The 922,746-nt window shown below is 48.2% G+C and carries 846 protein-coding genes, 1 tRNA gene, 12 pseudogenes and 6 riboswitches (2 of these 865 running past the window's edge); of the genes and pseudogenes, 684 read left to right on the forward strand and 175 right to left on the reverse strand.

Annotated features, from left to right (window positions below):
* The 11 genes from WDY75_RS10865 to WDY75_RS10915 all read left to right on the forward strand — a co-directional run.
* A protein-coding gene (locus WDY75_RS10865; RefSeq protein ID WP_063480093.1) for a PhzF family phenazine biosynthesis isomerase crosses the window boundary here: on the forward strand, positions 1 to 90 show its 3' portion. Its footprint begins 804 nt before the window's first position; 90 of the gene's 894 nt are visible here — the last part of the coding sequence; its start codon lies beyond the left edge, outside the window; the stop codon is at positions 88 to 90.
* 34 nt (positions 91 to 124) lie between these two features.
* Entirely contained in the window at positions 125 to 1,054 is a 930-nt protein-coding gene (locus tag WDY75_RS10870; RefSeq protein ID WP_063480092.1) for a phosphotransferase family protein, read from the forward strand.
* A gap of 61 nt (positions 1,055 to 1,115) precedes the next feature.
* Complete coding sequence (locus WDY75_RS10875; protein WP_231888272.1) at positions 1,116 to 2,210, forward strand: hypothetical protein; 1,095 nt, start codon at positions 1,116 to 1,118, stop codon at positions 2,208 to 2,210.
* A 269-nt stretch (positions 2,211 to 2,479) separates the two neighbouring features.
* Positions 2,480 to 3,091 carry a hypothetical protein gene (locus WDY75_RS10880; RefSeq protein ID WP_063480090.1) on the forward strand — a complete coding sequence of 204 codons (612 nt, stop codon included), beginning with the start codon at positions 2,480 to 2,482 and terminating at the stop codon, positions 3,089 to 3,091.
* A 53-nt stretch (positions 3,092 to 3,144) separates the two neighbouring features.
* A complete protein-coding gene (locus WDY75_RS10885) occupies positions 3,145 to 4,365 on the forward strand; it encodes a glycosyltransferase family 4 protein (RefSeq protein ID WP_156515087.1) in 1,221 nt (406 codons plus the stop codon).
* 25 nt (positions 4,366 to 4,390) lie between these two features.
* Positions 4,391 to 4,564 carry a hypothetical protein gene (locus WDY75_RS10890; protein ID WP_006211492.1) on the forward strand — a complete coding sequence of 58 codons (174 nt, stop codon included), beginning with the start codon at positions 4,391 to 4,393 and terminating at the stop codon, positions 4,562 to 4,564.
* 24 nt (positions 4,565 to 4,588) lie between these two features.
* Positions 4,589 to 5,158 (forward strand): methyltransferase domain-containing protein, encoded by a 570-nt coding sequence (locus tag WDY75_RS10895; protein ID WP_063480088.1) that lies wholly within the window; start codon positions 4,589 to 4,591, stop codon positions 5,156 to 5,158.
* Positions 5,159 to 5,321: 163 nt separating this feature from the next.
* A complete protein-coding gene (locus WDY75_RS10900) occupies positions 5,322 to 6,209 on the forward strand; it encodes a TIGR01777 family oxidoreductase (protein ID WP_063480087.1) in 888 nt (295 codons plus the stop codon).
* Between the two features lie 355 nt (positions 6,210 to 6,564).
* Positions 6,565 to 9,894, forward strand: a complete 3,330-nt coding sequence (locus WDY75_RS10905; protein WP_063480086.1) for a DEAD/DEAH box helicase — start codon at positions 6,565 to 6,567, stop codon at positions 9,892 to 9,894.
* Positions 9,895 to 9,942: 48 nt separating this feature from the next.
* The gene (locus tag WDY75_RS10910; protein ID WP_231888201.1) at positions 9,943 to 10,518 is read left to right on the forward strand and encodes a hypothetical protein; all 576 of its coding nucleotides are present in this window, start codon (positions 9,943 to 9,945) and stop codon (positions 10,516 to 10,518) included.
* A gap of 90 nt (positions 10,519 to 10,608) precedes the next feature.
* Entirely contained in the window at positions 10,609 to 10,959 is a 351-nt protein-coding gene (locus tag WDY75_RS10915) for a potassium channel family protein (RefSeq protein WP_006211489.1), read from the forward strand.
* Between the two features lie 122 nt (positions 10,960 to 11,081).
* Here WDY75_RS10915 and WDY75_RS10920 read toward each other — a convergent pair whose 3' ends face one another.
* Positions 11,082 to 11,309: a hypothetical protein gene (locus WDY75_RS10920; RefSeq protein WP_197477167.1), complete on the reverse strand. Its 228-nt coding sequence runs from the start codon at positions 11,307 to 11,309 to the stop codon at positions 11,082 to 11,084.
* 269 nt (positions 11,310 to 11,578) lie between these two features.
* On the opposite strand from WDY75_RS10920, the gene WDY75_RS10925 reads away from it, so the two are divergent.
* Together WDY75_RS10925 and WDY75_RS10930 are read left to right on the forward strand one after the other, a co-directional pair.
* The gene (locus tag WDY75_RS10925) at positions 11,579 to 12,196 is read left to right on the forward strand and encodes an NUDIX hydrolase (protein WP_063480084.1); all 618 of its coding nucleotides are present in this window, start codon (positions 11,579 to 11,581) and stop codon (positions 12,194 to 12,196) included.
* A gap of 30 nt (positions 12,197 to 12,226) precedes the next feature.
* Positions 12,227 to 14,290: a peptidoglycan D,D-transpeptidase FtsI family protein gene (locus WDY75_RS10930; protein WP_409348331.1), complete on the forward strand. Its 2,064-nt coding sequence runs from the start codon at positions 12,227 to 12,229 to the stop codon at positions 14,288 to 14,290.
* 110 nt (positions 14,291 to 14,400) lie between these two features.
* Here the strand turns inward: WDY75_RS10930 and WDY75_RS10935 are convergent, their stop codons facing one another.
* The 6 genes from WDY75_RS10935 to WDY75_RS10960 form a co-directional block, all read right to left on the reverse strand.
* A complete protein-coding gene (locus WDY75_RS10935) occupies positions 14,401 to 15,432 on the reverse strand; it encodes a glycoside hydrolase family 88 protein (RefSeq protein WP_063480523.1) in 1,032 nt (343 codons plus the stop codon).
* A gap of 76 nt (positions 15,433 to 15,508) precedes the next feature.
* On the reverse strand, positions 15,509 to 16,342 hold the full coding sequence (locus WDY75_RS10940) for a carbohydrate ABC transporter permease (protein ID WP_006211486.1): 834 nt from the start codon (positions 16,340 to 16,342) through the stop codon (positions 15,509 to 15,511).
* A 5-nt stretch (positions 16,343 to 16,347) separates the two neighbouring features.
* Positions 16,348 to 17,247 carry a carbohydrate ABC transporter permease gene (locus WDY75_RS10945; protein WP_006211485.1) on the reverse strand — a complete coding sequence of 300 codons (900 nt, stop codon included), beginning with the start codon at positions 17,245 to 17,247 and terminating at the stop codon, positions 16,348 to 16,350.
* Between the two features lie 123 nt (positions 17,248 to 17,370).
* Positions 17,371 to 18,711, reverse strand: a complete 1,341-nt coding sequence (locus tag WDY75_RS10950; RefSeq protein ID WP_063480082.1) for an ABC transporter substrate-binding protein — start codon at positions 18,709 to 18,711, stop codon at positions 17,371 to 17,373.
* A 146-nt stretch (positions 18,712 to 18,857) separates the two neighbouring features.
* Entirely contained in the window at positions 18,858 to 20,396 is a 1,539-nt protein-coding gene (locus WDY75_RS10955) for a response regulator (protein ID WP_063480081.1), read from the reverse strand.
* 15 nt (positions 20,397 to 20,411) lie between these two features.
* Positions 20,412 to 22,145 carry a sensor histidine kinase gene (locus WDY75_RS10960; RefSeq protein WP_063480080.1) on the reverse strand — a complete coding sequence of 578 codons (1,734 nt, stop codon included), beginning with the start codon at positions 22,143 to 22,145 and terminating at the stop codon, positions 20,412 to 20,414.
* A 220-nt stretch (positions 22,146 to 22,365) separates the two neighbouring features.
* Here WDY75_RS10960 and WDY75_RS10965 point away from each other — a divergent pair, with 220 nt between their 5' ends.
* The gene (locus WDY75_RS10965; RefSeq protein WP_006211481.1) at positions 22,366 to 23,463 is read left to right on the forward strand and encodes a rhamnogalacturonan acetylesterase; all 1,098 of its coding nucleotides are present in this window, start codon (positions 22,366 to 22,368) and stop codon (positions 23,461 to 23,463) included.
* A gap of 95 nt (positions 23,464 to 23,558) precedes the next feature.
* On the forward strand, positions 23,559 to 23,933 hold the full coding sequence (locus tag WDY75_RS10970; RefSeq protein ID WP_006211480.1) for a sensory rhodopsin transducer: 375 nt from the start codon (positions 23,559 to 23,561) through the stop codon (positions 23,931 to 23,933).
* Between the two features lie 96 nt (positions 23,934 to 24,029).
* Here the strand turns inward: WDY75_RS10970 and WDY75_RS10975 are convergent, their stop codons facing one another.
* Positions 24,030 to 24,431 carry a hypothetical protein gene (locus WDY75_RS10975; RefSeq protein ID WP_036641900.1) on the reverse strand — a complete coding sequence of 134 codons (402 nt, stop codon included), beginning with the start codon at positions 24,429 to 24,431 and terminating at the stop codon, positions 24,030 to 24,032.
* A 633-nt stretch (positions 24,432 to 25,064) separates the two neighbouring features.
* Between WDY75_RS10975 and WDY75_RS10980 the strand changes: the two genes are divergently transcribed.
* The 18 genes from WDY75_RS10980 (at position 25,065) to WDY75_RS11065 (ending at position 41,730) form a co-directional block, all read left to right on the forward strand.
* Positions 25,065 to 26,132: a Gfo/Idh/MocA family protein gene (locus tag WDY75_RS10980; RefSeq protein ID WP_006211478.1), complete on the forward strand. Its 1,068-nt coding sequence runs from the start codon at positions 25,065 to 25,067 to the stop codon at positions 26,130 to 26,132.
* 248 nt (positions 26,133 to 26,380) lie between these two features.
* Positions 26,381 to 27,172 (forward strand): lipid II flippase Amj family protein, encoded by a 792-nt coding sequence (locus WDY75_RS10985; RefSeq protein WP_006211477.1) that lies wholly within the window; start codon positions 26,381 to 26,383, stop codon positions 27,170 to 27,172.
* 40 nt (positions 27,173 to 27,212) lie between these two features.
* Positions 27,213 to 27,503 carry a hypothetical protein gene (locus tag WDY75_RS10990; RefSeq protein WP_006211476.1) on the forward strand — a complete coding sequence of 97 codons (291 nt, stop codon included), beginning with the start codon at positions 27,213 to 27,215 and terminating at the stop codon, positions 27,501 to 27,503.
* Positions 27,504 to 27,855: 352 nt separating this feature from the next.
* Complete coding sequence (locus WDY75_RS10995) at positions 27,856 to 28,554, forward strand: FadR/GntR family transcriptional regulator (protein WP_006211474.1); 699 nt, start codon at positions 27,856 to 27,858, stop codon at positions 28,552 to 28,554.
* A 91-nt stretch (positions 28,555 to 28,645) separates the two neighbouring features.
* Positions 28,646 to 29,995, forward strand: coding sequence for an acyclic terpene utilization AtuA family protein (locus WDY75_RS11000; protein WP_036641907.1), 1,350 nt, complete (start codon positions 28,646 to 28,648; stop codon positions 29,993 to 29,995).
* A 13-nt stretch (positions 29,996 to 30,008) separates the two neighbouring features.
* A complete protein-coding gene (locus WDY75_RS11005; protein WP_006211472.1) occupies positions 30,009 to 30,335 on the forward strand; it encodes a DUF4387 domain-containing protein in 327 nt (108 codons plus the stop codon).
* 3 nt (positions 30,336 to 30,338) lie between these two features.
* On the forward strand, positions 30,339 to 31,232 hold the full coding sequence (locus WDY75_RS11010) for an ABC transporter permease (RefSeq protein WP_063480079.1): 894 nt from the start codon (positions 30,339 to 30,341) through the stop codon (positions 31,230 to 31,232).
* 14 nt (positions 31,233 to 31,246) lie between these two features.
* A complete protein-coding gene (locus WDY75_RS11015) occupies positions 31,247 to 32,119 on the forward strand; it encodes a carbohydrate ABC transporter permease (RefSeq protein ID WP_006211470.1) in 873 nt (290 codons plus the stop codon).
* A gap of 64 nt (positions 32,120 to 32,183) precedes the next feature.
* Complete coding sequence (locus WDY75_RS11020; RefSeq protein ID WP_063480078.1) at positions 32,184 to 33,677, forward strand: extracellular solute-binding protein; 1,494 nt, start codon at positions 32,184 to 32,186, stop codon at positions 33,675 to 33,677.
* 13 nt (positions 33,678 to 33,690) lie between these two features.
* On the forward strand, positions 33,691 to 34,851 hold the full coding sequence (locus tag WDY75_RS11025; RefSeq protein ID WP_063480077.1) for an ADP-ribosylglycohydrolase family protein: 1,161 nt from the start codon (positions 33,691 to 33,693) through the stop codon (positions 34,849 to 34,851).
* Positions 34,852 to 35,069: 218 nt separating this feature from the next.
* Complete coding sequence (locus WDY75_RS11030; protein WP_063480076.1) at positions 35,070 to 37,190, forward strand: ADP-ribosylglycohydrolase family protein; 2,121 nt, start codon at positions 35,070 to 35,072, stop codon at positions 37,188 to 37,190.
* 20 nt (positions 37,191 to 37,210) lie between these two features.
* Positions 37,211 to 38,122 (forward strand): ribokinase, encoded by a 912-nt coding sequence (gene rbsK / locus WDY75_RS11035; RefSeq protein WP_063480075.1) that lies wholly within the window; start codon positions 37,211 to 37,213, stop codon positions 38,120 to 38,122.
* Between the two features lie 300 nt (positions 38,123 to 38,422).
* Complete coding sequence (locus WDY75_RS11040; protein ID WP_076150397.1) at positions 38,423 to 38,608, forward strand: hypothetical protein; 186 nt, start codon at positions 38,423 to 38,425, stop codon at positions 38,606 to 38,608.
* A 380-nt stretch (positions 38,609 to 38,988) separates the two neighbouring features.
* A complete protein-coding gene (locus WDY75_RS11045; protein ID WP_036641913.1) occupies positions 38,989 to 39,537 on the forward strand; it encodes a nucleotidyltransferase family protein in 549 nt (182 codons plus the stop codon).
* 303 nt (positions 39,538 to 39,840) lie between these two features.
* Positions 39,841 to 39,975: a GNAT family N-acetyltransferase gene (locus WDY75_RS11050; protein WP_006211462.1), complete on the forward strand. Its 135-nt coding sequence runs from the start codon at positions 39,841 to 39,843 to the stop codon at positions 39,973 to 39,975.
* Positions 39,976 to 40,010: 35 nt separating this feature from the next.
* On the forward strand, positions 40,011 to 40,718 hold the full coding sequence (locus WDY75_RS11055) for a class I SAM-dependent methyltransferase (RefSeq protein WP_063480074.1): 708 nt from the start codon (positions 40,011 to 40,013) through the stop codon (positions 40,716 to 40,718).
* 2 nt (positions 40,719 to 40,720) lie between these two features.
* Positions 40,721 to 41,173 (forward strand): NUDIX hydrolase, encoded by a 453-nt coding sequence (locus WDY75_RS11060; RefSeq protein ID WP_006211460.1) that lies wholly within the window; start codon positions 40,721 to 40,723, stop codon positions 41,171 to 41,173.
* Positions 41,170 to 41,730: a histidine phosphatase family protein gene (locus tag WDY75_RS11065; RefSeq protein ID WP_063480073.1), complete on the forward strand. Its 561-nt coding sequence runs from the start codon at positions 41,170 to 41,172 to the stop codon at positions 41,728 to 41,730. Before WDY75_RS11060 ends, WDY75_RS11065 begins: the two co-directional genes overlap by 4 nt.
* Positions 41,731 to 42,017: 287 nt before the next feature.
* Here the strand turns inward: WDY75_RS11065 and WDY75_RS11070 are convergent, their stop codons facing one another.
* Complete coding sequence (locus WDY75_RS11070; RefSeq protein WP_036641922.1) at positions 42,018 to 43,268, reverse strand: methyl-accepting chemotaxis protein; 1,251 nt, start codon at positions 43,266 to 43,268, stop codon at positions 42,018 to 42,020.
* Between the two features lie 192 nt (positions 43,269 to 43,460).
* Positions 43,461 to 44,183: a class I SAM-dependent methyltransferase gene (locus WDY75_RS11075; RefSeq protein ID WP_036641924.1), complete on the reverse strand. Its 723-nt coding sequence runs from the start codon at positions 44,181 to 44,183 to the stop codon at positions 43,461 to 43,463.
* Positions 44,184 to 44,326: 143 nt separating this feature from the next.
* On the opposite strand from WDY75_RS11075, the gene WDY75_RS11080 reads away from it, so the two are divergent.
* Both WDY75_RS11080 and WDY75_RS11085 read left to right on the forward strand, forming a co-directional pair.
* A complete protein-coding gene (locus WDY75_RS11080; protein ID WP_063480072.1) occupies positions 44,327 to 45,025 on the forward strand; it encodes a nucleotidyltransferase domain-containing protein in 699 nt (232 codons plus the stop codon).
* Positions 45,026 to 45,140: 115 nt separating this feature from the next.
* Entirely contained in the window at positions 45,141 to 45,236 is a 96-nt protein-coding gene (locus tag WDY75_RS11085) for a YjcZ family sporulation protein (RefSeq protein ID WP_006211454.1), read from the forward strand.
* A gap of 71 nt (positions 45,237 to 45,307) precedes the next feature.
* On the opposite strand, the gene WDY75_RS11090 is transcribed toward WDY75_RS11085, so the two are convergent.
* Entirely contained in the window at positions 45,308 to 45,910 is a 603-nt protein-coding gene (locus tag WDY75_RS11090) for a YkoF family thiamine/hydroxymethylpyrimidine-binding protein (RefSeq protein WP_063480071.1), read from the reverse strand.
* Between the two features lie 88 nt (positions 45,911 to 45,998).
* Positions 45,999 to 46,101, reverse strand: a riboswitch (TPP riboswitch).
* Positions 46,102 to 46,338: 237 nt separating this feature from the next.
* On the opposite strand from WDY75_RS11090, the gene WDY75_RS11095 reads away from it, so the two are divergent.
* Genes WDY75_RS11095 through WDY75_RS11105 form a run of 3 tightly spaced genes read left to right on the forward strand, consistent with a single transcriptional unit; the run spans position 46,339 to position 49,397 of the window.
* Positions 46,339 to 46,827, forward strand: coding sequence for a sigma-70 family RNA polymerase sigma factor (locus WDY75_RS11095; RefSeq protein ID WP_063456014.1), 489 nt, complete (start codon positions 46,339 to 46,341; stop codon positions 46,825 to 46,827).
* A complete protein-coding gene (locus tag WDY75_RS11100) occupies positions 46,820 to 47,173 on the forward strand; it encodes a hypothetical protein (protein WP_063480070.1) in 354 nt (117 codons plus the stop codon). Before WDY75_RS11095 ends, WDY75_RS11100 begins: the two co-directional genes overlap by 8 nt.
* Positions 47,151 to 49,397: a carboxypeptidase regulatory-like domain-containing protein gene (locus tag WDY75_RS11105; protein WP_063480069.1), complete on the forward strand. Its 2,247-nt coding sequence runs from the start codon at positions 47,151 to 47,153 to the stop codon at positions 49,395 to 49,397. The genes WDY75_RS11100 and WDY75_RS11105 overlap by 23 nt, the downstream gene beginning before the upstream one ends.
* Before the next feature lie 101 nt (positions 49,398 to 49,498).
* On the opposite strand, the gene WDY75_RS11110 is transcribed toward WDY75_RS11105, so the two are convergent.
* Positions 49,499 to 50,101: a nitroreductase family protein gene (locus tag WDY75_RS11110; RefSeq protein ID WP_006211447.1), complete on the reverse strand. Its 603-nt coding sequence runs from the start codon at positions 50,099 to 50,101 to the stop codon at positions 49,499 to 49,501.
* 492 nt (positions 50,102 to 50,593) lie between these two features.
* Here WDY75_RS11110 and WDY75_RS11115 point away from each other — a divergent pair, with 492 nt between their 5' ends.
* From WDY75_RS11115 to WDY75_RS11135, 5 genes are all read left to right on the forward strand, one after another.
* Positions 50,594 to 51,547: an ABC transporter permease gene (locus WDY75_RS11115; RefSeq protein WP_006211446.1), complete on the forward strand. Its 954-nt coding sequence runs from the start codon at positions 50,594 to 50,596 to the stop codon at positions 51,545 to 51,547.
* Positions 51,537 to 52,484 carry an iron chelate uptake ABC transporter family permease subunit gene (locus tag WDY75_RS11120; RefSeq protein ID WP_063480068.1) on the forward strand — a complete coding sequence of 316 codons (948 nt, stop codon included), beginning with the start codon at positions 51,537 to 51,539 and terminating at the stop codon, positions 52,482 to 52,484. Before WDY75_RS11115 ends, WDY75_RS11120 begins: the two co-directional genes overlap by 11 nt.
* Positions 52,481 to 53,239, forward strand: a complete 759-nt coding sequence (locus WDY75_RS11125; protein ID WP_036641932.1) for an ABC transporter ATP-binding protein — start codon at positions 52,481 to 52,483, stop codon at positions 53,237 to 53,239. The genes WDY75_RS11120 and WDY75_RS11125 overlap by 4 nt, the downstream gene beginning before the upstream one ends.
* A gap of 209 nt (positions 53,240 to 53,448) precedes the next feature.
* Positions 53,449 to 54,423, forward strand: a complete 975-nt coding sequence (locus WDY75_RS11130) for a siderophore ABC transporter substrate-binding protein (RefSeq protein ID WP_063480067.1) — start codon at positions 53,449 to 53,451, stop codon at positions 54,421 to 54,423.
* A 198-nt stretch (positions 54,424 to 54,621) separates the two neighbouring features.
* Positions 54,622 to 56,046: an NAD-dependent succinate-semialdehyde dehydrogenase gene (locus WDY75_RS11135; RefSeq protein ID WP_063480066.1), complete on the forward strand. Its 1,425-nt coding sequence runs from the start codon at positions 54,622 to 54,624 to the stop codon at positions 56,044 to 56,046.
* Positions 56,047 to 56,184: 138 nt separating this feature from the next.
* On the opposite strand, the gene WDY75_RS11140 is transcribed toward WDY75_RS11135, so the two are convergent.
* The 4 genes from WDY75_RS11140 to WDY75_RS11155 all read right to left on the reverse strand — a co-directional run bounded on the left by WDY75_RS11140 (position 56,185) and on the right by WDY75_RS11155 (position 60,559).
* Positions 56,185 to 57,147 carry a Gfo/Idh/MocA family protein gene (locus WDY75_RS11140; protein WP_063480065.1) on the reverse strand — a complete coding sequence of 321 codons (963 nt, stop codon included), beginning with the start codon at positions 57,145 to 57,147 and terminating at the stop codon, positions 56,185 to 56,187.
* Between the two features lie 312 nt (positions 57,148 to 57,459).
* Positions 57,460 to 58,296 carry a carbohydrate ABC transporter permease gene (locus WDY75_RS11145; protein WP_036641938.1) on the reverse strand — a complete coding sequence of 279 codons (837 nt, stop codon included), beginning with the start codon at positions 58,294 to 58,296 and terminating at the stop codon, positions 57,460 to 57,462.
* 16 nt (positions 58,297 to 58,312) lie between these two features.
* Positions 58,313 to 59,251 carry a carbohydrate ABC transporter permease gene (locus WDY75_RS11150; RefSeq protein ID WP_036641941.1) on the reverse strand — a complete coding sequence of 313 codons (939 nt, stop codon included), beginning with the start codon at positions 59,249 to 59,251 and terminating at the stop codon, positions 58,313 to 58,315.
* Positions 59,252 to 59,299: 48 nt separating this feature from the next.
* Entirely contained in the window at positions 59,300 to 60,559 is a 1,260-nt protein-coding gene (locus WDY75_RS11155; RefSeq protein ID WP_063480064.1) for a sugar ABC transporter substrate-binding protein, read from the reverse strand.
* A 440-nt stretch (positions 60,560 to 60,999) separates the two neighbouring features.
* Between WDY75_RS11155 and WDY75_RS11160 the strand changes: the two genes are divergently transcribed.
* The 4 genes from WDY75_RS11160 to WDY75_RS11175 all read left to right on the forward strand — a co-directional run bounded on the left by WDY75_RS11160 (position 61,000) and on the right by WDY75_RS11175 (position 66,808).
* Complete coding sequence (locus WDY75_RS11160; protein WP_036642413.1) at positions 61,000 to 62,202, forward strand: ROK family transcriptional regulator; 1,203 nt, start codon at positions 61,000 to 61,002, stop codon at positions 62,200 to 62,202.
* A 70-nt stretch (positions 62,203 to 62,272) separates the two neighbouring features.
* Complete coding sequence (gene glpK / locus WDY75_RS11165) at positions 62,273 to 63,763, forward strand: glycerol kinase GlpK (RefSeq protein WP_063480063.1); 1,491 nt, start codon at positions 62,273 to 62,275, stop codon at positions 63,761 to 63,763.
* Positions 63,764 to 63,952: 189 nt separating this feature from the next.
* Positions 63,953 to 65,680, forward strand: a complete 1,728-nt coding sequence (locus WDY75_RS11170) for a glycerol-3-phosphate dehydrogenase/oxidase (RefSeq protein ID WP_063480062.1) — start codon at positions 63,953 to 63,955, stop codon at positions 65,678 to 65,680.
* A 135-nt stretch (positions 65,681 to 65,815) separates the two neighbouring features.
* On the forward strand, positions 65,816 to 66,808 hold the full coding sequence (locus WDY75_RS11175; RefSeq protein ID WP_036641948.1) for an aldose 1-epimerase: 993 nt from the start codon (positions 65,816 to 65,818) through the stop codon (positions 66,806 to 66,808).
* 103 nt (positions 66,809 to 66,911) lie between these two features.
* Here WDY75_RS11175 and WDY75_RS11180 read toward each other — a convergent pair whose 3' ends face one another.
* Positions 66,912 to 67,682, reverse strand: coding sequence for a TIGR02206 family membrane protein (locus tag WDY75_RS11180; RefSeq protein WP_082834427.1), 771 nt, complete (start codon positions 67,680 to 67,682; stop codon positions 66,912 to 66,914).
* Positions 67,683 to 67,850: 168 nt separating this feature from the next.
* On the opposite strand from WDY75_RS11180, the gene WDY75_RS11185 reads away from it, so the two are divergent.
* Entirely contained in the window at positions 67,851 to 68,795 is a 945-nt protein-coding gene (locus tag WDY75_RS11185; protein WP_200860839.1) for a hypothetical protein, read from the forward strand.
* 97 nt (positions 68,796 to 68,892) lie between these two features.
* Here WDY75_RS11185 and WDY75_RS11190 read toward each other — a convergent pair whose 3' ends face one another.
* The 3 genes from WDY75_RS11190 to WDY75_RS11200 form a co-directional block, all read right to left on the reverse strand.
* Positions 68,893 to 69,237: a LytTR family transcriptional regulator DNA-binding domain-containing protein gene (locus WDY75_RS11190; RefSeq protein WP_063480060.1), complete on the reverse strand. Its 345-nt coding sequence runs from the start codon at positions 69,235 to 69,237 to the stop codon at positions 68,893 to 68,895.
* A 134-nt stretch (positions 69,238 to 69,371) separates the two neighbouring features.
* Entirely contained in the window at positions 69,372 to 70,571 is a 1,200-nt protein-coding gene (locus WDY75_RS11195; RefSeq protein WP_063480059.1) for a peptidylprolyl isomerase, read from the reverse strand.
* Positions 70,572 to 70,751: 180 nt separating this feature from the next.
* On the reverse strand, positions 70,752 to 71,819 hold the full coding sequence (locus tag WDY75_RS11200; RefSeq protein WP_063480058.1) for a permease: 1,068 nt from the start codon (positions 71,817 to 71,819) through the stop codon (positions 70,752 to 70,754).
* Between the two features lie 299 nt (positions 71,820 to 72,118).
* Between WDY75_RS11200 and selD the strand changes: the two genes are divergently transcribed.
* Genes selD through WDY75_RS11215 form a run of 3 tightly spaced genes read left to right on the forward strand, consistent with a single transcriptional unit; the run spans position 72,119 to position 74,496 of the window.
* Positions 72,119 to 73,171 carry a selenide, water dikinase SelD gene (gene selD / locus WDY75_RS11205; RefSeq protein ID WP_063480057.1) on the forward strand — a complete coding sequence of 351 codons (1,053 nt, stop codon included), beginning with the start codon at positions 72,119 to 72,121 and terminating at the stop codon, positions 73,169 to 73,171.
* A gap of 40 nt (positions 73,172 to 73,211) precedes the next feature.
* Positions 73,212 to 74,264 (forward strand): tRNA 2-selenouridine(34) synthase MnmH, encoded by a 1,053-nt coding sequence (mnmH, locus tag WDY75_RS11210; RefSeq protein ID WP_063480056.1) that lies wholly within the window; start codon positions 73,212 to 73,214, stop codon positions 74,262 to 74,264.
* Between the two features lie 37 nt (positions 74,265 to 74,301).
* The gene (locus WDY75_RS11215; RefSeq protein ID WP_006211422.1) at positions 74,302 to 74,496 is read left to right on the forward strand and encodes a hypothetical protein; all 195 of its coding nucleotides are present in this window, start codon (positions 74,302 to 74,304) and stop codon (positions 74,494 to 74,496) included.
* Between the two features lie 86 nt (positions 74,497 to 74,582).
* On the opposite strand, the gene WDY75_RS11220 is transcribed toward WDY75_RS11215, so the two are convergent.
* Entirely contained in the window at positions 74,583 to 75,227 is a 645-nt protein-coding gene (locus WDY75_RS11220; RefSeq protein WP_063480055.1) for an SDR family oxidoreductase, read from the reverse strand.
* A gap of 181 nt (positions 75,228 to 75,408) precedes the next feature.
* Between WDY75_RS11220 and WDY75_RS11225 the strand changes: the two genes are divergently transcribed.
* The 5 genes from WDY75_RS11225 to WDY75_RS11245 all read left to right on the forward strand — a co-directional run bounded on the left by WDY75_RS11225 (position 75,409) and on the right by WDY75_RS11245 (position 83,309).
* Positions 75,409 to 76,074, forward strand: coding sequence for a phosphatase PAP2 family protein (locus tag WDY75_RS11225; protein ID WP_063480054.1), 666 nt, complete (start codon positions 75,409 to 75,411; stop codon positions 76,072 to 76,074).
* Between the two features lie 128 nt (positions 76,075 to 76,202).
* Positions 76,203 to 77,261, forward strand: a complete 1,059-nt coding sequence (locus tag WDY75_RS11230) for an FUSC family protein (protein ID WP_006211418.1) — start codon at positions 76,203 to 76,205, stop codon at positions 77,259 to 77,261.
* 310 nt (positions 77,262 to 77,571) lie between these two features.
* Entirely contained in the window at positions 77,572 to 79,899 is a 2,328-nt protein-coding gene (helD, locus tag WDY75_RS11235; RefSeq protein ID WP_063480053.1) for an RNA polymerase recycling motor HelD, read from the forward strand.
* A 309-nt stretch (positions 79,900 to 80,208) separates the two neighbouring features.
* Complete coding sequence (locus WDY75_RS11240) at positions 80,209 to 81,912, forward strand: methyl-accepting chemotaxis protein (RefSeq protein ID WP_063480052.1); 1,704 nt, start codon at positions 80,209 to 80,211, stop codon at positions 81,910 to 81,912.
* 107 nt (positions 81,913 to 82,019) lie between these two features.
* Positions 82,020 to 83,309, forward strand: a complete 1,290-nt coding sequence (locus WDY75_RS11245; RefSeq protein WP_006211414.1) for an MFS transporter — start codon at positions 82,020 to 82,022, stop codon at positions 83,307 to 83,309.
* 145 nt (positions 83,310 to 83,454) lie between these two features.
* Here the strand turns inward: WDY75_RS11245 and WDY75_RS11250 are convergent, their stop codons facing one another.
* From WDY75_RS11250 to WDY75_RS11270, 5 genes are all read right to left on the reverse strand, one after another.
* Entirely contained in the window at positions 83,455 to 84,384 is a 930-nt protein-coding gene (locus WDY75_RS11250) for a glycine betaine ABC transporter substrate-binding protein (RefSeq protein WP_063480051.1), read from the reverse strand.
* Positions 84,385 to 84,406: 22 nt separating this feature from the next.
* Complete coding sequence (locus WDY75_RS11255) at positions 84,407 to 85,063, reverse strand: ABC transporter permease (RefSeq protein WP_006211412.1); 657 nt, start codon at positions 85,061 to 85,063, stop codon at positions 84,407 to 84,409.
* The gene (locus WDY75_RS11260; protein ID WP_006211411.1) at positions 85,060 to 86,190 is read right to left on the reverse strand and encodes an ABC transporter ATP-binding protein; all 1,131 of its coding nucleotides are present in this window, start codon (positions 86,188 to 86,190) and stop codon (positions 85,060 to 85,062) included. Before WDY75_RS11260 ends, WDY75_RS11255 begins: the two co-directional genes overlap by 4 nt.
* A gap of 215 nt (positions 86,191 to 86,405) precedes the next feature.
* On the reverse strand, positions 86,406 to 87,650 hold the full coding sequence (locus tag WDY75_RS11265; protein WP_006211410.1) for an MFS transporter: 1,245 nt from the start codon (positions 87,648 to 87,650) through the stop codon (positions 86,406 to 86,408).
* Positions 87,643 to 88,107 carry a MarR family winged helix-turn-helix transcriptional regulator gene (locus WDY75_RS11270; RefSeq protein WP_063480050.1) on the reverse strand — a complete coding sequence of 155 codons (465 nt, stop codon included), beginning with the start codon at positions 88,105 to 88,107 and terminating at the stop codon, positions 87,643 to 87,645. The genes WDY75_RS11265 and WDY75_RS11270 overlap by 8 nt, the downstream gene beginning before the upstream one ends.
* A gap of 227 nt (positions 88,108 to 88,334) precedes the next feature.
* Between WDY75_RS11270 and WDY75_RS11275 the strand changes: the two genes are divergently transcribed.
* The 4 genes from WDY75_RS11275 to WDY75_RS11290 all read left to right on the forward strand — a co-directional run bounded on the left by WDY75_RS11275 (position 88,335) and on the right by WDY75_RS11290 (position 94,744).
* Entirely contained in the window at positions 88,335 to 89,072 is a 738-nt protein-coding gene (locus WDY75_RS11275) for a glycerophosphodiester phosphodiesterase (protein WP_036641986.1), read from the forward strand.
* Positions 89,073 to 89,076: 4 nt separating this feature from the next.
* A complete protein-coding gene (locus tag WDY75_RS11280) occupies positions 89,077 to 90,285 on the forward strand; it encodes an SLC45 family MFS transporter (RefSeq protein ID WP_063480049.1) in 1,209 nt (402 codons plus the stop codon).
* A gap of 147 nt (positions 90,286 to 90,432) precedes the next feature.
* Positions 90,433 to 91,443, forward strand: a complete 1,011-nt coding sequence (locus WDY75_RS11285) for a LacI family DNA-binding transcriptional regulator (RefSeq protein ID WP_006211406.1) — start codon at positions 90,433 to 90,435, stop codon at positions 91,441 to 91,443.
* A 76-nt stretch (positions 91,444 to 91,519) separates the two neighbouring features.
* Positions 91,520 to 94,744 carry a hypothetical protein gene (locus WDY75_RS11290; RefSeq protein WP_063480048.1) on the forward strand — a complete coding sequence of 1,075 codons (3,225 nt, stop codon included), beginning with the start codon at positions 91,520 to 91,522 and terminating at the stop codon, positions 94,742 to 94,744.
* A 71-nt stretch (positions 94,745 to 94,815) separates the two neighbouring features.
* Here WDY75_RS11290 and WDY75_RS11295 read toward each other — a convergent pair whose 3' ends face one another.
* On the reverse strand, positions 94,816 to 94,989 hold the full coding sequence (locus WDY75_RS11295; RefSeq protein ID WP_172963930.1) for a hypothetical protein: 174 nt from the start codon (positions 94,987 to 94,989) through the stop codon (positions 94,816 to 94,818).
* 217 nt (positions 94,990 to 95,206) lie between these two features.
* Between WDY75_RS11295 and WDY75_RS11300 the strand changes: the two genes are divergently transcribed.
* From WDY75_RS11300 to WDY75_RS11310, 3 genes are all read left to right on the forward strand, one after another.
* On the forward strand, positions 95,207 to 95,830 hold the full coding sequence (locus tag WDY75_RS11300; RefSeq protein WP_063480047.1) for a TraX family protein: 624 nt from the start codon (positions 95,207 to 95,209) through the stop codon (positions 95,828 to 95,830).
* Positions 95,831 to 95,887: 57 nt separating this feature from the next.
* A complete protein-coding gene (locus WDY75_RS11305) occupies positions 95,888 to 96,319 on the forward strand; it encodes a hypothetical protein (protein ID WP_006211403.1) in 432 nt (143 codons plus the stop codon).
* Positions 96,320 to 96,389: 70 nt separating this feature from the next.
* Positions 96,390 to 96,965 carry an O-acetyl-ADP-ribose deacetylase gene (locus WDY75_RS11310; protein ID WP_006211402.1) on the forward strand — a complete coding sequence of 192 codons (576 nt, stop codon included), beginning with the start codon at positions 96,390 to 96,392 and terminating at the stop codon, positions 96,963 to 96,965.
* A 45-nt stretch (positions 96,966 to 97,010) separates the two neighbouring features.
* On the opposite strand, the gene WDY75_RS11315 is transcribed toward WDY75_RS11310, so the two are convergent.
* A complete protein-coding gene (locus WDY75_RS11315; protein ID WP_006211401.1) occupies positions 97,011 to 97,208 on the reverse strand; it encodes a hypothetical protein in 198 nt (65 codons plus the stop codon).
* A gap of 90 nt (positions 97,209 to 97,298) precedes the next feature.
* Between WDY75_RS11315 and rpiA the strand changes: the two genes are divergently transcribed.
* The 4 genes from rpiA to WDY75_RS11335 all read left to right on the forward strand — a co-directional run bounded on the left by rpiA (position 97,299) and on the right by WDY75_RS11335 (position 99,741).
* Positions 97,299 to 98,015, forward strand: coding sequence for a ribose-5-phosphate isomerase RpiA (gene rpiA / locus WDY75_RS11320; RefSeq protein WP_006211400.1), 717 nt, complete (start codon positions 97,299 to 97,301; stop codon positions 98,013 to 98,015).
* Positions 98,016 to 98,064: 49 nt separating this feature from the next.
* Positions 98,065 to 98,514 (forward strand): MarR family winged helix-turn-helix transcriptional regulator, encoded by a 450-nt coding sequence (locus tag WDY75_RS11325; RefSeq protein ID WP_063480046.1) that lies wholly within the window; start codon positions 98,065 to 98,067, stop codon positions 98,512 to 98,514.
* Positions 98,515 to 98,542: 28 nt separating this feature from the next.
* A complete protein-coding gene (locus WDY75_RS11330; protein WP_063480045.1) occupies positions 98,543 to 98,974 on the forward strand; it encodes a GNAT family N-acetyltransferase in 432 nt (143 codons plus the stop codon).
* Between the two features lie 131 nt (positions 98,975 to 99,105).
* Positions 99,106 to 99,741, forward strand: a complete 636-nt coding sequence (locus tag WDY75_RS11335) for a GDSL-type esterase/lipase family protein (RefSeq protein ID WP_063456013.1) — start codon at positions 99,106 to 99,108, stop codon at positions 99,739 to 99,741.
* Between the two features lie 80 nt (positions 99,742 to 99,821).
* Here WDY75_RS11335 and WDY75_RS11340 read toward each other — a convergent pair whose 3' ends face one another.
* Positions 99,822 to 100,493 carry a tetratricopeptide repeat protein gene (locus WDY75_RS11340; protein ID WP_063480044.1) on the reverse strand — a complete coding sequence of 224 codons (672 nt, stop codon included), beginning with the start codon at positions 100,491 to 100,493 and terminating at the stop codon, positions 99,822 to 99,824.
* A gap of 177 nt (positions 100,494 to 100,670) precedes the next feature.
* Between WDY75_RS11340 and WDY75_RS11345 the strand changes: the two genes are divergently transcribed.
* The 5 genes from WDY75_RS11345 to WDY75_RS11365 all read left to right on the forward strand — a co-directional run bounded on the left by WDY75_RS11345 (position 100,671) and on the right by WDY75_RS11365 (position 102,823).
* Positions 100,671 to 100,925, forward strand: a complete 255-nt coding sequence (locus tag WDY75_RS11345) for a helix-turn-helix domain-containing protein (RefSeq protein WP_006211395.1) — start codon at positions 100,671 to 100,673, stop codon at positions 100,923 to 100,925.
* Between the two features lie 212 nt (positions 100,926 to 101,137).
* Positions 101,138 to 101,245, forward strand: a complete 108-nt coding sequence (locus WDY75_RS11350; RefSeq protein ID WP_006211394.1) for a YjcZ family sporulation protein — start codon at positions 101,138 to 101,140, stop codon at positions 101,243 to 101,245.
* A gap of 261 nt (positions 101,246 to 101,506) precedes the next feature.
* Positions 101,507 to 102,217, forward strand: a complete 711-nt coding sequence (locus WDY75_RS11355; protein WP_082834426.1) for a hypothetical protein — start codon at positions 101,507 to 101,509, stop codon at positions 102,215 to 102,217.
* The gene (locus WDY75_RS11360; protein ID WP_006211392.1) at positions 102,165 to 102,698 is read left to right on the forward strand and encodes an accessory gene regulator B family protein; all 534 of its coding nucleotides are present in this window, start codon (positions 102,165 to 102,167) and stop codon (positions 102,696 to 102,698) included. The genes WDY75_RS11355 and WDY75_RS11360 overlap by 53 nt, the downstream gene beginning before the upstream one ends.
* A complete protein-coding gene (locus WDY75_RS11365; RefSeq protein WP_006211391.1) occupies positions 102,695 to 102,823 on the forward strand; it encodes a hypothetical protein in 129 nt (42 codons plus the stop codon). The genes WDY75_RS11360 and WDY75_RS11365 overlap by 4 nt, the downstream gene beginning before the upstream one ends.
* A 114-nt stretch (positions 102,824 to 102,937) precedes the next feature.
* On the opposite strand, the gene WDY75_RS11370 is transcribed toward WDY75_RS11365, so the two are convergent.
* Complete coding sequence (locus WDY75_RS11370; RefSeq protein ID WP_231888199.1) at positions 102,938 to 104,302, reverse strand: stalk domain-containing protein; 1,365 nt, start codon at positions 104,300 to 104,302, stop codon at positions 102,938 to 102,940.
* Entirely contained in the window at positions 104,232 to 104,909 is a 678-nt protein-coding gene (locus WDY75_RS11375; protein ID WP_231888197.1) for a hypothetical protein, read from the reverse strand. The genes WDY75_RS11370 and WDY75_RS11375 overlap by 71 nt, the downstream gene beginning before the upstream one ends.
* Before the next feature lie 525 nt (positions 104,910 to 105,434).
* On the opposite strand from WDY75_RS11375, the gene rsmD reads away from it, so the two are divergent.
* Together rsmD and coaD are read left to right on the forward strand one after the other, a co-directional pair.
* A complete protein-coding gene (gene rsmD / locus WDY75_RS11380) occupies positions 105,435 to 106,040 on the forward strand; it encodes a 16S rRNA (guanine(966)-N(2))-methyltransferase RsmD (protein WP_040680801.1) in 606 nt (201 codons plus the stop codon).
* Positions 106,030 to 106,545, forward strand: coding sequence for a pantetheine-phosphate adenylyltransferase (gene coaD / locus WDY75_RS11385; protein WP_006211388.1), 516 nt, complete (start codon positions 106,030 to 106,032; stop codon positions 106,543 to 106,545). Before rsmD ends, coaD begins: the two co-directional genes overlap by 11 nt.
* Here coaD and WDY75_RS11390 read toward each other — a convergent pair.
* Positions 106,523 to 107,755, reverse strand: coding sequence for a nucleoside recognition domain-containing protein (locus WDY75_RS11390; protein WP_036642010.1), 1,233 nt, complete (start codon positions 107,753 to 107,755; stop codon positions 106,523 to 106,525). The genes coaD and WDY75_RS11390 overlap by 23 nt on opposite strands.
* 113 nt (positions 107,756 to 107,868) lie before the next feature.
* Between WDY75_RS11390 and WDY75_RS11395 the strand changes: the two genes are divergently transcribed.
* Positions 107,869 to 108,909: a SepM family pheromone-processing serine protease gene (locus WDY75_RS11395; RefSeq protein WP_063480042.1), complete on the forward strand. Its 1,041-nt coding sequence runs from the start codon at positions 107,869 to 107,871 to the stop codon at positions 108,907 to 108,909.
* Here the strand turns inward: WDY75_RS11395 and WDY75_RS11400 are convergent.
* Positions 108,899 to 110,134, reverse strand: a complete 1,236-nt coding sequence (locus tag WDY75_RS11400) for a nucleotidyltransferase (RefSeq protein WP_063480041.1) — start codon at positions 110,132 to 110,134, stop codon at positions 108,899 to 108,901. The genes WDY75_RS11395 and WDY75_RS11400 overlap by 11 nt on opposite strands.
* Before the next feature lie 198 nt (positions 110,135 to 110,332).
* On the opposite strand from WDY75_RS11400, the gene WDY75_RS11405 reads away from it, so the two are divergent.
* The 12 genes from WDY75_RS11405 to ftsY all read left to right on the forward strand — a co-directional run bounded on the left by WDY75_RS11405 (position 110,333) and on the right by ftsY (position 122,864).
* Entirely contained in the window at positions 110,333 to 110,842 is a 510-nt protein-coding gene (locus tag WDY75_RS11405) for a YceD family protein (protein WP_036642015.1), read from the forward strand.
* Positions 110,843 to 110,895: 53 nt separating this feature from the next.
* Positions 110,896 to 111,069 carry a 50S ribosomal protein L32 gene (gene rpmF, locus WDY75_RS11410; RefSeq protein WP_006211382.1) on the forward strand — a complete coding sequence of 58 codons (174 nt, stop codon included), beginning with the start codon at positions 110,896 to 110,898 and terminating at the stop codon, positions 111,067 to 111,069.
* Positions 111,070 to 111,252: 183 nt separating this feature from the next.
* Positions 111,253 to 111,819 carry a transcription factor FapR gene (gene fapR / locus WDY75_RS11415; protein WP_036642423.1) on the forward strand — a complete coding sequence of 189 codons (567 nt, stop codon included), beginning with the start codon at positions 111,253 to 111,255 and terminating at the stop codon, positions 111,817 to 111,819.
* Between the two features lie 25 nt (positions 111,820 to 111,844).
* The gene (gene plsX, locus WDY75_RS11420; protein ID WP_006211379.1) at positions 111,845 to 112,831 is read left to right on the forward strand and encodes a phosphate acyltransferase PlsX; all 987 of its coding nucleotides are present in this window, start codon (positions 111,845 to 111,847) and stop codon (positions 112,829 to 112,831) included.
* An 8-nt stretch (positions 112,832 to 112,839) separates the two neighbouring features.
* On the forward strand, positions 112,840 to 113,829 hold the full coding sequence (locus WDY75_RS11425) for a beta-ketoacyl-ACP synthase III (protein WP_006211378.1): 990 nt from the start codon (positions 112,840 to 112,842) through the stop codon (positions 113,827 to 113,829).
* 49 nt (positions 113,830 to 113,878) lie between these two features.
* Positions 113,879 to 114,811, forward strand: coding sequence for an ACP S-malonyltransferase (gene fabD / locus WDY75_RS11430; RefSeq protein ID WP_063480040.1), 933 nt, complete (start codon positions 113,879 to 113,881; stop codon positions 114,809 to 114,811).
* A 47-nt stretch (positions 114,812 to 114,858) separates the two neighbouring features.
* Entirely contained in the window at positions 114,859 to 115,608 is a 750-nt protein-coding gene (fabG, locus tag WDY75_RS11435; protein ID WP_036642018.1) for a 3-oxoacyl-[acyl-carrier-protein] reductase, read from the forward strand.
* 109 nt (positions 115,609 to 115,717) lie between these two features.
* A complete protein-coding gene (gene acpP / locus WDY75_RS11440) occupies positions 115,718 to 115,951 on the forward strand; it encodes an acyl carrier protein (protein ID WP_006211375.1) in 234 nt (77 codons plus the stop codon).
* 162 nt (positions 115,952 to 116,113) lie between these two features.
* Positions 116,114 to 117,352, forward strand: a complete 1,239-nt coding sequence (gene fabF, locus WDY75_RS11445) for a beta-ketoacyl-ACP synthase II (RefSeq protein WP_006211374.1) — start codon at positions 116,114 to 116,116, stop codon at positions 117,350 to 117,352.
* A 12-nt stretch (positions 117,353 to 117,364) separates the two neighbouring features.
* A complete protein-coding gene (gene rnc / locus WDY75_RS11450) occupies positions 117,365 to 118,063 on the forward strand; it encodes a ribonuclease III (RefSeq protein ID WP_006211373.1) in 699 nt (232 codons plus the stop codon).
* Positions 118,064 to 118,261: 198 nt separating this feature from the next.
* A complete protein-coding gene (gene smc, locus WDY75_RS11455) occupies positions 118,262 to 121,831 on the forward strand; it encodes a chromosome segregation protein SMC (RefSeq protein ID WP_063480039.1) in 3,570 nt (1,189 codons plus the stop codon).
* A 31-nt stretch (positions 121,832 to 121,862) separates the two neighbouring features.
* A complete protein-coding gene (ftsY, locus tag WDY75_RS11460) occupies positions 121,863 to 122,864 on the forward strand; it encodes a signal recognition particle-docking protein FtsY (protein ID WP_006211371.1) in 1,002 nt (333 codons plus the stop codon).
* Positions 122,865 to 122,954: 90 nt separating this feature from the next.
* Here the strand turns inward: ftsY and WDY75_RS11465 are convergent, their stop codons facing one another.
* The 5 genes from WDY75_RS11465 to WDY75_RS11485 form a co-directional block, all read right to left on the reverse strand.
* Positions 122,955 to 123,158, reverse strand: a complete 204-nt coding sequence (locus WDY75_RS11465) for a hypothetical protein (RefSeq protein WP_006211370.1) — start codon at positions 123,156 to 123,158, stop codon at positions 122,955 to 122,957.
* 64 nt (positions 123,159 to 123,222) lie between these two features.
* Positions 123,223 to 123,498 (reverse strand): hypothetical protein, encoded by a 276-nt coding sequence (locus WDY75_RS11470; protein WP_228030025.1) that lies wholly within the window; start codon positions 123,496 to 123,498, stop codon positions 123,223 to 123,225.
* Positions 123,499 to 123,562: 64 nt separating this feature from the next.
* Entirely contained in the window at positions 123,563 to 124,573 is a 1,011-nt protein-coding gene (locus WDY75_RS11475) for a polysaccharide pyruvyl transferase family protein (RefSeq protein ID WP_063480038.1), read from the reverse strand.
* Positions 124,574 to 124,600: 27 nt separating this feature from the next.
* Positions 124,601 to 125,635, reverse strand: coding sequence for a glycosyltransferase family 2 protein (locus WDY75_RS11480; protein ID WP_082834424.1), 1,035 nt, complete (start codon positions 125,633 to 125,635; stop codon positions 124,601 to 124,603).
* Between the two features lie 137 nt (positions 125,636 to 125,772).
* Positions 125,773 to 126,801 (reverse strand): hypothetical protein, encoded by a 1,029-nt coding sequence (locus tag WDY75_RS11485; RefSeq protein WP_063480036.1) that lies wholly within the window; start codon positions 126,799 to 126,801, stop codon positions 125,773 to 125,775.
* A 263-nt stretch (positions 126,802 to 127,064) separates the two neighbouring features.
* On the opposite strand from WDY75_RS11485, the gene wecB reads away from it, so the two are divergent.
* The 13 genes from wecB to ylqF all read left to right on the forward strand — a co-directional run bounded on the left by wecB (position 127,065) and on the right by ylqF (position 137,477).
* Complete coding sequence (gene wecB, locus WDY75_RS11490; protein WP_063480521.1) at positions 127,065 to 128,129, forward strand: non-hydrolyzing UDP-N-acetylglucosamine 2-epimerase; 1,065 nt, start codon at positions 127,065 to 127,067, stop codon at positions 128,127 to 128,129.
* Between the two features lie 77 nt (positions 128,130 to 128,206).
* Positions 128,207 to 128,854 (forward strand): PAQR family membrane homeostasis protein TrhA, encoded by a 648-nt coding sequence (gene trhA, locus WDY75_RS11495; RefSeq protein ID WP_036642034.1) that lies wholly within the window; start codon positions 128,207 to 128,209, stop codon positions 128,852 to 128,854.
* A gap of 139 nt (positions 128,855 to 128,993) precedes the next feature.
* Positions 128,994 to 129,350 (forward strand): putative DNA-binding protein, encoded by a 357-nt coding sequence (locus WDY75_RS11500; protein WP_006211363.1) that lies wholly within the window; start codon positions 128,994 to 128,996, stop codon positions 129,348 to 129,350.
* 21 nt (positions 129,351 to 129,371) lie between these two features.
* On the forward strand, positions 129,372 to 130,754 hold the full coding sequence (ffh, locus tag WDY75_RS11505) for a signal recognition particle protein (protein ID WP_006211362.1): 1,383 nt from the start codon (positions 129,372 to 129,374) through the stop codon (positions 130,752 to 130,754).
* A gap of 48 nt (positions 130,755 to 130,802) precedes the next feature.
* Positions 130,803 to 131,075: a 30S ribosomal protein S16 gene (gene rpsP / locus WDY75_RS11510; RefSeq protein ID WP_006211361.1), complete on the forward strand. Its 273-nt coding sequence runs from the start codon at positions 130,803 to 130,805 to the stop codon at positions 131,073 to 131,075.
* 21 nt (positions 131,076 to 131,096) lie between these two features.
* A complete protein-coding gene (locus WDY75_RS11515; protein ID WP_006211360.1) occupies positions 131,097 to 131,327 on the forward strand; it encodes a KH domain-containing protein in 231 nt (76 codons plus the stop codon).
* A gap of 111 nt (positions 131,328 to 131,438) precedes the next feature.
* Entirely contained in the window at positions 131,439 to 131,960 is a 522-nt protein-coding gene (gene rimM, locus WDY75_RS11520) for a ribosome maturation factor RimM (RefSeq protein ID WP_006211359.1), read from the forward strand.
* A 3-nt stretch (positions 131,961 to 131,963) separates the two neighbouring features.
* Entirely contained in the window at positions 131,964 to 132,779 is an 816-nt protein-coding gene (trmD, locus tag WDY75_RS11525) for a tRNA (guanosine(37)-N1)-methyltransferase TrmD (RefSeq protein WP_063480035.1), read from the forward strand.
* A 183-nt stretch (positions 132,780 to 132,962) separates the two neighbouring features.
* On the forward strand, positions 132,963 to 135,011 hold the full coding sequence (locus tag WDY75_RS11530) for a collagen-like repeat preface domain-containing protein (RefSeq protein WP_063480034.1): 2,049 nt from the start codon (positions 132,963 to 132,965) through the stop codon (positions 135,009 to 135,011).
* Positions 135,012 to 135,112: 101 nt separating this feature from the next.
* The gene (locus WDY75_RS11535; protein ID WP_006211355.1) at positions 135,113 to 135,253 is read left to right on the forward strand and encodes a hypothetical protein; all 141 of its coding nucleotides are present in this window, start codon (positions 135,113 to 135,115) and stop codon (positions 135,251 to 135,253) included.
* Between the two features lie 241 nt (positions 135,254 to 135,494).
* Positions 135,495 to 135,839, forward strand: a complete 345-nt coding sequence (gene rplS, locus WDY75_RS11540) for a 50S ribosomal protein L19 (RefSeq protein WP_036642425.1) — start codon at positions 135,495 to 135,497, stop codon at positions 135,837 to 135,839.
* A gap of 102 nt (positions 135,840 to 135,941) precedes the next feature.
* Positions 135,942 to 136,556, forward strand: a complete 615-nt coding sequence (gene lepB / locus WDY75_RS11545; RefSeq protein ID WP_006211353.1) for a signal peptidase I — start codon at positions 135,942 to 135,944, stop codon at positions 136,554 to 136,556.
* Between the two features lie 54 nt (positions 136,557 to 136,610).
* Positions 136,611 to 137,477, forward strand: coding sequence for a ribosome biogenesis GTPase YlqF (ylqF, locus tag WDY75_RS11550; RefSeq protein WP_006211352.1), 867 nt, complete (start codon positions 136,611 to 136,613; stop codon positions 137,475 to 137,477).
* A 157-nt stretch (positions 137,478 to 137,634) separates the two neighbouring features.
* Here ylqF and WDY75_RS11555 read toward each other — a convergent pair.
* Positions 137,635 to 138,785, reverse strand: a protein-coding gene (locus tag WDY75_RS11555) for an IS3 family transposase (protein WP_127502898.1) whose coding sequence is annotated in 2 segments (ribosomal slippage) — positions 137,635 to 138,524 and positions 138,524 to 138,785 — 1,152 coding nt in all. Because the reading frame shifts where the segments join, the coding sequence is not laid out codon by codon here.
* A gap of 284 nt (positions 138,786 to 139,069) precedes the next feature.
* Between WDY75_RS11555 and WDY75_RS11560 the strand changes: the two genes are divergently transcribed.
* The 4 genes from WDY75_RS11560 to WDY75_RS11575 all read left to right on the forward strand — a co-directional run bounded on the left by WDY75_RS11560 (position 139,070) and on the right by WDY75_RS11575 (position 142,465).
* Positions 139,070 to 139,687, forward strand: coding sequence for a ribonuclease HII (locus WDY75_RS11560; RefSeq protein ID WP_082834422.1), 618 nt, complete (start codon positions 139,070 to 139,072; stop codon positions 139,685 to 139,687).
* A gap of 80 nt (positions 139,688 to 139,767) precedes the next feature.
* Positions 139,768 to 141,774 (forward strand): hypothetical protein, encoded by a 2,007-nt coding sequence (locus WDY75_RS11565; RefSeq protein WP_063480033.1) that lies wholly within the window; start codon positions 139,768 to 139,770, stop codon positions 141,772 to 141,774.
* Positions 141,771 to 142,082: an EscU/YscU/HrcU family type III secretion system export apparatus switch protein gene (locus WDY75_RS11570; protein WP_006211349.1), complete on the forward strand. Its 312-nt coding sequence runs from the start codon at positions 141,771 to 141,773 to the stop codon at positions 142,080 to 142,082. Before WDY75_RS11565 ends, WDY75_RS11570 begins: the two co-directional genes overlap by 4 nt.
* Positions 142,082 to 142,465, forward strand: coding sequence for a YraN family protein (locus WDY75_RS11575; protein WP_006211348.1), 384 nt, complete (start codon positions 142,082 to 142,084; stop codon positions 142,463 to 142,465). Before WDY75_RS11570 ends, WDY75_RS11575 begins: the two co-directional genes overlap by 1 nt.
* Before the next feature lie 99 nt (positions 142,466 to 142,564).
* On the opposite strand, the gene WDY75_RS11580 is transcribed toward WDY75_RS11575, so the two are convergent.
* The 3 genes from WDY75_RS11580 to WDY75_RS11590 are packed head-to-tail and all read right to left on the reverse strand — an operon-like array spanning position 142,565 to position 144,998.
* Positions 142,565 to 142,921, reverse strand: a complete 357-nt coding sequence (locus tag WDY75_RS11580) for a VOC family protein (protein ID WP_006211347.1) — start codon at positions 142,919 to 142,921, stop codon at positions 142,565 to 142,567.
* Between the two features lie 17 nt (positions 142,922 to 142,938).
* Positions 142,939 to 143,373, reverse strand: coding sequence for a GNAT family N-acetyltransferase (locus WDY75_RS11585; RefSeq protein ID WP_063480032.1), 435 nt, complete (start codon positions 143,371 to 143,373; stop codon positions 142,939 to 142,941).
* 26 nt (positions 143,374 to 143,399) lie between these two features.
* Positions 143,400 to 144,998 (reverse strand): YifB family Mg chelatase-like AAA ATPase, encoded by a 1,599-nt coding sequence (locus WDY75_RS11590; protein ID WP_063480031.1) that lies wholly within the window; start codon positions 144,996 to 144,998, stop codon positions 143,400 to 143,402.
* A 769-nt stretch (positions 144,999 to 145,767) separates the two neighbouring features.
* Here WDY75_RS11590 and WDY75_RS11595 point away from each other — a divergent pair.
* The 79 genes and pseudogenes from WDY75_RS11595 (at position 145,768) to WDY75_RS11985 (ending at position 227,967) form a co-directional block, all read left to right on the forward strand.
* Complete coding sequence (locus tag WDY75_RS11595) at positions 145,768 to 146,133, forward strand: hypothetical protein (protein WP_063480030.1); 366 nt, start codon at positions 145,768 to 145,770, stop codon at positions 146,131 to 146,133.
* A 669-nt stretch (positions 146,134 to 146,802) separates the two neighbouring features.
* The gene (locus tag WDY75_RS11600; RefSeq protein ID WP_063480029.1) at positions 146,803 to 147,093 is read left to right on the forward strand and encodes a hypothetical protein; all 291 of its coding nucleotides are present in this window, start codon (positions 146,803 to 146,805) and stop codon (positions 147,091 to 147,093) included.
* A gap of 1,341 nt (positions 147,094 to 148,434) precedes the next feature.
* Entirely contained in the window at positions 148,435 to 149,595 is a 1,161-nt protein-coding gene (gene sucC, locus WDY75_RS11605; protein WP_006211339.1) for an ADP-forming succinate--CoA ligase subunit beta, read from the forward strand.
* Between the two features lie 96 nt (positions 149,596 to 149,691).
* Positions 149,692 to 150,621 carry a succinate--CoA ligase subunit alpha gene (sucD, locus tag WDY75_RS11610; RefSeq protein WP_006211338.1) on the forward strand — a complete coding sequence of 310 codons (930 nt, stop codon included), beginning with the start codon at positions 149,692 to 149,694 and terminating at the stop codon, positions 150,619 to 150,621.
* Positions 150,622 to 150,751: 130 nt separating this feature from the next.
* Positions 150,752 to 151,927: a DNA-processing protein DprA gene (dprA, locus tag WDY75_RS11615; RefSeq protein ID WP_063480028.1), complete on the forward strand. Its 1,176-nt coding sequence runs from the start codon at positions 150,752 to 150,754 to the stop codon at positions 151,925 to 151,927.
* A gap of 36 nt (positions 151,928 to 151,963) precedes the next feature.
* The gene (gene topA / locus WDY75_RS11620) at positions 151,964 to 154,063 is read left to right on the forward strand and encodes a type I DNA topoisomerase (RefSeq protein WP_063480027.1); all 2,100 of its coding nucleotides are present in this window, start codon (positions 151,964 to 151,966) and stop codon (positions 154,061 to 154,063) included.
* A gap of 15 nt (positions 154,064 to 154,078) precedes the next feature.
* A complete protein-coding gene (gene trmFO, locus WDY75_RS11625; RefSeq protein WP_387798766.1) occupies positions 154,079 to 155,413 on the forward strand; it encodes an FADH(2)-oxidizing methylenetetrahydrofolate--tRNA-(uracil(54)-C(5))-methyltransferase TrmFO in 1,335 nt (444 codons plus the stop codon).
* A 27-nt stretch (positions 155,414 to 155,440) separates the two neighbouring features.
* The gene (gene hslV / locus WDY75_RS11630; RefSeq protein WP_006211334.1) at positions 155,441 to 155,983 is read left to right on the forward strand and encodes an ATP-dependent protease subunit HslV; all 543 of its coding nucleotides are present in this window, start codon (positions 155,441 to 155,443) and stop codon (positions 155,981 to 155,983) included.
* A 48-nt stretch (positions 155,984 to 156,031) separates the two neighbouring features.
* Positions 156,032 to 157,438 carry an ATP-dependent protease ATPase subunit HslU gene (gene hslU, locus WDY75_RS11635; protein ID WP_063480025.1) on the forward strand — a complete coding sequence of 469 codons (1,407 nt, stop codon included), beginning with the start codon at positions 156,032 to 156,034 and terminating at the stop codon, positions 157,436 to 157,438.
* Between the two features lie 458 nt (positions 157,439 to 157,896).
* Complete coding sequence (gene flgB, locus WDY75_RS11640; protein ID WP_036642060.1) at positions 157,897 to 158,304, forward strand: flagellar basal body rod protein FlgB; 408 nt, start codon at positions 157,897 to 157,899, stop codon at positions 158,302 to 158,304.
* 5 nt (positions 158,305 to 158,309) lie between these two features.
* The gene (gene flgC, locus WDY75_RS11645) at positions 158,310 to 158,759 is read left to right on the forward strand and encodes a flagellar basal body rod protein FlgC (protein WP_006211331.1); all 450 of its coding nucleotides are present in this window, start codon (positions 158,310 to 158,312) and stop codon (positions 158,757 to 158,759) included.
* Positions 158,760 to 158,801: 42 nt separating this feature from the next.
* Positions 158,802 to 159,110: a flagellar hook-basal body complex protein FliE gene (gene fliE, locus WDY75_RS11650; protein ID WP_006211330.1), complete on the forward strand. Its 309-nt coding sequence runs from the start codon at positions 158,802 to 158,804 to the stop codon at positions 159,108 to 159,110.
* Between the two features lie 34 nt (positions 159,111 to 159,144).
* Positions 159,145 to 160,725, forward strand: coding sequence for a flagellar basal-body MS-ring/collar protein FliF (gene fliF / locus WDY75_RS11655; protein WP_036642061.1), 1,581 nt, complete (start codon positions 159,145 to 159,147; stop codon positions 160,723 to 160,725).
* An 11-nt stretch (positions 160,726 to 160,736) separates the two neighbouring features.
* Positions 160,737 to 161,753 (forward strand): flagellar motor switch protein FliG, encoded by a 1,017-nt coding sequence (gene fliG / locus WDY75_RS11660; protein ID WP_036642439.1) that lies wholly within the window; start codon positions 160,737 to 160,739, stop codon positions 161,751 to 161,753.
* A complete protein-coding gene (locus WDY75_RS11665; protein ID WP_006211328.1) occupies positions 161,746 to 162,600 on the forward strand; it encodes a FliH/SctL family protein in 855 nt (284 codons plus the stop codon). The genes fliG and WDY75_RS11665 overlap by 8 nt, the downstream gene beginning before the upstream one ends.
* Positions 162,584 to 163,903: a flagellar protein export ATPase FliI gene (gene fliI, locus WDY75_RS11670; protein WP_006211327.1), complete on the forward strand. Its 1,320-nt coding sequence runs from the start codon at positions 162,584 to 162,586 to the stop codon at positions 163,901 to 163,903. Before WDY75_RS11665 ends, fliI begins: the two co-directional genes overlap by 17 nt.
* A gap of 9 nt (positions 163,904 to 163,912) precedes the next feature.
* Positions 163,913 to 164,356 carry a flagellar export protein FliJ gene (gene fliJ, locus WDY75_RS11675; protein WP_006211326.1) on the forward strand — a complete coding sequence of 148 codons (444 nt, stop codon included), beginning with the start codon at positions 163,913 to 163,915 and terminating at the stop codon, positions 164,354 to 164,356.
* A gap of 39 nt (positions 164,357 to 164,395) precedes the next feature.
* Positions 164,396 to 165,328: a kinesin gene (locus WDY75_RS11680; protein WP_040680752.1), complete on the forward strand. Its 933-nt coding sequence runs from the start codon at positions 164,396 to 164,398 to the stop codon at positions 165,326 to 165,328.
* Positions 165,329 to 165,375: 47 nt separating this feature from the next.
* The gene (locus tag WDY75_RS11685) at positions 165,376 to 166,719 is read left to right on the forward strand and encodes a flagellar hook-length control protein FliK (protein ID WP_063480024.1); all 1,344 of its coding nucleotides are present in this window, start codon (positions 165,376 to 165,378) and stop codon (positions 166,717 to 166,719) included.
* 20 nt (positions 166,720 to 166,739) lie between these two features.
* On the forward strand, positions 166,740 to 167,306 hold the full coding sequence (locus WDY75_RS11690; protein WP_006211323.1) for a flagellar hook capping FlgD N-terminal domain-containing protein: 567 nt from the start codon (positions 166,740 to 166,742) through the stop codon (positions 167,304 to 167,306).
* Positions 167,303 to 167,692, forward strand: coding sequence for a TIGR02530 family flagellar biosynthesis protein (locus WDY75_RS11695; RefSeq protein ID WP_006211322.1), 390 nt, complete (start codon positions 167,303 to 167,305; stop codon positions 167,690 to 167,692). The genes WDY75_RS11690 and WDY75_RS11695 overlap by 4 nt, the downstream gene beginning before the upstream one ends.
* A gap of 78 nt (positions 167,693 to 167,770) precedes the next feature.
* The gene (locus WDY75_RS11700; protein WP_006211321.1) at positions 167,771 to 168,595 is read left to right on the forward strand and encodes a flagellar hook-basal body complex protein; all 825 of its coding nucleotides are present in this window, start codon (positions 167,771 to 167,773) and stop codon (positions 168,593 to 168,595) included.
* Positions 168,596 to 168,646: 51 nt separating this feature from the next.
* Positions 168,647 to 168,871, forward strand: a complete 225-nt coding sequence (locus WDY75_RS11705; RefSeq protein WP_006211320.1) for a flagellar FlbD family protein — start codon at positions 168,647 to 168,649, stop codon at positions 168,869 to 168,871.
* Positions 168,868 to 169,332, forward strand: a complete 465-nt coding sequence (locus WDY75_RS11710) for a flagellar basal body-associated FliL family protein (protein ID WP_006211319.1) — start codon at positions 168,868 to 168,870, stop codon at positions 169,330 to 169,332. The genes WDY75_RS11705 and WDY75_RS11710 overlap by 4 nt, the downstream gene beginning before the upstream one ends.
* Before the next feature lie 35 nt (positions 169,333 to 169,367).
* Entirely contained in the window at positions 169,368 to 170,366 is a 999-nt protein-coding gene (gene fliM / locus WDY75_RS11715) for a flagellar motor switch protein FliM (RefSeq protein WP_036642066.1), read from the forward strand.
* A complete protein-coding gene (gene fliY / locus WDY75_RS11720) occupies positions 170,356 to 171,615 on the forward strand; it encodes a flagellar motor switch phosphatase FliY (RefSeq protein ID WP_006211318.1) in 1,260 nt (419 codons plus the stop codon). The genes fliM and fliY overlap by 11 nt, the downstream gene beginning before the upstream one ends.
* A gap of 29 nt (positions 171,616 to 171,644) precedes the next feature.
* Positions 171,645 to 172,010 (forward strand): response regulator, encoded by a 366-nt coding sequence (locus WDY75_RS11725; protein WP_006211317.1) that lies wholly within the window; start codon positions 171,645 to 171,647, stop codon positions 172,008 to 172,010.
* Between the two features lie 11 nt (positions 172,011 to 172,021).
* The gene (locus WDY75_RS11730) at positions 172,022 to 172,546 is read left to right on the forward strand and encodes a FliO/MopB family protein (RefSeq protein WP_006211316.1); all 525 of its coding nucleotides are present in this window, start codon (positions 172,022 to 172,024) and stop codon (positions 172,544 to 172,546) included.
* Positions 172,543 to 173,295: a flagellar type III secretion system pore protein FliP gene (fliP, locus tag WDY75_RS11735; RefSeq protein ID WP_006211315.1), complete on the forward strand. Its 753-nt coding sequence runs from the start codon at positions 172,543 to 172,545 to the stop codon at positions 173,293 to 173,295. The genes WDY75_RS11730 and fliP overlap by 4 nt, the downstream gene beginning before the upstream one ends.
* A 40-nt stretch (positions 173,296 to 173,335) precedes the next feature.
* The gene (gene fliQ / locus WDY75_RS11740) at positions 173,336 to 173,605 is read left to right on the forward strand and encodes a flagellar biosynthesis protein FliQ (protein ID WP_006211314.1); all 270 of its coding nucleotides are present in this window, start codon (positions 173,336 to 173,338) and stop codon (positions 173,603 to 173,605) included.
* An 11-nt stretch (positions 173,606 to 173,616) separates the two neighbouring features.
* Positions 173,617 to 174,405: a flagellar biosynthetic protein FliR gene (gene fliR, locus WDY75_RS11745; RefSeq protein WP_006211313.1), complete on the forward strand. Its 789-nt coding sequence runs from the start codon at positions 173,617 to 173,619 to the stop codon at positions 174,403 to 174,405.
* A 20-nt stretch (positions 174,406 to 174,425) separates the two neighbouring features.
* Positions 174,426 to 175,514 carry a flagellar biosynthesis protein FlhB gene (gene flhB, locus WDY75_RS11750; RefSeq protein WP_036642441.1) on the forward strand — a complete coding sequence of 363 codons (1,089 nt, stop codon included), beginning with the start codon at positions 174,426 to 174,428 and terminating at the stop codon, positions 175,512 to 175,514.
* Between the two features lie 24 nt (positions 175,515 to 175,538).
* Positions 175,539 to 177,572, forward strand: a complete 2,034-nt coding sequence (gene flhA / locus WDY75_RS11755; RefSeq protein ID WP_036642070.1) for a flagellar biosynthesis protein FlhA — start codon at positions 175,539 to 175,541, stop codon at positions 177,570 to 177,572.
* Positions 177,569 to 179,008 (forward strand): flagellar biosynthesis protein FlhF, encoded by a 1,440-nt coding sequence (gene flhF, locus WDY75_RS11760; protein ID WP_006211310.1) that lies wholly within the window; start codon positions 177,569 to 177,571, stop codon positions 179,006 to 179,008. The genes flhA and flhF overlap by 4 nt, the downstream gene beginning before the upstream one ends.
* Entirely contained in the window at positions 179,005 to 179,895 is an 891-nt protein-coding gene (locus WDY75_RS11765) for a MinD/ParA family protein (protein WP_036642074.1), read from the forward strand. The genes flhF and WDY75_RS11765 overlap by 4 nt, the downstream gene beginning before the upstream one ends.
* A gap of 37 nt (positions 179,896 to 179,932) precedes the next feature.
* Positions 179,933 to 181,267 carry a chemotaxis response regulator protein-glutamate methylesterase gene (locus tag WDY75_RS11770; RefSeq protein ID WP_036642076.1) on the forward strand — a complete coding sequence of 445 codons (1,335 nt, stop codon included), beginning with the start codon at positions 179,933 to 179,935 and terminating at the stop codon, positions 181,265 to 181,267.
* A 23-nt stretch (positions 181,268 to 181,290) separates the two neighbouring features.
* Positions 181,291 to 183,360, forward strand: coding sequence for a chemotaxis protein CheA (locus WDY75_RS11775; RefSeq protein WP_063480023.1), 2,070 nt, complete (start codon positions 181,291 to 181,293; stop codon positions 183,358 to 183,360).
* Between the two features lie 51 nt (positions 183,361 to 183,411).
* A complete protein-coding gene (locus tag WDY75_RS11780; protein WP_006211307.1) occupies positions 183,412 to 183,873 on the forward strand; it encodes a chemotaxis protein CheW in 462 nt (153 codons plus the stop codon).
* Between the two features lie 36 nt (positions 183,874 to 183,909).
* A complete protein-coding gene (locus WDY75_RS11785; RefSeq protein ID WP_152826462.1) occupies positions 183,910 to 184,503 on the forward strand; it encodes a chemotaxis protein CheC in 594 nt (197 codons plus the stop codon).
* Positions 184,496 to 184,993: a chemotaxis protein CheD gene (locus tag WDY75_RS11790; RefSeq protein WP_006211305.1), complete on the forward strand. Its 498-nt coding sequence runs from the start codon at positions 184,496 to 184,498 to the stop codon at positions 184,991 to 184,993. Before WDY75_RS11785 ends, WDY75_RS11790 begins: the two co-directional genes overlap by 8 nt.
* Before the next feature lie 2 nt (positions 184,994 to 184,995).
* Complete coding sequence (locus WDY75_RS11795) at positions 184,996 to 185,406, forward strand: hypothetical protein (RefSeq protein WP_063480022.1); 411 nt, start codon at positions 184,996 to 184,998, stop codon at positions 185,404 to 185,406.
* Positions 185,407 to 185,421: 15 nt separating this feature from the next.
* Entirely contained in the window at positions 185,422 to 186,210 is a 789-nt protein-coding gene (locus WDY75_RS11800) for a FliA/WhiG family RNA polymerase sigma factor (protein WP_006211303.1), read from the forward strand.
* 30 nt (positions 186,211 to 186,240) lie between these two features.
* A complete protein-coding gene (locus WDY75_RS11805; protein ID WP_006211302.1) occupies positions 186,241 to 187,650 on the forward strand; it encodes a DUF342 domain-containing protein in 1,410 nt (469 codons plus the stop codon).
* 57 nt (positions 187,651 to 187,707) lie between these two features.
* Entirely contained in the window at positions 187,708 to 188,016 is a 309-nt protein-coding gene (locus WDY75_RS11810; protein ID WP_006211301.1) for a hypothetical protein, read from the forward strand.
* 25 nt (positions 188,017 to 188,041) lie between these two features.
* Positions 188,042 to 188,578: a hypothetical protein gene (locus WDY75_RS11815; protein WP_040680748.1), complete on the forward strand. Its 537-nt coding sequence runs from the start codon at positions 188,042 to 188,044 to the stop codon at positions 188,576 to 188,578.
* Positions 188,575 to 189,174 carry an endolytic transglycosylase MltG gene (locus WDY75_RS11820; RefSeq protein WP_063480021.1) on the forward strand — a complete coding sequence of 200 codons (600 nt, stop codon included), beginning with the start codon at positions 188,575 to 188,577 and terminating at the stop codon, positions 189,172 to 189,174. Before WDY75_RS11815 ends, WDY75_RS11820 begins: the two co-directional genes overlap by 4 nt.
* 237 nt (positions 189,175 to 189,411) lie before the next feature.
* A complete protein-coding gene (gene rpsB, locus WDY75_RS11825) occupies positions 189,412 to 190,110 on the forward strand; it encodes a 30S ribosomal protein S2 (protein WP_036642081.1) in 699 nt (232 codons plus the stop codon).
* 234 nt (positions 190,111 to 190,344) lie between these two features.
* Positions 190,345 to 190,995 (forward strand): translation elongation factor Ts, encoded by a 651-nt coding sequence (gene tsf, locus WDY75_RS11830; RefSeq protein WP_006211298.1) that lies wholly within the window; start codon positions 190,345 to 190,347, stop codon positions 190,993 to 190,995.
* 297 nt (positions 190,996 to 191,292) lie between these two features.
* A complete protein-coding gene (pyrH, locus tag WDY75_RS11835; RefSeq protein ID WP_006211297.1) occupies positions 191,293 to 192,021 on the forward strand; it encodes a UMP kinase in 729 nt (242 codons plus the stop codon).
* The gene (frr, locus tag WDY75_RS11840) at positions 192,021 to 192,575 is read left to right on the forward strand and encodes a ribosome recycling factor (protein WP_006211296.1); all 555 of its coding nucleotides are present in this window, start codon (positions 192,021 to 192,023) and stop codon (positions 192,573 to 192,575) included. The genes pyrH and frr overlap by 1 nt, the downstream gene beginning before the upstream one ends.
* A gap of 73 nt (positions 192,576 to 192,648) precedes the next feature.
* Positions 192,649 to 193,416 carry an isoprenyl transferase gene (locus tag WDY75_RS11845; RefSeq protein ID WP_036642083.1) on the forward strand — a complete coding sequence of 256 codons (768 nt, stop codon included), beginning with the start codon at positions 192,649 to 192,651 and terminating at the stop codon, positions 193,414 to 193,416.
* 20 nt (positions 193,417 to 193,436) lie between these two features.
* Entirely contained in the window at positions 193,437 to 194,237 is an 801-nt protein-coding gene (locus WDY75_RS11850) for a phosphatidate cytidylyltransferase (RefSeq protein WP_036642084.1), read from the forward strand.
* A 17-nt stretch (positions 194,238 to 194,254) separates the two neighbouring features.
* Positions 194,255 to 195,394, forward strand: coding sequence for a 1-deoxy-D-xylulose-5-phosphate reductoisomerase (locus WDY75_RS11855; RefSeq protein ID WP_006211294.1), 1,140 nt, complete (start codon positions 194,255 to 194,257; stop codon positions 195,392 to 195,394).
* A 138-nt stretch (positions 195,395 to 195,532) separates the two neighbouring features.
* Positions 195,533 to 196,801 carry an RIP metalloprotease RseP gene (gene rseP, locus WDY75_RS11860; RefSeq protein ID WP_370511098.1) on the forward strand — a complete coding sequence of 423 codons (1,269 nt, stop codon included), beginning with the start codon at positions 195,533 to 195,535 and terminating at the stop codon, positions 196,799 to 196,801.
* 210 nt (positions 196,802 to 197,011) lie between these two features.
* Positions 197,012 to 198,469 (forward strand): proline--tRNA ligase, encoded by a 1,458-nt coding sequence (proS, locus tag WDY75_RS11865; protein ID WP_006211292.1) that lies wholly within the window; start codon positions 197,012 to 197,014, stop codon positions 198,467 to 198,469.
* Positions 198,470 to 198,699: 230 nt separating this feature from the next.
* Positions 198,700 to 203,016, forward strand: a complete 4,317-nt coding sequence (locus tag WDY75_RS11870) for a PolC-type DNA polymerase III (RefSeq protein WP_338842142.1) — start codon at positions 198,700 to 198,702, stop codon at positions 203,014 to 203,016.
* Positions 203,017 to 203,195: 179 nt separating this feature from the next.
* Entirely contained in the window at positions 203,196 to 203,657 is a 462-nt protein-coding gene (rimP, locus tag WDY75_RS11875; protein WP_006211291.1) for a ribosome maturation factor RimP, read from the forward strand.
* Between the two features lie 32 nt (positions 203,658 to 203,689).
* The gene (gene nusA / locus WDY75_RS11880; RefSeq protein WP_006211290.1) at positions 203,690 to 204,787 is read left to right on the forward strand and encodes a transcription termination factor NusA; all 1,098 of its coding nucleotides are present in this window, start codon (positions 203,690 to 203,692) and stop codon (positions 204,785 to 204,787) included.
* 25 nt (positions 204,788 to 204,812) lie between these two features.
* Positions 204,813 to 205,124, forward strand: a complete 312-nt coding sequence (gene rnpM, locus WDY75_RS11885; protein WP_006211289.1) for an RNase P modulator RnpM — start codon at positions 204,813 to 204,815, stop codon at positions 205,122 to 205,124.
* Positions 205,117 to 205,440 carry a ribosomal L7Ae/L30e/S12e/Gadd45 family protein gene (locus tag WDY75_RS11890; protein WP_172964039.1) on the forward strand — a complete coding sequence of 108 codons (324 nt, stop codon included), beginning with the start codon at positions 205,117 to 205,119 and terminating at the stop codon, positions 205,438 to 205,440. Before rnpM ends, WDY75_RS11890 begins: the two co-directional genes overlap by 8 nt.
* Positions 205,433 to 208,102: a translation initiation factor IF-2 gene (infB, locus tag WDY75_RS11895; RefSeq protein WP_063480019.1), complete on the forward strand. Its 2,670-nt coding sequence runs from the start codon at positions 205,433 to 205,435 to the stop codon at positions 208,100 to 208,102. Before WDY75_RS11890 ends, infB begins: the two co-directional genes overlap by 8 nt.
* Positions 208,103 to 208,120: 18 nt before the next feature.
* Complete coding sequence (gene rbfA, locus WDY75_RS11900; RefSeq protein WP_006211285.1) at positions 208,121 to 208,474, forward strand: 30S ribosome-binding factor RbfA; 354 nt, start codon at positions 208,121 to 208,123, stop codon at positions 208,472 to 208,474.
* Positions 208,475 to 208,558: 84 nt separating this feature from the next.
* A complete protein-coding gene (locus WDY75_RS11905) occupies positions 208,559 to 209,536 on the forward strand; it encodes a DHH family phosphoesterase (protein ID WP_063480018.1) in 978 nt (325 codons plus the stop codon).
* Entirely contained in the window at positions 209,533 to 210,444 is a 912-nt protein-coding gene (gene truB / locus WDY75_RS11910) for a tRNA pseudouridine(55) synthase TruB (protein WP_063480017.1), read from the forward strand. The genes WDY75_RS11905 and truB overlap by 4 nt, the downstream gene beginning before the upstream one ends.
* Positions 210,445 to 210,479: 35 nt before the next feature.
* Positions 210,480 to 211,433, forward strand: coding sequence for a bifunctional riboflavin kinase/FAD synthetase (locus WDY75_RS11915; RefSeq protein ID WP_006211282.1), 954 nt, complete (start codon positions 210,480 to 210,482; stop codon positions 211,431 to 211,433).
* A gap of 164 nt (positions 211,434 to 211,597) precedes the next feature.
* Positions 211,598 to 211,867: a 30S ribosomal protein S15 gene (gene rpsO / locus WDY75_RS11920; RefSeq protein ID WP_006211281.1), complete on the forward strand. Its 270-nt coding sequence runs from the start codon at positions 211,598 to 211,600 to the stop codon at positions 211,865 to 211,867.
* Positions 211,868 to 212,271: 404 nt separating this feature from the next.
* Positions 212,272 to 214,377 (forward strand): polyribonucleotide nucleotidyltransferase, encoded by a 2,106-nt coding sequence (gene pnp, locus WDY75_RS11925; RefSeq protein ID WP_076150455.1) that lies wholly within the window; start codon positions 212,272 to 212,274, stop codon positions 214,375 to 214,377.
* A gap of 283 nt (positions 214,378 to 214,660) precedes the next feature.
* Positions 214,661 to 215,647, forward strand: coding sequence for a polysaccharide deacetylase family protein (locus tag WDY75_RS11930; protein WP_228030026.1), 987 nt, complete (start codon positions 214,661 to 214,663; stop codon positions 215,645 to 215,647).
* A gap of 91 nt (positions 215,648 to 215,738) precedes the next feature.
* Positions 215,739 to 217,007: a M16 family metallopeptidase gene (locus tag WDY75_RS11935; protein WP_063480016.1), complete on the forward strand. Its 1,269-nt coding sequence runs from the start codon at positions 215,739 to 215,741 to the stop codon at positions 217,005 to 217,007.
* The gene (gene dut, locus WDY75_RS11940; RefSeq protein WP_172963931.1) at positions 216,982 to 217,428 is read left to right on the forward strand and encodes a dUTP diphosphatase; all 447 of its coding nucleotides are present in this window, start codon (positions 216,982 to 216,984) and stop codon (positions 217,426 to 217,428) included. Before WDY75_RS11935 ends, dut begins: the two co-directional genes overlap by 26 nt.
* Positions 217,429 to 217,677: 249 nt before the next feature.
* Complete coding sequence (gene dpsA, locus WDY75_RS11945) at positions 217,678 to 218,574, forward strand: dipicolinate synthase subunit DpsA (protein WP_006211277.1); 897 nt, start codon at positions 217,678 to 217,680, stop codon at positions 218,572 to 218,574.
* Entirely contained in the window at positions 218,575 to 219,162 is a 588-nt protein-coding gene (locus tag WDY75_RS11950) for a dipicolinate synthase subunit B (RefSeq protein ID WP_006211276.1), read from the forward strand.
* A 103-nt stretch (positions 219,163 to 219,265) separates the two neighbouring features.
* A pseudogene (locus tag WDY75_RS11955) lies at positions 219,266 to 219,790 on the forward strand (Asd/ArgC dimerization domain-containing protein); the annotation flags it as partial.
* A 70-nt stretch (positions 219,791 to 219,860) separates the two neighbouring features.
* A complete protein-coding gene (gene dapG / locus WDY75_RS11960; RefSeq protein ID WP_063480014.1) occupies positions 219,861 to 221,075 on the forward strand; it encodes an aspartate kinase in 1,215 nt (404 codons plus the stop codon).
* Positions 221,076 to 221,185: 110 nt separating this feature from the next.
* On the forward strand, positions 221,186 to 222,067 hold the full coding sequence (dapA, locus tag WDY75_RS11965; protein WP_063480013.1) for a 4-hydroxy-tetrahydrodipicolinate synthase: 882 nt from the start codon (positions 221,186 to 221,188) through the stop codon (positions 222,065 to 222,067).
* Positions 222,068 to 222,289: 222 nt separating this feature from the next.
* Entirely contained in the window at positions 222,290 to 223,969 is a 1,680-nt protein-coding gene (locus WDY75_RS11970; protein ID WP_036642106.1) for a ribonuclease J, read from the forward strand.
* A 275-nt stretch (positions 223,970 to 224,244) separates the two neighbouring features.
* Positions 224,245 to 225,021 (forward strand): ClpP family protease, encoded by a 777-nt coding sequence (locus WDY75_RS11975; RefSeq protein WP_006211270.1) that lies wholly within the window; start codon positions 224,245 to 224,247, stop codon positions 225,019 to 225,021.
* A complete protein-coding gene (locus tag WDY75_RS11980) occupies positions 225,018 to 225,260 on the forward strand; it encodes a YlzJ-like family protein (RefSeq protein ID WP_006211269.1) in 243 nt (80 codons plus the stop codon). Before WDY75_RS11975 ends, WDY75_RS11980 begins: the two co-directional genes overlap by 4 nt.
* A 61-nt stretch (positions 225,261 to 225,321) precedes the next feature.
* Positions 225,322 to 227,967, forward strand: a complete 2,646-nt coding sequence (locus WDY75_RS11985) for a DNA translocase FtsK (protein ID WP_063480012.1) — start codon at positions 225,322 to 225,324, stop codon at positions 227,965 to 227,967.
* 84 nt (positions 227,968 to 228,051) lie between these two features.
* Here WDY75_RS11985 and WDY75_RS11990 read toward each other — a convergent pair whose 3' ends face one another.
* Positions 228,052 to 228,915, reverse strand: coding sequence for a helix-turn-helix transcriptional regulator (locus WDY75_RS11990; protein ID WP_100086516.1), 864 nt, complete (start codon positions 228,913 to 228,915; stop codon positions 228,052 to 228,054).
* Positions 228,916 to 229,109: 194 nt separating this feature from the next.
* Here WDY75_RS11990 and uxaC point away from each other — a divergent pair, with 194 nt between their 5' ends.
* The 24 genes and pseudogenes from uxaC (at position 229,110) to WDY75_RS12110 (ending at position 252,712) form a co-directional block, all read left to right on the forward strand.
* Positions 229,110 to 230,534: a glucuronate isomerase gene (uxaC, locus tag WDY75_RS11995; protein ID WP_063480518.1), complete on the forward strand. Its 1,425-nt coding sequence runs from the start codon at positions 229,110 to 229,112 to the stop codon at positions 230,532 to 230,534.
* A gap of 4 nt (positions 230,535 to 230,538) precedes the next feature.
* Positions 230,539 to 232,056: a tagaturonate reductase gene (locus WDY75_RS12000; RefSeq protein ID WP_063480011.1), complete on the forward strand. Its 1,518-nt coding sequence runs from the start codon at positions 230,539 to 230,541 to the stop codon at positions 232,054 to 232,056.
* Entirely contained in the window at positions 232,053 to 233,567 is a 1,515-nt protein-coding gene (locus WDY75_RS12005; protein ID WP_036642110.1) for a UxaA family hydrolase, read from the forward strand. The genes WDY75_RS12000 and WDY75_RS12005 overlap by 4 nt, the downstream gene beginning before the upstream one ends.
* A 43-nt stretch (positions 233,568 to 233,610) precedes the next feature.
* Positions 233,611 to 234,723: a glycoside hydrolase family 105 protein gene (locus tag WDY75_RS12010; protein ID WP_063480010.1), complete on the forward strand. Its 1,113-nt coding sequence runs from the start codon at positions 233,611 to 233,613 to the stop codon at positions 234,721 to 234,723.
* Positions 234,724 to 234,903: 180 nt separating this feature from the next.
* Positions 234,904 to 235,719, forward strand: a complete 816-nt coding sequence (gene sleB, locus WDY75_RS12015) for a spore cortex-lytic enzyme (RefSeq protein ID WP_006211264.1) — start codon at positions 234,904 to 234,906, stop codon at positions 235,717 to 235,719.
* A gap of 125 nt (positions 235,720 to 235,844) precedes the next feature.
* On the forward strand, positions 235,845 to 237,125 hold the full coding sequence (gene yfmF, locus WDY75_RS12020) for an EF-P 5-aminopentanol modification-associated protein YfmF (protein WP_006211263.1): 1,281 nt from the start codon (positions 235,845 to 235,847) through the stop codon (positions 237,123 to 237,125).
* A 3-nt stretch (positions 237,126 to 237,128) separates the two neighbouring features.
* Entirely contained in the window at positions 237,129 to 238,409 is a 1,281-nt protein-coding gene (gene yfmH, locus WDY75_RS12025) for an EF-P 5-aminopentanol modification-associated protein YfmH (RefSeq protein WP_006211262.1), read from the forward strand.
* Positions 238,409 to 239,179: an elongation factor P 5-aminopentanone reductase gene (gene ymfI, locus WDY75_RS12030; RefSeq protein ID WP_036642113.1), complete on the forward strand. Its 771-nt coding sequence runs from the start codon at positions 238,409 to 238,411 to the stop codon at positions 239,177 to 239,179. Before yfmH ends, ymfI begins: the two co-directional genes overlap by 1 nt.
* Positions 239,180 to 239,286: 107 nt before the next feature.
* Complete coding sequence (locus tag WDY75_RS12035) at positions 239,287 to 239,541, forward strand: DUF3243 domain-containing protein (RefSeq protein WP_006211260.1); 255 nt, start codon at positions 239,287 to 239,289, stop codon at positions 239,539 to 239,541.
* A gap of 204 nt (positions 239,542 to 239,745) precedes the next feature.
* Positions 239,746 to 240,513, forward strand: a complete 768-nt coding sequence (locus WDY75_RS12040) for a DUF3388 domain-containing protein (protein WP_006211259.1) — start codon at positions 239,746 to 239,748, stop codon at positions 240,511 to 240,513.
* A gap of 41 nt (positions 240,514 to 240,554) precedes the next feature.
* Complete coding sequence (locus WDY75_RS12045; RefSeq protein WP_338842145.1) at positions 240,555 to 241,514, forward strand: helix-turn-helix domain-containing protein; 960 nt, start codon at positions 240,555 to 240,557, stop codon at positions 241,512 to 241,514.
* 77 nt (positions 241,515 to 241,591) lie between these two features.
* On the forward strand, positions 241,592 to 241,765 hold the full coding sequence (locus WDY75_RS12050) for a DUF4175 domain-containing protein (protein WP_138917807.1): 174 nt from the start codon (positions 241,592 to 241,594) through the stop codon (positions 241,763 to 241,765).
* Between the two features lie 151 nt (positions 241,766 to 241,916).
* Positions 241,917 to 242,408, forward strand: coding sequence for a YajQ family cyclic di-GMP-binding protein (locus WDY75_RS12055; RefSeq protein WP_006211256.1), 492 nt, complete (start codon positions 241,917 to 241,919; stop codon positions 242,406 to 242,408).
* A 268-nt stretch (positions 242,409 to 242,676) separates the two neighbouring features.
* Positions 242,677 to 243,264: a CDP-diacylglycerol--glycerol-3-phosphate 3-phosphatidyltransferase gene (gene pgsA, locus WDY75_RS12060; protein WP_006211255.1), complete on the forward strand. Its 588-nt coding sequence runs from the start codon at positions 242,677 to 242,679 to the stop codon at positions 243,262 to 243,264.
* Between the two features lie 114 nt (positions 243,265 to 243,378).
* Positions 243,379 to 244,641 (forward strand): competence/damage-inducible protein A, encoded by a 1,263-nt coding sequence (locus WDY75_RS12065; protein ID WP_063480008.1) that lies wholly within the window; start codon positions 243,379 to 243,381, stop codon positions 244,639 to 244,641.
* 291 nt (positions 244,642 to 244,932) lie between these two features.
* Positions 244,933 to 245,994 carry a recombinase RecA gene (gene recA, locus WDY75_RS12070; RefSeq protein ID WP_006211253.1) on the forward strand — a complete coding sequence of 354 codons (1,062 nt, stop codon included), beginning with the start codon at positions 244,933 to 244,935 and terminating at the stop codon, positions 245,992 to 245,994.
* Between the two features lie 140 nt (positions 245,995 to 246,134).
* Positions 246,135 to 246,833 carry a regulatory protein RecX gene (locus WDY75_RS12075; protein ID WP_063480007.1) on the forward strand — a complete coding sequence of 233 codons (699 nt, stop codon included), beginning with the start codon at positions 246,135 to 246,137 and terminating at the stop codon, positions 246,831 to 246,833.
* Between the two features lie 402 nt (positions 246,834 to 247,235).
* Positions 247,236 to 248,777, forward strand: a complete 1,542-nt coding sequence (rny, locus tag WDY75_RS12080) for a ribonuclease Y (protein ID WP_036642458.1) — start codon at positions 247,236 to 247,238, stop codon at positions 248,775 to 248,777.
* A 131-nt stretch (positions 248,778 to 248,908) separates the two neighbouring features.
* Positions 248,909 to 249,712 (forward strand): TIGR00282 family metallophosphoesterase, encoded by an 804-nt coding sequence (locus WDY75_RS12085; RefSeq protein WP_063480006.1) that lies wholly within the window; start codon positions 248,909 to 248,911, stop codon positions 249,710 to 249,712.
* A 129-nt stretch (positions 249,713 to 249,841) separates the two neighbouring features.
* Positions 249,842 to 250,102 carry a stage V sporulation protein S gene (locus WDY75_RS12090; protein WP_006211249.1) on the forward strand — a complete coding sequence of 87 codons (261 nt, stop codon included), beginning with the start codon at positions 249,842 to 249,844 and terminating at the stop codon, positions 250,100 to 250,102.
* Between the two features lie 82 nt (positions 250,103 to 250,184).
* A complete protein-coding gene (locus WDY75_RS12095; protein WP_063480005.1) occupies positions 250,185 to 251,144 on the forward strand; it encodes a dipeptidase in 960 nt (319 codons plus the stop codon).
* Between the two features lie 176 nt (positions 251,145 to 251,320).
* A complete protein-coding gene (gene pduL / locus WDY75_RS12100) occupies positions 251,321 to 251,893 on the forward strand; it encodes a phosphate propanoyltransferase (RefSeq protein ID WP_006211246.1) in 573 nt (190 codons plus the stop codon).
* 244 nt (positions 251,894 to 252,137) lie between these two features.
* A pseudogene (locus tag WDY75_RS12105) lies at positions 252,138 to 252,392 on the forward strand (tRNA (N6-isopentenyl adenosine(37)-C2)-methylthiotransferase MiaB); the annotation flags it as partial.
* Between the two features lie 113 nt (positions 252,393 to 252,505).
* The gene (locus WDY75_RS12110) at positions 252,506 to 252,712 is read left to right on the forward strand and encodes a hypothetical protein (RefSeq protein ID WP_338842146.1); all 207 of its coding nucleotides are present in this window, start codon (positions 252,506 to 252,508) and stop codon (positions 252,710 to 252,712) included.
* Here WDY75_RS12110 and WDY75_RS12115 read toward each other — a convergent pair.
* The 4 genes from WDY75_RS12115 to WDY75_RS12130 all read right to left on the reverse strand — a co-directional run bounded on the left by WDY75_RS12115 (position 252,699) and on the right by WDY75_RS12130 (position 256,157).
* Entirely contained in the window at positions 252,699 to 254,744 is a 2,046-nt protein-coding gene (locus WDY75_RS12115; protein WP_338842148.1) for a recombinase family protein, read from the reverse strand. The genes WDY75_RS12110 and WDY75_RS12115 overlap by 14 nt on opposite strands.
* 10 nt (positions 254,745 to 254,754) lie before the next feature.
* Positions 254,755 to 255,150 (reverse strand): hypothetical protein, encoded by a 396-nt coding sequence (locus tag WDY75_RS12120; RefSeq protein ID WP_338842149.1) that lies wholly within the window; start codon positions 255,148 to 255,150, stop codon positions 254,755 to 254,757.
* A complete protein-coding gene (locus WDY75_RS12125) occupies positions 255,150 to 255,488 on the reverse strand; it encodes a hypothetical protein (RefSeq protein WP_338842150.1) in 339 nt (112 codons plus the stop codon). The genes WDY75_RS12120 and WDY75_RS12125 overlap by 1 nt, the downstream gene beginning before the upstream one ends.
* A 513-nt stretch (positions 255,489 to 256,001) precedes the next feature.
* Positions 256,002 to 256,157, reverse strand: a complete 156-nt coding sequence (locus tag WDY75_RS12130; RefSeq protein WP_338842151.1) for a hypothetical protein — start codon at positions 256,155 to 256,157, stop codon at positions 256,002 to 256,004.
* Positions 256,158 to 256,688: 531 nt separating this feature from the next.
* On the opposite strand from WDY75_RS12130, the gene WDY75_RS12135 reads away from it, so the two are divergent.
* The 5 genes from WDY75_RS12135 to WDY75_RS12155 all read left to right on the forward strand — a co-directional run bounded on the left by WDY75_RS12135 (position 256,689) and on the right by WDY75_RS12155 (position 259,627).
* The gene (locus tag WDY75_RS12135) at positions 256,689 to 257,207 is read left to right on the forward strand and encodes a hypothetical protein (RefSeq protein ID WP_338842152.1); all 519 of its coding nucleotides are present in this window, start codon (positions 256,689 to 256,691) and stop codon (positions 257,205 to 257,207) included.
* Between the two features lie 117 nt (positions 257,208 to 257,324).
* Positions 257,325 to 258,461, forward strand: coding sequence for a hypothetical protein (locus WDY75_RS12140; protein WP_338842153.1), 1,137 nt, complete (start codon positions 257,325 to 257,327; stop codon positions 258,459 to 258,461).
* 153 nt (positions 258,462 to 258,614) lie between these two features.
* Positions 258,615 to 258,998, forward strand: a complete 384-nt coding sequence (locus WDY75_RS12145; protein WP_338842154.1) for a hypothetical protein — start codon at positions 258,615 to 258,617, stop codon at positions 258,996 to 258,998.
* 26 nt (positions 258,999 to 259,024) lie between these two features.
* Positions 259,025 to 259,303 (forward strand): hypothetical protein, encoded by a 279-nt coding sequence (locus tag WDY75_RS12150; protein WP_338842155.1) that lies wholly within the window; start codon positions 259,025 to 259,027, stop codon positions 259,301 to 259,303.
* A gap of 48 nt (positions 259,304 to 259,351) precedes the next feature.
* Entirely contained in the window at positions 259,352 to 259,627 is a 276-nt protein-coding gene (locus WDY75_RS12155) for a hypothetical protein (protein ID WP_338842156.1), read from the forward strand.
* Between the two features lie 52 nt (positions 259,628 to 259,679).
* On the opposite strand, the gene WDY75_RS12160 is transcribed toward WDY75_RS12155, so the two are convergent.
* Positions 259,680 to 260,180: a hypothetical protein gene (locus WDY75_RS12160; protein ID WP_338842157.1), complete on the reverse strand. Its 501-nt coding sequence runs from the start codon at positions 260,178 to 260,180 to the stop codon at positions 259,680 to 259,682.
* Positions 260,181 to 260,662: 482 nt separating this feature from the next.
* Here WDY75_RS12160 and WDY75_RS12165 point away from each other — a divergent pair, with 482 nt between their 5' ends.
* Positions 260,663 to 261,013, forward strand: a complete 351-nt coding sequence (locus WDY75_RS12165; protein ID WP_338842158.1) for a type II toxin-antitoxin system PemK/MazF family toxin — start codon at positions 260,663 to 260,665, stop codon at positions 261,011 to 261,013.
* Between the two features lie 243 nt (positions 261,014 to 261,256).
* Here WDY75_RS12165 and sda read toward each other — a convergent pair whose 3' ends face one another.
* A complete protein-coding gene (sda, locus tag WDY75_RS12170) occupies positions 261,257 to 261,403 on the reverse strand; it encodes a sporulation histidine kinase inhibitor Sda (protein WP_338842160.1) in 147 nt (48 codons plus the stop codon).
* A 112-nt stretch (positions 261,404 to 261,515) separates the two neighbouring features.
* On the opposite strand from sda, the gene WDY75_RS12175 reads away from it, so the two are divergent.
* Positions 261,516 to 261,758, forward strand: a complete 243-nt coding sequence (locus WDY75_RS12175; RefSeq protein ID WP_338842161.1) for a helix-turn-helix transcriptional regulator — start codon at positions 261,516 to 261,518, stop codon at positions 261,756 to 261,758.
* A 237-nt stretch (positions 261,759 to 261,995) separates the two neighbouring features.
* Here WDY75_RS12175 and WDY75_RS12180 read toward each other — a convergent pair whose 3' ends face one another.
* Complete coding sequence (locus WDY75_RS12180) at positions 261,996 to 262,307, reverse strand: hypothetical protein (RefSeq protein ID WP_338842162.1); 312 nt, start codon at positions 262,305 to 262,307, stop codon at positions 261,996 to 261,998.
* Positions 262,308 to 262,458: 151 nt separating this feature from the next.
* On the opposite strand from WDY75_RS12180, the gene WDY75_RS12185 reads away from it, so the two are divergent.
* The 13 genes from WDY75_RS12185 (at position 262,459) to WDY75_RS12245 (ending at position 275,944) form a co-directional block, all read left to right on the forward strand.
* Positions 262,459 to 264,135 (forward strand): S-layer homology domain-containing protein, encoded by a 1,677-nt coding sequence (locus WDY75_RS12185; RefSeq protein ID WP_338842163.1) that lies wholly within the window; start codon positions 262,459 to 262,461, stop codon positions 264,133 to 264,135.
* A 68-nt stretch (positions 264,136 to 264,203) separates the two neighbouring features.
* A complete protein-coding gene (locus tag WDY75_RS12190; RefSeq protein ID WP_338842164.1) occupies positions 264,204 to 264,725 on the forward strand; it encodes a hypothetical protein in 522 nt (173 codons plus the stop codon).
* A 19-nt stretch (positions 264,726 to 264,744) separates the two neighbouring features.
* Entirely contained in the window at positions 264,745 to 266,229 is a 1,485-nt protein-coding gene (locus WDY75_RS12195) for a copper amine oxidase N-terminal domain-containing protein (RefSeq protein ID WP_338842165.1), read from the forward strand.
* A 284-nt stretch (positions 266,230 to 266,513) separates the two neighbouring features.
* A complete protein-coding gene (locus tag WDY75_RS12200; RefSeq protein ID WP_338842166.1) occupies positions 266,514 to 267,485 on the forward strand; it encodes a hypothetical protein in 972 nt (323 codons plus the stop codon).
* An 86-nt stretch (positions 267,486 to 267,571) separates the two neighbouring features.
* Positions 267,572 to 269,110: an Eco57I restriction-modification methylase domain-containing protein gene (locus WDY75_RS12205; protein WP_338842167.1), complete on the forward strand. Its 1,539-nt coding sequence runs from the start codon at positions 267,572 to 267,574 to the stop codon at positions 269,108 to 269,110.
* A gap of 2 nt (positions 269,111 to 269,112) precedes the next feature.
* Positions 269,113 to 269,505 (forward strand): hypothetical protein, encoded by a 393-nt coding sequence (locus tag WDY75_RS12210; RefSeq protein ID WP_338842168.1) that lies wholly within the window; start codon positions 269,113 to 269,115, stop codon positions 269,503 to 269,505.
* 206 nt (positions 269,506 to 269,711) lie between these two features.
* Positions 269,712 to 270,335 (forward strand): hypothetical protein, encoded by a 624-nt coding sequence (locus WDY75_RS12215; RefSeq protein WP_338842169.1) that lies wholly within the window; start codon positions 269,712 to 269,714, stop codon positions 270,333 to 270,335.
* A 16-nt stretch (positions 270,336 to 270,351) separates the two neighbouring features.
* Positions 270,352 to 270,543, forward strand: coding sequence for a hypothetical protein (locus WDY75_RS12220; RefSeq protein ID WP_338842170.1), 192 nt, complete (start codon positions 270,352 to 270,354; stop codon positions 270,541 to 270,543).
* 168 nt (positions 270,544 to 270,711) lie between these two features.
* A complete protein-coding gene (gene miaB / locus WDY75_RS12225; RefSeq protein ID WP_338842171.1) occupies positions 270,712 to 272,283 on the forward strand; it encodes a tRNA (N6-isopentenyl adenosine(37)-C2)-methylthiotransferase MiaB in 1,572 nt (523 codons plus the stop codon).
* A gap of 109 nt (positions 272,284 to 272,392) precedes the next feature.
* Positions 272,393 to 272,842, forward strand: coding sequence for a RicAFT regulatory complex protein RicA family protein (locus WDY75_RS12230; protein WP_006211244.1), 450 nt, complete (start codon positions 272,393 to 272,395; stop codon positions 272,840 to 272,842).
* 162 nt (positions 272,843 to 273,004) lie between these two features.
* Positions 273,005 to 273,790, forward strand: a complete 786-nt coding sequence (locus WDY75_RS12235; RefSeq protein WP_040680747.1) for an NUDIX domain-containing protein — start codon at positions 273,005 to 273,007, stop codon at positions 273,788 to 273,790.
* Between the two features lie 64 nt (positions 273,791 to 273,854).
* Entirely contained in the window at positions 273,855 to 274,409 is a 555-nt protein-coding gene (locus WDY75_RS12240; protein WP_063480004.1) for a cysteine hydrolase family protein, read from the forward strand.
* Positions 274,410 to 274,489: 80 nt separating this feature from the next.
* On the forward strand, positions 274,490 to 275,944 hold the full coding sequence (locus WDY75_RS12245; RefSeq protein WP_036642127.1) for a nicotinate phosphoribosyltransferase: 1,455 nt from the start codon (positions 274,490 to 274,492) through the stop codon (positions 275,942 to 275,944).
* Positions 275,945 to 276,147: 203 nt separating this feature from the next.
* Here the strand turns inward: WDY75_RS12245 and WDY75_RS12250 are convergent, their stop codons facing one another.
* Positions 276,148 to 276,834, reverse strand: a complete 687-nt coding sequence (locus WDY75_RS12250; protein ID WP_231888194.1) for a hypothetical protein — start codon at positions 276,832 to 276,834, stop codon at positions 276,148 to 276,150.
* A gap of 223 nt (positions 276,835 to 277,057) precedes the next feature.
* Between WDY75_RS12250 and WDY75_RS12255 the strand changes: the two genes are divergently transcribed.
* Both WDY75_RS12255 and WDY75_RS12260 read left to right on the forward strand, forming a co-directional pair.
* On the forward strand, positions 277,058 to 278,056 hold the full coding sequence (locus WDY75_RS12255) for an NADPH:quinone oxidoreductase family protein (protein ID WP_063480003.1): 999 nt from the start codon (positions 277,058 to 277,060) through the stop codon (positions 278,054 to 278,056).
* Between the two features lie 87 nt (positions 278,057 to 278,143).
* The gene (locus WDY75_RS12260) at positions 278,144 to 278,671 is read left to right on the forward strand and encodes a hypothetical protein (protein WP_036642135.1); all 528 of its coding nucleotides are present in this window, start codon (positions 278,144 to 278,146) and stop codon (positions 278,669 to 278,671) included.
* Between the two features lie 76 nt (positions 278,672 to 278,747).
* On the opposite strand, the gene WDY75_RS12265 is transcribed toward WDY75_RS12260, so the two are convergent.
* A complete protein-coding gene (locus WDY75_RS12265; protein WP_006211237.1) occupies positions 278,748 to 279,266 on the reverse strand; it encodes a molybdenum cofactor biosynthesis protein B in 519 nt (172 codons plus the stop codon).
* A gap of 108 nt (positions 279,267 to 279,374) precedes the next feature.
* Between WDY75_RS12265 and WDY75_RS12270 the strand changes: the two genes are divergently transcribed.
* On the forward strand, positions 279,375 to 280,469 hold the full coding sequence (locus tag WDY75_RS12270; protein WP_063480002.1) for a GTP-binding protein: 1,095 nt from the start codon (positions 279,375 to 279,377) through the stop codon (positions 280,467 to 280,469).
* A 126-nt stretch (positions 280,470 to 280,595) separates the two neighbouring features.
* Positions 280,596 to 280,934, forward strand: coding sequence for a four-helix bundle copper-binding protein (locus WDY75_RS12275; RefSeq protein WP_006211234.1), 339 nt, complete (start codon positions 280,596 to 280,598; stop codon positions 280,932 to 280,934).
* A gap of 177 nt (positions 280,935 to 281,111) precedes the next feature.
* On the opposite strand, the gene msrA (WDY75_RS12280) is transcribed toward WDY75_RS12275, so the two are convergent.
* Positions 281,112 to 281,633 carry a peptide-methionine (S)-S-oxide reductase MsrA gene (gene msrA, locus WDY75_RS12280; protein ID WP_063480517.1) on the reverse strand — a complete coding sequence of 174 codons (522 nt, stop codon included), beginning with the start codon at positions 281,631 to 281,633 and terminating at the stop codon, positions 281,112 to 281,114.
* A gap of 286 nt (positions 281,634 to 281,919) precedes the next feature.
* On the opposite strand from msrA (WDY75_RS12280), the gene WDY75_RS12285 reads away from it, so the two are divergent.
* The 4 genes from WDY75_RS12285 to WDY75_RS12300 all read left to right on the forward strand — a co-directional run bounded on the left by WDY75_RS12285 (position 281,920) and on the right by WDY75_RS12300 (position 285,086).
* The gene (locus WDY75_RS12285) at positions 281,920 to 282,819 is read left to right on the forward strand and encodes an ABC transporter ATP-binding protein (protein ID WP_228030027.1); all 900 of its coding nucleotides are present in this window, start codon (positions 281,920 to 281,922) and stop codon (positions 282,817 to 282,819) included.
* On the forward strand, positions 282,816 to 283,547 hold the full coding sequence (locus tag WDY75_RS12290; protein WP_063480001.1) for a hypothetical protein: 732 nt from the start codon (positions 282,816 to 282,818) through the stop codon (positions 283,545 to 283,547). Before WDY75_RS12285 ends, WDY75_RS12290 begins: the two co-directional genes overlap by 4 nt.
* Before the next feature lie 80 nt (positions 283,548 to 283,627).
* Positions 283,628 to 284,092 (forward strand): hypothetical protein, encoded by a 465-nt coding sequence (locus WDY75_RS12295; RefSeq protein ID WP_006211229.1) that lies wholly within the window; start codon positions 283,628 to 283,630, stop codon positions 284,090 to 284,092.
* A 67-nt stretch (positions 284,093 to 284,159) separates the two neighbouring features.
* Positions 284,160 to 285,086 carry an S-layer homology domain-containing protein gene (locus WDY75_RS12300; RefSeq protein WP_063480000.1) on the forward strand — a complete coding sequence of 309 codons (927 nt, stop codon included), beginning with the start codon at positions 284,160 to 284,162 and terminating at the stop codon, positions 285,084 to 285,086.
* Positions 285,087 to 285,201: 115 nt separating this feature from the next.
* Here the strand turns inward: WDY75_RS12300 and WDY75_RS12305 are convergent, their stop codons facing one another.
* Both WDY75_RS12305 and WDY75_RS12310 read right to left on the reverse strand, forming a co-directional pair.
* Positions 285,202 to 287,307 carry an ABC transporter ATP-binding protein gene (locus WDY75_RS12305; protein ID WP_063479999.1) on the reverse strand — a complete coding sequence of 702 codons (2,106 nt, stop codon included), beginning with the start codon at positions 287,305 to 287,307 and terminating at the stop codon, positions 285,202 to 285,204.
* Positions 287,308 to 289,065 (reverse strand): ABC transporter ATP-binding protein, encoded by a 1,758-nt coding sequence (locus tag WDY75_RS12310; protein ID WP_036642464.1) that lies wholly within the window; start codon positions 289,063 to 289,065, stop codon positions 287,308 to 287,310.
* Positions 289,066 to 289,642: 577 nt separating this feature from the next.
* Here WDY75_RS12310 and WDY75_RS12315 point away from each other — a divergent pair.
* A complete protein-coding gene (locus WDY75_RS12315; protein WP_006211225.1) occupies positions 289,643 to 289,948 on the forward strand; it encodes a HesB/YadR/YfhF family protein in 306 nt (101 codons plus the stop codon).
* A gap of 47 nt (positions 289,949 to 289,995) precedes the next feature.
* Entirely contained in the window at positions 289,996 to 290,445 is a 450-nt protein-coding gene (locus tag WDY75_RS12320) for an NUDIX domain-containing protein (RefSeq protein WP_006211224.1), read from the forward strand.
* A gap of 148 nt (positions 290,446 to 290,593) precedes the next feature.
* Here WDY75_RS12320 and WDY75_RS12325 read toward each other — a convergent pair whose 3' ends face one another.
* On the reverse strand, positions 290,594 to 291,106 hold the full coding sequence (locus WDY75_RS12325; protein WP_006211223.1) for a hypothetical protein: 513 nt from the start codon (positions 291,104 to 291,106) through the stop codon (positions 290,594 to 290,596).
* 248 nt (positions 291,107 to 291,354) lie between these two features.
* On the opposite strand from WDY75_RS12325, the gene WDY75_RS12330 reads away from it, so the two are divergent.
* Entirely contained in the window at positions 291,355 to 293,100 is a 1,746-nt protein-coding gene (locus WDY75_RS12330) for an ABC transporter ATP-binding protein (protein WP_036642144.1), read from the forward strand.
* 118 nt (positions 293,101 to 293,218) lie between these two features.
* On the opposite strand, the gene WDY75_RS12335 is transcribed toward WDY75_RS12330, so the two are convergent.
* The 9 genes from WDY75_RS12335 to WDY75_RS12375 all read right to left on the reverse strand — a co-directional run bounded on the left by WDY75_RS12335 (position 293,219) and on the right by WDY75_RS12375 (position 300,528).
* Complete coding sequence (locus tag WDY75_RS12335; RefSeq protein ID WP_063479998.1) at positions 293,219 to 294,643, reverse strand: M56 family metallopeptidase; 1,425 nt, start codon at positions 294,641 to 294,643, stop codon at positions 293,219 to 293,221.
* 9 nt (positions 294,644 to 294,652) lie between these two features.
* Positions 294,653 to 295,027, reverse strand: coding sequence for a BlaI/MecI/CopY family transcriptional regulator (locus WDY75_RS12340; protein ID WP_006211220.1), 375 nt, complete (start codon positions 295,025 to 295,027; stop codon positions 294,653 to 294,655).
* A gap of 271 nt (positions 295,028 to 295,298) precedes the next feature.
* Positions 295,299 to 296,591 carry a DUF6080 domain-containing protein gene (locus tag WDY75_RS12345; protein ID WP_006211219.1) on the reverse strand — a complete coding sequence of 431 codons (1,293 nt, stop codon included), beginning with the start codon at positions 296,589 to 296,591 and terminating at the stop codon, positions 295,299 to 295,301.
* 59 nt (positions 296,592 to 296,650) lie between these two features.
* Positions 296,651 to 296,971 (reverse strand): EamA family transporter, encoded by a 321-nt coding sequence (locus WDY75_RS12350; RefSeq protein WP_006211218.1) that lies wholly within the window; start codon positions 296,969 to 296,971, stop codon positions 296,651 to 296,653.
* On the reverse strand, positions 296,961 to 297,302 hold the full coding sequence (locus WDY75_RS12355; RefSeq protein ID WP_006211217.1) for a DMT family transporter: 342 nt from the start codon (positions 297,300 to 297,302) through the stop codon (positions 296,961 to 296,963). Before WDY75_RS12355 ends, WDY75_RS12350 begins: the two co-directional genes overlap by 11 nt.
* Positions 297,290 to 297,922 (reverse strand): HAD-IB family hydrolase, encoded by a 633-nt coding sequence (locus WDY75_RS12360; RefSeq protein WP_063479997.1) that lies wholly within the window; start codon positions 297,920 to 297,922, stop codon positions 297,290 to 297,292. Before WDY75_RS12360 ends, WDY75_RS12355 begins: the two co-directional genes overlap by 13 nt.
* 28 nt (positions 297,923 to 297,950) lie before the next feature.
* On the reverse strand, positions 297,951 to 298,856 hold the full coding sequence (locus WDY75_RS12365; protein ID WP_036642148.1) for a decaprenyl-phosphate phosphoribosyltransferase: 906 nt from the start codon (positions 298,854 to 298,856) through the stop codon (positions 297,951 to 297,953).
* 232 nt (positions 298,857 to 299,088) lie between these two features.
* On the reverse strand, positions 299,089 to 299,532 hold the full coding sequence (locus WDY75_RS12370) for a DUF441 domain-containing protein (RefSeq protein ID WP_006211214.1): 444 nt from the start codon (positions 299,530 to 299,532) through the stop codon (positions 299,089 to 299,091).
* Between the two features lie 18 nt (positions 299,533 to 299,550).
* Entirely contained in the window at positions 299,551 to 300,528 is a 978-nt protein-coding gene (locus WDY75_RS12375; protein WP_063479996.1) for a YpdA family putative bacillithiol disulfide reductase, read from the reverse strand.
* 212 nt (positions 300,529 to 300,740) lie between these two features.
* Here WDY75_RS12375 and WDY75_RS12380 point away from each other — a divergent pair, with 212 nt between their 5' ends.
* Complete coding sequence (locus WDY75_RS12380; RefSeq protein ID WP_231888192.1) at positions 300,741 to 301,049, forward strand: DUF2087 domain-containing protein; 309 nt, start codon at positions 300,741 to 300,743, stop codon at positions 301,047 to 301,049.
* A 154-nt stretch (positions 301,050 to 301,203) separates the two neighbouring features.
* On the opposite strand, the gene WDY75_RS12385 is transcribed toward WDY75_RS12380, so the two are convergent.
* The 5 genes from WDY75_RS12385 to WDY75_RS12405 form a co-directional block, all read right to left on the reverse strand.
* Positions 301,204 to 301,830, reverse strand: a complete 627-nt coding sequence (locus tag WDY75_RS12385) for an FMN-dependent NADH-azoreductase (protein ID WP_063479995.1) — start codon at positions 301,828 to 301,830, stop codon at positions 301,204 to 301,206.
* Between the two features lie 78 nt (positions 301,831 to 301,908).
* Positions 301,909 to 302,757, reverse strand: a complete 849-nt coding sequence (locus WDY75_RS12390; RefSeq protein ID WP_006211210.1) for a DUF4097 family beta strand repeat-containing protein — start codon at positions 302,755 to 302,757, stop codon at positions 301,909 to 301,911.
* Positions 302,754 to 303,314, reverse strand: a complete 561-nt coding sequence (locus WDY75_RS12395) for a DUF1700 domain-containing protein (RefSeq protein ID WP_036642153.1) — start codon at positions 303,312 to 303,314, stop codon at positions 302,754 to 302,756. Before WDY75_RS12395 ends, WDY75_RS12390 begins: the two co-directional genes overlap by 4 nt.
* Positions 303,307 to 303,636, reverse strand: a complete 330-nt coding sequence (locus WDY75_RS12400) for a PadR family transcriptional regulator (protein WP_006211208.1) — start codon at positions 303,634 to 303,636, stop codon at positions 303,307 to 303,309. The genes WDY75_RS12395 and WDY75_RS12400 overlap by 8 nt, the downstream gene beginning before the upstream one ends.
* A 444-nt stretch (positions 303,637 to 304,080) precedes the next feature.
* Positions 304,081 to 304,320, reverse strand: coding sequence for a hypothetical protein (locus WDY75_RS12405; RefSeq protein ID WP_006211206.1), 240 nt, complete (start codon positions 304,318 to 304,320; stop codon positions 304,081 to 304,083).
* Between the two features lie 366 nt (positions 304,321 to 304,686).
* Between WDY75_RS12405 and WDY75_RS12410 the strand changes: the two genes are divergently transcribed.
* From WDY75_RS12410 to WDY75_RS12455, 10 genes are all read left to right on the forward strand, one after another.
* Positions 304,687 to 304,998, forward strand: coding sequence for a hypothetical protein (locus WDY75_RS12410; RefSeq protein ID WP_006211205.1), 312 nt, complete (start codon positions 304,687 to 304,689; stop codon positions 304,996 to 304,998).
* A gap of 91 nt (positions 304,999 to 305,089) precedes the next feature.
* Complete coding sequence (essC, locus tag WDY75_RS12415) at positions 305,090 to 309,079, forward strand: type VII secretion protein EssC (protein ID WP_063479994.1); 3,990 nt, start codon at positions 305,090 to 305,092, stop codon at positions 309,077 to 309,079.
* A 16-nt stretch (positions 309,080 to 309,095) separates the two neighbouring features.
* Complete coding sequence (locus WDY75_RS12420; protein WP_006211204.1) at positions 309,096 to 309,902, forward strand: hypothetical protein; 807 nt, start codon at positions 309,096 to 309,098, stop codon at positions 309,900 to 309,902.
* A gap of 27 nt (positions 309,903 to 309,929) precedes the next feature.
* Complete coding sequence (locus WDY75_RS12425; protein ID WP_063479993.1) at positions 309,930 to 310,442, forward strand: WXG100 family type VII secretion target; 513 nt, start codon at positions 309,930 to 309,932, stop codon at positions 310,440 to 310,442.
* Between the two features lie 157 nt (positions 310,443 to 310,599).
* Positions 310,600 to 310,875: a WXG100 family type VII secretion target gene (locus WDY75_RS12430; RefSeq protein WP_006211202.1), complete on the forward strand. Its 276-nt coding sequence runs from the start codon at positions 310,600 to 310,602 to the stop codon at positions 310,873 to 310,875.
* A 165-nt stretch (positions 310,876 to 311,040) separates the two neighbouring features.
* A complete protein-coding gene (locus WDY75_RS12435) occupies positions 311,041 to 313,128 on the forward strand; it encodes a serine/threonine protein kinase (protein ID WP_063479992.1) in 2,088 nt (695 codons plus the stop codon).
* 43 nt (positions 313,129 to 313,171) lie between these two features.
* Entirely contained in the window at positions 313,172 to 313,924 is a 753-nt protein-coding gene (locus WDY75_RS12440; protein WP_006211200.1) for a vWA domain-containing protein, read from the forward strand.
* A 4-nt stretch (positions 313,925 to 313,928) separates the two neighbouring features.
* The gene (locus WDY75_RS12445; protein WP_006211198.1) at positions 313,929 to 314,768 is read left to right on the forward strand and encodes a PP2C family protein-serine/threonine phosphatase; all 840 of its coding nucleotides are present in this window, start codon (positions 313,929 to 313,931) and stop codon (positions 314,766 to 314,768) included.
* A 185-nt stretch (positions 314,769 to 314,953) separates the two neighbouring features.
* Positions 314,954 to 315,751, forward strand: a complete 798-nt coding sequence (locus WDY75_RS12450; RefSeq protein ID WP_006211197.1) for an SDR family oxidoreductase — start codon at positions 314,954 to 314,956, stop codon at positions 315,749 to 315,751.
* A gap of 123 nt (positions 315,752 to 315,874) precedes the next feature.
* A complete protein-coding gene (locus WDY75_RS12455; protein ID WP_063479991.1) occupies positions 315,875 to 316,255 on the forward strand; it encodes a DnaJ family domain-containing protein in 381 nt (126 codons plus the stop codon).
* Between the two features lie 61 nt (positions 316,256 to 316,316).
* Here WDY75_RS12455 and gluQRS read toward each other — a convergent pair whose 3' ends face one another.
* Positions 316,317 to 317,294, reverse strand: coding sequence for a tRNA glutamyl-Q(34) synthetase GluQRS (gluQRS, locus tag WDY75_RS12460; RefSeq protein ID WP_063479990.1), 978 nt, complete (start codon positions 317,292 to 317,294; stop codon positions 316,317 to 316,319).
* A gap of 191 nt (positions 317,295 to 317,485) precedes the next feature.
* On the opposite strand from gluQRS, the gene hrpB reads away from it, so the two are divergent.
* The 7 genes from hrpB (at position 317,486) to WDY75_RS12495 (ending at position 325,830) form a co-directional block, all read left to right on the forward strand.
* Positions 317,486 to 319,996 carry an ATP-dependent helicase HrpB gene (hrpB, locus tag WDY75_RS12465; protein ID WP_063480516.1) on the forward strand — a complete coding sequence of 837 codons (2,511 nt, stop codon included), beginning with the start codon at positions 317,486 to 317,488 and terminating at the stop codon, positions 319,994 to 319,996.
* An 81-nt stretch (positions 319,997 to 320,077) separates the two neighbouring features.
* The gene (locus WDY75_RS12470; protein WP_006211194.1) at positions 320,078 to 320,629 is read left to right on the forward strand and encodes a general stress protein; all 552 of its coding nucleotides are present in this window, start codon (positions 320,078 to 320,080) and stop codon (positions 320,627 to 320,629) included.
* A gap of 183 nt (positions 320,630 to 320,812) precedes the next feature.
* Positions 320,813 to 322,000, forward strand: a complete 1,188-nt coding sequence (locus WDY75_RS12475; protein WP_063479989.1) for an acyltransferase — start codon at positions 320,813 to 320,815, stop codon at positions 321,998 to 322,000.
* Positions 322,001 to 322,308: 308 nt separating this feature from the next.
* Entirely contained in the window at positions 322,309 to 322,668 is a 360-nt protein-coding gene (locus WDY75_RS12480; protein WP_006211192.1) for a helix-turn-helix transcriptional regulator, read from the forward strand.
* A 42-nt stretch (positions 322,669 to 322,710) separates the two neighbouring features.
* Positions 322,711 to 323,715, forward strand: coding sequence for a Gfo/Idh/MocA family protein (locus tag WDY75_RS12485; protein ID WP_006211191.1), 1,005 nt, complete (start codon positions 322,711 to 322,713; stop codon positions 323,713 to 323,715).
* Between the two features lie 195 nt (positions 323,716 to 323,910).
* Positions 323,911 to 325,185: an MFS transporter gene (locus tag WDY75_RS12490; RefSeq protein WP_063479988.1), complete on the forward strand. Its 1,275-nt coding sequence runs from the start codon at positions 323,911 to 323,913 to the stop codon at positions 325,183 to 325,185.
* Positions 325,186 to 325,278: 93 nt separating this feature from the next.
* Complete coding sequence (locus WDY75_RS12495) at positions 325,279 to 325,830, forward strand: helix-turn-helix domain-containing protein (RefSeq protein WP_231888190.1); 552 nt, start codon at positions 325,279 to 325,281, stop codon at positions 325,828 to 325,830.
* A gap of 66 nt (positions 325,831 to 325,896) precedes the next feature.
* Here the strand turns inward: WDY75_RS12495 and WDY75_RS12500 are convergent, their stop codons facing one another.
* Positions 325,897 to 326,460 (reverse strand): TraR/DksA C4-type zinc finger protein, encoded by a 564-nt coding sequence (locus WDY75_RS12500; RefSeq protein WP_006211188.1) that lies wholly within the window; start codon positions 326,458 to 326,460, stop codon positions 325,897 to 325,899.
* A gap of 235 nt (positions 326,461 to 326,695) precedes the next feature.
* Here WDY75_RS12500 and WDY75_RS12505 point away from each other — a divergent pair, with 235 nt between their 5' ends.
* On the forward strand, positions 326,696 to 327,073 hold the full coding sequence (locus WDY75_RS12505) for a DivIVA domain-containing protein (protein WP_036642178.1): 378 nt from the start codon (positions 326,696 to 326,698) through the stop codon (positions 327,071 to 327,073).
* Positions 327,074 to 327,157: 84 nt separating this feature from the next.
* On the opposite strand, the gene WDY75_RS12510 is transcribed toward WDY75_RS12505, so the two are convergent.
* On the reverse strand, positions 327,158 to 327,625 hold the full coding sequence (locus WDY75_RS12510) for a cupin domain-containing protein (RefSeq protein ID WP_063480515.1): 468 nt from the start codon (positions 327,623 to 327,625) through the stop codon (positions 327,158 to 327,160).
* A gap of 344 nt (positions 327,626 to 327,969) precedes the next feature.
* Here WDY75_RS12510 and WDY75_RS12515 point away from each other — a divergent pair, with 344 nt between their 5' ends.
* The 4 genes from WDY75_RS12515 to WDY75_RS12530 all read left to right on the forward strand — a co-directional run bounded on the left by WDY75_RS12515 (position 327,970) and on the right by WDY75_RS12530 (position 334,202).
* A complete protein-coding gene (locus WDY75_RS12515) occupies positions 327,970 to 330,654 on the forward strand; it encodes a CHASE3 domain-containing protein (RefSeq protein WP_063479986.1) in 2,685 nt (894 codons plus the stop codon).
* A 277-nt stretch (positions 330,655 to 330,931) separates the two neighbouring features.
* Positions 330,932 to 331,819, forward strand: coding sequence for a PRD domain-containing protein (locus WDY75_RS12520; protein WP_006211184.1), 888 nt, complete (start codon positions 330,932 to 330,934; stop codon positions 331,817 to 331,819).
* 1 nt (position 331,820) lies between these two features.
* A complete protein-coding gene (locus WDY75_RS12525) occupies positions 331,821 to 332,318 on the forward strand; it encodes a PTS glucose transporter subunit IIA (RefSeq protein ID WP_036642191.1) in 498 nt (165 codons plus the stop codon).
* 408 nt (positions 332,319 to 332,726) lie between these two features.
* On the forward strand, positions 332,727 to 334,202 hold the full coding sequence (locus WDY75_RS12530; protein ID WP_063479985.1) for a PTS transporter subunit EIIC: 1,476 nt from the start codon (positions 332,727 to 332,729) through the stop codon (positions 334,200 to 334,202).
* A gap of 90 nt (positions 334,203 to 334,292) precedes the next feature.
* Here the strand turns inward: WDY75_RS12530 and WDY75_RS12535 are convergent, their stop codons facing one another.
* Genes WDY75_RS12535 through WDY75_RS12545 form a run of 3 tightly spaced genes read right to left on the reverse strand, consistent with a single transcriptional unit; the run spans position 334,293 to position 337,941 of the window.
* Entirely contained in the window at positions 334,293 to 335,432 is a 1,140-nt protein-coding gene (locus tag WDY75_RS12535) for a Ger(x)C family spore germination protein (RefSeq protein WP_006211179.1), read from the reverse strand.
* Positions 335,429 to 336,841, reverse strand: a complete 1,413-nt coding sequence (locus tag WDY75_RS12540; RefSeq protein ID WP_063479984.1) for a spore germination protein — start codon at positions 336,839 to 336,841, stop codon at positions 335,429 to 335,431. The genes WDY75_RS12535 and WDY75_RS12540 overlap by 4 nt, the downstream gene beginning before the upstream one ends.
* Positions 336,838 to 337,941, reverse strand: coding sequence for an endospore germination permease (locus WDY75_RS12545; protein ID WP_063479983.1), 1,104 nt, complete (start codon positions 337,939 to 337,941; stop codon positions 336,838 to 336,840). Before WDY75_RS12545 ends, WDY75_RS12540 begins: the two co-directional genes overlap by 4 nt.
* A gap of 200 nt (positions 337,942 to 338,141) precedes the next feature.
* Between WDY75_RS12545 and WDY75_RS12550 the strand changes: the two genes are divergently transcribed.
* A complete protein-coding gene (locus WDY75_RS12550) occupies positions 338,142 to 339,518 on the forward strand; it encodes an amino acid permease (protein WP_063479982.1) in 1,377 nt (458 codons plus the stop codon).
* Here the strand turns inward: WDY75_RS12550 and WDY75_RS12555 are convergent.
* Entirely contained in the window at positions 339,515 to 340,153 is a 639-nt protein-coding gene (locus WDY75_RS12555; RefSeq protein ID WP_006211175.1) for a LysE family transporter, read from the reverse strand. The genes WDY75_RS12550 and WDY75_RS12555 overlap by 4 nt on opposite strands.
* A gap of 248 nt (positions 340,154 to 340,401) precedes the next feature.
* Here WDY75_RS12555 and WDY75_RS12560 point away from each other — a divergent pair, with 248 nt between their 5' ends.
* The 4 genes from WDY75_RS12560 to odhB all read left to right on the forward strand — a co-directional run bounded on the left by WDY75_RS12560 (position 340,402) and on the right by odhB (position 346,308).
* Positions 340,402 to 340,911: a metallophosphoesterase family protein gene (locus WDY75_RS12560; RefSeq protein ID WP_063480514.1), complete on the forward strand. Its 510-nt coding sequence runs from the start codon at positions 340,402 to 340,404 to the stop codon at positions 340,909 to 340,911.
* 115 nt (positions 340,912 to 341,026) lie between these two features.
* Positions 341,027 to 341,929, forward strand: a complete 903-nt coding sequence (locus tag WDY75_RS12565) for a DUF72 domain-containing protein (protein WP_063480513.1) — start codon at positions 341,027 to 341,029, stop codon at positions 341,927 to 341,929.
* 222 nt (positions 341,930 to 342,151) lie between these two features.
* Positions 342,152 to 345,028 (forward strand): 2-oxoglutarate dehydrogenase E1 component, encoded by a 2,877-nt coding sequence (locus WDY75_RS12570; protein ID WP_063479981.1) that lies wholly within the window; start codon positions 342,152 to 342,154, stop codon positions 345,026 to 345,028.
* A 5-nt stretch (positions 345,029 to 345,033) separates the two neighbouring features.
* Complete coding sequence (odhB, locus tag WDY75_RS12575; protein ID WP_063479980.1) at positions 345,034 to 346,308, forward strand: 2-oxoglutarate dehydrogenase complex dihydrolipoyllysine-residue succinyltransferase; 1,275 nt, start codon at positions 345,034 to 345,036, stop codon at positions 346,306 to 346,308.
* Positions 346,309 to 346,383: 75 nt separating this feature from the next.
* Here the strand turns inward: odhB and WDY75_RS12580 are convergent, their stop codons facing one another.
* The gene (locus WDY75_RS12580; RefSeq protein WP_006211170.1) at positions 346,384 to 346,551 is read right to left on the reverse strand and encodes a hypothetical protein; all 168 of its coding nucleotides are present in this window, start codon (positions 346,549 to 346,551) and stop codon (positions 346,384 to 346,386) included.
* A gap of 173 nt (positions 346,552 to 346,724) precedes the next feature.
* Here WDY75_RS12580 and WDY75_RS12585 point away from each other — a divergent pair, with 173 nt between their 5' ends.
* From WDY75_RS12585 to selB, 5 genes are all read left to right on the forward strand, one after another.
* Positions 346,725 to 347,807 carry a lactonase family protein gene (locus WDY75_RS12585; protein WP_063479979.1) on the forward strand — a complete coding sequence of 361 codons (1,083 nt, stop codon included), beginning with the start codon at positions 346,725 to 346,727 and terminating at the stop codon, positions 347,805 to 347,807.
* Positions 347,808 to 347,923: 116 nt separating this feature from the next.
* Entirely contained in the window at positions 347,924 to 348,715 is a 792-nt protein-coding gene (locus WDY75_RS12590) for an SDR family NAD(P)-dependent oxidoreductase (RefSeq protein ID WP_063479978.1), read from the forward strand.
* A gap of 94 nt (positions 348,716 to 348,809) precedes the next feature.
* Positions 348,810 to 349,058: a DUF1450 domain-containing protein gene (locus WDY75_RS12595; protein ID WP_006211167.1), complete on the forward strand. Its 249-nt coding sequence runs from the start codon at positions 348,810 to 348,812 to the stop codon at positions 349,056 to 349,058.
* A gap of 367 nt (positions 349,059 to 349,425) precedes the next feature.
* A complete protein-coding gene (selA, locus tag WDY75_RS12600; protein ID WP_063479977.1) occupies positions 349,426 to 350,817 on the forward strand; it encodes an L-seryl-tRNA(Sec) selenium transferase in 1,392 nt (463 codons plus the stop codon).
* 29 nt (positions 350,818 to 350,846) lie between these two features.
* Positions 350,847 to 352,733: a selenocysteine-specific translation elongation factor gene (gene selB / locus WDY75_RS12605; RefSeq protein ID WP_063479976.1), complete on the forward strand. Its 1,887-nt coding sequence runs from the start codon at positions 350,847 to 350,849 to the stop codon at positions 352,731 to 352,733.
* Between the two features lie 9 nt (positions 352,734 to 352,742).
* Here the strand turns inward: selB and WDY75_RS12610 are convergent.
* A tRNA-Sec gene (locus WDY75_RS12610) sits at positions 352,743 to 352,838 on the reverse strand.
* Between the two features lie 312 nt (positions 352,839 to 353,150).
* Here WDY75_RS12610 and tatC point away from each other — a divergent pair.
* The 5 genes from tatC to WDY75_RS12635 all read left to right on the forward strand — a co-directional run bounded on the left by tatC (position 353,151) and on the right by WDY75_RS12635 (position 356,360).
* The gene (gene tatC, locus WDY75_RS12615) at positions 353,151 to 353,918 is read left to right on the forward strand and encodes a twin-arginine translocase subunit TatC (protein WP_036642228.1); all 768 of its coding nucleotides are present in this window, start codon (positions 353,151 to 353,153) and stop codon (positions 353,916 to 353,918) included.
* Positions 353,919 to 353,931: 13 nt separating this feature from the next.
* On the forward strand, positions 353,932 to 354,090 hold the full coding sequence (locus WDY75_RS12620; RefSeq protein ID WP_006211164.1) for a twin-arginine translocase TatA/TatE family subunit: 159 nt from the start codon (positions 353,932 to 353,934) through the stop codon (positions 354,088 to 354,090).
* A gap of 20 nt (positions 354,091 to 354,110) precedes the next feature.
* A complete protein-coding gene (locus WDY75_RS12625; protein WP_063479975.1) occupies positions 354,111 to 354,635 on the forward strand; it encodes a MauE/DoxX family redox-associated membrane protein in 525 nt (174 codons plus the stop codon).
* A gap of 11 nt (positions 354,636 to 354,646) precedes the next feature.
* Positions 354,647 to 355,240 (forward strand): TlpA family protein disulfide reductase, encoded by a 594-nt coding sequence (locus WDY75_RS12630; RefSeq protein WP_006211162.1) that lies wholly within the window; start codon positions 354,647 to 354,649, stop codon positions 355,238 to 355,240.
* A gap of 526 nt (positions 355,241 to 355,766) precedes the next feature.
* Complete coding sequence (locus tag WDY75_RS12635; RefSeq protein WP_006211161.1) at positions 355,767 to 356,360, forward strand: hypothetical protein; 594 nt, start codon at positions 355,767 to 355,769, stop codon at positions 356,358 to 356,360.
* Between the two features lie 80 nt (positions 356,361 to 356,440).
* Here the strand turns inward: WDY75_RS12635 and WDY75_RS12640 are convergent, their stop codons facing one another.
* The gene (locus tag WDY75_RS12640) at positions 356,441 to 357,346 is read right to left on the reverse strand and encodes a rhodanese-related sulfurtransferase (RefSeq protein ID WP_006211160.1); all 906 of its coding nucleotides are present in this window, start codon (positions 357,344 to 357,346) and stop codon (positions 356,441 to 356,443) included.
* Between the two features lie 203 nt (positions 357,347 to 357,549).
* Here WDY75_RS12640 and WDY75_RS12645 point away from each other — a divergent pair, with 203 nt between their 5' ends.
* From WDY75_RS12645 to WDY75_RS12725, 18 genes and pseudogenes are all read left to right on the forward strand, one after another.
* Positions 357,550 to 358,188, forward strand: a complete 639-nt coding sequence (locus tag WDY75_RS12645; RefSeq protein WP_006211159.1) for an SGNH/GDSL hydrolase family protein — start codon at positions 357,550 to 357,552, stop codon at positions 358,186 to 358,188.
* A gap of 290 nt (positions 358,189 to 358,478) precedes the next feature.
* Positions 358,479 to 359,516, forward strand: a complete 1,038-nt coding sequence (locus WDY75_RS12650; RefSeq protein WP_006211158.1) for an ABC transporter substrate-binding protein — start codon at positions 358,479 to 358,481, stop codon at positions 359,514 to 359,516.
* A 58-nt stretch (positions 359,517 to 359,574) separates the two neighbouring features.
* Positions 359,575 to 360,495, forward strand: a complete 921-nt coding sequence (locus WDY75_RS12655) for an ABC transporter permease (protein ID WP_063479974.1) — start codon at positions 359,575 to 359,577, stop codon at positions 360,493 to 360,495.
* Positions 360,495 to 361,289: an ABC transporter ATP-binding protein gene (locus WDY75_RS12660; RefSeq protein WP_006211156.1), complete on the forward strand. Its 795-nt coding sequence runs from the start codon at positions 360,495 to 360,497 to the stop codon at positions 361,287 to 361,289. Before WDY75_RS12655 ends, WDY75_RS12660 begins: the two co-directional genes overlap by 1 nt.
* A 292-nt stretch (positions 361,290 to 361,581) precedes the next feature.
* Positions 361,582 to 362,265 (forward strand): response regulator transcription factor, encoded by a 684-nt coding sequence (locus tag WDY75_RS12665; RefSeq protein ID WP_063480512.1) that lies wholly within the window; start codon positions 361,582 to 361,584, stop codon positions 362,263 to 362,265.
* Positions 362,266 to 363,267, forward strand: a complete 1,002-nt coding sequence (locus WDY75_RS12670) for a sensor histidine kinase (RefSeq protein WP_063479973.1) — start codon at positions 362,266 to 362,268, stop codon at positions 363,265 to 363,267. It abuts the gene before it with no gap.
* A 106-nt stretch (positions 363,268 to 363,373) separates the two neighbouring features.
* A complete protein-coding gene (locus tag WDY75_RS12675; protein WP_006211153.1) occupies positions 363,374 to 364,312 on the forward strand; it encodes a VanZ family protein in 939 nt (312 codons plus the stop codon).
* A 24-nt stretch (positions 364,313 to 364,336) separates the two neighbouring features.
* A complete protein-coding gene (locus WDY75_RS12680; RefSeq protein WP_006211152.1) occupies positions 364,337 to 365,020 on the forward strand; it encodes an ABC transporter ATP-binding protein in 684 nt (227 codons plus the stop codon).
* Positions 365,017 to 367,611 (forward strand): FtsX-like permease family protein, encoded by a 2,595-nt coding sequence (locus WDY75_RS12685; protein ID WP_063479972.1) that lies wholly within the window; start codon positions 365,017 to 365,019, stop codon positions 367,609 to 367,611. Before WDY75_RS12680 ends, WDY75_RS12685 begins: the two co-directional genes overlap by 4 nt.
* 241 nt (positions 367,612 to 367,852) lie before the next feature.
* A complete protein-coding gene (locus WDY75_RS12690; RefSeq protein WP_063480511.1) occupies positions 367,853 to 369,241 on the forward strand; it encodes a helix-turn-helix domain-containing protein in 1,389 nt (462 codons plus the stop codon).
* Between the two features lie 540 nt (positions 369,242 to 369,781).
* A pseudogene (locus WDY75_RS12695) lies at positions 369,782 to 371,166 on the forward strand (helix-turn-helix domain-containing protein).
* A gap of 33 nt (positions 371,167 to 371,199) precedes the next feature.
* Positions 371,200 to 372,567, forward strand: coding sequence for a helix-turn-helix transcriptional regulator (locus tag WDY75_RS12700; RefSeq protein WP_063479971.1), 1,368 nt, complete (start codon positions 371,200 to 371,202; stop codon positions 372,565 to 372,567).
* Between the two features lie 130 nt (positions 372,568 to 372,697).
* Positions 372,698 to 373,936, forward strand: a complete 1,239-nt coding sequence (locus WDY75_RS12705; protein WP_063479970.1) for a CynX/NimT family MFS transporter — start codon at positions 372,698 to 372,700, stop codon at positions 373,934 to 373,936.
* An 817-nt stretch (positions 373,937 to 374,753) separates the two neighbouring features.
* On the forward strand, positions 374,754 to 375,566 hold the full coding sequence (locus WDY75_RS12710) for a stalk domain-containing protein (protein ID WP_063479969.1): 813 nt from the start codon (positions 374,754 to 374,756) through the stop codon (positions 375,564 to 375,566).
* A 443-nt stretch (positions 375,567 to 376,009) separates the two neighbouring features.
* Complete coding sequence (locus WDY75_RS30740; protein ID WP_082834418.1) at positions 376,010 to 376,423, forward strand: IS5 family transposase; 414 nt, start codon at positions 376,010 to 376,012, stop codon at positions 376,421 to 376,423.
* Positions 376,424 to 376,535: 112 nt separating this feature from the next.
* Positions 376,536 to 377,057: a hypothetical protein gene (locus WDY75_RS12715; RefSeq protein WP_063479967.1), complete on the forward strand. Its 522-nt coding sequence runs from the start codon at positions 376,536 to 376,538 to the stop codon at positions 377,055 to 377,057.
* A 1,082-nt stretch (positions 377,058 to 378,139) separates the two neighbouring features.
* Complete coding sequence (gene chrA, locus WDY75_RS12720; protein ID WP_370511100.1) at positions 378,140 to 379,330, forward strand: chromate efflux transporter; 1,191 nt, start codon at positions 378,140 to 378,142, stop codon at positions 379,328 to 379,330.
* Positions 379,331 to 379,498: 168 nt separating this feature from the next.
* A complete protein-coding gene (locus WDY75_RS12725; protein WP_063479966.1) occupies positions 379,499 to 380,434 on the forward strand; it encodes an NAD(P)/FAD-dependent oxidoreductase in 936 nt (311 codons plus the stop codon).
* Between the two features lie 118 nt (positions 380,435 to 380,552).
* On the opposite strand, the gene WDY75_RS12730 is transcribed toward WDY75_RS12725, so the two are convergent.
* Positions 380,553 to 380,855, reverse strand: a complete 303-nt coding sequence (locus tag WDY75_RS12730) for a hypothetical protein (RefSeq protein ID WP_063479965.1) — start codon at positions 380,853 to 380,855, stop codon at positions 380,553 to 380,555.
* Positions 380,856 to 380,997: 142 nt separating this feature from the next.
* On the opposite strand from WDY75_RS12730, the gene WDY75_RS12735 reads away from it, so the two are divergent.
* The 8 genes from WDY75_RS12735 (at position 380,998) to WDY75_RS12770 (ending at position 389,855) form a co-directional block, all read left to right on the forward strand.
* The gene (locus WDY75_RS12735; protein WP_063479964.1) at positions 380,998 to 381,396 is read left to right on the forward strand and encodes an antibiotic biosynthesis monooxygenase; all 399 of its coding nucleotides are present in this window, start codon (positions 380,998 to 381,000) and stop codon (positions 381,394 to 381,396) included.
* Between the two features lie 237 nt (positions 381,397 to 381,633).
* On the forward strand, positions 381,634 to 382,614 hold the full coding sequence (locus WDY75_RS12740; RefSeq protein WP_063479963.1) for an AAA family ATPase: 981 nt from the start codon (positions 381,634 to 381,636) through the stop codon (positions 382,612 to 382,614).
* Positions 382,615 to 382,626: 12 nt separating this feature from the next.
* On the forward strand, positions 382,627 to 383,730 hold the full coding sequence (locus tag WDY75_RS12745) for a DUF58 domain-containing protein (protein ID WP_006211139.1): 1,104 nt from the start codon (positions 382,627 to 382,629) through the stop codon (positions 383,728 to 383,730).
* Positions 383,727 to 385,031, forward strand: a complete 1,305-nt coding sequence (locus tag WDY75_RS12750) for a DUF4129 domain-containing protein (protein ID WP_063479962.1) — start codon at positions 383,727 to 383,729, stop codon at positions 385,029 to 385,031. The genes WDY75_RS12745 and WDY75_RS12750 overlap by 4 nt, the downstream gene beginning before the upstream one ends.
* 12 nt (positions 385,032 to 385,043) lie before the next feature.
* Entirely contained in the window at positions 385,044 to 386,996 is a 1,953-nt protein-coding gene (pulA, locus tag WDY75_RS12755) for a type I pullulanase (protein WP_063479961.1), read from the forward strand.
* 101 nt (positions 386,997 to 387,097) lie between these two features.
* Positions 387,098 to 388,702, forward strand: a complete 1,605-nt coding sequence (locus WDY75_RS12760) for an S-layer homology domain-containing protein (protein WP_063479960.1) — start codon at positions 387,098 to 387,100, stop codon at positions 388,700 to 388,702.
* A 173-nt stretch (positions 388,703 to 388,875) separates the two neighbouring features.
* A complete protein-coding gene (locus WDY75_RS12765) occupies positions 388,876 to 389,331 on the forward strand; it encodes a RidA family protein (protein ID WP_063479959.1) in 456 nt (151 codons plus the stop codon).
* A 2-nt stretch (positions 389,332 to 389,333) separates the two neighbouring features.
* On the forward strand, positions 389,334 to 389,855 hold the full coding sequence (locus WDY75_RS12770; protein ID WP_063479958.1) for a GNAT family N-acetyltransferase: 522 nt from the start codon (positions 389,334 to 389,336) through the stop codon (positions 389,853 to 389,855).
* Between the two features lie 46 nt (positions 389,856 to 389,901).
* Here WDY75_RS12770 and WDY75_RS12775 read toward each other — a convergent pair whose 3' ends face one another.
* Entirely contained in the window at positions 389,902 to 390,759 is an 858-nt protein-coding gene (locus WDY75_RS12775; protein ID WP_063479957.1) for an alpha/beta hydrolase family protein, read from the reverse strand.
* 210 nt (positions 390,760 to 390,969) lie between these two features.
* Between WDY75_RS12775 and WDY75_RS12780 the strand changes: the two genes are divergently transcribed.
* The 8 genes from WDY75_RS12780 to WDY75_RS12815 all read left to right on the forward strand — a co-directional run bounded on the left by WDY75_RS12780 (position 390,970) and on the right by WDY75_RS12815 (position 395,828).
* Positions 390,970 to 391,230, forward strand: coding sequence for a YqkE family protein (locus tag WDY75_RS12780; RefSeq protein ID WP_063479956.1), 261 nt, complete (start codon positions 390,970 to 390,972; stop codon positions 391,228 to 391,230).
* A gap of 53 nt (positions 391,231 to 391,283) precedes the next feature.
* Entirely contained in the window at positions 391,284 to 391,871 is a 588-nt protein-coding gene (locus WDY75_RS12785) for a uridine kinase (RefSeq protein WP_063479955.1), read from the forward strand.
* A 122-nt stretch (positions 391,872 to 391,993) separates the two neighbouring features.
* Positions 391,994 to 392,713: a DsbA family oxidoreductase gene (locus tag WDY75_RS12790; protein ID WP_006211129.1), complete on the forward strand. Its 720-nt coding sequence runs from the start codon at positions 391,994 to 391,996 to the stop codon at positions 392,711 to 392,713.
* Between the two features lie 104 nt (positions 392,714 to 392,817).
* On the forward strand, positions 392,818 to 393,630 hold the full coding sequence (locus WDY75_RS12795) for a GNAT family N-acetyltransferase (protein ID WP_063479954.1): 813 nt from the start codon (positions 392,818 to 392,820) through the stop codon (positions 393,628 to 393,630).
* A gap of 31 nt (positions 393,631 to 393,661) precedes the next feature.
* On the forward strand, positions 393,662 to 394,261 hold the full coding sequence (locus WDY75_RS12800) for a DUF4269 domain-containing protein (RefSeq protein ID WP_006211127.1): 600 nt from the start codon (positions 393,662 to 393,664) through the stop codon (positions 394,259 to 394,261).
* Positions 394,254 to 394,724, forward strand: coding sequence for a DinB family protein (locus tag WDY75_RS12805; RefSeq protein WP_063479953.1), 471 nt, complete (start codon positions 394,254 to 394,256; stop codon positions 394,722 to 394,724). Before WDY75_RS12800 ends, WDY75_RS12805 begins: the two co-directional genes overlap by 8 nt.
* Positions 394,725 to 394,748: 24 nt before the next feature.
* Positions 394,749 to 395,393 (forward strand): TVP38/TMEM64 family protein, encoded by a 645-nt coding sequence (locus WDY75_RS12810; RefSeq protein WP_082834417.1) that lies wholly within the window; start codon positions 394,749 to 394,751, stop codon positions 395,391 to 395,393.
* 117 nt (positions 395,394 to 395,510) lie between these two features.
* Positions 395,511 to 395,828 carry a hypothetical protein gene (locus tag WDY75_RS12815; protein ID WP_063479952.1) on the forward strand — a complete coding sequence of 106 codons (318 nt, stop codon included), beginning with the start codon at positions 395,511 to 395,513 and terminating at the stop codon, positions 395,826 to 395,828.
* A gap of 103 nt (positions 395,829 to 395,931) precedes the next feature.
* On the opposite strand, the gene WDY75_RS12820 is transcribed toward WDY75_RS12815, so the two are convergent.
* The 3 genes from WDY75_RS12820 to WDY75_RS12830 are packed head-to-tail and all read right to left on the reverse strand — an operon-like array spanning position 395,932 to position 399,336.
* Complete coding sequence (locus WDY75_RS12820; protein ID WP_063479951.1) at positions 395,932 to 397,896, reverse strand: CotH kinase family protein; 1,965 nt, start codon at positions 397,894 to 397,896, stop codon at positions 395,932 to 395,934.
* A gap of 18 nt (positions 397,897 to 397,914) precedes the next feature.
* Complete coding sequence (locus WDY75_RS12825; protein WP_006211122.1) at positions 397,915 to 398,619, reverse strand: DUF4956 domain-containing protein; 705 nt, start codon at positions 398,617 to 398,619, stop codon at positions 397,915 to 397,917.
* Positions 398,620 to 398,622: 3 nt separating this feature from the next.
* Positions 398,623 to 399,336 carry a polyphosphate polymerase domain-containing protein gene (locus tag WDY75_RS12830; RefSeq protein WP_063479950.1) on the reverse strand — a complete coding sequence of 238 codons (714 nt, stop codon included), beginning with the start codon at positions 399,334 to 399,336 and terminating at the stop codon, positions 398,623 to 398,625.
* 238 nt (positions 399,337 to 399,574) lie between these two features.
* On the opposite strand from WDY75_RS12830, the gene WDY75_RS12835 reads away from it, so the two are divergent.
* From WDY75_RS12835 to WDY75_RS12850, 4 genes are all read left to right on the forward strand, one after another.
* Positions 399,575 to 400,921, forward strand: coding sequence for a sensor histidine kinase (locus WDY75_RS12835; protein WP_063479949.1), 1,347 nt, complete (start codon positions 399,575 to 399,577; stop codon positions 400,919 to 400,921).
* Positions 400,918 to 401,559: a response regulator transcription factor gene (locus WDY75_RS12840; RefSeq protein WP_006211119.1), complete on the forward strand. Its 642-nt coding sequence runs from the start codon at positions 400,918 to 400,920 to the stop codon at positions 401,557 to 401,559. The genes WDY75_RS12835 and WDY75_RS12840 overlap by 4 nt, the downstream gene beginning before the upstream one ends.
* A 217-nt stretch (positions 401,560 to 401,776) precedes the next feature.
* Positions 401,777 to 402,718, forward strand: a complete 942-nt coding sequence (locus WDY75_RS12845; RefSeq protein WP_063479948.1) for a DoxX-like family protein — start codon at positions 401,777 to 401,779, stop codon at positions 402,716 to 402,718.
* Positions 402,715 to 403,392, forward strand: coding sequence for a DUF4166 domain-containing protein (locus WDY75_RS12850; protein ID WP_063479947.1), 678 nt, complete (start codon positions 402,715 to 402,717; stop codon positions 403,390 to 403,392). Before WDY75_RS12845 ends, WDY75_RS12850 begins: the two co-directional genes overlap by 4 nt.
* On the opposite strand, the gene WDY75_RS12855 is transcribed toward WDY75_RS12850, so the two are convergent.
* A complete protein-coding gene (locus WDY75_RS12855; RefSeq protein WP_063479946.1) occupies positions 403,382 to 404,677 on the reverse strand; it encodes an MFS transporter in 1,296 nt (431 codons plus the stop codon). The genes WDY75_RS12850 and WDY75_RS12855 overlap by 11 nt on opposite strands.
* A 247-nt stretch (positions 404,678 to 404,924) precedes the next feature.
* Between WDY75_RS12855 and WDY75_RS12860 the strand changes: the two genes are divergently transcribed.
* The 10 genes and pseudogenes from WDY75_RS12860 (at position 404,925) to WDY75_RS12905 (ending at position 413,849) form a co-directional block, all read left to right on the forward strand.
* Positions 404,925 to 405,371: a hypothetical protein gene (locus WDY75_RS12860; protein ID WP_006211113.1), complete on the forward strand. Its 447-nt coding sequence runs from the start codon at positions 404,925 to 404,927 to the stop codon at positions 405,369 to 405,371.
* 232 nt (positions 405,372 to 405,603) lie between these two features.
* Entirely contained in the window at positions 405,604 to 406,359 is a 756-nt protein-coding gene (locus tag WDY75_RS12865; protein WP_006211112.1) for a DUF2087 domain-containing protein, read from the forward strand.
* 30 nt (positions 406,360 to 406,389) lie between these two features.
* Positions 406,390 to 406,743, forward strand: a complete 354-nt coding sequence (locus WDY75_RS12870; RefSeq protein ID WP_036642299.1) for a GIY-YIG nuclease family protein — start codon at positions 406,390 to 406,392, stop codon at positions 406,741 to 406,743.
* 149 nt (positions 406,744 to 406,892) lie between these two features.
* Entirely contained in the window at positions 406,893 to 407,741 is an 849-nt protein-coding gene (locus WDY75_RS12875; protein ID WP_036642300.1) for a DegV family protein, read from the forward strand.
* 125 nt (positions 407,742 to 407,866) lie between these two features.
* Positions 407,867 to 408,016, forward strand: coding sequence for a hypothetical protein (locus WDY75_RS12880; RefSeq protein WP_162158346.1), 150 nt, complete (start codon positions 407,867 to 407,869; stop codon positions 408,014 to 408,016).
* 151 nt (positions 408,017 to 408,167) lie between these two features.
* Entirely contained in the window at positions 408,168 to 409,496 is a 1,329-nt protein-coding gene (nagZ, locus tag WDY75_RS12885; RefSeq protein ID WP_063479945.1) for a beta-N-acetylhexosaminidase, read from the forward strand.
* A 335-nt stretch (positions 409,497 to 409,831) separates the two neighbouring features.
* Positions 409,832 to 410,701: pseudogene (rpoD, locus tag WDY75_RS12890) on the forward strand (RNA polymerase sigma factor RpoD); the annotation flags it as partial.
* Between the two features lie 200 nt (positions 410,702 to 410,901).
* On the forward strand, positions 410,902 to 411,924 hold the full coding sequence (locus WDY75_RS12895) for a UDP-N-acetylmuramate dehydrogenase (RefSeq protein WP_006211106.1): 1,023 nt from the start codon (positions 410,902 to 410,904) through the stop codon (positions 411,922 to 411,924).
* A gap of 127 nt (positions 411,925 to 412,051) precedes the next feature.
* Positions 412,052 to 412,981: a manganese-dependent inorganic pyrophosphatase gene (locus WDY75_RS12900; RefSeq protein ID WP_036642302.1), complete on the forward strand. Its 930-nt coding sequence runs from the start codon at positions 412,052 to 412,054 to the stop codon at positions 412,979 to 412,981.
* 352 nt (positions 412,982 to 413,333) lie between these two features.
* Complete coding sequence (locus WDY75_RS12905; RefSeq protein ID WP_006211104.1) at positions 413,334 to 413,849, forward strand: hypothetical protein; 516 nt, start codon at positions 413,334 to 413,336, stop codon at positions 413,847 to 413,849.
* A gap of 130 nt (positions 413,850 to 413,979) precedes the next feature.
* Here WDY75_RS12905 and WDY75_RS12910 read toward each other — a convergent pair whose 3' ends face one another.
* The gene (locus tag WDY75_RS12910; RefSeq protein WP_006211103.1) at positions 413,980 to 414,708 is read right to left on the reverse strand and encodes a hypothetical protein; all 729 of its coding nucleotides are present in this window, start codon (positions 414,706 to 414,708) and stop codon (positions 413,980 to 413,982) included.
* A 281-nt stretch (positions 414,709 to 414,989) separates the two neighbouring features.
* Between WDY75_RS12910 and WDY75_RS12915 the strand changes: the two genes are divergently transcribed.
* From WDY75_RS12915 to WDY75_RS12940, 6 genes are all read left to right on the forward strand, one after another.
* The gene (locus WDY75_RS12915) at positions 414,990 to 415,757 is read left to right on the forward strand and encodes an amino acid ABC transporter substrate-binding protein (protein WP_006211102.1); all 768 of its coding nucleotides are present in this window, start codon (positions 414,990 to 414,992) and stop codon (positions 415,755 to 415,757) included.
* 156 nt (positions 415,758 to 415,913) lie between these two features.
* A complete protein-coding gene (locus WDY75_RS12920; protein WP_036642308.1) occupies positions 415,914 to 416,573 on the forward strand; it encodes an amino acid ABC transporter permease in 660 nt (219 codons plus the stop codon).
* A gap of 15 nt (positions 416,574 to 416,588) precedes the next feature.
* Positions 416,589 to 417,335, forward strand: a complete 747-nt coding sequence (locus WDY75_RS12925; RefSeq protein WP_006211100.1) for an amino acid ABC transporter ATP-binding protein — start codon at positions 416,589 to 416,591, stop codon at positions 417,333 to 417,335.
* 198 nt (positions 417,336 to 417,533) lie between these two features.
* A complete protein-coding gene (locus WDY75_RS12930; RefSeq protein WP_063479944.1) occupies positions 417,534 to 419,027 on the forward strand; it encodes an alpha-N-arabinofuranosidase in 1,494 nt (497 codons plus the stop codon).
* Between the two features lie 89 nt (positions 419,028 to 419,116).
* Positions 419,117 to 419,314, forward strand: coding sequence for a DUF6171 family protein (locus WDY75_RS12935; RefSeq protein ID WP_338842211.1), 198 nt, complete (start codon positions 419,117 to 419,119; stop codon positions 419,312 to 419,314).
* 143 nt (positions 419,315 to 419,457) lie between these two features.
* Positions 419,458 to 420,699 (forward strand): MFS transporter, encoded by a 1,242-nt coding sequence (locus WDY75_RS12940; protein WP_063479943.1) that lies wholly within the window; start codon positions 419,458 to 419,460, stop codon positions 420,697 to 420,699.
* A gap of 116 nt (positions 420,700 to 420,815) precedes the next feature.
* On the opposite strand, the gene WDY75_RS12945 is transcribed toward WDY75_RS12940, so the two are convergent.
* Positions 420,816 to 421,208 (reverse strand): DoxX family protein, encoded by a 393-nt coding sequence (locus tag WDY75_RS12945; RefSeq protein WP_063479942.1) that lies wholly within the window; start codon positions 421,206 to 421,208, stop codon positions 420,816 to 420,818.
* Between the two features lie 135 nt (positions 421,209 to 421,343).
* Positions 421,344 to 422,258, reverse strand: coding sequence for an AraC family transcriptional regulator (locus WDY75_RS12950; RefSeq protein ID WP_063479941.1), 915 nt, complete (start codon positions 422,256 to 422,258; stop codon positions 421,344 to 421,346).
* Positions 422,259 to 422,459: 201 nt separating this feature from the next.
* Here WDY75_RS12950 and WDY75_RS12955 point away from each other — a divergent pair, with 201 nt between their 5' ends.
* Entirely contained in the window at positions 422,460 to 424,223 is a 1,764-nt protein-coding gene (locus WDY75_RS12955; protein ID WP_006211072.1) for a glycoside hydrolase family 35 protein, read from the forward strand.
* A gap of 69 nt (positions 424,224 to 424,292) precedes the next feature.
* Here the strand turns inward: WDY75_RS12955 and WDY75_RS12960 are convergent, their stop codons facing one another.
* The 3 genes from WDY75_RS12960 to WDY75_RS12970 all read right to left on the reverse strand — a co-directional run bounded on the left by WDY75_RS12960 (position 424,293) and on the right by WDY75_RS12970 (position 427,206).
* Positions 424,293 to 425,546 carry an MFS transporter gene (locus WDY75_RS12960; protein WP_006211071.1) on the reverse strand — a complete coding sequence of 418 codons (1,254 nt, stop codon included), beginning with the start codon at positions 425,544 to 425,546 and terminating at the stop codon, positions 424,293 to 424,295.
* Between the two features lie 29 nt (positions 425,547 to 425,575).
* Entirely contained in the window at positions 425,576 to 426,355 is a 780-nt protein-coding gene (locus tag WDY75_RS12965) for an ROK family protein (protein WP_063479940.1), read from the reverse strand.
* 104 nt (positions 426,356 to 426,459) lie between these two features.
* Positions 426,460 to 427,206: a sulfite exporter TauE/SafE family protein gene (locus WDY75_RS12970; RefSeq protein ID WP_006211070.1), complete on the reverse strand. Its 747-nt coding sequence runs from the start codon at positions 427,204 to 427,206 to the stop codon at positions 426,460 to 426,462.
* Between the two features lie 210 nt (positions 427,207 to 427,416).
* On the opposite strand from WDY75_RS12970, the gene WDY75_RS12975 reads away from it, so the two are divergent.
* From WDY75_RS12975 to WDY75_RS12990, 4 genes are read left to right on the forward strand one after another with little or no spacing between them, the layout of a single operon-like run.
* Entirely contained in the window at positions 427,417 to 428,469 is a 1,053-nt protein-coding gene (locus tag WDY75_RS12975) for a LacI family DNA-binding transcriptional regulator (protein ID WP_063479939.1), read from the forward strand.
* Positions 428,470 to 428,497: 28 nt separating this feature from the next.
* On the forward strand, positions 428,498 to 429,658 hold the full coding sequence (locus tag WDY75_RS12980; RefSeq protein ID WP_006211068.1) for a Gfo/Idh/MocA family protein: 1,161 nt from the start codon (positions 428,498 to 428,500) through the stop codon (positions 429,656 to 429,658).
* Between the two features lie 49 nt (positions 429,659 to 429,707).
* Positions 429,708 to 430,439, forward strand: coding sequence for a ThuA domain-containing protein (locus tag WDY75_RS12985; RefSeq protein ID WP_006211067.1), 732 nt, complete (start codon positions 429,708 to 429,710; stop codon positions 430,437 to 430,439).
* A 22-nt stretch (positions 430,440 to 430,461) separates the two neighbouring features.
* Complete coding sequence (locus tag WDY75_RS12990; protein WP_063479938.1) at positions 430,462 to 431,565, forward strand: Gfo/Idh/MocA family protein; 1,104 nt, start codon at positions 430,462 to 430,464, stop codon at positions 431,563 to 431,565.
* A gap of 293 nt (positions 431,566 to 431,858) precedes the next feature.
* Here WDY75_RS12990 and WDY75_RS12995 read toward each other — a convergent pair whose 3' ends face one another.
* Both WDY75_RS12995 and WDY75_RS13000 read right to left on the reverse strand, forming a co-directional pair.
* Positions 431,859 to 432,518, reverse strand: coding sequence for a pentapeptide repeat-containing protein (locus tag WDY75_RS12995; protein ID WP_063479937.1), 660 nt, complete (start codon positions 432,516 to 432,518; stop codon positions 431,859 to 431,861).
* An 81-nt stretch (positions 432,519 to 432,599) separates the two neighbouring features.
* The gene (locus tag WDY75_RS13000) at positions 432,600 to 434,426 is read right to left on the reverse strand and encodes a DUF2334 domain-containing protein (RefSeq protein WP_063479936.1); all 1,827 of its coding nucleotides are present in this window, start codon (positions 434,424 to 434,426) and stop codon (positions 432,600 to 432,602) included.
* Between the two features lie 171 nt (positions 434,427 to 434,597).
* Here WDY75_RS13000 and WDY75_RS13005 point away from each other — a divergent pair, with 171 nt between their 5' ends.
* The 3 genes from WDY75_RS13005 (at position 434,598) to WDY75_RS13015 (ending at position 436,765) form a co-directional block, all read left to right on the forward strand.
* Entirely contained in the window at positions 434,598 to 435,116 is a 519-nt protein-coding gene (locus tag WDY75_RS13005; protein WP_063479935.1) for a GNAT family N-acetyltransferase, read from the forward strand.
* A gap of 108 nt (positions 435,117 to 435,224) precedes the next feature.
* Entirely contained in the window at positions 435,225 to 436,307 is a 1,083-nt protein-coding gene (locus tag WDY75_RS13010; RefSeq protein ID WP_063479934.1) for a redoxin domain-containing protein, read from the forward strand.
* Between the two features lie 101 nt (positions 436,308 to 436,408).
* On the forward strand, positions 436,409 to 436,765 hold the full coding sequence (locus WDY75_RS13015) for a hypothetical protein (protein WP_006211060.1): 357 nt from the start codon (positions 436,409 to 436,411) through the stop codon (positions 436,763 to 436,765).
* A 97-nt stretch (positions 436,766 to 436,862) separates the two neighbouring features.
* Here the strand turns inward: WDY75_RS13015 and WDY75_RS13020 are convergent, their stop codons facing one another.
* Complete coding sequence (locus WDY75_RS13020; RefSeq protein WP_063479933.1) at positions 436,863 to 437,753, reverse strand: hypothetical protein; 891 nt, start codon at positions 437,751 to 437,753, stop codon at positions 436,863 to 436,865.
* Between the two features lie 367 nt (positions 437,754 to 438,120).
* On the opposite strand from WDY75_RS13020, the gene WDY75_RS13025 reads away from it, so the two are divergent.
* The 9 genes from WDY75_RS13025 to WDY75_RS13065 all read left to right on the forward strand — a co-directional run bounded on the left by WDY75_RS13025 (position 438,121) and on the right by WDY75_RS13065 (position 447,849).
* The gene (locus tag WDY75_RS13025; RefSeq protein ID WP_231888185.1) at positions 438,121 to 438,438 is read left to right on the forward strand and encodes a hypothetical protein; all 318 of its coding nucleotides are present in this window, start codon (positions 438,121 to 438,123) and stop codon (positions 438,436 to 438,438) included.
* Between the two features lie 5 nt (positions 438,439 to 438,443).
* Positions 438,444 to 438,749, forward strand: coding sequence for a DUF4176 domain-containing protein (locus tag WDY75_RS13030; RefSeq protein WP_063479932.1), 306 nt, complete (start codon positions 438,444 to 438,446; stop codon positions 438,747 to 438,749).
* A 209-nt stretch (positions 438,750 to 438,958) separates the two neighbouring features.
* The gene (locus WDY75_RS13035; RefSeq protein ID WP_063479931.1) at positions 438,959 to 441,028 is read left to right on the forward strand and encodes a bifunctional aldolase/short-chain dehydrogenase; all 2,070 of its coding nucleotides are present in this window, start codon (positions 438,959 to 438,961) and stop codon (positions 441,026 to 441,028) included.
* Between the two features lie 122 nt (positions 441,029 to 441,150).
* Positions 441,151 to 442,416, forward strand: a complete 1,266-nt coding sequence (gene rhaA / locus WDY75_RS13040) for an L-rhamnose isomerase (protein WP_036642373.1) — start codon at positions 441,151 to 441,153, stop codon at positions 442,414 to 442,416.
* Between the two features lie 78 nt (positions 442,417 to 442,494).
* Entirely contained in the window at positions 442,495 to 443,964 is a 1,470-nt protein-coding gene (locus WDY75_RS13045; RefSeq protein WP_063479930.1) for a rhamnulokinase, read from the forward strand.
* Between the two features lie 31 nt (positions 443,965 to 443,995).
* On the forward strand, positions 443,996 to 444,772 hold the full coding sequence (locus WDY75_RS13050) for a DeoR/GlpR family DNA-binding transcription regulator (protein ID WP_006211051.1): 777 nt from the start codon (positions 443,996 to 443,998) through the stop codon (positions 444,770 to 444,772).
* A gap of 102 nt (positions 444,773 to 444,874) precedes the next feature.
* Positions 444,875 to 445,612, forward strand: a complete 738-nt coding sequence (locus WDY75_RS13055; RefSeq protein WP_006211050.1) for a (Fe-S)-binding protein — start codon at positions 444,875 to 444,877, stop codon at positions 445,610 to 445,612.
* Positions 445,599 to 447,119: a LutB/LldF family L-lactate oxidation iron-sulfur protein gene (locus tag WDY75_RS13060; protein WP_006211049.1), complete on the forward strand. Its 1,521-nt coding sequence runs from the start codon at positions 445,599 to 445,601 to the stop codon at positions 447,117 to 447,119. Before WDY75_RS13055 ends, WDY75_RS13060 begins: the two co-directional genes overlap by 14 nt.
* On the forward strand, positions 447,112 to 447,849 hold the full coding sequence (locus WDY75_RS13065; RefSeq protein ID WP_063479929.1) for a lactate utilization protein: 738 nt from the start codon (positions 447,112 to 447,114) through the stop codon (positions 447,847 to 447,849). Before WDY75_RS13060 ends, WDY75_RS13065 begins: the two co-directional genes overlap by 8 nt.
* A 208-nt stretch (positions 447,850 to 448,057) precedes the next feature.
* On the opposite strand, the gene WDY75_RS13070 is transcribed toward WDY75_RS13065, so the two are convergent.
* Positions 448,058 to 448,912, reverse strand: coding sequence for an SDR family oxidoreductase (locus WDY75_RS13070; protein WP_063479928.1), 855 nt, complete (start codon positions 448,910 to 448,912; stop codon positions 448,058 to 448,060).
* A 282-nt stretch (positions 448,913 to 449,194) separates the two neighbouring features.
* Between WDY75_RS13070 and WDY75_RS13075 the strand changes: the two genes are divergently transcribed.
* Both WDY75_RS13075 and WDY75_RS13080 read left to right on the forward strand, forming a co-directional pair.
* Positions 449,195 to 450,703 (forward strand): UDP-N-acetylmuramoyl-L-alanyl-D-glutamate--2,6-diaminopimelate ligase, encoded by a 1,509-nt coding sequence (locus WDY75_RS13075; protein WP_063479927.1) that lies wholly within the window; start codon positions 449,195 to 449,197, stop codon positions 450,701 to 450,703.
* A gap of 27 nt (positions 450,704 to 450,730) precedes the next feature.
* Complete coding sequence (locus WDY75_RS13080; RefSeq protein ID WP_063479926.1) at positions 450,731 to 451,834, forward strand: sorbosone dehydrogenase family protein; 1,104 nt, start codon at positions 450,731 to 450,733, stop codon at positions 451,832 to 451,834.
* Positions 451,835 to 451,950: 116 nt separating this feature from the next.
* On the opposite strand, the gene WDY75_RS13085 is transcribed toward WDY75_RS13080, so the two are convergent.
* Positions 451,951 to 452,598 carry a metalloregulator ArsR/SmtB family transcription factor gene (locus tag WDY75_RS13085; protein ID WP_338842177.1) on the reverse strand — a complete coding sequence of 216 codons (648 nt, stop codon included), beginning with the start codon at positions 452,596 to 452,598 and terminating at the stop codon, positions 451,951 to 451,953.
* A 284-nt stretch (positions 452,599 to 452,882) separates the two neighbouring features.
* Here WDY75_RS13085 and WDY75_RS13090 point away from each other — a divergent pair, with 284 nt between their 5' ends.
* Positions 452,883 to 453,119, forward strand: coding sequence for an indolepyruvate ferredoxin oxidoreductase subunit alpha (locus tag WDY75_RS13090; RefSeq protein WP_006211042.1), 237 nt, complete (start codon positions 452,883 to 452,885; stop codon positions 453,117 to 453,119).
* Positions 453,120 to 453,677: 558 nt separating this feature from the next.
* On the opposite strand, the gene WDY75_RS13095 is transcribed toward WDY75_RS13090, so the two are convergent.
* Positions 453,678 to 453,914, reverse strand: a complete 237-nt coding sequence (locus WDY75_RS13095) for a hypothetical protein (RefSeq protein ID WP_063479925.1) — start codon at positions 453,912 to 453,914, stop codon at positions 453,678 to 453,680.
* 773 nt (positions 453,915 to 454,687) lie between these two features.
* On the opposite strand from WDY75_RS13095, the gene WDY75_RS13100 reads away from it, so the two are divergent.
* The 10 genes from WDY75_RS13100 (at position 454,688) to WDY75_RS13145 (ending at position 465,747) form a co-directional block, all read left to right on the forward strand.
* Positions 454,688 to 455,848: an ROK family transcriptional regulator gene (locus WDY75_RS13100; RefSeq protein WP_006211040.1), complete on the forward strand. Its 1,161-nt coding sequence runs from the start codon at positions 454,688 to 454,690 to the stop codon at positions 455,846 to 455,848.
* A gap of 28 nt (positions 455,849 to 455,876) precedes the next feature.
* Positions 455,877 to 456,881 (forward strand): asparaginase, encoded by a 1,005-nt coding sequence (locus WDY75_RS13105; protein ID WP_063479924.1) that lies wholly within the window; start codon positions 455,877 to 455,879, stop codon positions 456,879 to 456,881.
* A gap of 93 nt (positions 456,882 to 456,974) precedes the next feature.
* Positions 456,975 to 458,564: a glutathione ABC transporter substrate-binding protein gene (locus WDY75_RS13110; protein WP_036642390.1), complete on the forward strand. Its 1,590-nt coding sequence runs from the start codon at positions 456,975 to 456,977 to the stop codon at positions 458,562 to 458,564.
* Positions 458,565 to 458,684: 120 nt separating this feature from the next.
* On the forward strand, positions 458,685 to 459,611 hold the full coding sequence (locus WDY75_RS13115; protein ID WP_006211036.1) for an ABC transporter permease subunit: 927 nt from the start codon (positions 458,685 to 458,687) through the stop codon (positions 459,609 to 459,611).
* Positions 459,612 to 459,623: 12 nt separating this feature from the next.
* Positions 459,624 to 460,529, forward strand: a complete 906-nt coding sequence (locus WDY75_RS13120) for an ABC transporter permease (RefSeq protein WP_063479923.1) — start codon at positions 459,624 to 459,626, stop codon at positions 460,527 to 460,529.
* 15 nt (positions 460,530 to 460,544) lie between these two features.
* Positions 460,545 to 461,549, forward strand: a complete 1,005-nt coding sequence (locus tag WDY75_RS13125) for an ABC transporter ATP-binding protein (RefSeq protein ID WP_063479922.1) — start codon at positions 460,545 to 460,547, stop codon at positions 461,547 to 461,549.
* Positions 461,546 to 462,535 carry an ABC transporter ATP-binding protein gene (locus WDY75_RS13130; protein ID WP_006211033.1) on the forward strand — a complete coding sequence of 330 codons (990 nt, stop codon included), beginning with the start codon at positions 461,546 to 461,548 and terminating at the stop codon, positions 462,533 to 462,535. The genes WDY75_RS13125 and WDY75_RS13130 overlap by 4 nt, the downstream gene beginning before the upstream one ends.
* A 41-nt stretch (positions 462,536 to 462,576) precedes the next feature.
* Positions 462,577 to 464,037 carry a M17 family metallopeptidase gene (locus tag WDY75_RS13135; protein WP_063479921.1) on the forward strand — a complete coding sequence of 487 codons (1,461 nt, stop codon included), beginning with the start codon at positions 462,577 to 462,579 and terminating at the stop codon, positions 464,035 to 464,037.
* A 31-nt stretch (positions 464,038 to 464,068) separates the two neighbouring features.
* Positions 464,069 to 464,755 (forward strand): copper homeostasis protein CutC, encoded by a 687-nt coding sequence (locus WDY75_RS13140; RefSeq protein ID WP_036642394.1) that lies wholly within the window; start codon positions 464,069 to 464,071, stop codon positions 464,753 to 464,755.
* A 38-nt stretch (positions 464,756 to 464,793) separates the two neighbouring features.
* On the forward strand, positions 464,794 to 465,747 hold the full coding sequence (locus WDY75_RS13145; protein WP_006211030.1) for an ROK family protein: 954 nt from the start codon (positions 464,794 to 464,796) through the stop codon (positions 465,745 to 465,747).
* A 401-nt stretch (positions 465,748 to 466,148) separates the two neighbouring features.
* Here the strand turns inward: WDY75_RS13145 and WDY75_RS13150 are convergent, their stop codons facing one another.
* Positions 466,149 to 466,676 (reverse strand): hypothetical protein, encoded by a 528-nt coding sequence (locus tag WDY75_RS13150; RefSeq protein WP_063479920.1) that lies wholly within the window; start codon positions 466,674 to 466,676, stop codon positions 466,149 to 466,151.
* Between the two features lie 263 nt (positions 466,677 to 466,939).
* Positions 466,940 to 467,073, forward strand: a riboswitch (cyclic di-AMP (ydaO/yuaA leader).
* Between the two features lie 3 nt (positions 467,074 to 467,076).
* Here WDY75_RS13150 and WDY75_RS13155 point away from each other — a divergent pair.
* Positions 467,077 to 467,553 (forward strand): C40 family peptidase, encoded by a 477-nt coding sequence (locus WDY75_RS13155; protein ID WP_006211028.1) that lies wholly within the window; start codon positions 467,077 to 467,079, stop codon positions 467,551 to 467,553.
* Between the two features lie 106 nt (positions 467,554 to 467,659).
* Here the strand turns inward: WDY75_RS13155 and WDY75_RS13160 are convergent, their stop codons facing one another.
* Positions 467,660 to 468,934, reverse strand: a complete 1,275-nt coding sequence (locus WDY75_RS13160; RefSeq protein WP_063479919.1) for a stalk domain-containing protein — start codon at positions 468,932 to 468,934, stop codon at positions 467,660 to 467,662.
* 217 nt (positions 468,935 to 469,151) lie between these two features.
* Between WDY75_RS13160 and WDY75_RS13165 the strand changes: the two genes are divergently transcribed.
* The gene (locus WDY75_RS13165) at positions 469,152 to 469,538 is read left to right on the forward strand and encodes a 2Fe-2S iron-sulfur cluster-binding protein (RefSeq protein WP_082834415.1); all 387 of its coding nucleotides are present in this window, start codon (positions 469,152 to 469,154) and stop codon (positions 469,536 to 469,538) included.
* Positions 469,539 to 469,811: 273 nt separating this feature from the next.
* On the opposite strand, the gene WDY75_RS13170 is transcribed toward WDY75_RS13165, so the two are convergent.
* The gene (locus WDY75_RS13170) at positions 469,812 to 470,669 is read right to left on the reverse strand and encodes an AraC family transcriptional regulator (protein WP_006211025.1); all 858 of its coding nucleotides are present in this window, start codon (positions 470,667 to 470,669) and stop codon (positions 469,812 to 469,814) included.
* Positions 470,670 to 470,870: 201 nt separating this feature from the next.
* On the opposite strand from WDY75_RS13170, the gene WDY75_RS13175 reads away from it, so the two are divergent.
* From WDY75_RS13175 to WDY75_RS13195, 5 genes and pseudogenes are all read left to right on the forward strand, one after another.
* The gene (locus WDY75_RS13175) at positions 470,871 to 472,664 is read left to right on the forward strand and encodes an L-fucose isomerase (RefSeq protein ID WP_063479918.1); all 1,794 of its coding nucleotides are present in this window, start codon (positions 470,871 to 470,873) and stop codon (positions 472,662 to 472,664) included.
* A gap of 26 nt (positions 472,665 to 472,690) precedes the next feature.
* The gene (locus WDY75_RS13180; RefSeq protein ID WP_006211023.1) at positions 472,691 to 473,350 is read left to right on the forward strand and encodes a class II aldolase/adducin family protein; all 660 of its coding nucleotides are present in this window, start codon (positions 472,691 to 472,693) and stop codon (positions 473,348 to 473,350) included.
* A gap of 74 nt (positions 473,351 to 473,424) precedes the next feature.
* A complete protein-coding gene (locus tag WDY75_RS13185) occupies positions 473,425 to 474,933 on the forward strand; it encodes a rhamnulokinase (protein ID WP_063479917.1) in 1,509 nt (502 codons plus the stop codon).
* 93 nt (positions 474,934 to 475,026) lie between these two features.
* Entirely contained in the window at positions 475,027 to 475,455 is a 429-nt protein-coding gene (fucU, locus tag WDY75_RS13190) for an L-fucose mutarotase (protein ID WP_063479916.1), read from the forward strand.
* A gap of 120 nt (positions 475,456 to 475,575) precedes the next feature.
* A pseudogene (locus tag WDY75_RS13195) lies at positions 475,576 to 475,700 on the forward strand (transposase); the annotation flags it as partial.
* 131 nt (positions 475,701 to 475,831) lie between these two features.
* Here WDY75_RS13195 and WDY75_RS13200 read toward each other — a convergent pair.
* A complete protein-coding gene (locus WDY75_RS13200; protein ID WP_036637073.1) occupies positions 475,832 to 476,143 on the reverse strand; it encodes a YbjQ family protein in 312 nt (103 codons plus the stop codon).
* A gap of 956 nt (positions 476,144 to 477,099) precedes the next feature.
* Between WDY75_RS13200 and WDY75_RS13205 the strand changes: the two genes are divergently transcribed.
* The 5 genes from WDY75_RS13205 (at position 477,100) to WDY75_RS13225 (ending at position 482,334) form a co-directional block, all read left to right on the forward strand.
* A complete protein-coding gene (locus WDY75_RS13205) occupies positions 477,100 to 477,624 on the forward strand; it encodes a MauE/DoxX family redox-associated membrane protein (protein ID WP_006211018.1) in 525 nt (174 codons plus the stop codon).
* Positions 477,625 to 477,627: 3 nt separating this feature from the next.
* Positions 477,628 to 478,212 (forward strand): hypothetical protein, encoded by a 585-nt coding sequence (locus WDY75_RS13210; RefSeq protein ID WP_063479914.1) that lies wholly within the window; start codon positions 477,628 to 477,630, stop codon positions 478,210 to 478,212.
* Between the two features lie 28 nt (positions 478,213 to 478,240).
* On the forward strand, positions 478,241 to 480,019 hold the full coding sequence (locus WDY75_RS13215) for an ABC transporter ATP-binding protein (protein WP_063479913.1): 1,779 nt from the start codon (positions 478,241 to 478,243) through the stop codon (positions 480,017 to 480,019).
* Positions 480,020 to 480,290: 271 nt separating this feature from the next.
* Entirely contained in the window at positions 480,291 to 481,781 is a 1,491-nt protein-coding gene (locus WDY75_RS13220; RefSeq protein ID WP_036637085.1) for an amidase family protein, read from the forward strand.
* 19 nt (positions 481,782 to 481,800) lie between these two features.
* A complete protein-coding gene (locus WDY75_RS13225) occupies positions 481,801 to 482,334 on the forward strand; it encodes a hypothetical protein (protein WP_036637087.1) in 534 nt (177 codons plus the stop codon).
* A 198-nt stretch (positions 482,335 to 482,532) separates the two neighbouring features.
* Here the strand turns inward: WDY75_RS13225 and WDY75_RS13230 are convergent, their stop codons facing one another.
* Complete coding sequence (locus WDY75_RS13230; protein WP_006211013.1) at positions 482,533 to 482,814, reverse strand: CD3324 family protein; 282 nt, start codon at positions 482,812 to 482,814, stop codon at positions 482,533 to 482,535.
* A 431-nt stretch (positions 482,815 to 483,245) separates the two neighbouring features.
* Between WDY75_RS13230 and WDY75_RS13235 the strand changes: the two genes are divergently transcribed.
* The 11 genes from WDY75_RS13235 to WDY75_RS13285 all read left to right on the forward strand — a co-directional run bounded on the left by WDY75_RS13235 (position 483,246) and on the right by WDY75_RS13285 (position 496,969).
* Positions 483,246 to 484,949: a GAF domain-containing sensor histidine kinase gene (locus tag WDY75_RS13235; RefSeq protein ID WP_063479912.1), complete on the forward strand. Its 1,704-nt coding sequence runs from the start codon at positions 483,246 to 483,248 to the stop codon at positions 484,947 to 484,949.
* Positions 484,946 to 485,614, forward strand: a complete 669-nt coding sequence (locus WDY75_RS13240) for a response regulator (RefSeq protein ID WP_063479911.1) — start codon at positions 484,946 to 484,948, stop codon at positions 485,612 to 485,614. The genes WDY75_RS13235 and WDY75_RS13240 overlap by 4 nt, the downstream gene beginning before the upstream one ends.
* 171 nt (positions 485,615 to 485,785) lie before the next feature.
* Positions 485,786 to 486,346 (forward strand): NADPH-dependent FMN reductase, encoded by a 561-nt coding sequence (locus tag WDY75_RS13245; RefSeq protein ID WP_063479910.1) that lies wholly within the window; start codon positions 485,786 to 485,788, stop codon positions 486,344 to 486,346.
* The gene (locus tag WDY75_RS13250) at positions 486,343 to 488,055 is read left to right on the forward strand and encodes a VOC family protein (protein ID WP_338842184.1); all 1,713 of its coding nucleotides are present in this window, start codon (positions 486,343 to 486,345) and stop codon (positions 488,053 to 488,055) included. Before WDY75_RS13245 ends, WDY75_RS13250 begins: the two co-directional genes overlap by 4 nt.
* Before the next feature lie 102 nt (positions 488,056 to 488,157).
* On the forward strand, positions 488,158 to 488,700 hold the full coding sequence (locus WDY75_RS13255) for an NADPH-dependent FMN reductase (RefSeq protein WP_063479909.1): 543 nt from the start codon (positions 488,158 to 488,160) through the stop codon (positions 488,698 to 488,700).
* A gap of 117 nt (positions 488,701 to 488,817) precedes the next feature.
* On the forward strand, positions 488,818 to 490,437 hold the full coding sequence (locus tag WDY75_RS13260; RefSeq protein WP_063479908.1) for a response regulator: 1,620 nt from the start codon (positions 488,818 to 488,820) through the stop codon (positions 490,435 to 490,437).
* Entirely contained in the window at positions 490,434 to 492,230 is a 1,797-nt protein-coding gene (locus WDY75_RS13265) for a sensor histidine kinase (RefSeq protein WP_063479907.1), read from the forward strand. The genes WDY75_RS13260 and WDY75_RS13265 overlap by 4 nt, the downstream gene beginning before the upstream one ends.
* Positions 492,227 to 493,207, forward strand: a complete 981-nt coding sequence (locus WDY75_RS13270) for a substrate-binding domain-containing protein (RefSeq protein WP_063479906.1) — start codon at positions 492,227 to 492,229, stop codon at positions 493,205 to 493,207. Before WDY75_RS13265 ends, WDY75_RS13270 begins: the two co-directional genes overlap by 4 nt.
* A gap of 127 nt (positions 493,208 to 493,334) precedes the next feature.
* A complete protein-coding gene (locus tag WDY75_RS13275) occupies positions 493,335 to 494,834 on the forward strand; it encodes a sugar ABC transporter ATP-binding protein (protein WP_063479905.1) in 1,500 nt (499 codons plus the stop codon).
* Between the two features lie 34 nt (positions 494,835 to 494,868).
* Positions 494,869 to 495,837: an ABC transporter permease gene (locus tag WDY75_RS13280; protein WP_063479904.1), complete on the forward strand. Its 969-nt coding sequence runs from the start codon at positions 494,869 to 494,871 to the stop codon at positions 495,835 to 495,837.
* A gap of 121 nt (positions 495,838 to 495,958) precedes the next feature.
* Positions 495,959 to 496,969 (forward strand): ABC transporter substrate-binding protein, encoded by a 1,011-nt coding sequence (locus WDY75_RS13285; RefSeq protein ID WP_063479903.1) that lies wholly within the window; start codon positions 495,959 to 495,961, stop codon positions 496,967 to 496,969.
* Between the two features lie 209 nt (positions 496,970 to 497,178).
* On the opposite strand, the gene WDY75_RS13290 is transcribed toward WDY75_RS13285, so the two are convergent.
* Positions 497,179 to 497,745, reverse strand: coding sequence for an AAA family ATPase (locus tag WDY75_RS13290; RefSeq protein WP_063479902.1), 567 nt, complete (start codon positions 497,743 to 497,745; stop codon positions 497,179 to 497,181).
* Positions 497,746 to 498,145: 400 nt separating this feature from the next.
* On the opposite strand from WDY75_RS13290, the gene hxlA reads away from it, so the two are divergent.
* The 5 genes from hxlA to WDY75_RS13315 all read left to right on the forward strand — a co-directional run bounded on the left by hxlA (position 498,146) and on the right by WDY75_RS13315 (position 501,764).
* Positions 498,146 to 498,778, forward strand: a complete 633-nt coding sequence (gene hxlA / locus WDY75_RS13295; protein WP_006211004.1) for a 3-hexulose-6-phosphate synthase — start codon at positions 498,146 to 498,148, stop codon at positions 498,776 to 498,778.
* A 5-nt stretch (positions 498,779 to 498,783) separates the two neighbouring features.
* Positions 498,784 to 499,347, forward strand: coding sequence for a 6-phospho-3-hexuloisomerase (gene hxlB / locus WDY75_RS13300; RefSeq protein WP_063479901.1), 564 nt, complete (start codon positions 498,784 to 498,786; stop codon positions 499,345 to 499,347).
* Positions 499,348 to 499,427: 80 nt separating this feature from the next.
* A complete protein-coding gene (locus WDY75_RS13305; protein WP_036637115.1) occupies positions 499,428 to 499,787 on the forward strand; it encodes a helix-turn-helix domain-containing protein in 360 nt (119 codons plus the stop codon).
* A gap of 268 nt (positions 499,788 to 500,055) precedes the next feature.
* Positions 500,056 to 501,267 carry a GTP-binding protein gene (locus WDY75_RS13310; RefSeq protein WP_036637117.1) on the forward strand — a complete coding sequence of 404 codons (1,212 nt, stop codon included), beginning with the start codon at positions 500,056 to 500,058 and terminating at the stop codon, positions 501,265 to 501,267.
* A 245-nt stretch (positions 501,268 to 501,512) separates the two neighbouring features.
* The gene (locus WDY75_RS13315) at positions 501,513 to 501,764 is read left to right on the forward strand and encodes a YolD-like family protein (protein WP_036637119.1); all 252 of its coding nucleotides are present in this window, start codon (positions 501,513 to 501,515) and stop codon (positions 501,762 to 501,764) included.
* Between the two features lie 184 nt (positions 501,765 to 501,948).
* On the opposite strand, the gene WDY75_RS13320 is transcribed toward WDY75_RS13315, so the two are convergent.
* Genes WDY75_RS13320 through WDY75_RS13330 form a run of 3 tightly spaced genes read right to left on the reverse strand, consistent with a single transcriptional unit; the run spans position 501,949 to position 505,019 of the window.
* Positions 501,949 to 503,001, reverse strand: coding sequence for a CobW family GTP-binding protein (locus tag WDY75_RS13320; protein ID WP_063479900.1), 1,053 nt, complete (start codon positions 502,999 to 503,001; stop codon positions 501,949 to 501,951).
* A 7-nt stretch (positions 503,002 to 503,008) separates the two neighbouring features.
* On the reverse strand, positions 503,009 to 503,974 hold the full coding sequence (locus tag WDY75_RS13325) for a TIGR03943 family putative permease subunit (protein ID WP_063479899.1): 966 nt from the start codon (positions 503,972 to 503,974) through the stop codon (positions 503,009 to 503,011).
* Between the two features lie 28 nt (positions 503,975 to 504,002).
* Complete coding sequence (locus WDY75_RS13330) at positions 504,003 to 505,019, reverse strand: permease (RefSeq protein ID WP_063479898.1); 1,017 nt, start codon at positions 505,017 to 505,019, stop codon at positions 504,003 to 504,005.
* Between the two features lie 155 nt (positions 505,020 to 505,174).
* A riboswitch (ZMP/ZTP riboswitch) is annotated at positions 505,175 to 505,254 on the forward strand.
* 70 nt (positions 505,255 to 505,324) lie between these two features.
* On the opposite strand from WDY75_RS13330, the gene WDY75_RS13335 reads away from it, so the two are divergent.
* The 11 genes from WDY75_RS13335 to WDY75_RS13385 all read left to right on the forward strand — a co-directional run bounded on the left by WDY75_RS13335 (position 505,325) and on the right by WDY75_RS13385 (position 516,859).
* A complete protein-coding gene (locus tag WDY75_RS13335; protein WP_063479897.1) occupies positions 505,325 to 506,173 on the forward strand; it encodes a bifunctional 5,10-methylenetetrahydrofolate dehydrogenase/5,10-methenyltetrahydrofolate cyclohydrolase in 849 nt (282 codons plus the stop codon).
* Positions 506,174 to 506,417: 244 nt separating this feature from the next.
* Positions 506,418 to 507,416, forward strand: coding sequence for a LacI family DNA-binding transcriptional regulator (locus tag WDY75_RS13340; protein WP_063479896.1), 999 nt, complete (start codon positions 506,418 to 506,420; stop codon positions 507,414 to 507,416).
* A 179-nt stretch (positions 507,417 to 507,595) separates the two neighbouring features.
* Positions 507,596 to 509,098 (forward strand): sucrose-6-phosphate hydrolase, encoded by a 1,503-nt coding sequence (locus tag WDY75_RS13345; protein ID WP_036637131.1) that lies wholly within the window; start codon positions 507,596 to 507,598, stop codon positions 509,096 to 509,098.
* On the forward strand, positions 509,095 to 510,516 hold the full coding sequence (locus tag WDY75_RS13350) for a sucrose-specific PTS transporter subunit IIBC (RefSeq protein WP_063479895.1): 1,422 nt from the start codon (positions 509,095 to 509,097) through the stop codon (positions 510,514 to 510,516). Before WDY75_RS13345 ends, WDY75_RS13350 begins: the two co-directional genes overlap by 4 nt.
* Before the next feature lie 182 nt (positions 510,517 to 510,698).
* Positions 510,699 to 511,499 (forward strand): Cof-type HAD-IIB family hydrolase, encoded by an 801-nt coding sequence (locus WDY75_RS13355; protein WP_036637137.1) that lies wholly within the window; start codon positions 510,699 to 510,701, stop codon positions 511,497 to 511,499.
* Between the two features lie 217 nt (positions 511,500 to 511,716).
* Positions 511,717 to 512,151, forward strand: a complete 435-nt coding sequence (locus WDY75_RS13360) for a MarR family winged helix-turn-helix transcriptional regulator (RefSeq protein ID WP_006210994.1) — start codon at positions 511,717 to 511,719, stop codon at positions 512,149 to 512,151.
* Positions 512,152 to 512,264: 113 nt separating this feature from the next.
* Entirely contained in the window at positions 512,265 to 513,302 is a 1,038-nt protein-coding gene (locus tag WDY75_RS13365) for an NADH:flavin oxidoreductase/NADH oxidase (protein WP_006210993.1), read from the forward strand.
* Positions 513,303 to 513,602: 300 nt separating this feature from the next.
* Positions 513,603 to 513,947 carry a PadR family transcriptional regulator gene (locus WDY75_RS13370; RefSeq protein WP_006210992.1) on the forward strand — a complete coding sequence of 115 codons (345 nt, stop codon included), beginning with the start codon at positions 513,603 to 513,605 and terminating at the stop codon, positions 513,945 to 513,947.
* Positions 513,931 to 514,983 carry a hypothetical protein gene (locus tag WDY75_RS13375; RefSeq protein WP_231888183.1) on the forward strand — a complete coding sequence of 351 codons (1,053 nt, stop codon included), beginning with the start codon at positions 513,931 to 513,933 and terminating at the stop codon, positions 514,981 to 514,983. Before WDY75_RS13370 ends, WDY75_RS13375 begins: the two co-directional genes overlap by 17 nt.
* A gap of 294 nt (positions 514,984 to 515,277) precedes the next feature.
* Positions 515,278 to 515,790: a hypothetical protein gene (locus tag WDY75_RS13380; protein WP_006210990.1), complete on the forward strand. Its 513-nt coding sequence runs from the start codon at positions 515,278 to 515,280 to the stop codon at positions 515,788 to 515,790.
* Between the two features lie 211 nt (positions 515,791 to 516,001).
* On the forward strand, positions 516,002 to 516,859 hold the full coding sequence (locus tag WDY75_RS13385) for a M23 family metallopeptidase (protein WP_036637145.1): 858 nt from the start codon (positions 516,002 to 516,004) through the stop codon (positions 516,857 to 516,859).
* A 98-nt stretch (positions 516,860 to 516,957) separates the two neighbouring features.
* Here the strand turns inward: WDY75_RS13385 and WDY75_RS13390 are convergent, their stop codons facing one another.
* On the reverse strand, positions 516,958 to 517,968 hold the full coding sequence (locus WDY75_RS13390) for a hypothetical protein (RefSeq protein ID WP_063479893.1): 1,011 nt from the start codon (positions 517,966 to 517,968) through the stop codon (positions 516,958 to 516,960).
* Positions 517,969 to 518,198: 230 nt separating this feature from the next.
* Between WDY75_RS13390 and WDY75_RS13395 the strand changes: the two genes are divergently transcribed.
* The 9 genes from WDY75_RS13395 to mnhG all read left to right on the forward strand — a co-directional run bounded on the left by WDY75_RS13395 (position 518,199) and on the right by mnhG (position 525,790).
* The gene (locus tag WDY75_RS13395; protein ID WP_006210987.1) at positions 518,199 to 518,408 is read left to right on the forward strand and encodes a hypothetical protein; all 210 of its coding nucleotides are present in this window, start codon (positions 518,199 to 518,201) and stop codon (positions 518,406 to 518,408) included.
* Positions 518,409 to 518,431: 23 nt separating this feature from the next.
* Positions 518,432 to 518,707 carry a hypothetical protein gene (locus WDY75_RS13400; RefSeq protein ID WP_040680739.1) on the forward strand — a complete coding sequence of 92 codons (276 nt, stop codon included), beginning with the start codon at positions 518,432 to 518,434 and terminating at the stop codon, positions 518,705 to 518,707.
* A 126-nt stretch (positions 518,708 to 518,833) separates the two neighbouring features.
* Positions 518,834 to 519,460: a DedA family protein gene (locus WDY75_RS13405; RefSeq protein WP_006210985.1), complete on the forward strand. Its 627-nt coding sequence runs from the start codon at positions 518,834 to 518,836 to the stop codon at positions 519,458 to 519,460.
* 484 nt (positions 519,461 to 519,944) lie between these two features.
* Positions 519,945 to 522,803: a Na+/H+ antiporter subunit A gene (locus tag WDY75_RS13410; RefSeq protein ID WP_006210983.1), complete on the forward strand. Its 2,859-nt coding sequence runs from the start codon at positions 519,945 to 519,947 to the stop codon at positions 522,801 to 522,803.
* A gap of 2 nt (positions 522,804 to 522,805) precedes the next feature.
* Positions 522,806 to 523,144 (forward strand): Na(+)/H(+) antiporter subunit C, encoded by a 339-nt coding sequence (locus WDY75_RS13415; RefSeq protein WP_006210982.1) that lies wholly within the window; start codon positions 522,806 to 522,808, stop codon positions 523,142 to 523,144.
* Entirely contained in the window at positions 523,137 to 524,621 is a 1,485-nt protein-coding gene (locus WDY75_RS13420) for a Na+/H+ antiporter subunit D (protein WP_063479892.1), read from the forward strand. Before WDY75_RS13415 ends, WDY75_RS13420 begins: the two co-directional genes overlap by 8 nt.
* A gap of 5 nt (positions 524,622 to 524,626) precedes the next feature.
* Complete coding sequence (locus WDY75_RS13425) at positions 524,627 to 525,106, forward strand: Na+/H+ antiporter subunit E (RefSeq protein ID WP_006210980.1); 480 nt, start codon at positions 524,627 to 524,629, stop codon at positions 525,104 to 525,106.
* Positions 525,103 to 525,396, forward strand: a complete 294-nt coding sequence (locus WDY75_RS13430) for a Na(+)/H(+) antiporter subunit F1 (protein ID WP_006210979.1) — start codon at positions 525,103 to 525,105, stop codon at positions 525,394 to 525,396. Before WDY75_RS13425 ends, WDY75_RS13430 begins: the two co-directional genes overlap by 4 nt.
* The gene (mnhG, locus tag WDY75_RS13435) at positions 525,380 to 525,790 is read left to right on the forward strand and encodes a monovalent cation/H(+) antiporter subunit G (protein ID WP_063479891.1); all 411 of its coding nucleotides are present in this window, start codon (positions 525,380 to 525,382) and stop codon (positions 525,788 to 525,790) included. The genes WDY75_RS13430 and mnhG overlap by 17 nt, the downstream gene beginning before the upstream one ends.
* Before the next feature lie 37 nt (positions 525,791 to 525,827).
* On the opposite strand, the pseudogene WDY75_RS13440 reads toward mnhG, so the two are convergent.
* The 3 genes and pseudogenes from WDY75_RS13440 to WDY75_RS13450 form a co-directional block, all read right to left on the reverse strand.
* Positions 525,828 to 525,944 (reverse strand): annotated as a pseudogene (locus tag WDY75_RS13440) (IS3 family transposase); the annotation flags it as partial.
* Between the two features lie 55 nt (positions 525,945 to 525,999).
* Positions 526,000 to 526,320, reverse strand: coding sequence for a helix-turn-helix domain-containing protein (locus tag WDY75_RS13445; protein WP_082834412.1), 321 nt, complete (start codon positions 526,318 to 526,320; stop codon positions 526,000 to 526,002).
* 40 nt (positions 526,321 to 526,360) lie between these two features.
* On the reverse strand, positions 526,361 to 526,633 hold the full coding sequence (locus tag WDY75_RS13450; protein ID WP_082834411.1) for a helix-turn-helix domain-containing protein: 273 nt from the start codon (positions 526,631 to 526,633) through the stop codon (positions 526,361 to 526,363).
* Positions 526,634 to 526,923: 290 nt separating this feature from the next.
* On the opposite strand from WDY75_RS13450, the gene WDY75_RS13455 reads away from it, so the two are divergent.
* A complete protein-coding gene (locus WDY75_RS13455; RefSeq protein WP_063479890.1) occupies positions 526,924 to 527,820 on the forward strand; it encodes a GNAT family N-acetyltransferase in 897 nt (298 codons plus the stop codon).
* 85 nt (positions 527,821 to 527,905) lie between these two features.
* Here WDY75_RS13455 and WDY75_RS13460 read toward each other — a convergent pair whose 3' ends face one another.
* Both WDY75_RS13460 and WDY75_RS13465 read right to left on the reverse strand, forming a co-directional pair.
* Positions 527,906 to 528,556 (reverse strand): TVP38/TMEM64 family protein, encoded by a 651-nt coding sequence (locus WDY75_RS13460; RefSeq protein WP_063479889.1) that lies wholly within the window; start codon positions 528,554 to 528,556, stop codon positions 527,906 to 527,908.
* A 176-nt stretch (positions 528,557 to 528,732) separates the two neighbouring features.
* A complete protein-coding gene (locus WDY75_RS13465; RefSeq protein WP_338842185.1) occupies positions 528,733 to 529,578 on the reverse strand; it encodes a CPBP family intramembrane glutamic endopeptidase in 846 nt (281 codons plus the stop codon).
* Between the two features lie 264 nt (positions 529,579 to 529,842).
* Here WDY75_RS13465 and WDY75_RS13470 point away from each other — a divergent pair, with 264 nt between their 5' ends.
* Together WDY75_RS13470 and WDY75_RS13475 are read left to right on the forward strand one after the other, a co-directional pair.
* The gene (locus WDY75_RS13470; RefSeq protein WP_006210972.1) at positions 529,843 to 530,451 is read left to right on the forward strand and encodes a TetR/AcrR family transcriptional regulator; all 609 of its coding nucleotides are present in this window, start codon (positions 529,843 to 529,845) and stop codon (positions 530,449 to 530,451) included.
* A gap of 108 nt (positions 530,452 to 530,559) precedes the next feature.
* Positions 530,560 to 531,426 (forward strand): YitT family protein, encoded by an 867-nt coding sequence (locus WDY75_RS13475; protein ID WP_006210971.1) that lies wholly within the window; start codon positions 530,560 to 530,562, stop codon positions 531,424 to 531,426.
* A 165-nt stretch (positions 531,427 to 531,591) separates the two neighbouring features.
* On the opposite strand, the gene WDY75_RS13480 is transcribed toward WDY75_RS13475, so the two are convergent.
* Together WDY75_RS13480 and WDY75_RS13485 are read right to left on the reverse strand one after the other, a co-directional pair.
* Positions 531,592 to 531,804, reverse strand: coding sequence for a hypothetical protein (locus WDY75_RS13480; RefSeq protein ID WP_006210970.1), 213 nt, complete (start codon positions 531,802 to 531,804; stop codon positions 531,592 to 531,594).
* 47 nt (positions 531,805 to 531,851) lie between these two features.
* On the reverse strand, positions 531,852 to 532,424 hold the full coding sequence (locus tag WDY75_RS13485; RefSeq protein WP_006210969.1) for a thymidine kinase: 573 nt from the start codon (positions 532,422 to 532,424) through the stop codon (positions 531,852 to 531,854).
* A 504-nt stretch (positions 532,425 to 532,928) separates the two neighbouring features.
* On the opposite strand from WDY75_RS13485, the gene WDY75_RS13490 reads away from it, so the two are divergent.
* The 6 genes from WDY75_RS13490 (at position 532,929) to WDY75_RS13515 (ending at position 539,834) form a co-directional block, all read left to right on the forward strand.
* Positions 532,929 to 533,705, forward strand: coding sequence for an ABC transporter ATP-binding protein (locus tag WDY75_RS13490; RefSeq protein WP_063480507.1), 777 nt, complete (start codon positions 532,929 to 532,931; stop codon positions 533,703 to 533,705).
* 61 nt (positions 533,706 to 533,766) lie between these two features.
* Positions 533,767 to 534,786: an aliphatic sulfonate ABC transporter substrate-binding protein gene (locus WDY75_RS13495; RefSeq protein WP_082834410.1), complete on the forward strand. Its 1,020-nt coding sequence runs from the start codon at positions 533,767 to 533,769 to the stop codon at positions 534,784 to 534,786.
* A gap of 90 nt (positions 534,787 to 534,876) precedes the next feature.
* Positions 534,877 to 535,686: an ABC transporter permease gene (locus WDY75_RS13500; protein ID WP_040680777.1), complete on the forward strand. Its 810-nt coding sequence runs from the start codon at positions 534,877 to 534,879 to the stop codon at positions 535,684 to 535,686.
* Positions 535,683 to 536,492, forward strand: coding sequence for an ABC transporter permease (locus WDY75_RS13505; RefSeq protein WP_036637164.1), 810 nt, complete (start codon positions 535,683 to 535,685; stop codon positions 536,490 to 536,492). Before WDY75_RS13500 ends, WDY75_RS13505 begins: the two co-directional genes overlap by 4 nt.
* Positions 536,493 to 536,539: 47 nt before the next feature.
* Positions 536,540 to 537,910 (forward strand): LLM class flavin-dependent oxidoreductase, encoded by a 1,371-nt coding sequence (locus WDY75_RS13510; protein ID WP_063479887.1) that lies wholly within the window; start codon positions 536,540 to 536,542, stop codon positions 537,908 to 537,910.
* A 175-nt stretch (positions 537,911 to 538,085) separates the two neighbouring features.
* Positions 538,086 to 539,834 (forward strand): RNA polymerase sigma factor, encoded by a 1,749-nt coding sequence (locus WDY75_RS13515; RefSeq protein WP_063479886.1) that lies wholly within the window; start codon positions 538,086 to 538,088, stop codon positions 539,832 to 539,834.
* 158 nt (positions 539,835 to 539,992) lie between these two features.
* On the opposite strand, the gene loaP is transcribed toward WDY75_RS13515, so the two are convergent.
* Entirely contained in the window at positions 539,993 to 540,571 is a 579-nt protein-coding gene (gene loaP, locus WDY75_RS13520; protein WP_063479885.1) for an antiterminator LoaP, read from the reverse strand.
* Between the two features lie 369 nt (positions 540,572 to 540,940).
* On the opposite strand from loaP, the gene WDY75_RS13525 reads away from it, so the two are divergent.
* From WDY75_RS13525 to WDY75_RS13585, 16 genes and pseudogenes are all read left to right on the forward strand, one after another.
* Complete coding sequence (locus WDY75_RS13525; RefSeq protein WP_082834409.1) at positions 540,941 to 541,690, forward strand: 4'-phosphopantetheinyl transferase family protein; 750 nt, start codon at positions 540,941 to 540,943, stop codon at positions 541,688 to 541,690.
* 21 nt (positions 541,691 to 541,711) lie between these two features.
* Complete coding sequence (gene fabD, locus WDY75_RS13530; protein WP_082834408.1) at positions 541,712 to 544,123, forward strand: ACP S-malonyltransferase; 2,412 nt, start codon at positions 541,712 to 541,714, stop codon at positions 544,121 to 544,123.
* 20 nt (positions 544,124 to 544,143) lie between these two features.
* Positions 544,144 to 546,873 (forward strand): annotated as a pseudogene (locus tag WDY75_RS30745) (beta-ketoacyl synthase N-terminal-like domain-containing protein); the annotation flags it as partial.
* Between the two features lie 621 nt (positions 546,874 to 547,494).
* Positions 547,495 to 550,665: pseudogene (locus WDY75_RS30750) on the forward strand (SDR family NAD(P)-dependent oxidoreductase); the annotation flags it as partial.
* Between the two features lie 693 nt (positions 550,666 to 551,358).
* A pseudogene (locus tag WDY75_RS30755) lies at positions 551,359 to 551,823 on the forward strand (KR domain-containing protein); the annotation flags it as partial.
* 225 nt (positions 551,824 to 552,048) lie between these two features.
* Positions 552,049 to 553,893 carry a beta-ketoacyl synthase N-terminal-like domain-containing protein gene (locus WDY75_RS30760; RefSeq protein WP_409348332.1) on the forward strand — a complete coding sequence of 615 codons (1,845 nt, stop codon included), beginning with the start codon at positions 552,049 to 552,051 and terminating at the stop codon, positions 553,891 to 553,893.
* A 15-nt stretch (positions 553,894 to 553,908) separates the two neighbouring features.
* Positions 553,909 to 564,285 (forward strand): SDR family NAD(P)-dependent oxidoreductase, encoded by a 10,377-nt coding sequence (locus WDY75_RS13540; protein ID WP_063479883.1) that lies wholly within the window; start codon positions 553,909 to 553,911, stop codon positions 564,283 to 564,285.
* Complete coding sequence (locus tag WDY75_RS13545) at positions 564,282 to 582,269, forward strand: SDR family NAD(P)-dependent oxidoreductase (RefSeq protein WP_063479882.1); 17,988 nt, start codon at positions 564,282 to 564,284, stop codon at positions 582,267 to 582,269. The genes WDY75_RS13540 and WDY75_RS13545 overlap by 4 nt, the downstream gene beginning before the upstream one ends.
* A gap of 72 nt (positions 582,270 to 582,341) precedes the next feature.
* Positions 582,342 to 583,016 (forward strand): MBL fold metallo-hydrolase, encoded by a 675-nt coding sequence (locus WDY75_RS13550; RefSeq protein ID WP_063479881.1) that lies wholly within the window; start codon positions 582,342 to 582,344, stop codon positions 583,014 to 583,016.
* A gap of 17 nt (positions 583,017 to 583,033) precedes the next feature.
* On the forward strand, positions 583,034 to 584,014 hold the full coding sequence (locus tag WDY75_RS13555) for an acyltransferase domain-containing protein (protein ID WP_063479880.1): 981 nt from the start codon (positions 583,034 to 583,036) through the stop codon (positions 584,012 to 584,014).
* 172 nt (positions 584,015 to 584,186) lie between these two features.
* Entirely contained in the window at positions 584,187 to 584,504 is a 318-nt protein-coding gene (locus WDY75_RS13560; RefSeq protein WP_063479879.1) for an ArsR/SmtB family transcription factor, read from the forward strand.
* A gap of 362 nt (positions 584,505 to 584,866) precedes the next feature.
* The gene (locus WDY75_RS13565; protein ID WP_006210951.1) at positions 584,867 to 585,610 is read left to right on the forward strand and encodes a GTP pyrophosphokinase family protein; all 744 of its coding nucleotides are present in this window, start codon (positions 584,867 to 584,869) and stop codon (positions 585,608 to 585,610) included.
* A 458-nt stretch (positions 585,611 to 586,068) separates the two neighbouring features.
* Entirely contained in the window at positions 586,069 to 587,475 is a 1,407-nt protein-coding gene (locus WDY75_RS13570) for a protoporphyrinogen oxidase (RefSeq protein WP_063479878.1), read from the forward strand.
* The gene (locus WDY75_RS13575) at positions 587,472 to 588,044 is read left to right on the forward strand and encodes a DUF1697 domain-containing protein (RefSeq protein ID WP_063479877.1); all 573 of its coding nucleotides are present in this window, start codon (positions 587,472 to 587,474) and stop codon (positions 588,042 to 588,044) included. Before WDY75_RS13570 ends, WDY75_RS13575 begins: the two co-directional genes overlap by 4 nt.
* Positions 588,045 to 588,573: 529 nt before the next feature.
* A complete protein-coding gene (locus WDY75_RS13580) occupies positions 588,574 to 590,244 on the forward strand; it encodes a sensor histidine kinase (RefSeq protein WP_082834407.1) in 1,671 nt (556 codons plus the stop codon).
* Positions 590,234 to 590,917: a response regulator gene (locus WDY75_RS13585; protein WP_231888262.1), complete on the forward strand. Its 684-nt coding sequence runs from the start codon at positions 590,234 to 590,236 to the stop codon at positions 590,915 to 590,917. The genes WDY75_RS13580 and WDY75_RS13585 overlap by 11 nt, the downstream gene beginning before the upstream one ends.
* An 84-nt stretch (positions 590,918 to 591,001) precedes the next feature.
* Here WDY75_RS13585 and WDY75_RS13590 read toward each other — a convergent pair whose 3' ends face one another.
* The 4 genes and pseudogenes from WDY75_RS13590 to WDY75_RS13605 all read right to left on the reverse strand — a co-directional run bounded on the left by WDY75_RS13590 (position 591,002) and on the right by WDY75_RS13605 (position 595,649).
* Positions 591,002 to 592,066, reverse strand: a complete 1,065-nt coding sequence (locus tag WDY75_RS13590; protein WP_063479875.1) for a tripartite tricarboxylate transporter substrate binding protein — start codon at positions 592,064 to 592,066, stop codon at positions 591,002 to 591,004.
* A gap of 652 nt (positions 592,067 to 592,718) precedes the next feature.
* Entirely contained in the window at positions 592,719 to 593,669 is a 951-nt protein-coding gene (locus WDY75_RS13595) for a glycoside hydrolase family 43 protein (RefSeq protein WP_063479874.1), read from the reverse strand.
* 300 nt (positions 593,670 to 593,969) lie between these two features.
* Positions 593,970 to 595,199, reverse strand: coding sequence for an aminopeptidase (locus WDY75_RS13600; RefSeq protein WP_063479873.1), 1,230 nt, complete (start codon positions 595,197 to 595,199; stop codon positions 593,970 to 593,972).
* Between the two features lie 31 nt (positions 595,200 to 595,230).
* A pseudogene (locus WDY75_RS13605) lies at positions 595,231 to 595,649 on the reverse strand (MerR family transcriptional regulator).
* Positions 595,650 to 595,910: 261 nt separating this feature from the next.
* Here WDY75_RS13605 and WDY75_RS13610 point away from each other — a divergent pair.
* Positions 595,911 to 597,428 carry an MDR family MFS transporter gene (locus tag WDY75_RS13610; RefSeq protein ID WP_409348333.1) on the forward strand — a complete coding sequence of 506 codons (1,518 nt, stop codon included), beginning with the start codon at positions 595,911 to 595,913 and terminating at the stop codon, positions 597,426 to 597,428.
* Between the two features lie 78 nt (positions 597,429 to 597,506).
* Here WDY75_RS13610 and WDY75_RS13615 read toward each other — a convergent pair whose 3' ends face one another.
* From WDY75_RS13615 to WDY75_RS13625, 3 genes are all read right to left on the reverse strand, one after another.
* A complete protein-coding gene (locus WDY75_RS13615) occupies positions 597,507 to 598,328 on the reverse strand; it encodes a carbohydrate ABC transporter permease (RefSeq protein WP_006210943.1) in 822 nt (273 codons plus the stop codon).
* Positions 598,329 to 598,345: 17 nt separating this feature from the next.
* Positions 598,346 to 599,305, reverse strand: a complete 960-nt coding sequence (locus WDY75_RS13620; RefSeq protein WP_063479871.1) for a carbohydrate ABC transporter permease — start codon at positions 599,303 to 599,305, stop codon at positions 598,346 to 598,348.
* Between the two features lie 84 nt (positions 599,306 to 599,389).
* Positions 599,390 to 600,646, reverse strand: coding sequence for an extracellular solute-binding protein (locus WDY75_RS13625; protein WP_063479870.1), 1,257 nt, complete (start codon positions 600,644 to 600,646; stop codon positions 599,390 to 599,392).
* A gap of 202 nt (positions 600,647 to 600,848) precedes the next feature.
* Between WDY75_RS13625 and WDY75_RS13630 the strand changes: the two genes are divergently transcribed.
* The 4 genes from WDY75_RS13630 (at position 600,849) to WDY75_RS13645 (ending at position 603,607) form a co-directional block, all read left to right on the forward strand.
* Positions 600,849 to 601,271 (forward strand): CBS domain-containing protein, encoded by a 423-nt coding sequence (locus WDY75_RS13630; RefSeq protein WP_006210941.1) that lies wholly within the window; start codon positions 600,849 to 600,851, stop codon positions 601,269 to 601,271.
* Between the two features lie 277 nt (positions 601,272 to 601,548).
* The gene (gene yqeK, locus WDY75_RS13635; protein ID WP_197477159.1) at positions 601,549 to 602,169 is read left to right on the forward strand and encodes a bis(5'-nucleosyl)-tetraphosphatase (symmetrical) YqeK; all 621 of its coding nucleotides are present in this window, start codon (positions 601,549 to 601,551) and stop codon (positions 602,167 to 602,169) included.
* A 31-nt stretch (positions 602,170 to 602,200) separates the two neighbouring features.
* Positions 602,201 to 602,932, forward strand: coding sequence for a metallophosphoesterase family protein (locus WDY75_RS13640; RefSeq protein WP_063479869.1), 732 nt, complete (start codon positions 602,201 to 602,203; stop codon positions 602,930 to 602,932).
* A gap of 75 nt (positions 602,933 to 603,007) precedes the next feature.
* A complete protein-coding gene (locus WDY75_RS13645) occupies positions 603,008 to 603,607 on the forward strand; it encodes a hypothetical protein (protein ID WP_063479868.1) in 600 nt (199 codons plus the stop codon).
* A 75-nt stretch (positions 603,608 to 603,682) separates the two neighbouring features.
* Here the strand turns inward: WDY75_RS13645 and WDY75_RS13650 are convergent, their stop codons facing one another.
* The gene (locus tag WDY75_RS13650; protein ID WP_006210936.1) at positions 603,683 to 603,859 is read right to left on the reverse strand and encodes a hypothetical protein; all 177 of its coding nucleotides are present in this window, start codon (positions 603,857 to 603,859) and stop codon (positions 603,683 to 603,685) included.
* A 233-nt stretch (positions 603,860 to 604,092) separates the two neighbouring features.
* Here WDY75_RS13650 and pxpB point away from each other — a divergent pair, with 233 nt between their 5' ends.
* The 4 genes from pxpB to WDY75_RS13670 all read left to right on the forward strand — a co-directional run bounded on the left by pxpB (position 604,093) and on the right by WDY75_RS13670 (position 607,292).
* Complete coding sequence (gene pxpB / locus WDY75_RS13655; RefSeq protein ID WP_063479867.1) at positions 604,093 to 604,818, forward strand: 5-oxoprolinase subunit PxpB; 726 nt, start codon at positions 604,093 to 604,095, stop codon at positions 604,816 to 604,818.
* Positions 604,809 to 605,879: a biotin-dependent carboxyltransferase family protein gene (locus WDY75_RS13660; protein ID WP_063479866.1), complete on the forward strand. Its 1,071-nt coding sequence runs from the start codon at positions 604,809 to 604,811 to the stop codon at positions 605,877 to 605,879. The genes pxpB and WDY75_RS13660 overlap by 10 nt, the downstream gene beginning before the upstream one ends.
* Positions 605,815 to 606,570 (forward strand): LamB/YcsF family protein, encoded by a 756-nt coding sequence (locus WDY75_RS13665; protein WP_063479865.1) that lies wholly within the window; start codon positions 605,815 to 605,817, stop codon positions 606,568 to 606,570. The genes WDY75_RS13660 and WDY75_RS13665 overlap by 65 nt, the downstream gene beginning before the upstream one ends.
* A 71-nt stretch (positions 606,571 to 606,641) precedes the next feature.
* Complete coding sequence (locus WDY75_RS13670) at positions 606,642 to 607,292, forward strand: pyroglutamyl-peptidase I (protein ID WP_063479864.1); 651 nt, start codon at positions 606,642 to 606,644, stop codon at positions 607,290 to 607,292.
* Between the two features lie 97 nt (positions 607,293 to 607,389).
* Here WDY75_RS13670 and WDY75_RS13675 read toward each other — a convergent pair whose 3' ends face one another.
* The 3 genes from WDY75_RS13675 to WDY75_RS13685 all read right to left on the reverse strand — a co-directional run bounded on the left by WDY75_RS13675 (position 607,390) and on the right by WDY75_RS13685 (position 611,230).
* Complete coding sequence (locus tag WDY75_RS13675; protein ID WP_063479863.1) at positions 607,390 to 607,791, reverse strand: immunity 7 family protein; 402 nt, start codon at positions 607,789 to 607,791, stop codon at positions 607,390 to 607,392.
* Between the two features lie 19 nt (positions 607,792 to 607,810).
* Entirely contained in the window at positions 607,811 to 609,784 is a 1,974-nt protein-coding gene (locus WDY75_RS13680) for a restriction endonuclease fold toxin (RefSeq protein ID WP_231888176.1), read from the reverse strand.
* A 312-nt stretch (positions 609,785 to 610,096) separates the two neighbouring features.
* Complete coding sequence (locus WDY75_RS13685; protein ID WP_036637203.1) at positions 610,097 to 611,230, reverse strand: phosphodiester glycosidase family protein; 1,134 nt, start codon at positions 611,228 to 611,230, stop codon at positions 610,097 to 610,099.
* Positions 611,231 to 611,469: 239 nt separating this feature from the next.
* Between WDY75_RS13685 and WDY75_RS13690 the strand changes: the two genes are divergently transcribed.
* Genes WDY75_RS13690 through WDY75_RS13700 form a run of 3 tightly spaced genes read left to right on the forward strand, consistent with a single transcriptional unit; the run spans position 611,470 to position 613,408 of the window.
* Positions 611,470 to 611,838, forward strand: a complete 369-nt coding sequence (locus WDY75_RS13690) for a GntR family transcriptional regulator (RefSeq protein ID WP_063479861.1) — start codon at positions 611,470 to 611,472, stop codon at positions 611,836 to 611,838.
* Positions 611,838 to 612,725 carry an ABC transporter ATP-binding protein gene (locus WDY75_RS13695; RefSeq protein ID WP_063479860.1) on the forward strand — a complete coding sequence of 296 codons (888 nt, stop codon included), beginning with the start codon at positions 611,838 to 611,840 and terminating at the stop codon, positions 612,723 to 612,725. The genes WDY75_RS13690 and WDY75_RS13695 overlap by 1 nt, the downstream gene beginning before the upstream one ends.
* Positions 612,725 to 613,408 (forward strand): hypothetical protein, encoded by a 684-nt coding sequence (locus WDY75_RS13700; RefSeq protein WP_006210926.1) that lies wholly within the window; start codon positions 612,725 to 612,727, stop codon positions 613,406 to 613,408. Before WDY75_RS13695 ends, WDY75_RS13700 begins: the two co-directional genes overlap by 1 nt.
* 30 nt (positions 613,409 to 613,438) lie before the next feature.
* Here WDY75_RS13700 and WDY75_RS13705 read toward each other — a convergent pair whose 3' ends face one another.
* Positions 613,439 to 614,770, reverse strand: coding sequence for a voltage-gated chloride channel family protein (locus WDY75_RS13705; protein ID WP_063479859.1), 1,332 nt, complete (start codon positions 614,768 to 614,770; stop codon positions 613,439 to 613,441).
* A gap of 72 nt (positions 614,771 to 614,842) precedes the next feature.
* A riboswitch (Fluoride riboswitch) is annotated at positions 614,843 to 614,905 on the reverse strand.
* A gap of 157 nt (positions 614,906 to 615,062) precedes the next feature.
* Between WDY75_RS13705 and WDY75_RS13710 the strand changes: the two genes are divergently transcribed.
* The 7 genes from WDY75_RS13710 to WDY75_RS13740 all read left to right on the forward strand — a co-directional run bounded on the left by WDY75_RS13710 (position 615,063) and on the right by WDY75_RS13740 (position 623,729).
* Positions 615,063 to 616,421, forward strand: coding sequence for an ABC transporter substrate-binding protein (locus WDY75_RS13710; protein ID WP_006210924.1), 1,359 nt, complete (start codon positions 615,063 to 615,065; stop codon positions 616,419 to 616,421).
* A 140-nt stretch (positions 616,422 to 616,561) separates the two neighbouring features.
* On the forward strand, positions 616,562 to 617,452 hold the full coding sequence (locus WDY75_RS13715; RefSeq protein WP_006210923.1) for a carbohydrate ABC transporter permease: 891 nt from the start codon (positions 616,562 to 616,564) through the stop codon (positions 617,450 to 617,452).
* A gap of 124 nt (positions 617,453 to 617,576) precedes the next feature.
* Positions 617,577 to 618,371, forward strand: a complete 795-nt coding sequence (locus WDY75_RS13720) for a carbohydrate ABC transporter permease (protein WP_063480502.1) — start codon at positions 617,577 to 617,579, stop codon at positions 618,369 to 618,371.
* Positions 618,372 to 618,800: 429 nt separating this feature from the next.
* The gene (locus tag WDY75_RS13725; RefSeq protein WP_063479858.1) at positions 618,801 to 619,856 is read left to right on the forward strand and encodes a FecCD family ABC transporter permease; all 1,056 of its coding nucleotides are present in this window, start codon (positions 618,801 to 618,803) and stop codon (positions 619,854 to 619,856) included.
* Complete coding sequence (locus tag WDY75_RS13730) at positions 619,857 to 620,891, forward strand: FecCD family ABC transporter permease (RefSeq protein WP_006210920.1); 1,035 nt, start codon at positions 619,857 to 619,859, stop codon at positions 620,889 to 620,891.
* Positions 620,892 to 620,980: 89 nt separating this feature from the next.
* Positions 620,981 to 622,696, forward strand: coding sequence for an ABC transporter ATP-binding protein (locus WDY75_RS13735; protein WP_063479857.1), 1,716 nt, complete (start codon positions 620,981 to 620,983; stop codon positions 622,694 to 622,696).
* Positions 622,697 to 622,730: 34 nt separating this feature from the next.
* A complete protein-coding gene (locus WDY75_RS13740) occupies positions 622,731 to 623,729 on the forward strand; it encodes an ABC transporter substrate-binding protein (protein ID WP_063479856.1) in 999 nt (332 codons plus the stop codon).
* A 272-nt stretch (positions 623,730 to 624,001) separates the two neighbouring features.
* On the opposite strand, the gene WDY75_RS13745 is transcribed toward WDY75_RS13740, so the two are convergent.
* Positions 624,002 to 624,400 carry a winged helix-turn-helix transcriptional regulator gene (locus WDY75_RS13745; RefSeq protein ID WP_063479855.1) on the reverse strand — a complete coding sequence of 133 codons (399 nt, stop codon included), beginning with the start codon at positions 624,398 to 624,400 and terminating at the stop codon, positions 624,002 to 624,004.
* A gap of 190 nt (positions 624,401 to 624,590) precedes the next feature.
* On the opposite strand from WDY75_RS13745, the gene WDY75_RS13750 reads away from it, so the two are divergent.
* The 3 genes from WDY75_RS13750 to WDY75_RS13760 all read left to right on the forward strand — a co-directional run bounded on the left by WDY75_RS13750 (position 624,591) and on the right by WDY75_RS13760 (position 627,625).
* Positions 624,591 to 625,796 (forward strand): MFS transporter, encoded by a 1,206-nt coding sequence (locus WDY75_RS13750; protein ID WP_063479854.1) that lies wholly within the window; start codon positions 624,591 to 624,593, stop codon positions 625,794 to 625,796.
* Positions 625,797 to 625,863: 67 nt separating this feature from the next.
* A complete protein-coding gene (locus WDY75_RS13755; RefSeq protein ID WP_063479853.1) occupies positions 625,864 to 626,709 on the forward strand; it encodes an aldo/keto reductase in 846 nt (281 codons plus the stop codon).
* A gap of 121 nt (positions 626,710 to 626,830) precedes the next feature.
* Positions 626,831 to 627,625: an SDR family NAD(P)-dependent oxidoreductase gene (locus WDY75_RS13760; RefSeq protein ID WP_006210914.1), complete on the forward strand. Its 795-nt coding sequence runs from the start codon at positions 626,831 to 626,833 to the stop codon at positions 627,623 to 627,625.
* Between the two features lie 23 nt (positions 627,626 to 627,648).
* Here the strand turns inward: WDY75_RS13760 and WDY75_RS13765 are convergent, their stop codons facing one another.
* The gene (locus tag WDY75_RS13765; protein ID WP_063479852.1) at positions 627,649 to 628,515 is read right to left on the reverse strand and encodes a helix-turn-helix transcriptional regulator; all 867 of its coding nucleotides are present in this window, start codon (positions 628,513 to 628,515) and stop codon (positions 627,649 to 627,651) included.
* Between the two features lie 194 nt (positions 628,516 to 628,709).
* On the opposite strand from WDY75_RS13765, the gene WDY75_RS13770 reads away from it, so the two are divergent.
* The 9 genes from WDY75_RS13770 (at position 628,710) to WDY75_RS13810 (ending at position 640,938) form a co-directional block, all read left to right on the forward strand.
* On the forward strand, positions 628,710 to 630,575 hold the full coding sequence (locus WDY75_RS13770) for a beta-L-arabinofuranosidase domain-containing protein (protein WP_063479851.1): 1,866 nt from the start codon (positions 628,710 to 628,712) through the stop codon (positions 630,573 to 630,575).
* A 305-nt stretch (positions 630,576 to 630,880) separates the two neighbouring features.
* Positions 630,881 to 631,804 carry an ArsR/SmtB family transcription factor gene (locus tag WDY75_RS13775; protein ID WP_063479850.1) on the forward strand — a complete coding sequence of 308 codons (924 nt, stop codon included), beginning with the start codon at positions 630,881 to 630,883 and terminating at the stop codon, positions 631,802 to 631,804.
* 293 nt (positions 631,805 to 632,097) lie between these two features.
* The gene (locus WDY75_RS13780) at positions 632,098 to 633,465 is read left to right on the forward strand and encodes a sugar ABC transporter substrate-binding protein (protein ID WP_338842188.1); all 1,368 of its coding nucleotides are present in this window, start codon (positions 632,098 to 632,100) and stop codon (positions 633,463 to 633,465) included.
* A 99-nt stretch (positions 633,466 to 633,564) separates the two neighbouring features.
* Positions 633,565 to 634,458 (forward strand): carbohydrate ABC transporter permease, encoded by an 894-nt coding sequence (locus tag WDY75_RS13785; protein WP_036637426.1) that lies wholly within the window; start codon positions 633,565 to 633,567, stop codon positions 634,456 to 634,458.
* A 34-nt stretch (positions 634,459 to 634,492) separates the two neighbouring features.
* Positions 634,493 to 635,332: a carbohydrate ABC transporter permease gene (locus tag WDY75_RS13790; protein WP_006210908.1), complete on the forward strand. Its 840-nt coding sequence runs from the start codon at positions 634,493 to 634,495 to the stop codon at positions 635,330 to 635,332.
* Between the two features lie 3 nt (positions 635,333 to 635,335).
* A complete protein-coding gene (locus tag WDY75_RS13795; RefSeq protein ID WP_231888299.1) occupies positions 635,336 to 637,783 on the forward strand; it encodes a family 43 glycosylhydrolase in 2,448 nt (815 codons plus the stop codon).
* 61 nt (positions 637,784 to 637,844) lie between these two features.
* Positions 637,845 to 639,605 (forward strand): glycoside hydrolase family 2 protein, encoded by a 1,761-nt coding sequence (locus WDY75_RS13800; protein ID WP_063480551.1) that lies wholly within the window; start codon positions 637,845 to 637,847, stop codon positions 639,603 to 639,605.
* Between the two features lie 21 nt (positions 639,606 to 639,626).
* Positions 639,627 to 640,592, forward strand: a complete 966-nt coding sequence (locus tag WDY75_RS13805; protein WP_063480552.1) for a family 43 glycosylhydrolase — start codon at positions 639,627 to 639,629, stop codon at positions 640,590 to 640,592.
* 97 nt (positions 640,593 to 640,689) lie between these two features.
* Positions 640,690 to 640,938, forward strand: a complete 249-nt coding sequence (locus WDY75_RS13810) for a GntR family transcriptional regulator (protein ID WP_036637233.1) — start codon at positions 640,690 to 640,692, stop codon at positions 640,936 to 640,938.
* A gap of 15 nt (positions 640,939 to 640,953) precedes the next feature.
* On the opposite strand, the gene WDY75_RS13815 is transcribed toward WDY75_RS13810, so the two are convergent.
* The 3 genes from WDY75_RS13815 to WDY75_RS13825 all read right to left on the reverse strand — a co-directional run bounded on the left by WDY75_RS13815 (position 640,954) and on the right by WDY75_RS13825 (position 645,041).
* Entirely contained in the window at positions 640,954 to 643,437 is a 2,484-nt protein-coding gene (locus tag WDY75_RS13815; RefSeq protein WP_231888337.1) for a family 43 glycosylhydrolase, read from the reverse strand.
* Between the two features lie 171 nt (positions 643,438 to 643,608).
* Positions 643,609 to 644,817 carry a DHA2 family efflux MFS transporter permease subunit gene (locus WDY75_RS13820; protein ID WP_231888339.1) on the reverse strand — a complete coding sequence of 403 codons (1,209 nt, stop codon included), beginning with the start codon at positions 644,815 to 644,817 and terminating at the stop codon, positions 643,609 to 643,611.
* Positions 644,715 to 645,041, reverse strand: a complete 327-nt coding sequence (locus tag WDY75_RS13825) for a hypothetical protein (RefSeq protein ID WP_231888349.1) — start codon at positions 645,039 to 645,041, stop codon at positions 644,715 to 644,717. The genes WDY75_RS13820 and WDY75_RS13825 overlap by 103 nt, the downstream gene beginning before the upstream one ends.
* A 226-nt stretch (positions 645,042 to 645,267) precedes the next feature.
* Here WDY75_RS13825 and WDY75_RS13830 point away from each other — a divergent pair, with 226 nt between their 5' ends.
* The 7 genes from WDY75_RS13830 (at position 645,268) to WDY75_RS13860 (ending at position 652,063) form a co-directional block, all read left to right on the forward strand.
* Positions 645,268 to 645,645, forward strand: coding sequence for a winged helix-turn-helix transcriptional regulator (locus WDY75_RS13830; protein ID WP_006210901.1), 378 nt, complete (start codon positions 645,268 to 645,270; stop codon positions 645,643 to 645,645).
* Positions 645,646 to 646,078: 433 nt separating this feature from the next.
* Entirely contained in the window at positions 646,079 to 646,477 is a 399-nt protein-coding gene (locus tag WDY75_RS13835) for a hypothetical protein (protein ID WP_231888301.1), read from the forward strand.
* 320 nt (positions 646,478 to 646,797) lie between these two features.
* Positions 646,798 to 647,337 (forward strand): aminoglycoside phosphotransferase family protein, encoded by a 540-nt coding sequence (locus WDY75_RS13840; protein ID WP_338842191.1) that lies wholly within the window; start codon positions 646,798 to 646,800, stop codon positions 647,335 to 647,337.
* 785 nt (positions 647,338 to 648,122) lie between these two features.
* Positions 648,123 to 648,641, forward strand: a complete 519-nt coding sequence (locus WDY75_RS13845; RefSeq protein ID WP_036637237.1) for a hypothetical protein — start codon at positions 648,123 to 648,125, stop codon at positions 648,639 to 648,641.
* A gap of 403 nt (positions 648,642 to 649,044) precedes the next feature.
* Positions 649,045 to 650,001 (forward strand): acetamidase/formamidase family protein, encoded by a 957-nt coding sequence (locus WDY75_RS13850; protein WP_063480553.1) that lies wholly within the window; start codon positions 649,045 to 649,047, stop codon positions 649,999 to 650,001.
* 308 nt (positions 650,002 to 650,309) lie between these two features.
* Entirely contained in the window at positions 650,310 to 651,356 is a 1,047-nt protein-coding gene (locus WDY75_RS13855; protein ID WP_063480554.1) for a hypothetical protein, read from the forward strand.
* Positions 651,357 to 651,589: 233 nt separating this feature from the next.
* Complete coding sequence (locus tag WDY75_RS13860; protein ID WP_036637241.1) at positions 651,590 to 652,063, forward strand: hypothetical protein; 474 nt, start codon at positions 651,590 to 651,592, stop codon at positions 652,061 to 652,063.
* Positions 652,064 to 652,153: 90 nt separating this feature from the next.
* On the opposite strand, the gene WDY75_RS13865 is transcribed toward WDY75_RS13860, so the two are convergent.
* Positions 652,154 to 653,215 (reverse strand): DNA-3-methyladenine glycosylase family protein, encoded by a 1,062-nt coding sequence (locus WDY75_RS13865; protein WP_082834460.1) that lies wholly within the window; start codon positions 653,213 to 653,215, stop codon positions 652,154 to 652,156.
* 147 nt (positions 653,216 to 653,362) lie between these two features.
* Between WDY75_RS13865 and WDY75_RS13870 the strand changes: the two genes are divergently transcribed.
* The 9 genes from WDY75_RS13870 (at position 653,363) to WDY75_RS13910 (ending at position 660,498) form a co-directional block, all read left to right on the forward strand.
* Positions 653,363 to 653,965, forward strand: a complete 603-nt coding sequence (locus WDY75_RS13870; RefSeq protein WP_063480555.1) for a bifunctional transcriptional activator/DNA repair enzyme AdaA — start codon at positions 653,363 to 653,365, stop codon at positions 653,963 to 653,965.
* Positions 653,949 to 654,497, forward strand: coding sequence for a methylated-DNA--[protein]-cysteine S-methyltransferase (locus WDY75_RS13875; protein WP_409348323.1), 549 nt, complete (start codon positions 653,949 to 653,951; stop codon positions 654,495 to 654,497). Before WDY75_RS13870 ends, WDY75_RS13875 begins: the two co-directional genes overlap by 17 nt.
* Positions 654,490 to 655,203: a 2OG-Fe(II) oxygenase gene (locus WDY75_RS13880; protein WP_063480556.1), complete on the forward strand. Its 714-nt coding sequence runs from the start codon at positions 654,490 to 654,492 to the stop codon at positions 655,201 to 655,203. Before WDY75_RS13875 ends, WDY75_RS13880 begins: the two co-directional genes overlap by 8 nt.
* Before the next feature lie 89 nt (positions 655,204 to 655,292).
* Positions 655,293 to 656,111, forward strand: coding sequence for an SPL family radical SAM protein (locus WDY75_RS13885; RefSeq protein WP_063480760.1), 819 nt, complete (start codon positions 655,293 to 655,295; stop codon positions 656,109 to 656,111).
* Positions 656,112 to 656,352: 241 nt separating this feature from the next.
* On the forward strand, positions 656,353 to 656,910 hold the full coding sequence (locus tag WDY75_RS13890) for a GNAT family N-acetyltransferase (RefSeq protein WP_063480557.1): 558 nt from the start codon (positions 656,353 to 656,355) through the stop codon (positions 656,908 to 656,910).
* A gap of 40 nt (positions 656,911 to 656,950) precedes the next feature.
* Positions 656,951 to 657,523: a hypothetical protein gene (locus WDY75_RS13895; protein ID WP_063480558.1), complete on the forward strand. Its 573-nt coding sequence runs from the start codon at positions 656,951 to 656,953 to the stop codon at positions 657,521 to 657,523.
* 38 nt (positions 657,524 to 657,561) lie between these two features.
* A complete protein-coding gene (locus WDY75_RS13900) occupies positions 657,562 to 658,080 on the forward strand; it encodes a hypothetical protein (RefSeq protein WP_231888341.1) in 519 nt (172 codons plus the stop codon).
* Between the two features lie 113 nt (positions 658,081 to 658,193).
* On the forward strand, positions 658,194 to 658,802 hold the full coding sequence (locus WDY75_RS13905) for a YdcF family protein (protein ID WP_006210886.1): 609 nt from the start codon (positions 658,194 to 658,196) through the stop codon (positions 658,800 to 658,802).
* A gap of 664 nt (positions 658,803 to 659,466) precedes the next feature.
* Positions 659,467 to 660,498 (forward strand): aminoglycoside phosphotransferase family protein, encoded by a 1,032-nt coding sequence (locus tag WDY75_RS13910; RefSeq protein WP_063480560.1) that lies wholly within the window; start codon positions 659,467 to 659,469, stop codon positions 660,496 to 660,498.
* Positions 660,499 to 660,973: 475 nt separating this feature from the next.
* Here the strand turns inward: WDY75_RS13910 and WDY75_RS13915 are convergent, their stop codons facing one another.
* Positions 660,974 to 663,298: an Ig-like domain-containing protein gene (locus WDY75_RS13915; RefSeq protein WP_063480562.1), complete on the reverse strand. Its 2,325-nt coding sequence runs from the start codon at positions 663,296 to 663,298 to the stop codon at positions 660,974 to 660,976.
* A 163-nt stretch (positions 663,299 to 663,461) separates the two neighbouring features.
* The gene (locus WDY75_RS13920) at positions 663,462 to 664,862 is read right to left on the reverse strand and encodes a cytochrome P450 (protein WP_063480563.1); all 1,401 of its coding nucleotides are present in this window, start codon (positions 664,860 to 664,862) and stop codon (positions 663,462 to 663,464) included.
* 150 nt (positions 664,863 to 665,012) lie between these two features.
* Here WDY75_RS13920 and WDY75_RS13925 point away from each other — a divergent pair, with 150 nt between their 5' ends.
* From WDY75_RS13925 to WDY75_RS14080, 32 genes are all read left to right on the forward strand, one after another.
* The gene (locus WDY75_RS13925; protein ID WP_063480564.1) at positions 665,013 to 665,615 is read left to right on the forward strand and encodes a TetR/AcrR family transcriptional regulator; all 603 of its coding nucleotides are present in this window, start codon (positions 665,013 to 665,015) and stop codon (positions 665,613 to 665,615) included.
* A 242-nt stretch (positions 665,616 to 665,857) separates the two neighbouring features.
* Positions 665,858 to 666,559 carry a YkoP family protein gene (locus WDY75_RS13930; protein WP_063480565.1) on the forward strand — a complete coding sequence of 234 codons (702 nt, stop codon included), beginning with the start codon at positions 665,858 to 665,860 and terminating at the stop codon, positions 666,557 to 666,559.
* Positions 666,560 to 666,582: 23 nt separating this feature from the next.
* Positions 666,583 to 667,854, forward strand: a complete 1,272-nt coding sequence (locus WDY75_RS13935; RefSeq protein WP_063480566.1) for an alcohol acetyltransferase — start codon at positions 666,583 to 666,585, stop codon at positions 667,852 to 667,854.
* Positions 667,851 to 668,528 carry a DUF6320 domain-containing protein gene (locus tag WDY75_RS13940; RefSeq protein ID WP_063480567.1) on the forward strand — a complete coding sequence of 226 codons (678 nt, stop codon included), beginning with the start codon at positions 667,851 to 667,853 and terminating at the stop codon, positions 668,526 to 668,528. The genes WDY75_RS13935 and WDY75_RS13940 overlap by 4 nt, the downstream gene beginning before the upstream one ends.
* Positions 668,529 to 668,543: 15 nt before the next feature.
* Entirely contained in the window at positions 668,544 to 669,155 is a 612-nt protein-coding gene (locus tag WDY75_RS13945) for a GNAT family N-acetyltransferase (RefSeq protein ID WP_063480568.1), read from the forward strand.
* 176 nt (positions 669,156 to 669,331) lie between these two features.
* Entirely contained in the window at positions 669,332 to 671,083 is a 1,752-nt protein-coding gene (locus WDY75_RS13950) for a sensor histidine kinase (protein WP_063480569.1), read from the forward strand.
* Positions 671,084 to 671,101: 18 nt separating this feature from the next.
* On the forward strand, positions 671,102 to 671,839 hold the full coding sequence (locus tag WDY75_RS13955; RefSeq protein WP_063480570.1) for a LytR/AlgR family response regulator transcription factor: 738 nt from the start codon (positions 671,102 to 671,104) through the stop codon (positions 671,837 to 671,839).
* Between the two features lie 196 nt (positions 671,840 to 672,035).
* Positions 672,036 to 673,490: a carbon starvation protein A gene (locus WDY75_RS13960; protein ID WP_036637270.1), complete on the forward strand. Its 1,455-nt coding sequence runs from the start codon at positions 672,036 to 672,038 to the stop codon at positions 673,488 to 673,490.
* Between the two features lie 283 nt (positions 673,491 to 673,773).
* Positions 673,774 to 674,907, forward strand: coding sequence for a DUF418 domain-containing protein (locus tag WDY75_RS13965; RefSeq protein ID WP_063480571.1), 1,134 nt, complete (start codon positions 673,774 to 673,776; stop codon positions 674,905 to 674,907).
* 13 nt (positions 674,908 to 674,920) lie between these two features.
* On the forward strand, positions 674,921 to 676,042 hold the full coding sequence (locus tag WDY75_RS13970; RefSeq protein WP_063480572.1) for a sensor histidine kinase: 1,122 nt from the start codon (positions 674,921 to 674,923) through the stop codon (positions 676,040 to 676,042).
* Entirely contained in the window at positions 676,039 to 676,644 is a 606-nt protein-coding gene (locus tag WDY75_RS13975) for a response regulator transcription factor (protein ID WP_063480573.1), read from the forward strand. The genes WDY75_RS13970 and WDY75_RS13975 overlap by 4 nt, the downstream gene beginning before the upstream one ends.
* Before the next feature lie 226 nt (positions 676,645 to 676,870).
* The gene (locus tag WDY75_RS13980) at positions 676,871 to 677,515 is read left to right on the forward strand and encodes a hypothetical protein (RefSeq protein ID WP_063480574.1); all 645 of its coding nucleotides are present in this window, start codon (positions 676,871 to 676,873) and stop codon (positions 677,513 to 677,515) included.
* Between the two features lie 22 nt (positions 677,516 to 677,537).
* Positions 677,538 to 678,068: a MauE/DoxX family redox-associated membrane protein gene (locus WDY75_RS13985; protein ID WP_063480575.1), complete on the forward strand. Its 531-nt coding sequence runs from the start codon at positions 677,538 to 677,540 to the stop codon at positions 678,066 to 678,068.
* Positions 678,069 to 678,079: 11 nt separating this feature from the next.
* A complete protein-coding gene (locus WDY75_RS13990; protein WP_036637282.1) occupies positions 678,080 to 678,619 on the forward strand; it encodes a redoxin family protein in 540 nt (179 codons plus the stop codon).
* 15 nt (positions 678,620 to 678,634) lie between these two features.
* Positions 678,635 to 679,105: a hypothetical protein gene (locus WDY75_RS13995; protein ID WP_006210866.1), complete on the forward strand. Its 471-nt coding sequence runs from the start codon at positions 678,635 to 678,637 to the stop codon at positions 679,103 to 679,105.
* 216 nt (positions 679,106 to 679,321) lie between these two features.
* Positions 679,322 to 679,723, forward strand: coding sequence for a NusG domain II-containing protein (locus WDY75_RS14000; protein ID WP_006210864.1), 402 nt, complete (start codon positions 679,322 to 679,324; stop codon positions 679,721 to 679,723).
* A gap of 168 nt (positions 679,724 to 679,891) precedes the next feature.
* A complete protein-coding gene (locus tag WDY75_RS14005; protein WP_338842193.1) occupies positions 679,892 to 681,058 on the forward strand; it encodes a metallophosphoesterase family protein in 1,167 nt (388 codons plus the stop codon).
* Positions 681,059 to 681,155: 97 nt separating this feature from the next.
* Positions 681,156 to 681,356, forward strand: coding sequence for a DUF3139 domain-containing protein (locus WDY75_RS14010; protein WP_231888307.1), 201 nt, complete (start codon positions 681,156 to 681,158; stop codon positions 681,354 to 681,356).
* A 187-nt stretch (positions 681,357 to 681,543) separates the two neighbouring features.
* Positions 681,544 to 682,089, forward strand: a complete 546-nt coding sequence (locus WDY75_RS14015) for a GNAT family N-acetyltransferase (protein ID WP_063480577.1) — start codon at positions 681,544 to 681,546, stop codon at positions 682,087 to 682,089.
* 174 nt (positions 682,090 to 682,263) lie between these two features.
* Complete coding sequence (locus tag WDY75_RS14020; RefSeq protein ID WP_036637288.1) at positions 682,264 to 682,941, forward strand: hypothetical protein; 678 nt, start codon at positions 682,264 to 682,266, stop codon at positions 682,939 to 682,941.
* Between the two features lie 24 nt (positions 682,942 to 682,965).
* Complete coding sequence (locus tag WDY75_RS14025) at positions 682,966 to 683,508, forward strand: GrpB family protein (protein ID WP_006210859.1); 543 nt, start codon at positions 682,966 to 682,968, stop codon at positions 683,506 to 683,508.
* Positions 683,509 to 683,624: 116 nt separating this feature from the next.
* The gene (locus WDY75_RS14030) at positions 683,625 to 684,371 is read left to right on the forward strand and encodes a GNAT family N-acetyltransferase (protein WP_063480578.1); all 747 of its coding nucleotides are present in this window, start codon (positions 683,625 to 683,627) and stop codon (positions 684,369 to 684,371) included.
* Between the two features lie 157 nt (positions 684,372 to 684,528).
* Positions 684,529 to 685,113 carry a GNAT family N-acetyltransferase gene (locus tag WDY75_RS14035; protein ID WP_006210857.1) on the forward strand — a complete coding sequence of 195 codons (585 nt, stop codon included), beginning with the start codon at positions 684,529 to 684,531 and terminating at the stop codon, positions 685,111 to 685,113.
* A 9-nt stretch (positions 685,114 to 685,122) separates the two neighbouring features.
* Positions 685,123 to 685,380: a hypothetical protein gene (locus WDY75_RS14040; protein ID WP_036637290.1), complete on the forward strand. Its 258-nt coding sequence runs from the start codon at positions 685,123 to 685,125 to the stop codon at positions 685,378 to 685,380.
* Positions 685,381 to 685,420: 40 nt separating this feature from the next.
* Positions 685,421 to 686,116 (forward strand): YjjG family noncanonical pyrimidine nucleotidase, encoded by a 696-nt coding sequence (locus WDY75_RS14045; RefSeq protein ID WP_063480579.1) that lies wholly within the window; start codon positions 685,421 to 685,423, stop codon positions 686,114 to 686,116.
* Positions 686,117 to 686,161: 45 nt separating this feature from the next.
* Complete coding sequence (locus WDY75_RS14050; RefSeq protein ID WP_006210854.1) at positions 686,162 to 686,641, forward strand: GNAT family N-acetyltransferase; 480 nt, start codon at positions 686,162 to 686,164, stop codon at positions 686,639 to 686,641.
* Between the two features lie 19 nt (positions 686,642 to 686,660).
* On the forward strand, positions 686,661 to 687,053 hold the full coding sequence (locus WDY75_RS14055) for a zinc ribbon domain-containing protein (protein ID WP_197477184.1): 393 nt from the start codon (positions 686,661 to 686,663) through the stop codon (positions 687,051 to 687,053).
* A 31-nt stretch (positions 687,054 to 687,084) separates the two neighbouring features.
* Entirely contained in the window at positions 687,085 to 687,732 is a 648-nt protein-coding gene (locus WDY75_RS14060; protein WP_006210852.1) for an HAD family hydrolase, read from the forward strand.
* A 320-nt stretch (positions 687,733 to 688,052) separates the two neighbouring features.
* A complete protein-coding gene (locus WDY75_RS14065) occupies positions 688,053 to 688,670 on the forward strand; it encodes a YqaA family protein (RefSeq protein WP_063480580.1) in 618 nt (205 codons plus the stop codon).
* 70 nt (positions 688,671 to 688,740) lie between these two features.
* A complete protein-coding gene (locus WDY75_RS14070; RefSeq protein WP_063480581.1) occupies positions 688,741 to 689,979 on the forward strand; it encodes an MGDG synthase family glycosyltransferase in 1,239 nt (412 codons plus the stop codon).
* Between the two features lie 17 nt (positions 689,980 to 689,996).
* Positions 689,997 to 690,632 carry a DedA family protein gene (locus tag WDY75_RS14075; RefSeq protein ID WP_063480582.1) on the forward strand — a complete coding sequence of 212 codons (636 nt, stop codon included), beginning with the start codon at positions 689,997 to 689,999 and terminating at the stop codon, positions 690,630 to 690,632.
* A gap of 151 nt (positions 690,633 to 690,783) precedes the next feature.
* A complete protein-coding gene (locus WDY75_RS14080) occupies positions 690,784 to 691,140 on the forward strand; it encodes a glyoxalase superfamily protein (protein WP_063480583.1) in 357 nt (118 codons plus the stop codon).
* A gap of 164 nt (positions 691,141 to 691,304) precedes the next feature.
* Here WDY75_RS14080 and WDY75_RS14085 read toward each other — a convergent pair whose 3' ends face one another.
* On the reverse strand, positions 691,305 to 692,735 hold the full coding sequence (locus WDY75_RS14085) for a PLP-dependent aminotransferase family protein (protein WP_063480584.1): 1,431 nt from the start codon (positions 692,733 to 692,735) through the stop codon (positions 691,305 to 691,307).
* Positions 692,736 to 692,845: 110 nt separating this feature from the next.
* Here WDY75_RS14085 and WDY75_RS14090 point away from each other — a divergent pair, with 110 nt between their 5' ends.
* From WDY75_RS14090 to bshB2, 10 genes are all read left to right on the forward strand, one after another.
* Positions 692,846 to 693,826 carry an aldo/keto reductase gene (locus WDY75_RS14090; protein ID WP_063480585.1) on the forward strand — a complete coding sequence of 327 codons (981 nt, stop codon included), beginning with the start codon at positions 692,846 to 692,848 and terminating at the stop codon, positions 693,824 to 693,826.
* Positions 693,827 to 694,374: 548 nt separating this feature from the next.
* Positions 694,375 to 700,080, forward strand: a complete 5,706-nt coding sequence (locus WDY75_RS14095) for a beta strand repeat-containing protein (RefSeq protein WP_063480586.1) — start codon at positions 694,375 to 694,377, stop codon at positions 700,078 to 700,080.
* A 280-nt stretch (positions 700,081 to 700,360) separates the two neighbouring features.
* Positions 700,361 to 700,885, forward strand: a complete 525-nt coding sequence (locus WDY75_RS14100; RefSeq protein WP_269148283.1) for a YfiT family bacillithiol transferase — start codon at positions 700,361 to 700,363, stop codon at positions 700,883 to 700,885.
* A gap of 158 nt (positions 700,886 to 701,043) precedes the next feature.
* The gene (locus WDY75_RS14105; protein WP_063480588.1) at positions 701,044 to 702,042 is read left to right on the forward strand and encodes a Gfo/Idh/MocA family protein; all 999 of its coding nucleotides are present in this window, start codon (positions 701,044 to 701,046) and stop codon (positions 702,040 to 702,042) included.
* Between the two features lie 22 nt (positions 702,043 to 702,064).
* A complete protein-coding gene (locus WDY75_RS14110; RefSeq protein ID WP_063480589.1) occupies positions 702,065 to 703,015 on the forward strand; it encodes an AraC family transcriptional regulator in 951 nt (316 codons plus the stop codon).
* Between the two features lie 14 nt (positions 703,016 to 703,029).
* Positions 703,030 to 704,118, forward strand: a complete 1,089-nt coding sequence (locus WDY75_RS14115) for a Gfo/Idh/MocA family protein (RefSeq protein ID WP_006210591.1) — start codon at positions 703,030 to 703,032, stop codon at positions 704,116 to 704,118.
* Positions 704,119 to 704,299: 181 nt separating this feature from the next.
* Positions 704,300 to 705,097, forward strand: coding sequence for a helix-turn-helix transcriptional regulator (locus WDY75_RS14120; RefSeq protein WP_051449095.1), 798 nt, complete (start codon positions 704,300 to 704,302; stop codon positions 705,095 to 705,097).
* Between the two features lie 174 nt (positions 705,098 to 705,271).
* Positions 705,272 to 705,763, forward strand: coding sequence for a DUF523 domain-containing protein (locus WDY75_RS14125; RefSeq protein WP_063480590.1), 492 nt, complete (start codon positions 705,272 to 705,274; stop codon positions 705,761 to 705,763).
* Positions 705,764 to 705,854: 91 nt separating this feature from the next.
* Positions 705,855 to 706,199, forward strand: a complete 345-nt coding sequence (locus WDY75_RS14130) for a YojF family protein (RefSeq protein WP_006210588.1) — start codon at positions 705,855 to 705,857, stop codon at positions 706,197 to 706,199.
* 22 nt (positions 706,200 to 706,221) lie between these two features.
* Positions 706,222 to 706,878: a bacillithiol biosynthesis deacetylase BshB2 gene (bshB2, locus tag WDY75_RS14135; RefSeq protein WP_006210587.1), complete on the forward strand. Its 657-nt coding sequence runs from the start codon at positions 706,222 to 706,224 to the stop codon at positions 706,876 to 706,878.
* A gap of 134 nt (positions 706,879 to 707,012) precedes the next feature.
* On the opposite strand, the gene cdaS is transcribed toward bshB2, so the two are convergent.
* Positions 707,013 to 707,630, reverse strand: a complete 618-nt coding sequence (gene cdaS / locus WDY75_RS14140; protein WP_063480591.1) for a sporulation-specific diadenylate cyclase CdaS — start codon at positions 707,628 to 707,630, stop codon at positions 707,013 to 707,015.
* A gap of 245 nt (positions 707,631 to 707,875) precedes the next feature.
* Between cdaS and WDY75_RS14145 the strand changes: the two genes are divergently transcribed.
* Entirely contained in the window at positions 707,876 to 709,708 is a 1,833-nt protein-coding gene (locus WDY75_RS14145; RefSeq protein WP_063480592.1) for an assimilatory sulfite reductase (NADPH) flavoprotein subunit, read from the forward strand.
* Positions 709,709 to 709,743: 35 nt separating this feature from the next.
* Positions 709,744 to 711,468 (forward strand): assimilatory sulfite reductase (NADPH) hemoprotein subunit, encoded by a 1,725-nt coding sequence (gene cysI / locus WDY75_RS14150; RefSeq protein ID WP_063480593.1) that lies wholly within the window; start codon positions 709,744 to 709,746, stop codon positions 711,466 to 711,468.
* A gap of 172 nt (positions 711,469 to 711,640) precedes the next feature.
* Here cysI and WDY75_RS14155 read toward each other — a convergent pair whose 3' ends face one another.
* Positions 711,641 to 712,849: an MFS transporter gene (locus WDY75_RS14155; protein ID WP_063480594.1), complete on the reverse strand. Its 1,209-nt coding sequence runs from the start codon at positions 712,847 to 712,849 to the stop codon at positions 711,641 to 711,643.
* A gap of 343 nt (positions 712,850 to 713,192) precedes the next feature.
* Between WDY75_RS14155 and WDY75_RS14160 the strand changes: the two genes are divergently transcribed.
* Positions 713,193 to 713,912: a YebC/PmpR family DNA-binding transcriptional regulator gene (locus tag WDY75_RS14160; protein WP_063480762.1), complete on the forward strand. Its 720-nt coding sequence runs from the start codon at positions 713,193 to 713,195 to the stop codon at positions 713,910 to 713,912.
* A gap of 82 nt (positions 713,913 to 713,994) precedes the next feature.
* On the opposite strand, the gene WDY75_RS14165 is transcribed toward WDY75_RS14160, so the two are convergent.
* From WDY75_RS14165 to WDY75_RS14180, 4 genes are all read right to left on the reverse strand, one after another.
* Positions 713,995 to 715,230 (reverse strand): hypothetical protein, encoded by a 1,236-nt coding sequence (locus tag WDY75_RS14165; RefSeq protein WP_063480595.1) that lies wholly within the window; start codon positions 715,228 to 715,230, stop codon positions 713,995 to 713,997.
* Between the two features lie 215 nt (positions 715,231 to 715,445).
* On the reverse strand, positions 715,446 to 716,639 hold the full coding sequence (locus tag WDY75_RS14170) for a sugar MFS transporter (protein WP_036637317.1): 1,194 nt from the start codon (positions 716,637 to 716,639) through the stop codon (positions 715,446 to 715,448).
* Position 716,640: 1 nt separating this feature from the next.
* Positions 716,641 to 717,915 carry a hypothetical protein gene (locus WDY75_RS14175; RefSeq protein WP_063480596.1) on the reverse strand — a complete coding sequence of 425 codons (1,275 nt, stop codon included), beginning with the start codon at positions 717,913 to 717,915 and terminating at the stop codon, positions 716,641 to 716,643.
* Positions 717,916 to 717,932: 17 nt separating this feature from the next.
* On the reverse strand, positions 717,933 to 719,105 hold the full coding sequence (locus WDY75_RS14180; RefSeq protein ID WP_063480597.1) for an ROK family transcriptional regulator: 1,173 nt from the start codon (positions 719,103 to 719,105) through the stop codon (positions 717,933 to 717,935).
* Between the two features lie 291 nt (positions 719,106 to 719,396).
* Between WDY75_RS14180 and WDY75_RS14185 the strand changes: the two genes are divergently transcribed.
* The 3 genes from WDY75_RS14185 (at position 719,397) to WDY75_RS14195 (ending at position 723,828) form a co-directional block, all read left to right on the forward strand.
* Complete coding sequence (locus WDY75_RS14185) at positions 719,397 to 720,668, forward strand: helix-turn-helix domain-containing protein (protein WP_063480598.1); 1,272 nt, start codon at positions 719,397 to 719,399, stop codon at positions 720,666 to 720,668.
* Positions 720,669 to 720,801: 133 nt separating this feature from the next.
* Positions 720,802 to 723,084: a glycoside hydrolase family 3 C-terminal domain-containing protein gene (locus WDY75_RS14190; RefSeq protein ID WP_063480599.1), complete on the forward strand. Its 2,283-nt coding sequence runs from the start codon at positions 720,802 to 720,804 to the stop codon at positions 723,082 to 723,084.
* A 222-nt stretch (positions 723,085 to 723,306) separates the two neighbouring features.
* Positions 723,307 to 723,828 (forward strand): GNAT family N-acetyltransferase, encoded by a 522-nt coding sequence (locus WDY75_RS14195; protein ID WP_063480600.1) that lies wholly within the window; start codon positions 723,307 to 723,309, stop codon positions 723,826 to 723,828.
* 308 nt (positions 723,829 to 724,136) lie between these two features.
* Here WDY75_RS14195 and WDY75_RS14200 read toward each other — a convergent pair whose 3' ends face one another.
* The 3 genes from WDY75_RS14200 to dapA (WDY75_RS14210) form a co-directional block, all read right to left on the reverse strand.
* Positions 724,137 to 724,592, reverse strand: a complete 456-nt coding sequence (locus WDY75_RS14200) for a hypothetical protein (protein ID WP_063480601.1) — start codon at positions 724,590 to 724,592, stop codon at positions 724,137 to 724,139.
* Positions 724,593 to 724,619: 27 nt separating this feature from the next.
* Entirely contained in the window at positions 724,620 to 726,059 is a 1,440-nt protein-coding gene (locus WDY75_RS14205; protein ID WP_063480602.1) for an ATP-binding protein, read from the reverse strand.
* A gap of 167 nt (positions 726,060 to 726,226) precedes the next feature.
* Complete coding sequence (gene dapA, locus WDY75_RS14210; RefSeq protein ID WP_063480603.1) at positions 726,227 to 727,120, reverse strand: 4-hydroxy-tetrahydrodipicolinate synthase; 894 nt, start codon at positions 727,118 to 727,120, stop codon at positions 726,227 to 726,229.
* Between the two features lie 111 nt (positions 727,121 to 727,231).
* On the opposite strand from dapA (WDY75_RS14210), the gene WDY75_RS14215 reads away from it, so the two are divergent.
* From WDY75_RS14215 to WDY75_RS14275, 13 genes are all read left to right on the forward strand, one after another.
* A complete protein-coding gene (locus WDY75_RS14215; RefSeq protein WP_063480604.1) occupies positions 727,232 to 728,107 on the forward strand; it encodes a LysR family transcriptional regulator in 876 nt (291 codons plus the stop codon).
* Between the two features lie 66 nt (positions 728,108 to 728,173).
* Positions 728,174 to 728,254: riboswitch (ZMP/ZTP riboswitch) on the forward strand.
* Between the two features lie 85 nt (positions 728,255 to 728,339).
* Positions 728,340 to 729,500 (forward strand): phosphoribosylglycinamide formyltransferase 2, encoded by a 1,161-nt coding sequence (gene purT, locus WDY75_RS14220; protein WP_063480605.1) that lies wholly within the window; start codon positions 728,340 to 728,342, stop codon positions 729,498 to 729,500.
* 310 nt (positions 729,501 to 729,810) lie between these two features.
* Positions 729,811 to 731,169: an MATE family efflux transporter gene (locus tag WDY75_RS14225; RefSeq protein ID WP_063480606.1), complete on the forward strand. Its 1,359-nt coding sequence runs from the start codon at positions 729,811 to 729,813 to the stop codon at positions 731,167 to 731,169.
* A gap of 211 nt (positions 731,170 to 731,380) precedes the next feature.
* Complete coding sequence (locus WDY75_RS14230; protein WP_063480607.1) at positions 731,381 to 733,015, forward strand: response regulator; 1,635 nt, start codon at positions 731,381 to 731,383, stop codon at positions 733,013 to 733,015.
* Positions 733,016 to 733,064: 49 nt separating this feature from the next.
* A complete protein-coding gene (locus WDY75_RS14235; protein WP_063480763.1) occupies positions 733,065 to 734,855 on the forward strand; it encodes a sensor histidine kinase in 1,791 nt (596 codons plus the stop codon).
* Entirely contained in the window at positions 734,848 to 735,846 is a 999-nt protein-coding gene (locus WDY75_RS14240; protein WP_063480608.1) for a substrate-binding domain-containing protein, read from the forward strand. The genes WDY75_RS14235 and WDY75_RS14240 overlap by 8 nt, the downstream gene beginning before the upstream one ends.
* Positions 735,847 to 736,008: 162 nt before the next feature.
* Complete coding sequence (locus WDY75_RS14245) at positions 736,009 to 737,061, forward strand: galactose ABC transporter substrate-binding protein (protein WP_063480609.1); 1,053 nt, start codon at positions 736,009 to 736,011, stop codon at positions 737,059 to 737,061.
* 95 nt (positions 737,062 to 737,156) lie between these two features.
* Positions 737,157 to 738,695: a sugar ABC transporter ATP-binding protein gene (locus WDY75_RS14250; protein WP_063480610.1), complete on the forward strand. Its 1,539-nt coding sequence runs from the start codon at positions 737,157 to 737,159 to the stop codon at positions 738,693 to 738,695.
* A complete protein-coding gene (gene mglC, locus WDY75_RS14255) occupies positions 738,692 to 739,711 on the forward strand; it encodes a galactose/methyl galactoside ABC transporter permease MglC (protein ID WP_006210554.1) in 1,020 nt (339 codons plus the stop codon). The genes WDY75_RS14250 and mglC overlap by 4 nt, the downstream gene beginning before the upstream one ends.
* A 69-nt stretch (positions 739,712 to 739,780) precedes the next feature.
* Positions 739,781 to 740,854: a Gfo/Idh/MocA family oxidoreductase gene (locus WDY75_RS14260; RefSeq protein ID WP_063480611.1), complete on the forward strand. Its 1,074-nt coding sequence runs from the start codon at positions 739,781 to 739,783 to the stop codon at positions 740,852 to 740,854.
* 3 nt (positions 740,855 to 740,857) lie between these two features.
* Complete coding sequence (locus WDY75_RS14265; RefSeq protein ID WP_063480612.1) at positions 740,858 to 741,703, forward strand: sugar phosphate isomerase/epimerase; 846 nt, start codon at positions 740,858 to 740,860, stop codon at positions 741,701 to 741,703.
* Between the two features lie 144 nt (positions 741,704 to 741,847).
* Positions 741,848 to 742,540, forward strand: a complete 693-nt coding sequence (locus WDY75_RS14270) for a response regulator transcription factor (RefSeq protein WP_063480613.1) — start codon at positions 741,848 to 741,850, stop codon at positions 742,538 to 742,540.
* On the forward strand, positions 742,537 to 743,646 hold the full coding sequence (locus WDY75_RS14275) for a sensor histidine kinase (RefSeq protein WP_063480614.1): 1,110 nt from the start codon (positions 742,537 to 742,539) through the stop codon (positions 743,644 to 743,646). Before WDY75_RS14270 ends, WDY75_RS14275 begins: the two co-directional genes overlap by 4 nt.
* 96 nt (positions 743,647 to 743,742) lie before the next feature.
* On the opposite strand, the gene metE is transcribed toward WDY75_RS14275, so the two are convergent.
* The gene (gene metE, locus WDY75_RS14280) at positions 743,743 to 746,040 is read right to left on the reverse strand and encodes a 5-methyltetrahydropteroyltriglutamate--homocysteine S-methyltransferase (RefSeq protein WP_063480615.1); all 2,298 of its coding nucleotides are present in this window, start codon (positions 746,038 to 746,040) and stop codon (positions 743,743 to 743,745) included.
* A 145-nt stretch (positions 746,041 to 746,185) separates the two neighbouring features.
* Positions 746,186 to 746,390: riboswitch (cobalamin riboswitch) on the reverse strand.
* A gap of 84 nt (positions 746,391 to 746,474) precedes the next feature.
* Positions 746,475 to 747,680 carry a glycoside hydrolase family 88 protein gene (locus WDY75_RS14285; RefSeq protein WP_063480616.1) on the reverse strand — a complete coding sequence of 402 codons (1,206 nt, stop codon included), beginning with the start codon at positions 747,678 to 747,680 and terminating at the stop codon, positions 746,475 to 746,477.
* A 261-nt stretch (positions 747,681 to 747,941) separates the two neighbouring features.
* On the opposite strand from WDY75_RS14285, the gene WDY75_RS14290 reads away from it, so the two are divergent.
* The 9 genes from WDY75_RS14290 (at position 747,942) to WDY75_RS14330 (ending at position 760,193) form a co-directional block, all read left to right on the forward strand.
* Positions 747,942 to 748,124 carry a tautomerase family protein gene (locus WDY75_RS14290; RefSeq protein ID WP_006210547.1) on the forward strand — a complete coding sequence of 61 codons (183 nt, stop codon included), beginning with the start codon at positions 747,942 to 747,944 and terminating at the stop codon, positions 748,122 to 748,124.
* Positions 748,125 to 748,130: 6 nt separating this feature from the next.
* The gene (locus WDY75_RS14295; protein ID WP_063480617.1) at positions 748,131 to 749,090 is read left to right on the forward strand and encodes an ABC transporter permease; all 960 of its coding nucleotides are present in this window, start codon (positions 748,131 to 748,133) and stop codon (positions 749,088 to 749,090) included.
* An 18-nt stretch (positions 749,091 to 749,108) separates the two neighbouring features.
* Positions 749,109 to 749,981, forward strand: coding sequence for a carbohydrate ABC transporter permease (locus WDY75_RS14300; RefSeq protein WP_036637364.1), 873 nt, complete (start codon positions 749,109 to 749,111; stop codon positions 749,979 to 749,981).
* Between the two features lie 150 nt (positions 749,982 to 750,131).
* Positions 750,132 to 751,712, forward strand: a complete 1,581-nt coding sequence (locus WDY75_RS14305; RefSeq protein ID WP_063480618.1) for an extracellular solute-binding protein — start codon at positions 750,132 to 750,134, stop codon at positions 751,710 to 751,712.
* A 112-nt stretch (positions 751,713 to 751,824) separates the two neighbouring features.
* Complete coding sequence (locus WDY75_RS14310) at positions 751,825 to 752,874, forward strand: response regulator (RefSeq protein ID WP_063480619.1); 1,050 nt, start codon at positions 751,825 to 751,827, stop codon at positions 752,872 to 752,874.
* Positions 752,871 to 754,742, forward strand: a complete 1,872-nt coding sequence (locus WDY75_RS14315) for a sensor histidine kinase (RefSeq protein WP_063480620.1) — start codon at positions 752,871 to 752,873, stop codon at positions 754,740 to 754,742. The genes WDY75_RS14310 and WDY75_RS14315 overlap by 4 nt, the downstream gene beginning before the upstream one ends.
* 15 nt (positions 754,743 to 754,757) lie before the next feature.
* Positions 754,758 to 755,525: an SDR family NAD(P)-dependent oxidoreductase gene (locus WDY75_RS14320; RefSeq protein WP_063480621.1), complete on the forward strand. Its 768-nt coding sequence runs from the start codon at positions 754,758 to 754,760 to the stop codon at positions 755,523 to 755,525.
* An 8-nt stretch (positions 755,526 to 755,533) separates the two neighbouring features.
* Positions 755,534 to 757,840 (forward strand): heparinase II/III family protein, encoded by a 2,307-nt coding sequence (locus WDY75_RS14325; RefSeq protein WP_063480764.1) that lies wholly within the window; start codon positions 755,534 to 755,536, stop codon positions 757,838 to 757,840.
* Positions 757,824 to 760,193, forward strand: coding sequence for a DUF4962 domain-containing protein (locus WDY75_RS14330; protein WP_063480622.1), 2,370 nt, complete (start codon positions 757,824 to 757,826; stop codon positions 760,191 to 760,193). The genes WDY75_RS14325 and WDY75_RS14330 overlap by 17 nt, the downstream gene beginning before the upstream one ends.
* Before the next feature lie 160 nt (positions 760,194 to 760,353).
* Here WDY75_RS14330 and WDY75_RS14335 read toward each other — a convergent pair whose 3' ends face one another.
* Entirely contained in the window at positions 760,354 to 761,241 is an 888-nt protein-coding gene (locus tag WDY75_RS14335; protein WP_063480623.1) for an AraC family transcriptional regulator, read from the reverse strand.
* Between the two features lie 190 nt (positions 761,242 to 761,431).
* Between WDY75_RS14335 and WDY75_RS14340 the strand changes: the two genes are divergently transcribed.
* The 5 genes from WDY75_RS14340 to WDY75_RS14360 all read left to right on the forward strand — a co-directional run bounded on the left by WDY75_RS14340 (position 761,432) and on the right by WDY75_RS14360 (position 767,384).
* Positions 761,432 to 762,478, forward strand: coding sequence for a Gfo/Idh/MocA family protein (locus tag WDY75_RS14340; RefSeq protein WP_063480624.1), 1,047 nt, complete (start codon positions 761,432 to 761,434; stop codon positions 762,476 to 762,478).
* Positions 762,479 to 762,837: 359 nt separating this feature from the next.
* Positions 762,838 to 763,671, forward strand: coding sequence for a hypothetical protein (locus WDY75_RS14345; RefSeq protein WP_082834463.1), 834 nt, complete (start codon positions 762,838 to 762,840; stop codon positions 763,669 to 763,671).
* Positions 763,672 to 763,950: 279 nt separating this feature from the next.
* Positions 763,951 to 764,868 (forward strand): HPr(Ser) kinase/phosphatase, encoded by a 918-nt coding sequence (hprK, locus tag WDY75_RS14350; RefSeq protein ID WP_006210535.1) that lies wholly within the window; start codon positions 763,951 to 763,953, stop codon positions 764,866 to 764,868.
* A gap of 164 nt (positions 764,869 to 765,032) precedes the next feature.
* Entirely contained in the window at positions 765,033 to 766,538 is a 1,506-nt protein-coding gene (locus WDY75_RS14355) for an arylsulfatase (protein WP_409348324.1), read from the forward strand.
* Between the two features lie 24 nt (positions 766,539 to 766,562).
* Positions 766,563 to 767,384: a GNAT family N-acetyltransferase gene (locus WDY75_RS14360; RefSeq protein WP_063480626.1), complete on the forward strand. Its 822-nt coding sequence runs from the start codon at positions 766,563 to 766,565 to the stop codon at positions 767,382 to 767,384.
* 149 nt (positions 767,385 to 767,533) lie between these two features.
* Here the strand turns inward: WDY75_RS14360 and WDY75_RS14365 are convergent, their stop codons facing one another.
* The gene (locus WDY75_RS14365) at positions 767,534 to 768,643 is read right to left on the reverse strand and encodes a glycerol dehydrogenase (protein ID WP_331000358.1); all 1,110 of its coding nucleotides are present in this window, start codon (positions 768,641 to 768,643) and stop codon (positions 767,534 to 767,536) included.
* 349 nt (positions 768,644 to 768,992) lie between these two features.
* Here WDY75_RS14365 and WDY75_RS14370 point away from each other — a divergent pair, with 349 nt between their 5' ends.
* The 7 genes from WDY75_RS14370 (at position 768,993) to WDY75_RS14400 (ending at position 776,957) form a co-directional block, all read left to right on the forward strand.
* Complete coding sequence (locus WDY75_RS14370; protein ID WP_063480627.1) at positions 768,993 to 769,862, forward strand: hypothetical protein; 870 nt, start codon at positions 768,993 to 768,995, stop codon at positions 769,860 to 769,862.
* Positions 769,863 to 770,266: 404 nt separating this feature from the next.
* Positions 770,267 to 771,763, forward strand: a complete 1,497-nt coding sequence (locus WDY75_RS14375) for an Lsa family ABC-F type ribosomal protection protein (protein WP_063480628.1) — start codon at positions 770,267 to 770,269, stop codon at positions 771,761 to 771,763.
* 106 nt (positions 771,764 to 771,869) lie between these two features.
* Positions 771,870 to 772,106 carry a DUF896 domain-containing protein gene (locus WDY75_RS14380; RefSeq protein WP_036637391.1) on the forward strand — a complete coding sequence of 79 codons (237 nt, stop codon included), beginning with the start codon at positions 771,870 to 771,872 and terminating at the stop codon, positions 772,104 to 772,106.
* Positions 772,107 to 772,264: 158 nt separating this feature from the next.
* Positions 772,265 to 772,867, forward strand: a complete 603-nt coding sequence (locus tag WDY75_RS14385; protein ID WP_006210527.1) for an RNA polymerase sigma factor — start codon at positions 772,265 to 772,267, stop codon at positions 772,865 to 772,867.
* Positions 772,794 to 774,110: a DUF4179 domain-containing protein gene (locus WDY75_RS14390; protein ID WP_063480629.1), complete on the forward strand. Its 1,317-nt coding sequence runs from the start codon at positions 772,794 to 772,796 to the stop codon at positions 774,108 to 774,110. The genes WDY75_RS14385 and WDY75_RS14390 overlap by 74 nt, the downstream gene beginning before the upstream one ends.
* A gap of 504 nt (positions 774,111 to 774,614) precedes the next feature.
* On the forward strand, positions 774,615 to 776,018 hold the full coding sequence (locus WDY75_RS14395; RefSeq protein WP_063480630.1) for a PQQ-binding-like beta-propeller repeat protein: 1,404 nt from the start codon (positions 774,615 to 774,617) through the stop codon (positions 776,016 to 776,018).
* Positions 776,019 to 776,414: 396 nt separating this feature from the next.
* Positions 776,415 to 776,957, forward strand: coding sequence for a stage II sporulation protein M (locus WDY75_RS14400; RefSeq protein WP_063480631.1), 543 nt, complete (start codon positions 776,415 to 776,417; stop codon positions 776,955 to 776,957).
* 195 nt (positions 776,958 to 777,152) lie between these two features.
* Here WDY75_RS14400 and WDY75_RS14405 read toward each other — a convergent pair whose 3' ends face one another.
* From WDY75_RS14405 to WDY75_RS14420, 4 genes are all read right to left on the reverse strand, one after another.
* Entirely contained in the window at positions 777,153 to 779,528 is a 2,376-nt protein-coding gene (locus tag WDY75_RS14405) for an FtsX-like permease family protein (protein WP_063480632.1), read from the reverse strand.
* A 6-nt stretch (positions 779,529 to 779,534) separates the two neighbouring features.
* A complete protein-coding gene (locus WDY75_RS14410; protein WP_006210522.1) occupies positions 779,535 to 780,299 on the reverse strand; it encodes an ABC transporter ATP-binding protein in 765 nt (254 codons plus the stop codon).
* 90 nt (positions 780,300 to 780,389) lie between these two features.
* On the reverse strand, positions 780,390 to 781,838 hold the full coding sequence (locus WDY75_RS14415; protein ID WP_063480633.1) for a sensor histidine kinase: 1,449 nt from the start codon (positions 781,836 to 781,838) through the stop codon (positions 780,390 to 780,392).
* A 6-nt stretch (positions 781,839 to 781,844) separates the two neighbouring features.
* Positions 781,845 to 782,552: a response regulator transcription factor gene (locus WDY75_RS14420; RefSeq protein ID WP_006210520.1), complete on the reverse strand. Its 708-nt coding sequence runs from the start codon at positions 782,550 to 782,552 to the stop codon at positions 781,845 to 781,847.
* A gap of 213 nt (positions 782,553 to 782,765) precedes the next feature.
* Between WDY75_RS14420 and WDY75_RS14425 the strand changes: the two genes are divergently transcribed.
* The 10 genes from WDY75_RS14425 (at position 782,766) to WDY75_RS14470 (ending at position 792,529) form a co-directional block, all read left to right on the forward strand.
* Positions 782,766 to 784,877, forward strand: a complete 2,112-nt coding sequence (locus WDY75_RS14425) for a BglG family transcription antiterminator (protein ID WP_231888314.1) — start codon at positions 782,766 to 782,768, stop codon at positions 784,875 to 784,877.
* A gap of 47 nt (positions 784,878 to 784,924) precedes the next feature.
* Positions 784,925 to 785,368 (forward strand): PTS sugar transporter subunit IIA, encoded by a 444-nt coding sequence (locus tag WDY75_RS14430; protein ID WP_006210519.1) that lies wholly within the window; start codon positions 784,925 to 784,927, stop codon positions 785,366 to 785,368.
* Positions 785,365 to 785,628 (forward strand): PTS sugar transporter subunit IIB, encoded by a 264-nt coding sequence (locus WDY75_RS14435; protein ID WP_006210518.1) that lies wholly within the window; start codon positions 785,365 to 785,367, stop codon positions 785,626 to 785,628. The genes WDY75_RS14430 and WDY75_RS14435 overlap by 4 nt, the downstream gene beginning before the upstream one ends.
* 23 nt (positions 785,629 to 785,651) lie before the next feature.
* Positions 785,652 to 786,947 carry a PTS ascorbate transporter subunit IIC gene (locus WDY75_RS14440; protein WP_063480634.1) on the forward strand — a complete coding sequence of 432 codons (1,296 nt, stop codon included), beginning with the start codon at positions 785,652 to 785,654 and terminating at the stop codon, positions 786,945 to 786,947.
* Between the two features lie 159 nt (positions 786,948 to 787,106).
* Entirely contained in the window at positions 787,107 to 788,099 is a 993-nt protein-coding gene (locus WDY75_RS14445) for a phosphotriesterase (protein ID WP_063480635.1), read from the forward strand.
* 14 nt (positions 788,100 to 788,113) lie between these two features.
* Complete coding sequence (locus WDY75_RS14450) at positions 788,114 to 788,842, forward strand: creatininase family protein (protein ID WP_036637407.1); 729 nt, start codon at positions 788,114 to 788,116, stop codon at positions 788,840 to 788,842.
* Positions 788,843 to 788,926: 84 nt separating this feature from the next.
* Positions 788,927 to 789,661, forward strand: coding sequence for an SIS domain-containing protein (locus tag WDY75_RS14455; RefSeq protein WP_063480636.1), 735 nt, complete (start codon positions 788,927 to 788,929; stop codon positions 789,659 to 789,661).
* A 119-nt stretch (positions 789,662 to 789,780) separates the two neighbouring features.
* A complete protein-coding gene (locus WDY75_RS14460; RefSeq protein WP_006210512.1) occupies positions 789,781 to 790,050 on the forward strand; it encodes an HPr family phosphocarrier protein in 270 nt (89 codons plus the stop codon).
* On the forward strand, positions 790,050 to 791,819 hold the full coding sequence (gene ptsP, locus WDY75_RS14465) for a phosphoenolpyruvate--protein phosphotransferase (RefSeq protein ID WP_063480637.1): 1,770 nt from the start codon (positions 790,050 to 790,052) through the stop codon (positions 791,817 to 791,819). The genes WDY75_RS14460 and ptsP overlap by 1 nt, the downstream gene beginning before the upstream one ends.
* A gap of 140 nt (positions 791,820 to 791,959) precedes the next feature.
* Entirely contained in the window at positions 791,960 to 792,529 is a 570-nt protein-coding gene (locus WDY75_RS14470; protein WP_063480638.1) for a YdeI/OmpD-associated family protein, read from the forward strand.
* Between the two features lie 122 nt (positions 792,530 to 792,651).
* Here the strand turns inward: WDY75_RS14470 and WDY75_RS14475 are convergent, their stop codons facing one another.
* A complete protein-coding gene (locus WDY75_RS14475; protein ID WP_063480639.1) occupies positions 792,652 to 793,290 on the reverse strand; it encodes a DUF2306 domain-containing protein in 639 nt (212 codons plus the stop codon).
* Between the two features lie 53 nt (positions 793,291 to 793,343).
* Positions 793,344 to 794,378, reverse strand: a complete 1,035-nt coding sequence (locus WDY75_RS14480; protein WP_063480640.1) for a DJ-1/PfpI family protein — start codon at positions 794,376 to 794,378, stop codon at positions 793,344 to 793,346.
* A gap of 212 nt (positions 794,379 to 794,590) precedes the next feature.
* Between WDY75_RS14480 and WDY75_RS14485 the strand changes: the two genes are divergently transcribed.
* Together WDY75_RS14485 and WDY75_RS14490 are read left to right on the forward strand one after the other, a co-directional pair.
* On the forward strand, positions 794,591 to 795,277 hold the full coding sequence (locus WDY75_RS14485; RefSeq protein WP_063480641.1) for a response regulator transcription factor: 687 nt from the start codon (positions 794,591 to 794,593) through the stop codon (positions 795,275 to 795,277).
* A 1-nt stretch (position 795,278) separates the two neighbouring features.
* On the forward strand, positions 795,279 to 796,646 hold the full coding sequence (locus WDY75_RS14490; RefSeq protein ID WP_063480642.1) for a sensor histidine kinase: 1,368 nt from the start codon (positions 795,279 to 795,281) through the stop codon (positions 796,644 to 796,646).
* 193 nt (positions 796,647 to 796,839) lie between these two features.
* Here the strand turns inward: WDY75_RS14490 and msrA (WDY75_RS14495) are convergent, their stop codons facing one another.
* Positions 796,840 to 797,367, reverse strand: coding sequence for a peptide-methionine (S)-S-oxide reductase MsrA (gene msrA, locus WDY75_RS14495; protein ID WP_063480643.1), 528 nt, complete (start codon positions 797,365 to 797,367; stop codon positions 796,840 to 796,842).
* 249 nt (positions 797,368 to 797,616) lie between these two features.
* Between msrA (WDY75_RS14495) and WDY75_RS14500 the strand changes: the two genes are divergently transcribed.
* On the forward strand, positions 797,617 to 800,244 hold the full coding sequence (locus WDY75_RS14500; RefSeq protein ID WP_063480644.1) for a family 16 glycosylhydrolase: 2,628 nt from the start codon (positions 797,617 to 797,619) through the stop codon (positions 800,242 to 800,244).
* Between the two features lie 379 nt (positions 800,245 to 800,623).
* Here WDY75_RS14500 and WDY75_RS14505 read toward each other — a convergent pair whose 3' ends face one another.
* Positions 800,624 to 802,246 carry an amidase family protein gene (locus tag WDY75_RS14505; RefSeq protein ID WP_063480645.1) on the reverse strand — a complete coding sequence of 541 codons (1,623 nt, stop codon included), beginning with the start codon at positions 802,244 to 802,246 and terminating at the stop codon, positions 800,624 to 800,626.
* Positions 802,247 to 802,489: 243 nt separating this feature from the next.
* On the opposite strand from WDY75_RS14505, the gene WDY75_RS14510 reads away from it, so the two are divergent.
* From WDY75_RS14510 to WDY75_RS14600, 19 genes are all read left to right on the forward strand, one after another.
* Positions 802,490 to 804,574, forward strand: coding sequence for a methyl-accepting chemotaxis protein (locus WDY75_RS14510; RefSeq protein ID WP_063480646.1), 2,085 nt, complete (start codon positions 802,490 to 802,492; stop codon positions 804,572 to 804,574).
* Positions 804,575 to 804,853: 279 nt separating this feature from the next.
* Positions 804,854 to 805,504: a DUF998 domain-containing protein gene (locus WDY75_RS14515; RefSeq protein WP_063480647.1), complete on the forward strand. Its 651-nt coding sequence runs from the start codon at positions 804,854 to 804,856 to the stop codon at positions 805,502 to 805,504.
* Between the two features lie 544 nt (positions 805,505 to 806,048).
* Entirely contained in the window at positions 806,049 to 806,324 is a 276-nt protein-coding gene (locus tag WDY75_RS14520; protein WP_006210491.1) for a phosphopantetheine-binding protein, read from the forward strand.
* 10 nt (positions 806,325 to 806,334) lie between these two features.
* Positions 806,335 to 807,810: a hypothetical protein gene (locus tag WDY75_RS14525; protein WP_338842199.1), complete on the forward strand. Its 1,476-nt coding sequence runs from the start codon at positions 806,335 to 806,337 to the stop codon at positions 807,808 to 807,810.
* Between the two features lie 22 nt (positions 807,811 to 807,832).
* The gene (locus tag WDY75_RS14530) at positions 807,833 to 808,939 is read left to right on the forward strand and encodes a hypothetical protein (protein WP_063480649.1); all 1,107 of its coding nucleotides are present in this window, start codon (positions 807,833 to 807,835) and stop codon (positions 808,937 to 808,939) included.
* Complete coding sequence (locus WDY75_RS14535) at positions 808,911 to 810,086, forward strand: radical SAM protein (protein WP_063480650.1); 1,176 nt, start codon at positions 808,911 to 808,913, stop codon at positions 810,084 to 810,086. The genes WDY75_RS14530 and WDY75_RS14535 overlap by 29 nt, the downstream gene beginning before the upstream one ends.
* A 60-nt stretch (positions 810,087 to 810,146) precedes the next feature.
* Positions 810,147 to 811,130 (forward strand): ATP-binding cassette domain-containing protein, encoded by a 984-nt coding sequence (locus WDY75_RS14540; protein ID WP_006210486.1) that lies wholly within the window; start codon positions 810,147 to 810,149, stop codon positions 811,128 to 811,130.
* Complete coding sequence (locus WDY75_RS14545) at positions 811,127 to 811,936, forward strand: ABC-2 family transporter protein (protein WP_036637622.1); 810 nt, start codon at positions 811,127 to 811,129, stop codon at positions 811,934 to 811,936. The genes WDY75_RS14540 and WDY75_RS14545 overlap by 4 nt, the downstream gene beginning before the upstream one ends.
* A gap of 12 nt (positions 811,937 to 811,948) precedes the next feature.
* Complete coding sequence (locus WDY75_RS14550) at positions 811,949 to 812,752, forward strand: ABC transporter permease (RefSeq protein WP_036637624.1); 804 nt, start codon at positions 811,949 to 811,951, stop codon at positions 812,750 to 812,752.
* 63 nt (positions 812,753 to 812,815) lie between these two features.
* Positions 812,816 to 813,865, forward strand: a complete 1,050-nt coding sequence (locus WDY75_RS14555) for a hypothetical protein (RefSeq protein ID WP_063480651.1) — start codon at positions 812,816 to 812,818, stop codon at positions 813,863 to 813,865.
* Between the two features lie 215 nt (positions 813,866 to 814,080).
* On the forward strand, positions 814,081 to 815,445 hold the full coding sequence (locus WDY75_RS14560) for an MATE family efflux transporter (RefSeq protein ID WP_063480652.1): 1,365 nt from the start codon (positions 814,081 to 814,083) through the stop codon (positions 815,443 to 815,445).
* Positions 815,446 to 815,548: 103 nt separating this feature from the next.
* Positions 815,549 to 816,169, forward strand: coding sequence for a TetR/AcrR family transcriptional regulator (locus WDY75_RS14565; protein WP_063480653.1), 621 nt, complete (start codon positions 815,549 to 815,551; stop codon positions 816,167 to 816,169).
* Entirely contained in the window at positions 816,166 to 816,759 is a 594-nt protein-coding gene (locus WDY75_RS14570; RefSeq protein WP_063480654.1) for an N-acetyltransferase, read from the forward strand. The genes WDY75_RS14565 and WDY75_RS14570 overlap by 4 nt, the downstream gene beginning before the upstream one ends.
* Positions 816,760 to 817,003: 244 nt before the next feature.
* On the forward strand, positions 817,004 to 818,008 hold the full coding sequence (locus WDY75_RS14575) for a LacI family DNA-binding transcriptional regulator (protein WP_006210478.1): 1,005 nt from the start codon (positions 817,004 to 817,006) through the stop codon (positions 818,006 to 818,008).
* Between the two features lie 20 nt (positions 818,009 to 818,028).
* Positions 818,029 to 819,459: an extracellular solute-binding protein gene (locus WDY75_RS14580; RefSeq protein WP_231888316.1), complete on the forward strand. Its 1,431-nt coding sequence runs from the start codon at positions 818,029 to 818,031 to the stop codon at positions 819,457 to 819,459.
* Between the two features lie 62 nt (positions 819,460 to 819,521).
* Complete coding sequence (locus WDY75_RS14585; RefSeq protein ID WP_152826097.1) at positions 819,522 to 820,400, forward strand: ABC transporter permease subunit; 879 nt, start codon at positions 819,522 to 819,524, stop codon at positions 820,398 to 820,400.
* An 8-nt stretch (positions 820,401 to 820,408) separates the two neighbouring features.
* A complete protein-coding gene (locus WDY75_RS14590; RefSeq protein WP_036637634.1) occupies positions 820,409 to 821,275 on the forward strand; it encodes a carbohydrate ABC transporter permease in 867 nt (288 codons plus the stop codon).
* A gap of 23 nt (positions 821,276 to 821,298) precedes the next feature.
* Complete coding sequence (locus WDY75_RS14595) at positions 821,299 to 822,606, forward strand: CehA/McbA family metallohydrolase (protein ID WP_063480655.1); 1,308 nt, start codon at positions 821,299 to 821,301, stop codon at positions 822,604 to 822,606.
* A 195-nt stretch (positions 822,607 to 822,801) separates the two neighbouring features.
* On the forward strand, positions 822,802 to 823,512 hold the full coding sequence (locus tag WDY75_RS14600) for a lipase family protein (RefSeq protein WP_006210473.1): 711 nt from the start codon (positions 822,802 to 822,804) through the stop codon (positions 823,510 to 823,512).
* A gap of 210 nt (positions 823,513 to 823,722) precedes the next feature.
* Here the strand turns inward: WDY75_RS14600 and WDY75_RS14605 are convergent, their stop codons facing one another.
* Complete coding sequence (locus WDY75_RS14605; RefSeq protein WP_063480656.1) at positions 823,723 to 825,186, reverse strand: chitinase; 1,464 nt, start codon at positions 825,184 to 825,186, stop codon at positions 823,723 to 823,725.
* Positions 825,187 to 825,593: 407 nt separating this feature from the next.
* On the opposite strand from WDY75_RS14605, the gene WDY75_RS14610 reads away from it, so the two are divergent.
* The 16 genes from WDY75_RS14610 to WDY75_RS14685 all read left to right on the forward strand — a co-directional run bounded on the left by WDY75_RS14610 (position 825,594) and on the right by WDY75_RS14685 (position 842,090).
* Entirely contained in the window at positions 825,594 to 826,229 is a 636-nt protein-coding gene (locus WDY75_RS14610; protein ID WP_036637641.1) for a glycoside hydrolase family 11 protein, read from the forward strand.
* A gap of 76 nt (positions 826,230 to 826,305) precedes the next feature.
* Positions 826,306 to 826,506: a hypothetical protein gene (locus tag WDY75_RS14615; RefSeq protein ID WP_063480657.1), complete on the forward strand. Its 201-nt coding sequence runs from the start codon at positions 826,306 to 826,308 to the stop codon at positions 826,504 to 826,506.
* A 13-nt stretch (positions 826,507 to 826,519) separates the two neighbouring features.
* Positions 826,520 to 827,359, forward strand: coding sequence for a formylglycine-generating enzyme family protein (locus WDY75_RS14620; RefSeq protein WP_006210463.1), 840 nt, complete (start codon positions 826,520 to 826,522; stop codon positions 827,357 to 827,359).
* Between the two features lie 205 nt (positions 827,360 to 827,564).
* Complete coding sequence (locus tag WDY75_RS14625; protein WP_082834471.1) at positions 827,565 to 828,107, forward strand: GNAT family N-acetyltransferase; 543 nt, start codon at positions 827,565 to 827,567, stop codon at positions 828,105 to 828,107.
* A 56-nt stretch (positions 828,108 to 828,163) separates the two neighbouring features.
* The gene (locus tag WDY75_RS14630) at positions 828,164 to 829,150 is read left to right on the forward strand and encodes a S41 family peptidase (protein ID WP_197477188.1); all 987 of its coding nucleotides are present in this window, start codon (positions 828,164 to 828,166) and stop codon (positions 829,148 to 829,150) included.
* A gap of 400 nt (positions 829,151 to 829,550) precedes the next feature.
* Positions 829,551 to 831,362 carry a sensor histidine kinase gene (locus tag WDY75_RS14635; RefSeq protein ID WP_063480658.1) on the forward strand — a complete coding sequence of 604 codons (1,812 nt, stop codon included), beginning with the start codon at positions 829,551 to 829,553 and terminating at the stop codon, positions 831,360 to 831,362.
* Entirely contained in the window at positions 831,340 to 832,107 is a 768-nt protein-coding gene (locus tag WDY75_RS14640) for a response regulator (RefSeq protein ID WP_063480659.1), read from the forward strand. The genes WDY75_RS14635 and WDY75_RS14640 overlap by 23 nt, the downstream gene beginning before the upstream one ends.
* 94 nt (positions 832,108 to 832,201) lie before the next feature.
* The gene (locus WDY75_RS14645) at positions 832,202 to 833,533 is read left to right on the forward strand and encodes an ABC transporter substrate-binding protein (protein ID WP_063480660.1); all 1,332 of its coding nucleotides are present in this window, start codon (positions 832,202 to 832,204) and stop codon (positions 833,531 to 833,533) included.
* A gap of 106 nt (positions 833,534 to 833,639) precedes the next feature.
* Complete coding sequence (locus WDY75_RS14650; protein WP_036637654.1) at positions 833,640 to 834,524, forward strand: carbohydrate ABC transporter permease; 885 nt, start codon at positions 833,640 to 833,642, stop codon at positions 834,522 to 834,524.
* A 15-nt stretch (positions 834,525 to 834,539) separates the two neighbouring features.
* A complete protein-coding gene (locus WDY75_RS14655) occupies positions 834,540 to 835,370 on the forward strand; it encodes a carbohydrate ABC transporter permease (RefSeq protein WP_063480661.1) in 831 nt (276 codons plus the stop codon).
* Positions 835,371 to 835,388: 18 nt separating this feature from the next.
* Positions 835,389 to 837,665: an FAD-dependent oxidoreductase gene (locus WDY75_RS14660; RefSeq protein ID WP_063480662.1), complete on the forward strand. Its 2,277-nt coding sequence runs from the start codon at positions 835,389 to 835,391 to the stop codon at positions 837,663 to 837,665.
* 137 nt (positions 837,666 to 837,802) lie between these two features.
* Positions 837,803 to 837,955 carry an aldo/keto reductase gene (locus WDY75_RS14665; RefSeq protein ID WP_081742709.1) on the forward strand — a complete coding sequence of 51 codons (153 nt, stop codon included), beginning with the start codon at positions 837,803 to 837,805 and terminating at the stop codon, positions 837,953 to 837,955.
* Positions 837,956 to 838,333: 378 nt separating this feature from the next.
* Complete coding sequence (locus WDY75_RS14670; RefSeq protein ID WP_006210451.1) at positions 838,334 to 838,663, forward strand: ArsR/SmtB family transcription factor; 330 nt, start codon at positions 838,334 to 838,336, stop codon at positions 838,661 to 838,663.
* Positions 838,660 to 839,058 (forward strand): SRPBCC domain-containing protein, encoded by a 399-nt coding sequence (locus WDY75_RS14675; RefSeq protein ID WP_006210449.1) that lies wholly within the window; start codon positions 838,660 to 838,662, stop codon positions 839,056 to 839,058. Before WDY75_RS14670 ends, WDY75_RS14675 begins: the two co-directional genes overlap by 4 nt.
* A 55-nt stretch (positions 839,059 to 839,113) precedes the next feature.
* Entirely contained in the window at positions 839,114 to 841,369 is a 2,256-nt protein-coding gene (locus WDY75_RS14680) for an ATP-binding cassette domain-containing protein (protein WP_063480769.1), read from the forward strand.
* 13 nt (positions 841,370 to 841,382) lie between these two features.
* The gene (locus WDY75_RS14685; RefSeq protein WP_063480664.1) at positions 841,383 to 842,090 is read left to right on the forward strand and encodes an FAD-dependent oxidoreductase; all 708 of its coding nucleotides are present in this window, start codon (positions 841,383 to 841,385) and stop codon (positions 842,088 to 842,090) included.
* A gap of 241 nt (positions 842,091 to 842,331) precedes the next feature.
* Here the strand turns inward: WDY75_RS14685 and WDY75_RS14690 are convergent, their stop codons facing one another.
* Positions 842,332 to 843,795, reverse strand: a complete 1,464-nt coding sequence (locus WDY75_RS14690) for a DHA2 family efflux MFS transporter permease subunit (RefSeq protein WP_063480665.1) — start codon at positions 843,793 to 843,795, stop codon at positions 842,332 to 842,334.
* A 167-nt stretch (positions 843,796 to 843,962) separates the two neighbouring features.
* On the opposite strand from WDY75_RS14690, the gene WDY75_RS14695 reads away from it, so the two are divergent.
* The 13 genes from WDY75_RS14695 to WDY75_RS14755 all read left to right on the forward strand — a co-directional run bounded on the left by WDY75_RS14695 (position 843,963) and on the right by WDY75_RS14755 (position 855,884).
* Positions 843,963 to 844,526: a TetR/AcrR family transcriptional regulator gene (locus tag WDY75_RS14695; protein ID WP_006210444.1), complete on the forward strand. Its 564-nt coding sequence runs from the start codon at positions 843,963 to 843,965 to the stop codon at positions 844,524 to 844,526.
* 463 nt (positions 844,527 to 844,989) lie between these two features.
* Positions 844,990 to 845,781: a squalene/phytoene synthase family protein gene (locus tag WDY75_RS14700; protein ID WP_063480770.1), complete on the forward strand. Its 792-nt coding sequence runs from the start codon at positions 844,990 to 844,992 to the stop codon at positions 845,779 to 845,781.
* 447 nt (positions 845,782 to 846,228) lie between these two features.
* Positions 846,229 to 846,963 carry a hypothetical protein gene (locus WDY75_RS14705; protein WP_063480666.1) on the forward strand — a complete coding sequence of 245 codons (735 nt, stop codon included), beginning with the start codon at positions 846,229 to 846,231 and terminating at the stop codon, positions 846,961 to 846,963.
* 175 nt (positions 846,964 to 847,138) lie between these two features.
* The gene (locus WDY75_RS14710) at positions 847,139 to 847,549 is read left to right on the forward strand and encodes a BlaI/MecI/CopY family transcriptional regulator (protein ID WP_063480667.1); all 411 of its coding nucleotides are present in this window, start codon (positions 847,139 to 847,141) and stop codon (positions 847,547 to 847,549) included.
* A complete protein-coding gene (locus WDY75_RS14715) occupies positions 847,549 to 849,462 on the forward strand; it encodes a M56 family metallopeptidase (RefSeq protein WP_063480668.1) in 1,914 nt (637 codons plus the stop codon). The genes WDY75_RS14710 and WDY75_RS14715 overlap by 1 nt, the downstream gene beginning before the upstream one ends.
* Positions 849,463 to 849,645: 183 nt before the next feature.
* The gene (locus WDY75_RS14720) at positions 849,646 to 850,053 is read left to right on the forward strand and encodes a BlaI/MecI/CopY family transcriptional regulator (RefSeq protein ID WP_063480669.1); all 408 of its coding nucleotides are present in this window, start codon (positions 849,646 to 849,648) and stop codon (positions 850,051 to 850,053) included.
* Between the two features lie 46 nt (positions 850,054 to 850,099).
* Positions 850,100 to 851,011, forward strand: coding sequence for a helix-turn-helix transcriptional regulator (locus WDY75_RS14725; protein ID WP_006210433.1), 912 nt, complete (start codon positions 850,100 to 850,102; stop codon positions 851,009 to 851,011).
* 201 nt (positions 851,012 to 851,212) lie between these two features.
* Positions 851,213 to 851,539 (forward strand): ArsR/SmtB family transcription factor, encoded by a 327-nt coding sequence (locus WDY75_RS14730; RefSeq protein ID WP_006210432.1) that lies wholly within the window; start codon positions 851,213 to 851,215, stop codon positions 851,537 to 851,539.
* A gap of 79 nt (positions 851,540 to 851,618) precedes the next feature.
* On the forward strand, positions 851,619 to 852,626 hold the full coding sequence (locus WDY75_RS14735; protein WP_063480670.1) for an NADP-dependent oxidoreductase: 1,008 nt from the start codon (positions 851,619 to 851,621) through the stop codon (positions 852,624 to 852,626).
* A gap of 68 nt (positions 852,627 to 852,694) precedes the next feature.
* Complete coding sequence (locus WDY75_RS14740) at positions 852,695 to 853,897, forward strand: macrolide family glycosyltransferase (RefSeq protein ID WP_063480671.1); 1,203 nt, start codon at positions 852,695 to 852,697, stop codon at positions 853,895 to 853,897.
* Between the two features lie 121 nt (positions 853,898 to 854,018).
* A complete protein-coding gene (locus WDY75_RS14745) occupies positions 854,019 to 854,402 on the forward strand; it encodes a GntR family transcriptional regulator (RefSeq protein WP_040680669.1) in 384 nt (127 codons plus the stop codon).
* Positions 854,399 to 855,265, forward strand: coding sequence for an ABC transporter ATP-binding protein (locus tag WDY75_RS14750; RefSeq protein ID WP_063480672.1), 867 nt, complete (start codon positions 854,399 to 854,401; stop codon positions 855,263 to 855,265). The genes WDY75_RS14745 and WDY75_RS14750 overlap by 4 nt, the downstream gene beginning before the upstream one ends.
* A complete protein-coding gene (locus WDY75_RS14755) occupies positions 855,258 to 855,884 on the forward strand; it encodes an ABC-2 transporter permease (RefSeq protein WP_006210428.1) in 627 nt (208 codons plus the stop codon). Before WDY75_RS14750 ends, WDY75_RS14755 begins: the two co-directional genes overlap by 8 nt.
* A 19-nt stretch (positions 855,885 to 855,903) precedes the next feature.
* On the opposite strand, the gene WDY75_RS14760 is transcribed toward WDY75_RS14755, so the two are convergent.
* Entirely contained in the window at positions 855,904 to 857,031 is a 1,128-nt protein-coding gene (locus tag WDY75_RS14760; RefSeq protein ID WP_063480673.1) for an MFS transporter, read from the reverse strand.
* Positions 857,032 to 857,115: 84 nt separating this feature from the next.
* A complete protein-coding gene (locus WDY75_RS14765) occupies positions 857,116 to 857,649 on the reverse strand; it encodes a TetR/AcrR family transcriptional regulator (protein ID WP_063480674.1) in 534 nt (177 codons plus the stop codon).
* 449 nt (positions 857,650 to 858,098) lie between these two features.
* Here WDY75_RS14765 and WDY75_RS14770 point away from each other — a divergent pair, with 449 nt between their 5' ends.
* The 9 genes from WDY75_RS14770 to WDY75_RS14810 all read left to right on the forward strand — a co-directional run bounded on the left by WDY75_RS14770 (position 858,099) and on the right by WDY75_RS14810 (position 866,315).
* Positions 858,099 to 859,121 (forward strand): ROK family protein, encoded by a 1,023-nt coding sequence (locus WDY75_RS14770; protein WP_063480675.1) that lies wholly within the window; start codon positions 858,099 to 858,101, stop codon positions 859,119 to 859,121.
* 111 nt (positions 859,122 to 859,232) lie between these two features.
* Complete coding sequence (locus WDY75_RS14775) at positions 859,233 to 860,459, forward strand: MFS transporter (protein ID WP_063480676.1); 1,227 nt, start codon at positions 859,233 to 859,235, stop codon at positions 860,457 to 860,459.
* A gap of 277 nt (positions 860,460 to 860,736) precedes the next feature.
* Positions 860,737 to 861,378, forward strand: coding sequence for a hypothetical protein (locus tag WDY75_RS14780; RefSeq protein ID WP_063480677.1), 642 nt, complete (start codon positions 860,737 to 860,739; stop codon positions 861,376 to 861,378).
* Positions 861,379 to 861,577: 199 nt separating this feature from the next.
* Positions 861,578 to 862,276 (forward strand): response regulator transcription factor, encoded by a 699-nt coding sequence (locus WDY75_RS14785; protein WP_063480678.1) that lies wholly within the window; start codon positions 861,578 to 861,580, stop codon positions 862,274 to 862,276.
* Between the two features lie 3 nt (positions 862,277 to 862,279).
* Positions 862,280 to 863,218 carry a sensor histidine kinase gene (locus WDY75_RS14790; RefSeq protein ID WP_063480679.1) on the forward strand — a complete coding sequence of 313 codons (939 nt, stop codon included), beginning with the start codon at positions 862,280 to 862,282 and terminating at the stop codon, positions 863,216 to 863,218.
* 174 nt (positions 863,219 to 863,392) lie between these two features.
* Positions 863,393 to 864,307, forward strand: a complete 915-nt coding sequence (locus WDY75_RS14795; protein ID WP_006210419.1) for an ABC transporter ATP-binding protein — start codon at positions 863,393 to 863,395, stop codon at positions 864,305 to 864,307.
* A gap of 7 nt (positions 864,308 to 864,314) precedes the next feature.
* Positions 864,315 to 865,013 (forward strand): ABC transporter permease, encoded by a 699-nt coding sequence (locus tag WDY75_RS14800; RefSeq protein WP_063480680.1) that lies wholly within the window; start codon positions 864,315 to 864,317, stop codon positions 865,011 to 865,013.
* An 18-nt stretch (positions 865,014 to 865,031) separates the two neighbouring features.
* Positions 865,032 to 865,910 (forward strand): alpha/beta fold hydrolase, encoded by an 879-nt coding sequence (locus WDY75_RS14805; protein WP_063480771.1) that lies wholly within the window; start codon positions 865,032 to 865,034, stop codon positions 865,908 to 865,910.
* 96 nt (positions 865,911 to 866,006) lie between these two features.
* Positions 866,007 to 866,315 carry a hypothetical protein gene (locus WDY75_RS14810; protein ID WP_063480681.1) on the forward strand — a complete coding sequence of 103 codons (309 nt, stop codon included), beginning with the start codon at positions 866,007 to 866,009 and terminating at the stop codon, positions 866,313 to 866,315.
* 338 nt (positions 866,316 to 866,653) lie between these two features.
* Here the strand turns inward: WDY75_RS14810 and WDY75_RS14815 are convergent, their stop codons facing one another.
* Both WDY75_RS14815 and WDY75_RS14820 read right to left on the reverse strand, forming a co-directional pair.
* Complete coding sequence (locus WDY75_RS14815) at positions 866,654 to 867,844, reverse strand: YhgE/Pip domain-containing protein (RefSeq protein ID WP_063480682.1); 1,191 nt, start codon at positions 867,842 to 867,844, stop codon at positions 866,654 to 866,656.
* Between the two features lie 12 nt (positions 867,845 to 867,856).
* A complete protein-coding gene (locus WDY75_RS14820) occupies positions 867,857 to 868,501 on the reverse strand; it encodes a TetR/AcrR family transcriptional regulator (protein ID WP_063480683.1) in 645 nt (214 codons plus the stop codon).
* Between the two features lie 562 nt (positions 868,502 to 869,063).
* Here WDY75_RS14820 and WDY75_RS14825 point away from each other — a divergent pair.
* The 5 genes from WDY75_RS14825 to WDY75_RS14845 all read left to right on the forward strand — a co-directional run bounded on the left by WDY75_RS14825 (position 869,064) and on the right by WDY75_RS14845 (position 873,795).
* A complete protein-coding gene (locus WDY75_RS14825) occupies positions 869,064 to 869,990 on the forward strand; it encodes an ABC transporter ATP-binding protein (RefSeq protein WP_063480684.1) in 927 nt (308 codons plus the stop codon).
* A 4-nt stretch (positions 869,991 to 869,994) separates the two neighbouring features.
* The gene (locus WDY75_RS14830) at positions 869,995 to 870,897 is read left to right on the forward strand and encodes an ABC transporter ATP-binding protein (protein ID WP_063480685.1); all 903 of its coding nucleotides are present in this window, start codon (positions 869,995 to 869,997) and stop codon (positions 870,895 to 870,897) included.
* On the forward strand, positions 870,890 to 871,675 hold the full coding sequence (locus WDY75_RS14835) for an ABC transporter permease subunit (RefSeq protein ID WP_006210407.1): 786 nt from the start codon (positions 870,890 to 870,892) through the stop codon (positions 871,673 to 871,675). Before WDY75_RS14830 ends, WDY75_RS14835 begins: the two co-directional genes overlap by 8 nt.
* A gap of 194 nt (positions 871,676 to 871,869) precedes the next feature.
* A complete protein-coding gene (locus WDY75_RS14840) occupies positions 871,870 to 872,904 on the forward strand; it encodes a helix-turn-helix transcriptional regulator (protein WP_063480686.1) in 1,035 nt (344 codons plus the stop codon).
* A gap of 96 nt (positions 872,905 to 873,000) precedes the next feature.
* Positions 873,001 to 873,795, forward strand: coding sequence for an SDR family NAD(P)-dependent oxidoreductase (locus tag WDY75_RS14845; RefSeq protein WP_063480687.1), 795 nt, complete (start codon positions 873,001 to 873,003; stop codon positions 873,793 to 873,795).
* 97 nt (positions 873,796 to 873,892) lie between these two features.
* Here WDY75_RS14845 and WDY75_RS14850 read toward each other — a convergent pair whose 3' ends face one another.
* On the reverse strand, positions 873,893 to 874,324 hold the full coding sequence (locus WDY75_RS14850) for a DUF4395 domain-containing protein (RefSeq protein ID WP_006210405.1): 432 nt from the start codon (positions 874,322 to 874,324) through the stop codon (positions 873,893 to 873,895).
* A gap of 201 nt (positions 874,325 to 874,525) precedes the next feature.
* On the opposite strand from WDY75_RS14850, the gene WDY75_RS14855 reads away from it, so the two are divergent.
* The 3 genes from WDY75_RS14855 to WDY75_RS14865 all read left to right on the forward strand — a co-directional run bounded on the left by WDY75_RS14855 (position 874,526) and on the right by WDY75_RS14865 (position 876,674).
* On the forward strand, positions 874,526 to 875,023 hold the full coding sequence (locus tag WDY75_RS14855) for a DinB family protein (protein ID WP_063480688.1): 498 nt from the start codon (positions 874,526 to 874,528) through the stop codon (positions 875,021 to 875,023).
* Positions 875,024 to 875,203: 180 nt separating this feature from the next.
* Positions 875,204 to 875,689: an RrF2 family transcriptional regulator gene (locus WDY75_RS14860; RefSeq protein WP_006210403.1), complete on the forward strand. Its 486-nt coding sequence runs from the start codon at positions 875,204 to 875,206 to the stop codon at positions 875,687 to 875,689.
* Between the two features lie 97 nt (positions 875,690 to 875,786).
* Positions 875,787 to 876,674, forward strand: a complete 888-nt coding sequence (locus tag WDY75_RS14865; RefSeq protein ID WP_063480689.1) for a class I SAM-dependent methyltransferase — start codon at positions 875,787 to 875,789, stop codon at positions 876,672 to 876,674.
* 156 nt (positions 876,675 to 876,830) lie between these two features.
* On the opposite strand, the gene blaOXA is transcribed toward WDY75_RS14865, so the two are convergent.
* On the reverse strand, positions 876,831 to 877,631 hold the full coding sequence (gene blaOXA, locus WDY75_RS14870) for a class D beta-lactamase (RefSeq protein WP_063480772.1): 801 nt from the start codon (positions 877,629 to 877,631) through the stop codon (positions 876,831 to 876,833).
* A gap of 191 nt (positions 877,632 to 877,822) precedes the next feature.
* Here blaOXA and WDY75_RS14875 point away from each other — a divergent pair, with 191 nt between their 5' ends.
* The 5 genes from WDY75_RS14875 to WDY75_RS14895 all read left to right on the forward strand — a co-directional run bounded on the left by WDY75_RS14875 (position 877,823) and on the right by WDY75_RS14895 (position 882,379).
* On the forward strand, positions 877,823 to 879,187 hold the full coding sequence (locus WDY75_RS14875) for a PLP-dependent aminotransferase family protein (RefSeq protein ID WP_063480690.1): 1,365 nt from the start codon (positions 877,823 to 877,825) through the stop codon (positions 879,185 to 879,187).
* A gap of 172 nt (positions 879,188 to 879,359) precedes the next feature.
* Positions 879,360 to 879,725, forward strand: a complete 366-nt coding sequence (locus tag WDY75_RS14880; RefSeq protein WP_156515105.1) for a hypothetical protein — start codon at positions 879,360 to 879,362, stop codon at positions 879,723 to 879,725.
* A gap of 58 nt (positions 879,726 to 879,783) precedes the next feature.
* Entirely contained in the window at positions 879,784 to 880,455 is a 672-nt protein-coding gene (locus WDY75_RS14885) for a DNA-3-methyladenine glycosylase family protein (RefSeq protein ID WP_063480692.1), read from the forward strand.
* Positions 880,456 to 880,494: 39 nt separating this feature from the next.
* Positions 880,495 to 881,631 carry an alpha/beta fold hydrolase gene (locus tag WDY75_RS14890; RefSeq protein WP_082834468.1) on the forward strand — a complete coding sequence of 379 codons (1,137 nt, stop codon included), beginning with the start codon at positions 880,495 to 880,497 and terminating at the stop codon, positions 881,629 to 881,631.
* A 277-nt stretch (positions 881,632 to 881,908) separates the two neighbouring features.
* Positions 881,909 to 882,379: a hypothetical protein gene (locus tag WDY75_RS14895; RefSeq protein ID WP_231888322.1), complete on the forward strand. Its 471-nt coding sequence runs from the start codon at positions 881,909 to 881,911 to the stop codon at positions 882,377 to 882,379.
* Between the two features lie 93 nt (positions 882,380 to 882,472).
* Here WDY75_RS14895 and WDY75_RS14900 read toward each other — a convergent pair whose 3' ends face one another.
* Positions 882,473 to 883,375, reverse strand: coding sequence for a LysR family transcriptional regulator (locus WDY75_RS14900; RefSeq protein WP_063480694.1), 903 nt, complete (start codon positions 883,373 to 883,375; stop codon positions 882,473 to 882,475).
* A gap of 197 nt (positions 883,376 to 883,572) precedes the next feature.
* On the opposite strand from WDY75_RS14900, the gene WDY75_RS14905 reads away from it, so the two are divergent.
* The 15 genes and pseudogenes from WDY75_RS14905 (at position 883,573) to WDY75_RS14975 (ending at position 894,488) form a co-directional block, all read left to right on the forward strand.
* On the forward strand, positions 883,573 to 884,040 hold the full coding sequence (locus WDY75_RS14905) for a DinB family protein (RefSeq protein ID WP_006210391.1): 468 nt from the start codon (positions 883,573 to 883,575) through the stop codon (positions 884,038 to 884,040).
* An 87-nt stretch (positions 884,041 to 884,127) separates the two neighbouring features.
* A complete protein-coding gene (locus WDY75_RS14910; RefSeq protein WP_063480695.1) occupies positions 884,128 to 884,532 on the forward strand; it encodes a nuclear transport factor 2 family protein in 405 nt (134 codons plus the stop codon).
* 126 nt (positions 884,533 to 884,658) lie between these two features.
* A pseudogene (locus WDY75_RS14915) lies at positions 884,659 to 885,198 on the forward strand (DinB family protein).
* 47 nt (positions 885,199 to 885,245) lie between these two features.
* A complete protein-coding gene (locus tag WDY75_RS14920; RefSeq protein ID WP_006210386.1) occupies positions 885,246 to 885,662 on the forward strand; it encodes a DUF1761 domain-containing protein in 417 nt (138 codons plus the stop codon).
* Between the two features lie 97 nt (positions 885,663 to 885,759).
* Complete coding sequence (locus WDY75_RS14925) at positions 885,760 to 886,119, forward strand: MBL fold metallo-hydrolase (protein WP_063480696.1); 360 nt, start codon at positions 885,760 to 885,762, stop codon at positions 886,117 to 886,119.
* A 153-nt stretch (positions 886,120 to 886,272) separates the two neighbouring features.
* On the forward strand, positions 886,273 to 886,827 hold the full coding sequence (locus WDY75_RS14930) for a biotin transporter BioY (RefSeq protein WP_063480697.1): 555 nt from the start codon (positions 886,273 to 886,275) through the stop codon (positions 886,825 to 886,827).
* A 64-nt stretch (positions 886,828 to 886,891) separates the two neighbouring features.
* A complete protein-coding gene (locus WDY75_RS14935; RefSeq protein ID WP_063480698.1) occupies positions 886,892 to 888,385 on the forward strand; it encodes an AMP-binding protein in 1,494 nt (497 codons plus the stop codon).
* Positions 888,382 to 889,533, forward strand: a complete 1,152-nt coding sequence (locus WDY75_RS14940) for a thiolase family protein (RefSeq protein WP_063480699.1) — start codon at positions 888,382 to 888,384, stop codon at positions 889,531 to 889,533. The genes WDY75_RS14935 and WDY75_RS14940 overlap by 4 nt, the downstream gene beginning before the upstream one ends.
* Positions 889,530 to 889,922, forward strand: a complete 393-nt coding sequence (locus WDY75_RS14945; RefSeq protein WP_006210381.1) for a MaoC family dehydratase N-terminal domain-containing protein — start codon at positions 889,530 to 889,532, stop codon at positions 889,920 to 889,922. Before WDY75_RS14940 ends, WDY75_RS14945 begins: the two co-directional genes overlap by 4 nt.
* A complete protein-coding gene (locus WDY75_RS14950; protein WP_063480700.1) occupies positions 889,907 to 890,257 on the forward strand; it encodes a MaoC family dehydratase in 351 nt (116 codons plus the stop codon). The genes WDY75_RS14945 and WDY75_RS14950 overlap by 16 nt, the downstream gene beginning before the upstream one ends.
* Positions 890,254 to 891,081: an SDR family NAD(P)-dependent oxidoreductase gene (locus tag WDY75_RS14955; protein WP_063480701.1), complete on the forward strand. Its 828-nt coding sequence runs from the start codon at positions 890,254 to 890,256 to the stop codon at positions 891,079 to 891,081. Before WDY75_RS14950 ends, WDY75_RS14955 begins: the two co-directional genes overlap by 4 nt.
* Positions 891,075 to 891,884, forward strand: a complete 810-nt coding sequence (locus WDY75_RS14960; protein WP_063480702.1) for an energy-coupling factor transporter ATPase — start codon at positions 891,075 to 891,077, stop codon at positions 891,882 to 891,884. Before WDY75_RS14955 ends, WDY75_RS14960 begins: the two co-directional genes overlap by 7 nt.
* Positions 891,869 to 892,717, forward strand: coding sequence for an ATP-binding cassette domain-containing protein (locus tag WDY75_RS14965; RefSeq protein WP_063480703.1), 849 nt, complete (start codon positions 891,869 to 891,871; stop codon positions 892,715 to 892,717). The genes WDY75_RS14960 and WDY75_RS14965 overlap by 16 nt, the downstream gene beginning before the upstream one ends.
* A 2-nt stretch (positions 892,718 to 892,719) precedes the next feature.
* Positions 892,720 to 893,520, forward strand: a complete 801-nt coding sequence (locus WDY75_RS14970) for an energy-coupling factor transporter transmembrane component T family protein (RefSeq protein ID WP_006210376.1) — start codon at positions 892,720 to 892,722, stop codon at positions 893,518 to 893,520.
* Positions 893,521 to 893,525: 5 nt separating this feature from the next.
* Positions 893,526 to 894,488, forward strand: a complete 963-nt coding sequence (locus WDY75_RS14975; protein WP_006210375.1) for an NAD(P)H-dependent flavin oxidoreductase — start codon at positions 893,526 to 893,528, stop codon at positions 894,486 to 894,488.
* Here WDY75_RS14975 and WDY75_RS14980 read toward each other — a convergent pair.
* Positions 894,485 to 894,844, reverse strand: a complete 360-nt coding sequence (locus WDY75_RS14980; RefSeq protein WP_036637735.1) for a MerR family transcriptional regulator — start codon at positions 894,842 to 894,844, stop codon at positions 894,485 to 894,487. The genes WDY75_RS14975 and WDY75_RS14980 overlap by 4 nt on opposite strands.
* A gap of 118 nt (positions 894,845 to 894,962) precedes the next feature.
* On the opposite strand from WDY75_RS14980, the gene WDY75_RS14985 reads away from it, so the two are divergent.
* Both WDY75_RS14985 and WDY75_RS14990 read left to right on the forward strand, forming a co-directional pair.
* Positions 894,963 to 895,601: a nitroreductase family protein gene (locus WDY75_RS14985; protein ID WP_006210373.1), complete on the forward strand. Its 639-nt coding sequence runs from the start codon at positions 894,963 to 894,965 to the stop codon at positions 895,599 to 895,601.
* A 492-nt stretch (positions 895,602 to 896,093) separates the two neighbouring features.
* Positions 896,094 to 896,351, forward strand: coding sequence for an SDR family NAD(P)-dependent oxidoreductase (locus tag WDY75_RS14990; RefSeq protein ID WP_269148285.1), 258 nt, complete (start codon positions 896,094 to 896,096; stop codon positions 896,349 to 896,351).
* A 21-nt stretch (positions 896,352 to 896,372) separates the two neighbouring features.
* On the opposite strand, the gene WDY75_RS14995 is transcribed toward WDY75_RS14990, so the two are convergent.
* Positions 896,373 to 896,990, reverse strand: a complete 618-nt coding sequence (locus tag WDY75_RS14995; RefSeq protein ID WP_006210368.1) for a TetR/AcrR family transcriptional regulator — start codon at positions 896,988 to 896,990, stop codon at positions 896,373 to 896,375.
* 285 nt (positions 896,991 to 897,275) lie between these two features.
* Between WDY75_RS14995 and WDY75_RS15000 the strand changes: the two genes are divergently transcribed.
* Positions 897,276 to 898,670, forward strand: a complete 1,395-nt coding sequence (locus tag WDY75_RS15000) for an FAD-binding oxidoreductase (RefSeq protein WP_063480704.1) — start codon at positions 897,276 to 897,278, stop codon at positions 898,668 to 898,670.
* A 179-nt stretch (positions 898,671 to 898,849) separates the two neighbouring features.
* Here WDY75_RS15000 and WDY75_RS15005 read toward each other — a convergent pair whose 3' ends face one another.
* Positions 898,850 to 899,764 carry a LysR family transcriptional regulator gene (locus WDY75_RS15005; protein ID WP_063480705.1) on the reverse strand — a complete coding sequence of 305 codons (915 nt, stop codon included), beginning with the start codon at positions 899,762 to 899,764 and terminating at the stop codon, positions 898,850 to 898,852.
* 138 nt (positions 899,765 to 899,902) lie between these two features.
* On the opposite strand from WDY75_RS15005, the gene WDY75_RS15010 reads away from it, so the two are divergent.
* On the forward strand, positions 899,903 to 900,655 hold the full coding sequence (locus tag WDY75_RS15010) for an SDR family NAD(P)-dependent oxidoreductase (RefSeq protein ID WP_063480706.1): 753 nt from the start codon (positions 899,903 to 899,905) through the stop codon (positions 900,653 to 900,655).
* A 117-nt stretch (positions 900,656 to 900,772) separates the two neighbouring features.
* Here the strand turns inward: WDY75_RS15010 and WDY75_RS15015 are convergent.
* Positions 900,773 to 901,084 (reverse strand): annotated as a pseudogene (locus tag WDY75_RS15015) (agmatine deiminase family protein); the annotation flags it as partial.
* Between the two features lie 320 nt (positions 901,085 to 901,404).
* Between WDY75_RS15015 and WDY75_RS15020 the strand changes: the two are divergent.
* The 8 genes from WDY75_RS15020 to WDY75_RS15055 all read left to right on the forward strand — a co-directional run bounded on the left by WDY75_RS15020 (position 901,405) and on the right by WDY75_RS15055 (position 907,747).
* Entirely contained in the window at positions 901,405 to 902,118 is a 714-nt protein-coding gene (locus WDY75_RS15020; RefSeq protein WP_063480707.1) for a response regulator transcription factor, read from the forward strand.
* A complete protein-coding gene (locus tag WDY75_RS15025) occupies positions 902,115 to 903,236 on the forward strand; it encodes a sensor histidine kinase KdpD (protein WP_063480708.1) in 1,122 nt (373 codons plus the stop codon). The genes WDY75_RS15020 and WDY75_RS15025 overlap by 4 nt, the downstream gene beginning before the upstream one ends.
* Before the next feature lie 112 nt (positions 903,237 to 903,348).
* Positions 903,349 to 904,263, forward strand: coding sequence for an ABC transporter ATP-binding protein (locus WDY75_RS15030; protein ID WP_063480709.1), 915 nt, complete (start codon positions 903,349 to 903,351; stop codon positions 904,261 to 904,263).
* Entirely contained in the window at positions 904,260 to 904,967 is a 708-nt protein-coding gene (locus WDY75_RS15035) for an ABC transporter permease (protein WP_063480710.1), read from the forward strand. Before WDY75_RS15030 ends, WDY75_RS15035 begins: the two co-directional genes overlap by 4 nt.
* A gap of 15 nt (positions 904,968 to 904,982) precedes the next feature.
* Positions 904,983 to 905,717 (forward strand): ABC transporter permease, encoded by a 735-nt coding sequence (locus tag WDY75_RS15040; protein WP_063480711.1) that lies wholly within the window; start codon positions 904,983 to 904,985, stop codon positions 905,715 to 905,717.
* Positions 905,718 to 905,870: 153 nt separating this feature from the next.
* Positions 905,871 to 906,938, forward strand: a complete 1,068-nt coding sequence (locus WDY75_RS15045) for an undecaprenyldiphospho-muramoylpentapeptide beta-N-acetylglucosaminyltransferase (RefSeq protein WP_063480712.1) — start codon at positions 905,871 to 905,873, stop codon at positions 906,936 to 906,938.
* A gap of 97 nt (positions 906,939 to 907,035) precedes the next feature.
* Positions 907,036 to 907,320 (forward strand): hypothetical protein, encoded by a 285-nt coding sequence (locus tag WDY75_RS15050; protein WP_036637741.1) that lies wholly within the window; start codon positions 907,036 to 907,038, stop codon positions 907,318 to 907,320.
* A gap of 181 nt (positions 907,321 to 907,501) precedes the next feature.
* A complete protein-coding gene (locus tag WDY75_RS15055; RefSeq protein ID WP_063480713.1) occupies positions 907,502 to 907,747 on the forward strand; it encodes a hypothetical protein in 246 nt (81 codons plus the stop codon).
* Positions 907,748 to 907,967: 220 nt separating this feature from the next.
* Here WDY75_RS15055 and WDY75_RS15060 read toward each other — a convergent pair whose 3' ends face one another.
* The 3 genes from WDY75_RS15060 to hisC all read right to left on the reverse strand — a co-directional run bounded on the left by WDY75_RS15060 (position 907,968) and on the right by hisC (position 911,205).
* Positions 907,968 to 908,714 carry an EcsC family protein gene (locus WDY75_RS15060; protein ID WP_063480714.1) on the reverse strand — a complete coding sequence of 249 codons (747 nt, stop codon included), beginning with the start codon at positions 908,712 to 908,714 and terminating at the stop codon, positions 907,968 to 907,970.
* A 468-nt stretch (positions 908,715 to 909,182) separates the two neighbouring features.
* Positions 909,183 to 910,049 (reverse strand): 4-hydroxy-tetrahydrodipicolinate synthase, encoded by an 867-nt coding sequence (dapA, locus tag WDY75_RS15065; protein ID WP_331000359.1) that lies wholly within the window; start codon positions 910,047 to 910,049, stop codon positions 909,183 to 909,185.
* Between the two features lie 46 nt (positions 910,050 to 910,095).
* Positions 910,096 to 911,205, reverse strand: a complete 1,110-nt coding sequence (hisC, locus tag WDY75_RS15070; protein ID WP_063480715.1) for a histidinol-phosphate transaminase — start codon at positions 911,203 to 911,205, stop codon at positions 910,096 to 910,098.
* A gap of 210 nt (positions 911,206 to 911,415) precedes the next feature.
* Here hisC and WDY75_RS15075 point away from each other — a divergent pair, with 210 nt between their 5' ends.
* Positions 911,416 to 912,060: a bifunctional 4-hydroxy-2-oxoglutarate aldolase/2-dehydro-3-deoxy-phosphogluconate aldolase gene (locus WDY75_RS15075; RefSeq protein ID WP_036637749.1), complete on the forward strand. Its 645-nt coding sequence runs from the start codon at positions 911,416 to 911,418 to the stop codon at positions 912,058 to 912,060.
* A 459-nt stretch (positions 912,061 to 912,519) separates the two neighbouring features.
* On the opposite strand, the gene WDY75_RS15080 is transcribed toward WDY75_RS15075, so the two are convergent.
* On the reverse strand, positions 912,520 to 913,482 hold the full coding sequence (locus WDY75_RS15080) for a helix-turn-helix transcriptional regulator (protein ID WP_063480716.1): 963 nt from the start codon (positions 913,480 to 913,482) through the stop codon (positions 912,520 to 912,522).
* 110 nt (positions 913,483 to 913,592) lie between these two features.
* Here WDY75_RS15080 and WDY75_RS15085 point away from each other — a divergent pair, with 110 nt between their 5' ends.
* The 11 genes from WDY75_RS15085 to WDY75_RS15135 all read left to right on the forward strand — a co-directional run.
* Positions 913,593 to 914,072: a GyrI-like domain-containing protein gene (locus WDY75_RS15085; protein ID WP_006210348.1), complete on the forward strand. Its 480-nt coding sequence runs from the start codon at positions 913,593 to 913,595 to the stop codon at positions 914,070 to 914,072.
* Positions 914,073 to 914,166: 94 nt separating this feature from the next.
* Complete coding sequence (locus tag WDY75_RS15090; RefSeq protein WP_036637757.1) at positions 914,167 to 914,631, forward strand: hypothetical protein; 465 nt, start codon at positions 914,167 to 914,169, stop codon at positions 914,629 to 914,631.
* Positions 914,632 to 914,868: 237 nt separating this feature from the next.
* Positions 914,869 to 917,478 (forward strand): phosphoenolpyruvate synthase, encoded by a 2,610-nt coding sequence (gene ppsA, locus WDY75_RS15095; RefSeq protein ID WP_063480717.1) that lies wholly within the window; start codon positions 914,869 to 914,871, stop codon positions 917,476 to 917,478.
* A 202-nt stretch (positions 917,479 to 917,680) separates the two neighbouring features.
* Positions 917,681 to 917,959, forward strand: coding sequence for an ArsR/SmtB family transcription factor (locus tag WDY75_RS15100; protein ID WP_006210345.1), 279 nt, complete (start codon positions 917,681 to 917,683; stop codon positions 917,957 to 917,959).
* A 39-nt stretch (positions 917,960 to 917,998) separates the two neighbouring features.
* On the forward strand, positions 917,999 to 918,382 hold the full coding sequence (locus tag WDY75_RS15105; RefSeq protein WP_006210344.1) for a VOC family protein: 384 nt from the start codon (positions 917,999 to 918,001) through the stop codon (positions 918,380 to 918,382).
* A gap of 251 nt (positions 918,383 to 918,633) precedes the next feature.
* On the forward strand, positions 918,634 to 919,437 hold the full coding sequence (locus WDY75_RS15110) for an undecaprenyl-diphosphate phosphatase (RefSeq protein WP_006210343.1): 804 nt from the start codon (positions 918,634 to 918,636) through the stop codon (positions 919,435 to 919,437).
* Positions 919,438 to 919,540: 103 nt separating this feature from the next.
* Positions 919,541 to 920,086, forward strand: coding sequence for a TetR/AcrR family transcriptional regulator (locus tag WDY75_RS15115; protein WP_036637761.1), 546 nt, complete (start codon positions 919,541 to 919,543; stop codon positions 920,084 to 920,086).
* Between the two features lie 303 nt (positions 920,087 to 920,389).
* The gene (locus tag WDY75_RS15120) at positions 920,390 to 921,301 is read left to right on the forward strand and encodes an alpha/beta hydrolase (protein WP_063480718.1); all 912 of its coding nucleotides are present in this window, start codon (positions 920,390 to 920,392) and stop codon (positions 921,299 to 921,301) included.
* Between the two features lie 87 nt (positions 921,302 to 921,388).
* The gene (locus tag WDY75_RS15125) at positions 921,389 to 921,808 is read left to right on the forward strand and encodes an NAD(P)H-binding protein (protein ID WP_231888326.1); all 420 of its coding nucleotides are present in this window, start codon (positions 921,389 to 921,391) and stop codon (positions 921,806 to 921,808) included.
* Between the two features lie 263 nt (positions 921,809 to 922,071).
* Complete coding sequence (locus WDY75_RS15130; RefSeq protein ID WP_063480719.1) at positions 922,072 to 922,536, forward strand: MEKHLA domain-containing protein; 465 nt, start codon at positions 922,072 to 922,074, stop codon at positions 922,534 to 922,536.
* Between the two features lie 192 nt (positions 922,537 to 922,728).
* A protein-coding gene (locus WDY75_RS15135; RefSeq protein ID WP_006210337.1) for a hypothetical protein crosses the window boundary here: on the forward strand, positions 922,729 to 922,746 show its 5' end (the start). 204 nt of this gene lie beyond the right edge of the window; the window shows 18 of its 222 coding nt (coding positions 1–18); its start codon is at positions 922,729 to 922,731; its stop codon lies off the right edge, out of view.

The raw sequence follows: 922,746 nt of genomic DNA on the forward strand, positions 1-922,746 counted from the left end.
CAAGTGAATCGTAATCAAGACAAGATGGACGTATATATATCCGGTACGGCGGTTTTTGTACGGGAGTTCGATGTTCATATTGATGGATGACTTAGAGCGAGGGACGTAAGAAGGAGCGTATGTTATGAAAACATTTAAACCTGAGATGACTTTGGATTTAGCGATTGAGCATCTGAATCATATTGAAGGCGAGACCGTGAGGAAGGTCACACCTATAGAGATGGGTGAGCTTAGCAAGGTGTTCAGTTATCGGAAGGGCGATGCTGACTATGTTATTCATTTCAAAAGCAATAGGGAAAGTCTTGATAAACAGCTCTATATTTACAATAAGTACGGCGCACCATCCTTGCCCATTCCCCGCATTCACAAGATAGGGGAGTTTGGGGATATTCACTACTCCATCTCAGACAAGGTATCGGGCACACCGATTAGTGCCCTGGAGCCGGAGCAAATCCGAAATCTTATTCCGAGTTTAGTTCATCATTTTATACTTATAAACCAGGTAAGTGTTGGGGACTCCGGTGAAGGATTTGGCTGGATTACCCCGGAAGGAAAGGCGTCCCATCGTTCGTGGCCTGATTGCCTGGAATCTTTTTTTGATCAGGAGCAAGAGGGGTTCCATCATGGATGGAAGAGCTTATATGAGAGCAGTTTTCTGGAACAAGATTTTTTTGAAGATGTGTATGAAACGATGCTCGGGCTTGCTCAATACTCACCTCAAGAACGCTATCTGGTACATGGTGATTTTCATCTGGGCAATATGCTCGGCGAGGATCCGTTTGTGACAGGGATTGTGGATTGGGAGATGGCGATGTACGGAGACTTTATGCTGGATGTCGCTGTTCTTCACATATGGCATCCGATGCTGGAATTTCCACAAAGGCTGCTGCAAGCTATGACGGAGCGCGGTGTCGAGATTCCTTATTTTGAAGAGAGGCTGCTGTGCCATCAGCTCTTTAAAACGCTGGATGCACTCCGTTTTTATGCGAAGAAGGATGACGCCAACAGCTATCAATTCATAAAAAATCGTATCATGTCTTTGATAGATTCATAGACCCAATGATGCTAGTTGGGATAATGCGGTCTCGGTAGGAGCTGATCATTTCGTGAAAAAAATGATGGTTGTAGGTGCATCAGGTGTTCTTGGTACATGGATTTGTCTGGAAGTCCTTCGGATATTTACTCATAACGTAAGCTTGGTCGTAAGTGATTATAAAGCAGACAGAGGTAAAAACACGGCAGTTTCTTTAGGTGAACAAGTTCAATTTCGTTTATTAGATATTACTCATAAAGAGAGTATCGAACAGGCCGTTTGTGATATTGATCTTGTAATTGTGTCAGCCAAACAGCAGCAGCCGCTAATTCAACATGCCTGTATTAAACACCAAGTTCGATGTATCGATGTGACGGTGTTTTATGACTTTGTGTGTGAGACGAGGTCCTTGCACTACGATGCGGTAAATAATGAGATTGGATCGATAGTAATGTCAGGTTTTTTCCCGGGATTATCTGGATTAATCGTTAAGAAGGCAGTATCTCCGTTTAGCGAGATTACAGAAGTCAACGTGGGATTGTTGCAAAGCACGAATGCCAAAGCCGGAGTTTCAGGCATTATAGATATGCTGCGAATGATAAGCCAAGATGTTAGGCGTCACGATGGACAACAATCAGCTACCATATCGGGTTTTAAGATAAAAAGAAATATGATGTTCTCCAGTTCATTACGTAATCGAAAAGTCCGGTTAATCGAGCATGCTGAAAGAGCTTTTTTAAGAGAAATACTGCAAGTTGAACAGATTCATTATTGGACCGCGTGGAACAACAATATGTTCAATATCTTTGTAGGTTTACTTAAACGGTCTGGTATTCTTGCTAGAATTCTTAAATTTGATGCGAATGTCCTTGTTAAGTATGTGAAGCACAATCCTGTGCAACCTGAGGAGGCTTCTCTCTCTATTGAAGTAAAGGGAGTAATCGGGAACCAGCAGTGTGTCAAAACGTTTGTATTGTCTACTTTTTCTGATTATCATACAACAGCGATGTTCACTGCCGCATTAGCGAAAATAGCGATAAACAAAGAGATATCCGGTGTTGTGTTCCCATTTGAAATAACAGATATCGATGAAATTTTATCCATAATGGATTGCCCTCGAATTACGCTAACAGAAGCCGGGATTTCGTGTGGTACAGGCATTATAAAAAAAGAATGAGCCATAGGGGAAGTCCAAGGTCATTCCCACCTTGGACTTACTGCTTATCTCAGAACACAGCGGATGACATATTTCATTGTCAATCCGTTATCCAAAACCTTCACAGCCATGAAGGTTTTTTGGTCTTGTTTAAAAACGGATATCAACAAGAATGCCAATCACCAACAACAAGAAGGTTAAATGTGTGAAATGGAATAGTTAACTGACGAGTCCAGAATGGAGGGCAAAGAATATACTGGACTAGGTTGAATTGAAGGGGCGGGAACGTCATGAACCATATCGACAGGGTAAGGAGAAGCGTACCGGAGGGCACGTTGATTCGGGGAATACATCCTGCTATTTATTTGTATGAGCGAGGCAAGAAACGTCCTGTAACTGATACGGAGACATTCCATTCCTATCGATTAAATGCAGAGGGCATTGTGGTATTGGAGGAGTCGGTGCTGGAAGATATGGAGACCGGCACGCCGGTGAACATCTATGGGGATTTTAGAACGAATAGCCCTGCAACTCTTCTGGTGAAAAGCAGCGGTTCGGAAATTTACCTATGGACCGATGGTCTGCTTCATCCGATTGCATCGGGCGAAATTTACGACAGACTGCGATTTCATTATTCAAGCGTAGTGACTTTGCCGGATGAACTGATCGCTTTCCTTCCAGAAGGGGATCCGATTCATGATGCAACGCTGCTCACGCATTCCCTGGTGAACGGAAGAGTATACAGTGCTCCTAACGGATTGATTTATTATGGAGAGCGAAACAAGCTGCGAAAAATCGAGGGTCCCTCCGTATTCTCTTTCTATCGATGGAGAGTGGAGGAGATTGTTCATTTAACGAGGGAGGAGTTTAACCACTGCCGGTTAGGGGAACCGATTCTGTAGATAGGTTTGCACTCCCATGGAGCTGTTGATGACGATAGGGGCGTTCGGGAAGGGTGAGAAACTTGAAGGTACTGCTCGTTACGATATTCATGATTCCTCATGTCGGGGGACTGTGGAAGTACATGCTGCAGGTAAAGCAGGGACTTGAAGCTCTCGGGCACCAGGTCGACATGATGGGTGACGGAATTGATTGTTTTTATATATATGGAGAGGACAACCGGAAGGTACTCAAGAGCCATTTTAAACCGATGCTGGAATATAAGCTTCCGACAACCTCCCCTATATTCACAGATCATTGGGTCAGGTATGCCGAGTCCGAGCGATTATCTCTTGAGCTGTCGCTTACGTATTTGGGCTTGGAGCAATATGATGTCATTCATGCCCAGGATGTGCTGGCCGCAGCGGCCGCAAGTCGCGTGAAACCTGCTCGGATACCCCTGGTTACCAGCATCCATGCCTCCGTGGCTTTCACGATACGAGATATGCTTCAGACGGATCAGGGCATTAAACCTTCCAGCGCTCCCCTCGTATGGAATTATTACAGGTCGATTGAGAATATAGGCGGTTCTTTCAGTGATCATGTCATGTTAGCTTCGAAGTGGCTGCAGGAAGTGATGGTGTCTCATTTTGCACTGCCGGAGTCAAAGATATCACTGATCCCCTATGCAATGGACATATCGAGCTTTGACAATCGAATGAAGATGGAGCATGATCTGTCCCGGCCAGAGAGTAAGAAAGTAATAATTAGCACCTCCAGACTAAGCTCTGAAAAAGGCATTCATGTGCTGCTGGAAGCCCTCGGCAAGCTGTTTAACATCCGTCAGGACTGGGTGTGCTGGCTGGTTGGGGACGGGGATCAGCGTTCCATGTACGAAGAACGTGTGGATCAGCTGGGTATAGGGGAAGCTGTGCATTTTTGGGGCTCGCGCGATGATGTTCCAGTATTGCTTGGCATAGCGGATATTTTTGTTATGCCGAGTTTGATGGAGACCTTGTCCTATTCCGTGATGGAAGCACAGCTTGCAGGATTACCGGTAGTCTCATCGGACGCAGGCGGTTTGAAGGAAGCGGTTCAGCATGAGGTGAACGGTCTTCTTTTTCCGGCGGGGGATGAGGATAGGCTGATGGCGCACTTGGATCGATTGCTCGAAGATGAAGCATACCGGCAATGGCTGGGGGAACAAGCACGGCAATGGGCTTTGGTCCATCGAGGTTTGGATACTATGGTAACGCGTGTGCTTGAAGTCTACCGGAAAGAGATAAGCAAGAAATGATGTTGCAAAGAAGGGGGAGTGGACCATGAATTCGACAGAGGTACCTGGAGATCAATATCGGGACCTGTTTTTATCCCAGCATACCCACCCTTTTATAATGGTCAATCAAGAAGTATGGGAGCTGACGATAAGCCGGCTTCCCAAGGATTATTTCATACCCGATTATCGGATTATTAATATGATGATGAACATGGTGTAGGAGAATAGAACGGAGGTGGGTGGAATGGGAACATCGAACTGGCAGAATTTATCTTATTGTGTAGATCTGATTCGGTATGTATCTCCTAAGTCCGTGCTGGACGTTGGCGTTGGGTTCGGCCGTTGGGGGATGATTTGCCGTGAGTATTTGGATGTATGGGAAGGGCGGGTATTTCGCGCGTATTGGAACACACGAATCGAAGGGATAGAGATCTATCCGGTGAACGTCGATTCTTATCATTCGTGTTTCTATAACAAGATTCATGTTGCGGATGCATTTGACCATCTTCATGCGGTAGTGGAGCCGGGGCAGTTCGATTTGATTATTCTGGGTGACGTTCTGGAGCACTTTACAAAAGAGCGTGGTCTTGCAGTGCTGCAGACCTGTATTCAGAAATCCCGATTTGTTCTCTTGAATATCCCCATTGGAACGAACTGGCCGCAGGGCGCGGCATATGGCAATGAATTTGAAGCTCATCTAAGCACATGGACAACGGAGGAACTGGATCAGTTCCCGGTGGCCGACAAGCGGCATTTTAAAGATTACATCGATCGTGATTTCTCCACGTATTTGTATTCCATGAAAGGCATGTAGGAAGCTACGCCGATCTTGAATCCCTTTCTGTTGAAACATCTTCTGTGAAGAAGATGTTTTTGCGTTTAACCCGTACTTGATTCATGGTATAGTGTAATGGATTTTCGATATATGGAAAGAGGTAGTTCAGATATAACTTAGAAAAGAGAGCTGATTCTATTCTATGAAAAAGATCGTTCTGGCCGGTGGAACAGGTTTTATAGGAAGTTATTTTGAGAAAAAATTCACGAGTGAACAAGCACAAGTATATATGATATCCCGCCAGGAAGGGCATATTTCGTGGGACGATCATGAAGGCATGGTTGCAGCGCTGGAGGGAGCCGATATGCTCATTAATCTGGCGGGCAAATCCGTAAACTGTCGATATCATGAACGGAATAAAGAGCTGATCCTGAAATCAAGAATCGATACAACGAAACGATTGGGAAGGGCCATTCAAGCCTGTGAGAATCCTCCCCTCACGTGGTTTAATTCCAGTACCGCTACTATCTACAGACATGCCGAGGATAGGCCGATGACGGAGGAATCGGGAGAGATTGGCTCCGGTTTTTCCGTTAAGGTAGCGGAAGAATGGGAACGGGCATTTTTCTCATTCCCGCTTGACCGCACAAGGCAAATTGCGCTGCGTATTGCCATTGTGTTAGGTCCTGACGGCGGCGTTATGACACCCTATATGAATCTGGTAAAGTACGGGCTGGGTGGAGAGCAGGGTACAGGCAACCAGAGGTTCAGCTGGATTCATGTCGAGGATTTGTACCGGATTGTTCTGTTCCTGCAGGAGAATAAAGAGCTGAGTGGTATCTTCAATTGTGCATCCCCGCATCCGGTACCAAATAGGGAGCTGATGAAGCTGCTTCGGCAGGCGTTAAACCGAAGGTTCGGACTGCCGTCACCCAAGTGGCTGCTCGAGCTCGGGGCCCGAATGATCCAAACCGAAACGGAGCTTATACTTAAGAGCCGCTGGGTTATTCCCGACAGACTGATGAAGTCGGGGTTTGATTTTAAGTACGATACACTGCATAAGGCATTGACGGAGATCGTGAAGAAGTAAAGAGAGGAGCACTTCTTCTGAAGGCTCTCTTCCAGCCGGATTGTTCCATCCAGAATCCATTTTCAATTCTTGGAGAATGAAGACCGATCCATACATGAGCTTCAGGAATGGGCGAAAGAGACTGATATACCCTTTCTCAAGAGGAATTTTTGGATATGGTTATAAAGTAGAACGTGAATAAGAGAATCGCAATTGGGCGTGGACCTAGGAGAAACCGAAGAAGAACTTGCCATAGCGCAGGTTCTTTTTTTGATGCCTAAAGCTCAGCGAATAAATCAATGGAAGTGTATTATTAGCCACTCGCCACAAAGTGGTATACTGTTTTTTAGCAGTATTGAGAGAAAGGATAGTGGTTATGGGTTACCAGCTGACCGAACGGGTGATCAAGCTATTGTGCGGAAAAACCTCCTACGATCGCGGTGGGGTCTTATATAGAGATGGGCAGGTAACGATGCGGATTCAAGATCCCGACAGCCGGAAGTACGAGGCGGAAGTGAGGGACAGGGAGTCCGGCATCGTCTATGCAGAGATTGACTCGAATGGAGATGTACTCGCCGAATGCAGCTGCACCGACTATGGATTATCCCGTAAGCGATGCAGACATATTGCAGCGGTGCTCCTGAACATCCGGGATATTGAACAGACGGCAGAAGCGCCAAAACGTCCTTATCCGTCGTTATTGCATACTTCTGCTCGCAAGCATAGCGAGGATGGAGGTATGACCCCCAGGTTCTCTACGGAGCTGCGCAGAGGTTCCGGCGGTAGCGAGGATGATGCGGTGTTGAGCAGCCAGCTGCTCGGTCTGTTCTCTTATTCCGGGAGCCAAAGGTCCACGGCAGCCTCCCGTTTTGATACGCGTGAGGTATTGGAACTGGAATGCATTTTTAAATTATTCCCTTACGGAAATCAACAACATCTGTTTGGCATTGAGCTGCGAATAGGTCAGAAACGCTTATATATCGTCCATCGGATCAGAGAGTTCCTGATGTGCCTGAAGCACGGACAATCCTGTGTGTTCACGAAGAATTTCGTCTATGATCCGGAGCGGCACAGCTTTAAGAAAGAGGACGACGATATCCTTCAAGCGCTGATCCGCATTTACGATCATGAACGGATGCTGCAGCAGACGCTGGCCATGCCTAACCATGGCAGAAACGGGGGCAGCGACCGGATGCTGATCATACCTCCGACGTTTTGGCCCGAAGTCAGGGCAATGCTGGATCGTTCCGTTGATTCCCTCTTGTCCCTGGATGGGGTCCTCACGGATAAGCTGGAGTTTAGTCAAGATCCAATCCCCCTCCAATTCGAATTTGATGAAGACGGGGATGATCACTATCTTATGAAGATAGAGGGATTGGATCGCATGACCGTTCTCGAGGAATACGGGCTAGTCATTGCGGACGGGAAGCTGATTGACATAGAGCTGGATGCTTGCCGGAGGCTGGCCGAGATGAAGTTGCTACTGGAAACATCGTTTAAACCGCAGATCCGGATTCAGCCGGAGATGATGGAGTCCATTATGGAGCGGGTGGTTCCGGGACTAATGAAGCTTGGCAGCGTTCATGTGGCACAGACCGTATCAGACCGGATCGTGAAAACACCCTTAAAAGCGAAGCTGTATCTGGATCGGGTTCGTGGACGGCTGTTAGCGGGACTGGATTTTCAATACGGCGACATCACCATCAATCCGCTGGGAGGACACCGCGCAGCACGGGACAGCAGCTCGATCCTGGTTCGCGATGGTGAGGCGGAGCAGCGGATTCTTACGCTTATGGAGGACGCCTCCTTCGCCAAGACCGATGACGGCTTTTTTATGACCGATGAAGCTACCGAATATGAGTTTCTGTATCATACAGTCCCGCAGCTGGAGAAACTGCTGGTGGTTTATGCAACAACGGCCGTGAAGGAACGTGTTCTTACAGAACCTATGGGTGCCAAAGTTCGAGTGGATATTGATGAACGGACGGACTGGCTTGAATTGAAGTTCGATATGGAGGGAATTCGGGAAGCCGAAATCCGGGAAATCGTCAAATCGCTCGAGGAGAAGCGTAAATATCACCGATTGCCTAACGGAGCACTTCTACCGCTTGAAAGTGATGAATTCCAGGCGGTGGTTGCGTTGATGAATCGGATTGGCCCTTGGCTATCGACGGATGGTACAGCGTTTAAATTACCGGCGGTCCAAGGGTTGCAGCTGATGGATTGGGAGGATTCCGGGTCAACGGTTCAGCTTGGCCGATCCTTGCGCCGAATGCTTCAGAATATGAAGAATCCGGATCATCTGGATTTTGCGGTTCCACCCAGTCTTGAACCCATCCTTCGGGATTATCAAAAATTAGGCTTTCAGTGGATGAAGACCTTGGCCCACTATCGATTCGGCGGCATTTTGGCAGATGATATGGGGTTGGGAAAAACCATTCAGAGCATCGCTTTCATTCTGTCGGTGCTTCCTGAGATCAGAGAACATAAAGAACCTGCGCTCATCGTTGCGCCGGCTTCACTGCTCTACAACTGGCATAACGAACTCAAGAAGTTCGCGCCGGAGATCAAGGCTGTCATTGCTGACGGGGTGCAGACCGAGCGGAGGCAGCTTATCAAAAGCGCGGGCAGCGCGGATGTTATCATTACCTCTTACCCGCTGCTTCGCAGAGATGTGGAACGATATGCAAAGCTGTCGTTTGCAGCGTTAATATTAGATGAAGCCCAAGCCTTCAAAAATTATGCAACCCAAACGGCTCAGGTCGTAAAAACACTTCATGCGCGCTATCGGTTTGCACTCACAGGCACGCCTGTAGAGAACCGTCTGGAGGAATTGTGGTCCATTTATGATGCCGTCTTCCCGGCTCTCTTCGGTGACCGAAAGGCCTTCCATGAATTGTCGAAAGAAACCGTGGCAAGGCGGGTGCGTCCCTTCCTGCTGCGCAGGTTGAAGTCGGATGTGCTGAAGGAACTGCCGGAGAAAATCGAATCGATTCAGGCATCGGGTCTGCTCATGGAGCAGAAGAAGCTGTATACCGCCTATCTTGCAAAATTAAGACAAGAGACGCTCAAGCATCTGGCGCAGGACGGCTTCCAGAAGAGTCGGATTCGCATCTTGGCAGGCATTACCCGCCTGAGGCAGATCTGCTGTCATCCGGCCCTTTTTGTTGAAGGCTACGAGGGAAGTTCGGCCAAGTTTGAGCAGCTCTTGGAGACCATCGAGGAATGTCGTCTTGCAGGACGGCGGATGCTGGTATTCTCCCAATTTACGGGGATGCTGAAACTGATTGCCGGAGAGCTTGGGTATCGGGGGATTCCGAGTTTTTATCTGGATGGGCAGACCCCGTCTGCCGAACGGGTGGAGCTCTGCGAGCGCTTTAACGAGGGGGAACGCGAGGTATTCCTGATATCGCTGAAGGCCGGTGGAACGGGCCTGAACCTGACGGGGGCCGATACGGTTATCCTGTACGATTTGTGGTGGAATCCGGCCGTTGAGCAGCAGGCCACAGACCGGGCGCATCGCATCGGTCAGAAGAAGGTTGTGCAGGTGATTCGCCTAGTGGCTCAGGATACGATCGAGGATAAAATGTATGCACTGCAGCAGAAGAAGAAAAACCTGATTGAGGAGCTGGTTCAGCCAGGGGAAGAGTCGCTGCCTAGCTGGACCGAGGCGGAAATTCGGGAGCTGCTGACACTTCAGGGCTAACGGATCTGATCAGGTTGCGGAAGTTTTTAAGAGATGGCAGGAGATGTGATGATGAAAAAAACAATCTTTTTCATACTGGCCGCTGTAGTGGTTGTCATCAGTTACATGCCGCTGTTCTTCGGCGGTTATGTCTACAATGAAGAGCAGGCCATGCGCCGCTTCCATCCCGCCTATACGGGGGATAAGCTCTACGAGAAGATCGGGGATCAGCACAAACTGATCGTCTGGCATGATGGTCATGTGAAGATCGTAACAGCCGTAGAGAGTAAATGGGGACTGCTGCACAGGGTCAAGAATGCCGTCGTTCTGGAACACAGGACGGAAGAGGGACCCTTCACACGCATTTGGTCCGCCAGCCGGAATGGTGACGGGATGTACGACACGCTGCTGGCGGTTGAAACGCTTGAGCCCAACAGTAAGAAAATTCTGGTCACCAATGAGCCATGGGAAGATAAGCTGATCGATAATCTGGATCAAATTAAAGCTTCGTCCGGGATATATATCGAAATGGATGTGGAACAAGGGTATGCCGTGGAATATGAATCATTACCCTACGGACAGACCGGGGGTTTCATATTCCGCAGTATAGACGCGGAAGGAAATATTATCTCCGTTCACCCTTGAGTATAGTCGATCAGCTGCAAACGCTGATATAATAGAAGAATGTAGTATTTATAACATATACTCCAGTCATAGAATAGGACGGTTATCGGTATGCTATCTTTTGTATTAACATTAAAGCGTCTCTTAAGCGGATTGTTTCGAGCGTTTAAGCAGCGGTATTTTCTGGCGCTGTTCGTCCTGATTGTCATCATGCTGATATCCGGTACGATGTTTTACACTAAACAAGAGGGGTTATCGGTGCTGGACGCTCTTTATTTCTGCGTTGTGACATTGAGCACGATAGGCCATCCGGAATTCGTACCGCAGACACCGCTTGGAAAAACCTTCACGATGGTTTACATTGTTGTCGGAACAGGCCTGTTCCTCGGAATGGTTGGACAATTGGCGTATGCCCTAATCCGAACCAATCAAAAAGAAGAGAAGAAATCGACGCCGTCATAGGGATCAAACGAAAAGCAGCCCAGGATTCAACCGGGGCTGTTTTTTTAATGGGCCATTGAAAATTGAAGGGTTCAACTGAGTCCGTAGGAACACCAACATGTTTATACCCACATATGGCAGTTCTACTCCACTGTCACGGCAAAATAAAAATTGGCGCGTCCCTGGTTCAGAGGCCATGTACACTGAATTTCGTACAGGTAGGAACCGGGGGTGGTCGGTAGGGTGTACCCGTCGTTGCCGGGCTCCGTCAGGTTTTGAAGGGTGAAACCGTTAATGCCTTCGGGCGGTGTCGTCTTGATGACCGCTCCGCCTGTGGCTATAACCGGCGTCATATCTTCAAGCCTGGGCATGGCTGAATCCGTCGTGGAGCAATGATCTTCGTTGCACCATGAATATCCACTTCGAAGCAGCTTGATTTCCGAATATGACAATGAGCAGGAGCACGTAGAGTATCGCGCGTTTGCTTTTCGTTATGATGGAAATCCCCCTTATCTATCACGTTCTTCCTATATGGGCTAGTAAATATGTTATAATTTTGAAATCAAACACTTCCATTATAAACCAATCATAAGCAGCAGGCGTTATATAATATGAGATTCTTATAAAGAGGATGGGACACATGACATTGAAATGGTTAGAGTGGGCAAAAGAGATGCAGGCGATCAGTCAAGCCGGATTGGAATATACGAAGGACGTCTATGACAAAGAGCGGTTTGAGCAGCTGAGAGAACTTAGCATCACGATCATGCAGGAGTATACGGGCGAAGGCAACGAGATGATTCGAACGCTGTTTGCTAGTGAAACCGGGTATCAGACGCCGAAGGTCGATGTCCGAGGAGTTATTTTTCAAGACGGGAAGCTGCTGCTGGTGAAGGAGAAGGCAGACGGCGCTTGGGCGCTGCCGGGAGGCTGGGCGGATGTTGGTCTGTCTCCGTCCGAAGTTGTTGTGAAAGAAGTGAAGGAAGAAGCGGGGTATGAAGTACGTGCAGTCAGGCTGCTTGCCGTGTTGGACAAGAAATTTCATAACCATCCGCCTTCTGCCTTCCATGTGTACAAAATGTTCATTCAGTGCGACATTACGGGTGGATCGGCAGGAGTGGGAACCGAGACCTCTGCGGTCGGTTTTTTCCATAAGGACGAGCTGCCGCCGCTGTCCGAAGAACGGAATACCAAGGAGCAGCTGCAGCGAATCTTCGAATTCGAGAACAACCCGCATCTGCCGATATGGCTGGATTAATACATATAACAAAGGAGCGTAGACAATGTGATGGGCTTTAGACCTTACAAAAACGTACCGGATGAAGAGGAAACGAAGAGCAGATTCCATGGACGGATCAACATTTTCTTTTTCAGTGCCTTTTTAATCTTTTGTATCATTATCGTGCGCTTGGCCATCTTGCAGTTCGTTGAAGGCCCGGAGCTGGCTAGCCAGGAATCCGGGGGAGAGCAGAAGCACTTTCCGCTGCAGCCGATCCGGGGCAGCATCATCGACGCCTCTGGCGAGAAACTTGCCTACTCTACAGCTTCGAATTCCCTGTATATCACACTCATGAAGGATTACAGCGAGAAGACGGACAAAGGGAAAGCCAATCAGCCGGAAGCAGTGGAGATGGCTAAGCGGATCGTTCAGGCCTTTAACAAGTATGGGGATCCGAGCATCGAACAGATGACTGTAAAGAATGTGATGGATGAATTGGACCTGGAATATATCAAGCAGCATGGTTATCAACCCAGACTTATCAAGTCGAATTTGACCAAGGAAGAAATCGCTTATTTCATGGAGAACCGTGCGAAATTCCCCGGCATCCAGATTGTGGAGGAGAATGTAAGGCACTACGATCCGGATACGGTGGCGGTTCAGACGATCGGATATCTAAAGAAGTTCAAAGGTTCTAAAGACCTTAAGGATTATCAGGCTATTGATCAGAGCAACAAGGATCAGGATAATCCGGGATTAATTTATACGGAAGAAGAGTGGATCGGTTATGACGGATTAGAGCGGATGTACCAGGAGGAGCTGCGCGGCAAGAGCGGGTATCTCAGTATTCCGATTAATCCGCAGAATATGGTGGATGGCGTACCGACGATGGTTGCCCCCGAAAAAGGCCTGAATATCCACACCACGATCCATAAGGACATTCAGGTCGCGACTGAGCAGGCCATTATGGATCGGCTTCAATATCTTCATACCAACCCTGTGTCGGGCAAACTTCATAAGGATGCTGTCACCGGCTATGCCGTCGCCATGGAAATTGATACTGGCCATGTGGTCGCGATGGCCAGCATGCCGGATTACGACTCGAATGTGTGGGGAAGCGGAGGCAAAATTACGCAGGATGTCGTGGACTCGTCGGGTAATGGCACGATCACGATATACGGATCAGGCAGATCGGGACACGGGTTCGAATCCATGATCTTTCTCGGTTCCGTTATCAAGCCGTTGACGGTACTGATCGGGTTGAATGAAGGATTATTTGGCCCTAATGATACGTATCCTGATCAAGGGTACGCTTCGATAGGTCGGGAAGGAAGCGAAACGAAAATTCGTAACTCCAGCGGCCATAGAATCGGACCCATTAAACCTCAGCAAGCGATTCAGCAATCATCGAATGCCTTCATGATCGATTGGGTTGGCAAAAGGTTAGTCAACAAGTATGGCGGCGAGAAGGGCGTTACGGTCTGGGATAAGTATATGGAGCAGTTTGGTCTTGGAGTAGTAACGGGGAGTGGTTTGCCTAAGGAGCATAAAGGACTGAAAAATTATACGGATACAAAAGCAGCGGGAAGTAATCTGGCGGCGTTAGCCTACGCTTCCTTCGGTCAGCAGGGGAAATACACCCCTCTACAGCTTGCTCAATACACGGTTATGCTGGCGAATGAAGGCAAGCGAATCAAGCCGCAGCTGGTCAGCAAAATAACGGATCAGAATGGAAAAGTGGTCAAGGAATTCGGGCGCGAGGTCCTTAATGAAGTTCATTTTCCCAAGCAATACTGGCAAATCATTAAACAGGGGATGAATACACAAGGTATCGCGGGTTTCGAAGATTTTAAATATGATTTTGCCCGCAAAACAGGTACATCCGAGCAATCATATAAAGGTGTTAACCTTGATAACGGCGTCTTCATCGCCTTTGCTCCGCGCGATAACCCGAAGCTAGCGGTGGCCGTCGTTGTGCCGGAAGGCGGCTTCGGCTCGCAAAGCGCCGCGCCGATTGCGAGGAAGATATTCGACGCTTATGACGAAGTCTATGGCCTTGATGGAACGCCGCATCCGAAGAAGGCTGACGAGCAGGCAGAGGATGGCAGCCCGGACGAGTCAGGGGATAACTGATTCAGGTTTTTTCTCCATAATCAATTGCTTGTGCATAATGCATATAGTTAAAGGCAGGTTGAAGAGTGAGCCTTATCCTCTCCAACCTGCCTTTGTTGTGCTCCCGATGATCAATAAGGATTCTTCCTGATCTTCAGCACTTCCGCCAGGAAGGTCAAGGCCAATCCCTGACCCCAGCCTTGAATGCGTTTATCCGGCACGCCTTTGTATCCCGCGGTGTCCTTCATAACGGCTGTTCCCGCGGACACGCCGCTGACGGTGCCGTCCTCTGTAATTTTAGACAAGATCCCGTCAATCGATTTCTGCGTGTATTTATTATAGATGCGTCCTTTGGTCAGAAGGGCGGCGGCGATGCCGGCCGAGCCGGACGTTTCCAGCGGGGATTGCGGATCGGTCGTAATCGTATGCCACAGGCCGGATTCATGCTGCAACCGGACCAGGGCGCTGAGCTGGTCGCGCAGCGAGCCTTCGATGATCATGAAGGATGGATGCGTGACCGGCACAAGCTCCAGGGCACGTGCCATCGTGATGGCGGCCCAAGCATTGCCCCGGCACCAGAAGACGCCGGACATATGATTGCCGGCGATATTGTCCCAACCATGATAATACAGATTTGTGACGGGATCCTGCAGAAAATCCTCATGGCCGTGATACTGCCTCAAGCCATCCTCGAAGTAATCCTCACGGTCCAGCATTACGCCGATCCGAAGCAGGAAGTAGCCTGCCATAAACATCGTATCGACCCACGCCTGCTCCGGAAAGTTATACGTTTCGGAGTTCACCGTATGCTGAAAGATGCCGTTGCCGAAACGCTGTGCATCCTGCGTAAGAAATTCGGCCATTTCCTTGGCCGTTTCTATATAACGCTCATCCCCATAAACTTCGTACAGGGAAAGCAGCGAGTGGCCGATGGAGACGCCGTTCACCGACAGCTTGGGCAGGCCCGCCTCCATATTTTCGTCCACCCAAGCTTTTAATTGCTCCATATAGTTCTTCTTTCCGGTTGCAGCGTAGGCTTCACATACTCCATAAAAAGCGACTCCGCCCGGCCAATCCCAGCTAAAATCCATGCGGAAGGTTCGGTCAACCACCTGGTCGATCACTTGTTCAATACGTTGTTCATCAAACACGAGTGTTGGCATAACAGTTACTCCTTTCATAATGGGCCTCCTGATCAGAAGGGAAGGTTATCGTGTCATGGGAACCAAAATAAGCTGATTATCCTTTCAGTCCGGTCGTGCTGATCCCTTCCACAATGTATTTCTGGAAGATGAAGAAAACGATGACGACCGGCAGCAGCGATAGCGTAGCCATAGCGAACATCCCGCCCCAGTTGTTAAGCGACTCTCCATCGAGGAACAGCTTCAAGGCAAGAGACACCGGATATTTCTCCGGGTTGTTCAAGTAGATGAGCGGATTGATGAAATCATCCCATCTCCAGTAGAAGGAGAAGATCGAGCAAGTAATCAGAGCAGGCACGATCAGAGGCACGACCACCCTGAAGAATATCCCGTATTTGCTGCAGCCATCTATTTTAGCCGCTTCATCCAGCTCCTTCGGAATGGTGCGGATGAACTGCATGATGAGGAAGATGAAGAACGGAATGCCGAAGAATTGGGGGACAATCAACGGCTTGAAGGATGATAGCCAGCCGAACTTGGCAAACATCACGTACTGCGGGACGATCACCACATCATGCGGCAGCATCATCGTAATCATCATGCAGGCAAACCAGAACTGCTGTCCGAAGAACCGGGTTCGAGCCAAACCGAAGGCAACAAGGGCGGAGGAAGCCACGGCCCCGATCGTGGAGATGATGACAATGATGAACGAGTTTGTAAAGAAGGTAGCAAACGTGGTCCCTGCAAAGCCCTTCCAGCCTGTGGCATAGTTCGAGAATTCAAGCCGGCTTGGAATCAGGCTGTAGGCGGTCGTAAATATTTCATGATTGGGCTTAAGCGAGCTTGCCACCAGCCACAGAATCGGATAGGTCATGCCGAGGGCGAACAATCCGACCAGGGTGTGGTAGAGGATGCGTCTGGATTTGGTCATAACCGTCAATCTCCTTTCGACTCGTAGTGAACCCAGCGGGTAGATGATCTGAAGATGAGCAAGGTCAGGACACCGACGATAAGAAGCATGATCCAGGCAAGCGCTGATGCGTAACCCATTTCAAAATGCGAGAACGCCTTGCGGTATAAGTAAAGTGAATAGAGCAGCGTCTGATCCAGAGGTCCGCCTTCTCCGCGCGATATGATATAGGCGGGGGTGAATGTGAGGAACGCCGATATGGTCTGAAGTGTCAGGTTAAATAAAATGATGGGGCTTAACATGGGCAGCGTAATCTTGAAAAAGCGATGGACCGCGTTGGCGCCGTCCACGCTGGCAGCTTCATAGTAATCCCTCGGAATGTTTTTGAGCCCGGCCAGAAATATAATCATCGAAGAACCGAACTGCCAGATCGATAAAGCGATCAGTGTCCAGAGTGCCGTACTGGGATTCCCAATCCAAGACGTGGTGGAATGAATCCCGAACAAGGACAGGGCAGAGTTCACGAGCCCCTTGTCACCGAAGATTTGCTGCCACATGATGGCTACAGCCACACTGCCGCCGATGAGCGATGGCAGGTAGAAGGCAGAACGGTATAGTCCTACCGCCTTGGTAGCGGTATTCAGAATCATGGCAACGAAGAGGGCGAAGATGAGGCGAAGGGGGACACTTGCAAATACATAGGTGAAGGTGACCTGAAACGACTTGCCGATTTTGTCATCCTCCAGAAACAATCGTTCATAATTGGCCAGACCGAGCCACCTGGGCGCTTCCATCAGGTTGTAATTCGTAAACGAATAATACAGGGATGACAGGATGGGATATAACGTAAAGATGAGAAAGCCAAGAACGAACGGAGCAGAGAATACATAACCCGTAATATGTTCGTTCTCACGGAGTCTCTTCATGATCTTCAACCCCTACAATTCAGATTTGATAACGCCCCGTGTTGGGGTCATTGATGTAAAAAAGGCATCTCTTGCGCACACAGGTAAGACGTGCGGGAGATGCCTTGTCTAACCATGCTCTGGTTACTGCTGAGATCTGGCCAAAATGGCGTTGGCTTCCTTGCGGAACTCAGCCGCGGCATCTTCGATCGAGATTTTCTTGAACAGGATGCGTTCGCTGAGATCGCGCAGGAGCTTCTCAATCTCAACTGCTCCGATTGGATTCGGAGGATCTCCTTGCGTGCTGTTGGCTTCCGCCCAAGTGACATAGTCAAAGATCTTGGCTTCGTTCTCTGACAGCAGCGGTTTGAGCGCTTCCTTCACCTTGGCGGATACCGGCACCCCGCGTTCGCCCTTGATCAGCTTGTTGGCTTCGATATCATTGATGAAGAAACTGATGAATTTGGCGGCTTCTTCTTTATGCTTCGAGGTTTCGGTGACCGAGAAATACATGGAAGGTTTCAGGAAGAGACCGTCTTTCGTTCCGGGACCCGGCATGGGATTCAGCTCCAACGGACGATCAGTCACCAGATTGGCCACGGCGAGGAACTGGTTGGACCAGCCGGTACCCGATATGGAGTTGCCAAGAACGATTTCATCTTCTTCGGCTACGCCTTTCTTCTGGGCTTCCTTATCCAGAGACAGGATATATCCGTTGTCGTACCATTTCTGGTAGCGGGTGAAATAATCGATGAACGCCTGGTCATCGCCGTATCCGATCGTCTTGCCGTCGGCACTGTACATTTTCTGGCCGATGGTTCTTAGATAATAGGGGAAGAAGACGTCATGCCGGTAAGCAAAGCCCCCGATTTGCAGTCCTTTTTCCTTGGCTTGGGCCCCCATTTTGTCCATGTCGTCCCAAGTCCATTCCTTGGATGGAATGTCAATGCCATTCTTCTTCATTGTCTCGACGTCGAACGTTGTTTGGAGTGCATTCACGCCGAGATTCAAGGCAACCAGCTTGCCGTTGACCTCGCCTCCGCTCAGCGCATTCTCGCTGACGTCGGCCACATCCAGCTCGCCGCTCTCGGTGAACGGCTTCAGATCAGCCAGCTGATTCCGGCCTGCGTATTGATTCAGATAGGAGATGTCCATCTGAATAATGTCCGGGAGTCCGCCGGCCACCGCTTGGGGAGCGAGCTTCTTCCAGTAATCATCGAACGGGGCGTACTCAGGCTCAATTGTGACGTGTGGATTCTGAGCTTCATACATCTCAATGACCTTCAGGGTGTAATCATGCCGGGATTGTCCGCCCCACCATGCAATGCGGAGTTTGACCGGATCCTTGCTATCGCTCGCAGCAGCTGGCGGTGTCTCGGTTCCGGTCCCATTGCTTGCCGGCGTCTCTGCAGCACCGCCGCCCGAACAGCCGATCAAACTTCCAATCAGGGAAAACATCAGAACTGCGGTTAATACTTTTTTCATTCCATTTCCTCCCCTTTGTTAATAAACCATATCGACCCTAAATGTTAGTGCTTACATTCCCAATTATCTTGTGTTAGAGGGGAAAGAGTAAGGAAAAAAACCGTGCAGTTTGTTTAAAAAGCAGAGATGTACGTACAAGTTAACCTCTATTTTTTCATAAATTCGGAGGGTGTACAGCCGATCTGCTTCTTGAATACCTGACTGAAATATTGAGGATTGTCACCGAAACCAAGCAGCTCCGCCATCTCGAATATTTTGATATCCGGGTCGCTCTGCATCATTTCGGTTGCACGCTTCATCCGTAATTTCATCAAGTAGTTGGAGAATTTCTCGCCTGTCTCCTTCTTGAAGAGTTTGCCGAGATAGTCTGCGTTCATATACAGCATGTCATTGGCTACCAGATTGAGCGTAAGCTCCGAGTTCCCAAGCTGCTGTTCGATGATCTCAACGACCTTGCGAACGATGGCATTGTATTTGACTTTGTTCTGCTCGAAGTTTCGCTGCGTAATTTCCCTTACCGTGTCTTCGAGAAATGCTTGAATGGCTTGCAAGGTGCTCATTTCGGCGATTTCCGGAATCCGCGCATATCGCTGCTGCATCTGTTCAGGGTCGGTTAGACGGATGAGGGACACATATTGCTGGATCACGTAGGATTTGGTCAGTTCAATGCTGAGCTGCGCCCGCTTCAGCTCTTGAACGAATTCTGCCAGGGCAAGCTCCGCTTCTTTGCGGTGACCGGATCGGACAGGCATGCACAGTCGTTCCTCATCGAGAACAAAACCTCCCTCCAGGCTGCCACTATGAAGGGTATCCTCTGTGGTGATCATCCCGCTTTCATCCAAGTAGAAGCGGTAGTTGAGGCACTGCAATGTATCCCGGTAGAGCTTCCGCGCCAGAGTAACAGGCCCGGGATCGCTAATGGCGATCGTTACATCCATCTTGTAATACTGTTTAAAGGTACAGCGGATATCCTGAAGCTGTTGATGGAGCTGTTCATCGTCTCGATTCTCGATAAGCACCAGAACCTGCTGCCCAATGGTAGTGCTCAGCAGGGTGGAGTCTAGGAGGTCTTCGGCAATATTCTTTACGGCGAATTGATGCTCAAATTCCACGTTGCCCTCCAGCTGGAACAACAGCAGGCGCACGGGTTGATCGAAGCTGTATTGAAACAAGCTGCGGTATTCCTCCAGGTCATGACGTCCATAGGTTTTGTTGGTGACAAACTCCTTGAGAACCTGCTCTTTGACGTGAGGCAGCACCTTGCGGAGGCGGCCCTTCATCTCTTGAATGAATGACTCCTTATGCTGCAATGCCGTCAGTTCGCCAATGACCTCCTTCAGGGCTTCGCCGATTTTGATCTCGTCGGTAGGCTTCAGCAGGTAATGCTTCACGCCGTACTGCATGGCACGGTTGGCATACTCAAATTCGCCGAAGCCAGACAGCAGCACGAATTTGATATGGGGATGGGAGGCGTAGGTTTTGGCTACGAGCTCCAGCCCATCCAGTCCGGGCATGCGAATATCGCAAACAACGATATCCGGTGCCTCTCTCATGATTTTTTCATATGCCTGGATCCCGTTCTGGGCAGTGCCTGCAAGTATGGTCTGATATGCTGGCCAGTCTACCATCTGGGATATGCCGTCCAGAATAATTCGTTCATCGTCCACAAGCAGAACCTTATACATCGAACAATCCCTCCGTTATTTAGGTAACGACAGAATCACCCGGGTTCCAAGCCCCGGCCCGCTGTCAATGGTTAAGCCATAATGTTCGCCAAAAGCAAGCTTGATTCGTTCATCGATGTTTAACAGTCCGATTCCGTTACCACTGGTTGTCAAATTGCCGCTTCGCAGTTGCATAAGCGTATCCGGCCCCATGCCAGGGCCATCATCCTCCAACACAACACAGAAAGCGGAGGGGGTCTCCTTGCAGAACAAGATGATTCGGCAAGGCTCAATTGAAGGCTCCAGTGCATAATGGATGGCATTCTCAAGCAGGGGCTGAAGGGTCAGCTTGGGAATGGGGCGCTGCCAGTCCTGCTCCTGTACATCCATTGTAAATTGGAGGCGGTCTTCAAACCGGAACCTCTGAATGAGGATGTAATTCCGGACAATCTCCAGCTCCTCGCCCAGCGTCAGAATCGGTTCTTTCAGGCTGACCGAGTTGCGGAGAAGGAAAGCCAGGGCCTGCACCATATCGGAGATTTGAGACTGCTTGTTCATCTTCGCCAGCCAGTTCACGGATTCCAGGGTGTTATACAGAAAGTGGGGATTGATCTGGGCTTGCAGTGCTTTGAACTCGGTTTCTTTAATTAACAGCCGGTTCGAATAGTTCTCGGTAATGAGGGCATTGATTCTCTCGATCATGAGTCGGAATGTCCGGTGCAGCAGGCCCAGCTCATTCATGGCTACAGGCGTCGCATCCTGGGGCAGAACATTGGCTTCTGCAAAGTTTCCTTTTTCCGCGAGTTTCATCCGGGTAATAAGACTTTCGATGGGACGTGTCAGCCCTCGGCTGAACCGTATACCGAGCAGGATCGCAACAGCGAATATCATCGTGAACACGATAATGACGAGCTCTTTAATGAATATGATTTGCTTGAAGGCTTGGTTGAATGGCGTGACGTTCATATAAGTCCAGCCCGTATTGGCGGAGCGGTTATGTGCGATGAAATAGGTATGGCCGTCCATTTCACGCGTGAGGTATCCGTTTCCCGATGACAGGGAGGATTGAATAGCTGCCGGATCAAAGTGCGGTGTTTGCGGATAGATTAGATCCGTACCCGCAGTCATGATCAGATCCCCTTCCCCGCCAGCGGACTTGCGAACGATTTTATCCATATTGATTCGGATAATGATGGTCCCCAAGTAATGCAGGTCGAACAGCGTACCGGTATAGGAACGTATTTCCCGGGAAAGTAACAGGGCCGAGTCCTGTTCGTCAGGGTAGATCCAGCGTTCCTCGCCATCGGCATCCCCGGCAAGCTGAAGGATATGTTCTTTCTTAGCCGGATCAATTGGAACGATGCTGCCGACATCATGCTGTTTATCGTAGGAGTCAATCAAGTGGATGGAATAAAGCATGGGCTCGGAGCCGACATAATTCAGAAGGCGGTCCACAAGATGCTGCCTCAGTATGAGCCGGTCATAATCAGAGTCGCTCCCCGAGATGGAGCGCAACAGGTTTTGGATCTGGGTATCGGTTATGATGTTGAAGGAGAGCTGTTCGATCCGCTCGAGCTCTGACTCAATGGCAGATGAGGACAGGTGCAGAACCTGGGATGATTTGAGGTACAGCTGCTCGTCGTAGATGGAGAACGCATACTGCTGGACGATGACGGCGAAGGTAAATGCCATCGCAACGATCAGGCTGATAAGAAGTGAGAGTTTGTTTTTGATTTTCATATTTTTATAGATGGCACTCCATTTTTGCACGGCAACGTCTCCTTGTGCTTGACCTTGAAATGTTGTGTACACATTATGTACCGGGTTGTAAACGCTGTCAATATTGTTATTGGGCAGTAAACCAGTGCAAGGTTTCAAGATACAGTCGGTTATTTAAACAAGATGGACGGTTATTTGGATTTATTTCGGGAGGCGTGCGGTACATAATGGTTCAGAGGGTAACAGCAGCCTTGGGGAGGTGTAAAGTACTATGTACAAGTTTGATTTTGGAACAGAAACACCGTGTCATGATCATATCAAAATAACGGCAGAGACCTTATATAGTCCAGAGCTTGGCTACGGCTTCCATTCCCTGTCTCCGTTATCCGCTGTGAACCGATTGGGGGAGCAGACGTTATCGGGAGATTTTGTAATCCCGCTGAATGCGACATTTCAAATCGATGTGCCGGATGGTCTGTACACCTTGCACCTGCTGATCGGTGATGCCTGGTTTGATACCGAAACCTCCATCCGGGGAACGGAAGGGCAGATGCTGCTGGATGGTTTGCGGACACAGGGAGGTCACTTTGAACGATACAGCGTTACGGTGCCGGCTGTCCAAGGCGCAATCATGCTGTCCTTTTCCGGCCGCGCTCCCCGGATTAATGCCATGGAGGTAGCAGCTTCCCCGCATGCCTGCCATTTGTTTCTGGCGGGAGATTCGACGGTGACCAACCAGCCAGCGGGCGGATTTCCCTACACCGGTTGGGGGCAAATGCTGCCTTCCCATATCAAGGCCGATGCTGCTGTTAGCAATTACGCGCGTTCGGGCCGAAGTTCCAAGAGCTTTATAGCTGAGGGGCTTCTGGATCCGATTCGGGAAAAGCTGAAGCCGCATGATTATATGCTGATTCAGTTTGGTCATAACGATCAGAAGCGGGACGAGGAGAGATATACGGAACCCTTTACCACATACAAGGAGTTTCTGAAAATATACATTGACGTTTGCCGGGAGAAGCAGGCCACTCCGATCCTGCTAACACCTGTCCATCGGCGTTATTTTGATTGCAATGGCAGGCTGAAGGACACGCACGGAGATTATATTACAGCTGTTCGGGAATTGGCGGTGGAGGAGCAGGTTCCCTTGGTGGATCTTGCTGCGCTGAGTTTGGATTATTTTAACCGACTCGGGCCGGATGGGACAAAATCGGTGTTTATGTGGGGAGCACCCGGTGAATTTCTGTTGTTCCCGCAAGGGGTGATGGATAATACCCATTTTCAGCAGCGCGGTGCAGTCAATGTGGCGGAGCTGGTGATTGGCGCTTTGAAAGGGCTTGGTCTTCAGCCGTTGTCTCTCTATTTGCGATAGCCTTTATTTTGCGGGGGATGATTCGTCATACAAGGAACTTTGGTTGTGAACAGCGAATTGGTTCTAATACCTTATACACGAGGAGAGATTACGGCATGTCAAAAGGCGAGAAACAATGGATCATCCCGGACGCTTACATTCCTCCTGTGAGCAGTGGAGAGCTTACCAGTCATGAGTCGGTCTGTGTCTTGAACTTAAGCGATCAGGATGTGGTGATTACGGTTCACGCTTACTTCGAGGATCGTGACCCCCTGCTCGGAATGGAAACAATCGTTCCAGCCCAAAGAACCAAGCACATACGGACCAGTTCGCTTGCAGCGGAGGATGGAGAAGGCATACCTTCGGGTGTTCCCTATGCGATGGAAGTAACCAGCAGTGCGCCTGTGTTTGTTCAGTACAGCCGTCTGGATTCGACTCAGGCAGAGAATGCCTTGATGAGTGTCATGGCGTATCCGATATCAACAATTTAATGTGAAAAAGGATATACTGCGAAGGATTTACAGCGATAAAACGAAAGAAGGACCGAGTACACACGGTCCTTCTCTTTACGTTGATATGAATTCAGTTTAAATAATGGCGTCTTTCGTCATTTCGTAGAGCGTAATGGAATCCTGGCGTATTTCCAGTGAAATCACCGTATCCTCTTTTTTGAAAAAGTAGACATGACCCAGCCGGTTATCCTTCAGTTCCGTCCATCCTGAATCCTGTATCTCTTGGATGTATCGCTCTGGCGTGGACAAGCCCTGCTCCCCGCCGATGCCCTTTACTTCATATTTAACGCCGTTGTCAATGTTGGGATTTTCGGATGAGGATATGGTCTCCAATAGTGCCGAACTTTCCGGGATGGGGAAATCGCCATGAATGGAAGAGGTTGTGTACCCGTCGACAGGCTCCTCATATTTAGGGGTACATCCGATGGCCAGCAGGAATAAGGGTAACAACATGAAGGTGATAAGATATTTTCTCATGGGCATCGCTCCTTTCTATAATGAACGCAACAAGTCTGGAAAAAGTTGTGGGTGCATCCACTTTTCTAATTGAATGCTTCATTACCGAATGAACCAACGGCGTTATGCAGGGACAAGCGGGGACGGCATTATCTATGCCCGGGATTTTAGCGAATACAGGACGATAATGGGGGAGAGCATGGCAAACGACTTGCATCAGATGACAATTGAAGGGTGAGTATTCCGGTCACTAGCCTCTAGATACGAACGAGGGGAAAAATGTTAAAATAAACATCAGGCGGTTAGCTTGACGTTTATTTGTATGCTGCCCTGATGTTGCGAAATGAGAATGAATTAATACATATAACAACCACGGTAAGGTGATTTTGGATGATTGATGATGAGTCCCATATAACCGCTTACCGCCATACTTGGAAGAGAAGAACGTTTTTTCCGGCCATGATTTCCTGGGTGGGACGGGAGCATATTTGATGCAGGTCAGAATCTAGTAATCCAGTAATCTTTAGCAATCTAGTTATCCAGCAATTTAGTTATCCAACAAAGATCATAGGACAGCTTTCCCCATCAGTCGAAGAGCTGGCGTAGCACGACCCTACTTCATACGAGAATACGAGAGAACACGAGGTGATAATCATGAAGCCATTGTCAGTAGGAATTATCGGGACGGGGTTTGGTGGCCATGTTCATGCCCCCATCTTCTCGTTGCATCCGGGATTCGAGGTCAAATCGATTGCGAGTGTCTATCGGCAGCAGAAGGCTGAAGAGCATACGTGGAAGGGAATTCAGCATTACAGAAATTGGCGCGACATGCTGGAGAAAGAACAGCTGGATCTCGTATCCATTGCATCCTCTCCCAGCCAGCATTATGAAATGACGATGCTTGCGCTGCAATCCGGTCATCATGTCCTGACAGAGAAACCTCTCGGCATGAATGCGGAGCAAACATTGCACATGCTGACGGAGTCAGAACGGGTCAAGCGTAAAGCCTTCGTTAATTTTCAATGGAGATGGACACCAATCCGACAACGCATCAAGCGTATGATGCAAGGCAAAGAGCTTGGAGATATCCAGCATATTCAATATACAGGGAGCTTCTCTGGACATGCCGTGCTTGCGAATTCCTATCGTGGCTGGGAAGCGCGGCGTGAGGAGGGAGGGGGATTCTTGTTTGCAATCGGGTCCCATATGGTCGATTCCCTTCTATGGTGGATGGACGAGGAGATTACGGACGTGTACGGCGATTTGAGAACACAGATACCGACATATAGCGGAGACGACGGGCTTGAAGTCAGGGAAACGGACGATGCGTTTACCTTCATTGGGCGCTTCAGAAGCGGGGCCTCACTTGTTGCGAATGTGTTTTTTCCCGGAATCCGCGGAGCGGGCTGGAAGCTGGAGATCCACGGGACCAAGGGGACGCTGATGATGCGTAATGATGATACTCTTGAATGCAGCTTCGGCGGTTCATTTGAGAGAATCGATCTTGAGCCGGTTCATGCCCCGGCTAGCCTGGAAGCTCCGGCGGTGCATTACTATAATGGTTTTTATCAGATGGTCGATGGCATCTATAGCACCCTGGCTGGAAATCAAACCTTCCCGGATATTCCGACTTTCCTGGATGGCCACAAGGCACAAGCCGTTCTAGATGCGATACGTCTCTCGTCAGAGACGAACACCCGAATAAACGTTGATTATACCTAAGATAAGAGATTCGGCATGGATTAAACGGTAAACAGGAGGGAGGCGTGGATATGAGCCAACGACGTCTTCAAGTGGGAATGTGAAGTCAATGGACGGAAGAGAACTGGGAGGGCACGTACTATTCCGATGATGACAGGGATACATATATTAATAGTTGATTTCGGTGTTTTTTGATCGAATGGAGTGAAGAGTAACGCTATGATGAACCGGTGGGATCATTCGCTTATTAGGGGGAGGAGGAATCCTCGATGATTCAGAGTTTGATCGTTGTATTTCTGCTTACGATGGTTATTCATACGGCTGAGACCTTGTCTTACTCCGTCAGGTATGCGGGCGTGAAGCTGAACAAGATTGCTGTGGCGCTGTCGCTGACAGGGATTATCGTGCTGGTGTCCAGAACGTCCAACCTGATCCAGGCCCCGCTTACAGCCAAGTTTGTTGATTATGCACGAGACCATCCCACATTTGACGTGCTCTCTTATTTCAGGGCGATTCTGTTAGCCGCTTCAATCGGAACGATCATGGCCATTGCGCTGTTTCCGACCTTCGTGAACTTGTTCAGCAGAATTATCAGTAAGCTGGAGGTTGCCGGATCGATTCCGAAACTGGTCTCCAGCGTAACCATCGGACAGCTCAAGAATACAAGGCATTACGTCCGGAAGCCGAATCTGAAGTGGAGCCAGTTCCGGTACTTAGGGATACCTAAGCGATTTATATTCATGAATGTCGTGGTGACGGCTATTTATACCGTGGGCGTCCTGTCATCTTTGTATGCTGCCCATCTTGTTCCGCAGTACAGCACAACGGCGTCTCAAGCCTCCGGTTTGATCAACGGGATTGCCACTATTATTTTGACAATATTCATAGATCCGCAGCTTGGCTTGATCACAGACAAGGCTACGCGGAATGAAGAAGCCAGAGATCAGCTGGGCAAAGTGTATACGATGCTGATGGTTTCAAGATTTTTCGGAACGATGCTGGCCCAGCTTCTCATTATTCCCGCCGCTTATGTGTTAAGCGTGATTGTAATGTGGATCTAAGAATAAATTGCCCGAGAGTAAGAAGGAGACACGATAAAACATGATCACCCGTAAACGAATTATGCTGGAATCCGTACTGTTTGCAGCAGCGATATATGGCGGTTATTTATTGTTCATGGTACTGCAGGGGATGATTCAAACCCAAAGATATGTACCGAATCTGGATGAAATCCGAGGGTACGAGCAGGCTGAATACCTCCAGACGGAGGTGGCTTTTGGCATGATCGAGCGGAACAGCGAATGGCTCGCAGTTACAGCCGTCGGAGGATTTATCCTATTGTGCGGGTTGTATGGAAGCATAAGATATATATGGGCAAAATGGCGTTCATGATGCCGACCTCATAAACAAAAGCCTACAGATTCAGATCAGCCCTGTTCATGGACAAACGTTCATGATCAGGGCTGTTTGGGTAGGGAAATGGAATCTAGCTTTTACCCATAGCTTGCTCATGGAATGAAGAGTAATATCCAAACCGTCATTAAAAAATGTGAATTTAAAAGAGTTAATTGGATGACCCAATTACCCGGAATATTGCGATAAAAGGGAAAAACTACCTGAATAAAGTGTTTGAAAGCGCTATTTTGATTCTTGACAGCCTTTTCAGTTGCGTTTATGCTAAACATGCGGTTAATTGGATGACCCAATTATCGTTTGCGCAAGAAGTGATAGAAAGGGTAGTCATATGACCATTAAGAAGATTAAATATCATCGGGTGTACGAGGATGTTATTGAGCAGATCAAGAATCTGATTCTGGAAGGAAATCTGACTCCGGGCGATGTTCTTCCGACGGAGCGGGAGCTGGCCCAATCTTTTGGCATCAGCCGCGGAACTTTGCGGGAAGCATTTCGTATTCTGGAGCGCGAAGGACTCATTGAAGCAAGACCTGGTGGCGGGCGCTTTCTGAGCAAGGCACTGGATGTAGCCGAGGATCGCAGCCGCATTCTGGACAATATCGAACGCGCTACCATTATTGAGTTATTAGAGGCGCGGGAATTGTTTGAGACAGGGATTGTGGAGCTGGCGGCTAAGCGTGCAACCGATGAGGATATTGCCGAGATCGAGGCTGCCTTCGAGAAGTGGGGACAGATCGATCAGGAGGCGGAGGATCGCTCGAAGCCTGACCAGGCCTTTCACTTGTCGATTGCCAAAGCAACGCATAACGTGGTTCTCGTCAATATGATTGAACTGCATATGGATTTGCTCCAGCGGACTCTGAGCAAGACGGCCCAAATTCCAGGGCGCAAGAGCGAGGTTTATGAGGAACATTTACTTATTATGCAAGCTATTAAGGAACGTGATCCGGTGAAAGCGAAGCTGGCTTTGCTGAACCATTTGAGCAGAGTCAAAGAAAACATACAGAAAAACTACATTCATGTATAAGAGGGGAGAAACTCGCCCCTTTTTAACACAAATTGGATAATCCAATTATCCAATGGGCATGAGTGAATATTTTGGTAAAGAGGGACTGCAGATGAATACAGACATTCGAATTCTATCACCCTGCGGCATGCTGGGGTACGGATTTCCTGAACAATCCTTCATGAACGGGATGGAGTTTGAGCTGCACGGCATCGTTGTTGATGCGGGATCTACGGATGGGGGACCGCATAAGCTGGGCGCCGGTGTATCGATCGTCAGCAAGCGTGCGGTGAAGAAAGACCTGGACATTATGATCACGAATGGATTGTCCCGGAAGATTCCCATCATCATCGGCTCGGCAGGCGGCTCGGGAGCTCAGACCCATGTGAACTGGACGCTCGATATCATTGATGAAATCTTGGATGAACGGGGCCTGCAGGCCAAGGTCTCTGTCATATGGGCAGATTTTACTCAGCAGGAGATCCATCAGGCGAAGGAGGAAGGACGCATTAAGGCACTGAGTCCGAATATTCCGCCTCTGACGAGCGAGTTAATTGATTCGACGAACAGCATCGTTGCACAGATGGGACACGAACCTATTGTGGAAGCGCTTAAACAAGGTGTGGATATCATCGTTTGCGGCCGTGCTTATGATCCTTCTCCGTTTGCCGCGATTGGGATTTATCATGGCAAGGACCCGGGGCTTTCCTATCACCTGGGCAAAATATTGGAATGCGGCGCTTTATGCGCGGAACCGGGAACAACGAAGGATAGCATTCTCGGCACGATAAGCGACGATTCGTTCACCGTTCAATCACTTAATCCTGACCGGAACTGCAGCCCGACGAGTGTTGCAGCACATACCTTTTATGAGAAGGAGCATCCCTACATTCTGCACGGGCCCGGATTTACGCTCGACCTGGAGCATTGCCGATTCGAGGAAGTGGAGAAGGGCGTCGTTCGCGTAACGGGCAGCCGCTTCCTTCCGGCTGAGAAATACTTTATTAAGCTGGAAGGAGCAAGACGAGTAGCTTACCGGACGTTCGTTGTTGCGGGGATCCGAGACCCGATTCTCATCGGAAAGCTCGAAGAGGTTGAGGACTATGTCCGCAATCAGGCCAGGGAATATTACCGGGAAATTCCGGAATCGGATTACCAGATTCAATTCTATAATTACGGCAAGAACGGCGTTCTCGGAAGCAAGGAGCCCGAGTCGTTCACCGGACACGAGATTGGCGTCATGTTTGAAGTGGTGGCCAAGACGCAGGAGCTGGCGAACAGCATCTGTGCAACGGTTCGCTCTACGTTCCTCCATTACGGATACGATGGCCGCAAATCAACGGCGGGGAACCTGGCATTTCCATTCGCGCCAAGCGATATCGAGTTCGGTCCTGTCTATGAATTCTCCGTGTACCACCTGATGGAAATGAAAAATAATGCTTTTCGGATAGAGCATCGATAAGGAGGATCAAACTGTGACTCAACTCGGCGATTTGGCGAAGGTGCTGCGAAGTAAAAACTCTGGCCCCTTCGAAATTACATTAGACGTGTTGTTTGATTCCAAGGAGCAATATGACCAAGTAAAACAGTCCGGCCGCATTACGAAACGGACGATATGTGAGTTGTATCAGATTCGGGAGGAGCAGATTCATCACCTGGTATTTTTCGATCAGGCGCTGGGCTTCAAAATTACGATGTCGCGGGATATATCGTCTGGCAGCGTTGGCGACCGCGATGTGTATGGAGCCCAGCAGCATGCACCTCTCATGAAGCTATCCATCGATTATCTGGAGGAGGGATAAGCCATGAAGGTGTTAAGACGCTTAAGGCAGGATTGGGTGCTGTACGCGATGCTGTCGTTACCTCTTCTCTACTTTTTTATCTTCCACATCATTCCGTTATACGGCATGAAACTCGCCTTTCAGGACTATCGGATTCTGGGAGATCATGTATGGGTAGGATGGAAGCATTTCAAGACACTCTTCAGTTCGCCTGCCTTCACAAGCGTACTGCAGAATACCATTATCATCAGTTTGATGAAGATCATTTTTGTCTTTCCGATTCCGATCATGCTATCACTTCTTATTAATGAAGTACGAAGCTCCAAATACCGCAAATATGTACAATCCGTTGTCTATCTGCCCCATTTTCTGTCCTGGGTCGTGATTGCCGGGATCTGGATCAGCCTCCTGAATCCTGCAGACGGCGGAGTCAATCTGATTGCGAACTTCTTTCAACTGCCATCCATCGATTACATGACAAGTAAGGAGCATATCCGCTGGGTGCTGGTATTCTCCGAAATCTGGCGAAGCGCCGGCTGGGATTCCATCATCTATCTGGCAGCTATTATGAAGATCAGCCCAGGATTGTATGAAGCAGCCAAGATCGACGGAGCAACACGGCTGCAGCAGATGAGGTTCATCACGCTTCCTCATTTATACAGCATAGTTGTAACCGTCTTCATTCTGAATCTGGGCTTCTTCATGAATGCTGGTTTCGATCAAGTATTTAACTTTATGAACGATTCCGTCATTAGTGTCGTGGACATTCTGGACACTTATGTATACCGAATCGGTATTGGGAACGGACAGTTTGCTTATGCAACCGCAGCCAGTCTGTTCAAAGGCGTCATCGGTATCGTCCTTATCCTGGGTACGCATTTCATATCGAAGCGCTTCTCGGGTAAGGGCGTCTGGTAAAGGAGGGATTTACGATGAGACGGCTGGAGATTTCTAAAATTGTCATTTATCTGATGTTGTTTGCGTTCACGCTCATGGTATTGGTTCCTCTCCTGCATCTGCTGGCGCTGTCTTTAACAGACCCTGGCAAAGCCCATCTGATGGGTGGACTGGATATCATCCCCAAGGGATTCTCTACAATAAACTACCAACTGCTATTGTCCAATCCTTTGATCACGGGCAGTATTCTGAACTCGGTCTGGATCACCGTTGCAGGTACGTTTCTCAATCTGCTGCTGACCTCCATGGCAGCTTATGTGCTGGCTAGAACCGAATTCATCGGCAAAAAATTCGTGTTGTTCTTCCTTATCGTCATTATGGTATTCGAGCCGGGCATGATTCCGGAATACCTGCTGGTGAAGGATCTTGGACTGATGAATACGCTAACTTCACTGATCCTGTACAAAGCGATCAACGTTTACTATCTCTTTATACTCATGCGGTTCATTCAGGACATTCCGGAGGAAATTCTGGAGGCCTCCCGCATTGACGGTGCAGGTCACTTCCGGTTGTACAGCCGGATTATCCTGCCGCTGTCCAAGCCGGGGCTGGCGACACTGGGCTTGTTCTACGGCGTGTATCACTGGAATGAATATTTCAGAGCCACACTCTACATTTCAGACCCGAGTAAATGGCCGCTGCAGGTCGTGCTCAGACAGTTTGTTGTACGCAAGGACAATACGTCGCTGATCGGCAACCAGAACATGTTTGACAGCTCGATCAATTTTGATTTTGCTTCCCTGCAGGCGGGTACGATCATGATTGCGATTGTACCGCTGTTGTTCCTATATCCGTTCATTTTGAAATACTACGCAAAAGGCGAGCTGGAGGGAGGGGTCAAGGATTAAGCGGGGAAGGGCAGCTTATTGAAGGCATTGATGTTCAAATTCAAAAAAGGGGAGAAAGATGAACATGAAAAAATTAAGCCTGTTATTAATCGTTGCCATGCTGGCCATGGTCATGTCTGCATGCACCTCAAACTCGAACTCGCCGGGAGCGGGTCAAACAGAGCCTGGGACCACCCAGCCTGATGGAAGCGGCGATCCGGTTACGCTGAAGATTGTGTACAAGGATGAAGGAACGGCTAACCCCGTTTCCGTTAAATTTTTCGAAACCTTGGAGAAATCCCTCGCTGAAGATGAAGGCTTGAACGTGAAGTTTGAGCTTGTAGACCTCGCGCAGGGCAGTTATGCGGAGAACCTGAACCTCCTGCTCTTGGGCGGAACCATTCCGGATATCATCTACTTCCAGGGCGGAGACCAGCAGATTGCCGATCAAGGTCTGCTGGAGGATCTGACGCCGTATATTGAGAAATCTACCTACATTAAAGAGATCATGGAACCGCACAACCAAACACGGATGGCAAGTTATCCGTATCTGCTGTGGATTAAACCTCTTGCACCTAAGGCACCGGTTGTTCGTGCCGATTGGTTTAATGCCATGGAGAGCTCCAAGGCCTTGATGGAGAATCCGACAGTGGACAATTATTACGCCTTCTTCAAGGAACTGGTGGAGAAGAAGCCGGGTGAAGGCAAGCCGAGTTACGCGCTGACGGCAGCAGGCGATATCGCCGAGATCAACTTCATTTTCAACACGGCATTCGGTCTGGATACCACTTGGCTTAAAAAGGACGATGGAACTTATGAATACTCCAAAGTCTCTCAAAACGAGAAAGAAAAACTGACTTTCTATAACAAGCTTTATAAGGAAGGACTGCTTGATCCGCAATTCATTACGAAGCAGTGGGATACGAAGGAAGATGCCTTTTATAAAGGGGAAGCCGCGGTGATTACGGGGACAGCCGGCAAAATCATCGATTTGTATGATGGAAGAATGCAGGAACTGGGTGGAGATGACGCCAGCCTGATCGTGCTGCCGCCTGCAAAAGGCGAAGCGCAAGGATTCGGCGCCACCGACGTCACGAAGGAAGCAAGAGGACTTGCGATCTCTTCGCAGTCCCCGCATAAAGATGTTGCATTCAAAGTCTTTGATTACCTGGCAAGTCCCAAGGGCCAAATGCTGGACCGGCTCGGATTCGAAGATGAGCACTACAAGGTGGTAGACGGCGAGATTGAGCTGAACGAGAAATATTACAGTGAATGGTATGCACGTTTCTGGGAGCCAACCGAGATCCAATCGGAAACTCCTTTGAAAACGCCGCTCTTGGGCGAGCCGGGCACCGAATCGCTGAGAATGGCTTCGGATTACTACACGGAAGACAACAACTTCATTATTCCTGAGCAGTTCATTGCGAACTGGGATGCCATGAACAATCTGTACAAGGAATATTCAACCGACTTTATTACAGGCAAGAAGGACTTGTCCCAATTCGATCAATTTGTTGAGGCCTGGAACGCTGCTGGCGGAGCAGAGATTACGAAATACGCTAACGAAAACATCAAGTAAGGAGCTTATAACTATGACTTCGTTTCGTGACCGAGTAAGAGGCGTGGTGATATCCACCGCGCTTGGAGACGCAATGGGAGCTCCCATTGAGAAATTGACGTACGAAGAAATCAAGTCGAAATACGGACGCGTGGAATCCTTGATGACAAGATGGCATAAGATGGATCTTCCTGCCGAGGTCCGGCTTGGCCGGGTAAGAGGGGACGGGATTGTCACGGATGATACCCTGATGACGATTGCGCTCATGAATGTGTATCTTACCGAGGGCCGACATCTGGATGCCTATGATATGAGCAATGAATTCGTGAAGGAGATTGCGTTCCGCAAGACGTTTGTCCCTGAACTGAATGAGGAAACGCTCATTATAGACCGATTGTTTTATCCGGAAAAATACATCTTCATGCGTCATGTGCTGGCGAATTGCGACCCGAGAGAGGGCGGCATCGGGAATATGGTGAACTGCGGGGCGGCGATGTACATCGCCCCGATCGGAATTGTCAATGCGGGCCATCCGAAGGCGGCCTATGATGAAGCCATCCTCTTTGCGATGGGTCATCAGAGCAGCTATGGCCTGGAAGCGGCTGGCGTCCTCGCGGCATGCGTCGCGAAGGCTTTTGAGCCTGGGGTGAGCGTGGATGATATTATCGGCACGGCCATCAGCCTGGCGAAGGACGGTACGAAAGCTGCCATACAGGAGCTGACCCAGGCTGCCCGAGAACTGCGGCCGGAGCGGGACAATATGGACAAGGTGATCGAGGTGCTGCAGGCGATCATGCTCAAATATTCCCCGATGGGCGATGACGTTAGCCGTCATATCGACAAGGTTGGCGTTCCGAGCAATCATTATACGCCAAGCCGCCTGTGGTCGATCGAAGAGCTGCCCATGGCGCTTGCGTTCATGGTTCTGAATGAGGGGGAGTACTATCGTACGATCCTGGACGGCGTTAACTCCGGGCGTGACACGGACTCGATCGGCGTCATGGCCGGGGTGATCCTTGGGGCGATGCATGGCAGCGAGGTCATCCGCAAGGAAGATATCGAGCAGCTGAACAAGGTGAACCGTCTTGATCTGTGCGCCGTTGCTGACGAATTCAGCATGGTTGCCGCCAAAATCATTGAGGATGATCTTCGAATCCATGAAATGAGGAAGAACGTTGTTCAACACAAGCTGTAGCAATAAGAAATCATGCGAGGCTGACATTTTTTTGAATTAACCATTTGTTTTGGAGAAATGCAGTGTTCATCTTCCGCTCCCGGATCTCTGCGATAAAAATTTGGACTCAAGGAAACTCGGGGGCAGTAGAGAACGAAAGAATGATCCGAATTTGCGGTGGAACACACAAAAAATTCATGTTTCAACTTTGATTGCGCAGAGGCTAGGAGGGAGAGTTAATGATACCTAAACAGTATGTAGAGACGGTATATGCAGGATTTATCGGGATGAACATCGGCATAAGGCTCGGTGCCCCCATCGAACCGGTTGCTTGGACATATGAGCGCATCCGGGATGTTTACGGTGATATTCGGGATTACGTGAAGCCGTACAAAACCTTTGCAGCAGACGATGATGCGAATGGTCCGGTGTTTTTCATTCGTGCGCTGTATGACGATGCGACGGACCGCGAGCTTGAACCGGAGGATGTGGGAAAAGCTTGGCTCAATTATGCAAGGGAAGGCATCGGCATGTTCTGGTGGGGCGGCGAGGATATCAGCACCGAGCACCGGGCTTATGTAAATCTGCGCAAAGGCATTTCGGCCCCGCGCTCGGGCTCCATCGAGGTGAACGGGACGGAGATGGCTGAGCAGATCGGCGGCCAGATCTTCATTGATTCATGGGGGCTTCTGTTCCCGGGTCGGGCGGAGAAAGCGGCAGATTATGCGGAAAAAGCAGCCAGCGTCTCGCATGATGGCAACGGGCTGTATGGCGCACGTTTCATGGCAGCATGCATTGCCAAAGCATTTGATGCTTCATCGATGGATGAGATCATCGCTGAGGGACTCCGTATGATCCCGGATGACTCAACCTATGCACGTGTGGTGCATGCGGTTATGGATTTTCATCGGGAGCATCCATCCGATTTTCGGGCTTGCCGTCAATACTTGGAGGATCACTGGGGATACGATAAATATACGGGTGTATGCCATATTATCCCCAATGCAGGCGTATGCGTGCTTGCTCTGCTGTATGGCGAGGGGGATTTTGCGCGCACGGTAGAAATCGCGTCCATGTGCGGCTGGGACACCGATTGCAATGCAGGGAATGTGGGAAGCATTCTGGGTGTGTACGGCGGCTTAGCCGGAATTCCGGATCATTATCGCAAACCCATCAATGACTTCATTGTCGCTTCCAGCGTTTCCGGGTACTTGAACCTGGTGGATTTCCCCACTTTCGCCAAAGAGCTCGCATTGCTGGGTTATCGCCTGAATGGGGAGAAGGCACCGCAGGAATTAGTGCAGCGCGTGAAGCAAGGTGAAGTGTACTTCGATTTTGATCTGCCTGGATCAACCCATGGCTTTCGGACAAGCAACCCGTTCAAAACGCCGGTTGTGCGCCATTCCAATCAACGCGGATGCGATGGAAGAGGGTCGCTTGAAGTTGTTTTCGACAGACTGGTTGAAGGCGACAGCAGTAAAATCTACTATAAACCGTTCTACCGCCGGGCTGAATTTAATGATGAGAAGTATAAGCCTACCTTTGCGCCGCTTGCCTATAGCGGTCAGACCGTATCTGCCCGAATCTACGTGGACCAGTGGGAAGGCGCGCCAGTGACCTTGACCCCTTATGTTCGGAACACCTATACACAGGAGGACCAGATTCTGCAGGCGGTTACCCCGGTGGGCGGAGAGTGGAATGATATTCAATTCGTTATCCCGGATACCGAAGGCGCTATGATCGATGAGATCGGATGGATACTGAAGAGCCCTTCGCCGCTCTTGAATCGTGCCATCGGAAGTCTGTTCATCGGACAGTTCCGTGTTACCGGCTCGGCGGAATACAAAATTGATTTTGCTAAACAGGCCAAAGAATTCGCTTCCATCACACCATTCTCTCACCATAGAGGCAAGTGGGAGCTGCGTGATGGAGCGCTGCATTGTATAGCAGAAGGAGACACTTCATCCTATTCCGGAAATTATTATGCCGGTGATACCGTGGTTGAAGCGACAATAAAACCGATTTCCGGCACCAGCCATTGCCTGATTACAAGAGCGCAAGGCGTGATGCGGCATTATTTGGCCGGTTTTGACGGTCCGAATTCTGTCTCGTTTATTAAACAGGACTTCGGGACCAAGCGCTTGATTACGGCCAGATATGATTGGGAGCTGGGCGAGGAATATCGTTTAAAACTGGTGTCTGAGAAGGATCGCTTCATCTTGTATATTAATGGAGATAATGTACTGGAATGCAAGGAAACGGCCTATGCTCATGGTATGTTTGGCTTTGGCTGTCTGGAGGATGGCGAGAACGAGATTAAGGATGTTCACGTCCGTACATCAGGGCAGAAGTCGGTTTAGAAGAGAGGAGCGGGGTATCTTTGCGTAAGCTGGTTGTCATTGGAAGCATTAATATGGATGTTGTAAGTAATGTGAATCAGTTCCCTCAGCCGGGGGAGACCATTCATAGCAGCGGAACGTCGTTTTTTCCTGGAGGCAAAGGTGCGAATCAAGCGGTGGCGGCTGCGTCGGCAGGCGCAGATTGTGCCATGTTGGGTGCGGTTGGTCTTGATCCTTTTGGTGATACCCTGATTGCTTCGCTGGAGGATCGCCAGGTCCGGGTTAAGTCCGTGCTCTCCAAGGAAGGCACCTCAGGCATTGCGATGATTACCGTCAACAAAGAGGGTGAGAATTACATCGTCCTGTCCGAGGGAGCCAATGGGCGTCTGACCGAAGAGGATGTTGCGTCTGAGGTGAATTGGGATGGAGTATACGCGGTGCTGCTGCAGAATGAAATTCCGTGGCAGACGACGCGGTACGTCATTCACTCGGCCAGTAAGGCCGGTGTCCGCGTCTGGCTGAATCCGGCACCTGCGAGAAGTATCCCCGAAGAGGTATTTCCGCTGCTGGATACGCTGATCGTGAACGAGACGGAAGCAGGAGTGGTTAGCAGCTTGAGAGTAGATGACGCGGCTTCTGCCGAGATGGCAGCCGATTGGATCATAGCCAAGGGTACCTCAAGCGTCATCATTACGCTTGGCGAACAAGGCTGCTTCTATGGAAACGCACGCGGGGAGCGCGTTGCCGTTCCGGCTTACCGCGTGAAGCCCGTCGATACCACGGCAGCAGGAGATACCTTCATCGGCGCTTATGCTGCTGCTTGCACTGATGGTATGGAGACAGAGGAGGCACTAAAGTTTGCAACCGCGGCGGCAGCCCTGACGGTGACCCGTCCTGGGGCGCAATCTTCCATTCCGACCAAGGACGAGATACTGGCTTTTATGGATAAGTAATGTTCATGCTGTGTAAGAGAGAGGGCGGTTGGATGCCTTCTCTCTTTTGTTTTTTCACCTCTTTGGTGCCTGAAGCACGAGAAGGTGTCAAATGTCGGCGGCGCCTGATCACTATAGTAAAAGATATGGTGACGATCGCTCGGTGTATCGCCATACGTATAAAATAACGGTTAACGCATGGCTGTTGTCAAGGCATCTGTGTTGCAGGGAAGCTAATGAAACTGCCCGACATGTTCTGCTGAACCCTTTCATATATGTAAGAGTGACGATAATGAATCTATGAAATGGGGTATCTGACTCATGGCAAAACAAAAAAGAGGCAAATCACTTTGGCACTTACCTACTCGCGCTCGCGGTACATGTCCCGTATGTAAAAGCACTCGGATTAAACTGTTGTATCCTCGTACCAAATCGGACGGCACTGCGCTGAAAGTATGCAAGCGCTGTGATGGCGCATCCCAGGAGCGAGTGGATGCAGCAGTGTAGCACTAAGAGCTGCAAGTCCCTTTTAGGGGACTTGGAAGCTCGAGCCCGGCTCCGCTGATAGCTGCAAGTCCCTTTTAAGGGACTTGGAAGTTCGAGTCCAGCTCAACCCGGAGGCTTATTCACGTGTAACGGGCAAGCCTCCCCTCTCGTTGAATAACCCTGCTTTCCTTGCGGCTCAGGGATTATTTGGAATATAATAGTTTTACAATATGAGAGCATAGACCGTTTCCACGTGAGGCGGTCTATGCCTTTTTACACGGATTGAAGCGTGCTCTGTTTTTCGCATTCGGCCAAGATCGTGGGATATGTGGGAGATAGATGAACATGTGAACGTGAGCGTGAACAAGTAACACCATATTAAACCAATGGCGGTGAATTGAATGTTGGAGTTGCGGTTGAAGGAGTACATAAGGGAGCATAAGCAGCTGATGGATGATTTGGCTATCGTTCGAGATCTGGAGCTGTCGCAATGCTACATTGCGGCAGGCTATATTCGAAATTACGTTTGGGATATCCTGCATGGTTTTGAGAGAACCGACCGTCATACGGATATCGATGTTGTATATTTCGATCCCGATGATGTGTCGGAAGCACGGGATATCGATTTGGAACAGAAGTTAAGAGCAGCGACAAAGAATCCGAAATGGTCAGTCAAGAATCAGGCCAGAATGCATGTCAAGAATGGAGATGAGCCGTACAGCTCAACCCATGCAGCGTTAACCCAATGGCCAGAGACGGCTACAGCGATTGGCGCAAGACTGAACCGCGAAGGGGAGCTTGAGCTCTGCTGCCCTTACGGATTGGAGGATTTATTCGCTTTAAAGGTTCGAAGATGCCCGAATTTTCATAAGCGAAGCTATTATTTGGAGCGTGTTCGGAAGAAACAATGGAAGAATCAGTGGGCACGGTTAACAATACTCGAAGTTTAGAGGGGGAGAAGTTCTATGGAGATCCGTCCCTATCCACCGGTGATCTGGAGTCAAAAACCCCTTAATGAGAGCAATATAGGATATCCGGTATTGAAGGAGCGAATTTAGTGTCCGGATCGGATGAGAACACGGAAGCGGCACCCCTTTATCATACCTTTGTAGCCAGCCGACCAAGCGAAGCGGGTAGCGGAGATGATCCGCTGCCGGGAATTTTTAAGTTATGAGAATAACGGAGTTGCCACGCACTTCAGTGCACTGTTTACATAGAAAGAGCGGCAAGGGCAAGGAATTGGGAGAACGCTTGTGGAATTTGTAAAGAGGTGGGCTCTGGAGAGGGGCGACAATGTGCTGCTGACCAGCGGGAACAAACCCGAGCGCAAGCGTGCCCATACGTTTTATGAGAAAATGGGGTTTCTCCATCGGGATTCCGGTTTGTGAAAACATTATAACAACATGATTGGGGGGTCTGTAGCATGGAAACATTCAATCGCGCGCGTGAGAAGGAAATATTGTATCACGAGAAGTTTTATGAAGCGGCCGCCTTGTTTGAGCCGGGCAGCTGGTTAGCACGCCCCGTCCAGACGGTTATGGATCATCTGGAGTTGTTGCCTTTTCAAAATATGCGAGTGCTGGATCTGGGCAGTGGTGTCGGTCGTAACAGCATTCCGATTGCACAGCGAATCCAACCTGCAGGCGGTAAGGTTCTATGCGTGGATTTGCTGCCCTCGGCAGTGGACAAGCTCCGGCAGTATGCTGCCTCCTATGGCGTAAGTTCCAGCATTGAGGCACTGGCAGCGGATGTGCAGCATTATGACATCGCGAAGGATACCTATCATTACATCATTGCCTGCTCTTGTCTTGAGCATATGAGCTCGGAGGCCGCCTTTGTATCCAAGATCAAACAAATGCAAGCAGGAACCATGGATCGGGGAATTCATTGCATATTAATGAGTACGGAAGTGAAGGAAATCGATCTGGAGACCGGTGTGGAGGAAGAGGGGTTAATCGAGTTGAATTTATCCGCTGACCAAGCCTTCTCTATCTTTTACGAGCTGTATCCAGAATGGGAGATTTTAATGAAGCGCCAAATACAGCAGGACATTCAAGAGGTGAAGGACGGAAGGGACGTCCTCTTTCGAAGCCAGTGGATTACGTTCATTGCCAGAAAAGGAGTGTCGTGACCATGGAGAAATATACGCATCTCGGCGTTTATGGTGTTCTGATCCAGGATGATCATATTCTGCTGATCCAAAAAGCAAGAGGGCCTCACAAAGGGAAGTGGGATTTACCTGGAGGTTCCATTGAATTTGGAGAGGAGCCGGAGTTTACGCTGAAGCGTGAATTTATGGAGGAAACCGGACTGTCTCCGATAAAAGGCAGTATTCGCACAGCCATATCCTATACCATTGTGTATCAGTATGCCGAGAACCAGATGGAAGAGCTGCATCACATCGGCATTATATATGATGTGGAGCTGCCTGATGATCAAGCTGTTATTAAGGCAGAAGGGGATGGACAGGATTCCTTAGGAGCCAGATGGGTTCCGCTTGAGTCGCTGAGTCTGTTACCGTTAACGCCATTTGTTGAGATGATGATGGAGTCGGTATTGATTGAAGAAGCCGAGGGGGAAGCATGACAACCTTATATTTTGTGAGACACGCAGAATCCCCGTATAGCGAAGGGAAGGAGCGGTCCCGCGGATTGTCCGTACAGGGTGCAAGCGATGCCGAGCGAGTTAAGGGTTTGCTGCTGGGAAAGGGTATTGGGGTTATCGTATCCAGCCCTTATCAGAGAGCGAAGGATACGGTACAGCCATTGGCGGATGCCCTGGGTTTACCGATTACGGTGCTGGAGGATCTGAGAGAACGGAAGATCGGGGATTTCCAAGGGAACTCATTTACGGATGCCAAAAGGAAACTGTTTAACGAACCCGATACCTGCTTCCCGGAGGGAGAATCCAGTAAAGATGCGCAAAGGCGTGCAGTCCAGGCAATGGAGGGAATTCTGGATACGTACAAAGGCAAGAATGTCGTGATGGGTACTCATGGGGACATTATGACATTAATGCTGCACCATTACGATCAGCGGTTCGATTATGAATTCTGGCAGGGAACGAGTATGCCGGACATATACCGAGCCGAATTTGAAGAGGGAAAACTCGTGAACATATCGCGGCTATGGCGTGAAGGCTAACAAGAAGCTCAAGTTGGTCCATAGTATATTGAATGTACAAAGAAACCGTTTCTTTCGTAAATGGTGGGTCGGACTTCCATTTTACCATAAGATGAATTCAGGATATTGGAGGGCAACAGCCGATTGGAGGGATGCTTCGTTCCGCAGCGGCAGCGTACTCATAACAGACAAAGGGGCCTCCCTCAGGTCAAGTGACTTTTGGGATACCCCTTCTGCTTTTATAAAAATAACAGCTTAACTAAATTCCTTATGTAGAATAGACGAATAAAAAATAGACGTTATACTTTTTAGAATTTGAAAATATTGATGGTCTTCTGCAGTTGGAAGACGGCATTATTCATCGCTTCGGCTTCCTCAGCCATCTTCTGGATAGACGAAATCCCTTCGTTCATGGAAGCAGATACCTGCTCCGTTCCTGCAGCGGATTGCTGCGTAATCGCAGATATGTTCTGAATGGCGGAAGAGATGTTCTGCGCACTCTCCAGCATGGACTCGCTCTCCTTGGAGAAAGCTGCGATCTGCTCCGAAATATACTGCACGCTGTTTACAATCTGCATGAACACCAGCTCCGCCTCACGGATCATCTCGGTTTGCTGCCGTACGACTTCTTCATTGATCTTAATATTCTGTGCTGCATGTTTGACATCCGATTCAATGCTCCGTACCAGATTAAATACCTCGCGGGTGGAGGAAGTGGATTCCTCTGCCAATTTACGGACCTCTTGGGCAACAACGGCAAAGCCTGCACCATGCTCGCCGGCTCTGGCCGCTTCAATGGAGGCGTTCAAGGACAGCAAGTTGGTCTGATCGGCAAGCTCGGATATGGTTTCGGTGATTTTGGTAATCCCTCTGGCGCTCTTGGCCAGTGCATCGATGGATTCCGAGACTTTTCCGGTGGCGTCGATATTTCGCTGCATCCCCGCGGATTGTTTGGCTACGGAATCTCTTCCTTGCTCAACGAGTCCCAGCGTCTCGATAGAACGGGCGTTCATTTCATGGGTGGAGTGCGTATAATTGCTGACCTTCTCTTCGATTTCGCGGATGGAATGCGTCATCTCCGATACGTCCTCCGAGATTTCGTTCGCACCGACGGCCAGCTCGTTGGAGGAGAGGGATACTTGATTCATCACTTGAATAAGCTCCTGATTTTTATTCGAAATGCTTCGGCTTGATGTCATTACCTTGCGGGTAATGTCCGAGGTTTCCTGTAAAATTTTGCGAAGCTTGTCCACCATGCTGTTGAAGGTTCGGCTTAGATCGTTCATGCCTCCAACCTCTTCTACCTGGAAGGTAAAGTCGCCTTTGGCGATTTTGGCAGAAACGCTGGAAATTTCGGCGAATGAATTCGTAAGCGTTTTCTCAATAACGCGAGAAAGAGGAAGGGTAAGTCCAATTAAAGCCAAGACAAGTACCACGCCAATGATTGCTTTGCCCATTAGAATAAACGCAAGCAGCATTGGAACCGCAAATAAAGCGGCAATAAGATAACAGGCTGCAGTAATTTTTTGTGAGATTGGGAGTCTGTTGAACCATGCCATAAGAATGAGTCCTCCTCGACAACATAGGATATATTTACCATGATTATAGCATCGCCGGGCTGAACTAGATATAACGAATTGACAAAAAGTGTTGAAATGGGTCGAAAGAACTGATGTTTTGGAAGGGGAGGGGAAGCGCAGCTAACTAGCCAACAGACAAATCCCCTCTCGTTGCATAGATACGCAGCAATATTATTTTACGGCACGGAATAAGGCGGAAGCGAGATAATCGGTGTTATCCAGGATCATCCGGTCATGCTTGAATAACGTTTCCCATAACGTTACATCAAACAGAAGTCCTTTATCGCGCTGCTCAAATGTATCCAGATGACGTGTTTGCTCTTCCTTCAATTGTTCGTTGAAGTGGTTATACTCCAGAATTTCCTCCTGCTTAAAACCGCAAGCCAGCAAGGATTGTGCCCATTCTTCCCGCAGCATCAGATTCGGAATCCCGAAGAATTCCAGCAGCTCCTTGAGCTTTGGCTCAGGCATTGGCTTATTCAGCAGCAATTCTCTGTCCAGCAGAACGCCTCCTTGATCCAGAACGCGATAATATTCAGGGAGTGATCTCGACGTATCCGTGAATACGGTGACTGATTCGGCCATAATCAGATCAAACTGGTTGTCTTCAAAAGGCAGCTCGCACACATCAGCCTGCAAAAATTGCACGTCCATTTTCATGGCTTCGGCTCTGGTGCGTGCTTTTTTAATCATATTCTCATTGAGATCTATGGCCGTGACTTGATAGCCCATCTCCGAAAGATGGCATGCTGTCCTGCCTGTTCCGCAGCCAACCTCCAGAATACGACTGTTTGGCTCAATCGGATAATTCTTCAGCATTCTTAAGGTAGCCTCGAATCCGCCCGGATGCGCACTGCCCATACCTAATCTGGATAGCATGTGAATGTAGTTCATTTTATCTTCCCTTCTTCCTTGTAGTCATCATGAGGGTAATCGTTTATTTACCATATGATTAAGGTACGTTTGGGGTTTTTGCTGAATTAAATATTTTGAGCCCTTTTTTTCGGGAGCTATGAGAACTACTGGGGGAAATAGCCATGAAGAAGGAACCGATGGAGGCAGCAGAGCGTGTTATTCACCGTCATTATCCCGACTGTTTGCTAGCTGTGCTTGGCGGTAGCGCAAGCAGAGGAGAACATAACGAGCAATCTGATTTGGACATCGTCATCCTTGAGCGGGACGGAGATGAGATGCGGAGAAAGACCCTGGAAGCGGATGGATGGATTGTGGAATTGTTTATATTGTCTTTGTCATCCTATCGTGAATACTTCGACGAGGGCGTGATGGCAGCCAATCCGACATTGCAGCGGATCACAGCGGAGGGTAAGGTGCTGCGCTCGTTGCCGGAAGGAGAAGCAGTCCGCGTAGAGGCCCAGCATGATTTGAATTACGGACCGATGCCATGGATGCAAACCGATATTGATGAATACCGTTACATGATTACGGAATATGTGCAGGATTTGAAGAATCCTAAGCGGGATGGCGAGAAATGGTTTACGGTGCAAAAGATCATGACGGTACTTTGCGAATTTGTACTTAGAGTGAATGGGGAATGGACAGGGGAAGGCAAGATGCTGTTTCGGCTGTTCCACCGTTTCAGCACGACCTTGGGAGATCAATTGGAGGTTTCGCTTTCAGCGATGTATCGACAGGATGATCCCTCCCTCCTTCTGGCATTCACAGAGCAAATGCTGAACCCGTTCGGGGGCATGCTTCTTGTGGGTTATGAGGAATAGATTTTGACGGGTGAGCAATAAGAGAGGTACATTAGCCGTGACGTTCGCCTTCCACGACCAATACAATAATCATGTGATTCGGTCACGTCATTCTTTAAATCCAGGAGGGATCTTCATGAGCGGAGTATATGGTGGTGGATGGGGTAATTCAGTAGGTATTATTTTGGTTCTCTTCATCCTGCTCGTAATTATCTCGAGTGCTTGGGTTTAATTCGTCAAGCTCTTGGAGCAAATCGCAAAAGCCCGGCATGCGCCGGGCTTTTGCCTGTTATATAGAAGTGATCACGGTCTTGGCTTGGCTGATGGACTGTGTGCAGACACGACTGCGGTCATGACAAGGTGACTGCTGTCCGATTGGATCGCATGCAAAAACGCATCTTCGAGGGATTCAAACACCTTGGAGATGGAGCCGTCCAACCGGCTGGCATAGTGAACGCTTCCGGCGAACGTTCCTTTTTCCTTAGCCCGATGCACCTCTTTATAGATAACATCCATGTAATGGTCTGTACCCAGTGGATAAAGGGCAAATTGGCAGGCTGTATCTATATCGGCATTCTTCCCAATCTCGCGATTCAAACGCTCCGAATCCTCTGACATATATACATCGGCTTCCGTATCACCAGGGCAGCCAATAGAATAAGTTCCGTTAAAGATGGTGTGCACACCGCTTGCTGCCGCATAAGCAAAAATCGCCCTCGTTACATCAAATACATGCTCCGCCCGTCCACGAATACAGGTGCTCACATCATCCGTCTGAATCCATACTTTCCCCGTGTTGACGGATTTCAGCGCGTCCATAATGACTTCCACAAATCGGTCAGTCATCGGAAACACCGAGAATCGGCATCCGACGATGCGACTGGTTCCACATGTTAGCTCACTCATTGTTGTTATCCTCCCCTATGATATAAATCCACGCAAAAAAACCGCACCCCGTGAAGAAAGTGCAGTTATGCCTACGTGAAAAAGTATAAACATAAATGCTACACTTCCCCACGCTAGTATGACCTAGATCGGGTGATAAGGGTTAACGGCAGCACGCCGTCTCTCAGCACATGGCACCCCTAGTACAGCCAACATGATATGCAGTTGGTCCCGGAACTATTGCCAGTTCAGGAAGACAAAGGTTTCTTGCTTGTGTTATTGTATCGTTTTGCCGGAAGATTTTCAATCATTCGATTTTTTTTTCGACATTGATCCAAATTGATGCAACCGATGAAAGACCAGACGCATCATAGTTATAGAGAGGGGGAGATGGCCTGGATGTCATACAGCGCTTAAAACAAAAAGAAGAGGCGGCTCTCCGGGAATTGATGGAACAGTATGGAGATTATCTGCTTCGCACGGCGGTATTGCTGCTGCGTGACCGTCAAGCGGCTGAAGAGGCCGTTCAAGATACCTTTATCCAGGCGTTCGAGAATATCGCTCAGCTTCGTGACGGCGACAAACTTCGTAGCTGGTTGACCCGAATTGCAGTGAATCGATGCCGGATGCGGCAGCGAAAATGGGATTGGCGTCATATTTTTCCCATGCCGAGGATGGACCAGCATGTAAACGAAAGTGTACCTGCCGTGGATGAAATGCTGGGCGTCCATTGGCGTGAGGCTGAAATGATCAAATCAGTGCAGCAGCTGCCCTATACATACCGAGAAGTGATTACGCTCTATTATTATAATGAGTTGGGTGTTCAAGAAATTGCAGCGCAATTGCAGCTGAATATAAACACGGTTAAGGCACGTTTAATGAGAGGGCGGCATAAACTCCGGCAGATTGTTGTCGAGAAGGGGGAGAGCGATGCGTAGCGAAGAACAGGAAATGGCCGAACAACTAAAGCAGGAGCTGGAGGAAATTCGATTCCTGGGCGCAGAGAAGGTGATTTCTCGCACATTTCCAAAATCCAGCCGCGAACGTTTGTCTTCCTTGTGGAATAAGGAAGTAGAAATTTCTGCTGCCGCAATTGGTTATTTTGGCGCAGTAGCGGCCGTTCTGCTGCTCGGAGGTTTGTTATGGAGGGAAGCAATTGTGAAACCTGCTGTTTCCGTGCCCTTGCAGGTGAGCAATGAACTGCTTGAAGCCGGGGGGAATTATTACTGGAAGGATCAGTACGAGAGGATGGTGGCCAGGCTTGAAAATTCGGGTCAAGATTAAACACCTGGTGTTGGGGGTTTCGGGTTTAATCCTCTTCGTTATGATGGTATCTATGCTCACACCTCGAATAGGGCTGCTGATTGCGGAGAAGCAGATAGAACAAGGCCAAGCTGAGGGGATAGCCAAAGTCATTGACCTTATTCATGAAGAAAGCAGCAGCAACCGGAAATGGGAGATGATCGAGAAGTATGTGATTGTGCCTAGAGCAACAGAGCTATCTCATCGGTTTGATGTGTTTATTAGTCCGGGGTTCACCAGCACAGGAGGAAGCACCGATCAGCAGATTCGTTTTACTGAGGATGAACGTTTGCCGCTGCTGAATCAATATGTGCTGGGAGCGCCAGCCGGAGAATATATGAAATATGCCGCAATAGACCTTGCGGAGCATTATTCGATGAATGGTGATGTGGAGGGAGCAGCGGATATATTGGAAACCGCTATCCAAAAGTTCGGGGATCTGAGCAGCGGATATTCTCCGGAGCCTGTTCCTTATTCCTACCAGCATGAATTGGTGCTGGAGCTTGCGAGCCTCTATGACAGGCTGGACGAGCCTGATCAGGCGGCGCTGCAATATGAGCGATTAGGGAAAGTCCTTTCTGGAGATTGGAGGGACATCCATAGTAAGGCCCTTTTATATCACTCGGAAATGCTCCTGCGTCGGGGGAGCCCCCAAGCCGCTATGGACGTGTTGAATCGGATATCAGAAGGGTCCGGCGGGAACTTTGCAAATTCGGATATCTCAAAACGGGCGAATCAGCTGAAAGGACGGCTGAAGAGGATTTTAGACGGAGAGACCTTGTCAACGGTAAGCGGAACCTTGCGAAATCGTGAGGGGGATCCGATTCCATTCGCAGGTGTATTTTTACGTAAAAACAACGATCTGAATCACAGTCTGCTGTTAAGCGAACCGCACCAAATGCTGACAGACGCGAACGGTCGCTATCATTTCGAGGGTGTAGAGCCCGGCAGGTATCAACTCGGCATTGGTTTGAATTATGAACAAATCAATGGCAGAACGTGGCCTGTAGAATCGGGGGATTGGGTGGAGGTCGCCCCGGAATCGACACGACGGATTGATGTCACGCTGCAGCCATTGATTCAATTGACAACTCCAGTAAACCATGATGAGATACGCGGCGACATGATCTATTTTGAATGGGAGGCTATACCCGAAGCCGCCTACTATAAACTGAGTGTTGGTATCGAATTTGGCAGCGGATCGATGATGACGGCGATGGATAACTATATTGAAGGGAATTCGCTGCGGGTTGCTGTTCAGGATCTGTATGATCTCAGAATCGGACTTTCCTACGAGGATCCGTATGATTGGACGACCGTTGCACCTGAGAGTGTGCTTGGTTACTCCAACCCAGAGGCTCTCTATTTCTGGTCGGTGGATGCTTACAAGGATGACGGCACGAAGTTAACAAGCAGCAGCGGGTACCGGCTCAATGAGAGCACCATGGGTTATTTACCGTATTTCTTGTTAAAGGGTCGTGAATTGACGCCGGAGGACCAGCTGGTACTCGAACGTAAATATGATGAATCGCTCGCGGCCTATAACGATAATGTGAGCTCGCATCCAGAAGATATTCACAGCTTAAGGATGAAACTCCGATTGCAACAGATCAAGGATCAGTTGTCCAAGGATGTAGATAACAGAAGTTCAGAGGAAACCTTATCCACCCTGCAGGAGATGATCGAACGGCATCCGGCACCAAGCTACCTGATGGATTTGACGAATTACTTCTATAATAATGAAGATTGGGACAGTTACAATCCGGCATTCGATCGGTACTCCTCTGTACGGAGCGAAAGCGAGGATCATTCCTATACCGATTCTCTCCACGCAACAGCGCTTATGAAGCAGGGCAGGCTGGAGGAGGCGGAGAGATGGTTTGGGCAGGTGATCCGACAGGATAAATCCCACCGTTTTATCGGCAATTACCTCGCCGTTCATATGCTGCACAGCGGTTCGCTGGAAAGCACGCTGCAATTGGCCCGGAAATATCCGGAGCGCATGATGTCAAGCGATACGGATTGGGCTGTTCTGGTGGAGCGAATGCTGATCGAATCTGAGGGAAACTCAGGCTATACCGAGATACTGAAAGAGAAATTGCAATGGGGCATGAGCGGAGAGCGGGATGCCATTCAGTTGTGGACGCCGGGAGAGGACTTCCAAGAGATCAAGCCATTCCTTCAGGCCTTATTACATGTTAATTAAGTAGAGTCGCAGTTTCACTGCTGGATAAAGTGTCTGTATGAAAAAAGGCCGCCTATCCAAGTTATCAAAAACTTGGGTGGACGGCCTTTTCCGCTAAGGACTTAGCTGTATACTTTCACGCGATCTTCAATCGGCGCAAATTCTTTTTCGCCTGGTTCAGCAACCGGTTTACCGAAAGGCATTTGAGCGATCAGTTTCCAGCTCTCTGGAATGTTCCATTCGGATTTCACCTTTTCGTCGATCAATGGGTTATAGTGCTGCAGTGATGCACCCAGGCCCTCTGCCTCCAGGGAAGTCCATACCACGAATTGCAGCATGCCGTTGGATTGGTTGGACCATACCGGGAAGTTGTCTGCATACAGCGCAAAGTTTTGCTGCAGGCCTGTAACGACGTCATTGTCCTCGAAGAACAGTACTGTACCGTATCCAGCGCGGAATGCGCCCATTTTTTCAGCCGTGGATTTGAATGCTTCTTCGTTACCGACAACTTCTTTCAAGATGCCCTCGGTCAGGTTCCACAGCTTGTCATGCTGTTCGCCGAGCAGTACAACGACACGTGCGCTTTGGGAGTTGAAGGAAGACGGAGTGTACTTAACAGCTTCGTTCACAATTTCCTGGATACGCTCGTCCGAAATGACAGGGTCCTTGCTGATAGCATAGTGGGAGCGACGATTTTTGAGTGCAGTTGAAAAATCTTTAGACATAAGAAAAAACCTCCTGATGTAATGGTGTTGCATAAGCCTGATAAGAAGATGTCCTTTAATTCAGGTAAATATGCATTTTAGTGAAGCATTTTGCTCATAATCATTATTCCATATCAACTAACAATTTGTTAGAAATGATATTTATGTTAGCATGTTAATATAATGAGTTGCAAATGTCAACAATTCAGAACGAAACTCAGAACTAAAAGTTTATCTTTAATACCCGCTTACTGAGAATTAAAACACTTTTCTAAGGTCAGTCCTCTGATTGCTTTACACGATATGTCGAAACTTCATATCATGAACAAATCGTGAACAAATGATACGCAGATGAGAAAAATTAAATGATTTTGATTCTCAATTAGGGTTGTCGAGTGAGAATGAGAGTGATATAATGCATATCAGAACGCAATTGATAATCAATCTCAGTGAGAAGCTGATGAGATTGCGGACTGTCGGATATTCAGAGACATACGCATAGAAGGAAGAGCCATGAAGATTAGATACTTATTTGCAGCCGTTGTGGTACTCTCCATAATCTCATTATTTATTGGAGTTAAGGACATTTCACCACTGGAACTGTTCTCCATGTCAGAACAACAACAACATATTATGCTTGTCAGCCGGATCCCGAGGCTTGTCAGTCTTATACTGGCAGGGGTCAGCATGAGTATCTGCGGATTGATCATGCAGCAGTTAAGTCGCAACAAATTCGTGTCACCAACAACAGCGGGTACGATGGATTCCGCGAGACTTGGAATTTTGGTTGCCATGCTGGTCTTCACAACAAGCGGTCCACTAATCAAGATGCTTGTGGCATTTGTATTCGCACTAGCGGGAACCTTCATCTTTATGAAGATCCTGGACCGGATCAAGTTCAAGGACGCCATCTTTATTCCCCTCGTTGGACTGATGTTCGGTAATATTGTTAGTTCGATAGCAACCTTCTTTGCTTACAAATATGATCTTATTCAGAATATGTCCGCATGGCTCCAGGGTGATTTCTCCATGATCATCAAGGGACAATATGAAATGCTATATATTAGTATCCCGCTTGTCATTCTGGCCTACCTGTTCGCTAACAAGTTTACGGTAGCCGGGATGGGAGAGGAGTTTGCAACGAACCTTGGTCTCAAGTACCGGAGAGTTGTGAACCTGGGATTGGTCATTGTAGCGCTGGTCACCGCATCCGTCGTTCTAACCGTCGGCGTGATTCCTTTTCTCGGTCTGATCATACCTAATATCGTTAGCCTGTATCTGGGAGACCACTTGAAAAAAAGCCTTTCGCATACCGCGCTGCTGGGGGCCGGATTCGTATTGTTCTGTGACATCCTTGGCAGGATCATCATTTATCCCTATGAGATTCCAATCAGCCTGACCGTGGGCGTCCTTGGAAGCGGTATATTCATTTTCTTATTGATGAGGAGAAAGGCTTATGACTTATAAAGCCAAAATCGGCCTGTTGGCCGCGGCGGCAATCATCCTGGTGGCAGTCTTTCTGTTCATTGATCTTGGCAGCAATTGGGACTACGGGCTTCCGAGAAGGATCAAAAAGGTGCTTGCTATTATTCTGACCGGCGGAGCCATTGCTCTGTCTACCACGGTGTTTCAAACGGTCACGAATAACCGGATACTAACGCCGAGTGTTATGGGATTGGATTCCTTATATATTCTTATCCAGACAACGGTAATCTTCGTCTTTGGATCGTTTACGCTGTACAAACTGGGCAGCAATGTGAACTTCCTGATTAATGTCGGAGCCATGATATTGTTTGCTGGAGTTTTATACAAAATACTGTTCAAAAGGGAAGGGAATAATATTTACTTCCTGCTGCTCATCGGTATGATATTCGGTACGCTGTTCTCCAGCATGTCCTCCTTCATGGAGGTGCTGATTGATCCGAATGAGTTCCAGTATGTGGCGGACAAAATGTTTGCCAGCTTCAACAACGTAAAGACGGAGCTGCTCATTCTTGCCATGATTGTGGTTGCTTTGTCACTTCTCTATTTTGCTCGATTCGCCAAGTATCTAAACGTGCTTTCACTTGGACGTGAGCAGGCGATCAACCTCGGTGTGAATTATGATTACGTGGTGAAGCGGCTCCTGATTATTGTCGCTGTTCTGATCTCTGTAGCAACTGCGCTGGTCGGGCCGATTACATTCCTGGGACTTCTTGTTGTCAATGTTGCCTATGAGGTTATGAAGACATATCGGCATTCATACTTAATCACAGCTTCTATACTTATTAGCATCATCGCGTTAGTGGGCGGTCAACTGGTTGTCGAACGGGTGTTTACGTTCTCCACAACGCTCAGTGTTATCATCAACTTCATCGGCGGTGTCTACTTCATATACCTGCTACTAAAGGAGAGTAAAGCATGATCCAGGTTACGAACGTATCGAAAGTCTATAGCGGCAAAAAAGTCGTTGATAACGTGTCGGTTACGATCCCGAAGGGGCAAATCACTTCCTTTATCGGCCCTAACGGTGCCGGTAAAAGTACTTTGCTGTCCATGATAAGCAGATTAACGGGCAAGGACAGCGGTCAAATTACGGTGGATGGCAAAGAGGTCAGCCAGTGGAAGAGCAGCGACCTTGCGAAGAAGGTTTCGATTCTGAAGCAATCTAACCATATCAGTCTTCGTTTGACCGTGCGGGAACTCGTATCTTTTGGCCGATTCCCTTACTCTCAAGGCAGGTTGAATGCGGAAGATGAGAAGTTCGTGGATGAAGCGATCTCGTATATGGAGCTCGGAGATATGCAGCATAAATTTCTTCATCAGCTCAGCGGCGGTCAAACCCAGCGTGCTTACATCGCTATGGTTATCGCCCAGAATACAGAGTATATTTTGCTGGATGAGCCACTGAACAACCTGGATATGAAACACTCCGTGCAGATCATGAAGATTCTTCGAAAGCTTGTCGCCGACATGAATAAAACGATTGTTATCGTGATTCACGACATCAACTTCGCTTCCTTCTACTCGGATTACATCGTTGCCTTGAAGGATGGCGCTATTGAGAGCGAAGGGAAGACCGAGAGCATCATTCAGAGCAATGTTCTGCGCGGAATCTACGACATGGACATTGAGATTGAAGAGATTAACGACAATAGAGTATGTGTGTACTACGCCTAATCTATAACAACGTTTGTAAGGGATAAGGAACGGTTCAACTGCCATCGGCAGGTTCCTTATCTCTGCTAAAATAGCTGAGGCTGCCTTGCGAAGGGACGGCATGATTCAATCTGTCCTTATTTAATTACTAATTCAACCATACATTCAAATATATGTTGAAGATCAATATGAAGCAGGAAAATACAAATATAAAAGATGGGGTGTACGTAATGAAAAAATGGTTAACTTTATTCATGGTAGTAATGTTCACGATTGTACTCGCAGCTTGTGGTCAAGACGATAAAACAACAGGTGCCGGTGGCGGAGACGCTGCAGGGGATACGCCTCCAGCCGAAGCGGAAACAATTAAGATCACCCACCAGCTTGGTGAAACCGATGTACCGAAGAACCCTTCACGTCTGGTTGTATTCGATTTTGGTATTCTGGATTCCGTAGATAAATTGGGCGTTGAAGTATTAGGCGTTCCGCAAGCGAATATTCCTGCTTACTTGTCCAAATTTGAAGATAAGAAGTACGAGAATGTAGGGAGCCTGAAAGAGCCGGACTTTGAGAAAATCAACAGCATTGATCCCGATCTGATCATCATTTCCGGCAGACAGCAAGATGCCTATGAGGAACTGAGCAAAATTGCTCCAACGATCTTCTTGGGCGTGGATACAAGCAAATACATGGAATCCTTCAAATCCAACATGAACACGCTTGGTCAAATCTTTGGTAAAGAAGCAGAAGTTGAGAAAGAAATGGCTGCCATCGATGAGAACATCAAAGCGCTGAATGAAAAAGCAACGGCAACAGGCAAGAAGGCATTGATCATTCTTGCTAACGAAGGCAAAATCAGTGCATACGGTCCAGGTTCCCGTTTTGGTATTCTGCATGATGTGTTTGGTTTCGGAGCAATAGATCCTAACATCGAAGTCAGCACACATGGTAAAGATATTTCGAACGAGTACATTGTAGAGATGAACCCTGACTATCTGTTTGTGGTTGACCGCGGTGCAGCTGTTGCCACTGGCGAAGGGGAATCAGGCGCTAAAGCGGTAGTTGAGAATGAGCTTGTAAAAACAACCAATGCCGCTAAAGACGGAAACATCGTTTACTTGAACCCGGATTTCTGGTATCTTTCCGGCGGCGGGTTGACTTCCGTATCTGAAATGATTACTGAAGTTGACGCAGCTATTAAATAATCCAAGACCCTTTCCGAAGGGAACGGTAATGAACATAGAAGACACCGGAGCAGCTTTTATCAGGCGCTCCGGTGTTTTATTTTTTTGCATTAGGGTAAGTGGTTAACGGATAATAAGATAAGGCAGATGTTGACGTAATGAGATGATGATCATCAGGCTCGCTCAACCTGGAATAGTCGATTAGGAGGAGGTCTTTATATGTATCGGAATCAAATCTATATAGATGGACAATGGGTCCAGACCGAGGAGCAAATGGACGTATACAATCCGGCGGACGGGAAGGTTATAGGCACCGTGCCTAAAGGCGGCAAGAGAGAAGCCCAGCAAGCGGTGGATGCTGCAGCGGCAGCTTTTTCGGATTGGTCCGGCAGAACCGCTAATGATCGCGGGGAACTGCTTCGCCGGTGGCATCAGTTAATTACAGATCATACGGATGAATTGGCCCGAATCATGACCACGGAGCAGGGGAAACCGCTGAAGGAAGCAGCAGGCGAGATTCGATATGCCAACAGCTTTGTTGAATGGTATGCGGAAGAAGGTAAACGAATATATGGCGAGACCATACCCGGTTCTTCCAGTCGTCAACGTATCATCGTGACCAAGCAACCAGTGGGTGTTGTAGCTGCCATTACGCCTTGGAACTTCCCGGCTTCGATGATTACACGCAAGGTAGCCCCTGCGCTGGCAGCTGGCTGCACCGTAGTTATCAAGCCGTCCGGTGAGACGCCATTCACGGCGATCAAGCTGGTGGAGCTAGCAGATGAGGCGGGCATTCCTGCCGGGGTAATCAACATCGTAACCGGACCTTCAAGTGATATCGCTGACGTGTGGCAGAAGGACAGTCGGGTGAGAAAACTGTCATTCACGGGTTCAACCGAAGTGGGGAAACAACTGATGGCTGGCGCAGCGACCAATGTGAAGAAAATATCGCTGGAGCTTGGTGGTCATGCTCCATTTATCGTGACAGATCAGGCAGACCTGGATCAAGCGGCAGCGGGATTAATCTCTTCCAAGTTCCGCAATGGGGGACAGACCTGTGTATGTGCCAACCGGATTTATGTTCAAGAATCAGTTGCGGAGAAGTTCGCAGCGAAGTTTACGGAGCTTGTCAAACAATTGAGGGTGGGGAATGGACTGGAGAACGGAATCGATATCGGACCCTTGATTAACGAGGAGGCTGTGGATAAAGTCGTTCGACAGATCAAGGATGCGGAAGAGAAGGGCGGCGTTATATTGGCTGGCGGTCAAGCTCACCCTGATCTGGGAGGCAACTATGTCGAGCCAACCGTGATCATGAATGCCACGGATGACATGGAGTGCATGAATGAGGAGACCTTCGGTCCTCTTGCACCCATTACCACCTTCAAAACCATAGACGAAGCGGTCAAGCGAGCCAATAACAGTCCTTACGGATTGGCTGCCTATGTGTTTACGCAGAATTTGGGCGAAGCGGTCAAAATCGCGGAATCTCTCGATTATGGCATCGTAGGAGTGAATGACCCTGTACCTTCCACCGCTCAAGCTCCGTTTGGCGGATTTAAAGAGAGCGGACTGGGCCGGGAAGGCGGCCATTACGGAATGGAGGAATTCCTGGAGGTAAAGTACATTTCACTTGGTTTGTAAGAGCGGAATGAGTATTGCGATATTCAATGAACATGGACAAGCTGAGCTGTCCAAACGAATTTAAGCCGTACTGCATCGGGGCAACAAAAATTCAGGGGCGTTCTCCAGGTTCAGACCTGGAGAACGCCCCCTTTTGAGCTATTGCTGAATCAATACCGGCTTACCGGTTTCCGCGGATTCATTCGCGGCCAGCGTCACCTCAAGTGTCTTGAACCCGTCTTCGTAGGAGGCAAGCACAAGGCTTGGATCCTGGTTTCGAATGGCGTCGATCAAGGCCGTAGTAAGATCCTTGTAGAAGTCGGTTTTGCTGCGGTATACCACTTCTTTCTCCTTATCTGCGATGGAAAGCGTGGTTCCATCCAGAACGACGCGGAAATCGCGTCCCATGATCTCAATTCCGCTCCGATGATCGAATTGGATAAATCCCGTCTGCATATGGCCGACCGCTCCAGAGTCCAGCACGAATTGAATCGCGCCTACATCGGGAATGTCCAGATCCGGAATATCCTGCATAAGCAAGAGACTCATATCGGCATACAAACGGGTGATGTCGCCGCAGAGGTAGCGTACCAGGTCCATGGTATGAGTAGACTGCTCAACCAGTTGTCCGCCGGACAATTCTTTTTTGCGCCACCAAGGAGTAGGTACAGGTGTCGTTATGTAGTGGGCACGGACCATGCCGATTTTTTTGTCTTTAAGAAAATCCTTGGCGATTGCAACGGTGTCCAGGTACCGCAGACAGTATCCGGAAGCTGCTATGATTCCGCTTTCATTGATGACTTTGACTTTGTGACGGACGGACTCCACGTCCAGACCCAGCGGCTTCTCGACCATCAAGTGAATGCCTTTGGCTGCTGCCTGTTCTTCAATATCTCCATGGCAGAATGGCGGGATGCATACGTACAGAACATCCAGCGGTTCCTGTTCCAGCATCGTGCTGCCGTCCGTATAATAAGCGGAGCCATACAATTCGGCCTGCTGTTTGGCTAATGCTTCATTCGTATCGCATATTGCAGCCAGTTGAACATGTTCATTCTGGTGAAGGTTTTTAATATGGACAGCGCCCATACCTCCGGCTCCAATTACACCTGCTTTAATCATAGGTTGCTCACTCCTGATCGTATAATGATGATGGATAAATATTCCTCAATTCTAGGACTCACACGTGATTATAGCCCCGCTATCCATATTATTCAAGCTTTCCTTTGTATGCCGGTACAGAGGATTCACCTGGAAAAAAGTACAGCAAACCTTCCTGAATACATACTAGGTGCTTGCTGCTAATAACCCTCATACCCGGCATAGGTGCATCGGCAGCGCCATAGGGACGATGTTTCCCATAGCGCCAACACCAACTCTGACATCGGTATCATCCGGCAGACTCCTTTATCGTGTATATTGCTGCGGCATGTGTTATCCTTTAATCCCGTTCATGGCAATGCCCTCAATGAAGTAGCGCTGAAGGAATATAAACAGGATGATGATCGGAAGGGTTGCCATAAGCGCACCGGCCATCAGGAGAGGATAGTCGGTGGAATGCTGTCCCTGAAAGCTGGAGATTCCAATGGATAGCACCCGCATGTCCTCTGAGCTTGTCATAATGAGCGGCCACAGTAAATCGTTCCACGAGGCGAGTATGGTGAAGATGGCCAGGGAGACAAGCGCAGCTTTGGATAACGGTAAGTAAATATTCCAGTAGATCCGGAAATAACTGCAGCCATCGATTTTGGCTGCCTCCTCCAGATCCTTCGGCAATGTCATGAAGAATTGTCTTAACAAGAACGTACCGAAGGCACTGAAAATACCCGGTACAATGAGCACATAGAACGTATCCAGCCAATTGAACTCACGCATAATGACAAAGCTCGGGATCATCACAACCTGTGACGGTACCATCAATACCGCAAGGAGCGCGAGGAAGATAGCATTCTTGAAAGGAAATCTCAAACTTGCAAAAGAATAGGCTGCAAGTGAGCACAGGACAAGCTGGCCCACTGTGCGTCCGAGTGTGACGATAACGGTATTCAAGTAATACGTGCCAAAATCAATGGTTTGAATGACACGGAGGTAGTTGTCCAAGTGCCATTCGACAGGGAGCCATTTGGGCGGAATCGACATGGAATCGGCAAAGGACTTGAAGGATGTGGATATCATCCACAGAAACGGCATAATCATGAGCAGCGCCCCGGCAGCTAACAGAACGTGGACTGCCAGACGGCTTGCTTTTCCCGATCGGGTTGAAGTATTCACGTCTTCATTCCTCCTGTTATTGGTAGTGAACCCAGCGCTTTTGAATATACATTTGAACCATGGTGATGACTAGAATCACAACGAATAGAATGAAGGCCTGCGCTGAAGCGTAACCCATATTGAAATATTTGAACCCGTCTTCCCAAATGCTGTAAACGACGGTCCGGGTGGATTCCAGCATCGTAGTCTGCTGATCCATCATAATGAAAATCAGGTCAAACACCTGGAATGAATTGATAAAGGACATGACCAATACAAAGAACAGGCTGGGCGTCAGCAGCGGCAGCGTGATCCGAAAGAACTTGTACATCGTTCCGGCACCGTCCAGCGAAGCGGCTTCATAATAGCTGCTGGAGATGCCCTGGAGACCGGAGAGCAGAATGACGGCGTTATACCCGATACTGCTCCAGACGCTGACAAGCACGATGGAAAACAAAGCGAATTTTTCATCAAACAGCCAATTCGGCTGAGGTAGATTCAACACTCCCAGCACATGGTTGATCAACCCGAATTCGGAGTTGTACAGCCATTTCCAGACCATGCCGACCGCAATCGGCATCGTGATTACCGGGATGAAATACAGTGTGCGGTAGAAGACCATGCCTCTGATCTTCTGATTCAGCAGTACGGCCAGAACCGTTGCGATTGCAACGGACAACGGAACGGTGCCGACGGTATACATCATCGTGTTCAGCATGGAGCCGGTGAATTTGTCGTCCTTCATCAGATTCGTGAAATTATCCATTCCGACGAACTGGGGAGAGGTTAACCCGTCCCACGATGTAAACGACAGGAACAGGGATGCGGCGGAAGGGGCCATGTAGAACAAACCAAGCCCCAGCACGACCGGCAGGATGAAGATATATCCCCACAGGGCTTCGTGCCGGGCAAGTTTCCCGACCTTTCGCTTGGGCATCTCAGGAGGTTTCGTGGTCACAGTTATAGGAGAGCTCACAGGTTGCACCGTCCTTTCTTGGTATTCCTACTTGGGAGCGGATGGTTGTCATTTGGTTTCAGTTGCAAGGATTGCATCCATTTGTTCACCGGCGTTTTTGAGCGCTTCTTCAAAGGTTTTTTTGCCAAGAAAGGCTGCCTGGATTTCCTTCACTTCCGCATCCTGCCATTCCGCTGTTTTCTGGGACACCGGATAAGGCACGGCAAATTCCAGACTGTCCACAAATACCTGCAGATCGAGAGAAGGAATGGATTTCAGCCAGCCACCTTCCGTGCCTTTGTAGGCAGGCATCGAGAAGCCGGAATCGGCCAGCAGTTCCTGTCCTTCCTTGCCCGATAGTATCTGCAGCAATTCCCAGGATTCCTGCTCTACTTTTGTCTTGCCGTTGATTGCCCAGCTCAGTCCGTGAACGATGGAAGCTTTCTGTTTACCGGCAGGAAGAACAGCAACGCCGAGTTTATCGCCGAGAAGCTTGTGCAGCTCAGGCGAGTTGACCGAAATCCCCGGAAACATGGCGGCCTTGCCGGAGCCGAACAATTGGCGGGACTTCGTTTCAAGCTGCTGCTGCGCATTCGGCGAGTAGCCTTTGTCAATCAAGCCTTGTTCCCACTTAAAGGCCGACAGAGCTTCAGGCGTATTAAAGCCGGATGACTTCTTATCGTCCGAGATTACAAATCCTCCTGCTTGGGCAATAAAGTTGTAGTAACCGATTTGATTGTCGATCGGCGCTATGTAACCGTAAATACCGTTTGTTTTATCGGTCAGCTTGGCCGCATTCTCCTCTACGGTTTCCCAGGTCCAGGTATCGTCGGGAAAGGACAAGCCCGCGTTGTCAAACAACTCTTTGTTGTAATAGAGTCCGATGGAATCCTGGAAGTAAGGAAGACCGTGAAGCTTGCCTTGATAGGTATACATATCGACGAGTGCTTCGGTATAAACCGAGGTGTCCAGTCCGCTTTGCTCAATGAGGGGAGAGAGGTCTTTGATCAGACCGGAGGAGGCGTAGGAGTGAAAGTTGGGTCCGTTCATCCAGTAAACATCAGGACCACTATTGCCGGCGAGGCTTGTTCTCAGCTTGGTCCAATAATCCGCCCATGGCGTATACGTTACTTTCACTTGAACATTCGGATGCTTCTCATTGAAAATTTTGATGGACTTGTCCAGCGTGTCCCGTACGTTTTCGTCCCAGAGGGCGACGTTGATTACCTTTTTCCCATTGTCTCCACCGGAGGCATTGCCACCACAAGCGGACAGTAAGGCAGTAAACACGAATAGCATCACAATCAGGACAGACATTCCTTTTTTCATTACATAACCCTCCTTAAAATGTTGGCATGGTTTTGATCAAGCATGATGGGGTCATAAAGCTTGTTCGACGTGAAAACCAGTCTCCTTGGATGGGAGCGCCCCCTTTGTATAGCTGGAGTAAAAAGCATTAGTTATTCCAATAACCGAAAAAAGTTAACATCAACATGCTATCTTTTGTGACAGAATAACTAGGCTTCTATTGCGAAAGATTATATAATCCCCTCGATTATTTTTCAAGATAGCGATTTCAATTACTTTTAAATTATTTTTTTCACATAATGTGAGGTTGGGATGTATTCTTACATATACATTATTTTGATTGGTGGAATAAGTTAATTTCGGTTATTGAAAATGTTATAGTGTAGCTAACCTCATTTTTCCGATACAGAAAGTTGCACTAATTGATGAACCTATAGAAAGGTTGAGCTTGCTTGAACAATATGAAAAAAGGGGATCACAAGCTGATCCAGGCGTTAAACCGATCCAAGGTGCTGAACAAGATTCGTACGGATGGTCCCATATCCAGAATTGAGCTGGCCAAAAAAAATAAGCTGAGCCCCTCCACAGTCGCTTCCGCCGTTCAGGAGCTGATTAAGGAGGGCTACGTCTCTGAGATCGGTACGGGTTCCTCCAGCGGAGGGAGAAAACCCATTCTGCTCCAATTCAATCCGGATAATCATTATTTATTTGCTGTAGCCATAACGAACTCATTCCTAAATCTGGCCCAGATGAACCTGGAGGCAAGGGTGCTGAGAAAGGAAACCTATCCGATCGAAGGACTTCAGGGTAATGCGGTTATCGAGCGGCTGCTCGAGCTCATGGATGATTTCACTGCAGGAGCGGAGGACTTGGAACGTTGTGTCGGCATTTCCCTCACCGTTCCAGGTATCGTGAGTGATAGTCAGGGAGTGCTGCACTATAACACCAAGCTGCGGATGACCGATGTTCCGCTAAGGCAGATCCTCGAAGACCGCTATGGAATGCGGACCTGGGTTGAAAACGATATGAATTCCGTTGTGCTCGCAGAGCGGCGATTTGGTGATTATGCATTCGGGAATTTGATCTATATTTCCATCGGTGACGGACTCGGCTCCGGTATATTAATAAACGATAGCCTCCTGAGAGGCAAGCATGGGGGTGCCGGCGAGTTTGGACACACCAGCGTGAATCGCAGCGGAATCCGGTGTGAATGCGGCAATGTAGGCTGCTTGGACAGTTATATCAGCTGGATCGCCGTGTATTCACGAATCATTACAGCAATAGCCACAGGACGACCGACTCTAATTCAGGAGCTGAGCGGAGGGGATTACAGCAAAATCGTTCCGTCCGTGTACAAGGAAGCCCTGTGCAGAGGGGACAAGCTGGCAATGGATCTGAATGAAGAAGTAGCGGAACACCTCGGCGCAGCCATTGTTAATCTGGTCAATATGTTTAATCCCGAAGCACTCGTTCTGGGCGGGGAGATGGCGCATGGGAATCCGGAGCTTTTGGCAATGGTTCGAAAATATATGGACCGGCATGCGATGCCGATCCTGAAGGATGATATGGTGTTTGGATTGGCATCCCTTGGCGAAGATGATAAGTTAATCGGTGCGGCTTCTGTCCTTCTGCAGGACTTATTTGGTTTCACCCTGACGGAATAATGAATTTGACAACGTTTCCACCTGCACGTTATCTTTGGTTAAATGCACTTAACGGAAGGGGAGAAGATGATTGGAGCAGTACATTCTGTCGCTTGACCAGGGAACGACAAGCTCTCGGGCAATCTTGTTTAACAGGGAAGGAGAAATTGTACACTCAGCGCAAAAGGAGTTCCCTCAGTATTTTCCTCAACCGGGGTGGGTGGAGCAGAATGCCAATGAAATATGGGGCTCCATCCTTGCGGTTATTGCGACCTGTTTATCCGAATCGGGTGTGAAGGCGGATCAGATAGCGGGCATCGGGATCACGAATCAGCGGGAGACCGCAGTACTGTGGGACCGCAACACGGGTGAACCGATATATCATGCGATTGTATGGCAGTCCAGGCAGACAGCCGGCCTATGCGAGGAGCTGATCGCTGCAGGGCATGACGGAAAGGTAAGGGAGAAGACCGGGCTTTTGATCGATCCGTATTTCTCTGGTACCAAAATCAAATGGATTCTCGACCATGTGGAGGGTGCGCGGGAACGCGCCCGGGGTGGAGAGATTATATTCGGCACCATTGATACCTGGCTGATCTGGAAGCTGTCCGGAGGCCAAGCGCATGTGACCGACTATTCCAATGCTTCACGCACGATGCTCTATAACATCCATGACCTGAAATGGGATGATGAGCTGCTGCAGCTGCTGGATATTCCGAAGGTCATGCTGCCTGAGGTAAGGCCTTCTTCCGAGATATACGCCAATACGGTGACCTATCACTTCTTCGGGCGTGAAGTGCCGATTGCCGGGGCTGCGGGAGATCAACAGGCAGCGCTGTTTGGTCAGACCTGCTTCTCCGAGGGCATGGTGAAGACAACGTACGGAACAGGCAGCTTCATGCTGATGAACACTGGCGACAAGCCGGTCAAATCCGAACATGGGCTGATTACGACGATTGCCTGGGGACTCGATGGCAAGGTGCAGTATGCGCTGGAGGGCAGCGTATTTGTGGCCGGATCAGCTATACAGTGGCTGCGCGACGGTCTGCGGATGTTCCGTGAGGCGAAGGACAGCGAGCCTTATGCGCGCAGGGTTGATTCAACGGAAGGCGTGTACGTTGTGCCCGCTTTTGTCGGACTTGGCAGTCCGTACTGGAACAGCGACGTACGGGGCGCTGTTTTTGGTCTGACCAGAGGTACGTCGAAGGAGCATTTCATCCGTGCAACCCTGGAGTCGCTTGCCTACCAGACCCGGGATGTACTGTCCGTCATGGAGGAGGATTCAGGGTATAACATCACATCCCTGCGAGTGGATGGAGGCGCGGTGGCCAACACCTTTCTTATGGAATTCCAGAGCGATATTCTGAACGTTCCCGTGGAACGCCCGGACATCACGGAGACGACGGCTCTTGGAGCCGCGTTCTTGGCGGGTCTTGCTGTTGGCTTCTGGAAGGACCAGGATGAGATATGCAGCAAATGGAGCATGGGGCGGAGCTTTACGCCAACCATGCAGGAAGAAGTAAGGGAACAATTATATGCGGGGTGGAAAAAAGCCGTTTATGCGGCAATGGCTTTTCATTAGCATTTTATATGTTATAATAATTCATAAGTGAATATTTGTCTGGAGACTTGGAGAGACCACTAGGCGCGGAAGACCTCATGGAACGAGGTTTGTTACTGCGTGTTTCGTGGTCTCTTTTTTGTTGCTGTTTCTATAAGAGGTAACAATAGATAAAAAAAAGGGTAAAACATACTGGGAGGGATTTGTTTGATGTTGCCACAGTCGTTTTCAAGCTTGGATCGCAAGCGTCGTTTTGAAGGAATTGCAGAGAGCACTTATGAGCTGATCGTGATTGGCGGCGGGATCACCGGTGCGGGGATTGCACTCGATGCGGTCACGCGCGGCATGTCGGTCCTGCTGGTGGAGATGCAGGATTTTGCAGCAGGAACCAGCAGCCGCTCGACCAAGCTGGTGCATGGCGGACTGCGGTATTTGAAGCAGTTTGAAGTGGGGATGGTGGCTGAAGTCGGCAAGGAACGGGCGGTAGTCTACGAGAACGGACCGCATGTTACTACGCCGGAGTGGATGCTGCTGCCCATACATCAAGGAGGAACCTTCGGGAAGTTCAGCACTTCTGTCGGCTTGATGGTATACGATTTCCTGGCTGGCGTGAAGCGGGGAGAACGGCGCTCCATGCTGTCTGTCTCCGAGACGCTGAAGCGGGAGCCGCTTCTGAAGCAGGAAGGCCTGAAGGGCGGCGGTTACTATGTAGAGTACCGGACGGATGATGCCAGACTCACGCTTGAGGTCATGAAAGAGGCAGCGGCCAGAGGGGCTGTGCTGTTCAATTACGCGAAGGCCGAGTCTTTGAACTATGATACGAATGGACGGATTACCGGCATCACGGTGAGAGATATGCTGGACGGCGAGGTCAGGACCGTAACCGGAACCAAAATCGTGAACGCCGCTGGTCCTTGGGTGGATCAGGTGCGAGAGATGGATAAGTCCAAGAAGGGAAAAATGCTTCAGTTGACCAAAGGGGTCCATCTGGTCATTGACCAGTCCAAATTCCCGCTCCGTCAAGCGGTGTACTTCGATACACCTGACGGCAGAATGGTGTTTGCTATTCCTCGTGACGGAAAGACCTACGTGGGAACAACCGATACGGTGTACAAGGCCAATCCCGTGCGTCCCCTGATTACGGTGGAAGACCGGGATTATATATTGAAAGCTATTCACTATATGTTTCCCGATGTGAAGCTGTCCGCGGCTGACGTTGAATCTGGGTGGGCCGGAGTCCGGCCGCTGATCTTGGAGGAGGGCAAGAGCCCGTCCGAAATTTCACGCAAGGATGAGATATGGGAATCCCCGTCCGGCCTGATCACCATTGCGGGTGGCAAACTGACCGGTTACCGCAAAATGGCGGATACGGTTGTGGATCTGGTTGCCATACGAATTCAGGAGCAGGGCGGCCAAACGTTTGGTCCCGGGATAACGAAGAATCTGCCGATATCCGGCGGGCATATAGGCGGCTCCCGTCAATTTCCTGAATTTGTTCGCAAGCAGGCGGATATCGGAGCGGCACAAGGAATCGACCGTAAGCTCGCCGAGCAATGGGCGCAGATGTACGGCTCCAACGTAACGGAGTTGTTTCGCTTGGCCAGCGCAGGATCCGATCAAGCGGAAGCATCCGCGCTTCCCGTATCGGTTCTGGTACCGCTGATGTATGCGATCCAGTATGAGTTGGCGTCGAAGCCGACGGACTTTTTCATCCGCCGTACGGGTTCCCTGTTATTTAACATCCAGTGGACAAGAAAATGGAAGGAGCCCGTAATGGATTATATGGCTTCCGTTCTGGCATGGAGCGAGCAGCAGAGAACGGAATACGCAAGGGAACTGGATGAGGAACTGGCATCTGCCACACAGCCAATAGCACAGGAGCAATCGGAGGCAGTGTCCCTCTCACAAGACTCCACACAAGAAAAACTATCTTCTTAAACGATGTGCCTAACCAAGATGCAAGGAAGAGGGTTTGGTTAGAGCCATAACGGCTTATTCAAGCTCGACAATCTAGTCGTAAGGGCAACGGTATGATAATCTATATACGTTCACATTGAGAGGAGAGATGACCCGATGAACCACAAAGCGTATGAAGAATTATATCACGGAGAGAGCGCGGTTTGGCTCCAGCATGGCCCTTACGAAGCGGCGATATTGCCTGGGATCGGAGGCAATCTCATCGCTTTCAGGGATAACGAAAGCGGTTACCGTTTCCTTCGCGAACCTGAAGCACACGAGATGGAAGCATTCAAGTCCAATCCAGGCGTTCACGGCATTCCTGTCCTGTTTCCGCCGAATCGATATGAAGACGGGAGGTTTCCATGGAATGGACAGACCTATCAATTCCCGGTGAATGAGGTTGAGACAGCTAATCACCTCCATGGCTTTTTACATACGATACCGTGGACGGTCGAGGATTATGGCAGCAGTGAGGCTGAAAGTTATGTGGTCGTTTCCGTAACGATCGATGAGGATCACCCGGTGTACGCCATGCTTCCGCACACGTTCACGTTTCGGCTCCGCTATACGCTGAATCGGGATGGATTAGCCCAGCATGTGTTGATACGCAACCGGGGAACGAGCAGCATGCCTTGCCTGCTTGCCTTCCATACGGCGATCAATGCTCCGTTTGCACCTGAGAGCACAGCGGATGATTGCGTTGCAAGAATAACGATCGGAGAGCGGTGGGAAATGAGTGACCGCATGCTGCCGACCGGGGAATTCCAGTCCCTGACGGCGGAAGAAGAACGGCTGCGGACAAGCGGGGTCAACCCCTATTTTGCCCCCATGGACAACCATTACACGGCTGTACCGCAGAACGGCAGAAACCGTATGGAATTGACGGATACCAGGCTGGGAAAAACCTTGGTCTATGATGTCGGCAACTCATATAAGCAGTGGATGGTATGGAATAACAAGGCATCCCGGAAGTTTTTCTGTCCCGAGCCTCAGATCAATCTGGTGAATGCTCCAAACGTGAATTTGCCGGCGGATGATATCGGTTTGTTCGGTTTGGCACCGGGTGATATTTGGGAAGCCACCTCTCGGCTGTATCTTAAAGGCTGATCCTTAATTCCTCCCCCATAAAAAAGCGTATGGATCGCAACACCTGTTACTCAGGGCGTTTACAGTCCATACGTTTTTGCTATAAGACATATGATTTCATGCTTCAGCTCCCTGCAGAAGAGCCGGGAATCTCTTCACGCCCATGCCTGCGACTGCGTTTGATGTGGTCCGGAATGACAAAAAAGACAACATACATAAGGATAAATAATACAAGTGCAATGAATTCCTCAACCATAATGTATAGGGGATGTGGACCCAGCAGATCCAGCAGCGACGCGGTTTCCGGCTTGCGCATCAGGAACATGTAATTGGAACCAACAGCCCAATTAACAAGACCGACAAGCACGGCGGACACGTTAAGAAATACCATCGTCCAGCCAATGGATTTCCAGGTTGGCCGGTATCCTCTTACCCATGTCATGTACAGCGCTGTTAATATAATGGCGGTATGGACGGTAAAGAAATGAAAGAAGCGGAAGTGAGGGAAAGGATAATCCAGATTGGGTGTCAGTATGGCCTGAAGTGCCCCTCCGATGCCTGCAAAATAAACTAACGGATATAAGCGGCGTTCATCTGTAAGCAGGATGGCTATGGAGAGAAACAGGGTCAGACTGCACAATTCCAGCGGCAATGACGTGGCAGGATCCCATATGCCGGTTAACACATACCAGAGATGAAGGGACGCCTCCGGCAACGAGAGTGCGGCAAGCAGGCTCCATTTCACGGTCTTTTGAAGGGCAGTCGTTGAGACGATTACAGACCTGAACAGATACAGGAGCGCGGCAAGGGCGATCAGGATAACGATGGCTATCCAATGCTCGGTGGAGAAGGCGGCAAATGCCTTCGGATAACTCGGATCAAATAAGGATTCGATGTTGTATCATCCTCTCTGTAGTTCGCAAGCCCATTATGATCGATATTACCATGAAGTGGATGTAGAATGAATATCATTTTTATGCCGGAATACATTGAATTTATGTAGGATCGAGAACCCGAGAAGCATACCGTCATCATCGCTTATTAAGGAAGTGGGTGCATTATTGTGAATAGATTGTATGGGCTCAAACGGTATTTGAGTATAGGATTAAGCTTGGTTTTGATCTTCACCCTCATCGGTTTTGCTTACCCTGGTGAGGCGGAGGCTGCTTCCTCCAAGTACAAAAAGTTTTTTGATATTAGCAGAAAGGGAGCCGTGGTTCCCGGCTTATCCGGAAACAAAGAATGGATACCGCAGGGACTCGCCCTTGTGCCGAGCAAGAAGTGGATTATTATGTCTCATTATTGGGGCAATACAAAGAGCAAGCAGGCCAGCAGCATCTCGATCACCAGCAGCAAAACCAACAAGCGAATCAAAACGCTCTATTTATATGAGAGCGGAAGCAAAAAGCATACCGGTCATGTTGGCGGACTCGCCGTCAGCAAAAATCATCTGTGGGTGGCGTCTGGCAAAAATGTGTACAAAATTCCGCTAAGCACCATCGAGGGCAAAAAAGATTACAGCCATGTTGTCATGACCCGATATGCGCTCGGTCATAAGGCATCTTATGCCACTTATTCCGACGGGATTCTCTGGGTAGGTGAATATATGGATGGAGAGGATAAGGGCAGCAAGCAGTGTGCCCCCGGACCGAAGGGCAAGCTTCGAGGTTATAAATTGACTTCCGGCGATGACCTGTCGTCGAACCGTAAGGCGGATTATACATGGAGCACGCCTGATCGTATCCAGGGTGCGGTTGTGACGAAATCCCGCGTATTATACAGTCAGTCCTGCGGCCGCAACAATGCAAGCAAGCTGCTTATTTATACACGTGGGGCATCCGGCAAGGCCGCAGCTACCCCTTTGACCATGCCGCCCATGTCCGAGAATATTGCGATACGTGGCAATGATCTGTATGTTCTGTTTGAATCCGGTGCCCGGAAGTACAGAAACGGCGCATTGCCGCTGAAGAACCTTTACATTGTGAATGCCAAGAAACTGAAGATTTAATACTGAACAAGCAAAAGATCCCGACTCCGCTCAACGGATAAGGGATCTTTTGCTTGTGATTCGAAAAAACAGAACCATATACATGTTGCGGCACTGCTCAAACAGGCTGTTTGGCTTCCGTGATCAGGCGCTTCAGCGACTCCTGCTTCCATCTCGGAACACGCAGATGCTTGGCAGAGGGCGCCTTTTCTCCAAAGTAAACGATGCCTTGCTCTACCGTAGTGACTTTGTCTACATTCACATAGCAGTTGCCGCCGACATGATAGAACTGTTTACCGGAGAGCAGGGATGCGATTTTGTCGGCAGTCATTCTCTTTTTAATATTATAGTTCCTGCCGTGAAAGCTGACCAAACCGTGCGATCCGGTTTTAAAGAACAGAATGTCTGTCTCCACCACGAAGTCCTCATACATGTTGCGGGATTCCGATACGTGCTTCATCATTCTGCTTCCCCCTTTGTCAAGATCAACAATTGATAACGCTTACATTCTAACATGTTTTCCGCAGGGTTTAAAGAACTTTTTATTTTGGCATGATAAAAGCCCCACACCACGAGGGTGCAGGGCTTGGTCAATCTTTAAGGTGCAGCAGGTGCTTCCGGTGTCTCTGTAGCAGGATCTGCCGGCGCTACTTCCTCCAGCGTGTTGGTGATGGTTGCTTTGTCTTTTAACTCTTGAATATAAGCGGAAGATTCCTGGTAAACTTTTTGATTCTCAAGCTGTTTACGGATTTCATCCTTCTTGTCTTCCAGAGTAGGATTCGTAGCTTCCTTGCGATCGGTAAGCTTGATGATATGATAACCGAAGGAGCTCTTCACCGGGTCGCTGATTTCATCCTTCTTCAATTTGAAGGCTGCTTCTTCAAAAGCAGGATCCATCTCGCCGCGTCCGAAGAAGTCCAGGTCACCGCCTGTGTCCTTGGTAGCGTCTTGATTTTTCTCTTTGGCAATTGCCGCGAAATCAGCGCCATCCTTAAGCTGCTTCACAATCTCATCGGCTTCTTCCTTGGTTTCAACCAGGATGTGAGAAGCGCGAACCTGTTCAGGTGTAGCAAAGGATTCTTTGTTCTGATCATAAATGGTTTTGATCTCTTCGTCCGTTACTTTGATTTTGTCGCCCATCAGTTTTTTGAGTTCGACTTGGGTTTTGGTCTGCCCTTTCAGATCCTCAAGTGTCATTCCCGATTGCTGCAGGGCCATATTGAATTGATCTTCGGATGGGAAGGATGCCTTGAGAGCGTCAACTTCTTCATTCACTTCCGCGTCCGTCACGGTAATGGACTGCTTGGCCAGTTCCTGCTTAATCAGCTCTTCCGTGATCATGGAATTTACGGTTTGTTTCCCGCCCGCTTCAACAAGCTCATTGTACAGGGTATCCTTCGTAATCTTGACGTCATTGACTTTGGCCACTGCTTCGTTACCGGATCCCTTGGCAAATGGAGGTACAATCAGGACGACGATCAACGCTGCCGCGAGTACCAGTGAAGCGATCATCCAGCCTTTGCTTCCATTACCGCCATCACCAGCCGGAGGCTGCTCATCGTGCAGGGGCTGCTCGGGCTGATCCTCTGAATGCATGACAGCAACCGGAGACAGGGGCTGATCGCTCTCTTCCTTATAAGGTTCACTGGATTCAGGATAGGTTGAATCCGAATCTATTCTTTCCTCTTCATTAGACAAGTCGCCCGGTTCTTGGGGGATATTCTCTTTCTCTTGGGCTTGTCCCTGTTCATCCTCGGGTTGCCCCGGGTGGTTTGGCTGCAAATCGTTATCTTTCATTTAATGATTGACTCCCTTCGACTGCATATAATAATGAGTTGGTTCATTCTTTAATCACTTTACCAGATAAGCTTTTGGTTTACCTTAAGAAAAAATAAAAATTGAAAATATAATTGAAAAGCCCTTGATTTGATGATAACTGATTATAACTCTTTGAAAAAAAATGCACCCATGTGCTGGTTACAGTATAAGCATTCCCGCTATGCCGCATGCAATACCAAGCAAGACTACAGACGAAACTACAAACCATATGACCTTTCTCGGGAACGAACGTCTTACCATGAGAAGGGAGGGAAGGCTGATGGCCGGCAAAGTAAGGAGCAGCGCTGCTGCGGGGCCGGCTCCAAGACCTGCTGCCATGAAGGCTTGAATGATCGGGATTTCGGCGGCAGTCGGAATGACAAAGAGCATCCCCATGACGGCAAAGAAAATGACAGCCAGCAGGCTGTTCCCGGCTGCTGTTCCCAGGTGAGGGAACATCCAGACTTGCAGCGCGCCAAGCAGCAGGACTGCGATAAAATAAGCCGGAACCACGCGAATGAGCATATTGCCGATGCTGGCGAGCCAGCGTTTCCACAGTGGGCGATCGTCTTGCTGATCGGTGCTCGGCGGTGTGTCGATCTCCACCGGCTCCGATTCTTTGGCAAAGCGGTTTGCCAAGTAGCTGACGCCAAAGGTTAGAAGGATGCCAAAGACCAGTCGCAGCAAGGTGAATTTCCAGGATAGAACAAACGTCATAAAGACGAGTGTTGCCGGATTAATGGTTGGATTACCGATCCAGAACGCAAGTGCAGACCCTACAGATACCTTTTTCTTGCGTAGACCGATGGCGATAGGTGCGGCACAGCAGGAGCACATCATGCCTGGAATGGATGCAATCCCTCCTATCGCCGTACTGCCAAAGGTCGATTTGCCGAGAACGCGAAGGAGCCACTGGGAGGGCAGCAGGGACTGGACTAATGTGCCAAGCAGAATACCCAGCACGGCTGCTTTCCAGACGGCTTTGAAATAAGTGATGGCATAATCCCAAGCTGCTTGCCATGAAGGTGTGGCACTGCTATCCATGCCTAGTATGGAAGAGCCGATGCTGTGCTCGACAATCGCCTTGAGTGCTTTATCGTAATAAGGCCACCACTTCACATAGGTCAGACCGGTTGCTGCAATTATAATGAAGATTGTGATGAACCAGATGGTTTTTCTGCGATTCGAATGATCAAAGGCCATTCTGCTGTCGCTTGAGTGATTCATAATTCGTACTCCCCCGATATATCGTGAAATTATTTACATATCCAATCTAATAGTATATCACAATGTGGACTTGTCGTAGAGAGATTTTCCCGGGAATTGCAAGAAATAGGAAGATCATTAGACTTGCGGCAGCTGATTTCATATAATATAAGTATTGTGTGCATAAATGAAGTGATTGGCAAAGATTAATATTAGATGATCCCCGGAGTAGATGAGACGTATTTCGAGCATCCGCGCCGGGGTTGTTGCACGTGCTCTTGCAATATATCAAAACTTAGATGATGAAGGGACGATCTGTGATGACTCAATCGGAGAAAATAAAATTAACTTCCTATTCCTCTAAAGGAGGATGCGGCTGCAAAATTGGTCCTGCGGATCTGGCTCAGGTCATTCGCAAGCTCCCCCAAGCGGAACCCAATCCGAATCTGCTGGTTGGTCTGGATACGAGCGATGATGCAGGTGTATACCGTCTTACCGATGATTTGGCTATGGTCCAGACGGTTGATTTCTTTACACCGATCGTGGATGACCCTTATGATTTCGGTCAAGTGGCAGCGGCCAATGCAATCAGCGATATCTATGCGATGGGAGGCAAGCCGCTAACGGCACTGAATATTGTGGCATTTCCGATCTCAACCCTCGATAAGCAGGTGTTGACCGATATTTTGAGAGGTGCTGGGGATAAACTGAAAGAAGCGGGTGTAACACTGGTTGGTGGACACTCCATTGATGATAAAGAGCCGAAATTCGGTCTTGCCGTAACAGGTACCGTACATCCTGACAAAGTGAGAACGAATGCAGGAGCCAAGCCGGGCGATGTGCTGATTCTTACAAAGCCCATAGGTGTCGGTATCCTTACGAGCTCCATTAAGAAAAACCTGTTAAGTGATGAGGAGATCCGCCGGGTTACCGCCGTAATGGCAGCACTCAACAAGACCGCTGCCGAAATGATGGAATCGTATAACGTTCACGCGTGCACCGATGTGACCGGATTCGGGCTGCTTGGCCATACACTCGAAATGGCAAAAGGAAGCGGGACGGGGATACGCATTTCCAAGTCCTCTGTACCTGTCCTGGAGCGAGTTAGAGAAATGGCCGAGGGTGGCGTCATTCCGGGTGGGACAAAAAACAACTATGATCACGTGAAGGACGATGTTGATTTTCCGGACGACATGGATCAGATCGACAAGTGGATACTGTGTGATGCGGTAACTTCGGGTGGACTTCTTATCGCCGTTGACGGCTCGCAGGCGGATCAGCTTCTAATGGAGCTTCGGCAAGCCGGGCTGGAAGCGGGAAGTGTCGGCAAGGTCGTAAACGATCATCCGTCCCGCATTGTCGTTGAGTTGTAAGTGAGCCTTTTTTTTGGATCAATAAAGGAGCGAGCAGACCATGTTTCAAGACATCAGCGTTAACGAGTTATTGGAGCTTCAGAATAAAAAGAAGATGACATTAATCGATGTCCGTTCCCCGTCGGAATACAGGGATTCAACGATCCCGGGAAGCCTGAACATTCCGGTCTTTAATGATGAGGAACGGGCGGAGATTGGCACCATCTATAAGCAGGTAGGCGTAGATGCGGCTAAAGAGCGCGGACTTGCCATTATGTCGGCCAAGCTTCCCGCCTTCGTTAAGCAATTCAAGGAAATTGACGGTGATAAAGCAGTTTATTGCTGGCGTGGGGGGATGCGCAGCCGGACAGCGGCAACCGTGCTCTCCCTGATGGATATCCATGTCAGCCGGATTACTGGCGGGATTAAGGCTTATCGAAAGTATGTGCTGGATACGCTTGAACATAAGACATTAGAGGCCGAAGCGTTTGTTCTGCATGGTTTGACGGGAACGGGCAAGACGGCCGTGCTCAGGCAGCTTCAGCAGGAGGGGTATCCTGTCGTTGACCTGGAAGGGCTGGCAGGTCATCGCGGCTCGATATTTGGCCATATCGGTTTACAGGCCAGCAATCAAAAGACCTTTGATTCGGAATTGGTTGAACGACTGAAGCAAGTGGAGTCGGCCCCTTACGTGTTATTCGAAGCCGAGAGCAAGCGGATTGGCAAAATCGTTGTACCCGACTTCCTTATGGAGAAGAAGGAGTCCGGCGTAGCTATCGTACTTGAACTGCCGATGGAAGAGCGTGTTCGCCAGATCATGGAGGACTACAATCCCGCTGCATACAAAGAACAGTATTTGGCGGCTTTCCAATTGATTAAAAACAGGATCCATACTCCTGTTGCTGCTGAGATCGGGAGGTCGCTGGAGGAGGGACGGTTTCCACAGGGAATCCGGATGCTGCTTGAGCATTATTATGATCCCAAGTATAACCATACCTCCAGTCAATATGAAGATGCCTCGCCTATCGTTGTCTCAGTGGATAAAGTAGAGGAAGCTGTGAAAGCCGTAAAAGAAATATTGCGGAATCAGATGCAGCAGAAGACCGGCACGTAATCATTCGTATAATCCGAGAGGATAAGGAGGATCCATTGTGGTTCTGTATTTAATCGTGATTACTTTGGCTTTGATCGGCGGCATTGCGACGCTGCTTGTTGGTTTTTCCCAGGAAAACCGCAAGTCGAATCCAGCGTATGAAAGTAAAACCAAAGCTAATATTACCAAGCTGATCGTCATCTATGTGTTGGCCTTGATCGCATTTATTGTGATTTGGTCACTATTCGATTAGAAAAAACAGATCGCCCCTGACCAAGAGCTGGATACCTGACGTATCGCTTTTGGCAGGGGCGATTTCTTTGAGATGAAAGGCTTTCTTTAAATAGACGAAAGGGCTTCGGATATGGGCGAATCGCCTGCGATCAGATCGAAGGAACGCCGGAAGGTGTTCTCTTCATCCAGGGATAACAGAATCGTGCTTGCTACATCCTCCCGCGGAATGGAGCCGCTATGGATGTCCTCGGCAGCGGTGATACGGCCTGTACCGGGTTCATTCAGAAGTCCTCCTGGACGAATAATCGTATAGGAGAGCCTGCTGCTGCGCAGGATCTGATCCGCATAATGCTTGGCTGCATAATAGGGCTTGATTTTTTCATTCCAGGACTCCCGGTTGTGGGCCTGTATGGCGCTAACCAGAATGAAGCGTGAGACATGTGCCTGCTCGGCAGCCTCGATCATTTTTGCAGCCCCATCCAGATCAATTAAGAGAGTTTTATCATAACCGGTTGCACCGCCTGAACCGGCGGCAAATACAATGGCTTGGCAATACTGTGCGGCCTGTGCAAGCTCATCAACCGCTCCTTCCAGATCAGCAAGGACGGTTTCGATTCCGGCATTTTCGAAATATCGTGCCTGCTCCTCTTTTCGAACCATCGCTTTTACGGTGTACGCTTCATGATCTTGAAGCAGGTGTGTAAGGTGTTTTCCGATTTGACCATTCGCACCGACTACTAGAACCTTCATAGGACAAACTCCTTTATCGTTAAAATTTCTCATATTAGAGTAATAATACCAAATTTAGCATAACCTAAGGGGAATTTCTTGGGAATCAGCGCTGGACTTTTCTTTATCTCTGGAAAATGATATTATCTTGTTTTCACCCAAGTCATATAGATTTGAAACAACGCAAAGGAGAAAAGAGAGTTTGAGCGGACAGATGAATTGGGCTTCAGGAAGACAACGCTGGATTTTCTTTATATCACTCATCAGCTTCGTAGGATTTATCATAATGGCCGCATTGGTTAAGTTTCAGCTCTTGGCTCCACTCGATCTGGCCATCATAACCTCAATACAGAACCTGGAGCATCCATTCATTACGGATATCGCAATAGGCCTCTCATTTATAGGCTCGATCGGTCCGGTTACTGTATTGTGTCTTATCGTAATCGCCGTGCTATATTGGGTATTGAGGCGTCGCACGGAGATTCTTCTACTTATTGTAGTCGTATTCGGTTCATCTATTCTTAATCTATTATTAAAATTGATTTTTCAACGGGTGAGGCCGGATATCCACCGCCTAGTTGAAATTACGGGATACAGCTTTCCCAGCGGGCATTCGATGGGTGCTTTTTCCTTCTACAGCGTGCTGGCATATTTGTTATGGAGACATATAGACAGCAGGACAGGAAGAGGAGTATTAATCGCTTTTGCAATCATCATGATTCTAAGCATTGGGCTTAGCCGGATATATCTGGGTGTTCACTATCCAAGCGACATCCTCGGGGGCTATTTGGCTTCCTGCGCATGGGTTAGTTTTATGGTCCGATATTATGAGAGAAGAATGGGGAAGCGGGGCTTCCCGGATGCGTGAACGTCATGTCGGCCTGCATCACTTTGGAAAAGTAAGGGTAATTCATGGAATAGCGGTTTAAGCGGAGGAGTATGTATCATGGTGTGTAAGCATAGATTTGAATTTGGGTTATGTAAGGAGGGCTGTCTATGGCATTTGGAGCAAGAATGTTCAAAACCGGCCTAGCCGTAACGCTGGCTCTTTATTTGGCTATGCTGTTTGATTTTCAATCCCCTGTTGTAGCCGCCATAGCCGCGATTTTTGCGATGCAGCCGTCTATCTATCGGTCGTGGAGATATTTTCTGGACCAGCTGCAGACGAGTACGCTTGGGGCGATACTGGCGATGCTCGGAGGATATTTTTTATCCAATCAACCGATTTCGGTCGGTCTGGTATGTATTTTAGTGATCATGATCTGCATGAAATTAAAAATGGGAGAGACGATCGGTCTCACCCTGGTTACGGTTATATCCGTAATGGAAGCTTCCGGTCAATGGGACTTTGCACTCAACCGGTTTATTCTCACGATCATCGGCATCGTATCTGCTTTCCTTATTAATATTCTCGTATTTCCTCCAAAGCCGAAGGAGCAGTACATTAAACGGATTCATATTGTCTTCGGCAAAATGTCGCTGCTGCTGCGGACGGCCATTTCCCACGAGATGAAGGATTCGGTCTACCGTGCGGAGAAGAAGGAACTTGAAACAGCAATCAAATCGTTGTCGGACAAATACAATTTGTTTGAGGAGGAGCAGAAAAAGCTGAAGCGGGCCAAGTATAGTCAAGCTAGACAGCTTGTTGTGTATAAGCAGCTGCTCCAATCCCTTCGTAAAGGATATGAAGTGCTGGACGCCGTGGAGAATCATTACTTCCAGGCGGAACGGTCGGAACTGATCGACGAGCAATTTGATAGCAATCTGGAGCGGCTGATGAAGTACCATGAGCATATTCTATGGAAGTTCGAAGGAAAGCTGAAGCCGAATGAGGACGAGGCGGAGACCATGGCCGAGAACAATGAAGCGTTTATGGAGCAAGTGATGTGCGGACCGGGCGCAGATCCTGGTGGGCTTCGGCTGTCGGTTGTGGCTGCCTCCATGTATGATTACGGTTATCAGCTTGACCGGTTGAATCGGGTGGCGGATCAAATCAGCCGTGTCGTGGAGGATAAGGAGCAGGAAGAAGCCTTGTTCTCCTGGTTGAGAAAATAAGCATATCAAACGATATGAAGGGGCCGATCAAGACTCGCTTTTGATCAGTCGTTATGACCAACATGCGGATGGCAGGAGCTTTCTTGGCAAGCCCAATCGGACATGGTATGGTAGATGAACCACACGATATGAATGCCAAAAAACCGGCCATTCCGGCCGGTTACTAAATTCAAATGTTGTATTAACTGTAGCATGCTGTTATAATTAGCAATGGTTTGTCATTAAAAACAACTAATGTGGTTAGAATACCACAACTGTATTATATCACAGACATTTTGCGCTGTCAACCAGTATATTAGGGGGATGAACAATGGCTATCAGCGAACAGGATTGGCAAGAAGAACAGACACGGGTAACGGAAGTATCAACGAAAATCAGCAATAAAATATCTCAGTTGGAAGCGAGTGTCGGAGATATCCGTGACGTCGTTATCGATATGCGGAAGGACTTCTGGGACGAAGTTACGGTTAACTTCAGCAACCCGGATGATTTAGGTGAAACATCGACCAATCTGAGACAGCAGTCACAGGTACTGGCAGAACGTGAGCATGCTCATCTGCAGTCAAGCAAGCTGCTTAAAAAGTACAGAAAACTCGTGGAATCTCCTTACTTTGGTCGCATTGATTTTAAAGAGGAAGGAACCTCGGAGACGGAGACTATTTATCTGGGAACCGGTTCTTTTCTGGATGAAAATATGGAGACGTTCCTCGTCTATGACTGGCGCGCACCGATATCCAGCCTGTATTATGACGGAGCCCCGGGTCCCGCCCAGTATGAGACGCCCTCCGGCCAGGTAAAAGGTGAAATGCTGCTGAAGCGCCAGTTTGTAATCCATAGCGGCCAGATCAAGGTATTGTTTGATACTGGCGTGACGATTGGTGATGAACTGCTCCAGCAGGTACTCAGCCACAGCGCGGATGACCGGATGAAGAGCATTGTAGCTACCATTCAGAAGGAGCAGAATGCGGTCATACGAAACGACAAAACACGCATGCTGATCGTTCAGGGAGCTGCTGGCAGCGGAAAAACCTCAGCCGCACTGCAGCGGGTGGCTTATCTACTGTACAAATACCGGGAGACACTCCGGGCCGATCAGATGATTCTGTTCTCCCCGAACCCGCTGTTTAACAGTTATGTGTCCACCGTGCTTCCCGAGCTTGGCGAGGACAACATGCAGCAAACGACCTTCCAGTCCTATTTGGAGCACCGTTTGGGCAAGGAATTTGATCTCGAAGATGTATTCACACAGACGGAAACTTTGCTGAATGCAGATGATTCGCTCCGCTACCGCGCGCGTCTGGAGAGCATATCCTATAAATCCTCCGGCGCTTATCTGGATACCATCCGACGATATAAAGAGCTGCTTGAGAAGAATGGCATGCTGTTTAAACCGGTTGTATTCCAAGGCAAGGTCATCGTCAGCTCGGATGAAATGACCGCCCAGTTCTATGGTTATGATTCAGCGGTTAAACTTGCCGGCCGGATTGATCTTATGAAGGAATGGATGCTGAAACGTCTGTCGGAGTTTGCCCAAAGTGAAAAAGACGCTCCATGGGTCGAGGAGCAAATCGAGCTGCTGGATTCGGATGATTACCAGCGCGCCTTCCAAACGATGAAGCGGAAGCAGAAACGGAAGGAAGAGACGTTTGACGATTTTGATAAGGAAAAGGACGTCCTTGCAAAAATGGTGATCAGCCAACGTCTCAAACCGGTCAGACGCTGGATCAAGCGATTCCGCTACGTGGATGTCAAGGGGATGTACCGTAAACTGTTCACAGACGAATCCTTGTTCCGCCGGGCTGCGGGCGATCCTGAGAATCTTCCGGCACATTGGGAGGATATCTGTAAGCTCACCACAGCCTCCCTGGACGATAAATCGTTGATGTACGAAGATGCTACCCCGTTCCTGTACCTGAAGGAGCTGCTCCAGGGTTTCCGTACGAACACCGCCATTCGTCATGTGATTGTCGATGAGGTTCAGGACTATTCGGGTTTCCAGCTGGAATTCCTGAAGCGATTGTTCCCTCGGGCCAAAATGACGGTACTCGGTGATCTTAATCAAGCGATTTATGCGCATGGCGAGGCTCTGGGAAGCTTGGAGAACTTGGTCAGTTTGTATGGTAAAGAGGATACGGAAGTTATAACTCTGACGCAAAGTTACCGCTCCACGTATGAAATCGTTGATTTCACTCGGCAAATGATTCCAGGAGGAGAGCGGATCGTTCCCTTTAACCGTCCGGGTGAAGCGCCGCGGGTGATTCAGGTTCAGGATGAAGAAGCGCTGAACGGAACGATTATTTCCGATATACGTGAGCTTCATGAGCAGGGATTCCAGTACGTTGCGGTCATCTGTCGAACGGAAGAAGAGAGCCGGCGTGTGCACAAGCAGCTGTCAGCTGATATTCATACGAGATTGATCACCAAGACGACCCCGGCATTCGAGAAAGGAACCCTTGTTGTTCCCGCCTATTTGGCAAAGGGTGTCGAATTCGATGCGGTTATCATTTACAACGGTTCCGAGGACGTGTATCACCGGGAAAGCGACCGGAAGCTGTTCTATACCGCCTGTACACGTGCGATGCATAAACTGCATGTTTATCATATCGGGGAAAAAAGCCATTTTATCCCGGAAACTTGAAATAGGAAGATCTGTCTGAGCTCTGGGTTCAGGCAGATCTTTTTTTTGAGGAGTGATTCATGAAAAAACTTGTTCTGTTTCATGCAAGGAAAAAATCGGAAATTATTTTGTGGATGAATCAGGGTAATTTCTTATGTCTTATGGAGGGTGTTATCCAATTTAAAGCATTATTTGACCGTTGATTAATAAATTTTTTGAAATATTTTTGGATTAAGCGGTTTCACGGCCTCCATAACTATTCATTTTAGACACAATTTTGACGAAAATAGAATGGGGGTATATTACTTATCAAAGGTCGGGTGCTTGCGGATGAAGATAAAAACAAAATTAATTCTATCGTCTACGATTCTTGCGACGGTGACGGCGGTTATCGTAATCATTGCATTTATCACTTCGAACATGACGGAGAAGAGGTTCAGCAAGATTATTGAAGAGGATCAAAAGGTCATTTACAACCTGACCCAACTTGAAACTTTATTGACAGGGATTTCAAATGACGAGCGCGGCTACTTGTTGACCGGGGATTCGACCTTTGTAGATTCGTTAAAATCGAGACAGGAATCCGTTAGTAAAGTTATGAAAGAAACCAAAGTCCTAATGACGACTGAGGAAGATGTAAAGGTCTTCAACCAGATTGAAACCGGATATGTAATTTACACGGAAGCTGTGACACAGGTCTTAAACAAATTGGGGTACGATACGGGGTTTTACAAGGCGGTACCGTTTCGGGTATACGAAGCCGCGTTTAACCAGGAACGTGAGATTCGCAACTCTTTCAGTACGCTTATAGCGGATTTCACGATCAATAAAAATGAAGCTTTGGCCAAGCAGGCCGATGAGATTGCCAGCAACAGCGAACTTCAGAATATGATGATTATGCTGATTGGTGTGGCAGCCATCGTTTATTTTGCGATCCAGGGATATCTTCTTACCCGTTCCATTCGTCCATTGAACCAGATGAGCGATCAGCTATTAAGAATCGCCGATGGCGGCGGTGATCTTGTTACCCGCCTGAACATAACCACGAAAGACGAGATCAGGGCGGTTGCCGACGCGTATAACAAGCTGGTCGAGGGGTTCCGAGCATTGGTTGTACAGGTGCAGGATACCGCTGGACAAGTCGGTACCGCAGCGTCGACACTGCACTCGACCACGGAGGAAATTCGTCAGGCATCTCAGCAAACCTCGGGCATCATGGAAGAATTGGCAGCCGGGGTTGAGAACCAGCTTCAGGATACGGAGGAAACGACAGCAACGGTAACGGATATGGCGGAAGGAATGAAGCATATCACGCTCGCCGCAAAAGACGTGTCCGGATTGGCAGCCACTGCGAACAAGTTAGCATCCGAAGGCGAACAGGCGATTATACATACGTTGAACCAAATGGAAGGCATCCGCACCAGTGTAGATCAATCCGCACAGTCGGTAAGAGCTCTTGGTGAAAAAGCCTCAAACATCGGGGCGATGGGACAAATTATTATTGAAATTGCGGAGCAGACTTCCCTTCTGGCTTTGAATGCTTCGATTGAGGCTGCTCGCGCGGGTGAGCACGGAAGAGGTTTTGCAGTCGTTGCTGCTGAGGTGCGGAAATTGGCAGACCAGGCTTCCAATTCCTCTGTTGAAATCAGGCAGTTTGTGCACGAGCTTCAACAGGATATTTATGATTTGGCCGGGGTCATGGAACAGGGTACACGCGAGGTTACAGAAGGCATGTCCGTGGCACAGGGAGCCGAGAGAGCCTTTAAGGACATCGAGCAGTCCGTTGTGGAATTGAATGAACAGATTCAAGGCGTAACCGTTGCAACCGAACAGATGAACTCCGGGGCTGATGATCTCGTTCATGCCATTCGCAGAATTCAGGAAGTTACAGAAACCACAGCCGGTGGAACACAAAGTGTCAGCGCTGCAACGGAAGAACAGTTGGCTTCCATGGAGGAAATTACCAATTCCGTAGAAGATCTGAACGTAATGTCCGGCAAGCTGCGACAGTTGATGTCCGGTTTTAAAGTATAAATAAGGAAAAATTGCATAAGGGAAAAATTGACCACCTTGCAGTCATGCATATTCTAGGCGAAAGAACCTACAATATGGATGACAGATAACGCAAAGGTGGTCTTCTCATGGAAAACAAGAAATGGGATCTGGTTGCCTTGGCATCCATACCACTCATCATGACGCTGGGCAATTCCATGCTCATTCCCATTTTGCCGCAGATTTCCAAAGTCCTGGGAATCAGCTCCTTTAAAGTCAGTATGCTCATTACGGTTTATGCTGTTGTGGCTATCTTGTTAATTCCGATTGCCGGCTATTTATCGGATCGGTATGGACGAAAGAAGATCATCATCCCAAGCTTAATCATTGCCGCATTAGGCGGAGCGGTATCCGCCGTGGCCGCATGGATGCTGAGCGGGACGACGGCGTATTATGTTATTTTGGCGGGGAGATTTCTGCAGGGTATAGGGGCCGCCGGTGCATTTCCCATCGTTATTCCGCTTGTGGGAGATATGTTTAAGGGTGAAGAAGAGGTCAGCAAGAGTTTAGGTATTATAGAAACCTCCAATACATTCGGTAAGGTAATCAGTCCGATATTGGGTGCTTTATTAGGGAGTTTTATTTGGTTCCTGCCCTTTACAGCGATTCCGATTCTGTGTCTGATTTCACTCGTTCTGGTCATATTTCTTGTGAAGACACCAAAAACGAACAGCAACAATAATAAACAGTCCCTCCGTGAATTTTTGAAAAAGACAAAGCAGGTTTTGCACGAGAAGGGCCGATGGCTGTACGCGATTTTTGCCATCGGCGGTATCGCTATGTTCGGCGTGTTCGGTGTGCTTTTTTATTTATCAGAGACACTGGAGAGCACCTACAAACTGCACGGCGTGGTAAAAGGCCTTGTGCTTGCGATTCCGCTTGCATTGCTGTGTCTCGCTTCGTATCTGGCAGGTAAATTCACGGGCAAGAACAAGGCGGCCAAAAAATGGACAGGTTTTGCAGGTATGACCCTCTTAACCGCTTCCTTGATTGTGACCGGCTTCAGTTCACAGATTTATTTTGTGGTTGGTATGATGACGCTGGGCGGCATCGGGATCGGCATGGTCCTGCCATGCATGGATACGCTGCTTACTGAAGGCGTTGAGAAGGAACAGCGCGGCACCATCACTTCATTGTACAGCAGCATGCGTTTTATCGGCGTATCTCTTGGACCGCCTGTTGTCTCACTGCTGCTTGGCGCGAATCATTGGGTGATGTTTGGCACCTTGGCCGCTGTTGCAGCAGTGGGCGGGCTCCTCACATTATTCGCCGTGAAGCCGGAGGCCAAAGAAGAAGACGACTCGTCGGGAGGAAATGCATACCGAGCGGATTTCAAGAAGCCGCAGGAATTCAAGAAAAAGGGTCTTGTCCATAAATAATGGACAAGACCCTTTTTTTGTATGGGCGAAAGCCGTTCACTCCAAATTGAATCGCTGCATTCTACTCCGTATACGGGTCAATTTCTTTGATCATACGATGCCCGGATGGTGTTTCCTCCCCTAGGGCGATTCTACTTATCGAGATCTACTTATTGAGCAGTCCCGTTTTGACGAGGTACTCCCGCGCTACCAGATCCTCGCGGTATCCTTCATCCACCAGCGCGTTCAACTCCTGCATGTTCTCTTCGTTGATCTGTCCGCCAAGCGCATTCAGCGCTTCGCGCACTTCCGGATACTTTTTCAGCAGATCGCTCCGCACAATGGCACCCGCATCGTACGGAGGGAAGAAGCCCTTGTCATCCTCCAGAACAAAGAGATTGTTCACCTTGACCTGTCCGTCTGTTGTATAGGCACTGGCAACGTCAAGGTCATTTTGGGCAATCAAGCGATATTTGATCCCCTGATCCATTCCTTTGACACGCTTGAAGTTCATATGGTACAGCTCCTTCAGACCTGGATACGTATCTGGCCGGTCCGTGAATTCAAACTCGGCGCCAAGCTCCATATTCTCAGAAACCTTGGCAAGATCACTGTAGGTCCTGAGGCCGTATTTCGCGGCGGTATCCTGAGTAACTGCAAGAGCATAGGAGTTGTTGAATCCGATGGGCTCCAGGAACTCCAAGCCGTCTTGTGCAACGAGCTCTCTTGTGCGCTTAAGAGTCTCTTCCGCACTGCCGGTTTCCTCCAGATAATAGTTAGCCACAATGGTACCGGTATAGTCGGGATAGAGCTGTATGTCATTGTTCTGCAGTGCCTTCCAGGTTACGCTGGATCCCCCGAGATTTAGCGTTCGCTTGACGCTCAGCCCCGTACGTTCTTCGATCAGGTCTGCCATCATATGAGCCAGGATAATGTTTTCTGTGAAGTTTTTGGAGCCGATGACCAGATCGGCAGGACCGCTGGAACTTACGCCGGGGGATTGCGGATTGGTACAGCCGTTAAGGCTGACGGTCAACGAAACAAGTAGCAGTAAAGTAAGGATTCTAGAAGCGGCAGATTTTTTTGTGTTTTTCATGCGGTTTCCCTTTCGCTCCACGTTATATTTTCAATCCACGCGGTGTTGTCCACTTCTCGAGGAGTCCGAGCAAATAATCCAGCAGCAGGGCCATAATGGCTGCCGGCAGCGCACCCAGGAGAATCAGTGCATCGATATTGCGGGTGATCCCGAGAAAGATAAAATCCCCCAGGCCGCCAGCCCCGATAAAAGCCGCCAGTGTCGCGGTACCGACATTAATAACCGTTGCCGTCCGGATTCCTGCAAGGATGACCGACATGGCGAGAGGCAGCTGAACCCGTAACAGGATTTGGGTTCCCGTCATTCCCATGCCGCGTGCCGCTTCGATAACTGAGGGGTCCACATCCTTGATACCGGTGAAGGTATTGCGGATAATCGGCAGCAGTGAATAGAGGAACAGTGCGGCTATCGCAGTTTTCATGCCGATCCCGAGGAGCGGGATCATAAAGCCGAGCAGAGCCAAGCTTGGAATAGTCTGAAGAATGCTGGCTCCGCCTATGATCCAGGTTCGCAGGAAGCTATACCTGGATACCAGGATTCCGGCAGGAACTCCAATGATGATGGCGATGACCATCGAGATGAGAACGAGCTGAATATGTTCTCCAACGGATACCAGAAGCTCGCCCCACCGCAAAGAGAACTGACGGCCGATTTGCTCCCAGATGGATGAGGAATTCATGCTTCATCACCCCCTCCGGCCCAGTGGCTTGCAAAGGTGGAGATTAGAGTCCCGCGTGTGACAACGCCAATGAGCCGCTCCCGCTGGTCGATAACGGGAATGATGCCGAATGGGGCATCATTTACAGCGATTAAGGCATCTTTGGCCGTTGCCGTATCAGGCAGCGTCAGCTTCACGGGTTTCATAATTTGCTGCACAGTCGCCGCGGTATCGATGTTGGATTGCAGATCATAGGCCGATACCAGACCCGCGAGAACGCCATCTTCCGTTAGCACAAGCAAGGTATCCGTCTTCCGCTGGCGCATAAATGTGATGGCGCGCAGCGGAGACCGGTTCAGGCTAACTGTCGCCGGGTTTCTGCGCATCACTTCCGTAACCGGTATGAAAGTAGGATTTTGATAAACCCGATTCTTGCCGATGAATTCTTCAACGAATCCATGTCCCGGCTCCCGGAGCAGCGTCTCAGGTGAATCCAGCTGAACCATCGTTCCGGATTTCATCACGCCGATCCGATCTCCCATCTTAAGGGCTTCATCCATATCATGGGTAACAAATACAATCGTTTTCTTCATATCCTGCTGCAGCCGAAGCACCTCATCCTGCAGCTGTTCGCGCGTGATCGGATCGAGTGCACCAAATGGCTCGTCCATCAGTATGATTTCGGGATCTGCAGCCAGGGCGCGTGCAACGCCGACGCGCTGCTGCTGCCCACCTGAGAGCTCTTTTGGGTATCTTGAAGCATAGGTGTCGGGATCGAGTCCGACCAATTCAAGCAGCTCATAGACCCGCTGCTTTTTCTTAGCCTTGTCCCATCCCTTCAAATCCGGGACCAGTCCGATATTCTGTTCCAATGTATAGTGCGGGAACAGCCCCGTCTGCTGGATAACATAACCGATGCTGCGGCGGAGCTCAACGGGATTGGTGGAACGGATATCCTTGCCATGAATCGTAATCGTTCCGCCAGTATGGGGAATCAGACGATTGATCATTTTCATGGTGGTTGTTTTTCCGCAGCCGCTTGGTCCGATCAGAACGAGAAATTCCCCCGACTGAATCTCGAAATTCAGTTCTTTAACAGCATGAAAGCCGTCGGAATAGGTTTTGCTGACGTTATCGAATGTAATCATAAACATCCTCCCTTGAACATGGGGGTTTCATATGGTTGTAACGAAAAATTCAAATAAAGAGCAAAAGTCTTCAGCGTAAGGCTGAAGACGGTTTGCACATGATTTTCATTTTGGCGTAAATATGAAATCCAATTATCGTCATTGTGTCCGGGAGGTGGAAGCTTTATGCGTGAATGATCTGTGAATGGATGTTTACATGAGGGCAGCTCTGCCTGTTATGATCCTGCTGCCGCAGACTTGGTCTCCTCAAGTCTTGTTCGGGCTTTGGAGCGAGATTTGCCGATGATGTGCGCTAGGATATAGATCAGAATTAACAGTGCAAGCGCGAGGGCTGAATAACGGTACATGATGGCATACGATGTGGATTTGGCGATGGAACCGAGCACGATGGAGCCTATGGCAACACCGAAATCGAGGGAGTTAAAGAACATGCCGTTTGCCATGCCGCGCTGCAGGGGATGAACCTCCTGAATCATCCAGGTCTGGATGGACGGCTGAATGGCACCAAAGCCAAGACCGTAACATAATGCCGATAACAGCATGGTTCCGGTTGAGGATGCGAAGGTCAGGAGCAGCAGACCCGAAACCATCAGCGCCGCTGCGGGCACAACGAGCGCTTTATGTCCATAACGATCATAAATTCTGCCGGAGAAGGGTCTGACCAGAATAATGGCGATCGCATTAAATAAGAAGAAATACTGGGGATTCCGAAGGTGAGCCTCGGCTCCGTACAGCGCCATGAAACTCAGCAGACCTCCGTAAGTAATGGACATTAAAAAGTTAAGGACGCTGGGGAGGATCAGCTTGCTGTTAAAGGAACTCCGTGGTTTATCTTCCAGGTGGACTGGCTCGGTTACGGGGCGCTCAGGTATTCGTCGTGCAGGCGCCCTGGACGTAAGAATGTAAGCGAGCGGGAAGATGAGGACATTGATGATAACGGTGATGATCACTAAGGGGGTGAAGCCGCCGCCTTGGAGCAATGTTAAACCGATCATAGGTCCGATCGACATGGCAAGGGTGGTGGATAATCCGAAGTATCCCATACCTTCACCCAATCGTTTGATGGGAATGACATCGGATGCCATCGTCGGAAACGAGGTGCTTGTCATACCGAATCCGATGCCGAACAAGATGCGCATCAGCAGCAGAAATACGATGCCGGATGCCCAATAGTATCCGAGCGTGGCTGCCAGAGATATCAGGAGTCCGACATAGAGAAGCAGCCGGAGCTTTCCTTTTTCAAGTGCTCTGCTTGAGACAAAGCGGGAAGCAATTGCACTGAAGGCGAAGAGGCTGGTAATCAGGCTGACCTGCAGGGGGCTTGCCATAAAAGTTTCCTTGGCATAAGCGGGCAGCGTGGTCAGCATCATCTGCAAGGTCAGAAACAGAAAGAGGTTGCTGACCATCAAGGTGATAAATTCTTTTGTCCATAATGGTTGTTTGGCTTTCATTTCATTCATGTGAAACATCTCTCCTGTTGTTGTGTATATGATTCATGTTGTTGTTGATGCGTGTGAGAGTGTCCCGGAACATCTCCAATTGACGACCGTCAATTCCTTCTATTATTTGGCGTCCGCATTCGCTTTCGATTGCGGTGGTAGCCTCGATCAATTCTTTACCGGTGTCCGTCAAATAGAGCTGGAAAGCTCGGCGGTCGTTAACCGATACGGATTTGCGCGTGTAACCTTTTTTCTCGAGCAGATCCAGTATGCGGGTTGTCGTAGGTTGGTCTTTGTCCGCTTTTACGGCAACTTCCTTTTGGTTTAACCCTTCATGTTCGCCGATATGAAACAGGACCAGCCATTGTTCAGGGGTGATGTCAAAGGGTTTTAGGGCATTGGCAAACAATTGGGATGCACGGCGATAGGTGTAACCCAGGTGAAAGCCGATGGAGGGATTGTGTGTAGGTTCTTTCAAGAAACAAGTCACACCTTTCATTTTTAAGTTATCGAAACAATAGTTGTCTTAACAATTATATGTTTAACAATTAAATACGTCAAATCCTCATAAAATTTAAATCGTTTACATGACAGGGTTTCACAGGCCGATGTGGAATATGAAAATTGACGATAACATAGTTCTAACAATTGGGAGCTATATTTATATTACAAAACCAATATCCCAACACTCAGGAGGAATAAGGAATGTCACAATTGATTAATTTTGCCCACCGCGGCGCATCGGCCGTATGCCCGGAGAATACGATGGCAGCTTTTGCAAAGGGGCTTGAACTGGGAGCTACCGGGATTGAAACCGATGTCCAGATGACCAAGGACGGAAAGCTGGTTCTAATCCATGATGAGAGCGTAGCACGTACGACGGGAGCCGAAGGACTTGTCAAGGATTACACTTATGAGGAGCTCTCTTCATTGGATGCGGGTTCATGGTTTGGAGCTGCATTTCAAGGCGAGCGCATTCCGCTGCTGGAGGAATTGCTGGAATTAACAAAGAATCCGGGCACAATCGTGAATATTGAGCTGAAGAACGGGGCGATTCAATATCCGGAGCTGGAGAAGCGTGTAATCGAGGCAGTAAGACATTACGGCATGTCGGAGCAAATCGTCATCTCAAGCTTCAATCACTATTCGCTGGTAGAGTGCAAGTTAATTGATCCTGAAATCCGCACGGGCCTGCTGTATGGGGAAGGCTTATACAAACCGTGGGAGTATGCCAAGCTGGCAAAGGCCGATGCCCTTCATGCATATCATCGAGCGGTTCTCCCGGAGTGGGTAACGGAAGCGAAGCTGCACGGCGTTGTTTATCATCCATGGACGGTGAATGACGAGGAACAGATGAAGGCTTTGATCGATGCAGGCGTAGCGGGAATTATTACCGATTACCCGGATGTGCTCAGCGGATTGCTTCAAACCAAGGGAGTGTGACCCTGTGAAGAAAACATGGCTGCTGGGCTTTGGTTTTTTCAGCATTAGCATAACATGGGCGCTATATAATGCTTTTGTGCCCTATTTTCTGGAGGATTACATATCCAGTGTCGCATTGATCGGTTTTTTTATGACAATTGATAACTACTTTGCTCTATTCTTGCAGCCATGGATTGGAAGTCGAAGCGACCGGACACATACCCGGTTTGGGAGAAGAATGCCTTATCTGCTTATCGGAATGCCGCTGGGCGCCCTGTTTACGGCGATCATACCGTTTCATACCGGAATGGCAACACTCATTCTGTTCATGGTTCTTATGAATCTGGCGATGAGCTTGTATCGTTCACCGACCGTCTCTTTAATGCCGGACATTACAGAAGAGAAGCGGCGGACAAGAGCCAACGGCGTTATTAATTTTATGGGTGGCATCGGATCGATACTGGCTTTTGGCGTGGGCTCGGTGCTTTACAAAGCCCATCAGTCCTTGCCGTTTATAGCCGCTGCCGGCATAACGCTTGTATCTTTATTTATCCTAATGACATTTATCAAGGAGAAGCGTGACGCACCCGGCTATCAGGCCCAGACTGCCGCCAAGCCCAAAGTTTCCTTCAGGAGCCAGCTCGATCGGACGACAGTGCTGCTCTTGGCGGCGATCTTCTTCTGGTTTGTAGCCTATCAAGGCGTAGAGACGCTGTTCACATTGTATGGCAAGAATGAGGTAGGGCTGACCGAATCGCAGGCTTCCTTCTCCTTAACGTTTTTTTCACTTGCTTTTGTGCTGTTTGCTATTCCAAGCGGATGGCTTGGCGGCAAATTTGGAAAAAAGCGGATGATTCTCATCGGTGTCAGCGGTCTGCTGATTGTTTTCTCGATGGTACCGCTGGTCGATTCGCTGTTATTGCTTCGCATATTGCTGACGGTGGGTGGGTTGTTCTGGGCATGCATCAATATCAATTCCTATCCATTCATCGTATCAACAGGATCGGAGGACAGCATCGGAACACGGACAGGGATGTACTATTTGGTGTCATCGCTCGCGGCGATCTCCTCACCTCCTCTTCTGGGCAAGCTCATTGATGGAATGGGGTATTGGATTCTGTTCTATTGTGCCGCGGGCAGCATGCTGCTCGCCTTGATCTGTGTACTGATGATTCGTTATCCGGAAACGGCAAGCCCCTCCACACCGAAGGGAGCGACTGCTGACTTATCCTAGCGGATGAATATGTCGTGACCGAAGTTTTGGCTCCTGCTTGTTAGTGCGGAATAACATTGACGAGAGCCGGTTAGCGCAGGTAGAATCTTATATCAGATACACCCGTATCGGAATATGCCGGCGAAGGTGCAGGAGCTGATTCTTAGGTTGACTACTATTTATGATATTGCGAAGAAAACAGGCTATTCGCCTACGACGGTGTCCAAAGTCTTCAACAACTATCCGGATGTCAGGGAGAAGACGAGGGTCAAGATTCTGGAGACAGCGAAGGAAATGGGCTATCTTCCGAACGCGAATGCCAGGTCTCTAACGACCAAGCGTTCATGGACCATCGGTATACTGTTCGTAGAAGCAACAGGAGCGGGGATTCGTCACCCTTACTTTGGGGCTGTTATCGAAAGCTTCAAGAAAATCGCCGTCTCCAAAGGGTATGATCTGATGTTTATTTCCAAGGATGTTGGCGGACGGAGAAGCAGCTACGTGGAGCATTGTAAAATCCGCGGGGTCGACGGCGTAGTTGTCATTCTCTCGAGCAGCGATGATCCTGATTTCCAGGAGCTGCTGGACAGCGGCATCCCTTGCGTTATTCTGGATTCCTCGCCAGAGAAGGCCCATTCCGTCTGCTCCGATAACATCGAAGGAAGCTTGCAGGCACTTCGGTATCTGCATTCACTCGGACATCGCAGCATCGCCCATATCTCCGGCGGATTGAATACGTTTGCAGGCGAGCAGCGTCAGCAGGGCTATGAGCAAGCTCTTCGCGAGCTGGGTTTGACATTCAGGAAAGAATACATAACAAGCAGCGACTTCTTCTCCATGGAGAGCGGATATGATGCGATGAACGGGTTGCTTGCACTGCCGGATCCTCCGACAGCTGTTTTTGCCGCTGGGGATTTACTTGCACTTGGAGCTATTCGCGCCGTGCAGGATCGCGGCCTGAATGTGCCTGGGGATGTGTCGATTGTCGGGTTTGATGATATTGAGATGTCCCGTTACATAACCCCTGCGCTCACGACCATACGTCAGCATACAGAACAGCTGGGCGCTGTTGCCGCCGAGATTCTAACGTCTTCGATTGAAGAGCAAGATACCGCGGTGAAGTCGGTTATGCTGCCTGTTGAATTAATTATTCGGGATTCCTGCCGCCCGGTCACTTAGGTGAACCTGAAAGAGCAGGCCTATTTTTACACCATTTCGAAACCGGTTTCGAAATTTATTTAAGGGGGATACGAACATGGCAAATTACCGTTTTGAGAAGGATACCTTTGTTATCGAGCAATATGATCAAGCCAAGACCTTTTCCAGCTTTCTGCCGGGCATTGCAGGTTTGAAGGGAATTCCGATGTGGACTTTTTACGTGAATCGGGGTCAAGGGATATGCAGCTTCGGGATACGCGACAAGAACTCGCCGATTATGGAGTTTTCGCCAGCTAATATTGCATACAAGAATGTGTCTGCTACAGGATTTAGGACGTTTATCAAGCTTGCCGGGACCCCGTCCGTCTACGAGCCGTTTCAATCCTTTCAACCCGACCCGCAGGCGCAGCGAACGATGTTTATTCGTCAGAATGAGCTGGTGATCGAAGAAGATCATGCCGGAAACGGACTTCGCACCTCGGTATCGTATTTCCAGCTGCCTGGAGAAGACTTTGCCGCGCTGGTCCGTGAGGTTAAGATAACGAATGCTGGAACTCGGAACGTATCGTTTGAGCTGCTGGACGGTTTGCCGGAGATTTTGCCTTACGGTGTTGCGAACAGCGGCTACAAGGAGATCGGCAACCTGCTTCGCAGCTGGATGGAAGTGGAGAATCTGGATCAAGGCATCCCGTTTTATAAAGTGCGCTCCAGCACGCATGACGAGGCGGAAGTGAGCGAGGTTACGAACGGTCACTTTTATCTGTCATTTGATCAGCACGGGAAGTTAATCAAGCCACTCGTAGACTTCGAGCTGATATTTGGTGGGAATACATCACTAATCTATCCCGATCGCTTTGCCACAGCGTCCATCGAATCGCTGGCACAGACGATACCCTATGCTGTGAACAAAGTACCCTGCGGCTTTAGCGGCTTGCCGGCTGAGCTTGGGCCCGGGGAGTCGATAACCATCTACACTCTGGTTGGTCATGTGAATGACATTACCAGAATCAATAAACGCTCAAATGATTTGTCCTCGCCTGCTTATATCCTCAGTAAGCGAATGGAGGCAGCCGCATTGACGCGCGAATTAACCGATGATGTTGCCACGAATACGGGGTTGCCGATATTTGATGAATACAGCCGTCAATCCTATCTGGACAATTTCTTGAGAGGCGGGTATCCGTTTATATTCGATAACGGGAAGGAAGGCGCCGTTGTCCATCTGTACTCCCGTAAACACGGGGATTTGGAGAGAGATTACAACTTCTTCTCGCTCGCCCCGGAGTATTATTCGCAAGGGAACGGCAACTTCCGGGATATGAATCAGAATCGACGGAATGATGTGTTCTTTAATCCCAAGGTGGGCACATTCAATATCCGGATGTTTTTCAGTCTGATCCAAGCTGACGGGTATAACCCCTTAAGCGTGGAAGGGACCAAATTCCGCGTGACTGAAGGTATGGAGGAGCAGCTGGAGAAGCTGCTGCGCGCCTCGGTGTCCGGGGATGGGGATTACGATAAGCTGAAGGCGATCTGTGGCGGCGATTATACGCCAGGGAACATCATAAACGCGATTGCGGATCAGGGCATTGAATTGTCCATCGGCGAGGAACCCTTCTTATCCAAACTGCTCACCATCTCCGATCAACATTTTGCAGCATCTTTTGGTGAGGGATTCTGGTCGGATCACTGGACATATAACATGGATTTGGTTGATGCCTACCTTAATATTTATCCTGACCGTTGTGAGGAACTGCTGTTTGGCGAGAAAACGTATTCGTTTTTTGACAGTCCGGTTTATGTGCTTCCGCGGCACGAGAAGGTTGTGATCAGCCGTGGCAAGGTTCGTCAATATGGTGCCCTGCTGGAGGATGAGGAGAAGCTGATGAAGCTGGGCAGAAAACGGAACGCGGCGGAATGGCTGCGGGTTGACGGCGGGAAGGGTAGCATATACCGTACCCATCTGTTTGTCAAAATGATCTCATTATCACTCAGTAAAATGGCTACACTCGATCCGTACGGAATGGGGGTCGAGATGGAGGCCAATAAGCCGGGCTGGAACGATGCAATGAACGGCTTGCCGGGCTTGTTTGGTTCAGGCATGAGCGAGACGATGGAATTGAAGCGCATGGCGGCTTTTATTGTGGATGCTGCTGAGCAGTTCAGCCGGCATACCATTCAAGTACCGGAAGAGATTGCTTCCTATTTAGAAGGTGTATTTGCTGCCGTGCAGCAATATCATTCCGGGGCATTGGATTCTTTCCGTTACTGGGATCAGGTGGCGGGATTACGCGAAGCCTACCGCGCTTCCGTAAGGTTTGGCATTACAGGCCGCGAAGTCGAGTTGCCGGTGAAGGACGTGAAGATCATATATGCTGCATTCCTCAGCAAAATTAATGAAGGGATTGAGCGTGCGGAGCAGATGGGAGGCGGAATCGTGCCGACCTATTTCCGGTTTGAAGTGGAGCAATTTGAGGAGATACGGGATGCGGAGGGGAATCCGGTGATAACCGGATACGGCCTGCCTGCCGCTAAAGTACTCGGGTTCAAACCCTATGCGCTTCCGCACTTTCTGGAGGCGCCAGCCCGGGGAATGAAACTCGCCGGTGAGGAACAGGCTAGAGCGATGTATGAGCGAATCAAGGCTTCCGAGCTGTATGATCCGGAACTTGGGATGTACAAAACTTCCGTTAGCCTTGAGGAAGAAAGAGACGAAATCGGGCGCATTCGTGCTTTTACAGCCGGATGGCTGGAGCGAGAATCGGTATTCTTGCATATGACGTATAAATATTTGCTTTCTTTATTAAAAGCCGGCTTGTATGACGAGTTCTTCTCGGAGATCAGGTTATCGCTTATTCCATTTCTGGACCCGGCAGTGTATGGACGAAGTACGCTGGAGAACTCCTCCTTTATTGCAAGCAGCGTCAACCCGGATCCCCATGTCCATGGACGCGGTTTTGTGGCTAGACTTAGCGGATCGACGGCCGAATTCCTCAGCATGTGGATTACGATGATGGCAGGGAAGCAGGTATTCCGTTACGAAGACCATCAGCTTCAGCTGCATTTGAACCCCGTGCTCCCGGCTTGGTTGTTCGATGAGAACCATGAGGTATCTTTTACTCTCCTCGGTTCCGTCAAGATTACGTATCGTAGTAAGCGCACCGCCAATACGTATGGACAAGATGGGGTTCGTATCCAGCGTTTGACCCTGACGACAGTGGATGGAGATCAGGTTGAGGTAGATGGGCCGATTCTTTCAGGGAAATGGGCACATGAGGTTCGTAACGGGAATGTCCAATCGATTCAAGCTGATATGGGGTAAAATAGTATCCCCAAACCAACAGACCGTCAGGCAGCAGCCGGGCGGTCTGTTAGTTTTCCTGAAGCTGCCCTTTATTCCTCGGGCGGCTTTTTATGTTTGGTTGTTAAGATGGAGCTAAACGAAATGCCTATGGCAACACCAATTGCTATCCCGATGGCGATGTTATTCATGGCGACGCCAATCGCAATGCCGACGCCAATTCCTATACTTATGCCTAATGCCGTATTGTTCTTTTTCTTTTCCATATTGCTGTCACCTCCGTCTTCATGATGCTGCTATACCGTTACTTCGCCGGGTCTCCAATCATCCTTGTCCTTGTGCTGGAGGATGTTGATCACAGCCATAGAAATACGGCTGCTTCGTATTCTTTCACTTGCAAGTCCTCTTGCTGCAACCCATAATAGGTATATCGATTTGCATACATAAATGAAACATCATCTTAGAGGGTTAGGAGGGGGCTGCATGCAGTGGATTGCAATGCTGACGATGCTGATTGATCATGTGGGGCTCGTGTTTTTTCCAGGCCAGGAGATTTGGAGAATTATCGGCCGCATTGCTTTTCCGATTTATGTATACGCTCTGGTTCAAGGACATCATTATACTTCTTCCAGGCCCAAGTATATCATGCGGCTGGCTATCATTGCAGCGATTTCCCAAATCCCGTATCAGCTTGCTCTGGATCCCGGGGGACTGAATGTGGTCGTAACGCTGGTTGCCGGAGCATTGGTGCTGTATGTGCTGGAACGCTCGGAGTCTTTGTTGCTATCAACGATGCTGGTCGTTGCCGCCTGCGCCTTGATGAGTGAATTTCCGTTTGATTACGGGGCTTACGGTTTGCTGCTGATCTTGATTTTCCGTTATGCGCAAGCCAGCTGGCTTGTTTTTCTTCATATTTTATTAAACGTGATGTTCTGGTTTCTTAATAACTGGGAACTTCAGATGTGGAGTGTGATTCCGACGGCGATGATAGCTTATGGTCCGCATCTATGGAAAAAACTTGAGTCCATCCGGGTAAGCCAGTGGGTATGGCGTTCATTTTATCCTCTGCATTTACTTGCGATTGCATTATTAAGGGTATTTATATAGAGAGGTCCTGATTAGGTCATACCTAATGAATGGAATCCTTTACAAGGAGAGACATACATGTTGAATATAGCAATTGCAGCATGCGTCCTTTTGTTTGCTGCAGCGGGTTACATTGCGTTCATGAATTCCAGAATAATTGCGGATAAAAAACGGGAAGCATACATTCCTCCGCCCCCTTCGGAATATACCGTTTATATGACACCTCAATTCTCCGAGGAGGACAAAAGATCTCTTGCTCCCATCGGCGTGATGGAATTCCGTGATGCGCAAGGGATGATGAAGGTTTATCTGTGCCGGGTTAAAAATGAGAAGGATGACTTGCAGCTGGAGCAGGCCGGTAACGTATTTCTTCATCACCTGACCAAGGCCAGAGATACCGGCGCACTCATGTTTTACCGTACAGTGGAGGAAGCGCTGCAGGGACCGGAGGAGAAAAGCTTGACGGACCGAATCTCTGCGGTCGCGAAAAAAAAGGCGAGAACAGAATAAGGCTTTCCGGGTCAATCCACCTACTTGCGGGGTAATAAAGAATTAAAAGACCGAAAGGAGATTTTCCGAAATGAAAACATTTAAAATCGGAAGGACATCGGTCTCCGTCTTTATAGGCGATATTACGACATGGACGGGCGACATTATCGTCAACGCTGCCAATTCGGGACTGCTGGGCGGAAAAGGTGTGGATGGCGCAATTCATAGCGCCGGAGGACCGGAGATTATGGAGCAGTGTATGGAAATTCGCAAACAGCAAGGCGGATGCCCGCCAGGCAACGCTGTTATTACGGGAGCGGGCAATTTGCCTGCCCAGCACATCATTCACACCGTTGGCCCGATATGGGAGGGTGGTGGACGGCGTGAGGAGCATACTCTGGCCGAATGCTACCGCAATAGCTTACTGCTTGCAATAGAGGTCGGTGCGAGAAGCATTGCCTTTCCTAATATAAGCACAGGTATCTATGGGTACCCTAAAGCTCCTGCTTGTGATGTTGCGTTAAAGGCGGTTACCAAACTGCTGGAGGAGGATCTTCCGGATAACCGTCTGGAGCGGATAGACTTCATTTGTTTTTCTCCCGAGAATGAAGAGCTCTATGCTCATTGGCTTGAGCAATTCATCCAGGAGAAGGAGGCGCAAATATAAAAAGCAGGGGCGCAAATTGCGCCCCTGCCGTTTGTTTGGATGTCCTTACATATGATAAGAGCCGTTTGGCTCAAACAATACCCATTCCAGCATGGTGATCATATCGTCAAGACGAGTTTCCTGATGGAGAAGGGAACTGCGCTGAGGACTGTTCTCTTCAAGAGACGTTAGTCGGGTCTGCAGCATTTTCTTTTGCATTGTAAGTTCATTGATCTTGGATTTGATTTGATTTTCTGTTCGCATGGTATAAATCCTTTCGTTTGGTTTGAAATCCACCACTTTACCCAATATTATAGCATTTGATGCTGCTTATGACGAAGGAGCGGGGCCGATATGACAAATGAAAAGAATATGAAGAAAATCGCGGCAGAGCATGCAGCGAAGTATGTGCAGGATGGAATGAGGATAGGCCTCGGTACAGGGTCTACTGCTTATTACGCCATTTTAAAAATTGGAGAGATGGTCAGAGGAGGACTTAACATTCAGGCAGTGGCTACCTCTGAAGCATCCGAGAGGCTTGCTGTTGAACAGGGGATATCCCTGACACCCGTACAACATATGGATCGTCTGGATTTGACCATTGACGGAGCGGATGAACTGGATGATCGTCTGCGGTTAATTAAGGGCGGAGGCGGAGCGCTTCTTCGGGAGAAGATTACCGCCTATCAAAGTGACCGGCTCGTGATTGTCGCCGATGAGGTCAAGCAAGTAACTCAGCTAGGAGCTTTTCCACTGCCGGTTGAAATTGTACCGTTTGCTTATGAGTGGACGGTTCAGTCACTGGCCCGGCTTGGGTGTTCGGTGCAGATACGCCGCAACCTGTCCGAAGGGTTTTATGTCACGGATAATGGGAACTATATTGCGGATTGCAAATTCCAGCTCATTACCCACCCTGAGGAATTGAGTATGCGCCTTGGCTCCATACCGGGCGTAGTGGAACACGGGCTGTTTATCGGTATGGCGGATCAAGCAATTATTGGCTGTCAGGATGGAACCGTTCGGATATTGCATTCCGGCAGCTCTGAGGCGAAGAATATATTTGACAGTTGATCCGGCGTTCATTAACCTTAATTACATGATATCTTTCGGAGGGTGAAGTATGTCGGATATTCAAGAACAAGAGGACTACCCATTATATTTGCTGGTGGTGCTGGCTAGAGCTTATAACGCAGTCATGACGCATTCGAATCGGAGCATCAACAGTCACGGACTGAATTCCACGGAATTTGGTGTGCTGGATGTGTTATACCACAAGGGGCCGCAGCCGCTGCAGAAAATCGGTGAGAAGGTACTAATTTCCAGCGGTAACATTACATACGTGGTGGACAAGCTCCAGAAGAAAAACCTGCTCGTCCGCCGGGCTTCCGCTGAGGATCGCCGCGTTATTTACGCTGAGTTAACCGCGGAGGGGAAAGAATTCTTTGAAGCCATCTTCCCGGTTCATCAGGAGCTGATGGTGAAGGTGCTCAGTGGTTTGTCGGAAGACGAGAGAGCGCAGGCGGCCGTTTTGCTGCGGAAGCTGGGTATCAGTGCTGAGAAGATGTTATAGTCCTAGTTAAAACAGATTGGAGATCAGTATGCTTAAAGATATAACTACGCAGGCTATGCAGCAAGAAGTGAAGGAATTGCTGGAATACTCGGTCTTTCCGGATCCAGAGGCGGTGGAACGCGCGGTCTCATCTTATCAGACCGGTGAAAGCCGGCTATTCGGATATGAAGAAGACGGGCTTCTAGTGGGAGTCATCGGTTTTGACGTTGAGCAGGACGAGCTTACGATAAGACATATCGCGGTTCTTCCCGAGAATCGGGGTAAGGGGTACGGACGGGGCATGATTCTGGAACTGCTGCTTGAGCTTCAGCCCAAACCGGATCGTGTCATTGCGGAGACGGACGAAGAGACCGTGGACTTTTACCGCAATATCGGATTTGAGGTTTACAGCCAAGGGGAGAAATATCCGGGTGTAGAGAGATTCCGTTGCATTTATGAGGTCGAGGAATCAGAAGAATAAGCTGTTATTGACATAGAGAAAGCATGTTCATCGTTGTGAAGTGGAATTAAAATTGCCATTCGAGACAATATACCGTTTCCCGTTCAAGGCATGATTCATATAATGTCGTAACGAGCGGGCAGGGGGTGAACATGTTGGTGTACCATTATACCGCTGTCGGCGATTCCTTGACCTTCGGGTTTGGGGCCATGCCAGGCAGCGGTTTTGTTCCGTTATACCGCCGGATGGCGGAGGAGAAGCTTCGCCAGTTCGTAGCCCACGAAAATCTGGGAGTCAACGGATTAACCTCGGATGAGTTATACGATCGGGTGGTTCAGTCTCCGGCTTATCGTTATCATCTGCAGCAGGCCCAGATTATAACGATATCCATCGGGGGCAATGATCTGATACGTGCCGTGAAGTCCACCGGGGGGCGTCCGAGCCGGGAAGTGCTGGATGCTGCATTGTATCGCTGTCAGAATCATGTAGCAAACATCGTCGGACATATCCGGAAAATAAAGTCACCTGTTAGCAAGCCGTATTATATTCGTGCTATCGGTTTGTATAATCCTTATCCGGTCTGGACAGAAGCTACGGAATACGTAGTTCGGTTCAATCGGCATTTGTTGGGGTTAAGTGATGGCTATTTTCGTATTGCTGATGTGTACTCGCAATTCTCAGGCAGAGAGAAGGAACTGCTGTCGGTGGATGGCATTCATCCAAACAGCCGAGGGTACCGAGTCATTGCAGAACAGCTAAACCGGCTTGGGTACAAGCCTCTGGGTTGAAAAATGTTTCATCAGACAAAAAGGGCGTCCATTGGTCATTTGACCAGTGAGGACGCCTTTGTTGTACGTTCCTGTATGTTCTACAATAATTTCCGAAAAAAACTCCGTACAGCCCATTTGCGTTCCTGCCGTTTTTTATATTTAGGCAGTGATCGATAAACGTCCAGCGATTCCTGATAAGATTTCTTGGCATCCTCGGTCCTTCCGAGCGATTGATACATATAACCAAGTAAATAGTAGGCCTCGCTTGAGGAGGAGTGAATGGAGTGGAACTGCTCCAAATATTGCAGTGCTTTCTCGCGGTCAGTATCTCGGAACGTATCAGCGAGGCGCAGATAAGGCCGGCCATATTTGACCCTTGGGTTGATCTCCAGTGCATGAAGAATATCAGCCTCGCCTTGAGCGATGCTGCCGGTATGTAAGCGAGCGCTGCCCAGATCGTCCCAGAACTCGGCGGAATCCTCCGAGCTTGATTGAATGGATTCGAGAAGCTGCAATGCTTCCCCATGCTTGCGCCGCTCCAGAAGCAACCTGGCAAGCTCATGCCGGGATGAGACATCGCTTGGGCTGACTGCAATCTGTCTTCGCAGCTTGGAGATATTTCTTGCACGTTTGATCGGCTTCGTAAAGCTTGGGAATATACCGACAAAACGGCGATCCAGCACATAGACAATGAGAAGCAGAACCAGGATGGCTGTAAACGGATTGCCGAAAATGTAAAACAGAAATCCAAACAGTATTAATTTAATCAAACAGATCCCTCGATTTCTATAGAATGTATAGCACAAATTATACCATATCATGAATTTTTTTAGGATGAAATGTCTTCGGTTCTATAGACCTTGATGGCATGCGCATGTCGGAATAGGTCATAGGTATTGAAAGACGGTCGAAGATAACCGATATAGTGTAGTAAAGAGGTGATAATCATGGCGAAAAAGGGACAGATATTCCATCATTACAGTTTCGAAACGAAGAAGAAGGCAGTCGCCATGCGGCTGGAAGGAATGACTAAGAAAGAAGTAGCATCCGCCTTGCAAATATCAGATATCGGACGGCTGAAAGTATGGATGCGTAAATACCGTGAATTTGGCGAGGAAGGTTTGGTCGATCGTCGCAGACGAAATTCAACTCCAGACCATGACAATGAGCGGGATGAACAAGAGCAGCTTGCACAGGTTTAAGAAGTTAACAGTTACATGAAGGCGTGATGAACGACGGATCGTTTCATTACGCCTTTTTGATATGGGATCAAGGAGAAGGAATGGCGTTCAACAAACCCCTCTCCAGACACATCTGGGCCAAATCACTATTCTTATTTCGAACAGGCGACAGCCTAGTCCACTTATAAGCCACTGACATAACATGTGGTATGTTCAAAAAAGGAGGGATTCATGTGAGCGGAGTAGTAGAAGGTTATGGCGGTTATGGATATGGTTCTTCTGTTGGTGCTATTTTGGTGTTATTCATCTTGTTGGTGATCATTACTCGCGCATTTATCTAATCCATCTTTTGAATGAACAATTCAAATGAATCAATAGGTGAATACCAATCAGGCAGCATGAGCAGTCACAACGACAGACCGTTCCAAGGGAAGGACCGACTCCTTTGGACGGTCCTGTTTTTTTTGGAGAGAACTGTCTGTGAAAAATAAAGTTATTCATCGCGGATTCAATATTAAATTGAGGATTTGTCGAAAATTGTCTGTTTATTAGTAATGTTTGTCCTATATAATTTTAGTATATTACCGATAGGACGGTGTCACGTGGATATTGTATTATACATTGGTTTGGGGATTTTAGATGCATTGGCAATGCTGCTGCTGATCATGAAATTATTTAAACTTCCGATTTGGACGTACCGCTACAAAATAGGTGGATTTGTTCTTTTTATTGCCGTTTTCTCTTACATAATAAGGATTGTTTTGGAAGTCCCGCAAATCGATTTGCCCTTGCAGTATATTTTGTTCGCGTTGTTTTTACGGTTGGCCGTGAAAATAAAATTGCATCTGGCAGCGTTCATGTGCGGAGCGGGAATCACAGCCTATGCCGTGCTGCAAATGGTACTCTATTTTATTTTTCAATACACGGGTATTATGTCGGTCACAGTTGTACAGCAATCTATGGGCTGGCTGGTCTATTTGCTGCAAGCGACCTCCATTCTGTCCGCGTATTTAATCTCATATGGCCTATATCGTTTTAATCTCGGGTTTTCCTTCATCCCCAGCCCTCCTCATGATTTCTATTCCAAGGAGGACTACCTCTCTGACCATAACTATGTTTTGGTGATCGGCAATGTGATTTCTGTTATTACGATTTGTTTGACGTTAGTGTTATTGTATCGTGCAAATCCACTTGGATTATTGGTGTTGGCCATTATGAATTATGCGATGCTCTATTACTTCTCTAAACGGAGGGAGGATCATGATTCTCGAAAGCCTGTCGAAATGCCTGGCAACCCAAATAAAGGAGGCTGACCCGGAAGGACCCGGTTCCATTGAGGTGCTGACCTATGGGATTGGATTGAAATTGAACCTGTTCACCTGTCTGGTGTTGACAGCGCTGTTCGGAACCATACTGGATACGTTGGCAGGTTCTTTTTTCGCATTGTTTTCCTTTATGGCTCTTCGAAGGTTTTCGGGAGGAGTTCATCTGCCCATTACACTATGTTCGATCGTCACAGCAATGGCGGCATCGATTATTCCCTTGATCACCATGTCGCCATCGGCAATCCTGTGTGTGACAACGATCAGTTTTGTGCTGATGCTGATTTATGCCCCGCAATATTATGAAGCCGTTCGTCGTAGCCGGTGGGAACCATGGTACAAGTGGATTGCCGCCTGCATCGTAGGCAGCAATTTTGTTTTAGTATCCAATATTTTGGCATTGGCGTTTTGCTTGCAGGCTGTATTAATCGTGCCCCTATGGAAAGGACGAGAGGAGGTGAATTGGAATTGAAGCCATCAATAGCACGTATACTTGCCAAACTTATAACGTCGTCTGCACTAAAATCCGCCACGCAGCCCAAGAGCATTGTCGGCACGTTGCCGCTTCCTGATGAACTGAAGAACAACCAGAAATAAGCAATTATAACTATTCTTACTGGATGGAGTCGACACATGATGGTGCGGTTCATAACATAATGGATATCAGTATACAATAACGCCTCCAAGCAAACTACTTGGAGGCGTTAATCATTACATCATAATCAATATTACTTTTCCGTTCACAAAAGATACGATATCGAAATTGGAGTACCCCCAGGTTTCAATGGTTTTTCCACCACCAGTGGTAATGTCCTTGGCTGCCGGATTCCCCCATGAAAGCTGTACCTGCTCTTTGGTCATGCCGAGGGATACCTGGCCTGCTTTAATCTGTTTCCACACCGATGCGGACCATTTATATTTTTGATAGGGATCGTAATTTAATAATGAAGAACGATCTGCAAACAGCTGCATTACTTCGGATGACCGCATGGGATAGCTTTTCACTGTTTTTCCTGATGTTGATGTGAAGATAACGTTGAATTCACCTTTGTCGTCCGGCAAAATATCGCTTACCTTTAATTTGGAGAAGCGTTCCAAGCCTTCAAAATCGTTCACCCAATACGTTCGGCCGATAAATTTAACCAAGCTGCCCTGCATCGCTTTTTTGATCAATCCAGCCGTTTCGCTGGAGACAACGGTCAGGGTTGCATCTCCGAAGGAGATATCCGCTTGTTTCCACTTGGCATCCCAGCTGATTTTGGCTCCCAGCGCATCGGAGAACACAGCAGCCGGAATCAGTAACTCGCCTTTATCCGTAAGTGGGACTGCCTTCAGACGTATAGGATTACCATTCAGGATGGCTTGGCTGCTGCCAGCTTTGAACGAAAGCACGTTCTCGCCAAACTTCGCTTCGATGCCTCCGTTTTTAGCCGAATACGTGCCGCCGAGTGCCTGAATGATGGTTCTCGCTGGAACCATGACATTCCCATTGACCTGTTTGGCATATTTCAAATTGCTGCGAAGACTGGACGATACCGTTACCGACTTAGACAGGCCGCCAGAGGCTACCGTAATCTGTGTCTTGCCAACGCCCGCAGGTTTTAGCGTGCCGTTCTTTTGCATGTTCATTAAATATGGCTTCTCGATGTCGATCCGGGCATCTTTAACAGGTACCTTGATCTTGGCCCCATTGGTGTAGGTTTCCTGGATACTCATTTCCAGTGTGTCCCCTACAAAAGGCTTGGCATCGGAAATCGAGATCGATAAGCTCTTAACGACAGGCACATCAACAGGCTTGTTCTGTCCACCCTTATGATGTATCCAGCTTCCATCCGCACGCTGTGCATAGAACCCCTCCGACAGATCCGTTGCATTCCCATCTATGGATGTCCTAACGATCCCGCTAAGTCCGGAGACCTGCTCTTTGAGCTTCCAGCGGTCTTTATACACACCCGTTGTCCAAACGGTTCCGTCCTTCAGTGTCACAATCAGAAGATCCGTTGGCTCATTCGAGACATACACGATATGAACTGCATTCTGGGCCACGGTAACCGGTATGATGCGCCCCGTTATCATCGAAGTTGGACGTCTCGTACACTACGACATCACCGTTGTCATGCAGGAGGGCAACACGCCCGCTATGAACCGTCATGGATCTAACCGTGACCGGGCTTTCCACGATGCCCAGCTTTTTGAATTGACCTCTTTTGTAATTATCCTCCAACAGCAGCTCTCCGTTCGAGGACAATGCGGCAAATTCCTGATCCGCATTGGCGATCAGCATAATGCCACTGAGGCTCTTTGCTTTTTCATTGCCGAACCATACCGTCCCGTCTGACTTCAGCCAGTAGGAACCCGCGATCTGCTTCACACCGCTTGTTCCCGGAACGACCTGGGGACCCTTGCCGATGTCCCATTCCGCTAATCGGCCATCCTTCGTCATGCCGATGCCCCTATACTCATAACCACTGATGGCAGCGACTGTACCGGGTGTCCGGATAGCATGGCGCCCGTCAATCAAAGACCACATCGAGCCATCACTCATCAGATAGGTGTTCCTTCCCGCAATGTCTTTGATCTGGAGCTCGGACTCCTCCGCAAAAGCAATGCCTTGCGTTGTCCCAGCTAACCCAAGCCCTGCCAGCATGCTGAACAAGACGAGAATATACAACATTCTTTTCACTTACATGACCTCTCCTCTGTACAAACAGGAATATTTTTCAAACAGCTTAATTGATTTCGACAAAATAGCTGTTATTCCTGCATGAGCGAATGGCTTGATAGCATAAAAAGAGAATCAAAAAAACGCTCCCCGAATATGAGGAGCGCTTAACTTATTTATAAGCAGATGAGGTTACGCCACCTTATGTGCCACCCTGAATAAAAAAGAACAAAAGCCCCGTAATCCATGCTGCCATTACAGGGCTTTTGTTCGGGAGCCTCCGGAGAGACTCCCTCATGGGAGAGGAGAAACCGGACGAAGAGCTTATGGGGAAACGTAAGTCTTCTCCGCGGTTGTCTACGACATTCATTGATGTCGATATTTCAAGGATGCCCGGCTGCTGCCTAAATATACCTTACTTAGAAAAAAACTTGGGAGCCATGAGGTTTCATTTTTCATATATGGGATGATTGTGTTACGATAATCACTGTCCATGGCGTTGTCATGGCATTAAATTTTTGGATAATGAAACGGGTGAATGAAGCAGTGAGAGTAGTATCCGGAAGTGCTAAAGGCCGGCCGCTCAAAAGTGTGCCAGGTACAAGCACCCGTCCGACGACGGATAAAGTGAAAGAATCCATATTCAGTATGATCGGCCCTTACTTTGAGGGGGGAACCGCGCTTGACCTGTTTGCAGGTACGGGAGGCCTTGGTATTGAGGCGTTAAGCCGGGGAATTGATCGTGCTGTTTTTATTGATGTGGAGCCGAAAAGTATCAGTACGATCAAGGATAATTTGAAGGCTGCCCGGCTTGAGGAAAGAGCCGAGATATACCGCAACGATGCGGCAAGAGCACTTAAAGCACTCGAGAAGCGCAGCTTCAAATTCGATCTGGTCTTTTTGGACCCGCCATACAGATTCAAGAACGGTGATGAGCTGATGGTGGATATGGCCGAGCGAAGTTTGCTGCAAGACCTGGCTGTGGTGGTATTGGAATACGAATCGAGTTACAATTATCCTGAGAAATTTGGTGATTTTTGTTGTCTCCGGACCGTGAAGTATGGAGAGACCGCCATATCGATATACCGTTATGAAATTGCGCAAGATCAAGCGGGCAAGCTTGACGAGGAGGAATTACAGGATGACAAATGAGAATACTAGTACATATCGCGTTGCCGTATACCCGGGCAGCTTTGATCCGGTCACAATGGGTCACATGGACATCATCACACGTGCTTCGAAGCAGTTTGATCTGCTGATCGTAGGCGTGTTGAATAATTTAAGCAAAAATCCGCTGTTTACGGTGGAGGAGCGGACGGAACTGTTGAGACAGGCCACAAAACACCTGCCTAATGTCGAAATCGACAGCTTCCGCGACCTTCTGGCGAACTATATCCGCCAGAAGAATGCCCAAGTCATCGTACGTGGCATTCGCACGGTCACCGATTTTGAATATGAACTTCAGCTGGCTTCCACCAATCACAAGCTGAACCCGGATGCGGAGACCATCTTTATGATGACCCATCCGAAATATTCGTTCTTAAGCTCAAGTCTTGTTAAAGAGATTGCCCACTTTAATGGAGATACTACGGATCTGGTGAGCCGCGAGGTTGATGCAGCCCTACGCCGCAAATTCAGCGGCGATAACGCTCAATAAAGCGGGAGCACAACCCGAAAACAGCTATCAACAACAAACAAATCACGGCCTGGAACTGCAAAAATGAAGGAAAACCGCTCCAAAAATTAAAAAGCTGTTCTGTGGCTGCATGCTCTAAAGGCTCCGTTCGGAACGCCGGTACAATGCCTGCCGAAAGAGCACTGGCGGGTTTCCATAATGCGATTGTAATCAGAAAAGCGAACACGGAATGCAGGGCGCGCTTCATCATAAAGAAACGCCAGGAGAGACCGGTTTCCCGCATCAGGGACAGGCTTTGCAGCTGGGCGCTTATCCCGCTCCATGCCAGTGCGGCAGACAGAACGGCCAGCTGCAGGGTTCCTGTTGAGAATGCTGAGGTGCTGATAGACTGGGCTGCGAGATGGATTTCCAGTAATCCTGATGTGAAATATGACGGAAGCTGCGGCAGCAGATGGCTGCTCAATACTCTTATAATGACGGCGAAGAACAATATAAAGCCGCCTGTCATCATTAAGGTCTGGACCGAACGGGTAACGGAATCGCCCAGCAATTTGCCGAAGCCCCGGCCATCCCGTTGATGAGCATCCAGCGCTGCGGCGGAGGCGCGTTTCAGGATGGGGTGTTTGGCTAAGTCGTTCATGTGTGTATGGTTCAGGGGCAGTGCAGCGATCTGCCTGTTTGCTGTATGGGAATTTTTACTGAATAGACCGAATGTCCAAGCGGCAAGCAGTCCGGAAATCCAGTGAACGATCAGCAGCAGGTAGCCTGCTTCAGGTTTATGCAGCAGCCCGGTTCCGATGACAACGAGAATGGTCATCGGATTGCAGAAATGGGATATAGCGGCGAGCTTGCCGGCATCGCTGGCATGGAGCTCGCCCTGTTTGTACATACCGGAGGCAGCCTGTGCTCCTGCCGGGAACCCGGCTGTCATTCCTGTTATGAGAACCCAGCCGCCAGTACCGGGAAGTTTGAATATTTTCCTCATCAGAGGGTCTAGCAGAACGCCAACTCCATGGGCCCAGCCGTAGGCAATGAGTATTTCCACCAAGACGAGAAAAGGAAGCAAAGCGGGGAATACGATGTTCCACCATAGCTTGAGTGCCTGCAGGGTGGCTTGGAAGGCAGGCTCGGGTGCGCTGACGACAGCCAGTACAAGCAGGAAAGCAGCGGCCCCCAGGAGGATGGTGTTCCACAGCCCGTTTGATGACTTGACGGCGTTGCCTTTATTCATAAGGAATCTCCTTTCTGCGTAAACATGGCTAGTACAACTTTATGCAAGGGAGACAACCGTCAGACCAAACTTGGTGGAAGGCTGGACATATAAGGCGGAGGGAAGGGAAATACATGAAGAAGTCCGTAAAACCGAATGGCTTAAAAATCGCGCTGTATTTATTGTTGGTCGGGGTTATGCTGTACGTTGTCGTTTATATGCCAACCCCTTATCTCGTATACCAGCCGGGAAGCGCTGAGGAGGTTCGCCAGATGATTAGCGTAGAGAAGGGCGATCCGGCGGAAGAGGGAACATTTATGATGACAACCGTGTCGGCAAGTTATGCGAATATTGCGCTGTTAATGCTGTCTGCGTTTAATCCCAATGCAGAGGTTGTAAAGAAGGCGGAAAAGATGGGCGAGCAGAGCAAGGATGAATATGCAGCCACACAGGTGTATTACATGAATTCCTCCCAGTCTGCCGCAATGGAAGCTGCCTACCAGGAAGCCGAGGTGGATTACAGTATTGAGCCTGCCTATGTATTTGTCATGTCGATCTCTGAGAATTCAGCCAATGCCGAGCATTTCCGGCCAGGGGACAAACTGATTAAGGTGGATGGGCAGCCGGCGGAGGATAATGAGAAAATTGCCAGCCTGTTAAGTGGAAAAAGCATAGGTGATGTGGTGTCCGTAGAGCTTGACCGCAAAGGGAAAACCGTTAAGGAACAGGTGAAGCTGGTTAGCATCAAGGATGATAAGACAGGCGCGGAGCGTCCAGGTCTGGGCGTTATGATTGCCACGATGCAGAAGGTGGAGCCGGCTGATCCGGACCACACGATCCACTTCGCGGATACGAATATCGGGGGGCCGTCGGCCGGGCTTATTTTTACCCTGGAGATTTACAATCAGCTCACCGCTGGAGATTTAAGTAAAGGTTACCGGATAGCTGGAACTGGCACCATTGATAAATCAGGTGCTGTAGGCCCCATCGGGGGAGTGAAGCACAAGATTGTTGCTGCGGACCGGAAGGAAGCCGATTTCTTTTTTGTGCCACAAAAAAATTATGACGAAGCCAAGAAGCGGGCGGACCGAATCAACACGGATATGAAGCTTGTGCCGGTTGAGGATCTGCAGGATGCCGTGGATTACTTAGAGGAGCTGCCGCCTAAGGGGTGAGCGGCGGCAGCAGGTAGTCGCTGTAGAAGTGGCGGATATCCGGCACGGGGTGACCGTTCGCGTAAACGGCGGCAGCCATCAGGTCCCGTTCCAGCTGAGGATGCTGAAGTAGCGTGGGCTTTTGGATCACGGGAAGCGTAGCGCTCTTCTTCATCCGTTTCAGCAGCCCGCGTCCGGTCTCGTTGAATCCGAGTACCCGAATATACCCGGGACCTTTGGCGAGCTCTTCAGGGCTCATAGAGCCCTTGTCATGGTTCAGCATGATGTGCAGCAGCATGCGCTGAAGCTTGGTACGCGTATAACGTTTGGTCTTCAGCGCTCCAAGGAGTCCTTCAACCGTCGGGTTCTCCAACTGTGAGAGCATGCGCTGTACGCGATGCTCCAGACCCTCGGTGACTTCGAGGTAGTCTTCAAGCTGGGCGGGTGTGTGCGTGAGCAAGGTTTGAAACAAGGGCTGGCGAAATCGTTCCCAATGGATCGGAGCTTGTCCGGCCTGGATTTCCCGGTTCATGATCTCCAGAGTGAACTCCGGTATGTAAGGTCTGGCAGCATTCAATCCTTCCGAAAGGATGATATTCCGGATAGCGGTTGCGCTGGCAATGGAAGATGATCCTGGGAGCGGATCGTGATATTGTGCCTGTTCTCTTGGAATGGTATAAGGTGTAATACGGCTGTTTAGCCGGTTGAGTGCGATCAGATAGTGCAGCCCAAGTGAATTGTTCGGCTGTGTCAGCAGTTCCTGCAATGGGTTAACAGCGGGTCCGGATTGGCTGAACACGGCCGCAGCTGCAGCACCATAAGCGGACGGGAAGTTCATTCCTTCCCGGAGATGCTGTTCAATTTTCGACCGGAATTCGCCGGGTTCGTTCGCAAGTAAACGGGAGAGCGGCAGAATCTGCTCCAGCGAGCCGCTCTCCGAACCGAAGGATAAACAGTCGACGACCCCGGTAGCCTCCAGAATGGATACCGCACCGTACGCGAACCATTCCGCTGGCTGAACGGCATAGGTGACCGGGAGCTCGATACATAGGTCAACTCCCATGGCGAGCGCCATTTCTGCACGGGCGCGCTTGCCTGCAATTGCGGGCTCGCCTCGCTGCAGGAAAGGGCCGCTTATGACTGCAACCACGGCGTCTGCGCCGGTTACTTCCTTGGATTTATGATAATGCAGGACATGACCATGATGTAAGGGGTTATATTCAACCACAATACCAACCGTTTTCATTTGCTTTTCAACTCCTTGATAAGAATATATCATAATTACATGACGTTCCTGTAACAATAAACGTGTCGCCCTAGCGGGTGATGTTCTTGGGGTAACATGAGAAATATCGGGAAACAATAATGGTTCTTCAAGGTTATCCTGTTGACAAAACTCTTGCGGAATCGGTATAATAATCTTTGTTTGTTTGGAGTGATGGATATGCTAATTCAATTTCGTAAATTGACAACCAGCGATCAACCGTTACAGTTCCATCAAACCGTGGATGTAAGCAACGCCGTTAAGGGCCGAAAAGATATTGTTGCTGTTCAACCACTAGACGTGGATTTGAAAGCAACACCTTCGATTTCCGGTACGGTTGATGTTCGTGGAAGTCTGCAGGGCGAGCTGGAGATGCATTGCTCCCGCTGCCTGAAGCCGATAAACGAACATGTGCACATCCCTTTTCATGAAGTATTCCAGCCGGTGGAAGATCCTGAAACCCTTCAGGATGAGAATGATGATACTACATACGTACAAGGTGAGAGTGTGGATCTCACTCCCTATGTAGAAGAAACATTTTTGCTCCACCTGCCGCTAGCTCCGGTTTGTAGTGCCGACTGCAAGGGACTTTGCCCGAATTGTGGCAAGGACTTGAATGAAGACACATGCAGCTGCGATACGGAAGTGATCGATCCAAGGCTGGCCGGACTCAAGGACTTCTTTAAATGATGATGGATATGGCACCCGTGTTCAGCGGGTTGAACTGATAAGGAGGTGGGAACATGGCAGTACCTCAACGTAGAACGTCCAAAACACGTCGTGACAAGCGTCGTACTCATTTTAAGCTGGCTGTGCCAGGCATGGTGAAATGCGAGCAATGTGGAGAATTGAAACTTGCTCATCGCGTATGTAAAGTATGCGGAACGTATAAGGCAAGAGAGATCATCAAACAATAGTTTTTAAATAAGTAGTACTTCATCTTTGGTGAGGTGCTATTTTTTTTGTCCGAAGTCCCCCTTTCTTTTTAACGTGACTTGATTTATACTTTACATTAGTACCAGGTTCTAATATTTACGACTAATTTACATATATGATTGAAGTATGGCGGCTTTAATAGCGGCAGAAGGAGTTGTTTCGTCATCGATCGTTTATCCAAGAAAGACCGTCACCAGCGGCTGATTCAGCTGATCGACGAGAATCCCTTTGTTACAGACCGCGAGTTGACTCGCCAGCTTAAAGTTAGCATTCAGACGATTCGCCTTGACCGCATGGAACTGGGCATACCGGAGCTTCGTGAGCGGATGAAGCAAATGGCGGAGCATTCCTATGACCAGGTTCGTTCCCTGTCGCTTGAAGAAGTGATCGGGGACGTTGTTGACTTGCAATTGGACAAGAGCGGAATATCGATATTTGAAATTCGTGAGGACCACGTATTTAGCAAAACGCGGATTGCCCGTGGACATTACGTGTTCGCACAAGCCAATTCACTTGCAATTGCCGTTATCAATGACGAAATCGCATTGACCTCTTCAGCGGATATACGGTTCCTGAGACAAGTGCGCCTCGGGGAGAAATGCATTGCCAAAGCCTACGTTAGGTCCATTGCCGGCCAGAAGGGAAAGGCCAAGGTGGAAGTGTTTACTTATGTCGCTGATGAAATGGTGTTTCAGGGGAATTTCGTAATTTACCGATCTACAGGAGAATGACATAAGTAAGGGAGGAACTTTGGCCATGAGAATTGTGGTTGATGCGATGGGCGGTGACAACGCCCCCAAGAGCAATGTTGAGGGCGCGCTGATTGCCGCACAGGAATGGAAGGATACAGAGATCATCCTCGTTGGGGATGAGGCGCAGATGGGAGCTTTCCTTAAAGACAAGCCAGCTAATCTGAAGGTTGTTCATGCAAGCGAGGTCATTGAAGCGGAGGATGAGCCGGTGAAGGCCGTCCGCCGGAAGAAAGATGCTTCGATGGTTGTGGCGGGGCGAATGATTCGTGAAGGCGAAGCGGATGCCATGATCTCGGCAGGCAACACAGGAGCCCTGATGACAACCGGGCTCCTCGTTGTGGGGAGGATGAAAGGCATAGAACGCCCTGCGCTTGCGCCTATGATTCCTACGCTTGACGGCAAAGGGATGCTTGCCCTGGATCTGGGTGCAAATATGGACTCGAAGCCGGAGCATTTGCAGCAGTATGCCTTAATGGGCAGTCTGTATCGCGAGAAGGTGCATGGTATCGCCAAACCGCGGGTCGGGCTGTTAAATGTCGGCACCGAGCCGGGCAAAGGCAATGAATTGACCAAGCATGCATATCCATTACTGGAGGAGCTGCCGATTCATTTTGTTGGCAATGTGGAGTCGCGTGATGTGATGAATGGGGTTTGCGATGTGCTTGTGTGTGATGGATTTTCAGGCAACATCCTATTGAAATCGATTGAAGGAACAGCCGGTGCCCTCTTTTCACTGTTGAAAGAACAGTTCAGCAAGTCGCTTAAGACCAAGATGGCTGCTGCCTTGATGATGCCGGAATTACGCAGCCTGAAGTCCACGCTGGATTATAAGGAGCATGGCGGAGCGCCTCTCCTCGGTCTCAGCGGCTTGGTTGTTAAGAGCCATGGTTCATCGGATGCGAATGCCATCAAGAATGGGATTCGACAGGCGCGGACGGCGCTTCAGAATCGGTTGGTAGAGAGTATTTCGAATGAAATCAGCGGGAAGTGAGTGAGGACATGAACAATTTGCGTCCGGTCGGTATTATTGGAACAGGCAAATATGTGCCCGAGAAGATACTGTCGAATCGTGATTTGGAGAAAATGGTAGATACTAGCGATGAATGGATTGTCTCGATGACGGGCATCCGTGAGCGGCATATTGCCGCACCGAATGAAGCGACCTCGGATTTGGCTTATCATGCAGCGGTAAATGCGCTCAAATCCGCTGGAATGCAGGCTGAGGATCTGGAATTGATCATTGTGGCAACCATTACGCCGGATATGTTCTTTCCGTCCACAGCATGTCTGCTTCAGGATCGATTGGGAGCCAAGAAAGCGGCGGCATTTGACCTGTCGGCAGCTTGCTCGGGGTTTGTATATGGCCTTGCTACAGCCACGAATTTTGTGAAGACGGGCATGTACAACAATGCTCTTGTTATCGGTGTGGACTGCTTGTCCCGCATCACGGACTATACCGACCGGAACACATGCGTCCTGTTTGGTGACGGTGCCGGAGCTGCGATTGTCGGTGAAGTGCCGGAGGGCAGGGGATTCCAAGCGTTCGATCTGGGCGCGGAAGGCGCGGGCGGAGCCCACTTGTATATCGAGGCAGGCGGTTCCAGATTGCCGGCTTCTGCCGAAACGATCAATACGAATAAACATTATATTTATATGAATGGCCGCGAAGTGTTTAAATTTGCGGTACGGGTTATGGGTTCTGCGACGGAAGCCGTATTGTCCAAAGCAGGCATCGACAAAAAGGATATTGATTTATTTGTCCCTCATCAAGCGAACATCCGGATTATCAAGTCGGCTATGGAGCGTCTGGAGCTTCCGGAGGAGAAGGTTGTTATCAATGTTGATAAATACGCCAACACATCAGCTGCTTCCGTGCCGTTAGCTCTTGTCGAGGCGCAGGAGTCGGGCCGCTTGAAAGAAGGGGACAAGGTATTAATGGTTGGTTTTGGCGGTGGCTTAACCTGGGGATCCTCGGTACTCATCTGGTAACAGCATTTATTTAGATCCTTTTGATAGAGATAGAAGGGAGCCAACGATTTTGGGTAAAACAGCATTTATATTTCCTGGTCAGGGCGCTCAGTCCGTCGGGATGGGGAAGGATGCATATGACGCGCTTCCCTCCGTGCAGGATATGTTTGAAACAGCGGATGATAAACTTGGATTCTCGCTGAGCTCCATTATTTTTAATGGTCCTGATGCAGAACTTAAACAAACAGTAAATACGCAGCCTGCTCTGTTGGCAACAAGCCTGGCCTATCTGGAAGCCATTCGCGGTAAGGGAATCGAGCCGGATTACGTTGCAGGCCATTCCCTGGGCGAGTACAGTGCGCTTGTATGCGCAGGCGTGCTGTCGTTTGAAGAAGCGGTATCCATCGTAAGAGCCCGCGGGGAATACATGGAAGCAGCGGTTCCAGGAGGCCAGGGAGCTATGGCTGCTGTGCTTGGTGCAGACCGGGACGCTTTGACCACGCTGTGCAGTGGCATTACAGCAGAGGGGCACGTCGTGGAGTTAGCCAACATGAACTGTCCGGGTCAGATTGTCATTTCGGGCTCAGCCCAGGGCGTTGCAGCTGCTGCAGAAAGAATTAAGGAAGCGGGCGGCAAGCGTGCAATACCGCTGGAAGTCAGCGGGCCTTTCCACTCTTCCTTGATGAAGGAAGCGGCAAACCGGCTTGCAGATAAGCTGGAGCAGGCCTCCTTCCATGCACCTTCCGTGCCGGTGGTTGCCAATGTAACGGCACGCCCGGTGGACGATGCCGCTGCAATCCGCGGTTTGCTGGTGGAACAGGTATATTCCCCTGTGCTGTGGCAAGACAGTGTGGAATGGATGATCAGTCAGGGTGTGGATACCTTTGTCGAGATTGGTCCTGGCAGCGTACTTAGCGGTTTAATTAAAAAGATTGACAAATCGGTTAAAGTCATTAACGTGAATAGCCTGGACAGCGTCAACAGCTTGGAGACTGTCGTATAAAATAACTGCTGATCCATGTCGGATCACTCTAGAAAGGAGGAACAGGTATGAGTGAAGCTCTAAAAGGACAGACTGCGCTTGTTACGGGTGCTTCCCGCGGCATTGGCCGGAGCATTGCTCTCGGACTTGCTGATCTGGGCGCTAACGTAGCGGTCAACTATGCAGGGAGCGAAGCTGCCGCAGCCGAGGTTGTGGAAGCAATTCGCGCAAAGGGCGTATCGGCAATCGCGATAAAATCCAATGTTGGACGAACCGAAGAAGCCGAAGCCATGGTAAAGCAGGTAATGGAGACTTTTGGTCGAATTGATATCCTGGTGAACAACGCAGGGATTACTAGAGATAATTTAATCATGCGTATGAAGGAAGAAGAGTTCGATCAGGTGATCGAAACGAATCTTAAAGGGGTATTCAACTGTCTTAAAGCGGTGACACGTCCTATGATGAAACAGCGTTATGGACGGATTATCAATATATCTTCTGTTGTCGGGGCCCTTGGCAATCCGGGGCAGGCCAACTATGTTGCGGCCAAAGCCGGTGTTATCGGCCTGACCAAATCCGCCGCACGGGAGCTGGCTTCCCGCGGAATTACGGTAAACGCCGTGGCTCCCGGTTTTATCGATACCGATATGACCCGGGAACTTTCCGAGGACATGCGGGAAGGTCTGCTCGGCGGTATTCCGCTCGCCCGTCTCGGTCAGCCAGAGGAGATTGCCGGGGTGGTTGCCTTTCTAGCATCTTCCAGCGCATCCTATATGACTGGACAGGTGCTGCATGTGGATGGCGGTATGTATATGTAGACGCCGCCGATGATCTGGCGCTGGCCGCTGGACATTAAATCGTTTTCAAATGCCTTCTATGGCAATTTGAAGTCATATCTCGTATAATTACCAAGAGGAGGTGAGCCGGATGTCCGATGTATTGGAACGCGTGAAACGCATCGTTATCGACCGCCTGGGTGTTGACGAAGCCGACGTAACATTAGAAGCATCTTTCAAAGACGACCTTGGAGCTGATTCTCTCGATGTAGTTGAATTGGTGATGGAGTTGGAAGATGAGTTTGATATGGAGATCTCTGATGAAGATGCGGAGAAAATTACGACCGTAGGTGAAGTTGTAAATTACATACAATCTCATACCTAAGTCATTACAGTTAAGTCCCGTTCTTTAGCAAGGCGGGACTTCTCCACATTCAATCCTAGCTTCAGTGGCAACAAGTGATAGATTATTACTGCCTTTGTTCAGCTTGAGCCGGAGGTTCGGACTTCATGGCTGGACGGGCAGTCCATATAGAGGTGAGTTTGTTTGAAACAAAGAGTCGTTGTAACAGGAATGGGAGTCATGACCTCGATCGGTCAAGATCTTGATACATTCTGGAATAGTTTAATGGAAGGCAGGTCTGGCGTATCCCGCATCGAAGCATTTGATGTCAGCGAATACACAACCCAGATCGCAGCTTCCATGAAAGAGTTTAACCCGGAAGATTATATGGATCGCAAGGAAGCGCGCAGAATGGACCGTTTCGTGCAGCTTGCTGTTGCAGCCGGTTCGAAGGCACTTGAGGACAGCGGTCTTGAAATTGGAGTGAATGCCGACGCTGAACGGGTTGGCGTATCGATTGGATCGGGTATCGGCGGTTTGGGAACCTGGGAGGATCAACATAACATCCTGCTGGAGAAGGGCCCGAAACGTGTAAGCCCATTCTTTATTCCGATGATGATCGCGAATATGGCTTCCGGCCAAATGTCGATCAATCTCGGAGCCAAGGGTCCGAACACAACGCAAGTTACAGCTTGCGCTACCGGAACGCATTCTATTGGTGATTCATACCGTCTGATCCAGCGCGGTGATGCAGATGTGATGATCTGCGGCGGAGCGGAGGCAACGATTCGTCCGACAGGAATGGCTGGTTTCTGCGCTATGCGTGCAATGTCAACCCGCAATGACGAACCGGAGAAGGCCAGCCGGCCATTCGATACCGGTCGTGACGGTTTTGTCATGGGTGAAGGTGCGGGTGTGCTCGTGATCGAATCTTTAGAGCATGCAACAAAACGCGGAGCTAAAATCTATGCCGAGGTGATCGGTTATGGTTTAAGTGCCGATGCTCATCATATTACCGAGCCGGATCCGGACGGAGCAGCACGCTGCATGAAGATGGCCATTCGCGATGCGGGCATTGAGCCGGAGGAAGTAGATTACATTAATGCTCACGGAACTTCAACACCGGTCGGCGACCGTTCGGAGACGAAGGCGGTTAAAATGGCACTGGGTGACCATGCCTACAAAGTTGCCGTAAGCTCAACCAAGTCGATGACAGGTCACTTGCTTGGAGCAGCTGGCGGCGTTGAGGCCGTTATCTGCGGGCTGAGCCTGAAGAACCAAATTATTGCACCAACAATTAATCTGGAGGATCAGGATCCGGAATGTGATCTGGATTACGTTCCTAATCACCCGCGTAAAGCCGATTTGGATATCGTCATGTCCAATTCGTTCGGATTTGGCGGGCATAATGCTACGATTATCCTGAAAAAATACGCCGAGTAAGGGGACAGTGTGTTGAGTGGAGATCTGAAGCAGTTACAGCATAAACTTCAAATCCAGTTTCGCAATGCAATGCTGCTGAAGCAGGCCTTTACCCACGCATCTTATGTTAACGAACATCGCTTCAGTCAGAGCCAGGACAATGAGCGCCTTGAATTTCTAGGAGATGCCGTTCTGGAACTGACGGTCAGCGAATTCCTATACAACCTTTTTCCGGACCGTCCGGAAGGCGAATTAACCAAGCTGCGGGCCGCGATCGTATGCGAGCCTTCGTTGGTACAATTCGCTGTAGGTCTGGACTTTGGTCGTTACGTTCTGTTAGGCAAAGGAGAGGAAATGACGGGCGGTCGAACCCGCCCTGCTCTTCTTGCTGATGTATTTGAATCATTTGTGGGGGCGCTTTATCTGGATCAGGGATTGGAAGCGGTTCGCCGGTTTTTGAGCGACCATGTTTTTCCCTCGGTGACCGTCAATGGTCGTCCGCAGATGAGCGACTATAAGACCGAGCTTCAGGAACTGACCCAGCATCACGGCATGGGCGCACTGGAATATCGTATCGTAGAAGAGCGAGGACCGGCACATGAGCGGGAGTTTGTCTCGGAGGTATACATGGGAAGCGAATGTCTTGGACGCGGAAGCGGCAGATCCAAGAAAGAAGCCGAGCAGCAAGCAGCGGCAGTAGCCTTAAAGCAGCTGAAACGTGCGGATGCCTAAAGCTTCGCTGATGTGATGACAAACAAAGAGCAAAGAGCAGTCAAGCGGAACCGGATAGGATGACTGTTTTTTGCTCTTTTCGTTGTCTGGCATTTGCCTTAGGGACAGCTGTTTATGACGTTAGTGGACCTCGTCCAAAGACGGCGGTGAAGCCGATTCTACTTGTGTTACAATAGCAGGAGAGGTGATAGGTCGAATATGTTTTTGAAACGGATCGAGTTAGCAGGATTTAAATCATTTGCCGACAAGACAGAGATGGAATTTGTCCGGGGAATTACAGCCGTTGTTGGTCCGAATGGCAGCGGCAAGAGCAACATTTCGGATGGGATCCGCTGGGTACTTGGTGAACAAAGCGCCAAATCGCTTCGCGGTGGCAAGATGGAAGACATTATTTTTGCCGGAAGCGACGCGCGTAAAGCGGTCAATTTCGGTGAGGTTTCCCTTACGCTGGACAATGAGGATCATGTACTGCCGCTGGATTTTAATGAGGTGACCGTAACAAGACGGGTACACCGCAGCGGTGACAGTGAGTATTTCATCAACAGGCAGTCTTGTCGGCTGAAGGATATAACGGAGCTGTTCATGGATACCGGGATTGGTAAAGAAGCCTATTCTATCATTGGACAAGGGCGCATTGAGGAAATTCTGAGCACACGATCAGAAGATCGCCGGGGAATTTTTGAGGAAGCATCCGGGATCGTTAAATATAAATCACGTAAAAAAGAGTCTGTGCGCAAGCTGGATGAAACGGAACAAAATTTGCTCCGTATTCACGATCTGGTTACAGAGCTTGAAGATCAGATCGGGCCGCTCAAAGAGCAGTCTGAGAAGGCGCTTCGTTATAAGGAACTCCGCGAGGAGCTGAAACACAAGGAAATTTCGCTGTATGTATATCAAATTGAGCAGATACATACCTCATGGAGTGAAGCCAATGCGAAGCTGGAGCAGCTGAAGGAAGAGCAGCTTGCCCTGTCTACTGTGGTGTCCGCCCATGATGCCAAGCTGGAGAGCGACAGATCGGCTCTTCGCCGGCTGGAAGAGGAAGTGGAAGAGCTGCAGAGCCAGCTGCTTCAATTCAGCGAGCTGTTTGAGAAGAGCGAGGGCTACGGTGAGGTACTTAAGGAGCGCCGCCGCAACCTGGAACGGACACGCGAGCAGCTGGAGGAGAGTCTGCACTCCGGCGATCATCGATTAGGTGAGCGCGTGGGCGAGCTGGCTAGAATGAAGAACAAGCTGCAGGAGCTGCAGCAGGAATTAACTCATGTGCGGGATCAGCTGTCAGCGGAAGAAGCGAAGCTGGTTGGCGTAACCGGTGGAATCAGCCAGCAGCAGGAAGAGAGCTTGAAAGGGAACCTGCTGGAGCTGATGAACCAAATGGCTCAAGCGCGGAATGAAATCCGCTATGCGGACCAGCAGCAAGAAGCGCTGGATCGCCGGATGAACCGGGCACAAGAGGAGTCCGGCAAATGGGAAGCGCTGAAAGAAGATTTACTGAAGCGCAAAGAGAGCATTGATCGCAGCATCGAACGTTTCGGCAAAGAGATCGCGGATCTCCGCAGCGGTTATATCAGTGAGAGCGAGCGGTATCAATCCCTGCAGAAGCTGCAGGAGGAGACGCAGGGAGCGCTTCGGAAATGGGAGCAGAAGCGGGAAGCGCAAATTTCGCGCCGTGATACCATGAAGGAGCTTCAGGACGACTTCGACGGATTTATGCTGGGTGTTAAGGAAGTATTGAAGGCTTCTCGCAAATCCGTGCTTCAAGGTGTTCACGGCGCAGTAGCAGAGCTTATTCGCGTACCGGAAAAGCTGGAGCTTGCGATGGAGACAGCTCTCGGGGCATCTGTTCAGCATATCGTCATGGAGAACGAGTCCGTATCCAGGCAGGCGATTGCCTTCTTGAAGCAGCGTCAGTTAGGACGGGCGACATTTCTTCCTTTGGACGTCATTCGTCCGCGGAATGTATCCGCATCGGATCGAACGCTGGCAGAAGGGGAAGCCGGATTTGTGGGCTTCGGCTCCGAGCTGGTTCAATACGATTCAAGATACAGCAACATTGTCGGAAGTCTTCTTGGCAATGTTGTCATTGCGGAGACTTTGGAGCAGGCGAACAAGATTGCAGCCAGATTCTCCTATCGCTTCCGCGTGGTCACCCTCGAAGGGGACGTGGTTAATGCCGGCGGTTCCATGACAGGCGGCAGTCAGCATAAGAAAACGAACAGTCTGCTGGGCCGTAAGCGTCAGCTGGAGCAGCTGGATCAGGAAATCACGGAAACCGAGAAGCAGCTGGAGAAGCTCCAGCAGGGCATTGAAAGCGTCCGGAATCAAATGGTTGAATCTCAGGATAAACTGGACGAGCTTCGAAGAGCCGGGGACGACAAGCGTGTCGAGGAACAGCAGGCAGCGGGAGACCGTAAGCAGCTCGATCATGAGCTGCGCCACGTCCTTGAGCAAGCAGAGCTAGCCGGTGAGGAGAAGAGCAGCCACGAGAAGGAAGCAAAAGAAATTCAGGAAAACCGTGTTCGGGCACAGAAGTTATTGTCTGAGCTTGAAGACGAGGAGAAGTCGACACATCTAGCGATCCAGGCTGCTGAATTTGCCCGTAAAGCAAACGAATCGGCGAAGGAAGAACTTCAGAGTCAACTGACGAATCTTAAGGTTCGCGAAGGTAAACTGGATCAGGAAACCTTCTCGCTGGAGGAGCAGCTCAAACGCCTTCAATCGGATGTGGACAACCATGAGAAGGAACAGAAGCAGAACCGCACGATGCTGGCCTCCGTTCAAGCAGACCTCAATCAGAACCAAAGCGAGAGCGTGAAGCAGATCGAGGATCTGAATCAGTACAAGCTGAAGAAGGAAGAAGCTACGCAGCAGCTGGAATTCAAACGGGCAGCGCGCAGCGCATTAAGCCGGAAACTGGAGCTCGAAGAGAGTGAAACGAAGGAGCAGCGGACTCAGCTGCGGGCTGTGGACGATCAGCTTCGCCAGACCGAAATTGGAGTAAACCGGCTCGATGTTGAGCTTGAGAATATATTGAAAAAATTAAGCGAGGACTATGAGCTGAGTTACGAGCTTGCCAAGCAGCGGTATCCGATTCCCGAAGACATTCCGGCAGCGCAGAATGAAGTTCGTGATCTGAAACGGTCTATAACTTCTCTTGGTGATGTGAATCTGGGGGCCATTGAAGAGTACCAGCGCGTCAATGAGAGGTATCTGTTCTTGAGCGAGCAGAAGGCGGATTTGGTCGAAGCGAAAACTACGCTGTATCAGGTGATTAAAGAAATGGACGATGAAATGTCCAAGCGCTTCAAGCTGACGTTTGATGCGATCCGGCGCGAGTTCGGTACGGTGTTTACGAAGCTGTTCGGAGGCGGACGGGCTGATCTGGTCCTGATTGATCCGGATCGATTGCTTGAGACGGGGATTGATATCGTTGCCCAGCCTCCCGGCAAGAAGCTGCAAAACCTGCAGCTGCTGTCCGGGGGAGAGCGTGCATTAACCGCTATGGCGCTGCTGTTCGCCATTTTACAGGTGAAGCCGGTTCCGTTCTGTGTGCTTGATGAAGTCGAAGCGGCGCTTGATGAAGCGAACGTGGTACGCTTTGCCCAGTATTTGCGGGAGTTCTCCGAGCAAACACAGTTTATTGTGGTCACACACCGCAAGGGAACGATGGAAGAGGCGGATGTACTGTACGGCGTCACGATGGAAGAGGGCGGCGTGTCGAAGCTGGTGTCGGTTAGACTTGAGGATGAGGAAGCGGAGATCGCCTAATTTAACATAAACCATCACATGGAGGGAACGTATGAGCTTTTTTAAGAAGTTAAAAGAGAGCATTTCCAGCAAGACAGAAAACGTAACGAAACAGTTCAGGGACGGACTGGAGAAAACCCGGAAGGGCTTTATCGAGAAAGTGTCGGACCTGGTCATTCGCCGCAAAAAGATCGATGAGGAGTTCTACGAGGAATTGGAAGAGATTCTGATTGGCGCTGATGTTGGCGTCAACACGGTCATGGACCTGATGGATGATCTTCGTGCCGAAGTGAAAAAACGGCGGATCGAGGATGCTGCCGATTTGCAGCCGGTATTGTCCGAGAAACTGATGGGTCTCCTTCGTGATGACAGCAGCAATGAACTGCGCGAGAATCCGGATGGAATTACGGTCATTCTCTTTGTTGGCGTAAACGGAGTTGGTAAGACAACTACAATTGGTAAGCTTGCGCACCGTTACAAGCAGGAGGGCAAAAAAGTTATGCTTGCAGCGGGCGATACGTTCCGCGCAGGTGCTATTGAACAGCTCGAAGTATGGGGCGAACGGGTTGGTGTGGAGGTCATTAAGCAGCAGCCTGGCTCTGATCCGGCAGCGGTCATGTTCGACGCGGTTCAAGCAGCCAAACAGCGGCAGGCAGATATTCTGATCTGTGATACCGCGGGGCGTCTTCAGAACAAAACGAATCTGATGGAAGAGCTGAATAAGATATTCCGTGTCATTCAACGCGAAATCCCAAGTGCGCCGCATGAGGTATTGATGGTACTCGATGCTACAACAGGTCAGAATGCGCTAAGTCAGGCCAAACTGTTCGGTGAGAAGAGCGGCGTGACCGGGCTTGTATTAACCAAGCTGGATGGTACGGCTAAAGGCGGAATTGTCATTGCGATTCGTCAAGAGTTGAATTTGCCAGTGAAGCTGGTAGGGCTTGGAGAGAAGATGGGGGATCTCCAGACTTTTGATTCGGAGCAATTTGTCCATGCCTTGTTTGCCGGATTGATTAAGGAAGAAGAGAATGAAGCAGAACAAGAAGATTAGACGCTTCTGAAGTTAAATCAAATACAAAAGGACCGAAAGTTGTACTTTCGGTCCTTTTTCATGTTCGATTCGAGTGATAACCGGATGTGATTAAGAAGAGACGATTCGAACGAATTCAATCGCACGAAGCGGGATGATAGCTGTATCGGTTGGCGGGCCATAGATGATGGGCGGGATTTTTAAAGAGATGGTCCCTTCTCCCACTTCGGTCAGGGTGCCAATGATCACATCTCCCGACACCGTTACTTCGGTTTCGGATCCGATAAATCCTTGCAGCCAATCCACGTAGCGCATATCGAAATTCCCTCCTTGCTGTAATGAAAGTTTGAAACGGAAGATCAGCAGCCATTGAGGGGATTTATTGAACGGAAGTAATATTCGCGAATGGAATCAGCACCAGATCTCCGGAAGCTTCACGGAGCTGTACCCCGTCCTCGGCAGTTGCAAGAACAACGCCTTCCAAGGTGACAAAGGTGGTGCTGACCCGTACTTGCTGCCCTGTGCGGACTTCGAAATAGTGAATCAGTTCCGGAATGATGGTTAAGCCCGTGAGCACCTGACTCTCCAGTGACTCTACGCGTTCGGTCAATTGACCGGTCTGCTGGCTTAGAAACTCAACCTGCCGTGTTAACATCTTTACTCGTGCAGCAAGTCGTCTGCAGAACAGGAAGCAACACATAGTCATTCTCCTTTCTGTATTACCATCGGGTGTGCCCTTCAATATGATTCTTTAAATCCTGAAGCGAGGCCGTGCTTTCGTTCTCTGCTGCCCGGATCATAGGCATAACTTGCTGCACATGACCAGGACCGTACTTAAGGAAGGTTTCGGTTTTATCGATCAGGGCCTCAAGCGGTTGACGATAGTCGGTAAAATACTGACCTAGACCAAAGGAGCTTAGGAGGCTATGCACTTTGCTCATGGTGCTGAGCGCCAGTACAGGCTTACCCCCACGCAAGGCGGCCAGCGACGGATGAAGTTTGAAGGAGATTAAATAGTCAACGGATTGAATGAAACGGTAAGTCAGCTCAATGTCCATAAGAAACGGCAGTGTTTCAACGGAAGCTGCAGGTGTGCATTCCTTGATGTTTCGCTGCAGTTGTAAACAGGTGTTGTAGTCCGAGTACGCATTCCCCGGATGATGAATGACCGGTATAAGCACGACATGGTAGTCTTTTGCCGTAAGATGTGCCAGAAGTTTTGTCATATTGTCCATAGGGAATGATTCATAGGCGAATACAACAACCCCAATGGTTGGACGTCTGGAAAATCGCTGTACCGGGATGTCGGGCTGACGATAGCCGAACACCATGTCAGGAGCCGTCTCCACGTTAGGATGAAATCGCGCCCGCTTGGCTATAGCCGAGGAACGTTCATCCCGGAAGACGGCCCGGTTCGCTTTGGAAATCATGTCGCGATACGCGGCTACCTGCTCTTCGGGCCAAGTGTGTTCGGGGTAGGCATCAACGATACCTACGCCATACACCCATGTGGGCTGTCCGTTTAATTGTGGCGGGAAGTAATAACGGTTGAACGAGTAGGGTGTGATTAAATCGCCTCCTCCGATAATGAAAGCATCCGTTCGGCGCGGATCCAAGCGGGAGTTCCAAGGGTAGACGTGATGTTCGTGGAATACTTGCCTAAGGGTGTGAAGAAACAAGTCATCTCCGAAGTTTCCCATGCCATAGTATCCGGAAGCGGCAATATGCATTACGTTCACCTCCTTTGCGAATGCGTTCTAGATCTTGTCTGACTGCTGATTCCAGCTTTTGAACAGATTACGATTACGTTGGCTGATACTGGTGCCGTCGATGACACGATGATAGAGGACAGCCGTGACATGAGCTAGAGAGCTGTGTTTCAGGAGACGGGAGGTAACGTCCATATCTTCGAAGATACGTCCGAGGCGATCCTCACGATTCCACCAGCCGCCGATGGCGATCAGAGAAGATTTGCGATACATTCTGGGCACGATCGGGTGACTGCGGTCATTCGATGGATTGGGCAACGGAGCGGATGATTCTGAATGAAGCCTGCCGGAGTCCACATCTCTTCTCCACAGCGGACCGAACTGCCTGGTTCGTTCCCAGCAGCCATACCATCCCGTGGCGATACCGCCATCCGGATTCAGGTCAAGCGCTTCGGTCAGGAGTGCTACTGCGTTCGGTGCCAGCCAGTCATCCCCATCCAGTTCCAGAATGTAACGCCCCCGTGCTTCAAAGAGCAGCCGGTTCATCATCAAGGCTTTCCCGCGGTTACGCGCTTGCGAAAGAACACGTATTCTGCTGTCTTGATAAGCGCAGGCTTCCTCAAGACTCTCGTCCCCAGAGCCGTCATCCCCAATCAGCAGCTCCCAGTTTTCGTTGGTTTGTGCCAGCACAGAACGGATGCTCCAGCCCAGAGTGTCTTTCATATTATGAATGCTCATCAATATGGAAACTGCAGGTTGAGCAGGGACCACAGGAGATAAATCCCCTTTGTCTCCAGTATGTTTCTCTTGCATCTGTGTGGATGCAAGTATCGGGAGAATATACGGCAGTTCCTTTTGAAACGAATCGTTCTGTGATGCATCCAGATGCAGAACAAGTCTTGAGTCCGTTGGCAGCAGATCATAAGGCAGAAATCGGGCAGCGGGGAGCCTGGCGTTCCAATGGGTGAGCCTTGCGAGCAGCCAGGTTTTTTTCCAATAGAGAGGAACACCATGAACACATATACAGACTACAGCGTCCGGGATATGTGCAGGCATAGGGAAGGAAATGAGTGTTCTTCTCATGGGAAAAGACCTGCTGAGGCTCCAGAGAACCCATTCTCTGTCCGCATGTGTGACTTCCTGAAGGATACGATCGCGGTACGCTGACGTATTGGTCAATCCATAGCCTAATGCTTGCGTGCGAAGTAAGTTGTACGGGATCAATTCGATGTCAAGCCTTTATCATGGAGGACTAGCCGGATGACCTGATCGGCTTTCAGTCCGCGCTCAATCCAGCGGTTCTCTCGGGCGTACGCAATCCGGGCCAGCTTATGCTCTGCAGTGTCAGGGTGATGAAGCATGGAGGCCAGCTTAACAAGGAAATCGTCATGGGTTGTCGCAGTGGTTACATGCGGCTCCATGGCGATGCATTCCGGCAAGGCCGTTGATAGCACCCGGACACCCGATGCCAAGTATTCATAGGCTTTAACGGGATTGGTTGCGAGCGTAATCGGATGGTATTGGAATGGAATCAACGCAACGTCGATATGAGTGAGGTAACGCTTGAGCTCGTGGTGCGGCTTTTCCCCGAGTATATGCACGTTAGGCAGCTTCGAATAGTCGCCTGAGCTGCCGTAAGGAGCTCCAATGGATACAAACTGGACGTTCGGAAATTGAATGGCGGCTTTAGCGAACAGTTCATGATCTACCCAATAGGCCCAAGCACCGATATAAGCAACAACAGGACCCGGAGGCAGATCAGCGGGTCTATCACTGGATGGAATATGAAAAAACGAAGCATCAGCGCCATTCGGAATCAAGGTCAGTGGTTTACCGGGGTATGCCAGTGACAATCGGGTGCGAATGACCTCTGCCGTACATACGACATGATCCGCCTCGTCAATCATTTTGGGTTCATATTTAGCCCAATGCGGAAATTCATCACAGCAGTCGTAGATTGTAATATCAGGGTCAAAGAGCGTGGAAATGCGCGTCCGGAGCTTGGACCAGGTCGTCCAGACGGCAACGGGATGCTCCTTTCGCAATGCAGGCAGCTTTTTGTGCAGAAATGCCTTGGTATCCGTAAACAGATACACATTCGGTTCAATCTCTTTAAACTCCTTATCCAGCGGTGCCAGGTTTTCGAAGAAAACCTGATGACCAAGCGAGCCCAATTGTGTCATTAGCTGCTGCGGTCTCTGTTTCATGTACGACCAGTTCATCGTTCTGGGATAAATGATGACAGCCAAGAGGTTTCCTCCTTTCTTTGTTCTCGCAATAATATATGCAATGCTAGCTTCATAGAATTGGACGAATGAGCCGAGTGATTGAAAAATGGTTGGTTTTTCTCAAGCGTGCGTATGACCAGAACGAATCTATCAAATTTCCATATAATGCTTAAGATATGTCATCCCAGATATACCTTTTCATATGAAAGCGAGGGGGAGTGTGAAGATTCGTGGATCAAAAAAATGTTCTTGTTATCTTCGGAACGCGTCCAGAAGCGATCAAAATGGCACCGTTGGTCAAGGAATTGGAACGTACTCCGGGATTGACCCCAATTGTTTGTGTCACCGCCCAGCATCGGGAAATGCTGGATCAGGTTCTTCAATTTTTTGAGATCGAGGCTCAGATGGATTTAAATATGATGAAGGAAGGACAGTCGCTGTACAGCCTGAGTGCCGACCTGTTAAAAGGGATGGAAAATGTATTCCAGGCGCAAAGGTACGATCTGGTCCTGGTTCACGGGGATACAACAACGGCATTCATAGGCGCCTTGGCGGCCTATTATGCGAAAGTGCCGGTTGGGCATGTGGAGGCGGGATTGCGGACCTATGACAAATACGCGCCATTTCCGGAGGAGATGAACCGGGAATGGATTGGCCGAATAGCCGATATGCATTTTGCTCCTACAGCGCTATCGGCATCCAATCTCAGAGCCGAGCATCGTACGGATCATGTGTATGTAACGGGAAACACGGGGATCGATGCCATGAGATGGACGCTGCAGGCTCCCTTTAAGCACCCTTTACAGAGCAAGTTACGGGAAAATGCCCGCTTAATTCTCATGACGATGCATCGCCGGGAGAATTGGGGTGAACCTATGAAGGGCGTGCTTGAGGCTGTAAAGCGAACCGTCCAGAACCACCCGGATGTCGAAGTGGTGTATCCGGTTCATCCGAACCCCGTTCTGCAGCAGGCGGTAGCGCAAGCTCTGGAGGGACATGAGCGAATTCATCTGACAGGACCGCTGGATGTTGTTGATCTTCACCATATCATGCAGCGCGCATATCTCGTCTTGACGGATTCCGGGGGTATTCAGGAGGAAGCGCCGTCGCTGGGGAAACCGGTTCTGGTATTGAGGGACAAGACAGAGCGTCCTGAAGGGGTTACAGCGGGCACCTTAAAGTGTGTTGGCACGAATTGCGATGAGGTAGTGGCAGGAATAGAGAAGCTGTTAACGGATGAGGAGACCTACCGCAACATGGCAAGAGCCAGCAATCCCTTTGGTGATGGCACTGCCTCGCGTCAAATCGTCGACGCCATTTTGCAATTTTTCCGTTCAAAAGGGCGTTGATCTGGATGCTTGCTGGATTTTGTATGCTGGCAGGGCTTATAATGAAGTATAAGATTTCAAGCGAAAGGATACCTGTTATGGCCAATACTTACACTTATCCACGCCGAGAAGAGATAGCGAATGCAATAACACATGGCATAGGAGCGGCGCTAAGTGTTGCTGCGCTGGTGCTCTTGATTGTATTTTCAAGTTTGAAGGGCACTGCATGGCATATTGTCAGCTTTACGATCTACGGCTCGACGATGCTGCTGCTGTATTTGAGTTCAACGCTGGTTCACGGCTTGAGGGACGGTAAAGCCAAAGATTTCTTTGAGTTTATGGATCATTCCTCCATTTACTTGTTTATCGCAGGAACGTACACTCCCTTCCTGCTGGTGGCCATTCGTGGAACGCTTGGATGGAGCCTCTTCGGAATCGTCTGGGGAGTTGCACTGTTCGGCGTCATCTTCAAAGCCTTCTTCGTGAAGAAGTTTCTGTTTCTATCCACGATATTCTACATTGCGATGGGCTGGCTGATCGTTATTGCCTGGAACCCTTTAACCGCCGTTGTGGCACCGCAGGGTATGAATTTGCTCGCTCTTGGCGGCGTGCTGTACACCCTAGGCACGATCTTTTACGTATGGCGGGGCTTCCCGTACCATCATGCGATCTGGCATTTGTTTGTACTTGCGGGATCGATTCTTCACTTTTTTGCGATACTGATCTACCTTCTTCCTGTCGGGTAAACAGGGTAGGAAAAAGGCTTGCTGCACATGAAGAAGGATGACAAGGGAAATTGCTTGACATCCTTCTTTGTTTTATGTATGATAAGGTTCGTTAAGCGAACTGTAAAGTGTTTTTCCTTGACGAGGGGGGTGCCCTTAAATGAGTCAGGAGAATCGGCTCGAGAAGACGAACCGGATCAATCTGCTGTTCGATTTTTATGAGCAGCTGCTGACAGAGAAGCAGCAGACCTTTTTGAAATATTATTTCCATGACGATTTTTCCTTGGGAGAAATCGCTGGTGAATTTGAGATTAGTCGTCAGGCCGTCTATGAACATATTAAGCGTGCAGAGCAGGTGCTTGAGTCTTACGAAGAGAAGCTTGGGCTGCTGAGCAAGCATGAAACGCGTGTCCGTGAGCTGGATAAGTTTCGGAAATGGGTGGAGATTAGCGACCTGGATGAACATGATAAGAATGTAATGACCGATATGGTTGAACGATTAAAGGTATGGGATTAAGTATGAACGGAGGTGGCGGATATGGCTTTTGAAGGATTGACCAGCAGACTACAGAATGTGTTCAGCAAGCTTCGTGGTAAAGGCAAGGTGTCCGAAGAAGATGTAACAGCCGCCATGCGTGAAGTAAGACTCGCGCTTCTTGAAGCCGACGTTAACTTCAAAGTGGTTAAGGATTTTGTATCCAAAGTGAAAGAGAAGGCCATCGGCAAGGAAGTGATGGACAGCTTTACGCCCGGCATGGTGATCATCGACATCGTTAATAAAGAAATGACGGAGCTGATGGGTGGCAGCCAGGCCAAACTGGTTAAGAGCAATAAACCGCCTACGGTCATTATGATGGCCGGTCTGCAAGGTGCAGGTAAGACGACGACATCCGGTAAGCTGGCCAAGCTGCTGCAGAAGCAGAACAGCCGACCGCTGCTCGTAGCCGGTGACATTTATCGTCCGGCAGCGATCAAACAGCTTGAGGTCCTTGGAGAACAGATTAATGTGCCTGTATTCTCTCTTGGAGACAAGACAAGCCCGGTTGAGATTGCGAAGCAAGGCTTGCAGCATGCCAAGGATAACGGTCACGATTATGTTATTATCGATACTGCGGGCCGTTTGCATGTCGATGAAGAACTGATGGAAGAACTGAAGCAAATCCACAGTGTTGTAAATCCCGATGAAGTGCTGCTTGTTGTTGATGCGATGACAGGTCAGGATGCGGTGAATGTTGCGGAAAGCTTCAATCAGCAATTGACGCTTACAGGCGTTGTATTGACCAAGCTGGACGGTGATACCCGAGGCGGTGCTGCCCTTTCGGTCAAAGCTGTTACCGGATGCCCGATTAAGTTCGCGGCGCTGGGTGAGAAGATTGATGCCCTGGAGCCGTTCCATCCGGAACGGATGGCATCCCGGATTCTCGGTATGGGCGATATGCTGTCCCTAATTGAGAAAGCCCAATCGAATATTGATGCAGACAAAGCCAAGGAAATGGAACGTAAAATGCGTAATGCTGAATTTACGTTTGAGGATTTCCTGGAACAGATGGACCAAGTGAAGAAGCTCGGTCCGTTGGATCAGCTGATGGATATGATTCCCGGCATGGGCAAGATGAAGCAGACCAAGGATCTCAAAGTTGACGAGAAGCAGATGGGACGCATTGAGGCCATTGTCCACTCCATGACTACAGCGGAGAAGCAGCAGCCTGATATTATCAATCACAACCGCCGCAAACGGATTGCGGCCGGCAGCGGAACCTCGCTGGCTGAAGTGAACCGGCTGATCAAGCAGTTTGATGAAATGCGCCGCGTCATGAAACAATTCTCGGATATGATGGGTCCCAAAGGCGGTAAAAATAAAGCAATGAAACAGTTAAAAGGCTTGACTGGTGGAAAAGGCATGAAGTTCCCATTCCGTTAAGTTTGGACATAAAGCATGGACATTTTTTGAAGGAGGTGAATTTTCAAAATGGCAGTACGTATTCGTCTGAAACGCATGGGTGCTCACAAGGCTCCTTTCTACCGCGTGGTGGTTTCTGATTCCCGTTCCCCACGTGACGGCCGCTTTATCGAGGAAATCGGTTATTACAATCCGGTTGCTCAACCGGCTGAAGTTAAGATCGATGAAGAGAAAGCACTGAACTGGCTTCAAAATGGTGCGCAAGCATCTGATACTGTTCGCAACTTGCTGAGCAAAGCGGGCGTAATGAAGAAGTTTCATGAGCTGAAGCATCAGAAATAAGACTGATCGCGAGGGTTATCTATGGAAGAATTAGTTCGCGTTATTGCTAAGGCTTTAGTGGATCATCCAGAAGATGTGACTGTGAAGACCGTTGAGAAGGAGCACTTGATTGTATATGAGCTGTACGTGCATCCTGACGATGTCGGGAAGGTCATAGGCAAACAGGGGCGTATCGCCAAATCATTGCGTACAGTCGTAACATCGGCGGCAGTTAAAATGGATAAACGGGTGACCGTTGATATCATTTCTTAAAATATACGAAAGGGGGTTAGGATGCATGTCCTAGCCCTTTTTCGTACATGCTGAAGAAATCAGTCGGTCATACATGAGCGAACGTTCATTAAGTGATGCAGGAGGAAGACCATGTCTGAAAAGTTGTTTACCGTAGGCAAAATCGTGAATACGCATGGAATCCGCGGAGAAGTCAAAGTGATGCCACATACGGATTTTGCTGACCAGCGATTTGCTGTTAAGAGCAAGCTGTTTATTGTCCCGGACAAAGGGAGCATGATTGAAGCAACGGTGGATACATCCCGTTTTCATAAAAATATGTATGTCCTTAAATTCAAAGAGCTGCATGGAATTAACGATGCTGAGAAGTATAAAGGCTCTCTGCTGAAGATCAAAGCGGACCTTCAGGAGGAGCTTCCGGACAACGAGTATTACTTCCATGAGATCATTGGCTGCAAGGTGCTGACAGATGATGAACCGGCAGAGGAGCTTGGCACGATTTCAGAAATTTTAACGCCCGGAGCTAATGATGTATGGGTTGTGAAGACCCCTCAAGGCAAGGAAGTTCTGCTGCCAGCCATCCCGGATGTCGTTCTTGACGTAGATAAGGAAGCCAAGCTTGTCCGCGTGCATCTTATGGAAGGGTTGTTATAGTCCATGCGGATTGATGTGCTGACGCTGTTCCCGGAAATGTTCGACGGTGTGTTCCATTCGAGCATTTTAGGTAAAGCGGCCGAGAAACAAATTGTGCATTTAAATGCTATCAACTTCCGCCAGTACGCCGGAAACAAGCATAGTCAGGTGGATGATACGCCATATGGCGGTGGGGGCGGGATGGTGTTGAAGCCGGATCCGATATTTGCCGCAGTGGAGGATATTCTAACTCCACGTTCTTATGATCAGATTTCGAACAACGAGGAAGAGGCTGGGCTGGCGGAGGGCTCATCGGAATCATCAGAAGGCGTTAAGCCTCCACGCGTTATTCTGATGTGCCCGCAAGGCGAGACGTTTACACAGAAGAAAGCGGAAGAACTGTCTCAGGAAGAGCATCTTGTGTTCATATGCGGTCATTACGAGGGCTATGATGAACGCATCCGCGAGTATTTGGTTACTGATGAATTATCCATCGGGGATTATGTGCTTACAGGCGGAGAGCTGCCCGCAATGGTTGTTATTGACTCCGTGGTTCGATTGCTGCCGGGTGTTCTTGGCAATGAGACATCGGCGGTGACGGATTCATTCAGCACAGGGCTGCTGGAATACCCTCACTATACCCGTCCGGCTGAATTCAGGGGATGGAAGGTGCCGGATATTCTGCTCAGCGGCCATCATGCGAATATCGAAGTGTGGCGCCGTGAACAAGCGCTCAGACGGACTTGGGAGCGTCGACCTGAATTGTTGGACAAGCTGGAATTGTCCAAACAGGATCGGATTTATATCGCAAAGCTTCAGCAAGAATCGGAACGTTTATAATGAATGCCATAGACAAAGGAAAGATCTGCGTATGCCGATCTTTCCTTTTTTTCGTATAGATTACTGCCGAAATCAATAACAATAATAAGAGAGGCTGACGAGAACATAATCCATATCCATTGAATAATGTGCCTACATAGGCGTTTGCGGATGAATGAGAATTGTTAGGGGTGAGTAGGTTAGATGCAAGAGAAGAGGAGGCGTAAGGGCAATAAAGCCGTGATTCGTGGGCTGGCTTCTGGACGAATGCGAGTGAGGAGGACCGAAGCCGCGAGGTTTGTTGCGCGGATTTCCCAATTGGCTTCGCTGACAAGTGCATTTGTGGAGTTGCCAGAGAATGATAACTTCACTCGAATCAAAATACAATTACAGAGTCTGAACGAGCTGGTGTCCGGCATGAGGTTTGCACAAAGAGAACACCGCAGTATGAAGGAAGCGGTCCAGCAAGTTGTGACGATTCCGAATGCAGATAACCTGCAGAATATTGCCTCAAGACTGAATGGGGTCGTAACCTTGCTGCAAACGTTTGGGGAACGCATTGGCGTAGGCAGTGTCATTAATCCAGTGCTTGCGGAAGTTCAGAATGGCATTCAAACCGTGATGAATGATCCGGCACAGCGTTCTGATCCGATTCCGTTAGCAAATCTGGTGATCAATTTGCCGCGATATGTTATGGATGCTGTCAAGAACCCGGGTGAACGATCCAGACAGCGCCTTGGAGATGTTCTTCAAGGTATCCATCAGCAGAGCAGTGTATTGGGTGTTTCGAAGCAGGAGCTTGACGGGATGCAAGCTCTTACAGAAGGAATGGATAGGCTCTTGGGGAACGGTGCATCTTCAGGTGACTTGAGCGTTCAACTGGCCAACTATACCAATGCCCTGTCAGGTGTTGTTTCGGGTCTGAACCTTCCGAAAGCGGTCCGGGAAGCTGCATTGCAGTCATTATTGTCTATCTTAAAGAACTCCAGTGCTGATCATGTTCAGCATCATGTAGAAGCTAAAACCGCTCAAGGACACGGTTCTCCGAGCTCAAGAGAAACTGCTGAAGCAGGAGATTCCTTGGAATCAGGTCGAATCAGGGTCGCGGGACTAACGGGCCTGACAGTGGCTGCAGGTGCGACGGGAAAGAATCGGGCTACAGGTACTGCAAGAGTAATGACTCCGGGGGGCATTACTGGAATGACAGGAGTAAGAGGTTCAACCGGGGCGACAGGAAATACGGGAGCAACAGTAGCGTTTGGATCCATCGGAGCGACAGGCAGAGCGAGCCTTAAGGGATCGAGAGGGCCGACAGGTAGAATGGGAGCGGCAAGTCCAGCAGGCACAGCTAGAACAGCGGGTCCGACCGCGCCAACAGGTGTAGTTGGGGTCACGGGTGATAGAGGTCTATTGGGAGCGCCCGGATGTAATGGAGTTACGGGTACCACCGGGGGAACTGGGATGACGAGACCGAAGGGTGCTGTAAGTGGAAGGGCAGTAACCGTTCCAAGCGGAGCAGCGCGTGTGGTTGGGGTTACGGGAACTACGGGCGAAGCAGGAATCGCGGGTTCAGCTGAAGCAACCGCAACCGAAGCGGCAAGTCCAGCAGGCATGGCGGGAACAACTGTCTCCATAGGATTTACGGGTGTTACAGGAGCCGCAGGAGTGACAGGTGCAGTAACCATCACGGGGTTAACAGGCCCAATAGAGACCACAGGAGTGACTGGAGTAATCGGTTCTACGGGGCCAACGGGCGGAGTTGAGGTTACAGCGGTAATTCGCCGTACGGGAACAGCAGGAGCCGCAGGAGCGTCTGAAGTAACCGATGCTGCTGGTTCAACGGGGGCCGGGCCATGGGTTGGGGGAGCAGTACTTTATAACGCGGCGGGAAGGACTCAATCGGTTCCAGCGATGTCGCCCATCATCTTCTCGCAAAATGAACTGCAAGGCGTAACTTTTAATGGAACCACGACACTCACGATCAACACCGCAGGTTTTTATTTCATCAACTGGCAAGTTGCACTTTCCAACCAGCAAAATTCACCAGGCATCTTCGGAATTGTGGTTAATAGCAATACGACTTCTCCGGCCAACATGGCATCTAGTGCAAATGACGATCGGGTATCCGGCTCTGCCGTTATCAACATGAAGGTTGGCGATACCGTACAGCTATATAATTTGTCTGCACAGACCCAAACCGTTACATCTACACAGACCGCCGCCAGGCTCAATATCACCAGAATGGGTTATTAAAATAAGAACAGCTGCAAGATTTTACATGTTACAGCCGAAATGTTTGTGGTTAATACATTATTGGAAACAAGACATAAGCATTGTTGAGGAGGCCCTTAATCGTGTCAGATAATAATGTAACGTATAACAATCAAATGGAAAAAGATCATACAGAAGTATCCTTTCAAACCGTCGATGATATTCTGGAATATTACGGCAAGCGCCATAAAGAGGCAAGCGATTCGAAAGAATCCGTAAATTAATCTTAGTCTAACCACTTTTGACATGTTATCTTACATGCCAAAAGTGGTTTTTTAAAGGTGAGTGTACTATAATTATGGATCATCTGGATGGGTGTAAAGATGAAATACTTGATTCTAACCGCAAAATGTGATACTATTTCTTTTGTTGTGAATACGGTGGTCCGCTGCGGATAATGAAGGAAATACATAGAATTTCCGGAAGATGCAAGAACGCCTGTGTGAGAGGAGGGAGTCATAGATGATGAATATCGTTCAAGCGATTACTGAAGAACAACTTCGCAAGGATATTCCGAGCTTTCGTCCTGGTGATACTTTGAAAGTACACGTAAAGGTTATCGAGGGAACTCGTGAGCGTATCCAGTTGTTCGAAGGTGTTGTAATTAAACGTCGCGGTGGCGGAATCAGTGAGACTTTTACCGTTCGTAAAATTTCTTACGGTGTTGGTGTGGAAAGAACTTTCCCAATCAACTCGCCTAAAATCGATAAAATCGAAGTGGCTCGCCGTGGTAAAGTGCGTCGTGCGAAGCTTTATTATCTTCGTGAACTGCGCGGTAAAGCAGCGAGAATTAAAGAAATTCGTCGTTAATTACAAGGCGGTAAAAAGGGGCTTGTGCGTATATACAAGCCCCTTTTGTATATCCAAAAATCGCTATTATGGAAAGCGATCTATAGAGAAGGACGGTGGGTTATGGAGAAAGATCAACAACATGAGGCATTGGACACAAACGTGGGGAAACCGGCCAAGAAGGCCAAAAACGAGCTGGTAGAATGGCTAAAGGCTCTTCTTATTGCTCTGGTTCTCGTCGTTCTCATTCGCTGGCTTCTCTTTAAACCGTTTATTGTGCAAGGTCCGTCTATGGAACCTAATTTTGTATCCAATCAAAAGTTGATTGTTAACGAGATTCTATATGATATCCGCAAGCCAGAGCGTGGAGAAGTCATCGTATTCCATGTTCCTGATGAGGGTAGGGATTTCATTAAACGCGTGATCGCTGTTGCTGGTGATACGGTTAAAGTTGAAGGCGATAAAGTGCTTGTCAACGGAGAGCCTGTGAATGAAACCTACATACAGGAAGCAATTGATAAGGCCCATGCTGAGGACAGATTGTACAATAACACAGATTTTCCGAATTCCTTCGTTCCGGAAGGCGTTGTTCCAGAAGGCCATGTGTTTGTGATGGGGGATAACCGTTCCAACAGCACAGACAGCCGAATGATAGGATATGTTCCTTTGGGGGATATTATCGGTCGAGCAGACTTGATTTTCTGGCCGATTAAAGACGTAGGGCTCATCAACCATTAGCCACGACGCTATAGAACGATGAAAGTTTGCAGAGCAAAGTAGAGGTGACGACGTTTGACAATACAATGGTTTCCTGGACATATGACCAAAGCGCGCCGCCAAATTCAGGAGAAGCTGAAGCTGATCGATGCTGTAATTGAGCTGATCGATGCGAGGCTTCCGCTCTCAAGCCGAAATCCGATGATTGACGAGATTTTGCAGGGCAAGCCGCGGCTGATCATCATGAATAAAGCCGATTTGGCCGATCCTGAGGTTACAAGGCAATGGCAGGCTTATTTTAAAGAAAATAGCCTAACGGCCTTTCCTGTAGATGCATCAACAGGAACAGGCATCAAGGATATTCCAAACCAGATTAAATTGCTGTTGAAGGAAAAAATCGACAAACAAATCGCCAAGGGAATGAATCCGCGTGCGATGCGTGTGTTGATTGTAGGTATACCGAATGTGGGCAAGTCCACTCTGATTAACCGGCTTGCTGGCCGTAACATCGCGGAGACGGGGGATCGTCCAGGTGTAACGAAAGGGCAGCAGTGGATTAAGGTTGCCGGCGGGGAGATGGAGCTGCTGGATACACCAGGTATCTTGTGGCCGAAGTTTGAGGATCAGAATGTAGGGTACCGACTTGCGGTAACCGGCGCGATCAAGGAAGAAATATTGAACGTAGAGGATATTGCCTATTTTGCGATCAAATATTTCTCCAACTATTATTGGGAGACGATGAGTGAGCGATTTGATCTCAAGGAACGTCCGACGGATCTGGACAATCCGGATGAAATCGTTGCCGTCATGGAAGCGGTCGGAAGAAAACGCGGCTGTATCGTAAGCGGCGGCAGAGTCGATCTGGAAAAAGCCTCGAGCATATTCCTGCGTGAGCTCCGTGCAGGCAAGCTAGGCCGCTATTCCATGGAGTCCCCTTATTGATTAGCTTGGGATAATGTGATAACATCTCTGCTCATGTCCGCCATGAGGATGATACAGCATAAAGGTTTTGTTTTTGGCACGTGATAAAAAAGTGAATGTAAGACAAGGTAAGAGTGGTCATAGCCCCGTCAAGTAGACATTAAAAAAAGAGATTTTATTAAGCGGCGACTTTTTCCCGAAACTCAATCGGGGAGAGGTCGCCCAGTTTGTTTTGGAAACGTTCCATGTTGTAAAACGAAATATACTCCGTAATTTGGCTCCTGGCTTGCTCCAGATTTTGAGGTCTCTCCAAATACAGTTTCTCTGTCTTTAAGTGGGAGAAGAACGACTCAATGCAAGCATTGTCATAGCAGTTTCCACGCCGGGAATGGCTTCCTGTAAGCTTCTTCTCTTCAAGTAACTTGGCATAGGTTTGTGTTGTATACTGAAACCCCTGGTCCGAGTGGAGCAAGGAAGGTCCACATTTCAGTTTCTTCACTGTGTCTGTAACGAGTTTTAAGTCATTTCGCTCAGAGAGTTCCCACGCTACAATTTCATTGTTGTACAGATCCATCACCACGGAGAGATAAGCAAAATCATGCCCAATCCGGACATACGTAATATCCGTCACGAGCTTCTGCACAGGAGTTGTCGCTGAGAATTCCCGATTTAGGACATTACGGAACAGAACGGACGGTTTCCGGCCAGCAAATGGACGTTTCTTGCGAATCACGGAACGAATCTGAAGTTCTCTCATTAAGCGGCGTACCTTTTTGTGATTCACTACAAGGCCTTCTTTGCCTAACGCGGTTCGCATACGTTTGTAGCCGAAATAAGGACGAAGCCGATGAATGCTTAAAATATGTGCTTTCAGATCCGCATCCCGGTCTGCTCGTTTCTCTCTGAGGGCAGCATTTTTCTTCCATTTGTAGTAACCTGCACGTGAAATTTCAGCAATTTTACACAGCCAAACCACAGGTGCCCACTTGCTTATTTCTCGAACGGACTGGCACCGGGCTTCGAAATCCAACTTTCCTCTCCGTGCAAATTTGGATTGAGCTTTTTTAGATATTCTACCTGTGCTTTCAGATAAGCATTTTCTTCTTCTGCACTACTAAAATGCTTCTTCGTCCAACGTCCACGGTAATCCTCGAAACTCTCTCCATTTTGGTTTTTACGAACCCATGTGATAATCTGGCTCTCGCTCTTAATCCCAAACTTCTTCATGATTTGACTGTACGCCCAACCTTCTTCCACTCGCAGACGAACGGCTTCTTTCTTCGTTTCTTCGCTATATCGATTAAAGGTTTGGCCTTTCTTCGCTGACATAACAAAAATCCCCTCCGGTATCCAGTATTTGAGTTCATTGTAACATGTCCTCTTTTTTCACTGTCTACCATGAGGGGATAATACCAAGAGCTGCCGGTGATGGCAGCTCTTTTTGTTGAAATGGTATGATCCTACCTGTTCTGGAATCGGCGTTTGCTGCGAAAGGGTGACGCCCTGTGTCTTGTGTGATAGTCTAGAAGAGTTACTAGATTGAGAGTGTAGTTGACAGACCGTATGTACGGACTTGAAACAAGCGGTAATTCGGAACCAAAGGGGTTAAACCTATGACGGATTTATTAATGTACGAGCGTGACTATTGGAATCATTATATACATATTGCAGGCATTGACGAAGTTGGCCGGGGCTGTTTGTTCGGAGATGTGGTTGCGGCGGCGGTTATTTTACCGGAAGGGTTAGTGATCGAAGGGATTGATGATTCGAAGAAGCTCAGTGCCAAGAAGCGGGAGACACTCTATGATCTCATCATGGAAGATGCGCTCGCTGTCGGTGTGGGGTTGGTGGATGCGGAAACGATCGACAGGATCAACATTAAACAAGCGGCAAGGCTTGCGATGAAGATGGCTGTTGAGCAATTGGCGGTCACCCCTCAATTTCTGCTTGTTGATGCTGAGAAGGTGGATTGCGATATCCCGCAGCGTGCGATTATCAAAGGCGATGCAAACAGCCAGTCCATTGCCGCGGCTTCCATTATTGCGAAGGTCACCCGTGACAGATTGTGTGAAGGGGAATGGGAGGCGCGATATCCGGAATACGGAATTGCAGTACATAAAGGCTACGCAACCAAATTTCACCGGGAACAGCTGCAATTGCACGGACCTACGTCCATGCACCGGAGAAGTTTTTTGAAAAACATGGAGATTGAGCAATTGTCCTTATTCTAGAATTCGATGCAGCCCGCCCTCGTCAAAAGGCGGGCTGCTGCCGATATATAAGGTAAATAGAAGGCGTGGGAGGATAAATCGTGAACATCGGATCGTTGATTCGCGGACTCCTGGGAGAGCAAAAGCCGGGAGACGCCAAGACGTTGGAATTAAAGCCGGGTCAGGTCGTTCGCGGTGTGGTTATGAACGTATCGGAAGATGGGCAGGAAGCGTTAGTGCAGATCCAGGGCGTTCAAGTGAAGGCAAAACTGGAAACGCCGCTCCGAGCCGGAGAAACCGCGCTTCTGCAGGTTCAGCCGCCGGGAGATGGAGGGACAGCCGTACTCAAGCCACTTAGTCCAACGCCGGGCCAGCCGTTGTCCCCATCCTCCATGGCGGAGGTGCTGGACTTTGCCGGTCTCCCGGATACGAAGGAAAACCGGGAAATGATTAAGGGCATGCAGACGGCAGGAGTTTCGTTAACGAAGGAAAATATAGCTATGTTTCGTGAGGCGTTGGCCGTGAAACCACCAATGGTTCCTGCGGCAGAATGGGCGGAGTCGGCTGCTATCGCGTTTCATCGCGGACTGCCGATTACTCCCGAAAGTGTGAAGGGGCTGCATCAGGCAGTATTCGGACCTCAGCTCCATCAATTACTGCAGTCTCTTGAGCAGCAGCTGGCTTCTGTTATAAGTGTCGGCGCCGGGACTGCTGGAGATGGGGGGGAAGGCACAGCGCCTGCATCTTCTCCTCTAGCCGGTGCTGCGAGCGGCGCAGCAGCTGAAACCGTACCGCAGCAGGCCAGCACTCCAGCAGGAGGCGCTGGCAGCGCAGCGCAGGCCGCGACAGGTCAGCAGGCACTGCTGACCAAGCTGCAAGGCCTGCTGCAGCAGCTGCGCGGCGAGCTCGCGCAGCCATGGGCTGGCGGCGGCACGGCAACGCCTGCCGCCGGACAAGCCGCCGTGCCCGCTGGGCCGGCGGCAGCCCCGGGCGAAGGGGCCGCAGGCCCTTCGCCCAAGCCGCCCACCCCTGGCGCGGAGCCGTGGGTGGGGCGGCTCTTGAAGCTGCTCGGTGCAGAGCACGAGCAGCAAAGCCTGCGCGGGGCCGTCAGCGGCCCCGCGGGTGAAGCGGCGCGCACGGGTAGCGCCGCTTTGCCGGGCGGGCAGCAGGCGACCGCGCTGCCCGCCGGCGGCGCGGCAGGAGCGAGTGCGGTAGTGCCCGCACCTGCTCCTGCTCCAGCACCCGCTCCATCGACAGCGGGTGCTGCTTTATCGCCGCCTGCTGCGGCGCAGCAGCAGGCGGCAGCTGGGGGAGTCGCCGCTTCCCAGCCGCCAGCCGTCAATGCTGCCGGTACCGGCTCAGGGGCCGTACCGAGCGCCCCTGTTACGGCTGGTAACGCAGCAAGCATAATTCAACAAGCTCCGGTTGCCCAAGCGGGCACAGCGAATCAGCCGGGCGTGGCACAACCCTCTGTGCCTTCTGCACAGCAGAGTATGGTCCAGGGCATGCAGCAGCAGTCAGTCATCGCCTCAACGCAGGTAGGCGACTCGTCACAAGCCCTTCAGGACACCTTGAAGGGGGTGCTCCTTCAAGTTCTGTCCAGCCAGGAAACACCGCCGGCACTGAAGGAAGCCGCTCAGCAAATCGTGCAGCATTTAACGGGGCAGCAGCTCCTGCTGAACACGGATAGAACAGCACCGTTCGCCCAGGTTACCATGTTTATCCCTCTGCATGGCGCGGACGGAGAACAGACCGCCTCCGTACATATTCAGTCGCGCAGAGGGCGCAAAGGCGAGCTCGATGCCACCAACTGCCGGCTGTTGTTTGATCTGGATATGAGATTTCTGGGACCGACCCTCATTGATGTGCAGGTCGTCGACCGGATTGTCAGCCTCAGCTTCCGGAATGACCAGAGCTTTGCCGCGGAACTGTTTGAAGGAACAAAGCAAGAGCTGGCTACGGCTGTTGCGTCCATTGGTTATCAGTTGTTAAGCGTAAAAACAGAACCGCTGCCCGTTGATCCACAGCCGTCTTCGGATATGTCGGTGCAGGGAACGGCCGCAGAATACGCCCCTCAGACCTATAAAGGGGTGGATATGCGGATATGACCAAGCAAGAGCAAGAACAAGGATCGATGACGGCCATGAAAAAGGCCGTTGCTCTTAAATATACGCCTGGCGAGAGTGAAGCGCCGATGGTTGTTGCCAAAGGACAGGGCAAGCTGGCGGAATCTATTCTGGATAAAGCCAAAGAGCATGGGGTTCCTGTTCAGGAGGACGCCGCATTGGTGGAGATTCTCTCCAAGCTGGACCTGGACCAGCAGATCCCTGCAGAGCTTTATCAGCTCGTAGCCGAAGTGCTGACATACGTTTATCGCGCGGATGGTCAGGCGAAGCAGGAGGGAATGATGCCGTAATGCCCTCTCGATTCGGGAAGAAAGACAGCCGCAAGCAAAAAGGTGCGGCTGCTGAGGAATTGGCGGCAGCAGCCTTGGTTGAGAAAGGTTACCGCATACTGGACCGCAATTGGCGCTGCCGCTTTGGAGAACTGGATATCGTTGCCGAGATCGGGGCGACCCTCGTGATCATTGAAGTAAGAAGCCGGAGCGGGACGACTAGCTTCGGTACGCCTTCGGAATCCGTCAATGCCCGCAAAATGATACAGGTTCGGAATACGGCACAGCAGTACGTGCATCATAAGCGTTACCATGAACGGTCGATTCGCTTCGATGTCATCTCGATAATTCTTGGCGCTGATCTGTCGGCTGTCTCGATGGAGCATATCGAGAATGCTTTTTAGATTGAAAGTGAATGCTACCCCGCATAACACGAATTAAAAAAAGAAGGTGGCGGAGTGATAAACTCCTTCACCTTCTTTTACTTAAACGGTGAGTTTCCATTAGTATTGGCAGACTTCCAGACAGTTGTCATCCAGATCATAGAAGGTAAAGTAGGTTGCGCCGTACTCCAGAATGGTATCGACGCGTACGCCATGGTCCTTCAGGTGTTGATAAGCCTCCTCGGCATTGGAGACAAAAAAATTAAACATTGCGTGACGGGGCTCAAAATACTTACCCTCTTCTGTAGAGAACAGGGTGAGGGATGTCTGCCCGAACAGGATGCATTGGTATTCGCCTTGCTCGCTCTCCCAACCGACTCGGCCTCCCAAAACATTTGTGTACCACTCCTTTGCAGCTTTCATATTCCGGGTGGGTACAAAGACAGTGTCAATATGCTGAAAAATAGAAGTAGTCATGGTATCACTCCTTGGTTTTATTTGTTGCTGCTCCAGATCAAGACCTGTTCTTTTTGCCCCGTGTCGCTGTCCACCGAAACATCAAGAACTTCAAAACCGTTTTTTATATAGAAGCGGAATGCCCTCTGGTTCTTCTCATACACCCGAAGCTTCAAAACATCTCTAAGGTTCATGGCGCAGTGAAGAAGTGCTTTTCCGTATCCCTGATTTTGTTGGCCTGTGTTAACAAATAATGCGGCAAGATCATTTTCAACCATGGAGACGAACCCTTGGATGCCTCCTGCGTCTTCAATCAAGTAGGTTTCTGACATCGGGAGATAGACATTCCGCATTTCCGCTTGCCGGGACTCCCAATATTCGGCTGGGACAAAATGATGGGCTTCCTTGGATGCATCAAGCCAGATTTGGATGAGATCATCCATATCAGCAGGGGCCATCGGTCTGACTTCCATGATGTATTCACTCCAATCGCTGTCATTTAGCGGGATGTTTCTTCGGTCGCGATATGCTGTCGATCCAGCTGCCGGTATTGAATCGCTTCAGCAACGTGACGGCTATGAATCTCTCGGGATGCTTCCAAGTCTGCAATGGTTCTAGCCAGCTTCAGAATCCTGTCATAGGCGCGCATGCTAAGACCAAGTGTGTCGATTGTCGCTTGCAGAAGCTCTGCCGAGTCCTTGTCCAGCAGCACATGTTTCCTCAGGAAGCTTCCAAAGAGTTCACTGTTCCAGCAAAATGGAAGTCTGTGGTAGCGCTCTAACTGAATGGCTTGCGCCGCGTAGACTTGATCCCGCATTTGCTGTGAGGATATAGGAGTGGAGCTTCCCGGCCATTCCTTAGGCCTGGGCACGTCCACCTGCAGGTCGATCCGGTCCATTAAGGGACCCGAGATCTTAGCGCGGTATTGAGCAATTCGAGTAACGCTGCAAGTGCATCGCTGATGGGGATGATCGCTGCCGTAATAACCGCACGGACAAGGGTTCATCGAACAAGCCAGCATGAAATGCGCCGGGAAGGTAAATACCGCCCGTGCCCGGCTGATGGTTACTTCGCGGTCCTCCAGGGGCTGGCGCAGCACCTCAAGCACATGCCTGGAGAACTCAGGGAGTTCATCAAGGAACAGAATGCCCTTGTGGGCCAGGCTGACCTCCCCCGGCTTCGGAATGGTTCCCCCTCCGATGAGCCCGCCGGCCGAGATGGTATGATGCGGAGACCTGAAGGGGCGTTTGGTCATCAAGCCGTCGGACGATTTTAATTTGCCGGCAGCGCTGAATATTTTCGTAGTTGTCAACGCTTCTTGGTCTGCCAGCGGCGGAAGGATGGTGGGAAGACGCTTCATGAGCATCGTTTTTCCGGTACCGGGAGGGCCGATAAGCAAGATGTTGTGCATCCCGGCAGCAGCAATCGTGAGGGCCCGCTTGATATGCTGCTGTCCGATCACATCTTGATAATCTTCAAGCTGTGTGTCCTGCGGGCTTTCATGTTGTGTTCCACCAGACTGCGATGATTTATCATAGCGGAGCTTTGACAGCGAAACGTCAGCCATTAAATTTCCCATGGCTCCATTGGGATCATTCCCATCCTGAACGAGCTCTTTCAGGTGCTGCAGCCCGTAAACCTCGATTCCCCTAATTAATGCTGCTTCAGGAGCATTCTCGAGCGGCAGGACAACCCCAGTAAAACCCTCTTTTTTGGCTTGCTCCACCATGGGCAGAACACCCGTTACGGGTCTGAGCGCACCATCCAGTGCAAGTTCGCCAACGATTAGCATTCGTCCTGCATCCGTAAAGGTCCATTGCTCGCTTGTCAGCAATATGCCAACAGCGATCGCCAGATCGAAGGAGGATCCCACCTTGCGAAGATCTGCCGGGGCGAGATTGATGGTTACCCGTTTAAGCGGGTAGGTAAATCCGCAGTTTTTGATCGCTGCCCGTACCCGCTCCACGGATTCCCGGATAGAGGAATCGGGCAGCCCGATAATGGCGGTTTGCGGCAGACCATTGGCAAGGTCCACCTCTACCTGAATGACAACGCCATCAATGCCGTGCAAGCACGCGCTATGAAGTTTTCCATACATAAAAAAGCACCTCTTTTTCAGATATCAGTGGATTGTATTCGTTATAGAACATCCGTGATTTCGAAAAGGGTGCTTCCTCCTTTCGCTGGTGATTATAGTCCGTATTGTAAAAGCTTATCCAGCTTATGTCAATTCATATGCGTTCTCTCTGTTTTACAGTTTCCTCGATATCGACAGCAAATGGGTTGCCCTCGATTTTAATCACACCCCACCACGGCGTAACTGGTTAGAAAATCAAATCATATTAGGAGAGGCTCGAGAGAAATATGAGTTGTCTGCATTTGAAAGAGTATGAACATTATTAGTAAAACCAAGACAATAAGTAAGCGCATGAACCCATTTTTTATAAAGATGGGTTCTAATCTAGCCCAATCTGGATATTAGTCCAACCTTAAAGCAAAACACTCAAGTACCCTAAACCATCTTTATGGGGAGGTGTCATGATTGAGTTGCCTTGAACATGGAATTAACCGTAAAAAGAAAACCGAAGTGGTTTGTCCTCCGAAAGAAAGAAGGAAGAAGTGCAGGCGTCGAGTCTTTTAAAAAATAGTGAGGGTCTCATGTCCTCCGCCCATTTTGACACTTTCCATGGTATCTGGAGTTTATGCTTCCGAAGCAAGTGATTTGAATGTTGCTGAGTTACAAGACGCCATAACAGAACATAATGAATCCTTTATACATTCATTAGAAGCGAAAAAAAACGAGATTGTAGATACACTTAACAAGTTTCCAGAAGATGAAGTATTACAGGAAGTAAAACAATACTTGAATGAAAAAACCTGAACTTTCTGATGGGCAAATCATCAGTGATTTCAGTGTAAATGTTTTACTGTACAATGATAGTGGAGCGACTTTATCGCTCGACAATTATATTGAAGAACTCGAAGAGCAAGCCTCCTTTAAAACAAGTCTTAAAGACGAAGAGATTAAACCACTTGCTACTGGTGGAATTGTTTGGGTAAACTCAATTAATGGTAATTTAAATACTAGAAATATCGAAATCACAACAAAATACGTTAGTTATGTAGGAAGTAAACCCGACAGTGTAAGTTTTACCAATAAATTTCTTGCCAGTGATGTACAAACAGTAACAAAGGATACTACGCAGAGAAAGGAAGAGATTCAAAACACTTAACAAGAAATCAATCATTTACTTCAACTTTAAGATCTCAAACGAAGTATTGGATTGGATCGACTGAAGTAAAAGTCTTTGAAAAAGGAGTACCGGTCGGACTTCAAACCGGTGACACTGATCGAATACTGTATAACAACGCGGCAATGACTTATTTTAAATATGTAGATTCACTCTCTGGATTGGTCAATTATGAGCCGTCTTCTACAACATGGAAAAAGGTTCCAAATCCAACTCCGTGGGATAGCAGTAAGGATAGAGGTGCATACATTACTTATTACATTAATACTTATGGAAATCCTGGATGGGATTGGGCATCATACGATATACATCATATAAAACCACGTGAATATGGTGGTGGAAACGAAAAATCTAATTTAATACCTGTTCCTCGATCAATTCATCAACAACTTATAACAGCTTGGTGGAACAGCTACAATAAAGGGTGATTAAAAATTGGCATCAGATGTAGTTAACAACTTAGAAGCATATAGAAAATGTTTAAATAATGATAAATATATTCAACATTACAGCAGCGGTAATCTGAATGAGACTAAATCAGCATTTAATTCCCCTGCATCACTAAGTGACATTCAAAATTTATGCCAGTAAAAAGGCTGGACACTTCCAGATCAGTATGTTGAATTTTTGTTGTATTGTAACGGATGCTATTTGTTTAGAGACCAGTTCGGGACAGGTTTTGACTTGTTAAGCCATAAACAAATGGATGAATACCACTTAAATTACATGCCTAAAAACTGGATTCCTATTTGTTATTATGTTGGAGATTATTTATTCATCGACTCAGATAGAGTGGATACTGGAAAAGGATATTTGATGTGGCACAACCACGAACAATATTTTGAGGATCCACCAACTATCAGGTTTGAAATTGATTTTAATACTTGGCTTGAAAGATTAATAATTGCCCAAGGCTCACCTTTCTGGGAATGGAAAAATTAATATTGCCAAGTAAATAACCCGCGGGATTTTCCTGCGGGTTATTTACATTATTCAAGAATTTTTTCTCGTAATAGAATGTAAGCATGAAAAAGGGGAAAGACACGCACGGCTGCATGAGTGCGGCGTACCTTTTCTCGCTTTTCCATTTGTCAAACCTTGCACAATCGTCGAGATATGGGCCACTTGTTTCCGGCTTTTAAAGGCTCATAAAAAGGAAAGGGATGTGGATTCATTTTTGGTTGTTCATCCCATGGGATTCTCAGTTCTTTAAGCAAAGAACCTACTAGCTATATGCCAGCAGGTTCTTTTTTGCGTCTAGTCGTATTAATCGACTCACATGCTTTATTTCCTCTAATGGTACCCAAACGGGTCCATAAACGCTCCGCATCTTTAAGCAATCTGTACAAGCATCAGGGATGCCTTGTAATACTGCGCCATCGATAAGATATATCGTCACGCTTTGCTTCTTCTGTATGGCTATCTTCAGTTCTTTTTCCCACATTTGATTGATCACGCACCTATGACTAAAGTAATGATTTCAGTATATCAAAAGTGGGTAAAATTTACTACGATTTATCTGAATACAGGTAAAGATCATTTGAAAAAGGGATGTGGATTTACATCCTCGGTAGGATTAAAAGGAGCCTTGAATGGCTCCATTAAAGGTTAATGCGGCAGGCCGCACACCTGTTATTTCCGGAGCCAGTGAGTCTTTCGGTATTCGACAGGTGTCGGCCGGTCATTTTTTAACAAGCGATATGTCCATTTTGCTAATACCATCCGCCTGCCAGCTGATATCCACAAACTCATCATGCTGATGCAGAACGACCCTAATATTGTAGGAAAATAATACGACATCACGATGAGAAAATAAACCAGTACCATTCTAGTGAATAGCATAAAAAGGATAAAAAGTTTTAATTTATGCCATAGTTTAGTATATTGAATAAGGGAATTAATGGTATAATATTACAGTATATGCTAATTAAAACAGGTTGGGGAGGGGACGAAATGACAATATTATGGGGGAATATCATCATTACGCTCGTTGCGGGATTCATCGGAGTTGCCGTCGTGGTTTTAGGGATTGTCGGATTACTGCACTATGTGAAGAAAAAGTAGATTTTATTTTACATACTTTTCCAATTTATATCTGGAAGGAATCAAACCCATGCTAAATAGAGTGGATAAACGGTGAACTTTTTAAGGTAAGCGTTTTAAAAACATGTTACAATAGCTTGGGTTTAATATATAAAGGTTGACACGAGAATAACTTTCTTTCATAGATTAGTCTCATGTTAACCAGCCTTGTTCCAGTCATGTTGATAGGAGGATTCGAGAATGAATATCCATGAATATCAAGGAAAACAAGTACTGAAGCAATATGGAGTAGCTGTTCCGAACGGCAAGGTAGCGTTTACGGTGGAAGAAGCAGTGGAAGCTGCACAGTCTTTGGGCAGTCCCGTAACCGTTGTCAAAGCACAGATCCACGCAGGTGGCCGGGGTAAAGCCGGCGGCGTTAAAGTGGCGAAGAACCTGGATGAGGTTCGTGCTTATGCTGAAGAAATTCTGGGCAAGGTGTTGGTGACTCACCAAACGGGTCCAGAAGGCAAGGAAGTTAAGCGTCTCCTCATTGAAGAGGGCTGCGATATTCGCAAAGAGTATTATATCGGTGTTGTAGTTGACCGTGCTACTGGCCGTGTCGTCTTGATGGCGTCTGAAGAAGGCGGTACTGAAATCGAAGAGGTTGCAGCAGCAACTCCTGAGAAGATTTTTAAAGAAGTCGTGGATCCAGCGATCGGACTTCAAACGTTCCAAGCACGGAAATTAGCGTATTCCATTAATATCCCGAATGAACTGGTTGGTAAAGCCGTTCAGTTCATGCTGGCCCTGTATAAGGCATTTGTTGAGAAGGATTGCTCTATCGCTGAGATCAATCCGCTTGTCGTAACAGGTGACGGAAACGTCATGGCTCTTGATGCCAAACTCAATTTTGACTCCAATGCGCTGTTCCGTCATAAGGACATTCTTGAACTGCGCGACCTGGACGAAGAAGACGAGAAGGAAATCGAAGCATCCAAATACGACTTGAGTTATATAGCTCTTGATGGCAATATCGGCTGCATGGTTAACGGAGCCGGTCTTGCGATGGCTACTATGGACATCATCAAGTATTATGGCGGCGACCCTGCTAACTTCCTTGATGTTGGGGGCGGTGCAACAACGGAGAAGGTAACGGAAGCCTTCAAGATTATTTTGTCCGATCCTCAAGTAAAAGGAATCTTTGTCAACATTTTCGGTGGTATTATGCGTTGCGACGTTATCGCTACCGGTGTTGTTGAAGCAGCGAAACAGCTGGGCTTAACTCGTCCGCTTGTTGTCCGCTTGGAAGGAACGAATGTTGACCTCGGCAAGCAAATTTTGGCTGAGTCCGGTCTGAACATCGTGCCTGCTGATTCCATGGCCGACGGAGCACAGAAGATCGTCTCCCTCGTTCAGTAATAATTCATTCCTGAAGGGGCATGGCACGATGGGCTTTAGGGCTCTGCCGTGCGGTTGCTTTCATTTTCAAATAACAATAGGGGATGTGAATCAATCGTGAGTATTTTGATCGATAAAAATACAAAAGTTATCACACAAGGGATTACAGGCAAGACGGCCCTTTTCCATGCAAAAGGTGCCCTGGATTACGGTACCCAGATGGTCGGCGGAACTTCACCTGGTAAAGGTGGAACTGAAGTCGAAATCACGCTGGAGAACGGTGAAACTGTCAAATTGCCGGTTTACAACACCGTTGAGGAAGCTAAAGCCAAAACTGGCGCGACCGCAAGCGTAATCTATGTACCGCCAGCTTTTGCAGCAGATTCCATTCTGGAAGCTGTTGATGCTGAGATGGACCTGGTTATCTGTATCACGGAAGGTATTCCAGTGCTCGATATGGTGAAAGTATCCCGCTATCTGGAAGGCAAGAAGACTCGTCTGATCGGACCTAACTGTCCAGGTGTCATTACACCGGGCGAATGTAAGATCGGTATTATGCCGGGCTACATCCACACGCCGGGACATGTAGGGGTTGTATCGCGCAGTGGTACCCTGACTTATGAAGCTGTTCATCAGCTGACCGCTCGCGGCATTGGACAATCCTCAGCCGTTGGTATCGGTGGTGACCCGGTTAAAGGAACTGAGTTTATCGATGTCTTGAGACTGTTTAATGAAGATCCTAACACCAAAGCGGTAATTATGATCGGTGAGATCGGTGGTACAGCTGAAGAAGAAGCGGCTGAATGGATCAAAGCGAACATGAACAAACCTGTTGTTGGCTTCATCGGTGGAGCCACAGCGCCTCCAGGAAAACGCATGGGCCATGCTGGCGCGATTATTTCTGGCGGTAAAGGAACGGCTAAGGAGAAAATTGCCGTGCTTGAAGCTTGTGGTGTCAAGGTAGCTCCAACGCCTGCCGAAATGGGCTCAACTCTGGTTAGCGTTCTTGAGGAGCAAGGTCTTTTGGAGTCTTGCAAGACTCACTAAGGCATGATTTTTTCCAGATAACAGGTTAAGTCTGTGTTCATAATGTAAGGTAAGCAACCTTTTATTTCCTGAACAGGAAATGAAGGGTTGCTTTTTTGTTTTCGATTTTATATTTTAAGGAGGTCACATAATGAAGCTGGAAAGCGTGCTGCTGGTCGCCCTGCATGAAAGTGACGGCATTGGTTGGAAGACGATTAACCGGATTATAACTAGAGGGGAACTGCATGAAGGGATGCTATCCTACGATGCAAACGATTGGAGAGCATGCGGGGTATCTGTCGAAAGAGCGAATAAATTGACTAAGGAATTCCCACTCACCGTCGAAAGAAAACGCAGCGACATGTCGAATGTTGGCGACGGCGAATTTCGACAGAATCAAGCTGAGGTATGGAATTTGACAAACCGCTCAAAAATACGTATTATAACAGCCCTTGATGACTTTTATCCGGAATCATTGAAATCTTCACCCCAGGCCCCGTGGGTATTGTATTGCATGGGTGATTATCGTCTGCTGTCTAAACCGGGGATCGCTATGGTGGGTACAAGAATGCCGACAGCCTATGGGCGCAAGATTGCATCGATGCTATCCGAAGAGCTGACAAGGGCGGGATTAATGGTTGTTAGCGGTATGGCCAGAGGCATCGATAGCGTTGTCCACGAAACCGCATTGAGAAGCGGCGGAATGACGGTGGCGGTTCTAGGAGCGGGCATTGACGTCATCTATCCACCGGAGAACCGTTCGCTTTACGAAGAGATTGCGGCCAAGGGACTTGTCATTTCTGAATATCCGCCGGGAACGAAGGCGTTACCAGGATTTTTCCCGCAGAGAAACCGGATTATCGCCGGATTAACGCTGGGTACCGTGGTTGTTGAGGCGGATGCTCGCAGCGGGTCATTAATTACGGCAGATTATGCGCTGGAGGCAGGAAGGGATGTGTTTTCCGTTCCGGGACCTCTTACTTCATCTAAGAGCAGAGGGACGCTGGATTTGATCAAGCAAGGGGCCAAGATGGTCACGGATGCCCGGGATATAATAGAAGAATATGATTCCTGGTTGCCAAAAGAGGCTTCGGATACATACAATAAGGAGCGGCGGGCCCATCGTCAGGAGCAGCCGGATTTACAAGCCGGGTTGACAAATGATGAACGACACATATACCATATGCTCGAACAGGGGCCCGGGTCGCTGGATGAGATGATCGAGCGAACCCAGTGGGATTTTGGACATTTGCATTCAGTTCTGTTATCTTTAATCATAAAAAAGCAGATTACCCAATTACCCGGTGCTATATATAAGATCATATAATGGGAAAGTTTGAATGTTGGAGAGGAGGATGAACCTGTGGCGGATTCACTCGTCATCGTAGAGTCGCCTGCTAAGGCGAAAACGATTGGCAAATATCTCGGCAGCAAGTATATCGTGAAGGCTTCAATGGGTCATGTTCGCGATTTGCCGAAGAGCCAGATCGGGGTTGAGGTGGAAAATGACTTCAATCCGAAATACATTACGATCCGCGGAAAAGGTTCTGTCTTAAAGGAACTTAAGGATGCTAGCAAAAAGGTGAAGAAAGTATACCTCGCAGCTGACCCCGATCGCGAAGGGGAAGCCATTGCATGGCATCTTGCGCATGCATTGGAGCTGGATGATACCCAAAGCCTGCGGGTTGTATTTAATGAAATAACGAAAACGGCCGTGAAGGATGCCTTTAAGACGCCGCGCAAAATTAACATGGATTTGGTTAACGCGCAGCAGGCAAGACGCATCCTGGATCGTTTGGTTGGTTATAAGATCAGCCCTATTCTATGGAAGAAAGTGAAAAAGGGTCTCTCGGCTGGTCGTGTTCAATCCGTAGCCGTCAAAATCATCCTGGATCGCGAGAACGAAATCAGTGCATTCGTTCCGGAAGAATACTGGACCATTACGGCCAAGCTGGCCGTGAACGGATCTGCATTCGAAGCGAAATTTACACAGCTTAACGGTGCGAAGAAGGAATTGACCAACGAACAGGAAGTGAATGAAATTCTCGAAGCCATTCGGGATGCTTCCTTCCAAGTGGGTGAAGTGAAAGAGCGGGAGCGCCAGCGTCACCCGTCACCACCATTTACGACCAGTTCACTGCAGCAGGAAGCTGCACGCAAACTTGGTTTCCGGGCTGCCAAGACGATGTCGGTTGCCCAGCAGCTTTACGAGGGTGTCGAGCTGGGCAAGGAAGGCACTGTCGGTTTGATTACCTATATGCGTACAGACTCGACCCGTATTTCCGGGACAGCTCAAGAAGAAGCGAAGGAATATATCACCGAGAAGTATGGTGATCCGTTCGTACCGGAGAGCCCGAGACAATATTCGAAAAAAGCAGCCAACGCTCAGGATGCGCATGAAGCGATACGTCCCACTTCCATACTTCGGGATCCGGAATCCATGAAACCGTTTATGAGCCGGGATCAGCTTCGCTTGTATAAACTCGTTTGGGAGCGTTTTGTGGCGAGTCAAATGGCTTCAGCAGTACTGGATACGCTTTCTGTAGATATCGCTGCAAACAATACGGTCTTCCGCGCGACCGGTTCCAAGGTTCGTTTCCCTGGATTCATGAAGGTCTACGTCGAAGGTAACGACGACGGGACGACAGAGGAAGATAAGTATTTGCCGGAGCTTCACACGGGTGACGTGCTGGAGAAACAGGATATTGAGCCGAAGCAGCATTTCACACAGCCGCCGCCACGCTATACAGAGGCAAGGCTGGTCAAGACGCTTGAGGAACTCGGCATAGGGCGTCCTAGTACGTATGCGCCGACACTGGAGACGATCCAGAAGAGGGGCTACGTTGCAATCGAAGAGAAAAAATTCATGCCAACCGAGCTCGGTGAGCTTGTCATCGAACAGATGGAGCAGTTCTTCCCTGAAATCCTCAATGTGGAGTTTACCGCGAACATGGAAGAGGACCTTGACCATGTGGAGGAAGGTTCCGAGGACTGGGTAAAGGTGTTGGCTGAGTTCTACGAATCCTTCGAAAAGCGTCTTGAAGTAGCAGAGGAAGAAATGAAGGAAATCGAAATCGAAGATGAGGTTTCCGATGAAATATGCGAGAAGTGCGGCAAGCCCCTGGTTTATAAGCTTGGCCGTTTCGGCAAGTTTCTTGCGTGTTCGGGTTTTCCGGATTGCCGTAACACCAAGCCGATTGTGAAAGATATCGGTGTGGCGTGTCCGAAATGCAAGGAAGGTCACGTGGTGGAACGGCGAAGCAAGAAGGGGCGCGTCTTCTTTGGATGTGATCGTTATCCTGAATGTGATTTTGTATCCTGGGATAAACCTTCAACGAAGCCGTGTCCGAGCTGCAGCAGTTTAATGGTGGAGAAGAAGAGCAAGCAAGGGGTCAAGCTTCAGTGTACCTCTTGTGATTATTCCGAAATGGTTGAGGAACCGGATGAAGCGGCAGATTTGTAAGGCATACAGGGGGTAATGACGTTGACAGATTCACAGAGGGTTACGGTTATCGGTGCGGGACTTGCAGGCAGTGAGGCTGCCTGGCAGATCGCGAGCCGTGGCGTACCCGTTACACTATATGAGATGCGGCCGGTCGTAAAGACACCGGCGCATCATACGGACAAGTTCGCTGAGCTTGTGTGCAGCAATTCACTTCGGGCGAACGGCTTGACTAATGCGGTAGGCGTACTGAAGGAAGAAATGCGGATGCTGAACTCGCTTGTTATCGGCTCGGCAGATCGCAATTCCGTACCGGCAGGCGGCGCACTGGCCGTTGACCGTGATGGATTCTCAGGCGAAATTACGGAAACGCTGCATAACCATCCGTTGATTGAGGTCGTAAATGAAGAAATTCAGCATATACCTGAAGAAGGCATTGTTGTTATCGCAACAGGACCGCTCACTTCTCCCGCACTGTCATCGCAAATCCGAGAGCTGATGGGCGAAGACTATTTCTATTTTTACGATGCGGCTGCTCCGATTGTGGAGAAGGATTCCATCGATATGAGCAAAGTGTATCTGGCATCCCGCTATGATAAAGGTGAGGCAGCTTATCTCAATTGCCCGATGACGGAAGAAGAGTTTGATGCCTTCTATGATGCCCTTATCAATGCCGAGGTTGCCCAATTGAAAGAGTTTGAGAAGGAGATTTATTTTGAGGGCTGTATGCCGATCGAGGTTATGATGAAACGCGGCAAACAAACGGCCTTATTCGGCCCGATGAAGCCCGTGGGACTGGTAAACCCGCATACGGGCGAGCTGCCGCACGCGGTTGTGCAGCTGCGTCAGGATAATGCAGCGGGAACTCTGTATAATCTTGTTGGCTTCCAGACCCATCTGAAGTGGGGCGAGCAGAAGCGGGTCATTTCCATGATTCCGGGACTAGAGAACGCTGAAATCGTACGATATGGCGTTATGCACCGGAATACGTTTGTTAATTCGCCTAAGCTGCTCGAACAGACCTATCAGGTAAAGACCAGACCTAATCTGTATCTGGCAGGGCAAATGACAGGCGTTGAGGGCTATGTGGAATCAGCAGCATCCGGCTTGATTGCAGGAATTAATGCAGCAAGAGCAGCACAGGGGCAGGAGGGTGTCGTTTTCCCTCAGGAATCAGCTATCGGCAGCATGGCATACTACATAACCCATGCAGATCCTGATAATTTCCAACCGATGAATGCGAACTTCGGTCTTCTTCCAAATCTGGAGAAACGCATACGTAACAAAAAGGAAAAAAATGACGCTCTTGCTAACCGTGCTCTTGACGGAATTCGTGTGTTTATTAATGCTAAAGAACTAAATACGATGTAACTTATTTCTAAGGGAGGTCCTGCCATCATGGAAATGACTTTTCACGCCACAACGATTTGTGCTGTTCGGCATAATGGCACAGCTGCCATTGCCGGCGATGGTCAAGTCACATTCGGTGAAAGTGTAGTCATGAAGCAGACCGCCAAGAAAGTGCGCCGTCTTTACCGGGGACAAGTTGTCGCCGGTTTTGCCGGTTCTGTGGCGGATGCTATTACGTTGTTTGAGAAATTCGAGGGCAAGCTGGAGGAGCATCATGGCAACTTGCAGCGTGCCGCTGTCGAACTTGCGAAGGATTGGCGTCAAGACCGAGTGCTTCGCAAGCTTGAAGCTTTGATGATTGTTATGGATAAAACGGGGATGCTGCTGATCTCTGGCGGCGGAGAAATTATCGAGCCGGATGATGATGTGCTGGCCATTGGCTCAGGGGGCAATTTTGCATTGTCGGCGGGACGTGCGCTTAAGCGCCATGCGGGGCATATGGAAGCAAAAGACATAGCCAGAGAAGCGCTTCAAATCGCTTCAGAGGTGTGTGTCTATACTAACAGCAATATTATTGTCGAAGAGCTGTAAGAATGCCATATAGCAACAAATAGCCATATCAGGGTGGAGGTATTCGCGATGAGTAAAGAATCGATGACGCCTAGACAGATTGTATCCGAACTGGATAAATACATCGTAGGCCAGAAGGAAGCTAAAAAATCAGTCGCCGTTGCACTTCGCAATCGTTATCGCCGCAGTTTGCTTACCGATGACGAGCGGGACGAGATCGTACCGAAAAACATTCTGATGATCGGACCTACCGGCGTGGGTAAAACGGAGATTGCGAGAAGACTCGCGAAGCTCGTCCATGCGCCTTTTGTGAAGGTCGAGGCCACAAAGTTCACGGAGGTTGGCTATGTTGGCCGTGACGTGGAGTCAATGGTACGGGACCTTGTGGAAACTGCCATACGCATGGTGAAGCTGGAGCGCACGGAGCAGGTGAAGGACAAAGCCGAAGAATTGGCAAATGAGCGAATCGTAGAGCTGCTGGCGCCATCAACCAAGGGGCAGAAGAGTCAGCGTAATCCATTCGAAATGCTGTTTGGCGGAAACAATAATGATACACAGGCGGAAGAAGAGGATTCGGCAGATAAGGACGTAAGTCTCAAGGAGAAACGCAGGCAGGTCCGGTTTAATCTCCTGTCGGGCAAACTTGAGGATGACACGGTAGAGATTGATGTGGAGGATGCTGCTCCCAACATGTTTGATATGTTTGCCGGCCAAGGGAATGACCAGATGGGCATGAACATGCAGGAGATGTTTGGCAACCTCATGCCGAAGCGGACCAAGCGACGCAAACTAACCGTCAAGGAAGCAAGGAAAGTACTCACACAAGAGGAAGCAGGTAAATTGATTGATATGGATGACGTTATCCAGGAATCAATACGCCGGGCTGAACAATCGGGTATTATCTTTATTGATGAGATCGATAAGGTTGCGAGTCAAGGCAGACAATCGGGACCGGATGTCTCCAGAGAAGGCGTTCAGCGCGATATTTTGCCGATTGTAGAGGGTTCAACGATCATGACGAAGTACGGTCCGGTAAAAACGGATTTCGTGCTGTTTATCGCTGCAGGCGCATTTCACATTGCCAAACCATCGGATTTGATTCCGGAGCTACAGGGACGTTTTCCGATCCGGGTAGAGCTGAGCAGTTTGACTTTGGACGATTTTGTGTCGATTTTGACAGAACCGAAAAATGCGTTAACGAAACAATATGTCAATCTGCTGCGAACGGAGGATCTTGAAGTGGAGTTTTCTCCTGAGGCGATTCGGGAAATTGCCCAGATTGCTGCATCAGTGAATCAGAACACGGAGAATATCGGTGCACGCAGACTTCATACCATATTGGAGAAACTGCTTGAAGACCTCTCGTTTGAGGCACCTGAGCTTACGCTGGACCGTATGGTGATTACGCCGGAATATGTCCGGGAAAAGCTCGCAGGTATCGCCCAGGATCGGGATTTAAGCCAATATATCCTGTAGTTGCAGCCATATAGGCCTATTAGCCGAGTAAACGCACGGAGATAATTGTCGATATTCATCGTGAAACCTCGCAGCAAGTTGTCGAAGAGCTTTCGCATGTTGGAAGGTGCCGGGACGGTTTTCGCAATTTTTTGTGAATTTCTCTAAATGTTCCGGGACCTATCGTTTGGGGAAAAACGATTAAAATTTACAGAATTAGTGGTACGATTTGCAATAATATAGAAAAAAACCGAATAAAAATGAATACAAAGCCCTTCTTTTTGGTAAAAGATAGGGCTTTTTTCTTATTGTAAAAAGTCCCAATCTTTAAGAAACTTAGTTTATGTGACATCATGTTGTCTTTTTCTACTTAAGACCTAGGTTAGTGCGTACGGATTATATTCTTTGTCGAAAAAAGAGGATTTAGCTGGGAAGAGTGGAATATCTTCTTGCAAAGTCCAGTCAGGAGGAATGAGCTAGTGAATCTGTTGAACAATAGTTCTTTTCAACGGCTTCAAAGCGGTTTGGATGCGGCAAATCTCAGAAACAATGTGATTGCGAACAACATCGCGAACGTGGATACTCCTCATTTTAAGCGATCCGAGGTATCCTTTGAGAGTCTTCTGAAAAAGGAAATGGATGGAGCCGATTTATCGCTTCAGGGCAGAAGAACGGATCCCCGACATTTTGTTATTGGTCCTACAGGGGGAATTCCCGACGCTTCAGTCATGAAGGATGGAAGCAGCTCTATGAACAACAACCAGAATAATGTCGATGCAGACAGAGAAATGTCGCTGCTTGCAGAGAATCAGCTTCGTTATAATTCATACATACAAGCTGTAAATGAGCAGATTCGAATGATGCGTACAGCTATTGAAGGGAGATAGGGTTCATGAATATTAGCAATAGCTTTGGGATTAATGCATCAGCTCTTACAGCACAACGACTTCGAATGGATGTCATCTCCTCCAACATAGCCAATGCGGAAACCACTCGCGCGCGAATCGAGAATGGACAAGCCGTTCCGTATCGCCGAAAGACTGTTGTGTTTCAGCCGCAGCAAGAATCGTTTGAAGGACTTCTCAGAGCTCAGATGAGTGGTCAGGATGCGGGGCAAGGAGTAAAGGTTGCGGCAGTGCAGGAAGATCAAGCGCCGCTGAAACGGGTATATAACCCTACTCATCCCGATGCAAATACAGAAGGTTATGTCTTTATGCCTAACGTGGATATAACGAAGGAGATGGTGGATATGCTTGCAGCCACCCGTTCTTACGAAGCTAACGTAACAGCGATAAATGCTTCGAAAGCCATGATCATGAAGGCATTAGAGATTGGAAGATAAGAAGATAAAATACATAAGCACACATAGTAGGAGGACAGAATTATGATTCAAAACGCAATGTTCAGTGTTCAGGGCGTACAGCCACTTCAACTACAAGAGCAAGTGAAAAATGGAGCGACTCCTTCTGAATCGATCCGCGATTTTGGTTCTTACCTGAATGAAGCACTGAACTCTGTGTCAGCACAGGAACAGAATGCACATATGATGACCGATAAATTAATGATTGGACAAGTAAACGTAGATCAGGCGATGATATCCGCCCAACAGGCTCTGTTGAGCATTCAGCTCACAACACAGGTCCGAAACAAAGTGGTAGAAGCCTATCAAGAGATCATGCGCACGCAAATCTAAATGTTTCTAGCAAAGTTTCGGATGGGGTGACAATGTGAACGAGAGAATCGCCCAGTATCGGGAAAGAATGACCCAATATTGGAACCAATTCAGCAACAAACAAAAAATAATGTTAATCGCTACAATAGCATTTGTTCTGATTGCTCTGATCGTACTAACGATGCAGTTCTCTAAGACGAAATACGAAGTAGCATTCCGGGATTTGAATTCCAGCGATGCCGCGGGAATCATCAGCCACCTGGAGACCCAAGGAATTTCTTATAAGCTGAGTGAGGATGGCAGAAGCATCCTGGTACCTAGCACGAGTGCAGCTAAAGTCCAGATTGATGTAGGCTCACAAGGACTTGTGCAGAATGGTACGATCGGATTCGAAACCTTCGAGAAGAATGCGTCAGCCATCGGAATGACCGATAACGAGTTCGAAGTGAAATATGTAAATGCACTGAACGGCGAAGTAGAACGGTTGCTTGAGAAGATGCAGGGCGTTCAAGATGCAACCGTGCTATTAAACCTTCCCAAGGAAAGTGTATTTGCGAAAAACGGGAACGAAGATAAAGCCAGTGCTTCCGTAGTTGTGCAATTTAAGCCGGGCTATCGTCCTAATCAGGAAGTCATCGACGGCTATTACAACCTCGTGAAGACTGCGATTCCAAACTTGCCGGTTGAGAATATTACAATCACCAATGACGAAGTCGAGCTGCTCGCAACAGCTAAGGGCGGTCAAGGCGGATTGATTGGCAAGGTGGAAGAGAACTTTGCTCTTCAGAAAAAATTCGAAAGCGAAGTTAGGCAAAATGTCCAGCAATTTCTATCGCAGTACATGGGTTCGAATAAAGTGAATGTTCTCGTCGCTTCCAAACTGAATTTCGATCAGGTGCAGAGCAAGGAAAACATCGTAACCCCTGTGGATGAAGAAGAAATGAAGGGGATTGAGCTCAGTGTTCAGGAAATCCAGAAGAACTATTCGGGAACCAGCAGTCCGACCGGCGGAGTGGCCGGTGTAGGCCAAGAGGCTGTTCCAGGATATCCAAGCGACTCTGGAAGCGGTGAAACGAACTCGGAGGAGCTCTCCAAAACGGTTAACTACGAAGTTAACCGGATTACCAAGGATATCATTGCAAGCCCATATACTGTTAAAGATTTAACCATTAATGTCTCGGTTGAACCACCTGCGGGACAACAAGCTTTAGACGATCCTACAAGAACGGCTATTCAAAACATTCTGGTCAACATTGTAAGAGCATCGCTTGCAGATTCGGGTTCTACTTATACAGACGCTGATCTGTCCAAAAAAGTTTCGGTTAATTCACAGGTATTTAATGTAAATCCGGATGAAAATACAAAAACTGTTTTTTCTCAGCCTGTATTATGGGGAATTGGTATTGCTGCGTTAGCATTGATTGCGGGGGGAGCCTACTTCTTTATCCGCCGACGCAGACAACAGCAGGAAGAGCTTGAAGATGACATTCAGCTTCCGCCAGTTACAGAATTCCCATCAATAAATCTCGAAAGTATAACCAATGAAAGCCAGGTTCGTAAGCAGCTCGAAACCTTGGCGAAGAAGAAGCCAGATGAATTCGTGAATTTACTTCGCACATGGCTAGCTGAGGAATAGAGGTGGAAGCATTGGCTAAGGGAAATAACCAAATGTTAAGCGGACGTCAAAAAGCAGCTATACTGCTCATTACACTTGGCCCGGAAGTGTCTGCTCAAATATTTAAGCATCTTCGAGATGATGAAATTGAACAATTAACACTAGAGATCGCGAACGTTCGCAAAGTCGACAGTGTCGAGAAAGATAGCATCATTCAAGAATTCCATCAGATTTGTTTGGCCCAGGAGTACATTTCCCAAGGCGGCATTAATTACGCTAAAGAAATTTTGGAGAAGGCGCTTGGTCAACAAAAAGCGATGGAAGTGATCAACAGGTTGACCGCAACGCTTCAGGTAAGACCGTTTGACTTCGCCCGCAAAGCGGACCCAAGCCAAATCCTGAACTTTATCCAGAACGAAAATGCACAAACGATTGCTCTCGTATTGTCTTATCTCCAGTACGAGCAGGCCTCTGCAATTTTGTCCTCGCTTCCGCAAGAGAAGCAGGCAGAAGTTGCCCGCAGGGTAGCTGTGATGGACAGTACTTCTCCTGAAGTCATCTCCCAGGTCGAGCGTGTGCTTGAACAGAAACTTTCAGCGACGGTGACTCAGGATTATACAAGTGCCGGCGGCATTGAGTCCATCGTTCAAATCCTGAACGGGGTTGACCGCGGAACGGAAAGAACGATCCTCGATTCCTTGGAAATCCAGGATCCCGAGCTTGCAGAAGAAATCAAGAAGCGGATGTTTGTTTTCGAGGATATCGTCAATGTGGACAATCGCTCTATACAGCGTATTATCCGCGATGTCGAGAATGCGGATTTGCAGCTTGCGCTCAAGGTGGCAAGCGAAGAGGTGCGCGATGTTATTTTCCGGAACATGTCCAAGCGTATGGCCGAAACCTTCCGCGAAGAAATGGAATACATGGGTCCGGTGCGGCTGCGTGATGTTGAGGAAGCTCAAACTCGGATTGTAAGCACGATCCGAAGACTCGAAGAGGCGGGCGAGGTCATTATAGCCCGTGGCGGAGGAGATGACATCATTGTCTAACTTGATCAAATCGTCCCACTATAAACCGATGGATGTGTTGAAAGAGTTGGATCTTGCTCGTCGTTACGCTTCACCAACCGAGGAAACGGTCGAGGAGTATGCTCCTCCGACTGCCGAGCCGGCAGTTGTGCAGACGCTGGCTGAAGCCGAACGTTTGAAGCATGAGATGCTGAAGGATGCCCAAGAGTTTGCCGAAAGGCAAATACGGGAGGCCTCGGAAGAAGCGGAACGGTTATTGACCGAAGCGCAGCAGCAGATTGAAGCATGGTGGACTGAACGCAGGCTTCAGGATGATGATTTGTCTGAGACGCTGAAGATGGAAGGCTTTAATCAGGGATATGCTGAGGGCTCCGCCAAGGCAGAGCTTGAGATGAAGGAACTGATGGAGCAGGCGACGGTTCAAGCTAGCGAATTGCTCCAACTGGCTCACCAGGCCAAGGACGATTTAATTCAGGAGGCGGAGCCGTTCCTGGTGGAGCTCAGCTGCAGCATTGCCGAGAAGGTGCTGGATCATCAGTTAACAATCGAGCCTGACTTTACCCTGGAGCTCATTCGGAAGAATCTGGCCCGCAAACGGGAAAAAGGAATCATCTCGCTCTGTGTGGCTCCCGAACAGTTTGAATTTGTCTATGCGGCACGGGAAGAACTCGGATTATCAATCGATTCCCAGGCAGAGCTTCAAATTCTGCCGGATTCTACGGTGAAGGATCGCGGCTGTGTGATCCGCTCCTCATTCGGAAGTGTGGATGCCCGCATCGATACGCAGCTGTCCGAGATTAAAAAAGAACTGGTGCGGTTCGCTCTTGATGACGAGGAACGGAGAAATCAAGATGAAGAAGCTGAATAGCGCACGATATATGGATCATTTAAGGCATTTAGATCCCGTTCGAATCAACGGCAAAGTAACTCAGGTTATCGGACTGATGGTGGAATCCGAAGGCCCGGACGCAAGCATTGGCGATGTGTGCTACATCTATCCCACGAAGCAATCCAAGCCGCTCAAGGCTGAGGTCGTTGGCTTCAGGGATAATAAAGTGCTGCTGATGCCGCTGGGCGAGCTTCATTCCATCGGCCCTGGCTGTGATGTGGTCGGCACCGGGAAGCCACTGAGTGTGCAGGTAGGCTCTGAACTGCTTGGCAAGGTGCTGGATGGATTAGGTCAGCCGCTGGACGGTTCCATCATTCCAGCTCGCATGCCTCATTATTCAACCCATAACGTTCCACAGAATCCGCTCAATCGGCCGAGAGTTCAGGAACCGATCAGCATCGGTGTTCGAGCGATTGACGGACTGCTCTCCATCGGCAAAGGGCAGCGGGTCGGTATTTTTGCCGGGTCGGGTGTCGGGAAGAGTACCTTGATGGGGATGATTGCAAGAAACACCTCTGCCGATGTTAATGTCATTGCCTTGATCGGAGAACGCGGTCGAGAGGTGCTTGACTTCATCGAGCGGGACCTGGGACCTGAGGGGCTAAAGCGATCCGTCGTGATCGTTGCGACTTCAGATCAGCCGGCCCTCATCCGCATTAAAGGAGCTTTAATCGCCACAACGATTGCCGAATATTTCAGAGATCGTGGGCTGAATGTGATGCTGATGATGGATTCCGTTACCCGGTATGCAATGGCACAGCGCGAAGTGGGGCTTGCCGTAGGGGAACCGCCCGCGATGCGTGGTTACACTCCCTCGGTATTTGCAAGTCTGCCTAAGCTGCTGGAACGTGCAGGAACTGGGCCGACAGGCTCCATTACTGCCTTTTACACGGTGCTTGTAGATGGCGACGATATGAACGAACCGATTGCTGATGCGGTTAGGGGCATATTGGACGGCCATATCGTGTTAAACCGGAATATAGCAAATAAAGGGCATTTTCCGGCTATCGACGTGTTGGCAAGTATCAGCCGGGTGATGAAAGATATCTCGCCTGAGGAGCAAATTGACGCTTCCGAGAATGTAAAACGACTGATGGCGGTGTACAAGGATTCCGAGGATTTGATCAATATCGGAGCCTATCAAGAAGGCTCAAATGCCGATATCGATGAGTCCATCGAATATATCGGGCGAATATGGGATTTTACGAAGCAAAAAGTGAATGAGAAAACAACATTGAATGAGGTTCAGGAACGTTTGATTTCCGAGTTTTCAAGGAGATGACTTTGAAGAATGAAATTTCATTATGCATTCCAGAAAATCGTAGACCTGAAAAGCAACGAGAAAACACAAGCCGAATGGATGCTGTCAAGTGCCATCGGAAAACTTCAGGCGGAAGAGAATAGTCTGAATGAGCTGTATGCGATGCGGGATCAAATGTATCACGCTCAACAAGAAGCAGCATCGCGCTGCGTACCTGTAGCTGAAATTCGAAATATTCAGGTTTATGCAGAGCATCTGGAAGAATGCATTGAGCGGAAACGGGATGATATACGGCTCGCTCATGTCAATGTAACGAAGAAACAGAAGGTGTTATCCGACAAGATGCTTGATGAGAAAGTGTGGCTGAAGGCAAGAGACAAATCCCAAGAAAAGTTCCGGCATGAAAGTCTCCTTCGGGAACAAAACGAGCTGGACGAAATGGCGACGGTACGTTTTGCGATCAAAGCCCGTTAAGGTCTGCAAATACCGCTGGGTAATGACCGCGAAGGAGGAATGAGAGTGTCACGAAAAGATATGCCGCTTGACAAAGAAGAATCAAGTGGAGGATTTGAACGGATATTATTGATTTTAGTGCCGGCTATATTCACAATCGTCCTGCTGGGGGCTCTTGCGGTATTTTTCAGAGCTGATGTCCGGGATGGACTCATTGATGTAGCTAACAAAATTCCAATTGTGAAGAATTGGGTTCCTGATCCGGTACTTACTCCGGAAGAACAGAAACTTAAGGAAGCGAAGCAGCAGGAAGAAAGTGCGGAAGCAACGATTGTAGAGCTTAAGAAGCAGCTTGCTGAACGCGAAGAGACATTAAATGAAGTAACCGAGCAAAAAGCAACACAGGAAAACAAGGTAAAAGAGCTGGAAACCCAGATTGATTCAATGCAAAGCACGGCGGCTAGCGGCGAGGCGCCAGAGGAAGATGCGTACACGATGCAGATTCGCGAGTTGTCCAAGCTTTACGCCGATATGAGCCCGAGCAAAGCGGCACCGATCATGCAGAACTTAACGCTGGAAGAAATGGTGCTGATGCTCAGCCAGATGAAGAGCAGCAACCGGGTCGCTATTCTTCAAAAGATGGATCCAAAAACAGCAGCGGATGCAACCATGATGCTCAAAGACGCGGAGACATCCGAGGATATGGCCATTGCGGCTCTGCAATCCAGGGTCAAGAAGAATGAAACGGAAGCTGCACAGAAGAAGACATCCGATAATCTGGACAAAAACCAGTTGAATCAGACGTTTGCCGGAATGACACCTGCCAATGCTGCCGAGCTGTTGATGCAAACGTACAAGATCAGCCCCGCCAAGACAATGACCATTCTGAATACGGTGGATGATGCTACACGTTCACGAATTTTAAATGCAATGTCTTCAAAAGACGCGGAGCTGGCAGCTAAGATATTGAATCGCCTGATGGGCTCTAAATAAGCTCTGAAATGAATCTCCATCCTTGGGAAAGGAGGTGAAATAAGACGATGACAATCATGGTACAGAACATGTCTACATCCGTAAGCAGCTCTTCTGGTAGCGGGAAGGCAAGTGCGGCTGGCCAAGCGGCAGCGGGCGTTTCCTTCGATTCAACCCTGGCTTACCAGATGAACAGCAGTGGTAACAGCGCTTCGACCGCTTCAACTGAAGTCGCTGCAAAGCTGGAATCCCTGCTCGCGAATTATTCATCGGAAACGGATGAATCGCTGGAAGGCTTGATGGAACTGCTTCAAGGCCTGCTTCAGGAGCTTGACTCCATGGACCAGGCATTAAACGAGGACCCTTCCTTGCTCCAGGAGCTTCAGAACTGGCTGACACAAGCTAATCAGTTGTTAAGCGGAGCTGCTTCTCAAGCACAAGGAAACACGGATGGAAATGAAATGTCCTTATTGGCTTCGAGTCCGGATACGATTCGATTTGTTGTACAGGATACGATTAGCCAGCTGGCATCCATGCTCTCTAAATCCGGCAAGCTGGATTTGAACACCGAGGCAGCCGTAAAACAGCTGGTCCAATCCTTCCATAGTCTACTGGGTCAAGGAACGGGAACGGCAGAGAGCAAGGCCAACGGGAATTTTAACAGCATTTTAAACCAGAAGCAGCCGGATGCAATTTTACCTAATGCATCCACGAACACAGCCGGTCAGTCGACTTCGTCCCAAACGACAGGGTCAGCTAATGCCAATTGGGCTTCCTTGACAACCAAGGCCAGCTCTGACGGCACAGGAACGGAGTTCGTTATGACCGAAGGAGATTCACTGTTGGAGCAAGGACCGGTTACTGCGGGTCAACTAGCCCTGCGTTCCGGAACACAAGTTGCAGTGAAACCTGCAGCACCGCCGGTGCCTGTAGAGCATTTCTCGAGCGAAATGACCTCCTTCATCATTAATAAGATGGAAATCGTGAAGCAAACCGGGTTCACGGAAGCAAGGATCTCCTTGAATCCAGAGCATCTGGGACAAGTCGATATTAAGCTTACGATGCAGAACGGGCAATTGATTGCACAGTTCATGACCAAGTCAACGGATGCGAAAGAGCTGATTGACCAGCAAATGGCACAGCTTCGGAGCGCATTGCTGGCACAGGGACTTCAGGTAGAAAAAATAGAAGTCACACAGAGCAGCCAGCCTTCGACGTCGAATCTTTATCAGGACGGCCGCCAGCCTGGATCAGGACAGCAGCAGTCGCAGCATCGCTCGAAGGAGAAGGACGGGCCTTCCGATGATGCCGTATTAGCAGCAAACCTGACGGAAGAACTGAACGAATGGATAGCAGAGCATCAAGCGGAAGTAGAAGGCGTGCAAACTGGAACATTTACCGCTAAAGCCTAACAGTGAGGAGGTGAGCTTGGATGGCAACAGAGCCGGTATCTACTAAAAATATGTGGCCTAACTACGCCAAAGGGAATGTCAGTAACAAAAACGGAAATGGTCAGGAGCTTGGAAAAGATCAGTTCTTGAGCATTTTGATTACACAGCTGCGGCATCAGGACCCGCTTCAACCGATGCAGGACCGGGAGTTTATCGCCCAAATGGCCCAGTTTACTTCCCTGGAGCAATTGATGAATATCAATACGCAATTGACTGCAATGAGCCAGTCTTTGGGCGCAGCTTCAAGTTTGATCGGCAAACAGATCAGCTGGATGTTTAAACCGGAGGATGGATCGGAGAATACGGTCATGAAGAGCGGTATCGTTGATTCGATCATTGTTCGTGACGGTATTCATTATGCAAAGATCGGGGAAAGCGAAGTAGCCCTTGATCAGATTTTGAAAATCGAGAACGCTCCAGCCGGGAATGATCCGGAAATGCCGAATCCAGGTCCATCGGAACCGGGAACAAGCAATCCTGATCCGACAGAACCTGAAGCCGAGTCACCCGCACAAGATGAGATTGAGTCCGGGGGGACAACGCCATGAGCGACCGTATGATGATTGGACAGCTATATCCTGGGAAGATACATCCCGCCGCGCTTCATAATGATCGAAAGCAAGTGCAGGCTCAGTCCAGTCCACCAGCGGGTACGTTTCAGGAGCTGCTGAATGAGAATCTTCTTAAAATCAGTAACCATGCTGCCAAGAGGCTTGAGCAGCGCGGAATTGAATTAAAGGGAGATCAGCTCGAACAGATCCAGAGCGCAGTGGAAAAAGCTGCAGCCAAGGGCAGCAAGGAATCACTCATCCTCATGAAGGATATGGCACTTATTGTAAATATTCCGAATCGGACCGTGGTCACTGCGATGGATGGTAAGGCGATGAAGGATAATGTGTTCACGAAAATCGATAGCGCGGTCATTATTTCATAAATAAATCTGGCTGGCCCGTGAGGAAGCCAGGCGGCCGCTGATCGACAGAGGCGGTCCACAACAGAAGGAGGAAAATCGATGTTAAGATCCATGTATTCCGGCATTTCCGGAATGAGAGGTTTCCAAACCAAGCTTGATGTCATTGGTAATAACATTGCCAACGTAAACACGGTTGGGTTTAAAGCGGGACGTGTAATGTTTAAAGATATCCTTAGCCAAACGATGTCCGGTGTTACACCGGGAACCGACGATCCATCCGGTGGTGTAAACGCGAAGCAGATCGGTCTTGGTGTATCGATCGGATCGATCGATACCATGCATACGCCAGGCAGTGCCATGACAACCCATAACCCGACGGACCTGAGAATTGACGGAGACGGATTTTTCATGGTGAAGCTTAGCGAGGATCAAGAAGTACCTTTCTTGACTCGTGCAGGCGACTTCCATGTCGATGTAGCGCGTAACCTGGTTACTTCAGACGGAATGCTCGTTCTCGATTCAGCGGGTGATCCTATTCAGCTGGGTGATGACGTTACGGCATTCACGATTGCTCAGAATGGCGCTATTATACAGAAGCTGAGTGACGGGACTACTGAAGCGGGAGCTATTATCGGCGTTGCAAAAATTCCGAATCCGGAAGGTCTGGAGAAAATCGGAGGCAATATGTATCGCGTGACCCTGAATGCAGTACCTGATGGCGACGTGGCTGCCGTTATGTTTGAAGGGAACGACGCTGAAGAAGGAACGGGTGCGATTATTGCCGGCCAGCTTGAAATGTCCAACGTTGATCTGACAAGCGAATTCTCAGAAATGATTGTCGCTCAGCGTGGTTTCCAAGCCAACTCCCGGATTATTACAACCTCGGATGAAGTGCTTCAAGAGGTTGTCAATCTGAAACGATAAGGATGGGTAGGGAGGGGCAACCCCCTCCCTAATTAAACAAGGAGGCTGTCCATGATATCGGTAACGAGGTTAAACGGTTCGCAGTTGTGGCTTAACGCTCTGTTGATAGAAATGGTTGAGGAGACTCCGGACACCTACATTACATTAATTAATGGAAAGCGAATGATTGTGCTTGAAAGTGCAAATGAAATCATCTCTTCCATTAAAGCGTACCATCACGAGGTAGGCATTCACCAAGCCACCATTAAAGTGCAGCAATTGGAGGAACCTTCATGAAAAAGATGCTCCCCTGGTTAATTACGATTCTGTTGTCCATCACGTTGATTGTTCTGGCGATATTCTTGTTGTCGAACAAGCTGGTTGGAGATAACGAAAAGGATACTGCCTCCGGGAACGGATCTGCCCTGTCGAAAATGTCGGCTGATGAGATCGTGAAGATGACATCGGAAATTACCGGCATCAAGACAAATATCGCTGATCCTGGATATATTGCTCAGATGGCCTTTGCTTTTCAGCTGAGTGACAAGAAAGCAAAGGAAGAATTCGACAAAATCAAGGAAATCAAGATCAAACCGATTATTATCAAGACGTTAGTCGACACGAAACCCGAATTGCTTAACGACTCCAAGGGACGAGAGCAGTTTATCGCTAAGCTGCAGAATCTGATCAATAAGTCGTTAACATCCGGGCGCTTAATTCAAATCGAAATGACAGATGTAATGATCGTTGAAATCTAATCGGTTCGTCGGACAACCTGTAAGGGGGTGAGTAGATGGTTGATGTTTTATCGCAGAATGAGATCGATGCCTTATTGGCCGCTCTCTCTTCAGGGGAAATGGATGCTGAAGAACTGAAAAAAGAGGAAACACAGAAGAAGATTCGCTCTTATGACTTTAAGAGGGCTCTCCGGTTTTCGAAGGATCATATTCGAAGTTTGACCCGGATTCACGAGAATTTTGCACGATATTTAACAACCTACTTCTCGGCACAGTTACGTACTTTTGTGCAAATCAATGTGGTGCAGGTTGAACAGCTACCATATGATGAATTTATCCGTTCTATACCTAAAATGACAGTTCTTAATATATTTGAGGCAGAACCTCTGGTAGGCCGCATGGTGCTCGAAGTACATCCGAACATTGCCTACGCGATGTTGGACCGCTTGCTGGGAGGAACGGGAATTGCTCCGTCTTCGATCAGCTCGATGACCGAGATCGAAACGATTATTATGGAGCGGATATTCAGCCGGGCATTTGACAGCCTGCAAGAAGCATGGAAAACGGTGCTGGACATATCGCCGCGTCTTGAAGCGCTGGAAACGAACCCGCAGTTTATGCAGATCGTTTCTCCGAACGAAACCATTGCACTGATATCGCTTAGTACCAAAATCGGCGACACCACGGGAATGATTAATCTGTGTATTCCGCATGTTGTACTGGAGCCGATTATGTCGAAGTTATCCGCGCACCAATGGTTCATCTCGGAGAAAAAGGCGAGTGTGCCGGAGGAAGTGGATGCTCTCAAACAGCGTGTAAGCAAAGCCCAGCTTTCCATTGTTGCCGAGCTTGGCGTGTCACAGCTGACGGTATCCGAATTTTTGGGTCTGAGTGTCGGAGATGTCATTTCATTGAACAAACCGATGCATGATGGACTATCCATCAAGGTTGGCGACAAATTAAAGTATATTGGCAGTCCCGGAACGATAAAAGATCGGGTTGCTGTACAAATCGATGAAATTGTCATCGAAGGAGCTGAAGAATTTGACGAGTAAAGATTATTTATCCCAGGAAGAAATCGACGCTTTGTTAAAACAGTCGGAAATGGCATCACCAGCATCAATTCCTTCGGCGGCGACTGTCGATGATGTATTAACACCTCTAGAGCAGGATGCACTGGGTGAGATAGGCAATATTACCTTCGGCAGTGCTGCAACGGCTCTGTCCACCCTGCTGGGCAAAAAAGTAGATATCACGACACCTAAAGTGTCGATCATTAAACGAAGCCAGTTCGAAGAAGAATTTCCGAAGCCACATGTAGCAGTACATGTTACTTATGTAGATGGATTCGAAGGGATTAACTCCCTTGTCATTAAAACACGCGATGCTCAAGTCATTGCAGACCTGATGTTAGGCGGGGAAGGAAACCCCGTGGAAGAGGAACTGAACGAAATTCATATCAGTGCCGTTCAGGAAGCCATGAACCAGATGATGGGGTCTTCCGCAACGAGCATGTCGACGATTTTCAACCGGTTTGTCAATATATCTCCACCGGGCATTGACATTCTGGATATGGCGAATGGGGAAGGAGTAAATAACCTTCCGCAGGATGAAACACTGATTAAGATTTCATTCCGATTAATTATCGGTGAACTTATTGATTCAACCATCATGCAGCTGCTTCCCGTTCATTTTTCCAAGGACATGGTCCATATGCTTATCAACGGAACAGAAGAGCCTCAGCCTGCGAAGCAAGAAGCCGCACCAACAGTGGAAGCACCGGTTAACACGCAGGAACCGGCTCAATCACCAGTCGATCCAGGGTATGCGAATGAAACGGGGCATGGATATGATTATGGACAAGGCTACCAGCAGCCTGCACAAGGTCATGGAGGACCCATTCCGCAATCCATGCCGTATGGCCAGCCTCAGATGCCTTATCAAGGGCATCCACAGCAGTATGGCGGAATGCCAAATCGTAATGTAAATGTGCAGCCTGTGCAGTTCGCTAACCTGCAATCTGCACCGTACACCCAGGTGGATGAAAACAATCTGAACTTACTGATGGACATTCCCCTTAAAGTCACCGTAGAATTAGGAAGGACTCAAAAGCAAATTAAGGATATCTTGGAAATGTCGCAAGGTTCGATTATCGAGCTGGACAAGCTGGCCGGTGAGCCTGTAGACATCCTTGTCAATCATAAATTGATTGCCAAAGGTGAGGTCGTCGTTATCGATGAGAACTTTGGTGTGCGTGTGACGGATATCGTAAGCCAATGGGACCGGATTCAAAAATTACAATAGCACAAACATTTTAGGGAGGATTTTTATCAATGGCTAACCGAATTCTGATTGTGGACGACGCTGCATTTATGAGAATGATGATCCGTGACATATTGGTCAAGAACGGATTCGAGGTTGTGGGGGAAGCACAGGACGGTGCACAAGCAATCGAGAAGTTTAAAGAACTCCGTCCAGATCTGATCACGATGGATATTACGATGCCTGAAATGGATGGTATCGCGGCACTTAAAGAAATTAAAAAAGTTGATGCGAACGCAAAAGTGATTATGTGCTCCGCCATGGGTCAGCAGGCAATGGTGATCGATGCGATTCAGGCAGGAGCGAAAGACTTTATCGTTAAACCGTTCCAATCGGATAGAGTAATTGAAGCCATCAATAAGACGCTTGGCGTATAAGGGTATCTCTTATGATGATGGCAGCTTCTGATGGATTAAGCTCAAGTAGTACTACCGGGTATTATTTACAGTTGTTTTATGTCTTTATCGTTCTTGCCATCATCGTTGCGTTGATCGTGTTCCTGATTCGCTTTCTGAGTAAAAAGAATCAGAGCTGGATGCAGGGCCGTTCTATTCGCACATTGGGTGCGGTTGGGATGGGCCCTAACAAATCCCTTCAGATCGTTGAGATTGGGGGCAGCATCTATGTGATCGGAGTTGGCGAAGACGTCCGGTTGGTGGACAAAATTTCTGATCCAGCAGAGGTTGCTCTTATCCTAGCAGCATTTGAACAGGATTCTGGAATACATAATGGGGCGCTGCCGCCTTTTATTTCGAAACTGGCGGCAAAACTCCGTAAAGAAAAACCACCGGAAGAAATTGAATTGGACGATACATCTTCATTTCATGAAGTGTTTGAATCCAAGCTGCGCAGCGTACCGAACCGGAAAGAAAAGGTCGAAGAATTGCTGCGGGAGGATCATAAGGATTCATGAATAAAAAGATCTCTTACACTATCGCGATTTTTATATTGTTTGGATTTTTGTTTTCTCATACGGCATTTGCGGATCCCATTCCGAACATTGATATTCAAATCGGCAATGAAGGAGACACGCCAGGGACAAGCTCCTTGTCTTTGATACTCCTGATCACGATTCTTAGTATTGCACCAGCAATTCTGGTTCTGATGACAAGTTTCACACGGATTGTGATCGTGCTTGGTTTTGTCCGTACTTCACTCGGAACCATGCAAACCCCGCCGAACCAAGTGTTGATCGGCCTGGCGCTCTTCCTTACCTTATTTGTTATGGCACCGACGTTGTCATCCATAAATGACGTTGCGCTGCAGCCTTATCTTAAAGGTGAGATTAGCCAGACGGAGGCACTGGATAAGGCTCAGGATCCAATGAAGAAGTTTATGTTCTCCCATACGCGGGAAAAGGATCTTCTTTTGTTTATGAATTACACAGGTGCGGAGAAGCCCGAAACCTACGAGGATATCCCATTAACGGTTTTGGTACCGGCATTTGCCATTAGTGAGCTAAAGACAGGCTTTCAAATGGGCTTTATGATATTTATCCCTTTTTTGGTCATCGATATCGTTGTTGCCAGCGTGCTGATGGCGATGGGGATGATGATGCTGCCGCCGGTCATGATCTCGCTGCCATTCAAGATTTTGCTCTTTGTTCTGGTAGACGGCTGGTATCTGGTGGTTAAATCCATGCTGATGAGCTTTAACCCATAGCAATAAGCGGCAAGTAATTCGAATACAGGGGGACTAAGCCGTGAGCTCTGAATTTATTATCGGTCTGGCAGGACAAGCGGTCTATATTGTGCTCCAGGTGAGCGCACCGATGATGGTTCTCGCACTTGTTGTCGGACTTATCATCAGTATTTTTCAAGCAACAACGCAAATCCAGGAACAGACGCTGGCTTTTGTGCCGAAAATTGTTATCGTTCTCGTATCATTATTGCTGTTTGGTCCTTGGATATTAACGACGTTAGTGGATTTTACCCACGGTATTTTGGACAATCTCTACAAATATATCGGATAGGCTGAGTGTCCATGGAATGGTTGCAGCAAAGTTTACCTGTTTTTATGCTTATTTTTTGTCGAATAACATCTTTTTTTGTAATTTCGCCTGTGTTTACTTCTCGGAGTGTTCCTACTTCGTACAAGATAGCCCTTTCGGCTATCATCGCCCTGATCGTCTATTTTTCATTCGGGCTTGGCGAAGTGGTTCCGCAGGATCTGTCCTACGTCATATTGATTGTCCAGGAAGTATTGGTGGGACTGCTTCTTGGTTTTACTGCTTATCTAATTATGGCCGTTGTTCAGACAGCTGGGGCATTAATTGATATTCAGATCGGATTCAGTATGGCGAATGTCATTGATCCATTCACAGGTGCCTCAACACCTTTGATCGGTAACTTCAAGTACTATCTGGCTTTATTGGTGTTCTTAAGCATGAACGGCCACCATTATCTGCTCGACGCCATCATGTACAGTTATGACTGGATTCCGATTACAGGCGATGTGTTTGGAAAGATTCATGACGGCAATGTAACGGATTTTCTCGTTCGAACGTTCTCGCACTCTTTTGTGCTGGCACTTCAAATGGCAGCTCCGCTGGTAGCAGCCCTGTTCCTGACCGATGTAGGACTTGGCTTTCTGGCAAGAACGGCTCCGCAGTTCAATGTTTTTGTTATCGGCATCATTATCAAAATCATCGTTGGACTCGTGCTGTTGATGCTGCTCATGCCCATGCTTGTATCACTGTTTGATCATCTGTTTGCCAAAATGTTTGAAGCGCTCCGGCAGCTGCTCGGTGTTGTTGGCGACGGGCCGACATAAGGAGGATGGAGATGAAGCGGATGTCATACCGGTATCCGGTCGACTTACAATTGTTCGCTGGCGAAAAGACGGAGAAAGCGACACCGAAGAAACGTCAGGATACGCGTAAGAAAGGCCAAGTTGCCAAGAGCATGGAGGTATCGGGTGCATCGGTTTTGCTTGCAGCTTTTTTTTGCCTGTTAATCTTCGGCGGTTATATGAGAGACCATACCGTTCGATTATTCACCGATGTCTATATTAATCGGCTCTCCATGGACGTTACAAAAGACAATGTGATGCAGCTGTTTGGAGAATATGGCATTCAAATCTTGCTTCTGCTGGCTCCATTATTTATTTCGATTTTTGTGATTGCGCTGATCTCCAATTATTTGCAAGTCGGATTTATGTTGACCGGTGAGCCTCTGAAAATGAAGTTTGAAAAATTAGACCCAATCAAAGGCTTCAAAAACATATTCTCCATGCGTTCTTTGGTTGAATTTTTGAAGTCGGTCATTAAATTGACCATCATCGGTTATCTGGTTTACAGCACCTTATGGGCTGCCAGAGAGGGATTATCCTCCTTGTCAACCATGGGTCCCGATGCCATATTTCATTTCGTTGCGGATATCACCATGTCTCTGGGATTTAAGATTGCGATTGGCCTCATAATCCTGGCCGTTCTGGATTACATGTACCAAAGGTATGATTATGAAAAAAACATTCGAATGTCCAAGCAAGATATTAAAGATGAGTACAAAAAAATGGAAGGCGATCCGCTCATTAAAGGAAAGATCAGGGAGCGCCAGCGTCGGATGGCACTTCAGCGGATGATGCAGGAAGTTCCGAATGCCGACGTTATCATCACGAACCCGACCCACTTTGCAGTGGCTATCAAGTATGACGGTTCCATGATGGAAGCTCCGCAGATCATTGCGAAGGGCCAGGATTTCATGGCCTTGCGGATTAAAGAGATAGCGAAGGAACACGGAATTATAACGATGGAAAATAAGCCGCTGGCACGAGCTTTGTACCAACGGTCGGAAATCGGGGATTCGATTCCGGGAGACCTGTTCCAGGCCGTAGCTGAAGTGCTGGCCTATGTATATAAACTAAAAGGTAAAGCGAAATAACTAGGGACCGGAGGCGTCAGTGCAGTGAAAATAAAAGATCTATCTGTCCTTGCGGGTGTCATTGGCATCGTACTCATGATGATTCTTCCGATCCCGATATGGCTGCTCGATGTACTGCTTATCATCAATATTTCGCTGGCGCTTATTATTTTGCTGGTGGCCATGAATACCAAGGAAGCACTGGACTTTTCGATTTTTCCTTCCTTATTGCTCATCACGACACTCTTCCGAGTAGCGCTGAACATTTCGACAACCAAGCTGATTCTGTCGGAAGCAAATGCAGGGGAAGTTGTTGCCACATTCGGTAAATGGATAGCAAACGGCGAAATCGCGATTGGATTTATCGTCTTCCTGATCCTCGTCGTTGTACAGTTCATCGTCATTACCAAAGGTTCGGAGCGGGTGGCTGAGGTTGCGGCAAGGTTTACACTCGATGCGATGCCAGGTAAACAGATGAGCATTGACGCGGATCTGAATGCAGGTTTAATCAATGAGCAGCAAGCCAGGGAGCGAAGAAGTAAAATCGAGCGCGAGGCGGATTTCTACGGAGCCATGGATGGTGCGAGCAAATTCGTCAAAGGTGATGCGATTGCAACGATTGTCATCATGCTGATCAACCTGATTGGTGGCTTTATCATCGGGATCTCGATTCACGGCATGTCCTTCGGTGATGCGATGAGTACTTACTCGATCCTGACGATTGGGGATGGACTGGTCAGTCAGATTCCGGCGCTTCTCATCTCGACTGCAGCCGGTCTGATTGTAACAAGAGCATCATCGGAAGGGAATTTGGCCGAGGATCTCACAGGACAGCTCTTCTCCTATCCACATCTGCTATATATCGTAGCGGGAACCGTGATGTTTCTGGGGCTCTTCACTCCGATTCATCTGATTACAACCGCTCCGATCGCCATTATATTGTTTATTGCAGCCAGAACGATGCAAAACAATCTGGACCGCAAGCAGGTCGAAGTGGAGCAGCTTGAGGAGGAACAGCAGATCGAAGAAGTTCGAAGTCCGGAAAGTGTGATCAACCTGCTTCAGGTCGATCCGATCGAATTCGAATTCGGTTATGGATTGATCCCGCTCGCCGATGCGCAGCAGGGCGGGGATTTACTGGATCGAATCATTATGATTCGGAGACAATGCGCACTGGAGCTGGGTCTTGTGGTGCCGGTTATCCGAATTCGCGACAATATTCAACTAAAACCGAATGAATATGTCATAAAAATAAAAGGGAATGCTGTCGGCGGCGGTGAATTATTATTAAATCACTATCTCGCGATGAGTCCTGGATACGAAGACGATTCTGTGACGGGAATCGAAACAACGGAACCGGCATTTGGACTGCCTGCACTCTGGATAGACGAGGCCGTGAAAGAACGGGCGGATCTCGCTGGCTACACCGTAGTGGATCCACCTTCCGTTGTTGCAACACACCTTACCGAATTGATTAAGAGACATGCCCATGAGCTGATTGGACGCCAGGAAACCAAGGCGCTGGTGGACAACATCCGAGAAAGCTATCCGGTGCTTGTGGACGAGCTCATTCCTTCCGTTCTGACGATTGGGGAAGTGCAGAAAGTATTGGCGAAACTCCTTCGCGAGAAAATTTCAATCCGGGACATGGTCACAATTCTCGAAACCCTTGCGGATTACGGTCATTATTCCAAAGATCCTGATGTTCTGACTGAATATGTAAGGCAGGCCCTCTCGCGGCAGATTACCCAGCAGTACGCTCAGGAAGGCGAGGCCATGCGGGTCATTACGGTTGGACCTCAGCTGGAGAAGAAGATTGCCGAAAGCGTTCAGCAAAGCGACCAGGGGAGTTATCTCGCGATGGACCCGGTATCAACGCAGAGCGTATTTCAGAAGCTCAGTGAACAGGTGAACCGGATCATCCAGATGGGACAGCAGCCTGTGCTGCTTACATCTCCAGCCATAAGGATGTATTTGCGTCAGGTCATTGAACGCAGCATGCAGGATATCCCGGTATTGTCCTACAGTGAGCTCGAGCCAAACGTCGAAATTCAAAGTGTCGGAGTGGTGAACTTATGAGAGTAAAAAGGTATATCGTCGACACGATGCCTGAGGCGATGCAGCATATTCGCACTGATTTGGGTGCGGATGCCGTCATACTGAGCACCAAAGAGACAAAAGTAGGCGGATTCCTGGGAATGTTTACCCGAAAGAAAATTGAGGTTATCGCTGCGGTAGAGCAGGCGGAGAAATCCAAAGGCTCTGCCCCGGCCGAATACAAAATGAAGCATTCTCTACCGACAGCAGCTGTACCTAAGGCCTATCAGCGAACAGCCGAAATTTCGAGATCCGGTTCGCAGACTGAATCTCTTCAGGTGAACAATACGACCGTAGATTCCGTTGTATCACAACAGGCTGACTCTAATCGTTTCGCCGAATTGCTAAGCCAAGCTGCGGCTTCACAGGAAATTGCCGCTCAGCCAAAGAGCGAGGACAGTTTGGGGCAGCAGCTGACAGCTGCACCGGTGAGCGTTCGAAACGATGATACGGTGATAATCGCTGACTCTGTTCAGAGCACTGATTCATCCCGCCCAGAGCACAAGGAATCCTTAAGCTCCCGCCTCGGTATAAGCGAATCGGAGCAAAGAGTCCTTGAGGAGCTTAAGGAAATGAAAGAATGGATTGCGAGATTGTCGAGGCAAAATCTCGAGGCGCAGCATCTCCCGGAACCTTTGCATTCCTTACGCGATCTGCTGCTGAAGCAGGATCTCTCGGCCAAGCTGACGGAAGAGTGGCTTATGGCTGCAGAAGAGGCATGGACAGCGAACCATATGCAGTTAAGTGATGCCGAGCTCCAGGATGTGATCTACAAGCAGGCGGCGGCGTTCATTGAGGGACGCATCGGCGGCGGCGTGCAGCCTGAGACCAGGATTGTATACATTGCCGGCCCGACCGGTGTTGGCAAGACAACAACGATTGCGAAGATTGCAGCGGAGCAGCTGTTTCGTCATCAGCGCAAGGTTGGCTTCATTACTTCGGATACATATCGAATCTCTGCCGTTGAACAGCTCCGAACTTACGCATCGATTCTTAATGTGCCGATGGAAGTTGTGCAATCTCCCGGGGACATGCAGCGTGCGCTTCAGAAGCTGCAGGACTGCGATTTGATATTAATGGATACAGCCGGCCGTAACTATCGGAATGAATTGCTCGTCTCGGAGCTTCAGAGCCTGTTCTCCCATTCCGATCAAAGTGAAACCTATCTTGTTCTCAGCTTGACCTCCAAGAGCAGCGATATGATTGAAATTGCGGATCATTTCAACAAATATGCACTGGATAAGGTGATCTTCACGAAGATGGATGAAACCGGAAGTTATGGTTCCATGTTTAATCTCATCGATGCTCATGACCTTCGATTGTCCTATATGACCAATGGTCAAAACGTACCGGACGATCTGCTTATGGCCGACAGTGAACGATTATGCAATCTCCTGCTGGGAGAGATTCGTACATGACGGATCAGGCTCATTCGCTTAGACAGCTCGTTTCGGCCCAGCAGCCGGGGGACAGCTCCAAGGTACCATCAACAAGAACCGCCAAGATTATTACGGTCAGCAGTGGTAAAGGCGGGGTAGGAAAATCCAATTTCACGTTGAATTTCGCTCTGACTTTGCAATCCATGGGCAAAAAAGTATTGGTGTTTGATGCCGATATCGGGATGGCGAATATCGATGTTCTGATGGGTGTCAGCTCGCGGTATAGTCTGTATCATCTCATACGCCGGGAGAAGAGCATCGAGGAAGTGATTCAGTACGGGCCGAACAAACTTCCTTACATAGCGGGCGGATCCGGTCTTGCGGACATGCTCTCGCTGTCCGAAGAGGAAATGGATTATTTTATTTCCCAGATTGAGCGTATTTCATCTGAGATGGATTACATCATCTTTGATACCGGAGCCGGATTGTCGAAGGAAAATATGAAATTTATAACCTCGGCGGATCAATGCCTCGTCGTAACAACGCCGGAACCTACTTCAATCACCGATGCTTACGCGCTGATCAAGGTGGTGCACGGAACGGAATCCAAGGTTCCGTTCAGCCTGATAGTCAATCGGGCGGGGGATGAGATTGAGGCTCGTGAAGCAGCGGGCAAAATCATTTTGACTGCCCAGCGATTTCTGGATCTGGATATCAAGCTGCTTGGTTCGATAGCAGACGACACGCATGTTGTGCAGGCTGTTAAGCGGCAGATCCCTTTTACAGCAGCATATCCACGATGCAACGCCTCCAGTGATATCAGGCGCATCGCACTTCGTTACATGACCGCTCCTGCTGCCACGGAGCCTGAAGCTCCGAAGGGAATCAAAGGATTTATGCATCGTTGGCTCAAACGTACGAAATGATTCTTATTTGGAATAATGGAAACTGAGGTGGACATCTATGAAGCCCTTTCGTGTGCTGGTGGTGGACGATTCCGCATTTATGAGGAGAATCTTCTCCGATTTCATCGAACGAGACCCATCCTTTCAGGTTGTCGGAACAGCCGACAATGGGCGGGATGCCGTTGAGAAAGTAAAGGCATTGGATCCGGATGTCATCACGCTGGATGTAGAAATGCCGGAAATGAACGGGCTTGATGCTTTGAGGCTGATTATGGAGACAGGTCCTCGTCCGGTAATCATGCTATCCGGCATTAATGAGCAAGGCATGAGGGAAACCATTCTTGCCCTTGAGGCGGGTGCATTTGATTTTATACGAAAGCCTTCCATTTCTAATGCGCTTGACATTGAACAGGTGCGTTCAGAATTAATGAAGCAACTGAATGCGGCGATGCAGGCAAAACAGCGGAGGGCATTGTGGGAAGAAGAAGAGCAGAGACGACAGGGTGCGGACATATCGGTTCCTCTTTCGCCAAAGCCTTCTGACAAAACGCTGAATAAGAAGCCGCAGATGAAGGAAACGAGACGAACGATCGGCGGAGCCGAGGAGCGCGTTAAGCTTGCGGAGCTGCCCCGAACCCGGGTTCCTCGCCCTGAGGAGGATAAACTGGCACGTGCGGAGGCATCGGATGCTTCCAAACCGAGACGCAAAAAGGTTGATCGTAAACCTGTGGCGGACAGTTCTTCAGCAGCTCTGCCGGAACACGAGATTCACCCACCGCGCGAAGTGAAGCTTCAGCCGTCCAACGAACTGACGGATCTGGTTGCGGTTGGCTGCTCAACGGGCGGTCCGAGGGCATTAAAAGCATTTCTCGAGCAAATTCCCGGTGACTTCTGCGCTCCGATTGTCATCGTTCAACATATGCCGCCGAATTTTACCAAGTCGCTTGCGCAGCGTCTGAATTCATTCAGTCCGCTGGAGGTGATGGAAGCAGAACAAGGCATGGTACTGGAACCCGGCAAAGCCTATATTGCCCCGGGTGGCAGCCACATGAGGGTGTTTCGCTCGGAAAGCGGTGCGTTCCAGATCAGGGTAAGTCAGGATGAAACCCGCAATGGTCATCGTCCATCCGTTGATGTGTTGTTCGAATCTCTGCTGCCGCTCACCATGGTTAAGCGTCATGCGGTGCTGATGACCGGTATGGGGAGCGATGGAGCGAGAATGATGAAGAAACTGTACGATACGGGGGTGAATTCCACCTTTGCAGAGAGTGAGCAAACCTGTGTCGTATACGGTATGCCGAGATCGGCTGTTGAGCTTGGATGCGTAAACCATGTACTGCCACTCCATGATATTGCACCTAGATTGGTTCGAGCTGTAAATAACGGAAAGTGAACTTGAGGAGGAGGTGTCTCTCAATGGACATGAATCAATATTTGACAATGTTTATTGATGAGTCAAATGATCATCTGCAATCATTAAATGAAAACATGCTTCAATTAGAAAGTAACCCGGACGATATCGGGATCGTACAGATTATTTTCCGATCAGCGCATACGTTGAAGGGCATGGCGGCAACGATGGGATACGAAGATCTGGCTTCCCTCACCCATCAGATGGAAAATGTGCTGGATCTTGTCCGGAACGAAAAGTTGAAAATGCAGGATTTTATCTTTGACACGCTCTTCAAAAGCTTGGACGCCCTGGAATCGATGGTGCAGGATATTACAGAAGGCGGAGACGGCAAGGCGGACGTATCCGCTATTGTGGCTTCCTTGCAATCGATTGTACGTGGAGAAGGAGCATTGCCTAACGGTGGAATTGCTGATGAGAGCCATTCCGCAGCAGCTGTGCAGGGGATTGAATTGGATGAGTTTCAATTTTCCGTTCTCGATCAGTCGATTTCAGAAGGACATAAGGTTCTCTATATACAAGTGACATTGCGAGAGGATTGCCAGCTCAAGGCGGTTCGGGCCTATATGGTATTCGAAACGCTTGAAAGATCCGGGGAAATCGTTAAGACCTATCCGGATGTTCAAGAGATTGAACAGGGTGAATTCGATCGCGTATTTTCGTTGTATTACATAACGCAAAGAGATACAGAAGAAATTGAAAGCCAGATTCTGGGCGTTTCAGAGATTGAGACAACCTCCGTTGTTGCGCTGGATCATGAAACCTTGCAGCAGATGGTTCAGGAAAGTGCCGCTACAGCGGAAACTGTTAAATCCGTAGATGCGGAGACGGCTCCGGCGGCAACAAAGCTAGCGGAAACCAAGAGTGCCCCGTCTCCGGCCAAAGAGTCCAAGGCATCCACCCGAAATGCTGGGGGGGGCAACCCGTCCAGAACGATAAGGGTTGATATCGAGCGGCTGGACGTATTAATGAACCTGTTCAGCGAACTCCTTATCGACCGGGTGCGGCTGGAACAGCTGGCCACCGAATCGAAGAATCAGGAGCTGACGGATACGGTTGAGCATATGAGCCGAGTCAGCAGCGACTTGCAGAATATCGTTCTGAAACTTCGCATGGTACCCGTAGATACGGTGTTCAACCGTTTTCCAAGGATGGTTCGCGACCTTGCCAAAACATTGGATAAGAAGATTGACCTGATTATTACGGGAGCCGACACGGAACTGGATCGAACGGTCATTGATGAAATCGGAGATCCACTGGTTCATTTGCTGCGCAACTCGGCTGACCATGGTGTCGAACCTGTAGCAGACCGCATCGCGGCGGGCAAGCCGGAAACCGGTACCGTTCATCTGCGAGCATTCCATAGCGGCAACAATGTCTTCATCGAGATCGAGGATGACGGTCGCGGAATCTATCGGGAGAACATTCTGAAGAACGCGCTGAAAAAAGGGGTTGTCACCGAAGCCGAAGCTGCGTCCATGTCGGATGATGAGGTCAATCAGCTGCTGTTCGCACCAGGATTCAGTACGGCTGAGAAAATATCCGATGTATCCGGCCGAGGGGTAGGATTGGATGTCGTTAAATCCAAAATCGTTGCCTTGGGCGGAAACGTCACAATCTATTCGACGCCAGGAAAAGGCACTAATTTTTCCGTGCAGCTTCCATTAACGCTGTCGATCATCGCCGCCATGCTGATTCGGATGGGATCCGAAAAATATGCGATTCCGTTATCCTCAATAGTTGAAACGGCCATTATCAAACGAGGGCAGATCAAGCAAGTACACGGCAGCCGGATGATCCAGTTCCGCGAATCGCTGATTCCGGTCATCTCGCTCAGCCGATTGTTTGAAGTTCCGGATTTTGATGAAGAGCTGGAAGAAGAAACTGAAATTGTAGTGATCCGCAAAGGAGACCGACTGGCGGCACTCACCATTGATGACTTTATCGGTCAGAGCGAAATCGTCATTAAAAATCTGGGCAAATATCTTCCCGCCATTCAAGGGATATCCGGCGCAACCATCCTTGGAGATGGACAAGTCGCGCTCATCATTGATGCAAATGCATTTATCAAATAATGGGATGTCATCTAACTCGGCAGGCCACACATTTTGAAGGAGGACTTACTAATGGGAGAAGAAATCAAGGTTATCGTCTTTAAACTTGGCGAGGAAGAATACGGCATTGAGGTGGACAAGGTTCAGACCATTGAACGCATGATGCCGATTACGCGTGTTCCCAAAACCTATGCTTTTGTAAAAGGGGTTATCAATCTGCGCGGCGTCGTCATTCCGGTTATCAATCTGCGTGGCAGATTTGGTCTGGGGGAAATCGAGGCTACTGATCAGACACGGGTTATTATCGTAGCGGTCAATGACATGCAGGTCGGTTTTATCGTAGATTCGGCAAGCGATGTTATCGATCTGAATACGGACAGCATTGATTCGCCGCCTGAGGTTGTGGGCGGAATCAAAGCGAAATATCTTCGGGGTGTCGCGAAGGTAGGAGAGGAGCGCCTTCTCGTTATGCTGAATTTGTCCGAAGTGTTAAACAAAACGGAGATCATTCAGCTGGAAGGTCTTGAGGAATAGACAGTGGAGCTGTTTAAGCATAGCAAGGAAATTAAAATGGATGTTCTGAAGGAAGTCGGAAACATCGGAGCGGGCAATGCGGCAACTGCCCTCTCCCGCTTGCTTAACAAACCTATTGATATGGCAGTTCCCCAAGTTCAGCTGCTGCCGTTTGAACAGATCGCGGAAAGTGTAGGCGGTAGTGAACAACTTGTTCTTGCCGTATTCTTGCGGGTGGAGGGAAGCGCGCCGGGAAATCTCTTTTTTATCATGAGTCCGGAAGCGGGGAAGAACCTGCTGCAGAATCTGGCAGGCATCGAAGTGTCGGAGGAGGAACAATTCTCTGAGATGGAGCAGTCTGCGCTGTGCGAGATCGGAAATATTTTGTCGGGGTCGTATTTATCCTCGCTGGCCGATTTCACCAATCTGTCCATGACGCCTACCGTTCCTGCGTTAGCGATGGACATGGCGGGTGCGATCTTAAGTTATGGATTGATACAGTTTGGTGAGATGGGAGACGATGCCCTCTTAATCAACACGACGTTTCTAGAAGGGCAGAACGAGGTGGAAGGTCAATTCTTCCTGATTCCCGATCCACAATCATTTGCTCAAATATTCGAAGCTTTAGGAGTGCCTTTAGAGCATGATTGAAGAACAAAGCATAGTGAAAGTAGCGATGGCGGATCTGAACGTAGCAGGTCCAAACGGTATTTTGCGTACAACCGGTCTGGGGTCATGTGTCGGACTTACGTTGTATGATCCGGTGACGAAGATCGGTGGCATGGCGCATGTGATGCTCCCCTCTTCAGCGATTGCCAGAGAAGGGCAGCTAAACCTGGCGAAGTACGCGGATACGGCTCTTCCTATTCTGCTGAACAAGATGAGGAATTTGGGAGCTTCGCCAGCACGCATGGTAGCCAAAATGGCCGGCGGAGCCCAGATGTTTGCTTTTGCCGGTTCCGGTGATACCATGCGCATCGGACCTCGCAATGTGGAGTCGTGCAAAGCAGGCCTGGAGCAGATGGGCATTACGCTGATCGCGGAGGATACCGGAGGAAATTATGGAAGAACCGTTGAATTGGACTGTGCAACGGGTAAATTTACAATACGCAGTGTACAAAAGGGCATAAAGGAATTGTAGCCATGATGGGAAAACTCGGTTTTTATATAATGACTGGAATTGCCGGTTTTGTGTTTACTTTTATTTTTACCATACGTAACAATCTGTGGATGACCAGCATGTATCGGGCTCTCCTTGCATTTGCGATCTGGTTTCTTCTGGCGTTCGCGCTGAAATGGATACTTGCTGCCATCATTGCACCGAGAGCTGATAAAAATGGATCTGGGAACTCAAAGGCGCAGAGCGAGCAGGAGAGAGGAACCGTTCTTGATTTATCCACACCTGATGAGGATCGGGAATTGATGGATCTTATTCATTCCGAATCCGGCAGCAAAGAGAACGGTGACTTTGTTCCGCTGAATCCTCCCAAGCTGGTTTCAACGAAAGATCCTGAAGAACTGGCCAAGGCCGTTCGTCACCTTACGGATAAATAAGGAGGGTGAAGGCAATTGGACGAACGAAAAGCTTCTGTGCTGAACCATATGGAATTATGGAGCGCATGGAAGGAAGACGGAGACCATGAAGCGAAGAAGAAACTTATCGAATATCATCTGCACATCGTTGATTATGTTTCAAGCCGTTTAGCCATCGGTCTTCCGAAGAACGTTTCCAAGGGAGATTTGGCCAGCAATGGGGTAATGGGTTTGATTGACGCCATTGAGAAGTTTGATTATAAACGAGGCTTGCAATTCGAAACCTATGCCTCCTGGCGTGTGCGAGGTGCTATTCTGGATTCGCTGCGCCAAGGGGACTGGGTGCCGCGTTCGGTTCGTGAGAAGGCGAAGAGAATTGAAACTGCATATCAGCAGTTGGAACAGAAGTATTTACGCAGCGTCAGTGACTCTGAGATGAGTGATTACCTTGACGTGACCGAGAAGGAGTTCCGGCACATGCTGCAGGAAGTGGCGGTCATGACACTGACATCTTTGGAGGATCCGATCCGCGAGGAGGAGTCTGAGACCCGAATGTCGCTCCTGGTTGATGAGAAAGCGAAGAATCCGGATCACAAGGTCCATGAATTTTATCTGCGAGAAGCCCTGATGAAGGGAATCGGTAAATTGACCCCGAAAGAGCGGACTGTAGTTTCCTTATTATATTATGAGGATTTATCACTCAGTGAAATTGCTGAAGTGATGTCGCTATCACCTTCACGAATATCACAGCTTCATTCCAAGGCGATTTTGAGACTTCGGGGCGCGCTCGATAAAGATCGGGATTTGCTGATGCAAAACGACTGACGCTTGCCATTTATGAAGGGGGTTCCTGGATTGTCTGTAGATTATGCATTGGATCAGTACTTTAGCGTTACGCTATCGGATGACAAAGTCGTCGCCTATATACAGTTCACCAACTGGGAGAAGGATTTCTCCTGCTCTGTAGAAGCTCTTGAACAATTTCTGAGAAGCCACCAGGTACGATACGGACTTCAACATGATACGTTGCGACGAATCGCAGATCATTCGGAGGAATATCAATATAGTAGAACGCCGATTGCAATGGGAACGGAGCCTATGCACGGACAGAACGGCAAAATAGAGTTCACCGTTAATTTGGGGAATCAGACGAATCTGAAGCCGCTGGAGATCGAAGATGGCAAAGTCGATTATAAAGAAGTGATTCGTTTAAATAATGTGAAGAAGGGCCAATTGATTGCAACCCGAATCCCGCCAACGAAAGGAGTTCCTGGCACTGCGGTTACCGGTGAGGAAATTCCGAGTAAACCAGGCAAGGAAGCTCATTTCAAAGTGGGGAAGAACGTTGTGGTCAATGCTGAGAAAAGCGCAATGTATGCGGCGCTGGACGGGCTGCTGACCAAAACGGAAAAGGGAAAAATCAATGTGTTTCCGGTATATGAAATCAATGGCGATGTTGACTACAGTATTGGCAACATTGACTTTGTCGGTACGGTGGTCATTCGCGGGAACGTTCTTACCGGATTCAGAATCAAGGCAGCAGGGGACATTCGTGTTACCGGCTTTGTGGAAGGCGCAGAGCTCGACGCAGAGGGCTCCATCGATATTTCCGGGGGAATAATCGGATATAATAAGGGGTTTGTAAAGGCTGGACAGGATGTCAAGAGCTCGTTTATCCAGGATGGAAATGTTATAGCCGGTGCTAGCGTATTTGTCTCGCAGAGCATTATGCACTCCAATATCCGTGCGGTTCAGAACATCGAGTGCAACGGCATGAAGGGTCTCGTCGTAGGCGGCGTCCTGCAGGCCGGGGAGAAAGTAGTAGCCCGGACGATCGGAAATACCATGTCGACTGCTACCGTCATCGAGGTTGGGGTTCTTCCCGAACTGCGGAATGAACTGGCGGATCTGAGAGCGCAGCTGAAGCTGTCGATTGAGAGTATGGATAAAACGGATAAAGCACTTTATCTACTGAATCAGTTGGCTTCGTCAGGCCAGTTGTCGCCAGACAAACTCGCGCTGCGCATTAAGCTGAATGCTACCAAGAAATCGAATGTGGCCGAACAAGCGGATATTAAAGACCGTATGCTCGAAATCGAGAAGATGCTTGAGGATACTGGCAAAGCGAGAGTTAATGTGGTAAAGACGATCTACGGCGGCGCCAAAATTGTCATCGGGAGGTATACCCGATTTGTTAAGGACCCCACACAGCGGGTTTCTTTTTACTATCATGAAGGAGATATCACCATGGTGCCGTTATTGTAGGGTAGAACAGACATATTAAATGCTTGTGGATATGATCCTGGCTATGAGGTGATTCCATTGAGTTTAAAATCGGTAGAAATGCAAATCGCAGTACCAAGAACCAACGAAGCGGGCAAAATCCATAATGAGTTCCAGCAGCGCCCCATGAACGATCAGACATTGCTTGCCGGGGAACAGATCAAGAACAGCCGCGCGGAAGCACAGCGAAGCACGGAAGTTAGCGAGACAGCGGAGACAGCTGTTCGTGATGACGGGAGCCGTCAGTCTCCAGGACAGCAAGAACGGGGATCATCCGAATCGGGCGAATCTGTGGAGCAGCCGGCGGAGCATCCCTATAAAGGCAGGAATTTTGATGTTTCTCTCTAGATAATTTATTGGCACAAAGGAGTTAATGGATTTGGGACCGTGGATATATATCGTGCTGCTTGGCGTAGCGGCGGTGCTGTATGCTTTTATGCTGCCGAAACGCCGTGAAGAGAGTGTATCCAGCGAGCGGGTTGTAAAAGAAGTGGAGAACACGCTTGAAGGGTACATGGCGGAAATCCAGAACGAGAACGAGCAGCTTGTAGAGCTGGTAAGTCAAATGAAGCAAGAGCTTCGTGCAAAGCAGCAGGAACAGCAAGAGCAGGTGAGTGATTTGCGTCAACGCATGCTTGTAATGGAGCAGAAAATGATTGAATCCGAAACCCGTCTTCGAACGACGGAGGACAAGTTGGTTCATGCCGCTTCCTTGTCTGCAGATCGGGCTGCCGCTTCTTCAGAGGCAGAAGTGTCTCCTCCGGTCGACTCCATCAAATCCAGGTACGCGGAGCTGTTTGATCTGCATGGGCAAGGGAAATCCATCGATATGATTGCCAAGGCGACGGGGCTTCAGCGAGGCGAGGTTCAGCTTATTATTCAATTAGCCAAACAGGAGGAGTCCGCGTGATCAAGAACCGTACATTTATGATGGGCCTTGGCAGCGGTCTTGTTGTCGGCGCGATACTGCTCCAGCTGATGTGGATCGGTCAAGGATCAACCGCATCGGATACAAAGGATTTAACGAAGGAGCAGCTGATGGCTGCTGCGGAAGCTTTGGACATGCAAGTGATTGAACACTCGGAAGAGCTGTTGACCGCGGACCAGTGGGAAGAGAAAAAGCTCAGTGAGCGTTCTTCAGAGACCGAAGGATCGGATAAGGCCAAGGAAATAGGAACGAAGCAGCCGGATATACCGGAACAGCCGGAGAAACCTGAAGCGGATGGCAAAGACCAGAAACCCAAAGAGGTAAACAAGCCGGCGGAGCCGAAGACACCTGTTAAGGCTAATGCCCCCATCAAAGTCAATATTCGAGCTGGAAATAACCTAAGTGATGTGGCAAGTCACCTTTTGAGCGCCGGCGTGATTGACAACAAACAGGCATTCATCAATAAAGCAACGGAGAAAAAAATCAACACATCGATCCAGAGCGGGACCTATTCGTTTACAGCAGGCGAGAGTTACAATTCGATTATTACAAAAATCACAGCAAAACCCTCCAACTAGCATCCTGGTTGAGAGTGGTTTTTTTCTTTATAGGGCCCTGTCCGACCGTTGATCCTCTGAACCTCGTTTAGAACACAAAAGAATTGCAACCTGCCCATGGTTATGTTATAGTAATTGACGGTGTTAAAACACACGCCAGAGTGATTTCGTTGAGGGTGCTTCCAGGATTGGGAGTCTTAATGAAAAATGATCTTGGCGGAGGGACACACAAAAACCAAACTTAGGAGGTGCGTGAAGATGGCAGTAATCTCCATGAAACAGCTTTTGGAAGCTGGCGTTCACTTCGGTCACCAGACTCGTCGCTGGAACCCGAAAATGGATAAATTTATCTTCACTGAAAGAAACGGTATCTACATTATTGACCTGCAAAAAACGGTCAAGAAAGTTGAAGAAGCATTCAACTTCGTGAAAAACGTAGCTGGTGAGAACGGTACAATCCTGTTCGTCGGCACGAAAAAACAAGCTCAAGATTCCGTGAAAGAAGAAGCAGAGCGTTGCGGTATGTACTACATCAACCAACGTTGGCTCGGCGGAACTTTGACCAACTTCGAAACGATCCAAAAGCGTATCAATCGCTTGAAGCAACTCGAAGCTTGGGAAGAAGACGGCACGTTCCAAGTATTGCCTAAGAAAGAAGTCATCCTTCTCCGCAAAGAGAAAGATCGTCTTGAGAAATTCCTGGGCGGTATCAAGAACATGAAGGGTCTTCCAAGCGCATTGTTCGTTATCGATCCTCGTAAAGAGCGCATCGCAGTAGCGGAAGCTCGCAAATTGGGTATCCCAATCGTAGGTATCGTTGATACGAACTGTGATCCGGATGAAATCGACTATGTAATCCCAGGTAACGATGACGCGATTCGCGCGGTTAAATTGTTGACTGGTAAGATGGCTGATGCCGTTGTTGAAGCTCACCAAGGTGAAGAAACAACAGCTTAATCGGGATTAAACGTATAAAGAATGAATTAAATGAAAAGGGTGGTTGGTAGGTGGATAACCTCTCACTGCCCTTTTTTTAAGATGTCAGAGCCAATAACGCTCATCAGTTGCGCTCCTGATTTCGCAAGGAAACGAATACTTAAAGCAGTCTGGCTTCTTGAAGAGCGGGTGTGCAGACATTTTGTCTTCAGGTCAGAAAGCACACTTCATCATACCAATTTGGAGGGAATTCTAATGGCAGTATCAGCTAGTGCGGTAAAAGAACTTCGCGAAAGAACAGGCGCAGGCATGCTGGATTGTAAAAAAGCGCTGGATGAAACAAATGGTGATATCGACAAAGCGATCGCGGTACTTCGTGAGAAAGGCTTGTCAGCAGCAGCTAACAAAGCTGGACGCGTTGCAACTGAAGGCGTTGTAGAATCCTATATTCACGGCGGCGGACGTATTGGCGTTCTCGTTGAAATCAACTGTGAAACCGACTTCGTAGGCAAAACAGATCAATTTAAAGAGTTTGCTCGCGATATCGCAATGCATATTGCTGCTGCAAATCCTAAATTTGTTCGTCGTGAAGAAGTTCCAACGGAAGAGCTTGAGAAAGAAAAAGAAATCTTGAAGAACCAAGCTTTGAACGAAGGCAAGCCTGAGAAAATCGTTGAAAAAATGGTTGAAGGCCGTATCAACAAGTACTATGAAGAGTATTGCTTGCTTGAGCAATCCTTCATCAAGGATCCGGACAAAACGATCAACACGCTGCTTAACGAAAAAATCAGCACGATCGGTGAGAACATCTCCATTCGTCGTTTTGCTCGCTTTGAGCTGGGCGAGGGCCTGGAGAAGAAACAAGACAACTTCGTTGAGGAAGTTATGGCCCAGGTGAATAAATAAGCCGAATAGGCTAATATAAGTATAGAAAAGAGTGGAACACACCTGTGTTCCTTCTTTTTTAAGAGATATAAAAGGCATAAAGAGAGATAAGATTGTTATAAACTCGGAGTGAAGGCTACCCTTATCTCACTAGAAAGAATGGAATCAAGTCTTAATTAGACGACCAGAAGTTTCTACTTGAGACGGATGTTTTTACCCGATTTTTATAAACCGTCAAGCAGTGCCGGTGTGTCTGTCTGTCGTTTTTCAAACGGGCGTCGTATTCTTAGGCGCCGTCTTAAAGTGGAGGGTTATCATTTGGAACAGCCTGTATATAAACGAGTGATATTGAAAGTCAGTGGGGAATCCCTTTCAGGGCAGAATGGATATGGTATTGATGCTGAGACGATCTCATCGATCGCTGAGCAGGTTCGTGAGGTGGTCGAGCTTGGTGTTGAGGTCGCTATCGTATGCGGCGGCGGAAACATCTGGCGTGGTATCGCCGGCAGCGCGAACGGAATTGACCGTGCAACGGCGGATTATATGGGAATGCTCGCCACGGTGATGAACTCTTTGGCTCTTCAGGATGCCCTGGAGCAGATCGATGTGCCGACTCGGGTACAAACCTCTATCTCAATGCAGCAAATTGCCGAGCCATATATCCGCCGCAGAGCCATTCGGCATTTGGAAAAAGGCCGTGTCGTCATTTTTGCGGCAGGAACAGGTAACCCTTACTTCTCCACCGATACGACTGCAGCGCTTCGCGCAGCGGAAATCGAAGCAGAAGTGATTCTCATGGCGAAGAACAAGGTGGACGGAGTGTACTCTGCTGATCCATTTAAGGATGAAACTGCCGAGAAGTACGAGCAGCTGACGTATCTAGACGTATTGAACAAAAACCTTGGGGTAATGGACTCTACAGCTTCATCGTTATGTATGGACAACAACATCCCGCTCATCGTCTTCGCTATCACGGAGCAAGGTAATATCAAGCGCGTCGTTCTGGGCGAGAAGATCGGAACGATCGTTAAAGGGAGTGTAGATTAATGCCGCAATCGGTGAAAAAGAATGCAGAAGAACGCATGGAAAAAGCGATCCTGTCTTTGAAACGTGACCTGGCAACTCTGCGCGCAGGGCGGGCAGCGCCGGCGCTGCTGGACCGGATCACGGTTGAATACTACGGAGCACCAACTCCGCTCAATCAGTTGGCGAACATCAGTACGCCGGATTCCAGAACGCTTATGATTCAGCCCTGGGACAAGTCGTCCTTGGCCGATATCGAGAAAGCGATCATGAAATCGGATATTGGATTGACACCGGCGAACGATGGCAATCAAATTCGTCTCGTCGTTCCTGCTCTGACGGAAGAGCGCAGAACCGAACTGGTAAAAATGACGAAGAAATTCGGCGAAGAAGCGAAAGTGGCCATCCGCAACATTCGCCGCGATGCCAACGATGACATCAAAAAATTGGAGAAAACGGATATTTCCGAGGACGAGTCCCGGAGACATCAGGAAGATATCCAAAAAGCGACGGATAAATTTATCGCAGAAGTCGACAAAGTCCTCGTTGCCAAAGAAAAAGAAATCATGGAAGTATAAGAGACTTGTGGCCCCTCCGGTTTATGGTGGGGTTTGTCTCTTTTTTTGCAGAAAGATGCCTGGAGGAAATGGAATGATCAAACGGGTTCGATCGTGGTTGAATCAGGAGGACAGTCAGCAGACGCATCAGCTCTCTCCGGACAACATCCCTCATCATGTAGCTATCATCATGGATGGTAATGGACGTTGGGCGAAACGGCGCGGTATGCCGCGGATCGTTGGCCATCAGAACGGCATGAAGGCTGTTAAAAGAGCAGCCATTGCTGCAGATGATTTGGGAATTAAAATATTGACGATGTATGCTTTTTCTACAGAAAACTGGACACGTCCGAAGGATGAGGTCGATTTTCTTATGAAGCTTCCGCAAGAGTTCCTGGCTATTGAGCTTGAAGAGCTGATTGAGAAAAATGTTCAGGTCAGAATGATGGGGCATCCGGAAGAACTTCCGTCCCATACCGTGTCCGCGATGGAAGAAGCTGTTGCGAAGACAGCCGGCAATAACGGTCTTGTGCTTAACTTTGCGCTCAATTACGGCAGCCGTAAAGAGATCACGGAAAGTTTTAAAGCGCTTGGACAAGAAATAAGTGACGGAATCCTTCGTCCTGAGGATATTACAGAGGAACTGATTGGCAGGCGGCTCCTCACAGGCGAATTGCCGGATCCGGATTTACTGATCCGTACAAGCGGCGAGCTGCGTCTGAGCAATTTTATGTTATGGCAGCTGGCGTATAGTGAGTTATGGTTTACTGACGCATATTGGCCGGAATTCACCAAGGATCACTTGGTGGAGGCAATAGCCGAATACCAACAAAGAACAAGACGCTACGGTGGACTGTCGTAGCCGATGGAGGATGGAACGTTTTGAAACAGCGATTGATTACCGGAATTATAGCGGGAGCGGTCTTTTTAGGATTATGTTTCATAGGCGGTCTGTGGTACCATCTTCTTATTCTGGCGATGGCACTAATCGGTTATTATGAGTTTCTGCGCATGACCAATACGGCACCGTTCGGAGGAACGGCATGGATAGGGTACGCGGGGGTGCTGTTGTTTGTATTCCCATGGGGTCCGCTTCAGTTGGATTTTCAGATCCCGTGGGAGCATGTTCTGTGGCTCCTGCTGCTCTTGTTTCTGCTGGCGACAGTGTTCACAAAAAATGTGATTGATATTAAGCGGGTCTCATTATTGTTTTTGGCGTCAGCTTATATCGGAATCGGTTTTTCCTTCATTGCCGAATCGCGACATGCTCCTGACGGTCATGGAATATTCTGGACTTTCCTGCTGTTGGCCTCCATCTGGGCAAGTGATGCAGGAGCCTATTTTGTCGGCCGTGCAATGGGTCGCCACAAATTATGGCCTTCCATCAGTCCGAACAAAACCATTGAAGGTGCGGTAGGCGGAGTTGTCATCGCCGTGTTCACTTCTTTGCTTTTTTCATTCTTCTCTGACGGATTCTTGGCAGCTGGACAAGCGATTCTAATCGGGTTGTCCTGCGCCGTAATCGGTCAGCTTGGAGATTTGGTACAATCCGCATATAAACGGGTGTATGGCATCAAGGATTCAGGCAAATTGCTGCCCGGACATGGAGGAATACTGGACCGATGTGACAGTTGGATCGTTGTATTTCCGTTCGTACATATATTGAGTCTCCTGCCTTACTGATGAAAGGAAAGATGTGCATGAAGAAAATCAGCATACTCGGCTCCACCGGTTCCATTGGTACGCAGACCTTGGACGTGGTGAGAATGCATCGGGAAGAATTTCAGGTGGAGGGTCTGGCTGCAGGAAGCAATTCGGATTTGCTGCTTCAGCAGGTTAAGGAATTTGCTCCGCGAAAAGTGTCGGTTGCTTCGAAAGAGCTTGCCGACAAAATCAGACACGAGCTTCCCGCTGGAACAGAAATCTACTACGGCCGTGAAGGGCTGGTAGAGATAGCGGCAGGGACGGACGCGGAGTTGGTCGTTACAGCCGTTGTTGGAAGCATGGGCCTCCCTTCTACGCTTGCAGCGATTGAAGAGGGGAAAACGATCGGACTTGCCAATAAGGAAACCCTCGTGACTGCAGGTCACCTGGTTACTGCTCGTGCGGCGGCCAAAGGGGTAAAACTCCTGCCTATCGACAGTGAGCATTCCGCTATCTTCCAATGCTTGAATGGAGAACGGCAGGAGGATATTGAAAGGATTACCTTGACGGCATCCGGAGGCTCTTTTCGGGATTATACGCGTGAGCAGCTGGTCCATGTCACAGTGGAGGACGCGCTTAAACATCCCAACTGGTCTATGGGGGCGAAAATCACGATAGATTCAGCCACCATGGTGAACAAGGGGTTAGAGGTGATGGAAGCCCATTGGCTTTATCAGATTCCGTATGACAACATTTCCGTTCTTCTTCATCCGGAGAGCATTATCCATTCCTTTGTAGAATTCCGCGATTCCAGCATCATCGCACAGCTTGGCAATCCGGATATGCGGGTACCGATTCAATACGCGCTGACCTATCCGGAACGTTGGTCTTCGCCAGCTCCAAGGCTATCTCTGGCGGAGGCGGGCAAGCTTCACTTCCGGGAAATGGACCTTGAACGTTTTCCTTGTTTAAGGCTTGCTTATGAATGTGGTAAAATGGGTGGGACAGCACCAACGGTATTTAATGCAGCCAATGAAATTGCCGTTGCCCGGTTTCTGCGCAGTGAAATCTCTTTTCTGCGGATCGAAGAGATTATAGAAGAAGTGCTGCATGGTCATGACAACACACCGGAGCCGGCACTGGAGACGATTGAAGAGAGTGATCGGCTAGCACGTGAATTAGCTTCCCGACTATAGGAATTGAAGCTGTTTTTGAAATCTCCCTTGAAAAAAAGCTGACGATTTGTGATTCTCTTGTGGACGATAGGAGAATAATGATAATCTATAGGGACATACTGCGTTCTCAGAGGAAAAGGGGGATGTAAAGAATTGGAAATGGTTCGGGTCGTTTTTTTAACGGTGCTCATGTTTTTTGTTATTGTTACCGTGCACGAATGGGGGCACTATTATTTTGCCCGGCGTGCCGGAATATTGGTTCGGGAGTTCGCGATTGGATTTGGTCCAAAGCTGTTCTCATATAAACGCCATGAAACCCAGTTCACGCTTCGTCTTCTTCCATTCGGGGGATATGCCCGCATGGCGGGAGAAGATCCGGAACTTGTCGAGATTCAGGCTGGTCAGACGATTGCGGTTCGATTGAATGCAGAGAATCAAGTGAAGAAGATTTACCTGGATCAACTCGACAACCGCAAAAATGTCATTCGCGGTGAAGTTCAGTTCATGGATATGGTCGATCGTTTATCGGTAAGGCTTGATGTGGATGGTGAATTCCAGCAATATGAAATCCATCCACAGGCGCTGACGGTTGCCAAAGGTGTTGAGACGCAGATCGCACCAAGAGACCGTCAGTTCGGCAGCAAGACCGTTGGTCAAAGAGCGCTTGCGATATTTGCAGGCCCTGTCATGAACTTCATCCTGGCCTTCATCCTCTTTGCCCTGCACATTCAAATGGCCGGAATTCCGGTGGATAATCCAACTTATGTGCAGATTGGCGAGATCACCAAAGGCATGCCTGCAGACGAAGCCGACCTCAAGGAAGGCGACATCATCGAGAGTATTAACGGAACCGCCATTGGTGCCGATTATCAGAAGATGATCGAATTGATTGCGGCTTCCCAGGACAAGCCGATGGAATGGACGGTACGACGGGGAGAGGAATCCTTCGATCTGACGTTAACCCCTCGCACGATGGAGGGACAGGAAGGCGGTAAGGTCGGGATTGTTCCTGAACTTCCTACTCGATCCGCCGGTCTAGGTGAGACGATTACCGGCTCCGGGACAGCGATGGTAGACACAACCAATATCATCTTCCAAGGATTCAGGCAGTTGATTCAGAAGTTCTCGATGGACGACCTTGGCGGTCCTGTACGAACGTTTGAGGTCACAGGCCAAATTGCAAAACAGGGCATTGAACAGCTGACCTACTGGGCGGCAATATTAAGCTTGTATCTAGGTATATTCAACCTGCTGCCGATTCCGGCACTGGATGGAAGCCGGCTTGTATTCTTAGGCATCGAAGCTTTACGGGGTAAACCTGTTGATCCGAACAGGGAAGGCATGGTTCACTTTGTCGGGTTTGCAATGCTGTTCCTGCTCATGATTGCAGTAACCTATAACGATATACTACGATTGATTAACGGATAGACCCCAGGTACGGCTCGGTGCGCCAGCCGCATCAGAGCCGTACCTTTTCTATTTCGGGGAGAATCCTAGTGCAGGACATATTTTTACAATTAAACAAGGCTGACTTCAATGTCGGCTTGCTCACACATATTGCCAAAATAACGTAAGTCAAGCCCCTGAATCAGGAGCGAAAGACCACGCGTTTTTATTAATGGGAGGAACACGATTTATATGTCTAAGGAATCGAAGGATAAACAATTCGTGACAGAGATCACGCCGCAAGGGGAAGATTTCTCGCGCTGGTATATCGATGTCATCAAAAAAGCCGACTTGATGGATTATTCTCCAGTCAGAGGATGTATCGTTTTCAAACCGGACGGTTATGAAATTTGGGAGCATATTCAAGCAGAGTTGGACCGTCGCTTTAAGGCAACGGGACACCGGAACGCCTACTTCCCTCTTTTTATTCCCGAGAGCTTTTTCCAGAAGGAAAAGGAGCATGTCGAAGGCTTTAACCCTGAGCTGCCTTGGGTAACGGAAGCAGCTGGAGAGAAGCTTGAAGAACGTCTGGCTATCCGTCCGACTTCGGAGACGATGTTTGGGCATATGTACTCCAAATGGATTCAATCCTATCGTGATCTCCCTGTGCTGATTAACCAGTGGGCGAACGTGGTACGCTGGGAAAAACGCACATTGCCGTTCCTGCGTACAAGTGAGTTTTTATGGCAGGAAGGCCACACCGCTCACGAGACGGAAGTGGAAGCCAGAGGGGAAACTATGCAAATGCTCGATATCTACCAGCAGTTTGTGGAGGATTATCTTGCGATTCCGGTCATTAAAGGGCAGAAGACTCCTTCGGAGAAATTTGCAGGAGCTGTTGATACGTTCTCCATCGAAGCGATGATGAAGGACGGACGGGCTGTTCAAGCGGGTACCTCTCACTACATGGGCACCAATTTCTCGCAAGCCTTTGAAATTCAATATTTGAACCGTGAAAATACATTGGAATATGCACATACCACTTCCTGGGGTGTCAGCACACGTCTGATCGGTTCCCTCATTATGGTCCATGGGGATGACCGGGGCTTGGTGCTTCCTCCTAAAGTCGCACCGACTCAAGTGATCATGATCCCGATTGGTCCTCCGAAGACAAGAGAGGCTGTTGTAGGACGTACGGACGAGCTGTTCCGTGAACTGAAGTCTGCCGGTATTCGTGTGCGGGTTGATGACAATCCGGATGTGCGTCCAGGCTGGAAATTTAATGAATATGAAATGCGCGGAGTACCGGTACGTTTGGAGATTGGACCGCGTGACATGGAGAATGGTGTCTGCGTGCTGGTCTCACGCATTACGGGTGAGAAGAAAATAGTAGAGCAGGCAAACCTGACGCAGGAAGTGCAGAACATGCTGGAGCAGGTGCACCAAGAAATGTTTGAGCGTGCGAAGCAGTTCCGTGAAGACCATTTCTATTCGGTAGAGACACTGGATGAAATGAAAGACAGCATGGAAGAGAAACGCGGCTTTACATTGGCAGGTTGGTGCGGATCGGAAGCTTGTGAAGATACGGTGAAACAAGAAACCGGTGCTACAAGCCGAAATATTCCTTTTGAACCGGCTGAGAAGAAAACCAAGTGCCTCGTATGTGGTGAAGCTGCGAAGCATACTGTTTTGTTCGCTAGAGCGTACTAGTATATCGATATTATGAATTCAGCGGGATAGGTTCGGCGAAGGCAGGGCCTCCGTCAAATCCCGGAGTTCATCATCTGGAGTAAGCTTCCGGATGGCAGTATGGCGGACGCTCTCTTTATTGGAGCAGGACGAATGGGTGCTGCCGGCGGAGGCTTTATTCTGTTTTTTTCTGAGAATGTATGCTGGGAGAAGAATTTTTATAGTTTTGTGCATTGCAGGGGGAGGGAACCATGGGCACAACAGAAGATAAAAGGAAGCGATTTGAACTGCTGATGAAGCAGGGAGAAGTTCCGGCCAATCTGGTGGAACCCTATTTTTTGGATGGCGTGATTGAGCAAGTAGAGACAAGTCGGGCGAGCAAGGACTGGAGAATAACCGTTCTTAAGGACACCTTGGTTCCGTCCGAGGTCTACCGTACATTCTGTCTGAGGATTCAGGAGAAGATGAGCCATATCGCCAAGATCAAATTTGTATTCCGGTATGGGAGCAGCGTTCCTGAAGCAGATATCGTGCAAGAATACTGGAGTTTGTTTTTGGAATGGGCCCATCGGGAAATTCCTTCGGTGAATGGGTGGATGACAAGGGCCAAACATGAGGTGGAGGATGGACAAGTCCTTCTCTCCATGTCGGACGGCATGTCACTTGAGCTTGCCCGCAAGAAGCAGATCGATGCAGCCATTACCCGTTTCTTCGGACAATACTTTGATCTGACGCTGCGTGTGAAAATGCAGGTTGGAGATAACGGTCAGGCGGCTTATGAGGAGTTCGAGCAGAAGAAGCGCGAGGAAGAGCGCGAGGTCATCGAGCAGATCATGAGCAGCATGGAAGCTGAGCTGGATGCGGAGGATGAGGAAGAGGGCGCGGTTCGGCTGCAGGTCGGGTATGATATCAAGGATCAGCCGGTTCCGCTCCAGGATATCCAAGACGAAGAGAAGAAAATTACGATTCAGGGGACCATCTTCGGATTGGATCGTAAGGAGCTTCGCAACGGCAGTACGTTATTCACATTCTATCTGACAGATTTCAGTGATTCCTTGCAAATGAAAATGTTTGGCAAGACGAAGGATGAACTTAAGGTATTGAGCCTGCTTGAAAACGGCAAGTGGGTGAAGGCGCGCGGACGTGTGGAATATGACCGCTTCATGCAGGTACCGGAACTTGTTATGATTCCGTCGGATCTGGAAGAGGTGCCTTCTCCCCCGAGCCGGAAGGATAATGCAGCCGAGAAGCGGGTGGAATTCCACCTTCACACAACGATGAGCACCATGGATGCCGTCACGCCGATCGACCGGTATATCAAGACAGCGGCCAGTTGGGGCCATAAAGCCATTGCCGTAAGCGATCACGGCGGTGTTCAGTGTTATCCCGATGCAGCCAAGAATGCCAAGAAACACGGGATCAAAATGATGTACGGCATCGAGGCCAATGTCGTGAATGATGCCGTCAACATCGTGGAACAGGCACAGCCGATTGAACTCAGCAGTGCGACTTATGTGGTGTTTGATATTGAGACTACTGGTTTGTCCATCACCGCAAATAAAATCATCGAGCTTGCAGCCGTTAAAATGAACGAAGGTAAAGAGATTGACCGGTACGCTACCTTTGTGAACCCGCACGAGAGAATTCCGTATCACATCCAGCAATTGACCAACATCAATGACGATATGGTTAAGAATGCCCCCGAGCTGGAGCCGGTGCTCAAAGAGTTTGTGGATTTCGTAGGCGATGCCGTGCTCGTGGCGCATAATGCGCGATTTGATATGGGCTTCATTCAGGCAGCATTGAAGAATGCAGGCATGGATACCCTGGACAATCCGTATCTGGATACGCTGGAGCTGGCCCGTCTTGTGCATCCGGGACTCAAGAATCACCGTCTTAACACCATGGCTGACAAGTATAAGGTTCTACTGGAGAGCCATCACCGTGCGATTGATGATACAGTTGCGCTGGCAGGGATTCTGAACGGACTGCTTGGCGATGTGGAAAAAACAAAAGGCGTCAAAATGCTGGACCGCCTTAACGATTATGTTGGGACAGATCTGTCCAACACGCGTCCATTCCACTGCGGTATTTATGCACTGAACATGACTGGCAAGAAAAACCTGTACAAGCTGGTCTCCATGTCCCATACCCAATATTTCAAGCGCGTGCCCTGCATCCCTAAATCCAAACTTCAAGAGATGCGGGATGGGTTGCTCGTGCTGTCCGGCTGTGAAAAGGGAGAGTTCTTCGAAACGGTGCTGAACAAGACGGAGGAGGAGGCCGAAGAAATCGCAGATTTCTACGATGTTCTGGAGATTCAGCCTTTGACGATGTACATGCACCTCGTGGATAAGGGACTGGTCGGCAGCCCCGAAGAGATTAAAACGGCGATTTCCAAAATCGTACGCATCGGGGAGAAGCTGAACAAGCCGGTCATTGCTACAGGGAATGTGCATTATCTCGAACCACGGGACAAGCTGTTTCGGGATATTACCATTCATGGCATTACCGGTTTCAGCCCGCTCAAGGATTTGCGCAAGCCGGATGCCCATTTCCGGACCACGGAAGAGATGCTGGAGGAATTCGAGTTCTTGGGTCAGAGCAAATGTTATGAGGTTGTTGTGACTAACACAAACGAGCTCGCGGACCGCTTTGAAGAATTAGAGTTATTCCCGGATAAACTGTTTACTCCAATCCTTGAGGGTGCGGATGAAGAGATTCGTAACACTTGCTACGATACGGCCAAGTCGATCTATGGGGAGAACTTGCCTGAAGTCGTGGTCGCGCGGCTGGAGAAAGAACTGGAGCCGATTATCAAATACGGTTTCTCAGCGAACTATCTGATTTCCGAGAAACTGGTTAAAAAATCGAACCGGGACGGCTATTTGGTAGGCTCGCGGGGATCGGTAGGCTCTTCCGTTGTCGCCACATTCCTTGGCATATCCGAGGTTAACCCGCTCCCCGCTCATTATATTTGCATCAATAGTGATTGCAAGCATAGCGAATGGTTCCTGGACGGCAGCGTGCCGAGCGGTTTCGATTTGCCCGACAAAGCATGTCCGGAGTGCGGAAACATGATGAAAGGCGAGGGACAGGATATACCTTTCGAAACGTTCCTCGGTTTCAAAGGGGACAAGGTTCCCGATATTGACTTGAACTTCTCCGGTGAATATCAGCCGCTTGCCCATAATTTCACCAAGGAGATGTTTGGTGAGAAGAATGTATTCCGTGCCGGCACCATCGGTACCGTGGCAGAAAAGACGGCTTTTGGTTTTGCCAAGAAGTATGAGGAGCACAACAACAAGCGCTGGCGCGGTGCGGAATTGAACCGGCTTGCGTCAGGCTGTACCGGCGTTAAGCGGAGCACGGGTCAGCATCCCGGCGGGATTGTTGTTGTACCGGATTATATCGAGGTGGAAGAGATAACGCCTGTGCAGTTTCCGGCGGATGACGTCAACGCCGAGTGGAAAACAACGCATTTTGACTATCATGCCTTTGAGGCGAATCTTCTCAAGCTGGATATACTCGGTCACGATGATCCGACCATGATGAGAATGCTTCAGGATTTGACCGGGGTGGATCCAACCACCATTCCGATGAATGATCCGAAGGTCATGAGTATGTTCAACTCCACGGAATCCCTGGGTGTAAGGCCAGAGCAAATACGCTCGCCTGTGGCTACATTCGGTGTTCCGGAGATGGGGACAAAATTCGTTCGCCAGATGCTGGTTGAATCCCAGCCATCGAGTTTTGCCGACTTATTGCAAATTTCGGGCCTGTCCCACGGGACCGGCGTTTGGCTTGGCAATGCCCAGGAGTTAATCAAGAATGGCACATGCAACATCAAAACCGTAATCGGCTGTCGTGACGATATCATGTTATTTCTGATCTATAAGGCCGGTATGGACGCAAGCCTCGCATTTAAGATCACGGAAAGCGTGCGTAAAGGCCGGGGGCTGTCGCAGGAATGGATCGACGAGATGAAGAGATGCAAAGTGCCGCAGTGGTACATTGATTCCTGTCTCAAAATCCAGTACATGTTCCCCAAAGCCCACGCCGCCGCATATGTTATTTCAGCGGTGCGAACGGCTTACTTCAAGCTGTATTATCCGATTGAATATTACGCAACGTACTTCTCGGTACGTGCCGAGGATTTTGACATTGAATTATGCTGTCAGGGCTATGAAGCGATATACCGGCGCATTGAAGAGATCGAGCAGCTGGGTTTTGGAGCGAGTCCGAAGGAAAAAGGAATGCTGCCGATTTTGGAGATGGCGCTGGAAATGACCGCAAGGGGATTCAGCTTTAAGAATATCGACCTCTATCAGTCGGATGCGCTAAGATTCAAGGTGGATGGAAATTCACTCATTCCGCCATTCTCGGCCTTGCAGGGGATCGGGGATAACGCGGCCCGCAACATTGCCGCCGCGAGGGAATTCGGCGAGTTCCTCTCCATTGAGGATTTCCAGCAAAAATCGAAGGCGAGTAAAACCGCGGTGGAGCTGTTAACCCAGATGGGCTGCTTCCGTGGTCTGCCGGAGAGTAATCAGTTATCATTGTTCTAATTCTTGTCATTCTTTAATTGCCATGACGCCTTGACAGTCAAGGAGTCATACTTGTCACTATTACCAGACTATGTTATAATTTTTTTGGTAATCATGGAGATAAAACCGTTGTGTAAAGAGTGGGGCAACCCACTCTTTACTCTTTGGTATATAGGAAATGAAGTTGGAGGTTATGTTCTTTGAGCACATCAAAGATTAAAACGACTGTGGAAGAAATGGTGCAGCCGTATTTGAATGAACACGGCTTTGAACTGGTAGATGTGGAATACGTTAAGGAAGGAAGCAACTGGTTCCTGCGCGTGTTTGTTGACAAAGACGGCGGCATTGACATTGACGATTGCGGTTTGATCAGTGAATACTTGAGCCAGAAGCTGGACGAGAACGATCCGATTCCGACAGCTTATTTTCTTGAAGTCTCTTCTCCTGGCGCGGAACGTCCTCTGAAGAAGAAAGAGGATGTTGCGAAGTCTGTTGGCAAGAACGTGTTTGTTACCGTATACGAGCCGATTAACGGATTGAAAGAGTTTGAAGGCAAACTGGAATCCTTTGATAACGAGGAGCTTGTCATTCAAACCGTCAAGAAGCAGTACGTCATTCCATATGCAAAAGTAGCCAGTGCCAGATTGGCCATCATTTTTTAAACGGAAGTTTTGAAAGGGGGAACCGATTTTCAATGAGTATGGATTTTATTGAAGCGATGAACGAGTTGGAGAGAGAAAAGGGCATCAGCAAAGATGTGCTGTTTGAAGCCATTGAAGCGGCACTGATCTCAAGTTACAAACGCAATTTCAACACAGCACAGAATGTCCGCGTTGACATGAATCGTAACACGGGCGTCATCAAGGTGTTTGCACGGAAGCTGATTGTGGACGAGGTTCTGGATCCGCGGACAGAAATTTCACTGCATGCAGCCCGGGAAATCAATCCGCATTTTCAGATTGAAGATATAGCGGAAATCGAGGTTACGCCTCGCGATTTCGGACGGATCGCAGCTCAAACGGCAAAGCAAGTTGTCACCCAGCGCATTAGAGAAGCCGAACGCGGCCTGATCTACAGCGCTTTTATTGACAAGGAAGACGACATTGTAACCGGTACGCTGCAGCGTCAGGATATGCGCAACATCTACATTGATCTTGGCAAGATTGAAGCTGCGCTGCCGCTGACCGAGCTCATGCCGAACGAGAAGTTTAAGCATGGCGACCGGATCAAGGCGTACATTACCAAGGTTGAGAACACAACGAAGGGTCCGCAGATTATGCTGTCCCGTACGCATCCAGGTCTGTTGAAGCGCCTGTTTGAGCTTGAAGTGCCTGAAATCTTTGATGGCGTGGTTGAAATTCGCTCGGTTGCACGTGAAGCTGGATTCCGATCCAAAATTGCGGTGTATTCCCGTAACGACGAAGTCGATCCGGTAGGCTCATGCGTAGGACCGAAAGGTATGCGCGTACAGACGATTGTTAATGAGCTTCGCGGCGAAAAAATTGACATCGTACGCTATTCCGAAGAAGTTGAAGAGTACGTGGCCAATGCACTCAGCCCATCCAAAGTACTTGAAGTCCAGGTATTTGAAGATGAGAAGATGGCACGCGTAATCGTTCCGGATTATCAGCTTTCGCTTGCAATTGGAATCAAAGGTCAGAATGCTCGTCTTGCGGCGAAACTGACAGGCTGGAAGATTGACATTAAGAGCGAAAGTCAAGCGGAACAGGAATTTGGCAGACCGAAATCCCAATCTGGTGAAATGCACCAGGATTCCGTCTCTGTCGATTAATTCCAAGTGACGGGGGGTTGTCGTCTTGAAACAGAGAAAGATACCACTGCGCAAATGTGTAGCGTGCCAGGAAATGATGCCGAAGAAAGAGCTTATCCGGATTGTAAGGACACCTGAGGATGCCGTCCTGATCGATCTCACCGGCAAAAAGTCGGGACGGGGAGCTTATTTATGCGGTAAAGTTTCCTGCTTCAAGCTGGCACACAAAAATAAGTCGTTAGATCGAGCGTTGAAACAGCATGTGAAACCTGAGATCTATGAACAGTTGGCACAGGATTTTATCAAGGTTGAAGATGAATTCCTGGCTGCAAAAGAGAGTGCTGCCGATGATGAATAGGGCGCTTTCTCAGCTCGGCCTGGCCATGAGGGCAGGTAAGGTGGTTACCGGAGATGAGATCGTGCTCAAAGGCATCCGGTCTTCTGAAGCAAAATTGGTTATTCTGGCGGGTGACGCCTCAGATAATACAAAAAAGAAGTTCCGCGATAAATGCGGTTCTTATAAAATCCCTCTGGTAATCGGATTTGACCGGGAAAGTCTGGGCACAAGTGTAGGTAAACCCGAGCGGGTTGTGCTGGCAGTTACGGATCAAGGATTCGCAGAAATGATCTCCAAGAAAATGGAGACAATGTCGGAGGTGGAGTATATTGAGTAAACAAGAAAACAAAGACAATAAACTTCGAGTGTACGAATATGCTAAATCGTTAAACATGAGCAGTAAAGAAATTATTACGATACTTAAGCGTTTAAACATTCCGGTCAATAATCATATGAGCGTAATGGAGAACGATACGGTGTCCAAGGTTGAACAATTCTTCAAAGATATCAAATCCAACGCTGCTGCCAAGCGGGATAGTTCAGAATCTTCCCGAAACGAGAACCGTAAACCTTCGGTTTCCGGAGCCAGTCCGGCTGCAGCGGTATCCAATATTAAATCAGAGGGTACCACCTCTAATGTAAGTACCGAAGGCAGCCGTAATGGGCAGGACGGTATGCGTAATTCAGGACAGCGAGCACCAGGACAACAAGGTCAAAGCCAGCCCAAAAAACAACAGGAAAAGCAGGTAGGTATGAATAGTAGAACTAATCAAAACAACCAGAGTGCTTCAGGTTCCCAGCGTCCCCAAGGAGGACAGGATACCCGAAGAAGTCAGTCTGGCTCCACTCAAGGAGTCCAGCAAAACAATCGTAGCCAAGCATCCAGACCGGCAGGCAGCACACAGACCGGTTCACGTCCACAGGGCGGAGGTCAAGGGGGTGCACGTCCGCAAGGCAGTAATCAGACTGGATCGCGTCCGCAGGGAAGCAACAACCAAGGCGGAGCACGTCCACAGAGCAAACCGGGTGGAACCGGTGGCGGTTTTTCCAGCTCCAACAACAATAGCAATAACAGCCAGAACCGCGGTTCCAGAACCAACAACAACAACAATAACAACCGTCAAGATTCCAAGCGATTTGATGACAACAATCGTCAGGGAGGATTCCGTGGCAACAATCGCGGTGGGAAGAACAACCGTGGCCGGAATCAGTATAATCAGCAGCCGCCTCGTGAGAAAATCGACAACACGCCGAAGAAAATTATCGTCCGTGGCAACATGACCGTCGGTGAAACGGCGAAGCTGCTTCATAAGGACGCTTCCGAAGTCATCAAGAAGCTGATTTTCCTCGGCGTGATGGCCACCATCAACCAGGAGCTGGATATCGATACCATTCTGCTGCTTGCTGGGGAGTTTGGTGTTGAAGTCGAAGTGAAAATTCCGGTTGAGGAAGATCGTTTTGAGACCGTTGAAGAAAATGATACTCCTGAAGAATTGAAAGAGCGTCCACCGGTCGTTACGATCATGGGTCACGTCGATCACGGTAAAACAACGCTGCTTGATGCAATCCGCTCAACTAACGTAACGGGTGGCGAAGCTGGCGGCATTACCCAGCATATCGGTGCTTATCAAGTTGAAATTAACAACAAGAAGATTACGTTCTTGGATACACCGGGTCACGAAGCCTTTACAGCTATGCGTGCACGTGGTGCGCAAGTAACGGATATGACCATTATTGTGGTGGCAGCGGACGACGGCGTAATGCCTCAAACGGTGGAAGCTATTAACCATGCGAAAGCAGCTGGACTGCCAATCATCGTTGCCGTGAACAAAATTGATAAGCCGGATGCCAACCCGGATAAAGTGAAACAAGAGCTGACGGAATATGAGTTAGTGCCTGAAGAGTGGGGCGGAGATACCATCTTTGTTAACGTCTCGGCGAAACAGCGCATGGGTATGGAAGACTTGCTTGAGATGATCCTTCTGGTAGCGGAAGTCAATGAATACAAAGCAAATCCTGACAAGCGTGCACGCGGTACCGTTATTGAAGCTGAGCTGGATAAAGGCAGAGGCCCGGTAGCACGTATTCTCGTTCAGCATGGTACGCTTAAAGTGGGAGACGCGTTTGTAGCGGGCAACTGCTTCGGACGTATTCGTGCAATGGTTAATGACAAAGGCCGTCGCTTAAAAGAAGCGGGTCCTTCAACGCCGGTTGAAATTACCGGTTTGACTGAAGTTCCGGGTGCCGGCGATCCGTTTATGGTGTTTGAAGATGAGCGTAAAGCTCGTAACATCGCTGATAAACGTTCGATTACCCATCGTCAATCCGAGCTGAACACGAACACCCGCGTTACGCTGGATGATCTATTCCAGCACATTAAAGACGGCGAGATCAAAGATCTTAACGTGATCATCAAAGGTGACGTACAAGGCTCTGTTGAGGCACTGAAAGGTTCCTTGAACAAAATCGAAGTGGAAGGCGTTCGCGTCAAAATCCTCCACAGCGGTGCCGGTGCGATCACGGAATCCGATATTATTTTGGCAGCTGCCTCCAACGCGATTGTTATCGGCTTCAACGTTCGTCCGGACGTTCAAGCGAAGCAAACCGCAGAGCAGGAGAAGGTTGATATTCGTCTGCACCGTGTAATATATAATGTAATCGAGGAAATTGAGCAAGCTATGAAGGGGATGCTCGATCCGGAGTACAAAGAAACCGTGATCGGTCATGCGGAAGTCCGCAGCACCTTTAAAGTGAGTAAAGTGGGTACGATTGCTGGATGTATGGTGACATCCGGTAAAATTGCACGTAATGCAGAAGCTCGCTTGATCCGTGACGGTATTGTCGTTCATGAAGGCAAGATCGATTCCCTCAAGCGTTTTAAAGATGACGCTAAAGAAGTGGCACAGGGTTATGAGTGTGGTATTACCTTGGTAAGCTATAGCGACGTCAAAGAAGGGGACATCATCGAAGCCTTCATCATGGAGACGGTAGAGCGCTAACGAATGAGGTGATCAGAGATGGCAAAAATCAGAACTGGGCGCGTAGGCGAGCAGATTAAAAAAGAGCTCAGCCAACTGATCCAAACGGAAATGAAAGACCCAAGAATCGGTTTTATCACAGTGACCGGTGTTGATGTAACAAATGACCTGTCTCAAGCGAAGATCTACCTGAGCGTACTCGGCGACGATGAACAGAAGGCAGCTTCCTTGAAAGGTCTGGAGAAGGCAAGCGGCTTTCTCCGTTCAGAGCTAGGCAAGCGAATTCGTCTCCGGCATGTGCCAGAGCTGATCTTCAAGTTCGATGATTCCATCGCGTATGGCAGCCACATTGAGAAGCTGCTTACCGAAATTGTTGATCGTGAAGAGAAATAGAGTGATTTGATTTACGATCACTAATCGCGGTCTGGTTTATGGAAAGTTCGTCGATACACGTGGTTTTTATAAAGGAGAGGGCGAATGCAGACCTATGAACAAGAGCTGCAGCAGGTGAAGTCATACCTGCTGGAGCACGATGATTATTTGGTTGTGTCGCATGTTCAGCCCGACGGAGATGCAGTCAGTTCCACCCTTGCGGTGGGCTGGCTTCTCTCATGTCTGGGCAAGAAATTCACCATGATCAACGAGGGACCCATTCCGAAGCGCATGAGAGCCCTGTGGCACGCGGAAGACATCCTGAATCTGTCCGAACAACAGCCAGGAAGAACATTCTCGCATGTCATTTGTGTGGACTGTGCGGATTTTGCTAGAGTAGGCTATACTCAAAAGGTATTTGCGGATCATGCAAGCATCGTAAATATCGACCATCATCCAACCAATGATCGTTATGGGGCAATCAACCTTGTGGCGCCAGAGGCTGCTGCAACCGCGGAAATCCTGTATGATCTGCTGAATTTGTTTGATGTGAATTGGGATGCCGAGATTGCAACGGCCATTTATACGGGTTTGTTGACGGATACAGGCGGGTTCCGTTATTCCAATACATCGCCCAAGGTAATGAGTATTGCGTCTGATCTGTTGTCCTATGGGGTGAATGGACCGGAAATTGCGGAAACTTTATTGGAAGAAATGACGCTTCCGCAGATGAAGGTTTTGGTTCAGGCGTTAAATACGTTAAGTTTATCGGATGATGGCAAAATAGCATGGGTAAACGTAACCCCTGAGCATATGGAAATATGCGGTGCTGTCAGCGAAGACCTTGAGGGCATCGTCAATTATCCCCGAAACATTCAGGGAGTCGAAGTTGGAATCCTGTTTAAATCTCTGAAGTCCGGAGTGGTCAAGGTAAGCTTGCGTTCAGCCGGAAAAGTTGATGTAGCTGCATTGGCGCAGGTTTTCGGCGGAGGCGGCCACGTACGGGCAGCAGGCTGCAGCATCGAGGGCGAACTTCATGACATCATTCCAAGAGTGGTAGAGCAGGTGAAATTAAAGTTATGACGCAATTAGAAGGCATTTTGGCCGTTCATAAACCCGCAGGTTGGACATCTCATGATGTGGTAGCCAAAGTCCGGGGAATCCTCCGGATGAAGCGGATTGGACATACAGGTACGCTGGACCCCGAAGTAACGGGGGTGCTTCCCTTATGTCTTGGCAGAGCAACACGGGTTGTGGAATACTTGCAGGAACTGCCTAAGGAGTACCATGCGGTTCTCCGGCTGGGATATTCGACGGACACAGAGGATATTACCGGAAGTGTGACAGAAACGGCAGATGAAGTTCATGTAACGAAAAATGAAGCCATTGAAGCGCTGCAATCTTTTATGGGCCCGATCTCTCAAGTCCCCCCTATGTATTCGGCTGTCAAGATCAATGGCAAACGGTTATACGAACTTGCCAGAGAAGGAAAGACCGTGGAACGCAAGAGTCGTACCGTAACGATTCATGAAATCGAAATGACGGATTTTGATGCTGAGGGCGAGTACACGGACATTTCATTTCGAGTGCTGTGCTCCAAAGGTACATACATCCGTACGCTTTGCGTAGATATTGGACGAAAGCTCGGCTTGCCTTCGGTCATGGTCAAGCTGGAACGTACGGTGTCGGCAGGAATCACGGAGCAGCAGTGCTTGACTCTGGAGCAGATTGAGCAGTTCATGAAGGAAGGAACGCTGCATACGAGGCTTATTCCCGTGGACCAAGCGATTCACAATCTGCCGGAGCATACCGTGTCTGAAGAGAAAAAGGAAGCAGCATTGCAGGGACAACGATTGTCTTCGAGAGCGGTGGAGCCGGCTGTCGACAGTTCGGAGCCTATTCGCTTGTACGATATAAAGGGAAACTTTCTGGGAATCTATAAGCGCCAGGAGGAAACAGGGGCTATCGTTCCGGTGAAAGTATTTTCCTAAGTATGACTGGATTTAGTGAGTGGAGGTGAGAAATCATGAGAATTGTTTCTTTATCTTATCCTGTATCTGCTGAAATAGCGCATGAAGCAGCCGAGCCGAAGGTTGCCGCAATTGGTCAGTTTGACGGTCTTCATCTGGGGCATGCCAGCGTGCTTTCAACCGCTGTGAATATTGCGCGGGACAATGGAGTACCAGCTGCACTCATTACCTTTTACCCTCATCCAAAAGACGTGATTGGTAAAGGGAGCTACGAGGGGTATCTTACGCCCCAGCCCGATAAGCAGCAGCTGCTCGAAGAGATGGGCATTGATATTCTGTACATTGTTGAGTTCAATAAAGAATTTTCCCAAGTGAGTCCGGAAACCTTTGTGGAAGAGATGTTATTGCCCTTAAATCTTCAAACGGCGGTTGTCGGATTTGATTTCCGTTTTGGTCATAAAGGCGCTGGCGACGCAGTCAAACTTCAGGAGCTTGGTGAAGGCAGAATGACTGTCGTTACGGTTCCGCCATTTTTGGTCGATGGGGAGAAGGTCGGAAGTTCATCTATTCGGATCGCACTGAAAACGGGACAACTGTCGGATGCAAACCGTTGGTTCGGACGGAATTACCGGATCCGGGGCAGTGTCATTCATGGGGAAAAGCGGGGAAGAAAGATCGGTTTTCCAACTGCTAACCTGGAATTGACGGATCCTTACGTTGTACCGGCGTTAGGCGTTTACGCAGTCCGGGCGCGGACCAATAAGCATGACAACTGGATTCCGGGCGTGATGAACATCGGTGTGAAGCCAACCTTCCATGAAGGAATCACGGAGCCCATCTTCGAGGTGCATCTGTTTGATTTTGAAGGGGATCTATATGATCAAATCATGACGGTGGATATTGTTCAATATATCCGCAAGGAGCATAAATTCGAATCGGTTCAAGAGCTTGTAGAATGGATTCAGAGGGATGCGGTTGAAGCCCGAAGAATATTGAATGTCAGCGAATAAACGATTTGGGACAAATTGTACTGAACTGATTTTCTTTTTCAGGTAAAGTATGCTATACTCTTAGAGGTTGCCCGGAGTGTGGGCAATACTAACCTTGGCTTGGATGTTCGATCTCACCGTCGGTACCTGGGCCAATGGCGATTATAATGAGGGAGGTGAACAGGATGGCATTGACTCAAGAACGTAAACAACAACTGATTGACGAGCACAAAACTCATGAGTCCGATACAGGATCCCCAGAAGTGCAAATCGCTATCCTAACGGAAAACATTACGAACTTGACTGACCACTTGCGTACGCACAAGAAGGATCATCATTCCCGTCGTGGATTGTTGAAAATGGTCGGCCAACGCCGTAAGTTGCTTGCATACTTGAAAAACAAGGATGTTAAACGTTACAGTGCTTTGATCGAGAAGCTTGGATTGCGTCGCTAATCATCCATAAGATGTGCCGAAAACAGCCTGGTTGTCCACTGTCCTTCTTGGAACGACAGCGGCGCAGCCGGGCTCTTTTCTAAGTATTGTACAATTTACTGTTTTCGTGCTCCCCCACAAAGTACTGCGTACGCTTCATAGCCTAAACTCCACTTTGTGGGGTTATCTTAATATATATTCTTTTTTTAGATTGTAGGCGTGTCTGTTCGCTTGAGTTTCGTTTGACGGTTATAACCAGGGATGGTCTATGCGGAGAATGTTCTATACGGTTCGGGTTGTTCCTGTACATAGGTTAGTGATGTTGGACCGATGGATGGCTCTGGTTTGGAAATGTGGACAGCGTTTTGCAAAAAAACATTGATTTAGAAGATTTCAAAAAATTTATCCCCATGAGGAGGGAATATATGGAAACACGTGTTGAAATGCAGCTTGGCGGAAGACCCCTCGTGTTCGAAACAGGGCGCCTTGCGAAGCAGGCAAATGCGGCTGTTATGGTTCGTTACGGCGAAACAGCAGTCCTGTGTACAGTGACAGCTTCCAGTGAACCGAAGGATTTGGATTTCTTTCCATTAACGGTCAACTACGAGGAGAGATTGTACGCAGTCGGTAAAATTCCGGGTGGATTTATTAAACGGGAAGGCAGACCGAGCGAGAAAGCGATTCTTGCCAGCCGTCTGACAGACCGTCCGATTCGTCCGCTGTTCCCGGAAGGATTCCGTAATGATGTTCAGGTTCTGAACCTGGTTATGAGTGTGGATCAGGATTGTGAGCCGGAAATCGCGGCTATGATCGGTACTTCCGCAGCTCTGAGTATCTCGGATGTGCCTTTCAACGGTCCGATTGGCGGCGTAGCCGTAGGTCGTGTGGATGGCAATTTTGTCGTGAATCCGGATATTGCACAGCAGGAAGCAAGTGATATCTATCTAGTTGTATCAGGTACTAAAGACGCCATCATGATGGTTGAAGCTGAAGCGAACGAAGTTCCTGAGGAAGTCATGCTGGAAGCCATCATGTTCGGACATGAGGAAATCAAGAAAATCGTAGCTAAGATCGAAGAGCTCGTGGCTGCTTGCGGTAAAGAGAAAATGGCAGTTAAGCTCCATGCTGTCAATGAAACGGTGAATCGTGAAGTGCGTGATTTCGCCGCAGCTCGTCTGGTTGAAGCCGTTCGCATCGAGGAGAAACATGCCCGCCAGGATGCAATTGACGCCATCAACGAAGAAGCGTATACCGTGTTTGAAGAGAAGTATATCGAGACTCCTGAATTGTTGAAGGATGTTAAAGAGGTGCTTCACGATATCGTGAAGGAAGAAGTCCGACGTCTGATTACGCATGACAAGGTTCGTCCGGATGGCCGTGGTCTGTCTGAGATCCGTCCTATCGATTGTGATACTAGCCTGCTTCCTAGAACGCATGGTTCCGGTCTGTTTACGCGTGGACAAACCCAGGCCCTCAGCGTATGTACTCTAGGTGCCCTTGGCGATGTGCAGATTCTCGATGGTATCGATCTGGAAGAGACTAAGCGTTTCATGCATCACTACAACTTCCCGCCATTCAGCGTAGGGGAAGCTCGTCCACTTCGTGCTCCAGGCCGTCGTGAAATCGGGCATGGAGCGCTCGGCGAGCGTGCCTTGTCCAAAGTCATTCCGAACGAAGTTGAGTTCCCGTACACGATTCGCCTGGTGTCAGAAGTTATTGAATCGAACGGTTCGACTTCCCAAGCCAGCATATGCGCAAGCACACTGGCTATGATGGATGCAGGGGTACCCATCAAAGCTCCTGTAGCCGGCGTAGCGATGGGCTTGATCAAGGACGGGGATCATGTCTCCATTCTAACGGATATTCAAGGCATGGAAGACCATCTTGGCGATATGGACTTTAAAGTTGCAGGTACGCCTGAAGGGGTTACCGCCATTCAAATGGATATCAAAATCGATGGAATCGACCGTGCGATTTTGCAGGAAGCTCTGCAGCAGGCAAAAGAAGGACGCATGCACATTCTTGGGAAAATGGCAGAAGCCATTCAGCAGCCAAGAACGAGCTTGTCCCAATATGCGCCTAAAATTATTACCATGCAGATCAATCCGGACAAAATTCGCGATGTAATCGGTGCTGGCGGCAAAATCATCAACAAAATCATTGAGGAAACCGGCGTGAAGATCGATATCGAGCAAGACGGTCGTGTGTTTATCGCTTCTGCCAATGATGAGATGAACAAAAAAGCACTTTCGATTATCGAAGGCATTGTGCGTGAAGTAGCTGTAGGTGAAATTTACACAGGTACGGTAAAACGGATCGAGAAATTCGGTGCTTTTGTTGAAATTCTGCCGAACAAAGACGGGCTTGTTCACATCTCGCAGCTCTCTACAGAGCGCGTAGCGAAGGTGGAGGACGTGGTTGCGATTGGTGATGTCATTACGGTGAAGGTTACCGAAATCGACCAGCAGGGACGGATTAACCTGTCTCGCAAAGCGGTTTTAACTACAGAAGCGAGCAAGAGCGGCTCTTAAGCTTTCGCGCTTGTTGGTTTGTGAACAGGATATGGATGAAGAAAAAAGAGGCAGAACCTATCATTCTGGCTCTTTTTTGATCATAAGAAACACGGTTTCTCTCGGTCCCGTACCTATATTAGATAAGCTTCGCAGCATATGCCCCACGTTGTGGGGTTGCTTTATGAATAGATACGCAGGCGTATCCTGCCTTGAATATGCGGTGTCGTTTCTAGCAGCACATAATTCCGCCTATCCTCTCATAAAATGGGACAAAGCTTCTCAAGGGGAGGGTGGATTGCCCATGAATGGTAAAAAAATGGCCGTGCTGCTAACCGGTGCCGCGATGGTGTCGGCTGTCGCTGTGTTCAGCGGGGCTTGGGAATATGTGTCGGGGCTGCAGGTGAAACCGGAAGCGCACTTCGTAAATGGAACACAGACGGCAGTGGATCTGGATCTATTGAATCAGATTGAAGCCGCATCAGCGAAATCACGAATCGAGCCCGTTGATGCAAGGGTTGACTCGGTATGGAAAGCGGTTCCCGGTTATAACGGGATCGAGATTGACGTAGAAGCTACATATAAAGCGGCATCTTCCAAAAAGCGAAAACCCGGGGAGGCCATACCTTACGTTTACCGGCAAATACCGGCTAAAGTAACTCTTAATGATCTGGGTGAACAGCCGATCTATCGAGGGAACCCGAATAAGCCGATGGTGTCGCTCATGATTAATGTGGCGTGGGGGAATGAATTCCTGGTGCCGATGCTGAATACGTTGGATAAGGAAAACGTGAAGACGACCTTTTTTCTGGATGGGAGCTGGCTGAAGAAGAACCCGGAGCTGGCCGGCGAAATTTTGAAGAGAGGTCATGAGGTGGAAAATCATGCGTATACGCATCCTAACATGAGTCGTCTCAGCAGGGAGCGGGCAGAGATGGAAATCGCGAAAACACAGGATCTGCTGAAAGAAAGTTTGGGTGTGGAGAACAAATGGTTTGCCCCGCCTTCCGGCGACTTTAATCAGCAGACTGTATCCATCGCCCATGCACGGGGGCTAAAAACAGTACTGTGGACACTCGATACGATCGATTGGAAGCATCCTGCACCGGAAGCGGTCGTTCAAAAGATATCCACGAAGGTGGAGCCGGGCTTCCTGATTCTGATGCACCCTACGGATTCCTCGTCACAAGCGTTAAAAGGAATGATTGACGGAATAAGGGCCAAAGGGCTGGAGATTGGGACGGTCAGTCAGACGCTTTCCCCTGAACGAATCATGCCTAAGGGAAGTTGAGCCGGATGGTAAAGTTTGATAGAATGATGGATGGCATGAGGCTGTTGATCAGCTAAAGTGAACCTGGATGGAACAGTTAGGGGGCCCTATCGTGAAAAAAATACAATTGTCTAACGGCCTGAGAGTGGTAATGGAGCAAATCCCGACGAGTCGCTCGGTTTCATTCGGCATTTGGGTAAAGACTGGATCCCGCAATGAATCGCTTGAGATCAACGGGATTACGCATTTTATAGAGCATATGATGTTCAAAGGGACGGAGCGTTTTGACGCCCGTGCTATCGCAGAGGAATTTGATGCTATAGGCGGCAACGTTAATGCCTTCACTTCCAAGGAATACACGTGTTATTACGCCAAGGTGCTGGATGAGCATTTTCCGATTGCGGTTGATGTATTGTCCGACATGTTCTTCAACTCGAAGCTGGATGCGGGTGAGCTGGCGAAAGAGAAAAATGTGATTTTGGAAGAAATCGCGATGTATGAGGATACGCCCGATGACTTGGTTCATGATCTGATGTCGTTATCCGTTTATGGGGATCATCCGCTTGCCTATCCGATTCTCGGCACCAAGGAACGGCTTGAATCGATGGATTCACAGGCGCTTAAATCCTACATGGACACACACTATACGATTGAGAATACGGTGATTGCCCTTGCAGGCAACATCAATGATGAAGTGATCGAGCTGTTGGAGCGCCATTTCGGCGGTTTTACAAACCATGGAACTGCCGAGCCGCTGGCTGTGCCTGCTTTTCTGGACGGCGTGCAATTCCGCAAGAAAAAAACAGAGCAAAATCATATCTGCCTGTCGTTTCCAGGCTGCTCCATCGGCGACGAGCTTCAGTACGCGATGGTGCTGCTTAATAATGCTATAGGTGGCGGCATGAGTTCACGGCTGTTCCAGGAGATCAGGGAAAAGCGTGGATTGGCGTATTCGGTATATTCCTACCACAGTTCCCACGCCGACAATGGCATGTTTACCATTTATGCGGGTACAGCTCCCAAGCAGACGAAGGAAGTACTTCAACTGACCACGGAAATGCTGCATGATGTGGCGACCAATGGGATGACCGAGGAGGAGCTGCGCAAGGGGAAGGAACAACTTAAGGGCAGCCTCATTCTTGGTCTGGAGAGCACGAGCAGCCGCATGAATCGCTTGGGCAAGAACGAATTGATGCTGGGCCATCATTTCAGCCTCGACGAAATCATTAAGCGGATCGAGCAGGTCAGCATGAAGGATGTGGATGCGGTTCTTGACCGCATGTTTGGGACTCCATATGCACTAGCGATGGTAGGAACTTCAGATAAAGCATTGAATGCACTTAGGAGGAATGAATTTGTTGCACTACGTTCAAATCAATAGATTGCCTGGTAATGAAGATGTTAAACTGCCCGTGAAAATGTCCGAGCTTGCTGCAGGCTTCGACCTGCATGCAGCGGTTGCGGAGCCCGTGGTTTTAAATCCGGGCGAGCGCAAATTAATCCCGACCGGCTTTGCAATCGCGATGCCGGCTGAGCTTGAAGCGCAGATCCGCCCTCGCAGTGGGCTTGCATTCAAACACGGCATCACCTGTCTGAACTCCCCCGGCACCATTGATGCCGATTATCGCGGGGAGGTTAAGGTGCTGCTGGTCAATCTGGGGCAGGAGCCTTTTGCGATAGAACGTCATGAGCGCATCGCTCAAATGGTGTTTAAAACCGTCCCTGCCGTGGAATTCATAGAGGTAGAGGAATTGTCCGACACCGTACGGGGTGCGGGTGGATTCGGACATACCGGCAAGTAAATTCAAGCAAGAAAACTTCTGATATCATCAACATCATACAGCACACGCTAACACCGCCAGGGTTTGTACCGGGCGGTGTTTTTTCAATTTGCTGATGTACTGCAGCAAACGACCTGAATGGGCCATGTCGGGTTTGCGGTTTTATTTAATGCGTTAAGGCGGTAGTTTAATTGAAATGCGCTCACCACCCCATAGGCGGCAGCATAAGATGGTTTATACGTTGGTTTGAAGAAAGGAGCGAGGCCTTCCATGCTGACAGGAGTCCGGACCGTCTTTGTTGGAGGAGACGCAAGGCAAATTGAAGTGATTCGCAAATGCGCTGAGATGGATGCCTCCGTCATGATCGCCGGGTTTGAGAAGCTGCAGGATTCGTTTCAGGGAGTGACTCGTGAGCAGTTCACACCGGAGCTGTTATCGGACGCAGATGCTCTGATCCTGCCTGTGGTTGGATGTGATGATGAGGGACGTGTCAGTGCGCTGTTCTCAGAAGGGCCATTGCGACTGCAGGAGGAGCATATCGCAGCAATGCCCGGTCATGGAGTGATCTATACAGGCATGGCGAAACCGTATTTGCGCTCGCTATGTGACAAATATAAGATCAAGCTGGTAGAGATATTGGAGAGGGACGATGTTGCCATCTATAATTCAATTCCGACAGCGGAAGGTGCGCTGATGATGGCGATCCAGAATACGGATTTTACGATTCACGGTTCAACCAGCATGGTGCTTGGCATGGGACGAACAGGATTTACAATGGCTCGCAGCTTGCAAGGTTTGGGTGCCAAAATTCTGATGGGCGTACGCAAATCGGAGCATTATGCCAGAGCTGAGGAAATGGGCTGGAAACCTTTCCTGGTAAGGGATTTAGGGTCTTATGTGCCTTCTATTGACTTGCTTTTTAACACGATTCCAACTATGATAGTCACAGCACAAATCATCTCGAAAATGCCTCGGGAGGCAGTTATCATTGATCTCGCCTCCGCACCCGGCGGATGCGATTTTCGCTATGCCGAGAAACGGGGTATCAAAGCCATGCTCGCACCCGGACTACCCGGAATCGTGGCTCCAAAAACAGCTGGCATCATTATGGCCAATACGCTGGTGGAGCTGATTTCTGAAGAAATCAAGATTCGGGGGGATGCGTAGATGAATTGGAATGGAAAGACAGTGGGTTATGCTCTGACAGGATCACACTGCACGCTTGAAGAAGTGATGCCGCAGATCCAGCGGTTTAAGGACGGGGGAGCCAACGTGGTGCCGATTGTATCCAGCACGATCATGACAACGGATACCCGATTCGGCACGTCGGAAAATTGGCAGAAACAGTTGAAAGATATTACGGGTAATGATATTATTTCTACAATTGTTGACGCGGAACCACTAGGCCCATCGAAGCTTCTTGACGTTTTGGTCATTGCCCCTTGCACGGGAAATACGACCAGCAAGCTGGCCAATGCGATGACTGACAGTCCTGTCTTAATGGCAGCCAAGGCGCAGATGAGAAATGGAAGGCCGCTTGTGCTGGCCATCTCAACAAACGATGGCCTTGGGCTAAATGCGGCGAATATCGCTAAACTGCTGATTACGAAGAACATCTATTTTGTTCCGTATGGGCAGGATAATCCCCAGCAGAAACCAAACTCGCTTGTCGCCAAAATGAATCTCATTCCGGAAGCGTGTTATGCGGCTCTTGAAGGGAAACAGCTGCAGCCGATGATTGTGGAATATTCTTAATGCGTTAAGGTCTTGTAGCCCAATACGCACTCTAGAAACAACTGCAGCCATCGTTTTATTCTTGACGGAGAGATCAGGCAGATCAGCAAGCATTCTGTGCTAGAGCCCAGAAGTTCTTGCTGGTCAAGAGATGAGGCTTGACATTTTACCTGTCGGATCGCCGCCCGTGAAACATCAAACTGCCTTTAATGCGATTCCGCAGATCGATAAATGTACAGAGAATGGTTATCCATTAGAAGAAATGAAGATGGTCCACGAGACCAGAAAAATTATGGGCGACGAATCCATCGAGGTGACGGCTATCTGTGTACGTATCCCGGTTGTGAGAGGCATTCTGAATCCGTGTATGTGGGAATTCAAGAATGACGATGATCTGGAAGATGTTCAACGGCTTCTGTCGAATGCACCCGGAGTTACGCTGGTTGAGGATCCAAGCTTTCAATCGGACCCGCTGGATACGGATGTCCAAGGGAAACCGGATGTATTCGTAGGTCGGCTTCGCCGCGGTCTGGCGCATAAGCGCAGGCTCAACATGTGGATCGTTTCAGATAACCTTCTAAAGGGTGCGGCATGGAATGCCGTGGAAAACGCAGAACTCATTGTGAACAAACGGAACGGCCAGGCTTAACAGCCGGCCGTTTCAGTCGGTAGGCCCGCAATTTACGTCTCCTGGGCATATATAAACGGAGGAATATTCAATGCGCATCTTAGTTCAAAAATTCGGCGGAACATCATTGTCTACACCGCAAGCAAGAACCCATGTTATCGGGCACATTCAGCGCGAACTGGCCAACCAATACCAATTAGTGGTGGTTGTATCGGCTATGGGACGCCGCGGAGAGCCTTATGCTACAGATACCCTTCTGGATTGGATCGGGCATAACGGCAACGCCCTGCCTAGCAGAGAGCGGGATTTGCTTCTCTGCTGCGGAGAGATTATCTCAGCAACGACACTGTGCAGTCTGCTTCAGCATGAAGGGATAACCGCAATGGTGCTGACAGGTGCTCAAGCCGGATTTCTTACAGACGATCACTTCGGAAATGCACGCATTAAGGACGTAAAACCTGAACGAGTATTAAAGGAATTGGAGTATCATCAAGTGGTTATTGTGACAGGCTTCCAGGGCCAGACGGATTCTGGAGACTTTACAACGCTGGGCAGGGGAGGCAGTGATACTTCGGCTACTGCACTGGGTGCGGCACTTCGTGCGGAGATGGTGGACATCTATACGGATGTTAACGGTATCCTTACAGCGGATCCCCGAATTGTTGAGGATGCGAAGCCGCTCAGTTATGTGAGTTATACAGAGATCTGTAATATGGCTCATCAGGGTGCTAAGGTCATACATCCCAGAGCGGTTGAGATTGCCATGCAATCCCAAATTCCGGTCAGAGTGCGGTCAACCTTCTCGGATAATGAGGGAACGCTGGTTACCCAGCCGGAAGGTTTCAGAGATATTCAGTCTGGCATTGTAGACCGCTTTGTGACGGGAGTTGCATATGTAAGTAATATCACGCAAATTTCAGTGGAATGTGACCGTACGGAAGGTCTTCAACTGAAGGTGTTCAAATCGATGGCTGAACATTCCATCAGTGTAGACTTTATTAATGTTACCCCTACGGGAGTGCTTTATACCGTATTTGACAGCGATTCGGAGAAAGCGATCGAAGTGCTGCAGGGTCTGAATTTGAAACCCAAAAGCTTGTCCGGCTGTGCGAAGGTATCCGTTATCGGCGGCGGTATAAATGGCGTTCCGGGCATTATGGCCAAAATCGTAGAATCCTTAAGTGAGCATGATATATCGATTCTGCAATCGGCCGATTCGAACACAACGATATGGGTACTCGTGAAGAAGGAAGATATGGCTCAAGCGCTGCGCGCACTGCATCATAAATTCGAACTACATGTATAAGCTGTATTTCAGAGCGCGCGCAGGCCAGAGGTAAGTTGGAATGAAACATCAAATATAGATTACTTACGAAGGAAGCTCTCCGCTCGAGAGAGCTTTAAGGAGGAGTCATTGTGGATTTCGGAAGATTGATTACTGCCATGGTTACCCCTTTTGATCGGAATGGTCAGATCAATTGGGACGAGACTGCGAGGCTTATTGAGCATCTGATTGTTGATCAGAAGTCGGACTCGTTAGTCATCGCAGGAACAACGGGTGAATCACCTACGCTAAGTGAAACCGAGAAGCTCGAGCTGTTTTCTTTTGCTGTGAAGCAGGCAGCTGGAAGAAGCAAGATTATCGCGGGTACCGGCAGCAATGATACGGCACATTCTGCAGAATTGACGAAAAAAGCAGAGGACTGCGGTGTCGACGGCATTTTACTTGTCGCTCCGTACTATAATAAGCCGAACCAGGAAGGACTCTACAGGCACTTCGAGACCATTGCCGCGGCGACATCACTGCCTGTCATGCTGTACAATGTGCCTGGACGCACGGGCATTAGCCTGAGTACGGCTACGACCTTGCGCCTGGCTCAACTTCCGAACATCGTAGCAACCAAGGAATGTGCTTCGATCGACCAGGTCACCAGCATTGTGGCAGGAGCTCCGGACGGGTTTATCGTATATTCCGGTGACGACTCTGCTGCGCTGCCTGCGCTGTCGGTTGGTGCCTACGGGATCGTAAGTGTGGCCAGCCATATTGCCGGATCCCAAATGAAGGATATGATTCATGCTTATGTGGAGGGCGATGTGAAGGAAGCCGCAAAGCTTCATCAATCACTGTTCCCGCTGTTTAAAGGTCTCTTTGAATGCCCTGAGCCGCTTCCGAATCCCTCGGCGGTCAAATTCGCCTTGACGGAGCGCGGATATCAGGTCGGCGATGTTCGTCTGCCGCTTGTTTCTCCAAGCGAGAATGAGGCTGCTTTTATCCGCCGTATTCTCTCTTCCCTGTAACATAATTGCTGATACAGAACAGCCACTGCCTTCATTGAAGGCAGTGGCTTCTTCGTTTTAAACCCCTCTGTTTCGGGGCATCCTAAGGCTCACGAAGGTGGTTGACTTGTGTTTTCACTTTTTCATCATGTATAATGAATTCAAGTGACTGGGTGCGGTATTTTTTTGAAATTTAATATAACAATGGTACGACGTCCAAAACTATAGGAGGGTTAGATACATTTGTCTAAGAAAATAAGCAGCGATAAACTATCGATTTTTGCCTTGGGCGGCGTCGGTGAGATCGGGAAAAACATGTATGTCATCCAGTATGCCAATGACATCGTTGTCGTGGATGCGGGATTGAAGTTCCCAGAAGAAGATATGCTTGGGATTGATATTGTTATTCCTGATATTAGCTATTTAACGGAAAATCGCGACAAAGTGAGAGGGATTTTGCTGACTCACGGTCACGAGGACCATATCGGCGGCCTCCCTTACGTATTGAAACACTTGAATGTTCCAGTATATGGAACGAAATTGACGCTCGGATTGGTTGAGAACAAGCTCAGAGAAGCGAATTTGCTTGGTGAGACGAAACGGATTCTGATCAACGCAGATTCTGAAGTTCAACTCGGAAACACGTTGAAAGCAACCTTCTTCAAGACGAATCACAGCATTCCGGATTCCGTGGGAATCTCCATTGAAACACCTGAAGGCAATGTCGTGCATACAGGGGACTTTAAGTTTGACCATACTCCGGTAAATGACCAATATGCAGATCTGCAGCGTATGGCTGAGATCGGAAGCAAGGGAGTTTTGGCTCTGCTGTCGGACAGTACGAACGCAGAAAGACCAGGCTTCACGCCTTCTGAGAAAAATGTGGGCATTGTTCTGGAAGATATCTTCCGTAAAGCGGAGCAGCGCGTGGTTGTTGCAACGTTTGCATCCAATGTGCATCGTATTCAGCAGGTGGTCAACGCAGCTGAATCCACAGGCCGTAAAATAACCGTAATCGGCAGAAGTATGGTGAATGTGGTATCCATTGCAGCAGAGCTTGGATATCTGCACATTCCCGAGGGTATGCTGATTGAACCTGAAGAGGTAAACAAAATGGCAGCGGACCGTGTAGTTGTTCTGTGTACAGGCAGTCAGGGTGAACCGATGTCAGCGCTGACACGTATGGCCCGGTCTACTCACCGTAAGGTGGACATCCTGCCGGGAGATACGGTCATCATCGCAGCAACTCCGGTACCAGGGAATGAAAAATATGTAGGACGTACGATTGACGAGTTGTTCCGTCTTGGAGCAGACGTTATCTATAGCGGATCCAATTCCGGTGTCCACGTTTCGGGACACGGCAGTCAGGAAGAGCTCAAGCTTATGCTGAATCTGATGAAACCGCAATATTTCATCCCTGTCCATGGCGAGTATCGGATGCAGCGCCGTCATGCTCTGCTTGCAGAGTCCGTCGGTGTCGATCCGGACAACATTTTTATTACCGATATCGGTGAAATTGTTGAAATTCAAGGTGGCTCGGCCCGCAAGGCCGGCAAAGTGACAGCAGGCAACGTTCTGATTGATGGACTTGGTGTCGGTGACGTGGGTAACATCGTACTGCGTGATCGCAAGCTGCTGTCTCAGGACGGTATCTTGGTCGTCGTTGTTACCTTGAGCAAGCAAAACGGTTCCATCGTATCCGGTCCTGATATTATTTCGCGTGGATTCGTATACGTTCGGGAGTCCGAAGGGCTTCTGGATGAAGCCAACCGTATCGTTTCCAGCACCCTTCAGAAGCTGATGAGTGAAAACGTGAATGAATGGGCGTCACTTAAGACCAGCGTAAAAGACGCTTTGGGACGCTTCTTGTATGAGCAAACACGTCGCAGACCGATGATCTTGCCGATCATTATGGAAGTCTGATACAAGACAATAAAATAAATCAGGCACACAGTCGCCCCTCTTTCGCAGGTAATAATTGGACGGTTCCCGCGAAAGAGGGGCTTTTTATATTCTTTTCCTTGAAACTGCTTTCGGACTTGCAATTCGATAGGAGTTTATTCGACTTGGCCTGTATGAGTAATGAGGATGTCCTTTTGTCACTGCAAGCATAAAAGAGTCCCGTCATTTGCCATACTAAACGTTAGCTGTGTGATTGCTGCTGCAGCTAGACATTAAGATAAAGGCAGGGATGCACGATGGACAAGGATCAATGGACCACGGGCAAGAGAAGAACAGGTTTAACCGGTGAGACAGAAGCTCCTCCGACCATTCCCACGGAGGATGGCAAGAAGGCGGCTGTTACGGAAGCCATACAGCAGCTGGGGCAGACAGGACTTCCGAATGGTGGGGAATCCAACGTATTTTGCATGACCATTATTGGTCAAATCGAGGGCCATCTCGTGCTTCCCCCACAGAACAAGACAACGAAATACGAGCATATGATTCCACAGCTTGTCGCCGCTGAGCAAAATCCCCGGATCGAAGGACTCTTGATCATCCTAAATACAGTAGGAGGAGATGTTGAAGCAGGTCTTGCCATTGCAGAGATGATTGCTTCGCTAAGCAAGCCGACGGTAACGGTGGTTATAGGGGGAGGACACAGTATCGGCGTACCGATTGCCGTAGCAGCGGACCATTCCATTATTGCGGAGAGTGCAACCATGACCATTCACCCGATTCGCATGAGTGGGCTGGTCATTGGTGTCCCGCAAACTTTTGAATACATGGAAAAGATGCAGGAACGCGTTGTGCGCTTCGTGACGAGCCATTCCGGCATCACGGAGGAGCGGTTTAAGAATCTCATGTTTGCAACAGGTGAGCTGAACCGGGATATCGGAACCGCAGTGTCGGGAGTTGATGCGGTCAAATACGGGTTAATGGACGAAGTAGGCGGGATCGGACAGGCATTGAGTCGTTTAAACAGCATGATCGCAGAGCGTAAACCGATCAGTCCCGGGGGGATTACGCAATGATATGGTACAGTGTAATGCCGTTCGACCCGATCGGAATGTTCCAAGAGGATCAGACTGCTGTCACATCCAGGGAGATCCGTGTTGAGGGAATACTGATGGAAGTTGAACCTCTGGCGGAGGATCAAGCGAAGATTGTCCGTTTACTGGAATGCGGACTTCAGGATTATCTGAACCCTCGCTACACTCCGGGGTCTATCATTCGCTATATTCCGACGGTAAAAAATGAGGCAAAAGGCTAAAAACAGAACATAGGTACGCCACCGAATATTATGCTATAATATGGATTCGGGGGTGACACTTTTGGCAAAACGGAAAAGGAAGAAGAAGGCAGCCTTTGCAGCAGTATTGAAATATGAAATATATGGAATTGTATTGATGACACTCTCGGTCATCGCTTTATCCGGAGAAGCACCGGTCGGGCGCTCCCTCTCCAAGATGTCGGGATATTTGCTGGGCAAGTACTACTTTATCATCCCCTTGATCGGCATTTATTACGGGTTAATGGTAATGATTCACCGGAAATGGCCCAAGCGGTGGAACAGCAGACGTACCGGTGTCCTTCTTCTGATATTGTCGCTCACTTTAATGAGCAGCATCGCAGGCTTGGAGTCCAAGTTGGCCCCAATCGGACAATTGAATGCATCGAATGCGATGAGCCAGATACATAGTGATTTGCAAGGCGAACTGCTTGATGGCGGGGTCGATGATGGACATCATCCCGTGATGGGCAGAGATATCAGCGGGGGCTACGTTGGAGCCCTGCAGTTTGCTTTTTTGTTGATGCTGTTTGGTAGCATAGGGGCAAGACTTATTATGATTGTCATGTTATTTATCAGCTTCATGCTGATAACGAATTTGTCCTATGTTGATCTGATGCGCATGTTCCGTGTGAGGGTAGTGAAAGCTGGAGAACGGATTCAGAAGAAAGTGAACAGCCAGCAGACGAAATCGAGAGCAGCAGCGAAATCAAATGCCAAGGAACAACGGATGCAGCTTCCGGAAGATCTGGATGATGATGATCTGGATGATATGGAGAGCATGAGGCTGCCGCGCCGCAAAGCGCCGCAGTTCTTCCAGCTGTTTAGTTCCAAAGGCAACAAGCGGAATGAAGTACCGGAAGAGGCAGTGGAAGCTGTTGATGACAGTGCGCCGGTATTTACAGTGGGGAATGGGCACGGTACTAACGAGAAAGGCGAGGTTGTCCTGTTTAACAGTTCGGATCAGCCTGAAGGAGTTATGGATGCTGCGACTCCTCCTGTCGATTCGGTTCCGTCATCTCCGATTATTCGTGATTTCTTCGAGCAGGTGAAACAAGAAGAACGATTGGATGACGAGTACGATGATCAGGAAGCCGTGATGCCTCCTCTGGCTCAGGATGAGCCGGGAGGGAAAGCGGCCGGTACCAACTCGATTGATGCCAATGAGCTGCCGGGCGGCGGTGATCTGGATGCAACAGCTGTTGCGGGCGATGGCGTCCAAGCTGGTAAGGCACCGTCAGCACCTCCTGCACCACCACCCAAGCCGTACAAGCTGCCGCCATTCCGCCTGCTATCCAAACCGAACAATGGCGGTAAGGGTGGCGACCAGAATGATTATATGCAAACGGCTCGCAAGCTGGAGGCAACCTTGGAAAGCTTCGGCGTACGGGCTAAGGTGTTGGAGGTTGTAAGAGGACCCTCTGTCACCCGTTACGAAATTCAGCCTGACATCGGGGTTAAGGTAAGCCGCATCGTAAATCTGACCGATGATATTGCATTGGCGCTTGCAGCCAAGGATATCCGGATGGAGGCACCGATTCCAGGCAAATCGGCCATCGGCATTGAGGTGCCGAACAATGAAGTCTCTCTCGTTACGATGAGGGAGGTTATGGAGACACCGACCTTCCAAGAAGCGGAATCGAAGCTGTCGATCGCGTTCGGTCGCGATATATCCGGTCAGACGATTGTTGGGAATCTGGCGCGAATGCCCCATCTTCTGGTAGCAGGTGCAACCGGCTCAGGGAAGTCGGTATGTATCAACGGCATTATTACCAGCATTCTGTATAAAGCGAAGCCGGATGAGGTTAAATTCCTGATGGTCGATCCGAAAATGGTTGAGCTTAACGTTTACAACGGGATTCCGCATTTGATGGCACCGGTCGTAACCGATCCGAAGCGGGCTTCGCTGGCGCTTAAGAAAATCGTTGTTGAGATGGAGAAGCGTTACGAGTTATTCTCAAAGTCCGGAACACGGAATATTGAGGGTTACAATAATCTGATGAAGGATAATTTGCCCGCGGTACTGCCCTACATCGTCGTGATTGTGGACGAGTTGGCCGATCTGATGATGGTTGCCGCAAACGACGTAGAAGACGCGATTACCCGTCTTGCCCAGATGGCACGTGCTGCCGGAATTCATCTGATTATCGCCACCCAGCGTCCATCGGTGGACGTGATTACCGGGGTCATTAAAGCGAATATTCCGTCCCGTATTGCCTTTGGAGTATCTTCTCAAGTCGATTCCCGGACCATTCTGGATATGGCGGGGGCTGAGAAGCTGCTTGGCCGCGGGGATATGCTGTTTATGCCGATGGGCTCTTCCAAGCCAATTCGGGTGCAGGGTGCTTTTATGACTGATCAGGAAGTAGAGAACATTGTGGATTTTGTCCGTGATCAAGCACAGGCAGAGTATGACGAATCGTTGGTTCCTGAAATTGATGAATCTTCGAATTCCGATGATGAAGAATTGGATGAGCTGTATGAGCAGGCGGTGACGATTGTGCTGGAAGCGAAACAGGCATCGGTATCGCTGCTTCAACGGAGAATGCGAGTGGGCTACACCCGTGCAGCCCGTCTCATTGACTCGATGGAAGCTCGAGGCGTGATCGGTCCTTATGAGGGCAGCAAGCCACGGGAAGTACTCATGTCGATGGAGCAGTACCAACAGCAGCAGAATCGTATCAGTTGAGCTGAATGAATTCATCACGCTAGAATAAAGGAAACGAGTCGAACCAAGAGGTGCTTGGTCTGGCTCGTTTCCTTTTTGAATTTTTCAAGAGATGCTGTTGAATTTACGGTATTTGCTTGCGGTCATTTTCATAATTTTCTTAAAGGTCCGATCAAAATGGGTTAAACTCTCAAATCCAATCGCTTCAGCGATATCCACGATCTTCAGATCCGTATCCGTCAGAAGTCGCTGCGCTTCGCGAATGCGGGTGAGATTCAGGTAGTTGATGATGGTAAAACCCGTGATTTCTTTGAATATCCGGGACAGATAGAACGGACTGATGAAGAAGGTCTCGGATAATTGCTGCAGCGTTATTTTTTCAGCATGATGGGCGTGGATATGTTTTACCACGTCGGTGATTTTCTGATGGAGCGGGTTCATGGAGGCGGGTGCAGGCAAGGAAGCTGATCGGATTAGCCGATGGGTCTTGATCAATAATTCCATGAGCAATACACGAAGCATGTACTCATAGGAATCCGAGCGTTCTGTAATTTCATCAGCCATTTTGTTCAAAATTTGCAGAACGGTGTCCTGCTCTGGAATGGTTAACCGCAGCAAAGGTGTATCCTGGCTGAACATACCAAGCAATCCGGATGCCAGCAACGGATGGCCTTTTCCCAGAAAAGAATCGCTAAAATTAATGACGATACGTTCATGCTCCGGGTCTCCTTGCCCGGAGGTTTTATGTACGTCAAATTTGTTGATGAGAATTAAATCGCCGGCTCGAATGGAGTACAGCTTTTCTTTTATAAAATAATGGCGTTCGCCTGATACCAAATAGTAAATTTCGTAGGTTCCATGGTAATGGTTATTTCGTTCAAAGGGTTTGGTGCGATGAATGCGGTGGTAGTAAAATTCCCCTTCTTCTTCTCCGTAGGCGACGGTACGGGTATCACTGGACATCATCATTTGCCCCCGCTTCGTTCATATCATATAGGATGAAACAATCCTCGAATGAATCAGCTTATATTGTATCAACTTCTCCTTCAGAAAACAAAGCAAGATATGTTGAATTATCTGTTAATAGCGCAATAAAAGTGAAGAAATCCAACTGATGATGCCGTAACATAGTAGATGAATATACAGAAATGGACGGTGAGATCATGAGAGCTTTTATGGATGAACACTTTTTGCTTCATAACGAGACGGCTCGTGCTTTATATCACGACTATGCAAAAGACATGCCAATCATTGACTATCACTGTCATTTGAGTCCACAAATGATATACGACAATCATCGGTTTGAGAACTTGACTGAAGCCTGGATTAACGGAGATCACTATAAATGGCGGGCTATGCGTGCCGGTGGGGTGGAAGAGGCTTACATTACGGGAGCCCAGGGTGTTAAAGACTATGACCGCTTCTTGGCTTGGTCGCGCACGGTTCCGATGACAATTGGCAATCCGTTATACCATTGGTCTCACCTGGAGCTTCAAAGATTGTTCGGCATCCATGACATGATTAATGAAACGAATGCACCACGCATCTGGGAGGCGGCGAATAAGCGTTTGCTGGAGCCTGATTTTACAACCCGGGGATTGATAACGGGTAGCCAGGTTAAGGTCGTTTGTACCACCGATGATCCGGTCGATACGCTGGAATATCATATCAAGCTGGCAGAGGAAGAGAATACGGGATTTCAAATGCTGCCATCCTTCCGGCCGGATAAGGGACTGGAGATCAATCGAGAGACGTTTGTGCCTTGGGTGAGATTATTGGCAGAGCGAAGCGGGATGGAGATTGAAGATTATTCGGCATTCTTGGCTGCGCTTGAGCAGCGTGCAGAATTCTTCCATTCGATTGGCGGACGGGTATCCGATCACGCGCTGGATTATGTGCCTTATCATGAGGTTACGGAATCCGATGCATCCGAAATATTCCTGAAAGCGCTTAAGGGAGACGGTGTCTCCCGTGCAGAAGAAGAACAATTCAAGACGTATACGCTGCTGCATCTGGGACGCATCTATTCCAGACTGGGCTGGGTCATGCAATTTCACATTAATGCCCATCGCAATAACAATACCCGGATGTTCCGTGAGTTGGGTCCGGATACCGGATATGATTCGATTCATGACAGTCTTATTGCTGTACCTCTCGTGAAGCTGCTGGATCGGCTTGACCAGGAGCGGTCGCTTCCCCGAACGATTCTGTATTCGCTTAATCCGCGAGATAACGACATTCTTGCCGCTCTGATCGGCAGCTTTCAAGGTGACGGTATCCCTGGAAAAATCCAGTTTGGTTCGGCATGGTGGTTCAACGATACCAAAGACGGCATGATGGATCAGATGAGCAAACTCGCCAATATTGGACTGTTAAGTCGATTTGTCGGCATGTTGACCGATTCCCGAAGCTTCCTGTCCTACACCCGTCATGAGTATTTCCGGCGGATTCTATGTAATCTTCTTGGCGATTGGGTTACGCGGGGCGAAGCACCGCAGGATATTCCTTGGCTCGGAGGTATTGTTCAGGATATTTGCTATAACAACGCAGAGAGTTATTTCCGATTTGAGCAGCCGGAAGGAGGCTAGAGCGATGGAAACAAAAACAGGAGAAAACCGTTCTTGGAAACGGATTGGACGGGATTCCTTCAAACATCAAGAAAGGGTACATCAAGATATGGCAATGATGAACTATCCTGTGAAAGTGCTTCAGATCGGGGAAGGCAACTTTTTGCGCGGTTTTTTCGACTGGATGATATATGAGTGCAATCGCCAGGGCTTGTTCCAGGGGAGTATTGCCGTGAGTCAGCCAAGACCGGGAGGGCGGCACAAGCTGGAGCAGCTTCGTGAACAGGAAGGCATCTACGGATTGCTGACCCGAGGTTTGCAGAATGGCCGGAAGATCGAGAAGGAACAATGGATTCCGGTATTCTCGGAACTGATTGACCCCTATACCGAATGGGCGGATTTTCTAAAAATAGCGGAGCTGGATTCCCTGGATATGGTAGTCTCCAACACAACGGAAGCAGGTCTCGACTACCAGCAGAGTGACTGGAATCCGTTCGAACCTGTCATGTCCTATCCCGGTAAGTTGACTATGCTGTTATATCGCCGCTATGCGCATTTTGAGGGCTCGCCGGACAAGGGATTGATGTTGCTGCCTTGTGAGCTTCTGGAGCGCAACGGGGACATATTGAAGTCCATTGTCCTCCGACATGCGCAGGACTGGGGGCTGCCGTCGGCTTTTCGCAGCTGGGTCGTGGAGCATAATGTGTTCCTGAACTCGCTTGTGGATCGTATCGTAACCGGATATCCGGCCGAGGCACAGACGTATTTTGACAAATGGGGCTGCGAGGATCGATTGCTGAACACGGCAGAGCCCTATTACTTCTGGGCCATCGAGGGGGATCCGGCATTGGAGTCCAGGCTGCCCTTGCAGAAGGCGGGACTTCAGGTAAGCTGGGTACCCGATCTGACCCCGTATCAGGTAAGAAAAGTACGGATTCTGAATGGTACGCATACCTTGATGGCTTCCATAGGTCTGCTGCAGGGCTTTCATGAAGTCAGGGAGATGGCAGAGAACAAGGAATGGGGAGAGCGAATCCACAGCGCCATGCTGCAGGAGATCGTCCCCCTGGTGCCTCTCCCGCTAGAGGAAGTCGGTGCGTATGCGGAAACGGTGTGGGAGCGATTCCGCAATCCTTATATTCAGCACAAGCTCCAGGATATTGCCATGAACAGTATTTCCAAGTTTAAGGTAAGACTTCTACCGAGTTTAATGGGATACGTTCGCACGTACAACCAACTGCCCGAAGTCATGACAGTGGGATTGGCTTCCTTAATCATGCTGTATGATGCTGAGAAAATAAACGGTCAGTGGTATGGAAAGCGACTTCACGGCGAGCAGGTTGTGTTAAGAGATGATCCTGCCAGCCTTGAGCTGTTCCACCAGGCATGGCGTAAGGTGGATGGCAAGGAATGGACGATACCTGACCTTGTAACCTCCATACTTGGTAACACGGCATTATGGGAAGCTGACTTGAACGAGGTGCCAAATCTTCATGAATCAGTGAGCAGATATATTGAGGAAATGGAGTTGAAAGTGACATGAGCGATATCGTTATACTTCACACCAAGGATGATGTCGGTATCGCGCTTCGTCCTCTGACGGCTGGGGAACATGCTATCGGCCTGCTGAACGGGAAGGAACACGCAATTGAGTTAACTGAGGATGTGCCCAAAGGCCATAAGGTTGCTCTTCGCATGATTGAGCCGGGCAGCCATGTATACAAATTCGGGTATTCGATCGGGGTTGCCAAGAAAGTTATTTTGCCGGGGACATGGATTCATACCCACAACTTAAAGACGGGTCTTGCCGGTGAAGTCCAGTATGAATATAAACCCAACGCTAAATCTTCGGCGGAAGTTTCTTCCGCCGTGCTTGATTCACCAACATTTCAAGGTTATATCAGAGCAAATGGCGAGGTTGGGATTCGTAACGAAATCTGGATTATCAATACCGTCGGTTGCATTAACAAAACCTGCGAGCTGTTGGCGCGTCTGGCAGATCAGCAGTTTCAAGGAAGAGGCATTGATGGGGTGTACCACTTCCCGCACCCTTACGGCTGCTCGCAGCTGGGAGACGACTTGAACCACACTCAGCGCCTGCTCTCATCGCTGGCACAGCATGGCAATGCGGCAGGCGTGCTTGTTATAGGACTCGGCTGCGAGAACAATCAGATCGATCAGATGCAGGCGATGATTGGGGATAAGAATAGGGATCGCATTAAATATATGCGGGCTCAGGATATGGAGGACGAATTGGAGGAAGGCCTTTCCCTCATATCGGAGCTTGTGGATTATGCCGAAGGCTTCAAGCGGACGGAAGTTCCGCTATCCAAGCTGAAAGTCGGACTGAAATGCGGGGGATCGGACGGTCTTTCGGGTATCACCGCCAATCCGCTCGCAGGACGCATCGCGGACACCATTACGGACCATGGCGGAACCGCGCTGCTTACGGAGGTGCCGGAAATGTTCGGGGCGGAAACAATCCTGATGGAACGGGCGGCCAACGAACAGGTATTTCACGAAATGACGAAACTTATTAACAATTTCAAGCAATATTTTGTATCGCATGGACAGGAAATCTATGAAAATCCTTCACCCGGGAATAAAGAAGGGGGCATCACGACCCTGGAAGAGAAATCTCTCGGTTGTACGCAAAAAGGCGGAACGGCTATAGTATCCGATGTGCTTCACTATGGCGTCAGGTCAAGCAAGCCGGGTTTGAACCTGATTGAAGCACCCGGCAATGACCTCGTTTCGGTTACGGCGCTTGCAGCGGCCGGTGCTCATCTCGTGCTATTTACGACGGGCAGGGGCACACCGTTTGGCGGTCCTGTCCCAACGGTAAAAATCGCCACCAATTCCGAGCTAGCTGCCCGTAAAAAGCATTGGATCGATTTTAACGCAGGAGCTTTGCTGGAAGGGAAAAGCATGGATGAGCTTCATGGCGAATTAATGAACGAGTTGATTCAATTGGCATCGGGCGCTGAACAGACGCGAAACGAACGCAACGGCTTTCGGGAGATTTCAATTTTTAAGGATGGCGTTATTTTGTAACCCTAGCGTTTGATTATGTATAGCAAAAAAAGGAGGAGCACGTATGTCAAATCCCGTACAGCATAAGGCTCAGTCCAGCTTGTCTCCGCTGGAACTCGGCATCAGGGCTTGCCAATCCATCATGGAAACGTATTCGCCGGAGATGCTTCCGCCTGCAGGGCGGTGGCATTATCATCAAGGTGTGTTTCTGGTTGGAATGTCGCAATTATGGAAGCTTAGCCGCGAGCAGAAGTATCTGAAATATATCAAAGGATATGTGGATCATCTGGTTGATGCGAGCGGCAATCTGCTGCTGGAGCGGGGGGAGCTCGATTCCGTTCAAGCGGGATTGCTTCTGATGGAGCTTGACTCGGTATTCCCAGAGACTCGCTATAGGGCAGCAGCCGATAAGCTGCTGCGTCTGCTGTCTACACTGAATCGGACCACGGAGGGCGGATATTGGCATAAGGATCGTTATGCCTATCAGATGTGGTTGGACGGGTTGTATATGGGCGGGGTATTCACCATGAAATACGCGGAGCAGTATAAAGTGCCGCCATTATTTGACGATGTGCTGTTTCAGGAGCGGTTGATGCGTTCCCATACAAAGGATGAGACAACGGGATTATACTATCATGCTTGGGATGAGAGCCGAACGATGCCATGGGCAGATCCGGTTAGCGGACAGTCACCGGAAATTTGGGGACGCGCTCTGGGATGGTATGCGCTATCCCTTGTGGAGTTCCTCGATTTATTGCCTGAGGACCACTCAGGGCGTGAGGACCTGGCACCAGTACTTCGCGATTTGTGTGCAGCGCTTGTGCGCTATCAGGATCCGGTAACGGGATTATGGCATCAAGTGCTGGATAAAGGGAATGAGCCGGATAATTGGCTGGAAACTTCCTGCTCCAGTTTGTTCATTTATACATTAGCCAAGGGAGTACGTCTCGGTTATCTCGACCCCTCCATGCTGTCGCATGCACGCCAAGGTTATAACGGCCTCGTTCATTCCGTATATTACAATGAGCTGGGGCATCTGGTTATGCCCAGGATCTGCATAGGCACCGGGGTTGGAGATTACCGGCATTATGTGGAGAGGCAGCAATGCGAGAATGATCTTCACGGCGTGGGTGCGCTTGTCATGGCGTGTGTAGAACTTAGCAGAAGCCAGGGGTAGTTATCGCTGAATCATATTCTAGCGCCAAGAGCCGTTCCGACTTAGGAATGGCTCTATTTGTGTTGAAATGAGACGCTGCCTTCGGTTGGCATTGGGGAATAGGTGCATAGGAAACTGGCAGGCTTGTCATAATAACGTTAGCGAGGCTTGTTAAACCACAAGAGAAAGGTAGAGCACAGCATGAAAAACTCAAGAATCTGGATTCTGATAAGCATTGCGATTCTGTTATCTGCGGCAGTCTTCGCACAGGGAAGGCTAAAAGCTGATGACAACACGAATCTTCAGGAAGCTTTACCAACCTTCAGTCAGCAGACCATTAAATTCGGCTCGACTGGCGAAGATGTGTATGAGCTGCAAGGGCGTCTTAAGTACCTGGGCTTTTATCACGGGAAGATTGACAGTGTATTTGGTTCCAAGACTCAAGGGGCCGTCAAATGGTTCCAATCGGAGTTCGGTATGAAGGTGGATGGCGTTGTCGGTCCGAAGGTCAAGCTTAAACTGTACAATGCAACCAAGGATTTCCGTCCAACCGCTCCCAAGCTTCACGAAGGCGGAGCAGCTGCTGGTGCAGGCGGCAACGGTGGTTCAGCGAACAACGGGGGCACCAATAACAACCTAGCCTCTTCGAATACAATGGGGCTTTCCGAGAATGATTTGAGAATTATGGCGAATGCCGTATATGGCGAAGCTCGCGGAGAGCCGTTTGAAGGTCAGGTTGCGGTAGCGGCTGTCATTATCAACCGGGTGAAATCGCCAAGTTTTCCAAACTCCCCTCATGGGGTTATATTTGAACCGAGAGCATTTACCGCGGTGGCTGACGGTCAAATATGGCTTGAGCCGAACGAGCAAGCTCGGAAAGCTGTAGAGCAGGCACTGAACGGCTGGGATCCGACAGGGGGCTGTCTCTACTACTTCAACCCGAAAACAGCTACCTCGGAATGGATCTGGACGCGTCCTCAAGTCAAAACCATTGGCCAGCATATCTTCTGTATGTAAGCCGTTAATTAGAGCAACCGGGGCCTGTCTTCGGTTGCTTCTTCACTTTGCGATGGGTTAGAATGAAAGTTAATTATGAAGTAAATTATGGCAACGACAATCCATGATGTAAGGGGATATGGACCTTGACGAAAACGGAATTTGAACACGGAACAGCCGGAGGGATACGGATTCACGTTCTCCCGACGAACCGATTCAAGACATTTGCGATATCGCTTTACGCCGGAAGTCCGTTAGCAGAAGATACGGTGACATCCACGGCGCTCACTCCTTTTGTACTGCGAAGAGGAACGGTTTCCTACCCGGAAACAAGGGCTTTCCGCGAGCAGCTGGAGCAGCTGTACGGCGCCGGATTTGGTTTTGATGTATATAAGCGGGGCGATTATCAAATCGTGCACTTCCGTATGGATACGATTAATGATTCTTTTGTAAAAAGTCCCGAGAGTCTGCTGCGCTCCTCATTTGCCTTCCTGGGAGAAGCCTTTACCGAGCCCGTGCTGGAGAACGGCGTATTTCGCAAATCCTATGTACAAACCGAGCGTGACACGGTTCGCAAAAAGCTGGAATCTATCGTTAATGATAAAATTCGTTATGCTGCGGAGCGCTGTATTGAGGTGATGTGCAAGAATGAGCCGTATCGGCTGCATCCGCTGGGCGAACGGAAGGATCTGGACGGAATAACCCCGGAAGGACTGTATGAGTCCTATCAGAATTGGCTCAATGAATCCGTTCTGGATCTGTATGTGGTCGGAGATACGAGTCTTGATGAGGTCAAAAAGCTCGTAGAAGAGCATTTTAAACTCAACCGCACGGGAAGCAAGGACTATGTTCCTTCTTCCACGCGGACCGCCGCGAGCGGGACGCAGACGGTTGTAGAGAAGCTTGAGATAAATCAGGGCAAACTCAATATGGGGCTTAGAAGCACCATTACTTACGGAGATGACGAGTACGCAGCCGCGCTGTTGTATAACGGAATCTTGGGCGGATACCCGCATTCGAAGCTGTTTGTCAACGTGAGGGAGAAGGAGAGCCTGGCCTATTATGCCTCTTCCCGCTATGACGGTCATAAAGGGATTGCTACCATTCAGTCCGGGATCGAGGTTCAGAATTTCGAGAAGGCTGTAGAGATTATTCGCCAGCAGCTCGATGACATGGCCAAGGGTGCCATCACCGATATCGAGATGTCGCAGACCAAGGCGATGATTCGGAATGTCATTAAAGAAATGCAGGATTCGGCCTTTGAGATGATCGCCTATGATTTCAACCGCACGCTGTCGGGCCGTGAACGTACGCCGGATGAGCTGCTGAATCAGGTGGAGGGCATTTCAGTGGAAGATGTGAAGCAGGCAGCTTCGGCATTTTCCCTGGATACGATCTATTTCCTGAAAGGCCAAAAGGAGGAGTAGCCGGTGGAGAGCATTCATTATGACAACCTGCAGGAGACGCTGTATTACGAAGTGATGGATAATGGTCTGCATGTGTATGTGCTGCCTAAACCCGGCTTTCAGAAGACTTATGCGACTTTTGCAACCAAATACGGTTCTGTGGATAACCATTTCAAGGTCGAAGGCGAGTCTGAGACGCAGGTGCCGGACGGCATAGCGCATTTCCTTGAGCACAAAATGTTCGAGGAGCCGGAGGGTGATATTTTTGCCAAGTTTGCGTCCAACGGAGCTTCCGCGAACGCTTTCACAAGTTTTGACCAGACGGTATATCTCTTCTCTGCAACGGAGAACATCCATGAAAATTTGGAGACCTTGATCGATTTCGTTCAGAATCCTTATTTTACGGATCAGAACGTGGAGAAGGAAAAAGGCATCATCGGGCAGGAAATCAACATGTACCAGGACAATCCCGATTGGCGTGTGTATTTCGGCTTAATTGAAGCGATGTACAAGGTGCATCCGGTGCACATTGATATCGCCGGTACGGTGGAATCCATCGGAACGATTACGAAGGAAGACCTGTATACGTGCTACAATGCTTTCTATCACCCGAGCAACATGCTGTTGTTTGTGGTTGGGGGCGTGGATCCTGAGGAAACGATGAACCTTGTCCGATCGAATCAGGCGGGAAAATCGTATGACAAGCAAGGCTCCATTGAGCGTATTTTTGATCCGGAGCCGCAGGGTGTCGAAGAGAAGCGCAGAGAGAGCCGCCTGGCTGTATCACTGCCGAAATGCCTGTTTGGCTTTAAGGAGAAGCAGGTCGGATTACCAGCTGAAGAGCAGCTGCACCGCGATTTGACCACGAAGCTGATGATGGATCTCTTGTTTGGCTCCAGCACCGAGTTGTATCAGAAGCTGTATGATGAGGATTTGATTTCGGACAGTTTTGGCCATGAATACAACAGTGCGCCGCAATATGCATTCTCTGCAGTTGGCGGTGATACCAAGGATCCGGATCAGCTGCTCGCGCGCATTCGCACAGAGGTGGATAAACTGAAAGCAAGCGGATTCCAGAAATCGGATTTTGAACGGGCCCGCAAAAAGAAAATGGGCGGTTATTTACGGATGCTCAATTCTCCGGAGAACATCGCCCATGAATTTACACGCTATCAGTTCCGTGGAGCGGATCTCTTCAAGGTTCTGCCGGTTTATGAGTCCATTACGGTAGACGATGTTAACCGTCGGCTGCAAGAGCATGTCGACTGGGATCAACTGGCTGTATCCATTGTCGTGAGTCCGTAATGAAGCAAGACATGGGAAGAGAATTGAAGCCGATCGGGGAAATGACGGTACTGATTACGGGGGCGAGCAGAGGCATTGGGGCAGCCGTTGCGGAGCGCTTTGCCTCGGTTCGCATGAACGTGGTTATTCACTACATGAATTCGCATGAGGCGGCGAATGAAGTGGCCCGCCGCTGTATGTCTTACGGAGCGAAGGTGTTGACCGTATCGGCCGATCTTCGGGACAAAGAGCAAATACTCCGGATGAAGGAGAAACTTCAGAGTCATAACATGGAGCCGGATATCCTGGTCAATAATGCTGGTGTATCCCATTACGGGCTGCTGTCTGACGCCACGGAAGAACAGTGGGACACCTTGATGTCGATTAACCTGAGGGGGATGTTTCTGTGCTCTCAGGCGTTCATGGGACGCATGATTTCCCAGCGGTTCGGCAGGATCATTAATGTATCCTCGATCTGGGGGCTGTCGGGTGCATCTTGCGAGGTGTTGTATTCCACAAGCAAAGGCGGCGTAAATGCCTTCACGAAGGCGCTGGCGAAGGAGCTTGCTCCTTCCGGCGTTACGGTGAATGCCGTTGCGCCCGGTGCGGTGGATACATCGATGCTGGGACATCTGGATTCGGATGAAATCCGCATGCTGGAAGAGGAGATTCCAATCGGCAGGCTGGCACAGCCTGATGAGATTTCCTCGTTGGTATATTTTTTGGCGCTGCCTGAGTCGGGATACATCACCGGCCAAGTGATCAGTCCGAACGGCGGCTGGGTGACTTGATATTCGTTCGTGGTGCAATTCACCACTCATAAGGTTCTGGTTACGGGGACATATTACTATTGTTACTTTAAATCTGATTGCCACCATGCAAAAGGAGGATTTAATTCATGTCATCCGTAATCAAAAACTTTGATTCCTGGAAGAAATTTCTGGGAGAGCGCGTCGTTCAAGCCGAAAAAGCAGGTATGAGCGAAGACACGATTTCTCAGCTGGCTTTTGAGATCGGCGACTTCCTGGATGAGAAGGTAGACCCGCAAAACTCATCCAACCGGGCACTGAAAGAATTGTGGGACGTAGGTAACGAGGAAGAACGCCACGTTATCGCCCGTCTGATGGTGAGATTGGCCAAGAACAACGCATAACCCACATCCAAAAAGCCCCCCGATAACGGGGGCTTTTTGTCAAGAAAAAAGAATGTGATTTTCATGTTACCGTTAATACTTGCCTTTCATTTTTATTTTATATATCATTAACGTGATCCATTTTTAATTTGACCTGTTTTTGCGTGCATTTTTAGCTGGAATTTGTCGAATATTGATGGAAAAGAAGTGCAAAGAGGTGTCTTTGTGGAATCGAATCAATGGTACATGGAATACAAGATACATAAGAACCGGCCAGGTTTGCTCGGTGATATTGCATCTGTGCTCGGTATGCTTGAAGTGAACATCCTGACAATTAACGGCGTCGAAGGCCAAACCCGAGGTATGCTCCTTGAGACGGATGATGAAGAGAAAATCATTCTGATGGGCAAAATGCTGAACAAGATGAAAAATATTACGGTAACAGCCTTGAGACCCCCTAAACTGGTCGATATTTTGGCTGTCCGACATGGACGATATATTGACCGGGACTCGGATGATCGTAAAACTTTCCGTTTTACACGCGATGAGCTCGGTTTACTTGTTGACTTTTTGGGTGAATTGTTCAAAAGGGAAGGAAATCAGGTCATCGGTCTTCGCGGGATGCCCCGCGTCGGCAAAACGGAGTCCATTATTGCAGGCAGTGTCTGTGCGATGAAACGCTGGACGTTTGTTTCCTCTACGCTGCTTCGGCAAACGATTCGCAGTCAGCTGTCCGAGGATGAGATGAATTCAAACAATATTTTTATCATTGACGGGATTGTCAGCACTATCCGTTCGAACGAGCGCCATTATCAGCTCTTACAGGATATTATGGGGATGGATAGCACGAAGGTGATTGAGCATCCGGACATTTTTGTTCGTGAATCCGAATATTCCTATGAGGATTTCGATATTATAATCGAATTGCGAAACAATCCGGATGAGGAAATCGTTTATGATACGTTCACGGGTTCTTATAGTGACGATTTATAATATTTTTTTGACCACGAAATTCTAAAGTAGGAGGTGATGGCATGTCCGAACTGGGACAGCAATTAAGGGAGGCGCGTCTACAAAAAGGAATGAGCCTTGATGACGTGCAGGAAATGACAAAAATACGCAAGCGATACTTGGAAGCCATCGAGGCAGGGGATTACAAAGTACTTCCCGGCAGTTTTTACGTGCGGGCATTCATCAAATCCTATGCAGAAGCGGTGGGGATTGACCCGGACGAACTGCTTGAAGGACATAAACAGGACGTTCCCAAATCAGAACCGGAAGCGACAATGGAGCCGGTTATTCAAAAGCGTGCCAGCAGACCTTCAGCCGATCGGAACATGAAATGGCTGCCGACGCTGCTGATGTGGACGTTTCCGATTCTGATCGTCGTTGTCATTTATTTGGTAGCGATCAATTCGAATGAGCCCAAAGATGAAAACCCGCCGGTAAGCAACAACGACCAATCTCAGACCGATCCAGGACAGAATTCGCAAAACCCGGATACTACGACGCCAGGTGATGGAGCACAAGGCGGAGAGAACAACCCGGGTGATACGCCTGGCGAGAGTACGGACGGTGAAGGAACGGAAACGGACGGCACTGAGGGTACGGATGGTACGGATACAGATGTACCGGGGAATACAACGCCTGGGGAAACGACGGTGACGCAGGACCGGACGGAAGGCAAGAACACCGTATTCAAAGTAACAGGTTCTGCGGTTAAGGTGGACATTACGGCCACCAGTGACGGAAAGAGCTGGGTAGAGGTATACCGCGGCAACAACGCCTCCGGCGAGAAATTGGCTTTCCAAATGCTTGAGAACGGAGCTGCGCTCAGCTTCGAACTGGACAGCCAGGGGTTGTACGTGAAATCGGGCAATTCCGCTGCAACCACCATCACGGTTGGCGGTCAGCCTGTAACGGATGGAAAAACGACTTCCCGCATCGTGCTGGAGTCCGCAGATGGTTCCGCTGACACCACAGGCGGGGAATAATTCCCTTTACTCCAGGAGATCATAACAGCATGCAGCTGCATGCTGTTATTTCACTTCCTGAAAGAGGTGAGGCCATCTTGACGGTCAACTGGATTGTATTCGGATTAGGCGTTATTGTCAGCCTCTTGGGTTACTATCTAATTCCGAGTGACTGGGGATATGGCATATTAGGCTTTGGATTGGCTCATATATTACTCGGCATCCTGAGTATGTTCCGCCGTCCGGTGCGTGATGAGCAAGCTAGCAATTGACGGAGCAGGCTTCGTTGTCACCAGATGGTTGGTGATGAACGGAGTCTTTTTCGTTCCTGTATACATAAGACATGCATTGTACATGATTAGACTTGGCTCGGAGTTTTACCTATAATAGAAGCAATATGATTGATGAAAGGAAGGATTCACCATGGCTTCAGAAAATTCATTTGATATCGTATCCAAGATGGATATGCAGGAACTTACAAACGCGGTTAATCAGACGGAGCGGGAGATTGAGAACCGGTTTGACTTCAAGGGCAGCAAGAGCAGCTTGAAGATTGACAAGGAAGCACTGGTCATTGCATCTGACGATGAGTATAAACTCAACGCAGTAATTGATATTTTGCAAACCAAGATGGTTAAACGCGGATTGTCGCTTAAAAATGTGGAGTACGGGAAGATTGAGCCGGCCTCTATGGGTACCGTTAGACAGCGCTTGACCTTGAAACAGGGAATAGATCAGGAAAACTCTAAAAAAATCAACATTTTGATCCGTGATTCCAAACTGAAAGTAAAGAGCCAGATTCAAGGGGATCAAATTCGGGTAACCGGAAAAAACAAGGACGATCTTCAGCAGATCATGCAGCTGCTTCGTAAAGCAGATCTTACGCTGGACCTCCAATTTACCAATTTTAAATAAGCGCGCGCCTATAGGGTAAAGGCTTGAATGCGAATTGAATGGCAGGTTTGTTTCTTTTGACAGGGTGTCAACTGAAATATTATACTAAAACACGATATATAAGGATTAACGTATACATAGATTACTGGGGGATGAATATGACAGACAGCGATTCACGCTTCAAACCCTTTAGGCTCTTGGGAAGAGCGACCCTGTTGAATTGCGGCAGGTTAACTGCTGCGGGGTCTGCCAAGTTAGCTAGACAACCCGTTGCAAGGGAGGTTGCCCCATGAATTTACCCAATCGTATTACGTTGGCCCGGATTTGCTTGATTCCTGTCATGATGATTTTTCTGCTGGTGGATTTTGATTTTTACCCGGCCCCCATTGTGTGGAATGATTTTGTCCTGCCATATAACCAATTGATTGCGGCACTGATCTTTATACTTGCTGCGAGCACGGATGGGATTGACGGCTATTTGGCCCGAAAAAACAATATGGTGACTAACCTGGGAAAACTTCTTGATCCGCTGGCTGACAAACTGCTGGTGGCCGCCGTACTCATATCGCTCGTAGAGATGGGAAAATGCGAATCGTGGATTGCTGTTGTCATCATCAGCAGGGAATTCGCGGTTACTGGCTTGCGGCAGATTGCGCTTCTGGAGGGTTCCGTTGTTGCAGCAGGCCAATCGGGAAAAATCAAAACGGTGATTCAGATTGTGGCAATTGTTGCGCTTCTTATCAACAATTTCCCGTTTGTGTTTATGGGGATTCCGTTTGATGTCATTGCCATCTGGGCAGCTGCGATTATTACGCTATATTCGGGAATCGAATATTTTGTCCAGAACAGGCACCTTCTCAAAGGTACCGGGGCATAATAGCAATAGGAGCAATCCTATTGCTTTTTTCTTCCGTGAGCGTAAGAACATAATGAAGTTGAATAGAATGTGCAGATACAGTAGAGACAGCAGATACAGGAGGATCGACTAATCATGAAAGCAGAAATCATTGCAGTTGGTACAGAACTTCTGCTAGGACAGATCGTCAATACCAATGCCCAGTACTTGTCCAGAGAGCTTGCTTCAATGGGAATCGATGTGTACTATCAAACGGTTGTCGGGGATAACATGGAGAGGCTCAAGGAGGCCCTCAGGCTGTCCAGCGGCAGAGCTGATATCGTGCTTCTGTCCGGCGGCCTCGGACCTACACAGGATGATCTGACGAAGGATGCCTTAGCTTCCTATATGAACCGGTCGTTGCATATTGACCGGATGGCCATGGACCGGGTCGAACGTTTCTTCCATGACCGGGGATCTGTGATGACGGAGAATAATCGGCGTCAGGCTCTGGCCATCGAGGGAGGTACACCGCTTCCTAACGAGACGGGGCTTGCCGTGGGAAATGCTATTTCTTTTGAAGGCACTCATTATATTGTTTTGCCCGGGCCGCCAAAAGAACTGATCCCGATGTTTGAGCAGGAGGCCAAGCCCTGGCTTCTTCAGCACGTCCTGACCGGCGAGCTCCCCATCTACTCGAAGATGCTCAAGTTCGCAGGCATTGGGGAATCCGCACTTGATCAGCGGCTGGAGGACCTGATAACCGCACAGACGGATCCGACCATCGCCTTGTATGCCAAGGAAGGGGAGGTTACGGTCCGGATCTCCACGAAGGCAGCGAGTGAGTCTGAGGCTATGGTCCGGCTGAATGAGCTGGAGACCAGAATTCAGGAGAGAGGTCCTGAGTTTATGTATGCCAACGAGGACGTGCCGATTGAGAAGGTCATTGTAGACCTTATGGCAGATCGAAGCTGGACGCTGAGCGCGGCCGAGAGTTGTACCGGAGGGCTCGTGGCAGAGGCGCTGACATCCATTCCCGGCAGTGCTTCGATGTTTCTGGGCGGAATCATCTGTTATACCAATCAGATCAAAGAGAAGCTTGTACATATCCCGCATGCGCTGCTTGAAGGTGATGATGCGCCGGGCGCTGTCAGTGCGGAGGTTGCCGAGGCGCTTGCGGATCATGTCCGGATGGTGACCGACAGTGATTTTGGTTTGTCGGTAACAGGTGTAGCAGGTCCAGGTTACGCCGAACGCAAGCCCGTTGGCCTTGTGTACATTGGATTGTCCGAACGGGGAAAAGAAACGGAAGTGCATGAGCTGCACCTGCAGGGCAACCGTGAGACGATCCGGCTCCGTGCAACCAAGGCGCTGCTGTATCGGCTTTGGCAGCGTCTCGTTGCCTCCAAGCAGGCCTAGCTTCCCCCTAAGCCGAAGGAAGCCGCTTTTGATAAAAAGTAAATTATTTACACCTGTCTTGGTAGCTGTTCTTGAATTGAAGAATGGTTCCGAGTATAATGTGAAGTACGGAAGAACCGTGGCATATCGAATGATATTGCTGCGGTTCTTCTTCTTTTTTACATAGGGTTCAGAGCATGGGAGGGAAGGAGCGCCGAATAAAAAAAACGAATGTATGTTCGAAAAAAAGCTTGGCAAACGTGTCAAAACAAGGTATGATATGACTATCAACAGTGAAGGGTTGTGGAACAATTGTCAGATCGTCGTGCTGCGCTGGAGATGGCGCTTCGTCAGATAGAGAAACAGTTCGGTAAAGGTTCCATCATGAAACTGGGTGAGTCCACCCATATGCAGGTAGAGATTGTGCCAAGTGGATCGTTGGCGTTGGATATAGCTTTAGGAACCGGCGGTTTGCCTAAAGGCCGGATTATTGAAGTATATGGACCGGAATCCTCCGGTAAAACAACAGTAGCCCTCCATGCTATTGCTGAAGTTCAGAAGGCTGGCGGACAAGCTGCATTTATCGATGCCGAGCATGCCTTGGATCCATCGTATGCAAGCAAACTGGGTGTTAATATTGATGAATTGCTGCTTTCCCAACCGGATACGGGTGAACAGGGGCTTGAAATTGCGGAAGCATTGGTACGCAGTGGTGCCGTAGATATTATTGTTATTGACTCGGTTGCTGCGCTTGTGCCGAAAGCTGAAATTGAAGGCGATATGGGTGATTCCCACGTGGGTCTGCAAGCTCGTCTGATGTCTCAGGCTCTTCGTAAATTGTCGGGTGCCATCAATAAGTCGAAAACGATTACCATCTTTATCAACCAGCTTCGTGAGAAGGTTGGTGTTATGTTCGGTAACCCTGAGACTACTCCGGGCGGACGTGCTCTGAAGTTCTATTCCACGGTTCGTTTGGACGTGCGCCGGATTGAGAGCATCAAGATGGGTAACGATGTGGTGGGTAACCGCACACGGATTAAGGTTGTTAAGAACAAGGTAGCGCCGCCTTTCAAACAGGCTGAGCTAGATATTATGTACGGTGAGGGCATCTCTAGAGAGGGAAGCCTGATTGATATCGGAACGGAACTGGATATCGTAGACAAGAGTGGTGCGTGGTATTCTTATTCTGGCGACCGTCTGGGTCAAGGACGTGAGAATGCGAAGCAATTCTTGAAGGAGCATCCGGAAATCGCGAGTGTAATCGAGAATAAAATCCGTGAAGCAAGCAACCTGACCACGGCTGTTCCTGAGCCTTCCGCAGAGGATAAGGAACAAGATGAAATAGAGGAGCAGGAATTGTTTAAGGTAGAGTAGTAATTACGGTTTGAGCTTTTACAGTGTTGAGGACTGTCCGGTGTTTGTAACGCCTGACGGTCTTCTTTGCATTTAACTTAATCGAGGAATCGCTCGGATATTTTTGCCAGGATATTGATGCTGAAGTGAAAGGAGCGTTTATGAAAGAAGAGAATATGGGAGTGTCTGAAGAGGAGGAAACTTCAGGTATTGGACATTTTCCCGATAATGAGGATCTGATCGTAACTTCGGTCGAGATGCTGAGAAAGCCCAAACACCGCTATCAGATCGCATTTGGGCCTTATCAGATGACCGTTCATGAGGACGTTATGCTGAAATACCGCTTGTTGAAGGGCAATGTTTTTCGCAAGGAGGAATTGCAGGAAATTATTGTTGCAGATGAACGGCAGCGCGCTTACGTAGAGGCACTGAATCATCTGTCCCGAAAACCCAGAACGGCTAAGGAAATTTCACAGCGTCTGCAGCAAAAAGGCTTTGAGCAGAATAGTGTAGAGACAACCTTGGAGCGCTTGGAGAAGGATAACCTCGTAGATGATGCGCTCTATGCCAAGATGTGGGCGGAACAGCGAATGACGAGCCATAAGAAGGGAAGATTGTGGGTTAAGCAGGAACTGAGGCAAAAGGGAATAGGCACTGAGCTTATATCAGAGGCGTTGGGCGAGATTAGCGCGGATGCGGAACTTGAGAGTGCGCTGACGGTCGGGAGGAAAAAATGGCAGCAAACCCATGGCGAGCTGCTGGATCGCAAACGTAAAACGGGCGCCTATTTAATGCGGCGAGGGTTTGGTGGAGAACAGGTACGGCAGGTACTTAAACTTCTGATTGAAGAGGATCAGTAACAAGGCGAGTGGGACGAAGAGCTGGATGACTTCGAATAAAAGGCAGCCATAATGCAGAACTTCGTAAAAGAATTTGGTTCCACTGGATGAAACTGACGTTTACCCATTGCTTTCCCTTGACAATATCTTTTTATAAATACTAAAATAAATATGAATCTTTTATCATAAATTAGAAACCTTTTTCCTTCCAAAAAAGTGACTACTTTGTGAAAGATTCTTATAACGCCAATTCATAGTGAAATGTATTCCGCTGTTCATGGTGGAATTTGCGAACGTTAATGGGACGTGCGCAGTATGGACGGCAGGTTCTGCCGGAAAATTTTATGTATGAATGAGTAAACTGACAATTGAACATTTCCCAAGGAATGCCTTGGAGGAAACAACGAGGAGGTGAAACAGATGCTGGATACATGGATCTGGATCATAATCGTTCTCGCTGTAGCCGCTATATTCTTTGGGTTCGGTTATTTTATTCGCAAATCCCTTGCAGAAGCTAAAATTTCCAGTGCCGAGCATGCCGCTTTGCAGATCGTTGAGAGTGCGAAGAAGGAAGCAGAGGCATTGAAGAAAGAAACGGTTCTTGAAGCAAAAGATGAAGTTCATAAAATCAGAGCCGAAGCTGAAAAAGACACTCGTGAGCGCCGTAATGAAATTCAACGGCAGGAACGCAGATTGTTGCAAAAGGAAGAGTCGCTGGATAAAAAAATAGAATCTTTGGAACGTAAAGAAGAACAAGTGGCGAACAAAGAGAAACGAATAGAAGAGACCCAGCAGCAAATCGACGCTATTTACAAGAAACAAACTACAGAACTGGAGCGTATCTCCAACCTTACGATGGAGGATGCCCGCAGTATCATTCTCAGCAATGTCGAGCAAGAGGTTCGTCATGAAACCGCTCAAATGATTAAAGAAATTGAGCAGCAGGCGAAAGAAGAGGCTGACAAGAAATCACGGGAGATCATCACGCTGGCTATCCAACGCTGTGCGGCTGATCATGTGGCAGAGACAACGGTTTCTGTTGTCACCTTGCCGAACGAAGAAATGAAGGGCCGGATCATCGGACGTGAAGGCCGGAATATCCGTGCGCTTGAAACCCTTACAGGGATTGACCTTATTATCGATGATACTCCGGAAGCTGTTATTCTCTCCGGGTTTGATCCGATTCGCCGTGAAATTGCCCGTACAGCTTTGGAAAAGCTCGTGGCGGACGGACGGATTCATCCGGCTCGTATCGAAGAAATGGTGGAGAAATCCCGCAAGGAAGTGGACGAACGCATTCGCGAGTATGGAGAACAAGCCACATTCGAAGTTGGCGTGCACGGTTTGCATCCAGATTTGATCAAAATTCTGGGCCGACTGAAGTTCCGTACAAGCTATGGACAAAATGTGTTGAAACATTCCATGGAAGTGGCCTACTTGACTGGCCTAATGGCCGGCGAATTGGGCGAAGACATCGTGCTTGCGAAACGGGCAGGACTGTTGCATGACATCGGTAAAGCGCTGGATCATGAAGTGGAAGGATCGCACGTTGAAATCGGCGTGGAGCTGGCGAAGAAATACAAGGAACATCCGGTGGTTATCAACAGCATTGCCTCTCACCACGGTGATTGTGAAGCAACCTCGGTTATTGCCATGCTGGTTGGCGCAGCTGACGCATTGTCCGCAGCCAGACCGGGAGCGCGCAGAGAGACACTTGAGACGTATATCCGACGCCTTGAGAAGCTCGAAGAAATTTCCGAATCCTTTGAAGGCGTTGAGAAATCGTACGCCATTCAAGCGGGACGTGAAGTTCGCGTTATGGTACAGCCTGAGAAGATCGATGATGCCGAAGCATTCCGCTTGGCACGCGACATTACCAAAACCATTGAGAATGAACTGGATTATCCAGGTCATATCAAAGTCACCGTTATCCGGGAGACCCGTGCGGTGGATTACGCAAAATAGAGTTTGGACCTTAAAAAGTGGCCGCAATTCGGCCACTTTTTATCTTTGAAGATATCAGATCGGAAAGTGGCTGATATCCATAAAACCGGGAACGCTCCTGCTGGAGCAGGACAGGCTTCCCTCGTTAAGGAGTGATTGACATCAAAGTACTATTCATCGGTGATATTGTCGGCAGTACAGGGCGCAAAGCGCTGAAAGAATCGCTGCCAGAGCTGAAGTCCAAATATAATCCTCACATCATCATTGCCAATGGCGAGAACGCGGCTTCGGGACGCGGCATTACCTCGGCCATTGCCAATGAGTTTTTCAATTGGGGCATCCATGGCATCACCTTGGGAAATCACACGTGGGATAACAAGGATATTTTTGAGTTTATCGACGATGAACCGCGTTTGATTCGCCCGGCGAATTTTCCGCCTGGAACACCTGGACGGGGATATACGGTTATTAAAGCAAACGGCAAACAATTGGCCATTGTGAACCTGCAGGGAAGAACATTCCTGCCAGCCATCGATTGTCCATTCCGTGCAGCCGATGAAATTGTAGATGAGTTGCGCCAGAAAAACAAATGCATTCTTGTGGACTTCCATGCCGAGGCGACCTCTGAGAAAATTGCCATGGGTTGGCATTTGGAAGGACGGGCTTCCATGGTGGTTGGAACGCACACGCATGTGCAAAGCAATGACGATACGATACTGCCGGGTGGAACTGCCTACATTACGGATACCGGCATGGTAGGCTCCAAGGAAGGGGTACTCGGCATGCAGCGCGATGCGGTGATGTACAAGTTCAAAACCCAGCTTCCTGCTCGTTTCCAGGTTGATGAAGGCAAGTGGCAGTTCCATGCTGTATGCGTTGATATGGATGAAGAAACAGGGAAAGCCCACAAGATACAAAAAATACGTATGTACGAAGACGAATGGCGGATGGATTAAAAATCGTAAAATTCGTTTAATTAAATTAGGTACGAATGGCAAAAAGCAGGAATTTTTTCCCCTCTCACGAATAACATCTAGTAAGCGGAAGCAAACCATCACTCAACATTCCCAGGGGAGGTACTTACCATGGAAGTATTAAAAGTTTCAGCAAAATCCAATCCTAATTCAGTTGCAGGGGCGCTCGCTGGAGTTCTTCGGGAGCGGGGCGGAGCGGAACTGCAAGCGATTGGGGCGGGAGCACTGAACCAGGCCATTAAAGCGGTAGCGATTGCCCGGGGATTTGTAGCACCGAGCGGGGTGGATCTGATTTGCATCCCTGCTTTTACGGATATTGTGATTGATGGCGAAGACCGGACGGCGATTAAATTGATCGTAGAACCTAGATAAATTTCGGAGGTATTAGCCTGTTTACTCTCTTTTGCGTAAACAGGCTTTTTGCTGTGACACATTGGAAGGAGATGAGCCCGCGATGCGGACAGTTGATTTTCACTGTGATGCCCTGAGTAAAATGTGGGAAGATCCCAAAGCTTCCTTTGTTGATGATCGGCATTTGGATGTTACGCTGCAGCGTATGGAGGAAGGGGATCTTGCGCTTCAGGTATTCGCTGTTTTTTTATCGGAAAAATACGGACGTCCTTCATTTGAGCGGGTACTGGCGCAAATCGATACGTATCGCAACCGCATTGTGAAGCCAGGTCATCTCAAACCGCTGCTCTGGCAAGAACAGGTCCAGGAGATGAGAGAAAGCTATCATAGCCGTTTTGGTGTTTTGTCGCTGGAAGGTGTGGACGGGCTGGAGGGCAATTTGCATTACGTTAAGCTCTGTTATGACCTGGGTGTACGCTTTATGGGGATTACGTGGAACTATGCCAACTGGGCTGCGGACGGGGCGTTAGAGCAGCGGAATGGTGGATTTACGGAACGAGGGCGGCAGCTGGTGGAGCTGTGTAATTCCACAGGCATTATTCTGGATGTTTCCCACCTGTCCCAGGCCGGCTTCTGGGAGTTAACCGAACTTACGCAGCGTCCCATCCTGGCCTCGCATTCCAATGCGTACTCCGTATGCAAGCATCCGCGGAATCTAAGCGATGAGCAGATTCGGGCTTTGATCGCTTTGGACGGAATGATCGGCATTACGTTTGTGCCTTGGTTCATTCGGAGTGATGCAGACCGAGTGAAGCCGGAGGACATCCTGCCCCATATTGAGAAGATTTGTGAGCTGGGCGGAGAGAAACACATGATGTTCGGTTCGGATTTTGACGGGATTGATCAGTGGGTTGCCGGGCTTGAGCATCCGGGGAAATATCCAGACTTCCAGGAGCTGCTCCTCAAGCACTATCCTGAATCAATGGTAAAAGGCTGGATGTCTGATTATGCGCTCCGGTTTCTTGAACAGAATTTGCCTTTGGCTCCGTCCAAAGAGAAATAAAATTCGCATAACGCCCATGATTCAAAGATAACTTTGACAATCCTGTTGCAGATCATATGAGAAATGAGAAGAAGGCACCCAGAATCATCGGGCTGCCTTTTTATTTTTGGGTAATAGAGAGTATAATAGGTGATGGCACGTACAGCATATAGAGAAAAACAAGGAGTGAGAGACAGATGAGTAAAACTGTACCTGTGGGTGTATCCGCCCGCCATATTCATTTATCCCAGGAGCATATTGAGGCATTATTCGGCCCTGGATATCAGCTTACAGAATTCAAGCCTTTGTCCCAGCCAGGACAATTCGCAGCCAATGAAACGGTAGCGGTAATTGGAACGAAGGGACAATTCGATAAAGTAAGAATTTTGGGACCTGCGCGTCCTGCAACCCAGCTTGAGATTTCCCGTACGGATTCCTTTGCAATTGGTGTGAAAGCACCTGTGCGGGAGTCGGGGAATATCGCTGGAACACCTGGTATCACCATCAAAGGCCCAGCAGGCGAGGTAACGGTGGATGAGGGTGTTATTGTAGCCGCTCGTCATATTCATTTCCATACGTCCGATGCGGATCAGTGGGGCATTAAAGACAAGGATCTGCTTAAAGTGCGTCTTGGCGGTGAGCGTGGTCTTGTACTGGAAAATGTGATTGCTCGTGTATCCGATAACTTTGCGCTGGATATGCACATCGATACGGATGAAGCGAATGCGGCTGGTGCCAACAACGGAGATACTGCTGAAATTATTGACTAATCTATAACTTCAGTCAGGTTGAAGGAACAAACTGTATATGTCACGTATGTGCGCTTATAGGAAGCACGTACGGAAGAGCCTGGATCGATGAATTTCGATTTCAGGCTCTTTTTTGAAGTTTGCATCGATCATGTCAGAGTGGTAGCTTAGGCATTAAGATCATGATATAATTTAAAACAGTGCCTATTTAAGAGGTTTTGTCATGTAAAACCAGAGATTTTGTGGATCTAAGGAGTGACCAAGCATGTCCAAAGAAAGTAAGGACTACTCCAAATATTTTGATTTTTCAGGAGCCAAAGTTCTCTCGGAAGATGAACACGGGAAGAGAATTCGCATCAACGGCCGGGAAATCAATATTCTTTCGGAGCCTAATCATAGACAGGAAAAGCAGCGCGGCAAGCAGAGCGTAGAAGTGCTGTACGATACAGAGCTGCCGGAGGAGTTCCGGCGCATCGGAGCGGGCAAACATTATATTGTATACACGTATGGGTGTCAGATGATTAATTAACACGTAAAAATAAGTTATCCACAGGGTAGATGCCAGTTTCCAATTCATAATGTATCTACCCACATCAAAATAAGGCGGGTTAGCGCCCGCCCTTAGAGGTTAATATGAGACAATTAGGATTAAACTTACGTGAAGACAAAGAATACCTTTTAAGTCTGTCCAAGAAAGATTATGTGAAGGTTATGCAAGCTAACTTTGGTCAAAGGATATTTACTACTGATGATGGTCAGGAACGGCATGTTACATTTCTCATATCAGTGCAAGCTTTTGAACAAATGTACGATAAACTACATGGAATCAATCTTCAATAGTTATGTGACCAAATAATTGTTTAAACTTTTCTGTAAGCTCGTCCAGTTCTAAATCTTCGTTAGCGATTAAACTATTCAATTCCATTGTATTTAATATTACGCCCCAAACGTCTGAATTTCGTTCTTCTTTATTTTCCTCATAGTGCAAATAAACCAGTTCTTGAACATTTACGTCAACAATTTCTTTCATAATGTCATGTAGTAAATTCAATGAATATGAGCTGCTGATTTTTGATTCAATCTGGAATGCTTTATTAATGACCCTTGGGTCGTCCTTTTCCATTTGTATAATCGCTTTAAGCTCATCACCTTTTGGTGGTCTTATTTCTTTTGTATTAATAACAAAAGTTACTGACTCCAATGACTTAATACCCTGTTTCCCTTCTGTTTTTTTAAATCGAATTTCTTTAAATATTCTTCTAAAATAATTAATTTTCATTTCTCTTGGAAGTGACTCGAAATAATCTTCAATGTTCTGATAATTTTTTAATTCCTCCAAGAGATTATCAAGTTGATATTCTTTCACTTCTATATTAATCATGCCCAAATCAATTTCTTCGAGTTCTTTTTTTAATTCCTCTATTTCTTTGCTTCGTTTCTCATAAACGTTATTATATAATTCATCAATCATTTTCCCATTTGTCCATCTCAAATAGTCGCTTGCTAATTGTTCTGATATAGTTTGAATTTTTGCTTTAATTTCATTAAAGTGCTTTTCTTTATCGTTGTTGATTCGAGCATCATATTTTGACTTTTCCAAAATTAAACTTGGTATTGATAAATAAATCATCAGCTTGAAGTATGGATAGAAGACGCTATAAACCCTTTGAATAACGTAATCTTCTTTCAAAGTATTTGCCTTACATATAGCACCGCCAGACGAACCGTACAATCTACACTTATAAGTCATTCCGTATTTTTCAGTTGTGGCAATCATCTTGTTTCCACAATCGGGACACGTAAGTAGTCCACTCAAAAGATAAAAGGGGTTTCTACCTTTATTCTTTTTTTCAGCTTTGGGACGTGTCTTATAAATATTTAAATATCTCTGTTTTGTCTCTTCTGAAATTATGGCTTCATGCTTACCTTTAGCAATTACGTAATCATCATTCTTTACACGTTCAATAATTGGTTTACCTTTATTTTTTCCTGTTTGACTCATCACTTTATCATGTTGTTTTGTTACCGGATTATAAACGGTTTTAAATCTGGTTCTGTATCTTCCCCATTCTATATAACCAGCATACAAATTAACGTTCGATAGAACAGAAGCTACCTTACGTGTAGTCCATTGCGTACCATCTCTGTATGTGTAACCATTCATAATTAAATGCTTAGTAATTAAGCTTTGACCTAGCTTTTTGTCACTATTCAAGCCATTATTGTATAAATCAAATATTAGCCTCACTTGTTCGGCTTCTTCTTCAATTGGAGTAAGTCTTTTTTTAATTCGTCCTTCTTTATCTTCCTGACCATCTAGTGGAACGTTATCAAATCCAAATGGGATGTGTCTCGCTCCGTTCCATTCACCGAGTTCAGCATTATAACGCATAGCGGGAACCACCCTCGACCTGATAGTGTCGGATTCCAATTGTGCTAATCCCGCGAGTAGAGTAATACTGAATTGTCCGCTTGGAGTAGTTGAGTCAAGAAGTTCTGTTTTTGAAAGAACAGCAACACCTAAATCATTTAAAAATTTTATGGTATGAAGCACTTCTGCCGCATTACGTCCAAGTCGTGTAAGTGAGTAAATACAAATCGCTGATACAAATTCTGGATTGTCACTAATATCTTGCATCATTTCAATTATGCCATCTCTGTGCATATTACGACCCGATACGCCTTCGTCACTGTATACCTTAATAACGTTATAACCTGTGAATTTTGCGAATTGTTTACATTCATGCTCTTGAAGAGATAATGATAAACCGTCATTTACTTGCTTTTGGTCAGAAACTCTTATATAGACCAAGCAATTACCTTTTGATTTTAAGCCATCGTTATTAGGATTCATTTGAGAAAGATTAAGCATGAAAAAGCACCTACCCTCGTGGTTTGAAGAACACTAAGTGTACGTTCAGGTTTTTGTGTATTTTCGTCAACGTGAAAATTGAGTTGTCTTTTACTTCGTTTTCTACTATCGCGTACAGTCGTTTATCCACCGTATAGCTCTTTATCAACTTTATTGCTCCAAAGCATCTAACCATCATTACAACTAGCTCATCATTATGGAGCTTGCTATGGCTCCTGTATTCGGCGTGTAGCAGCTCCAAGTACAAAATCAGCCCAATGACACCGAAGGCGATTAGAAGCCGCCACAGGCTTAAATTATGCGTTAAAACCATATAGCCTAAAAATCCAATTTTTGTTACAGAAAAGGCTAATAAGAGATGCAGCTTGTTATTAATAAATTTTACTTTGCCATTGTAATTGCTCATCAAATGGAAGCCTCCAATTTCTTTTGTTCTTCGCTTAATTTTAGAATTTTAACTCCTTTATCATTAAAAACGTTCTCGTATAATTCAGCGAACAAGCTATCAATATGCAGTACCGAGTTGTTCAGGACTACCAACACATCAAACTCTTTTGCTTCTTGGAGAGCCTTATTCAGCTCTGTTCGGGGAAAATTGCTGTCACACTTATCAAAGAATATGTTCCCTTCAAATTCAAGCATATGGCGTTGGGCGAAGAGGGAAAGGTCGCTATATTGTCTATGTTGGTTTGTGTAGCTTGTAGCTCTGATATAGAATCGTACTCTTTTGTTTTGTAATTCCATAAAATAACACCTCCGTTATTGTTAAAAGTATATTATACCATCAAAAGTTAAAAGTAAAGTGTAAAGTAAACAATATATTTTATGGTAAAAAAAATAAACTATAATCCGTTTAAGATTATAGTTTATCGTGGTTAAAATATAAATTTTAGTTGAAAATTTAATGTATATATTTATTTTTTGAGATGGGATTAAATATAAAATATATTGTTTACTTAGATATGAAATAAAGGAGGTGTAGGATATAAACATAAGTTGTATATGATATATCTTATTCATGTATCGAATGAATAAGATGTTGATATTAGCGCGAAAATTGAGAAAACGTTAAATTTAGTTGATACTTTAAAGATGATAAGTTCTACAAAATATTCATTGATAGTCAAAACAAACTCGATTTGTATTGATAACACTTGTATAACAAAAAGATAATAGAAAATTTACTAAGTATTTCAATGAAAAACTATATAAAATCGACAAAAAACTAAATGCTTGAATCGACCTAGGTTTTCATGCTCATTTATACTGTTCTTTAATTTTAGGACTAAATTTAAACTTATTGGAACCGTTTATTTTTGCTAATTTGTTGTTTAAGACTACAAGTGTTAGAGATAAAACTACACCAACTCCAACAATTCCAAACAGAATATTTACAAGTGTGTCATTCGTCATTTTAATTTCCTCCAAAAATTTAATTTTATTTTTAACTATTGAACTTATTATAAGCTAGTTGGATTTCTCAGTAAATATCTTCCAGTTAAAAGTTTGATGATTAATTGGTTTGGATGGATTAAACATGTTTAATGGCTTCGCCAGTGTTTTTACAAGACCTCTTAAAACATTGCTCGATAAAAAAGAAGGGGTTTGTGACACATCCACATCCATGTTTTTATTAAAAGCAAGGGTCTTAATGGTCGGGTACATGCTTTGGATGAGAAATTGCAGCATACTGTTGTATATCAACGTTGTAAACAAGATTTTGATAAAGAACGTCTAAAACCGTTATAGTAGACCCAAAGATTTGTTTGTTAAAGAATCTGAAATAGCGATAAGCATCTGAATTTCAAGAGAATACAAAGTATTTCCTTATATAAGGTGATGAATACCAACGGTAGGGATTAATAAAGTCAATTATTGTTGCATATTTGACAAAGATTAAATTGAATATAAAATGAATTCAAATATTTAAAATTTAAAAAGGTTGTGAAAGAAATTGTTCAATTGAAGTTAAATGAATTAAATGTACGATATAATATCTATGCAATATGGATTCACAATGAATTGTTTAATCTAACAGAAAAATATGCAACAAAGAGCAATGATAGGAAGGCAGCTTTTATTGCGTTCCTTCATAAAAGAACAGGGCTTGAATTAACATCAAATTTACATACTGTTTTAGAACAAATAAATAACACCGCCAAAGAAAATACAGAATTATATAGAAGTATGACTTGGGCAAACATCTGTACTGTACTAAAACATAAATACGGAATTCAGTTTTATAGAAAAGGTAACAATATATACACTACCGACCTAGTGGTTAATGACATTGTATTTATAATTGAATACAGTCATTGGCTTTTAAATAAATACGAGAATAAAACAAGCCTAGATGAACAAGAACTGATGGGTATTCTAAGTTCCGATAAACCAGAACTGTTAGGGCTAGATTCAGTTACAGCCGATAAGTGGCTAATTGAGAATCAAATACAAATAGATTAATCCATAAAATGAGACCAGATGAGACGAGAATAGATGAGTATAGCCGAGACTGGGTTTCCCAGTCTTTTTCTTATCTAAAATATAAATAGAAAAATGCACTACGGGGGTAGTCACGATATGAGTTTGATAATTGATACATACAATCAAAAAAATGAACGTGTAGCAACAGCATGGGAATTGCTAAGAAAGTATTATAGACCACAACTGAGTCAGTTAGCGTTCCTTTTTGCTGATTACTGTTATGAGGTGGCTTCCGAAATAGTTAATAATAAAACTGATTTCGATGGAGACCACATTAGATTCAATTGCTTGCGCCAGGACGTTTACGATTATCTTCAGATAAAGGAAAGTACATTTAGAACAAAAAATAAAACAACAAGATTATGTCCGAGGGAAGAGTTGGAACAGATAGGCTTCATCTTCAAACAGGGGAATTCTATTCAACATATAAAAGGCGATATTTTTATTCCAATGTTCAGCCAAATAGAAATTGATACTAACAAAATTATTTTTGATACATTTACAGAGCATAAGTTTGGTAAAGAAAAAACAGTACAGCGGCTGGTTTTATTAGCAGAAAAGGCAAGAGGATTAGGTAAACTACTAAAACCACATGAATTAGATTTTGCAGTTGCAAATATTAGCAATTACAAATTAAATGAAACGGATCCTGATGAGCTAAAAGAACAAAAGTTACGCAAGCAGTATTTTATATTACTATATACAAAAGGATTTGACCCAAAGCAAAATAAAGACATGCACTATGCGAGTATAAATCAAATATTTAATCGGGTGATTACTAATCAGTTTCATTTTGCTTTGCAGGCAGGTATTCAATATGTTTTGAAAGATAAAAAATTGACTGGCTACGAAGAAATTAATGGAGCATTACGTAGTCGAACAGACAAAATAATTAATAAAATGTTAGCGCCTAAAATGAGTTTTGAAGATAAAAGGGAAATGGAAATTAATAGAATTAGACTTGAGCTTAGAGATAAACTAGCTTCATTTAAAACAGTGAAAGAAAAATTGAAATTTTTATATGAAGAAAAAGATAGAGCTTACGTTAAATGGCTAGAGAGATGTGATTATGAGTATTACTCTTACGTTGTAGGTTGGATTCAAATGATTGATAAAAATTATGGTTGTAAAATAATTAAAGAAAATAATGAAGATGATTTGTTTGTTAAGGAATTTGAAACTGAATATATGGAATATTACAATGATTGTTCCGAAGAAATCATGTTTGGTTGAATTTCATAATTAATATATAATTCACTGATTTCTATAATACGAAGGAGTGAATTTTAGATGAAAAAAACATTAGTCGATTAAATTAAATTTTCTGCGTTTTTTCAAATCAAATTGTTATAGTAATAATATTAAACGCATGAAAGGGTAGATAAAATGAACATTACGAGTGCGAAGATTATTAGATTAGAAAGTAAAGATAAATACTCAGGTGACGTAAAAGACCGTCAAATAGGCAGTAGATGGTTGATTGATGTCGAGGTTATAATTGAAGGTCATGCAGAACCATACGTAGCTAACCTACAAGTTCGCTATGTGTCTGAATTAGAAGAACAGGAGATAGAACAAAACTATGAGCTTCTAGGCGTATATCTGGCGGACGAGAGCAAAGACCAAGTTCCTGAAATAAAGGAACAGTTGGATAGTGTGCAGCAAAATGTCATGAAGCTGTATGTAAACTTGCTTCAAGTCGGAAACATTGACTTTGAAAGGTTATACGTAGCGCTAGAAACAACATTAAAAGATTTCAGTCCAGAATAAAATTATATTTTAAGGTGGTCATATCAATGGAACTTATAAAGACAAGCACAAATGAAACAGAACTCGACTATACATTTGGTGTAGGCATTCCAGGAAAGTTAGTTGAAAAAATGCATTTAGAAAGTCATGTGCTTTTTACAGGGATTTGGAATTATGGAGATTTTGGTCATGCAATTGCTCAATATGATGGAATTGGAGATATAAAAAATTATGGTATTGAAAGTTATGAAGAGTTAGGCAAAGAATGTCACGATGGAGCATGGGAAATTGATTTTGAAGAAGGTTACGCTTTAAAGTTTGATTAATCTAAGCGGCGGGTTCACGCCCGCCTTTAACAATATGAAGGTGATAAAATGATAAACTTAAATGAAAATGAATTAGCAGTTGAATTAGATTATACATACGGTTTTGGTATTCCTATCGACTTAATAAAAGACATGGAAGAGTATGAATACATAATGTTAAAGGGAATTTTGAGTTACGAAGATTTTTTAATAGCGGCTGACCAAATCGAAGCTCTTAAAGAACCCGTGAGTGATGAAATAGACTGTTCCCAATGGTATGTTGACCCAGAGGCAGGATTCGCCTTAAAAATTGATTATGAGAAACCAAAATTAAATGATTTTTGATACACTAAAGCCCCTACACATCGTAAGGGCTTTATACGCCGTTCTAGGGAGTTTATGCAGTTGGTTGACCTTCTGGTTTGGAATTAGAACGCGGAGTGTACTTTACTTCTTCTGGCTTGTTGAGGTCTATGATTAGAACATTGATTTGTACGTCTTTGTTTTTGTCATCTTTTATAGTTATGGTTTCTTTGGTTACGGGATATCTTTTGGTTTCTTCATTTTCCTTACCCTTTGTCTTGAAAAATTGAACAGCGTTAACAAAGGCGCTATTGCCTGCACTAGAGCGTGTAATAGTAAGAGTTGCTTCATCTTCCTTTTGTTTTAGAAGTAGAGCAATTTTATTTTCTTGTTCATTGAACAATAAACTAGCAAACTTATATTTATAGGTATCTTTCTCTTTTGCGTCTTTTGGTGGATTTGCTAACTTTTCATCCAAAAAATCTTTGCGAGCCTTACGGTTAAAACTAAGCTTCCCTTTGTTGATGCTAACCTTGGGTTCAGAATGAGAAGCCCCCCTTGGTTGAGGGACTGGTTTAAATGATTCCCATGACATAATGACATCTCCTATTCACTATACCGCTGAATTTTTATTTGTCGACAGTATAACATTGATTGAATATAAAAGTAAAACTAGAATTTTAAAGTTAGATGTAATGTTAAGATGAAAAGTTTATGTTTGATAAAATATATTTTATCAGATAATGATGAAATGAAACACACAAGTTTTACCGTTAGGTCAGACGAGTAAGATGAAAGACTATAATATCAAAGTAATCAAGGTAGGACTTAATATCAAATGAAGAATTAATCTTGAAAAAAGAAGGAAAGTTTGCTATTGTTAAAGTCCAACATAAAAAGAACGGATTTATGAGAACCTTTCTGCTGACTCTAAGGGAGTACTATGCCCTTGGAGCCAGTGGAAAGGTTCTTTTTTGTACCTTGAAAATTAAATAGTAAAAATATTAAGGGTCACATTTTGGCGATAAGCTAAACGAAGATATACTTAAATATCTCAAAGAAAAGTGAGTGAAAATAATGAAAAAAATAGAGTTAAACCATAATCAAACGATAGATAAGAGAAGTGTTAAAAGAGGTCAGATTTATACAGCTAATATGAGCTTTACATATAAATCTAATGGAACTTATGGAAAGACATTCGAGCGATTGCTTGTTATACAGAATAATCGGGGAAACCATTTTTCTCCCACTATTATTGCCCTAACAATAAAGAATGGTGTAGTTGACTTGTACAGCATGAACACCATAGATAAAAAGCGCTTAATCTCGCTGGTCGGAAGCATTGAAGAACATAAAATGAATCTAATTGATGTTGGACTTAGAAACCTTCTGATAGGTGAAGCGACCGAAAATCTAATCGCACTTTAATAAAAATGGAGACGAACTAAAATGACTAATAATAAAGCTGTAAATGAGTACAAACCGGGGCGCATTCTTTTTGAATGTATTTGTTGTAAAAAGCAAATATACCTTGATAAAAGAATAAGTGAGGTAAGCCCATATAAGAAGGGGATATGCCTTTCATGTAATAAGTAACACTCCTTCAATGGAATGTTACTTATTAATTAAAAACAGTACACAAAAAATAAACCCTCCATTAAATTGGAAGGTTTATTTTTTGTGCTTTGGTAATTCCAATTTTCTTCTTTCAAACTCTTCTTCTAAATATTTAATAAATACAGGCTCTATTTCTTTAATTTTAATAGCTTCTTTGTAAATCGAGATTAATACACTATCACTGGCATTTCTTAACGACATTTCATTTTCAAATCCTTTTGCGATTTTCTAAGATTGTATTCTATCGAGTACGGTGTTTTTAAAAGAATTAGTCCATCATGTATTTTATAGAATACAAAATGGAGTAAAAAAAATGAACCAAGAAGTTATTATATTTGGACAGGTAATCCAACGGCTAAGAAAAGTTAAAAACATGACGCAAGAAAAGTTAAGTGAAACAGCAAATTTAGAAAGGACTTTTATTAGCTACCTAGAAAATGGTCACAAAGTTCCATCTCTAATTACTGTGTTCCAACTTGCAAATGGGCTAGGTATAGAAGCTTCTAGTCTAATAAAAATGGTGGAGGATGAAATTAAGCGCTCCCGCAAGCGTTAGGCTTCATCTTTCTTTTTCTTCCGTTCCTTTCGCTCCATAACGAATAGTAGTATAAAGAAAATAACCCCTAGCGTTGATAGAATTATGGTGCTTTCTGGAGACATATTATAAAGCATCACGTAGGCTTCACCTCCTAGAAAAACTCCTCCTTTTGTATCAGTCGAACCCAATATATGGATTGTACAATAACGTTTCTATACAATCAAATTCTCATTTAATATAATTCGAAAATAAGAATTAATGTTCCGATACATTTAAACCATGTAGTGCATCCATCAGTTGTGCGATTGTATTGTACACCTGTTCTTGCCCATTGCTGTATAAATGCCATACAAAGTTTTCTTCCATCGTACATTCAGTTCCATTTATTTTTTTGTAGTTTAAAAGTGCAGTATAAACAACATTATTATGGATAATTCGATATCCAAATTGAATTTTTTCAGGGAACTCGATGGTAAAGGTATTTATATCATCAAGTTCATAGTCTTCTTTCAAATAAGATAGCGAGAAGTTTAAAGATTTCATAATTCCTTCTATTTTAAACGTCATATTTATTCTCTCCTTATTATATTAATAGTTCACTTTATCAAGTGGGCTTTTTTTTGTTTTTTGCAGGAAAATTGTACTAAGTTGTCGAATGCTTGTTAAGCTCATTATATCCTATAGGCTACAAAAAGGGAATTTTTGGAGGGTGATTTTTTTGAAGAAATGGTTAATTGGTTGCATAGGAGTAGGTTTAATAGTTTCATCATTTTCAACTGGTTCAAGCGTGGCAAGTGCAGAAACAAGCGGCTTTTCGGACATTAAAGGTCATTGGGCAGAAAGTATTATCAATGAGGCAGTAGAGCGGGGGATTACTTCTGGTGTTTCCGCTAATAAATTTGCACCAAATCAAGAATTGACCTATGAGCAGTTCATGACCATGTTAGCGAGGATGCTGACCGAAAAAGATTTTATTGAAGATAAAGTTAGTGGATGTAATATGGTGCTGACGAATTATAATGAAGAGTTTAAGGTAACGAATGGAGATGTTAAAAAGCTAAAAGAGTATCGAGATAATTACTTAAATAACAATACTGATTTAAAAGATGAATTAAAAAATCAATCAACGGGTAACATAAGCGACTTTAATAAAGCAGGCATGTGCTACGTAAATAGCTGGACGAATTATTATTTTAACGATAGAGCTGGCTTGCCTTATACAATGGATGAGAATGTTTTGAATAAAGCAGTAAATTGGGCAAGACCAGCCTTAACAACTGTTCCATATGTAGCGGGTTTTAACTCGTATTATGACTTTATTTCAAATAACGGCAAGAACATAAAAGACTATAACTATACAGCTTTTAAAAATGGGCTTACACCATATAATTACTTAGAGTGGACACAAACGTACCAGTACAAAAGAATTAATAAAGTCTTTGATAATCTCAATGAAAAATATATTGAATATAAAATCAGCAATTCACTTAGTCGTGCAGATATGGCTTTAATATTGTATTCATTTTTAAATTATGAAGAGCAAAAGCTGATAACATACAAGCAAGATAATTTTTATTATAATACTTGGTCTTCAAGTAGTAATCCGTGGGAAAATCAAGATTTGAATTATAAGTCCTTTAAATCGAGTTATTCTGACTTACCAAAATATTTTCAGTTACAAACTATGGATGCAAATGGATTACCTAAATCCCCCCCTTTTTATATGTACAAGCCAGAAAGAGTTTTTGCGAAAAATGCAATTGGAACTGACGGTGAGAAACATACCAATTATGAAGATACTCATTCTAATGAAGGATTGTTAATGACTAATCGAGGTATTATTTTAGCGGTTAGTGATGCTGGATTACTGAGTGGTTCTAATGGCAAGTTTAATCCAGATAAATCATTAACAAGAGCAGAAGGTGTAGCGGTAGCGTTAAAGTTGGAGGCATTCTTGAAAAACCGTTATAATTTCGTGGATGCAAATAGCAATAACAATAAGAATGCAAACGAAAGTGACAATATAAAAAATACGCTTACTAAATATTATGAAGCAATTTATGCTAAGGACGCAGGTACTTACAACGGAACTTGGTTAAATTTAAGCGACAAAGAACAGGAGAGCAACAAAGATTGGCTAAATCAATACACTTTAAAATATGCAATGGATGAATTTAAAGTTGTTGAATTAATAAATGATTTTGCAACTGTTGAAGTAAATATTATAACAACAAAAATAAATACAGAACATCAAGACCTCCCCTATATCGAAATGATTAGAAAGCAAAAATTTAAAATATTTATGAAGAACATTGGTGGGAGTTGGAAGATTGAAAAGATGGAGCTAGTGGGGACGCCTGAAATCCTTTCTAATCCAAATCCAGAACAAATCTAATACTAAGCAAAGACTCTCGGCGGATCCCGCCGAGCATCTTAGTGTAACTTACAGAGGAGCATAGAAAAATGAAAAAAATAATTGTTTTACTTTTATTGAGCATGGTAGTTATTCTTGCAGCTTGTTCCAAAAGTGATGAGACCCTTAATACTCATACTTCAATTAATGTAAATTCTACTCCTAAAAATGAAACTGATATTAAAGAAGATGATAGATTGACAGAAGAAGAAATGATGAAAATCGGTAAAGAATTAAGAGAAAGTAAAGTGAAAGAGTTCTACAACATTAAAAACGATGAGCAATTAAAATCATTTCTGGATAAATTTTATCTTGAAGATAACCAAGTGCGATTTGATACTTTCCAAAAATCTTATAAAGAGAATTTAGAACTTTATACGAGTGGAATCATTATTTTGTCAGATGAATCGGTTGAGCTTTATAATGAAAAAGGATTTGTTTATAAAGCAAAAGGTAAAGAAACAGCAACTAAAAAAGACAATACAACTGAATCTGCAACTTACAATATTACAATGACCATTCATAAAGATACGGATGGCAAATATAAAATTGTTACCGAGACAATTGAATAAAAAGAGAGGTTCTAAATAGATGAAAAGAATTTGTTTATTTATTATTGCGTTATGCTTAATTACTCCTTATAACTTAGCGGCAGCTTCTTCGGAGAATAAAATTAATGTTGTAATAAACGGAGTTATACAGAAATTCGATGCTCCTGCCCAATTGAAAAATGGTAGTGTTTTAGTGCCGATGAGAGCAATATTTGAAAGTCTAGGCGCATCAGTGGAATGGAAACAGGATAATCAACAAATTATTGCACGAAAAGATTTTGAAACCATAGTTCTAACTGTCAGTTCTAAGAAGGCAACTATAAATAACCAAAACGTTGAATTGAATGTAGCTCCACAAATTATTTATGGAAGCACAATGGTTCCATTGCGTTTTGTTGGAGAGGCACTAGGAGCTGACGTGAAATGGAGTGAGAGCGACAAAACAGTAAACATATCAAGGAAGGAAAAATGGGAAAGGATTGATTTATCAGAGATTACTTCTACAACGCAATATGGTACAAGCTACATCATGGATTGGTCTCCAGATAATATTTTAACAGGGGTAGCAACAACAACAGGTATAGTTCAATATATTGACGGAGAATGGAAGCAATTTGATGCAGAATACTCACCTGTAAAAGACATGAAGGTCAATCATATTAAATGGTCGCAGGATGGGAAGTTGGTTGTTGTCGCCCGTAATGGGGGAGTTGGAGTCGACCACGTATGGCAATATTCTAAGAGCGGTTGGGAAAAAATAAACCTCCCAAGAGTAACGGTTCAGATGGGGAAACCGCCGAAGGATTTTATTATTGGACCAACATCAAACGATTTTTTATATCTCGATTGGTCAAATGACAATGTACTTACTGCATCTTTCAATGTTAGTGAGTATGGAGTCAGTTTCATGGGGCTATGGCAGTATACAGATAATAAATGGAACGAGCTTTATACTGTCCAAGAAGGAATTGGTTATGTAGGTGATGTTGCTTATATCAACAAGGACATTTATATCGTTGACCATTTACTAAGAACTTTTGTTCTTGAAAATAATGTGCTAAGAAAACTATCATCTAATGACAGCGAAAATAAAACTGAGAAGTTATTTGTTCAGAATGGACAGCTTTTTGGTATTGGTGGGGGTACGCAAGGGATATTAAAGTATCATAATGGGAAATGGAGTAGAGGAGATAAGATTTCTACTGAGATTCATAAAGCGTGGTTAGCTGAAGTAGCGTACTCAAAAACAACTGTGGTTGTAACATCTCCCAACGACATTAATTTAATGTGGCTTCAAACGAGAGGTAATTGGTCTAAGGTTTCGGATAAAGCACTTCCTTTCACTTTCAAGGAGCCAAATACTAAAATACCAGATGGTTACAGAATCGCAGAAGGTGCATATGCAAATCAAGTTTCTGTATCACCGAACGGTAAGATAGTATCTGTAATAACAGTACAAGATATTAGAACCGATTTGTCTGCACGTCCATTCAAACAATATCTTTGGTTATACCATGTGGTTTAAGCGTCTCAAACGAGTTATTGCACTTTATGATTAAAAGGGAGTACACACGAACAAAGAAAGATTACGAAAATAATAAGGTACCAAAAAGAAAATTTGTAGTTCTTCTCTATTAGTGGGGTGTGGCTTGACAATATCTTCTTGTTTTGTCCTATGGGGGGGATATTCTTCATATTGAACTAATTAAAAAGGAAAAAGAAAAATAATTGTTTGCTACAGGAGATGACTAGAACTTTGTCGAAATAGGTAACGTTGGTGTTTAACGTTAAATGTGGAGGCGAAGGACTTTGTACGAATTAGACAAATCGAAAATCTTAAACGTAATGAGAACAAATGCTGGTGAGGTTCTCAAAAAAATTCATGACGCAAAAGGGAAAAACCAAGATAAAACCAAAGAAATGAACAGGTTCTTGGATGAATTACATAGCAAAGTGTTTGAGATTTTATCAAAAGAAGTTGATAAGAGCCAATTACCAGAATGTGCGTTTTTGGTGTATTATTGTTGGATTATTGTATCGTTGGAGTGCAGGAATTATCTTTGGAATTATGAGTCTATGGACCTTTCACGTAGGTCTGGCGAACTGTGGGAGAGTCTTGTGAAGTTGTGCTGGACATTTCCAGTTAAAAAGAATGTGAAAAGGTTCAATGCACCAAGTTTCGAAGATGTACAGAAACAAATTAAGAAGAAGTTTGTGAAGAAATTAAAAGATAGAGGAATACCAGATGATTTGGTTTCAGAAATCTACAATGATTATGATAAAATCTGGTCACTTCTTGGTGAGAGCATAAATCTAAATTCCGATGAGCTTTTTGAAACATTTGACGAATTGGATGGAGAGATTTTTGAGTCCGAAACTAAGCACGAAAAAGTAATTATTGATTTCAAAGGAAGTTATGGTTCGAACGAAAAAGGTAATAAAGAGAGATTGCTTACAGTTGCACGTGTATACGATATGTTAAATCATTATGAATTGACTGATAAGCCATACAGATGCATGTTAGCGGTCAGAACAGTAGAAGACTCTGGGCATAATTATCTACGTCAACTTGAAAATTCGGGTCTGTGGTCAGTTGAGAGAGGTAATGAAGTTTATGATATGATACATAAGTATACAGGGTTCAATATATTGAAAGTTATAAAAAAGCATGATTTGTCTATTGTTAATGATTTAGATGAAAATACTGCAAAGTATATGAAGTCAAAACGCACATCTAAGCAAGATAAATCATTTGCAGACCATTATCTTACTTGGTGGTAATAAAATAACTTGAATTCGTCTTAGGTTTAACTTATGATTAACATAAGTTAAACCTAAGATTTTTTTTTTATCAGGAGGATGCACAAATGGATGAATACCGTTCTTACTACACAAAATCGCAATTTATAACAGACTACATGATTAAGCAAATTGATTTGAAGGATGAAGATTTAATTCTTGAACCATCAGCAGGTGATGGTGTGTTTATCGATGAGGTATTGAGATATAAACCTCATAGTAAAATTGAAGCATATGATTTGAATCCAGAAGCAGTAAAGGTACTAGAAAATAAGTACAAGGGAAATCAAAATATTAAAGTTGTAAATGCAGATACTCTTTTAGATTTACAACTTGATATGTTCGTAATGTCTAATGGTCATTATGATAAAGTTATTGGAAATCCACCATATGGGGCATGGCAAGATTATGAGAAGCGTGATGTTCTTAAAAAAAAATATGCAGGTTTTTATGTTAAAGAATCGTACACATTGTTCTTGCTTCGTTGTATTTCATTATTAAAAGATGACGGAATTTTAAGCTTCATCATACCTGATACATTTATGAATCTTCATATGCATAATAATCTTCGTGAATACATGCTGTTAAATACCAAGATAAAAGAAATTCTAATTTTCCCATCCAAGTTCTTTCCTGGGGTTCAGTATGGTTATTCAAAAATGTGTATCATTACAGTCCAAAAGACAGCAGATAAAAACATTGCTTTAAAAAATAATGTTAGAATCATTACTGATTTAAATCAACCATCAGATATTGATGAAATAACATATGAAAGAGATTTACGTAAATATTCAGTTGAGATATTAAATCAAAAAGAAATTTTCGATTCAGTAGATAAAGCTTTTTTAATTAAAGCTGGCGAGGGTGTTAGGAATCTAATTAATTCATCAGAACTAACGTTAGGTGATATTGCAAATTGTGTTACAGGTATTTATACTGGCGACAATAAAAAATATTTTAAAGTTGCTTCTGACAAAGTTAAAAACAATTTAAGTAAATGCCCTGTAATAACGGAAAGCGAGATTAACGAAAATTATTTGGAAATCGAAAACATAATAGAAGGCATAGATGCCGAAAATGCTTTTATTCCAGTAGTTAAAGGTAGTTCTGATAGTTACATTAGAAGAAATGATTGGTACATTGATTGGAGTAAAGATGCAATAAATCATTATAATACTGATAAAAAAGCAAGATTTCAAAATTCGCAATATTATTTTAAAAAGGGTATTGCATTACCAATGGTTAAATCTTCGAAAATTAAAGCAAATCTGATTGAGAACCAAGTATTTGACCAATCAGTTGTAGGGATATTCCCAAAGGATGAAAATTATTTATACTTCATGTTAGCCTTTTTCAATTCTGATGTTTTTAATTCCATCATAAATACGATTAATCCTACTGCTAATAATTCAGCCAACTATGTTAAGAAAATCCCTATTATTGTTCCTGATGATATGTCCCACATCGATGGTTTAGTTCAGAAAATGATTGACCACAAAAGGAAAACTGGTAATGTAGATGACAAGATACAAGAAGAATTGGACAAGCATTTTTCAGAGCTATACGCTGAATGGTTTAATAAGTCACCTGAATTGGTAGAGGTGTGATTATGAATAGAAAAAAACAATATAAGAAGAATGTAAAAGGCAACTTTGGAGGTCTTGATGTAGTTGGTGTTAATCCTAATGCTGACTATGTAATTAACAAAGCAGGTGCAAAAGTATATAAGGATTTGTCTAAACATGATGTTTTAGAAATTCCTTCATTAAATTCTGATGCTGAAAGCGGCAAAGTGTATGAGGTATTAAGTGTAGGGATAATGTCTGGAACTCCATTCGCTACAGTGAAAATTGGTGATTTACCAATAGCGTTTAGACTTCCTGCTGACCTTGTTGGATGGTGTCAACATAGCATGGGTTTGGCAATGCAAGGTGTTAAGCTTTTTCCAACAAAAGTGGAATTTGGACAATTAAATGAAAGGTACTACGCAGAATTGGTTTAAATTTATTTCTACTATATATTATTTATAGATGACATACATTTTGAAGTGCGCACCGAATGCTTATAGCTCATTCATGAATGCAACCCTCCCCACAATTCAAAACGGGAGGGTTTTTGATAGTAATTGGATATAGATGGAATTAGTGGAATGTGGTACAATTAACCTAGTTCAATTAGCACATAATGTAGGTATAGGGGAGCAGAGTAATGTCGGAAAAGGTGAATGAAGAAGTCGAAAAAAAGAATGAATCTAAAAAAGATGAAAGTACAAAAAAAGACGAAACCGATGAGAAAAAGGATAGTGAATTGGGTGAAAACAATGAAGGTCATAATGAGAAATTACCATCTGCTAAATTGCTTCTTTCTGTAGCTCAGAAAGAGAATGATTATGAAATTGACCGTAAGAAAACCTTTGAAACTAGGTCTGCTGTTTTTATTGCCTTCACGGGCGTTTTAATAACTCTAATAACTAAAATTATGGACTCAAAGTATTTTGATAATGTTCAGTCTACAGATTTTATTTCATATGCAATTAAGTTTGGAGTGTTTTTGTTGTTCCCTTCTATTTTATTAGTAGGGGCTGTTTACTGTTTTTTGTACGTAATTATTGCTAGAAAATACGATAGGTTTGATTTAGCTGGTTTTGAAAAAGACACTGCAAAATTACCAGAAGAGCAAAGTGCATTATTTCTAATGGAGAAGTATCGAGATGTAGTTAATAAGAACTGTAAAGTAAACAATCGCAAAAGTGTATATTTTATGATAGGTGTCATTACAATTGGAATTGCAGCCTTACTTATCGGGGTCATGACCTTCATTGTCTTTGTATAATAGGGAGGTGATAAATATGTCAGGGAATGATAGCACAAGTAAAAATAATCCGTTCATGAAAAAAGGGTCTCCAAAGACCAGTGGAAATAATCCCTTTACAACTAAAATGGTAAACGAAGATGCTTCTGAGGGAGTTAAGCGGGAGTTCTTCGAAGCCAAGCGAGAATTTGCTGAAAGAAAACAAGAAACAGAGAATGATAAGGATTAAACAGAAGGGCGGGAGCATATCCCGCTCTTTTGCGTACAAGCCTAGATTAATGCTTTACTGTGATGGATAAGCATACTTAATTGTGGTATAATTTTTTATTGATGCTTTACACTCATGAGAATAAAAATAATTGTTTACAGATATTGAAATTGAGGAAGTGATAAATGAATGAAGGAGACTAATGCTAAACCTGAGAAGGATTACAGCAAGTACTTTGATTTCAGTGACGCTAAATTATTAAGTGAAGAAGATGGCAAGGCAACATACCGTATTAAAGGAAGAAATATTCAAATCAATTCTGCGCCTTCTTATAAAGATGAGAAGAAGCGAGGAAAAGAAGCGATTCAGGTTCACTACGATTTTGAAATTCCCGAAGAATTAAAGAACATGGGTAAGGGAAAATATGCGTGTATTTTGACTTATGGATGCCAGATGAATGAGCATGATTCCGAGACCATTAAGGGATTGCTGGAGCAAATGGGCTATCAAGCCACCGAGGATCGCAAGCAGGCGGATATCATTTTGCTGAATACATGCGCCATTCGTGAAAATGCGGAGGACAAGGTCTTCGGCGAACTCGGCCATCTGAAACACTTGAAGATCGAGAAGCCCGATATGCTGCTCGGTGTTTGCGGCTGTATGTCGCAGGAGGAGTCCGTAGTTAATCGCATTCTCCAGAAACACGGCTTCGTTGACCTCATCTTCGGTACGCACAACGTGCACCGTCTGCCCCATCTTATACAGGAGGCGCTCTTCAGCAAGGAAATGGTTGTTGAAGTGTGGTCCAAGGAGGGCGACATCATTGAGAACCTTCCGAAGAAGCGGGAAGGGCTTCGCGGCTGGGTTAACATTATGTACGGCTGCGATAAATTCTGTACATACTGCATAGTCCCGTATACCCGCGGTAAGGAACGCAGCCGGCGTCCGGAGGATGTTATAGCTGAGGTACGTGAACTAGCCCGTCAGGGTTACAAGGAAATCACGCTGCTCGGGCAAAATGTGAACGCATACGGCAAGGATTTTGAGGATATCGAGTACCGCTTCGGCGATCTGATGGATGCGATCCATAAGATCGATATCCCGCGTGTACGTTTCACGACATCCCATCCGAGAGATTTCGACGATCATCTGATCGAGGTGCTGGCGAAGGGCGGAAATCTGGTAGAACACATTCATCTGCCGGTGCAATCGGGAAGCTCGCAGGTGCTCAAAAAAATGAGCCGCAAATATACGCGTGAGACGTACCTGGAGCTTGCTCATAAGATCAAAAAAGCGATTCCGAATGTTGCGTTTACAACGGACATCATTGTCGGATTCCCTGGAGAAACCGATGAGCAGTTTGAGGAGACGCTGTCTCTTGTCCGCGAAGTAGGTTATGACGCTGCGTATACCTTCATCTATTCTCCCCGTGAAGGAACACCGGCAGCGGTGATGGAGGATAATGTGCCGATGGAGGTCAAGAGCGAGCGACTTCAACGTTTGAATGCAGCTATCAGTGAGTACAGCCGCCAGAGCAATGACAGGCTGCTGGGTGCTACGGTAGAGGTCCTTGTAGAGGGTGTCAGCAAGAACAATGATTCCATGCTGTCCGGGCGCACGCGCACGAACAAGCTGGTGCATTTTGAAGGCTCCAGGGATTTGGTGGGAACGTTCGTGAATGTTCAAATTACCGATACGAAGACCTGGTATATTAAAGGCGATATGATTTCCAATCCGATTCCTGCATCGGATGCTGTATAATAGAGAGGCAGGCAGAAATTTTCCACGACGTACGTAAAGGCCGTCCTTGTGAGTTCGGCCCGGCGCTGCGTATATGCTTATAGATGATGAAGAATTGGAGCGATGAACCTTGGCACAAGATCATGTTCGTACGAACACATATGGTATGTCAACATTCAATTCGCGTGAATTGATTATACGCGATGATATTTTGGCAAAAGCCGGTGAGCTGGCGAATTTAATATCCACAAGCGAAGAAGTCCAAATGTTTAAGCAAGCAGAAGAGAAAATCCAAAACCACGAACGGGTTCAAGGATTGATCAAAACCATCAAGAAAAAGCAAAAAGAAATCGTTGCTTTTGAATCCTTTCAGAATAAGGACATGGTTGCGAAAATCGAACGCGAGATCGAAGAGCTGCAAGAGGAGATTGACGGCATCCCGCTCGTTATGGAATTCCAGCAGAGTCAAAGCGATATCAACTATCTTCTTCAACTGGTCGTATCCGTGATTCATGATACCGTTTCGGAAAAAGTCAATGTAGAAACAGGAAAAGATACGCCGCCAAGCAGCTGCGGTTAGGCGATTCGAAGGTGCGGAATGGTTCCGCACCTTTTCTATTCATATCCATCATGCACAGAATGAGGCTGAATAGGGCATAGTAATCTTATGCAGAAGATGGGATGAGGAAATCCTTGACATCATCTTTAAATATGTCATAATGAAATTATCAAATTAATAGTTATGGTGATGGAAATGACGGATCATGAACAGGCGCCACAGCGCAATGCCAAGAAATATAGAACACCGGATGGTGTACCCGCTGATATCGTCATGTTTACCTTGACGAAGCGGGAGCGGAAGACCTTCACCAAGACACTGCCTATACGGGAGCTTAAGGTGATGCTGATTAGGCGCAGATCATGGCCTTGTGCCGGTATGTGGGCACTTCCAGGCGGTTTTTGCCGTGAGAGTGAGTCTATTTACGATGCAGCCAAGAGGGAACTGAAAGAAGAGACCGGGGTGGATGGCGGTCATTTGGAATATTTGGGTGTGTATAGCGCGCCCGGTCGCGATCCACGCGGCTGGATCATCAGCCATGCGTTCTACGCGTTGGTGGAAGAATGGATGCTGGAGCACCGCCAGGCTGCCGATGATGCAGAAGAGGTTGGACTATTCACGGTAGCGGAGGCTCTGGAGGAGCTGGAGCTTGCTTTTGACCACCGGGATATCATCATGGATGCGTATCGCAAGATTCAGCAGCAAATGCTGCAAACGACGATTGCCAGACAGTTTTTGCCGGAGCATTTTACACTGAGCGAACTGTATCAGGTTATCCAAACTGTCGTGCCGGAGTTCAATGAACCCAACTTTATCCGTAAGATTACTTCTACCCGAAGCAGGCAGGGAATTTTGGAGGAAGCCCGTGATGAGGATGGCAAACCTCTAAACTCGAATCAGTACTCCCAACGACCGGCACAATTGTATCGATTTACGGATCATGCACCGCTGCTATCTATTTATACGTAACATGTAATCTCAAGCCACTGTTTTTTATCGGCCACATTAATCAATGTACAGAGGAGTGTGTCAGATGAAGGCTTTAATCGTGATAGATTTCACGAATGACTTCGTGGATGGCAGTCTGCCTGTAGGCAAGCCGGCCATTGACATTCAGCATAGAATTGTCGACTTGACCAGACAGTATAATGACAACGGGGATTTCGTTGTGATGGCTGTAGACCTTCACGAGGAACATGATGCTTACCATCCGGAAACGAAGCTGTTTCCGCCTCATAACATTCGGGACACGCGGGGGCGTGAATTATACGGCGATCTGCAACAGGTGTACGAGGAACGCAAGGAAACGATCTATTGGATGGACAAAACGAGGTACAGTGCATTTTGCGGCACCGATCTGAATCAAAAGCTGCGTGAACGCGGGATTACCGAAGTGGATCTGGTCGGGGTATGCACGGATATCTGTGTCCTTCATACGGCGGTGGATGCCTACAATTACGGATATAAGATTACGGTTTATGAGGATGCTGTTGCAAGCTTCAATCCAGAGGGCCATCAGTGGGCTTTAGGTCATTTTCAAGGCAGTCTCGGTGCAGCGGTTGTGCGCAGTGAAGATGGTACGAAATAAGATGAACGAATTAAGATGACAGCTTGTGAATTGCCCGGAAGCATAAAGGAGCAAACGGGTAACACTGGAGGATGATCGTGATGCTGACAGCAGGATTAGCACTACATACGGACAAATACCAGATCAACATGATGTATGCTCATTGGATTAACGGATCTCATCGTACGCGTGCGGTATTTGAGGCTTATTTTCGTAAGCTGCCATTCGGTAACGGGTACGCTGTTTTTGCCGGTTTGGAGAGGATTGTACATTACATTGAATCGTTGCGGTTCTCGGAAGATGACATTGCCTATCTGGCCAAACAGGAAGAGAAGTATAAACCTGAGTTTTTGGAGGAGCTTCGCCAGTTCCGCTTCCAAGGGAATATTCATTCCATGAAGGAGGGGGCGCTGGTCTTCCCGAACGAGCCGCTCATCCGGGTTGAAGGCACCATATTCGAAACGCAGCTGGTGGAAACCGCGCTTCTGAACTTCATGAACTTCCAGACGCTGATCGCCACCAAAGCCTCCCGAATCCGTCAGGTTGCCAGCGGGGACATCCTGCTGGAGTTTGGCACAAGACGAGCGCAGGAAGCCGATGCGGCCGTCTGGGGGGCGCGTGCAGCCTATCTGGCGGGCTTCCACGCCACTTCGAATATGCTGGCAGGGGAGAAATTTGGTATTCCCACCAAAGGCACGCATGCGCATTCCTGGGTACAGACCTTCCGGAGCGAGCAGGAGGCCTTTGACATATTTGCTGAGGTGATGCCGGATCAGGTCACCCTGCTGGTGGATACGTTTGATACGTTAAAGAGCGGGATTCCACATGCAATTGCAACCGCGAAGAAGCTGGAAGCCCAGGGGAAACGGATGAATGCCATCCGTCTGGACAGCGGGGATCTGGCTTATCTGTCCATTCAAGCCCGTAAAATGCTGGATGAGGCCGGTCTTGACTATGTGGGCATCGTAGCCTCGAATGATCTGGATGAAGGAACCATTCTGGATCTTAAAGCACAGGGAGCCAAAATTGACACTTGGGGTGTCGGAACCCAATTAATCACCGCCGCAGACCAGCCGGCTCTCGGAGGCGTCTATAAATTGGTAGAGCGTGAGGTTGACGGTGAGATGGTCCCGACCATCAAGATTTCAGGCAATCCCGAAAAAGTATCGACGCCAGGCAAAAAAGAGGTTTACCGCATCATATCCAAAGGCAGCGGTAAAGCCATTGCCGATTACATCTGCTTCCCTGAAGAGGAGATGCCGCCGGACAGCGGGAAGCTAAAGCTGTTTAATCCGCTGCATCCTTATATGCGTAAGAATGTGCAGAACTTTGAGGCTGTATCCATGCTTGAACCGGTGTTCTTGCAGGGTGAGCTGGTATATGAGCTGCCGAAGCTGGAAGAGATACGGAGTTATCATAACACGCAGCTTGATCAGTTCTGGCCGGAATATTTACGCAAGCTGAATCCGGAGATTTACCGGGTTAACCTTAGTGAGCAGGTCTGGGAAGTCAAGCATCGCATGATGGCTGAGTTTATGGAACAGCATGAAGAATAGAAATAGAATTAACCTGTGGAAATAAAATAAGACGCTCCCTATCTGCTGCTTGGCATGCGAGGGAGTGTCTTTTTGTGCATGGCTACAAATCAAGCTGATCTTGAGCTATAACGCTATCGTTTGCATCGCGGGCGATCAGATGAAGTTTATCCTTATTCATGACAGGGTCAGGCTGATGTTCGTAATACCACATGTACAAATCTTCACTGACATATGGTCTTAATTGGCGATAAGGTATAGATGGTGCAGGGCTGACCGTTCACATAGATCCGAAGCGGTTCTTCGCTTCTGTATATCCCGAAGGCGAGCGATGAGTGAACATTTGTCTCTGAAAATATGGAAGGCGAAGAGGAATTCTCAGCCGGAGGGTAGAATGTGGATACAACGGACATATCCCATCCGAACCATCCCCTGGTATGGGCTGATAATTGCAGACCCAGTCCAGGTGTGATGACAAAGGCATAGGCTTTATCTGAAGATGCTTTCGGATGTATAATACGGGCATTCTCCACTCTGAAGGGGGCTTCAAGGTAAGCATGGCTTTTATCCAATACAGATGCTTCAACCGAGCGGTAAGTGCTGAAGTATTCGCAGGTCCCTGTAATGATGATAAAGAGGAGACCCATCTGTAAGTACACTTTAAGGCCAGGCCGGGTAATGAAGGGAACAGCTCCGTAGACTAAGCGAAGAAATAAAAGGATAAGTCCCAAGCTCAGAAAAAAACCGAGAAATGAACCGGCGACGCCTCCCAATTCTGTATGTATTCCAATGCTTTTAAGAGCTTGACTGACGGGCTTGCTGGCGATGGGTAACAGAAGTAATGTCACTAAGGTAAGCAGGAACGAAAAGCGGAAGGATGACGCTTGAGTTTCCTGTATAGAATTGTTCATAATGTTCAGTTCAACTCCCGTATATGAAGTAGTTATAGCAAGAGGAGGATTCTTTTTTCATCCTAACATAACCTGTAACTACTTTTGAATCTGTTGCTGCGGATTATTTCTCGGGAAAGCGCAGAAATCGCCTTATTCCGGCGGATATGCACAGTTTCAACATTCATGGCGCAGATTTTATACGGGGATACAATCAAAATATAAAACTGAAGGAGTGAGCAGTGTGTGCAGCCAAACCAATTTTCAAGCCTATGTTCTTCGTCAAGAGGAGCAAGAGGTTCGTGGAAGCGTGGAGAACATCTCCATCGATCAGCTTCCTGAAGGAGATGTTACTGTCCGGGTATTGTACAGCGGGGTTAATTACAAGGACGGGCTTGCCAGCATTCCGGAAGGCAAAATAGTGCGCAGGTATCCGTTCATTCCAGGCATTGATCTGGCGGGAACCGTAGTGGAATCCTCGCATCCCGGTTACAAGGAAGGTGATGATGTCCTTTGCACCGGTTACGAGCTGGGCGTATCGCATGAAGGTGGATTCAGCCAATATGCCAGGGTCAAGGGAGACTGGCTTGTGCCTCTGCCGCAAGGCTTGTCGCCAAGAGAGGCGATGGCCATTGGCACTGCAGGTTTTACCGCAGCCCTGTCGATTGAGGCATTACTGCGAAACGGACTCCAGCAGAATCAGGGACCGGTTCTTGTAACGGGTGCAACGGGTGGAGTTGGAAGTTTTGCCGTATCGATCCTGAGTCAGCTGGGTTACCGTGTGACGGCATCGACCGGCAAATCCAGTCAGGCGGATTGGCTCAAGAAGCTTGGAGCTGATGAAGTTATATCCAGGGAAGAAACCGAGTCTGTCTCAAAAGGAGCGATAGCGGCTGAGAGGTGGGCAGCGGTGGTGGATCCTGTCGGGGGCAGCCAGCTGAGCTCCCTTCTAAAAAGTGTACAATACGGCGGGGGCATCGCCGTTTCCGGCATGACTGGCGGCGGTGCGTTTGATACCACGGTGTTTCCGTTTATTTTGAGAGGGATTAATCTCCTGGGGATCGATTCGGTATACTGCCCAATGGTCTATCGCCGATCCGTCTGGTCCAGGCTTGCTGATGAATGGAAGCCGACAGCCGTACTTCAAGAAGGAATCAGGGAATACGGGTTGACCGATCTCCCTGACGTGCTGAATACCATCTTGCAGGGAGGAGCAGTCGGAAGAAGTGTCATATCGCTTTAATTATTAGCTTGAATTCGCATAATGTTCATTACCCGCAGGCATCCTAAGACAAGGTAACCTTTGACACCAAGGGAAGGGTGAGTGAACATGAATTATCGCGGAATCGCTGCAGCAGTATTGCTGTGTTCCATTCTTGCCATATCGGTAGGCTGCTCTAAACAAGTGGCCAAGGATGAAATGCGCCTATACAACATGAAGGCTTATGAGGAAGGTTCAAGAGAGGCCCGGATATCAGGACGTGGTATGAACGGAAAGTTTCTTGAGGAGCTTCAAGCTTCTTTTAGCAAAGTGAAGATGCCGCTGACCAATGAGACCTATGCGGAGGATGAAATTGGCAACATCACGTATCAGTACCGGATCAATTATGATGCCAGCCAGTTTATTACCGTCTACGTCTATCAGGATCAAGCGGCCAGGGAAAAAGGAATCAAGGAGATTTTTGGTGTCACGGAGGGTGACGCCAACGTGGCCGGCGGGCACAATTTGATCATCAGCGACAAGGAAACGTCGATCGTCTACACATCGACTGGAGATAAGACGGATAACTATTACAGCCAGGTCAAAAAAATAGCGCCCGCGCTGTTGGCCAAATATCAAGGGCGCGTCAGCAGTTAGTGCGAAAATAAAAGAAAGCCGGATGACTACAAGCATCCGGCTTTCTTTATATTCTCCTGGATCTCTCGAAGGGTGATCATGACTTGTGTTTGTCCAGCTCATATTTTATATGTCGCAGCTCTGGCAGAAGAATACGGTTCATTGCAAGCCGTACGGCTCCGGCAGACCCCGGCATGGAGAAGACGGCCGTGTGGCTTAGCGTACCGCCAATAGCACGGCTTAAGATCGCAGCAGAACCAATGTCTTCGGTAAAGCTGAGGTAGCGGAAAATCTCCCCGAATCCAGGGAGTTCCTTGTCCAGCAAGGAGGATACTGCTTCATAAGTGGTGTCTCTGCTGGATATGCCTGTTCCGCCGGTTAATAGCACGACATCAATTCCGGGGTTGCTCACTGCAGTGTATATCAGCTCCCGAATCGTTTCATATTCGTCCTGAACAATGGTGTAGGCCGCAACCGCATGCCCGGCTTCTTCCAGCAAGCCTATCATCAGTTTACCGCTCTTGTCCGTGTCAACGGTCCGTGTGTCCGAGACGGTGATGACCATGCAGTTCACGGAAGCGGGGGATTGCCGTTTATGTTCTTGTGCTGAGTTCATCTGAATCACGACTCCTGTTTAGGTTAATGGTAGGACGCTTGCAGCAGGTGGATGAAATGTAGTACACTCGCTAGCATAATAAATTATGCACGCAAAGGAGTATGGAACGTGGAACACGTAACACCCATATATATTCTATCAGGTTTTCTTGGCAGTGGAAAAACGACCTTGCTTAGCCGGCTTATCGCGCATTGGAAGGAGCAGGGTTTGAGACCGGCTATTGTAATGAACGAGATCGGCGAGGTCAATATTGATGGACTTATCGCCGGCGAAGAGGTTCCGACAGCTGAAATGCTGAGCGGCTGCATCTGCTGTACGATTCGCTCTGATCTGTCGTCGGAGATTGCGACGCTGGTTCAGCGGGAGCAGCCGGATGTCATCGTTATTGAAGCGACGGGGATTGCGAATCCAATGGAGATTCTGGATGCCGCTGCGGAAGCTTCGTTATATATGAGAATCGATGTGAAAAAGATGATTACGGTCGTTGACGCCGCACATCTGCTGCATCTGAATGCCGAGCAAAAAGGAAAGACCTACCGACTGATGCAGGAGCAGATTCGCGCGGCTTCCGCACTGATCATGAACAAGATGGATCAGGTAAGCGAACAGGATGAAGAAACGATCCGGCAGTTGGTGGAGCGCTGGAATCCGTATGCGCCGATTCTGCCTGCGGTGCGCTGTGCGGTGAATGTGGAGGAACTGCTGCAAGGTGAAGAGCGTGCGGCGATGGAAACCGGCATTGGAGGGGGCGTGAACCCGGCCAATTTTGATACTCAAGATGCAGGTCATGATCAGCAAACAATGAATGCTCATGTTCGTGAAGAAGATGCCGCGCATTCTCTACATAATGACCCTAGCCATGACCCTACTCATGTTCATTCTCATGACCATATCCACGCGCACGACTCTCATGATCATGTTATGTCGTACACGTATTATTTCAGCCAGCCTGTGAACAGTGTGGAGTTCGAACGTTTGATAGCGGAGCTTCCGAGAGATGTATACCGGGCCAAGGGCATTCTTACCTTTAGCGATACCAACAGCCGTTTTCTGTTCCAGTATGCGTTCCGCGAATCCGATTTTATGAAAATCACGCCTCAGGGTCAAGTACCGGACGTGGTCGTGTTTATCGGTGAGCACTTCCAGAAATCGCTGCTCCAGCAGCAGCTTGAAGCGCTGGAGGGGAAGAACCGTTTGGCATAAGCTGTACTGCTGTGGATTCTTTTGGCTAATTGTACCTTGGGCTTCTCCCACCTGCATTTGATTCAGACAGCCATCCAGCGTTTAATACTAAGGCATAGCGTAGTAACTACAAGGAGGATATCCACAATGTTAAATGAACTCAAATATAAAGAATGCATCGAAGCATGTCTCCAATGTATGAACGCTTGCAATGTATGCTATGTATCCTGTCTGAAAGAATACGAATTGGCTATGCTTCGCGATTGTATTGCACTCAACAGAGAGTGTGCCGATATTTGTGCGTTTGCAGCTCAAGCAATGTCACGCAAAAGCCCTTACGTCAAGGAGATTTGCGAACTGTGTATCAAGGCTTGTCTGGCTTGCGCGGAAGAGTGCGGAAAGCACGATCATGAGCACTGCAAAGAATGTGCGGAGGCTTGCCGTAGATGTGCCGAGGTCTGCCAGGAAATGCTGAGCCACGCCTAAAATAGAAGTACATAAACCTGTCCCCTTTGTCAGTCAGGGAACAGGTTTTTTGATAGCAGATGGTTTGATCCGCTAAGCCTAGTATGGACTGAGGTTTGGGCGAATGATTAAACAGCAGACAGATGGTTGACTGCTGTGTACAGAAAAGGCGAGCCCGTGGGGCCGCCTTTTCTCACTTTAGAATGATTTCCAGTACTTTTCGATAATGGCGTCGCGGCCGGAGTATACTCGGGATTCCTTGTAGTGTTTCGGATTTTTGCGATGGAAGTTTTGATGGTATTCTTCCGCAGGATAGAATACGGATGCTTCCCGGATTTCGGTCACGATCGGTTGATCAAAGCGTCCGCTCTTGACGAGTTCTTCCTTCGACTTGACGGCCAGCTCGCGTTGTTCTTCATTATGATATAGAATAGCTGCACGGTATTGGCTCTTGCGATCATTGCCTTGGCCTGTAGCGTCGGTAGGATCGATCTGCGGCCAATACAGCTCCAGTAATTTCTCATAGGGGAAAATGTCCGGGTCAAATGTAATCTGCACAACCTCCAAATGGCCAGTTTCTCCTGTTAAGACTTGCTCATATGTAGGATTCTCAAGCGTCCCGCCCATATATCCCGATATAATGCCATGAATACCCGGCTGTTCCTCAAACGGACTAACCATGCACCAGAAGCAGCCTCCGGCAAACGATGCTTTTTGTATCACATTGATTCCCCATTTCTAAGATGATGGTGTGTAATGCTTCTATAAATAAGTAATTATAAGCCCCTATTCCCCATTCGTCTACGATACCTTATTAAAATAATGGCACCCCCTTTGCCCGTCAATTAAAAAAACTTACACGAAAGGTAGCCATCATTGAAACGACGTCCATAAAATGTTATTGTCATGTAAGATACGAGCCTTGTCCAAGAGTAAATGGAGCTGCCGTGCTTTCACATAGAGAAGTTCTACAATACATACAGCACCAGAACAAGGGGAACAGGAGTTGAAGTGTTTGCAGGAGCTGCTCGAATTAAACGGAGTACATAAACGTTTCGGAAAGTCTGCTGTATTGCAAAATATCAGCTGGAGTTTATCCCGAGGCGAGTGCGTAGCCATAATTGGAGGCAATGGAGCGGGAAAGAGCACCTTGCTCCATATCATAGCCGGACTTGCGATTCCCTCTGAGGGATCCAGAGTTGAACTAGAAGCATCCTTGCGTTTCGGATATGTACCGGAGCGCTTTCCTGCTCTTCGGTTTCGTCCTTCAGAATATTTGCACCATATGGCCAGCATTCAAGGATTGGATACACAAGAAGCGACGAAGCGGATCGATGCGATGCTGAACGTTTTTCAGCTGCAGGACATCAAAATGACATTATGCTCCAAGGGGATGCTCCAAAAGGTCAATTTAATGCAGGCCTTGCTTCGGCAGCCCGATGTGCTTGTTCTGGATGAACCTCTGTCAGGATTGGACGAGTCTTCCCAGATGGAGATGATCGGTATCCTAGGCGAAATGAAGAGGCAGGGAACAGCGATTGCGATGTCCGTTCATGAACCCTTGCTGATTGCCTCGCTAGCCGATCGGGTGACACAACTGAAGCGGGGGCGGATGGAACGAGACGGTGTGCTCGCTATCCATAATGTTGACGCAAGAACGAAGCTGGAATTCGCTGACGTTCAACCGGACCGATTGCGGGAGCTGGAAGGGGAGCCTGGATTTCTATATTGGATATCCCGAGGGAATCCGGCATCGATGGTTGTACGCAAGCATTCAGCAGACGATATCTTGCTCCGGATTCTGCAATCGGGGGGATCCATAATCCGCCTTGAGCCGTGGAGCGGGGAGACGATGGAGCAGGTGGAATCTCCTTTAAGCCAACAGGTTGAGGGGATGAGGGCATGATAATTCCGTTGATTAAGTACATGCTGGCGAGCTACACGAGATCGTACCGGTATTTCGCCCCAGTCGCCTTTATATTGATCTCGGTGGTATTTATATACTCCTACCGGCCAAATCCGATATTGGACAGTTATGCCGTAACCGCTGTGCTGCTGTTTATCGGTTCAGCCTGGCTCGGCATGAATTTTCTTAATCATGACCAAGGTCGTCAATCCATACTCCTTATTGTTCATAGCGGCAGCTCTAGACGATTTTATACCGCTCAATATTTCACGGTTGCTTTACTGTCTTTGATTTTCAGCTTGTTTGCGGTTCTTTACCCCATCATTTTCGGGATGTTTGATAAGCCGATTACATTCGATGAGTTTGCTCTAGGTTACGTGGGCCATGCTGGACTAGCCTTGCTTGGCATTTCGCTGTCCTTATTTTTTCAAATCAGTTTCATGGAGAATCAGGGGAGAGCAGCCGGCTTGCTGTTCATGGTTATCGTACTTGCATTAGCAGGACAATCCATCGTTCAGGGGCTGCCGGATTCTTTTGGATTTGTCCCTTATATACTGCCACCCGTCTCCGTTATGATTAATCTGTTTATGCATGCTGAAGGAATGTCTATGCTGATGTTGACTTTGACAATTACATATTTGTTCATATACAGCTTTATTTTACTGGTGATATATCTATGGATTGCCTGCCGCAAGGATGCGGCGAATGCGATCCGAAAAGTAGGTTGAAGTAGGTGCAGTCTTCCTTTACCATATAGGATATACACAAATAGAAACGGTAAAGACAGCCAATACTAGAGGAGGATACCATGAAACAATCTCGACTGTTGGACAGTGACCACTCCAAAGAGCTGTTTGCCTATTTCGGATTAGCGGTGTATTATTCACAGGCTCTTGAGCAGCAGCTTGCGAATTTGTTGATGCTGATCAAGCTCTCCCAAGGGAACGTGCCTTCGGAAGAAGATTTCACGCAGCTATATCAGCGGAAATTAAGCAGTTCTCTCGGTCAGCTGGTGCACGAGATCCAGCATTACTTTCCATTCTCCGAAGAAGAAACACTTCAACTAAAGGAAGTGTGGAAGCAGCGGAATTATATCGTTCATGATTATTTCAAAGAGCGGATTCATGAGACGTTCAGCCCTGCCGGTCGATCCCGAATGATTCGGGAGTTGACTGCATTCAAGGACCAGGCCCAGGCGCTGGAGCAGAAACTGCAAGGATATTCCCGTGAAATGTACGTGAAGCTGGGCTTGGACAGCGAAAAAAGTGTTTAGAAGAAAATAGGGCGGAGATGAAACATATTCCAGCACCTCTGCGTCAGAGATTATAGGAGGTGTAAATATGAAAAAAACAACCAAATTGTTAACTGCAATGCTTGTTACTTCGTCACTACTCGGTGCTGGCGCCGCCTCTGCTTTCACGGATATCCAGGAGCAGAAGCCGCTGCAAATGGTGAAGGAGCTGCAGGCGAAAGGGATTATCCAAGGCATAAGTGCTGACAAATTCGCTCCGTCCAGGACGATTACAACTGCCCAAGCGGTGCAGATGATTGTTAATGTGGCTGATCTGAAAGTGCAGCCGAACTATAATGGCCGTTCGTTTGACAGCGTGCCGAAGGATGCCTGGTATGCCAACGCCGTGAATATCGCGGTTCAGAACGGATTATCCGTATCCTCAGACATGAAGTGGAATGAACCGATAACGCGGGAAGTGTTCTCGACTCTGCTCTCGGAAGCCATTCAGCAGACGGGAAATTATCCTGTCGTTGCGATGTATCTGCATGTGGCTGACGAGGACCTGATGAAGGAGGAGAGCCGGGGAGCGGTGCAGTTCCTGCTCTTAACCAAAATCGCTAAGCTGGATAGCAATGACAAGTTCCATCCAACGAATCATTTAACGCGGATTGAGGCGGCAGAGCTTGCTTATCATTCGATCCAGTTCATTGAAGAGCACCAGCAGATCACGTTACCCGAGAAACCCGAACAGCCCGAATCGGGTATAAGCACCAGCGTGGTCAAGGTGGATGAATCGCAGAACAAAGTAACGGTAACCAAAGATGATCTGCCAAATCCGGGTTATGGCATTAAAATTTCCTCGGTCGACTATGTCAGTGATTCCGAAGCGGTTATCTATTACAAAGTTCTTGAGCCCGATCCGGATAGCATTTACCCGCAAGTCATCTCCAAGTCTTCGGATGACGTGCTGGTGCCAGCCAAGTATTCCAAAATCACGGTCAAATCGGCCGGTATCATTAATTTCACGAAGTGATCTCATAGAACCAGTCCATATATAATGTAAAAAGAAGGCTTTCCCGTGCGAATGTTGCATTCGTGCATGGGGAAGCCTTCTTCTATTTAATCTGCATCGTATATTCTTTCATCAGCTAAACATGGCCACCAGCCAGCTTACTATGGGCAGCGGCGCCAACCGTTTCCTTGCCTTCCGGCAGGGAGGCAGTGCTTCCTTGCTGGAGCTGGTACATTTTGAAGTACCTTCCACCGAGCTCCATCAATTCATCATGGGAGCCCTGCTCAACGATTTCCCCGCGGTGCAGGACCAGAATCTGATCGGCGCTGCGGATCGTGGATAAGCGGTGGGCAATGATAAACGTGGTACGACCTCGCTTCAATACTTCCAGCGCATCCTGGATCAGCGCTTCCGTCTCTGTGTCGATGTTAGCCGTGGCTTCATCGAGAATCAGAATGGCCGGATTGAAAGCCAAGGCCCGGGCAAATGAGATCAATTGCCGTTGACCGGCAGAAAGCGTACTGCCCTTCTCAAGGACCGGCTCATCAAAGCCTTGCGGCAGGTGAGCCAGCAATCGGTCTGCACCCACATCACGGAGTGCCTGCTCCACCTGTTCCCGGGTAATGCTCGGATCACCCAGGCTGACATTGGAAGCAATGGTGCCGGTGAATAGATAGGGATCTTGCAGTACGATACCCATATGCTTGCGGAGCCATTGTTTCGGAATGTCGGTAACAGGCTGACCATCAATGGTGATGGTTCCTTTCTGTGGATCGTAGAAACGGAACAACAGATTGATGATGGAGCTTTTTCCGGATCCGGTATGTCCTACAAGTGCAACCGTCTGCCCCTGCTTGGCTTCAAATGAAATGTTCTTAAGAACATAATCCTTCTTGTAGGCAAACGACACGTCTTGAAATTCCACATTCCCCATATAACGCGGCATGCCGCCATCGGTTACTTTCTCTCCAGTCTCGTCCATGAGCTCAAATACCCGTTTAGCGGAGACAATGGAGGTATCGAGGGCTGCCAGCTGATTCACCATACCTGTAATCGGCTGGAACATACGGCCGAGCAAATCAACGAAGGCGTACAGCACCCCGATCGATACAATGCCGGCACCGTTCAGCGATGCAGAGCCGAAATACCAGAGAACGACTACAAAGGAAATGTTACGGAGCACATTCACCAGATTGTGGGTGGTGAAGGAGTTCAAGTTCAGCATTTTGTTCTGATGGGCCATGTAGTCCGCATTCAGTGCTTCGAACTCTTCCTGGGTAGCCTTTTGGCGGCGGAATACACGGATGATGGCCATACCTTGAATGGATTCATTGATGATGGCATTGATCTCGCTCAAACGGGAGCGGATCACGGTGTTGTACTTGGTCGCGAATTTGCGATACAGAATGGTCCACACGATCAACATCGGGATTACAAACAAACTGATTAGGCCTAATCTTACATCCAGAAGGAACAGGGCAATGTAGACACCGGTTATATACACGGCTCCGGAGCTGAAGTTAGATAATACTGCAACGAACAGGTCTTTTACCGCCTCGGTATCATTGGTGATCCGGGAAACGACTTTACCTGCCGGCAGGTTATCAAAGAAGTTCACGGGCAGCCGCTGAATATGGGCGTAAACATCGGTACGCAGCTTCTGAATGACCCGATTGGCAGCGGATTGCAGCCAGTAGGTTCTGCCGAATACCGTGATCATGGAAATAAGCAGACAGATCAGGAACAGGCCGACCAGCTTATAAATGCTGGGAAGCTCCGGTTTATAAAATTCAAACAGCTGCTCCTTGGATAATGGGACAGCCGGATACTGCTGTTTCTCCGAGGCGTAAGAAATCGTCAATACACCGTCCTGGAAGGAACGTTTGCCTTCTACCCGGGCGACCGGCTCGTTGATGAAATAGAAACTGCGGCCGGATTGGACAAGGCGTACTTCCTGCCCGCGTGTCTCGCCTAGTTGAAAGCGATCTTCACGCTTGTAGTAAGTCCCGTTATACGCAGCAGCACCCTCGACCTGCGTGGTTTCGTAATAAGGCCGCTCGATGCCAAGTATGTGCTCATCGATCATCGTTTTTGCTATGAAGGGACCTGCCAGTTCTGCGGCAACGCCAATCGCCAGCAGAATCAAAGCCGTGATGAAGGTGCCTTTTGCCGTTAAGGCATACCGGAACAGCCGTTTGGCGATTCCGGATTCATTCGATATGGTTGTATCCGTTGGAGTCAATTAAGACACCTCCTCAGAGGTTAGATTGTTTTCTACTTGCTGGCGTTCGTATTGTTCACGATACCAGCCGCCGAGCTCCAGCAGTTCATCATGCGTTCCCTGCTCGATGATTCGGCCTTCCTCCAGCACCACGATGACATCGGCATGCTGAACCGCCGAGAGACGGTGCGTGGAGATAAGCGTCGTTTTGCCGGCGCGCTTGCTCCGGATGTTGTCAATGATTCTGGCTTCAGTCCGGGCATCCACCGCGGACAAGGAGTCGTCCAGAATCAGGATTTCAGGGTCGCCGATGAAAGCGCGAGCCAGCGAGACCCGCTGTTTTTGTCCCCCGGACAGGGCAACGCCTTTCTCACCCACAAGCGTATCTAGCCCATCGGAGAGGGTAACCAAGTCCCGGTCAAAAGCGGCCGTTGTGATGGCATCCATGATCAGTTCATCACTTGCATCCTTTTTGCCAAACTGGATGTTCTGCCGAACCGTTTTGGAGAATAGAATCTGCTCCTGCGGTACATACCCGATCCAGCTGTGGAGCTGGTCGGTGGAGAGCATCTCCATCGGCACACCGGATATAAGGATGCCGCCGGTTCCGGTAGGATACTCATGAAGAAGCTGCTTGAGCAGCGTAGATTTACCGCTGCCCGTACGGCCTACAACGCCGAGCGTCTGGCCCTTCTGCAGCATAAAGTTGATGTTATTCAAATTATCTATAGTAGAGCTCGGATACCGGAAGGTCACATCCCGAAACTGAATGGTATCCGGAACCTTCACGTCTACAGTCGTTTCAGCATTCGTTACATCCGGCGGAGTATTCAGCGTCTGGTTAACCCGATCCAGGGACGCGTTCCCCCGCTGCATAATGTTGATCAATTCTCCGATTGCAAACATTGGCCAAATCATCATCCCGAGGTACATGTTGAACGATACGAGATCTCCGAGGGTGATCTGGTTCTGGAACACCAGGTATACCCCGTAGGTTAAACCGATTACATAACTCAGTCCGATGGAGAAATTAATGGTCGGTTCGAACAGGGCGTCTACTTTGGCGACGGCCAGATTTTTGCGATATACATCATCCGTGATGTCCTGGAAGCGTTTCTGATCGGCGCGCTCTTGTACATAAGCACGTACGACACGCACGCCTGCAACCGACTCCAGAACCTGGTCATTCATGTCGCCGAAAGCATCCTGCGCCAGCGTGTAGCGTTTATGAATGGCTCTTCCGTAGATCACCATACCAATCGCGATGATCGGCATAGGCAAAATGGCAGCGAGTGTCAGCTTCCAGCTGACAATGAAACCCATGGCGAACAGGACCACGATCAAATATATAGTGGAATCCGTCATGACCAGCATGCCGAAACCGGCGGTGGCTGCCACGGAGCGAAGATCATTCGTTGCTTTTGCCATCAGATCTCCGGTACGGTTTCGTTCGAAGAAAGGCGGAAGCATCCGGAGCAAATGATTCATATACCGGGTGCGGAGCAGGCGCTCTACAAGGTTCGCTCCACCGAACAGTCGATGCATCCATATGTACGTGGCACAGTACACAACAGCGACGATGCCGAGAATCATGAGCAAATACTGGACCAGGGAGGCCCAGGTTATCGAACTGCTGACGATATCGTCAATGGCATTTCCGAGCAAGAGCGGCGGCAGAAGTTCAACCAGTCCGCAAAAGATGAGAAGTGCAAGGCCGATCAAATAACGTTTCTTCTCACGCTTGAAAAACCAGCCTAAATTTTTAAGTACGGCAAACACATTATCCCTTCCTTTCGTATGCAGTTCTGACATCATATCACCCGCAAAAACCAAAAAAAGCACATCATCCGAGGACGGACGATATGCTTCATTAATTTTGAATTTATCATACGCACGGTGATCATGACTTCCGTGCAGCGGTTAGCAGCTTCGTTCTGGTCATTCTTGCGAATGAACGAAGCTTAATGACTATGAGACAGCACCATGGGAGAGTCGATCCATATTTAATTGTAGGAATGGATGCAGATGATCTTTATCCATAGCAATAAGTTTAAACATGTCACTCACCCTTTCTTCGTCATTTTTACAATTTATTCAAATCGCTCTTGTATGGACTGAATTTTATCACCATGAACTGGAATGTGTCAAACTTATTTTTTCGAGAACAGGGCAGGTTATTTCAAACAGCAGGCAGTGGACAACCTTATGTCACTATTTTATTATCAAAATGATTTGTATCCTAACATACGTTTGCGTTATGATAATACTACAACCAAATATGAACCGTTCCTAAGGTCTCCGTCCTTAATAACGATGGGGTCAACATTATATGACGTCTAAGGAGGGTGTACGATACATGCAAATTCAAGTCAGCGATCAGGCGGCACGTTGGTACAAGAAGGAACTTGATCTTCAAGCAGGCACGTTCGTTCGCTTCTTTCCGCGATATAGTTCAGGCGGGGGGCTGCATCCCGGCTTTTCGCTAGGCATTTCAGTAGAAGAACCAAGAGAAGCGGGACTGACAGAGCGTTCGGAAGAGGTAACGTTCTTTATGGAAGAGCAGGATTTATGGTATTTGAACGGTTATACGCTTCGCGTGAAATATGAGGAATCGTTGGATGACATTTCGTATATTTATGAAGAAGAGGGCGCAGTAAATTAACTTGAGTGAGAGACTGCAGCGCCATCTAGGGAGAGGAGGTTCCCAAGATGAGCGTATATCACCGTGATATTCGCCAATACATCGGCAAACGTTCGGTGGTCCGTGTGAAAGCGGCGGTGCTTGTGCTGAACGAGAATGGAGAGATTCTGCTCCTGAAGCGGCAGAACAAGGACGAGTGGGGGCTCCCGATGGGAAGCCTGAAGCCTGGCGAAGCTCTTGAAGATACAGCGTCCAGAGAGCTGTGGGAAGAGAGTGGCCTGACAGCGGATGATATGCGACTCTTGGACCTTGTATCGGGTCCAGAGTATAGGAAGAAGCATCTTGGCGGAGATGAGGAGTATTATGTGATTGGCGTGTATGCAGCAACCGGTCTGCACAGTGCAATTCATCTGTCTCCTAATACGGAAGTATCACTTAAATATTTTGACTTTCATGCATTGCCGGCCATGGATGCCATTACGGTGCACTTGCTGGATAAGGTAAAAGAGAAAATCTGAAAGCCTAGGTGGCATCAGCGTGCATGCCTTCAATTCCCCGCTTGGGGAATTTTTTTCGGTCATAATGAGGAGTCCCTGCCCCATTCAAACCGGGGGAGGGACTCCTTTGCTATATTAGCTTGTGTTCCGCACAATCCGATATCAACCATTAAGTCAGACCGGAAAACGGGACCTCCAGTGCAAAATCAAAATCGTCGATATCATAGACCTGAACAGGAAGAGCGCTATCAACGATACGCTGGATCAATTCGTATTGATCTGTTAGAATGGGAGCTTCCGCTCTTTGGGATGCCAGGAGCAGCTCGGTTTCAATCGGATCAAACGACTCCCCGTACGGTGCTGTGTCCATCGTGTTCATAACGGATACCCGGGTGGTTTCGCCAACGGGAATGGATGGGCTTTTCGCCCAGGGAACTTGAAGGGCCCGTTCGATCTTCTTTTTATTCAACGGCTCTTCAAAATAGGAAATCAATTCGCCGATCTTTATCTTGACGTGCTGATCATCAGCACTGCTGTTCATGAGATGTTCATCGGTGGTATGAAGTTCATATAATTCCAAAATCGTAGTGTATGGAATGATGTATTCGACGGGTTTAGATGGTATTAACAGCTGGCCGTAAATGGCTAGCATAACGGCCTCCGTCACGAAAATTCTGGTCATGACTAAATCCTCCTGCGTGACATGATACTATTTATAAGTTTAGAACTAATAAAGCATTGAAGTTCACAATTGTCAACTGCTCTTCCCCTAACAACCGGGTGGATGTTACGCTATATAAACGTCTATCCATGTACTTTCACAGAAGACAGACCCGCTTTGGAGGGTGTTTTTTCTTGCGATTATCGAATAGGCTCAGCCTCGCGGAAAACTTATAATTCTATAATCTTGGGAAAGGGCTGTTATTACTATTGAAATCATGGAAAATCTATTATCCCTTCGTAAAGCCTTATATGAAGTGGATCATTCTGACTCTCATTATCGGCATGATCAAATTTGCAATCCCGTTATTACTGCCGATGATCATGAAATACGTTGTTGATGATCTATTGATTAACCAGCAGATGACCATAGAGCAGAAAATTCAGGATTTGATGTGGATTCTGGCCGGTACACTTGTGCTGTTTGTTGTTGTGCGTGGTCCGGTTGAATACTTGAGGCAGTACTTTGCCCAGTTTATTACCAGCCGAATTTTGTTTGATATGCGTAATCGGCTTTATGCACATCTGCAGCGCTTATCTCTGCGTTACTATCAGAATACCAAGGTAGGCGAAGCGATATCACGTTTTATTAACGATGTGGAGCAGTCCAAGAATCTGGTCGAAGTCGGTATGATGAACATTTGGCTGGACATGTTTACATTGCTGTTTGTTTTGATTGTTATGTTCTTTATGAATCCGGTGCTAACCCTGGTCGCCATCTCGATTCTGCCCTTGTATGGACTCGCGGTGAATCTGCTGTACAAGCGGCTTAAGCGGCTGACCAAAGACCGCTCTCAGGCATTGGCAGGCATCCAGGCGTACTTGCATGAACGGATTCAGGGCATCTCGGTTATCCGAAGTTTCACCCTGGAGCGTTATGACCAGAAGAAATTTGAAGGAATCAACGGAAATTTTCTGAATAAAGCGATGGCCCAGACCCGCTGGAACGCGCTCACCTTCTCGATAATCAATACGCTGACGGATATTGCGCCGATCCTGGTGATCGGTTACGGAGGGTACCGGGTAATTCAGGGGGATCTGACATTGGGTACGTTTGTAGCCTTTTTTGGCTACCTTGACAGGCTGTATGCTCCACTTCGCCGCCTGATCAACTCTTCAACGGTTCTGACACAGGCCTCAGCGTCGCTGGAGCGGGTCAAGGAGCTCATGGACGAGCCTTATGACATCCTGGACCGTCCTGATGCCAAAACGCTCAAGAGAGCCGGACAGATCGAGTTTGATCGTGTCTGCTTCAAGTACAATGACGATGCAGGCTGGGTGCTTAAAGATATCAGCCTGACCATTAAGCAAGGCCAGACCGTTGCGTTTGTCGGCATGAGCGGCGGCGGCAAGTCGTCACTCATCGGACTGATTCCCCGATTCTACGACGTGCAGCAAGGCGCTGTTAGGATCAACGGACACGACGTCAGGGATTTGACGCTGGACAGTTTGCGGGGGGCCGTAGGTATGGTGCTGCAGGATAACTTCCTGTTCAGTGGCACAGTTCGGGAAAATATTCTGTTCGGTAATCCGGAAGCAGAGGAAGAAGCGATAGTTGCAGCCGCCAAAGCGGCCAATGCGCATGATTTCATTACTCAGCTGCCGCAGGGCTATGATACCGAGGTGGGTGAACGAGGCGTTAAACTTTCGGGAGGACAGAAGCAACGACTGGCGATCGCCCGCGTCTTTCTTAAAGACCCGGACATTCTGGTCCTCGATGAGGCAACCTCGGCGCTGGATCTGGAGTCGGAGCACCTGATACAGCAGGCGCTTGCCTCCCTGTCAAATAACCGTACAACCTTGATTGTTGCTCATCGCCTTTCGACGATTACGCATGCCGATCAGATTGTCGTGTTAGAGAATGGCCGGATTACAGAGCAGGGCACGCACAGCGAGCTGATGAATCTCGAAGGAAGTTATGCGAGATTGTATAACGTGCAGCATTTGGAGACTTAAAGCTGCAGGGTGTGTTCAGCAATAAGCGGAGGGTATCAAAAATGGAAAAGGTGTACAAATAAAGTCAATAATATCTGAAAAAAGCACTGCCTTTGAGGCAGTGCTTTTTTCAAAATTGTTATTTATGAGAAGATTCATCATAGTCGATAGACTCCTCGAGTTTCATTGTTGCTTGTAATTCCTCTTCAAGTTCCTTCATCGAAGTCTTTTTTTCAGGTGTCATGGATCTTACCGTGATTGAAGTGCCCGGAGGGATTTCAGTTAGGTGAGACTTTCTATAACCTTCGTCTACTGGCATAATCAGTTCTTCAACTGCTAGAGGGTCAGGAGCGCTTTTTTCACTTGCATCTGGAGCTTTGGGTATATCCGTATTTTCTTTGATTTGCGATCCTGTATTTGTTTCATTATCAGATGCAGGTGTAGAACGAGAAACTTCCACCTCATTTGTTTTAGTTTCGTCTATAGGTTTTAAGGTAACTTCATTTGATTGAGCTTTAAATTGACTTTTTTCATCTTCTACTACTTTGGGCGTGTTGCTGGAAGCCCATGCCGCTGCTGTTGTGCTAATTGCGGCCACCAAAAATACAGCTGTTATCGTGAGGTACACTGTTTTCTTTTTCAATTTCTTTACGCTGAGCATAATCGTTAATCTCCTTTTTAATTGTTTTCCGTCACCGGATAAGGAGGCACAAAATCGTACGGGTAAATTTCTTGATCCTGCCATGACGTTCAAGATGGTTTCTCCATAGCGTTTTCGTTCGGCGTAGGACATCCCTTTTACGACTTCTTCATCACAAGAAAGCTCGCTCCATGTGTGAATGTCCTTCTGAAGAATGTGTACCAAGGGATTAAACCAATGTAAGGCACTGGCTCCCAAGGTGAACGCCTTGACCCATAAATCTTTTCGCTTCAGATGAATCAACTCATGATGGATCACCATACCCATATCCATGTCTACGGTATTCTCCATAGGGAGATAGATGGTTGGCTTCCAAAGGCCGACAAGCACTGGACTCCGAACGGCAGAACTGTACGCAAGCTGGACCTTGCTAGTAACACCAAGAGCTTGCTTGGTAAAAAGGAGTTGTTTAGCTGCTTCACTATTCTCCGAAACGGAGGAACGCGTCTGTTCCAGGATTTTCAATAATCTGCGATAAGAAACGGTCTGCCAAGCGGCAAAGGCTACAGCTCCGAGTCCCCATAGACTGAGGAGGAGAAGGGCTATATGGGTTGAAATAGTCTGCTCTGCCATAAATGGCTTCGGATTGAACCCTGAATGTCCAGGTAGCGTATGTTGTACATTTAATGGCAACTGGTTTGAGATGGGGGTGGTTGCTTTAAACTTGAAAGTAAAGAACCGTGAAACCCACTGTATACCAAGCACTACAGGTAGAAGATAAAAGCCTAAAGCCATTTTGCTAATTCTATAACGCCATTTTGGTGGAATAGCATGGATGGATACGATTCGCAGTAAAAGAATACAGACTACGACGACACTTCCGGCAACGGTAAGGATAGACAGCAATTCAAGTATCGTATTCATAAGGTGCACCTACTTTTCCGAAAACCATTTCTTCAGTTCTGAAATGTCTTCATCTGATAGCTTGTCGCCATCGTATAGAGCCGATATTAGGTTTTTCACCGAGCCTTGATATAACCCGTCCAGCACGTTTTGCGTTTCGAGTAATTTATAATCTTTAGGAGAAATGAGAGGCATATATTGATTTGTCCGTCCATGCCTCGTAACTGCAAGCGCCTCTTTGTCCACCAAGCGCGATAAAAAGGTGGATATAGTCTGCGGTTTCCATTCCCTTCCTTTTTGAGAAAACAAACGCAGGAGTTCGGTGGATGTCACAGGCGGCGTACACTCCCAAATTACTTCCATTAGTTCCATTTCAGTATCCGATAATTTTTGTACCTGTTTCACGGTGAGCACCTCTTGAGTTCGTTATGCGTCCATAACGAAATGAATTACTACACTACGTAGTGATTACAATTTACTACATTATGTAGTGGTTCGTCAAGAGAAGAAGAAAGAAAGTGATTTATTACATTTGATAGCATTCTGTTCTTGGTAAGTGAGTAGATAAGCGGTAGTGATACGAGGAACGATTCGTAGAGAAAGTGTCTATTAATAGGAAAAAGAAGGCGTCCGTCCAGATCTAAGATCTTTCGGGACACCCCCTTTGAGGCAATGCTTATTTCTCGATATTATGGAACACCGTGTCATAAGTCGTCTGAATATAATCCAGCGTCTGACCGTGTAATACGATATTGTTCACCAAGGTGATAAACAGGAATAGGATCATGATGCCGGTCAGAGCTTGCTGAATACGATAGCTGTTCAATTTTGCAATGAACATCGCGGCGAGTACGAATACCGCAAACAGATAATGCCCTGCGTACAAGTACATATCGTAATTATACGTAGCCAGACCGAAGCCAACGATGACGTGGAGCAGGATCGCGAACAGAATGTAGATGCTGAACGCCCACGTATCACGGGATTTGATGCCTTTGATGAAGGAGAGCACGGCGAGCAAGAGCATGCCGAGACCGACGATATGGACATGGATCGGATACGGCTTGGACAAATCCGTCACAAACGCAGCGATTCCCGGATCAATCATAGCAAGCTCGGGCGACAGAATAGGACTTACAAACAGCATGTAAAACACGCGTGAATGATGCGTGAAGGAGAAGGGAGAAACGTAGCTGAGCGCGCCGTTCTGCATGCTTGTAAATACGTTCCCGATCCACGATTTGCCTGAGAACAGCAGGTGCTGAAGCAGTGTAACAATTACAACCATGCCCAGAAAGACCAGCATTATGATGATAAACCGTTTAAACGCGTGTTTCATTCGTCTATCCAACATACTGATCAACAGTGCTCCCGAGAAGGTTGCTACATTCGTAGATGTAATTCCGAAATTGATAAGGGCCAGGGAGGCGTTAGGCATTACCCCAAACCGATTCTCGATTCGGTTATGCTGCAAGTAAGCCGCAGATAAAATGATCATAAACTGCGCATAAGCATAGGAATCCGGTATAAAAGCCGTGTACAGTGAGTAAGAGCTGAAACCAAAGAAAGCGGCTGTGACGAGGGAAAGCACCCAGCCTGCTCCGCCTCTGCGGATGATGTAATATACCAGAGCTGCACTCAAGGCATTCAAGACTGACTGAATCAGAAGATAAGGGAGGTTGGAACTCCCGATGATCGATGTTAACGGACTTGTCAGGAAATTAATGAACGGGTGTATGATCGAGATATTTTCCGGGCCATATTCCATCGAAGGGTCGAAGTTAAACAGATTCAAGGTAAAAGGTGCACCATAGAAAGGGCTATGGGGCATCAGGGTGGCTGCATGATCCTTAATGTAGGTCACGAAGGGAAGATTCATGAAAACATACCATAGCGCAAGACAGATGCTTAAGCCGATGGCCGTATAATTATCTTTTTTATGTCGAAACAAATAACGGAAAAAAGTCATGTTCGCTTTCCACCAATCTAATCATTTTATGTATTCAAAGTGAGCCGTTCTGCATGCATTCACCAGATGAGCATAAGCAATCCGGAAATAATAAACGCGACACCCGCGATTTTTCGAATCCCTATGGTTTCTTTGAATACCAGTTTGGCAAACAGCAATGCCCACAGAAATGTCAGCGCATTGGCTGGCATAACCAGTGTGTAGGGAAGCTGGCCAAGCAGGTAAATGTTCAGCAGCGCCCCCAAACCGTAACAGAAAAAACCGATCAGAAGCAGCTTGATTTGTTTGCCCGCGGTGTACCCCTTGAAGAATACGCTCCCAAGCGAGCCCAGAAGTGTCATCAAGAGCAGAAGTGAGTAGAGCAGGATGTCATTTTTCATAGGAAGTTAAGGTCACCCCGATTCCAAGCAGGGCTACAGCGGCCAGTTTTTTTAGGGTAAGAGGTTCGTCCAGAAAAAAATCACCATAAAACAGGGCCACAATATAGCTGATACACATCAGGGGGTAGGCTACGGATAGCTTCTCCAGGGAAAATGATTTGATCATGAGTACAGCCCCGAGGCCATAGCAGACAAACCCGATCCCCATATACAGCAAGTTGGTATGACCCCACTTCCAGAACAGCTGCCCGGTAGCCGTCAAAAAGGCCGATACAACCATCAGCAGCTTGCCGAGGTGGCGCGGAGAGTCCTGTGCTTTTACCTGCTCCATGTTAATCCCTCGCATCCATGAGCGGATTTGTGATTGACTAGATATTTGTGCTTGACCAGCCGGAGCATCGGCAGATCGGATAAGGAATCGGAATAAGCACAGGATGACTCATAGTCAATGGTCAGCTGTTGCTCTTCCAGATATTGCTGAATGCGGTTCACTTTCTCCTCTCCCTTGCAATTGCTGCCTTCAATCATTGAGGTAAAGCGTTCGTCCTGCCGGGTCAATTTTGTCGCTATCACGGTGTCAACGCATGGCAGCTCTGCAAAGTATCTCATATACGCATCCGGGGATGCCGTTACGAGCAGGACATGATAACCCGCGCTCTTTTTAAGCTGCAGCTCTTTCAGCGCATCGGGAAAGATGGCGGGCTTTAATTCTGTTTGATAAAAATGCTCCAGATCGGAGTCTTCCATATGGCGCATCGCATGGAAATAAGCGCTTTTTGCTTTTTCGGCTTCCAAGAGCTTCAGCTTGTACAGCACGGAATGCAGCACGACCTTCAGAATGACGGGTGCCGTGGAAGGCTTTTTCCGTATACCATACTGCAAAAATTGAAACATGGAGTCCGTATGAATCACCGTTTTGTCGATATCGAATATAGCGAATTTCTGGTTCATATGGGATCCCTCTATTACCAATTCTGTATTATTCAAAGTACACCAAAATTCCGACAACGCTTATTACATAGAGAATGACGGTAACCAGGATGTGAGTGTCCTCCAGGAGCACCCGGTCAGGCGCACCGCCTTTCTTCTCGATATGTATCAGATAAAGATAGCGGAACATGCCGTAGATGACAAGCGGAATGGTCCACATGAGGTGAACGGTTCTGCCCGATGTAAAGGTAAACAGCGAATAACTGATGATGGTTGCCGTTGTGACAATGCTGCTCATCTGGTCCAGCAGATCAAATGAATATTGATCCAGCACCTTGCGGTGAGAGCCCTTGTCATTTTGCAGCAGATGAAGCTCATGCCGTCTCTTGCCGATAGCAAGAAAGAGCGACAACAGCATGGTGCACAGCAGGAACCACGGCGTGAAGGGCACATGAATCACCAGACCGCCTGCAATGGCCCGCAGTACAAACCCTGCCGCAATAATCATGATGTCGATGATGACAACGTGCTTCAGCCGGAACGAGTAAGCAACATTCATTGCGAAGTAGAGCAGCAGCAAGCCGGTAAACAACGGATTAAGAACATAAGAGACAGCTAGAGAAGCTGCTAACAACAACGCACCAAACACAAGCGCCAGCTTGGGCGGAAGGGCACCGGATGCCATCGGGCGGTACTTCTTCACCGGATGGTTGCGATCGGCTTCGCGATCCGCATAGTCGTTCACGATATAGACGCAGCCGGATACGAAGGACAAGAGAAGAAAACCGATCAGCGTATCGAGGAGCGATCCAGGATTTATCGTTTCGAACGAGAACAGGGGGGCGGCAAAAATAAGCAGATTTTTGGTCCATTGCTTCGGTCTAAGCTGCCTAAAGAGCAGCACAGGAAGCTGCCTCAATGGGGCAGCCGCTGAATTCGTATTTGTGGATGACAATTGATGTAACCTCCTGATCAATCATGTTTCACTGGGATGTATGGGAAGAAGAGCTGAAATACGATAGCTATCATACCATAGAATAGACTATATATGGTAATGATGAGTGAACAAGCTGTTGCCGCACTACAGAAAAAATAAACCTCCCCAAGGGTCCTTGAACCAGCAGGGAGGCCATCATTCAACGTGTTATTACTTGTTTGCATGGCAGGTGAAGGCAAACAAGCATTCCTCAAGATTTGCCGATAAGCAGGGAGAGCAGACCGGCGGCAATCAGCGGCCCCACGGGAACGCCGCGGAATAGAGCAACACCGAGGACGGTGCCAACGAGGAGCCCGGCAACCACGGTCGGGTTGCTTCCCATCAGGGTAGCTCCGCGTCCTCCCAGATAAGCGACAAGCATGCCGACGGCAATGGCGAGCAGTGATTTCCAATGGAGGAAGGACTCGCCGATGGTTTGCAGGCTCATCTTACCGCTGGCCAGCGGCGACATCACCCCTATGGTGAGGATGATGATACCGAGGGTCAGTCCGTATTTCTCCAGCCATGGGAAGGCCTGCTGAAAGCCGGTTACGCGGAGCATTAGCAAAGTCAGCATCGCAATGGTCACAGCAGAGTTGCTGCTGATAATGCCAAGTCCGGCCATGGCCAGCAGGATGAGTGAAGTTACGTCCATGGGAGATCCCTCCTTTTGTTAAACATTCGAGACCATGTGCTGTGCGATCAAGCGCCCGTGAAATCTGCCCGTTTCAATGAAGACCTCATTAGCGTTACGGCCCGATGCGATGACGCCAGCCACATAAAGTCCTGGAACGTTGGTCTCCATCGTATCCGGATTATAGAGCGGTTTCTCCATGTCCTCATTCAGTTCGACGCCAGAGGAGGCGAGCAGCTTGCGGTCAGGGCGAAAGCCGGTCAATGCCAAGACAAAATCATTCTCAATGATCGTTTCCTGACCTTGATTCGAAAGAACGGTTACCCAGGATTCCGCGATTTGAACGACACGGGAGTTCAGGTGAAGCTGTAAATGTCCCTTCTGAACCATGCCGTCGAACAGAGGACGTACCCATGGCTTGATATTCTGGGACACTTCTTCGCCCCTGTACACCATCGTGACCTCTGCTCCAACGCGGATGAGCTCCATGGCTGCATCGACAGCGGAGTTACTGCCTCCGATGACAACGGTTTTCATGCCGGCATAAGGATGAGCTTCACGGAAATAGTGCGTTACTTTCTCCAAGTCTTCACCAGGAATGCCGATATAATTCGGATGGTCAAAATAACCCGTAGCGATGACTACGTGTTTGGCTTGTCGAATGGATTTCTCACCGCCGCGCTTCTGCGTTTTCACTTGAAAGCTGCCGTCCGGCTGCTTCGTTATCGTGAGGGCTTCCTCATATGGGAAAATGTTAAGATTAAAATGCTTGGCAACTCTGCGGTAATAGGCCAGCGCCTCGTGCCGGAACGGTTTGTCATTCGATATGGCAAATGGAACATCGCCGATTTCGAGCATTTCAGCTGTACTGAAAAACTGCATATGCGTCGGATAAAGATAAATGGAATGGACTACATTGTGTTTATCGATGATCTCGCTGCTGAGGCCCTGGCGGCCGCACTCAATGGCAGCTGCGAGACCGCATGGGCCTGCGCCGATAATTAAGACGTCGAGCATGGTGAACCTCCTTATGTATTTAACCTTACGCTATGGATCAGCATTATAATCCTACAGCAAATAAAACGATAAATCCAGATTTCCCGTTGACGCAGTACGGTTTTTCACATGAGTGGGGGGAGGGATTGACAATCATTAGAAATTAGATTATCTTCTAATTAGATATTTATTAAATTAGATGCTTATAAAATTTGTTTTTTGGAGGGTTGATCATGATGGAATTGACAGCAAGTGAGGCGTATAAAGCCTCCGTACTAAGAAATTTTATGGCTGAGGATGGAAGCCTGCGGCAAATTCCGGCACAGTACAAGAAGAAGCTGGTGATTATGGAGCACCTGGTGGAACAGCTTGAAATGGGGCGGGAATACCCTGAGAAGGAGATCAACGAGTTTATTAAGCAATATCATGCGGATTACGCAACCATCCGGCGGGAATTTATCATTCATAAGTATATGAGCCGGGATAACGGGGTCTATGTACGAAATCCGCGTGATTTATGGATTCAATGGGACAAGATCTAAATCTTAACAAGCCGCCAATACACAAAACAAAAAACCACCCTCATTTGAACTGCACCTCCAATGTTAGATGGTGTCTAACCATTGGGATGGAGTTCAATGGAACGGTGGTTTTCGTGTGTTAAATATACAAATTTAAGTTAGTATAAGTTCTCTATTAGAATCCAGCAGCAGCCTTTTTAACAAGCTCAAGACCGTTATGGACGATCAGTTCAGCCTCATCCGGGAATTGATTATGACCTTCGATGATCAACGTCTCGATGTCTTGTACGCCCCATTGACGGAGATTACCCATCACGAAGTTTACAGCCATCTCTGCTGCTGCCATAGGTCCTTCGGAATAGTTGCCGCCGCGTGCATTCAAGATCACAACTTTCTTGCCGGTCACGAGACCTACAACGCCTTGAGGCGTATATTTAAAGGTTTTTCCTGCTTGGTTCAGGTAGTCGATATAGGTGTGCAGTACGGCAGGTACCGTCATGTTCCACAATGGGAAGGCAAAAACGATTTTGTCGGCAGCAAGAAACTGGTCAATATATTTGCTGACATTCGCTGCAGCAGTTTGCTCTTCCGGTGTTGCTTCGAAGCCTTTGGAGGCTTTGAACATTCCGTTAATGGCAACACCGTCATAATAAGGTAGGTTCTCTGCGAAGAGGTCAAGCTCCGTGATTTGATCTTCCGGGTGGCTTGCTTTGAAAGACTCCAGAAACTCGTGATACATTTTTACACTTACCGATTGCTCAATGGCTCTGTTGTTTGCTTTGATGAATAGAACATTAGACATGTATGAAAACTCTCCTTGTTGTATGGTTTACTTTATAAATTATAGTATATTTCATTTGTATGGTTTGTCAATGACATCCTAGTGAACAATATCAATGTTGCCGGAGTAGGTTTGTATTTGGATAGTATCGGTTGTTTCCTCCATTGCTTCCGGTGCCTTCACGGATCCCGACAGCGACTTGAGATCATAGAATCCGCGGAATGACGGATCGGGCTGCACTTTCACATCACCGGATCTGCATAAAATTTGGACGGGCGAAACACCAACCAGGCCCAGGTTCACATTTCCTGAAGAAACTTCGATGTCTACGGGGCCTTCCAGATCTTTCAACACGACATTGCCGGAATGATTGACAAGCTGCGTGGATGCCTGAATATCGAAGCCGCGAATATTCCCCGAAATATTTTCCACGTTTAGTTGCTCGGCACGTATCTCACTCATGTTAATGTTGCCTGATTTCACGGAAATGTCCACCGTTTTGGATGATGCACCTTTGACGTGGATGTTATCGGAGAACGTTGACAATTCCAGATCATCGAGTTTTGTGCTTGATGGCAGAACAACGGTCAGTTTTCCTTTGGGTGAATGGAAGTCCACACTCATAAACTGAATCTTGTAGGATGGGGTCAGATCCAGTTCGATTTCCGAACCAGATGGATGAAAAGATTGGAGGATGTCGATATATTCGGGTCTTAATTTACCGTCAAAAGCGATGTATCCTCCCGAATCTCCGCTATCTTCGAAGGCAAAGTCAATTTCGATGTTGCTGGAAATCCTCAGTTTTTTCAGATTTTCCGCATCCTGCAGCTCCCATTTGTTCTGATAGCTGATAAGCTCCTCCCCAAATTTAAATTGATACGCAGCCATACCGACGATGCCAACCAATATAAGTGCAATAGCTGTACTGAACAACCATTTCTTGTTCATTTTGCGTCACGACCTTTCATCATGCGAGTATTCCATCTGGAGTAGCCGAGGGTTATCGATAACAATCCCGATATAATGGAGCGGGTTAGATAACCAAGAAGAATGCCGATTCCCACGAATGAAACGGACAAGAACAATTTGGCGGGATAAAACGTCCCGTTCACCATATAATCAAGCAGGACAAGCACCGGGCTGAGCAGGGTGGCGAGCGAGCCAGCTGCAATGGCAACTCCCCCGGACCATAATGCCGCAAGGAAAGGAATCATGACCATAGCGCAGAAGAATAAACCCGTTCCCATGGCGATTTTGCCGAACGAAGAAGGTTTTCCCGCACTTGCAGGGACCGGGATTTCCATGTCTACATAACGGTCGCCTAATGCTTCCTTTGCCATTTCAAAGGGATCTCCCAGCTCACGGGCGATTTCCTGCTCGGACCGTCCGTTCTGCATGCCGATGTCAAAATGGGACACCACGTCCTCGATGAATTCCCGGCGCTCATGGGGAGGAAGCGCAGCCAGACGCGATTCCAAAATCGAAATAAACTGTTTTTTAGTCATACCCATTTCCTTCCTCTATCAGATTGGTCACATTGCTAACAAAAGTCTTCCATTCCTTTACCATCGCCCTCATATAGATCACACCGCTTGGGGTCAGCTTATAATATTTACGGGGTGGCCCCTCGCTTGATTCCTGCAGGTATGTTGTGCAGTAGCCTTCATTCACAAGCCGGCGAAGAAGGGGGTATAAAGCTCCTTCCGCGACCTCAATATGCCGAGATACCGCTTGGGCCAGCTCATAGCCATATTGGTCCCTGCGATGGATAAGCACAAGCACGCAAATTTCAAGAACACCTTTTTTAAATTGAATACTGACATCCATGCCGATACCTCCTTTCATAAATCCTTGTTCGTGTTGTCATCATGAGGTAGTAATTAATATTCAGTAGTGTCTACAATAAAATATCACTTAGTACTGATTAATGCAAGGTACTGACTATAAATGGGCTGCAGTTTGACTGTTTCGAAAAAAAAGTCGATTCATTAGAAGCTTTGTATAAGGAAGGGAGTTTCGTTTAATCTCGGAAAAGCACGGTTAATAGAAGTTATCAGAACATAGGGTCGTTTTTCCAAGTGAGGAAGTGGAGGGATGAATTGTATGTCTATCGATCGGTTTATATTAAAAAAGCTCAACCATTGCCAGGAGTTAACGACACGGAGAAATCTCGTGAAATTGTTTCAGATTCGAATTCAGAGAGCACAGATAGCCGAGGAGCGCCATTACGGGTTATAATGAAGCTAAACAAAAAAAGGGCTACCCCTCTTTTTAAAAGAGAGATAGCGCAAGAGAGTCGTTTTCACTTTTGCTGTGAAGAATTGCCTCGGATCCCTCGATTTCAATACTGATGAGGGAGTTGAGGCATTTTTGCAGCGCCTTTTTGCCGGTTTGAATTTTATGGTCAAGCGCGCTGGTCAGCAGTTTTAGTACCTTCTGTACCGGCTGCTTGCTGTCCGTTGTAAAGTACACGGGAACCGGCTTGTTTTGGAACATAATAAGTGTTTTCATATCAATCACCTCACGAAAGTTTTTTCATGATAATTGCATTATAAATTGCCAATCTTAAAATAACCTTAAATTCGTATAATTAATCAGAATCATTTTTGTGAGCGTGACATTTTTGTGAACAGTGGCTTTTTAACAACGAAAAGCCTCGATTTGGCCTATAATCAGTACATAAATAGTTCTTCTGAACCAACGTTTACACAGCCGAAATAGGAAAAAGGAAATATGACACAAATTGACAGAACAGATCCTGTAATGATATAGTTACAATAATGTAACTATTTTTCGTGCCTATTAAAATAGGTGTTTGGACATGGAGTATGGAATAAACATATAGAATTAACATTTTTGGGAAGGCAGGTTAACCAGATGATACTCACCGTGATCAGCGGGCGTAATGAAGATGATTGGTTTGATATCGACGTACCCGATGAATGCTCGATAGGACGGTTGAATGAGCTGCTGGGATTGCGTCTCTTCCATGAACCCTCCAGTGAAGGAATTCAATATATATTAGAAGCAAAATTTCCAGAAGGCTTGTGGTTTACGGTAGGGGGCCATTCAAGCCTTGTTGAGGCTGGATTGAGAGAAGGCTCCTATATACGTTTACAGCGGGCATTCTCCACAACAACCGAGGAAGCTCCTGTCTATGGCAGAAGATCGTTGTTTCAAGAAAGTTAGAATTGGGTAAGTAACCCATTGGTTTTGACTGAAACAACAACCTACATAATGTACTTTTCAGATGCTCTCTGGATTAGGAGGAAGTGAACATATGAACGTGTTATATCAACGTTCGCCGCGTATTAGACCGGCCTTACCGAATGAGGAAATGGAGATTCTGAGACCTCCGTCGGAGCCAAGCAAACCGTCATTCTCGATGATTGCCATCATTATCCCGATTATTATGACTGCCGTGACGGTAGGCTTCTATGTCTATATGAGCATGAGCGGCAAAATGTCCAACCCCAACTACATGATGTTTCAGATGTTGTCCATCTTTATGATGCTGACATCCTATACGCTGCCATTTTTCATGTATTTAAGCAACAAGAAGACCTACCAGATCAAGCTGAAGGAACGAGACCAGAAATATCGCGCACAGCTTGATCTGCACCGAGACGAGCTTAAGGAGAAGCAGGAGGACCAGGTTCATATCCTGTTTGACATCCATGGCGATCCGGACGTGTGTTATAACGTAGCAAAGAACCGCAGCAGCAGCTTGTGGGAGCGTTCACCGGAGGATACGGACTTCCTGGAGATTTGCGTCGGCAAGGGGGAGGTGCCTTTTTACATTCAGGTCAAGCCTCCCCGTGCGGATGGATATGACAAAGACCCGTTGATTGAGGCGGCTGAATTGCTGTCTGCGGAGTTTCAGACGGTTGACGAGGCATCGATTGCTCTGCCCCTGTTCGAATCCAAAGTGATAGGGATTGTTGGCGGAAGAGATCGGGTACTGAATATGCTTCGTGTCATGATGGCCCAAACCGCTGTAAGACACTCGCCGGACGAAGTGAAGATTGCCGCGTTCTATGAGGAGAAAGAGGCGAGTGAGTGGCAGTGGCTGCGATGGCTTCCGCACACATGGGATGATGACCGCTCCAGCCGCTATCTTGCTGATCGGCGCAGTAATGCGCATCAGCTTGCAGATGAGCTGTTTACGCATTTATACCGTCGTAAGAACAATCGCTCCGAGCATGGCAAGAAATCGATCGAGACACCTGCATACGTTGTAATTTTATCCGCTGCCCAATTAATCGAGGAAGAACCGCTGCTTCCTCTGTTGCTGGAAGACGGTGATGCAGCTGATGTGGTCACGATCGTTTTGTCTGACCGGAAGGAAAGCCTGCCGATGCACTGCCAGCTTATTGTGGAGGTAGAGCGTGAGCAGGCAGCTTATACCATTAAGAAACAGGATGGGACCGTCTCCAGGCAATCGTTCCAGTCACATCAGATCAGCAAAGACCAGATTGAAGCCTTGGCCCGTTACATGGCGCCGATCCGGTTGAAACGATCCTCTGCATCCGATATCCCTAGCGTTCTGCCTCTCTTTGAAATGATGGATATTCAGAGAATCAACGATCTGGATGTGCACAGACGATGGCAGCAGAACCGTTATCCGGACTCATTGCCCGTTCCCATGGGTGTCCGCGCGGGCGGAAAGAAGATTAATTTGAATCTTCATGATAAAATAGAACGTCAAGGACATGGACCGCATGGTCTCATTGCAGGGACGACGGGTTCTGGCAAAAGTGAGGTCATTCAATCGATTGTTGCTTCACTGGCATCCGAATTCCATCCACATGACCTAGCATTTATGCTTATTGACTATAAAGGCGGCGGCATGTCCAATACGTTTGTAAACTTGCCGCATGTTGTAGGTACGATTACCAATCTGGATAACAATCTGATCGAACGGGCAAAGGTTTCGCTTAAGGCCGAGCTTGTCCGCCGACAGAAAATCCTGAATGATGCGGGCAATTTGCAGCATATTGACGAGTATTACAAATTGCTGCGCAGCCGCCACGGCGAACCGCTGCCCCATCTCGTTATTATTATTGATGAGTTTGCTCAGCTGAAGAAAGATCAACCGGAATTCATGGATGAATTAATCAGCATTGCGGCGATCGGGCGAACGCTCGGTGTCCATCTTATTCTTGCAACACAAAAACCGGCTGGGGTTGTAGATGATAAAATTTGGAGTAATTCGCGCTTTCGGATCTGTCTTCGAGTGCAAAGCGAGGGAGACAGCCGGGACATGTTGAAGATTCCGAACGCAGCCTGGATCAACAAGCCGGGAAGAGGTTATTTCCAAGTCGGCAGCGACGAAGTGTTTGAGGAAACGCAGTATGCCTGGAGCGGTGCTCCTTATATTGAAGAGAAGGATACACCTGGCGCTGTGGTAATACGCGAGGTGAGGATCAACGGCAGGACAGAACCCCTGCTTGCTTCGAATCCCTCGATAGGAGCCCATCTTGAAGTGCCTAAACAGCTGCAAGTGTTTATCGATCATGTGGCTGAGGTAGCAAGACAACAAGGGATAGCCCGACTTCAGGGACCATGGCTGCCTCCGCTTCCCGAAAGTCTGGATTTGAATGCGATTGAGTCCGGTATGGAATTTGAAAAGACGGATCCATTCTGTGAATGGACCCTTACATCTTATGTCGGGATAGTTGATGACCTGCCTAATCAGTGTCAAAAGCCGCTGGTCTTAAATTTGGAACAAGGGCACTGGGCAGTCTACGGAATGCCGGGCCTCGGAAAGACCACCTTCATCCAGACGATGCTGATGTCCCTTGCCCATCGGTACAACCCGGACTTTTGGCACGGCTATATCGTGGATATGGGTCGGATGATGCGGGACTTTGCAGGACTGCCTCATATCGGAGCGGTCATGACCGCAGAAGAGGAGGATCGGATCAAGCGTTTGTTCCGTTTTCTCGCGAAAACCGCGGCCCTGCGGAAGGATATGATCGCTGATGCGGGAGTGAAAACCGTTGCGTCATATCGCCGGTCGAATTCAATCGCAGTTCCTCAAATAGTCGTGATTATTGATGGGTATCTAAACTTCCGGAACTCATATCCCGATGAGAATGATATGCTGGAATATTTGCTGCGTGAGGGTGGAAGTTTGGGAATCACATTCGTGATAACCGCCAATCGGATATCGGATATGTTTGAGAAAGTCCGGAGTAATATTTCGCAGGCGGTATCGTATGAACTCGCCGACCCGGCTGATTATTATTATGCGGTAGGACGTCCTGCACGAGCTCCAAGCCAGCTTCCTCCCGGGAGAGGCCTGGTCAAAGGACAAGTGCCGCCGCTTGAATTCCAAACGGCACTACCGGCTTCAGGTCAGGACGAAGGACGCCGTTCCGCAGCGCTTCGCGATAGCATTCGTGCTCATCATGAATCGTGGCAAGGGGAACATGCGCCGCATATTGAATCGCTGCCTGACAGAATTCCGCTTCACCAGTTGCTTAAAGTTCAACATCCTTATGAAAGTGCAGGCATGGAGAAATATCAGGTTCCGGTCGGCGTGACGACGGATGATTTGACGCCTTTTGCGATCAATCTTGAGGATGGGCCGCATTTTATCGTTGCAAGTCCAATGGAAGGCGGCAAGACGTCATTCCTTCTTAGCTGGATGCTATCGCTTGCGTATTATACGTCACCGGATGAGCTGGAAATCTATACGGTAGACACGCGCTATGGCAGCAGCGGGCTAAGCCGGATGAACCATCTTCCGCATGTCAGAGGACATGCGGAGAATGAGGAGGATCTGGCACCGCTCATTTCGGGCCTTCATGAACGGGTTCAGACCCGATCGAAGGACGGGGAAGACCCGGCTATCCTGCTTATGATTGATGATGCTGATGTTCTGAGCAAGCAGCTCTCTGATTTCACCTTGAAGGACCAATTGTCCGCCATCGTAAGACAGGGAAGAGACCGCCGGGTTCATCTCGTTGTTGCTGGCGTTCCGGCCGACTTCCCGACGTATGGCGTGGACTGGTTTACGGATATTAAGGCTGCACAGAACGGATTTTTATTCGGGACTTTGGATTCAAACGATTTATCGTTCTTCAGAATTCCTTTTTCCGAGTCTTCGAATAGTCCTGGAGGACTAAAAATTCTTCCGCCGGGACAAGGGTACTACGTAAAACGAAAATTTTCCAGAATAAAAGGCGCAGTTCCGTTCGATGACGAATGGAATGCCCAGAGATGGGTCACAGAAATTCGCGACCGATGGCATGTTGTAGTTTGAGGGGAGGTGGCTCATAATGTTGACAATTCATGCTTCCAAACAAGAAACGATCACACTGAACGACAAGGAATTTTTCTTCTTGGCTGGAATTATCGGATCGGACCGATTACTTGGTGTAGAAGATCCTTTCGTAGGATACTTAACCGAAGAAATCGCGGTTGAATGGGAAAAAGCCAAACAATCGCTCCTAAGCAAGCAATATTTGATTCAAGAGGAAGGCGGGGAATTGTCGATTCCACCTGATGTCTTCTCACGAGTGGCGATTGCCGGACTTGCGGAACGTGCGTGCTGGTTAAAGTATGAAAATCAGGGTTCGTCGTTTGAAGGATATATACATGTAACGGACGAACGAGTTATACAAGTATGCAGGAGCGGTGAGGATAACCGGCGTTACATGCTTAGTGAACTCGGAACAATCGAACAAACCTGCAATCATCTGGTGGAGGATCTGGCGCTAAGCGATCAGAACTGGGGGGATATCCCGGCTTTATTGCTCAGCCGAAAGGAGTTCGGAGATATTTATACCTCTGCCTCCGAACAGAAAAGCGATGATATCAGTGATCGTTTAGCGAGACTGACAGATGATGCCGAGGGTTCCATTGCGCTCGCGAAATGTATGAAGAACAAGGTATCTTCGGGGGAACTCCAGCTATCGATTTGGAACGGAAACAGCTGGGAAAGTCAGAATGCAGCTTTTATAGTGAACGAGTCCATGAATTGGCTGCTGCGTATGAGCCTGGAGGGAGACCAGGACTGGCTAACCGCAGCACCAGCGACCAAAGAGCAGTTTCGTCATATGCTTCTCATGTGGCTGAAACAGTAACAGAGCCTGTATGAAAGGTGAGGACCAATGCGTATTTCTGTCGAGCCGGAGTCTCTCCGGACGTTAAGCCGTCAGCTGCAGCATAGTGGCGATGAATATTTGGCGATAACGAGAACGCTCAACCAAGCAATGAATTCACTCGTCTGGGAGACGTCTCTCAAAGCGGCGGTTATCGATGAGTGGCAGTCTGCCCGAAGTTTAGGAGAGCATCTGGGAGTTCTTCTTGCTCAACTGGGCAAGCATCTTCAAAGTAAAGCCGATCAGTTTCAAGAAACGGATCATCAGTACCATACCATTTTGGAGCATGCGATCGTAAATACCGTATCGCCGACAGCGCTGTTTGCTGCCTCCGGTATGGATGGACGTTTATCAATATTGCCGGATTATGGAAACTCTTCTACTGTTATTTCGAATCCGAGTTCCGTAGCGGCTGCTGTTGGCATGACAAGTGGGGATAACGGAAATTCGGCTAAACAAGCGGCTTTGTCCGGTCAGGGTTGGACCTTTACGGATCCTTCTTCGTTTGGAATTGCTAACTAATTTCCCTGCTTTTTTGGGAAAATCAAGATGGTAAAAGTTTCAAATTGGGGCGTGCAGGGTAACTGGAAATTAGGTCTGAGGACATTTTGATAAACCAAGTCTATTGGGCTAAGATGTCAAGTGTCACCAGAAATTGAATTTCAAGGAGGTTACATAAATGGCAGGACGTATTTTAATAACGCCAGAACAAGTGGAGCAAGTAGCGAACCAATTTAAACAAAGCGGTGATCAAAGTCAGCAGATCGTCAACAGCTTGACTCAATCGATCAACGGAATGGAAGGTCAATGGGACGGTATGACGAAGCAGCGCTTCTTCCAGGAATTCCAGGAGGCAAGCCGCTTGATGAACTCCTTCGTACAAACCCTTGACAGCATCAGCAACGAGCTGAAAGCGATCGCTCAGAAATTCCGTATGGCTGACGAATCCCGTTAATATTCATTCGGCCGCATTTGCATTATAATAGTTTAATAGGCAGAATAAACCGGGTGGTAGATAACCCGGTTTTCTTGCAATCCAGCTTGTTTTGTCTAAAATTTACGGCTTGCCGTTTAATCGAGCATATAGGTTGGTAATGGAGTTATAGAGAGGGTGATGTTCATGACATTTCAGCCAAACCCGGGCGATGGGATTGTTGTAAATGGAAGGGCTTATACAGTAGGACAACATCCCGCAGCACCTGGCGTAGCTTATGCACAGGCAGGGAGGCAAGGCATTGTTTACCAGCTGATTCCTGTTGATGGGGAGCTGCATGAGGCCAAAGCGCTTAAAGTGTTTTTTCCGAAATTCAGAATTCCGGCTATGGTTTATCAATCCGAGCATATGGGCAGTTATCGCGAGATTCCGGGATTGCAAGTAAGCAGCCGAGAGGTGCTCACTCCCGAAAGAAACGGAGATTTGATAGCGGAATATCCGGATTTGCTGTACGCGGTCATTATGCCATGGATACATGGCTGCACTTGGTTTGACGTTATCAGTGATCAGCGTAATCTGGGACGTTCTGAAAGTTTGATGCTGGCCAAGGCGTTGGCAGCTATTGGTTCGAGCATGGAGCAGCGTGGATTAGCGCATTGCGATCTGTCTGCGCCGAATGTCATGCTTCCGTTTTTTTCGGAAGTGAAGCTGCCGGAGGGCACGGCCGCCGTTGAGCTTGTAGATGTCGAGCAGATGTACAGTCCCAAAATGGACCGCCCCGATGTTTTGCTGGCTGGCTCGCCAGGTTATGCGGCTCATCGGACGGTGCACAGTGGGCTATGGAGTGCATATGCTGACCGTTTTGCAGGGGCTGTCATCATTGCGGAAATGCTGGGCTGGAGCGATTCGGCCATCGTGAATCGGGCATGGGGCGAGAGCTATTTTGACCAGCATGAAATGCAGACACCTTGCGAACGATATTTTCTGCTGAAAAAATCGCTGGGTCAGCGTTGGGGTGCACGGATTTCAGACTTGTTCGGCAGAGCATGGGACAGTCAGGATTTGAGCAGTTGTCCGACATTCGGCGAGTGGCTCATTGCGTTGTCTACTTTGAGCGAGGAAGAAGTGGTGGAAGAGATTCCAGCCGCATCAGCCGCTGCCGCAGCGGCTAATGCTTCCGACGAGGGAGAAGCCGCGCCAGAACGTTCGAAGGAAGTGCCTGCAGAGGTTATAGCATCGCTAGGGATCGAGCCGGGTACAAGAGAAGTTAATGATAATGTGGTTGGACGGCTGTTCCATCAAGCTCGTGACTTGGAGAAGGCGGGTAATTTATCAGGTGCGCTGGAAATATTCCGTTCCGCGTATCATTTTGTGAAGAAGGACAGTCCGCTTGAGGTGGAGCTCGCCGCTGCGATTCAGGGGCTGGAGGAGCAGCTTCGACCGGTCGAAGACACATCGAACAAAGGATTCAAGGCACTGTTACTATCTCGTAAATTTATGATCTCAAGTGCGGCTGCACTTGTCATATTGGCTGGTTCGGCGATTACGGTCAATCAGATCTTGGCTGAGAAGGCAGAGAGCAGGCAAATGGATGCGGAGGCTTTAGCCGAGCAGCAGGCGCAAGAAGCCATTCGCAAGCAGGAGGAAGAAGCACGGAGGCAGCAGGAAGAAGCGGCCAAGAAGGAAGAAGAAGCAAAAATCGCGGAAGCGGAGCGTTTGAAGGAAGAGGAAGCCAAGAAGTCGGCGGAAGCTGAGCAGGCTCGTGAAGAGCAGGAAAAAGCCGATCTTCAAGCCAAGTATGATAAGCAGGCGAAGTATGATGCTTACCTGGCATCCGTAGAAGAGAAGAAGAAGAAACAAGAGCTGCAAGAAAAATACGATAACCAGGCCAAATACGAGGCTTATCTAGCGCAGCAGGAAGAGAACAAGAAGAAGGCCGCGCAGGATGAAGCAGCTGCCAAGGCGGCAGCTCAGGCAGCAGTCGAGGCCGAGGCAAATCGCAAGGCACAAGCCAAGGCGGCTCAGCAAGCGCAGGCGGCCCAGCTCCAGAAGCAGCGTTCCCAGAACGTTGTGGAACTGGTTGCCTTATATAATAAGGCATACAATGCACAGGTAGCCGGCAACAAAGACCGGGCCAGGAACGCTGCTCATGAATTCATTAATTTATATAACAAGGATCAGTCCTATTATAAGACCGTTGGCAAAATGAGCAGTCGCCGCAACAATTTGCAAAAATTCATGAGTGACGACAGTCACTGGATACCAAAACTGTAAAAGAAGCAAACATAACGAAATGCAGGGGTGAATGTTATTCACGATGAACTATACCATACAGGCTTCACAGCGCACGCCAGCGCTCATCATATATTTGATTGATATCAGCGCATCTATGAATATGCTGATGGAGGACCGCAGGCGGATCGACGTGGTTTACGAAGCATTATCCCTGGCCATTCGGCAAATGGTATTCCGTTCGACCAAGGGTAACCGGTTAACACCACGGTACCGGATTGCCATACTTGCCTATAGCGATGATGTATATGATTTGTTGAACGGAATTAAGGGCATTGACGAGATTGCAGCAATTGGTTCACTGCCTGATTTGACGCCAAAGAGGTTCTCTGATTCGGCTAAAGCCTTTCTTCAGGCAGAGAAAATTCTGCAATCGGAAATTCCGAATATGCAGGATTGTCCTGCACCGCTTGTGTGCCATATGACAGATGGAGTGTCGACAGGAGATGATCCAGAACCGATTGCCCGCCGGATTATGAGTATGAGCGTTCCGGATGGGAACGTGCTTGTCGAGAATATATTTATATCCGATCATCTGATGAACCAGCCGATCACTGAACCTCGTCGCTGGAAGGGAATCTTGACGGACACATCATTGGAGGATGAGCACGCGCGAAAACTTAAAATGATGTCCTCGGTTCTTCCTGAAAGCTATCGTGAAATGCTGCTCGAAGCTGATTATCAGCTGAGTCCCGGCGCCCTGATGATGCTTCCGGGCACATGCTCGGAGCTGGTATCCATCGGATTCCAGATGTCGGCAGCCACGCCGGTGAGGTAAGAATATGAAGCGATCATATGCTGGAAGCATGGATTCTTGGGGAGCGCGGAAGAAGTCTCCGACATCGACGTATTATTACGAGAGTAAACAGACCGGGGAAGAGCCGCTTACGAGGATTCGTGATCTATTTACATGTCGTTATGCTTATGGTAGGGCGGCCGAATCGGTGAAGCTGTCCGAGAAGGGACAGGATTTCCTGGCATTTTCACTGAACGAAGATGTGTGCCGATTTGTGCTGTGTGACGGCGTCGGACTGAGCTACCGTGGGGATGTAGCCTCGCGCCTGTTGGGTCAGGGGCTTATGGAATGGCTGGAGAATCAGGAGGAGCTCTCCTCCGCATCGCTGGAACGCAAGCTGAAGGATCTATCGCTCGAAGCGGATCGGGAGCTGCGCGATCTTTCAGTAGATTCCGCTACACCTAAGCTGCTTCGCGAGGTTCTGGAAGAGAAACAGCGCATGGGAAGCGAAGCGATGTATATTTGCGGGCGTATCGAGCTTCCCACGCGCTTTCGCCGCAAAGGAAGGCTATGGCTGGCCTGGCAGGGCGATTCTCGTGTGCGCTTATGGCATAAGCAGAGGGAATTGACCTCTCTATTCGGAGACCATTTTCGTACGGCGGAACGCTGGTCATCCCGCATCGGTCCAGTAGGAGGCAAGCCGCATGTGTATAGCAGCAGACTGGATCATGAGAGCGAATATCGCCTGCAGTTATACAGTGATGGCTTGAATGACCTGGATGCTGTGATGGAGCATATTCCGGATGAACAGGTTCAGGTGCTGATGAATGCCCTTCATACGGATGGTTTGGAAGATGACGCTTCCTTCTTGGAATTCATGTGGTAGTTATATGGATGCAACAGAATGTTAACGATTAACCGGACCTGGACCTTTCGAGGGCCGGTTTTTTTTCGTTGATGGTCATGATGCTGCGGCTAAATTGAAAAACATGATTATAAAACAGGCACTTTTGGGTAATCTTGTGACAGATGAATGTATACGGATTACGAAGAAAAAGGAGCGTGTTAATGATGAATGAAGGATTTGGACGTTTTCAAGGAAAAACCGCCATCATCACGGGTGCAGGTTCTGGGATCGGCAAGGCTGCGGCAGTCTTATTGGCAAAGGAAGGTGCAAACGTGGCGCTGTTCGATCTGCTCGATGACCGTACGAACAAAGTGGAAGCGGAAATCAATCAGTTGCAGGCAGGATCTGCCAGAGCCTTCGATGTGGATACAACAGATCCTGACCGAGTGGAGAAGGCTATTCTGGAAACCGTAGAGATTTTTGGCGGAATCGATATTGTTTTTGCCAATGCAGGCATCAACGGCGTGATGACTCCTATCGATGACATGAAGCTGGAGGAATGGACCAAGACGCTCAACGTGAATTTGAACGGTACGTTTTTGACGGTCAAATATGCGATCCCACACCTCAAGAAGCGGGGACAGGGCAGCATCATCATCACCAGCTCCGTAAATGGGACACGAACCTTCTCCAACTTTGGAATGAGTGCCTACAGCACAACCAAGGCAGGACAGGTGGCTTTTGCGAAGATGGCTGCATTGGAGCTGGCCCAATTCAAGATCAGGGTAAATGTAATCTGTCCTGGCGCGATATCGACCAACATTGATCAAAGCACGAAGAAACAAGGGGATCTGGAGGAGATCGTGATTCCGGTTGAATACCCGGAGGGAAGCCAGCCGCTGTCGGATGGACCCGGTAAACCGGAGGAGGTTGCGGATTTGGTGGCGTTTTTGGCTTCGGATCAATCAAAGCATATTACAGGGGCGCAAATATTCATTGATGGAGCGGAATCGCTCCTGTAGATATGATCATCATGAGGAGCTTCACGTTAGGACTCTGCTTATTTCACCATGTAGTACTTGGAATCCGTGCGGCTCTGATATAAGATAAGGATGATCAAGGTACAAGGAGGAGATTATGCCATTATGAGCATTTTTTCCAGATTGGCGGAGCAGAAGATTGAAGAAGCGGTTCGTAACGGAGAGCTGGATAATCTGCCGTTTGCCGGCAAGAAGCTGCCCATTGATGATCTGTCTCACCTACCCGAAGATATGAGAATGTCCTATCGAATCATGAAGAATGCAGGTTATGTGCCCGAAGAAGTGACGCTGCGCAAGGAATGTGTTCAGCTTTACGATCTGCTCGGAGCTGCCCGGAATGAGGGTGAACAGGACCAGCTTCGACGCAAGCTGAATGAAAAGCAGTTAAGACTTCAGCTGCTCATGGAACAGCGCGGGCTTAGCGCCAATAGCGCTTTTGCGCAGTATGAAACCCAAGTCAGAGACCGTTTAACCCGTGAGGAATAACAGATCAGTGCCAGCCTTTCTTCTTATCACAAGAACGAAAGCGCAGGCGCTGATTGTTTTTTTATGTTTCGAATAACTGCTGCCTTGTTTCATCCGATATTTTTATCGGGGAAGACGGTATTTTTGACAGGTCGAACAACGAGATCAAGTCTGCAGGAGTAACAAGTTCCGGCTTTTCCAGCAGACCGGCGGTCCAGGCTAACCACCCAATAACCCGTTCCGGCTTAACGCCTTGTCCGCGTAAAAAAGAGAGGCTTAATCCGCGGGTTCGTTTAGCCAGCCTTCTGCCCTCGGCATCGACCATCAGAGGAGTGTGGGCGAACTGAGGAGGCTCATAACCCAGCGCTTGGTATAACAGAAGCTGCCGGGGGGTGGAATCCAGAAGGTCAGCTCCTCGCAGCACATGAGTAATGTCCATCAGCGCGTCATCCACGACAACTGCAAGCTGATAAGAGATCATATCATCTGCCCTGCGAACAACGAAATCCCCTCCATCGGATAACAGATACGACTGTGCCCCGGCGATGCCATCGATAAAAGATATTCGCTGCTGCGGGACCTTCATTCGCAGCGAAGGCTTTTTGCGCAGCTTCCTGATTGTGGCTTCTTCTTCAGATAAATATCTGCAAGTCCCGGGGTAGCGGAGGCCTTCCGATGCAATGCCATGCGGTGCTCGGGATGCAGCCGTAATATCTGCCCTGCTGCAATAGCATGGATACAGCTGATGATTGTGCTGCAGCTTCGTAATTTCCCTCTCGTATAATGCCTGGCGTGCCGCCTGATGGTAAGGCCCGTAGTCGCTGTCACGGCCCGGGCCTTCATCCCAATCCAAACCGAGCCATTCCAGATCCCTCAGGATTTCAACCGTAAGCTCCTCGCGGGAACGCTGTGTATCAATATCCTCGATGCGTAGAATATATTGTCCGTTCATACTTCTTATTTGCAGCCAGCCGAGCAAGGCGGTCAATGCATTGCCAATATGCATTTTTCCGGATGGCGTCGGCGCAAAGCGGCCGCGAATGGGGGTGTGCTGCTCCATATATATCACCTTCTGACGAAATGGATCGGATGGATTACCCAGAATCTGACGATGTATGTTATTCACATATTGTAGCGTATTTACATCGTTTCTTGCCAGCAGCCTCTGTTCTCGCCAAGGGTCCACTTGACGCAGTGGAGGTGTCTTATATAATTAAGGAATTATATGAAGAGGATAACGGAGATGTATCCATGACTGAACTTCCCATTCACCAAGTACTGCCACAATTGAAAATGGCTTTATCTACAGGAACGGCTGCCGTTCTGATCGCGGAACCGGGAGCAGGCAAGACCACGCAAGTGCCATTGGCCTTTATGAATGAACCTTGGCTTAAGGGACAGCGAATCATTATGCTGGAGCCCAGAAGGATTGCTGCGCGCTCCGCCGCGAGTTATATGGCATCCTCGCTGGGAGAGAGTGTAGGCGAGACGATCGGGTATCGGGTTCGGATGGATAGCCGAATCGGAAAGGATACCCTGATTGAAGTTGTGACGGAGGGTGTCATGACCCGCATGCTGCAGGATGATCCGGAGTTAAGCGGCATCGGCATGATCATATTTGATGAATTTCATGAACGCAGTTTACAGGCCGATACAGGCTTGGCGTTTGCGCTGGAATCACAGGGAGCGCTGCGCGAAGATTTACGATTGCTCATCATGTCGGCAACGCTTGAAGCTGAATCGGTTGCGGAGCTCCTTGGCAGCGCGCCGGTTATCGTTAGTAAGGGGCGGGCTTTTCCCGTATCCACGCACTATTTGCGCTCCTTTGGCTTGGACGAGATACATAGAGGCACAGCGATGGTCATTCATCGTGCATTGGCTGAACAGCAAGGCGATATCCTGGTGTTTTTGCCAGGTGCTCGAGAGATCAGGCGAACGGCTGATGAATTAGTAAGAACGGGTCTAGGCCATGATGTGGTCATACGTGAGCTGTATAGTGCGCTTCCGGCTGAGAAGCAGGATGCAGCAATCCAACTTGATGCAGCCGGAAGACGTAAAATCGTGTTGTCCACAAGTATTGCCGAGAGCAGCATTACGATTGAAGGGATCAAAACGGTGGTGGACAGCGGATATATGCGGACGGAGATATTCTCTCCGAGAACGGGACTGCCGCAATTGATTACGAGACGACTGTCCAAAGCCTCCGCAGATCAGAGAAGAGGGAGAGCAGGACGGGTATCCGCAGGCGTATGCTATCGCATGTGGAGCGAGGAGGAACACCGCCACCTGCAGGAGCACACCACGCCGGCCATTTGCGAATCGGATCTGGCACCGCTTGCCCTGGAATTGGCAGCGTGGGGCACTCGTGATCCGAAGCAGCTTGCATGGCTCGATGCACCCCCTCAGATCGCTTACACCCAAGGTCAAACGTTACTGAAGGAGCTGTCGGCTCTGGATGATTCGGATAGTATAACCGGGCACGGGCACGATATGGCCAGGCTTGGACTTCATCCGAGACTGGCTCATATGCTTCTGAGGGCACAAGAAATGGACGAAGCATCACTGGCCATCCGGATAGCCGTTCTGCTTCAGGAACGGGATATAATGCGCCGAAATGAAGCGATACAGGATCAGGATTTGCGCTCACGTGTTGAACGAATCCTCTCTTATGAGCAGGGCTCTCAGTCATACCATTCACAAGACAGAAGCGAGGAAGCTGTTATACAGCGAATGAGACAGGAAATTAAGAAACTCCACGCACAGCTGGATATCGCGTATTCAACACGGGGGGACCTTGACCTGTGCGGGCTTCTGCTGTCGTTTGCCTATCCTTACCGGATGGCTAAGAACCGGGGCGGAAGCGGGTTCCTGATGCGCAGTGGAAGGGGAGTGAAATTCCCTGCGATGCAGCCCCTGAGCCGAGCCCGGTATGTGGTAGTGGCTGCCGTTGATGATCAAGGGGCGGATGGGAACATACAGCTTGCCGCGGAACTGGATGAGCGCTTTCTGGATAAGTATTACCGCAACGAGATGGAAAGCCATAAGGAAGTTATATGGGATGCGGTATCAGGAAGCATCAGGGCAAGACAGAAGCTGAAGCTAGGAGCCATGGTCATCAAGGAGCAAGCCTATCCGAATCCGACAGGAGAAGAAACGGCGCTGGCATTATTGCAGGGCGTTCAGCAGGAGGGACTTGGATTGTTTCAGTGGAGCAAGGCCGCGCTGCAGCTTAGGGAACGAATGGCGTTCATGTTTCGGCATGAACGGGATGGTTCATGGCCGGATGTATCGGATGAAGGCCTGATGGACCGTGCGGATGAGTGGTTGCTGCCTTATCTGAATGGGCTGCGGAATCGAAATGATATCAGGCGGCTTGCACCGGGAACTCTCTTGGAGCATATGCTCAGCTGGGAGCAGAAGCAGTTGCTGCACAAAGAAGCACCGACCCATATCAGGGTACCCAGCGGTTCCATGATCCCGGTTAATTACAGTGACCCCGAACAGCCATTTCTGGCCGTTCGCCTCCAGGAGATGTTCGGTTTACAGGATACGCCGCGCATTGCCGGAGGCAAGGTGGCGCTGACCTTGCATCTGCTGTCTCCCGCCCAAAGACCGGTCCAGGTGACCTCAGACCTGTCAAGCTTTTGGCGGAACGGATATTTTGAGGTCAAAAAGGATTTGAAAGGAAGATACCCTAAACATTATTGGCCGGATGATCCGCTGGAAGCAACCGCGACCCATCGGACCAGACCCAAGGCTTAACAACGCAAGGCTCCAGGTTTAAATCCTCGTACCCTCGGGTAATGTTAGATATGAACAACCACCGATGAAGGAGGGTTTAACATGGAGAAGAAAGTTGTAGGTGTATTCCGTTCGGAGCAAGAAGCGGCTCAGGCCATTGAGCAGCTGCAGCGTCACGGGGTTCCGAATGATGCCATATCCATTATAGCGAAGGATAAACGCGAAGCTGAACTGATTGCTGAACAGACAGGAACGATGGCACCTGAAGGGGTGGCGGCTGGTGCAGCAACAGGCGGCATTCTGGGTGGAACCGCTGGTTTGCTGGCAGGTCTTGGAGCCTTGGCGATTCCCGGCATAGGACCCATTCTTGCTGCAGGACCTATTGCCGCTACGCTTACAGGAGCAGCGGTGGGTGCAGGGGCCGGAGGGCTCGTCGGCGGTTTCATCGGTCTTGGCATACCGGAGGATGAGGCCAAAGAATATGAATCCTATGTAGAGCAAGGACGAATATTGGTACTCGTGGATGCTGATGAAGAGAACACAGGCATTTACGATATATTCCGCGATTACGATTACAGGAATGAGGACCAGTATGGGGCCGTTGATCAGAATCGGGACGACAAGCTGCCGCCGCGAGGAACGTATTTGCTGTAAGAGGTTAACCCGAACCCGGTTCCGCAAGGAGCCGGGTTTTGTTATGATACATATGAATACAGGCAGATGTCTGTTGCTCAAACCATCTGGATCAGTAAGAATTTGGATTACCCGATCGGGGTTAGTCTCCCTTACAATGAGGTGTGTTAGGATGAACGAAAGACAGCGTAAAGGGGGAGCGGAATGTCCAGAGAAAGAATACCGGAAGTGGAACGACTGCGAGGGATTGCTTTTCTGGCCGTAGTCTTGCAGCACTCCATAGCGCATTATACCGTGGAACCGGGTATGACCACCGGAGATGGGATTTTGATGGCGGTTCTGCTTATGGCGACCAAGTTCGCAGTACCTGTCTTTATTTTTATAACAGGCATGGTGCTGTTTTATAATGATAAAGGTTCATTGCATTATGGCCGGTTCATACAGAGGCGCTTTGGTGATATCTACATTCCGTTTGCTGTATGGACACTGATCACATTGCTGATCAATAATAGGTTCAACCCTACCCAGGCAGAGGATTGGAAATATCTTGGGGGAGTACTGTTAACCGGAAAATCCAGCTCGCATTTTTGGTATATCATTATGCTGTTTCAATTTTATCTGCTGTATCCTTTGTTCCGTTCCGCCATATTGGGAATCAAGGAGCGATGGGGATGGAGAACCCAGTTGACCATATTGCTCTTGTCCGGGTTGCTGTATGTGGGCTTAACAGGGGTTATCAGCGATATTGGCCGATGGATGGGAAGCTTGGACATTCCCGTGTGGAGTGAGCTGTTTACAACCTATGCGGATCGAAATGCACTATATTATTTCTTTTATTTTGCGCTGGGGGCAGCGGCGGGATTGTACCATACATCCTGGAAAAAATGGATCCAGAAGGCACGCACGGGAATATGGCTGATCTTTCTGTTCCTGTTTGGATGGATGCTCATCCAGGCAGTGAATGAAATCCGTTCCGCGGAGAATGGAGCGATCACGTTCTATTCGCTGTCTCTGCTGCGGCCGATGATGTCGGTATTCCTGATCAGTTCCATATTGGTTATGTACGATGTGACCGGCTGGATCTGCCGTCAGGGAGGAGCGAGGGTGAATTCGCTCCTGACCTCCGTCGGACTGTATTCCTATGGAGCTTATCTAATGCATCTGTTGACACTGCGTATAAGCTATGTCGTTGACGAATCATGGCTGATCAGCATGCCTCCTCTGATTCGGATCCTTTCTTCGTGGCTCATCAGTGCGGCTGTGGCCTATGGGGCAACACGCCTGCTGGCTATGCTACCGTTCGGCAAGTGGCTGGTCGGAATGACCGGAAAAAGAAAAAATCGAACCCTGCAGCCATCCAGTCCGTCTCATTCATCAACAACGGGCATGTGAATGCTAGAAACCACCCTGAGGGGTGGTTTTTTTATGAACACCGCCTGCCGAACCTTGCATCAACGAACCAATCAACAACATGTGAGAAATTATAAATTATGTTATTTCAACATATGAAAAATTCACAATAGTTAATACATTGAGACTCCCGATTCCATTCAGCTCTCATAGCAGCCTTCCACGTTTCAATCCACCCCTTCCTGGTTTAAAAAGAAGAGGATGCCTCCTATTGTGCAAACTGGGAAACTGTGGGTTATAATGAGGAAAGTATGGGGACAAATAGCTCTGTAGAAAAAGGAGGCGCCCAGATGGCATTTATGATTGCGCAGCGAGCATTTATCAAAGTTTATCTCATTACCATGGTGGAGCAGCAGCGCGGATATGGATATCAAATGCTGGAAGAACTGCGTCAGGACTTCAAGAGCCATGGGTATTCACCGCCGCAAAGCGAAATCTACCGGGCTCTGCATGAGTTGGTGCAGGAGGGGGTTCTATACCGTACCAAGCAGCTGAAGGGGAACGATCCGCGGGTCGATTTTCAGGAAATCGTACTCTATCATTTTACCGATGACGGTGCTGAGAAAGCCAAGCTTTATAAAAAGCAAGTTAAAAGTGATTTGGATCGATGTTTGGGGATACTTCATAAAGCGGTTAACGATAATTATTGAATACACATTCGTATGGAATATAGCCGAAGGAGGAATGACCTCGTGAGCAAAAAACTGCGCTTTGGGATTATGAGTACTGCTCGAATTGCAAGAAACTCCATGATACCCGGCATATTGAAATCGGAACGCTGTGAAGTCGGGGCGGTCGCAAGCCGCAATGCCGAAAAAGCAAGTGAGCTCGCGGAACGCTATCATATTGATAAATACTATGGTTCCTATGAGGAGCTTCTGGATGATCCGGACATTGATGCGGTGTATATTCCTCTACCGAATCACCTTCATAAACCCTGGACGATTAAAGCCGCACAGGCCGGAAAGCATATTCTGTGTGAAAAACCCGCAGCACTGACGGAGGAAGATGTTCGTGAAATGGCCGATGTTGCTCAAGCCAACAACGTGCTGTTCGCGGAAGCCTTTATGTACAGGTATCATCCCAAGCATGCGCGTGTGCGGGAAATCATCGAAAGCGGTGAAATCGGGCAGCTCCGCGGAATCCATGGATCCTTTACCTTCAACAATGCAGAGGATAAAGACAATGTGCGATACAGCAAGGATATGGGCGGAGGCTCGATATATGATGTGGGGTGTTATCCCATATCCGCTGCCCGGATGATTTACGGGCAGGAGCCTAAAGCCGTGACAGCCCATGCCTTTTTTTCGGAGGAGCACGACGGTGTAGACATGATGGTTCACGGGATGATGGAATTCGATCATGGATTGGGTCTGACATTTGATTGCGGGATGTGGACCTATTCCAGATGCTCGCTCGAAATCGCGGGTACAGAGGGAAGGATTGAGCTGCCTTCTGCCTTTGGATGGGAGAGAATGGAGGATATGTCTCAAATATTCGTTCATACCGCCAAGGGATCACGTGAAGAGAAGGTAGGCATCTATAATCACTTTGCTCTGCAGGCAGATGCAATGGCAGCAGCGGTGATGGATGGCGTTCCTTTACCGTACGGCCCGGATGACGCCATCAGCAACATCCGAGCGATTGAAGCTTGTCTCCGTGCAGCCAGTTCCTCATCGCGCGTGGAGATCAAATAGAACCGCAGCCAACTAAATAGGCCTTCAGAGTAATAAATCGCCGAAGCAGGCGGTTTATTTTTTTGTCTATTGCATTTTCCTCCAAAATCGTTAAAATAAATTTAACGATAAAATAAATTTAACGTAAATATTATTTTAACAGGCGAAAAAATTTAACGTGTAGAATTATTTATTTTACGAAGAGGAGATAAGAAAATGCAAAATGCTGCTGTTGTGGAAAAGCAAGGCTTTGGTCAGCTCCTGAAAATTCGTCCCTACATGATTTATTTGTCAGCTCAGGCGATTACCCGATTTGGAGATTCACTGGATTCCATTGCATACAGCTGGATGGTCTACATGCTTACAGGCTCAGAGCTTTTAATGGGCACATTGTTCGCTTTTAACTTCTTGCCTGGATTGCTATTCAGTTTATTTACCGGGACCTATGTGGATCGCTGGCCGAAGAAGTTGGTCCTGATGCTGACCTACCTCAGCCGTGGCCTCATGGTATCGATAACCGCCATTTTATATGCACTGGGTTCACTCGAAGTATGGCATTTATTCGCGTTTACCTTCATTAATTCAACGCTCGAGTGTTTCTCGCGGCCCGCTGAGACGTCCATTGTGCCCAGGCTGCTTCCGAAGGAGAAGCTGCTGACAGGCAATTCATTCTCCTCTTCCATTAGCCGCAGCGCTGAACTGATCGGTTTATCCATTGCGGGAGCGCTCATCGCCCTGATTGGAATCTCGGGTACCATTCTGGTTGATGCCGTGACCTTTATCCTTGCAGCCATCATTGTCGGTTTTATGCCAAATCCGGATGCTGCTGACTTGGCTGAAGCAGGAATAACTCCTACACAGTCTGTGGAAGAGAAGAAGACAGTCCTTGGTGATATTAAAGAAGCTCTCCTGTTTGTTAAGCAGCATACACTGCTGTTGATAACAACCGTTCTCGCCATGATTAATAATTTTTGTCTGGCACCGCTAAATGTATTGCAGCCGGTTTATGTCAGAGAAACCTTGGGTGCGGGAGCGGGAGGATTGAGTGTGCTCGGAACGGCGCTGCTGATCGGCATGATCTGCAGCGGGTTATGGATCGGGCGCTTCGGCAAGAGCTTCAAAAAGAGTACCTTGATGATGTCAGGTTCGATACTGCTCGGAATCGGTTATTTTGCTTTGGGGATTCCAGGGCATATGCCTGCATTCCGGGTTGAGTCGGCTGCGGTGTGCATGTTCATTACAGGGTTTGCGGTTTCCATGCTGAATGCTCCGATATCCACTTATCTGATGGAAGTCACGCCTAGGCATATGCTCGGCAGGATTAGTGCCCTTATGGCGGTGTTATGTACGGCCGCAATTCCTGTGGGCAGTGTAATCACAGGCTTTGTGGCAGAGCATCAATCGCCTCCGGTGCTCTTTATGATGATGGGATTCATGATGATGCTGCCCGTGCTGTTTCTGATCCGAAAAAGAAGTTTCCGTGCCATCTAAACTTTGGGCTGTTTTTGTAATTTCGACATTCTCGGCCTATAATGAAAAGAAGTGAAAAATTAACGTGAAGCTGAGGTGTACGGTGTGGAAACGATGGAACTCACTACACTGGAAGAGATCAAAATATATTCAGATCCATATCGGCTCCAGATATTGAATGTATTGAACAGGATGGATCGTGCGGCAACGGTGAAGGAAGTAGCGGATAAGATCGGCGACGTGCCGGCTAAAGTTCATTATCATATGAAGAAATTGGAGAGAATCGGACTCGTTAAAATCGTATCCACGAAAGAGATCAATGGTATCATCGCTAAATATTATGAACCCTTTGCAGGCACAGTAAAGATCAAACGCGGAAAAAACTCCGAGGAGCCTGTCATTAAGGAATTAATTCGGTCGGAGACGAACAAACTATTATCCGAACTGTTCGATCAGAACAGGGACCGCTTCTTCAAGAACATGAGTAAAGATGACGAAACGACGTCCATGCTAACCAATACTTCGCTGTATATGAGTGAGGATGAGGCGCGTGAATTCTTTGTTGAACTGGACAAAATGCTGACCCCTTTTAAAAAGAAACGCGGCGAAGGATATCACGAATACGAGTTCTTTGCTTCTAATATTCGGAATAAGGAAGAATCCTGAATCCGAAATAAAGCTGGTACCTAAGGGGCTTGGTACCAGCTTTGCCTTCTATTTTGCTGAACGGGTTCATACATTGTTCTTATAGTCATCTTGTCCAGGCTGAGTGGACATGCCGGGCGATGTGGAGGTTCCATAGTCTTCTACAGCCTCCCATGCACCGGCGTCGTCAAATCTTCCGTCTTCTCGTTGGCGGTTGACACCTGCTCCGGAGGGTGGCGGAGTTATAACATCTTCTTCAACCGGCCGATTATCGGATAGATCCTGTCTGGGAGAATGCTCGACACAGTAGGCGGTATAAGGTATGGCTTCCAGCCGCTCATAGGGAATTTCCTGTCCGCATTCTGCACAAGTACCGTATTGTCCCTGGTCCATTCGTTGCAATGCAGATCGAATCTGCTCCAGCTCGTCAGCAAGTGTTTCTTGAATGGCCAGGTCCCGCCCGCGTTCGAAGACCTCTGTTCCTACGTCGGCAGGATGGTTATCGGCAGCGCTCAGCTCACCCGTTGAATCGCGAAGCGAATTGTTCGTGTTGGTTCCCTCATGGGACTCGAGCTGCTGCTCTAATCGTTCCTGATCGCTGAGCAACCGTTGTCGAAGTTCATTGTATTGTTGTTTTGTTATGGAAGTCATATCAAAAGTCGCTCCTCTCTAGCTTAGCTCCATTAAAAGCTGCCCATGTATTTTCAATACCCGAAATGTGTTGGTAACAATCACATTTATTATGGGAATGGCGGCCTATCGCTTTTGGAACATTCTCCAAAAAAGCCCCGGAGTGTTTTAATCGCAGTGCTTAATATGATATAAACAAAGATAGAGAGAGAAGTCTTTAAAGACGGGCTGCGCCAATATTTGGAGGTAAATCATTATGGATGAACACATGAAACGCCGATTGGATAAACAGAAAAAGCTTTTTCGGCAACTAGGCATTCAACTGGACGCTTTGTCTATCCATGAAAAGAATTTTTCGAATAAGCTGCGGGGTTATGATCAGGAGGAAGTGGATTCCTTCCTGGACGAAGTCATTCAAGATTATGAGCGTTTTTACGCAACCATCTCAGATCTTATGGATAAATGGCAGGAGCAGCAGATCATTATTCGTGATCTTAGAGCCGGGGTTAAGCCAGAAGCAGAACGTCCTGCGCTCAATCCGGAAGAGATTGAGGAAACCGTTGCAAAGCTCGAAGCTGATTTGCGTCTGCTGAAGAAGCAAATTCGCCCTGAACAAAGGTTTTATATTGACTAGAAGCAGTCAACAGGCAGGCATAAATTACACGCTCGGAATCATTACATAACAAGCGTCCTTATAACAAAACCACACATGGCCAACTCATCGGCTGTGTGTGGTTTTGTTGCTGTGGTTCGAAGCCATGATTAAGGGTGGAGCTGGAAGGGGGCTTTTTTGAACGACTGACTGCATTTTTTCTTGTATTGGAACAGAGGGGAGGATTGGCCCCGCTTGCGGTTGTGTGTGGACGTCATTGATTTGTAATGGGTCTGCTTCACGCAATGCATGAGACCATAACGGGGCAATGTCCATCTGGTGCGGATGCTCCGCGTTATACATGAATAGCAAAATCGTGTCAGGGGTGAGTGAGGTAACCCAGTGACACCAGCCAACCGGAGCATGTACCATCTGACCCGGCGAAACGTGTAATGCGTGAACCTGGTTGCTGCACGGATCAACCAGGGAATAGCTGATTTCTCCGTTAATAACATAGCATAATTCGTCGGTGTCCGGATGACCATGAGGGGAAAGCACCTTGCCGCGCCCTAGGTGGATTTCTGACACGAACATGCCTTTGAGCAGGGGCAGCTCCTGAGATGACACATGGGCGTGTCCTTGACCAGTTATACGTTCGGCCTGCCTCCTCAAATGGAATACATGCCGGGTCAATGTAAATTCGCCGTAAGCGCCGTAGAGGTCATCATAAGAGCGGTCCTCCTTTTCTAAATGTGTCAATAGAAGCTGTACAGGGGTTGTTCTCTATACATATGCTTGGATTTTATAAATCTGACTGCCTACGACTAAAGTAGCATTGAGATCATGCAAAATGGTTTTGCTTGTAAACCATTTTCATAACAATTACTATGAGGATAGGAGCAGACCTATTCTGATAGAGAACAAGGGAGGTTAGCCACTTGTCTAACAACCTGAAAATCAATATCCGCAGCAAGATTGTAATCGGATATTTGTTGATACTGTTATGTCTTGGAGCTTTTCTCTGGATTGTATCGGACCGCATCTCTTCACTGCAGCAAGAGGCGGATTTTATAGAGGAGCATGATATCGAAGTACATAATTTGACGCACGAAATCGAGAAGGATTTACTGGAGATGGAAACCGGTCAACGCGGGTATGTTATCACGGGTGACGAGACCTATCTGGAGCCGTTCAACCAAGCGTTGTCGTCCTGGCAAATTAAGTACAACAAGCTGTACCAGCTGGTAAGCGAAAGTTCTGAGCAAGCGAATCATTTGGACAATATCAAAGAGAATATCCAGGAATGGATTACCAATGCGGGCCAGCCTGCGGTTCAATTGAAACAGCTTGGACAAGATGAGGAAGCCCTTCATTTCTTCATCAACGATCCCGGGCAGCAAGCGATGAACTCCATTCACGAGTTGTTCCTCTCGTTCCGAGACACAGAACGTGAGCTGACAACAAGCAGGATTGACGACATGAAGGATAGCAACACCCAATTGCTGTATATGATGTATGCGTTGTGGGCCGGAGCAGCTCTGATTACGATCTGTGCGGCTTTGATTATTTCCAAGAGCATTGTAAGACCGATCTCTCAAGTAACCCATATCATCTCTGATATCGTTAAAGGCGGTAATATGTCCCAACGGATCCATGTGCGCTCCAACGATGAGGTGAGGCAGTTGGCTGATACAACCAACGAGCTGCTGGCACAGGTCGGGAGACAGAATTGGGCCAAGGATCATATTTCGATCATGTCCACTCTGCTTCAATCTTCTGATCGCGTGGAGACGGCCGTGCAATTTTTCATTCATAAGCTTGCTTTAATCATGAAGCTGCCGTACGGAGCTGTTTTTATTAACCGGGACGGTTCAGAATTGGTAAAGGCCGCGGCTTTTGCTGACCCTGATGGTGAGCCCTGGAACAAGGTCAGAGACCGTTTCCTGCCAGGTGAAGGTTTGGTGGGTCAATGTATGCTGGAGCAGCGAATGATTATTCTGGACGATATCCCGCCGAACTATGTGCGGATAGAATCGGGTCTGGGTGATGCTGAGCCTACGACCTTGTTGCTTGCACCTGTGATGTTCGAGGGGCAAGTCCTTGGCGTAATTGAATTAGCCAAATTCAAACCCTTTGATGAACTGGAAATCCAGCTGCTCGAACAGCTTAATCAACAGCTTGGGGTTACGCTGAACTCGATTCGAAGTAAAATGGAGATCCAGCAGTTATATCACGAATCGCAGACCTTGAATGAGGAGCTGCAGAGTCAGACGGAAGAACTGCAGACACAGACGGAGGAGCTTCAAGCCCACTCGGTTGAGATGCATCTTCTGAATGAACGTCTGGGAGCCCAGAAGGAAGCGGCGTTAATAGCAGCCAGTGAACTGGAGAATTATGCGAAGGAGCTGGAGAAGAGCTCCAAGTATAAGTCTCAATTTCTGGCGAATATGTCCCATGAACTTCGGACACCGCTGAACAGCATGTTAATCCTGTCTCAGATTTTATCGGAGAATAAGCAGGGCAACCTGACAGAGGAAGAGCAGCATTATGCTTCTGTCATTCATAATTCAGGCAGTGAGCTGCTGAATTTAATCAATGATATTCTGGATCTGTCCAAAGTGGAAGCCGGTAAGTTGCAGATCGAGATGGACCTGGTAAATCTGACAGAGCTGCCGGAATTGATGGAAGGGTATTTCTCCAAGAGTGCAGAGTCCAAAAATCTGGAGTTTGAAATTGAGATGGCGGAAGATCTGCCCGACATGATGTACAGCGATGGGATGAGGCTCCATCAAATTCTGCGCAACCTGCTCTCGAATGCCATCAAGTTCACAGAGAGCGGCAGCGTAAAACTGTCTGTAAAGAAAATGAATTCGATTGTCACTTCGGATTTCATCATCAGTGGAGAAGTCATTGCTTTTTCAGTGGAGGATACCGGTATCGGGATTGCGGCAGAGCATCTTCAACCGATCTTTGAAGCCTTCCAGCAGGGGGAAGAAACCACTGCCAGAAGATTCGGTGGAACGGGTCTCGGTTTATCCATATCGCTGCATCTTGCCAAGCTGCTGGGCGGATATATTACCGTCGAGAGCGAGGAAGGAAGCGGAAGTATCTTTGTCTTGTATTTGCCGCTCGTAACAGAGTATGGCGGAAGCGAAAGCTTATTTGTGCTGCCTGAGGTGGCCGCTGCCGCAAGCCATACGAGCTTGAGTGATATACGGATAGAGGAGTATGAGCTGGACGAGCTTAGCCAATTGGAACACAAAACGGTATTAATCGTGGACGACGATATCCGTAATGTGTATGGTTTGACCAATGCGCTGGAGAAACTCCAGATGACCGTGCATACAGCACAAAATGGTTATGAATGCCTGGAGGTGCTGAATAAACAATCCTCTATCAATGCGGTTTTGTTGGATCTGGTGATGCCCGAGATGGACGGAATCGAAACAATGAAACGGATTCGAGAGAATTCGGAGTGGTCCGACCTTCCCATTATCGTGATGAGTTCGAATGCCATGAGGGATAAGGATCAATTCCTTGCTGATGGTGCCAACGGTTATATTCATAAGCCGGTTCATATTCACGAGGTTATTCTCGCTCTTCAGAAATGGGTAGGGAATTAACGAATTCCGTTAATGGGCTTGGTGTGAATTCCCGCCTGGGAGGTCCAGTTTCGAGTGTCAAATGTTGACGAATGCAAGCGGATTGTTTTATGATGGGGTTATAGCACCAACAAGAGACGGCGTGTTACCTTAGCAGGGCATGAGCCAAGAAGAGACAGCTTTCAAAGGGGTCTTTTCTTGGCTTTTTTCATGTTTGTGGGAATTTGTCTGGAGCTTATCTTCGGACATGAATCCTTCGGCTGTTCTCTGATTAAACTTAAAGGAAAGGGGGAAGTCAATGAGCGGGATCGAGTTGTTTACAGTTGTGCGTGTTATAGGTAATAATGTCGTGATGGTCAATGGCGGCAAAAAAGAATTGGAATACGTCATCCTCGGCAAAGGAATTGGCTTTGGAGCAAAAACAGGCGGCACGATCTCCTCGGACGATGAGCGGATTGAGAAGCTGTTCAGGCTCGAGGATCGGGAGCAGTGGAGTCAAGCTCACCATCTGCTGGAAGAATTCGATCCACTGGTGATGGAGATCACAGACCAGATACTCAATCTCATAGGACAGGAATTTCCGGGCACATTAAACGACAAGGTATATTTGGCTTTACCGAGCCATATCCAGTTTACGATCTACAGAATCCGTAAGGGTATGGATATTATAAACCCTTTCCTTGAAGAGACCCGAATCAGCTTCCCGAAAGAATATGATATCGCAGCCAAAGCAGCGGAAATCATCGGACAGACCTTTCACATCGAGGTTCCGGAGGACGAGATTGGTTTCTTGACCTATCATGTTTATTCTGCTGTCAGCCATGTGCCGGTAGGCCATCTGGTGAAGGCCTCGAATGTGGTGGGAAGTTTGGTGAAATATATAGAAGAGGAGCGGCAGACGACCTTTGACCGGGGGAGTATGGATTATGTCCGCCTTCTCATGCATTTGAGATTCTCCGTAGATCGTATGCTGAACCAGGAGATCCACGTGGATAATCCGTTCGCAGAACAGATTCGTACCAAGTTCACTTATGAGTACGGTATGGCTGCTCGTCTTGCGGCAATGATGGAGAAGGAACTCGGCAAGAAAGTACCGGAAGCGGAAATCTGCTTTCTAGCCATGCATTTATATCGGCTGTTCACAGGCCGACTACAGCAGAAGAATCAACCCAGGGAGGAATCATAATATGTTCGATCGTTGGAAGAAGAAAAAGACAGCAACAGCTATTCAAGTCACAGCTCCATTGTCAGGTAAAGCAGTACCCTTATCCCAAGTGCCGGATGAGGCGTTTGCTGCCGGGCATATGGGCCAAGGCATTGCCATCGAGCCTTCAGAGGGGAAATTAGTAGCCCCATTTGACGGTACGGTTGCCCATGTCATTAAATCGAAGCATGCCGTGATGCTGGAAGATCCGGCGACGCAGCTTCAGTATTTATTTCATATTGGGATTAATACGGTCGGTCTTAAGGGCGAAGGTTTTACCAGTCATGTTCAAGCTGGAGATCAGGTGAAGTCGGGTCAGACTCTCATTGAGTTCGACATGGCCGCTATCAAGGCCGCGGGTTATCCGACGATTACACCAATCATTGTGACTAATGCGGATGAAGTGGCTTCAAAGGTCGAAGGGCAGATTGGCGATGTCGTATCCGGGCAAGATCATGTCCTCACCATTGAATTGAAGTAGTGCAACATAATGAATCATGGATTGAAATATTGGATATTGACAAAACAGGAACACCTGAATTAAGATAACAGCAGAAATGAATAAGAGAACGGCGTGTTACCGCGTTTGTGGGCATGAGCCAAGGAAGACCATGACTATTTTTATTTAGTCACCGTCCTCCTTGGCTTTTTTTGTTGATATAGAATGCACATTGTTTTAGCAGGTCAGACCGAGTTCTATATCACAAGATAACGTACCTCTCTAGTCATCGTCGCTCTTTTTGAAGAATCTTCGATGAATACAAGAAACCCGCGAGGAGGAGGATTCTTTTTTTACCCGAATGGAGGGACGAAACAATTATATATTCGACGCATTATGTAAACGTTTTCAGTAGAAAGCTAAATTATTGAAGTTGAAAGGATGATTGACATGCTGGCTAAATTGCAAAAGCTGGGTAAGTCCCTTATGCTGCCCGTGGCTACACTACCTGCGGCAGGTATCTTGCAGGGGCTTGGATTGATTGACTATCAAAAAGATATTCCTTTAGGGGCTTTCGGAGCTTTTCTGAATCAATATGTAACTCCGTTCATGACCTCCGGTGCCCTTGCGATTCTGGACAATTTGCCGTTCATCTTTGCGATTGGCGTTGCAATTGGTTTTGCTGGAGACGCCGTTGCGGCTCTGTCCGCTCTTATTGGGTACATGGTGCTTACCAAAGTTCTTGCACAAGTACCGCTGCAAATGCCGTTTATACCAGATGACGTGAAGTTGAATATGGGCGTTCTTGGCGGTTTCTTTGTTGGTCTGTGGTCCGCATACTTATATAATAAATTCCACAATATTAAAATGCCGGATTGGTTGGGCTTCTTTGCGGGTAAGCGCTTCGTTCCGATTATCACGGCAGCTTCCACGATGGTGCTTGCCGTGCTGATCGGTATGGTTTGGAGCCCGGTCCAAGATGGAATATCTGCTTTCGGCAACTGGGTTGTTGGTCTTGAAGGTATTGGATCGTTCATCTTTGGTATGGCTAACCGCCTGCTGATCCCTCTGGGCCTGCACCACGTATTAAACTCCATCGCCTGGTTCCAGATCGGAGATTACACGAATGCCGCGGGCGAAGTCGTTCACGGCGATCTGTGGCGATTCTTTGCGGGAGACCCGACGGCTGGTATGTTCATGTCCGGATTCTTTCCAATCATGATGTTTGCGATGCCGGCTGCGGCACTGGCCTTTATGCACACTGCTAAGCCGTCCAAACGCAAGTTAGTCGGATCGATATTCATCGGCTCAGCACTGGCGTCGTTCCTGACCGGTATCACCGAACCGCTTGAATTCGCGTTCATGTTCATAGCTCCATTATTATATGTGGTGCATGCATTCTTGACAGGTCTTTCCGGTCTGATCATGTATATGCTGGATGTACATTTGGGCTTTACGTTCTCTGCGGGTCTGATCGACTATCTGGTGAATCTGAAGCTGTCCACCAACGCTTGGCTTCTCCTTCCGGTAGGATTGGCTTTCGGTGTAGTTTACTATCTGCTGTTCAGAATCCTGATCGTCAAGCTGAACTTGAAGACGCCTGGACGCGAGGATGACGACGATTTGGATCTGTCCTCTGAGGACGCTGGAACCGATGGCCAGTCTCCATCCGGTACAGTATCCAAAGAGTCCAAGGCGGCCAAGGTCCTGCAAAATATCGGCGGTGCCGATAATATTACCAGCATCGATGCTTGTATCACGCGCCTGCGCCTTGTTGTTAAGGACGAGAAGGCCGTAAAAGATTCGGAATTGAAAAAATTAGGCGCATCCGGTGTCATGCGTCTGGGTCAGGGTGCGGTTCAGATCGTATTCGGACCGCAGGCAGAATCCATTAAAGACGACATCAAGGATATCATGAAAAAATAATTCAACAAGTAAAGAAGCAGGCCGGTCATTCAGCGGCCTGCTTCTTTTTTGCGTACATGGCAATGACCAATCCATCGCGGCTTCGGATGGTTACCGGTTCAGATTTTTACGTTGTCCCCAGAAGCGAAGATTGACATCGACCTCAAGCTCGCGAAGGGAAGCATCATGGATTTCTTTTTTCTGCTCGACTAATTTCTTCCATAGTTTGGGGTCGGTTCGATACAACTGAAGACATAACTCGTAGGGGTCGGCTTTTAGCAGAGCAGCCTTATGAAAGGTGGTATGCATCTCTTTCTTCAGCGTGGCTTCGGTTAACCGCTTCATCTCGCTGACACCAACCTTCTTGTACATATTCTGTACCGTCCCCGTTACGTTAAGTTTAATTCTGTAGGCCACGTCGTCGGGTTCGCGTATGATCTCAATCGAGGATTGAGGTTTCTCCAGGCTGATGCTCCCAATGGCTTCCCCCTCCTCTTGCACGATGATGGAAGCGTGGGTGTGCGGGGAAGCCAACCAGCGGGTACCTAGCAGGTCGGAGCGGCTGAGCCAGCCCATCAGCTTCTGGTTTTTAATCATAAAGGCACCGCTGACCTCCAGAATCGGGTGCTGCTTCAGATTTTCAGACCAGTTTTGACTGGAGATATGAATGGACGGAAGGACAACTGTAGCCGCTCTTTCCCGGTAGAGCCGAATGAAATTGACGAATTGGATCGGGCGTATGAACGAGAACTGATCGTAGCTTTCTTTGGGTTCATGCAGCAGTGAATGAAGGGGAGAGAGTTGAAAGAATGGCGAGACGGTGAACAGGTCCTCCATGCTATCCTGAGTGCCGTATACCCATTTGGTATAACGGATTTCCTGGGAACGATTGGTCAGGTCAAACACTTGGGACATCTGATCAGGCTTTAATACGGCTTCCGTAAGCACCAATGCCGTGACATGTCCCCAGGAAACCCGCTGCTGACTCGACGTATACAGGTCGACCAATGCTCCGGCCAGTGTCGTTCCGGTACCTCTCCCGACCCAGATGGGTGCTTTCTCCGTTTGTTTGCCGCTTTCTTGCTTGGCAATTGTAGCGAAGTCAAGCATCTGCACATAGATGATATAATTCCCGTCTTTATAATCGACACCCAGTGCAGTGATGTAGTTGATATCCTGTACTTCTTTGTTGTCCCAGCACCCTGTGAGCAAAAAAGACAATATACCTACAAGCATCAAGACCCGTCTCATAATGCCCCGCCTTTTTTTCGTTTACCCGGAAACCTCATGAGATTGCGAATGATCTTGGACAGGGAGAAGGGGGAGAAGGGAGCGAGAAAGGGCTGTCCGAACGGATTATGGTTGGCCGCATACTGCACCATCAAGAATATCGCGATAAAAAAACCGAATAATCCGAATACCGAAGAGAAAGCAAGCACAAAAAAACGCAAAATCGTCTGGGTTACCACAAAGTCCTGATTGGAGTGGGTCGAACCGGCCACAAAGGCCAATGCACCGACTACGGTCATTGTAGGCGAGAAGAATCCCCCTCGAATGGCGGCATCGCCGATAATAATACCGGACACAACCGTGATGGTGGATGCGATAGGAGAAGGCATCTGCATGCCGGCCTCCCGCAGCAGGGTGAGCAGAAACAGGATGACCAGCATTTCGATTCCGGTCGGAATAGGAAGTCCGAGCCGGGTGTTGGCCACCGTTGCCAGCAGCGGAAAAGGGATCTGATCCTGGTGGAACGACATCAGTGTAATATAGAAACCCGGAAGCAGAATGGATATCAGGAAGCCCACAAGCCTAAGGATTCTCCATGGAAATACAAAATAAAATGGCATTTGCGGGTCCTCGGCAGCAAACAGGAGCTGCATAAAGCTGGCAGGTGCAATCAATACCACGGGACTTCCCTGCATAATAATGATCAATCTGCCGCGCGTTAAAGAATCGTATGCGAGATCCGTCCGTCCCGTATAATCAAACATCGGCAGTACCGTAAATCGGTAGGGTGTTATATGTTCAGCGAGTTCACCGATGCCCACCGGTGAATCACCGGAGTAATGATTCAGTCTCTCTTCGACTTCCTTCACCGTTTCCGGTATAACCTTGTCCTTCAAATACATGATGCCTACGGAGGTTTTGCTCCGGTCACCCAGCTTGAAGGAGGTGTAGACAAGATCCGGAGATTTCAGGCGTTTGCGAATGAGGGACACGTTGACGTCCAGTTCCTCCACAAATCCGTCTCGCGGCCCCTTAATCGAAGTTTCCGATGCCGTTTCTTCGGGTACTCGTCCGATTCTTTTGCAGGCACTATAGGAGAATAACTTGTTATCCTTGGGGAAATACAGCGCAACATAGCCTGAGAAAACAATGTCATCAATGGATTCAGCGCTGGCCTCAGCGGAGTCAAGAGTAAGATAGTATTCGAGATGTCCCGGATCAAACTCATGTTTTTGCGTAACGGAAATATTCCATTCCTTACTGATGACGGGCAGCAGGATTTTGGACATCAGCTGGGAGTCGCACATCATCGGACTGTATATCATAAGAGCCCATGGTTGTGCCGCGCCTTCCATCCCAGGATAAGACGAAATATAGATGTCATTGGAATCGGCATAACGTTCTCGGAGCTGCTGCTCGGTAATGGTCATGGTTGAGATTCTCCTTTCGCTGTAATGGAATTCGCTTGCTGCTGCTTGTGGATTAAGAAAAACATCAGCAGACATAACACGGTAAGATACACGGCGGATACAGGCATAAAATAATCAGCCATCGCATAATACATTTTCAGATTGCTGATTGGTGAGGCGCACAGGATGATAAGCAGCGTGGAAATGGCTAACACGCCGGTTCTCCGCTTGGTTTTGGGCAGCAGCGCTTCACATAGCAAATAGATGCAGATCGATATAGAGACATAAGCTCCGCTCAGCCACTGGAATATGGAAAAGAAATCAACATGCTCCACGAATTTTCCGAGCTTGACGAGCCGCCACTGCTCATAAGCCGGATACCGCTGCAGCTTCATTTCTTCCGGACCGAATTCGGCAATGCCTCCGATCGTTGGACCAAACGTTAAAAAGATGAAGATCAGATGGATGAGCAGAACTGTAACAAAACGCGGCTTTTTCTGAAGGTGGGGACGGAGAAACAGGATTAAGAAAATTTGCGAAAGCCCGCCGAACATGACAGGGATTCCGCTAAGTATAGGCATGAACCCATCTTCCAGAATGGGCAGCAGATAATTGTAATTTTTGACCTTCAGGTTGGCTATGGATACGAATATTCCCAGTAAGACAACAAAAGGAAGTAATATCCCTGCAGAAACCCCAATGGTTTTGATGCCATGATTCACGCTGACGAGGCATAGTAACACGAGGACCAATGCGGTTGCGATGACCGGCGTTTGGATCATGTAGGTGGATTTGGTCCAGTCGATCACTTCCTTCAATGTATAAAATGAAAAGGAGAAAAAATACAATCCGGACATGCCCATCACGATGATGCGAGCCCATTTTCCGCTGCTTTCGTCTAATGCCTGCGTTAATGTGCGGTCGCCGATTTTCTTGATAATTCCGTATATAAGCAGAATCCAGGGCATGAACAAGAACGCTGACAAGAGAATTGTAATCCAGGCATCCCGGCCTGACTTTTCAAGCAGGACAGGAATAATCATGACATGGTTGGTCAAACCGGCAGTCAACATCATAATCATGAATACTTGATTCGTTGGAATACCGCGAGCAACGGACATGTTATTCGATCCCCCATTTCACTTTCTTCAGCTTAGAGTTCTCGGGGAACAGCCAAAATATGCGAGGATATCCAGTGAAAGGTGCAATGCAATACAAATAGGGATTATAAGGACAGACACCTGGTACATAATGCATGGAGATTCCCTTCATAATAAGGAAAGTTTTGAAGTACTTATTATGAAGTCTGGAGGATAAGACCGTGAACAGAGGGGCGAAGTCGAAGGAAGGGAACTTGAAATGGTGGCAGCTGTCGCTGCTCGGGGTGGCATCCACCATCGGTACAGGCTATTTTCTCGGATCTGCACTTGGCATTAGATTGGGTGGGCCTGCATTTCTTCTATCTATTATATTGGCAGCGGCAGCGACCTATTTTGTATTCGATGTGCTGGCGAAGATGACGGCCGAAGACCCGCAGAAGGGCTCATTCCGAACCTATGCCAAAAAAGCCTTCGGCCGGTGGGCAGGCTTCTCGACAGGCTGGATGTATTGGTGCTCGGAGGTATTGATCATGGGAAGTCAAATGACGGCCCTCGCTATTTTTTCACGCTTCTGGTTTCCGTCCGTTCCGATGTGGATATTTGCCTCTGGATACGCGGTGCTTGGGCTGATTGTCATATGGCTTGGTAACAAAGGGTTTGACAGGCTGGAGAATGTACTTGCGGTTATAAAGGTAGCTGCTATTGTTATGTTCCTGATCATTGCGGGGGCCGCATGGATGGGATGGCTAAAAGGCGGGACAAAGCCGCACTTTCCGGGAAGTTTGAATGCTTTTTTCCCTGCGGGAGGAAAGGGTGTGTGGTCTTCCCTGATTTTTGCATTCTACGCCTTCGGCGGTATTGAAGTAATGGGCATGATGGCCGTACGTCTGAAAAATCCAAAGGAAGCACCCAAGTCGGGTAAAGTGATGATCATCTTGCTGTCGATTGTATACGTTCTATCAATCGGACTGGCGGTCATGATGGTTGCCTGGAATCAATTCTCTACGACCAAGAGTCCGTTTGTTGTCGCACTGAGCTCCTATCAGCTGCCGTTCATCCCGCATATTTTTAATGCTGTATTAATTGTGGCCGGTTTCTCGACGATGGTTGCCTCGCTCTATGCAGTCACAACGATGCTCGTGACCTTATCAGAGGATCATGACGCGCCCAAGATCTTTGCAGCCAAAAAGTTTCATCGGCAGGCTCCGGTCTATGCGCTTTCCCTTACAGCAGGAGGTCTGATTCTCTCCATCGTCCTGTCACTGCTCATTCCTGGCAAGATCTATGAATATTTGACGACCGCAGCCGGTCTCATGCTATTGTACAACTGGCTGTTTATCCTTATATCTGCAGGCAAAATAGTACAGCTTACGATGTGGGGGCAGATCAAAAGATACACGGGCATGCTGCTCATTGTATCTGCGGTAAGCGGAACAGCAATGCATCCCACGAGCCGAACAGGGCTCTTGATCAGTCTAGGCTTCCTTGTCATCATCGGTCTGGTTGTCCTATGTATGCGTCCAATATGGAAGAAATCCGGCAGCGGTCAAGGGAAAACGCTCAACAAATCCAAACTGAATCCGAAGCCTGCCCGTTAAAACACGAGGGGATAGAGCAGGGTTAATGCCCGAATGCCGAAATAGATACCGAAGGCAATGAGGGATACGCCAGATATAATGGAAATGATGGAGAGTCCTCTCTGGCTTAAATATTTCCGGAAGAAGCTCCCGAGTGCTGCCATGAACAAATCCCATACAACAACCCCTGCAATGACCGCAAGGCTGTACAGAAAAATATGACCGGAGCTGTTATCGTCCGCAGCGGCCTTAACAAGAATGGAACCATAGATGCCAAGCCAGAACAGGATTGTCATGGGATTGGATACCGACATAATAAAGCCGGAGAACATGGTTTTGGGAATGGAGTCTTCACTGCGCGCGCTGCTGATTGTAATTTTACTGGCATTCATGATGCTTTCAAATCCCGTATAGATCAGCACAAAGGCACCAAACAGCCACAGAAAGGTCTGCATAAACGGAGTGCTCAGGAAGTGGACGACGCCCAGGTACACCAGAATCATGTAAAGAATATCAGCAAACACAGCGCCGACACCAAACATCCAGGAGTGCCAAAAACCATTCTTAATGCCTTTATCAAGCTGAGCAGCATTGATTGGGCCAATCGGTGCAGACAGAGAGAGCCCCAGAATCATGTAGCTTAGAAAAACACTCATTGTTATCCCACCTTATCCCTGATTGAATGGAACGAAGCATGACTCGTACAAGCATGCTCGTACATTGTATTCAGCTTCGGGGCAAACTAAAACTGTGAATTGGAAAATGTTTTCTGTTCATCCTCCCCTTAGAGCCGCGCAGCTTCAGCGCGGTTTTATTTGAATCCAAATATTTGGTAGGATATATAATAGTGCCCGCAGCAAAGCTGCTTGCATCTGATGTGAACAAGAAGGGGCTGCTGCACAGGATGAGTCATCCTTTTCGAATTACGGTATTATCAGACACCCATATGCCCAAAAAGGCGAAGGAGCTTCCAGCTCCGCTGTTAGAAGATCTTAGGTATTCGGATCTGATCATCCATGCAGGGGATTGGTCCAAGTGGGAGCTCTACGAGTTGCTGAGCCAGTATGCTCCGGTTGAGGGCGTTGCCGGCAATGTTGACGATGAGGTGATTATAGATCGCTTAGGATACCACAGGATTGTCCTCGCCAAGGGAAAACGAATCGGCATTGTGCATGGACACGGTCAAGGGGGGACGACGCCATCACGTGCAAGAAAGGCATTCCATGATAGCGAGGTGGATTGCATAGTGTTCGGTCACTCCCATATTCCTTTCCTAGAAAATGTACAAGGCGTGCTGATGTTTAATCCGGGATCGGCAACTGACAAACGCAGACAGCCCCGGTATTCATATGGACGGCTTCTTATCCAGGACGGAGCCCTGGAGGCACGCCATATCTTTTACGATCAGAAGTAGGTGCCTGCAGGCATTGGAAAAATCAGTATGGGGCTGCTTGCTTTTGAAATCGCCGGGTTGAGGTTAATTAATAGAAGTCCCCGATATGGTAAATCATGTTGATGAGAGGATTGTTATGTTAAAGGAAGAAAAGCTTGAGAAACGGATTCAGATGGGGCTGTCCGGCTGGGGAGACCATGACAAGTTGTACGATGAAGGGGCAAGGGCTGCCGATAAGCTGGAAATGTACAGCAGGCATTTTCCGATTGTGGAGATGGACAATTCGTTCTATGCCATTCCTTCAGCAGAACAGATGAGTAAATGGGCAGCCGCGGTCCCGGACCATTTCGGTTTTATTGTAAAGGCCTATCAAGGCATGACGGGTCACGCGCGCGGCCAAGGCAAAGACAGGTACACGAATGTAAAAATGATGTTTGAGCATCTGCTCGCTTCGGTTGAAGAACTGCGATTGGCGGGAAAGTTAAGGGCGGTTCTCTTTCAATACCCGCCATGGTTTGGGTGCGAACGCAAACACGTGGAAATCCTGAAGCGCACCCGGGAGTGGATGAAGGATGTTCCTGTAGCTCTGGAATTTCGGCATCAGAGCTGGTATGCGCCGGAATATCGCGAGAAGACGATGGAGCTTATGCGCAGTGAAGGTTGGATTCACAGCATAGCTGACGAGCCCCAGGCAGGTATCGGTTCTGTGCCCGTTGTGTTGGAGACATCGGATACCGGTGCCGTCATGATCCGAATGCATGGGCGCAATGCCGAGGGATGGCATTCCAGCGGTCAGCCCAACTGGCGTGAGGTGCGGTACTTGTACCGTTACAGCCTGGAGGAGCTCAATCAATGGAAGGGATGGATCGAAGAGCTGCTTGAGAAATCGGAGCAGTGCTGGATAATCTTCAATAACAATTCAGGAGGCGATGCTTCCGATAATGCGAAACAGCTTCTTCGCTTACTCGGAATGGACAGCGGACCCGAGCCGCTGAGGCAGATGAATTGGCTGGATGAGGATATTTTTACCGATAAATGACTTTAATTGTATGCTCATACAGATAAATGGTTAGCGAATGGACAAATCGTCAAAAAGTTGCCGCAAATTCATCTGTTTCCGAGATCATTATTATATATAAAGGGTATTTTCGGTAAGTAGGTCAAGTGTATTATAATGTAATCGTAAGAAAACGTTAATTTAATGTAAAACCAGAATTTCCGTCCATGAACAATCAAAATAATCTGACGGAGGGAGTCAGCGATGAAGACCCTTGACAGAATGACAGAGGGACCCTGGCAGAAATATCACGGTCCGAACTTGGGGTACATTCAAGATCAGTATGAGAAGTTTTTGCAAGACCCGCAATCTGTGGAGCCAGGATACCGTGAGCTGTTCGCCAGCTGGGGACCGCCTCCATCTTTGGAAAACAATGAAAAGAAAGCGGATTCGCAGGGACAAGGTGTAAGCTATGACCCGCAATTATTGAAAAAAGGGGTAGCTGCCGGCAAACTGGTGTGGAACATTAGAACCTATGGTCATCTTGCCGCCGACATTGATCCAATTGGAATTGGAAACGAAGCCGACACACGTCTGCTTCAACCAGAAAGCTACCAACTCAGCCAAGCGGATTTGGCAGCTCTGCCTGCAGATATCGTCTGGGAGGAGGCTCCTAGTGATATCAAGAACGGCTATGAGGCAATCCAGCGGCTGTTACAACTATATACAGGCTCTATTGCCTACGAATTCAGTCATGTGCATGATGAAGAAGAACGCAAGTGGCTTAATCAACAAGCGGAATCCGGCCGTTTCTTGTCCGACATAAGCGCTGATGAGCGCAAGGGACTTCTGAAAAAACTGCTGGAGGCCGAACAATTCGAGGAGTTCCTGCACCGTACGTTTGTAGGTGCGAAGCGCTTCTCCGTTGAAGGCAACGAAGCGCTTGTACCGCTTCTGGATGAGATTGTTCGTCAGATGGCTGAAGTGGACGTCAACTCGATCCTGGTGGGCATGGCGCACCGTGGACGCTTGAACGTCCTGGCTCATGTGCTGGGTAAGGATTACAGCAAGATTTTCTCGGAGTTCATGCACTCCCCGAATAAACATCTGGTGCCGTCCGAAGGCTCCATGGGCATTAACTACGGCTGGACAGGTGACGTGAAGTATCACTTGGGAGCTGACCGCTATCTGAAGAAGGATGAAGCACGCGAGATTCGCATTACGCTCGCGAATAACCCGAGTCACCTGGAATATGTCAATCCGGTGGTGGAGGGCTTTGCACGTGCGGCTCAGGAGGAACGCGGTGAAGCGGGATATCCGAAGCAGGACGTAAACAAAGCGCTGAGCATTCAGATCCATGGCGATTCCGCATTCCCTGGCGAAGGCATCGTGCCGGAAACCCTGAACTTCAACAAGCTGCCGGCATACCGTACGGGTGGATCGATTCACATTATCGTGAACAACCGTATCGGATTTACGACAGAGGGCAAGGATTCCAGATCGACCCATTATGCGAGTGACCTGGCTAAAGGATATGAAATTCCGATTATCCACGTGAACGCAGATGATCCGGAAGCATGTATTGCCGTTGCCCGACTTGCCAGCGACTATCGGAATAAGTTCAAGAAGAGCATTCTGATTGACCTGGTTGGCTACCGTAAATATGGCCATAACGAAACGGACGATCCGGAAACCACTCAACCGCTGATCTATCAGAAGGTTAAGAATCATCCAACCGTCAGCACGCTCTATATGAAGAAGCTGGTTGATGGAAACGTTCTGACCCAGGAGCAAGTGGACGAATTGAAGAATCGTGTTGTAGAGGTATTGAAGAATTCTTATGAGAGCGTAAAGTCGAAGGATCCTGTGGATCAGATCCTGCTAGGATTGAAACCGACCGATAGCAAATCGAAGAAGGAAGCTGCAACGAACGTATCTGCAGAGGTACTGCGCGGGATTAATCGCGAGCTTCTGCAATGGCCTGAAGGCTTTACGGTTTATCCGAAGCTTCAACGCATCCTTGAGCGCCGCAGCAATTCCCTTGATGAAGGCGAGAAGGTGGATTGGGGTCATGCGGAGACACTGGCTTTCGCTACGATTCTTGCGGATGGCAAGCCGATCCGGATTACCGGACAGGATGCGGAGCGGGCAACGTTCGCTCACCGTAACCTTGTGCTTCACGATGCGGTTAATGGAGAAACCTTCTGCCCGCTGCACCGTTTGCCGCAAGCCAAAGCTTCGTTCGCCATTCATAACAGCCCGCTGACAGAAGCAGCTGTTGTTGGATTCGAATATGGCTACAATGTATATTCTCCTGAGACCTTGGTTATCTGGGAAGCGCAATATGGTGATTTCACCAACTGTGCCCAGGTTATCATTGACCAGTTCATTACAGCTGGACGTTCGAAGTGGAGACAGAAGTCCAGCATGGTTATGCTGCTTCCTCACGGATATGAAGGAAATGGTCCTGAGCACTCCAGTGCAAGATTGGAACGCTTCCTCCAGCTGAGCGGAGAAGATAACTGGACGGTTGCGAATCTGACTTCTGCTGCTCAGTATTTCCATCTGCTTCGCAAGCAGGCGTCTGTGACTGAAACGGAAGATGCCCGTCCGCTGGTTGTCATGGCTCCGAAGAGTTTGATCCGCAACCCGCGTGTGGCATCACCGGTGAACGCATTCAGCGAAGGCGGCTTCCAGAAGGTTATGGAACAGCCTGGTCTTGGCCAATCACCGAAGAAGGTCGAACGCTTGGTGCTGTGCTCGGGGAAAGTTGCGATCGATCTGGAGGACGCGCTGGATAAGCAGAAGGATGAAGACCAATCATGGATTCATGTTCTTCGTGTGGAACAGCTGTATCCATTCCCTAAAGAGGAAATTTCCCGTGTTATGCAGAAATATCCGAACCTGAAGGAGATTCTGTGGGTTCAGGAAGAACCTCAGAACATGGGCGGCTGGAGCTTCATGGAGCCGAGAATTCGTGAAATTGCACCTAAAGGCACAGAGGTCCGTTACAGCGGACGTCCTGAGCGTTCGAGCCCGGCTAGCGGATATCAGGATGTTCATGCTTATGAGCAACAGACCATCATTTCTTTTGCCCTTAATCGTAAAACTATAAATCAACAGATCTCATTGGGGAGGTAGCGGCTGTGAGCGAAATTACTGTACCAGCTATGGGCGAATCCATCACCGAAGGAACGATATTCAAATGGCACGTTAAAGAAGGGGATAGCGTAAACATCGGTGATGTTCTGCTCGAGTTAGAAACGGATAAGGTTAATCTAGAAATTAGCGCAGAGTCTGAAGGCGTTGTGGAAAAAATCCTTCGTCAAGAAGGGGAGAATGTGACCATCGGGGAAGTGATCGGTCAAATTTCTCTACAGGAAGGCGTTGCAAGCGCACCGGCATCGAAGGCTGCTGAAGCTCCTGCACCTGTACAACCGGAGGCTGCACCAGCACCAGTTGCAGAAGCACCTAAGCCACAAGCTTCTGTGCCGGCCCCAAGCGAGGAAGGAGCAGGCCTGACTGCATCGCCATCCGCACGCAAACTGGCTCGTGAGCGCGGGATTGATCTGGACCAGGTACAGGGCCGCGACCCGATCGGTCGGATTTACCATGATGATGTGAAGAATCATAATGAAGCCAAGCAGCCTGCAGCACCTAGCAAGCCTGCAGCTTCAACGCCAGCACCGGCAGCATCAGCTCCGGCTGCTGAGTATGGCAAACCGGTTGAGCGTACCCGCATGTCTCGCCGCCGTCAAACGATTGCGAATCGTTTGGTTGAAGCGCAGCATACAGCTGCCATGCTGACTACCTTCAATGAAGTCGATATGACAGCGATCCTAGATGTGCGCAAGCGTCGTAAGCAAGCATTCCAGGAGAAGCATGACGTAGGCCTCGGTTTCATGTCCTTCTTCACCAAAGCGGTTGTGGGCGCGCTGAAGAAATTCCCGCATCTTAACGCGGAGATTGATGGCGACGATATTGTTGTGAAGAAATTCTATGATATCGGTATCGCGGTATCCGCTAAGGAAGGACTTGTCGTTCCGGTCGTTCGCGATGCGGATCGCCTGGGCTTCGCCGAGATTGAGAAGGAAATCGGCAATCTGGCTGCGAAAGCTCGCAATAATGCGCTGTCCTTGTCTGAACTTCAAGGCGGAACATTTACGATTACGAACGGCGGCGTCTTCGGCTCGCTGCTGTCTACACCGATCCTGAATACCCCTCAGGTGGGTATTCTCGGCATGCACAAGATCCAGCTTCGTCCAGTAGCCATCGATGCTGAGCGCATGGAGAACCGCCCTATGATGTACATCGCATTGTCTTACGATCACCGAATCGTTGACGGATCCGAAGCGGTTCGCTTCCTGGTAACGATTAAAGAGCTTCTTGAAGATCCGGAGTCACTGCTTCTGGAAGGATAATTATCCAAGAGAAGAGAGACTTGCATAATAAGAAGGCCGCATGGACATTCCCATGCGGCCTTCTTATATGATCTATCAGGATTTAGATTGCTGTTTATCGTCTGGCTTGGGGAGATCCCGGGGATTCCAATTCTCAGCCTGAGGCTCCACATCCTGCCGCTTCTTCACCTTGTCTCGTTGTTCCTGCGAGTCGTTCTTTGTGTCCTGATGATTGCGCACTTCTTCACTGCTTGGTTGCTTCATGGGAATACCTCCTTTTTGTCCGTATAATACATACATACCCGGAATGCCAAAAGACAAACAGGCATTAAAGACAAGCCATTTGATTTTCATATGGCTTGAAGTTAACATGGTAACTGAAAGATCTCTACATACGATATAGAGTTATCGATAAACGAGAGGAGAGATACAGTAATATGGCTAACCGATCACAGCGTACGCTGCTGTTTACAGGTGCTTATGCGGAAGAGGATCAAAGCGGTGTATGTATATATGAATTTAATGAGGACAGCGGCGAGCTGAAGCTGCTCGATGAGGTCTCCGGCATTAAGAATCCGACATTCCTCAACGTGGACGCGGATAACAGACGCTTATATGCCATTGGCGAAATGGCAGAGCAGGGAGGCAAGGCAGGCGAGGTTGTCAGTTTTGAGATTGATCCTGCTGCCGGCAAGCTGATCGAACGGAATCGCGTTCGCAGTGTCAGCAGCTCGACTTGTCATATACAGCGCGACGAATCAAGTAAGTATCTGATCGTTTCAAGTTATCATGGGGGCTTGGTAGGTCTTCTTTCTATCGATGAGGAAAGTCTAGCCGGTGAGCTGCTGGATGAGAAGAAACATTCGGATCTCGTGCCTGTGCGTGAAGCTCAGCAAGCCAGAGCGCACTCGGCATTTTACAGTCCGGATGGTAAATATGTGTTTGTGCAGGACTTGGGATTGGACAAGATTCTGTCTTATACAATTAATCCGGATACCAACGAGTTGAGCTTCCACGGTGAGACCCAGCTTGAAGAGGGGGCAGGACCCCGCCATCTGGCATTCCATCCAAGCGGAGCTTATGCTTATGTCATTAATGAACTGAATTCAAGCGTAACGGTGCTTCGTTACATCCAGGACGAAGGACGCTTGGCTGTTCTGGAGACGATATCAACATTGCCTGTGGATTTTGACGGGGAAAGCTATTGCGCTGAGATTGTTGTGTCTGAGGACGGCAAAACGGTGTATGGATCTAATCGCGGACATGACAGTATCGTTGTGTTCTCCGTACATGAAGATACCGGCTATTTAAGCCCGGTTCAATATATATCCACGGAGGGCGGCCATCCTCGCCATTTTACGCTGATGCCGGGGGGCAAGTTTATGGTGGTTGCCAACAGGGACGGGAACAATCTGGTGTTATTTAATGTAGATCCGGAAGATGGAAAGCTTGCCTTCACAGGGTATACAGTCAGTCAATCGAAGCCGGTATGCGTGAAACCAGCGGTATTCCAGCTTTAAGCTGCGGAAGAACAAGATTTGATAGTAAATTGTATGACAGCATTGGTCAGGCAAGATTCAGAGCTGGACTCCTTGGGTTATGTATAATCATGTAACTGAACAAGGAGGTTGTGGCAATGTCAACGAATCAACGTTTGGATGGCAAAGTAGCCATCGTTACCGGTGCGGGTTCCGGAATCGGCCAGGCCTCAGCCCTTCTGTTGGCGGAGCAGGGAGCTAAGCTGCTGTTGATCGATATCGATCGTGAACGCGTAGAGAAGGTGAAGAACACCATTGAACAAGGCGGCGGCGAAGCCATAACGGGCAACTGCGATATCTCCCATGCTGAATCGCTGAAGGATTGCTTCAGCGAAGCGGTTGATAAGTGGGGCAAGATCGATATCGTGTTCGCAAACGCAGGAATAAACGGAACGAAGGCCCCGATCGAAATCATGGAGCTGGACGAATGGGATGCAACCATTAACACCAATTTAAGAGGAACCTTCGCTACGGTGAAATATGCGATTCCCTACTTAAAAGAAGCGGGGGGCAGCATTATCATAACCAGCTCCATCAACGGAAATCGGGTGTTTACCGGCTTTGGTTTCTCTGCATACAGCACAACAAAGGCAGGTCAGGTTGCTTTTATGAAAATGGCGGCTCTGGAGCTTGCACGTTATAAAATCCGGGTAAACGCGATCTGTCCGGGTGCAATCGCAACCAACATTGATCAGAGCACGATTGCCAAGCCGGAGCTGGACGAAGTGACCATCCCGATTGAATATCCGGAAGGGGACCAGCCTTTGGCAGATGGTCCGGGACAACCTGCGCAAGTGGCCCAACTGGTGGCTTTTCTGGCATCCGCTGATTCCTCGCACATCACCGGCACGGAAATCTATATCGATGGTGCGGAGTCGCTCATTCATTAAATGCCGCAGTGTTCGTTCGATTTGACAAAACCGGGTCTATTCCTCATAATAAATGAACGTATTGTCAAATCGAATTGTGGTGATGAAGATGGGGATGGGAATTGTTGTTGTGGAAATATGCGACAGCAACTTGATGAGTGCTTTGGAACTTGAGCATCTTGAGGAATTGTATCCCGAAATCGCGGTCCTGCGGGCGGATTGCATGAATCTTTGCGGTCTGTGCAAGCTGCGTCCATATGCAATGGTGAATGGAAACCGTGTATTTGCGGCAACGACGGAAGAATGCGTCGAGAAGATCAAAGCTGCTATCGAGGCTGAACTGGCTGTTTTCCATGATATTTAATCGCTAGAAACAATTAAATACATGTTGATATCATCCCTTTTTGCACACAAATGTTGAAAAGTACATCTGAAACGATGACTTAACACTTGTTGGCAGAAAGGGATTTTTACATATTGCATCATAATGAAATTCGAAATAGTGTAGCAATATTCCATCTTGAAAATTATGTAGATTTTTAAGATAAGCAGTTGCTTGATATAAAAAGTATGATTATACTTTGATTCAAAAGGAATAAATTGTGAGAATAAATTTAATTATTACTATAATTTACATCAAGTAATAATTAAACCATAAGATTCCCTTCCTACAATATATACTATAAATTGATGTAATTAAGTATTCCTATACTAAAACCAAGGAGAAATATATGATCTTTCGTTCTATTCCCTCTGTTGCCAGCCAATTAAATCATCCCATTATAAAAAATATAGTAGAAAATCATGCTGTATCATCCGACTATATCACCATATTAATAAAAAAGTATCTTGAAGAAGTTAGAAGCGAAATCGTCTCTGGACAGTTGACATCCATCTCGGAGGATCAATTGCTAAACGATCTTGTAGATTTTATTCGGAAGCGTTTAAAACCCAATATGGTTCCAGTCATTAATGCCACTGGCGTTGTTTTGCATACCAATCTAGGACGTTCTGTACTTCCGAATGCGGTTAATCAGCATCTAACAAAAATAGCCGGAAGATACTCGAATTTAGAATATAATCTTGAAACAGGAAAGCGCGGATCCAGACATGATATCGTCGAACAACTTATTACGACTTTGACGGGTGCAGAGGCAGCCTTGGTTGTGAATAATAATGCATCCGCTGTATTTCTTATACTCAAGGCAATAGCTTCAGAAAAGGAGGTTATTGTATCCCGAGGTGAAATTGTTGAGATCGGAGGATCATTTCGTATTTCTGACATCATGAAGGAAAGCGGGGCTATTCTTAACGAAGTTGGTACGACTAACCGCACATATACGCATGACTATGAGCGAGCAATCAATGAGAATACGGCTATGTTACTTAAGGTCCACAAGAGCAATTTTGTAATGAACGGATATACACATTCTGTATTGACTGAAGACCTCGTCATGCTTGGACAGAAGCATCATATTCCGGTGTATGAGGATCTTGGCAGCGGTGTATTATACGATTTAAAAAAACACAAAATCGGCAACGAGCCGTTTATTAAAGAGATCGTCAACAAGAAAGTAGATTTGATCAGCTTTAGCGGCGATAAATTGTTAGGAGGACCTCAAGCCGGCATTATTATTGGTAGACGTGATTTAATCAATACCTTAAAGAAAAATCCGCTCATCAGAGCTTTGCGACCGGATAAGTTAACTCTTGCTGCTCTAGAATCCACGCTATTATTGTATCTTGATGAAAAAAAGTTGGTAGAAGAATTACCTACACTTAGAGATATCCTGCTTACGCCACAAGAAATTAAGAAAAAGGCAGAGGAGCTTTGTGACCTACTGTTAGACGACTATAAACCATATGCTAAAATCATTCCAGATTACTCTGAGATCGGTGGCGGTTCGATGCCTGATGTAAAATTGCCATCTTTTGTTGTCGCGGTTCATTCCGATCGATTCGATGTACAGTGGTTGGAAAGAGAACTACGAAAGCATGATCCTCCGATCATTGCTCGAATTCATAAGAATGCCCTTCTTCTAGATGCTAGGACGATACAGGCGGACGAAATTGTGATTGTTGCGCAAGGATTAAACGAGATCTTTGGAACCCGTATGATTTAAAACTATTGAATAGCATTGGAGATCAAACTATGTATTATACGATTGGAATCGCTGGTCATATTAACCATGGTAAGACTTCATTAACGAAGGCTTTAACGAATATTGATACCGACCGTTTGAAAGTAGAAAAGGAAAGAAACATCTCCATTGAGTTAGGTTATGCTCAATTCTCATTATATGGTATAGAAGCATCCATTATCGATGTACCGGGACATGAAAAATTCATAAAGAAAATGATTGCGGGGGTCGCAGGGATAGACCTTGTCATCCTAGTCGTTGCCGCAGATGAAGGGGTAATGCCCCAGACGAGAGAGCATATTGAAATTCTAACGCTGTTAGGGATCGTGAATGGTCTTATTGTTGTCACGAAAATTGATAGGGTAGAACCTGAATTTCTGAATATGGTTGTAGAAGATATAAATAAGGTCGTAAAAGGCTCCATTTTTGAAGAAGTTGAAACGTTGTTTGTGGATAATATAAGAAAAACAGGGATTGATGAACTTAAGCTATCGCTACATGAGAAGTTGATAGAAATCCCGCAACGAATTTCTAATGGAGCTTTAAGATTACCGATTGACCAGGTGTTTACCATTCACGGTCATGGAGTCGTTGTAAGAGGGACGATATACGAAGGGGTTGTTAATAAAGGGGATACGTTAATCGTATTGCCACAACAATGCTCAGTAAAGGCAAAGGAAGTTCAAATACATAACTGTTCTAAAGATAAAGCTTCGGCAGGTCAGCGAGTAGCCATCAATATTGGTGGTGCACTTAAACAAAGCAAAATAAAGAGGGGCGATGTTATCGTAACATCAACCAATTTCACACTAAGTACGATGGTGGATGTGTCACTTAACTCAGTAAATCACCTTCAATATCCTGTAAAACAACGTACCCCCATCCATTTTTATTGTGGAACAACCGAATCCTCGGGATACATTGTATTCTTCGATCGTAATGAATTACGCGAAGGCTCTGAAGTTTTGTGTCAAATTCGATTAACGAATCCGATTGTCGTTAAACGCGGCGATCGTTTTATTATAAGACGCCCTTCACCTTCAGAAACCATCGGTGGTGGATGGGTTATTGGTACGGCCGGTGAAAAATATCGATTTGGTGAAGAAACGATTCAGAGGTTATTGCAACAAAGAGAAGCAAGTTCGGAAGAAAGAGTATTAGATGTATTATCAACAAAAAAATGTTTGGATAAAAATGAAATAAGTAAATCGTTGTCAATTAGCTCTGATCAGATCAACGAGATATTAAATGGGATGATAGACAGCGATCAAATTGTTGAAATCGAGCCTGGTTTTTTCACTTCTAAGGAAGTTTATAATGATGCAGGATCCCAGGTAAAGTTTGAAGTGCACAAATACCATGAATTAAATCCTTTCCGAATCGGGATAAGCAAAGCAGAGTGCATTCAAATTTTGGAAAGAAATTTTCCTAAAAAACTAATTGAGGCGGTTATAAACAAGGAAATAGAAAAGAGAACCATTGCAAGGGAGCAGCACATCATTTATTTGACAGATTTTGAGCCTCATATCCCGAAAGAACTTGTGTCGAAATTTGACAGAGTTTTAGACAATTTAAAGCATGATCGGATGGAGGTGAAGGAATGGGGGGAATACTGCAGAAGTGAAAATGTCCATAGTCGATTTGAACATGAATCATATCATTTCATGATTACGAAAAAACTGGGTTATCCAATAGGCGATAAACAACTTATTCATTATGAAACTTTTGATGATCAATTTAAATTACTATATCACGCAACAAAAAAACAGCCATTTTCTCTGCAAGATGCAAGGGAAATCTTAAGTATACCAAGAAAAAATCTAGTTAAGTTTCTCGAACTTCTGGACCTCTTACAATTTACCAAAAGAGTAAAAGAGATCCGAAAATGGACATTGTGAATGAGTTAATGGCGAGACTGTGTGGGAATCGAACCCACCGGAGATCCAATAATCTCCCAAAAGGTTTTGAAGACCTAGAGGAACACCAGTAACCTAGCCAGCCTCAAATAACTAATTTTGGAATCTTATTATACAACTATATATTCACATTATCAAGCATAGTCTACCGATCAGAGTTTGTATTTCAATTTCATATTTAGGCAATCATACTTTTTGAGCTAATGGTCCTATTTGAAAGGATTATTAATATAACTATAATTGATATACCAAGTAAATATTTGGACTATATTTCTTTTATTTGGATATTTTAAAGGATATTGAAATGACATGCTGGAAGGAGGGAGACTAAGTCAAATTCCGTCGGCGTTTCGTCTTTAGCAATCCGAATACTATTACTCGTAATACTTGGGAGAGAAAATGTTAAATGAAATTGAAAAGATAAGCGCTATTGAAGAACCTCGTATTTATGATAACGATTCTAAGAAATTTATTGAACATTTTTATGAGCTTCGAAAGAGATTACTTTATTTCGTAGCTGCATTTTTAACGAGTTTAATCATTACGTATTTTACATCGCCTTATGTTGTGAATTTGTTGCAATCGTCAGCAATTTCTCACGAAATTGAACTAAATGTTTTTAAAGTCACGGAATCTGTTTCTATCTATGCTAAAACGATGCTCCTTCAAAGCGTGTGTTTATCATTTCCAATCTTAATTATGCAATTGTTTCTTTTTATTAAGCCGGCAATTAGCAAGAATATCACAAAAGGCTTTATAGTGTTCTCAATTATCGTATCTATACTCTTTTTTCTTGGAGTGCTTATTGGCTATTACTTCTTGACACCATTTTTGTTTTCATTTTTTCTGGGTGTTACCGAGGATCTGAGTATGAATACGATGTATAACTTCTCCGATTACTTTCAGTTTGTATTTATGATCTGTTTATTGACCGGATTAATACTGGAAATCCCCGCATTTATGGTTTTTTTAACTCATCTAGGAATCATATCCCCGACTACCATTAAGAAATTTCGTAAATTTTTATATCCCATCTTTTGTATAACTGCTGTTGTTTTAACTCCACCTGACTTTATTTCGGATATTACTGCCATGATTTTATTAATCTCTATTTTCGAAATTGGGCTAGCATTGTGCGCTTTTTTAGAAAATAAACGGAAGAACTGAAAGGGGAGAGGTTATGTTTAATCAAATCGGCGTCCCAGGCATTATTCTATTGTTGATTCTTGGCCTTGTCGTATTTGGGGCGAAGAATTTACCGTCAATGGGAAGATCGCTAGGCTCCGCTGTGAAAGAATTTAAAGAAGGGATTTCGAGTAAAGAACCTAAAGATCAATAAAATCGAAGGGAACTATATTTATGTTAGAGCTAGCGGGCAGCATATTAAAAGTTGTATTTTTCTTGATTTTTTTAATATCCTCGGTACCAAAGCTTGTCAACATAAAAAAATTCGTCGATGGCGTCATCGAGTATAGAGTCGTTCCAAGGAAATTATCTGTCATGTATGGTTATACCCTGCCTGTCATCGAACTGTTTGCTTCAATTTTGATTATATTTCACAGCAGTTCCTTCTACGGCTTTATGATGACTTTGTTGCTGCTGGTCAGTTTTCTTATCGCGGATATCATGGTTATCAAGTCAAAACGATCCGTTACATGCTCATGTTTCGGAAACTTCTTGGAAAGCCAAGTGGATATTTTTTCGTTGTACCGTAATGGTGCCTTAATCGTATTGAATGTTTTGGCAATAGGAGTAACATGGTCTCAACATTCTATATACTCAGCAGCATCATTGGTATTAGGTGTAGTTATAGTCTTTATCTACTTTCTTTCGCAGAAAATATGGAATGATTATAAGAAAAACATGAAGCTATTAAAAGCCTAACGGGAGGGTTTATGGACATATTATTTTATTCTAATGTGCTCTTGTGGATCGTTGTGTTATTCATGTTGTTCTCATTATTTCTTCTTTATAGACAATTTGGTTCCGTGTACTTGGGCACACGTGAGGCCATTACTCGAGACGGTGTATCGATTGGGAGCAAGCTGCCTGAATTTTCAGCAAAATCGTATTTTTCAAATGAAAGAATACCGATCGATTCATTTTTTCATAAACCGACATTGATTGCTTTTATCTCGCCTGGTTGCAAACCTTGCCAGGAATTAATTCCCGAATGGAATAAAGCTTATATGAAATATAATGAAAAAATCAACTTTGTTATTGTAGGGCTCGGGGACAAGACGTCGTTTTCCAAACTTTTAGCGGATAAATCATTGATTGGCGAACTATTATTAGATGAAGAAAGAGAGATACTAGCATCCTGCCAGGTTAGAGTTACACCGTTTGCATTTGTTATAGACGAGAATGGGACAGTCAAAGGAAAAGGATTATGCAACGGTATCGAACACATCCATGGTTTAATATCGGCACTTGAAGGTGAATCTGTGTTAGTTGAAGAAACAAATCTCCCTGAAAGGACGGTAAAATAAATGATTAAATGGCTTGAATCGGTTGATAGGTTTACTAAGGTTATGGCTGAGAACTTGGAACGAAAAGTTTCACGATCAACGTTCTTAAAAACAGTTCTTTCGACTGCTTTCCTTTCATTCGTTTCTTTCTCGGCACGTCCGGTTTTTGCGGATGGATCTTCCTCGTGGTGCCAAATTTGGGGATACGATCAATCTGCGACTTGTAATTTTCCTAACCGGAAAGCTTGTCCAGGGTGTTCAAGTTCACAATCAAGCAAATGTCCAACGGGCTATAAAGTCTCTTATGCGCATGGTTACGAATCGACAGGCTGCTGGTGCCTAGGTTATTCTTGGGGTTCCATAGCTTGTTGTGATTGTACATTAAGCGGTAACGACTCCACTCGACCATATACATCGGATTGTGGATGTGCCGTAACGATAAGATAATTAGGGGGAATTAGGCTTGGAATATGTTGAATTCATCATATTGTTATTCCTGGCTTGCACAGCAGGCGTAACTAAAGTAAGCACAAATTGAGGGCTAAATGTGACCTTCGAGGTCAGTCTTCTCGGTGAGAAGACTTTAAAAACAAGAATGAAGTGCTGGGCTAACTATTTGATGGCTTCGTCCCTTTCGGGCGCGCTATCAGGATTTTTGTATACTTTATTATTATTTGTCGTTTTCTCATGGTTGCCGTACATTCTAAAAATGATATTCATGATCGTATTAGTCGGATTATACATTCTGCATGATTTTAAAATTTTAAACTTAAAAGTCCCACAGCGGAAATGGCAAATCCCGGCATCATGGGTTAATGGACCTCCGGTTCGAAATATGTGGGTATGGGGAAGCATTCTGGGAGCGGGGATCTTTACGTATTTACCATTTATGACCTTCTATATACTGTACATCTATATTGGTCTTTTTAAAGATCCAACCGTTGGGCTGCTTTTCGGCTTTTTGTATGGTTTTTCGCGCGCAATGCCTACAATACTTTTCTCGTTGAGAAAAGAATTAGATGTGACTAAAGTTAGAAGCTTGTATAAGAATAAATCCGGGTTTTATAAATCCATAAATGGTATTGCATCCACGTTGTTCTTGATTTATTTAGTGATGGAATTGACAATGTCGCTAAAATGATAAATGTTCTAAATAAATAAGCGACCGTCCCTCGCAATTGTTAGGGACGGTCGCTTGTTATTTCTTCAGGTTACTTATAATCAGGAAGCGTTATGGCTTGCAGCCACAATCTCCTCACACTCGGTCGAGCAGCAGCTATGATGCAGCTCTTCACACTCTTCGCAGCATACATGCTGAAGATGGCAGGCATCATTATCACAGTTAATGTACCGGTCTTCAGGCTTACCGCAGTGGTGGCATTTACCGACAATAATGTCCTCGTCCGTCTGATTGATCGGCACGGAGATGCGCTCGTCAAACACGTAGCATTTTCCGTCGAACAGACGACCTTGCACTTCAGGATCTTTGCCGTAGGTGACAATCCCGCCATCGAGCTGGGCAACATCCTTGAAGCCTTCCTTAAGCATGAAGCCGGTCAGCTTCTCACAGCGAATGCCCCCGGTACAGTAAGTCAAAATCGTTTTGTCCTTGTGTTCGCTCAGATTCTCCCGAATCCAATCCGGAAACTCCCGGAAGGACTGAACCTCTGGACGAATCGCATTACGGAAATGACCGATATCATATTCATAGTCATTACGTCCATCGATCACAATGATATCATCGCGCTGCAATTGCTCGTAGAATTGCTGAGGCGATAAGCGGGCTCCGCTGATCATGTTAGGGTCGAGCTCGTCCTCCACGCGGAAGGTCACGAGCTCTTCGCGGTGACGGACGAACATTTTCTTGAAGGCATGTCCTTCGGATGGGTCGATCTTGAACACCATATCCGCAAATAACGGGTTGGCATGCATATCCTGCATATATTGTTCCGTCTGTTCAATCGTACCGGAGACTGTCCCATTGATGCCCTCGGAGGCAACAAGAATACGTCCCTTAAGCCCAAGGTCCTTGCAATACTGCAGATGTTCATCTTTGAAGACTTCAGGGTCCGGTATCTGAACAAATTTATAATAGAGAAGGATCTGATAATTCTGTTGTTCTGACATGATTTAATCACCTGTTCTTTTTATATATTCAGCCATACGTATACCTTATAGAATTGTAGTGAATTCATTTCACATAGTCAACTTAAATGTATAGAAAGTTTGCCATGAAATGTGAATTTTGGGGTTCCAAGAGCGAATGAAAGCGGTTATGATGAAGGGGTGAGCAGGAGAACACTTTCATTAAAATGGAGGCGTTAAACAGCATGGTACATATCGAGCATAATGCACTCGTATTGTTTCAAGGCGACAGTATTACCGATTGCGGTCGAAATTACGAGGAGTCGGACAGTTTGGGGCATGGATATGCACTCATGGCTGCTGCCCGGTTAGGCATGGAGTCTCCTCTGAAAAGGCTGCGTTTTCTGAATCGCGGGATTAGCGGGAACCGGGTTGTCGATCTGCGGGGCCGCTGGGAGGAAGACTGCATTGGCCTTGATCCAACATGGGTATCCATATTGGTCGGCATCAATGAAACGGGCAGGAAGTATAATCAGGGCGAAGCAACCTCCGTGGAGGCCTATTATGAAGGGTACCGGGAGCTTCTTATCCAAACCCGCGAATTAACCGGTGCGAATTTCATTCTGATGGAGCCGTTCTTGCTGCCTGTTACAGAAGCAAAGAAGGAATGGCGTGAGGATCTGGATCCCAAAATTCAAGCCGTTCGCGAATTATCACGTGAGTTTGAAACCTTATACGTTCCGCTGGATGGGATTTTTGCAGCAGCGAGTTCGAAGATGGAGATGAGTTACTGGGCACCGGATGGTGTACACCCATCGCCGGCAGGTCATGCGCTCATGGCAGAAGCTTGGTTAGCCACAATGCAGGGGCGCTCGATTCTGTAGACTCGGAGAATTTATCTTCTATATAAGAACATATCATGCTTGGCTGACATCCCCGGGGTTGTTGTTGTCCGGGGATGTTCTTTTGTGTAAAGGATCATTCTCTTGAAAATCCTGATTGACGAATACAATTGGGTACATATAAAATGTTCATAATAGACCGTTGTTCAATTGGAACGACCTATTTTTTGACTTTAATGCTTTCGTCTATGAAAGCGGGGAAGCGTTGTCGCTTTATGTAGAAAATTATGGTTTGCAAGGCAAAGTGGTTAACAAATGAGAGGGGAATCATGATGAAGAGAAAAATGTGGTTATCACTTACACTGTCCGCATTGCTGGTTACGGCTGTTGGGTGCGGGGACAAGCAGGAAGGCGGCACGACCCAAACGGGTAGCGGCGGAGATGCAGAGAAGAAAGAGTACAGCATTGCGATATCGCAGATCGTAGAGCATCCATCTCTGGATGCAACACGGGAGGGTATTCTGGCAGCACTGAAGGAAGCCGGCATCTCGGAGGATGACAAAACGCTGAAGATTGATTACAACAATGCACAAGGTGACCCGGCGAACAACCTCTCGATTGGACAGAAGCTGAAGGATACAAAATCGGATCTGGTGATCGCGATTGCAACCGATTCGGCACAGGCTGTGGCGCAGAACGTGAAGGAGAAGCCGGTCTTGTTCGCAGCTGTAACAGATCCGCTCGATGCGAAGCTGGTCAGCGATTTGAAGAAACCAGGGGGCAACATCACCGGGGCATCTGACACGAACCCGGAAGCAACCAAACAATTGATGAATTTTGTAAATACTCATTTTCCAAATGTTAAGAGGATTGGTTTGGTCTTAGATGAAGGAGAAGCAAATGCGGTTGTTATGGCAAACACGGCAGAAGAGGTACTTTCGGAGCATGGAATCGAGCTTGTGAAAGCTGCTGTTACCAATACTTCGGAAGTGAAGCAAGCAGCGGAATCGCTAGTCGGTAAAGTGGATGCCTTTTATATCACACTGGATAATACCGTGGTAAGTGGAGTCGAGACAATTATTCAGACCGCACAAAAGAATAAAATTCCGTTCTTTTCCAGTGACCGCGATACGGTGGAAAAGGGAGCTTTTGCAACGGTTGGATTCAAGTACTACGATCATGGATATCAAGTGGGCCAGATGGCCGTAGAGATCCTGAAAAACGGCAAGAATCCGGGGGACATGGAAATCACGAAGCCGGATAAACTCGATCTGATCTTGAACACGAAGGTTGCGGCTGACTATGGAATCGAAGTGACGGACGCCATGAAACAGGAAGTCAAAGACCCGGACAATAACATCATCGAGTAAGAGTAAGGCGCGGAGATAACAGCCCGCGCCTTGCTTAATCCTAAAGGAGGTCAAAGACATGCTGGATTTCGTGATGAAACTGGATGGTCCAATTGAATTGGGGCTGCTGTATGCGCTGATGGCGCTCGGCGTATATATTACGTTCCGAATTCTGGATTTTCCGGATCTGACCGTGGATGGAAGTTTTACGACAGGGGCAGCGATTGCAGCGATCCTGATTACAAACGGTGTGAATCCGTGGCTTGCAACGCTGGCTGCATTTGCCGGGGGCATGGTAGCCGGTATCTGTACGGGCTTGCTGCATACCAAGGGCAAGATTAACGGGCTGCTCTCCGGTATCATCATGATGATTGCCTTGTACTCGATCAATATGAGAATTATGGGCAAACCTAACATCTCACTAAGTCAGGAAGAAATTATCTTCGGGTCTATTGATCCGATCTATATTATGTTGGTGATTGTAATTATTGGAAAGCTGCTGCTGGATGCATTCTTCCGCACGGATCTTGGCCTTGCGCTCCGTGCGACAGGGGATAACAAGCGGATGATTCGCAGCTTTGGCGCGAATACCGATACAAGCACGATTCTGGGACTTAGCATCTCGAACGGACTGGTCGCTTTATCCGGTGCTGTGGTTGCCCAGCAGTCAAGTTTTGCGGACATCGGTTCCGGTATTGGAATGATTGTCATTGGCTTGGCGTCCGTTATCATTGGCGAGGCTGTTCTGGGTACCGGTTCGGTATTCCGGACGACGCTGGCTGTAATCTGCGGTTCGATTATTTATCGGATTGTCGTTGCCGCTGCTTATGAGATTCCATGGCTCGAAGCTTCGGATCTGAAATTAATTACCGCTGTTATCGTTATTATTGCCCTGGTGGTTCCAACCATCAACCGGGCGATGAAACAGCGTTCACAGGCACGGAGGCGTTCAATCGAACTATTGGCAGCTCAAGGGAAGAGCAAAGGAGGTGCGCTCTGATGCTGGAAATGAATCATGTCTCCAAGCTGTTTAATCCGGGCACGGTGGATGAGAAGATTGCCTTGATGGATGTCAATCTTCACTTGAAGCCGGGGGATTTCGTGACGGTTATCGGGAGTAACGGTGCAGGCAAATCCACATTGATGAATATCATCTCTGGCGTGATGAAGCCGGATGCCGGAGAAGTGCGTATTGACGGCACTTCGATCGGCCATCTGCCGGAATTCCGTCGCAGTCGCTGGATCGGCCGCGTATTTCAGGATCCGATGGCGGGCACTGCGCCGCATATGACCATTGAAGAGAATCTGGCGATGGCTCATCGCCGCGGCCAGTCCCGCGGGCTCAGCATAGGCGTTACAGCCTCCAAGCGCGCCAGCTTCCGCAAGCATTTGGAGCGGCTTGGCATTGGCCTTGAGGATCGGCTTCGGGCCAAAGTAGGGATGCTGTCCGGCGGGGAGCGCCAGGCGCTTAGCTTGCTGATGGCGACCTTCACGCAGCCGCAAATCCTGCTGCTGGATGAGCACACGGCAGCGCTTGATCCGGCCCGTGCCGAGCTGATCACCCGAATAACCGATGAAATCGTGCGGGATATGAAGCTGACCACGCTGATGGTTACGCACAATATGGAACAAGCCATTCGTCTGGGCAATCGCCTTATCATGATGGATAAGGGACGAATCATTCTGGATGTGGACGAAGAGCGCAAGAAATCCCTGACGGTGGAGCAGCTGTTAGGGGAATTTGAGCAGATTAGCGGTCACAAGCTGTCTGACGATCGTCTAGTTCTGGGATAAACATATTGTTGTGAGATGAGATACACTTCATCCAATATATTCGCTAAGCCCTTAAGACTGAGGGTTTAGCGTTTTTTTTATACTCTGATTCCTTCCTTGTCCGTCATCTCCATCGCTTTTTGCATGGATTCCTGATAACGTGTTAATGTTGGGTGAACCACAACTACAATCCAACAGAAATATCAAGTGTATGCTTTGTTGTAAAATGCCTGACGACTGCTAATCTTAATTAGCGGACGTTTGAATATAGGAGGCTTGTTGATCCATGGTCGTTCACAAAGATGATTTGCAGATGAACATTTTATTAGTCGAAGACGATAAGACGGTTGCATCGGGTCTGGAATATTCGCTGCAGCAGGATGGTTTTTCAACTGTTCTCTGCCATGATGTTGCATCAGCCCAGAGGGTGCTCGCCGAGGACATAGATCAGTTTGCGTTATGCTTGTTCGATTTACAGCTTCCGGACGGGAGCGGCTACGAATTGTGTAAGCTGGTGAAAGAGCGACGAGACATTCCGGTCATCTTCTTAACGGTGATCGACGATGAAGTCAATGTCGTGATGGGGCTCGACATGGGAGCCGACGACTACATTACCAAACCATTTCGAGTTCGTGAGCTGCTCTCCCGGATCAAGTCCGTCTTGCGGAGATACCAGAAGCCGTCCCACACCAGAGCGATCATAGACATCGATCATATCCGAATCAATACGCTGGAAGGCAAAGTACATAAAAAAGGGACCGAAATTCCACTTACCGCCTTAGAGTATCGTCTACTGCTGATCTTTGGCAACCACATTGGACAGGTTCTCACAAGGAATCAGCTTCTGGAGCAAATCTGGGACGTGGCCGGCGACTTCGTGAATGACAATACGTTAACGGTTTATATCAAAAGGCTAAGGGAAAAGCTGGAGGATGATCCAGGACATCCGACTTTGATCAAAACCGTACGCGGATTAGGCTATAAGGTCGGTGATTAGATGCTGCGTAATCGGGAAGTCCAAATGTTATTGCTCGCCATGGGCGCAATCAGCTTATCGGCGATTGTTACTGCTGCCTTTATCTCGTCTGTCACGGCGGCGTTTGTTGCCATTCTGTCCATTCTGCTTATTGGCACCAGTTTGTTATTCACGAGATGGAGATATCGCGAGCTGGCGAAGCTGTCCGCCTATTTACGGGAAATTAGCAACGGTAATGATTCCCTTGACATTCGCGATAATCAAGAAGGCGAGCTGAGCATTCTCAAGAATGATATTTACAAAGTGACCCTTATGCTCTCGGAGCACCGCTCTCTATTGCAGCGGGACAAAATCCAGTTGACGGATGCCATCTCCGATATTTCGCATCAGCTCAAAACGCCGCTTACCTCCATGACCGTGATGGCGGATTTGTTAAGCGCCCCTGACCTGCCTCCTGCCAAAAGATCAGAGTTCACCCATCATATTCGCGTCCAGCTTGAACGCATCGATTGGCTGGTTTCTTCCTTATTAAAGCTATCGAAAATGGACGCGAAGACCATCCCTTTCAAGAAAGATCCAATCCTCGTGAAAAGCCTTATTCAGAAGGCATTAGAGCCGATCATGATTCCGATGGATATCAAGGGACAGTCCGTTTCTATCGCGGGCGATGATAACGTTTCTTTTGTCGGCGATTTCAATTGGACTGCCGAAGCGGTCATCAATATTCTAAAAAACGGTGTGGAGCATACGCCTGAAGGCGGAGCGATCGCCATCACATATTCCGAAAACACGCTATTTACGGAAATTGTCATAACAGACAATGGAATAGGCATCCCGAAAGAGGATCTGCCCTACATTTTCAAGCGTTTTTACAAAGGGAAAAATGCCGGTGAGGGAAGCATTGGCATAGGACTTGCGATGGCACATAGCATCGTTGCCAGCCAGAACGGCGTGATCGATGTGATGAGCGACAGTGAGCAGGGTACGCAGTTCCGAATTAAATTTTATAAGCAAGTGGTATAGCGGGGCGGCACGCCGTAAGTGACTGAATTGTCACCTCCATCGTCACGGGAAAGTCATTTTAGACAGATAAAATGATATTCATCAGCTAAACGATGGAGGTGAAACCATGCAATTGAAGCAACACCGCAAGATGATATTGGGCCTCACGATAGGTTACACCCTGTTGATTCTTTATTTTTTGTTTTTCGCTTTCGGTCGATTAGACACGGTAGATCAGATTACGGAGCACACCTTTATGTTCTTGCCGGACAGTTTTTTTAGGCTGCCAGATATATCCGAACTTCTGCATCCTGCACTGATGGATCTTGTCGGCTTTGGGAACATCGCAGCCTTCATCCCTTTTGGCATTTTGATTCCGTTGTTATATCAGACCAGCTTTATACGATTCCTGACGGGGTTCATCCTGTCCATTCTCATCCTGGAGACCATTCAGGCACTGACGTTTCTCGGCAGCTTCGATATGAATGACGTCATACAGAACGCATCGGGCGCAGCCATCGGATTCGGGGCGTACAAACTCGGCTTTCGTACAAAAAACGACTGGAGAAATATAGCTGCTGCGGGCATTTCCAGTGTTGTCCTGCTGCTCGGGGTATGGGGAGTCTTCGGTATAGTTGACCAAGTGTTTACCAAAGAAATGGGTCCGTTTGTGGCGATAAATGAATGGAAAGACAGCACCGGAAACCCATCAAGGGGAACCCAGCGATACAGTCTCAGCATCGGCGGTCAAATTGTAGAACCCCAATATAATGTGTACAGCATCGAAGGCAAAATGAAGGAGGCGTACACGTATACGTTAGGCAACAAGGAGGAGATCTATCTCTACCTGAATTATGGAATTCCTGATCAAAAGGAATCCCATGGCAGCATCAGGGTTGCTGTCGATGGACATGAGATGCTGTCCGTATATGCAGAAGCGCAACGCCATGAGGCGAATATGTCCGAAATCCTCATTCCGCAGGCCCATGAGCTTACGATCACCCTGGAGGGCAATGCAACCCTGTGGGATGTTGGATTTAGAGAAATGGTATATTTCTGGAATTGAGTATTAAGAGCAGGAGGTATGGCAATGGAAATTTTAAGAATCGAGCAGTTGTCTAAAATATATGGCACAGGTGAATCGGCAGTGAAGGCGCTTGACGATGTTTCTTTTTCGGTGCAAAAAGGCGAATTCATTGCGATTATCGGCCCGTCCGGTTCGGGGAAATCGACACTGCTTCATATGCTGGGCGGCGTGGATCGGCCGACTGGCGGCAAAGTTTTTGTTCAGGATACGGACATGTATACCTTGAACGAAACGCAGCTGGCCATCTTCAGACGCAGGCAAATCGGCTTGATCTACCAGTTTTTCAATCTGATTCCCGTCCTGACGGTGGAGGAGAATATGACGCTGCCGCTCTTGCTGGACAAGCAAAAGGTAGATCAACAGCAGTTGGACAGCCTTGTGAATACGCTGAATTTGCAGCATCGGTTAAATCATCTGCCGAATCAGTTATCCGGCGGACAGCAGCAGCGGGTCTCGATTGGCAGAGCGCTCATCGGCAATCCTGCGATCATGCTGGCCGACGAGCCGACCGGGAATCTGGACAGCAAGAATAGCAGCGAGATCGTCGATTTATTAAAAATGTTGAATAAGACCTATCAGCAGACGCTGATCGTTATCACGCATGATGAACGAATCGCCTTGCAAGCCGACAGGATCATCTCAATTGAAGACGGGAGGATTGCCAAAGACGAGGTGATCAGGCGATGAACATTGTTCATACACTAACCATCCGGCATCTGAAGCAGAACAAGAGACGGACGCTGGTAACGATCATCGGCGTCATCATATCGGTTGCCATGGTGACCGCTGTCGCTACGCTTGTGTTTTCCTTCTCGGATGTAATGGTCAGGCACACCATTGCAGACACCGGGGAGTGGCATGTCCAATATCAAGATGTCACCAAGGAGCAGCTTGCGGCAATACAGGGCGATGACGAATCCAAATCTGTTGCGATGACAAGAGATGTTGGGTACGCCCCATTAGAAGGGGGTGAGAATCCCAATAAGCCGTATTTATTCATCAAGGAATATAATGCGCAAGGTTTTGAGCAATTTCAGATTGACCTAAGCAAGGGACGTCTCCCGCAGACGGACAAGGAAGTTGTCATATCCGAAGCTGTTGCAATGGACGGCAAAGTGAATTACGACATCGGCGATCATCTCACCCTTCGCGTCGGGGAACGATTCGAGCAAGAAGGCAATCATTGTCTGGACCAGACCGAACCGCTGCGCAGGGAAGACGGCACATTGACCGAAACGCTGGAGCATGTCAAGACAAGGGAGTATACGGTGGTAGGCATCATTAAATCTCCCGTATGGGAATCGGCTTGGGCCCCGGGGTATACAATCCTTAGTTATGTCGATGAAAATTTCATCGGGGCAGACGATCGAGTCGATGCGTTGGTGGTGTTACAGCGTGTCAACCCGTTCTTGTTCGTTCATGCGGAGGAGTTGGCTGAGAAGAACGATATCGGTAACGTCCAATATAATAACAGCTTGCTTCATTATTACGGCCTGTCCAAAAGCGAAGCCTCGTACAGCATGATGTTCTCCTTATCAGCGATCATTATGGGGGTCATTATGATCGGCTCGGTTTCGCTCATCTATAATGCTTTTGCGATATCCGTCTCGGAACGCTCCCGCCATTTAGGGATGCTTGCGAGTGTGGGGGCTACGAAGAGACAGAAGCGAAATTCAGTGCTTTTTGAAGGCATTGTCATTGGCTTGATCAGCATTCCTATTGGCATCCTATGCGGGCTTGCCGGAATTGGAATCACCTTTTGGTTCATGAATTCCATGATTCAAGGGGCATTATGGACCCAAGAAGAGTTGAGACTCATCGTCACGCCGTTATCACTCTTGATTACTTGTATGGTGTCGATGCTGACGATTTTCATTTCGACGTATGTCCCGGCGATCCGAGCATCCAAGGTATCCGCCATGGACGCGATTCGCCAAACCACCGATGTGAAACTTACGGTCAAAGCCGTGAGAACGTCGAAGTTCATTCGCAAGCTGTTCGGCATTGAAGCGGAGATCGGGCTGAAAAATTTAAAACGGAACAAACGGAGATATCATGCTATCGTATTTTCGCTTGTTATCAGCATCGTTTTGTTTCTAACGGTATCGTTTTTCACCGTCGGTATGAAACGATCCCTGGATCTGTCGCAGGAAGGCGTCGACTTTGATATTGAAGTATCGTACAGCAGCGGCAAAAGAATAGACGAACGGTTGATGCAATCGATTGTTTCCCTGGATGGTGTTACAGAGTACAATATGACTCACGAGTGGTACAAGAACGCTTGGATCGAGGAAGCGTTGATTGCCGAAGAATTGCAGGAGAAGGTTAAGAAGGATAGGGAGTTGCTTCAGAACGGGAAATATCCTTACAATATCAAGATTCATGCACTGAACGATTCCAGTCTGCAAGCCTATGCCACAGCCGTCGGCGCAGATTACACGCAGCTTACGGATCCGGATCATACCGCCGCAATTGTGATGGATACAATCCATTACCAAGACATGAATACGGGGAGATATATCCAGACGAAGGCTATGTATGCGAATATCGGTCAAAGCATCGAATTAACGAATATCAGTGAAGAAAGTGGCGGATCAACGAAGAAGATAAGCAACGTGACCGTTGCCGCATTGACGGATCAAGCTCCCATGGGGATGAACCCGGTAGGTGTTGGCGGGTTGAATATCATTGTGTCGGAACGCGTCATGGATCGACTGACAGACAACGAGGATTCAGCTAACGTTCAGACATACGTCCATCTGAGAAGCACGGAACCGATGAAAACGCAGCAGGAAATCGAAGAGATGCATGAGACCAATCTGAATATCTACAATGTGTATCAATCCAGAAGAAGCGAGGAACAACAGATACGATTGATGTCGGTCTTTTCATACGGTTTTATCGTACTCATATCGGCGATTTCCATCGCGAACATATTTAATACGATCTCAACCGGCATATCTCTTCGAAAAGTAGAGTTTGCGATGCTGAAATCCGTTGGCATGACGCCAAAAGGGTTTGCGAAAATGATGAACTACGAAAGTGTTTTTTACGGGGTCAAGTCGCTGATCTTCGGTCTTCCCATCAGTTTCGTTGTGATGTATCTGATCGATAGAGCATTTGCGAACAAATTTAGCTACGAGTTCACCTTCCCGTGGCTGAGCGTTCTGTCTGTCATGGTCGCGGTATTTGTCATTGTCGGTTCCGCCATGTTGTACTCCGGCTCGAAGGTGAAGAAGGAAAACATTATTGATGCATTAAAGCAGGAGAGTATATAATGAGGAAGCAGAAGAAGCGTATCCGAAATTTTCGGAGCGCTTTTTCTCATAGTAGAAATAAAACGGACGATATATAAAATAGATGAGAAATGTAAATATATTTGGTATTTTTAAAGTGTTTTGGTTATTTTGTGTAAAAATATGACGTAATTAAGTATTGACCGCTGGAATATTAATCAATATGATTACTATAAAGAGATATACTAATATTTGGGTTCTGATCCTAAAGGGTGGTGTTAGCTTGGAAATGACAGCCACGATTCGCGAACAAATGGAAGAGTTCCTACATAAGAACGAGATGACGATTAATCGGTTTGCTGAAATATCGGAGGTCAATAGCGGCACACTCAGCAACATTCTGAACGGAAATCGACCGATTTCCATGCAGCAATTGGACCGGATTACGGCAGGGATGGGTTTGGAAGAGGGTTATTTTTACGAGCTGTATATAGATGAATGCATATTTCATGCCACACCGGATTGGCGTCGGCTGGGACCGTTTCTTCACCGGTGCGCAGACCTGGGAAAGCTGGATTGTCTGGACAAGGCCGTCCGGATGACAATGGATAATATTTCCTATTCTCCCTTACTCTTTGAAACGGCGGAGGTTTTTTTCAGAGAGGGGAAGCACGAGGCGGCGGTGCTGCTCTATAAGAGCGTGGCTGAGAGTGAGAGATTCCAGCATTCCGAGCGGCTGGCTTTATGCCAGTATCGATTGTTTACGTTGGAATTGGGTGATGATCAGGAGGTTAATTCAAGGGCTGCAGTATACTTTGAACCTTATATTGATAGATTAGATGAGGTCTATCAATTGGATGCGCTAAGAGAGCTGATTAACTTAAACGTATCGTTGAATAGATGGAACAAAGTTGATGAGCTAACTGATAAAATGGGGAGAATAGCTTCAATCCAGTATCAATACGAAGTGGGCATGTTTGGACAAGAAGAAGAGAGAAGTAAACCGATCGTTTTCTATAAGTTATATTCACATTTAATAAAAGCCACTGTTTATTATGAACGTGGAGCCTATGATTTAGCATTGAAGTATGTTTCTATGTATTCTGATCCAGAATGGCTCAAAAATGAGTCAAATGAAGAAGAGCTTCGTATAATTAAACAGTTTAGTGAGTGGGCCGAGGCAAACAGATATCTCTATAAACTAATGGCTGGAAATGATGGAGCACTTTCGGAATATGTAAAATACATCACTGATAAGGAAGATGAAATATTTCTCGCAATTTGCAACATTATGATTGCTGCAAATAGATATCAGCTACAAGTAGATCATATCTTGGAAAAATTTAAGAGTTATATTGGATTCAAAAAACAAAAGAATCATATAGGGGTAATTTTTCAACAAATAACCGTTGATCGATATACTAGGTTGTTAGCTGAATTAGGGATATATTATCTGAATTTAAAACAGTTTGATAAGGGATTAGAATTAATTCTAGATAGTTTGGAAAAGTCCATAGCTATAAACAGTGATAGTGGAATGTTAAGATGTATGGGGTTGTTCGAACAATTTCGTAGCTTTTCTACACTTGAGTTGCAACAAAGATACAGGAGTTTAGTGTGTGAAGTTCAAAAGCTTAACGATAAAAAAATTGGTCTTTCCGTTAGTTATTAGTTTAGCTCAGAAATGCTATATTTTATAACTATAGCTTTGTTATTATTTCACATTTTTTTGTTGGAAAATATAGTAGATTCTATTACAATTAAAGAGATTTCAAAATGCGAGAATATTTGTAGATTTTCGCTATATTTCAAAATAAAAACAATGAAGAGATAAAAAACAAATTAGTGAGGTGCAAGAATTATGAAAAAAAAAATGGGTCATCTTTTGATTGCCTGTAGTATTCTTTTTCTGGGAGCAACTTCGAGTTTTACTGTAAATGCTGACAACACTATTCCACAAGTTCTGAAGATGCAAAGTAATCACGGAGTGGGAACGTGACAATTACATATATGTTTAGTTAGATTCATAAAGTGATGGCTTCAGTGGTATCTGGAGCTATCTTTTTTTATTATGGCCAGAGTTTATGTAACTTCCTGATAAAATGTTTTTGAATATTATAGTTAATGTCATAAATATAACTATTGACCGTGGTTCAACAAAATAATAGCATGAAATTACTAATATCTGGTTTTTATTTGGGGGTGTTGTTACTTGGAAACGACAGCCACGATTCGCGGGGAAATAGTTGCATTTTTGCAGAATCATCATATGACGATTAATCAATTTGCCAGGATATCGGGTATCAACAGCGGGACACTTAGTAATATCCTAAATGGTAATCGTCCCATGTCCATGCATCAGTTAGATCGTATTACCGACGCAATGGGTCTGGAAGAAGGCTATTTCTATGATCTGTACATTCCTGAGTGTATCTTTCATGCGACTCCGGATTGGCGGAGATTGGGGCCGTTTCTTCTCCGATGTGCAGAGCTGGGAAAGCTGGATTGTCTGCATCGGGCAGCCCGAATGATACTGGAGAACATATCGTATGCACCGATGCTATTTGATATGGCCGAGGCCTTATTTAATGAGGACAAGCATAAAGCGGCAGCTTTGTTGTACGAAAGTGTGGCTGAGTGTGAAAAGTTTCAGTATTCAGAGCGATTAGCTCTTTGTAAGTATCGATTATTCGTAATCGGATTAGGAGAGAACCAGGAAGATAATTTACAAGCTGCTGTATACTTTGAACCCTATATTGACAGATTGGATGATATGTATCAATTGGACGCGTATGTTAAGTTGATTAATGTGAATATATCATTACAACGGTGGGATAAAATTGTAGCGCTTGGAAAAGAATGGGACATAAAGCTAAAATTCATTACCAACAAAATAGATATAGGTTCAGAACGAACGAATATCCTAGGAAGTCAGTTATCTTTTACATATTATATTCGTATTTAATTCAGGCCTGTATCCATAAAGAACAAGGAGACTATGATAATGCGTTTTTTTATGTGTCGTTATATGAACATCCTGATTGGATAAACAAACCTAATGAGGAAGAGTTACTAATTATAGAGCAGTTCAGGGAATGGGCTGAGGCTAATCGGTATATGTACGGTTTAATGAGTGGACAACCTAACGCTTTAAGCCAATATGTAGATTATGTGGACTCACGAGAAAATGAAATTTTTTTGGCGCTGTGTAACATTATGATTGCAGCCAATCGCTATCAACTTCATATCGATCATATATTGGATCGGTATAAGGAGCATCTGGTTTACAAAACGCAGCAAAATCAGCTCGGAAAGGTGAGCGATCTGGTAACATTAAACCGCTATACGCGGCTTCTTGCGGAACTGGGGATATATTATTTGAATATCAAACAATTTGACCGTGGACTGGCATACATCTTGGACAGTCTGGAGTACTCCATTAGAACGAAAAGTGACAATGGAATGCTGCGCTGCATGGGGATATTTGAGCAATTCCGTCATTTTTCTTCCGAGGACACCCAGCGGCGATATACTGAATTAGTCCAGGATGTTCAGAAGCTATCGGTATACGCCTGGAGCCCGCAAGTGCAGAACTAACTAATATTTGGATTTCCCTGGGGGTGTTGTTATTTGAAAACGACAGCCACGATTCGCGGAGAAATAACGAAATTTTTACAGGATAACGAATTAACGCTAAATCAATTTGCGAGAATATCCGGTGTGAATACGGGGTCCTTGAGCAGTATACTTAACGGAAATCGTCCCATGTCGATGAATCAATTGGATCGTATCACCTCCAGCATAGGACATACTGAAGGATTTTTTTATGATCGATACATTTCTGAATGTATATTTCATACTACGCCAGACTGGAGACGGTTAGGAGTCTTTCTTCAACGATGTGCAGAGCTTGGCAAGCTGGATTGTCTGCAAAAAGCCGCCCGATTAACGATGGAAAATATCAACTATGCACCGCTGCTTTTTGAATTGGCAGAAGAATTGTTCAATGAAGAAAATTATAAAGCAGCGGTTATATTGTATGAGTGTGTAGCAGAGAGTGAGAAGTTCCAGCATTCTGAGAGGCTTGCCTTATGTCATTATCGACTATTTCTACAAAGTTTAAGTGACAACCAAGAAACAAATTGGCACGCAGTGGTGTTATTTGAGCCGTATATAGAACGATTAGATGAAGTGTATCAATTAGATGCATATGTAAAGTTAATCAATATTAACGGTTCCCTGGGACAGTGGAATAAAGTAGACCTTTTAGCTGAAAAAATGGGAAATAAGGCTATGAAAAGGTATCGGAATAAGAAAAATTTTTTTGAATCGAGTCAGCCTCTGATTTTATATATTTTGTATGCATATTTATCTCGAGAAACGAGCCATGGTGAACAGGGAGATTACGAGCAAGCTTTATACTATACGACTTTGTATGAAAATACAGATTGGATTATAAAACCTACTGAAGAAGAACGTAAAATTATGTACCAGTTTAGAGACTGGGCAGAGGCCAATCGATATCTTTACACGCTCATGTCTGGAGAAACGGACGTTCTGCCAAGGTATATTGAATATGTTGAGTCACGAGAAGATGAAATATTTGTTGCATTGTGTAACATTATACTTGCTGCAAATTGGTATAAATTAAATGTAGATCATATTATTGAAAGATTTAGGGCTTATCTCGAATACAGACCTCAGAAAAATGAAATCAGTGAGATCAGCAAGCACGTCACAATGAACCAATATACGCGGCTTCTATCCGAATTGGGAATATACTATTTAAATTCCAAACAATATGATCGTGGGCTGAAGTACATTGTAGATAGTCTGGAGTATTCCATTAAGATTAAAAGCGATCGGGGAATGCTGCGATGCATGGGGATATTTGAGCAATTCCGTCATTTTTCATCTGAGGATATTCAGGGACGGTATACCGAATTAATTCGAGATGTTCAAAAGTTATCGGTGTACGCCTGGAGCCCGCTTGTGTAGGGTATGCCTTGTGCCCCTAACCAGTGAAGCAGCGCCAGTGCCTTCCAGAGCTGTAGCCTAATGTCCGGGTTTATGATAAACTCGGATAAGTTTGTTTTTACATATCGTAACAGAGTAAGGAGTCCATGTAATGACATCAAGAACATCGTTAGAACCAACCACAAGTTCCACAGGGCGTACATGGTTGATCTTTGCAGGCATTATCCTAATTGCCATTAACCTGAGAGCGGCGATAACCTCGGTAGGCCCGCTGATCGGGATCATTCGTGAGGATACAGGAATATCGAGTACCATGGCTGGTATGCTGACGACGCTGCCGCTGTTGGCTTTTGCACTATTATCGCCAATGGCTCCCGCCATGGCCAAAAAGTGGGGACTGGAAACCACCCTGCTGCTTAGCATGGTGGTGTTGACATTCGGAATCGGCATACGTTCCATATCATCGCCGATTACTTTATTATTGGGAACTGCATTTCTGGGAATGGCCATAGCCGTAGGGAACGTGCTGCTTCCGAGTCTCGTTAAGCGGGATTTCCCGCGGCATATCGGATTGATGACAGGCACTTATTCGGCATCAATGAATCTGCTAGCCGCCATCGCATCCGGGGTTAGTATCCCGCTTGCAACGCAAGCAGGTCTTGGCTGGCAGGGTTCATTGTTGATCTGGGCGTCATTATCCGTATTAGCTCTGATCGTATGGCTGATTCAACGCAGCAGCTCTGACAAGACAGCAGAAGTCCGTTCGACTGCAACCAAACAACAGAGTGTGCTTCGTTCACCGCTTGCTTGGTATATCACTTTATTTATGGGGCTTCAATCGTTTACGTTCTATGTGAACATCTCTTGGCTGCCCGAGATTCTGAGAAGTCAAGGCATGGATTATAGTGCTGCCGGGTGGATGCTCTCCATACTTCAATTTGTCAGTTTGCCGTTCTCCTTCATTATTCCTGTTCTGGCTGGCCGAAATCCGAATCAGCGCGTTCTGGTGACCATCTCTTCATTATCCATGCTCACTGGTTACGCAGGATTATTATCCGGTATGTCCTCATTAAATCTCCTATGGGTGATGTTGGTCGGTATTTCCGGCGGGACAAATTTCAGTTTGTCCCTGATGTTCTTTACTTTACGTACCAAAACGGCCCACGAAGCCGCGGCGTTATCAGGGATGGCTCAGTCTCTGGGTTACTTGCTGGCCGCGATCGGCCCGATGCTCATCGGGTTCCTGCATGACGCTACAGATGGTTGGAAGGTTCCCCTCATGGTTTTGTCCGCAGTTGTTGTTGTGCTGTTCTTCTTCGGTTTTGGCGCAGCCAAACCGGGGTATACCTCAGCGTCGGGTGAATCTACGCCGAAGATGGAGAAGCCATAACGGCGGAGGGGTATTATCAAGGTTGTATTTTTTAAGGACATCTTTAAGAGCTCCCTGGACAACGGTCCGGCGGGCATATAAGCTTCGAGCCTGAGAAAAAAAAAAGTCGCGGAAACGCGACTTTTTGTTTTTTAACAAGTTAAGTTCTCATTCCGAATAGGACACCAATTCAATTCATTAGCCCGAATAAAACAAGCAGTTGTAATCATAGCTTACTTGACAATTGCTAAATTTCATTGGATTTTAGGAGAGCTAACGATTAGGATAGTTTAGTTATTTTATTATATTTTGTTCCATGATTTCTAAAGTGAACTTTTAATTGCAGTTTATACATTGATTTCATGTATGTGAAGAAACAAGGAGAGTCAGATGATAAGCAATTTTTTACATTTATGTCCTCTGCAATAGCTGGAGAGACTACTTGGGTAATACCAACATTTAACTATAAAGCTCGTTGTCCTGTTTGACGGTCCGGTCCATCTTGGCGATGTGGAAGCGGTAATATAGACCCGCATATTATCTTTTCCTTCATAGCCAGCGTAGGGAACGCACCACGATCAGCGCTGGCGCCGACAACGTTGAAGGCAAACATGCAGGCCGAATCGATTTCATGACCGATCCGCCGGAGCACCGCACAGGAAAATGTGTTGATTTACCAGTCTTTAGGATTGGTTATTAAAGGACATGGTTAAATCTTGGAGAGAGGTTATTGTCGCATCCAACTACTTTGTTCTGAAATTTTTATTTTCAGAAAGAAACATTTACTCTATGTATGACGTCTAATCTTACAAATAATCTTAACTTTAGGAGGATCATAATGTTCAAAAAAATGTCTCTTACGATGTTGGCAGCATCTATGCTTGTACTGCCTAACTTCAGCTCATCTAGCTATGCCGCTGAAGCACCGGTTACAATAGATAGTGGTATTTTGAAAAACAATCGGGTGCTCATACCTCTTAGAGCCGTTTCTGAAAACTTAGGAGCAGACGTTGATTGGAATCAACAACAAAAAACAATTAGAATTACTAAAGATGCTACAGAAATGGTTCTTACCCTTAATTCTAACAAAGTTTTGCTCAATCAATCGGAAATTCTTCTTGATGTTCCAGCGGAACTAAATTACAACTCCACTTATGTGCCGGCCCGTTTTGTAAGTCAAACTTTGGGAGCAGATGTAAATTGGAACCAAAAAACTGGTCAGGCGACAATCACGTTGGAGGGAAAACAACTCCAGGTAACCATGCAAAAACCACAAGTTCAAGTTCCGAATGCGAAAAAAATAACAGATAAGCAAAGACAAGTGTTCGTGAACAAATTAAACGAAGCAACCGACCTATCTTCAATCAAGCAGATCAGAACTTACTTCAGCCCATACTTTACGGATAAATTTATCAATGAAATCATACGTAGCAAAGGATTGAAATACGACTTTAAATTTACAACGATTTATCCATCGGCCATCAGTTATACTGAAACCAATAGCGCCAAATTGACTCAATCTTCAGGTCCTAACTCTAAATATGCACCTAATGAAACACTCTACAGAACGGCCAAACTGGTTTATACAAGTAAAGGCTGGAAAATTGATTCGGTAGATTTCTCCTTGGTCAAAGAGGTATTGAATCCTTAAAACTATTTAAAATAGACAAGACAGCTCCTAAGAGGAGCCGTCTTGTCTATTTTAGTTATAACCGCAAGTAAATAATTACTGTAACGTAACAACAGGATTCAAAGTAACTTCAAAAGCCCGTTTCCAGAAATAATCAGGATCCCCATATGCAAGTGTCGAATTTGCATATCCTGCAAACGACCAAGTTCCCCCGGTAATTTGACGTACATCATAAGATGTACCTGAGCCGCTAATAAGGAACGCACTTTTCCCAGAAAGTGTATTTTTATGAGTTTGCATTCTGTTTCGCAATACACTCTGTAAATGTGAATAATCCGCAGGACTGTTGAATAGAAGCATATACTGATCCGCAATTGTAGCGACATTAGTATATAACGAATTCGCTCTAGAGTGCGAGTTCACCAGCATGGATCAGGCGCAAAAGGGGGCAAAGCAAGCAAGCGATCGGACGTTCCCGAGGTGGATTAAGCACGAAAATTCATGCAATAGTTGACGCGTTAGGAAATCCACTTCGCTTCAACTTGACCGGAGGTGAAGCGCATGACTCCGTCCAAGGTTTCAATCTCCTTAAAAGCATGAAACTGACCCGGAAGCAAGTTCTAGCCGACCGAGCGTATGATACGAATGCCATTCGGACCTTTTTGAAGGAACAACAGGCCATACCTGTGATTCCCGGGAAGAAAAACCGCCGAGTGATCCCGAAATATGATCGGGATGTCTACAAAGAGCGCCATTTGGTGGAATGCTTCTTTAATAAAGTAAAGAATTATCGTCGTTTGGCGACTCGATATGATAAATTAGCGTGTACATTCAAGTCTTTTTTGGCCTTGGCATCCATTATGGTGTGGCTTGCTTGAGTTTGAAGACACGCCCTAGTATGAACTATTTATTTCTTTATTTAAGAATAAGATTTGTGTAGAATATTTTGCACAAATCTTATTCTATTTTGGGAGAAAAGGAGATGGGAAATTGAAAAGAATCATTATATTCACTGGTATCCCTCTTTTGCTAATCATCATTTTTCTATTTATTTACCAATTTCCAGAAAAAATAAGTGTTGTTCGTACTGCTGTTGCTTTTAATGATAGAAATCCCGACTCTCTTAAGAATACTTCTATTAATATTGAAGGAACGATATATCGACCTTTGTTTAGGCAGCATATTTTTAAGGGCTCCATTAAAATTAGAGGGATAAAAAAAACAGAAAATTATGAAACTCTCAATACAGAAGTACTTAAAAGAAAAAATGGTATAAACATGGGGAATTTGATTTACAATAAGACTCATAATAACCCGCCACAGCATGCCAATATGCTTGGTATTATTTGGTTTGACGATAGTTTTCTAAATATAAGTGTTTTGGGTACTGACATGGAGGATAATCAAAATGAGGCCATTTATATTGCGACTGGTGGGACATATGAAGAAGGAATATCTACATTACGAAAAATGAGAGATAATTACGGTTCTGGGTTTATAAACTTTGAATAATGTTGCAACGAAAAAAATCTTCATGTAAACCACTTGAATGTAAATTAGTTCGAATGTAAATTAGTTCGATAAAAAATGTATACAAACAAATGTTTGTTCTTATTTCAGGGTGTATCTCATAATTATGCAATAAAAATTGATGAAGAAATAACTCGGTGATCTATAGCTGAGTTATTTCTTTTGTGATGAAGAGTAACCTCTCAATATTCAATTAATCTGTTATTGCTCGTTTTTCACTATTGTATATAGTTTAAGAGTCATTGAATCACAAATTAATTATAAATTAGAGGGTTTTGTTGAAGGTAATTGTATGAATTAACTGACGGACTAACATGGAAGCATGTTGACAATAAATATGATATTACCTTTGATATAAGACCTGAGGTTATTATCTATAAAGATGGCGCAAAATTTTATATGATAGTTTAAGGTATGATGGGACATGTCGAAGTTGGAAAAGTAAAACAAAGTTCTAGAATATTTGAAATAGATCAACTTTAAGTTTTTTAAGATTAATGAAGCCTAAATTAGATAAAAAATTTGATTTAATCTAAAGACAAGCCCTATTTTTGATATGGTGGCTTGTTTTTGTTTAAATGTATAAGTTTTGAACTAACTCAATGACAAAAATGAAATGGGTAGGATGGCGAGGGATAGTCCAGAAAGTAAAGAGGGGGGAGTACCATGAGAAGTCTCATTCTCATACATCTATGGCTAAGAAGCTCAGTAATGCATTACGCGTAAGTCCTCGAATCATTGCGTGAGGAGCTATCAACGATTTAGTGCTATTCCAAAAGATATAATTACTCACTTACAGAATGTGAAAGATATCTGGAGTTTATATCATCTTGTACATGGTGCAAGGTGAACAGTAATAGCAGTTACTGCTCAGATTTTACATAGCGTTTACATAAAGAGGTGGATTGATGTTGTGCATATGTTGTAACCTAAAATTTAATCATACGATGCATGCCTAGGCATGCACTCATGAAAATCCTATTTCCATTGAACTTTAGCGTAAGGGGAGCGAAGACATATTGAACACAGAGATCGAGAAAGAACAAGCACAGGCACAGGCTCAAATGGGCGATAATCAACCGTCCGGAAGATGGCGCGCCCTTAGCGAAACGTGGTGGACTGCTCTTCAGCTGGGACTCACCTCGTTTGGAGGACCGATTGCTCATCTCGGCTATTTCCACGGAACTTATGTTCAGCGAAAAAAGTGGCTGGATGAGAAAAGTTATGCCGATCTGGTGGCACTGGCTCAGTTCCTTCCCGGACCGGCCAGCAGCCAGGTCGGAATTGGTGTCGGTGTGATGAGAGCGGGACTATGGGGCGGCATTGTGGCATGGCTCGGATTTACGCTGCCGTCCGTGCTCATGCTGATGATTTTTGCCTATCTGATGCAGACCTTCGATCCGGGCTCGGCTGGATGGATTCAAGGACTGAAAATTGTTGCAGTCGCGATAGTAGCTCAAGCGGTTCTCGGGATGGCGGGGAAGCTGGCTTCGGGCCCCGTGCGTGCGGCTTTAGCGTTTATAGCAATGGCTGTCGTTCTGCTGTGGCAATCTCCCATATCTCAAGTAATGGTCATTGCTCTTGCCGGTATATCGGGACTGTGGTTGTTTAAGCGGCAGGCTAACGATGAGAAGGCTGCCGATATGAAGATCCCTATTGGACGGACAGCCGGACTGTTTTGCCTAGGTTTGTTTGTTGTTTTGCTGGTGGGGCTCCCGCTGCTGAGGGCGATGACCGATAATGGCTGGGTGGCCATTGTTGACAGCTTCTACCGTGCCGGGTCACTTGTATTCGGCGGGGGTCATGTGGTTCTGCCTCTGCTTGAGAGTGAGACGGTGCTAAACGGCTGGATGTCCAAGGAGGATTTCCTGACCGGTTATGGGGCAACACAGGCTGTACCTGGACCGCTGTTTACTTTTGCGGCTTACCTCGGTGTTGTAATACAAGGAATACCTGGGGGCATCGTGGCAACACTTGCTATTTTTCTGCCCGGATTTCTGCTCATCGTGGGGTCGATGCCGTTCTGGAACAGCATCCGCAGAAACCCTAAACTTCAAGGCATGCTGACAGGGATGAATGCAGCTGTGGTCGGTATTTTGCTGGCCGCTTTGTATCACCCGATATGGACATCTTCTATTCATAGTCCGCTTGAGTTCGTGATGGGGGCGGGATTGTTTGGAATGCTGATGTTCTGGAAAAGCCCGCCGTGGCTTGTTGTGATTGCCGGTGCGATAGCCGGTCAACTGCTGCTATAGAGTATGATTTAGCTTAGACCTTGGCACGATGTGCCGAGGTCTATTTTATTGCCAGGAGTAAATCTCCATGGATTGGTTAAATATTTAGGGTATACCTTTTGCAGGAAGCATACCGGATACAAAAAGCTCCGGCTATGAATTCTATATAGAAATGAGTGGAGAACCTACATGATAGACACCAAAGTGAAGGATTGCATCATTATTGGCGGCGGCATTGCTGGTTTGCAGGCCGCTATACAATTGGGGCGGTATTCAGCTTACGACGTGCTGGTGATCGACAGGGGAACGGGGCGTTCCACGATATGCAAGAGCTACCGCAACATTCTCGGCTGGCCGGACGGGGTTTCAGGCGAAGAGCTGAGGCAGCGGGGACGCAAGCAGGCAGAGGCTGTCGGCGTTGCTTTTGCAGTGGATGACATTCGGAAGGCGGAGCGGGATGAAGCGCGGCATTTTGTGTTAACCGGGAAAGACGGAGCCCAATACCGGGCGCGAACCCTGCTGCTGGCAACCGGCTTGATGGACCGGTTCCCGGAGCTTCCGGGCCTGATGTCGACGCTAGGCAGTTCGGTGTTTGTCTGTCCTGATTGTGACGGGTATGAAATCCAGAATCGGAAGACCGTCGTGATGGGATCAGGAGATCCCGGTGCCAGTATGGCCTTGCTGCTATCGGAGCGAACCAGGGATATTATCTATGTCAATCATGAGGGGAAGCCGGCTTCTTCCGAGCATATGCGCCAATTAGCTGAGCTCGGGATTCCGTATGTGGAGAAGAAGGTAGCGGAGATTCGTTCTGAGGAGAGCGGCACCATCTCTGCTGTCGTGCTGGAGGATGGGAGCCTTTTGCCTGCGGAGCGGGGGTTTATCTCCTTTGGAGGGAACAGCATTTATTCGGAATTGGCTGAGCAGCTCGGGGCAGAGCTTGAGCATAATCGACATGTCATAACCGATCCCAGGTCCAAAATGACAAGCGTTGAATGGCTCTGGGCCGCAGGTGACTTGGGAGTTCATTCCGAATTGACCACGGTAGCTATGGGGGAAGGTGCAACGGCTGCCATCTGGATTAACAAAACATTGAAGCAGCTGACAGGTAAATCTGCAATCTGATGGTTCTGGCGGCGAGTCTGAGTAAGCTTCCGTCTAAGCTAATTGCAGCAGGATTCTAAAAAACCCGCCTTGTTTGCACGGTATGCTCTATGAGAACCGTGAAACAGGGCGGGTTTTGTTAAGTCAGACCAAATCGGGTGATATGGTCTTCAAGCTCATATTTATGCAGCAATTCGGTCTGCTTGGGACCGATCAGATCAAAATGCGGGTAAGGCAGGCGGTGATGGATATACTCCGGATTGAGCCCATTGGACAAACACCAATCTTCAAGACGTCGGATGTCCGAACAGCCCACCTTGGTTACGGTATTGAACTGGGGGAATCGCTTGTCATACCAGTAGTGAGTCAAAAAAGCGATGTCGCCTCGCGCCACCTGCTGCTTCCATTGCTGCAATTCCTGTTTGGAGATGCCGAATGCCATGTTTGTCTCATCCTCGTTAGTGTATTCATTCTTCTTATTATATCAGCATATACTTGACTGCACCTACTGTTTTCATAGCGTGATGCCGTCAAAGTACAAGCTGCCTCACGGTTGATGGATAAATATCAAGAGGGGGAACGATATGATACTGGAATCAGCGATACTTTATATTAAACCCGGGCTTGCGAGTGATTTCGAGAGCGCCTTCCGGGCGGCTTCCGGCGTTCTGTTAACGAAGAAGGGATATGTAGATCATGAGCTTCATAAATGTGTGGAGAACAGGGATGAATATATATTCCTTGTTCGCTGGAGCGGGATTAAGGATCATTTGCTCGGTTTCCGGGGACACCCGGATTATAAGAAATGGTCAGCATTGCTGGAACCATTCTACGCAAGTCCGCCTGAGGTCAAGCATTATATCGACATTCGGATCGACAGTCGCGAGCAAGCTGATATGGAGCTGGTCAAACTATTGATCCCGGGCAGCGGAACGGATGCGGAAGCAGATGCAGATGCAGATGAGGAATCTGCTTCTGATTGATCTTTTTTCACGGGCAATTATAACAGATCCCAATACGATCAGCATTTATATGATGAATCCTGAAGCTGTCCCTGGACAGCTTCTTGCCTTATTTATGACTATGTAGAGTAAATGGTCGCCTGGCTGGTCAGCTCTGGGAACGGAAGCTTAACGCAAACTGTGACTTATTTTGCCCTGAATAACAGGAATTATGGCAGGTCATGCCGAACTTTGTTGTTAAGTTAAACTATATAAGGGGTGGTTCCAATCATTACAGATTATCATGCCGTTCGCCGTCTTGCTGATGATATTCGAGCAAACGTTTCCAAGGTTATGGTGGGTAAGGAACAGCTGATCGACAGGCTCTTTATTGCGATGGTGACCTCTGGCCATGTTCTGCTTGAAGACGTACCGGGCACGGGGAAAACCTTGCTGGCCAAATCCATCTCGAAGTCCATTGACTGCACGTTTAAAAGAGTTCAGTTTACCCCGGATCTGCTGCCGTCTGATCTGAGCGGTATATATTTCTATAATCAACAATCCTCGGCGTTCGAATTTCGGCCGGGCCCTTTGTTCACGAATATCCTTCTTGCCGATGAGATTAACAGAGCAACGCCCCGCACGCAGTCCAGCTTGCTGGAGTGCATGGAGGAGCGGCAGATCAGCATTGACGGGGTAACCCATCAGCTGGAGGAACCCTTCCTGGTCATCGCCACGCAGAACCCGCTGGAGCAGCAGGGCACATTTCCACTGCCGGAGGCGCAGCTGGACCGATTCCTGTTTAAACTGAATATGGGCTATCCCACCTCACAGGAAAGCGTCGATATCCTGAAGCGATTCAAGGATAATCAACCCTTGGAGTCGCTTGCGGCGATTGCAGCCTCTGAGAGCATCGTGCAAGCCAGGCAAATCGTCAACAAGGTGCATGTCAGTGACGAGATGTTAGCTTACATCGTTTCGTTGGCGGAGCATTCCAGAAGGGATGAAGCGGTTGCCTCCGGAGTAAGTCCGAGGGGATGTCAGGCCCTGCTGAAGGCCGTACAGGTACAAGCTGTCCTGCAGGGCCGGGAGTTTGTGACGCCTGACGATGTGAAGGAGCTGGCTGTGCCAGCCTGGGCACACCGGTTGAAGCTTCGGGGCACACTTCAAAGCCGGGGCGGGGCCGCCGCTTCTGAAGAAGTGATCGAGCGGTTGCTGCAGCAGGTTTCCGTACCGACAGAAGAAGGCATTTCGTCGTAGGGGGCGGTTGCCATGGGAGCCTACTGGATATTGTTCATCGCCGCTGTGGTTGTCGTTGTGCAGGGCAAGATTTTTAAACGGATGGCATTGAAAAAGCTGAATTACAGCCGTTCCTTCAAGGTGTCGACTTGTTATGAGGGAGATTCCGTCGAATTGATCGAAATCATAGAGAACCGCAAAGCATTGCCTGTCCCCTGGTTGAGGGTAGAGTCCCAATTCCGCTCGGGTCTGGCCTTCGATAATCAATTAAACCTGGATATCAGTGAGGGGCAATTCAATCAGAACCACAAGAGTTTCTTCAGTCTTCTGCCATGGACCAAAATCCTGCGCAGACATCGGATTACCGCGAAGCAAAGAGGTCTGTACAAGCTGGGAACCGTATCGATGACAACAGGCGATCTGATCGGACTGGAATCGATTGTGCAGAGTAAGACATTAACCGGCGGAATTTTGGTGTATCCAATGCCGCTTGATGTGTCGGATATGGATTTGCCCGTGCAGACCTGGATGGGCGAAATGCTGGTCCGCAGATGGATCATGGAGGACCCGTTTCTCATATCGGGTGTTCGTGAATATCGGGATGGAGATCCGCTGAAGGATATTCAGTGGAAGGCCACTGCGCGGACGGGCACCCTGCAGGTTCACAGACGGGATACGACCGCAGACAGCCGTCTGATGATCTACCTGAATATTGAGGATCATGAGCAGATGTGGAGCAAAGCTACAAGGCCTGAGCCCATCGAGCATGGAATCCGGCTGGCAGCTGGAATAACGGCACATTTATTGTCGCAAGGGATGGAGATCGGAATGGGGACGAACGGGACGCTGGGTGAGACCGAGGATGACGCCTTTGTCCCCGTTGCTGGCGGCATGGAGCAGCAGCATCTGATATTCGAAATGCTGGCAAGACTGGAGCTCACCCGCAGACTTTCTTTTCATGATTACCTGGCTTATGAGCTGTCGCGGCATGAGGAGGCAAGGGATATCCTTATTCTGACCACTTATGTGAGCCCAAGGCTGGAAGAGATGTTTCAGCGGTTTCGTGAGAACGGACATCGTGTCGACGTCCTCCCTCTCGGAGATGTTCCTTCTCCTGCGAAGGAGGTGTCAGCATGAATGTTCACGTATCGGGATATATGAAGGCTTTGCTGCAGGGCTTCGTAGAGTGTGTGTTGTTTTTCCCCGTTCTGTCTATTCCCGCATTCTACCTAATGCCTGAATCCTTCCGATGGGTATGGCCTGCGCTGGTATTAGCCGGGTACATACTGGGTTATACTGGAGGGCAGTTATTTAAATTCAATCGTCAATTCAAGGCATTCCTATGGGGCTGCCTGGTTTCCGTTTTGTTATCCATTGCCATGCTGGGTGTTGATCTCGCTCTCGCCTATTCCATTCCCGTATTATTTGTTGCAAGTTATCGGGGGAGCCGAATGGAGCAGATAAGCTGGAATCTGATGTTCCCAGGCACCTATTTCCTGATCGGTTTGATCCTGTACGGGGTCAGCAGTTTCATATTAAGCTTCATGGATTCATTTCAGGATGGAATACCAGCTCTGACGTGGATGGGAGCGGCTGCCTTGGTGCTGACGCTGCTGATCGTCAATCGGCAGTTCGTGCTCGATGAGACGCTCCCGGGCAAAGATCAGCCGGTATTGGAACGGCGCGTTCTGCGCTACAATCGATGGTTTATTATCGTACTACTGATTCTAATCGGAATCGTGGCTTTTCTGCCACAGCTTCAGCAGTGGTTCTCCGATCTCGCGAGGGGAATAGCAGCCTGGATCTCCGGGCTGTTCGGCTCTGGAGCAGAGCAGGCTCCGGAGCCGCCTTCGATGGCAGAGCCGCCGCCCGAAATGCCTATGATGGAGGAAGAACCGAAGTCGCCAAGCAAGTGGATGAAAGTGATTGAACAAATGTTGATCTATGGTGTATTCCTTGCTATCGGGGTTGGAGTTGTATACGTCTTGTTCAGATTCGGCAAAGTGCTGCCCACGCTCTACAGAAAATTCTCGGCGTGGATGAACAGAATGATGAACAGACAGAACGTTCAGCCCTCGCTGGGTTATGAGGATGAAGTGGAGAATATCGAACACGATCCTGCATCGAAACGTCTTAGACGATTGTTGTCCGGTGTGCGTTTCGGTGGAAGGCATCGTGAGGGCGAAGAATCGGAACACCTGAATCAGAAAATCCGTCAAATGTATCGCAGGATACTTTCCCGAAGCATCCGTGAAGGCTATAATTGGAAAGCGGCTCTGACCCCTCGGGAAACCGAACACGATCTTAAGGATTGGGATGGGCAGAGCGATCGCATTCCGCAATCCTTGATAGAGCTGTACGAGGAAGCGCGCTATGGCAACCGTGACATTACCAAGGAAGAATTTGAACGGCTGCAACAAGATAGGAAGTTTAAATGAGGAGTGAACATCTTGTCTGTACAAAAAGAGAGCAATGCCATTATTCATTATGGTGATCCGGCCGTAACCGGAGGAGTTTCCGTCTTTGACAAGGAATTTGACCAGCAATTTTATTATGAAGGTAGCGATCTGGGGCTGACCTACCAAACTCAAGAGTCGGCCTTCCGTCTCTGGGCTCCAACGGCTAGTGAGGCCTATGTCCTGTTATACGAGGATTGGAAAGCACCGGATGCCCGCCGAATAGCCATGACCCGGGATGTGAAAGGGACTTGGCTGCTGAAGGTTCGTGAGGATCTTCAAGGCAAGTTCTATACCTACCAGGTTCTGATCGGGGATCAATGGAACGAAGCCGTCGATCCCTATGCCACAGCGGTGGGCGTTAATGGGGATCGCGCCTGTATTCTGGATATGACAACAACCGATCCGGAACGCTGGACAGCGGATAAGCCGCCGCTCGACAGTCCCGTGGATGCTGTAATCTACGAGCTGCATGTCCGGGATTACACCATTCATCCGGATAGCGGAGTTTCGCATAAGGGCAAGTTCACAGGTCTTGCAGAGTCAGGAACAAGAGGCCCCGGGGGGATTCGTACAGGTCTTGACCATATTGTTGAGCTCGGCGTCACGCATGTGGAGCTGCTCCCGATATACGACTATGCAACCGAAAGTGTGGATGAAACCAGACTTCACGAGCCGCAGTACAATTGGGGATATGATCCGAAGAACTACAATGCGCCCGAGGGCTCGTATGCTACGGATCCGTATGTACCGGAGGTACGGATTCGGGAACTGAAGCAGTTGGTACAGACGCTTCACGATCAAGGGCTTCGAGTCATCATGGACGTGGTGTACAACCATGTATATGATGGTTACCTGATCAACTTTACCAAGCTGGTTCCCGGATATTATCTGCGTTATAAGAAGGACGGTACCTTCTCGAACGGCTCCGGCTGCGGCAATGATACGGCAACCGAGCGGCCGATGATGCGGAAATTCATCGTAGAATCGGTATTGCATTGGGTGAAGGAATATCGGATAGACGGATTCCGCTTTGATCTCATGGGCTTGATGGATGTAGAGACGATGAATGAAATCCGAACGCGTCTGGATGAAATTGATCCGTCCATCCTCACGATTGGTGAAGGCTGGGTGATGGATACCGAGCTGGCTGAAGAGAGAAGAGCGAATCAGCGCCAGGCTGCGTTGATGCCGCGCATCGCACATTTTAACGATGGATTCCGTGACGCCGTCAAAGGGGATATCTTTCATTTCGATTACAAAGGCTTTGTAAGCGGCGGTATTGGATACCAGGGCAAGGTCAAGCAGGGCATCGTGGGCGGCATTCCGTATGCCGAAGAGATCAGGGCCTTTGCTTCCGAACCGGTTCAATGCGTGAACTATGTGGAGTGTCATGATAATCATACGCTCTGGGATAAAATCATGCTGTCCACGGACGGGGAGAATGATGCGGTTCGGCGGGATATGCACCGGCTGTCATCGGCCATGATCCTTACGAGTCAGGGAATCCCGTTCCTGCATGCAGGCCAGGAGTATTACCGTTCCAAGAACGGTGTGGAGAACAGCTACAACTCCAGCGATGAGGTGAATCGGCTTGACTGGGGCATGGCCTCAGAGCATCAGGATGGCGTGAGTTACATTCAGCGGCTCGTTAAGCTTCGCAAGAATCATCCGGCATTTCGATTGCGGGATTCGGCTTCGATCCGGCGGCATCTGCGATTCGAGGATAGTCCAGAGAACACCGTAGCCTTCACGCTTCGTGATCATGCGGGCGGCGGCGCCGAGAAACATATCTATGTACTCTATTATGCCGCACGCAAGGAGTCTTCCTTAAAGCTGCCTGAGCTTGGGGAGTGGAAGATTCTGCTTGGTGAAGAGCTGATTAAATGTTTAAACTCGGATTCTCTTGTTGTAGAAGGGATCGGCGCTGTAGTCTTAGCTTGCTAGGCGCTCGCGCAGATGCGATTTTTACCAAGAAATGAATAATGCCTGATTCTATCATCATCTGATATGCTGTGGATATCAGATGATAGAATCGAGGCGTACCTTTGAAAAAATATATCCTGTCCCTTTGTTTGCTGCTGTCATTAACATCGCTCTTAAGCCCTGTTCAGGCATCAGCGCTTCAAGCTCCGAGTCAAACTGCTTTCCATGATATTTCTGCAAGCTTTGCTAAAGACGCGATTGATCGTCTGGCTAAGAGAGGTATCGTAAGCGGGGATGGCACAGGGGCTTTTTTGCCGCGCAAACCGGTGACCCGGGCGGAATTTACCGCGATGATCGCCAGAATGCTTAAATTGAAGCCTGTTCAGAATGATGTGTCAGCATTCCGGGATGTTTCCAAATCTGCTTGGTATTATGGCTGGATTCATACCGGCCTGAATCTATCAATCGTGCAAGGGAATGGCTTCATGTTTTACCCGAATGCGCCCATTACCCGCCAAGAAGCCGCTGTGATTGTCACCCGGGCCATGAAGCAGAACGATGTTTATCACGGGAACACGGCGGGCAGATATCTCGATGCAGTCTCGATTGCGAAGTGGGCTTGGGATGCTGTAGGAACAGCAACCGATACCGGCTGGCTGCAGGGAAGCAAGGGTCAGTTCAGACCTCAGGACGCCATCACCCGGGAGGAAACGGCGAAACTGCTGGATCGGGTGCTCCAGTCGGGCAATGTGAAAACTTCGGTTGATCGTCAGGTTCCTGCGAATATCCACATGGGGTGGTTGTACAACGGGACAACCAAGGAGTACATTTCTTATGCCAAGCGAGCCGGCTTGAATGTGCTTGTACCGCGTTGGTATTATATGGAGTCAAACGGCAAGGTATCGGACCATACCGATCAAGCGCTGCTTACATGGGCTCGCAGCAATGGACGGCAGGTATGGGCTATGGTGGGAAACCGGGGGAACGCGGAAGGAACGCATTCCGTTCTAAGCAGCGCCCAGAACCGAAAGTCGGTTGTAGAGAGCATCGCTGCCAATGTATCCAAATATCAATTGGACGGGATCAATATTGATTTTGAGAATGTGATGCCTCAGGATCGTCAGAACCTGACCGCCTTCATCACGCAATTATCCGCGGAAATGAAGCGGCTCGGAGCGAAGTTATCTATCGATGTATCGCCTGATCTGAATACGGATTGGACGGCAGCATTTGATTACGCAGCGCTTGGCAGACAAGTGGACTATGTAGTTCTTATGAGTTACGACCAGCACTGGGGCGGCTCGCCAAAAGCCGGTTCCGTATCCTCGCTGCCTTGGTCCGAATCGGCTCTGAACAAGCTGGTAAATCAAGTCACGGCGAAGAAGAGTATCATTGCGTATCCATTATATACAAGAGATTGGCAGCTGGCCTCATCGGTGTCCTCGCAGGATATCAGTTTGATTGAACAGGGACATCGCATCCGTCTGCACAAGGCTTCCTTGGCGTGGAACGCTGATGTCGCCCAGTATGAAGCTGCATATACGATCGGTGGAGTTAGGCATCGCATATGGACGGAAGAAGCCCGTTCCTTATCCATGAAACATCTTATGGCTGCCAAATATCAGATTGCGGGTTATGCCTATTGGTACCCTGGCGCTGAGACAACGGATGTATGGCAGGCGATTAACAACGCGGAGCGGTATGCATCCTATTCGTTCCGGATTTAAGCCTTCGTTGCATGGATGAGAAGACCAACCCTGATGGTACGGGGTTGGTCTTTTTGTCCTCATGGAATGGAGGGTACATCGAGAAACTTTTATTCTTACACTTGTACTGATCTCATTCCGTGGTACAATGATTGAAATTTATCTGGAATTTTCTTCATGGAGGAGATGTTCTTATGTCCGGTTATGCGGAGGGACGCTTGGAGCCATTAGGCATCCGTTTACCTGCTGCCAGCTCGCCGGCTGCGAGGTATGCCAACTATGTCATCGTGAACGGTTTGATGTATGTCTCAGGGAAAGGGCCGCCTGGGGAGCCGAAGGGTAAACTTGGCGAGCGTTATACAACCGAGCAGGGTTATGCCTATGCCCGTCTGACCGGAGTGGAAGTTCTGGCCGTATTAAGGGATGCTCTCGGATCTCTTGATAAAGTGAAGCGAGTGGTCAAGGTTCAGGGTTTCGTAAACGCAACACCCGATTATGAAGAACACCATAAGGTGCTTAATGGATTTTCGGATTTGATGCTTGATGTATTCGGGGATAAGGGGAGCCATGCCAGATCCGTATTTGGCGCGGTATCCCTACGAGATCAGCTGCCTATCATTGTGGATTCTATCTTTCAAGTGGAGGAGTAGACATGGCATTAGAGTTAGTTGAACTGCAGAAGAAAGCGGATGAAGCCCTCTTATTCATGGTGCAGGAAATTGGAGAGGGCGGGAACGGCTTCGTCAACAGCTTAAACAGCGGGAGTATGGAAGAGTTCGTATCCAAGATCCATCGCAATTACGAGATATCAAGAGGTATCGATCTGCCGGAGGAGTATGTTCCTCAGACCATTTACTGGTTGTATGAGAACGGCATGCCTGTTGGATATGGCAAGCTGAGACATCAGCTGAATCAGAGTCTGCTTGAACTGGGTGGACATATTGGGTATGTCATTCGGCCCTCGGAGCGGGGGAAGGGATATGGCAAGCGGATGCTGGAAGGGTTAGTTAAGAAAGCCTATGAGCACCATATCAACAAGGTCCTGCTGACCTGTGATGAATCCAACCTGCCTTCCCGTCGCATCATTGAATGGAATCAGGGGGAGCTCAGCTCCATTGCAGACGGGAAGTGCAAATACTGGATCGATACCTCTATTCACAGCAATAAGGAGTGAGGAAGACACGGGGCCGGTTGCAAGGGAGATTGAGCAGGGCAAATGTTCAATCTCCCTTCTTTAGCCAATCGAACATCCGATGGATTGCCGCTGCATGCTGGGGCGGGGGAAAGTGATGCCCGAGCCCTTCGTACAGATGCGTCTGCGGCTCATGCCCGCATTCCCGGAGTTTATCCAGCATACGGTAACTATGCTGAACCAGGACCTGCTCGTCTTGTGTTCCATGGACGAGCAGGACGGGACATGGGATCCGGTCCGCATAGTGCAGCGGGGAGCGGAGCAGATATTGTTCAGGAACCTTGGCAGGCGAGCCCCCGATAACGCGCTTCATCATTCTGCGCAGATCAATCCTTTCTTCATAGGTTTGAGTCAAATCCGACACGCCGCTCCATAGAATCATTCTGGATATATGGGGGGATGCAGCGGCCGCTACAGCGGCATTAATCGCGCCGCGGGAGAAGCCCAGCACGTGGATGCGGCTGCTGTCTATCCATGAAATACGGGACAGCCAGTCAATGGCTGAGATCACATCCATCGTATCGGCACCGCCGAATTCATCCCGTCCCTCGCTGCCTTCATTGCCGCGATAAGCGGGTGCAAATACGGCATAGCCTTGGGCGGAGAATTCCTCCACCCACTTCAGCCGTACGGCACCAATCCGTCCAATGCCGCCCCGGCAGTAGATGACCAGTGGCAGCTTAGGGGATTCGTTGGAAGACTCTTCGAAAGATGCTGGCTCTCTGTTCAGAATGGAGCAAGCCAGTGTGCCAGTTACGGTTACGCCATGCATGGTGTCAACCGCTTCTGCCATCTTATGGCTGAGTGTACGGGGCAATTGAGGGGGGAGCCCCAGATACCCCTTTACATGAAGTCCTTCTGAAACATAATCAATATGATAGATCATGGTTGCTGTACCTCCAGTGCTTGCATCGTCACAATGTGTACCCTCACCATCGATGACTCTTGATTTGGTCCGATGATGGAGTCCAGGTCCAAGTAAGTATAGTATTTACATGTCCGTGAAATCAATCATGGAGGATGAGAAATATGGTCCAGCCGGATGTCAGGCAGCCAGCAAAATGATATAATGATGTGGAAATCGAGGTGAGCGAACATGGCAAAAAAGAAACGGACTTCCCCATTGCCACGAACAGAATCAACGGATAAACCTGCGACGTTAAAGGATATGCTGGACCCTCAAGTTCTGGCGAAGCTGAAGGCAACCACCGATTCCTTAAAAGCGAATGAAGCGGATCGACTGGAGAAGGAAAGGCAGGAGCGTGAAGCAGCACGCAAGGCGGAACAGAAGTTGCGCGATAATGATTTTGAATATTTACTCGAGCATAGTGAGATGGATTGGAAAAAATACAAATGACAGGCGGCTGCAGGCTGTCTGTTTTTTTATCCTTTTTATATATGGAGGCATAAATGGAGCAGAGTCGGTGCTTGACAATTGGGATTGGCGGAGGCTCGGGCAGCGGAAAAACGACGCTGAGTCTGAAGCTCAAGGAGAAGTTAAGCGAGTATCGTGTGGCCTTGTTCCACATGGACAAATACTACAAAGCCGTTAGACCCATGGCCAAAGCGCCCTTCACGAACAGAGTCTTTGAGGATTTTAACCACCCGGATGCCGTCCATATTCAGCGCTTGACCGAGGATTATGAGCAGGCCGTCCGCAGTGGCGAATACGATGTCATCCTTATTGAAGGATTTCTTCTGTATCAATTCGAGGGTCTTCGGGATTCCCTTGATCTGAAGCTCTTCATAGATTGTCCCGCCGATGAAAGGATGCTGCGCAGGAGCCAGTGGTTCATTGACAAGGGACACAGCGAGGAGAGCGTGCTTCAGGAGTATTTGCAGCTTGTCAGATACAGGCATGATGAATATGTCGAGCCTACCCGCTGGTACGCAGATCTGGTGGTGAACAATTCCCTGATGGGGAACGTTCGGGGCTGCACGGTCGTGGCCGATTGGATTCATGCCCGATTGCAGGACAACGGAAACAAACTTGATTAACCGGTCATCTGGCTTCTTCGGCTTGCAGCCCGAGTGTATGATTTCTGCGTGAGGTGTTGATGCAATGCTGAAAGCGGGTTACAATAAGTAAGTTAGGATTACACTCGCTAGGAGGCGAAAAAATGAAAGTTGAAATTTGGTCGGATTTTATGTGTCCGTTCTGTTATATTGGTAAGCGCCGTTTCGAATCAGCATTGGAGCAATTTCCGCATAAGGATCAGGTAGAGGTGGTATACCGCAGCTTTGAGCTTGATCCGAATGCGTCCTATAAACCTGATGTTTCCATGGACGAGTTGTTGGCAGCCAAATATGGCATGAGTATCGAGCAGGCTAAAGCGGCCAACGCAAACGTTACTCAGCAAGCGGCGGGTGTTGGGCTTACGTATCATATGGATCGGGTTATTCCGGCCAATTCATTTGATGCACACCGCCTTGTTTATTTTGCAGACCAGCATGGTAAAATGAAAGAGATGACCGAGCGGTTGTTCCGTGCGTATTTTACAGATGCCGAGAATCTTGAAGATCGGAATTTGTTGGCGGACCTGGCGGCGGAAGTTGGCCTCTCGCGGGAACTGGCTGCTGCAGCGCTTGAGAGCGACGACTTCCAATCTGAGGTGCGGACAGACGAAGCAGCGGCTGCCAACCTGGGCATTCGCGGCGTTCCATTCTTCGTGCTCGGAGGCAAATATGCTGTATCTGGCGCCCAGCCTCTGGAAGTATTCACAGACGCATTGGATAAGGCCTATCGTGAAGCCAATCCGCTGGTCATGGTGAATGAGGCGGACAGCAGTGACGGCATGTGTGCCGACGGATCTTGCGATCTGCCGGACAGCTCGAAATAATATCATACACAGCAAGCATGGAGCCCGAAGCATCAGCAAGTGATCTTCGGGCTCTAATTATCCGAACGTTATCATTATTTTATTACGAATACATAGGAGGCAATATGCGGCATCTTCCCTCTGAGGAACTTATCCATCGGATTCAGCATTCAGAAACGGATTATATGCAGGATCGAATGAAAGCTATTGAAGGCCGGCCCGGCAATCCCGAGGGCGTGGAGATAGAACAATTCGGTCAGGCGCTGTGCTTGTACAGCAGGACGATGCCTTGGCTTTCGTTTAACACGGTAAAAGGAATAAAGTCTGAGGACTCCATTCATCTCGATGCTATTATCGATTTCTACAAATCAAGAGACCGCAAATTCCAATTCGAGATCGTGCCTGCCATGGTTAATCAGGATTTGTTAAGCTCGCTTGCCGCTCGGGGGTTTTACCAATCGGCGTTTCATAATTCAATGTATATGAACCCGCAAGAATTGAAGGATATGCCGGATGCCGGAATTGTGATCAAAACGATAGACAAAGATGAATTTGAAGCTTATGCTAGAATTCATTGCCTTGGAACGGGACTGCCTGATCAGGGAATCCCGTCCGTTGCCCTGAACAATCGTGTATTGCATTCACGGCCGGGCTGGAGCTTCTATATGGCGTATGCGGGAGAACAGCCTGCTGCTGCGGGTGTCATGTATATGAACCATTCCAATGCGTCGCTTACTTTTGCAGCAACACTGCCGGAGTTCCGCAGACAGGGCTTGCAGCAACAGCTTCTTCGCAGGAGAATATGGGATGCGAAACAAGCGGGATGCAGTTTGGTTGTGGGCCAGTGTGCCTTCCTGTCACAGAGTCATCGCAATATGGAGACGGTCGGCATGAAGCTTGGTTATGTCCGGACAACGTGGACAGAACGCGAAGCGTAAAGACATTAAGCACGGGCAGGTGTGAGCAGCCATGGTTGAGGATATGGATTTTCTGAACATCGATTACTTGCGCCAAGGCTCTGCGAAACAACAGCAGGCAGCCGAGGTAATAGATCGACTTGAGCTGTTGGATCATTTGAAATGTTACCATCCGATATGGGTCGGGACGATCCCTATCGGTATTGATATAGCTTCAAGCGATCTGGATATCATTTGTCAGGTGAGGGATTTTGTTTCGTTTGAGCGAGGGATGAAGGAGCGTTATGGAGAAATCCTGCCGGGCTTAACCTCCTCATTGCGCACGGTAGACAATCTGGAGCGAATGGTGATCCGGTTTCGGTATGGGGGCTGGGAATTTGAGGTGTTTGCGCAGCCGCTGCCTTCCACCCATCAGAACGGTTATCGGCACATGGTGGTGGAATACAGGCTTCTGAAGCGGCTGGGCGAGGTCGGAAGACAGAGCATTATCGAGCTGAAGAAGTCAGGTTACAAGACAGAGCCTGCCTTTGCGAAGCTGTTGAATATACCGGGTGATCCTTATGTGGAGCTGTTGAAGATGTACGACTGGTCGGAGGATCAACTGGATGCCATGATCAAACAATTCACGGATAAGGAGAATGGGTATGAGTGATAAACAGCTGCTGTTGAATGAGTATTTCGAATGGATCGATAAGGTTGGTGAATTCGCAGAACAAGGAGAGAGTTACTGGAATCGCCCGATCGCTGAGGGAAAATGGACTGTGCGTGATGTGGTGTGCCATATCATGTGCTGGGATGAATATTTTTATAATGAGGCTATCGCCAAGGTTTCCGCTGGGGAGACGCTTACTGTCAAGCATTTGGATTATGATGCTTTTAATGAGGATTCGCGGTTATATGCCAAGACGTTATCGACAGAAGCTCTGGTGAATCAGACGCTAGCTGCAAGGGAGAAGCTGATTCAGACCATCGAAGCGTTGCCGGAAGCGCTGTACGCGAAGCGGTATACAGACGGGGACGGCCATCCTTTTGAAGTGGAGCAATTCATGCGGGATTTCATCTGGCATGACAAGCACCATCTGGCTCAGTTGAACAAGGTGCTTCAGGAGGGCTAGTCGGCAATACAATAGCAGAAATGGGTGAAGTTATTGAATGGCTACTTGGACATCATGTCTTATTTTACGGAGAGCAATCTGGAATGGTTATTAGAACAGTTTAGAGCTTTAGGTCCGCTACCAGGAATATTGCTGACCTTCTTGAAATCTTTCATTCCTCCGCTGCCCACGATTGTAATCGTAGGTGTTAATGGGGCGGTATATGGACTGTGGGCGGGGGTATTTTACTCTTGGATCGGGATGGTTGCGGGGTGCTTGACGACCTTCCTCATTGTGCGCAAAATATCCGGTACGCCACTGATCGAACGCTGGGCGAACAAACCTAAGGTTCAGCGTGGAATGCGCTGGATTCAGCATAATGGATTCAGTTACGTGTTCCTGCTGGGCATACTTCCGGTCGGGCCGTTCGTAGCTGTGAATGTAGCTGCCGGGCTGGCAAGAATGAACCTTATGTCCTATCTTATGGCCGTAGCCTTGGGCAAGGGCATCATGATATTCTGTGTATCGTACATTGGCGCTAACTTGTCCGACTTTATAGCCGAGCCCTTCAAGCTGATTGGCGTCCTTGCGTTTATCGTTCTTTCGCTATGGGTCAGCCGGAAGCTGGATTCGTATTTTATTCGAAAACAAGCGTCACGTGATATTCAAGAAGAGTTAGAATCAAACTGAATAGCGCGGCTGCACGGATGCCATGTCGCCTGTTGGCATGTCATAATTTCTTGTTTTGTTTTATAATGGAAAACACAGACTGTATTAGAACCAGCATGACGAAGAAGGAGTAACGTTATGACCAAATTGGCCTCATCCATACTGGAAATGATTCGTATGATGATCATGATGATGATTGCAGCAGCAATTCTGGGCAGCATTGAACAGAGCATACTGACGTCATGGATTCCATGGAAGGAGTCCTACTTCCTGTTCTTGTTCAGCGGAAATATTTTATGGTTTCTTGTTCTCTACCGCAACCGACTGCAATTCAGCGGCTGGTATCGCTCATCCGAGACGCAGCGTAAGCTGTCAAGAAATACAACAAGGATCGTAATGACGCTGGGCTCGTTACTGATATTAACACCGGTGTTGATTACGTGGTTAAGCGCATAATGAAGCGGTAACTCCGGGTATTGGTTTGATTAGAAAGTTCTGAACATACAAAGGGACGGCTGCAAAGGCATCATTCTTTGCAGCCGTCCCTTATTGGGTAGAGTTAGAGTCGTTTTCGCTTGTATAAACTCACAAAGAGGCAAGAGAGAAGCAGCAGCAAGATGGCCACTCCAGCGTATAGGGCTTCCCTGGTGCTGCCTTGCTCTTGGGAGGCTCCGTTACTCCATTCGCCCGGCCGTCCCATTCCTCGACCACCCTGCATTTGGCCGCCGAACTCGCCACCGCCAAATCCTCCGTTCCCCATCTGACCTTGAGGAAGGTCCGGCAGTTCCCCTTGACCATTCAGCCCCGGCGTTTGAGGCTGGGTTTGCTGGTCGTCAGCAGGGGCTTGATTCTGTACTGGCAGATCTCCGTTAGCTGGGACTTGATTCTGCGTTGGCGTCTGGGACGCAGCGTCCTCTGGATTTTGCACTGGTTCTGTATTTGCCGCAGCAGAAGATAGTGAAACCTGTGGCTGTTCACTAGAGCTGTTATCTTCCGCATTGCTGGGATCAGTGTCACCGTTTCTGTCAGTACCTTCGCTTGAAGCGCCATTCGGTGCAGTGTCAGGAGTGCTGCCATCGGCAGCTCCAGGCGCCATCTCACCGGCACCATCGGGTGCCACGTTACCCCCGCCGGGCGCCATGCCGCCAGCGACGTCAGGCGCCACTTTGCCAGCACCGCCTGGCATCATACCACCAGCCCCGCCCGGTGCCATACCGCCGCGGCCGCCGCCACCCATACCACCTCCGCTGCCGCTTCCATCACCAGCGGAGGGGATGGTTCCATCCAATTGCTGCTGGATGTTATCAGACGACGTCTGGACGTAGGACATCAGCGTTGGGAGAGATTGCTCATATTCCTCGTAAGAGTAGAACGGTCTTGGATCCTGTTTTACATGCTCGGATATTAGTGCTTGTAATTGCGCTACCCTGTCATTGAATGTGTCCTGCTGCATGTAACCCTCCAGCATTTCCGTGAGAATGGCATGATAGCGTTCCTTATATTCATCAACCTCAAGCAGCTTGGCAATCAGTGGCCGTTCTGCTAAGGCACCCTGGGTTGGCTCGTCAATGAGAAGGTTGGAGCTGCCAAGTCCGCCAAAGGCCATGTTGTAATCCCAGGGAAGGACGGAGAATATGCCATTGTTCTCATATAAGTAATAGTTCTGTTTGTTGGAGCCGAGATAACTGTCCATATTGGAGGCGACCACGTTCAAGGCAACGTACTTGAGCACATTATCCACATCAAGCACCTTCTCATAATCGGTGCCGTTATTGAGTTCATCCAGCATATCGATCAATATATCGTCATTGGATGATTTGGATTTCATGACTAGTCCCGTATAGGAATCCGGATCCTTGCCAAGCCATGTGAGATCACTTCCTACACCTGTCATCTCAGCCTTATACAATGCTCCGTATGAATTGTCGAACTGACGCTTCAGATAAGAATCGCCAATCTGTTCGATAGCAAGGTAGAAGCCCCATAATTCATCGTTAACGTATACGTTTACGTATGAGAATCCGGGTGTCGGCAATCCGACGGATGCTGCCAGCTCGTAAGTAAGGAATTCGCGCATATACGAGGCGTCGCTGTAGTTGTTATTCAGATTGATTTTGCTGATTCCATTCAAGGTCTGATTGATATATTCATCAAAAGAGATCTTGAAGCTGTAGCGGTCGGAGTCGGAATTGACTACACTTCGCAGGCTTAAATTGCCTTTCGTACGAAGACCCACATGATCATACTGCATGCCGTTGTAATTCACGGAGGCTTCTTTATATTCCTCTGCACTGGCATTGTCCAGCATATCCTGAAAATCGGCTTCGTCGATGGTGATTTTCACATCAACAACTTTATCCTTCGGAAATACCGTGGAATCGATCTGATCCTGCAAGACTTCGTTGTCTGTGCTGCTGTCAACCTCCGAGTTGGCGACCGGGGAGGTTGTCCATTGGCACCCTGAGAGCAGGAGGACTATGGCCAGCACAAGGGACAGCCATACTGCCTTTTTTTTGTTCATCATCTCTGACCACCGCCTGACTTAGGATACATAGTCGCCACTGTAACTGATCAGGACTGCATTGTGAACGCCGGGAAGCTGAGACAGCTTGTTAACGAATTGGCCTTCCGCATCACGGAGTCTTACTTCCAGCGTCAGTTCAATGCTTCCTGGCGTCACTGTTTTTTGCTTCAGATTATAGCGCTTCACGGCTTGATCAATTTGACCTTTAACGGCTTGCTCGCTCTGCTCGTTATCGCAATGAACAACCAGCAGATAAGGCGTATCCACCGTTGCTTTTTTAATGAAGAAGAACAGGATGAGGCCAACAACAACGGACCCGATCGCTGCCAGCGTATAGAATCCGGCTCCGGTTACGATCCCGGCTACAGCAGCCCAGAACAGAAATATCAGATCGGTAGGGTCCTTGATGGGCGTACGGAAGCGGACGATAGAGAGTGCGCCGACCATACCGAGCGAGAGCACGAGATTCGAGTTGATGGCAATAATGACAACAGCGGTGATCATGGTCATCCCGATCAGTGAAACGTTGAAACTTTTGGAGTACAGCACGCCGCTGAACACCCGTTTATAGAGTAAATAAATGAATAGCCCGATAACAAAAGCGACGGCAAGCGTAATCAAAATTTTGGAGATGCTGATATCGGATACGAAGTTTTCCATGACGGAATTTTTGATAATATCCGAGAAATTGGTGGTTTCCGTATTAGTCGGTGTAGCGTTCATGAATTATTGATCCTCCCAAGTGTTATATTTGAGAAATTTGCGGCACATGACATATTTGGATGCCGACTGTCGGTTGAGGCCATCGAGCTGCAGCGCGATTTTGATGTAATCCGGCATGTACTCGTCATATTTGACTTCAAGGATGATCAGATTCTCATCGATCGCCCGAATGGGCAGTAGATGCTGGTTGAACAGATCTGTGGAGTGCAGGCCGGTTCGGAGCTCCTTGTCAAACGTAATGCGAACATTCCCGTTATGGCATACGTACGGTTCGCGGACGTAATCGACAATGACCTTGGGACGCAGCAATTTGTGTTTCATTTCATGGTACAGCTCCATCATCAGGGGTTTGTCCGGCTGATAGAGGCATTCATACTGACCTGCCATAATCTGATTGACCATCTCTCTTGTGAGCGGCTCCTTCAGCTTGGCGATGTAATCCCGGAATTTGATTTTCTTCTCAAAATGGATGGTATCGTCGGCAACGTTATAAATACGAATGCGGTATTTCACGCGATCGCGGACACCTGCCAGCTTCTCGTACAAAGCTTTGTTGTTGATATCATCAAAGTACAAGCTTCGGATGTGATATTCCCCGCTCGGACCGGCATGCTGATCGTAGGCCACCAGATTTCTTAATCGCTCCCGGATGATATGATATTGATGGATATTCACAAAAAACTTCAGCTCATTTCGGTATTTCAATGGGGTTGTCATGGGTTCCACCTCGTTTCTCTCTGTCATGGTGTAGCTTGCTTACGAAATCTATCCTAGCAACCGTTCCTGATTTCTTTCTTAAACGCGGCTGAATGTAAACTGAATGTTTTCGCAATGTAAAAAAAGACCGCCGGAATCCTGGCCAAGAAGGCGGATAAGGGGCGATCTTTTGTACCACACCTGCCAGCAACTGTGGTAGGATGAAACTACATTTGGGAAGAGAATAGGACGATGTAGTATGCTCTATTATGTGGCAGCGCTATGGAGCGCGGCAGCCGTGCTTCTGCTCAATCAGCCTCGGAGCGAGGTGAACCGCTGGGCGGCTTTTTTCCTGTTGAGTGCAGGGAGCGGAGGATTGACGGATCTGCTTGCGCCTTCCGGTTTTATACCGATCCGGTATGAACCGGTGATTCAATTGTTGAATCATACTTTAACTCCGTATGGAGTGCTGATATTTTGCATGGTATATACTCGGAGACCGCAGCAGCCCAAGAGGATGCGCTATCTCAAAATAGGCTTGCTTCTGCCTGTGTTCATCATGCTGGTTCAGGTTCTGCTTCATCCCGAACATCATATTCATTATGGATTGTTATTCGTGTGGACAGGACCCTATTATGTGGCGGGATGCGTCTTGCTCGTTCGCGCGCTGTCATATGAGATGAATCCGCAGAAACGAAAGAGCATGTGGATCACCACCATGATTATGGTGCCTACGCTCCTCGGCGTAATGCTGCTGATCAATGTCGGCAATTTAATCTCGCCCGGCTATGATTCGTTTCAATATGTATCGCTGTTTATTCTGTATTCGTTAGCCGTGGCCGTTATCTGTACTTTTGTATATGGCGTTCTGGGCGTTCGTCTGAAGTTTGAGCGCGATCCGCTGGATCGCACGATGCAGGCCGTGAGCACGGGAACATCGATGCTGAACCATACCATCAAGAATGAGATTGGCAAGATTGCGATCAGCACGGAAAATGTGAAGCTAATGCTGACGCAGGACAGCGGTGCCGTCATGGAGCAGCTGGAAGTCATCACACATTCTTCAGAACATCTGGTTGCCATGGTGGGTCGAATCCAGCAGCAAATGAAGGATTTCAGACTGGTTGAACAGCCTGCCCGTACGGATCAGCTCATTGCAGAGGTTCAGCTTCGTGAATATGAGTTGTTAAGTAGATATGGTATCGAGCTGGATGTCCAGAACCTGCAGCGGCCTTGGCTGCTGGCAGATGCTGTTCATTTGAAGGAAGCGATCAGCAACCTGATTCGAAATAGCGTTGAGGCGATGCCGGAAGGCGGACGGATTACGATAACGGTAACAGCAGACCGCAAGGGAGCGGCTATCTCCGTCAAGGATAACGGCAGCGGCATTCCGCGGGAGCTGCAAGGACGCATATTTGAACCTTTTTATAGCACGAAGGGTCATGAGAAGCTTAACTTCGGGCTTGGCTTGTCCTATGTCTATAATGTGATGAAGAAAAGCGGGGGCTCCGTAGGACTGGAGAGCCGTGAGTCGGAGGGAACAGAGATAACGCTGTACTACCCCCGCAGCAAAATCTTTCGTCTAACCGGGAGGGATGAGGCTTGAATCGAATACAGATCTTTCTGGTTGAGGACGACCCGGATTGGATTAAGGCAATGACGGTCTTTCTGAATGCGCAGGAGGATATGATGGTAGTCGGTGCAGCCGATTCGCCCGAGCAAGCCATTGCAATGGCAGCCATCCTGTCCTTTGATATCGTTCTGATGGATATTCAACTGACCGCGGGTCGTCTTGACGGCATCTATACCGCCGCAGAAATTCATGAGCTCAAGCCGCAAGCCAAGGTCATCATGCTGACCTCGCTTGCTGACGAGTTTGTTATTACACAATCATATACGGCCGGGGCCGTTAATTACTTAGAGAAGACCAGGTTCAAGGAGCTTCCGGCTGCCATCCGCAGCGCAGTGCTCCACCCGGGAACGATGGAAGTGCTGCTGAAGGAATTTGCCCGTCTGAAGCGCGAAGAACAGCTGCGGGGCTTAACCCCTGCGGAGCGGGAAGTGTTTGAGCTACTGGACGAAGGATACAGCCATTCCCAGATGGAGAAGAAGCTGTTCAAAACCGAGAGTACACTTAAGAATCAGATTAATAAAATTCTGAAGAAACTTGGCGTGAAGAGCAGCAGGGAAGCCGTGGAGAAGGTTCGCCGCAAAGGAATCGTGAGGCAAAAGGACAAATCATAACGAAGCTGGTTTGGTTAGAGCGCTTGTATACAGAGAAGTAAGAGGGAGAGGTACTACGAAATGTAGTACCTCTCTTTTGCATGTTCTACGAAAGTGAGGTCTGACGGTCAGCGGGAGACGACAGTAGAATGACTGTATACACCAAAGGCTGCCCGGTCCAGCAACAGGATGGATTCGATAAAGGCGGTTGAATCCACGAACCAGGAGATGAAAGTGCATGAAGAGAAAACCGATTTATGTGGAAATCGATATGAAGACGGATATGGATAAACTGTGGTCGCTCACACAGACACCAGAGCTTCACCAGCAGTGGGACTTGCGATTTTCGGAGATTCATTATTTGCCTAAAGTTGATGCAGAGACTCAGCGTTTTCTATATAAGACCCGAATTGGATTTGGTCTGGAGGTCACGGGGGCAGGTGCCACGAAAACGGTGGTGCATCCGAAGTCGGGGCATCGAATCTCGGTGCTGCGATTCGGTTCCGATCAGCGTAATTCCCTGATACGGGAGGGGAGCGGCTATTGGAAGTATGCGGACGGTGGACAGGGCATCTTGAAGTTCTCGACCCGGTATGATTACAAGACACGGTTCGGCATGCTGGGAGCCTGGTTTGATCGCTTGTTGTTTCGGCCATTGTTCGGCGTTGCAACGGCTTGGAGCTTTGATGTTCTGCGGTTATGGGCAGAGAAGGACATTCCGCCGTTGGTTTCGATCCGGAATGCCTTGATCCACGCCTTAAGCGTGTTCATGCTGGTCATTCTATGGTGCTACGAGGGGGTGGTGCCGAAGCTGCTGTTTCCGGAAGCCGGAGAGCTTGATTTGTTGAGACAGTCCGGCTGGGCCGAGGGGGTGGAGGGCATGGTTCTGGTCTTGCTTGGCATCGCGGAGATCGGCGTTGGATTATTAACCTTGCTCTTTCACAAGAGTCGGTGGTGGTACAGGCTGGTCATGTTATTGCTCGTTATTTTAATGCTGGGAGCATTAATCACGGAGCCACAGTTGATGAAAGCTCCCTTTAATCCGTTGACTCTTAGTGGTTCAATGATAGCTTTATGCTTCACGGCTTCCCTGTCGGCTGTCGATTTGCCAAGCGCATATCGCTGTGTGAGAAGACCGGCCTCCACAGATGGACCCGGCCTAAGGAGTGAACGCATATGACCTCGATCTATGAGCAAGCCCTCGGAGCACAATTTCAGAAGCTTCATCCCAAAATCCGGGAACGTTTCGGGTTTAACAGCAAGGATAACATCGCTTCGATTGGAGAAGGCATCATGGAAGAGATCTGGCATGCTCCTTGGGCAGTGCTGCCACTATATATCGGAACGATGCGGCATATCATGTTCCCGAATCGAGGGATGGGGATTCCGTTTCGAATTGAGAACTATGCTTATCAGGATGAATGGGGGAGAGAAACGGTGACGTGGTGCCGAAGCTTCGATTTTTCAGGTATCCGCAGACGGTTTGATGCTACGATGATTTACAGTTCACAGCGCAGCCGCGTGGTGGATTATCTGGGCAATCAGCAGCATCTGGCAGTGGATCTGGCGATTAGCGCAAGCGCTAACGGCGGAATCCGCATTCAATCGAGTGAGCAGAGGTTTTATGAAGGGATCCTGCGGTTTCGATTCCCCCGGTGCTTGACCGGAACGGCCGACGTATGCGAATGGTATGAAGAACGGGACGAGTGTTACCGGATATCCGTTCAGGTAAACAATCCGATATTGGGGCCTGTCTTCCGGTATAAGGGAAGTTTTCAGGCCCGGACGATTTCGCTGAACGGGCAGCCTGTTCCGTCTCATGTTAAACCCCTCCGCACGGAGGTTAGAGAGTAGTGGGCGTGCCGGAAGGTAGATTGTTATCTTTTTGTTCGCGGAACATGCGGTAGTACAAAAAGGAAGATACAACATATAAGGTTCCGGTGATGCAGAATGTGATTGCATATCCCCAGTAGTTACCGTATGTGGTGACTAGTGTGGACTGTACCGGTCCCATGGTTGCCCACCCGAGCATAAAGGCGGTTTGCGTGACGGAATTGGCGATTCCTCTTCGATGATCCGGCACACGGTCAATCAGAATAGAGGACTGGATCGGATTAGCCGCATTCATGAGCGCTTGCCGGAACAGGAATCCAACGGATGCAATGATCAATACGTTGGTAAAGCCGGTTAACAACAGGAACGGCAAGGACAGAACTTGAAACAGCACCACGGCTCTCACCGCACCCACGCGATTCACGAGTGTCGGACCGATCAGCATGGAAACGATAGTCATGACTTGCCCAAGCGAAATCAGGATCCCGACAGCCGATAACGACACCGAGAAGCGATTGGTAAAATACAGATTCAAGTAAGGCACAACGAGTCCGGAGCCCAGTCCAATTAACAGCTGGGCAAGCGCGAATTGTCCGATGATCTTGAAATCCCCCAAACGGGAGGTGTTAACGGCAACTCCGGACTGAGCGGGTTGATGATCAGGGAGGGGTGTATCCGTTGATTGTGCATCCTCGGCATTCTTATCTGTTGTAAACAAGAGCGGGATAAACGCGGCAAAGGTTGCCAGACCGCCTATGAACAGCGCTGTTTTCAAACTGCCGACCTTGTTTATCCCAAATGCCTGCAAGGCATCCGCCAGGAATCCGCCGCCCATACTCCCGAGCACTTGAGAAGCCAGAACCAGCGAGGCGTGGATGCTGAAGATGCGCATGCGAGCGGATTTCGCTGTATTTTCCGCCAAAAAGGGGATGGCCAGCACCTGAAAGAAGGATGCAAACAGGCCTGTATATATCGCGAGCCCAAGCAAGCTGAACTCGCTCTCCAGAAACGAGCGGGCGATAAGCCCTGCCCCGCTTAACAGTGCACCAAGGACAAGAATGCGTTTCCGGCTGCCGCGGTCTCCGATCAGACCGATCGGGATGAACATTAATGCTGTGGCAAGGGACTGAATACTGACCACTGTTCCATTCATGGAATCATTATACCCAAGGCTTTGTATGTATAAATTGTAGAGCACACTGAACATGCCGGTACCGATCTGATACAGCACGTTAGCTAGAAAAAACAGCTTAATATTGCGCGGCCAAGATCGCATTTCTTTTGCCGACTGGTGTATTAACCCCATGATGATACCCCCTAAATTTTACAGCAGCAACCTCTCTATTCTAGCAGGTTCGAATCATGGGAGGAAGATTTATTATAGAGGGATTCCCTTTCTTATGAAGGGAGGATCCCTGCTGTTCATCCCCCCGTTTGGGATCGGATTTAGGAAATGGATGAATTATTTATCGTTTATCTATTTACATAAAATTACAACTAAGATATTATATATATGATTGTTATAAAAAAAGGGAAGAGGTGTTGTGTTACAGATGAAATTTAAAAAAATCGCATGCAGTATCCTGCTCGTGTTTCTGGTTAGCTCTTTTTCCACCGTTTTTGCGAGTGAAGAAACAGATTCCCCGACGTCATCTCCGGCTTCGATTTCTTTGGTTTCGGTTTCCGAATTGGCGTCAGTACCTGGGCAATGGGATTATATTGGTTCCTCTACGTTCACTTCCTCGAGCGCCATTGCTTACTCCACGGGTGGAGATTTTGCGTTTTGCCTATACTCCGGTCCAACGGCAGTGTACGAATTATGGGAGGATGATCCGGGGAACAATAATAATGATTATGTAGGAAAAGCTGAATTATCTAAAAATCAATGCGGAATTGTTCGAGGAATCGGCAGCTTTGTAGACGGGGATAACAAAAGAGCAGAATTTTACGTGAAGAAGATAGGTGCCGGTGGATCGGCAAGGATTGATTTCTGGGATTGATTTTGATAAAAGCATGGTCAGCCTGGTTTTAGTATGATCCAGCTATCATCTATCGTATTTTGTGCAGTTTATCCTATTATAAAAGACAGGTCACATTCTGGTATTCCTATACCAGGATGTGACCTGTTTGTTTATGCTGATTGGATGAATGGTTAATTAGGTTGGCATTGACAAATAATAGACAAAACAATAATATGTCTATATAAATAATTTTGGGAAAGTGGTGTCCCTATTGGATCTCAGTGAACGTTTCTGGAATGCTTCCATAGATGAACTCAAGGAAGGCTATGTGGAGGAAGGACCGGTATGGGTATGTCTCTTGTGCGGCAAGACGTTGGAAAAAGGGATCATCTACCCGGATCATGACGTGTTGTACGAAGCCAGGCGTTACATGACTGTTCATATTCAGCGCGAGCATGGGTCGGTGTTTCAATATCTGTCGGGCCTCGATAAGAAACTGACAGGACTGACGGAGCATCAGAACCGACTGCTGCAGCTGTTCTATGAAGGAATGAATGATAAAGAAGTTCAGCAGGCGCTGGGCATAGGCAGTGCATCGACCATACGAAATCATCGGTTTGCCTTGAAGGAGAAGGAACGGCAGTCCAAGGTTCTGCTGACATTAATGGAACTGCTGAAGGAGAAGGATCGTCATGCGCCTTCCATGGTGGAAATACCCAAGCAAGCCAAGATGGTGGATGAGCGTTACAACGTTACGGAAGAGGAGCGTCAATCCATTCTGGCCAAGGTGTTTCCCGAAGGGACCGAGGCTCCGCTGAAGACGTTTAAGCTCAAAGAGAAGCAGAAGTACGTTGTATTGCGGGAAATAGCTGCCCGTTTCAAACCCGGGGTCATGTACTCCGAAAATGAAATCAACGATATGATCGGACGGGACAATCCGGATTACGTGACGATCCGCCGATATCTGATTGAATACGGTTTTTTGGATCGCAGGGATGATGGAAGCCAGTATTGGTTAACGACCTAGACGGCAGTATAGAAGGAGGATGTAACGACAATGAGCCGCAGACAGGAATTAAATCAAATCTACAAGGAAATCAAGATTGAAGCAGGTGTGTATCAGATTCGAAATACAAAGAACGGCAAAATATGGGTTGCCGGAACGAATAATCTGAAGACCATCAACGGCAAGCGTTTTGAGCTGCAGATGGGGACGAGTTACAACAAGCAGCTTCAGCAGGAATGGAAAGAGTATGGGGATGACGCTTTTGTCTTTGAGATTCTGGAGACGATTGAACCGAAGCAGGACCCGTTCTATGATCTGAAGGATGCGGTCAGCAAACGGGAGGCCTATTGGATCGAAAGACTGGAACCTTTTGGCGAAAAGGGATATAACGTGGTAAAAAAATAAGGCTTTTCTGTGGCAGTTTTCTGAGTGGGAAAGATATCATTTGCCTTCCATTTGCATATCGTAGCAAGGGTGGGATATGATTAATTCAGCGGCTTAAATCGCTTCCTTTCCTACTTTTTACTACATGAAAGCGAGACGTGAACACTATAATGAGATCCATAGCATGGGTGACCGACAGCACGAGCACAATCGATCCTGCATTCGCCAAAGACAATCATATTTATATTGTGCCTTTGAGGTTGATTCTTGGACAGGATGCATACCGTGAAGGTATAGACATTTCGGCTGAAGCCTTTTATGAGAAGATGAAGGATGAACCGAAAGTCAGCAGCTCGCAACCTCCTATCGGAGAATTCATAGAATTATATGAAGCTCTGAAAGTAAAGTACGATGATATTATTGCAATTCACTGTTCATCCGAGCTCAGCGGAACGTTGAATTCATCGATGCAGGCGGCAGAGATTGCTGAGGTCCCCGTGATTGGCATTGATTCTCAAGCGGGAGCGTATCCGGTACGTGAAATGATTATATCCGGGATTCACTGGCATCGTCAGGGTGATACCGTGCAAGTCATAAAAGAGAAAATCCAGTCCATGGTGCAGAACATGTCCTTCTACCTCATTCCCGCAAGCCTGCATCGGCTTCATAGCAGTGGTCGGGTGTCCGGGACACAGCTGCTTCTGAGCAATCTGCTCCGCATTCATCTGCTGCTGCGTTTTGATGAGGGCAAAGTCATTGTGGAAGAGAAGATTCGGACCTTCAAGAAAGCCAAGCAGAGAATGCTGGACCTCATGAAATTGGATATCGAGAAAATTAAGAAGGTGTGTATCATGCACGCAAACAACGTTACGGAGGCTGAAGAGATCCAAAATGAAATCAGCGGGGCGCATCCTGCCCTGAAGACCGAAATCATGACCTTTATTCCTGTTGCGGGTATCCACGCAGGTGAAGGCACGATTGCGATGGCGTGGATTAAACATCACCCCGCCTATTCATAGTTACGCTAAAGATCCTGCCTGCAGATTTCGGTCTGCAGGCTTTTGTATCCGATTCGAATCGATGGTTGATGGTTGTATATGTATTAGGGAATCATAACACCGGAAAGGAATGAGGAGCAATGAAGGTGATCATCACGCAAGCTGAGGCCATGCAAAAGAATATATGGGATGAAATTATGCTGATGTTCGGGCGAACGGATGAGGATGAAGTGTGGGAGTCGGAGCAATTTATATTAACGGAAGAGCAAGCCCGCAAGCTGGGACTGCTCCGATAGGCAGTCGACGGGCCGCAGCCGATGCGGCTCTTTTCTTCTTCATGAGGCTAAACGCCTGTCTGTGATTCAGGCTAAGAGGAAATCATGTTAAGATGGAAGGACTCTGCTTATCGGAGCACGAATATAGTTAGTGAGCATAAGGAAGGTGAAGATGTTGAAGCGTATCACAAAATGGATGTATTTCGGGATGCTGATGGTCATCTTGATGGTAGCTCTGGCAGGTTGTCAAGGCGGATCAGAGACGGGAGGCCCTGCGAACAACGGGCAAGGAGCTTCACCATCGGAGCAGGGACAGGAAACTCAGAACCTGCCACCGGATGAAGGGGATCCGTCATCTTCTCCAGAAGAAGACGAGGGAGGGAAGCCCCCCGCGAACGCTCCTCAGAATGAGGTAGACAAGCTGATGTCTACGATGACAGTGAAGGAGAAGATAGGCCAGCTGGTTCTTGTCGGGATCGAGGGGACCACCCCGGACGATACTTCACGTAAATTGCTGAAGGAATATCATGTGGGCGGGTTTATTTTTTTCAAGGATAATATCGAGAGCACCGAGCAGTCGGTACAGCTGTTGAATGATTTGAAAAAAGCGAATGCAGCCAATCCAGTGCCATTATGGCTCAGCATAGATGAAGAGGGCGGACGGGTTACCCGTTTCCCGGATGAATACGTGAAGCTGCCGTCGAGCGGCGAAGTGGGAAGCCGTCAAGATCTGGAATTAACCAAGAATGTGGGCGGTCTTATCGCGCGGAAGGTATCGGGACTTGGACTTAATATGGTATTTGCTCCGGTACTGGATATTGACAGCAATCCGAACAATCCGGTGATCGGCGATCGCTCTTTTGGAACAACAGCTGAGGAAGTTAGCTCGCAAGGGATAGCTTCCATGAAGGGTATTCAGGAGAAGGAAGTTGTGCCCGTTGTGAAGCATTTCCCTGGACACGGTGATACATCGGTTGATTCTCATCTCGGTTTGCCTGTCGTTGAGCATAATCTGAAACGTCTGCATGAGCTGGAGCTGGTTCCGTTTCAACAAGCGATTGATGATGGAGCTGATGTTGTGATGGTTGCCCATCTGCTGATGAAGAGCATTGATCCTGATACGCCGTCCTCTTACTCCAAGCCGGTCATAACCGATTTGCTGAGAGAAGAGATGGGGTTTGATGGCGTGGTCATAACGGACGATATGACGATGGGGGCCGTTTCCGGTAATACGGACGTAGGAGAGGCTTCCGTACAGTCCATTCTTGCGGGAAGCAACATCGTTCTGATCGGTCATGAGTATGCGCAGGAGGAAGCCGTCATCCAAGCACTGACCGAAGCGGTTGACAGCGGTGTGATATCTAAGGAACTGCTGAACGACCGGGTAAGGACAACGCTCGAATTGAAGGATAAGTATCGGTTAAGTGACGAGCCGGTCAAGGTTCCGGATGTAAAACAGCTGAATGCAGATACGAAAGCAGTAATAGATCAGATGAAGTAAACGTAGCATATGTAAAGAATAAGGAGTTACCCTTCTTAAGGGACGGAACACCCTTGGCAGCCATCATCTGCTGCAGGAAATAAACAAACCCGATCTCATAATGAGATCGGGTGATCTGGACTAGAATATATTAGAAGTTGATATAGTGTAAGAAATATGCTAGAATGAAGGATAAATAACTATTGGCTTAATGTCATAATGATCTAATGCTAGATTAGCATGAAAATATGGGATTGTCAACAGGGGGGCATAAAATGGAGAACCGTCAGAATGCGGATTTTGCATTGGAACGTGAGGTTACGGATACAGAGAAAACGGCAAATTCTCCGGCAGAGGATTTTTCGGTTCACGACGATCTCTCACTTCCGCCAGGCATCAAGATTAGTGATCCGGTTCGCATGTACCTGAAAGAAATCGGTCGTGTTCCCCTCCTCTCAGCCGATGAAGAAGTGGAGCTGTCCAAACGAATAGAGGAGGGAGATGAAGAAGCAAAGCGCCGTCTGGCCGAAGCGAATCTTCGTCTCGTTGTAAGTATAGCAAGACGCTATGCTGGTCGGGGAATGCAGTTCCTTGATCTGATTCAAGAAGGTAATATGGGCCTGATCAAAGCCGTGGAGAAGTTTGACTATTCGAAGGGCTTTAAGTTCAGCACGTATGCCACTTGGTGGATACGTCAGGCGATTACCCGCTCCATCGCTGACCAAGCGAGAACCATCCGGATCCCTGTTCACATGGTTGAGACCATCAATAAGCTTGTTCGTGTGTCCAGGCAGCTCCTTCAGGAGCTTGGCCGTGAGCCAACACCGGAAGAAATCGGGAAAGAGATGGATATCACACCGGAAAAGGTACGCGAGATCCAGAAGGTATCACAAGAACCTGTATCGCTGGAAACGCCGGTCGGCGAGGAAAGCGACTCCAACCTGGGTGATTTCATTGAAGATCAGGATGCCTTGGCACCGGCAGATGCCGCAGCGTTTGAACTGCTGAAGGAGCAGCTGGAGGAAGTGCTGGATACCCTCACAGAACGTGAAGAGAATGTGCTTCGGCTGCGCTTTGGACTTGAGGATGGACGGACTCGCACGCTGGAGGAAGTCGGTCAGGTCTTCGGTGTTACGCGTGAACGCATTCGGCAGATCGAAGCGAAGGCGCTGCGCAAGCTTCGTCATCCAAGCCGCAGCAAACGGCTTAAGGATTTCCTTGAATAAATCCTAGGAATTGTAAAAGCTTATAATGAATCCCTTGGTTATGGTCTATAGGCTGTAATCAAGGGATTTTTTGCTATTTATTCCATGTGTCCCTTCAGATTGACACCACCCGAGCAGTTGCATCATAATGATGTAACATCCCCACATTTAGTAAGGATTATGGTGTTGAATGTGAACGAATAGGGAGTGACATGTCTACGATGACTTTACATACATCTGCAATTGACCGATTGTGCAAACGCAATGTGGAGCTGTCTGCTTTTTCAACGTACGGGATCGGCGGCTCAGCCCATTATTTAGCTATGCCTGAAACCGCCAATGACCTGGCGGAACTGCTGCAGGAATGCAACAAACGCGGGATGCCATGGTACATTTTCGGGATGGGCTCGAATATTCTGTTTCCAGATGAACCGAAGCACGACCTGGTGTTTATATCGCTTAAAAACCTGGTGGATCTGAGGGTATCCGAAGGAAAATGGCACGTTTCATCCGGAACGCCGATGTCTTTGCTCTCTCTGATGGGATTGTTGGGCGGGACGGACCTTCTTGACTTTACCTTTTTGCTGCCAGGCTGCGTCGGGGCCGGCATCTATATGAATGCCAAATATAACGCACGCCAAATCTGTGATATTCTGGATACCGTTTATTATATCGATACAACGGATCCAAGCTTGAGCGTACAGTCCATTCCCGTATCGGAATGTTTGTTTGCCTACAAACAATCCATATTCCAGCAGCGTCCCTGGATTGTTGTAGGGGCCGATCTTAACATTCCGGTCAGCTCGGAAGAGCAGATCAACACGACTTCCGTGCTGCTCACGGATTGGAAGACTCGCGGGAGTCACCCATCCTCATTGCCATCTTTCTTCTCGTTCTTCCTGGGCGAGGTTCATGCGCTGGCAGGCAAGGGGATTCAGACGCCGCAGTCGATGCTCGACATCATCAAGTACCGGACGAGTAAACGCCATTTCGACTACCCATCCTGCGGTTCTGTGTTTAAGAATAATTATGATTACGGGGTTGCGGTAGGCTCGCTCGTAGACCAGCTGAACTTGAAGGGGACGGAGTATGGCGGTGCCATCATCTCTCCGCACCACGGAAACATGATTCTGAACCAGAAGCATGCCAAAGCTACGGACATTCTGTATTTGATGAATCTGATATCAGAGTCTATCAACAATCAATTTGGATTCGTTCCGGAACCGGAGATTGTGCTGGTATAAACCCGGCGCAAAAATAATCTCTGTAAAGGAATTGGAATAAGTAGAATTTAACGCTATAATCAGATAGGTGATCATCTGTTTATTGGTATAAACGATGAAATTTCATGTTGCGAGAGGGGCATTCTATATGGCTAAAACATTAATTTTTGGACACAAAAATCCGGATACGGACACCATCTGCTCTGCTATTGCTTATGCTGATTTGAAAAACCAGCTGGGTCTTTCCGCTGAGCCTGTACGGCTTGGAGACGTAAATGGGGAAACGCAATACGCGCTCGATTACTTCAAGGTTGAAGCACCTCGTTTCGTTGAGACTGTCGCGAATGAAGCAGACGAGGTTATTCTTGTTGACCATAATGAGCGTCAGCAAAGCGCCAGCGATATAGATCAGGTTCGCGTTGTTGAGGTCATTGACCACCACCGTATCGCGAATTTTGAGACAAGCCATCCGCTGTACTATCGTGCCGAGCCTGTAGGCTGCACAGCTACCATCCTGAACAAGATTTACAAGGAAAAGGGTGTAACGGTTCGTAAGGAGATTGCTGGCCTGATGCTCTCTGCCATCATCTCGGACTCCTTATTGTTCAAATCCCCTACTTGCACGGATGAAGATATCGCTGCTGCCCGCGAGCTTGCTGAGATCGCTGGCGTGGATGCAGACAGCTACGGTCTGGACATGCTGAAGGCAGGCGCAGATCTGAGCGACAAAACGATCGCTCAATTGATTTCACTCGACGCCAAGGAATTCCAAATGGGCGGAGCTAAAGTTGAAATCGCACAGGTTAATGCGGTTGACACCAATGATGTATTGTCCCGTCAAGCCGAGCTCGAAGATGCCATTCAGGGCATTATCGCAGATAAAAATCTGGATCTGTTTGTGTTCGTAGTGACGGATATTTTGAACAACGATTCGATCGCTCTTGCCCTTGGCAAAGAGTCCAAAGCTGTTGAGAAAGCGTACAATGTGTCTCTGTCGGAGAACAAGGCGCTTCTTAAAGGCGTGGTGTCACGCAAATCGCAGATCGTTCCTGTTCTGACTGAGGCGTTTAATCAATAATTCAGATGATGTAAGCACAAGCCTGACCATCGCTGATTCATTCAGCGGGTCAGGCTTGTTTTGTCATTTTTTAGTGTTTACCGTTCAGGGCATTGTAGATTTAATCGCTGTTGTTGTGATAAGCGCTTACGAAGATTGAAATATTGTAATGAAATTACATCGAATTGACATCCTTTTTAGAGGTCGGATTCGTATAATGAAGATACAACCGAGAAGTACATAGTAAAGAGTTTCAAGTCCCAGCATTTGGTTTAAAAATAAATTAGAATGCTGTGAACGTTGTGAATATGCCGGGATAGACCCGATGGATTCAGTCCTATTCGATAGAAGCACGAGAGGGAGCGATGAGAAGATGAAGAAGTCGGCTTGGAGTTTGGGAGCGATGATGCTGCTTGTACTCATCATGATGACAACCGTTGGCGTAGCCTCGAGCAACAATTATGAGCCGGTTCCGAAAGCTTCGAATCAGGAAACTGCCTATATAAACGGGCTTGAGCTTAGAGACGGCAAGGTTTACCTGACGGTCGATCCGATCAAATGGTACGAGGGCGAGGAAGCGAATCAGATATTCCGCGAGCGTGAGCAGGATCCCGAGATGACAGAAGCTCCGGATGGATACTATATCGTAAACGATACGGAAGAGCAGATTGAGCTTGCGGTAGCCGATGATGCAGAAGTGCTGCTTCAGCTGTACGATCATACCGGGCGATATGAGGATGCGCAGATTTCCTGGAATCAGATGGTGAGTTTGAACAAGTTCACGGACATCTACCACAAGGACGACATCGTTGACATGAAATGGTTCCCGTTTCATATTACCGTTGAAGATGGTGTCGTTGTGAAGATCATACAACAATACGTGCCTTAAAACATATGGAACATATTAAGAAACAATGATAGAAGCTAACGAATAAAAGCCGCTCCACTGGTTAGGGATAACCGATGGAGCGGCTTTTGCGTTGCCCATTTTATAGGTGCCAGGCGTGAGCTTGTGAATCTTAGCGGGTATGTTTCATCGGTTGGAGTTTCCCGTTCACCACATCACTGACAAACGGAGCAATTTTGGATTTGCGCTCCTCATATTCTTCCTTTGTCATTTTGCCTTCCGACAGCTTCTGATCCAGGCGCTTTGTGATGGCTTGGACTTGTTGATCAATGACGGACTGGACAGGCACGTCCCTTTCCTTCGCAATCTGAGCCAGCGATTTTCCGGATTGGAGCGACTGCTTGAGTTCCTCCGGTGTTGTCTTCAGAAGCTTGGCAAGCTCCTCGCTATCCGAGATCAGTCTGCCATGACGTTGATGCATCCGCTGCTTCTGCCATCCGCCCTTGGCATCCAGCAGCTTATCTGCAGCCGCAGCGTAATCGACGGATTTGCCAAGCTGTTTCGGATGGGAGGCGATTTTTTCTTTTAGCAGCTCGATTACCTTGGCTTTGATCGCCTCCCGGGAAATACCTTGATCCTTGGCTATTTCCGCGAGCGAGGAGGTCTTGAGTTTATCGCGGAGAACCTGAGGCTCCAGCTTCAGAAACTCCGAGATTGCCTTAAACATATGACCGGGTTTATGTTGCCCGTTCTCGTCCCTGGAAGAGGGAACAGCTGGTGATTCGGTCTGCTGTCCGGCCGGTTCATCCGCAGAAACGGAGACAGGAAGATAAGCGAGGCCCATGACTACAGCGATGGTGAGAAACACCATTCGCTTCACAAACTTCAAATGGGTTGCCATTGTTGTTTACCGCCTTTCTTGGTGTGGGGTCTTACAGCCATCATTCTTTCCCGCTAAACTGAAATCATCCTTAAAATAACCTTAAAATGGGATGAAAATACATAAATTGAATTTTCACGCATCAAATTGACCATTCTATGAAACTATCGACTCTTCTCTGCTAATATGCTATCATGGAGTCTTGATAACGTGTTAAAGTGAAAAAGCAGTTTACATATGATGTGGATTTATATACATCCTGAATATGACTGCGTTTCATGCCAACGAGGAGGATTTTTTTGATGAAAAAGATAGCATCCGTATTAGCAGGATTTATGCTTCTATTAACCGTGGTTGGCTGCTCAAGCTCGTCAGGCGGGGGTAATGAGCTGGTTGTCGGGATTGACGACAAGTTCGCGCCGATGGGATTCCGCGATGAGAGCAATGAAATTGTCGGCTTTGATATTGATTATGCCCGTGCTGCCGCCGAGAAAATGGGCAAGGAAGTGAAATTCCAGCCCATTGACTGGAAAGCCAAGGAATCCGAGTTGAGCAGCGGCCGCATTGATTTGATATGGAATGGCTACACCATCACCGATGAGCGTAAGGAGAAAGTGCTGTTTACGAAGCCTTATCTGGAGAACAGTCAGGTTGTAGCAGTATTGTCCGATTCCGCTATTAGCTCAATCCAAGACTTGGCTGGCAAGCAGATTGGCTTGCAGTCGTTGTCTTCGGCAGCGGATGCATTAAGTGCCAATGAAATTCATGCTCAGGTGGAGAAAATCTCTGAATTCCCGGACAATGTGCTGGCTCTGAGCGACTTGAAGAATGGGCGCGTAGATGCCGTAGTCATTGACGAAGTGGTCATGAAATACTACATGTCCAAGGAAGAGGGAACATACAAGATCCTGGAGGAGTCCCTTGCCCCGGAACAATATGGGATCGGGGTTAAGAAAGGCAACGAAGAGCTGCTGGAAAGCCTGCAGAAAGCATTGGATGAGATGAACGCCGATGGCACGGCAGCTAAGATTTCCGAGAAATGGTTTGGCGAAGACAAGGTGCTGAAGTAAGTCAACCCATGAGGATGCGACCCATCCTTCCATAGGAATCCCATGAAACCGGACTTTGATCAAAGGCTCCGGTTTTGTGTTCCAATCAATCAGTTAACGATATCTTTGAAGAACTTCAAGGGTGAAGGAAGTTTTTCCAATAGGAGTTAGGGATATATGAGTATGGATTACATCGTTCAAATCAGCAAACCGATGCTGGAGGGTGCTCAGACTACGATATTATTGTTCTTTATTGCAATCATTGCATCCATCCCGCTCGGGTTTGTATTCACGTTAATGGTCAGAAGTGCCATCAAGCCGCTGGCTTGGCTTGCCAATACGTACATCTATGTGTTTCGGGGAACGCCGCTGCTGCTACAAATGCTGTTTTTCTGTTTTGGTCTGCCGGTGCTGCCGGTCATTGGAGAATATCTCGTGCTGGACCGATTTGTAGCGGCATGCCTGGCATTTGTATTAAACTATGCTGCGTATTTTGCGGAAATCTTCAGAGGGGGCCTTCTGGCGATCGACAAAGGACAGTATGAAGCGTCCAAGGTGCTGGGATTGAACAAATGGCAGACAACCACGAAGGTCATTCTGCCCCAGATGTTTCGCGTGGCACTTCCGGCAGTCTCCAACGAATCGATTACGCTGGTGAAGGATACGGCGCTGCTGTATGCGGTCGCTGTCCCGGAACTTTTACATTTTGCCTATACTGCTGTCAATCGTGATTTTACGATTATGCCGTTTTTTATTGCGGGTGTCATTTATCTGCTGATGACGCTGGTGCTGACGTTGTTCTTTAAATTTCTGGAACGACGATTTAAATACGAATAGAAGGACTGTCGTGTTATGGCCATTATTGAAGTATCCCATATGAAAAAATCCTTCGGCCATCTGGATGTGCTGAAGGACGTCAGCTTTGAAATTCAAAAGAATGAAGTGATTGCCGTCATCGGTCCGTCCGGTTCAGGAAAGAGCACCATGCTCCGCAGCCTGGTGCATCTGGAGGAGATCAACGGGGGATCCATCAAGGTACAGGATCAATACCTTGTGAAGGATGGCGTGTATTCCAATCACTCGCAGATCAAAGCCATCACTTCCCGCATGGGGATGGTATTCCAGCATTTCAACCTGTTTCCTCATCTTACCGTACAGGAGAACCTGGGACTTGCACCTAAGCATGTCAAGAAGTTAACCAAGGAAGAAGTCAGGTCCAATAGCGCTGTGCTTCTGCAAAAGGTCGGTTTATCCGAAAAAGCAGAGGTATATCCCGGGAATCTGTCGGGGGGACAGAAGCAGCGTGTTGCGATTGCGAGAGCCCTGATGATGAATCCGGACATTATGCTGTTTGATGAACCGACGTCAGCACTGGACCCGGAATTGACGGGTGAGGTCCTTGCGGTTATTAAGCAATTGGCCGAGGAACATATGACGATGGTGATTGTGACCCATGAGATGAGTTTCGCCAAGGAAGTAGCCGACCGAATCATCTTTATGGACAACGGACAGGTCATGGAGTCCGGAAGCCCGGATCAACTATTTCATCAACCGAAGATGGACCGTACCCGGGAATTCTTAAACCGGGCGATGCGCTGATGATAGACTGGCTTGAAGCTGAATCGGAAGATCGGCTTACTGCCGGTCTTTTTTTTCTGCGAAAAAGTTAAATTTTTTAGTGAAAGCGTTTAATTTATTGGTTGACGGAATCGGATTTGATCGATATCATTGTTTTAGAGATTGTTAAATTGTTTCATATAAATATCTATAAAACAACAGCGAGGAGCGGGTTAATCCATGAGTCATGTCATTACCATTCATTCAGATTTGTCAAAAGGTAAGATCAATCGCAATATTTATGGTCATTTTTCCGAGCATTTGGGTCGCTGCATCTATGAAGGGATATGGGTTGGGGAAGATTCACCGATTCCAAATACGGAAGGGATCCGCAATGATGTCCTGGAGGCGCTGAAACAGTTGAATATTCCGGTGCTGCGCTGGCCGGGCGGTTGTTTTGCGGACGAATATCACTGGAAGGATGGCGTTGGTCCGAGCGAGAACCGCAAGCAAATGGTTAACACGCACTGGGGCGGCGTTGTGGAGAACAATCACTTCGGCACGCACGAATTCCTGCGTCTCTGCGAGCTTTTGGATTGCGAGCCATACATATCGGGCAATGTCGGAAGCGGTACGGTACAGGAGATGTCGGAATGGGTGGAATATATGACTTTCGACGGCGTGTCGCCCATGGCGGCATGGCGTCAGGAGAATGGCCGTGAGAAGCCTTGGAACGTGAAGTATTTTGGCGTGGGGAACGAGAATTGGGGCTGTGGCGGCAATATGCGGCCGGAATATTATGCGGATCTGTATAGACGCTATCAGACCTATGTACGGAACTATGGCGATAACAAAATCTATAAGATTGCTTGTGGTCCGAATGTAGACGATTATCGCTGGATGGAAACCGTGATGAGGGAAGCACATCCCTTCATGGATGCCATCAGCCTTCATTATTACACCGTACCTGGCGAATTCTGGACAAGTAAAGGCGCTGCTACCGGCTTCAGCGAACAGGAATGGTTCACTACCATGAAGAAGGCGCTTCACATGGATGAGCTGATCACAAGACACTCCGCCATTATGGACCAGTATGATCCGAACAAGCGCATTGGCCTGATCGTGGATGAGTGGGGGACCTGGTTTGATGTTGAACCGGGCACCAATCCGGGGTTTCTGTATCAACAGAATACCATTCGCGATGCTTTGGTGGCCGGTCTAACGCTGAATATCTTCCATGAGCATAATGACCGGGTCGTGATGGCGAACATTGCGCAGATCGTTAATGTGCTTCAGTCCGTCATCCTGACGGAAGGTGAGAAGATGCTCCTTACTCCGACCTATCATGTGTTTGATATGTATAAAGTGCATCAGGATGCCGAACGCCTTGCCACCCACTACAGCGGAACCGATTATGAGATGGACGGCGAGAAAATTCCGCAAGTATCGGTGACGGCCTCGAAGGATCAAGCCGGCAAGATCCATGTGAGCCTGTGTAATGTGAGCCACACGGAGCAAAGTGACGTGACGATTCAGCTTCGGGGATTAAACGGATTGGTATCCAAGATCGTAGGCCAGCAGCTTGCCTCCGATTCGCTGGACGCTCATAACACCTTTGAATCACCGGATGTACTCAAGCCGACACCATTCGAAACATTTGAACTGCAAGGGGACGTGTTATATGCGAAGCTCCCGCCGATGTCCGTCACCGTTCTTGAGATTACGGCGGAATAAGCGAAGTTATGACAGATCATCGGTGTAAAGGTTGTCATGACGATTACCGGATCAGCGATAAACAAATCGCACGCGTTCTATCCTCCCCGATGTTTGCATCGGACCGGTGCGTGCCGGATGAGGAGTATGAAACCCGTCTTCGTGCGTGCTTCTCTTGTCCAAAGCTGCAAGGGGACACGACGTGCACGCAGTGCGGCTGCATCGTACAGATCGCAGCAAAGCTGAAAGACAAGAGATGCCCATATCCGGGGCAAGACCGTTGGTCGGTTGCCAGTAGCGCTTCATAGAAGATTATAGTCAAGCCTGCCTCTCATGTATGGGTCATGGGGGCAGGCTTTTTTAGTATGGGACAACTTCAATCATCTTTACATGAACTTACAACCTATGTTATGACTATTAGAAAAAAAGATCGTCAGGATAGGGTGTGAACATGAAAAGAGGGGGCTTCTTTCTATACTACTGGACCGCGCATTCGAGCATTTCGCTGGCAGGCGTTGTCTATATCATGGTACTGACCACCTTTATGTATCAGGAATCCGGCTCGGCATTTATTGCCGCGTTGTTCCCGCTGTTTAACGCAGTGGCACGGTTTGTCGCCGGCTTTACGGCTCCGCTTGTCATGGAGAAATTCGGCTTCTCCAAGCTTCTGGTAAGGCTTCAAGTCATGAAAGCTCTGTTGTTAACTGGATTGGTCATTGCATTCCCATACATATCATCTCAGGTTTCCATATTGTGTATGTTTATCTTGTTCATTGCTTTTACCGAAGGATGGGGAAACCCGCTCATCCAGTCCATGGTTCCGAGATTAGTTGCACCTGACCGATTGGTTAAGGCCAACAGCTCACTATCCGTGACCAGCCAATCCTTGCAGATTGCAGGATATACCTTTACGGGCTTTCTAGTTGTACGGTTTGGACATATGCCGACTTTAATCATGAGCTGCGTACTCATCTGGGTATCCGTCTTGTCCCTTTGGATCGCAGCGCGCTCCATGAAGGCGAAGGAAACGGCTGCGGCTGGACGAGCAAAACCAAGCTGGGAAGTGATTCGTGAAGGCTGGTTCTACCTGTGGAGAAATCCTACATTAAGAATCGTCACGATCATGGATATGATTGAAGGGATTGCCGGAACCATATGGGTGGGAGCGATCACGCTGGTATATGTCAAGGAAGTGCTGCATCAAGGCGAAGCTTGGTGGGGATTTATTAACGCCAGTTATTATGTGGGCGCCATTGTGGGTGGGTTACTGCTGCTGCTGCTGTCTTCCTTTATCCAGAAAAATCTGATTCCATGCATGGCTGTAGGTTCAGCGGTGTTCAGTTTGCTTACCCTGTGGTATGGTCTGAACAGTATCCCGATTGTGGCTTTGATCCTGTGCATTGCGATGGGACCAGCCTATCAGCTGAGGGATGTGGCGCAGCAAACGGCTTTCCAATCCAGTGTAGATCATGAGATGCTGCCGAAAGTATACGCTTCACGTGATATCCTGCTCTCTACGATCACGAGTTTATCAATTGCTGTTATTGGTCTAATAGCCGATACACTCGGCATTCGTATGGTGTATATTGTGGGTTCGATCTGTATTGCGATATCCGCAGGGTTGTCGTTCACGCTTCTGAGGTTGCAGAGGAATTCGGCTTTAGCGGTTGAAACGGGCAGATCCGTATCGTGAAATCGTTAAAAGAGAAAGAGCTGTACCTGAATCAGGAACATTCATCCTGATTGGCAGGTACAGCTCTTTTTTATGAGGTCATGTCTTCATATTTCCAGCGAACCTCTGCGTTTACTTTAGGCTCTGTTCTTCTTGCTAAACAATGAATCAACTGAGAGCAGGCTGCTGCCGCTAAGGGCAAGATGGACAGCCATTGCGAGCAGGGCTATATCCAGTTCATAGCCATTTAGGAAGCCCATGCCCAGCTTGGCCTGAAAAATAGCGACGATTAGTACGACACCCAGAACTAGGGAAGCAATTCTCGTTCCCAAACCGATAATCAGCGCAATGCCACCAACAATTTCGATAATGGCGACAAAGGTAGCCATAAATGCAGGGATACCCAAACTTGCGAAGAATCCTTCGATATTTCCGATGCCGCTCTGGAACTTATCCAAACCGTGAGCCAAAAAGATGACCCCCAGTATAACCCGAATAATGAATGTGCCCGTAGAAGAATAACTACGCATGAAATGTAACAACTCCTTATCTTTGTTTTGAAATGTTATCAACTAACTTTTATATAGTAGAAACTCAAGTTGTATCATACTCAATAATGCTATTGAATGTCAAGTAACTAACTAAAAATAATCGGATTTTACAATTTAGTGTCTGGGCCGGTATTCAGTCGGCGACTGTCCGGTCCAGCGGCGGAATTGCCTTGAAAAGTGGCTGGCGGAGCGAAACCCGAGTTTGTCGGCGATCGCGGTCATCGGCAGATGGGTCGTGATAAGCAGCTCCTTGGCCAAGCTGAGCTTTTGACGGCTGATATATTGTCTTGGCGATATTCCATAGACTTGGCGAAACAATTTGCTGCATTGGCTGCGGCTTAAATTAAGCTCTTTGGACACCGCCGCGACAGATATATCCTCGGTGAGCCCCGAGGATAGTTTCTCTTCAATGGCATGAGCCGCATCGGCTGCAAGCAAGGAAGACGGTTTGTGAGTGCCCGCTGCCGCCGGTAAGGAATGTCGTGGCTTGAGTGTTTCCTGCATCTTCAGGAGAGAGAGCACATCATGAATGATAAGCAGGGTATAGGATTGGAGCAGCAGCCTGTCTTCAAAGGTGAGATTGTATTCGGCTCTCGGGTTCTCCGGATGAAGTGAATGAGCTGGCGGCTGACTGCGCCGAACGATTCCCTCAAGCTCTTGAACATAAGCGCGCAGTTTACTGTGTTCGCTTTCTTGCTGGCGAATATGGCGGTAAGGGGCAGCGGCTAGTGAGCGCCGAATTTCCGTATCATCGAGATCAAAATGAACATTGAAGTATCCGTACTGCTTATTGGACAGATTAGAGGTTTGATGGGGTACCCCGGATTTGATCAGAAGCCATTCCCCTTGCCGAAGCGTAATGGATTCCCGGTGAATTTCCTGCAAGACCTCGCCTTCCAGACAGTACAGCAGCTCGAACAGGTGATGATGATGCCTCGGATAACTCCAGCCAGGTGGCTGGATATCAAAATGGCATCCGGTTACCTGAAGCGTGTGAATGATATTGGGAAAGCGGAATGTAATATCCATAGCAGCGGGCTCCTTTTTTAGCATCTTTCACTCTAATATGTATGCCCTCTATTTTATCATATTAAGTTCATGACATCGTGAGAATTTGACACAAAAGGTATAGAGAATGATCCATTTGGAGATTGAGCAGAAAGCGCTTTTGATAGATGATAGCAGTGTGTGGTGAAATTGAAATGATATGAATCATGGAGGGAATATAAGATGCAGCCTCAATTGAAAGCGATTAATCAACAGTTCGTGTTAGGGGATGAACCGATTCAGATTCTGTCAGGTGCTGTTCACTATTTTCGTATCGTTCCGGAATATTGGGAAGACCGGTTGATGAAGCTTAAAGCGTGTGGGTTCAACACCGTGGAGACCTATATTCCGTGGAATTTGCATGAGCCCAAGGAAGGGCAATTTACGTTTGATGGCATAGCTGACTTGGAAGGATTTGTCCAAAAAGCCGGTCATCTGGGGCTGCACGTGATCCTGCGGCCAAGTCCTTATATATGTGCAGAATGGGAATTCGGCGGGCTTCCTGCCTGGCTGCTGCAGTATCCGGATATTCATCTGCGATGTATGGACCCCGTCTATTTGGAGAAGGTTGACCACTATTACGATGAACTGATTCCACGAATAGTTCCGCTGCTGACCTCCAAGGGAGGTCCGGTAATTGCGATTCAGATTGAGAATGAGTACGGCAGTTATGGAAATGATACGGCCTATCTGGAATATTTAAAAGACGGCTTGTCCGCGCGTGGCGTGGATGTATTGCTGTTCACTTCAGATGGTCCTACGGATGGCATGCTGCAGGGGGGAACCGTACCGAACGTGCTTGCAACCGTCAATTTCGGATCCAGACCCGGGGAAGCCTTCGCTAAACTGCGAGAGTACCGGACAGAAGATCCTCTTATGTGTATGGAATACTGGAACGGATGGTTTGATCATTGGTTGAAACCGCATCATACGCGGAGCTCCGAGGAGGTTGCCCAGGTATTTGAGGAGATGCTTCGCCTGAATGCATCCGTGAATTTTTACATGTTTCATGGCGGAACGAATTTCGGATTCTACAACGGAGCGAATGATCAAGAAAAGTATGAACCGACAGTCACCAGCTATGATTATGATGCTCCTCTCTCGGAATGCGGGGATGCAACCGCTAAATATGAGGCCGTTCGCAGTGCGATTGTTAAGCATCAGGGGCTTGAGATTGCGGATCTGCCCAATCTGCCTCAGCCTTCGGTGAAGAAAAGTTATGGCTCTGTTCGCATGACGCATTATGCCGACTTACTGGAGCAGTTGCCGGTACTGTCGGAGCAGGTGAAACGCACAACGCCTGTTCCTATGGAGTTGTTGGGTCAAAGTTATGGGTTCATTGTGTATTCAACGGTGGTTTCGGGTCCACGTCAGGGTGAATTCTTGCATCTGCAAGAGGTGCATGACCGGGCGCAGGTATTCTTGAATGGTATTTATCAGGGTACCGTTGAGCGCTGGAATCCTCAAGCCTTGCAGCTCGATATTCCGGCAGCCGGGGCGAAGCTGGAGATTGTTGTCGAGAATATGGGGCGGGTTAACTATGGTCCGAAACTGAAGGACTATAAGGGCATCACGGAGGGAGCTCGGATGAACAACCAGTTCCTGTTCGACTGGAGCATCTATCCGCTGCCGTTAGAGAATCCGAATACGGCATCGTTCCAAGCGCTGGAAGGTGCATTGGATCAGCAGGATCGGCCTACCTTCTATACCGGCGAATTCACGGTTGATGAAATCGGTGATACATTCATTCGTCTGGATGGATGGGGAAAAGGCGTAGTATGGATCAATGGCTTCAATCTGGGACGCTATTGGAAGGAAGGGCCGCAGGCAACACTTTATGTGCCTGGACCGCTGCTGAAGCAGGGTCGCAATGCAATCACGGTATTTGAACTGCATCATTCCGGCGATGCGTGCGTCCATCTTGTTGATAAGCCCGATCTGGGCTGAGAAAAGGAAAAGGGAGCCGCCCGAATCGATTTTCGGGCTGGCTCCCTTTTTTCTTCTAAAGCTGCGTAATTAGATCAATTGCTTGCGAACCCTTAAATAGCGATACAAGACGATGCCGAACAGCGAGCACAGCACCGCGCATAATCCGATGAAGCCATAGCCGGCTTGGAGTCCTCTCAGCAGACCCAGCTCCGTTTCGCTGCCATACATCTGTTTGAAGCCGTTCGTAATGGCACCGATTGCGTAATTGCCAATGACGCTGCCAATCCCCATCATGGTGACGATAAACGTGATGGCGGTATCGCTTTCTCTTGGATATCTTTTGGCAATCAAAGCCATAACTGTCGGATAAATCGGAGCGATTCCGATACCGGCTGCCGCGAACAGGAAGGCGTAGGATTCCCCGCCAAAGATCGCGATAAAGGTACATACTCCGGTCAGAGCAGACAGAATGATAATCGATAGAGTGAAACCGATCCGGTCCGTGATCGGGCCCAGCAGCAGACGCGCAGCCGAGAAACAGAGAAAGAACGCGGATAACATTCCAGCCGCTGCGGTTGGCTCCCAATTGTACGATTTTTCAAGAAAGTTGACGAGCCACCCGCCGACGGCCATCTCCGAGACAACACCGAAGGAAAGGATCATGACAACAAGCCACAGGGCAGGATCTCTGACCAATTGTTTCAGTGGAACGCGTTCCGTCTCGGACAGGTCATCCCCGGGAAATTTGCTCATCAATGCCGGGATCATCGGCAGTACGGATAACATAAGCATAGCCAGGTACATTCCCCGCCAGTCCAGCGTGTGATTCCATACGGTTATGGTCATTAAGCCGGATGCAATCATCGGTGCCACCGTTGAACTAATCCCGTAGAAGAAATGGGACAGGTTCATCATCGTACCGGTATTTCGCACAAAAATCCGGGCTGCCAAGATCGCAAGTCCAATCTCGAGCATGCCGTTTCCTATGTACATTAAGAAGTAGGATGCAGTAAACATCGGGTAGCTGTGTGACAGAAAAATAAACACGCCGGAAATCGCCATTGATCCAAAGGCAGCCATGCTGACCCATTTGATCCCGATCTTGCGGGTTAACAGGGCAGTGAAGGAGCAAGCGATCAAATATCCGAGTGCATTCAGCGACAGCAATGTGCCGATCTGCATTTCGTCCAGACGAAAATCGAATTGAATTCTGGGTATGGCGGGTCCTTTAATATTTTCCGATATCCCGAAAATGATAAAGCCGAGAAATATGGTTGCCAAATGGAGGGTGTAATCCTTGCTGAATTTCGGTTTTGCTTTCGTTTGAAGGTCAGTATTCACGGTTATTCCCCAATCATCATCGTTGAATTTTACACTGCACGAGTATCGGATATCATCATATCCAGAGCAAGCCGCTGTAAGCCGGCTATATAGTCTTGTTCCCAGTCGCGAAGTTGCATCTCAGGCAAATGCGGTTCCGGTACGTAAGTGGAAGCCCGTTCTTTAATCGAGATCAGGGTGGAGGGGAGGAGATCATGCTCACACCACATGATGGCATCGGGATTGATTATCGCGGCAAAGGTTGCGCTCAGGCGGCCTACCACGACAGGAATGGAGTACAGGGTCTCCAGATAGGACTTGAGGTCATAGTCCTGAAAGGCTCCATACGTTGGGATATGAGAAATGACGCCATCACGAACGGCGGCCGGCAAGCCAGCGGCAATCGAACGGATTTTCGGGTAGCTCCGGATCCAGTTTCCCAGCTGGGATGCAAGAGCCTCCGGTTCGCAATGGAGTACGGCGTCTTCGACTGTCCGCTCGATAAGGTCGCCGTTCCAGTTGAAAAGGGTATATACGCTCTGCTCCTTCTCGTAATAAACAGCGAGACCCAGCATGTAATCCGGATTAAAAGCATAACGATTCGCACGCCTGCCGCCACTCGATTCATCCAGTCCAAGCAGGGTGACTTCCCCTTCTTGCTTCATCTGTTCCAGCACTTTGCCAACCGTCGGGAAACTGATGCCGAGTTTGTCGCTAAGCTCTGTCTTGGTTCCACTGCCCAGTTCCAGCAGCGAGGAGCGCAGTGCGCGCCGAACAGTGTGTCTCATGGATTGCGGCGTCGACAAAGCTTTTTCTCGCGTAATGATCACGCCTCTCCTGACTTTTTAAACTGATTTAATAAATTTCTGCTGAAGATTATTGCATATCTGTAAAAGGGGCGCAAGAACAATCTCGATTCAGGGAGCCTGGACGATTAGCGAAGCAGCATGATGATCCCTCCCAGTATCGGCATGAGAATCATGGAGAATCGCAGCAGCGTTCTGGGTGCCTTGCTTGTATACTTTGCTCCGATGTACGATCCGATCATCGTACCTGCAACCACTTGCAGCAACAGCTGCCAATCGATGTACCCTGCTTGAAAATAACCGATGCCCCCGAAGAGCGCAATCGGCATAATAACCATCATGGTTGTACCTACTGCCAGCGTTATTGGCATATTGAACAGAACCATAAGCGCAAGCTGGATGAACGGAGTTGAACCGATACCGAACACACCCGACATGCCTCCAGTTATCAAACCGGAGATCAGTGCCATCATCCAAAATCTCGAGGAGCGAATGGAGGTCAGCATGGGCTTCGGCGTAAACTGCATGCGCGTCCGCAGCATAATCAGCAGGCCGGATAGAAACAGCATGATGGCTGTACATAAGACAAGCCGGTCCTCCGGAATCAGGCGAGCGGCAAAGCTGCCTGCATAAGCACCCATGGCGCCGAACAATCCGACGGCAAGTCCTGTTGATAGTATCGCATTTTTCTCTCTTAGATGGCTGACAGAACCCGATATCATGGTGAATACCATGGCGGCAATGGATGTGCCCAGCGCCGTATGTACAGGAATATGAAATACAGTGACCAGAAGTGCAATGATGAATCCGGATCCACCAGCACCTACAAATCCGAGAAGACCTCCCAGGAATAACATCGTGATGAAAATACTCATATGTGTCTCTTCTTTCGTTGTAAGTTTAATATCAATTTTCCTATTATACATCAAATTGTGAATGATTCGAGGTGTTTGATGAGGCTCGTCTGAGCGGCAGAGGGATTGTCCTGAAGGAAACCGCTAGACCATGGACGAATTGTCGTGAAGCAGTTGACAACCGTGCAGCTCCATGAGAAAATGTACGCGCGTACATAAATTGCGGGAGGCATGATTATTATTGCTAGTCGTAAAGAGGTAGCACAGCTTGCGGGCGTGTCGGAAGCCACGGTATCCCGGGTTCTGAACGGAGTCGGACCGATCAAGGAGGAGACCCGGCTGCGTGTGCTGGAAGCTGCGGATCGGCTCGGTTATACCCCGAGTGCGCTTGCCAGAAGTTTTGCCCGCCGCCGGAGCGGCAACCTTGGGGTTGTGATGCCCTATTTGCCGAAAGCCCGCATATTCTCCGCTTATTATTTCTCCGAAATATTAAGCGGTATTGGCAGCAAGGCGCTGGAGAGCAAATATGATCTGTTGATGCTGTTCCGTGAGCCGGGCGGTTCGATGGATTACATGAATCTGTTCCGCACCCAGAAGGTGGATGCCTGCATCATTCTTGGTGCCAGGGATGATGGGGGAGAGCGGCAAGCCATTCAACAGCTGAGCGAGGGAAATCATCCGTATTGCCTGATTAATCAATACTTTGAAGGCGAGGCATTTCATGTCATGGATGCCGATCATGTGGATGGCAGCTATCAAGCCGTTCGCCACTTGACCGAGCAGGGATTTCGGAAGATTGCGTTTCTCAACGGACCGTCCCAGTATTCCAACAGTCGCGACCGGTTGAAGGGGTATGCTCAAGCGCTGAATGAAGCGGGGATCGCGCTGGATGAGTCGCTGCTGTTCGAAGGCAATTTCAGCCGCAAGAGCGGTTATGCCGCAGCTGAGCTGATTGCAAGGCAGCTGGACCGAATCGAGGCGGTTTTTGCAGCCAATGATCGAATGGCGATTGGTCTTCAGCAGGGCTTGCGCGCGCTCGGAATTTCTGAAGAACGAATGCCTGCCTTTGTCGGTTACGATGACTCGGAAGCTGCGGAACTCTGTACCCCGCCGCTTACCAGCGTCAGAGTTCCCTTCTACGAACTGGGATGTCTTGCAGCGGAACATGTTCTTCATAGGCTGGACGCCTCCGAGTCCGAGGGTGAGAGCGAGATGAACACGGTACTTCATCGTCAGCTTTCCACCCGTCTTGTCATTCGTGCATCTTCGCTTCATCGAAATTAATGAACCCTTATTCAAGGAGGAATGAAAGATGAAACAATTACGTGTCGGCATGATCGGATATAAATTTATGGGCAAAGCCCACAGTAATGCATACCGGAGCCTCCCGATGTTCTTCCCGGAGGCGTTGAAGCCAGAGATGGTAGCGATTTGCGGGCGCAATGTATCGGCAGTGCAAGAAGCGGCGGATCAGCTGGGCTGGCGTGAAAGCGTTACCGATTGGAAGGAGCTTGTGAACCGGGATGATATTGATCTGATCGATATCAATGCTCCAAGCGATGCTCATAAGGAGATTGCCATTGCTGCCGCCAAGGCAGGCAAGCATATATTCTGCGAGAAGCCGCTTGCGTTGACGCTGGCGGATGCCAGAGAGATGCTGCAGGCAGCGGAAGATGCAGGCGTGACCCACATGGTCGGGTTTAACTACAGGTTCTCGCCGGCGGTAAGGCTGGCCAAGAAGCTGGTGGACAGCGGGAGATTGGGCCAGATCTATCATTTCCGCGCTTGGTTTCTTCAGGATTGGATTATGGATCCGCAGTTTCCGCTTGTATGGCGGCTGCAGAAGGAAGTCGCCGGATCGGGTTCACACGGGGATCTCGGCGCCCACCTGATCGACCTTGCACATTATCTGGTTGGCGATATGCAGGAAGTGATCGGGATGAGCGAGACCTTTATCAAGGAGCGTCCGATTGCCAGTGAAATGACAGGGCTAAGTGCAAAAGGAAGTGATGGAGGACCCAAAGGAAAGGTGACGGTGGACGATGCGACGCTGTTCATGACCCGCTTTGAGAACGGGGCGCTGGGCAGCTTTGAGGCGACGCGCTTTGCGGCAGGACACCGGAGCACCAATTCTTTTGAGATCAATGGCAGCCTTGGCAGCGTCAAATTTGATTTTGAACGGATGAATGAGCTGGAGGTTTATTTCACCTCTGACGATGAGGATGTGCAGGGCTTCCGCCGCGTGCTGGCAACCGATCCTGTACATGATTATATGGAAGCGTGGTGGCCGCCCGGACATACGATTGGTTTCGAGCACACGTTTACGCATGAAATTCTGGAGCTGTCCAGCGCCATATCGGAAGGCAGACAGCCCGTGCCGAGTTTCTACGACGGGGTGAAGTGTCAGGCCGTGCTGGAAGCCGTGGATAAATCCATTGAGGAGCGTCGCTGGGTTCAACTGTCAGAAATGTAATTAATTCATTCGACCGACCTGGTCGGACACATAAAAGGGAGTGCTACGCATGAAAAAGGCTTTAATCGTATGGGGCGGCTGGGACGGACATGAACCCGAGCAGGTGGCCGGTATTTTCGCTGAATTGCTGCGTCAGGAACAATATGAGGTTGAGGTATCGGACACGCTTGATGCATTGAATGATGCAAAGAAGCTGCAGGCACTGGATCTGATCGTGCCGGTATGGACGATGGGCGAAATATCGAAGGAGCAGGTGGAGAACGTATCGCTTGCCGTGCAGCAGGGAACCGGTTTGGCGGGCTGTCATGGGGGGATGTGCGATTCATTCCGCAGCAACGTGGATTGGCAGTTCATGACCGGGGGCAATTGGGTTGCGCATCCGGGAAATGATGGTGTGAACTACCGGGTAGAGATTAAATCCAGCTCCAGTCCGCTGGTGGAAGGGATGGAGGATTTCACCGTGGCGTCCGAGCAGTATTATCTGCATGTGGACCCGGCAGTCGAGGTACTGGCAACCACCCGTTTTCCGGTTGCGGCAGGACCGCATCTCCTGAACAAAGCGGTTGACATGCCGGTGGCGTGGACCAAACGCTGGGGATACGGACGCGTATATTATAATTCGCTCGGTCATCATGCGGATATCGTCGACATGCCTCAGGTGAAGGAAATGATGCGCAGAGGTTTGCTGTGGGCTGCAGAGGGCAAATCGTTGTACTCTGGCTCGGATATGAGTTTGTTTACGGAAGGTCAAGGATACACAGGCATGGGAGACAGCCAATAAGCGGCAGGAGGAGACTTGGATCATGAAGAAAGTAAAGGTTGGCATTATTGGCTGCGGAAAAATCAGCGGCATTTATATGGAAAATTGCCATAAGTTTGACATTCTGGAGCTGACAGCTTGCGCGGATATCGATCGTGCCCGTGCCGAGGAGCAGGCAGCCAAGTACAACATCCCGAATGTGTACACCACCGAAGAATTGCTTGCCGATCCGGAGATTGAGCTGGTCATAAACCTGACGATTCCTGCACTCCATGCGAAGATTATGCTGGATGCGCTTCAAGCCGGCAAGCATGTGTACGTTGAGAAGCCGCTGGGTGTTACCCGTGAAGAGGGCAAGGCGGTTCTGGACCTTGCCGAGGCCAAGGGGCTCCGGGTAGGATGCGCACCCGAGACATTTCTTGGATCCGGCATCCAGACGGCTTTGAAGCTGATTCAGGACGGCCGGATTGGCACCCCGATTGCAGCGACCGCGTTCATGATGAGCCGCGGGCATGAGCACTGGCATCCCGATCCTGAATTTTACTACGCTGCCGGTGGCGGTCCGATGTTTGATATGGGACCCTACTACCTGACAGCGTTGGTCCAGCTGCTGGGACCTATCCGCAGCATTAGCGGCATGACCGGAGCGGCGCTTACAGAGCGGACCATTACGAGCGAGAAGAAGCACGGACAGAAGATTCGGGTGGATGTTCCTACCCACGTGGCTGGACTCATGGAGTTCCATAACGGCGCCATTGGCACGCTGATTACGAGTTTCGATGCATTTGGCGGCAGCACGCTTCCGAATATTGAGATTTACGGTACGGAGGGCACGATCCTGGTGCCGGATCCGAACGGGTTTGGCGGATCCGTGAAATATCGATTGACCGGTGAAAGCGATTGGACGGAAGAACCTCTGCTTCCTGGATATCACGAGAATACGAGAGGCATCGGTCCGGCCGATATGGCTTATGCCATTCGGAGCGGAAGACCTCATCGTGCCAGCGGAGAGTTGGCCTATCATGTGCTTGAAGCCATGTGGGGATTCCATGATGCATCCGATGAAGGCAAACGGTATGAAATGGCCAGCTCCTGCGACGTCCCGGCACCGCTGCCGCTGGATTTGCAGAAGTACACACTGGATTGAGAATAGAGTGACATTCAAAAAGCGGCTTGCTCCGAAAGGTCATAAGACCTCCGGGGCAAGCCGCTTTATCGTCCGGACGGTTGCCTATTCAAAACGATGCGTGGACCGGGACATGCTTGATCCGTTGTTAAGTATAAAGAGCTCTCGCGGATTTCCCCGGCAGTCCCCATCGGAATCAAAACAAACTGTTCCTCCAAGTTAGGCACCTTGGTGCAGCATTTTCCTCATCCCGATCGCTGCGGGCGGGCAGCTGGGCTGACAATCTACATCCCGCCTGCGAGCATAACGCGCTGTTATTCCTTTACGACAAGACCGAATATTTTGGTTAAAGGAATGGCCTGATGCGGCGAAATGATGCATCCCTGCAGATCCTCCAGCGTAACGCCTATGTTATGGAAGTCCGTACGGCTTAAATCAATCCCTGCCAGCTTCGTGCCGGAGAATTGCGATTGATCGATCTGACAATCCAGAAACTCCACTTTGCTTAATTCAGAATGGTAAAAGTCCGATTTTACAAGGGAGGTGGATTGAAAGGAAACCTGCTTCATGTTAGCAAAGCGAAGCGTGGCGTAATCCCCTGTGCAGTGATCAAACAGCACATTACGGATGGTGGCTGCCGTTAGGTCGAGCCCTAGAATTTTGCAATGATTGAATTGCACGCGGTACATGATAGCCTCGCTGAGATCCACGTTGGATAAGTCGCAATGATTGAACACGATATCTGTAAGTTCGGCGTGGTGGAGGGAGACGTGCTGGAATGTAACGTTATTGAATATCATTTGATCGAACAGAACCTTGTTGGCTGCAACATATGATAAGGTTTCGTCCTGACAGGTGGATTGCTCAAACGAAGCTTCATCGTCGACACCTGCATCGGACAGGATCAAAGGTTCAAGCTGCTTGGGGAGCTTGGGCTTCACGATTTTGACGGGTGCTGAATGGTTGGATGGCATGATCTTTCCTCCAAAATGGAAATAAGGATGATAAACTTCCGGCTAATCGCAGGCTTTATTGTATAGAAGTATATCATGTCCTTATTCCATTGTCCGGTCCTTGATGTTGATCGCAGCATCCAAAGTTCCGCCAAGAAGCTGGGGCGACCATGCCAGCAGACTGACTCGGCCTTTACCGGTCAGATCGCCAGCGAATGGGATCATCTGTTCTCCAGATATCCATGGGCCAAATAGAGCTTCGCGTGGACCGAAGGCGGCTCCCGAGCTGTAGTGAACAGACCAGCTGCCCGTTTTATGATCAACAAGCACCAAATCCTCATACCCGTCGCCATCTACATCACCAAGCCTCACCGACAGCTGCGAGTCGCTCAGGTTATGGGCCCAATACCATATACCGGCATCCAGGAGGTCTCTACAACTGCTTAGCCAGACCCGACAGGTTCCAGTGGCGGGATTCCAAACGACGAGGTCATCCAGGCCGTCCCCATTCACATCCCCTATGCAGGGAATTTCTCCTTCACGTACAGCAACCTTGTTCTGAATAACAGGAGTAGCAAAGCCGCTCCCGAAACTGTAGGCAATGGCGGCTTTTCCGCTGTGAGGATTCCATAAACATAAGTCATGCCTGCCATCCCCGTCAAAATCACCGGTCAAACACTCCCAGTTCATGACTTCAGCTTCTGACAGCCATGCACCCGCCGGGCATAAGGTGGTGCCTGTGCCAAGGGCAACCTCGCACAATCCAGGCTCCCCATACCACACGGCCGCATCCATCCTTCCGTCCCCATCATAATCCCCTGTCATAGCCGTGCCGCCCGGATGGAGCGGCCAACCCGTCAATAACGGGCGTATGGACAACACGCCGTTATGGAGCCGAAGGGGAGCATCGAATCGAATAGTCGCTATGCACCATAGGTTGTCGGTTTCACTTCGAATGAATAACTGAGCCGGCTGCCGATTTCTTTTGGCAAGCAGCAATGTCGGGTGCTTGATTGTGAGTTTATTCAGCAAACCGCTCTCCCTGAAATCCGGTATGAACGGGGTCAGCGACGTTAGGGGGACAAAGGATTTATGCTCCTGTTTGAAGTACCGAATGATTCTTCTGAGGGGCGAGTTCGGATCATAATGGACAGTACCGTTAGCACGAAGGTGAATATATGAGAATTCGAGATACGGGTGGTAGAAGAATGACGCCAGATCCTTCCAGCCCGTATAGTCCTTTATGGTTTGCCCGATACGAGCTACATCTTCTTCGATGTTGTCACCTGCAACGTAATTGAGCGGGGTAGGTACATAGAGGGTTCCGTTCGAGAATGGATCGTCAGGGTCGAGTTTGAGTACAGGCGTCCTCGCATCCGGTGCGGAAGGCGGGGATTCATATAGAATGCCGTTACAGATCTCGATGATATGCCGTTGGACGGGGGAAGCAGTATAGTGGGGAGTTTCGAACCAGCCGGCGGTCAGATCGGCCGCCTGGAAGGCATTCTCGGCAAGCTGAACCCGCTGATACGCATAGGATTGCTGAAGCTGCAGGAGAGACGTGAGAGCGTCGGACCGATCATCGGGGGGACAATTGGCGCTGCAATCGGGATAGGCAAACTCGAACCCGTCTCCGCTGACCGAGTCCTCGTATTGATGCGTATATCCGTGCATGCCGAGCGAGGCGCCAAGAGTGAGCAGCGTTCTGAGCATAAGGACAAAACGAAGGGAAACATCATTTTCCGCATCGGTTATAGACCGGTCAATACCCTGTGCTGGATCGACATAACGCGGGATGACCGCAAGATGGAAGGGGATTCCTTCATTATGTAGGAACTGAGCGATGACAAGTAATTTGGCTTGTTGTTCCTCACTCTCGTAATTTCCTCCTGGCCCGATATCTTCAAGGCGTATTAGTGCTTTATTCATTCAGATGTGCTCCTTTCCCGGATACACTGGATCGTGATGCGGAGTATATCCATATATTTATGCGGGGACGGTGCACCGTGCCATTTCTGAGGAACGGTGTTTCACGAAAAAGAGGATCAAATGACTGTCAAGCGAATACAAAGAGAAGAAAAAACGAGCAGGAGGAAGAACATGCAGATCAGATACGCTAATGAACATGACGCTGAAGGTATTGCCAAGGTGCATGTGGACAGCTGGAAAACAACCTATAAGGGAATTGTGGACGATCGCTTCTTACAAGCGCTGTCTGCCGCCGATCGTGTAGAGGGCTGGCGCTGGAAGCTGGCGAACATGCCGGAGGACGAGCAGCTGCTTGTCGTGGCCGATGAAGACGGAAAGGTGTACGGGTTTATGTCTTACGGCACAGAACGCGAGCAGAAGATGCCTCATGAAGGAGAACTTTACGCCGTCTATCTGTTGGAAGAGATTCAAGGGCAAGGCTATGGAAATCAACTGTTTGCCAGGCTGAAAGAGTATATGAATATGAAGGGATACACCACCTTATTGGTCTGGGTACTTGAAGGCAATTCGGCAGAACACTTTTATAGACATAAGGGCGGACAGGAACAGAAACGAAAAGAGATTGTCATCGGCGGGAAAACCCATACCGAGATTGCATTGCTGTGGGATTCTATTGACAAGATCACATAATTCAGGCAATCCCCTTAAAGTTTACATCCGTGCGACGATCTACTATGATTAACATATATACCCCTGTGGGTAATTATTAATCCTTGTCATATCGTAGGAGGTTCGCATTTGAGTATTATTCCCATAGGTCCTTTGATGATCAGGGCAGATATCGTTCTCTTCCTTATCTGTGCTGCGGCCGGGCTTGCCGCACTCCGAATCCGCTTGCGCCAGGAGCCGCAGCGGGAATGGGTCCTTGACATTTTTTTGACTGCGCTGATCATTGGTTTTATCTCGTGGAAATTCGGCATGCTGCTGTTTGATCCAATCCGAACCCTTCAGCATCCGACGTCCCTTATTTATATGACGGGCGGAACCCGAGGCATCTGGCTGGGGTGCATCCTTGCGCTTCTCTACGTTGGTCTTCGATGGAATAAGAGCAGGGTAAATTCGGGTCTGCTGCTCAAGTCGGCTATGTTGTCGGCATTCGCGAGCGGACTGGCAGGATCGATATTTCAGTGGCTGTGGGCGGATGGAGCGAGTGTAACGATTTCGTTGTTCTACATTGTATTGTTCGGTGTTCTGCTTATCCTGAGCTGGCTTCAATTCCAGAAGCCGCTAACCCATTACCTTACGCTCGGTTTAGGGAGGAACAGGGCAGTGCTGCTTCTCATGTCAGCTCTGTTCATATGGGTAATCTATGACTTTGCCTCCAATTCGGCCAGCGAGCGAGATGCCGGTGCTCCGAGTCAAGGAGAACATGCGGATCATATTATCGAGGGCTTGAAGCCAGGACTTCGCGCACCGGACGTCGCACTCCTGAACCTGGAAGGACAGAAGGTAAAGCTGTCGGATTATCGCGGACAAACGGTTCTTCTTAACTTTTGGGCATCCTGGTGCCCGCCTTGCAAGGTAGAAATGCCATATATGCAGGATTTTTACGATAAGCATCAAGACGAAGACGTTGTGATTCTGGCAGTTAATATGACGCATCTGGAAACTAACATGAGCGAGGTGCAGGCTTTTGTCGAGCAGAACGGTTTAACCTTTCCTGTTCTATATGACCGGAACGGGGAGAACACAAAAAGCTATGAGGTCGTAGCCTATCCGACTACCTATGTGATATCGCCAAACGGTATCATTTCGGAGCGGTTTCAAGGGGCGATAAACGAAGATCTGATGGAACAAGCCTACCGTAAAGCGCGTGAATAAGCAGGGTGAAAAGGCGGAATTTTGGCTTTGTGGACATTTATCTCTGCCGACTTCCCTCCAGCAGGAATATAATACACAAACGCTTGGGAGGGGGAAAAAAAGTGCAACCAATACCAATATCGGCAGACGGATGCAGAAATTACGTCGGCAAATCCATCTGCGCTGTCATGCATGATGGAACTGAAGTCGTGGGGACTATTCGCGGTGTACATGATCGAGGCCTCGAACTCGAATTTGCGAACCCATCCGCATATATATTGTCCACAAAAGGCAAAAAAGGCAAGAAGTCTTCAAAGTCAGCTAAAAATGGTGCGCAAACATCCGCATTTGCACCATATGGCTACGGCGGTGGCTATGGCTATGGCGGTGGATACGGAAGAGGATACGGCTGGGGAGGCAATGTATTTGCTTGGGAAGCCATCGCTCTGTTATTCCTCATTCCATTCTTGTTTATCTAAAATAGAGAAAGAACCTCGTGATCACCGGCAGATGATGTTTTATATAGAAGAGACAGGGCATGGGATATCCCAGCGCTGTCTCCTTTTTAATTCCGGATTATATATTTCGGGCATGGGAGCTGAGTAGGGCTGAAGCCGAAGCATTGGTTTGTCTCAGGAGCCATATGACAGGAGTAAATGCGATGAGAAAACAGTTTCCGGCCAGAATCGGAAGTAAAGACCATTCGGCAATGGAATAACCGAGAAGCGTTTGCCAGCCGATGGCAACCAATCCAAGGAGATAAGCGATGCCACTCATATGGATGAGTATCGGTTTGGCTGCAGGATTGAAGGATTTTCTCAAGGACAGCCATGCTACGAATGGGATTGCTTGAAGAGCATGAAAGCCTAACCCATGGAGCCAGATGATGTTACCGCCGATTCCGGTGAAGCGTCCAGCATTGATGGATATCCATATGCCGGCTGCAAACGAAATCAGCACCGCGATCATGGCATAACGAATGCCAAGCACAAGCTCAGGGTGTGCTTTCATCGCCTGTTTCCGGAAGTACTGAAGCCCAAAAATCAGATAGAGTATCAAGAGCAGCAAAGCCACGGCGGAGAAAGAAATCGCTATGACCACATCAAAGGCGGAACCGTTCTGAACGAACCTCGGATTGACACCGCGGAAATTTTGTACCGTCTCGGCAAAATAGGAAAACAAAACGAGAAAAATATAACAGCAGCGGAAGATGGACTTGCTTCTCGGTCGTAAACCGGATACCGGCAAGATCGCTGCGGTTGAAATCGTGAATATTCCCAGCGCCGCAGTAAAGGAAATTGCTTTGGAGACATCGCCATCGGGGGCGACAGGTCCTCCATTCAGCAGGACCCATATCCCGCAAATTCCGGCTAATAAGAAGCCGATCAGCCCTGCAAGCATAAGCCAGGTCTCCTGCTTATACAATTTGACAAATTGGTTGGTTGTTCCGTGTGAAGGTTGATTCATAATGATTAACATCCTCTCCGTAATGATGAATTGCTTATAATTTACAGGAGAAAGGCTGCCTTATTAACGGGCTGGGGATGTAATCAATTACCGTACCTGGGAATGGTTCCTATCTGGGCTTAAGGAGGGGATAGGGGATAACGGAGGGGATGGTGGTCCAGGAATTAAAGCTTAGCCAGTGCTAAATAACTAGTGTGAGCAGCCTAGAAATGAACCCTTCGCTTGATTGTTCCTTTCCTGAATACCTACTAAAATTGAAAAATGTGGTTATTCACTTGAAGGATCGGTTAATAGTGTAAGGATTTGAAATTTGTATTTGGACTGCCTAACGAGAACGGGCAGCATGACAGAAGGGGCGTCATTTTTTATGTCCAATCGAATTTTGGTTACACCCGAGCAACTGGAGCAGGTCTCGGCACAATTTGCTCAGTCTGGTCAACTAAGCAGTGACATGGTGGAGCGGGTAAAAGGAGGCAGAGTGCCGATGAACGATAGACAGAGGAAGTTCAAATACATAATGACGGTCATTGGCATAGTAGGCGTGCTCGGCACGGTTGTTCCCAATTTACTGAATGCGGAATATGCGGCCGCGGAAAAGGCAGTGATCTGTATATCCTACCTGGTGGGAGTCCCGCTTGTAGTTTCGTTGGTTTATTGGGCAGGCAAAAACATAATGAAGGGTTGATAATCATGGAACAGCAGCTGCTGCCGATAGGCTCGGTGGTCAAATTCAAGGAATGGGATCAGACGCTGATGATATATGGGCGGATGCAGAATGACTCCAAGACGTTGAAGCGTTGGGATTATGTCGCCTGCTTCTACCCTCATGGCAATCTGACGAAGGATTCCAACATCTTTTTTAACCATGAGGATATATCGGAGGTTGTATTTAGGGGATATATTAACGACGATGAAATCGCATTTCGCGATGCGCTGATTGAAGGGATTGAAAAAGCCGATCAAATGGCGCAATCCGCAGGCGCGGATAAATCATAGCTCTATTACACAGCAGCTCGGTATGGAGGCATCTCCAGCGGAGCTCTTTTTTTTGTTTTCAGAGGAACGTGTATTAAATAACAAAACAAAAAAACAGACAAATGATCTTTGTTTATTTTTGAAAAACACACTATTCAAACATAAACGGACATGATAATATAGGAATCAAATGAAAGCAAATTCATATGGTCAATCGGAGGGGAAACTTCATGGTTCAGAGCTTATGGGAACAATCTACAGCGCAGCAGGCACAAAATACATTGGATGAGCTTGTATACCGTTCCAATTTGATTGGGGCGGATCGGCGCGTCTGCAATTGGGGCGGCGGCAACACATCCAGCAAAACCACGATTCAGGATTTCCGAGGCAAAGATGTAGAGGTCATGTATGTGAAGGGCAGCGGCTCCGACCTTGCAACCATGAAATCGGGCAATTTCACAGGCTTGCGACTGGAGGATATTCGGCCATTGTTCGAGAGGGAATCGATGTCCGATGAGGAAATGGTGGCTTATCTGGGCCACTGCATGGTGGATGCCAAGCATCCTCGCGCTTCCATTGAAACGCTGCTGCATGCGTTCTTGCCGTTCCGGCATGTGGATCATACGCATCCCGATGCCATCATCAGCTTATGCTGCGCTCATAACGGCAAGGAACTGGCCCAAGAAATCTTTGGCGACCGATTCGTATGGGTTCCGTATGTACGACCCGGGTTCACACTGTCGAAGATGATTGCGGAAGGGGTGCTGGCGAATCCCCAAGCTGAGCTTGTTCTCATGGAGAAGCACGGTCTCGTAACCTGGGGAGATACCTCTGAGGCATGTTATGCGCAAACAATTCGTATCATTAGCGAAGCAGAGGCTTTCATCGAAGCCCGGGTTAACAACGACAAGCTGTTTGGCGGGCGCAAATTTGCCCCGTTGGCCTCTGAGGTACGCCGCAGCATTGCGGCAGAGGTGATGCCTGCCGTTCGTGGTGCTGTGAGCGACGTCAAGAAGATGATCCTGTCTTTTGACGATCAGGACGATGTGCTGGACTTTGTCGGCGGCAGCGATGCCCCCAAGCTATCCCAGGTGGGAGCGGCATGCCCAGACCATCTGGTCCATACCAAGGTTGTTCCCCTCTTCATCGATTGGACACCGGATGCTGACGATGTGGAAGGCCTTAAGGCGAAGCTGATTGAAGGCATTGCAGACTACAAAGAGCAGTATAAAGCGTACTTTGAACGAAACCGCCATGAAGGTGATGTTATGTTCGAAGCAGCTCCGCGCGTCATTCTTATTCCTGGAATCGGGATGATTAATACCGGCAAGAGCTGGGCGATGTCGCAAGTCAGCGGTGCCCTGTACCATCGGGCGATTGCGGTTATGCGGGGGGCGACGGCACTGGGTGATTTTGTGTCCCTGAGCGAGAATGAGTCTTACAATGTAGAGTACTGGCCGCTTGAGCTGTACAAATTGTCCCTCGCTCCTGCCGAGACGGAGTTCTCCCGTCAGGTTGCCTTCATCACAGGCGGGGCAGGCGGGATCGGCAGTGCAACCGCCCGTCGATTGGTGTCCGGGGGAGCGCATGTTGTGCTGGCCGATTTAAATTTAGAAGGAGCGCAGCAGGTTGCCGAGGAGATTAATGCAAAATACGGAGATCATCGGGCGTTTGCTGTTAAAATGGATGTAACCGATGAAGAGGCGGTTCAACGCGCCTATCGTGAAACGGCAATAACCTATGGCGGCGTTGATATCATTATCAATAACGCGGGCCTTGCAACATCCAGTCCGTTTGATGAGACTAGCCTGAAGGAATGGAACCTGAACATGAACGTTCTGGGGACGGGGTATTTCCTTGTAGCCCGAGAAGCCTTTAAATTAATGAAGGTACAGGGCGTCGGCGGAAGCATGGTGTTTGTTGGCTCGAAAAACTCCGTCTATGCCGGGAAAAACGTGACCGCCTACAGCTCCGCGAAAGCACTGGAGGCGCATCTGGCCCGCTGCATTGCTGCTGAAGGCGGGGAATACGGAATCCGAGTCAACACGATTTTGCCTGACGCGATTCTGCAAGGGTCTGCAATATGGAACTCGAACTGGAGAAATGAGCGGGCGGCAGCCTATGGAATTGAACCGGATCAACTGGAAGAGCATTACCGTAAACGCACGACTCTTCTTGTGAATATATATCCGCAAGACATTGCCGAAGGCATTGCTTACTTCGCTTCTTCGAGATCCTCGAAGACAACCGGCTGCATGCTGACCATTGACGGCGGAGTGCCGGCTGCATTTACTCGTTAATTTGGATAGAAGCACATGCACATACGCGATCCACAAGGAATCATGATGATATCATATTTCATATAATCGGGCGCTGGGTCTCTTATGACCCGGCGATCCTCATTCAAGCGGGGGGTTATGAGATGAGGCAGGATGTTGCAAGGAATTATGAAGAAGCGAAAAAGCTCTATGAGCAGCATGGCATCCAGGTAGATGAAATCTTGACGGAGCTTGAACGTATCAAAATCTCCATCCATTGCTGGCAAGGAGACGATGTTCGCGGATTTCTGTTCCGGGATCAGGAGCTGTCTGGCGGGATTTCCGTAACCGGCGAGTATCCCGGCGCAGCAGGAACGCCGGAGCAGCTTCGGGCCGATCTGGAAAAAGCGATGTCGCTTATTCCGGGATCGCATAAGGTGAACCTCCATGCCATATATGCGGACACCGAGGAATCGGTGGATTTGGATCAGCTGGAGCCCAAGCATTTTCAGTCCTGGGTGGATTGGGCCAAAGTACAGGGAATCGGGCTTGATTTTAATCCAACCTGCTTCTCCCACGACAAGTCGAGGGACGGTTTTACGCTAAGCCATGCCGATCCGGCTATTCGCCAATTCTGGATTGACCATTGCAAGGCTTCACGCAGAATCGGGGCTTATTTTGGTGAACAGCTGGGTCAGACCTGCGTGACCAACATCTGGATCCCGGATGGTTATAAAGACATACCGGTTGATCGTTTAGCGCCCAGACAACGGCTGAAGGCATCGCTGGATGAGATTTTTGCCGAGGAGATCAATCCAGACTGGAACCTCGATGCCGTAGAGAGCAAGCTGTTCGGGCTGGGCTCCGAGGCTTACGTTGTCGGCTCCCATGAATTTTATATGGGGTACGGCATTCAGAATAATAAGCTGATTTGCCTTGACGCAGGGCATTTCCACCCAACCGAAGGCATTGCCGGAAAGCTGTCCTCACTCGCGCTCTTTACGGAAGGGCTCCTCCTTCATGTAAGCCGGCCGATGCGGTGGGACAGTGACCATGTTGTCATTATGGATGATGAGTTAATTGAAATTGGACGCGAGCTTGTGCGTAATGACTTGCTTGGTGTCACCCATATCGGGCTGGACTTTTTCGATGCAAGCATTAACCGCATTGCCGCTTGGGTTATCGGTACTCGCAATACGATTAAGGCGCTGCTTCGTGCCAAGCTCGAACCGACCGAGACGCTGAAGCAAGCCGAGCTTGAGGGTGATTACACAACCCGTCTTGCGTTAATGGAAGAGTTTAAATCCTATCCCTTTGGAGCGGTGTGGGATTACTACTGCGAACGCATGGGGGTACCCGTCAGGGAAGAATGGTTATCCGAAGTGAAGCGGTATGAGCAGGACGTATTACTGAAGCGCTTCGGGTCATAAGTAGAGCAGGATCATTTTTTATGCAATCATCGTTGTGTCGGGCAGTGGAAATTGATCTGACAAGGAGGCTAGAGAACGTTGAGCGTTCTTGCATTTGATATTGGAGCAAGCAGCGGAAGAGCTATGCTGGGGCAGTTAAGCAGCCGAACCATTGAAGTGAAGGAAATCCACCGATTTCCGAATGACCCTGTTCGAGTTGGCAACCGCTTACAATGGGACGTTCTCCGGATTTATCATGAGATGAAGCAGGGCTTGCTGCGGGCGAAAGGGCAGCACGGACTGCCGACAAGCATAGGCATCGATACCTGGGCGGTGGATTACGGTCTTGTGGATCGGAATGGCGAGCTTATGACGAATCCGTATCATTATCGCGATACGCACACGGACGGTGTGATGGAACAGGTCATGAAAAGCGTGCCGCCTTCCGAGATTTTTGAACGGACGGGGATTCAGTTCCTCCCGTTTAACACCATTTATCAGCTGGCCTCAATCCGGCAGCAGAAGCCTTATCTGCTTCAAGAAGCGGAGCGGTTCTTGATGATTCCCGATCTGCTGCGCTACTTCTTGACCGGTGAGATGGCTAATGAGTTTACGAATGCTACCACGACGCAGCTGTATAATCCGGTTTCAGGCAGCTGGGATCATTATCTGATGAATTCTTTGCATATACCTCATGGGATGTTTCATCCAGTCGTTCAACCCGGCACCCCCGTTGGATCTTTGAGATCTTCCGTAACAGAGGAGCTGGGGATCGCGTCCGTTCCGGTTTATACGGTTGCCGAGCATGATACGGCATCCGCCGTGGTGGCGGTACCGGCACTGGATCGGTCATTTGCTTACTTAAGCTGCGGTACCTGGTCGTTGATGGGAACAGAGGTGGAGCAGCCTGTCATTCATGAACGGGCCAGAGAGCTGAACTTCACGAATGAGGGAGGGGCATACGGTACTTACCGGCTGCTCAAGAACATCATGGGTCTGTGGATTCTGCAGGAGTGCCAGCGGACCTGGGAGCGGGAAGGGTTATCCTACTCGTACCCCGAATTGGTTAAGATGGCGGATGCAGCACCTGCTTTTGCATGTTTCATTGATCCGGACGATCCCTTATTCCTCCCGGCTGGAGACATGCCGAAGCGGGTAAGGGAGTATGCGGCTCGCACCAACCAGCGCATTCCGCAAGCTGAAGGTGCCATCGTGCGCTGCATCATGGAGAGTTTGGCCATGCAGTACCGTTATGTGCTGGATTTGACCGAGGAATTGTCCGGACAGAAATTTCAAGGGTTGCATATGGTAGGCGGTGGCATTCATAATGAAACATTATGCCAGTGGACGGCGAATGCCATCGGCAAGCCTGTATGGGCTGGACCTGCAGAGGGCAGCGCCATTGGCAATATGGCTGTGCAGTGGATTGCACAGGGCGAGTTGTCCGATATATGGGAGGCTCGTGCCGTTATTAGGGAATCATTCCCGGTCAAGACTTACGAGCCCGAGGATACTCCACTATGGGAGGATGCCTGTGGTGTGTTCGGTCAGCTGACCCGGAAGAGATAGAATATATCGAATAGTAAGGATGGGCGGTAATATGCTGGTTGCAGAACGATATGAGAAAATAGTACAGTTGGTCAACGAAAGAGGGAGCATCCGCGTCTCCGAGCTGAGTCAGCTATGCGGCGTAACGGAGGAAACGATTCGCCGTGACCTTGACAGGCTGGAGCAAGCAGGACGCCTGCGCCGTTCCCATGGAGGGGCGGTTAGTGTGAAGGATCAACCGGAAATTCAGCGCTCGCAGCCGGAGATACCGTATGCTGAACGGGAAATCATGAATGCGCTGGAGAAGCAGCGCATTGCGGAGGAAGCGGTCAAGCGAATCCATCCGAATGACCGTATCTTGCTTGATGCCAGCTCAACGGCCTGGTATATGGCAAAAATCATACCGGATATTCCGATTACGGTATTGACGAATTCAATCAAGGTGGCTGCCGAGCTAAGCACCAAGGAGCGCGTCCAGGTTATATCTACCGGCGGCATTCTGGCACACCGCTCGTTGTCCTTTGTCGGTCCGCTTGCGGAACGCTCTCTTGATGCTTATTACGTGGATAAAGCCTTTCTGTCCTGCAAGGGCGTGCACCTGGACAGGGGACTTAGCGAATCCAACGAGCTTCAGGCCAGAATAAAGCATAAAATGATTGGAATGACGGATGAGACCATTGTGCTTGCCGATGCCAGCAAATTCGGTGCTCAGGCTTTTGCCCAGGTGGCCGACTTGTCTCAAGTGAATCTGATTATTACGGATAGGAGATTAACGGAAGAGGAAGCCGATCCTTATCGAGCTTTAGGCATCACCATTCAATCTGTGTAGAGCAGCGAATGGACATCAACATTGGAATCCCCCCGAGGTCGGGGGGTTCTTGCCAGAGACCGATCAATCGGTCCATATCCTGATGATAGCGGGGTGAAAATCATGAAGATTTCGTTGTTTGTTACTTGCCTCAGTGATGCCTTGTTCCCGCGGGTGGCTGAATCCATGGCAAGGCTGCTGGCCAGGTACGGTGTTCATTTGGAATTCCCGGAAATTCAGACCTGCTGCGGTCAGCCGGCCTATAACAGCGGTTACTGGGAGGATGCACGAATAAGCGCGAGGACGATTCTCGACGCTTTCGAAGATAGTGACTTCGTTGTTTCCCCTTCCGGTTCCTGCACCTATATGATTCATCATTATCCGGATCTGTTCAAGGACGATCCCCTCTACCTGAAAAAAGCGAAAGCGCTTCAATTCAAATCCTATGAGTTTACCCAGTTCCTTGTCGATGTGCTCGGTGTGACTGATGTGGGAGCCGTTTATCCGCAAAAGGTAACCTACCATCCCTCCTGTCACGGCAGCCGTCTGCTGGGCGTTAAGGATGAACCGATGAAGCTGTTGAATCAGGTGAAGGGGCTGGAGCTTGTACCGCTGCCTTTTGCAGAGGATTGCTGCGGGTTCGGAGGCACGTTTGCCGTGAAGATGGCGGATATTTCGGGAGCCATGGTCACCGAGAAAAGCGATCATGTGCTGGAGACGGAAGCGACCGTGCTGGTCGGTCTTGATATGGCCTGCCTGATGAATATTGCCGGCAATTTGCGTCATCGGGGCGAGAAGGTGCAGGTCAAGCACTTGGCCGAACTTCTGTACGAGGGGGTGAGCGTGCATGAACACAGCTGAATCGAAAGCGCATTCGGTTAAGGAACGTGCAGGTTACGCTCTGAACAACGAATTTCTGCGCAATGCGGTGAAGTTTACAACAGAGCGGCTGCGGCTTGGCAAAAAGCTGGCGTCGGAGGAGCATGGCAACTGGGATGAGTGGAGGGAGCGAGGACGTCAAATCCGGCTTCATACCATCGCTCACCTGGATTACTATTTGAATGAGTTTGCTGAACAGGCCAGGGCGAACGGGGCTCATGTCCACTTTGCGGAGACGGCGGAGGAAGCGGTCGCGCTATCCCTGCAGATCGCGGAGCACAAGTCCGCCAAGTCCGTCGTAAAGTCCAAATCGATGGTGTCCGAGGAGCTGCATTTGAACAAAGCACTGGATTCCATCGGCGTGGAGGCCGTGGAAACGGACCTCGGCGAGTACATTATTCAGCTTGCGGATGAAACCCCATCCCATATCATCATCCCTGCGATCCACAAGAACCGTTATCAGATCGCAGAGCTTCTGTCTGAGGAGGCGGGCGAAACGCTGCCGCCCGACACGGCGATCATGGCAGGTTTTGTACGAATGAAGCTGCGCGAGAAGTTTCTCGAAGCGGATATTGGCATGACGGGCTGCAATTTTGCAATTGCCGAGACGGGATCGATGGTATTGTTCGAGAACGAAGGCAATGCCCGGATGGTGACCACCGTGCCCAAGACGCAAATAACGCTTATGGGAATGGAGCGGATCATCCCGTCATGGGCTGACCTGGAAGTGATGGCCACCTTGCTCCCGCGGTCAGCGACCGGCCAGAAGCTGACAGTCTATATGTCTGGAATCAGTGGTCCCAAGAGAGAGCTGGACGCCGATGGACCTGATGAAATGCATATTATCATCATCGATAATGGGCGTTCTCTCCAGCTCGGCGATCCGGAATTCCAGGAGCTGCTCAACTGCATTCGCTGCGGCGCATGCCTGAACGCCTGTCCCGTATATCGCCATATTGGCGGTCACGCATACGGAGGCACCTACAGCGGTCCGATCGGTGCCGTATTGACTCCGGCGTTAAACAAGAATGTCGCGGAATGGGATGATATCGCCAACGCATCGAGTCTGTGCGGAGCATGTTATGAGGCATGTCCTGTGAAGATTCCGCTCCACGATATGCTGGTATCCTTACGGCGAAGAAAGATTGAGGCCGGACGCGGTGACAAGTTGGAAGCCATGGGGATGAAGGGCTTCTCCGCGATAATGGGTAATGCCAAACGTTATCGCAGCGTGGTATCCCTGGGGAAATGGGGGCAGAAGTTTGTCGTTCGAAACGGGGAGATTCGGACACGGATCGGCCCGTTGAAAGGATGGAACTCGTACCGAGTGACCCCGAGTCTGCCTAAGCAGTCCTTCCGGGATCGGTGGCCGGAGATGGAGCGGGATATCCGCCGGACCTCCGGGCAGATGGAGCCTGAAATCGCAAACCGATTGAAGGAACGGCTTCAGCAGCAGAAGTCGCGAAAGGGGGAGGACTCCCATGGGTAACCATGCAGACGGCGGGTGGTTAAGCCAACTGGAAGAACGCTCGCGCAAGAAACAGGAGTTGTTCATGGATGGGATTGCCGCGAAGCTGGGAAGAGACCGCGTTCGGTCAGCTCCGGAGCATCCTTTTCGCGGTGCGCCTGATTTCTGGCATGAATTCCAGTGGCCGCTGGAAGAGAAGATTACGCAATTTACCGCGAACTTTGAAGCGGCCGGAGGCCATGCGGTCAGGGTAAGCAATCGTGAAGAGGTAAGCCGGTTTATTCGAGATAAGGCACTGGAGATGAGTGCGGCCACGATTCTTCGTCAACGGGAAGAGGCTCTGGACCTTTTAGAACTTGAAGAGAGTTTGCCGGAGGCCATGATTCTCTCCTGGAACGAAGCTGCCGACACGGACTGGAGAGCTGTCGCCGCGAAGGCCGATTTTGGCGTGGTGATGGCTGATTATGTAGCGGCCTACACGGGTTCGATTACGGTGAAATCTGCCCCGCATAAAGGAAGATCGGTCAGCCTGCTGCCCACGGTACTGATTGCCGTCATTCCTGTCGATCGGATGTATACCCGTTTAGGCGAGATTCTGGTTCAGTTTGATCAAGGCGGACGTGAGCAGCTTCCTGCCGGCATCCATTTCATCTCGGGTCCCAGCCGTTCTGCCGATATCGAGAATGATCTGACGATCGGCGTTCACGGACCCGGCATCGTCTATGCCGTACTAGTAGATTCTTATGAGTAATCATTAGATAAACAATAAGCCCCTTGCCTGGAGTAGGAATGTTTATACTCCAGGCAAGGGGCTGTTTAGCATGTCGGAATTCTATCATTTTCAGGCGAAGGTAAAAATCTCGGTAGCTGCAAGAAGAACATCCTCCCAAGCGGGTTCTGTTTTTCTGCAAGCACGTCGATGGTAGTTTACTCAGTCGCTCGTTGTTTTTTTTGTGAGATTATTTTCCTTTTCGCGTCAGCTCGGCCAGTCGATCCCACTGCTCATGAGTTACTTCTGACAGGTCATTGAACTGGCCCGCACCCCTCAGCCATTCGCCGCCATCAATGGTGATGACGTCCCCATTAATATAGCCGGCATAATCCGAGATGAGAAAGGCGGCCAGGTTGGCCAATTCCTCCGCGTCGCCAACGCGTCGCAGGGGGATACGGTCGATCATTTTCTGCTCAAGCTCCGGCGTCGGCGATAATCTTGACCATGCGCCTTCAGTTGGGAACGGTCCGGGCGCAATGGCTACTTGACGAATACCGTATGAGGCCCATTCCACAGCTAAGGATCGGGTAAGTGCGAGCACTCCCGCTTTCGCAGCTGCAGAAGGGACCACGTACCCTGAGCCTGTTGAAGCGTAGGTAGTGACAATGTTGAGCATCGTTCCGTTCTTCCCCTGCTCGATCCAGCGCTTGCCAACCTCAAGGGTCGTGTAGAAAGTTCCATGCAGCACGATATTTAACACAGCATCCACCGCTCGTGGCGAAAGACGTTCAGTCGGGCTGATAAAATTGCCAGCCGCATTGTTCACAAGCACATCAATGCCTCCATAATGCAATTCTGCTGCATCGACTAGTGCTGTGATCTGCGCAGGATCCCGTACATCACAGGTCTGATGCCATACCTCGCATCCCAATTGCCTTAGCTCATCAGCCGTCTGCTGCAGAACCTCCTCCCGGCGTCCGCATATGGCCAGCTTGGCGCCAAGCTGTGCGAACTTCTCGCCCATGGCACGTCCCAGTCCGGTTGCGCCTCCTGTGATCAATACGACTTTGTTTTGAAGTAAATCGTCGGTGAATGGTCCCATCGATTATTCTCCTTTCAAGCAGTGATGAAAATAACAGAACGAATAAGTGAATCTGATGTTCATATGAGCGGCTGGTATCGATATTCGATATTGGAATTGCAACCGCTTACTTCCAGCGTAACATGGTTATCTCTTCCAGTCATCATATTCTTGTTTCATAACGGGCTGGCTTGGTTAGGTTAATAAGAAACGCTGGTTTAAAACGATACATCGTCGTGAATTCTACGCCTTAATATCACAACGGACCTTGAATGGATTACATCACGAGATGAGGTACCCTACATGAACCTGAAATCACTGACGGAGCGGCTGATTCTTAAGACAATTACAGGCAGCACTGCTGTGGAAATCACGAATCTCGATACGGATTCAAGAGCCATCAGACCTGGCGGATTGTTTGTCTGCGTTCCGGGATTTAATGTAGACGGCCATGATTATATCGAGCATGCGATACAGAACGGTGCTGTTGCCATTATGGCTGAGAAGGAGCTTCCGGAGCTTCCCGGGAACATTACGCGGATTACTGTGCCGGATACAAGAAGGGTGCTTCCCATTTTAGCCAACTCCTTTTTCGGTAATCCTACCGAGCAGCTGAAATTGATCGGGATTACGGGGACGAACGGCAAAACAACAACAACACATATGGTTGATAAGGTGCTGAATGATTCCAACCGCAAAACGGGAATTATTGGTACTCTCTATATGAAAATCGGAGATCATGTAGAGAAAACGTTGAATACCACGCCGGATACGATCCAGCTGCAGCGATATTTTCATACGATGGTTGCCCATGGCGGCACGTATGGCGTGTTGGAAGTGTCCTCGCATGGACTGGATATGGGAAGAGTGCGGGGGTGTGATTTTCAGACCGTTGTTTTTACAAACCTGTCCCATGATCATCTCGATTTCCATCAGAACATGGAGAGTTATCGCAATACGAAGGAACTGCTATTCACCCAACTAGGCAACAGTGATCGTGACATGCAGAAAAAAGTGGTGCTGAATGCTGATGATGCGGCCTCATCCTATTACGGGAAGCGTACATCCGCACAGATTGTGACATACGGTATTCATAACCCGGCGGATGTTCGTGCTCTGCATATTCAAAATACCGGGGACGGCTGCAACTTTATCGTAGAGACGCCATGGGGAAGTAGCGACTTCAGTATGAAGATTCATGGCATACACAACGTGTACAATGCGCTGGCGGCCATTACTACCTGTCTACTCGAAGGGATTCCGATCCAAGAAATCAGGAACAGTCTTCAGGATTTTGCAGGTGTTCATGGACGTTTTCAAGAAATAAAGACAGACAGGAGTTTTCGCGTAGTTGTAGATTATGCCCATAATCCGGATGGGCTCAAGGCAACCTTGCTGTCCGCTAAAGAAATTACCTCGGGCAAAATGATATGCGTGTTGGGCTGTCGGGGCGAACGGGATCGGCTCAAACGGCCGATCATGGCGGATATTGCAGCATCCTATTCGGATTATGTGTTGTTCACAACGGACAATCCGTTCTCCGAGGACCCGGAGCAGATCATAGCTGAGATGCTCGGAGGTTTGAGCTCTCATCATGCCGTCAACTGGGAGGTAGTGCCGAACCGCAAAGAGGCGATTCAACGAGCGGTCGAGATGGCCGGGGACCAGGACAGGATTATCATTACCGGGCGGGGTCATGAGACCCGTTACGAAGCGGGGAGCCAGGTTGATTCTTTCAGCGATGAGGAGGTTGTGCTGAGTTCCCTTCAGGCCATGGAGCACGGCATCCAGATGATGTCACCCGAACAATAAGCTTAAGCGATCTTGGGAGGTGTAATCTTGAAACGAACAACGATTGGCATCATGTTAGCAGCGATTTTGTTGACTGTGACAGCTTGTACCAGCCCTTCATCCCCGTCAACGGAGGGAGAGCGGCAGGAACAGGAGCAGGAGGTCAGCCGGGAGGAAAAGTCCCCCGATACTCCATACCAAGTGCTTGCTGAACAATTGAAGACACCCTGGGCGATTGATTTTGACGGAGAAACGATTTATATCAGCGAACGGGGAGGGAATATCGTACAGATCCAGGACGGCGAATTCAACAGACAGACTGTACATACAGAGAAGCCGGTTGCCCAGATAGGAGAAGGCGGGTTCTTGGGCTTTGTATTAGCCCCTGATTTCAAGGAATCCAGAAGAGCCTTCGCCTATCACAGCTATGATCAGGACGGATCGATTATGAACCGGCTGGTTCTATTGGAGCAGAAGGGGAATGAATGGACAGAAGCGGAATCGTTCATTGAGAAAATCCCGGGCTCCAATGTGCATAATGGCGGAAGAATAGCGATTGGACCCGACAATCATCTCTATGTGACTACCGGTGATTCAGGAGAGGGCGAGCTTGCGCAGAACCAGGAGAATCTTGCGGGGAAAATATTGCGGCTGACGCTGGATGGCAAAATTCCCGAGAATAACCCCACAGCAGGCTCCTATGTGTTTACGTTAGGTCACCGAAATTCGCAAGGCTTGGCTTGGAATTCCGAAGGAGAATTCTACAGCTCAGAACACGGACCATCCGGTACGCCTGGTGGACACGATGAGATTAATGAGATCACCGCAGGCAGCAATTATGGCTGGCCCGAGATTCTTGGGGATGAGCAGCAAGAGGGCCTGAAGACCCCGGTGTACCATAGCGGCGATTCGGCCATTGCTCCTTCGGGCATCGCTTTTGATGAAGAGGATCAGATGTATGTTGCTACCCTGCGCGGTCAGAAGCTGTACCGGTTCCAGCCGGAGAGTACCTCACTCGATGTTGTGTTGGAGGATGAAGGCAGATTAAGAGACGTGAAAGTATATAACGGCAAAATTTATGTTATTACCAACAACACCGATGGGCGGGGTGTGCCCTCCGATAACGATGACCGGCTGCTTGTACTGGAATAATTCAGAGAATTGTACATGTCTTGTCATTTGAGAGAATAGGATAGAAGAAGCGTACCGTACCGTTCTAAAAAAGCCCCTTCCTGTATGGAAGAGGCCTTAAGTGGCAATAACAGATATTATGTTTGTCCGCTTTCGACCTGCTTTCGGATACGGTAGACGCATTTCTTGTCGCCCTTGGCGAGGCATTCGGTACGTTCCACATCGGCCTCCAGCAGCGATTGAAACAGGTCAAGCTCACAGCGGCAGGCATGCTGGAACCGGTTGGCTACCTGGGATATCGGGCAGTTCAATTCTTCGAATAAATATTCATCTTCCGTTACCTTTTTGTAATCGACCATATATCCGTTGTCATTCTGAATTTGGGCAAGCGCTATAACACGCTCTTCCAGGGCATCCGCTTTAACAGCAGGCGTATACTTGTTCAACAGTGTACCTTTTCGTTTATCAAACAGCAGCGAAATCATCTCATCACCAGCTTCGTCCTGCAGCTCGCTGAGCAGGTCAAGAGCAAGAGCGTGATAGTTCTTAGGGAAAAAATCCTCCGCAGAATCGGTAAGACTGTATAAGGAAACGGGTCTTCCCATCGGTTGCTTCACGGTTCTGTATGTGATGTAGCCCTCATTTTTCAAGCTTTCCAGATGACGCCTGACGGCCATGCCGGTAATGCCTAATGTCTCGGTAATGGATTTTGTGCTCAGTTCACCATTTATTTTTAACATTTGCATGATATACTCGCGAGTGCTGTATGCGACTTCCTGATCCACTAAAATCACCGCCTTGTTTCTCGATGAATTACTTCTATTACAACTAAAAATCGTTAAAAAGCAATATGTCTCATCTTATGACTTTACCTTCTATAAGTCAACCGGAATAGCAGTTTTATAAGCTTGATGTGACGCCGTTTATTGACAATCCACATGTTTGACCACATAATTATGATATATTTTAGTATAAAAAGTATAAAAAAACAAAGTGTCTCAAGGTCACGGAACTTTATTTGGAAATGATAGGCAATGAAAAATTATAACATGGGAAGGTGGAATCACGAATGTATGTTATTGGTTCGGCTTGTATCGAAGAGAAAGCGGGAGAATGCGTAGACGTTTGCCCTGTGGATTGTATAGAAGAAGGAGATGACCAGTTCTACATAGACACGGATATCTGTATTTCATGCGGTGCTTGCGAGGCAGCATGCCCGGTGGCCGCTATTTTCTATTTCGAGGACCTGCCGGAAGAAGAGAAGCATTACTTCGATAAAGCGGTTGAATATTATAAAAACAAGTAGGGCGCTCGGGCGCTTCGGTTTGAGGCTAGCAAGCGCTCCGGTTTGAGGCTATCCGCTCTGTTGTCCGTCCGTTTCTTGGATTGGAATAGGCAGGGGTGAAACGGACTCCCAAAGGATCGGCTATCCTCAAACCTCCGCTGTGGGGGAAGATCTACAGATCAAAAGATTAAGGGATCAAGAGGTTGAAAGATCGAATGCGAGAATAGCGTGACCAATCAATGATGTGTGCGAGGCATCACCCTAACGGACCTAGCAGGCGTTATTCTAGCGAAATCGAGCGATTGCAGGGATTAACGGACACCGTAGCTCTTATTCGTCACTGAAAAGCACCTTTGGGGGTGTTTTCGAGTAAATAAGAGCTCTCCAGTCCGTTAAAAAATCAAAAGCTGGTTTTTTAGGTAGATAGGAGTGTTCCAGTCCGTTAGCGTCCTCAGTTACTCAACCACCCAGGAACCACCCATTCAACCACGCTGCAGCCATCCACCCACGCGGACAACCATCGACGTAAGGGGGTAGCCAGCAAACTCCTCGGGCAGCATCCATCAAATCACGCAGAAGTCATCGTACCGCACGGCGCCACCAACCCTCGCGCACAGCCACCGAGCTGTATAGCCATCTACGGAACCCCATGGCCAGCCACCAAACCGCACGCACAGCCACCGAGTCGTACAGCCATCTACCGAACCCCATGGCCAGCCGCCAAACCTCACGGGCAGCCACCGAGCCGTATAGCCATCTACCGAATCCCATGACCAGCCACCAAACCGCACGCACAGCATCGAACGACCCGGGCAACCATTCGCCCCCGCGCCGATCACGCGCTGCGGGGCGATGGTCAACTCGCTCCATGGGGACCGGGCTGATTTCTAGCGAGCGGGAACAAAAATCAAAGAATCAATGACAATCACAAATCATCAATTTTAAAGCCATTCGGGAAATAAAATGTACCCCATAAGACAGACACTTTAAAAAAGGTCATCTTATAGGGTGCATTTTAAAATTAGAGAAACCTCTCTAATTTATTGCTCGGGTGGTTTATTTCGCTTGGATGAAGTGTTCGACGTAGGCATGCCTCGAATCAACATCGTTATTACTTTAAACCCCTGTAAAACCACCTATTGAGGCGCTTAGAATGGGAAAATTTCCTGATGCGAGGTTCGGGGCATGCTTGGATGGATGTCGACCAAACAAGGCTGGCAAACATACAATAATTCGTTTCGCGGTTGGCTTTATTATGGAAGTCAAACCGCGGTGTTATCTACATTTCAGGAGATTTCGTGTCATATTAATGTCATGTTGTGCGCGTGAGAGGGGCAACTGTGTCTATGCAAGGGATTGTATCACTTTCGCAAAAAAATGAAATGCTTACATTTCCAAAATAAAAAAATAATAATTTAAATGTGTCATATATATTGACACTTTTACAAAAGACGTTTTATTATTAATATCACTGGAGAATAAAAATAATAAAATTGATAAAAATCACTGTTTTTTGATGATGACAGGTCGTTTTAAATGGAAAAATGATCTAATTAATCTACTGGTGAAATTAAATAGGGGATGTCTTCATGAAAAAGCATGATCAAGACTTTATGAAGCGGCAGAACAGACTCACGGTATTCCAAATCATCAAGAATGAACAGCCGATTTCAAGAGCAGCTATTGCCAAACAAACCGGAATGAGCCCGACAACCGTCAGCCGCATAGTGTCAGAGCTGACAGAAGAGGGATACGTTCATGAGACGGAAGAACAAGCTTCGGCCGGACGAGGAAGAAAGTCTTCCTTAATAAGGCTGCTGGATACTGCCGTGATCTCGATCGGCGTCGAGCTGGATCGTCACCAGGCCAACATCGGATTCATCGATGTACAGGGGAATGTGCTGTGCAGCGGCAATTTTCCCAGATCTTCGGGCGATACGCCAGAAGCAACGGTGGCTCGGATCGCAGACATTATTGAAGAGCTGATTCTTGAATGCGATATCGATCGCAGACGGATTGTGGGAATCGGCGTTGGGCTGCCAGGCATCATCGATGTTGAAGCAGGCATTGTCAATTTTTCCGTTCAGCTGGGTTGGAAGAATGTGCAGCTTGCCGAGAGACTGAAGGAATTAACGGGGCTTCAAGCTGTCGTAGACAATGAGCTGAAAGTGAAAGCATTGGCGGAACAATTAAAAGGCTCAGCGTATGGCTCCAACCGTACGGTTCTGCTGGGATTTGGTAATGGTGTAGGCTCGGCACTGATCCTGGAAGGGGAAATTTACCGGGGGGTGACCAACAGTGCGGGGGAAATCGGACATACCACGGTGGATCCTGAAGGCATGATGTGTGACTGCGGCAAGGCCGGCTGTCTTCAAACCTATATCAACATACCGTCCTTGCTATCAGAAGCCAGCAAAATAAAACCGGTTCGTACTATAGAAGAGTTATTCGCGGAGAGACGTGCAGGAACAAGATGGGCGTGTTACTTAATCGATCGAGCCCTTGCTTATATGGCCATTACAATCAACAACGTGGTTAGCATGTACAATCCTGACAGCGTCATCTTGAGCGGTGAAATTCTGGACAAGTTTCCCGAAGTGTATGAGGAGATTACCAATCTCTGTTATACGCAGTATATCTGGGAACCGCTTCAGGATTCCTTCACCATCGTCCGCTCCAAGCTGCATGAGCATGGCGTCATCATTGGCTCGGGACTTGTGGCACAGGATCGTTATTTTCAATTGAATTAATTCATCTAAAGATCGGGGGAGCATGATTATGGGTTTTGTGCCATTGGTAGAGGAATATCGCGGAAATGTACTGGAGAATGTCCATTACGGAGCGATCAGCGTTGTAGACGAGAACGGAGGGGTCATTTATGCAGCAGGTGATCCGCATCACATGACATTCCTGAGGTCGGCGGCTAAACCATTTCAGGCGATACCGGTTATGAAGCGCCGAATTGCCGAAGTCTACGGACTTACGGGGGAAGAGACGGCACTGTTTGCCGCTTCCCACCGGGGCGAACGCTTTCATATCGATGCCCTGGAATCCATTCTGAAAAAAACAGAGATTCAGGAGGAGGCCCTCCACTGCTGTGCAACCTATCCATTGAATGAGGATGCAAAGGCAGAGAGGCACCGCAACCATGAGGAGAAGCGCCGGATATTCCATAACTGCTCAGGCAAGCACAGCGGTTTGATTGCCCTGAGCAAGCATATGGGCTGGGACGAGAGCACGTATTACAAGCCGGAGCATCCGGTTCAGCAGGAAATCCTTGAAACCCTGGCTTACTTTGCTGAAGTTCCGGTTTCCTCGATTCCGCAAGGCATCGACGGCTGTGGGCTTCCCATCTTCGCACTTCCTCTGGATCGCATCGGGTACTCGTTCCTTAAGCTGGCTTGTCCGGATTTGATCCACGATGCGGAGACAGCAGATGCAGCTGCAAGAATGGCGCAGCTGATGAACGAGTATCCGGATATCATCGCAGATACGAGATTTGTGTGCTCGGCTCTGCTCCGGGATCCCAATCTGGCTGCCAAGGGCGGCGCCAAAGGCGTATACGGCATCGGGCTTCGGAAGGAGCGCTTGGCCATCTCGCTTAAAGTATCCGATGGCTCCGAACAAGTATGGCCTTGTATCATTGCCTCCATCCTGGAGCGTCTTGGTTATGACAATCAAGCTACGATTGATCGATTGTATGATCTTGTGCCGAATGCGATCTTTAACGATGGCGGTACGCTTGTTGGCGAGCGGCGGGCCGTGTATGACTGGAATGATTAAGCTGTGAGGAACTCAAGGCTTAAGGAAGAGATGTTATTTTCTTAAGCGGCGAGTGAATCTATAGATATTATTACATCAAAGGGGGAGTAAACAATGAGATTCAAAGGTAGAACATGGTCACTGCTTATGCTGCTGCTCGCATTCACGATTGTTGCGGCAGGCTGCGGCGGAAATAGCGGAGGCGGTGAAGGTGCAAGTGAAGGCGGCGGCGAAACCAAGCCGGTGACAAAAGATAATAAAGACGTGGTCATTGCCATCAACGCCAACTTCATTACGCTTGACCCGCACAATGCTGGAGACACGCACTCGATTTCCGGTGCACGCACGATGTATGAAGGCCTGATGGGTTTCAATGAGAAAATGGAACTCGTGCCTATGCTGGCTGAAGACCACACAGTCAGTGAAGATGGTTTGACGTATACGTTCAACCTGCGTAAGAACGTGAAGTTCCATGATGGAACAGATTTCAATGCTGAAGCGGTAAAAGTCAATCTGGAGCGCATTATGAATGAAGAGAACAACCTTCGTATGCGCAAAAGCTTCTCGAAAGTGGCAGATGTTCAAACACCGGATGAACATACCGTTGTCATTACTCTCAGCGAGCCCTACAACGCGTTCTTGAACAAGACGGCCATGGCGCTGATCATCAGTCCGAAAGCGCTTGAAGACGGTATTGATATCACGAAGAACCCCGTGGGTACCGGAGCATACAAATTCAAAGAATGGGTCCAAGGTGATCGTCTCGTTGTGCTGAAGAACGAAGACTACTGGCAGGAGGGTCTGCCAAAAGTCGACAGCATCACGTTCAAGCCTGTACCTGAGAATGGTTCCCGTATTGCCATGCTGAAGACCGGAGAAGCGGACTTCATCTACCCGATGCCGACAGAGCAGGTATCTGAGGTCGAAGGCGATCAGAACATCGTTGTTGACAAGATCGATTCCACCATCGTGCGTTACATCACACTGAACACGATGAAGAAACCTTACGACGATCTGAAAGTCCGTCAAGCGATCAACTATGCAATCGATAAAGAAGCATACATTAAGGTTGTCAAATCCGGTCTTGGCTCCAAGCTGACTTCTTCCATGTCCTCAATGACACAGTATTATTCAGAGCAATCCGGTTATGACTACGATCCGGAGAAAGCCAAAGCACTCCTTGCGGAAGCTGGCTATCCGGAAGGATTCGAAGCAGAAATCTGGGGAGAGAACGACTCCGAAACGATGAAGGGTATGCAGTTCATTCAACAGCAGCTTGCTCTAGTCGGAATCAAAGTCGAAGTGAAATCGATGGAGGGTGCTACGCTGTCCGATCAAATCAACTCGGCAACGCCGGAAGATGCGAAGATTCAAATGTGGTATGTAAGCTGGTCACCATCTTCAGGCGATGCGGATGGAGCTACTAAAGGTCTGTTCAGCAGTGAATTCTTCCCGCCAGCTGGCTCTAATACAGCATATTACAAGAATGATAACGTAGATAAGTGGATCATGGATGCCAATAAGTCTGTAGATCCAGAGGCTGCAAAAAGCATTTATGCCGACATCCAGAAGCAAATCTGGGAAGATGCGCCATGGGCGTTCCTCGGTGTAGATCAGGTCATTACGGGTAAAAGAGCTTATCTTGAAGGCGTGAAGGCATTCCCTGATGGTTCCATCAATGTGCTGAATGCCGAAATAAAGTAATCAGACAGCGAAGAGCTTACTGAACGTATACCTTGTGGTGGGCCGCTTCTTAAGATTATTAAGGATGCGGCCCATCTTATTTTAAAAAGAGCTCAAATGTTGCGGAAGGAGGCTCATCCCTTGGGAAGATATGCAATTCAGAGGCTGCTGGGGGTTATCCCGCTGCTGTTCATTGTATCGATACTCGTATTTATGTTCATTCATCTTATTCCTGGAGATCCGGCGAGACTTGTTGCGGGTAAGGATGCCACCCTTGAGGAGATCAACGGTATTCGTGAGCAGCTGGGATTGAATTTGCCGTTATGGCAGCAATATGTTAATTACATGGGTGATCTGTTGAAGGGTGACTTGGGTGAATCCGTACGTTCCGGAATACCGGTTATGGAGATGCTGGAAAGCCGTTTTCTCCCAACCATTATCCTGACTTTTACCAGTCTTGGCTGGGCACTTATTATTGGACTGCTTATCGGGATTGTAACCGCTGTTAATCGAGGCAAATGGCCGGATTATATCGGTATGCTGGCCGCGATATCCGGTATTTCGCTGCCTGGATTCTGGCTTGGGCTTGTCCTTATACAAGTTTTCTCCGTTCAGTTGGGATGGTTCCCGACAGGGGGCATTGATACATGGCAATCTTATATTCTGCCTTCCTTCACGCTTGGAGCCGGCATTATGTCCATGCTGGCGAGATACTCCCGCTCCTCCATGCTGGAGACGATGCGTGAGGATTATGTCCGAACCGGACGCGCCAAAGGCTTGCGCGAGTTTACCGTTGTCGGAAGACATGCGCTGCGAAATTCCCTGATTCAAGTAGTGACCGTTGCCGGACTGCAGTTCGGGTTCCTGCTTGGCGGCTCGGTTATGGTTGAGACGGTATTCAGCATACCGGGCATGGGTCGTTTGTTGGTAGATTCCATCGCATTTCGTGATTATACCGTGATCCAGGCCTTGCTGTTAATGTTTGCAGCTGAATTTATTTTAATCAACCTGATCGTCGATCTGCTTTATGGCGTACTGAATCCGAAAATCCGGTATGCATCGAAATAGGAGGGGGAACCAATGAGCGACAACTCGACAGCGACTGTCATTTCTGTACCAGAGGAGACGTTTGTGAACAGGCCGGCAACAGGCAAATTCAAAGCGTTTATGTCTAAGTTTATGAAGCAAAAGCTTGCCGTTATATCCAGTGCGTTTATCCTGCTGTTATTCATAGTAGCAATAATCGGTCCGCATATTGTACCTTATCCTCCAAATGAACCGAATTACGACGCCCTGATGGAAGGACCATCGGCAGCGCATTGGGCAGGTACCGACGAGTATGGCCGGGATATTCTCAGCCGCTTGATCGATGGAACAAGGCTCACGATGGCTGTCAGCTTAAGCGCGGTATTCATTTCCGCAATAGCGGGTACCATTCTCGGACTAATCAGCGGTTATTATGGCGGCTGGATCGATCGTCTGATCATGCGGGGCAGCGATGTTATGTTCTCCTTCCCCGATCTGCTGCTTGCCATCGGTATCGTGGCGATTTTGGGGCCGGGCTTATCCAACGTGGTTATAGCAGTAGCCGTATTCGGGACGCCGTCGTTCGCAAGGATCATCCGAAGCGTAACCTTGTCTGCCAAAGAATCGCTGTATGTCGAAGCAGCCCAATCGATGGGCGCCAAGAATAATCGGATTATCTGGAAGCACATTTTTCCTGAAACCGTACCAAGCATCATTGTTAACGTCTCGATGAAAATCGGTGGCGCCATTCTGGCAGCGGCATCCTTGAGCTTTCTTGGACTTGGGGCGAAGCCGACTGAACCGGACTGGGGTGCGATGCTAAGCATGGGGCGTGATTACCTCAGCATTGCTCCGCATATCGTGTATTTTCCAGGTTTCGTCATCTTTTTGACGGTGCTTGCTTTTAACCTGATTGGGGATGGCCTCAATGACGCGCTGGATCCGAAGACAAAAAATTAAAAGGGGGGATAAATCGTGGCGCAAACATTGCTTGAAGTGAAAGGTCTCAAAACCGAGTTCAAACGCGAGGGCTCATCGGTGCTCGCTGTGGCGGGAGTGGATTTTCATATTAATAAAGGCGAAGTGCTCGGGCTCGTAGGTGAATCCGGTTGCGGTAAAAGCGTGACCTCCCTGTCCATCATGAGACTTCTTAAAGATACACCCGGCAGAATCTCCGGGGGCTCCGTGAGCTTTGAAGGCAAGGATCTGGTGCAGCTGTCGGAAAAAGAAATGCGTCGTTACCGCGGTAACGAGCTGGCAATGATCTTCCAGGAGCCGATGACCTCACTCAATCCCGTGCTGCGCATCGGCAAGCAGCTGGAAGAGTCGATTATGCTTCATCTGGGCTACGGCCGTAAGAAGGCGCGTAATCATGCGATTCAGTCTCTTAAACTGGTTGGGATTCCGAGAGCCGATGAAGTCGTGGATGACTATCCGCACCAATTGTCTGGCGGCATGCGGCAGCGCGTCATGATTGCAATGGCCATGTCCTGTAATCCGAAGCTGCTCATAGCTGACGAACCAACGACAGCGCTCGATGTAACGATTCAGGCTCAAATCCTGGATCTGATGAACCGGCTGAAGAGAGAGCAAGAAATGGGAATGCTGCTCATCACACATGACCTTGGCGTCGTCGCGGAAATGTGCGATCGTGTGGTTGTCATGTATGCCGGCCGGGTGGTGGAAGAAGCAACAGTGGAGGAGCTGTTTGAGAATCCGCAGCATCCATATACCAAAGGGCTCATTCATTCCGTGCCGAAGCTGAGACAGAAGGTTCGCCGCTTGGAATCGATACCCGGGAACGTACCGGATTTGATGAATATGCCTCAAGGCTGCAAGTTTGCACCGCGCTGCCCATTCGTGATGGAGCGTTGTTTGTCACAGGAACCTGAGCTGCTGCCCGTTGCCAATGAACCGCATCGTCAAAGTCGCTGCTGGCTGACGCAGGAAGGGCATCCGGAAGGAGGGGAAACCGCATGAAAGAAACACCTTTGTTAGAAGTCAGGAACCTGCAGAAATCATTCACCGTGAAAAAAGGATTCTTCGGTAACGCCAAGCAGCTGCGCGCCGTGGACGGAATATCCTTCGCCATTCAGAAGGGCGAAACCTTCAGTCTTGTTGGGGAGAGCGGATGCGGCAAGTCAACGACAGGCCGGCTGGTCACACGGTTGCTGACACCAAACGCAGGCGAAGTGATTTTTAACGGACAAGACATCAGCGGTTATAACGATAATCAGATGCGTCCGCTTCGTAAAGATATGCAGATGGTCTTCCAGGATCCTTACGCTTCCCTCAATCCCCGGATGAAGGTGAAAGAGCTGGTGGCAGAGCCGTTGCTGATCCATACCAAGATGAGCACGAAAGAGCGGGATAAATTGGCTTGCGAGCTGCTGGAAACGGTGGGTTTGAACAGCTTCCATGCCGAACGCTTTGCCCATGAGTTCAGCGGGGGCCAGCGTCAGCGGATTGGCATTGCCAGAGCACTGTCCGTTCGTCCGAATCTGATCGTAGCAGATGAGCCTGTTTCGGCACTGGATGTATCCATCCAGTCGCAGGTGCTGAACCTGCTGCAGGATCTTCAAGAGGAGTATGGGCTAACTTACCTGTTCATCTCGCATGATCTGAGTGTTGTCGAGCATATCAGCGACCGGATCGGTGTGATGTATTTAGGGACTTTGGTGGAAACGGCGGATAAAGATACGCTGTACGATCGTCCGCTGCATCCGTATACCCAGGCGCTGTTGTCCTCGGTTCCGGTTCCGGATCCGAAGCAGAAGAAGGAACGGATTATTCTGAAAGGCGATTTGCCAAGTCCCGTGAATCCGCCAACAGGCTGCCGATTCCACACGCGCTGCCCTTCCTGCATGGAAGTGTGCAAGCAGGTAACGCCCGTATACCGTGAGGTTGAACCAGGGCATCAGGTGGCTTGTCATTTATATGATGAAGAGATCATGAAGCATGTGTAAGCAGCTTTGATATGGATGTTCGGTTGAGGAGGAGGACTCAGATGCAAATCACAATAGACGATATGCAATCGGTAGATACTTCGATTTATGCGGTTTATGAAGGGGAGGGGCCCCCTTTCCGGGTAACGGAATCCCAGAAGCAAAAATATACACTGACCTGGTTCTATGGCCGTTCTCATCATGAGACAGACGATCTCGTAGCCGGAATGGGTCCGCGCTCTGGCCTGACATTGGAGCAAGTGCGCAGAACGGGAGCATCCGCAGCGAGAGCACTGCTTAAGGAGAAAAAAGCAAGTGCGGTGCTGGTGCGCGCCTCATTCCGCGAGGGAGGGGCTTCTGCAGCAATATCGGTGAAGGAGGAGCTTCAAGCATGGATGGAAGGCTGGATGTACGGATTATATCAATTCAATAAACATCGAGGCGTTACAGCCAATCATCAAGACCTCTCCTTGAATCTCCGAGTGAAAGATTGGCAGGGGCTTACCCGTGAAGATATGGAATCCATCCTGAGGGAGGCTTCCATCCGCATAAACGGAACCCGACTCACGCGAGATTTGGTTAACGAATCACCGGAAACGTTAAATCCGGAAGCGTTCGTTGCGGTGGTCGAGGAACGCTTCAAGAAGGCACCGGTTAAGCTTCACGTGTATCGCGGACAAGAGCTTCATGATCGGCAGATGAACGGGCTTATTGCCGTAGGCGCTGGCAGCCAATACGCCCCTGCCATGGTTGAATTATCCTACAACGGAGCTTCTTCATCGGAGAAGAGTCCTCATATCGTGCTCATCGGCAAAGGCGTAACCTTTGATATGGGCGGTATGAACGTCAAGATTGGCCGAGATATCAGCGATGCCCGCATGGACATGGGCGGTGCTGCTGCCGTCGTTGGTGCAATGGATATTCTGGTATCTCGCCAAGCACCGGTGCGAGTCACGGCACTGATCGCCGTGGCTGATAATTTAGCTGGACCGGATGCCATGCTTCCTTCTTCCGTTATCCATTATCCGAACGGGCTGAGTGTTCAGGTAGCCAATACGGATGGGGAAGGGAGATTGATTATTGCGGATGCTCTGCTGCATGCAGCGAATCTCGGTGCCGATAAGGTCATTGATATCGCTACCCTCACAGGCAATGTCGGCGCAGCGCTTGGCCTGGAGATTGCTGGAATCTGGGGAGACCGCGATATTACAGCTGATTTGGTTGATATCGGGGAACGCAACGGGGAGCGTTTGTGGCCCATGCCGCTGATGGATGAGTATGCCTCGGAGCTGAGAAGCGATTATGCGGATTTGAAAAATGTCGGTACGTCTACGCTGGCTGGAGCCATAACGGCTGCGCTGTTCATCCGCCATTTTGTAGCCGAGTCCATGAAATGGGTGCACATCGATATGGCAGGCACCGTCCAGTATAAACGGGAGTTTCCCTATTCCGCTGCGGGAGCCACTGGCTATGGCGCCAGATTGTTGGCAGATTATGTGGAGAAGCAGTTTCTCAAGACATAGAGAACAGAACTTCAGATGAGGAGTGACGATGATGCTTCTAGAAATTATCGCAACTTGCGTGGATGATGCCATCACCGCAGAGCAGAATGGTGCGGACCGTCTGGAATTAATTACGGCCATAACCGAGGGCGGACTTACGCCTGGAATCGGTCTCGTTGAAGAGGTTGTGAAGGCTGTTCAAATTCCTGTCCATGTGATGGTAAGACCACACAGTCGGTCCTTTGTGTACAGCACACACGATATAGCAACCATGACGGCGGAGGTCAAGGCGATCCGCAAGGCCGGGGCAGCCGGCGTAGTGCTGGGCATGTTGACCCCGGATGGGAAGATTGACGAGGTTTCCTTGGCCAACATGCTGGAATGGACGGGCAGCATGCAAGTCACCTTCCACCGTGCTTTTGATGAGCTGGAGGACCAGTTCGAAGGTCTGCGTACGCTGCTGAAATACCCGTCCGTTACCCGTGTACTGACATCGGGAGGGCCCCAGCCAGCGCCACAAGCAATTCCGAGAATTCGGGAGCTTGTGGAACAAACCAAAGGCAGCGAGCTTAAGATATTGGCCGGCAATGGCCTGAAATGGGAAATTATTCGTGAATTTATCGATCAGACCGGTGTGAGCGAGGTGCATTTCGGCTCGGCGGTTCGATATGGTCGGTCAGGGCTGAAGCCCATTGATCCGATTGAATTGAGATCGCTGGCAGACAGCATACATCAATAGAAGTAGTAGCAAACCTATCGGAAACAGGTGAACAAAAATTGCAAACCGAATGGAATAAACAGCAAGAATTTGTGGTTGGCGTTGACCTTGGGGGTACAAAGATCGCGGCAGCGCTCTTTGATTCCGAAGGACAGCTGCTGAACCGGGAGCAGATGGAAACCGCCGGCGCACAGACGGCGGAGGAGGTGGTCGGCAGAATTACGGCCATGATCCGCAGTGTGTCGGGCGGCCATCCGCTTCGAGGGGTAGGGATGGCCTCACCAGGCACAGTGAATAGCCGAGAGGGGATTGTCATTCATGGAACGAATTTGCCGGAATGGACTAATGTCCCCCTCAAAGCCTGGATGGAGCGTGAGCTGCATACGGAAGTTCAGGTGCTGAACGACGCCAATGCAGCCGCGTGGGGGGAATATGTAAGAGGAGCCGGCAGAGGTTCAACTAACATGGTGTATGTGACGCTGAGTACAGGCATTGGTTCAGGAATCGTGCTGGACGGCAAGCTGTTTCTGGGCAGTAATTCTTTTGCAGGCGAACTCGGGCATCATATCATCGATCCGAGCGGTCCCAGATGCAATTGCGGAAGTCATGGCTGCTGGGAGGTATTTGCCTCGGGGACAGCGATCGGCCATGCAGCGTCCCAGCGGATGCTCGATCAGCCGAGCGTGATCAGAGAGCTGGCTGCAGCAGATGGGGGAGTGAATGCAAAGCACGTATTTGAAGCTAAGCGTCTTCAGGACCCTGTAGCGGTGGAGGTCATCGACCGTGCTATTTATTACATGGCACTAGGTCTGGTTAATGTCATTCACAGCTTCAACCCGGACCGCATCGTAATTGGCGGAGGTGTCAGCAGAGCAGGAGAGCTGCTGTTCCCGCAGCTGCGGGAAATGACAGATAAACTGGTCATGCCGTCCTATTTAGGCACGTACGAGATCGTTCCGGCCGGTCTGCGGGATGATGTGGGTCTGGTTGGTGCCGCAGCCTTGTTCCGGTGATGACAAATGCAATGCTTGGGTAGTGGATAGAGCAGTGGATGGAATAAAGCTTAGATAGAGATCATTTGGCAGGGAAATAGAATTGGAATTAGACGGGTCTTATAGCCAGTAGTTATAAAAAAGCCGCCCATAGAAGGGCGGCTTTCATTATGTATCAGGGAAGCGGGAAACGGGGCGATCATTTTTTTGCTATTGGGGAGTCCGTCACATGTAATGAGTGATAAGTGTGAACCGTAAACCGTCATCCGTTTGTGCATAGGATTCGACTTTTTGGTTTTCTTATGGTTTGTTTGTATCCGACAAACAAGCGGTTGCCCGCACTTTCCCGCCCGCCGGCGGTAACCGCCGGCTCCAAACCCGCACGTGAGGAATACCTGTAGGCTTGGAGCCGGCGGCTGCCGTTACCCCATATACTTCGATGCGTCAAACGATATTATTGCGTTATGATTGGCATGTTCTATCAGTGACGAGAGTTTGGTTACCTCGCGTTCCTTCTTGCGCGCAGCCGCCTGATAAGCTTCAGGATCATACAGAGCGACGTTGAACAGCGTCGTGGCGTTGTCTCCGCTTCCCCGGCTGCTTTGACGCTCAAGCTTCTTGCGAGAGCCGAGGTGTGCAAGCTGTCCGATATCACCGCGAATGTGTTTCGCCAGCTCGATTGCTTCCATGATCGTTATGTCGGAACCATTCCAGGAGATCGTCTGCGTTGTGTTGGAGAGGGCCATCAGCAAATCCAGTTTTCTGAAATCCGCCGCCGCCGATTCAATCTCTTCCGTAATGACATCTACACTCCGCGCGGGATACTCAGCCGTTTCTCCTTTTTCAATGATCGTACTGCTGTTATTCAGACGCTCCGACGCCAGCTGGCTCATAAGACGATGAATTGCTGCCCGTACGGCTAAAGCTTCAGCCATTGTGATTTGACTCATTCGTAATGGATCACCTCTATGATTTCTTTTCTGATATAGTTAAACGCAGGATCCTGTAAAAAGTTGCTAAACGTTTTAAGAAAATGGAGTAAGAGGAATACGCTAGAGTTACATAATTGTCATGACTATGTGAGATTGTTAACAGAAATCAGGCTGCGAAATTCGATTATTCCGACAGCGGGTAACATAAAACGATAGATTCTTAGGATATTATTGACAGCATCCTTGCTTGTATACTATATTAAGAGAAGTTACAAAATGTTAATGAATTTTTGCCGAATTTCGTTTGTGAAAACGGGGGAACCGTCTTGGGTGAATTATTCTTGTACTAAAGAGAGTATAGGGAACCTTCAACCGAACCCTTAGCTAACTCCGTAGGCATCGAAGGAGAGAACATATTTTGAAGAAATTTGTCATCACATTGCTTGGGTCTGCAATTATTTTTTCTTCAGGTGCCGTAACAGCATTTGCTGATCAACAACCGAACTTTCAGCATCAAGTGAAACAATTGGTAGGAACTCCATATAAATGGGGCGGAACGACCACCAGTGGATTTGATTGCTCCGGATTTATACTGTACATGTTTAGAAATTTTGATATAGATCTTCCACGCACATCCCAAAGCCAGGCTAAAGCCGGGGTTTATGTGGATCGCGAAGACCTGCGGGTTGGAGATCTGGTGTTCTTCAATACAAGCGGCAGCGGAATTTCGCATGCAGGAGTTTACATTGGCGAAGGTCAATTTGCGCATGCTTCCAGCAGCAAGGGTGTAAGAATCAGCAAGCTTAGCGATTCTTATTATGAGCCGCGTTATGTAACGGCGCGTCGTGTACTGAGTCAAGAAAACTATGCGAAACTGGTAGGCAGTCCAAGCTAATTGAGAAACGCAGTTTTTCGGGAAGTATAATACATATTAAGAAAGCCTGACAAAGATCCATCTTTGTCAGGCTTTCTTTTATTGAGGGATGCTAGACCTGATCACTTTATTCCTTTACAACAGAAGCATTCACAGCGCCTTCCATCTGATTATTATAAGTCCGGAATAGTCCCAGACGCCAGAAGGCGGCTCCCTTTAGATCATAGCGCTTGGCGAGACCCAGCTTATCATCTACGGAAGACGGAGTTTCACTGCTTAAGCTGATGCCGAGCAGGAGCTTTTGTTTAGGAACACCCGCTTGGAGTGCAAGCTGAATCGCCTGATCTACAAGACTGTTAGGCTCGGGTACCTGCGATTTGGTGCCGACCGGGTTATACTGATAAGCCATAATGATGAGATCATCTGCTATGGAGGCAAGAGTCTTGTAATCATAGCCTTTATAGGCACTGTTCAATGGCGGCACGGCCAATGACAGGGAGATGTCCTTCGGTAAAGAAGCCTTCAGCTGTTTGACATAATCGTTAAGCAGCTTCTGCTGCTGCCCTGCATCCAATTTAAAGCCGAGCCCTTCAAAATCGAGAACAACTCCGCCGAAGCCGTTGTCCGTAACGGCTGTCGTTATGCCCTCAATCGATTTCTGCCGAAGGGTGCTGTCACTCAGAACCTTGGTCAGTTCACCATTACCATCCAAAGCATAAACCATAAGATGCGGTTTAATGTTCTGATCCGCTGCATCCGCCACAATGGATTGTGGCGTTACATCACCGGCAGATGCAGGCAAGCGGTACTCTTTACCCTCAAGCGTAAATTGACCTTCGCGGTCGATGCGGCTCCACCCGAAAGCGACTGAGTTCATGGAAGGTATTATATCGCGTTCCTGATAGGATTCTAGAGCATAGAAGGCTCTCAAATGCATCTCCCGCTGCGGAGATGTCAGGGAAACCGTACGCGTAGCCTGGTTCCAGCCCACGTCGACACCGAATTGGCTGCTGAACGAGCTGAGCGGAATCAGCACGCGCCCTTCCCGCTGTACTGGTGGTGCCGCGAGCGTAACTTTTTTCCCGTTCACGGTTGCAGTTTTACTGCCCACCTGCAGCAATACCTCCGTTGCTTGCCCCTTCAGGCTGCCGATCGCTTTCACCGTTTGCGTCTTGCTGTTCCAGGTGATCTCAATTCCGAGCGCTTCGCCAACGGTCCGGAATGGAACATAAGTGACACCGTTGTCTATCCTCGGAGCAGCATCAAATTTCAGTGGAACATCATCCAGCATGACCGCAATAACCGGTGCTGCGGCGGCATTACTGATATTCGTGGCAGTACCCAGCAAGGATAGGGCCAGAACGGTGGCGGCCGCTGTTTTTCCTACATGTTTATGTAACATACTCCGTATTCCTCCAACTCATCATATAATAGTAGATTGGCCTTGCATGGAATGGTAATCTAGCATATGCAATTATAGCAAAATTTTCATAGAGTTCCAATTACATGATGTCATAGAATAGATAAGAGCAGGCATGTTGATTTTTTAAACTTTCAAGTATAATAAATACAGGAATTCATACATAACCTGATGATTACATGCATAGGGGGACAACGGCGTGTTTAAATTCTGGAAGAATAAAAAGGGTAATGAACGCGGAGATACATCGTTGAGTACGGAAGGAGAACCGATTGAGGCTGTACCGGATCTGATTATCGAGCTTACGGGACGAGAGATTCAGCGTAATGTGGCGCCTGTTCTTGGTATGACCGTGCTGGATCTTGCGGAGCGGAATGACGTGGATTGGAACTCCTTTTGCAAAAGAGGGACTTGCGCGCGCTGCCGCTGCATGGTGGCGGAGGGTATTCAATATTTGTCCGAGCCGAACCTTGCGGAAGAGGGGCGCCTTGATCCGGAAGAGATTGAGGAAGGCTACCGTTTGGGATGTCAGAGCCGTATCGAAGCGGTGGGTCCCATCAAAATCAGGCATGCTCCGTACTTTTGAACGATATTATCTGGCGACTATTTTTTGAGTTGCAGATTAGAATAGCTATTCAATACACTGAGCGAAATTTTCAAAGGCTTATTCCAACTTGAACGATAAGGAGGGCAGGCCTTTTTTGCATGCTTTTTTAATCGTGAAAAAATGAAGGGGGTATATCACGCAAGGGAAATCCATAACGTTACCAGAAAAATGCAAAGAACCTAGTCTAGTTGAGCACCGGACTAAGGTTCTTTAAAGACGGCTTCATATAAATAGTCTGCGCATGTAAATCCTTTATTCCAAGGCCAGCTTGTTCTGTTCCCGGAAGGAACTTGGCGTTTGACCGGTAATTTTCTTGAATAACATCGAGAAGTATTTATCGTTGCCATAGCCTACTTGTGAGGCCACCTCATGCACTGGCATTTCCGAATCGGCAAGCAGGCGCTTGGCTTCCTCAATCCGGCGGGATATCAAGTAATTGAAGGGAGAATCGCCAAGCTCTTTTTTGAACAGATGGGATAAATAATGCTGGCTGACGTACATCGTATCCGCGATGTCCTTCAGACTGATGCTTTGGGTATAGTTGGCGTCGATGAACTGTTTGGTCCGGAGCGCGATTTCATTCTTGCCCTTCAGGGATTGAAATTGATGCTTTACATCCACGATGCGATAGATCACGGTGATCAATGACATGAGCAGGTTCGTGCTCAGCGTTTCGTAACCCAGCACCTGCGAATCACATTCGCGGATGATTTCCGAAAGATAACTTTCGACTTTATAGGCGTATTTCTCACAGGAAATAACCGGCTCGACATACGCCGGCAGCAGCATTCCTTGCGGAACGCCCTCAATGTGGAGCGAATCCACGCCGCAATAGATTACTTTAAAAGGCCCGTCCGTAATGGAGCGTTCCTCATGGGGGACACCGGGGTTGTAAATCGCAACATCGCCTTTGCGGAGTTCATATACTTTTCCTGCGATGGTGAATTCCCCGCGTCCTTCAACCACATAGAGGATCTCACAGAAATCGTGAATTTGCGGTGGCCCGTAGAAAAAATCCTCGTCCACCACTTGCCCGGCAAACAGCAGCTGCGGATTTTTGATGAAGCGGAATTGATCGCTTTTGCTATGCGAGATTTCGATCTTTGGCACGGTCTCGTCCCTCCTGGAAAGCAGCATCCTGTATCCATTATAATGCATAACGCTCATCATGCGGAAATCGTTTACATGAATAGCCGGAATGGTTCACTGTCTTGCTGAAATTATGGTCCGATACAACAAAATAGTGGGTTATCCTCTGCGCCGAATCAATTTACAATGAGGTCATATTCCTGATTGGGAGGCGTGGCATACATGACAATTGAAAACGATTACAGATGGCGGGACGGATTTCCGAAAATCGGCATTCGCCCTACGATAGATGGAAGACGGAGAGGGGTAAGGGAATCCCTCGAAGAACAGACGATGAACCTCGCCAAGGCCGTCGCCGAGCTGCTGTCCAGCGAGCTTAAATACCCGAATGGCGAACCGATTGAATGCGTTATTGCAGATACTTGCATCGGTGGAGCCGCTGAGGCAGCAGCTGCCGCCAAAAAATTCAAGAATGCGGAGGTCGGTCTAACGATAACCGTTACGCCTTGCTGGTGTTACGGAACCGAAACGATGGATGCGGATCCTTCACGTCCCAAGGCAGTGTGGGGCTTTAATGGAACAGGGCGTCCAGGTGCGGTTTATCTGGCTGCCGTACTGTCTGCCCATGCACAGAAGGGACTGCCGGCATTCGGTATCTACGGGGAGGACGTTCAGGACGAAGGCGATACCCGCATCCCGGACGATGTGCAGGAGAAACTTCTGCGCTTTGCCCGAAGCGGCTTGGCTGCTGCATATATGCGTGGACAATCGTATTTGTCCATGGGCTCCGTATCAATGGGCATCGCCGGCTCGATTGTGGACGACAGCTTTTTCCAGGAATATCTGGGCATGCGGAATGAATATGTGGATATGAGCGAATTCACGCGGCGCCTAGCAGAAGGTATTTACGATCCTGAAGAATATACAAAGGCGCTAGCCTGGGTGAAGGAGAACTGTGCGGAAGGACCGGACAACAATCCGGACCATCTTCAGAACAGCCGGGAGCGGAAGGATCTGGAGTGGGAAACCGTTGTGAAAATGACGCTGATTACCCGCGACTTAATGATTGGCAATCCGCGCCTGGCTGAGCTGGGCTTCGAGGAGGAAGCGCAGGGGCACAGCGCAATCGCTTCCGGTTTTCAAGGACAACGCCAGTGGACGGATCATTCGCCGAATGGTGATTTCCTGGAGACCTTGCTGAACTCCTCCTTCGACTGGAACGGCAAACGCGCTCCTTATGTTGTCGCCACCGAGAATGACAGCTTGAATGGCGTGGGCATGCTCTTCGGGCATCTGTTAACCAACACGGCGCAGATCTTCGCGGATGTTAGAACATACTGGAGTCCGGCATCGGTTGAACGGGTCACGGGTTACAAGCTAGAAGGCAAGGCGGAGAACGGCATCTTGCATTTGATTAACTCGGGCTCGGCAGCGCTGGATGGCACGGGCGAGCAGGAGAAGGACGGCAAACCGGCCATGAAGCCGTTCTGGGAGATTACGGACGAGGAAGTGGACCGCACGCTGAGGGCAACGGAGTGGAGACCGGCTAATTTAGAGTACTTCCGGGGCGGAGGTTATTCGACCGATTATCTGACACGCGGCGGAATGCCGATGACGATGTTCCGTCTGAATTTGGTGAAGGGACTTGGCCCCGTCCTGCAAATTGCCGAGGGTTACTCGGTGGATCTGCCAGCGGAGGTGCACGATACACTCGACAAGCGTACCGACCCGACTTGGCCCACAACCTGGTTCGTGCCGAACCTCACGGGACAGGGAGCATTCACAGGCGTGTATGAGGTTATGAATCAGTGGGGGGCTAATCACGGCGTCATCAGTTACGGTCATATCGGTGCAGATCTTATAACCCTTGCTTCCGTGCTGCGGATTCCGGTCAACATGCATAATGTGTCCGCCGAAGAGGTGTTCCGTCCGCGTGCATGGGGCATGTTCGGAACGTCTGACCCGGAAAGCGCTGATTTCCGCGCTTGTCAGAACTTCGGACCCCTATATAAATAACGGGTCATTCGAGAGGAGAAGGAATCATGCTGAACCTAGAAACGAGAAACGAGCTCTGCAAGTATGCCAAAAAAATCGTCGACAGCGGACTTGTTGTGGGTCCGGGAGGGAACATCAGCGCAAGAGCCGGGGACAAAATGTATTTGTCCCCGAGCGGCTTTGCGCTGGAGGAGATCGAGCCGGAGCAATGGATTGAGGTTGACATCCCGACGGGAGATATTACCGACATTGGCTTGAGACCCTCTTCCGAAGTATTGATGCACTTGTATGGTTATCGTAGCAACCCGGATATCGGGGCCATGGTGCATACACATCCGTCACACTGCATTGCGTTCACGCTGGTTGAGCGGGAGCTCCCAGTGATGTTCCCCGATCAAGCGGCATTGGTCGGCCGAACAGCTTATATTCCGTATATTATCCCGACAACCGACCTGCTGGCAGATGCCGTTGCGGCGAAGGTTACAACGGCCAGTTCCATTCTGCTGGGCAACCACGGCTTGGTCACCACCGGCCGGAATCTTCGGGAAGCCTATTACCGGACCCAGGTTGTGGAAGAGAGTGCCAAAATCTACTTGAGCGCGAAGGCTGCCGGCACGCTGGTGCCGCTGACGGAACAGGAAGTGGACGACATCGCTGCACTCGAAAGTGAAGATTATCGAATCCAGCTGTTGCAGAAGATGAAATAAACGATTGTTGTGTTCAGATCCATGGGTTCAAATTCGGATGGGTACAGTACTGAAGGTGAGAAAGGATGCGGCTTATGAGCAAATCATCTGCGGTGCTTGCTTTTGATATGGGGGCGAGCAGCGGCCGGGCACTGCTGGGAGAAATCACCTCTTCTGATCATGATTCGCCCGGAATGTTGAAGATTACCGAGATTCACCGTTTTGCCAATATCCCTGTACAGATGGGAGAGCATCTGCATTGGAATTTTCCGATGCTGCTGCAGGAGGTTAAGCATGGCATTCGCAAAGCTTTTCAAGCCGGTCATCAACCTGTCAGCTACGCCATTGATTCATGGGGTGTCGATTATGGGCTGATTGATTGCAACGGAGAGCTGATCGGGGTTCCTTACCATTATCGGGACCTGAGGACCGAGGGAATGGTGAAGGAGACTTGTGAGCAGGTTGGCAAGGAACGCCTGTTTCAAGAAAGCGGACTGCAGTTTATGCCGTTTAACACCATATTTCAATTAAATGCGATGTTGAAGTCACAATCGCCGATGCTGGATATTGCGGATAAACTCCTGCTCACCCCGGATTTGCTGAATTACTATTTGACAGGGGTACAGGCATGCGAGTTTACAATGGCGACAACCACGCAGCTGTATCATGTGACGGATGGCCAATGGAACGAGAAGCTCCTCGAGGAGCTCGGGCTTGCCCGGGCCCTGTTCATAGATCCCATTCAACCGGGGACGGTTATAGGGAAGCTGCAGGATTCGGTAGCACAAGAGCTGGGGGTTCCGGCGATAGAGGCCATTGCGGTTGCCTCGCATGATACGGAATCCGCCGTGGTCGCTGTACCGGCGAATTCGGTGCAGTTTGCTTATCTGGTATGCGGAACCTGGTCGCTTCTTGGAACGGAGCTTCCTGAGCCGCTTGTGCACATGGAGGTGCTGGAAGAGGATTTCTCCAATGAAGGCGGGGCTTATGAGACCTTTCAATTGCTGAAGAACATTATGGGCCTCTGGATTTTGCAGGAATGCAAACGCCAATGGGAGATTCAGGGACTGACGTATTCATACGCAGAGCTGGTTGAACTTGCGCAAGAGGCAGAACCGTTCCGGAGTTTCATCCATCCGGATGACCTGCGCTTTATGAATCCGGCGGATATGACGGTTGAGATCCGGGAGTATTGCAAGGAGACGAGCCAGCCCGTTCCGCAGAGTACTGGCGAGTTTGTGCAGTGTATTTTGCAGAGTTTGGCATTAAGATACCGGGAAGTGCTTGAACGAATGGAGATTCTTACCGGATGCCATTATGATGGGCTGCACATGGTAGGCGGCGGCATTCAAAACGAGCTGTTATGCCGGTATACGGCTAATGCCATGGGCAGAACGGTGTGGGCTGGACCGGTCGAAGCCAGCGCCATCGGCAATATGCTGGTTCAATTTGTGGCGAATGGCACACTGCGCAATCGGGAAGAGGGAGTAGAGCTGGTCAAGCGATCGTTTCCCCTTGCCTGGTATGAACCAGCGTCTGCAGAGGATTGGAACGCAGCCTTCTCTCATTACAAGTCCATAACCGCACAGCAGCAAGTGAAATAGGCTATTGCACTCTTTTATTCATGTAAGCAACATGACGTCCCAACTGCTTGATTCGTTATTATTCTGTTGTTGCCATAGAAGGGGGTTCGTGCCATGTTAAAAGGAATATCCAATGTGATCTCCCCGGATCTGCTGAAGATCCTCATGGAAATGGGGCACGCGGATGAAATCGTGCTCGGCGACGCCAATTTCCCGGCAGCAAGTCATGCCCGGCGGTTGGTCCGGGCAGACGGACATGGTATCCCTGCGCTGCTGAGCGCCATATTGCCGCTGTTTCCTCTGGATACGTATGTTGAGTCCCCTGTTGCGCTGATGGCTGTCATGCCTGGCGATACGGTGCAGACACCGATCTGGGAGGAATACAGGGGGATCGTGAGGGAGTTTCATGCCGTGCATATGGACTTCGAGGAAATGGAGCGGTTTGCATTCTATGAACGGGCAAAAAATGCTTACGCGGTCGTCTCGACAGGCGAAAAAGCATTATATGCAAACATCATTCTGAAAAAAGGCGTTGTGATTTAATTGAGAATGCCAAACAGGTTAGGGGTTAAATTCCTCTGGGTCCTATACGAAGAAAACCCTTGATGATTCAAGGGTTTTCTTTTGAGTTTATTCAGTTGAGCACGCGATAGCGTGCGAAATATGAAACCACTGTGTAAGTACCATATTGCGTTCACCCGACGTATAGACGGAAAGAGATCTGTAATCAAGTGAGAAAAGACTTGATCGAAATCTTCAAACGATTATGTGGATACAAGGGAGTAGAAAGGAAATGTATTGAGCAGCTTTCCAGTATTGATCACGCCGTTTTTCAATTGCAGCTCGACTTATAGCATCAATCTTGCGATATGCCGATTACTGGCTGATTTGCGCCGTTCGTCGTCTGTTACAGGACCGGCTATATCACCACTGCTGTTCCGCTGACGGCCACCATCAGCATTCCCTCGCGAATGACTTCATAGTCGATGTCCACTGCTACAATGGCGTTGGCCCCCATCCGCTCAGCTTTATCTTTCATCTCGGCAAACGCTACATCTCTTGCCTCCTGCAGCTTGTTCTCGTATGCACCCGAGCGCCCGCCAACAAAATCGGTAATGGAGGCCAGAAAGTCCCTCACTACATTAGCGCCCATAATGACTTCGCCTGTCACAACGCCGATATACCTTTTAACCGGGTAACCTTCAATGGTAGATGTTGTTGTAATAATCATACGATCTTCCTTCTTTCAAATAGTTTTTTATAGCGATTACGAATAAAAATACCTTTTCCAGCGGGTGTTTTCTTCTATTACGCTGACAGAAGGGGATTGGTTGCATGAATGGGGGCAGGAAGACAATCCTACGATCGGAAATGCTTAATTTAAATTGCAAAGCAGGTGGCCTAAGAGGCCTCTGTTTCCTAATGTTTTTTGTAGGGGTTACGCAAACCAAGTCCGCATTGAAACCTTTTGTCATGTTCTTCTCGCATGGCGAAAGCTGGAATGGAGCATGGAGTATAAACGCCGAAAAGATATGTAATTTATTGAATAAGGGATAATATTCTATTTATTTACTATAAGATATTATCCTTGTAAGAAATGATAAATATAGTATATTAATCATATCTTGCAAGCTAGTTAGTTAGATCAAGCTCCTCTTAAACAACCTCTGGATTTATTCACTAAACTATGCGCTTTACTAGACTGAACGACTCCCTACATCAAGCGGTTTACACATCTCAACACGGCTGCCAGAGCACCTTTCACATAAATGCACATGTATTTCATGGTTTGAAAGGAGGTGAAGATTAATGTGTATTCTTCGTCACACTTCTTGTAACACAACAGAGCAATGCGGACGTGACAAATTTGGCGTTCTTCTCGAAGTATGGGATTGCGGCAATGGTTCCGAAGCAAGATATAGCTGCGGCTGCTAATTTTTGAAAACGCATGCACTCATCGTATAAACAGCGGAACTTCTTGTTCCGCTGTTTATATTTCATGCGGAATCTACTATTTCATAACACTGTTGGAGAGTGAGGTATCGATTATGATTGCTGGTCCATTGCAGTATGGAAGAGAAGCCGTGAGCAGGCATGATGAGTACAGTCCGATGTCAGCAAGAATTCAATGTCATCAAATGGGTGCCTGGTCTCCCTGGCTGTCGGGAAGGAGAATGAACCGTGTCGATGACCGCGCTTGGTCTGCTGTCTCTTACCGTGATATTTGTGTTTTCGGGAGTGTCGAAACTGTTATCGTTACCGGATTTCAGGACAACGATAGAACGATTGCAGATGCCTGCAGGTCGCTCACCCATTGTACCTGTTCTCATATGCGCCGCTGAGATAGCGGCAGGGGCAGGTCTGCTGTTCTCAGGAAGCAGGATGTATGCGCAGATCGCGATTTTCATCATGCTGGCAGGGTTCGGATTCGCCGTTTATCAGGCAAAGGTTGTGCGGAAACAGGAGATTGTCTGCAGCTGCTTCGGCTCGTGGTCCAGTGAAACGCTCGGAATGAGCACGGTCGTCAAGATCGGGTTATTAGGATTGTTAAATGTGCTGCTATCGATCTTCTCTGAGTCTGTGGATTTCTGGAGCCTACCGGCACAAGAAGTGGTTCTCACCGTGCTGTCAGCCATCGGAGTTGCCGTTCTAGCCTTGGTCGTATTGAACTATTATACGCTAGCCCAATTGCACCCGAGGAGGGAGGAATAATCCATGGATTTGATTACTACCGTGCTTGTTATTCAATATGTACTCATATTCAGCTTGGCGTTCTTCGTAATTAAATTGTATCAACATGTTCGGAGTTTGAAGTCTCAGCCAGCGATAACCGATAAGGAGGAGCCGACAATGCCGAAGGAAGGGCTTGAGCTGGGGGTGGCGATTCCCCGTAAAACCTATATGAGTATGGGGGGAGAATCCGTGAATCTGTATGATGGCAAGTCCAAAATCATCTTGTTCACCATGAACAATTGCAATGCCTGCAAGGAAACCTATAGCGCCGTTAAAACATTCATTGCTTCGCATCCTGGGCTTCCCGTCACGTTATTTCTGTACGCACAGGATGCTGACGAGGCTGAAGAGATGGTCAACACCAATGAATTAGCAGATTTTCAGGTGGTATGGGCGGATCGGGCACTTATCGATTCGTATAAAGTGAACCGGTTTCCCTTTGCGTTTTACTTATCCGATGAGCAGGTTATCCTCAACAAAAGTGTCACCAATTACTTGCATCATTTTGAGCAAATGATGACACAGCTACCGCATGTAAAACCTTCAGCCTTTAACAAATCAGCTTAATCGTGAAGGAGGCTCAAGGCCATACACCATGAAATATGCAAACCTGATATTTGAGGTTATGAAGCAGGTGTACCGTGTTTCTCCACGCATGTTCTCAAGGGCCACTGTTATTTATCTGGCTCAGGCCTTCTTGCCTGTAGCACAGATCTATATTACGGCTCAAGTCATTAACGCTGTTACGGGTGTGCTGACCCGTGGTGAAACGCCTCTTAGCGCACTGTATTGGTTGGTTCTTCAGTTGACGGTCATATTGCTTGGAATCGCGCTGAGCTCCTTTCAAAAGTATACGGAACGCAAGATGAACGCGTATGTATCGTTCTGGTTTAATCTTCAAGTATCCGAAAAATTGAGCAAGCTTCCATTCTTGTTCTTTGAATCACCGGAAAGTTATGACAAGCTGCAGAGAGCACTTCGCAATCTGAGCATATGCGGCATTAACATGGTGTTCTACATATTCTCCATCATTCAGAGTGTCATTACGCTTGCGGGATTGCTTGTGCTGCTGTTCAGCTTCCATTACATATTGCCCATCGTGATGCTGCTTCTGATTATTCCGCTGCTGGTCATCCAGAAGAAGGAGGGGGCTTCCCGCTTTATAGTCATTCATCAGCAGACTGCTTCGTCAAGGATGGCGGTGTATATGAACCAGCTGCTGCAAACCAAGGAAGCGGCGAAGGAAATTCGCTTGTTTGATGCCAAGGATTTTTTACTGAGCAGATGGAGGGGCATCTATTTCAAGAACACGTATGAGATGCTGGGTGTTGAGCGGAAAAATATGAAAAATCGCCTTGTGGTGGAGTCCGCGGTTACGGTATTTTCATTTAGCATTCTGGCTGTATTCATATGGCTGGGCTCCCGCGTCAAATTGACGATTGGCAGTTATGTTGCACTCTATCAAGCGGTGCAGGATACGCGTTATTCCATACAAAATATTAGTCAGAACATGGGACAGATCTACCATGACGGTCTGTTCATTCATGAATTGTTTGAGTTTCTGGATACGCCCGTACCACAGCAAAGCAAAGAACTGCCGATGGCCGGGCAGCTGTTTCAAGGCATTGAAGTGGACCGTGTTTCTTTTCGTTATCCGAGCCAGGAACGGAATATCCTTGACGATCTGTCCATTCGTATAAAGCCTGGTGAAAAGGTAGCCATCGTGGGTGAAAACGGTGCGGGTAAGAGTACCCTTGTCAAGGTTATGCTGGGGTTGTACGAGCCAACCAGCGGTGAGGTGCGTTACAATAACATCCCGATTCATGATTATGATCCCACGAGCTTCCGCAGTAAAGTGACGGCAGTGTTCCAGGATTTCTACCGATATGAATTGACCCTTGGAGCGAACATCACGCTGCAGGAGAGTGAGACGGATGATTGGAAAAGCGAGCGCCAATTGACTCATGCCATCGATAAGGCATCGATGACCTCGCTGGTCAATTCACTCCGTGATGGGGTGTCAACACAGCTGGGCACGCGTTTCTTGGGCGGACGTGAACTGTCGCAGGGACAATGGCAGAAGGTAGCGATTGCCCGCGCATTTTACCGGGATTTCGAGGTGATCTATCTGGACGAGCCTACGGCTGCGGTAGATCCGCTCACGGAGTCTGCTATATTTGAGAACCTGATGTCCATGACGGAAGGGAAAACCGCCATCTTCATATCTCACCGGCTGGGCAGCTGCCGACAAGCGGATCGTATTCTGGTCCTTAAGGATGGAAGGATCGTTGAAGAGGGAAGGCATGAGGAGTTAATCGAGCAGGACGCGCATTATGCCGAGATGTTTAACAAACAGGCACAGTGGTACCGGTAGCACCCGGTTTCCTAACGAAAGCGAGCTGATCAAGGGTTTATTCTTGGTCGGCTTGTTTGTTGTTTGGGAACAACATCATGGGATGTACGATACTATACAAGTATAAAGTATGGATCGAAAGGATTGAAATACTCCGATATTAGAGGGATTTTGCGTCCGAATCTCGAAATTAAAACGGATATGAGCAGTCTGGAGGCTAGAATATGAAAATGTAATCCCCGTTAATCTATGTCAAGTTCAAAACGATGAATCAGGGGGAGAGTATAGGATTATGGATAAAAAAACATGGATTGTGGAAGCAACCATTTCGGATATGCAGGATGCATTGAAACAAGGCTGGATCACTTCAGCGGAGCTGGTTCAATTGTACCTGGAGCGGATCGAGCTGTACGACGGACAGCTTCACTCGATTCTGGAGGTGAACCCGGACGCGCTGCAGATCGCCCAGGACCTGGATCAGGAACGCAGCGCCAAGAAAGTCAGGGGAATGCTGCACGGAATTCCAGTTCTGCTGAAAGATAACATAGACACAGGAGACAAGCTGCATACAAGCGCCGGCTCTATCTCGCTTGCGGACTCTTATGCAGCCAAGGACTCCTTCGTTGCAGAGAAGCTGCGCCAGGCTGGTGCCGTCATTCTTGGAAAGACCAACATGACCGAATGGGCCAACTTCATGTCAGCCTCCATGTGGGCTGGGTATAGCTCGAGAAAAGGACTTACCTTAAATCCATATGGTCCGGGTGAATTGTTTATTGGAGGTTCAAGCTCCGGTTCCGGTGCAGCGGTAGCGGCGAATTTGGCCGCGGCGGCTATCGGGACGGAAACCTCGGGATCGATTATCAGCCCATCCAGCCAGAATAGTCTGGTTGGAATTAAACCGACAATGGGTCTGGTTAGCCGCTCGGGTATCATTCCGATCACCTATACGCAGGATACAGCAGGCCCTATGGCCAGAACTGTCGCGGATGCCGCTATTCTGCTTGGTGCCATCACCGGGGCTGATGATCAGGACGAAGTCACGAACATAGATCCTCAGCATCGGATCAAGGATTACACCGAATTTCTGGATGCTGGATATCTGAAGCAGGCCAGAATCGGGATTCCCCGACACTACTATAAGCATCTCGATCGGGATAGACTAGACATTGTAGAATCCGCCATTCAAGTGCTGCGGGAGCAGGGAGCTGTCATAATCGACCCGGTCGATCTGCCATGCCAGAATACGAAATGGGATGCCAATGTCCTCCGCTATGAGTTTAAGAAGTACGTGAATGATTATTTGGCAAATGTGGATTCTTCGCTGCCGGTTCACTCATTGGCCGACGTAATCGCTTATAATGAGGCACATGCCGACAGGGCCCTGAAATATGGTCAGGGCACGTTGATTTGGGCCGAGGAAACCAGCGGTACATTGACCGAGCAAGAGTACCTCGAGAGCAGACAGAAGAACAGGGAGATGGCAGGGACCCGGGGCATTGACCAGGTTTTGCAGGAGTTCCAGCTGGATGCCTTGCTGTTCCTGGGTAATGAATATGGACCGGATCTGGCAGCCAGAGCAGGCTATCCTTCGATTACCGTTCCTGGAGGTTACGCGGAGAATGGCGTCATTGCTCCGGGCGGTTACATGACGAAGGGCCCTCAGGGCATTACCTTCATCGGAACGGCTTATAGTGAGCCCGTGCTAATCAAGCTGGCCTATGGCTTTGAACAGGCGACGCGACATCGCGTAGCGCCAAAGCTTTCATCCCAGTCATCAGAGTAAAGAGAGGTGAAGCTCCATCATGCCGCGCAATTTGGTGCATGTTCCTTACGGCTACGAACCCCCGAAGCCGGCAACCAAGGGAACATTAATATTTTACGACTCCTTCGAACAGGTACAGGAGGATCTGGAGCAGGCTGTAGCCATTCTGGAAGAACGGGCGTTTTCAAAATTGGTGCTGTATCCGCTGCATGAAGAGACGGTAAGACGGATGTTCAAGGAGCCGGTGAGTCCTTATTACAAACGGGAGAAACGGCTTCAGGAATGGGTCGGGGAGCGTGAAGACTCCTCGGTTGTAATTGAAGCTTTCGAGTCGAAACGAAAAAAGTACACGCCAATCGATACTGCGCTTCGTCATCTGGTCGAGAAATACGGAAGCCCGCATTTTCTTGTTTTGACGCCTGAGGTGGCTAATGTGTTTGCGTCTTTTTCTTCATTTGAGGAATGGATTGTGAAGCTGAGGCTGATTCTGTTGTCCGAGCCTCCATACTTGCATCCGAGATTGGAGAAATTCCGCCATCGATGGGATATAGCGGGTGAGCCGCAGGAAGGATAGTTGGACATGAAGATGCCCGGCCGTAGACAATCTACAGCCGGGCATTCTTTTTTCTATGTAGTCGAATCTCGAATTCCGATATACGGTTCAACACAAGCCAGGCTCCACGCCAGTTTAGCCTGAGTCACATGAAAAGGACTGCACCCCTGGGGAACAGTCCTATGTTAATCCGCATGCAGACCGTTAAGCCTCATCGCTTTAGGTCCCTACGCGGGTAAGTTTGCTTATGATCTTGCGCACGCTTTCTCCTGACAGGAAGTAGGTCCGTTCCAGTTCTTCAATAGACCTTCCTTTGCAGTAAGCGCGATACATTTCTTTGTTGCGACTTTCGATGCGTTGTTTGGAACCGCTTAACTCTCCCCAGCCGGCTCTTTGCTCGCTCTGTTTCGGTATGTAGAGTAATTCTCCATCTATATACTGTTGAATTTGCTGCAGCAGCTCGGGGGGAAGCACTTCTCTTCCGTTCTTGTAATGGCCCATCGATGCCCTCCTCTTTCTGTATACATATTTAAGCTATCGCTGAGTTTCAAAACAATTGCATTGATCATGCTTGCCCTCCTCCTTTCGTGAAATTAGTTTTTTAGGATTTTTTTTGGATTTTAAAATAGATATAGGGAGCCCGCAGCGGGCTCCCATTTAACGGATATTCGCTTTACGCGAATACCACCTCACGGATCTGAATCATTTCAATCAGCCTCCTTTCAGCTCATTTCGTCGGCCCGACTTCTATATTAAGCCATATGTAGGTGGAATTATGCAAGAGATAAAACAATATTAATTGTTTTTTACCAAAATTAATGGGGTGAAGTATCGGGCTGGCTGAGGATGCTGGATGAGGGATTGGATGGTATGTGACTGGATTATATAATATAGTTACTTCAGAATGCAAAAAAAAGAAGGAGTTCTCGTGTATGTCCAATCAGGATCCGCATATTCAGGAATTGATTACGCTGAAGACGATCGCAGAAACCTTGAACGAATCCAATGAGCTGACCCCGATGCTGGATGTCGTCATAGGCAAGCTGTTGGAGCTGACAGGACTTACGACCGGCTGGCTGTTCATTGTGAATGAGCGGGGAACGTATGAATTTGTTGCGAATCGAAATCTGCCGCCTGCACTGAGCCGGGAGGATAACGAGCCTATGAGATGCGGCAGCTGCTGGTGCTTGGAGCGCTACGATGATGGACGCCTGAAGAATGCAGTCAACATTCTAAATTGCAAACGTCTGGATAACGCGGTTCGATATCAGTGGGGTGACACGGAAGGCATTACCCACCATGCAACGGTTCCGCTGCGATCCGGCAGCCGCAGGTTCGGTGTGCTGAATGTGGCTGCGCCCGGGAAGCTGCATTTCTCCAAAGAGGAATTGGCGCTGCTGGAGTCGGTTGCATATCAGATTGGCAGCGCCATTGAGCGCATGCGGCTGTACGCGGCCGAGCAGCGTCGAGCGGATTTGTTCGTCCGGCTCGGGGAATACAGCAGCGCTCTCGGTGCCTATGCTTCACAAGCCGTTAACCGGGCTGAGTTAACAGAGCAGGTGATGAGTTTAATGGGCCGGTATTTTGATTGGCCGGTCGTCGCGCTGCTTGAGCCGCTTGAAAAGGAAATCACACTCCGCGCACTATACAGCGAGGGAAAAACAACGCTGCCCCATGCCAAATTTCCACTCGCCGAGATGGCACGTCCCCACCCTAACGATAGGAAGCGCTCAGGAGGAGATCCGGTCTGCGCAGAAGATGCGCAGCGGCTGGCAGACCAGCTCGTTCAGGAAGGCTGGGTCTCATCCCTGACCCGTGCTGTGGCTACCCCTGTCACTGTCGCCGGAGACTCTTCACTCGGCCTGCTTCTGGTGGGTTATGATCAATACGGCGATCAGTACCGGGCGGATATCGAAGTCATCGAGGCTTTGGCTGAACATATTGGCTTGACCCTTCAGCGTGTCCGCCTCGAAGAGAACCGGCGCGAGCTTACCCGGATGGATGAACGAAACCGCCTCGCACGCGACCTGCATGACTCGGTAAGCCAAACCTTATTCTCGCTGGTGATGATGTCCAGGGGAGTGGGCGGTATGCTTGCAGCGGAATCCAATGGTCAAACAAGCTTGCTGCAGGATACGATTCACGACATACAGTCATTATCACAAAGCGCCCTCAAGGAAATGCGGGAGCTGATTATGCAGCTTCGTCCGCCAGGGCTTGAGGAAGGGCTTGTGACAGGTCTTAAGCAATACGGCGAACGATTGAAGCTTCATGTGCGTTCACATATCAGCGGTATTCACGAGCTGCCGAGGCTAATAGAAGAAGCCTTATGGAGGATCGGCCAAGAGGCGCTCAACAATGTAAGCAAGCATGCGGATACGAAGGAAGTTACGGTAGCTTTAACCCTGCATGATGATGAAGTGGAACTTCGGATTGAAGATCGCGGGCGAGGCATTACCAAACAACGATTGAGCGAGCTCACAAGACACTCCATTGGACTGTCCAGCATGCGGGAACGAGCCGAATCACTGGGAGGACAATTCCGTCTATATAGTGTGTACAGAGGAGGAACCATCATTGAGGTTACGCTGCCCTTGATGTTGAAATCAACAGAGAATGGAGGTGAAATGCGATGATCAGATTGTTAATTGCTGACGATCACGCCATGGTACGCCGGGGACTGCAGGTTTTTCTGGCTACGCAGCCGGATATCGAAATGGTGGGTGAAGCCGCCAATGGCGAGGAGACCTTGGAACGGGTGGTTCATCTCAAGCCGGATGTTGTTTTAATGGATCTGAACATGCCTGTGCTGAATGGAATCGACACGACGGCACGGCTGAAAAAAGAACAGCCTCACATTAAAGTGATTGTACTGACCTCTTTTGTCGATTACGACCATGTTCTGCCCGCCATTCGGGCAGGCGCACGAGGTTATCTCTTGAAGGATATTGAACCGGAGGAGCTGGTAGCTGCCATCAGACGCGTATTCCAAGGCATGGTCGAGCTGCATCCGGATGCAGCAGGACTGTTAATGACACACGTTACATTACCCGAAGGAGCGGAGGCGTCCAGCGGGCCAGGCAGGCAGGAAGAAGCCGTGCAGGAGCTGGGTAAACTCACCCGCCGGGAGCAGGAAGTGCTGCAGCTGATCGCTTCGGGCATGAACAACAGAGAAATCAGCGAAGCGCTGTATATTACCGAGAAGACGGTCAAGACCCATGTCAGCCATCTGCTTGATAAGCTGGGTGTCGCCGACCGGACACAGGCGGCCATCTATGCGCTCAAGCACGGAATCGTATAAAAGTTTACTTTACATATTGATCGTATCTAAGACTATAGTTGTAGAGCCCTCAGCCTAAGGTTTGAGGGTTTTTGCACGTGAAATCACTCCTTGTGATGACGAATTCCATGGCTTGCCTCCTATACAATGTACTTAACAAATCACTCGACAATCTAAAAGGGAGGCAGTGCTATGAAAATCGTGATGATCACAGGCAGCAATCGCAAGGAAGCAACCAGTACCGTTTTGGCAAAAGCTTTGGAGGGGCAATTGAGGCGGTTGTTCGTGGAAGTAAACCTGTTCAATCTGTATGAAAGCCCGCTTCCGTTCTATTCGCCGGACGAAATATTCAACCGTCATGAGGGCGTGCGTGAGCTGCAGCGGCTGTTAATGGAGGCAGACGGCATTATTTTGACAACTCCCGAATATCACGGTGGAATGAGCGGGGTGCTTAAGAACGCGCTGGATCATATGGGACAGATGCATTTCTCAGGCAAGCCGGTTCTATCCGTAAGCTCGGCGGGCGGCGCAGTAGGTGTGAGTTCACTGCAGCAAATGCAGGCTACCATTCGCAATCTGCATGGAATTAACAGTCCGGAATGGATCTCCATTGGTGGCTCTCAGCGTGCCATTTATGAAAACGAATCGGCAGAAGGTACAATTGTGCTGGATTACCGTGCCAAGGAAGCCCTTTCCATCTTTATGGAGCTGGTCAAGAAAGTCAGCGGTAAAGAGGAGGCTTTTCCATCGTGATTACACATTTTGCCGGATTGAAATTGAAGACCCTATCCATTCAGGGGGTGAAGCAGTTCTATCATGGACTGCTTCACTTCCCCATCACGCGGGAAAATGAGGTCGAGATCGAATTTCAGCCTACACCTGATTTTTCGCTTGTATTCGAAGAAGTGTTCGAACCCTTATCCCCGGTTCATATCGCGTTTGAAGTCTCCTATTCCCGCTTCAACTCTACGATTCAGCAGCTCGCAGAGCAGCTGCCACTGCTGCAATGGCCCGACGGCGAGGTGGTTGAATGGTTTGATTCCGGTGTGAACGCGTATTTCAAAGACGGCGATGGCAATCTGCTTGAATTTATAGCCCATCACGACTTGAAAGAAGGGGTTCTGACTCCGAATGGCCCTTACGGTGTCCTGTATTTGCGGGAAGTGGGATTGCCTGTAGAGGATCCGGTAGCCGCTAGATTATGGATGAAACGGACGTTGGGATTAACGATTGCCAAGGACTCGGAGCAGTTTGCATTTGTTATTGGGGGAACGGCCCATGCGGTCGTCGTGTCTACCAAGCGCAAATGGATTCCAATCGCGATGTATGCGCTGGCACCGTCGTTAGATTTAACTTATGGGGTTACGGATGATCGCTTTCTGGATCGGGTTCGCTCCTCATTGGATCGCCGGATCATCGTGTCGGATAACGAAAATGGTCTGCAGTTTAGAATGTATGGCTACAATATTCGTTTGAAGAAAACGAGTTTGCCCAAGGATATTGCATCCAGGCTGAATTTGCCGGACACGAGTGAAGGGAAGGGAGACGACATGGACATCAGCGACCAATATTTGGAGGATGGACTCACGGCACTAAGCCGCGGGGGTGAGGTGGGTTGGTTTGAAGGACATGTCGGCGGGGCGTATCTGGCGGCTTATTACATGCAGAAGGAGCATAATCTTCCGCAGGACGTGCGGCAGGGGCTGGCCGCCAATTGCCGGCACTTGCGCAGTCAGCATGAGGATTGGTTTGAGCCCTATCCATCGGAGCTGGCTAAGCCTGAATTAATGGATCAATTGGTAGAAGGATTGCTGCCGAACCTGACAAATCTGAGCACCTCCAGGCATGGGGTGACCCTCGGAGTCCTCGGCCTTAAAGCGCTGCGGGACCGGCCGGATCTGCTGACTCCGTCTATCGTCAGGGGCCTGCTCAAGCTGATGGAAGATGCAGCGCATGAGCATAAGCTTGCCAGGTATTATGGGATTGAGGATTATACCCGGCAAAGTCTGCTGGAACTCTCGTTCAATGACATACCACCTTACCAGGATGCGTCTGACTTGGCCTCCCGTGCCCTATCGGAGCTGCAGCTGGTGCTGCCGGATCAGCATTATGAGGGCAAGTATTACTTTTTTGCAGGAGAGCTTGAACACGGCATTACGCATGCCCATGCACTTATTGAACTGGAAAGGCTCGGATACACCCAGCTGGCCAGGCTGGGTCAAGGCAACCACCAGCGGCAGACGATATTGAACCGTCTGAGACCGCAAGAACTCGCGCATCAGGAAATTAAGGTATCGGATGAAGCTTCGATCATGGATTCGTCCTATTGGAGCGGGCTCTATGAAGATCCTCACGCAATCAAAGTGCCCTACGCTGCACTGGCGCTGCTCCAGTATGTGCCGCAAGGTCGAAGAGTGGAGCTGGAGCGCGATGTGTGTAAACTGCTCTCTTTGATGAAGTAGGACGAAGGTTATTTTGACAATGGTAAAATATGGTGTTAGGCTGAATAGAGTTGTCTAGAATCTGAAACATTTGTGCTTAAGGCATAAGAATTGGAGGGTATCATGAAGGTTGCAATTGTGGTAGGAAGCATCAGAAAACAGTCGTACAATATGAAGCTTGCAGAATATTTGAAGCTCCGTTATGCGGATCAGATTACATTCGAGATCGTTGGCATTCGCGATCTGCCGCATTACAATCAGGATGTGGAGCTGGATCCGCCTGCGGTGGTCAAAGATTTCAAGGAGCGGATTGCAGCAGCTGATGCTGTGTTATGGATAACGCCGGAGTACAACTACTCCATACCTGGCGTGCTTAAGAATGCACTGGATTGGTTATCCCGCGTCGATAAGGTCATGAACGGGAAGCCGTCCTGGATCATGGGGGCATCGATGGGTCAGCTTGGCACGGTTCGTGCTCAAGAGCATCTTCGGGATATCCTTTTTTCCGTCGGCATTACGTCACCGCTGCTTCCCAATAATGAGGTATATATCGGTGCGGTACATGAGAAGATGGATGAGACCGGTAAGCTGATCCATGAACCGACGATTGGTTTCATCGATATCGTGGTGAACAACTTCATAAACTGGATGAACTCCCGCAAATAATGCTAACGTATGAAGCCCTTTGGCAGTTGCCTGCCGAGGGGCTTTTCCTGTATATTCTCCTCATATCCATGAAATGTGAAAGAAAGGCGAATTTGCTTCGGACGGGGGAGGCTTCGATTGTATACAATCCTTATTGTGGACGATGAACCGATTGTGAGGGAAGGAATTCGAAACCGGATTCCGTGGGCAGAGCACGGCTTTGAATGTATTGGAGATTGCGAGAACGGCCGTGATGCATTGGAAGCTGTGAACCGGCTTCAACCGGACGTCGTGTTGACGGATATTCATATGCCGTATATGGATGGTCTGGAATTATCCCGACATATTACGCAGCAGCACCCCAAGACCAAAATTATCATTTTGACCGGGTTTGACGATTTTGAATACGCCCAGCAGGCCGTGAAGCTGCAGGTGACGGATTTTATTTTGAAACCGGTTACATCCGCAGAGTTAAGAGAACTGCTGGATAAACTGAAGCTGGAAATGGATGAAGAGCGCGGACATGCAGAGCACCTGAAAAAACTCCGGCAGCAGTTGAACGAAAGCCTGGTTCTCCTCAAGGAACGTTTCCTGGAGCGACTGGCAACATCTCCGATGAAAATCACGGAGATTGAGAACAAGCTGACGTATTTTGAAATTCCACTCCATGGCCCGTGTTATATAGCCATGCTGGCGGATATGGATGAACTCCGTTCTGATGAAGGGTATGTGGATCATGAGCTGCACGCTTTTGCCTTATACAATATCACTCAGGAGATATTAGCGGAGGAGCCGGGAGCAGCGGTCTTTCGGTATAAGGAGAACAAAGTCATGACTATTCTGTCCGGTCTTGGCGAGGAAGAGCTGTACGCAAGGGCACAAGAACTGGCAGAGGAAATTCGCGTGTCTACGAAACGATTTATGAAATTCACCGTTACCTTAGGAATAGGAACGATCTGCTATCAGCTTCATGCGATACGTTATTCCTGTCGTGCCTCAGAGGCTGCGCTGGAATATCGGCTCCTGATGGGCCATGATCAGGTGGTCAGCATTACGGATCTCGAAAAGCGGGAGACCAGCCCGCTGCATGACGGGAGTGAAAATGAAGCAGCCCTTATAGCCGCAATCCGTGCAGGAACTGCGAATGAAGTGGAGGCGTGCATCAAGCGTTTGATCAGCGAAATTGGAAGCGCTTCAATATCGATTGAGCTATGTTATGTGAGAATTGTACGGGTCATGCTGGCCGTACTTCAGACCCTAACGGAAATCGGCAGCAACGAGAATGAGTGGGTTGGCAAGGAAAAGAGGCTGCTATCCGATTTATACTCATTTCGTTCCCTCGATGAGATTGAGCGCTGGCTGCAAGAAGTGTGCGAGCAAGCTATACGGGACGTGGCCAAGACGAGGAAGGATATTACGCGTTCGCAGATGCTGGAAGCGGTGAATTTCATTCACCAACATTATGAGGCTGCGCAGCTATCGATCAAGTCGGTATCCAGCCGAATCTTCATGAGCACAAGTTATTTCAGCTCCTTGTTCAAGGCTCATACGGGGAAGACCTTCGTTGAATATGTAACGGAAGTTCGAATGGAGAAAGCCAAAGAGCTGTTGAAGCACTCTCCGATGAGAACCTATGAAATTGCGGCAAGGTCCGGCTACCTGGACCCTCAATATTTTAGCGTGCTGTTTAAGAAGCATACCGGAGTTACCCCCACGGAATACCGGAACAAAATGACGATGGATGGAACAAACTCATGAAATCCTCGCAGCGGATCAAGAGCATTCAGTCCCGCATTGCCAGCTCGTTTGTGATGCTGGTGCTGTTTACGGCACTATTGCTTATTTTTATCTCCTATCGGTTATCCGAATCAGCTGTTCGCGAAACGGCGGAGAGTTATACCTCCGAGCTTATCAATCAAGTGAATGCGAACATCCAAACCTACATTACGGGCATGAAGGACATTTCGCTTGCGACCATGAACAACCCGAACGTGAGGGAATATCTTGCCTCTTCCGAGGAATTGCAGCCGGCTGAATTAGCCCAACTGAAAGCGAAAATATCGGAATATTTCCATTCCATCCGGGTCTCGCGCAAGGATATTGCTTCGATCAACATCTTCGGCGAGGGCGGGACCTTCATTTCCGATCGGACGAATGCAGAGTTAAATCCTTATATTGAGGTTTCCGAGCAGCCCTGGTATCGGCAGGCACAGGAAAACAAGGGACAGACGGTCATATCGTCGTCGCATGTGCAGCCGGTCATCAAGGGAGAATACCGCTGGGTTGTATCGCTCAGCCGAGAGCTCAGCGGCATTACCCCTACCCAAGGGCTTGGAATCCTGCTGATTGACCTCAATTTCAAGGTCATCAACGACATGCTCAGCAAGCTCGATCTGGGCAACCGGGGTTATGTGTTTGTGATTGACAGCCAGGGGAGGATTGTATACCACCCTCAGCAGCAACTGCTCTACAGCAATCTGAAGACGGAGCGATTGGAACAGGTGCTTCAGGACAAGCAAGGGGGATTTGTTGTGAAGGAGGAAGGTGCAAGCCGGATTTATAGCATTAAGGACACGGATTTCGGCTGGAAAATCGTCGGCGTCTTTTACGAGAATGAGCTGGTGGATAATAAGAAGCAGATGCAGCTTTCTTTTGCCGTAGCAGGATTGTTATGCCTCGGGTTAGGCGTGCTGTTCTCTGTTGTCATCTCCCGCAACCTGACCCGGCCTATCAAGAAGCTTCAGGAGAAAATGATGGAGGTGGAGAAGGGGAACTTCGATATCCGCGTTCCTGTCGGGCACTCCAGAGAAATCTCCGGCCTGGCCCGCAGCTTCAACGTCATGGTATCGAAGGTCAAAGAATTGATGAGGCAGATTATGGTTGAACAGGAGTTTAAGAGGAAAAGCGAATTGAATGCCCTTCAGGCCCAAATCAATCCCCATTTTCTGTACAATACACTCGACTCCATCATATGGATGGCCGAGAGCAAGAAGCATGATGAGGTTATTCTGATGACATCGGCTTTAGCTCGTCTCTTCCGGGCGTCACTAAGCAAGGGGAAGGAATTGATACCGATTGCCACGGAAATGGAACATATTACGAATTATTTAAAAATACAGCAGATGCGATATCAGGACAAAATCCGGTATACACTCGATATGGATCCGGAGCTTTATTCTTATCTCACGCTAAAAGTACTGCTACAGCCGCTTGTGGAAAACGCTATCTATCATGGCATCAAGAACAAGGAAGGCCCGGGAACGATCACCATCACGGGTGCGCATGAAGACCATATGATCGTATTTCAAGTCATGGATGACGGCATCGGAATGGATGAGGCCAAGGTGGAGACCCTCTTAACGTCCAGTGGTGGGAGCCAATCGAGGAATAGCGTTGGGATTGCGAATGTCCATCAGCGGATTCAGTTATATTTCGGTGCGGATTATGGCCTGAGTTATACAAGCGAGCCTGGTGCGGGGACGTGCGTAAAGCTGCTCATTCCGGCTATTCATGCGGAGGAACGGCGGGAAAAGGAGGGGGAACTGCCTTGAAGTCCTACTTGAGCATGCGTTATATTGTGATGCTGCTGATCCCTGCCTTGATAGTGGGTTATGCCATTCTTCAATGGTCTAAAGATGAACCCCGGCCCAAGAAGATCATTGTCGGCGTCAAAGCCGTGGAAGAGATCGAATTCTGGAGGGTGCTGATTGAAGGGGTAAACACGGCTTCGCGTGAATTCGGCGTGGACGTTTCGGTGGTAGGACCTCCTCGTGAAATTCAGGTTGACCTGCAAATCCAAATGCTGCAGGAAGCCATTAAGCAGCAGCCGGATGCCATCGTAATGGCCGCAGGCGATTATAACCGCTTGGTCCCCACTGTGGAGTCGATTCGAAAAGCAGGTATTCTGCTAATCATGATTGATTCTGCCGTAAATGGTGATTATGCACAGAGCCTGATCGCTACGGACAATTTCAATGCGGGGCAAAAGGCTGCTGTGGAGCTTGCTGAACGGCTTCCGGTAAATGCCAAGGTCGCTATCGTCAGTTTCGTTCAGGGCACCTCAACGCAGATCGAGCGGGAACAAGGAGTTCGAAGTATACTGGAGCAGCGTGAAGGCACTGAGATTGTCGGCACCTATTACAGTGAGGGCATGGAGGAGAGGGCCTATGAAATCACGATGGAGCTCCTGCGGGAGCGGCCTGATTTGGATGGAATCGTAGGATTGAATGAGCCTTCCACGGTTGGGGCGGGCAGGGCGATTGGAGAACAGGGACTGGTCGGGAAGGTGAAACTCGTTGGTTTTGACAGCTCGATCAAGGAAGTGAAGCTGCTGGAAGAGGGAGTTCTCCAATCTACCATCGTTCAGAAGCCGTTCAGCATTGGCTATTTGGGGATAAAAACAGCCGTATCCCTTATCGAAGGGGATAAGGTGTCTCCTAATGTTTATACGGACTCCGTAATTATCAACAAGGACAATATGTATACCGAGGAAAATCAGAAGCTGCTCTTTCCCTTTGTGGAAGAGTAGCTTTTTTTTGAGCTTATGGATGGATCGTAGAATATTCAACATGGAACAGAGAATATTCCATTCCCGTGAAACTTACCGGCTTATACAATGATGAATAAATGCATCGATGCTGGAGAGGTGAGAGATTTTGAGTGAAGTGCTGCTGCAGATGGAAGGAATCACGAAGGAATTTCCGGGTGTGCTGGCATTGAACAACTGCCAATTTGAGCTGCGGCGCGGCGAAGTTCATGCGCTGATGGGTGAGAATGGTGCGGGCAAGTCGACCATGATGAAGATTTTGACCGGCGTGTACCAGAAGGATGAAGGTACAGTTACGTACCAGGGGAAACCCGTGGAGTTAACGAATCCGAAAGCGGCTCAAGACGCCGGAATCAGCATGATTCATCAGGAACTGAACCTGGCGCCGGACTTGACGGTTGCTCAGAATATATTCATCGGTCGTGAGCCACGGCGAAGGCTCCGTCTGTTTCTGGATGATCAGGCGCTGCACCGGCAGGTGAAGGCATTGTTCCAGCGAATGGGGCTTGATATGGACCCAGCCGTTCAGGTATCGGAATTAACGGTAGCCAAGCAGCAGATGGTGGAGATCGCCAAGGCCTTGTCCTATAACGCGGATGTACTGGTTATGGATGAGCCGACGGCAGCTTTAAGCGAGACCGAGATCGAAGATTTGTTCCGCATCATTCGTCAGCTTCGCGCCGACGGAGTTGGAATCGTTTACATTTCGCATCGAATGGACGAAATCAAGCGGATTACGGATCGCATTACGGTGATGCGCGACGGGCAGTACATCGATACGGTGTTGACGGCTGAAGTCACCACCCAGGATATTATATCCAAGATGGTTGGCCGGCAGATTTACGAGACCTCGAAGCCGGAAGCCGCGGCAGGCGAGCGCGAGACGGTATTGGAGGTGAAGGGGCTGAATCAAGGCAGAGCCTTGAGAGATATTAGCTTCACCCTGAGAAAAGGAGAGATTCTAGGCATTGCGGGTCTGGTGGGTGCGGGGCGCACCGAGCTTGCGCGAGCGATATTCGGTGCGGACCGTATCCAATCCGGAGAGATATACATCCATGGCTCCAGGGTGAAGATGAGAGGCCCGCATGACGCGGTACGTCTAGGCATCGGGTATTTATCCGAAGACCGCAAGCGATACGGATGCGTTGTTGACCTGGATGTGAAGAGCAATGTGGTCATTGCTTCCTACCCTGAATTTCTCCGTCCCGGCGGATGGATGAATACGGAGAAGATTCGCAAGCAGGCGGAGGATATGGTCGAACGATTGAAGGTCAAAACGCCGCATGTTGACCAAGAGGTAAAGTTCCTCTCCGGCGGCAATCAGCAGAAAGTGGTCATTGGCAAATGGCTGACGCGCGATTGCGATATTCTGATCTTCGATGAACCTACGCGCGGGATTGACGTGGGGGCGAAGAGCGAAATTTACAGATTGCTGAACGAACTTGCGGCGCAGGGCAAATCAATCATCATGATCTCGTCGGAACTGCCTGAGATTCTGCGGATGAGTCATCGGATTCTCGTGATGTGTGAAGGCCGGATTACAGGCGAACTGGATCATGAAGAGGCTACCCAAGAAATCATTATGCATCTGGCAACAGCGAGAATGTAAGCCGTTATCCATACACGTCAGGAGGAATTAGTAGATGAACATTCAAATCAAGTCAGGTGCGCTTCAGCAAGTGCTGGCGCTTGCAAGTTTGGTCGTTCTCATTGTTTTCTTCACGATTTCATCCAGCAATTTTTTTCAGTTCTCCAATATCGTGGGGATTCTTCTCTCCACTGCCGTGATCGGCGTGCTGGCTCTGGGTTCAACCTTTGTCATTATTACGGGAGGCATTGATTTATCGGTTGGTACGGTCATGACACTCAGCGGCGTTATGACAGGGGTATGCATTACGTTCTGGGGTTTGCCGGTTCCTGTTGGTATCCTTGGAGGCATATTGACGGGCGCTTTATGCGGACTTCTGTCCGGAACGGCGGTTGCGAAGATGAAGATCCCGCCTTTTATCGCCACGCTGGCGATGATGATGATAGCCAAAGGGCTGGCGTTAATCATCTCAGGGGCGAAGCCGGTATATTTCAACGACGCCGAGAGTTTTGCAGAGGTCTCCCAAGGCAGCGTGTTGGGCTGGTTGATACCGGGACTCGATATTCCGAATGCAGTGGTCATTTTCTTTGTTGCCGCTATTGTCGGATATCTTATCCTATCGAAGACCATTATCGGCCGATATAACTTTGCGCTTGGCAGCAACGAAGAGGCGACCCGATTGTCGGGCGTTAATGTAAGCTTCTGGAAAATCGTAATCTACACCTTAACCGGCGCCTTTACCGGCCTGGCCGGCGTCATGATGGCATCGAGATTGAATTCGGCCAATCCGGCGCTGGGTGCCGGGTATGAACTGGAAGCTATCGCAGCGGTGGTGATTGGGGGAACTTCACTCAGCGGAGGGAAGGGCACCATTATCGGAACGGTCATCGGTGCTCTGATCATGAGTGTGCTGACGAATGGATTGCGCATTCTGTCTGTGCCTCAGGAGTGGCAGACCGTTGTGGTCGGGTTCGTTATCATTCTTGCGGTGTATGCGGATATTCTTCGCAGACGTAAAGCGTGAAGCGTTTCAAGCGTTTCAATGACGGAATTAAGCTCGATCAGAAGCAGATTGGTTGTGTAGAAACTTCCGGAATGGAGTTCTATAGATGTACATTACTGAAACATAAGGAGAGATTGAGATTATGAAAAAGCTTTTCGTATTGGCTCTGATTCTCATGGTGACTGCTGGCTTGCTGGCTGCTTGCGGCGGATCAGGCAGTACAGCGACAGGTACCGATAGTCCAAGTGAAGGCGGTTCAAGCTCAGGCACCGGTGCCGAAGGTGAAATCTATATCCCGATCATTTCCAAGGGCTTTCAGCATCAATTCTGGCAGGCGGTGAAAGCTGGAGCTGAGCAGGCTGGGCAGGAGCTGGGCGTACGGATTACCTTTGAAGGACCGGAAACGGAATCCCAGGTGGATAAGCAGATCGAAATGCTGCAGGCTGCACTGGACAAGAAACCAAGCGCGATCGGGTTCGCTGCACTGGATAGTCAGGCTTCGATCCCTTATCTGAAAAAAGCCCAGGAGAACAATATTCCGGTGATCGCCTTTGATTCCGGCGTGGAAAGCGACATTCCGGTAACAACTGCTTCAACAGACAATTTGGCAGCATCTGCTCTTGCAGCGGATAAGATGGCGGAGCTCATCGGGAATGAAGGCAAAATCGCAATGGTGGTCCATGACCAGACAAGTGTCACGGGCGTAAGCCGCCGCGACGGCTTCAAGAAGCAGATCGAAGACAAGTATCCGAATATTGAGATCGTTGATATCCAATATGGGGGCGGAGATCATCTGAAATCCACGGACCTTGCCAAAGCGATGATGCAGGCACACCCGGATTTGAAAGGGATTTTCGGGGCGAATGAAGGATCTGCGGTCGGTGTCATTAATGCGGTAACGGAGATGAAGAAGGAAGGCCAGATCGTGGTGGTCGGCTTCGATTCCGGAAAAGCGCAGATCGATGCCATCAAGAACGGAACGATGGCGGGAGCCATCACGCAAAACCCGGTCGGCATCGGATATGAGACGGTGAAAGCGGCTGTTGCCGCTATCAAAGGAGAGAAGGTAGAACCGCAGATTGATACGGGCTTCTACTGGTATGATAAAAACAACATCGATAGTGACGAAATCAAAGCCGTTATTTATGAATAAAATGAATGAAGGGGAGTCCAAGATGGACTCCCCTTAACGCGACATCCGCTTACGCAGATGCCACCTCCATATTCTGAATCAATTCGTTCAGCCTCCTTTCCGATCATTTAGTCCGGCCGGACAACTATATTAAACCACAGCAGCTGGTGAGACTGAAGCGAATAAATGACCTTAATTGTTTTTTACCAAGAACCGTATTCATGATGTTGCTATTGGATTGGTCTTCCCAACGGTGCGATCTTTCCTTCATCCCATATACGCTTCCAGATTACATCGACTGTTTCTTCAGCGGAAAGATGGGAGGTATCCAGCCATAAGCCGATTCTCGGCGTTTCTTCCGTTAACCGCCGGTCCAGTTCGTCAATACTCCATATCCCATAACCTGTTTTGTCCCGATGCTGCTCCCGGGTGCAAATGACATCCTGGGAAGGCTTGAGTACGACAACGTATACGGGATGCTCTCCCAGCGATTCGACTATTTCTTGCAGGGCCGGACCCAGAATGACATCCTGAAGAACGACATGAAACCCGGCGTCGACGTACATTCTGGCCGTGTTGGCAGTTATTTTATATCGTAACGCGAGCTGCCGCTCCGCTTCGGCGGAGGCCTCGGGCAGCATTTCTTCTCTGCCCTTGACGATCATCTTTCGAAACATATCACCACGCAGATGGACTCCACGATCGAATCTTTCGGCTAACAGCTGCGCGATGGTAGATTTACCGGCAGCCATAACACCGGTTATAACGATAACGCCGGTTTGACGTAAGCTTGTCAAAAGGAACCCCCCCTTTACATTCAGATGATAAATGAAGGGGAGTCCAAGATGGACTCCCCTTAACGCGACATCCGCTTACGCAGATGCCACCTCCATATTCTGAATCAATTCGTTCAGCCTCCTTTCCGATCATTTAGTCCGGCCGGACAACTATATTAAACCACAGCAGCTGGTGAGACTGAAGTGAATAAATGACCTTAATTGTTTTTTACCTGGGCGCTAGCATGTTATCCAAAATATTTTCGCGGAAAATGAGAGCCTGCAAACCCTTGTCCCACCACATTACTTACTTCGCCGTAAGTATCTCACTTATAAGTACGTACTTCCATAAAGTAAAGTAATGGCTCTACAATGAGCGTGTAACAGCTAACCAATACGCTCATAAGGAGAGATTAACAATATGGAACTTCAATTGGCATTAGACCTGGTGAATATTTCGGAAGCAAAGGAAGTGGTGGCCGAGGTAGCCGAGTTTATCGATATCGTGGAGATTGGAACACCGGTTGTCATTAACGAGGGCCTTCACGCCGTAAAAGCCATCAAGGAGGCATTTCCGCATCTGCGCGTGCTCGCTGACCTTAAAATTATGGATGCTGGCGGTTATGAAGTGATGAAGGCATCCGAGGCTGGTGCGGACATTATCACGGTATTGGGTGTATCCGATGACTCTACCATCAAAGGCGCCGTGGCTGAAGCCCTGAAGCAAGGCAAACAGGTGATGGTGGACATGATTAATGTGAAGGATATCGAGGGAAGAGCACGGGAGATTGATGCATTCGGTGTGGATTACATTTGCGTGCATTCCGGTTATGACCATCAGGCGGAAGGCAAAAACTCCTTCGAAGAATTGGCAGCGATCAAACGTGTAGTCAAAAATGCCAAGACAGCCGTTGCAGGAGGAATCAAGCTGGAGACTCTGCCTGAGGTGATCCAAGCGAACCCCGATCTCGTAATCGTTGGCGGTGGAATCACGGGCCAATCGGATAAGAAAGCCGCTGCTGCCCAAATGCAGCAATGGGTTAAGCAGGCTTAAGGACGATGGATAAACCGATTTTTCAGCATGCAGATGTGATTGCCAGGGAGATCTCTGAATCTGTACAGAAGGTCGATGGTACCCAGATTGAGGAATTGATCAAACGAATTATGAGATCCGAGTCTATCTTTGTAGCGGGAGGCGGAAGATCCGGTCTGATGATCCGATCTTTTGCCATGCGGTTGATGCAGATGGGATACAAGGTCCATGTTGTGGGTGATACGGTAACTCCGGCTATTGGAGAGAGGGATCTGCTCCTGATCGGTTCAGGCTCCGGCGAGACGCAGAGCTTGGTGGCCATGGCCCAGAAGGCCAAAAGCATCGGTTCTGCCTTAGCGGTTGTAACCATTAAGCCCGAATCCCGATTGGGTAAACTATCAGATACGGTTGTTGTGCTTCCAGGCGCAACCAAAGACCAGAATCAGGATAATCTCGTAACCGTTCAACCGATGGCTTCCTTATTTGAGCAGACCTTGCTGATCGTGCTGGATGCCGTCATACTCAGATTGATGGAACAGAAGGAACTGCAGTCGGACAATATGTTTGGGCTGCACGCCAATCTGGAATAGAAGCTTGATTATGTGAGGTTTTCCATTTTGATGATATGGCCGCGCCCGTTGTATACTATAGGGAGGAAGGGGTGTTAATTATGGCTAGTGAAGTCAAGCAGCGGATTAATCTCAAAGAAATAAACTGCCATAAGGAGTTAACCCTGGCGGTCATCGGTGGCAAATGGAAACTGATCATTCTATGGCATCTTGGCTTGGAAGGCGTCAAACGCTTCGGTGAGCTGAACAGGATGATTCCTCATATCACGCAAAAAATGCTGACCAATCAGCTTCGTGAGCTGGAAGAGGATCAGCTGGTGCATCGAGTGGTTTACCCCGAGGTTCCGCCCAGAGTCGAATACTCACTCACGCCTTATGGGGAGAGCTTAATGCCGATCCTGAAACTGATGTACGATTGGGGAAAAGATTACGGCGAGCAGGTCATCTGGAAAGACGAATGATAGGCTTCAATATAAATAATAGCAGCAGAGGATTGACTCTGCGATAAGCAGACAAAAGAGCATGTTAAATCATAGAGGGCAGCTCAACATCATGACTCGCGCCTCGCTGCAATATGGCATAAACCTCCGGTACATAAGGCGCCGGAGGTTTTTTACTGCTTGAGGCGTTTTTTTTGTACAGAAGGATTGACATTTGAACGGAGGAGATATAATATCAAAACGTATTAATCGTAATAATTACGATTAATGAATGGAGGGAGTTCAATAAATGAATAATACAAGAATACCGGTTACTGTACTTAGCGGCTATCTCGGATCAGGGAAAACAACGGTTCTTAATCATGTATTGCATAACCGTGAGGGATTGAAGGTAGCTGTCATTGTTAATGACATGAGTGAAGTGAATATTGATGCAGATCTGGTTCGAGGAGAGGGAAGCTTGTCGCGCACAGATGAGAAGCTGGTCGAAATGTCCAACGGCTGTATCTGCTGCACGCTTCGGGAAGATCTGGTGCAGGAAGTACAGAAGCTGGCGGAAGAGAAGCGCTTTGATTACATTCTGATTGAATCAACGGGAATAAGCGAGCCCGTGCCTGTGGCGCAGACCTTTGTCTATCCGGATGAGGTCTCGGGTGTGCAATTGTCTGACCTCGCCAGGCTGGATTGCATGGTAACGGTAGTGGACGCCAACCGATTCTGGAAAGACTTCTCTTCCGGCCAAAGCCTACTCGATCGGAAGGAAGCGCTGGGCGAAGAGGATACGCGGGAAGTAGTCGATCTGTTGATTGATCAGATTGAGATGTGTGATGTGCTGCTGTTGAATAAATGTGATCTGGTAAGCGAAGAGGAATTGACCAAGGTCGAGGGCATACTGCGCAAGCTTCAGCCAAGTGCCAGCATCATTCGTACAGTGAACGGACAGGTTTCCCCTGCGAAAATCCTGAACACCGGGCTTTTTGATTTTGAAAAAGCGAGTCAATCGCCCGGATGGATTCAGGAGCTTCAGAAGGAAGAGCATGTGCCGGAAACGGATGAATACGGCATCAGCTCATTTGTTTACCGGAGAAGAAGACCGTTCCATCCCGAGCGGCTGGCCGAATTCATGGGGGATTGGCCCGAAGAGGTCGTACGCGCCAAAGGAATCGCATGGCTGGCTGTGCGTGAGGATGTGGCTGCAAGCTTAAGTCAGGCGGGTCCCTCCATTCAGTTCGGACCGGCAGGATACTGGGTCGCTGCATTAACCGAGCAGGAGCAGCAGGAGCTGATTCAGAGCGAACCGGATATCCGGAGAAAATGGGATGGCGTCTGGGGAGATCGGATGACCGAGCTCGTGATGATTGGCATTCAGATGGAGCGGGAGCAAATCGAGCAGGACCTGGATGGATGTCTGTTAACGGACGAGGAAATGCAGCTTGAATGGTCAACATTTAACAATCCGCTGCCATGGATGGTATTAGAAGAGAATGAGTCCCTTATGTAGGACTATATTTTTTGACTGAAATTAATCGTAATGATTACGCATAAAAACAAGCCTTGATTTGATTATCAAGGCTTGTTTTTTTGTTCTGCCTATCATCCGTTGAGATAACGGATGGACTGAGCATTCTGGATCGTTTTTGATGTATAATAGGAAGAAGATTCCCAATTCATCGTTTTGATGAAAGAAATCGTTCATTCGAAATTTAATGCTGCAGCATGAACAACATAAATCAGGAGGGCAAGGATATGGCCAAGGCAAAAGTACCAAAGAGACCTACTAGAGATGAGTTTGTACTTGAAGAGCTCGGCAATCAACTTACAGAAGCTTACCAAGAGGAATCTGTGATTGTATTAACGGTATGGGGATGGGAAGAGACGGTTCGCGGACAAATCGATCAAATGGACTCCCGAACAGGGAAGGTACATATGAAACATAATGGTGAGGTTACTAAAATTTCATTTATGGACATCATGGAAGTGAATTATCCCCGGGACTAAATTATGATTCTATCGGAATTACGCATGTGTTTAAACTACCAGTTTCACCGTAAGGGGTGTCTCATAAGATCTTAGATCTTGTGAGATGCCCCTTTTCCTGCTGGAAGATGCTCCATGTATGAAACGTTCCTCCCATCGCGGTTGCACTCACATTTCTTGGGATTATTTCCACTTGATTTTCACTTTATTGCACCACGCCGCTCAGTAAGTCCTCCCATTCCTGTACGATGCGCGTTTTATCCAGACGATGGCCGATGAGTGTGAGATATCCGCGCTGCAGCCGCAGGGTGCTTGGTTGGCATTCCAGCTGTGAACCCGCCCACTGAACAAGTGTGGGGCCAGTCGAGAGCTGAATATAGCCTTTGGCTCGTATCAGGCTGGACCTGCGCGCGGTCAAAAAGGCTTCGATCACGCTTATGCGAAGCGGGATAGGGGTTGGCGCGGATAACGTTAAGGTATCCAGACCCGAGAAGGAGGGATTTGTCTGCTCTGACTCCACTCCATGTTGATGGCGGTGATTCGCGAATATTGGGGCTCCCTGGGGATGAGGCTCATGTTTGAGGGCCTCTTCACTCCATGGTGTGTCTTGAATTTGATCTGTGAGAACATCCGCTGGCCGTGAGAATTCACGAAACACTTCCAGCTCATCTATAAGGCTGTAATCGGTCACGGACAGGCTTGCGGCCGTGTTTATTTTTCGTATGGAAGTGATGACCTTGTTGAGATGTTTCTCTTCGCATTCACCCGCTTTGTTAAGGATGATAGTATCCGCGAAGCTGATTTGTCCCCGTAGGGTACGGACCAGTTCGCGGCTGGATGCGAAGAAGCTGTTGTATTCCAGAAATTTGCTGCCGTCGGCCAAAGCGATTTTGCGCTGGATCGATATGCGATCCACAAGGGACGGATCCTGCAGATCCTCAAGAATCTGCTCAGGGTTCGCGACTCCGGTGGTCTCAATAAATATGAGATCAGGCTTCTGATCTAACAGGGTGTTCAGAGCTTGCCCAAGCTCGCTTCGTTTGGTGCAGCAGATGCAGCCGTCAAGCAGCTTCTCGATCGGAAGATCCGGCATTTCGCCGGATACGATAGCCCCATCCACGTCCTGATCGCCCATCTCGTTCATCAATACGGCTGTCTTCCACTGCTGCTTGGCGGCATAATCCAGCAGTCTGAGCAGCAGCGTTGTTTTGCCGCTTCCCAAAAAACCGCTAATCATAATTACAGGCACTTTGCTCATCGGTTCCTTACCTCCCGGTATCTTTAATATTGGAATACAGTTCATCAAACTCCGCCACGGAGTCCGCATTTGTAAAAATGTACGGGGATGCCGGCTGCTCAATCGGTTGAATTCTTTCGGCTTGCACTTGAAGAGTTTCCTCACCATTTAGGGTACTCACCTGGATCGTGCCATCGATCTGGACCCATGTGTCATTGTCAAAAGACGAAGCATTCGCGCCGCGGACAATAATGCCAAACGGGATGGCGTCAGCGGTGCAGCACATGACAAGGAATCGGCTGACGGCAAACGTGTCTATTAACATATGTTTATCCCGATGGACGAATCCTTGGACTGTAATGGATTTTCCTTGAAACTGCTGTTTATACATATCGATGGCACCGACGGTCTCCGAGAAAATGTCAGGTTCAACCGAAATGACGGAAAGCGTATATAAACGCTTGGCGAGCTCTGCGAATTCCACGCTGTAGATGTCCTTGGCAATAAACAGCTCCTGCTGTGAGGCGTCTTGGGTCGCCGATTGATCAGCAGATAGAGAGTGGTTATTTGTCTCAGAGGCTGCAGAGGCGTTCTGGTCCTCGGCCTTACGGCGGACATCCGGGTTCGGATAGGTGTAGATCATGCCTTTTTTGGAAGCCATGTCGCTTCCAAGAGCTTGATTCGGCAGAAGCTGGCCGAACAGCAGCGGTACTGCGAACAACCCGTAGACGGTCATGTTTTTGACAAAGCCGTTAGGCAGGGGATGCTCGCAATCACACACCTCTCCGGTATCACCCCCAAGAGCGTGCCACAGCATACCGAATGCAATGAATAGAAGCGGGACCGGACAGAGCAGCAGCAGGGTCTGCATGTGTGGAGCCAGGTAATAATGAAGAGACTCTGTAGCATTCAGATGCATGATATAGAAGGCAAGAGCTGCAATGAGCAGCGACCGAAGCACATAATGGCCCCGTATAGCCAAGCTGGAAATCATCGTTTACATCAGCCTCCTCCCCAATTAGCTAACCTCGAAACAGAGCATCAACGGCTATAGAGCCGATAAAGACCAGCGTGATAACCAGCAGGCTTAGACCGATTACGAATTTGGTCTTGAACGTAGCGGACAGCATAAGCAAGCTTTTGAAATCCAGCATCGGGCCGAGAACAAGAAAGGAAACCAGTGGACCGACCGAAAAGCTGTGCGTGAACGCAGACGCGACAAAGGCATCCGAAGTCGAGCAGAGCGACAATATAAACGCAAACCCCATCATGAACAGATATGAGGCGGCAGGACCGTTTCCTAATGCCAACAATTCATCCCTTGGAATGAAGGATTGGATACAGGCGGTCAAGAACGCGCCAAGAACCAGATACTTGGTCATTTCAATTAATTCGTCTCCGGCGTGAACAAACATGCTCCTCCATGTTTTAGGGTGCTCATGCATTTTCCGTCCCCCATTGACGGAGCCCTGTTCGGTAAACTCCTGAAAGGATCGCTTGAGCGGATTATGTTTGGAGAATACATATACGATTAAACCTATCGTCACGGCAACGGCCAATGCTAGTCCCATCCGGCCGATCACCACTTCGGGATGCGAGCGGAAGGCCATGATGGTTGCGGCGAACACGACCGGATTCAGTATGGGGCCGCTGAGGATAAAGGTGACAGCGATGTAGGCAGGCATCCCTTTTAACATCAACCTTCGGACGACCGGTATCATCCCGCATTCACATATGGGAAGCACGATGCCCAGCATGGAAGCAAACAAGACGCCGATGAGCGGATTTTTGGGTATAAGACGGCGCACCCATTGCTCTTTTACAAACATTTGCAGAAGTGACGAGAGCAGCACGCCTAGCAAAACAAAAGGTAGCGCCTCAAGGAAGATGCCAGTAAAAATGGTTTTGACCTGCTGCATGTCAAGGATTTCGACGAGCCTGGAACCAGAACCATTTTGCAGCCATATCGTTAAGACCGGAATCACGAAGACAAGCGGCAGGATGAAGGGCAGCATTTTGAATACAACGGGATGTTTCATCAAGTCCTCCTGAAGCGAAATGTTCTTAGCACATTCTATGCTTGGACAATCGGCAACATACGTGTTTTTAATAATTTAATCAAAAAGATTACGATTTGGAACAGGCGCATCATCCTGGTAGCGTGAAGTCCAAAGTCATGGTATATTAAAAAAAGTTATCTATGTGTTACTGGCGTAACTTGGGTCACCAAGAGGGAGCACATAGGATCATATGCCGTACGCCTGGGCAAGAGGTAAGGAGACAGAGATGTCGCCTTGCCTCTTTATGTTTATTACAATAACAATGGCGAAGGAGCGGATGTGCAATGAGTAAGGAACCTTTGATTTTGGATGGAAAGCTGGTATCCGACGATATCAAGGCCAAGCTGGCCGTGAAGGTGCAGGAGCTTAAGGAGAAAGGGGTAACCCCATGTCTGGCAACGATATTGGTAGGAGAAGATCCGGCTTCGGCAACCTATGTGCGAATGAAGGGAAATGCCTGTGAGCGGCTTGGAATTATATCCAAAAAAGTGGTGCTAGACGAGTCGACAACAACGGAGGAACTGATGGCTGCCATTCAAGAGCTGAATGAGGATCCCAATGTTCACGGCATTCTGCTGCAGCATCCGGTACCCCATCATATCGATGAACGAGCGGCTTTTGATACCATCCGTATTGAAAAAGATGTGGACGGGGTCACCACGCTTGGGTTCTCGCAAAATGCGTTTGGTTTTGCCGAATATCCTTCCTGTACGCCTGCGGCGATACTTGCGATTATGGATTATTACAACCTGCCGATTGAAGGGAAACATGCCGTCATTGTTGGACGCAGTCCGATTCTCGGCAAGCCGGTATCGATGATGCTGCTGAATCGCAATGCTACGGTTACGATCTGTCATTCGAGAACGAAGGATCTCGCCAATATTGTCTCGCAGGCGGATATTGTTGTTGCTGCCGTAGGCAAACCCAATTTTATTCAAGGGAACTGGATCAAGCCGGGGGCCGTTGTATTGGATGCAGGCTATAACAAAGGGAATATCGGTGACTGCGATTATGAAGCTTGCGCGGAGGCTGCTTCCGCGATTACGCCGGTACCTGCCGGCGTGGGTCCTGTTACGATTGCTACGCTGCTGAAGCATACCGTAGAATCGGCTGAGCGAACCGTGCAAGTCTAAGGGGAAAGCCATAGACCATCTGCATGTTAAGTAAAGGGGAACCAAGAATAATCCCCTTCGAATCGCTTTATCCACGCCAAAGTTTGGATCTTAGAGAGGTATGGTCTATAAAATGATAGGCCCTAGGCCTGCAATTTCACGGACGCCCGGAGGTCATGGTATAGTTAGAGAAATGCGAAATCGAAGGGGAGAGCTTCATGCATACACGAATCAAAGCCTGTTGTGCGGCTCCGGTGATCAGTGAATGAAGAACACGATCGCCGATATCGCTCACAAAGCCGGAGTTGCCAAAAGCACGGTCTCCCGTTTCTTAAACGGAGGATCCGTAAGCCATGCGACACGCCGAAAGATTGAGCAGGTCATTCAGGAAACCGGCTATATTCCGAATTCTTTTGCACAGAGCTTAAAAGCGAAAAAAACCAGTATGATCGGCACCATTATGCCGCGTCTGGACTCATTTTCCGCATCGCAGACCGTGGCCGGAATGGACGAAGAACTAAGGGAACACGGATATCAGCTTCTCATCATTAATGCAAGCCAGGATTTATCCCGAGAGATTGAGGCGCTGTATGACCTCGCCAGACAAAAAATATCAGGGATCATTCTATTCGCCACACAGGTGACGGAGACGCATCTTGCCGCGATTAAAGAGATCGGCATTCCCGTTCTTCTGCTCGGACAACAGCACAAGGATGTTCACAGCATGATTTATAACGACTATGCCGCAGGCTATGACATGGGGCGTTATGTACTGTCCAAGGGACATCGTAACATAGCTTATATTGGTGTTACGGAAAAAGACGTTGCGGTTGGGGTCAAACGAAAGGAAGGGTTTCTGAAAGCGGTGAGCGAGCATGTTGGTGTGGAAGTGAATCTCGATCTCTATGAAAGTGGATTTAAAATGTCAGATGGCGTTCAGACCGCGTTGACGATTTTCCAATCTAATCGAACGCTGCCAACGGCGGTGGTCTGCGCCACGGACAACATCGCGCTTGGCGTGATGAAAGCTGCGCATATGAAGGGCATTCAAATTCCCAGCGAACTCTCCGTTACCGGATTTGGCGGATACGATGTAACCGAGGTGATTCACCCCGGATTGACCACGGTTAAATATGGATATTTTCAAGCGGGGCACCTCGCTGCACAGCATATTATCAAGCTGGTCAACGACGAGCCTGCGGATCTCCTGACGGTCATGAATTGCGAGATGATTCATCGGGAAAGCGTTGACAATCTGAATTAGTTATTTTATACTAAAAAACGGAACCGGTTCCAAATCGGGCGTTTGCTGCTTGTATTGGAACTGAGTTCATTATTTTTACACTTGATTGGAACCGGTTCCACTATGATTGGTTTTGTTCACGTACACGTGCAGCACGTCTGTTTGATTCTTTAGTTAGCCCATTTATAAGGAGAAGAGATATGGACAGAGAACTGAAATACCGCCGCCTGGATCAGGCTTCTCCCGAAGAGATTGCTTCATTAAGGAGGCAGGCGAGACGAAGCGAATGGAGACAGACGTTTCACATACAGCCCGTCATGGGGTTGATGAATGATCCCAACGGATTTTCTTATTATAACGGGGAATATCACTTGTTTTATCAATGGTTTCCTTTGGGGACGTTTCATGGCTTGAAATATTGGTATCATACTTCCTCGAAGGATCTGGTGCATTGGCATAACAAAGGCATCGCCATTGAACCAGGGCAGCTGTTTGATGCTTATGGCGCATATTCAGGCAGCGGGATCGTGAAAGACAACAAACTGTATCTGTTATATACCGGGAATGCCCGGGACGAGGAATGGAACAGGCAATCTTATCAATGCATGGCTGTGATGGACCGCGACGGATCGATCACGAAGCTTGATAAGCCGCTGATCGATCATGTGCCGGACGGATATACCGAACACTTCCGGGATCCGAAAGTATGGAAAGACCAAGACAAATACCGGTTCGTCATCGGCGCCCAAAGGGTTGATCAGACCGGTTCGGCAGTCATCTACGAATCTTCGGATTTGCTGTCTTGGGAATTCAAAGGGGAGATTCAAACCCGTCTTGAGCATTTCGGCTATATGTGGGAATGCCCTGACTATTTTGAACTGGAAGGCCAAGGGGTGCTGCTGTTTTCACCACAAGGGCTGCTTCCGGAGGATGACCATTTTCAAAACATATATCAATCCGGCTATATTTCAGGTAAACCGCTGAAGAGGGATACGCTGGAGTTGGATCACGGCTCCTTTTGCGAGCTGGACAGAGGTTTTGATTTCTACGCGCCGCAGACCATGCTGGATGAGAAAGACCGGCGCATCATGGTGGGCTGGATGGGTTTGCCGGATATCGGGTATCCCACCGACTCGCATGGCTGGGCCCATTGTTTGACGCTTCCTCGTATGCTTACGTTCCGTGAAGGCAGGTTGAATCAACAGCCGGTCCCCGAGCTTCAGGTGCTCCGCGACAAGGTCGCAGAGGCAGCGGATACGCTTCACAGCGAAGTGAAGAGTTACAAGGGGGTGCAAGGGACCGCATTCGAGATGATATGCGAGTTCCAAGCCATCGAAGCGGACGTTGTTGGCATTGAATTTCGGGCTGGCGAAGGGGAACGAACCGTTATTCGATATGAATCCGGCAAACGGAAGGTTACGCTGGATCGCTCTTCTTCGGGAGCATCGATTGTCAGTGATTACGGAACGGTTCGATCCTGTAAGCTGCCAACCGAAAGAAATTCGATCAAATTTCATCTGTTTGTGGACATCTCTTCGGTCGAGCTGTTCATCAACGATGGCGAAGAGGTGTTTACAAGCCGGATTTTTCCGAAGTGCGAGAGCCGAAATATTCGATTTTTTGTACAGAACGGCAGTGCCGGCTTGAAGGTCGCGAAATGGGATCTGACCGAAGCCGTAAAAGATAAAGAAGGGGATGTATGAACATGGCAGCGGATAATCGGGAAATCGCAAGGCAGGTAGTGGAAGCCATTGGCGGCAGGGAGAACATCGCTTCCTTTGCCCATTGTGCAACCAGACTGAGAATCATGGTTTATGATCAGAAGAAGATTGACCAGAAGAAGGTTGAGCAGATCGATAAGGTTAAGGGAGCTTTTTTCAACTCCGGGCAATACCAGGTCATTTTCGGAACAGGAACCGTCAATCAGATTTTTGAAGCGGTCGAATCCCTTGGAATGGAGAGCACAAGCAAGGAAGAATTGAAATCTCAGGCGAAAAAGTCGGGGAATCCGTTTCAGCGGGCGATTCGCACATTCGGTGACGTGTTTGTGCCGATTATCCCTGTACTGGTCGCCACTGGCTTGTTCATGGGATTACGGGGCTTGCTGACCCAGGATACCGTGCTTGCCTGGTTCGGTGCGACACCGGATGATATCTCGGCTAATTTCCTGCTCTTCACCCAGGTACTGACGGATACGGCTTTCGCTTTTTTGCCAGCCTTGGTGGCATGGTCCGCATTCAGAGTGTTCGGAGGAAGCCCCGTGCTCGGTATCGTCCTGGGATTGATGCTGGTTAACCCGGCTCTTCCCAATGCGTACAGCGTCGCCAACGGTTCGGCTGAGGCACTCATGATCTTTGATTTCATTCCGGTCGTCGGGTATCAGGGCTCGGTCCTGCCGGCATTCTTCATTGGACTGCTGGGCGCGAAATTCGAGAGATTTTTGCGAAAACGCATTCCTGACGCCATCGATCTGATCGTTACGCCATTTTTAACCTTGCTTGTTATGATTACGCTTGGCCTGTTCGCGATCGGTCCCGTATTCCATTCCCTGGAAGAGGTCGTGCTGAACGCAACAACCTTCTTGCTGGAGCTGCCGTTCGGTATCGCGGGTCTGGTCATCGGTTTCTTCAACCAGATTATTGTGGTTACCGGCGTGCATCATATATTCAACTTCCTGGAAATTCAGCTGCTTGAGAAGACAGGAAGCAATCCGTTTAATGCGATCGTGACCAGTGCGATGGCAGCTCAAGGTGCAGCTTGTCTGGCTGTCGGACTCAAAACGAGAAATAAAAAGCTCAAGGCATTATCCCTGCCATCCGCATTCTCGGCCTTGCTGGGAATCTCCGAACCTGCAATCTTCGGGGTCAACCTCCGTTACGTCAGACCGTTTGTTATCGGCTTGATCGGTGGCGGTGTGGGCGGTTTCATGGCTTCCATCTTTCAGCTTGAGGCCACAGGCATGGCAATTACCGTTATCCCGGGCACGCTGTTATACTTGAACAGCCAGCTTCCACTTTACATTTTGTGCAATGTAACGGCGATGGCGATTGCATTTGTACTGACCTGGATGTTCGGATTCAATGATAAAATGCTGGAAGAGGTTCACTCGGAAGCAAATTAAAGCCATAAGGAAAGTCCGCCTTAACACGCGGGCTTTTTTTGTACGCTGCATAAGAAAATCTTGGCTGACGAATGAAACACAAATACCCGGAGGATAAGCTAAAAAAATGCTTGCTCTGAAATGCTTTTCATCATTTACAATGTAGTTACAAGCTTGAGTATACGGAAGAGAGGCGAGCATTATTGATGAAGAGAATGATTTTTTTTGATATTGATGGAACCCTGCTGGATCATGAGAAGAAGGTACCTGCAACGACACGGGAGTCCATTCGCCAACTACAGGAAGCCGGACACATCGTTGCCATTGCAACAGGGCGTGCTCCGTATCATTTTGAAGAACTGCGTGAGGAACTGGGTATCGATTCGTATGTCTGTTTGAATGGCCAGTATGTGGTGCATGAAGGCAAACCGATCTACGGCAATCCATTAGCGCAGGATTCCTTGCAGCAGCTTACGGAACAGGCTGTTCTTCTTGACCATCCGATTATCTATGCCGGCAGCGAAGCGATGAAGATGAACGTAACCGAGCATGTTCATATCGATTCCAGCTGGGGAGAGCTCAAACTTACAATCCCGGAATATGATCCGGAATATTATCTGGGCAGAGATATTTATCAGGCCATTGTCTTCTGTACGGAGGAAGAGGAATCGGCTTATGCGAAAAGTTTCGAGGGACAGTTTGATTTTGTGCGTTGGGGGCCTTATGGAATCGATGTTCTTCCTGCGGGAGGTTCAAAAGCCCAAGGAATCAAACCATTGATTGATATGCTTGGTATCCAATTAGAGGATACTATCGCCTTTGGCGATTATCTGAATGATCTGGAGATGCTGTCGTACGTGGGTCACGGTGTAGCAATGGGGAATGCGCCGGAGATTGTAAAACAGGCAGCAAGATACGTGACCCGGGATGTTGCTCAGGACGGGATCAAGCACGGCCTTCAAATGCTGGGACTGTTGGATAAGGAACCGCAGGAGATTGTTTAGTCTCTTTTAGAGAAAAAAGTCCGTTACAGCGTGTCAGTTGAAGCTCTCTCTTGAGGGTTATAGACTGGCATGTTGGTTGTTGGCGGAACGATTTAACGAATGATAGGTTTGACGTCCCAAAGGGGGAGTTGTTATTATTAATAACTAATAGTGAGCCGTTGGATGGTGGCAGAGTGGATCATCTGATGGAAATATACCTAGAACAGGTGGAGACCTTATGTCAACAGAACAAACGCATACTCTTATAACCAGTTGGCTATCTTTAACGCAGGTTCAGGCGATGATTACCCATGAGCTGGAACAAACCTTGCAGCAAAAGCATGATTTAACGTTGAATGAATTTTATGTGCTGTTATTTCTATCGGAGTCGCCTGAGAAAAAACTGCGCCTTCAGCAGCTGCAAACCATGGTGGGCCTTAGTCAAAGTGCGATATCGAGACTCGTCAGCCGTTTTGAAGCCAAAAGCTGCGGTGCGATGCAGAGAGCCATCTGCGAGGATGACAGAAGAGGGATCTATACATCGCTAACTCATATCGGTGAAGAGAAGCTGCAAAAAGCGAAAGCTACTGTCCAAGGGGTATTGGAGCAGCAATTCTCTGCGCCTAAGCTGAAGCATGGACTTCAGGATGTATTAAAACAGGTGCAGGCGTGACCATTTTTCAGTCTCCTTATTGACGGATGGTTCTTATTTTGTTATTTTAGATGCATGCGCATGCATTAATAAGTTTGCGAATCAATCTTTTTGAATAGAAGGAGCGTGTTACAATGGAACATTTATTCAGCCCATACAAACTGAAATCTTTAGAATTGAAAAATCGGGTGGTCATGCCGCCGATGTGCCAATACTCCGTAACAAACAAGGACGGAATCGCGACGGATTGGCATTACTTGCACTATACCAGCCGTGCGATTGGCGGAGCGGGACTTGTTATCGTTGAAATGACGGACGTCGAACCGGATGGACGGATTTCCGATTATGACCTCGGTTTATGGTCGGATGATCATATCCCGGCTTTGGCTCGCATCGTTGATGCTGTTCACCAGCATGGTGCGAAGGCAGCGATCCAAATTGCACATGCCGGCCGGAAAGCAGAGGATGCGGAGACACCTGTGGCTCCATCGGCTATTCCGTTTGACGAGAATTCCAAAACGCCCAGAGCTCTTTCAACTGAAGAAGTTCAGCAGATGGTGGAGAAGTTCCGTCTGGCTGTACGCCGTGCGGTGAAGGCGGGATTTGATGCAATTGAGCTGCATGGTGCACATGGTTATCTGATTCATCAGTTCCACTCCCCGTTAACGAACCAAAGAAAAGATGAGTATGGCCAGGATTTAACGAAGTTTGGTAAAGAAGTCATTCAAGCCGCAAAAAGTGAAATGCCGGAAGATATGCCATTAATCATGCGAATCTCTGCAAGAGAATACGTGACAGGCGGTTACGGCATTCAGGAGAGCATCGCTTTCGCCAAAGAATATCAGGCTGCCGGTGTCGACATGTTCCATATCAGCGCAGGCGGCGAGGGACCGATTGCTGCTGAAGGCAGACCGGGCACACATGTGGCATACCAAGTTCCGCTAGCCAGACAAATTAAAGAAGCGCTGCAAGTACCGGTCATAGCTGTTGGCCGTCTGGATGAACCTGCACTGGCGAATGCGGTCGTTGGCAATGAAGAAGCAGATCTCGTTGCCGTTGGAAGAGGAATGCTTCGGAACCCTTACTGGGCATTGGAGGCTGCAGCTGTCCTGCAGAAGGAGACGGCAATTCCGACACAGTATCAGAACGGATTTCCCAGAAAATCGAGATAAGGTAGGCAAGATGAACATGTAACTGCCAATGAACGATAATGTTGGTATACCAGGTTCCCTGACGTGAACATCCACAGTATCCCTGTAATGGGTTGAGCATAAATAGAGAAGGTTATCTTACGGTCCGTCACGGCTGTAGGATAACCTTTTTTTGCGTACAAGCAATTGGCCGGATTTGGTAAGTCATCAAACTTGGCAGTAGTTAACATAAGGCCATCTAAAATAATTTTAAATGATCATTAATGTCTTATTTACATTAGTGTGTGACATACAGTATAATCTTTTCCAGGAGATGATGATATGCCAGAGGATCAGGACATTTTAAACAGTATGGTGCAGGAGCTTCGGCGAGGTACGATCATCCTTGGTGTTCTCAGCCAGTTGTCCGAGCCGCAGTATGGTTATTCATTAGTGACCATATTGCAGGAGAGGGGGATCAACGTGGAAGCGGGTACGCTCTACCCGTTGCTGCGACGGTTGGAGAAACAAGGCTTGCTTAACAGCGAGTGGGATACAAATGAAGCCCGGCCGAGGAAATATTACATCATAAGTCAGACAGGCAAGGATATATATCGGCAGCTCTACCATGAATGGAAAGATATGATGACAAGTCTGGAGGGACTTATAAATGACAAGGGGGACTAAAGTGATGGATCTGATTAACAGGTATATTTATGCGGTGACCCAGAAGCTGCCCGAATCGCAGCGGGCGGATATTGAGAAGGAGCTTCAAGGACTCGTCGAAGACATGCTGGAAGACCGGGGAGCCGACAGGGAGACCGCTAGTTTGGAAGAAGTGGAGCAGGTGCTGCTTGAGCTCGGCCCCCCCGGGGAAATGGCAGCCAGATACAGAGGAAGGGAAAGGTATCTCATTGGTCCTGGTTTGATTGACAGCTATTGGTCCGTCCTAAGGATTGTTCTGTATTCGATAGCCGTTGCTCTTGGGATCGTCTACATCGTTGATTTCTTTATAAGCACGGAACCCACTGCCGAGAAGCTGCTGGAATACCTTGTCTCGCTGCTTAGCGTAGGAATCCACGGATTTGCCTGGGTAACCGTTATTTTTGCCTTTATCGAATACCGCGGGGCTCGCCAAGTCTCCAATGATCCATGGAAACCCTCGGAATTGCCTGCAATTCCAGAACCAGCCAGCCGGATTAAACCGAGCGAGCCGGTGCTCGGCATCCTCTTTTCCGTGCTGTTCTTTGTCCTGTTCACGTTTTCCATTAACACGTTTTCCATTAACTTGATCGGTGTTCATCGATTTGCTGAACACTCGATCGCCATTCCGGTGTTTGAACAGGCTGCTTTTGCCAAGTATTTGCCGCTGATATGGCTTCTTACCGCCTTCAGCATATTCAATGAAGCCAGGAAATTAATCACAAGAAAGTGGACGCCGCAGCTTGCCGTCATGCATGTTATATTTAACATTGCTTCCGTTATCGTTGCGGTGATCCTGTTCTCCGATATGACGATTTGGAATCCGATATTCATGGATCAGCTCGTTCAATCAGGACTTGTAACAACGGGAGATGGATCGTATGAGACCGTAAAGTTAATTTGGGATCGATCCAGGGACGGCCTCATTTACATTATTGTGGTCATCGCCCTTATTGATACCGTATCTGTCGTGATGAAACGGTTTCGGAGAAAGGAAGGAAATACGGCGTTAACCAAGTAAAGACAACAGGTTGAAACAAAGGGTATCCCAACAGATTTTGGATCTGGCGGGATGCTCTTTTTTTGTTGTTAAGAGATGCCATAGGAACCAATCGCTCATACCCACTTTTTCCGCATTCACTGGGGACAGGTTCTGATCATCACCGAGTAGTTATGCGGATGGCTAGACCATGGACGACACTGCGCCATTCGAATAAGCATAGAATATGGAGCGAAGCAAATATTTTTTTGACAGAAATGTGAATGATATGTGTCAAAATTATGTACAATGGTGTTATAATAAGGAAAGAAGCAAATGAAAACCCTTACAGAACGAACGGAGCTGATGATTATGAAATTCGCAATTCACTATTCTACAAGAATGAAAGACATTATTTTATTTGCTCTGGTAATTAGCATCATGATGTTTCAAGTTGCGACACTGACGGAATATTCGTATCCTGTCCTATTCTATATGCAGATGGTTGTGAATGTCGTTATTGTTGCGGCATTAGGAATTGAAGCTTATGCACGTTTGGTAAAGCGTGAAGTCCAGATTGACGGGAATTCCGATACGATTACAATTAATGGTGTTGAAGTTCATGCCGGTCAGATTCGTGAGATTAAGGTTTCCGGATGTCACAAGGCCGCTTTTCAATTCATTCTCAAGGATAAGAGCGTACCCCCTATGTACTGCTGTTTTAAATTTGAAGAGAAGAATTGCGAAGGAATTCGGGAGCTGACACGCTGGGCCGAACAAAATCAGATTTCAATCCGCAAAGTCGGGCCGCAGACCCGTTCCGGCATGATTCTCTCGTCCAATGGATAATATGGCCAAGTCACATCGTGAATAGGAGCACCTGAACCGTCGAAGGATGGTTACAGGTGCTTTTTATATGGAATACGAAATCATTGATCATTGAATTTTCGCTGCAGAAGAAAGTTTAGCTAAAGTTAAGCTTCTGTTTCGATCAAGATAAATCTCATCAGGTATACTTGGGTCGTAGTGGACCCGTATACATATGGAGGAGGACTTGAATATGGTAGATGCTCCGAAACTAATGCTTGATGGGGAACATCGCGTGCTGTATGAGCTTTTTGAGGAGGAATTGCGAGCACTTGTAACGGTGGAACAATTCGAAGCGATGTCCAAGGAATATACGGCTGGGGTGAGTGCGTTCCATCTCGTTCTGGACAACACGATGAACAAACTTCGAATGATTCACTGGATGGATGACAGCGGGACAAAAGGAATCCAAGCCATGATCGATGAAGCGGGCATGATTGTCGGATTCATGTTATCGCCTCTTGAGAGATTTTCGGAATCGGATAGCCGTTATTCGGCAACAACGTTCAAATTGCCGTTTAAGGGGAAATGGTATGTGTTCTGGGGAGGCGAGCATGTGATGGACAATTATCATTACGTGGAGGCGAGCCAGCGGTATGCCATCGATGTTGTGAGAACGGAAGAAGGGATGACCTACCATGGGGATCCCGATTTGAACGAAAGTTACTTCGCGTTTGGAGAAGAAATTCTAGCAGGTGCCAGCGGTAAAGTGATTGCCATTGAGAACAACATCGCGGATAACGTGCCCGTCGGAGTGGTAAACGAAACCGAACCTGCAGGAAATTATGTCATCATCGATCATGGCAGCCATGAATACAGCCTGTATGCGCATCTTAAGCTGGGATCGGTGTGCGTGTTGGAGGGGACGGACGTGGAATCGGGTGATCGGATTGGGTTGTGTGGCAATTCCGGCAATTCCAGTGAGGCACATCTGCATTTTCAAGTGTCGGATCATCCAGATCTGTTTAGAGACGGCACGAAATCTCTTAACATCAACTGGCTGGGAGATGTAAAGGTAAGAAAAGGTGAAATTGTAGACGGCGGGAAATAACGCATCCATAACATAAACAGGGCCTGGAATTATTCCAGGCCCTGTTCTACATATAGTTGATAAACTCTCTGGCACACCTGCTGCGGCCCCGATTCACATTAGCTGCTGCAGCCGCCTCCGCAACTGCTGCCGCAGGACGAACCGCTGCTGCAGGAGGATCCGCTGCCGGAGTCCGAGCCACCGCCGGACCCGCAAGCCGAAGCAGCGGTGCAAGAGGAGCTGCTGCCGCTCTTATAAAGCTCCCGCTCATCAGGGATCATATGATCTGAGAATTGCTCGGGTGCGTTCCAGGCATAATAAACGGCCGCCGCCAGCAGCACATCGCTATTGCGGAAATTAACCAGCTTCCGATTACGCGGCTCCTCCGCCTCGGCTGCTCTAATCCGATCCTGCAAATCATGAATGACGGCATCAATCGCCGTACGTGCCGCAGGCATGCTCTCATAAGTCCAAGCGTTAAAACGCTTCTGACCATGATTCACGGCGAAATGGCCAGAACCGTAGTCCTTCAGCTCTTCGCGTGGCAGCGGGACGCGGAAGAATGCTCCCCATAGCTTGGTGCTGTATTCATGCCAGCCAAATAATTGGACATAGACCGTGTCAAACCATGCCCGTTCATTCGGGATGGGAACATGTTCGCTTCCGGTGTTGGGAGCGTGATGAAGCATACGGCCAAGAAAGCGCTCCGAGAACTGTTGATACTCGTATGTATACATCAGCATTTCATGCCACACTTCGTCCACGTCTTTGCTGAACATCGGGACTCGGTCCAGAACAGCGCACAGGATAAAAAAACGTTTCAGCTCTTGCCATCGCCATTCATATTCCGGTTCTGACATGTCCGGATGCTCACTCATTACTCTCTGCTTCAGCATGTTCTGATAGGTATAAGGCAGGGCGGCCTCCAGTCTGCCGGCAAGCTCACTTGCAGGGCTTCCCGCTTTCACGATGGGCGGCAAATCGGGTGTTTTCCCGCGTCGAGGCTTATTCTCTTTAGGGAGCCGCTGACTATTAATATTACGCAACGAGCGCTTGAAGACAAATAAAGCAATAATCCATAAATCCACCAAAATAAAACAAATGATCAGGATCCAAATGGATGTGTTCATAAGGTATTCCTCCTGTCTATTTGTGTCCGGAGCCAGCTTATCGTTCCTCTCCTTGAGTAAATTATTGCAGGAGTCACGAGTGTTTGGCAATTGAAATTGCCGATTCCGTTATAACTTGAATGTAGGGGCTCCTTTATGATACATTCCCTGTGTCTGGAAATGTACATCTGGACAATCTTAAAGCTATCGATTTAATGAATGGCAATTATGTTTATTATAGGAGCATACATATGTTAACAGGTTGGAAACTTTCAGTATTAGGTATTATTATTGTAGGGATTACCGGCATCGCTGCTTCTTTATATGGCCTGATTGAACCAGGCCGGGCGATCGGGTTATTCGTAGTTTTCGTTCTATTCATTGGAGCCCTGGAGCTGATGGAACGAATCAGAAACCGCAGGAAGAAGAGAGGGGAAGTGCAATCTTCGAAGCGAGGATGACACAGACAGCAAGGAGGGAGCTTATGAAGTGTATAGCCATGCAGCCCTATTACAAAATCAACCGAGTCGTGGATGGCATCGAACAACGAACCGAGGAGCAAGGCCGGGAGATGCTCTTGTATGAGGATCGAATCGTCACGAAATACCGCGAGTTCCCGATTAAGCAGGTGTTTGATCTCTCGTACCGGCCTCTGGGAGGCGGCGGTGGTTTTTTATATTTGCATACCCAGCAAGGCGTGTACTCTTACACGGTGAAGGATGATCCGCAGTCTTTTATTGCAGCTTTTAAAAATCTATAAGAGATCGTGATGGACTGATCCTAGTCTCAGGTCCAGTGCATATCCTCGTCTGCAGCACGTGTGCGAATGCGGCGCTTGCATATAAACTGGTTATATATTTTAAGGGACGGATTAGGGGGCCAAGGCGTGGATACGCTATTAGATTTTATTGAACAGATCGGGCATTATGCGCTATTTCTTGTATTATGCCTTGGATTGGTCGGCCTTCCTGTGCCTAATGAAGTCGTGGCCATGACCGGTGGAGCGTTAGCGGCATCCGAGATTTTATCACCGGTACCGTCTTTTTTTATGACTTTTCTCGGGGTATGCTCAGGCTCGACGGTAGGATTTATGCTCAGTCGGTTTACCGCAAGCAAACTGCTAAACCGCGTTGGGGAAAAATCGAAAATTCGCGAGTTTCTTAATGTATCCGAACGACTGACTCACCAATACGGCAACTATGCGATCTGCATCAGCGCTTTCTTACCGATATTGCGCAACGTAACTCCCTATGCGGTAGGCATGAAGGGGATGCCCTATCGAAGATTTGCGATGTTCTCCTATTCCGCGTCCTTGGTATGGACCATCGGTTATTTTTCTCTGGGGATGTTTGTTGGGGATCAGGTGGTTGATCACATTGGACTGATGATTAACCGTTACGGTTACTATGTGGCAGCTGTAGTTGCTGGTCTCGCCGTCATCATGATCATATCGTGGCTGATCCGGAGAAAAAAGCGAAGCAAAGAAAACAGTGAAATTCAGTTTCACGGATAGACAGCCACAGGACAAGGACTATGGCTGATCCGGTCCGGATTCCGGCGATTTCCGAATGATTTTTATATATTCTCTAGGCGAGAACCATCGGGACTCCTCTTGGAAATCCTGCATTTGATACCTTTGTATATAAGACGTGTTGTCCGGTTGATAGCGTGATCGTGTACGACTATCGGTTAGGATGGCTGCAGCTAAAATAACGACAAAAATGATAGCGCAAACCAATGTTTTTTTGATTATCATGGGAACCACTCCTTTATATACAGTGATTTCCTGATTGATCACATTTCATTCCAACATAACCTTTGACAAAGTTTTGCTCACAAGATATACTGATTTTCAGTGTGATTCGAAAAAATACCATAAGGTTTTACCCGGAGGAGCCTGCCATCAGCGGGCTCTTTTTGTGTTTTTTTGGACTTATTCCTAAATTAATGGGGAAATACTAATGTAAGGAAAATTCGGACTATAGGAGGAGTAGACTTTGTCTTTGCTGCACATCGCCGTTCTGGCACCTTTTATTGTAGCGCTTGTGGTTATGCTGACCTACAAGCTCATAGGCCGTGTTCATACCGGATGGGTGATTCTGCCGGTACCGGTTATCCTGTTTGCCTACTTTTTGGGTCTTATCCCAACCATTCAGGGAGGTGAACAAGTTCAGGCCGTTCTGGAATGGATTCCAAGCCTTGGAATTAACTTTACGGTCTACTTGGACGGGTTAAGTTTGATATTTGCACTCTTAATATCGGGTATTGGCTCGCTTGTGGTATTGTATTCTATCTTCTATATGGACAAAAAGAAGGAAGCCGTGCACAGATTTTATGTGTATCTGCTTCTGTTCATGGGGGCCATGCTGGGCGTGGTGCTCTCCGATAACCTGATGGTATTGTACGGCTTCTGGGAGCTGACCAGCATTTCGTCATTCTTGCTGATTGCATTCTGGCACCATCGCGACCGTTCCCGGTACGGGGCATTGAAATCCATGCTGATCACCGTATTCGGTGGCCTAGCCATGTTTGCTGGATTCATTATGTTGTATACCATGACAGGCACCTTCAGTGTCCGCGAGATTGTGGCGAATGTGGGAAGCATCAGCGGCGAAGCGCTGTTTATTCCAGCCATGATCCTGATTCTGCTGGGCGCCTTCACCAAATCCGCGCAGTTTCCATTTCATATCTGGCTGCCGGATGCCATGGAAGCGCCGACTCCGGTCAGTGCTTATCTGCACTCGGCCACGATGGTCAAGGCGGGAATCTACCTGGTTGCCCGCTTTAGTCCGGTATTTGCCGGTCAGGCCGCTTGGTTCTGGATCATTGCGATTACAGGCTTGACCACGTTGATCTATGCTTCAATTCGCGCGATCAAGCAGACGGATCTGAAGGCATTGCTTGCATTCTCTACGATCAGCCAACTGGGGCTCATCATGAGTTTGCTCGGACTGGGTTCTGCGGCGGCTTATTATGGAGGAGGCGTGGACACGCTGCTCTATACGAAAGCGACCACAGCAGCCATCTTCCACCTGATCAACCATGCGATATTCAAGGGCGCTTTGTTTATGGTGGTCGGCATCGTGGATCATGAGACGGGCACCAGGGATCTGCGGAAGCTCGGCGGTCTCATGTCACTCATGCCGATTACGTTCACGGTGGCTGTCATTGGAGCTTTTTCCATGGCCGGACTGCCTCCGTTTAACGGATTCCTGAGTAAAGAAATGTTCTTCACCGCCGTGCTGCAGGCATCTCATATGAATTTCTGGAATGCAGATACGTGGGGTGTGCTGATCCCTGTTGTGGCATGGATAGCCAGCGTGTTTACGTTCCTGTACAGCATGATTCTGGTATTTAGAACCTTCACCGGAAAATTCCAGCCTGAGAAGCTGGAGAAGAAGCCGCATGAAGCACCGCTGGGGATGCTGATTCCTCCAGTAATTCTGGCTTCGCTGGCCATCGTCTTCGGTCTGTTTCCGAATTTGTTGTCCTACTCCCTTATTGAACCGGCTATGGCTGCCATTCATCCGGGGCTGCTGGCAGGAGGCGACCGCTTCCACGTGAAGATCGAGATGTGGCACGGCTGGACTGCGGAAATTTATATGACAATCGGCATTATTGTTCTGGGTACCGTTCTGTATAAACTTCATGGCAGCGTGAGCGTGCTGAACCGTCCGTTGAGTAAGCGAATGACATTAAACCGTCTGTATGACGGTGGATTGCGCGTCCTCGAAAGAGGCGGCAAGTCGCTGACCTCGACTTACATGACAGGTTCAATCCGTCATTACGTCATGTATATCTTTGTATTCTTTATTGCCGTTCTTGGCGGAGGGCTGCTGCTGATAGACAATATCGGGTTTGATATGTCTGCATACGCGCCAATGTCTTTTTATGAGGCAGTTGCGATTCTGGGCTTGGTCATTCCGGTCATTGCGCTTCCGTTCGTCCGTACACGACTGATGGCGATCATATTAACCGGTGCTGCCGGCTACATGGTTACCTTGTTCTTTGTCCTGTTCCGTGCGCCGGACCTTGCGCTAACGCAGATGGTTGTAGAGACGGTATCCGTCATGCTGTTCCTGCTCTGTTTCTATCATTTGCCGAAGCTGAAGCGGGAAAAGGTTCCGATGAGCCTGAAGTGGAGAAATCTGCTCATATCGGTCGGCGTCGGGGCCGTGGTTACCTTGATTGCACTCGCTGCCAGCAGCGGCAGGGCCTTTGAATCGATTGCGGACTATTTCATTAAAGAGAGCTACAACTCCGCGGGCGGTAAAAATATCGTCAATGTCATTCTGGTGGACTTCCGCGGTTTCGATACCCTGCTTGAAATTACGGTTCTGGGCATTGCTTCCCTTGGAATCTACGCCTTGATCAAAGTCGATTTGGGTGAAGGCATTCTAGGCGAGCGGGATCGCTACGAAGGTGTGTATCTGCCCAACAGCAACGACGTCATTCTGCGGACTGTTTCCAAAGTTGTCATCTTTATCGTGGTAACCTTCTCATGGTTCCTGTTCAACTCTGGACATCATGAGCCTGGCGGAGGGTTTGTTGGAGGATTGATGACTTCCGCGGCACTGGTTCTGTTGTCGATGGCTTTCGGCATGGACATGACCCGGAAAATCGTGCCCTTCGAGTTCCGGAAGGTTATGGCGACAGGACTTCTCATTGCTCTGCTTACGGGCATCGGTTCATTTGCCTTTGGCGCACCGTTCTTAAGTCATTCCTTCGGATATTTCAACCTGCCACTGCTTGGAGAAACCGAGCTGGCTACTGCCGTTATCTTCGACCTCGGCGTATATTTAGCCGTTGTTGGCGTAACGATGACCATCATCAATTCGATTGGGAGGGATAACTGACCATGGAACTCTATATGTCACTTGCTATCGGGATTATTTTTGCCGTTGGGATATACCAGATTCTGTCCAAAAGCTTGCTGCGGATTATTCTGGGTACATCGCTCCTGACCCATGGTGTCCACCTGCTTCTGCTCACCATGTCGCGGCTGAAGACCGGAGCGGCACCGCTGCTTGGCGAAAAGGCATCCGCTTACGTCGATCCGGTTCCTCAAGCTTTAATTCTAACTTCCATTGTCATCAGCTTCGGAGTCACATCGTTCTTCTTCGTATTGGCATATAAAGCGTATCAACGCCTCGGCACTGATAACATGGAAGAGTTAAGGGGGACGGAGGATGAATAATGTAATCGTTCTTCCGCTTCTCATTCCGCTGGTTACAGCCGTAATTCTCATCTTCTGCTCCAAATACGTCCGCGCGCAGCGCTTGATTAGCGCCATCAGCGTTGTGATGAACGTACTGGTCGCTCTGTTCATCGTAAATCAAGTGAACCATGAAGGCATTCAGACGCTTCATATGGGCGGATGGCTGCCACCATACGGGATTGTGTTTGTTGCGGATATGCTCGCGGCACTGCTGGTTCTTACAACGCTGATTGTGGCTGCAGGCTGTCTGTTCTACGCGTTTCGAAGTATTGGGGAAGAGAGAGAGAAGCACTACTTCTATCCCTTTTTTCAATTTTTGCTTGCTGGCGTAATCGGATCATTCCTGACGGGGGATCTGTTCAACCTGTTTGTCTGTTTCGAAGTGATGCTGATCGCTTCCTATGCACTGATTGTGCTGGGCGGAACGAAGCGTCAGCTGAGAGAAACCCTAAAGTACATGCTGATTAATATTATTTCATCCACCCTGTTTGTTGCAGCCGTTGCCTACTTGTATGGTACGGTGGGTACGTTGAATATGGCGCATCTGTCCCAACGCGTGGCCGAAGTGCACCAGGATGGCGTATTGTCGGTCATCGGCATTTTGTTCCTGATCGTATTTGCCCTGAAGGCCGGCTTGTTCCTGTTCTTCTGGCTGCCGGGCTCCTACAGTGCGCCTCCAGCGGCAGTGACCGCTTTGTTCGGCGCGCTGCTCACAAAGGTCGGGTTATATGCGATTATCCGTACTTTTACCTTGATCTTCTATCATGATATTGGCGGCATTCATGCCATCATCGGATGGATGGCCGCAGCCACGATGATTCTAGGCAGCTTGGGCGCGGTTGCCTACAAGGATCTTGGACGAATCCTGAATTATAACATCATTATCAGTGTGGGTTTCATTGCCTTTGGGGTTGCAGTCGCGTCTTCCGATTCCTTGAATGGAGCCGTATTCTACTTGATGCACGATATGATTGCGAAGGCACTGCTCTTCATTCTGGGCGGCATCATCATAGCATCGGCTGGCACGAATAAACTGAGTGAGATGGGCGGTCTGATGAAGCGTCATCCGTTGGTAGGATGGATGTTCTTCATTGCTGCACTTGCTCTGGTTGGCATCCCGCCGCTCAGCGGTTTTCTTGGAAAAGTCCTTATTATCCGCGGCGGGCTGAGCGAGGGACATTATTGGCTGTCTGGACTGGCCCTGGCATCAAGCCTAGCTGTATTGTATTCCCTGATAAAGGTGTTCATGGGAGCTTTCTGGGGAGATGTCCCTGGATCGCGTGATACGCAGCAGCCGGTCAGAATCCATCGGACAGCTTATGCGGCCGTTATCGGGTTATCGGTTATGGTGATTGTCCTTGGAGTCGGCTCGGAGTGGATTTATTCCTATACCTCTCAAGCCGGCGCCGTATTATCCGATCCATCACTATATATTAATGCCGTATTAAAGGAGTAGTGGATATGGGCCATCAAATCCTGTTAAATATCATCATTGCCGTTGTCTGGATGTTTCTGAACAATAACTGGTCCCCTCAGCAGTTTATTGTCGGATATCTGATCGGAATCTTGCTGATTTACCTGTTGAGACGCTTCTGGCCGAATGATTTCTATCTGCGCAAGCTGTGGTCGGTCATCTTGCTGCTGCTCTTGTTTCTAAGCGAGCTGTTTAAATCGAGCATCACCGTCATCGGTCAGATTATTCGGCCGAAGCTGAACGTACGTCCAGGCATCTTCGCCTATACAACCGAGCTGAAATCGGACTGGGAGATCACGGTGCTGTCCTGCCTGATCTGCCTGACGCCGGGAACACTGACACTGGAGGTGTCGCGTGAAGGACAGACGCTGTACATTCATGCGATGGACATCGAGGATGTTGAAGAGCTGTCGAACCAGATCCGTGGTACCTTTGAAAGGGCGATTAAGGAGGTGACCCGCACATGATCAACAGTATGCTGATTGCTTCGCTGGTCATACTGTCTCTTGCGATACTGGGCTGCTTGTACCGTTTGATTAAGGGGCCATCGATGAACGACCGGATTATGTCGCTGGATACGATCGGTATTATTCTGTTATCCATGATTGCTGTCCTGTGCATGCTCTTTCGGACAACCGTCTATTTCGACATTATCCTGTTAATTGGAATTTTGACTTTCATCGGAACAACTGCACTAGCGAGATATATTGAGAGGGGTGATGTCATTGAACGCACAAATGATGAGTCAGATCGGTGAGTTTATCATTGCACTCATAGTGCTGCTCGGTGCATTGCTCGGTGCATTGAGTGCGTTCGGCCTGATTCGCCTGCCGGATGTTTACATGCGTTCCCATGCAGCTACGAAAAGCGCTACCTTGGGCGTCCTCTTGATCCTTGCAGGTGCATTCCTGTATTTCACGTTCTACCTGGAGCATGTCAGCGCCAAGCTGCTGCTGGGTATCGTATTCGTGTTCATTACGGGACCGGTGGCGGGTCACCTGAACGGAAGGGCCGCTTATCGATCGGGTGTATCCATGTGGGACAAAAGTGTCCACGACGACCTGAAGCCTGCACTTAAACGCGAACGGGAGCGGATGCGCGAGTCTCAGGCGGTGGATTCCTCCAAAGAAGGGGTAAATGAAGAAAGCTGAAGTTTATGAGTGGACGATTTACGGATAGAATGCGGGCGGCCTTAGATCTGAATTCCATCGGACTAAGGCCGTTTAATTTAACTTGTAATTGTTCGTTATTGTAAAAGTGAATATATGCGTGAATGTCTTTCTCAAGCTCCTCAAAGGTAGGGTATGTATGCAAATAAGCGCTTGAATAGCAAGGTGAATATTATTCCGGCGATACTGTCTTAATGACGCCTCCTCTCGAGTTCCTGTAACTTTTTTAAGAAAGCATTCTCCGCCCGAAGTCGCTCCATTTCATATTTCATCTTCTTGATTTCGAGTTTTTGGAGATCGGTCTCTGTTAGTTCCTCCAGGGCCTTCTTTTTTCCCCATCCGTCTTGTAATGCATCTTCACCACCATCTTCGAACTTCTTCACCCATTGGTACACTTGTTGGTAGGAGACCTTATGTTCTTTTGCTGCCTTCTGGTAATCGTGTTGATTTGCAAGGCAATACAGAACGATATCGATTCGTTCCTGCCATGTTGTAGATCGACCCTTTGTCATAGCTTTTGTTCCCCCTGAATAGGTTTTTAAGCTGCTATGACTATTTATACTTGTCGATAATCTGATATTTTGATCGTCCACTATTTAAATAATCCAGTACGGCTTGAAGTTTGAGTTCCGCAGAGTAGCTTCGATTATGGGTCCGAACTTCTAGCCCTTCATAGCCGTAAATCTCATAACGGCGTCTCCATTTGGCAAGGGTTGGTTTAGAAATACCGTATTTTTCAACTGCAGCTTTAACTCCAATTTTGCCCAACCTGATCTCTTGAATAATGGCATATTTCTCTGATGCACTTCGCTTTATTCCACACATAAAAAATGCTCCCCTCACGAAAACAGGTGTTATTATTTCACCTGTCTACCGTAAGGGGAGCATACCAGAATCGGGGCAGCCCTTTTTCTGTTTCAGGCAGGTAGTTTCATTCATGTGGTAGAATTTGCAATAGGGGATCATGAAGTAAATCATTGGCAGCAAGGACAGGAGTGTGACATCGTGCGTAGTGTCCCCTGTCCGCACGATGCGTGGTCCGGTTCCATGGTGCAGGGCATGCTTTTGATGGCTGTCCACCAGAAATAAGATTATTCATGGCAAGGAGAATTCATATGACAATATGCAGTGAGAACGGTCGTCTCCAGCTGAAGCAGCTGTCGTCCTTTATTGCAAGATTGAATGCGATCCATCAACATCATGTAGGCTATTGCGGTGAACAGGAAGAGGAGATATACAGCACACTCCAGGAGGAGTTCGGTGAATCAGGGGAGCTAAACCGGTGGTTTACGGTTATGTATCATCAAGATGAGATGGTAGGAGCTCTAGGATTCAACGTGGACGATGAAGAGCGTGCAGCTGAATTATGGGGCCCTTTCATTGATGCGGAAGGCGCTGAGTGGGATCGGATGGCGGAGCAGCTATGGACTGCCGGAATTAAAAAGATTAAGGACAGCGTGGATCGATATTTTGGTTTTTATAATATTCATAATCAGTCTGCCATTAAATTCCTGGAGGCCAAAGGCGGGGTGAGATCGGGAGATCACGCTATTCTGCGAATGCGAAACGCCGACTTCATCCCGGATGGCTCCCTTTCTCTGCAGAACATGACGCCTGCGTACACGGAAGAGTTTAAGAAACTCCATGCAGCAAGCTTTCCGAATACCTATTACAGTGCAGAGCACATTATGCAGCAGCTGGATGAGAATCACAGGCTGTTTATCCTTACTGAACAAGGCCGATTCACTGGTTATGTTTATGTGGAAGGAGATCCTGAATTCAAGGAAGGCAGCATTGAATACTTGGCCGTGTCCGACCAATTCCAAAGAAAAGGTTACGGACGCACGCTGCTCGGACAAGCGCTGCATTATTTATTCCATAACATCCAGTTGGAGGAGATTTCGGTATGCGTGGAACTGGGGAACGAAGGAGCGATCCAGCTGTACCGCAGCACCGGGTTTGACACTGTTCATAAGCTTACTGCCCTGCGCGTTAAATCGAGTGGAGTGTAATCAGATAACGGGATGAACGCTTGCTTCTTCACGACAAGACCCGCCTGTCCTTGTTATGGGATGGGCGGGTCTTGTCATGAGTCCACTATGGCTTCGTATTCTTATTGCTTGACGCGCCGTCAGGCTGATCTTCATGGTGATAGCGGTTCTCCATCTTCTTGCCGGCCAGCCACAGCAGCCACAGTACCAAAGCGGCGATGAGAATGCGCCAGGGCTGCTCAACGAACGCTCTCCAGTCATGTCCGATGAAAGCGACCATAAAGATCATAACGGACTTTCCCGCCATTACGGCTATCGTGAACGTTGTTGCCGATACCGTGCTGATGCCAGAGGCGATGTTAATCAGCGAGGACGGGGTGAAGGGAAAGCAGTACAGCATGAAGATGGGGGTAAATCCCTTCTCCTCAATCCAGTGGAAAAAACGCTGAGATCCCGGCATTCTCTTTTGGATAAGCAGGCCCAGCTTGCCTCCCAGCTTGCGAACAATCCAAAACACCGTAATGGATCCAAGGCAGACGCCAATCCATGACAGGAAGAATCCCCACCATAAGCCATAAGCAGCGGAATTCCCCATCACCAGCACGATAAGCGGCAGGATGGGAAGAAACGCCTCTATAAATGGAAGCAATATGCCCGGGATGGGTCCCAGCTGGGAGTACTGCTGAAGCCATCCCTGCACTTGATCCATTTCAATATCTTTCATATGGGTCCATACATTCTGAAGCCATTCCAACATGATGAGTGAATCCTCTCCCTGCCTAGGGTAAAATTATGTAATTTCTGGTCGATTACAGATGAATTACATTATAGCATAACCGGAAGCTATATTATAAATCGCAGTTGTCCTGCTACAAAAGAAGCTCAAACTCTTCCGATTTCGGTTGAGTTTGAGCTTATCTGCTTCATGTCTGATTAATCCGGTTCTATTCGGCTCCAGTCGACTCTGTGCCTGCCCCGCAGGGACCAAATAATGAGTACAATGATCCCGATGATGACGGAACCTATCGTTACCATATAATTGCCCCAGATGGATACGTATTCGATCTCGACGATGGCATATTCGGAAGGCACGACAACGTATCGGACCATCTCAAGCCAAGCCAGGTGAAAGCCGATATTTATCCACAGATTGTTGGATACGATACGAAGCAGCTGCAGTACCGTGCCAAAAGCGATTAAATTAACGATATACTGTACCGTAATCAGATCCCAAGTACCCAGTCCTGCCGCCACCATGAATCCAGTTACGGCGATGGGTGCAAGAACGAATAAGAAGACCTGGAGGATTAGCGCAAGCCAGCGCGGATAACGGGTGTTTAAATTACGGAACAAATACCCCCGGAAGGTGAGCTCTTCAGGAAAGGCTTCGTAGAAAAAGGCAATGGGAATGTTGATGAGCATGACGAGCAGAGTAACTGCCGGTAAATGGAGAGCGACAACCCGGAGCCATCCGAAGGCGCTTCCCAGCAGCAGGGCCACTGCCGTAACAAGTGCCAGAAAGCCAATGCCGAGAAGGAAATAACGAAGCCCCGATGGCGGTGAGCTTAGACCAAGCCCGCTCCATGGACGCCGGTCCGCATAACGCCTAAGCAGATAAATCAGCGGCACTGTAACGCTAGTCGTTACAACGGCAAGGAGGATTTGCAGACCGAGTGTGGGAATGCCGTAAGTGCCTGCGGCCGTGGCAATGACTACGGCAAGTCCGAGCCCTATTACAAATGCCAGCCAGCCGAAGGCGATACGCCAGAACAAATTCAATCGGCCTTCTTGATCACGGAATATCCGGGATATTCCATGATGAGTACTCGATTCAGTTGATGTACGAATGACCAGATCTCTCCTCTCCTGGAACACGATGCGGTGTTCGTTTCTCTTGTACCATTAATATGTATAGTATTTTTTCTATCAAGGTGTTCCACAGAGGAAACCCATTTTTAGGAGTATCTGGCTCCAGCTGAAGAGAGATTAATGCTTGATTATAGTACGCTGTATTAAAAAAAGTTGGAGGTGTATAATGGAGGTATGCCAAAAATAGTAGATCATGATAAACAAAGAGAATGGGTTGCCGAAGCGGCTCTGCGGGTTATTCAGAAGGGTGGACTGGAAAAAGCAACGGTACGTAATATTGCGGAAGAGGCCGGCTTGTCCGTAGGCTCCATGCGGCATTATTTCTCAAGTCAGGCTGAGCTGCTGGCCTTTTGCATGAACCTCATTATTGAACGGATTGAGAAACGCTTAACGTCCTTATCATTGAAGGGGCCAGTGTTCTCGGATATGAAGCTGGTGCTGATGCAATTTCTTCCGATGGATGAGGATAGAACGATGGAAATGGAGGTATGGATGTCGTTTGTTGCCAAAGCGCTCATCTATCCCGAATTACGGAAGATAAACGATGAGATGTATGATGGTTTAACGAAAGCATGTCATTTCGTCATCGATTCCCTGGTCACCCATAAGCTTGCTAAACCGGAGCTGGATCTTGAATATGAGAAGGAGCGAATATACGCATTGGTTGATGGATTGGCGATTCACCATATCATGAGACCGCAGCAGCTTACGCAGGATAAGATCGAGAAGATCATCGATCAGCATCTGCAATCCTTGTGTATCGATGAGCTGATAATGCCCTAAAGTTCCGTGTGTATTACTGTGTCAATATTGACATGCCGATCAATTTTTTAATACAATGGTTCTTCGACAGGTATTATCGTGTGAAAAAAGATACAAAAGGAGAATGGCATGGTCAAACATCACAAAAAAATGACAGTCGGCGAGATTCTAAAAAGGTTCATCTTTATTACGATCGGGGCTATCCTGATGGCCGTGGCGCTTGAGATATTCCTCGTGCCAAACGAAATTATCGACGGTGGTATTACCGGTATTTCTATCGTATTATCATCGATTACACCTATCAAACTCGGTGTGTTCCTCTTCATCATCAACTTGCCGTTTCTGTTTATCGGTTATAAGCAGATAGGCAAAACGTTTGCGTTCTCGACCTTGTACGGGATCGTAGTGCTGTCGCTCGCGACAACATTCCTTCATCATGTAGAACCGTTTACGAACGAGAAAATTCTGGCGGTACTGTTCGGTGGGCTGATTCTGGGTCTTGGAGTAGGCCTTGTTATCCGTTATGGGGGGGCTCTTGACGGGACGGAGATCGTGGCCATTCTGCTGTCCAAAAAGCTGCGAATGCCAGTCGGACAGATCATCATGATCATCAACGTCTTTATTTTCATCACGGCAGGGTTTGTGTTCGGTGCAGATTCAGCCATGTATTCAATCTTCTCTTACTATATAGCGGCAAAAGTGATGGATATTGTGGTAGAGGGCTTGGACGAGTCCAAATCCGTTACGATTATATCCAATGAATACGAAGAAATCTCAAGTGCGATCGTGCAGCGTCTGGGCCGCAGCACCACCATGATATATGCAAAGGGCGGGTACTCTCAAGAGGACACGCAAATGATATATTGCGTTGTGACAAGGCTTGAGATTGCGAAGCTGAAGACCGTAGTGCAGGAGATTGACAAGAATGCGTTTATTTCGATTCAGAATGTAGCGGACGTGCTTGGTGGAAGTATGGCGAAGGCCGATATTCACTAGAAGACGTTACAGCAGTTATGGATGGATGATCAGCGGTTTTTTGCAGATTTTTTCTGCAGAAGACCGTTTTTTTATTGGGGAGGGGGAGGAGATTTGATTGCCTGAAGCTATGGGAGAGACTTAAGATCAAGGTCTGCTCGGACAATCGCTCAGGCAATCGCTCCATTACTTCCGTACTTCGAAAAATTCGCATGCATCCCGTTTATGATAACCGAGCGAACTGACACTGGACTGCGTAATGATGGTGTCGTCGGTAAACCGAATAACGAGACTCCCGGAATCGATCAGATGATTGTCCTTGAATATGCGGATACGGATCTGCTGCTCCATTACTTCCTGAAAATCCTGATCGGTCAATAATGGTCTGACAATAGGCATGGATCATCCTGCTCCTTAAGTTTGAATGATGGATTGAATACAATGTCCTATGATAATGGGGGATTGGTATGGCATTTCCGGCAGACAGGGAAGTAGGTGTCGTTCCCGCCAATCAGAATCTGCTCGCCGTCATATACGGGCTTCCCGTCAATGACCCGAAGGTTCATGATAGCTTTCCGCTCACAGAACCAGCAGATCGTTTTCATTTCCTCGATTTTATCGGCGTAAATCAGCATCCAGCGGCTGCCTTCAAACAGCTCGTTGCGGAAATCATTCTTCAGCCCGAAGCCCATCACAGGCACGTCAAGCTCATCTACAATCCGAACGAGCTGAAGGATGCTATCCTTGGTAAGGAATTGGCATTCATCCACCAGAACGCAGTATGGCTTAGGCTGATGGTCCTTCACGATGCCGTAGATATCGGTGCTTTCCGTAACGGGTATCGCTTCCCGGCGCAGACCGATGCGTGAGGATACATAACCGACGGCATCCCTGTCATCAATGGCGGATGTGAAGAGAAGCACAGGTTTGTTCTGTTCTTCGTAATTGTGAGCAACTTTTAGAATCTCGATCGATTTACCACTGTTCATAGAACCGTGTTTGAAAAATAATTGAGCCATGCTTTCGTTCCTTTCCTGATAAATGCGACTTGAAGCATAAGCGTGCAGGTGTTGCGTAGAAACACTTTTTTTACATTATATATCGTATGACATGCAGAGTATATTGTCGCATTATTGGGCGCCGGTGTCCATTGGCAGGTATGAACATATTCTGACATGCTGGGGAGTGAGTCCGGAACGAAAAAAGGTTTGACAACCTTTATCAGCAGTTGTAATATAACGGCATACCAAATGAATACCAAGATAATCGACCAGATAACTGGAGATATCGCGCCTGTGAACAAGTACGAGCTATTGGAAGTACTTAGACAAGCGTAATATCTCCTTTTTTATTGAGATAAGCATATGCATGTATTTGAAGAGGCTTGTCGCCTTATCTCATAAGAAAGCGTTTCGCTATTATCCGGTCTGTCTTCTGGAAAATTACGTCGCTAGACGTTTTTCTTGCATTCTTTTAACCAAGTAATCAGGTGAGAATAATTTATGTATGGGATGGTGAGCGGAATGTCTGCGGATACATTGATCATTGAGCAGGTCAACAAGATTTTCGTAGCCCCAACAGGAAATGTCATGGCATTGAAAGGGATTGATCTTCGGGTTCGAAAAGGGGAATTCATCACATTGATCGGACCGAGTGGATGCGGAAAGAGCACCTTGCTCAAAATCGTGGCGGGCCTCGATACCTCGTATGAGGGGAATGTCCTGCTGAATGATAAACCTGTATCGGGTCCAAGCATTGAGAAGGGGTTCATTTTTCAAGAGCCGCGACTGTTTCCTTGGCTGACCGTGGAGAAGAATATCGCCGGAAATTTGTCGTTGAAGCAGGCAGCTGTACGCAAAAAAGTGGATGAATTCATCGAGCTTGTTCGGCTTCAAGGCTTTGAAAAGGCATATCCCCGAGAACTGTCCGGAGGAATGGCCCAGCGGGTAGCAATTGCCCGAGCGCTGCTGCGGAATCCGGATGTGCTGCTGCTGGATGAGCCGTTCGGTGCGCTTGATGCCTTCACACGTTCCCATATGCAAGAGGTCCTGCTGGATATATGGCAAAACAACCGCACGACCATGCTCTTTGTTACCCATGATCTGGATGAGGCGGTATTCCTCGGCGAGCGCGTGGTCATTATGAACCCCAGACCGGGCCATATTCGTTCCATCCTGCCAATCGATTTGCCTTTTCCACGCAAGCGGACGGGTTCATCTTTTCAAGAGCTGCGGACCAAAGTACTGCGTGAATTCGAGAAAGTAGAAGAGCCGGAGTTCGATACAGGTGCGGGCATTTAATATCCATGACGATTCGATATTGAACGGGCAGAACGATAGATAACAGGGGAGAGAGCTAATCATGAGACCAATGAACAAGAAAGTCGTGTTTATTCTACTATTCATCATTTCTGTACTGGCTTCCGGATGTGCAAGCACAGATAGTCAATCCAAGACTCGTGCCGTGGAGAAGGGAGCGGACGGCCAGTATGGAGATCTGATTGTCAGGCTCGGCGTACAGGGAAGCGGAGGTTTGTTTGGCAAGGCCCGGGAGGAAGGGTGGTTTGAGGAGGAGTTTGGCAAGCTGGGTGTCAAGGTGGAGTGGGCAGAGTTTCAGAGCGGACCGCCGATGACCGAAGCGATGGCGTCGAATCGTCTCGATTTTGCGGGTTTAGGGAATATGCCTATTATCGCGGCCCAGGCGGCAGATATTCCATTTAAGGTGATTTCCCAAAGCTTGCATGGTCAGAAGAATGTGGCCATTATTGTGCCGCCTGACAGTATGGCGCAGTCTCTGAGTGATCTGAAAGGCAAGAAGGTAGCCGTAACGAAGGGAAGCAACGCGTTTAACTTTCTTTACCGGGGATTGGCAGACGCGGGGGTCAAGGTGTCTGACATTGAGATTATTCAACTCCAGCCTGATGAAGCTCAGCCTGCGTTTGAATCGGGCGGGGTAGAAGCATGGGCCACTTGGGACCCTTATATAACCTTGAATACATTGACAGGGAAAGGCAAAGTGCTGGCCGATGGTGAGCAGCTTGGCGTTCTGTCCCCATCCTTCAATATTGTCCGGAAGGATTTTGCCGAGCAATACCCGGATCTCGTCACGCTCTATCTTAAAGTGCTGAACCAGACGCTGGCTTGGGAGAAGGAGAATGAAGCAGAGGCACTTAAGCGATATGCTGACGAGCGGGGCGTTCCCCAGGAAGTGATCCAGGGGACCTTTGACCGCTCCAGATCCATCAACATACCGGTAACAGACGAAATTATAGCTGAGCAGCAGAAAACGGCTGATTTTCAATTCGAACAGAAAACCATTCGCAAGAAAATCCAGGTTAAGGAGGTTTTTGATAATCAATATATAGAGGCCGCATCTAAATAGTACAAACAAACAATACGAAGGTGAGAGGAGGCGTGTTACATGCTCCAAGAAGGGATCAGCAAAGGGGCGGTTGCCATACCCGCCGAACCGATGAGGCGCCAGAAACGAATAGATCGACGATTTCTGATCAAGTTCACAAATGCATTGATAGGCTGGATGGTCCCCCTTGTTATCGTCATGGTATGGCAGGCTGCGGGAGCATTGGGCTGGCTCAATCCGATCCTGCTGCCGACTCCGCTTGCGATCTGGAATGAGCTCGTTCATTTAACGAGCACAGGCGAATTGATTCAACATCTTGGCATATCGTCCTGGCGCGCGCTGCTCGGATTTCTACTCGGCGGCAGCTTGGGTTTGGCAGCTGGCATATGGGTGGGATTCTCGTATAAGGCGGAACGGCTTGTCGATCCATCGCTGCAAATGCTGAGGACGCTTCCTCATCTAGCGATCGCGCCGCTGTTCATCCTATGGTTTGGTTTCGGCGAAACATCGAAAATACTGTTAATCGCCAAAGGCTCGTTCTTCCCGTTATACGTGAATACTTTCCTTGGCATACGATCAGTGGACAACAGGCTGTTTGATGTTGCGCGTGTGCTGCAGTTCAGTCGGTGGGATCTGATCCGCAGGTTGATCGTTCCGGCCTCGCTGCCTAACATATTTCTCGGAATCCGTCTCTCGATTGGCGTAGCATGGCTTGGACTGGTGGTGGCTGAGCTGATGGGTTCCAGCTCCGGCATCGGCTACATCATTAATGATGCGCGTTCTTTCTCATGGACGACTGTCGTATTCGTTGGAATCATAGTGTTCGCACTCGTCGGAAAGCTTTCGGATTCTCTCGTAAAATGGCTTGAGGGCAGGCTGCTGCGCTGGCAGGATAGCTACAAGGGTGGTGACAAGTCATGAAAAGTGAAATAGCCGCCCGCAAAGCTGCGGGGCAGGATTGGCTGAGGGCGGTACCGGGACCGCTTCATGCCTGGCTTGTACCGATAGCCATTGTAGCGTTATGGCAAATAGCCGGTGGACTGGGGTGGATATCGGCAACGCTGCTCCCGACACCGTTAACGATTGCCAAGCAATTTGTGAGTTTGGGTTTAAGCGGTGAGCTGTGGGAGCATTTTCAGATCAGCATCCTTCGGGCGCTCTCCGGCTTTGTGCTGGGGGGATTGACGGGGCTGGCACTTGGATTGTCAACAGGGCTTGGCAAAATGGCAGAGCGCACGCTTGATCCTTCCTTGCAGATGCTTCGTACAGTGCCGCTGCTATCGCTGATTCCACTGTTCATTCTCTGGTTTGGCATCGGGGAATTCTCGAAGATTCTCATGATTTCGCTTGGGGCGTTTTTTCCGATGTATGTGAACACCTTCCTTGGCATCCGCAGTGTGGATGTGAAGCTGTATGATGTATCAAGAATTTTTCAATATTCGAAGCTGCAGCTGGTAATCCGCCTGATCATACCGGCTGCGCTGCCAAACATTCTGCTGGGCATCCGCTTGTCGCTCGGGGTATCCTGGCTCGTCCTGGTTGTTGCGGAGATGATGGGCACCAGTGCTGGAATCGGGTACATGATTCAAGACGCGAGAGCGTATTCGCAGACTGATATCGTGTTTGTGGGCATTATTATTTTTGCCATCGTGGGCAAGCTGTCGGATTCGGTTGTGCGTCTGCTGGAATCCAAGCTTCTGAGGTGGAGAGAGACATATAAAGGCTGATCAGCGATCGTTCGCTGGGCCATATGGAAAAAAGGGGTGTTACACAGATGGGAACAACGAGCCGCAGAGATCATCAAATGCATCTGGGTGCGTTTATCTATTATGCCGGTCATCATCATGCCGGATGGCGTCATGCCGATTCCGATGTGGAGGGGATGTTTGGAATCGAGCTGTACAAGAAACTCGCCGCCACCGCGGAGCGGGGAAAGTTCGATATGATGTTTTTTGCCGATTTGCTGTATGTGACCCAGGTCGAAAATTCCGCTTCCGGCATGCTGGACCCGCTGACGTTATTATCGGCCCTCTCTACCGTTACGGACAGATTGGGGCTTACCGCAACTGTCTCCACCACGTACAACGAGCCATATAATGTAGCCCGGAAGTTTGCCTCCCTGGACTTTATAAGCGGAGGAAGAGCAGGCTGGAATATCGTCACGTCCCAGCTTGATATTGAAGCCCATAATTATGGCAAGCCGAAACATCCCGAACATGGTCTTCGTTATGAGATGGCGCGTGAGTTCGTGGAGGTGGTCACCCGTTTATGGGACAGCTGGGAAGATGATGCGCTTGTTCTTGATCGTGAGTCGGGGAGGTTTGCCGATGGAGCCAAAGTACAGCCTGTGGATTACACCGGACAGTGGTATTCCACGAAGGGTCCTCTGAATGTGCCGAGGCCGCCGCAAGGTTATCCTGTGCTGATTCAGGCTGGCTCTTCGGGACCAGGGCAGGATTTTGCCGCCCAATATGGTGAGGTTATATTCACGGCACAGCAGTCCAAGAAGGCAGCACAGGATTTCTATGCCAGTGTCAATTCCAAGCTGTCGCAGTATGGGAGAGCAAGCGGAAGCCTGAAAATCATGCCGGGTCTTTCACCTGTTATTGGAGCTACCGAGGAGGAAGCGTGGCGCAAGTTTCATGAGCTGCAGGCGTTGATACCGCCATCTTCCGCGATTACCGTTCTATCGGGTTTCCTTAATTATGACCTGAGCGGTTATCCGCTGGATCAACCCTTGCCAAGAGACATTCCGGATCCTGTAGCGGCTTCCAACGGCATGAAGAGCAGAGTCCAGTTATATATGGATATGGCCTATCAAGACAATCTGTCGATTCTGGAACTGGGCAGAAAGATACTAACCTCCAGGGGACATATGCAGTTTGTCGGAACCCCCGAGCAATTGACTGACGTGATGCAGGATTGGTTTGAAGGTTACGCCTGTGACGGGTTTAATATTATGCCTCCGGTTCTGCCGGGCGATCTGGACGATTTCGTGAATACCGTCATCCCTGTGCTGCAAGAACGGGGATTGTTCCGTACCGAATACAGCGGACGAACATTGAGAGAGCATCTCGGTCTTCAGCGCCCGGATGTGGGGCACTTCCGCCAAGAGGTCCAGCGCGCAGCAGTGGATGTTAGATAACCTATGGGGATTAAAGAGACGTTTCAAGTGACTGAAGTACAGGTCATCTTGGGACGTTTTTTTGTCAGGAAAGGAAAATCAAAAAAAGGTATAATGTTTTTCAATCACATTGTCAGAAATGGCGAACTTCTCCGGTCATATAAGTAGTCAACGATACGAAAGAGGGTTTAAGCAATTGGAAACGACAGCAGACAGCAAGGTCCAATGGGATGAGATGGAAGATCGCGAGTTGGTGAAATATGCGCAGGCAGGAGAGCGGGAAGCATTCGGGGAACTCGTCCGGCGTCATCGGTCGAAGGTGTATGGCTATGCCAGAGCTATAACCCGGGAGTCCTATCTGGCAGAAGACGTTGTGCAGGATGCACTCATCCGCGCTTTCATGCATCTTGGCAAGCTGGTTGATGTAGAGCGGTTCCTGCCATGGGTGCACCGGATCGTCCGGAACCAGGCCTATACCCGACTCAGAGGGAGCTCTGCTGTTAAAGAGCAGACATTTACCGAGCTTGAGGGCGTGGGAAGAGCAGATGGCACTGGAGGCTCGGACAATTGGGGCAATCTGGACAGCATTCTAGGACGGCTCCACCGTTCCGCAAATGAAGAAAGCGCGGGCTCCAGCGTGCCGGAGGAACGAATCCTCCAGCAGGAAACGCTGCGTGTCTTGACAGGCATCATTCAATGCCTCAAGCCTCGCGAACGGCTTATATTCGAATCCCATTTCTTCGATCAGCTGTCGCCGCAAGAAGTTGCCAACCTGTTTCAGCTCTCTTCGGCCAATGTGTATCAGATTATATCCAGATCACGCAAGAAAGTGATTCAGGAAAAAATCCGTATCACCGTTGACTCTTATATTAAGACGAGAAGGGATTTGGGAATCATGACAAAGAAAATTTTGCCGTATGAAGGATCGCTGAAAGAAACAAAAACCTGGACGAGTGCTGCAGATGCCACCTATAAAATACTGCAATTCACTGACCGGAAGCTCTCACTGCCTATGGTGATGGGGCTTACAGGGCATGCTTTCCGGATCAACATCATACCGAATAATGTTCATATTGCCGGTCCGACCGCTTATTTCTTTGGCGAAGCGTTATCCCGTGGACTTCATAACATCGGTTTCCATTCCAAATTCGTTGACGGGATGTCGGACGGAATCGGACCTAACACCAACCTGCTGGATCCTGCCCTCATGGAAAAAGGAGCGATGAGCAAACGCAGCATTCACCAAGAGCTGCCAAGAGCCCTCGATCTCATTCACAGCTCGCTGGACCGGGGATACCCTGTGCTGGCATGGGATATTTTCTTCCCGGAGTTCGGTACGCTGTATGGGTACGATGATGAGACCAGAACCCTGTACGCGGAGGAGTGCGGCAGAGTGGATACGCTGCCTTACGAAAATCTGGGCAGGAGTGTCATGGAAGATCTATTCGTTCTGGTCATCGAGGGCTCCGTTGATATAACGCTCCGTCAGCAGCTTCGACTTGCCCTTGAGACTGCCGTTGAGCAATATGAAGGAAAAGAAAGCGTCGTACCCACAGCCGTCAAAGGAATCGCGGCATATGATGCCTGGCTTGAATCGTTGCAGGGGCGGCAGATCGAGCCCAATGGTCACGCCTACAACATTGAAGTGCTGAGAGATGCCCGTTATTACGCGGCAGAGTTCTTCAAGGAATTGATTACAGCTTGGCCGCAAGGGAACGGTGAAGAGCCGGAGCTTACGGGGCTGTTCGAGGAAGCAAACATGTTGTATGCAGGGATGTGTGAACGGTTCAATGTGCTGCATCAGATGTTCCCTTTCCCGGTAGGGGGCGAGCCCAATCTCGAAGATCAATCTACCAAGGCGATAACGTTGGTAGAGGATATCAAAGCTCTGGAAATTAAGGCTGTCGCAAAATTGAAAGAGATTTATGCAAAATTGACTAAATAAGCTGTGGGATGCAGAAGTCACCGATTACCCGAAGCTTGTACACCTCGACGGGTGGCTACTCTGCGGGCTGGAGAGGGGGCGTTTGTCGTTACCGCGCTTCCGTTTGTGAATGAGGGGCTGCTTGCAGCCCCTTTTTTGTGTAAGTAAACTTCGATGGATTATTCAATGATCTCAATTCCAACGTCGACCAACTGTTCTTTCCCCATAATATTCATAAGCACTTTCGCTCGCTTTTTATGTTTATCGACTTTTTTTATGTGGCTCTCCAAACCTTTCAAGGGACCCGATTGGACGATCACCTTAGAATCTTGGAAATAGACCTGGGAATACTCGATAACCTCATTCTCGTTAATCAGCTGCAGCACGACAAGCATCTCCTCGCTGGGAATTTCTTTGAAAAAATGCGATTCTGCTGCTGGTCTTTCAGAAGCGACGCTAGCCATTTGCACATCAGGGAGGGTTGATGTTTTATCCTTGTTATTGAGATAGTTCAGTGTGTTGTAAATGAAGGGATTTTCTTTTAATGTATAATAAATGGAAAAGCTCATTTTGGTTTCGATGAACACATATCCGGGAAAAAGTGTTTTTATTACGTGCTGGACGGTACGGTCCTTTTTCTCCGGCACTTTTCTTTTAGGAATCACACTATGCAGCAAGTTGTTATCGAACCTTGTATCAAGCCATCGTTTGATGGAAGATTCGTAACCGGTTTTAACAAATAAAGCGTACCATGACATATGTGATCCTCCCTTCTTATTGGATGATGAAGATCATATCAAACAATTCGAGAAAAAAATGTCGAAATAAGGAATTTAAACAAAAAATAAACTACTAATCATATAAGATTAATAGTTTACAAATAAATAATTATATAATAATATATTGGTAATGAATGACTTTAATTAACAGAAACTTAAATCGACTTAATCGACGTTTCGGCGCGTTAAGAGCATTTAAGGGCCATAACATACACGTGACTAGTGTTAATGCTTACGAATCCTCCCGTAATTTAGGGGAGGACCTCGTAGGCATTTTTATGTTCATTTTTAAAAGAATGATGCGCATGAATCGATCTTATTCTGTATCGAGGAGGCCTCCTGAAGGGAATGACAAGTCCATCCTGGGAAATGACGGTTGAGCATTTAATGTCTGGAGAAGGAACGGGTTCGAACGTGGCAAGTCTATGTTTTTTCTCTTGTTCAGAAGAGGAACAGCTGTTGAAGACGACAGAATTTCTTCATGTTGAAGAATGGCAGTATTATCGCTCACTCCATTTTGAACGAAGGATCAGAAGTTATCTGGCAGGCAGGTACGCAGCCAAAAAAGCGATTGCTCTGTACACAAACGAGGATGATTTGAGGCAAATTCTCATTGCACGGGGTATTTTTAACCAGTCCCTCGTGGTGCATTCACAGAATGCGCAAGTTAGTATAACGCATTCTGGCCATCTCGCCGCCGCCGTTGCTTTTTCGGAGAAGTTCCTTATGGGAATCGATATCGAACAAATCTGTGAGGGCAATCGGGAGGTTCTGCAAGATCAAGCAACAGCGAGAGAATTAAGCTTGATACAATCGCTGCCTTATTCTGCGGACAGCATGCTGACGTTGGTCTGGACGGCTAAAGAGGCGCTATCCAAGGTGCTGAAAACGGGATTATCCACCCCGTTCGCTATCTTTGAATTGAAGCAAATCAACCTCAAGGATGATGTTTTTGTGAGTTATTATGAAAACTTTTCTCAATATGAAACGACTTCTTTCATGCTGGATTCCTTTGTCTGTTCCATCACTTATCCGAAGGGGATGCGGCTGAACATGAAGGCGATCAAAAAAGGATTAAACATACCTATACAAATCTAATTGGGAGGATGGTAGAAACTTATGCTGGCTTACGTATTTCCAGGGCAGGGTGCCCAGAAAAAAGGAATGGGCGAAGGGTTGTTTGACGAATTCAAGGATTTCACTGCGCAAGCGGATCGTATTCTGGGATATTCGATTAAGAGACTATGTCTGGAAGATCCGGATTCTGAACTTAATAAGACGCAATTCACCCAACCCGCATTATACACCGTTAGTGCATTAAGTTACTTCAAGAAGGTCAAGGATTCCGGGAGCAGGGTCGATTTTGTTGCCGGACATAGTCTGGGGGAATATAACGCCCTGCTGGCAGCAGGAGCTTACGACTTTGCAACAGGACTGAAGCTTGTGCAAAAAAGGGGCGAATTGATGAGCCGGGCTGCCGGCGGGGGCATGGCAGCAGTCATCGGCCTAAGTGAAAATAAGCTTGCAGAGGTGCTGCAGGAGTATAAACTGGACCGCATTGACATTGCCAATCTGAACAGCCCCCATCAGATCGTGATTTCCGGGGCGAAAGCAGACATGGATCATGCCATGAAGGTTCTTGAGTCCCACAAGGACGTGACGATGTGCATTCCCTTGCGAACGAGCGGTGCCTTTCATTCCCGGCATATGGAGGATGCAGCGAGAGAATTTGAAGCTTTCCTGGAAAACTTTACGTTCCAGTCATTGCGGATTCCGGTCATCTCCAATGTGCATGCCAGACGTTATCGACCAACCGAAATTAAACATAATCTGGTTCAACAGATTACAAGTTCCGTTAAATGGACGGAAAGCATTCGCTATTTAATGGGGCTTGGCGTACAGGAATATGAAGAGGTTGGGCCCGGGAGGGTTCTGACGGATCTAATAGCGAGAATCAGGACAGAGGCAAGTCCGCTGATCGTGGATGAACCGGAAGTGGTTGAGGAGTCCGTTGCAGAAAGCGTGAATGAAGAACTAATCGAGAGTGCCGCACAGATACCGTCAGTATTGGAATCGACGACTATGGAAGTATCGGGGACGGAACCGCCCGCTCCGGTACCATCGGCAGAATATCATATTCTCCCTTCTTCCCTGGGAAGCATTGAATTCCGCAGAGACTATAATCTTAAATACGCTTATATGACCGGAGCCATGTACCGCGGCATTGCTTCAAAGGAAATGGTTGTAAGAATGGGTCAAGCAGGAATGATGGGTTTCTTCGGGGCTGGCGGCTTGAAATTACCGCAGATCGCGGATGCAATTCAATACATACAACGAGAGCTTTCTCAAGGCCAATCCTACGGCATGAACCTGGTTCACAATCCGACCGAGCCAGAGATCGAAGAACAAACCGTGGATCTGTTCCTGCAAAGCGGCGTGAGGGTTATGGAGGCGGCGGCTTTCATGAACATTACGCCTGCACTGGTTAAATACCGGGCCAAAGGCTTGACACGTGACGTACATGGAAGGATTGTTTCTTCTAAGAAAATTATTGCCAAGGTATCGCGGCCGGAAGTTGCGGAAGCATTCCTCAGTCCGGCGCCTGAGCGGATCATTACAAAGCTGCGGGAGGAAAACAAAATCACGCCGGAAGAGGCCCTGATGCTTAGGGAAATGCCGGTTGCCGATGATATTTGCGCCGAGGCGGATTCCGGTGGTCATACGGACGGGGCAGTGGCTTATGCATTAATGCCGGCCATGATTAAATTACGGGATGAAATGATGGATAAGTATCGATATCACAAAAAAATAAGAATAGGCGCCGCAGGTGGGATCGGTACACCGGATGCGATATCGGCAGCCCTTACACTGGGTGCCGACTTTATTGTTACCGGTTCAATCAATCAATGCACCGTGGAGGCCGGAACGAGCGACGAAGCAAAGGACCTGCTGCAGCAAATGAACGTCCAGGACACGGAATACGCGCCTGCGGGAGATATGTTTGAGATGGGGGCGAGGGTGCAGGTGCTGAAAAAGGGGCTTTTTTTCCCGGCGCGCTCCAATAAGTTATACGATTTGTACCGTCAGTACAACTCCATTGATGAAATCGACGAGAAGACCAAGGCACAGATACAGGACAAGTATTTCAAGCGCAGTTTTGAGAGCGTATATGACATGGTCAGAACGCGCTATCCACAAATCGTCGAGAAGGCGGAGCGGAACCCGAAATACAAAATGGCCATGATATTCCGGTGGTATTTCAGTTACAGCACACGGTTGGCTTTGCAGGGCGACCCTGAAAATAAAGTGGATTATCAAATTCATTGCGGACCGGCCTTAGGTGCTTTTAATCAATGGGTTAAAGGAACCGAGCTTGAGCAGTGGCGGAACAGGCGCGTTGATGAGATTGCGGAGAAACTGATGGTGGAGACGGCAGCACTGCTCAATCGAAGATATAAGAGCTTCTCCAAGCTTTCGGAGACGGATGACATCGCAATGGAGAACAGCCGAAGCACACAAGAGGTTTATTAAAAGTGAGGTGTACCGTATAAATGAAGAACGAGATCGCGATTATTGGCATAGCTTGCCGATTCCCTGGAGCGCAGAATTATGAAGAATTCTGGGATAATCTGAAGGAAGGTCGTTCAAGCATTCAGGAGATACCGAAGGAGCGCTGGGACTGGAAGGAATATTGGGGCGATCCCCAAGGGAAGAACAAGAGCAACAGCAAGTGGGGCGGTTTTATACAAGACGCAGATGCCTTTGATCCGGGCTTTTTTGGTCTCTCGGCAAGGGAAGTGGAGGCGACCGACCCTCAGCAGCGGATTATGCTGGAATTATCGTGGTCCTGCCTGGAGGATGCCGGGATTCGTCCTTCACAACTGTCTGGGGACAAGGTCGGCGTTTACATGGGGGTCTTTAATTTTGATTACAAAGGATTGCAGGAGCAGAGCAATCAGACTATTGAAACCTATCATTCCATAGGGACGGCTTCGGCCGTAATTGCGAATCGGATCTCGCATTATTTCAACCTGAAGGGCCCGAGTTTTCCTATCGACACCGCTTGCTCAAGTTCATTCAACGCAATCCATTCCGCAGCCCAGTCCATACTTCTTGGAGAGAGCAACATGGCGCTTGTAGGCGGGATCAGCCTTATACTTACCCCTTCCCGCCATATTTCCTTTTCCAAAGCGGGCATGCTGTCCCCAACCGGATCATGCAAAACATTCGACGACAGCGCTGACGGTTACGTGCGCAGTGAAGGCGCAGGCGTCGTGCTGCTTAAGCCGCTGGAGAAGGCCCTGGAAGACGGGGACTCCATTTATGGCGTCCTGAAGGGAACGGCCGTTAATCATAGCGGAAAAACGCATACGCTCACCTATCCCAATCCGGAAGCTCAGGCTGATGTTATAGCCGAAGCCCATCGGAAAGCCGGTGTACCCGTGGAAAGCATCAGTTATATCGAAGCTCATGGGACCGGTACGCCCAAGGGAGATCCCATGGAGTTTCAAGGGCTTGTGAAAGCTTTTCAATTACTCCATCCGGAAGAGCCTCAAAAGCTGAACACCAATTACTGTGGCCTGGGCTCGGTGAAAACGAATATCGGGCATCTGGAATCAGCGGCAGGCATTGCCGGGGTTATCAAAGTCCTGATGTCCATGAAATATAAGCAGCTGCCCGGATTGCAAAATTTCAAAAAGCTGAACCACCGTATTTCAATCGATGAGAGCCCGTTTTACATGGTGGACAAGCTCAGGGAATGGAAGCTGCTTGAGAGCGAAGATGGACAGACCTATCCGAGGCGTGCTGGGATCAGTTCCTTTGGGTTCGGTGGAACGAATGCGCATGTCGTGCTTGAAGAAGCCCCCGCAGCCAAGAAAAAATCGAGCAAAAAGCTTCCTCAGTACGTAATCTGTTTATCCGCCAAAACAGAAGGATCGCTTCGCCAACGGGAACAGGATCTGGCACGCTGGCTTGACCAACAAGAGCAGGACATCGCGCTTACGGAGGTTAGCGCAACCCTCCTCCTTCACCGGGAGCATTTCGGAGTAAGGTCTGCTTACGTTGTTAGGGATATACGTGAGCTTCGGGAGAAGCTGCAGCAGGTAGTTGATAAAAATGAGCCTGAGGGGTATTTCCACGATCGAATCCCTTTAACAGGGAAGAAGGAGGAGCCGCTCTTTGAACATCTGGGCAAGGTGCTTGTCACCGAGCTTCAATCCATCAAGAAGAGCAGTGTGCAGGAATACGGCAGTAAATTGATGGCATTGGCAGAATTATACGTAAAAGGGTATGAGGTGGACTGGAAGGCCATCTTCCCGGCCGAGAAGATACAGCATGTCCATCTTCCTACCTATCCTTTTGCCAGGGAGCGGTATTGGATATCCGAACCCGAAGAAGGTACCACGGATGTCAGCGCGGTATCCGAGGGTGCAGCAGCTTCCTGTATACACCCGCTTCTGCACCGGAACACGTCCGATTTCTCAGAACAGCGATACAGCTCAACCTTTTCGGGCGAAGAGTTTTTTCTGAGGGATCATATCGTGAACAATCAGCGTGTCTTGCCCGGCGTCGCTTATCTTGAAATGGCCAGGGAAGCTGCTTCGAGGGCCTCAGGACAATCAGCTGATGCATACTCGCCGATTCGGCTGGAACATGTGGTCTGGGCCAGGCCGATCACGGTTGGAGATCATCATGCTCATGTGAACATTGCGCTTTATCCAGATGAACAGGGCGATGTTTCCTACGAAATTTATAGCGAGCCGGAAGATGGCGGTGAAGAGTCTATTGTTCATAGCCAGGGCCATATCGTGTTGGATGCCGACTTGATTGGCGGGACGCCACAGGTGAACATCGATGGATTAAAAAAACAGTTTGTCAGAGCCGATACTGCAATAGCGCAGTACTATGAGGTTTTCCGGCTTATGGGAATTCATTACGGACCTGCACATCAAGGGATTGAAGAAGTATATACGGGAGCAAGCGGAGTCCTGGCTAAGCTGTCGATTCCTTCCTCCATTCGGGGCACCGAAGATCCGTTTATCCTGCATCCCAGCTTGATGGATTCGGCCCTCCAGGCGGCCATGATTCTGATGCTTGGTTCAGACATGTTGGGCGTGTTGGAGGGCAAGGCTGCATCAAGGCTGTTCCTGCCTTTTGCACTGCAGGAGCTCGATATTGTACACGAATGCTCGTCAGTCATGTGGGCGCAGGTTCAGTATAGTCTGCAGGACAGGACATCAGGAAAATCTGAGAAAGTCGATATTGAACTCTATGACGGACAAGGAATGTTATGCGTCAGGATGAAGGGGTTATCCTGGAGGATACTCAGTAAAGAGGAGGCCTTGCTCAAATCCGGGGCAGGCACGGGCACGATCATGCTGCATCCCACATGGCAGGAACAGGACGTTGCGGCTCATGAGGTGTTATCCGGTTATGATGACCACTGTGTCGTGCTGTGTGAAATGGACGAAACGGCGAAGAAGAGTCTTGAAACGCAAATGGAGGGTGTCCGCATCCTGTCCTTGCAATCGAAACGAAAAAACATGAAGGACCTTTTTCAAGCATACTCGGGCAATCTGCTTGATGAAATTCAGAGTATTCTTAAAGACGGCTCCAAAAAGAACGTGTTCATTCAAATTGTCATTCCTGCGCAGGGGGAACATCGTCTGTTATCCGGTTTATCGGGACTTCTGAAGACGGCCAGGCTGGAGAATCCCAAATTCGTAGGACAGATGATCGAGATGGAGCCGCATGTATCGGCGGAGCGGTTGGTTGGCGTATTGAGGGAGAACCATTGCAGCCCGGAGGAATTTCATATTCGATACCAGGAAGGGAAGCGCTTCGTTAAAGGCTGGGACGTCATGGAGACACCGGCATTCGAAGAGAGCCCTCCTTGGAAAGAGAACGGAACGTACTTGATTACGGGAGGGCTGGGAGGTCTCGGGTTTATTTTTGCGAATGAGATCGCCCGGCACACGAAGGATGTGACGTTAATTCTTACCGGCCGATCTGCGCCAGGTAGCGACTCAGCGCTTCAACTGGAGCAATTAAGAACTCAAGGGGCTAGGGTGGAATACAGGCAGGTCGATGTGTCGAACTTCAAAGAGGTGGAGAAACTCGTTCGTAACATTGCCACCGAGTTTGGCGGGCTGAATGGAATCCTTCACAGCGCTGGCGTGATTAAGGATCGTCTTATTCTCAATAAAACAGCGGAAGAAATGCAGGCGGTGATGGCGCCAAAAGTGGCAGGACTTGTCCATTTGGATCAAGCAACCAAGGATTTGAAGCTTGATCTTTTTGTCGTTTTTTCATCGATATATGGGGTTTTGGGCAATCCAGGACAGGCAGATTATTGTTCGGCCAATGCTTTTATGGACGCTTACGCTTCATACCGAAATGAACTTGTACGCGCGAACGAGCGAAGTGGGCATACGCTGTCCGTCAATTGGCCTTTATGGAAAGATGGCGGCATGCAGGTTGATGAAAAGTCCGCACAGATGATGAAACAGCGGCTGGGAATGGCCGCAATAGAGACACCTTCAGCTATGATTGCTTTCCATCGTGCATGGACGTCCGGTAAAGACCAGGTTCTTGTCATGGCAGGTAATCCTGAGCTGTTCTATGCCAAATTGACAGAGAAGCAAGTCGTGAAGCCTGCAGTTCGGTTACAGGCGTCGCTGCCAGCTTCGGACAATGACCATTCCCTTCAAAAGAGCGAAGAGGTGTTCGCGGAAATAGCGGTACATTTCATAAAGAGACAGATATCAGCCGTCTTGAAGCTGCCCGTTCAGCGAATAGAAACGGATGCTCCGATGGAGCAGTATGGCATCGATTCCATCATGACCACGCAATTGACCAACGAATTGGAGAAAACCTTCGGCTCATTGTCCAAAACGCTATTTTTTGAATATCAAAATATACGGGAATTAACGGGGTATTTCATTACAGCCTATCGGGATCAATTGAAGGAGGTTCTGGGAGAGAGGGAAGATGCAGAGCCCATAGAACCTGCTGCTGTTCAGCAAGCGGAGCCCCCCCTTTCAATACAGGGAGAGGCCTTTCGGAATGTTGCCAGTCTCAGGCGTTCAAGGTTCTTGTCGCCAACCAGGAGCGAGCGGAACGAACGGACAACCGAAGCGATGGATATTGCCATCATCGGTGTGTCCGGACGTTATCCCGGCGCCGAGAATATCGGTCAGTTCTGGGAGGTGTTGAAGAATGGCAAGGATTGCATTACGGAAATACCGAAAGACCGCTGGGATTCCCAGTTGTATTTTGATGAGGATCGTAACAAACCGGGAAAAGCCTACAGCAAGTGGGGCGGATTTCTTCAAGGCGTAGACCGCTTCGATCCATTGTTTTTTAATATATCGCCGCGGGAAGCGGAAATGATGGATCCGCAAGAGCGCCTCTTTTTGCAATGCGTTTATGAAACGCTTGAGGATGCGGGATATACCCGGGAGAATTTGGGCCTATACCATGATTATGGTCTGGAGGGAAATGTCGGCGTTTATGTCGGATCCATGTATCAGGAATACCAGCTGTATGGGGCTCAGGAACAAATACAGGGGAATCCTCTCGCGCTGCCCGGACTTCCGGCATCCATCGCTAATCGCGTTTCTTACTTTTGCAATTTCCATGGTCCGAGCATGACCGTAGATACGATGTGCTCATCTTCCATCACAGCGATCCATCTGGCTTGTCAAAGCTTGCAGAGAGGGGAATGCCAGGCTGCCATTGCAGGCGGGGTCAACGTCTCGATTCATCCCAATAAATATCTCTACCTGTCTCATGGGAAGTTCATATCCAGCAGGGGCAGATGCGAGAGTTTTGGCGAGGGAGGAGAGGGATACGTACCCGGTGAAGGCGTAGGCGCGGTTCTTCTTAAACCGCTGGCCCAAGCCATTGAGGATCGGGACCAGATCTATGGAATTATAAAAGCGACCGCAATCAATCACGGGGGGAAAACGAACGGATATACGGTTCCTAATCCCAAGGCTCAAGCGAGCGTAATTGGCCGGGCTATTAAGAAGGCAGGGATTGAGCCGCGGACGATCAGTTACATGGAGGCGCACGGCACCGGAACATCGCTCGGAGATCCCATTGAGATTGCCGGCTTGAACAGCATATTCCGGGAGTACACGGGCGACAAGCAGTTCTGTGCGCTCGGTTCGGCTAAATCAAATATCGGGCATTGCGAGAGTGCTGCGGGAATTGCAGGTTTGACCAAAGTGCTGCTTCAGCTTAAATACAAGCAGTTAGTTCCTTCGCTTCATTCCCGCGTGCTGAATCCCAACATCGATTTTGCCGATACTCCATTTGTTGTTCAGCAGGATCTTGCCGATTGGAAAAGACCCGTGTTAGAGATAGACGGAGAACGGAAGGAATACCCGAGAATAGCGGGCGTTTCGTCCTTCGGAGCGGGCGGGTCTAATGCCCATATCGTGATAGAAGAATATATCCCAAGATACGAGAAACCTTCGCCAGTGATAGCAGATAGCCATTATCCGGCCATCATTGTATTGTCCGCGAAGAATCAGGAGCAGCTGAAGTTGCAGGCTCAGCGCCTTCTGGCGGATATCGCGGTCCAGCAGTATGAAGAACACAGCCTCATTGATATGGCTTACACCCTTCAAATCGGACGGGAAGCCATGGAGGAACGATTGGCCGTGATTGCATCCACGATGAGAGAACTGGTGGATAAACTAACGGATTACATCGAAGGCCGTGAGCATGGGGACGGCGTGCATTATGGCCAGGTTAAACGTAATAAAGATACGTTATCTGTATTTGCGAGGGATGAAGAACTGCAGGAAGCCATTGTTAAATGGATACAGCGCAGAAAGTACAACAAACTCGTCAGTCTCTGGGTGAAAGGGTTGAATGTGGAATGGAGCTTGCTATATGGCGAGAATCTCCCGCAACGGATCAGCCTGCCGATCTATCCGTTTTCTCAAGAGCGTTACTGGTATCCCCAAGGGAGTCATGATCGCCGTGATCGGTTGGACAGAAGTTCGGGAACGAAACAGGATGCAGCTCCTCCTGTCATCCCAAATCATCCGGTCGAGCGTAACATGTGCTTTTTGAACAAGACGTGGATACCTGCAAGCATAGAAACATCCCTTGATATGAGCAGGTTCGAGAATCAAACGATTGCCATATTGACGACCCGGGAAACGATGGAATTAGCTGCGCATGTGTCGAGACATTTCACACGCAGCCGGATCATTGATGTTCAGGATATGGCACAGGAATTTCATCAGACCGAGCGGGATTGGAAGCAATATGGCGGCTGTATCGACGTTGTTGGCTGCGGCAGGAATGGGACGGGGTTGACCGGGTGGATTCCCTGGCTTCAAAAAGTAATTGAGCATGCGGACGCAGGTGGTCTGGCACTCCTTGGTGTTACGCAAGGGCTGGAGTCATTTCTCAGTACCGAAGTGAATTTGTCGGGCGCTGATCGGGCGGGGCTGTATCGAATGCTGCAGAGTGAGTACAGCCGCTTGAGGTCACGTCATATGGATGTGGATGCAGCATATGATGTTCTTGCCCTAGCTGAGCAAATCGTCAGCGAATTCGCAGCTGAAAGTCAGGATGCGGAAGTTGGTTACCGGAGCGGTACGCGATATCGTGCAGCGCTGGATGAGTTGCAGGGCTTCGGCCCCGGCAAGGAACCGTTCGCTTTTCCAGAGGACCATGTACTATGGATCACAGGCGGGACGCGGGGAATTGGATACGTATGCGCCGCGCATTTTGTAAGGAAATACGGAGTTAGAAAGCTGGTTCTAACTGGACTGGAAGAGCTGCCTCCCCGAGAGGAATGGGGATTTTACAAGGGTCAGAATACGGCTGTGGCCCACAAAATTCAAGCGATCCAGGCTTTGGAAGCACAACAGGTAGAAGTGAGGGTCCTCTCCGTATCCCTAACGGATGAACGTAAGATGCGGCATAGCCTGGAAGCGGTTAAAAGCACGATGGGGCCAATTGGAGGCGTTTTACATTGTGCCGGCGTAATTGATTCGCATAATCCTGCCTTTGTAAGGAAGCCGGTTGAAGGAATCGAGCGGGTTTTTGACCCGAAGGTGGCGGGACTTCAAGTACTCTATGATTGCTTTAGACATGAAGCCTTATCGTTTTTTGTGCTTTTCTCGTCCGTTTCGTCAACGATTCCTGTTTTAGGTTCCGGACAAAGCGATTATGCCATGGCAAATGCTTATATGGACTATTTTGCGGCGAAGGAGAAGCATGCGAATCCCGTAATCAGTATCCAGTGGCCAAGCTGGAAAGAGGCTGGTATGGGCGAGGTAAGGAGCAAGGCTTATGCGCAGACAGGCTTACTGAGCGTCACAAATGAAGAGGGGCTGCAGCTGTTGGATCAGATTCTCTCCAGCAGAACAGAATCGGTGATTCTGCCGGCTGTTGTTAATCCGGAGATATGGAATCCTGGCATTCTTATGCAAAATGCGATTCAGGAGCGCCCGGAAGGATACACCGGATCGCAGCACGGCGGGCAAAAGGCAGTGCTGGTATCTCCCAAGCCTGGCGGCGATAGCCTATTAAATAAAACGCAAGTCTGGCTCGCCGAATTGCTGGCAGAAGAATTGAAAATCCCTTTCTCCCGGCTGGAGCTTGATACAGCATTTCAGGATTACGGCGTAGATTCGATTATGATCGCTCAATTACTGCGCCGAATGAATCAATTAGCCATGCTGGATCTGGAGCCAACTCTGCTATTTGAATATCCAACCATAGAATCATTGGCCGCGTGGCTTGTCAGTGCCCATCCCGCTGCCGTATCTCAGTTGCTTGGGTCTATGAATATGGAAGGTTATGAACACGAAGGGAAAGAATCTCCACCACAGGTACCAGCGGCTTCAGAAGATAGAAGAAGACCATCCAATAAAGGCATTCATGGAGTTATTTCTTCAGATATTGCCGTGGTAGGTTTGTCATGCCGATTCCCGGGTGCCGAGTCGCTTGAAGAATATTGGAGGATTCTATCGGAGGGAAGATCAGCGATTCGTCAGGTCCCATATGAAAAATGGGGTTACTCCAGCGGCTTCTATGCGGGCACGCTGAATGACATTACAAGCTTTGATCACTCCTTCTTCCTGATTCCTAAAGCCGATGCCCAAGCCATGGATCCTCAGGCGTTAATGGTACTGGAAGAAAGTCTGAAGCTGTTATCTCATGCGGGATATACGATGCAAGAAATGAAGGGAAAGCCGACCGGGGTTTACCTCGGTGCGCGAACACAGCATCAGCCGGAAGAATCAAGCCTACATCAAGCACGTAATCCCATTGTGGCCGTAGGACAGAACTATCTGGCTGCCAATATCTCGCAATTTCTTGACCTCCGTGGTCCAAGCGTTGTGATGGATACCGCCTGTTCTTCAGCTCTGGTAGCGATGAACATGGCCATCCAAGCGCTCCTTGCAGGAGATATCGATTCAGCGATTGTCGGCGGCGCAAGTCTGCTGACAACGGATCGTGCTCACAGAATATTCGCGCAGCGGGGAATTTTAAGTCCGGTGCAGGACTTCCATATGTTTGACAAGCGAGCGGATGGCGTGGTGCTGGGAGAAGGTGCGGGTATGGTTCTGTTGAAGACCGTGGAGCAGGCGCTTGCAGATGGCGATCGAATCTACGCTGTCATCAAGGGAGTGGCCGTTAACAATGACGGACGGACAGCAGGTCCATCAACTCCGAATATCCAGGCGCAGAGAGAAGTTTTACAATCCGCATTGCGCAAGAGTGGCAGGAAACCTGAGGAGATCAGTTATGTTGAAACCAACGGTTCCGGTACGACGGTGACCGATCTGCTGGAACTTAAGGCGATCCATACGATTTATCGGGAGTCGAGCACGATTCCGCTGGGGCTCGGGTCGATGAAACCCAATATCGGGCATCCGCTCTGTGCCGAAGGCATCGCGAGTTTTATTAAAGTGGTATTGATGCTGCAGCATGGACGATTTGTTCCTTTCTTATCTGGCCGAGAAGCTATGGCACATTATGACATAGAATCATCTCCGCTGTATTTTGGCAGAGAAAATACCGAGTGGACTCATGCTCATACATCAAGAATCGCTGCGATTAACTGTTTTGCCGACGGGGGAACCAACGCCCATGTGATTTTGGAGGAGGCCGCGGATTTGGCTCTCCAACGCAATACAAGGCAGCCTGTTCCACTTCCGGCATTAAACAAGCAGCGGCTGTGGCAGACGCATGCCATGACGATACCCGGCAGCAGAGCAGCAGCCGACGTTCCGCAGAATATTTTTTGGGAGAAATTCGACTAGGGAGGAGCCAGTGAGATGTACGAACAATTTAACCTGTCTGCAAAGAATCCGATTATCAGCAATCATAAAGTGTATGGACAAGAATTATTGCCTGGACTGGCTTATATTGATCTTATATATCAAGCTTACAAAAAAAATCACTATTCTTTCGACAGGCTCGAACTTCGTAATTTGAGTATTTTCAAGCCGCTTGCAACCGTCCCAGGCTGCTCTGTCAGACTTGGCGTTCATTGCAATGAAACCTCTGCCGGCTCGTGGAAGATTCGTCTCGAAGGACGGAATCAGCGTGATGGCATACTGGAACCGGAGAAAACCCTGTACGCTACTGCCGAAATGTCTCTTATAGAACCGGTGTCGTATGATGAGACGTTGGACGTGAGCTCCGTGAAGCGCTCGGCAATCAGAGAGCTGGGCATATATGATTTATATGAAGAATACCAAAGCCAGGAGCTGGTTCATACCGGATTTATGAAGGCAGAAGGTCAGGTCTATGAACTGGAGGCCGCCGTGATTCTGGATCTTTCTATCGGACCGGACGCTCAGTCCAGCTCGCAAGAGTTCTTATTCCACCCTGCGCTGATTGACGGCAGCGGTGTTGGGGCCGGGAGAATGTTTGCGCCTGCCACTGAGCAGGAACAGCGATTATTCTTGCCTCTTAGTTATGCAGCGTTTCATGCATCAGAACCTCTTCAGCAGCGATGTATTACACGAGTGCAGAAATCCTCGGTGATCCATAAGAACGAATTGATGTTTTGGACGATGGAGTTTTTTAATCGGGATGGAAAAAAAGTCGGAGAATTAAGAAATTTCGCGGGCAAACTGGTCCGTGAAGCGGGACTGATCAATCCGGAACGGAAGTTGTCGTCTCCATCATCTCCGTGGCAGGAGCCTATAAGCGGAGCTCCGGCCACCTCCGATAAGATCACTCTCGATACGGGTGCCGCAGGTGATGCGGCACCCGTTATTTCTATCGAAAGGTTCCTGCGGCAGCTCATGGCAGATGTTTTGAATAGTTCCACGGAAGATATCCACCCGGAGTCCGGTTACTATGAGATGGGATTGGATTCCCCGGGCTTGTTGGGGATCGTGAGATCGATTGAGTCCAGAATCAAGACCTCTTTATCGCCCACCTTGTTGTTTGAATACACAACCATTGCCGAGCTTTCTGCTTACCTGGAAGAGCATTATGCATCACAATTTAAGCAAATCGAAGCAGCATCAGAGCAATCCGTATCCAGATCGCCTTCCCATCCTGGATTCGATGACTTGCCTAAACCTTTAGCCCCTACTGCTTTGAGTTCCACTCCCAAGGAAAGGACAGCCGCCGATGACGATATTGCCATCATCGGTATGTCCGGCCGATATCCGCAAGCCAGAAACCTCCAGGAATTCTGGACGAACTTGCAGGAGGGAAAAGATTGCATAAGTGAGATACCAGAATCTCGGTGGGATCGGAAGCGGCTGGCCGGAATTAAATCGCCTGGCGGTAAAGAAATGTCCAAATGGGGTGGATTTATTGAAGATCCGGATTGCTTTGACCCCAAATTCTTTCGAATCTCTCCTCGTGAAGCGGAAACGATGGATCCGCAGGAACGACTGTTTCTGGAAACGTGCTGGGAGGCCATTGAGGATGCCGGATATACACCTAAATCATTGGTGACGCCTCGCGGGAAAAACAAGAGACGGAACGTAGGTGTTTTTGCCGGGGTGATGCACAAGGATTATTCCCTGGTGGGGGCAGAGGCGTTGTCCCAAGGGGAGGCGTTTCCACTCTCATTGAATGCAGGTCCTATCGCGAACCGGGTTTCGTATTTTTGTAATTTTCATGGTCCGAGCATGACCGTAGATACACTCTGTTCTTCTTCCCTTACGGCTGTCCATCTGGCTATGGAAAGCATAAAACGCGGTGAAAGCGAAGTGGCTTTGGCGGGTGGTGTGAATTTATCCCTGCATCCGGCCAAGTATATGACCTATGGAATGTGGGGGATGCATTCAAGTGATGGTTACTGCCATACCTTCGGTGAAGGAGGCGATGGTTATGTGTCTGCAGAAGGCGTTGCTTCGGTTCTCTTGAAGCCTTTAAATAAAGCCATTGAAGACAATGACAGAATCTACGCGACTATAAAAGGCAGCGCCATTAACCATGTTGGAACTGTGAGTGGAATCATGGTGCCTGGTCCAGTGGCACAAGGGGAGGCGATTGCCGATTGCTTGAAGCAATCCGGCATTAACCCGCGGACGATTCGTTATGTGGAGGCGCATGGTACGGGAACCTCCCTCGGTGATCCCATTGAGATTGAAGGATTGATGAAAGCTTTTGGAAGTTATACCCAAGACCGGCAGTTTTGTTCGATCGGCTCTGTAAAATCAAATATAGGGCACGCGGAATCGGCAGCCGGGGTGATCGGTCTTCAGAAAGCAGCGCTCCAAATTTATCACAAAACCCTTGTTCCTTCGCTTCACGCTGAGGAATTGAACCCTTATATCGATTTTGAGCAATCGCCGTTCTATGTGCAGCGTGTCACCGAAGAATGGCAGCCATCCGTGATGATGGAAGATGGGCGGCAGGTTCGTTATCCGCGGCGGGCAGCATTAAGTTCGTTCGGAGCCACTGGTTCAAATGCGCATGTGATTCTAGAAGAATACATAGATACCCAAATTCGAGGAGTTGCACGGACGAAGCGCGAGCAAGACCGGCCCGTGCTTGTTCCTCTTTCGGCTAAAAACAATGAGAGGCTTAAATCCTATGCCGTAGAGCTGCTCAAACACCTGCAAGGGCTGCCTATCCGTGAGAAAGTGCTGGATATCGAGCATACAGAGTCGCAACTTGCGGGCTTCTTGGAAGAGCGAATCAGGGGGATCTTAGCCGCGATCATTCATGTTGACGGAGAACTTATTGAAGCCAGTGTTCCATGGAGTGAATACGGAGTCGAACCCGTTCACATCCGACAGCTGAAGGACAAAATTCTGGAAGAATTCGCCGTTGAGATGGACGATAGGGAATGGGTTCAGAGTTGCACGATCGCTTCGGTTGCGGCACATCTTCTGGACGAGCATCCAGAACAGAGTGAGGTTGCGGCTCATGACGAAACGATTGCCCAGGAAGAATGGGATCGGGAGCAGGACCACAATGTAACCTCCATAGAGGATGTGGCCTTTACGCTGCAGGTAGGGCGTGAAGCTATGGAAGTACGGGTGGCTTTTGTTGTTCGGGAGATTTCGGAGTTGATTGAGGGGCTTCAGGCTTTCCTGCAAAATAAAGATGTACTTGAACACGGCTATAAAGGGACGATCAAGCCGGATAAGGACACAGTTTCATTATCCTCTGCGAGAGAAGCAAATGAAGAATCCCTCAGCCAATGGATTCATGAGGGACGTATGGAGCATTTGGCTGAGTGGTGGGTTAAGGGAATCGAGATCGATTGGAATTTGCTCTATGGTGACAACAACAGAGCTTCCCGGATCAGCCTGCCAACCTATCCATTTGCACGGGAGCGCTACTGGATTCCTGTTACCGGTAAGCCGATCGCGCCTGCAGCGGAAGTGGGCATACACCCGCTGCTTCACAAAAACACGTCCGATTTCATGGAGCAGCGATTCAGCAGCAGGTTTACCGGACATGAATTTTTCTTGTCCGATCATGTTGTGAAGAAGCAGAAGATATTGCCGGGGGTGGCCTATCTTGAGATGGCTCGGATGGCGGTGTTGCAATCGCTTGGCAAACTACCGGATCACCAGACAGTAATTCGCTTGAAGAATGTAGTCTGGATTCGGCCAATCTCCGTAGAGGGGGAGCCAGCCATCGTGAATATTCGGCTGCTTCCCGAGGAACACGGAGGGATAGGCTACGAAATATATAGCACGCCTCGAGGGGATACCGGCACTGAATTTATTGTACACAGCAAAGGCCATGCGGAGCTGGTACGGCCTGGCACGCAGGTTGTCCTGAATATCGATGAGTTGAAGAAGCAGTGTGGCGAACAATCCATTCCCGCCTCTCGTTTTTATGAGGTTTTTAATGCGATGGGCATGGACTATGGAGCGGCGCACAGGGGAATTGAAGAAGCTTATAAGGAAGAGGGCTCAGGGCAAATACTGGCGAAGCTGTCCATCCCTTCAATTGTAACCAGTACCCTGAACGAGTATGTTCTTCATCCGAGCCTGATGGATTCAGCCTTACAGGCTACCATCGGTTTTCTAATGAGCTCAGAAGGCGAAGGCAGAATCCCGGATTCGGTTAAACCCGTGATGCCCTTTGCCCTGCAGGAGCTAGACATACTGGGCGATTGCACTCCGAATATGTGGGCATGGATACGAAGCAGTGATCAGTATGCGGCTGCGACGATAGGCAAAACTCAAAAGCTGGACATCGATTTATGCGACGAACAGGGCCGTATCCGTGTCCGTATGAGAGGGTTCTCAACAAGGGTGCTGGAGGGGGAATCTCAAGCAAACAGCCAGTCGAATGCCATTCGGCAAGAGTCCTATGCACAGCCTCCTGTCGGGAATATTCATCTCGTCCCGGTATGGGATGCGGTGCTGCCAGATAAGGGAGAGAGGCTGCCCCAAGCGTTGGCTCGTGTTCTGGTTGTCGGCGGGAAGGAAAACAGAAGTACGATCCAGCAGATATACCCTCAGATGCAATTCATCGACATCACGTCCCAAGATACAATTACAGGCATTGCAGCCCAAATGGAAGCTCGCGGTTTGATAGATCATGTGATATGGATGGCTCCTTCTGAACATTCACTTGAACCCACCGCGGGAGATGAATGGATCGCAGGACAGGAGTCAGGCGTTAAACCGTTGTTCCGAACGATTAAATCGCTTATCCGTCTGGGGTATTCAACTCGCAGCTTGGAATGGACCGTGATTACATTTAATACGCAATCCGTTCATGGATCAGATACGATTAATCCTGCGCATGCCAGTATTCACGGACTGGTAGGTTCGATGGCAAAAGAATATCCCAACTGGAACATTAGGATCGTCGATCTGGAGGCCGGTTGTGATTGGCCCGTAACCGATCTATTGGCCTTGCCTGCCGATCGGCGCGGACACCCCTGGGCTTACCGGAATCAGGAGTGGTACAGGCAGCATCTCGTACCTATGAACCCGCCTCCAATGGTGGAATCAAGCTTTAAGGTCGGGGGCGTTTATATCGTAATTGGTGGTGCCGGAGGAATCGGTAAAGCATGGAGCGAATACATGGTCCGGACGTATAAGGCTAACGTGGTATGGATTGGCCGCAGACCTATGGATGATCAGATCCAGTCGGATTTGGATCGAATCTCACAATTTGGCCCGAAACCTGTTTATATCGCAGCAGATGCAACCCATTTAAAAGAACTCAGAGGAGCCTACACAGCAATTAAGACAAAATTCCCGGGAATTAACGGCATCGTTCACTCAGCGATGGTGCTGTCGGACTGCAGCCTTGCGGATATGGAGGAGGAGCAATTCCAGGCGGGCCTCTCGGCTAAGATTGACGTGAGCGTACGCATGGCTCAGGTGTTTCGTGAGGAACCTTTGGATTTTGTTTTGTTTTTCTCTTCTCTGATCGCTCTCATCAAAAACCCAAGGCAAAGCTCTTACGCCTCCGGGTGTACATTCAAGGATGCGTTCGCCCATCGGCTCGCGAGTGAGTGGCCGTGTAAGGTGAAGGTGATGAACTGGGGGTATTGGAGCAGCGCTGACGCTGCTGCTTCCGAGGATGTACAGCAGCTGTCCCGAATCGGATTGGGACTCATAACTCCGGAGGATGGAATGAAGGCCGTGGAACAGCTGGTATCGAACCCCATCCATCAGATGGCCATGATTACAACAAACAAACCCCTCCTGGTGGAAGGGATGAATCCCAAGGAGCGTTTCGATATCCGGCCGGACAACGTACCGCCAACCATTCACAGTATTAACCTCAAGGGGGATAGCGCTGCGGCAGGTTACCAGGCTCCGAGCTTGAACGAGGGTCAGGGCCTGAATAAGGAAATGATTGACCTCTTATCCAGAATGCTCTTGAGCGAGCTTACGGCTATGGGGCTATTGAAGTCGGGCATAAAGGCGGCGAGTGATGGTAACGCCCGCAAGGGATTGGCTCCCATGTACGAAAGATGGCTTGAGGAAAGCCACCGTGTTCTTGTACAGAATCAATTCCTTTATCAGGATGGCGAGACGTACCAAACCATGAAATCGGTAACCGTTAACAGGGATTCAATGTGGAAGGAATGGGAGCTGAGAAAGAAGGAATGGCTGGCAGATCCAAGCTTAAAAGCATGGATGACACTGACGGAGGCGGTGCTGCGCGCATTACCTGACATTCTAACGGGTCAGCGCCTCGCGACCGATATCCTGTTTCCTAATTCCTCGATGAGCATGGTGGAAGGCATTTATAAAAATAATCCGGTTGCAGATTATTTCAATGAAGCTCTTGCAGATGCCTTAATCGCGTATGTGGAGGACAGGATCAAGGCAGATCCTTCGACAAAGCTGCGGCTAATTGAAATCGGCGCTGGTACCGGAGGGACAAGCAGCATGCTTTTCCACAAACTGAAGCCTTACCGTGACCATATCGAGGAGTATTGCTATACCGATATTTCCAAAGCATTTTTATTGTTTGCTGAAAAAGAATATGGTCCGGAGCATGCCTATTTGACCTATAAAATCTTCAATGTAGACGCACCGGCATCCGGTCCGAATGCGCCTGCGGGAGCATTCGATATTGCGATCGCAACCAATGTTCTTCATGCGACGCGCAATATCCGCCACACGTTACGAAATGCCAAAGCCGTGTTAAAAAAGAACGGCATCATTCTGATCAACGAGCTCAGCGATAATCGGCTGTTCACTCATTTAACTTTCGGACTTCTGGAAGGGTGGTGGCTGTATGAAGATGCAGCTCTACGCATACCCGGCAGCCCCGGCCTGTATCCCGCAACCTGGAAAGCCGTGTTGGAATCCGAAGGTTATGAGGGCGTCTTCTTTCCGGCACAAGAAGCTCACGATTGGGGACAGCAGATCATTGCGGCGGGAAGCAACGGGGTTGTACGACAGAAGATAGCACTCCAGGATGCTTCCCCGAAAGCCGAGGTCAGAAGCATGTCCAAGCTAAACCGAATCGACACGACGACCACGCTGCAGCCCACGATTATAGCAGAAAAAAGACATGAGAAGAACATCGCGGCTGCGCAAACAACCAGGGCTGTGACCGAACAGATGCTGGAGGATCATGTGAAGGAGACCATCATTGAGAAGCTCTCGGAGGCATTGAAGGTAAGCAGGAACGAAATCGAGCTGGAGGATTCTTTTGCCGACTACGGTCTGGATTCTATTATCGGTGTTCATTTGGTACAAGTGCTTAATCAAGCCTTAAACATTGAACTTGATACGACAAGCCTCTTTGATTATAGTTCCGTGAAGCAGCTCACAGCGTATATTTTATCGGATCACAGAGATGCGGTCGCCAGTGAATTCGGACAAAACCTTAAAGACGAAGCTGTCGTTGTTGAGGCTAAGCCGGGTGAATCTGATATAGAGGACGCCTCCGCCCCTAGGTCTTACTTTGGCAGGTTTATGGATGCGGCTCCACTGCCTGACTCTCAAATGGCTAATCTTGAACAGCAGGGGGTCGCCCTTAAGACATCCATGCAAAAAGAGCCGATTGCCATAATTGGAATGAGCGGAAAGTATGCCCAATCGGCCAACGTGGATGAATTATGGACACATCTGTCCAATGGAGCGGAGCTCATCGGAGAGTCACCGCGTTGGGATCTCTCGGCATACTATCCGGAGGATGCCGAATATTGCGACCGCGGCGGCTTTGTAGAGAATATCGATCAATTTGATCCTTCTTTTTTCAATATTAACGGACTTGAAGCCAATTATATGGATCCCCAGCAGAGATTGTTTATGGAGGAGTGCTGGAAGGCACTGGAGGATTCCGGTTATGCCGGTTCCAGGATTCAGGGACGCCAATGCGGCGTTTATGTCGGTTGCCTTGGAGGAGCGGGGGATTATCACCAGCTGTCGGGTGACGATGCACCCGCGCAGGCCTTCTGGGGCATAGCCGGGTCGGTCATTCCGGCACGGATTGCCTATTACCTTGATCTCAAGGGACCGGCTATTGCTATCGATACCGCTTGCTCCAGTTCGTTGGTTGCGGTTCATATCGCTTGTCAGGGATTGTGGGCAGGAGAGACGGAAATGGCTCTGGCGGGAGGCGTGTTTATCCAGTCTACGCCTTGGTACTACTTGAGCACCAACAAAGCCGGAATGCTCTCTGCAACAGGACACAGCTATACCTTTGATGACCGTGCGGATGGATTTGTTCCCGGTGAAGGGGCCGGCGTGCTTGTATTGAAGCGTCTTAGCGAAGCGATGGATGATGGAGATCATATCTACGGCGTCATCCGCGGATCGGGAATGAATCAGGACGGAACCACCAATGGTATTACGGCGCCAAGCGCCATTTCCCAGGAGAGTTTGGAACGCAGCGTATATGATGCGTTTCATATTGATCCAAGCGGCATCCAGGTAGTTGAAGCCCACGGAACGGGCACGAAGCTGGGAGATCCGATTGAATACCAGGCACTTACCAGAGCATTCAGGAAATATACCGACAATAAGGAATACTGCGCCATCGGTTCAATCAAGACCAACATCGGGCATGCGGCCCATGCGGCTGGCGTCGCGGGAATCATCAAAATTCTGCTGTCCATGAAGCATCAACAAATCCCGCCTACGCTTAATTTCAAGTCGGGCAACTCCAATATTCAATTTAAGGACAGCCCGTTTTATGTCAATACAACGCTCAGGGACTGGGAAACCGGCTCCAATGACAGAAGACGGGCTGCTGTCAGTTCTTTCGGATTCAGTGGCACAAACGCCCACATTGTTATTGAGGAAGCACCGGAACCTGCAGGGAGCCATTCCGTGAAACCAGGGTATCTGTTAGCGTTATCCGCGCGCACTCCAGAGCAGCTGCGGCAGCAGGCTGACCAGCTAATCGAATACTGTGAACGGAATCAGCAGGCGGACTGCGGCAACTTAAGCTACACGTTATTGGCGGGGAGAAAACATTTCAACCATCGTTTAGCCTGCATTGTTCGCAGTGTGGATGAACTTATATCGTATTTAAGCAAATGGCTGGCCAGGAGCAAAGTACCGCAGGTATACGTTTCAGAACGGAATGAAAATGATCGGCGGGAGCAGCCTTCGCTGAAACGGTACGGAAACCAATGCATTGAGGAGTGCCACGCAGCAGATCCGAATGGGTACGTGGAACGGTTATCTACGATTGCTGAGTTATACGTTCAAGGATATGCGCTTAGCTACGAAGCATTGTTCTCAGGTGAACGTTATAGAATTTTGTCCCTCCCAACATATCCTTTTGCGACAGAACGCTATTGGGTACCGGATAAGAAAAACAAACGTTTATCATCCCATGATACAGCGTCACCAGGACAGGCCATGCTGCACCCCTTGCTTCATCGGAATACCTCGGATCTGTCAGGGGTTCGCTACAGCACGACGTTTAAGGGCAGCGAACCTTATCTGGCTTATGGGAATGTCAATGGAACAAAAACCATACCTGGCTTGACCTATCTCGAGATGGCACGAAAAGCGGCGGAAATGTCGGCGGGAGCTTTTATAGGACCTCATGAAGGCATCCAGATCAAGGATATGGTCTGGTCCAGTCCGGTTGAATTAGGGATGGAAGGCTTGGAGATTCATATCGACGTCTTTCCTGATGATGAGGGTATTTCGTTTGAAATCTACAGCAGTTCTGGCCTGAGCAGCCCAGAACCGGTTATACACAATCAAGGGAGCGTATCGTCTTATCCTGTACCAGGAGCTGAAACAATTGATTTGAACCTCGTACGGGAACAATGCAACGTGAAATATTTCTCAAAAGAAGACTGGTATAAGGCATACGATCAGGCAGAAGCCGTCTATAGCCCTGAGCATCGAGTGGTAGACGAGCTGTTTGTCGGACAGAATGAAGTGCTTGCCAAACTTTCACTGCATGCAACCTGGACGGATTCGTCTAATCCCTTTATTCTGCACCCATGTATTACAGATGCCGCTTTGCAGGCGGCTATTGGTCTTTTGGCGGATAGGGATCCTCGAATGAGCAGTGATGTTATCCAATCCATGCTGCCGCTCTACTTGCAAGAGATGCAAATGATCGGTGAACCCACACCGCAAGTATGGATCCATGTACGAAAGAGCGAACATCGCGTGCAGGGGAATAAGGATATACAAGTAGATATGGACTTGTATGATCAACACGGTAAGGTATATGCAAGATTGAAGGGACTTACAGTCCGGTTTACGGAGAGCAAAGATAAATATACTGTAGGACACGACATGGTTGGGGGAGGGTTAAAACTATGAGAAATCAACATACTCTTTCAGGTTCTAATAGGTCCGTAGCAGCGTCCACGGTTCATTTGTTTACGCCGCATTTTAGAGAAGCAGGGATGATGGACAGACACATGCCAGCAGAGGAAACCCGGCATATGGTTATCCTGTGCGATATGGAGCACGTATGCCAAGAAAGCGTTCAGGTTAGAATGTCGGGTGCAGAAGTTCATATGCTGCAATCCTCTCCATATATGGAGATTCATGAACGATTCCAAACCTATGCACAGCAAATGTTCGATTGGGTAAAAACGATATTAGAGCGTAAAGAGACAGGGAAGACCCTTATTCAACTGGTGGTGTCTGCGCAGGGTGAACAGAAGCTGCTCACCGGGCTCTTTGGATTTTTGAAAACGGCCCACTTGGAGAATCCGCAGTTAAGAGTTCAATTGATCGTAACAGAACTTGATGAGACTATAGACCAACTTGTGCAGCAACTGAACGAAAGCAAGGGACAGCCTGATGATCGCGTGCAGTATGACCAGGGTATAAGAATGGTGGCAGACTGGAATGAAATTGCAGCTTCACCGTTAGAGCCGAGGATTTCATGGAAAGACAACGGGATATATCTAATTACCGGGGGTGCGGGGGGACTCGGACTCCTATTCGCCAACGATATTGTGCGGCAAGTGAAAGACCCTGTGCTGATTCTAACGGGACGTTCTGTGCTGTCAGGGGAAACAGATGCCAGACTCCATGAACTAAGGTCAAGCGGAGCCCAAATCGTATACATGCAAACGGATGTGACCCATAGGGATCAAGTAGAAGGTCTGTTCCGATACATTGTAGAGGAATTCGGGAAGCTGAGCGGGATCATCCATAGTGCGGGCGTCATTTGCGACAATTTCATAATTAAGAAGAACAGACAAGAGGTACAGCAAGTACTGGATCCGAAAGTAGCGGGTCTCGTGAATCTGGACCTTGCCTCCAAGGAGATGGCTTTGGATTTCTTTGTGTTCTTTTCTTCGATAGCGGGCAGTTTTGGAAATCCGGGACAAGCCGACTATGCTGCGGCGAATGCCTTTATGGATGCTTACGCGATGCATCGCAACGGTCTGGCGGCAGCCGGGCTTCGCCAAGGCCGAGCCTTGTCTGTCAGCTGGCCCTTATGGAAGGATGGCGGGATGGGAATTGATCCACAAGCTGAGGACCGGATGATGCATAGCTGGGGCGTGACGGCACTGGAGACGAATGCTGGCATTCAGGCTATGTTTCAAGCACTGGCTTCCGGCCATGATCAAGTGCTTATTCTGCCAGGTGAACTCACTAAGATGAGGGATACTTTGCTCTCAAGTTCCGCCCTTAAGCAAGTGATTTCCGAAACGGCAGATCGATCCCAGGTGGATCGGGAACGTTTAAGAGATAGAACGGCTCAGCAATTCAGATCGCTATTCGGGGAGATTACGCAGCTCGATGCTTCCAAAATAAATATAAACGAACCCCTTGAGCGTTACGGAATCGACTCCATCATGATCAACCAATTGAATATGAACTTGGAAAGGATCTTCGGAGCTCTTTCCAAAACGTTATTTTATGAGTATCAGACGTTGGGAGAAGTCATTGATTATCTGGCTGCTGAATATACGGAGTTGTGCGTGAAGTGGACGGGGATGGGAGAAGAGCAGGTCGTCAGGGAAATACCTGCAAGCAATCCAACAGCTTCGCATCCGGACAATTCCTTTCCGGCACTCGTTTCACGCAGACGAGGTACGAAACGATCTAATAGCTTCCCTGCCCATAAGCCTGCCCGCAACACGCGGGAACCCATTGCCATCATTGGTATAAGCGGACGGTATCCGGGAGCCCGCAATCTGAGCGAGTACTGGGAGAATTTAAAGGCCGGCAAAGACTCGATTTCTGAAATACCTGAAGACCGCTGGACGATGGAAGGCTTCTTCCATCCGGATCCGCAGGAGGCCGCGTCACAGGGAAAGAGTTATAGTAAATGGGGCGGTTTTCTAGACGGATACGCGGATTTTGATCCCCTGTTTTTCAACATTTCTCCCCGGGAAGCCATGCTGATGGACCCTCAAGAACGCCTGTTCATCGAGTCCTGCTGGGAAGCGTTAGAGGACGCGGGATACACTCGGGAGCAGCTGGCGGTTCAGCATAACCGCCGGGTAGGTGTTTTTGCAGGTATTACGAAGACGGGCTACGATCTGTACGGCCCCGAATTATGGGAACAGGGGGAACATCTCAATCCGTACACATCCTTCAGCTCCGTCGCCAACAGGGTTTCGTATTATCTGAATTTGCAAGGTCCCAGCATGCCGATTGATACGATGTGCTCCTCCTCGCTAACCGCGATTCATGAAGCCTGCGAACATCTTCATCTTGGTGATTGCGAAATGGCAATTGCAGGCGGGGTAAATCTGTATTTGCACCCTTCCAATTACCACTGGCTGAGCGTACAGAAGATGCTTTCGAAGGACGGTAAATGCAAAAGCTTTGGTCAAGGAGCCAATGGGTTCGTTCCCGGCGAAGGTGTCGGCATCGTGCTGCTGAAACCTTTGTCACGCGCCATTGCGGATGAGGATCAGATCCATGCCGTCATTAAAAGCACCAGCACGAATCATGGTGGTAAAACCAACGGTTACACCGTGCCCAATCCCGTGGCTCAGGGCGAGCTTGTTCGTGCTGCGCTGGACAAAGCAGGCGTAAATGCGAGAGCGGTCAGTTATATTGAAGCACATGGAACCGGCACAGATCTCGGTGACCCTATAGAAATAACCGGGCTTACCCAAGCGTTTTTCAAAGACACAGACGATACAGGGTATTGCGCCATCGGTTCAGCCAAATCCAACATCGGGCATCTGGAAGCTGCGGCTGGCATGGCGGGGTTAACCAAAATCGTCTTGCAAATGAAGCATAAGATGCTGGTGCCCAGCTTGCATGCCCAAGAGCTGAATCCGAATATTCATTTTGCCAAAACACCTTTTGTTGTCCAGCAATCACTGGAAGAATGGCAAAGACCGGTCATTCATTTCGACGGCGAGCTGAGGGAATTCCCCAGAATTGCCGGGGTATCCTCCTTTGGAGCGGGAGGCTCCAATGCCCATGTCATACTCGAAGAATATAGACCCGAGGAAGCATCCCGGAATGATCCAACCCTGATGCAAGTGAAGCAAGTTAAACATGTGAAGGTCATCGTTCCTTTGTCAGCCAAAACCGAAGCGGGACTAAAGGAGAGGGCAGGGCAACTCTTGTCGGTTATCCGCGCCGGGGAATTATCGGACAGCGACCTGCCGGATGTAGCGTACACCCTTCAAATCGGACGAGAAGCCATGGAGGAGCGGATTGCGCTCGTTGTGGATTCTATTCAGGAGCTTCAAACTAAGCTGATGCGTTATTTGGAAGGTCAGGCAGACATTGATGGGCTGAGCAAGGGACAGAACAAGGCTGGCAAAGAGCTGAAGGATATAACAGAAGTGAATGCAAACATGGAGATTTGGTTGCAGCTGGGGGATTATCAGAGTATAGCAAGGTTTTGGGTCGAAGGGCCAAGTTTGGATTGGAACAGCCTGTATAGCACAGGGCCTAAACCGCGCCGCAGAAGTCTGCCGACCTATCCATTTGCGAGGGAACGATATTTTATAGCTGATAAGCTGGATGGTGAGCGTATAATATCCACGCCCGCATCCTTCATCGAACCGTTGGGTTCGGATGAGTCTGTAAAATTCGATGCCAATGAAAATATGGAACAGTCGGATCGCCAGGCTGATCATCGAAGAACCGAATCAGGTAATGGCCGAAAAAGAGAAATGAGAGGTTTGAATGAACAGCAGTGCGTAGAGCTGGATTTGAAGGATCAGATAGGTGCTTTACTCCAAATCCAGCGGGATCGATTGGACAGTGAAATCAATCTCGCGGATTTTGGATTTGATTCGATAAGCTTGACCCACTTGGCAGCATCGCTTTCGAAGCTTTACGGGATCGAGCTTACCCCGGCGGTGTTTTTTGGGCATTCCAGCATAAATAAAATAGCGGAATACTTGATGAGGGAGCATCAAGAGGTGGTTGCAGCGTTCTATTATGAGGCTGAAGAGAGCAAGCCCGTTGCATCCGTCTCCAAAACGAAACCACGGTCGTCTGAGAGGCCTAAGGTAATATCACGCAGCGCTTCCCCGGATGTCCCCGAGCCTATTGCCATCATTGGCATGAGCGGGCGATTTCCAGATGCGAGGAATGTAGAAGAAATGTGGACCATCCTGACCGAAGGAAGGAGTGCGGTGAAAGAAATTCCTTCGGATCGGTTTGATTGGCGTGATTATTACACAGACTCCGGTAAGGAGTCTCAAACGATAGACAGCAAATGGTGTGGCTGTATTCCGGGTGTCGGTGAATTCGATCCTTTGTTCTTCGAAATTTCACCCAGGGATGCGGAGCTGATGGATCCGAGGCAGCGTTTATTGCTTCAGGAGGCCTGGAATGCCTTGGAGGATGCAGGGTATGGGACCAAGAAAATCGAAGCCGGGAAGATAGGGATGTTTGTTGGGGCAGAGCAAGGAGATTATCAGCAGCTGGTCCGAGGGGAAGCGGGGATTACCTCCAACCACAATGCCATTTTGGCAGCAAGGCTGTCTTACTTCTTGAACCTGAACGGTCCCGTGCTGTCGGTGGATACCGCCTGCTCCTCTGGGCTGGCAGCAGCGCATCAGGCTTGTCTCAGTCTTCGGCACGAGGAGTGTGACACGGCCATTGCGGCAGGTGTCAATCTGATGCTGACCCCGGAGCCGTATATCGGGATGAGTCAGGCTGGCATGCTCTCCAAGGATGGACAATGCTTTGCTTTTGATCAGCGGGCAAACGGGCTTGTTCCCGGCGAAGCGGTTGCCGTGGTGGTACTCAAGCGTTTATCCAGAGCTGAAGCAGACGGGGATTCGATTCTGGGGGTCATCCGCGGGAGCGGCATGAATTATGATGGCAGGACAAACGGTATCACAGCTCCGAGCGGAGTGGCGCAAAGGGATCTTGTAACAGCCGTGTATCAGCAGTCCGGGGTAACACCGGAAGACATTGAATATGTTGTTACACACGGCACCGGAACCAGATTAGGAGACCCGGTTGAAGTCAACGCTTTGCAAGATGCGTTTAAAGCGAATACCGATAAACAAGGCTATTGCGCGATTACTTCCAACAAAACCAACTTCGGCCATACCTTTGCCGCCTCCGGTTTAGTCAATATGATCAACTTGATACAGGCTTTCCGCCATGAAATGATTCCTGCAAGCCTGAATGTTGAAGAGGAGAATGATTATATTCATTGGACGGAAAGTCCTTTTTATGTCAATAAAACGAACAAACCCTGGCCCTCCAACAGCGTCAAAAATCGTCTGGGAGCAGTAAGCGCATTTGGAATGAGCGGGACCAACGTTCATATGGTGCTGGAGAGTTACGCCAGAGAGCCGATTGAAGAGTCTGCTGACCGTTCTCCATATCATTTGCTTACGTTCTCCGCCAAAACGAGCGAAGCTCTGGAGGAGAAGATTCAAGACATGCTCGCTATGTTCAGGAACACGAAGCTGTCACAAGAAGAGATGGGCCATCTGGGTTATACCTTGCTGGAAGGACGACAGCATTTTAACCATCGGATTGCCATTGTTGTAAGGGACAAACAGGATGCGGAATATGCATTGTCGACAAGCGCAGACAAGGTACGGCTGCCAAGCCTGTTCAGCGGAAAAGTGCCGCGAGATTTTGAAGGGCAAAGCATGATTCAGCAGTATGTCCAAGACCTTATGAGAACCATGCCTTCTCTGATGGAAGATCCGGACAAATATCGGGAAGTTCTGCATGCATTAGCTGATTTCTACTGTCAGGGCTATGAGCTGAGCGGCGAAAATTTATATGCAGGCACCTCGGCTCGGCTAACCCATCTTCCGACGTATCCATTTGCCAGGGAACGGTATTGGACGTCCCGGAACGACGTCAAAGGGGATGCTGCCGGAACCAAATCACGAAGCATGCGGATCACAAACAGACCGAGCAAGGACAATACGGGAGCTTCAATGAAACAAACACAAACACAAGAATCCTACGAGATGATGACATTTGAAGAGGTATGGGAGGAAGAAGCCTTAACGGGTACCCATAATACAGAAATGAAGACGATGATCTGTTTCCTTTCCCAGCATGGGAGCCAACAGAAATTTTTGGAGACCGCGACAGGCTTGGGTGGGGACACCCAGGTTATTTTTGTTTCGCGAAGTACGGGATTTGCCAAGAACACTACGTATGATTACACCATTTCCGAGACGGATCGGGAGACGTACGTGCAGGCATTGAGTAGCATCAAGGAAGATTTCAAAGAAATCGATGCGGTTCTGTATCTGTGGCCTATGGAAGATGCCATTTACGTTAAGGACGTTTCTTGCGTTGTGCACCTGATTCAAGCCATCGCCTCTGCAAGGCTGAAGCCGAAGCGGTTGTTATTGGCAGGTCAATATGAGAACCGGCTTGAACAGTGTTATATGGAATCTTGGACAGGCTTTGAACGTTCACTCGGTCTTGTGCTGCCTAACATTAGCGTGAGCGTCGTATCATTGGAGTCGCAAGCACAGCCGCATGAAGTTTCCTGGAGAGAAGTGACTCAAAGGCTGTTGGCGGAAATAAGCAACAATCAAGCCACAAGCGTCTGGTATCAAAAAGGTAAGCGCCATGTTAGGCAGATCAAGCCCACCGTGATGGCGAATGGCTCTAACATGTTAAAGAATGGAGGCACGTACCTTGTTACAGGCGGATGTGGAGGTCTTGGGCTTCTCTTCGCCAGGCATATGGCTGAGCGATATGGCGCAAATTTAATCCTTACAGGCAGATCTCCAATGAATGATGAAGTGCGGTTCAGCATGGAGGAGCTGGAGAATAGGGGCGGCCATGTCGTTTACGTTCAAGCCGATATTTGCGATGTAGAAGGCATGCGGGAAGGGTTGGCCCCTGCAAAAGATCGTTTTGGGGCTATTCATGGGGTTATTCATGCAGCTGGCATGTCCAGCAGTCAGAATATTCTTGAAAAAGAGATTGAAGATTTCCATAAGATTCTCGCTCCTAAAGTGGAAGGAACACTTGCGCTGGAGGCGTTGCTTCAAGGGGAACAGCAGCTGGACTTTATCTGTTATTTTTCGTCCACTTCGGCCGTGCTCGGAGATTTCGGCTCATGCGATTATGCGGTTGGAAATCGTTTTCAGATGGCTTATGCCCGCTATCGGAACGAACAAAGACGCAGCGGTCGTACCTTCGTAATCAATTGGCCGCTGTGGAAGGACGGCGGGATGGGCTTCCAGGATAAAGCTAATACGGAGCTGTATTTAAAATCGAGCGGTCAGCGCTTTCTGGAGGCCGAAGAGGGATTACAGATATTTGAGCGCATTTTATCTAACAGCCACTCGCAGCATTTGATACTGGTTGGGCAGCGAAGCCGCGTACACAGATTCTTGGGGCTCGCTGATCGTGGCGCCGTTATTGAAGCGAAAGAACAGGAGTCGAAGACCGTTCAAGCGTTATCCGCTCCAGGCAGGGGCTGGAGGAGTGAAATGAAGGGCTTGAGCCTTGAGCAGTGTCTGGAGCGGGATTTGAAGGAAATCGTCAGCCAATTGCTAAAAATCCCTCGCGATAAGCTGGACCTGGAAGAGAACCTGGCTGAATTCGGCTTCGATTCCATCAATCTTGCGCAGTTCGCAAACGCATTGACAGAGCATTATGGCTTGGATATAACACCTTCGTTGTTCTTCGGACAATCCACGATTGGGAAATTAATCGGCTATTTCCTGGATGAACATAAGGAATTGGTGGCTGATTTCTATCAGGAAGGTCAGATCGAGCATACGGATTTACGACAACCATTGAATAGGTCGGAATCGGAGCAAACAGCATTTAAGCGGGCACGAGGGTCTGTGAGAAAGGCCATACCGAACCTCTCACCGCCGGCCATGCATGAGCCTATCGCGATTATCGGCATGAGCGGGCGCTTTCCGGAAGCACGGAATATCGATGAGATGTGGACGATTCTGGCTGAAGGCAGAAGTGCAGTGTCGGAAGTTCCCGTCGAGAGGTTCGATTGGCGGAAATATTACGGGGATGGCGAGCAAGAATCAGGGCAGATTCATTGCAAATGGTGTGGCACCATTCCGGGTGTTAGCGAATTCGATCCGATGTTCTTCGAGATTTCGCCGAATGAAGCCAAAACGATGGACCCGAGGCAGCGGCTGCTGCTCCAGGAATCCTGGAAGGCGTTAGAGGATGCCGGGTACGGTGAAGACCGGCTTGGTACAGGCAAGATCGGAATGTTTGTTGGGGTTGAGGATGGCGATTATCATCTGCTGGTCAAGGATAAGGGGACTATAACCTCTAATCATAACGCTATCCTGGCAGCTCGATTGTCTTACTTCCTCAATTTGAGCGGACCGAATATGGCTATAAATACGGCATGTTCATCGGGATTGGTTGCTGCTCACCAGGCCTGTATGAGCCTGCGGAATGGAGAATGCGATACCGCTATCGTGGCTGGCGTTAACTTGCTGCTTACTCCCCAAGCCTATGCAGGCATTAGTCAGGCAGGGATATTATCCGCGGACGGCAAATGTTACGCCTTCGACAATCGGGCGAACGGAACCGTTCCGGGAGAAGCCGTTGCCGTCCTGGTTTTTAAGCGTTTGTCGCAAGCGGAAGCGGATGGAGATCCTATTCAGGCGGTTATTCGCGGCAGCGGGGTGAATTACGATGGGAGAACTAATGGGATTACGGCCCCAAGCGGAGTTGCTCAGAGCAAATTGTTGAGAGAAATTTATGCACAATATCAAATAAATCCCGAAGAAATCGAGTATATCGTAACCCATGGCACCGGGACAAAGTTAGGCGATCCTGTAGAAATCAATGCCTTGGGCGAAGCTTTCAAAGCGCATACGGGGAAACAGAGTTATTGTGCACTCACTTCCTCCAAGACCAACTTCGGACATGCCTTTGCAGCTTCCGGTCTGGTCAGTCTGATCAACCTGGTGCTTTCCCTGCGCCATGAAATGATTCCGCCAAGCCTCCATTTTGAACAAGAGAACGATTATATCCATTGGGGTGCGAGCCCGTTCTATGTAAATAGGGAAGCCAAAGTTTGGAGCAGACCGGAAGGAACAGTTCGTACCGGGGCAGTTAGCGCATTTGGCATGAGCGGGACCAATGCGCATATGGTTCTTGAGAGTTATGCAAGAGATAGAAAAGGTGGTGTGTCCAAGGCCCGTCCGCCATACAATCTGCTTGCCTTGTCGGCAAAAACGAAGGAAGCACTCGACGAAAAAATCCGGGATATGATCCAAACGCTTGATCAAGAGACATGGAATGATGAAGATCTTCCGCATATAAGCTATACGCTGTTAAAGGGACGCCGCCACTTCAGTCATCGCTGTGCCGTGGTCATTCAGGATTTAGGTGATGCGAAGTATGTACTGAAGTTGTCCTCCAGCAGCGAGAAAGTGCCAAATCTGTTTACAGGCAGGGTTCCGCGGGACTTTACCGGGCAAAAAGCGATGCAGCTTTATATCCAGGAGCTCCTTACGAAGAGCCTCACCCAGCGTCATCGTAAAAGCGAATTCCAAGAGACACTGTTCGCGCTGGCGGATTTGTATTGCCAGGGGTACGACATCGAGTGGAATCTGCTGTTTGGCGAAGATCAACCTTATAAGGTAAAGCTTCCAACCTATCCTTTTGAAAAAGGGGAATATTGGGTGGATTCTGCCGAAACAGCCGTGAACGAGCCAGCTGCTGTAGGGATGGAGAAAGAGACGGGCTTCGATTCTGCGGCGGAAGTAGAAGAGCTTCCATTAGCTAGCCAAACAGAAGATTTGGAAGATGACCTTAATGAAGAACAAACTCCTCTTCAGGGCAGCGTGGATACGGAAGCGATGGTATCGGCAGCCACAGCACGATTAAGAATGCTCCTTGGAGAGGTTACCGGGATCCCCCATGATAAATTGGAGGAGGAAGCCTCCTTTGAAGAATTGGGACTTGATTCCCTGATGATTACTGCCCTGAATCGGAAAATGGAGTTATGGATCGGGAAATTGGATACCACCCTCTTCTATACGTACAACAGCGTCAAGACATTAGCCGCTTATTTAATCCGGGAGTATAAAGACGTGGTTTCCGCACTCGCAGCCGATACGGCTGTGGCCGTTGCGGGGAAGCCCCTGAAGAGTCTAAAGCAGGTTGAAACAACAAAAAAGCCAGCTATTTCAGCCTCCATCTCATCCGTTAGTCCGTCTAACAAACAATCAATATCTCTAACGGAACGTCAGCCAAGCCAATCTGCGGATATTGCCATCATTGGAGTGGCTGGCCGTTATCCGAAAGCGGAGACGCTGGAGCAGTTCTGGAACAACTTGTACGAAGGCAAGGACTGCATTGAAGAGATTCCGGCAAATCGCTGGTCTCTGGAGGGCTTCTATGAGCCGGACCGGGCTAAAGCTGTTGCCAAGGGACTGAGTTATAGCAAATGGGGAGGCTTCTTGGACCGTATTGACTATTTCGATCCCTTGTTTTTTAATATTTCGCCAAGAGACGCCATGTACATGGATCCACAGGAACGGCTGTTTCTGGAGGTTGCCTGGGGATGCATGGAGAATTCGGGTTATACGCGCGAATCGTTGAAGCATGACGGTTATGGCAATCAAATCGGAGTTTTTGTAGGTGCTACATTTAACAACTATCAGCTGTTTATGGCCGATGCGGCCAAGCAAGCCAATCAAGATATGTATCTGGCGACGAGCCAGATGTTCTCGATAGCGAACCGGGTGTCTTACATCATGAATTTCACGGGTCCAAGCTTAACGGTGGATACGGCCTGCTCTTCATCGCTTTATGCTGTACACCTGGCTTGCGAGAGCATCCGAAACGGACAGTCCAAGATGGCGATTGCAGGCGGCGTTAATCTATCCCTTCATCCAAGCAAATACATTACGTTATGCCAGGGGCAATTCAGCGCTTCAGACGGAAGATGCCGTGCTTTTGGTGAAGGCGGCACAGGCTATGTACCATCCGAGGCGATAGGCGCCGTCTTTTTGAAACCTTTGCAAGAGGCAATCCAAGATCAGGACTACATTTATGGAGTCATAAAAGGCACGGCAGTCAGTCATGCGGGCAGAACGAACGGTTATACCGTTCCAAGTCCGGTATCCCAATCACAGGCCATTGAGAATGCGCTCATCCAAAGTGGAATTGACCCAAGAAGCATCAGCTCCATCGAAGCTCACGGTACCGGAACGGCGCTTGGTGATCCGATTGAGATTAAAGGTTTGACGGACGTATTTGGTAGATATACCGAAGAAACAGGCTATTGTTCCATCTCCTCGGTCAAATCGAACATCGGACATGCGGAGGCAGCGGCCGGCATCGCGCAGCTTACGAAAGTGCTGCTTCAAATGAAACATCAAACGCTTGTGAAAAATGTCATGCACGGACAAAGACTAAACCCTAACATCGACTTCAATCAGACGCCATTTGTCGTGCAGAGTGAAACGTCGTATTGGAAGCGTCCCATGATTAATGGGGAGGAGGTACCTCGCCGGTCCGGAATTTCGTCCTTCGGGGCAGGAGGAGCTAACGCCCATATCGTGGTTGAGGAGTATATCCCTAAGGACAGCCATAAGACTCCTATTGCCGTTCATTCACATAGCCCTGCATTAATACTCTTATCTGCCAAAAACGAAGACAGGCTCCGGGAGCAGGCCAGAAGGCTAATGCACGCCATCGGCGAAGAACAGCTGACGGATGCAAGCCTGCGGGATATAGCGTATACACTCCAAGTGGGACGCGAGGCCATGGAGGATCGCTTGGCCATGATCGTTGGCTCCGTGGACGATCTTAAGGCAAAATTACACGAGTTCGCGAATGGCTGCGATTCGATTAAGGATACGTTCAGAGGGCAGGTCAAGCGCAATAAGGAGACGATGTCGCTTCTTGAGGCTGATGAAGAAATCCAGGATGCCATCGTTAGATGGATCCAGCGAGGAAAATACGCCAAACTTCTCAATTTATGGGTGAGGGGGCTGAGCGTTGACTGGGGCCAGATCTATGGCGAGGTTAAACCTTCTCGGATCGGCTTGCCAACTTATCCTTTTGCCGGTGAACCGTACTGGATCCCTGAAGCTGGGGTAGACGCTGAAACAAGCCGGCCTGCTGAAGCATCGGCAGCATCTGTTGTTCATCCTTTGCTTCATCGGAATACCTCTGACCTGTCGGGGCTGCGTTTCACTTCGATGTATACGGGGAACGAGTTTTTCCTGAAGGATCATGTGGTGAAGGGGGCGCCCGTCCTGCCTGGTGTGGCTTATCTTGAAATGGCGCGAGCGGCTGTTGAGCAAACGGCCGGAGAGATACTGATGGAAGAGCGCATGGGAATACGGCTCAAGAACGTGGTGTGGGCTCGGCCTATTGCGGTGCGAGATGAACCCGTTCAAGTCTATATTGATCTTGTTTATGAGGACAATGGTGAAATTGCCTATGAAGTATACAGCAGCGAACCAGAAGCAGATGGAGAAGCTGTACTGCACAGTCAAGGGAGTGCGATATTAGGCAGTATGGAGGATCATATATCGCTGGATATCCAGGCCCTTCAGTCTGAATGTAATCGAGATGTCATTTCATCAAACCAGATCTATGAAACGTACAGAGCCATGGGCATTCATTACGGTCCGGCTCACCAGGGAATACAGAAGGTTTATTTGGGAAGTGGTCAGGCATTGGCCAAGCTGTCCATTCCCGCCGTGGTTTCTGAAACAACCCAAATGTTTACTCTGCATCCGAGCTTGATGGATTCGGCCCTGCAGGCAACGATTTCCATGATGATGAGCTCAGATCCAGCGTCGTCCGCTGCCCTGAAGCCGGGACTTCCGTTTGCACTTCAGGAGCTTGAGGTATTTGGCCGCTGCCCGTCTGAAATGTGGGCTCTGATCCGGTACAGCGAAGGAAATAAAGCAGATAGCAAAGTGCAGAAGCTGGATATCCATTTATGCGATGCTCAAGGGACTGTATTTGTAATAATGAAAGGTTTTTCAACCAGGGTGCTAGACGGTGAGGTGAAGTCACAGGGTCTTTCAGAGACACCCGGGACTCTTATGCTGGAGCCGATCTGGAGAGAGCAGCCTGTCCCTATCATCACCAGCGCCCAGGGTTATGCCAAACATCTGGTCTTCCTGTGCGAGATCGGTCTGGACCTGCAGCAGGGCATGAACCAACAGATGACTCAGGCACGCTGTATCACGCTGGAATCATCTCAGGAAAGAATGGAAGAACGGTATACAAATTATGCCAGCCGGATTTTTGAGGAAATCCAAGCCGTCCTGCAAGAGAAACCGAAAGATAAAATTCTGATTCAGGTTGTATCCCTTCCGCAGAATGACCGGTTGTTGTTCTCGGGTCTTTCGGGATTAATGAAGGCAGCACAGTCGGAAAGTTCCAAGCTTGTGTGTCAATTTATCGAAATAGAATCAGGCTCTGCTGAAATTGCAAAATTGACAGGTGTATCCATGGAGAACAGCGGCCAGCCGTCGGATCAACGCATCCGATATCGGGACGGCAAACGATGGGTTGCGGGATGGGGCGAGCTTCATGCTGATGCTAAGGAAGCAGTTCCTCCGTGGAAGGACCAAGGCATCTATCTGATTACGGGCGGTGCTGGCGGTCTGGGCATTATTTTTGCCAGAGAGATTACGAATACAGCCAAAGAAACCGTGTTGATTCTTACCGGACGTTCTGCGCTGCAAGCAGGGGCGCGGGCGGAGCTGGACGAACTGCGAGCTCGCGGTGCCAAGGTGGATTATAGACAAGTGGACGTGACGGACAGGCAGCAGGTCTTCGCCTTGATCCGAAGTATCCAGGATGAATATGGACGTCTGAACGGGATCATTCATGGAGCGGGCATCATCCGGGACAATCTTATTCTTAGAAAAGATGTGGGGGAACTGCAAGAGGTGATGGCCCCCAAAGTTAACGGGCTCGTAAATTTGGACGAAGCCAGTAAAAATATTCATCTGGATTTGTTTATTGCTTTCTCTTCTGTGGCTGGGGCGACGGGAAATCCGGGTCAGACAGATTATGCTGCCGCCAATGCTTTCATGGATGCCTTCGCAGAGTATAGAAATACGCTTGCCGCATCCGAGCAGCGACATGGTCGAATGTTATCCATCAATTGGCCCTTGTGGAAAGAGGGCGGTATGCGCGTCGGCGATGACGTCGAAAAAATCATGCTGAAGAGTCTGGGCACCGTCCCGATGCAGACTTCTGCGGGAATTCAAGCCCTGTATCAGGGGCTTGCCTCGGGAAGAAATCAGGTTCTGGTCATGACAGGCATGATGTCACGAATGAAACCCAGAATGCTCCCTCCAACCAATGCCGTTGCTCCACAGCCGAGCATGATGACTGCTACCGTCAAGCACGATGACGGCACGCAGAGGGATAGAGTAGAGACCGTGTTGATACAGAACGTGTCCACACTATTAAAGGTCAAGCTGGAAGATATCGATATTCAATCGGAATTCAGTGAGTATGGATTCGACTCGATCTCCCTTACGCAATTTGCCAACATGTTGAATGAAGCCTACAGTCTTGAATTGACTCCGACCGTGTTCTTTGAATATACAACGCTGGATAGTTTTGCCGAATACCTGATCGCGGAACATCCGGCTGCATTTACCGCTGGGACTCCATCGGACATGCAGTCGGACGCTCCAGAGGTTAACGTAATAGAGATAAACGCAGTAGAGGTTGAGGTTGAGAAGGAAGAAGTGAATCCCGTCAGAAAACCTCGCTCCCGATGGGCGCCGAAAGTTGTCCAGCCTGTCCAGTTAGCCCAGGTTGCCCAAGACACTCAAGCTGATCCTGAGCCGATGGCTATCGTAGGTATCAGCGGTCTGTTTCCGATGGCACAGGATGTGAATGAATTTTGGAGGAATATCGTGGAGGGCAAGGATTGTATCACGGAAATACCGAAGGAGCGTTGGGACTGGAGGGAGTGTCTGGATGATCCTTCCGAGGCTCAAGGGCATTCCAGTCTAAAATGGGGAGGCTTCATTGAAGGCGTGGAAGAATTTGATCCGTTATTCTTCGGTATTTCCCCGAGAGAAGCCGAGATTATGGATCCCCAGCAGCGTCTCCTGCTCACCCAGGTTTGGAAGGCGGTCGAGGATGCCGGTATTGCACCGGGCAAGCTGTCGCAAGATCCTACAGGTGTATTCGTGGCTGCAGGTCCAGGCGATTATATGAACATCACTTCGATCTCGCAGGGGAATCCCCAAGCGATGACAGGGGTCGTTCCATCCTTGATTCCGAACCGTATCTCCTATGCCTTAAACCTGCAAGGGCCGAGCGAATATTACGAAACGGCTTGTTCCTCAACCTTGGTGGCCTTGCATCGTGCCATTCGCTCTATTCGCGATCAAGAATGCGAACAAGCCATCGTTGGCGCCGTAAACCTGCTGATCTCTCCAATAGGCTTCATAGGTTTTGATGCCATGGGCTATCTTAGCCCGGATGGACATGCCAAATCCTTTCAGTCCGACGCGGACGGGTTCGTGCGGAGCGAGGGGGTTGGTGCGATGATCATCAAGCCTTTGTCAAAAGCAATCAAGGACCATAATCTCATTTATGCGGTAATCAAAGGGACAGGCGTTTCGCATGGGGGCAAGGGGATGTCATTGACCTCTCCCAATGCCGGAGGCATGAAAGCCGCGATGTCTCAAGCCTTTAAAGGCTCGGGAGTTCATCCTCGGACGATATCTTATATCGAAGCTCATGGCATTGCGTCCCCGATGGCTGACGGCATTGAAGTGAATGCACTGAGGGCGGGATATCAGGAGATTGCGTCGAACAGCTCGTCTGCAATCGATTCAGTCAAGGACAATGTTTGTTATATCAGCACCTTGAAGCCCGCCATGGGTCATGGGGAAGTGGCTTCCGGCATGGCTTCGTTGATCAAGGCCATACAGGCGATAAGGCATAAACTTATCCCGGGGGTGGTCCGATTTACAAGTCCGAGTGAACATATTTCGCTTGCGGGCAGTCCGCTGCGAATCTCCGCAGAGCATCATGAATGGGAAGCCTTAACCGATGCAGACGGCAAGACGCTTCCGCGGCGCGCAGCGATAAACAGCTACGGGATCGGCGGTGTAAACGCCCATGTCATTCTTGAAGAGTATATCCCTGCAGATGAAGGGTTGCTTCGGGTAGAACCTTCAGGGAAACCTCAGATTATCGTCCTGTCGGCAAAAAAAACAGAGCGGCTTCAAGAATACGCTTCACAGATGCTTGAATATGCAGAACGTCATTCCGAGTTCTCATTAGAGGAATTTGCATATACCTTACAGGTGGGAAGGGAACAGATGGAGTCCCGGTTAGCTATGGTTGCCAGCAGCAGGGAGGAACTGATTACTGGTTTCAGGATATTCCTGAATGCATCGCCGGATAACCCCGGTGGGGCCATTACGAATCCGGCCATTTTTACCGGGGATACAACCTTCTCAAGCTCCAAACTGGATTCGGCTGCGCTTCAGTCGCTTTTTGCAGAAAACAATTTGACCAACATAGCGCTGCAGTGGACAAAAGGCGGGCAGTTCCCTTGGGAATGGCTTCATATGGAAGAACGAGTCCATAGAATATCTCTTCCCGCGTATCCATTCGAGAAGAGAAGGTGCTGGCCTGAGCTGGACGATGTACAAGAGACCGATCCTGATCCTTATATAAGCAGCCGCGTGATCGATATCGCATCGAGAATACTGGGCATGGCACCGGCTGAGATGAATCCGGGGCTGCCCTTGGATCGATATGGGCTTGACTCCATTCTATTGATGCAGCTGCTGCAGCAGCTACAGCAGCAGCTGGATCCCGCGGTTGATCTCGTCAAGCTGCAGGAATGCAGGACGGTGATGGATATTGCTGCCATGATTGAATTGCCGCCGACAGAAGACAGGCAGCCCAGACTTCATCCTGAGAATGCGTCTATTGCACCCGTCAGTTGGCCGCAATTTCCCGAGCTCATCCTGCTTAACAAAGGATCACAAGGTTCGCCCGTATTCTGGTTTCATGGGGGTTTGGGCGGTGTCGAAATGTACCAGAAGTTGGCGCAAAAGAGTGAGCGTCCCTTTTACGGAATTCAGGCGAGAGGGTGGTTGACTGACCGTACTCCTCTAAAAGGGGTCGGGGCGATGGCCGCTTATTATGCCCACATTATTCAATCGGTTCAGCCCGACGGTCCTTATGATCTGGGAGGATACTCCTTAGGCGGGGTTCTGGCCTATGAAGTAACGCGTCAATTGCAGGTACTGGGGCATGCGGTGAATTCGGTTGTGATGCTGGACTCCCCATACGGCAAAGAGTTCCAGCAAGGAGCCGTCTCAAGAACAACGGCCGTATTGCAGGCCGTTAACTTGGCGCTTGCCTCGAGGAATTTTCAAGAACCGGACAAGTTTATCCAGACGCTGATTCATAGGGATGAACTGGACTTTAATGTGGAAGAGGGCAAACTGCTGGAGCAGCTTATTAAGCTGGGAAACACACGCGGACTCACCAAGACCGAGGATCAGATTGTGTCCATGATCGAGGCGAATGTCAAGATACAGCATGCTTACCAATTCGATCAATATGCGGCGATGCCGCTTCCCGACCCGGATGCCGTAACCTGCTACTATTTCCGCAATAAGGGCGGCTTGATCTTCGGAGAGCTGGAGCCGTACTTCTCGACAACCGAAGATTCGTCGGTTCTAGACCAAGCGGCATACTGGAAGGAGTGGGAACGCCAGTTCCCGGACCTGCATGTCATGGATATCGATCCTTCGAATCATATGGTGCTGTTGTCGGAAGCTAAATCGTACGAAACGATTTTTGCATTTTGCGAAGCGTTATATTCTGGAGAAGGCATAACCAAGGAGTTCCTCCAGATGTTTAAAGACCAAACGAAAGAATTACACGGAAGCAAGGTGTGAACGAATCCCGACTAAGCTGCGGTACAAGGCGCTTAGTCGGGATTTTGTCATGCCAATGCGAAAGGGAGGACAATGGTTAATTACGAAGTGTTTGCACTACGAACGGTCTCGCTTCCTTACATTAATTATTGCTATATTGTTTTGGACAAAAGCAGTCGTTCTGCCTTGTTAATCGATCCTTCATGGGAACTCGATGCCATCCTCGGCAAGCTGAACGATTTGAATGCAGACGTGAAGGGGATTATGTTGACTCACTCCCATTATGATCACGTGAATTTGACCTTGGTGCTGACGGAGATTTTTGAATGTGACGTATTCATGTCGAATGTGGAAATTGAAGACTACGGATTCCATTGCAGAAACCTGATAAGTGTCTCGGATCAAGAAGTCATCTCGATTGGGAGAACGAAGGTCACCTGCTTGTGGACACCCGGACATACCTCGGGAAGCATGTGTTTTTTGCTGGAGGACTGCGTATTTACTGGAGACACTTTATTCATAGAGGGCTGTGGGGGATGCCATTATCCAGGCGGTTCGGCTGAGGCGATGTTTGAGAGTATCCAAAAGATCAAGGCTTTGGCTGCCCCGAACTTGCGTGTGTATCCCGGTCATTCCTACGGGGCCGAGCCGGGCCAAACCATAAGAAGGTTATACGATCAGAATATTTACTTTCAATTGGATTCGCGCAAGCATTTTGTCGATTTCAGAATGAGGCCGAATCAGAAAAGCGTATTTAATTTTCGATGAGAGGGGAGTGAACAAAGGTGGGGAAATCCATCGTATTTTTATTTTCCGGGCAAGGCTCGCAATACTACCAAATGGGCAGGGAATTATATCGAGATCAACCGGTGTTCCGCCACTGGATGCGGCATCTGGATCAATATTATTACGGAATAACCGGAAATTCGGTCATCGACGAGTTGTACGATAAGGATTATCCAATAAGTCAACCATTTGACTCATTGCCGCTCACGCATCCCGCCATATTCATGATCGAATATGCCTTAGCCCAGGTATTTATGGAGCAGCAGATCTACCCTGATTATGTGTTTGGTACTAGTCTGGGGGAATTTGCGTCATGCACCGTTGCCGGAGCGCTGGATTACACTTCAGCATTGGAGAGTTTGGTCGTTCAAGCGGACATCGTACAGAATCATTGCGAACCGGGAGGGATGATCGCTATTCTTGAACAAGTATCGCTGTTCCATAGCGAACCGGAGCTTTATCGGAACTGTGAGATTGCCTCAGTTAATTTTGATAATCATTTTGTCGTTTCAGGGGGAGCAGCAGGCCTCTCTGAAGTGGAGACATATATAAAAAAACGCAAAGTGACGTATCAGCGGTTACCTATTCATTATGGTTTTCACTCTAAGTGGATAGATCCTGCCGGAGCGCTATATAAGCGTTATGCAGCCTCATGTTCTTTGAAGTCTCCTCAATCAGGAGTCATATCAGCTCTGGCAGGAGGGGCCTGCGCTTCTTTTGAGTCCGAGCATTTATGGAACGCGGTGCGGGAACCGATCCGCTTTCGCGATGCCTTGAAAACTTTGCTGCCTATGGAGGATAAGATTATTGTGGATTTAGGGCCAGGGGGAACACTTGCAACCTTCATAAAGCACAATCATTCGTTATTTGGCCCGGACGGAGTCCTGAGTTTACATTCGGTTCTAAGTCCTTTTCACAAGGATATGAACAGGCTGGAGCAGGTACTATCCAAAATAAAATGGGAACGGGTAACGACATGATGGCAAAGTGAGATTCGGTTGTCGAAACCAAGATTATTTTGCGATTGCCCGAGAAATAAAACCTGCGCTTCATGATAATAATAGTAATTTTATTGCGATTGAATGATAACTATATGATTATATATCAACGGTGGATGGAATCTGGCTCAAGATGGTATTGGAGGTTCAGAGAATGGAACGTTTGGAGATCATCTCAGATAAGCTAAAGCTGCTGGGAGATAAGACAAGACTGACGATGCTGATCTTGCTAACAGAGAGGGAATGGTGTGTGTACGAGTTCGTTCACGTGCTGCATATGTCACAACCAGGTGTCAGCCAACATTTAAGAAAACTGAAATCTCTGGGAATCGTGAACGAAGAAAGGCGCGGACAATGGGTATATTACTCGCTCAATGTTGCAGACAAGCCATACATTCAGGCCGTATTGAATGAGATGCCGTCTCCACAAGATATGCTTAAGCAGCTGAACAAAAGTGATATGAAATATTAATGTGATTAACGATGGTCACATTGTTCAATCGCCAGGCTTTTTTTATTCTAAATATAATCATATAGTTATATTATGATGTGAGTTTCGTTGTAACCTTTTGTTGAAAAGAAGTCTTGAAAGTCCGCGCGAACAGCGGCGTAAAGTAAGTCAAACAGCAGCATATCGGCATAGGATGAAGACGGGGCAACTTGAAATGGTTGCGGCGTCTTTTTTGCGTTATTGCACTAAAGTTGCAGGCACCCCTCCTTTTCAACTAATATTTAGAGAGGGAACGGAACTTCTAGTATGTAATCAGCAAGCGATATTTAATTACGATCGAGTCAAAAACGACTTTGAATCACACAATCGAAAGGAAGTATCCCATGAATTCTTTGCAAATCGAACAGCTCAAAATCATTCGGAATGAAATTACCCGTTTCATGATGAAATACAAATTCGCATTAGATGAGATTGAAACCAAAATGGAAATATTGAAAGAGGAGTTCCAGGCTCTTCATGATTATAGCCCGATTGAACATACGAAATCCCGCCTGAAGTCACCGGAAAGCATCATGAAGAAACTGCTTCGTAAAGGCGGAAACATATCCCTAAGCTCGATTGAGGATAACATTAAGGATATCGCAGGTTTAAGGATCACCTGTTCTTTTATTTCCGACATTTACAAAATCAGCGATATGCTGCAGCAGCAAAGCGACTTAACGGTTCTTAATGTGAAGGATTATATCAAGAATCCGAAGCCGAACGGATACCAAAGCCTGCATCTTCTAGTAGAAGTACCGGTGTACTTCTCCGACAGGGTTGAAAAGGTATGCGTTGAAGTTCAGATTCGAACCATTGCCATGGATTTCTGGGCAAGCCTGGAGCACAAGATCTTCTACAAATATAATAAGTCGGTTCCTCAGCAGCTGCTGGAGGAGCTGAAGAATGCAGCGGATACCGCCAATGCGCTGGACCGTCAAATGGAACAATTGCATCATGAGGTACAAGCAATCAAGGATTCAGAGAGTGAGGATTCATTGCTGGAGGAGCTGAAGAGCATTCAGATTAACAATCGCAAGTATGAGCTTCCAGCGGGCTTGCTTGAGGTATTCACGGAGGAGAAATAAGGTTAAGTCTGTTTCGAAGATATCAAGTGCAACATGTTTCATCGGCAGTGGTCCGGGTATATATATCCTAAGTGGGAAGTGGAGTCACATCAACACCAGACGGATAACAAGACTGTTAAAGTCGGAATTACCGAAAGGACTTGATACCCATGAAGCATATAACGAGGAATAAGGAAGGCACCGCCTGAATTATTCCGAAGACATCCTAAGTAATGTAATGATGGTTTGTGAACGGTAATAACCGCTTCCCACTTTAAAAAACTCTGCGAGGCATCTCGTGGAGTTTTTTTCGTTGCATCCCAGCTGGATATGCTGATCTTTTGCTGAAAAGACTGTTCACAATATTGAGGGAATGGCGGCATTCGATGGACTGCTTCTATGATATACTTATGAATTGGATACAATGGTAAGTAACATGGATGAGATTGTAAAGAACCTACATAATTGAGGTGTATATAGTGACAACTATAGTAGTGATCGGCGGCGGCATTACCGGACTTTCAACCTTATACCACCTGCAAAAAGAGTTAAAGCTTCGTCATCAGGAGATGAATCTGGTGCTTATTGAGGCAAGCGAAACGCTTGGAGGGAAAATTCGAACCGTTCAGAATGGCGAGTTTATTATGGAAACCGGCGCGGATTCCATCGTGTCCCGAAAAACGAATGTGGCACCGCTCTTGGAGGAGCTTCAGCTAACGGATCAGGTTGTGTATAATGCCACGGGAACCTCTTTTATTTACACAAGCGAGGGACTGAAGAAAATTCCGGACGAGAGTGTGTTTGGTATACCGCTTAGCCTGAGGTCGCTGGCCGAAAGTGAGCTCGTATCCGCGGAGGGGAAGGTAGTGGCGCTCAAAGATTATTACACGCCCAATGAGACATTCACCAGGGATGATTCGCTGGGGGAGTTTCTTGAAGCATTTCTTGGCAAGGAGATTGTGCAGAAGCAGATCGCTCCGGTCATATCAGGGGTGTATTCCGGAGATCTTCATGACTTGACCATTGCCTCCACCTTCCCCTATTTGCTTGATTACAAAAATACATATGGCAGCATCATGGGCGGCCTCGCAGAGAATAAGCAGAAGTACCTGGGTGCGGGAAACAAGAAATTCATCTCCTTCAAAGGCGGCGTCTCGGCTTTGATTGATGCCCTGGAAGATACGGTTTCTCAAGCAGGAGCAGAGATTTACAAAGGAACAGCAGCAGCGAAGCTGAAGAAAGTAGCTGATGGCTATGAAATTGCACTCTCCAACGGAGAGAAGCTTGAAGCCGATTATGTTGTGCTGAGCACGCTGGCTTCATCTGCGAAGGAATTGCTGCAAGATCCACACCTTAACGAAGACTTCGATCAGCTGTATACCAAATCCCTCATCAGTGTGTATCTTGCTTTTGATATACAAGATGAAGAACTTCCTTATGATGGCACAGGATTCATTACGGGCAAAGGCACACATTTGAAGTGTGATGCCTGCACCTGGACCAGTCGGAAATGGGAGCATACCTCCGAGAACAAGCGATTATTGATGAGATTGTTCTACAAGAGCTCCAATCCGCATTATGAGGAGTTAATCCGGTTAACGGACGATGAATTGAAGCAGGTCGGGATGGAGGACATCAACCGCAGCTTGGGTATTACGGCAGAGCCGGTCTCCTGTGAAGTTACGAAGTGGCATGACGACATGCCGAATTACCATTTGAAGCACAGACAGGTTGTAGAATCATTGGAGCACAAACTAAAAGATTCGTATCCTAACGTGATTCTTGCGGGATGTTCTTACTATGGGGTAGGCATCCCGGACTGTATTGCGAATGGTGAGAATACGGCTGGTCAGATTATGGAACGTAATCAGGAGGCAAACACATGACCATCTACATTGCACTGCTTCGAGGGATCAATGTCGGCGGCCACCATAAAATAAAAATGGCCGATTTAAGGAAGATGCTGGAGGGCATGGGGCTAACCCATGTACAAACCTACATTCAGAGCGGAAACGTACTGTTTCAATCCGCGGAATCCAAAGCAGCTCTGCGTGCAAAGATGGAGCAGGGCATACTTGAAGTGTTTGGCTTCCCGGTGCCGGTGCTGCTCAGAACCTCCTCGGAAATCGAAGGGATTATTCGGAATTGTCCTTTCTCAGAAGAACGTATTCGCCTTGCCGAGGAAGCCTCAGAGTTTGAAAGCCTGTATGTTGCCATGCTGCCAGAAGTACCTGCAGTTGAAGAGGTTGAGAAGTTGAAGAACTATGAGAACGACAAGGAAGCCTTTGAAGCGATAGGTGAAGAGGTCTATTTATTATTTAAGGAAAGCGTCCGGAATTCCAAGCTGGCAGGGCAATTATCCAAGCTCAGTCTACCCGTCACGATGCGGAATTGGAAAACGATGAACAAGCTGGCACAGCTGGCCATGGAGATGCAGAATGAGCTGCCTCAATAGTTGAATGGGGCGAACTCGCATCGATGAGTAATCAACGCTCAGACATAATGGTTTTGAAAGAGAGTTGTTTCGTTTATTGAGGATCGGGTAAATATAGAATAAGTGGGAAGTGGTATTGTCAATCGACGGACGGAAGAACTTGATGTCATTCCGAAAGGCAGTTGATTCGCCATGAACACTCGCAAAAGGAGAAGAAGAGCGAGATTTCTTCGATTCTTTTCAGGTAAGGCACCCTAGCAATTGGAAAATTGCTGCATAACGAACTTCAAATCGCTTCCCACTCATAAGGATCCTGCGATATCATTCGCGGGGTCTTTTTTTTGTTTATAGTTAGTAGATCGATCAGGAATTTCAGGTAGACTTTTTTTCTGCGTCGGTATAATAGACTAATCTTGCTTTATTGGCTTATTGTCGCGGTTGCTCGTTTTCTACTAATTGTTTATAGTTAAATCTGAGAATGATTGAAGCGTTTTCAAATAGTTCACAACGAATTAATTTGTACCTACATTTTATGATAGGCGGATTTTAAATGAGAATACCCGTTAAGCTATTCAAAATGCGTCTATTACCCCAGTTGGTCATCTTGATAAGTGTTGTTGTTGTCATCGGAATGGTGCTTGCTGGAACATTATTTTCGGCTATGCTCGACGACATTTTGAAGCAATATATCGGTCAGCAGGCGATGACGGCAGCCAAGATAGCTGCCATGGATAAACGAATTATCCACGCGTTTGGTCTACCTGATCCTTCAGAGGAAATTCAACCCATTGCTGAACAAATTCGTATTGAAACGGGAGCAAGCTATGTTGTAATCGGCAATAAGGAAAATATTAGATATTCACACTATGATCCCTTTCAAATTGGACAAGTGATGGGGACGACAAACGAACCGGTTTTTTTGGATGAGATGTCCGTCATTTATGAAGGAAGCGGCATATCCGGTCCAGCGATTAAAGCAAAAACACCGATTCGTGATCAACAAGGTGATATTATCGGAGTATCGTCTGTTGGCTTCCTGCTTGATGAAGTCGAGAACAAAATTGCCCAATATAACAAACGAATTTTTATGCTAACGATATCGCTGTTTCTACTAGGCTTTGTGCTAGCTTATCTGATTGCTCTTCGGGTCAAAAGTTTGACACTGGGCCTAGAGCCTGGGGAAATTTCCTTCTTGTACAAAGAACGGGAAGCTACACTGGAATCGATGCATGACGCTATCGTTACTGTTGATATGGAAGAGCAGGTTGTAACGATGAACCGAAGAGCACGTGAGCTGCTGCACAGAAATTTACGAGTCGGACGGAAAATGAACCATCATAAGCTTCGTGAAGTGATTCGTTCAGTAACCTCTACGGGTCAAGGAACAAGCAATCAGAGGATTTTTCTTGACGCTCAAGTTTTCGTCATGCATGTAGAGCCGATCTTGCTAAGCAACGAAGTGAAAGGTGCGGTATTTACCTTCCGGCCAGAGTCTGAAATTGAACAATTGGCGGAGGAGTTTTCGAAAATTAAAGCTTTTTCCGACAATATGCGTTCTCAAAACCATGAATATTTGAACAAATTGAATATTATATATGGACTGCTCAGCCTGAAGCATTACGATAAAGCGATCGAGATTATATCTGACGAGGTCAAAGAAAGGCAAGATATTATTGGCTTCCTTATGACTTCTGTCAAAGTTCCACTAATTGCGGCCTGTCTGTTAGGTAAGATTAATCGTTCCAAAGAATTAAAGGTATCTCTGGAGATCGATCCAGAAAGTCATTTGACTTACTCACCGTCCGAGAGGGATACGAAGGCGCTTGTTACCGTGATTGCCAACATTATAGATAACGGTATGGAGGCTGCACGCGGTAGAGATGAATCAAATGCTATCGTGAATATTTTTTTCACAGACCTTGGTAAAGAAATCGTTTTTGATATTGAGGACAACGGCCCAGGTGTTACGAAGGAACAGGAAAAAGCAATCTTTGCTCAAGGCTACACAACCAAATCGGGAGAAAACCACGGCATCGGCTTGACCATCGTAAAACACGCTCTATTAGAAATAGATGGACAACTGTTTATTGATCAAAGCTCACTTGGAGGGGCCAGGTTCACAATCGTTATTCCCAAAAGGCAGCTATTTATTGATGAAAGGATTAGAGAGGGGGATGTTAGTGGGAGCGAAGGAAAAATGTATCCAAGTGATGATTGTTGAGGACGATAGCATCGCTGTAAAAATATACGAACAGTTTACTCACAAAATAGAAGGTTTTCGAATAGTAGCTTCGGCAAGTAATGGTCATCAAGCTTTGCAATTGCTGGAGGTGTTTTCTCCGGATTTACTCTTGCTGGATGTATTTTTACCCGATATGCGTGGCATTGATCTGCTATGGAAGATTCGTCAGTCGCATCGGCAAATGGATGTCATTTTGATAACTGCCGCTAACGATAACGAAACCGTGAGCGAAGCAATACGAGGCGGTGCATTCAGCTATATGATTAAGCCTATTATGATCGATAAATTTACGAGTACATTAGAGAGATACAAGCGTATACGAAATCAGCTAAATGATCAGGATACGATTGATCAGGATGTGGTTGATCAATTATTCCGACCTGCCGATACAGTGTTACCTAGCTCGAACTCCTCATCAAGGAGCAATGTTTTGCCTAAAGGGATCGACAAGCTAACATTGAAGCTGATACGTGAAAGGATCAGAACCATGCCTGAGCCAGTAAGAGTAGATGAATTTGCTGAGCTCTCCGGAATGAGTTATTCCACAGTGAGAAGATATTTGGAATATATGGTATCCATAGAAGAAGTTCAAATTGATATCAGTTATGGCGTAGTAGGTCGACCGGAACGAAAGTATAGATGGTCTCAATAGAAAATGAAAGAAAGGTATACCCTCAAGTACCGTCGTTGGCAGAGGATATACCCTTCTTCTGTTCGAACAGAATCGAGCTATAGATTATTTTTGCATACCGAGAGAGGTCAACAATTCTTGAATCACCTTTTCCTGATCTTCCAGAAACTTTTGGAAGTCAGCGGCATTTTTATAACCGTTCTCCCATCCGTTAGCTTGCAGCTGCTGTTTCCATTCTTCTTTCTCTGACAAGGTTTTTAACTGGGCGTTCCAATATTCGACTGCATCAGCAGGCATATCCTTGCTTCCGAATAGTCCGCGCCATATTGTGAATTCTGCATCGATTCCTTGTTCCTTATAGGTAGGAATATCTGCAAACTGTCCTGTAAGCCTAGCTGGTGCTGAGATTCCTAGTACTTTAACTTTGCCTGCTTTTTGATACTCCGTTACTCCTGAAATATCGGTAGACAAAACTTCAACATGGCCTCCAAGCAGAGCAGTTATCGCTTCGCCTCCTCCATCATAGGAAATAAATTTAATCTTGGTAGCATCTACGCCCGCTTTCACCGCTGGAAGCATTGCGATTAAATGATCTTGAGAACCGGGAGCAGATCCGCCAGCGAGGGTTATGCTTGATGGATCGTTCTTTAGATCAGCAAGGAGCGTTGCCAAATCATTGTATTTGGAATCAGCTTTTACGACGATAGCTCCGTAATCTGTTGTTAACTGGGCAAGTGGAGTCAAATCACGGAATGAATACGGGCTGTGTCCTTCTTTTCTCAGATTGTTGATAATGAGTGGAGCGGATGGCAGGTACAGTTGATATGCATTGTTTTTCTCTTGGGTGAAATCAGCTAATCCAACGGCCTGACCACCACCGGGCTTATTTTCAACTGTAATGGACTGTGTGACAAGCTTTGTTTGGTTAAGGACTTTCGATAACGCTCTGGCTGTCAGATCAAGTCCACCGCCAACTCCGGATGGAGCCGTGATGGTAATTGCTTTTTTAGGGTAAGACGACTTTTGAGCTTCTGATGATGTAGAGGTTGCTGCAGTCTCTGTTTGGTTTGCAGATGTTTCCGTTTTATTCGAACCACCACATGCTGTTAGTCCAATTGCTAAAATAACGGAAATAAGAACGACTTTCCATTTTGGAATCAATGTGTTCATATATACCCCTCCATTTTTTGATAACGCTTTCAAATACAATTCAAACATTATCACATGGAGAAATATTTACATAGTTAATGCCCATTTTTTTTAAATTTTGTAAATCGATTATTTTATTCATATTTTTTTCAATGGATTGTGTATTTATCGTTTTCAAAAAGTGATGCAGCGGATGGTAGTGACTCAAAAGAAATATTAGTTTAAGTAAAAATGAACTTAGCAAGTTATTCGAATCAAGAGGCTTTTGCCCGAGTAAATTCATTTGTGCAAGCACAGGAAGGGTGAGTGCATGCTGGATTGGGGATTGCTGCTTGCAGCACGGCTGTTATAGCCTTGACAGGCAGCATGCAGAGTGGTTAAGAAAGAGGGGCGGAGCATGTATTTTAGGCCTCTACGGCTGCATCGCCTGAAGGATCCAGACCGTTAATGGAATACCCATGCATTTATTAGCTGCGGTATCGGACGGAACCGACGGATTCAGCGATGCCCGGCATAAGTGGAATATGGTCATACCGTTAAGCTGAAGAGGTACAACGCTATCGAAGCTGCAAAGCGATAGGAGAAGCGTAACCTGCAAGAGTGGACGCTTGAACAAACGTGCGCTCTTGCAGGTTATTTTTATCCAATGATCAAAAGGTCTGCCCCTTTACCTTCAATAAGTAGGCCAGCCCTGGGCGTCCCAGTTCAGGTCATTGATGAGCAGCTTCGGCGTACCGTTGTCCGTTGCGTCATAAGCATGTCTAATGATGATGTTGTTATACACATCTTGGTGTCCGGGCCCCTTCCAGACGGCATTGCCGCTGTCCATGATCGTGCCGCCGCCGTTCATCATGCTGGTTCCGTTCTTGTCTACGTAAGGGCCCGTGATATTGACAGAACGGCCATAAGCGATTTTATAAGTGCTGTTCACGCCCTGACAGCAGGAATCAAAGGAGGCAAACAGATAATAGTAACCGTTTCGGTAGATGATCGTTGGCGCTTCTACGGCACCGCCGTTGTTAGGACGTGAGGCAATGGAATAAAGCGTGCCTGTCGGTTTCATCGTGCTTGCATCCACGCGTGTCAGCTTCAGTCCGCTCCAGAACGAACCGTAGGCGAGCCAAGGGTTACCGTCCTTGTCAATCGTCAGGGTGGGATCGATTGCATTATAGTTGTTAGATGATGTCGTCCGTGTAACCAGACCGTCGTCGCGCCAATTGCCTGAGGTGATGCTGGTAGTCGAAGTCAAGCCGATGGCGGATGTGTTGGACCCGAAGGACGAGATCGAATAATAGAGCCAGTAACGACCGTTGAAATATTCAATATCGGGTGCCCAGAGATCATTCGTGCTCTGATTCGGTACATAGGTCTTCCACCAGGAAAGCGGAGAGGAAAATACCTGATTGGCCCTGGTCCAGTTCGTGCCGTTGCTGGATTTCAGCAGCTGAATGCCCTGTCCTGTTGAGAAGGTGTACCATGTATTCCCTTCCTTGATGATCGTTGGATCGTGAACGACAATATCACCGCTAAGGTTCCAGAAAGCGCCGAATGCCGACTGTGCGCCCGTGACGCACAACCCAATGGCAAGCACAAGCGAAGTAAGCCATTTTCTCTTCTTGTTCATTCGTTATATCCTTCCTTTCAATCTGAATTAGAGAGAACGAATCCGTGAAATACTTCTAGAATAAATCACCTCCGATTTGTTTGAAATTTATTTCATGTTAATATAAATCGATTTATGTTATTATAAATTATAAAAGCGCTTCCAGTATAAGTAAAGTACAAATTCTATGACAAGATCGACCCGCCTGTTCAACTGAATATTGGCTGTGGAATACAGAAGATTCAGGTCTAGTCTTCTATATACAAACAAAGCCCCGCGAACCTCGCAGGGCTTTGTTTCGTGTTTGTATTCCAATCGTAATCAGACCCAGCGTCCGCCGCGGAATACTGGCTCAACCGTGCCGTCCACCAGCTCGCCATCAATGTCGAGCTCAGCAGACCCGATCATGAAATCGACATGCGTCAAGCTGACATTGGCTCCACGAGCCAGCAGTTCCTCCTTGCTCAGCTTGGTACCGCCCTCTATATTGACCGGATAGGCGCTGCCAAGTGCAAAGTGACAGGAGGCATTCTCATCAATCCCGGTGTTATAGAACACCCGATTCAGTTGAGAGATCGGCGAGTCATGCGGAACGAGCGCCATTTCCCCGAGATAGGATGCACCCTCGTCCGTGTCGAGCAGTGTTGTGAGATGCTCCCGTCCGGATTCGGCTTCATACTCGACTACCTTGCCGTCCTTGAAGGTAAGCTTGATGCCTTCAACCAATCGGCCATTCAGATTGAGTGGAAGCGTACTGGTTACGGTACCGTTCACGCCTGTACGGTGCGGCATCGTATAGATCTCTTCTGTTGGCATATTGGCAACAAAATATACGCCGGCTTCGTTCTCATCGCCGCCGCCGAGCCATAGATATCTCTCCGGCATATCAACACGCAAATCGGTTCCCGGTGCGCGGTAGTGAAAGCTCTTGTAGCGCTTTGCGTTCATGTGATTTTGTCGCAGCTTCAGTTGAGCTATATGATCGCGCCAGGCTGCTACCGGATCGTCGTTTCCGACACGGGTCATCTGGAATACGGCCTCCCACATGGCTGGAACCCGCTCTTCTTCAGGGAGGTCTGCAAACACTTTATTAGCCCATGCACGCGTAGGCGCCTTAATGAGCGACCAGCTGATTTTGTTGTTGCGCACATAATCCTGGTATTTCTCGCTGGCTACAGCGGCAGCTTTTACAGCCGTAGATACTTTGGCTGAGTCAATTCCACGGAACAGCTCTGGATCCGGTACCTTAATGCGCAGAATGGCACCTCCGCCTTCGGCAAGCTGCTGCATGGCATCTGCCTGCCACTGTGGATAATACCCGAAGGAATCGTCAGGTGCCTTCTCATAACGAATTCGGGTGATTTTCTCGTCTTCCCAATCGACTTGCACATATTTGGCGCCCGCATCATATGCCTTGGCTACGATGTGGCGGGTCAAATCTACGGTTTCAATGGGCGCATTGACGATTAGAACTTGACCTGGCTGAACGTTTACGCCCACTTTAACGACCAGCTCCGCGTATTTCTCCAGATTTTTCTCGAAATTGTCCATATGTAGATGTCCTCCATTTCAGATGTACACTTTATTCTATCACGTTAACAGTAGACACTAAACAAATGGATGATGGCGATATCGGTAATTGCCTCTTTTTCTTGTCCAGAGTAAGGGAGATTTGTCTCCGAAGCAGATGTTTCAATTCATGCAGTGAGCAATCTGACTGTCCACATTGTTTAACTTTGCCTCGTAGAAGGAGAGCATTTCCTCGCAGTATTCGTAAGCATCGGGCGAAGCCACCTCACCGCGGAGTAATACCCGTATTTGATCTGTGGTCAGACCGAGCTTCAAGTACAATGGAATCATCTTGACCCGTTCGATCGCGGATGCGCGTTAAAATCGCGGTAATCATTGTCCAGTCTGTCGGCTTCCAGCAGTCTTTTTTGCTCATAGTGCCGGATGGAGCGCATGGACATGACTGTGTTGTGATAATTCGCTGATCTTTATTCCATGTGTATCTCCCTACTTAAATTAGATAACCAGATTATCGCTACGAGCTGCCTGTGCTTTAAGGATGGGGGTTCTCTGAACTATTTATATAAATAGAATTCCCGTGCAAAAGTGTGACAATCAGCTGTCATACATTCTGGATTACACTGACTTTAGTAAATAAGGAAACGTACTGAGAAGGAGTGTTTGAGAAACGTGAAAACGAATCAAGTTAACAAACTGCCCATCGTGCTTGCCGGGCTGCTGCTCGCCATCCTGATGGCTTCCATGGACAATACGATTGTAGCGACGGCCATGGGAAATATCGTGGGAGAGCTCGGCGGACTCGATCATTTCGTATGGGTGACCTCCGCTTATATGGTCGCTGAGCTGGCAGGGATGCCGATCTTCGGGAAGCTGTCCGATATGTATGGGCGCAAAAAGTTTTTTGTATTCGGGATGATTGTATTTATGCTGGGCTCCGTGCTGTGCGGAACGGCAAGCTCCATTACGGAACTGGCGCTGTATCGTGCGGTGCAAGGAATCGGCGGTGGGGCACTCATTCCGATTGCATTCGCCATTATGTTTGATACGGTTCCGCTTGAGAAGCGCGGCAAGCTTACAGGTTTGTTCGGAGCTGTGTTCGGGTTATCGAGTATATTTGGCCCGCTGGCAGGGGCATACATTACGGATCACATCACCTGGCAGTGGGTGTTCTATATCAATTTGCCCATTGGAATCGTGGCTTTCATGATGGTCACGCTGTTCTACAAGGAGTCGCATGAGCGTTCCAAACAACCAATTGATTGGATGGGAGCAACCACTCTCCTGACAGGCGTTATTTGCTTCATGTTTGCACTGGAGCTTGGCGGCAAGCAATTGGCATGGGATTCCTGGATTTTGATTTCCTTGCTCGCTGCTGCTGCCGTTATGCTGGTTGTTTTTGTTCTAGCCGAGAGAAGGGCAAAGGAGCCAATCATATCATTCAGCCTGTTTAAGAATAAACTCTATACGTCCAGTGTGTTATGCGGTTTATTCAGTGGCGGATCGTTTATCGTGGCTTCCGTATATATACCGATCTTTATCCAAGGCGTACTTGGGGGAAGCGCAACCAACTCGGGTCTCGTTCTGCTGCCGATGATGCTGGGCTCCGTCATAACAGCTACGGTGAGCGGTTTTCTGATGAGCAGAATATCTTATCGAAACATCATGATTCCAACACTGGTCCTGTTCACGGGGGGCATGGTGCTCGCCTCGACGCTGACGGCGGAATCAAGCCGGCTGATCGTCACCTTATACATGGTGCTAATTGGGCTTGGCATCGGGGGCTCGTTCTCTGTGCTGGGAACCGCTGTGATGCATGGCCTGTCTTATAAACAGCGCGGCATGGCCACCTCGACCTTCAATTTCACGCGGTCGCTCGGTATGACGATTGGGATAACGGTGTTTGGATTGATACAGAGCCGCTCTTTTGCGGGTTCCTTAACATCGGGCGGAGCGAACAACGGTCACCTTCCTGAGGGATTTAATCTGCAGGATCCCCACGCGCTGTTGGCACCGGAGACTCGTGCGCTGATTCCGGCGGAGCTGTTAAAGCCGATATCGGACTCACTGGCATCCTCCATAGCTGCAACGTTCGCCTGGGCTATTGCTCCTGCCGCGTTAGCGCTTCTTGCCGCAACGGTTATGGGACGCAAGAAGCTGGATGAATCCGCAGAGGTGAAGGAGGCTGTCGTTGATTCGGCAGAGGAAGTCGAAGAATCCCAGGATCGGGAGAAGCTGGTCTTGGTTCCATAACAAGATAGCTTCGCCGTAGTTCATCATATGATAAGAGCTGCCTGCCGGTGTTCAGCCGATCAGGCAGCTCTGTTGCTGTTAGCTCTTAATGGCGCCTGCCGCAATATCTGAAATGAATTGCTTGCTGATAAACAGGAACATGACGATCAGCGGAATGACGGCGAGAAGGGTTCCGGCAATAACCATCGAGTAGTCGGTGGTGTAGATTCCGTTCAATGAGGAGAGTGCAACCTGTAAAGTGAATTTACTCTCATCGTTCAGAATGATGAGTGGCCAGAGATAATCATTCCACACGCCGATAAACGTGAAGGCGGCCAGGAATGAAAGAGCAGGCCGCAGAATAGGCAGCGATATATTCCAGTACAGGCGGAAGAATCCGCAGCCATCGATTTTACCGGCATCCAGCAGCTCCGATGGAACCGACTCCTGCGCATACTGTCTGATCCAGAAGATCCCGAAAGCGTTTACCATTCCCGGAATAATCAAAGCTTTGTAAGAGCCCACCCATCCAAACTCGGCCATGATAACAAACGATGGCACCAGGGATAGCTGGGCCGGGGCCATCATGGTGGCGAGCAGCAGGACGAACAGCCATTTTTTGCCCGGAAATTGGAATTTAGCAAACGTAAAACCAGCCAGGGAATCAAAGAACAACACCAGAAGTGTGCACGCAGCAGCTACGAACAGGGTGTTCCAGAAGGCCCCGAAAAAGTCGATGCTGCTGAGTACCCTGGACACGTTATCCAACAAGTGGGGACCGAACCATAATTTCGGAGGAAAGCTGTAAATATCCGAAGTGGTGCGAGTCGCCATAACAAGCAGCCAGTAGAAGGGAAAGATCGACAAGAGCAGTCCGGCGATTAATCCGAGATGCAGCAGAATGGATTTCCATTTGAACATACGATTCACCCCCATTATCAGTCATTGGAAGGATTGCCCTGCACCATTTTCCAGTTCACGATGGAAAAGAGGGCAATGAGCACGAACATACCCCAGCCGACAGCAGCGCCATATCCGAAATAGTTATTGACGAAGGCTTCACGGTATAAATACAGAACGATTGTCAAACCGCCGCCGCTTACGCCGCCGTCATTTCCGACAAGCACTTGCGGTTCGGTAAAAATCTGCATGCCGCCGATCGTTGATGTAATAACCGTAAAGAGAATGATCGGTCTTAAATTCGGAATGGTGATTTTGAAAAAGGATTGTATGCCTGAAGCTCCGTCGATCTTGGCTGCCTCGTACAGAACCGAGGGAATGCTCTGCAATCCGGCGAGATAGATAATGGCGTTATACCCCGCCCATCTCCAGATGACCATCACCGAAATGGCAAGCTGGATGCCCCATGTTTTGTTCAGCCACTCCACGGAGTTCAGGCCGAACAGAGACAGTATATAGTTGAGCAGACCGTAGTTGTTGGAGAATACCGTGCCGAATACAATGGCAACAGCGACAAGAGAAGTGACGTTCGGCAGGAAATACCCGATCCGGAAAAATGTGCGGAACCGCACAAACGATGCATTGAGAAGGAAAGCAACAACTAACGCAATAAATAGCATCGGTATCGTGGAGTAGATCCAGATGAGCAGCGTGTTGCCCACAGCTCTCCAGAATTCAGGATCGGTTAACATGAATTGATAGTTATTGAGGCCGTTAAAGGTCATCTCACCGATGCCATCCCACTTTTGAAAGGACAGAAACATGGAGAAGGCGATCGGGAACAATCCGAAAATGGCAAACAAGATGTAAAAAGGGGAGATCGCCAGATATTCCTTGCGATGTTTCCATATTTGAGCAGATAACCGGTCCTGTGACTTTGATTTCTTCGGAACAGGTTTGTGTTCCACGGGTGTATGATTCAGCATTGGATTATCCATCGTACTGTAACCTCCTGTAGCGGTTGGTATTTAAGTACTCATAGCAATCGAGGGTTGCAATAGGTTGAACACCGGCACGAAGATTCAGCGCAGCAATTCTTTTTTGACCCTTGCCAGCGCATCCTTCCATGCTTTATCGGGATTTTTGCCCTCAAGTGCAACGGAAGAAAGCTCTCGATTGACAATGCCGTTTAAATTTGCGTATTTCCCGCCGAAGTAAGCAGGTTTGACGTTGCGCGCAGATTCCGAGAAAACTTCACCTGTGGCCTGATTTCCGAAAAATTCTTCGGTTTCCTTCATCACAGGGGCGTCCAGTGCTTCCGTGGCGGAAGGAAAGAGATTGATTTTCTTGAAGGATTGAACCTGATTCTCCTGATTCTGAATATACTTCATGACATCAAACGCCTCTTGCGGATATTTACTGGTCTTCATGATGGCCAGGAAGGAACCGCCATTGTTGCCGTCTCCACCCGGTGCGCGTGCTACCTTCCATTTGCCGCTTGTATCCGGTGCTGCCTGCATTAGAATCTCCTTCATCCATACCGCACCGACAAAGGAAGCGATTCGTCCATTGTTCATGGCGGCATTCCATTCAGAGGAGGAGGTGGTGGTATTGGCACTCAGTTTCATCTGTGATGCTGTAACTGCTGTATCCCAAGCCGTCTTCATCGAGGACTCAGGTGACTCACCGATAAATGACCCATCCTCGGCAAAATATATATAGTCAGACTGGGCATTAATCTGAGTGTAGATGTTGGTGATGTTGTCGAGCATTTTTACTTTATTGTCAAAATGCTCTTGCAGTTTCAGCCCTGCCTCGAAATATTGATCCCAGGTGTTTATCTGTGCATACACATCATCAGGTTCGGACGGCAGACCGGCTTCCTCGAACAAATCCGCCCGATAATAGAGGGCAGTTGGCCCCGTATCGATCGGAAGCGCTATCATGGAACCTTCCGGGGTAACGCCAAGCTTCCATTTCCAATCGAGGAAATCGGGCTCGATTTCCTTGGCACCAAGCTCATACAGATCATAGAAGCGATCCGAGCTGGTAAACAGCTCTGCCACCCAGTCGTTAAAAGCAACGATGTCCGGTCCTCCGGAACCGGCAGCCAGCGTTGTTTTGAGCTTGGATTTGAAATCGCCTCCGATTTTTTGGGCATTGATACGGATACCCGGAAACTTTTGCTCGACGGATTTGATCAGCTCGTCGTCCAGGCTTCGGTTCCAATACCAGAGTGTAAGCGTTTTCGTTTTTTCGCTTGAAGTTGTTCCCGCGCAACCGCTGATTAACAAGATAAGAATAAGTAACCCTAAGCTAACCATCCTGCGTGTGTTCACTATCGTCAGCCTCCTAACGTGGTGAAATCAGTCATGCTTAAATCTTATTCAGTTACCAAGCTCGCGTGAGTAAAAATATATGATTAAGATAATAAACAATAGACTAAAAATTGAAACATTCCATATAAAGGAATAATTGCATAGCGCATGGAGACAATATCAAAGATTGACCAAAAATATGGAGTAGGAAGTGAAGGACAAGATGACAACGGCAAGAGATATTATGAGCTCGAATGTAAAAGTATGCACGCCTCAGGATTCTGTATCCACAGCAGCCCAAATTATGCGAGACATCAACTGTGGTTCTGTGCCCGTCTGTGAAGGAAAGAATGTTGTGGGGATGATTACGGACCGGGATATCGTCATTAAATCGGTGGCTGATTCCAAGGATATCAACACCGTGACGTGTCAGCACTGTATGACAACGAATGTTGTGAGTGCCTCTCCGGATACGGATGTGCACGAGCTGTCCCGAACGATGGCAGAACATCAGATCCGCCGGATTCCCATCGTGGACCAAGGGGAATTGGTGGGTATGGTTGCTATTGGCGATTTGGCAAAAGTGAATATCTTTGTAAATGAAGCAGGCGATGCACTCAGCCAAATTTCAGAGCAGACGCATTAAGCCTTGTTAAATCAACGTCATCTCGGAATATAGCAGCCCACGGGCTGCTTTTTTTTGTGGCGAATACAGCGAGCTGCCCTCTAATGTATAATGGCCTCCTTTCCAATGTGCGGATTTGTAATTCTTAGAATAACAATTTACACCTGCAGCGGTAACCCCGAGAAGATTGGAAGACGATGCATGGAATGGATATTCCCCCTTTCTTTGACTTTCTTGTATAATGGCTTCAAACCATTCTCATTATAAAATGATAGGGTATGGAAAAGGAGCGTTTTTGATGATCAACAGCTACGATGAGCTTCGGGTGCACGATTTGACCGGAAACCTGAGAGATGATGTGTATCGCTTTCTGCAGGAGCATCATTGTCCAAAAACGGCGGAGCATGTGCTGAAGGTGGGGGATGAAGCCCGCAGAATTGCCGTTCTTTATGACGCAGATCCGGTCGCTGCTGAATATGCCGGGTATCTGCATGATATCAGCGCCATTTTCCCGAGCCATGTCCGCATTCAGGTATCCCGCGAGATCGGGCTGGATGTATTGCCTGAAGAACAGCAATTTCCCATGATCATTCATCAGAAAATTTCGTCTTACATGGCCAGGGATCTGTTTGGAATGACCGATCCTGAAATATGGAGTGCAGTCGGCTGTCATACTACCTTGAAAGCTAAGGCTTCACTGCTAGACAAGGTGCTGTTTGTCGCTGATAAGATTGAATGGGATCAGACGGGGAGTCCTCCGTACTTAAGGGATATAACCGAGCAATTACATATTTCGCTTGATCATGCAGCATTTCAATATATTCAGCACTTATGGAATCAGCGTGAATCGCTTGCGGTAGTCCATCCGTGGCTGCAAGACGCATATTATGATTTAAGGGATGCTATTCGTTTAAAGTAATCGGAAATAAATGAAGTTTGGAGGCGGGTTCATGACGCAGATTGCATTGATCTCCGACATTCATGGCAACATTCCTGCACTGGAGGCCGTTCTGGTGGATATACAGCAGCGTAGAGTAGATGCCATCTATTGCTTGGGTGACTTGATTGGTAAAGGCCCGGACGGAGATACCGCAGTTGATATGGTAAGAACCCATTGCCAGCAGGTGATCAAGGGCAACTGGGATGATTTTATTGGCAAGGAAACCGATGATCCGGCCCTGCAATGGCAGCAGCAGAAACTTGGAACAGAGAGGCTACAGTATCTTTCCAGTCTGCCTTATACTATCGAGTTCATGATGAGCGGCAAATGGATCCGATTATTTCATGCGTCTCCCCGCAGTGTGTATGAGCGGATACAGCCGTGGCACGAACAGGAGAAGCGGGCCACCCTGTTTCACAGCTCCGCGTTATGTGGGAGCGCTAGAATAGCAGATGTCGCCGGTTACGGGGATATCCACAATGCGTTCCACCAGCATCTGGAAGGCAGAACGCTGTTTAATACCGGCAGCGTAGGCAATCCCCTTGAAATGCCGGAAGCCTCGTATGTTATTCTGGATGGAAGCTATGAGAGTGGTATCCCGGCACCCTTGAACTTTCAATTTATACGTGTTCCCTACAATATTGAGCAGGCCGTGCAGGATGCCATTCAATCGGGAATGCCCTCTCCTGAAGATTATATTCTTGAGATTCGAACAGGTCGCTATCAAGTCAAACGGTTATGAATAAGAGGGAATTGATTACTGTTTGAAGAAGTCTACGATAGAAATCCATACGAATAGATTCCAAGGGGATGGAAAATGAAGAAGACGCAGCTGGTACTGGATGTCGCAGGGGTATTAATCACCAATTTCTCACCCGCATTCTGGCATGATACGACCCGTGAGGATGGAATTACGTTTGGCGAATTGAAGTTGTTGTTTGCAACCGAGATACGTAAACCGTTATGGACAGGTCAAATGAGTGAAGAAGCTTTCTGGAATTGGCTAGCTGGGTATTGTCCTGTGGAACCGAAGGAATTGAAGACGATATTATTTAATAATCTGCACACAATGCCGGCATTTGATCTAGTCCCTGAGTGGTCTGTGCAAACCGATATTCATCTCCTCAGCAATCACAGGTCAGAATGGCTCCAGATGCTGCTTGATCCCATTAGGCCTTATCTTGCCAGCGTGACGATTTCTAGCGATGAGGGATGCTGCAAGCCGGATCTTCCGATCTATCATATCGTTGCATCCAAACTGGATGAAGGCAAATCCACTATCTATGTTGATGACCAGGCAAAAAATTTGAGGCCTGCTGAGGAGTTGTCCTGGAGCACGGTTCTGGCAGATCCGGAAGGTCAATGGATCAAGCTTGTCCAAAAAAAGCTTCAGGAAATGGATACATACATCATTTGATCGTTAACGATGGGCGAATATAAAAAAAAGACCTCACAACGACCATTGGATCGCCCGTGAGGTCTTCGACATGTATTATTGTTGGTTCTCGGAGTTGTTCTCAGCGTGTGGCTGCTGCTGTTCAAATACTTCTGCAGCTTCTTCAGCAGAAAACTCGGTGTCGAATTCACCTGGAACCGGCATTTTGTTCAATTTCGTGGTTTGCACTTCGGCTTTTGTTGGTTGGTTACCGTTATGGTTGGTTTCGCTCATCTTGGCACCTCCTTTATCGAGAATGACTTCTGTATTCTGCCAACAATGTCCTAATTTTATACAGAAAACAGCATCTTTTCCTGGCGTTTAGCTGCGTTACGTGCTTTTTTATAACCAGCTGCGATTTTATTTATTTCATGTTCAAAGGATGCTCGTTTCTCTGCTATCATAGGAGTAATCATTCGATTCATTTATCTGTATCAGGCAGTATATTCGGAACGGAGAATGTCATGATGAGCAGGTCCTATTCGTTCTTCCCTTTGGGAGATTCGGCAGTCCTTATCCAATTCGAAAGCTGGGTGAGCGAGAACATACATCGGGAGGTCACAGCTGCGGCGAGATGTATCGAAGAGAATCCGTTCCCGGGATTCGTCGAGTGCATTCCATCGTTTACCAGTGTTGCGATTTACTATGAACTCCATAGAATTAACAAACCTGACGAGTTTGATACCGTATATGCGTATATCTGCTCGATGCTGGAGCAAAGGATGGTGGCTGACGAAGCAGAGAAGGCAAGTGCGGTGCCTGACGTTGTTGAAATTCCGGTTTGCTATGGGGGTAAACACGGTCCGGATCTGGAGCTTGTGGCTGATAAGAATCGGCTCACACCCGAGGAGGTTATCCGGATTCATTCCGGCCAGGATTATCTGATCTATGCGATCGGATTTGCGCCAGGCTTCCCCTATGTCGGAGGAATACCGGACACTATCGCAACGCCGCGCAAAAAGACACCCCGGCTGCGAATTCCGCCTGGATCTGTGGGCATTGCAGGCAATCAAACCGGGATATACCCGATCGAGACGCCCGGTGGATGGCAGCTGATCGGCAGGACACCGCTTGCGTTGTTTCGTCCGGGAGCACAGCCGCCAAGCTTGTTGAAGGCTGGACAATATATCCGGTTTAGGCCCATTGAAACAGAGGAATATGAACGGATAAGGGAAGTGAGCTTATGGGTTTGACGGTAATTAAGTCGGGATTGCTCGTTACGCTTCAGGATGCCGGAAGATACGGTTATGGAAGATACGGCATCAGCGCGGGAGGAGTCATGGATGGCTTCGCCTATCGGGTCGCCAATGTACTCGTTGGTAATGAGGATGGAGCCGCAGTTCTTGAGATTACATGGTCTGGATTTGCGGTAGAATTCCAAAGCGATATGTGGGTTGCAATTACTGGCGGAGATATGTCGCCAGCGATCCAGGATACGAGGGTGCCTATGTGGCGTCCCGTATACATCAAAGCGGGCAGTGTCCTGAGCTTTCAACAGCGATTATCCGGCTGCCGCGCCTATTTGGCCGTTTCTGGCGGGTTCGAGGTTCCCATGGTAATGGACAGCTACAGTACATATTTGCGAGCCGAAATTGGCGGCTATGAGGGAAGACCGCTGCAGAAGGGGGATGTGCTGAATGCCCATCCCTCCCGTCTACCTCGGGTCTCATCAGGGTTTCCTTATGATGAGGCAGGCACCTTTTTCACTGTAAAATGGTCCGTCTCTGCGGACTTGTATTCAATCAACGATCAAGAGACTGTAGTGCGTGTGCTGAGAGGTCGCCAGTATGATGATTTTGACAGCAGCAGCAAGCTGGCTTTGTTCCAGAATTCCTTCCGCATAACTCCGCAATCGGACCGCATGGGCTACCGGTTGTCCGGTCCGCTGCTGCGGTTAAGTCAAGAGAAGGAGTATGTATCCGAACCGGTATCCATAGGCACGGTACAGGTGCCTGCGGATGGTCAGCCGATTGTTCTGATGGCGGATCGCCAAACGCTTGGAGGCTATCCAAAGATCGCCCAGGTTGCTTCTGTGGATGTTCCGTTAATTGCCCAGCTGCCGCCTGGCGGCATGATCCGCTTTAAGGAAATTACCTTAGCAGAAGCAGAACGGCTCTATACGGATTACATTCGTGAGCTTCGGATGACGGAAGCTATGATTAAGCTTAAATTAAAGGAGCGTGCTAACATTGGTTCGAGTGGATCTGAACTGCGATATGGGAGAGAGCTTCGGCGCTTACCGAATTGGCAATGATTCCGAGCTGCTTGGCAGCATTACTTCGGTTAATATCGCCTGCGGATTTCATGCAGGCGATCCATCTGTGATGCGGGCAACGGTGCGTCAGGCCATCGCGGGCGGTATCGCGATCGGAGCGCATCCAAGCTTGCCTGATCTGGTCGGCTTCGGAAGAAGGAGAATGGAGATTTCTCCTGCCGAAGCCTATGATATGGTGACCTACCAGGTTGGAGCGCTGATGGCTTTTACGATACAGGAGGGCGGTCAACTGAAGCATGTGAAGCCTCACGGCGCTCTCTATAATATGGCAGCGGCCTCAAGACCTCTTGCTGATGCGATAGCATCCGCCATCCACCGGATTGATTCGTCTCTTATCCTGTACGGATTGGCAGGCAGCGAGCTGGTCGCGGCAGGGGCTGCTGCCGGACTTCGCACGGCAAGTGAAGTATTTGCAGATCGGACCTATCAGGATGATGGCACGCTCACGCCGAGAAATTGGCCAGAAGCCATAATTACCGATGCGGAAGCTTCAGTCTCACATGTGATTCGGATGGTCAAAGACAAAGAGGTTATAAGCCAGACGGGCAAGGTTATCCCGATCTCCGCAGATACGATCTGCATTCACGGAGACGGCGCACATGCATCCCTGTTCGCGAGGACTTTGCGATCACGGCTTGAAGCCGAGGGTATAAGCGTGCAATCCATATGATATACTCCAATCAACTTGTTGGGAAAATGATCAAGCAAGCATACATAAATCAAGCACAGGAGACATGAGATATGATAAAAATATTAATTTCTGGCTTTGAACCATTTGGCGGCAGCTCCATCAATCCGACAGAAAGACTGGTTGAGGAAATCAGGCATGATTCCTTCCAGGGCGCTGAGATCAGAACGATTCTTCTTCCGGTACATTACGATGAATGTGCAGAAATTCTGCTGCAAGAGATGAGGGCGTACGTACCTGATGCCGTAATCGCCTGCGGTGTAGCCGGTGGCCGGACCGCCATTACGCCTGAACGAATTGCCGTTAACATTAAAGACATCCCGCCCGAATCCACGATTTCGGATAATCGGGGAGCGAGGCCGCAGGACGAGCTCATCGATCCTGACGGACCAGACGGATTGTTCTCGTCGCTTCCGATTCGATTGATGGTCAACCGGCTGAAGGAAGCGGGGATCCCTGCCTCGGTGTCCAATACCGCGGGAACGTATATATGCAATAACACAATGTACGCCATTCTGAACGAGATACGGATTCAGCAGCTAACTGCGATTGGCGGGTTTGTGCATTTTCCGGCTTCAACGGAGATGGCGGTGGAGAAGCCGGGTTTGCCGACGTTGTCACATGAAACCATGCTGGACGCCCTGAGGGTTATTGTACAATCGACGATTGATGAATACGGTAATCAGTTTTCACGAACCAGCTAACCAGCTAAACTGACAAACAGCGACTCAGCTGAAAAATCCCGCAAATCCAAACCATGCAATGTTCTCATGGTCGGGTTTGCGGGATTTTTTGTCCAGTTTAATCGAGCTCATCCTCGATAACAGGGATGCATGGGGAGAGGAAGGGATCATGCTGCTCCTGTAATCGGCCGCGTGCCAGCACCGACACCCGAAACTCGTTATCAAAGCCCTCTGTATTCTCATCATCCCGGGTATACAGAAGGCCGTACGATCCGGGAGCGATCTCACCGATTAATTGGTACAGCGAGACAACCTCGTCTGCTTCGACGCCCTTGCGGTTGGTAAAACCTCCGACATGAAGGTAATATGAACCGTTTGCTGCATTTAAGGACAGCAGGCCGCTGCCCCAAGCAAACTCGGTAATCTTAAGCTGTATTTTCTGAATGATTGCATCCAGCTGCCCAGCATCTATTTCGGCAGGATTCTCCTGGATGGTAGCCCAGCCGTGAAATTCATACATGAATGATCACTCCTTGTCGTTATAATGGATCGGTATCAATGTGGACCTCTATTCCATATCTTTGGCTGTATTCATGTAATTTGTCAATAACCGATTGGGCAGGCTCTCCTTCAAAATGATAATATACTTTTCTGCCAGTCTGCTCGGCAGCTTCAAAGGTGGCCTTCATTTGGTCACGCACCTTTTTGTTGACCTGCTGCAGCGCAGGCTTTGTCTGGGCAATGTATTCATCGCTGATGGCATCGAATTCGCGGCCGATCGGATCGCTATCAAATTTCATTCTGGATTCGCCGCCAAGTCGCTCGGCAAGCGCATCTGCGGCTGCATCCGGCTTGTTAACCTTCTGCAGCCCACCGGAATATCGCGGCACATCTTGTGGAGTGTTGCCGGCTTCGTCCGGTTTTTCATCATCGGGTTTGTTTGGTTCCGGTTTCTTCTCGGGCGGGCGCTCGTGGTCAGGAGGGTGATCACGACTTCCTCCAGATGGGGCATCCGGTTCTTGGCGCGGCTTCGACCCGACTTTCTCGGCGAGATTATCCAGCCACTTTTTCGCACGGGGACCCAGCTTCCTGGACAGCCAAGACAAACCTTTACCGAACGGTATTCGGCTGAGAACAACAGCTAATACGGCAGCTGCAGCATTCTGAGGGGATAACAGCTTCTTCGGATCGCGGATGTATCCGGCAATTTCATGTCCTCCACCTGCAATGCCTGCACCGGTCATGGCGATGCCAAGGGCCGGCCAGAAGCTGACAAACAGCATGGAAAGGGCGAAGGCGCCCAGTATAATAGCCGCTTGCTCCCAGCCGCTGAGCCCATCCCACCAATTCTGAAGAGAGTCAAACAGGCATGCAAAACACGAGGACTCACTTGCGAGAGCTGGAATGCCCATATTGGAGAAGATCCCCGCAGCAACAATAATGAGTCCGATTGCTCCCAGTACGGCAGCGTATCTCTGTACATTTTCCTGAACCTGATCCCTTTGGCCAGCTGCTTCATCGTTACCATACAGCAGCGAGAATCCGAGTTCCCGTCGATCACGATAGAATCCGATCAGATAGCCAAGACGTTTCCGGTCTGTAAAAAGAGCCGTCGTCATCTGCCAAAGCTCCGTAAAAGGATTGATGAGGGTTTCACCCTTCAGGACAGGCAGCCGCTCGCGAATTCGGTGCAAATCCAAATAGTCGATGAACAATCCCGCTGCCAGCAGGAGCAGGAAGAAGCCCTCGGTTCGGTAACCCTCCCCGGTCCAATCATGAATGGCAAGAAGCCAGTCAGGCAGCCGATTTTGACCGTTCCAGGCCGCATGATTCAGGATTGTCCAGAGCAGCAGCAGCACAGGAAAAACATAGACCCAGCGCGTCAGTTGTTTGGAGTACCGGATAGCGATTCCGATGCCAAGCGCAGTCATGGCGCTTTGTACAGGATGTGCAACATTCATCATGGTAGGAAGAAAGCTTTCTTCGAAGTATCCGGGGAATAGATCGAAGAACTCCCAATGAAGTGTTTTTCCACCGAGCCAAGTGACGCCATAATTGTTCTGGACCAGGCGTCTTGATAACTCCTCCATGAATTGAAACCCAATACCCGGGGCAGCGCCCAAAAGTACGTAATCACTCAGGCTAAGGGAGGTGGCTCTTCTTGAGAAGCACAGGAACAATGCCAGCGGCAGCAGCTTGTAAACTTCTTCAATGACAGGTGTCATTATGGCGAAGGACCATGTGTCGGTTGTCCGTCCTCCAAAAATCAAATGAAGACCCTGCATGGTCCAATTGGTCAAAGGAATGACCAGAAGAACACCTGAAAGAACAAACAAGCTGACCTGTTTCCAGGCCAACGTTTTACTCCGGCATAACAGCCAAAACTGCACCAGCACATAGAATGACCACAAATATTGGACAAGCATGGTACGAGACTCTTCGATCAGAATCAGGCTTATAACGAGCACTAGCAGGGAAAGCCAGGTAAATAAGTGATATACCTTTGTTATCATAGGGTATTTTCTTATCCATTCCCGCCACGCACCCATAACACCCTCGACCATATCCCTAATTCTCGTCCGGATAGTCGCTATAGAAGCTGTAATGGAATTCACCCCCCGCAGTATAATCCTTCAACCATTGAATTCCGGTACTCACACGATAAACAAGTTTTCTATATATTTACACATCTGGTCTTCATAGTGAAACATTTCTTTGACCAGCATATGCACCTCGAAGCGGAGGTATTGCTGAATAAAAAGAAAACTCCCCCAGGTACCCGGAAGAAGTAATCCGAATAACCAGAGGAGAGAAGTCCCAACTCATTATTTATATTTCACGACAATGGCATTACTGATCTGACGGCCCGGGGTTGTCAAGTAAGAGCCGTTGTAGTACAAGCCGCTTGAGGCGCCACCATCCAAATTCATCGCTTGGTATGCACCTGCCTGCTTCATGATTTCAGCGAGTTGAGGAATGGTTGCTCCGCCTGTCGTAAGCAAAATCAGCTTGTGATCCTTCGTGATACCAAGTGCACTTCGCGCACCGCCGCCCGTAAGAATCTTCGGATCTTTGAATCCTTCCTTCTTCACGTCGAGGGTCACCTTGCCATCCGTCAATAGACGCGGGCCAGCTTGAAGTGCGCCGTCCATATGTCCGGTATCGTATACGGATTTGAAATCAAGCCCGGGAATCATCGAGGCCAGATTGTTGCTGTCATATGTGAAGATGGTCCGATTATCTCCCGAGGCCTTGTGAAAAATATTGCCGTTGCTGACAAGATAGCCATACGGCGCCTTGTAGGCACCTGAAGTGTAGGCATCGAAGAACGTCCCGTTAATGGCCGCCACGGCATGGCTTCGTTTGGCTATACTGCGCAGATCCTCGACTTTACCTGCCTTATTGCCTGCAAGAACGACGTCCAGTTCTACCTTCGGATGGAGAAGCGAAACCGTAACAACCTGCGCGCTAAAGGATCTTGAACCAACCTTGAAGCTTTTTCTAGCCGTGGTAACGGGCTTGGACTGGCTGGATATGAGATTTCCTGATAGAACAGGCAGGGTGTTTACCATGTTTCCATCCGTAATTTTAAGAGTCGATCGGTTGTTGCTCCACGATAGATCCAGGCCCAGATGTTGGCTGACGAATTGCAGCGGCACATAGGTGGACCCGTTCTCAGAGAACGGTGCTGCCTTCATTTGAACTTTTTTGCCGTTTACATAGGCATTTCGGCTGCCCAGGTATAGTGTCAGAGCTTTATCACCACGACTGATGTTGAGTTTCTTTTCCGCAGCTGTATACGTCACCTGTATGTCTTCATAGGTCTTGAGTACCCCGACCGGAACATACGACTGGCTGTTCTTGTCCACATAGGCCAAGTTTTTTGGAGTGGATGCGGCATACAGCGGCGTCATTACTGTAAGCATAGCAAGCACTACGATTGCAATTATTCTCTTCATGTTTCCCCTCAAACTCCTTTTTCTCTTTGTCTGTAGTTGGTTCAGGTGACACAAAATTTGTGCCTATACTATATCGGACGACAGGGACTATTTATTTAGGACAAAAGTCCAATTTTTTCTTGATTTTTGTAAATGATCCCCATTCGCCCATTGACAGAATGCTTCTTCTCTTATATGGTTAATTACATGAGTAAGTAACCAATGATGCAACCTAGGTCATAAACGAAAGTGGTGAGGGAATGGCATTTCAGATTGATGACAGCAGACCGATATTCATGCAAATTGCAGACAAAATAGAAGACGACATCATAGAAGCACGACTGCCTGAAGAGACACAGGTTCCATCAACGAATCAGTTTGCAGCCTTTTACCAGATCAATCCGGCTACAGCTGCCAAGGGCGTCAATCTGCTGGTGGATCAAGGAATTCTGTACAAGAAACGGGGGATTGGCATGTTTGTAGCTTCGGGAGCTCGTGAACGGCTGATGGAGAAACGCAAGACAGAGTTTTATGAGCAGTATGTTGTTGCCATGGTTAAGGAAGCGGCAAAGCTGGGCATTAGCAAAGATCAATTATCGGAGATGATCCGCAGAGGGGAGAATGACTGATGAGCCAAACGGTGATCGAAGTCAGGAATTTGACGAAGGAATATAAGGATACTACAGCTGTCGACCATGTTAGCTTCCGAATCGAAGAGAACAAGATTTACGGATTGCTGGGAAGAAACGGTGCAGGTAAAACCACTATCATGCAGATGATTACGGCACAGCTATTTTCGACCAGCGGCGAGGTTCGTGTATTTGGGGAACACCCCTATGAAAATAAAAAGGTGATCCAGCAGATTTGCTTCATTAAGGAAGGACAGAAATATCCGGATCTGTTTACGGTTAAGGACGTTATGGTTACCGCAGCAAGTGTATATCCGAATTGGGATGCGGAATATGCCAAAGCCTTGATCGAGGTATTCCGCCTGCCCATGAAACGCCTCATCAAGAGGTTATCCAGAGGGATGCTGTCTTCTGTAGGCATCATAGTCGGGCTTGCCAGCCGCGCGCCGATCACCATCTTCGACGAGCCTTATCTCGGTCTGGACGCGGTGGCAAGAGAGCTGTTCTACGATCATCTGATAGAGGATTACACTGAGAATCCTCGAACGATTATTTTGTCGACTCATCTTATTGACGAGGTCAGCCGCTTGCTTGAACATATCATTGTCATCGACAGCGGAAAAATACTGCTCGACACGGATACGGATGAACTGCGCGGACGCACGCATAACGTCATCGGACATCAATCTGCAGTGGAATCCTTCATTAAGGGCAGGGATGTTATTCATTTGGAATCCTTGGGATCGACGCTGTCAGCCACGGTTATGGGGAGAACGGAAACCGAAGTGAAACAGGCAGCAGAGCAAGCCGGATTGGAAACGGCGCCAGTCTCGCTGCAGCAATTAATTGTTCATTTAACGAAGAACGGAAAGGTGGCGAGCCGCTGATGAATGGAATGAACAGTGTCTTTAAAATGCAGCTAAGACAGAAGCTCACATGGTTTTACCTGCCTTGGGCCATTATGGGATTCAGTTTTCTGGTAAATATACTTGTCAGTGTATTGGTGGGAGGCGATGCCTTTTATACAGGGGGGCTTGCGACGATCTTTGTGTTCATGTTTGTCACCGCTTTAACCACAACGATACAGCTGTTCTCTTTCGCCATGGGCTTTAGCATACGCAGAACGGACTTTTTCTCAGGCTCCTTCTTATTTATCCTATTTATCAGTATCATTACATCTGCGTTGCTTGTTCTTCTCTCGTATCTGGAAGTATGGACGGGATCCTGGGGAAATACGGTGCATTTCTTTCATCTGCCTTACTTGAATGACGGATCCTTGCTGGCCCAGTTCGTTGTGAATTTGGTACTGGTTATTACGTTTTCGATGCTCGGTTATGGAATCGGAGCCTTCTTCCTAAGATTCAGGGGAATTAGAACTTTTGTTATGCTTGCGGCCGTTATGATATTTCTCTCGGGAATGAGTTTGGTCGCTACCCGATACGAGTGGTGGGGGCCGATCATTAAATGGTTTGCCGGGCATACTGCACTCGGTTTGTCACTGTGGTTCATTCCGGTCGTTCTGATCATTGCGCTGTGTTCCCGTCAGTGTCTGCGCCAATCTACTGTGTAATTCCGATCAAATTATAAGACGTCCGACTAATCATCGGACGTCTTTTCGTCTGTTCTTCTGTTTGTATAAAGTTTTGGCCTCCGCAAGCGTTGTTCCCTGTGGAAATGAGCGCAGCGGGTGCTTGGATGTGCCGATCTGCTGCGATGTGTATATGCCGGAGTGACCCGAAAACAGATAGCTGATGACGCAGGCCATAAACATATACACCGCGCCCTCGCCACCGAACAGTTCGATTCCCATAATGAAGCATGCAAGCGGAGTGTTTGTGGCACCGCAAAAAACAGCGATAAAACCTAACGCGGCGAGAAAAGGGGCATGCAATCCGATCCATCCCGATAACGCGTTGCCCAGCGTAGCCCCGATGGCAAACAGCGGAGTTACTTCGCCGCCTTGAAAGCCTGCGCCTAACGTCAGCGAGGTGAAAATCAGTTTGCCGAGAAAAGCGAACGGTGAAACTTCCCCGGCGAATGATTCCTCGATGAGCGGGATGCCCAGCCCCAAGTAATCCCGTGTTCCGAGTAAAAAGACCAGCCCAATGATGATCACGCCGCCGACTGCGCTTCTGACCATCGGATTGTTGAACCCATAACTGTACCACCGCTTCAGCGCATGGGTAAGTTCACTGAAGAACCGGCTTGTCAGTCCAAAGAGTATGGACACCACGATGACTTTAAGGACCACCACGAAGCTCAGAACGGGAATCTCGCCGATCGGATAGTGCAGGTGGCTCACCCCCCATAGGGATGTGGCGGTTATATTCCCGATCAAGCTGGCCGCGAATGCAGGCCATAGCGCCTGATGCGAGATGAGTCCGATCGCAAGGACCTCAAGTCCGAACAGCGTCCCCGCCAGCGGCGTGCCGAAAATCGATCCAAAACCGCCGCTTATCCCGCAGATAAGCAGTATTTTTCGATCCAACCGATTCACGTGAAGCAGCTTCCCCAACCACTCGGACAAACTCCCCCCCATCTGCACGGCTGTCCCTTCCCGTCCCGCAGATCCTCCAAACAGGTGTGTGATCAGTGTCCCGATTAAGACCAATGGCGCCATTCGTAAGGGAACGGATTCCGTACCGCCACTACCATGAATTTGTTCAATAATGAGATTATTTCCCTTGGAGCAACTCTTGCCAAACTTATAATAGAGGAAACTGACAGCTGCGCCCCCCAGAGGAAGGAAGTATAACAGCCAAGGACTTTCCATACGCAGCTGGGTTACATAATCCAGACTGTAGAGGAAGAAGGCAGAAGCGCTGCCCGTCATGAATCCCACAATACTACCCAGTACGATCCATTTGATTACATACCCGAACAGCGATGCTAAGGGCCACTTTTGATTTAATTCGATCCATTTCTTAGTCATTCCCGTTCACCCGTTTCTTAATATTCGCCGCTAACCCCTCAATACACAAACAGACTCCTACCAGGGAAGCGACCACTGGTAGGAGTCATTAGCTTTTTGCAAGCGGTTATGGCGAACTCCATCGCCTCATTTAATTAGCATTTATTGTAATGGAATACAGGTTTGCCGTCAATAGCACATTCCCTGCAATAAATTTAACAATCGATTTACATAGATCGTGTAATTCCCTGTATTTTCCTATGGTAATTTGTAGAAGGTGACAGACAAGCCCATAGATGGAGGATGAAGGGGAATGAAATTCAGAGCGAAATTAATGTTGGTACTATGCATGTGCGTACTGTTCGTGGCTGGTTGCGGAACATCGGGGTCAAAGACAGGACAAGGGGATACACAGCAGCCGAAACTGGAGTCGGGGGCTAACACCGAACAGGTGGCTTCCGAGGGTGAGCAGACGGAGCTTTCATTTTATTACCCGATTGCTGTGGGCGGTCCGTTAACGTCCGTTATTGAGAAAATGACGGAGGAGTTCACAAAAGAGAACCCGGATATCAAGGTGAAGCCGATTTATACCGGGAGTTACGCGGATACCACCACCAAAGTGCAGGCTGGTGTGCAGGCTAAACAGCCGCCGGATGTGGCCGTTCTGCTGACAACGGAGCTATACAGCATGATTGACAGCAATGCCGTTATTCCGCTGGATGATTTTATTGCCAAAGAAGATCCGTCTTATATTGAAGATTTCTATCCTGCCTTCATGTCCAATGCGCAGAGCGAAGGCAAAACCTACAGCATTCCGTTCCAGCGCAGCACCATTGTGCTGTACTACAACAAGGACGCCTTCAAGAAGGCGGGGCTGGATCCGGAGAAGCCTCCTGCGAACTGGGATGAGCTGGTTAGTGCCGCGAAGCAGTTGAACCAGAACGGTCAATCCGGGATCGAGATTCCGGGCAGCGGTTTTGCTTATTGGATGTTCCAGCTGTTGTCTCTGCAGAACAGTCCGGACGGCGGAAATTTGATGTCACCGGATGGCAAGAAGGTATTCTTCGATACGCCTGAGAATGTGGAAGCCTTGCAGTACTGGGTAGACCTGACGAAAAAACACAAAGTCATGCCGGAAGGCATACTGGATTGGGCAACGGTACCCTCGGACTTTTTGGCCGAGAAGACAGCGATGATCATACATACGACCGGAAACCTGACCAATATCAAGAATTCGGCTGCATTTGATTTCGGGGTAGCTTTCCTGCCGATGAACAAGCAGTACGGAAGCCCGACAGGCGGCGGCAATTTCTATGTATTCAAAGATATTGAACCGAAGAAACAGGAAGCCGCATGGAAATTCATCAAGTTCATGACAGAGCCCGAGCGCGCTGCGCAGTGGAGCATTGATACAGGGTATGTAGCGGTAAGAAAGTCTGCCTATGAAACCGATGTAATGAAGCAGTATACGCAGGATTTCCCACTCGCTGTTGTTGCCCGGGATCAGCTTGAGCATGCGCATGCCGAATTGTCCACACATAACAATGGACGCGTGTCCAAGGCTCTGTCTGATCAGGTTCAGGCTGCGTTAACAGGTACGATCGATCCGGCAGGTGCACTGAAAAAAGCGCAGGAAGAAGCAAACAAAGCATTGGAGCCATTCAATAAGTAACCTTCATGTTCATTCCATATGAAAGGGGCAGGTCGCTTATCGGGCGGTCTGCTTTTCACATGTTACGCGGGTGATAAGTGAAGCGAAAGTTAAAGTGATCGCTGACTAATAGCCTTAACGATAAGTAGGGAGAGATTAGGATGTCTTCATCTGTACGTTCTACTTTAAAGGAGAATGGCTTTGCTTGGCTGCTGCTCTTGCCGTCTCTGGTGTTTCTCGCGCTTTTTACGCTTTATCCCATGTGGAAGACGGGGAAGATCAGCTTCTATCAATCGGATCTGGCCACACCGATTCCGACGTTTACCGGATGGGATAATTATTCCCGCATGCTGGACGATTCCGTATTCCGGCAGGTGATTGGCAACAACCTGTGGTTTGCCTTGGCAACGGTGCCTGCCTCCATACTGCTTGGGATGGTCATGGCTATATTTGCGGATAAGGCTATCCACGCCAAGTCGTGGGTGCGGGTATCTTTTTTCTACCCGAACCTGATACCGATGATAGCGGCGGCGAACGTATGGTTGTTTATTTACACACCGCAATATGGGCTGCTAAGCCGGATTACGGTCTGGTTCAATGCCGAGGGCATGAATTTACTCGGAAATCCGGATACGGTGATGGGTGCGCTGGCCTTCATGATGATTTGGAAGGAAGCAGGGTACTTCATGATCTTTTATCTGGCCGGCCTGCAAAACATTCCGAAGGATCTGTATGAATCGGCGAATGTTGACGGTGTCAGTCGCTTTGTTGTTTTCCGGCGGATTACCTTTCCGCTCCTGATGCCCACGACACTGTTCGTGATGATCATAGCGCTGACGAATTCCTTCAAGCTGGTAGATCATCTGTGGATAATGACCAAGGGCGGGCCCGACAACTCTAGCAGCCTGCTGTTGTTTTATATTTTCGAGACGGCATTTTCTTTCTACGATCAAGGGATGGCCGGCGCGCTGACCGTCGTTATGATAGGCATTCTGCTGATCCTCTCCTGCGCACAGTTCTTTGGCTTGGATAAGCGGATTCATTATCGTTAAAAGAAATGGAGGAACATCGATGAAAGATCAAAGTTTGCCTATCACCGTGGGAGCGGCTGAGTCCTCCGTTTCGTCTCGACAAGGGTTCCGTTTCGCCCGAAGGCTGCGCCGGGAAAGTCCAGCGATGCTGATCGGTTATGGCGTTATGTATCTGCTGGCCGCGCTGTGGGTCATTCCATTGTTATGGATGGTTTGGGCAGCCTTTATGCCCAAAAGCGAAACTTTAAACGGCTGGAGCTGGAATTTTACGCTGGAGAATTTTGCTCATGTGTGGCAGGCCGCGCCGTTTGCCCAATATTATCTCAATACGCTGTTGATTGCTGGAGGTGTGCTGGCTGTACAGCTCGTGACGGTCACCTTGGCTTCGTTTGCTTTTGCCCGGTTGAATTTCTGGGGCAGGGACATCATCTTTGTCCTGTTTCTTGTCCAGCTTATGATTCCAGCCGATGTATTGATTTTCCCCAATTATCATGTCATCAAGGAATTGAATTTGCTCGATACCAAGCTTGGTATCATGGCTCCTTTCTTTGTCTCGGCATTTGGCGTCTTTCTGCTTCGTCAAATGTTTAAGCAGCTTCCAGCTGAACTGGAAGAGGCGGCGGTGATGGAGGGCTGCTCCAAGATTGGTCTACTAGCGCGCATTTATGTACCCTTGTCGATTCCGGTTTACGTCTCGTTTGCCGTTGTATCCATCAGTCATCAATGGAACAATTTCTTGTGGCCGCTGATCATTACGAACTCGGTGGAGAACCGTCCGCTCACGGTTGGTCTTGCCATCTTCGCTCAATCCTTCGAGACGGGCGCCCAATGGGCTGATGTCAGCGCGGCGACCTTGCTGGTTATTGCTCCGCTGCTTGTTTTGTTCATGATTTTCCAGCGGCGGTTCATCAATAGTTTTATGCATGCGGGAATAAAGTGAGGAACAATCAGGGTTCATGTTTTGAGCGTATGCTTTTAAGCAGCAAGGGAGTTATTGAATAAAGGCGTCGCTGCGCATGCGGATCGTTCTTCCGATCGCTGTTGTCCCCGGATTTCTATGAATGGATATGAATAGGGGTGAAATCCGATGGCAAAGGCGGCCGCTGCGCTTCTCCAGAACGATTCCGCTGGAGTACTTACAAGATTGGATGTAAATTTGCATAACTCGGCGCAAATCGCGCTGAAACTCATTTAAAAGCCCGCTTTCCGATGATCCGGAAAGCGGGCTTTTTTTGGAAGAAAATGCTTGACTTGGGCATGGACTTTTTTCAGGTGAGAAATTCAAGATGTCCATGGACGAAAGAACAGGCTCTATTTTATAGTTACAGATGATAATGATAATCAATATCAAAATATTGAGGGGTAAACGATGTCAGCAAACACTTCGAATACAAGTCTTACAGATTCCAAGACCAGCGTCAGCCTCCAAAGGCGGCCCTGGGCAGCAACCTTTATTCTTATTGGTGGTGTGGCAGCACTTGTTCTTGGGATCGCCGTATCCATATCGCTGGGCGCAGCCGAGATTGATTTGAGGAGCGTATGGGAAGCGGTGTTCTTCTTTAATCCGTCTGTGACTGAGCATCAGATTATACAGGAGCTGCGTCTGCCGAGGGTGCTCGGCGGGGCGATGGTTGGTGCCTGTTTCGCGGTATCTGGCGCGATCATGCAGGGGATGACCCGGAATCCGCTCGCCGACTCGGGTTTGCTCGGATTAAATGCGGGAGCGGGCTTTGTCATTGCCATCTGTTTTTCATTTTTCCCGGGCTTACCGTACATGTATCTGATTCTGTTCTCATTCCTTGGCGCTGGGCTCGGGGCAGTACTTGTGTATGGGGTTAGCTCCATGGCAAAAGGGGGGTTGACACCGGTTCGCCTCGTACTGGCAGGTGCTGCGCTAAGCGCTTTGTTAAGTGCGCTCAGTGAAGGCATAGCATTATATTTTCAGGTCGGACAGGATATGGCCTTCTGGTATGCCGGCGGTGCGGCGGGAATTAAGTGGATTCACCTGAAGATTATGCTGCCGTGGATCGGAGCTGCTATTCTGGGCGCGATTGCCTTGTCGCGTTCCATTACAATGCTCAGTCTTGGAGATGACATTGCGAAAGGACTTGGACAACGAACGGGTCTGGTGAAATTAGCGGGGACGGTCATTGTCCTTGTGCTGGCAGGGGCTGCGGTCTCGGTCGTTGGTGCGGTAGGGTTTGTCGGTCTTATTATTCCACACGTAACCCGCAAGCTGGTAGGTGTGGATTATCGTCTAATCATCCCTTGCTCGGCAGTACTGGGAAGTTTGCTTGTTGTCCTTGCGGACCTTGCAGCAAGAACGGTGAATCCTCCTTATGAGACACCTGTGGGCGCGGTTGTTGCGCTGATCGGGGTACCTTTCTTCCTCTACCTGGCGCGTAAAGAAAGGAGGGGACTGTAAATGGAGGCAATAACAAATGACATCCACGAGCGAAAAGACAGGAAGCGCAAGATGGTGGTCCTGTCTGTACTTGGGATATTCATCGTTCTCGTTTTTCTCATCAGTATGAACACGGGAGTTATCCGTCTATCCCCTCTTGAGGTAATAAAAACATTGTTTGGCAGCGGCACAGACAAGCAGAATCTGGTTCTATTCGAATTCCGCTTGCCGCGCATTGTGATTTCTCTGCTCATTGGTGCAGGGTTAGCGATTTCTGGCTGCATTATGCAGGGAATATCCCGAAATGAGCTGGCTGATCCCGGGATCTTAGGCATCAATGCGGGTGCCGGCTTGATGGTGATGCTGTTCATTTCATTCTTCCCAAGCACGACATCGGCCCCGATATATCTGCTGCCGGTTCTGGCGCTGATAGGTGCTGGCTTAACCGCTGCTATAATCTGCGTGCTGGCTTACAAAAAGAATGAGGGTTTCAAGCCAACCGGACTTCTGTTGACGGGAATTGCTGTGGCGGCAGGGATCAGCGCGGCGATGATCGTGTTGACCCTCAAGCTAAGTCCGGAAAAATATCAATTTGTTGCAACTTGGCTTGCCGGAAGCATCTGGGGGTCAAGCTGGAAGTTTGTGTTTGCCCTGCTTCCATGGATTGTTGTGCTTTTGCCTTATGTCATGTACAAAGCACAGGTGATGAATGTTCTTAATCTCGGGGAGTCGATGGCGACCGGACTCGGTGCTTCCGTAACCAGGGAGCAGCTGAAGCTGCTGGCTGCGGCAGTTGGTTTGGCGGCCTCTTGTGTCGCTGTAAGTGGAGGGATCGGATTTGTCGGGCTCATAGCACCCCATTTAGCAAGGAAACTGGTGGGTGCAAAACATCAGATGCTGCTGCCGATAACGGCATTGGTGGGGGCATTGCTCGTCATAACGGCGGATACCCTGGGCCGCTGGATCATTCAACCGTCAGAGATTCCGACGGGGATCGTTGTTGCGGTGATCGGAGCTCCCTATTTCCTGTACCTGTTGTCCAGGTCGAAAGGCTAAAAACCGAGGTGTGCTGCAGGACCAAGTGCGTTTTGCTAAAAAAATGGACTTGCTCACAATGAACGGAAATACGGATTAAGGAGGTCCTTATGCTGCGCCAATTTTTTTCTTATTACAAGCCCTACAAGGGCCTGTTTATCCTTGATTTTTGCTGTGCCATTTTTGCAGCATTGTTGGAATTGATATTCCCTCTTGCCGTGAACCGGGTCATCGACGATTTGCTCCCGAGCGGTAATTGGAAGTGGATTCTATATGCTTGCCTGGGTCTTCTGGGCATTTATGTCATCAGCTCTTTCTTGCATTATGTAGTTACCTATTGGGGGCATAAGCTGGGGATCAACATTGAGACGGACATGCGCAAGAAGCTGTTTGACCGCGTTCAGAAGCAATCTTTTCGTTTTTTTGACAACAACAAAACAGGGCATCTGGTTTCGCGAATGACCAATGACCTGATGGATATCGGGGAAATCGCTCACCACGGTCCAGAGGACCTGTTTATTGCCGTTATGACGCTTGCCGGAGCGCTGGGCATCATGCTCAGTATTAACTGGCAGCTGGCGGTGATGACGTTTGTCATTGTGCCATTGATGATTTATTTATCCCTGTATTTCAGCAGCAAAATGTCGGCGGCGTTCAAGCGGATGTTCTCAGATATCGCCGATTATAATGCGCGGGTGGAGAACAATGTCAGTGGCATTCGCGTGGTTCAAGCTTTCTCGAATGAGAATCATGAAATCGCACGTTTTGCTGAAAACAACAACCGCTTCCGTGTGACCAAGCTGATTGCCTATCGCATTATGGCTTGGAACTCTTCGATCAGTTTTATCCTGATGAAATTCATTTCCTTGTTTGTTCTGGTGTGCGGTACCTGGTTCGTGATCCAAGGACGGATGACCAACGGAGAATTTATAGCGTTTGTGATGCTGTCCAACGTATTCTTAGGTCCGATCAAACAGATCAATGCGGTCATTGAGATGTATCCAAAAGGAATTACCGGCTTCAAGCGATATTTGGAGCTGCTTGAGACCGAGCCGGATGTTGCGGATTCGCCGGATGCAAAGCCGGTCCAGCATCTGCGGGGAGATATTGCATTCCACGGGGTTTCATTCGGGTATGAGAACAAGGATAAAGTGCTTCAGGATGTGAATCTGTCCATTCGAGCAGGAGAAACGATTGCCCTTGTGGGTCCGTCTGGAGCAGGCAAAACGACGCTGTGTTCCTTGCTGCCTCGCTTCTATGATACAGAGGCGGGCCGGATTACGATTGACGGGATGGATATACGAAAAATGACGCTGCAATCCCTTCGTTCCCATATCGGCATTGTGCAGCAGGATGTGTTCCTGTTCGATGGCAGCATCCGTGAAAATATTGCCTATGGCAAACTGGGCGCTGCAGATAGCGAAATCATGCAAGCCGTCCGTCGTGCTCAGCTTGAGGATCTGGTCGCGTCGCTTCCGGAGGGGCTTGATACGTTGATAGGCGAGAGAGGCGTTAAACTGTCCGGTGGACAGAAGCAGCGTCTGTCGATTGCGCGGATGTTCTTGAAGAACCCGCCGATTCTGATCCTGGATGAAGCAACGTCCGCCCTGGATGCGGAGACCGAAGCTGCGATTCAGCAAGCACTTGCCGAGCTCTCCGAGGGCCGCACAACGCTGGTGATCGCTCACAGGCTGGCAACCATCAAGAATGCAGACCGGATTGTAGTAGTGGCAGATCAGGGGATTGCAGAACAAGGCATGCATGAGGAACTGCTCGAGGCCCGTGGCCTATACAGCCGATTGCATCGTGCACAGTTTGGCGCTTAATAGAACTCATTAACCATTCTGGAGGATTCATATTATGTACAAGACGAAATTCCGAGTGCTTTTATATATGTTCGTACTATGTTCTTTATGGATTACAGCTTGTAGCGGGACAGAGAATACCACGAGCAGTGCCGGATTTGCCGGGGAAACTGCGGTCGGCGCGGAAAATCAGAAGAGCGAAGCTTCAGCACCAGCAACTAGAGTAATAGAGACGATTCATGGAGAAATAGAGATCCCGGCTGAACCTAAGCGAATTGTGGTCGATGCTTACTTGCCTACGTTACTGCTGCTTGGGGAGAAGCCGGTAGGTGCGACCGAAAGAGATCTCGGCAACGTGCATATTCAAGACTTGATTGAAGGAATTGAGAGCACAGGAGAGAGCGCGACGGAGAAGATTCTGGAATTAAGCCCGGATTTAATCATAAGCGCTAACTCGGAACCCGAAATATACGAGCAGTTATCCAAAATTGCGCCAACGGTTATTATTCCATATGAGACCTACCGAAGCGTACATGAGGAAGTCGAGGGCTTTGGGGCCATGCTGGGCAAGGAAGAAGAAGCAACGAAATGGCTCGCCAGCTTTGATGAGAAGATCGGAGAGCTTCGGATCCGCATGAACGCTGTTATGGCAGAGGGAGAAACGGTATCGATTTTCGGTGCCTTCGGAAAAGGGTTTTATCTGTATGGTGACGGCATCTATCGTGGAGGTTTGGCGATTTACAAGGAGCTGAAATTAACCCCGCCCGAACGCATTAAAACGGAATTAATCGACACAGGGGAAACCTTTAAGGAGGTTTCAATGGAAGTCCTTAAAGATTATGCTGGCGATTACATATTCCTGGATGAGTCGAAAGGTGGTACTTTAGACAAGGATGACAAGGTATGGAGCTCCCTTGAGGCTGTCAAGCAAGATCGCGTGTTCTATTTGGACGCCAAACGATTCTGGCCGTATGACCCCATAGCTGTCCTGGCTCAAGCACAAGAAGTGACGGATATGATCGTTGCCAAAAAAGAGAAGGAAAACGCGAAATAAAAAACGTGGCGTATGAATGATTCGCGTGACGAATGAGATGAAATTTGGGATGGGTACATCTGGAGATTTAATGGCAGTAGTGCGGACGAATTCAACATTTGGTGAATGGACAAGATAGACCGTCTTTGACCGCGGTGAACATAAAGAGTAACTTAAAAAAGGGCAAAGTCAGTGATATCTGACTTCGCCCTTTTGGCATTGGATCGCGTCCATAGCATCATCTGAATCCTAATCCTGGACTACAGAAGGGAGCAGGTCCGCTTGATTTAAGTCTAAAGTACATCTAATGGTGCATTGCCTGTCTTCAGTTTGTCGTTCAGTATGCTATCCTCAAGCACACTGAACTTGTCTCCGTATACTTTCGTAATATGCCTTTCCCCCCATGCACAGAGCATGTCCAGAATTCCGCACAGACTCATACCGTACTCGCTCAGCTCATATTCCACTTTCGGTGGTACCTGGTTATGGATAATCCGATTGATCACGCCGTCATCTTCAAGCTCCCGCAGCTGCTGAGTGAGCATTTTCTGCGTGATATGAGGCATGAGCCGCTTCAATTCGTTCGTTCGTTTGCGGCCGTGGGTCAGATGACACAGGATCACGCATTTCCACTTACCTCCGATAACCTCCAAGGTTGCCTCTACTGCTATGTTGTATTTCTTTGCTTGCATATACATCCTCCTTAATTTATAGGCACCAATAAGTACCTAGGGTACTCTGTGGTACCTACCTTACTAAAAAGTACGTTCTTCACACAAAAGATGATATCAATCATAATAGCATTTGCCAGCTGGATTACACCATACAGAATATTTTCACAAAATACAAGTTATACACTTGATAGGGGGAACTATTAACATCATGATCGTTAACAAAAAGAGAAGTTTGTTTGCACTGTTAGCCCTTGCGGTCAGTGCTTTTGCTATCGGCACTACAGAGTTTATAAGCGTGGGACTGCTTCCTCTTATTGCAGAGGATATGAATATTTCGGTGACGACCGCCGGTTTAACCGTTTCGATGTACGCGCTGGGCGTTACCTTCGGCGCACCAATTCTTACGTCACTTACATCCAGGATGCCCAGAAAAGCGCTGGTGCTCTGGATTATGATTATTTTTATCATCGGTAATAGCGTGGCTGCCAGTGCAACTTCGATTGGCATTCTACTTGCCGCCCGCGTGCTTTCGGCCTTTTCGCATGGCGTATTTATGTCCATCGGCTCGATCATTGCAGCAAGCGTCGTACCTGAGAATCGCAGAGCCTCCGCCATCTCCATTATGTTTACGGGGCTTACGGTAGCTACGGTTACGGGTGTTCCGCTTGGAACATTTATCGGTCAGCAGTTGGGCTGGAGGCTTGCTTTTGTGGCAATTATTGTAGTTGGTGTTATCGCCTTCATTGCCAACAGCATTCTAGTCCCTGCGGATTTGCCCAAGGGAGAGCGCACTACATTCCGTGATCAGGCTAAATTGTTGACAAACGGCAGACTGCTTCTTATGCTCTTGATCACTGCATTGGGTTATGGAGGTACTTTCGTTGTCTTCACTTATTTGTCTCCATTACTTCAGGATGTAACAGGTTTCAAGGAAAGCACGGTGGCGGTCATCCTGCTTGTATACGGAATTGCCATTGCAATTGGTAATGTTATCGGCGGGAAGGCAGCAAACCGAAACCCGCTTAAAGCCCTGCTCTATATGTTTATCGCTCAAGCGGTGGTGATGTTCATTCTGCTGTTTACTGCACCATTCAAAGTCGCCGGTCTAATCACGATTATTCTCATGGGCTTTCTTGCATTTATGAATGTGCCAGGGCTTCAGGTTTATGTCGTGATGTTGGCTGAGCGGTTTGCTCCCCGGGCTGTCGATATGGCTTCCGCGATGAATATTGCCGCCTTCAATGCTGGTATTGCAATCGGGGCTTTTATGGGCGGCTTGATTACGGATTCACTTGGCATGATTCATACAGCCTGGATCGGCGCATTGATGGTGCTGGGCGCTGTTGTGCTCACCGGTTGGAGTTTGAAGCTGGAACGGAAGGATCAGCAAGGGCATCGAGACCAAGCAGCTTGATCAATTAATTGTAAGTAAGAAGGGAAGCTTTCTAACATTCTCACAAATAATCGGAGGTTTTACCAACATGACAGCAAAAAACTTACAGGATACAACCACTTTATCTAATGGCGTTAATATGCCATGGTTTGGACTTGGTGTCTTTAAAGTAGAAGAAGGACCGGAATTGGTAAATGCGGTTCGCACGGCAATCCAGCACGGCTATCGCAGCGTGGATACGGCAGCCATATACGAAAATGAAGAAGGCGTTGGACAGGGAATACGTGAGGGTCTGGAAGCCGCGGGAATCCAGCGAGAAGATCTGTTTGTTACATCTAAAGTGTGGAATGCTGACCTGGGGTATGAATCGACACTAAAGGCTTATGAAACAAGTGTCCAGAAGCTGGGACTGGAATATTTGGACCTGTATCTCATACATTGGCCGGTTGAAGGGAAATATGTAGAAGCGTGGACAGCGCTAGAAACGCTGTACAAGCAAGGGCGGGTAAAAGCCATTGGCGTGAGCAATTTCCACATCCATCATCTGGAGCAGTTAATGAAGGAAACTGAAATCAAACCGATGGTGAACCAGGTGGAATATCACCCGCGGTTGACGCAAAAGGAGCTGCAGCAGTACTGCCAAGCGAACGGAATTCAGTTCGAGGCCTGGTCCCCCTTGATGCAGGGCCAGCTGCTGGATCAGGAGGATCTTCAAGGCATTGCCACGAAGCATCATAAATCCATTGCCCAGATTATTCTGCGTTGGGATCTGCAGAACGGCGTGATTACCATTCCAAAATCAACCAAGGAACATCGGATTATAGAGAATGCGGCTATCTTCGATTTTAAGTTGTCTGATGAGGATATGCAGCGTATCGACAGTTTGAATCAGGACCTCAGAGTTGGTCCCGACCCGGACGATTTTGACTTTTAAGAAATCCGTTTGAGGTAACAATATAAGTGTAATAAATATTACGGCTCTCCTTCATTTCCAGCTGCACTTCGGAAACAAGGAGAGTCCATTTTCTACATAGCCTAAGAAGGAGCGAGAAATGATGAATCTGGATCTACAAGGCAAAATCGCATTGGTAACAGGCTCGACGTCCGGCATTGGCAAAGCTATTGCCATGGCTCTTGCAGCTGAGGGAGCATCGGTCATTATTAATGGCAGACATGAGGATAAGGTGAAACAGACGATCCATGATATTCATTCGAAGCACCCGGATGCCGAGGTGCGTTTTGTCGTTGCGGATCTTGGCACGGAAGAGGGATGCCATCAAGTTAGGGAAGCAGCTCCGGTGCTTGATATTTTGGTTAACAATCTGGGGATCTTTGAGCCTGCTGAATTTTTTGATATTTCGGATGCGGATTGGTTCAGGTTCTTTGAGACGAATATTATGAGTGGTGTTCGGTTAACGCGGCATTATCTGAAAAACATGCTAAGTCGCAATGAAGGCCGAATCATCTTTATCGCAAGTGAAGCTGCCGTCATGCCATCGCAAGAGATGGCACATTACAGTGCAACCAAAACGATGCAGCTGTCCCTCTCCCGGAGTTTGGCCGAGCTGACAACAGGCACACGCGTAACGGTGAATACTGTCATGCCCGGATCCACCCTGACCGAAGGTGTGGAGACGATGCTGAATACTCTGTACCCTGATGAGAAGCTTACCATCGAAGAAGCCGAGCTGCGATTTATGAAGGAAAACCGGCCGACGTCCATTATTCAGCGATTGATTCGACCCGAGGAGATTGCGGATTTTGTTACCTATCTCAGCAGCCCCAAGTCCTCGGCCATCAACGGTTCAGCACTCCGTGTAGACGGGGGCTTGGTCCGTAGTGTGTTCTAGGCCAGGGCAATGGAACGATAAACTCATGGTGAACGGTATTTTTGCCTGAAGGATTTGGGTTTGAGGCCAGTATAACGGGAAAAGCATCGTATAAAATAAGGAAACGAGCCGAACCCGGCTTCTTCGGCAATATGCCCAATGGGATCATTGGTATGAATTAGCATTTGTTTGGCTTGTTCGATTCGATGCCGTGTAAGAAATTCCAGGGGAGTGCAGCCAAACGTCTTTTTCATGCATATGGAAAGGTAGTTCTGGTGAAAGTGCATGGCATCGGATAACCTCCCGTAACTCATGGGTTCGTTGTAGTGTTTCCTGAGATAGTTGGCCGTTCTCTCGGCAATGACATAATGAGGGTTCTGTCTCTTCTGAATTCCTTGTTCTTCAGCTTGAAGCAGCAGTAGAAGCTCCTGCAATACCTGCTGCTGCTTCCAACGCGCTGCGGAAGAAAGGGATTGCTCCAGCAGCTGCAATTGTTCGATGAACAGCTCGGCCTGCTCTCCCGATGATAACTGTCCGTATTTCGGTATATAGAAGGTGAAGTTCTCGATATGTACATATGGCTGCTCCGATTGCGATAAGGCAAATGGGGTTATTTCCTCTGCTTCGATCCACTGGCCGAGCGTCTGGAAATGCAGCCAATAAAAATGCGTCTCCTCTTGGCATGGCAAAAAGGTGCGATGCGCGGCATCCGGTCTCAGAATCAGGTAACAGCCTGCGGAAACGCGATACGGAGCGCCAGACTCCTCCAGATATAAAACGCCTCTTGTAACCAGAATCAGATCAAAGACACCGATATTAAACCGATTCGGATGCTGGTGTCCTTCCTGATAGGTATCTTCTCCACAAATAATATAGTGAGGCAGCGGCGGTGCCGTGAATTGGAAGAGCATATGCTTGTCTGACCTCCTGTCATCCAAACTTTTTCTCCATAATAAACTCTTTTCTGATCAGAATTCAATAAGACGCATGATGTTGTAATTGGATAAAAACAGGTTGCTTCTGTGTATAGGGCACCGTCTGATGACATGATATATTTCTATCAGAGTGTACACCTACAAGATAGAAACAAGGAGCGTGGAAGTGAATGCTGCATGAGACTGCGTTTAGCAACCTCCCATTAGGAGCCATAAAGCCGGCTGGCTGGCTTAAGGATCAGCTTGAGATTCAGGCAAACGGGCTTACCGGACATTTGGAGGAACAGTGGAAGGACGTTGGGGCTGACAATGGCTGGCTGGGTGGACAGGGGGAGAGCTGGGAACGGGGACCGTATTATGTGGATGGGTTGCTTCCTTTAGCTTATTTGCTTGAAGACGAGTCGTTAATTGCCAAATCGAACCGCTGGGTCGAGTGGTCGCTTGCCAGCCAGCAGGAGAATGGCATGTTCGGTCCGGCGCGTATTACATCGGTAAATCAGGATATCGACAAGGAGCAGGACTGGTGGCATTACATGATCATGCTGAAAGTGATGATGCAGCATGAAGAAGCAACAGGGGATGAACGAATCATCCCGTTTCTCACGAAATTTTTTACTTATGTCCATTCAGTTATTAAGGAACAGCCGCTTCGGGGCTGGGCTCAGACAAGAGGCGCGGAAATACTGCTGTGCATTGTCTGGTTGTATAAACGCACGTCGTTATCCTTCCTGTTAGAGCTTGCCGATATCGTTGCCGGACAAACGACGGACTGGAGCGATATCTTTCATGATTTCCCATTCTGGCGAAAGGTTGAGGAGTGGGATTGGACGACCCATGTTGTCAACGTAGCCATGGGAATCAAAACGCCGGGCGTGCTGTTTGAATTAAACGGCAACGTCAAAGAGCGGGAAAGCGTGCTGCGAGGCATCGACTCGTTGATGAATTATCATGGTCAAGCGCACGGCATGTTCTCGGGAGATGAATGGTTGTCCGGTACCCATCCGAGTCAGGGCGTGGAATTGTGTGCCGTCGTGGAGTATATGTTCTCTATGGAGCAGTTGACGCGTATTTTCGGAGACGGACGCTTTGGGGACATTCTGGAGAAGGTTGCCTTTAATGCGCTGCCTGCCGCAATCTCTCCGGATTGGACATCCCATCAGTATGACCAGCAGGTCAATCAGATGGTGTGCAACGTCGCTCCGCGGCCATGGAGCAATGGTCCGGATGCCAACCTGTTCGGATTGGAGCCGAACTTCGGATGCTGCACGGCCAACATGCACCAGGGCTGGCCCAAGCTGACTTCACATCTCTGGATGAAGGATCGGGAGGAGGGGCTTGCAGCCGTGTCCTACGCGCCATGCACCGTGAGAACAACGGTAGGTCAAGGGGGTGCCGCAGTTGTAGAGGTAAGCGGAGAATATCCGTTTAAGGATCGCGTCCAGATCAAGCTGTCATTGGAACGATCGGAATCATTTCCTCTCTCCTTGCGTATCCCGGCATGGTGCGATCATCCCGTCATTACGCTGAACGGGCACAAATTGGAGTTCCAGGTTACATCCGGTTATGCAAGGCTCGTTCAGAACTGGCAGAGCGGTGACCGCCTGGACATTCACCTGCCGATGGAAGTGAGAACCTCGTCGCGGAGCATGTACGCTGCAAGCATCGAAAGGGGGCCGCTGGTTTATGTGCTGCCTGTGAAGGAGAACTGGCAGATGATCCAGCAGCGGGATATGTTTCACGATTGGGAGATATATCCTGCATCGCCATGGAAATATGGTTTGATTGCCGATACGTCATTCGAGGTGCTGGAGCAGGATATGGCTCGGCAGCCGTTCTTGGCTTCAGAGTCACCGATCAGGGTGAAGGCGCAGGGACAGTTAATCCGGGATTGGAAAATGGAAGGCAACAACGCAGGAACTCCACCGCTGCATCCGAATACGGATGGACAGCCCATTACGGAATTAGAGTTAGTTCCGTATGGAAGCGCCAGGCTTCGAATTGGCGAATTTCCTCTGATCGGGAAGCGAAAGAAATGATCTTAAGCTAAGGATGACGGGGACTGAAAAGCTAACGCAAGCTGAGCAGGGCAGGAGTATCGTAGTCAGACGGAATTTTCGTTTCTTAGAACTGCATACCAAGCTGTTCAACGTTACTGGCATGTATAGGAGCTTTCATATTTCTCTTGTTTTAGATGGAAATCTAAACGGTGAGGAGTGAAAGCTTCTTTTTGCGTTCTAGTATTATGGTATCATTGTTTTATTACAAAAAAACTGGACAAATACGCATGATGTTGTTTATATTATTGTAAGATAAAGAAATATGACGAGAAGGTGACTGTACATTGCTGGAACTGTCCATTAATGATTCTGACCGATTGGTAAAAGTGGCTCATGCACTCAGCACGCAGACCAGAATAGGCATTATTAAGCTGCTGCTGGCCAAAGCTAATCTTAATATCTTGGAAATCGCGGAACAGCTTGATATTCCCGTATCGACAGCGGCAAACAACGTCAAAGTATTGGAAGAAGCCGAATTAATCGTCACAGAGCTTCAGCCTGCGACAAGAGGGGCCATGAAGGTGTGCAGCCGAAATTTTGACGATGTACGCATGATTTTGAACCCCAAGGCCTATGACCAAAATACAAGCAAGGTTGAGGAAATCGAAATGCCCATTGGTCATTTCATTAATTTTGATATCGTTCCTACCTGTGGAATGGCCAATGCGACAGGGATGGTTTTTCAAGAGGACGATCCGGTTAATTTCTATCTTCCAGAGAGCAGAACCGCAGAGATCATATGGTTCCGTAAAGGCTGGATCGAATATCGGTTTCCCCGAAAGCTTCCAGCAGGAGCACAGATCCAGTCACTGGAATTCTCCCTCGAGATATGCTCCGAGGCGCCAAACTTCAATAATGATTGGCCATCGGAAATTACGGTGTGGATTAACGACGTAGAGGTGGGGTCATGGATTTCGCCAGGAGATTTCGGCGATTACCGCGGCAAGCTTAATCCTTCATGGTGGTATGACAACAGCACACAGCACGGTCTGCTGAAAACCTGGTCTACCGATCTGAACCGAAGCATGGTGGATAAAGAGAAATGCTCGGATGTTACCCTACGGGATCTTCATCTGGAGGAAAAGCCGTTTATTACGTTTCGGATCGGGATCAAGCCCGATGCGAAGCATCAGGGCGGTATCAATTTGTTCGGAAAAGGATTTGGCGATTACGCGCAGGGCATTGTGATGAAGCTGCAGTATGATTGATCCATATTAAACGTTAAGGTTTCAGATGTTTTGTAATACAAAACATTCTGAAACTTTTTTTATTGAATAAAACAATAATTTCGAAAGAAAGCGTTGACAAAACATTTAATAACCATTTATTATTCTGTTTATAAACAAATTAATTGTAATAAAACAAACGAATGAGTATTGAAGAGTTGGGAACATGGGCAGAGAAAACTAGTTCATGGCTCCAGATGTACTCATGGAAGCGCTGTTTTGAGCAGTAGTTTGTTTATCAGCAAATCAATCAATCGAAGGGGGAAGCATCCATTATGGTTTGGAAAGGAAAGTGGGTTCAGCTTTCATTGACAATGGTGTTAAGTTTCATGCTTGTACTATCAGGTTGTGGTTCCAGCAATAATACCGCTGCACCGGAGGACCCGAAATCGGATGGTGGGACGGGAGAAACGAGTGAAAACGCAAAATCCCAGATTGAATTCATGGGATGGGGAGGCGATACCGAGAAAGCCGTATTCCAGAAGCTGATTGACTCCTATATGAAAAAGAATCCGAACAAGAAAGTGAAATATACTGTCGTTCCGCCTGCGGAATATTATCAGAAGCTGGATACATTGATTGCGGCGAACAAGACACCGGATGTTTTTTATGCCGGAGGAGCCCACTTCAATAAGCTGGTCTCCAGTGATGTTCTGTTAAATCTGGAATCCCAGCTCAACTCCAGCAGCGACGTGAACCCCGACAACGTGTGGAAGCAGGGGCTCGATCGTTATCGTTACGATGGAAGCAATGTGGGTTCCGGAGATTTGTACGGATTGCCTAAAGACGTAGGTCCGTGGGCATTTGCTTACAATAAAGCGTTGTTTGATAAAGCGGGCCTTCCATACCCTAGCGCCAAGGCTGGCGAATACACATGGGATGACATGGTCGCAGATGCAAAAGCCATCACCGTTGTGAATGAGCGCGGAAAGATCGATACGTTCGGTGTTGCGGGCTACTCCACCGAATCCGCGGTGTGGGCCAATGGAGCCGACTGGCTCGATCCCGCTATCGGCAAGATTACAATTGATACGCCTGAATTCGCAGAAGCGATGCAATTTGTAGCCGATTTGAGCCTGGTACATAAAGTCAGTCCGTCACCGGACGATGAGAAGGCCCAGAACGCCTATGCTCGCTTCGTTGCCGGTAAAGTGGCGATGTTCCCAATGGGTCCGTGGGATCAGCCTGGTTTCTGGGATCTGCCGTTTGAGTGGGACATCGCCGCATGGCCGGCAAGTCCAAATACGGGCAAAACCGCAACGTGGCTGGGTTCGCTTGGATTCGTTGTATCAAAGAAAACGGAATATCCTGAAGATTCATTTGCCCTGGCAGCGTACTTGAGCCTGGATCCGGAATCGCAAAAAGAAAATTACATGCTGGGTCAAGCGGTTCCGAATTTGATGGATATGGCAAAGGGCGAATTCCTGGACATGGAGAAGGCCCCGCAGACTCGTCAGGTATTCCTCGATATCATCGAAGATTATGGACGTCCGCCAGTTGAAGTTACCTCCAAAAACACCAAATGGCTGGATACGTTCTGGCAGGATGCCAGTCAAGTGTGGACAGGCAAGAAATCCGCAGCTGAATTTGTCAAAGAGGAGCAGCCGAAGCTGCAGAAGCTTTACGACGAAAGCAATAAGTAGGCAGGGCAGCACATGCTGCGGTGGAGAGGCGAAGACGACGGGGGAACCCGGCTTGCAGCGTCTTTGCTTTTTCCCGCTGCAGCCAGGGAGGAAAAATTGATGAAGAATACAACCCCGGGATATCGGCGCAAAGAAATCATATGGTCACTGCTGTTTGTCACACCGCCGATATTGGGTTTCTTGATATTCGGCTTGGCACCGCTTCTGACATCGTTTGGATTAAGCTTCATGTCATGGGATATGTTCACGCCCGCCAAGTTCACGGGTACGGACAATTTTCAGTACATGTTTGCGGACGAGAAATTCTACAAGTCGCTTTATAACACGTTCTATCTGCTGCTCGGTATTCCGCTCGGCATGATCATAGCTCTGATCCTGGCGATCATGATGAATCGGCCGCTAAAGGGTATTTCATTCTTTCGTACCATTTATTACATTCCGGTGATATCCCCTATTATTGCCGTTTCATTACTCTGGCAGTGGCTTCTTAATTACGATTACGGCATTATCAATGAGTTTATCTGGAATGTATTCGGGGTGCAGGGTCCGAACTGGCTCGGAGACCCGAACTGGGTAAAACCGTCATTCATCCTGATGGGTTTATGGGGCGGCGTTGGCGGCACTATGGTGCTGTATCTTGCAGGATTGCAAGGGATACCCTCAAGTTATTATGAAGCGGCTCAGGTTGATGGGGCTTCACGCTGGCACCAATTCAAGCATATTACGCTTCCGCTGCTGTCGCCGATTCACTTCTATGTCGTTGTGATGGGCATCATAGGCACCTTCCAATCCTTCAGCCAGATGTACATTCTGGCAGCAGATGGAGGGCCTGAATACAGCGGAGCGACCATCGTGTATTACATCTTCCAGGAAGCCTTTAAATATTTCAATATGGGTTACGCAAGCGCGGTGGCATGGGTGCTGGGTATTCTCATTTTTATCATCACGCTGTTCCAGTTCCGCTTCTCCAAGCGGTGGGTTTACCAAGAATAGACGCATGCCATTTATATAGGAGGAATTAGATATTATGGTTAAACAACGCCGTTTGATCCATTCGATGATCTATATCCTGCTGCTTGCGGGGTCTTTCATCATGCTTGGACCGCTAGTCTGGACGTTGTCAACGTCATTGAAGAGCCAGCAGCATGTTTTTGATATACCGCCGCAGTGGATTCCCGATCCGCTGACATGGCTGAATTACAAGGATGTCTGGGCCAAAGCCCCGCTCCTGTATGGTTTTATGAACAGTGCCATCGTGGTGGTTACGGTACTGACCATAGGTCTGTTTGTGGCAGCCATGGCGGCTTATGCCTTTTCCAAGTTTGATTTTCCCTTCAAAGAAGGGATCTTCATGGCCCTGCTTGGCACGATGATGATTCCATATTCCGTGGTCATGATCCCCCAATATATTGGTTTCTCTGAGCTTGGGTGGGTGGATACGCTGCTTCCGCTCATCGTGCCTGGTCTCTTCGGGAATATTGTGACGATCTTCTTCTTTCGTCAATTTATGCAAGGCTCTATTCCGACGGACCTCATCGATGCGGCGAAGATAGATGGCTGCGGATATTTCCGGACATTTACGACCGTCGCGCTTCCCATTGTGAAACCGGCGATTGCTGCACAGGCCGCCCTTGGATTTATGGGGATATGGAACGATTTTATGGGCCCCTTGATTTATCTGCACACACCGGAAAGGCAGACTATTCAGGTGTTAATCGCAAGTATGCAGTCCAATTACATCTCGACCTCCAATTATCCGTCGCTCATGGCTGCCTCCATCGTGGCATTGCTGCCAGTCGTTATTGTATTCTTCATGGCTCAGCGCTACTTCATTGAATCCTTGGCCATTACGGGCATTAAGGGATAACCGATGACACGATTTCGGAAACCGTGGAGGCTGTTAGGGATTTCGTTGGCATCGGTTGCGGCTGTGGCCGTTACGCTTGCAGTTATACAGGATGCGACCAAGGGTAAGCAGGCATACGGAGGGGAGATAACAATGGAACATACCTATCTGAACCCGATGAAGCTGGATCAGGAATGGGAGGATTATGGAATAGGTGACCCTTATGTACTGCGTTTTAATGGAAGATATTATCTATATTGCAGTACAAAGGACTGGCGTGTCGGCATTAAGGCATGGAGCTCCGAGGATCTTGTGAGCTGGCAATATGAAGGACTTGTCACGGAAGAGCCGCTTACCGAGGGAGCTTATGCGCCGGAGGTAGTCTACTGGAACGGATCATTCTACATGTACACCTCGCCTGGTGGCAAGGGACATTATGTTCTGCGAAGCGACAATCCGACGGGTCCATTCCAAATAGAAACCGATAATTTGGGACTGAGTATCGATGGCTCGGTGTTCATAGACGATGATGCCAAGTGGTATTTCACTTATGCCGCATCAGGCGGCATCATGGCAAGCACCATGAAGGACCCGTATTCCATCGACGTTGGCTCTAAACTGAATACGTCTTTAGGCCACTGGACGGAAGGCTCCATGATCATCAAGCGTCAAGACCGGTATTACATGACGTATACAGGCAATCATGTGTTCAGCCGCGGATACCGCGTCAATTATGCGGTTGCCCATGATTCGCCTAACGGAATCTACTCGATTCCGGAGAATAACCCCATTATCATCTCGACTAACGATGAGTTTAACGGGCTGGGGCACAGCGCAACCGTATTAGGACCTGACATGGATTCCTACTACATTGTGTACCACAATCTTGCGGGGCGTTCGGCGGAAGGCCCGCCGATACGGATGTTGAACATGGACCGATTGATTTTTAATGGAGACAAAATGTCGGTTGCAGGACCTACGCATGGGATACCGGTGCAAGCACCAGCACTTCCGGTCTTTCATGATGTGCTCGGAGGACCGGAGCCGCGAGGCGAGCGCTGGGAACATCAGAAGCTTGTAAATGGAGCAGCAGCATGGATCAGCAGCCTAAGCACGGACAACAGGTTTACGGCCGAGTTCAATGCTGTGCTCACGGATGAGAACGTCCCTGCCGGTTCGGAAGATGCGGATTTCGAGGCTTTGTTTTCCTATGAGGATGGAGATCATTACCGAGGCATCCGCGTGGATGGCAAGGATATGTCCATGTCAATGTTTGAAAGAGCTGGGGGACAAGAAGTTATAACTCAATCCGTCAGTCTCCCTAACGGAATGGATATGACCAAGCATCACGCGCTGCGCATCGAATCAGGGGACCATGGAACCCGAGTTTATTGGGATGGGATCCTTCTGTTGAGCGATAAGGAAATGAAGGGTACGGCAGGACGGATCGGATATAGCTGGTCACCCGCGCTGAAGCCGGAACTGCGATATACCGCTTTTTCAAACGAAGCGAACGGTAGCAGCGACCAAGATGTGCTGAAGCAGGTGCCTGGTACGATGGAGGCCATACATGGTGTCCAAGATTCAGTTGAGCGTAACGAATACGCAATCAGTGACAAGGAAACACCGGACGGAAGTTATGCGATAACCGTGCTTCAAGATCACAAGGGACTAACGTTTCCGGTATATGTAAAAGAAGACGGCAGTTATCTGTTATCTGCGATGGTATCAAACGCTTCGGCCGGTGCAAGGCTTGTCCTGGATGCCGGGGGAGAACGAAAGGAAATCCTGCTGGATCCTTCATGGTTCTCCGAAGAATCCGAATGGACGAAGATTCCCCTGGGGTCGGTTCAACTGCGTAAAGGGCCTCAATGGCTATCGTTAACGAGGAAAAAGGGAGATGTCTCGATACGTTATATCGAGTCCAGCTTAATTTCCCCAGTAGCGCCACGTCATGACGTCGAATTCACCGACGTATACGGCAGCTGGAACCTTGCAAACGGTCAGGCCGAGCTTCTGTCGGAAGGCCAAGAGGGCAAGTTGTTCGGCGGGGACCCGCGATGGAGCAATTACGAAGTGAGCTTTCAGTTAACCGCAACTGAAGAAGCGTCAGGGGAGGCGTCCGTGCTGTTAAGAACATCCAACGAATCGGATTTTCCGGACCAGGTCAGGGACTCCTTCATGGGTTATGAGCTGTCTTTTCGTAATGGAAGGGTGATCTTAAAGCGGATCAGCTATGAAGTGAATGAGGAGATGGCTTCGGGCTTCCTTGAGCTGGAGGAACATCAGCCAGCAGAGATTAAAGTAAGACTTGAAGGAGCCGCTATACATGTGTACGCCAACGGCGGTGAAGATCCGATTGTGAGCTGGCTGGACCCCAACGCCTTCCTGAACGGCCGTGTCGGTCTGCGTACCTCCTCGAAGGGATGGACCTTCTCGCCGCTAACGGTTGAACCGATCGAAATGCAGTAACTGCATACCAACAACATAAACATAGCACAAGCCAACGTGCGACAAAGGAGCAGGAGACAACATGACAACAAAAATGTATAGCAAAGATTATCCGCGACCTCAATTCGTGAGAGAACATTGGGTTAATCTGAACGGGGAGTGGAGTTTCGGGTTTGACGATGACAATACAGGTGAGCGTGATCGGTGGCAGGATAATTTTGGCGGTGAATTGAAGATCACGGTGCCCTTTACTTATGAGACGAAGGCCAGCGGGATCGGCAGAGAGGAGCACCATCCATTCATATGGTATAACCGAACGCTTGATATCCCTCAGGAGGATGAGGGCAAGCGAGTTGTCCTGCATTTTCAAGGAGTAGACTACTTGGCGAAAATCTGGATTAACGGTACCTACGTTGGCAGTCATCAAGGGGGATACTCGGCATTTTCATTTGATATTACCCCGTACATATCCTTTGGTGCTGCCAATCAATTAACGGTGAAAGCGGAGGACAGCATGGATGCAACCCAGCCACGAGGCAAGCAGAGGTGGGTTGAGCATAATTTCGAGTGTTTTTACGTCCAGACAACCGGGATTTGGCAGTCGGTCTGGCTGGAAGTTGTAGAACCGGTCCATGTCGATTCTGTCAAAATAACACCGAATATGGATACGCGCTCCGTGCGTTTCGAATACCAGGTGAAGGGTGATTTCACGACGAAGGAGACCAGACTGGAGACGATTATCAGCTTGAAAGGGAAGCAAGTTAAGAAAGTGAGTTTGACGATTGATCGTCCGTGGCTCCAATTGGACGTCGATCTGGTTCACGAAGCCAACGGTCCGTGGAAGCACTGCCTGTGGTCTCCGGCTCATCCGAATTTGTATGATGTTGAATTTATACTGCATCAAGGAGAGGAGAAGCTCGACCACGTCTATTCCTATTTCGGCATGAGGAAGATATCGATTGAGAAGGGCAGAGTCCTGCTTAATAACGTTCCGATCTATCAAAGACTCGTGCTGGACCAAGGTTATTGGTCTGACAGTCATCTCACTCCGCCATCCGAGGAAGCCATCATTGAGGATATCGATGCAATTCTGGAAATGGGGTATAACGGTGTCCGCAAACATATGAAAGTAGAGGATGCCCGGTTCTTGTACTGGTGTGATGTAAAGGGGCTGCTCGTCTGGTCGGAGATGGCGGCTGCCTTTGAATTCAATGACAATGCCATCCAGAAATTCACCAACGAATGGATGGAAATCGTCCGTCAGCAATATAACCACCCCAGCATTATTACCTGGGTTCCGTTTAATGAATCGTGGGGAATCGCGCAAATTGCCAAGGACCGCAGGCAGCAGAAATTTACCGAATCCATTTATCATTTGACGAAGTCATTCGATCCGAACCGTCCGGTGATCACGAATGACGGCTGGGAGCACACCGTGTCCGATATTTTGACACTTCACGATTATATTGAGTCCGGGGAACAATTCAAGAAGCGTTATGCGGATAAAGATGTGATCGTGAATAACGAACGATCGTTCAACCAGTGGAAGTATGCTTACGCAGAGGGATACCATTACGGAGGACAGCCCATTATCGTTAGCGAATTCGGGGGCATTGCCTTTCAATCGGAATCCGGCTGGGGTTATGGCAAGCAGGAGTCATCAGAGGAGGAATTCCTCTCGAGGTTCCGCAGCATTCACCAAGCGATCAAGGATACGGAATATATTGTAGGATATTGTTACACACAGCTAACGGACGTGCAGCAAGAGATGAACGGTTTATTGACAGAGGAGCGCAAACCGAAGTTTCCGCTGGATATCATTCGCGAGATCAATCTTTCTTAAGTTTGGAAGGAGGAAAACAAATTGACTCAACAAACGTTCAGGAACCCGATACTCCCTAATGGTGCCGACCCTTGGATCATCAAACATACGGATGGATATTATTATTTGACGGTGACGTTAGGTGACCGGATCGCCCTTTGGCGGAGCCATACCATGACCGGGTTAGCTGCGGCAAACCCGACAACGATATGGACCCCCGAACAGGACGGGCCGTATTCCTATCATTTATGGGCACCGGAGCTTCACTACATTGAGGATCGATGGTACATCTATTACACGGCCAACGATGGGGGCGGCGATGATACGCGAAGAATATGCGTTCTGGAGCTCATAGGCGACGATCCGGTGAACGATGAGTGGATATTTCGAGGTGTGATAAACACGGAGCATCCGGGATTGGATGGAACCGTGCTCCAGCACGAGGGAGAGCTGTATTTTTTCTATTCCGGATACGGTTTTTTCCCGGACTACGGTTCGGCCATTTATGCGGTCCGCATGGTTAATCCCTGGACCTTAACGGGGCCGAATGTGCTTCTATCGGCGCCTACGGAAGCATGGGAGAAGCAAGGCGGGATGGCGATTAACGAAGGACCGGTGTTCTTGAAGCGGAATGGGCGCTTGTTCCTCGTATTCTCGGCAAGCGCGACCTGGTCCGATGATTATAGTCTTGGGATGATTACGATTTCGGAGACGGATGATGTGCTTGATGCTTCAGCCTGGACCAAGCATGCAGGGCCAGTGTTTGCGAAGAATCCCGCTCAGGGCGTGTACGCCCCCGGACATAACAGCTTCACCGTCTCACCGGACGGTTCGGAAGATTGGATCGTCTACCATGCGTATTCTTACTCGGAAGCCGAGCAGCAGCGTTCGGCTGGCGGTCCACGCAGTACGCGGATTCAACGCTTCGGCTGGAAAGAGGACGGCTTGCCCGATTTTGGGCTTCCAATATCTGAGCATAGCTTGCTTCCCCTGCCTTCCGGAGAGTAAAACAGCTAAACATGATCCCGGCCAGGCATTGGAGCCTGGCCGGGGTTTTAAAATCTCATGTGTTCATTTAAGTATGTTGAGGAGAGGATGATCTATCGTGAAGGAGCTTCCTTTATACCAGCAAATACAATATAAAATCAGAGAACAGATCCAGCAGGGCAATCTGCGTCCGGGCGACCGCATCCCGTCCGAGAAAGAACTGGCCATGCGGTTTCATGTCAGTGTCATCACGACCAGGAATGCGCTCGCTGGTCTGGCCGAGGAGGGCGTAGTTACCCGCATAAAGGGAAAAGGTACCTTCGTGGCAGGCGTATCTCCGCTTTGGGATTTCTCGCTTGATGGATGACCTTACCCTTAAGCCTTAAGGATTTACCTTAACATTATCAAAACGGGCATTGCTGTTCATTACACGGAGTCCGACTTTGCCGTGGGTAAATGGATTCATGCTGGTATCCGTATAGTCGATAACAGGAGATACACCATGATTTACATAAATTTTAATATGGGTTCCGCTAGTGACAACCTTCAGATGATGCCAGCTATCGGCGGGCAGGCTCATGGCTGCAAAGTCGAGCGCTTGGTAACCGTAATTCATTTTGCCAAGATGCACACCCTGGGCAGTGATATGAGCATAGTAACCCTGCAGATAATCCGGGTTGTTAACAAAGGCCTTGCCGCTCGCCGGATTGTTGACACGGACAACAATTCCCGCGTCTCCCGTTGATGTCAGCCGCCTGATATCCGCCTCAACCGAATAATCACTCCAGAGGCTGCTGCCGATTACCGTTTTGCCAAAGGAGCCTGCCCCTGTTCCTGCATACTCTCCGTTAACAACCGACCAGTCGCCCTCGTAGCGAGTCCATCCATTGTCGTTGCCGTCATTGAAATCATCGTTGATGGAGGTGACTGCGTCCGCGCGCGAGAAGGTGAGCGAGCTTAAATCGTATTCCCCGCTGACCGTTTCAAGCCGCAATTCATGATGGCCGGCAGTCAAATATATACGCTTGCCGCTGGTTAACCGCCAGTTCTCCCAATCTCCCGTGCTGGGGACAGGAACGGGCCCGGTAAGATCTTCGGCTCCATTCCAGAGACGGAACTGCGCATTGGGGAACGTCGTTGCTGCCCGCAGACTCAGATCATAATACCCGGTCTCCGCAACGTTGACACGATATTTGAGCCATTCGCCCGGCTGGTTCCAGCCGATGACATATTTCCCTTCAGACGCCGAAGATCGAATATCAACATGTTCATTCCGGTAAGCGCCGCCCGTGTTCCCTTGACTGAGATCATGGTATGCTGTTCCTTCGCCGCCCTGCATGTAATGAACGGCTTCGATGGTGCCGTCAACGGGCTTATAGGTATTCCATGCACTGCTGCCACCGACTTTGTTGCTAAAGGCAACATAGCCGAAATCGGCATGGACATTCGACGTGGCATACCCGATCTTGCCTCCGGCCAGACCGGTGATGTTCCGGGTCTGCTTCTTCATGCCATCAACAAAGATGGAGAAGCTGGAATCCTTTTTCTCCACGCGGATTTGATGCCATTTCGTATAATTGAAACCCGAAGGTAAGGAAGCATATTCCCATCCCTGACTCACGCCGCCAATGACAAAGTCGGTTTCGAGCCGGTTTAAGCTTCGGTTCAGGACGGCCGTTCCGTAGTTGGATTCATCCTGATATGAAAATACGACGCCGTACACAGGCGTATTGCCAGAGTCTTGCTTCATCTGTTTGGTATGGAACTCGGCCGTATAATCGGCTTCCGTAGCATTGGCCGTTACTTGACGGTACCAAGAAGCATTGCCGATGGTATCTTGCCACATGAGTTCCTGATTATAGATCCCCCAAGTGCCTCCTCCAACATTGATCCATTGGTTTCCGATCGTTGTCCGGTTAAAGCGATCTGCAAACAACGGCAGCTCCGGATTGGTTTGCTCCGATGACGTCGGTCCGAGCACAAGCATTCGGTCCCCGTTCCACACGATTCGATCCAGATTCATCCTTCGTCCCGGATAAACCGAATTTCCTTCATGCGCATGGCTGTGATAAACCATATAGTCCGAATCCAGATCAGGTCCGCGCACAAGGGAGTTGTGCCCCAGGCCGACATGATGGCCTTCCGTTTCAAGGAGAACGGGATTCTGGCCGGACGCGGGCGCGAATGCGTGGGTTGCGTTGTTGCTGACAGCATAATCGACCCGGTATGCCGTACTCCATACATGATTGCCGGTATAGGTCATGAAATACTTGTTATTGCGCTTAAGGACGGTAGGACCCTCAGTCCAGCCGTTCATGCTGAGACCGGTCGACACCGCAGAACCAAAGGAAGTAGGGCTGTTCATTGGCCAGGCCATGATCTGATTGGACCCGGTTGCATAAAAGGTCCACTGTCCGTTGTCGTCAACGAAAACAGAACCGTCAATCCCCATGCCCACATTGCCAGTAACCGGAACGAACGGACCGAGGGGACTGTCGCTTTTCAGCACATAATGCCCTCCTCCTCCCGGTGATGTGTACATATAGAAATTTCCGTCCACATGATAGAATACCTCAGGAGCATAAGCGGCTTTGGTAATCGGATCTGTTGCGCATAGACCGCGGTAGGCCCAATTGACAAGATCGGGGGAAGACCACACTTTGATGCCGGACTGGTGGTCAACCGTACTGACATACAGATAATACGTTCCGTTGAATTTGAGGATGTAAGGGTCGCCCTCACCGTAGAAATCGTTATTGTTCCAACGCCAGGAATCCGTTAAATGAAATGGATTACTGTAGGCAAAAGCCTGTACCGGGAACAGGAACGCAGTTGCGAGCGCAGCCATCCCAAGCAGCAGTTTCACGAATTTCAATGTTTGATCAGCTCCAATCAGAAGAATATATGGCTGAGAACTCGGAAATCAAACGATGGACTGTATGAAGTTCACCTCCGTTCCTTTAATATGGGAAACGTTTACATTGAACGTAGTATAGCAGAACAGATGCAATGCCGTTATACCTAATCAACTATAAAATCAGGAGTCCAAGCCTCGTGCATCTGGTTGGTCAATGGCTTCATCCGTTAGAGCGGTTGGTTTACGGATCAATAACCCCATGACAACACCAACAATGGACACTGCCGTTACAACAAGGAAGGTGAACGAGAACGCATCTGCCCAGATTTCAACTTGCGGTATTGCACGAGATGAAGCTGATACACGAGCTGTCAACAAGGTTGAGAAGGCAGCCACCGCAAACGAGCCCATCACTTGCTGTGAAGCATTGTTCAAGGACGTAACGCGGTTGATCAGCGCTTGCGGTGCAGATTTCATAACAAAGGCATTCAAAGACATGCCATACAATGCATGGCCGGAGCCTGCTAAGGTCATAGCCACAATTAACATTCCCATTCCGCTCCCCGAAGAAACTCTAGAGAGCAGGAAGGCCCCTAGCCCCAGAAGTGCCGTACCGATAATAACCAGCGGCTTTACGCTCATCCGGTCAAAGAGCCTACCGCCAATCTGCATGAGAACGATGCAGGCAATGGCCTGTGGAATCATGAGGAGCCCTGTATCAAATGCATTAAATCCCTTCACCTGCTGGAGGTAAACCGGAATGAGAAAGAAGTTTCCATAAAACGTAACGGCCGTTAGCCAAAGAATCAACATGGCGCTTGTAAAAGACCACGAACGGAATACACGCAGCTCGAGGAGCGGCTCGCTTGAGCGAAGTTCAACCAGAATAAATAGCAGAAGCGCCACTACGCCAACTGCAAGGCCGATGATGGTCTGCATGGAGTCCCATCCGGCATCGCCCCCTTGGTGCACGCCGTAGATGAGGGCTGCAAAAGCAAGGGGGCCGAAAATCATGCCGAGTTTATCCAGCTTGGCTTGAGCCTGACTCTCCAACTTAGGCAGATATCGCAGCCCGAGGCATATTCCTAAGATGCCTACAGGCACATTCACCCAGAATAGATAAGGCCAGCTTACGTAATCCACCAACCACCCGGCAAACACGGGCCCGATGGCTGGCGCAATAAGTATGGGAACGCCCAGGTATGAACCCATCACCGTGCCAATCTTGTCCGGAGGACTGATCCGAAAGACGATGGCATAACCAATCGGCATGACAATGCCTCCACCTAAACCTTGAAGTATGCGAAACAGTATAAATTGCTCAGCGTTAATTGAGAGTGCGCAAAGAATAGAGCAGATTGTAAAGATGGAGATTGCCAGAATGAACATGCGCCTGCCGCCAAAGCGGTCAGCCAGCCGGCTACCGGAATAATGGCCGCCTCGGCCAGTATATAACCCGTGGTTGCCCATTGCATTATAGATAGTGGGCTTTGAAAGGTGTTCATTAGTTTCGGAATCGCCACATTCATGGCGGTCATATTCAGTAGGACCATAAACATGCCAATGATGATGGCGAATAAGGGCGCGCGGATTTCTTTAATCGTGGTCGACATTTCATCGTCTCCTCGTACTGTATATTGTTGTGCATAACCACATTTCCGGATATATGGCTATTCGAAGAGAATCGCGCGATTCAGAGTGTCGATTCAAGAATGCACCTTGATCAACAGCTATGTGCCAAATTATAATGACTCTAAACCAACAAGAACAGTAGGCAATATTTATTGATAAGATCATTTATTATAGACCAACTTACTTTAGGTTAGGGCGGGTGATGGTTTGAGCGAGCATTCAGAACATAACGAAGAATATGAAGTATGCACGGAGGTTATTGGCGAGGTTTTGAAAATAGTTGCCGTGAAACGGGCCGTCCACGTGATTGGAGAACTGCATGACGGTCCTCAGCGGTTTAACCGCTTACGCCGGAATTTGGGCAACATCAGTACGCAATCGTTGACGGTGATTCTGAGACATTTGGAACAGAACGGAATCATTCAACGGCAAGTCATGCCAACCATGCCGGTTACGGTTGAGTATTCCTTAACGGAGCAGGGAAGAGAATTTGAAGACGTTCTCAATGTGATACATGATTGGGGAGCATCCAGGAGGGAGCATCGAACTTCATTAGGAAAGGCGAGTTCCTTATCCGAGAAATAGCAAACAGAGATCGCAGAAACCGCGTATATCGCGGTTTTTGTGTTGTACGGATACTTGGCCATAGCGAAGATAAGTATTTACGAAGTGGAGAAATACACATAATATGGAGTTATTGGAAAAGTAGGTGAGTCTTTGCAGGCGGTGAAGCACAAGGCAACTGAGAAGGGGGAACTGAAGAAAGCGATCAATACCTACAAGGTCATTAAGGTGCCGGATGTGAAAGCCGAGCCCAAATTGCCATAAGAGATAACCGTTAAGTCTGGTGAGCGAATTTATCCTATATCTGCTGAAGGAGCTTTCCATAATGATGAAAAATGCCATGGTCCTATTCTGTATATGTTTGATGTTAATGGTCTGTAAATCTAACGCCGATAGCGTTGATACTCCACCTTATGAGGGTCCACCCTTTGAGGGTAGGAGCCTAGTTATTGGTTTGATTGGAGAAACTCCGAACATAAGGGAAGAGAATATAGATTTTGAGGAAGTCACGTTCAAACAATTAGAGGAGGGGTTATCGTCTGACCTTGACGCTATTTTCATTACGAAAGAGTTTCTAGTGGAGGCTTCCAATCCACAATATGCAAAAGTCTATCACCATTCGGACATCCCTTTTTTCTATATCGAGTCTAAGAAATCACACGTCCCCTTTACAATTGAGGAGTTATCGTATGCCGATGTTCCTGATCTTTCAGCTTACGCTTATGCCACGGGTTACTATGGCGAGGAATCTCATTACTGGGAATATGGGTTATACAACGATGTACGCAATGAGTCCAATATCCAGGATGTCTATTCCCGAATCTTTACAACGATTGAATCGCTGCAGCTATGAAGGTGCGTGAAGAAATGGATGCCGTAAATATGATGGTATACTAACAACGAACAGAAGAGGGTACTTGATTTAGGCTGAGGATCGTGGGAAACACGGAGGATTATAAATTACGGAGGTAATAACGGCTGCATGCATCTACATGGCAAGGCATGGTGAGTAAATTGCCAGAAATAGAAGGGAATATCTGACCAAGTTAGCGATGAAGCGATTAATGATATGGGAAGCTGGTGTGTTAGTGCGTGCAACCATCCCCGCGAAAGGCAGTGAGCAGGATAGATTTCCAAGCGCGTGAAATAAACTGGGTGGAGAAAAGCGACCGAATGGTGTTATTGCTGGAAGATGATACCACACTAAGCGTAACTCCCCTGGATTCCGGGTTGGAGGCTGAGGTCATGAAAATCAGCTCACCCGAGTCTGATTTTGTCTTAAAGGTTTGGAATAAAGAGTCTCAGCCTAATGTGCAATTCCAATATGAAATCTTAAATGCCTTACACACGTATGGAAGTGCGGTTTCGAAACCTGTCAGCTGGGGTTATGAGGTGAATGGCCATCAAGTCCTGCTAACCAGTTACGATGGGACACCCATAGATAAAGTGGATCAGCCCAAACTTAAGAAGCTTGCGAAGAATTTGAATGATGTGCATAAGTTCCCGCTTGATCGTCTGACTGGTTCGGCGTTACCAAGCTACGACTTCATTGATTATTTTTATCGGCAAGTGGATCAGTACCCCGATATCCAGGATTTATTAGTGAAGCTGGTTCAGCGAGCAGACTTGAAGCCAGTGTGCATGATTCATGGGGATTACCATCTGGGCAATATTCTTGAGTCAGAAGGCAAGCTGACCGTGATCGTGGACTAACGTCCAAATAGGTGACCCTAGATATGACATAGCCTGGTCCATTATCTTGATGTGGATTTATGTAAGTGAGAAGCGGGCCTCTTTCTACCGTGCTGCATTTTGTGCCGAGGGCCGATACGGGGAGGATGAGCTGGAGCTATTCGAAGCCATCGCGTGTTTGCGAGGCATTCTGTTGTTTAGGGCGAATAATCTGCCGATTAGGCATGATACAATCTCAAGGCTCAAGTCCATTGTAACAACAAACCAATACTTGCATGGCAAGTTACTCTAAGATGGACCCCTAAATACCTGTGAACGAGAGGTCGCGTGATCGAACGTTTTTTGCACTTTAACGGACACAGGAGACGCTATTTGCTCCAAAAGGAACATTTGAACAAGATAACGGACCTCAGCCGCCTTATTCGGTACAAAATAGGGAAAATGGGCAAATACTTATGGTATAGCGTCTGCTCGGTCCGTTACATTTGCAAACGGCGCGAATTAATGTAAATAACGTCCGTGGAGTCCGTTATGCCATTGGTATGGGCTGATTGGAGTTTTTTGTTGCATGGCTTGCATGCTCGGTTGGATACCTAAAATGACTATAATACGTTAGAGTACAATTAAAGTATATTCATGTGGGGGTTCTGGAGAGTGAGTTCATGTGGGTATTTCAGTCATATGACCTTAATTGGGTCGCTTGGTTCGTGTGTTCGTATGGGATTCTCTCTACGTGACCCCGAGATTTCAATTACAACATCCTTTCGTACTGGGGCGTGACTATAATTTTGAGAAGACAAAATGTAATGATTGGCTTGGTTTTGGTTATTGGTATTGTTGTTCTATCAGCTTATTATCTTAGTAACGACAAGAAGCTGTATGGAAACGATGAGGGGTCCATCCAAAAAGTAATTCAGTCGATTGAGGGATACGAAAACAGGCAAATCGAGATTCTGGATATATCCGATTTCCATGACAGCAGGGTGGTAGGATTCTTGTCCGACCAAAGGCCGGGGTATATTGAGTTTGCTCGAAATTCCAAAGGGAACTATGAATGGAAACATATAGAGACAGCGCATGATCCTGTCGGGTTGTTCATGCTGAATAATCCCAAGGAAGAGGTTCAAAAATGGATGGTTGTAACCCATCACGATAATCAAGTCGCCAAAATGCAAGTACGCATTAATGGGGAGTTGTTGGAGCAAACATTCGTCCCTAACCGTGCAGATGTGACTTATATTGAATTACCTCCGTCCGAAGATCAATCGTACACCTTCAGGGACTATAAGTTTTACGATGAACGCGGCATGCTGCTGGATGAATGATGCAATGAACTCATAAGACTCATGAATCGATGGAGCTATTTTTCTAGGGGTCTCAGAATCCATGAATCTTCCTGATCTTCGAATCTGTGAAATTGAAGTTACGAGCCTACAAGGCTCCGAGCAAACCACAGCATAACAAACGGTAATACATGCCGTCTAAGTATAACTGAAGTTCCCACCCGTCCAGTCTATAGGATGGAGGCTGGGGACTTTTTTGTATCCAGATTTGAATGTCGATACCTAGCATCAACTAAACACACATCTTAATGCGTAATTATAATTACTTTAAAGAGTAAAAATGTATTGACTTTTAGAGTAATATAAAATACTTTATAACGTAACAGGGTATAGCCTGCCTAGGTGCGGCGCTATTCTGATCATGGGTGTGAAGGGAGAAGAACCGATGTCGAACGTTCATAGGCTAAAACCGGATATTCACTCGCTTCATGGATTTTTCAGCAAAGAGCTGGAACCGGCTCTGTATATTCAGTCAGGGGACACTGTCCTCTATCAAACGTTGGATGCTTCCTGGGGGATTGCGAAGCGCTCTGCGCCAGGTGCGCCAAGAACGAAGTTCACTGAGCGTAAGCCGGGGCGGCAGGAGAAACAGTTTGGGCATGCATTGGTGGGGCCGGTACATATTGAAGGTGCAAAAGCTGGTGACACATTGGAGATCCAGATCAACGAGATTATTCCCGGATCATGGGGTTGGACCTCCGCCGGAGGTTTTCCAAGTTATTGGAACGAGAAGCTGGGGATGCGTGATGTTCAAGAAATCATGCTGGATTTTGAATTGGACGCCAAGACTTTGATAGGCCGGAGTCAATTCGGAACCTTCAAGTACAGCGTTGGTCTGAAACCTTTTATGGGTATAATGGGCATGCCGCCAGGAGAAGAAGGCCAGCATACGACTTTTATGCCGCGCCCCTATGGAGGTAACCTGGATTGCAAAGAGTTAACCGCCGGTTCCACCCTGTATTTGCCGATTCCGGTCGATGGCGGATTATTCTCTACAGGGGATGGTCACGCCGTGCAGGGGGACGGCGAAGTCAGCGGGCCTGCCCTGGAATGTCCCATGGAGAAGGTGAGTCTGACCTTTCATATCCGGGACGATATGCCGATTACGATGCCAAGAGCGAAGACGAGCACCGGTTGGCTAACGATGGGTTTTCATGAGGATCTGGACGAAGCGATGTGGATGGCTCTAAGCGGGATGCTTGACCTCATGACGGAACTCTACTCCATTACGCGAACAGAGGCGTACGCTTACGCCACATTGGCAGTAGATCTGCGCGTAACTCAAATCGTGAATACGGCCAAGGGCGTGCACGCATTTTTGCCTTTTGGCGCATTAAGGTAAGAGGGGGGCTAATGATGGATGAAGCCCTCTGCCTTACATGCTCTGTAACAGCGAAAGTAGAACTGTGGAACGATCTGACGCTGTTGTCTTGCCCAGTCCTTATGATCCGTGGCATAAAACCAAGTCCTAGGTTTCATTAGAAGCAGTGGAAACAATACAAACAATCACTGCCTCAGGCCAAAATCGTGGAATTCGAGCAGTTTGATCACAACATTTTTGAACCGGATGAGGGGTTGTTTGTCTGCACAGCAGATTCTTTTATGGAAAAAAGCACAAAATCAATCCACTATTAAAAAGGGTGTACGCACTTGGATAATCTGAAGCTCAATGTATCACTGTTACGACAAAGGGTTCCGAACCTGACTAGCGCAGCCAAATCCGTTGGACTGCGGCCTGCTACGGTCTCCAATCTGTGCACGGGAAAAATCCCCGTGGGACGGGCGGAAGTCCGCACCATTGCCGCACTGGCATCCCTGGCGAAATGCAGTTTAGATGAACTGATCCTGCGCGGGGAAAGGGTGGATATGATCGAAACAGGCATCAAGCCGCTCGATTTATTTGCTCCGCTGGCAAAAGGCGGCACCGTCGGTTTAGTCGCCCGTCCCGGAATGGGTCAGCTTGTGCTGCTGGGGGAATTGTTCCACCACTTCAAGGCGGGAGGTTATGTGACGATTCTGCTGAAGCCGGAAGGTGAATATCCGGAGCTGCAGGACATGCTTAATGATGTGCAGCGGGTGGCCAACTCTATAGAAGAAACTTATTCAATCGTGGCGAATACAAGTAGGGAGAAGGAGATTGTATTTGCAGCAGACCGGGAGCACGTCTTAACCGGGAAGATCTATGATCTTCAGGAACGTATTCAACAAGAAGGCATTGAGAATGTCACGACTTTTCTTGTGGATCTAAAAGGGGCAGCTGTTGATGAGGATTTGCCTTACGGTCCCCTGGAGACGCTGTGGTATTTTGATGCGGACCTGGCTGCCAGACATATGTTTCCGGCCGTAAATCCGTTATACTCCACATCTTCCGTATTGGAAGGAGTCCATCTGGATCAGCATCACCTGTCGGTTCAGCAGCGTGCCCAGAAACTGCTGAGGCGTTACCGTGAGCTGCGTTCGCTGGTTCAAGTGCGAGGCCTGCAAGCCATTCCGGCATCCGAGACGGAAGTATATGAGCGGGGAGAACGGCTGGAAGCCTATCTTACGCAGCCTTTTTACGTTGCGGAAGCATATACCAGATTACAGGGCGAGCGGGTATCGCTGCTAGAAACACTAGATGACGTTCAGGCTATCCTAAATGGCAGTATGGATCATCGATCGGTGGAGAGTTTATCCTGGATCGGTACGATCAAATAACGGTAGAATAAGCTCTGTTTCAGCATAAAGTCGATTTTCTGAGTTTTTACATCGGGAATATCGGCTTTTTTGCATGAATCCGCATAATTATAATCCGTATGCCCCATAGCTGACAGGTTAAGTCCATTATATAATATGTGCTAGTTTGCACCGTCCGGTTGGCGGCCAGCACAAGAAAGGTAGCCAGCGGTTCATGCGGGGAGAACGAGACCATACATAGAGGAGAAATGAAGATGAAGAGAAAAGGTTGGCTTATTGCATTCGCTGCAGCGTTGTTGTTAACGCTTATCGTGGTGCCGGTTCAGCAGTCTTTCAGTGCAGAGGGAAACCCGACGGCTACTGCCATTACACAAAGTGCCCTGAACGATCAATTCCATCTGGATCATGTGGTGAAAATTTATGTCCCTTCCACCGTGAAAGGGGACATCCCGATTACAGATGCGGCACATCAGAAGTTTGTTGACCAGACCTTGACGAAATTGTCCGGTTGGTTTGGCGGTGCTACCGCGATTCCGGGTGAAGGCGCGTGGGTGGACAACCATAAAACCCTGATCAAGGAAAAAGTTACGATTGTGTACGCTTTTGCCGAAAAACTCGACAAGGATTCGCTCAATCAAGTGGTGGATTATGCAAAAAAGCTGAAGGACGATCTGGCACAATCCGCGATCTCGCTTGAGGTTGACGGCAAATTATATTTCATCGAATAGGTATTCGAGATAGAAATCATCGCTAAGAAAGGGATGTCTCCTTACAGACTGCGCCGCAGTTGTGGGAGATATCCCTTTTTCTATCTGCGATTAATAGAGAAACCTCCAGAGGTAAAAGGTAGCGTAGGATTCCCAATTCGCCCATGCTGCCGATAGTGCCAGAATCTCCTTCTTTGTCGGTTTCTTCTCCGAACCCAGCAGATGTTTGATGGCATTGTGCAGCCCGACATCGTCGATGGGGAATGCCGCGGGCATCCGGAGGCAGCGCATCAGCACATAGTTGGCCGTCCACGGACCGATGCCGCGAATGCTTACAAGTTGTTTTTCAGCTTCTACTAAGCTATTCGTATCAAGCAGCTGCTTTTTCGTCAATTCTCCTTCCGCCATAAGCTGTGCCACCCCGATGAGGTACTCGCTTTTTTTCACGGTCATACGGAGCCCCTCCAGGTCCTGCACGTTTAGATGTGCGATGTCCTCGGGCCGGGGAAACAACCAGTAAATCTCTCCTTCACATTCCACGCGGCGGCCAAAAGCCTCGACGAATCGTCTTTTTAACGTATATGCATAAGTCAGGTTAATCTGCTGTCCCAGAATACCCCAACACAGCGCCTCGAACAGGTCGGGGATGCCCATGTTGCGCAGTCCATAGAAGGAATGAAGGGCTCGACTGAGCAGAGGGTCATTCTGTGCCATGGCGTAGAAGGGAACCAGATTGGTGTTCAGATCAAACCAGTCCCGGACATAAATCGCCACTTCCGCACGCTTGCTCCATTCCGTTGGGGCAGTATCACCCAGAAACCGTACAAGGATAGCCCGTTCTTGAGGCAGCTCGCTAACTTCAATGACCGCCGTCTCTGAATCGAGAGAAAGCGCTCTGTAAATCGCGTCATGTTGAATATGATAGAGACATTCGTTTGGCGATCTCTGCAAATAATGGAGGTTCTCGGTAAAACTGAATTCTTTCGGCACGTGCAGCTTTAACGAATGCTGAAGATCCTCCCAGCTGTCCTGGGGAAGAAAACGGCCATATGTGTCTTGTTCCTGAGCTATGTCCCCGTTATAGTGGGCGGTTTGGCCCGGCGGCAGCTTCTTCAGAAATATGGGGTCTTGCGCAGGGATTGTGCCGCTTGGCATAGGTTTTGAATCTCGCATGTTCACCGGTTCCTTTCCTTCATAAACTTATCTATACTAGTTGTAACATAAATGCGGATCGTATAATTTTGTTATCTTGCTCTTCTATTCCAAAAAGCGTACAGCGAATCCATCCTGTGGTTATAATGTTAGCGGAGGTGAGGAAACGTGGCAAACCGAATTCAGCCAACCGAAGCACAGTGGAAGGCCATCATCAGCAATGATAAAGAGAGTGACGGCAAGTTTTTCTACGCGGTGCAGACAACCGGGATTTTCTGCCGGCCATCCTGTAAATCCAGACCCCCGAAATTTGAAAATGTGCGCGTGTTTCAATCCCCGGATGAAGCGAGGGCCGAACGCTTCCGACCATGCAAACGGTGCAAGCCGACAGGGGAACGTCTACCGGACCATGAATGGATTGAGCTGGTTACGGAGTATATCGACAACCACTACACGGAGCATTTGACACTCGATGTATTGGCCGATGTGAGCCACGGCAGCCCGTATCATCTGCACCGGATATTTAAACGCGTAAAAGGGTTGACCCCGATGGAGTACATCCAGGATTACCGGATGGACAAAGCCAAGGCGCTCCTTAGGGATTCCGGATTAACCATTTCGGATATCGGCCATAAGGTGGGTTTGGACAATACGGCTTATTTTATCACCTTGTTTAAGAAGAAGACGGGGGTTACTCCACTTCGTTATCGCGGGCAATATGTGTTGAATAATACAAGCATGGAGGTGCAGGATCATGATGAAATCCGATAATACAATAATCTACTGGACTCGACTGACTCATGACAACTGGAATGTATATCTGGCGGCTACGAAGGAAGGATTATGTTATGTCGGCTCGCAGGATAAGCCGTTAGAAGAGTTAGCGGACTGGGTGAACGCCAGGTTCCCTGGCAGCGAGCTTGTGCGGGATGATGCGAAAATGCAGGTATATTCGGAAGAGTTAGCCGAGTATTTTCAGGGGAACAGAGACCGGTTCGAAATGCCTATGGATTACAAAGGTACCGCCTTTCAATCGGCTGTATGGAATGCGTTATGCCATATTCCGTATGGCGAGACCTATACGTATACGGACATCGCCAACCAGATTGGAAAGCCGGCCGCGGTTCGTGCCGTTGGAGCGGCTATCGGAGCCAATCCATTGCTTATAACCGTGCCGTGCCACCGGGTAATTGGCAAGAGCGGGGCTTTGACCGGTTATCGCGGAGGGCTTGAGATGAAGACCTGGCTGCTTCAGCTGGAGCGCGGGCGTGTCCCGGTGAAGGAGACCGCGGAGTATGTCTAGATCGTTGCAGGAGCGAATCTCGGGACTACATTGGGAAGGGATACAGGGAGCTTTGGATGAGCAGGGATATGCTGTCATTCCAAAGCTTCTGCTGCCTGAGGAATGTACAGGGATCATGAATACCTATTCGGAAGAGGAGCGGTTTCGCAAAACCATTAACATGGCTAGACACCGCTTTGGGGTTGGGGAGTACAAGTACTATCAGGCCCCGCTGCCAGGACTCCTGCAACAGCTTCGGGAAGGCTTCTATCCTGAGCTTGCACTGACAGCCAACCGCTGGCTGACGCAGCTGGGAAGCGAGGAGCGGTACCCTGGGACCTTGGCTGAGTTCCTTGAGATGTGCCATTCGCAAGGGCAGGGGCGCTCTACACCGCTCATTTTGAAATATGAGAAGGGCGGCTACAACTGTCTGCATCAGGATTTATATGGAGATGAATTCTTCCCGTTCCAAGTGGTATTCGTGCTGAATGAGAAGGAAGTCGATTACGCGGGCGGAGAGTTTCTGTTGGTTGAACAGCGGCCGCGGGCACAGAGCCGGGGGCATGTCATTACTTTGGAGCAGGGCGCGGGACTGATTTTTCCGACCAACCATCGGCCCGTTCAGGGGACCCGAGGGTATTACCGAACCACGCTGCGGCACGGCGTTAGCACCATCACGGCAGGGACCAGGTACAGCCTTGGGATTATTTTTCATGATGCGAAGTAAAAGGGTTTATAAGTGGGGTGGATTCCTCGGCCAGGATGCCTGGAGAGACATGGTATAATAGAAGAAAGTGCAGAAACGGGGTGTTTGAGATTAAAAGTGAAGTGCTCTATAAGACCCCCAAGACCCTGTTGAATAAAGGAACGGGATTTCTGAACGGATACAGCCATACTTTAAATCCGTACACAGGCTGTACCTTCGCTTGTTCTTATTGTTATGTCCGGCAAATGCCGGTATCGATCTTTCGCAATGGGGAGTGGGGCAGCTGGGTTGACGTTAAGCTGGAATCTGCCGCCATTCTGCGCAAAGAACTGAAACGTGCCAAAACGAAGGGGCCCGTTACGATCTTCATGTCTTCCAGTACCGATCCGTATCAGCCGGTCGAGGCCAAGGAACAAGTAACTCGCGCGCTGCTTGAGGTCATGGTCGGCGAACCGCCGGATTTCCTGTTCGTGCAGACACGAAGTCCCTTAGTCCGGCGGGATATCGATCTGCTGCAGCAGTTAGGTGATCGGGTGCGGGTCAGCATGACGGTTGAGACCGACCGTGAGGACATCCGCAAGCATTTTACGCCATCTGCACCGCCGGTCCAAGCCAGACTGAAAACACTCGAGCTGCTGAGAGACGCTGGGATTCCCACTCAGGCAGCGATCGCACCCGTGCTTCCGAGCACGGCGGCTTTTCCCGAGATCCTGCGGCCGCTTGTAAATCGCGTGTGCATCGACGATTATTTCATGGGCGACGGCAGCGGCGGGAAACGGACGAAGAGGCTGCCTGTTCAGGTGCTGTATGAAGAGCTTGGACTTGAGGAATGGTACGATCCAGCTGCCTATCAGATCGTTTATGATCGGTTTAGCCAGGCGTTTCCGAAGGAGCAGTTATTCGTGAGCCAACAGGGGTTTGAGCCTTAAGAGGCCGGGGTTGGCGAGTCTGCGGGTGATGGCTTCGTGGATTCGCTAGTTTGTAAGATCATAGAAATTATCTGTTTGGTCGGGATGAGAAATCCGGCCTTTTTTGTCATGTTTAGCCATAGATGATTATGGTATGATAGGCGAAAATAACCAGTATTGCGCCGAGGAGCGAGTGACAATAGAGAGTGACGACCGGGATCCAGGGCAGTTCAATACTTTTTTATGAAAGAGGCGAAGTGAAATGATATATGACGAGATCAATAAAACGATGACGACGGAGAGATTATTGCTTCGCTTATTCAGGGAATCGGATGCTGAAACAGTTGTCAGGCTATGCAATAACTACAATATATATAAAAGCACACTCACGCTGCCATACCCTTATACACTTGATTGTGCTTTGTCATGGATAGAATATCATATACATAATTTTGATGCGGATAAGTCATATGAATTTGCTGTTTGTGACAGGCACACAGGGACGGTATATGGTGCAATCGCATTAACTAATCATCAGCGCTATGATAATGGAGAAATTGCTTATTGGATTGGTGAGGAGTATTGGGGAAAGGGATATGCAACAGAAGCCTCCAAAGCTATATTGGGCTTTGCCTTTCAGGTGAAACATTATCATAAGGTCTATGCGCGGCATTTTGCTTCGAATCCGGCATCCGGGCAAGTCATACAAAAAACAGGCATGAAACAAGAAGGAGTATTGATCGATCATGTGAAGAAAGAAAATCACTATGAGGATCTTGTCTACTACGGCATTGTGAAAAATGAATACCAAGAGATTTGATTGATACAGCAATATGGTCTAAGGGAGGGCGTTTCATAACATGATCATACTCATAAGCGGGGTGAGCTGCACGGGTAAGACCTATATGGCTCAAAGATTACTTGAGAAATATCACGTTCCTTATCTTTCGATTGACCATTTAAAAATGGGGTTATACAGAGCGGATCAAAATTGCGGGTTCACGCCGCTGGATTCAACTGAATACATCGGTGAGAAATTATGGCCGATCCTCAAAGGGATCATCATGACCAATATCGAGAATAATCAGAATTTAATTATCGAGGGCTGCTATGTACTGCCTCACCACCTTCAGGATTTGGAGCCATCTTATTCGGAACAAATCATCCCGGTTTTTTTAGGATTCTCAACCACGTACATTGAGCGGAATTTTTATTCCAACATCGTGAAACACAGAGAGGTTATTGAAGCGCGTGTATATCCTGAAGAGGGAACGGCTGCAGACTTTATTCATGAGCATAAGCCATTCCGTGAAAAATGTTCGGCATTCGAAGTTGCGTATTTTGAAATGGAAGAGAACTATGAAGAGGAAATTTCAAAAGTATATGATTTCATAGACCGTGAAAAGCAGAAAATCGAATCGGCTGCGTTATGATGCCATTATCTAACAAAAACGCAATGGTTATATCCGTGATGTTGATTGTGATCTGCCTTTGGTTTTTATTTGCAGGGCCGCTAAGAAAAGAAAGTGTATATAACCAAATCGAAGAAGCTATTCATTCCTTGGAGACCGATTTGAATGAGGTGCTGCATATACACATGGATAGAGCAAGAACACTTGTGTTTTTTTCAACAATCCAAAGCGAAGTCGGGGGAGTAACAGTAGAAGAGGCTTACGGGGGTTTTAGAGTAAAAGAGTATATCGGAAAGAATGAAGTGGGTTTGGAAAATGATCTGAGCTGGTTTGGTATCGAATCCAACTCGGAAAATATTCATATGCTGTACGGGGTTGTGAATAATCCGGAAACCAGCCATATCTTGCTGTTGAGTGAGGAAAATAAAGCAGCCACTATAATAGAAAACAATTCTCTGACGGTATGGTACGCACTTATGAAAGATGATTTAAACTCACCGATCACGATCCGAAGTTTCAATAAAGAGGGAGAGAAGTTGTATGAAACGGGAGATCCCGAGTATTGGAGCAAACAGTAGGGACCTGAACGATACATCGAAGCTCAGGTATGGGATGATCGCATGGTGGTCCCTTTTCTTTGAAAGATTGCAGGCATGGTTTGCCATCAACACAATAAATGGGAGGTGCTCGTATGCTGATCTCACAGATGAAACCAGAGGCATTATCGAGAGAACAGATTACCAAAGTGGTGTTTGGAGTGGAATCCGAAGTTGATGACGGCACACAGTTGGCAGATATCATCTTTGTATTTGGAGGCAAAAATCTGGATCGAGTGTGGAAAGCGGTTGAACTGTACAACGATGGTCGCGCACCCTATATTTTATTTGCTGGCGGAGACCGATTCGGTGAATGGGATCAACCAGAGGCGACCATGATGCGAGATGAAGCCGTGAAGATGGGGGTTCCACCGGAGTCCATCTTCATTGAAACGATGTCTAACCATACCAAAGAGAATGTGATAGCTTCCCTGATCGTACTCGACCGGGCCCTTGGATTACAGCAAATCCAGCGGTTGTTGTTTGTCAGCGCGCCCAGTCATATGCGCCGATGCCAGCTCCTGCTCAAGACCTTCATGCCGCCTTGGTATGAGTTTGTCTGGAGCCCGGACCATCGTGCCAAAGGGAGAAGAGATAATTGGTGGACCGAGCCTGTTGAAGTGAAACGAGCGATGGGTGAACTCCATAAAGTGATCAGTGGCGTAAAGGGCCGATATTTTATGGATGCGGAAATTGATATTTGAAAAATGTCAGGATTTTCGCTGTGTGTATGCGGTTCTTCGATGAAGGTTCGAACCTGTTGAAGGGCAGCTTACCCAATAAAGTTTGTTTATATTTATATTTTACATTGAGTACCCCTAAGTGATTATGCCAAACTATGGATGTGTAAGGGCATTTCAATTCTTGTTTCTTATGAAAGGAGATGTTTTAAATGACTGCTAATATGGTAATGGTGGTTTTCCCTTAACCGAATATCAGGCATAGTAAGTTCCAATCTTTGATTATAGCTTGGAATGAGAACCATCGGGAACACCACCGTGTTTTGTGCTATGCCGTAATCAGTAACCTTTCGTGAATACTGCTGTTAAGCGGGATACGATGACGGTCGTATCCCTTTTTGATTATAAGCCAACTTTTGGCTTTTCGCCGCGAAACAGCAGCTTCTTAGGAGGCTGCGTATTCGCGGTATTTTTATGTCCGAAAACAACTCTGATTTTGTAGGAGGGGATCGGTTCAATGACTGATTTGAAACCAACCGCCTATATCGAAGCGGAACCGCCGCCGATAGGTGTAATACCCGGAAGGGTTACGGAACTTCAGCGAGTTTCGCGCATTGTCAAATTGCTGCCTCGCGTGGCAAAAGGCGATTGCCACGCGACATAAGGGTAAAAGGGAGGCTACAATTAAATGAACAACCATGATGAAAAATTCGTAAATCCCCAAATACTGGTACTTGTTTTGAGTAAAATGCTCGACAAGACGGTAGTACGCGCAGATTATCAACTCAAAGAGTTGCAAGGCGGGACATTAGGGGTTGTTAGGCTTGTTACGGGGATGGCTGAAACCTCCGACGGTGAGAGTCTGCCGTATAAGGTGGTGTGGAAAACACAGAAAAAATGGGAGCGCCACGGTGACCCTGATTCATGGCGCAGGGAATACGACCTCTATATATCGGATTTCGCAAAGTTTTTCACGGATTCTCTCCGCTGGCCAGAATGTTATTACGGGGAAATGAACGGTGATGAGATACAGTTATGGATGGAACATATTGATGGGGTGTCAGGCTTAAATCTAACCCCCGAAATGTATGAACGTGCAGCCGAGGAATTGGGGCGGTTTCAAGGCAAGCTATATGCTAAGCAATCGGATGTATTACTGAATCTGATCAATGTAAGCGAGGTTGACTTCGTAAAAAGCTCCTATCTGCGGTATCAGTCGTGGAAAGTTTTGTATGATTATATACGCTCCGACGACTGCGAAATTCCGAAGCACCTATGTAAAATGCTCATAGACATAGATAACCATGCGGACGAAATATTCAGTCGCATTGAAAAGCTGCCAATCGTGTTTTGCCATAGAGATTTTTGGGTGGCAAACATATTCTACTCGGACAGGAAAATCGCACTCATCGACTGGGATACCGCTGGATGGGGGTACATGGGCGAGGACATCGCGAGTTTAATAGCGGACGAAGCAGACGTCTGTCATATGATTGAATACTACCAAATATGCATTCCGGCTTATTACAGGGGCTTTTCGGAATATGTGGATGTGTCCCATATCACCGATCATTGTGTCCATGAACTAATCCTTACTATGTTCGGATACAGGCTTGTGGAGTGGTATACATTCGCGGAGTCGCCCGAGGATAAATCCATGCACCTTGATACCTTGCAAAAAATTTATGAAATGAGGAATATATCGATAAAATTTGATTAAGAGCATTATCAACATAGAATATTTCCTGAAAAATACAAAGATTGATTTTAAAAAGGGAATATTAGTGAACAGCCTTGTCAGAAATTATCTATATGCGGATAATAATCCAATGTTTCATGTGAAGATATTTGTACTTCAACGAAGAAGGCGGAATCATGCTGGAGAAGCGAAAGCGGTCCCCTTTGTCCCCGGTTTTCAACCATATCATAGGATAATAAGAAATCTGGGGGCAACAGGGATCGGAAGCATGATCCGCATGCGTAGTGATGGATTACAAAACAAAGATTTGAATTAGTACGACCCGATCAGAGTGGCGGAATTATTCGGTAATTGCACGAGGCTTATTGGATCTGTATCTGTTGACGAAAAAGTGGATGTGCTGCTGCGTATCATCAACTATGCCCCTATGATGTCACGATATTCTCATCCACGATACAAAAAACCGCCCGAGCTTATGCCCGGGCGGTTTTTTGTATCAAGGCCCCCATGTCACCGTCGGGTATGGAAGCTGATCGTAGGCGCTGGCCCAATAATAGGAGTCGGCCATGATTCGCCGCGGCAGGAAGCCGATCTGGCCTCGGGATACGGGGACCGATTCGGATTGGGATTGGAACACGCCAGCCGCATTCGTCGCGGCATTCACATACTTGCCGGCCATATGAGTGAAGCGTCCGCTGAATTTGGCGGTTACCGGCAGTCTTGTTTCCATATCCACCATCTTCACGGTTACTTTGGCCGTACCGGCGGAATAGACGATGGTCATGTGGTCGATGACCATGGGTTTCATCGCGGAGGGAGCCGTCGTTGCGGTGGTCGCTGCGCTGGGGGCTCCTTCATTGCCGCTAATATCCACGGCCGTGATTTTATAATAATAGGTCGTATCCGGCAGGAGCCCCGTATCTGTGTAATTGAGCCCTTTCGAAGTCCCTGCGTAAGTATCCGGCCCAATGTTAAAAGCGGCATCGGTTCCCCTGTAGACACGATACTCATTCACGGCAGAGTTATCCGCTGCCATATCGTAGGATATGTTAATCCGTTGAAAATCAAAAGTAACTGCTTCTGCCCCGCTGACCGTACTCGGCGGTTCTTGATCCGAAGGAGGCTGCCATGTGTAGCCGCCCGGCCCCCACTGGCTTGGAAAATCAACGATGGACGAGTAATGATGGAGGGCGATTCCTCCAAACGCCGGGTCGCTCAGAAAAGCGTTGTACACCTTGTTTAACTCCTGTTCCATGTAGATGCGTCCTTCTTCATGGAAGCTGATGGTCTCAGGATCTCCGCCATCCGCGATATCTTTTGTCTCAACCCCGATCACAACCGATTTCGGTTTGCCAATCGCATTGGCATAGGCCAACTCATTCAGCGCTTGTGCAATAATGCCCGCACTGCCCTCCGCCTGATCGCGGTAATCCATAATCGAGATGTAGTCCACCGTGTCCTGAACATGCTCAGACAGCCATTTGGTTCCTCCGTTCCATGCGATATTGCTGGCATCGGCGGAGGTGTCGTACCATCTTGGAATGGCCGCGCCGACGGACAAGGTGAGACCAGATGCCTGTTTGCGTTCCATCAGCAGTTTCAGCATATCCAGGTACTGGATTTGGACGGAAGGTTTTGCCGTTTTGAAATCGGGCAGGATATACGGCTCCGTATCCACGTTTACGCCATCAAAGCGGGCCAATTCGGAGGAAGCCAGGTTGTAATTCAAGATTTGCTCGAATTCCTTGACGGCATGAGGGTGATAACGACTATACGCTCCGAAATAAGGTGGAGTGGTGCCGCCGGCGATTAATGCTTGAACATAGAAACCTTCGCCGTGTGCCCATTCTACGAATTGTTGAACCTCGCCTCGGTAATCCTCCAGCATGGCAGCTCCGTTATATTTACCTACAGCTAAATAAAGGGTCGTAATCGGCCGTTGATTAAACGTAGCTGTATCCTTGGCCATAGAAGAGAGCACGCTTCGCGAATTCGGATTCAGCACCAGGGGATAGGAGGCATTCTCCCAGATCCAGATTGCACGGTCCTGATCCGGCAGCGGCTCAGGACCATAGGTGGTGCTTGTTACCGTTTCAGGATACACGGCATCGGTAACAGCAGCAGAATTATCACCTTCGTTAATGGGTAATGGATTACCGGAACTTGCATAAACCGTTAAGCTATAGCCTGTATTGCCATACGTATCGGTGGCGCGGGCTTCCAGGCTGTGAACCTGCTGCGGGGATGGACACGTGTCAAATTCGTATGTGTATCCATTATGTGCGGAAGGAATTTGCATCCATGCTCCGCCGTCGATGCGGAGCTCAACCAGGGCTATCGGGTTTTTACCCTCGGCTGATATGTCAACCTCAATGGTGTCGTTCTGCTGTGTAAACTCAGCAGGGCTGGTAATCTGCACGTCCGGAATATGAGCCGCAGGATTATCGATGTTAAGGTGGATCCAAGGAGACCAGATGCCATATCGTGTTACCGCGTCGTTTGCTTTAAGGACGATCTCGACCGAGCCATCCAGCTGACTTGTATCGAGTGAGTAAGACCAGGACCCGCTGTCATCCCCATTGGGATCATCCATCCGAACGTCCGTTACCCATTCACCGTTAACGATGAGCTGGAGATCATATACACCGGAGTAGGTTCCGAATAACTCAGTCACACCCGGCTGCAGCGTTTGCCCGTCCTGATGAGAATCCAACGTAATCAATGCAGCGGCCTGAGCATGGGGGATTGGAACACCAATTGTCGCCATCAGAACTGCCGCCAGAAACAAGAGCCCGCACCTGCGTAAATGTGAAAGCATCATTTTATTCACATCCTTGTCAGTATGATGTAAATCTAATTGACTCAACGGCAGCCGAAATGACGTTACTAACATAAAAATACAAATCTGTGTTATTTTGAAGCGTTTACTTTTTAATATTACAAAAATAAACGATTAGAACCGATGTTGGATTCGTGTTAAGTTATTATTTTTTAAGGCAAGCAGGTACGACTCCATATTCGATAACCCGATGAATGGTACCACGTACGTCAACTCGTTCAAATGTGCCATGATCCAGACTTATATGCATGGGCATGCCGTGAACGGGCCGCATCATCAGATTCGGAGTGATTTTTGCATTACGTACTAATGAAAAATTAAATCGTTGAAGAAGAACAGCGAGGACGATCTTAAGTTCTTGCATGGCGAAGTGCCAACCTATACACATATGAGGTCCTGCACTAAATGGTAAGAATTCAAACGCAGATGGTTTAATGGTCTGCCACCGGTGGGGTTTGAAATAATTTGGGTCCTCGTAAAGCTCAGGGAGACGATGTGTAATGAATTGGCTGAAAAATACATTGGTGCCCTCCGGAAGGGCGTAACCATCCAGCTCACAAGGGGCATTTGTAATGCGGGTACCGATGCTAGCTGGAGGAAGCAAACGTAAACTCTCTTTGACAACATAGTCCAGCAGGGAGAGTCGACTTAGTTTCTCCTGTGTCAGATGGCTTCCACCCATCACGGCGTTTAATTCTTCCATTAAGTTTGCATATATATTCGGGTGCTGTACCAGTAGAAAAAATGCCCAAGTCAAAGCATTTGCAGTGGTTTCATGACCCGCTGTATAGATTGAGAATGCATGTCCGACTAATTCTTCATCCGATAATGCTGAGCCCTCCTCATCATGTCCTCTAATAAGTGCTGCTAGTACATCCGTTGCATCAGACTCCTGTCGTTTCTCATGAATCATGGACCGTATTTGAGTATTAAGCTGCTGTGCATTACGTAGTGAGCGACGATATGGAGTGAAAGGAATATTGAGTGGAGCAAGCGTGGCAAGCAGAAAAGACTTCGTAAACCGGTTAATCAGCATCCCCATCGTATCCATCATTTCACTATTTTGAACACCGAATAACGTTTTAAGGGCGATGCGCTGCGTTAACTTTTTCATTTCAGTGTTAACGTCAATCAGGGTACGACCTCTCCATTCGTCTGCCAACTGTTCCGTTATTAACGTCATGTCCTGGCCGTATCTTTCAATTTGACTGTGCAGAAAGGCGGGCTGTATCAGGCGACGATGCTCTTTGTGCTTTTCACCGCTCATCAACAGCAGATTATGGTAGAACAAATCCCCCATAACCGTGTCTTTGGGTATTTTAACAAGAGCCGTGCTCATCTCAAAGAAGTTCGGGTTGGATAGAATTTGACGGTTCAGCTCAGGACCAAACGCAAATACAGCTGAAGGTTTGACGCTTTGCCCCAGGGCCGAAAGTTTACCATACCCTTCTAACAATTTTTGTTGAAATGCGAAAGGGCTGCGAAAAAAGTGAAACATATTGATCCTCCAGCCGAAGGCGGAGTGGGGTCCAGGGATTCGGTTCATGATCACACTTCCTTTTTTATATAATTTGTAATGAAATGATTCATATAATTCATAATAAATTCACAAAGAGAATTAAGCAAGGTATTTTTGAACTATATGAATTGCATTATTACAAAACATTCAGTATAGTTTTATACGAGAGGTGAGAAGATGAACGGCTATCAACTACGCACGGAGAAGAAAAAAGAACAAATTATGAAGACAGCCTTTGATTTGATAAGCAAATATGGAGTGGATAAGACAAGTATTACAGAAATTTCCAAACAAGCTCGCGTGTCTCCCGTCTCCATTTATAATTATTTTGGCAGTAAGGAAGAGCTTATACGTATGACGTTTATCGATTATATGAGTAAAATCATGAACGAGTATGAGAAGCTCCTGGAAGAGCCTATCCCTTTTCAAGAAAAATTAAAATTGTTGTTGGGGTCAAGAATGAACAGCGTGGATCAAATCAATGTGGATCTTATTCAAATCAGCAATGAACCGTCTGTTCGGGAGCATATCGAGGCTTTTTACAAGGAAAGGACGATTCCCTTTTTTGTGAAATTGATTGAGCAAGGCAAGCAGGAAGGAGATATTGATCCCCATATTTCGATAGAAGCGGCTTTGTTCTATATTCAAGTGTTTAAGGATGCGCTAGCGCGTCCGGGATTCATTGCACAAGCAAGCCCAGCTATGCTTCGGGATATTGATCGACTATTCTACTATGGGTTGATTGGGAGAGGGGAGCATTCTGGGGGAGAGAGAACTTAGTGAGATTGTTGATATAGGAATTAGGCAGACAACCTTTGGTGAAGACCAAAGGTTGTTTTGGTTTGTGTACAGCATCAAAAGCAATATGTAATTCCAAGACAGCACGCATTGCGATTCGGGATGTTCGCATCAATCATCGATCGCAACAAGTTATGCCCGCATCTCCGCCTCGAGACCGAGTGCAGCGCTATACCTGAGACGGTATGACCCTGCCGGGATATCCGGTATGATGTGTTTAACGAATGTTGCAGGGGGATTCATGGCAAGGAATATTCAATCAAAAAAGTAAGGTGGTGTTACAGCTGCTGCACAAATTGCTTAAATCCGTCATGCAGAGCACCTGGATGATATGGGAGCGCATCTTTGCATTCATATCCCGGTTTCGCAGCTCGCATATCTCACACTTTGGCATATGCACGGTGATGATTAAGAAGCATCAGGGGGAACCCATCGTCTGTGAGGATTCCACAGTCATACATAATGGAGATTTAATCGGTGAGCTTCATCTGGACAACGAAACGATCCTGAGGTTAATTCGGTCGGAAGGACCGGATCGTGCGGCTCTGAAAATCGCGAGGCTTGGAAGAAAATCCATGAAGCAGATAAGCTGTGCCTACGAAAACCAGACCGAGTTCAGCGAGGTCAGCGCCTTGGTCGGAATTACGCTGCTGCACCGCGGCCTGACGCATGGACTCGGATTCGAGCATCAAGAGATGAAACCCGACATTTTTCAGAAGATAACGACTTTGTACCTCCGCATGCTGCTGTCTGTCATGCACCCGGAGGGCAAAAGCCGCATCGAACGAAGAACCGAATTGCTTGTACCGATGATGCTGATCCATACCCGGTCTTCGCTGAGGAAACGCTTTTCAATGCCGGATAGAAGGCAGGCACATGAAGATGGATATGGGGCAAGTCTGGTATCGGCTACGATTGAAGGTTAAAGGTTGAAGGAGGAGATTCATACATGGAGGATTGGTATAAACTGGACCACGCCGGGAAACTGTTCCCCGCGGTGGCGGGAAGGGAGAATTCTTCGACCTACAGATTGTCGATGATGCTGACGAGTCTCGTTCACGAAGAGGTTTTACAGACGGCATTGGATGAGGTCATATCGAGATTTCCGCTATTAAATGTCGAACTGAGAAACGGCCTGTTCTGGAAATTCCTGAGGGAGAAGGAGACACGTCTGATGGTGGAGCCGGAATCCACCTATCCCTGTGCACCTGTCACGCTATCGGGAGCTAACGGAAGTCTGGTGAGGGTTCTATATCACGGCAACAAGATCAGTGTGGAGATATTCCATGCACTGACCGACGGTGGAGGGGCGCTTGAGTTTCTCAAAACCCTGGTATTCCAGTATTTATATCGGATCGGTGAGAGTGTGGAGGACAGGGATGGGCTAATTTTGCCGCCCGCCTCCTTTGCCCGTTATGCCGAAGCGCAGGACAGCTTTAAGGCTCACTATACCTCCACGGTTTCGGAAATCAGGACGCCGGAGGCCTTGCAGATTCCAGGTACGCGCTTTTCGCCTTATGGTCACAACGTGATCCACGGAATGATTCACGCCTCCCGGCTGAATGCAGCAGCCAAGCAGCACGGGGCAACCCTTACTGCTTACTTGACGGCACTTCTGATCATGGCGGTTCATGACTCCACGCTTCCCTTGAACAACGAGAACCGACCTATTGTGATCAGCATGCCGGTGAATCTGAGAAAAATCTTTCCTTCCAGCAGCCTGCGTAATTTTTTTGCGGTTATTAACATCGGCGTGCGGATCGAAGCAGGCATGACATTCGAGCAGGTGCTCGAAATTGTACAAGCCCAGATGAAAGAAAAAACAACCAAGCTGTATCTAACTCAAGCGATGGCCAGCAGCATGAAGTACGAGAAGAACCTTCTATCGAGATTTACACCCTTGAAGTTGAAGGATCTCGCGATTCGGTATGGATTCGACCATTACGGTGAGGAAGCCAAAACCCTCACGCTAACCAATCTCGGCCGAATCGATATTCCTGCCAGCATGGGAGCGCATATTGAAGTGATGGAAACAACGATGTATCCCACAGCCAAAAGCCCGATGAATTGTGCCGTATGCTCCATTAACGAGCAGCTCACAATCACCTTTGCACGGAATATCGTCGAAAACGATGTGATCCAACACTTCTTCCGCCAGCTCTCCGGCTTAAGCGGTCTGGACGTGAGGATTATCAGCAATGATTGGGGGATGGGGGCATGAGATGCGAGAGCTGTGGCGTTATCGTAGATCCGGCGCATGCAGCGTGTCCCTTGTGCCGTAGGAACTTACATGGCAAGGACGCGGCATCATTAGCTGGTAATCGATGGTATCCCGCCTATACGGTTCAGGAGGAGGAGCGTGCCAGCACTCTTCTCTCCAAGTGGCTCGCCTTTATTGTTGTAGCCGTCATCAGTGTTTCCGTCATAATTAACGTGCTGGGAAATCGCGATGTTTGGTGGAGTCTGTATCTGATGCCCTGTATGCTGTATGCCTGGCTGTTCATCAGACATACCTTGATGTCCCGATCACATCTTGGCGGCAAGGTCATCGTTCAACTGCTCGGATTGTCCGGCATGCTGCTGTGGATCAATGTGGTGGCGGATACAAATTATTGGTCGACCGGCTACGTCATCCCGTTCCTGATGATGGCGGCAACCTTTTTCATAACTCTGATCTGCAGCACGAAAAAAATGCGTTGGCGGGAGTTCGCAGGATACCTGCTAACCCTGATTCTCCTTGGATTTATCCCCTTGCTGCTGTATGCCGTCGGCATGTCGCACGTGTTATGGACAGCCGTTGCGGCTGCGCTGTACGCGCTGCTCACCTTTGGCGGGATGTGTCTGCTCGCTGACAAGGGATTCCGCCAGGACATCAAGCGCAGATTACATTTTTGACAGGAGGAATGCAGGGTGAATACAATCAGGCTTCGAAGAATGGCAGATTATGACCGTGACGTTCGCAGGGAAGTGGCCGAGGTATTTGTTGACGGGTACTATAACGAGCTGTCCTATTTCACGCAGGACAGGAACACGCTGCAAACAGCCTTTCAAGACTTGTTCAGTCCCGAGGTGTTTTATGTGGCCGAGGTGCAGGGCGTGATCATCGGGATTCTGGCTTGTTCCCATAACGGACAGCGGGCGATGCCGGTGGCGTTAACCCCGCTTCAGGATGCTCTTGGAGACAAGACCGGCAAACTGGCTTATGAGGTTATGAAAAACGAATTTAATCTGGCGCTGCCATACGATGACGATACCGGCTATATCGAATGTGTGGCCACAACGGAAAAAGCACGCGGCAAAGGAGTTTCTACTGCGTTGATGAAGCATGTGATGAAGGAGCTGCCCTACAGGCGTTATGTCCTGGAAGTGGCGAACAGCAACGAAGCCGGGCTTCGGCTGTATCCGAAATTAGGATTTCGGGAGATTGAACGCAAGCCCGAAGGGCACTCGGAGGATTCAGGATTCCATGAACGCATTTATATGGAGTGGAGTAAGCCCCTCAACCTAAACCTGAATAGATAATCTTGAAAGAGAACGACCTTCTGACCTTCGGCTTCGATTCCAATTCGAAGCGGGAGGTTTCTTGTTTTTTTAGCTTCAGCCATGATACTTTAGTATGTATCGCCAGCTTAACGGCATACTTCATACTGAAGTGAAGATGTTGAGTACCGAATAGATGTGGATTGCGGGGTGACGCCATGTTTGAACTGCTGATCACGATGACCGAGCGGATCGGGATCATTGTGACGATTGCCTTTATTGTTACCCGTCTGAGATTTTTTCGGACGATGATAAGTCAGGACAAGCTGGCGCCTGTGCAGCAGCTGCAAGCCATATTGGTTTTTGGCGTTCTGGGTATCGTCGGAACGTATACGGGCATAACCGTAAATACCGAATCGCTTGAAGTGAACAAATGGATGATGCAGGTTGCCGGAGAAGAAGCGATTGCAAACTCCCGGGTTGTCGGCGTAGTCATGGCCGGAATGTTCGGAGGTTGGAGAATCGGGCTCGGCGCAGGCCTGATAGCAGGACTCCATCGTTTTACTTTAGGCGGTTTTACGAGTCTGGCCTGTGGCTTGGCCACCATATTAGCAGGACTCTTGGCCAGCTTGTTTCATAAGAAGAATGAGAAGGTTTCTTTTTCAGCGGCACTGTTAATGGGGGCGTTGGCAGAATCTCTTCAGATGCTGATCATCCTGCTCTTGTCGAGGCCATTTGAACAGGCCGTGTCTTTGGTTGGATATATTGGAGTTCCGATGATTGTAGCAAACGGGATCGGATGTGCTTTATTTCTGCTGATTATCCGGTCCGTATTGAATGAAGAGGAGAGGATTGCTGCCCTGCAGGCCCAAACCTCACTTCGTATCGCTCGCAGGACGCTTGCCTACATGCGTCAGGGCATGAATCCACAGTCTGCGGAGGCGGTATGCCGGATCTTATACGAAGAAGTCAAAGCCAGTGCCATAGCCATGACCGATGATCGTGTTATTCTGGCTCATATCGGGACAGGGGATGACCACCACGCAGCAGGCCGACCGCTGCAGACTGAAGTAACACGCCGGGTCATTGAACAAGGGGAGCAATTGATCGCCGATCGGGATCATATTCAATGCCAGAAGACGGAATGTCCGCTTGGGGCGGTGATCATCGGGCCCTTGAAACAAGGGGAACACACCGTGGGTACCCTAAAGTTCTATTTCAGCAGTCCCAAGGATATTTCGCATGTAACGAAGGAACTGATGTCCGGTCTTACCATGTTGTTAAGTTACCAGCTGGAGGCCGCTCAGTTGGCCGAAACCAAGGAGCTTGCCAGAGAAGCTGAGATTAAGACGCTGCAAGCCCAAATCCATCCGCATTTTCTGTTTAATACATTGAATACCATACTCTCTTTAACGCGGATTGATGCAGAGAAGGCAAGAAAACTATTGCGGAATCTATCGAATTATATCCGTCAGAATCTGTCTGCAGCAACCTCTGAGAAGGCGACGCTTCAGGATGAGCTGCAGCATATACGTTCATATATGAGCATTGAACAGACTCGATTCGAGGATAAACTGTTTATTCGCTATGAGGTGGAGGATGCCGCGCTCCATGCGCTGGTGCCGCCGCTGACCTTGCAGCCGTTAGTGGAGAACAGCATACGTCACGGCTTCAGGGACAAGACGGACAACTGTGTCATCGATATCCTCGTTGAGGGTGAACCTGCCTCAGGCGTATCCGTCACGATCAGGGATAATGGAGAGGGCATTACGCCGGAACGGCTTCAGTACCTGGGCCGCCAAATGCTCGATTCAACATCGGGAACCGGAATGGCCGTGTACAATGTAAATCGAAGGTTAACCTTGATGTATGGACCCGAGGCATCACTAAACATCAAGAGTGACAAATCGGCAGGAACCGAAATCAATTTCCGAATTCCGCCTGCATTTAACGTTAAAATCCATTCATGAAGGAAGGGGACCCATCACATGACAGAACGTATTCGAACACTGATCGTGGACGATGAACGTTACAGCCGTGAAGAACTGATCTATTTATTAAAGCAGCATCCGGCATTGGAAATTGTCGGGGAAGCAGATTCCGGGGAACAGGCGGTGTTAAGGACGATGCAGCTGCAGCCGGAAGCGGTGTTTCTGGACGTAGAAATGCCGCGGATGAACGGACTTGAGACGGCAAGAGCATTAACGAGATTGAAGAATCCCCCCCAAATCGTGTTTGCAACGGCGTATCCTCAATTTGGCGTGGAGGCTTTTCAATTCGAAGCGCTGGACTATCTGTTAAAGCCGATTGACGAGGAACGTCTGGCAGAGACCGTAAGGCGTCTGGAAAAAGCTTTTCATAAAGAAGCTTCCGCCGCACATCTTCCTCTTAAATCCTCCGGCAAGCTGTCGCTGGAAGAGAACGGCGAGATTCTCTTTATCGATCCGGACGAAATTATCTATATCTCACGTGAGGATACATATTCCAAGATCGTCACAGCCCATAAGCATTACCGTGTTAAAACCCCGTTGAAGGAGCTGGAGGCCAAACTGCAGAAGTATCCGTTCTTTCGAATCCACAAAAGCTACATGGTTCACCTGGATTATGTTAACAGGCTGGTTCCCTGGTTTAACGGTGCATTCCAGCTTGAGCTTAAGGACTGCAGCGATAAACTTGCTGTGAGCCGAAACTATGCCAAGGCGTTTCGCGAAGCCATGGAGTTATAGCAAGCGGTGTTTGGGTAGCAATGCAGTAAGGGATGATATAGAAATAGAGCTGGATGTACATGCCATGATATGCGTGTTAATCTTCATTTTGCGCATCTTGATGAGCGGGAACGACATGTTAACTCAAAACCGACCTCTCGTCTTGCTGAATTGTTTATAATAAATGTAAGCGATTCCAATAGAGGAGGGCGAAGGCATGTATACCTTCATTATATCCATCATTCTGCTTGTTGCCGGATATTTTACTTACGGTAAATACATTGAAAAAATGTTCGGGGTTAAAGAAGAGAGGGCCACTCCAGCCTATGTCAATCAGGACGGCGTTGATTACCTCCCCATGAGCTCCAATAAAAACTCTCTTATTCAGCTCCTGAATATAGCCGGTGTAGGGCCGATCTTCGGCCCGATTATGGGAGCACTGTATGGACCGGTTGCTTTTATCTGGATTGTGCTCGGATGTATATTTGCCGGAGCCGTCCATGACTATCTGACAGGCATGATCTCGATCCGTAACCGCGGCGCGCATTTGCCGGAGCTTGCAGGCAAGTTTCTGGGGAAAGTGATGAAGCATGTTGTGAACGCTTTCGCGATCCTGCTGCTGATTCTGGTGGGTACAGTCTTTGTTACTTCACCGGCCAGTTTGCTTCACAACCTGATGAACGGCAAAGTCAGCCTGTTGATCATCACACTGTTTATTTTCGGTTATTATATTTTGGCTACACTGCTGCCGATCGATAAGATCATCGGCCGGTTTTATCCCATTTTCGGTGCACTGCTGCTAGTTGCCTCATTAGGTGTCGGCGGAATGCTGATCATTCAGCAGGTGCCCATACCGGAATTGACTCTAGCCAATCTTCATCCTGATCAAATGCCGATCTTCCCGCTGTTGTTTCTAACTATAACCTGCGGAGCTCTGTCCGGATTCCATGCAACCCAAACACCGATCATTTCCCGGACTACGCAGACCGAGAAGCAGGGACGTAAAATTTTCTACGGTATGATGATTGCCGAGGGCATTATTGCGATGGTGTGGGCGGCCGCTGCCATGAGTTTGTTCCAAGGGGCCAACGGTTTGAATGAGCTGCTTGCTACAGGAGGAACAGGTCTCGTGGTAAGTGAAGTAGCGAAGGTAACGTTAGGAGCCGTAGTAGGCACACTGGCTGTGCTGGGTGTCATCGTATTGCCGATTACGTCAGGTGATACCGCTTTCCGCAGTGCGCGGATGATCATTGCCGATTATATCAAGCTACCTCAGTTCAGCATGAAAAAACGTCTGCTCATTGCGGTTCCGCTCTTTGTGATCTCCATTGCGTTAACGCAAATTGACTTCAATATTCTGTGGAGATATTTCTCTTGGGCCAACCAGGCGACAGCCGCCATTGCTCTGTTTGTCGGTGCGATGTACCTGTTCATTGCCCGTAAGAATTACTGGGTGGCTCTGATTCCGGGTGCGTTTATACTCTATACAACCACGGTGTATATTTTGAACGCCGAAATCGGCTTCAGGCAGTCCTTGAATGTATCGTATGTTGCAGGTGCGGTTATCAGTGTCGTGCTCGTGATCCTATTCTTCAAAGCGGCGCAGAAATCTCGCGCAGCCGAGCTGTCGCTGGAGGTGGATATCTCCGATTACCGCAACATCGCATCATGATCGAGAGTCCGTATCCCGCGATGCCAACAGCTAAGAAATTGTCCCCATAGTAGATAGTCTACAGGGCGTAGCCCCAATTCTCATTCATGAACGGCCAAAAAGGTCGAAGACAGGCTCTATATGAGTTCTTGTCTTCGACCTTTTTTCATGCGCGCCCAAACTCCAACCCTATTTATGACAGGTGTCATATGGATTTCTTTACAGGTGTGAATGTTGCTCCTCACGGTTCGCATTTACAATAAAGCTGCGAGATTAACCTACGAGGGAAGAAGGGAAGGCAACCATGGAACAACGAACGAACCGCATCCGCCTGCTGGATATATTGAGAGGCTTCGCCATCCTGGGAACGCTCGGGACGAATATCTGGATTTTCGCTCATGCGGGAGACCTGAACTATATCACCACCTCTAACTACGAGGGCTGGTGGGAGATGAACGATTTGCTTCGCATGATCGTGCTGTTTCTGGTGAACGGGAAACTGCTCGGCCTACTGACGATCATGTTCGGCGTCGGACTGGAGATGAAGTACCGTCAGGCAAAACGTATAGGAAAGCCATGGCCTGGCGTTTACTTATGGGCCGTCATGTTTCTGTTCGTTGAAGGTTTGCTGCATTTTATCTTGGTCATGGAGTATGACATCTTAATGAGTTATGGCGTGACGGCCGTTATTGCAGCCTTTATCGTGAAGGGCGGCGACCGTCTCATCGCCCGCACGATGAACGTGATCGGTTGCCTCTACGCAGCAATGTTCCTGGCCCTCCTTGCACTGATGCTGACAAGCGGCGGTCTATCGCCGGGCAGCTTCGAAGCCGTCATCACACTATATCAAGAAGGGACGTGGCTTGATCAAGTCAGCTACCGCCTGGCCAACTTCCTTCCCCTCCGGATAGAGGCCATCTTCGTCATCCCGCTGAACATATTCCTGTTCCTGCTGGGCGTTCGTTTCATGCGCGCAGGGGTGTTCTCACCGGATGAGAATGGCAAAAAGCTGAGGGAGAAGCTGTTGAAGATCGGTCTATATGCCGGTTTGCCTCTGAATCTGCTTATTTTTATCCCGGGTGGGGCATTCGACCTGCCGGTCCGATACTTGTTTGCCCCGCTGATGTCGATAGGGTATATAGCAATCATTGCCAAAATGATACAATATACGAAGTGGGATGGGCTGTGGCGTCTTCTGGAGAATGCCGGGAAAATGTCCTTGAGTTGTTATGTGATCCAGAACCTCATCGCATCCGCCGTTTTCTACGGCTGGGGGTTGGGATTGGCCGGCAAGCTGAATTCCGCCGCCATTATCGTTGTTTGGCTGCTGATCTCCGTATCCCTTCTCGGATTTGCATCCTTGTGGCTGCGAAGCTTCCGGCTGGGGCCCATGGAGACATTCCGCAAAACGGCAATAGGATTATTCGATAGAAATTAGCAGGGGGTTAGGGATGCTCGACAAGCTGTATCCGAAAGACCAAATTAAAAATTATTTGCTCATAGATTTCGTGCTGATCGTGTTTTTATTCTACCGCGTGCTCCGTTTGGACGGGGCGCTGGGACTATGGAGCAGCCTTATGCTGCTCCTGCTGTTTCTCGTCTCCTTTTATTTCGCGTTGTGGCGCCGGGACGGCGGGCTGCTGGCGGCCGTATTGTCCGGCCTGTTCGTTCTTGCGGTCCTCGCGGTGTATATCGGTCCGGTCATCCTATGGTTCGGGTTTATTTTTGCTGACCTGCTCGGCAGGTCCAGATCCAAAGGGCACATCGCGATTGGCAGCGCGGGCATTGCCCTTTCCTTTATGTTCGTGTTCATCATTCGGAAGGAGCCCTTACTCCAGATTTCCAATGCCGTGTACTTGCCGGTGATGATTATCCAGACGGTGTACCCCATCGTCATCTATATCAAGGAGAAAACCAAGAGCCTTCAAGGGGAGCTTGATGCTGCGAACGAGCAGATTGCGAAATTTATTCAGCAGGAAGAACGGCAGCGGATTGCAAGGGATCTGCACGACATCTTGGGACAGACCCTGATGATGATTAAATTGAAGAGCGAGCTGGCCACCAAGTGGGTAGATAAAGATACTGCCCAGGCGAAGCGGGAGCTAGGCGATATTCTGGCTACCTCCAGAACGGCGATCAAGCAGGTGAGGGAACTGGTATCGGAGATGAAGTTCATCTCTCTTCCCGGCGAACTGGAGCATTCGGTAGAACTGCTCCGAACGGCAGGCATCGCACTTTATATCGAATATCATGGCAAGACACCGCTGTTATCCAGCGTGGAAGAGACGATGCTGTCGTTGTGCGTCCGCGAGGCTACTACCAACATTATCAAGCACAGCGGGGCGAAGCAGTGCACGATCACGCTGGAAGTCAAGGAGCAATCCTACGTCATCCATATTACAGATGACGGCAAGGGGGTTGCGCAGCAGGAAGGCGGGAATGGCATTCCGTCAATGGTGGAGCGAATGCAGATCTTAGGAGGCTCCTTCGCGATTTGCCCATCCCCTGCGGGAGGGACGGTTCTGTCCCTGAAACTTCCGATTCACCAGCACGAGAAGGAGGACGATTCATGATTCGGATTATCATTGCCGAAGATCAGAAAATGCTTCGCGGCGCTTTCGCCTCGCTGCTCCGATTCGAAGACGATATCGAGGTGGTGGCGGAAGTGCCGGACGGGGAACAAGCATGGGAAGCAATACGGCATCATCAGCCGGATATATGCCTGCTCGACATCGAGATGCCTGGCATCAACGGCCTTGAGCTGGCCGAGAATATCCGACATGCCGGCTTACCGTGTAAGATTATGATCGTTACAACCTTCGCGCGCCCCGGCTATTTGCAGAAAGCGATGAATGCGCAGGTGGAGGGTTATCTCTTAAAGGATGAGCCGATCGATTTCTTGATCGAGGCCATTCGGCGGGTCATGAAGGGCGAGCGAGTCGTCAGCACCGATCTGGCGGCGGCACTGTTCATGAAGGGAGAGAATCCGCTGAGCGAGCGGGAAATCGAAATGCTTCGCTTGACCAAGGAAGGGATGACGACAGGCGAAATTAGCAAGGCTCTATTTCTGACTACAGGGACCGTACGCAATTACTTGTCCTCTGCCATTCAGAAGCTGGAGGCTGATTCTAGGCAGCAGGCGGCCGCCATCGCGGAGGATAAAGGGTGGCTCTGATTCGTGTTGTGCATCATGATCCTGAGCACGTATCCAGCAATAGCAATAAGCAGAAACCGTCTATGGATATTGTCCATGGACGGTTTATTTTTTTCTAAATCAGATAGCCATGTAAAGAGCATGCCCAAGCCCTATGGATTATTTCCGTAATTAATCGACAAGCGTCCCTCATAAGATGAAGTGATGGAGCATTCATTCCGAAAGGAATTGTGGGAGGTGGAATGATTTGTTGTCGATATTGCTATTCATTTTTACCATCGGTGCCGCCATTGCCAGTGTGGATACAACCTGCGGCTTGAATGTATTGGGCAGCCTGGACAGCACGAAGGTCAGCAAATTCAGATATGCGCTTGTGTATATTGCGTCCTGCACGCTGGGAGGAGCCGTGACGGGACTGGCAATAGGGCTCTTTAATTTTTTGCTCAAATTCACCCCTGTCGGTCTGTATCAGAACTACATCATTATCACGCTGTTTGCCGTATTCCTGGTGTTGGAGTTGATTCATCGAACGGGAATTCTTCCATCAGGCAATTTCATCGTTCCATCGGAGTGGATCAAGCACGCAGGTTATCGCTCTGCTGCATTATGGGGACATATTTTGGGTTTGGGATTCATCACGCTGCAAGTGGGCGTGCTGTTTCACGCCTATATTCTGGTTTCCCTGTTTGCTTCACCGTGGTGGTTGAGTTTGCTGGCTGGCATAACGTTCGGGTTCGTTCGGGGGATGGTATTCAGCCTGCCGCTGATCCGCTCTATTGTATATCGCATGCTTGAAAAAAGAGTACACAGCATCACGCTGCTCACCGCGGTGCGGCAAGCCGTTTCCAAGCTGCTGATTATCGGATCCATCATTTGGATCATCAGCTACTAAAGTTAAGGAGCCTGATAGACCTATGTATGAGCTTGTTGCCATATCGGTTACGCTGCCCATGCTCTTGTCGGTGGTGAGTTTTGTCTGGAGCCGTGTATTCGGTGATCCGGATCATTTTCCCGGAAGTGCCCGTCTGCATGTTCAACTCATCCTCTCACAAGCGGTGTCGATTACCTTGATATACTGCTTTCCATCAGCTGTCAGCTTCCTGATCCTCTCGGTACTTTATTTCACTCAGGGATTGGGTGTGGCTTACTTCATTAGGATAAAGGGGAGGGTGGACTGCGGCTGTCTGGGTCCTCAGATTAATTCCAAGCTGGGCTGGCCGTTGATATTGTTCAATTTAGTTATGGGTTCCATCGGTTTGGCGGCATACAGCAATCCCGACTGGTTTGTGTACGGTTACTCCTTCACCATAACAGGTCTGCTAATGGAGGGCATGCTGCTGCTGCTTGCACTGCTCATCATGGTGGGGGTCCCGGATGCCCTGCATGCGATCCGATTGTACCGCGATATTGCCGCACCTCATTATGCCAAACTCAAAAGATTTTAAGGAGGCTGCCGATGAACACATTCTTCTGGATCTCTTATTCCATTCTATGGCTTCTGGTTGTACCCTTGGTGATTCTGAATCTGGTCCTGTTCCGGCAGTTGGGAATTATGGTGATGGGCACCGCGAGGGGCGTGAATCAATCCGGTATTCCTGTCGGCAAAAAAATTCCCGAAGCCGTGACAACAAAGCTGCAAGGAACTGAGTGGTCCACCAGCGAGCTGATGGGCATGCCGTCTTTAATGCTTTTTGGCTCACCGACGTGTAAGGAATGCGCCGACATTTTGCCGGATTTCAAGCGGATTGCCGAGATGAACAACGTGAAACCGGTCCTGCTGTTATTCTCGTCTGTGGATTTAGCATCGGATTATATCCGAAAAATCGCATATGAGGATGAGGTGCTTATCGTAAGTTCGGAGTTTGCCAACCATCTGGATGTGCAGGTTACACCTTATGCGTATGCGGTGGATACGAACGGTGTCATTCGGCACAAGGGACTGGTTAACAGCCGGGAACAGCTCGAGGCGTATGCGAAGGCAGCAAGAGCTTCTTAAGAAGGGGTGTAGAGCATGTGGCGGAAGCCGGAAAGCAAGGATGAAGAGACACAGGTGCTGATCAGTCAGGTTACCCGGAAAATGAATCGCAAATCGCTTCTGAACCAATTTGCGCAAAAGACGGCAGAGACGCTGGCCAAGATATTGGTTCGGCCTGACGATGATGAAATCGTCAAAATCTCGTTCGCCGCGGGCCCTTGCAGACCTCCGCACGGACAATATTGCACGGGCTGCGGGGCAGACGCCTCCTGCCCTTCAGATTATATCGTTTGTACACCCAACACGGTAATCACTGATTGCAAAGGGTTATGTCCTTATCCCGCCGGGTGGTGGTATACAAGTGATCCGGTCGGGCAGCGGGCGAAGTGTCAGGATTGCATCTCCCAACAAGCGCATCCTTACATCGGACGGGATTGGTGTTATCAGGGCGCACAGGTCTATGGACGTTATGTCATCTGTGCATGTAGGTCAACGGATATGTATTGAGCTGTTCGCAATCATCAGCGCATTCTCGCAAAAATTCAGCCGAACCTATGCTGATTTCGGACCAATGGACAAATAAAAAGGTCCCCCTTTCGTTTTGTACAAACTGTTAGCCGGACAATCATCCAGGAAATTGGAGATTATGACGGAAATCATTTCAACTTGGTCATAAATCATGCATACTTAATTTCCTAATAGGGTTGGAAGGGGCATGCGGCCATGGCTAAAGTAAAACGAGGGGATATCATTTTGTTCACTATGATCCTGATTATTGGATCTGTAACGGTTCTTCAATGGTGGAGCCATCAGCATGTGGCGTATGAGCAGGGGCAGCTCCAGGCGTTGATCACGGTCAATGGTAAGGAATATGAGACGGTCCCTTTGATCGGAGACGAGCGTGTCATTGATATTAAGACCAAATATGGCCATAACACGCTGAAAGTTTATGATTACGGCATACAGATGATATATTCGGATGCTCCGAAGAGCATTGCACTGGATATGGGGTTTATTTCAAAGCCATACCAGCAGATCATTTGCGTTCCGACAAGAGTCGTGGTTGAAGTGTTGGTTCCGGAGACTGAACAGGGAGAGTCGGATCTGGATGCCGTGGTTGGATAAGCGAATAGAATAGTGGAGGAGCCGGCTGATTAAGTCGGCTTTTTTCGGCTTTTCAAGGCCAATGTTATGGTGAAGCACTCGTAACTTTTTCGCGGAAAGATCGTTATAATTAGAGGATGAGTCGCATAACAACACATTGCCGAGAAATAAAATGGATGGGGGAGTAAAGTGCTTTCCATTGTAAAAGGACCGTATCTCCAAAACCCGGCTGAGCATTGTATAACCGTCATGTGGGAAACTTCGTTACCTGCGTCCTCCAGAGTGGACGTCTTGCTGGCTGAGCGAATACACAGCGGATATCAAGGGAACTACAAGTTGCCGGATAAGCCATTCGGCACGTTCACTGTCGGGTCTGAATCCAGGATTCACCAAATTACAGTAGAGGGTCTTGAGCCGGGGACCATCTATTATTACAAGATTCACTCACGCAATGAATCAGGTGAGATTGAATCCAAGCTGTATATGTTCAAGACCGCGGCAGGACGCGGTGTGCCATTCTCCTTTACGGTGACAAGCGAAACCGGAGGATACAGCGGGTTTGATGCTACAGACGGTCTTATCAATCAGAGGATATTCAGCCAGATGAAGCAGTATAGACCCGATATTGCCTTATTTGTCGGGGATGTTGTCAATGACGGGAAGAACGATGAGGATTGGAATACATATTTCTTCGGACCCGGCCGCGATTTTTTTGTGGATACGCCATTTTACAGCTGCCTGGGGAATCATGAGGACAACGCATCCTGGTATTATGACCTTTTTGCTTTTCCTGAACCTCGGAACTATTATTCCTTCAACTATGGGGATGTTCATTTCGTCTGTTTGGACAGCACGGATTTGATAAACGAGAAGGATTATCCTTACAGCTCCGGGGTGATGGGTCCGGGAAATCCGCAATATGATTTTTTGGTGCGTGATTTGGAATCGTCGTCTGCGCGGTGGAACATCGTGTTTTTTCACTATCCACCGTATGTTTCAGGCGGTTACCAAGTGGAGGCTCTCCGGCAGCTCTGTCCGGTATTTGAAGAGTACGGAGTGGATTTGGTTATGAACTCGCACACGATTGTATATGAGCGAAGCCATCCGCTCCGAGACGGGATAATTGATTACGATCATGGGATTGTTTACATTGTAGCAGGTGGTGCCGGGGCCATGCCGGACTGGCTGCTTCCCAAGAGAGAGTGGCATACATCGCAGTCCTTGGCCGTACCGCATTTTCTTCAAGTGGTTGTTACAACGGACCGTTTGGAATTGCGTGCCGTCGATGACCAGGGGTGGTTATTTGACCAACTGCAGATACGAAAAAACACTGAGGGCAGAAGAGATTTCATCTAATAAAAAAGTTATTATAACAACTCGAAAGGAAAAGAAATCGAGTCTACCTTGATATGGGATGGAGATCAATTTGTTGCGCAGGGTTCAGGGGAATAGGATGAAGAAGTTCAAAATTACACTATTGATTCTGTTGGTGCTTCTTGTATTGTCTCCCATTGTGTACGTACAGGTTAACAAAATGCTCTATGCCAAAAGGGTCAACGCTTACCTTCTTGAAGAAGAGCATTATCGGCAAGAAGAGATACAGTCCGTTCAAGGCATATGGGGAGTGAAGCTGCCTCCATTTATACGGTTGTGATCTTCAAGGATGAGCCAGAAGTCGAATACATCTATTTTGCGCACAACCATATTATGCAGTTCGAGTACCGATTGACTCCCGAGGGAGAAGCTCGCGGAATTGCCCGATCACAACTGAAACATTATAATCCTAGAGATTGATATGATATTATTTACGTATTGGATACGTTTACAAGGGGGAGCATCACATGTCCATTGCATGGCAAACATCACGTCTGCAGTTGAAGATCCTGGATCAGGATCGGGCAGCAGAAGTGGTGGATTTTATCGTCGGGAACGAGCCTTACTTCAAAATTTGGGAGCCTGTAAGGGAACCGGAATACTTTACGATTGGTAAACAAGCAGAGCTTCTTGCGGCGGAAAGACGCAGTATAGCTGACGGCACCCTGTTCAAGGTGTGGCTGCATCAGGATGACAAGATCATCGGATCCGTAGCGGTCAGCAACATCGTTCGGGGCGTATTTCAATCGGGGCATGTCGGCTACAAGCTGGCACAGAGTCACACGGGAAAAGGGTATATGACCGAAGCGCTGAGCGCTGTCGTATCCCATTGCTTTGATACACTGGAGATGCACCGGCTGGAAGCCAATATCATGCCGAGGAATGCAGCCTCGTTGAATGTGGTGAGACGCTTAGGCTTCTATGAAGAGGGTCTGGCAATCAAATACCTGAAAATTAACGGTGTGTGGGAGGACCATCTTCATATGGTTATCCGAAATGAACGCCTGGAGTAAAGTGCTTGATAGCGTTTTATCGAGATTCGAGGCCTGAGACGGGAGTTTTTGAGGCTGGGTCTTCGTTTTTTTGCGTTATATCAATATCATCAGCGCTGTGGAGGGGGTATCATGCTTCGGCCCCATTGTATTTCGAAATATAGGCTGTTGATTATCGATCGGGAGAGGGTACGTATGTCCAAAAAGCCTAAGGTTGCCATCGGTTTGATATTGTTAATCATCGTTTCTTTAGCTTCAAATCTGGTATTATTCAACGCCTTACATAAGAATAAGCAAGAGAATGCCCAGAGCATTCAAAGAGTGGAAGAGAACATGAAGCAATTACAGGATGATATGCTGCTGGCCCAGTCCAAAATTACGCAGATGGATCGTGTTAATCCACAATCCGATGCTCATCAGCAACAGGAGGCTGTGGCGGTCAGCAGCATGAGCGACGAGGCCATTTCCGAGGTCCAATCTGATATGAAGAAACTCAATCAGATCGTAGATCATCTGCCTCAGGTTAAGGAAAAGCTGGGTTTTATTCTAGCTGTTAAGAAGGAAGATGCCGGCTATTCCCTTGTATTGGATGATGTAGAATGGTTCTCAGCTGAAGCAGCAGAGCAAGCTGCCGCCGAGGATGGCGTTCCTGACACTGCTTCTTTAAGCAATGGATTCTATATTCGCAATCCGGTAACAGACGATACGCATATACACCTCCCAACGGATGCATTGCTGTATGTACTGGACGGGTCAAGAACGGTTGAAGTGAAGCTTCATGAAATGGTCACGATGAATCTCGTAGATCGTTTGTTTCATGTGCGGTATGCGGGAGACTCTGCCATCCTATTAGAAGAACAATACAGACCTTAACCAATTAAACACGAGGTGAATGACATGGGGGAGTTTCATCAGGAAGCTTGGCCCGATTGGGCAACGGAGAAGATTAGTATTGCCGCACCGGATCCTGCCTGGCTTAACAAAGGACTTCATGAGGTTGCCGAACTTAAGCAGTTGCTGGCACAATATGGTGTTGTGCAGATCGAACATATCGGAAGCACGTCCATACCTGGGATGCCGGCAAAACCGATTATCGATGTCATGGCGAAGATCCAATCTTTTGAAGAGATTGACTGTATAGCTGAGATGCTGGAGGTGCATCGCTGGAGCTATGTTCCACCAGAGTTGGATGGGAGAACGTACCGAAGATTTTTTGTCAGAGTCAGGAATGATCGGCGAGAGTGTCACTTGCATCTGATGCTGGACAAGGAGCCGAGATGGGAGAAGCAGCTTCAGTTTCGGGATCGGCTTAGGGAGCAGCCTAAGTGGGCTCAGCAATATGCTGAATTGAAAGTGAAGCTGGCACAAGAGAATCAGGATGATCGAGAGGCATACACGGCTGCAAAAACAGAATTTATCCAGCGTGTACTTGGAAGCTAGAGGAGAGGCAGAGGCATGCGTGTAACTTGCAGCTTCCTATCAATTTGCTCAAATTATTGAATAAATTTTCGATGAAATGTATATTTATTCTCAACAGGTTATAGGGAGTGGTAAATATGCATAAGCGAATTGAAGAACTGACACTGAATGCGTGGCCGGCCATCCAGACGGTGGTCCAGCATGGCTGGTTGCTGCGATTTGCAAACGGTTTTACGAAGAGGTCCAACTCAATCAGCGCGTTATATTCAGAGCATCCGATAGATCTTCACGCGCAGATTCATCTATGTGAGAGAGGTTATGCAGATGCCGGACTTGATGTTATTTTCAAAATCACGCCATTCAACCCGCCCGATCTGGATTCAACATTAGATTCTATGAATTACACTGTTGTTGATCCATCCAGTGTCAGAATCCTGGAGCATTTGCATGATGTCGAGGCCCCTACTCATCATGAAGTGACCGTTCAGGAGCATGTAAGCGATGACTGGCTTCATAATCTGGGAGTGATAACGGGACAGTCAGAGCAGGATCTGGCAACTACGAGAAGGTTGTTATGTCAATCTGTTATTCCATACGGATTCTTTACTCTATATGATCAATCCAAGCCCGTAGCCTGCGGGATTGGAGCGTTGGAGCAGGGGGTTCTCGGGCTTTATGATATTGCCACCTCGCCAGCTGCCAGAAATCGGGGTTTCGGCAAGCAGCTGGTGCTGCACATCCTTCAATGGGCAAAAGCGAAAGGTGCAACTTGCAGTTATCTGCAAGTGATACAAAATAATGTTGCAGCTAACCGTTTGTATGATCGGTTACAGTATAAAGAGATTTATACCTATTGGTATAGACGTAAACAGGTAGTGCGTTAGGTGCTTGTAGGGGGTTCGAGCTTCTATGCCTCGCGCGCCGGGGGTTACTCTGTATCAGTAACCGTTGTATAATCATGGAAGAGGCTGCGGAAGACCCGGTTTTAGAGGAAGCAGTCTAAGCCGGATTCGTTAAGGAAATGAATGTAGGAGGACTATTTTGAACAATTATACAATGACCGATCCGCAAGGCAAACCCTTTATGATTGAATGTGAGGATATTGTTCTTAGGGAATATATGCTGGAGGATCTGGATGCCATATACAAGATCACGCATGAACCGGAGATCAGGCAGTACCTGCCGGGTTGGGATGTGCCGAAGGAACAGCGCCTTGATTGGCTGACCAACTATGAGATGGTTGAGAATCGACAGTTCCTGCAAGCCGTTCAGGACGGCGGGGATGTGGGCCAACTGCGTCTGCGATTAGTTATTGTGTTGAAGGATACCGGAGAGACCATTGGCTGGTGCAACACAGGACCCAAGGACGGGCTGCCTTATCCTAACAGGGAAATCATGTATGGAATGTCCAACCGGCATCACAATCAGGGATATACAACCCAGGCTGCTCGGGGATTAATCGAGTTTTTGTTCCAGAATACAGGGGAGCTCGAATTATGCGCTGCTGCTCTGCCCGGCAATGAGGCTTCCAATAAAGTTATCCGAAAATGCGGGTTTACGTACGTCGGCGAGGTCGAGCTCGATCAGGAGCTTCATCATTACTATAGGCTCAGCAAAGAGGGTTAAGGAGGTAATATGAAAACTCTTGCCTTGGGAGCAGGGATATTCATCGTCGTTGAGCTGCTGCTCATTATGCTCTTGGCAGTGGATGAGTGGATCATGATTATGCTGGCTGCAGGTGTTATGATTACATTGTTATCTTTAATACTCCATTATCAGATGAAGCTGGTAAAGAGTGGCAGGGATTATGTGGTCCATCAAAAAAGACAAAAGATTCATGAACTGAATCAAAAGTCCAGAGAACATTTGCCATCCGAATCGGCATCGGAGTAAGCAGCGTAAACAAGAATAAAGCATGCGAGGAGGCACATCGTTGCGATATAAGGTTATATTATTCGATGCAGATGATACGTTGTATGATTATGCAAAGTCGGAGGCTTTTGCATTGTCAGGTTCATTTGGCGAGATCGATCAGGAATGCACGGCTGCTATCGTGGACAGCTACAGGCGTATTAACCAGCAGTTATGGAACGAATTCGAGCAAGGAAGCGTTACGCAGAGTGAACTGCGAACAGCCAGATTCGAAAGGCTGCTGGCCGAACACAGTATTGAATGTGACCTGGATGCCGATGCATTCAGTCATACCTACATTAAGTATCTAGGGCAGGGCTCATACCTGATCGAAGGGGCAAAAGAGCTATGCAGTCAGCTTGCGGAACGCGGGCAGCGAATGGCCATCATTACGAACGGAATCAAGGAAGTACAGTTTAACCGAATTCACGGTTCTGCGTTATGTGATGCCTTTGAATGTATTATCGTCTCGGAGGATGCCGGTTCTCAAAAGCCCCACGAAGGGATTTTTGATTATGCCTTCGATAAATTGAACTACCCCGATAAGAAGGAGGTCCTCATCGTTGGTGATTCTCTAACTTCCGATATACAGGGCGGCATTCGTTACGGGATTGATACTTGCTGGTATAACCCGCATCGCAAGGCGAACTCCACGTCCATTCAACCCAAGTATGAGATCCATACGCTGGAGGAGTTACACGATATTATATCGTTTTAGAGGATCGGTTTCGATGGGCAGGATGAATATGGAGGTATCATGATCATGATCCATTATAGACTTCTTCAGGAACAAGATTGTAAACTTGTGTTGGAGCTAATGGGGCGACATCCACTGCAATTTCCTGGCTTTGTCCAGCGATTGTATCCTGAAAGGTGGAATCTTTATTTAAAACATAAGGATGATGCGAAATACTGGGTGGCTGTTAGGGATACAGAAGATGTTGTGGGTCATGCTGGATACATATGGAATTCTGATCTGAAAAGATATGAAATTGTTGGTGTGGTGGTTTCTCCGTTATATCAACGGCAGGGAATTGGCGCCGGCATACTGGATGCCGTATGTGCAGGCATTCGGGATCGAGGCCATTTCACAGCCGTTTTATTCACCTTGGGTCACCCTGGGAATGAAGGTACTCTCAACTTTTACAAACGCCTCGGATACCAACAAACCCGTTACGAGCTTAATTATTTTGCCGAAGGGTATTCACGAGTAGGGTTTGAGAGAACGTTGTTGTCTACATGATTGGGAGGAAGGTGCTGGTGTGGTTCAATGCCCATGGTGTGCGAGCGATGTAGCTTTGATTGACCAGACGTGTCCGGTATGTAAACACGAGGTATTGCCTGAGCATCTGATATCTGGGCCGGATGAAGAGACAAGCGTCCAGAGTGATCCATTAACTGAAGCGGGCTGCCTCAGCATGGAGGAATTGCTGATCAGCAAATTCAATTGCCGACGCTGTGGTCATCGGGATTGCATCTCGCAGGAAGTTAGCATGAGCGGTACCGGTGTTAGCAAAATTTTCGATATCGATTATCACCATTATTTGTTCGTATCCTGCACCCGGTGCGGATTCGTAGAGGTATTCAATCCCGATGTCCTGCGGGGCCATAAATCCGGGGCGCTGGGAACGGTGCTGGATATCATATGGGGTTAAGCAAGAAACAATACAACAAAGGGGTATGAACATGATACAAGCTTTTATTTTCGACATGGATGGCGTCATTATTGATAGCGAGCCCATGCACTTTGAAGTGGATATTCAGGTTATGAACTATTACGGGTCGGCTATAACCCATGAACAGCTGGAGCAGTACGTGGGGATGACCAATCCGGAGATGTGGGCAGCCGTGAAAGAACAGCATAATCTGACTCCATCCGTTTCAGAAATTATTGAATACCAGTTGTCCAACAAAATCGAAATGCTGACTTCAAGTGAGATGGAGCCTATCGATGGCATACGGGAACTCCTGGCTGAGCTCAAAGCACGGAATATTCCGGCGGCTATTGCGTCATCATCGCCACCTGTATTCATTAAGGCCGTTCTCCGCAAGTTTGATCTGCTAGATCATTTTGAATGCGTTGTGAGTGGAGAAGAAGTGGAGAGAGGGAAGCCAGCACCGGATGTATATCTCAAGGCTGCCGAATTGTTGGGGGTGAAGCCACAAGATTGCATGGTGCTTGAAGATGCCCGCCATGGTGTTGCCGCAGCGAAAGCGGCAGGGATGAAATGCATCGGCTTCGTGAATCCGAATTCGGGAAATCAGGATTTATCCCAAGCCGATTATGTGGTGCATGCCGTTTCGGAAGTTGCGCAGATCTGCCAATTCGAATAGAATATTACCTAGAGCTTGGCCGCGAATTGCGGCTGGGCTTTTTTTTGTTTTACACCAAATGGACATAAACCCAACTTATTGATCATAAAACTCGTTTATACTATATCTACTATATTATATCTACTATTAGTATCTAGACCTAAGTCTAGGATGAATATCGTCTGAAGACGGAAGATAACCCTCTCCGATCATGATATCCTTGCATTAACAAGACACGGGAGAGGAATGTGAACGGATGCTTACTGATTTGATTCTAAACAACGATATCGCACAATATACGGGTTGCGTAGGTGGTAACCAAGCAGAGGAGATAAGGCCTGATGGATTTTTTACGTAATTTAGGCGATATCGGATTATTTATTCATGCCATGATCGATGCGATTATTTTTCCGATTCCGGCACTGTTCTCGCAGCTGTCCCTGAGCGCTCTGAGCCCGGACCGGGCGATCTGGCTCGCGACGATCGGATTTGCAGGGTGTTTGATTGGAACGCCTATCGGTTATGGAATTGGAAAAGTTTCCGGCAGTTTAGTCTTAAACAAGATCATGAAGAAAAAATGGTATGATTCAGCAACCGCATTGTTCACCAAGCATGGCGAAGCTGCCATACTTGTTGGAGCTTTCACGCCGATTCCCTTTAAAATATTTACCATTCTATCTGGCTGCATGAACTATCCTTTATGGAAACTTCTCAGTTATGCGGCTATCGGCCGCGCAGTGAAGTTCTATACCGTGGGCGTGCTGTTCTATGTTTACGGCCGTGCAGCTGAGAATATGGTGGATAGTGTACTCACGATTATTCTGGTGTCTGTTGGGATTCTGATCGGGGGCGTTTGGTTCACAGTACGGATGATTAAGAACCGCAAGAAAAAACGCTCTGAGACCTCAGTGGTGCAGCCTCCAAAAGATTCGATTGATGTGACGGCAGGTGAAGAATGATTGATGGTTCGATGATGAAGTTTTGATTAACGAATAAGCAACACATAACGTTAGATAAGGAGTAATATCAATGAGATCCATAAATGAGCAAAAAATATTAATATTAACCGGAAGCCTGGGAGAGGGTCACAACCAGGCGTCGAAGGCCATTGTGGAGTCAGCTAAAAAAAACTACCCTCATCTGCGCGTTAAAGTAATGGATTATATGGAGCTAACCCATCCACGGCTGCATGTGGCAGGCCAGTATTTCTTTGTGCAGTGGATGAAGCATTTCCCATCCGTCTACGGTTATCTATTTCAAAAAACACGTGAGGAAAACACCCTAATTCAGATGCTGAAGCGCTTCAGTACTTTCAGCCTGCATAAACTCAGCACAATGCTGGAGACGGAGAAGCCGGCAATTGTAGTCAGTACGTTCCCCCCGGCAGCAGCAGGCATGTCCTTATTGAAAGCAATGGGCTTTACCGATGTGCCAACGGCTACCGTCATGACGGATCACACGGATCACAGCTACTGGATACATTCTCACACGGATTATTATATGGTGGGTTCTGATGTCGTACAGCTTGCACTGGAGCGCAAAGGCGTGCCAAGTAAAAAAATCTCAGTCACCGGAATTCCCGTCAATCCTCTCTACAGCCAACCGGTGGATCAGGGCCGACTGCGAGATCATTACGGCATACATGCATCTGAGCAGGTTGTGCTGATCATGGGCGGAGGAGAAGGCATGATCGATAAAGAGGTTATCGAATGGATGAAATCACGGGAATACCCGCAGAATGTGCGATTTATAATCGTGTGCGGCCGTAACACGAAGTTGTATCAATCGCTGCAGGAGGATTTTTCGGATCATTCCCAAATAACGGTCATGGGTTATGTAGATCGTATGCATGAATTGATGGCGATGGCTGATTTGATGGTGACAAAACCAGGAGGACTCACCATATCCGAAGCGTTGACGATGGAACGTCCTATGTTATTAGTTAAACCGCTGCCGGGTCAAGAGCAGGATAATGCGGATTATCTGGTGGGAATCGGCGTGGCTCAGCAAGCCATGGCTGGTGAACTGAAACAGCAATTGCTGAAGTTGATTACGACTCCGGCACTTCTGCAGGAGATGAAGCACAAAGCCGCAATCAATACCCATAAAGATTCCGCACTATCGGTTCTGACCAGATTGCTCCATATTCAACAGAGCTATCGGCTTCGCGAATGGTCAGACGACATAACAGCTGTACCGTACGGGGTGCTAAACAGAGAGGTCTTTGAGAACGAGGCCCTACACCTTTACTATGACAGTTATCGGTAAGATGAAGGAGTTTATCCATGAATTTGTTTGAATTGGTTGAGCAGTTATTTGAACAATATGGTTATTTGGTGTTATTGATTGGGCTGCCCCTTGATTTTATTGCTCTTCCAATTCCTCCTGGAAACAGCACCTTAACCTACACCGGGTTCCTGACCTATAAGGGGATCGTTGAGATGGTCCCTGCATTTGGATCAGCTTTTATAGGGGCAGCCATAGGGTTAACCATTACCTATATCCTTGGATATAAGCTGGGGATGCCGCTCATAGAACGCTATGGAAAATGGCTCTTCATTAAGCCATCCCTTGTGGAGAAAACACAGGTGTATTACAACAAGTATGGAAATAAGCTGCTCATTATTTGTTTTTTCATCCCCGGGGTGAGGCAATTCATCGGGTGCTTTATCGGCATGATTCGAGTACCTTACCGGACGGTATGGATCTATGGATACACGGGGGTCGCAGCGTGGGTAATATCCTTCTTCAGCATAGGTTATATCTTTGGCGAGCAGTGGCAGTATATTCTGAATGTGGTCGAACATTATCTTAAGGTAATCTTTATCTGTCTGGCTTGTTCCTTTCTTATCCTGCTTGTGTGGAATCGCGTTAAACGTGAGAAAGCCAAAAAGCTCTCCAATGCCACCAGAAATGAATGAATGGCATGATTTGCATTTTAAAATAAAAGGTCTGCAGATTTGAATGCCCTTGCAACCGCTGCTTACAGCGTAGCTGCACACATACATAATGCGTTTAAAGAGATTTAGGTAAGTGATTGAATAGAATAAACAGGACATGGGAGGGAGAGTTATGAGCGAAATCATACCTTTATTCAGAGTATTCGATGAAATGAAGGCGAAAGAATTTTATATCCAATATCTTGGATTCACCTTGGATTGGGAACATCGCTTTGATGATTCCGCACCGCTATACATGCAGATATCCAGGGATTCGTTAAAAATCCATTTGACGGAGCATTATGGAGACTGCTCACCCGGCGCAGCCATTCGGGTGGACCTGGTAGGGATTGAGCATTTTCATGAACAACTGATTCAGAAAAATTATCCATACTCCAGACCTGGCATCGAGATCGCGCCTTGGAACAGTAAAGAGCTGTGTGTCATTGACCCATTCGGTAATAAAATCATTTTTTATGAAGAGTCGTAATCGATAGAGAAGCTAGGTTTAATCCTGAATGCGTTTTGGACGCTGCGTAACTGATCGGATCGAGGACATTGAAGTGCAGCAAGTAGAAGAACATAGAAGTATTCCAATGAAACGGCTCGGCTCGCATTAAGCGGACAGGCCGTTTTGTTTGGTTGTAGAAGTATTCATTCACGAGGTATCCCTGCCTGAGAAGCATACTGATAAATTCTGCTCAGTCCTTCCTCAATCTCTTCTGTTGTGAGGTTCCCGTACCCTAATACAATACCGGTTGGAGTGGAGGGGCTCGGCTTGGCGATCCTGTATTTCGAAATCGTTTCAGCTTGGAAGCCGTATGCAGCCGTATCATTCCAAGGAAGAAGAGCGTACGCTTTCGGATGAAAAGAGATCTGAAGATGCATGCCTGCCTCATCGCCCAGAATGGAAATATCATTACCGAATAAGTGCTGAAGCCGTTCCGTCATGAAATTCCTGCGTTTCTTATATACTTTCTTCATCTTATGGATATGTCGTTCCAGTTGGCCATCCAGAATGTACTGACTTAATGCCTTTTGAATGATAAAGGGTGTGTGCAAATTCAGTTTATCTTTCACTTCGGCAATGGTATTGATTAGACTCGGCGGAACAATTATAAATCCGATCCGAAGACTGGGCGACAAGGTTTTGCTAAACGTTCCCACATAGATGACTCTGGAAGGGGAGAGGGTCTGTAGAGGGGGTACAGGAATTCCCCGAAGACGGAACTCGCTATCATAATCATCTTCAATCACGAATGAGTCCGCTTCTTCAACCATCCGGATAATCTGATGTCTGCGTTGAATGGACAGCAGGCTCCCAGTAGGAAACTGGTGTGACGGTGTTAATAAAACAAGATGACCCGGAGTGATACTCGTAAGGAAGTCGATACGCATTCCGTTGAGATCGACTTCAACAGGGACAAGACGATAGTCCATCAGCTTAAAAATCTCTTGTGTAAAATCGATTGTTGGATCTTCTATGTACAAGGAATGAAATTTTGGAGCGAATGATTTGGCCAGGAGAAAAAAACCTTCGGAAGCGCCCGAAACAATCATGATTTGTTCGGCTGTGCATTGAATGCCCTTGGAGCGGTATACATATTCGCATATTGCGGACCGAAGCGATAAATCGCCTTGGACATGGCCGTAATTATGTTCTTCAGACAACGTACCTTCTGCTGCTTCTTTCAAGTATTTCGCCCAGATTTGCCTAGGGAACCATTTTTGGTCAGGAACCCCTGTCGCAAAATCAATGATTTGTTCACGCTCAGGTTTAGGCTGTGGCTGGACTGCCGCTCCGCTGGAAATTGTGGGAATACGCGAATCGGAAATGTGGAAGATTCCTTCGGCCACATAGGTGCCAGATCCTGCCCGACCATCCAGATATCCTTCGGCTATCAGCTGTTCATATACCTCGATGACAACATTGCGCGCAATTCCCCATTCCTTAGCCAAAACGCGAGTGGGAAGCAGTCTGGTTCCAGCCGACAGCTGCCCCGATTCGATGATCATTCGCAACTGCTGGCATATCTGACGCGTCACCGGTACCTTAGATTCACGGTCCACATAAATGCCGTACACGATTTTCCTCCTCTAATTGGTTCCTGTATAACAGCGAATATTGGATCTAATCATAAACCATTGTCCTTATTATAATGATGTTGAAGTGATCCGAAAAGGGAGGAAATGACATGAACAGGATGTTAGGCAGATCGGAAATATCCGTAAGTCCGCTTGGGTTGGGATGTTGGGCAATCGGTGGGGAATTTACGTTAGATGGCTTGCCGGACGGATGGGGGGAGGTCGATGAGTCTGAATCGATTGCAGGGATTCATGCAGCGTTAGAAAGGGGTGTAAACTTTTTTGATACTGCGGATGTATATGGAACAGGGCATAGCGAAGCGGTGCTTGGTCGTGCGTTGAGGGGAAGACGACACGAAGCGGTCATTGCTACCAAATTCGGATATACCTATGATGAGTCAACCAAGGAAGCATTCACTCGTCACGATGTAACACCAGAATATGTTCGTCATGCGTGTGAGAGGTCCCTGAGACGTCTTCAAACGGATTATGTTGACATGTACCAAATTCATGTAGGTGGTTTAAGTTTAGAGGAAATCGATACAGTCATCGATAGTTTGAATGAACTTCGTCAAGAAGGGCTGATCCGTACATATGGCTGGAGCACATGGGATGTAGCCAATGCCCAAATCTTCGCTCAAAAATCGGAAGCAGCTGCCATACAGCACGTATTGAATGTGCTTAGTGATGATAAGGAAATGCTCTCTCTATGTGAACGTTATGGTCTAGCCAGCATTAATAATACTCCTCTGGCTATGGGCCTCTTGAGCGGAAAATTTAATCATGATTCCAGATTCAGTGATCAGGATGTAAGGGGAAGCCGTCATGAATGGGTTACCTATTTTAAGAATGGTAAGGCGGTACCTTCGTACCTCCAAAAGCTTGAGGCAGTCAGAGAGGTCTTAACGAGCGGAAATCGAACTTTAGTTCAAGGGGCGCTTGCATGGATTTGGGGGAGAAGTCATGTGACGATTCCGATCCCAGGTTTTAAAACCAGGAAGCAGGTGGAGGAATTGATCGGGGCAGCTGCTTTTGGACCTTTGTCGGAGGCGCAGATAAATGAAGTCGAAGGAATACTAGGTTCGTCATGAATGGCGTTGGGTGTTGAAGAATAGGTCCGCCGGGAAACATCCGGGGGACTTTTTTGCTTGATGATCACGCTAAATATTTTTAATCATTCAAGGGTAGGCGTTATTTCTCATATACTTATGCAACCGAGTCGAAAACGAGGAGGTGAAATTAGCTGAGAAGAAAATGGGTTCTTCGGAAATCGCTCAGAAATAAGCCTAAACAGCGTGTACTTCAACGAAAAAAAATAATGAAAAAGATCAGTCGCCAAAAATCGCTTCGGAAAAATCGCTTGGTCATTTCAAGACAATCTCGGTCACATCATAGAAAGCAACGACATCATCATCACCATAAAAGAAAACGTGGGAAATGTATACGAAAAGTAGTTCTCGCTAGAAGAGGACCCAGAGGTATAACGGGAGCTCCGGGGGTCAGGGGACCTCAAGGACCCATTGGCTATAGCGGAGCAGATGGTGGTGCAGGAGCAACAGGAGCAACAGGAGCTACAGGAGCTACAGGTGAAGGATTAAATGGAATTGTCAGTTTTGATCCAGGATCAAGTTTATTCTATATGCAAGGGCAGGTCGTTACTTATAACGGCAGCACCTACCTTGCAAATGTCACTTCGCCTCAAGGCGTTCCGGGCATGTCGCCGGATTATACATTGCTTGCTGCTGCAGGCGCAGGCTTAAACGGGGTTATACCATTTGATCCAGCTCAAGGTCAGTCTTATCCGTTGGATCAAGTCGTGACATACAATGGTAGTACGTATTTGGTCAATGTCGCCAATCCCACGGGGATCCCCGGAGCATCGGCAGATTATACCTTGCTGGCGGCAGCCGGCATGAGCGGTGAGGTAGGAATAACAGGAGCGACGGGCCCGACCGGCGAAACAGGTGCTACAGGGATGACGGGTACCAGAGGAGATACGGGAGCAACGGGTCCAGCAGGAGCAACGGGTGTAACAGGGGTTGCTGGAGCTACCGGGGCAACGGGAGGAATCGGTCCGACTGGAGGAACAGGACCAACTGGCTTGACAGGAGCCACCGGGGCAACAGGTTCAGCAGGAGTCACCGGAGCTACGGGATTAACGGGTCCAACGGGAGTAACAGGTGCTACGGGAACCACTGGTGCAATCGGGGCAACAGGCGTTACAGGAGCAATCGGAGGCACGGGTTCAACGGGGGTAACCGGAGTTACGGGATTAACTGGTCCAACAGGCGTTACAGGTATAACAGGAAGCACAGGTGTCACAGGAGCCACCGGTCCGACCGGAGCCACAGGAGTTACGGGATTAACCGGCCCAACTGGCGTCACAGGAACAACAGGCGCAACTGGATTAACAGGTCCAACAGGAGCAACCGGCGTTTCAGGAACAACAGGAGTAACTGGATCAACGGGAGTCACAGGCCCAACCGGGGCAATAGGCCCGACTGGAATAACCGGAATTACGGGAGTTACTGGTCCAACAGGCGTTACAGGTCCAACAGGAAGCGCTGGTGTCACAGGAGCAACTGGGATAACCGGGGCAACAGGCCACACCGGTGTAACAGGCTCATCGGGAGTGACAGGTCCGACAGGCTCAACCGGGCCGATCGGTGTAACTGGTAACACAGGTTCAGCAGGAGTAACAGGCCCAACCGGCGCGACAGGAGCTGCCGGAGCGACCGGTCCAACAGGAGTTACAGGAACAACAGGAAGCGCTGGTATCACAGGAGCAACCGGTCCAACTGGGTTAACAGGAGTAACCGGAAGCACGGGTCCAACCGGAGCAATAGGAGCTACTGGTGTCACAGGACCAACCGGGATAACCGGTCCAACAGGAATAACAGGGATAACTGGGGTTACAGGTTCTACAGGCCCAACCGGCGTTACAGGAGCAGCAGGAGCCACCGGAGTAACAGGCTCGACTGGAGCAACTGGAACAACTGGAACAACTGGAACAACTGGAGCTACCGGAATAACCGGGCCAACAGGAATCATGGGTTTAACGGGATCTACGGGAGCGGCAGGTACTACAGGTTCAACGGGCCCAACAGGAGCAACCGGCTTTACAGGTCCAACAGGAAGCACAGGTGTCATAGGATCCACCGGTCCAACGGGTCCGATCGGTGTAACTGGTAACACGGGTTCAACCGGCCTTACAGGATCTACGGGCGCCATGGGTTCGACAGGACCAACAGGAGCAACAGGAGCAACGGGAACTACGGGTCCAACTGGTGCAACCGGAGCTATTGGCGCCACGGGTTCGACAGGATCCACAGGTCCTACTGGCGTTACAGGTGTAACTGGAGTCACCGGTCCGACCGGTGTAACCGGAGCAGCAGGAGTAACAGGCTCAACGGGAGTGACAGGTTCAACAGGAGCAACCGGGCCGATTGGTGTAACTGGTAACACGGGTTCAACCGGAGTAACAGGCCCAACCGGAGCGACAGGAGCCATTGGGGTAACAGGTGTTACAGGATCCACAGGTCCAACTGGTGTTACAGGCTCGATTGGTGGAACAGGGGCAACAGGCGTTACAGGAGCAATCGGAGCCACGGGTAATACAGGAAGCACTGGAGTTACAGGTTCTACAGGCCCAACCGGAGTTACGGGAGCAACAGGATCAACGGGTGTAACGGGCGCGACAGGAGCCATTGGTGCAACCGGCGTTACAGGTTCAACTGGCCTGACAGGTGCTACTGGAGTTACAGGTCCAACAGGAGGAATCGGGGTAACAGGAGCAACCGGTCCGACTGGGGTAACCGGAGGAACGGGAGCAACTGGTGTCACCGGAGTCACGGGATTAGCAGGTCCAACTGGCGTAGCAGGAACAACAGGCCCAACTGGATTAACAGGGGTAACGGGATCTACTGGCCCAACTGGTGCAACAGGTTCAACGGGTGTAACCGGTGTTACAGGAACAACAGGCATTACAGGTCCAACAGGAAGCACAGGTGTCACAGGAGCAACTGGGATAACCGGAGTAACAGGCTCAACGGGAGTAACAGGTCCGACTGGTGCCACAGGTTCAACAGGTGTAACAGGCGTCACGGGTTCAACGGGCCCAACAGGATCGACCGGTTCAACGGGGGTAACCGGCATCACAGGCTCAACTGGTGCAACGGGCACTACGGGAGTTACAGGTCCAACAGGAGGAAGTGGGGTAACAGGTGTAACAGGCCCGACTGGGGTAACCGGAGGAACAGGGGCAACTGGTGCAACAGGCTCAACGGGAGTAACAGGCCCGATTGGAGTAACAGGTGCAACCGGCGTTACAGGAGCAATAGGGGCCACGGGCTCAACAGGAGCCATCGGGGCAACCGGTGTTGCAGGAATAACAGGAAGCACTGGTGTCACAGGAGCCACCGGAGTAACAGGTCCAACGGGACCAATCGGTGCAACCGGAGCCACAGGTCCGACTGGAGGAACCGGAGTAACAGGCATCACGGGTTTGACGGGACCAACAGGTTCAGCAGGAGTAACGGGTGCTACAGGTGCAACCGGCGTAACAGGCCCAACTGGTGCAACAGGGTCAACGGGTGTTACAGGCCCGATTGGGGTAACCGGAGGAACGGGGGCAACTGGTGTCACTGGTGCCACCGGAGTTACGGGATTAGTAGGTCCAACTGGTATCACAGGAGTAACCGGGATAACCGGTCCAACCGGAGCAACTGGAGCTGTTGGCGCCACGGGTTCGACAGGAGTTACGGGAATAACTGGTCCAACTGGCGTAACAGGAACAACAGGCCCAGTTGGATTTACAGGGGTAACGGGATCCACAGGCCCAACTGGTGCAACTGGCTCAGCAGGAGTTACAGGTGTAACTGGAGTCACCGGTCCGACCGGTGTAACCGGAGCAACAGGAGCAGCAGGCTCAACAGGAGCAACCGGTCCGATTGGTGTAACTGGTAACACGGGTTCAACCGGAGCGACAGGAGCCATTGGGGTAACCGGTGTTACAGGATCCATAGGAGTCACCGGTCCGACAGGAGGAACAGGGGCAACTGGTGCAACAGGCTCAACGGGAGTTACAGGTCCAACAGGTCCAACTGGGTTAATAGGAGCGACCGGCCCGACTGGTGTAACTGGTAACACCGGGGCAACCGGAGTAACGGGCCCAACCGGCGCTACAGGATCCCCAGGCTTGACTGGTCCAACGGGAGTCACCGGTCCAACTGGAGTTACAGGAACAACAGGAAGCACTGGCGTCACAGGAGCAACCGGGTTAACTGGAGTAACAGGCCCGACCGGCGTTACAGGGGCAACAGGGGCAACTGGTGCCACCGGAGTTACCGGATTAACCGGTCCAACTGGCATTACAGGAGTTACGGGAGCAACAGGAGCAGCGGGAGTAACGGGCCCGACTGGAGCCATTGGTGCAACCGGCGTTACAGGTTCAACAGGTGCGACAGGAACTGCCGGAGTCACCGGTCCAACTGGTTTAACAGGAGGAACCGGAAGTACGGGTCCAACCGGAGCAATCGGAGCTACTGGTGTCACAGGAGCAACCGGAGTTACAGGATTAGCAGGGCCAACTGGTATTACAGGAGCAACCGGCATAACCGGTCCAACTGGAGTTACGGGAGCAATCGGTCTAACTGGTAACACAGGCCCAACAGGCCCAACTGGTGCAACGGGAGTAACAGGAGGAACAGGAGCCACCGGCCCTACGGGTTTAATTGGTGTAACTGGTAACACGGGAGCCACCGGTCCAACAGGCCCAACCGGCGTTACGGGGGCAACAGGAGCAACGGGCTCGACAGGAGCCATTGGTGCAACCGGCGTCACTGGAGCAACAGGAGCCACGGGTTCAACGGGGGTAACCGGCGTTACAGGTTCAACTGGCCTGACAGGTGCTACGGGAGTTACCGGTCCAACAGGAGGAATCGGTGTAACCGGTGTAACCGGTCCAACTGGCGTCACAGGCCCAACAGGCCCAACTGGTGCAACTGGCTCAACGGGAGTTACAGGTCCGACTGGAGCGACAGGTTCAACAGGTGTAACAGGCGCGATTGGTGCAACAGGTTCAACTGGTGCAACCGGCGTTACAGGTCCAACAGGAAGTACTGGTGTCACAGGAGCAACTGGGATAACCGGGGTAACAGGCCCAACGGGGCCGATCGGTGTAACTGGTAACACGGGGGCAACCGGTGTTACAGGATCCACAGGCTCGACCGGGTCAACGGGTGTAACAGGCGTTACAGGTTCAACTGGCCCGACCGGCCCGACCGGAGCCACCGGAGTTACGGGAGCAACCGGTCCAACTGGTTTAACAGGAGCGACAGGCCCGATTGGTGTAACTGGTAACACGGGTTCAACCGGAGTAACAGGCCCAACCGGCTCGACTGGAGCCATTGGAGTAACCGGTCCTACGGGAGGAACAGGGGGGGCAGGAGCAACTGGAAGAACTGGTTCAACCGGTCCAACCGGCTCGACTGGTCCAACGGGTGCAACAGGTTCAGCAGGAGTAACAGGCATAACAGGAAGCACTGGTGTCACAGGAGCTACTGGCCCAACAGGGGCAACAGGTGTAATTGGACCAACAGGACCAACGGGGTCTACGGGCGCAACGGGATCCACAGGCGCGATTGGTGCAACAGGCTCAACGGGATTAACTGGCCCAACCGGTGTAACCGGTCTGACTGGAGCAGCGGGTTCAACAGGAGCAACGGGTGTAACCGGTCCTACGGGAGGAACAGGGGGGGCAGGAGCAACTGGAAGAACTGGTTCAACCGGTCCAACAGGTCCGACGGGAGTAACCGGACCAACTGGCGTCACCGGACCAACAGGAGCAACAGGAGCAACTGGTCCAACGGGCCCGACGGGAACTATTGCTCTAGGTTATGGTTCCATTTATGGTTCCCCTACTACGTTAATCACGGTTGTTGACAATACACCTGTAGCTTTTACAACAGCAGGGCCTACCCTAAATACGACAACGAGCGTGGCACCAGGAACGATTACGGTTAATGCGGCCGGAGTATATATGGTGGACTTTGTAATAACCGTTCATCTAACCACAACCCCTACACTGTTGGCTTCGGCGAGTCGGCTTGTCAACTTCTTTGTGCAAATCAATGGCACTACGCAAGAACCGAGAAGTGTTTCCAGTTTTTCCATTGAAAATATCTCTGGCATTGGGGCAACGTTAGTAACCAATGGGGAAGCTTCAAAATCTTATTTAACTACTTTGAATAATGGCGATGTTCTGCGTATTATCATGAATACTTCGGGAGCAAACAGCTCTGCCACATATTCGGGGCAAGTGTTTAATGTCATTCGCATTTCGTAGTCAAAAATAGAATGATGGGGGGCGGCACATTCACTAAATGCTGCCTGTCTCCCTTTTTTCTCAAAAAGATTGCAAGCCATATCCATTATAATTCGAGAATTGAATCATTAAAAATTATTGAGGATGGGCATAGCAAATGCTCTTGGAAAATTATATTATGTAAATATAATTTCTAGCTCAGCAGCTGTAGCAGTTTATACAACATCTTCTATTAATAGAGAAGAAGTTCTTATCAATTCATACGATAAGGGATGATACCATGCAGATCGGAGTGAGGAACATGGATATGAGATACCCCATAGGGCAATTTGAATGGGAGGGACAGTCGTCACCGGAACATAGGAATCACTGGATTCAAGAGATTGAGGGGATGCCTGGGAAACTGCGGACAGCCGTTCAAGGTTTGTCTGAGGAACAGCTTAACTTGGCCTATCGTGAGGGTGGGTGGACCATACGTCAGGTCGTTCATCATCTTGCAGACAGTCATATGAACTCTTATATGAGGTTTAAACTCGCTTTAACAGAAGACAATCCAACCATCAAACCGTATGACGAGCGGCTGTGGGCAGCGCTTCCGGATTCCGTGACGGTGGCTACTGAAGTATCTTTGGCCATGATTGAAGGCATACATACCAGATGGGTCGCTTTATTAAACAGTATGGACCATGAAGACTTTCTAAGAACGTTCTATCATCCCGAGAACCAGCGAACGACTCATCTTGAATACGCCACGGCCATGTATGCATGGCATGGGAATCATCACATAGCACATATTACTTCTGCAAGAGAACGGTTCAAAATATAGCGTGACAATACATATTACTCCGTCTTATGGCGGAGTTTTTGTATGCAATGATGTCGCAATATCAAAATCAACTGTCGCAATTTTACACTGTGAATCGGCTAATTCATGTGTTAGATTAATGGCATGATGTCTTAATATTAGATACTGAGGTGACCATAATGATTAGAATCGGAAAAATTAGTTATTGGCATGTGCACGCATGGGATTACACAAAACAGGCGCAGGAGCATCCGGATGCACAAATCGTAGCCGTATGGGATGAGAATCCGGAACGCGGTAAAAAAGCTGCGGAGCAGCAAGGAGTACCGTTCTTTGAATCCTTGGATGAAATGCTGCAAAGCGATATCGATGCTGTCATCGTGGATGCACCAACATCCATGCACAGAGAAGTGATGCTGAAAGCTGCGGCAGCCGGCAAGCACATTTTTACGGAGAAAGTAGTGGCCGCTACCCTTCAAGAGGTCAATGATATTATGAACGCGGTAAATGAGAATGAAGTCAAATTAACGGTATCACTCCCCCGTTTGAATGATGGTTACACCTTGGCGATCCGTGAACTGTTGCAAGAGGGACTACTGGGTACCGTAACACTCGTTCGTGTCCGCTTGTCTCATAACGGCGCAACGGCAGGCTGGCTGCCTGAGCATTTCTATGGTCTGGAGGAAACTCGTGGAGGAGCCCTCATTGATCTGGGTTGCCATCCTATGTATTTGACACGCCTGTTCCTGGGAGAAGAAGCGGTTGATGTTCATGCGAATTTTGGCTACATAACGGGTAAAGAGGTCGAAGATAACGCCGTTGCTACATTATCTACAGCTACGGGTGCTGTTGGTATTGTGGAGGCTGGTTTTGTTAATAACTTCTCGCCGTTTACGATTGAGATTCACGGTACAGACGGAACGATTCTCTATGGTACGCCAGACAGTAAACTTCTTATCCGCTCAACGAAGAAAGAAGAATACAAGGAAGCGTGGGTTGAACTGCCAGTACCAGCAAATCGTGCAAGTGCTTTTGAACAGTGGATCTCTCATATTCAGGAAAATACCGTTGCAGAGGAAAATATCGCATATGCGGTTGAATTAACGAAATTGATGGAGGCTTCCAACCGTTCGGCCAAGGAACATCGTGCGATTCGTTTGGATGAACTGCAAGCTTAAGTTACAAGGGTGATGTATCAGCATGAATAATCATTTTCCATATGAGTTTATGAAAGATCGGCAGGATGCCTTGGAGAGACTTGATCTGAGGATCTATTGGGGGCGTTATGAGATCCGGGTTCTTCGATTTCATCTCACCACCTTCCCTCCGGGGAAGATTGTGTCCTTCCATAAACATGCTGAATATGAGTTTCATTTCATACCGCGTGGCAAAGGGACCGTTATTATGGAAGAGAATCCCTATGCCTTGAGGGAAGGAATGTTTTATTTAACGGGTCCGAATGTTCTCCATTATCAGGAAGCGGACGCAGCAGAGCCCATGGACGAATTATGTCTGCATGTGGACATTATTCCGCATGACGTAACACCCGATGATCCGGATCGTCTGTTATGGCCGGCTGCGGATCCTTGGGAGATGGCGGAGGCTGACGACTGCATGGAAAAGCTCAGGGGGCTGCCGCTGAAGCCGTCGATGGATATCCATCGGGCGATGCCTTATTTTCTGGAGGCTTACCAAGCTTCTCAGGAAAAATATCCGGGTCTGTACACAACGATCAAGCAGTGCATTATTCAGATACTGCTGCGTGCCGTACGCGCGTATGAATCCGAGCCATCCGAAGCGGAGTTGCCTTCACGAGACATGAAGGCTTACCGCTATCAATTGGCACTGGAGTATATCCATGCGAATTCCTCGGGTGAGGTCGTTCTGGATGATGTCGCGGAGAAATTGCATATCAGTTCCAGGCAGCTGCAGCGGATATTCAAGGAGCAAGCGGCTGGGCAATCCTTCAGTGAAATTCTTGAACACGTCCGTTTAGAAGCGGTGTGCCGGAAATTAATCGATACCAATTGGTCTATTGATAAAATCGCGATTCACGAAGGCTTCTCGAGCGGCAGTTATTTGCATACCGTGTTTCGAAAGAGATACGGCTATACGCCAACAACATATCGGGCAATGAATGTGAATTTGTAGGGGGAGTATCACATATGGGCAAAAGCATTCGAATTGGAATTATTGGAAGCGGTGGCATTGCAGGAGAGCATGCAAAGTACTACAAACAAATTGAAGACGTACAGATTGTCGCTGTAGCGGATATTTTACCAGGAAGAGCAGATCAGTTCATTGAGCGTTGGGGACTTCAGGGGGCAATAGGATTTGACGATCACCGCAGGCTCCTTGATCTGGATTTGGATGGTGTGAGTATCTGTACGCCAAATGTTGCTCATCACAGAACAACGATCGATGCGCTCTCAGCCGGCAAACATGTCATGCTCGAGAAGCCGATGTCGGTCACCTTGGATGAAGCTATCGAGATGGTTCAAATCTCGAAGAAGACCGGGAATATACTCAATGTGGGCTTTCAACCGCGCTATGACCCGAACATGGGAATCATTAAGAATCTGATCCAGAATGGTGAGCTCGGCAAGGTGTATTATGTGGAAACGGGAGGCGGCCGCCGCCGTGGGATGCCGGGTGGAACCTTTATCCGTCAGGAAATTGCCGGAGCAGGTGCCATGGCGGACATCGGTTGCTATTCCTTGGATATGGCATTGAATGCGCTTGGATATCCAAAGCCGTTAACGGTATCGGCCTATACCTCTAATCACTTCGGAACGAATCCGAAATACCACTCGGAATCCGGTGCGTTTAACGTGGAGGACTTCGGCGTTGCCATCATTCGGTTCGAAGGCGACATCGTATTGAACTTTAAGACGTCCTGGGCTATGCATATGGATACCTTGGGAGCAACCATGTTCCTTGGAACGGATGCGGGCATGAAGATTACGCCGGCTGGATCAGGACCCTGGAGTGGCGTATGGGATGGGAAAGTAGGCTCAATCTCCTTATTCCATGACATTCAAGGGCATCATACCGAAAGCGCAATTCCGTTGATCAGCCACCAGCTTAACGTATTCGAAGAGAAAATCAAAGATTTCGTAAGCGCCGTGCGCGAAGGCAAGCCAGCACCGATACCCGGAGAGCAGGTGCTTCGGAATCAAGCAATCCTGGACGGCATTCTGCGCTCTTCCCAGAGCAAAAAAGAAGTGGATATCCACATCCCGGAATTGGATTAGTGGCAGTTCAGCCGCGTATACTGCGCGGCTTTTTTGTTGTCATCATAACGGTAAATTTCCAGATCTACGCTTCCAATTTCCATATGGATATGATAGTATGGAACAGAACATTTGTTCTTTATTTGAGGATAATTACAATTTTAATTTTACAATATCCATGACATGAAGGATGGTGCAGGGCATGATGACTGAGCGATATTCAGAAATCGACGAGGTAATCGCTTATATTCACAAGAATATTTACGAACCGCTTCCCTTGTCATTACTGGCGGGTTACATTGGATACAGTCCTTATCATTTCTCTCGTATATTCAAGGATCGGATCGGACTGCCGCCCCTGTATTATGTCTCATCACTTCGTCTGGAGAAAGCCAAGGATTTACTGCTGCACACTCACCTCAGCATCCGGGATATCGCCTTGGAGATTGGGCAGCAAAGCCTGGGTACATTTACGACCCGCTTCTCCGAGAGAGTGGGTGTAACCCCCTCCCAGTTTCGGAACTCCATGGAGGAGGCGGACAAGCATTTGTTATCTTTGCAGAGTCTGAACGACTGGCGAGAATCCATGCCGATTCAGAATCCCAACTTAACGGTTGAGGGAACGATAGAAGCAACAGCCCCATTTCAGGGAGTTATTTTGATAGGCTTATTTGCCAAGCCCATTCCAGAAGGATTTCCTCTATATGGAACACTGCTTCCGTCTGTTGGCTCATTTCGATTTACCGACGTAAGCCCGGGCACATATTATCTGATGGCTACTTCTGTGCCATGGGGTATGCAGGCAGTTGACTTCTTGCTTCCGCAATCCACCACCTTGCGTACCCGTTCAAGGGAACCGATCATCGTTACATCCAACTCGAAGACCCGGCATCTCCAAGTGACTCTGCATGTTCCCCGGTTAGATGACCCACCGATTCTGATTTCCTTGCCATTATTAATGAACCATTTCCTTAAGCGGGTTGCTCCCATGTTACGATAATTATGATGATCTTCAGCTTTGACTCAGGATTCTCAGAGGGAAGCTGGAGTGATGGCAGCAGCCAGCCATCATGCGTATTGCGTTGACAATTGCGTTCTGATTCAGGATACTTAAGTCAGACCGAACCGCTCTAGCCATATATTAAGCAAAGCACGAAGATTTGAGGTGGCATCTGTGATTATTGTAAGCTCTTGTTTAGCCGGTTTGAAGGTTCGTTATAACGCTACGGACAGCCTGGATACCCATATTCAACTGTTAGTGGAAGCGAAGAAAGCGGTAACCGTATGCCCGGAACTTCTTGGCGGATTCTCAACTCCGCGTGAGCCAGCAGAGATCATCGGCGGTAACGGTGATGACGTCCTGTCAGGAAGTGCCAGAGTAATAGAATGGTCCGGCAGAGATGTGACGGAGATGTATATACAGGGTGCATATCAGGCTCTTCGAACGGCACAAAAGCTCGGAGCACTGCTTATCGTTCTGAAGGAGAACAGCCCCTCCTGCGGCAGCGCAATGATCTATAATGGAGAATTTGCCAATGTGAAGCAAGCCGGTTATGGCGTAACAACAGCTCTTCTGCGCAGGGAAGGATATACCGTTATTTCTGAGCACGAGCTCAGCGTGTATGCAGCACAGCCGGAATACTCCGCTCTGTTTGCTGAAAGATAAATACAAGGTATTTCGTCATGGTCATATAATTATGTTAGAATCATCATACCGACTGTGATCATTGTCGTGATTCTTTATATTGGAGGGAACTATGGAACTCATAAATCAAGCAGAAGTCCAACAAATGATTGATAAATTGAAGGATCAGGATTTATATATTCATCTTGAGATGACAACAGGCGCCTATGCTGCCCATCACGATAGCACAAAGCACCCTGCTGCCAATTTTATTACAAATGCAAGTATTCGTTATACCGCTGGTTCAATATCCGGCAACGGTCCTTACCGGGTTGGTTTAAAAATGAATCAAGGCTGGATATATACCGAAGGACTTACCCATTTTGAACAGGCTGATACCGATAGACTTATCATGGCGGGCCATGATAGTCAGGGGAAGCTGGTTGTTGCTTTGCAGCTGAGCCGGGAGCCTTTTTAATAGAGAGAGGAGATGAGGAACGATGGAGCAAAACATACTGGTCGTATTGCCGCATCCGGATGACGAAGCCTTTGGTTTATCCGGTACGTTGGCTAAATATATTATAGAAGGTGCTCATGTCACCTATGCTTGCCTGACACTCGGAGAGATGGGCCGCAACATGGGGATACCTCCGTTTGCTAACCGGATCACGCTTCCGACTATTCGTAGAGCAGAGTTAGAGGAATCGTGCAAAGCCATAGGCATACAAGACCTGCGATTGCTGGGTTTCCATGATAAAACGATTGAATTCGAGGATCAGCCTAAGCTGGATGGTGTGATTGCAGCCCTGATTCAGGAGATACAACCTTCACTTGTATTCACATTCTATCCTGGCTATAGTGTTCATCCCGATCATGATGCCACGGGTGCAGCTGTAGTTCGTACGATTCAGCGGATGCCTGCTGGGGAAAGACCTGTGGTTCAGTGTCTGGCATTCTCCAAAAATTGTGAGCAGGAGCTTGGCAAACCGGATGTTTATCAGGACGTATCTATGTTTATGGTCCAGAAGCTGAATTCCATTCAAGCCCATCGTTCCCAATTCCAGGCTGCAGAGCTGCTGGGTAAAAAGCAGCTGAAGGCAAAAGAAGTCGAGGACCGCTTCGGGACTGAACGTTTCTGGACGTATACCTTTGAATAAGAATCCTATGAATAGATGGATATCAATAGAAGAGCCACCGCGGTGGCTCTTTTTTCTATGCCAATACGAGCGAAGGTTCACTTTATTATTGGTGTGCTGTAAAGAGAGGTTATGTAGCCAAGAGTGTTGATGAATTAAGGACTGGTAATCGATAAGGGGTAGAGAGTTCCTTTCATGCAGAAGGAGGTTCTTCCTGTTTCTTCAGATACGACGAGAACCAAAGCATCGCTAATCTCGGATAAACCTATAGCCGCACGATGCCTAGTGCCAAGCTTTCGATCACCATAAGTTTTTGCAGTTAATGGAAGCACATTCGCAGCAGAGATAATCATTTCTTTGCGAACGAGAACGGCCCCGTCATGCAGCGGACTACCCGGAACGAATATGGATTCCAGCAGCGGGCTCGTGATTTCCGCAGATAAGGGGATGCCGGGTGTTATTAGAGAATCGAGAGGATCTTCCCGCTGAATCACAATCAACGCTCCCAGATTTTTTTGACTGAGATGATATATGGATTTGGCGATTTCCTGGTACTTGCTTGTGAAAGGGAAGAGAAAACAATTGAGATAATACGTGGATGAAATCGCCTCGGCTTCCAAAAATTTAGTGCGTACAAGATCCAATTCATTAAGCAGACAGGAGCTGTTCTGGTCCAGATTGACAATGACATTCTCTATATGCTTTTTGATGTCAATAAGCTGGTTTTTCAGCTTGCGCTTAAGCGGCGTGAAATTGCAGTCATGAATTTGCATCCTCTATCTTCCTCCTTATCCTTCGTATCATTACCAATCCGACACAGCGATATTCTGCCTGCATCGCGAAGTTCTTAAATCGCAAAAAGTCCTTTATCATCGATTTATCAGTAAAACTGATAAATGCTATAAGAACATTGTAATTGACCGGTCCGGTAAGCTGTGATAGGTTCAGAGGAGCAATAAAATTAATTGTATCGTAATAGTAGGAATTAATAATGTGCGCTTTTGAGAGGTGGATATGGTTGGAACTTCAAGTAACGAACAGTCCTTTTAATCAGGAACAGGTAGAATTACTGAACCGGCTGTTGCCGACACTGACGGATTCCCAGCGGTCCTGGCTCAGCGGATATATCGCCGCTATCCAGGGAACGGCAGCCGCTTCAGTTGCAACAGCACCACAAGCAAACACAGCAGCAATACCGGTTCCCGCAGCGCTGGCACCTAAAGAAGTGACCGTATTATACGGATCTCAGACTGGCAATGGTCATGGATTATCGAAGAAGTTATCGAAGAAGCTTGAAGAGGTTGGTCTAGTGGTTACAATGTCCTCAATGAGCGACTTCAAGCCGAACAATCTGAAGAAGCTGCAGAATCTCCTTATTATTGTGAGTACGCATGGCGAAGGCGAACCGCCGGATAACGCCATTCCTTTCTATGAGTTCCTGCACAGCAAACGGGCACCTCAAGTAGAGAGTCTTCAATATTCCGTACTGGCGCTGGGGGATACCTCGTATGAATTTTTCTGCCAAACGGGTAAAGATTTCGACAAGCGGCTCGAAGAATTGGGCGGCAAGCGGCTGACGCCAAGAGTGGATTGCGACGTGGATTTTGATGAATCGGCCGCTGAATGGATGAACCAGGTTCTTCAATCGCTGAATGAGGCTGGAGCAGGATCGTCCGTTGTTGAAAGCGTGAGTGCGGTAGCCCTGAGCGATAGCACGGAATCGGAATTTTCAAGAAGCAATCCATTTCAAGCGGAAATCCTCGAGAATTTGAATTTGAACGGAAGAGGATCTGACCGTGAAACACGTCATATCGAAATTTCTCTTGAAGGTTCAAATTTGCAGTATGAGCCGGGCGATAGCTTAGGAATCTATCCGGAAAATCATCCGCAGCTTGTCGATGATCTTATCGCTGCTATGGGATGGAATGCTGATGAAGTGGTCGTCATTAATAAACATGGTGAAGCGCGAGCACTTCGGGATGCCTTGCTCCGTCACTACGAAATTACCGTTCTCACGAAACCTCTGATTGAGCAAGTGGTTAAGATCTCAGGGAATGAAGGGCTTCGGAAGCTTCTGGAACCAGGGCATGAGCAGGAATTGCGCACCTATATCGAGGAACGGGATTTGCTCGACCTGGTACAGGATTATGGTCTGCAGCAAGTGGCAGCAAGTGATTTTGTATCGATATTACGAAAAATCCCTGCTCGTCTGTACTCAATTGCCAGCAGCTCCAAGGCCTTCCCCGATGAAGTCCATGTAACCGTTCGTACGGTTCGGTACGAGGCACATGGCCGAGATCGTTACGGTGTATGTTCCGTACAATTGGCGGAACGGCTGGAAGCTGGAGACACACTTCCGGTGTATGTTCAACACAATCCGAACTTTAAGCTGCCCAAGAATCCGGACACCCCGATCATCATGATCGGTCCTGGTACAGGGGTTGCTCCATTCAGAGCTTTCCTCGGTGAGCGCGAAGAGACAGGTGCAGGAGGGAAATCCTGGTTGTTCTACGGTGACCAGCATTTCTCAACAGACTTTCTCTATCAGATCGAATGGCAGCGCTGGTTAAAGGATGGGGTGTTGACACAGATGGATGTTGCCTTCTCGCGAGATACGGACAAGAAAGTATATGTACAGCACCGTATGCTGGAGAGGAGCAAGGAATTGTATCAATGGCTTCAGAACGGCGCGTGTGTATACGTCTGCGGTGACGAGAAAAAGATGGCGCATGATGTGCATTCCGCACTGGGGGCAATTCTTGAGCAAGAAGGCGGGATGAGTCCAGAGGAAGCTGCGGAATACTTGGGCCACATGCAGCAAGAGAAACGTTACCAGCGGGATGTATATTAAGGCAATTCCCATGGTTGCGAGAGGAGAAAAGGAATATGTCTGATAATAACTTATTATCATCTAATAGCGCACCTCATAGTGATGTGGAGGACATCAAGCGTCGAAGCAACTATCTGCGCGGCAGTCTTGTAGAAACGCTGGAAGATCGTATAACCGGATCGATTCCGGAAGATGATAACCGGCTGATGAAATTCCATGGCAGCTACATGCAGGATGACCGGGATTTACGCAATGAGAGACATAAGCAGAAGCTGGAGCCTGCATACCAGTTCATGCTGCGTGTTCGCGCTGCCGGCGGTGTGGTGACTCCTGAGCAATGGCTTATGATGGATCGCGTTGCGCAGAAGTACGCAAACGGGTCAATTCGGTTGACAACACGCCAGTCGTTTCAGCTTCATGGTGTGCTCAAATGGAACATGAAGACTACCATTCAAGAGGTTAATGAAGCACTCCTTAGTACATTAGCAGCCTGCGGCGACGTCAACCGTAACGTTATGTGTAACCCTAACCCGTACCAATCCGAGATTCATTCGGAGGTGTACGAGTGGGCACGCAAAGTGAGTGATCATCTGGATCCGCGCTCTCGTGCCTATCATGAGATCTGGCTTGATGGTGAGAAGATCGTGGATAGTCTGCAGGATGCCGAGGAACAGGAGCCGATCTACGGCCCGGTGTATCTCCCTCGGAAATTCAAAATTGGGATGGCTGTGCCACCTTCCAATGATGTGGATGTATACTCCCAGGATCTTGGTTTCATTGCGATTGTTGAGAACGGAGAGTTGAAGGGCTTCAACATATCTGTTGGCGGTGGGATGGGGATGACACACGGTGATCCGCTGACCTACCCTCAAGTGGCAAAAGTCATTGGTTTCTGCAAACCGGAGCAAATCATTGACTTGGCGGAGAAGACCGTTATGATCCAGCGTGATTACGGGGACCGGGCGGTTCGTAAACATGCTAGATTCAAATATACGATCGATGACCGAGGGATCGATTGGTTCGTAAGCGAACTTAGCGAGCGGCTTGGCTGGAAGCTGGAAGAGGAAAGACCTTTTCATTTTGACCATAACGGTGATCGCTACGGATGGGTAAAAGGCAGTAACGGAAAATGGCATTTTACACTTTTCATCCAAAGCGGACGCGTTAAAGACGAGGCAGATTATCTGCTGATGACAGGTCTTCGTGAAATTGCCCAAATCCATAATGGCGATTTCCGTCTGACGGCCAATCAGAATCTGATCATTGCCAATGTCAGCAGCCATAAGAAGAAAAAGATCGAGGAGCTTATCAAGCGTTACGGACTCACAGACGGAAATCATTACTCCGCTCTGCGAAGAAACTCCATGGCATGCGTATCTTTGCCGACTTGTGGTCTGGCTATGGCTGAATCCGAGCGATATCTTCCAACGCTATTGGATAAGATTGATCCGATTCTGGAGGAGAATGGGCTGCGCGAAGAGGATATCGTCATTCGTATGACAGGATGCCCGAACGGATGTGCTAGACCGATGCTGGCTGAGATCGCCTTTATCGGCAAGGCACCGGGCAAATACAATATGTACTTGGGTGGAGGTTTCTCCGGGCACCGCTTAAACAAGCTCTTCAAGGAAAACATCGGTGAAACCGAGATTTTGGATTCGCTTCGCCCGATGATCACACAGTATGCACAAGAGCGAGAGAAAGGCGAGCACTTTGGTGACTTTGTCATTCGCGCAGGCTATGTGAAGGAAGTATTGGATGGACAGCAGTTTCACGCATAACATGATATGTAACGAGACATATAGGGATTCAGAGGATAACTGTGAATAAACACGACAGACCGGAGCTCTCCGAGAGGAGGGACTTCGGTTTTTTATTTTTGCTCAAGCGTGGAGATGCTGGATTAAGTCGATTCACGCCAAGAGCCACCTCAGCGTGAGGTGGCTCTGATCATCATTGTACGAGACTATTTGTGGCGTTCCTGCTTTTTTTAAACAAAGGGATCAGCAGAGCGGAGCCTATCAGAAACAGGAGGGCACTTGCTGAGAATACGGTGAATAAGGAAAACTGATTTTTCAGTAATCCGCCAAGCGACATGCCAATGACCATCATGCCCATGAAGATCGGTGTCAGAGCGCCGCCTACGCGTCCGATGTATGCATTCTCGGTATTCTTCAGAATGAGCGTGTTGATGCCGATGTGAATGGTGGGATAGAAGAAACCATTTACTACCTGCAACAGCAGAGTGAAGAGAATGCTCGTAGACCAGCCGATGCCGAGGTTGCCCAGTGCGCTGACGGTAAGGCCAAGCGCCAGCAAGGATTGCGGCGATATTCTTTTGGCTAACACCATAACGAAGCCCCCGCCAAGCAGCATCGCAGCACCGTTCGCGGTTAGCAGCCATTGCAGGAAAGATTTATCCTGCCCGAGATTCTCAATCGTGACAAACAGCATCATGGGCTGAATAAGTCCGGCAGCGAGACCGGCGGCAGCGAAGGTTGTAGCCAGCGTCCGCAAGGCGCGGTTATTCCACACATAGCGCAGCCCTTCAATAGCTTCCTGCAAGAGGCTCCGTTGTTCAGACTTTGATTCTTTCTCTTGATCTCTCGGCAGCCACGCCAGGATCAGAGCGGAACCCAGGAATAATACACCTGTTGCGATAAGGGATGCTTCAATCCCAAACTTCTGATACACGAATGCTCCTGCTATGGGGCCGATCACCATAAAGAAGGCCATTAAGGATTGGAATATAGCCATGACGGATTGGAGTTGATGTTCCGGCACATGCTGTTTGAACAATTTCATAGCCGAGGGTTGGGAGAACTGTGACATGATGGCTGAGAATAGCGTAACGACCAGCAGCGCCTGCCATGAGTTATTGTGGACAGCAATCAGTACGAGAAAAACGGAAACGGCTGACAACACATCGGCACCGATCATGGTTCGTTTAGGTTGCCACCGGTCTGCAAATGTACCACCAATGAAAGCGAACAGGAAGATGGGGGCAAATTCGGCTACCGATATGAGGGATACAAACCAAGGATCATTGTTGGTTATGTCGGTGACATATAACAGAATCGCAAAGTTACGAACCCAAATGCCAAGATTTAAAAGAACGCGTGACAAAATAATCGTTCGGACATACGGGTTGTTAAGAAGCATAATGAGGATTCTCCTTTCGTGACTCGTGTGAAACGGAGTCATAATTGATTATTTAATAAACGAATATGCATTAAGTTTATTAAATATATAGACATATTAATATTATATCTATAAATAATCAATACAAATTTATTTTTTGTCTACAGTATGCAATTAAAAACAGGCACATTCTGCTTGTATTTATGAGCCGATTATATCCTTGAATAGACGAGATTGTTTTTTGTTTGAGATTTACTCTAAATGTGCTCTTAACCTTGTTCATGCTACTTAATAGAGATATAATGGACAAGGGTATTTATTGAATACCGGCTACAGATTCAATAATGAAAGCGAGCGGAAATATATGGGCCGTAAATGGAATAATATTAAAGAAAAAAAAGCATCCAAGGATGCGAATACGAGTCGCGTCTACGCTAAGTTTGGTGTTGAGATTTATGTGGCAGCCAAGAAGGGTGAACCGGATCCGGAGTCGAACCGTGCGCTCAAGGTCGTGCTTGAGCGCGCGAAAACATACAATGTGCCAAAAGCCATTATCGACCGTGCTCTGGAAAAAGCGAAGGGCAGCGGAGACGAGAATTATGTGGAGCTTCGTTACGAAGGATTTGGTCCGAACGGTTCGATGATCATTGTTGACGCGTTGACCAATAACGTCAATCGTACGGCACCGGAAGTGCGTTCTGCCTTTAACAAGAACAGCGGTAACATGGGCGTCAGCGGCTCTGTATCTTATATGTTCGATCCAACGGCCGTGTTCGGCGTTGAAGGTAAGACATCGGAAGAGGTCATGGATCTGCTGCTTGAAGCAGATGTGGATGTACGTGACATCCTTGAAGAGGAAGATGCTGTAATCGTGTATGCTGAGCCGGACCAGTTCCATGCGGTACAGGAGGCTTTTAAGGCTGCAGGGGTTACGGAGTTTACGGTGTCAGAGCTGACGATGCTGGCACAGAACTTTGTTACACTGCCAGGTGATGCTGAGGCGCAATTCGAGAAGCTGATCGATGCGCTGGAAGATCTGGAGGATGTGCAACAGGTATACCATAACGTAGAGTTTGAAGAATAGAAGAACTCGATCCATGTATGTACACAAAAAACCATCGTATTCAGCACTTCTGAACACGATGGTTTTTGCGTTATAGCGCAGATTATCCTTTTATAGGTGATTCGAACGGCAGCGTAATGTCAGGTTGAACAACAATGACTTCCGCTGAAGTGATAGCAGGGATTGATTTCGTCATGATAAGGGAGTGGTAAGCTACAATCTTTGTGCCGGGCTTCAGTTTCTCATAAGGGCTGAGACCGATTATTTGGGTGTCCTTGGATATGTTGAGAATGATATCGTTATCCGTGGATTGATCTGAACCCACATTAATGTACAGGTGATCCTGGGTAGTGCGTTCAGATGCAGTTATTGTGCCTTCAACTCTTGGTGCTGAAGCATCGGATACAACGATTTTATCGGCATGCGGCAGCGCAGGGTAAATGACGGGCACGTATTGTGCTTCAATCCGCCGACCCTCGTTCAGCACATCAGATGTTAAAGGCTTACCTTGTGCATCCACGATCTGCGTGTCCCCATCGATGGCGAGCACCACGTATTCATATCCGTCAGGATTCGATGGTTGGCCGCTAATCGAAATTCTGCCATCTGTTTTCTCCGTAAGGATACCGTTAATGCCGGCCTCGGTTTCCTGCTCGTCATTGGCGGAATCCGTGTTCACCAGAATATAGTTTGTAGAGGATTGAGGAGGGAAACTTAACGCAACATACGGACCGTAGAAGGAACGAACGGTCATGCCGGCTTTCAGGTCACTTGCTTTCAGTGTCTTTCCATTTTGATCGATAATGGTCGTTTTGGGATCCGGATGAAGCCAAATGGTCTCTGCGTTGTCACCGTACACGTTGCTTCCTTCTACAAGAAAACCTCGTTCGTTTATTTCGGAGATGGTCCCGTCTATAGCGGCAAAGTCATGGTCCGAGACAATGATGGTAAGTGCAGCTCCTTGAGCCGGGAGGCTTTTGGTGATATTCGGGCTATAGAAAGCTTTAATGGCTTTGTTTTTATCTACGATGGTCTGAAGCTGGACTTTATTTCCCTGTGCATCCACGATTTTAGTATTTTTGGAGATGGAAAGCTTGATTTCACGTTGATCGGTAGCAGCCAAGCCGCGGCCGGTAACCGTAATCGATTTGCCTGTTTTGTCATTTACATAATCCGTAATGTAACCCAGGGTTCCAGGCACACGCTTCACCTGATTCACATTGCTGCCTTGTTCCGAATGGATGGAAGCAGGAGGAGCGCCCTGTGCACTTGCTGCGATCGGCAGTGCGGTCATGGCGAGTATCGTAGTGGTTGTTAGTACTTTGTAGATTTTGTTCATTGTTGGTATCCTCCAAATAAAAGATTATCCTAACGAGCCAGGATACAGCCAAGCGATATTTCAATTGGTAAATTGTACATGCTGCACCACTATAGACGGGAGAAGGTCTCAAAGGTTGCACAGCTGCTGAAAAATCGTTCTGTAATTCCAACGGTCAAGTCCAGATAGACTAAAAAACCGCCCGAAGATAAGGCTTCGGGCGGTCTAATGGCTTATTAAGCTGCAGTCTTAGTTTCTTCTTGTTTAGGAGTGCGAATCAGCATTGCCAGCACCGTAATGATAGCTGTAAATACGAAAATCAAATTAAATCCATGCTGAATGCCAAAAGCATCCGATATTTCACCGATCAAGAGTCCGACTACCGCGCCTCCGAGACCGGATGCAACATAGATAACGCCTTGCAGTGATCCGGCTTGCTTCGTCAGCTTGGAGGCGATGCCTTGAGCCGTCGGGAACAACACGGACAGGGCAAGTCCGAACAGCATCATTAAATAACTGGCATTCACAACCAGCAGACGGCCGAGAATCAAGGCGAGAAGGGCGAATACGGAGAAGCCGATCAAGGTGCGTCTCTCACCAAGCTTGTAGATGATGAACCCGCCTACAAAACGTCCAATGGTAAAGAGAAATGCAAAGCTGGCGATGATATAGGCTGCGGTTGAAGCTTTTTGCGCTGCATCCATCCCGGCAATGTCCAGCGACGTATAGAAAATCGGGAAGAAATTCAGGAAGCCGGCTTCCGCTGCAACATAGAACAGAATGAACAGAATGACATATAAGATTTGCCGGTCTTTAAACAACCTCGCGACAGACATTAAGCTGACTTTATCTTGCCCTTCAGTTGCAGCTCTCTGTTCGGGTTTAAACATCATGAGTGCAGCCAGAATGATGGCAATCACGACGGCTACACCAATGTAGAAGGCGCGCCAGCTGATGTTATGAGAGAAAATCGCGTTCAGAACGAGCGGAGTAACAATCATTCCAACTCCGAACAGTGCATTGGCGAGGTTAAACACCACTCCGGACCGTTCCTTGAAATAGGTCGGAATCAATGTCGCAACCGAAACGGTCATGGACCCGATACCGACACCCACGATCAGATAGAATCCGAGAAAGAAGGCAACGGTATAAGCGGAGCCGGTACCAATTAAACCAATGATCATCAGAATGGTTCCGAGGGTCATAACCGCCTTGATTCCCTTGCGGTCGGCAAATATGCCGGCGACCAGACTGGCTAACAAAAATCCCACCTGAAAGACGGATACCATGATACCGACTTGACTGAGATCCAGATTGATATCCGTCTGAACTTTCTCAAGGATGAGACCCTTGGTGTTCTGAATTCCGCCGAGGACAAACATGGTGGCAAAGATGAGAAAGTAAATGATCGGACGCTGTATTTTTTGCATGTTAGTTCATTCCTTTCTCTCGATAGGTCTGTAAAGCCTCAAACAACTCGTCAGCCGCCCAGCCGTAACAGTAATACAACAGCTCATCTGCTGCGCTGTTCTCACCGGCTTGTACCGCTTCAATCAGATTCTGCGGCGAAATGTTCCACATCTGGATTCCGCTATAGATACGTGTATTGGGGTCGGACAGGCTGCGAACCTTGTTATTCTGATCCGCGACGAATTGAATAGGGAACCCTTCCTGCTTGAACATCTCATACGTCAGATCATAGGGAAGCGCAAAGAATCTTTTGAAGGCCTGGAATGCTTGTTCCTGCTCATCGGCGGTATGCGCCAAGTAATGAATCAAACCCTGTACATCGGCCCCGCCGCCCAGCTTATGGTAAGGAAAATGTTTCAATGCAGGTGAGCATTTGGTGATGCTCGCATAATCCTGGCCAAGCATCCAACTGTAAGCGGGTGGCCAGAGGTCCAGCCACAGCGTAAAGTCCTCGTTTACAGTTCTTACGCGTTCGATGAGACGTTCCACAAAGCCGGTTACACTCTGTTGTCGAAATGCGATCCATTCTTGAATCAGCGCATTGTTTTCCGCAAACGTGACGGCGTCATCGAATTTCTTCTCTGCGAAGAGCGTGATCCATTGACGCAGGTTATTCTTGAGCGCGCTTACATCAATGTGCTGTTCCTTCATTTTTCTCTCACAATGCGGACAGAAGCAGGTTAACAATCCTCTTGGATTCACTTCCTCTCCGCCCCAATCGGGATACCGGATCCGGTCGATCATGTAGGTGGTATAACCGTAACGTTTGCGGAGGTCAATCAGTGCTTGTTCCCAGAAGTCGATGACATCCGGCGCATTGGGACAGAGCCAGTGCGGAATGACTTGTCCATCCAGATCCGTAACCAGATTATGAGCAAGCAGAGGGCCTTCGAAATGACCATTCAGAATATTGAGCCATGGGATGATCTCGTAATGTTCCTCCTGAAGCGATTCCTTAATGATCATCAGGGGATCCTGTTCATCGCTAAGGCCGGGTTCTCTTCGCTGATCAAGCCCTTGATAGGAGGGGAGGATAGCATGCATGGTTCCTGTACCGAACACGACTTCATGTACGGCATTCCTTGGCAGGTTGCCAACAGGGTTCGGATTTCGTTCGAAGATGGTATTCACCTCCGGGAAGATATAGCGTACATCCTTCAGCTTGCGGATATACGACATGATCTGCGGCATACCTTCATCTAAAATATCATGCGGGTGCAGTTGAATTCCTGACATTGCTGATCACGCTCCTGTTAGTAGAGTTGTTTGTCTTTCATATATTGAAGTGAGGGATAAGCTTGCTTCAGCCCTAGAATGGCTATACCCTGGAGAGCCGACTGATGCTGCAAGGTCGAAATCTCGATGGCTACATTGGTTACATTCGAAGTATGAAGACCCACTTTAGCAGTCAGACTCTGGAGTGAGAGCGACTCGGTTACGCCGCCCATGAGCAGGATTTTCTCCGGATTCAGCAGGGATATAATATTCAGGATGCCCATCGCGAGATGCTCCTCAAATCGGGATACAAGATGTCTTGCCTGAATATCTCCTTGCAGAGCCATTTCGAATACTTCTTGTGCTGTGAGGTTCTTATGAAACATACCGTGTGCTGCAGCCTCCAAACCAGAACCGGAACATATGATTTCAAAATGTCCCTTGCCTGAAGGAGCATACAATTGGTGCTGCTGGAACAGCATGTAACCAATCTCGCCGGCTGCGTTCCGCGCACCGCGTATCACTTTGCCATCTATCAGAATGGCGGACCCGAGTCCGGTTCCAATTCCAATCAGTACGGCAGAGTTCAGATCCTGAAGCGCCCCGGCATACATCTCGCCAATAAGTGCGGCACGGACATCATTCTCAACTGTGACGGGAACATGAAATACGTTATGAAAGTACCGGCCAAGATCGATGTTCTTCCATTCCGGCAAGTTAGGCGAGCCTTCGAGAACCATGCCGCTGGAAGGATCAACGATTCCTGGAGTGGCTATACTGATGAAGGCAAGGCGGGTTTCCGGCTGCCCGGATTGTTTAATGAATTCTTTGATATCGGCCGTCATATGCTCCAAAAATTCTTGACTTGTCTGGTGTTGATACGTAGCTACCGTATGCTTCGCAGTGCATTCGCCTGCCAGATTGAATAGTCCAAAATGGAGTGTGGTCCCGCCGAGATCAACGGCGATGCCGAAGGCAGCATGTTTGGCAAAATGAAGTCTCGTGCCGCGTTTGCTTAAATCAGCGTCATCCTTCTCGTCGTAGATCAATTTCTCTTCAATAAGTGTCTTGACGATATCCGATACGGTGGCTTTGGTAATTCCGGTCTGTTTGGCAATTTCGGTCCGGGCAATAGGCCCCATATCTTTAATGGTATTAAGCACAATCTCTTTGTTCATTCTGCGGATCGTGCTGGGCAGATGTACTTCCATTGGACGTGATCACTTCCTTTTTAGTATCAACGTTTGTTGTTCTATTAAGTTTACTATATAAACTTAAATGGTGTGAAAAAGTACTCATAAACAAATTATTTATAGATTCGGATATTGTTAATCTCTTTATAAGTTTATATTATATCCTTAATGAAAACGATGTCAATGGAAATTAGTAAACAATAATTGGATGAAGATATGCTGAAGGATGCATAATCCCTAATTGATAGTTATTCTGATAACATATAATTATGGAATGAAGCAATGAATGAAGTAGATGGGAGTGGCAGCATGAAGAGAATGAAGCTGGAGCAATGGATGGATATCTGCAAGCTTATGAACGATAATTTGGGGCTGCCTATGCATTATTGTAATCCACATCGGAGAATTGAATACTCCTTAATGCCTGCCGGAATATCATCACAGGGCCAGAAGGAGCTTCAGGAGCGAATGATACAGCTGATCTCGAGTTCCCATCGTGGCGAAGTTCAGGGTCCATACATGCTGGGCACATCCCTGTTGGAAAATTTTATCGAAACACGAATCGAAGAAAATGGCGTTTATATGGGAAGTTTGATAGCCGGTCCGAGCATTTATTCACGCATCCGGAAGGATATGCTGGTTGGCTTGGCGCGTGATCATCGGATCACGGATAGAGATGCGCTTGAGCGTTATTACGATAGGCTTGTAATCATGGATAAGAAGAAGCTTCTTCATGCCGCAGCCATGCTGCACTACCTGGTTTATCACACCCGGATCGATATTACGGACGTCATGCAGCATAATCACGGGGGATCGCGATATCAGGGTCTGGGCGAAAATATAGATATTCAGGTCTCGGAGCAGCGGATCAATGTCTCCTTTCACCATGATCCGATCTATGAGAAGGAGCTGATGCAGCTTGTTACCGATGGACGTCCGGAGGAACTTGTGAACAAGTTGGAGCTCATTCAGACGACGGAGGGGATAGGAACGCTGTCCAGGACAAGCCATGTTCGGCATCAGAAGAATCTAAGCATCGTGGGGATAGCGCTGATGACACGTGCAGCGGTGGAAGGTGGCTTGCATCCAGAGATTGCGTATACGATGAGTGACCTGTATATTCAGCAAATGGAGGAGATGACGGATGCAAACGAAGTGAATACGGCACTTCAGCAGGCGACTTACGATTTTGCAAACCGGGTGAAGGAATGTAAAGAGGGTGATTTCTCGAAAGCCGTCGTGAAGTGCAAACAGTATATTTTTAACCATCTATATGAGGATGTCTCCCTACAGCAGCTGTCTCGCTCAGTGCATATGAATTCCAGTTATCTGTCCAGACGGTTCAAACAGGAAACCGGGGTGTCTATTAGTGAATATATACAAGGGCAGCGCATTGAGGAGGCAAAAAAATTGCTGGTCCTGACTGATCTGCCTATATCGGTGATTTATGCCCGGCTGAACTATCATGATCAAAGCTACTTTACGAAGGTATTCAGGAAGCTGACAGGCGTAACCCCTAAACAGTACCGTGAAGGCCGCAGGTTAAAGAGTACGCATTCAGGCGAGGATGACCCAATATAGTCTGCAATTATCATGATTGCGCTTTATAAAGAAAAGAAAATACCAAGATTCCAATGAAATTACAATAAAATTAGGAGCAACCTTCATATAATAGGGTCAGCATTGAAAACTGTTTAATGTGGAGGCTGACGATATGAGTGAACAACGTGATATAGAGAAGATCATCAATCAGATGACATTGGAAGAAAAAGCGGGAATGTGCAGCGGGCTTGACTTCTGGAACCTAAAAGGGATGGAGCGTCTGGGCATTCCATCGATTATGGTGACAGATGGACCGCATGGACTGCGCAAACAACGGCAGGGTGCTGATCATCTCGGCATATTCGACAGCGTTCCTTCCACGTGTTTTCCTTCCGCCGCCGGACTTGCCAGCTCGTGGGACAGAGAATTGATCCGGCAAGTGGGTGTAGCGCTGGGAGAAGAATGTCAGGCAGAGGACGTTGCTGTATTGCTTGGACCTGGTGCGAACATTAAACGCTCCCCTGTGTGCGGAAGAAACTTTGAGTACTTCTCGGAAGATCCTTATCTTTCGTCGGAGCTCGCTGCGAGCCATATTCAGGGGGTTCAAAGCCAGGGCGTGGGTACGTCGCTCAAGCATTTTGCCGCTAATAACCAGGAGCATCGGCGGATGACAACGGATGCAGTCATTGATGAGCGTACACTGCGGGAGATTTATCTGGCCAGCTTCGAAGGAGCCGTCAAGAAAGCGAAGCCATGGACGGTGATGTGTTCCTACAATCAGGTGAATGGTACTTATGCTTCGGAGAATCCAAGATTATTAACGGAAATTTTGAAGGATGAATGGGGCCATGAAGGGTTTGTGGTATCGGACTGGGGCGCTGTCAATCAGCGGGACGATGCGCTTGCAGCGGGGATGGAGCTCGAAATGCCTTCCAGCAATGGACTTGGAGAACGTAAAGTTATCGATGCCGTGCAGAGCGGGAAGCTGACAGAAGAAGCGCTGGATTGTGCCGTTGCCCGTATTTTGCGAATTATTTTCATGGCGATTGATCATAAAAAAGAAAAGGCAGTCTATGACCAAAAAGAGCATCACGCCTTAGCGAGAAAAGTTGCTGGCGAGAGCATGGTGCTCCTCCAGAACGAGGACCAGCTGCTGCCTCTTGGGCAAGACAGCAAGATTGCCGTCATTGGCGCGTTTGCTAAAACACCGCGATTCCAGGGAGGCGGCAGCTCCCATATCAATCCGACTCAGCTTGACACGCCTTATGAGGAAATCGTTGCACTGTCCGGACACGTGTCGAACGTGACCTATGCGCAGGGCTATCAGCTGGAGAATGACGCCGTGGATGAGACCCTCATCCATGAAGCGTTGCAGGCTGCACGCCAGGGGCAAGTGGCCGTGGTCATAGCCGGTCTGCCGGATCGTTATGAATCTGAGGGTTATGACCGCACACATCTTTCCCTTCCGGCGAATCAGACTCAACTGATTGATGCGATTGCGGAAGTGCAGAATAATGTCGTGGTGGTGCTGCTCAACGGCTCGCCCGTAGAAATGCCCTGGCTTCATCGAGTGAAAGCTGTAATTGAAGGCTATCTCGGTGGGCAGGCTGTCGGCGGAGCGATCGCTGATGTGCTGTTCGGGAAGAAGAACCCGTCCGGCAAGCTCGCAGAGACCTTCCCCGTTAAACTGAGTGACAACCCCTCGTTTCTGAACTTTCCTGGCGAAGGGGACCGAGTAGAATATAAAGAAGGGATTTTTGTTGGATATCGTTATTACGACAAAAAAGAAATGAAGACACTGTTCCCTTTCGGCCATGGGTTAAGTTATACCACCTTTGAGTATAGCAATTTAAAGTTCAGTCGAACGGAGCTGACGGATAACGAAACGGTGGAAGTGAGCGTAACGGTCACCAATACCGGTCATCTCGCGGGCAAAGAAATCGTGCAGCTCTATGTTCGGGATGTCGAGAGCTTAGTGATCCGTCCTGAGAAGGAGCTGAAGGGGTTCGCCAAGGTCGACCTTGAGCCAGGCGAGCATAAGACGGTTAGTATTACACTGGATAAACGATCCTTTGCCTATTACAATGTTGAACTGAAGGATTGGCATGTGGAATCGGGAGATTTCGAAGTGCTCATAGGCAAATCTTCGCAGGAGATTGTGCTGAAGGATACACTGCAGGTGCAGTCTACAGTGAGATTGGAACAGCAATATACACTGAATTCGACCATCGGAGAACTGTTAAGTGATCCTGTGACCGCGGAAACCACGGGCCAATTGCTGAAGAAATTCCAAGAAGCCAGTCCCATGTCGGGCATGGCGGAAGACGATTCCCATTCCGAATTGTTTGCAGCCATGATGAAGGATATGCCGCTTCGTAATCTCCTGGCCTTTGGGGGCGGGGCAGTGAAAGAGGAAACACTGCTTCAGCTGCTGGATGGATTGAATCGACGATGAAACTTCATGTCATTTTAATGTAAAAATCTCCTTTTTGAATCAATATGAAGGAATTTCATTCTTCTTATCGAACATACACAGAGTAATCTGTACACATAAGAAAGAGGGTGACCTGGCGTTATCAAGTTATACTTGTATACACGGCGACTCGCATTTGCCACTGTATTGAAGTGCCAAGGTAAGTTATAACACTTAAATACAACTGGAAGAGGAGTATGGCAAATGCATATCGTTACAGAAAGATTGGTTATTCGCGAGTTTGAACCGGGCGACTGGCAAGATGTTCTTCTATATACATCAGACCCCGTTGTGATGAAGTATATGCCGGAAGCGGTGTTTACGCAGGAGACAGTGAAGTTATTTTTGTCCGAAAACAGGGGAGATCAAGCTAGAAAATACGCGGTTATGTTGAAGATGGAACAGCAAGTGATCGGTCATATCGTGTTCCATCCCTGGTTCGGGGAGCTTACGTATGAAATCGGCTGGATCTTCAACTCATCCTATCAGAATAAGGGCTATGCCACGGAAGCAGCCAGAGCAGTGCTCCAGTATGGCTTCGAGGTACTGAACATACACCGGATTATTGCGACGTGCCAGCCAGAGAATACCCCCTCCTACCGCGTGATGGAGAAGCTGGGTATGAGAAGAGAAGGGCATTTTAAGCAGTGCATTCCCCAAGGCGATGTGTGGTGGGATGAGTATTATTATGCGATGTTAAGGTCTGAATGGGAAACCATGTCATAGTTTTTTTGCGATAATATAATATGTGCCCAATATATCTCATGATTGACAATGAGATATATTGGGCTGTTTGATTTGTATCGAAAGGTTTGCCCTGGATATGAGAATGAGTATATGACATCGTTGAAAAGCGCCATGATCATGGCAGAAGACGTGGAGATGAAGGCCAGCCCTTCGCCAGCCTCCCGGAGCGCGTACCAGAGCAGGCGCAGGATAATCCCTTTTTTTAAATTACGGGAGATCTTCTATTATATTGGCTACAATCCGTTTCGCCATTCCGATGATCGATTCTGCGAAGAGAAGGACAAAAGTTATGACAGGCTGTCCAGATCAAGGGCCAGCATGTTTCGGCTCTCTTGTTCAGTGACCTTATCCAGATACAATCCTGCCGATTCTTTGGATGCCAGAGCGCGCTCCTTATCCCCTAAGACCAGATAGGCACGGGCTTCCGCTTCATACCCGTATCCGATGTAGAACGGTTCGAGACTTGCGGATGAGCCAATGGTGATGCAGCGCTTGGCATAACGCAGCGCTTGATCGCCTTGCCTCACTACCGCATACACTCTGGAGAGCTGCCAATATCCAATCGAAAGGTTGCGCTGTGTATGATCCTCGACCCGGGTCCAATGCCAGAAAGAACTGTGACACATATGAATCATGTCCTCTTCCTCTTGGGGTGTACGCTGTTTGTTCTCTAAGATATCCCACACCTGATTGAAGCAGTCCATTGCAAATTGTTTATGGGTATTTGGATTCTGATTATCCATACCGTATTCCTCCAATATTGGGTGATTTCATAAGGCGGGTAATTGAATCGTAAAGGTTGTCCCATGATCAGGCACGCTCTCCACGTTCATCGTTCCGCCGTGATTGTGAATAATGTTCTTGGTTATCATGAGACCGAGTCCCGTTCCTGTATCTTTGGTTGTGAAAAAAGGCTGTCCCAAGGATTGGATCTGCTCAGGAGTCATCCCAATCCCTTCGTCCTGCACTACAATTTGAACATTGTGGCCGCTGCGCAGCATGTCTACGGTGATGGTTCCCCCTTGATTCATCGCTTCCATCGCATTTTTCAGCAGATTGATAAAGACTTGCTTAAGCTGATTGACCTCACCCTGAACGGATATCGGGACATCCGGGTAATGAGGAATGATTTCGATATTTTTGAGTGCGGCTTGAACCTTCATCAGTGTAATAATCTGCTCCAGAATCGGCAGTACTTCGATTGGACCGCTGACATGAACCCCTTGCGGCTTGGAGAGCACCAGCAGTTCGTTGACAATCAGCTCAATGCGTTTAAGCTCCGATTCAATAATTTCAAAATATAGCTCGTTGCTGCTTTCCGAAGATCGCAGCAGCTTCACGAATCCGTTAATGGATGTTAACGGATTCCTGATTTCATGGGCGATTCCTGCGGCCAGCTGTCCAGCGGTCGTTAGCTTCTCAGACTGCATTACGCGGTCCTCTTCCATCCGCTGCTCGGTGATGTCTTTGAAGATGCCCAAGGCGGCTGTATCACCTTCATAATGGACCATTATCGTGCAGCCGCTGACAATCTTCTCTTGCCCGTCCAGGCAGCGGATCAGATAGTTGACGCTTCCAATAACCCCATCTTTCTCATATCGCATACGGCGCTTGATCAGGTCATTATGAGACGATACATCGACCACTACATCTGTTGAAATGCCAAGAACATCACGGGGATGCGTGGCTTTTACCATTTTGAGCGCTGCGGGATTAACGTACTGGACAATACCCTTCTTGGTGATGAGTACAGAGAGGGGGAGAATCTCCAGCAGCTGCAGGAATGTATGTTCTTTCTCGATGAGTTTCTGTTCCTTCTGTTCGAGCTGCTCCATAAGCTGACGGTGCAGGGTTCGATCCTCAAGCTGTACCCAGTACGACTTGGGATTCTTCTCCGTATCCAGCTCAATCCCGGTATGTATGTTGAGGTAGAGCTTGTGCTTCTCTGGATGATGATAGGTATGTTCAAAAGGGTTTATGGATTGCTGATGATCTTGAGATGCCTTTACGTTCTGAACGATACAATTCAATAGCATGCGTATGCTTTCCGCTTGCTGCGCCCCGGCAGTTAACGCTTGCTGCGTGTAACCCAATAGATCACTTAGTGCCGTATTGGCCTTAAGTAGAGTTCCATCAAGTGAAACAATTGCCATTCCAATTACAGCTTGTTCAAAAGCAAAATCAGGATTTTGGTTGGGATAGGGCAGCACTGCAAGTCTCCTCTCAAATATCTGCAAGGATCGAAGTTACCCATATTATATGTTGGTCCCTATCTTTCATCAATCCTATTCTATTGATCTTTGGCTTTGGCTGCCCGCCATACAGAAAAGGCAAGGCAACAAATCCTCCTTGCCTTTTTCTTAGAGCAACTTACTGCTCAACGCGTGTGAAAGAACAGATTTCGCAGGACCTTTTCAAAGGATAGCTTTAGCTCCTCCGAAATGGGTGCCATCGGCAGACGAAGAGTGTCATTAGAGATGAGCCCTTGCTTGGCGAGCAGCCATTTGAGTGGAGCGGGATTAGATTCTGCGAACAGCTTCTGAATACACGGAATCAGCACTTCAAATTCCAGTTCAGACCTAAAATAGTCCCCTTGGGCAGCTAATTGATACATGTGAATGTAGGCCTCGGTATTCACGTTGGCAGACGCCAGAATCCCGCCGGAAGCGCCATGATACAGCATTTCCTGGAAGTGAATATCATCCCCGCAAAGAACAGGCTTCGAACGATTCTGTGATAATTCCTTCATTAACTCCGTACTTGAGGTGCTATCCTTCATGCCAATCACACCAGGCAGATCCATGATTCTTCTTATGGCATCGACCGGCAGCCGGATACCTGTACGCGAAGGAACTTCATATAAGATAACCGGTATACCGACCTCGGACACTTGACGGAAGTGTTCCATGATCCCTTCTATTGAAGGACGGCTGTAGTAAGGTGTGACTACCAATACGGCATTGGCACCGATAAGCGCTGCCTGTTCCGTCCGTTTCACGCTGGAGACCGTATCGTTCGTTCCTGTACCGATGACCAGCGGCAATTGCCGCTTGCCCAGAATTCTCCGGGTTTCCCCTGTAAGCCGAACAACCTCCTCCCACGTAACCGTTGGCGCCTCGCCGGTCGTACCGTTGATGACCAAACCCTGAATGTCATGGGTTAACAAGTTCTCTACATAACGTTGATACGAAATAAGGTCCAGCTCATAATCCTGTGAAAAGGGTGTAATGACAGGCACATAAATTCCATGCAGCTGCTGCTCATTCAACATGGCCCTTCCTCCATTTCATTGGTTGTGGTTATACTGTATCATGGCAATCAGAATCAGTGTTATCTATAATAATAGATAAATATTATCAATATTATTGATAAGGAGAGCGAGATGGAACTCATCTACCTGCAAACATTCAAGGAAGTGGCGGATCGTCAAAGTTTCACGAAAGCTGCGGAGGAGTTAGGATATGCTCAATCCAGCGTAACCACTCAGATTCAGAAGCTGGAGAAGGAATATGGCGTCAAGCTGTTTGAGCGATACGGCAAAGGTCTGCGGTTGACGAAGTCCGGAGAGGAGCTTCTGAAGTATGCAGTTCATATGCTGGACCTGTTCCAGCAGTCGAAGGAAAAGTTGACCAAACAAGGCGGGGGCACCTTATCGATAGGGACCATCGATTCGTTAGCCGCTTATTTTCTTCCGCCGGTCGTACATCGGCTGAGACATCAATATGAGGATCTTTCCATTCGTTTGCAGCCAGATCGTGAAGACCGCATTGTGAGTAAAGTGAGGGAAGGCGAGTACGATATGGGTCTCATGCTGGAACATAACCCGTCTGATTCATCCTTAACATGGATTCGAATCAGGGAGGAACCTCTATTACTGGTCGCTCACCCGAATCATCCTCTGCATGTTCATCCCGTCATTAAGCTTGAACATCTGGCTGATGTAGAATGGATTATGACCGAGGATAGCTGCAATTATCGTATCATGCTGGAAAAGGTCCTTCGTGCCCGCGGCGTTCCCTTACGTATAGGATTGGAATTAGGCAATCCCGAAGCGATTAAGCGCTATGTCATGTCCGGTTCGGGGATTTCGCTGTTGCCCCGCATGGTAGCCGAAGCGGAAATCAAGCGGGGAGAGCTGGCTGTTCTTCCCTTTATCCATCCGGATATCCGACTGGACATACAGATGGTGATACATCCTAAGAAATGGATCTCGCATGCGCAGAGAGATTTCATCGATATGATGATATCCAAACCCTAGAAAAAGCTCTGTCCGATGATATTGCATTTAAGGGAAAGATTAAGTATGATTTAGCTAACAATGTATAGGTTTATGTGTGACTGGCGTAGCATGGGGGACCATGAGGGAGCACATGGATGACAACGGCCGTACGCCTGGGCAGAGGTAAGGGAAGCTTATTTCCCTTACCTCTTTTATTATTCTAATGACTTCTATCATCTCTGAAACTATGAAAAAAGGGGATATCACAACGATGTTGAAAACGAATAAAATACTGCTGCTAGGATCAGGAGAACTGGGAAAAGAGGTTGTCATCGAGGCACAGAGACTGGGCGTTGAAACCATCGCCGTTGATCGTTATGCCGATGCTCCCGCCATGCATGTCGCCCATCGCAGTTATGTCATTGATATGCTGGATGGGGATAAGCTGCGCGAGATCATAGAGCAGGAGAAGCCGGATTTGATCGTTCCCGAAATTGAAGCGCTGGCAACGTCGGAGCTTGTGAAGCTGGAGGAAGAGGGATACCGCGTTATTCCTACCGCGAGAGCCGCGAAACTGACGATGGATCGGGAAGGCATCCGCCGACTGGCGTCGGAGAAGCTGGGGCTGCCGACTGCGGGTTATCGGTTTGCCGATACGTATGAGGAGTTTGTTCAGGCTGTGCGGGAGATGGGATTTCCGTGTGTCATTAAACCGCTTATGAGCTCTTCCGGAAAAGGCCAGAGTGTCTGCCGCTCAGAAGATGAGATCGCGTCCTGCTGGAATATTGCCATGGAAGGCGGCCGGGTGCAGAACGGGAGAGTGATCATTGAGGAATTTATTACGTTTCAATCCGAGATTACACTTCTGACGGTTCGCTCTGTGAGTGGGACAAACTACTGCGCGCCAATCGGGCATATCCAGGAGAGTGGAGACTACATCGAATCCTGGCAGCCGCATAACATGTCGGAAGAGCAGATTGAGGAAGCCAAAGGTATAGCAAAGGCGATTACGGACGAGCTTGGCGGGTTCGGATTGTTTGGGGTAGAGCTGTTCTTGACCGAGAACAAAGTGTACTTCAGTGAAGTATCTCCAAGGCCGCATGATACCGGCTTGGTTACGCTTGTCACACAAAATCTGTCCGAATTTGCGCTTCATGTACGTGCCATTCTCGGGTATCCGATACCCGAGATCGAATGGATCACGCCTGGAGCCAGCCGGCCGTTGAAAGCACCGAAAGAGCTGGAACATTATACGGTTACCGGTGCTGAGCGGGCACTTGCCGTTCCGAACACTCAGCTGCGCATTTTTGGCAAGCCTGTAACCAAGGTCGGAAGACGCGTCGCGGTTGCGCTGTCCACGGCCAGCCATGTAGAAGAAGCACGTTCACGTGCAAAAAAAGCATGGGAGATGCTTGCTGTAGAAGAAGTTTAATCGCTTAAAGTGTAACCCTTCTTGCTTGTCCCTCTTGATCATGTTCTAAGGTCAACCGGCACTTCCCGGTTGGCCTATTTCTATAGGAAGCAGCCGCGAGCATCCGTTTCGCTATTGCCGTGCCGTGGTGCCGAGACGAGTATATGTAATTTAAAAATTAATAATAAATATGCAGAAATTTACGATCGTTCATGATAAGATACACAGGAATACGATGGTCCACATCCCGATAATCCCATCATTTGGGGCCTTATCACGGGATTCATTTCAACATATAAATAGAACGCTCTACAGGCATAGGAGAAATAACATGAGAGATATGACACAGGGAAGTCCGATCAAGCTGATCGTGATGTTTACGATACCGCTCTTAATCGGTAATGTTTTTCAGCAATTTTACAATATGGCAGATACACTCATCGTGGGACGGACGATTGGGGTGGACGCACTTGCAGCCGTAGGTTCGACAGGCAGCATTTTGTTCTTTGTCATCGGTTTTGCTCAAGGCTTGACCGCAGGATTGTCCATCATAACGGCTCAGCGCTTCGGTGCAAAAGATATCGCAGGTATCCGTAAAAGTGTCGGCACGAGCATCTGGATCAGCCTTGTCTTCACCATTTTTCTAACCGTTGTCAGTGTGATGTTTACGAGACCGGTGCTTGAGATGATGAATACGCCGGCTGAAATATTGGATGATGCCTACTCCTATTTGATTGTTATCAACTGGGGTGTTGGCGCAGCCGTTCTGTTCAACTTGTTGGCCAATCTGCTCAGAGCGCTAGGGGACAGCCGAACGCCGCTGCTCTTCTTAGTGGTTGCAAGCATTCTGAATATTGTACTGGATCTGCTGTTTATTCTTGTATTCAAGATGGGCGTAGCAGGAGCAGGACTTGCGACGGTTGTATCACAGCTGTTCTCCTGCTTGCTGTGTCTGATCTATATTCACAAAAAAGTACCGCTGCTGCAGTTCAAGAACGCGGATTGGTCCATAGACTGGACATTTATCCGCCAGCATATGTGGATCGGCTTTCCCATGGGCTTCCAAGCCTCCATCATTGCGATCGGAGCCATCATTCTTCAGATTACGCTGAATGGACTCGGTGCAACCGCCGTAGCAGCATACACCGCAGCTCAGAAAATTGATATGCTCGCGACCCAGCCTATGAGCTCCTTTGGCATTACGATGGCAACGTTTGCGGCTCAGAATTATGGGGCAAACCGTATAGATCGAATCAGGCTGGGGGTTAAACAGTGCATTTGGCTCTCGGGATCGTTCAGCATCGCCGTGGGATTGCTGGTCATATTCGCGGGTCCTGCCGCGGTCAGTCTGTTTGTCGGTCAGGGTCAGGAGGAATTGCTATCGCTCAGCAGGCTGTACTTCTTATCGAACGGAAGCACCTATTTACTCCTGTCGCTGTTGTTTATATACCGCTTCACCCTCCAAGGCTTGGGACAGAGCTTTATTCCAACGGTGGCAGGCATTATGGAGCTGATCATGCGCGTTCTGGCTGCCATCTTCCTGACCGCACAGATCGGTTTCCTCGGTGCAAGCCTGGCTAATCCGCTGGCATGGTTAGGTGCAGTCATCCCGCTCGGCATCGCCTATTATATGAGTATCAAGAGGTTGAGCAAGCCCGCTGCATCTACATCGATACCGGTTCATGCTTAAGGAACAAGATTCAATGGATAACGGAGAACGAATGATGACTCTAGGAACAGGAATCCACCTGTTTGATCAGAGGCACATTCGTTCTTTTTTTGTAACTTTGTAACGGCTTGAAAAAAACGTAAAAGTCAGACATTCCAAATTGCAGGACGGCGATGTAAGATCTTTTTAGATCCATTAAGACTATTAACGGACGAAAACAGGAGGGGTCGCATTGTATAAAATGCTGTTAGTGGATGATGAAGCCGATGTGCGGGAAGGGCTCGTTCAGGAAATACACTGGGGAGCATGCGGATTCACCATCGAGGGTACGGCGGAGAACGGAAGAGAGGCTGTGGAACTTGCAGAGCGACTCGAGCCGGATGTTGTCATTACTGATATCAGTATGCCATTTCAGGACGGACTTCAGTTAGCCGCATGGCTTCGGGAGCATCAGCCGCTATGCAAAATTGTCATACTTACAGGCTACGATGAATTTGATTATGCCCGCCAAGCGATTACGCTCCGTGTGGATGAATATTTGCTTAAACCATTCTCTGCGGACAGCTTCATGGAGCTATTGCATAAGATCAAAGACAAAATCGATAGGGAGGTTGCCGAACGCGAGGATGTAAGACAGCTGAAGGAGCATTACCGCACAAGTCTGCCCTTGCTTCGGGAATCGTTCCTAGCATCGCTGCTCACCCGTAAATTACCCCGTACGATTATCGAGGAGAAGACTCGAAACTATGGGCTTCCATCGAATGGAGCCTGCTATTTGGCGTCGGTATTGGCCTTGTATCCGGCGGCTGAGGATAAGGAGAAGACTTCTTCAAGCTCGCTGCGCCATTCAGGCGATCTGGATTTAATGCTGCACGCCATGTTGAACATAGCCAAAGAACTCATGGATCCTCTTTCTTATGGAAGCGCATTCATCTATCAGGATAGCATTGTGTTATTGACTGCGAATGACGGGCGTGAGGATGAGGCATGGTTTAACGATCTGCAGGTCACTTTGGACCGTCTATTAAAAAGCGTCCTTCACTACTTGAAGCTGTCGGTTACGATAGGCGTTGGCTCCAAGGTTCGGCATCTGTCCGATCTCAAGCATTCCTATCAAGATGCTCTGCTGGCACTGGATTACAGACTGATTCTCGGTGCCGAGAAAGTCATCTTCATTGATGATGTGGAGAGCCCGAGGCAGGAGGGAGTTCGTCTGGATGAGCTGAAGGAGCAGGCTCTGATTCGTAATCTGAAGCTGGGTACTGCGGAAGAGTTGAGTGAAGCGATTTCGCACATATTTGATGAGCTGATTGGTGCCTCCTGCACCATTCATGAGGTTCAGGTCTACCTGCTGGAAGTGGTCACTTCCATATTGCGAACAGCCAAGGAATCGGGAATTGAAATGGAGGAGTTGTTCGGGGCAGGGTTTCAGCTGCACGCTGAAATTTTTAAATTTTCCGGACTGGAGGAAGCCAAAGCGTGGCTTCTTGACATCAGTTTGACCATCCGCAAGCATATTTCCAGCTCCAGACAGCACTCCTATAAAGACATCGTGGAGAAGGCGCTTCAATATACCCGGGAGCATTACGTGGATCCCGAGCTTTCTCTGCAGAAGCTGTGCATGCAGCTGCACATCAGTACAGGCTATTTTAGCGGCGTGTTCAAAAAAGAGATCAAAATGACGTATGTTCAGTATTTAATGCAGCTGCGCATGGAAACGGCGAAGGAGCTTCTGCGTTCTTCGGATCTGAAGGCTTTTGAGATTGCAGAGCGCGTCGGTTATGCCGATCCGAATTATTTCAGCTTCTGCTTCAAGAAGCAGGTTGGTATATCACCCAAGGAATACCGTGCGCAAGCGAGGGGGTAGGACACAGGTGAAAATCACGTATTCCAAGCGATATTCGGCAAAGCCGGCCATGCAGCGCTGGGTTAGGCGATTTCGCACATACAGCATACAATCCATCATCATGTGGTCGTTCTCCGCATTTATTCTGCTCATTGTGGTTGTCGTAGCCGTGCTGCTCTTCAACAAATTCTCGCGCTCGGCAGAGCAAAGCGTATTTCTGAATGCCCAGCAGATTGTCGATCAGGTTAGCTATAATCTGGAGGATTATGTGGATGGAATGGCGCAGCTGTACCGGGCTATCGAGGATAATATGCTCGCGGACGGGCAATGGGACGATGAAGAGGTGACCCAACAGCTGGATACGATCATGCGAAGCCGGGATGATATCGTCTCCATCGCATTATTCAATGAGCAGGGAGAAATGCTGCGGAACCATCCGGCCGTGCCGGTCAAACCAAGCGCCCGGGTGACGGAGCAGAGCTGGTTTCACTCGGCCATGAGGGTGTCGAATCATTTGAGCTTCTCGCTGCCCCATGTGCAGAATCTGTACGACAATACGTTTCAATGGGTCGTCACAATGAGCAAAGGCATTACGGTCGTTCATAATGGGGAGCCCATGTACGTCATCCTGCTCGTGGATATCAATTTCAAGAGCATTGATGAGCTTAGCAGCCGTATAAGTTTAGGGAAGCGGGGGTATGCGTACATCATCGATGAAGGCGCCGGGAATATCGTGTACCATCCCCAGCAGCAGTTAATCTATATGGGGCTTCGGAATGAGAGCGTGGAGAGGGCGCTCACATCCTCCGACAGCTACATTGACGAATCGGACGGGATCAAGCGGCTGAACACCGTGAAGTCGGTGGTTAACATTGGTTGGAAAATCGTTGGTGTGTCTTATCTGGACGAGATCATGACCACGAGAGAAGAGGTCAACCGCTATCTGGTTCAGGTTGTCGCAATCGTTCTGGTGCTTGCCATCGTCGTGTCGCTGATTCTCTCCGCAATGCTTACACGCCCTATCCGCCGGATGGGCAGAACCATGAAAGCGGTGGAACGGGGCGATTTCAATGTAGAGCTTCCGATGCAGGGGCCGCTCGAAGTCATGCAGCTGTCCAGCCGATTCAATCTGATGCTGGACAAGATCAGGCAGCTGATGCAACAGATTGTGAAGGAGCAGGAATCCAAGCGAAAGTATGAACTGGAAGCATTACAGGCGCAGATCAACCCGCATTTTTTATATAACACCTTGAATTCGGTTGTCCGCATGGTGGGCATGAGCAAGAAGGAGGAGGTCATTACGATGATTACCTCCTTGTCGAAGCTGTTTCGCTTGAGCCTGAGCAAAGGAAAAACATCCATCAGCGTACAGGAAGAGCTGGAGCATGCAAGGCATTATTTGACCATTCAACAGATGAGATATAAACAGAAGTTTGATTTTACAATCGAGGCCGATGAAGCGTCACAGTCTTGTTATACCCTCAAGCTGGTGCTTCAGCCTTTAATTGAGAACGCTATCGTGCATGGCATCGAGTATTTGGTGGATCAGGGACATATTTCCGTAACGGCAGCCGTACGGGGAGACGTGTTGGAACTGACGGTTGCGGATAACGGGGTAGGAATGGCTCCCGAGGTCGTTGAAGGAATTTTGGACGATGAATGGCCTGAGCAGAATCCCGCCAAATTTGTCAATACGGCCGGCTCCGGTGTAGCCGTTCGAAATGTTCACGATCGTATCCGGTTGTATTATGGGCATCGGTATGGTCTGGAGTTTCAGAGTGAGCTGGAAGCGGGCACGACCGTTCGCATTCAGATTCCTGTCATTCACGATAATATCGAGGAGGTGCGCGAGGATGATTAAGAGGATTACTTCAATTCGGTTACCGCATGTCCCGATCGTCTGTTTCATTGCGGTTCTCTTATCACTAATGTTCTTAACCTCATGTTCGTCAGAGCCACCCTTGGATGAGGAGAGCGAACTGCGGCATATTGCGCTCGTAGCACCCGTACACGCCGAAGAACAGGGCGATGCCATCCGTTTGGGTGCCGAAGCGGCTGCCAAGGAATACAGGTTTGAGCTGGATTATATCGCCCTTGAGCCAAGTGACGATGAAGCGGAGCAGCTTCAAGTCTCGCTACAGGCATTGGAGAGAGGCACTTCTGCCATATTGGTTGACCCGGCATCCGAAGCTGTGCTGAAGGACCTCGGCGTGAAGGCTTCAGCAGCGGGGATCCCGGTGATTGCATTAAATGATGCCCGCATGAATACAGGTGTGATGGCCGCCATTGCAATCAACAACGAAGCGGCAGGACGCCAGGCGGGGCAGCAGCTCGCAGACCTGCTTGGAGGAGCAGGCATAGTGGCCATCCTTCGATCGGACAGGGAAGATCCGGACTTAATTGCTCGCGAAGAAGGCGCCAAGCAAGTACTGTCGAATATCAGCGGCATTCAAATTGCGGATGGCGCCGCATGCGGCAAGCGTGAGGATGCTTGCTGGCAGGCAGCCAAGCAGCTGCTTGACCGGGATGCCATCGACGGGATTCTGGCACTGGATATTCAGGCATCCCTAGGTGCTGCCAAAGAAGTTGCTCGGCGCAAGGAGCAGGGGAGGATCAAGATTGTCACATTTGGCAGCGATCTGGAGCAGCTGCAGCTTCTTCAGGATGGCGTCATTCACAAGCTGGTGGTACAGAATGGCTTCAGCACAGGTTATTTGGGAGTAGAACAGGCGGTGAAAGTATTGGACGGCTCCAGATATGACAAGCCGATCGTGCTTGAAACCAAGGTCATTGATGCGGATAACATGTTCTGGATGGATAATCAGAAGGTGTTGTTTCCATTTGTGAAGTAATTCCACAACTGTAAAAAGTGATGAGGATTTTGATAGAAAACATGAGGATTTTGAATTCGAATGTGCCATCCGTTACGGCATAATGGCGATAGACAGTGAAATGCGGCAATGGATGGCCGTACACATCGCTGATCATCGAATGAATCAGGGAGGTCAACCCAGGTGAAGAAAAAATGGTTGTTTGTCCTTATGGCGGGCATGATGCTGACCACGGCGGCATGCAATAACGGCGGAAGCAGTTCAACCGGCGGTGAAAGCAAGGGAAGTGAAGCAGCGAGCGGAAGCACGCCCCAAGTGGGGGTGGCGATTTACAAATTTGACGATACGTTCATGACGGGTGTGCGTAATGCAATGTCCGACGCGGCTGATGGCGTGGCTAAGCTGGATATCGTGGATAGTCAAAATGCGCAGCCTACCCAGAATGAGAAAATCGACCTGTTTATTTCAAAAAAATACAGCTCCATGATCATCAACCCGGTGGATCGGACAGCTGCCGGCGTCATTATTGATAAGGCCAAGACGGCTAATACACCGGTTGTTTTCTTGAACCGGGAACCGATCGCAGAGGATATGAACAAATGGGATAAGGTGTATTACGTAGGGGCGAAGGCGGAGGAATCCGGCACAATCTCCGGTCAGCTCATCGTGGATTATTGGAAGGCGAATCCGAAGGCAGACAAGAACGGGGATGGCAAACTCCAGTATGTGCTGCTGCAGGGCGAACCGGGCCATCAGGACGCGGAGCTTCGAACCAAATTCTCCGTGCAGGCGATTCAAGATGCAGGCATCGAAGTGGAAGCGCTTGCGGTAGATACCGCGATGTGGGACCGCGTAAAGGGCCAGGAAAAGATGCAGGCATTCCTCGCATCCCATGGCGACAAAATTGAAGCGGTTCTCGCGAACAATGACGATATGGCGCTGGGAGCCATTGAAGCATTGAAGGCAGCGGGATATTTCAGCGGCGACAAATACATGCCTGTTGTCGGCGTAGATGCAACGGCTCCTGCAATCCAGGCGCTTGAAGACGGCACACTTCTCGGTACGGTGCTTAACGATGCAAAGAGCCAGGGAAAAGCTTCAGTAGCGATTGCTGCGGCACTCTCCAAGGGAGAAACGCCGAACAAGGATAACACCGGCTTTGACATTACCGATGGCAAATATGTCTGGATCGCTTACAAAAAAATAACGAAGGACAATATCGCCGACGCGAAATAATGGCAGGGTTATATGAAAGGGGCAGCGGCTATTCGTAGCGTTGTCCCTTTATATTCGGCTTTTTTTGGCCCGGCAGGCGAAGGAGGTATCCAGGGATGACAGAATCGTACGTACTGGAGATGCGGAATATATCGAAGGCTTTCCCAGGAGTTCAGGCGTTGAATGATGTGACATTCAAGGTAAAGCCTGGCACCGTGCATGCTCTCATGGGTGAGAACGGGGCAGGCAAATCAACGCTGATGAAGTGTTTGTTCGGCATTTATAAGCCGGATGCCGGCGATATTTATTTGAATGGCAGCAAGGTAACCATTAACAGCTCCAAGGACGCGTTAAATTATGGAGTATCCATGATCCATCAGGAGCTCCATCCGGTGCCGCACCGCAATGTGATGGAGAATATATGGCTGGGCCGATTTCCGATGATGGGTTTCTGGCCTTTCAAATTTGTGAATGAGAAACAGATGGCTATCGATACGCTCCGGCTGTTCCGTGAGCTTGATATCGATGTTGATCCCAAGGCAAGGACGGGTGCGCTCTCTGTATCCAAGATCCAGTCGCTTGAAATCGTCAAGGCCGTGTCCTACCACTCCAAGGTGATTGTGATGGACGAACCGACCTCATCTCTGACGGGCAATGAGGTGGAGCATCTGTTCAGCATTATGAACAGGCTTCGGTCGCAGGGCGTGTCGATTGTGTATATATCGCACAAGATGGAAGAAATCCTGCGGATATCCGATGATGTGACCATCATGCGTGATGGCAAATATGTCGGTACCTGGCAGGCAGGTGAACTGACAACCGATTTGATTATTACCCGCATGGTGGGGCGGGATTTGACGGAGCGTTATCCTGAACGCACGAATGTTCCCGGAGATACCCGGATGAAGATTCACAATTTGAGTTCCCCGAATCCGAAATCGTTCCAGAATGTGTCCTTTGAGCTCCGAAAAGGTGAGATTCTGGGCATTGGCGGCCTGGTTGGTGCGCAGCGGACGGAGCTGATTGAAGCCATGTTCGGGCTTCGTCCGATCGCCTCCGGAACGATATCGATTAACGGCAAGCAGGTGAAGATCAAATCACCTTCCGATGCCAAGAGAAACAATATGGCACTTTTGACGGAAGAGCGGAGAGCAACCGGCATTTTCCCGGTTCTCTCGGTTTACGAGAATACGGTCATTGCCAATCTTCGAAGGTATCAGAATTGGGCATTTCTGTTGAATGAACGTAAAGGAATGGAAGATGCCCGAAGGAATGTGGAGAAGCTGAGAACCAAAACGCCGTCGGTGAATACCCAGATTCGGAATCTGTCCGGCGGCAATCAGCAGAAGGTGCTGTTGGCAAGATGGCTGCTCACGGAGCCTGAGATTCTGCTTCTGGATGAGCCTACCCGTGGAATCGATGTCGGTGCGAAGTTCGAGATTTATTCCATCATTACGCAGCTGGCCAAGCAAGGGAAGAGCATCATCATGATTTCCTCTGAAATGCCCGAGCTGCTGGGGATGTCCGACCGGATCATGGTGATGAGTGAAGGGCGGATGACGGGAATTCTTGAGGGGCATGAGGCTAGCGAAGAGGAAATCATGCGGCTTGCCGCACAGCAGCGGTCAGCTGATCCAGGAGGGGAAGATCGATGAATACGCAAGTCATCGTTAAAGTTAAAGATTATTTGGCGCAGCGCGCCATATTCGTTGTATTGATATTGCTCGTGATCGGGATTGCCGTAGCAGATCCTAACTTTCTGGCCTTCTCCACATTGAGGGATATTCTGCAGCAATCCTCTACCAGGTTAATTATCGCGCTTGGCGCGGCATTCATTCTGATTACTGGCGGGGTGGATCTCTCGGCTGGACGGGTCGTAGGTTTAAGTGCCGTTGTATCGGCATCGATGCTCCAAACGGATGTCTATGCCAACCGTTTCTTTCCGGATCTCCCTCAGGTTTGGGTCTTCATGCCGATTCTTATCGGCATCTTGGCGGGGCTTATCGTTGGTTTAATTAACGGTTTCATTGTAGCCAAGCTGCATGTGCCGCCATTTATTGCGACACTCGGCACGATGGTCGGCATTTACGGCATCAATTCCATCTATTTTGATATGGAGCCGAACCAATCCCAGCCGATTGGCGGTTTAAGGCCCGATTTTACCGTGTGGGGAAGTGGATACATCGATTTCGGTGGTGGATACTCTCTTCCGTACATCGTTATTATTGCCGTGTTTGTGGCTTTTGTCTGCTGGGTTATATTCAATAAAACCCGGCTCGGCAAAAATATGTATGCCATTGGCGGCAACGTTCAGGCTGCGCATGTATCCGGCATTAACGTAGCCCGAAATCTCATAGCGATCTACGCCATCTCCGGGGCGCTGTATGGAATTGCCGGCGTGCTGGAGGCTGCCAGAACCGGGGGTGCGACCAACAACTATGGCAATATGTATGAGCTGGATGCCATTGCCGCGTGTGTGGTTGGCGGCGTATCCACTGCCGGGGGTATCGGCACGGTTCCGGGCGTGATGGCTGGCGTGCTTATCTTCGGTGTCATCAATTACGGCTTGACCTTTATCGGTGTGAGTCCTTATTGGCAATTGATTATCAAAGGACTTATTATTGTAGCAGCGGTTGCCTTTGACATTCGAAAGTATATGGCAAAAAAATAAAAGAAAATGCAGCCGCTGGAGTATATCCCGCGGCTTTTTTAATAATCATCAACTACAGGAGGTGCTGTCATGATTACGGATCAGAAGCGACTGAATATCGGTGTGCTGGGCTGCGGTCCCATATCGCAGTACGGGCATTTTGAAGCTTGCAGAAGAGCGCGCAACGCAAGGCTGTACGCCATATGTGATGTGGCTGAGGATTTGCTCAGGAGGATGGCCGAAATCCATCAGCCTGCGCAGACCTTCAACGACTATGACAAGATGCTGGCCGATCCGGATGTAGACGCGGTCATCATTGGCATCGCAGACCAGTTTCATGTTGAAGCTGCACTTAAAGCCATCGAAGCAGGCAAGCATGTTTTGGTTGAGAAGCCTCTCGGTGTCACCGTAGAGGAGTGTGAGGAATTGCTGCGTAGAGCCGAGCATTCCGGGTCTGTGGTACAAGTCGGCAACATGAAACGATTTGATCCGGGAATCGCTTACGCCAAGCAGTTCATGGATCAAGAGATGGGTGAACTGCTGGCTGTGAAAGCATGGTATTGCGATTCCACCTACCGTTACACGGTCACGGAGAACGTGCAGCCGATGGTGCAGCTGAGTCCGAACGCATTGAGACCGGAAGGCAATCCGAAGCTCGATAAACTGCGATACTTCATGCTCACCCATGGCAGCCATCTGGTTGATACGGCGCGCTTTTTAGGAGGAGAGATGGTCAGTGTTACGGCTTGGAACACGCAGAAATTCGATGCATATAACTGGTTTGTCACGGTTCAGTATGCCTCGGGTGCTATCGGACATCTGGATTTAACGGTTGCCGTGCGGATGGACTGGCATGAAGGCTTTCAAATATACGGCGAACACGGAAGCATTCTCGGCAAAACCTACAATCCGTGGCTCTTTAAGTCAAGCGATGTTGAGGTGTTCTCGGCACGTGACGGCTGTTATCACAGACCGCTTGGCGAAGACGCGCATTTTTTCAAGCTTCAGGTTGAGGGCTTTGCAGATACGATTCTGGGCCAAGCACCCATGAAGGGGGCCAATCTGGAGGATGGCGTTGCCGCCATGCGGGCGATGGCGGCGATTGCAAGATCTGTGGAGAGCAAGGAGACGGTGAGGCTGGCTGATGTAACGGGAGGTGTATGAGGCATGAGGCTTGGCATCTTCTCCAAGACGTATGACCGTCCGACATTGGATGGGAATTTGGATGCAGTCATGGCAAGTGGACTCGATATCATACAGTTCAATCTGTCATGCGCTGGTCTCCCGTCTCTGCCGGATGCAGTGGATATGGGGATGGCGGTCCATATAAGGGAAGCGTGTGAGAAGCGGCATCTTCATATGGCTGCAGTCTCCGGTACCTTTAACATGATTCACCCGGATCGGCAGAAACTGCGGAACGGTGTTCGCCGGTTTCGTCATTTGGCCGCGATGTGCCATGCCATGGGAACATCGGTCATCACCTTGTGCACAGGCACAAGGGACCCGGTCAATATGTGGAGAACGCATCCGGATAACGATACGCCGGAAGCATGGAATGATCTGCTCCTGACGATGCGGGAGGTTGTGAATATCGCGGAGGAATTCCAGCTTGACCTCGCTATTGAACCTGAGCGGGCCAATGTGGTTAGCGATGCCGTCAAAGGCAGGCAGCTGCTGGATACCATCGCTTCAGCCCGATTAAAGGTCGTGCTGGATGCGGCGAATTTGTTCAGGCCGGAGGAGGAGAAGCCTTTGGCTGATGTTCTGGAACAAGCATTGTCGCTGCTCGGCGAACAGGTCATTATCGCGCACGTGAAGGATTATTCGACCGCTGACGGGCTGAAATATGTGGCTGCCGGAACCGGTGATCTGGACTACGGAGCTTACTTGAGGCTGCTGCAAGATTATCATTTCAAGGGACCGCTTATTCTTCATGGATTGTCAGAGAATGAGGTGCCGAAGAGTGCTCACTACCTGAGGACCCGAATGGCTGCATTTCAAAGAAACGGATGAGGGGATTGTTACAGTAGCCAGGCCCATGGTATTCATGGGCTTTTTTGGCGTGTCCTCACTAGATCTTCACAAGTTTCAGTTATCATGAATTTTTATGTTAAAGTGGACGTGTACTGAGAAAGCACTCGATAAGGAGAAACAACCATGAAGACCATATTAGTCGTGGACGATGAGCCGAATATTAGAGAAGTTCTTGCTTCTTATCTGCTTAAAGAACATTATCTGACACTGGAAGCGGCAAACGGTGCCGAAGCATTGGGATACATGCGTAAGCAGGCTGTGGATCTTGTTATATTGGATCTGATGCTGCCGGATATGGAGGGTGAGCGGGTATGCCAGGAAATTCGAACGTTCAGCTCAGTGCCGATTATGATGTTGACGGCAAAAGTGACCCAAAGCAGCAGGATTGGCGGGTTTGCGGCCGGTGCGGATGACTATATTGTAAAACCTTTTGACCCCCGCGAGGTGATGGCAAGAATCAAAGCTGTCTTAAGACGGGGGGATGACAGCAAGCTGCTTGCAGATGTAATTGTATATCACCAGGGGCGGCTTGTGATCAATTCGTTGAAGCACGAGGTAACCTGTGATGGACAGGTCATAAATTTGACGCCCAGCGAATATAAACTGCTGCTCTTGCTGGCCAAGTATCCACAGCGGAATTTCTCGCGCGAAGAGCTGGTCGATCGGGTATTAGGCTGCGATTTTATTGGGGATATCCGCATTATTGATCAGCATATCAAGAATTTGCGGCAGAAGATTGAGCCCGATTCAAGACAGCCCCAATATATCATCACCGTCTACGGATTCGGCTACCGCTTTGGAGGTGAGGTGTCTTGAAGCAGCGCCTGGATCTAAGGCTTGCCGCCATTATCATCAGCATCACCGCAGGGATTCTGATCGTGTTTACCGTCACCAATATTGTGACCAACCATTATCATATAGCCATGTACCAGCAGCAGTCGAATGGGCATCACGGAATGGACGAGCTGAACGAACATCTGGAGCAGGCGCAGATGCAATCCATTATTTTGACATGCTTGCTGTCGATAGCGGTGGCCTCCATCATAGGTATTTATGTGGCTAGAAGGATATCAGCTCCCCTAATCCAGATGAAGCAAGCAGCTGAGATGATGACGCAAGGAAAATTGGATATCAGGGTGGATACCCGAGGAGATGATGAAATCGCGGGACTCGGTTCTTCGCTGAATGAGCTGGCTGTACAGCTGCAGAAGCAGGAGCAGCTTCGGAGAAACATGACGCAGGATATTGCCCATGAGCTGCGAACGCCGTTAACTACCTTGAAGAGTCATACCCGTGCGCTGGAGGACGGCATATGGGAGCCGACAGCCGATCGCTTTCGAACCTGCCTGGAAGAGATTGACCGATTGATTGATCTGGTTACTGAGCTTGAAGATCTGCATGATATGGAATCACCCGAGTTTCAGTTATCCCGATCGGAACAGGATCTGGCCAAGATTATAGAGAGAGCTGTGACCGTGGTAAGGGCCGCGTACAATGAAAAACAAGTGGATCTGCGATACGTGCATCAACCCGGCGATTCGCCGATAATCGCTAAAGTAGATACGGACCGGATGCTTCAAATCTTAATCAACGTGCTCAGTAACGCACTGCACCACACACCGGCAAACGGGAGGGTCCAGGCTGATCTCGTGGACGAAGGGAATACGGTTCAGATTCGTATTAAGGATTCAGGCCAAGGCATTCCAGCTTCCGATCTGCCGTATATATTCGAAAGGCTTTATCGGGGAGATAAATCAAGGAACCGGTTAATCGGTGGAAGCGGAATGGGACTTGCCATCGTCAAGCAGCTTGTTGCAGCTCACGGCGGAGATGTATGGGCTGAAAGCGGGAAAGAGCCAGCAGGTGGAAGCTGCTTCTATATTCGGATACCCAAGGAAATTCCCGTCGATTCGAGCAGATGACAACAGGAAGTACAGGGACAGGAGTCATCTATATAAAAAAACAGCAAGCGCTCTGCTTTAAGCAAGAGCGCTTGCCTGTTTTCTTACTTCAACCCTTTAAGATTGATTAACGGACAATACCTCTCGATATTGGGCAGCTGCTGCAACCATGTTGCGCAGGGCAGCTACGGTTTCATCGCGGCCGCGCGTCTTCAATCCGCAGTCGGGGTTGATCCAGAACAGTTCGGGATCCAGTACGGACAACGCACGCTTAATCATCTGGGTCATCTCATCGACTTCCGGAACGCGCGGGCTGTGAATATCGTAAACGCCAAGGCCGATGCCATGATCATAGGTATGCTCCTCGAAGCTCCCGATCAGCTCGCCGTGACTCCGTGAAGTCTCGATGGATATCACGTCGGCATCCAGGGCGCGAATGGAATCGATAATGTCATGGAATTCGCAATAGCACATATGGGTATGAATTTGGGTTGTATCCTTCACGGATGAGGTGGACAGACGGAATGCCTTCACCGACCAATCCAGATATGACTGCCAATCTTCACGCTTAAGCGGCAATCCTTCACGAAGCGCCGGCTCGTCAACCTGGATCATCTCGATGCCTGCTTGCTCCAGTGCGTTAACCTCAAGTCGGAGAGCCAGGGCGATCTGATAAGCGACCAATTCTCTTGATATGTCGTCGCGAACGAAGGACCAGTTCAGGATCGTGATCGGTCCGGTTAACATCCCCTTGACGGGTTTCGAGGTCAGGCTCTGTGCATATACGGTTTCCTTCACGGTCATCGGGTTTACGAACTCAACATCTCCATAGATGACGGGAGGTTTGACGCAGCGCGATCCGTAGGACTGAACCCAGCCGTTAGCTGTAAAGGCAAACCCATCCAATTTTTCTCCGAAAAATTCCACCATATCAGTCCGTTCAAACTCCCCGTGAACGAGAACATCCAGGCCGATGTCTTCTTGAATCTCAATCCAGGCGCGAGTTTGCTCGGCGAGGAAGGTTTCATACTGCTCGGCAGACCATTCGCCGCTTCTCCAGTTCTTCCGGGCCTGCCGAACTTCGGTCGACTGCGGGAAACTTCCGATGGTAGTGGTAGGGAGGAGCGGGAGATTCCATTTCTTCTGCTGGGCTTTGCGCCGCTCTTCAAACGACAGCGCTCGAGTCGGATTCAATCCGACAACCTTGGACGTTTCTTTCTGTACTTGTTCGTTATTCCGCAGCGATGATTGATTCATGGCGGCTACGGCCTGGTTATGCTCTTTCAGCTGTTCGGAAACGGACTCAATCCCATTATTGAGCGCGCTAGTGAGCAGCGTCAATTCGTCCAGCTTCTCATTGGCAAAAGATAACGCTTGGCGAAGTACGGGGTCCAGCTTATCCTCATGAGCTGTGGATACGGGAACATGGAGCAGGCTGCAGCTCGGCTGTATCACATATTGAGAAGGCTTCACCTTTTGGGAGAGGGTGTCCAGCAATTCCAGCTTGGCATCGAGATCTGAACGCCAGATGTTACGCCCGTTGATAAGACCAACCCCCAGTACCTTATCCTCAGGAAATCCGTGCTTGAGCAGCTGTTCGGTATTACCATCCAGGCCGTGTACGAAATCAAGCCCGATGCCTTGCACTGGCAAGGAGATGATCTCTACATAATGGCTGACCGAATCGAAGTAGGTTTGGAGCATGATCCGGATCGCCGGAGCCGCTGCATGAAGTTTTTTGTATACGGATGATACAAGCGCCAATTCATCTTTGGTTAATGAAGTAACCAGAATCGGTTCGTCGAACTGCACCCACTGAACACCTTCCTGCTCCAGCTCCTTCAGGATTACCGCATACAAATCCGTGAACTGGTCCAGCAAGGACTCGAATTGATCCGGGGTGTAGCCTTTAGACAGCTTAAGGAAGGTATAGGGACCGACAAGAACAGGTTTACCTTCGATACCTAGCGAGGATTTGGCTTCACGGTAAGCTTCTAGCGGCTTGTTGACCGTAAGATGTGGTTTGGCATCCTGAAGTTCCGGTACAATGTAGTGATAGTTCGTGTTAAACCATTTGGTCATCTCGCACGCAGCAGCACCTTGACTGCCGCGAGCCATGGCAAAGTAGACACTCAGCGGTACAGGACCACCATCGTACTTGAAACGCTGTGGCACCAAGCCAAACATCACCGACATGTCGAGCATATGGTCGTACATTGTAAAATCATGAACCGGAATAAGGTCGATGCCTTTCTCCTGTTGAATGCGTAAACGGTCCAACCGAATGTCGTCCAACTTGGATAGAAGTTCGTGTTCCTCAAGCTTGCCGCTCCAGAAGGACTCCAATGCTTTTTTCCATTCGCGATTTGCTCCGATTCTCGGATAGCCGAGATTGCTGCTTTGAACATTTGCCATCAATATCTTCGCCTCCACCAACATATTTAAATGACTGAATAAAAAAAGACGCCTTTACCCCGATCAAAATATCAAGGGTAAAGACGCCTCCGTTGTATACATACGGATGCTGCGATCTTTAACACCTCCCTATCTCCCGTAGGTAAGCAGTGTTGTCAGAATAGGCAGGTCTCCTGGCTCCAGAATCAAGGTCTGCCATGGCCTTCCCGATCAAAAGCTGATCAGTGGCATCATCCGATGGCAAACTCCTCTGTTACAGTGGCGGGACCGCGTTGGTGTTGCACCAAACTTCCCTTTTAAGCTGAAATTGAAGAGGCTTCAACATCAGCACCTATTCCCATTAATTAAATTTGATTGCTGAGTATCAAGGTACAATAAATTCCATAATTATGCAACCTATTTAAATGGAGGTTGTCTTACGCAAAAAAACCGGATCAGAAGATCCGGTTTTTCCATCCCATTAACTTGGCAGCGGCCTCAACATAATAGTAATCGCCATAGATCAGGGAGACGTTGATATTTTGGTCACCAGGCCGATGGCCTGTTGCCTCTTTCAGTATGCCTTCATAATTCGGATCATCCCATTCAGCGTAACGAGTCGTCAAGGAGTCGATGATGCGCAAGGCACTTCTGCGGTACACCGCGCTTTCGGTTTGCGGTACCTGATCTGCGAGCTCAAGCAAACCCGAAGCAGCGCAGGATGCCGCTGACGTATCTCGGGGTTCTGCCGCAATGAAGAGAGATTCAGCTGATTGATGGGTTGCTGCTGTTGCGGGTGTTTCCAGCTTCTCGGGTTCCGCACGAAAATCCCAGAGCGGTATGGAATCCTCCTCAAGGGACGCGACAAAGAAATGCGCCACGCGTTTCGCGGCGTCCAGATATCGGATATCACCGGTATACCGGGACGTGTTGGCCATGCCATGCAAGGCCCAGGCAGCACCCCGGCTCCAGGCGGATTCGGGTCCCAGTCCTTGTCCTCCGAGCGCTTCCATGAATTCCCCGGTGAACGGATCAAACCGACAAATGTGCCGAACGGAGCCGTCCGGTCTTATAAAATGCTCCACTACCGTATTGGCCTGCTCTCTGGCAATATGCGCATATCTCGGATCACCTGTCTCCTCGGAGGCCCAGAACAGGAGGGAGAGGTTCATGGTGGAGTCAATGATGGACCAGCCTTCATTCCCGTGATTCCAGGAGGTAGGTTTCACCTGATTCCAGGCACGTATAAACCGTCCCGCAGGATTGTATCTTCCAGCCAGCAGGGTAGCGGCTAACATCCCTCTGCGCCTGGCATCCTGATCCCCGGTCAGCTTATATTTGATTACGGCCGTCGGCAGAAACTGAAAGCCTACATCATGATGAAAGTTGCTCTCTGCAATAATGGCCTGCTCAAGTCTCATGTCCCATTCCCAAGCCCATTCCTTATATCGCGGCTGCTTGGTCATATCATACATAATCCACAGCATCCCCGGCCAAAAACCGGAGGTCCACCAATCGATCCGGGTGGAATCATAGATCCCGTTCTTGGTTGCATGGGGAACCTTGTCTGCCAGCTGCTCCGCCATGCGTGATAGTTTGGCCTCGAGTCGTTCCCATAATAACGAATAGGATGCGATCGCTTCCTGCTGTTGTCCGTTCATCGTAACCCTCCCAGAACTTATGGTATAGATCGGCTGATGTCTCGTTTCTGCTGAGACCTATTGTTCCATAGAAAGGCGATAAATTCTATACGCGGAGCAGAAGAACTATTGAAATAACAAGCCGATGCTAAAAAAACACAAGCAGCCTTCTGCACCTAAAAAAAACACAAGGGAAGCGATCAACTTCCATTGCTGCCCGTACCTGAAAACTTATAGGATAAGGATATTCATCACATCCATTTCATAAGGAGGCGAAAGCCGTTGCCGCAAATTACGATTAAAATGTATGAGGGACGCTCGGATGAGCAGAAGAGCGAAATCATTGATGTTTTTACAAGAGAGTTATCCCGTATTATTGATCGTGAACCCGAATTCATCAGCATCCAGTTTGACGAAATTCCGATAGATGATCATGCACCGGCCAATTTGAGAAACAAGAGGTGAGCACAGATGGCCGAACCAACAAAAGCAGTAAGCAAGGCGCTGCCGGGAAAACATACCAAGCGCAAAAACATATTAGGCTTCATGTGGAAATACAGGGCACTGTATTTCATATCGCTACCGGGTCTTCTGTTCTTCGGATTGTTCAAGTATGTCCCGCTCATGGGTTCCGTCATCGCATTTCAGAATTACAATCTGTTTGCCGGCGTGACCAAAAGTCCATGGGTGGGTCTCGAGCACTTTGAACGGATGTTCCAGCATTACGATTTCTTGAAAATATTACGCAATACGCTTCTACTGGGCACGTACGACATTTTGTTTGCTTTTACAGCACCTATTGTTCTGGCATTACTCCTTAATGAGGTTCGCCAAGTCGTTTACAAGAAGATTGTGCAGACCATTTTCTATGCGCCGCATTTTCTGTCATGGGTCATTGTAAGCGGTATCTTTGTAGGCATTCTGTCTCCATCATCCGGGATCGTGAATGTGATGCTGGGCTGGTTCGGCATGGAGCCGATCTATTTTCTTGGAGAGGATTCCTATATTCGCTCTGTGCTGGTGGGCTCCGGATTATGGAGAGACGTCGGATGGGGGACCATCATCTATCTCGCGGCACTTGCAGGTATCAACCCGGATCTCTACGAAGCCTCCGATATTGACGGAGCGGGCAGATGGCGTCAGACCCTCAGCATTACGCTGCCGGCATTGCTTCCTGTCATTACGATCCTGTTCCTGCTCAAGATTGGGGATTTCATGGATTATGGATTTGAACGCGTCTTTGTGTTCCAGAATCCGCTCAACATTCAATCCAGCGAAATTCTGGATACGTACATTTACAAGGCTGGCCTGCAGCAGCTTCAGTACAGCTATGCAACAGCCATCGGGGTGTTCAAATCCGTTGTCGGCTTGTTCCTAATCTCGATAGCGAACACCATCAGCAAGAAAGCGACCGGCGAGTCGCTGTATTAGAGGGGAGTGACATCCAACGTGAAATATGACAGTGCAGGCAGAAAACTGTTTCTTGTATGCAACTATATTATCCTTACCTTTCTTGCACTCACCATGCTGTTCCCTTTTCTCAACGTGATCGCTCAGTCGTTCAGCAGCCCAGGCGCTATTGACCGGGGAGAGGTCATGTTCTGGCCGGTGGAGTTTACGTTTGCTTACTACCAGCATGTATTCAATGACGTCTCCATTTGGAGAGCTTTTGGAATCAGTGTTTATATTACAGTGTTCGGTACCTTCATTAATCTGGCAGCTACTGCCTCACTGGCGTATCCACTGTCCAGACCCGAGTATGTAGGCAGAAAAACGATCATGATCATCATCCTGATGACGATGATTTTCACGGCGCCGCTGATTCCGCAATTTATTCTGATGCGTGAGCTGAATCTGGTGAACACACTGTGGTCGTTGATGCTGCCAACAGCAATCAGTGCATTCAATCTGTTTGTGCTTCGAACCTTCTTCACCCAGATTCCGAATGAACTGATTGACTCGTCCCGTATTGACGGATGCAGCGAGGTCCGCACATTATGGAGCATCGTGCTTCCGCTATCGAAGCCGGCATTGGCGACGGTAGGCATATTCTACTCGGTGACCAACTGGAACAAATACATGGATGCACTCTACTATATCAACGATCGAGCCAAGTATCCTCTGCAGGTGAAGTTAAGAGAGCTGCTCGTGAACGAAGGATTGACCGATACAGGCAACCTAGCGTTTGAAGCAAGCTCCCAGTCCGTGCAAGGCATCCAGATGGCGGTTATTCTGGTAGCCACGGTGCCCATCATTCTCCTGTATCCGTTTCTTCAGCGGTTCTTCATTCATGGGATGATGATCGGGTCGATCAAAGAATAATTCAGTGGAGTAGTCCAAAGCGTGATCCTAAAAAAACGACAAACCGAGCCAAAGACATTCCTTGTTCCCGCCCTGACGGCTCTCTATACTGATATTAAGTTTGAAAGCGCTATTATGAGCGACTATATTAGCTTGAAAAGAGGGGTATTCATGAGAAAAAGGTGGACACGCGCGCTCACGGCAGGTCTTGTTCTGACCATGCTTGCTGGCTGTGCGGGTAACAATGGAGGCGACGCCGGGACCCATGCCGGTGGCGGTAAAACAGAAGGCGGGGAAGCAGCGGGAGCAACAAAATTCTCCATCTCGATGCGGACGCTCAACGTATCCTACGTGGAGAAGAATGCGGATATCAACAAGGATAAATATGTGCTGGAGCTGGAGAAAAAGACGAATACGGACCTTGATATCCGTCTCATTCCGCATAATGAGTACCAGGATAAAATGGTGCAGATGTTTGCAACGAACGACATTCCGGATGTGGTGCAGGGAACTGGCGGAATCAGCGGCCCTGAGCTGGCTGGCGCTGTCGAGAACGGAGTGTTTCTGCCGCTGAACGATCTTCTGCAAGAGCACGGGCAGGATCTGCTCAAGTTTATCCCGGAGGAAGCCTGGAAGCGGATGACGGACTCGAAGACAGGCAACATTTACGGGATTCCCGAAATTCTCTCCAATCCATCCAGACGGGCAACGTGGATTCGTACCGACCTGTTGGAGAAGGTGGGCAAGGAAATTCCGACAACGGTTGAGGAGACGATGGACGTACTCCGCGCGTTCAAAGAAGCCGGGGTGGAGCAGCCTTATGCCGGTCGCCAGAACTTCAAATATGCCGATACCTTCTTCGGCGCTTATGACGTACTGGGCTATCTGAACCAGTTCAAAGTGTTCCCGGACGGGAAGGTGAAGCCTACCTTCTTCGACGAGGAGAATATGAAGCAAGCGATTGGAATCTATAAGACAATGCATGAAGAAGGATTGATCAGCAAGGAATTTGCCACGATCGAGAGCGCTGATTTCAAGTCCATCGTAACGAGCGGCAAAGCTGGCATGTGGTCCATGAATGCGAATGAGCTTCCGATCTGGGGAACCCAGCTCACCGAGAATGTACCGGATGCCAAAGTAGCTCTGATTCCATCTCCGGTAGGACCTGATGGCAAGGGGGGCTATGCCCATTATAATCCGGTCACCCGTTCTTTCTTCATTAACGCCAAAGCGAAGGATAAGGCGGAGGATATCGTGAAATTCTTCAACTGGATGGTCAGTGAAGATGCGGAATTGTTCTTCAGCTTCGGGATTGAAGGCGAGGATTATCAAGTAACCGATGGCAAGCCGGTCTTTGAGGTTCCGACGGATGCCGCCGGCGCGGATAAAATGCGGTATTTGAACTACTGGCTGTGGCTGGTGCAGGATACAACGTACAACAAGCGCGTATCCGAGCTGTCCGATTCCGGCAAGGAACTGATCAGTGCCTTTGATAACATGCTATCGAAGGAAGGTCGCCGCGGGATCGAGTTCGATCCGAGACTGGAAGCGATGGTTAAGTACCCCGAGCTGAATCCGAAATCGGATGAACTTCCGCCTCTGATCCTGGAACATGTCCTGCGCATGGTATACAGCAGGGAGCCGATCGAAGATTACGGCAAGGTGCTGGAAGAATACCTGTCCAAAGGCGGCAACGAGATTATTGAAGAAGCAACGAAACGATTTAACGAAAAAGAAAACGCTTTCGAATAAGCAGAGCATGTTTTAGTATAGTGTTGAAGAATGACTCCTCTGCTTGAATCAAGCAGAGGAGTATCTTGCTAAAGCTAAACTACTCTCGCTGCTTTCGAAAGGGGAACGGGTAATGTACCGCATTCTGGTCGTTGATGACGAACCTATGATAAGAATGGGCTTGGCGAAACTGATCACCCAGGCGGATCCTTCGATGATTCAAGCGGATACGGCCGAGAACGGCATTGAAGCATTGGAATCGATCCAGACGACACGACCGGATTTCATTTTCACGGATATCAAAATGCCAAAGATGGACGGCCTGGAGCTGAGCAAGCAGCTTTATGAGAAATATGGCGACATTACGGTGGTGGTTATCTCCGGTTACGGAGATTTCGAATACGCTCAGAAATGTATGTCGTATGGGGTTAAGGAGTATTTGCTTAAGCCTGTGACCAAATCGGTGGTACATCACACGATGAAGAAACTGATGTCGGACCGGAAATCGATGCAGGAGAAACAACGAATGTATTTCCCTCTGTCCAAGCTGGAGAATTGGCTGGAGCAGCTGGAGCTCGCCGTATGGCATTTGCAAATGAATGACATCCAGGCCAAACTGCAGGAAATTGAGGATTATTGCAATGAGCGCAGGCTTGAAGCCATTCAGCTTCAGGAATTGCTGAATGAGCTCTACGCGAAGCTGATCAAGCAACTTAACGGCAGGGATGTGTATTCGTTTGAGTCTTTGGCAGGAATGCCCGAATCGGAAGCTGGCGTGAAACGCAATACCTTTGAGGGTTTCCGCCAGGCAGTGGATCAGACGGTGAAGCTCATTCGGGAGAAGCGAAAAGGCAATGCCAAGGAGCCTGTTGAAGAGGCAAAAGCTTACATTGAACGTAATCTGTCCCGGGATCTCTCGCTTGACGAGGTTGCCGATATGCTCGGACTCAACCCGTCTTACTTCAGTCAGCTGTTCAAACAGATGACGGATGAGACCTTTGTCCACTACCGGATCAAAAAAAGAATGGAGAAGGCGAAGAAACTTCTCGCCATCCCGCACTATAAAATAACGGATATATCGTTCGAGGTGGGATATGCGGATCATCCCCATTTCACGAAAACCTTCAAGAAGGTAACCGGGTATACCCCCTCTGAATACCGGGAGCTGCTGGGGATCGAATGATGCGGAGGAGTTTGTCCCGTCAAATTTTTCTGTATTTTTTTATCGTTGTATTGTTCTCGCTTACCACGGTCGGCGTTTTCTTCTACATGAAATCATCTGAAGCGATTGATGAGCAGGTAGAGAAGTATATGACCACCGTGATCACGAACGCCGCAAGACAAACGGACAATCATCTGCAAATGTTTGAGCGGATCAGCAATACAATTCTGCTGCAGGATTCCGTCAAGAAACTTCTGGATATGGACCCTAGCGACAGCTACGAGCATTACAGGTTCACGAATCTCATCCGCAAGGATGTCTTTCAGAAAATTTTCATTCAATATCCGACCCAAACGCACATGATGTATATTTTGGGATTTCACGGCAGGTCGATTTTTGACCAGAATCAGAATTTCTCCGCGATGTCGATTGATCCCACCGATCGCCTCCGGGAATTGATGAAGAAGACCCCGGAAAACGGGGAATTTGTCATCCTGAAGACCAGCTTGCTGGAGCAGGATCGGGATAGCGTGATTACCGTTGCGCGCAAAATCCGGGGGATGAATTCGTACGAGGTAAAGGGCGTGCTTGCGGTTGAGTTCAATGAAGATCAACTGTCCAGCTTATGGAACGGCGTTGATCTGGGAGAGCAGGGCTTCTTCTTCATCCTGGATCGCGAAGGTGAAGTCGTTTATGCGCCCGAGCATGTGGATATGGACGGAATTACGGCAACGGATCTGCCGGAGCGCATTATTGCGAAGGGCGACAATCGCTTCATTGAACCGGTGCTTGGAGACAAAACGATGATCATCTCGCGCCAGTCTGAATATTCGGGCTGGAGTCTTGTCATTATGATGCCGCTGGAAGAGCTGCGGGCTCCCATTTCAGGGATTCGTTCTACCACCATTATTGTAGGTTTGGTCACGTTGATTATTGCGCTCATCCTGGCCTACAGATTTGGCAAATCGATCGTGAATCCTATCCGCAATCTGAAGAATGGCATGAGGCAGACAGAGAAGGGGAATTGGACGCACATCTCTGACGCGAAACCGCGGGAGGATGAAATCGGCGGCTTGATTCATAGCTACAATCTCATGGTCAGCCGGTTGTCCGACATGATCGAGCAGGTGTACGATACGGAGCTTCACAATCAAAAAACGCAGCTGGAGCTGCAGGATATACAGCTTGAGCGTCAGCGGGCAGAGTTTCAGGCACTGCAGCTGCAGATCAATCCGCATTTCCTGTACAACACACTGGAGACGATCAATTGTTACGCCATCGTCCAGGATTCGGATGAGATCTCGGACATGGTGGAGGCCATGGCCTTCATGCTCCGTTATTCCATTCAGACCAATCTGGAGGAGATCACGATTGCGAACGAGCTTAACCATGTGCGGCATTACATGATGATATTAAAGCATCGCATCGGGCGTGACTTTGAAATCGAGGTAGCCACGCCGCCAGAGCTCTTGCTGGAGAAAATGGTCAGGCTCTCCCTGCAGCCCATCGTCGAGAACATATTCCAGCATGCCTTTCCGGAAGGAATAGAAGCATGGCATTATATCCGCATTGACACGCGGATTGAGCAGGGTAATCTGCTGGTCATGGTGGAGGACAATGGGGAGGGCATTGCAGACAAGAAGCTTCATAATTTGCGCAAGAGGCTGGAGGAGAACCGTCTGGTCGATGATGATGACGGGATGCACGTCCGCCGCAGGGGCGGCATCGGCATCGTCAATGTTCATCGGCGCATCCAGATGGTCTATGGCGAAGAATACGGGATCACGGTTCACAGTTCGCCGGATCAAGGCACAAGAATTGTCATGACTATGCCGCGTATGGAAAGAGTGCGCGAACAAGACAGCAGGCTGAAACAGCTGCAAACCTAATCAGGAGGGATCGACATGCATATTAACTTATCGGGAAGTATTGCTCTGGTCACAGGTTCGAGTGGAGGGATTGGCCGCGCGGTCGCGTTGATGCTGGCAAGAAGTGGAGCCAAGGTGGCGCTGAACTATCTGAACAGCAAGGAAGCGGCAGAGGAAGCTGTTGCCGAGATCAGAGGTTTTGGCGGTGAGGCTCATGCATTTCGCGCAGATGTTACGCATGTGGAGCAGGCAGAGGCACTTGTAAGCGAAGTCGAGAAGGCTTTTGGCGGACCGGTTACGATTCTGGTTAACAATGCAGGGCATTTGGTTCAGCGCCTGTCGAATGCGGAAATGACCGAGGAGCTGTACAACAAGGTAATGGATGTGAATATGAAGAGTACGGTATTCGTCAGCAAAGCGGTCATCCAAGGGATGAAAGCGGCGGGCACCGGCCGTATTATAAATATGACATCGGTAGCCGCTCACAATGGCGGCGGGCCGGGAGCGAGTATTTATGCAGCCAGCAAGGCGGCTGTCCTCAATTACACCAAAGGGCTGGCGAAGGAGCTTGCTTCCAGCGGAATCCATGTGAATGCCGTATCGCCAGGCTTTATCGGACAAACGGCGTTTCATGCTACTTTTACCCCGGATGATGCACGAAAGGCAACGATTCAGGGCATTCCCCTCGGCCGTGAAGGAACTCCGGATGATGTCGCAGGCACCGTGCTGTTCCTTGTATCGGAACTCTCTTCTTATATAACGGGGGAGACGATCGAGATCAACGGCGGCATGTTCATGCGATGAGGGAAGGGATGAAGATGGCGGCGAAGTTGGGCTCCTATGGGTGGGGCGAACGCACAGTAGATATTCTTAAGGCTGAGCTTGATCAAGTTATCGAACGTGCGCTTGATATTCCCGTTGATCCCGGCGGATGGTGGCACCAGTATGTGTGCACGCGCCATCATACGGAGCTGGTGTTTGATCCGCTTGAAGCCGACGGGAGAACATTCCTCTGCCCTTACGGATGTGAATGGGAAGGGGAGCCCTATCGGGGAGCGTGGCTTGTGTTCAAGCATCAGGCCATGGCCCGATATGTTCTGCAAGCTGCCGCGGTTTATGCCGCCACGGGAGAGAGGGCATATGCTGAGCTTGGAAAAAGACTGATCATACGGTATGCAGAGCAGTTTCCGCTGTATCCTGTACATCCGGAGGCGCAGCCCTGGATGCTGAAGGGGAGGGCGTTCCATCAGGCTTTAACCGAAGCCATATGGGCCACAACACTGCTTCGCGGTTACCTGCTTTTGCGTGATGAGGGTGTTCTGCTTGATGGAGCAGATCAGCAGAAGATGGACTCATTCCTCCAGATGCTGGAGAGCAGCATGACGGAATACCATCACATTTTGACCCAAGAGCGGGGGGATCCCGAGAACAATTACACAGCGTGGTTGATTGCCGCCCTGTTTTGTATTTATGCGGTGCGCGGCGAATCCGATAAACTCAAACATCTGTTGGAGAAGAAGGGCGGCCTGCGGCATCATCTCACTATAGCCGTCCGACCGGATCAGCTCGAATTCGAAGGCAGCATTTACTATCACGTATTTGTCCTCCGCGCTTATCTGATTGCTGCCGAGATGGGAGACAGGATGGGGGAAGGGCTGTATTCCCTGAGAGGGGAGCAAGGTCAATCCATGCAGGGCATGCTGACGGTATTGGTTCGGTTGGCAGACCAGAACGGAATGCTGCCTGCTCTTCACGATGGTCCCTACCGAAGGGTTCCCTATGCGCGTGAAATTGCCGAGATTGTGGAGATCGGTTTATCGGTATATGGAGATCAGGGCTATCGTGGACTGTTAACCCATGTATATAGGGAAATGAACGGTGACAATGGCAGGATCGGCATGCTGGAAGCCCTGCTGTACGGTACGGGCAGGTGGGATGGAAGAATCGGAACGGCCGCTCCGGGCGTGAAGGATGTTCATGATGGGAGACGAGGAGAGGGAAGGGGGGTACAAGGAGTATGGGAAGCATTCGAGGCCCCGGAAGCCTCGAAAGCATCCAGGGCGCTCGAAGAGCCCGATGAGCCCGAAGCGTTTGAAGCATCAGAAGTTCCCGAAACATCTGAAGCATCTGAAGCGCCCGAAACAGAAGAAACATCTGAGGTGTCAGAAGCATCCGAAGGCCGAGGCGTTGCAACGATGGATCCGACCGCTGGTGCAGTGCCTTCTCTGGTACTCCCGGACAGCGGGTTCGCACGGTTAAGGACTAACGATACGAGTGGAATCCAAGCGCTTGTTGATTTTGGCCCTCATGGAGGCGCGCATGGTCACTTCGATAAGCTTAATCTAATGCTTCATGTGGGGCATCACCCTCTTTCCCCGGACCGTGGTACGGTACCTTATGGATCGGTACTGAAAAAAGAGTGGTATCCCCATACCGCCAGCCACAATACCGTGACAGTGGGTGGGCGCTCCCAGCTTCCGTCGCAAGGCAAGTGCATGGCGTACCAAGCGGCTTCGGACTGGTCGTATATTTGGGTCAGGGCTGATCAGGCCTACGATCAAGGCGTTCTGGACCGGCATCTCCTATTGACGGAAGACTGGCTGTTGGATTGGTTCGAAGTTGAATTGGAAGAGCCTCAGGCCATCGATTGGTGGTTTCATTATATAGGCAGCGGGAAGGTGAGCGGGGGGGCGGATGCGGTCAGAGACCCTGGAACTACCAATTTCGGAAGTCAGGATGGGTATGCGTATATAAAGGAACACCGCAGGCTCCTTATGTCTAAAAACAGCCCGCAGTTGGATCTTCATATCGCCCGAGCGTCGGGTCCTTTAGCGGCAGTATCTTTTGTCCCCTTCGAGGGTACGGTGTGCTCCCAGGTGGAGTCACCTGGAATTGCGGATGATCCCACCCGCAGGATGGAAGGCATACGGCTTCATCGGACGGGTTCCAGCGCCCGCTTCATTGCCGTTTACCGAAGAGGCGACAAGCCGGTCACACTGACATGGAAGCCATCAGGGGATGGGGAATCGCTTAACTTATCCGATGGAACAACCACAAGGAATTTTGGTATGACAAAGAGCGGGTTGAAGGAGAGGATACTCGATGAAAACCTTGTTTGAACCGAAAAGCGGACTGCTGTCCGTACCGTATCAACCAGACGAAGAGACGAAACTGTTAGAGAATCCTCCCCGCTTCACCTGGATGCCAGGACAGCTTGAGAATGATCGGTACATGCTGCAAATCTCGTCTTCTCCTTCATTTGAAACGGAAGTTACAACGACGATAGCACCGATCCCCTACAATTTGTATACGCCGGATCATGCTTTGGAGCCCGGCACCTATTATTGGCGCTATGCATTGCTGATTGGCGAGCAAGCCGATTATACAGCCGAGGATGGCAATAGCTGTTCTTCATGGAGTCAATCCCGCATGTTTCATGTACCGGAGGGGCTTCCGAAAACTCCTTTGCCTGGCCGGGCGGCGCGGTATGAGGGCACGAATACCGGACATCCGAGGCTGTGGCTGGATGCGAGGGGGGTGGAGGAATTTCGCGAGCGACTGCGCAACGATGATGACTATTGCGGCTGGCGGACATTCTACGAGAAATCGGTGGTGCCATGGCTTGATAAGCCGTTAATTCCAGAACCCGAGCGCTACCCGGGCAACAAACGCGTCGCGAAGCTGTGGAGAAAAATGTACATGGACTGCCAGGAAGCGCTTTATGCCATCCGACATTTAAGCGTGGCAGGGGTTATTTTGCAGGATGGAACCATGATTTCCAAAGCGAAGGCTTGGCTGCTTCATGCCGCGAGCTGGGATACGGAAGGTACAACGTCAAGAGATTACAACGATGAAGCCGCCTTCCGCATGGTCGGTGCTATCGCGTGGGGGTATGACTGGCTCCATGATGTTCTGAGCGCTGATGAGATTGATCTAGTCAGAGGGGTCTTGCTGCGGCGTACGGAGCAGGTAGCCTTTCATATTATGGAGCGATCGAAGATTCATCATGTGCCTTATGACAGTCATGCGGTTCGATCGTTGTCTTCCGTGCTTGCGCCCGCCTGTATCGCCATGCTTCATGAAGAGGCCCGGGCACAGGCATGGCTGGATTACACATTGGAATACTATGCTTGTCTCTATTCACCTTGGGGTGGAGAAGATGGAGGGTGGGCCGAGGGGCCGCTTTATTGGACGACCGGCATGGCTTTTGTGATTGATGCGCTGAACCTCATTCGTAATTATGTGTCGATTGATTTCTATAAACGTCCGTTCTTCCGGCGAACGGGGGACTTTCCGCTTTACTGCAGCAGCCCGGATACGATTCGCGCCAGCTTCGGGGACCAGTCCTATCTCGGTGAGCCGGTCAGTCTGAAGACCGCGTTCAATATTCGCCAGTTTGCAGGTATTACCGGAAACGGGCATTACCAGTGGTATTTTGAACAAGTTGCCAGGGCGGATACGGATCCCGATACTAAATTCTACAATTACGGCTGGTGGGATTTCCGGTTTGACGATATGCTGTATCGGCACGATTATCCACAGGTAGAAGCCGTTCCTCCTTCCGTTGCGGTTTCCTCTGTCTTAGACCACACTTCGGAATCGAAGGACGGATCACTTCAAGCCGTCAAGTGGTTCCGGGATATCGACTGGGTGGCGATGCATCACCGGATGGATGATCCGGATGAGCATATCATGTTATTGGCCAAGAGCAGCCGCTATGGCTCGATGAGTCACAGCCATGGTGATCAGAATGGCTTTCTCCTGCACGCCTACGGTGAACCTCTAGCTATTGAGAGCGGTTACTATATCGCCTTTGGAAGCTCGATGCATATGAACTGGCGGAGACAGACGCGCTCCACGAACAATATTCTCATTGATGGCCACGGACAGTATGCGGGAAAAGACAAGGTGCTCTGCATGGAAGCGGGCGGGAAGGTTGAACGCGTGGACGCTTCCCCGGGTTATGGTTATACCCGAATGAACGCAACGCAGGCTTATCGGGAGAATGTTCCTTACCTGGAGCGGTATGTTCGCGAAATCTACTTCTTTGATGAGGACTATTTTGTTATTGTGGATACGGTAGACCTTGTTAAACCAGCCAGCATCGAGTGGTTATTCCATACCCTGAACCGGATGAAGCTCTCAGGGCAGACCTTCCGGGTGATGGGCGACAAAGCAGAGATGGAAGGGCGCTTTGTATACAGCTCATCCGGCGATTTATCACTGCATCAGCATAATCAATTCACGGATGTCGAGCCTGAAGAGATCGAGGGGCTTGATAACCAGTGGCATCTGCACGCCAAGACGAAGTCGGCCCAAAGCCATCGGATTGCAACTCTCCTGGTTCCCATGAAGAAGGATGAGAGCAAGTACGTTTCGTATTTCCTGGATGATCAGGACCACGGCGTGCATATTTATTTTACGAATGGAGACGGGAAGACGAGGAAGGTCGAGGTTCCTAAGGCGTACTGAGCTTTAAAGCTGATGTTGTATTGAAAATTCAAAGAGACTTAAACTCCAGCCAATTTTGCTGGGGGTTGAGTCTTTTTTTGCATGCATGATTGGTGCATATTCGCTATGTTCCGAGTTCGGAGAGAGGCTTGCGAACTTAGGACTACTATAGTATATTGACTTAATTCAGTCTTGCCTGGGAGGGTGTCATGCCCTTGTACTGTTTGTACAGCTTGGTAAAATAATTCGGATTGCTGCAGCCGACGATACCGGCAATTTCCGTGATGGTCCATGTCCGTTCACGAAGCAGCTTCTCCGCTTCATTCATTCGGGTCAGGTTGACGAAATCAACGAAGGTGCGTCCCGTTAAACGTTTGAACATTTTGCAAAAATGAAAGGGATTCAAGCCGACCTGGGCTGCGGCATCCTCCACCGATAATTTCTCGCCGATGCTGGACTCGATCCGATGGATCAGTTGTTTATACCGGTCCCGATTCACAAAATACGGCTCCACTGTCTTCTCAGCCATCTGAACTGGAGAAAAGATGCGCGAGAGCAGGACGAAGAGGGTGTACAGCTTGGACTTGACAATGAGCTGGTAGGCTGGGCGGCGTGAGTCCAGTTCATCGATAATTTCATCCAGCATTGGATAGCAATCTGCGCATGCAGGCTGGGTCTCGGCTGGCTTCACCGGGAAGCGCAATCGCCCTTCCATAAAGGGGGCGACATAGCGGGCATGGATCGGGTCATGAAGGAACTCATTGAAGAGGGCCGCATTCACCACCAAACAATCAAATGATACGTCGCCGTCCTCAAGGGCATATCCCACATGCAGGCTGCCGCCAGGAATGATAATCACTTCACCGGCTTTTACATGATAAGGAGTTGTATCGATATGGAAGACGGCATGTCCCTGGCGCATGTATATGATCTCAAAGTGCTCATGCCAGTGGAGATATAGGACACAGTCTTTCTCGGATGCATTCGAACAGACGTTGTGGAATACCTGGATTGGATAGGATTTATAGTCGAGTCTGGTATTCTCGTGAAGCTCTTTGGGATTGGACATAGGAATTCACCTCAGACCGCAAGATAAGAGTGGTATTGCACAAGGTTGTATAGAGATATTGTTAAGTTTCGCTATTATAATGAAGTAACTTCATTTACATTAAGCCAATATCGGAGTGATTTCAACCGTAAATACGATGAATTGAAAACGGTTTATAACACTAACTTGGATCAGGGGGAGTTTTGCAAACATGACCACAGCGTTTAAAGTTGTTATTGCGGGATGCGGCAGCATGGCGAATACATGGGCCGATTATGCGAAGGGACGAGGGAATGTCGAGATTGTGGGGCTTGTCGATATCCAGGAGGATTTTGCAAAGGCATTTGCAGATCGGCATGAACTCTCTTGTCCTACGTTTACGAATATTACGGAGGCCCTTAATTCGACTGAAGCCAATGTGGTATTCGACGTCACCATTCCTGCCAGCCATTACGGGATCAGCACCGCAGCGCTTCAGCATGGGTGTCATGTCTTCAGTGAAAAACCTTTAGCGGAATCGATGACAGAATGTCTGGACATCGTCAGACTTGCCGAGATGTCAGGCCTAACGCATGCCGTGATGCAGAACCGCCGCTTCGACCCGCGAATACGGGCCTACAAGAACTTGATTGACAGCGGAGCGATCGGGAAGCCGGGCTTTGTCGGGGCGGATTTTTTCCTCGGTGCCCATTTTGGCGGATTCCGGGATCTGATGGACAGTCCGCTGCTGCTCGACATGGCGATTCATACCTTCGATCAGGCTCGAATGATCAGCGGAGCCGATCCGGTGTCTGTGTACTGTCAGGAGTTTAACCCGCCCGGCTCCTGGTATGCCGGGAATGCGATGGCCCTATGCATATATGAAATGTCGGACGGCTCCGTGTTCAATTATCGGGGGTCCTGGTGTGCCGAAGGCGCTCAGACTTCCTGGGAGTCGGCATGGCGGGTAACCGGAGAGAAGGGGACTGCCATCTGGGACGGTCATGATGAGATTTATGCGGAGATTGTGGCGAGCGGGGATCAAACGGGCCATTTTATTCGAAAATATGAGCGGGTAGAAGGGACCCAGCCCGTTATGGAAAAGACCGGTCATCACGGCTGCCTGGACAATATGTTCAACGCGCTTGAAGCGGGTATCAAGCCGGAGACCGACTGCAGCGACAACGTTTACAGCATGGCGATGGTGCTCGCTGCCTTGGAGAGCGCGAAGTTAGGGCGGAAAGTGATGATTGCCGAGTTTATGAATGGGCAGCGTTAGGGTATACCTATTTCATAACCCGAAATAAATATGATCAAAGAAGAACGTTAAAGCCATCGCGGAAGCGCGGTGGCTTTTGCTTTTTCGGTGAAACTTTAAACAAGAATTTATGCGCTCGGAGTGGAGCTAATGGTTATTGTCGGGTGGGCAACAAATCATATCCACGAGAGGATAAATGATTCGCTTTCGTACAGCGATATCGACTGTGCTGGCTTCGCAAGAGCTTAAGTTTGAATGAAGTTGAAGGAAGTTGCTGAAAAAAACGCTTTAGTGTTTGTTTCGTTCGATATATAATGTTTCTATAGGTTCATTTAATTTCATTTAGGTTCATTTAATATCATGAACAAGGAGAGAATATCATGCCAAGAATCAAGATCGAATGGCTGAATTGTGATGATGCTGTCAGGGTGGAGAAGTATACTGACTCACACAACTCGGATGGAAGCGTGATGGAGCGGGAAGAAGAGGGATTCACTTATCTGGCTTGTCAGCAGCTGGAGTACGCCGCTGGCGACAAGTTTAGAATTACGTTAGAGCACCCTAATCGATACTTGGTCGTTCAGATGGATGAAGCGCTTTATCCGTCTCTGGTATATGTAAAGGGAAACGTCTGGGAATACGAGCTTCCATTATCGTATAAACAAGCGTATCCCGAGAAAGCTTTTGTCGGAGTGAAACATTATGTCACTGCCCGGTATGCAACCGATAGCGAGATTAGCCAATATCGGAATCTGGCCTTGAATGCCCATGATCAGAAGCATGATTCCAGCGCATTTCCGCATGCTCACGCCAATGTAGAAACCAGGAATGATCCAACCTTTTTTGCGCGCAATGCAATCGACGGCATTTACGCCAATAGCAGTCACGGCTCATACCCGTATCAATCCTGGGGAATTAATCAACAAGCGGATGCGGAGCTGACGCTGGATTTTGGAAGAACGGTTGAGCTGGATCGGCTGGGCCTTGTATTGCGAGGCGATTTTCCTCATGACAGCTGGTGGAGGGAAGTGACGGTTGTTTTCTCCGACGGTTCAGAGGAGCGGCTGCATCCCGTGAAGAGCCGAAGCATCCAGTATTTTGACATTCATCCCCGCAGGGTAGAGTGGTTGGTGCTTAAACGCTTAATCAGAGGCGATGAAGCGCTTTATCCGGCATTAACCCAGATTGAAGCTCTCGGGAGAAATGCACTCTGAGCTGAAGAAAAGCGCTAAAAAAAATCTTGAAGTTCGTACATGTAAAAATGATCCGAGTTGAACGGGAAAGCATATCCGCATGAAGGTCGCCCTATTGGCGGCTTTCTTGTTTTTTACGATACAAGTTCTTGATAAGTTCTTGCCCCCCGGCACTTGGATAGCACCGTCCTTGACAACCATTTGCAGGAGAACACTTGTCGTCTGTTGAATATATCGGAAACTGCAATAAATATTAGGCGTATTACAAGTACACCTTAGCCGCAGGAGGAGAACATCAACATGAAGTCGATCACCGTTCAGAGCCTTACGGACATGTTTCATCTGGAAGTGCTTGCAGGTGCTAATTGCATGGACCGCTTGATTACCCGTCCACAGACGCATAGACCGGGACTGGAGTTTGTCGGGTATTTTGATTTTTTCCCCATGGAGCGAGTACAAGTACTCGGCCGCAAGGAAATTAACTATTTATTAACGCTAAGCATAGAAGAACGGAAGCTGCATATCGGGAATATTGTCAAATATCACCCGCCGTGCTTTATTGTGACGTCCGGCCAGCAGGAGATTCCTTATCTGACCCTTTTCTGTGATCAGGAGGGCATTCCGCTGCTTCGGACAGCAGAGACAACAACCGAGTTTATTGCCAAGCTGGACAGCTATTTAGTGAAGACATTGGCACCGGAGATGTCGATCCATGCAGTATGCGTGAATGTATCGGGCATCGGCATTCTGCTCAGGGGAAAATCCGGGATTGGCAAAAGCGAGACCGCCCACACCCTTATCCGAAGAGGCCATCGGTTCGTGGCAGATGATATCGTGGTCCTCAAAAAGCTCAGTCCGACAACTCTTCTCGGTACGCATAATGTAACCACTCGCGAGTTCCTCGCGCTCCGAAGCATCGGTCTGATCAATGTTGTACGCCAATACGGGCGCACCGCGTTTCAGGACGAGACGCGAATTGTTCTCGATATCGAGCTGTCTCCGTGGCAGGACAATTCACTGAACAATGAGCTGGAGGCCGTGCCTCAGTTCACCGAATACCTGGGTATTCAAATTCCGCATATCGAGGTTCAGCTTCAGCCGGGACGCGACGTAGCCAGCCTGATCGAAGCGGCGGCTAACAATTGGTATCTTAAACAACTCGGTTACAGTGCCGCAGAAGACTTCATGAAACGCGTTGAAAACGAAATGCAGTCATGATGGATATGAAATAAGCAAGGATGGATCATCTACTATCAAGCCAAATGATAAGAAATCGTATATTCTAAATTTAATAGGCTCGTCTGACCTAGGCAGACGGGTCTTTAGCATGTAAATAATGGTAAGATCTAATAGATAAGAGTGTATAAGCTGAGGAGGGATAGATGATGAATTCGACAGAAAACGAAGGAAGGCCCAATGTGCTGCTTATAACGGTTGATCAGATGCGTTATGACTGCCTCAGCATTGCTGGTCACCCTGTCGTGGAAACGCCTAATCTGGACGAACTCGCAAGGACTGGTGTACGATTCAGCCGTGCGTATTCTGCTACCCCCACCTGCGTGCCTGCGAGAGCAGCCATATTCACCGGCCAATCGCAGCGGGCTCATGGGCGTGTTGGTTATCAGGACTCCGTTCCATGGAATTACAAGGAGACGCTGCCGGGGGAATTGGCCCAAGCCGGTTATCATACGCAGTGCATTGGCAAAATGCACGTTTACCCCGCACGCCATTTGATGGGATTTCATAATGTCATGCTTCATGATGGTTACCTGCATCACAACCGCAACAACCACAGCATTCCGGTGCAGCAGCATTACGACCAAGTCGATGACTATGTACAATGGCTCCGCGAGAGGGTGCCCGGTGCGGACATGATTGACCTTGGTCTTGACTGCAATTCATCAACCGTTGCCCGCCCATGGCATTTGGCGGAAATGCAGCATCCAACGAACTGGGTGGTGACGCAATCCATTGATTTTTTACGGCGACGGGATCCTGGGAAGCCGTTCTTCCTGTGGATGTCTTTTGTCAGGCCCCATCCTCCGTTCGATCCTCCGCAGGCATACTTGGATCTGTATGAGGATGCTGACTTACCGGAGCCGCCGGTTGGTGATTGGGCGAGGACGGAAGACCCGGAATTGGTAGGATACTCCCCTATAACTGGACGTGGATTGGTTCCGAAGCGCCGTCTGCGCAAAGCGATGGCTGCCTACTACGCTCTGATCACGCATCTCGATCATCAAATCGGCCGTTTTTTGCAGTCGCTGAATGAATATGGAGAGCTTCACAACACGGTGATCCTGTTTACATCCGACCACGGGGAGCTGCTGGGAGACCACCATTTGTTCCGAAAGTCTCTTCCGTATGAAGGGAGCACCCATGTTCCGTTTATTGTCAACGACCCTGGTAACCGATTAGGCTTAAAAAGGGGCGCGGTTTCGGATTCTGTTGTGGAGTTGCGGGACATCATGCCCTCCCTTCTGGAAGCAGCCGGCGTGCCTGTACCAGAAACGGTGGAAGGAAAGAGCATCTGGAGACTCGCATTAGCAGAGAATGAGGGCGAGATCGATCCCGCTTGGCGTCAGCATCTGCATGGTGAGCATGCTCAGGGGGCTCAGTCCCATCACTGGGTAACCGACGGGAAAGAGAAATACATCTGGTTTTCCCAAACCGGGGAGGAGCAGTTCTTTGACTTGGTACATGATCCAAAAGAGCTGCACAATGCCATTACCGATGAGGATTGCCAAGAACGTATCCGTCATTGGCGCATGGTTCTCATGCAGGAGCTTGAAGGACGTGAAGAGGGTTATACGGATGGCGAACGGTTAATCACGGGTAAGAAGCCATTAACCGTATTGTCCCATATCCATGGTATTGCGCAAAAATAATCGAGGCTATAAAAGGAGAAAAAAATGCTAACAACACAACAGCTGAAAGATATTGAACAATTGCAAAAAGAGTGTGAAATTCATGATCATGTGCAATTAAAGCTAAACTGGGAAATGCTTGAAGCACGTGAAGCGGACCCGCTGGATTTTTTTCATTATGAGCATGACGAACTTGTAGCGTTTATAGGCTTGTATCCTTTCGGTTCAACAGTCGAAGTATGCGGCATGGTGAAGGTGAATGAGCGTCGAAAGGGGCATTTCACGCGCTTGTTCCATCAAGCAATGGAGCAAGTCAAGCTCAACGGATACAGGAGAATCTTGTTGAACGCACCGGCAGGATCAGAAGCCGGCCGAGCATTCTTGAATAAACTGGGCGCTGAGCATGCATTCTCGGAATATCAAATGGAGTGGCAGGAAATGACTCTTCCGGAAACGGATGATATTAATCTGAGGCAGGCAACATCGGAAGATTACGAAATGAGTGTACGGTTATCCGTTGAGGCGTTCGGATTGGATGAAGAAGACGCCCGGGCGACAGAAGGCAATTACCTCACGGATAAATCGGATAACCTGATGATTGATGTGAACGAAGAAGCGGTAGGCAAAGTTCGGGTAAGCCATAAAGAGGGACAGGCGTGGATTTACGGATTTTGTATCTTGCCGAAACATCAGGGCCAAGGTATAGGCAGAAAAGTGTTGTGTAAAATCGTTAAACAACAGAGCTCGGCCGGATATTCGGTGCACTTGGAAGTCGAAACGAAAAACGGTCAAGCACTGGGGTTATACGAATCGGTTGGATTTAGAGTAGTGCACGCACAAGATTACTATCATTATCCATGTGGATAATCTAGAAGCCGCCGTGCAGGCGAGCGGTTAACCATGTTAATAGGCCACATTAAAGGATCAAGTCGCTTGCGTAATGAAGCAAGAACGTGATCCTTTTTTTATCCACTTAATAAATTCAAAATCGCTAGCAATCATAGTGTTCCAAGCCACTATTTACGTATTTTATCTTTATAAGCTTTGGCATATTGGTCCGCTGCAAAAATGGCATCTGCAACATCATCTGCCGAAACGTTAAATGCATTATGGATGGTTTCACCCTTAGTAGTTGCAGCATGTGCCACCTTCATGATATCTTCTCTCGAAGCGTTTTTTAGATGAATATCCTCTAGTGTAACCGGCAGGCCTAAACTAATATAAAATGCGATATAACGTTCAATTTCCTCTAAGGAATGTTGTTCTAACGCTAGTTGAACCAGCGTTCCAAATGCTACTTTCTCCCCATGAGACAGGTGATGGATATCGCCTTCCAATGCAGTAAATCCATTGTGAATCGCATGCGCGGCAGCTAATCCTCCGCTTTCGAATCCTAATCCGCTAAGAAGGGTATTCGCTTCTACAACAGCTTCCAAGGCAGGAGTCACTACTTTGGCCTTCACGGATTCATAGGCAAGGTGGCCATATTTGAACAACACTTCTTCACATTTTTCTGCAATGGCTTCACCTGCAATCGTTGTTACGCCTCCCGCCATGGTGTGGCCGCCAAAAGCAATAACGCTTCTTGCTTCTACCCAAGTCGCCAATGCATCCGCAATGCCAGAAGCCAGCAGACGGGGCGGAGCTTCTGCGATTATTTTGGTGTCAACAAGAACCAGGTCGGGATTTTTGTTATAAAAGCGATAACTATCAAAGGTACCTTCATCGGAATATACCACCGAAAGAGCACTGGTTGGGGCATCTGTCGAAGCTGCAGTTGGGATGATGACCGTGTAGGCGTTCACTTCATCGGATACTCCTTTTGCCGTATCGAGAGTTTTTCCGCCTCCCACACCAATAACGACCGTAGCTTGAACATTCTTTGCAATCCCTGCAATCCTATTGATTTCTATTTTGGAAGCTTCACCATTGAAAATGACTTTCTCAGAAGAAATGTTTGCCTTCTCTAATTCTTGTACAACCTTGTCTCCGGCTATGCCCCAAACCATTTCATCAGCAATCACAATGGTTTTACTGCCCATTCCCTTCATGTATTCTCCGATTTTTTCCAATGCATTTTTACCTTGCACATACTTGGATGGACTTATATAAACTCTTAATGACATGATGCATTCATCCTTTTCAAATATATTTTGTCTAGAGCCCGGTCTCCTATACATTAACCTTTCCCCAATCAGAAATAACTTATGTAAGCACAAAAGGTTAGGAATTCAAGGATAATCGGACCCAAGGCTTAATTATTCGGTCTTGAATAAGAGTGAGCACGCAAAATGTCGGCTGAATAGGACTTTGTGCTGGTCGAAATCGTCCGCATTTATAGATAGATAGAAAGAATCATTTTTTCGGGAAGATCGGCGAATTGGGTGTACGACCGGCGCTGAATATAATACGATCAGACAAAGTCTTCTGCTGATTAACACGAATAGAACCGAAGAGGGTAAACGGAGGGATACGATGAAATTACTAAAGACGATCGCGGTTACATTGGCAGGCATCTGCTTGCTTGGCATAGGCTGTACAGGTCAGAATCAGGGAGATGAGACAACTCAGGTGCAGCTCGAGCAATCCGGCAGCAATATTCGGGTTCCCCACAATGAGCGGCTCCACTTATCCACCGACCAAAAGTGGATCGAGCAAGAAGGGCATCAATCCGATCTGATTCGGCTCCAATGGACCGCAGAAAGGGCCAAACCCGCGATCGTATGGATGGACGAGAAGGGTAAGGACAAGACGGCGATCATCTCGCACGATAAGGCAAACAATCCGGAGCAGCGAGACCATAAGCATATCTCGTTCGAGACAACCATGTCGCCGACCGGCGAATATCCGAACCAGCTGTTCACTCGATTTGAGATCCCTTTTGACACCGATGTAAGTGAAATCCGTACTCATTCTTCGAACTTCAATGTCATGAGCGGCATTTTGCGAGTAGCAGGGGAAAGTGGAACAAACCGGGATATGCAGTTCAGTGTAGCGGGTGAGGACAATGAGACGACAGCCAGATGGGCCATTCGGGCCGATAGTTCGGAGGAATCGGGTGACGATTCCGGGGCCGATCTGCAATTTGTGCGTTACGCCGATGATGGCGAAGTTGTCGATTCCCCGCTTACCGTTCAACGCAGCAGCGGCCATGTCGGAATAGGGACGAATGACCCTGATACCAAGCTTGATGTAAACGGGGACAAACTTCGAATCCGCGAGAAATATACGCCGGCTTCTTCTACAGATGCCTGCAGTCAGGGTCAGATGGCATGGGATGAAAAATATGTCTATGTCTGCGTGACCGAAAACAAGTGGAAACGAACAGAAATTTCCACTTGGTAACAGGGATATTGGGAGACAAGAGCTGTCTCCTTCCGCGTATTCTTGACCTTCACTGATGGATATGCTAAGTTGTGTTCATATAAAAGGAAGCTTAAGGGGAGGGATAAAGCGATGACGGAATTAGAGGTTGTGGATGTTCTTGTGAACCTGTCATCTTCGCGATTTATTGGCATGGTTCACTTTATAAACAATCAGTTACCGGAACTTTATCCCCCCATATCGATATATGCCTAGCGCTTTTTGAATGTCTGCCGCTCAGGTTTATTAGGAATAGGGTCGGGTTTGTGTAAGCGCCGAGAAGCACTGGTTGGACCGGTGCTTCTCGGCGTTTTCCATGACTTCCGTGTAACGGGCGGGATCGAAGGTAGATATTCTCGCCAACACTCAGTTGGAGGTCGATTTAGATGTCACAGATTCAAGTTTCGAACTTGACGTTTGCCTACGAAGGCACTTACGATAACATTTTTGAGAACGTTCATTTCCAGATTGATACCGATTGGAAATTAGGATTTACCGGCAGAAACGGCAGAGGCAAGACCACGTTCCTCCGTCTCCTGTTAGGAGAGCTCGAGTATAGCGGGACGATCTCCGCAAGCGTTGAATTCGAGTATTTTCCGTTCGAGGTCGAGCATAAAGAATATCTTACGATCGACGTAATTGAAGAGGTGCATCCGGAATATTTGCACTGGAAGCTCGTTCGAGAGCTAAACTGGTTGAAGATCTCGGAGGATGTCCTGTATCGTCCGTTCGAGACGTTATCTAACGGTGAGCAGACCAAGGTGCTTCTCGCAACACTATTTATTAAGGAGAACCGTTTCTTGCTGATTGACGAGCCAACGAACCACCTCGACTTGCATGCGAGACAACTGGTTGCCGATTACCTTGGCCGAAAAAGCGGATATATCCTGGTCTCTCATGACCGGGCCTTTCTGGATCGCTGTGTGGATCATATCTTATCCATCAACAAAACAAATATTGAAATCCAGAAAGGGAGCTTCTCGACATGGTGGGAGAACAAGCAGCGACAGGATCAATTCGAGCTGGCGCAGAACGAGAAGTTGAAGCGGGATGTTCAGCGATTGTCGGAATCCTCCAGGCGGACCAGTGGCTGGTCGCATGAAGTGGAGAGCACCAAGAACGGCACGAGAAATTCTGGCTCCAAAGTAGACAAAGGCTACATCGGCCACAAGGCAGCCAAAATGATGAAACGTTCGAAAGCCATCGAACAACGGCAGCAGTCCGCCATTGAGGAGAAGAGCAAACTTCTCAAGAATATCGAGAGTGCGGAGAGCTTGCAAATTGCCCCGCTTCATTATCACAAGGAGCGTCTCGCTGAGCTGGATCATGTGTCGATCTACTACGATGGGCACCAAGTAAGCGAGGATGTGTCGTTCGAGATCGAGCGAGGGGAGCGGGTTGCGCTGTCCGGAGCGAACGGTTCCGGCAAGTCCAGTTTCATGAAGCTGATCTGTGGCGAGGATATTTCATACAGCGGAGGGTTCCAGAAGGACACCCAGCTGCAAATATCCTATGTATCCCAAGACACATCCCATCTTCAAGGCGATTTGTCCGATTACGCAAAAAGCCACGGCATTGATGAGAGCCTGTTTAAATCCATCTTGCGCAAGCTTGATTTCTCCAGACTGCAATTCGAGAAGGACATGGCCACATACAGCGGCGGTCAGAAGAAGAAGGTATTAATCGCCAGAAGCCTTAGCGAAAGAGCACACTTGTATGTTTGGGATGAGCCGCTTAATTTCGTAGATGTGAACTCAAGGATGCAGATTGAAGAGCTGCTGCTCGAATACAAGCCGACACTTCTGTTCGTAGAACATGACAGCGAATTCGTTCATAACGTTGCGACCAAGGTCGTAGAACTATCCCACTGTGCAACGCCATAAATAGGTAGCGTGATCTCTATCAGGAAGAATGCGTCTATTGCACGTATGGTTTTTTTACAGTAAACTGACAGGTACAACCTGATAGACGGAAGGATGAATGATAACGATGACCATTCCTTCATTGCATAGAATTAATGAGCTTAGCCGCAAGCAAAAAAACGAAGGTCTGACCCCGGCAGAACAAGACGAGCAGCAGCAGCTTCGTCAGGAATATTTACAAGCGATCCGAGGACAAGTGTTATCCACCATGTCTACGCTGAAAGTGGTAGACCCGAACGGTGATGACGTAACCCCGGTGAAACTGAAAATAACGCAGCAGCAGAACCCGTCCAGGCTGCATTAAGCTCTCAAATCGGCATTGTGTAATGGATTTAAAAGACCTCCGCAACCTCTTAGGGAAAGGATATCCGCTTCCCATCGAGATTGGTTGTGGAGGTTTTTTTGTGCGAAATGAACTTTTGTTATGACTGCGATCTCTTATCTATGAAGAGGGGGGACCATATGAACGTAAGCCGTCTTGTCAGACAAGCCCAAAGAGGCAACAAAGAAGCTTTATTACAGCTCATCCTGGCCGAACAGGACGCTTATTATCGCCTGGCATATAGCTACATGGGGAATGAGTATGATGCGATGGATGCCATGGAGGACATGATTGTTACACTTTACGAGAAGCTGGAACAACTGAAAAAGGGGGAAGCCTTCTACAGTTGGAGCAAGACCATCCTGGTCAATCGCTGCAAAACATTACTCCGCAAAAAAGAACGATTTCTTCCACTCGGAGATGAGCAGGAATCCGTGCTTACTGCATTAATTGAGGATAATCCATATCGTTTGACGGAGTCTGAACTGAATATGCAGGAGCTGCTGTCTCATCTGAATCCACGGCAGCGGGAAGCGATTGAACTTCGGTACGTGCACGATCTTCCGTATCAGGCCATTGCGGACATAACCGGTACGCCGATAGGTACGATTAAATCCAGAATTTCGCAAGGAATACTTAAGCTGAAAGCTATGATCGGAGGTGATCGTTATGAGGACGATCGAGGAGAGATTAGAGGAGCACAAGCAGGACATGAGTACGATGCAGGCACCGCCGGAACTTGAAGGCAGACTTCGACATGCACTAGAGGCGACACCTGCCCGCAAGAAAAAAATGAATCGAGCAGCAACGTGGGTGTTATCGTCAACCGCGGCACTCCTGCTGCTTGTTGGAACCTATCAATATCCTGCATTTGCTTATTACGGAAGCATGCTGCTTAACAAAATCGAGCTTAGCTCGCTCAGCTTCGCGGAAGTGGCGGAGCAGGGGTACGGGCAAACGGTGAACAAAAGCAAAACGCTAAATGACGGCACGGTTATTACCATTGATGGTGTGATTGCGGATGATAATGGTCTGCTTATGTATTACACCATCGATCGTACCGATGGATCTGTGTTTACGGATAACGGTTCGTTTCGCTACGGCGTGAACCATATTCATGGTTTCTTGACGGATTCAGACCCGAAGGAAGGTAATGGAAATCATAGCCAAGATGAGACTCAGTTTGAAGGCGTATATAAATTCGAGCCGGTTAGTCCATTCTCCCGAACATTAACCGTGACCTTCAGTGAATGGCTGGAGAATGGAAAGCGAGCTACCTATCCGATCTCCTTCAAATTTGAAGCGAATAAAGCGATGAAGAGCATCGTTAAAGAAGACATAGCCCAAGCTATTCCCGTCGATCAAGGATCTGTTCACTATGATGCCATTATCGCCTCACCGACATCAACCATCGTCAAGGGGCATTACGAAATGAAGTATGAGGGAGCCCCGAGATTTCCAGCCAGGACGAGTCTCTATGTGAATGGGGTGGAGGTGAAGTCGTGGGGAATGCGGGCGGATCATTCCGGACCCAAGGGCAGCCCGGCATTTGAACTTGAATTTGACGTGCTTCCGACAGACAGGGTTAAAACCATAGAACTGGTTCTGAACAATTTCAGCGGCTATCAGAAGGTAGAGAAGCCCATCTCCCTGGCGTCACCATCGGATCAATCGATCCGCATCGGCGATGAGAAGTTATGGATTCGAAGTGTTACCCCAACCGCTTCGGGTTATGATATCGTGATCGCGAGAAAACAGTTTACCCTCTTGGAGAAGGAACATGTATCCGTGCAGGCGGGGGGCAAGACCGTTCCTGTTTCATCTATCTCCCAATCACGTCCTTGGGATCTGAAGAACGGCAATATCCTGCGGGAACAAACCTATTCGTTTAAGACAACCGAGAAGCCGGAGCTTCTGCTGCTGAACGAATTTCACTATATTAAAACCTATGATAAAAGCGTATATATACCGGTGAATTCTCCATAATCAACTTCTTCGATTTCATTACAGTGCCCTACAAGTAGAACGAACACTGCTTGGGGGCATTTTTCCTGTTCAAATGGGAGCGCATGGGATAAATTGATAACTCAACAACATACTAACTCGCAAGAGGTGGTAAAAATTGCAGCAATCGGAGGAGCAGAACCTTCAAACATATTGAACAGTAAGTCCGAGATTTGCTTCGTATTCTCGGACATCTGAAGTTCGTGCTCACGCCGACGCATATCTCATCCGAGCTTCAGGGAGAAATGGTGGGCAATCTGTAGAACGGTAAAGTCGTCATCCTGATTGACCAGTTCTCATTTTCTTTTTTTCCAGCGATCATACCGATTTGTGGTCAACAACGCTGGATGTCAACTATCCTTATCTGTTTCAGGTTTTTTTAACGGAGTATATCAGGCGTCAAAAAAACGTGTATGAAACATTTTCCTGCCATTACACGTTATATTGTCGAAGGACAAGAAACTATTACTGAATGGAGGACAGCCCATGTTGATCAACAAGAAGAAACCATGGTGCCAACATCCAAGGAATCGACGAAGCAAGCGTCTTGTATCGGGTATTGTTGCTAGCATACTTACTTTACAAGGAATCATGGCGTTAGTGCCGTCGCAAGTTTATGCGGAAACCGCCGATTTATCGCTCCGAAACTGGCATGCATCCTCACATATCTCTGTACCGACTATAAAGCCATCTTGGACGATGCAGGTAGACAATTATCTGGACATGTACGATACCTATGAAGGTCACCATGCAATCGCTGAGGAAGGGAAAGTATTTACGTTCGCCGACCAACAATTGATTGCTATCGATGCGAGGACGGGGAAACGGTTATGGAGTTATGGCAAGGATCTGCAGCCTTATGTGACGTATGGCAATGGCGTCGTATATGGGCTGTCTGCTGATCATATGCCGTTTGCTCTTCATGCCAAGACAGGAAAGCTGCAGTGGAAGTCCGGCACATCCACATTCATCGATACACGTCTGCGTACGGAGGTAATGATTCCGACATCCGACATGCTTTATGCCATCAATGGAAGCGTGACATTTGCATTTGATCGTGCGACAGGCAAACTGCGGTGGGAGGCCAACGAGCCGTTAGCAGATGGACATGGAACAGCTTATCTGGAAGAAGCGGATGGTGTCATTCTCCGTACGTTCATGGTTCAAGGAGCGCTCTCATCCGTTCAGTTGAATGCTTATGACAAGAAGACGGGCAAGAAGCTGTGGGGACATTTCGGTCAGGGAGAAGCGCTGACAATCAAAAACGGCCTCGTATATTCGATTGATTACTATTCTCCTCAGTTACTCGATTATCAGTCCGTGCCGGATCGCAAAGTAATCGTGAACGCGTATAATCTCAAGAGCGGGATTCAGAAGGGAAGCCGCGAATTCACCTGGAAGCTGGAGCATGAACCGCCGTACGAGTACGGCCGGGGTGGCGTATTTCTAAGCGGTGGCAAGCTATATATCGAACAAGGCAATCAGGTGGCAGAGTATCCTTTTGACGATTACAAGACGGGTGAAGCGCCACTGAGAACCTTGAGTAGTCCTTACGGTGAAGAGTGGATATTACTAGGCGTGGTTCAGGATAGATTGATGTACAGGGACTATAAGACAGGGGAAATGAAGGGCGTTAAGCTGGCAAATGGTCAGGCGGTAGTGTTGAGTGGTGACGCCCCGATTTCACAGATTGACGTATACGATAAAGGAATGTACCGAGCGCAGCGCAATGGCACGCTGCTTGGCATTAACATACTGACGGCCAAGCCGGTCTTTAGAGTAACAACAGGTGCAGATCTGCACGAGTCAACCTTGAAGACGGGGGATATGGTGATCATCCAGGCGGAAGGCAAACTCCTCGGAATAAAAATACCGGCTTCATTGCGTTAGGCGAATCAGAATAGAGTTTGAAATCGTTCTTCTAATTGACTATGGAGCCGCATAACTTGCGGCTCTATTTGTTGTATGTAATGAGTTTTAGTAACCATCACGTATGTAATCCTTACTTAAGCTATGGATGATGAAATAGATGAGAACACAGCGGCTATTACACTGCTTCTGATTAAGTATCGATCGTATCGATGGATCTATATTTACGCCTGAGCTTGAACCAGTCCAGGATCTTCTGATTACACTGATCAACCTGGGTTTGATTGATGACGCTGTTGCCTTGTAGTCATGGAGAAGAAGTGCATCTGCCCAAGCGGCAGATGCATTTCTTCTATACTCTATGAAGGTCAGCGTCTGCCCGCTTTATATAGTTTGGGAGGAAAAGAGGTGCGGAGGATGCTAAAAAAAGTATGGAGACAAGAAAAAAAACGTTTAATTCAATCAGGCATACTCTTTTCTCTCGGTATGTTTCTGGGTATTCTGCTAGGCAACTATGTGAACATAACCCCCGATCAATATTACCGTCCGGGACAGGGGGCAGTATGGTATAACCTAGCCCTTAATAACATGGGTGCAGCTCTCCTCATTGCAGGCACTGGTTTTCTGTTTTCCATTCCAACCATCATTATGCTGCTGTTTAACGGGCTTATGATCGGCTTTATTATCGCACTGTCTGCGGCAGTTCATTCCTTTCCGACCCTTCTGGCGGGATTGCTTCCGCACGGCATTTTGGAAATTCCAGCCCTGCTGTTAGCTGGGGCCATCGGCCTTAGACCACTGGGGCTTTTCGCACGGGCGGTCAAGCAACGAGAGAAAATTCCCTGGGGGAAGGAAGCCAGACAGAGCGCTGCTTTGTTTGCTGTGGTCATGGTGATGCTGATCGCTGCAAGTCTGATTGAAGCCCATATAACTCCGGTTATCATGGATTGGACACGATGATATTCTCTCGTGCCTAAAGAGTCTCGGTACCATTTGAGAGTGGAGCCTGACTTAGACGATATCATAGGAAGAGACGGCCTCCCGAAAATTCAGGGGCCGTCTCTTGTTTTTTAACAGCCTTATGCACGGCTGTCCACTTGTGTGGTTATGACCCGCATGTTCTGGTCTTCTGGAATCTGCTGCTCAAGACGGAACTCATGAATCGGTGACCAGGACGCGTAAGGAGGTACGGCATAGGGTTCGCGATGCCAGCCAGCAGCCGCTGACGGCGATGACCAGGGCGATCAATGTCAGGCCAATGGCAAGCGGCCACTCCATGATCAGCGGCAGTTTGACAATGCCGTATGCAGACAGCAAACCACGCAGCACGGCTGGCAGTACGTAAATGCCGCACACCATGCCAACCATTGCACCAAGCGCACCCAGTACGGCAATGCCGCTTGTCAAGGCGCGACGGATGTCTGATACCGTCAGGCCAAGCGAAGCATAAATCCCGTATGTTTTTGTTTCCTTGCGAATATGCAGTCGGCAAGTGCTATAAACAATCAGGCACGTAACTGCAAGGAACAGAAGAGCCAGCATACTCATCGGAATGAGCAGCACGGCCGCAGCTTCCTTAAATACGGAATCAAGCAGCACCTCCTGCTTCATAGCCTGAATGACAGGGCCGTAACGTTGGTTTAGCTGTTGGACAAATTCATCGCTATCCGCCGGGTTCCATAGATGAACAAACCCCGCATCCGGATTTAATGGACCGACAAGTTCCGATGTGACCCGGGCTATATTCGACATGTTGGAAATGGACTGAAACGTGCCGGTGATCAGCAGCTGATGCTCTTTTCCTTCAATGTAGATCGTGAGAGTATCGCCAATACCTTTGTGCAATTTGCGGGCAATATTGATTCCAATCGATATTTCATTAGACAGAACTGGATTTCGGCCAGAAAGCGAGGCTAATCCCATCTCGTCCATGCTGCCCTCCACAACGGTCAGAGGGAGGCTGAACGTCGCCTGATGATGGCTACCGGGCTCCGCGATGACGCCGTTGGCCGAACCGGACCAATTCAGGCTGAAAACCCGGGGATCGTTCTCGATATAAGACTGCATGTCGGTCCGGTCCAATCCCTCACCGTTGATCACCATAATGGCGATATCCGCGTCGTCATATCCCCATTGGGCCGAGGTTTCGCTGATACGATAGACACTGGTTACCAGGAGTGTGCCAAAAACGAGCACAGCCGCGGTAATGCTCATTAACAGAAAGATCAGCGCAGCTCCTTTTTTGTTGCCGGTCACATGCTTCCAGCCGATCACTGCGGGCACAGACCACCGGTCCAGCAGCCGGGTACGGGTTCCGTGACGATGGGCATGGGAATGCGAAGACTCTGACATGCCGTATCGGATCGCCTGTATCGGTTCGATACGGCGTGTTTTGCCTGCGTAGAGGACAACGCATAACAGGATGATGAACAGCATGCCGACGCCGGTCCAGATCGTGATTCCCACCGACTGCACGGAAACAGGTGTTGTATCGGATTTGAGGAAGGAGAGAGAATTCTGGATGATGACATTCGAGAGCAGACGGCTGCCGATCAGGGCAGGAATCAAGGCGATCCCCGTGATGAAACCGTATTGGAGCATATAAGTGCCGATAATGCGTTCAGAGGACATACCGACCGATTTGAGAATCCCGATGGTACGGTAGTTGGCAAGGATCGTGTCCGTGATCGTAAACCCGATGGTAAGCAGGGCTACAACAATCATGACCAGTCCAAGGAAACTCATAACGAAGCCAATCACTTTGTTCATGATAAAGTAAAAGGCGGACAACTCGGCAAACGAGATGCGTTCCTCCAAAAACGGCGTTCCGAGCGCCTGCTCAAAGCGCTGCCAGTATGCTTCGCTTTGTTCGGGATGTGCAAAGCGAAGCGACAACATATATTGCTCCGGGGTAGACAGGCCTCCCATGGTTGACTGATAGTCGGCTTCGTTCATCCAAATGCGGGCCGAGGTGGAAAATGGGCCGCCATGAGACAAGTCAATGACAATGGCACTAATCGTGAATTGTACCGGGGCTGCCCCGGAGGTGAACACCAATTCATCCCCGACCTCCATTCCGTATTTGTACGCGAGGGAGGTGGGTATCCATACTGTACCTTCTTCCGGTTTGGTCAGATGGGCTGGACCTGCAGCAGGGAGGGGGTTATTGACTCCATGAGGCATGGGCGGTGTATTGATCATATACAGATAAAGATTGGGCAATTCTTCCCCGTTATAAGAGAGGCCAGTCCAAGGCTTGTAAGGAACCAGGCTGGAGGCGCTCACACCGTCCTGGGCTGACCACCATTCGGCCACCATGCGTTCATCATGCAGCCCACGGGTCATATTTATGATCTCATGAGCACCCTGAGCAGCCGAATGTCGCTCCTCAAATACACTTTCCGTATTCTGCAAAACAATGAAAGCGGTGCTGACTAACAGCGCAGACAGTGCAATCAGCAGTGCAATCAGCGCGTTTTGCATTTTTCTCTTGCGAATATTTCCCCAGCACAGCGTCAATATGGCCTGCATCTTGGGCTACCTCCTCCCGGTGACATAAGCAAAAATCATCGCTTCCCGCTCGGAGGCTTGCTCTGGTGCATAAGGCCCCATATCCAGCGTTCCGCCAATCTTGCCATCGCGAATGTAGATGAGGCGGTTGCCGCGGCATGCTGCCTTCATATCGTGAGTAACCATGACAATCGATTGACCGTCGGCATTCATGCCGCTCAGGATGTCGAGTACAGTAACGCCTTGTTCGTAGTTGAGACTGCCGGTGGGCTCATCGGCAAAAACGATATCCGGGTTGTTGATGAGCGCCCTGGCGATGGCAGCTCGTTGCTGCTGACCACCGGATACCTGGGACGGCAGTCGGCTGCCTTCTTTTTCAAGGTAGAGGCTTGTCATCAGTTCGTGCGCTCTTTGTTTCACAGCTTCTTTGTCCCGGTTTGCAATATAACCAGGCAGAGCAATGTTATCGAACAGGGTTAAATCCGGTACAAGATTGCTGTTCTGATAGATGAAGCCGATCTGATTGGCACGAAAGCGTGCAAGTTCCTTGGCAGAAAATTGATTAAGCTGCTGTCCCTGAAGCTGGACTTCTCCGGCTGTGACCGCGTCGAGCCCGCTAAGCAAATAAAGCAAGGTCGATTTCCCGGACCCGGAATCTCCCATAATGACGGTAAAGTCTCTTTCGTAAATTGACAGATCGACATTGCGAACGGCATGGTACTGCTCCTTGCCGGTGGTATAGGTTTTGCATAAGTTGGAAGCTTGCAGCATGATGGTTTTGCTTGTAGGCATGATAGAGTCTCCTTTCTTCACTAGCTTCCAAAGTATAGCGGACAATTCTTGCACATTTGTTATCAAATTATAAATAAAGTATGACAGGGGTCAGCTTAACGGCAGCGTTAAGTAGAAAGTTGTTCCCTGCTGTTGTTTGCTGTGAAATTCGATCGTGCCGCCATGCGCTTCCATGATATATTTACAAATCGACAATCCGAGTCCGACCCCGTGCCGCTGGGCCAGTTTCGTGCGGTCCGGGACACTTCCCTGGTAGTAACGCTCGAAGATAAAGGGCATATCCTGCGGAGAAATCCCGCTGCCCGTATCAGAGACGATGATCCGCAAGCAGGACCATTCGGTTTGTTCCTCCACAGCGAGCGTGATCGTATCCCCGGGCTCGGTATGCTTCAGGGCATTTGTGACGAGGTTGGCGATGACCTGCTCGATACGCACGGCATCAATAAAGACAAGGACGTTTGGAATAGTGGAGGGCTCTTCGCAGTTCACACCCATTGTACGAATGTAGTGGGCCATTGTCCGGAATATGGGCTCAAGCGCTGACGAGCTATACTGCTCCAGTGGATGTACCGCAATCTGTTCCAGATCGCGCAGGGCATGCAGCAGCAAATCGTCGACAAGCACGGCCATTTTGCTGGTATTTGCATGTACAACCTCAAGATAAGCCATCACGCTGGGCAGATCGGGGCAGATACCTTCACGAATCGCATCCACATAGGCTTTGATGGTCGTCAGCGGAGTTTTTAAGTCATGGGACAGATTGGAAATCAATTCTTTGTGCGACTGGTTATGTGCAGCTTGCAGCATATGTAAATTACGAATTTCCTCTCGCATGAGGTCAAAGACGGCATAGAGCTCTCCGACCTCGTTATCGCTCGTCCATTCGGCGCGCTGCTCGTAATCGCCTTTCAAGATAGCTTCCGCGTAAGGCTTAAGCTCGGCGATGGGTTGAACCAGATCGCGCTGCACCCGGCGTCCGATGGAGAAGAATAAATAAAGCAGCGTCAAAAAGGCCAGCGTAAGCAGCGTCCATGGCACAAGGATAACCGGGCTCGAGGCGGGTAACGCTGCGGCCATTACATGCGCAGGAACAGTAAACTGGGCGTAGCCGATTAAGGCGCTGGATTCGGCGTCCAGCAGCGGAAACGCAAGATGATAATCGGGCGGTTCGCTGTCAGAAATACGCAGCGTATAGTCCAGTTCAAAACGCGGATAAATATGCTGCAAGGATGGCAAGGATGAATGATCGCTATCATAGACCATCGTGCCGTCCGGAAGCACAACCTTGAGGCTGATGGTTGTCTCCTTGCTCCAGTCGTTCAATTTCTGCCGAAGCGGTGCATCGGACAGCAGCAGTTCGGTATGCTCCTTCTCCATGGTGTGCACAATCGGATTAGTCAGCACACGAATATGGTTGACAATGGATGACGGAGTCGGTTGGTTCGAAGGCCAAACGAGCCAACCGACGGACAGCAGCATAATAAGAAGAGATAGCCAAGCAACCAAACGCACTTTTCTATACCACAATTTCCAATTCATGGGAGGTTACTCCGTTTCTTCGGGATCGAATTTATAACCGACACCCCAAACCGTGGTGATATAGGAATGTTTGATTTCGCTTCGCTCCAGTTTCTCGCGGAGCCGCCGAATGTAAACCGTAATCGTGTTATCCTCGACAAAAGCGGAATACCCCCACACCTGATCCAGCAGCTGGGATTTGGTAAACACTTGGTTAGGATGGGAGGCGAGGAAGTAAAGCAGGTCGAATTCCTTCGCGGACAAAGATATCTCGAGATGTCCGGCCATGACCTTGCGGGCTGTTTTATCAATCGATAACGAGTCGAATCGTAATAATTGCTGTGTCGTTGCCTTAAATTTCGGATCTGCCAGTCTGCGCAAATGTGCCTGAACTCGTGCGACCAGTTCACTGAGCGAGAAGGGCTTGGTCATATAATCGTCCGCGCCAAAACCCAGAGCCAGCACTTTGTCCGTATCGCTGCTTCGAGCACTTAAGATAAGAATAGGCGCAGCGGTCAGCGTACGCAGCTTGCGGCAGACTTCAATCCCGTCGGCATCGGGCAGCGTTAGATCAAGAATGATGAAATCCGGCTGACGGTTCCGGACTTCCCGCAATCCGTCACTGGCATTTTCTGCGATAAACGCGCTGAATCCCTGAACACGCAGATAGTCGTTCACAATACGAGAGATATCCTGTTCATCTTCAATGATGAGTATGGTTTTAGGAGAATTCAATAATTGTCGCCCCTGTTCCGTATGCTTTAAATTTTCTGTTCATTATAGCATGGGACTGAAAGATACATAGAGCAAAACGAGGAGAATCTTGGCAGAGTACAGTTTTGCACAAAAGGGACTCCATGAATTGAACTGTCCCTTCTTCATTGCCCATGGGTATAATCAAGTTGCAAAAGGTATCACACTAAACGGCAAAGGAGTTGATGCCGTATTTTGGACGAACGCAGTACACGGATTCTGACCCTGCTTCATGAGGCAGCCGATTATGTATCACTGGAAGAACTGATGCAGAAGCTCGGTATCTCCAGACGAACCGTTTATTATGATATGGAAAAAGTAAACGACTGGTTGAAAGCGGTTCATCTTCCACCGGTTCAATATGTCAGGACAGCAGGCTACTATTTGCCTGATGAGAGTCGGGCGGGTCTGCCGAAGCTGGCGGGGAAGCCTCATGCACAGCAGTACTATTTGTCTCCACGAGAACGACTGGCCTGGATCTCGCTTTATCTGTTATCGGCGGTGGGGCCGCTTTTTGTACAGCATTTGACACATCTACTGCAGGTTAGTCGGGGAACTGTGCTCAAGGATTTGAATAGCGTCCGTCAGGAGATAGAGGGCGCGAGACTCAAGGTAACCTATGATCGCAAGCGAGGTTATGGTGTGCAGGGGCAGGAGCGTGACAAGCGGAAGCTGCTGAGCTATTACTTCGGGCAAATCTTCGGCAATGCTAGCTGGGAACAGGCGCTTGACCCGAACCAGGAATCCGAAAGCCACGAGCTTGCCGCGGTCTTGTTTCCGACCATGAAAGCGGACGATCTGAAGCGGGTTTATCGCTTGATCTCGGATAGTGAAATAACGCTGGGCGTAGATTTGACGGATGAGATGTTGTTTAATTTGACGGCACGCTTCCTGCTATATATACGGCGGATACAGGCAGCACAATGGATCTCAATTGATGAGGATGAGCGAAGCGTACTGCATAGAACGCCTGAGTTTGAAGCTGCTGCACGTATTGCGGAGGGACTCGGTCCCCTGTTTGGCATCTCTTTTCCGGATGAAGAAGTTTGTTATTTTGCAATGCACCTGCTTGGAGCGAGAGTGAACCGGATGGAACAGGTGACCGGATCCGAAGAGGTACTCAAGCAGCTCCGCCAAGTTACCCAGCAGATGATCGATGATTTTCAACGATATGCCTGTGTATTTCTGCCGAACCGGGAAGCCATGGAGGAACATCTTCTGGTCCATCTGAAACCGGCTTATTACCGGATCCTGTACGGACTCGATCTTGAAAATCCGCTGCTCGAAAATATCCTTACCAAGTACAGGGAAGTGTTCGAGTTAACCCGGCGTTCCGCGGCGCCGTTCGAGCGATTGGTTGGTCGCAAACTTGATGATAACGAAATCGGATACCTCGCCATGCATTTCGGCGGCTGGCTGCGCAGAGAGAACACGAAGCCGGCCGTGAGGCGGCAGGCCGCCATCGTCTGCGTCAACGGTATTTCCGCTTCACGGATGCTGAAATCGCAGCTGGAGAACTTATTCTCTGCTGTGGATATATCAGCGGTGCTCTCGCTGCGCGATTACGAGTCATTTCATGAAGAGCGTGTCGATTTTATATTCTCGACGGTACCTCTACCGGACAGCAAAGTGCCCGTTCTCTTGGTGAATCCGATTCTAAGCGACAAGGATAAGGAGCACCTGCTGAACCAGATCAGCATGGTTGCCGGTCGTAAATCAAGAACTCAGGCCAATACAGTTCAGGCATTGCTGGACATTGTCCATAAATATGCCGCGGTAAAGGATGAAGCGGGACTTGCGGAGGAGCTTAACCACTACTTGTCCGTAGGAAAAACGTGGCTGAGCGAAGCGCGCAAGCCTTCTCTGTCGGATCTGCTTACCGAACGCATGATCCAAGTAAAGAGAGAAGCTGCCGACTGGCGGAGCGCTATACGTGAAGCCGCAGAACCTCTGCTTGAAGATGGGCATATCGATGGAGCTTACATCGATGCGATGATCTCCAAAGTGGAGGCACTCGGTCCTTACATCGTTGTTGCACCTGGCATCGCGATTGCACACGGCAAGCCGCAGGATGGAGTCCGGCGGCTGGGAATCAGCTTGCTGCGGCTGGAGCAGCCCGTCGCCTTCTCAGAGGAACCTCGCCATCAGGTTCAAATTATTCTGGTGCTGGCGGCGATTGACGGTGAGTCTCACCTGAAAGCGCTGTCGGAGCTGACACTCCTGCTCGGCGAGAAGGAGAACTTGACCAGACTGAAAGAGGCCAAGACGAAGGAGCAAATACTGCAGCAATTGCAAAGCAGTCATTAGCGCCAATTTAGCGTCAATTAGAATACCGGATTTGGGAGAGATGAGAGATGAAATTTTTAGAACCGTCACTAATTGCCCTGGATGTAGAAGCCGAGACGGCCGAAGAAGCAATCCGCTTAGCGGGAGGACTTCTTACGAATGCGGGAACGACGGAAGAACGTTACGCCGACGCCATGGTAGCATCCTACCGTGACAAAGGCCCGTACTTTGTTCTTGCGCCCCATGTCGCTCTTCCGCATGCCCGTGCGGAGGACGGGGTGAAGGAAGCGTCGGTCTCGCTGCTTAGATTGAAGAACCCCGTTGTATTTGGCCATGCAGCCAATGATCCGGTACAGCTCGTATTCGCCCTCGGCGGCTCCACGAGTTCGGAACATATCGCCATGCTGCGCAAGCTGACTACGCTGTTAAGCAACCCGGACAATCTGGAACAATTCAAGCAAGCCGCTGATGTGGAGACAATCCAACAACTTATTAGGGGGAACGAAACATGAAAATTTTATGCGTATGCGGTTTAGGACAAGGAACGAGCCTGATTCTGAGAATGAATGTGGAGAATGTACTGAGCGGCATGGGAGTCAATGCCGATGTCGAGCATACGGACGTCTCAACGGCCTCCGGAACAGCAGCCGACTTTATTATTACAAGCAACGAGCTGGCACAAAGCCTTCAAGGGCATGAAGCCAAAGTTGTTATCGTCAATAACTATTTTGACAACAACGAAATCAAACAGAAGCTGGAAGAAGTACTGTAAACCATTAGAAAGGGAGAGGGCTCATGGACGTACTTTATTGGATTGCCACCAACATTTTTGGAACGCCGGCCATTCTGCTTGGATTTATCGTTCTGGTAGGTCTTCTGCTTCAGAAGAAATCAACGAGCCAACTCGTAAGCGGCACCTTTAAAGCGATCATCGGTTTCCTTATTATCGGTGCAGGATCTGATGTCATCGTGAAAGCCTTGAACGTATTTGAGCCGATGTGGAAAGAAGTTTTCGGTTTGGAAAGCGGGTCCCTCGGTACCTTCATGGGGCAGGAAGCTTTCAATTCCAAATTCGGCAGCGCCGTCACTCTCGCCATGCTGTTGGGCTTTCTGATCAACGTTGCGCTGGCACGATTCACCCGGTTTAAGTTTATTTACCTGACCGGACATATGATGTTCTGGACCTCGACTATTTTTGCAGGTGTCATCGTTCATGCTGCCAGCGGTATTTCGATCTGGAAGCTGGTTCTGATGATTGCGGTTGTCCTGGGTGTGTACTGGACATTTCAGCCGGCGCTGGTTCAGCCGTTCCTGCGTAAAATTACGGGCAACGATAACATCGCGCTGGGTCACACCTCGGCCTCGGTTGCCCTGCTTGCTGCCTTGTTCGGCAAATGGTTCGGGAACAAGAACAATGACTCTGAGAAAATTAAAGTGCCGAAGGGCTTCGAGTTTCTTCGCGATTCCAATGTTATCACTGCGCTCAGTATGGGAATTTTGTTTCTGATCGGAGCGGTTATTTTATCGACAAAAGGCACGCCTGCAGCGGCCGAGCTGATTAAACAATCGGGTGACCAGAACTTCATAATCTACTCCATTATCCAATCGTTCACGTTTGCAGGGGGAATCGCCATTGTTCTGATGGGGGTGCGGATGTTTATCGGCGAGCTGGTTCCGGCCTTCAACGGAATTGCTACCAAACTGGTACCGGGCGCTAAACCTGCACTGGATGCACCTGTTGTATACGCTTATGCGCCGAATGCGGTCGTTCTCGGTTTCCTGGGAGCTTTTGCGGGTGCCATCATCTGGCTGCTTGTTCTTGGCAATACCGTTTCCTACATCTTCGTGCCGACGATGATTGTGTTGTTCTTTCACGGGGCAACGGCGGGTGTATTCGGGAACTCGACAGGCGGAGTCAGAGGGGCCGTCATGGGCGGCTTCATCACGGCAACTGTTGTGGCATGGGGACAATTCCTGATGGTGTGTTTCTTCATTGGCTCGACGGTGCCGGATACGGCCATGTGGGCGGCCGATTCCGATATGTTCATCATCGGACCGATTCTGAGTTTCCTGGCGAAGCTGTTCTTTTAACCATCCTGTTGCAAAAACGATGGAGTGTCTTAGCGGCTTGACTGTCTGAAGATTACAGATACAAAGGAGCAGGAGGGATTGTAGCCGCGAGTTCAACTTCCGCTATATGCGGTCAATCCCTTCAGCTGCTTGCCTAACAATGAGTGGAGGAGATACGATATGGACTTTATTCGTACCTTACATGGAGATATCAGCAAGGAGGAGCTGGGCTTTACGTATTCCCACGAGCATATTGTCTGCCGCCCGGCCTACTGGCAGGAACGGGGAGAGGACGATTTGCTGCTGGACGACAAAGAGAAATCCAAGCGGGATGTACTTGACTTCAAACAACACGGCGGTCGATCAATCGTGGATGCTACAGCCGTCGATTACGGACGGGATGTTCAGGCAGTACAGGAAATCGCAATCGAAACCGGTATTCATATTGTGGGAACGGCGGGTTTCAACAAGAGTTTCCTATGGGATGCCCAAATCAAGGAGGAGCTTAAGCCACTGACAGGCGATTATGCCAGCTACGCGCAGTGGATTGAAGCAAAAAGCATCAACGAACTGGCGGATTTCGTCATTCGGGAAGTGGAAGAAGGGCTTGAAGGCACGCCTTTCAAAGCGGGTCAGGTTAAATTCGGGACAGGCTATAACCGCATCACACCTCTGGAGGAGAAGACGCTGCGCGCTGTAGCACGCGCTCACCATGAGACGAAAGCACCGATCCACTCCCATACTGAGGTCGGGACGATGGCGCTGGAGCAAATAGATTTGCTCAAAAGCGAAGGCGTGGAGCTGTCCTATTTAAGCTTGGGACATATGGACCGCAATCCAGACCCCTACTACCATGAGCAGATCGCCTCAACGGGAGCTTACATGAGTTTTGACGGCATCGGCAAAATCAAGTATGCACCGGAAAGCTCCCGGATCTCGCTTATTCTGGAGCTTGTCCGCAAAGGCCACGAGGATCAGATTCTCATCAGTGGAGATACCGCCCGAAAAACCTATTACAAGCATTACGATCACGGTCTTGGACTGGAATACATTATCTCCAAATGGGTGCCGCGCTTTGTGGATGAGGCGAACCGCTGCGGTTTTGACGGCCGGAAGCTGGTGGAGAAATTTTTCGTAAGCAATCCGGCCAACTGCTTCTCATTTAAAAAATAAGGAGTGCGCCTACTATGAAATTCGAACTCGAAAATTCGGCTGAGGTGAAGGATAAAATCCGTAGGTTTGGCGCTGCCATCCTGCCGATCGGCGCCGTTGAAGCGCATGGTCCCCATCTGCCGCTGGGTACGGATAATCTCCTCGCGGCCAGACTGGCGGACAAATTGGCAGAGCGGACGGACAGCTTTGTACTGCCGACCCTCCCATATGGTCAAGTGTGGAGCCTGCGTAATTTCCCGGGAAGCATCAATGTGTCAAACGAAGCGCTCATTCGGCTGCTTGCCGATATCGGGGAGAGTTTATATCAGCAGGGATTCCGGATCTTCATCATGGTCAACGGCCATCTGGGTAATGCCGCTGCGCTGAAGGAAGCCGCAAGAATTTTATACGAACGGGTCCCCGCATTGAAGGTATTCTATTTCTTTTATCCAGGCACGAAGGAAATAACAGCGGAAGTACGGGAAGCCTCGGCTGCTCACGGCACCTATATGCATGCCGATGAAATTGAGACATCCTACATGCTCTATCTCGCGGGCGAGTATGTAGACATGAGCAAGGCCATCGACGGTGCTCCGCACATCCCATTCGATGCGGATTTCACGCCTACACCGTGGGAGGAGATGACGGCCTCCGCCGTACTCGGTGATGCAACCCTGGCAACAAGGGAAAAGGGTGAGCGGATTATCCAGCGGAGCCTGGATGTCATGGCTGAAATGGTTCTCCGGGCGAAAAAGGCGTTATGAACCAACCGGTCCGGTCCGATACGATCCGATTACGAGACTGCAATAAGCACAAATGAATACACGAACAACGAGGTGAAAGCGATCATGATGAACACCTATTTTGATATAATCGGCAAGTTGTTTGACAAAGTCCGAACCGAACAGGCCAAGCCGATCCGTGAAGCTGCGGAGAAGGTGGCATATTGTATACAGCAGGGCGGTATCATTCATTTGTTCGGCTGCGGGCATTCGCATATCTTGACAGAGGAAGTCTTCTACCGGGCAGGCGGACTCGTGCCGATATCTCCGATTCTTATAGAGAAGCTGATGCTGCATGAAGGCGCGGTACGTTCGTCGGAACTCGAGAGACAAAACGACCTTGCCGCCGAATTCATGAGGAAGCAGGATATCCGCAAGGACGAGGTGGTATTCGTCCTGTCTACCTCGGGCCGCAATCCCGTTCCGGTGGACGTCGCTTTGATGGCAAAGGAGAAGGGAGCCTTCACTGTAGGCATGACCTCACTGGAATATTCCATGAGCCAGCCGTCCCGCCACCGCAGCGGCAAACATCTGGCGGATGCCGTTGATCTGGTGATCGATAATTTCTCGGTCAAAGGAGATGCCGTATTGAGCCATCCGGGCCTCCAGGTGCCGTTCACGCCGAGCTCGACCGTAGTCGGTGCCTTGATATTGAACGCTCTGTTCGCCGAATCCATCGAGATTATGATTGAAGCAGGGTTTAGACCTCCTGTATTTCTTAGCGGAAATGTTGACGGCTCCGATGAGCATAACCAAGCGTTGATCGAGGTTTATAGAGAACGGATAGCCTTATTGGCCTGATGATGGAGAACCATGCGATTTAGGCCAAAATACTTGATTGCCAAACTACACAATAAAGCAGGCCGCCTGGCAAGGATGAATCAGATACGGGCAGGCCGTACAGGATGAGGAGGAACGACATGTTTGCACAAACCGTAACCATACAGAATGAGCAGGGCTTTCATGTCCGTCCGGCACAGCTTTTCTCTGAAAAAGCAGGACAATATGAGGCAGAGGTACGTCTAATGACAGGAGAAGGACGTGCCGCTGATTGCAAAAGCATGCTGGAGCTGATGACACTCGGCATTGAGCGAGGAGCTGTCGTGAGCATTGAAGCGAGCGGGGATGGAGAACAGGAAGTCGTCGAAGCTTTGGTACAGCTCGTCGTAAGCAAGTTTGGTGAAGGGTGATGAAGAGGCAGGAAATTCAAGGAATCGGCGTATCGGAAGGAATTCGGATAGCCAAGGCATACATCTACAAGCCTGCGCAGGATGGCGGAACAGTTGACTCTCCCGTAAGCCAGCTGGATACCCCGGCGGCGGTCGATGCAGAGCTTCATAAACTTCGGAAGGCTAAAGCCGACTGCGCGGAACAACTGGAGGAGCTGACGCAGAAAGCAACGAAAGCTGTTGGCGAGGAGCAAGCGGGCATTCTTGCGGGACAGCGAAAGCTTCTGGACGATCCTGCCTTCTATCCGAAGATGGAAGCCCGGGTCCGAGAGCATCTGGAGCCTGCGCCGCGGGCCGTTGCCGAAATCGTTGGTCAGGTCGCTTCGCTGTTGGAAGACATGAACAACGATTACATGAAGGAGCGCGCCGCAGACATTCGCGATATCGGCAGCCGGCTTCTTGCCTGTCTATCGCCGGGGCATACGCACGGTCTTACCGGAATCACCGGACAGGTCATTCTGGTGGCTGACGATCTGGCACCGTCGGATACGGTGCAGCTGGACCCTGCCTTGGTGGTCGGTTTTATTACCCGAACCGGAGGTGCCACCTCGCATACCGCTATCCTTGCGCGGTCGCTCGGTATTGCCGCTGTCGTCGGCGCAGGTGACGGCGTCGAGGGTATCAAGGACGGCGATACGCTCGTCCTTGACGGGGCCGCCGGGCTCTGTATTGCCCGGCCGCAAGAAGCGGAAGCGGAGCAGTACCGGCTCCGCATGTTGCGGGACCTCGAGCGCAGCCAGTCGCTCGAGGTGTACGCGGCGCGGCCGGCAGTGACTGCCGACGGCGCGCGCGTGGAGCTCGCGGCGAACATCGGCAGCGCCGCGGAAGCCGGTGCCGCCGTCCTGCAGGGCGCGGACGGCGTGGGATTGTTTCGCACGGAGTTCCTGTTCATGAACGCCCAGGCCATGCCGGGCGAGGAGGAGCAGTTCCGTGCATACCAGGAAGCGGCCCGCATCATGGAGGGCCGCCCCGTGATCATCCGCACGATGGACATCGGCGGAGACAAGGAACTGCCGTATCTGCAGCTGCCGAAGGAGGCGAACCCGTTCCTCGGCTACCGTGCGATACGTGTGGGGTTAGTCCGTGAGGACCTGCTTCGCACGCAGCTGCGTGCGGTGCTGCGGGCCAGCGCCTTCGGCAAGGTGAAGATCATGTTCCCCATGATCTCCGGCCTGCAGGAATGGAGACAGGCCAGAGGAATTCTGACGGAAGTGCAGGCTGAATTAAGGCAGGAGAGCCTTCCGTTCGACGAGAATATGGAAGTGGGCATTATGGTTGAGATTCCTTCAACGGCCGTATTGGCAGGACTTTTTGCAAGTGAAGTGGATTTCTTCAGCATCGGTACGAACGATCTCGTTCAGTACACGGTAGCAGCAGACCGTATGAATGAATATGTGGCTCACCTGTACGATTATTTCCATCCAGCTGTGCTGCAGTTAATCCGCACGGTCATTGAGGCTTCCCATGCGGCCGATAAATGGACCGGCATGTGCGGCAGCATGGCGGGTGATCCCTTGGCCGCACCACTCTTACTCGGTCTTGGGCTGGACGAATGGAGCATGGAGGCCGGCTGTCTCAGCCGGATGAAGGAGACGCTTGCAGGCCTGGATCGCCGGGAGTGCCGCGAGCTGGCAAAGCGCATTCTTCTTCTCGATACCCCCAAGGCTGTTCGTCAGGCGCTGAGAGACTTTCATAACGCCAAACTCAACAAACTGTATGAAGAAGTATGACAGACCACTGTCATACTTCTTTTTTTATATTTAATGATAGCCGGGGGTAGAATTGCTCTAGCGCATTACTTAATGACTGCATCATCGACCAAGGCATCCATATTGTATATTCCATATAAAAGGAAGGTTGTATTTAAACCATGGAAATTGAAAACTTGCTTGCAATTACTTCGAGAGCAGAATTGAGGAGTTGGCTGCTGGAGAATAGCCTTACTGAAAAAAGCTGCTGGGTCATGGTCAGTATGACGCCAAACCCGGTTGCAATCTTGTATTTGGACGCAGTCGAAGAAGCCTTGTGTTTTGGTTGGATTGATGGAGTCAAGAAGAAAATACCTGGGGCGGGAGTGGTGCAAAGACTGTCTCCTAGAAGCAGGAAAAGTTCATGGACGGAACTGAATAAAGAGCGTGTCCGCCGTCTTGAAAAATTGGGGTGGATGAGAGATGAAGGAATAAAGGTTCTTCCTGATATGGATCCGGATGCTTTCGTAATAGACAATGTGATTATGCAAAGGCTTAAAGAGGACAGGGAGGTGTACGCAAATTTTGTGGCATTTCCATCACTTTATCAAAGAGTGCGGATCGACACAATACAGAGCAACAAAGATGATCCGGAATTGTATATGAGCAGATTAGACAAATTGATAACAAACACGAAAGAGAATAAAATGTACGGTCAATGGCATGATGACGGACGTCTTCTGGATTATTAACATGCACCCGCTTGTTTAACTAATGAGGATTATCGCCGCATAATGGAATTTATGATAGAAGAAAACAACGTACTCTTTAGGAGGGAGTTCGTTGTTTTCGTTCGAGGAATCTCTCTATTTATTCATCTGATTGTCAATTCCGTTCGGCTCGTTCTAATTATGATTTCCGGAATAACGAGCAGCAGCGCTATTGAAGCGTAAATGCCGATGGTGTAGCTCGCAGCGTATTCGAGCCCGAGTCCCTGATGAAATAGGGAAGTGATCAGATGAATGAACATGTTCGTGAAACAAAAGGCGTAACTTCGGATCATCCAGTTCCGGTGCCGGATTATTCGTTTCTTTTTGATCTGGATGAGAGCAGTGATGGTGATAAACAGCCATAACATATTTAGCGCGTTGAATCCCCAACTGCTAATTTTTCCGTTGGTGGCGTAAGGAGCCATATAACCGGAAGTCAGAACAACAAGCAGCACGGACACGATGTAGATATAGCCGTTGATGCGATGAAATTTGCGGCTTTTTTCGAAAATCCGATTAGAAAAGTTGACCAGTCCCGATGCCATGGCGAGGCAGGCAAATGCAACATGAACGTACATGACATTTAACCACACCGGAAGATTCAGCTCGCGCTTCAGCCCGGTTTTGCGGCTCAAGAACCCCGTCGCTCCCGGATCAATCCAATAGTTTTTTACCAAGGCATAAAAAATAAAAATAATACTGACACAGGCCAACAAACGGTATAATGTTTTCCGTTTCTTCATGTAATCCAAAACCCCCGAGACTCTACTATGATTATGGATGGGACATCCCTGCGCTAGGACACCCGGTTCCCTGTTAATTTGGAGGAGGGGAGCACCCCTGCCTTGGCAATTCCGGTCATGCGGTCTCCGTCAACTTCAACTTCGAACTTCAAGTTCAAGCGCATGGGTTTCGTGATTCGAAGCGACCAGGACAGCTTGTTGTCGATAAACACGGGGTTCGCGAAAGGGATGGTTTCTTCGCCTTGCACTGCCGTTCCCATAATTTTATCTGAACCCACCGCTATCGAGAGTTTAACCTCCATATTCCCGAGAGGTGTTGCGATCGTAGCATCCCAATCTCCGTTGAAGGCTGAAGTTTGTGTAATGTCATTAGGCATGATCCCGAGAGTCGAGGTCGCAGGGCTCACTTCTATGTTCGATTCTTCGCTCGTCGACACCATAGGAGTGCTAGGGGTCATTCCCGTCTGCCTCCAAACGGTTCCTCTTCGTTCATATTCAAACAGCTGCTCTACGGCGTGTGCGATTTGCGGTCCCAGTTCACGCTCCACCAAATATAGCGCGACATCAAGTCCCGAGGTCACGCCGCCGCCGGTAACGAGGTTGTCATCGTCCACGACGCGTGCCCATACGGGAATTGCCCCGGTTGCTCCCAGCAAATCCATCCCCAGGTGATTCGTTACCGCCGGTCTGCCTTCCAGCAACCCTCCCATGGCAAGTAACATGGAACCGCCGCATACCGTAGCTACTATGATGTCTTTTTGTACAAGAGCCTGACGGATCAGACCGGTTAATTCGGTCTGCATCGCCCGGTTCAGAATAGCCGGGATCGATTGGGGGCCATCTCCCGTGACGTCGCCGGATGCACCAGGCACGAGAATGATGCCCGCACGATCCGGATTCAGTCTGCCAGTCGCTTCGATTCTCAATCCATTGATACCGCTGGCCACGGACCTAGCTCCCTCAGCCGTGACTAACTCTACGTTTAATTCGTTCTCGACATGCATGGCAGCGGCGCAAAAAACTTCGTATGGTGCAAAGGCATCCAGAAGGTCAAAGCCATCAAATAACACAATTTGAATGGTAAGCATACATACATCCTCCTCGTCTTTTTTATCCAGTGTCTGCGCTGGCAAGCGAAATATAAAGTCACCCGTGTCCGCAAGGAGAAGCATAACAAACGAATATCTCAAACTACGTCGTAAAAAAGTCACAAAACCATAAACATCTCATCACAAAATGCAAATCCACATGGGCTCTGGAAGAAAAAATGATAAACTAGAATGCAAAAGGTGGGGTCTGCATGAGTGTATATCATACGGTGCTTGTGGTAGACGATGACCAAAGCATCGTTGAACTATTGAGGGATTTTCTGGAGAATGATAACTTTCACGTAATGACCGCAGGTGATACCGAGCAAGCATGGGACATGTTCAAACAACAACCCGTTCATTGCATCGTGCTGGACATCATGATGCCGGGTCAGAACGGATTTGAATTATGCCGCCGGATTCGAGGGGAGAGCAGTGTTCCCATCCTTTTCTTGAGTGCTCGCAGCCATGATGTGGACAAGATTCGGGGTTTGACGCTCGGCGGCGATGATTATATCGTCAAAACAGCTTCGCCTGGTGAAATTGTTGCCAGAGTCAAAGCCGTTCTAAGGCGCTCCGCTTCACCGCAGCCAGTGGAGGGAAGGGTCTTGGACTACGGCCGTTTCAAGATGAATCTGTCTGCAAGAGAAGTCGTAGTGGAAGGTAAGAACGTTGTGCTTACACCCAAGGAATATGAGCTGTTGCGTTTATTTGCCGAGCACCCGAGGCATGTTTTCTCATATGAACAATTACTTGAGAAATTTTGGGGTGGAGTAGGCGACAGGCACACTATTCGAGTCCATCTGAGCCGACTTCGCGAGAAAATCGAATCCGATCCGAACCATCCGCAACTTTTGGTCAACGTATGGGGAGTCGGGTATCGCTTTGAGGGAGGATAGTATGAAGCTTCGCATTCGTACGTTTACGATACTTTGTTTATTCTTCTTGCTTACAGTGCCGTGGATATTCTTTCTCACCGCTAACTTTGTCGAGACGCAAACGCTTAGCATCTCAAAAAGCCATCGATTAAACGAGGAGCTGCAGCGGCAAATAACCGAAACGATTCATATGATTGAAGCAAACTCGGACCAATGGGAGGACCCCGATTGGCAGCATCGATTGATTACCCATCTGCAAAAAACCGAGATGGATGTAGTGATTCAATCAGCGTCAAATTCGGAGATTTATCGTTCAAATCCAGAGCGCCGGAGCGCTTTGTCATCTACTGAACAATTCTCTATCATCAAAGACGGGCAGCTCCTGGGAAGGGTGAGTGTTTATCTCCCCAGATCAACTTCAGTACAGATGATGATGGCTTTGATCGGACTGCTGCTTGCTTTTGTTGTTATTGGTATGACCATGAGAAGGTTCCTTCTGAAACCTTTGGAGAGGATGAGCAAGGCCGCGAGGCAACTTGCGGAAGGCGATTGGGATGTATTGCTGCCCACGTCCAGCATCACGGAAATCGCCGAAGTGCGGGACGGCTTTGAGGTTATGGTGAAAGGGCTTGAGTTATCTTATCGGAAACAAACGGAATTGGAGGAGGAACGACGATTCGTGATTGCTGCCGTCGCGCATGATTTACGTACGCCATTGTTCGCCTTGCGCGGTTATTTGGATGGATTGGAGCAAGGGATTGCCCAGTCACCGGAGAAAATAGCCAAATATATAGCGGTATGCAAGGAGAAATCGGCTCAATTGGATCGATTGGTTGAAGACCTGTTCACGTTTACAAAGATGGATTATTTCGAGACGCAGCTTAACAACAAAACGATGGATTTTGCACACATACTCCAGGAGTCGATCGACAGTCTGACCCCGCAGGCTCGAGAGAAACATATATCGCTGTCAACTGACTTTACGCACAATTGTTTCATTAGCGGTGATAAGCATCTATTGGAGCGTGCGATGAACAATATTCTTGAAAATGCCGTCAGACATACACCCTCTGGGGGTGAAATTGATGTCCATTGCCACAGAGACGATCAGTATGTCAGGTTTACGATACGCGATAGCGGAGCTGGCTTTTCTATGGAAGAACTAACCCGCGTGTTTGAACCGCTGTATCGTGGGGAATCCTCTCGAAGCCGTTCTACCGGAGGCAGTGGATTAGGGCTAACAATCTCGCACAGAATCATGAAGCAGCACGGAGGCGAGCTGGAAGCAAGCAATCATCCGCAGGGAGGGGCAGTGCTGGCAGGCTGGTTACCTGTTGCTGGCTCCAATCCGAAGGTGAAAGAGGCGAACAGCGAAATATCCGACAACTAGAGAATATATTGACGACGAAGGCCGTGTATAGCGGCTTTTTTCGTTGTGAGTCATTGGTTTGTATTTGGAGACCGAGCTTAATAAAATCGCCATGGCAAGATCCCCCAGCGAATTATGGGAGAAGCAGATGGTTGACCCAATAACAAAAGGAAACGGGCTCTTCCTGTAAACAGGAGTCCGTTTCCTTTTTTCATCATACGTCCGTTACTTGCCAGTGTTCCGTTATAAATTCGTCTCGACCGGATTTCTCGCGATCTTCCTTGTAGTGCTTCACATTCTTCTTATGATAGTCCTGATGATATTCCTCTGCTGGATAGAACCGTTCAGCCGGAAGAATCTCCGTGACGATTGGCTTGTCAAATCGGCCGCTGTCCTCCACAGCCTTTTTCGAAGAGAGAGCAATCTCCTGCTGCCGCACGTTATGATAGAAAATGGCAGTTCGATACTGACTGCCCCGGTCGTGAAACTGGCCTTCAGGATCGGTCGGATCGATTTGTGGCCAGTAGAGTTCAAGCAGCTTCTCATAAGGAAATACTTCGGGATCAAACGTGATTTCTACCACTTCGTAGTGTCCGGTTATTCCCTTCTTAACCTCTTCATAGGTTGGATTCGTTACGGAACCCCCTGTATACCCTGATACAATGCCATGAATGCCGGGCAGCTCCTCAAAGGGCGTAACCATACACCAGAAGCATCCGCCTGCAAAAGTAGCCTTTTCCATATGCTCAACCTCTTTCGATATCTTGTTATTGGATCTGATAGATTCGTAGGAGTTCAGTATATCAAATCCACATGAGTTGGCACAAAGGTTCTTTCGCATATTGTAGATAGCCAAAATAAGAGGCCTGAACCCAAAAAATGGTACCTGTTTATCTGATTCCGAATTCGATAGAATGAAGAGGATCTCATCTGTAAGCGTTTTCCTGAATGCGCAGAGATTGAGAATCTATCAGATTAAGGGAGGGTATTTATGAGGCGTTCTCGCACGATGGAAAGACGGTTTATGCAAAAAGCATTAAGTTTATTCTTAGCAATAGGGATGCTGGCAAGCGTTAGCCTGTGGCAGCCTGCCCAGGTTCACGGCGCGGAGGCGGCAGCCACGACGGTTACCTCTATGGATTACTTTTCAGCAGCAGACGGACCCATTATCTCCAAATCAGGGGTGGGACAGGCCAGCTACGGTTTTGTTATGCCCAAATTCAACGGGGGCTCCGCCACCTGGAATGATGTTGCCCAGGACGTTGGCGTCAAAGTAAAAGTAGGCGCAAACTGGGTCGATATTGACAGTGTCAGCAGCTTTATCTATAACCAGAACTGGGGACACTGGAGTGATGGCGGTTTTACAGGATATTGGTTCACTCTCTCGGCAACGACCGAGATTCAGCTGTACTCCAAGGCGAATGGAGTCACATTGAATTACACGCTTGTGTTTCAGAACATTAACAAAACCACGATTACAGCCATGGCACCTACGCAAGGGCCACAGATTACAGCAAGCTTCACGGGTGGAGCCGGTTTTACTTACCCAACGTTTAATAACGATCCGGCTGTGACATATGAAGCTGTCGCAGATGATCTGAAGGTGTACGTAAAGCCAGTCAACAGCAGCACGTGGATTGATATCGACAACAACGCTGCCAGCGGCTGGATTTACGATCAGAACTTCGGACAATTCACTGATGGAGGCGGCGGGTACTGGTTTAACGTAACGGAGTCGATTAACGTCAAATTGGAATCGAAAACCTCGGGGACTAACGTCGTGTATACCATCACGTTTAATGAGCCAGTAAGGAATTCATATGTCATTACGCCTTATGAAGGAACAACGTTTACAGCAGATGCGAACGGCGCTATCGGCGTACCGCTGCCTAAGATCGATGGAGGTGCACCAATCGGCACGGAGCTTGACAATTTTGTATACCAAATCAACATCAACGGGCAATGGGTGAACATGGGGGATTCGGGTCTGAGTGGATTTACATACTCCGCCAACGGCTATAACAATATGTCGGATGCCAATCAATGGGGATACTGGGCCGACTACATCTATGGCCTGTGGTTTCAGCCTATCCAGGAAGACATGTTGATCCGAATCGGCTATCCATTGAACGGGCAAAAGGGTGGCAGCGTGGGCAGCAATTATGTTAACTATACGTTTATTGGCAATCCCAATGCGCCACGCCCGGATGTCAGCGACCAAGAAGACATTGTCATCGGAACGCCGAGCAATCCGGCCATCGACGGCATGAATCTCATCTGGCAGGACGAATTTAGCGGGACTTCGCTGGATATGAGCAAATGGAATTATGAGCAGGGCTATTATCTCAATGATGATCCGAATACATGGGGTTGGGGCAATGCGGAATTGCAGCACTATGCTGACAGTGCGCAAAATGTATTCGTGCAGGATGGAAAGCTGAACATTCGGGCTTTGAATGATCCGAAATCTTTCCCGCAGGATCCAAACCGGTATGCACAGTACTCATCCGGGAAAATCAACACGAAAAATCATTTCACCCTTACGTATGGCCGGGTTGATTTCCGTGCCAAGCTGCCAATAGGCAATGGCATATGGCCGGCATTGTGGATGCTTCCGCAAGACAGTCCCTACGGAACATGGGCTGCATCTGGCGAAATCGATGTAATGGAAGCGAGAGGAAGATTGCCTGGCTCGACGAGCGGGGCCGTTCACTTCGGTGGGACATGGCCGGCGAACCGGCATATTTCTGGCGAATATCATTTCCCTCAAGGGCAGACCATCAACAATGACTATCATGTATATTCTGTAGTCTGGGAAGAGGACAACATCAAATGGTATGTAGATGGCAAGTTCTTCTTCAAAGTGACGAACGAGCAATGGTATTCACTGGCCGCACCAAATAATCCGAACGCACCGTTCGACCAGCCTTTCTATCTCATTATGAATTTGGCGCTCGGCGGGAATTTTGACGGTGGCATCTCCCCGGGGCCGTCTGATATCCCTGCTACGATGCAGGTTGATTACGTGCGGGTCTATAAGGAGAACGGCGGATCGAATCCTGGAAATGTTCCGGTGACCGGCGTAACCTTGAATCCTGCGACTGCGCAGGTGGAAGTGGGACAAACCCTTCAGTTAAACGCCAGCACAGCACCGTCGAATGCTTCGAACAAGCAGGTCACTTGGTCCGTATCGGGCTCCGGTATTGCTTCCGTTAGTCAGAACGGGCTTGTGACCGGGCTTGCTCCGGGCACGGCAACCGTAACGGCGACAACCGTTGACGGCAATCATACAGCGGCTTCCACCATCACGGTTGTGCCGGAACCATCCACCGTCATCATCATTGGCGATGAGGTGCGGGGTCTGAAGAAAACCGGCGATGACTTGCTGTTTTATGTCAATGGCGCAACCTTTGCTGATCTGCACTATAAGGTCAATAACGGAGGGCAGTTGAACGTAGCCATGACTCCGACTGGAAACGGCAATTATACGTATCCTGTGAAGAATCTGAAACATGGGGATACTGTCGAGTACTTCTTTACGTATAACCCGGGACAAGGAGCTCTGGACACCCCTTGGTTCACCTATGTCCACGGGGTAACTCAAGGCACACCGGAGTAAACCCGACAGCTTCGGAAAGATCAGGCTGCTGCTGAAACAGCAATACCTTCCGAGCAGCGGGAGAGCCATAACCATATGCTCTCGCGCGTATCGTTCAGAATAGCCATTCGTGTCAGGCAGACAACTTTATAAAAAGCTTCTCTAAGCAGCCTTAGTTCGGATCTTGACCGGACTAAGGCTGCTCATTTGTGCTTCAAGTTATGTACGAGTGAAATGGAGTTCTCATGCAAGGAAGCTTTTTCTGCTTGCCTGAAGTGAGGCTGAGCTTTCTATCCCATAAAACAGAAAACCGCTCCGTATGGAACGGAGCGGTATCATAGAGTTTCTTCAGCCTGCATGTTGAGGGAGAGAATGAGCGAATTCAGAGGCTGTCATGTCGTTACTGAATAGTTTCTGGTGTATGAACAGGAACGAATCGGGCATGGGTAGCTTGCTCAAAGGAATAGGCAAGATCAAGAAGCTTTTGCTCACTGTATGCCGTACCGAGGAACGAGATGCCCACGGGTACTCCTGCTTCCACTGCTCCTGCAGGGACGGTGATTTCAGGGAAGCCTGTTGCTGATGCCACATAACTTGCGGCATAGGTGTCATATGCTTCACAGATATAAGTAGGATCTTCTTTGTCAAAACGGTTCGAAGCCGGGCAGGACATGGTAGGAAAGACAATTGCATCAAGTTTGTTGTCCTTCATTATTTTCGTGATTTCCTCACGGGTCTTCGGAATTTCTTTGTTCATGATGTTCTTGTATTCTTTGGAATACAGCGTATCCGCTTGTGCCAATGCTGTCTTCAAGCCTTCCAGACGTGCGGGGTTAACAGGCGTCTCCGAGTTCAATACTTCAGGAGACTCACTAATATCAATCACGTCCTGCAGCGTTTTGGGTGCGCCAGCAGGAAGGAAACTTAAGAATTTTTCAAACTGGCTTTTGAATTCGGCATCCCCGACCGGTCCAAGCACCGGAGTCCAGAGGTATTTGGTTTGGTTGGAGAACGATACAGGCACGACAACCGTTCCCATACTTTTCATTTTCGCGATTGCTTGATTTGTTATCGTATCCACTTCGACATTGTCACCGAAGAAATCAGTTGCGACCCCAATGCGTGCATGCTTTAACGAAGAAGAATCTAATGCTTTGGTGTAGTCTTGAACATGCTGTTTCGCAAATTTTGTTGCTTTATCTTCTTTATCTGTTCCAGCCATCGCAGTGAGTACCAAGCCAGCGTCCTTCACGCTGCGTGCCATAGGGCCCGTTACGTCCAGAGAGAGTGAGCTAGGAATCACGCCGCTGCGGCTGGTCAATCCCATAGTTGGTCTGATACCAACAAGGCCGGTAACATTAGCTGGACCTCTGACCGAACCGGAAGTATCCGTTCCAAGCCCGAATACGGCAAAATTAGCCGCAACAGCTGCAGCACTGCCACTGCTGGACCCCGAAGCATCACGGTTCAGATTATAAGGATTGATTGTTAAACCGCCCATGGAGCTATAGCCCAGTCTTCCGTAGGAAGCGGCAAGCTCAGACATGTTTGTTTTGGCAATTACAATAGCCCCGGCATCGACAAGCTTCTGTACGGTGAATGCATTCTTGGTCGGATAGGCATTCTTCAGAGCAACGGATCCGCCTGTTGTCGGCATGCCCACGACGTCGTAATTATCCTTAACGACAAAAGGGATGCCATGCAGTTTGCTTCTTGGACCTTTCTTTTTAAGTTCAGTATCCAGAGCTTTTGCTGTTTCAAGCGCTTTGTTGTTAATTGTAATAATGGAATTTATAGTGGGACCTTGTTTGTCAAGGGCCTCAATACGGTTCAGATAATATTCTACGAGTTCTTCCGATGTAATTTGCTTTGTTTTCAAAGCAGTTGCGACTTCATCAATACTTTTCTCAAACGGATCAAACGCCTGTTTCTTTATTTCGGCACTTGCATGATTCCATGGAAAAATGGCTGCAATTAACAAAATAGCTAATAATACTTTGAAATTTAAAATTCTTTTACTCAAGTGTCTTACCTCCTGATGTTTGTATAGTACAAATTACTCATTATGTTTCTCTCTCTCCCTATATTAATATCGTTATTAATAGTGTGAAAATGAATAGTATCCAACCAAAGTCTTAAAAATTTGTGAACAATTCGACAAATTTTAACAAAATCCACTCCTTCTGCCGATAGAATGTAAGGACACATACATAAATGTTTAACACTGGAGGAGAAGCAACATGAGAGAAACTGGAGGAGAAACAACATGAGAAAGAAATTGCAATGGAATTTAAAGCTTCAACTATTGGTTACGATGGTCGTCATGGTATTGATATCGACATTATCACTCGGCCTCGCGATAGACCAAAAAGTTAAGAAAGACATGGAAAATAATTTCTATGAAGCCACTCGTAAGGAAATTAAGCAAGTTAGTGGTGCTATGAACCTATACTTTAATACGGTAAATGAATCGGTTGAATACTTCGCTAATCACCCTCTCACTAAGCAGATCGATAAATCCATCACCTCTTATGTGAATGAAGTAGGCCAAGACGGGACCATTCAGATGACGCCATCAAAAAAAGCAGGTTTGGAATCGGACATTTACAACTTTTTCTTGAATTATTCCAAAACACATCCGAATGTTGCTTACATCTATTTGGGAACAAAGGATGGTGGATACATTCAATGGCCGGAAGGTACTTCTAACGATAAATTCGACCCAAGACCCAGGGAGTGGTACACCCAGGCTATCGATAACCCGGATAAAGTCATGCGCACAGGTGCTTATGCTTCGTTTACCGGAAATGTTCCAATTGTCAGTTCATCCGTTACCATCAAGGACAAGGCAGGCAACATCGTTGGTGTTCAAGGTGTAGATGTAAGCTTGGAATCACTGACGGAGACCATCAATGACATAAAAATCGGTGAAACCGGCTATGTCATTCTGGCAGACCAAAATGGTACGATTCTGGCGAATCCTAAGAACCCGGAAACGAATTTCAAAACGCTGAAGGATCTGGGAGTGAAGGAATTTACTGAAATTGACAAGTTGAAAGATCAGAATTTTGATATCACCTTGGATAACAAGAACTACACAGCCAGCGTCTTTGTATCACCGGAAACCCAGTGGAGATATATCGCGATCATGGACAAGAGTGAAATCGTGGAATCCATCAATGCAATTCAGCGAATTATTTTCATTGTTATGGGTATTATCGTCCTGATTGCCATCGGTGTCTCGTTGATTGTATCCGGCGCGATTACCAAGCCGATTCATGCTGCTGTCCATTATCTGCAGCAAATTGGCAGTGGTAATCTTGCCGCTGAAATTCCACAAGCGATGTTGAAGAAGAAGAGCGAGGTAGGCACAATGGTTCGGGCCATTGATGTCATGAAGCAGGATTTACAGAGAATAATCGGTGGGATATCGGGTTCGGTGCATATTGTCTCACAATCGGCGTCCAACCTTAAAGATGGCATGGATCAGACTCAAAAGGCTTCCTCTCAAATAACCGAGTCCATCATCCAGCTTTCTACCGCATCCAGTGAAGAAGCGAACACTGTTATGAATGGCTCTGAAAAAGTAGAAGAACTCGGCGGAGCGATCGATCAGGTCACAACATCCACTCAGGAAATACTGGATATTGCTCGACATACGGGTGAGCTTAATCAACGAGGGATTGTCATTATGCAGGAGTTGGTAGGAAGATTCAACAATACGCTGAAATCGTCAGAAGAAACAGCACTGGCCATTAATCAAGTGAATGAAAGTGCAGGTGAAATCAGCAGCATACTTGTCACAATCCTTGAAATATCCAGACAGACCAACCTGCTGGCCCTAAACGCTTCGATCGAGGCCTCCAGAGCAGGCGAGCATGGGCGTGGATTCTCCGTTGTAGCTGCCGAGATCCGCAAGCTTGCTGAGCAATCAGCTTCCGCGGTGAACAGTATTAGCTACATTATTTCAAACGTAAACAGTCAGGTAGGTGCGGCAGTTCAGGCTATCGGCACATCCCGTGAGCTCTTCAGGGATCAAGAAACGGCTGTACGGGAAACGGAATCGATCTTTAACGACATTATGGTCTCCGTTGACAGCCAAGTGGATAAAACAAGCGAGGTAGATGTTCATATCCAGTTGATGGAAGAAAAGCGGTATGCACTTACGGACGTCTTTACCAATATATCAGCGATTACTGAAGAAAATGCAGCCATTACTCAAGACGTGTCTGCGGCTGCTGAGGAGCAATTGGCTACGATTGATGACTTGGCAGATTATCTGTCTCAGCTCAAGGCACTGTCCACTGAACTGGAGGATAATGTAAAAAAATTCACCATAAATAATAAGTGATTCACTTCAGGCTAGAGAGAAGCTGTACGGCTGACCCGGTTTACATCTCTCGATATGCCTGCGAAGTAGTATTTTAGAGGAAACTCATCCTACAGCAAGCCTTGCTCTTAGCAGGGCTTGTTTTTTGTACAGCGATAGAACATCGTTAACGAGCCATTCCATTAAAATCGCAAAAAAAGAATGGAGGAATGTCGATTAGACCTGCTCTTGTTCGTTGTCTATATAACGGAGAAGTTCATTCTGCGTAGGTAAAAAGGAAAATTAAGGAGGAAGAAGATCATGATGATGATAAACAAGCAAAATTATAAGGTGATTCGTATGCTTCTGATAGGTGGAGTTATATCCACCCCGTTGTTCTATGTAGTAGCTATTATTCAATTGTTTACGCGTACGGGATTCGATATCAGGTTCCACGCTATTAGTACTCTTACTTTGGGGGATGCGGGATGGGTCCAGAGCGCTAATTTCTTCATTACTGGATTGCTTGCTGTATGTGCGGCGATTGGCGTGCGCCGTTTACTTCGTGGATTCCAGGGAGGTACATGGGGGGCTCTGCTTATTGGAATCTATGGGATTGGCATGATGATGGCGGGTCTGTTTCGACCAGACCCTGGGCTCAGCTTTCCTCCGGGTGCGCCCGCAGAAGCGCCGACATCGATGAGCGGCCAGGCAGCCCTTCACTCGGCAGCTTTTTTTACCGCCTTTATTTGCCTGATCGTGGCCAATATGGTCTTTGCACGTCGGTTTGCTTCACAAGGCGAGCGTGGTTGGAGCTTCTATTGCATTGCATCTTGCATTCTTGCGCCTGTGCTCATCATAGTAGGTTCGATGAACAGTGCTTGGATTGGCGTTATTATGGGCAGCGCCGGAATGGTTGCTTTCGGTTGGGTTTCGCTGCTTGCCGCGAAACTGCGTGCTGAAACACTCTAGGTATAAGAAGCATAAATACGAGGAGGGAATCCAAATGCAATTTAGGTTAATTGTCGATGCGATGGCGGACAAAAAAGACACAGTCAAAGGGAGCCGCTGTGCTTCCAGCTGCTGAAGTGCTTATGCGAAGGCTTGACGATAAAATGAAGCCTTCGCAGGAGCCCGGTATACAGATCATGGAGGCTGATTTGCAGGATCATCTCCACATGTTGAGAAAGAAAATATAGAATATTGGCGGCTGCCGTATGGTAGACGGGAAGGTGACATGTAGATTTTGCGTGCATTCGTATGAATTGCCTATTGGAACAACGCATATATATTAGCTGGTGCATGAGGACCGCCGTGTCTGTATTACTCCGGCAGTAATTGTTGAAAGTCAGCAACGCAACGGTATTTATCATTGACAGAAATTGGCATGATGAGCATAATAATTGTAACTATGGAAAAGGGAGGGGCGTCTAAGTCAGGTTAGATTTGAATGGCATTCTCTAAACGTAAGGATCGGTTGTACCCTCACACATTATCACTTTAAAGGAGTGTAGTCATGTACGATAAAATCGTAGACATTTTGTGCGCTATTAAGGAAGACCAACCGGAACTTCGCCAAATTCTGTCCCCTACCACGGAACTGAACAACGATATTGGCCTCGATTCACTCCAAATGATCCAGTTTATGCTTAAAGTCGAGGAACAGTTGAACGTTGTCATTGACTATGACCAATTCGATTACGAGCATCTCCAGTCGATCGACACCTTTATGACTTTCCTGAAAAGCTGCCAGCCTCAGGAGTTATCTTTATACGAAGATGTCCAGAAGTGAGGCCGGCTTGATGCCAACCATCGTAATGGGTACATTCGATCCCGAAACGAGGTGGAGGGATCCGAATCTAACCAGGCTGCCCGCTATGCCGGATAGAGAACGGGAATCCATAGTTCTCTCTATGGACGAGCTGCTATTTCCATTTTGCGGACCGGACGATATCCTCTACAGCCGGTGTCAAATCGATCCAGAACTGTATGAATACCTAGCCGGGTTAGGATTTTCCTTTCGAAGTCGTTATCACTTTGATTTAAGCGATGAGAAGAAGCCCCTGCCGGAAGCGGACGTTTTCAAGCGGTGCATGTTCCGTCTTGCGGCGGATCAAACCCAAAATCAGATAACGGCAGACCGCATGCTGCAGGCAGTAGGTTCCGGCTATCCGGAGGCAACGGGGTTGGCGGAAATGATATCTCTCAAGCATGCTGCCGGTGGTCTGCACCGTGAAGCGGTATGGACTCACACCGTCAAACCTCTCACTCCGTACGCCATTACGGCTGATACGGAAGTTTACCTTCAAGCCGCCGGGCCCTTTAGTCCTTTGCCTGACCTTGAGACGGTTGTCCGTGTGAACTCCAAAATCTACTCCAACCGCCTGCTGGCTAGAATCGGCGAGAAGTGTTACGGCATGGAGGCGAACAGCGCAGCGGAAATGGAGTCTGCCGGAAATACGCTTCTGAAGCAGGGGCCGTATTTGCTGAAGGATCCCTTCGGTGTGTCGGGCAAGGGTAACCTGCTTATCGACGGCGAAGCCATGCAGCGAAGGATAGCGGGACATCTGGATAAACAGGAGCGGAGCGGCCTCCGCTCACAATTTTTGCTGGAGCCTCTGCTGAGGAGGGGGACCGACTTCAGTTCCCACTGGTTCATCCGGGAAAATGGTGAGAAGGATTTCATCTCCGTTCAGCGGATGATGAATCAGCAGCAGAACTACGGCGGGTCTATTAAAGCGGATGAAGCTTTGATCCGTCTTCTGGAGCACGCCGGTTATTTCGACACGATGGAAAAAGCACTCGGCATATTGGCTGAGGACGGCTACCACGGTTTCGTCTGCTTCGACTCCATGATTCTGGAGAACGGGGATGTGGTGCCGATTGTAGAGATTAACGCCCGCATGTCTATGGGCCTCATTAACGCTTATCTCAATAAAGTCTGGGAAACGCATGGCCATACCAGTTGGCTTACATTCCTGTCCCTCGGTTTACCCGAAGGCTTCGCGTTCGGGAGGCTGCTGGACGCGCTGCGCGTGTCCGGTCTTCTCTTAACTGTCCAGGAAGGGTACGGGATTGTGCCTCTTTCATCTAACACCGTAATGGTGAACGATATTCTGACCTCCCGCCGTATCACCGACGGATTGCAGAGCAAACGGGGTATGCCGAAGGGACGGCTGTATGTATCGGTGGTAGGTCGTGACAACGAGCACCGCAGTGAACTGATTAACAGGCTGAGACAGGTGCTCGCTGACTTGTCGGTTAAAGTGTACAACTAAATCGGGAACGAGGAGGCAGGGCATGAATTCATCTTCGATCACCATGCTGGCGTCGGGCAATTCGCTTGGCGCGTACATTCCGGCTATGCACCTGTACACGTACCTTCAAGACAGAGGTGTCAGAGCAGCGGTTCACGTTCTGGAGAATTTGTATCACGAAGAAATCAGGCGCAAGATCCCTTCCACAAAAAAAGCATTCCATGCCGATTTCTCCGTTGCCCTGATGGGCCATAAGCTGGCCAAACCCGTTGAATCTTCCCTGAACGAGGAGGAGGTCCAGCGTCTGCTGGATGCATGGAACCGTGATGGGGTATCCCGCTTTGCCGTGTTTACCGGCTTCTGGCTGCCGATCCTGGAGCGCTACAAGATCATTGCCTGCGAACCCCTGGATATTCGACTGATCCGGTTGGATGCGTGGGATACGCCGTCGTTCAAGGTACACAAGTCCTTGTACCCCGGCTACCATAACGTCTGGTTCTATGAGCCTTCGAAATGGTCACCGGGCGGCTATATTGCTTCAGACGAGACGGAGCCTCTGCCTTATGCGCAGCGTGCCGGACGCATTCTGATCCATGGCGGCGGCTGGGGGATCGGGACGTATGCCGGAACGATCCCTAAGCTTCGCGAGCTCGGTTACCCGCTGGATGTGATTGTCTATGATCCTTCCGAGGTGGAGGAGGACGACGGGGTTACACGGTACTTCGGAACGGACGCAGCCTGGGACCCGTGGAGCCGGGATGAACAGGGGCGGCATACGTTTCCGCCAATGGTCCGTTATGTCCGTGAGGGCGGCGTTTTACAGGATATCCCGCTCAGGGATTACGCCTCTTACACGGATCTGATGCGGAACTGCGCTGCCATCATCAGCAAGCCGGGAGGCGCCACCCTGAACGACTCGCTGTCATATGGAATCCCTTTTGTCATGCTGGAGCCGTTCGGCGAGCATGAGCTTCACAATTCAAGTTATTGGGAATCCTGCGGCTTCGGCATCCGGTTCGCGGAATGGGCAGCCCATGATTTCTCGAAACAACATCTGGAGAGAATACACACGCGTTTGCTGGAGGAGCGATCAAAAATCAATCATTTCGGGAGGAAAACTTATGCAGCCGAAAACAGCAGTTACGTTTGACCAGCTGACATTCCAAAATATGAAAAGGACCCTCGTTCCGCTGGCGGAAACGGGGAGGAAACTTCGGGAAGATCCGACTTATGCCGCCCCCGTGCCTTATGAGATCGGGATCAAGCTTAATAACGGCTGCAACCTGCGCTGCAAGCACTGCTTCGAATGGAATCCGGACGGGTTCCATCACGGGTTTGCCAAGGAAGAGAAGAAAGACGAGATCGACATTCCCGTTGTGGAGAAGCTTCTGGCTGAAACGAGAGAGCGCAAATCGCGTGTGTTCCTGTGGGGTGGAGAACCGCTGTTCTATTCCAAGTTCGATGAATTGGCGGAATTGCTGGCCAAGGAAGACCGGTACACAACCATTTGCACAAACGCGATTCTCATCGAACAGAAGCTGGATTCCATTCTGAAAATGTCGGAAAATCTGGTTATGCTGGTCAGCCTGGAAGGTTTCGAGAAGGAGAATGACGCGATTCGGGGCAAAGGCACCTTCAAGAAAGTGATCCACGCCGTACAGCTGCTGCTTGATCTGCAGAAGCAGGGCTTGTACAAAGGCAAAGTTTCCGTAGCCCTGACGGTGAATGACCAGATGGTTGGTCAGCTTTACAGCTTTATGGAATTCTTCGAAGAGATGGGCGTCGATTCCGTTTACTTCTGCTTCCCATGGTACATCCCTCCCGGTACGGCGGAAAAGATGGACACCTACTTTGATGCCCATTTCCCGCACCTTGCCTCCCGCTTTGCGGACAATCACAAGAATAGCTGGCACTCCTTCACATTCCATATCTCCCCGGGCAATTATGACACACTAATCGAAGAGCTTAAACGCGTCAATTCCCGTGTATGGAATGTGCGCATTCGCTATCAGCCTGCACTGGAGGCCGAAGAAGTAGAAGGATTCATCCGAGGCAGCGAGAAGCCGGCCATGAAGCGGACCAAGTGTTTTTCCATCTCGAATCGGATGGATGTCATGCCGGACGGCAAAGTGAATCCGTGCAAATTTTTCCCGGAATTCAGTGTCGGCAATCTGTACGAAGACAGCGTGGCGGATATTTTTCACGGCGAGGATCTACGGAAACAGCGCGAGGTGCTGGCCTGCGGTTTGATGCCGATATGCTCCAAATGTGTGCTTCTGTATAACAATGGAGTTTAAGCTTTCAGATTGGATACCGCCCAAAATGGGACTATATGTTATCGTTCAGGAGGAGCGGGGATGGACTTTATCCGTGTGCGGGAGCTGCACAAATCATTTGTGTATTACCGGAAAGAAGCAGGACTTAGGCATTCACTGAAAAATCTGTTTGCCCGGAAGTCACTTGTGAAGGAAGCGGTTAAATCCGTTTCCTTCGATATCGGCCCAGGCGAGTGCGTTGGATTTCTGGGTCCTAACGGGGCGGGGAAAACCACGACACTCAAAATGCTGTCGGGTATTTTATATCCTACAAGCGGGGAGGCCAACGTGCTCGGTTATGTGCCTTGGGAGCGAAGGAACGAGTTCAAACGGCTGTTCTCCATTGTGATGGGTCAGAAAAACCAGCTCTGGTGGGACCTTCCCGCCAGCGAATCGATTTATTTAAACAAATGTATATATGACGTGGAGGATGATCTTTACCGCCGAAGTCTTGCCGAACTATCGGAGATGTTAGGTGTGCAGGAGCTTCTGAATGTGCAGGTGCGCCGGCTGTCCCTGGGCGAACGGATGAAAATGGAGCTGATTGCCGCTCTGATCCATCGCCCGAAGCTGCTGTATCTGGACGAGCCGACGATCGGCCTGGATTTCCCCTCCCAGAAGAAGGTCAGGGAGTTTTTGAAATATTATAATGAACAGTTCGGCGCGACGATTCTGCTGACCAGCCACTACATGAAGGATGTGGAGGATCTGTGCAAGCGTACGATCATCATTAACGAAGGAAGCCTGCTGTATGACGGCGATCTTCATAAGATTAACCATTTATTTGGCGAGCACAAAATCATCAGGCTGCAGTTCTCCGAGCCGGTCGCGGAACAGCGGCTGGCTTCGTTCGGGAAGATTGTGAGTATGGACGATTATAACGCTGTGCTGGAGCTGCCGAAATACCGCATGAAGGAAGTATCGCGCGCCGTCCTTGATTCGTTTGATATTTTGGATTGGACGATTGAGGACGTGCCGATCGAAGAGAGTATATCAAGGCTGTACCGCAAGGAATATGCAGGATGAATAGACGGAGATTGTATACGGCTGTTTTTTCGATGGGAATTCAGCATTCGATGGAATACCGATTCCACTTCTTCCTCGGACTTCTTGGAGCCGCGTTTCCGATTCTTGTCCAATATTTTATCTGGACGGCAGTTTACCGGCACTCCGGCGAAACGGCGCTGTTCTCGTATTCATACCATCAAATCATATTGTATACGATTTTGGCGGGATTGGTGTCCAAGCTGATCGCGACCCAGTTCGAGCACCAGATTGTCGACGATATCAAGAACGGCGGACTCAACAAGTATTTGATCAAACCGGTCAGCTACTTCGGGTATCGACTGGTGTCCTTTTTCGGGCAGAAGGCGATTTATTACGGAATTACCGCTGTAATGCTTGTAGGGATCATCTGGATCGCAGCGGCCGGGGACGTAATCGAGCTCCAGGCCGTACGGCTGGTCTTGTTTGCCGTCACGCTGTGGGGCGCGCTTTTGCTTAATTTCCTGATCGCTTACTGCATCTGTGCGAGTGCTTTTTATCTGAATGAAATCTCTTATTTTTTTGTTATTACGAGTCTGCTTGTCAATATTTTGAGCGGAGGCATGTTTCCGCTTGAGATTTTCGGAGATTCGGTGGTGCAGGCACTTCAGTACACGCCGTTTCCGTACACCATTTATTTTCCGGTCAATGTCCTCAGCGGCAAAACAGAGGTAGGGGCGATGTACCAGGGGCTGCTCATCCAGTGTGGATGGATACTCCTGTTCTTCTTGCTATCCCGACTGACGTGGCGGGTTTCTATGAAGAAATATTCGGCGGTTGGGGGGTAGCGGGCATTCCATATGTTTAAAACCATAAGAAAATACGCACATCTGTATGGCATGTTCATCAAAAATTGTCTCATCGCCCAGATGGAGTTTCGGGGCAATTTTATGATGAGTCTGCTTGTGGAATCCGTCTACCTGCTCGCCAAGCTGTTGTATGTGCTCGTTGTGTTCCGCACCGATCTTCACGTAGACGGCATACCGCCTGAAGGTCTGCTTCTATTTATAGGCATGCACACCGTAGTGACCGGCATTTATGTGGGACTCTTTTTCACGAATTTCACAAAAATTCCGGAGTATATCAAGGACGGCTCGCTCGACTTAATGCTTACAAAGCCGGTTTCTCTTCAATTTATGGCTTCCTTGCGTTATGTCGATCTGGCGCTGCCGATCCCTGATATTCTGGTTGGGTTCGTCATGATTGGCATCGGCTGGCATGCCATGGATATTCCGCTGACGCTGCTGCAGCTTGCCGGGTTTATGCTGCTGCTGCTTGTCTCCGTTGTCATCACATACTGTCTGATGATTATCCCTGCGCTGCTGTCATTCTGGTTCGTTCAGACGGGCTCTGCGTCGGAGATCGCCCATTCCGCCTGGGACGCCAACAATTTTCCCATGGCGATTTACCCGGCTTGGGTCCGCCGAATCGGAACATTTGCCATTCCACTGTTCCTCATTACCAATTTCGGACCGCTGTTCCTGCTGGGACAGCTCAGCTGGCTCTACGCGGGACTGGCACTTGCCGGTTCGCTTCTGCTCTTCACAGTCATTCGACTGATTTGGAAGCAGGCTGTGAAGGGATACAGCAGTGCAAGCAGCTAAGAAGATATGTCGGTCATGTATGGCAGTTGGGTGATAACTCAGAAACCAGAAGGGGGAGAATCCATGAGGGCTGTTCAGCTTCCGATATCGAATCCGCCGCTTAAAGGATTTTTAAGGTGGGCTTATACACTTTCGATCACCAGCATCCACGAAGAAACGATTCCTTGGTATTTCAGCAATTTTATTCAGTTGTCCTGCAAAAAAACATTCCTGGAGGATGGCAGGCAGTTCTATTTCGATTTTTTTCGCGGCAAACCGAATGAACTGAATTTCAACAATCCGTTTCTGCTCACGTGCTCCGTCAACTATACGATTTTAGAGTTTTTGCCCTTGGACGCCTGGCCGCAATTCTTTGCGGATCAGATTCGCAGCGGCTATTATTGCGTTGTGTTTCTGGACGAATCGAGGCTATCCCCGGCGGCGGCCTATCAGAAAGAGCCGTTTCCCCACCATCTGTTTCTATATGGTTTCGACTTGGACCAAGCAATCTTCGATGCTTCCATGTTCGACCATACGGGAGTGTACCGCAATCTGCAGATCCCGTTCACAGAGTTCCAGGATGCTGTCCATTCCATGAGGCATCTGCTGAAGGAGGGGGTTAAGGCGGATCATCACACGTATTTCTACAAATACGAACCGCATTCTCCGTATCCTTTTGATCGAACGGCTGCTGTTGACCAACTGCGCGATTACTTAAACGGTGAGACTCATTTAAACCGAATCAATTATAATCCGGACGAAGAGCAGGCTTTCGGATTAAAGGTCTACGACTATTTGCAAATGTACTTTGATGCCGTAGAGAGCAACGATTCCCGGCTTGGTGACCGTAGTGACGTGAGGCATCTACATGTGCTCTGGGAGCACAAAAAAATGATGAGCGAGCGGATCGACTATTTGGTGGCTGAAGGGATCATCCCGTACGATGAAGAGCTTGCGGATGGCTACAGGGATATCACCAAGAGAGCGATGAAACTGAGGGATCAGTACATTCGTCATGAAATTCGAGCAGACAAGGACGTGTTTGAACGGCTCAGGCTCCGGTTCGACCAGTTCCGAAAGGAAGAGCCGGTTCTGCTGCAAAAATTGATTGCACTGCTCGAAGGCTCCACCTAGCTGATCATAATAAATGATATGGATTACTATCAGTTTCTTACACGGATAAGCGTATTTTCTCCATCTTGTAATATCCAAATCCTGGTGCTATACTCATAGCAATATACAGGCAATGCTACTGAAAAGTACAACCTTGGCTTCGTCCGGGGTTGTGCTTTTTTTGCGTTCAGATTTAACTTATACATCAAAAATTGAGTGTAGAAAGAGGTAAATCCATGAGTGACCATGCAAACAAATCATTCTACAGGACGCTATATACATTAGCGATTCCCATTGCGCTGCAGAGCTTAATAATGGCTCTGCTAAACATGACAGACCAGGTCATGGTAGGACAGCTAGGTGATATTGCCATCGCATCAGTTGGAATCTCCAGCAAAATTTTCAGCGTTATTTCCGTCGTTCTGGCTGGACTTGCTGCCACACTTTCCATCTATACTGCTCAGTACTGGGGGAAGAAGGATACAAAGAGCATTTCACACTTGCTGGGACTGAGCTTGTATCTGGGATTATCACTGTCGATACTGTTTGCCATTATCGTTTTTTTCAATCCGCAGCCGCTGCTCTCCTTGTTTACGACAGATATGCTTGTGACAGGAGAAGGCGGCATCTTTCTGCAGATCGGAGCGCTTAGCTATGTTCCAATCATGCTGACGATGTTATACTCTGCAATTCTGCGCAGCACAGGGCATGTAAAGCTTCCGATGTATGTCAGTTTATGCGCGGTCATGCTTAACATTATTCTTAATTACTTGCTGATCTTCGGACATTTCGGTTTCCCGCAGCTTGGACTCGCAGGCGCTGCATATGCAACCGTTATTGCCAGGTTAGCGGAATGTTTACTCATTATTGGAGCCGTATACTGGTTCCGTCTTCCGGGGGCCGTGGAATTCAAACATCTCTTCCGCACATCGAGGCCGCTAGCGAGAAAGTTCCTTGTCACCATGTACCCGCTTGTGCTGACAGAGTTCGTATGGGTGCTCGGTGAGGCAGTTTATGCTGTTATTTATAGCCGAATGGGTGTGGCCGAGATGACGGCCATGACCATTACGTTCCCGCTTCAAGGGCTGATGATCGGTTTATTGTCGGGTATAGGAGCGGCGGCAGGTGTAATGGTTGGAAACAAGCTTGGCGAAGGTGATCATACGCAGGCAATGAATTACGCTAGAAAACTCATTCGCGTCGGCCTGGTGACTTCATTCGGACTTGGTATTGTGGTCGTTCTCCTAGCTCCAATGTATACGAGAATATTCCAAGTTTCGGTGGAAGTGAAACAGCTGTCCGTTTATGTCATATGGGTTTTTGCTGCATTCATGTGGGTTAAGGTTGCAAATATGATCATCGCAGGGGGTATCCTGCAAAGTGGCGGTGACAGTAAATTCGTCTTTGCCATGGAGTCGACGGCTACATGGCTAGTCGGGGTACCCCTCGGATTCATGCTGTCTTTTGTATGGAAGCAGCCGCTGTTTTGGGTTTATTTTTTCCTCTCCTTGGAGGAGGTCGTGCGATTTATAATCGGTTATATTCGATATCGATCTGGTAAATGGATGCAGAATTTAACGGTGCAATCGGATGCTTCCTAATGAGATTCATTCAATATCCAAAACATCAAAAATGGTGGATTGTTAATCGGGTTGTTATGTTTTATAATGAGTAAAAACTCACTCATAAAAAGGAGCTGTTCAATTGCCGCGTACGAAGGAACAGTTTGAAGAAATGCGCAATGCCACTAGAGCGAAAATACATGCTGCCGCAATGCAGTTATTTGTTCATCAAGGATTCGGATCGACCAATGTTCAAGATATTGCGGATACAGCTGGCATCAGTATTGGGCTTCTGTATCGGCATTACAGAACAAAGGATCAATTGTTTCACGAATTGGTGGACTTTGCCGTCGAAGGATTGAAACGTAATATTGCCTATTTCGAATCCGATCTATCCCCCAAAACCTTATTGGCACGATTTGTGGACGAAATCTACACGGATTTCATGAATGGGGAGGAACTAGTCAATCTGTTGATTCTGATCAATCAATCCATGTTTGCAGGCGCTGGCACACCCTCCAAACAACATGAAGAGATTCTCCAGGTCAATGCAAGACTGCTTGATGCTACGGCCCGACTTATTCGTAAGGGGCAGCATCTTGGAGAATTCCGCTCAGGCGATGCACGCGAAATGGCAGTCTTTTTTTACGCATCGGTTCAGGGCTTGGCTGAGATGAAGGTGCTGTTGAAGAACAGTTTTGCGATGCCCTCACCGTCGGTGCTCACAGCGTTTCTATTTAGAGAGGGAGTGGACGTGTCATGATTACCATTGTAAGAGCGGATCAAGCCGAGTGTGATGTGAGGCAAGGAATAGCTGAAACATTCGCCGAGGGCTTTACACAGTGGCTAGGATTTTTCTCCAAGGATCCCAAGAAGATAGCAGCGTCATTTGCCCATATGTTCATTCTGGATCAATTCTACGTGGCTATATCCAACGGACAAGTAATCGGAATGGCAGCCTGCACGGATGGAGCCTCATTTTCGGTTCAACTTGATAAAAAGGAACTTCGAAAACATCTGGGCTTTTTCAAAGGCAGCATGGCCGCTATTTTCCTGAAAAAAGAATTTGAAACGACTCCAGGACATCCTTCATCTTGCGTAGGTTCCATCGAATTTGTAGGCACGGCTGCTGAGTTCAGAGGGCAAGGTGTTGCTTCACAACTGATATGTCATATCCTTGAGCATACACCTTATCAAGTTTATTTGATTGATGGAGTCGCAGATACCAATATTCCGGCCATGAAACTGTATCATAAATTAGGTTTTGACGAATACAAGCGAAAGCCAATACCTGTTAAGCAGGCTAAGAAAATAGGAATTAATTACTTTGTGTCGTTGATCCATACCCAATAATCTCCAAAACGAATTCTCGCCAACTCTACGTTCAGACCACCCCGTATGCCAAACACACACTATGATCTAGCTTATTCAGATCATAGCGTGTGTTTTTTTATTTAAGAGATTTTATTTTCAATTAACATAAACATGGATTCTATTAAATTATTCTTACTTAAAATCAAATACGCAGGGTCATTAAACCGGTTTAATGATTATGCAGAGTATTCAGAATTCGCAGCAGAGGAAGGAACCAAATGTAATGGCTACCATTGATGATGTTGCCAAGATGGCAGGAGTATCCAAGGGGACCGTATCCAGCGTGTTCAGCAAAAAAAGACCGATCAGCCAACAAGTGACGGAGCGGGTACTGAGAGTAGCCCAAGAGCTGGGATATTTCCCTAACCATCTGGCGCGAAGCCTCGCGATCAAAAGGACGATGAGCATTGGTCTCAAGATACCCCTTCCTCCCGACGGGACGATGACGGCCTTTGATACTCAGATGATTAACGGTGTCATCAAGGAATGCACCAAGCAAGGCTACAGGGTGGTGCTTGACACTCTGCCGGAGCAGGAGGATCCCACTATGTATTCCCAGGATCCCGTTGATGGCGTCATCCTGCTGAACCCTCGTAAGAATGATTCACGGATTAAACGGTACCGTAAGATGGGAATTCACCTCGTGCTGGTGGGACGGCCTGACCCGCATGACGAATCGATCAGCTACGTGGATAACAACAATACGGAAGCTGCCCATGAGGTAGGAGACTATTTGCTCCGAAACGGCCACGAATCGATACTGTTTCTGAATGCTGCAGCCGATATGACGGTGGCCCAGGACCGGAGACAGGGCTTGTCGGAGGCCTATCGCCTGCACGGCCTGTCGTTACGGGATGAATGCGTGATGTACTATGCCCATACCAACGGAACGGATTACGGTTATATGTCCATTTTGAATACTTATGGGAAATTAAGCTATACAGCCATCATTACGGATACGGACAGAGTGGCTCTTGGCGTGCTGAGGGCTGCTAGAGAGCTTGATATCAAGGTGCCGGAACAGCTGTCGGTCATCGCGCTGAGCAATGATGCGATTTTAGCTCAAGACATGAACCCGAGGCTTACGTCGGTCGAATTGTCGGCAGAAAAGCTCGGAGATGAAGCTGCCAAGCTGTTAATTGAGAAAATAAACGACAGCAGCGTCCACAGGCAAGTCATCATCCCCGCGCAGCTGGTTGTAAGGGAATCCTGCAGTGTTTTTTGTTGATCATAAATGACGAATAAGGAGTGGTTAGCTTGGCAACAGGAAAGAAGATTCTTAGTGCAATCATGGTTGTAACTTTATTCGGAAGTGTACTTGCAGGCTGTTCTCCGAGTTCGGACAACCGCAGCAGTGCGGCATCTCAAGAATCATCGAATGGGGAGGAACGCACGCTCAAAATCATGACAGGTGTCATCGGTGGGAAAACGCCGGAAGAAAACATTCAGTTCGAGAAGGAAATCGAACGTTTAACCGGCATCAAGGTAACGATGAACAAGCCGGCTTCCGACTACGATCAGAAGCTGCTTGCCGCTATCGCTTCCGGAGAAAAGTTCGATCTGCTGCAGATCAGCAAAGAGAAAATGTCCACCTTTATTGATCAAGGCATCCTCATGCCGTTGACCGATCAAGTGAATGGCTCCAAGGTGCTATCAGACACTGAAGTTATTCCCGCCAAGGAATGGGAGCAGGTTAAGACCAAGGATGGGCAGGTTTACGGTGTGTTCACCAAATATCAGGGAGGTACGATGCCGATCGTTCGCAAAGACTGGCTGACCAAGCTGAATCTGTCTGAACCTGAAACGCTTGATGATTACTATAAGGTCCTCAAGGCTTTCACGGAACAGGATCCGGACGGCAACGGCAAAAAAGACACCTACGGACTCAGCACGGCAGGCATGTACGAATTGCAGGGCTTCTTCAGCGCAGCGGGCCTTAAACAGCGTTATGTGGAAACAGCGGACGGCAAGCTGGACGTTCCTTATTCTACAGATGCGGCCATCCCGGTTTATGAATGGCTGAACAAGCTGTTTACAGAAGGGATTCTTGACCCGAACTTTGCCACCAACGACACAGGTAAAATGCGCGACCTGTTCCTGACCGACCGCGTTGGCATGATTACGTACTGGGACGCTTGGGTAGGCATGCTGAACAATACGCGTTATGAACAAGATCCGACTACGAAATTTGAAGCGAAGGGCCTGCCGGGAGCGGCAGATTCAAACGGCAACCACATGCTGCGCAGAGGTGATCCGGATGTTTGGGTTGTTCCAATCAATGCAGAGCATCCGAAAACAGCCTTTGAATTTATTGAATGGTGGCATTCCGAGGAAGGCATTACTTTAGGAAGCTTAGGTATCAAGGATATTGATTACACAGTAGATAATAGCGGCAAGTATGCACTGACCCAGATCGGTAAAGAGCATGCTTCCGACCACGGCGTTCCATTCTGGTACAACAGCAACGTCGAAGCGCCTTTTGGCAAACTGCCAGGCGTACAGGAAGCGCAGGATCTTGTTGATCAATACGCATCACTGGAATTAACGCCTCCCCATTGGTCGGACGCTGAGAAGATTATCAATAAATATTCCTTCAAAGCCATCATGGGCGAAATGCCGGCTGCCGATGCGGTGAAACAAATGCGCGAAGAACTCAAGGCAGGCGGGTTTATCGATTAATGCTTGAAGAGGAGGGGGCGGCGGCACTCTGCTCCCTCTTTATTTTATTATGAAGGTGGTGAATGTACGTGAGAGCCGTGTTCAAGTATAAAACACTCTATTTTATGATGTTTCCAATCCTGGCTTATTTCCTGATTTTTTCCTTTTATCCACTTGCGCGCGGACTTGTCATCAGCTTTCAGGATTACCGTCTCATCGGGGACCGGCCGTTTATCGGCTTCGATAATTATGGAAGTGTACTAAAGGATCCGGCTTTTTGGGATGTTTCCAGGAACACCCTTGTGATCGGCGGCGGAATTTTTGTGATCAACTTTATTTTACCGCTGATCCTGGCGCTTTCCTTGAATGAAGTGGCTTCGGTCTGGTTCAAAAAGATGACCCAGATGATCGTTTATTTACCTCATTTGTTCTCCTGGGTTGTTGTAGGCGGCATGTGGATTCTGCTGCTGTCCCCGGACACGGGCATCGTAAATCAGATCATTCAGCTCTTCGGCGGTCAGTCTGTTGGCTTTCTGTCTTCCGACCGCTATGCCCGTACCGTGATGATCCTGACCTCAGGTTGGAAGGAGATGGGGTATACCTGCATTCTGTACTTGGCTGCCATCGTGAACATCAATCCGTCATTATACGAGGCTGCAAGCATGGACGGAGCCAGCCGCTGGCAGAAAGTCCGTTATGTAACGCTTCCGATGCTCAAATCCACTATGAAAGTGGTCATCATGTTGAATATACTGGGTATCCTGCGGATGTTCGATCAAATATTCGTGATGAGTAATGGCGCCATCGCTAACAAGGTGGACGTGATTATGATGTATACCTATCAGAAAGGCATATTGGAGTTTAGTATCGGGCCAGCTACGGCTGCCGGGTTCCTCGTAATTATGGCGACATTCATGCTTACGTACGCAACGAGAGCGGTTATCCGCTACGATGAAGGGTGAATCGATATATGAAATCAATGAAAAAAATAAGTTATCCGAGCCGTATTTTTGATACGATCAATATTTTGTTTCTCCTTCTGCTCGTATTGACCATGGTGATTCCGTTTTTAAATACGCTTGCGCTTGCATTTTCATCTAATTTTGCTTCCATGCAGCCAGGCATTGTGCTCTGGCCCAAAGAATTCAGCGTAGAGGGCTTCTCCACGGTATGGAGCCGCATGAAGCTCTATTTGCCTTTTACGAATAACGTCATCGTGACTGTGGTAGGTACCGTTTGTCATGTTTTCTTAAGCTCTATGGCAGGTTACGTGCTGATCCAGAGAGGACTTCCGGGAAAGAAGTGGATGTTATCCGCGATCCTTCTGACCATGATGATTCCAAGCGAGGCCATTATGATTCCTTTGTATATTGTGAATAAGGACTTGGGACTCCTTAACACGCTGAGTTCGCTGATTCTTTCGGGTTTCGTATCCGGCTTCAGCGTAATGCTCATGCGAAACTTCTTTTTAAGCGTCCCTTATGAGATGTCAGAATCAGCGCGGATCGACGGAGCTGGCGATTATCGGATATTCTTTACGATGTATCTGCCTCTTGCCAGAGCGGGACTGGCAACGGTCACTCTGTTCGAGTTTGTCAGTCGCTGGAATCAATTTACACCGGCCGTGCTCTATATTAACGACTCGTCCAAATATACGCTGCAAATTGCGTTGAAATCACTCATCGTGGATAACGACGCAACCTCCAGCAATTTCATGATCACGACCAATGTCAGGATGGCAGGCATTGTCATTGCCCTGCTTCCGCTTATCATCATCTACCCGTATGTGCAAAAGTATTTTGTTAAAGGGATGTTTGTTGGAGCAAATAAAGAATAAGGCAGGAATCAGGAGGGATACACATGGCAAACTCAAACGCGCAGCGGCGTTCTTCTGCTACTTTCAAGCGATATATTGAGCATTCGGAGCAAAGCACGTACATTGAGGTTCCGTTCCAAATGCCGGAGCAGGTTGAGGAAATCCACGTGCGCTATCAGGTGGAAGCATACGGCAGGGAATCCTCAGCGGTGATTGATCTTGGTGTACGGGACAGCGTCAGAGTCAGAGGCTGGAGCGGGGGAGCGCGTCAGGAATTTAACATCGGTCAGAGCCAAGCGACCCCGGGTTATCTGCCGGGAGCGCTGGCTCCGGGCGAATGGGCTGTACTTCATAATGCCTACAAGGTACCGGAAGAAGGCTGCACGGTAACGATCGACATTGAGTTTATGCACAAGACACCGCGCTGGTTGAAGGGAGACCTTCACACGCACAGCGTTCATAGCGATGGTGCCTATACACTGGAAGAGAATGCAGCCATTATGGAGAGTCTGGGATGCGATTTTATCGCGATGACAGATCACAATACGAGCAGTCAAAACCTCGCGTATCCCCGAGAAACATCGGTTCTGATGATTCCGGGTACGGAATTTACAACGAATTTCGGGCATAGCAATTTTCTCGGAGCTATGAGCCCCATGGATGATTTCCGTGTAACAGAGATGTCCGATGTACATGAGAAGTTTCGGATTGCGCGTGAGCGGGGGGCCAAAATTGTATTAAATCACACACACTGTGATCATTGCCCATGGGAATGGGACTTCGAAGTGGATCACGACGGGGTGGAGGTGTGGAACGGCCCCTGGGATGAGCGAAACCGACGCGCGCTTTCCTGGTGGCAGGAGCAGCTCGTCAAGGGCAAACGTCTGGTAGCGGTGGGCGGAAGTGACGTGCATCGTCCGGGTCCGCACGTGAAGCATGCAATGCCATGTGTATGGGTCTGGTCTGAGGAAAAAACCGTGGAGCGAGTGCTGGACGGCATTGTTCAGGGTCATGTCGTAATCACTCATGCCCCTGACGGGCCGTTTGCTAGCCTCCAATGCGGCGAGTTTGGAATTGGAGATGAAGTGCCATTTGATCAGGCTGATCAAGACGTAGTTGTTCAATTGGATGGTTTGCGTGCCGGTGATCTGGTTCGGCTATACAGCGAACGAGGCTTTGAAGAGGAGATCGCTGCTGAAACGGATGGGGAAAGGACACTTAGATTTGATGCTAAGGAACGGCGCTTTCTGCGAGCCGAAATCTGGCGGTATTTTCAACAGGTGGAAAGGACGATGATGGCTGCATTGACCAATCCGATCTATTTTAATACCAACGTGATAGTCCGGGACTAATGGGGAAGGACGAAATTTTGAGCTTAGAGCCTGGAGAAGTCGCGGAAACCGCGGCTTTTTTTGTTTTTATTGATAGGAGTTGTTGTCCCAGGCTGCCTTTGAACTGAACTGAAGTTTTGTTTATCATAGGGGTAATACTTCTCCAACAGCATGAGTGCGCTGAATGTGATTAATAGACAAGAAGGGGACTGTGGAATGACAGAGACGTTTGTATCCTCCAATAGCGCATGCACAACACAGTGCCGCACGGTGGTTTTCTTTTTTGCTGGTGTGTTGACGTATCGGAATAATTTTGAAGCGGCTGCCAGTGAGATTGCCAAAAGCTATCAGCAAGCTAAGATCGTGATGATCTTTCCCTACGGTATGGCAAACGGCACCAAGGGCTCCTCAACCTTGCGTTTGCTGGCCCGGCAGCTTACGCAGGTTGGCTATGATCTGGCTCGCGATCAGTCCCGGCGAGTTACCAAGGCAGCGCAAATCATTCTTCAGCATGCATCAGATGCAGATCGCCTGATCCTTATCGGACACAGCGCCGGAGGTGTAATTGCCTATCGGGCAGGACTTTATTTGGAGGACAAACACGATATTCAGCATGTGCAGGTATTTGCTGTGGGCTGCCCCAAGTTTTATGTGAAGGACATTCCATATAATGAAAGATTCACCTATATTACTGGACAGAACCCGGACAGGATCACCCAAATCGGCAGCTGGCGTAAGCCAGGATCCAGGTTGTACCGAGGGAAGCCGGGGCGCGAAATTCAGATGGATTTTAATCCGGACCATCAGGGCTGGCGATTTCATGCCTCGTATTTTCTCAATTCAACATGGACGGATTCGAACCAAGCGTTCCGTACCAATTCAGAAGAGCTGATCTCCCAAATCCATAACATTTGCCCGGACCGTTGAGCGTGAAAATAGATACCTTGCTGGAGATCCAGCAACAGGACTGCTAATGCATCCGAAAATGGAGTCAAGTCAAAAAGCCGCCGCTTCTTTCCGTCAACGGAAGAAAGCGGCGACTTTTGATGGGCAGTCAGTGAAGAAATTTATATTAGTTCTGGCAGCACTATGGCTGGTTATTGATTGGACCGGCTCTCAGCAAGCAGCTCCCTGATATTAAGGGAGTGTGCTCAAGAATGGTCTTACTGTCTTGGCAAGGGTATAATTCGTGGTTGCATCCCAGTTAATGGACCATGTCATCGCTCCTCGGATATCAGGGTATTTAGCTACTGGCTTATAACTTCCACAGCTGTTTCCGGTTGCAAGACAATTCAGTGCATTATTGACAACCGTAGGGGAAACATATCCTCCCCCTGCAGCTGAAGGGGTAGCTGGCACGCCCAATCCCAATTGGGAAGGAGACACCCACTGCAGCGTCAAGTCCGAAAGAGCCGTAAGGAAATCAACGGTTCCCTGGCTGTAACATTTTCCGTCACGACCCAGCATGCATCCGGAATTATAGTACTGCACGTTCACCACGGTCGTTATATCCTTCAGATTGTTATAAAGCTGGCTATAAGATGTATTTGGATTCTGCATGTCGATGGTTTGCGGAGCCATCGTCAATACAAAATCATTCCCGACTTTTTGCTTCAATTGACGAATCGCATTGGTTAAATTAGGTACATTCATGCCATGCTCCAGGTCAACGTCCAATCCATCCAGTCCAAATTTCGTGATGATCCCATAAACGCTGTTCACAAAATTCGTTACATTCGGCGAAGGGTTATTAAGATTGACGTTCCCCAGTTCTCCTCCAATAGATATAATAACCTTCTTGCCTTGAGCACGTTTAGCCTGGATATCCGAGATCAGCTCAGCTTCTGTGTACCCGCCGAGAGCATTGGATAGGGCAGAATTAACCGTAAAGGTGACACCTCCGGGATTAGCAGGGTCCATCTCTGCGAAGGCTAATACAATGATATCGTACTGATCCGGTATATTTCTCACTTTCACATTGGTAGCACCATTGACAAAATTTTGCCAGTATCCTGTCAATATATGCTTCGGCAGTTGGCCAACACCGCCAGGAGTTCCCTCGGCTGTTGTTGCACTCACCGTTGCACTGGCTGGAGAAAGGTTTCCAGCAGCGTCCTTGGCAACGATCTTGAAAGAATAGGTTGTCTTGGCGGAGAGCCCGGTGATTGTCGCTGTATTCGAGGTTACGGTTACTGCAAGTGATGTACCTTGGTATACATCATAACCTGTCACACCTACATTATCCGTGGAGGCCTGCCAGGACAAAGTTACGCTGGAGGAGGTGACTCCGCTCACGGTTACGTTCGCGGGAGCTGTGGGAGCTACCGTATCGGAGCCTCCGCCGCCTTGAACCTGCTGCCACAATGCCGGAACATTGGGTGGTTCCCAGCCTGTCAATGAGGTATGGGGCTGAATAGCCTTGTACGTCTTTCCACTGTAAGTGACGGTATCGTTTACGGCGTAAGCCACATTGGGTGCCCATGCACCCCGTTCTGCTGCTGAAACCTCGCGCGGGAACAAGCTCATCATCATAGCTACGACAATCAATAGAGGCAGCATCATTTTGGATTTACCCAGCGCCCCGAATATGCCCTTTCTCATCATTAATTCCTCCTCACTAATCGTTTATCAGATTTTGTCTACCTGCGTAAAGCACATCGCCTCCTTTCAAAACTTGACGGAAAACTAGTGATTGACAGCGCTTACGTGTTGGTGTGAAACGATTTCCTCTGCGTATCATTGCTCTTGGTTTGATAAGCATAATTTACTTTAAATGTTAATTATTCTCAATAGATCTGGAGAATCAATTTAAACTCAGAATATTTCAAATTGCAAAATAATTGATGTAACATATTTAATTTGTGAAGTGTTATGAAATCGCTATCATTCTATAATTTACTTAGAAAGGAGGTAAAGGAAAAAACATACAGGATAAGGGATGTGCTGCATAGCGAACCAATCGACATGCAGACGTATGAGGCAATGACAAAAATCTGAGGAGGTAGATTATGTTTAGGTTTAGTAAGAAATTGATGACGGTCATTCTTGCAGCATCCATGAGTTTTGGCTTGTTTGCATCAACCTCAAGTGCAGCTACGGACTACTGGCAAAATTGGACGGATGGCGGCGGTACGGTCAATGCCGTTAATGGGTCCGGCGGCAATTACAGCGTGACCTGGCAAAATACCGGGAATTTCGTAGTCGGTAAAGGCTGGAATACCGGATCTCCAAACCGGACAATTAACTATAATGCCGGTGTCTGGGCGCCGTCCGGCAATGGGTATTTGACCCTTTATGGATGGACCCGGAACTCACTCATCGAATACTACGTTGTGGACAGCTGGGGGACGTATCGGCCTACGGGAACACATAAAGGCACGGTGACGAGTGATGGGGGCACATATGACATCTATACGACAATGAGATACAACGCTCCTTCCATTGACGGGACACAAACGTTTGCCCAGTACTGGAGTGTTCGGCAATCGAAGAGAGCGACCGGCGTCAACTCAAGTATTACGTTCAGCAATCATGTGAATGCATGGGCCAGCAAAGGAATGAATCTGGGAAGCAGCTGGGCCTATCAGGTGTTAGCGACAGAGGGCTATCAGAGCAGCGGCAGCTCCAACGTAACGGTATGGTAACGGGTGCATTGAAGGCAACACAACGAACGATCAGAATTGAAACCGCTTACTCATTCGGTGTTTCAAGCTACCGGTAATGAATTACGCGGATAAATTATGTCATACCAAAGTGGACTTCAACATTGGAGGACGGCCGATTGGCCGTTCTCCTCCCGTTGTATCCATCGGTCCCGTTGTGCTGGGCAGGGCTAGCGGAATTAACGGGAACAGCGGCCTATGTCTTGCCGGAGCCGAGCAGCAGGCTACCATCGTTTATCATTTTTCCTATCAGGCTTAAAGGAGATATGTCAATGAGAAAGCTATTCATGTTTCTTTTAATAGCAGCAGTGGTTGTGATCAGCGCATGTTCGGAAGAAAAACCTGAATCGAAGAATGATCTTGTATTCGTGGAGGGCGGAACTTTTAAGAATAACAACTCCAATTACGCTGGAGAAGGCATGACCCTATCGAATTTTTATATCGGCAAATATGAGGTCACCCAAAAAGAATGGGCCGAAGTCATGGGCAGTAATCCCTCGGGATTCAAAGGCGACAATTTACCCGTAGAGATGGTGAGCTGGTATGACGCTGTGGAATACTGTAATCAAAGAAGTCTAAAAGAGGGTTTAAATCCGTTTTACAATATAGACAAGAACAAAAAGGACCCGAATAATAACAATGAGAACGATAATATAAAATGGATAGTCACGATCCATGAGGGGGCTAACGGTTACCGATTGCCAACCGAAGCGGAGTGGGAATATGCTGCAGGCGGAGGTCAGGCGAGCAAGGGTTACATATACAGCGGCAGCAATAATGCCGACGAGGTCGCATGGTATTGGAAAAACGCCGGGAACAAACCCTTAACCGGAAATTGGAACTGGCCAGCCATAGAGAACAACCGCAATCAAACCAAATCGATCGGTACCCGGAAACCCAATGAGTTAGGCATTTACGATATGTCTGGCAACGTAAGGGAATGGTGCTGGGAGTGGCATGGCGATTCGGACAGCCGGACCGGCTCCTACCGGCTTGTGAAGGGCGGCGGTTGGATGGGTGACGTCAGCAACAACGAGATATCCTTCCGAGGCAAGTTTGATGCGAATGGCTTCGGTCCTGATCAAGGCCTTCGTGTCGTTCGCGGAGAATAGTCGGAACAAGGCAGACAAAGCATCACTTTTATCTCCAGGAATAAGGGGAACAACGCGCTCAGCGAAGTCTCGTTGGACAAGAGCATATAGGTCTGGGAAGTCGCGCAATTCGCGGCTTTTTTTGTTTTGCGAATCGCAATATCTGCCCCTTTCCATCCTGTGCTATAATCTCCTTACATTTTATGAGTTGGTGGGGATGGTGCAGATGATAGAGCAGCAAGTATATGTCCGATTTCCGGAGGAAGCGGACGCCGCAGAATTGACAGACATGTACAATCGCAATCGGGTCTTTTTTGAGAACTTCTCACCAAGCAACCCGGAAGCGTTCTATACAGAGGAGCATCAGCTCCAAATGATTAGGAAAAGTAAGACGGACAGGGAGGAGGACCGGAAATATGACTTCGTGATATGCCGCACCGAGGACGACCGGATTATTGGTAGTATAGGGCTGTCCTTCGTGGTACGGGACCCGCTTCAGAGCTGTATGATCGGATACAGCCTGGACCAGAATCATAACGGCAAGGGTTATATGACAGAAGCCGTAAAACAGGTGGTACGCTATGCCTTCGAGGAGCTTCGGTTTCACCGGATCGTAGGGGAGGCCTCTCCCCGGAATCCCGGCTCCATACGCGTGCTTGAGCATGCAGGGTTCCACAAAGAAGGCATAGCCCGAAGCAACGTGAAGATCAACGGGGTATGGGAGGATCATCAGGTTCTTGCACTTATCAATCCCTCCGAGAGCAGATAGATCAATTGTTTTTCAACGGGTCCGTTTTGAACAATAATTTAGAGGGGATGATGATCGTGGAAGCTAACCAGATGAGGGGTTGGGCTCATGAAGAGGTAATCCATTCATTAGCCAAAGCGTTAAATAATCATTATGTGTTTCCCGATGTTGCTGAAGAAATGGGAAATTACTTGGAGCATAAGTTAGTCGGAAAAGAATATGAAGCGATTAAAAACGCAGAAGCTTTTTGTGAACAAGTCACATATGACCTTCGGGAAATTAGTAAAGACAAGCATTTGAAATTACGATACACGGAACAAGAGAAGTCGGTTGATATGAAGATTAGTGAGAAGGAGCAAAGGGAGGAATATCTCCTGCATGCAAAGCTCGATAATTATGGTTTTCATAGAATTGAACGTCTTGCGGGGAACATTGGTTATATCCATTTGCGAGGTTTTCACGATCCAGAGTTTGCAGGCGAGGCTGCAGTAAATGCAATGAATTTGGTGGCTAACACGGACGCGCTTATCTTTGATTTACGGAATAACGGTGGCGGGAGCCCATCGATGGTTGCCTTTATCACAAGTTATTTGTTTGATTCCGAACCTTTTCACTTAAACAGTTTTTATTCGCGGGCAAACGATGTTATAAGTCAGTCTTGGACGTTATCGTATGTGCCCGGAAAACGGTATGGAAACAAACCTGTTTATGTATTAACGAGCCACAGAACATTCTCTGCTGCGGAGGAGTTTACATATAATCTAAAAAACTTAAAGCGGGCAACCATGATTGGAGAAGTTACAGCAGGAGGAGCCAATCCTGGAGCCGTTCATCAATTAACGAAACACTTTGGAATATTTATCCCGGATGGACGAGCGATTAATCCCGTTACCCAAACCAATTGGGAGGGAATAGGCGTGACGCCGGACGTTGAGACAACTCAACATGAGGCATATGAAACGGCGTATAAACTTGCTCTTAAACACGTAATATCTTTATATCAGGACAGAAACGAATATGGATTTATAGTAAAGGAAGCCGAGAACCAATTGAAGCAGCTGTAAGGAAATGAATGATCGGCCGGTTATGATAAAAACCTATGCTCCAATTGTTCGGCTAAGGAACGCAGCATGGGATATGAGGATAAAGTCGCGGAATTCGCGGCTTTTTTTGTTTTAAAGCGTGTTGCACTGATTCGTTCGCGTGACGGATCTAGTCGCGTTCATACGGCAGCACACCGTACAGGCGTAGTATTATATGAGGATTTGGGATTGCCTAATACATACATGACAAGTATAGATCCATAGAAATGCCGATTCAAAAGCGTAAACCAGACTCTATCAAGGTCTGGTTTACGTTTCTTCAGGATCTGTTCGTTTGAGCTTAAAAAAATTAGGGTTGCGATCAAGTGTAACCTCAAGTAAATTGGGAGATACACACCGATTGGAGGGCTGAGCCATAATCATGTTGACCAGATGGTTACGACGAATAACGCCTGAAACCTTTAAACACCGAATCTTGTTTTCCTTTCTGTTGTTTCTCCTCGCGCCGATTGCGCTGTTATTCCTCTACAACTTCCGGGAAACGGAAACGATACTCCAGCGGAATGCTTCGGACAGCAACATCAAGCAGCTCGAAGGCATCAAATACGATCTTATCGATTTGATGAGCCTTGTGATGAAAACCGGGATGCTGCTGGAACAGGATTCCGTCCTCCGCCAAGTCATGCAGCAGCCGGAATTATATGATGCTATCCATCGAAAACGAATCGTTGAAAATAAATTTGCAGGTATTGAAAACAGCTTTTTCCTAACAGGAGCTACGGTTTTCTACACTTTAATCGATTTAAAAGGAAACGCTTACACCTCGTATACACCGGTGAGCTCCCTGAATTATGCCGCCATGAGCTCCGAGCCCTGGGTGCAGGAGCTGAAAAGGGCAGGGGGACAGCGTTACATCTGGGCATCCGATGATCACACGACGGAGGTCCGAGAGAGGCAGGGCATTCGGATGCTGAGCCTTTACGCATTGCTGCGTGACGATGGATTGAAGCCATTTGCTTACGGACGTTTTAGTATCGATTATGAGGGCTGGTTCGAGGAAAAAACATTCGGCAGACATGGGGAAGGCGCCTATTTCCTGCTGGATGCAAACGGACATACGCTGCTTCAATCGGATTCGGAAGAGGACGTGCCGTCTACCGTGTCATCTACTATTGCAGCAGCCAGTCAGAGCGCGGGAGCGGATTCCTCCTCCCAATCCATTGTGAACAATCATACGATGTATACCTACAGCAAGATTCAAGAGCTGGACGGTTATCTCGTGAAGAAGGTGCCGCTGTCCTTGTTGTTTGAAGAAGTGAACAAACAGAAGCAGAGGTTTTATACCGTTTATGGGGCTATCCTGCTGCTGTTTGTACTCTTGACTTACCTCATTTCTTCAACGGTCACCGGGCCTTTGAAGCTGCTTCAGCGAAAAATGGAGACCACCGTAAAATTGAATTTGAAGACCAAGCTTCCGGAACAGGGTCGGGGTGAATTACTGGCGTTGACCCGAAGCTTCAATTACATGATTGCAGACATTAATAATCTGTTGGAGCGGTTAAAGCTTGAGGAGCGTCAAAAGCAATTTGTCCGGTTTCAGGTGCTGCTCAGTCAGATGAATCCTCATTTTCTGCTGAACACGCTGAACACCATCAAGAGTATCGCGCTGGATAAGGATGAAGATGAGATTTACGAGATTTGTGTTGCGCTTGGCAACATATTGGAAACGACGCTGAATTTGGAGGTTGACCTCATTCTTCTGAAGGACGAAATTGTACTGGTCGAATCCTATATGGATATCCAGCGGAAACGATTCGGGCACGGCATCGAGATTCAGTATGAAGTAAGCGAGGATCTGGAGTATGCGCTGATTCCGAAATTCTGCCTGCAGCCGCTGGTAGAAAATTCGCTGCTCCATGGGTTTGGACAATCCCATCATGAGGGGCAAATCGTCATTTGTGCATCAAGCCGCAATTCGCTGCTTTATTTGGAAGTTGTGGATAATGGCATGGGGATTAAGCGATCGCAGGAGAATCAGTCCAACCGGAAACGAAAAAGCATTGGCCTCCAAAATCTCCGGGAAAGCCTGGAGCTTATGTTTAAGAACCAGCCGACAGGACTTCTGATCGAGTCGACGGACGAAGGAACGAAGGTTGTTATGCATTTCCCGTTATTGCTATCCAAACCCTATTTGAAGGAGGGGAGCGCGTATGTGGCGCACGCTGATCGTTGAAGATGAACAATACGCGAGAGCAAGCTTGCGCAAGTTGTTTGCGAAGGCGGATATTCCGTTCGAAATTGTAGGTGAAGCGGTAAATGGTGAGGAGGGCCTGCAATTGATTCGGGAGCTGCAGCCCGATGTTGTCATCTCCGACATTTTTATGCCGCGAATGGATGGCGTCCGATTATTGCAGCTGACGAGGGAGGAAGGTTTCCAGTGCCGGTTTGTCATGCTGACGGCAGTAAGTGAGTTCGAGTATGCCAGGCAAGCGGTGGAGTACGGGGCTTCTGGCTATTTGATGAAGCTTTCTCTGGATTTGAAGGGACTCAAGCAAGCCATGGACAAAGTGGCTGCAGAGCTGACGAGAATGGACAAGCTTCGCCTGGCAGATAAATGGTTCCCGGACAGGACTGCCCAAGAACCGACGGACCACCCGGAGCTGAACCGAATGATCAACTACATTGAAGAGCATTTTGCCGAGGGAGTGACATTAAAGAGATTGGCTGAATTTGTCCGCATGGATGCCAGTTATGTCAGTGATTTATTCAAGAAGAAGACCGGCACCACGCTGACGCACTTTATCCAGAACCGCCGCGTTCAAGCGGCGAAAATGCTGCTGACCGAAACCGAGAAAACGGTTAGCGAAATCGGCAGAATGGTAGGCTTTGAGAACGACAATTATTTCATCAAAATATTCAAGCGCTGGTGCGGTGTGACCCCAAACGAATACCGGAAAGAACAAAAATTCGTTCTATGAATATCCAAACGCCGTTCATACCCCCAATGCCAGGCAGGTGATAAAGTTAAAGACGTAGGCAATAAGCTTATCATTTTGATGAGGGGGACCACGAGTGAAACGGAGAAAATGGTTGAAGTTAGTTCTAATGACCACTCTGGCAGCTTCGATGCTCAGCGCATGTGGAGGCATTAACAGCAGTAGCAGCAATGAAGGGGCGAATGCAGGATCGGCAAGTGAAGCTTCAGCAGGCGGTTCGGGTGAAAAAATCAACCTCAAGCTTTGGGGAGCGGTTCCTGTTGAAGCAGGTCCTCAAGAGGTGATTGACAACTGGAATAAAGAAAATCCGGACATTCAGGTGGAATACGTCCGCTACGTAAATGATGATCCGGGTAACCTGAAGCTGGATACGGCACTCATCACGGCCCAGGATGCAGACTTGTTCATCAACTATACGATTAACCGCCTGCAAAAACGCGTTGACGCAGGGGTCGCTTTGGACCTCAGCAGCAAAACGGATTACAACATCGATGAGCAAATGGGCCCGGATGCTGCTCAATGGAAAATCGGCGATAAATACTACGGGATTCCTACAAAGAAAAACATGCTGTTCATCTGGCTTAACAAAAACATGCTTGATGAAGCGGGACTTCCGGTTCCTTCCGTCGACTGGACATGGGACGATCTGAGAGAATACGCGAAGAAATTAACAAAAGAGAATGTGTATGGCCTTATGCAGCATGACGCCGCCTTTACCGCTACAATTGATGGCACTATTGCCGGTCTTGGCGTAACGAAGCCGGATGGCACATCCAACTTTGATAACGATCTTTGGAAGCAGCAGCTTCAAACCGTGCATGATATGATGTTCGTGGACAAATCGACACCGGAGTACGGCGAACAAGTAACTAGCAAAATGCCGGTAGATACAAATTTCTTAAAAGGCGAGGCAGCCATGCTGGCCGCAGGGGAATTTATTTTCCGCAATGCCAACAATCAGAAGGAATTTCCACATGATTTCAAGATCGCTTTTGCAACGATTCCGAAAGTAACCGCTGATCAGAAGGATTATAAATATGCTGGCGGACTCGGTGATATGCTCTCCGTCAATGCCAAATCCAAAAATCAGGATGCGGCATGGAAGTTCGCGAAATGGTATGCCGATGGCGGCATGCTGCCAATGGCTAGCGGTGGTCGGATTCCATCCTCGAAGAGTGTGGATAACCAACAGGCGATGGAGCTGCTGCTCAAGGGGAATGAGGATAGTTACGATACAGCATCGCTGAATAACGTGGTGTTCGGTCAGTTCCCGTCGTTCCAGCTGAATGTTCCGCAGCAAGCGCTGGATGCCCGCAAGGAAGAATATGAGAAATACTTCCTGAATGAGCAGGATATCGATACAACACTTACAAATATGACTAAACGTCACCAGGACTATATCAAGTAATCGCATATGGTCAATACCCTTAAGAGAGAAGAAGGATCTTCCGCTTCCTTCTTCTCTCTTTGTTGTATCTAGAAAGCTCTAAACAAGAAGAAAGGCGGTGTTTTCTGTGAAAAAGAACAGCTGGATTCGGAAACAGGGCTGGGTTGGCTATGCCTTTATTCTGCCTAATATGCTGGGGATTCTGGCATTTTTCATTCTGCCTGCCCTGTTTTCCTTCTTTATGATGTTCACGGACTATCAATTTGCCAATCCGAACTGGACGTTCACGGGATTGGATAATATCAAACGCCTTTTTGGTGATGATCAATTCTATGCCTCGATCAAATATACTGTGATTTTCCTGTTATCCGTTCCGGTTTCACTGGGACTGGCATTCCTTGTAGCGCTTGTGCTTAACCGCAGTGTGTATTTGAAGGGATTGCTCAGGGGTATGTTTTTCCTTCCGTATATCTCTAGCGGCGTTGCTGTTGCTTTTGTCTGGATGCTGTTGTTCCAGCCGTCGCAAGGACCGATCAATGAAGTACTGCGTTGGATCGGTGTCGCCTCTCCTCCAGGATGGTTTGCGGATTCAGGCTCAGCGATGTATGCGATCAACGTTGTACAAATCTGGTTCATGCTTGGCTACAATATGATTATTTACCTTGCGGCGCTGCAGGAAATCTCCACCGAGCAGCTGGAGGCGGCGCGAATCGATGGAGCTGGCGCGTCGACGATTACGTGGAAGATCGTATGGCCGCTCGTTAGTCCGACAACGTTTATGCTGCTGGTTACAGGACTGATCATGACGGTCAAATCCTTCTCTCTGATTCAAGCCATAACGGGCGGCGGACCAAGCGGAAGCACGACAATCCTGTCCTTATTCGTCTACAAAACGGCATTCAGCTACTATGAGATGGGTTATGCGTCAACGATATCCTGGTTTCTGTTCGCGGTTATTCTCGTAATTACCATCATCCAGTGGGTAGGCCAAAAACGCTGGGTTCATTACTAGAGAGGAGCAGGCAGTATGATTGAAACGAAAAAGAACCTCTCCATTAAGCTTTTTGTCACGACAACTCTTATGTTGATTGCCGGATTCTTTATGATTGTCCCTTTCCTATGGATGCTCAGCACCTCGTTCCAAACGCCGAGCGAAGTTTTTCGGCAATGGCTTCCTTCCAGGCTCGACTGGAGTAACCATATCCGAATATGGTCTGGGAACTATAATTTTCTTCCTTATTACTGGAATTCGATTAAAATCGCTGTTATCGGCACGGTTGGCGCCGTATTCATGTCAGCCCTTGCGGCCTACGGCTTCGCCCGTACGGAATTCAAAGGCCGGGATACATTGTTCATGGTGTATTTGTCCATGATGATGATTCCCCCTCAAGTCGTATTCGTTCCGAAGTTCATTATGTTTAACTGGCTTCATATTTACAACACCCATTGGGCGCTCATCCTGCCCGCCATGTTCTCGATATTCGGAGTCTTCATGCTGCGCCAGTTTTTCCTCGGGATACCGAAGGAGATTACCGAATCTGCGTTTTTGGACGGAGCCGGCCATTTTCGGATATTCTTCAAGCTGATTCTGCCGTTAGCCAAGCCAGCGATTGCGACGTTTGCCATTATCGACTTCTCCTGGCAATGGAATGATTATGAGAATGCGCTCGTGTTTCTGACAAGTCCGGAGCTCTATACGATTCCGCTTGGCCTGCAAAATTTCGTTCTGGAAAACAACGTTGACTATAATGGCATGATGGCTGCTTCTTCAGCGGCAATCGTTCCTATGATTCTAATATTCCTGATAGGACAGAAATATATCATCCAAGGTATATCGAGTTCGGCAGTTAAAGGCTAATCGAAGGAGGTTCATACATTGAGACAAGAGACAGTAAATTCGCATATAACCGTCATTGGAGGAGGTCTGGCCGGAATTAGCGCCGCAATTGCAGCAGCAAGACTGGGGCAAAAGGTTGCGCTTGTCCATAATCGCCCTGTGCTTGGCGGCAACTCCAGCTCCGAGGTACGCGTATGGGTATGCGGGGCAACCGGGCACGGAGTGAACCGTTATGCCAGGGAGACCGGCATCATGGGAGAACTGTTTATAGAAAACCAATATCGCAATCCGGAAGGCAATCCCTATTTATGGGATGTCACGTTGTTGGATGCCGTCAGAGCCGAGCCGAACCTCACGCTGTTCCTGAATACGGATGTAAGAGAGGTTGAAGCTGTCGGAGAACTGGATAACCGGGTGATTCGCAGCGTCACAGGCTGGATGATGGGATCGGAGCGCGAAATTACGTTCGAAAGCGAGATTTTTCTCGACTGTACAGGCGACGGACTCATTGGTTTTCTTGCAGGAGCAGCATACCGCATCGGGCGTGAAGCCAGGCACGAGTTCTTAGAGGATTGGGCCCCGGAAGTGGCTGACGACATCACGCTCGGCAGCACCTTGCTGTTCTATACTAAAGAAACGGAGAAACCCGTGCGTTTCGTGGCCCCGTCTTTTGCAAAAGATATTACCACAACGTCGATTCCGATCAAACGCGTCATTCGAAGCGGTGACTCCGGCTGTCATTATTGGTGGATTGAATGGGGAGGCGAGCTGGATACGGTCCATGAGAACGAGCGGATCCGGGATGAGTTATGGTCGGTCATTTACGGCATATGGGACTATATCAAGAACTCGGGGGAGTTTGAAGCCGATCATATGACCTTGGAATGGGTAGGATCGATTCCGGGTAAACGCGAATACCGCCGTTTTCTGGGGGATTCCATATTGACGCAGAACGATGTTATTGCGCAGCGTTCGTTCGAAGATAGGGTAGCTTTTGGCGGGTGGTCTATCGATCTTCATCCGCCGCAAGGGATGTATGCAACTGAAAGCGGCTCGAAGCATTTGCATATGGACGGCATTTATCATATTCCATTCGGTTCGCTTTACTCGAGGAACGTAAGCAATCTGCTGTTCGCCGGACGGAATATTAGTGCAACACATGTGGCCTTCGGAACGACGCGCGTCATGGCGACCTGTGCGGTGATGGGCGAAGCAGCCGGCGTTGGTGCCGCATTGTCCGTTATGAAAAGGATCACGCCGCGCGAATTGCGGGAGCGGCACCTGTCTGAGCTCCAGCAAACGATGCTGCGCACCGATGCTTCGATCATCGGTCTGCGTAATGAGGATGTTCATGACTTGGCAAAGAAAGGAGTTGTCAGCGCGTCGAGCACAATGAAGGGCATACGGCTCGATAACGCTGCTCAAGAGTATCGACTCATATCGGACGTTGGATTGTTGTTCCCGGCTGATGGAGAGGTTGAAGGACTCCGTATCCTGGTTACCGCCAGGGAAACCACGCAGTTGAACATCGAGCTGTGGGATACGGGACGCGATGAGAACTATGTGCCTGCAAATCACAGGCAGACTTTGATCATTGAGGTTGCTGCCGGTGAGAAGCAGTGGCTGGATATTCCGGCGGACCGGATGCTGTTTGGCGATAAACCGTGCAATGGATTTGTTATTGTCCGCGCCAATGAGGCAGCAAGTCTCTTTACATCTGAGGTACCCCTCACCGGCGTGCTCGCATTCGAACGCGGGGCCAAGCCGGTAGTCAGCTCCGATCTGGAGGACCATCAGCCGGATCAGCTGGTGATCGAATGGTCGATGAGAGGCCTTGTCCGCAAGCCGTTCTGTTTTGCGGTTGAGACCAGCGCTTATTCGGCTGACAAAGTGGTTAGCGGTTATGTTCGTCCTTATGGAGGTCCGCAGATGTGGGTATCGGAGCCCCTCGTAAACGGCCGGGTAGAATGGGTGGAAGTTGAGCTCCCAGAACGAGCGGATATCCGGGAGATCCATCTTACCTTCAATAATGACGTCAATGAGGATTTGATCAATCTGCATCATCACGAGACGCCGTTCCTGATCATTCCGGAGCTGGTTAAGGCATATGAGCTGCAGGCATATATGGATGGGGAGTGGGTAACGGTTGCCGGTGATAACCATAATCGTACACGCAAAAAGATCCATCGATTTGAGGAGCCGATACCATCGAACCGAATCAGGGTCGTCATCAAGGAAACGAACGGCAGTGAACGAGCAGAAGTAATCGAGATTCGAATATATGAGGTTCATAGCATCGAAATGAAGACCTCGTAAGAGCGATCAAGGGTCCGAGAAAGTGGAGCTCGGGTTTCCGTGCGTCCGGTTTAAGAAAATCATGGCCTCTTATCGAAACTCTTGAATAGCTTGCAGTGAAATACCATGCCTCACCGACACAGATTGCTTTGAATGGGATGATACACGCTCAAGGCGAGGGCATAATTGCGATTCCTGGAGCCACTAAAGTGAAACATGCCGAGGAGAATGTCAAAGCAATGAACTTCTCTTTGACGCGAAGTGAAATGGACGAAATTAGTGATGCTTCATGGGCAGTTCTTAAAAAGTAAACCTCGTGTTGCCGTGATCAAATCCTTCCAGAAACGAATAAAAATAACCAGTCGCTGATAAAGTCGAACTGGTTATTTTTGCTGTTATGGATTCATGGTTCATTCATGAAGGTCAGCTCTCGCTGTGGTTATCCGCTGCTTCTGTTAGTTTTGTTTCTAATCCATCGATTCAGCTGTATTATCCGTTGAGATACCAACGCAGGCAGTTATGAGAGAATGTTGACGCGACACCAAAGGGTGGCCTATAATCAAAACGACACTAAATGGTGTCGATTGAGTACATTTGTTACATAAGCGCAAAGATCGAAGAGACTTGTAGTTTAATGGATGGGAAACTAACGCCTGTCCCTTGGCAATAATATTATAGGAGAGGGTGTTGTGACCGAGATCAATCAGTTGCGAGACGTGTTTGATGCGATTGCAGATCCAACCAGGCGTCATCTGATTCATCTGCTATCAGAGGCAGAGGAGCTGCCCCTGCATGAGTTGACGCCACAGTTTCAAATGGGCCGCACAGCGGTATCGAAGCATTTGACAATTCTTAAAGAGGCCGGACTGGTGGAGGACCGTAAAGTAGGCAGGGAAACGAGATACAGGCTAAATGCCTCTCCACTGCAAGAGGTTCAAGATTGGGTGGGCTTCTACAACAAGTACTGGAGCACGAATATGCTTCGATTGAAGCAGTTATTAGAGGAGGAAGAAGAATGAGTTTAACTTTATCTATGGATTTTCAGTACACGTCAACAATTGAAAAGGTATGGAGCGCTTTGACCGATCCCAACAAGCTTGCCCAGTGGATTACGGAAAATGATTTTAAACCTGTCGTAGGACATCGTTTTCAGTTTCGTCATCAGCCGTACAATGGATGGGATGGAATTGTTGAAGGTGAAGTAACGATCGTGGATGAACCCCATCGATTGTCTTATATTTGGGCAACCGGGGATGAGCAACACACGGTGAACTGGACCCTGCAGGATTTAGGGGATGGGAAGGTTAACCTTCATCTCGAGCAAATCGGATTCTCCAATGTCCATGGACTTGAAGGCGCTAAGTATGGTTGGAGCGCTTGGACCGTCGAGCTTGAAAAGGTGTTGGCACAATAACTTTGTTTCAGCAGTAGAAAAGAAAAAAACTTGGAGGATATGAAGCATGAACGGCATGAACGAATCTAATCAGGAATATATCGTTATCTCAGGTGCGAGGGAAAACAATCTCAAGAACGTATCCTTGCGTATTCCCAAACGGAAGATCACGATTTTTACCGGGGTATCCGGATCTGGCAAATCCTCGATCGTCTTTGATACGATTGCTGCGGAATCCACACGTTTGTTGAATGAGAACTTCAGCATGTTCATACGTACCTTCCTGCCCCGTGTTCCGCAGCCGGATACGGATGCAATCGAAAATCTGAGCATGGCGGTTATTGTGGATCAGAAGCGGTTGGGCGGGGGCTCCCATTCCACGATGGGCACGATTACCAATATATCTCCCATTCTCCGATTACTCTTTTCCCGAGTGGGTCAGCCCCATGTTGGAGGAGCGAACATGTTCTCCTTTAACGATCCGCAAGGCATGTGTCCAGAGTGTAACGGAATCGGCCGCAAATTAGGCGTAGATATGGGCAAGGCGGTGGACATGTCCAAGTCGCTGAATGAAGGAGCCATCATGCTGCCGGACTATTCAGTGAACGGCTGGGAGTGGAACATGCTTGTGCAGTCGGGAGACTTCGACCCTGCCAAGAAGCTGAGTGATTACTCGGATGAAGAGCTGGAACAGCTGCTGTATGGCAAGGCCAGGAAAGTGAAGATGGATTTCGCCGGTAAGGCAACGAATATAACGGTGGAAGGCGCCATCGAAAAGTTCACTAACAAATACATCAAGCAGGATGTCAAGACCAAGTCCGAGCGGACACAAAAAGCGGTTGCACCCTACATTTCCGAGGGGCCTTGCTCCAGCTGCCATGGTGCGAGGCTCAGCCAGGACGCCTTAAGCTGCAGGATTAATGGATATAACATTGCGGAGTTGTCTTCCATGGAGGTCGGACAACTCGTCCGCGTCATTCGGGAGATTGACGATGCGGTCGCCGCACCGGTGGTTAAGTCACTGGGCGAGCGCTTGCAGCATCTGGTCGATATCGGACTTGATTATTTGACTCTGGACCGTGAGACGGATACATTGTCCGGCGGCGAATCACAGCGCGTCAAGATGGTGAAGCACTTAAGCGGCAGTCTCGTGGATGTCACTTACATCTTTGATGAGCCCAGCGTTGGTTTGCACCCTCGTGATGTACACCGCTTGAATGAACTGCTGCAGAAGCTGCGCGACAAAGGCAATACCGTCATTGTTGTTGAACATGATCCCGATGTGATCAAAATCGCGGACCATATCGTCGACGTTGGGCCTCACGCCGGCAGCCGCGGCGGTGCCATCGTGTACGAAGGAAGCTTCCAGGGTCTTCTGGAAGCAGGCACACTGACGGGAACCCATATGAAGCAAGCGCTTAAGCTGAAGCAGGACTGCAGGCAGCCATCCGGCAAGCTATCCATTAAGGATGCCACACTGCACAACCTGCAGAACGTGAGTGTCGATATTCCTGCCGGGGTACTTACCGTCGTTACGGGTGTCGCCGGTTCAGGCAAAAGCACGCTGATCAACGAAGTATTCCTCAGCCAGCAATCGGATGCGATTGTCATCGACCAATCGGCGGTAGGCGTGTCTACACGCTCGAATCCAGCGACCTATACGGGCATTATGGATGATGTTCGCAAGGCGTTTGCATCCGCGAACAAAGTCAATCAAGGCCTCTTCAGCTTCAACTCCAAGGGGGCATGCGAGAACTGCCAAGGGCTGGGTGTCGTGTATACGGATCTAGCGTTCCTTGACAGCGTGAAACTTCCATGTGATGTATGCGGGGGTAAGCGATTCAAGGAAGAGGTGCTGGAGTACAAGCTGAACGGGAAGTCCATTGCCGATGTATTGGAGATGACGGTAGAGCAGGCCTTGGAATTCTTTCAGCTAAAAGAGGTTGTGCGCAAGCTCCAGGCAATGAGTGATGTAGGGCTGAACTATATTACGCTCGGTCAGCCGCTAAGCACCCTTTCGGGCGGTGAATGCCAGCGTATTAAGCTGGCAAGCGAGCTGCATAAGAAGGGCAGTATCTACGTGATGGACGAGCCAACGACTGGGCTGCATATGTCAGATATCGGCCATCTGTTGGAGATCATGAACCGCCTGGTGGATGCCGGCAATACGGTCATTGTCATCGAGCATAACCTCGATGTGATCAGCCAAGCGGATTGGATCATCGATATGGGACCGGACGGAGGCAGCAAGGGTGGTCAGGTGGTATACGAAGGAACTCCTACGGAGATCATCCATGAAGAGCATTCCATTACGGGCAGGTATTTGAGGTAAGGGGGAATGCATAATGGCTTTTTTTAAAGACATGATCTCCGTATTCCGAAAGCGAGAATTGTTATTTATAGAAAGCCTTCGAGAATCGGAAGATGTATATACTTTTTCATTCAAAAAAGATGAGGATTTAACGTGGACGGCAGGGCAGTACGGTTTGTTTAGCATTATACACAAGAAAATCAAAAGCCCAACGAAGCCTTTCAGCATAGCTTCTGCTCCGACGGAGAACGTTGTTAAAATTACGACGAGAATTGGTGATAACCCCAGCGACTTCAAACAAGCGATGTTGGAATTAAAACCTGGAATGAAAATCAAGATGGGCGGTCCTGTAGGGTCATTTCATTTGGATCAAGAACACCCATCGCTGCTAATTGCAGCCGGTATTGGCATTACGCCTTTTCGAGCAATCCTGAAGCAAATGACTGCTGGAAGAGACAGAGAGGGGAAACCCGTGCGTGTGCTGTATCTGGACAGTCAGAAGTCACACCTCTTTCGGGATGAGCTCGATGCTCTGGCTAACTCGGCTGCCGTTCAAATATCCTATCTTGAATCTAGGGAAGCATTAGAGCAAGAAATCAATAGGTTTGTTAACCAATATCAGAACCAGGGCAAATACTTTATCGCGGGTCCAAAATCCATGGTTGAGTCGATAACGAATTTGCTGCAAAATAAAAAAATCGCGAAGCAAAATATCAAAAAAGATGCGTTTTATGGATTGTAACGAATATTTGCATACAGCCTATCGCTATGTATAGGAGATTGACAAAGGGTGACTTCATTGAAGTCACCCTTTTGCTTTAATGGTATTGAACTGATAGCTGCGTGTATCTTGTATTCCACGACGGCTACACTTGCCTTCAGAGGCAGCGTAGCGGACGCCGCGTATCACCTGCGATCAAAGCGGAGATACGTTAGATCACTCATGAGCAAACCTTGATTAGTGAATGACGTTACCTTTTTATTTACTCAACAGATGCTGCCTTTGCGGATTCCTTTTTTGCAATTCCTTTTGAGGGCGGCATGAAGAGTGTCATAACCAGCGCCAGAACAGCCAATATCATCATAAAATAATAGGCGTCACTCGAACCCAGCATGGTAGAGAGACTGGCGACTTGATCTGGTGATACAAGTTCATTTTGGCTTTTGATGTCTGCTGCATGCTTCAAAGCCTGCGACGTATATATCGTAATAACGACAGCTGTCCCAATGGCACCTGCAATTTGACGAACTGTGTTATTCACAGCCGAACCATGCGTGCCTAATTCTTTGGGTAGTGCGTTTAATCCTGCTGTATTCAGCGGCATCGTAATAAAGCTTAAGCCTACTCGTAAAAAGACTGTTCGAATCATTAAATAGGAATAAGAGGTCGAAGCCGTTAAGTCCGTTACAGCCCACATCGAAGGTATAACAAACAATAATCCGATGATAAATAGTGGTTTTGCTCCAAATTTATCGTATAACCTGCCAGTTACCGGTGATAAAAATGCATTGATCACAGCACCCGGCAATAATAACAGGCCTGCCTCAAAAGCAGAATAGCCTCGACTGCTCTGAAGATACAGCGGCAGCAGGATCATGTCCGCGTACATCATCATGGTGACTAATATATTGATGAGTGAGGTTAAGGTAAAGATCTTATTTTTGAACACATCCAAATTCAGCAGCGGGTCCTTTGATTTCATTTGACGCATACAGAACCATGTCGTGAACATAACGCCGATAATTAAGGACAACAGGACTACAGGAGATGCCCATCCTTTGCTCCCGGCATTACTGAAGCCATAGAGGATGAAACCAAATCCAATTGTGGACAAGATGACACTGATGATATCAAGCTTGGCTTTTGCCGCTTGGGATACATTTACCAGATACTTTAATGCCAGTAAAATCACGATGAAGACTAGAGGGGCTAAACCGATAAACAGCCATCTCCAGGATACATATTCAATGATAAATCCAGCTAAGGTTGGGGCAATAGCAGGGGCGAAGATAATGGCAAAGCCGATTAGGCCCATGACGCTGCCCCTTTTTTCAATTGGAAAAACAATCAGTATGACACTCATCATAAGCGGGGTAATGATCGCCGCTCCGGCTGCCTGGATCATGCGTCCCATCAGTAAGATGCTGAAATTTGGTGATACAGCGCAAATCACTGTGCCAATCAATAAAAATAACATAGAGCTGACGAATAACTGCCTCGTCGTAAATCGTCTCATCAAATATGCCGTAACGGGGATTAACACGCCATTCACAAGCATAAAACCCGTTGCAAGCCATTGGACGGTCGTTGCTGAAACCTGAAATACATCCATAAGGTCATTCAGTGCAACATTTAATAATGTTTGGTTCAAGGTCGATAAGAAACAACCTAAAATCAGTATAAATAATAGTATCCCTTTTTTTACATTCGGCTTCTCTTGCTGCATTATTGTACTCCTTCCAATCATTGCTTTCTCAACACCATATCGATAAAATAGATAATATCATACCGGAAAAAGAGTGCCTATTTGCAATTTCACTCAATATGTCGACTAATCAACGATGGATCTTGATTCGTTGATAAAATAGAAATTAATCGATAAAGGAGCAGAGAATGACAATCGAAAAAAAAGAAGATCCTAGGGCTGTCCGCTCAAAGAAGCTGTTTAAACAAGCTGCACTATCTCTACTGATCGAACAACACTCCATCTCACAGCTAACCGTTCAGAAGGTAGCGGATCGCGCTGAATTGAACAGGGCCACGTTCTATCTGCATTTTGAAGACATCCACGATTTAATGTCGATTGTCACGAATGATATTTTTGACGAACTGTCAATAAAATTGGAGCCGTTGGTGAATTCCGAGATCCATGATAATCGGGAGGGCTTGACTGTGTTTTTGGATTATATCTATGAGAACCGGAAATTCTTTGCCGTATTGTTTGAGTATAAGCATTATGAAGGCAGACTGTTCGGCCTATTTAAACAGCTGATAGAAGCCCGAAGGGACAGAGCAAAAAACGAAGGCAGAATCTCAAAAGACTGGGTTTCCATTGAGATTCTCACGGCATCAATCATCGGCATCATCATGTGGTGGATTCGAGAAGGGATTCATTTCAGCTCTGAGCACATTGCAAACCAAATCACGCAATTGTATAAGAAATCGCCAATTACTTAATATGGAAAGAAGTCCCCACGGTAAGTATTTGCTGCTCTTGTAGAAGGAGCAGGCGCATGTCGATGACAGAGGAAATCCTGCTTCAACAGACGATCCAAAAGACCATGTTGATTCATCCTGGATCATTTGGTGTATACGTAGGTATAAATTCTTAACAAACAATTCATCGTGGCGGCGAATCCCGGTGCTGCTCTGGCATTCGTGGTGACCTATATCCCTAGACAGGAGCTGCATTTGGGATCGAAAAAGGGTGGCTTCTATGAGGTCACCCTTTTACTTGAGGTATCTACTTGCATTGCCGAGGGCTGCGCTGTGCAGCAGCTTCTCTTTTGTACGAGGACCGGAGTATCATATTTGGATTGAGAGTACAAAATTATGTTATCATGGTAAAACAACGAAAAATAAAAAGCTGAGCTGATACTTGGAGGGAGTAGTCATTAATAACGTCGCATTGAATGAAGCAATGACCATGCTAAAGAAGACGAGCCGAACGTTTTATATACCCATAAGTTATTTGGAATTAGGCTTAAGGGAGGCTGTTGCCTCTGCCTATCTATGCATGCGGGCAATAGATGAAATCGAGGATCATCATGAGCTCTCGAATGAACTGAAGATCGAACTGCTTCGTGGCATTTATGAAACATTTAAATCCCAGGATGATAGAATGGGTGTACCGCAAGCACATATTGTACTATCACCCTATCGGACGGTATTACCGGATGTTACGATGCAGCTGGACGAATGGGCCGCTCTGTGTCCCCCCACCGCAGCTCCAATCGTATATCGTTACACTGCTAAGATGTCGTTACATATGGCTGACTGGGTTCAGCACGGATGGAACATTCATACCGAAGAGGATTTGGACAAATACACCTACAGCGTTGCCGGAATGGTTGGTGAAATGCTGTCAGAGCTTTGGTTATGGTATGATGGAACGCAATCCGATTTAACGAAGGCCGTTGCTTTCGGAAGAGGGCTGCAAGCGGTGAATATTCTCCGAAATCGGGAGGAGGATCTTAAACGTGGCGTTGACTTTTATCCTGACGGATGGGGATTCAAGGAAATGCAGCAGTACACTCGGCGCAATTTGCAAACCGCAGACTCTTATGTTGCAGACCTGAAACATGGTCCAGCATTAAAATTTTGCAAGATTCCACTGGCGTTAGCTCACGCTACGGTGAACCTCATCTCCGCAGGTGGAAGCAAATTAACAAGAGATGCCGTTCTGAAAATTGTAAATCGTGTGACAGGATAACATCCCTTGTCGCATCTAGAGAACAAGAAGCCGGAAGCTATGGGTAACGGCTTCTTTTCTGTTTGTTCTGATAAAGAGCCGATGTATGCCGCAGCTGAAGCAGTTGCTCAACGGCTTCTTGTCATTTGTAGTCATGTTAGTTTTTAATGCGAGCATATGCCGAAGGCTGGTGCTGGTAGTGAACCAAAAATGTTATTATGGCTAACCGAGAACTATAGCTTAACGAACAGCGGCAGTCCAGGACGTTCTCGTCTTGGCTGCCGCTGTTTTGGGTGGATTCACAGGGTCATCAACAATATCAAGCGGAACAATAGAAGGTAAGTTTGACATGAAGCCAAAAAGGGTCTGAACAAAATAGTTGACATTATTAAACTACAGATGTAGTATTGAATTGTAACTACAGCTGTAGTCTTACTTAAAAAATTATAGCAAAGGAGCATTACAAAAATGAAAGCACCAACAAAAGTGGCAATAGCAGCATTAAGTTGCATTCTATTGCTAGGTTCTTCCGTAAACCTTGGGGCAGAGGCGGCATCCACCAAAGGGGCCCCGAAAAACGTTGTTGGCAAAGCGGCCAAACCAGCCAAGTCCATATCTGCGGAGGACAAAAAGTTTATCGAAAATGAGATCAACCGCGTTAAGGAGTTAACTAAGAATTCAGATGATATGTATGTCTTATATCATAAATACAAGGAACTGAATAGCGGATTCGATCTTAGTTATTGGGGAGGGATTCATCAGTACACCTCATACGAAAACTATTTGAAAAAGGCATCTGCCCTGGAAGGCTCCATCTTGGTGCATCCTTCAAACCTGCCAAAAGGATATAAGTTTTCCAAGGCCAGGATTGAAGGGCCAACGAAAGGAAAGTTCAATGATGAAGTGAGAGCCGAGGGCAAGAAAAGCGGAAAACCTATCTACATGAAAAAGATAGATTGGAAAGAGGCTGTAACTATCCGCCTTGAGTATATAAAAGGGAAAGACACACTGGCCATTTCCAAACATGCATTGGACTCAGAAGGAAGTGCAAAAAAAGGATTCTTTGAAGATGACTTCCCGGCTCATATTTATCCCAAATACGTTTATTGGCATACCGACAAATTCGAATATAGTATTTCAACCTCAACGAATATGCCTAAGAAACAAAAGATCGAGATTCTGAAAGCTGCGGTCAAAGAATAACTTTTTGTGATCCAGTCTATAAGTTTTATGCACAGACTATACGGCTAGTTATTGCATGTAACAGAGAGATAACGTTATTCTCTGCCAAAACGTGTTGACATTACGAAACTACAGATGTAGTATTTATTTAAACTACACATGTAGTCTGAGTAAATTGATTTTGGAGGTTTCATGCATGAATTACATACCACCGATTACCGAAGCAGAACTGGAAATTATGCGCGTCCTATGGACAAATCCGGATTCTCCTTCCAGTCACGTCGTACAACAGATGACCGAACGAATGGAATGGAGCCCCAATACAACCAGGACGCTCCTCAGTCGATTGGTGCAGAAGGAAGCGGCTGGGGCGAAGCCGGGAACGAATTCGAAGCGCACCCAGCTGTTTTATCCTCTCATTAGCGAACAGGAATATCTGCGATCAGAAACCAAATCCTTTATGAAAAAGCTGTATGGCGGAGCTTTACATCCAATGCTGGCTAATTTCTTGAAAGATAAAAAGCTGAATGCGCAGGAAATCGAGGATCTGAAGGCTTTATTTGATGAAAACGGCAGCTGCGGTGAAGCAGAAAAGAGAGATACGTGATGAGTCCTTCCTTGCATGAAAGTCTTTTGTCTGTTTTTGGCTGGGTCCTGCGTGGATCATTCATGGCTGGCATCTTAATTGTTCTTATCCTGGCCCTGCAGTTTCTAATGAAAAACAAGCTTGAATCCAGATGGAAATACTTGCTTTGGATTCCTGTGGTGATCCGCTTGCTGCTTCCTTCGGCACCGGAATCTTCATTAAGCTTATACAATGTTTTTTCTCTGGAGGCTATAGCGCCCGGTATTCATCAGCAAACCCAAGGCTTGTCATTCTGGCATAAATGGTGGAAAGAATCAGGTACCGAGAGCGAAATAGCAGTTCAAGCGGAGCCAACTTTCATTGCAGAGAGAAATGGCTTCATAAGAGAAGCTGCGGGAGCAACCGATCCGTCTCAACTATCGGTACACTCGCAGGATAGGCCAATGTGGTGGAGTGGGTTCAAGCAATTGAGCTTCACCAATATGCTAATGTTGGCTTGGTTATCCGGTGTTCTGATCCTAACCGTAAAAACAGTATGCGATCAGCTTCGACTAAAACAAGCTCTCCGCACAGGACGTCCTATTGAAACTCCTCGTTTATCATCATTGTTCGATGAAACGAAGCTGCTGTTGGGTGTGAAGCGTAAGGTGCGGTTTGTGGCATCGGAACACATTCCCGGGCCTGCGGTGGTCGGTTTTTATAAACCTGTGGTTGTTATTTCACCTCGTTTGCTTGTTACGTTGAAAAAGGAGCAGATTCAATATATTCTGGCGCATGAGTTCGCCCATATACGACGCTGGGATGTGGCCATGAACTGGATCATGCACATCGTTCTGATCCTTCATTGGTTTAATCCATTAGTATGGCTCGCCGTACATAGAGCAAGGCAGGATCAGGAAATAGCCTGCGACGCATGTGCCCTGGACCGGCTGAGCCCGCAAAAAAACAATGCATACGGGCAAACGATCATTCATGTGCTGGAGCATTTTTCAGGCAGCCCTCATCAGCCTGGACTTGCTGCCCTGTCTGCGACGCATAAACAATTAAAAAGGAGACTTACCATGATCAAACAATTTCAGAAAAAATCTTATCATATGTCCATCCTCGGGATGACAATGATTCTCGCCCTTGGCAGCGTAACATTGGTTGATGCAAAAGAAAGCGATGCAAAAAGCACAGCGCAAACGGCTTCCGTTCAATCGGAACAGGATTCAAAAGCCGCCCTGAATAAACCATGGAATTATAATCTTCCCGAGCAAATTACGGCTTCTTCGGTGAATCTTGAGAGCTATACTAAAGAACAAGAAAAAGCCGTGAAAAAAGCAACGGAAGCAGCGAAGCTTATACCTGCAGAGGACATAAAGTTTATCGAAAATGAGATCAATCGAATTAAGGAGCTAACGCTGGAGTCCGATGATATGTACGTCTTGTTTCATAAATACAAAGACTTGAACAGCGGATTGGATTTAAGTTATTGGGGAGGGATCCAACAATACACAGCATACGAGGACTACTTGAACAAAGCTGCTACGCTGGAAGGCTCCATCTTGAAGCACCCTTCAAATCTGCCAGCGGGGTATACATTTTCCAAAGCGAGAATTGAAGGTCCGATCGAAGGAAAATTCATCAATGAAGTCAGAGCCGAAGGTAAGAAGAGCGGTAAACCTATCTATGCGAAAAAGATAGACTGGAAAGAGGCGGCAACCATCCGTCTTGAGTATAGTAACGGGAAAGACGTATTGGCAATTTCCAAATCTACATTAGACTCTGAGGGAAATACGAAAAAAGGATTCTTTGAAGATGACTTCCCCGCTCATATCTATCCAAAATACGTTTTTTGGCATACCGACAAATTCGAATACAGTATTTCAACCACAACGGATATGCCCAAGAAACAAAAAATTGAAATCCTGAAGGCAGCGGTAAAAGAATAACGATTTTGGTCCATCTATGTAATTCTATATTAGACCCATGCCATTCTGGAAACAGGATGGCATGGGTTCTTTAGACTGCCAAATTGTCCTGAACAAAACATGTTGACATTAGCAAACTAGAATTATAGCATGGATGTAACTACATGCGTAGTTTGAATTGAATTGACTTTGGAGGTTTCATATATGAACCCAATACCACCCATTACGGATGCAGAGCTGGAAATTATGCGCGTCTTGTGGGCAAATCCGGATTGCCCATCCAGTGAAGTCGTGAAACAAATGACGGATCGAATGGGGTGGAGCCCGAATACGACCCGAACGCTTCTCAGCCGTCTGGTGCAGAAGGAAGCAGCGGGTGCGAAGCTGGAAAAGGGCTCAAAACGCACCCAGTTATTTTACCCGATTATCACTGAAGAGGAGTACCTGCGGTCCGAAACCAAATCTTTTATGAAAAAACTGTATGGTGGATCATTAAAGCCGATGCTGGCCAACTTTTTGCAGGATAAAAAGCTGAGCGCACAGGAGATTGCGGATCTGAAAGTTTTATTTGACGAGAACGGGGGAGACGAGGAGCCCAAAAAAAAAGGATAACACATAAGCAGGAATTAAAAATTGTGTGATAGCGGGTGGGGATATCATGAAATTGGAAAGATTGATATCGATGATCTACAAGCTGTTAAACCACGAGGTTTTATCCGCCTCCACCTTGGCCGAAGAGTTTCAGGTTTCCCCAAGAACCATCTATAGAGATATCGATGTGATCTGTGCAGCCGGCTTTCCGGTCATATCGTATCAGGGAAACAAAGGTGGATTTGGCATCATCGACGGATTTAAAATGGATAAAAGCTTGCTCGGTTCGTATGATGTCTCTACTTTGATCACGGTGCTCAGCAGCCTCTCCTCGGTATTTGAAGACGGCCGTGCGCAAGGAACCATTGAACGATTGCAAACGATTGAAACGGAGTATCGGTCTTCCAGTTTAGCGGTGGATTTTGAAACCCATCGTACGGATTTTGGAGCACTTCCTGTTTTGCGCACGGCCATTACGAAGCGTAATATCATCCGTTTTGATTACATTAATGGAAAGAATGAACTTACAACCCGTGAGATGGAGCCTGTGAGACTTCATTTTAAATATAGCAATTGGTATATCTATGGTTATTGCATGAAACGGCGAGATTATCGAGAATTCCGGCTATCCCGGATGATGAATTTGTTCTTAACAGAGGAAACCTTTCAGCCGCGTCACGATACGGACGAGATTGGTTTGTCTAATGGGGCAGGGCAAGATCAGGTGGAGGACGTAGTGATCCGAGTGGGAGCTGATGCTTTAGCAGAAGCGATGGATCAGTTTCACCAGGTGGAGAAGCAATTTCATGAAGACGGCAGCATGATCATGCGAATTCCTGTTAACAAGCCTTTGCAAGCACGCTGGCTTTGGTCTATACTGCTGGGTTTTGGCAGCGGGGTCGAAGTCCTTGAACCTTCTGTACTGCGAGAAATTTTAAGAGAAGAGCTCCAGAATACACTTAAACATTATGAAGTATGAAGTCGTATGACAAGCAGTTGTCATGCGAGTTTTTATATATGCTAAACCACACTATCATTCCATCGTCAAGGAATTCTGGACCGCATTGTATATAATTAACTGTGACCGCAATCCAGACGGTATAATCCAGTTTGATTTTATCAACAAGAGGATTATAATAGGTTTATATAGTTAAACGAATAAACGGAAGGCGGGAGCTATATGAGCCAGAAAACGGAGCATATTGTGCAACAATTCAAAGAATGCATTCCTTTGCTGGACGTGCTGACAGATGAAAAACGCCAAGCCATCATTTTACTGCTTGCGCAGCATAAAGCGGGGCTTAATGTCAATACAATAGCAGAGCACATCAATTTGTCCAGACCTGCCGTCTCTCATCATCTGAAGGTATTGAAGCAGTCGGGTTATGTAAGCTTTGAAAAAAAGAGTGTGGAAAATTACTATGTACTGACTGTTCGCAAACCACTGGATCAGCTCAAATCATTAATTGCGGCCATCGAAGAGTGCACGAGCCTTCCAGACAAGTAAGAGATATTAAGGGCAGCTTGTTTTATCGTCTGATTGGTCCATATGTTTAAACATAACAACATAATAGGAGTGATGTGTGATGAAAGCCATGACAATCGAGAAATACGGAAAAAATGTTCCCTTGCTACTGACAGAAATGCCTGTGCCTCATGTCGGGGAACAGGATGTGCTGGTGGAAATTTATGCCGCAAGCTTAAATCCTATCGACATTAAAATCAAAGAAGGAAAGGCAAAATTTCTCCTGCACTATGAGTTTCCACTGATCGTGGGAAATGATTTTTCCGGAGTCGTCGTCAAGGTGGGCGAGAAGGTTAAAACATACAAACCTGGAGATGAAGTATACGGCAGACCCCGCAAAAACAGAATCGGGACACTAGCCGAATATATTGCGGTTCATGAAGAGGATATATCTCTGAAGCCACGGAATCTGAGTTTTGAACAGGCGGCTTCCATACCACTGGTCGGGCTTACGACTTACCAAGCCTTTTACGATATATTGAACCTTCAAAAAGGCCAGAAAATATTAATTCACGCAGGATCAGGGGGCGTAGGCACTTTTGCTATCCAGCTTGCTAAACAGATGGGAGCCTATGTTGCGACTACAGCTAGCGAGAAAGGTTACGATTTAGTCAAATCACTTGGTGCCGACCGGATCATTAATTATAGAGAAGAGAAATTCGAAGAACTGCTGTGGGGATATGACGCGGTGTATGATACATTAGGGGGTGAAGTGCTGGAAAAATCTTTTCGAGTCCTCAAACCCAATGGAAGAATCGTATCCATCTCCGGTTGGCCAAACGCAAGATTCGGTAAAGAAGCACAGTTAGGATGGATCAAGACGTTCCTGTTGTCCATGGTTAGTCGTAAGATCACGAGCCTGGAGAAGAAAAGTCACACGAGGTATGATTTTCTCTTTATGAAACCAAGCGGAGCGCAATTACAGCTGATCAGGGAATGGATTGAAGCAGGTCATCTTCAACCTGTGATAGATAAGGTATTTGAATTTAAAGATGCCGCTCAGGCGCTTCAGTATCTTGAAGGCGGAAGTGCCAAAGGAAAGGTTGTTGTTACTGTGAAGGAGTTATAATAGAACAATAGAGCCCTATGGTAATCTAAGTTGTCTTACACACTGTAGAGAACAAGGAGTGGTAGAAATTGGCACGTGTTTTGTTTATCAATGGCGGATCAGAAGGGCATGTCAATCCAACGATTGGAGTTGTGCAGGAGCTTGTGTCGCGCGGGGAAGAAGTTGTGTACTTTTGTGCAGAAGCTTTTCGGGAGCGTATTGAGAAGACAGGGGCTTCGACGCGAACATTCGACGATCAACAATTCATCAAAGCCTTTATCTCAGGTGGAAGAGATTATTTGCTTGAAAGGATCAACGGTCTCTTACTTACGGCGGATATCGTCATACCAAGCGTTCTTGAACAGATCAAGGGAGAACAGTATGACTACATCATTCATGATTCCATGTTTGGTTGCGGACGTTTGCTCTCCCAAATTCTTAGGCTTCCAGCCATCAATTCCTGCACCTCATTTGCACAAACCAAAGAATCCTTCGATCACACGCTGAAGCATTTTTTCGAACAGGTTCCTGCTGAAGTTGTTAAATCCATAGAAGATAAATATCAAAGCCTGACGGCAAGTGTGTGCAAAAAATACGGCGTAGAAATACATTCGCCATTTGAAGTGTTTTGTAATCCCGCTCCCCTTACCCTCGTATATACAACCCGAGAGTTTCAATATGAAGGAGAGGCATTCGACCCAACGTATCAATTTGTAGGACCCTCCATTTCTTCGCGATTGAATCAGGAGCCCTTTGACTTTACTGCAATCGAGGGAGGAGAACCCATTTACATTTCACTGGGTACGGTCTTTAACCAGGCGCTGGAATTTTACAAGCTTTGTTTAGAGGCATTTGGGAACACGCGTTACTCGATTGTCATGTCGATTGGACATCAGATCCGTTTATCCGATTTAGGGGAAATCCCGGAAAACTTCATCGTAAAACATTATGTTCCGCAAACTGATGTACTGCAGTACGCCAAATTGTTTATCACACATGGTGGAATGAACAGTGTCCACGAAGGTCTCTATAACGGAGTTCCGTTAATTGTAATTCCACAGAGCGCGGATCAGCCTGTAATCGCAAGGCAAGTGGCTAATGTCGGAGCAGGCATCACCTTATCCATGCAAAGCTTGACCGCAAATGAACTTCGTGAAGCTGCAGATCAAGTGTTAAACAACCTGTCTTTCAAGCAAGCTGCTGAACACATGAGGAACTCGTTTCTAGAATCAGGCGGGTATTATCAAGCAGTGGATGAGATATTCAAATATAAAAGTCAATACAATATCTAGCTGCCGAAGATGGCAGCTTTTTTTTGACTTCACGTGGGCGAATGATTGACGAACTTGTATATAGTGTATATATTATATATATACGGTATGCATTCAACTTCGACTGTGAGGTGTACAGAACATCAACATTATTATATCCAACGCATCCAGCGATCCGATTTACATACAGATTATCAATCAGATTCGACAAAGCATCCTCAGTGGAGAAATGCAGGCAGGGGACAGCCTTCCCTCGATTCGGCAGCTTGCGAAAGACTTGCAGGTTAGTGTAATTACAACGAAGCGCGCCTATGAAGAGCTGGAGAAAGAAGAGCTCATCGACTCCGTTGTGGGCAAGGGCTGCTTCGTATCAGGAGCCAATAAGGATTTTATCAGGGAACAGCGCATGAAGAGACTGGAAGAGAAGATGCTGGAGATCATTCGGGAAAGCAAGGAGTTAACCATGAGTCAACAAGATCTCATCGATCACTTGAACCTATTGTTTGAGGAGGACAACACCCCATGAATGCAATCGAATTGCGCAATTTAACCAAAAAATATCCTCTGTTTTCCGTTGATCGGATATCTCTGGACGTGAAACAAGGCTACATTACCGGACTCATCGGTCCGAATGGCGTGGGTAAAAGCACTTTAATCAAGATGATACTCGGCATCGTTCGCCCGGACTCCGGCAGCGTCAAAATATTAGGCAATGATATGCCTGCACATGAGGTCGATATCAAACAGCGTATTGCCATTGTCTCGGATGATTGCTTCTATTATGAGCATCTCACGATATCCGACACCAAGAAAATGATTGCGCCCTTCTATAAGAAATGGAATGACAAGAAATTCAACAACTATCTGGAACAATTCGAGTTGTCACCCAAAAAGAAGATTGCCGACTTGTCCAAGGGGATGAAAATCAAGTTTGCTCTTGCTGTGGCATTATCTCACGCGGCTGAGCTGCTTATCATGGATGAGCCGACCTCGGGTCTGGATCCTGTATTTCGAAGGGAACTGCTGGATCTGCTTGCGGATATGATGCAGGACGAGAGAAACACAATCATCTTCTCGAGCCATATTACGACGGATTTGGATCGTATTGCCGACTATATAACGTTTATTAATCGGGGGAAGATTGTGTTTAACGAAACGAAAGAAGAAGTCATGGAGAGATACGTTATTGTGAAGGGCGACAAGCAGCTGCTGGATTCCGACATTCGAAATGACTTTATCGGGCTTCGTGAGACAGCAGTTGGTTTCGAAGGTTTAGTGGATGACAGGCAGGAGGCGGAACGATTGTTTGGAGGGTATGCTCTGTTGGAGAAGCCATCCTTAGAAGACATCATGTATTTTACCGCCAAAGGAGGACGAATCCATGCTTAATCTGCTTCGTAAAGACTTCATTGCAATCAAAAGCTCACTTTGGACGATCCTCATGTATCTGGCTGTATTCAGCCTCGCTTTTATACCAAGCAGCGAGATATCATTTCATTTCGTTGGAATCTATACAGCTTTCGGAGCGGTTATTCTCGTTACCATGATCGATATCAAAAACAATAACCATCATTTTCTGGTCACACTTCCGATTAGCCGCAAGCATATCGTGCAAGCGAAATACTTAACAGCCATTGTATATACGTTATTTGGAATTCTGGCCTCCTACGGAATTCACTGGATCGTTAGACTTGCTGTCCCACAGCTCAACAAACCGGATAATTCGATTGCAGCTATACTGGTGTCCATGGGAATCGTGCTTGTTCTCATTTCAATCTATATGCCGCTTTTTTATGCGCTGAACAAGAAAGGAGCCGGCATCATTAATGCGGTATTCATGATCGCCCTCATTGTTCTGGCGCAGCCCGCAGCTTTCCTCATGCAGCAGATCAGCGTAAATGGAGGCATTGGCGGTAGGGCATTGCTGTTAATCCCCGTTGGCCTCATCCTGTTATGCATCGGTTCCTATTACTTGACGGTGTATTTGTTTAACCGGAAGGACATATAAGCTCCACGAAGGTGGCCGTTCAGCATGAATCGGCTGCCTTTTCTGTAGGAAATAATAGACCGATCAATCCTATTCCAGCAAACAGAATAAAACTAAACGGGTAACTGGTCATCTCTATCAATCTTCCAGCAAAGAAAGAGCCGAGCGATTGCCCAATGCCCAATGCTAGGAAAGATAAGCTTACTCCCAAAGCTGGTAGGACGCTAAATATTCTAGTTGCCCAAACGATAAACAAACCTGTTAGGAATATATAGGAACTCCCAAATAACGCTGCGGAAAAATAATGAGTCCAATTCAATGGAACCGTAAGAAGAACTATAGAAATAAACAATAAAAATAGAAGGAGGCGGTAAGACCAGGCTAACCCGAGTTTTTGGATAAACCCGCCTGCTGCTCCGCCTACAATACCAGCCACCCCCATTATGATCCAAAAGACCACACTTTCATTTGTTGTCATATTATATTCAACCGTTATATAGCTTCTTGAAAATGTCCAGTAAATGGATGAACTTATACCACTTATGAGGGAAGCTAATAATAAAAACTTCGATTTATTCATGACGGATAGCCAATTCATTTTTTGATCCATAGCTTGTTTCTGGTCATAACGAGATGGAATAGAATAATAATTCCAATACAACACGCCTATAGCGATAATAGCAAAGAAAATATACGATAGTCGCCAATGTTCCGCAAAAAGTAATACAATGGGACCTGTTAAAATGACGCCAAAACTTGTTCCACTGTTTATCCATGTGTTCCCCTGATCAAGCTCTTGTTTGGAGAGTGCACTTTGCGCCGCTTGACTTAATGCGGGGGAGGCCAAGCCACTGCCAATACCAGCGATAAACATGCTAATCACCAGGTGCAGATAAGATTGTGCAGAAGCAATTCCTGACAACCCCAAAACTGCCGTCAGACCCGCAATGACTATTACCCTGTGTTGTCCCAGCTTTTTAATTAAGGCTGCAGAAACAAGTAAAGCGATTGAATATGATAGGTAAGCAGTAGAGCCGACAAGCCCGCCGTCGCTTTCGCTTAATTCTAAAGAATTTGAAATATCGGGAAGAAACAACCCGAAACTTAAACGAGCTAAAGCATACGTTACAGCAATCATGGCCAAGCCCGGAAACACGATTTTCCACACGATACGATCACCTCATAATGTAGATTACCCAAAAATAGATAGAACGATCATTCTATTTTAGATCAAATAAATGACTTAACCACATTAAGAAAATAATTTCTCAACAGAGTATGCTAATTCTTGAGCGACTGTTTCTACCTCAAATACTTCCGCCAATGCTGTAGCTCCTTCAAATAATAAGACTAGTCGAATAGCTTCTCTTATATCTAACCCTTTTTCTTGAAAAAAGGTTAACAAGTGATTTTTATGTGCTTCTGCAAAACCGACAATTTCACTATTCTCCGACTGCTCCAGAGAAAATTCTTCTTTTGCCCTTAAGAACATACATCCATTTGAATCGTAAGAACGTATCCAGTCCATGTGAGCTTTTGCTAATGCTTGTGCTAATTCAGCGTTTGTTTTTTTGTCCAAGCAATCATTTAATGAGTTAAGATATCTTGTTTCTCTTCTTTTTAGTACTTCCAGGATCAAATCTTCTTTGGAATCAAAATGATTGTATAAGGTCATAAGAGCAACACCGGATTGTTTGATGATCTGCTTAAGACCTACAGTATGGAACCCATGTTTATCAAATAAACGTTCGGATTGTTCAAGCAACTGTTCTCGTTTTTTACTCATATGGCATCCCGTCCTTTGGATATAACGATCGCTCTATTTTATCCCAATGTCTTATGTTAAGCAACCATTACAAATGCATATCGTATCCTTAATAGTAGATGACACCTAAGACGGGGATTTAATGACAGCTACGCTGCCCGCAACATGAGAATTAGAGTTCTCTATGAAACAATAGTTTACATAATAAATGTTATGATCCTATCTCATTTAGCAACCTATATTCCATATTTTATCAAATTCATTATCTGGTTCTACTGGGACCTATATCTTGTTTGCATCGATCTGCCATGAGATACTGTGTAATATAAGTTTCCAACTACAGTTATGATTATGAACGAAGAGGGATCAAGACCAAGACCATGGCAAACGGAAGTTCTGACGTTGTATAATGACGTCATCCAGGTCCGACCGCCGTACAAACCAAGTGAACATGTCATGAAGGGGGACGTATGAAAAAAGCTGACGCCAATCTAATGAAAGAAATCAACTTAAACAATGTTCGTCAAGCCATGAAGTTAGTCGAGACGGCTACCAAACCCCAATTGGCTTCGTTGACCAACCTGAGTGTCGTAACGGTGAATTCCTTGGTTAAAGAACTGCAGGAGCTTGGAGAACTGTTTGAAGACGACACGGTTCCGTCCAATGGAGGAAGACCTGCGTTAACTTATAAATACAATTATGATCATAGCCTTGCTCTTGTGATCTATATAAAGGAGAATGACGGTCAGGAACTGATTTCGGCTACCGTCGTGAACTTAAGAAACGAATCACTGGATAAAAAAGATGTCATCCTGTCCGTGTTCCAACGCAAACGAATGTATCAAATGATCGAGCAATTGGTGGGACTATATCCTTCAATCAAAGTCATCGGCATTGGCATACCCGGGCAGGCCGTGAATGGCGAGATTATGGTCAGCAGCCATCGCGAGCTGATGGGAGTCCGGTTGATCGAGGAGTTGGAAACGCAATTCAAGTTACCCATTATGGTCGAGAATGACGTAAATGCAGCTATTTTCGGATATGCCATGAATCAAGACTTGGAAGAAGACCAGTGCATGCTCGGAATCTACTTGCCCCAATCCTATCCTCCCGGTATGGGCATTTATCTGAACGGAAAGATATTTCGAGGCAAGAATGGCATGTCTGGCGAAGTGAAATATCTCCCGCTCGGCCTGGACTGGGCAGGGGAGATGGACCCAAAGCTATTTATAGACGGAATATGTCGGTTGATTCAAACCGTAAACATTGTATTGGCACCTGACAGAGTGGTGATTTATCAAGATATCGTTGATCCTGAAACCTTGCAAGCAGCGTGGAAAGCATTCAACAGGGAACATTGGATGCCGTCGGATCCGGATCTGATCTGGGAACAAACCTTCCAACAGGATTTCGAATCGGGATTACGCAAGCTCACACTGCAAGAGTTAGAGCCAGCCCAGAATAGGAGTGCCAGCCACAGCCCCTGGAATTAGAATCCGGGGGTTTTTCGGAGATAAACGATTGACAAAGGTGCAAAGCTGCAGCATATTAATAAATATACTTTATAAAGATCCTTTATTAATGGAGTGGAAGAGGGTGTACGTTTGGCAACTTGGTTTTTGGTCATTATTTATTTGGCTTTTATTAGCTTGGGACTACCGGATTCCCTGCTGGGGTCGGCTTGGCCGGTTATCTGGCCGGATATCGGTTCTTCCGTAGGTTCTGCCGGCATCATCTCCATGATCATCGCAGGAGGAACCATCGTTTCGAGTCTTGCCAGCGGTTCCATGATTCAACGCTTCGGGACCGGCACCATCACATTGGTCAGTTGTTTTCTGACCGCCGGTGCTTTGCTCGGCTTCTCCATGGCGCCGTCCATGGCCTGGTTCGTCGTGATGGCCATCCCTTTGGGTTTAGGCGCAGGTGCTGTGGATGCGGCCTTGAACCATTATGTAGCCGATAACTATAAGGCGCATCACATGAATTGGCTGCACTGTTTCTGGGGAGTCGGGGCCACGATGGGACCGATTATTATGTCCGCTTCCATTGCCGACCATAACTCTTGGAGATCGGGTTATACTGCCGTTGCAGTCATTCAGTTTGCGCTGGTTGTGATTCTCCTTGTTACGCTGCCGCTGTGGAAACGTGTGGCAGCCAAACGTGTTCATGTCGGTCAAAACGATGAGTCCCATGGACGCCTCGATCAGGATACGCCGGCGCCGTCAAGGCTAACACCGACTGCAAAAGCCAACTTGTTCGGCATCCGGGGCGTGAAACCCTCCCTGCTCGCATTTCTATTCTACTGCGGCGTGGAAACCACCGTGGGATTATGGGGAGCGAGTTACCTCGTCGGTACTGGAAATATCACGGCAGAGAAGGCCGCCCTCTGGATATCCCTGTATTACGGGGGCATAACGATAGGAAGGCTGGTCACCGGTTTCATCACGCTGAAAGTGTCCAACCGATGGCTGATTCGTTACGGACAACTTGTTACAATTGTCGGCGGTATCATCTTGCTGCTTCCATTGCCCATTTCCTCTTCGCTGGTCGGCATCATTCTGATCGGACTTGGACTTGCTCCGATTTATCCAGGCCTGTTGCATGAGACGCCAGCCCGATTCGGACGAGAGAATTCCGCCAGGTTGATGGGATTCCAGATGGCCTTTGCTTACACGGGAACAACAACGATACCCCCTTTGTTCGGACTGGTCACGACCCAATTCAGTATCGGATTATTTCCGTACATCGTGCTTGCTTTACTGGTCCTGATGTTCTTGAGTGCCGAGATTGTGAACCGGATTTTGGGTAAACAGGTGCTTGGTACCGGGTAGTTAGAAAGGTTCGAGATGGTTTATAAGTCATTTCGAACCTTTTTTTAAAGACGCTATCGCTGACGATCCGTGATGTGACCATGAAATTCTAATGCAATACATCTAAACCCGCCATTAAAGGCTGCCCAGCCAGGCGGGCTTTTTATCTTCTAGACATGAACAGCAAAGCATGGAATAAGGATAGGATCATAGGACCCGGCACCTAATCGAGAAGTTTTGCGTATTATTTTCCAAATAAGGGTAATAACTCGAAACCATCGAAAGGCGTGATCCAATCGTGAAACCAAAACGCTCCGTATTCTTGAAAATGTCGGTATTCGTCATAGCGTTATCGCTAACAGCGTGCTCAGGAAATGGAACAACGGAACCTGTCGCCACACCTGAAACACCACCACCGGTGAATGAAGAAGTTCCGGCACCTGAGACAGATAACGAACAATCCCCGAAAGAGACGCGTCCCGAGAGTGAAACTTTTGACATCATGACCGGCGAAGGCAACCAGCCGCATTCCGCCAGCTTGCAGCAAGGCGAAGGTTTTTCCTTATATGTGTTTGAGAATTTCGATTTCGATGCTGCGAAGGGACGTCTTTTTCTCACCAGCAATCCGGAATACTATGTAGATATCGAATTGCTGCCAGCCGATTATGATCTAACGGAACTTGAAACGGCAGGCCAGGAGGAATTGAAAGCGTTTGGGGAAGTATCCAATCACAGCGGTGAGCTTGTCGAGCATCCGCTCGGTTCCGCAGAGCTCTACCTTCAAACCTCAAGCGAGGAAGGAATCCGCGATTATATCGTATGGCAGTCAGAGACTGGCGATGCTTTCTTGTTCCGTCTTCGCAATCCAAAAGGCGAAGAGGCTTCGGATTTTGCCGGACCAGTTCTCGTCTCGTTATCTACGGTTCAAATCGATTCATAATGAATGAGGTCAGGCAGCAGGATCTTGGCCAAAGGGACATCCGTTTCTTTAGGAACGGATATCCCTTTTTTTTATGTTTTACAAAGTCCAAATCTGCAGCCTAGCTCATGCCAATTTGTGTTAAAATCGAAAAATAACAACTGTTCCGTGATGATCGGAGCATCGATATTACCCTTTCATGCTCAGGAGGATTTCAGATATGCAAAAGCGAATTTTGCTCGTTGAAGACGACCATGACATTCATCAGTTGATTGAAAGCCAGCTGCAGCAGGATCATTACCATGTAGATTCGGCACGCGACGGGGAGGAAGCCGTTGCTCTTTTTCACAGCGGGAAGTTCGATCTTATATTGCTTGATTTGATGCTCCCCAAGATCAACGGGATGGATTTGCTTCGGCATTTCCGGGAGAGCAGCAAGGTTCCCGTCTTAATCATATCTGCGAAAGGCAGCGATCTCGACAAGGCCATGGGCCTTGGATTCGGAGCGGATGATTATATCAGCAAGCCTTTTTCCATGATCGAATTGACCGCAAGGGTTCAGGCTGCTATCCGCAGGGCAACGCTATACGCCGAAACGGACAGTAAATCTGCCGAACCTCCTGTTATTTCGTTTAAGGATTTGATCCTGGATTTGCATTCATTCTCTGTAAACGTAAGGGGACACCATGTCCCGCTCACCTCGAAGGAATTTCATATTTTGAAGCTCCTTATGACGAATCACAGCAGGGTATTCACCAAGGAGCAGATCTATCAATTCATTTGGGAAGATGATTATTACGGGAATGAGAACGTGATTAATGTACATATTCGAAGGCTTCGGGAGAAAATCGAAGAGGATCCGTCCACGCCGCAATACATTCGGACGATTTGGGGAATCGGATACAAGATGGGGGACTAGGCCATGATTCTTCTTTTATCCCTCATTATTGGAGTATTAGCTGCGATCATTGGCTGGCAATGGCATTCCACAAGAAAACGGAGCCATAGCATACTTGAAATTACAAGCACAATCTCCGATATTATGAAACATGATACCGCCGAGAAAGTGCTGGTGCCAACCGATGATGACCACATTAGGCAGCTGCTCATTCAGATCAACCGTCTTCTGGATAATAAACAGAAGATCTTTGCCGATTATGCCAGAACGAAGGACAGCCAAAGGAAAATGATCTCGAACATGTCCCATGATTTGAAGACACCCCTCACGGTCATTCTGGGTTATACGGAGAAACTGAATCAGAAACCTACGTTGACAGAGCAAGAGGAGGAGCGAGTCATTCTAAGACTGAACGAAAAAGTAAACAGTCTGATCGCATTGCTGAATCAATTTTTCGACCTGGTCAAAATCGAATCGGAGGACTATGATATCCCGTTAAGCAAAATATCACTTAGCGAGGTTAGCCGGAACAGCGTCCTTGAATTTTACGATCTGCTTGTATCCAGAAATCTTCGTGTTGAGATCGACATTCCCGAACTCCCCTTTTATTTCCTCGGTAACAAAGATGCGCTGCAGCGAATATTAAGCAATTTAATATCGAACTCCATTCGCTATGGAAGCGACGGAGGGGTGTTCGGTTTAACGGTTCGTGAAGAAGGGGAATTCGTAGCGCTTGACGTGTGGGATCATGGCAAAGGAATTGCCGAGATTCATCAGGAGCACGTATTTGAAAGACTCTATACGCTGGACGATGCCAGAAACCCGAATTTTCAAGGAAGTGGGCTGGGACTCAGCATTTCCAAACGTTTAACGGAGGAGATGAATGGATTGATTAGTCTAAGCAGCTCACAGGCTGAGAAAAAGACGACCTTTACTTGCAAGTTTAAAAAATTAACCTATTAAAATCATTCAAGAGATGTTGCTTCGTTGTTCAACGTCTCTTTTTTTATTCCAATCGCAACCGGCTGTTTCATTCTTAAGAAACATGTAAGGAATGGGAAAGGAATATCTTAATTCTTCAGTCTAAGATAAAGGTAACAAAGGAATACACATTGTAATCAAGGTGGTGCATCTTCCATGAATTTCATTATTCAAACTTCCGAACTAACCAAAACGGTGAAAGGAAAATCGATTGTATCCGGAGTTAACCTGAACGTGGGAAAGGGCGAGATTTATGGTCTGCTGGGTCCTAACGGCGCTGGCAAAACAACCATCATGAAAATGCTCACCGGACTCATTCTTCCGACCTCTGGAGCGATTATGTTGTTCGGTAAGCCATTTTCCGAAACTTCGAAAGAAGGATTGAAACGCGTAGGGAGCATCATTGAATACCCGATATTTTTCGAGCATATGACGGCTATGGAAAATCTTGAAATTCACTGCGAATACTTGGGTTATTATGATAAAAAGGCTATTCGTCAAGCGCTGGATTTGGTCCAATTAGCAGAAATCGAAGATAAAAAAGTGAAGGATTTCTCGCTTGGCATGAAGCAGCGCCTTGGCATTGCAAGGGCCGCCATCACCAAGCCGGAACTGATCGTGCTGGATGAACCTACAAACGGACTCGATCCCATCGGCATTAAAAACATGAGGGATTTGATTCGAACGCTGAATCAGGAATACGGCATCACATTTCTGTTGTCGAGCCATATCTTAGGGGAAATCGAGCAGGTTGCGGATCGGATTGGCGTCATACAAGACGGTCAAATGATCGACGAAGTGTCATTGTCGGACATTCGGATGCAGCGAACCGATTATATTGAGCTTCTAACCTCGAACGTGCAAAAATCCTCCTTTTTGTTAGAGCATGAGCTTCGAATTTCCAATATCAAAATCGTACAGGATCAGCGAATCCGAATCTATGATGGCGATATAACGCCAAGTCAAATTACAAAGCTCCTGATTGCGCATGAGATTGAGATCGAGGAGATCCAGAAGCATACCAGCACGCTGGAAGACTATTTCTATCATCAAATTCAAGGGAAGGGGTGAATCCCATATGATGAAGTTAATTGAGCTGGAATGGAAGAAGCTGGAGCGTAAGAAAGTGATAGGCGAAGCCATTACGTACTGGGTCATTCTCATGTTTTTGCCGATCTTTTTTCTCAAAGTGGTCTTTGCCGATATGCCGATGGTTCGTTTTGGCGAGAGTTATACAGCCGCGATGGATCTGATGCTGCCGATGCAGATGGGACTCCTCTTGTTCGGAGCGTCGCTGATCAATCATGTATTCATAGAAGAATATAAGAACAAGACGATAGCCCTATCATTCGGATATCCGCTCAGTCGAAAAAGACTCGTGGTAGCTAAAGTTCTATTTATCGTATTGGGGGTTTTCTTCGGCACGCTGGTATCCTTTGTGCTTAGCGGCATAGCGACCTATGCGCTTAATCAGATCATGAATGTCATTCCCGGAACACCAACCGTGGCTGAACTGATGAACTATGCGGTCCGGATGGTCATTCACTCCATTGTCGTTGCGCTTGCCTCGTTGATTCCGTTATTTTGCTTTGGGATATGGAAGAGGGCGGTCATCCCTACAGTCATTTGCGCTATTTTCCTGGCGCAGTTTCCTAATTTCCTCGGAATGATGGGGATTACATTGAACCTGGACTTTCTCTATGCGGTCCTCAGCGTATTAGGTGTAGTAAGCGTTTTGTTGTCTGTTAAATTCGTGAATATACTAGGGGATATATAAATGAGAGGATGTGGCGATATGACGATTGACGTCAAAACAGTATTGCTTCATAACGGAGAAAAGCTGACCTACAGAGAAAGAGCCGGAACTGAACCTCCTCTGTTATTGATACACGGGAATATGGCTTCTTCGGAGTTGTGGGAACCCCTATTAGAGCATGAAGGCATCACCCAGCGTATAATTGCAGCTGATATGCGCGGTTATGGCGAGTCCAGCTATCATCATCCCATAGGTGATATGAAGGATTTTTCTGCAGACCTATATGATTTCACAGAACAACTCGGTCTGAATGATGTCATGATTGTGGGTTGGTCGAATGGGGGAGGAATCGCCATGCAGTTTGCGGCCGATTATCCGGATCGTGTGCGAAAATTGATTCTGTTAGCCTCCATATCGACAAGAGGTTATGCAGCTGTGAATGCGGATGGCGATCGCCTACAGACCAAGGAACAAATTGCTAAAGACCCTGGACTTGCGATGACCTTTCAGGCTAATCAGGAGCAAAATCAGGACTATTTTGAACAGGCGCTGAATTACTTATTGTTCAATAATCATCAGCCGGATGCCGCAATCCGTACGAATTACATCAAAGCCTGCATGAAGCAACAAAATATGATCGATGTTGCCGATGCCGCCAATCGATTCAATATCAGCTCCTCATCGAACGGTCTTACCAATGGAACAGGAGATCTAAACCGAATTCAATGTCCGGTACTCGTCATCTGGGGCGTTCAGGATTTGATCACCACGCAGCAGATGACAGGGGAAATACTCGAAGACTTTGCAAGCCATGGCAAGTCGGTCCAATATATAACCCTGGACGCGGGTCACTTTCCGCTCATCGATGATTTATATGGATTGGTTGCTTCCGTGAATTCGTTTATCGCACTGCCTTAGAAATGAACCTGGGACAACAATCTCCATTGACAGAGATCAATGAAATGATTAAGGTGATGAATAGGACACAGGTTTCATTTATTTTGGAGGATATTTATGAATCAACGTTTTCGAATAACCAGATCCATGCAACAAAACGGTGAAGCTCAAGCGATTTCACTGGAGGAATGCAAACTCTATTTTTCATCTAGAGCTGATTTCACTTATCAGACAGCGTTAACCGTGAAAGGACCAGAGAGCACCATGTCGGTAGAAGGGGATTTCTTCATGTGGAACTATGAAGGAACGCATATTCCATTCCGACACTATATGGGGGACTTGTATGCAGCCATTACGCGTGAAGAGATCATGCCCGTCATGATCGAGATTGCAACGGATCTGCGTGCAGATATTGTGGAAGGCTGATGGGTTGCAAAATTTCTACGGTGGCTCATTGTTCAAGGCGTTTCTGATCGAATTTCCAGCCGAACAAGCAAATTACTCGAGCCGAATATACGGTGGCTGGTCCGGGCTCTCGGATTGCATTCAATGGATCAGCCTGCCAGCTGTATGAACGTTAAGAGGGTCTGTGGTATTATGAAGCGGTCTCCATTGAGGCAAGTTATGGCTTCCAGCGCTTCCTGGAGGCGGCCAAATTGAACTAAAGGCAGCAAAAAAGCCTTCAACCACCATTCAGTTGGTTGAAGGCTCACTTTTACAAAAGCATGCGAGTCCCATGGACAACTCGCATGCTTTTTTTTGTTCTACCCTTCAAGTTTATAGGGTTGTTCAGCCGCTCGCGGCTTCCATGCGGAAGCCAGGATGACGATAGCACTCCCCAAACCGATCCAGGTAAGCGTGGATACGGCATGATTCCAGTGCAGCCCGTTGCCGAAGAAGAACAGATCTCGAAGACCATCCACCATAAAACGCATCGGCAGCCATGAGTGTACCCAGTCCCGGTAGAAAGGAGACATCATCTCCGGAGCTAAAGCAAGCAGCGGTGCACCAAAGAACAGAATTAAGGCAAAGATGGCAATCCCTTTGATGCCCACAAGGGACATCACGGCGGAAATCATAAGGAAAAAGCTGAAGAAGGTAATGGATAAGAACACTGCTGTATCCGTAAACTGTGGGATATGCAGTCCGATCATGCTGCCAGCGAGCCAAGTTATGCCAAATCCCACGACTAATGATACAACGGCTCCCATGGCAATCTGGATGGATTTGGCTGCCAAGTTATCTTTGCGGGATGTAATCTTACTCTTGCTGACTGCTAAGAAGAGGACCGCCGCGCTTGCCATACAAGCCATCCAAAGCGGCTGGAAGAGAGAAATCGGGGAATTGCCGTTGGCGCTGTGGGTCCCGATTTCATTGACATTCGTTACCTTCTTGGTAATCGGATTTACCAGGCTGGAAGCCTGCTTCACGGATAGCGTTGCACCTTGGGCATCGAATCCTTCAAGGATCTGCGTGCGGACTTGGTTATTCATGTTATCCACGATGCCGTTCAGGATTTGTCCTGCCATGGTGGAAGCGGCCGTGTTCATGCCTTGATTGATGAAAATTTCAACTTCAGGCGATTCCGGCGCCGGACTGCTTAAGGAAACTTGCTTTGCACTGAAATCCGCAGGTATGACCAGCGCAGCGTAGTAATCCTGGTTATCCAAGCCGGCTTGTAATTCTTCCATACCGTCGACTTTGACCCACTTGACAGCCGGTTCCTCTCCAGATGCGGGCGAAGCGGTCTGTTCGATTGTGTCCAAGAACGTTTGCCAGATATTCCGCTTCGGTTGATTGGGAAGCTCAACTCCTTGATCCTCGTTGACAATGGCTACCGGCAGATTTTCGGGCTTGACTTGAACAGATGGAAATAACGTAAGCGAGAAAATAAAAATGACCACGAATGCCAGGATGGGCGCTACCCATACAAGTTTGTTATTCAAGACTTTCATCAACTTTCACTCCTATCGATGTCGAATGCCATCCATGACGAAAGTGATTGCCTCTTCAATTTCCTCGTCAGGGATGGAATCCATATTGAACAATACAAAACGCGAAATCATAAATCCGCCAATGAAACCGAAAACCAATTTCAATATTTTGTCGACCGGGATGTCGGCGAGTTCACCCCTTTCTTGGAAGGCTTCAATCAATTTCGTCAAGCGCGGTACAATCAGATCGGATACGTAAGGCAGGAATTCGTGCTTCAATTCTTCCTTGTATATGACCTCCTTGATAAGTACCTGAAAGATCTCCTTGTTTCCCCGGATGAATTCGATGCGATTATGAAGAAAGGTCCGCAAGAATCCTTCAAATGTCGAATCCCCATTGCTTATAATCTGATCCAGCGCATCGTTCGCCATGGAAGGAAAAAATTCCCTAATGTACGGGACGATAAGGGACAACAGCAAATGGTCCTTTGTTCCGTATTGCTTAAAGATACTTGCCTCAGATACCTCGGCGACCTTAGCGATTTCAGCCGTTGAGGTATTGGAATAGCCTTTATCAGCAAACAATGAAATGGCTGCCTCGACAATCCGTTGCTGCTTGACGGTTCGCTTGGTGGAGTGTATGGACAGGATTTCGTTAAACAGGTTGTGCTTGGGCAAAATTCGGTTCACCACTTTCAGTATGTCGATGATAACTTCAGCGAAAAGTAAGTAATCACTCACTTTGCTAATATGGTTTTAACACTGAAGTTGTCGATTTGTCAACAAAAAAAGTGAGTGCTTACTCACTTTTATCTATCATGCCGAACACCTTATCATGTATACTGTAACCAGATGATGATTAGACTCGTTTTGGCATCGAATAAGGAAAGGGCTAGATAAATATGGCAGAGCGTCTACATGGCCAAATGGTTGAAAGAACGCGCCAATTAATTAACATATAAAATCCATGATTTAAATCAATGAACAACGTGCTGATCATCGATCTGTTAACGGGTCCCGAATAACGCCATCGTGCGGTTTATGCACGAAGCCTATTGTATGGCGCAGCAGCTCTGATCTTCTATATGAAATAATGTACATAACAGCAAAAGGTGTTGTTTATCCAGCACATCAGATAATTCTGATCATTGTTGAAGTTTGCTTAAGTGATTATAATGAACTCATATAGAAAAACAACACGTTGTCTATTTGAGTGATGAGCAGAAAGGTGGAGTTTATCATGCCTGTCATCGAAATTGAGCATCTGACTAAGGATTATGGTCATCATCGAGGCATATTCGATGTTTCTTTTAACGTTGAGAAAGGGGATGTATACGGATTTCTAGGTCCCAATGGAGCTGGCAAAACCACAACCATCCGCCATATCATGGGATTTTCCCGTCCGCAGCAGGGACACACCTTAGTCAATGGGCGCAGGAGCTGGGACCATGCAGCAGATATTCAGAAGGAGCTGGGTTATTTACCGGGAGAAATCGCGCTGCCTGAGTCGCTCACCGGGACGCAGTTCATAAAAATGATGGCTGAATTACGCGGGATTACCGATATGACCTACACGCAATCTTTGGTAAAAAAATTTGCGCTCGACCCCTCCGGGAGCCTGAAACGGATGTCGCTTGGCATGAAGCGAAAGCTGGCTATTGTCACGGCGTTCATGCATGACCCGGCCGTGCTTGTGCTTGACGAGCCTACAAGCGGATTGGATCCCATGATGCAGGCTTTATTCATCGAGTTCATTAAGGAACAGAAGGCAAAAGGCAAAACGATATTGATATCGAGCCATATTTTCTCCGAGATTGATGCGACCTGTGACAAGATTTCCATCATTAAGGACGGCCGGTTAATCTCTTCGTTTGTGGCGGATGATTTGCGACATCAAGAATCCAAAACCTATGAAATCGAGTTCAAATCCGAAGTTGCATTCCAGCGTTTTGAACTTGAAGTGAAGGCTGAGCCCGAACTTGAAGTGCTTTCGTTGACGCCTTCCAAGCGGCAGACGATATTACGAATCCGGGATACGGATATCAATCGCTTTATTTCGTTCATTGCTGATTATGACATGAAGTTCTTCTCGGAGATCAAGTTCACCTTGGAGGATTATTTCATGAAGTTTTACGATCGCAACACAAGCCTTAAGGAAGGGGAGTAAACGTATGCCATGCATCGAAATTAACGATCTAACAAAAGACTTTGGCGATGGGAAAGGCTTGTTTAACCTCAACCTGAAGATTGAAAAGGGCGAGGTGTTTGGATTCGTCGGAACGAATGGAGCCGGCAAAACAACGACCATCCGTCATATCATGGGATTCTTGAAACCGGACAGCGGTTCCGTGACTGTTCAGGGGCTGGACTGCTGGGCTGATTCCGCCAAGATCAAAAAGCTGATCGGTTATATTCCTGGGGAGATTGCGTTTCCTGATGCCCCGACGGGGAGCGAGTTTTTGAAGCGGCAAGCAGAGCTGTTGGGTTTGCAAGATATGTCGTACGCAGAGCGTATGATCCAAAAGCTGCAGCTTGATCCGTCAGCCCATTTGAAAAGAATGTCCAAGGGGATGAAACAGAAGACGGCGATTGTCGCCGCATTCATGGCCGACCCGGAAATATTGATTTTGGATGAGCCGACAACGGGCCTGGATCCGCTCATGCGAGCGGAATTCGTAGATATTTTGCAGGAAGAGAAGAAGAGGGGCAAAACCATATTCATGTCGAGTCACATGTTCGAGGAAGTAGAGCATACGTGTGACAAAGTCGCCTTAATCAAGGAGGGAAAGCTGATTGCCGTCAAGCCGACGGTCGAGGTCAAGCACAATGAGAACAAAGTCTATAAATTGGAGTTCCTTCAGCAGGAGGATTACAAGCGCTTCTTGTCAGAGCCCTTTCAGATCACGGAGAAACGGGAGAATCAGAATCAAGTGCTTATCGAAATCCATGATCGTGACATCCAAATGTTATTTCGTACATTGAGAGGTTATTCCGTGAAATTTATATCCGAGAAGAAGTTTACGCTTGCGGATTATTTTAATGGCTTATATGAGGAGGAAAGCGCCCATGCTTAGCAAACCGATCTTCAAACAAACGCTTAAGGCCAATTTTAAGTTATGGTTTATCTTCACACTCATCATGACCGCGCTTCATATCGTACTGATTGCCGTATTTAATCCAAGCACCTTATCGGACATGTCGAACATGGTGAAGGATACTCCACTTGCAAATCTGCTCGGAGAAGCGACATTCCTTGGCATGCTGTCCAAAACCTTCTATGGCATACAAGGGGTGCTTCTGCCGATTGTGTTCATCATTATGACCGCTAACAGTCTCATCGCTTCGCAGGTGGACCGAGGTTCCATGGCATACTTGCTGTCGACGCCGACCAAGAGAAGCACCGTTGTCTTGACTCAAGCTGCTTACCTGATCCTGTCCCTGATCCTGATGATTCTCATCGTGACACTGGCAGGTCTGGTTTCCATCTCGGTATTTCAGGCTGACATTCAAGTAGATACGACAAATTATCTCATGCTAAACCTGGGCTTGTTTCTGCTGATGTTTGCAACCAGCGGGATTTCGTTCTTTTTCTCCTGCGTATTCAATCTCTCCAAGAACTCACTGGCTTGGGGGGCCGGCCTCCCGATGGCTTTTTTCCTCCTGAAATTGATGGGAGATGTCGATAGCAGCCTGGAGGGTCTGAAATACGTATCCATGAATTCGCTATTTGATACTTCCGCGATTATAGATGGCGGCAATGTTGCGGTTCCGTTCGCTGTGTTGGCGGTTATCGGGATTGCACTGTATCTGTTCGGAATGCGTGTATTCAAGGAAAAGGATTTGCCGTTGTAAGAATCGTATACAGAGTTAGCAGCCGCTGCAAATGCGGCTTTTTTGCTTTTGGGTGTGTAAACATTCCACGAGAGCAGCTTTTTTACATGGTAATAACTGTAAGGGGTGGCATGCTGCCCTATCGTTAAGTTATTATTCTCTCTATATCATGGTATCATTTGAAATACGCGATTTGTGAAAGGAGGCCCATACGAGTGAAGTCTACTACTTCGGATCGTGTAAAAATCCCGCCGGGATTTTGGGAAGGATTACGTCAATTGGGGATCACTTCTCACGACGTGGTTCGCTCAGCAGGGCTGCCGTTAACCGTTATAACTGACCCTATCGTTACAAGCGCCCAGTATTTCGCAATTTGGCATGCGTATTCCGATCTCATGGGCGACACGGCCAAGGGAATCATCGAGCTTGCCACCGTATTTGAAACAGCGCAGTATCCACCGACCGTCTTAGCGCCTTATCACGCACGTGATTTCCGCGACGCCTTACAACGAATGTCACGGTACAAGCAAATGTGTCCCCCTGAAGGCTTGCGCATCATCGAGGAGGACGAGTATTGCTTAATCGAGTTGGAATGGCGGCATACCGAGCAAAGTGGTCCCCCCGTGTTAGTGGGAATCACATTGGCATGTCTTCTGGAGCTCGGTCGGAGGGGGACAGGCCAACCATTGACGGCACAGTTGGTCGAATTTTCGAACGACATGGGTGATGTAGAAGCCCTTGAAGCGTACTTCGGCTGCCCCATACGGACAGGTGCAGCATGCAACCGATTGACACTGCATCGAAGGGATTTGGATATCCCTTTTGCTTCATACAATGAAGAGCTGTTAGAGATCTTGACCCCGGTATTGGACCGAACGCTTGATGAACAGCAGCGCAGCTGCTCCATCACAGAGCGGGTCAAATGGATCATGAAACGCAATCTGACCGGAGGGCGGGCAGATGTTCAAGCCGTCGCGAGAGAGCTTGGCGTGAGTGATCGAACCTTGCAGCGCAGGCTGATGGAGGCGAACACGAATTTTAAGCACCTGTTGGTACAAGCAAGACATGAGTCGGCCTTGGAGTACTTGAAAGACCCTTCGCTTGATATTAAGGAAGTAGCATTCCTGATTGGATATGAAGACCAGAACTCATTCTATCGCGCCTTTCGAAACTGGGAAGGGGAGACTCCCTCAAGTTGGCGTGTGAAGCAAGAAGATTGGCGTCATGCGCTAGTTACCGAATCATCCTGACAAGATAATATTATCAATACCCGGAGCACAAGACTGTTTCCATTATGACTATGAAGCAGCTTGCCGTGAATGATAAATTGAAGGAGATTTGAAGCAATGGAAATGGGATTAAATCATAAAACAGCATTAGTTACGGGATCAACAAAAGGCATCGGAAAAGCCATTGCCATGGAGCTTGCAAAAGAAGGTGTGCATGTACTAATCAATGGGCGAAATGAGGATGAGGTGGAACGAACGGTACATGAAATAAAGTCTAATTATCCGGCGACCTCTCCCCAACCCGCTGCTGCCGATATGGTGGACATAGAGCAAAGAGAGGCTTTATTCCTGAAATACCCTCATGTAGATTTGCTGGTCAACAGTATGGGAATGTATGAAATTATGCAGTATGAGGACGTGGGCGATGAGGTGTGGGAGAAATACTTCCGTACGAACGTTCTTGCCGCCAACGCATTATCTAAATTTTATTTGCCTCAAATGCTGAAAAATAACGATGGCCGCGTGATCTTTATTGCAAGCGAAGAAGCCTTGATGCCTTCAGGACAAATGCCACAATATGCAATGACCAAGTCCATGCTCCTGTCCTTATCGAAAAGCTTGTCCAAATTAACGATCGGTTCGGAAGTTACAGTCAATACGATCTTACCGGGACCGACACTCTCTGAAAATGTACAGCAGATTATTGAGGGAATATATCCAAATGAAGATTTGACTTTCTCGGAAAAAGAGAAAAGATTTATGAAAACAAACCTGCCTCAATCTGAAATCCAGCGATTTATCAAGCCTTCTGAAATAGGCAGGCTGGCCGCATTTATATGTAGTCCTTATGCATCCGCGTTTAAAGGATCTCCAATTCGCATGGATGGGGGAATGATACCGACTATTTTTTAACAACAGCTGGCGGGTTCATAGTAATTGAAAAAAAGGGTGACTTCCTAGTGGAAGTCACCCTTTGCATGTTAGAGAGCGGCTGGCTGCATCACTTTATTCATGACGGATGACTGCGCGAGCGCAGCAGCTTCCAGCGCTTGTATTGATAATAGATCGTGCAGCCAACGCAATAACCCATGACGGCTACAATGGCCGCTACAGCTACCATAGCGGATGCAGCATACGCAGCCACTTGCCATCCCAACAAATAAGCTGCGGCTGAGATGCCAAGCAAAATGACCGCGATGGATTGATTGAATCGAGCCAGTTCCTCGGCCTGCCCTTCCGATTTCTTCAGCCTTTCTCTGCCAATAACAGCCTTGGCCAGCTGAATGAACAGATTGCCCTTGGCACCTGCCAGTAAAGGAATCACCTGTATCAGGAATAGAATGTAAATAAACCAGGGTTGTTGAAACACGAATGATAAAAGAACGAACAGCACGATTCCGATTTGGTTCGCTTTTACAAGCGGAAGCGGAATTTCTTTCATCAGGAACACCTCATTTTCCGTAAATGTTAATCTTATTAATCAGACTAGTTTACTATGATTAGAATGTAGCATGGGCTTTATCGGTTGTCAATGCATCGCATATTGGACATGTTTCCCCATAGAAAGAAAATTGCTACAACGGCGTAAGACAAGCTTTTTACTTCAATAGGATTATCCATATAAATGGGGGAGGGGAAGTATATGGTAAAAGAACTGATAGTCGGAGACGCCATCAATGAGCTGGCTGCTACGCGGGGCATCCTTGATCGGTTACCCGAGGAGCATATGCGTTGGAGGCCTCACGTGAAGTCGATGACGCTTGGCGGGCTTGCCACGCACCTGATCAATCTGCTGAACTGGCAAATCACGATTTTTCTTTATCTGGAATTCGATCTTTCGACCACACCGCTTCGGCTGAAGCCTCTGGAGAGCCGCAAAGACGTGCTGGAGCAATTCGACGCAAACGTCATCAAGCTTGAGCAGCTGTTAGCCGAATGCGACGAGAAATCCCTTGGCGAGGAATGGATCTTGCGCAATGGTGACCATATCATCCTGCGTCAACTGCGGGCAATCGCGCTTCGCACCTTCGGATTAAGCCACATGGTCCACCACCGGGCGCAGCTCGGCGTTTATTATCGGTTACTAGATATTCCGGTACCGGGACTTTACGGCCCATCGGCCGACGAGGAAGGCATATGACCCAAACCGCACCGTACTGTCGCACGGTACCGGCATGACATAAGGCAATCTTGTCTCAAAGATAAAAATTAGCATGCAATCGGGGAGAGGAGAACAAATATATTTGCAAATCGGAGCCCAATCATATATTATGGACATTGCGGGTCTGTAATGAAGATCCGATGAAGGGAGTAGTGAAACATGCAGTTTTCCAAAAGCACAGATTATGCACTCCACGCCTTAATTCATTTGGGGCTCTCGGAGCGCAATAACAATATCGGAATCAAGGAATTATCTGCGACGCTTGGCGTTTCGGAAACCTACTTATCCAAGATCATGTCCAAGCTGAGGCAGGATGGAATTGTACGCGCTGTGCCAGGGGTAAATGGCGGTTATGAACTTGCAAAGTCGCCTGAACAGATTACTTTTCTGGATGTTATTCAAGTGATTGAAGGAAGACAGCATTTGTTCGAATGCTCGAATACCAGTTCGCGGCAGCATGAGGTGTTAGCAGAAGTCGAGGATGATCAAGGGGATTCGATACGTCCAAGAAAGAACGGATGCTTGGTTGAAAAAGTAATGCTTGGCGCCGAACAGCATATGCACCAATATTTGCGGGAGTATACGATACAGTATGTACTTGATGAGGCGTCCAAGCATTGCAACCATGCTCAAAACAAGAAGTAATACACTTCTTGTGCTTTTATTATGGATAATATAGATCCATAATAAAATACTTGTCAGTCTTCGTAGCAAAATAAATCTATCGAAATGAGGAACAAACATGAATCATTTTTTTAACGAAGCCACTTGGGAAAAAGAATGGAAAGACCGTGGAGCTGCCATCTTGGAGAAAATGAAAAGGGCCGGAATCGAGCCATCCAGAGACTTTGATCATAAGGCCAGGACGTTCAACGAGCAGTCGTTTAATGAAGAGGGAAGGAAGAGAACCAAGCGAATCATGAACTGGCTTGAGGGGCAAGGCGTCCAATTCGAGAACGCTTCTGTGCTGGATATTGGAGCTGCCTCGGGAGTGTTCTCGGTGCCGTTTGCGGAGCGGGGTGCTCATGTAACCGCGGTAGAGTCCTCCATTCCCTTGGTGGAACTGCTGACAGAAAATTTCGCCAAGTTCCCCGATGACAAAGTGAAGATCATTCCCGAACGGTTTGAAGATATTGACGTGCAGGAGAGAGGCTGGAGCCAAGCCTTCGATCTCGTATTTGTCTCCATGTGTCCTGTCATTGTGGATTGGGGGAGCGTGGAGAAGATACTCGATTGTGCCAGTCAGTATTGTTACATCAGCATGCCGGTTGGTTCCACGGAGCTCAGTTTGATTCACGAAATTTGGCCACTTGTCACCGGGCAGTCCTTCAGAACAAAACATACGGAAATGGGGTATTTGCTTCATCTGCTCTATCTCAAAGGTTACGCCTACGAATCCCTTATTACCCGGGAAACAAAAACGATGGAATACTCAAGGGATGAGGCATTACAGGAAATGATGGTATGGCTTCGCAGACACGATCTGCCTGCAGATGATCGGAATCGGAAAATCGTAGCAGACTATTTGGATCAGGCGTATCCATCCGGTAAAGTGACTGTCCAGCAGAGCGGCCGTTATGGCAAGGTGCTGATTCGATTGCAGGATCAGAACATGTACACAAGAGATTGATCACACAAGTGTGAAAAGTCAAGTGACGCCTACCCGAGGGTAGGCGTTTTATATTAATATTGCACATAGGTGAGCACGGAAGGGGCGTGTCGCCCCCTCCACATACAGTCCTGCCAAAGCATTTGCCGTTGCGCTCAAAAACGTTTGCTTTTTCCCTTAATCCTTCAGAATCTTCATTGTTTTCAGCGTCTCCAGCGTCAATTGTTTGGCGGTTGTACCGCTCCCGGCCACATTGGTAGCGAAAACCCACGTGTTCCTATCCGTCTCGACATAACCCACATACCAGCCAAGCCCCATATCGGAGAGCCTTGAGCCTGTTTTTCCATGAATCGTATACTCGTCTTGTTCGTCATCAATCATGATCCGTTTGACGGTCTTCATCGTTTTCTTCTGAAAAGGCAGATCCTCCTCAACCAGCCGCTCGATAAAATCCGCCTGTTCTATGGCCGAAATCTTCAAGCTGCTGTCCAGCCAGAATGTATCGATTCCTCCCGAGATGTCACGGTTTCCATAGTTGATTCGATTCAGGTAGTGCTGCATCGGAACTTGGCCGATATCGCGAGCCATGGCTTGATAATACCAAATGGCAGAATCCCTCATAGCCGAAGCGAGCGAATGATCCCGGTTCCAGACCGGAAAATCTCTTGCGATACCGTCCCATCTCTTCACATCATATTCGTCGGCAACCGCCTTTACTTCCAGTCCAATGAGGGCATTTGCCACTTTGAAGCTTGATTCCGGTGTAAACCGCTGTTGGCTTCTCCCGGGATTGAATTGATAGACTTGATCGGTCTTCAAGTTCTTGAGGACAAGTGTTCCTTGAGTGTCGTGAAATATGTGCTGCAATTCAAGCGGGCGGACGCCAGGCTTGGCATCAGCACTCGGTGAATAGGCAAACAAACCAACAAGCGTAACGAGTACAACCATCAAATGGGATAAACGGCTTAACTTTTTCATCTGTAACACATCTGCATCACTCCTGCACATCCATTTTTTCGGGAAGGGTTTCAATGGCCATCGAACAGAATCATTTCCCAGCATCAAATGCATTTTGATACTATTAGTCTATGGATACAGGTACGGCAAGTAAATCTTGTTATCTACGGTTTGTGCCTGTACAGATTGAAGAAGAGAAGAGGGGGACACTTATGATCTATGCAGAGGTCATGTTGCATATTGAAATGCTAATGGACACCGGAGAGTTAATACCGGGCAAGAAGCTGCCATCCATTCGGTCGCTGGCCAAGCGGCTCGATTGCAGTGTCAATACCATCATCAAAGCGTATTCCGAATTAGAGAAGAAACATAAAATCTATTCCGTCTCGAAGAGCGGTTATTATGTCGTGGAGCAGGTTCCCTCCCGCCATTCAGGCGCGGCTAACACAGGAGCCATTGATTTTCTCTCGGCTGGTCCAGACAAGAAAGCCATGCCTTACCGGGATTATCAGCACTGCATCAATCAAGCCATCGAAGTGTATAAAGAGGAGATGTTCACCTACTCCGAGATCCAGGGGCTGCTTTCACTGCGAGTGGAACTGGCACGTCATCTGCGGGAACTGCAGGTGTTTACCGTACCCGAACGAGTCTGCGTTGTATCCGGATCCCAGCAAGCTATTCATCTATTGATTTCACTCCCGTTCCCCAATAACAAAAAGAACATCTGCGTCGAACAGCCTACGCATCTGAGTATGATCGAATCGATTAAATATCAGCAGGCCACGGCATACGGAATTGAGATTACGGCGAATGGACTCGACATGGACCGGCTGGAGCATCTGTTCAAATGGAATGACATTAAATTTTTTTACACCGTGACCCGATATCATAATCCGACCGGCTACAGCTACTCGAACAAGGAGCGACGGAAAATCGTGGAGCTGGCACAAAAATACGACGTTTATATCATCGAAGACGATTACCTGGGCGACCTGGACCCCGACATGCAGCAGGACCCAATGTTCGCTTACGATCCGTCAGGAAGGGTCATCTATATCAAGAGTTTCTCCAAAGTGATGCTGCCCGGTTTAAGATTGGGGCTTGCGGTAATTCCGGACTTCATACGAGATTCATTCTTAAGCGCGAAGTTCGCTTCGGATTTGCATACGCCAGTTCTGACGCAAGGTGCACTGGAAATCTATTTGAAGAGCGGCATGTTCAAGGCTCATATTCAGCGCATGAGATCGATCTACACCAGAAAAGCAGCTTTACTGCAAAAAGCCTATCAGGAACTGCTGCCGCCAAGCGCCGCCTATTCGGGTTCGCTTTCGGGATTCTATTCGACGATTCGATTGCCGAATCCGTTAAAAGCCAAGACGTTCATCGAGCATTTGAAGCAGGAAAACGTACATGTAGATGACGCCGGAAAAATGTATTTGCCCGATTTTGTACAAGATTCGGTCATTCGCTTGAGTGTATCGCAGGTGGAGGAGGCGTATATCGAGTCGGGTGTCCAAACCATAGCTCGCGTGATGAAAGAGCTCATCAACACAACGCTTCAAGTTAAATTTATTTAACAGGGCGGGTAAGCTGGATCGTCATCGTTGTGGATTCAGGACAGAGATCTGGGAATACTGCTTGGCCATCCGGACATCATCTGTACGGGTACAGAGTCGGAAAACAAACGTTTCTGCGGCATGGCAATAGAAGTATACTCTACAATACAACAGGCGTTGTGATGTCATTATATTGTTGGACAAGGAAAGCGAGGTGTCGCCAGTAGGTTTTTTATGGTTCGAGCGGTGGGGTGTTTATGCACTGATTGGAGGTTATCTGGTGTGGGCTTACTGGACCCGTAAACCGACCAAAGCGAAGGTGCTCCCTTTATGGGGGCTGTTGATTGGAAGTGTGGTTATCCAGGCTGCTGCTGCTTCGCTTCTATGGTTCGTTCTTCTGCTTCCGATTACCGAGGCCGTACTATGGAGCTTGACCGCAGTTACGTTGGTTGAGGCCATCCTTGCCCTTTACCGAAAACAGCATGTTAAATGGGTGACGTTATTCATTCTCGTGCTTGTGTGTGTGTCTCTGCTCATATTGTTACTAAGGGCTATGTAGAATCTTCTCCAAGAGATTCGCGGCTCCTCCAGATGTTGCCGGGGAGCAGTAAGATAGGATGATTGAATTGCAATATCTCTTCGATGTCCATCCAGACCATCCTCATGTGCGGCAATTGTGCATGGCTGACCCTCTGCTCGGAGAGTTGGTCCAACGGATCGGTCACATCCAGGTCCCCTATGAGCCGGATGGCTTCACCTACATAACGAGAACGTTGATTGGTCAACAGCTTTCGATTAAAGCTGCCAGAACCATCTTTCTCAGAGTAGAACAAGTTTGCGGCACAATTACAGCTGACGCTATCCTAGCTGCAGCAGAAGAGAGCTTGCGCTCAGCGGGATTATCGCGGAATAAGCTAGGCTATATTCGAAACGCTGCGGAACAAACGAAGTTGGGAGCGCTTCATTTTCCATCGTTAGCCGATCTGGATGATGATGAGGTCGTTCGTCAGTTGACCCTGGTGAAGGGAATCGGTCGGTGGACCGCGGAGATGTTCCTCATTTTTCACTTGGGAAGACAAGATGTCCTATCTTTCGGCGATCATGGCCTTAAACGTGCTTCGGAATGGTTGTATGCAGCTGAAGCAAGCGAAGGCCGCTCTCCATTGCACCGGAAACAAGCAGAGTGGAAGCCTTATTCTACGATTGCATCCTTATATCTGTGGGAAGCTATTAACGCTGGCTTAGTGCAATCCGGGCCGTTTTTAACGCAATTTAAAAATACTCCATGACCAGATACCGACTATTAAAAAGTGATGGAGGTTTTATTGTTGAACAGTTCATTTGGCGATAACTTCAATTCCGAGATACAACCCTTTCAAATCCATGTTTCTCAGGACATCTTGGATGACTTGCAGAACCGATTGGCTAAGACGAGATGGCCCGATCAAGCAGAGAATGCGGGCTGGAGGATGGGGAGTAATCTTGATTATTTGAAAGACTTTGTAGAGTATTGGCAATATCAATACGATTGGAGAAAGAATGAAGAGGAACTGAATGCATATAACCATTTTACAACCGAAATCGAGGGCACGAAACTGCACTTTATTCATGAGCCAAGCTCAAATCCGGATGCAATCCCCATCCTGCTGATACATGGTTGGCCGGATTCATTTTACCGATACCATAAAGTGATTCCAATGTTAAAAGAAAATTTTCACGTCGTTGTTCCTTCGATTCCAGGTACGGGATTTTCCGAGCGGAATTCTCTGCCCTTTGATCAAATCGCAGATCTGTTCGCGACCTTAATGACTGCTAAACTCGGATATACCCAGTTTATCTCTGCGGGCGGCGATGTGGGCTCAATCGTGAGTTTGTCTTTAGCCAATCGTCACCCAGAGGCTCTTCTAGGTATGCACTTGACGGATGTCGGTTATCCCGACCACAACACGGATTTTGCGAGTCTGACTCCTCCGGAACAGGAATTTGCGGCTTTTATTCAGGGATGGTGGATGAAGGAAGGCGCATTCAATATGATCCAATCCACGAAACCACAAAGTTTGTCCTATGGGTTTAATGACTCGCCCGTTGGTTTGGCGGCATGGATTATGGGCAGTATTACGATGTCCTCGACGGGGGAGGAGATTGAAGAACGGTTTAGCCGTGACGAGCTCCTAACTAATATTATGATCTTTTGGGTAACCGAGACGATTGGCTCTTCCATGCGCATTTATTATGCAGAATCGCAGGCAGCACATTCTAAAGAATCATACGGGAAAAGTGAAGTTCCAGCAGGTGTGGCACACTGTCCATGGAATGCTCCTCTTCCGAAGGAATGGGCGGCACGGAAAACAAACCTTATTCATTTTTCAGATTTAGAAAAGGGCGGTCATTATACAGCCTGGGAGGCTCCGGAAGTCTGGGTCAAGGATTTCCGCGATTTTGTACAGAGATTGACTTCGATGTAAGTACGGATATATTAGACAGCGAAAGCCCCTTTGGGGGCTTTTTCCTTTTATAGATTCCATAAATTTGAGAAATGAAGAGCTAAGTACATCAGTTGGGAAAAAGCCTTCATTAGGATAATGTTACATATTCCCTTAAGAAGTGGCAGAACAGAATGAGCGACTTTATTTTCACTATTTACAAACCGATGGTCGGTATTTATGATGAATTCATAAATTAGATTGTTGAGAGGTTGTCATTCTTCGGATGATTCCTAATGGAGGAGGTTTACTAAACCATATGGAACCACTAATCGTTCTTATTGGTGTCACCATGGTCATTCTTGTGGCGGGTGCTGCGGGGGTGAAGCGACTGCGTCCTTGGCCAGTTGCACTTCGGGGCGGAGTCGCAGCCATGTTTATGTTAACAGGCACGGTTCATTTCGTATGGATGCGGAAAGAGCTCATCAGCATGGTGCCGCCTTTTCTGCCCAATCCCGGGTTTATCGTGACACTTACCGGATTGCTGGAGTGGGCAGGAGCTATAGGTGTTCTAGCTGCCGACTGTACCCTGGGCCGCTGGGGGACTCTCGCTTCTGCTGCTTATCATGTTCCCTGCAAATATTCACTACGCCCTCTCAGGCCTCGCGACCAAACCGGAAGATGCAATATTTCCACGCACTCTGATGCAAATCGTCTTCCTGTCCGCGAGCCTTACTATCATGATCTACTATTCCTGCCAACGATCAGTACGGCGGCGAAGCCTCAATGAAACCAACAACACTCCAAAGTCCGTTCACAACTGAGTTCTACCATTCCCGTATTGGGTCAACAGACCCGTAATATCAACCTTTGCAACAGGATATCATGAAGACTTCGAGTGGTGGATGGCTGTCTCGATATAAGCTTTCAAAGCCTTGATGAACGTGCGCATGGCGTATCCGACATATCTATCGCTCCGGTAGATCAGACAAATGTCCTGAGAAGGCGTAGGATTCTTCAGGTGCACGACTTTTATATCTGGATGTTGAAGATCATCCAGTAGAAGCCGAGGCAGCACACAAGCGCCAACTCCGCTCTGTACCATCTGGATGAGGGAGGACAACGTTGTTGTCACCATATGCGGCTGCAGAGTAAACCCGTTGTTTATGCAAAAGCCATCGATCAGCTTGCGGCATTGATGGTCGGGTGGGAACATAACCATCTTCAAGGTATGCAGCCTGTTCAAGGCAATGAAGTTCTCTGTGGCAAGAGGATCATGCCTGCTTACCGCCAGTGAAAACTCTTCATGGAACAAGGGGATTGACGTGAGACGTTCATCCACAACAGGGCCGATGGTTACGCCGACATCGATGCTCCGATCCAGAACCTGTTCTGTTACTTTTGTCGTTTCCAGAAGAGACAGCGAGATGGTCGGGTAGGTCTGATGGAAGTTCAGCAGCAAGGCATTAAACATGAGATCCGCATCGCCGGGCAAGACGCCGATGGATAGCGATCCGCCTTGCATCTGCTTCAGGTCAGCAATGGCGTCGCTCGCTTGCTGCAGATGCGTGAACACAGCTGCACCATGCTCACGAAGAATCGCTCCGGCATCTGTAAGGACAATGGTTTTGCCCACGCGATCGAACAACAGAACCCCTAATTCTTCTTCCAATCTCCTTATTTGCTGGCTGATGTTGGGTGCGCTGACTCCCATTTTATCAGCCGCTCTCGTGAAGTGAAGCTCCTCGCATATGGCCATAAAATACTGTAGCTGCTTTAACTCCATAACTCACACCTGCTTTCCATGACATCGCTGGATACATGTTCAATGCTTATTGTTACGCCATCTTCCTGATCCTGTCAACGATTTATCGTTAACTTATACTTAACGTTCCGGTAATGTCGACTGCATTGATGAAGTGTTGCATGGGACCTATACTGGGGACATATCAAGCGGTTCCCATAACAAAGGAGGAAACGAATATGTCTGGAATGATCATCAGCACTGCAAAAATAGTACGCCAAGTGGTGCTGCAGCAGGTGCAAACGATCCCCGAGGAGTTGTTCGACATCCAAGCGGCAGGGTTTAACAATACGATTCGTTGGAATGTCGGTCATATCATTTATTGGATGGATCAGTATTCTATCCTAAGCCTCGGCTTTCCATCGGTTATACCGGACTCATATGTTACGCTGTTTAGCTCTGGAACCAAGCCCTCGGATTGGACGTCTGCTCCTCCATCGAAGGAGGAACTGGTCGAGATGTTGAAGGCACAGCTTTCCCGACTATCTGAATTGACCCCTGAATTGCTGGAGAAGGAGCTTTCAACACCATATGCCTTTGGACCGTTTGAATTCAACACCGCCGGCGAGCTGTTTAACTTCGCCCTGATTCATGAATCTATTCACCTGGGAACGATATCGAGTCAGCTAAAGGTGGTTTCGTGCTAATTAAAGTTTGAATGCCGAGAGATAAAAGACGTAAGGAAAACTTGAGACTCAATTAATCGACGAATAACCATAATGAGGAGGGTAGTCATGGAAAAATCCCTAGACGCAGTCACATCTCGAACCAGCGAATGTTTTGATGCCTTCAGGCAGGCTTTAGAAACAGGGAATACCGAGAATTTTCTGAAGAAGGTTGCAGAAGGTTTTCATTTCTTCGTCCCGCTTCCGCTGGAGGGATGGAATCACAAGCAGCAAGGCAAAGAGCGGTTCGAGGAATTGATCAGATTCGAGCGCTCGGTGTTTCAGATGTTGCTCACTCCGCTCCTCTTGCTTGAGGATCAAGATCACGGAATGGTGGTATTTCGCTCGGAAGGTCCCCTCAATGGGCGGCCTTTCTCCAACGAACTTACGATTATCTTCGAGTTCGAGGGAGATCGGATCCGCTCTTTCCGCGAATATGTAGGCATGCCGTTGAATAACTACGAGAACCCGTAAAGCGATACGAGAAAAGTACGCTCGAACTTTATGAAGTAGTATGACAGACCGTTGTCATATTACTTTTTTTATTATAACAACAGATACAACAACCAAATTCATTGCACGTCAAAGGAGACGATACGAATGACAAGTCATCCAGTAGAAATGTTCGACTATCACGCATGGGCTATTCAAACCCTCTTGGGAAGAATCAAGGAACTGCCGTCCTCGGTGCTGCAGCAAGAAGTAAACACCTCGTTTTCCACCATTGGCGAAGTGTTCGCGCATGTCTAGGCGCTCGACAAGTGCTGGCTTCAGGTTCTGAGTGGAACCAGTATGCCCCAAGCGCTGGAAGCCTGCCTTCCGCTGCAACAAGAAATCCTTGGGTACGTTGTCGATGAATTCGCAATTGCCTTTCGTGAGTTAGCCGAAGAATACAGAGCATGGTTCCGAAGCCAAAACGACTTGGAGCAAAGCATTGTGCTCGACAATCCCTACGCCGGAACGCGCAGCACGCGATTATCGGAAATTGTGCTTCAAGCGGTCAACCACGGCACCTACCACCGGGGCAATATGTCGACTATGCTGCGTCAGCTGGGCCATGCGTCTATCATGAACGATTATTCTCTTTACTGGTACCGGCAGCCTGCGAGATCTCATGAAGTAGAGGAGTCCGCTAAATAAGCTAACAAATGAAAGAATAAGAGGTTATTTATCATTGGAGGAACTATATGTTTAACGTCATGCAGAATTTAAATTGGATTTCGATCGTGCTCGCTACATTGTCTCTTTCTTTGCTGGGCGGCGTTTGGTTTACTGTTTTATTTGGGAAGGCGTATGCTCTGGCATTAGGCAAGGAGGGTTCGTCAAAAGTAAAACCGGCTCCTATTTATATTCTGGGACCCTTGATATGTGGACTGGTAACTACTATCGCAATGGCGATTCTGATCTATGCTTTCGAGATCGAATCTTATGTTGACGCTATTGTTTTTGGTGGAATCGTTGGACTAGGCTTATTAGCCTCAACCACCATCAATACGGGGATAAATCCTAACATCCCACGGCCGCTTGTATACGGACTTGTCAGCGGAAGCTATTTTTTGCTCTCAGGATTAATTGCTAGTATTATTCTTGTAGCTATGAAATAATCGTTGCCAAGCAGCCATGCTTTTGTAGAAAAAATCTTCTCTTCAACGATCATGGAATAGTATATAATCGACTTGATTCGAGAAGGGAGAGGTATCCATGAAGAGCGAGACAGTCGTGTTCAAAGGCTCCAAACATTTCGTGCTGAATGACGTTGCTGAGGGCGTATTTGCAGTGATTTCAGTTCCCGGTACGGGCTCATTAGGCAATGCAGCAATCATTGATCTGGGTGATTCTACGCTAGTTGTGGACACATTCACGACAATAGAGGCTGCCGAGGATTTGCAGGCAGCCGCAGAGTTTCTCACGGGAAGAACAGCTTCCTACGTAATCAACACGCATTGGCATAGTGACCATACGTTTGGCAATCAAGTGTTTGCCTCTACGGCTCAAATCATATCTACGTCAACCACAACTCCAGCCGAACAAGCAGCAACCAACTACCGTTGCCACTATTAGTAGCATCCTCGTTGCTTCAGCATTGTTTTCATTGTCAACCAAAAACAATAGTTTTTATGTTTACAATTAGAAACTTGCACATTATAATTCAATTCATTAGACGTCGACGCTAATCAAATATCTTGTTATTGGTTCCCGATGGAGGTTACTACTTTGAAAACAAAAGAACTCGTATATGCTGCATTATTCGCTGCATTCATTGCGGTATTGGGTCTGATTCCGCCACTTCCTCTAGCTTTCATACCTGTTCCGATCACGGCACAGACTCTGGGCGTCATGCTGGCAGGATGCTTCCTGGGCAAACGCATGGCAGCGTTCAGTCTTATCATCTTCATCATTCTGGCAGCGATTGGTCTGCCTGTATTGGTAGGTGGTCGCGGCGGTCTCGCCGTTCTGGTTGGGCCCTCTGCAGGATACATATTTAGCTGGCCGATCGCAGCCTTTTGTATTGGGTGGGCTTCGGAGAAGCTATGGCCGCAAGTCAAGACATGGAAGCTGCTCCTCATCAATATCGTGTTTGGCGTGATTCTCGTGAGCCTGATCGGTGCTCCGGTTATGGCGCTGATTACGAATACGTCCATCTGGGCAGGACTGCTTGGTGCCGTATCATATCTTCCGGGAGACTTGATCAAAGCCATTATTGCAGCCATCGTTGCCATGCAGCTTAAGGCCATCAGTCCGATCGAAGAAAAGATGCACAATTCCTGACTCTATACGACGCTCCTAGAAGCGGAAATACGAAGGAAAATCTGTCATATAGGTGTGATAACAAATGAATCTGATACAGCCCATCCTAAACCGCGCGGTAGAGACACCCGGCCGAATCGCCATCTCTAGCGGTCGGAAGCAGCTTACCTATGCGAGCCTCATGGAGCGGGTCAAACGAATTGCACAAGGGCTCCGGCAGTCTGGCTATGTGCATGACAAGATGGCTATGCTGTCCGCGAACCGTATCGAGTTTGTCGAGGTATTTCTGGGTGCGGTGTATGCAGGATGCGTGCCTGTGCTGCTTGACCCGAAATGGAGTGTTGCCGAATTGCAAAGGGTGATCCAGCAGTGCAAGCCTCGGGTCATCGTTGGTGAGAGACGTTATGTGGAAAAAATAAACGAACAGCACGCTGCCATTCCGTGTTTAACTTTTGCTGAACATGAACACCCGGGAACCTACGATACATGGCTGTCGTCATTTCAGCCAGCAGGAGATGCGGATCTAACTAACGAGTTGCTGTTTATCGGCTATACTTCAGGAACAACCGGTCGTCCCAGGGGTTATATGCGCACCCATGTCTCCTGGCTTCGAAGCTTTGAAGCAACGGGCGAGGCCTTCCAATTAGACCGGATGGAGCAAGTGCTTGCTCCAGGTCCGTTTGTGCATTCCTTGTCCCTATTTGCTCTTATGCAGTCGCTCTACAGCGGGGCGACCTTTCATATTCTGGAGCAGTTTGCTGCCCGTGAGGTCCTGAACCTGTGCTCCAAAGTACCCGATATGACTTTATTTGTCGTACCAACGATGATTGATTCCTTGTTACAATACGCTGCAGTGGATTCGGGCAAAGTATCCATTCAGGCGATGATCAGTTCAGGAGGTGCATGGTCCGAGTCATCCAAACAACGGTGTCGCGAGATGTTTCCCGATACCCAATTGTATGAATATTATGGCTCTTCGGAAGCGAGTTATATCAGCTACATAGATGTAGGCAAAGAAGACAAGCCCGGTTCTCTCGGAAGACCGTTTGACGGTGTGCAGATATCGATTCGAGACGAGTTTTTTCGGGAGGTGCCTGTGGGTGAGATCGGCCAGTTGTACATTCGCAGCGAGATGATGTTCACGGGTTACTATCAGCTTCATGAAGATACAATTGATGTTTTTCGCGATGGTTGGCTTCAGACAGGCGACTACATGTATGTCGATCTGAACAACGATCTTTATCTCGCAGGACGTTCCCAGAATATGATTAAAAGCGGAGGCTTGAAGGTATTCCCGGAAGAAGTGGAGGCTGTGCTTGGGCGTATTCCGTCCGTACAGGAGGTTATGGTATTCGGCAAACCGAATGATCGATGGGGGGAGCAGGTAACCGCTCTGATTCAGTGGCAGGCTGGGGAGCGCCAGTGGACACTGGATGAGGTCAAGCAGTTTTGTCTGAAGTTTCTGGCCAGCTATAAGATACCCAAAGAACTCATCGACATCGATCGGTTCCAGTATACGAGCAGCGGGAAAATTGCCCGCAAAGTGATGAAGGATAATGTGGAAAGGGTGATCCTGTGACAGATGCAGTCATTGTGATGGCAAAACGTACACCGATTGGCCGCATTGGCGGAGCATTAAGCTCGCTGGAGCCGGAGGCTCTGCTGGCACCCCTGATTCGCCACATCTTAGCGGAAACCAACGTTCCGCATCACATGATAGATGATGTGGTGATCGGAAATGTGGTTGGACCGGGCGGTAACATCGGCCGCGTGGCCGCCCTTGAGGCCGGTCTTCCCGTCACGGTGCCCGGCGTAACCATTGACCGTCAATGCGGTTCGGGGCTGGAGGCCATCAATATGGCTGCGAGGCTCATTCAGAGCGGTGCAGGCGAGATATATCTGGCTGGAGGTGTGGAGAGCACGAGTCGGGCGCCCTGGAGAATGTTCAAGCCGAAGACGCTGACGGGGACGCCTGAGCTGTATACGCGTGCCCGTTTTACGCCGAGCGCTTATGGTGATCCGGACATGGGGGTGGCCGCAGAAAACGTGGCCCATGCCTACGGGATATCCAGAGCAGCGCAGGATCGTTATGCGCTGGACAGTCATGAAAAGGCTGTTCGCTCCCGGCAAACCGGGCGATTCCAGCAGGAGATCATTCCACTTGAAGTACAGGGGTGCTTGGTAGATACAGATGAATGTCCGAGAGCGGATACAAGTCTCGAAAAGCTGCAGCGGCTGAAGCCTGTGTTTGCCGATAACGGCACCGTGACGGCTGGCAATGCATGCCCCATGAATGATGGGGCGGCGCTTGTGCTCATGATGTCCCGAGACAAGTGCAGGGAGCTGAACCTTCGGCCCGTGCTGCGCATCGTGGATGCAAGGGTGGCCGGAGTCGATCCGCATGTGCTGGGCATAGGCCCTGTTCCGGCAATTCTCAGCCTGTTACGTCGCCAGCAGTTGACGGTGGATGACCTGGACGTCATCGAATTCAACGAGGCCTTCGCTTCCCAGGTGCTTGCATCATTGCAGGAGCTTCAAATCCCGTTGCACAAGGTCAATCCTGGCGGAGGAGCCCTTGCTTTGGGACATCCTTACGGAGCATCCGGTGCAATTCTAATGACGCGTTTATGCGCCGAAATGCAACGGCAGCCATTTCGACGCGGATTGGCTGCGCTTGGAATTGGAGGAGGCATGGGTCTTGCCACTCTGGTGGAGGCAGCCGAATGAACAAGCTTGAATTTGCATATCACCTTACGCCAGAAGCGATTCTTGCGTATGCGCACAGCATTGAAACTCCCTTGCAGAAGATCGATGGGACATGGCTTGCTCCGCCTACGATGCCGGTTACGTTTTGGACCTTAGCCGATGTTCCGTGGCTGGACAAGGAGCGTACGTTCATCCATGGCAGCCAGTCGTTTGCTTATGAGAAACCGCTCTTAGCCGGCGCTCATCTCGACTGTGTGCTGACCCTCACTCGAATGGAACAGAAAACGGGCCACAGTGGAGCGCTCACCTTGTATACCCACTTGCTGGAATGCAGATGCAAGGGAGAACTGGTTGTGAGTGCAGAGACGGTATTAATATCGCTGGAGGATCACGCATGGAAAAAAAGATAACAATGGAAGCGATCAGGCTGTTCGCTGCTGCTTCCGGGGATGCGGCTGCCTTTCACACCGATCCCGAAGCGGCGAAGGCCGCCGGATTCAAAGGCCCTGTTGCCCATGGCATGTACATCATGGGAATTGCCCATTCCATGTATTTGAGCCAGCACTCGGAGCAATGGATCAAGTCTTCCCGAATGAGATTTATGAAGCCTGCATGGGCGGATACGGTGGCGCGATTTGATTATGATTGCGCAAACCATGAGATTCAGGTCACCGTGATAGGGGAGAATGGGGAAACGCTGGCGAATGGTTCGTTTTCCGTTGGCGGAAAGGTGGATGATCTTTGAATAAAACGGTTTTGATTACAGGTGCCACAAGAGGGATCGGGCGTTGTCTTGCTCTCCGATTGGCCCGTCACGGCTACCGCGTGGCTGTTAATGGAACCCGGCAGCGAGGCATCGATTGTGTAGTGGAGGACATCCGCCAGCATGGGGGAGAGGCATCGGGTTATTGTGCAGATGTTGCCAACCCTGATGAAGTAACAGCCATGGTCAACGCCATTGTGACGAAATATGGAAACATCGATGTTTTGATTCATAATGCAGGCAATTTGCGGGACCGCAAATGTATGAACATGACCGATGAGGAATGGAATTCGGTGATTGATGTGCACCTGAATGGCGCCTTTTATTGCATTCGGCGTGTGCTGCCACACATGACTGAACACGGAGGGGACATTGTACTGATGACCTCAACAGCCGGATTGAAAGGCTCCGTGGGACAAGTGAACTACAGCGCAGCCAAGGCAGGCATGCTCGGCATGGTATGGACGCTGTCAGAGGAACTGCGGCGATACCGTATTCGCATCAATGCGATTGCGCCAGCAGCCCTGACCGATATGACCCGTCCTGTAATCGAGTTTTTGACCGAAAAATATGCCCAGCGCAATGAGCCATTTCCCGAGCACTGGAAGGTAGGTGAAAGTGATGATGTTGCGTGTTTCGTGAAGCTTTTGCTGGAACAGCCCGATACGGATCTTACAGGGGAGACGTTTGGTGTCAATGGCTCCGATGTGACCTTGTGGCAGAAGCCCTCGATCATTCAAAAAAGCGGCGATGCAGCAGCCATTTTCGACAGCTGGAGAAACAGGAGAGGAGGCGGGACATGTTAACGTTGAATCAGGTTCAATTTTATTATCGGAAAGGACAGTCGGTTCTTGATGAGATTAGCTTTGCCGTGAAGAAGAGAGAGTTTCTTGCCATCGTCGGCGGGAATGGTTCCGGTAAATCCACCCTTGCCAAGTTAATGAAGGGCTTGCTGCTGCCGAAGAAGGGCAGCGTCCAATTCAACAAGCTGGACACCACAGAGCCCGAAGTGGCAGCAGATATTCACCGTCGTATCGGCATCGTTTTTCAAAATCCCGATGATCAGTTCATTACAACAACAGTGACGGATGAGATTGTGTTCGGCATGGAGAACCTCCGTATTCCGCGGGATGAAATGCATGCTCGCCTGAATCTGGTTCTGAAGGCTGTTGGATTGGAGAATGAAGCGGAAGCCATGCCGCATCAGTTGTCCGGTGGACAGAAGCAGCGTGCTGCCATTGCAGCCGTCCTTGCCATGCAGCCTGACATGATCATTCTGGATGAGGCGACCTCCATGCTTGATCCAGAGGGAAGACAGCAGATGCTGCTGATCATGCAGGAGCTTCATCGTCAGGGTGTGACGATTGTACACATCACGCATCACATGGATGAGGTCCTGCATGCCGAACGTGTCCTGCTGCTGCATGAAGGACATATTGCGTATGATGGAACGCCGGCAGTACTGTTTGAACTGGTGGCATTGGCCGATTACGGACTTCATGCGCCGTTTGCCGTAAGGCTGCGGCAATCGCTTAGTAAAGCTGGTCCGACAGCTCCATTAATACCGGATTGGAAGGAGTGGACCCGATCGCAATGGTCTATGCGTTGAATCAGGCAAATGTACGCTTCGCGGATCGGGTTGCACTGCGAGATGTGAGCTGCACCCTTGGGGAGGGGAAGTGGATTTCGGTTGTTGGACCGAGCGGTGCCGGAAAGTCTACCTTCGCCCATGTACTGAAGGGGCTGCTTCCGTTATGTGAAGGTGAGTATTTCATTAATCAGAGCCCTGCACCGAAGGACGCCAAGGGACATTGCAGCGTTATAACCGATATAGGCTTTGTATTCCAGTATCCGGAGCATCAAATATTCGAAAGCACCGTATACAAGGAGCTTGCATTCGCACCTCGTATGCAGGGTTGGTCATCCGGGCGAATCGAAGAGGCTATCGAGCAGATCCTGCCACTGGTGGGTATGGGGAGGGAGCTGCTGCCTTTGGTTCCCCTTCAATTAAGTGGTGGACAAAAACGGCGGGTGGCTCTTGCCTCGGTGCTGCTCATGAATCCGAGACTGCTCATTCTGGATGAGCCGACGGCTGGCTTGGACCCGGCGGGCAGGTTTGCACTCCTGCGCATGCTGCAGGCATGGCAGCAGGCAGAGAACCGAACGATCGTGTTCATCTCGCATCAGATGGAGGATGTTGCCGAATTTTCGGACGAGGTCATGGTGTTCCATCAGGGGCAACTTCTGGGACATGAGGATACCCATACGCTTTTTTTTGAGCGATCCGACCTTCTGGAGCAAGCAAGACTACCTCTGCCTGAAGCTGTACAGCTTATGAGATTGGTGGAGGAGCTGTCTGGCCGAAGCATCGGAGTCAGCAGCTGCAGAGAGAAGGATATTCTGGACGCGGTGCTGCCGTTCTGGGAAGTTAGAGGGCAATAAATATGCAGAAAAATATACTGTTTGGACAATTCATCGAACAAGATTCCCTGATTCATCGATTGGACCCTCGAACGAAACTGCTTGGCATGGTTCTGATGATGGTTAGTTTTTTGGCACTACGGACTTGGGTCGATTACGCTGCTGCCACAGCTTTTGTTCTGATCGTCATGGGGCTGTCTCATATATCCATATGGATGTATTTGCGGACATTAAAGCCGGTCTGGTTCATTTTAGTGTTTACCTGGACATATAACGCCATTCTTACTCCGGGTACAACGATATTGTGGTCCTGGTCGTTCATATCTTTGACAGCGGAAGGCATCGAGACGGGAACGGTTGTCGTCTGGCGTATCGGCTTGATGATCCTTCTTGCCTCAATCCTTACCCTGACCACCAAGCCGTTGGCATTGGCTCTGGGATTGGAAAAGCTGCTGTCGCCGCTGTCCAGATTACATGTACCCGTTGAACAGATTTCCTTGATGGTGGTGATTGCCATACGCTTTATTCCCACCATTATGGAAGAACTGGAACGCATTATGCTCGCCCAAAAGGCAAGGGGATATGATATCACCGCCCTCAAGCTGCCCAAGCGGCTGCTCGCTTATATTCCCATTGTAGTGCCGCTCTTCATGACGACCATTCAACGCGCGGAGCAGTTATCGCTGGCCATAGACGCCAGAGCTTATGGTAACGGGAAGGGCAGGAGCTCTTACCGAGTATTGAGATTGACGACTACGGACTTTAGGGCAGGAGGATGCACGATCGGTTTCATCTTCGTGCTGCTTCTGCTCTCAGGAGGATAATAGATATGGAATGGAGCACACGTCTTACGGATCTTCTGAACATTCAGTATCCTATCATTCAAGGGGGATTGGCTTACCTTGGCTATGCCGATCTGGCAGCAGCCGTATCCAATGCCGGCGGACTTGGGCAGATTACGGCCATGAGTCTTCCTGATGCGAATTCCCTGCGCTGCGAAATTCAGCGGATTCATGCCTTAACGGACAAGCCGTTCGGGGTCAATCTTGCTCTGGGCATGCAGCGAGCGGATCTTGCAGACCGTCTGCAGGTCATCAAGGAAGAGAACGTTTCGGTGGTATCCATTACAGGAGGCAACCCGACTGACATGCTGAATGAGCTGCGGAGAACGGATATAATCACGCTGGTGCTTGTCTCATCACGCAGACAGGCGCAAAAAGCGGAGGCGCTTGGCGCATCCGCAGTCATTGTTGTGGGCAATGAAGGCGGAGGGCATCTTGGACGCGACGGAGTCGGCACCATGGTACTGGTGCCCAGCATTGCGGATGGGGTGCAAATCCCCGTCATTGCTTCAGGTGGAATTGGAGACGGCCGAGGCTGGATGGCTGCTCAGGCTCTGGGCGCGGAAGGAATCGTCATGGGTACCCGTTTTATTGCCACACAGGAATGCGTGCATGCCTCCGAATCCTATAAACGGGCGCTGGTCAGCAGCTCAGAGACGGACACAACGATCATTAAAGCGTCCATCGGTTCTCCGGGGAGGGTGCTGCGCAATGCTTTTGCCCAGCATATTGTCGATACCGAGCAAAGGACACCCGGTTATGAGCAGATCCAACACTTGATTCGCGGTCAGGTAAACCGACGCTGGATTCACGACGGTTATGAAGAGGAGGGGTTCGGCTGGGCTGGGCAGGTGACTGGATTGATTGAAGATATCCCTACCGTTTCCGAACTGATCAACCGAATGATTGCGGAGGCAGGGCGTATCCGTCATGCCTGGGGAAGTTCTTAACACTTCGTTTGAAAGTTTGCTTTTCCTTCCAGGATAGTGTTCAAGAATTTCTTTGACTTTCTTAATCGCTTCTGGATATCTTCGATTTCTTTGATTTTTTGTTCAACGATCATTTTCTTATCCTCGTATGCTAAGTCAATTTGTTGGTTAACTAGCGAACTTAATTCTTCTATAGAAAAGTCTACGGATAGGAGTACCTTCACATCATCCAGGAATTCAACAATCTCTTCTGAATAAATACGGTAATTGTTTTCATCTCTTGCAACAAACCTGTCCGGGATCAGGTTTTTGCGTTCATAGAATCTCAATGTTGATATAGGCAGACCTGTTAATTTTGAAACCTCATTTATTTTCATATTGCGGCCCCTTCTCTCTCTTGCTATAAACCTAGGTTTATAGTTCATAATACGATTATGATAACGAACGACATACACCATGTCAAAAAAATGAATGTTATCAAAAAGGAGAGATTCGATGTTTAACCATATTCTGAATAACGATTTTGCCAATGTAGTTAAGGGGCGACGTTCTGTCCGCAAGTATGATGAGAGTATCAAAATATCGAGAGAAGAAATGAGCGAAATGATTACGGAAGCCAGCTTGGCTCCATCCTCCGCAAATATGCAGCCTTGGCGTGTTATCGTAGTTGATACTCCGGAAGGAAAAGAAAAACTAAGACCTCTTGTACGTTTTAATACATTACAAAACGATACTTCCTCGGCCATGTTATTAATTTTTGGCGATACTCAAAGCTATTTGAATGCCGAGGATATTTACAATACAGCTGTGGAGCAAGGGAAAATGCCAGCCGAAGTACGAGATCGTCAGCTGGAAACCATTCTGTCCATGTTTCCGACACTTCCAAAAGAAGTGAAGGTTGAAGTTGCAAAAGTCGACAGCAGCCTTTTTGCGATGCAGTTCATGTTAATAGCTCGTGCACATGGGTATGATACGAATCCAATGGCGGGCTTCGAAGTTGATCAACTGGCAAAAGCATTTGATCTAGATGAAGAACGCTATGTTCCCGTAATGATGATCTCAATAGGAAAAGCCAAAGAAGAAGGGTATGAATCAGTTCGATTAGGTTCCGATAGAATTACTTTTTGGAAGTAACCTGGCGGTGGAGATGAGGTCACATTTGATTATGCATAATCGGATGGAGTAAATTTACGTGTTTGGCTGGGGGACAATGAGCGAGTGTTGTATGAAACTTCTAGTATACGGCAATCTTTTGGCTGGTGGAAGGCCTTACTGGGTTTCCTTGGCTGCTAGATCCTATTAAAGTTTTGGAGCTTCACCGCCAGTCATAACCCAATAACAAGAAGGGCACTCGAATCGAGTGCCCTTCTTGTTGTCTCCAAGCAAAATTAACTTGAAAAAATTAGCACATTTACGAATGCTGTTGGATACCCAACACACCGGGCATATCTGATCGTTGTTGAAATGTGTGAACTATTTCTATAATAGAAGTTGTTTAATAAAAACAACGCGTTGTTGGTTTTTTTCTATGCAAGGAGAACAGAGTGGGTAACATGAACAGAGAGGATAGGGAACCTAATACGGGTTTGCCTCTTCTGGAATTTAATTATGAAGGGAGTTTTTTTAATGACTAATTTTTCATTATCGATTCCTACTCCTGTACCGTTTGAACTTATGTTATCGCTAGAGGGTAAGTGTGCAGTAGTTACAGGCGGCAGCCGCGGAATTGGCGAGGCGATTGTCACACGAATGGTTGAGGCTGGTGCCTCCGTTGTGCCGACAGGTAGAGGACAAGAGGCTCCCACGTGTCGAGGCAAAAATCACCGCAATGGGAGGAAAGGTTGTTTCCGTTCAGGCAGATTCCAGCAGCGTGGGAGATTCTAAAAAGTGGGTTTTCTCTATTCTCTAATTCTTCAATCCGGCCGCCGTGAATGGACCTTTCACCGTAATTGTTGCAAGAATACGAGCCATCTCTTCAGGAGATTCGGTTCCGTTGCCATTCAGCCACTGCTCAATGACACCGATATGGGCCGAAACCAAATAGGCAATTAAGTACTCGCTGGGAACAAGCAATTTCTCTTGCTTTACCAGAGGGAACTCTTTTCTAACAAACAATGTATTCCACAAGAACTCCTTCATTTTTGTTTGGAAGGATAGGCCACCTTTGGGACCGGATACGGCCCTCATAAACTTTCGGTTCTGATCCAAATACTCAAACATGGAAACCATGACATTAAGGGGCAGCGTTGGGGGTACATTCGAATCTGCATCTACATTAACGTCCGTAACTTTTTGTTTAACGATGTCCCTCATTTTGTCCATAAACTCTTCTTGGCATCGGGCCATTAAATCAAATTTATCCTGATAATGCGCATAGAAGGTTCCGCGATTAATTCTGGCCCTCGTTGTAATATCCTTAACTGTAATGGCTTCGAATCCTTTTTCCTCAATTAAATCAATCAAGGCTTCACGGATGAACTCTTTCGTTCGAATAATTCGCAAATCTTTGCTCGGTTCTCGCATTCTTAAGCCAACTCCTTTTTAAAAAATGTATACACAGACAAATAGTGCCGATACCTGGCACAGGAACGATTCGAACATGGTTGACTGTTACATGATATTATAATAAAAATCGTATAGTTGAACAACACGTTGTTTGATTTTGTGAGAAACGAAGGCTTGTCCTAATCATATAATCCAAAATCAAACCCGCCTTACAAGGCAGGTGCCGTTACCGGGTCAAGTGTCCCCACATAGGAATAAGCAGATAAGAACGGTTTATTACATGTACGAGGATGGTGAGATTCAATGGCACTGAAGCCAATAAAAGCAGGTACGAGGTTGACCGGAAGGGTTGTGGTCCCGGGCAGCCCGTCGTACCGTGCGGCCAGAATGGAATACAACAGGCGCATTTCCAAGTTTCCACGGGTCATCGTTTTTTGCAGACGAACACAGGATGTGATCAATGCCGTCAAATGGGCTCGTGAACGGGGCGTACGTCTGCGAGTGCGCAGCGGGCGGCACAGTTATGAAGGATTTTCGACAATCAATGGCGGGATTGTTATCGATGTGAGTGCAATGAATAAGGTGAAGGTGGATCGCAAGAACAGGGTGGCCCACGTGCAGACAGGCAATCCGCTTGCCCGTGTATACAGGAAGCTGTGGGATAAGGGCGTAGCGCTCCCGGCAGGGACGGCACCTGATGTGGGTGTTGCAGGGCTTACCCTGGGAGGCGGGATTGGACTGTTGTCTCGTAAATATGGACTTACCTGCGATAACCTGAAACAGGTGAAGATGGTTGTAGCTTCGGGAAGGTATGGAGCGAAGACGATCATCGCGAATAAGAAAAAAAATTCCGATCTTTTCTGGGCATCAAGAGGTGGCGGGGGAGGCAGCTTCGGCATTGCTACCCGCTATACGTTTCGGGTACGGCCTATCCGGACAGTCTCCATCTACAGCATAACCTGGAAATGGCGCGACCTGGAGAAGGTATTTCCGGCTTGGCAGCGCTGGGCACCTTCGGTCACAAACCGCTTAACCTCAACCATCGAGGTGGCTGCCAAGCAGGTTGGGACAATCGTCTCGACCGGGCAATTGCTGGGCGGTGCAGAGGAGCTGCGTCGACTGATCCGACCTTTGCTACAAGTAGGAACTCCGGTGAAAGTGATGGTGCGAACGGTACCTTTTATTGAAGCGACCCAATTTTTTGCCGCTGGAGATCTGAATTTGGAACCGAAGTTTAAAATAACCGGGGCTTTCGGATATAAGTCTCTACCTCCTGAAGGGGTACGGATGATTCGCGATTTCCTCTCGAAAGCACCTAATAAGCATGCTACCGTGTGGTGTCAAAGTTTAGGGGGTGCCGGGAGCGCGGTAAGCCGGGTATCTCCGACTGCAACAGCCTATCCTCATCGGAAGGCAGAAACGATTTATGAACTGTCGGCGCGGTGGAGGAATGACAAAGAGCAGCAGCGGAATATTCAGTGGGTGAAAAGGTTCCGTAAAGCGTTACGTCCCTATGTAGTAGGAGACTATGTGAACTTCCCGGATCTGGGGATCAAGAATTGGCCGAAGTCGTATTACGGCGTGAACTTTGCCCGTTTGAAGCGTGTGAAACAAAAGTATGATCCGTTAAATGTATTTCGTTTTGCCCAGAGTATTCCGGTGGGGAAGCAGGTGAAACAACGGTTCCGGTCAAACTGAGTATACTAACCCGGAATCTGTGTCGAGTCTTAGAAACAAGGAATAGCCTCATTCGCTGCTCGGCGGCATGCGAATGGGGTTTTTTTGCATATTCAACAAATCGGGTAGACGTGGAAGACATGTGAAAAAGTACTTCGTTTAGCTAATGCTCAGCACCGAGCGGTGCAAAAGTGCAAAGGTTATAGCAAATGCCCCATGCGTATCTTGTGCACAAATCGATTAATAAAATGTTTGGAGACAAGGGAGTTTTTATTGTTTTCGGATCGTATCCATCCTAACGTAGCAGATTGCTGCTCGAAACGGTCGATCTCAATCATAATAAGATCGCCGCTGACAACAAGGGGATTCGCAAAAAAAGAGAAATCAAATGCAACGGTTACTGCAAGTTCTTCCTGCAAAGCATTTACAATGGCCGTAGCATTGTTGCTCGTAAATAGTGTGTTTACGGGTCCGAACGTTTTGGAGAAGTGGCGAATAAATTCGTGAATGTACCCCTCATCGTATAGAACAAAAGGGAATTTTATTAGTTCATCAGGTGTTACCGATTTCATGGAAGTCAACGGGGAATTTCTCCATACACCGACAGCGATTTTGCCTTTCCAAAGCGGTTCGAAGCGCAATCCCTCGAGCTCTTTTTTTTCTGAATCTGGGGTAGCGAGCACGAGTCCGATATCGATTTGGTTCTGTCTGATCTGAGCAACAATTTCCTCGGAGTTGTTTTCATACATTCTAAAATGAACGCTTGGGTAATCCTTCTTTAAGCTGGATACCGTTCGGACCAAAGTGGACATGGCGCCAGGAATTGCTGCAATTCGTAAAGTGCCGCCTGATATTTCGGATTGGTGTTTCGCCTCATCTTTGATTTCTTGCAAAATTTGTTCGATCTGCAAGATCTTCTTGATCATGATCAGCCCCTCTGGCGTTGGCACGGTTCCTGTACGGGAACGATTGAACAATTTCACGCCTAGTTCCGCTTCGAGACTGGATATGGATTGGCTTATAGCCGATTGGGTGACATGCAGCTGGTTTGCGGCTGCTAGCAGGGACTTTGTTTTGGCTACCTCAACAACATAGTGCAGCTGATCTAAATTCATTCATGATTCGCTCCATTTAGTATTAGATAGAATAATATTACCTTAATTTTTTATAATTTTATTTTAACATAATGGGGTGCTACAATTGAAATCGGTTGCAGAACTTTACTTATTACCTTGAAAAGGAGTTTGATAAACATGAGACTAAACCAAAAAACAGCTATCATTACAGGCGGAGCGAGTGGAATCGGAAAAGTTACGGTCCAGAAGTTTCTGGAACAAGGCGCTAACGTTGTATTTACCGACATTAATGAAGAAATTGGTAACCAAACAAGGGAAGAGTTTCGGAAAATTAGCGACAATGTCGTTTTTATAAAGCACAATGTTCACAGTGAGGAAGATTGGGCTCGGGTTATAAGCGAAACGAAAGACCGCTTTGGACGCATTGACATTTTGTTTAACAACGCTGGGATCTATAGCTCCAAGCCGATTACAGAGTATACGGTTGAGGAATGGGAGCGTTTGATGGGTATTAACGTGACAGGCACATTTCTCGGCATGAAACATGTCATTCCAGTGATGCGCGAGCAAAAAGGCGGTTCTATTATTAACGCCTCCTCCATTGCGGGGTTAACGGGATCAGCTAACGTTTCGTTGTACGGCGCAAGCAAAGGCGCTGTTCGAATTATGACAAAAGACGTGGCGATGGAAGTTGCCCATGAACAAATCCGCGTTAACTCCATCCATCCCGGTGTTATTCAAACATCCATGGGAAATGAGCTTGCTGCCGGCTTCAAAATTACGACAGAGCAAGTGGCAAGTTCGATCCCGTTGAAGCGCCTAGGGACGCCGGAAGACATTGCTCATCTGGTTGTGTTCCTTGCTTCGGATGAATCGGGCTTCATTACCGGAGCGGAAATGGTTGTTGATGGAGGTTCGACGGCTCGCTAAACGGCCGAAAGGACAATCAGGGGATACCCCCAATATAGGAAGAGGCTGCACCACAAGATCCATTGTGGAAAGCAGCCTCATTTTTTTACCACGACTGTTGGGGGAAGGCAATCGCGGTTATTTTAAACTGACGGGTTGCTGTTGTGTCACACAATGTATCATGCCGCCTTCTTTATAAAGCTCCCTTACATCAATTCCAATCACTTCACTCCGGGTACAGTTGTTGGATGATATCATTGGCTGCTTTGTCATTGGGATCATTATAATTTGGAACTAACAACGGTATTCCCAATATAATAATTGATATAGGAACGCTTGTACCCCAAATTCTCTCCATTATCTAACATGACATTGTTTTGGCTCATGGGTAGATGCACTCACAAATCCATCGATATGAAAATCCGTAATATCCAGGTTTGGCACACCATTGGCAGCATCTACATGCACGGGTTTTAATAGACCTTCTTTGTCGTAGTTCGTAACATGCGTGCACTCATTTTGCAGAGCTTAGAAAATTTGCTGATCATGTACATAGATCTCTCTTTCTCAATCGTATTTTTGAATGTGATGATATCGATATAAACAGTATGCATGAAATAAGTCCACTGCGCCAAGAATAAGGGTTTTTTTTGTAACAATGGAAAATGGTGAAGATGTTTGGTAGTGTTGATGCAAAGAGCTGTACATAAACAACGACGAGCGATCCGGTATACATACGTTGCTTGCCCGGTACGAAAGGAGAAACCAGTATGAATCAACCCATTCTTCTCATTGATGATGAAAAGGGGATTCTTGATATGCTTACACTTGTGTTAAAGAAGGAAGGTTTTCGTCACATTCATCATGCCTTGACAGGAGCCGAAGCTGTCGCTATGGCTTATGGAAAGTCATATGATCTCGTTGTCCTGGACGTTACGCTTCCGGATATAGACGGATTTGAAGTATGCCGCCGTCTGCGTCAAACGATGGATATGCCGATCTTGTTTTTAACGTCGCGAACGACAGATCTGGACAAATTAACAGGGTTCGCTATGGGAGGGGATGATTATATTACGAAACCGTTTAATCCTCTGGAAGTAGCCGCCCGGATGAAGGCACAGCTCCGCAGACAAAATCAGAAGTCCAATGCCAAGCAAGCCCCCCGGTTCGACTACGGTTATTTTGTTGTCGATAAGGAGGGGGGACAGTTAGTGGTGGACGGGTGCAGCGTCGAGTGCCCGGCGCGTGAGTTTGCGCTGCTTACTTTCTTTTGCGAGCATCCGAACCGGATTTTCAGCATCAGGCAGTTGTACGAGCAGGTGTGGGGTGATGAATATTTAGGAGATGAGAAAACGGTGGCTATCCATATTTCTCGTCTGCGAAAAAAGATTGAGTCGGATGCGAGCAAGCCGCAATTTTTGTTAAATGTCCGGGGATTGGGTTATAAAATCGTCAAACCGGAAAAAAAAGGTGAGTCAGAATGAATCTATTGTTCCGCACCGTTTTCAAATTTGTTTGGATTCCACTTTTAATTATTGTGGGTATAAATTTTTCGGTTTTTGTTTTGATGATTTTATTTATTCTTATGAATATCCCGTTTTTTTGGCCTAATGTAATCGATACAAAATGGTTCATAACCGGGTTGTCGGTCATGCTGGTGTTTGTTTTTTGCATTCTGTACGGATCGTTTATGAGCATGCCGCTTTTTCACTTTATGAATTGGATTAAACAATTGTCCCGTGGGGTCTATGAGGAGCCAACTGACCGGCATGGTAGGCCGGTCAGTCATGGCAAACGTCCGGGTACGTTCCGCCAGCCCTATCGCTTATACGGAGACCTAATTCTCCATATGCGCCAGTTTACGGCACTGTTACAGCATAACCACCAGGAGCGTCTACAACTGGAGCAGACGAAACGGGAATGGATTGCGGGTGTGACGCATGATTTGAAAACGCCGTTATCCTATATCGAAGGCTATGCGGCGATGCTTGTCGCTTCCGATTACAACTGGCAGGAAGATGAGAAGCAACAGTTTATTCGGCACATTCAAGAAAAAACAACCGAGATGAAGCAGTTGATCCGTGATTTGAGCGCATCTTTAAAGCTGGACGAATCGGGGATTATTCTGTCCCGGCAGCCGGGTGATTTAGTTGATTTTGTAAGGCAAACTGTTATCGATATGGCGAACCGCCCGGATAAGGAACAGTATCATTTTTCGTTTGAGTCCGATGTGACTGTCTATTCCGCGACTTTAGATTACCGCCTGCTTCAGCGAGCGTTGCAGAATATATTATTTAATGCTGTTAAGCATAATCCGCCGTTGACGAGTATTGAAGTTAGGCTTTCATGCGCCGAAACTTCCGTTGGGATTATGATTATTGACGACGGGAACGGTATGGATGCCGACATGCTGGAACATTTGTTCGACCGCTATTACAAGGGAAACCGCGAAACAGATGAAGCGATTCATGAGGGGCTGGGGCTAAGTATCGTTAAGCAGTTAGTTGAGGCACACGGCGGAGCCATTGAGGCGGAAAGCCGGCTTGGCGTTGGCACACGAATTCATATTTCATTGCCGATATCAAAGTTTGCTTCCTGTTAGATCCTCGTTTACCAGCTGTTTACTTTAGTAGTCTACACTCATGTTGTAGATGCGATTAAATTGCCAAAGGCGAAAGCCAAGAGGCCAGTAAACGGTGAGGAGGAAAGGGACCATGGCAATGATGGTGATTGAAACGAGAAAGCTCACACGCCGATTTGGTAAGCAGGTGTCGGTAGAAAATATTGATTTGCGCGTGCCGCAAGGGGAAATTTACGGATTTCTTGGGCCCAATGGCGCCGGAAAAACCACCACTATTCGTATGCTGCTCGGATTGATTAGACCGACCTCGGGGGAGATTGAAATATTCGGGAAAAGTCAACGGGGTCATCAATTGGATATTTTGAAGAAGGTAGGGTCGTTGGTTGAATCCCCGTCTTATTATGCACATCTTAGTGGGTTTCAAAATGTAAAAATCATTACCACAATGCTTGGACTGCCCAAGCAGCGGATTGGTGAAGTGCTGGAAATCGTTCGTTTAAGCAGAGATGCTCACCGTCCTGTCAAAGGCTACTCCCTGGGCATGAGGCAGCGGCTCGGAATTGCGATGGCATTGGTGGTCAATCCGGAATTACTTATTCTGGATGAGCCGACAAACGGCTTAGATCCTGCCGGTATTCAAGAAATCCGTGAGTTGATTACCCGTTTGCCGGATCAATTCGGGGTAACGGTGCTATTGTCCAGCCATTTGTTAAGCGAGATCGAACAGATGGCGACGTTCGTAGGGATCATTCACCGGGGAAAATTGATTTTTCAAGATTCTTTAGAGGCATTAACTGCACGCAGCAAACCCCAGCTTAAGATTGAGACAGACAATTCGGCCAGCGCGGCTTTGGAATTACAGCAAAAAGGATGGGAGGCCACAAACGAGGAAGGGGTTGTCTCGATTTCAGCCTGCGACCGTCCACAGTCGGCGGCCATTGTAGAGATGTTGGTGCGGCGACAGTATCCTGTGTATCGTGTAACGGAAACCCGTAAAACGTTGGAAGATATTTTCTTGGATCTTACGGGAAAGAGGCAAAGCTTATGATATGGCGGCTTTGTATCGCCGAGGGAATCAAGATGAAGCGCATTTGCTGGTGGCTGACGGTTATCCAAGCAGTCGGGCTGACGCTAATGACCGCTCTGGAGTGGTATTTGTATTTCCGTCAAGGTCCCGATGGCGTGTACGCCGGTTTTGCAGTCATGTACATGTTCTTATCTTTTGTTATGCTGCTGGGTGCAACCATATTAGCCAGCATCGTATCCGGCACTGAGCATGATACACATATGTGGAAGCATTTGTTGTCACTGCCTGTTCCACGCAGCTTCGTTTACCTTAGCAAGGCGGTCTGGCTCATTGTACTGCAAGCGTTGACTGCCTTGTTCACCGTAATAGGGATGACTTTCATATGGCTGCTATATACCTCGGAGCCGATTCCCTGGGATATGATGATTAAACAACCGTTTTATGCGTTCATGGCTGCTATGCCAGCGTTGGCTCTACAGCTGTGGCTGTCTACCCGATTCGCAAACCAGGCGCTACCGATAGCGATTGGTGTAATCGGGGCAATTGCCAGCTTATTTCTGGCACGTGCGGATGCATTATGGATCAAAGCGCTGCCGTGGGCGTACCCGGCCTTGTCTTCCCCATTTATTCCTAATCATCTGAACTGGATAACGGCCGGATTGAGCGTGGGCACACTCTTTTTAGCTATAGGTTCCGTTCATTTTGCCAGAAGGGAAGTCGTCTAAAAAGGAGGTGCTTGGATGAAACGGTTATTAACCGCAGAGTTTATCAAAATGCAGTGGCTGATTGTAGGTGTTTTGATAACTGCCGATGTTTGGGTGGGTTCTTCGCTGGGAATTATGCAATTAGACAGTCTAAAGGAATTTTTTGTCCCAAATTGGTCTACTCTGTATATGTATATGGTCTATTTCCATGCTATGTTCTTTTATCCACTGTATTGCGGGATTCTCGCCTCCTTGATTTGTTTATATGAGCATCGTCATGGGGGGTGGAAATTGTTGTTGGCGCTGCCATTGTCTCGAAACCAAGTCTACTACTCGAAATTTATTTTGCTTATCGGTATTTTGGCGGTGATCCAACTCGTTTTCCTAATCAGCTATCTGGTCACCGGAACCATAGTTGCTGTTCCCGGGGACATCGTTTGGTCCTCAATTGGGTACAGCATTATCGGCGGATGGGTAGCAATGATGCCGCTTGCTGCACTGCAGCTTTGGCTCTCTACCAAGATTAAAAGCTTTGGCGCAGCGCAAGTCTTTAACATTTGCTGCGTAGTACCCAACATCGTTGTGACTGGCCTGCACTCGTCATTCGGCGCGTGGTTCCCGTTCAGTCCTCCTTACTACATCATGATGCCGCAAACGGCCTCGTACGCTCCGGGTGTAGAAACATACAGTCTGATTACCATTATTGTAATTACGTTTGTTCTTTACTTCACTTTCGGCAAGCTTTCGTTTGTGCGGAGGGATTGGATTTAAGGCTTTGGCTCCTGTGCCAAAGCCTTTTTTTTCGTTAACAAATAAGGAGTGACCGATCCCAATGCCGTTGCGATTTGCATTCTACCCTTAAGCTAAATAGAGTATTATGATAATGAATGTAAGTAAAAACAGCATGGTTGGGTGGCTGAATAAATGAAAAAGATTCTCTTCACTGGCGGAGGTTCGGCAGGACATGTAACGGTTAATCTTGCGTTGATTCCAAAGTTTATGGATGCAGGCTGGTCAATGGATTACATAGGTTCAATAAATGGCATCGAGAGACAACTTATTACCGCTATTCCTAATGTAAAATACCACTCGATTTCAACGGGCAAGCTTAGACGATATGTAGATTTGAAAAACGTAAAGGATCCCTTCCATGTAGTCAAAGGGGTTGTCCAAGCGTATCAACTGATAAAAAAACTAAAACCAGCCGTAGTCTTTTCCAAAGGCGGCTTTGTATCCGTCCCTGTTGTTATTGGAGCATGGTTGAATAAAGTACCTGTAATTGTACACGAATCAGATTTGACCCCAGGGTTAGCCAACAGGATCACTAGCAGGTTCTCAACTGTAATATGCACCACCTTTCCGGAGACTGCTGCGGCCTTCAAAAATAATAACGGCCATCATGTAGGCCCGGTTATTAGAGAAGAAATGAAACAGGGCAAGGCAGAACGAGGTCGTGAGTTTGTTGGATTTTCCAAAATGACGAAGCCTACCATTCTCGTAATGGGTGGTAGTTTAGGAGCCAGGAAAATTAACGAAGTACTTCGGGAGTCGTTAAATGAGCTAACAAAGCAATTTAGAATCATTCATCTTTGTGGAAAAGGGAACCTTGACTCCTCGATATCGAATCCGGATTATAAACAATTTGAATACATTGATCAAGGGCTGCCCGATATACTGGCTTACTGTGATTTCGTTATTTCTAGGGCAGGCTCCAATTCGATTTTTGAATTCCTCTTCCTGAAGAAACCGATGCTTTTGATTCCTCTAACTAAACAACAGAGCAGAGGGGACCAGCTTTTAAATGCCGCCTCTTTCGAACGTGAGGGTTATTGCAAGGTTCTGCATGAGGAACTGCTGGATTCTAAAAGCTTGATAACGAGTGTTAGGGAATTGGCTGAAGAAAAAGAGGTCTACATAAAAAACATGAATGGTTTCAAACATCATGATGCCTTAGGCCTTCTCTATAATCTCATTATTGAAACAGCTAAATGAAGCAAAATTATCGTTATTTATCTGTTCATGAAACCACATCACGTGCTTTCAGTATAATTAATAGATTCATATCTTGATGAGGGAGTGTGAGGACGTAATGAATGAAATCATCAATATGATTATGTCTCTGTTTGAAAAGCTAACTGATGAAGAGAAGGCATCCATAAACAGTGCCCTTTCCGGGTTGTTTGAGAGACCCATTCCATGTTTCATTTCAGAGCTCTCTACGTTTAATGAAGAGGAACTAGTTGTCACTAAGAACACAATAAACGGGTTGATTCTCACTAGAGAGAATGTACCTGACCTTTTAGAAGCGTACGAACGATTAAAGAACAATGATCTACCTCAAAAAGTCTCCTTTGGGCACTTGACAGTAGATTAAGTTAACGGGAAAACACTCTATCTTGATAAAAAATGAAGGCAACCAATCATAATGATCGGCTGCCTTGCTATGGCTAACTCGAATGGGGTTAACTGCAACTCACTAAAGAGAGACGCTAGCTTTTGTAAGTTCGATTAAGTTTGTCTTCTTAAGCCTAAATATTAAAATGGGATGATTGAAAATGTGGAAAAATATAGATAAAGGGTATTATATCACGCTTGAAAGCTGTGCTCAGAGAGAGTGTAACGGGCAAAAAGTGATTAATGACATTATAAAACACTATATTGAAGGGGAGGATGAAGTGAAAAATAACTGGATTATAATCGACACACATTTCTTATCGATGAACTGGGATGAATATATAAGGTTCAGAAAAGGGGTAGAACTTTATAGAAGTCAAGGGTTTGACATTGATGAGACTTTTTAAAAAACTTAATGGCCTGACGGGAGGACCACGACATCTACACTTTGAAAGTCGTATAATTACGGCTTTTTTTGTTTGGATACCGCCAACAAATTGCAGCGCGTTCCCCCAGCTTGTCGTATTGCCAAAGAAGGCCGTTCTGGACACTGATCTGGTTCGGCTAGAGATAAGTCGAATTCCCTAAGGATTTTCTGCTTGATCTACATGGCGAAAATGAGAGAAATTAATCCCAAACCTCAGAATGATCGTGCAATCTGCGCAGGCGGTAGGCGTTCATGGCAAACTCGCGCACTTCTTCAAGAATGGTGTAATTTGCCCATGCGCCTGCGAAAGCGCCAATCCCAGGCACCATCTGTAACATTTTCCGGAAGTCAATGGCATCGCGGTACTCGATCTGAAATGTCTCCCAGTCCATATTCCGGGAGTATTCGGCGTCGGAGAGCCACTGTTCCTTTTCCATATGCCAATGCTTAATGGAATGCAATAACCTTGCACGGTTCTCCGGCCCCGAAAACGTCATTTGAAATACTTTGAGAATGAATACCCGCTCGGAGAAGTGTTTGGTGTCATAACCATAAACATGCGCCAGCTCGAACAAAAATTTCATTTTGATCGCAATTAAAGCCGGAAAGTCTACCATACTAAACATAATGCCACCGGCTCCCGTTCCAGCGCCTTCGGCAACCGCGATTTTTTGGTACAGGGCAAACAACTCTTTCGCTTCTTGATCGGCAGACTCCAGTTCCAAAGTGCGCTGCACCGGTCGGCCGGGTGTATATTCCGCACCGAACAGTGCAGTGCGCACGATCGATCGGATGGTGGTGGTCATGATGCTGTGCATCTTCGGGGGAATCAAATGATTGATTCGAGTGCCGATGGTTTTCGATGTTTTTTCGAGCCAACCGGGCGGTTTGAACATTTTTCGCTCCCACTCGGCAACTTCCCTCTGTACTTTATGTTCGTAATTCATGCTTAACCGCTCCTCCAAAACATTTGGTTATATTGTAGCTAATAACTCCGTACTACGGAATAGACCGTAGCAGGATGCGGACCTCGACTAAAGTCCAGCGCCAGCTTACATAAAAGGATAGGCAAGATGAAAATGCTCCAAGGCCGTTTGTGTTTTTATGGCTCTGTCAATATAGAACTGCAGTTGATCTGAAATGACCTAACTTGATGGGCTGACCGACAAGAGGAAATCAACACAGGGTGAATTGAAGAGGAGGGATATTATAATTTATAACGAGGTTGTTAACATCAGTAATGCCTATTTTTATCCAGTCATATAATTTTCTGGAAGAGATCACGCATCATAAGCACACCTTTTATATCTGCCTGTTTGAAAAGGCCATTTTGCAGAGTCTTCGATTTTTTTGTAACTATAGAAAACAGACAACCAGTCCCCTAAGAGGCTGGTCGTCTGTGTTTACACCATGGTTTACTTGAACCGAATTGCTTTTTGTGCAGTTTCATTCGTGATTTGTGTCATAGGTAGACGAAGTCGATCCGATCGAATAAGCCTGTTTTGAGCCAGCAGCCATTTGAGCGGAGCCGGATTAGGCTCAGAAAAGAGAAATTGAATAAGTGGTGTAAGGCTATCAAATTGTTCTCTGGCCTCTTGATTTTTTCCATTACGGAACGATTCATATACTTGTACAAATTGTTGGGTTTCTAAATTGGCACTAGCCAGGATTCCTCCTTTGCTGCCGCAACATAACGAGGCATAAAACAAATCGTCTTCGCCGCACAAAATCGGTTTGGATTGGGTTCTGGTAAGTTGGAATAGACGTTTTATGTCGCCTGTGCTATCTTTCATTCCGATGACATGATCCATCTTCAATATGGTCTTCACTGTGTGCAAATCCAGCGTTGCGGCTGTACGATGCGGGATGTCGTAGAGAATAATGGGCAACCCTGTTTCGGCCAGGGCTAGAAAATGATACACGATTCCCTGCTGTGAAGGACGATTGTAGTAGGGGGTGGCGACCAATGCGGCATCGGCCCCAAGTTCTTTTGCCCGGGCTGTTTTTTTGATGGCATCGGCCGTATTGTTAGATCCAGTACCTACAATCAAGGGAAGCTCTTCAAGTATAATGCGGGCCTCGTAAATCATCCTTTCAAGCTCTGAATCCCCTACTGTAGGCGATTCCCCGGTTGTTCCGTTGACGACCAGCCCGTGAATTCCGCTATTTCTCAAACGTGTAACGAGCCTCTTAAAAGATTTGATGTCAAGATATCCTTGTTCATCAAACGGCGTGACAATAGGAACCATGACTCCGCGCAATGACTCTTCATTTAGCATCATTTTGATTTCTCCTCTCTCAAGTCATCTCTGTGATGGACAATTGTTGTTATTCGCATGCAAGAATATCGGAGATGGCTCGAATGAGTACTGAGTTTTCTTCTATATTTCCAATTGAAATACGAAGGTGGCCGGGCAGGTTCCATATACCTCCGTATCTCACGATGATCCCATGGGCCATGAGGGATTCGTATATATCTTTTGCTGCAGCCCCTAACTCAACTAACAGAAAATTACTTGTACTTTCCACATAAGGCAGTCCCATTTGTTGAAAAGCGTGATAAAGCTGCAGTTTCCCTTCATGATTTGATTTCAGTGTCAGACGGACATGCTCAACGTCTTGAAGAGCAGCAGTTGCTGCGATTTGAGCTAGTGTGTTCACATTAAACGGTTCCTTGACTTTGGCTATTTGATGAACAAGCATCTCATGGCCCACACCATAACCGACTCTAAGTCCAGCCAGGCCATACAGCTTTGAAAAAGTTTGCAATACAATCACCGGGTATCCGGATCGAACAAATTCAAGGCCATCGGTATAATCGGATTCATGTGCGAACGGACTATATGCGGCATCCAACAGAACAAGGACATGCTTGGGAAGTGCATCCAGGATATAGCGTAGATCTTCCCTCGGAAGGAACGTGCCAGTCGGATTGTTTGGCGAACAAAGGCAAAGCCAGCGGGTTCGGTTGGTCACTGCATTGACGATGGCCTCCCTGTCAAACTTGAACGAAGGACTTAAAGGAACCGGAACGACGGTCGCTCCCATCAGATGCGCGCCAAATTCGTACTCGCTGAACGAAGGCGAACATATAATCACTTCATCTTCTGGTTCCAGGAAAGTTTCGGCAATGAGTGTGATCAGTTCATCACCGCCGTTACTTATGATGAATTGTTCAGGAGCCATCTGATGGTGAGCTGCCAGTGCTTGCCGCAATTGGACGGTGCTCGCATCCGGATATCGATGTAAATCGGATAAGGAATGCGCAATCGCTTCAAGCGCTTTGGGCGATGGACCCAACGGATTTTCGTTAGAAGCTAATTTGATGATATCGGACAGCCCCAACTCTTGTTGGAGTTCCCGGATCGGTTTTCCCGGCGAATAAGGCGACAAGTTACCCAGTGCGCTCCGCAATGGAATCGTGAATGAATGGTTCATGCTGGTTCCTCCTTCCTGTGAAAATGGGCCATATGGCATGAATATAAACCGTCCCATCTGAAAAGTAACCATCCAATTGGTGTCCCTTTTCATCAAGCCGATTGGGATAACGGAGCGGTTGGTCCGGAAAAATACGAAAGTGGATGGTTACGTCATGCTGGATTGCCGTTATATTCAAATTAATTTAACGTTAAGGGGTGAAGAGACAGTATGACTGTATTGGAACAACTCAACAAGGAAAAAATAATGGCGATGATTCGAGGCGTACATCCAGATGCAGCGGACCGGACCGTCGAAGCGCTGGCCCAAGGCGGTATTCGTTTCATTGAAGTGACAACCAACACCGAGGGCGTATATGCTCTGATTGAACGATGGAGAAAAACGTATGACCGCGATTTAATTGTTGGTGCTGGAACCGTATTGGATGTGGAAATGGCGAAACAAGCCATAGCATCAGGTGCGCAATTTATGGTGTCACCCAATCTGGATGAAGAGGTAATAGCCTACGGTGCCATTCATCACATCGATGTTTATCCCGGTGTCATGACGCCAACGGAAATCGTACGAGCGATCAAGTTTGGGGCAAAAGCCGTCAAAGTATTCCCGACTGGCTCGCTTGGAGGCGCTTCCTATTTAAAGGAAATCCGTGGGCCGCTCAATAATATTCCTATGATCGCGTCTGGCAGTGTTGGGCTGAATAATATACGGGAGATTCTCCACGCTGGCGCGTTTGCGGTAGGGATGGGAGGAAGTCTGGTAAAGCGGGATTGGATTGAATCAGGCAATTTTTCTGCTATCCAGAGATTGGCAAAAGAGTTGGTCCATGTTGTAGCCGAGGAGCGGGCGACACACTAAATCCTGGGAAGCACGCTTTAGTATTCGTGTCTGAGCGCACATCAGAGGACAACAACATGTACACCATATCTAATTTGGAAGCCGCATTCAATGCGGCTTCGTATTATTAGGTCAGCCAGAGATTTTTCTGGTTGGCCTATTTTTGTAGGCATTATACGATGGTGGTAGCCGGGAGAACGAGGGTGGCTTAGGGACGTAGATCCCGTTAAAAAACAGTTCTCTCACTACCGTCCAATGACCATGTTTGAGCTGGTAGAGGCTTTTAGACCTCGCATCACAAGCGAAGCTATGGGGTTGGAGACCATGTGGGAATGCCGGTAAATCGAATCAAGGAGGTTATTATGCATACAGCCAGTAGTAGGAATAGACGTGGCAAAAGGGGTTAGCGTGATCCAAGCCTTTATCGGTCGCGAAGAACCCTACGGGAGATTAAGCCGCAACGGTTTTAACGGACCCGGTTTATGGGCAATATAAGCGTAATCTCTCTTGCAAACCCTCCGAGACTTCTTCGGGCACTTCCCTGACCGTGATATCTCCGCCTAGGAAAAGCAGCCAGTTTGTCATTTCAGTTAATTCTTCGGTATGCTCTACATTGACAAAGGTCTGTAGAATAGCAGTGGTTTGGTAAGGATTCGTATACGAAATAGACACGTTTAAAGGATGGTATTTTTTGAATTGGGTGATCGCCTTTGGACCAAGCTCCAGGACAAGGTTAATGACATCTTCCTGTTTGCTTAGCAGTTCTAAAATTTTTTTCTTGCTTGCTCTTTTTTTCGAAGAGTATGGTTCTACATGGGTGAGATGGTCGACAGGAATTATTCGTCTCTTCTCATCCTCTAAGTCAAAGCCTTCAATTAGCCATAGGCTCTTCTCATGGTATAGGTGCAAGAGATAAATGGGATAAGATTCTATGACTTTCCCTTGTTTGACGGTGACCCATAAGTAGCTATCCATCAGAAGGATTTGAATCAGTTTCTCCAACATGGGGTGGGGGAGGTCTGACAGATCAAGCAGGTCCGGATTATGAGGGTTGGTCCCTTCAAAGAGCAGTATTTGATTTAACAGTACAAGGTCATCCTGCTGATTATTTGAGATGAGGCCTAGTAATTTTTCAGCTAAAGAATGACGACTCTTCAGATAAGGGAGCTGCTGATTTCTGGTTGCCATGAAAGCAATAAATAGAGCTTTGATCTCATTATCGGTAAAACGAACCGTGGGCAGAACCGAGTTGTTCATGACAGAATAACCCCCATCCCTTCCAACTTCAGCGACAAGGGGCATTCCCATGGCTTCGATTTCCTTGATATCCCGGATTGCTGTCGAACGGGAAATGTTAAATTCCCGCATGATTTCAGAAATGGTAAAGTGAGCGCGGTTGTTGATATATCGCATGATGATATTAATCCGTTCAACCTTATTCATCGAGGCCTCCTAAACAGTATCATTTTCTGACATGGTTTAAGGTTATTATAAACCTATCAAGTGAAAAGACAAATCATTTGATCATCTTAAAACAAAGGAAGGTTTTGAACATGGCAGATTATATTCTTGAGGAAAAAGACAGCTTTACCGTTTTAGGCATTGGAACAGAGCTGAAGAGCAATTACACCGACTATGCCGGCATAAATAAAGAAAAGGCAGACTTCTGGTCGTCGGTCAAAGAAGATGGAAGACTAGACACATTAAGAGGTTTAGCCGCAAATGACTACATTTTTGCCGTGAACGAAGCGGTGAATAACAAGATGATGCACTATGCTGGTGTTATGACAGAGGCATCGTTACCGGAAGCTACGAGAGTTATCCAATTTCCTAAAGGGGAATATCTCGTGGTAAAAGGGGAAGCCAAGACGGCTGAAGAGCTCAGTAATACCCTTACTGGCATCGCCTTTGGTCAAGTTTTGCCAGAAGCTAAGCATATTGCCTATGTTGGCGGGCCGAATACAACGGTTGAGATGGGGGAGCGAAACGGCTTCATATACGGTGAATTGTGGATACCTGTCGTAAGGAAATAAAGATAAGCAGATGATGATGCGCACATATGCGAGTGTTGCTCAAAGCAGGTTGTAGAGAGCAACACTTGCTCACACTTTAAGGGGGGATAAAATGATGTCCTATACCGTTGATTTTAAACATGTGTCTACGGTTGGTTTAGAGTCTTCACCCGTAGCGGACACGCTTGCTGGCTTACGAGCGAACGAAGCCCGCTACTTTATGAACAAATATAAGCATGAATTTACAGTTGTACCAGCGAGCGAAAGCCAGGAGACCCTTGATTATGTGAACCGAATTTTGAAAGAAGAACGTGATCTTGCGTTTGCGGCCAAACCACTTGAAACGTCGCGTTTTCAAGTGGACAACATCCAGTTTACCTATGTCTTTTATGAGGATGGTCTTGGACTCAATGTCATGTATACGGTGGATGACCCGAAGAAACGGGCCGTTGGCTTTAAGCTTTCTGAGGGAATGGAGATACCGCAGGAATTGGAAGGGAAGTTTAAGTTTGCGAGGCAGAAGTCTACCTTAGCTGGAACCATTCGGGGCTCCTTTTTTGTAATCAAAGGCGAATATTAGAGCTTAATGAGGACCCGAGGCAAGCTGAGGATTACCTTAGCGGAAAATCAAAAAAAAGAACCTGGATAAATGAACAGGTTCTTTTTTTATTGCGTATAAACAGACCCGATGATATAATCAGATCACGACTATGTATTATAAAAAGTCAAAGTTAGTTCATCTTACAATTTTATTGTATCATGCAAAAAAAACCTTGTCAAATGTTTTTTTGCAATTTAATGGTTAGGAGAGATGTGAATGAATTCGTTGGTCCTCGGCTTTTGGGAAATCGAGAAAACGCAGCTTTTGCTTGTTGGTGGTAAAGGGCTCCATCTAGGGGAATTATCAAAAATGGAAGGTATACAAGTACCTGAAGGATTTTGTATTACAACCCTGGGTTATCAAAAAGCTATGGAGCAAAACGAAACCTATCATGCTTTGATCCATCAACTGAACCTGCTAAAAGCAGAAGATCGTGATCAAATTGCCGAAATCAGCAGAAGGATCAGGCAAAGCATTGTGGAAGTAGAAATTCCTTCCGAAGTTGCAGAAGCCGTTACTCAGTATCTCTCCCGGTTTGGCGAAGACCACGCTTATGCTGTGCGTTCTAGCGCGACTGCTGAAGATCTACCACACGCCTCTTTTGCAGGACAACAAGACACCTATTTGAATATCATCGGCATCGATGCCATCCTGCAGCATATCAGCAAATGCTGGGCTTCCCTATTCACGGATCGCGCGGTCATCTATCGTATGCAAAACGGGTTTGACCACAGCCAGGTGTATTTGTCCGTTGTCGTTCAGAAGATGATTTTCCCGCAGGCTTCAGGGATTATATTTACCGCGGATCCCATGACTTCGAACCGAAAGCTGCTATCCATCGATGCCAGCTTTGGACTTGGAGAAGCATTGGTCTCTGGCTTGGTATCCGCCGATGGTTATCAAGTGCAGGAAGGGAAAATCGTTGATAAAAGGATAGCAACCAAAACATTGGCGATCTATGGTCGAAAAGAAGGCGGAACAGAGACCCGGCAGATTGATCTCGATCAGCAAAAGGCTCAAACACTTACGGAGCAGCAAATTTTAGAGCTGGCACGCATCGGAAGACTGATCGAAGCTTATTTTGGCTCACCCCAGGACATCGAATGGTGTTTGGACCAGGATACTTTTTACATTGTCCAGAGTCGGCCCATCACGACGTTATATCCTATCCCTGAAGCGAAGGATGAAGACAATCACGTTTACGTATCTGTCGGACATCAGCAAATGATGACAGATCCCATGAAACCGCTGGGATTGTCTTTTTACCTGTTAACAACTCCTGCCCCTATGCGTACAGCCGGTGGAAGGCTGTTTGTTGATGTTACACCTATGCTGGCTTCGCCTGTCAGCAGAGAAACGATATTGAATACTCTGGGTCAATCTGATCCGCTTATTAAAGACGCGCTTATGACCATAATTGAGCGAGATTTTATCACATTATTACCAAATGAAAACAAAGAACCGGCTCCCAGTAACAGCAAAGCTAAATCGACGCCGGGTGTTCAAGCACCGATCGAATACGATCCGTCCATCGTTTCTGATTTAATCAAACACAGTCAAGCCTCAATAGAAGAGTTGAAACATAACATCCAAACGAAATCGGGATCCGGTTTGTTTGATTTTATCCTCGAAGATTTTCAGCAATTAAAGAAGATATTATTTGACCCGCAAAGCTCAGCTATCATTATGGCCGCTATGGATGCTTCAGCGTGGATCAATGAAAACATGGAGAAGTGGTTAGGTGAAAAAAACGCAGCAGATACACTTTCTCAATCGGTATCAGGCAATATTACTTCGGAAATGGGACTTGCGCTATTGGATGTCGCTGATGTAATACGTCCTTATCCAGAAGTGATTGATTATTTACAGCATGTAAAAGACGACAGCTTTATGGATGAACTGATCAAGCTGGACGGTGGACCGGAAGCCCGGGACGCTATCTACGATTATCTGGGCAAATACGGCATGCGCTGTGCTGGAGAAATCGATGTAACCCGCACTCGTTGGAGCGAAAAACCCATTACACTTGTTCCGTTAATTCTTGGCAATATCAAAAACGTTGAGCCTCATGCAAGCCAGCGGAAATTTGAACAAGGGCGGCAGGAAGCTCTGGCAAAAGAACAAGCGATATTAGATCGATTGAAGTCATTACCGGATGGTGAACAAAAAGCAAAAGAAACCAAGCGAAGGATTGACCTTATTCGGAATTTCAGCGGCTACCGGGAATATCCCAAATACGGCATGGTGAATCGCTACTTCGTATATAAACAGGCGCTACTGAAAGAAGCCGAACGACTCGTACAAGCGGGCGTTATTCATGACCAGGAAGATATATATTATCTTACTTTTGAAGAATTTCACGAACTCGTACGCACCCATAAACTGGACGGCCAGATCATCAGCCAACGAAAAGAAGAGTACAGGTTATACGAAAAGCTAACGCCGCCTCGCGTCATCACATCGGATGGTGAAATCATTGCTGGTAAATACAAACGAGAACATCTCCCAGCCGATGCTATGGCAGGTCTGCCTGTTTCTTCCGGAGTGGTAGAGGGACGCGCACGTGTCATCTTAAACATGGAAGAAGCTGATCTCGAAGAAGGAGATATATTAGTCACCTCTTTTACGGATCCAAGCTGGACACCGTTGTTCGTTTCCATAAAAGGTCTGGTCACCGAAGTTGGTGGACTGATGACCCATGGAGCCGTGATCGCACGAGAATATGGCTTACCGGCCGTTGTAGGCGTGGAGAATGCAACTACAAGGATCCTAGACGGGCAGCGCATTCGCGTGCATGGAACAGAAGGGTATATCGAAATCGTGTAAAACGTACCTTCACGGATAGTAAGAAGCCTTGGCTAGAGAGCCGAAAATATGGTCTATGTGGACATAAAGCTTACCATTACATCTGCTATCAAGGAAGTAATCGTAAGATTGACTAATGGAGCATTTTAGTTGAAAAATTATCACGCAACTCTGCAGTTGCTTAAGGTTGACAAGCAACCGTAGAGTTGCATATAATCGATATATGAATTGGGATAAGGATGCTGTATTCAAAGCGCTTGGCGACTCGACTCGGCGACTTATGCTGGACGAACTATCCGAACGCAACGAGCTGACGTTGTATGAACTTACGGTTCGTCTCATTATGAAGCACGAACTCTCGATTTCAAGACAAGCGATAGCTAAACATCTTGCTGTTCTGGAAGATGCAGGACTTGTTATATCAAAGCGAAAGGGTAAATTTCGAGTCGTAATATTTAACAACGAACCGCTTAAGAATTTGCTGAATGGATGGATAGACTAATTTTAGTACAACCCATATGTCGAAGGAGGCACTAACAGTATGAAAATCGTAGTTACCAGTCTTTTTGTACAAGATCAGGACAAGGCATTGGCATTTTATTCTGAGAAGCTCGGTTTTGTTAAGAAGCAGGACGTACCTGTCGGAGAATTCAGGTGGATAACGCTTGCTTCTCCCGATGATCAAGACGGCACGGAGCTGCTGCTCGAACCGAATGACCATCCTGCCGCCAAGGAATTTCAAAAGAAGATATTCGCTGATGGAATACCAGCAACCATGTTTGGTGTGGAAGATATTCAAGCAGAGTACGAAAGACTAGTAGACAAAGGTGTAAAGTTTACGATGCAACCGACTAAAATGGGCGAGCTCACCATAGCCGTCTTAGACGATACATGCGGGAACCTGATTCAGATCGTGCAGAAGTAACTTCTCAAAAAAAAGTGAAATGGTCCCTTAAATCCAAACTGGAAGCATGACAAAACACAAAACCCAACGATCAGTACTCAAGTCCTGATCGTTGGGTTTTGTTTTGCATTTGCATTGTCCCAGTTCCCGATAGTGACAATAATGTCACACGGAATCGATTATTGTTATGTCAATCGAAGGAAATAAATGGGTGTCCCATTTATACTGGAAATTGCTTGACGAATTTATTTCCGAAAGAGGGATATTCACGGATGACTGATGTTATGAAAGCGATAATACTTGGCATAATAGAGGGCTTAACTGAATTTTTACCAGTCTCGTCTACTGGACATCTTATTTTAGCAGGGCATTTGCTTAGCTTTGAGGGACAGACTGCAATAACTTTTAAAATTGTTATACAGCTGGGTGCGGTGATGGCAGTTCTGCTTCTTTATTGGAAAAGGTATTTGGCCATCGGGGCTAATCTCATTAGAATGGATTTTTCCCCAAGTAAAGGGTTAAATGTAATTCATATGATGTTGGCTATGCTGCCAGCATTAATTCTGTACCTTCTCTTCAAGGATACAATAAAAAGCCAATTATTCGGCCCAATTCCGGTCCTGATCGGTCTGGTTGCTGGTGGCTTGTTGATGATCATCGCCGCACGGAGCAGGAGAACGGAAACTGCAGAGACTATGGATAGGATTCATTATAAACAAGCGTTTGGGATTGGTCTGTTCCAGTGTCTGGCTTTGTGGCCGGGATTTTCGAGATCGGGTTCGACGATTTCAGGCGGCCTTTTGCTTGGCACCAGTCAAAAAGCCGCCGCCGATTTTACGTTCCTTATTTCCGTGCCTGTTATGTTTGGTGCAAGCGTGTTGGACTTGTACGATAGTCGAGAATTGCTGGACTCTGACGATTTATTCCTAATGGCCATTGGCTTTATGACATCCTTTCTTGTAGCTATGATTGCAGTAGTGACGTTTATTAAATTGATTAAGCGGCTTCGATTGGAATGGTTTGCTCTATATCGTTTTGTCTTAGCAGGGCTATTCTACTTAATCGTCCTTCAGTAACCGATAAATGAGTAGCATATTGATGCAGTATAACACAAGCGTGTATAATTGATTTGATTCAAATTACACAATTCTCGTTAAAGAAAGTGTGGTACTTCCATCAATGGTTAAAGTGGATAGACGAAGTCTCAGATCTCAAGAGTCGATTAAGGGCGCTTTTATTGCGCTGCTGGCAGAAAAAAGCTTTGACGAAATTACGATACAGGATATTGCCGATAAGGCAAACGTAGGCCGAAGAACCATCTATCTTCATTATTTGGATAAATACGATCTGTTAGACAGACTCATTGAAGAGTACATTAGCGAGCTGAGGAGGCTCTGCCAATCCTCGTCGGATTTGAGCTTTGTGGATGCGATGCGGATCTGGTTTGAATTTTTCGAACAGAATTACTCCTTCTTCGCGACCATTTTGGCGAGTAAGGGCGCTTCTTCATTCCGCAGCGGTTTTATTAAGCTTGTCAGTGAAGAACTCGAGGGTGAATTGGATGTAGCTGAAGGCATAAATAAGGGCTTCAGTAAAGATATCGTTCGCAAATTTATGGTAACGGCGACGGTGGGGATCATAGAATCCTACTTTACCAAGGAAATCACCGACCCGATCGATGTCGTGTCCGAACAAGTTGGGCGCTTGTTAGAGCGGAATCTATAAGGAGTTGAAGCGGAGCTCTACTGGGAGGTATGGATTTATGATCCATGCCTTTTTGTATTTTCGTAATCACGGCACAATTTCGATCGATGTGTGCATTAATGCACACGATGCGGTCATTTGATCATTGAAGATATTTCATTCCTGTTTAAAATAATACACATGAGGTCGTTATCGCACACTTACGCATTAACGAGATTTCATAACCATGATGCATCAGAAAAAGACATGGATCCATTTGTAAGTGATCCAATCGGCGAAAATAGCAGGTCAATCACAATAAAAAACAATCGGAGGACTAAAATTATGCAAAAAAACGTTAAATTTAAAAACAACCAATTGTTGTTGGCAGGTAACTTGTATGTTCCAGCTGGATTCGATGAAACCAAGAAATATCCGGCAATCGTTGTCTCCCATCCTGGCGGCGGCGTAAAAGAACAGACGGCGGGACTTTACGCGAATAAACTTTCTGAATCAGGTTTTATAACTTTAGCATTCGATGCATCCTATCAAGGAGAGAGTGAAGGGACCCCGCGTTATCTCGAAGATCCGTATGCTCGTACAGAAGATGTTCGTGCAGCAGTGGACTATTTAACGACATTATCCTATGTAGATACCCGTAAAATTGGCGCGTTAGGTGTTTGTGCCGGCGGGGGCTATACAGTAGCGGCTGCACAAACCGAACGCCGCATTAAAGCTGTAGCAACGGTTAGCATGGTCGATATCGGATCACTATTTAGTGAAGGGATTGCTCGTGCAGTACCGGTCGAAGACCAAATCAAACTGTTGGAACAAGTTTCTGGACAACGGACAGCCGAAGCCAATGGAAGTGAAACGCTCCATGGTCCGTATGTGCCGCAGGAATTGGAAGAAGGCATGACGGGTACAATGGCGGAAGGACACGAATATTATGTAACCGCACGCGGATGCCACGAAAATGCACCTAACCGTTTCGTGTTTACAAGCTTCGATAAAATTTTTACCTTCTCTGCATTTAGCCACATTGATAAGTTCTTAACGCAGCCATTTTTAGCGATTGCCGGTAGTGATGCGGATACTCGCTACTTCAGCGAAGAAGCGGTTCAAGATGCTGCTAGTCGGGATAAAGAATTATTCATCATGGACGGTGCTACACACGTTGCATTATACGACCAGCCTGAATACGTGGGTCCGGCAGTGGAAAAGTTAGAGAAGTTTTTTACAGATCATCTAAAATAATATGATTCGCTTAGATTCAATAAACAAGGGAAAGGAGTATTAATGTGACCTCTATATTAATTCTTGGAGCCGGAGGGCAAATCGCAGATGTCCGGCGACGATCTGGAGGACCAAGCGAAAGCCATCGTAGGTGCAATGGAATCGACGGGCGTGAAACGCTTGAATTTTATCAGCTCGCTCGGTATTTATGATGAAGTCCCGGGAGATTTCGGCAAGTGGAATAACCGCACAATCGGTGAATATTTGGGACCATATCGCAAATCAGTCGATGTTATCGAGGCCTCGAATCTCGACTACACCGTACTCAGACCTGCATGGCTGACCGATTATGACGAGATTGAATATGAGGTTACGGAGAAGGGAGAGCCGTTCAAAGGCACGGAAGTATCGCGCAAGAGTGTCGCGGCCCTGGTTGTCAAATTAATTGAATCTCCGGATCTCCATGTTCGCGGAAATTTAGGGGTCAACAAGCCGAATACCGATGGTGAAAAGTCAGCCTTCTATTAAGCAGTTCCCGCTTAGTTTATAAAGAAGATCATAGTAAAATGAGGGTGTCTCAAAAGATATTAGATCTTGCGAGATGCCCTTTTTGCTGTCTGAAGACGTCCATGATATCGAATCGTTCCACCTGTACGGTTACCCTGACCCCAAGAGTCAGGAATGGTTCTGAGCAAGATAGCGCTACTTTTTAAACGCAAAGAAACCAATCTTTGGTAAAATAGAGATGTGATTCACCTTTTACGATAGCAGCAGCAGGGAGGACGGGGAAAATGAATAACAACAGCTTTCATACATCCAACAAGCACGCCAGTGTGATCCTGAACAGCTACCTGAGATGGACAGGAAAGTCGCTTCTTGATGATTCAGTTGAATCAGGTGCAGAATCAGAAGTACTGTTCCGGGCTCCGCTCGTCGTACTGTCCCATGGAACAGAGCCGGACCCGATTTTGAACTATGGTAATCAGAGGGCGCTTGAATTGTGGGAAGTAAACAGGGAGACCTTCACCCAAACGCCCTCGAGGCTAACGGCAGAACCGATGGAGCGCGAGGAACGCGCGGTCTTCCTGAAAGCTGTCAGTGAAAATGGATATGTCGATAATTATACAGGTATTCGCATTTCCAGCACCGGCAGAAGATTCTATATCATGCAGGCGACGGTATGGAATCTTACAGACGATAACGATGTATTTCATGGACAAGCTGCTGCTTTTCGTCAATTTCGTTACATAGAATGAAAGAAGCATATGACGTTATGGCCACAATAGCTGTGACTTGAAGAAGGAGGAATAAGCTTTTCCTTCATTGACTATAGAATTTTAATGTTAGTTAGTGATGATGTTCTGAGAATTAAGGGGATACCAGGGTTACCGCATCAATTTTCAATATGTTTGTCGTCCATAAATAATATTCAGAAATGAGGAACCGTTATGGAGGAGCAAGATGGT

The organism is Paenibacillus glucanolyticus, from assembly GCF_037333485.1.
Lineage (GTDB): Bacteria > Bacillota > Bacilli > Paenibacillales > Paenibacillaceae > Paenibacillus_AQ > Paenibacillus_AQ glucanolyticus.

Bases quoted from the DNA above. Each gene is read 5' to 3' on its own strand.
- WDY75_RS11085 (WP_006211454.1), top strand. From the start codon at position 45,141: ATGAGCGGAGTATATGGTGGTGGATGGGGTAATTCAGTAGGTATTATT.
- WDY75_RS13305 (WP_036637115.1), top strand. From the start codon at position 499,428: ATGGCTAGTGAAGTCAAGCAGCGGATTAATCTCAAAGAAATAAACTGC.
- WDY75_RS12240 (WP_063480004.1), top strand. From the start codon at position 273,855: ATGAAGGCTTTAATCGTGATAGATTTCACGAATGACTTCGTGGATGGC.
- WDY75_RS11870 (WP_338842142.1), top strand. From the start codon at position 198,700: ATGGGCACAACAGAAGATAAAAGGAAGCGATTTGAACTGCTGATGAAG.
- WDY75_RS15020 (WP_063480707.1), top strand. From the start codon at position 901,405: ATGAATCAACCCATTCTTCTCATTGATGATGAAAAGGGGATTCTTGAT.
- WDY75_RS12895 (WP_006211106.1), top strand. From the start codon at position 410,902: ATGACTTTACATACATCTGCAATTGACCGATTGTGCAAACGCAATGTG.
- WDY75_RS11790 (WP_006211305.1), top strand. From the start codon at position 184,496: ATGATTGAAGAACAAAGCATAGTGAAAGTAGCGATGGCGGATCTGAAC.
- WDY75_RS11265 (WP_006211410.1), bottom strand. From the start codon at position 87,650: ATGAATGAAATGAAAGCCAAACAACCATTATGGACAAAAGAATTTATC.
- WDY75_RS14970 (WP_006210376.1), top strand. From the start codon at position 892,720: ATGCAGAAAAATATACTGTTTGGACAATTCATCGAACAAGATTCCCTG.
- WDY75_RS10945 (WP_006211485.1), bottom strand. From the start codon at position 17,247: ATGAAGAGACTCCGTGAGAACGAACATATTACGGGTTATGTATTCTCT.
- WDY75_RS13055 (WP_006211050.1), top strand. From the start codon at position 444,875: ATGAAGATTTCGTTGTTTGTTACTTGCCTCAGTGATGCCTTGTTCCCG.
- dapG (WP_063480014.1), top strand. From the start codon at position 219,861: ATGCGCATCTTAGTTCAAAAATTCGGCGGAACATCATTGTCTACACCG.
- WDY75_RS12950 (WP_063479941.1), bottom strand. From the start codon at position 422,258: ATGGATATTACATTCCGCTTTCCCAATATCATTCACACGCTTCAGGTA.
- WDY75_RS13110 (WP_036642390.1), top strand. From the start codon at position 456,975: ATGAGATTCAAAGGTAGAACATGGTCACTGCTTATGCTGCTGCTCGCA.
- WDY75_RS13670 (WP_063479864.1), top strand. From the start codon at position 606,642: ATGATAAAAATATTAATTTCTGGCTTTGAACCATTTGGCGGCAGCTCC.
- WDY75_RS13825 (WP_231888349.1), bottom strand. From the start codon at position 645,041: ATGTCGACCACGATTAAAGAAATCCGCGCGCCCTTATTCGCCATCATC.
- WDY75_RS14705 (WP_063480666.1), top strand. From the start codon at position 846,229: ATGAAAGCACCAACAAAAGTGGCAATAGCAGCATTAAGTTGCATTCTA.
- WDY75_RS11530 (WP_063480034.1), top strand. From the start codon at position 132,963: ATGCAAGAGAAGAGGAGGCGTAAGGGCAATAAAGCCGTGATTCGTGGG.
- WDY75_RS15005 (WP_063480705.1), bottom strand. From the start codon at position 899,764: ATGAATTTAGATCAGCTGCACTATGTTGTTGAGGTAGCCAAAACAAAG.
- tsf (WP_006211298.1), top strand. From the start codon at position 190,345: ATGGCAGTATCAGCTAGTGCGGTAAAAGAACTTCGCGAAAGAACAGGC.
- WDY75_RS13770 (WP_063479851.1), top strand. From the start codon at position 628,710: ATGCTGCATGAGACTGCGTTTAGCAACCTCCCATTAGGAGCCATAAAG.
- WDY75_RS12685 (WP_063479972.1), top strand. From the start codon at position 365,017: ATGAACATTGTTCATACACTAACCATCCGGCATCTGAAGCAGAACAAG.
- WDY75_RS12130 (WP_338842151.1), bottom strand. From the start codon at position 256,157: ATGACGAATGACACACTTGTAAATATTCTGTTTGGAATTGTTGGAGTT.
- WDY75_RS12630 (WP_006211162.1), top strand. From the start codon at position 354,647: ATGGACATATTATTTTATTCTAATGTGCTCTTGTGGATCGTTGTGTTA.
- WDY75_RS10950 (WP_063480082.1), bottom strand. From the start codon at position 18,711: ATGAAAAAAGTATTAACCGCAGTTCTGATGTTTTCCCTGATTGGAAGT.
- WDY75_RS13820 (WP_231888339.1), bottom strand. From the start codon at position 644,817: ATGTTCATTCTGGCAATCTCCATCTTTACAATCTGCTCTATTCTTTGC.
- WDY75_RS14925 (WP_063480696.1), top strand. From the start codon at position 885,760: ATGAAGAGCGAGACAGTCGTGTTCAAAGGCTCCAAACATTTCGTGCTG.
- WDY75_RS12175 (WP_338842161.1), top strand. From the start codon at position 261,516: ATGAACCAAGAAGTTATTATATTTGGACAGGTAATCCAACGGCTAAGA.
- WDY75_RS14270 (WP_063480613.1), top strand. From the start codon at position 741,848: ATGAAGACCATATTAGTCGTGGACGATGAGCCGAATATTAGAGAAGTT.
- WDY75_RS13705 (WP_063479859.1), bottom strand. From the start codon at position 614,770: ATGACTAAGAAATGGATCGAATTAAATCAAAAGTGGCCCTTAGCATCG.
- WDY75_RS13685 (WP_036637203.1), bottom strand. From the start codon at position 611,230: ATGAAGAGAATAATTGCAATCGTAGTGCTTGCTATGCTTACAGTAATG.
- WDY75_RS12525 (WP_036642191.1), top strand. From the start codon at position 331,821: ATGTTCGATCGTTGGAAGAAGAAAAAGACAGCAACAGCTATTCAAGTC.
- WDY75_RS14410 (WP_006210522.1), bottom strand. From the start codon at position 780,299: ATGCCTACAAGCAAAACCATCATGCTGCAAGCTTCCAACTTATGCAAA.
- WDY75_RS14895 (WP_231888322.1), top strand. From the start codon at position 881,909: ATGGAACCACTAATCGTTCTTATTGGTGTCACCATGGTCATTCTTGTG.
- WDY75_RS13120 (WP_063479923.1), top strand. From the start codon at position 459,624: ATGAGCGACAACTCGACAGCGACTGTCATTTCTGTACCAGAGGAGACG.
- WDY75_RS14610 (WP_036637641.1), top strand. From the start codon at position 825,594: ATGTTTAGGTTTAGTAAGAAATTGATGACGGTCATTCTTGCAGCATCC.
- WDY75_RS15000 (WP_063480704.1), top strand. From the start codon at position 897,276: ATGGCACTGAAGCCAATAAAAGCAGGTACGAGGTTGACCGGAAGGGTT.
- WDY75_RS14285 (WP_063480616.1), bottom strand. From the start codon at position 747,680: ATGAACGGACAACAGCAGGAAGCGATCGCATCCTATTCGTTATTATGG.
- WDY75_RS14455 (WP_063480636.1), top strand. From the start codon at position 788,927: ATGATGAACACCTATTTTGATATAATCGGCAAGTTGTTTGACAAAGTC.
- WDY75_RS13445 (WP_082834412.1), bottom strand. From the start codon at position 526,320: ATGACAAAGGGTCGATCTACAACATGGCAGGAACGAATCGATATCGTT.
- WDY75_RS12825 (WP_006211122.1), bottom strand. From the start codon at position 398,619: ATGAACGCTACACCGACTAATACGGAAACCACCAATTTCTCGGATATT.
- WDY75_RS12990 (WP_063479938.1), top strand. From the start codon at position 430,462: ATGAAGAAAGTAAAGGTTGGCATTATTGGCTGCGGAAAAATCAGCGGC.
- WDY75_RS13550 (WP_063479881.1), top strand. From the start codon at position 582,342: ATGGTTAATTACGAAGTGTTTGCACTACGAACGGTCTCGCTTCCTTAC.
- plsX (WP_006211379.1), top strand. From the start codon at position 111,845: ATGAGAATTGTGGTTGATGCGATGGGCGGTGACAACGCCCCCAAGAGC.
- dapA (WP_331000359.1), bottom strand. From the start codon at position 910,049: ATGATGCTAAATGAAGAGTCATTGCGCGGAGTCATGGTTCCTATTGTC.
- WDY75_RS14920 (WP_006210386.1), top strand. From the start codon at position 885,246: ATGTTTAACGTCATGCAGAATTTAAATTGGATTTCGATCGTGCTCGCT.
- WDY75_RS11130 (WP_063480067.1), top strand. From the start codon at position 53,449: ATGAAAAAATGGTTAACTTTATTCATGGTAGTAATGTTCACGATTGTA.
- WDY75_RS13950 (WP_063480569.1), top strand. From the start codon at position 669,332: ATGTTTGAACTGCTGATCACGATGACCGAGCGGATCGGGATCATTGTG.
- WDY75_RS14555 (WP_063480651.1), top strand. From the start codon at position 812,816: ATGAGGGCTGTTCAGCTTCCGATATCGAATCCGCCGCTTAAAGGATTT.
- WDY75_RS14935 (WP_063480698.1), top strand. From the start codon at position 886,892: ATGAATCTGATACAGCCCATCCTAAACCGCGCGGTAGAGACACCCGGC.
- WDY75_RS12420 (WP_006211204.1), top strand. From the start codon at position 309,096: ATGTTGACAATTCATGCTTCCAAACAAGAAACGATCACACTGAACGAC.
- WDY75_RS13230 (WP_006211013.1), bottom strand. From the start codon at position 482,814: ATGGGCCATTACAAGAACGGAAGAGAAGTGCTTCCCCCCGAGCTGCTG.
- WDY75_RS14490 (WP_063480642.1), top strand. From the start codon at position 795,279: ATGAAGCTTCGCATTCGTACGTTTACGATACTTTGTTTATTCTTCTTG.
- WDY75_RS12625 (WP_063479975.1), top strand. From the start codon at position 354,111: ATGTTAGAGCTAGCGGGCAGCATATTAAAAGTTGTATTTTTCTTGATT.
- WDY75_RS14165 (WP_063480595.1), bottom strand. From the start codon at position 715,230: ATGAACAAAATCTACAAAGTACTAACAACCACTACGATACTCGCCATG.
- WDY75_RS13425 (WP_006210980.1), top strand. From the start codon at position 524,627: ATGGGCCATCAAATCCTGTTAAATATCATCATTGCCGTTGTCTGGATG.
- WDY75_RS14320 (WP_063480621.1), top strand. From the start codon at position 754,758: ATGCATATTAACTTATCGGGAAGTATTGCTCTGGTCACAGGTTCGAGT.
- WDY75_RS12405 (WP_006211206.1), bottom strand. From the start codon at position 304,320: ATGAAAACACTTATTATGTTCCAAAACAAGCCGGTTCCCGTGTACTTT.
- WDY75_RS10895 (WP_063480088.1), top strand. From the start codon at position 4,589: ATGGGAACATCGAACTGGCAGAATTTATCTTATTGTGTAGATCTGATT.
- WDY75_RS12300 (WP_063480000.1), top strand. From the start codon at position 284,160: ATGAAAAAAACAACCAAATTGTTAACTGCAATGCTTGTTACTTCGTCA.
- WDY75_RS13070 (WP_063479928.1), bottom strand. From the start codon at position 448,912: ATGGGACCATTCACCGACGATTTACTTCAAAACAAAGTCGTATTGATC.
- truB (WP_063480017.1), top strand. From the start codon at position 209,533: ATGACGCAATTAGAAGGCATTTTGGCCGTTCATAAACCCGCAGGTTGG.
- hxlB (WP_063479901.1), top strand. From the start codon at position 498,784: ATGGATAAACCGATTTTTCAGCATGCAGATGTGATTGCCAGGGAGATC.
- WDY75_RS12985 (WP_006211067.1), top strand. From the start codon at position 429,708: ATGAAAAAGGCTTTAATCGTATGGGGCGGCTGGGACGGACATGAACCC.
- WDY75_RS13215 (WP_063479913.1), top strand. From the start codon at position 478,241: ATGAAATATGCAAACCTGATATTTGAGGTTATGAAGCAGGTGTACCGT.
- WDY75_RS12945 (WP_063479942.1), bottom strand. From the start codon at position 421,208: ATGCGTAGTTATTCTTCTACGGGCACATTCATTATTCGGGTTATACTG.
- WDY75_RS13050 (WP_006211051.1), top strand. From the start codon at position 443,996: ATGCTGGTTGCAGAACGATATGAGAAAATAGTACAGTTGGTCAACGAA.
- WDY75_RS10985 (WP_006211477.1), top strand. From the start codon at position 26,381: ATGATTCAGAGTTTGATCGTTGTATTTCTGCTTACGATGGTTATTCAT.
- WDY75_RS12665 (WP_063480512.1), top strand. From the start codon at position 361,582: ATGAACATTTTATTAGTCGAAGACGATAAGACGGTTGCATCGGGTCTG.
- WDY75_RS14435 (WP_006210518.1), top strand. From the start codon at position 785,365: ATGAAAATTTTATGCGTATGCGGTTTAGGACAAGGAACGAGCCTGATT.
- WDY75_RS11020 (WP_063480078.1), top strand. From the start codon at position 32,184: ATGAAAAAATTAAGCCTGTTATTAATCGTTGCCATGCTGGCCATGGTC.
- WDY75_RS12325 (WP_006211223.1), bottom strand. From the start codon at position 291,106: ATGACCAGAATTTTCGTGACGGAGGCCGTTATGCTAGCCATTTACGGC.
- WDY75_RS13325 (WP_063479899.1), bottom strand. From the start codon at position 503,974: ATGATTTCCAGCTTGGCTATACGGGGCCATTATGTGCTTCGGTCGCTG.
- WDY75_RS14390 (WP_063480629.1), top strand. From the start codon at position 772,794: ATGAGGACGATCGAGGAGAGATTAGAGGAGCACAAGCAGGACATGAGT.
- WDY75_RS11815 (WP_040680748.1), top strand. From the start codon at position 188,042: ATGGATTTGGGACCGTGGATATATATCGTGCTGCTTGGCGTAGCGGCG.
- WDY75_RS12735 (WP_063479964.1), top strand. From the start codon at position 380,998: ATGATACTGGAATCAGCGATACTTTATATTAAACCCGGGCTTGCGAGT.
- WDY75_RS11400 (WP_063480041.1), bottom strand. From the start codon at position 110,134: ATGAAAACGGTTGGTATTGTGGTTGAATATAACCCCTTACATCATGGT.
- WDY75_RS14690 (WP_063480665.1), bottom strand. From the start codon at position 843,795: ATGCAGCAAGAGAAGCCGAATGTAAAAAAAGGGATACTATTATTTATA.
- WDY75_RS14790 (WP_063480679.1), top strand. From the start codon at position 862,280: ATGATTCTTCTTTTATCCCTCATTATTGGAGTATTAGCTGCGATCATT.
- WDY75_RS12620 (WP_006211164.1), top strand. From the start codon at position 353,932: ATGTTTAATCAAATCGGCGTCCCAGGCATTATTCTATTGTTGATTCTT.
- WDY75_RS14080 (WP_063480583.1), top strand. From the start codon at position 690,784: ATGAGCGAAATCATACCTTTATTCAGAGTATTCGATGAAATGAAGGCG.
- WDY75_RS14515 (WP_063480647.1), top strand. From the start codon at position 804,854: ATGATGATGATAAACAAGCAAAATTATAAGGTGATTCGTATGCTTCTG.
- WDY75_RS11000 (WP_036641907.1), top strand. From the start codon at position 28,646: ATGAATACAGACATTCGAATTCTATCACCCTGCGGCATGCTGGGGTAC.
- WDY75_RS11855 (WP_006211294.1), top strand. From the start codon at position 194,255: ATGAAGAAAATCAGCATACTCGGCTCCACCGGTTCCATTGGTACGCAG.
- WDY75_RS12425 (WP_063479993.1), top strand. From the start codon at position 309,930: ATGCGTATTTCTGTCGAGCCGGAGTCTCTCCGGACGTTAAGCCGTCAG.
- WDY75_RS11305 (WP_006211403.1), top strand. From the start codon at position 95,888: ATGTTGAATATAGCAATTGCAGCATGCGTCCTTTTGTTTGCTGCAGCG.
- WDY75_RS12400 (WP_006211208.1), bottom strand. From the start codon at position 303,636: ATGGATGTCAGTATTCAATTTAAAAAAGGTGTTCTTGAAATTTGCGTG.
- WDY75_RS11015 (WP_006211470.1), top strand. From the start codon at position 31,247: ATGAGACGGCTGGAGATTTCTAAAATTGTCATTTATCTGATGTTGTTT.
- WDY75_RS14365 (WP_331000358.1), bottom strand. From the start codon at position 768,643: ATGTCATTAAGAGTTTATATAAGTCCATCCAAGTATGTGCAAGGTAAA.
- WDY75_RS13475 (WP_006210971.1), top strand. From the start codon at position 530,560: ATGGTCAAACATCACAAAAAAATGACAGTCGGCGAGATTCTAAAAAGG.
- WDY75_RS13420 (WP_063479892.1), top strand. From the start codon at position 523,137: ATGAATAATGTAATCGTTCTTCCGCTTCTCATTCCGCTGGTTACAGCC.
- rseP (WP_370511098.1), top strand. From the start codon at position 195,533: ATGGTTCGGGTCGTTTTTTTAACGGTGCTCATGTTTTTTGTTATTGTT.
- WDY75_RS11120 (WP_063480068.1), top strand. From the start codon at position 51,537: ATGACTTATAAAGCCAAAATCGGCCTGTTGGCCGCGGCGGCAATCATC.
- WDY75_RS13975 (WP_063480573.1), top strand. From the start codon at position 676,039: ATGATTCGGATTATCATTGCCGAAGATCAGAAAATGCTTCGCGGCGCT.
- WDY75_RS13370 (WP_006210992.1), top strand. From the start codon at position 513,603: ATGCCAGAGGATCAGGACATTTTAAACAGTATGGTGCAGGAGCTTCGG.
- WDY75_RS14795 (WP_006210419.1), top strand. From the start codon at position 863,393: ATGAATTTCATTATTCAAACTTCCGAACTAACCAAAACGGTGAAAGGA.
- WDY75_RS11100 (WP_063480070.1), top strand. From the start codon at position 46,820: ATGCGTAGCGAAGAACAGGAAATGGCCGAACAACTAAAGCAGGAGCTG.
- ptsP (WP_063480637.1), top strand. From the start codon at position 790,050: ATGAAGAGGCAGGAAATTCAAGGAATCGGCGTATCGGAAGGAATTCGG.
- WDY75_RS14995 (WP_006210368.1), bottom strand. From the start codon at position 896,990: ATGCGAGAACCGAGCAAAGATTTGCGAATTATTCGAACGAAAGAGTTC.
- WDY75_RS11075 (WP_036641924.1), bottom strand. From the start codon at position 44,183: ATGAACTACATTCACATGCTATCCAGATTAGGTATGGGCAGTGCGCAT.
- WDY75_RS13565 (WP_006210951.1), top strand. From the start codon at position 584,867: ATGAATTCTTTGCAAATCGAACAGCTCAAAATCATTCGGAATGAAATT.
- WDY75_RS12505 (WP_036642178.1), top strand. From the start codon at position 326,696: ATGGATGAACACATGAAACGCCGATTGGATAAACAGAAAAAGCTTTTT.
- WDY75_RS13800 (WP_063480551.1), top strand. From the start codon at position 637,845: ATGACAACAAAAATGTATAGCAAAGATTATCCGCGACCTCAATTCGTG.
- WDY75_RS12120 (WP_338842149.1), bottom strand. From the start codon at position 255,150: ATGAGCAATTACAATGGCAAAGTAAAATTTATTAATAACAAGCTGCAT.
- WDY75_RS12315 (WP_006211225.1), top strand. From the start codon at position 289,643: ATGCAAATTCAAGTCAGCGATCAGGCGGCACGTTGGTACAAGAAGGAA.
- WDY75_RS13935 (WP_063480566.1), top strand. From the start codon at position 666,583: ATGGAGGATTGGTATAAACTGGACCACGCCGGGAAACTGTTCCCCGCG.
- WDY75_RS14430 (WP_006210519.1), top strand. From the start codon at position 784,925: ATGAAATTTTTAGAACCGTCACTAATTGCCCTGGATGTAGAAGCCGAG.
- WDY75_RS13540 (WP_063479883.1), top strand. From the start codon at position 553,909: ATGTACGAACAATTTAACCTGTCTGCAAAGAATCCGATTATCAGCAAT.
- WDY75_RS13610 (WP_409348333.1), top strand. From the start codon at position 595,911: ATGGCTTCCATGGACAATACGATTGTAGCGACGGCCATGGGAAATATC.
- WDY75_RS13385 (WP_036637145.1), top strand. From the start codon at position 516,002: ATGGTAGATGCTCCGAAACTAATGCTTGATGGGGAACATCGCGTGCTG.
- WDY75_RS11980 (WP_006211269.1), top strand. From the start codon at position 225,018: ATGATATGGTACAGTGTAATGCCGTTCGACCCGATCGGAATGTTCCAA.
- WDY75_RS13620 (WP_063479871.1), bottom strand. From the start codon at position 599,305: ATGGATAATCCAATGCTGAATCATACACCCGTGGAACACAAACCTGTT.
- WDY75_RS12380 (WP_231888192.1), top strand. From the start codon at position 300,741: ATGATGGAATTGACAGCAAGTGAGGCGTATAAAGCCTCCGTACTAAGA.
- WDY75_RS12150 (WP_338842155.1), top strand. From the start codon at position 259,025: ATGGAACTTATAAAGACAAGCACAAATGAAACAGAACTCGACTATACA.
- WDY75_RS11405 (WP_036642015.1), top strand. From the start codon at position 110,333: ATGCTAATTCAATTTCGTAAATTGACAACCAGCGATCAACCGTTACAG.
- WDY75_RS11765 (WP_036642074.1), top strand. From the start codon at position 179,005: ATGACGGATCAGGCTCATTCGCTTAGACAGCTCGTTTCGGCCCAGCAG.
- WDY75_RS14100 (WP_269148283.1), top strand. From the start codon at position 700,361: ATGGATATGAGATACCCCATAGGGCAATTTGAATGGGAGGGACAGTCG.
- WDY75_RS13905 (WP_006210886.1), top strand. From the start codon at position 658,194: ATGCTGATCTCACAGATGAAACCAGAGGCATTATCGAGAGAACAGATT.
- WDY75_RS12510 (WP_063480515.1), bottom strand. From the start codon at position 327,625: ATGTTCGTGTCAGAAATCCACCTAGGGCGCGGCAAGGTGCTTTCCCCT.
- WDY75_RS12645 (WP_006211159.1), top strand. From the start codon at position 357,550: ATGGTACATATCGAGCATAATGCACTCGTATTGTTTCAAGGCGACAGT.
- WDY75_RS13330 (WP_063479898.1), bottom strand. From the start codon at position 505,019: ATGAAACATCCCGTTGTATTCAAAATGCTGCCCTTCATCCTGCCGCTT.
- WDY75_RS13470 (WP_006210972.1), top strand. From the start codon at position 529,843: ATGCCAAAAATAGTAGATCATGATAAACAAAGAGAATGGGTTGCCGAA.
- WDY75_RS13745 (WP_063479855.1), bottom strand. From the start codon at position 624,400: ATGCAAGCAAAGAAATACAACATAGCAGTAGAGGCAACCTTGGAGGTT.
- pxpB (WP_063479867.1), top strand. From the start codon at position 604,093: ATGAGCAGGTCCTATTCGTTCTTCCCTTTGGGAGATTCGGCAGTCCTT.
- nusA (WP_006211290.1), top strand. From the start codon at position 203,690: ATGAGTATGGATTTTATTGAAGCGATGAACGAGTTGGAGAGAGAAAAG.
- WDY75_RS14360 (WP_063480626.1), top strand. From the start codon at position 766,563: ATGCTAACAACACAACAGCTGAAAGATATTGAACAATTGCAAAAAGAG.
- WDY75_RS10905 (WP_063480086.1), top strand. From the start codon at position 6,565: ATGGGTTACCAGCTGACCGAACGGGTGATCAAGCTATTGTGCGGAAAA.
- WDY75_RS14785 (WP_063480678.1), top strand. From the start codon at position 861,578: ATGCAAAAGCGAATTTTGCTCGTTGAAGACGACCATGACATTCATCAG.
- WDY75_RS13755 (WP_063479853.1), top strand. From the start codon at position 625,864: ATGACAGCAAAAAACTTACAGGATACAACCACTTTATCTAATGGCGTT.
- WDY75_RS12940 (WP_063479943.1), top strand. From the start codon at position 419,458: ATGAAAAGAGGGGGCTTCTTTCTATACTACTGGACCGCGCATTCGAGC.
- miaB (WP_338842171.1), top strand. From the start codon at position 270,712: ATGAAGGAGACTAATGCTAAACCTGAGAAGGATTACAGCAAGTACTTT.
- hslV (WP_006211334.1), top strand. From the start codon at position 155,441: ATGGAAATGACTTTTCACGCCACAACGATTTGTGCTGTTCGGCATAAT.
- WDY75_RS13735 (WP_063479857.1), top strand. From the start codon at position 620,981: ATGCTGCGCCAATTTTTTTCTTATTACAAGCCCTACAAGGGCCTGTTT.
- WDY75_RS14175 (WP_063480596.1), bottom strand. From the start codon at position 717,915: ATGTCAGGAATTCAACTGCACCCGCATGATATTTTAGATGAAGGTATG.
- WDY75_RS12000 (WP_063480011.1), top strand. From the start codon at position 230,539: ATGGAAACAAAAACAGGAGAAAACCGTTCTTGGAAACGGATTGGACGG.
- WDY75_RS13180 (WP_006211023.1), top strand. From the start codon at position 472,691: ATGCTGAACCTAGAAACGAGAAACGAGCTCTGCAAGTATGCCAAAAAA.
- WDY75_RS13590 (WP_063479875.1), bottom strand. From the start codon at position 592,066: ATGAACACATTGATTCCAAAATGGAAAGTCGTTCTTATTTCCGTTATT.
- WDY75_RS11730 (WP_006211316.1), top strand. From the start codon at position 172,022: ATGATGATGGCAGCTTCTGATGGATTAAGCTCAAGTAGTACTACCGGG.
- WDY75_RS11255 (WP_006211412.1), bottom strand. From the start codon at position 85,063: ATGAATTCCTCATCCATCTGGGAGCAAATCGGCCGTCAGTTCTCTTTG.
- WDY75_RS14990 (WP_269148285.1), top strand. From the start codon at position 896,094: ATGACTAATTTTTCATTATCGATTCCTACTCCTGTACCGTTTGAACTT.
- WDY75_RS13985 (WP_063480575.1), top strand. From the start codon at position 677,538: ATGTATGAGCTTGTTGCCATATCGGTTACGCTGCCCATGCTCTTGTCG.
- WDY75_RS12045 (WP_338842145.1), top strand. From the start codon at position 240,555: ATGTCCGAACTGGGACAGCAATTAAGGGAGGCGCGTCTACAAAAAGGA.
- WDY75_RS13690 (WP_063479861.1), top strand. From the start codon at position 611,470: ATGGCATTTCAGATTGATGACAGCAGACCGATATTCATGCAAATTGCA.
- WDY75_RS14575 (WP_006210478.1), top strand. From the start codon at position 817,004: ATGGCTACCATTGATGATGTTGCCAAGATGGCAGGAGTATCCAAGGGG.
- WDY75_RS13065 (WP_063479929.1), top strand. From the start codon at position 447,112: ATGGGTAACCATGCAGACGGCGGGTGGTTAAGCCAACTGGAAGAACGC.
- WDY75_RS12875 (WP_036642300.1), top strand. From the start codon at position 406,893: ATGAGATCCATAGCATGGGTGACCGACAGCACGAGCACAATCGATCCT.
- WDY75_RS12235 (WP_040680747.1), top strand. From the start codon at position 273,005: ATGGTGATGGAAATGACGGATCATGAACAGGCGCCACAGCGCAATGCC.
- WDY75_RS14295 (WP_063480617.1), top strand. From the start codon at position 748,131: ATGGCCGAACCAACAAAAGCAGTAAGCAAGGCGCTGCCGGGAAAACAT.
- flhF (WP_006211310.1), top strand. From the start codon at position 177,569: ATGAGAGTAAAAAGGTATATCGTCGACACGATGCCTGAGGCGATGCAG.
- WDY75_RS14615 (WP_063480657.1), top strand. From the start codon at position 826,306: ATGAATTACGCGGATAAATTATGTCATACCAAAGTGGACTTCAACATT.
- WDY75_RS14155 (WP_063480594.1), bottom strand. From the start codon at position 712,849: ATGCTTCTTAACAACCCGTATGTCCGAACGATTATTTTGTCACGCGTT.
- chrA (WP_370511100.1), top strand. From the start codon at position 378,140: ATGGGCGATAATCAACCGTCCGGAAGATGGCGCGCCCTTAGCGAAACG.
- WDY75_RS14590 (WP_036637634.1), top strand. From the start codon at position 820,409: ATGAAATCAATGAAAAAAATAAGTTATCCGAGCCGTATTTTTGATACG.
- WDY75_RS13875 (WP_409348323.1), top strand. From the start codon at position 653,949: ATGATGAAATCCGATAATACAATAATCTACTGGACTCGACTGACTCAT.
- WDY75_RS12935 (WP_338842211.1), top strand. From the start codon at position 419,117: ATGTTTGCATCGGACCGGTGCGTGCCGGATGAGGAGTATGAAACCCGT.
- WDY75_RS12275 (WP_006211234.1), top strand. From the start codon at position 280,596: ATGTTAAATGAACTCAAATATAAAGAATGCATCGAAGCATGTCTCCAA.
- ppsA (WP_063480717.1), top strand. From the start codon at position 914,869: ATGAATTCGTTGGTCCTCGGCTTTTGGGAAATCGAGAAAACGCAGCTT.
- WDY75_RS13970 (WP_063480572.1), top strand. From the start codon at position 674,921: ATGCTCGACAAGCTGTATCCGAAAGACCAAATTAAAAATTATTTGCTC.
- WDY75_RS13320 (WP_063479900.1), bottom strand. From the start codon at position 503,001: ATGAGCAAAGTGCCTGTAATTATGATTAGCGGTTTTTTGGGAAGCGGC.
- essC (WP_063479994.1), top strand. From the start codon at position 305,090: ATGAACGTGTTATATCAACGTTCGCCGCGTATTAGACCGGCCTTACCG.
- WDY75_RS12530 (WP_063479985.1), top strand. From the start codon at position 332,727: ATGCTGGCTAAATTGCAAAAGCTGGGTAAGTCCCTTATGCTGCCCGTG.
- WDY75_RS13940 (WP_063480567.1), top strand. From the start codon at position 667,851: ATGAGATGCGAGAGCTGTGGCGTTATCGTAGATCCGGCGCATGCAGCG.
- WDY75_RS11680 (WP_040680752.1), top strand. From the start codon at position 164,396: ATGAGAGTGTCACGAAAAGATATGCCGCTTGACAAAGAAGAATCAAGT.
- WDY75_RS13060 (WP_006211049.1), top strand. From the start codon at position 445,599: ATGAACACAGCTGAATCGAAAGCGCATTCGGTTAAGGAACGTGCAGGT.
- WDY75_RS14530 (WP_063480649.1), top strand. From the start codon at position 807,833: ATGAATTCATCTTCGATCACCATGCTGGCGTCGGGCAATTCGCTTGGC.
- WDY75_RS14120 (WP_051449095.1), top strand. From the start codon at position 704,300: ATGATGACTGAGCGATATTCAGAAATCGACGAGGTAATCGCTTATATT.
- WDY75_RS11570 (WP_006211349.1), top strand. From the start codon at position 141,771: ATGACCAAGCAAGAGCAAGAACAAGGATCGATGACGGCCATGAAAAAG.
- WDY75_RS12545 (WP_063479983.1), bottom strand. From the start codon at position 337,941: ATGTCCGTTGCTCGCGGTATTCCAACGAATCAAGTATTCATGATTATG.
- WDY75_RS11480 (WP_082834424.1), bottom strand. From the start codon at position 125,635: ATGAGAAGAACACTCATTTCCTTCCCTATGCCTGCACATATCCCGGAC.
- lepB (WP_006211353.1), top strand. From the start codon at position 135,942: ATGGAGAAAGATCAACAACATGAGGCATTGGACACAAACGTGGGGAAA.
- WDY75_RS11250 (WP_063480051.1), bottom strand. From the start codon at position 84,384: ATGAAAAACACAAAAAAATCTGCCGCTTCTAGAATCCTTACTTTACTG.
- WDY75_RS13560 (WP_063479879.1), top strand. From the start codon at position 584,187: ATGGAACGTTTGGAGATCATCTCAGATAAGCTAAAGCTGCTGGGAGAT.
- flhB (WP_036642441.1), top strand. From the start codon at position 174,426: ATGTCATACCGGTATCCGGTCGACTTACAATTGTTCGCTGGCGAAAAG.
- WDY75_RS11370 (WP_231888199.1), bottom strand. From the start codon at position 104,302: ATGATAACGGGGCGCATCATACCGGTTACCGTGGCCCAGAATGCAGTT.
- tatC (WP_036642228.1), top strand. From the start codon at position 353,151: ATGTTAAATGAAATTGAAAAGATAAGCGCTATTGAAGAACCTCGTATT.
- WDY75_RS30760 (WP_409348332.1), top strand. From the start codon at position 552,049: ATGCAAAATGCGATTCAGGAGCGCCCGGAAGGATACACCGGATCGCAG.
- WDY75_RS13280 (WP_063479904.1), top strand. From the start codon at position 494,869: ATGAACATTCAAATCAAGTCAGGTGCGCTTCAGCAAGTGCTGGCGCTT.
- WDY75_RS14875 (WP_063480690.1), top strand. From the start codon at position 877,823: ATGATCTATGCAGAGGTCATGTTGCATATTGAAATGCTAATGGACACC.
- WDY75_RS13205 (WP_006211018.1), top strand. From the start codon at position 477,100: ATGACCGCGCTTGGTCTGCTGTCTCTTACCGTGATATTTGTGTTTTCG.
- WDY75_RS13395 (WP_006210987.1), top strand. From the start codon at position 518,199: ATGTTAACAGGTTGGAAACTTTCAGTATTAGGTATTATTATTGTAGGG.
- hxlA (WP_006211004.1), top strand. From the start codon at position 498,146: ATGGAACTTCAATTGGCATTAGACCTGGTGAATATTTCGGAAGCAAAG.
- WDY75_RS14415 (WP_063480633.1), bottom strand. From the start codon at position 781,838: ATGAATTGGAAATTGTGGTATAGAAAAGTGCGTTTGGTTGCTTGGCTA.
- WDY75_RS13780 (WP_338842188.1), top strand. From the start codon at position 632,098: ATGGTTTGGAAAGGAAAGTGGGTTCAGCTTTCATTGACAATGGTGTTA.
- flgC (WP_006211331.1), top strand. From the start codon at position 158,310: ATGAATATTAGCAATAGCTTTGGGATTAATGCATCAGCTCTTACAGCA.
- WDY75_RS13090 (WP_006211042.1), top strand. From the start codon at position 452,883: ATGTATGTTATTGGTTCGGCTTGTATCGAAGAGAAAGCGGGAGAATGC.
- WDY75_RS12955 (WP_006211072.1), top strand. From the start codon at position 422,460: ATGCAGCCTCAATTGAAAGCGATTAATCAACAGTTCGTGTTAGGGGAT.
- WDY75_RS12535 (WP_006211179.1), bottom strand. From the start codon at position 335,432: ATGAGACGGGTCTTGATGCTTGTAGGTATATTGTCTTTTTTGCTCACA.
- WDY75_RS14405 (WP_063480632.1), bottom strand. From the start codon at position 779,528: ATGCAGGCCATATTGACGCTGTGCTGGGGAAATATTCGCAAGAGAAAA.
- WDY75_RS13400 (WP_040680739.1), top strand. From the start codon at position 518,432: ATGAAGTGTATAGCCATGCAGCCCTATTACAAAATCAACCGAGTCGTG.
- WDY75_RS14060 (WP_006210852.1), top strand. From the start codon at position 687,085: ATGATACAAGCTTTTATTTTCGACATGGATGGCGTCATTATTGATAGC.
- WDY75_RS14265 (WP_063480612.1), top strand. From the start codon at position 740,858: ATGAGGCTTGGCATCTTCTCCAAGACGTATGACCGTCCGACATTGGAT.
- WDY75_RS13915 (WP_063480562.1), bottom strand. From the start codon at position 663,298: ATGATGCTTTCACATTTACGCAGGTGCGGGCTCTTGTTTCTGGCGGCA.
- WDY75_RS12250 (WP_231888194.1), bottom strand. From the start codon at position 276,834: ATGAACAATTCTATACAGGAAACTCAAGCGTCATCCTTCCGCTTTTCG.
- WDY75_RS14200 (WP_063480601.1), bottom strand. From the start codon at position 724,592: ATGGATAATCAGAATCCAAATACCCATAAACAATTTGCAATGGACTGC.
- WDY75_RS12110 (WP_338842146.1), top strand. From the start codon at position 252,506: ATGAGACAATTAGGATTAAACTTACGTGAAGACAAAGAATACCTTTTA.
- WDY75_RS12430 (WP_006211202.1), top strand. From the start codon at position 310,600: ATGGCAGGACGTATTTTAATAACGCCAGAACAAGTGGAGCAAGTAGCG.
- WDY75_RS13380 (WP_006210990.1), top strand. From the start codon at position 515,278: ATGAAAACCCTTACAGAACGAACGGAGCTGATGATTATGAAATTCGCA.
- WDY75_RS11070 (WP_036641922.1), bottom strand. From the start codon at position 43,268: ATGGCATGGTTCAACAGACTCCCAATCTCACAAAAAATTACTGCAGCC.
- WDY75_RS12145 (WP_338842154.1), top strand. From the start codon at position 258,615: ATGAACATTACGAGTGCGAAGATTATTAGATTAGAAAGTAAAGATAAA.
- WDY75_RS13525 (WP_082834409.1), top strand. From the start codon at position 540,941: ATGACAAGTCCATCCTGGGAAATGACGGTTGAGCATTTAATGTCTGGA.
- WDY75_RS11275 (WP_036641986.1), top strand. From the start codon at position 88,335: ATGTCACAATTGATTAATTTTGCCCACCGCGGCGCATCGGCCGTATGC.
- WDY75_RS14540 (WP_006210486.1), top strand. From the start codon at position 810,147: ATGGACTTTATCCGTGTGCGGGAGCTGCACAAATCATTTGTGTATTAC.
- WDY75_RS13000 (WP_063479936.1), bottom strand. From the start codon at position 434,426: ATGAATAAAGCACTAATACGCCTTGAAGATATCGGGCCAGGAGGAAAT.
- WDY75_RS13865 (WP_082834460.1), bottom strand. From the start codon at position 653,215: ATGCGAGATTCAAAACCTATGCCAAGCGGCACAATCCCTGCGCAAGAC.
- WDY75_RS13645 (WP_063479868.1), top strand. From the start codon at position 603,008: ATGAAGAAGACGCAGCTGGTACTGGATGTCGCAGGGGTATTAATCACC.
- WDY75_RS13240 (WP_063479911.1), top strand. From the start codon at position 484,946: ATGATCAGATTGTTAATTGCTGACGATCACGCCATGGTACGCCGGGGA.
- cdaS (WP_063480591.1), bottom strand. From the start codon at position 707,630: ATGCAAATTCATGACTGCAATTTCACGCCGCTTAAGCGCAAGCTGAAA.
- WDY75_RS13460 (WP_063479889.1), bottom strand. From the start codon at position 528,556: ATGTTGGAATGGCTTCAGAATGTATGGACCCATATGAAAGATATTGAA.
- selA (WP_063479977.1), top strand. From the start codon at position 349,426: ATGATCTTTCGTTCTATTCCCTCTGTTGCCAGCCAATTAAATCATCCC.
- WDY75_RS14315 (WP_063480620.1), top strand. From the start codon at position 752,871: ATGATGCGGAGGAGTTTGTCCCGTCAAATTTTTCTGTATTTTTTTATC.
- WDY75_RS10990 (WP_006211476.1), top strand. From the start codon at position 27,213: ATGATCACCCGTAAACGAATTATGCTGGAATCCGTACTGTTTGCAGCA.
- trmD (WP_063480035.1), top strand. From the start codon at position 131,964: ATGCGGATTGATGTGCTGACGCTGTTCCCGGAAATGTTCGACGGTGTG.
- WDY75_RS14190 (WP_063480599.1), top strand. From the start codon at position 720,802: ATGAGTGAACAACGTGATATAGAGAAGATCATCAATCAGATGACATTG.
- WDY75_RS11390 (WP_036642010.1), bottom strand. From the start codon at position 107,755: ATGAATAAAGGCAACGCCGTCAAGTCATCAAACGGGCTGTGGAACACC.
- WDY75_RS13740 (WP_063479856.1), top strand. From the start codon at position 622,731: ATGTACAAGACGAAATTCCGAGTGCTTTTATATATGTTCGTACTATGT.
- WDY75_RS13375 (WP_231888183.1), top strand. From the start codon at position 513,931: ATGACAAGGGGGACTAAAGTGATGGATCTGATTAACAGGTATATTTAT.
- WDY75_RS12800 (WP_006211127.1), top strand. From the start codon at position 393,662: ATGGTTGAGGATATGGATTTTCTGAACATCGATTACTTGCGCCAAGGC.
- WDY75_RS13675 (WP_063479863.1), bottom strand. From the start codon at position 607,791: ATGTATGAATTTCACGGCTGGGCTACCATCCAGGAGAATCCTGCCGAA.
- WDY75_RS13930 (WP_063480565.1), top strand. From the start codon at position 665,858: ATGTTGCAGGGGGATTCATGGCAAGGAATATTCAATCAAAAAAGTAAG.
- WDY75_RS12730 (WP_063479965.1), bottom strand. From the start codon at position 380,855: ATGGCATTCGGCATCTCCAAACAGGAATTGCAGCAATGGAAGCAGCAG.
- sleB (WP_006211264.1), top strand. From the start codon at position 234,904: ATGAAAAACTCAAGAATCTGGATTCTGATAAGCATTGCGATTCTGTTA.
- WDY75_RS11915 (WP_006211282.1), top strand. From the start codon at position 210,480: ATGAGAATTGTTTCTTTATCTTATCCTGTATCTGCTGAAATAGCGCAT.
- WDY75_RS12655 (WP_063479974.1), top strand. From the start codon at position 359,575: ATGCTGGATTTCGTGATGAAACTGGATGGTCCAATTGAATTGGGGCTG.
- hrpB (WP_063480516.1), top strand. From the start codon at position 317,486: ATGACTGAACTTCCCATTCACCAAGTACTGCCACAATTGAAAATGGCT.
- WDY75_RS13595 (WP_063479874.1), bottom strand. From the start codon at position 593,669: ATGAACAAGAAGAGAAAATGGCTTACTTCGCTTGTGCTTGCCATTGGG.
- WDY75_RS14015 (WP_063480577.1), top strand. From the start codon at position 681,544: ATGTCCATTGCATGGCAAACATCACGTCTGCAGTTGAAGATCCTGGAT.
- WDY75_RS14010 (WP_231888307.1), top strand. From the start codon at position 681,156: ATGAAGAAGTTCAAAATTACACTATTGATTCTGTTGGTGCTTCTTGTA.
- WDY75_RS12540 (WP_063479984.1), bottom strand. From the start codon at position 336,841: ATGACCATTACCGAGCAGCAGCTCCGAGAACGTTATGCCGATTCCAAT.
- WDY75_RS13265 (WP_063479907.1), top strand. From the start codon at position 490,434: ATGAAATCCTCGCAGCGGATCAAGAGCATTCAGTCCCGCATTGCCAGC.
- WDY75_RS15105 (WP_006210344.1), top strand. From the start codon at position 917,999: ATGAAAATCGTAGTTACCAGTCTTTTTGTACAAGATCAGGACAAGGCA.
- WDY75_RS14065 (WP_063480580.1), top strand. From the start codon at position 688,053: ATGGATTTTTTACGTAATTTAGGCGATATCGGATTATTTATTCATGCC.
- WDY75_RS14345 (WP_082834463.1), top strand. From the start codon at position 762,838: ATGCCAAGAATCAAGATCGAATGGCTGAATTGTGATGATGCTGTCAGG.
- WDY75_RS13640 (WP_063479869.1), top strand. From the start codon at position 602,201: ATGACGCAGATTGCATTGATCTCCGACATTCATGGCAACATTCCTGCA.
- WDY75_RS14545 (WP_036637622.1), top strand. From the start codon at position 811,127: ATGAATAGACGGAGATTGTATACGGCTGTTTTTTCGATGGGAATTCAG.
- WDY75_RS11300 (WP_063480047.1), top strand. From the start codon at position 95,207: ATGCAGTGGATTGCAATGCTGACGATGCTGATTGATCATGTGGGGCTC.
- WDY75_RS14730 (WP_006210432.1), top strand. From the start codon at position 851,213: ATGAGCCAGAAAACGGAGCATATTGTGCAACAATTCAAAGAATGCATT.
- WDY75_RS13005 (WP_063479935.1), top strand. From the start codon at position 434,598: ATGCAGATCAGATACGCTAATGAACATGACGCTGAAGGTATTGCCAAG.
- WDY75_RS13715 (WP_006210923.1), top strand. From the start codon at position 616,562: ATGTCTTCATCTGTACGTTCTACTTTAAAGGAGAATGGCTTTGCTTGG.
- WDY75_RS13100 (WP_006211040.1), top strand. From the start codon at position 454,688: ATGAAAAAGCATGATCAAGACTTTATGAAGCGGCAGAACAGACTCACG.
- WDY75_RS15050 (WP_036637741.1), top strand. From the start codon at position 907,036: ATGAATGAAATCATCAATATGATTATGTCTCTGTTTGAAAAGCTAACT.
- fliR (WP_006211313.1), top strand. From the start codon at position 173,617: ATGGAATGGTTGCAGCAAAGTTTACCTGTTTTTATGCTTATTTTTTGT.
- WDY75_RS14115 (WP_006210591.1), top strand. From the start codon at position 703,030: ATGGGCAAAAGCATTCGAATTGGAATTATTGGAAGCGGTGGCATTGCA.
- WDY75_RS12520 (WP_006211184.1), top strand. From the start codon at position 330,932: ATGAGCGGGATCGAGTTGTTTACAGTTGTGCGTGTTATAGGTAATAAT.
- WDY75_RS13075 (WP_063479927.1), top strand. From the start codon at position 449,195: ATGAACCTGAAATCACTGACGGAGCGGCTGATTCTTAAGACAATTACA.
- WDY75_RS11190 (WP_063480060.1), bottom strand. From the start codon at position 69,237: ATGATGAAGCACGTATCGGAATCCCGCAACATGTATGAGGACTTCGTG.
- WDY75_RS15055 (WP_063480713.1), top strand. From the start codon at position 907,502: ATGTGGAAAAATATAGATAAAGGGTATTATATCACGCTTGAAAGCTGT.
- WDY75_RS11950 (WP_006211276.1), top strand. From the start codon at position 218,575: ATGAATTGGAATGGAAAGACAGTGGGTTATGCTCTGACAGGATCACAC.
- WDY75_RS14600 (WP_006210473.1), top strand. From the start codon at position 822,802: ATGACAGAGACGTTTGTATCCTCCAATAGCGCATGCACAACACAGTGC.
- WDY75_RS14945 (WP_006210381.1), top strand. From the start codon at position 889,530: ATGAACAAGCTTGAATTTGCATATCACCTTACGCCAGAAGCGATTCTT.
- WDY75_RS14370 (WP_063480627.1), top strand. From the start codon at position 768,993: ATGAAATTACTAAAGACGATCGCGGTTACATTGGCAGGCATCTGCTTG.
- WDY75_RS11290 (WP_063480048.1), top strand. From the start codon at position 91,520: ATGGCAAATTACCGTTTTGAGAAGGATACCTTTGTTATCGAGCAATAT.
- WDY75_RS12090 (WP_006211249.1), top strand. From the start codon at position 249,842: ATGGAAGTATTAAAAGTTTCAGCAAAATCCAATCCTAATTCAGTTGCA.
- WDY75_RS14030 (WP_063480578.1), top strand. From the start codon at position 683,625: ATGCATAAGCGAATTGAAGAACTGACACTGAATGCGTGGCCGGCCATC.
- WDY75_RS11500 (WP_006211363.1), top strand. From the start codon at position 128,994: ATGAGTCAGGAGAATCGGCTCGAGAAGACGAACCGGATCAATCTGCTG.
- WDY75_RS13235 (WP_063479912.1), top strand. From the start codon at position 483,246: ATGTCCAATCAGGATCCGCATATTCAGGAATTGATTACGCTGAAGACG.
- WDY75_RS14900 (WP_063480694.1), bottom strand. From the start codon at position 883,375: ATGGAGTTAAAGCAGCTACAGTATTTTATGGCCATATGCGAGGAGCTT.
- WDY75_RS13785 (WP_036637426.1), top strand. From the start codon at position 633,565: ATGAAGAATACAACCCCGGGATATCGGCGCAAAGAAATCATATGGTCA.
- WDY75_RS11010 (WP_063480079.1), top strand. From the start codon at position 30,339: ATGAAGGTGTTAAGACGCTTAAGGCAGGATTGGGTGCTGTACGCGATG.
- WDY75_RS13760 (WP_006210914.1), top strand. From the start codon at position 626,831: ATGAATCTGGATCTACAAGGCAAAATCGCATTGGTAACAGGCTCGACG.
- WDY75_RS13850 (WP_063480553.1), top strand. From the start codon at position 649,045: ATGTCGAACGTTCATAGGCTAAAACCGGATATTCACTCGCTTCATGGA.
- WDY75_RS14335 (WP_063480623.1), bottom strand. From the start codon at position 761,241: ATGTCCAATCCCAAAGAGCTTCACGAGAATACCAGACTCGACTATAAA.
- fliM (WP_036642066.1), top strand. From the start codon at position 169,368: ATGGTTGATGTTTTATCGCAGAATGAGATCGATGCCTTATTGGCCGCT.
- dpsA (WP_006211277.1), top strand. From the start codon at position 217,678: ATGCTGACAGGAGTCCGGACCGTCTTTGTTGGAGGAGACGCAAGGCAA.
- WDY75_RS14025 (WP_006210859.1), top strand. From the start codon at position 682,966: ATGGGGGAGTTTCATCAGGAAGCTTGGCCCGATTGGGCAACGGAGAAG.
- WDY75_RS15030 (WP_063480709.1), top strand. From the start codon at position 903,349: ATGGCAATGATGGTGATTGAAACGAGAAAGCTCACACGCCGATTTGGT.
- WDY75_RS11475 (WP_063480038.1), bottom strand. From the start codon at position 124,573: ATGCATATTGCCGCTTCCGGATACTATGGCATGGGAAACTTCGGAGAT.
- trmFO (WP_387798766.1), top strand. From the start codon at position 154,079: ATGACGTTGACAGATTCACAGAGGGTTACGGTTATCGGTGCGGGACTT.
- WDY75_RS14235 (WP_063480763.1), top strand. From the start codon at position 733,065: ATGCAGCGCTGGGTTAGGCGATTTCGCACATACAGCATACAATCCATC.
- WDY75_RS13390 (WP_063479893.1), bottom strand. From the start codon at position 517,968: ATGAACACATCCATTTGGATCCTGATCATTTGTTTTATTTTGGTGGAT.
- WDY75_RS13415 (WP_006210982.1), top strand. From the start codon at position 522,806: ATGGAACTCTATATGTCACTTGCTATCGGGATTATTTTTGCCGTTGGG.
- pgsA (WP_006211255.1), top strand. From the start codon at position 242,677: ATGAATTTACCCAATCGTATTACGTTGGCCCGGATTTGCTTGATTCCT.
- WDY75_RS10890 (WP_006211492.1), top strand. From the start codon at position 4,391: ATGAATTCGACAGAGGTACCTGGAGATCAATATCGGGACCTGTTTTTA.
- fliJ (WP_006211326.1), top strand. From the start codon at position 163,913: ATGAAATTTCATTATGCATTCCAGAAAATCGTAGACCTGAAAAGCAAC.
- WDY75_RS14810 (WP_063480681.1), top strand. From the start codon at position 866,007: ATGAATCAACGTTTTCGAATAACCAGATCCATGCAACAAAACGGTGAA.
- WDY75_RS14340 (WP_063480624.1), top strand. From the start codon at position 761,432: ATGACCACAGCGTTTAAAGTTGTTATTGCGGGATGCGGCAGCATGGCG.
- WDY75_RS13150 (WP_063479920.1), bottom strand. From the start codon at position 466,676: ATGAGTCAAATCACAATGGCTGAAGCTTTAGCCGTACGGGCAGCAATT.
- WDY75_RS14975 (WP_006210375.1), top strand. From the start codon at position 893,526: ATGGAATGGAGCACACGTCTTACGGATCTTCTGAACATTCAGTATCCT.
- WDY75_RS14750 (WP_063480672.1), top strand. From the start codon at position 854,399: ATGAATGCAATCGAATTGCGCAATTTAACCAAAAAATATCCTCTGTTT.
- WDY75_RS12565 (WP_063480513.1), top strand. From the start codon at position 341,027: ATGTTAAAGGAAGAAAAGCTTGAGAAACGGATTCAGATGGGGCTGTCC.
- rhaA (WP_036642373.1), top strand. From the start codon at position 441,151: ATGAGGCAGGATGTTGCAAGGAATTATGAAGAAGCGAAAAAGCTCTAT.
- WDY75_RS12475 (WP_063479989.1), top strand. From the start codon at position 320,813: ATGTCCAGAGAAAGAATACCGGAAGTGGAACGACTGCGAGGGATTGCT.
- WDY75_RS12350 (WP_006211218.1), bottom strand. From the start codon at position 296,971: ATGAAAAATGACATCCTGCTCTACTCACTTCTGCTCTTGATGACACTT.
- WDY75_RS12815 (WP_063479952.1), top strand. From the start codon at position 395,511: ATGACCAAATTGGCCTCATCCATACTGGAAATGATTCGTATGATGATC.
- WDY75_RS11065 (WP_063480073.1), top strand. From the start codon at position 41,170: ATGACAACCTTATATTTTGTGAGACACGCAGAATCCCCGTATAGCGAA.
- WDY75_RS12260 (WP_036642135.1), top strand. From the start codon at position 278,144: ATGAATTATCGCGGAATCGCTGCAGCAGTATTGCTGTGTTCCATTCTT.
- WDY75_RS14070 (WP_063480581.1), top strand. From the start codon at position 688,741: ATGAGATCCATAAATGAGCAAAAAATATTAATATTAACCGGAAGCCTG.
- WDY75_RS14440 (WP_063480634.1), top strand. From the start codon at position 785,652: ATGGACGTACTTTATTGGATTGCCACCAACATTTTTGGAACGCCGGCC.
- WDY75_RS12905 (WP_006211104.1), top strand. From the start codon at position 413,334: ATGAAGAAGTCGGCTTGGAGTTTGGGAGCGATGATGCTGCTTGTACTC.
- WDY75_RS11975 (WP_006211270.1), top strand. From the start codon at position 224,245: ATGGACAAGGATCAATGGACCACGGGCAAGAGAAGAACAGGTTTAACC.
- WDY75_RS14250 (WP_063480610.1), top strand. From the start codon at position 737,157: ATGACAGAATCGTACGTACTGGAGATGCGGAATATATCGAAGGCTTTC.
- WDY75_RS11170 (WP_063480062.1), top strand. From the start codon at position 63,953: ATGTTGCCACAGTCGTTTTCAAGCTTGGATCGCAAGCGTCGTTTTGAA.
- WDY75_RS10910 (WP_231888201.1), top strand. From the start codon at position 9,943: ATGATGAAAAAAACAATCTTTTTCATACTGGCCGCTGTAGTGGTTGTC.
- WDY75_RS12750 (WP_063479962.1), top strand. From the start codon at position 383,727: ATGAATGTTCACGTATCGGGATATATGAAGGCTTTGCTGCAGGGCTTC.
- bshB2 (WP_006210587.1), top strand. From the start codon at position 706,222: ATGGAGCAAAACATACTGGTCGTATTGCCGCATCCGGATGACGAAGCC.
- WDY75_RS13890 (WP_063480557.1), top strand. From the start codon at position 656,353: ATGATATATGACGAGATCAATAAAACGATGACGACGGAGAGATTATTG.
- proS (WP_006211292.1), top strand. From the start codon at position 197,012: ATGTCTAAGGAATCGAAGGATAAACAATTCGTGACAGAGATCACGCCG.
- WDY75_RS15115 (WP_036637761.1), top strand. From the start codon at position 919,541: ATGGTTAAAGTGGATAGACGAAGTCTCAGATCTCAAGAGTCGATTAAG.
- WDY75_RS15130 (WP_063480719.1), top strand. From the start codon at position 922,072: ATGAATAACAACAGCTTTCATACATCCAACAAGCACGCCAGTGTGATC.
- WDY75_RS13880 (WP_063480556.1), top strand. From the start codon at position 654,490: ATGTCTAGATCGTTGCAGGAGCGAATCTCGGGACTACATTGGGAAGGG.
- WDY75_RS11595 (WP_063480030.1), top strand. From the start codon at position 145,768: ATGAAAAAACCTGAACTTTCTGATGGGCAAATCATCAGTGATTTCAGT.
- WDY75_RS12920 (WP_036642308.1), top strand. From the start codon at position 415,914: ATGAGTATGGATTACATCGTTCAAATCAGCAAACCGATGCTGGAGGGT.
- WDY75_RS14050 (WP_006210854.1), top strand. From the start codon at position 686,162: ATGATCCATTATAGACTTCTTCAGGAACAAGATTGTAAACTTGTGTTG.
- sucC (WP_006211339.1), top strand. From the start codon at position 148,435: ATGAATATCCATGAATATCAAGGAAAACAAGTACTGAAGCAATATGGA.
- WDY75_RS14225 (WP_063480606.1), top strand. From the start codon at position 729,811: ATGAGAGATATGACACAGGGAAGTCCGATCAAGCTGATCGTGATGTTT.
- WDY75_RS14850 (WP_006210405.1), bottom strand. From the start codon at position 874,324: ATGAAAGAAATTCCGCTTCCGCTTGTAAAAGCGAACCAAATCGGAATC.
- WDY75_RS13900 (WP_231888341.1), top strand. From the start codon at position 657,562: ATGTTGATTGTGATCTGCCTTTGGTTTTTATTTGCAGGGCCGCTAAGA.
- WDY75_RS11590 (WP_063480031.1), bottom strand. From the start codon at position 144,998: ATGTATGGAAAACTTCATAGCGCGTGCTTGCACGGCATTGATGGCGTT.
- WDY75_RS11155 (WP_063480064.1), bottom strand. From the start codon at position 60,559: ATGAAAAAAGGAATGTCTGTCCTGATTGTGATGCTATTCGTGTTTACT.
- WDY75_RS12195 (WP_338842165.1), top strand. From the start codon at position 264,745: ATGAAAAGAATTTGTTTATTTATTATTGCGTTATGCTTAATTACTCCT.
- WDY75_RS14560 (WP_063480652.1), top strand. From the start codon at position 814,081: ATGAGTGACCATGCAAACAAATCATTCTACAGGACGCTATATACATTA.
- WDY75_RS14180 (WP_063480597.1), bottom strand. From the start codon at position 719,105: ATGGAAGTACATCTGCCCAGCACGATCCGCAGAATGAACAAAGAGATT.
- WDY75_RS13105 (WP_063479924.1), top strand. From the start codon at position 455,877: ATGGGTTTTGTGCCATTGGTAGAGGAATATCGCGGAAATGTACTGGAG.
- WDY75_RS13955 (WP_063480570.1), top strand. From the start codon at position 671,102: ATGACAGAACGTATTCGAACACTGATCGTGGACGATGAACGTTACAGC.
- WDY75_RS10940 (WP_006211486.1), bottom strand. From the start codon at position 16,342: ATGACCAAATCCAGACGCATCCTCTACCACACCCTGGTCGGATTGTTC.
- WDY75_RS12660 (WP_006211156.1), top strand. From the start codon at position 360,495: ATGCTGGAAATGAATCATGTCTCCAAGCTGTTTAATCCGGGCACGGTG.
- WDY75_RS13720 (WP_063480502.1), top strand. From the start codon at position 617,577: ATGCTGATCGGTTATGGCGTTATGTATCTGCTGGCCGCGCTGTGGGTC.
- WDY75_RS15080 (WP_063480716.1), bottom strand. From the start codon at position 913,482: ATGAATAAGGTTGAACGGATTAATATCATCATGCGATATATCAACAAC.
- rpmF (WP_006211382.1), top strand. From the start codon at position 110,896: ATGGCAGTACCTCAACGTAGAACGTCCAAAACACGTCGTGACAAGCGT.
- WDY75_RS15100 (WP_006210345.1), top strand. From the start codon at position 917,681: ATGAATTGGGATAAGGATGCTGTATTCAAAGCGCTTGGCGACTCGACT.
- WDY75_RS13630 (WP_006210941.1), top strand. From the start codon at position 600,849: ATGACAACGGCAAGAGATATTATGAGCTCGAATGTAAAAGTATGCACG.
- WDY75_RS13480 (WP_006210970.1), bottom strand. From the start codon at position 531,804: ATGCCTATTGTCAGACCATTATTGACCGATCAGGATTTTCAGGAAGTA.
- WDY75_RS14620 (WP_006210463.1), top strand. From the start codon at position 826,520: ATGAGAAAGCTATTCATGTTTCTTTTAATAGCAGCAGTGGTTGTGATC.
- WDY75_RS13310 (WP_036637117.1), top strand. From the start codon at position 500,056: ATGAATAATACAAGAATACCGGTTACTGTACTTAGCGGCTATCTCGGA.
- WDY75_RS12480 (WP_006211192.1), top strand. From the start codon at position 322,309: ATGGCATTTATGATTGCGCAGCGAGCATTTATCAAAGTTTATCTCATT.
- WDY75_RS13650 (WP_006210936.1), bottom strand. From the start codon at position 603,859: ATGAGCGAAACCAACCATAACGGTAACCAACCAACAAAAGCCGAAGTG.
- WDY75_RS14755 (WP_006210428.1), top strand. From the start codon at position 855,258: ATGCTTAATCTGCTTCGTAAAGACTTCATTGCAATCAAAAGCTCACTT.
- WDY75_RS14385 (WP_006210527.1), top strand. From the start codon at position 772,265: ATGAACGTAAGCCGTCTTGTCAGACAAGCCCAAAGAGGCAACAAAGAA.
- WDY75_RS14965 (WP_063480703.1), top strand. From the start codon at position 891,869: ATGGTCTATGCGTTGAATCAGGCAAATGTACGCTTCGCGGATCGGGTT.
- WDY75_RS11580 (WP_006211347.1), bottom strand. From the start codon at position 142,921: ATGACTACTTCTATTTTTCAGCATATTGACACTGTCTTTGTACCCACC.
- WDY75_RS13995 (WP_006210866.1), top strand. From the start codon at position 678,635: ATGTGGCGGAAGCCGGAAAGCAAGGATGAAGAGACACAGGTGCTGATC.
- WDY75_RS15010 (WP_063480706.1), top strand. From the start codon at position 899,903: ATGAGACTAAACCAAAAAACAGCTATCATTACAGGCGGAGCGAGTGGA.
- WDY75_RS12845 (WP_063479948.1), top strand. From the start codon at position 401,777: ATGAAGAGAAAACCGATTTATGTGGAAATCGATATGAAGACGGATATG.
- WDY75_RS14090 (WP_063480585.1), top strand. From the start codon at position 692,846: ATGAACAGGATGTTAGGCAGATCGGAAATATCCGTAAGTCCGCTTGGG.
- WDY75_RS13020 (WP_063479933.1), bottom strand. From the start codon at position 437,753: ATGAATCAACCTTCACACGGAACAACCAACCAATTTGTCAAATTGTAT.
- rpsP (WP_006211361.1), top strand. From the start codon at position 130,803: ATGGCAGTACGTATTCGTCTGAAACGCATGGGTGCTCACAAGGCTCCT.
- WDY75_RS12450 (WP_006211197.1), top strand. From the start codon at position 314,954: ATGAATGAAGGATTTGGACGTTTTCAAGGAAAAACCGCCATCATCACG.
- WDY75_RS11160 (WP_036642413.1), top strand. From the start codon at position 61,000: ATGAAAAAAGGGGATCACAAGCTGATCCAGGCGTTAAACCGATCCAAG.
- WDY75_RS11060 (WP_006211460.1), top strand. From the start codon at position 40,721: ATGGAGAAATATACGCATCTCGGCGTTTATGGTGTTCTGATCCAGGAT.
- WDY75_RS12670 (WP_063479973.1), top strand. From the start codon at position 362,266: ATGCTGCGTAATCGGGAAGTCCAAATGTTATTGCTCGCCATGGGCGCA.
- WDY75_RS14525 (WP_338842199.1), top strand. From the start codon at position 806,335: ATGCCAACCATCGTAATGGGTACATTCGATCCCGAAACGAGGTGGAGG.
- WDY75_RS11470 (WP_228030025.1), bottom strand. From the start codon at position 123,498: ATGTTAACACGGCAGGTTGAGTTTCTAAGCCAGCAGACCGGTCAATTG.
- WDY75_RS12580 (WP_006211170.1), bottom strand. From the start codon at position 346,551: ATGAAGCAACCAAGCAGTGAAGAAGTGCGCAATCATCAGGACACAAAG.
- WDY75_RS12770 (WP_063479958.1), top strand. From the start codon at position 389,334: ATGGCATTAGAGTTAGTTGAACTGCAGAAGAAAGCGGATGAAGCCCTC.
- WDY75_RS12820 (WP_063479951.1), bottom strand. From the start codon at position 397,896: ATGATGAACAAAAAAAAGGCAGTATGGCTGTCCCTTGTGCTGGCCATA.
- WDY75_RS14305 (WP_063480618.1), top strand. From the start codon at position 750,132: ATGAGAAAAAGGTGGACACGCGCGCTCACGGCAGGTCTTGTTCTGACC.
- frr (WP_006211296.1), top strand. From the start codon at position 192,021: ATGCCGCAATCGGTGAAAAAGAATGCAGAAGAACGCATGGAAAAAGCG.
- WDY75_RS14470 (WP_063480638.1), top strand. From the start codon at position 791,960: ATGGAAATTGAAAACTTGCTTGCAATTACTTCGAGAGCAGAATTGAGG.
- WDY75_RS14710 (WP_063480667.1), top strand. From the start codon at position 847,139: ATGAATTACATACCACCGATTACCGAAGCAGAACTGGAAATTATGCGC.
- WDY75_RS13285 (WP_063479903.1), top strand. From the start codon at position 495,959: ATGAAAAAGCTTTTCGTATTGGCTCTGATTCTCATGGTGACTGCTGGC.
- WDY75_RS15120 (WP_063480718.1), top strand. From the start codon at position 920,390: ATGCAAAAAAACGTTAAATTTAAAAACAACCAATTGTTGTTGGCAGGT.
- WDY75_RS10920 (WP_197477167.1), bottom strand. From the start codon at position 11,309: ATGCCCAGGCTTGAAGATATGACGCCGGTTATAGCCACAGGCGGAGCG.
- WDY75_RS12830 (WP_063479950.1), bottom strand. From the start codon at position 399,336: ATGACAACCCCATTGAAATACCGAAATGAGCTGAAGTTTTTTGTGAAT.
- wecB (WP_063480521.1), top strand. From the start codon at position 127,065: ATGGCACCGTTGGTCAAGGAATTGGAACGTACTCCGGGATTGACCCCA.
- pnp (WP_076150455.1), top strand. From the start codon at position 212,272: ATGGAAACACGTGTTGAAATGCAGCTTGGCGGAAGACCCCTCGTGTTC.
- WDY75_RS11030 (WP_063480076.1), top strand. From the start codon at position 35,070: ATGATACCTAAACAGTATGTAGAGACGGTATATGCAGGATTTATCGGG.
- WDY75_RS13345 (WP_036637131.1), top strand. From the start codon at position 507,596: ATGGACAGAGAACTGAAATACCGCCGCCTGGATCAGGCTTCTCCCGAA.
- WDY75_RS13315 (WP_036637119.1), top strand. From the start codon at position 501,513: ATGGCCAAGGCAAAAGTACCAAAGAGACCTACTAGAGATGAGTTTGTA.
- WDY75_RS10955 (WP_063480081.1), bottom strand. From the start codon at position 20,396: ATGTATAAGGTTCTGCTTGTGGACGATGAACGAATTATTCTGGACGGC.
- WDY75_RS14040 (WP_036637290.1), top strand. From the start codon at position 685,123: ATGAAAACTCTTGCCTTGGGAGCAGGGATATTCATCGTCGTTGAGCTG.
- rpiA (WP_006211400.1), top strand. From the start codon at position 97,299: ATGACAAATGAAAAGAATATGAAGAAAATCGCGGCAGAGCATGCAGCG.
- WDY75_RS12205 (WP_338842167.1), top strand. From the start codon at position 267,572: ATGGATGAATACCGTTCTTACTACACAAAATCGCAATTTATAACAGAC.
- WDY75_RS12160 (WP_338842157.1), bottom strand. From the start codon at position 260,180: ATGTCATGGGAATCATTTAAACCAGTCCCTCAACCAAGGGGGGCTTCT.
- WDY75_RS14725 (WP_006210433.1), top strand. From the start codon at position 850,100: ATGAAATTGGAAAGATTGATATCGATGATCTACAAGCTGTTAAACCAC.
- WDY75_RS14260 (WP_063480611.1), top strand. From the start codon at position 739,781: ATGATTACGGATCAGAAGCGACTGAATATCGGTGTGCTGGGCTGCGGT.
- WDY75_RS12155 (WP_338842156.1), top strand. From the start codon at position 259,352: ATGATAAACTTAAATGAAAATGAATTAGCAGTTGAATTAGATTATACA.
- WDY75_RS12435 (WP_063479992.1), top strand. From the start codon at position 311,041: ATGACATTTCAGCCAAACCCGGGCGATGGGATTGTTGTAAATGGAAGG.
- mnmH (WP_063480056.1), top strand. From the start codon at position 73,212: ATGTTTCAAGACATCAGCGTTAACGAGTTATTGGAGCTTCAGAATAAA.
- WDY75_RS11465 (WP_006211370.1), bottom strand. From the start codon at position 123,158: ATGCGCTACGTGGATTGGCTGCAAGGATTTATCGGATCCGAAACCGAA.
- WDY75_RS11200 (WP_063480058.1), bottom strand. From the start codon at position 71,819: ATGAATCACTCAAGCGACAGCAGAATGGCCTTTGATCATTCGAATCGC.
- WDY75_RS13035 (WP_063479931.1), top strand. From the start codon at position 438,959: ATGGTTCAGAGCTTATGGGAACAATCTACAGCGCAGCAGGCACAAAAT.
- WDY75_RS10925 (WP_063480084.1), top strand. From the start codon at position 11,579: ATGACATTGAAATGGTTAGAGTGGGCAAAAGAGATGCAGGCGATCAGT.
- WDY75_RS11360 (WP_006211392.1), top strand. From the start codon at position 102,165: ATGATTCTCGAAAGCCTGTCGAAATGCCTGGCAACCCAAATAAAGGAG.
- WDY75_RS13500 (WP_040680777.1), top strand. From the start codon at position 534,877: ATGAGGCGCCAGAAACGAATAGATCGACGATTTCTGATCAAGTTCACA.
- WDY75_RS12245 (WP_036642127.1), top strand. From the start codon at position 274,490: ATGCTGACAGCAGGATTAGCACTACATACGGACAAATACCAGATCAAC.
- WDY75_RS14845 (WP_063480687.1), top strand. From the start codon at position 873,001: ATGGAAATGGGATTAAATCATAAAACAGCATTAGTTACGGGATCAACA.
- WDY75_RS12075 (WP_063480007.1), top strand. From the start codon at position 246,135: ATGAAAGAAGAGAATATGGGAGTGTCTGAAGAGGAGGAAACTTCAGGT.
- WDY75_RS13225 (WP_036637087.1), top strand. From the start codon at position 481,801: ATGCCGCGCAATTTGGTGCATGTTCCTTACGGCTACGAACCCCCGAAG.
- WDY75_RS12555 (WP_006211175.1), bottom strand. From the start codon at position 340,153: ATGAGTGTTTTTCTAAGCTACATGATTCTGGGGCTCTCTCTGTCTGCA.
- selB (WP_063479976.1), top strand. From the start codon at position 350,847: ATGTATTATACGATTGGAATCGCTGGTCATATTAACCATGGTAAGACT.
- WDY75_RS12680 (WP_006211152.1), top strand. From the start codon at position 364,337: ATGGAAATTTTAAGAATCGAGCAGTTGTCTAAAATATATGGCACAGGT.
- WDY75_RS14910 (WP_063480695.1), top strand. From the start codon at position 884,128: ATGGAAAAATCCCTAGACGCAGTCACATCTCGAACCAGCGAATGTTTT.
- fliP (WP_006211315.1), top strand. From the start codon at position 172,543: ATGAATAAAAAGATCTCTTACACTATCGCGATTTTTATATTGTTTGGA.
- WDY75_RS13700 (WP_006210926.1), top strand. From the start codon at position 612,725: ATGAATGGAATGAACAGTGTCTTTAAAATGCAGCTAAGACAGAAGCTC.
- fucU (WP_063479916.1), top strand. From the start codon at position 475,027: ATGTTAAAAGGAATATCCAATGTGATCTCCCCGGATCTGCTGAAGATC.
- WDY75_RS13545 (WP_063479882.1), top strand. From the start codon at position 564,282: ATGAGAAATCAACATACTCTTTCAGGTTCTAATAGGTCCGTAGCAGCG.
- WDY75_RS11785 (WP_152826462.1), top strand. From the start codon at position 183,910: ATGGATGTTCTGAAGGAAGTCGGAAACATCGGAGCGGGCAATGCGGCA.
- WDY75_RS11585 (WP_063480032.1), bottom strand. From the start codon at position 143,373: ATGGAAGTCAGACCGATGGCCCCTGCTGATATGGATGATCTCATCCAA.
- WDY75_RS14865 (WP_063480689.1), top strand. From the start codon at position 875,787: ATGAATCATTTTTTTAACGAAGCCACTTGGGAAAAAGAATGGAAAGAC.
- WDY75_RS15025 (WP_063480708.1), top strand. From the start codon at position 902,115: ATGAATCTATTGTTCCGCACCGTTTTCAAATTTGTTTGGATTCCACTT.
- WDY75_RS11705 (WP_006211320.1), top strand. From the start codon at position 168,647: ATGATATCGGTAACGAGGTTAAACGGTTCGCAGTTGTGGCTTAACGCT.
- WDY75_RS13795 (WP_231888299.1), top strand. From the start codon at position 635,336: ATGACACGATTTCGGAAACCGTGGAGGCTGTTAGGGATTTCGTTGGCA.
- WDY75_RS13135 (WP_063479921.1), top strand. From the start codon at position 462,577: ATGCAAATCACAATAGACGATATGCAATCGGTAGATACTTCGATTTAT.
- trhA (WP_036642034.1), top strand. From the start codon at position 128,207: ATGGCCAATACTTACACTTATCCACGCCGAGAAGAGATAGCGAATGCA.
- WDY75_RS12500 (WP_006211188.1), bottom strand. From the start codon at position 326,460: ATGACTTCCATAACAAAACAACAATACAATGAACTTCGACAACGGTTG.
- WDY75_RS14585 (WP_152826097.1), top strand. From the start codon at position 819,522: ATGTACGTGAGAGCCGTGTTCAAGTATAAAACACTCTATTTTATGATG.
- WDY75_RS12065 (WP_063480008.1), top strand. From the start codon at position 243,379: ATGAAAGCAGAAATCATTGCAGTTGGTACAGAACTTCTGCTAGGACAG.
- WDY75_RS14520 (WP_006210491.1), top strand. From the start codon at position 806,049: ATGTACGATAAAATCGTAGACATTTTGTGCGCTATTAAGGAAGACCAA.
- rpsB (WP_036642081.1), top strand. From the start codon at position 189,412: ATGGCAGTAATCTCCATGAAACAGCTTTTGGAAGCTGGCGTTCACTTC.
- WDY75_RS10975 (WP_036641900.1), bottom strand. From the start codon at position 24,431: ATGAGAAAATATCTTATCACCTTCATGTTGTTACCCTTATTCCTGCTG.
- WDY75_RS12710 (WP_063479969.1), top strand. From the start codon at position 374,754: ATGTTCAAAAAAATGTCTCTTACGATGTTGGCAGCATCTATGCTTGTA.
- WDY75_RS13340 (WP_063479896.1), top strand. From the start codon at position 506,418: ATGAAGAACACGATCGCCGATATCGCTCACAAAGCCGGAGTTGCCAAA.
- WDY75_RS11770 (WP_036642076.1), top strand. From the start codon at position 179,933: ATGAAGCCCTTTCGTGTGCTGGTGGTGGACGATTCCGCATTTATGAGG.
- WDY75_RS12165 (WP_338842158.1), top strand. From the start codon at position 260,663: ATGAAAAAAATAGAGTTAAACCATAATCAAACGATAGATAAGAGAAGT.
- blaOXA (WP_063480772.1), bottom strand. From the start codon at position 877,631: ATGAAAAAGTTAAGCCGTTTATCCCATTTGATGGTTGTACTCGTTACG.
- WDY75_RS12870 (WP_036642299.1), top strand. From the start codon at position 406,390: ATGAGCCGCAGACAGGAATTAAATCAAATCTACAAGGAAATCAAGATT.
- WDY75_RS11845 (WP_036642083.1), top strand. From the start codon at position 192,649: ATGATCAAACGGGTTCGATCGTGGTTGAATCAGGAGGACAGTCAGCAG.
- WDY75_RS11560 (WP_082834422.1), top strand. From the start codon at position 139,070: ATGACGGATTTATTAATGTACGAGCGTGACTATTGGAATCATTATATA.
- WDY75_RS14815 (WP_063480682.1), bottom strand. From the start codon at position 867,844: ATGAAAGTCTTGAATAACAAACTTGTATGGGTAGCGCCCATCCTGGCA.
- WDY75_RS12095 (WP_063480005.1), top strand. From the start codon at position 250,185: ATGCGGACAGTTGATTTTCACTGTGATGCCCTGAGTAAAATGTGGGAA.
- helD (WP_063480053.1), top strand. From the start codon at position 77,572: ATGGCTATCAGCGAACAGGATTGGCAAGAAGAACAGACACGGGTAACG.
- WDY75_RS12215 (WP_338842169.1), top strand. From the start codon at position 269,712: ATGTCGGAAAAGGTGAATGAAGAAGTCGAAAAAAAGAATGAATCTAAA.
- WDY75_RS14105 (WP_063480588.1), top strand. From the start codon at position 701,044: ATGATTAGAATCGGAAAAATTAGTTATTGGCATGTGCACGCATGGGAT.
- WDY75_RS12055 (WP_006211256.1), top strand. From the start codon at position 241,917: ATGGCTTCAGAAAATTCATTTGATATCGTATCCAAGATGGATATGCAG.
- WDY75_RS11425 (WP_006211378.1), top strand. From the start codon at position 112,840: ATGAACAATTTGCGTCCGGTCGGTATTATTGGAACAGGCAAATATGTG.
- hisC (WP_063480715.1), bottom strand. From the start codon at position 911,205: ATGAACCATTCATTCACGATTCCATTGCGGAGCGCACTGGGTAACTTG.
- WDY75_RS12860 (WP_006211113.1), top strand. From the start codon at position 404,925: ATGAAATTTAAAAAAATCGCATGCAGTATCCTGCTCGTGTTTCTGGTT.
- WDY75_RS12190 (WP_338842164.1), top strand. From the start codon at position 264,204: ATGAAAAAAATAATTGTTTTACTTTTATTGAGCATGGTAGTTATTCTT.
- WDY75_RS12970 (WP_006211070.1), bottom strand. From the start codon at position 427,206: ATGAGTATTTTCATCACGATGTTATTCCTGGGAGGTCTTCTCGGATTT.
- WDY75_RS11040 (WP_076150397.1), top strand. From the start codon at position 38,423: ATGGCAAAACAAAAAAGAGGCAAATCACTTTGGCACTTACCTACTCGC.
- WDY75_RS12650 (WP_006211158.1), top strand. From the start codon at position 358,479: ATGAAGAGAAAAATGTGGTTATCACTTACACTGTCCGCATTGCTGGTT.
- WDY75_RS13485 (WP_006210969.1), bottom strand. From the start codon at position 532,424: ATGGCTCAATTATTTTTCAAACACGGTTCTATGAACAGTGGTAAATCG.
- cysI (WP_063480593.1), top strand. From the start codon at position 709,744: ATGTCTGATAATAACTTATTATCATCTAATAGCGCACCTCATAGTGAT.
- ymfI (WP_036642113.1), top strand. From the start codon at position 238,409: ATGAAGCAAGACATGGGAAGAGAATTGAAGCCGATCGGGGAAATGACG.
- WDY75_RS12360 (WP_063479997.1), bottom strand. From the start codon at position 297,922: ATGAACCAGAAATTCGCTATATTCGATATCGACAAAACGGTGATTCAT.
- mnhG (WP_063479891.1), top strand. From the start codon at position 525,380: ATGAGTCAGATCGGTGAGTTTATCATTGCACTCATAGTGCTGCTCGGT.
- WDY75_RS14830 (WP_063480685.1), top strand. From the start codon at position 869,995: ATGCCATGCATCGAAATTAACGATCTAACAAAAGACTTTGGCGATGGG.
- WDY75_RS12440 (WP_006211200.1), top strand. From the start codon at position 313,172: ATGAACTATACCATACAGGCTTCACAGCGCACGCCAGCGCTCATCATA.
- WDY75_RS11195 (WP_063480059.1), bottom strand. From the start codon at position 70,571: ATGAAAGATAACGATTTGCAGCCAAACCACCCGGGGCAACCCGAGGAT.
- WDY75_RS13765 (WP_063479852.1), bottom strand. From the start codon at position 628,515: ATGCTCTTCCAATTCACGGCACCGCCGCTGCCTCACTATATTATTTGT.
- WDY75_RS14735 (WP_063480670.1), top strand. From the start codon at position 851,619: ATGAAAGCCATGACAATCGAGAAATACGGAAAAAATGTTCCCTTGCTA.
- WDY75_RS13185 (WP_063479917.1), top strand. From the start codon at position 473,425: ATGAGCAAATCATCTGCGGTGCTTGCTTTTGATATGGGGGCGAGCAGC.
- WDY75_RS13710 (WP_006210924.1), top strand. From the start codon at position 615,063: ATGAAATTCAGAGCGAAATTAATGTTGGTACTATGCATGTGCGTACTG.
- WDY75_RS15090 (WP_036637757.1), top strand. From the start codon at position 914,167: ATGTCCTATACCGTTGATTTTAAACATGTGTCTACGGTTGGTTTAGAG.
- WDY75_RS12290 (WP_063480001.1), top strand. From the start codon at position 282,816: ATGATAATTCCGTTGATTAAGTACATGCTGGCGAGCTACACGAGATCG.
- rpsO (WP_006211281.1), top strand. From the start codon at position 211,598: ATGGCATTGACTCAAGAACGTAAACAACAACTGATTGACGAGCACAAA.
- WDY75_RS14800 (WP_063480680.1), top strand. From the start codon at position 864,315: ATGATGAAGTTAATTGAGCTGGAATGGAAGAAGCTGGAGCGTAAGAAA.
- WDY75_RS12805 (WP_063479953.1), top strand. From the start codon at position 394,254: ATGAGTGATAAACAGCTGCTGTTGAATGAGTATTTCGAATGGATCGAT.
- WDY75_RS12900 (WP_036642302.1), top strand. From the start codon at position 412,052: ATGGCTAAAACATTAATTTTTGGACACAAAAATCCGGATACGGACACC.
- WDY75_RS14715 (WP_063480668.1), top strand. From the start codon at position 847,549: ATGAGTCCTTCCTTGCATGAAAGTCTTTTGTCTGTTTTTGGCTGGGTC.
- WDY75_RS12640 (WP_006211160.1), bottom strand. From the start codon at position 357,346: ATGTCAGAACAACAGAATTATCAGATCCTTCTCTATTATAAATTTGTT.
- WDY75_RS12410 (WP_006211205.1), top strand. From the start codon at position 304,687: ATGATACTCACCGTGATCAGCGGGCGTAATGAAGATGATTGGTTTGAT.
- WDY75_RS12345 (WP_006211219.1), bottom strand. From the start codon at position 296,591: ATGACTTTTTTCCGTTATTTGTTTCGACATAAAAAAGATAATTATACG.
- WDY75_RS13695 (WP_063479860.1), top strand. From the start codon at position 611,838: ATGAGCCAAACGGTGATCGAAGTCAGGAATTTGACGAAGGAATATAAG.
- rplS (WP_036642425.1), top strand. From the start codon at position 135,495: ATGAATATCGTTCAAGCGATTACTGAAGAACAACTTCGCAAGGATATT.
- WDY75_RS10900 (WP_063480087.1), top strand. From the start codon at position 5,322: ATGAAAAAGATCGTTCTGGCCGGTGGAACAGGTTTTATAGGAAGTTAT.
- WDY75_RS15045 (WP_063480712.1), top strand. From the start codon at position 905,871: ATGAAAAAGATTCTCTTCACTGGCGGAGGTTCGGCAGGACATGTAACG.
- WDY75_RS12590 (WP_063479978.1), top strand. From the start codon at position 347,924: ATGTCAACGAATCAACGTTTGGATGGCAAAGTAGCCATCGTTACCGGT.
- WDY75_RS13990 (WP_036637282.1), top strand. From the start codon at position 678,080: ATGAACACATTCTTCTGGATCTCTTATTCCATTCTATGGCTTCTGGTT.
- WDY75_RS11295 (WP_172963930.1), bottom strand. From the start codon at position 94,989: ATGGAAAAGAAAAAGAACAATACGGCATTAGGCATAAGTATAGGAATT.
- WDY75_RS11575 (WP_006211348.1), top strand. From the start codon at position 142,082: ATGCCCTCTCGATTCGGGAAGAAAGACAGCCGCAAGCAAAAAGGTGCG.
- WDY75_RS14510 (WP_063480646.1), top strand. From the start codon at position 802,490: ATGAGAAAGAAATTGCAATGGAATTTAAAGCTTCAACTATTGGTTACG.
- WDY75_RS14885 (WP_063480692.1), top strand. From the start codon at position 879,784: ATGATTGAATTGCAATATCTCTTCGATGTCCATCCAGACCATCCTCAT.
- fliI (WP_006211327.1), top strand. From the start codon at position 162,584: ATGAAGAAGCTGAATAGCGCACGATATATGGATCATTTAAGGCATTTA.
- dapA (WP_063480603.1), bottom strand. From the start codon at position 727,120: ATGTTGAATGAGCAGCAGCTGCATGGAATTTATGTGCCTGTCATTACA.
- WDY75_RS11890 (WP_172964039.1), top strand. From the start codon at position 205,117: ATGAATAGGGCGCTTTCTCAGCTCGGCCTGGCCATGAGGGCAGGTAAG.
- WDY75_RS11345 (WP_006211395.1), top strand. From the start codon at position 100,671: ATGGCGAAAAAGGGACAGATATTCCATCATTACAGTTTCGAAACGAAG.
- WDY75_RS10875 (WP_231888272.1), top strand. From the start codon at position 1,116: ATGATGGTTGTAGGTGCATCAGGTGTTCTTGGTACATGGATTTGTCTG.
- WDY75_RS13790 (WP_006210908.1), top strand. From the start codon at position 634,493: ATGGTTAAACAACGCCGTTTGATCCATTCGATGATCTATATCCTGCTG.
- WDY75_RS11110 (WP_006211447.1), bottom strand. From the start codon at position 50,101: ATGTCTAAAGATTTTTCAACTGCACTCAAAAATCGTCGCTCCCACTAT.
- WDY75_RS14240 (WP_063480608.1), top strand. From the start codon at position 734,848: ATGATTAAGAGGATTACTTCAATTCGGTTACCGCATGTCCCGATCGTC.
- WDY75_RS12395 (WP_036642153.1), bottom strand. From the start codon at position 303,314: ATGACTAAAAAACAGTTTATTTCGATTTTGGAATCGCGTCTGGCTGCG.
- WDY75_RS11690 (WP_006211323.1), top strand. From the start codon at position 166,740: ATGGCAACAGAGCCGGTATCTACTAAAAATATGTGGCCTAACTACGCC.
- WDY75_RS13845 (WP_036637237.1), top strand. From the start codon at position 648,123: ATGATTGGCTTGGTTTTGGTTATTGGTATTGTTGTTCTATCAGCTTAT.
- WDY75_RS12930 (WP_063479944.1), top strand. From the start codon at position 417,534: ATGAGTCATGTCATTACCATTCATTCAGATTTGTCAAAAGGTAAGATC.
- fabD (WP_082834408.1), top strand. From the start codon at position 541,712: ATGCTGGCTTACGTATTTCCAGGGCAGGGTGCCCAGAAAAAAGGAATG.
- WDY75_RS14655 (WP_063480661.1), top strand. From the start codon at position 834,540: ATGATTGAAACGAAAAAGAACCTCTCCATTAAGCTTTTTGTCACGACA.
- WDY75_RS11725 (WP_006211317.1), top strand. From the start codon at position 171,645: ATGGCTAACCGAATTCTGATTGTGGACGACGCTGCATTTATGAGAATG.
- WDY75_RS13130 (WP_006211033.1), top strand. From the start codon at position 461,546: ATGAAAGAAACACCTTTGTTAGAAGTCAGGAACCTGCAGAAATCATTC.
- WDY75_RS14020 (WP_036637288.1), top strand. From the start codon at position 682,264: ATGTCCAAAAAGCCTAAGGTTGCCATCGGTTTGATATTGTTAATCATC.
- WDY75_RS14770 (WP_063480675.1), top strand. From the start codon at position 858,099: ATGAAAAAAGCTGACGCCAATCTAATGAAAGAAATCAACTTAAACAAT.
- WDY75_RS14625 (WP_082834471.1), top strand. From the start codon at position 827,565: ATGATAGAGCAGCAAGTATATGTCCGATTTCCGGAGGAAGCGGACGCC.
- WDY75_RS13575 (WP_063479877.1), top strand. From the start codon at position 587,472: ATGACCATCTACATTGCACTGCTTCGAGGGATCAATGTCGGCGGCCAC.
- WDY75_RS14325 (WP_063480764.1), top strand. From the start codon at position 755,534: ATGAAGATGGCGGCGAAGTTGGGCTCCTATGGGTGGGGCGAACGCACA.
- WDY75_RS12295 (WP_006211229.1), top strand. From the start codon at position 283,628: ATGAAACAATCTCGACTGTTGGACAGTGACCACTCCAAAGAGCTGTTT.
- WDY75_RS14860 (WP_006210403.1), top strand. From the start codon at position 875,204: ATGCAGTTTTCCAAAAGCACAGATTATGCACTCCACGCCTTAATTCAT.
- WDY75_RS12595 (WP_006211167.1), top strand. From the start codon at position 348,810: ATGGGAATTGTTGTTGTGGAAATATGCGACAGCAACTTGATGAGTGCT.
- WDY75_RS12470 (WP_006211194.1), top strand. From the start codon at position 320,078: ATGGAGAAGAAAGTTGTAGGTGTATTCCGTTCGGAGCAAGAAGCGGCT.
- WDY75_RS14330 (WP_063480622.1), top strand. From the start codon at position 757,824: ATGAAAACCTTGTTTGAACCGAAAAGCGGACTGCTGTCCGTACCGTAT.
- acpP (WP_006211375.1), top strand. From the start codon at position 115,718: ATGTCCGATGTATTGGAACGCGTGAAACGCATCGTTATCGACCGCCTG.
- WDY75_RS12445 (WP_006211198.1), top strand. From the start codon at position 313,929: ATGAAGCGATCATATGCTGGAAGCATGGATTCTTGGGGAGCGCGGAAG.
- WDY75_RS13210 (WP_063479914.1), top strand. From the start codon at position 477,628: ATGGATTTGATTACTACCGTGCTTGTTATTCAATATGTACTCATATTC.
- WDY75_RS10915 (WP_006211489.1), top strand. From the start codon at position 10,609: ATGCTATCTTTTGTATTAACATTAAAGCGTCTCTTAAGCGGATTGTTT.
- WDY75_RS14700 (WP_063480770.1), top strand. From the start codon at position 844,990: ATGACCATGCTAAAGAAGACGAGCCGAACGTTTTATATACCCATAAGT.
- WDY75_RS14195 (WP_063480600.1), top strand. From the start codon at position 723,307: ATGCATATCGTTACAGAAAGATTGGTTATTCGCGAGTTTGAACCGGGC.
- WDY75_RS12975 (WP_063479939.1), top strand. From the start codon at position 427,417: ATGATTATTATTGCTAGTCGTAAAGAGGTAGCACAGCTTGCGGGCGTG.
- WDY75_RS12355 (WP_006211217.1), bottom strand. From the start codon at position 297,302: ATGGAGCAGGTAAAAGCACAGGACTCTCCGCGCCACCTCGGCAAGCTG.
- WDY75_RS13430 (WP_006210979.1), top strand. From the start codon at position 525,103: ATGATCAACAGTATGCTGATTGCTTCGCTGGTCATACTGTCTCTTGCG.
- WDY75_RS12210 (WP_338842168.1), top strand. From the start codon at position 269,113: ATGAATAGAAAAAAACAATATAAGAAGAATGTAAAAGGCAACTTTGGA.
- WDY75_RS12370 (WP_006211214.1), bottom strand. From the start codon at position 299,532: ATGGACGTAACTTCACTCATCCTGCTGGCCATGGCCGGACTTGGCATT.
- WDY75_RS14110 (WP_063480589.1), top strand. From the start codon at position 702,065: ATGAATAATCATTTTCCATATGAGTTTATGAAAGATCGGCAGGATGCC.
- WDY75_RS13600 (WP_063479873.1), bottom strand. From the start codon at position 595,199: ATGGACAATTTCGAGAAAAATCTGGAGAAATACGCGGAGCTGGTCGTT.
- ffh (WP_006211362.1), top strand. From the start codon at position 129,372: ATGGCTTTTGAAGGATTGACCAGCAGACTACAGAATGTGTTCAGCAAG.
- WDY75_RS13615 (WP_006210943.1), bottom strand. From the start codon at position 598,328: ATGTTCAAATGGAAATCCATTCTGCTGCATCTCGGATTAATCGCCGGA.
- WDY75_RS10880 (WP_063480090.1), top strand. From the start codon at position 2,480: ATGAACCATATCGACAGGGTAAGGAGAAGCGTACCGGAGGGCACGTTG.
- WDY75_RS12455 (WP_063479991.1), top strand. From the start codon at position 315,875: ATGAGCATTTTTTCCAGATTGGCGGAGCAGAAGATTGAAGAAGCGGTT.
- WDY75_RS12035 (WP_006211260.1), top strand. From the start codon at position 239,287: ATGTCATCCGTAATCAAAAACTTTGATTCCTGGAAGAAATTTCTGGGA.
- WDY75_RS12850 (WP_063479947.1), top strand. From the start codon at position 402,715: ATGACCTCGATCTATGAGCAAGCCCTCGGAGCACAATTTCAGAAGCTT.
- WDY75_RS14835 (WP_006210407.1), top strand. From the start codon at position 870,890: ATGCTTAGCAAACCGATCTTCAAACAAACGCTTAAGGCCAATTTTAAG.
- WDY75_RS13140 (WP_036642394.1), top strand. From the start codon at position 464,069: ATGCTTCTAGAAATTATCGCAACTTGCGTGGATGATGCCATCACCGCA.
- WDY75_RS11515 (WP_006211360.1), top strand. From the start codon at position 131,097: ATGGAAGAATTAGTTCGCGTTATTGCTAAGGCTTTAGTGGATCATCCA.
- coaD (WP_006211388.1), top strand. From the start codon at position 106,030: ATGACAAATGAGAATACTAGTACATATCGCGTTGCCGTATACCCGGGC.
- WDY75_RS12375 (WP_063479996.1), bottom strand. From the start codon at position 300,528: ATGCTCGACGTCTTAATTATCGGCGCAGGCCCATGCGGTCTCGCAGCT.
- WDY75_RS12385 (WP_063479995.1), bottom strand. From the start codon at position 301,830: ATGTCTAATGTTCTATTCATCAAAGCAAACAACAGAGCCATTGAGCAA.
- WDY75_RS10870 (WP_063480092.1), top strand. From the start codon at position 125: ATGAAAACATTTAAACCTGAGATGACTTTGGATTTAGCGATTGAGCAT.
- rimM (WP_006211359.1), top strand. From the start codon at position 131,439: ATGTCTGAAAAGTTGTTTACCGTAGGCAAAATCGTGAATACGCATGGA.
- WDY75_RS14605 (WP_063480656.1), bottom strand. From the start codon at position 825,186: ATGAGAAAGGGCATATTCGGGGCGCTGGGTAAATCCAAAATGATGCTG.
- WDY75_RS12115 (WP_338842148.1), bottom strand. From the start codon at position 254,744: ATGCTTAATCTTTCTCAAATGAATCCTAATAACGATGGCTTAAAATCA.
- WDY75_RS13580 (WP_082834407.1), top strand. From the start codon at position 588,574: ATGAGAATACCCGTTAAGCTATTCAAAATGCGTCTATTACCCCAGTTG.
- WDY75_RS12780 (WP_063479956.1), top strand. From the start codon at position 390,970: ATGGCAAAAAAGAAACGGACTTCCCCATTGCCACGAACAGAATCAACG.
- WDY75_RS11135 (WP_063480066.1), top strand. From the start codon at position 54,622: ATGTATCGGAATCAAATCTATATAGATGGACAATGGGTCCAGACCGAG.
- WDY75_RS13220 (WP_036637085.1), top strand. From the start codon at position 480,291: ATGGATAAAAAAACATGGATTGTGGAAGCAACCATTTCGGATATGCAG.
- WDY75_RS13175 (WP_063479918.1), top strand. From the start codon at position 470,871: ATGACAATTGAAAACGATTACAGATGGCGGGACGGATTTCCGAAAATC.
- WDY75_RS11115 (WP_006211446.1), top strand. From the start codon at position 50,594: ATGAAGATTAGATACTTATTTGCAGCCGTTGTGGTACTCTCCATAATC.
- WDY75_RS13365 (WP_006210993.1), top strand. From the start codon at position 512,265: ATGGAACATTTATTCAGCCCATACAAACTGAAATCTTTAGAATTGAAA.
- WDY75_RS11775 (WP_063480023.1), top strand. From the start codon at position 181,291: ATGGACATGAATCAATATTTGACAATGTTTATTGATGAGTCAAATGAT.
- WDY75_RS14665 (WP_081742709.1), top strand. From the start codon at position 837,803: ATGATACACGCTCAAGGCGAGGGCATAATTGCGATTCCTGGAGCCACT.
- sda (WP_338842160.1), bottom strand. From the start codon at position 261,403: ATGTCGTTAAGAAATGCCAGTGATAGTGTATTAATCTCGATTTACAAA.
- hslU (WP_063480025.1), top strand. From the start codon at position 156,032: ATGAGTAAAGAATCGATGACGCCTAGACAGATTGTATCCGAACTGGAT.
- WDY75_RS12910 (WP_006211103.1), bottom strand. From the start codon at position 414,708: ATGGCAACCCATTTGAAGTTTGTGAAGCGAATGGTGTTTCTCACCATC.
- WDY75_RS11125 (WP_036641932.1), top strand. From the start codon at position 52,481: ATGATCCAGGTTACGAACGTATCGAAAGTCTATAGCGGCAAAAAAGTC.
- WDY75_RS11395 (WP_063480042.1), top strand. From the start codon at position 107,869: ATGAAGAAGTCCGTAAAACCGAATGGCTTAAAAATCGCGCTGTATTTA.
- WDY75_RS14985 (WP_006210373.1), top strand. From the start codon at position 894,963: ATGTTTAACCATATTCTGAATAACGATTTTGCCAATGTAGTTAAGGGG.
- WDY75_RS11905 (WP_063480018.1), top strand. From the start codon at position 208,559: ATGCAGACCTATGAACAAGAGCTGCAGCAGGTGAAGTCATACCTGCTG.
- WDY75_RS14445 (WP_063480635.1), top strand. From the start codon at position 787,107: ATGGACTTTATTCGTACCTTACATGGAGATATCAGCAAGGAGGAGCTG.
- WDY75_RS14550 (WP_036637624.1), top strand. From the start codon at position 811,949: ATGTTTAAAACCATAAGAAAATACGCACATCTGTATGGCATGTTCATC.
- WDY75_RS11710 (WP_006211319.1), top strand. From the start codon at position 168,868: ATGAAAAAGATGCTCCCCTGGTTAATTACGATTCTGTTGTCCATCACG.
- WDY75_RS12725 (WP_063479966.1), top strand. From the start codon at position 379,499: ATGATAGACACCAAAGTGAAGGATTGCATCATTATTGGCGGCGGCATT.
- WDY75_RS11045 (WP_036641913.1), top strand. From the start codon at position 38,989: ATGTTGGAGTTGCGGTTGAAGGAGTACATAAGGGAGCATAAGCAGCTG.
- WDY75_RS12560 (WP_063480514.1), top strand. From the start codon at position 340,402: ATGAGTCATCCTTTTCGAATTACGGTATTATCAGACACCCATATGCCC.
- WDY75_RS12995 (WP_063479937.1), bottom strand. From the start codon at position 432,518: ATGCCATCCAACCATTCAGCACCCGTCAAAATCGTGAAGCCCAAGCTC.
- rbfA (WP_006211285.1), top strand. From the start codon at position 208,121: ATGGCAAAAATCAGAACTGGGCGCGTAGGCGAGCAGATTAAAAAAGAG.
- nagZ (WP_063479945.1), top strand. From the start codon at position 408,168: ATGTTGAAGCGTATCACAAAATGGATGTATTTCGGGATGCTGATGGTC.
- WDY75_RS15040 (WP_063480711.1), top strand. From the start codon at position 904,983: ATGAAACGGTTATTAACCGCAGAGTTTATCAAAATGCAGTGGCTGATT.
- WDY75_RS10935 (WP_063480523.1), bottom strand. From the start codon at position 15,432: ATGCCAACACTCGTGTTTGATGAACAACGTATTGAACAAGTGATCGAC.
- WDY75_RS14395 (WP_063480630.1), top strand. From the start codon at position 774,615: ATGTTGATCAACAAGAAGAAACCATGGTGCCAACATCCAAGGAATCGA.
- WDY75_RS12140 (WP_338842153.1), top strand. From the start codon at position 257,325: ATGAGTTTGATAATTGATACATACAATCAAAAAAATGAACGTGTAGCA.
- WDY75_RS11095 (WP_063456014.1), top strand. From the start codon at position 46,339: ATGGAACAGTATGGAGATTATCTGCTTCGCACGGCGGTATTGCTGCTG.
- WDY75_RS14380 (WP_036637391.1), top strand. From the start codon at position 771,870: ATGACCATTCCTTCATTGCATAGAATTAATGAGCTTAGCCGCAAGCAA.
- WDY75_RS15085 (WP_006210348.1), top strand. From the start codon at position 913,593: ATGGCAGATTATATTCTTGAGGAAAAAGACAGCTTTACCGTTTTAGGC.
- WDY75_RS14500 (WP_063480644.1), top strand. From the start codon at position 797,617: ATGAGGCGTTCTCGCACGATGGAAAGACGGTTTATGCAAAAAGCATTA.
- WDY75_RS14130 (WP_006210588.1), top strand. From the start codon at position 705,855: ATGGAACTCATAAATCAAGCAGAAGTCCAACAAATGATTGATAAATTG.
- WDY75_RS12495 (WP_231888190.1), top strand. From the start codon at position 325,279: ATGGAACTCACTACACTGGAAGAGATCAAAATATATTCAGATCCATAT.
- WDY75_RS10980 (WP_006211478.1), top strand. From the start codon at position 25,065: ATGAAGCCATTGTCAGTAGGAATTATCGGGACGGGGTTTGGTGGCCAT.
- WDY75_RS11330 (WP_063480045.1), top strand. From the start codon at position 98,543: ATGCTTAAAGATATAACTACGCAGGCTATGCAGCAAGAAGTGAAGGAA.
- WDY75_RS12320 (WP_006211224.1), top strand. From the start codon at position 289,996: ATGAGCGTATATCACCGTGATATTCGCCAATACATCGGCAAACGTTCG.
- WDY75_RS14805 (WP_063480771.1), top strand. From the start codon at position 865,032: ATGACGATTGACGTCAAAACAGTATTGCTTCATAACGGAGAAAAGCTG.
- WDY75_RS13030 (WP_063479932.1), top strand. From the start codon at position 438,444: ATGGAACAGCAGCTGCTGCCGATAGGCTCGGTGGTCAAATTCAAGGAA.
- WDY75_RS14075 (WP_063480582.1), top strand. From the start codon at position 689,997: ATGAATTTGTTTGAATTGGTTGAGCAGTTATTTGAACAATATGGTTAT.
- WDY75_RS14635 (WP_063480658.1), top strand. From the start codon at position 829,551: ATGTTGACCAGATGGTTACGACGAATAACGCCTGAAACCTTTAAACAC.
- WDY75_RS14215 (WP_063480604.1), top strand. From the start codon at position 727,232: ATGGAACTCATCTACCTGCAAACATTCAAGGAAGTGGCGGATCGTCAA.
- WDY75_RS11025 (WP_063480077.1), top strand. From the start codon at position 33,691: ATGACTTCGTTTCGTGACCGAGTAAGAGGCGTGGTGATATCCACCGCG.
- WDY75_RS13960 (WP_036637270.1), top strand. From the start codon at position 672,036: ATGTATACCTTCATTATATCCATCATTCTGCTTGTTGCCGGATATTTT.
- WDY75_RS12220 (WP_338842170.1), top strand. From the start codon at position 270,352: ATGTCAGGGAATGATAGCACAAGTAAAAATAATCCGTTCATGAAAAAA.
- WDY75_RS14480 (WP_063480640.1), bottom strand. From the start codon at position 794,378: ATGCTTACCATTCAAATTGTGTTATTTGATGGCTTTGACCTTCTGGAT.
- WDY75_RS11220 (WP_063480055.1), bottom strand. From the start codon at position 75,227: ATGAAGGTTCTAGTAGTCGGTGCGAATGGTCAAATCGGAAAACACCTT.
- WDY75_RS13730 (WP_006210920.1), top strand. From the start codon at position 619,857: ATGGAGGCAATAACAAATGACATCCACGAGCGAAAAGACAGGAAGCGC.
- WDY75_RS14695 (WP_006210444.1), top strand. From the start codon at position 843,963: ATGACAATCGAAAAAAAAGAAGATCCTAGGGCTGTCCGCTCAAAGAAG.
- WDY75_RS14160 (WP_063480762.1), top strand. From the start codon at position 713,193: ATGGGCCGTAAATGGAATAATATTAAAGAAAAAAAAGCATCCAAGGAT.
- selD (WP_063480057.1), top strand. From the start codon at position 72,119: ATGACTCAATCGGAGAAAATAAAATTAACTTCCTATTCCTCTAAAGGA.
- WDY75_RS14485 (WP_063480641.1), top strand. From the start codon at position 794,591: ATGAGTGTATATCATACGGTGCTTGTGGTAGACGATGACCAAAGCATC.
- WDY75_RS12785 (WP_063479955.1), top strand. From the start codon at position 391,284: ATGGAGCAGAGTCGGTGCTTGACAATTGGGATTGGCGGAGGCTCGGGC.
- WDY75_RS12125 (WP_338842150.1), bottom strand. From the start codon at position 255,488: ATGGAATTACAAAACAAAAGAGTACGATTCTATATCAGAGCTACAAGC.
- hprK (WP_006210535.1), top strand. From the start codon at position 763,951: ATGAAGTCGATCACCGTTCAGAGCCTTACGGACATGTTTCATCTGGAA.
- WDY75_RS14980 (WP_036637735.1), bottom strand. From the start codon at position 894,844: ATGAAAATAAATGAGGTTTCAAAATTAACAGGTCTGCCTATATCAACA.
- WDY75_RS11780 (WP_006211307.1), top strand. From the start codon at position 183,412: ATGGGAGAAGAAATCAAGGTTATCGTCTTTAAACTTGGCGAGGAAGAA.
- ftsY (WP_006211371.1), top strand. From the start codon at position 121,863: ATGAGCTTTTTTAAGAAGTTAAAAGAGAGCATTTCCAGCAAGACAGAA.
- WDY75_RS14765 (WP_063480674.1), bottom strand. From the start codon at position 857,649: ATGAGTAAAAAACGAGAACAGTTGCTTGAACAATCCGAACGTTTATTT.
- WDY75_RS11700 (WP_006211321.1), top strand. From the start codon at position 167,771: ATGTTAAGATCCATGTATTCCGGCATTTCCGGAATGAGAGGTTTCCAA.
- WDY75_RS14535 (WP_063480650.1), top strand. From the start codon at position 808,911: ATGCAGCCGAAAACAGCAGTTACGTTTGACCAGCTGACATTCCAAAAT.
- WDY75_RS14310 (WP_063480619.1), top strand. From the start codon at position 751,825: ATGTACCGCATTCTGGTCGTTGATGACGAACCTATGATAAGAATGGGC.
- WDY75_RS11685 (WP_063480024.1), top strand. From the start codon at position 165,376: ATGACAATCATGGTACAGAACATGTCTACATCCGTAAGCAGCTCTTCT.
- mglC (WP_006210554.1), top strand. From the start codon at position 738,692: ATGAATACGCAAGTCATCGTTAAAGTTAAAGATTATTTGGCGCAGCGC.
- WDY75_RS13860 (WP_036637241.1), top strand. From the start codon at position 651,590: ATGAAGAGAAAAGGTTGGCTTATTGCATTCGCTGCAGCGTTGTTGTTA.
- WDY75_RS13245 (WP_063479910.1), top strand. From the start codon at position 485,786: ATGAAAATCGTGATGATCACAGGCAGCAATCGCAAGGAAGCAACCAGT.
- WDY75_RS13495 (WP_082834410.1), top strand. From the start codon at position 533,767: ATGAGACCAATGAACAAGAAAGTCGTGTTTATTCTACTATTCATCATT.
- purT (WP_063480605.1), top strand. From the start codon at position 728,340: ATGTTGAAAACGAATAAAATACTGCTGCTAGGATCAGGAGAACTGGGA.
- WDY75_RS14950 (WP_063480700.1), top strand. From the start codon at position 889,907: ATGGAAAAAAAGATAACAATGGAAGCGATCAGGCTGTTCGCTGCTGCT.
- WDY75_RS11310 (WP_006211402.1), top strand. From the start codon at position 96,390: ATGAAAACATTTAAAATCGGAAGGACATCGGTCTCCGTCTTTATAGGC.
- WDY75_RS12915 (WP_006211102.1), top strand. From the start codon at position 414,990: ATGAAAAAGATAGCATCCGTATTAGCAGGATTTATGCTTCTATTAACC.
- WDY75_RS14400 (WP_063480631.1), top strand. From the start codon at position 776,415: ATGCTAAAAAAAGTATGGAGACAAGAAAAAAAACGTTTAATTCAATCA.
- WDY75_RS13725 (WP_063479858.1), top strand. From the start codon at position 618,801: ATGTCAGCAAACACTTCGAATACAAGTCTTACAGATTCCAAGACCAGC.
- WDY75_RS13925 (WP_063480564.1), top strand. From the start codon at position 665,013: ATGAACGGCTATCAACTACGCACGGAGAAGAAAAAAGAACAAATTATG.
- WDY75_RS14680 (WP_063480769.1), top strand. From the start codon at position 839,114: ATGAACGAATCTAATCAGGAATATATCGTTATCTCAGGTGCGAGGGAA.
- WDY75_RS12585 (WP_063479979.1), top strand. From the start codon at position 346,725: ATGGCTAACCGATCACAGCGTACGCTGCTGTTTACAGGTGCTTATGCG.
- WDY75_RS14475 (WP_063480639.1), bottom strand. From the start codon at position 793,290: ATGAAGAAACGGAAAACATTATACCGTTTGTTGGCCTGTGTCAGTATT.
- WDY75_RS13335 (WP_063479897.1), top strand. From the start codon at position 505,325: ATGAGTAAGGAACCTTTGATTTTGGATGGAAAGCTGGTATCCGACGAT.
- WDY75_RS12745 (WP_006211139.1), top strand. From the start codon at position 382,627: ATGGGAGCCTACTGGATATTGTTCATCGCCGCTGTGGTTGTCGTTGTG.
- WDY75_RS11315 (WP_006211401.1), bottom strand. From the start codon at position 97,208: ATGCGAACAGAAAATCAAATCAAATCCAAGATCAATGAACTTACAATG.
- WDY75_RS13895 (WP_063480558.1), top strand. From the start codon at position 656,951: ATGATCATACTCATAAGCGGGGTGAGCTGCACGGGTAAGACCTATATG.
- WDY75_RS12925 (WP_006211100.1), top strand. From the start codon at position 416,589: ATGGCCATTATTGAAGTATCCCATATGAAAAAATCCTTCGGCCATCTG.
- WDY75_RS12265 (WP_006211237.1), bottom strand. From the start codon at position 279,266: ATGAACTCAGCACAAGAACATAAACGGCAATCCCCCGCTTCCGTGAAC.
- WDY75_RS11055 (WP_063480074.1), top strand. From the start codon at position 40,011: ATGGAAACATTCAATCGCGCGCGTGAGAAGGAAATATTGTATCACGAG.
- msrA (WP_063480643.1), bottom strand. From the start codon at position 797,367: ATGGAAAAGGCTACTTTTGCAGGCGGATGCTTCTGGTGTATGGTTACG.
- WDY75_RS11325 (WP_063480046.1), top strand. From the start codon at position 98,065: ATGTCGGATATTCAAGAACAAGAGGACTACCCATTATATTTGCTGGTG.
- WDY75_RS13200 (WP_036637073.1), bottom strand. From the start codon at position 476,143: ATGATTATTACAACAACATCTACCATTGAAGGTTACCCGGTTAAAAGG.
- WDY75_RS12705 (WP_063479970.1), top strand. From the start codon at position 372,698: ATGACATCAAGAACATCGTTAGAACCAACCACAAGTTCCACAGGGCGT.
- WDY75_RS11140 (WP_063480065.1), bottom strand. From the start codon at position 57,147: ATGATTAAAGCAGGTGTAATTGGAGCCGGAGGTATGGGCGCTGTCCAT.
- WDY75_RS14355 (WP_409348324.1), top strand. From the start codon at position 765,033: ATGATGAATTCGACAGAAAACGAAGGAAGGCCCAATGTGCTGCTTATA.
- WDY75_RS13455 (WP_063479890.1), top strand. From the start codon at position 526,924: ATGACAATATGCAGTGAGAACGGTCGTCTCCAGCTGAAGCAGCTGTCG.
- fabG (WP_036642018.1), top strand. From the start codon at position 114,859: ATGAGTGAAGCTCTAAAAGGACAGACTGCGCTTGTTACGGGTGCTTCC.
- WDY75_RS15075 (WP_036637749.1), top strand. From the start codon at position 911,416: ATGACTGTATTGGAACAACTCAACAAGGAAAAAATAATGGCGATGATT.
- WDY75_RS12010 (WP_063480010.1), top strand. From the start codon at position 233,611: ATGTCAAATCCCGTACAGCATAAGGCTCAGTCCAGCTTGTCTCCGCTG.
- dprA (WP_063480028.1), top strand. From the start codon at position 150,752: ATGAAGCTGGAAAGCGTGCTGCTGGTCGCCCTGCATGAAAGTGACGGC.
- WDY75_RS14675 (WP_006210449.1), top strand. From the start codon at position 838,660: ATGAGTTTAACTTTATCTATGGATTTTCAGTACACGTCAACAATTGAA.
- WDY75_RS14375 (WP_063480628.1), top strand. From the start codon at position 770,267: ATGTCACAGATTCAAGTTTCGAACTTGACGTTTGCCTACGAAGGCACT.
- WDY75_RS13360 (WP_006210994.1), top strand. From the start codon at position 511,717: ATGTCAACAGAACAAACGCATACTCTTATAACCAGTTGGCTATCTTTA.
- WDY75_RS12335 (WP_063479998.1), bottom strand. From the start codon at position 294,643: ATGAATACGATACTTGAATTGCTGTCTATCCTTACCGTTGCCGGAAGT.
- WDY75_RS12390 (WP_006211210.1), bottom strand. From the start codon at position 302,757: ATGAACAAGAAATGGTTGTTCAGTACAGCTATTGCACTTATATTGGTT.
- WDY75_RS12835 (WP_063479949.1), top strand. From the start codon at position 399,575: ATGCTCTATTATGTGGCAGCGCTATGGAGCGCGGCAGCCGTGCTTCTG.
- WDY75_RS13490 (WP_063480507.1), top strand. From the start codon at position 532,929: ATGTCTGCGGATACATTGATCATTGAGCAGGTCAACAAGATTTTCGTA.
- WDY75_RS13840 (WP_338842191.1), top strand. From the start codon at position 646,798: ATGGTGTTATTGCTGGAAGATGATACCACACTAAGCGTAACTCCCCTG.
- WDY75_RS14905 (WP_006210391.1), top strand. From the start codon at position 883,573: ATGTCTGGAATGATCATCAGCACTGCAAAAATAGTACGCCAAGTGGTG.
- WDY75_RS12775 (WP_063479957.1), bottom strand. From the start codon at position 390,759: ATGATCTATCATATTGATTATGTTTCAGAAGGACTTCATGTAAAGGGG.
- WDY75_RS11080 (WP_063480072.1), top strand. From the start codon at position 44,327: ATGAAGAAGGAACCGATGGAGGCAGCAGAGCGTGTTATTCACCGTCAT.
- WDY75_RS12675 (WP_006211153.1), top strand. From the start codon at position 363,374: ATGCAATTGAAGCAACACCGCAAGATGATATTGGGCCTCACGATAGGT.
- fliE (WP_006211330.1), top strand. From the start codon at position 158,802: ATGATTCAAAACGCAATGTTCAGTGTTCAGGGCGTACAGCCACTTCAA.
- WDY75_RS14450 (WP_036637407.1), top strand. From the start codon at position 788,114: ATGAAATTCGAACTCGAAAATTCGGCTGAGGTGAAGGATAAAATCCGT.
- WDY75_RS13160 (WP_063479919.1), bottom strand. From the start codon at position 468,934: ATGTTACATAAACATGTAGGAAAAACAGCGGCCGCCACCGTTCTGGCC.
- uxaC (WP_063480518.1), top strand. From the start codon at position 229,110: ATGAGAGCTTTTATGGATGAACACTTTTTGCTTCATAACGAGACGGCT.
- WDY75_RS14685 (WP_063480664.1), top strand. From the start codon at position 841,383: ATGGCTTTTTTTAAAGACATGATCTCCGTATTCCGAAAGCGAGAATTG.
- yqeK (WP_197477159.1), top strand. From the start codon at position 601,549: ATGATCAACAGCTACGATGAGCTTCGGGTGCACGATTTGACCGGAAAC.
- WDY75_RS13660 (WP_063479866.1), top strand. From the start codon at position 604,809: ATGGGTTTGACGGTAATTAAGTCGGGATTGCTCGTTACGCTTCAGGAT.
- WDY75_RS11260 (WP_006211411.1), bottom strand. From the start codon at position 86,190: ATGATTACATTCGATAACGTCAGCAAAACCTATTCCGACGGCTTTCAT.
- WDY75_RS11090 (WP_063480071.1), bottom strand. From the start codon at position 45,910: ATGAGTGAGCTAACATGTGGAACCAGTCGCATCGTCGGATGCCGATTC.
- WDY75_RS10995 (WP_006211474.1), top strand. From the start codon at position 27,856: ATGACCATTAAGAAGATTAAATATCATCGGGTGTACGAGGATGTTATT.
- WDY75_RS14095 (WP_063480586.1), top strand. From the start codon at position 694,375: ATGCAAGGGCAGGTCGTTACTTATAACGGCAGCACCTACCTTGCAAAT.
- WDY75_RS13450 (WP_082834411.1), bottom strand. From the start codon at position 526,633: ATGTGTGGAATAAAGCGAAGTGCATCAGAGAAATATGCCATTATTCAA.
- WDY75_RS12005 (WP_036642110.1), top strand. From the start codon at position 232,053: ATGAGCGATATCGTTATACTTCACACCAAGGATGATGTCGGTATCGCG.
- WDY75_RS15035 (WP_063480710.1), top strand. From the start codon at position 904,260: ATGATATGGCGGCTTTGTATCGCCGAGGGAATCAAGATGAAGCGCATT.
- WDY75_RS12855 (WP_063479946.1), bottom strand. From the start codon at position 404,677: ATGGGGTTAATACACCAGTCGGCAAAAGAAATGCGATCTTGGCCGCGC.
- WDY75_RS10970 (WP_006211480.1), top strand. From the start codon at position 23,559: ATGTCAAAAGGCGAGAAACAATGGATCATCCCGGACGCTTACATTCCT.
- WDY75_RS13910 (WP_063480560.1), top strand. From the start codon at position 659,467: ATGAACAACCATGATGAAAAATTCGTAAATCCCCAAATACTGGTACTT.
- WDY75_RS11335 (WP_063456013.1), top strand. From the start codon at position 99,106: ATGTTGGTGTACCATTATACCGCTGTCGGCGATTCCTTGACCTTCGGG.
- smc (WP_063480039.1), top strand. From the start codon at position 118,262: ATGTTTTTGAAACGGATCGAGTTAGCAGGATTTAAATCATTTGCCGAC.
- WDY75_RS13510 (WP_063479887.1), top strand. From the start codon at position 536,540: ATGGGAACAACGAGCCGCAGAGATCATCAAATGCATCTGGGTGCGTTT.
- WDY75_RS11990 (WP_100086516.1), bottom strand. From the start codon at position 228,915: ATGATGATGTCCAGTGATACCCGTACCGTCGCCTACGGAGAAGAAGAA.
- gluQRS (WP_063479990.1), bottom strand. From the start codon at position 317,294: ATGGAGCAGCACACCCCCATTCGCGGCCGCTTTGCGCCGACGCCATCC.
- metE (WP_063480615.1), bottom strand. From the start codon at position 746,040: ATGGCAAATGTTCAAAGCAGCAATCTCGGCTATCCGAGAATCGGAGCA.
- WDY75_RS13505 (WP_036637164.1), top strand. From the start codon at position 535,683: ATGAAAAGTGAAATAGCCGCCCGCAAAGCTGCGGGGCAGGATTGGCTG.
- WDY75_RS11795 (WP_063480022.1), top strand. From the start codon at position 184,996: ATGATGGGAAAACTCGGTTTTTATATAATGACTGGAATTGCCGGTTTT.
- WDY75_RS13680 (WP_231888176.1), bottom strand. From the start codon at position 609,784: ATGATAACAAAGGTATATCACTTATTTACCTGGCTTTCCCTGCTAGTG.
- WDY75_RS10965 (WP_006211481.1), top strand. From the start codon at position 22,366: ATGTACAAGTTTGATTTTGGAACAGAAACACCGTGTCATGATCATATC.
- WDY75_RS14640 (WP_063480659.1), top strand. From the start codon at position 831,340: ATGTGGCGCACGCTGATCGTTGAAGATGAACAATACGCGAGAGCAAGC.
- loaP (WP_063479885.1), bottom strand. From the start codon at position 540,571: ATGTCATGGTACGCTTTATTTGTTAAAACCGGTTACGAATCTTCCATC.
- WDY75_RS14595 (WP_063480655.1), top strand. From the start codon at position 821,299: ATGGCAAACTCAAACGCGCAGCGGCGTTCTTCTGCTACTTTCAAGCGA.
- WDY75_RS14570 (WP_063480654.1), top strand. From the start codon at position 816,166: ATGATTACCATTGTAAGAGCGGATCAAGCCGAGTGTGATGTGAGGCAA.
- WDY75_RS12570 (WP_063479981.1), top strand. From the start codon at position 342,152: ATGAAGACCCTTGACAGAATGACAGAGGGACCCTGGCAGAAATATCAC.
- WDY75_RS15110 (WP_006210343.1), top strand. From the start codon at position 918,634: ATGACTGATGTTATGAAAGCGATAATACTTGGCATAATAGAGGGCTTA.
- WDY75_RS12765 (WP_063479959.1), top strand. From the start codon at position 388,876: ATGTCCGGTTATGCGGAGGGACGCTTGGAGCCATTAGGCATCCGTTTA.
- WDY75_RS13920 (WP_063480563.1), bottom strand. From the start codon at position 664,862: ATGAACCGAATCCCTGGACCCCACTCCGCCTTCGGCTGGAGGATCAAT.
- WDY75_RS11230 (WP_006211418.1), top strand. From the start codon at position 76,203: ATGGCATTTGGAGCAAGAATGTTCAAAACCGGCCTAGCCGTAACGCTG.
- WDY75_RS13585 (WP_231888262.1), top strand. From the start codon at position 590,234: ATGATTGTTGAGGACGATAGCATCGCTGTAAAAATATACGAACAGTTT.
- WDY75_RS12790 (WP_006211129.1), top strand. From the start codon at position 391,994: ATGAAAGTTGAAATTTGGTCGGATTTTATGTGTCCGTTCTGTTATATT.
- WDY75_RS14855 (WP_063480688.1), top strand. From the start codon at position 874,526: ATGGTAAAAGAACTGATAGTCGGAGACGCCATCAATGAGCTGGCTGCT.
- WDY75_RS11175 (WP_036641948.1), top strand. From the start codon at position 65,816: ATGAACCACAAAGCGTATGAAGAATTATATCACGGAGAGAGCGCGGTT.
- WDY75_RS14170 (WP_036637317.1), bottom strand. From the start codon at position 716,639: ATGCAAAAAATACAGCGTCCGATCATTTACTTTCTCATCTTTGCCACC.
- WDY75_RS11245 (WP_006211414.1), top strand. From the start codon at position 82,020: ATGGAAAACAAGAAATGGGATCTGGTTGCCTTGGCATCCATACCACTC.
- WDY75_RS13255 (WP_063479909.1), top strand. From the start codon at position 488,158: ATGAAGGTTGCAATTGTGGTAGGAAGCATCAGAAAACAGTCGTACAAT.
- WDY75_RS11240 (WP_063480052.1), top strand. From the start codon at position 80,209: ATGAAGATAAAAACAAAATTAATTCTATCGTCTACGATTCTTGCGACG.
- WDY75_RS12490 (WP_063479988.1), top strand. From the start codon at position 323,911: ATGCAAAATGCTGCTGTTGTGGAAAAGCAAGGCTTTGGTCAGCTCCTG.
- WDY75_RS13750 (WP_063479854.1), top strand. From the start codon at position 624,591: ATGATCGTTAACAAAAAGAGAAGTTTGTTTGCACTGTTAGCCCTTGCG.
- WDY75_RS12180 (WP_338842162.1), bottom strand. From the start codon at position 262,307: ATGACGTTTAAAATAGAAGGAATTATGAAATCTTTAAACTTCTCGCTA.
- WDY75_RS14460 (WP_006210512.1), top strand. From the start codon at position 789,781: ATGTTTGCACAAACCGTAACCATACAGAATGAGCAGGGCTTTCATGTC.
- WDY75_RS10930 (WP_409348331.1), top strand. From the start codon at position 12,227: ATGGGCTTTAGACCTTACAAAAACGTACCGGATGAAGAGGAAACGAAG.
- WDY75_RS13025 (WP_231888185.1), top strand. From the start codon at position 438,121: ATGTCCAATCGAATTTTGGTTACACCCGAGCAACTGGAGCAGGTCTCG.
- WDY75_RS13350 (WP_063479895.1), top strand. From the start codon at position 509,095: ATGAACATGGCAGCGGATAATCGGGAAATCGCAAGGCAGGTAGTGGAA.
- WDY75_RS12795 (WP_063479954.1), top strand. From the start codon at position 392,818: ATGCGGCATCTTCCCTCTGAGGAACTTATCCATCGGATTCAGCATTCA.
- WDY75_RS11695 (WP_006211322.1), top strand. From the start codon at position 167,303: ATGAGCGACCGTATGATGATTGGACAGCTATATCCTGGGAAGATACAT.
- WDY75_RS12980 (WP_006211068.1), top strand. From the start codon at position 428,498: ATGAAACAATTACGTGTCGGCATGATCGGATATAAATTTATGGGCAAA.
- WDY75_RS15060 (WP_063480714.1), bottom strand. From the start codon at position 908,714: ATGAATTACGAACATAAAGTACAGAGGGAAGTTGCCGAGTGGGAGCGA.
- WDY75_RS13965 (WP_063480571.1), top strand. From the start codon at position 673,774: ATGGAACAACGAACGAACCGCATCCGCCTGCTGGATATATTGAGAGGC.
- pduL (WP_006211246.1), top strand. From the start codon at position 251,321: ATGAGTAAAACTGTACCTGTGGGTGTATCCGCCCGCCATATTCATTTA.
- WDY75_RS14000 (WP_006210864.1), top strand. From the start codon at position 679,322: ATGGCTAAAGTAAAACGAGGGGATATCATTTTGTTCACTATGATCCTG.
- WDY75_RS11930 (WP_228030026.1), top strand. From the start codon at position 214,661: ATGAATGGTAAAAAAATGGCCGTGCTGCTAACCGGTGCCGCGATGGTG.
- WDY75_RS14960 (WP_063480702.1), top strand. From the start codon at position 891,075: ATGTTAACGTTGAATCAGGTTCAATTTTATTATCGGAAAGGACAGTCG.
- WDY75_RS15125 (WP_231888326.1), top strand. From the start codon at position 921,389: ATGTCCGGCGACGATCTGGAGGACCAAGCGAAAGCCATCGTAGGTGCA.
- WDY75_RS14185 (WP_063480598.1), top strand. From the start codon at position 719,397: ATGAAGAGAATGAAGCTGGAGCAATGGATGGATATCTGCAAGCTTATG.
- WDY75_RS14825 (WP_063480684.1), top strand. From the start codon at position 869,064: ATGCCTGTCATCGAAATTGAGCATCTGACTAAGGATTATGGTCATCAT.
- WDY75_RS14720 (WP_063480669.1), top strand. From the start codon at position 849,646: ATGAACCCAATACCACCCATTACGGATGCAGAGCTGGAAATTATGCGC.